This is a genomic window from Streptacidiphilus sp. PB12-B1b (assembly GCF_014084125.1).
Taxonomy (GTDB): Bacteria; Actinomycetota; Actinomycetes; order Streptomycetales; family Streptomycetaceae; genus Streptacidiphilus.
Genome location: NZ_CP048405.1, coordinates 2161663 through 3077451, shown reverse-complemented (window position 1 = coordinate 3077451; position 915789 = coordinate 2161663). Strand labels below are relative to the sequence as shown.

Below are 915789 nucleotides of genomic sequence, written 5' to 3'. Positions count from 1 at the left end.
AGGTCTCCAGCTCGGCGGACGCCCCCGGCGGCGCGGCGGACGTGTCGGCCGTGCGCCACAGGGCGTAACGGGTGCGGCGGGGGCCCAGCTCGCCGATGGGACGTCGTCCCGGGCCGTCGGGGACGCAACCGGCCCCGGGGTACGCGGTCGAGCCGCTCAGCGGCCACCGCCCCCGGGCCGCCGCAGCGCGGGCCCCGCCGTCGCCTCGGCCATGATCGTCGCTCCCGCCTCTCGACACCGGCCCCCGCGCCGTGACGACGGAAACCCTCCCATGGCCTTCGTCCCCGACACCCCCGCCAACGGCCCGCCACCCCCGACATCACCCGATGGAGTGACCCCCACCGACCACCCCCGCTTCGCACCCCCACCACCTCCGTCCCCTCACCTGCGCATCTCACGCGCCTGCACCGCGCTCGCGGTCACCGGTTGCTCCCGACCCCGCACACCGCACACCGCACCGGCGCATACCACGGTCACCGCCACCGCGCGTCGGAGCGTCAGCACCGCGTCGACGGCCGCTGTCGGTGCGGGGTGGCGGCCGTTCGGCGGGTAGCGGTGGCAGGGGGTGCGGCGGCGGGGGACCGTCGTGGTCAGGGCCGTCGGTCCCGGCGCGCGGCGGGCGGGCGGGGACTGTTCGGCCCTGGTGGGAGCCGGGCGGCGCGGAGCAGTCTGGCGGCAGACCCCGATCCACCCCGCAGGAACGTCCGCCCCGAGGGAGCGAACCGACCATGAACGACACCGTCATCGGCATCTCGGACGCCGAGGTCCAGGCGCTGGACGCGCACTGGCGTGCCGCGAACTACCTGGCGGCCGGGCAGATCTACCTGATGGCCAACCCGCTGCTGCGCGAGCCGCTGCGCCTCGAGCACATCAAGCCCCGGCTGCTGGGCCACTGGGGCACCTCGCCGGGCCTGAACCTGGTGTACACCCACCTGAACCGGGTGATCAGCGCGCGGGATCTGGACGCCATCTGCGTCTGGGGCCCGGGCCACGGCGGCCCGGCGGTGCTGGCCAACTCCTGGCTGGAGGGCAGCTACACCGAGACCTACCCGGACATCACCCGGGACGGCCCCGGGATGGCCAGGCTGTTCCGGCAGTTCTCCTTCCCCGGCGGGGTGCCCAGCCATGTCGCGCCGGAGACGCCCGGCTCCATCCACGAGGGCGGTGAGCTGGGCTACTCGCTGTCCCACGCCTACGGTGCCGCCCTGGACAACCCGGGGCTGCTGGTGGCCTGCGTCATTGGCGACGGCGAGGCCGAGACCGGTCCGCTGGCGGCCTCCTGGCACTCCAACAAGTTCCTGGACCCGGTCCACGACGGCGCGGTCCTGCCGATCCTGCACCTCAACGGCTACAAGATCGCCAACCCGACGGTGCTGGCCCGCATCCCCGAGGCCGAGCTCGACGAGCTGCTGCGCGGCTACGGCCACGACCCGCTGCACGTCACCGGCGACGACCCGCACGCCGTGCACCGTGCCATGGCCGCCGCCATGGACATCGCCCTGGAGCGGATCGCGGCCATCCAGGACGGCGCCCGCCGCGGCGACAGCACCGAACGTCCGCACTGGCCGATGATCGTGCTGCGCACCCCCAAGGGCTGGACCGGCCCCGCCGTGGTCGACGGCCTGCCGGTCGAGGGCACCTGGCGGGCCCACCAGGTGCCGCTGGACGGCATGCGCGAGAACCTGGAGCACCTGGCCCAGTTGGAGGCCTGGCTGCGCTCGTACCGCCCGAGGAGTTGTTCGACCAGGACGGCCGCCCGCGCGCCCAGGTGCTGGAGTGCGTCCCGCAGGGCGCCCGGCGGCCGGGCGCCAACCCGCACGCCAACGGCGGCCTGCTGCTGCGCGACCTGCCGCTGCCCGATCTGGAGCTGCACGCGGTGCTGGTCGACAAGCCCGGCGCCACCCTGCACGAGCCCACCCGGGTCCTGGGCGACCTGCTGGAGCAGGTCATGGCGGAGACCGCCGCCCGCCGCGACTTCCGCATCGTCGGCCCGGACGAGACCGCCTCCAACCGGCTCCAGGCCGTCTACCAGGCCACCGGCAAGGCATGGCAGGCGCAGGTGCTGCCGGTGGACGAGCACCTGGCCCGCGACGGCCGGGTGATGGAGATCCTCTCCGAACACACCTGCCAGGGCTGGCTGGAGGGCTATCTGCTGACCGGCCGGCACGGCCTCTTCTCCTGCTACGAGGCGTTCGTCCACATCGTCGACTCCATGGTCAACCAGCACATCAAGTGGCTGCGCACCACCCGCGAGCTGACCTGGCGCGCGCCGGTCGCCTCGCTCAACTACCTGCTCACCTCGCACGTCTGGCGCCAGGACCACAACGGCTTCTCGCACCAGGACCCGGGCTTCGTGGACCACGTCCTGAACAAGAGCCCGCAGGCCGTGCGCGTCTACTTCCCGCCGGACACCAACACCCTGCTCTCGGTCGCCGACCACGTGCTGCGCAGCCGCGACTACGTCAACGTGGTGGTGGCCGGCAAGCAGCCCTGCTTCGACTGGCTGACCATGGACCAGGCCCGCGCCCACTGCGCGCGCGGCGCCGGCATCTGGGACTGGGCCGGCACCGAGGACGGCACCCGGGAGCCGGACGTGGTCCTGGCCTGCGCCGGAGACGTGCCCACCCAGGAGGTCATGGCCGCCGCCGACCTGCTCCGCACCCACCTGCCCGAGCTGGCGGTGCGGGTGGTCAACGTGGTCGACATCGCCCGGCTGATGCCCGCCGAGGAGCATCCGCACGGCATGCCCGACAGCGAGTACGACGCCCTGTTCACCCCCGACAAGCCGGTCATCTTCGCGTACCACGGCTACCCCTGGCTGATCCACCGGCTCGCCTACCGCCGCACCAACCACCCCCACCTGCACGTCCGCGGCTACAAGGAGTCCGGGACCACCACCACCCCGTTCGACATGGTGGTCCGCAACGACCTCGACCGCTACCGCCTGGTCATGGACGTCATCGACCGCGTCCCCGGCCTGGCCGTCCGCGCCGCCACCGTACGCCAGCAGATGGTGGACACCCGGCAGCGCCACCACGACTGGATCCGCGCCCACGGCACCGACCTCCCCGAGGTCACCGACTGGACCTGGACCACCTGACCCCGGCACGGGCCCAGGCGACTCGGGGGACGGTCACCAGTCGCGCCAGCGGTCGGTGAGTTCGCCGGGGCCCAGGCCGTGGCGCGCGGTGAGGGCGGGGACGTCGATGCCGTGCTCCTCCAGGGAGTCGTCGAGGTACTGGCAGAGGTCCTCCCGTTCGGCGGTCTCGTAGGCCGCGCCGTGGTGGGCGTCGTTGACGCGGTTGAGGGCGAGCACCACGCGCTCGACGGCGCCCAGGACCTCGGCGTCCCGGGGGTCGTCGAGCCGGGCGAGGTCGGCCTCGAACGCGGCCAGGACCGCGTCGGTCGCGGACAGCAGCGCCTCGGGGAAGAGGCTCGCCATATGCGCGCTGTCCACGTCCAGCCTCCCCGCCGCCACCTCCGCCGCCTGCCGGGCGACGCCTCCCCGCCATCTCGTACTGGGTTTCTCTGCCATGCCCGCACCCTGGAACGCGGGTCCGACAACCGGGCCCGGCCGTACGGCTACCCTGACCGCGTGCCCCACACCACGCCCCTGCTGCGAGCCCTCCACGACCCCGGCGACCCGCCGCTGCGCCCGCTCCCGGAGCGGGTGGAGGCGCTGCTGCTGGGGCTTGCGGCGGGCGCGGGCGGCGTCAGCCGAGGACGGCGGGTCGGAGCACCTCCCCGCACCACTGCCGGAAGGTGGTCGAGCCGGCCGTCTCCGGGGTGCGCGGCACACCGGCGTCGAGGCCCTCGTCCTTGGCGCTCATCATCTCGACCATGCCGTCCGCGAACGCCGGGGCGACCCCCCAGCCGACCATGTCCGAGCGGAGGTCCTCCAGCGACTGCCGCTGGTAGCGCACGGGCTTGCCGAGCACCTCGGACATGATGCGCGCCATGTCCAGCTGCGAGAGGTCCTCCGGGCCGAGGACGGCGACACTGCCGGTGCCGGTCCAGGAGCGGTCGAGCAGCAGCCCGGCGGCGGCCGCGGCGATGTCGCGGGTGGCGGCCGTCGGGGCCTTGCGGTCGGGTGCGGCGGTGTCGGTGAAGACGCCGGCCTCCCGGATCGATTCCACCTGGCGCAGCAGGTTGTCCATGAACGAGGGATTGGCCAGGGCGCGGTAGGCCACGCCCGTGCCTGCGATCAGGTCGTCCATGGCCAGCGAGGCGGTGACCAGCCCGGCGCGGTCGGCGACGGGGGTGCCCCGGCCGAGGGCCGAGACGCCGACGACGTGGCTGACGCCGTGGTCGGTGAACGCCCGCGCGGCGGCCCGGGTGAATCCGGAGTAGACCGCCTCCAGGCTGGCGGCCCGGCGGTCCGGCGGGGCGACCCAGAAGACGGCGTCCGCTCCGGCGAAGGCCCGGTCGACGGTGTCGGCGTCGCCGTGCGAGCCGGTGACGACGTCGACGCGGGTGCGGACCGCGTCGGGGAGCTTGGCGGGGTCGCGCACGATGACGCGGAGGTCCTCCCCACCGGAGGGGTGGTCGAGGAGGTCGGTGAGGAGCCGGCTGCCGATGTCGCCCGTGGGCGTCGTGATGACGATCATGAGTCCATCGTGCGGCGGTCCCCGGGCGGCGTCCAATACCTCTGGACGTCGATTGATACCCTTGGGGTATGGATCTGGATCTGCGCAAGCTGCGGTACTTCGCCGCCGTCGCCGAGCACCGGCACTTCGGCCGGGCCGCCGAGCAGCTGTACATCGCGCAGCCCGTGCTCAGCCGGCAGATCCGCTCGCTGGAGCAGGAGCTGGGGTGCGCGCTGCTGGTGCGGACCACCCGCAGCGTGCAGCTCACGGCCGCGGGCGAGCAGCTGCACGAGGAGGCGCGCGCGGTGTTTGCGACGGTGGACGCCGCCGTGCGGCGGGTCCACGACACCCACCGGGGGGTACGGCGGCTGGTGGTCGCCTTCGCGCCCGGGCTGCACGTCTCCGAGGCGGTCCGGGCATTCACCGCGGAGCACGCCGATGTCGCCATCGAGCTGTTCCACCTGCGCTGGTGGGAGCAGGACGCGCCGCTGCGGGACGGCCGGGCGCACGTCGGCTACCTGCGGCGGCCGTTCGACGACACCGGGCTGCGGGTCGTCCCGATCGGCAGCGACCCCAAGGCCGCCTGCCTGCCGGTGGGCCATCCGCTGGCCCGGCGCACGGAGCTGAGCTGGGCGGATCTCGACGAGCAGGAGATCCTGGACGCGCGCGCCCGGCGGACCTCCTCGGTCGAGGAGAAGTTCGAGCTCGTCGCCGCCGGGCACGGCGTCGCCGTGGTGCCCCGGAGCGTCGCCGAGTCGTACTCCCGCCCCGATCTGGTCCACCTCCCGGTGACGGACGCCGAACCGGTGGAGACCTGCCTGGTCGTGGCGGAGGACCGGCGGGAGCCGCTGGTGCTGGACTTCATGGCGGTGGCGGCGGAGACGCTGGCACACGGACCGCAGCGGTCGGTGTCCGCCGACTGACCGGGGGCGGGCAGCCGGGCCGGGCGCCGCGGACGTCCGTTCGAGTGAAGTGCCGTGCGGGTGGGCCGGTGACGGGTAGGTCTTCATACCCGCCCCGTGCCGCTCGGGCATGCGCCCATCCGACTGGGAGACCCCGTGCCCCGCATCGCCCGGTGGTGCTTCGATCACCGCACCCGCGTGCTGACCTTCTGGCTGCTGGCCGTCGTCGTCACGCTCGCGCTCAGCCACGCCGTCGGCAGCAGCTTCAACGAGAGCGTGAGCCTGCCGGGCACCGACTCGCAGGCCGCGGTGACGCTGCTCACCGAGAACTTCCCGGCGGCCGCCGGCGAGGGCGACCAGATCGTGGTCCGGGCCACCGGCGGGGCCAACGTCCGCTCCGCCGTGGTCCGGGTGCCGGTGACCGCCGCCCTGGCCAAGGCGGCGGCAGTGCCCGGGGTGGAGTCCGTGGTCAGCCCGTACAGCGCGGCCGGAGCCGGGCAGATCAGCCGGGACGGCACGATCGCGTTCGCCCGGGTGACCTGGGCCAAGAAGGCCGCCGAGGTCACCAAGTCCGACGCCAGGAACCTGATCGACGCCGCCGAGAGCGCCGACGGGCCACATGTGCACGTCTCCCTCGGCGGCCAGTCGATCTCCAACGAGGAGTCCTCGGGCCCGGGCCTGTCCATCGCGGTCGGCGTGGTCGCCGCCCTGGTGGTCCTGCTGACGGTCTTCGGCGGAGCCGTCTTCGGCTCGCTGATGCCGCTGCTGACCACCATCGTCGCGCTGCTCATCGGCACCTCGCTGATCAGCCTGATCTCGCACGGCATGGACACCCCGAGCGTCTCCACCGACCTGGCCGTCCTGATCGGGCTCGGCGTGGGCGTCGACTACGGCCTGTTCATCATCAGCCGGCACCGCAGCGCGGTGAAGGCGGGCCGGAGCTACCGGGACGCGGCGGTCGAGGCGGTGAACACCTCGGGCCGCACCGTGCTGTTCGCCGGGATCACGGTGTGCATCGCGCTGCTGGGCCAGTTCGCGCTCGGCATCGACTTCCTCTACGGCCTGTCGGCGGCCTCGGCCCTGACCGTCGCGCTGACCATGGCCACCTCGCTGACGCTGCTGCCCGCCATGCTCGGCTTCCTCGGGCCCAAGGCGCTCTCCCGGCGCGAGCGCGCCACGCTGGCGGCGGCCGGCCCGGCCTCCACCGACGCGGCCGGCTTCTGGCTGCGCTGGGCCTCGTTCGTCGAGGCCCGCCGGGTGTGGGTGGCGCTGGGCTCGCTGGCGCTGGTGGTGCTGATCGCGCTGCCCACCTTCAGCCTGCGGCTCGGCTCCGCCGGCGCCGGCAACGACCCCAAGTCCTCCACCACCTACCAGGCGTACACCGCCCTGGCGCAGGGCTTCGGCCCCGGCTTCAACGGCCCCTTCCAGCTGACCAGCGAGGTCGGCTCGGCCGCCGACGTCGCGGCGTTCAACCGGTTCCTGGCCACGGCGGCCCGCACCCCCGGGGTGGCGACGGTGACGCCCGCGCAGCTGTCGCCCAACGGCAGGGTCGTGCTCGCCGTCCTGTACCCGACCACCGGTCCGGGCACCAAGGGCACGGTGGCCCTGGTCTCCACCATCCGCGACGACCTGGTGCCGCCGGCCGAGGCCGGGAACGGCCTCGCCATCCACGTCGGCGGGGTCACTCCGACGAACATCGACTTCTCCCGGGTGCTGAGCCAGAAGCTGCCGGTCTTCATCGCCGTGGTCGTGGTGCTGGCGTTCCTGCTGCTGGTGGCCGTCTTCCGCAGCCTGCTGATCCCGCTGGTGGCGGCGGTCATGAACCTGCTCTCCGTGGGCGCGGCCCTGGGCGCGCTGAACGCCGTCTTCACCTGGGGCTGGGGCGGCTCGGTCATCGGCCTGACCGGTACCGGCCCGGTCGACGCCTTCATCCCGGTGCTGCTGTTCTCCGTGCTCTTCGGGCTCTCCATGGACTACGAGGTGTACCTGGTCAGCCGGATGCAGGAGGAGTGGCACCACGCCCGCGACCCGCTCGCGGGGGACGCGGTGGCGCTGCGCGGGCAGGCCGTGCGCCACAACCACCAGGCGGTGCGGTTCGGCCAGGCCAAGAGCGGCCGGATCATCGCGGCGGCGGCCGGGATCATGATCCTGGTCTTCGGTTCGTTCCTGCTCGGCGACGACCGGATCCTCAAGGAGTTCGGCTTCGGCCTGGCCTTCGCGGTGCTGGTCGACGCCCTGATCATCCGGGGCCTGCTGGTCCCCGCGCTGATGCACCTGATCGGCCCGGCCAACTGGTCCATGCCGGCCCGCCTGGACCGGATCATCCCCAACTTCTCGGTCGAGTCCGCCCCGGACGGCCACAGCTGAACCGGGAGCCAGTGACCGGCTGTTCCCGATCGCCGGAATCCGCGCCGTAATCGCCTGCCGCATCGGCAAGTTGGCGGCGCAGCCGATGTCCCGCACCTGACGGACAGTCATTCCGCCTGCCGCCGAGGGCATCCGGAACCCGCCGCTCCCCGCGGCTCAGGCAGGCTTGGTAGCGTGCCCCCGTGAGCATATGGACCTCCCTCGAACCCGCGTCCACCACCGTTGACCCCGGCAGCACCGCCGTCGTGCGCCTGCGGGTGCGCAACACCAGTGACGTGGTGGACGAGTACCGCTTCGTCCCGGTGGGCGACATCGCGCCGTACACCACCGTCGAGCCGCCGACCATCCGGCTCTACCCGGGCACCACCGGGACCGTCCAGCTCACCATCGCACCGCCGCGCTCCCCGGACGCCACGGCCGGGCCCAACCCGTACGCCGTCCAGATCGTCTCCACGGAGCACCCCGAGGCCACGACCGTGCCCGAGGGGAACGTCACCATCACGCCGTTCACCGAGGTGCGGGCCGAGTTGGTGCCGCCCACGGTCAAGGGGCGCTTCCGGGGGCGGCCCCGGCTCGCCGTCGACAACCTGGGCAACACCAGGATGACGGCCTCGGTCACCGGCAACGACAACGGCGGCCAACTCTCGTACGAGATGCGCCCGGCCAACATCCAGATCGAGCCGGGGCGCGCGGCCTTCGTCAGAGCCACGCTGAAGCCCCGTCAGATCATCTGGCTGGGCAGCAAACAGCAGCGGCCGTACCGGCTCTCGGTGCGCCGTTCGGGGGCCACGCCCCTGGACGTCGACGGCGTCTACGTGCAGCGCAACCTGCTGCCGCGCTGGCTCGCCGGGTTCGCCGCCCTGCTGCTCGCCCTAGGCGCGGCGGCGGTGGCGCTGTGGCTGAGCTACTCGCCGCATGTGACCAGCCTGGCCCAGGCGATGCCGCAGGCCGCCGTCAGCACCATCACCAGTCCGACCACCGCCCCCACGCCCGTGCCGAGCCCGCCCACGACCGCGCCCACCCCTCCGCCGACCACGGCGGCGGCAGCCCCGGCGACCACCCCACCCTCCGGCGGCGACGGCGGCGGGAGCGGCGGGAGCGGAGGCGGCGGCGGTTCGAAGCCGTCGCCCAAGCCCCCGGCCGACACCGCGGCCACCGCGGTCAAGCTGCTGGCCGCGCAGAGCCCCGGGCGGCACATCTGCTACCGGGCCTACGTGGTGGGCATCGGCTGGCAGGACCCGGTCTGCGACGGCACCATGGCCGGGACGACCGGGCAGAACCGGCCCATCGACTCGCTCGACATCGCCGTCTCCGGCGTCAACGGCACCGCGGCCAACGCCTTCCTCCAGGACACGGGGTGGAACAGCAAGTGGCACGCGTCGGTCGACGGCATCGACCTGTACATCGGCGGCACCGTCGACCCGCTGCCGATGATGGGCTTCGCCATCAATGTGGGCAACGGCTCCGTCTGCCAGAACACCATTGTCCACGGCGGCAGTTGGCAGGGCCTGGGCTGCGACAAGCCGGGCAGCTACATCTTCGGCGGGACGCTGGACAACTCGCTGTGGCTGGAGGCCGTCCAGTTCACCGTCTGACCCGCCCCGCCCCGCCGGGCGGCGGCGGAGCCTCAGACGTCCAGCTTCAGCTCGACCGGCCCGCCCCTGCGCCGCCGGACGACGAGGACGGCGATGCCGACGGCCAGCCAGCAGCAGCCGCCGATCTGGGCGTGGGCGCTCGCGTGGTACAGCACGTAGCCGATGATCACGAAGCCGATCAGCGGGACCACCAGGTGCATGCCGTAGCTGCGCTGCCGTCGGCGGACCAGGAAGTAGAAGCCGACCGACAGGTGCAGCAGCAGGAACGAGAACAGCGCACCGAAGTTCACCAGCGACGACAGCAGCGCCACCTGGCCGACCAGGGCGAGCCCCAGCGCCAGGCTGAGCACGGCGACCAGCAGCACGGCCCGGTCCGGCACCCGCCGCGTGGGGTGCACATGCGCCAGGAAGCGCGGCAGCCGGCCGTCCCTGGCCATCGAGAACAGCAGCCTGGAGGTGGCGGCCTGGGCCACCAGCGCGTTGGCCACGGCTGCCGCCAGCGCGCTGGTGACCGCCACCACGTCCTTGAACCAGACCCCGCCGGCGGTCCGGGCCACGTCGTAGAAGGCGGTGTTCTCCGCGGACTGCCCGGACAGGGCGGTCTGCCCGGGCAGCAGCAGCGCGGCCAGGTACGTCTGCACGACGAACAGCGCCGCCACCAGGCACAGCGAGAGCACCGTGGCGCGGCCGACCACCCGGGGCCCGCCCTGGACCTCCTCGGCGAGCGTGGAGATGGCGTCGAAGCCGAGGAAGGAGAGCGCGGCCACGGACAGCGCCGAGAACACCAGCCCGGCGGAGATCACCTTCGGGTTGTAGAGCGGGTCCAGGCTCCAGTGCGCTCCGCCCACCCCGCGGGCGATCGCCGAGGTGCTCAGCCCCACGAAGAGGGCCAGCACCACCAGTTCGGCCAGCAGGAACAGTTTGTTCATGGTCGCCGTGGTACGGATGCCGAGCAGGTTGACCAGGGTGTTGAACACCACGAACACGGTGATCCACAGCCACTGCGGGACGCCGGACACCACCGTCTGCAGCGCCACCGCCCCGGAGACGTACAGCAGCGTCGGCACGAGCAGGTAGTCCAGCAGGATGGCCCACCCGGCCAGGAACCCCGCCTCGGGGCTGAGCCCGCGCCCCACGTAGGTGTAGACCGAGCCCGCGATCGGGAACTCCCGGGACATGGCCCGGTAGGACAGCGCGGTGAACAGCATGGCCACCAGGCCGACGAGGTAGGTGAGCGCGACCATCCCCTTGGACAGGTCGAAGACCACGCCGAAGATGGCGAACGGCGCGATCGGCACCATGAAGACCATGCCGTAGATCAGCAGGTCACGCAGGCGCAGGCTCCGGCGCAGCTGCTGCTCGTAGCCGAAGCGGGAGATGTCCGCCTCGTCGCCGGGCCGATCTGGGGGCATGTCCTGCTGACCGGCCATCGACTGCCCTTCCGCGCTCGCCTGGGTGGGTGCTGCCATCCCACATCATTTGAGACGGCGGCCCCGCCCGGCGGCACCCGGCCCTTCCTCGGCGCGGCGCGGGCGGTGTGAGCGGCGCGGGCCGGGACGGGCCCCGCGCCCCCGGTCAGGCGATGCCGGGCGGAACGCCGTTGACCGAGTCGACCAGGGCCTGGTGGTCGCGCTCGTTCTGGTCGGCGTAGAGCTCCGCGAACCGGGCCAGGGCCTGGTCGAACACCTCGCTGCGGCCCAGGTAGGCGGCGATCGCCACACGGTCCCCGGAGCGGGCGTGGGCGCGGGCGAGGGTGGCCCCGCAGATCTCCCCGAACAGCAGCATGCCCTCTGGCAGCATGTCCTCCGGCTGGGCGATGCCCTTCCAGTCGCGCAGCTGGCGGACGTAGAAGTCGCGGACCCCGCCGTCGATGCCCTGGGCCCGCTGCCAGCCCAGGAAGATGTCGCTGGTGGCCTGCATCAGCCGCTGGCCGCTGACCACCCGCTCGCCCTGCTCCTCGTAGGCGCTGTCGCCGACGTACTCGGCCAGCACCGACCGGTCGGCCTCCTTGACCTGGAGGATCAGCGGATCCTCGTCGTCGCGGCCCAGCAGCAGCACGATCCAGCAGCGGGTGCCGACGCTGCCGACGCCCACCACCTTGCGGGCCAGGTCCACCAGCCGGAACTGCCGCAGCAGGTGCTGGTGGTCGGCCCTGAGGGTGCGGCCGTAGCTCTCGATCAGCCCGCGCAGCTGCTGTTCGAAGTCGGCCCGCTCCAGCTCCGGCAGCAGATCGCCGATCGGCACCACCAGCGGCGGGTCGGCGACGAACCGGCGCTCGCCGCCGACCACCCGGGTCAGTTTGGCGAACGCCTGCAGGCTGTCCCGGGAGCGCGCCTGGTCCATGGCCTCGGACAGGAGCCGGCGCCGGCGCTTGCCCAGCTGGTCGGCCTGGAGCGTACGCAACCGCTCCATGTCGACGGAGGCGTACCAGACGTCCAGGTTGCCCATCCCGGCGAAGCCGCGCATCCGCTCGCGGTAGGAGCGTACGGTGGCGCGGACGATGTCGGCCCGCTCGGTGTCGGTGAAGCCGTTGGCCCGCCCGGCGATCACCAGGCTGGCCGCCAGCCGCTTGACGTCCCACTCCCAGGGGCCCGGCAGGGTCTCGTCGAAGTCGTTGATGTCAAACATCAGGTGGCGTTCCGGGGAGGCCAGCAGCCGGAAGTTCAGCAGGTGGGCATCGCCGCAGAGCTGGGCGCGGATGCCGCTGGTCGGGGTGGGGGCGAGGTCGGCGGCCATGATTGCGGCCGCGCCGCGGTAGAAGCGGAACGGGGACTCGGTCATCCGGTCGTAGCGGATCGGCACCAGCTCCGGCAGCCTGGTCGCGGACTGCCGCGCGATGATCGCCAGCGGGTCGGCGCGCTTCGGCGACGGCGCGAACTCCGCGTGGCTCGACCGGGGCGCCCTGCCCCTGGCCGCCCTCCCCCTGGCGGCGCGGTCCTGCACGGACAGGTGCCGGTGCCCGGCCCGGATGAGGTCGGTGACGGTCGCCATGACAGGTCCTTCCGCCGGGGTGCGCGGGCCCGAGCGGCCCCGGCCGCGCCTGCGCCCGGGCTTGCACCGGCGCCCGGCCCCGGGCGGGGAGCCCGACGGCGCCCCGGACCGCGGCCTGCGGCCTGCTCCTCTCTCACCGTAGGTCCGAACCCCCCGGCCTGCCCGTCCGACCGGTCCGGGCCGGTCGCCTGCGGCTCCCGGCGGGCCGCGGCGGTCGGCAGCAGCCATTGACGCACTGTCGCTGATGCTCCGTCAAGACACCTTTCTGCGTTCATGAAGTGAAGGGAGAATTCGCCCACAGGGCACATCCGGCCCGCAGCGGGGGGCCTCACAGAAAGCCCCGCCGTACATCTGTACACGGCCCGAACGGTGAGCCTAGTGTGACGACTCGCTGGGAGCGCTCCCGGCGGGGCCTCCGGGCTCGTAGACCCAGCGGACAGGTCTCCGTCCCACGCACGGCGCTTCTGGGAGCGCTCCCAGAAGCTCTCGATCCCACCCTCGCAAGGAGTCTGATGTCATGAACCTGCAATCCCTGCCGGCCCTGCGCTCCACCGCCAGGGCCGTCGTCCTGGCCGTGGTCTGCGCGTTGCTGCCGCTGCTGGCGGCCCCCGCAGCCCGGGCCGACACCCAGGTGTGCGACCAGTACGGCACCGCCCAGATCCAGGGCGGCGCGTACATCGTGCAGAACAACGAGTGGGGCGACACCACCCCGCAGTGCCTGGACGTCACCTCCACCGGCTTCTCGATCACCACCGCCAACCACAACCTGCCGGACAACGGCGCACCCGGCGCCTACCCGTCCATCTACGCGGGCTGCCACTACGGGGCCTGCACCAGCAACAGCGGCATGCCGCTCCAGGTCTCCGCCTTCCAGGACCCGCAGACCAGCGTCAGCTTCAACACGGTCAACAGCGGCACCTGGGACGCCTCCTACGACGTCTGGTTCGACACCAGCCCCGATCCGTCCGGGCAGAACAACGGCGCCGAGCTGATGATCTGGGGCAACCACCTCGGCGGCTCCAATCCGGTCGGCTCCAAGGTCGGCACCGCCGACCTCGCCGGAGCGGTCTGGGACGTCTGGGAGGGACCGCTGTCCAACGGCGGCATCACCTGGAACGTCGTCTCGTACGTCCGGCAGACCGGCGCCAACGCGCTGAACCTCCACCTCAAGGACTTCACCGGCGACTCCGCCGCCCGTGGCTACCTGAACCCGGCCTGGTACATGACCAGCGTCCAGTTCGGCTTCGAGCCCTGGGTCGGCGGCGCCGGCCTGGGCGTCAACACCTTCTCGGTGAACGCCGGCGCGGCCTCCTCCGGCGGCGGCGGGGGCAGCGGCTCCGCGACCACCGTCGTCGGCCAGGGCAGCGGCCGCTGCCTGGACGTCCGGGCGGCCGGGACGGCCGATTCCACGCCGGTGCAGATCTACGACTGCAACGGCACCGGCGCCCAGCAGTGGCAGCACGTGGGCAACACCTTCGTCAACCCGAACTCGGGCAAGTGCCTGGACGTCACCGGCGCGGGCACCGCCGACGGCACTCCGGTGCAGATCTACGACTGCAACGGCACCGGCGCGCAGCAGTGGACCGTCAACTCCCTGGGCGACATCGTCAACACCAACTCCGGCAAGTGCCTGGACGTCACCGGCCAGGCCACCGCCGACAGCACCCCGCTGCAGATCTGGGACTGCGACACCAGCGGTCAGGCCAACCAGATCTGGACCATCGGCTGACCTGGCCGCGCCCGGCTAGACGGAGGGGGTGAACACGATCCGTCGGCCGGGCCCGGCGGGCGCGGTCCACGCCTGCTCGACCTCGGACAGCGGCACCGGCAGCGCGTCGGCGGTGATCGTGCCCGCCACCAACTGCTCGATCAGCGAGGGCAGTTCGGCGACAATCCCGGCGGCGGTGAGCGAGCCCTGGCCGCTGCCCATGATCCGCAGGTTGGCCGCGCGCAGCACGAACGAGGGCAGGGTGAGGTCCGGCCCGGCCATGGAGCCGATCTGGATCCAGTCCAGCGGCGCGCTGCGCTCGGCGCGGTGGGTGATCACCGTCGGGATGGCCAGCTCGGTGACCCGGCCCCAGGTGTAGTCGATGACCACGTCCACGTCGGCGGCGGCCTTGCCGAGCCGCTCGGCGGCCTGCGCCGGGTCGTCGCCGCCCAGCGGGACGACCGTGGTGGCGCCGAGGCCGGGCAGCAGCTCCAGCCGCTGCGGGTCGCGCCCGGCGGCGACCACCTGGTCCGCGCCCAGGTGGCGGGCGATCTGCACGGCCATCTGCCCGGCGTTGCCGGTGGCGCCGAGCACTAGCACGCTCTGCCCGGGCTGGAAGGAGATCCTGCGGCGCAGCGCCACCCAGGAGGACATGGCCGGGTTCATCGCGGCGGCGACGGTGGCCGGGTCGGCGTTCTCCGGCAGCGGGACGGCGCGGCGCGGGTCGAGCAGCGCCTGCTCGGCCATGGTGCCGGGGGCGTCGTCGTCGGCCACGAAGTAGACCCGCCGGCCGTTGGCCAGCCGGCCCACGGCATCGACGCCGGGGATCATCGGCAGCGTTCCGTCGCTGGTGTAGTGGGTGCCGTTGGCCCCGGAGCGGACCCGGGGGTGGAGCCCGGCGGCGAGGACGTCGACCAGCACCTGGTCGCCTTTGGGCTGGGGGGTGGCGAACTCCTCGTAGCGGGGCGGGTGGTCGAACGAGCGGACGACGGCGGCGTGCATGGTGCCTCCTCAGGCTTAGTACGTGACACAAACCAAATTAATTTGTTCCACGTACTACGTCAAGTACGATGAGCCCATGGCCGCAGAAACCGCTCCCACCGACCCCGCCGCCAACGATCTGGGCATCGTTGACGGCCTGGTCCAGCTGTCGTTCCTGGTCCAGGGCACGCTGGGGCAGGTCGCCGCCGAACACGGGCTGTCGATCGTCCAACTGCGCCTGCTCGGCGTCCTGCGCGACCGTGAGCCCGGTATGCAGGAGCTGGCCCGGCACCTGGGCCTGGACAAATCCAGCATGACCGGGCTGGTCGACCGGGCCGAGCGGCGCGGCCTGGTCCGCCGGGCCGCCTCCCCGCACGACGGCCGGGCGGTCCGGGTGTCGCTGACCCCGCAGGGCGTGGACCTGGCCCTCGCGGTCACCGCCGACGCCGGTCGGCGGATCCAGGACCTCGCCGCGGGCCTCGACGACGAGGAGCGCTCCCAGCTGTCCCGGCTGGCCGGCTCCCTGGTGGCCGGTACGTCAGCGGTCTGACGGCCTCCTCAGCCGGTGGGCAGGTGGGCAGCCCGGGACGCGGCGCTCGCGCGGCAGCCCTGCCAGGCCGACGGATCGCCCAGGGCCGCCACCGGAGCGGCCGCCAGCTGCGGGTCGATCGTCAGCTCGGTGACGCCCAGTGGCGCGGTCAGGCCCCGCAGCGCCGAGGCGGACAGCTCGACATGCTGCTGGGTGGGCCCGAGCACGGCGGTGAGCCGCTGCTCGTTGGTGAAACCGACCGCCGTCCGGCCGCCGAGCGGCGTGCGGAACAGGCGGAGCATGTCGCCGACGGGCCCCGACCGGACCGGGACGCAGAGCAGCCCGGCCGGGCGGGCTTCGTCCGGCCCGGCGTCGTCCTCACTCAGGTGCGTCATCGCTGCTGCCCTCCAGGTCGCCATGTCGCTCTGTCGCCATGTCACCGCCTCCCGGTGCGGAGGCGTTCGTCCCTCGGCCTTCCGTGGTCGGCCGGGGTGCGTCACCGACACTGTTCCCGCAGTTCCGGGGCCGCCCCTGGGCCATGACGCGTTCCTGACGCCGGCCGGGCCGATGTTGTCGCGCTGCTTCCGGGCCGGTGACCGCCGTCGCGCGCGGCGGCCGCACCGGTCGGCCGGGCCCGGCGGGGGCCCGGTCGGCGGTGCGGCCGTCGCGGCGTGCCGGATCGCGCGGTGGTTACGGGTCAGCAGTTCGAGGGCGCGGCGCGGCCGGCGAACCGCTCCGCGATCCACGACACGTACTCCTGCTGGGCCGTGAAGGGGATGGTGTTGTGCGTCGCCCCCTTGTAGGTGGTGTACTCCACCGGCTGGCGGAAGGTGCAGGCGCGCTTGACGTACTGGGTGGTGGAGTGCGGGTTGATGACGGTGTCCGCGGTGCCCTGCATGACCAGCACCGGCGCCACCGTGGTGGCGTAGCCCGCGGTGTTCTCCTGGAAGCGCCGGGTCCACGCCTCGGGCACGTCGCGTACCGGCTTGAACAGCGTGTGCAGCTTGTGCACGTCGGCCACGTTGCTCTGGACGACGTCCGCGAAGTGTTCGAGGCAGGCGGTGCCGTCGCCCTTCAGCGCCTGCAGGCCGGCCGGCTTGAGCACGTCGGTGGCCCGCAGCTCGGGGTAGGCGGCCAGGAAGCCCCGGTAGACGTTGACCCGCAGCGCGGCGCTGTGCGCCGGGGAGGAGGCGTTGCGCGGCCCGGGCAGGACGTGCCCGGCGAACTGCGGGCCCAGGTCCGCCGCGGGCGCCAGGGCGGCGACGCCCACCAGGCCCAGCTCCGGGGTGTACCCGCGGATGGTCTGACCGATGAACAGCGCCGCTCCACCGCCCTGGGACCAGCCGAGGACGGCCAGGCGGCGGCCCGCGTGCACCGGCTGGAGCCGACGCGCGGCCAGCACCGAGTCCAGCACGTTGTGCGTCTCGGTCGCGGCGACCACGTACTGGTGGATGCCCGGCGTCCCGAGGCCCTGGTAGTCGGTGGCCACCACGGCGTCACCGGCGGCCAGGAACGAGGTCAGGGCCGGAACCCCGACGTCGATCGAGTACGGGCTCTTGTAGGTGAAGTAGTCGACCAGGTTCTGGGCCGGGAACGGCGCGGCCGAGGGCGCGCACTGGCGCGGTCCGCCGACGGTGCCGTGGGCCCAGGCCACCACATTGCGCCCGGCGGCGGGCGCCGCGCCGTCCGGCCAGACGACCAGGCCAGAGACGGCGACCGGCTTGCCGTCGTGCAGGGTGGACAGGTAGAGGATGCGGCACGCCTGGGCGTGGGCGGGCCCGACGACGCGGCGGGCCCAGATCACGTCACCGTGCCGCCCCCGGGGGAGCGGCGTCGGGGGGGTGTAGAAGGCCGCGCCGTCCGGCCCGACGCGTACGCCGGGAGCGCACTGCGCCGACGGTGGACGGTCGATCCCCCGCGCAGCGGCGGCCGTGCCCAGCCCCGCCAGGGCGAGGGGGGTGGCAAGCGCAGCCGCAGTGACTGCCCGTAGCCAGGCTCTCATCAGCTTTCCCATCACTCGACGCCGGGAGCCACCGGTCGGCATCGAGGTCACGGCAGCGCTCAGCAGGCTTCTCATGCTGGAGCCGAGAGTACTGTGTTGTAACCATATGATCACTTATGGTGATAGTGCTGGCGTGTCGTCAGCACAGCGGCGCACTGGAGCGTTCGGCGGCGGGGCAGCGGGACCGCCCTCGGTTTCGGTCGTGCGGCGACCGCCTCCGTCGGTGCGCGGGCGGCCCGGAATCGAGGGGCGGGACCGGCCCCGAGGCGCGTCTGATATAGATCATGTGATGGAGAGCAGTACGTGTGTGGGACAGCGCCCGGCCCACACCCGCCCCTGACGGAGACATCGGACCATCGGAGACTGAGACATGGCTACCCCCTCCAGGCAACCCACCCGGCCGACGCCCGGCCAGCCGACCCCCGGGCGCGGGCCGGTACCGCCGCCGCGCTCCCGGCGCCGGGGGCAGCCCGCCGCCGAGCCCGCGCCGAGCGGCGCCCGCGCGTTCGCCGTCCGCGCCTGGCAGCTGCTGGTCCTGGCCGTGGTGATGGTGGTCATCAGCCTTGCCCTCAGCGGCATCTTCTTCGGCCTGGTCGGCCTGGCACTGGCCTTCGGCTGACCGCACCCGGACGACGGGAGGCCGCACCGGCGGCCCCGGCGCCCCCTGAGCAACCCGGGCGAGCAACCCCGACGACCACTGCGAGCGGACCCCGAAGGCCCTGCTCGGCGGGCCTTCACCCGAACACACCCCGGACCCGCGCCACCCGCGCCCGGCCCGGGCACGCACTACCGTCCCAAGGCCGCCCGGCGCGGCGTCCGACCCCGGCCGGTCAGTCCGCCTCGCGCCCGTCGTAGCGCGCCTGCGCGTCCAGCACCTGGGGCATCAGCGCCTCCAGGTCGGCGATCAGCCCCATGAGCTTGTCCGCGACCGCGACGCCGACCGGAGTGAGCCGGTAGACGACGTGCGGCGGAAGAGTGGCCAGCACCTCGCGCTCCACGAAGCCGTCCCGCTCCAGGGCCTGGAGCGTCTGCGAGAGCATCTTCTGGCTCACGCCGTCGACTCTGCGCGCGAGTTCGTTGAAGCGCAGCGGTCCTTGGGCCAGGCCGCCGAGGGTCAGCACGCCCCAGCGCCCGGTGATGTGCTCCAGGGTCGGCCGCGAGGGGCAGGCGCAGGCGAAGACGTCGAAGTGGTCCTCGGACGATCCCGCGTCCGGGCGACTGCGCCGCTGTGCCTGCTCGGTCTCCATACAGGGAAGGGTACCCCTGGCGCTGCACTTTCGAAAAGTTTGCGCTTTCGAAAAGTTACTGCCATGGTGAGAGCAGGCCCAGCGCCGACCCATCGACCGCCCGATCCAGGAGCCCTCTATGCCCAGCCCCGCCGTGCCCAGCCCCGTCATCTCCGTCGCCTACCACTCCGGTTACGGCCACACCGCCGTCCTGGCCGAGGCCGTGCGCGACGGCGCCGCCGACGCCGGCGCCACCGTCCACCTGATCAAGGTGGACGAGATCACCGACGCCCAGTGGGAGTTGCTGGACGCCTCAGACGCCATCGTCTTCGGCTCCCCCACCTACATGGGCACCGCCTCCGGCGCCTTCCACCAGTTCGCCGAGGACTCCTCCAAGCGCTGGTTCACCGCCGCCTGGCGGGACAAGCTGGCCGCGGGCTTCACCAACTCCGGCTCCAAGAGCGGCGACAAGCTGCACACCCTGCAGTTCTTCAGCGTCCTGGCCGCACAGCACGGCATGACCTGGGTCAACCTGGGCCTGCACCCGGGCTGGAACACCTCCGAGGCGTCGGAGAACGACCTCAACCGGCTCGGCTTCTTCCTCGGCGCGGGCGCCCAGACCAACGGCGACCAGGGCCCGGAGGCCGTGCACAAGGCCGACACCGCGACCGCCGAGCACCTCGGCCGCCGGGTCGCGCAGCAGGCGGCGGTCTTCGCGGCCGGACGCAGCACCACCACCACCGCCACCGCCGCCTGAGCCGGGGGCCGGAACCGGCCCGATCTGCCGGAGCTGTCGTCAACATGCGTCCACAGCAACACCCGTGGGAGTGAAGGCGGCACTGTACACGGACGGCAGCCGGACCGCACAGTTCTTCGACTTCTGGTCTCTGTGAGCAGATGGACGCATAGTGTGACCGGCCATGGGAAGCACCGACATTGCACTCAAAGAGATCATGACCATCGAGGGCGCCCTGGGCGTCGCCCTGGTGGACGTCACCAGCGGCCTGGCCCTGGGCATCCTCGGCGGCGGCAGGGACCTTGACCTGACAGCCGCCGCCGCAGGCAACACGGACGTGGTCCGGGCCAAGATGCGCACCATGGAGATGCTGAACCTCCACAACGAGACGATCGAGGACATCCTCATCACGCTCTCCGGCCAGTACCACCTGATCCGGCCGCTGACCTCGCGCAACGGCAGCGGCCTGTTCCTCTACCTGGCCCTGGACCGGAACCGCTCCAACCTGGCCATGGCCCGGCGTCAGCTGCAGCAGATCGAACGCAATCTCGACGTCTGACGCACGCAAGCCCGGTGAGCGTCCCGAAGCCGCCCCCTGACCCCGGAGCCGCCGCCCTGGGGTCAGGCGGGCGGCTTCGAGGCGTGGCCGTCGCGGACGCCGCAGGCTGCGAGAATCCTGCGGGACCGCTGCCTGCACGAAGGACGAACGATGAGCCGCACCGCCCGCATACCCGGCCGCACCACCGCACCCGCGGCCCCGGCACGCTGCACGGTGACGGTGTGCCGGGACTGCTGCTGCGGCACCCCGAAGATCCCGCGCCTGGACCACGACGCCCAACTGGCCGAACTGCGCACGGCCCTGGCCGGAACCGCCCTGGTCCGGCGCGTCGACTGCCTGGACGCCTGCGAGCACGCCAACGTGATGGTCGTCCAGCCCTCCCCGAGGGCCGCCGGGCGGGCGGACGACCGGTCTGGCTCGGCCTGGTCAACGACCCCGGCGCCGCCGCCGACATCGCCGCCTGGGTCCGCTCCGGCGGGCCCGGCCTGGCCCCGACCCCCGACATCCTCGACCTCTACACCTTCACCCCCTCCCGTCGGATCCGCGAATCCCTGGACCGGGGCGGTAACTGACCGGTCGTCACCGCATCAGCGCCATTGCGGGACAGGTCATGATTTTCCGGAGGGTTCGGCTGAAACTCTCTGCAGCAAGCGGCCGAAAACCCTAGTCTTGAGCCAGGATTCGACCGCATCTGGGGAATGGGTCCTTCTTTCAGCACGCCGTGCGCGATCCCGGGGGGCGATCAGTCATGGGCACGTTAGCGGGTGCAGCCACACCACAGCCGAACCAGCGGGGGGCAGGGGCCGAGAGCGGCCGGTTCACCGCCACCGACCTGCTCGGCTACCAGGCCGGGCCCGCCGGCGGGGACGCCACCCGCCATCTGTGCGCGGCGGCCTACCTCGACCGGGCCTTCCGCAAGGCGGCCATCTCCGAACTGGTCGAGGAGCAGCACCGGATCCCGGCCGCGTCCCCGGGCGTCGACATGGCGGCGGTGCTGGCGGCCTGCCTGCGGGCGCGCCGCGAGGGAGCGGTCGCGGGCGGTCTGGTCATCCTGATCGGTGTGGTGGGCCTGGCGCTGGCCCGGGCCGATGTGATCATCGATCTGGCGCTGATCCTGGTGGTACGCGGTTTCACCTGGTCGCTGGGGCCGATCTTTTCCCGACGGCGACTGCCTCCGGGCACGGCGTGGAAGGTGCTGCTCCGCCGGGGCCTGGTCGCCGCCGCCCTGTGCAGCCTCTTCCTGGCCGGGGTGATCTCCCTGGTCGTCGCCGCGATCAGCCACTCGTCGTCCTCCTCCGACGGCGGCTCGTCCGGTGAGTACTTCGGCGGGTCGGGGTCCGGGTCCGGGTCGGGCTTCGGCAGCGGCGGCGGTTCCACGGAGAACCCGACGCTGCTGGGCGTCCTGGTCCTGCTCGCCCTGTGGATAGCCGTCGGGGCGCTGCTGCGCTACCGGCGCCGACAGCGCCTGGCCGCGCTGCACCACCCGGTCCAGGAGGACTACGCGCGCAGCTTCCCGAGCCTGGCGCACGTCTTCGCGCGCCTGGTCGAGCGTCCCTCCGAGGCGGAGACGCTGTACAGCGACTTCTCCCCCTTCGTCGGCGCCGGCATGCGACTGGAGGCCGAGGGCTGGTCGTTCCCGATCGAGTTGCGTCCCGGCCCGCAGCACCGCGCCGACGGCAGCGCCGCCGACGCGCTCGAACTGCCCGCCGTGCACGCGTGCATCGCCGAGGGGTTGGGGCAGCTCTCCCGGGGCGAGTTGTATCCGGGTGATCTGCTGCACCAACTGACGGTGCGCGACCGGGTGTTCCGCAGCGGTCGGCGCCGGGAGGCGCGCAACGAGTGGTACGGCGCACTGAGCGTGCAGGACCCGGCAACCGGCGTGCAGTCCCTCGCCCCGGCCTGGGCCAACCTGCTGGACCTCGGTTCGCACGAGCGGATCCGGCACTACCTGGAGGTCCGCGCCGAGCTCTGGGAGAACCAGATCGTCGCCGCGATGTTCCTGCGCGCCAACGTCCAGGGCGGGCTGCTGCAGGTCGAGGGCATAGCCTTCCTGCTGCCGCCGGTGGCCGAGCGCTACCGGGCGGTGGACGACATCGTGCCGCCGGAGCCCTGGCCGGACGGCCTCGCCGTGCTCTGGGGCGCCCTGCGCGCCTTCGCCCTGGACGTCACCACCTCGCTGTGGGAGCCGTGGGCGATGATCCGGACGGCCGTGCGCACCGGCAACCGGCAGCGCTGGTACCGGCGGATGACCGCGCTCGGCCGCCCGGTCGACCACGGTCCGCAGCTCAGCCTGCGCGAGCTCGGCGCCGAACCGCACTACCAGCAGCTGTTCCAGGAGCTGGACGTACGCCGCTTCTTCACCAGCGTGCGGGAGCGCGCCTTCACCGCGGTCGTCGCCGAGCTGCGCCGCACCGGCTACGACACCTCGGAGTTCGAGCAGGCCGCGCAGTTCGTCTTCGCCGGGACGATGAACCTCAACACCGGCGCGGGCATCCAGAACGTCGACTCGCCCAACTGGGGCAACCAGGCGGCGGGCCAGGGCAACACGGTGCGGCAGAGCCAGCTGCTCTGACCGCCGCGCACCGCCCCGCAGCGCCGTACCGCCAACCGACCGGAGGGGGACTCCGTGCACGCCGACGCGCCCGAACCGAACTGGACCAACCAGTCCGGCATCGTCAACCAGAACTCGCCCAACAACGGCAACATGGCCGCCGGTTCGAACAACCGGATCGTGCAGACCATCGCCCCGGCCAGCCCCTCCACGCTGCCGGAGGAGGTGACCCTGGCGGATCTCAGAGCCGTGCTGGAGGAGGTGCGCCAGTCCCTGACCCGGCTGCGCGCCGACGCCCCCGACGCGATCGCGGAGGAGGACGCCGAGGACGCCGAGGAGCACCTCGCCCGCGTCGAGGCCGAGACCGGGAAGGACTCCCCCGGGGCCGGCGTCATCCGCCGCCGGGTGTCGATGGTGGTGGACGCGCTGGCCGCCGTGACGTCCGTGGCCTCCGGCGGCGGGGCCCTGGCGACGACGGCGACGGCGCTGGTCGGCTCACTGGCCCAGTTGCAGGCCGTGGTGCTGAAGCTGTTCGGCGGCTGAGCCCGGCCGAGCCGACAGGCACCGAACGCACGAGGGGGGACAGAAGCGATGACACGCTGGGAACTCGCGGTCGATCCGACCGCCGCGCTGCCCTGCGCCGCCGCCGGTGCGGACGGCCGGTTGAAGCCGGTGGACGTGTCCGGATTCCGGACCGCGCCACCCGACCCGGCCGCCGGGGAGGCGGAGCGGCTGGGCGCTTTGCTGCGGTGCGCCGCCGAGTCCGGGGCGGCCCGGCACGGCGGCGGCGGGCCCGGCCGGGTGGCCGTGGTGCATCCGCTGGGCTGGGACGAGGCGCAGTTCGAGGCGGCGCGCCGCCAGGCGCTGGCCGCCGATCTGCCCCCGCCCGTCTTCGTGGCGGCGCCGACGGCTTTGGCCCGCTACTTCCGGGCCCGGCTGGCGCTGCCGGAGTCCACCTGCGTCGCCGTCTACGACGCCCGGCCGGGGTCGGTGGCGGTGGCCCTGGTCCGCAACACCGCCGCCGGGCCGACACCGGTGTTCCAGGGCACCTCCCCGGCGCTGCCGTCCACCGGCGAGGGCCCGGCCGCCGAGGAAGCTGCCCAGGAAGCCGCACGGGCCCGGATCGTGTCGGAGCTGGCGGCGCTGGTGGAACAGGCCCGGCTGCGCACGGGCGAGCTGGCGGCGGTCTACCTGACCGGCGACGCGGCACGGCTCCCCGGCGCGGCCACGCGGGTGAGGCGGTCGCTGGGGCTGACCGCCTTCGTCACCGACCGGCCGGACACGGCGGCGGTGCTGGGGGCACTGATAGCGGCGGACGACGCCGAGTCCAGACTCGGCCCCACGCAGACGCCGCCCGGCCCGCTCACCGTGCCCGCACCGCGCACCGCACCGGCGGGCGGCGACGGGCCGACGGTCGACCCGGCGGCGGCGCTGGCCGCAGCCACCCTGGCAGCCGCCGCGCTGATGGGCAGAGCCACGACCGCGGCGGCGCTCGCCTCCCCGACCGACGCCACCGACAGTGACACCGACGGCCGGACAGTGGCCCTCCTCCGCCCGACGCCCCCCGTACAGGCGCCCGAGCCCGCCCTCGAAGCCGGAGCCGCGACGGTGGTGCTGGGGAAGGCCGCACCGCTCACCGCCGCACCGCAGGCCGAGGACACGGCCGAGACCCAGCCCCTGCACGCCTTTCCGTTCGCCCCGGTCCCCGCGGTCCCGGACGTGGCCGCGCCCGGCGGCTCGGCCGGGCTGCTGCACACGGCGCTCTCCGACCTGCCGGCCCCGTACCGGGACGGGCCGCCCGACGTCCCGCCGGGGCGCGGCAGGCGGCGCGGAATGTGGCTGCCCGCCGCGATCGTGGTGGCCGCTGCAGCGGGCGGCGTGCTCTCGTTCACGCTGCTGAACGGCCACGGCGGGCACACCGGCCCGCACCGGACGCCGCAGGCCGCGCCGCCGGTGAGCGTCTCCGCCGCGCTCCCGCAACCGGCCGCGCCCACCGGCCTCACCGGGAGCCCCTCGGCGTCCGCCTCGCCCTCGCCCACCGTCTCGTCCTCCCCCTCGGCGGGCACGCCCGCCGCCGTGCTCGATGCGTACTTCGCCGCGATCAACAGCCACGACTACCAGCAGGCATGGCAGTTGGGCGCCAAGAACCTGAACAGCGACTACGCCACCTTCGTCTCCGGCCTGTCCGGCACCGTCCACGACGACGCGATCATTCAGGACGAGAGCCCCACGGTGGCCGACGTCGATCTGACAGCCACGCAGGCCGACGGCAGCGTGAAGCAGTTCACCGGCACCTACACCGTGGTCGGGGGCGTCATCACGCAGGCGCACATGCAGGCCGCCTCCTGAGCCGCGCAGCACGGCCGGGGCCGACCGCCGACGGACCGGGCGCTACCCGAGGCCGATCCGCCCGTGCTGCGCTGGACGTACCGGTGGCCGCAGCCTACTGCGGGCGCAGTAGGCGCGGTCGCTGCAGCAGGCGGACGCGCCGCCGGGGGGCGGTTGGCCAGGGTGGCGGTGTGGACGGTGTGGACGGTTCCGCCTCGGCCGTCGGCGGCAGCCGCCGGCGCGGGGGGTGCGGTCCGCGGCAGCCGCAGCACCAGCCGTACGAGAGGACGTCATGCCAGGTTCGGTCAATCCGTCGAGGGCGAGGGCGAGGTCGAGGTCGAGGCGCGAGCCGCTGGCCGCGAAGGTCCCGGAGATCACCGCACTCTTCTGGGTCATCAAGATCCTGACCACCGGCATGGGCGAGGCGACGTCCGACTTCCTGGCGAACGGCAACGCGGCGGTGGCGGGCCTGGTCGGCGTGGGCGGTTTCGGCTTCGCGCTGTGGCTGCAGTTCCGCACCCGGCGCTATGTCGCCGCCGTGTACTGGTTCGCCGCGGTGATGGTGGCCGTCTTCGGCACCATGGCCGCCGACGGCCTGCATGTGGTGCTCGGCCTGCCCTACTACGCCACGACGGCCCTGTACGCGCTGTTCCTCGCCGCCGTCCTGGTGCTGTGGCACCGCAGTGAGGGGACGCTGTCGATCCACAGCATCACCACCCGCCGCCGCGAGGTCTACTACTGGTGCACGGTGCTGGCGACGTTCGCCCTGGGCACCGCGCTCGGGGACTTCTCCGCGACCACACTGGACCTGGGCTTCCGCGACTCCGGGCTGGCCTTCCTGGTCCTCATTGCGGTGCCGCTGGCGGCCTGGTGGAAGCTGCGGATGAACCCGGTGCCGGCGTTCTGGTTCGCCTACGTGGTCACCCGGCCGCTGGGGGCGTCCTTCGCCGACTACGCCGGCAAGCCCGCCTCGATCGGCGGACTGGGCTACGGCGACGGCACGGTCGCCGCCGCCGCGTCCGTGGTGATCATCCTCCTGGTCGGGTATGTGACCGTCACCCGCAGCGACATCCAGCGCCCGGCCGACGCCGCCGGACCGGTCGACGGCGGGCCGGTGGTCGCGGATGCCGCGCAGGTCGGCGCCATGGCCCGGCAGTACGACTGACCGCGCGCCGGAGGGTCAGCCCCAGAGCGCCTCGGCCAGGGCCCGGAACCCGGGCTCGGCCGGGGCGTCCTCGGCGGTGAGGAGTTGCACGGCGACCTCGTCGGCCCCGGCGTCGAGGTGGGCCCGGACGCCCAGCGCCGCCTGCTCGGTGGTGCCGTGCGCGACGAGCGCGTCGACGAGGGCGTCGCTGCCCTCCCCCGCCAGATCCGCCTCGCTCCAGCCGAGGCGGCGCAGGTTGCCGGTGTAGTTGGCCAGTTGCAGGTAGGGCGAGGCGACCCGGGGCCGGGCGACGGCCCGGGCCCGCTGGGGGTCGGCCTCCAGGACCACCTTCTGCTCCGGGGCCAGCAGCCGGCCCGGGCCCAGGGCCGTCCGGGCCTGCCGGGTGTGCTCCGGGGTGACCAGGTACGGGTGGGCGCCGCCGGCCCGTTCGCCGGCCAGCCGCAGCACCCGCGGGCCGAGCGCGGCCAGCACCCGCCGCTGCTGCGGCACGCCCTCGGCGTCCAGCACGTCCAGGTACTCGACCAGGGCGTCGTAGGGGCGGACGTACCGGTCGCCGATCGCCTCGCGGTGGCCCGCGCCGATGCCGAGCAGGAACCGCCCCGGGTGGCGCTCCTCCAGCCTCCGGAACGAGGCGGCGACGGTGACCGCGTCGTCCTGCCAGATGTTGACGATCCCGGTGGCCAGGCCGATGGTCGAGGTGGCGTCCAGGAGTTGCTCGGCCCCCTGGAGGTCGCCGGAGGGCGAGCCGCCGATCCAGATCCTGCCGTAGCCGAGGCGCTCCAGCTCCACCGCCAGCCCGGGCGTCAGCCCGCCGCCGTGCCGCCATACGCCGACCGTGCCCCGCTCCGCACCGACGCCTGCACCCATGGCCCGCTCCTTCCACACGTCGCACCCGACACGCTCCGGCTCGGACAGCCGGCAAGGCCGACAACCGCCGCCGGCCCGGGTGTTGTTCCCCGGTGCGGCCGATCGGGGCCGCCCCGGCCGGGATCGGCGGCGAGTGGCTAGACTCGTCCGGGTGTGTCAGCCGTTCATCCGCGCTGCACCGGGCTGGAGGGGGTTGGTGGACGCCGTGGGTCCGCTGTCGCTGGCACAGAAGATCGACCGGCTGTTCGACGTGGTGCACCGTCCGGACGGCACGCCGTACAGCAACGAGGAGGCCGCCCGGGCCTGCCGGGAGGCGACCGGCGAGAGCTTCTCGGCGACGTACCTGTGGCAGCTGCGCAGCGGCCGCCGGGACAACCCGACCAAGCGGCACCTCGAAGCGCTGGCCGGGTTCTTCCAGGTGCCGCCCGCGTACTTCTTCGACGACGACCAGGCCGCCGAGATCGCCGACCAGCTGCGGCTGCTGGGCGCCCTGCGCGACGCCGGTGTGCGCAGCGTCGCCCTGCGCGCGGTCAACCTCTCCCCCGAGGCCCTTGACACGGTCAGTGAGCTGATCGACATTATCGGTCGGCGCGAGGCGCTGCGGCGCCAGCCCCCGCAGGCCGCAGCGGAGTAGCCCGGCCGGGCTGACGCCGGCCGGTGGGAGGAGACGCGGGTGCGGGGCGATCGCGGGTACCGGCAGCTGCGCCGCCGGTGCCGCCGCCTGGCCGACGCGCTGCCGCTGCCGGTCCCCTTCGACCTGGACCGGTTCATCGAGGCGGTGGCCGCCGAACGCGGACGGCGGATCGACGTCATCCCGATGGCCACCCGGCCGCACGCTCCCTGCGGACTGCTGGCCACCACCGACGACGTCGACTACATCCTCTATGCGGACGACACCTCGCCGCTGCACCAGCAGCACATCCTGCTGCACGAGATCGCGCACCTGCTCTGCGGGCACCACACGGCGCCCCTGGCCACCGGGGTCGAGGCGGCCGGGCTGCTGCCGCAGCTGCCGCCGGCCCTGATCAACCGGGTGCTGGGCCGGACCGTCTACTCGCAGCCCCAGGAGCAGGAGGCCGAGCTGCTGGCGTCGCTGATCCTGTGCCGGGCCCGAAGCGCCGCGCCGGAGCCGGTGCTGCCGGAGGCGCAGAGCCTGCCGCTGCGCGGCCTGCTCGGCCTCGGGCCGCCCGGCGGCGACCGTGGATGACACCCTGGTCTTCGCGTCGGCCCTGATGGTGGCGCTGCTCGGGGCCTCGCGCTTCGTCGTGGCCAGGCATGCGGGCATCGCCCTGACGGTCCGGCACGGCACCTGGTTCGCGCTGACCCAGGCGGCCGCCATGGTGGTGTCCGCTCCGGCCACGGTGGCGCTGCTGGACCGCGCCTCCCCGGTCGGCAACTCCGGGGTGCTGCTGGGCGATCTGCTGCGGATGGCGGCGGTCCGCTCGCTGGCGCTGCTGGCCGACGCCCTGCCGACCGCGACCCCGGGCCTGGCTGCGCGGCGCGCACCGCGCCGGACCGGGCGCAGCCGGTGGCCGATCGTGGTCTCGGCCCTGCTGTTCCTGCTCGCCCGCACCAGCGAGGTGGGCAACGCCGAGGCGGTGAACGGGGCAGCCGGTCGGCTGCTGCTGGCCGGCCATGACGCGCTGACCGCCGGATACACCTGCTTCTGCCTGGCGGTCTTCGTGCTCGCCCTGGACCGCTGTGCCCGGGCCATGGCGCCGTGCCAGCTGCGGCAGGGCCTGGCGGTGCTGAAGGCGAGCGCGGTCGTCGGCGCGGTCTGGGCGGCCTGGGGCGTGGACGACGTGGTGGACATCCTGCGCAGCGGCGTCCAGAACGGCGGGGAGGACCTGGTCTCCGGAGTGCTGGGGCTGGCCTGCATCGCGCTGGCCGTGTGCGGGGGCACGGTCAGCCTGTGGCCGCCGGTGTTCCGGCGCGCGGGGCGGTGGTTGACGGACTACCGGCGGTACCTCGCCCTGGGGCCGCTGTGGCGGGCCTCCTACGACTCCCTGCCGGACATCGCGCTGCGCGCGCCCTCGCCCCGCTGGCTGGCCTGGCTGCCGCCCCGGGACGCCCAGTTCGCGCTCTACCGCCGGGTCATCGAGATCCGCGACGGGCAGCGGGCCCGGCCGCCGGGCGGTGCGGCGCAGGCCGTTCCGGCGGTGCCGGGCGGCCACCGCGCGGGCGGCGGCGCCGAGCCGGCGAGCCTGGAGGCGGAGACCGACAGCCTGCTGCGGGCGGCGGCCGCCCTGCGCCGCACCGGCCGTACGCCGGTCTGACGAACCCGCGCGGGGCGGCGAGTCGGAACCCGCCGCACGCCCGGGGGCGGTGTCCAATCGACGGGTGATCACCTCGTCCGCGCCGCGCCTCCGCCGGTCCTCGCTGGTCCGTACCGTCGCCCCGGTGCTCGCCCTGCTGTTCCCGCTGGTCCTGCTGGCCGGTCCGGCCGCGACGGCGGCCCCTGCCCGGTCCGCCGCGGTGGCGACCACGGCCGAGCGGATCACCGGCGAACGGGTGGTGGTGGCGGCACTGGATCGGCTGGGCACGCCGTACGCGTGGGGCGGCGGCAGCTTCGACGGGCCGACCCTCGGTTTCTGCGACGGCGTCAACGGCTACCTGGACGGCGTCTGCATGGCCGACCACACCGTCGGCTTCGACTGCAGCGGGCTGGCCCGCTACGCCTGGTACCAGGCCACCGAGGGTGCGGTGGCGCTGCCGCACTACAGCGTGGCCCAGCTGGCGGTCGGCCGACGCATCCCGCTGGACCAGGTCATCCCGGGCGACCTGCTGTTCTTCGCCGGCCGGGGCGGGCCGGTGCACCACGTCGGCATCTACGCGGGCAACGGCGCGATGATCCATGCCGAGCACACCGGGACGGTGGTGACCGTCCTGCCCGACGTGGCCCACGACCCGCTGTGGGGGCCGCAGCTGGTGGCCGCAGCCCGTCCGGTGCCGCTCCAGGTGCCGGGCGGCCTGCTGCGCAGCGCGCCGGTCCGGCGCCACGACCGCCCGGCCCTGCGGCAGCCGGCCGTCCTGCTCCGGCGGGCGCGGGAGCACGCGCGCGGCTGACCCTCCGCCGGACGCGTTGTCAGTGGCGGGTGCAAGGCTGTGCCCATGGGTGTTCTCTACGGCTACTTCGCTGCTGTTGACGACGACGACGCGCTCCGGGCCGTCGTCCGGGACGACGACGAGCCCAGCGGCTCGGGCTACGACCAGGTGGAGACCAAGGGCATCGGCCCGACGGTCGAACTGCTGCCCGCCGAGGCGCTGGTGACCGGCCTTCCGGCCGAGGAGATCCGGTCGCAGCCACGGCACGGCGGCCTGGTCGGCATATCCGAGGGCGGCGACCTGGTGGTCGTGTCGCTCACGGACGCCTTCCGGGACGCGCTGGCTGCCGCCGACGCGGCGTCGCTGCGCGGCGTCGGCGCCGCTTGGGCCGCCACCGAGGGCGCCTTCCACTCGCCGCCCGACGCCGGGGAGCTGGGCGGCTTCCTGGAGCAGCTGTCCGCGCTGGCCGGGCGCGCGGTCACGCGCGGACTCCGGCTCTACTGCTGGATCTGCGCCTGAAAAATCCGGGGCCGCGCCGACGGGGGCAGCGGTTACCATGCAGACGAACGGCGGGTGGCCGACCCGCAGCACTGGCAGATCGGGGGGATCATGCCGGAATCGATCCGTTACGGCTTACTGGGGGACGTGACGCTCCACCAGAACGGCTCCGTCCAGCGCGTCTCGGCGGTGCTGCCGCGCACCGTGCTGGCGGTGCTGCTGCTCAACGCCGACCGCACGGTGAGCGTCACTGCCCTCGCCGACGTCCTGTGGGGCGACCGGCCGCCGGCGTCCGCCCGGGCCTCGGTGCACAACTTCGTCCTGCGGCTGCGCCGCCGCCTGGGGCCGGACCGCGCGGCCCGGCTGCGCACCGTCACGGACGGCTACCTGCTGGAGGTGGAGAGCGGCGAGCTGGACCTCCAGGTGTTCACCGACCTGTGCCGGCGGGGCCGGCAGGCGCTCGCCGCCCACCAGTGGGCCTCCGGCCGGGACACCCTGGCTGAGGCGCTGGGGCTGTGGCGCGGCGATCCGGTCGCCGACGTCGAGCGCCCGGCGCTGGATCCGGCCGAGCGCCAGCGGCTGGAGGAGCTGCGGCTGCAGGCGGTGCAGGACCACGTCCAGGCGACGCTGCAGCTGGGACTGCACGCCGCCGCGCTGCCCGAGCTGCGGGCGCTGACCCGGCGCCACCCGCTGGCCGAGGGCTTCCACGGGCAGCTGATGCTGGCGCTGTACCGCAGCGGCCGTCCCGCCGACGCCCTGGCCGCCTTCCAACGCGCCCGCACCACCCTGGCGGACGAACTGGGCGCGGATCCGGGCCCGGAGCTGCAACGCCTGCACCAGCGGATACTGCGGCACGATCCGGCGCTGGACCTCGACCGGGGCACGGCCGCGTCCGCACCCGCCGTCCGTCCGCCCGACCCGGCCCCGGCGTCCGCGTCCGCGCCCGTGGCCGTACCCGCGCCGGGCACCCCGACGCCGCGCCAGCTGCCCTCCGCCGTGCCGTACTTCGTCGGCCGCGCGGCCGAGCTGCGCATACTCGACGCGCAGCTGACCCCGGCCGGGGAGCGGCCGGGCGGGTCCGCGCGCACCGCGCCGCCGATCGCCGCCGTCTGCGGCCTGGCCGCCACCGGCAAGACCGCGCTGGCCGTCCACTGGGCGCAGCGGGCGGCCGGGCACTTCCCGGACGGGCAGCTGTACGTGAACCTGCGCGGTTTCGATCCGTCCTGCTCCCCGATGGCCCCGGCCGAGGCGCTGTGCGGTCTGCTGGACGCACTGGGTGTCGGCTCCGCGCAGCGCCCGGTCGACCTGCAGGCGCAGGCCGCCCTGTACCGGAGCCTGCTGGCGGGCCGGCGGATGCTGGTGGTGCTGGACAACGCGCGCGACGACGACCAGGTGCGTCCGCTGCTGCCGGGGAGTTCCGCCTGCGCGGTGCTGGTGACCAGCCGCACCGATCTCACCGGGCTGGCGGCGGGCGAGGGCGCCGCGGTGGTCCCGCTGAGGCCGCTGGCGGCGGCGGAGTCCCGGGAGCTGATGGTGCACCGGATCGGCGCGGCCCGGGTGGCGGCGGAGCCGGAGGCGTCGGAGCAGCTGCTGGCGGCGTGCTCGGGGCTGCCGCTGGCAGTGGGCATCGTCGCGGCCCGGGTCGCGGCCCGGCCGGGGCATCCGCTGAACGCGCTGGCGGGGCAGTTGCGCGACGCCGGTCAGCGGCTGCGGGCGCTGGAGACCGGGGACGCGGCGACGGATCTGCGGACGGTCTTCTCCTGGTCGCTGGCCCGGCTGTCGGCCCCGGCCGCGCGGCTGTTCCGGCTGCTGGGGCTGCTGCCGGGCCCGCACACCTCGGTGGCGGCCGCCGCCAGCCTGGCCGGGACGCCGCTGCTGGACGCCGGGGCGGCCCTGGCCGAGCTGGCCCGCGCGCACCTGGTCGAGGAGTCCCTGCCGGGCCGGTACACCGCCCACGACCTGGTGCGCAGCTACGCCGAGGAGCTGGCCGAGCGCACCGAGTCGGACGGCGCGCGCCGGGCGGCGGAGCACCGCATCCTGGACCACTACCTGCACACCGCCTACCGGGCGCTGCGGATGCTGCACCGGCCGGTGACCGCGCTCGACCTGCCCGCCCCGGCGCCGGGGGTGCTGCTGGAGCGTCCGGCCGACGCGCAGGAGGCGGACGCCTGGGGCCGGGCCCACCGGACGGTGCTGGCCGCCGCCGTCGACCAGGCCGTCGGCGCGGGCCTGGACCGGCACGCCTGGCAGCTCGGCTACTGCGCCACCGGCTTCCTCGCCCACAGCGCGCACTGGCACTCGCTGGCCCGCGTCCAGCGGACGGCCTTCGACGCCGCCTGCCGCCTGGACGACCGGTTCGCCCAGGCGCTGACCGAGCGCACCCTGGGCTACGGCTACGGCCGCATGGGCGAGTACCAGCAGGCGCACGACTGCTTCCAGTCCGCCGCCAGGACGTTCCAGGCCCTGGGGCGGCCGCTGAGCCGGGGCGTCTGCCACCAGGGCTCCGCCTGGGTCCTGGACATGCAGGGCAAGCACGGCGACGCCATGGCCGAGGCCGCGCTGGCGCTGCGGATGCTGCGCGACTCCCCCGATCCGGACGCCTACGCGGGCGCGCTGAACACCGTCGGCCGCTGCCACACGCACACCGGCTGCTGCGAGAAGGCCCTCACCCTGTGCGGCCTGGCCCTGTCCCTCTACCGGCGCTCCGACAACCCGTTCGGGCAGGCCGAGACCTGGTACAGCATCGGCCTGGCCCAGCACGGCTCGGGCAGGTACGCCGAGGCCCTCGCTGCCCACCGCAGCGCCCTGGGCATCTTCCAGCGCCTGGGCGACCGCCACTACGTCGGCGAGACGCTGGCGGCGCTGGCGGACGCGCACGAGGCGCTGGGCGAGCATCCGGCCGCCGCCGAGCTGCGGAGGCGCGCGCTGCCGATCCTGCAGGACATCCGGCACCCGGACGCGGGCCGGGTGCGGGCCCGGGTGCGCACCGGGCGCCCGCTCCCAACCCGCTGACCGCCCGCTGACGGCGGCGGGTCACCGGTCCGGCTGCGCCAGTTCGGCGGCCAGGCGGGTCAGCGCCGCGCCCAGCGGCAGGTCGACGGTCACCGAGGCGTACCGGTCGCCGCGGGTCGGGCCCTGGTTGACGATGGCGACGGGGATGCCGTTCCCGGCCGCGCGGCGCACGAAGCGCAGGCCGGACATGACCGTCAGCGAGGAGCCGAGGACCAGCAGCGCGCTCGCGGAGTCCACCAGCGCGTAGCACTGCTGCACCCGGGGCTGGGGGACGTTCTCACCGAAGAAGACCACGTCCGGCTTGAGGATGCCGCCGCAGGCCTCGCAGGGCACGACCCGGAACCGCTCGACCAGTTCCTCGGGCAGCTCCACGTCGCCGTCCGGGTTGGTCCGCAGGCCCGCCCCGGCGCCGAGCGGGCCGTTGGCGGCGTGCAGCCGCCGGTCCAGCTCCTCGCGGCTGCTGGTGCGTCCGCACTGGAGGCAGATCACCCGGTCCAGGCCGCCGTGGAGCTCCACCGCGTCGTGGGTGCCGACCGCGCGGTGCAGGCCGTCCACGTTCTGGGTGATCACGCCGGAGACGTGGCCGGAGCGGCGCAGCGCCTCGACCGCCCGGTGCCCGTCGTTGGGCCGGGCCCGGGCGATGGTGCGCCAGCCGACGTGGCTGCGGGCCCAGTAGCGGCGGCGGCCCTCCTCGCCGGCGACGAAGTCCTGGTAGGTCATCGGGGTGTGGCGGCGCAGGCTGCCGGTGGCGCCGCGGTAGTCGGGGATGCCGGACTCGGTGGACAGCCCGGCGCCGCTGAGCACCACCACGCCGCGCCCGGCGAGCAGCCGGCCGACCTCCTCCGGACTGCCGTCCCGCCGCGCGTGTGCGTCGCCGGCCTGCCAGTCGATCATCGGACGCATGCGCATACGGGAAGTCTAGGACTTCTCGCCGCACCCGGGCGGTCGGCGGGCCCGGTGCCGCCGACCGCCCGCGCCGGGGGCCGGGTCAGGAGGTGCGCAGGCTGTAGTGCTTGGCGACCTGGGCGGCCGTCAGCACGGTCGGGTAGACGGAGGTCTCGGCGATGGAGCCCGCGAAGTAGGCGCTGGAGGGCGCCTGCGGCCAGCCGGTCACCGCGTCGCCGCCGACGTGCCAGTACCCGTAGGGGACGTAGCTGCTGGTCGCCAGGGTGGTGCCGCTGCCGACCAGGGCCCCGTCGACATAGAGGCTCATCCCGTGCGGACCCTGCGTGACGACGGCCTGGTGCCACTGGCCGTCGTTGTAGGACCGGGGCGAAACCACGGCGTGCGTACCGGAGTTGTAGGAGCCGAAGGCGACCTTCCCGGCGTTGGTCAGGTAGACCAGGTGGTCGCCGTAGGTCGGCCGGGTGGTGGTGGCGGTCTGCTTGTTGCTGAAGTCGAGCAGCTGGCCGCCCCTGGTGGTGGTCGTCTTGAACCACACCTCGGCGCTGTAGCTGGTCTGCTCGGTCTGCTGCACCTCGTCGTAGACGAAGCCGGAGCTGCCGTTGAAGGTCATGCTCCCGTCCGGCGTCCCGGTCATCGGACCGCCGGTGGCGTTGAGCGTCCCGCCGCCGTTGAACAGCCCGGTCTGGCCGCCGCCGGAGGTGTCCGCGACGAAGGCGGCATTGCCGTCGTAGCGCCAGAACAGCCGGGCGCCGTCGGCGAGCACCTGGTCGGCGTAGGCGTCGGAGCCGCCCGGCACGGTGGCGCCGACGGTGCCGGACACGGCGGTGTTCCGCCCGTCGGAGACCTTGACCTGGTACACCTGCACGGTGCCGGGGGTCAGCCCGGTGTCGGTGAAGCCGATCTGCGGGCGTGACCACCACTGCGAGCTCGCGGTGCCGGTCCACACCGGGGTGCTGCCGCCGTCCCGGTAGATGCTGTAGGTGAGGCTGGGGTCGTCCTCGTCGGTGGCGGTGCGGACCCGCACCTGGAGCTGGCCGGGGCTGCTGCCGGGGACCACGTTCAGCGCGGGCGCGGTCGGGGCGGCCAGGTCCGGTCCGGTGCCGAAGCGGGTCAGGCTCTGCTGGCCGACGCCGTTGACGCTGGTGAACTCCCCGGAGACCCAGAGGTAGGGCTCGCCGCCCTCGGTGGCGATGGTCATGGCGCGCGGGCCGACGCCCTCGACCGGGGGTATCCCGGGCGGCAGGGTGGTGCCGGCGGGCGGCCCGTCGTTGGTGTCCGGATCCCAGCCCAGCTCGGTGCCGGTGCTGGTGGGCTCGGCGATCAGGTGCTGGCGGCGGCCGTCCGGCTGCTCGCCCATGCTGGAGCAGTCGTGGGTGTGCGAGCCCGCGTAGAGGACGCCGCCGTACAGGGCGAGGGCCTGGGTGGCGCCCAGGCAGGTGTCGCGCCAGCGCTGGTTCAGCGTGGACCAGTCGATGGCGATCCGGCCGTCGAAGACGCCGCCGCCGGTGCCCTCGTTGGCGGTGTAGAAGCCGGTGCTGTCGCTGATGAGGTCCTTGACCACGGAGTTCTGCTCGATGAAGCCGAGCGGGTAGTCCTTGACCGTCGCGCCGGTGCCGGCGTTGACGATGCCCAGGGCGTGCGAGTTCCCGCCGTTGAGGGTGTTGAAGTCGCCGCCGACGACGACCTCGCTGCCGTCCGGCGAGAGCACCATCGAGCGGACGGTCTGGTCGGTCGTCGGGGCCCAGGCGGTCAGCGCGCCGGTGCTGCTCAGCTGAGCCAGGTGCTGCCGGTCGACGCCGTCGGCCGTGGTGAAGTCACCGCCGACGTAGAGCCCGGTGCCGGTCGGCAGGATGGTCCGGACGGTGGCGTCGAGGGACGGGGTGAAGCCGGTGTCCAGGCTGCAGCTTGCGATGTCGATGGCGACCAGGTTCTGCACGTAGGCGTTGTTGACGTGGTCGAAGTACCCGCCGACGTAGAGGGTGCGGCCGTCGGGCGAGACCGCGAGCGCGCGGATGGTCGGGGTTCCGCTGCTGACGGTGAAGTTCAGTCGGCAGCCGGTCGGGGCGCCGGTGGCGGCGTCCAGGACCATGAAGTTGGCTGCGGGCGTCTCGTTGACGCCGATGGCCGAGCCCGGCGGCCGGATCGCGGTGAACGTGCCTCCGGCGAAGACCAGGCCACCGGCCTGGGCTAACGCCCAGACCACTCCGTTGGTCTGCCAGGTGGGCAGGTTGTTCGCGGTGAACGCCACCGGCGCCACCGGGGCGGCGGCGGCGCCGGGCGCTGCCGCAGTGCCGGCAGCAGCGGCAAGGGCGATCGCCGCCAGCACCGCACGTGCACGGGACCTCTTCACGCGGTTCCCTCCTCTTCATCGAACCTCCACGGTTCGGCTAGATCAGGAGACTAGACGTGCGGGGGTCGACCCGCCCGGACTTCTGCAGGAACATTTCATTTCTGATGAATTGTCATATGCCTTGCCGAATAGGCGCAGTGGACCGCAAGGAGGGCCGCCGCGGGGCTGCCGGAGGCCAGCTCGGGGCCGAGTCGGAGCCGGAGCGGACCGTCAGCCGTGGCCCGATCGCCACCCCCGGCCGCTCCGCCGCACGCTCCGGGGCCGCCCCGCCGCGTCGATCATGGCGACCGCCGCCGTGATCATGGCCGAGTGGGGTCAGCCCGGACTCCGGACACCTCTCGGAACCCCTCGCCGCCCCCTCGGCGGCACCCCCGCCGACCCGCAGAGCATTTCACACGCTAAGCCAGTAAAACGGACATAAAGCCCACATGCCTTAGATATGTAGCTTTTGAGTGGCAAATAGGCACAAAACCATTACTTGACAGCCTACGAACCAGCCAATAAGAATCCGGAGCACCGGCCTCCGCCTCACCCAGAGGACAGCCGTACTCAGCGCCAGGACCGCCTGGCGTGATCCAGCGGTGGCACACCTGTCCGGTGCCCGCTGTTGCCCGCGAGGAAACATCCCCCGCCCGGGCATCTCCACACCTCCGTGCCGCCGTGTCCACCTGTCCCCGACCAGAGGCCTGCCTATGCCCGGCTCCATACGACCCGCGACCACTCACGCCCGCCCTGCCGTCCTCGGCATCGTGGGCGCCCTGATCGCGCTGGCCGTCCTGGTGTGCGCCACCGGATGCAGCAGCGCCTCACCCACCGCCGCGGCCGCCCTGACCGGCGCCACGGCTCCCCCGGCCACCACCGGCTCCGCACCGTCACCTGTCTCCGCTGTCCGGCTCACCGCCGCCCAGCTCCCCGACGGCGCCGCCGAGAAGTGGCAGTCCATCGCCCCGCCCCGCACCCAGACCGTGACCGGACGAACCATCCAGGTCAACGAGTGCGCCACTGTGCACGGCGCCGTCACCTGGCAGCAGCAGGCATACGCCAGCACCTTCCAGACCCCCGCGGAGCAGGACGTCTTCACCTTCGCCAGCAGCAGCGCCGCGCACGCCGCGCGGCTCAGCCTGGCGTCGCAGATGGACGGCTGCCAGACCCGGTCCCGCACGCTCCAGGCCGCGGCCCACATCGCCGTCGACGCCAAGGTCACCCGTACCGCGGCGACCGACGCCGGCAGTGCCTGGTCGCGCCAGTGGACCGGAGTCGAGGGTCTGTCGGCCGCCGGGCCGCAGACCGACCACCTCTATGCCGTACAGGTGGGCGACACCCTGGCCGTCATCCACTTCGACCAGTGGGCCTCGGCCCACCCGGTCGTCTACGACACCCGCGCCGACCTGTCCCTGCTCAGCGCCGTCACCCGACAGCTGAGCTAGTCGGCGGGGGCTCTCCCCCACCCCCCGTTTCACCCCCCACGGAACCCGGAGTCACCCATGCCCATGCACATGCCCTCCTCGCGCCGCTGCCTGTCCGGCCTCGTCGGGGCCGCCATTGCCTCTGCCTCCCTGCTCGCCGCTGTCCCCGCCCACGCCGACACCACGACGGGCGGCAGCATCTCGCGTGACGAGGTCATCCAGCGGGCACAGAGCTGGGTCAGCGAGGGCGTGCCCTACAACCAGGGCGCCTACTACTCGGACAGCAACGGCTCCTACCGTGAGGACTGCTCCGGCTACGTCTCCATGGCCTGGGACCTCAGCTCCAGCATGGTCACGCAGACCCTCCCCAGCGTCTCCACCCAGATCGCCAGCTCCGACCTGCAGCCCGGCGACGCCCTGGACTACACGGCCGAGCACGTGATCCTCTTCGGCGGCTGGGTCGACCAGTCCGCCGGGACCTTCACCTACTACGCCGAGAACAACCCCAGCGAGCTGACCAACACCTACACCGGCAGCCTGGACGCCAGCTCCCTGGACGGCTGGCCCACCAGCGACTACACGCCGCTGCGCTACAACAACATCACCGGCACCGCCAGCACCACCACCACGCCCGCGACCAGCACCACTGCCACCACGACCACCGGCAGCACCACCGCGAGCACCGGCACCACCGGCACCACCACCAGCAGCCAGGACACGGGCACGGCCACCCAGCCGAGCACCGGTTCCGACTCCTCCGGCTCCGGCTCGTCCACCGGCTCCGGCGACAGCGGCTCGCAGACCGGCTACAACGGCTCCGGCCGCTGGGCCTGGACCAGCGCGTACTCGCACTCGTCCTACTCGGGCTACGGCTACCACCGCTACGCCTACCACAGCTGGAAGTGACACCCGTCACGTAGTCCAGGCCACCGAGGCCACCGGCCCGCAGTCCCCGCACGGGGGCTGCGGGCTGCTCGCGTTCCGCGGCGCGGCGCCGCCGGGTCAGGGCTTGCGGGCCACGGCGGCGTAGCAGGACGCCTCGGCGTCGGTGATACCGCCGAGGTTGTCCTCCGGGTCGGGGCGCCACCGCTGGGTGGGCGTGACGCCGGGCTCCAGCAGGGTCCAGCCCGCGAAGAACGCTGTGAATTCGCTGAGAGTCCGGCTCGTGCCCGGGGTGCCTGCGGCCTTGTAGATCTGCACCAGCCGGTCGATCGACTCCGGGTCGAAATCCCCGGTCAGATGCGTGATCGTCAGCGTGCTGCCGGGGGCCAGCTCCTTCTTGAAGTACTCGACGATGTCGTGCGCCTCCTGGGCGCCGGGCACGAAGTGCAGCAGGGCGTTCAGGCTGAGCGCGACCGGCCGGTCCAGGTCCAGGGTGCGCCGGACGTCGGGCGAGTGCAGCAGGGCGGCCGGGTCGGTGACGTCGCCGGGGGCGTAGGCGGTGCGCCCCTCCGGGGTGCTGTGCAGCAGCGCCGCCGCATGGGCCAGGACGATCGGGTCGTTGTCGGCGTAGACGACCCGGGCCGACGGGTCCGCCCGCTGGGCGATCTCGTGCAGGTTGGGCGAGGTGGGGATGCCGGTGCCGATGTCCAGGAACTGGGTCATGCCCAGGGAGGTGAGGCAGCGGGTCGAGCGGTGCATGAACCGGCGGTTCGCCCGGGCGGCGACCAGCGCGGACGGGAAGGCCGTGATCGCCTTGCCGGCCGCCTCGCGGTCGGCCGGAAAGTTGGTGTAGCCACCCAGGTAGTAGTCGTACATCCGGGCGGAATGCGGCCGGTCAAGTTGCAAATCGATTCCGGTTTCCTGCTCCGCGGGCCGCCGGTCGCCGGTTTTCCGATCACTGATCATGTGCTCCCCCTGTGCGGTGCGGGCTTCGGTGGTGTCGTCCCGGGGGTGGCGCATATCTCCGCCCCGACCCGAGCCAGGGGTTCGCCAGGTTTCGCCACCCCCCGGCTTCCTCCCCGGCCCGCGCAGCCTACAAGCGCGCGACCCAGCCGAATTCACTCGCCATTACGCCCGTTTTATACCTTTTCTTGGCATTTGCCGCGCCGTTCTCCGGCCACCGGGCTCCCGCTGGGTAGCCGGACCCTCACCTGGAGCGAGAAAAAGTTCGATCCTGCTTCAACGGACGGGCCGCCCATCGGCTTTGCTGAGATGGGAGCGTGCAGCTTCCGACCGACGCCGCCTCCATCCGGGAGCGGCGCGGTGCCCGCGAGACTGGAATGCCCTTGATCAAGATCCGCGATGCCGTGGTCCGGGGAGCCGCCGCACGCCTGCTGACGACCGCCCCGAAGACCGGCACGCAGCCAGCCGCCTCCTTAGGCGTGCGGCCGGCGGCGCGTACGGCGGGCCCGGCCGGCCGGAAGGCGGCGACAGGATGAACCAGCCGATCCGACCGGACGACCTGCTGGCGGCCGCACCTGTGCTGGTCAGCCCGGAGCGGCTGGCGCAGCGCCGGGAGACGCTGACGCTCAACGCCTTCGTCACCTACCACCACAAGCTGTGGCTGCGCTACGCCACGCTCCAGGTCGTCGACGGCAGGCAGGCGGCCCAACTGGTGCGCCAGGTCTGCGAGCAGCTCGCCCAGGAGTGGGACGAGGTGTTGTTGAAGCCCTCGGTGCCGCAGTACGCGTGGACGGTGCTCAAGGACCACACCGCGGCCTGGCTCGGCGAGCGCTCGCGCACCCCGGTCGTCCCGGACACCAAGGAGTTCCGGGACGCGATAAGCCGGCTGCTGCTGCGCGAGGCCACGGGCGAGTTCGACGTCCTGGAGAGCGAACTGGGGCTGTACGGGGCCATCGCCGAACTGCCGGAGCGGCAGTACGACGTGATCACCCTGCGCTATGCCTTCGACATGGCGGACCACGACATCGCCGCCACCCTGGGCATCACCGCCGAGACGGTGCGCTCCCACGCGATGCGGGCCAAGAGGCGGCTCGCCGTCAAACTCAAGCACCTGCTCAAGGAGGAGACGTGAGCAACCGAGCGCCTCGGGGGGCGCAGGACCTCGACGCACTGCTGGAGGATCTCGACCTGCTTCCGGAGCGGGGCAGGCCGACCCGGGGGGTCTCCCCGGCCGGGCCGGACCGCGCCGGAGCCTGTCGGCACCACCGCCCGCCGCCCGTCGGCGCCTCGGCGGCCGAGGCCCGGGTGCCGGTCTGCGTGCCCGCCTGTGCCCAGTCCATCCGCCAGACCGCCGCCCGCGACGTGCACTTGGCGGTCTCGCTGGTGCTGGGCGACCCGCAGGCCGCGGACGCGCTGAACCGTTTCGCCGAACGCTGCGGCGCGGAGACCGAGGGCGCGCTGGTCTTCGGCTGCCTGCTGTTCCTGGCCGGGCACAGCGACGCCGCCGAGTACTGGTGGCAGTACGCGGCCGGGGGTGAGAGCCCGACCGCCGCTTTCTGCCTGTACCTGCTCCACCGTCACCAGGGCCAGCACCGCACCGCCCAGCTCTGGCGGCTGGAGGCCGACGGGCTGCAGACCGGCGACCGGCGATCGCCCGAGCACCGCCGCCCGGGCAGCCCCCCACTGCTGTCCAGCGAGGCCCGGCAGGCGCTGCTGGCCCAGTGCCGCCAGGGCAAGTCACCGCATCTGCCGCCCGCGGTGGAGGCAGCGGTCAACAGCCTCTACGGCAGCAGCCACCACCTGCTGGACCGCGAGGTCGACGCCTATCCGCTGCCGCACAGCGGGCTGCCGCAGCGGCTGGCCCAGGCCGCCTCCCGCTGAGGCCGCGTCGGACGGCGGCCCCGGCCCGGCGGCTGACCCCGGCCCGGCTGACCCGGCGCGGCCGGGCGCTCGCGGCGGCGGCCGGGCCGCTGCCGGGCTGCCGCCGTACCGGGGGCCGCCGCCCGATAGGCTGCCCTGCCTCGCTCCCACCGTTTCCCGGCCGCCTCGCCGACCGCCATGACCACACCTTCCAGGGGTTCCCTCCATGTCCGTGCGGCACGTCCTGATCCTGGGCGGCACCACCGAGGGCCGACTGCTCGCAGCCGAGCTGGCCGCCGATCCGACGCTGCGGGTGACCAGTTCGCTGGCCGGGCGGGTGGCCGCGCCCCGGCTGCCCGCCGGCCAGGTCCGCATCGGCGGCTTCGGCGGCAGCCGGGCCCTGGCCGACTGGCTGCGCGAACACCGCGTGGACGCCCTGGTGGACGCCACCCACCCGTTCGCGGGCACCATCAGCCACCATGCGGCCGAGGCCGCGGCCGCCGCCCGCGTCCCCCTGCTCGCACTGCGCCGACCCGGCTGGGCGCCGACCGCCGACGACCGCTGGCACCCCGTCAGCTCCCTGGAGCAGGCCGCCGCCCTGCTCCCCGCACTCGGTCACCGCGTCTTTCTGACCACCGGACGCCAGGGCCTGGCGGCCTTCGCCCCGCTGACGGACCTCTCCTTCCTGCTCCGCTCGGTCGAACCGCCACTCCCTCCAACGCCTCCGCGCATGCAGGTGCTGCTCGGCCGGGGCCCGTTCACCCTGGAGGGGGAGCGTGCGCTGCTGCGCGCACACCGGGTGCAGGTCCTGGTCACCAAGGACAGCGGGGGCGAGGCCACCGCGCCCAAGCTGGCCGCCGCCCGGGAGCTGGCGCTGCCGGTGGTGCTGGTGACCCGCCCGCCCGCGCCGCCGGGCGTGCCGGTGGCCACCGACGTGGCGGGCGCGCTCGACTGGCTCCGCCGCACCGGGGCGACGGACCTCACCGGGCTGACGGACCGCACCGGGCTGGCGGACCGCACCGGTCGGTAGCGGCCCGCCGGCTACTCCTGCTCGCTGGCCAGGGCGTTGACGGCGGCGGCGGCCATGGCGCTGCCGCCGCGCCGGCCGTGCACCACCAGGTGGTCCAGGCCGGACGGGTGCTCGGCCAGGGCCTGCTTGGACTCCGCCGCGCCGACGAAGCCCACCGGCACCCCGATCACCGCCGCCGGGCGCGGCGCTCCCGCCTCCACCAGCTCCAGCAGCCGGAACAGCGCCGTCGGGGCGTTGCCCACCGCCACTACCGCGCCGTCCAGCCGGTCCCGCCACAGCTCGACGGCGGCGGCGCTGCGGGTGGTGCCCAGCCGCGTCGCCAGCTCGGACACGGAGGGGTCGGACAGGGTGCACAGCACCTCGTTGCCCGCGGGCAGCCGGCTGCGGGTGATTCCGCTGGCCACCATGGTCACATCGCACAGGATCGGCGCGCCCGCGCGCAGCGCCGCCCGGGCCCTGGCCACCACCTGCGGGGTGAAGGCCAGATCGCGGACCAGGTCCACCATGCCGCAGGCGTGGATCATGCGCACGGCCACCCGGGAGACGTCGTCCGGCAGGCCGCCCAGCTCCGCCTCGGCCCTGATGGTGGCGAAGGACTGACGGTAGATGGCCGCACCGTCCCGCTCGTACTCGATCACGCAGTCCTCCTGGCCGCCGTTGCCCGGCAGCGAGCATACAGATGATCAGAGCGGCACCCGCACGGAGGGAATAAGCCAAAGTGAATTCGACTCTGATGCTCATCCATCTCAGTTGCTAGCCTCGGGGCCGTACCGCGCGATTCGTGTCCGTCCGATCGAAGGAGCGTGCCCGTGAACCGTCTCCGGCAGCTGTTACGCCGAGCCCTTGCCCTTCCCCTGGTCGCCGCGCTGGCGTTCTTCGCGCTCACCGTGCCCGGCGCCGCGGCCTCGCAGGCCGCGACCCCGAGGACGGTGACCTCGGTGTGCGCCAACCAGGCGTTCCCCACCGGCTACATCGTCACCGCCGTCTCCAACACCGGCTCCTGTCAGGGCTCGCTGCTGTACACGGTGGCGCTGCCTTCCAACGGCGCCAAGGCGTGCACCGTCGGCATCGCCTTCCCGGCGGGGTGGGTCGTCATCGCCGGGACCACTACCGGCCAGCCGCAGTGCGACGGCATCTACGAGACCCAGACGATCAACCAGCCGTACAACGGGATCCTGGCCTGCCTGGGCAGCTCCCTGCCCAACCCCTACGTGATCACCGCGATCTCCGGCGGCACCTACGCCCCGTGCAGCGGACAGTCGATGACCCTGAACCAGGAGACCCCCGGCATCGTCGCCTGCGCCAACACCTCCATCTGGAACAACTACGTGGTCACCGCCGTCAGCGGGGGCACCGCCTGCGCCGGCTACGGCCAGGAGACGCTGAACCCGGTCCACAGCGGCATCGTCGCCTGCGGCCAGGGCGTCGGCCCCGCGGGCTACGTGGTCACCGAGGTCTGGAGCAGCTACCCGGGGTGCGGCCTCACCGAGGGGCTCCAGTACACCACCCCGTACAACGGGATCGTGGCCTGCTCCAACTCCACCCTGCCGGCCGGCTGGTCCGTCACCTCCTACCGGACCGACAGCAGCTGCGCCCCCTTCGAGGGCGAGACCCTGCAGAACTGACCGCGCGGCAGCTGCCGCGCACCGACGGCCCCGCCCCGCCCGCGCCCCGACCGGCGGGGCGGGGCTAGGCGGGCTTGGCCGCGCCCGCCCGGCCGGGGGCGGCCTCGGGCGGGGTGGTCAGACCGGCCCGCACTGCGAGCGAGCCGGCGGCGATGGCGCCGCCGATGGTCACCAGTGCGCCCAGCATCACCGCGGCCGCCTCGCCCGGCCGGAGCAGGTGCAGCTGGGTGCCCAGGGTGGCCGCCGCCACCGGCACCCCCAGCTGGGCCGAGGCCAGCGCGCCGAGGCTGACCGGCTGGCCGCTCAGCCGCATGGCGGCGTGCACCGCGATCGCTCCGGCCCCCAGCGCCAGGCCCAGCAGCACGAACGAGGGATGGTGGACCAGCGCGCGCAGGTCCAGCGAGGCGCCCAGCCAGAGGAAGAAGAGCGGGCCGAGGAACCCCTCGCTCAGCGCGAACAGCTGCCTGGCCAGCCGCCGCGGCTCGCCGATGGCGGCGACGACCAGGCCGAACGAGAAGCCCGCCAGCATGATCGACACGTGCGTCCGCACCGCCAGCGCGGCCAGCGCGAACAGGACCACCAGGCTGATCCGCAGCTCCAGGGCGAACCGCCGCTCCTGGGAGAGCCGGTGCAGTCGGCGCCGGTAGCCGTCGCGTTCGAGTCGGCGCAGGACCACGAAGGCCACGGCGGCGCAGCCGATGACGGCCAGCGCGCCGAACGCCGCCCGGGCCGCGTGCCGGGGGTCGATGACCAGGGGCAGCGCCACGATGCAGACGGTGTCGGCGACGGCCACCTGCGGGAGCAGTTGCAGGACCGGGGGGCCGCCGAGCGAGAGCGAGTCCACGATCGGCAGGACCAGCGCGGCCGACGAGGACGCCATCAGCACCGCGTACAGGGCGGTGTGCCCGGTGTGGAACAGCCTGGCGGCGGCGAAGGCGGGGCCGACCGCGAGCAGGCCGACCGCTGCCGCGCGCAGCACGCCGGTGCGCAGCCCGGCGCGCAGGCTGGCGTCGCGCAGCGGCACCCGGGCACCGGCGACGAACATGATCAGCGCGAAGCCGATGTCGGCAAGGAACGTGAACGTACTGTTGCCCGCGTCCAGATAACCGACGACGCTGGGGCCGAGGACGATCCCGGCCGCCAGCTCCCCCAGCACGACCGGCAGGTGCCAGCGCTCGGGCAGCGCCAGCAGCGGCCCCAGCAGCGCGGCCAGGGAGATCACAGCCAGGGTCGTGAAGCTCACGCGCGCGGACCTCCGGTCGGGAAGGATGATCCGCAACGGTAGCGCGGGTCCGCAGCGGGTGCTTCACCCGCCGTGGCCACAAGCCGATACCGGGTTAGATCGTAAACAGGCATTCAAATGCGCCCATATGCCGCACACTGGTGAGGTGCCAGGCGATTTCGAGGTCCACAACGAGTTCGGCGGCTCCACTTCCGGCCCGGTCGTGCAGGCCGGCTCGATCAGCGGCGGGGTGCACTACTACGCTCCCCCGCGCACCGTGGTGGTGCCGCGTCAGCTTCCGGCCTCGCCGGGGATGTTCGTCGGCCGGACGCGGGAACTCGCGGCGCTCACCGCCGCCCTGGACGGCGCGGAGGCGGACGGCAGGCGCGGCACGGTCGTGGTGTCCGCGCTCTGCGGCATGGGCGGCATCGGCAAGACCTGGCTGGCCCTGCACTGGGCCCATCGCCATCTGGAGCGCTTCCCCGACGGGCAGTTGTTCGTGGATCTGCGGGGCTTCGACCCGGTCAGCGAGCCGCTGGCGCCGTCGGCGGTCGTCCGCGGCTTCCTGGACGCGCTGGGCGTCGACCCCTCGACCGTCCCGGAGGGGGCGCAGGCCGAGCGGTACCGCAGCGAGGTGGCCGGGCGGCGGATGCTGCTGGTCCTCGACAACGCCCGGGACGCCTCGCAGGTGGCCGAGCTGCTGCCGGGCAGTCCGAGCTGCACGGTGATCGTGACCAGCCGCAACCAGCTGGCCGGGCTGGTCACCGCGCACGGCGCGCACCCGGTCCTGGTGGACGTGCTGGACGAGGCGCAGGCCAAGGCCCTGCTCGTGCGGCGGCTGGGCGCGCGCGGGCTGGAGGCCGAACCCCGGGCGGTGGCGGAGGTGCTGGCCTGGTGCGAGGGGCTGCCGCTGGCCCTGGCCATCGTGGCGGGCCGGGCCCGGCTGCACCCCTGGTCGCCGTTCGAGACGATAGCGGCGGAGCTGGCGGACGCCTTCACCCGGCTCGAGGCGCTGGACGAGGGCGACTCCGAGGCCACCCTGAGCACCGTCCTCTCCTGGTCGTACGCCGCCCTGCCGGACGACCAGGCCGAGGCGTTCGGGCTGCTCGCCCTGGCGCCGGGACCGGACATCAGCGTCGCGGCGGCGGCTGCCGTGGTCGGCCCGCACGGCGCGGCCGGCCGGATACTGCGCGCCCTCGAACGGGTGTCGCTGACCCATGAGCACGCCCCCGGCCGCTACCAGATGCACGACCTGGTCCGGCTGGACGGCGGCGCCCGGGCCCGGCGCGAACTCCCGCCCGAGAAGCAGGAGATGGCGCTGCGTCGGCTGACCGACTTCTACCTGCACACCGCCGACGGCGGGGACCGGCTGGTCAACCCCTCGCGGGCGGCGATCGCGCTGGGCGAGCCGGTGCCGGGCAGTCGGCCGCTGCGCCTGCCGGACGAGGCCAGGGCGCTCGCCTGGTTCAAGGCCGAGCGCTCCTGCCTGCTGGCGGTGCGGCGGGCGGCCTCGGAGCAGGGCTGGCATGCCAAGGTCTGGCAGCTGGCCTGGCTGGTGGGCGACTCCAACATACGGCTCGGCTACCTCCAGGACCAGGTGGACTACTGGCGTGCGGGGCTGCACGCGGCCGAGCACCTGGCCGATCCGCTCACCCTGATCCGGTCGCACCGCCTGCTGGGCGACGCCCTGGCCCGGACCGACCAGCACGCCGAGGCGGTGGCGCACCTGCTCCGGGCGCTGGCCATGGCGGAGGCGGCGGGCTCGCGCAAGGAGGTGGCCAACACCCACCACTCCCTGGCCCGCGCCTGGGAGCGCGAGGGCGACGACCCGCAGGCGCTGGAGCACTCCGAAGCGGCCCTGGAGATCTACCGGACGCTCGACGGACGGCTCTGGGAGGCGTCGGCGCTGAACCAGGCCGGCTGGTTCCATGCCCGGCTCGGCCACCACGAGCAGGCCCGGCTCTACTGTGAGGCCGCGCTGGCGCTCTTCCTGGCGGCCGAGGACCGGGAGGGCGAGGCCGCCACCCTGGACAGCCTGGGCTACCTGTCGCACCGCATCGGCGACCACGACCGGGCGTTCAGCTACTACCGGCGGTCCCTGGAGCAGTTCCACCAGTTGGGCAACGACTACGAGGAGGCCGGGACGCTGGGGCGGCTGGGCCAGACCCACAGTGCGATCGGCGACCACCGGTCGGCCATGGAGTGCTACCGGCGGGCGCTCGAGCTGCTGCGCGGCCTCGGCAGCCCGTACGAGGAGGCCAACACCCTGGACCAGCTGGCCCAGGCCCACCTCGCCGTCGGCGAGCCGGAGCAGGCGCGGGAGGTCTGGCAGCGGGCCCGGCTGCTCTACCTCTCGCAGCACCGGGTCGCCGACGGCGACCGCATCGAGCGCCGACTGGCGGGCCTGGACCGCAGCAGCGACCGGCCCTGAGGCGACTTGCGGGGTCCGGCGCTGCGGCGTCCGGCCCTGCGGCGCTCAGTCCTGCGGCGCTCAGTCCTGCAGGGCCGCGAAGGCGGCGTGGACCAGCTGGGTCACATCGGTGTCGGCCCGCTCGGCCTCGGGCAGCTGGGCGTACGCGAGCCGGACCGAGCGCATCACCGCCACGCCCGTGCGGGAGAGCACGGCCACCCGCAGCGCGGTCGCCCGGTCGGCGGCCGGTACGTCCGGGGCCGGCGCCCCGGCGGCCCGCGCGTCGCAGCCCGGCAGCGGGGCGATCCCGTCGCCGGGCGGGCCGAGCCGGGCCAGGAACGCGGAGGCGACGGCCTCCTCCAGGTCGAACAGCAGGAACCGGTCGCCGCGGCTGGTGGGGTCGATCCTCGGCGGCAGGGGTCCGGCCAGCAGGATCGCCGGGTTGGCGCCCTCGCGCCGGGCGAGTTCCAGCACGGCGTTGCGCAGGGCGGTCAGCGGCGGCTCGGACGCCGGGCGGGCGCGGATCGCCGCCTCCAGCGACGGGATGAGATCCCGCACCTGCTGCAGGACCAGGCTCTCCTTGGAGGGGAAGTAGCGGAAGAAGGTCCGCTCCCCCACTCCGGCGGCGGCGGCGATGTCCCGGACGGTCACCGCCTCGAAGCCCTTCTCCTGGAACAGCTGTCCAGCCGCCTCGACCAGGGAGCGGTGCGTGCGCTGCCTGTTCTGCTCTCTGCGTCCTGGCGCGGGCCCGGCCGGGCCCGGCGCTGCCGTGTCTGTGCTCTCCACGCCTCGATCATCTCAGGCCAAAGCCACCCCAGAAAGGTGACAGTACTGCCACGTTTGCTAACGTGGCAGTACTGCCGGTTTCACTGCCGGCGGCGCGGAGACTTCCCGACCCCGGAGCCCTCATGCCCACCTTGCTCTACCGCCTCGGCCGCCTCGCCTTCCGCCACCGACGGCGGGTCCTGGCCCTGTGGCTCGCCCTGATCGCCGCAGTCGTCGGCTGCATGGTCGCCTTCGGCGGCACCGGCAAGCTCAACGACACCTTCTCCATCCCCGGCTCCGAGTCGCAGCAGGCGCTGGACCGGATGAAGACCGACTTCCCGACCTCCTCCGGGACCAGCGCCCAGGTCGTCTTCACCGCACCCGCCGGGCAGAAGATCACCGACCCCGCCGATCTGGACGCGATCCGGACCGCCCTGGCGAGCGCCGCCACCGCCCCGCAGGTCGCCAAGGTGATCGACCCGGCGACCGCGCACACCGTCTCCCCGGACGGCACCACCGCCGTCGCCCAGGTCCAGTACGAGGTCACCCCCAGCCAGCTGAAGCCGGACTCGCTGCCCGACCTGGAGAAAGCCGTCGGCAGCGCCAGGAGCTCCGGCCTGGACGTCCAGGTCGGCGGGGCCGCCTTCGGCTCGGGCTCGTCCAAGTCCGGCGACTCCGACCTGATCGGCGTCGCCGTCGCGCTGCTGATCCTGGCCATGACCTTCGGCTCGCTGCTGAGCGCGGGGCTGCCGCTGGCCAGCGCCGCCGCCGGGGTGGTCACCGCGATAGCGGGCGTGCTCTCGCTCACCGGGGCGGTGGCCATCTCCTCGACCGCGCAGAGCCTGGCCCTGATGATCGGCCTGGCGGTGGGCATCGACTACGCCCTGTTCATCGTCAGCCGCCACCGCTCCCAGCTCGTCGGCGGCACCGACCCGGAGGAGTCGGCCGCGCTGGCCGTCGGCACCGCGGGCAGCGCCGTCGTCTTCGCCGGTCTGACGGTCGTCATCGCCATGGCCGGGCTCTCCGTCATCGGCATCCCCTACCTGACCGTCATGGGCCTGAGCGCCGCCGCGGCCGTGCTGATCGCGGTCCTGGTCGCCACCACGCTGCTGCCCGCCCTGCTCGGCTTCGCCGGGCACCGGCTGACCCCCAAGGCCGGATCGCGCTCGCTGCGCCGGGAGCAGGCCGCCGCCAGTGACGACGGCGGCCCCGCCAACGCCGGGGAGCGCTGGTTCCGGCTGGTCACCCGGCGGCCGCTGCTGACCGTCCTGGCCTGCCTGGTGGCGCTGGGCGCGCTCGCCTGGCCGCTGCACAGCCTGCGGCTGGCCCTGCCCGACAACGGCACCGCGCCCGCGAGCTCCACCCAGCGGCTGGCCTACGACCGGGTGAGCAAGGAGTTCGGCCCCGGATTCAACGGCCCGCTGCTGGTCCTGGCCGACACCAGCCGCAGCGCCGACCCGCAGACCGCCGCCACGACCATCGCCGGGGACCTGCGCACCCTGCCCGGCGTCGCCGCCGTCGGCCGCCCGGTGGTCAACCCCGCCGCCCACGCCGCGCTGATCCAGGTCGTCCCCACCACCGCGCCCAGCGACGAGGCCACCAAGACGCTGGTCACCACCGTCCGCGCGGACCGGGCGACGCTGCAACGGCAGACCGGCGCCACGATCAGCGTCACCGGCAGCACAGCCGTGGGCATCGACGTCTCCGCGAAGCTCGACGCCGCGATGATCCCCTTCGCCGCGGTCGTGGTCGGCCTGTCGCTGCTGCTGCTCCTGCTGGTGTTCCGCTCGCTGGTGGTGCCGCTCAAGGCCGCGGCGGGCTTCCTGCTCTCCATCGCCGCGACCCTGGGCACCGTGGTGGGCGTCTTCCAGTACGGCCACTTCAGCGGGCTGATCGGGGTCGACCGGACCGGGCCGGTCAGCAGCTTCCTGCCGATCATCCTGCTGGCCGTGCTCTTCGGGCTGGCCATGGACTACGAGGTGTTCCTGGTCTCCCGCGTGCGGGAGGCGTACGTCCGCACCCGGAAGCCGCTGGAGTCCGTGCACAGCGGCGCCCGCCACAGCGCCCGGGTGGTCACTGCGGCGGCCCTGATCATGATCTCGGTGTTCGCCGCCTTCCTCGGCACCGACAGCCAGATGCTGAAGCAGATCGCCTTCGCCCTGGCCGTCGGCGTCCTCCTGGACGCCTTCGTGGTCCGGATGACCTTCGTCCCGGCCGTGCTGGCCCTCACCCGGCACGCGGCCTGGCGACTGCCGCGCTTCCTGGACCGGCTGCTGCCCGACCTCGACATCGAGGGCGAGCGGCTGCACCACTCCCGCGCCGAGGCGGCGGCGACGCTCCCGGCCCCGGCCACGGGAGTCGAGCCGGAGCCGTCCGACGGCATCGGCGCCGGGCCGCGCTGAGAGCGGCGGCGCCCGGGGCCCGGCGCGCCCACGCGTTCAGCCGAGGCTGAGGCTCTCCACCGGGTCGGCCGTCGGCGCCGCTTCGGCGGCGACGGCCGACCAGCGGATCTGCATGGTGCACAGGGAGACCAGGGCGGCCGAGGCGGCGACCGCACCCAGGCCCCAGACCAGGCTGGTGGCCCCGGCGATGAAACCGATCGTCGGCGGCCCGGCCAGCAGGCCGGTGACGCCCATGGCGGCGACCAGGTTCAGCGCGTCCGTGCCCTGCCCCGCCGCCGCCACGTAGATGCAGGGCGTCACCGCGGCGATGCCCAGGCCCACGCAGGCGAAGCCGATCAGCGCCGGTGCCACACCGCCGATCAGCAGGGCCAGGGCCAGCCCCACGGCGGCCAGTGCGCTGCCGAGGCGGACGATCCGCGCGTCGCCCCAGCGGCTGCGTCGGCCGTCGGCGAGCAGCCGGGCCAGCACCATCATCACCGAGACCACGGCGATGCCCATGGGCACCAGCTCCGCCGGGGCCTTGGCGACCTCCTTGAGGTAGAGCGAGGACCAGTCGTTCATGGCACCCTCGGTCACCGTGCCGAACACCATGGCGCAGCCCATCCACAGCGTCATCCGGGACGGCACGGTGAGCCGGAAGCGCCGCTTCGCCTTCGCCGGTTCCTCTTTTTTGGACACGACTTGACTGTCCGTCAGCAACCCGGGCGCGGCATATCCGGCCAGCAGCAGCAGGACGGCCGCCGCCACCGCGAAGTGCACCGTGACGGACGGGCTCACCAGGTTCATCCCGGAGGCGAGCAGGGCCGCAGCCAACGACCCTGCGCTGAAGGTGGCATGAAGCTTCGTCATGGCGTTGCGCCGGAAGACGACTTCGAGTGCCGCCCCCTGGGCGTTCATGGCGACGTTGAGGCAGCCGACCAGGACGCCGTCACAGGCCATGATCAGCAGGGCCACCGGGTAGTCCGGTGCGGCGGCCAGGGCCGGGAGCACCAGGGCCAGGCCGAGGGCCGAGAGCAGGGCGAGGCGGCGCGGGCCGAGCCGCCGGGTGCCCAGCGCGACCAGCGGGAAGGACGCCACCGCGCCGACGCCGGTGGCCATCAGCAGCAGCCCCACCTCGGCGGTGCTCAGGCCGAGCCGGGCGGTGATCGCGGGTATCCGGGAGGCCCAGGTGGCGTACTGGAATCCGAGCGAGCAGAACAGCGCGGTAATCGCCAACTGCGCCCTGCGGAAGTCGTCGTGCACGCGGAGCATGTGAGATCAGCCTACTTCGTCGGTCGGTGGTGACCCGTGCGGCAGGGCGCCGGACGGCCGTGGTTCCCCGGTTGCGTGCGCGCGTACCGCCCGGGACATGTAGACCGCGTGCGCGCCGTAGCCGGGCGGGGGCGCGGCGCCGTGGTGGGCGGTGAATCCGTTGGCCGACCAGAAGGCGTCGCTCCCGGCCACGGCGACCAGGGAGATGCGGTCGTACGCCTGCGCCGCGGCGGTCGCCGTCAGCTGCCGCAGCAGCAGCCGGGCCAGTCCCCGGCGGCGCAGCGGCCGGGCGACGACCAGGTCGTGCAGGTGCAGGTTGTCCGTGCGGTGGGTGCCGTGCTCCGGCCGGGCCAGGTCGGGGTAGTGGGCGTGCGGGTAGGGCAGGGCCAGCAGGTAGCCGGCGATCCGCCGGTCGCACTCGATGACGAAGCAGGTGCTCGGCGAGGCGTGGGCCCTGGATTCCAGTGCGGAGCGCTGCTCCGACAGGCCGAGGGCGGCGTAGGCGCCGGACTCCAGGGCGACGATGTCGTCCCAGTCGTGGTCGGTGATGTGTCGGATGGGTGTGTCGTTGCTCATCGGTGCACGGCTCCGTCCTCCGTGCCTGGGCCGGTGTCGGGGATGCAGCTGTAGGGCAGCGGCTCGAAGCCGTTGAAGCCCTGGGTCATGTAGCTGGTCGCGTAGGCGCCGCAGGAGAGCACCCAGACCGGATCGCCGGAGGCGGCGGCCCGGGGTACCCGGACCAGCCCGCCGGCGGCGTGGGCGTAGGCGTCGTCGCTGTCGCAGGTCGGTCCGGCGACCACGGCGGGCACGGATTCCGCGCCGGGGTGCGTGGGGAACACCAGGCGGTACTGGAGTTCGTCCATCTCGTAGAGGCCGTTGAACTTTCCGCAGCTGAGGTAGAGCCAGTGCTGGGGCTCGCCGCCCGGCTGCCGCCGTACGGACAGCCGGGAGACGTGCGCCCGGATGGCGCCGTGGTCGGCGACCAGGTGGCGTCCGGGTTCCATGACGAAGTCGAGCCTCCGCCCGGCCACGGCGCGGAGCTGCTGCATGCCCTCGCGGATGACGGCGAACATCTTGTCCAGCGGCGGTTCCAGCGCGCGGCCGGTCCGGTCCAGGCAGCCGAGGGCGGGCAGTCCGCCGCCGAGGTTGACGTGGTCCGGGTGGATACCGCGCAGCCGGAGGGCGGCCAAGGTTCCGGCGAGGCTGTCGAAGGCGTCGCGCCAGGCCCCGGCGGTCATCTGCTGCGAGCCGACGTGGACGGACAGGCCGGCCGGTGTCAGGCCGCTGGCCCGCGCCGCCTCCATGACGAGCAGGGCGTCCTCGGGCGTGCAGCCGTACTTCCGGGTGAGCCCCCACAGGGCGCCCACGCCGCTGGTGGCCAGTCGGCAGAACACCCGCGCCCCGGGGGCGTGCACGGCGAGGGCCGCGACGTCCTCCAGGCTGTCGGTGGCGAAGTCGCGGACTCCGAGCCGGTGGGCGTCGGCGATGTTCTGGTCCGACTTGATGGTGTTGCCGTAGTGGATGCTGCTGACGGGTGCGCCGGTCCGCAGTGCCTGGGCGATCTCGTTGGGGCTGGCCGCGTCGAATCCGGCGCCCTGTCCGGCCAGAAAGCCGAGCACCTCGTCCACCGGGCAGGCCTTCATGGCGAACCGGACGGCGATTCCCGGCAGTTCGCGCAGCAGGGTTTGGTACTGCGCTCGGATTCCGGTGAGGTCGAAGACGATCCGGTCGTCGGCGGCGGCTTCCAGGGCGGCGTGCATGCGCGCGTTCTCGAGCATGATGGGCGGTTCCGGCCTGGTCACCGTGGTAGCTGCTGGAAGCTCATGGCCTTGCTCGCCGCCACCATCGGCGCCCACGCCTCGATCAGGACGGCGAAGTCCTCCATGTCCTGTCGGGCCTCGTCCAGCAGCCGGCCGCTGCGCGCGGCGACGAGGTCGGCGCACTCCGCGTACCTTCCGCCCAGCGTCCGGTAGGAGCGGGCGAGGCTCTCCAGCCGGTGGACGTTCTCGCCCCGGTCGAGCCAGGTGCTCGCGCGGACGGACGCGGCGATCGCATCGGCGCGGACCCGGTGCCGGGCGTCCAGCAGCGATGCCCCCGCCTCGGCCATGTCGGCGTAGACGGCGTTGAGGTAGAGCATCGACAGGAAGAACTTCACCAGGCGCAGCTGGTAGGCGGTGAATCCCGGGCCGGTGCGCCGTTCCCCGGTGTAGAAGTTCACGATGTTGCGGTTGTGCAGCACACCGGGCAGGGTCGCCTTCTGGACCAGGTGGATGAGGAAGTAGTCGCTGCCGATGGTGTCGGTCGCCGGTGGCAGCGGCACGTCCTCGTGGACGCCGTGGAAGCTGATGTTGCACATGTCCACCCGCATCGGGTCGACCAGGCCGAGGATCGTCTCGTCCCCGGTGAAGGGTTCGTTTCCGGCTCCCCGGAAGGACTCGTCCACCAGGTCCTGCTTCTGCTGCGGGGTCCAGTCGCCCGGCGCCCACAGGCTGACGATGTCGAAGTAGACGTCGGGGTCCAGCCGTTGGACCTCGCCGATGTCCACGGACAGTTCACCGACGAACGAACTGCCCACCATCGCAACCGTTTTGTGCCCGTGCCGGAGGTCCAGTTCGCTCCGGGTGACCCCGTCCGCGGCGTCCACGGCACGCCTGCCGAGCGAGGCCAGCTCGTGCTGGATGGGGAACACCGGTGCGCCGTGCAGCAGTTGGTAACGGCTGTCGGAGTCCCTGCGGTGCACGGACCCGCAGCCCAGGGCGCCGGCCAGCAGGAACGCGCGATTGGTGCAGGCGCCGTAGGAGAGCCCGGCGGGCAGCATCAGCTCCAGGACCAGATCCGGTTTGGGCAGTGCGGCCCGCTGGATCACCTGCTGCAGGACGTCCCGCTGGGCCGCCTCGTCCAGGTGGTGCACGCTCACCCCGGGCGCCGCCGGGAGTTCGCGCAGGGCCCGGGTGTGCTCGGCGAAGTCCGGCGCCTCGGCGGAGTCCAGGATCAACAGGTGCACCTGTACGCCGAAGTGCTGGGCCGCGTAGGCGGCTTCGGCGTGGACGGCGGCGATCGTCGGCGCGCACGCCCGGTTGGTGGGCAGGGTCAGGCAGATGGGCTGCACGCTCATGCTCCCGTCGGCTGATCGGGTTCGCCGCCGTGTCCGGCGTCGTTCGGGTGCCAGGGTTCGAGGCCGAGCAGTTTCGCGCCCAGGTCGGTCAGCGTGGCGCTGCCGTAGCGCAGCGATTCGTGCCTGGTGGCGTCGCCGACCAGGGTGCCGTTCCAGTCGGGTGTGCTGAGGTCGCGCCAGGAGGCGATCCGGGAGCGCCGTAACTGCTGGTGGGCTTCCAGCGCGGGCATCATGGAGAGGTACTGGACCGCCCGGACGCCGTCGCGCGAGGTGTTGCGGGCCACTCCGTGGGCCAGCATCCCGTTCCAGATCAGCAGGTCCCCGGCCTTGAGTTCGGGCCGGACCACCGGGAACTCCGCGCGGTCGACGTCCGGCCTGATCGGGTCGCGGTCCTGCGGCTGCTCGATCCTCCACCGGTCGAAGCGGCGGAACAGCTCCGGGTTGCATTGGAATCCACCCTGCTCGGGCGTGGTGTCGTTGAGGGCGATGATTCCCTGGACCCGCTGCGGGAGGACGCTGAGCGAGGTGTCGACGTCCCAGTGGAGTTCGATGTCGAAACCGCTGTCCGTGGGCGCGATCAGCGCGCGGTCGCGGTTCCTGATGTTGGGCGGGTTGAGGTTGAGCCGGTCCAGGGTCACCCACAGCTCCTCGCAGTCCCAGACGTCCACGAAGGCGTCGTAGACGCGCTGGGCCTGCCGGCTGTCCCAGATGAGCTGGTGCTGGTACGCCTCGACGAAACCGTAGATGTGCAGTTCGCGGTCCAGATCCGAGCGGAAGGCGCGCTCCTGGTACCAGGTGTCCGGGCGGTCCGGGTCGAGTCCCTGGAACTCCCAGGCGAACTCCAGCAGGCGTTGCGCGGCGGCGGCGGGGATCGCCTGCGGGACCACGACGTAGCCGTAGGTCTGCCAGAAGGCGTAGTCCTCCTTGGACAGCACCCGGAGCTGCTGGGTCTTCCGGATGTCCTGCAACGGGATCTGCGCCAGGTACGCCTCGGCGTCGGCGCTGAAATACGGGGTGTCGGAGGCGGCTCGAAACAGGTAGCGGTCAGGCTTCGGCATGCAATCGCTCCAGGGATCGATTGTGCTGGGGCTGGACGGATCGCTCGGGTGGCTGTGTCGGCAGGAAAAGTCGTCGGTGCGGCGGCGGACACACGGGTGGTGAGCAACGCGCTCCCGGGAGCGGCGCACGCATGCGCAGGGATTCCGGCCCCACGCTTCCCTCGTGGAACTCGCGTCCCACCAAAAATGGACTAGACCAACTTGGAGTGTCAACACCGGGATTGCCGGGGCCCGCCGGTTCGCACCGCCGCCCGGGCCGGACGTTGGGGCAGAGCCGCAGGTGGGGGTGGGCGGAGGGGCCGCAGCAATATCCGTGCGGATTCCGGCGGACGCGCATGCCATCCGCTACCGAACGTGACCGGGCGCATGCCGAGTGATGACGCGCCCGCCACCGGCGCGGAAAAGGCCAGCTGACGTTTCATCAGCCCTGTTCGTTGACAGCCCAGATGAGTTCTTGACACTCCGGATCGGACTGGGTCATGATCCCATTGGTCTGAACCAATAATCACCGATGCGATTTCCCGCGTGGGCAACCACCCGCCGTCGCGGCGGCGAAGGGCCCACGCTTGCGCACGAACGGTCGTGCGGACGAGCCCGGAATTCCGGTGGCCTGCGTCACAGCCAGACGTCCGACAGCGTGCTGCCGCCCTTTCCCGGAGGGGGAACCGGGATCGATCATTTAGGCTGTGGGTTCGGACCGATTGGCTATCGTGCGGTGCTGCGGGAACTCCTGCAGGCTAGGAATCACGGCAGGACACGACGATGGAGAGTACAGCGGGAACAGGCCGCACCCTGGCGGGCAGGTACCTGCTGGGCGATCGACTGGGACGCGGCGGCATGGGCACGGTCTGGCGTGCCCAGGACCAGATGCTGGACCGCGAGGTCGCGGTCAAGGAGCTGTCCGTCGGCCACCTCGCCGAGGAGGACCTGCAGATCGTCCAGTCCCGGATGAAGCAGGAGGCCCGCGCCGCCGCACGCATCCGGCACCCCGGCGTGATCACCGTCCACGACGTGCTGGAGCAGGACGGCAAGCCGTGGATCGTGATGGAGCTGATCACCGGCCGCTCACTGGCCGAGCGCATCGACCAGGACGGCCCGCTCAGCCCGGCCGAGGCCGCCGGGGTGGGCGCGCAGGTGCTGGCCGCGCTGCACCAGGGCCACCGGGCCGGGGTGATCCACCGCGACGTGAAGCCCGCCAACGTGCTGCTGGAGCACGGCACCGGCCGGGTCGTGCTGACCGACTTCGGCATAGCCACCTACGAGGGCGACTCCGCGCTCACCCGGCCCGGCGATCTGATCGGCTCCCCCGACTACCTCGCCCCCGAGCAGATCCAGAGCGCCCGCCCCGGGCCCGCCTCCGACCTGTGGGGCCTGGGCGCGACGCTGTACACCGCCGTCGAGGGCCAGTCGCCGTTCCGCCGCGACTCGCCGCTGACCACCCTGGCCGCCGTCGTCTCCGAGCCGCTGCGGGAGCCCGGCCACGCCGGACCGCTGGCCCCGCTGCTCAAGGCCCTGCTCGCCAAGCAGCCCGAGGACCGTCCGGACACGGTCGAGGCGATACGCACCCTGGAGGGCCTGGCCGCAGGTACCGGTACCGACACCGGCGCAGACACCGCCACCGCAGCCCCCGGGCCGCAGGCGCATCAGGCCCACACCTCGGGCTGGTCCACCGCCACCGTCGGCGGCACACACCACAGCGACAGCAGCCACGGCGGCACCCCGGTGCAGCACTGGCCCACGACGGTCGGGCACGGGCAGCGGACCGAGGCCGGGCAGCGGCCCACCCGCCACCTCCCCGAGTCGGACCATCCGCACGAACCCATGGCACCGGTCACACCGGCCGAGGCCGAGCCGGCCCGCCGGGCCGGAGCCGCCACCTCGGCTCTGTCCGGCAACCACCGGGGCCGGCGCCGTCGCCGCAGCCGCACCTGGCCGGTCGCGGCCGGTCTGGCCGTGGTGCTGGCCGCCTGCGGTGTGGCGTACGAGGTCGGCCACCAGCCGTCGGGCACCCCGGCCGCCGCCGGCACCCCCAGCGCGCACCCGACCACGCCCCCGCCGAGCGCTCCGCCCGCTCCCCCGGGCTACACCCTGCAGCGCGACCCGGCCGGTTTCTCCTTTCCGCTGCCCACCACCGGCAAGCCCTGGGTGCGCTCCGCCGACGGCCTGAGCGCGATCCGCTACACCCCGGACGGCCAGGACCACCTGCTGACCTTCGGGGTGACTCCGGGGCAGGGCATCAGCCCGCTCCAGCACGCCCAGCAGATGGCCAAGGAGGTCGTCTCGACCTCCCGCACCTACCGGCTGGTCAGCCTGAACACGGACACCATCAAGGGCTACCAGGGCGCGCGCTGGGAGTTCACCTTCAGCGAGGACATCAACGGCAGCCTGCAGCAGCGCCATGCCATCGAGCAGTTCTACAAGGACAGCTCCGGCACCGAGTACGCCATCTACCTGGCCTGTCCGGAGTCCGACTGGAGCACCGGGTACGCCTGGTTCCTCCAGGTGGTCCAGGGGTTCACCGCTCCCTGAGCCCGGGCGCGCGGCAGCGCCGGTGGGAACCGCCGGTGCCGGTGGCGGGCGGTGGCGAAAGTGGCGCGGAATGCAAACCATGCGATAACGATCGCGCACGGCAGGGGGCAGATCGCCGCTGAGCACCTAGGCTCCGTGGCCATGTCGATCCTTGGACGTCGCAGTTCCTCCCCTCGCCTGCTGCCCGAGCTGGACGACATCAAGCTGGGCAAGACCTGCAAGCAGGTCGCCATGCCGTCGATCCCCGGCCAACTCGACATCCGTGTCGACCTGCTGGAGAAGGTGATCCGCGAGTGCGGCTCCGACTGGGACCGTCGCGGCCACCGGATGGTCCAGCTCGCCAGGGCCGCCGACGCCTCGATCGCCCGCGACTGGCTGCGTCGCAGGCCCCATGACCCGGATGCCCAACTCTTCTCCGCCTGGGCGCAGTTGGTGCGCGGCCGGTGGGACGGCGCGCTGGCCGACCCGCAGGCCGCGCTGGACTGCTGCCGCCGCGCGGCCGACCTCGCCCCGGCCGACCCCGGGCCGTGGGTGGTGCTGCTCGGGGTGATGCGGTTGCAACGCCGTCCGCACGCGGACGCGTTCTCGGTGTGGCGGGAGATCACCGCACGCGACCGGTGGAACCGCGAGGCGCACCTGCAGATGCTGGGCTACCTCTCGCCGGAGGAGTGCGGTTCGTACTCGCACGTGCTGCAGTTCCTGGACGCCGTGCTGCCCGCCATGCCCGCCGACGCCCCCTGCGTCGGCATCGAACTCACGGCGATGGTGGAGAACTTCCACCGGAGCCTGTCGGTGGGCGGCGTGGTCGCGCTGGGGGCCGGTCGGCACTGGACCCGGCGGTCCGAGACGGCCGCCCTGGAACGCGGCCTGACCAGCTGGTCGCAGCCGGATTTCCTGACCCATGCCGCCGCGCTGGCCGACCTGAACCTGTTGGCGTACGCGCTCACCCGGGCGGAGCTGGTGCCGCAGTCCGCCGCCGTGTTCCGCACGATCGGAACCGTGGTCACCCCGTGGCCGTGGGGGCTGGACGGCGATCCGTTGGAGGAGTTCTCGCACGCCCAGTCCCGGGCGCTGCGGGCGGCCCCGGCGCAACCGCGCCGCTGACCGCCCGCCCGGGCGGGCATTGCGGAGGCCGGACGGTCAGACCGCCGCAGCCAACGCCTCGAACTCGTCGTCGTCGAGGGTGATCAGCGCCGCCCGGGTGTTCTCCTCCACATGCGCGACGCTGGAGGTGCCCGGGATCGGCAGCACCACCGGCGAGCGGCGCAGCAGCCAGGCCAGCGCCAACTGCGAGGGGCTGGCTCCGTGCTGCTGCGCCGCCTGGTCCAACGGCCCGCCGGGGCGTGCGAGTTCGCCGGTGGCCATGGGGAACCACGGGATGAACGCGATGTTCTCGCGCTCGCAGTGGTCGAGCACCGCCTCGGCCGCGCGGTCGGCCAGGTTGTAGCGGTTCTGCACGGAGACGATCTCCACCAGCGCGCGGGCCTGCTCGATCTCCTCGACGCCCACCTCGGACAGGCCGATGTGGCGGATCTTCCCCTCCTTCTGCAGCAGCGCGAGTTCGCCGATCTGGTCGGCGAACGGCACCTTCGGGTCGATGCGGTGCAGCTGGTAGAGGTCGATCCGGTCCAGGCCGAGGTGGCGCAGGCTGAGCTCGGTCTGCTGGCGCAGGTACTCGGGCCGGCCGACCGGGCGCCAGTCGCCCGGGCCGGAGCGGGTCAGGCCGCCCTTGGTGGCGATGACCAGGTCCTCGCGGTAGGGGTGCAGGGCCTTGCGGATCAGCTGCTCGCTGACGAAGGGGCCGTAGGAGTCGGCGGTGTCGATCAGGTTCACCCCGAGTTCGACGGCCCGGCGCAGGACCCGGACCGCCTCGTCCGGATTCTCGGGCGCGCCCCAGACGCCGGGGCCGGTGAGCTGCATGGCGCCGTAGCCGAGCCGGTTGACCCGGAGGTCGCCGCCGATCACAAAGACGCCGGAGGCGTCCGCGGGCCGGGTGGAGGTCTGCGCGGTCATCGTGGTCCTTTCGGGGGACTGCCGGAAGCCGAAGCGTCTTCGAGCCTAGTCCTCGGCCCCGGACGCCTGCCCGCGCCGATCGGGCGGGGTCGGCCGAAGGGGTGCATACCCCAGATATCGGTCCCGATTAACCGGCAATCCGGACATACAACGCGTCTGTCTCGTGACGGTGCTCACAGGCCGCAAACCCTCCACGACTGGCGGTAGTAGATCCACCCGGCGGGTTCGGGGCCGTGGCCGGAGGCCGACACGAGAGGCACCCGGCCCACCCGGGTCGCAGATCCAACGATTTCGCATTCCCGCAGGTCAGGACGGTGCGCCGAGATGTCGAAGATTTTTCCCAACGCGTGTTTGGGGCCCGTGGAGGCCGGGTAACGGGAGCGTCCGACCGGCCCGCCGTGGTGGCTCGTCCTACGATCGGGGGTCGTATCAGGGGGTCTTGGAGTTCGTCCCGGGGCCCGCTAACAATGGCTGAGTCGAACGACGCCGCGGCGCTCCCGCCGCAGGTCATCCGCCCGGCACCCACCCCTCTGCGGTGGTGCCCCGTGTCCCGCCCCGCACCGTGCGGCCCTGTCTGCCGCACGGAACACCCCTGGGCGAGGGCACCGCCTACACCCTGAGGTCTGACTCTCCCATGAAGCTGCTCAACACCCGCCTGCGCACCTCCGCCGCGCTGCTCCTGTCCGCCGCCAGCATCGTCTCCATCGGCGCGGCCATCGCCCCCTCCACCGCCTCGGCCACCACCCCCCAGGCCATCGCCGCCCAGATCGTCCCCGCCTCCCAGCTGGCCTCCTTCGACCAGATCATCTCCCACGAGAGCGGCTGGAACGTCACCGCCACCAACGCCTCCTCCGGCGCCTACGGCCTGGGCCAGGCCCTGCCCGGCTCCAAGATGGCCTCCGCCGGCGCCGACTGGCAGACCAGCGCCACCACCCAGATCAAGTGGGCCCTGGGCTACATGGACAGCCGCTACGGCAGCCCCAACGCCGCCTGGTCCTTCTGGCAGGCCCACAACTGGTACTGAGCAACCCCCACTCACACCAGCACCACCCCGCACCACCCCACGGCGCGCCCGGTCACACGACCGCGGCGCGCCGCCGCACACCCGATGCAGGTCAGCGGTAGGCGGTGGTGATGCCGACGGTGGAGAGCACGCCGCCGCCGGTGTTCTGGTAGCGGATGGTCCAGCCGGCCGCCGAGGTGTCCGGGAAGCCGAAGAGGAAGCCCCGCTGGCAGGCGTACGACAGCGGCAGGCTGGAGGTGGCCCGCTCGGCGCCGGAGTTGCGCAGGCAGAACTGGCCGTCGGCCAGCACCAGCGCGAACGGCGCCACCTGCGGCGTCCCGGTGCTGCCTGCGGGCAGCGGCGCGGTCAGCTTCACCCGCAGGAAGCGGGTGGCCGAGGGGCCGTCGACGCACAGCACCTGGTCGCCGGGCGGCGTGGTCTGCGGGGAGAAGCAGGGATCGTAGATCAGGTTCCCGGTCAGGCAGCGGTAGGCGTCGTGCCGGGTGCTGGCGATCGACGGTGCGAAGCAGTGCCCGGAGGCGCTGCCGGTGACGGTGATGTCCGACGCCGGTTCGGCGCCCTTCCACGGCTCGACCACCACCACCCGGGTCGGGGTGGCGGAGGTGGCCGCGGCGGGCGCGGCGGCGGCCGCTGTCCCGGCCGAGGTGACCGAGGCCGTGGTCGAGGACGAGGCCGAGCAGGCGGACACCGCGCCCGCCGCGATCACGGCCACCGCGGCCAGGCCGGCCAGCCGGTTTCGGGCGCGGCCGACGGTACGCGGCCCACGGCCTTCTCGCTGGAGCATGACTGCCTCTTCCCTCGGGGTGGTCCGCCCGGGCGGAATCCACACGAACCGCGCGAAATCCCTGCCCTCTGATTGTGCGCGCACCGACCGGAACGCGCTCCCGAGGCCGCCGCGCCCGCCCGGCGCGTCGCGGCAGGGGCGGCCGGGGGCGGACGCGATGATCGGCCCATGCATGCCCTGAACCTCTACGGCACCTTCATCGCCTTCATCGCCGTTGTCGGTCCGCCCAAAGTGCTGCTGTCGTTCGCCCATCTGAGCCGCACCCGTTCGGTACGCGAGGTCTCCCGGATCGCCCTGATCGGCTCCGGCATCGCCGCCCTCGTGGGCATCGTGGTGGCCTACACGGCCCAGGTGCTCACCAGCTTCTTCCACATCAGCCACCAGTCGCTGCAGCTGGCCGGCGGCACCATCTACTTCATCTACGCCATCGCCCTGGTGATGGGCATCCACCTGGGCGCGGGTGAGGACGAGATCGAGGGCGAGGAGGGGGACAGCCCGCTGATGGCGGGCATCCGCGAGCTGATGCTGCCGTTCGTGGTGAGTCCGCTGGCGATCACCGCCCTGCTGGCGCAGTCGCTGGACGAGAACACCTGGCGCTGGCGCAGCACGGTGGCCGGGGCCTACCTGGCGGTGGTGGCCCTGGACTGCATCTGCGTGCTGTTGCTGGTCAAGGTGATGAAGTACCTGCACTCGGCGACCCTGGAGGTGCTCTCCCGGCTGCTGGGGCTGCTGCTGGCGGCGGTCGGGGTGGAGCTGGTGCTGCGCGGCCTAGGCGATCTGGGGCTGCTCCCGGCCCAGGCCCTCAACCGGGAGTGACCGCCTACCGGGCGTTCCCGTGCGCGAGGGAGGCGGCGGTGCGCCAGGCGGCGGTGACCGCCGTGTGCGCCTGGGCGGTGGCCTCGGCCAGGGAGCCGCTCAGCCGGACCGGCGCGCCGAAGTGGACGTGCATCCGGGGGCGGCGCAGCGGCGCGGTGCACAGGCCCGCCAGCTGCTTGGTCCGGCTGCCGGAGGTGATCCGGCGGGCGCCGGCCTGCCCCAGCGGCACCACCGGCGCGCCGGTGGCCAGGGCCAGCCGGGCGACGCCGGTGCGGAAGTACTCCGGCTCGCGGTCGGCCGAGTCCCGGCGTCCGGGGAGCCGCCCTTCGGGGTAGAGCACCACGATCCGGCCGAGCGCCAGCGCCTCGGCGGCCCGGTCCAGCGATTCGGCGGCCTGCCGGTGGCCGCGGCGTACCGCGATGTGCCCCTCGGCCCGGAGCCTCCCGCCGAGCACCGGTATCCGCCAGAGCCCGGCGGCGGCCAGCACCACCGGCCGGTCGACATCGCGCCGGGCGAGCGCGGCCAGCACCAGCCCGGGGTCGATCAGCGAGCTGTGGTTGGCGGCGACGATGGTGCCGGGGACCAGGCCGGCGGTCTCGTCGGCGGTGACGTCCAGTCGGCCGAGGACCGGGACGACGCGGGTGGCGATGGCGGTGAGCATGCGCATATGGTGGCCCGCCCGCGCGCCCGGCACCTGAGTACGGGTACTCAACATCGCCGGGCTGCGGCCGGGGGCCCGCCGGGCGCTCAGTCCAGGTAGCCGACGCCCGCACGGCAGTGCGCGGCGAAGCCGGTGAGCCGGCCGTCGTCCGGCTCGGCCTCGGCGGGCTCCGGCGGCGGGCAGGGGGCCGCGGACACCGGGGCAAGCTGGACGGGGCGGCGCAGGACCGCGGTGCCGCCGGGGGTTGCGTCGCCTCCGGCGACGACACGCACACTGTGGCTCATGGCAGTTGGTTCCTTCCTGGGAGCCCCGGGAGCGGATCACCACGCCCGCTCCCCCACGATGGAATCCCCCGCCCGCGCCGGTGACCACGTCCGTTGACGCACTGGCTACGCCCGGCCCGCCTGCCCTGACGCGGCTTTGACGACCCGGCCGGGCGGGTAGGCGTGAGATCCTGGCCGGGTGACCCAGGCGTTCGGTGTGGTGGAGTTCGAACTGGTGCTGCTGCGGCGGATGGCCGACTTCCAACCGGCCCTGGTGGACCGCGCCCGGGCCGGGCTGGGCTTCTCGGCGACCGGGATGCGCCAGGTCAACGCCGACTGGCAGCGCTTCGTCCGCTCCCGGACGGCGCCGCGCGGGGTGGCCCGGCTGGTGGCGGTGCTGGGCCCGCAGGAGTCGGTGCGCGAGCAGCGCACCGGGGACCTCACCTGCCGGCTGCACCAGTGGCGGCTGCCGCTCTGGCCCGGGCTGCGGTTCGAGGCGGTGGAGGGGCCCGGCGGCGGGGTCTGGCAGGAGTGGCTGGTCCGGGCGGCGGGGACGGCACCGCCGCCGCCGGCCGGGGGCGGCGAGCCGGAGCCGTGGGCGTACGTGGTGGGCGATCTGCAGCTGCTGTACCCGGGGGTGCGGCACCTGCCGCAGGACGCGCCGAGCCGCTGGGCCAGCGAGTTCACCGCCCCGGACGGCTCGGGCGGGGTGCGCGTGCGCCGCGCCCGCTTCGTCCACGGCCTGCTGCAGGAGGTGCTGCCGGTACCCCCGGCCGGGCCCTGACCGGCCGACGCGGGCCAGGGCCGTCCGTCGGGCCGCTCAGGCGGCGTCGGCTCGGCTCAGGTGTAGAGCCGGACGACGGTCTCGGCGACGCAGGCGGGCTTGGCGCCGCCCTCGATCTCCACCGTGATCTGCGTGGTGATCTGGTAGCCGCCGGTCACCTCCTCGGCCGACAGTACGGTCACCGAGGCGCGGACCCGCGAGCCGGACCTGACCGGGGCGGGGAAGCGCACCTTGTTCAGGCCGTAGTTGACGCCCATGCGCACGCCCTCGGTCCGGTACACGTCCTGGACCAGGACCGGGATCAGCGAGAGCGTCAGGTAGCCGTGGGCGATGGTGCCGCCGAAGGGCCCCTCGGCGGCCCGCTCGGGGTCTACGTGGATCCACTGGTGGTCGCCGGTGGCCTCGGCGAACAGGTCGATCCGCTTCTGGTCGACGCCGACCCAGTCGCCGGTGCCGATCAGCGTGCCGACGGAGGCGGCCAGTTCGGCCGGGGAGGCGAAGGTCCTGCTGGTCATGTCGCTGCTTCCTGTCTCTGCGGGGATGGGGTGCTGGCCGGATCCTCGGCGCTGAGCATCCGCAGCACCAGGTCCGCGTACTGGCGCCCGAGGGTCCTGGGCGAGGTGCGCATGCGCTCGTCGTACCAGCGCACGACGTCGACGCCGAGTGAGAGCACGGCGCGCGCCGCCGCCTTGGTGTTGGGGACGTGGAACACCCCCGCCTCGACGCCCTCGGCCACCAGGTCCTGGACGATCTGCTCGGTCTGCCGCCGCATGCCGCGCATCACCCGGCGCTCCTTGTCCGGCAGCGCGTGCTCCTCGTACTCGACCACCCGGGCCACGGTGTGGTGCAGCGCGTGCCAGGAGGTGAACTCCTCGACCAGGCGGCGCATCCGCTCGGCCGGGTCGCCGCCGCGGGCGAGCACGCCCTCGACCATGGCGCGGGAGAGCTGCTGGCCGCTGCGGCTGATGGCGAACAGCAGGTCGAGCTTGGAGGGGAAGTAGACGTACAGCGCGGCCGAGCTCATCCCGGCGGCGGTGGCGATGTCCCGGGTGGTGGTCGCGTGGTAGCCGCGCTCGGCGAAGCACTGCAGCCCGGCCAGCATCAGCCGGCGGGCCGCCTCCGGCCGGACGTCGAGCCACAGGTCGGGCGGGACGGCGATGGCCATGGTCGCGTCCCTTCCTCGGCGGCTTCCCGGCAGCGACATACTAAGCAGTCGGTAAGTCGCTGTCCAGGTGTTGACGCGGCCCCCACCTGCCCATATGGTCGCCATGCCGCGCTGGGCGGAGCCTGTGACGTGCAAGAAGACACCCCACCGGAGGGTCCTGCAGTGGAATCGTTCAAGGACCGCGTCGCCCTGGTCACCGGGAGCAGCCGCGGAATCGGCCTGGGCATCGCCCGGGAGCTGGTCGCCCGGGGCGCCAAGGTGTGCCTGACCGCGCGCAACGCCGAGCCGCTGGAGGCCGCCGCCCGCGAGCTGGGCGACCCGGACACGGTGATCGCCGTCGCCGGGAAGGCCGACGACCCGGCCCACCAGCAGGACGCGGTGGCCCGGACGATGGCGGCCTTCGGCCGGCTGGACATGCTGGTCAACAACACCGGAATCAACCCGGCCTTCGGCCCGCTGCTGGAGCTGGACGACGCGGTGGCCGCGAAGATCCTGCAGGTCAACGTGCTCGCTCCGCTGGCCTGGACCCGGCTGGCCCACCAGGCCTGGATGCGGGAGAACGGGGGCGCCGTCGTCAACGTCTCCTCGGTCGCCGGGCTGGCCGCCTCCTCCCCCGGCATCGGCATGTACGGCGTCAGCAAGGCCGCGCTGAGCCGGCTCACCGTGGAGCTGGCCACCGACCTGGGCCCCGCCGTCCGGGTCAACGCGGTGGCCCCGGCGGTGGTCAAGACCGACTTCGCCGCGCCGCTGTACCTGGGCCGGGAGGAGCAGGTCGCGGCCGGCTACCCGCTGAAGCGGCTCGGGCTGCCCGAGGACGTCGCGGGCGCGGTGGCGTTCCTGCTCTCCGACGCGGCCTCCTGGATCACCGGGCAGACCCTGGTGGTGGACGGCGGGGTCACGGTGACCGGCCGTGTCTGAGCCCGGCGCGGGCCCCGGCGCGGGTCCTGACTCCGGCGCGGGCCTGGCGGGCAGGCGGGTGGTGGTCACCGGCGCGGGCGGCGGGATCGGCGCCGCGCTGGCCCGGCGGTTCGCCGCCGGGGGCGCCCTGGTGGTCGTCAACGACCTGGACGCCGAGGCCGCGCACGCGGTGGCGGCGGAGATCGGCGGCACCGCCGTGCCCGGCGACGCGGCCGGGGCGGCGGGCGTCGCCCACCTGGTGGCCGAGGCCCGGCGGGCGCTCGGCGGCATCGACCTGTACTGCGCCAACGCCGGGATCGGCGCCAGTGGTGAGGCGGAGACGGCCGAGCGGGACTGGGCGGTGTCCTGGGAGGTCAATGTGATGGCCCACGTCCGGGCCGCGCAGGAGCTGCTGCCCGAGTGGCTGGAGCGCGGCAGCGGGCACTTCCTGGCAACGGTGTCGGCGGCCGGACTGCTCACCATGCTGGGCTCGGCGCCGTACTCGGCGACCAAGCACGCCGCGCTCGCGCACGCCGAATGGCTGTCCGCGACCTACCGGCACCGCGGCGTCACGGTGCAGGCGCTGTGCCCGCAGGGGGTGCGCACCCGGATGCTGGAGGCCAGCGGCGCGGCCGGGGAGCTGGTGCTCGCCGGTACCGCGATCGAGCCCGAGCAGGTGGCCGACGCGGTGGTGCAGGCGCTGGCCGGGGACCGGTTCCTGATCCTCCCGCACCCGGAGGTGGCCGAGTACTTCGCCGCCCGGGCCGCCGATCCGGACCGCTGGCTGCGCGGGATGAACAAGCTGCAGCGCACCCTGGAGCAGTCGGCCTGACCGGCCCGGCGGCGCAGGCCGCGTTCGGGCCTGCGCCGGGGGCGGGTGTCAGCGGCGGCCCGGCTGGGCCGGGGACAGCCGCAGCAGCCGCCCCAGGCAGGTGTGCACGATGGCGCTCGGCCAGACCGTGTTCACCGCCTGCGGCAGCCCGGCCAGTTCGTCGCTGACCACCATCAGCACCCGGTCCGCGCCGCGGTTCCGGATCTCGGTCAGCAGCCGGATCCAGTACGGTGCGGCCGAGCGGGCGTCCTGCGCCCACAGCCCGAGGACGTCGCGGCTGCCCTCGGCGGTGACCCCGAGCGCCAGGTGCAGCGTCCGGTGGGCGGCAGGGGCGGTGCGGGCGGCGACCCGGACGGAGTCGATGAAGACGACCGGGTAGACGGCGTCCAGCGGCCGGTTCTGCCATGCGGCCATACCGGCCAGGACGCTGTCGGCGATCATGGCGATGCTGCCGCCGGGCATCTGCGCGCCGTAGCGTTCGCGCAGGTGGGCGATGACCTCATGGTGGGTCAGGCCCTTGGCGGAGAGCGACAGCACCATCTCGTCCACGCCCCCGAGGCGGCGCCGCCGCTTGCCGAGGAGCTTGGGCTCGAAGGTGCCCCAGCGGTCCCGGGGGACGGCGATCTCCACCCGCCCGGCCTCGGTGGTCACCGCCTTGGAGCGGTAGCCGTTGCGGCGGTTGGGGACCTCCCGGGCGGTGGCCGCCCCGGCCCGGGCGCGGCGCAGATGGTCGGTCATCTCGCCCTCCAGCGCCGACTCCAGGACCCGCCGGGTCAGTTCGGCCAGCGGGCCGCCCTCCCCGGCCAGGCTCATCCCGGCGGCGGTGGCCCCGGCGGCGGTGGCGCCGGGGCCGGGCCGGCTTCCGTTCGACGGATGCGGATGGGTCATCAACCGTTGCTCCCTATCGGGTGGGTACCGCCGTTCACCACGTCCAGGAAGCGGTTGCGGTCCAGCGGGGCGGGGCGGCGGTCCAGCCTGGCCGAGAGCAGCCGGGCCGCCTCGTCCGTGCGCCCGGCCCGGGCCAGGGCGTGCAGCAGCGTCTCCTCGACCACCTCGCGCTGCGCGGCGCTGCCGCCCAGTGCGCCGAGCCGGGGCAGCAGCGGCCGCAGCAGGTCGGCGGCGAGGTCCCAGCGCTGCTCGACCACGGCGGCCAGGCCGTCGCACAGCCCGGCCAGGGTGGTGTGGAAGACCGGCCGGGCGCGCCCGAGGAAGCTGCGCCGCAGCCGCCGCAGCCGGTCGACGTCGCCGGTGGCGGCCAGCGCCAGGGCGCTGTGCAGCGCGGCGAACGGGGTCGGCGGGGCGTCCAGCCAGCCCTCGGGCGCGGCGTCGCGGACGGCCTCGCCCGGGATCGGGCCCTGCCAGCGCTCGGTGACGTGGCAGCGCCAGAGCAGCGAGCCGGAGTCGATCAGCGCCCGGCAGCCGGTGATCGCGGGCGGTGCGAGCTGGGCGTCGTAGCGGCGGCGCAGCGCCTCGGGGTTGTCGAGCATCAGCTCGTGCAGGGCGGCGTGCCAGGAGAAGTGCACGGCGTGGAACGCCTGGGCACCGTGCCGGCGCAGCCAGTCCTCCAGCCAGTCCAGGCCGGCCCGGTGCTCGCCGGTCTCGTACAGCACGTGGGCGCGGGCGTGGACGGCGTGGCCCGAGGCCGGGTCGGCGTCCAGGGCGCGTTCGGCCAGCGTCGCCGCCTCCCGCCATCGGTTCTGCTCCTGCCGGACGAAGGCCAACTGGCCCAGGTACCAGGGGTCGTCGCCGTACAGCGGGGCCAGCGACTCGATCAGGGCCCAGGCCTGCTCGCCCTGGGTGACGCCGTTGGAGGTGATGGTCGGCACGGCGGCGTTGACGCTGAGGGCGTCCAGCGGGTGGGCCCGGATGTGCCGCAGCAGCCGCGGGGTGGTGCCGGGTCCGTCGCCCGCACCGGCGGACGCCTGGACGGTGACCGCGTCCACGAAGCTGCGCTCCCGGTCGTCCAGGCGGGGGCCGGCGGCGCGGCGGGCGGCTTCCAGGGCGGCGGGGACGTCGGTGTCGGCGGCGCCCGCGTGGCCGAGCAGGGCGAGGGCGGCATGGCCGAGGGCGAAGCCCGGATCGGCCCGGACGGCCTGGGCGATCAGCCGGTCGGCGCCGGTCTGCACCCGCAGGAAGCGCAACAGGCCCTGGTTGTAGGCGCCGGCCGCCTCGGCGGTGGTGGTCAGCGGCAGGCCGTAGGGGTCACGCGGCCTGCGGTCGGCGGCGGCGGGGGCGCCGCTCGGCCGGTGCTGCATGGCCTACCGCCCTTCACCGGGCCGTATGCCGGAGGCGGTTGGCAACTCGGTCAGCAGGTCCTCGGCGGTCTCCATGCCGGGGCGCCAGACCGACCGGGCGATGATCTTGCTGAGGTCGACCCGGTGCCGGTAGCGGCGGGCGATGTTGGTGCACTCGTCGAGCAGGCCCTCGGACAGGGTCGTCGGCTCCAGGCCGAGGGCGAGGAAGCGGTCGTTGCGGACCACCAGGTCGTTCTCGACGGCCTCCATCCGCGGGTTGGGCAGGTTGGCCACCGGGGCCCCGGTCAGGCTGCTGACCAGTTTGGCCAGGTCGCGGACCCGGAAGGTCTCGGTGACCTGGTTGAAGACCATCGGCTTGTCCCCCGCGTCGGGCGGGTTGCCCAACGCGATCTCGATACATCGGACCGTGTCCTGGATGTGGATGAACGCGCGGGTCTGGCCGCCGGTGCCGTGGACGGTCAGCGGGTGCCCGATGGCGGCCTGCATCAGGAACCGGTTGAGCACGGTGCCGTAGTCGCCGTCGTAGTCGAAGCGGTTGACCAGGCGCTCGTCGCGGACGGTCTGCGCGGTCTGGGTGCCCCAGACGATGCCCTGGTGCAGGTCGGTGATCCGGACCTGGTCGTTGGCCGCGTAGAAGGCGAACATCAGCTGGTCGATGGTCTTGGTGAGGTGGTAGACCGAGCCGGGGTTGGCCGGGTGCAGGATCTCCCGCTCCAGGTCGCCGTCGGGGGTGGGCACCTTGACGGTCAGGTAGCCCTCGGGGATGGGCGCCGAGCCGGACCAGCCGTAGCCGTAGACGCCCATGGTGCCGAGGTGGACCAGGGCGGCGTCGGTGCCGGTCGCCACCAGCGCGGCCAGCAGGTTGTGGGTGGCCCGGACGTTGTTGTCGATGGTGTAGCGCTTGGAGTCGGTGCTGCGCATCGAGTAGGGCGCCGCCCGCTGCTCGGCGAAGTGCACCACCGCGTCCGGACGCACCTCGGTGAGCAGCGCGGCCAACCGGTCGGCCTCGGTGGCCAGGTCGAGCCGGACGAAGCCGATCTCGCGCCCGGAGACCTCCCGCCAGGCGCGCAGCCGCTCGCCGAGCGGCCGGACCGGGGTGAGCGACTCGACCTCGAGTTCCAGGTCGATGGCGCGGCGGCTCAGGTTGTCGACGATGGTCACGTCGTGGCCGCGATCGGAAAGATGGAGTGCGGTCGGCCAGCCACAGAATCCGTCGCCGCCGAGGACAAGAATGCGCATGTAGCCACTCCCGGGTGAATGGTGCGAGTACGAACACGGTTCGGTGCAGAATGACCCTTGGAACGGTGCCGTCAAAAGCGGTACCGCACATCGCGCCGGCCTCCGCACAATTGGCCGCGGCTCCGCCGAATACAGGCACGGGTGCGGCCGGCCCGGGTGTGAACGCCGGGTAACCAGTGACTCTGGCACAGGAAGACTGGCGTGTCCAGTACACATCGTATGCGACCATTGCCCCCGCTTAAATTCGATGGACTTGCATATCCGCAGGTCAGAGCTGTCACCACTGGTGAGGGGTGGCATCCTCGAAATTCTCTGTTTCGACGGCCGTGAAGACAGGCCGCCGACCGCCCCCCGCGTCACAACCGCCCCACCTCGCACGATTCCCGCGGGCCGCTGATTCGACAGGGATAAACACACAGCAGACCGGGCGGCGGCGCGCACCCTGATTCGATGGACATAAACGTAAACGTTTGGCAAGAAGCCTCGGGCCCGGATGTATTTTCGAAGCGCGCCTCTGGTATCACTGGGACCACAGAAAGGAGGGCTCCCATGGAAAAGAGAGCCAACGCGGAAGAGGAATCGACGGCGTCCCCGCCCATTTCCGCCGCCGAACTCCGCGCGCTCGCCGACGAGGCCGACGCGCGTTTATCGGAGGCCGACGCCGCCGACATCGTCTCCTGGGCCCACCACACCTTCGGCCCCCGGCTGGTGGTCGCCTCCTCCATGGCCGACACCCACCTGGTGCACCTGGCCCAGGCCGTCGCCCCCGGCGTGGCGGTGCTGTTCCTGGACACCGGCTACCACTTCGCCGAGACCGTCGGCACCCGCGACGCCGTCGCCCAGGCCTACCGGGTGGACCTGCTCTCGCTCACGCCCCGGCAGACCGTCGCCGAGCAGGACGCCGCCCACGGCCCCCGGCTGTACGAGCGCGACCCGGACCTGTGCTGCTCCCTGCGCAAGGTCGAGCCGCTGGAGCGCGGGCTTCTGCCCTACACCGCCTGGATCACCGGCATGCGCCGCGCGGACTCCCCCGGCCGCGCCCGGCTGCGGGTGGTCGCCCACGACGCCGCGCGCGGCATGGTGAAGATCTCCCCGCTGGCCCGCTGGACCGAGGACGACGTGCAGTCCTACACGGCGCGGCACGGCGTCCTGACCCATCCGCTGCTGTCCGAGGGCTACACCTCGATCGGCTGCCAGCCCTGCACCCGGCGGCCGCTGCCCGGCGCCGGCGCCCGCTCGGGCCGCTGGGCGGGCCGGGCCAAGACCGAATGCGGGCTGCACCCATGAGCGCCGCGAGCGAGGCCCTGCTGCTCCCCGACCACCCGGCGCCGCGGCTCTCCCAGCTCGACGTGCTGGAGTCGGAGTCGGTGCACGTCCTGCGCGAGAGCGCGGCCCAGTTCGAGCGGCCCGCGCTGCTGTTCTCCGGCGGCAAGGACTCCATCGTCATGCTGCACCTGGCGCTGAAGGCGTTCTGGCCCGCGCCGGTCCCCTTCGGCCTGCTGCACGTGGACACCGGGCACAACTTCCCCGAGGTCATCGGCTTCCGCGACGCGGTGGTGGCCGAACACGGGCTGCGGCTGACGGTGGCCCGGGTCCAGGACTTCATCGACGACGGCCGGCTGCGCGAGCGCCCGGACGGCACCCGCAACCCGCTGCAGACCGTCCCGCTGCTGGACGCGATCGCCCGCGGCCGACTGGACGCGCTGTTCGGCGGCGGACGCCGGGACGAGGAGAAGGCCCGCGCCAAGGAGCGGGTGTTCTCGCTGCGCGACGAGTTCGGCGCCTGGGATCCGCGCCGCCAGCGCCCCGAGCTGTGGTCGCTCTACAACGGCCGGCACGCCCCCGGCGAGCACGTCCGGGTGTTCCCGCTGTCCAACTGGACCGAGCTGGACGTCTGGGAGTACATCCGCCGCGAGCGGATCGCGCTGCCCTCGATCTACTTCAGCCACAAGCGCGAGGTGTTCCGCCGCGACGGCATGTGGCTGACCGCGGGCGACTGGGGCGGCCCGGTCGGCGAGGAGACCGCCGAGCGGCGGCAGGTGCGCTACCGCACCGTCGGCGACATGTCCTGCACCGGCGCGGTCGACTCCGCCGCGGCCACCGTCGACGAGGTGATCGCCGAGGTCGCGGCCTCGACGCTGACCGAGCGGGGCGCCACCCGCGCCGACGACCAGCTGTCCGAGGCCGCCATGGAGGACCGCAAGCGCGAAGGGTACTTCTGACCATGACCGCCCGCCCCACGGCCCCCGCTCCCACAACTCCCGCTGAATCAGGGCCCGCTGACGCCACCGCCCAAGAAACCTCGCTGCTGCGGCTGGCCACTGCCGGTTCGGTGGACGACGGCAAGTCCACCCTGGTCGGCCGACTGCTGCACGACTGCCAGGCGGTGCTGTCCGACCAACTCGCCGCGGTGGAACGGGTGTCCCGCGCCCGCGGGCAGCTGGCGCCGGATCTGGCGCTGCTCACCGACGGCCTGCGGGCCGAGCGCGAGCAGGGCATCACCATCGACGTCGCCTACCGCTACTTCGCCACCCCCCGACGCCGGTTCATCCTCGCCGACACCCCCGGGCACGTGCAGTACACCCGCAACATGGTCACCGGCGCCTCCACCGCCGAACTGGCCGTGCTCCTGGTCGACGCCCGCAACGGCGTCACCGAGCAGACCCGCCGCCACACCGCCGTGGCCGCCCTGCTGCGCGTCCCGCACCTGGTCCTGGCCGTCAACAAGATGGACCTGGTCGACCACGCCGAGCCGGTCTTCGCCGCCATCGCCGAGGAGTGCGCCCGGTACGCCGCCGCGCTGGGCGCGCCGCCGGTCGTCCCGATCCCGATCAGCGCCCTGAACGGGGACAACGTCGTCCACCGCTCGCCGTCGACCCCCTGGTACCACGGCCCGACGCTGCTGGAGCACCTGGAGTCGGTGGACACCGGGCAGGGCCGGGCCGGGCACCCGGCGCGGTTCCCGGTGCAGTACGTGCTGCGCCCGCAGACCTCCGGCGGCTTCCGCGACTACCGGGGCTACGCCGGGCGGCTGGCCTCCGGGGTGCTGCGCCCCGGCGACCCGGTCACCGTGCTGCCCTCGGGCGAGCGCTCGGTCATCGCCGGGATCGACCGGCTCGGCGAGCAGGACGTCGCCTACGCCGTCGCGCCGCAGTCGGTCACGCTGCGGCTCGCCGACGAGCTGGATGTCTCCCGGGGGGACCTGATCGTCCCTTCGGACGCCCCGCCGAGGCTCGCCGACCGGCTGACCGCCACCGTCTGCCACCTCTCCGACCGGCCCCTGCGCGCCGGGGACCGGCTGCTGCTGCAGCACGGCACCGGCACCGTCCGGGCGCTGGTGCACTCCCTGGACGCCCGGCTGGACCTGGGCACCCTGGCCGCCGAGCCGGCCCCGCAGAGCCTGTCCGCCAACGACATCGGCCAGATCACCCTGCGGACGGCGGCCCCGCTGCCGCTGGACGACTACCGCGCCGACCGCCACACCGGCTCCTTCCTCCTCGTGGACGAGGCGGACGGGGCCACCGTGACCGCCGGAATGGTCGGCGCACTCGACACCCACACGGAAGCTGAGAGGCGATGACGAGCAAGGTTCCCGTCCGGGTGCGCGGCATGAACGCCGCCGCCGCCGTCAACGACGATCCCGCGGGCCGCGCCCCGGAGCCGCGCCGCCGGCTGCCGCACGCCTCGCTGCGGCAACTGCTGGTGGCGGTGGCGCTGCTGGCGGTCGGAGTGGTGCTGGCGCGCTACACCTTCACCGAGGTCACCGGCGGCCCCACCGGCTTCGCCGGGACCGTCGAGGCGCAGAGCTCGGTGAGCCTGGACTTCCCGCAGACCGGCCGGGTCACCCGGATCCTGGTCAGCACCGGCCAGACCGTGCGCCAGGGCCAGCCGCTGGCCACCCTGGACCAGGGGTACGCGCAGGCCAGCCTGCAGGACGCGGAGGCGGTGCTGGCCGCCGACCAGACGGTGGTGAAGTCCCTGGAGTCGCCGAGCCTGTCGGCCGCCGGGAAGCAGAACCTCGACCTGCAGGTGGCCGCCGCCGACCAGCAGCTGTCCAGCGCGCAGCAGGCGTCGCAGGACGCCGTCGCCCAGGGCAGCTCGCAGATCGGCCAGGCCCAGCAGACCGTGGACAACGCCCAGGCCGCGCTGCGGGCGGACACCGCGCAGTACAAGTCGGTGTGCACCGCCCGGGCCGAGGCGCCCCGGGCGGTGCCCGGCACCGCGCCGGAGGCCGCCCCCGGCCACGACCAGGGCTTCGGCCCGGTCGGCGGCGCGGGACCGGACCCGGTCGGCGGCGGATCCGGCCGGTCCTCGCTTCAGCCGACGCCGCTGCTGCCGACGCCGCAGAGCAGCCCGCAAGCCACGCCCAGCGGTTCGCCCGAGCAGTACTGCCTGACCCTGCAGTCGCAGCTGCAGAAGGACTCGGCGGGCGTCGACAGCGCCACCGCCGCTCTGGCCAACGCCCGGGCCGACGCCGCGCAATTGCAGGACACCGCGGCACATGCGGCGTCCAGCGCGGGCGCGGCGCTGGCGCTCACCCGCAACCAGGAGGCGGTGGCGACCGCCCCGGCCTCCGCCGCCCAGCTGTCCACCGCCCAGGCCAACGAGGCCGCCGCGCAGACCACCGTGGACCAGGACCGGCAGAACCTGGCCGCGCTGACGCTGGTGTCGCCCATCGCCGGGGTCGTCGCCGACGTCGGCGGGATCGTCGGCGACCTCGACGGCACCGGCGGCGTGCACGGCTTCTCCGGCCCCAGCGGCGCGCAGGCGACCTCCGGTCCGGCGTTCAGCCTGTTCCCGCCGGCCGCCGGCACCGGCGCCACCAGCTCCGGCTCGTCCGGGCAGCAGCCGCTGATCTGGCTGGTCTCCGCGCAGAAGTACGTGCTGGCCCAGGTCAGCGAGAGCGAGGTGGCGTCGCTGCACGACGGCAGCCGGGCCCGGATCACGGTGAACGCGCTGGGCCGGACCGTGGACGCCACGGTGTCGCAGATCAGCCCGATCCCGGTGGACCAGAACGGCAGCGTGCAGTACCCCGTCCGGCTGGCCGTCCCCTCCTGGCCGCAGGGGACCATGACCGGGATGAGCACCAATGTCGTCTTCCCCTGACCCGGCCGCCACCGCCGACCCGGCCGCCCCGACCACGACCCGCCCCGGGAGGGACTGAGTGCTCCGGCTTCCTGGCCTGCTGATGTTCGTGCTCGACCTGGCCGTCCTGGTCGGGATCGTGCTGCACGCGCTGCGGCGGCGCTTCGACGACTCCGACCGGGGCGTCGGCAACGTGGTGGTGCTGCCCAAGCCGCACCCGCCCTCGCTGCCCCGGGTGGCCCTGTTCGTCGGGCTGACCGTGCTGGGCAGCATCGCCCTGACCGGGCTGCGCACCCCCGACCTGTCCAAGGCGTACCGCTCGGTGGTGGCCCTGTCCACCACCCAGGTGCTGCCGGAACCGGCCGTCGTGGACGCCTACGTGTCGCACCTGCGGCCGGTGATCCCGCTCAGCTTCCTGGCGTTCACCATCGCGCTGGCCGTCTCCGTGCATGCGACCTGGGGGCGGCGGCTGATGATCGTGGCGCACGCCCCGCTGGCCTTCGTGGCCGCGATCGCCGCCGACACCGTGCTCAGCGTCATCGGCGTCGAGAGCGGGATCTCGCTCGGGCGGTTCCCGCTGATCAGCATTCTGATGCACTACCTGATCGCCTATGTGCTGGCCATGCGGCTGGCGCTGACCACCTACAAGCTGCCCCGGCCGACGCAGGTGCCGATCCGGCGCACCGGCGACGTCCTCGACACCCTGATCATGGCCACCGTGCTGCTGGTGGTCTCGGTGTTCGTGGCCGTGGGCGCGGACTACCTGGTCCACGTCTCCGGCGACGACCCGGTCGCCTACACCTTCGTGCTGATCGCCGTCCCGGTGTACCTCAAGTTCGGCATCTACGTGGTGCTGTGCGTGCTGCGGCTCTGCGGCGGCGCGAAACTGCCGCAGCCGGGGCCGGAGCGGCCGCCGATCGACGTCATCGGCCCGGCCTTCAACGAGGAGACCAACATCGTCCGCTGGGTCGAGTGCATCGACCGGGCGGCGGCCGTCTACGGCGGCCCGGTGCACCTGATCCTGTGCGACGACGGCTCGCAGGACGCCACCCGGCGGCTGGCCGAGGAGGCCATGGCCCGGGCGGTGGCGGTGCGCGGCGAGGTCATCGCCGGATCGCACGTCGGCAAGGCCACCGCGCTCAACCTGGCGCTCACCCACTGCACCTCCGACTACGTCATCCGGCACGACACCGACTGCGAGGTGCACCCCGACTCGTTCCTGTACACCGTGCCGTGGTTCGAGTCGGATTCGCGGATCGGGCTGGTGGGGGCGTTCATGTTCGTCAAGCAGCCGTTCACCACCTGGGTGGACCGGATGCGCTCGATGGAGCTGGCGGCCGGCTTCGGACTGCCCCGGCTCGCCTACGCGGTGGTCGACGCGCAGCCGTGCGTCCCCGGCAACTACACGGCGGTGCGCCGGGAGGCGGCGCTGGAGATCGGCGGCTGGCCCGAGGGCATGCTCGGCGAGGACATCGACTTCACCTGCAGCCTGGCCCGGCTCGGCTACCGGGCCGTCTACGACCGCCGGATCTGGGCCTACGAGGACGTCCCGGAGGACGCCGCGCAGCTGCGGCTCCAACGCCGCCGCTGGAGCCAGGGGTCGATCTACAACTTCGCCCGCTTCGTGCCGTTCGCCTCCGGCTCGGCCGGGCCGCGGTTCTGGTTCGCCGAGTTCTTCAAGGGCGCGCGCCGCCTGGTCCAGCCGATGCAGTTCGCCGCCTACCTGTTCGCCATCCAGGGGGCCGTGTTCGACACCGGCGTGCGCCGCAACCTGCTCCACCTGGCGGCGTTCTTCCTCATCGCCAAACTGCCGATGCTGGTGCTGGTCATGTGCAGCATGTTCTACCGCGGGCTGTGGCGCACCTTCCTGTGGTGGCCGCTGTTCTTCGGCTTCATGATGATCAAGCGGCTGGCCAACGTCGAGGCGCTGCTGCTGCTGCAGACCAGGCCGGTGTCCGTGCCCTGGCTGCACCCGGTCCGGCGGACCGCGCCGGACGCCGACATCACCTGGCCGGTGCTCCGGCCGCGCTACCTGCCGGAGGCCGAGAGCCCGTGACCACCACCGCGCGCACCCGCCGCGTCATCGGCCTGCTCACCGCCGCCGCCCTGGTCGCGGCCGGGCTGGGGACGGCCGCGCTGGAGGGGGCGTTCTCCTCCGGCCGCTCCCCGGCCGGCTCGCCCGCGCCGCCGCCGTCCGCGACCGCCGGCGGCGGTGGCGTCGGCGCGTGGACGGCCCCGGCTGCGGGCGGCGCCCTGGCCACCGACCCGACATCGGAGTTGACGTCCAGTCAGATCACCTTCCTGCGCCAGGTCGCGGCCCGCACCTGGAGCTTCCTGTCCGGCCCGGATCTGGATCCGGCGACCCACCTGCTGCTGGACAGCGTCCCGCTGGCCGGGCAGCCCGGGCCGGACGCCGCCCTGCAACCCCCGGCCGCCGCACGGGAGTACACCAATCCGGCACTGATCGGTACCTACCTGTCGGCGATCGTCGCCGCCCGGGATCTCGGCCTGGCCACCCCGGCGCAGGCCGAGGCGGACGCCGCGGCGGTGCTGGCGCAGATCGAGCGGATGCCCAAGTACCAGGGCTTCCTGTTCCGTTGGTACAGCACCCGGAACGGCGCGGCGATCGCCACCCCGCAGGGCGAGCAGGACCCGGCCGGATACGTCTCGACCGTGGACAACGGCTGGCTGGCGCAGGGGCTGCTGGTGGCCCAGGGCGCCTTCCCCGCCCTCTCGGCCCGGTTCGGCGCGCTGCTCGGCGGCATGCAGTGGGGCTTCCTGTACGACCGCGCCGCCGACGTCCTCTACAACGGCTACCAGGTGGGCGGGAGTTACTCCAAATCCACCTACCAGAACGCCTACTCGGGCCCGCGGATCGCCGAGTACACGGCCATCGGCAGCGGCAAGGTCCCCGGCGCCCTGTGGTGGGGGATGAACCGGACGCCCCCGGCCGGGCACCGGCAGCGGCAGACCCCGCAGGGACGGACGGTGGTCTACAACGACCCCCAGAACCACCGGAGTTACCCGGTGTACGAGGGGCACTACGTCTTCGACGGGATCAAGTTCGTCCCGACCTTCGACGGCAGCCTCTACCAGGCGCTCGCGCCCGACCTGGTCTTCCCGGAGCAGGCCATGGCGCCCAACAGCCTGGGCCTGAACGACCGCAACACCGCGCTGGCGCAGGGCGCGTACGCCGACGGCACCGGCTCGCCGGTGTGGGGCTGGGCCCCGGCCACCTCGCCGAGCGGGGCCATCAAGTACACCAACTACGGCGTGCCCGACCTCGCCAGCGACCAGGGCACGGTCTCGGCCGCGGCGGTCGCCCCGTACGCCGCGTTCCTGGCGCTGCCGGTCATCCCGCAGCAGGCGTACGCCGACATCTCCCGCCTGGTCGCCGACTACCCCGCGCTGTACACCCGGTACGGCTTCCTGGACTCGGTCCAGCCGGACGACGGCCGGATCGCCGACCGCTACATGGCGGTGAGCCAGTTGACGATCCTGATGTCCATCGACGACGCGGTCGACCACGACCGGCTCCAGGGCTATGCCGCCGCCAGCGGCTACGGCCGGGCCCTGGCGCCCTACTTCGGGCTGGAGACCTTCTCCATCCAGGGGCTGGGCCCGAGTACGGGCCCGACCGCCGCAGCGGGCGGCACCCGTACGCCCCGGCCCAAGCGCTCCCGGCCCAGGCGCCGCCGCCGCACGGGTTCATGACGGTCCGTCGGCAACCCCGCCGATCGGTGGTGCACCCCCGCCGATTGGCGGGGTTTCCATGGTCATTGACCATATATATCCCGGTCTATATGGGAATCTCCCCTGTCGTCCATCTTGTTTGGTCATGAACTCGTCAGTAGCCTTCTCGCACATTGCCGCCCACCCCCATACCAGGAGGCAGAACAGATGCATACCGCCCCCACCTCCCAGCTCCGGCGCTGGACCGTGCTCCCGCTGCTGGGCTCGGCCGCGCTGGCGGCCACCGCCCTGGTGGCCAGCACCCCCGCCAGCGCCCAGACCGCCCCCGCCGCGGCCACCTGGGTGCGCTCCTGCGCCGTGCCCCGCACCGTCGGCCAGATGGCCTGCGACGCGCTGCGGGTCACCGACACCACCGAGCACGTCAACGCCTTAGGCACGACCCCCAGCGCTGCCCCCTCCGGCTTCGGCCCGAGCGACCTGCTCAGCGCCTACAACCTGCCCGCCAACGGCGGCGCCGGCGAGACCGTCGCCATCGTGGACGCCTACAACGACCCCAAAGCGGGAGCCGACATGTCGGTCTACCGCAGCCAGTACGGACTGCCCGCGTGTACCAGCGGGGACGGCTGTTTCCAGCAGGTCAGCCAGACCGGGACGAGCACCCTGCCGAAGAACAACAAGGGCTGGTCCGGGGAGATCTCGCTGGACCTGGACATGGTCTCGGCGATCGCCCCCAAGGCGCACATCATCCTGGTCGAGGCCAAGTCCGCGAGCACCGCCAACCTCGGCGCCGCCGTCAACGAGGCGGTCAAGCTCGGCGCCAAGTTCGTCTCCAACAGCTACGGCGGCTCGGAGTCCTCCTCCGACCCGACGTACGACACTAAGTACTACGACCACCCGGGCGTGGCGGTCACCGCCTCCTCCGGCGACAGCGGCTACGGCGTCGAGTACCCGGCCGCCTCGCAGTACGTCACCGCCGTCGGCGGCACCTCGCTCAAGACCGCCTCCAACACGCGCGGCTGGACCGAGTCGGTCTGGTCCACCTCCTCCACCGAGGGCGCCGGCTCCGGCTGCTCCGCCTACGACGCCAAGCCCAGCTGGCAGACCGACAGCGGCTGCTCCAAGCGCACCGTCGCCGACGTCTCCGCCGTCGCCGACCCGGCCACCGGCGTCGCCGTCTACGAGACCTACGGCGCCAGCGGCTGGCAGGTCTACGGCGGCACCAGCGTCGCCTCCCCGCTGATCGCGGCCGTCTTCGCCGACGCCGGCACCCCGACCGCCGCGTACCCGGCGGCCGACCTCTACGCCCACCCGTCGGCCCTGAACGACGTCACCAAGGGCAAGACGGCCACCTGCTCGCCGACGTACCTGTGCGAGGCCGGGACCGGCTACGACGGCCCGACCGGGCTCGGCACCCCGAACGGCCTCACCGCGTTCACCGGCTGACCCTCCCCGGCTGACCTCCCCGGGCTCCCGGACGGGGTTCCGGCCGCCGCCTCCCCGGCGGCCGGAACCCCGCCAGACTCGCAGCCCCCGGCGCGCCCCCGGCGCCGCGCTGCACGGACGAATGCCAGAGAGAGACATGTCGAATCCGATAGCGCTGGAGCCGCCGCTCCTGCAGGACGGCCTCCTCCCCCGATGTCCGCCGGTCACCTCCGCGGAACTGTCCGAGGCGGACGCAGCCGCCATGGCACTCATGTTCAAGGCCCTGGCCGACCCGGTACGACTGCGACTGTTCTCCAAGGTCGCCTCGCACGCGGGCAAGGAAGCCTGCGTCTACGACATCCAGGACGTCGGCGTCTCCCAGCCGACCGTCAGCCACCACCTGAAGAAGCTGCGCGAGGCCGGGCTGCTCTCCTGCGAGCGGCGCGGGACCTGGGTCTACTACCGGGTCGAGCCCGGCGTGCTGGCCGCCATGTCCGCCCTGCTGGCCACCCCCCGCTGACCGCTCACCCGGTGCGCCCGGCGGGCACGAAGACGACCCGGTACATGGCCGGCCAGAACTTCCCGGTCAGCAGGAACTGCGGGCTGCCGGGGATCGCCGCGATCCCGTTGAGCACCGCCTCGCCGGTCCGGTCGGCCGGTCCGGGGGCGGACGGCCGCAGCGCGGAGGCGTCCGCGACGGCCGTGACCCGGCCGCTGGCCGGGTCGATGCGGAGCAGGTCGTCGCTCTTCCAGACGTCGGCCCAGACCGAGCCGCCCGCGCACTCCAGCTCGTTCAGGTCCGGGACCGGCCGCCCGGCGTCGGTCACCGCGACCGCGCCGAGCCGGGCGAAGCTCGCCGGGTCGCGGAAGGTCAGCCGGGCGCTGCCGTCGCTCATCACCAGCCGCCGCCCGTCGTAGCACAGCCCCCAGCCCTGGCCGGGGTAGCGCGTCTCGCCGAGGACGGCCAGATCGGACCGGCGGCGCGCCAGCGCGATCCCCTCGCGCCAGGTCAGCTGCCAGATCCGGTCGCCGACGACGGTGAGGCCCTCGCCGAACAGCCCGTTCGGCAGCGCCGACTGGGCCAGCACCGCCCCGCCGGGCCAGGCGGTGGCGGTCACGGCCGAGCGGCCGTAGAGCCCGCTGCTCTCGTAGAGCACCCCGTCGCGCAGTTCCAGGCCCTCGGTGAACCGGGTGCGGTCGTGCGGCAGCACCGCCAGCACCCGGACCGCCAGCCGCTCGGGCGCGGGCGCGCCCGGGGGCGCGGTGGCCGGTCCGCAGGCGGCGAGCACGGCGGCCGCACAGACGGCGAGGGCGGTGACGAGGGCGGCGAGGGCGGCTGCGCGGGTTCGTCGCCCGGGGCTCACGAGGCGGCGACGGCGCGGTAGTAGAGCGCGGCGATGTCGGGGCCGAAGTAGCTGCTGTAGGAGACGTCGGCGGTGGCCCCGCCGTGCTCGTGGCCGCCGAGCACACCGATCAGGGTGCCGCTGCCGCCGGTGGCGGTGCCCGCGTCGGCGAGCCAGGGCGAGCCGCTGGTGCCGCTGGTGAAGTCCGGGCAGTAGATCCACAGTTGGTGCTCGTCCAGCTGGTGCACGCGGTTGACGCAGCTGTGCGGGGTGTCGGCCCCGGTCGGATAGCCGATCAGGCCGACCGGTCCGGCGGCCCGGCCGAAGGCGATCGGGTTGCCGCCGACCATGTCCTGGATGTTGCGGCCGTCGCGCGGGCTCATGATCACGAAGGCCACGTCCAGGTCCGGGTCGGCCCTGCTCATCCAGCCCGCGTCCACCACGGTCCGCTCGGCCCACCACAGCCCCGCCGGGCCGTGGCCGGTGCTGTCGCCGGGCGAGAAGGACAGGCCGGTGCGGTAGTCGCGGTCGGGGCCGTCGTAGACGCAGTGCGCGGCGGTGACCAGCAGGTTGTGGTGCGGGCTGGCGACCACGCCGGCGGTGCAGAAGCCGTGCTCGGCGCCGCCCGGCGGCAGCAGCGCGCCGATGCGGTAGTCCGAGGGCAGCGCCAGCGTCCGGCTGCGGTCGCTGCTGCCGGGCGTCAAGGCCCGGTCGCGCGAGGGGGCGGCGGCGCGGCGGACCGGGCCGGGGGCGTGCTGCGGCGCGCCGACACCGGCCAGCGCCGTCCCTGTGGCGAGCAGCGCGCAGGCGGCGCGGCACAGCGCCAGGCGCAGCGACCCGGGAGCGGACCGCACGCGCTCCCGTCGGAAGCCCATGCAGCCAACAGTGCGACAAGCTGCTTGTCCGAGAGCGGCCGACACGCCCCCGGTCACCCGTTCGGCAGCCGGGTCCGTTTCAGCGGCGGGGCCCGTTCAGCGGCGGGGCCCGTTCAGCGGGGGTGCTGCGGCGACCGGGCGGCGGGTGGTCCGGGGCCGGTACTCGACCAGGGCGAAGGCCAGCGCGACATAGTGCTCGACCAGGTCACGCTGGGTCAGCTCGCCCTCGGGCCGCCACCACTGGGCGATGGCGTTGCACATGGCGATGACGGCCCGGCGGGCGTCGTCCGGGTAGGGGGTGGCGAACAGGCCGCCGTCCACGCCCTCCTGGATGGCCTGCTGGAACTGCCGGGTGCCGCGCGCCACGCCGGCGCGGTAGGCGCGCAGGTTGTCCGGGTCCAGGCTGCGCTCCTCGGTGAGGGTGATGCTGCTCTTGACCGGGTACTCGGTGCGGAACCGGACGGTCGCGGTGACCAGCGCCTCCAGCCGCTCGGCCGGATCGCCGCCGACCTCGCGCAGGGCCTCCTCGCAGGTGGCGAAGTAGGCGGCGACCCCCTCGTCCAGGATCGCCACCAGCAGGTCCTGCTTGCCCGGGTAGTAGTGGTAGAGCGCGGACATGCTCATTCCGGCCCGCTGCGCGATGTCCCGGATCGACACGGCGGCGTAGCCGCGCTCCACGAACTCCTCGCGGGCCGCGTCGATGATCTGCTGCTGGCGGGTGGGGCGCATAGGCCGAATCATAGGCGGGCCGGGTGGCCGCGACCGATGGACAGCGGAGCCCCCGCGCCCTAACTTAGCGAATGTTCGAATTCTTTGCCGGGAGGAGCGATCAGGTGTCCGAGGACGTCCCCACCCCCGCCGCCACGGCTCCCGTCGGCGGCCCGCTGGCCGGGCTGACCGTGGTCGAGCTGGGCGGCCTCGGACCGGGGCCGTTCGCCGGGATGCTGCTGGCCGACCTCGGGGCCGAGGTGGTCCGGGTGGACCGCCCGGTCGAGGCCGGGCGGCCGTCGATCTTCCCGGTGCTGCACCGGGGCCGCCGCTCGGTGGCGCTCGACCTGAAGCACCCGCAGGGCGCGCAGGCGGCGCTGCGGCTGATCGACCGCGCCGACGCGGTGCTGGAGGGATTCCGGCCGGGCGTCGCCGAACGGCTGGGCCTGGGCCCGGAGACCTGCCTGGCCCGACGCCCGCGGCTGGTCTACGGCCGGATGACCGGCTGGGGCCAGGACGGACCGCTGGCACCGCAGCCCGGCCACGACATCAACTACATCGCGCTGACCGGCGCGCTGCACGCGATCGGCCCGGCCGACGGCGACCCCGTCGTCCCGCTGAACCTGCTGGGCGACTTCGGCGGCGGCGGCATGCTGCTGGCCTTCGGCATGGTCAGCGCCCTGCTGCGGGTGGCCAGGGGCGGCGCCGGGCAGGTGGTGGACGCGGCCATGACCGACGGCTCGGCGCTGCTGATGGCGATGGCCTACGGCTTCCTCGGCCAGGGCGTCTGGCAGGACCGGCGCGGCGTCAACCTGCTGGACGGCGGCGCCCCCTTCTACGGCGTCTACCGCTGCGCCGACGGCGGCCATGTCGCGCTCGGCGCCCTGGAGCCGCAGTTCTACGCCGCCTTGGTGGACGGCCTGGGCCTGGCCGGGGACGCGGACTTCGCCGACCAGGGCGACCAGGAGCGCTGGCCGGCGATGCGCGCCAAGCTGACCGCCGCGTTCGCCGCCGCCGACCGGGACCACTGGACCGGGCACTTCGCCGGGACGCCCGCCTGCGTCACCCCGGTGCTGACCATGGCCGAAGCCCCGCTGGACCCGCACAACCGGGCCCGGGGCACCTTCCGCACCGGCTCCGGCGGCGCCGCCGAGCCCGCCCCGGCTCCGCGCTTCAGCGGCAGCCCCGCACCCGATCCGGCGGCTGCGCCCATCGTCGGCGCCGACACCGACCGGCTGCTGCGGGCCGCCGGGCTGACCGCCGACCTGATCGCCGAACTGCGCCGGGAGGGCGTCGCGGGCTGACGCCGAGCGCCCGGCGCGCGGGGGTCGGCGTCCGGCGTGGGAGCGTGGTGGCGTGGACGGCGCGGGCGGCCTGGACCATCCTGGACAGGGCACCCGCACGGCGCTAACTTATCGATCGTTCGAACGGCCTCGGCCCGGCCCCACACCGTTCCCCCTCTCCCGTTCCAAGGAGCACTCCATGCGTGACGCAGTCATCGTCGACGCGGTCCGTACGCCGGTCGGCAAGGGCAAGCCCGGCGGCGCGCTGTCCGGCGTGCACCCGGTCGACCTGTCGGCGCACGTGTTGAAGGCCCTGGCCGAGCGCACCGGGCTGGACCCGGGCACGGTGGACGACGTCATCTGGGGCTGCGTGTCGCAGATCGGCGAGCAGACCGCCTGCGTGGGCCGCTACGCGGTCCTGGCCGCGGGCTGGCCCGAGCACGTCCCCGGGGTGACCGTCGACCGCCAGTGCGGCTCCTCGCAGCAGGCGGTGCACCAGGCCGCGGCGGGCGTCATCGCCGGGCAGTACGACATCGCGGTGGCCGGCGGCGTGGAGTCCATGTCCCGGGTGCCGATGGGCTCGACCTTCGCCGGCGGGCACTTCGGCGAGCCGTACGGCCCGCTGGTCGCCGAGCGCTACCACCACCACCGCTTCGACCAGGGCGTCGGGGCGGAGATGATCGCCGCGGAGTTCGGGCTGACCCGCGCCGACCTGGACCAGCACGCGCTGGACTCGCACGCCCGGGCCGCCCGCGCCATCGACGAGGGCCGCTTCAAGGGCCAGATCGCCCCGGTGACGGTCACCGGCCCGGACGGGGAGCAGCGGGTCTTCGACACCGACGAGGGCGTCCGCCGGGGCGGCACGCTGGAGGCGCTGGGCGCGCTGAAGACCCCGTTCAAGCCGGACGGCGTGGTCTCCGCCGGGAACGCCTCGCAGATCTCCGACGGCTCCGCCGCGCTGCTGATCACCACCAGCGAGATCGCCGCCGCCAACGGCTGGACGCCGATCGCCCGCTTCCACACCGGCGTCGTCGTCGGCGCGGACCCGGTGACCATGCTCAAGGGCCCGATCCCGGCCACCGAGAAGGCGCTCAAGCGGGCCGGGCTCTCGCTCGACGACATCGGCGCGTTCGAGGTGAACGAGGCCTTCGCCTCGGTCTCGCTGGCCTGGCTGCGGGCCACCGGCGCGGACGGCGCGCTGCTCAACCCCAACGGCGGCGCCATCGCGCTGGGCCACCCACTGGGCGGCTCGGGTGCCCGGCTGATGACCACCCTGCTGCACCACATGCGCGACCGGGGCATCCGCTACGGCCTGCAGGCCATGTGCGAGGGCGGCGGCATGGCCAATGCGACCGTGCTGGAACTGATCTGACCAGAACGGTCTGTGTCCGAACTCACCTGTCGGCGACCTCACACCGGCCCGGCTCCCAAGCCCTCATATGCCCTCCCACCAGCCATTTCACCGGCCGGCGGGAGGGTATTGCGGGTCACCGGGGGCGCCGGTCGGTTTGCGTCACGGGGGAGCCCTCACGCAGGATCGCTGGGCACCGGGCCTCGGAGCTGTTCCTGTCGACGGCGGCCCGGTCTGCCAGTCAACGGGGGGTACGAAAGGTCTCCCACAGCATGTTCAAGCGCAGCGAAGCGAAGCACCGACGCCCGGTCTCCCGCACGGCGAAGAGTCTGGCCGCCGCGGGGGTCGCCACCGCCGCCATCGCCGCGGGCGCCACCGCCTGGGCCCAGCCCTCCTCCACGCCCGCCACGGTGACCGTGGACTCGCTCTCCGTCTCCCCGGCGTCGCCCTCGGCGGGCTCCCCGGTGACCGCGACCGCGCACCTGCACGCCGACCGCAGCCTGGACGTCGCCGGGCTGGCCATCGGCGTCCGCTCGGCGAGCGGCGCGCACGACGACTTCGCCGGGGCCGTCCCGGCCACGCTCGGCACCTCGGAGACCACCTTCGTGTCGCAGAGCCGGACCTTCCCGGCCGGGACGTACACCTACTTCGTCGCCTACGAGACCGGCGGCTCCTGGCACACCCTCACCCCGGTCGGCACCTTCACCTCCGGCGGACCCCGCCCCGCCGCCGCACCCGCTCCGGCCGACGGCAGCGCCACGGCCAAGCCCTCGGCCGCGCCCTCCACCAAGCCTTCGACCGAGCCGCCGTCCGCGACCAGGTCGGCCGCCCCGGCCCCGGCCGAGCCCAGGCTCACGGCCACGGCCCCCGTACGCGCCGCCGCCGGTGCCCCGGTCGCGTCGGCCGCCCCGAAGCCGCCCGGCGCCACGCCGACCGCACCGACCGCACCGACCGCACCGACCGCACCGACCAAGGCCGACAACGACGCCGCCGCAGCGCAGGCCGCCGCGCAGGCGGCGGCGCGCGGCAGCCGAGTCCGCCTACGCGGCGGCGACCGCCTCGCCGTCCGCCGCCGCGTCGCCCCTAGCGTCGGCTCCGGCCTCGGCGGCGACCGGCAGCAGCCAGCCGACCCCGTGAGCTGGGCGGGCGACGGCGTACCGGCGGCCGCTCAGGAGTCGTAGGAGGGCGGGGCCGCCGCCGGGTCCGAGGCCCAGCCGGGGTCGGCGGTGGTGCCCAGGTCGAAGTCCAGCCGTCCGCCGTTGCGGATCGCCTCGGCGGGGGCGTAGGCGCGGTCCCAGCGGCTGCCGTTCCACGTGGCCGCGTGGACGTAGGGGGCGTTGTCGGCGGCGCCCCGGCCGGTGACCACCAGCCTGCCGCCGGACGGCAGGGTGATCTCCGCGCTCGGGAAGAGCGGGCTGCCCAGGGCCAGGTCGGAGGTGCCGGGCGTCTGCGGGTACATGCCCAGCGCGGACCAGACGTACCAGGAGCTCATCTCGCCCAGGTCGTCGTTTCCGGCCAGGCCGGAGGGGCTGTCGGTCCAGATCTGGTCCTGCACCCGGCGGACCGCCCGCTGGGTGCGGTAGGGCGCGCCGACGTAGTCGTACTCCCAGGGGATGTCCAGGCTGGGTTCGTTGCGCAGGTCGGTGTGGCCGTCCGCGCCGGTCAGCGAGGACAGGTCGGTGTCGAGGAACGCCGCCATGGCGGAGTCGCCGCCCATGGCCCCGGCCAGTCCGTGCAGGTCGAACGGCACCATCGGGGTGTACTGCCAGGAGTCGCCCTCGACGAAGTCGGTCCCGGAGGTGGGGGAGAATCCGGGCGTCCAGGCGCCGGAGGCGTCGCGCGGCTGGATGAAGCGGCTGCCGGGGTTGAACAGGTGCCGCCAGTCCTGGGCGCGCCGGGCGAAGGCCGTGGCGTGCGCGGTGTCGCCGAGGGCGCGGGCGAGGGCGGAGACGGCGAAGTCGGCCGAGTCGTACTCCAGGGTGGTGGCGGCCGGTCCGTAGAAGTTGCAGCAGCCGTAGTGGCCGTCGCTGGGCAGGTAGCCGAGGCGCTCCAGGTAGTCCAGGCCCGGGCGGTTGCCGGTGGGGGTCTCGGCCTCGGCGACCATGCCGGTCAGGGCTTCGGCGCTGTCGAAGCCGGTGGCGCCGAACGCGTGGTAGTCGGCCAGGATCTGGTCGGCCGGATCGCCGACCATGACGTAGCTCTCGCCGTTGTTCTCCGACCACTTGGGGAACAGCCCGGTCTGGCGGCGGTCGTCGACCATGGACTGCGCGGCGTCGGCCGCCGCCTGCGGGTCGACCAGCGCCTCCAGTTGGGCCTGCGAGCGGTAGATGTCCCAGCCGGAGAAGTTGGCGTAGGCGGCGCGGTGGCCCCGGTCGACGGTGTGCACGGCCGCGTCGAAGCCGGGGTACTGGCCGTTGCTGTCGCTGATCACGTTGGGGTGCAGCAGCGCGTGGTAGAGCGCGGTGTAGAAGACGATCTGCCGGGCGCGGGTGCCGCCGGAGATCCGGATCCGGCCCAGCTCGGTGTTCCAGGCGCGCGCCGCCGCGTCGCGCACCGCGTCCAGATCCCAACCCGGGTTCTCGGCCACGCGGTTGGCGACGGCGTTGGCGGCGGACACGTACGACAGGCCGACCTTGGCCTGCACCGTGCGGGGGTGCGGGCCGGTGGTGTCGAAGCTCAGGTAGCCGTCCTGGAGCGTTCCGGTGGCGCCGCCGGTCCGCTGCGCCGCCGGGGCGGTACGGCCGTGCAGCACCGGCCGGTTGACCGGCTCCGGCGCGTCGGGCGGGACGTCGGCGGCGGGCGCGCTGGGCCGGGCCGCCGGGACGGCGAGCGGGCCGCCGCCGCTGAACGGCCGGTCGAAGACCATGTCGAAGTAGACGGTGTAGCGGTTGTGCGCGCCGCAGAAGCGTCCGCTGGTGACCTGCCCGCTGACCTCGCTGCCGTTGACCACGGTGAACCGGGCGCCGGTGGCCCGGGCCTGCCCGGCGGACAGCTTGAACACCAGGCCCGCCGCGGAGCCCGCGGGGAAGGTGAACCGGGCCATGCCGCTGCGGCGGGTGGCGGTCAGCTCGGTGGTGATCCCGTCGTCCAGGGCGACCGTGTAGGAGCCGGGCCGGGCCGACTCGCGGGCGTGCGAGAAGCCGTCCACCGCCGTGGTGTCCGCTGCGCCGAGGGTCGGCAGGACCGGGACGTCCCCGGCGGCCCGGCAGCCGGGCCCGGCCAGGTGGGTGAGGCTGAAGCCGGTGATCGCCGAGTCCCGGTAGTCGTAGCCGCCGCCGTCCGGCCGGGAGGGGGTGTCCGGGCTCCACTGGACCATGCCGAAGGGCAGATCCGCCCCGGGGAAGTCGTCCGCCGCGTTGGTGGTCCCGATGAAGGGGTCGACCAGCCCGGCGGGCGCGGCCACGGCGGCGGCAGCCGCGGGCGCCGCCGGGAGCGGCGACGTCCCGGCGCCCACCGCCAGCGCCGCGCCGACCGCCAGCAGCCGCAGGAGCGTGCCGTGCCGTCCACCCGTTCGTGCCATCCTCGGACGCTCCCTCATGACGCAGGCGGTCGGATCGCGGCGGCGGAGCCGGTCCGCCGCCGGATGTGAGCGTCTCGTCCAGGGCCGGGCTTCAAACGGCCCAGTGTTCATGATCACCCGCATGGGGTCGCGCGCCGGGCGGGGGCCGGAGCGTTTGCCCGGCGTCCGGGCACGGGCGCACGCTGAAGGGGTCACCGGTCCCGTCGGCGGGCCCGGGACGCGCACCGCGAGGAGGCGGCCATGTCCCCAGCGAGCATGTCCCGGCCGGGCACAGCCCGACCGGGCGACGAGACCCGCGACACCGGCCCGGTCACCGGTGCCGAGGCCGAGCACGAGGCCGAGCCGGACGCCATCGAGGCCGCCGAGGACGGGGGCACCTCCGACCAGGTCATGCACGCCCAGGAGGAGTCCAAGGCCGAGGGCGACCGGGACGGGGCCGGATGACCGCCCTGGAGCAGCGGATCGACGTCCACGCCCCGGCCGCAGCGGTCTGGGAGCAGCTGCACCGCGTCGGCGAGTACCCGCGCTTCGTCGAGGGCCTGCGCCGCGCCCGGGCCCACGGGCGGCACCGGGCGTCGCTGGACGTCGGCGACGGCGGGGGCGGGTGCTCGCTGGAGGCCGCCATCGACGACCGGGGGCGCGGGCGGCTGATGCGGCTGCGCACGGTGGACGGCCCGCCGCTGCGGGCGACGCTGGCGCTGCTGCCGCGCGACCCGCAGCACACCACCGTGCACCTGCGGCTGGAGTACGACCCGGCCGGGCTCGGCGCGGCCTTCGGCGGGCCGCGGGGCGAGGCGCAGGCCGACGCGGTCGAGCAGGCGGTGCGGGCGGATCTGCGCCGGTTCAAGGCGCTGGTGGAGGCCGACTGAGCGCCTGGGCGGGCCCGGTCAGCGGCGGTGCGCGCCGGGCGTCCGGTCAGCCGTGCGCGCGCTGGGCCTCGCGCAGCTCCACCGTGCAGTCGGGCCCGGGGTAGATCAGGCCCTCGTGGCCGTCCTCGAAGCGGACCAGGTACGGCGGCTCGCCCTCGGCGGCGCGGACCTCCAGGATCTCGCCGACCCGGTCCGGGGCGCCGACGTGGGCGCCCCTGATGTGAATACGGTCGCCTGCCTGCGCGTGCATCTCAGCGTCCCTTCGGTCCGGTTCCGTCCGTTCCCCCCTTCCACGGTACGACCGGGCCTTCCACGGTACGACCGGGCGCGGGGCCGCCGGGGAGGAAGGTCGGCGCGGGTTCGGGGAGAGTGGTAGACAGGCCCCCGCAGGGGGCGACAGGAGGTTGACGGCCATGATCAACGGTGCTCATGTGGTCATCCACAGCCACGATGCCGAGGCCGACCGGGCCTTCATCAGGGACGTCCTCGGCTTCTCCGGGGTGGACGCGGGCGGCGGCTGGCTGATCTTCAGGCTGCCCCCGGCCGAGGTGGCGGTCCACCCCACCGAGGGCTTCGCCCGGCACGAGGTCTACCTGATGTGCGACGACCTGGAGGCCACGCTCGCCGCCCTGACCGCCCAGGGGGTGGCGGTGGCGCCGATCGAGGAGCAGCGGTGGGGGCGGCTGTCCTCGATCACCCTGCCCAGCGGGGCGCAGCAGCCGGTCTACCAGCCGCTGCACCCGCTCCCGCAGGACTAGCCGAACAGCGGTCGCAGGCCGGCCGGGGCGAAGTGGCGCTCCACGGCGGCCCGGTCCACCTCGGCCAGGGTGGGCGGGGTCCAGTGCGGCGAGCGGTCCTTGTCCACGACCTGGGCGCGGACGCCCTCGACCAGGTCCGGCCCGGTCAGGGTGGCGCAGGAGACCCGGAACTCCTGCTCCAGCACCTGCTCCAGAGTGTCCAGGCGGCGGGCGCGGCGCAGCGCGGCCAGGGTCACCTTGAGCGAGGTGGGCGACTTGGCGGCGATCAGCCCGGCGGCCTCCTTGGCGTCCGGCTCGTCGCTGTCCAGCAGCCGGGCCAGGATCTCCTCGACGGTGTCGGCGCTGTAGCAGGCGTCGATCCAGGCGCGCTGTCCGGCCAGCCGCCCGGGCGGCGCCTCGCCGGAGTACTGCCGCAGCGCCTGCTCCACGTCCTGGTCGGCCAGGGCGGCCGCGAACTGCGGCAGCCGCGCGGCGGGGACGAAGGCGTCGGCCAGGCCGCACAGCAGCGCGTCGGCCGCGCCCACCGGGGCGGCGGTGAGCGCGAGGTGGGTGCCCAGCTCGCCCGGGGCGCGGGAGAGCAGGTAGGTGCCGCCGACGTCCGGGACGAAGCCGATCGTGGTCTCCGGCATGGCCACCGCCGAGCGCTCGGTGACCACCCGGACGCTGCCGTGCGCGGAGATCCCCACGCCGCCGCCCATGACGATGCCGTCCATCAGCGCGACGTAGTGCTTGCCGTGCGAGGCGCTCCCGGCCCGGCGGCCGAACCGGGCGATGCGGGCGTTCAGCCGGTACTCCTCGCGCCAGAAGCTGCGGCTGGCCTCGCCGCCTCCGGCCAGCACGTCCGCGCGGATCGCCCGGACGTCGCCCCCGGCGCACAGGCCGCGCTCCCCCGCGCCGCTGACGACGACGACCGCCACCGAGGCGTCCCGCTCCCAGGCGTCGAGCGCCGCGTCGATGCGCCGCACCATGGCGAGGTCGAGCGCGTTGATGGCACGGGGGCGGTTGAGCACGATCCGGCCGGCCCGGCCGTCGCGGTGCAGCAGCACCGACTCCTGCTGCGCGTCCGGTGCGGCGGCGGTGGTCTCACCCATGTGCTCACCCATGTGCGTGGAGCTTCCCTTCGGGGCGTGCGGCGGTTCGCGGCGGTCGGCGGCGGGCGGCGGCCGTGCCGGATCCGGCGGACGGTTCGGTCACACCGTAGTCGGTGGCCGACGGGCGGCGTCTGCCAGACTCGTCCCCGCCCGCCTCAGCAGCCTCCCAGCGAACGGACCCCCATGGACGAGGAAGCCTGGAACACCGTCGACACCCTCGCCGCCTGGCTGGAGCAGGCCAGCCACCTGCCGCCGGAGACGGGCACGCTGCTGCAGATCATGAAGATCACCGAGGAGGCCGGCGAGGTCGCCGAGGCCGTCCTCGGCGCCACCGGCCAGAATCCGCGCAAGGGCTACTCGCACACCTGGGAGGACGTCCAGAACGAGCTGTGCGACGTCATCGTCACCGCCATGGTCGCCCTCACCCGGCTCAACCCGGACGCCCGCAGCGTCTTCGCCGCCAATCTGGCCCGCATCCACGACCGCGCCCTGCCCCAGGCCCGCAGCAACGGCTCCGCGCCCGACGCGGCGAGCTGATCGGGCTGAGCGGGCGGAACGGGCTGAGCGGTCGCCTCGCTCAGGCCGGCTGGTCGGCCGGGGTGTCCAAGGCGGTGTCGGGCTCGGCCGGGGGCAGCGGGGTGGCGGCCAGGTGGCCGGCCGCGCCGCGCAGGCCGAGGACGTACCCGGCGACGCCGACGGCGGCGACCGCCACCGAGTCCCAGGGCGCGGGGATGACGTGGTGGCCGCCGAAGCTGCCGAGTGCCGAGAGCAGCAGCAGCGCCAGCAGGTAGAGCACCAGCCAGGCGCCGTTGGCCAGGTCGCGGCGGTCCCGGTCGTAGCGCAGCTGCTGGTAGGCGTAGAGCGCGACGGAGATCAGCAGCAGCGGCAGCGCGATCCGCAGGTTGGTCCAGCCCGCCCAGTAGAAGATCAGGGTGGCGACCACGAAGGCGACCGGGGCGATGATCCGGGTGCCGCGGACCCAGTTGGCCATCCGGGCCGGGTCGTTGCGGCGTACGGCGGCCTCGGCGACCAGGCTGATCGAGTAGGCGAACAGGCCCAGCACGCTGGTGGCGGCGACGATGGACTGCCAGTTGCCGAAGGGCAGCAGGAAGGCCGCGCCGACGACGAAGTTCAGCAGCAGGGCACGGCGGGGCACGCCGCTGCCGGGGTGCAGGGCGGTGAAGGAGCGCGGCAGCAGCCGGTTCTGGCCCAGGCCGTAGACCTCGCGGCTGGTCTCGGCGGTGAAGACCATGGCCGATCCGGCGGGCGAGACGATGGCGTCGGCGTACAGCACCCAGCTGAGCCAGGTGAGGTTGAGCGAGGTGGCGAGCTGGGCGAACGGCGAGTCGAAGTCGATGCCCTGCCAGCCGTGCACCAGGTCGGCGCCGGGTACGGCGCCCAGGAAGGCGAGTTGCAGGGCCAGGTAGACCACCATGGACAGCAGCAGCGCGGTCAGCACCGCCCGGGGGATGTCCCGGCGCGGGTTGCGGGCCTCGGCGGCGAGGTCGATCGGGCCCTGGAAGCCGGTGTAGGCGTAGATGACGCCGGCGGTGGCGATGGCGGACAGCGGCGCGGAGTAGCCGTAGGGCGCGAAGCCGCCGTGGCCGGCGCCGGTGACGTTGTGCGCGTGGAAGCCGGTGGCCAGCAGCAGCACCACGGTGAGCGCGGGCACGGCGAACTTGGCGATGGTGACGGCCAGGTTGACATGGGCGAACAGCCGCACGCCGAACCAGTTGAGGGCCACGAAGACGGCCATGAAGGCCAGGCCCAGCAGGATGCCGAGGGTGGTCAGCCGCCCGCCGCTGAACAGGCCGGGGACGTACTTGCTCATGTACTGGAGCATCGCGGCCGACTCGCTGGGCGGGTTGGTCGCGTAGGCGATCCAGATGCCGGTGCCGACCAGGGTGGCCACCAGCCGTCCCGAGGTGTGCAGCGGCCAGCGGACCAGGCCGCCGGCGACCGGCATGGTGGCGCCCAACTCCACCATCACCAGGGCGATCAGGACCAGCGCCAGGCCGCCGACCACCCAGGTGACCAGCGAGGCCGGTCCGGCGGCGGCCGCCGCGTGCATCGGGCTGAGCAGCCAGCCCGAGCCGATCACCCCGCCGAAGGCGACGGCGGTCAACTGCCAGAAGCCCAGGTGCCTGCGGAAGGAGCCCTCGGCCGGCGCGTCGTCACTCGCTAAATGAGTTGTCATCCCCCACCGCTACCCGCGCCGTCGCGCGGGCATTCGCCCGGGTGCCGCGGCTCTTGACTTCTCCCGGCCGCGGTCCCAGTTTCATGACTGACGGTCCATCAGCTGATGGGGCGTCAGGCATACTCCCCATACTGGCAGCCAGACGTGCGGAGGCACCCGGCCATGGCACACTCCCGACCCGAACCGGCCCCCGGCACCGGCCGCGACCCGCAGCTCTCGCGCCGCGCGCTGCTCGGCGGGGCCGCCGGGGCGCTCGCGCTCAGCGCCCTGCAGTGGAGCCCGCTCGGCCGCATCCCGGCCGCCGACGCCGCCTCCACCCTGGCCGTGCCACCGGACTTCCCCGACGGCATCGCGCTGTACCAGCAGACCTTCCAGAACTGGTCGGAGGAGGTCACCGTCGACGGCGTGTGGACCTGCGCCCCGAACAGCCCCGAGGACGTGGTGACCCTCGCCGACTGGGCCCGGGCACAGGGCTGGCGGCTGCGGCCGCTGGGAGCCGCGTACAGCTGGTCCCCGGTGGTGGTCGACACCGCGACGCCGCCGCAGGTGGTGCTGGTGGACTGCACCCAGCACCTCACCGCCGTCAGCGTCGCCCCGGGCACGCCCGCCGCCGTCACCGCGCAGCCCGGCGTCACCATGGACGCGCTGCTGGCCACGCTCAAGGCGGCCGGATACGGACTGACCGCCTTCCCGGTGCTGGGCTACGCCACCCTCGGCGGGGTGCTGGCCACCGGGGGCCGGGGCACCGGCGTGCCCGCGGTCGGCGAGACGCCCCTGCCGGGCCACACCTACGGCTCGGTGGGCAACCTGGTGACCAGCCTCACCGCGGTGGTCTGGGACGAGGACGCCTCCGCCTACGCGCTGCGGACCTTCCAGCGCACCGATCCGCAGATCCAGGCGCTGACCACCCACCTCGGCCGGGCCTTCGTCACCGAGGTCACCCTGCGCGTCGGCGCGGACCAACGGCTGCGCTGCCAGAGCTGGTTCGACGTGCCGGCCACCGAGATCTACGCCCCGCCGGCCACCGCCGGGCCCCGGTCGCTGGCGAGCTACCTGCACGACTCCGGCCGGGTGGTGTGCATCTGGTTCCCCTTCACCACCTCGCCCTGGCTGCGGGTGTTCACCCCGACGCCGGACCAGCCGTGGACCAGCCGGGCGGTCGGCGCCCCGTACAACTTCCCCTTCAACGACATCGTCCCCAAGTCGGTCTCCGACCTGCTCTCACAGATCGTCGCCGGGGACGCGGCGGCCACGCCCGGTTTCACCGCCGCGCAGATGGACGCCATCAGCGCCGGGCTGATCGCCACCGACAGCTGGGACCTGTGGGGCTGGTCCGCCGACATGCTGGCCTACGTCCGGCCGACCACCCTGCGCATCACCTCCACCTGCTGGAACGTCGTCACCAGCCGGGAGCTGGTGCAGCAGGTCGTCAGCGAGTTCTTCGCCGAGTACTCCGCGCAGCTCGCTGCGTACCAGGCGCGCGGCCTGTACCCGATGAACGGCCCGCTGGAGATCCGGGTCACCGGCCTGGACCAGGCCGCCGACTGCCTGGTCCCCGGAGCGCTGGGGGCGCAGCTCTCGCCGCTGCGCACCCGCCCGGACCATCCGGAGTGGGACACCGCGGTCTGGTTCGACATGACCACCGTCCCGATCACCCCCGGGAACCACGCCTTCACCGCGCAGATGGAGCAGTGGATCCGCGCCACCTACACCGGCTCGTACGGCGCGGTGCACGCCGAGTGGTCCAAGGAGTGGGCCAACACCCCGGCCGGGGCCTGGACCGACACCGCCGTCATGGGCAGCGACATCCCCGACTCGTACCGGGCCGGGCAGGCCGCGGACGACGGCTGGGACGCCGCGGTGGCCACCCTGGACGTCCTGGATCCGGCGCGGGTCTTCAGCAGCGCCTTCCTGGACGGCCTGCTGCGCTGAGCCGGGCGGGGCCGGGCCGCCGCGACGCCCTGCGCACACCGCTGCTGACGGCGCAATCGGCCGTAAGAAGGAGGCCGCCGTAGCGGAAGCGTGAACTCCGATCAACACAGAGTCATTCGCCTCCGGCAACCGCCATCCGGCTTTCCGAGCTGGCCGGTCGCCTCAGTAGAGTGTCCCGTACGGACCTTGGAGAGGACTCGGCTGGGAGGAGTTCCGGCGATGCTCGAGCTGTTCCCGCACACGGATCCGGACGGACATCCGCGCAGGCAGGCGACGCGCGCCGGTGCCGTCGATCCCCCGCGCACCACACCCGCCCGGGCGAGCTGGAGGACTCCCGCAACACCGAGTCGGTGCTGGAGCTGGCCGCCGCGCTCCAGCGCAGCCTGCTGCCGCAGCTGCCGTCGCAGCTGCCGGGCGTAGAGATCGCCTACCGCTACCTGCCGAGCAACGACGTGATACAGGTCGGCGGCGACTGGTTCGACGCCATCATGCTGCCGGGCAAGCGGATCGGCCTGGTCGTCGGCGACGTCATGGGGCACGGCGTCGCCTCGGCCATGATGATGGGCCAGCTGCGCACCGCCGTGCAGACCCTGGCCGTGCTCGGCCTGCCCCCGCACGAACTGCTGCGGCACCTGGACGAGGCCGCCCGGCGGCTGTCCGACACCCACCTGGCGACCTGCCTGTACGCCGTCTACGACCCGGTCAGCCGGCGCTGCACCCTCGCCAACGCCGGCCACCTGCCGCCGGTGCTGGCCCGCCCCGGCGAGCCCGGGCGGATCCTGGACATACCCACCGGCGTGCCCATCGGGGTCGGCGGGCACGCCTTCGACGCCGTCGAGTTCGACATCGACGACGGCGAGACCCTGGTGCTGTTCACCGACGGCCTGGTGGAGACCTCCAAGCGGGACTTCAGCGACGGCCTGGAGATCCTGCGCGCCGCCCTGCCGCTCCCCCGGGTGCCGCTGGAGGACGCCTGCGACACCGTCATCGAGGCCCTGGACACGGCCCCGCGGGGGGACGACGCCGCGCTGCTGATGGCCAGGTTCCGCTCCATCCCGGCCGCGAACGTCGCCCGGTGGTCGCTGGAGCCCGCGCCGCGCGCGGCCGGACAGGCCCGGCGGCTGGTCCGGCGCGCACTGGCCCGCTGGGATCTCGGGCACCTCTCCCCGGTGGCGGAGCTGCTGGTGACCGAGCTGGTCGGGAACAGCATCCGCTTCGCCTCCAGGCCGATCGGCCTGCGGCTGCTCCACACCGACACATTGACCTGCGAGGTCCACGACGACTCGCACACCCTGCCCGTCCCCAGGACGCCGCACGAGCTCAGCGAGAACGGGCGCGGCCTGTCGATCATCGGCTCGCTGTCGCACCGGTGGGGCACCAACCGCACCGACACCGGGAAGATCGTCTGGTTCGAGCTCGAACCGGGCCTGCCCGCCGCCGAACGGCCCCCGGGCCAGTGACCAGCCGAAAGGACACCATGACGGACCAGACGTGGATCCCCGCGGACGTCGACCCGGAGCGTCCGAGCATCGCCCGGATCTACGACTTCTACCTCGGCGGCAACCACAACCTGCCGGCCGACCGGGAGGCCGCCCGGCACGTGGTCGAGACCATGCCGGAACTCCCGGAGATCATGCGGGTCAACCGCGCCTTCCTGCGGCGCAGCGTCCGCTATCTGGTCGAGACGGCCGGCATCAGCAACTTCCTGGACCTGGGCTCGGGCATCCCCACCGTCGGCAACGTGCACGAGATCGCCCAGGCGTACGACCCGACCGCGCGGGTGGTGTACGTGGACAACGACCCGGTCGCGGTCGCCCACAGCCGGGAGATCCTGGCCGGGAACGACCGCGCGCTGATGGTCGCCGGGGACCTGCGGGACGCCCGGGCGGTGCTGGACGACCACGAGGTGGACCGGCTGCTCCTGCTCGGCCTCGGCGAGCCGATCGCGGTGCTGATGAGCGCCGTGCTGCACTTCGTCCCGGACGACGCGCAGGCCGCCGCGCTGGTCGCCGCCTACCGCGACGCCATGGCCCCCGGCAGCTACCTGCTGGTGTCCCACGCCAGCCGCCGGGTGGAGACCGGCGAGCACGTCAGGCGCGCCGCCGAGCAGTACTCGCAGACGGTGGCGCCGATGAAGCTGCGCTCGCTGGAGGACGTCACGGCGCTGCTGGACGGCTTCGAGATCCTCGACCCCGGCGTCGTCTACTGCGCCCAGTGGCGGCCCGACCCGGCCGACGGCCCGGTCCCGGCCGACCCGCACCCGCAGGTCTGCGCGCTGGCCCGCAAGCCCTAGCCGCCGGGCCGTACCGGGCCCGCCGGGCCCGCCGACTGCGCCATGATGGTGCCCAGCGGGTCGGACCGGCCGGGAGGGGGCTGTGATGGCGGTACGGGTGCACGGGCGCCGGTCGCAGGGGGCGGGCGGCCGGATGACGCTGGCGATAGCCCACCGGGGCGACCCGCTGCGGTTCCGCGAGAACACCCTGCCCTCGCTGCGCTCGGCGGTCGCCGAGGGCGCGGACTGGATCGAGGTGGACGTCAAGCTCACCCGGGACGCGGTGCCGGTGCTGCTGCACGACGACACCCTGCAGCGGCTGTGGGGCCACGACCGCCGCGTCGGGGCGCTGACCCGGGCCGAGCTGGACGCGCTCACCCGGACCGACCCGTACCGGATACCGGATCTGGCCGAGGCGCTGCGACTGGGCCGGGACAGCGGGGTGCCGCTGATGCTGGACACGGTGCGCCCGGCCGAGGGCCTGGCCGCGCTGGAGCTGGCCCGCACGCTGGGCTGCCTCGCCGGGACGGTCTTCACCGGGCCGCCGGAGGCCATGGCCGCCGTGCGCGCCGCCGCGCCGACGGCGGTGATCGCCATGAGCTGGGAGTCGCCGCTGCCGCCGCGGCCCGGGCTGCTGCGGCTGGTCCGCCCGGAGTACGTCAACCCGTACTACCGCTGGCTGGGCCCGGGACGGATCGCCCGGCTGCACGCCCGGGGGGTGAAGGTGTCCACCTGGACCGTCGACCGGGCCCCGACCATGGCGGCGCTGGCCGCCGCCGGGGCGGACGCGATCATCTCCAACGACGTGCGCACCCTGCGCCGCGTCCTCGGCCGCGCGGACGCGGGCCGCCCGGCCGCCGAGCATGGGGCGGGCACAGGGGTGACCGCAGGGCCCTCGGCCGGTTTGGACCCCGTCGACGGGGCGTGATCCACCGCTGCCTACACTCGGCCGGGTGACGAAGCTCTTCCTGATCCTGCATATTGTCGCGGCCATTGTCGCCATCGGTCCGGTCGCCGTCGCGGCCAGCATGTTCCCCCCAGTCGCGCGGCGCGCGCTGGCCGCCCCCGGCGAGGGCGACTCCGCCGCGACGCTGGGCGTCCTCAACCGGATCTGCAAGGTGTACGCGCTGGTGGCGATCGCGGTGCCGATGTTCGGCTTCGCCGCCGCCGGGGTGATGAAGGTGACCGGGCAGACCTGGGTGGTGGTCTCGATCGTGCTGACCGCGGTCGCCGCCGCCGTGCTCGGCGCGCTGGTGCTGCCCCGGCAGACCGCGCTGCTCAGTGCGGACACGGCGACCGTCAAGGGCACCAAGCAGCTGGCGATGGTCACCGGTGTCTTCAACCTGCTCTGGGTCGCGGTGACGGTCATCATGATCGTCCGGCCGGGGTCGACGCTGGGCCACTGATCGCGCCGGCCGGGCTGACCGCGCCGACCGGGCACCGACCGCCGGGGCCCGGATCGGCTCGGCCGACCGGGGCCGCCCAGAGGCGGCAAATGCCGCATAGGTACTACGGTAGGGCCATATGTCTGTGTTCATGTGCGCCCGCGCCGCGACCCGGCGCCCGCCCGCGCACCGGAGTGCGGAAGGGGCCGCCGGATGGGCAGCCAAGCCGACGGCGGACCCGCGCCGCTGCGGCCGGAGGAGGTGCTCGGCGCCGCCGGTATCGGCGTGTGGCGCTGGAACCGCCCCGGTGACCTGCTCGAACTTGATCCGGTCTGCGGGCGGCTGCTCGGCCTCGAGCCGCCGTCGGCGCAGCTGCCCGGCCGCCGGCTGCGCTCCCTGCTGCACGTCGAGGACTTCATCCGGCTGAGTGAGACGGTGCAGTTGGCCGTCGCCGAGCAGCGGACGTTCGAGGCCCGGGTCCGGGTGCTGACCGACCGGGGCGCGCTGCGCCGGGTGCTGCGGCTGCTGCTGGTGCCGGGCCCGCCGACCGGGCCCTATCCGGTCCAGGGCACGGCGGTGGAGGGCCGCTGGAGCGACGACCTCGGCCCCGGCCCCGCCCTGACCGGGCGTCCGGCCCCCGGCGGCGGCCGGAACGGCACCCGCCCGCTCGGCCCGATGATCCGGGACGGCGGCGGCGACCTGGCCGACGAGCTGCGGCAGATCGACGGGCTGAACCGGGCCCCGGGCAGCCTGTCCGCTCCGGCGGCGGTGCCCGCGCCGCAGCAACCGGCCGCCCCCGGGCCGGTGGTGCGGCCGGAGCGGGCCGACGCCCCGGTGGGCGACCTGCGCCGCTCCCGCGAGGCGTTCCTGCTCGACGCCGGGCGGGCGCTGGCCGAGGCCAGCACCACCAGCGAGGTGCTGCGGGTGGTGGCCTCGCTCTCCATGCCCGGCTTCTCGCCGGACGGCCTGGCGGTGTTCGGCGTCGAGGGCGCGATGCTGACCGTGGTCGGCCAGCACGGGCACCGCGAGGGCGACGAGGCGCCGTTCCGGATGTCGCTGGACACCGACTACCCGGCCGCCGAGGTGGTGCGCACCGGCCGCCCGGTCTACCTGGCCACGCCCGAGGAGTACCGCGCCCGCTACCCCACCACCTGGCCGCTGGCGGCGGGCTTCGGCCGCAACTCCTGGGCCTTCCTGCCGCTGGTCACGGCCGGGCGGACGATCGGCACCTGGCTGGCGGCCTTCCGCGAGCCGGTGCGGTTCACCCCCGACGAGCGCTCGGTGCTCTCCACCGTCGCCCGGATGCTGGCGCACGCCCTGGAGCGGGCCCACACCAACGAGTCGGAGCGGGCGCTGTCGCTGGGGCTGCGCCGCAGCATGGGCCAGAGCACCCCGGCGATCGAGGGGATGACCGTCGCCAGCCGCTACGTGCCCACCGGCGGCGGGCTGATGGTCGGCGGCGACTGGTACGACGTCATCGACCTGCCGGAGGGTCGGCTGGCGCTGGTCATCGGCGACGTCCAGGGCCATGACGTGCACGCCGCCAACCTGATGGCGCAGCTGCGGACGGCGGTGCACGCCTACGCCGCCGAGGGACACCACCCGGACGCGGTGCTGGCCCGCACCTCCCGCTTCCTGGCCGCGCTGGACGACGACCGCTTCGCCACGTGCGTCTACATCGAGGCCGATCCGGTGCGCGGGACGCTGGCCATCGCCCGCGCCGGGCACCCGCACCCGGTGCTGCGGATGCCGGACGGCACCTGCCTGATCCGGCACGTGGCCGGGGGGCTGCCGCTGGGGCTGATGCCGGAGGAGGAGGACTACCCGGTCACCACCATGGAGCTGCAGGTCGGCGAGGTGATGCTGCTGTGCACCGACGGGCTGATCGAGACCGGCGGCCACGACATGTACAGCGGCTGGGTGCGGGTGCGCGACACCATGTCCCCGGGGCCGGCCGACGATCTGGAGGGCATGGCCGACGCGCTGATCCGGGCCGTGCACGGGCCTGCCTCGCACCTGGGGCCCGGGCATCTGGCCGACCGCCGCGAGGACGACATCGCGCTGTTGCTGCTGCGCCGCGACCCGGTCGGCCTGGGGCCGGAACCGCCCGCCCGGCAGCTGGTGCTGACGGTCGGCCAGGACCAGCCGGAGCGGATCGCGGCCGTCCGCGCGGAGCTGCGGGCGGTGCTGCACGACTGGGCGGTGGAGGACCACGTGGACGCCGCGCTGCTGCTCGCCTCCGAGCTGCTGGCCAATGTGCTGGTGCACACCGACCGCGAGGCGACGCTGGTGGCGGGGGTGTACGGGCAGCCGGGCGGGCGCCGGCTGCGGCTGGAGGTCGCCGACCAGAGCGACGAGCTGCCGCACCGGCGTACGCCGGGCGAGATGGCCTCGTCCGGGCGCGGGCTGATCCTGCTGGAGCTACTGGCGGACCGCTGGGGCATGCAGCCGCGCGGCCAGGGCAAGTCCATCTGGTTCGAGCTGGACGAGGCGGGCGGCGCGAGCGGCGGCGGGCCGGGCGCGGAGGGCTGACTGCCGCTCCGGGCCCGGCCCACGGGGTGCCTGTCCCGCTGTGCGCCTGCCCGCTGTGTGCCTGTCTTGCTGTGGGCCCGTCCGGCTACTTGCCCGGGCGGCGGGTGGCCGGCCGGCGTCCGCGCGGCTGGCCGGGCTCGGGCAGGTGCCGCACCGGCGGCAGCTCCCCGGTCAGCGGCTTGTCCGTGGTGAGCACGAAGCTCTCGCCGCAGTGCCGCAGCTCCAGCGGCTCGCCCTCGGCGAGGGTGTAGACCGCCCCGTCGGGGGTGATCTCCACCCGCAGCCGGCGTCCGCGGAACTGCAGCCGGAAGGCGATCCGGGTGAGCCGCTGCGGCAGCTGGGGGGTGAAGCCCAGGGACTCGCCCAGCAGCCGCATGCCGCCGAAGCCGAAGACCAGGGCGGTCCAGGTCCCGGCCAGCGCGGCGATGTGCAGGCCGTCACGGGTGTTGTGCTCCAGGTTGTCGAGGTCCATCAGCGCGGCCTCGCCCAGGTAGTCGTAGGCGAGGTCCAGGTGGCCGACCTCGGCCGCGACCACGGCCTGGCAGTAGGCCGACAGCGAGGAGTCGCGCACCGTCAGCGGCTCGTAGTAGGCGAAGTTCCGCGACTTCTGCTCGGCGTCGAAGGCGTCCCCGCGCAGGTACATGGCCAGGACCAGGTCGGCCTGCTTGACGACCTGCTTGCGGTAGAGGTCGAAGTAGGGGAAGTGCAGCAGCAGCGGGTACTGGTCGGGGTCGGTGTGCTCGAAGTCCCAGACCCGGTGCCGGGTGAAGCCGGCCGCCTGCTCGTGGACGCCCAGCTCCTGGTTGAAGGGCAGCGAGACGGCCTCGGCGGCGTCACGCCAGGCGGCGGTCTCCTCCTCGTCCACGCCCAGCGCCGCCGCCTGCTTGGAGTGGCGTTCGGCGGCGTCGGCGGCGGCCCGGAGGTTCGCCTGGGCCATGAGGTTGGTGTAGACGTTGTCGTCGGCGATGGCGCTGTACTCGTCGGGCCCGGTGACGCCATCGATGTGGAAGGCCCCGACGTGGTCGTGGTGGCCCAGGGAGCGCCACAGCCGGGCGGTCTCCACCAGCAGTTCCACGCCGGTCTCGCGCTCGAAGTCGGTGTCGCCTGTGGCGGCGGTGTACCGCGTCACGGCCTCGGCGATGTCGGCGTTGACGTGGAAGGCGGCGGTGCCGGCCGGCCAGTAGCCGGAGGCCTCGTCGCCGTTGATGGTCCGCCAGGGGAAGGCGGCACCCTTGAGGCCCAGCTGCCGGGCGCGCTCCCGGGCGGCGGGCAGGGTGCTCTGCCGCCAGCGCAGCGCCTGCGGGACGGCCTCGGGCAGGGTGCAGGTCAGCACCGGCATGACGAAGGTCTCGGTGTCCCAGAAGGTGTGCCCGTCGTAGCCGGAGCCGGTCAGCCCCTTGGCGGCCAGCGCCCGCTCCTCGGCCCGGGCACCGGCCTGCAGCACGTGGAACAGCGCGAAGCGGACCGCCTGCTGGATCTCCGCGTCGCCCTCGACCTCCACGTCGGCCCGCTCCCAGAAGGCGTCCAGGTAGGTCTGCTGCTGGTCGACCAGCCCCTGCCAGCCGGTGCTGCGGGCGCCCGCCAGTGCGGCCTCGACCTGGTCGCGGACGGCGGTCAGCGAGCGTTCGGCGGACCAGCCGTAGGCGACGAACTTCTCCAGCCGCAGCCGCTCCCCCGGCCGCAGCACGGAGGTGACGGTGAGTCGGCTGAGGTCGTCCCCGCACTCGGCCGAGGCGGTGGTGGACGGCGGGCCGTCCAGGATGTGGTCGGCGGAGGCGGCGACCCGCAGGCCGCTGCGGACGGTGGAGTGCACCAGGCCCAGCCGCATGCCCTGGGCGAAGGAGCCCTCCGAGCGCAGCGAGGCGTCCAGCGCGGCAGCCACCCGGGGGTCGCCGTCGCTGCTCGGCAGGGTCTCCCCGGCGACCAGCTCGGACTGGACGACGACGCGCACCTCGGCGTCGACCGGCTCGACCTCGTAGGCGACGGCGGCGACCGAGCGCTCGGTGAAGGAGACCAGCCGGGTGGAGCGGACCCGGATGGTCCGCCCGGCCGGGGAGGTCCACTCGCAGGTGCGGCGCAGCACCCCGGCCCGCAGGTCGAGCACCCGCTCGTGCGAGACCAGCCGGCCGTAGCGCAGGTCGAAGGGCTCGTCGTCGACCAGCAGTCTGATGATCTTGCCGTTGGTGACGTTGACCACGGTCTGCCCGGACTCCGGGTAGCCGTAGCCGGCCTCGGCGTAGGGCAGCGGGTGCAGCTCGTACACCCCGTTGAGGTACGAGCCGGGCAGGCCGTTGGGCTCCCCCTCATCCAGGTTGCCGCGCCAGCCGATGTGGCCGTTGGAGAGCGCGAACAGCGACTCGCTGTGCGGCAGGACGTCCAGGTCGAGGTCGGTCTCGCGGAGCAGCCAGGGTTCGACGGTGAAGTTGGGGTGGCTGATCACTGCTGCTCCACCGCCGGTCCGTCCAGCAGCTCGGCGAGGTCCTGGACGACGGTGTCGGCCCCGTGCTCACGCAGCTCCTTCGCCTGGCCGACCCGGTCGACGCCGATGACGTGGCCGAAGTGCCCGGCCCGCCCGGCGTCCATGCCGACCAGGGCGTCCTCGAAGACCGCCGCCTGGGCGGGCTCCACCCCCAGTTCGCGGGCGGCCTGGAGGAAGGTGTCCGGCTTGGGCTTCCCGGCCAGTCCCAGCCGCTCGGCCACCACCGCGTCCACCCGGACGTCCAGCAGCTTCTCGATCCCGGCCGAGACCAGCACGTCCTTGCAGTTGGCGCTGGACGACACCACGGCGGTGCGCAGCCCGGCGGCGCGGACCGCCTCGACGTAGCGGACCGAGCCCGGGTACGCCTCGACGCCCTGGGTGCGGATCTTCTCCAACACCAGCCGGTTCTTGCGGTTGCCCAGGCCGTGCACGGTGTCGCGCTCCGGCGGGTCGTCGTCGGAGCCCTCGGGCAGCTCGATCGAGCGGGAGGCGAGGAAGGAGCGGACGCCCTCGGCGCGCGGCCTGCCGTCCACGTACGCGTCGTAGTCGGCGACCGGGTCGAACGGGCGGAAGCCGGGGCCGTCCCGGCGCTGCAGGAAGTCGTCGAACATCTCCTTCCAGGCGGCGGCGTGCACCACCGCGGTGCGGGTCAGCACGCCGTCGAGGTCGAACAGGCAGACCGTGATGCCCACGGGGAGGCCGAGCGTCGTCATGGTCGGCGCATTCCCCGTCCGCCCGGCCGCATACCCGGACCGTCGCCGACGTTCATCCGAACTGTCGTCAGCGGGAGCGGCGGCGGCGCATCCGGCGCGGGCGCGGGGCGTTGTCGGCCAGGAAGCGCACCAGCCGGCTGGAGTCGCGCAGCCGGTCCATCCGCTCGCGCTGCCGCATCGAGGCCCGGTCCAGCTCCTCCATCAGCCGCCGGGAGCGGTGCTCGGGCGAGAGCTCGTCCAGGATGCGGTCCACCTCGGCCAGCAGCGAACCGTGCAGCTGCCAGGCGTGCGGATGCCGCTGGACGGTGTGCAGCAGCATCTGCGCCACCCGCTCGCGGCTGTTCCAGGCCGCGGCCAGCTCCTCGGCCAGCCGCGTCTCGGCCTGCTCGGCGTTGGCGCTGACCTGGGTGGTGACCAGGACCGCGAAGCTGACCAGGGCCGAGCCCAGGTGCTCGAAGAGGTCCTCCAGCGCGGCCGCCACCTCGTGCGGGAACAGCGCCTCGTCCGATTCGCGGCGCTTGGCCAGGTCGGTCAGCGAACGGGCCATCACCCGGACCACCACCACGCAGATCTCCAGCGTGTCCAGGCCGGTGCGCAGCACCAGCCTGGACAGCAGCCGCTCGCTGATCCGCGGGTTCAGCCGCAGGCTGTCCTCGGCCTGCCGCAGCGACGCGTCCACTTGGGCGATGTCCTGGTCCAGGTCGCGGGCCTCGTGCAGCCGGGCGGCGGCGCGCTCGACCGGGGCGGGGGCGTCGAGCTGCTCGGCGATGCGCAGCAGCAGGTGCCGGACCCGGCGGGCGAGGTCCTCCAGCGAGTCGCCGGCCGTCTCCACCCACACCGGCGGGGCGAAGAACAGATTGAACAGCAGGCCGACGCCGGCTCCGATCAGGGTCTCCAGCACCCGGTCCCACGCCTGGCTGGCCAGCCGGGTGACGCCGAGCACCAGCATGGCGCTGATCGCCACCTCGTTGACGAACTCGTCCACCCGGACGTAGCGGCCCACGATCAGCGCCGCCAGGATGATCAGCCCCAGGCTCCACCAGGTCAGGCCCATGACCGCGCTGAAGCCGATGGCGATCAGCACGCCGACCACCACCGCCACCACCCGGCGGACGCTGGTGACCAGCGTCGAGTACAGCGTGACCTGGACCACCAGCAGGGCCGTCAGCGGCGCGGTCAGCGGGGCCTGTTCGCTGCTGAGGCGTTCGGCGACGATGTAGGCGATGGTCGCCGCCACCGTCGCGCGGAGGGTCTGGGCGACGACCGGGTCCTTGCGTCGTTGCAGCAGTTCGGACAGCAGGCGGGGAGTGGCAGGCACGCTGGTCGTATTCCCAGCGGGCCGCCGGGCAGACACCGATATGACATGGCGCACACCCGAATGCCGCTGCGCCGGTGCGGCTGGTGTGGCCGCACCGGCGCAGGGGCCTGTTCAGGCTTTCCGGGTCAGGGCGCGAAGGCCTGGAGTTCGGAGAGCTGTCCGGCGGGCCAGGCGGTGTTGCCGGTGAAGGTCAGCCGCAGGTACCGGGTGCTGCTGCCGGACGGCAGGGTGATCGTCACCGTGTTGCCCGAAGCGGGATCGAAGGTGTAGCCGCTGGACCCCACCAGCGTGCCGAAGGACGAATCGTCCGTGCTGCCCAGCACCGACAGCGTCTGCGTGCGCGCACCCCACGCCGAGGACGGCGGCAGGTCCAGCACCAGACGGCCCACCTGCCTGACCGCACCCAGATCCACGGTGATGCTCTGCGGGAACGCACCGTCCGTGCTCTCCCAGTACGTCCCGGTGTTCCCGTCCACCGCATTGGACGCCACATAGTTCTGCGTGTGCCCGGTGTCCACCACCGGCTGGTTCAACGCCAGATCCGCATTGGCCGGAGCCGTGGGCGTGGGCGTGGGGGTCGGGGTCGGCGTGGGCGAGCTGCTGCCGGAGGGCGCGAAGGCCTGGAGTTCGGAGAGCTGTCCGGCGGCCCAGGCGGTGTTGCCGGTGAAGGTCAGCCGCAGGTACCGGGTGCTGCTGCCGGACGGCAGGGTGATCGTCACCGTGTTGCCCGAAGCGGGATCGAAGGTGTAGCCGCTGGACCCCACCAGCGTGCCGAAGGACGAGTCATCGGTGCTGCCCAGCACCGACAGCGTCTGCGTGCGCGCACCCCACGCCGAGGACGGCGGCAGATCCAGCACCAGACGGCCCACCTGCCTGACCGCACCCAGATCCACGGTGATGCTCTGCGGGAACGCACCGTCCGTGCTCTCCCAGTACGTCCCGGTGTTCCCGTCCACCGCATTGGACGCCACATAGTTCTGCGTGTGCCCGGTGTCCACCACCGGCTGGTTCAACGCCAGATCCGCATTGGCCGGAGCCGTAGGCGTGGGCGTCGGGGTGGGCGTCGGCGTGGGCGTGGGTGTGGGGGTCGGTGTGGGGCCGCCGCCACCGCCGCCGTTGCCGGGGCCGGTGGGCGGCAGGCCGACCGGGGTCGGGAAGGCGGTCAGCACCGGTGTGGTGCTCCAACCGCTGTTGCCGCTGCCGAGGTTGAAGGCGAAGGTGCCGGCCGTGTCGTTGGGGTAGCCGTAGTCGTAGGCGCCGGCCACGCCGACGTTGGAGGCGGTCAGGCCGCTGACCGAGGCGGAACCGGTGGTTTCGGCCTGGAACACCGTGGTGCCGGTCCAGTTGACGGTGTCGTTGGTGAAGTTCAGCCCGTTCACGGCGTATCCCTCACCGCCGCCGCCGACTATCTCGAAGGCGCTGTAGGGGCTGTCGTCCACGGCGTTGCCGCTGACGTTGACCGTGACGTTCTGGAACGCCGAGTCGTAGGCGTCGAACCGCATGGCGCCCATCGGGTGGCCCCAGTTGGGGTTCATCGCGCCGGTCCGGATGAGCGTGTTGCCGGACACGGTGATGGTCCCGGACAGCGGGGTGAACGGGGTGAGGAACTGCTGGTTGGAGATGGCCAGGCCGCTGCCGAGGGAGTTGGTGTCGGCGATGACGTTGTCGGTGATGGTGTTGTTCGAGCCGCCGTAGTCGGCGATCCCGTTGGCCAGCGTGGGCTGGACGATGGTGTTGTCGCTGAGGGTGATCCCGGAGTCGGCGGCGGGATAGGACCACAGCGCCAGGCCGTCGTCACCAGTGTTCCGCAGGAAGTTGTTCTCCACGGTGTCGTTGCTGGCGTTGCCGTTGAAGTTCAGCCCGTCCGCGTCGGTCGACTCGACCACGCAGTTCTCCACGGTGATGCCGGTGTTGCCGTACTGCAGCCAGAATCCGACGTTGGTGTCCTGGATCCACAGGCCGTTGACGACCGAGCCGGTGCCCAGCGAGCCGTTGATGGCGTTGGCGGTGCTGTCGTCGTGGCGGCCGACGGTGGAGCCCAGGATGGCGAAGCCGCTGAGGTTGACCGGCCCGGAGACGACCGAGGTGTTGTCGATGAACTCGTTGGTCTTGAGTTGCGAGTACCAGTCGCCCGCGCCCTCGATGGTGGCCTTGTTGACCTGGAGCGCGGAGCTGATCAGGAAGGTCCCCTGGGGGATCCACACCGGGACGCCCGCCGCGGCGGCGGCCGAGATGGCGGTGCGGAAGGCATTGGTGGAGTCGCCCGCGCCGGTCGGGTCCGCGCCGTCGCTGACCACCGAGATGGAGCCGGCGGGCTGCGCGGCGGGCGCGGGGACGTCGTAGAAGTCGGCGACGTCCAGGGTGTACGGCTCGGCCGTGTCTCCGGCGTCCACCTGGAACTTCACCGTCGATCCGGCGGCGATGGTGGAGGGCAGCAGCATCCGGGCGTCGTCGTAGAACTTGTGCTCCTTGCTGCCGCCGATGTTGCCGGTGGTGATGTAGCTGTACGCGGAGGTCAGCGCCAGCGTCTGGCTGAGCTTGCTGCCGTTGACGTAGACCGAGAGCGCGCCGGAGGCCCCCTGCGGGACGGCGTAGTGCAGGTCCAGCGCGTTGGCCGGGGCGGTCAGGGTGAACTGCACGTACTGGCCCTGCGCGGTGAGCTGCACGGCCTGCCGCCCGGACGCCTCGGTGGCGAGGTCGCTCTGGGTGTAGTCGGGGCCGATCACGGTTCCGTTGGTGCTGGCCTGCGGGCCCTCGGCCTCGTACTCGGTCATGCCGGGCAGGCTGGCGCCGGTGCCGTTGGCGGCGCCGGCCGCGAACGGCGTCAGCCCGGCCGGAGCGGTCGCGGCCGCGGCCTGGTGCGCGGGGGTGGCGAACAGCAGCCCGAGGGTGGCGGTGGCAACGGCCGCCACGCCGGCCAGGGCCTGGGTTCTCCGGTTGCGTCGGGGCGGGGGTGGTGCCGTGGATCGGCGGTACGTCATCGCGTACGACCTTCCTGGTGGGGTGGGGTTGCGGAGGTGGGGACCGCAGCTGTGGAGAGCTGCCGTGTCAGGGCCCTGACACGGAACAGCGCGGCTTCCGTTGCGGCGGATCGTATCCACGGCAACATGTCGCCGCAATACATCAATCAATTTGCGCAAGAAAGCCGCAAGAAGCGTGCAAATGCTGCCGGGCAGCCGACATGACGGCCTCTCAGCAACCGTGGCCCGCCGGGCGCGACCGCCCCGGGGGCACGGTTCGGCCGAACGCCGCACGGCGGTAGCCCATCCGGCGCTGACGACACCCCCGCGTGCGCGCGTGGAGTCGCGTAGCGCCCCGCCCCGTGCGACTGTCGCGTTATGTACACAGTTGATATGTCGGGAAGGGGCTGACCGAGCTGTGGCCGGCTTCATCCAGCACTACGCCGTAGACCTGGGCAGTACCACCCTGCGCGTGTACTCCGACCGCGCCCGGGAGGTCCGCACCACCCCCAATGTGGCGGTCCTGGACCGTGCGGGGGGCATCCGCGCCCGAGGGGTGCGCGCGGTGGCGCTCCAGGGACGCACCCCGGTCGGCTTCGAGGTGGTGCGGCCGGTCGGCCGCAGCGTGATCACCGATCAGCCGGTCGCCGTCCGGCTGCTCCGCGAGGCGCTGTGGGAGGCCGCGCCCTGCCGGATCTGGGAGTCGGCGCGGGCCTCCGTCTGCGTCTCGGACGAGAGCACACCGGTGGAGCGGCAGGCGCTGCTGGCCGTGTGCCAGGAGGCCGGGCTGCGGGCGGTGCAGCTGGTGCCCGCCTCGCTCGCCGCCGCCGCCGGGGCGGGCGTCGAGGTCCGCGACACCTCCGGCGCGCTGGTGGTGGACGTGGGCACGGAGAACGTCACCGCGGCGCTGATCTCCGCCGCCTCGGTGGTGCTGGTCCGGTCGATCCCGCAGGGCGGGGCGGCCGTGGACCGGCGCCTGGTCCGGCACCTGTACGAGGAGCACGACTTCGCGGTGAGCGTGGCCGAGGCCGAACGCGCCAAGATCCGGCTGACGTCGCTGCCCGGCGAGGACTCCACGCTGACTCTCAAGGGGCGGGAGCTCGACCGCGGCCTGCCGCGCACGCTGACGCTGTCGGCCGCCGACCTGACCCCGGCCCTGCACGAGGTGGCCGACGACATCGCCGAGCTGATCCTGTCGGTGCTGGTCGACGGGCCGGAGGCGCTGGTGCACGACGTGTGCGAACGCGGCGTGGTGCTGGTCGGCGAGGGCTCGCGGCTGCGCGGGCTGGAGGAGCGGGTGCGGCGGCAGGCGCAGGTGCCCGTGCACACCCCGAGCCGGCGCGGCGAGGCCGGGGCCGTGGGGGCCTGGCGGCTGATGCGCTGGGCCCGGGCGCGCGGCGCGACCATGGAGCCGCACCGCACCATCGCCTCGGTCGCGCCTGTGCCCTCGGCCGTGGTCTCCGGCCCGGGGTCGGGGCTGGGCGGCGCGGTCGCCGAGCCCGAAGGGGCCTGATGCGGGCCGCACACAGCATTCTTGACGCTGCGTCAGAATCGACGGCGGGGTGACGATGGCTCAGCCCACCTGCCCGGCCGGGCCGCAGGCCGTGGTCTCGGGGCTGACCAGCGCCGCGGTCATCCTGGTGCTGACCATCGATCCGGGCGGCGAGCAGACCGTGCGGGAGCTGCTGGCCGACCTCTCCGGGCTGGAGCGCTCGGTCGGTTTCCGGCTCCCGGACGGCGGTTTGAGCTGCGTGGCCGGCATCGGCTCGAACGCCTGGGACCGGCTGTTCGACGGCCCCCGCCCGGCCGGGCTGCACCCCTTCCGCACCTTCGCCGGGGAGCGCCACCGGGCCCCCTCCACCCCGGGCGACCTGGCGCTGCACATCCGTGGCCCGCGGATGGGCGCCTGCTTCGAACTGGGCGCGCAGATCACCGCCCGGCTCGACGGCGCCGCCCGGGTGGTGGACGAGACCCACGGCTTCCGCTCCTTCGACATGCGGGATCTGCTCGGCTTCGTGGACGGCACCGAGAACCCCGCCGGACGGGCCGCGGTCGAAGCGGTGGTGGTCGGGGACGAGGACGCCCGCTTCTGCGGCGGCGCCTACCTGGTCGTCCAGAAGTACCTGCACGACCTGGCAGCCTGGAACGCGCTGCCGGTGTCGGAGCAGGAGCGGGTGATCGGCCGCACCAAGGCCGACAACATCGAGCTGTCGGACGAGGCCAAACCGGCCGACTCGCACGTCGCGCTGAACACCGTGACCGGCCCGGACGGCGGCCAGCTGCAGATCCTGCGGGAGAACATGCCGTTCGGGACGCTGGGCCGGGGCGAGTTCGGCACGTACTTCATCAGCTACTCGCGCACCCCCGAGGTCACCGAGCGGATGCTGGAGAACATGTTCGTCGGCAACCCGCCCGGCGTGTACGACCGCATCCTGGACTTCTCCACGGCGGTCACCGGCGGCCTGTTCTTCGCGCCCTCCGCCGACTTCCTGGACGACCTCCCCGACCCGCCCGCGCCCGCCGCCGCCTCGGCGGCGGACCGCACCGCACCGCCCGGAACCGCACCGTCCGACACCGCACCACCGCCCGACAGCGCGCCGGACGACCGCCCGCCGCCGGGCGACGGGTCACTGGCCATCGGCAGCCTGCGAAGGAGCACCCAGCCATGAACAACCTGCACCGGGACCTCGCCCCCGTGTCCGCCGCCGCCTGGGCCGAGATCGAGGAGGAGGCCCGGCGCACCTTCAAGCGCCACGTCGCCGGACGGCGGGTGGTGGACCTGGAGGGCCCCGAGGGGCTCGACCTGTCCGCCGTCGGCACCGGGCGGCTGAGCGAGATCACCGCGCCCGGGCCCGGGGTCCGCGCCCGGCTGCACGACGCGCAGGCCGTGGTCGAACTGCGCATCCCGTTCACCGTGGACCGCTCGGCCGTGGACAGCGTCGAGCGCGGGGCCAAGGACGCCGACTGGCAGCCGGTCAAGGACGCGGCCCGGCAGGCGGCCTTCGCCGAGGACCGGGTGATCTTCGACGGCTTCGCCGACGCCGGGATCACCGGCATCCGCCAGGGCGCCTCGCACCCGGCGATGCCGCTGCCGCCGGACGCCCGCGACTACCCCGAGGCCGTCAGCCGGGCGTTGACCGCCCTGCGGCTGGCCGGGGTGAACGGCCCGTACACGCTGCTGCTCAGCGCCGACGCGTACACCGCCGTCAGCGAGACCGTGGACCACGGCTTCCCGATCCTCACCCACCTCTCCCGGCTGCTGGACGGCGAGATCATCTGGGCGCCCGCGATCGACGGCGCGGTGCTGCTCTCCAGCCGGGGCGGCGACTACGAGCTGCACCTGGGGCAGGACCTCTCCATCGGCTACCTCGACCACGACGCCGACAGCGTCCGGCTGTACCTCCAGGAGACGCTGGCCTTCCTGCTGCTCACCCCCGAGGCCGTGGTGCCGCTCACCACCTGAGGCCGTTGCGGTCACGTTCCGCGATCCGGAGCGGCCTCCCAGGATTCAGGTGTCCGCCTGTCGGGAAGACGGCGACTGGTCCTTCGCGGTGACCGACGACGGCGTGGGCATCAGCCCTGAGTATGCGGAGAGAGTGTTCGTGAGCTTCCAGCGGCTGCACACCAGGGATGCCCGCCCGGGCGACGGCACCTGCTCCGGCACGCCCCGCGCCGGAGCGGCAACCGCGGCCGGGCCGCACACCCCCGGGCCCCGCAGCGCCGCCGACGGCGAGGCCACCAGCTACCGCATCCTGCTGGTCGAGGACGACTCCGGGGACGCGCTGCTGGTGCAGGAGCTGCTGGCGGACACCGGCCTGACGCACACCCTGCGCTGGGAGACGTCCATCGCCGGCGCCCTGGCCGAGCTGGAGCGCAGCCCGGCCGACTGCGTCCTGCTGGACCTGAACCTGCCCGACGCCTCCGGCACCCCGGCCGTCGGCGCGGTGCAGAAGGCGTGCCCGGCGGCGGCGGTGATCGTGCTGACCGGCCTGGCCGAGCCCCGGGCCGGGAGCCGGGCGGTCGCCGACGGCGCCCAGGACTACCTGGTCAAGGGCCAGGTGGAGCCGGAGCTGCTGAACCGGGTGCTGCGCTACGCGGTGCACCGCAAGCAGGCCGAGCGGGCCGGGGCCGAGCTGCGCGAGAACCAGCTGCGGGCGCGCGAGAACACCCGGCTGGAGCGCGGGCTGCTGCCCGCGCCGCTGCTGCGCGCCGCCGACGTCACGGTGGCCAGCCGCTACCTGCCGGGCCGCGAGCGCGCGCTGCTCGGCGGCGACTTCCTGGACGTGGTGCAGACCGCCGACGGCACCGTGCACGCGGTGATCGGCGACGTCAGCGGCCACGGCCCGGACGAGGCGGCGCTGGGGGTGTCGCTGCGGATCACCTGGCGCGCCCTGGTCCTCGGCGGCCACCACGGCGCGGAGCTGCTGGACCTGCTGGAACAGGTGCTGGTCGCCGAGCGTCCGCGCGCCGACATGTTCGCCACCTGCACCACCCTGACCCTGGACCCGGCCACCGGTCTGACCACGATGTTCCTGGCCGGCCACCACGCGCCGCTGCTGTGCGGGGAGGGCGCCGCCCGGGAGCTGGAGGAGGCCGAGCACGGCCTGGCGCTGGGCATCATGCCGGGGCTGGGCGGCTGGGCGCCGAGCACGGTGACGCTGCCGCAGGCGGAGGCGCTGATGCTGTACACCGACGGGCTGGTCGAGGGCCACAGCGGGCCGGGACGCGAGCGGCTGGGCTCGGACGGGCTGATCGAGCTGGTCACCCGCGCCCCGGACGGCGCCGCCAACCGGCTGCTGGACCATCTGGTCACCACCGCCCGGATGCTCAACGCCGGGCGGCACGCGGACGACCTCGCCATCCTGCACCTCGCCCGCCGCTGACCCGCTGCCGGACCTGACCCTCGAGTAGGGTCCGCCGCCGGGGAAGCCGCAGGCCGGGCCGGGGGCGGCCGCGACAACCCTGTCCGGTATGTGAGATGCCTCACCGGCTGCTCATTGACATGTTTCTGCCACTCCCTTGTGGCACCCGGGGCGCCACCCCTAACTTCCCTGGAAGGCAGCGCTGCCCGAACGACCGCGACCGCGACGGCGCCCCGGCCCACAAGGCCGGTGCCGCCCCACGGCCGCGCCTCCGGCTCCACCCCCACGGACTGGCCACAGAGGAGACCCATGTCCCCGTTCCGCCGCTCCCTCAGCCTCGCCGCCCTGCTCCCCCTCGTCGCCGCCCCGCTGACCGGCGCCGTCGCCCTGCCCGCGGCCGCCGCCGCCCCGCTGCTGCAGGCGCCGATGCACCACACCGGCGGCGCCGCGCCGTTCTTCATCAGCCACGGCGGCGGCCTCAAGCACACCACCGTGACCAGCGACAACTGGTCCGGCTACGCCGCCACCGGCTCGACCTACACCAGCGTGTCGACCACCTTCACCGAGCCCGCCGTCAACTGCTCCAGCGGCGACGGCTACTCCAGCTTCTGGGTGGGCCTCGACGGCTACAGCTCCGAGTCGGTCGAGCAGACCGGCACCGAGGCCGACTGCTCCGGCGGCCAGGCCACGTACTCCGCCTGGTACGAGATGTACCCGGCCTACCCGGTGACCTACAGCAACCGGGTCCGGCCCGGCGACGTGATCACGGAGACGGTCAGCTACGCGTCGAACACCTACACGCTGACCCTCAAGAACAGCACCGAGGGCTGGACCAAGACCACCACCAAGAAGGAGAGCGGCCTGGCCCGCTCCTCCGCCGAGGTCGTCGCCGAGGCCCCCTACTCCGGCGGCGTGCTGCCGCTGGACAACTTCGGCACCGTCAACTTCAGCAACTCGACGGTCAACGGATCGAGCCTCAGCTCCACCAGCCCCACCGGGATGAACATGGTCTCCGACTCGGGCGTGCCCGAGGCCACCATCTCCTCCCTCTCCGGCGGATCGTTCTCGGTCACCTGGAACAGCCTGTAGCCACCGGCTGACGGGTGCCGGGCCGCCGCGCCCGCGCACCCCCACCGTCGCCGAGCGGGCAGTCGCCACCACACGGCTGCCCGCTCGTGCCCCCTACCGGCCCCCGGCACCGGCCTCCGGGCCCTCGCGGTCGGACGGCTCGGGAAGCTCCGAGGGCTCCGGGAGCGCAGGCGGCTCGGGCGGCTCGGGCGGCTCGGGCAGGAGAGCGGTGTCCAGGAAGAACGCGTCGATGCTGCGCACCGCGCCGACGAAGTCGTCCAGGTCGACCGGCTTGGTGATGTAGGCGTTGGCGTGCCGCTGGTAGGCCGCGCGCACGTCCGCCGGGGCGTCCGAGGTGGTCAGCACCACCACCGGGATGGCCTTCAGCCGCTCGTCGTCCTTGAGCACGGTCAACAGCTCGCAGCCGTTCATCCGGGGCATGTTGAGGTCCACCACGATCAGGTCGGGGCGCCCGGCACCCGGGCCGCGCAGAAACTCCAGCGCGGCCACGCCGTCCGGCACCCAGACGAGGGTCCGGGCGGCGCCGTGCTCCCGCAGCGCCTCCTGGACCAGCATGGCGTCGGCGGTGTCGTCCTCGACCAGGAGGATGTCGCGGCTGCGCGGGGGGTCGCTGGGCATGGGATTCAGCGTAGGTCCGGCGTCAGGGGCGGACAACAGCCGCCCCGGGGTCGCGGCCGGGCACCCTGCGGCAGGCCACCGGGCGGCGCAGCACCTGCCGGGCGCTGGTGGCGATCATCCGGACCTCGCCGCGGTCGCTGATCTCCGCCCGGACCGTGCCCCCGGCGTCCACGTAGATCGGGTGGCCGCCCGAGCCGAGGAAGTCCGTGCGGTGCACCCGGACGGTGCCGGCACCGGCCTCGGCGGACCCGGCGGGCGCCGGCTCGAACGTCAACTCGTACGCGGGGATCGTGGTGCTCGCCTTCACGGAGTCCGTCCTGGGAGGTCATGGGGGTGCGGGGGCCGGGCCGCGCCCGCCCGCAGGCGGGGTACCGGTCGTGCCCACCACATTCGGTCCCCGGTCGGCGGCGTGCAACAGCAGTCCGCCGCGCCGCGCGGCGAAGCCACCGTTCCGGGCGTGTCCGGGGCCCGGTCCGGGCTGTCGGCAGGCGGGCGCGGCGGTTTCCTGGTGGGATCGTAGGTACCGGCATGGGAGATCCGGATGGAAAGCCCCCGGCCGGGCACGCGTGTCCCGAGGAGGAAACGTGAGCGACGACATGACGGGTGACACGGTCTACCAGCCGGATCCCGACAGTGAGGTGCAGGACGACGCCGGGCTGCTGGAACCGGAGGACACCCTGGTGACCAGGGGTGTCAGCGAGATCCTCGACGAGGGCTACTCGCCTCCCGACTGGCCGCCGCCGGTGTACCGCATGGGGCTCACGGCCCAGGACGAGTGGCGCGGCGAGAGCCTGGACGAGCGGCTCGCCGAGGAGCTGCCGGACGTCCGCCCGGCGGACGGCGACGGCCTCGGCGACAGCGTGGACACCGACGGCGAGATCCTGGACGACGAGGTCGGCAACGGCCGGGCGGGCCGGCTGGTGTCGCCCGGCGAGGGCGCCCACGACGAGCACGACGGGATGGTCGCCTCGGACAAGGGCATCGACGGCGCGGCGGCCTCGGCCGAGGAGGCCGCGGTGCACATCGTGCCCGACCAGGAGCCGTAGCCACGCCCCGCCCCGGCGCGACAGCGCAGCGTCGCCGTTGCACTCTGGACGAGTGCCCAGGTCGTACTGATCCGTACTGACCGCAGAGGAAGAGGACACCACCGGACGAGGCAAGGAGTGAACGTGGACGCAGTTCCCAGCATCACCCTCAACAACGGGGTCCTGATCCCCCAGCTCGGCTTCGGCACGTTCCAGATCAAGCCTGCGGACGCCAAGGAGGCGACGCTGACCGCGCTCAGGGTCGGCTACCGGCACATCGACACCGCCGAGATGTACGGCAACGAGCGGGAGGTCGGCGAGGCCATCCGGGAGTCCGGGCTGGAGCGGCAGCAGGTCTTCGTCACCAGCAAGCTCAACAACGGCTACCACGCCTACGACGACGCGCTCAAGGCGTTCGACCGGACGCTCGCCGACCTCGGCTCGGACTACCTCGACCTGTTCCTCATCCACTGGCCGCTGCCCAACGTCGGCGACTTCGTGGAGACCTGGCGGGCCATGGAGGAGATGTACCGCTCCGGGCGGGTGAACGCCATCGGCGTCTCCAACTTCCAGTCGCACCATTTGCGCCGGCTGCTGGACGAGACCGAGATCGTCCCGGCCGTCAACCAGATCGAGGTCCACCCCTACCTGACCCAGGACAGCCTGCGGGCGTTCAACGCGGAGCACGGCATCGCCACCGAGGCGTGGTCGCCGATTGCCCAGGGCAAGGTGCTGGACGACCCCACCATCACCCGGACAGCCCAGCGGCACGGGCGCTCTCCGGCGCAGGTGGCGCTGCGCTGGCACCTGCAGCGCGGCGACATCGTCTTCCCCAAGTCGGTCACCCGCTCGCGGGTCGAGGAGAACTTCGCGGTCTTCGACTTCGAGCTGACCGACCAGGACATGGCCGCGATCACCGCCCTGGACCGGCACGACCGCACCGGGCCGGACCCGGACAAGTTCAACTACGTGCCCTGACCGGCGCGGTCCCGCGCCGGGGGGCGCGGGTGGCGGCTCGCGCGCGGCGCGGCGGCCGGGCGGAGCGCGCCCGTAGCATGGGCGCATGGCCCTCGACCCGTCCGCGCCCGGCGACGCCTACCTCGCCTTCTGGCGCGAGCGCCACCTGTGCACGCTCAGCACCCGGCGTCCGGACGGCACGCCGCACCTTGTCCCGGTCGGCGTGACCTACGACCCGTCGGCCCGACTGGCCCGGGTCATCGCCGACGGCGCCAGCCGGAAGGTCCGCAACGTCCGGGCGGCCGGTCCGGCCGGGATGCGGGTGGCGGTCTGCCAGGTGGACGGCGCCCGCTGGGCCACGCTGGAGGGCACGGCCGTGGTCCGGGACGATCCGGCGGCCGTCGCCGAGGCGGTCCGCCGCTACGCCGAGCGGTACCGGGCGCCGCGGCACAATCCGGCGCGGGTGGTCATCGAGATCTCCGTGGACCGTGCCCTCGGGCACGGCTGAGGGGCCGTCCGGCCGCGGCCTGTAGGGTCTGGAGTCCTCGGCACGGTCCAGTAGGGGCCGCGTCCAGGCGCTGCGGCGGAGGCAGTTGTGAGCGAGCACCTGGTGGTCATCGGCGCCGACGCGACCGGCATGTCGGCCGCGTCCCAGGCCAGGCGGCGGCGCGGGCCGGAGCAGCTGCGGATCACCGCCTTCGAGCGCGGCGGCTTCAGCTCCTACTCGGCCTGCGGCATCCCGTATTGGGTCGGCGGCGAGGTCGCCGAGCGCGACGCGCTGGTCGCCCGCACCCCCGAGGAGCACCGCAGCCGGGGCATCGACCTGCGGATGGGCACCGAGGTCACCGAGATCGACCTGGACCGGGGGCGGGTGCGCACCCGCGAGCTGGACGGCGGCGCCGAGGCGTGGACCGGATTCGACCAGCTGGTCGTCGCCACCGGCGCCGAGCCGATCCGTCCGTCGCTGCCCGGCTTCGACGCGCCCGGCGTCCACGGCGTGCAGACCCTGGACGACGGCGCGGAGCTGCTGGCCACGCTGGAGCGCGACTGCCACCGCGCGGTGGTCGTCGGCGGCGGCTACATCGGGGTGGAGATGGCGGAGGCCATGGTGCGGCGCGGGCTGCAGGTCACCCTGGTGCTGCGGTCGGCCGAGCCCATGCCGACGCTCGACCCGGACATGGGCAAGCTGGTGCGGGTGGCCATGGAGGGCATGGGCATCGAGGTGGTCCCCGGTGCGGAGGCGCTGGAGGTGCTGCTGGGGCCGGACGGTCGCCCGCGCGAGGTGGCCACCACCGCCGGGCAGTACCCGGCCGATGTGGTGGTGCTCGGGCTGGGGGTGCGCCCGCGCACCGGGCTGGCCCGGCAGGCCGGGCTGCCGCTGGGGGCCTCGGGCGGGCTGCGGACCACCCCGGAGATGCGGGTCAGCGGCGTCGACGGCGTCTGGGCGGGCGGTGACTGCGTGGAGGTGCTCAACCTGGTCTCCGGCGGCTACCAGAACATCGCGCTGGGCACCCACGCCAACAAGCACGGCCTGGTGATCGGCACCAACATCGGCGGCGGCCGGGCCACCTTCCCGGGTGTGGTCGGGACGGCGGTGAGCAAGGTCTGCTCGCTGGAGATCGCCCGTACCGGGCTGGGTGAGCGCGAGGCCACGGCGGCCGGGGCGGCCTGGGAGTCGGCCGTCATCGAGTCGACCAGCCGGGCGGGCTACTACCCCGGGGCGGCGCTGATGACGGTGAAGATGATCGCCGAACGGGACAGCGGCCGACTGCTGGGCGTGCAGATCGTCGGCAGGGAGGGCGCCGCCAAGCGGGTGGACGTGGCGGCCGTGGCGCTCACCGCCGGGATGACGGTCGATCAGGTGGTCTCGCTGGACCTGGGGTACGCGCCGCCGTTCTCCCCAGTGTGGGATCCGGTGCTGGTGGCCGCGCGCAAGCTCGCGGGCCGGGTGGGCTAGCGGCGAGGGCGGACCGGGCCGACAGGCGGCGGACGACGAGCGGCGGGCGCCCGCCGCCCCGGCACCGCCGCGCCGGGGTGGGGACGCCCGCCGGAGCGGGACCGCCTGGGGTCAGGGCAGGTTCCACTTCTGGTTGGCCCCGCCGGTGCAGTCCCAGATCTGCAACTGGGTGCCGGGCGTGGTGGACCAGCCGGTGTCGTCCAGGCACTTGTTGGACTGCGGGTTGTACAGCGCCCCGTCCGACTGGGGTTCCCAGACCTGGGCGGCGGTGTTGTTGCAGTCGTAGAGGTCGACGGTGGTCCCGTCGGCCGTCCCGCCGCCGTTGATGTCCAGGCACTTGCCCAGCACGTGCAGGGTGCTGCCGGCCTCCACCACGGTCCACTGCTGGGCCGCGGTGCCGTTGCAGGTGTAGACCTGCACCGGGTTGAAGTCAGCGGTGCTGGAGGAGCGGTCGTCCACGCACAGGCCGTCGTAGCCGGTGATCGGGCCGACCCCGGTGCCGCCACCGCCGCCGCCTCCACCGCCACCGCTGCCGGTGGTCTCGTAGGCGGCGACGTAGGCCACGCTCATGCTGGCGCCGGAGGTGGTGGCGCCGGTCGGCGAGGTGCAGCCGCACACGCCGTTCGGATAGCCGCCGCCCATGGCCAGGTCGAAGATGATCGAGAAGTTGTGGTCGACCGCCGCCTGCCAGGTCGAGGCGCCCACCTGGGACTCGCTCACGCTGTAGAACTGGTTGCCGTCGAGGTACCAGGTGATCGACTCGTCGGAGGTGTTGGTCCGGTTCACGATCGCCGTGTACGTGTGGTAGCCGGTCTGGCAGCCGGAGCAGGACTGCAGCCCGCTGCCGAGGCCGTCGGTCTCGTTGCAGGGACCGCCCGGGTCGGTGCCGCAGTGGAACGTCCCGGAGTGCTCGGAGAGGGCGTTGACGTCCTCCAGGATGTCGATCTCGCCGTTCTCCGGCCACTGGCCGGGGCCCAGCATCCAGAAGGCGGGCCAGTACCCGGTGCCGCTGGACGGGTTGGGCTGCTCGATGGAGGCGGTGACCTCCAGCTCGCCGCCGGCCGGCGCGCCCACGTTGGCGGTGGGCGTCTGGATGCGGCCCGAGGTCCAGTTGCTGCCCGAGCCGATGGCGGTGATGTCCAGGTCGCCGTTGCCGTCCAGGTGGACGTTGTTGGTCGAGTTGGTCATGGTCTCGATCTCACCGGTGCCGAAGTTGGAGCCCGGGCCGGTGTCGTAGATCCAGTTGGACGAGGAGGGCGCGGAGCCCGCGGCCCCGTTGAAGTCGTCGCTGAACACCGTGGACCACCCCGAGGGCGCGCCCGGTACGGCGGCGCCGGCGGGCGCGGCCGAGATGCCGACGACCGAGATCATGGCGGCGATCGGCGCGAGCACGCCGATGAAGGCGATCCGCCGGAGCCGCTGCCGGGCCCTTCGCCGCGCCCGGCCCTCGGGTCTGCGGCCCTGTGGACGCCCGACCGGGGCGCCGTACTGCTCTGCTGGCATGGCTGTGCTACCTCCGAACAGGAATGGCTCCGAGCAGGAATGGCGAGGGAGCGCTCTCTGCGACAGCCCGTCTCGCCGGTCGCCTTTCCTCGGGTGTGGTGGGGGTTGCCGCTCCACGGCCCCACCGAGCGGCTTCCGCCGCAGTGGTGTGGACCAGTGGTCCGGAGTATGGAGTTCGATTTGACATGACGTCAAGACACGTCACGAAACACTGACCGAGTCATGCCATATTCGCCGACGACCACTCACTTCCGTGCGCCCACGGCCCCGGTGCGGCGCAAAGGCGCAGGTGGGACGCGGGCGGCCGCCGCCTGCGGCCCGAAGCCTTGACATGCTTGAGACACAGGCGTCACGCTGCATGAGAGCGCTCTCACCCCGTCCGCCGGAGGCTCGCCGATGCGCATCCAGCCCACCCCCTGCCGCAGCCGCGCCGGGCCGCCGTCCGCCGACGGCCCGGGAGACGGGCTACGCCGACGCTTTCACGACGTGCGGACCCGGCGCAGCAGGTAGGTGTCCATGATCCAGCCCTTGCGCTCACGGGCCTCGGCGCGCAGCTCCAGGATGCGCGGGGCGACCTCCCGCAGCAGGCCGGAGACCAGGATCTCGTCCGGCGTGCCGACGTAGGCGCCCCAGTAGATCAGCACGTCCTCCTCGTCCGGAACGCCGGCGAAGGCGGTGCGGGCGTCCAGCATCACCGCGACGTCGTCCGGCAGTTCGGGCAGCGTCCCGGCCAGGCGGCGGCCGGTGGTGATCCGCACCGGCTCGCCCACCCGGTTCAGCCCGGTCCGGTGCTTGGCCGCCAGCGCGGAGACGCTGCTGATGCCGGGGACGACGGCGTACTCGAACCGCACCCGGCCGCGCTCGCGGACCTCCTCGACGATCGCCAGGGTGCTGTCGTACAGGCTGGGATCGCCCCAGGCCAGGATGGCACCGGTCTCGTCCTCGCCGAGGTCCTCGCGCAGGAAGTGCTCGTAGAGGTCGGCGCGGCGCGAGCGCCAGTCCTCGACGGCCTCGGTGTAGGCGGCGCTGGTGCGGTCCCGGTCGGGGTCGGCGACCTCGACCACCCGGTGCCCCGGGCGGGCATGGCTCGCCAGCATGGCCTGCCGGAGCCGCACCAGATCCTGCTTCTCCTCCCCCTTGCCCAGGACGAAGAAGGCGTCGGCGCGCCCGATGGCCTTGACCGCCTGCAGGGTGAGGTAGTCGGGATCGCCGGCTCCGATGCCGATGACAAGCAGATTCTTCATGGCGGCGAGTCTGCCGCACCGGCGGCCGGCGCCGCCGCCGGGGTCGGCCGCACCCGCCGCGCGGCTGCGGGCACCGGCGCGCGGGCCGACAGCGGGGCGCTCGGCGGCGACGGCGCGCCGACACCCCGTGCGCAGCACCTGTCGCAATTGCCCCTCGAGCACGTATGGTGGTCCCGAAGGCCCTGCCACATCCCCCCGATGGCAGGGCCTTCTTGCTGCGCCGGATGTGCCTGCGCCGGTTTTCCGGCGGGGCGGCGACCCGCCGGGAGCGGGGGTCATTGCACATACCAACCACCGATTTTATGATGATCAGGTGCGTGCCACCGGAAAGTCGCCCAGTACCGCGCAGCCCGCGTCCGGCCGGACGCGCCAGGATTCGGGCTACAAGTGGGTGGCCCTGTCCAACACCACACTCGGCGTGTTCATGGCCACCCTGGACGCGTCCATCGTGATCATCGCCATGCCCGCGATCTTCCGCGGCATCGGCCTGGATCCGCTGGCCCCCGGCAACATCAGCTACCTGCTCTGGATGATCATGGGCTACCTGCTGGTGACCGCCGTGCTGGTGGTCGCCCTCGGACGGCTCGGGGACATCTACGGCCGGGTCCGGATCTACAACCTGGGCTTCGCCGTCTTCAGCGCCGCCTCGCTGGCGCTCTCGCTGGACCCGTACCGAGGCTCGGCGGGCGCCCTGTGGCTGATCGCCTTCCGGATCGTCCAGGCCCTCGGCGGGGCCATGCTGATGGCCAACTCCGCCGCCATCCTCACCGACGCCTTCCCCACCGAGCAGCGCGGCATGGCCCTGGGCGTCAACCAGATCGCCGGGCTGGCCGGGCAGTTCCTCGGGCTGATCGCCGGGGGCCTGCTGGCCGCCGTCGACTGGCGCGCGGTGTTCTGGGTGAACGTGCCCATCGGCGTCATCGGCACGGTGTGGTCCTACCGCAGCCTGCGCGAGATCGGCAGCAGCAAGCGGGCCCGGATCGACTGGGCCGGGAACCTCACCTTCACCTGCGGCGCGCTGGCCCTGCTCGCCGGGATCACCTACGGGATCCAGCCGTACGGCGGCCACCCCACCGGCTGGACCAACCCGCTGGTGCTTACCGCGCTCGGCTGCGGCATCGTCCTGCTGGCGGTCTTCGCGCTGGTGGAGTCGCGGGTCGCCGAGCCCATGTTCCAGCTGTCGCTGTTCCGGAACCGCGCCTTCGCCGCGGGCAACGCCGCCGCGCTGCTCACCGCGGTCGCCCGGGGCGGCCTGCAGTTCATGCTGATCATCTGGCTGCAGGGGATCTGGCTGCCGCTGCACGGCTACGCCTACACCGACACCCCGCTGTGGGCCGGGATCGCGCTGCTGCCGCTCACCGCGGGCTTCCTGATCTCCGGACCGGTCAGCGGCTACCTCTCCGACCGCTTCGGCGCCCGGGCCTTCGCCACCGGCGGCCTGCTGCTGATGGCCGCCTCGTTCGGCGGACTGCTGCTGCTCCCGGTGGACTTCTCGTACCCGGTCTTCGCGGTGATCGTCTTCGCCAACGGGGTCGGCCAGGGGCTGTTCTCGGCCCCCAACACCTCGGCCATCATGGGCAGCGTGCCGCCCGAGCGGCGCGGCGTGGCCTCCGGCATGCGGGCGACCTTCCAGAACTCGGGCATGGCGCTGTCGATCGGCATCTTCTTCTCGCTGATGATCATCGGACTGGCGGGTACCCTGCCGCACGCGCTCAGCAGCGGGCTGCAGGCGCAGGGCGTCCCGGCGGACGTGGCCGGGTCCGTCGCCACCCTGCCGCCGGTGTCCACCCTGTTCGCGGCGTTCCTCGGGCAGAACCCGGTGGGCCACCTGCTCGCGCCCTCCGGCGTGCTGCACACCCTCCCGGCGCACAACGCCGCCACGCTCACCGGTACGCAGTTCTTCCCGCACCTGATCTCCGCGCCGCTGCACCACGGGCTGGCCGTCGTCTTCACCGCGGCCATCGTGATGGCCCTGGCCGGAGCCCTGGCCTCGGTGCTGCGCGGCGGCAACGACACGCCCGCCCCGGCAGCGTCCACGCCCCGCACCGCCCGCGGGGCCGGACGCGGCTGACCCCCGCCCGCTCCGGCCCGACCTCGGATCGCCCCGACCCGGCCTCGGACCGCCCCGGCCCGGCCGGTCAGCCGATGCCGATCTCGAGCGGGGTGCCCCAGCGTCCGGCGTAGAAGGTCTCGTCCAGCGGACGGCGCTCGCGCGCGGCGACCTCGCGGACGCGCAGGGCCTCCGGCAGCAGGTCCGCGTGGGCGTTGGCGCCGACCGCTATCACGGCCAGCGGCAGCAGGCCCTCCGCCGGGATGTCCAGCGCCTCCAGCAGCCGGTCGGCGACATAGCCGCCCATCTGGTGCGTGTGCAGTCCCAGCGCGTGGGCCTGCAGGGTGAGCTGGGCCACGGCCAGCCCGGTGTCGTACGCCGCGTACGGGTTGCGGCCGCCGTCCGGGAGCCGCTCGTCGGCGACGGCGGCGATCAGCAGCGAGGCGCTGCCGGCCCACAGCTGGTTGCCCTCCATCAGCGACGCGAAGACCGCTTTGAAGGTCGCGTCGCCGCGACGGCCGACGATGAACCGCCAGGGCTGCCGGTTGCTGGCCGAGGGGGCCCAGCGGGCCGCCTCCAGCAGCGCCGCGAGCTGCTCCTCGTCCACGGTGTGGGCGTCGTCGAAGGAGCGGGGGCTCCACCGGTCGGCGAGCAGCGGGTGCACGGGGACGGACGTGGCGGCGGTACGGGACATGCCGGGTCTCCTGGGATCGCGGTCGGTCGGGCGCGTCGCGGTTCGGGCGCGGTTGCGGTCGGGCACGGTTGCCGTCGGGCACGGTTGCCGTAGGCCGCACCCGGGTGGGTGCACCGTGCCGGAACGCGGCCGGGTGCGGCTGCTATTCCGGGCGCGGCGCGGCAGGCGGCAGATGTCACACGACTGCAATACGGGTTGCATACGGGGTTGGCGCCTACGGGGGTTTGCGGCCCGGGCTCAGGCCAGCAGCGCCTGCCAGTCGGGTACGCCCGGATCGCGTCCGCTGCCCTCGGCCAGGACCGGCAGCCGCTCCCAGTCGTCCGACGGCTCCGACGGTTCCGGCGGCCCCGGCGGGCGGCCGCCGGGGTCCGCCCGGCCGTGGATCAGGTAGTGCTGCGGGGCCATCGCCGTCTCGTGCTGCGGCAGCGCGGCCATCACCGCCCGGTGCACGCGCTGCGGGATCAGCTCCGGGTCCTCCCCCGCCCCGGCGGCGGCGTGGTACGCGATCCGCGCCACCAGCCGCCCGCCCTCGATCCGCACCCGTGACCCTCCGGTCACCCCGCCCAGCGCCCCGGCCAGCAGCGCACGCACCGCGTCCAGGTCGATCCAGGAGTTGTCGTGCTGCTGCCAGTCCCCCGCCCGGACGCCGGGGCTCAGCCGCGTCAGCCCGCCCAGCCCGGCGAGCGGCACCGGGCCGTGGGCCGCCTGCCGGACGATAGCCAGCAGCCCGCGTACGAACTCCTCGGCCTCGGCCCGGTCCAGCACCTGCGGGCAGCTGAGAAGCGCGAACTCCAGCCGCCCGGGCACGCGGAGGATGTTGAACATCAGCCGGGCCGGGACGGGCTCGTCGGGGAACCAGCTGATCTCGGGATCGGCCGTGGGCGCCGGGCGGGCTTCGAAGACCTCGTCCGGGATGGTCAGGCTGAGGTCGTTCACCACGATGTGGCGGGCGAACCGGGCGCCGCGCAGGTGGGCGGTGTCCTCGATCATCTGCCAGATCTTCTCGGCGTCGAAGGTGCTGTTCAGGAATCCCGCCATGGACGCGGCCTTGGTGCGGCCGATCAGCTCGTCCAGGTCGGCCGCACCGGCGTCCAGCGACAGCAGGCCGTCCTGGGCGATGGTGCCCACATGGTCGGCGAGGCCGGGCCGGTGGCGGTTGGCGGAGAGCGCGGCGATCACCAGGCCGGGCTGCGCCGCGCGGTACGCCGCCAGCGCGGCGAAGGCGGCCAGCAGCACGGTGGAGGGGGTGGCGCCGGTGCGCCGGGAGGCCGCGTCCAGCGCCTCGGCGCCGGTCCGGGAGCGGGCGATGAGGACGGAGACCGGGCTGGGCGGCCCGGTCAGCCGGGAGTCCGCGAAGACGGCGTGCGGGCCGGTGCGCAGGATGCGCTCCCAGTGCCGCAGCGAGGTGCGGGCCCGGCGCAGCCCCTGCCGGGTCCGCTCGGCCTCGGCGACCTGAAGCGGGGTGCGCGAGCTGACCGGCGGGAGTTCCTTCCCGGCCGCGAGCAGCGCCCACTCCTGGACCAGCAGGGCGGTGGCGGCCCCGTCGGCGGCGGCGTGGCAGACGGCCACGATCAGCCGGAGCAGTTGCCCGCGCCGGGTGAGCAGGGTGCAGCGCAGCGGGAAGTCCACTGCCAGGTCGAACGGCAGGGCGTTGCTGGCGCGGCCCAACTCGTCGGCGAGGAGGTCGAGTTCGAGGTCGTCGGTGAGGTCGGTCTCGATCGCCTCGACGGTGAACTCGCCCTCGGCCCTGACCTCCTGTCGCACCGGGAAGCCGCCGGGGTCGTCCGGGGCCGCCGGGAAGACGGTGCGCAGGGTTTGGTGCCGCTCGGCGAGCGTCCGCAGCGCCGCCAGTGCGGCCGGGAGGTCGGCCGTGTCGGGCACCGGCCAGGTGCCCTGCTTGTTGATCTGGTCCGGCTGGTCCTGCCGGATGCAGCGGATCATGTTGTCCTGGCCGAAGGTGAGCGGTCCGGTCCCGCTGGTGCCGCCGTCGTAGCGGATGGTGATCCTGGTCCGTGTCACGCAGCACGCGCCCTTCGGGTCGCCCGTCTCGACGGGTCTGGGACCAACGGAGCCGTCGGAGCGGGCCGCTCCGGGGGCCCGGATCGGGACGCTACCACCCGGCTCCGACATTGGTCTACACCAAACGAGAAGGACTGACGCCTGGTCACACTCGTTGTGCAGCAGGCGAGTTGAGCATGTCTATGCCAACAGGTACACCATGGTCGGCCTCCTGCCAGACCCTGCGCCGTACCCGGAACGGCTGCACGCCCTCGACCGCGACCGCCGCCCGGAAGCCGGGGAAACCCGGCGGCAGCGGGACGTCCCGAACCGAGCACCCCCGGCCGCCGCCCAGCTGGCCGGTGTCCGGCAGCCGCACCGTCCCCGGGCCGCCCACCGGCAGCCGCAGGCCCTGCACCAGCCGCCCGCCGAAGACCTTGACGCACGCCTCGCGGCGGCACCACAGCCCGGCGAACCGGGCCGCGCGCACCGCGGGCGACTCCCCCGACGCCACGAACCCGGCGTCCTCGGGCGGGAAGAACCGCTCGGCGACCCGGATCGCAACCCGCTCCGGCGGCAGCTCCTCGACGTCCACGCCCACCCGTCGGCCGCCCGTGGCCAGTGCCAGCACCGCCAACACCCCGGAGGCCGAGTAGTTGAGCTGCAGGCCGCCCGCCGGACGGCCCGTCGCCACCGGTTCGGGTTTGCCCTGGGGCCCGCGCCGCCAGCGCAGCCCGGCGGCGGGCACGCCCAGCCGTTCGGCGGCCAGCAGCCGGACCACGCCGTGCACCACGGTGAACCGGTCGCGGCCGACCGGATCGGCGAGGCCGCCCGCCCGTCCGCGCTCCCCCGCGTCCAGCAGGCCCGCGAGGCGGGCGACCACGGCGGGCGGCTGGTCGGTGCGGACCGTCCAGAACTCCACCTCCGCGCCCGGCTCGACCTCCGCGCCCGGCGTCACCGCCCGGCCACGGACGCCACCGCCGGGGGCTCGGCGATCACGGCGGTGGCGGCACTCGCGGTGTCCACGGCGGCCCGGTGCGTCGGCGCGGTCGGCAGGCCGACGGCCAGCAGGCCGAGCCGTCCCAGATCCGGGTCGTAGTCGGCGACCAGCACCGGCCGCCGCTGCTCCCGCCAGCCCGGCAGGCCCAGTGCCAGCTCCGACCAGACGCCGGTCATGGGCTGCCCGGCCGGGGCCGACACCGTCCGCTCCGCGCCCCACCCGGAGCCGGAAGGCGGTGCGCCCACCCCCGGACCGGCGACCAGCACCGCCTCCGGCCCCAGCAGTGCCAGCCGGTCCGCGACCGCCTCGGCCACCGACCCCGGAGCGACCTGCGACTCCTGACGGATACTCAACTCCGTTACCGGTGACTCCTCGCAGACCAGCAGCACCGCCCGGTGACCGTCCGGCACGCGTACCGGCACCGGCGGGGTGTAGTGCAGCGACGCCTGTTCCAGCACCAGCACCGCGGCCCTGCGCGCGGCCCCGGTGCGCTGGTAGTCCTGGGCGATCCGCAGCGCGGTGAACGCGGCGGCCGGGCCCTGGTCGTTGACGGCGAAGGCAAGCGGCGCGCCCGGGCAGTAGCGGCTCAGGTACACCGCGGTGGAACGGCCCGGGCGGACGTCGGGAATGGCGACCGCCAGCACCAGCAGATCCACCGGTTCGCCGTCCGGCAGCGACTCGCGCAGCAGGCCCTCCGCCATCTCCCCGTACGAGTGGCCGACGCCCTGCTCCAGCAGGTCCTCGCGGAGCGGCACCCCGTACGGGCGGGCCAGATCGGAGACGAACACCCGCAGATCCGGGTCGAGCGAGGTCTCCGACCTGCCGTCGAACGCCCGGCTCAGCACCCGGCTGATCCGCAGCCCGCGGCCGTCCGGCTCGCGCAGGTACGGCTCGCGGGTGTGCGCCCCGGTGGCGGGCACCGGTCAGTCCTCGGCGATGACGTGGCCGGCGACGAAGTCGGCCAGGCTCGACACCGAGCGCAGGTCGTCCTCGCCGATGTCCTCCACGTCCACCTGGATGTCCAGCGCCTCCTCCAGTTCCAGGATCAGTTCCAGGGTGCCGGCCGAGGTGAGGCCGAGGTCGTCGAAGAGGCAGGCGTTCTCCGGGATCTCCGGCAGTTCCTTCTTCAGCACCCGGGGCAGGAGTTCGCCGATGCTGTGCAGGATCTGCCCGCGCAGTGCGGAGTCGGGCTCGACAGCGGTTTCTTCCACGGGTTTCCCGTCCCATCGTGAGAGCGCGGCACACCGGCCGCGAACGTGCCGGAGCCCGGCTCGGGCGAGCGGGGGCGGCGGCCGTTCCACGTCCAGGGCTGCGCGGTAGCTGCGCGATAGCTGTGCGGTGCGAGGCATCCGGACCTGATGGGGCGTCAGTGTTCGACGACCATGGCCGAGAAGGTGGCCCCGATGCCGGATGCGGCGATCAGGTAGCGGTCGCCCTGCCGGAGCAGACCGCGGGTTGTGGCGGTGTGGAGGTTGATGAAGGCGTCCGCTGCGAAACTGTGCCCGACCGACGGCACGTTGTCCAGCACCATCCGATCGAGCGGTATCCCCAGGCGGCGGCTCAGACCGCGCCAGGAGACCTGGTTGACGTTGTGCGGCAGTACCAGGGCCAGTTCGGACCGGGTGGTTCCGGCCTGCTCCAGGGCGGCGTCGATCGCCTCGGCCATCAGCGCCGGGTACTCCCGCTGGTAGCGCCCGGCCAGCTCCGGATCCTCCGCCAGCCGACCGTCGAACTCGCCCCGGTGGCGCACCGCGTAGGACAGCACCCGGTTCCGTGCGCCCCCGGTCCGGATCAGGCAGGCGGCCGCGCCCTCACCGAAGATGCCGGTCTCCGGCACGAGTTGGGCGTCCCTGGTGAAGGTCTTCTCGCCCGCCAGGACCAGCGCCAGGGCATCCGGATCGGACTCCCCGGTCAGCAGCCGACCAGCCAGGTCGATCGCCAACAGCCCAATGGCGCAAGCCTGGTGGGAGACAGTGAAGGCGTTGGCGTGGCCGAGCCGGTAGCGGTCCAGCAGGTCGTGCAGCGGGTTCAACGGGTACGGCGAGGCCACCGGCATGCTGCGGGCGTGGATCACGAAGCGCACCCGGTGCTCGCGTCCGCGCAGGTCGTGCAGGGCGTCCAGGGCGCCTCCGAGCAGGTCGGCCAGGCTTCCGTCCGGATCCAGGCGCACCTGATCCAGGCCGTGGAAGCGTCGGAAGAGTTGATGTTGACGTGGGGTCAGGCCGATCCGCTCGCCGACCGCCTCGATGGGGACGGCGGTGTCGGGAAGGTGGACGGCCACTGCCTCCAGTGCGGTCACGCGGGTTAGTATTCACGCGCCCGCCGGGCCGCACAAGACGCGTCCGGCCCTGTCTGCGGGCCCCGCCCCCGTGCTGTCGAGCAGGTGGAGCCTCTCTTGGACGAAACCCGCACCCCCGTCGCGCCTGTCCGTCCGGACCTGGTCGCACTGCTGCTCACAGCGGCCCAGGCGCCGCCCGCGTGGGCCGCACGGATCACCACCGACGCCCGGCTGGACGCCGATCTGTGCCTGGACGAAACCGAACTCGCCCTGCTGGCAGGCCTGGTGCGCGAGCGGTTCGGTCCGCGGGCGGATCTGGCCGGGCTGCGGGCCGGACTGGATCTGGACGGGCTGATCGCGCTCACCGTCGGCGACCTGCAACGCCACCTGGACGGCGGCCCCGAGCGGGTCGGCGACCAGGCCGCCGGAGGCCCGCGATGAGCCGGTTCCTGCTGGTGGTGCCCCCGTTGACCGGCCACGTGCTGCCGACCGTGGGCATCGGCCGGGAGCTGGCGGCCCGTGGCCACCAGGTGGCCTGGACCGGTTCGGAGCCGGTGCTGCGGCCGCTGCTCGGGCCGCAGGCGGAGATCCTGCCGACCGGCAGCCGGCTGTTCCGGGCGCAGGGCGGGCACGGCCTGGCGGCGGTGCGCTCGCTGTGGGAGGGCTTCGTCGTCCCGTACGCCCGGTTCACCGCCAAGGCCCTGGACCAGGCCGTTCAGGACTACCGGCCGGAGGTGCTGCTGGTGGACCAGCACACTCCGGCCGGGGCGCTGGTGGCGCACCGGCACGGCCTGCGCTGGGCGAGTCTGGCGCCCGGGGCGATGGAGCTGGGGCGGCCGTTCCGGGCCCTGCCGAGGGTCGAGCAGTGGATGGAGGACCAGCTGCGCGGCCTGTGGCAGCGGGCGGGCCTGCCGGCCGGGGAGTTCGTCGACCCCCGGTTCTCGCCGGAGCTGGTGCTGGCCCTGACCGGCCCGGCGCTCACCGGCGCGGAGCCGTTCCCGGCGCACTACGCGCTGGTCGGGCCGGTGCTGGCGGAGCGGCCCGCCGATCCGGGGTTCCCCTGGGAGCGGCTGGAGCCGGGGCGCCGGCGCGTGCTGCTCACCATGGGCACGCTGGCTGCGGACGTGAGCGCGGACTTCCACGCCCGGGCGCTCGAGGCGCTGGCCCGGTGCGGCGAGGACGTCCAGGCGGTGATCGCCGCACCGCCGCAGGCGCTGGGCCGGCTGCCGGAGCGGGCCGTCGCCGTGGAGCGGGCCCCGGTGCTGGAGCTGATGGCCCGGGGGCTGCTGGACGCGGTGGTCTGCCACGGCGGGATGAACACCGTGGGCGAGGCGCTCAGCCACGGGATTCCGCTGGTGGTCGCGCCGATCCGGCACGACCAGCCGTTCGTGGCGGCGCAGCTGGCGGCCGCCGGGGCGGGGGTGCGGGTGCCGTTCGACCGGGTCGCCCCGGACGGCCTGGCGGCGGCGCTGCGCAGCGTGCTGGACGATCCCGGCTACCGCGAGGCAGCTGTCCGCACCGGAGCCGATCTTCGGTCAGGCGGCGGCGCACACACCGCAGTTGACCGGCTGGAGCAGCTGGCGGCGGCCCCGAACCGGAGAAATCTACTGGTCTAGGCCATTGTTTCGGAGCCGCCCCAGACCCTAGGGTGGCGCACGGCACCACTTTCCCGGCTGCCTCTGGCGCCCCATCCCCCCTTATCGGGAGCCCTGGTTGATCGAGACCAAGGGACTGCGCAAGTCCTTCCAGTCCCGGAACCGCCGCGAGACCACCACCGTTGACGCCGTACGCGGCATCAACCTGTCCGTCCCCGCCGGGGAGATCTTCGGCTTCCTCGGCCCCAACGGCGCAGGGAAGACCACCACGCTGCGGATGCTGGCCACGCTGATCCGCCCCGACGGCGGCGAGGCCACCATCGCCGGCGCCGACCTGCGGACCGACCCCTCCGGGGTGCGCCGCAGGATCGGCTACGTGGCGCAGGGCGGCGGCACCACCGACGCCGTCAGCGCCCGCGAGGAGCTGGTCCACCAGGCGCGGCTGTACGGCAGCGGCAAGGCCCGGGCACGCGAGCAGGCCGAGGCCGCGCTCAAGTCGTTCGACCTGGGCGACTACGCCGACCGCCCGTGCCGGACGTACTCCGGCGGGCAGCGCCGACGGGTGGACATCGCCCTGGGGGTGATCCACAGCCCCCGGGTGCTGTTCCTGGACGAGCCCACGGTCGGGCTGGACCCGCCGAGCCGCACCCGCGTCTGGGAGGAGATCCGCAGGCTGCGCACCGAGGGCATGACCGTCTTCGTCACCACGCACTACCTGGACGAGGCGGACGCCCTGTGCGACCGGGTCGCCATCATCGACCACGGCGAGATCGTCGCCGAGGGCACCCCGGACGGGCTCAAGCGCGAGATCGCCGGGGACGTGCTGCTGGTCGGGCTGGAGCCCGGCGACGGCAGCGGCGACGTCGACGCCAGGGCGGCCGACGCGCTGCGCGGCGAACCGTACCTGCACCGGCTGGAGCCCCAGGAGGGCGGCGGCCTGCGGCTGTACGTCGAGAACGGCGCGACGGCCATCCCGCAGATCCTGCGCACCCTGGAGGGCGCGGGCGCGGCGCCGACCACCGTGCAGCTGCAACGGCCCAGCCTGGACGACGTGTTCCTGGCCCGGACCGGCCGTTCGCTCCAGCAGTCCTGACCGCACCGAACCGAACCGAGTCGAGGCATCGATGAAGCTCGCCCGCGACACCTGGCTGATCTTCCAGCGACAGCTGCTGCTGATGGCCCGCACCCCGGTGTGGATCGCCGTCGGGGTCATCCAGCCCATCTTCTACCTGCTGCTCTTCGCACCGCTGCTGAAGACGGTGCTCGCCCCGATGGGCGCGACCACCTACGCGGAGACCTACCAGATCTACGTGCCGGGCCTGTTGGCCGTGCTGGTCATCTTCGGCGGCCTGTTCACCGGTTTCAGCCTGCTCGGCGAGTTGCGTGCGGGCATCATCGAACGCTCCCGGGTGACGCCGGTGAGCCGGTTGGCGCTGCTGCTCGGACGGGCCCTGCGGGAGGTGGTGGCGCTGCTGGTGCAGGCGGTCATCATCACCGTGCTGGCGCTGCCGTTCGGGCTGCGGGTGCAACCGGTCAACCTGCTGCTGGCGTACCTGCTGCTCGGCCTGCTGGCACTGATGACCTCCTCCGTCTCGTACGGCATCGCGCTGCTGGTGCGCAGCGACTCGGCGCTGGCGCCGGTGGTCAACACCGTGGCGCAGCCCATCGCGCTGCTGTCGGGCGTGCTGCTGCCGTTGGCGCTGGCGCCGCACTGGCTGCAGTCGGTGGCGCGCTGGAACCCCTTCTACTGGGCGGTCCAGGGCATGCGGGCGCTGTTCTCCGGCAACGGCGGGGCGCCGGCCGTGTGGGAGAGCCTGGTCATCGTGGTGGCCTTGACGGTGCTGGCGGTGGGCTGGTCGGCCCGGCTGTTCGCCGACCGGGTGCGCTGACGGCGGCACCCACCGCGACGGGCCGGCCTCCTCCCCGGGTTCGGGGAGGGGGCCGGCCCGTGCGCGCGTGGGCGGGTGTCAGCGGTCGGCCTCGACGTAGACGGTCTCGTCGGTGCGGAACGGGGTGTCCAGGTCGGCGACGTCCGCGCGGAGGCCGGTGCGGTAGCCGCAGTGGCGGACGTCCTCGGCCGCGAACCCGGCGCGCACCAGCACGTGCCGCAGCTCGTCCAGGTCGTAGATCCACTGGTGGCCGTAGTAGCGGAAGATCTGGTTGACCAGGAACGCCTTGCGCTGCGGCATCGGCGGCCCGAAGCCGAGCATGCCGAGCCGCCGCCGGTGCCGGGCCAGGAAGCCGTCGTCGGAGGCGTAGCCGTTGAGGTAGCGGGCGAGGTCGGGGGTGGTCAGCCGGAGCACGCCGCCGGGCCGCAGCACCCGGCGGACCTCGCGCAGCCAGCCCACGGCGACCGGCATGGTCACGTGCTCGATGAGGTGTTCGGCGTAGACCCAGTCGACGCTGGCGTCGGCGAAGGGCAGCGGTTCGGAGATGTCGAGCTGGGTGAAGCTGCGCTCGCCGTCGACGCGGTAGAGCCGACCGGGCTCGCTGGTCAGCTCCGGGCTGCGCAGCGGCGCCAGATCGGTGCCCAGGCCCTGACTGTGGGCGGTTTTGAAGGCGGCGAACTCCAGCCCGGTCAGGCCGAGTTCGAGGAACTCCCGGCGGTTTGCCGGAAGGGCGCCGACCGGTTCGAGTTTGTCGCAGGTGGCGACATCCGCACTGAAGTCGTCGAGGTGCACGGAGAGGCCGTCCGGGTCGTCCCAGTCCCAGCCCGGAAATGACGGCTGCGCTTTTGACATATACATGTCCTATTCTTGGTATCCGGTCGAGCGTCACAGCTGGAGACGTCCGCGCTCAGGCCAGTCCTGGATTGGCAGCGTAGAAGGTATGGACACATTGGTATAGACCTTGATTTGACGATTCGTCTGTGCCAGGGTCTGCATGCGGAATTGACCGCTTTCCTTGTGAACCGACGTCCATGATTTGCTCCTTGATGCGTGGAGTGGCGTTGACCGGTTTTCCCTTTCCCGACACCGCGGAGGCCCCGCGGAACTGGGTGGAACTTCTCCTGCTGGCAGGCCCGGACCAGGACGAGTGCCTCCGGTTCGGGACCACGATCGACCGCAGTACCCTCCGGGCACTGGTGGGCGAGCAGCACGAGCGGCTCGCCGCCGCCGGCCTCACCGCCGGGGGCACGGTCGCGCTGCGGCTGCCGCCCTCCCTGGGCTATGTGGCCGCACTGCTCGCCGGTTGGCAGCTGGGCGCCCAAGTGGCCTTGCTGGACTACCGGTTGACCGAGCACGAGGTGCAGGCGGCGCTGGCCCGGCTGGCGCCGCAGGTGCTGGTACGGGCCGACCGCACCGGCCCGGGCTCGCTGCGCGGCTTCAGCGAGGCGCAGCCGGTCGTCGTCCCGCTGCCGGACGGCCGCCCGGCGGCGACCCCGCACGCCGTGGTCCAGCTGAGTTCGGGTTCCACCGGACCGTCCAAGGTGATCGGCCGGACCGCGGCCGACCTGCTGCGCGAACTCGACTGCTACCGGCGGCTGCCGGAGTTCCCGGCGGCGGGCGAGCGGGTGGTGCTGCTCTCCTCCACCGTGCACGTGCTCGGGCTGGTCGGCGGGCTGCTCCACAGCCTGCACACGCAGGCCCCGCTGACCGTGCCCGAGCGGATGACGGCGGCCGGCATCCTGGCCGCCGTGGCGGCGGACGACCGTCCGACCACGGTGATCGGCGTGCCGTTCCACGCCGAGCTGCTGGCCGGCGTCCAAGCGCCGCCCCCGCTACCGCAGTTGCGGCGGATGGTGGTGGCCGGCGAACTGCTGCGCCCGGACGTCCCGCCCGCCTTCGCCCAGCGGTACGGGGTCCCGCTGGGCACCATGTACGGGATGACCGAACTCGGCGTCATCGCAACCGATCTGAGCGGACGTCACCACCCGTCGGTGGAGCCGGTGCACGGCATGGAGCTGCGCGAGCGCGACGGCGAGCTGCACATCCGGGTCGCCGCCTCGCCGTACCTGGGCGACACCGCGCCGGACCGCTGGTCCGACGGCTGGCTGCACACCAGGGACGCCGGGCGGGTGGACCAGGTCACCGGGCTGGTCACCGTGCTCGGACGGCGCGACTCGCAGGTCTCCGTCGGCGGCCTCAAGGTGGACCTCACCGAGGTCGAGCAGACCCTGGCCGCCCTGCCCGGCGTCCGCGAGGCGGTGGTGCTCTTCGCCGACGGCGCCATCGAGGCGTTCCTCTGCACCGAGGCGCAGGACGCCGGTACCGAGGCGGACGTCCTGGAGCGGATCGGGGAGCGCCTGGCCGCGTACAAACGCCCCCGCAGCACCGCCTTCCTGCCCGCGCTGCCGCGCACCGCCACCGGCAAGCTGCTGCGCGACGCAACCGCGCTCCACGCCGCCGCCGCGGCGCACCCCGCACCTGCCGCCCGCTGACGGCAACCCGTTCACGGCGCACCATCCGTCCTTCCCCCGAACGCCCGAGGAGCTGCCATGCAGGACCGGATCCGCACCTTCGTCCTTGCGACGCTGGCCGAGATGAACTACGACGTCTCCGAGGTCACCGGCGACACCGACCTCGGCCCGGCCGGGCTGGACCTGGAGTCGCTCGCCCTGGCCGACCTGTCGGTCCAGGTCGAGGACGAGTACGGGGTGAAGTTCGACCTCGACGAGATGGAGTCCACCGCGCTGATGACCCTGGACGAGTTCACCGCCGACGTGGCCGCCCGCATCGCCGCGGCCGGCGGCGCCTCCCCCGCGCCCGCTGCCTCCCCCGCGCCCGCCGGCAGCGCGGTGTGATCAGACCGCCGCTGCCCGACCGCTCCACGGTCGTGGCCATGCTCGCCCGCTACGGCGACCGCGCCCCCGAATCCGTGCACGAGAGCCTGGGCTCGCTCGAACTCACCTGGCTGATAGCTGAGTTCGAGCAGGCCTACGGCATCGAGCTGGACCTGGACGACGAACGCCTGGACGCGGTCCGCAGCGTCGACGACGCAACCGGCCTGCTGCGCGTGGCCGTCGAGGCGGCCGGGGCCGCGCAGTCATGACCGGCGACTCCACACCTCCGGCCCGGCCCGTGGTCACCGGCCTCGGCGTGCTCTCGGCCTGCGGTCGCGGCCTGGCGCCGCTGGCCGAGGCCACCGTGCACGGCAAGCCCGCGTTCGGCGCGGTGACCCGGTTCGACGTCTCCGCGCGGCGCACCGGCCGGGCGGCGCTGCTGCCGGACGCCCCGCCGCTCGCGCAGGCCGTGCTCACCGTCGTCGGCGACGCCTGCCGCCAGTCCGGCACGGACGGCGCGGGCACCCCGCTGCTGCTGGCCCTGCACAGTGACCTGGGCACCGCCGAGGCAGTCGCCCGGGTCGCCGACGGCGCGCGGCGGCGGTGGGGGTTTCCCGGGGTCACCCGGGTGTACACCGGGGCCTGCGTCGCGGCGGGGACGGCGGTGGCCGACGCGGCCGCCATGGTCTGCGCCGGACCGCACCGGCGGGTGGTGGTCGCGGCCGGACACCTGGTGCAGCCGGGGGTGTTCGCCGCGTTCGACGCCGGACGCGCGCTCTCCCGGGACGGCGAGGTCCGCCCGTTCAGCGCCGGGCGCAGCGGCACCCTGCTCGGCGACGCCGCCGCGGCCGTGGTGCTGGAACGCTCGGACGACGCCGCGCGGCGCAGCGTCCCGGCGCTGGCGCGGATCGCCGGCTGGGGCAGGTCGGGCGACGCCCACCACGTCTGCCGTCCGGCACCGGACGGCGGGGGGCTGGCCCGCGCCGTCGCCGCCGCGCTCGCCCGCGCGGGCATCGCACCGGAGGAGGTGGGCTATGTCAACGCCAACGCCACGGGGTCGCCGCTGGCGGACCAGGCCGAGGCGAACGCACTACGGCTGGTGTTCGGCGAGTTCACCGGGCGGCTGCCGGTCAGCTCCACCAAGGGCGTGCACGGGCATGCGCTGGAGGCCTCCGCCCTGCTCGAACTCGCGGTCACCATCGCCGCGTTGCGCGAGGGGACGCTTCCGGTGAACGCCGGCTGGGCCGGACCGGACGAGGACTGCCGCCTCGATCTCGTGCTGGACCAGCCGCGCACCGGCCGCCCGCGCTACGCGCTCAGCCTGAACTCCGCCTTCGGCGGCGCCAACACCGCACTCCTGGTGGCGGCCTGATGGGTTCTCAGCCGCTGACTGTGCTGGCGCGGGCGCGTTGGCCCGAGTCGGACGACGACCGGCTGCCGCCCCTGGCCGGCTTCACCGCCTCCTCCTTCAACCCGTTGGTGGCCGAGGCCGCCGAACGCTGCCTGCGGGCGCGGTACGGGCCGCCGCCGGGGCCGGGGCCGACCCGCACCGCGCTGCTGCTGGCCAGTTGCAGCGGCGACCGGGCCACGGCCGCGGCGATCGACGCGGCCGCCGCCTCGCAGCGGCGGGTGCCGCCGCTGCTGTTCTTCCAGTCCAACCCGAACGCGGTCCTCGGCCACATCGCGGCCCGCTGGGAGCTCACCGGGCCGGTCGTGGCCACCAGCCCGACCACCCCGCCGGGCCCGGACGGCGTCCCCGCCGACGCCCTGGAGCTGGCGGCGCTGCTGCTGGCGGACGGCGACGCCGACCAGGTGCTCGTCATCGCCGCCGAACAGGCCCTGCCGGGCGACAGCGACCACGCCGTCGCCCTGCTGCTGACGCCGTCCTGACCGGACGCGCCCCGCACCCGCCGGACCGGCACCCCGTTCACCCCGGCACGCCCACTCATCCGCACGCCCACTCATCACACCGGTATGGCCAGCGCCATGAGAGGACCAGCACCGTGAGCATCCGCAGTATCCGAGCGCTCCTGGCGGACGATCCGAAGGTCGGCGCCGGCAACGTGCTGACCAGCAGAATCGCCCTGGGGATCGGCCTCGACGAGCCTCTGCTGACCTTCGACACCCCGGTGGACGGCCGTGCCGCCTGGCAGCCGTTCACCCTGCGCGAGCTCGACCGATCGGTGCGGGCCCGGGCCGCCGCCCTGCACGCCCTCGGCGTCGGCCGCCGCGACCCGGTGGTGATCTACGCCTCCCACGCCGCCGACCACGTCCTCGGCTACCTGGCGCTGACCCGCCTCGGTGCGATCCCGGCGCTGCTCAACCCCAACATCGAGGGCGAGCGCGCGGCCCGCTACATCCACCGCCTCGGCGCCACCGGCGTCCTCGCCGACGCCGCCCACCAGGCGGTACTGGCCGGGCACGACACCGGGACGCCGCTGCTGCCGGAGGTCGGCGGCCTGGGCGCGGGCGATCCGGACGCCGCGCCCGAGCCGTTCCAGCACGCGCCGGGCGATCCGGTCGCCATCACCCACTCGTCCGGTACCACCGGCATGCCCAAGGCAGTGGTGCACTCGCACGACAGCCTGTACGCAGCCGTCCGGCACCGGCTCTCGCTGCCGCGCCCGCAGGGCTCCGAGCGGATGCTCAGCGCCCTGCCCGCCCCGCATGTCGCCACCCTGATCGCGGTGGCTCTGGCGCTCAGCTCGCAGGCCCAACTCGCGTTGCTGTCAAGGCAGTCCGGGGAGGGTGTGCTGGACGCGGCGGAGCGCTGGCAGCCGCGCGGGGTGATCGGGTTCGCGGCCACCTGGGCCGAGCTGGCGCACCACGACCTGACGAAACGTCAACTCGGTTCAGTGGCGCTGTGGTGGAACACCGGCGACTGCGCGCACGAGGCGCACATCCGCCGCCTGGTGGCGGTCGGTTCGCGCGAGGGCATCACCAGCGCCGGGCGCGCCCGCGTCCCCGGATCGCTGTTCGTGGACGGCCTGGGCTCGACCGAGATGGGCCACTCGCACTTCTTCATCACCCACACCCCGGACAGCGACCGCTACGGCCGCTGCGTCGGGCGTCCGCACGCCTTCGTCGACTGCGCCGTACTCGGGCCGGACGGGCAGGAGTTGGGCCCGGGCGAGGTGGGCGAGCTGGGCACCCGCTCGCCGACCCTGGCCCTGGGCTACTGGAACGACTCGGTCACCACCTACCGCACCCGGCTGCGCGGCTACTTCCTCACCGGCGACCTGGTGTACCGGGACGAGGAGGGCTACTACTACCACGTGGACCGGGCCGTGGACGCGGTCGACCTCGGCGGCGGGCGGCGGCTGTTCACCGCCCTGTCGGAGGAGCGCGTGCTGGCGGCCTGCCCCGACGTCGCCGACTGCACCGTGGTCGCGGTGCGCGACAGCGGCCGGGTGGTCGCGGATGTGCTGCTGCTCCTGCGCGCCGGGGCCGATCCGGAGGCCGACCGGAGCAAGCAGGTGGCGGCCGCGCTGGACGCCGACACCGCGCGGACGCTGCGGCAGGTGCTGGTGGTGGACGCCGCGCAGGTACCGCTCGGCCCGACCGGCAAGGTCCGCAAGGTGCTGCTCCGGGAGCGCCACCTGGCCGGGCCGGTGACCCGGTGAGCCGCCCGACGGGTGTGCCGGCGCTGCTCCGGGAGGCGGCCGTGGTCACCGGGATCGGCCTGGTCACCCCGGTCGGCCGGACACCGGACGCGTTCTTCGGCGCGCTGACCGGCGGGCGCGGCGGCGTCACCGCCGTGCCCGAGGGCCATGCCGCGCACGGCTGGCTGGAGGCCGCCGGGATCGCTCCGGCGATCGACGGGCGCGAGGTGCTGCCGCCGACCGAGGTCCGCTGCGTGGACCGGTTCGTGCTGCTGGCGCTGGCCGCCGCGGACGACGCCCTGGCCGACGCGGGGCTGGTGGTCGGGCGCGACGTGGACCCGCGCCGGGTCGCGGTGGTGCTGGCCACCGGGGGCGGCGGCCTGGAGACCTTCGAGCAGCAGTCGCACCGGCGGCTGGAGCGCGGCCGTCCCGGCGTCAGCCCCTATCTGCTGCCGGGCATGCTCTCCAACATGGCCACCGCCCGGGTCGCCATCAAGCACGGCATCCGCGGCTACAGCTCGGCCGTGGTGACCGCCTGCGCGGCCGGGGCCCAGGCCGTGGCCGAGGCGCTGCGGCTGATCCGGGCGGGCGACGCGGACGTGGTGGTGTGCGGCGGCAGCGAGTCCTCGCTGCACCCGACCATCGCCGCCGCCTTCACCAACGCCCGCGCGCTGGCCCACGGTTGGCAGGACGCCGGGCGGGCGAGCCGGCCGTTCGACGCGGCCAGGAACGGCTTCGTCCTGGGCGAGGGCAGCGCGGTGCTGGTGGTGGAGCGGGCCGCGCACGCGGACGCGCGCGGCGCGGCCGGGTACGCCGACCTCACCGGCTGGGGTGCCTCCACCGACGCGCACCACCCCACCATGCCCCGGCCGGACGGCGAGGGCGCGGCGGACTCCATGCGCTCGGCGCTGGCCGACGCCGGGCTGGAGCCGGCCGACGTCGGCTATGTCAACGCCCACGGCACCGGAACCAGGTTGGGCGACGTCGCCGAGACGGCGGCGCTGCGGGCGGTGTTCGGCGCGGACCAGCCCGCGGTCAGCTCCACCAAGGGCGCCACCGGGCACCTGCTCGGCGCGTCCGGGGCGGTCGAGGCGGTGGTCGCCGCGCTGGCCGTGGCCCGGGGCCTGCTGCCGCCCACGCTCAACCTGGACGACCCCGACCCGGCGTGCGCGCTGGACCACGTCCGGGGCCGGGCCAGGGCCGCGCCGATCCGCGCCGCGCTGTCCAACTCCTTCGCCTTCGGCGGCCACAACGTCAGCCTGACCTTCGGCCCGCCGTCCACCCGCTCCAGCCGACAGCCCATCAGACACCATTCCGGGGAGCCACGTTGACCGTCCAGGGCATCGCCCACATCGAGTACCACTGCGCCGACGCCGAGCAGGCGGCGGACGATCTCGCCACCGGCTTCGGCTTCGCCCGCGAGCGGGCGCAGCCCGCGGACCGGGACGGGCGGCGCAGCGTGCACCTGGCCCAGGGGCGGATCCGGCTGCGGCTGGTCTCGGCCCTGCGGGCCGACCACCCGGTGGCGGAGTTCGTCCGTCGGCACGGCGACGGCGTGGCCGTGCTGGCGCTCGGCTGCACCGATCCGGACGCCGCCCTGGACCGCGCGGTACGCCACGGTGCGACCGTGCTGGGGCCCGGCCTGGTGGCCGGTTTCGGCGATGTCGCGCTGCGGTTCGTCACCGCCGGGGAGCCCGCCGGCGGGGAGCCCGCTCTCGGCGACGGCCTGCTGGAGGCGCTGGACCACACCGCGATCTGCGTGCCCGCCGGGGAGTTGGCGCCCGCGGTGCGCTTCTGCGAGGCCGCGCTGGGCTTCCACCGGATCTTCGGCGAGTACATCGAGGTCGGCGCGCAGGGCATGGACTCCAGCGTGGTGCAGAGCGCCTCCGGCGAGGTCACCTTCACCCTGCTGGAGCCGGACACCGGGCGCCGTCCCGGCCAGATCGACACCTTCCTCGACGCGCACCGGGGCACCGGCGTCCAGCACCTGGCCTTCCGCACCCCCGGCATCGCCGACGCCGTGCGGACGCTGCGCTCGCGCGGCGTGGAGTTCCTCACCACGCCCGGCACCTACTACGACGGCCTGCTCGAACGCCTGGGCTCCACCGCCATCCCGGTGCAGACGCTGCGCGAACTCGACGTGCTGGTCGACCAGGACCACGGCGGCCAGCTGTTCCAGATCTTCACCCGCTCCGTGCACGCCCGCCGCACCTTCTTCCTGGAGCTGATCGAACGTCAGGGAGCCGGCACCTTCGGCACATCCAACATCAAGGCGCTGTACGAGGCCGTCGAGCGCCAGAACGCCGCCGCCACCGTCTAGACCGCGCACCAGGAGGAACGGACGCCCGATGCCGACCACCACCGAATTCCGACTGACCGACGCCGAACGCCAACTGCTGCCCACCGACGAGGAGGTCGCCGACTACGCCCTGCGCGGCTGGCACCTCTCCCGGCGGCTCTTCAGCGACCAGGAGCTGGACGACCTGCAGGCCGCGACCGAGGCGTACTACGCGGGCCACCGGGACCGCGCCCTGCCGGTGCGCCCGCCGAACCTGGCCTCCTGGACGCCCGCCGACGGGCCGGTCCAGCGGCACAACGACTACGTGCACTACGAGAGCGACGCCATCGGCGCGATCCTGCGCAAGCCGCTGGTGGGCGCGGTGGCCGCGCGGCTGGCCGAGGCCGAGCAGATCCGGGTGTTCCAGGCGACCCTGATCTACAAGCCGCCGGTCCCGGAGGAGCCCAGCAACCAGGTGCCGTGGCACTTCGACCGCCACTACTGGCAGACCTGCACTTCGGACCGGATGCTCACCGCCTTCATCCCGTTCCACGACTGCGGCGTGGAGATGGGCACCATCACCATGGTCGACGGCAGCCACCGCTGGCGCGAGCTGGACACCGGCGAGGACTCCAGCCGCCACTTCGCCCAGCGCGACCGCACCCAGCTGGAACAGGTGCTGGAGCAGAACGCCCGCTTCAACGGGCAGCAGCTGCGCAAGGTCCCGGTGGTGATCCCGCGCGGGCACGTCAGCTTCCACCACTGCCGCACCTACCACGGCAGCGGCGCCAACCTGTCCGCCGCCCCGCGCCGCGCGGTCTCGCTGCACCTGCAGGACGGCGACAACCAGTACCGGGCGTACCACCGCGCCGACGGCAGCCAGGTGGTCTACAACCACGACGTGCTGGTCCGCCGGACGCCGCAGGGCCTGCCCGACTACGCCGACCCCGACATCTGCCCGACCCTGTGGTCCGGTCCCCGGTGACCGCAGAACTGACGGAACGTCAAGCCACCGGCCTGGAGGACCCGCAGGGCCGCTACCGGATGCTGCGGCTGATCCGCGGCTTCGAGGAGCGGGCGCTGGCCCTGGTCAGGTCGGGGGTGATCGTCGGCGGCATCCACCCGTACATCGGACAGGAGGCGGTCGCGGTCGGCGTCTGCGCCGCGCTGCGCCCGCAGGACCGGATCACCAGCACCCACCGGGGCCACGGGCACGTCCTGGCCAAGGGTGCCGACCCGGGCCGACTGCTCGCCGAACTGGCCGGGCGCAGCGCCGGGTTGAACCGGGGCCGGGGCGGCTCCATGCACGCCGCCGACCTGTCGCTGGGCATCCTGGGCGCCAACGGCATCGTCGGCGCGGGTGCGCCGATCGCCGTGGGGGCCGCCTGGGCGGCCCGTCAGGCCGGCCAGGACCGGGTGGTGGCGGCCTTCTTCGGTGACGGCGCGCTCAACCAGGGCGTGCTGCTGGAGTCGTTGAACCTGGCCGCGATGTGGCGGCTGCCGGTGCTGTTCGTCTGCGAGGACAACGGCTATGCGACGACGCTGGCGGCGTCGGTCGCGGTGGCGGGCAGCGCGGTGGGCCGGGCGGCGGCCTTCGGCATCCCGGCGGTCGAGGTGGACGGGATGGACACCGACGCGGTGCGGGGCGCCGCCGCCGAGGCGGTGGCCCGGGCCCGGTCCGGCGCCGGGCCGAGCTTCCTGGAGTGCCGTACCTATCGCTTCGAGGGGCACCACACCATGGAGCGCCGGAGCAAAGTCGTCTACCGCCCGGCCGAGGAGGTGGCGGCCTGGCGTGCGCGTGATCCGCTGCCGCGCGCGGCGGCGGCGCTGGATCCGGCGGTGCGCGCGCGGACCGAACTGCTGGTGGCGGAGGAGCTGGAGCGGGCGGAGCGGTTCGCGCTCGCCGCCGGTGAGCCCGATCCGGCCGGGGCCTGCGACCACCTGTACGCCAGCGGGCTGCGGCCGAGGCCGGGGGCGGTGTCATGAGCAAGCTCTCCTACACCAAGGCGCTGAACCGGGCGCTGGAGGACGCGCTGGCCGGGGATCCCTCGGTGTGCGTCTTCGGCGAGGACGTCGGCGCGGGCCTGGCCGGGCCGACGCTGAACCTGCAGAAGCGGTTCGGCGCCGACCGGGTGGTGGACACCCCGCTGTCGGAGCAGGCGTTCACCGGCATGGCGATCGGCGCGGCGCTGTCCGGCCGACGGCCGGTGATCGAGTTCCAGATCCCCTCGCTGCTGTTCCTGGTGTTCGAGCAACTGGTGAACCAGGCACACAAGTTCTCGTTGATGACGGGTGGTCAGGCCAGCGTCCCGCTGACCTGCCTGGTGCCCGGATCGGGCTCCCGCGACGGCTGGGCCGGGCAGCACTCGGACCACCCGTACAGCCTGTTCGCGCACGCCGGGGTGAAGACCCTGGTGCCGTCCACGCCGTGCGACGCCTACGGGCTGCTGGCCTCCGCGATCCGCGATCCGGACCCGGTGGTGGTGTTCGCCCCGGCCGCGGCGCTGGCCCTGCGCGAGGACGTCACCCGGCCGTTGGCGCCGGTCCCGATCGGCGAGGCCCGGGTGCACCGGACCGGCGGCGAGGTGACCCTGGTGGCCGTCGGTCACCTGGTGCACGACGCCCTGGCGGTGGCCGAGGAGCTGGCCGACGAGGTGTCGGTCGAGGTGTTCGACCCCCGGACGCTGTACCCGTTCGACTGGGCGGCGCTCGCCGCCTCGCTGGAGAAGACCGGGCGGCTGATCGTCGTCGACGACTCCAACCGCAGCTGCGGGATCGGCGCCGAGGTGGTGGCGACCGCCGCCGAGGAGATGCGGCTGATCGCGCCGCCGCGCCGGATCACCCGCCCGGACGGGGCGGTCCTGCCGTTCGCCCTGGCCCTGGACCGCAGCCTGCAACCCGGCCGCGAGCAACTGCTGCACGCGGTCCGCAGCGTCATCAAGCAATCCCCGCAAGCACGATGAGGAGCAGTCAGATGCCGACCAACCGCTACCACTGGGACCGTACCCACCCCGGCCTGTCCGGCCTGCAGCAGGCGATCGAGCCGCTGCGCCGGGAGGTGGTGGAGCACCCGGTCTACCGCGAGCTGAACAGCATCGAGCGGGTCCGGGCCTTCCTGGACCGCCATGTCTTCGCAGTCTGGGACTTCATGTCGCTGCTCAAGAGTCTGCAGCGGGAGCTGACCTGCGTGGAGGTGCCGTGGGTTCCGGCCGGTCCGACCGCCAGCCGCCGGCTGATCAACGACATCGTGCTGGTCGAGGAGAGCGACGAGCTCGGCGAGGGCTTCACCAGCCACTTCGAGCTGTACGTCGAGGGCATGCGGCAGGCCGGGGCCGATCCGGCGCCGGTCTCCGCCTTCCTCGACCTGCTGCGCGCGGGCACCGCCGTCCCCGAGGCGCTGAGGGCGGCCGGGGCCCCGCAGGCGGCGGTCGCCTTCACCGGCGCCACCTGGGAGATCATCGAGAACGCGCCGGTGCACTGCCGCGCCGCCGCCTTCGCCTTCGGCCGCGAGGACCTCATCCCGGAGATGTTCGAGCAGGTCATCCGGATCGACGACGCCGACGGCGTGCTGAGCGTCTTCAAGGACTACCTGGCCCGCCACATCGAGGTGGACGGCGAGCAGCACACGCCGATGGCCATGCAGATGCTGATCGACCTGTGCGGCGACGACCAGGCCAAGTGGACGGCCTGCGCCGAGACCGTCCGTGCCGCGCTGCGGGCCCGGGTGGCCCTGTGGACCGCCGTCCTCGACTCGTTCGCGGAACTGCCCTCCCCCGCCTCGGTCTGACGCATCGTCATCTCCATGCGGAAGGCCCTGGCGCTCGGCGGGAGGGGACTCGCCGGGCGCCAGGGCCGCTCACTGCTGGCCGAAGGGCCTACCGGAAGGAGTTCAGGTAGTTCTCGTCCGGCGAGCCGACGCCGGTGGCGTCGTCGTAGCCCTTGGTCGCGGCCAGACCGTAGTCACGGCCGAAGGCCACCAGGCGGACCTTGAGGCTGCCGGAGACCACGCCGAAGTCGGCGACGGCGCTCAGCGGCTGCTGCCCCTTGCCCAGGGTGTTGTTGACCACGTCGTGGAAGTCGGCGCTGCCGGCCCGCTCGTAGATCGAGGGGTTGGCGAAGCCGATCGCGCGACCGTGCCGGGCCTGGATGGCGTCGGCCTGGATGCCGGAGAACTCCGGCGCCGAGACGCTGGTGCCGCCGTAGCCGCCCTCGCTGTACGGGCTGCCGTCGGACATGCCGACCAGCACCGAGGTGTACAGGTCACCGTTCATGGCGACGTCCGGGGTGACCCGCTGCGCGGTCTTGCTGGTCGCGCCGGTCATCAGCGTGTGCGCCAGCTTGCTTGGCACGACCGGGCCCTGGTACCACGGCTGGGCGAAGTCCTGGCTGGTACCGCCGCCGCCGCCGAAGTAGAAGGTGCCGGGGAACGGCGTCCAGCTCTTGCCGTCCGGGCTGAGCGCGGAGCGCAGCGTGCCCATGTCGGTCTCGAAGCCGTAGCTGCCGCCGGCGTCCTTGATGCCCAGGGCGGTGCCGCCGACGTCGGTGACCCAGGTGTCCGCGGACGGGAAGCCGGCCTGCGCCTCGGTGCTGGTGCTGTCGCAGTTGGCGCCGGTGGCCGCGGCGGCCGGGGACTCGTTGCCGCAGTCGCCCGCCGAGAAGTCGAAGCCGATGCCCTCGGTCGCGCCCTGCTGGAAGATCTGTTCGTACGCGGCGATCGTCGCCGGGCTCTCGTCGCCCGAGGTGGTGTGCATCAGCCCGGACCAGGAGCTGGAGACGACGTCGGCCAGGTGCTTGTCCACGATGGTGCTGAGCGCCGCCATCAGGTCCTGGTCGGAGCAGGAGTTGGCGCCGACGTAGACGACATCGGCGTCCGGGGCGAGCCCGTGCACCATCTCGACGTCCAGCGCCTCCTCGCCGGCCCAGCCGGCCGGGCCGCCGCCGCAGCCGTCGTTGGGACCGGTCTGGGTCCACAGCTTCGGGGTGAGCACCTCGGTGTACTGCCCCTTGCGGAACGCCTTGTCACCGTGGTTGACGGCGAAGTGGTTGGCGTCGGCCAGCATGGTCGAGGAGCCGTAGGCGTCCACGATGGCGACCCGGGCGCCCTTGCCGGTGAGGCCGGAGGCGGTGACGCCGTACGCCTTGCGCAGCTGGGACGGGGTGAAGGAGCACTGGTCGAAGGTGGTGTTCGCGGTGTACGCCTTGGGGGCGCCGCTGACCTTCTTCTGGCCCCAGTACGAGGAGCAGGTGGCGACCGTGGGCAGCCCCGGCTTGGGGGCGGGCTTCGGCTTGGGCTTCGGCTTGCCCTTGGCGTCGACGGCGACGCCCTGCAGCGGGTTGATCGGCTCGGCCTGGGCCCGCATGGTGGGCGCGTTGTCGCTGAGCCCGGTGACGCCGAGGACGGCCGAGGCGACCGCGGCGGGGATGACCGCGTTGGTGGCGGGGGCCTTGAGCAGCTTGCCCTGCACCGCGTACTCGTGCAGGTGGGTGCCGAAGGCGCGGTCGACGTCGGCGGCGGAGCCGTGCACGTCCAGGTAGTGGGCGTTGCTGCCGACCACGCTGAGGCCGGCGCCGGTCGCCCACGCGCGGACGGCCGCGACCTGGGCCGGGGTCGCGCCGAAGAGCTGCTGCTCCCGGGTGGGGCTGAGGAACTGGTCGTACTGCGCGGTGCCGGGCGAGGACACCGCCTTGGCGTACGCGGCCAGCCCGGCCGGGTTGCGCCCGGCCAGGTAGACCCGGGCGGTGAGCTGGTCGTTGGCGGGCGTGGTGCCCTTGTCGACCGAGGCCGTGGCCCAGTCCGGATGGGTGCCGGCCAGGGTCCGGGCGGCCGGGGCGGGCGCGGACGCCTGCGAGGGCGAGGCCAGGGCCACACCCCCGGCCACCATGGCCAGGGAGGCGGATATGACGGCCGCTATACGGCGGCGACGACCGCTGGAGGGCAGGATGTCGGAAATGACGACTCCAGGGAGTGAGTGCATGAAAGGCGGGACAGAGCATCTCGGGAACCGCAGGGAAAAGGCAGCCCGGAACAACCCTGAGTGATGTGTACACGCGCCGGGAATCACCGCGCAAGGGTTTTCTGAGAATTTGCTTGGGGTTATCTGAAAACGGGCACGTTCACGTTCAGCGGCGGACGCGGACCCTGCGTGCCCGACTCCGCCGGACGGCCACCCCCCGACCGGGGGTGGCCGGACATTGAGCTGACGGAACGTCAAAGTGACTGCCCATCAAGCAATATGCGCATGTCACGGGCGTGGTGGCGACCACGTCCGACCGGCGGGACGGGAGCGCGTCCCCCCATCCAGCGGGTACGGGCCCGTCTCCTGGGGGTTCACCCGGGCAGCCGCCACCCCGGAGAATGGGGACACGAACAGAACCGGCGTCGATCGGCGCTCTGCGAACACCGAAAGCCCCCGGATATGCGCACGGGCGGCTTCCGCCGGATATTCCCGGTGAATTACCGGTCTTTCCGGCGCGTCCGCAATGCACCGGAGTCGGTCTTTCGCCGCCCCGGGGAGCCCGTTCCCGCCTAGACTCGGGGTATGACGCGACGCATCGCCACCAACACCGCGGTCGACCGTGACGCCCTGCTGGAGTTCGTGGGCTCCCGGCACCACGGCCTGCTCATCACCACCCGTACGGACGGACGCCCGCAGGCCTCCCCGGTCTCCTGCGGGGCGGACGGCTCCGGTCGGATCGTCGTCTCCACCTACCCGGAACGGGCCAAGGCGCGCAACGCCCGGCGCGATCCCCGGGTGAGCATCGTGGTGCTGTCCGACGACTTCGACGGCCCGTGGGTGCAGGTGGACGGCGCCGCCGAGGTGATCGACGCCGTGGAGGACGTGGAGCCGCTGGTCGAGTACTACCGCTGCATCGCCGGTGAGCACCCGGACTGGGACGAGTACCGCGCAGCCATGGTCAGCCAGGGCAAGTCCCTGCTCCGGATCACCCCCGAGCGGTGGGGCCCGATCGCCACCGGGGGCTTCCCGGCGGCCCTGGCCGAGGGCTGACGCCGGAGGCGCGGGTGGACGCCGCCGGAGGGACCGCGTCCACCTGGGGGCCGAGGTGGCGCACCGACCCGTCTGGTTATGGTGATCAGGTGACTAGGAACCTGCCGTGAGCGCGGCCCTGGCCGTGCTCGCGGTGAACCCCACGAGTGGATCATCGCTGCTCTCGGCCTTCGGCGCACTGGCCGTCCTGGCGGTGACCTTCGCGGAGGCCGGGCTCCTGGTGGTCGGCTTCTTCCTGCCCGGCGACACCCTGCTCTTCCCGGCCGGGGTCTTCTGCGCCGCGACCGTAGGCAACGGTCCGCACCTGACCCTGTGGCAGGTGCTGCTGAGCGCGGCCGTCGGCTCCATCGCCGGAACCCAGTTCAGCTACTACCTGGGCCGTCACGGCGGCCAGGCCGCGCTGGCCCGCAGCAGCAACCGCCGGTTGAAGGCGGTGATGGCCCGTGGCGAGGAGTTCCTCGCCCGCTACGGCCGACGCAAGGCCATCCTGATCGGCCGCTTCGTGCCCATGGTGCGCAGCGTCCTCGGCCCGGTCGCCGGGATGCTGCGCGTCCCGGCGCCGACCTTCACGCTCTGGCAGGTGATCGGCGGCCTGGCCTGGACCCAGACCCTGGTGCTGCTGGGCTACTGGCTGGGCGCGGCGGTGCCCGGTGTGGAGAACTACCTGCTGCCGCTGGTCGCGGTGGTGGTCGCGGTCTCGCCGCTCCCGGTACTGCTGCAGCGCCGGAAGCGGACAGGCAAGCCCTCGGCACAGCAGGACAGCCCCGCGAAGGACCAGCCGACCGGCCCCGCCCCGGGCCGTGACGCTGACCCCGACCCCGGTCCCGACCGCGAGCACGACGGCCCCCGGCGCGGCGGGACCGGGCAGGCCCCGCCCCGCCGCTCCGGGGAGTGACCGGACCCGACGCCACGGGCGTCCGCCCGGACGACAGCCGCCCGGCCGGACGGCCCTGCGCTCAGCCCGTGCCCTGCAGCACGGCCGTGACCAGCTGCCTGGCCTCGTCCTGGACCAGGGCCAGATGGTCCGGGCCCTGGAAGCTCTCCGCGTAGATCTTGTAGACGTCCTCGGTGCCGGAGGGGCGCGCCGCGAACCAGGCGTTCTCGGTGCACACCTTGAGCCCGCCGACGGCCGCCCCGTTGCCGGGCGCCCGGGTGAGCACCGAGGTGATCCGCTCCCCGGCCAGCTCCCCGGCCGTGACCTGCTCCGGCGAGAGCGCCGCCAGCACGGCCTTCTGCGCCCGGTCGGCCGGGGCGTCCACCCGGGCGTAGGCGGGCGCGCCGAAGCGCTCGGTCAGCGCCGTGTAGTGCTCGGAGGGGTGCGCCCGGTGACCGCGGTGATCTCCGAGGCCAGCAGGGCCAGCAGGATGCCGTCCTTGTCGGTGGTCCACACGCTGCCGTCGCGCCGCAGGAACGACGCCCCGGCGGACTCCTCCCCGCCGAAGGCGAGGCTGCCGGAGAGCAGCCCGTCGACGAACCACTTGAAGCCGACCGGCACCTCGACCAGCTCCCGGCCGAGGTCGGCGGCGACCCGGTCGATCATGGACGAGGAGACCAGGGTCTTGCCGATCCCGGCCGCCTGCGGCCAGCCCTGGCGGTGCCGGTAGAGGTAGGAGATGGCGACGGCGAGGTAGTGGTTGGGGTTCATCAGCCCGGCGTCCGGGGTGACGATGCCGTGCCGGTCGGCGTCCGCGTCGTTGCCGGTGGCGATCCGGTACTCGGAGCGCCGGCCGATGAGCGAGGCCATGGCGTGGGGCGAGGAGCAGTCCATCCGGATCTTGCCGTCCCAGTCCAGCGTCATGAACCGCCAGGTCGGGTCGGTCAGCGGATTGACCACGGTCAGGTCGAGCCGGTGCTGTTCGGCGATCCGGCCCCAGTAATGGACGGAGGCGCCGCCCAGCGGGTCCGCGCCGATCCGCAGCCCGGCCTCGCGCACCGCGTCCAGGTCCAGCACGTTCGGCAGGTCGGCGACGTAGGCGCCGAGGAAGTCGTAGCGGCCGGTGGTGTCGGCGGCCAGCGCCCGGCGGTACTGGACGCGCTTGACCTCGCCCGGGCCCTTCTCGATCAGGGCGTTGGCGCGGTCCTGGATCCAGGTCGTCGCCGCCGAGTCGGCCGGGCCGCCGTGCGGCGGGTTGTACTTGAAGCCGCCGTCGGCGGGCGGGTTGTGCGAGGGGGTGACCACGATGCCGTCGGCCAGGCCCGCGCCACCGGGGGCGCGGCCCCGGTTGTGGGTGAGGATGGCGAGCGAGACGGCCGGGGTGGGCGTGTAGCCGTCCCCGGTGTCGATCAGCACCCGGACGCCGTTGGCGGCCAGGACCTCCAGCGCGGTGGCCCGGGCGGGCTCCGAGAGCGCATGGGTGTCGATGCCGAGGAACAGCGGCCCGGTGGTGCCCTGGGCGGCGCGGTAGTCGCAGATCGCCTGGGTGGTGGCGGCGATGTGCGCCTCGTTGAAGGCGGTCGCCAGGGACGATCCGCGGTGGCCCGAGGTGCCGAAGGCCACCCGTTGCCCCGGGTCCTCCAGGTCGGGGACGAGGGTGTAATAGGACGTCACCAGCCGTGCGACGTCCACCAGGTCACTCGGCTGTGCCGGTTGTCCGGCCCGTTCATGCACCATGATCGCTCCTTCCGGCGCTCTGCCCCGATCCTACGGCCTGGGGGTGTCGGACCGGCCGCACCGCGGGCAGCGCGGCGTCGTGCGGCTCGCTCGTGCGGCTGGGTCGTAAAAAAGGCAGGTCGTGCGGCAGGTCGTGCGGCGGAAAGGGGCCGGGCCCCGGCCGCGCGAGGCGGCCGGGGCCCGGAGGTGCTGCCGGGGTGGTGCGGGGCTCAGAAGGCGCCCAGGCCGTTCGGCGTGCCCAGACCGGTCGGGCCGTCGTAGCCGACCTCGGCGGTGCACAGGTACGCCGGGGAGCAGCTGGCGGTGGAGCCGGTGGTGACGTCGTTCAGCGAGCCGGTGTGGGCGTACGGCAGCGAGGACGGGTAGCTGACGGTCGGGGTGCCGGCGTCCGCGTAGACGGCCGCGATCAGCGGGGAGGCGACGCTGGTGCCGCCGAAGACCTCCCAGCCCGGGTCGCCGCCGTAGGTGTCGTAGACGGCGACGCCGGTGGCCGGGTCGGCCACGGCGGAGACGTCGGCGACGGTGCGCTTGGAGCAGCCGGTGTCCTTCTGCCAGCTGGGCTTGGCGTCGTCCTTGGAGCAGCCGGAGCCGGCGCCCTCGGAGCTGCTGGTGGACCAGACCGACTCGGTCCAGCCGCGGGCGTTGGAGGCGGTGGACAGCGAGGTGCCGCCGACGGCGGTCACGTACTGCGAGGCCGCCGGGTACTCGACGCCGTAGCCGCCGTCACCCGAGCTGGCGGTGATGACCACGTCGGGGTGGTTGTAGTACTTGGTGTCGTACGACGAGTCGGAGGAGGACTCCGAGCCGCCGTAGCTGTTGGAGACGAACTTGGCGCCGAGCTTGACCGCCTCGTTGACGGCGGTGCCCAGGTTGGCGGTGGTCGCCGACTTGGCCTCGACCAGGATGATGTGGGCGTTCGGGGCGATCGCGGAGACCATGTCGAGGTCCAGCGACTCCTCCTCGGCCCATCCGGCGTCGGCGCTGGGCAGGGTGCTGGTGCCGGTCTGGCTGACCTGCTTGAAGCAGCCGCTGGCGACGGTGCAGGCCGGCAGGCCGAACTGGCTTCTGTAGGTGGCCATGTCGCTGGCGGCGTTGGGGTCGTTGTTGGAGTCCACGATGGCGACGGTCTGGCCCGCGCCGCCGTTGGCCGGCAGGTTGTAGGCGCTGAGCAGGCTGCTCGGGCCGTAGCCGGAGGGGGCGGCGTTGGCGGTCAGGCCCAGGGCGTGGACGTGCTCGGTGGTGTTGGTGACGCGCAGCGCGTTGCAGGCCATCTCACCGGCGGCGTGGACCACGGCACAGGAGCGCACCCAGGTGGCTCCGCCGTGGGCGGCGGGGGTCTGGGCGCCGGCCGGGGCGGCGGCGAGGATTCCGCTGACGGCCAGGGCGGCCGTGCCGAGCAGGGGAAGCGCGATCCGTCGGGCGGACGCGAACTTCGAGTGGGTACGCAACGTACTGCCTCCAGATATGGATGAACCGGGGGACGAGCGAGGAACGCCGCGCGAGCGAGGTGGCGCCTGCGAGGGTCTGACGCAGGTGGTACCTGCTGCCTCCCCGGTCCGGGGTGGCAGCTTGGCGAGGACTCTAGTGAGTTGACCAGGACTCGACAAGAGACAAATGGGAAGCAGATCATCTGGTTGTATGCAGGCGGCGGCCACCCTCCGTTCACCACCGCATCCTTCGTGTACCCGGACTCCGACTCCGGCCGACGGCGAGGGAGTTCGGCGTCCGCCGGGTCGCCGGGCTGCTCCGCCAGACGCGCGAACCTCGCCCCCGGCTCCGGCGTGGCGGTCGGCCCGAGCAGTCCGCCGCAGGTCAGCGCGGCAATGATGGCGCCATGCGACTCGACCACGTCTCCTACGCGGTGGCACGGGACAGCTTCGTCTCCACCGTCCAATGGCTCGGCTCCGCGCTGGGCGCGTCCTTCACCGACGGCGGGGTGCACCCGCGCTTCGGCACGCGCAACTTCGTCCTGCCGCTGGCCGGCGGCACCTATGTGGAGGTGGTGACGACGCTGGACCACCCCGCGGCGGACCGCGCCCTGTTCGGGCGGGCCGTCGCCGAGCGGGCCGCGCAGGGCGGCGGCTGGCTCGGCTGGGTGGTGGGCGTGGACGACATCGCGCCGATCGAGGCCCGGCTCGGCCGGACCGCCGACGAGGGCCACCGGGTCCGCCCCGACGGCTTCGACCTGCGCTGGAAGCAGATCGGCGTAAGGGAGTTGATCGAGGACCCGCAGCTGCCGTACTTCCTGCAGTGGCTGGTGGAGCCGGACGAGATCCCCTCGGCCGCGCCGCGCACGGCCACCCGGATCGAGGGCCTGTCGATCGCCGGGGAGTCGCAGGCCGTGCTGGAGTTCCTGGGCGAGCCGGTCGAGCACCCGCTCGACCGGACGAAGGTGACCTGGGTCGAGGCGGCGGACGAGGAGACCGGCCTGGTCGCCGTCGAGTTCGCCACCGCCCGCGGCCCGGTGACCATCTGACGTTCCGTCATTTCCGTTGCATCTCAGTACTGGTGTCCGAAGCGGACGCCCTCCAGCGGCAGCTCCCGGGCCTGCGCATCGACACGCCGCGGGCCCGGGTCGCGCGGCGGCGCGTCGGTGATCACCGGGGGCTTCTCCCCCACCAGTTCCATCCAGCGCAGCAGCGCCGCGCGCAGCTCGTCGGCGATCCCCCGGTGGGACTCCAGCCGGATCAGGTTGTCCAGTTCGTACGGGTCGGCGTCCAGGTCGTACAGCTCCGACTCGGTGTAGCGGTCCGCGCCCGGATCGTGCCAGGGGTGGACGCCGGGCGCGGTGACCGCGTACTTCCACCGGGCGGTCCGCACCGCGCGGCCCACCTGCGATTCGCTGATCTGCACGAACACCTCGGCCGGGCGCCCCGGGTCGGTGCCGCCGCCGACCAGTGGCAGGAACGAGCGGCCCTGCACCGTGGCCGGTACCGGCAGCCCGGCGGCCTGCAGCAGCGTCGGCATCAGGTCGACGGTGCCGACCGGCTGCCGGACCACCCCGCCGCCGGTGAAGCCGGGGCCGGTCAGCACCAGCGGAACCCGGATCGAGGCGTCGTGCGCCGAGCGCATGTACTCGTCGTTGCGGGTGCGGAAGTGCGAGCCGTGGTCGGAGGTCCAGGCCAGGACGGTGCGGTCGGCCAGATCCAGGCTGCGCAGCGCGTCCCGGAGCCGGGCCACGCCCTCGTCCACCCGCTTCAACTGGCCCAGGTATCCGGCGAGATGGCGGTGCGGGCTGCCGGCCGGGTCGTTGGGGTCGGCCAGCGCGGCCAGGTCCGGCGGCAGCCAACTGCCCTGGTAGCGCTCGGCGTAGCCGTCCGGCGCGGGGTAACTGTCGGTCTCCGGTTGGTGGTGCGGCTCCAGCAGCGAGACGAACAGCAGGAACGGCCGGTCGTGGTGGTCGGCGACGAAGCGCACCGCGGCGTCGAACAGGGCGTCGGAGCGGTAGCCGACCAGCCGCACCGGCCGGCCCTCGCCGTCGAAGACGACGGTCCGGTAGGCGTCGGAGGTGGTCTCCAGCAGTTCGCTGGACAGCCACTCCCGGTAGCCGCCCCGGGCCTCGGCCGGGACCGGGCCCGGCTCGCACTCCTCGCCCGCCAGCTGCCAGCTGCCGATGTGCCCGGTGGCGTAGCCGGCCTCGCCGAACACCCCGGCCAGGGTCGGCAGATCCCGGGGCAGCGGCAGTCCGTTGCGGAACACCCCGTGCACGGTGGCGTAGCAGCCGGTCTGCAGGGCGGCCCGGGCCGGGGCGCAGACCGGCTGCGGGCTGATCGCCACCTCGACGCTGGTGCCCTCGCGGGCGATCCGCTCCAGCTCGGGGGTCACTCCGCGGACGTCCCACCGTTGCTGGTCGGTGAGGACGACGACGACATTGGGCTGGGGTGCGGTCACGGTGCTTGGTCCGGTTCGGTGAGTCGCGGGGGTGCCGGGCAACGGCGCTGACGGAGCGTCAGCGGGCGGCACAGATGGCGCTGGCATGGCGACAGAAGTCGACATACCGGCAGCACACGAGGGTGACCCCGGATCTCATGCGGTCAGGATGGCAGCGCGATCAAGAGAGGGTCAATGTATGTCCACATACAAAGATCCCGCGTCCCACCGATCGGAGCGGCCCCCCGCGACCGGGCCGGTCACGGTCGCGGGGGCGCCGGTCAGCCCTGCTTCAGCGAGGCCAACTGCTCGGTGAGGGTGGGGATGTCGCGGAAGGTGAGCCCCAGCGCGGCGATGTGCTTCCAGCGCAGCACGCCGTCGGCGTCGACGATGAAGACCGAGCGCCGGACCAGGCTGCCCAGGCCGATGCCGTAGGCGGCGACGGCCTCCCGGCCGGTGTCGGCGAGCAGCGGCATCCGCAGGCTGTACTTGCGGGCGAAGCTCTCGTGGCTCTCGATGTCCTGGGTGCTGATGCCCCACACCGTCGCGCCGAGGTCGGTGAACGCCTCCAGCCCCGAGGAGTACGAGCACAGCTGCTTGGTGCAGACGGAGGTGTCGTCGCCGGGGTAGAAGGCCAGCACCACGGGGTGGCCGCGCTCCGCCGAGAGCGTGCGGTCGCTGCGGACCGCCTCGCCGTCGACGAACTGCACGGACGGCAGGGTGAAGTCGGGGGCGGGCTGCCCCAGTTCGGGCGACTTGGCCATGGTGGGAACTCCTGGCGTCGGGGCTGAGGGTGGGCTGCGGAGCGCTGGTGCGTCGCACACCTGGCTCGCTGTGCCTGATGCTACGGCCCTCGGCGACCCCCGGTGACCAGCCCCGGCGACCAGCCCCGGCGACCGGGCCCGGCGGCCGGGCCTCGGGCGCCGCGTCAGTCGTCCGGCCCGGACAGTTCGGCGGCGGCCCGGGTGAGCCAGTCGATCCAGTGCGTCTCCAGGCCGATCCCGGCCTCCAGGACGAGGTGGTGCAGCCGGGCCCGGGCGTCCGGGCGGTCGCCGCCGAAGTCGCGGCGCTCGATCTCCCGGTACTCGGCCAACTGCTGCCGGTGCAGCTCGAGGTGGCGCCGGAACTCGGCCTCCAGGCCGTGGACGCTGTCGCCGCCGACCGCCGCGGCCGCGCGCAGCCGCAGCAGCAGGGCGTCCCGGTGCGGCTTGGGGTCCTGGTCCTCGGCGATCCAGCCGATCAGCTCGGCCTGCCCGGCGGGCAGCACCTCGTACTCCTTGCGCTGCCCCCGGGAGGGCTGTTGCGGCAGCGGCCGGATCAGCCCGGCCTGCTCCAGCTTGCCCAGTTCGCGGTAGATCTGCTGGTGGGTGGCGGACCAGAAGAAGCCGATCGAACGGTCGAACCGGCGGGTCAGCTCGAGGCCGGACGACGGCCGCTCCAGCAGGGCGGTGAGGATGGCGTGCTGGAGCGACATGGGCCGGGTACCTCTCGTTGCCTCGGGGCGGGGGCCCAGCTTCTCAGATCCGCGCCGGTCAGATCTCCGCGGCCAGCTGCGTGCCCTGCTGGACGGCCCGTTTGGCGTCCAGCTCGGCGGCGACGTCCGCGCCGCCGATGAGGTGGGCGGTGCGTCCGGCGCGCAGCAGGCCCTCGTACAGGTCGCGGCGCGGCTCCTGGCCGGTGCAGAGCACCACGGTGTCCACGGCCAGGGTGTGCTCCCGGCCGTCGACGGTGATGTGCAGGCCGTCGTCGTCGATGCGCCGGTAGGTCACCCCGGGGAGCATGGTCACGCCGCGGTGCTTGAGCTCGGCGCGGTGGATCCAGCCGGTGGTCCGGCCCAGGCCGGCCCCGACCTTGCTGGTCTTGCGCTGCAGCAGGTGGACCTGGCGCGGCGCGGGCTCGCGGCGGGCCCCGCCCAGGCCGCCGCGCTCCTGGTAGCCGGTGTCCACGCCCCACTGCTCGAAGAAGACGCCGGGGGTGAGCGCGGCCCGGTTGCCCGGGTCGGTCAGGTACTCGGCGACGTCGAAGCCGATGCCGCCCGCGCCCAGCACCGCCACCCGCGCGCCGACCGGGGCGCCGTGCCGGAGCACGTCCAGGTAGCCGACGACGCTGGGGTGGTCGGCGCCGGGGATCTCCGGGGTCCGCGGCGTGACGCCGGCGGCGATGACCAGCTCGTCGAAGTCCTCGGCGAGCAGGCCGTCCACGGTGGCGGTGGTGTTCAGCCGCAGCTCGATGCCGTCCTCCTCGGCGATGCGGGTGCGGAAGTAGCGCAGGGTCTCCTCGAACTCCTGCTTGCCGGGCACCTGGCGGGCGGTGTTGAGCTGGCCGCCGATCTCGGCGGCGGAGTCGATCAGGGTGACCGCGTGGCCGCGCTCGGCGGCGGAGACGGCGAACGCCAGACCGGCCGGGCCCGCGCCGACCACGCCGATCCGCTTGCGGGTCCGGGTGGGCGCGAGCACCAGCTCGGTCTCGTGGCAGGCGCGCGGGTTGACCAGGCAGGAGGTGATCCGGCCGCTGAAGGTGTGGTCCAGGCAGGCCTGGTTGCAGCCGATGCAGGTGTTGATGGTGTCGGGCCGTCCGCGCCGGGCCTTGGCGACGAACTCGGGGTCGGCCAGCAGCGGGCGGGCCAGCGAGACCATGTCGGCGACGCCGTCGGCGAGCAACTGCTCGGCCAGCTCGGGGGTGTTGATCCGGTTGCTGGTGATCAGCGGGACCGAGACCGATCCCATCAGCCGCTGGGTGACCCAGGTGTAGGCGCCGCGCGGCACGGAGGCGGCGATGGTGGGGATGCGCGCCTCGTGCCAGCCGATGCCGGTGTTGATCAGGGTGGCGCCCGCCGCCTCGATCTCCTTGGCGAGCTGCACCACCTCGTCCAGGCTGGAGCCGCCCTGGACCAGGTCCAGCATGGACAGCCGGTAGATCAGGATGAACTCGGGCCCGACCGCGGCCCGGATGCGGCGGACGATCTCCACCGCGAAGCGGATGCGGCCGGCGTAGTCCCCGCCCCAGCGGTCGGTGCGGTGGTTGGTGGCGGCGGCGATGAACTCGTTGATCAGGTAGCCCTCGGAGCCCATCACCTCGACCCCGTCGTACCCGGCGAGCCGGGCCAGCCGGGCGGCCCGGACGAAGTCCTCGACGGTCTGCTCGACCTCGTCGTCGGCCAGCGCGCGCGGGGTGAACCTGCTGATGGGGGCCTGCAGGGCGGAGGGCGCGACCAGATCGGGGTGGTGCGCGTAGCGGCCGAAGTGCAGGATCTGCAGGGCGATCCGGCCGCCCTCGCGGTGGACGGCGGCGGTGACCGCCGCGTGTTCCTCGGCCTCCGCCTCGGTGGTGAGCCGGGCCCCGCCGACGCCCGGGCGGCCGGCGTCGTTGGGGGCGATCCCGCCGGTGACCATCAGGCCGACGCCGCCGCGCGCGCGGGTGGCGTAGAACTCGGCCATCCGCTCGAACCCGCGCGGGGCCTCCTCCAGCCCGACGTGCATGGAGCCCATGAGCACGCGGTTGGGCAGGGTGGTGAAGCCCAGGTCCAGCGGGCTCAGCAGATGGGGGTACGCAGTCATGGGCCTACTCCTCGCGCGGTCTCGTTGTGCCAGTTCTAGACCAGCCCCACGAGTTTTGCAACAAGGTGCACAATGAGCTGCGCCACTCCGCGCGCCCGCACGCCGCCCGGCAGCGGCCCCTCAGTCCTCCCCCGACAGGTCGCCCCCGCCCGTTTCCAGCTCCCGGCGGGCTTGCTCGGCCAGGCCGTCCGCCGCGCAGGCCCGGGCCAGCTCCAGCGCCCGGCGCAGCTGCTCCCCGGCCCGCCCGGCCTGCCCCTGTGCGCGCAGCGCCCGAGCGAGGTCGAACACCGCCAGCGCCTGCTCGTACGGGGCGGAGCAGCGCTCCATCAGCCGCACCGACCGCTCCAGCAGCGCCAGCCGCTCCCCGCCCCCGGCCAGCTCCGCGCAGGAGCGCAGCTCCATGGCGACGGCGGAGGCCGCGCCGAAGCCCTCGGCCCGGGCCAGCGCGTCCTGCGCGATCGCGCGGGCCAGATCCGGCCGGCCCAGGGCGGCCTGGGCCGAGGCCAGCCGCCGCTGCCAGCTGCACCAGCCCGGATTGCGCATCTCCCGGGCGTCCAGCCGCTCCCCGGCCTCGGCCAGTTCGGCGACGGCGCCCGCGTGGTCGCCCAGGGCGCTCAGCAGCACGCCGCGCACCGTCTGCGCGTCCGGGAAGACCACCGCCGCCGAGTAGGGGGCGTGGAACCCGTAGCGCCGGGCCAGCGCCGCCGCCTCGTCCACGCTGCCGCGGGCGACCAGCACCGCGATCAGCGTGCCGACCGCGTACCAGTGCACCGGCAGGCCCTCGCCGACCCGGTTGGCGATCTCCAGGCCGAGCCGGGCACTGCGCTCGGCCTCGGCCAGGTTGCCGCAGCGGTAGCGGGCGTAGCCGAGGATGGTGTGGGCGAAGGAGAGGTGCGCGCCGCGCCAGCCCGCCTCCTCGAACTCGGCGATACCGGCCGCGAACAGCTGTTCGCACCGCTCCGGGCGGTCGGCGTACATGTAGCCCAGCGCGGTGAGCACCGGCACCTCGAAGGCCCAGTCCCGGTCGGTCCAGCTGAGGCCGCCGGCCAGCGCCAGGTCGGCGAAGTGCAGCACGGTGTCCCGGTGCTCGCCGCGCACCACCGCGTCCCAGGCCCGCAGCCCCAGGACGTAGCGCCCGGCGACGGAGGTGTCCTGCTCCTCCTCGATCCGCGCGGCCAGCTCCGCCAGCCGGGCCGAGCGGGCCGCGGAGCCCTGCTCGGCGGCGTCGAAGGCGCACCACATCAGGTTCCACACCTGGAGCCGCAGCCAGTCCCGACGGGACTCGGCGGTGCGGGCGGCCTCGGCGGTCACCCGCTCCGCCTCCAGCAGCTGGTTGCTGTGGGCCAGCGACTGGGCGAGCCAGACGGTCACCCCCACCCGCAGCTCCTCCGGCAGCCCGGGCTCGGCGAGCGCGGCCCGCAGGTGACCGGCGGTGGACGCCGGGTCGTACAGCAGGGTGGAGCAGCCCAGCTCGAACAGCACCCAGGCGCGCTGGTCGCGGCGCGGCGGCTCCTGCAACGCCCGGGCCAGGCAGCGCTGCGCGGTCTCCGGTGCCCCGGCCTTCATGAACAGCCCTGCGGCCTCGCGGAGTTGGTCCACCACGGCGTCGTCGCCCTGCGGCGGCACCTCGAACCAGTGGCGGGCGGCCGTCACCGGGCCGCGCCCGGCGTCCAGCACGGCCCAGCCCGCACGGGCGTGCATCCCGGTGCGCAGCTCGCCGGGAATGCTCCGGTAGACCGAGGTGGCGATCAACGGGTGGACGAACTCCAGTATCTGACTGCCGGTCAGGATGCGTGCGGTGCGCAGCCGTTCGGCCGCGTCGGCGGCCTCCGCGGGGGTCTGCCCGGCGACGGCGGCGGCCAGGTCCAGCGGGGTGTGGATGCCGAGCACGGCCACCGCCCAGGCCAGCGCGGTCGCCGCGCTGCCCAGCCGCTCCAGCCGGGCGATCAGCCCGCTGCCCTGGGTGGCCGAGGCGGCCTCGCGCAGCTGCGGGCAGGACGCCTCCACCGGCGGCAGGCCGCGCTCCTGGGCCTTGGCGACCAGCTCCACCGTCTCGAAGGGGTTGCCCGCGGTGACCGCCCAGACCTCGCGGCAGAACGCCTCCGTCGCGGACGGCACGCCGTACATGGCGTGCACCATCGCCGAGACGGCCTCCGGCGTCAGCGCCGCCAGCCCGATCGGGCGGCTGCCGTTGCGGGCCGCCATCTGCCTGAACGCCTCGGCGCCGGGCGGCAGTTCGTCCGGGCGGTAGGCGGTGGCCAGCAGCACCGGCAGATCCTCGGCCCGGGCGGCGAAGGAGGCCAGCCAGGCCAGCGACTCGGCGTCGGCCCAGTGCGCGTCGTCCACCACCAGCACCAGCGGCCCGCGCGAGACCGCCAGGTGGGTGACCACCCAGTCCAGGCCGTCGCGGACGCCCTGCGGGTCCGGCGCGGCCGCCGGTGCGTCGCCACCGTCGGCGGCCAGCCCCACCGCCACCGCGAGGATCTCGTACCAGCCGCCCAGCAGTTCGCGCTGCCCCGCCTCGCCGACCTCGCCGAGCAGCGGCCGCAGCAGGCTGCGGACCACGTGGAACGCCGACAGCTGCTCCTGCTCGCCGCCGCGCGCGGAGAGCACCAGCAGCCCCCTGGCAGCGGCGCCCCCGTGCACCCGGTCCAGCAGGCTGGTCTTGCCCAGCCCGGCCGCGCCGGTGTACACCAGCAGCCCGCCGCCACGGCCGCCGGACCGGGCCGCCAGGGCGTCCAACGCCCGCTCGGCAGCCGCGAGTTCGGCGTCCCGCTCGAGAAGCCCGGTGCCGGTCGCGGTTGGTGTCTGCTCTGCCACCCTCAGGAGCCTAGCGCCCGGAAGTTGCCTGCACACGGGGTTGCGGCGGACTGGTCCCGGCGGTCCGCGCGACCCCGGGCGGGCCGCCCTGTCCCGATTCCGGGGCGCTCAATCCCGACCGGGCCGAATTCACCTATACGAGCGGCGCCGCAGGGCGTCCGTTGTCCACCGCGGCAGCCGGACCTACCGTTGAGCCGGACGACGATCACCCCCGGCCGCCGCTCCGGGCCGCACCGAACAGTTCTTGACGGACCATCAGTGGATCACGTGAAAGGTACTGGCGTCGATGCCGCAACCGTTCCAGCTCCCCGCCTTCTACATGCCGTACCCGGCACGGCTGAACCCGCACCTGGAGAGCGCCCGGACGCACTCCAAGGCGTGGGCCCGGGAGATGACGATGATCGAGGGCTCCGGCATCTGGGACGAGCGGACCTTCGACGCGCACGACTACGCCCTGCTGTGCGCCTACACCCACCCGGACTGCGACGCCGAGGCGCTCGCCCTGGTCACCGACTGGTACGTGTGGGTGTTCTTCTTCGACGACCACTTCCTCGACATCTTCAAGCGCAGCCGGGACATGGCCGGCGCCAAGGCGTACCTGGACCGGCTGTCCGCGTTCATGCCGCTGGACGGGGTGGCACCGGCGTTGGAGCCCACCAACCAGGTCGAGGCGGGTCTGGCCGACCTGTGGGCCCGCACCGTGCCGTCGATGTCGCAGGGCTGGCGCGCCCGCTTCGCCGAGAGCACCCAGCACCTGCTGGAGGAGTCGCTCTGGGAGCTGAACAACATCAACGAGAACCGGGTCTCCAACCCGGTCGAGTACATCGAGATGCGGCGCAAGGTCGGCGGCGCGCCCTGGTCGGCCGGGCTGGTCGAGTACGCCGTCGGCGCCGAGGTGCCGGACGTGATCGCCGCCAGCCGCCCGATGCGGGTGCTCAAGGACACCTTCTCGGACGGCGTGCACCTGCGCAACGACCTGTTCTCGTACCAGCGCGAGGTCGAGGACGAGGGCGAGATGGCCAACGGCGTGCTGGTGCTGGAGCGCTTCCTGGGCTGCACCACCCAGGAGGCCGCCGAGGCCGTCAACGACCTGCTCACCTCCCGGCTGCACCAGTTCGAGCACACCTTCCTGACCGAGCTGGCCCCGCTGTTCGCCGAGCACGGCCTGGACCCGGCCTCCTGCGCGGACGTCATGGCGTACGCCAAGGGCCTGCAGGACTGGCAGTCCGGCGGCCACGAGTGGCACATGCGCTCCAGCCGCTACATGAACGGCGGCGGCGAGACGGCCGGCCCGGTGGAGCGGCTGCTGGACGGTCCGCTCGGCCTGGGCACCTCGGCGGTGCGGCTGCTCGGCTCCATCGCCGCCACCATGCCCGCCCGGCTGCGGGCCCACAGCCACGTGCCCTTCCGGCCCGTCGGCCACCTGCCGCTGCCCGACTTCCACATGCCGTTCACGGTCGCGCTCAGCCCGCACCTGGCGGCGGCCCGGGAGCACACCGCCGACTGGGGGCGGCGGATGGGCCTGTACGACGACCTTCCGCAGGTCTGGGACGAGGCCCGGCTGCGCGCCATCGACCTGCCGCTGTGCGCGGCCGGCATCCACCCGGACGCCACCCCGGAGCAGTTGGACCTCACCTCGGGCTGGCTGGCCTGGGGCACCTACGCGGACGACTACTACCCGGTGGTCTTCGGCCGCACCCCGGATCTGGCCGCCGCCCGGGCCTGCACCGAGCGGCTGGCCGCCTTCATGCCGCTGGACGCCGGAGCCCCGCCGCTGGTCCCGGTGAACGGCATGGAGCGCGGCCTGTCCGACCTGTGGACCCGCACGGCCGGTCCGATGGCCCCGGAGGCCCGGCGCGCCTTCCGGGCCGCCGTCGTGGCCATGACCGACAGCTGGCTGTGGGAGCTGGCGAACCAGAAGGAGAACCGGGTGCCGGACCCGGTGGACTACATCGAGATGCGGCGGCTGACCTTCGGCTCGGAGCTGACCATGAGTCTGTGCCGACTGGCCCACGGCCGGACGGTGCCGCCCGAGGTCTACCGCTCCCGGGCGGTCACCGAGATGGAGAAGGCGGCGGCCGACTACGCCTGCCTGATGAACGACGTCTTCTCCTACCAGAAGGAGATCCAGTTCGAGGGCGAGATCCACAACTGCGTGCTGGTGGTGGAGAACTTCTTCGACTGCGACCGCGACCAGGCGATGGCCGTCGTCAACGACCTGATGACCAGCCGGATGCAGCAGTTCGAGCACGTCTCCGAAGTCGAACTCCCGGCGCTGTACGACGACTTCGGCCTCAGTGCCGAGGCCCGGCAGACCCTGGACGGCTACGCCGGGGAGCTGCGCAACTGGATGGCCGGAATCCTGGGCTGGCACCTCGGCTGCTCCCGCTACGACGAGGCGACGCTGCTGCGCAACGCCGAGCCCCGGGTGCCCGCGCTGCCCGGCTTCGCCGCCACGCTGGGGATGTCCGCCGTCCGCTTCTGGGAGACGCCCGCACCGGCCTGACCGCACCGGCCTGACGCCTGCGGCCGGGCCGCCGCTGCCTGCCGACCGCTGCGGCCCGGCCGCCCGGAAATCCGTTCGCGTACCAGCGGTGCCGCTGGGATGATCGCGGCATGTCCGATTCCTTCGAGGCCCTCGTCGCCGAGGCCGGCTCCGTCGGCGTCGACGGCTGGGACTTCTCCTGGCTGGACGGCCGCGCCAGCGAACAGCGTCCCAGATGGGGCTACGCCCGGCTGATGGGCGAGCGGCTGGGCCGCGCCCGGGCCGCGCTGGATCTGCAGACCGGCGGCGGCGAGGTGCTGGCCGGGGCTCCCCGGCTGGCGCCGCTGACCGTGGCCACCGAGTCCTGGCCGCCCAACGTCGCCAAAGCGACCGCACTGCTGCACCCGCTGGGCGCCGCGGTCGTCGCGCACGAGGACGGCACCCCGCTGCCGTTCGCGGACGCCGCCTTCGACCTGGTCACCTGCCGCCACCCGGTGGACGTCCACTGGTCCGAGATCGCCCGGGTGCTGCGGCCCGGCGGCTGCTACCTCTCCCAGGAGGTCGGCCCGGCCAGCGTGTTCGAGCTGGTCGAGTTCTTCCTCGGCCCGCAGCCCGAGGACGTCCGCGACTCCCGCCACCCGGACCACTCGGTGGCGGGCGCGCGGGCCGCCGGGCTGACCGTGACCGACCTGCGCTCGGAGTCGCTGCGGACCGAGTTCCACGACATCGGCGCGGTGGTCTACTTCCTGCGCAAGGTCATCTGGATGGTCCCGGGCTTCACCGTCGAGCAGTACCGCGACCGGCTGCGCGAGCTGCACGAGCAGATCACCGCCGAGGGGCCGTTCGTGGCCACCACGACCCGGTTCCTGATCGAGGCCCGCAAGCCCGGGCAGGACTGACCGGGGCCCGGCCGAGGCGAAAACCCGGCCGAGGGCGGCTCACCCGGCGAACTCCCCGGCGAACTCGGTCCGGTCCGGGTAGAGCACCATCCGCCCGGGCGGGGTCCGCCCGGTCCAGCCGCCGCCCGGGCCGTGGTAGCGCGGGCACGCCAGCGACCAGGCCAGATTGCCGCTGAGCATCTGCGCCCAGGCGTCCAGGTAGGGCCGCAGCTCCGGGTGGTCGCCGCCGTGGGCGGCGTCCAGCGCGGCGGCCTCGGCGAAGAAGGCGTCCTCGGCGGCCCGGAGCCGGGCGCACAGCTCGTCCACGGCGGCCTGCAGCCCCAGGCCCCGGGTGCGGCGCAGCACGCCGACGGCGTTCATCGGCTCGTCGGCCGCGTACTCCTTGCGGTAGGAGAGCAGGTCGTTGACGAGGATGGTGTGCTCGAAGCAGGCGTCGTGGAAGGCCGCGAGCCGGGCCGGTTCCAGGGCCAGGTCCAGGCCCAGGCCGTGTTCGATGGCGACGCCGACCAGGTCGAAGGCGGCGTCGGCGCGGCGCACCGCCAGGTAGCCCGGGTAGTCGCGGACCGGCGCCGCGCTCTTGGCCGCGGCCCCGGCGATCACCTCGGAGAAGCCGGCCACGAAGCGGGCCCACAGCCGCGCCGGGACGCCCTCGCGCACCCGGGTCAGGGTCCGGGCCAGCAGCCGCAGGTGCGCCGAGCCGCCCTCGGCGTCGGCCCCGGCCAGGACGGCCAGGTACTGGTCGGCGCGGCCGGTCTCGGCGGAGTCGCCGTCGGTGACGTCGTCGAGCAGGAACAGCACCGAGGCGGCCAGGCAGATGCCCAGCAGCCGTTCGGCGTCGGCCGCGGGCAGCACCCGGCACATCAGGCTGACGCCCTCGCACTCGGCGAACAGCCGCTGCTCGGCGGCCAGTCCGACGCCGCCGACGCGCTCCCGGAACCAGGCGTCGTGCAGCTGCCGCACCTGCTGCCGGGCCGGGTGGTCCAGCGCCGCCGGGAGGCGCCCGGCGGGCAGGGCCAGCGCCAGCGCCAGGCCGGTCGCGGGCAGCGGCTCCCGGGGCAGCGGCTGGGGCGACGGCTCACCCGGCGGCGGCTCACCCGGCGGCGCGGGCAGGGGGTCGGGCAGGGAGGCGGTCGTCGTCATGGGCTGACCTCTCGTCGCCGCTGCTCCGACCCGCCGTCGAAGCGCTCCTGCTGACGATGATGCAGGCGCCCGCCGCCGGACCGGAACGGCCGGGCGGCGCAGGGCGCCCGAATTCACCGGTTCGCGGAGCCCCGCGCAGCCGACCGGGTGTCAGAGGATGTCGCCCGGCGTGTACTTCGCGGCCTCGGGGTATGCGGCGGCGACCGCCTCGACCCGCCGGACCACCTCGGCCACCTGCGCGGAGGCGGCGCCGGTGAAGGACAGCTTGTCGGCGAGCAGCGCGTCCAGGCCGGCCCGGTCCAGCGGGATGCGGTCGTCCTCGGCGAGGCGCTGCAGCAGCTGGTTCTCGCGGACCCCGGCGCGCATGGCCAGCGCCGAGGCGACGGCGTGCTCCTTGATGGCCTCGTGCGCGGTCTCCCGGCCGACGCCCGCGCGCACCGCCGCCATCAGCACCTTGGTGGTGCCCAGGAACGGCAGGTAGCGGTCCAGCTCGGCGGCGATGACGGCGGGGAAGGCGCCGAACTCGTCCAGGACGGTGAGGAAGGTCTCCAGCAGGCCGTCGAAGGCGAAGAAGGCGTCCGGCAGGGCGACCCGGCGCACCACCGAGCAGGAGACGTCGCCCTCGTTCCACTGGTCGCCGCCCAGCTCGGAGACCATGGAGGCGTAGCCGCGCAGGATCACCGCGAGGCCGTTGACGCGCTCGCAGGAGCGGGTGTTCATCTTGTGCGGCATCGCCGAGGAGCCGACCTGGCCCTCCTTGAAGCCCTCGGTGACCAGCTCGATCCCGGCCATCAGCCGGATGGTCTTGGCCAGGCTGCCGGGCCCGGCGGCCAACTGCACCAGCGCCGACAGCACGTCGTAGTCCAGCGAGCGCGGGTAGACCTGGCCGACGCTGGTGAAGCCCTGCTGGAAGCCCAGGTGCTCGGCGACCCGCTGCTCCAGCTCGGCCAGCCGCTCCTGGTCGCCGCCGAGCAGGTCCAGCATGTCCTGGGAGGTGCCGACCGGGCCCTTGATCCCGCGCAGCGGGTAGCGGGCGATCAGCTCCTCCAGCCGCCGGAAGGCGACCAGGATCTCGTCGGCGGCGCTGGCGAAGCGCTTGCCGAGGGTGGTGGCCTGGGCGGCGACGTTGTGCGAGCGGCCGGTCATGACCAGCTCGCTGTGCTCGGCGGCGAGCGCGGCCAGCCGCACCAGCAGCGCCACCGTGCGGTCCCGGACGTGCTCCAGGGACTGCCGCACCTGGAGCTGCTCGACGTTCTCGGTGAGGTCGCGCGAGGTCATGCCCTTGTGGATCTGCTCGTGTCCGGCGAGGGCGCTGAACTCCTCGATCCGGGCCTTCACGTCGTGGCGGGTGATCCGCTCGCGGGCGGCGATCGACGCCAGGTCCACCTGGTCCACGACCCGCTCGTAGTCGGCGACGGCCCCCTCGGGCACGTCGATCCCCAGGTCGGCCTGGGCCTTGAGGACGGCCAGCCACAGCTGCCGCTCCAGGACGACCTTGTGCTCGGGGGACCACAGGCGGGTCAGCTCACCGGAGGCGTAGCGGGAGGCAAGGACATTGGGGATCTTCGGCTTCGCGGTCACGCTGAGCAAGCCTAACAGTCCAGGTGGGAGCGGTCCGCCCGGGCTCAGCGGGCGCCGGGGACGGCAGGGGCGCCCGCCGCCGGGAGCCCGGCCGCGGTGGCGTCGGCCAGGGCGCGGACCAGCGGCGCCAGCTCGGGGACGTCCCCGGCGGCGGCCAGCGCCCGGCTGAGCGCCGCGTCGTGGGTCGGCCGGGCCTCGGCCAGGCGTCCGCGCCCGGCCTCGGTCAGCTCGGTGTAGATGCCCCGGCGGTCGGTCGCGCACAGGTGCCGGGCGAGCAGGCCGTCCGCCTCCAGCCGGGTGACCAGCCGGGTGGTGGCGCTCTGGCTGAGCACCACGGCATCGGCCAGCTGCTGCATCCGCATGTGCCACTCGTCCTGCCGGGAGAGCACGTCCAGCACCGCGTACTCGCTGACGCTGAGCCCGTGCGCGGCCTGCAGCGCGCGCTCGATCTCGCCCTCGATCCTGGCGTGCAGCGCGGCGAGGGCACGCCACCCCTGCGCTCTGGTCTCCGCGGCTCCGTCGGACAGTGCAGTCATGGGCCCCACCGTACCGGGCGCGGGAAACCCCGCGCGCCCGCAAGCGGCGTCTGCAACCACCCGACCGCCCGCAGCCCGACCGCCCGACCGCAGCCGTCCAACCGCAGCCGTCCGACCGCAGCCGACCGCCCGGGCCGCCGCTACCGGACCAGCTGCTCCAGCAGCCGGGCCGCCTCGCCCTGCGGGTCGGCGGTCAGGCCGCAGTGGACCGGCCCGGGCTGGACGACGGTGCTGCGCGGCGCGGTCAGCCAGCGGAACCGGCGGCCCGGGTCGTCCGCCTCGGCCTGCCCGGCCGCGCCGCCCCCGGCGCAGACGTCGGCGACGGCGGCCAGCGCGGCGCGCACCGCGGCCACGTCCGCCTCCGGGTCCAGCGCCAGCAGCCGGGCCTCGTCCAGGTGGATCTCCGCGCGGACCAGGCCCGCCGGGCGGCAGTAGACCAGCACCCCGGCGTTGATCTGCTCGCCGCGCTCCACCCGGGGCACCACCCGCACCAGGGCGTACTCGAAGACCACCGGCGTGGTCAGCCCGCCCGTGACGTCGCTCATGCGGCCACCTCCGGGAGCCAGTCGCGGGGCCCGGCGGCCCGCCCGGCGAGCTGCGCCAGGTACGCCTCGCGGACCGAGTCGGCGGTGGCGAAGCCCGCCTCGTCCAGCAGCCACTCGTCCGGCACCAGCCCGAGCACCTCCCACAGCAGCCCGGTGGTGACCCGCTCGCCCAGCTCGGCGTCGGCGGCCGCCAGGTCCGGGGAGAAGCGCAACAGCGCGTGGTCCGAGGCGTCGTAGGGCCTGCGGGCGGAGGCGGCGGCGCGCGGCCAGTTGTGGTGGAAGATCAGGCTGGCGCCGTGGTCGATCAGCCACAGCTCGCCGCTGCGCACCAGCAGGTTGGGGTTGCGCCAGGAGCGGTCGACGTTGCCGATCAGGGCGTCGAACCAGACCACCCGCCCGGCCAGCTTCGGGTCCACCGGGAAGGCCAGCGGGTCGAAGCCGAGTGCCCGGGAGAGGAAGCCCATGCCCAGGTTGGTCCCGCCGGAGGCCTTGACCAGCTCCTGCACCTGCTGGTCCGGCTCGCCCAGGGCGATCACCGGGTCCACCCGGACCCGCAGCAGCTCCGGCACCGGCAGCCCGAGCCGCCGGGCCAGCTCACCCGCGACCACCTCCGCGACCAGCGCCTTCCGGCCCTGGGCGGCGCCGGTGAACTTGGCGACGTACAGACCGCCGTCGTCCCCGCCGACCAGGCCCGGCAGCGACCCGCCCTCCCGAAGGGGCGTCACATAGCGGACCGCCCGTACCTCACGCAGCATGGGGCACACCTTACCCATTCGTCCCGGGCACACCCGGACGCCTCAGCGCCACCGCCTGCAGTGGCACAGCCCTTGTGTGCGTGCGAGGGTTGCGGGCAGGAGACGACCCGGAGCCGTGGCGGCCCCGAGCCCGCGTGCGCGGAACGCCGCAACGGCCGGAAGCCCTGTCGAGCAGACCTGTGAGGGACGGCAACTATGGAACGACCCCGGATCCTGGTGGTCGGCGGCGGATTCGCCGGCGTCGAATGCGCACGACGGCTCGAGCGGCTGCTGACCCCGGGCGAGGCGGACATCGCCATCGTCGCCCCGTTCAGCTACGAGCTGTACCTGCCGCTGCTGCCGCAGGTCGCGGCGGGCGTGCTCACCCCGCAGTCGGTGGCGGTGTCGCTGCGCAGGATGCTGCGGCGCACCCGGATCATCCCCGGCGGCGCCATCGGCGTGGATCCGCAGGCCAAGGTCTGCATCATCCGGAAGATCACCGACGAGGTCATCGACGAGCAGTACGACTACCTGGTCCTGGCCCCCGGCAGCATCACCCGCAGCTTCGACATCCCCGGTCTGACCGAGCACGCGCGCGGGATGAAGACGCTGGCCGAGGCGGCGTACGTGCGCGACCACGTGATCAGCCAGCTCGACCTGGCGGACGCCGCGACCAACCGCGAGGAGCGGATCTCCCGGCTGCAGTTCGTGGTGGTCGGCGGCGGCTACGCCGGCACCGAGACGGCGGCCTGCCTGCAGCGGGTGACCACCTCGGCGGTCAAGCGCTACCCCCGGCTGAACCCCAACCTGATCAAGTGGCACCTGATCGACATCGCCCCCAAGCTGATGCCGGAGCTGGGCGACAAGCTCGGCCGGGACGCCCTGGACGTGCTGCGCGGGCGCGGCATCGAGGTGTCGCTGGGCGTCTCCGTCGCCGAGGTGAGCGAGACCACGGTGACCTTCACCGACGGCCGGGTCATCCCCTGCCGGACGCTGATCTGGACGGCCGGGGTGGCCGCCAGCCCGCTGGTCGCCACGCTGGATGCGGAGACCGTGCGCGGGCGGCTGGCCACCACCGCCGACATGCGGGTGCCGCAGTTCGACGGCGTCTTCGCGCTGGGCGACGCCGCCGCCGTGCCGGACCTCGCCAAGGGCGACGGCGCGGTCTGCCCGCCGACCGCGCAGCACGCGCAGCGGCAGGGCAAGGCGGTCGCCGACAACGTCGCGGCCACCCTGCGCGGGCAGACCCTGCGGCCGTACTACCACAGGGACCTCGGCCTGGTGGTGGACCTCGGCGGCGCGGACGCGGTCTCCAAGCCGCTGGGCATCGAGCTGAAGGGCGTCGCCGCGCAGGGCGTGGCCCGGGGCTACCACCTGATGGCGCTGCGGACCAACGTCGCCAAGGTGCGGGTGATGACCAACTGGGTGCTGAACGCCACGGCCGGGGACGACTTCGTCCGCACCGGTTTCCTGCAGCGCCGCCCGGCGACGCTCCGGGACTTCGAGTACACCGACAGTTACCTGACGCGGGATCAGATCAAGGAGCACACGGCGGCGTTGAACGCCAGGCAGTAGCCCGACGGGGCTCCCGCGGGCTCAGCCGGCCGCGTCCGGGAGCCGGGCGTGGTCGGCGAAGCCCGGGGTCCACCAGGCCCGGCCGTCGTCGAGCACCGCGAAGCCCTCCAGGCCCGGCTGCCGCTCCAGCCAGGCCCGGGCGTCCGGCCCCAGCGCGAAGGCGGTGGTGGCGGCGATGTCGGCCCGGGTCAGCGAGCGGCCGACGACCGAGACCGAGGCCAGGCCGTTGCGGACCGGCCGGCCGGTGCGCGGGTCGAGGATGTGCGCGCCGCGCTCGGCCGTGCCGGAGGTGGCCAGCGCGATGTCCCGGCCCCGGACCACCGTGGCGTACGACCCGGGGTGCAGCGGGTGCGCCACGCCCAGGCCCCACGGACGGCCGGGCTCCGGCTCCCCGGCGGTCTGGATGTCGCCGCCACCGTTGACGCTGTGCCGCTGCGATCCGGCCTCCCGCAGGAGGGCCGATGCGCGCTCCACGGCCCAGCCCTTGACCACCCCGGACGGGTCCAGCGCGCCGCCCGCGCGCAGGCTGAACGCCCCGGCCCCGGCCCGCTCGGCCGCCGCGCCGAGGGCCAGCACCTCGGCGACCTCCGGATCGCAGTCCCCGGGCCCGATCTCGCCCCGGGCCAGCCGGCTGATCTGGCTGCCCGGGCGGTAGGTCGAGAACACCCGGTCCACCCGGTGCAGCCAGGCGACGGCGCGCCGCAGCCCCTGCTCGACCCGCGCGCGGCGCTCCCCCTCGCCCGCGTCGCGGACGTCGAAGGACACCACCGTGCCCATCACCGGCTCGGCGTGGCGCAGCGGCCCGTCCGCCGGTCCCGCCGGTCCGGTCATGCCCGTCCTCCCTCGCGTCCGCCCCCGTGGCGCCCTCCCCGCGACCGGGGGCGACCCGGGCGGGCGTCGCCCGTCGGGCGCACCCGGCCCACTCGTACGGGTGATCGCCCCCGTCCCCCGGTCCCACCATCGTCGCAGCTCAGGCTGAGTGCGCCGACCGCCACGCCGCGCCCGCGCCTCAGCGGCGGGCGTCGGGGGCGAGATTAACGTGACCGAACCATGCGCCCGTACCTCACCGCCGGCCCCGACCGGCCCCGCTCCCGACGGTCCTTCTCCCGACGGTCCCTGCTCTCCACCGTCACCTGCGCCGCGACCGGCGCCACTCTGCTCGGCGCCGCCCCGCTCCCGGGCATCACCACCGGCCCCTGGGACGGCTCCGGCCGCTCGATCCCGTCCGCCGACGTCGTCGCCGAGCAGGTGCGGCAGGAGTACCTGCACGGCTGGCTCGGCTACGTCGGCCGGGCGTGGGGCTACGACGAGTTGCGGCCGGTCACCGGCGGGCACCACGACTTCTTCGCCCCCGGGTACAGCTTCGGGCTGTCCATCGTGGAGGCCCTGGACACGCTGTACCTGATGGGCGAGGACGCCGAACTGGCGCGCTGCTGCGACTGGATCGACGCCCACCTCGATCCGGCGCAGAACGTCGACACGCACGTCTTTGAGGCGGTCATCCGGATCGTCGGCGGACTGGTGGCGGGCTACCAGGCGACCGGGCGCGGCAGCCTGCTGGCGCGGGCCCGGGAGTTCGCCGACCGGCTGCTGCCGGCCTTCACCAAGTCCCCCACCGGGGTGCCCTACACGCACGTGAACATGCGCACCGGCGCGGTCCGGGGCACCTCGGTGCCGCTGGCCGAAGCCGGCACCAGCGTCATGGAGTTCGGGATGCTCTCCCGGCTCACCGGCGACGCGCGGTACTACGACGCCTCCATGCGGGCCTACCGGGCGGTGCTGGACCGCCGCAGCTCGCTGGACCTGCTGGCCGACACCATCCACGCGGAGTCGGGCCGCTGGCTCGACTCGGTCTGCTCCACGCCCGATCCGCCGGTCGACTCCTTCTACGAGTACCTGTGGGGCGGCGGCGCGCTGCTGGCGGACCGTCAACTCACGGACTGGTACCGGCTGACGACCGCCGCCACGCTGCGGCACCAGGCCGTGGTGTCGTCCGGGCGGCTGTGGTTCCGCGCGGTGGACTACCGCACCGGCCGCCCCTCGGGGCCGCCGCGCCAGTCCGAACTGGGCTCGTTCTACGCCGGGTTGCTCGCCAAGGGCGGCGACCTGGAGCACGGCGCGGCCTACTACCGTTCCTGGACGGACGCGTTGGACCGCTACCCGGTACTGCCGGAGACGCTGGACTTCACCGACCTGCGGGCGGTGGACCGGGGCAACCAGCTGCGCCCGGAGTACCCGAACTCGGCGTTCGACCTGTGGCGGATCACCGGCGACGACTACTACCGGCAGACCGCCTACCAGTGGTTCCTGGGCATGCGCGGCAACCAGCGGGTTCCGGGCGGCTACACGGTGGCGGGCGACGTGACGGCCCCGGGCATGCTGCTGGGCGACCTGACCCCGGCGTACTGGTTCGCGGAGAACCTCAAGTACCTGTGGCTGATGTTCTCGGCGACCCCGCGCTTCGACTACCGCAACGGCATCCTCTCCACCGAGGGCAAGGTGCTGCGCGGCCTGAAGGCATGAGCGACGACGGCACGGTGACATGTTCCTGCAACACTGCCGCGCCGGGAGCTGGGCCGATGGCGGTGCGTCAACAGCCGCTCACGCCGCGACCCTTGACAGTGAAAGCACAGCCGGTGAAGCTTGGCGAAACCTCGTTAGGAAGCTTTCCTAACGAGAGTGCCGCTTCTTCCCCAGCGAAAGGGCCCCCCGATGAGTCTTCGGATACGCGCCGCCTGTACCGCCGTCGCCGTCGTCGCCACCGGCGCGGGCTTCGGCGCCGCCGGCTCCGCCTCGGCCGCGACCCGCCCGGCGACCGTGCGCGCCGCCGCGTCGACGATCAAGCTCACCAACGCCCAGCAGTACGCGGTCGACGAGATCACCAACGTCTTCGAGAACGGCGACATCACCAGCGGGTTCGCCGACATCGAGGACTACGGCGACGGCTGCGGCTACACCGCCGGCTACATCGGCTTCTGCACCCAGACCGACGACGACGTCAACCTGGTCACGTACTACGACTCGGTCGCGCCCGGCAACCCGCTGCAGACCTACCTGCCCGCGCTCAAGAAGCTGGCCGCCGCGGGCAGCGACGCGCACACCGGCCTCAGCGGCTTCCCCGCCGCCTGGCAGAAGGCCGCCAAGGACCCCAAGTTCATCCAGGCCCAGTTCGAGCAGGCGCACACCTACTACCTGGCCCCGGCGCTGGCCGAGGCCGAGAAGGTCGGCATCACCACCCCGCTCGGCGTGGCGGACTTCTTCGACACCGCGGTGGAGATGGGCCCCGACGGCGCGCCGGACAGCCCGGACGGGCTGCTGGTGCTGGTCGCCGAGACCACCAAGGACGAGGGCGGAACCCCGGCCAGCGGCGTCAACGAGCACACCTGGCTGGCCAAGTTCAACGTGGTCCGCACCGCCCACCTGAAGAACCCGAAGACCCCCGGCCGCAAGTCCGACTGGCCGGAGTCGGTCGACCGCGTCCAGGCCCTGCAGGCCATGGCCAGCGCCAACGAGTGGACCCTGCCCACCCCGCTCAAGGTCGGCGCCGACTTCGACTTCACCATCCCGGCCTACACCTCCGGCAGCCCGGTGTAGCATCCGGCCTCCCCGCAGCGACGCGGCGCCGCCCCTCCCCGGGCGGCGCCGCGTCCGCGCGCGGGCTCACACCTGCCGGGTGCGCCCCTCCCAGTACGGGTCGCGCAGCCGGCGCTTGTAGAGCTTGCCGTTGGGGTCGCGCGGCAGCTCCGCCACGAAGTCCACCGAGCGCGGCCGTTTGAAGCCGGCCAGCAGCCGCTCGCAGTGGGCCAGGATGTCCCGCTCCAGCTCCGGGCCCGGCCGGTGGCCGTCGGCGGGCTCGACCACCGCCTTGACCTGCTCGCCCCAGTCGTCGTGCGGGATGCCGAAGGCGGCGGCGTCGGCCACGCCGGGGTGGGCCAGCAGCGCGGACTCGATCTCGGCCGGGTAGATGTTGACGCCGCCGGAGATGATCATGTCGATCCTGCGGTCGCGCAGGTAGAGGTAGCCGTCCTCGTCCAGCAGCCCCAGATCGCCGACGGTGAAGAAGCCGCCCACCCGGTTCTGCCGGGTCTTGGCCTCGTCCTTGTGGTAGCTGAAGCCGCCGGTGTTCATCTTCAGGTAGACGGTGCCGAGTTCACCGGCGGGCAGCCGTTCGCCCGCGTCGTCCAGGACGGCGATCTCGCTGATCGGCCAGGGGCGGCCGACCGTGCCGGGCCGGGCCAGCCACTCCCGCGCGGTGGCGAAGGTGCCGCCGCCCTCGCTGGCCGCGTAGTACTCCTCGACGCACTCGCCCCACCAGCCGATCATGGCGCGCTTGACGTGGTCCGGGCAGGGCGCGGCGCCGTGGATGGCGTGCCGCAGCGAGGAGACGTCGTAGCCGGCCCGGATCTGCTCCGGCAGCGCCAGCAGCCGGTGGAACTGGGTGGGCACCATGTGCGTGTGCGTGACCCGGTGCCGGTCGATCAGCTGCAGCATGGACTCCGGCGTCCAGCGGTCCATCAGCACCACCGGGTGGCCCAGGTGCAGCGAGGCGGCGGCGAACTGCAGCACCGCGGTGTGGTAAAGCGGCGAGCAGACCAGGTGCACATGGCCGTCGCCGGGGGTGATGCCGAAGATCCCGAGGAAGCCCCCGAGCGGCGTCTGCTCCGGCGGGCAGCCGGGCAGCGGGCGGCGGATGCCGCGCGGCCGCCCGGTGGTGCCGGAGGTGTAGTTCATCACCCAGCCGGTGGTGCGGTCGGCCGGGGGCGCCGCCGACTGCCCGGCCGTCAGCTCCTGGTACGGGCGGAAGCCGGGCAGCTCCCCCACCGCGTAGCGGCGCTCCTTGGCCAGCCCGGCCTCGTCGGCGGCGGCGGTGGCCGCCTCGGCGAAGCGCCCGTGGGCGATCAGCACCCGGGCCCCGCTGTCGGCGACGATCCAGGCGATCTCCGGGCCGACCAGGTGGTGGTTGACCGGCACCAGGTAGAACCCGGCCTGGGTGGCCGCCAGGTGGGCGGCGAACAGCTCCGGGCCGTTGGGCAGGACGACGGCGAAGGCGTCCCCGGCCGCCAGCCCGGCCTCGCGCAGGCCGTGCACCAGCCGGTTGGCGGCGGCCAGCAGCTCGCCCGCGTTCCAGGGCGTGCCATCGGGGGCGTACAGCGCGACCCGGTCGGGGTCGGCGGCGGCCTGGGCCCAGAAGCCCGGGGTGGGCGCGGCGAGTCCGGTCGTGGTCATGGCTCCTCCTCGGCGTCGTGCACGGCGGCGGCTCCGGGGCCGGGGTCGGGGCCGGACCGGGCGGCGATCCGGTCGAGCCGGGCGACGGCCCGTGCGAAGCCCCGGGTGAGCTCGTCCATCACGGCGGCCACCGGCCGCTCCTCGGTCATCGACCCGACGATCTGCCCGACCGGCGTGCCGATCAGCTCCGGCGTCTCGTACGCCTGGATGCGGCTGACCGCGTCGGCGACCAGCAGGCCCTGCAGCGGCATCGGCAGCGGGCCGGGGCCGGCCGGCTCCTCCCAGGCGTCGGTCCAGCGGGTGCGCAGCTGGCGGGCGGGCTTGCCGGTGAGCGCGCGCGAGCGGACGGTGTCGCCGGAGCCCGCGGCCAGCAGCTTGGCCCGGAGCACCGGCGAGGCCAGCTCGGACTCGGTCACCGTGAGCCAGACCGAGCCCAGCCAGACCCCCTGCGCGCCCAGCGCGAACCCGGCGGCGGCCTGCGCGCCGGTGCCGATGCCGCCCGCCGCGAGCACCGGCAGCGGGGCGACCGCGGCGGCGATCTCCGGGACCAGTACCATGGTGCCGATCTCGCCGGTGTGGCCCCCGGCCTCGTGGCCCTGGGCGACGACGATGTCGATCCCGGCCCCGGCGTGGTGCCGGGCGTGGCGGGCGCTCCCGGCGAGCGCGGCCACCAGCACCCCGGCGGCGTGGGCCCGGTCGACGATGTCGGCGGGCGGCGGCCCGAGGGCGCTGGCCAGCAGCCGGACCGGGTGCGCCAGGGCGACGTCCACGTGCGAGCGGGCGACGTCCTCCATCCAGCCGGTGATCCGCCAGCCGCCGTCCCGGCCCTCGGGCAGCTCCGGGACGCCGTAGCGGGCCAGCGTCTCCCGGACGAAGGCCCGGTGCCCCTCGGGGATCATCGCCTCGACGTCGGCGACGGAGACGTTCTCGACCTTGCGTGCGGGCATGACCACGTCCACCCCGTACGGCGCGCCGCCGACGTGGGCGTCCATCCAGTCGAGGTCCTTGTCCAGCTCCTCGGCGGCGCCGTAGCGGACGGCCCCGAGGACGCCGAGTCCGCCGGCCCGGGTGATGGCGGCGGCGACGGCCGGAAACGGCGTGAAACCGAAGATGGCGTGCTCGATGCCGAGCCGCTCGCTGAGTTCCGTCCTCATGCCCGGCAGCATGGCGCAGCCGGGGCGAGACCGGAAGAGATTATCTGACAGTTAGTCAGATCTGTTGCGGCGCAGCCTGCCTCGGCCAGCGGCGGGTCAGCTCGGCCACCCCGCGGACCTCCGGCGTCACGCGCACCAGGGTGACCGGCACCGGCCCCATCGCCCGGGCCCACGGCGGCAGCGCGCCGGCCTGGGTGGGCTGCGGGGCGGCGACCGCATTCAGGCTGCGCAGCACGGCCATGGCGTCGGCGGGCCGGTCCTCCGGGTCCTTGGCCAGCAGCGCCAACACGATCCGCTCCAGCGCCTCGGGAATCCCCGGCCGCAGCTCCCGGGGCGGCCGGGGCGGGGTGTCCCGGTGGTCGAGCATGATCACCAGCGGGTCGCCGACGGCGAACGGCGGCGCGCCGACCAGCAGTTCGTACAGCACGCAGCCGAAGGAGTAGAGGTCGCTGCGGGCGTCGAGGTCGTCCGAGTTGATCTGCTCGGGCGACATGTACGGCGGGCTGCCGACCGGGCTGGCCCCGCCGCCCAGGCGCGAGGTGGGCCCGCCGACGCCGCCGCCGCGCAGCCGGGCGATGCCGAAGTCGCAGATCTTGATGCTGCCGTCGGTGGTGCGGATCAGGTTGGCGGGCTTCAGGTCGCGGTGGATCACGTCCCGGGCGTGGGTGTAGGCCAGGGCGGAGGCGATCTGCCGGGCGGTGTCCACGGCCGTGGACACCGGCATCCGCCGTCCGGGCAGGCCGTCCAGGACCTGCCCCAGGTCCATGCCGTCCAGCAGCTCCATCACCAGGTAGGGCGCGCCGTCCGCGTCGCCGAAGTCGTGCACCACGGTGACGCCCGGGTGCTGCAGCCCGGCGGCGACCCGCGCCTCGCGGCGGAACCGCTCCCGCTGGAGCTCGGCCTGGCCCGGATCGTGCTGGACGAGTCCGGCGCGCAGGCACTTGACCGCGACCTGGCGCCCCAGCGCCTCGTCCTCGGCGCGCCAGACCTCCCCCATGCCGCCCCGGCCGAGCAGCCCGATCAGCCGGTAGCGCCCCTGGACCAGCGTTCCTTGCTCCACCGCGCGCGTGCGGCAAGCGCATGTCCGGTTCGCTGCGCTGCCTGCCCCCTCTCGCCAGCAGCGTACGGGCTGCGCCCCGCCGCCCGCACAACCCCTCCCCCGGCGCCGGGGGGCTAGCGGCGGACGCGGGGCATGCCCAGGCCGATCCAGGAGATGATCTCGCGCTGGATCTCGTTATTGCCGCCGCCGAAGGTGAAGATCACCGCGCTGCGGTAGCCGCGCTCCAGGCTGCCGTGCAGCACCGCGCCCGAGGAGCCCTCCTTGAGCGGACCGGCCGCGCCGACCACCTCCAGCAGCCAGGCGTAGGCGTCCCGGCGGGCCTCGCTGCCGTAGACCTTGACGGCGGAGGCGTCCTGCGGGGTGAGCGCGCCGCGCCGGACGGCGTCGACCATCTGCCAGTTGAGCAGCCTCATGGCGTCGAGCCGGATGTGGGTGCGGGCGAGCCGCCCGCGCACCCACGGCAGGTCGGCCACCCGCCGCCCGTCGGACAGCTCGGTGGCGCGGGCCCACTGCTGCACCTCGGCCAGGGCGCGGTTGGCCATGGTGGTGTGGGCGGCCAAGGTGACCCGCTCGTGGTTGAGCTGGTTGGTGATCAGCCGCCAGCCCGCGTTCTCCGCGCCGACCCGGCGGCCGACCGGGACCAGGACGTCCTGGTAGTAGCTGGCAGTGGTGTCGTGCCCGGCCAGGGTGCGGATCACGGTGGTGGAGTAGCCGGGGTCGGCGGTGTCGACCAGCAGGATGCTGATCCCCCGGTGCGGCGGGGCCCCGGGGTCGGTGCGCACGGCGAGCCAGACCCAGTCGGCGGTGTCGCCGTTGGTGGTCCAGATCTTCTGGCCGTTGACCCGGTAGTGCGCGCCGTCGGGCTCCAGCACCGCCCGGGTCCTCAGCGCGGCCAGGTCGGTCCCGGCGTCCGGCTCGGAGTAGCCGATGGCGATGTCCAGCTCCCCGGCCAGGATCCGGGGCAGGAAGTACGCCTTCTGCTCGTCGGTGCCGAAGGCCATGATCGAGGGGCCGACGGTGTTCAGCGCCATGATCGGCAGCGGGACGCCTGCCTGGGCCGCCTCGTCGAAGAAGATGTACTGCTCGACCGGGCCCATGCCGCGCCCGCCGAACTCCTCCGGCCAGCCCACGCCCAGCCACCGGTCCGCGCCCAGGCGGCGGTTGACCTCGCGGTAGAACTGCTTCTGCCGACCCGGGTCGTTGAGCCGGCCGTACGCCTCCGGCGGCATCAGCTCGGCGAAGTAGGCCCGCAGCTCGTTCCGGAGCCGCTGGTGCTCCGGCGTGTGGTCCAGGTGCATGGCGGTCTCCCGACGGGTTTCTGACGAAGCGTCAGCCAGCACAGTAGAACACGTTCTACCATTGTGGAAGCGCCGGGGCCGGTCGTCCGGGGCCGGTCGTCCAGGTCCGGTCGTCGGGAGCAGACCGTCCGGGCCGGGCCGTCCGCCGCCCGGCGCAGCGCGGCGGGCGGGCCGGGGCCGGGCGACCTACGCTGGCCGTGACCGGCGGGACGGCTTCCGAGGCGAGGAGCGGCAGGGATGGCCAGTGGGACGCGGGGTGCGGCGGCGCTGCACCCGGTGGGCGACGCCCCGGAGCCGGCGGACCGGCCGGGCTCGGGCGCGCCCTCGGAGCAGGCCCTGCGCGGGCTGCCGCTGCCGGTGCTCGACCGGGTCGGGGTGGTGCTGGTGTCGCACAGCCAGGCGGTGGCCGAGTCCGTCGCCAGGCTGGCCGTCTCCCTGCTCGACACCGGCGACCCGGGGCCGGTGGCCACGGCGGGCGGCAACCCGGACGGCGACACGGGCACCTGCGAGAGCCGGATCGTGACCGCCACCCGGGGCGTGGACCAGGGCATGGGCGTCGCCGTGCTGGCCGACCTCGATGGATCGGTACTGGCGGTGCGGGGGCTGCTCGCGGACGCCGAGGCCAACGGCCTGCCGTTCCCGGTGCGGCTGGCCGACGCCCCGTTCGTGGAGGGCGCGGTCGCCGCCGTGCTGACCGCCTCCGCCGGGGGCGATCTGGCGGCGGTGATGGAGGCCGCCGAGGACTGCTACCGGGTGCGCAAGCTCTGATCGGCGCCGACCGCGCGGGCCGGAGCACCGGCCGGGGCCGGGGGCAGGACTAAGGCCGGTGCTCGGCCCCGACGGCGAGGCCGAGGTGGTCGGCGAGGTCCTCGACCGAGTAGGCGAAGAGGCCGTCGGCGGGCTCGGCGGAGCCGACGAACTGACCGAACAGCTCGAAGCTGATCAGGCCGAACACCTGCGCCCAGGCGGCCATGGAGCGGGCCAGCAGCACCGGATTGAGATCGGGGGCGATCAGCGCGGCGAGGTCGGCCATCTGCTGGGCGAGCAGGCCGCGCAGCGGCCTCGGGGCCGTCTCCAGCCGGAAGCCGCCGACGTTGTCGCCGAGCATGGCCATCACGGCCAGCGGAACCCGGGCGGCGGGGGCCACCGTCTCCTGCGGGGCGGTGTAGCCGGGCACGGGGGTGCCGTAGACCAGGGCGTACTCGTGCGGGCTGGCGATCGCCCAGGAGCGGGCGGCGTTGCACAGGGCGGCCCAGCGGGCGCGTACGTCATCGGCGGGGGCGGCGGCGACGGCCGCGTCGACCCGGTCGCCGAGGGCGTTGTAGGCGTCGATGATCAGGGCGGTCAGCAGGTCGTCGCGGCTGGGGAAGTAGCGGTAGAGGGCGGAGGAGACCATGCCCAGCTCCCTGGCGACGGCGCGCAGCGAGAGCTTCTGGGCGCCCTCGACCCCGAGCTGGCGGCGTGCCTCCGCCTTGATCTCCCGGGTGAGTTCCTCGCGTGCTCGCTCACGAGCGGTTCTGATGGCTGCCATGGGCGACAGTCTGCCACAAACGAGAGCGCCGCATCGAATCGAGAGCACTGCTCTTGACTCGGGGCACTGATCGCGCCATAGTCATAACCAAGAAACGAGAGCACTGCTCTCGATTGTGAACTCTGCTCACCCAGGAGCCCGCCATGTCCGACTCAGGATCCATCGCCCACGCCACCACCGCCCCCGGCCCGCGCACCACCGCCGCCGCGGACCCGGCGACCCGTCTGGTCGTCCCCAGCGGCGCCGAGGCCTGGCTGCTGGATCGCGTGGCCAACCCGCTGATGCGGGCCCTGGGCCGCCTCGGCATCAGCGTCCTCGGCTCGCGCACCCTGGCCGTGCGCGGCCGCAAGAGCGGCGAGTGGCGCACCACCCCGGTCAACCTGCTGACCATCGACGGCCGCCGCTACCTGGTCGCGCCGCGCGGCCACACCCAGTGGGTGCGCAACATGCGGGCGGTCGGCGGCGGCGAGCTGCGCCTGGGACGCCGGGTCGAGCCCTTCCGCGGGGTCGAGCTGTCCGACGACGAGAAGCCCGCCGTGCTGCGCGCCTACCTGCGCCGCTGGGCCTGGGAGGTCGGCATGTTCTTCGAGGACGTCGACGCCGACTCCCCCGAGAGCCGACTGCGCGAGATCGCCCCCGGCTTCCCGGTCTTCCGCGTCGTCACCGACTGACCGCGCCCCCTCCGCCCGGCCCGCTCATCCGCCCGGTCCGCTCAGGCCGGCAGGTTCTCCTCGACCCACCGGGCCAGCTCCCGGGCGCAGTCGTCCACCGACTCCCGCCAGGCCTTGGCCGCGCCCTCGCCCGCCTCGTCGCTGACGTGCTTGATCAGCCGTACCGGCAGTCCGGCCCGCCGGGCGACGCTGGCCACCGCGTAGCCCTCCATGTCGACCAGCTGGGCCTGCCCGGCCAGGCGCCGACGCGCGGCCTCCTCCGAGACGAACAGGTCGCCGGTGGCCAGGACCGGGCCGTCGCCGCCGGGCAGCAGCTCGATCGGCTCGCCGACCTCCGCCCCGGTGAGCGAGCGCAGCAGCTCCGAGTCGAGGTCGTGCTGCAGCACCGTGCGGACCTCGTGGGTGCCGGTCCAGCCGGAGTGCAGCGCCCCGGCCGTGCCCAGGTTGACCAGGGAGCCCGGTCGGACCGCACCGGCCAGGACGGTCGCCACCGAGGCGGCGGCGTTGACCTTGCCCATGCCGGTCAGCAGCACCGGCAGGCCGCCGTCCAGGTGCGCCGCCTCCTCGGCGAGGGCGACGACGAGCAGCGGGCCGCTGGGGGTGATCTCTCCGATGAGGCGCATGGCGCCCATCCTAGGGAGTGATCACAGCGGCCTGGAGGGCGCGGTAGGTTGCGTTCGAACGGCATGTCAGCGATGAACGAGGAGAGCAGAGATGAGTTCGCACGAGACCTGGGACGCCGTCGACGCCTACATCACCGAGACGCTCGCCCTGCGTGATCCGGCCCTGGACACGACGCTGAAGGCCAGCGCGGCGGCCGGGCTGCCGCCGATCGCGGTCTCCGAGCCGCAGGGCCGGATGCTGCAGCTGCTGGCCGCCGTCCAGGGCGCCCGGTCGATCCTGGAGATCGGCACGCTCGGCGGCTACTCGACGATCTGCCTGGCCCGGGCGCTGCCCGAGGACGGCCGGCTGACCACCCTGGAGTACGACCCGGCCCACGCCGAGGTGGCCCGGGGCAACATCGCCGCCGCCGGGCTGGCCGACCGGGTGGAGGTGCGGGTGGGCGCGGCGCTGGAGACCCTGCCGCAGGTCCAGGCGGACGGGCTGGGCCCGTTCGACCTGGTCTTCATCGACGCCGACAAGGTCAACAACCCGTCCTACGTGCGCTGGGCGCTGGAGCTGAGCCGCCCCGGGACGCTGATCATCGTCGACAACGTGGTGCGCAACGGCAAGGTGTCGGACGCCTCGTCCCAGGACCCGGCCATCCTCGGCACCCGGGCCGCCCTGGAGTTCATCGCGGCCGAACCCCGGCTGGTCGGGACGGCGGTCCAGACCGTCGGCAGCAAGGGCTACGACGGCTTCGCGCTGGCCCGCGTCGTCGGCTGACCCGGCCGCTTCGGGAGGCCGCCGCCGCGTCGGGGCCGCCGCCGTCACAGGGCGAACGCCCCCTCCGGCGGCGGCGGGGAGGGCGCGGCGGTGGCGTCGGTCACCGGCCGCGCCCGGCCGGTCAGCAGCTCCAGCCGGTCGCCGTGGACCACCCGGGCCGGGAAGGGGTCGGCGGCGGTGCGGCGGGCCAGCTCGGCGGCAGGCAGCTCGTGGTCGGCGGCCAGGAGCACCAGGTTGCCGTAGCGCCGTCCGCGCAGCACGGACGGCTCGGCCACCAGGCAGACCTCGGCGAAGACGGCGCGGACGGTGGCCAGCTGCCCCCGGGCGAAGTCCAGCGGCGCACCGTCGGCGAGATTGGCGGCGTACAGGCCGCCGGGGCGCAGCACCCGGGCCGCCTCGCGGACGAACTCCACCGAGGTGAGGTGCGCCGGGATCCGGGAGCCGCCGAAGACGTCGGCGACGACCAGGTCGGCGCTGTCCTCGGGCGCGGCGGCCAGGAACTGCCGGGCGTCCGCCGCATGCACCCGCAGCCCCGCACCGGGCACCGCCCCGGACGCCGACCCCGCCCCCGGCCCGGAGCCGGACCCCGAAGCCCCCGACCAGGGCAGGTACTCCCCGACCAGCGCGCTGAGCCCGGCGTCGATCTCGACGGCCTGCTGCCGGGAGCCGGGCCGGGTGGCGGCCAGGTAGCGCGCCAGGGTCAGCGCGCCGCCGCCCAGGTGCAGCACGTCGATCGGCTCCCCGGAGGCCGCCGCCAGGTCCGCCGCGTGGGCGAGCCGCTGCACGTACTCGAACTCCAGGTACAGCGGGTCGTCCAGGTCGACGTAGGACTGCGGGGCGTCGTCCAGGGTGAGCAGCCAGCCGCGGGGCCGGTCCAGGTCGGGCAGCAACCGGGCGAGGCCCAGGTCGACCCGGCGTTCCACGGGCACGGGGTCGGTGATCGGATCGGCCATGCGTCCCATTGTGGCGGGCGGCGCGGCCCCCGGGAAAGTTTGTCCCTCCGGCCGTACAACCTTCCTCGCCGGATGCGGGTCTTCCTTACATCGAGCGACACGGCGGCGTCCTCCATCCCTCTGGGACACCGCTCGACGCGACGGAAGGGAAGTCCGTGCGACAGTCGAACATCATGACCATTCCCCGTGCGGTGCGGCAGCCGGGGCAGGCTCCGGACGAGGCCGCCCGACGGGCGCCAGGCGGGCCGCTGCAGCTGCCGCGCGGGCGGGCGTCGCGTCGGCTGGCGGTGCTGACCTTCCACGACGTCGACGACGCTGCGGTGTTCCGGGCGCAGCTCGACCGGCTGCGGCGGACCGCCAGCCCGGTCTCGCTGGGCGAGGTGGAGGCGGCGGTGCGCGGGGGCGCCCCGCTGCCGCCGCACGCGGTGCTGGTCAGTTTCGAGCTGGGCCACCGGACGGCGGCCACCACCGCCCTGCCCGCGCTGGCCGCGTGCGGCGTCCCGGCGGTGGCCTTCGTGGTCGCCGGGCTGGTCGACACCGAGCAGCCGTACTGGTGGAACGAGGCCGAGTACCTGGTCGAGCAGGGCGGCTGGGCGCGCGGGCTGTCCTCGCGGCCGCAGGGCCTGCCCGGCGGCCCGGGGCGGGCCGGCGGGGTCGCGGCGGCGCTGGCGGCGCTGCCCGACCCCGACCGCCGCCGCAGCCTGCAGGAGCTGCGGGTGACCGCCCGCCGCCAGGCCCCGGGGACGCCGCAGCTGACCTCGGCGGACCTGCTGGCGCTGCGGGACGCCGGGGTGGTCCTGGGGAACCACTCGCTGGGCCATGCCCGGCTGGACTCCTGCGACGACTACGTGGTCCGCGAGGAGGTCCAGGGCGGGCACCACCGGCTGGCCCGGCTGACCGGCGAGGAGCCTCGGGCCTTCGCCTATCCGGACGGCGTCTTCGACGGCCGGGCCGAGCCGCTGCTGCGCGGGCTCGGCTACAGCAGCGCCTTCCTCACTGACGGCGCCCTGTTCGACCTGCGCGGTGCGAGCGGCGGGCGGCCCGATCCGCTGCGGATCAGCCGGCTCCAGGTGAACACCGGCACCCCGCGCGGCCTGTTCGACGGGGTGCTGTCCGGCTGGAACCCGGCCGCCCGCAGGCTGCGCGGCGCGGTCGCGGTCTGACGGCCCGGGCGCGGCCCCTGGGCGTCCGCCCCGGTCTCTGGCACGGTGGGGCCCGCTGCGGTCGGCCCCACCGGCCGCGACAGGACGCGACAGGGAGGCGACCGCGGGCATGCCGCAGTTCGGTGACTACCAGAACGAGATCTACCTCAACGCCCTCTTCGGGGTGGTGCCGAAGTACCCGATGGCCTTCGCCGGCTGGGAGCAGGCCGCGCAGGCGGCGCTGCCGCCGTCGGTGTGGTCGTACGTGGCCGGGGGCGCGGGCGACGAGCTGACCCAGCGGGCCAACGTACGGGCCTTCGAACGCTGGGGGCTCATCCCCCGGATGCTGGTCGGGGCCGCCGAGCGGGACCTCTCGGTCGAGCTGTTCGGGCAGCGGCTGGCCTCCCCGCTGTTCCTGTCGCCGGTCGGGGTGATCGGGCTGTGCGCCCAGGACGGGCACGGCGACCTGGCCACCGCCCGGGCCTCGGCGCGGACCGGCGTCCCGATGGTCGCGTCCACGCTCAGCATGGACCCGCTGGAGGACGTCGCCGGGGAGCTGGGCGCCACCCCCGGCCTGTTCCAGCTGTACACCCCCACCGACCGCGAGCTGGCCGCCAGCCTGGTGCACCGGGCCGAGGCGGCGGGCTTCCGGGGCATCGTGGTCACCCTGGACACCTGGGTCACCGGCTGGCGGCCGCGCGATCTGAGCACCGGCAACTTCCCGCAGCTGCGCGGCGCCTGCCTGGCCAACTACACCTCCGACCCGGTCTTCCGGGCCGCCCTGGCCAAGCCGCCGGAGCAGGACCCGGGCGCGGTGGTGGCGCTCTTCTCGCGGATCTTCGGCAACCCGCTGACCTGGGACGACCTGCCCTGGCTGCGCTCGCTCACCACGCTGCCGCTGGTGTTGAAGGGGATCTGCCACCCGGACGACGTGCGCCGGGCCAGGGACGCCGGGGTGGACGGCGTCTACTGCTCCAACCACGGCGGCCGACAGGCCAACGGCGGGCTGCCCGCGCTGGAGGCGCTGCCCGGGGTGGTGGCCGCCGCCGACGGCCTGCCGGTGCTGTTCGACTCGGGCGTGCGCAGCGGCGCGGACGTCGTCAAGGCGCTGGCCCTGGGCGCCACCGCCGTCGGCGTCGGCCGCCCGTACGCCTACGGCCTGGCCCTCGGCGGCGCCGACGGCATCGTGCACGTGCTGCGCTCGCTGCTGGCCGAGGCCGACCTGCTGATGGCCGTCAACGGCTACCCGGGCCTGGCCGACCTGCCCGCAGGCCTGCGCCGGGTGCCGGACACCGGCGCCTGACCGTACCCGGACGCCGATCCGTACCCGGCGCCCGACCGCGTGCCCCGGGGGCGGCTGCTACGGCCGGGCCGGGGCCGTGGCCAGGGCGTCCAGCAGGCGGCCCTCGGGGTAGGCGAGCGCGGCCGGGAGCTGCTCGCCGACCCGGCCGCTGCGCAGCACCAGCAGCGAGCCGCCGCCCTGCCGCGCGACCGCCTCCGGCGCCACCCGGCGCAGCGCCTGGACCGCCACCGCCTGCGCGGAGCCGTGGAGGGTGAGGCCCTCCGGGTCGCCGAGGGCGGCCCGGATGCGGTCCCGGACCAGCTCGTAGTGGGTGCAGCCGAGCACCAGCGCGCGGACTCCGGCCGGGGTGCGGGCGCAGGCGGCGGCGACGGTCTCGGTGATCGCCTGCTCGTCGGCGCGCTCGACCGCGTCGGCCATGCCCGGGCAGGGCACCTCGACGACCTCGGCACCGGCCGCGAACTCCTGGATCAGGCCGCGCTGGTAGGCGCTGCCGGTGGTGGCCGGGGTGGCCCAGATCGCCACCGGTCCGCCGCCGGCCGCAGCGGGCTTGACCGCCGGGACGGTGCCGATCACCGGGATGCCCGGCTCCAGCTCGGCCCGGATCGCGTCCAGCGCGTGCACCGAGGCGGTGTTGCAGGCGACGACCAGCGCGTCCGGGCGGTGGGCGGCGGCGGCGCGGGCGCAGGCGAGGGCGTGCCGGGTGACGTCGGCGGGGGTGCGCGGGCCCCAGGGCATGCCGTCAGGGTCGCAGGTCAGCACCAGATCGGCGTCGGGGCGCAGGGCCCGCAGCGCGGCGGCGGCGGCCAGCAGGCCGATGCCCGAGTCCAGGAGTGCGATCTTCACAGGTACTGACCTTAGTCGATGGGTCCGGAGCGGGCAGCGGGGCTCCCGGCGCGGGTGGCGGCCACCCGCCCCGGGTCGGTGACGCGGCGGGCCCGGTGCGCCAGACTGGGCGCCGTGTCCGTACTCGTGATCATCGCCTCGCTGTCCCTGCTGTCCTGGCTGTGGCTGACCTTCTGTCAGGGCTGGTTCTGGCGGACCGACGTGCGCCTGCCGTCCCGCTCCGGGGCGCAGGGCCGCCCCTCGGTGGCCGTCGTCGTCCCGGCCCGGGACGAGGCCGAGGTGCTGCCGCTGAGCCTGCCCTCGCTGCTGGCGCAGGCGTACGGCGGCGACGCGCGGGTGATCCTGGTGGACGACGGCAGCAGCGACGGCACCGGCGAGCTGGCCCGGGAGCTGGCCGCCGGGGGCGGCCTGCCGCTGACCGTGACCTCGCCCGGCGAGCCGCCGCAGGGCTGGACCGGCAAGCTGTGGGCGCTGCGGCACGGCGTGGAGCTGGCCGGGGAGGTGGAGTACCTGCTGCTCACCGACGCGGACATCGCCCACGGCGACCGCTCGCTGGACGAGCTGGTGGCCGCCGCCGAGGCGCACGGCCTCGACCTGGTGTCGCAGATGGCGCGGCTGCGCACGGAGACCCGCTGGGAGCGGCTGATCGTCCCGGCGTTCGTCTACTTCTTCGCCCAGCTGTACCCGTTCCGGTGGAGCAACCGGCCCGGCTCACGGACGGCGGCCGCCGCCGGGGGCTGCACGCTGGTGCGCCGGGAGGCGCTGGAGCGGGCCGGGGGCGTGGCCGCCATCCGGGGCGCGGTGATCGACGACGTCAACCTGGCGCGGCTGGTGAAGCGCGGCGGCGGACGCACCTGGCTGGGCCTGGCCGACCGGGTGGACAGCGTCCGCCCGTACCCGGAGCTGGCGCAGCTGTGGCGGATGGTCTCCCGCAGCGCCTACGCGCAGCTGCGGCACTCGGTGCTGCTGCTGGCCGGGACGGTGCTGGGGCTGGCCCTGGTCTACCTGGTGCCGCCGGTGGCGCTGGCGGCCGGGCTGGCCACCGGCGACGCCCCGGCGGCGGCCGTGGCCGGGGCGGCCTGGGCGCTGATGGCGCTGACCTACCGGCCGATGCTGGCGTACTACGGCCGACCGGCCGCCGAGGCGCTGCTGCTGCCGTTCACCGCGGGGCTGTACCTGCTGATGACGGTGGATTCGGCGGTGCAGCACTGGCGCGGCCGGGGCGCGGCCTGGAAGGGCCGCACCTACGGCGCGCCGGAGGCGGCGGTGCCGCTCCCGGCGGCGGAACCGGCACGGGCCGAACGGGACTGAGCGGAACGGGGCTGAAAGGGACTGAGCGGAACGGGACTGAGCGGTGCCGGGCCGAGCGGAGCCGGGCCCGGCACCGGTGTCAGAGCGCGACGCCGAGCAGCGCGTCCACGGTGCGGGAGATGACGCCGGGGGCGCCGGTGTCATCGCCGCCCCGGGCGTCCTGGGCGGCGGCCCAGGCGTCGATGACGGCCAGCGCCCGGGGGGCGTCCAGGTCGTCCGAGAGCGCCGCGCGGACCTCGGCCAGCACCCCGTCGGCGGCCGGGCCGTCCGGCCGGGAGACGGCCGCGCGCCAGCGGGCCAGCCGGTCCTGGGCGCGGAGCAGGTCGGCGCCGGTCCACTCCCAGTCGCTGCGGTAGTGGTGGCCCAGCAGGGCCAGCCGGATGGCGGCGGGCTCGACGCCCTCCTTGCGCAGCCGGGAGACGAAGACCAGGTTGCCGCGCGACTTGGACATCTTCTCGCCGTCCAGCGCGACCATCCCGGCGTGCACGTACGCCTTGGCGAACGGGTGCAGGCCGGTGGCGGCCTGGGCGTGCGAGGCGCCCATCTCGTGGTGCGGGAAGGCCAGGTCGCTGCCGCCGCCCTGGATGTCGAAGGCCATGCCGAGGTGGCCGAGCGCGATGGCGACGCACTCGATGTGCCAGCCGGGGCGGCCGTGGCCCAGCTCGGTGTCCCAGGCGGGCTCGCCGGGGCGGGCGGACAGCCACAGCAGCGGGTCCAGGCTGTGCTTCTTGCCGGGGCGGTCCGGGTCGCCGCCGCGCTCGCCGAAGTAGCGCAGCATCTGCTCCGGGCCGAGCCGGGAGACCTCGCCGAAGTGCGGGTCGGAGGCGATCGAGAAGTAGATGTCGCCGTCGAGCTCGTAGGCGGCGCCCTGCGCGAGCAGGTCCTTGACGATCGGCACTATCGAGGGGATGGCCTCGACCGCGCCGATGTAGTGGGCGGGGGCGAGCATCCGCAGCGCCGTCATGTCCTCGCGGAACAGCGCGGTCTCGCGCTCGGCCAGCTCGGTCCAGTCCTCGCCGGTGGCGATGGCGCGCTCCAGCAGCGGGTCGTCCACGTCGGTGACGTTCTGGACGTAGACGACCTCGTGGCCGTTGTCCCGCCAGACCCGCTGGATCAGGTCGAAGGCGTTGTAGGTGGCGGCGTGGCCGAGGTGGGTGGCGTCGTAGGGCGTGATGCCGCAGACGTAGAGCCGGGCCGTGGGGCCGGGGTCGGTGGTCCGCAGGCCGCCTGCGGCGGTGTCGAAGATGCGCAGGGGAGTCCCCTGTCCAGGGAGCGCGGGAACCTCAGTGGCAGGCCAGGCATACATACGGATGACTCTAACCGGCCGCAACTGATCTTCGCACCAGTGCCTCCGGGCCGGTCGGACCGGCGGCCGCCGGCGGCCGTCAGATCGGCGGCCACGGAACGGCCGGCCACTCCCCGGACGGCAGCGGGTGCAGCCCGGTCCGCAGCAGCCCCGCCACCCGCTGCCGTACCGCGTCCACCTCGGCGGCGGTGAGCAGCGCGGCCAGCCGCTCGCCCAGCGGCCCGTCGAGCTGCTCGCGCAGGCCGGTCAGCGCCTCGGCGGCCTCCGCCGGGAGCGGCTCGCCCGCCCAGCCCCAGAGCAGGGTGCGCAGCTTGCCGGGGACGGCGAAGGTCACCCCGTGGTCGATGCCGTAGATCCGGCCGTCCACGGCCGGGAGCAGGTGGCCGCCCTTGCGGTCGGCGTTGTTCAGCACCGCGTCCAGCACCGCCAGCCGGCGCAGCCGGGCGTCGTCGGCGTGCACCAGCAGGGCGGTGCGGCCCTCGCCGACCTCGGCGCGGCCGATGGCGCACCAGCCGGGCTCGGCGTCCTCGGCGTCCTGCAGGGCGAGCAGCTGCGCCTCCGGATCGGACTCCACCCAGATCTGGCACATGCCCTCGCCGTAGGGGCCCTCGCGCAACACCGTGGGCGGCACCAGGTGCCAGCCGGTGGCGGCGGACACCTCGTACGCGGCGACCTCGCGCCCGGCCAGGGTGCCGTCCGGGAAGTCCCACAGTGGGCGCTCGCCGCGGACCGGCTTGTAGACGCAGACCGCTCGGCCGTCGCCGTCGGCCCCGGCCCCGCCGTCAGTCCCGCCGTCGACACCGCCGACCGTGCAGTAGAAGGCGGCGTTGGACGCCTCGGTGAGCCGGCCGTGTATCCGCAGCTCGCCCTCGCGCAGCAGCGCCAGGGCCCGGGCCGGGTCGGCGGCCAGCGCGGCCGAGGCGGCAGGGTCCACCTCGGGCAGCGGCTGCTCGACCGGCGCGCTCAGCGCCGGTATCCGTTCTGGCGGGGGCAGACGTGCCCCTGGGGGTCGAGCGGCAGGCTGCAGAAGGGGCACGGCGGCCGTCCGGCCGAGACCAGCTCCAGCGCCCGCTTGGCGAAGACCCGGGCCATCGCGCCGCTGAGCCGGACCCGCAGCATCGGCGGGCCGTTCTCGTCGTCCTCGAAGGGCTCGGTGTCCTCGGGGTCGTCCGGGTCGGTCTCGATCAGCGCCTGCGCCTCGATGATCAGGCGCTGGACGGACTCGTCCCAGGCGAGCGCCATCGTCCCGACCCGGAACTCCTCCAGGACGGGCTGGTCGAGCGGGGCGCTGTCGATGAGGTCGGCCGGGGCTACGGCCGGGACCTCGGTGCTGCCGGCGGCGCGGCGGACCACCTCGTCCAGCAGCTCCTCGATCCGCTCGGCGAGCGCGGCCACCTGGGTTTTCTCCAGGAGGACGCTCGTCACCCGGCCTTGGGTGCTGGCCTGCAGGTAGAAGGCGCGCTGACCCGGCTCGCCGACCGTTCCGGCCACGAAGCGCTCGGGGGGATCGTAGAAGAACACCTGGCGGGGCACGTGGCTGCTCCAGAACTTGACGTCGCTGTTCGATCCCACCCTACCCAGCCGTCACCGTACGCCGGTGTCTCCCCCGACGACTGCGTCCCCGTCGCGGGCTCCGTCGGCCGCCTGATCGCCGGTCGCCGGGCGCGGCGCGACGCCTCCGAGCTCGCCGGTGTCGCCCAGGCGCAGCAGGAACGGGCGCTGCGCGGTGTAGCGGATCACGGTGACCGAGCAGGGCTCGACCGAGATCCGCTGGAAGTTGTCCAGGTGCAGCCCGAGCGCGTCGGCCACGATCGCCTTGATCACGTCGCCGTGGCTGCAGGCGGCCCAGACCGCGTCCGCGCCGTGCTCGCGCTCGACCTCGGCGTCCCACTCGCGGACGCTCTCCACCGCGCGGTGGCTCATCTCGCGCAGCGACTCGCCCTCGGGCCCGGGGAAGGTCGCGGCGGACGGCTGGGCCTGGACGGTGCGCCACAGTGGCTCGGTGGCCAGCTCCGCCAGCGGGCGGCCGGTCCAGTCGCCGTAGCGGCACTCGCCGAGCCGCTCGTCCAGCCGCAGGCCCAGCTCCGGCCGGGCGGCCAGCAGCGGCGCCAGGGTCTCCCGACAGCGGTCCAGCGGGCTGCTGACGGCCAGCGCCAGCGGGATGCCGTCCAGCCGTCCGGCCAGTCCGTCGGCCTGCTTGCTGCCGTGCGGGTCCAGGTGCACGCCGGGGCTCCACCCGGCCAGGACTCCGGCGGTGTTGGCGGTGGATCGGCCGTGGCGGACGAGCAGCAGGGTGGGCATGGACACCAGCCTAGAGGGCCCCGGCGGCGGGGCCCCCTTCGGTAGGGTTTGCCGGGGAGCTGGGCAGCAAGGGGGCAGCGATGTTCAGCAGGGAGTCGAGGCGGCGGGTGCTGCGGCGGCAGGAGGGGCCCGGGGCCCCGATGGGGCTGCCGGGCACGGACTGGTCGCCGTTCGGGCGGCTGGAGGGCGCGGCGGAGGCGTACTTCCTGCACCCGGACGTGGCGCTGGAGGCGATCGGCGGCGTGCTGGGGCGGCGGCGGGTGCGCGGCTTCACCCTGGAGCGGGTGGTGGACCTCACCGACGCGGGCGCCTCGGTCTGGCAGGAGGCGGCGGTCTGCGACGGGCGGCGGCTGATCCTGTGGCACAGCGAGGAGATCGCCGACGGCAGCGCGCCCGGCGGCACCGTGCTGGACTCGTCCATCCAGGTGCTGCCGCTGTCCGAGGTGCGGCATGTGGGCATGCGGACCCTGGTCGGCCGGGACAGCGGCGGCGCGCGGGTGCGCCGGGGCGTGTACGTGGTGGTCACCACCGGGGCGGTGCAGGAGCTGAGCGCGGTGCCGACGGACGAGGGCTCGGCGGGCACCGCCCGGTTCCGCCCGGAGGCGTTCCGCTTCAGCAAGTCGCTGGACGACGGCGGCCCGGGCCAGATGGACCGGCTGCTGGCCTTCGGCGAGCTGCTCGGACGCCTGGTCCCGGCGCAGCGCTGAGCCGGGACCAGGCGTCCTCCGGGCGGCGGCTCAGAAGTCGAAGACGGCCCCGGCGGCGCGGAGCATCACGCACTCGTTGGTGTAGGTGCGCTGGAACGAGACCCGTTGTCCGTTCCACACGCCCATGGCCTCGGCGGTGACCGGCAGGTAGATCTGCGGGCACATGCCGTCACCGGCCGGCAGCGCGGCCGGGTCGCCGCCGACCCGGTCCAGGGCCGCGCAGGCGGCGGCCGCGTCGGGGTGGTCGCCCGAGGCCTCCGGCGTACAGCCGAGCGTGACCGCCTGCTCGACACCGGACGAGGCGGTGACGCCGGGGCCGGACACGGCCAGCACCAGCGCCTGGGGCTCCTGGAGCATGGGGGCCGCCTGCGCCTGCGGCACGGCCGTCCCCGCCAGCGCGCCGGTCAGGGCGGTGGCGAAAGCAGCGGTGGTCAGGGCGGTGGCAAGGGTCTTCCGCGTACGCATCGTGGACTCCTTCGTCGGGGGTGCGCGGTCAGAACCCCGGCAGTCTTACCCACAGGTTTCATTCGTGCACAATCCGTGATGGACCGTGCACGATCTTCCGGCCCTTGGGCGGCTGCGGCCGGACGTCCGGAAACCGCCTTCCCCCGCCCGCGTCGGCGGGATCGGGGCACCCGTGCCCGGTGGGACCAGGCCTCCCGGGCGGGCCACGGCGGGCCACGGCAGGGCTCCGACCGGGACCGGGCCGGGACCGGACATGGCGCGGGGTGCCCGGGCCCGATCCGGTCAAGTCGGCGCCGTCGGCCGCCGGACGACGGCTGAAACCCGGCTGCCCCCGCCGTCCGCCCCGATACGCTCCCCCGGGCCTGCTCCGACTCCCCGCCGCCGACGCCGCGCCGGGCAGCCGGAGGCTACTGCCGAGCGTGGGGGTAGTGCTCGGAGCGATGCTGGAAGGAGAGGATGGCCGGGTTCTGCACGACCCCGTCGCGGATCTCGACGGCCCGACGGATGGTCGCGTCCCGCTCCCAGCCCTGCGGGCCGTCCAGCACCGAGCGCAGGTACGGGGCCAGCGCCTCGCTGTTCTCCCACGTGGCCGAGTTCCACAGGTAGGAGGGGCTGTGGTCGACGCCGTAGTAGTGCACGTTGTCGCCGACGGTGAACATCGGCTCGGTGAAGCTGGTGGGGCGGGCCCAGCTGAAGCCCATGCCCTCGTCGCAGGAGACGTCGATGATCAGCGTGCCGGGCGCCAGGGCGGCGAGGTCCTCGTCGATCAGGAACGTCAGCGGCGCCCGGGTGTCCTGCAGGACGCAGTTGACGATGATGTCGTGCCCGGCCAGGAACTCGGCCAGCGGCTGGCGTCCCTCGTCGGTCAGGGCGTGGCTGCGGCGCGGGTCGGTGGTGTCGTCCGCCTCGTCGTGGTCGAACTGGACGATGCGGGCGGAGTGGATCGGTGAGCTGACGGCGGTGACGCCGCGGGCGGTGAGGACGTCGACGTCGTGCACGCCGAGGGCGTTCAGCGCGGTCACGGCGCCGCGGGCGGTCGCGCCGAAGCCGATCACGACGGCGCGCAGGCGGCGGCCGTAGTCGCCGGTCGAGCCGCGCAGCTGCATGGCGTGCAGCACCGAGGAGTAGCCGGCCAGCTCGTTGTTCTTGAGGAACACGTGCAGGTTGAACGCGCCCTCGCTGGTCCAGTGGTGCATCGCCTCGAAGGCGATCAGGGTCAGCCGCCGGTCGATGGCGATCTGGGTGACCCGGTCGTCCTGGACGCAGTGCGGCCAGCCCCACAGGATCTGGCCCTCGCGCAGTTCGGCCACGTCCTGCGGCATCGGCTTGCCGAGCAGCACCACATCGCAGGCGGCGATCAGTTCCGCGCGCGGCAGCAGACCGGCGACCAGGGGCGCGAGCTGCGCGTCGGAGAAGCCGAAGCCCTCGCCGTAGCCCTGCTCCAGGTGGATGCGGGCGCGCAGGTCGGCGTCGATCCGCTCCAGGTGGGCCGGGTGGACCGGCAGCCTCTGCTCGTTCTCCTTGTAGGACCTGGCGATGATACCGAGCTTCAGCTGGTGCAAAATGCCCCTTTGGTTACTGCATGTCTAGCACACCTGTGCCCATGCGCCTAAAGGAGCGCAGGCCGCCCGGCCCTCCGAATCGCTGCACTACGCGTGCAACTTGGCTCCGCCGCCACCGCCTCGTAGCGTCGCGTGTGTGCGCAGGACGCGCGCGGCAGCGGGAAGGTGCTCATGATCAACGTGGAACGGACCTTCGTCGTCGGCAGGCCGGTGGCCTTCGTCGTGGACTACCTGAAGGACTTCTCCCGGACCGAGCAGTGGGATCCGGGCACGCGCAGCTGCACCCGGCTGGACGCGGGCCCGGTCCGGGCGGGGTCGACCTGGCGGAACGTGTCGGAGTTCAAGGGCCGGGAGACCGAGCTCGAGTACGAACTGACCCGGCTGGAGCCCGCCCGGCTGGTCTTCGTGGGCCGGAACCGGACCGCCGGCACCACCGATGACCTCGCCTTCCGGAGTGTGGACGGCGGCGCCACCGAGGTCCGCTACCGCGCCGGGATCGAGTTCCACGGCGTGGCCAGGCTCGCCTCGCCCTTCCTGCGCGGCGAGTTCGAGCGGCTGGGCGACGCGGTCGCCGAGCGCATGCCCGCCGTCATCCAGGCGCTGTAGCCCCGCCGCCCTGCGGGGGCCGCGCCTCCAGGTCGGCGAGGTAGTCCTGGGTGGTCTCGGCCGCAGCGGTGACGAACCGCTGGATGGCGGCCAGCTCGCGCGGGTCGAACTGGGCCAGCACGGCGTCGGTGCGCTCGGCCAGGGGGCCGAAGAAGGCCGAGCCGGTGGCCCGGCCCTGCTCGGTGTGGCGCAGGTGGACGATCCGGTTGTCCGACGGGTGGTCGCGGGTCCGGCGCAGGTGGCCCGCCCGCTCCAGCCGGTCGATGACCAGGCTGGTGCCGCCCGAGGACAGGCCCAGGTGCCGCCGCAGCGCCCCCGGGGTGAGCGGGGCTCCGGCGCGCTGGGCCCCGAGCACGGCCAGTAGGGCCTCCAGGTCCGCGCTCTGCAGGCCGTTCCGGGCGGAGAAGGCGTGCCCCAGACGGGTGGTCTCGATGCTGTAGCGGCGCAGCGCGTCGACGATGTCCCGGCGGGTCCGGGCGGGATCGTCCTCGCGTGCGCTGTGGTCGTCGGTCATCCGGTGCTCGTCCTTCCAGGCATCCCCTCGGAGACAGGATAGTCTCATCGAATGAGTAGTTCATTGAGTGAGCAATCATCGCCCCGCGGGGTGACCCGGGTGGCCGCGTGGTCGCTCGCCCACCGCCGACTGGTGGTCCTCGCCTGGATCGTGCTGGCCCTCCTGGGCGGCCTGGCCGCCGCCCGGTCGGGTTCCCGGCTGACCTTCACCTTCGACCTGCCGGGGCAGGCGGCCTACGAGACCAACACCGCCGTCGTCAAGGCGTTCGGCACCGGCGGCGACAACCCGCCGCTGGTGGTCGTCGTCCGGCTCCCGGCCTCCGTCGGCGTCGACTCCCCCGGCGTGAAGGAGCAGTTGGACGGCGTGTTCAGCCGGGCCGAGCGGGCCCTGCCCGGAGCCCGCGCCGCGTCCTGGCCCTCGACCGGCAGCCGGGACTTCGTCTCCGCCGACGGCCGGACCGCCTTCGAACTCCTCTACCCCGTCCCGCGTTTCGGCAGCAGCGACCCCTACGCGCAGGCGCTGCCCGCGGTCACCGGAGCCCTGGCCGGCGCCCGTGTGGACGGTGCGCCGGTGCACGTCACCGGGGCCACCATCCTGGCTTCGGGCGGCAGCTCCGGCAGCAGCAGCGTCCTGCTGGAGACCCTGTTCGCGGGGGTCGCGGCGCTGGTGGTGCTGGCGGTCGTCTTCGGCTCGCTGGTCGCCTTCCTGCCCCTGCTGATCGCCGGGGTGGCGATCCCGACCGCGTTCGTCTTCATCTACGCCCTGACCTACGTGACCACCATGTCGACGCTGGTGCAGAACATCGTCGCCCTGGTCGGCCTGGGCGTGGCCATCGACTACGCGCTGCTCATCGTCACCCGCTGGCGCGAGGAGCGCGCGGGCGGCCTGGACAACCGGGACGCCGTCCTCAAGGCGTCGTCGACGGCCGGGAAGTCGGTGCTGTTCTCCGGGCTGACGGTGACCGTCAGCCTGGCCGCGCTCGCCCTGACCAGCGTGCCGTTCCTGCGCAGCATCGGCCTGGCCGGGCTGCTGATCCCGCTGATCAGCATCGCCGTGTCGGCGACCCTGCTGCCGGTGGTACTGGACGCGGTCGGCCCCCGGATGGAGTGGCCGCGCCGCAAACCGGCCGGCACCGTCAGCGCCCTGTGGACCCGCATCGCCCGGGTGGTGGTCGCCCACCGGGTCTGGGCCACCCTCGGTTCGCTGGCCGTGCTCGCCCTGCTGATCACGCCGGTGTTCTCGCTCAACCTGGGCGAGCCCCAGGCCACCGCCACCGCCGCGACCGCACCCGCCGAGGCCCGGGCCGGTCTGGCCGACCTCACCGGGGCCGGGATCGGCCCCGGCGTGCTGCGCCCCACCGAGGTCCTGGCCCCGGTCGGCCCGCAGGCGCTCGACGCCGGGCCGGGCATCACCTCCGTCGCACCGCAGGCATGGACCCGCGGCGGCCTGCGGGTGATCGACGCCTGGTCCGGCGCCGACCCGTCCAGCGCCGCCGGCAAGGCCGCGCTGGACCGGATCCGCACCGCCGCCGCGCGGCTGCCCGGCGCCGGCGTCGGGGGCGCCCCCGCCCAGGACGCGGACTTCATCGACGCCCTGTACGGCCCGGACCTGTGGCTGATCATCGGCGCCATCGTGCTGGTCACCTTCGTCCTGCTGGCCCGCGCGCTGCGGTCGGTGTGGCTGCCCGTCAAGGCGCTGCTGCTGAACGCCATGTCGCTGGCGGCGGCGTTCGGGGTGCTGACCTTCGTCTGGCAGGAGGGGCACGGCACCGAGGCCCTCTTCTCCAACCCGGCCACCGGCGCGGTCACGCTGTGGGTGCCGCTGGCAGTGTTCGCACTGCTGTTCGGGCTGTCGATGGACTACGAGGTGTTCATCCTCACCCGCATCAACGAGGAGTACGAGCAGGGCCACGACACCGACCAGGCCGTCATCCGGGGCATCGGCCACACCGGACGGCTGGTCACCTCCGGGGCGCTGATCCTGTTCCTCGCCTTCGTCGCCCTCGGCGGCGTTCCGCAGACGGACGTCAAGATCCTCTCCACCGGCCTGGCCGCGGGCATCATCCTGGACGCCACCGTGATCCGAGGCGTCCTGGCCCCGGCCCTGGTCGCCCTGCTGGGCCGGATCAACTGGTGGCTCCCGACCCCGGTCGCCCGGCTGCTGCGGATCGAACCGCTCACCCAGCCGCCCGCCGGGCCCGATCCGGACCGTACCGCCCCGGGGAGCGACTGCTGACACCCGGCGCCACCAGGTCGACACCATGAACCACATGCCCTATTTGCGTTTTATGTCCTGATAGCTTCGTCAGCCTGTAGATCACCTCAGAGCAAGCCCGGCCCGGCTACGGACCGGCTGCTCCAGGACGGAGGCACAGTGTCTGATCCGAGCGCAGGTCCGGAGAGCCGACCGGTATCCCCGGTCAGCCGCAGGGGGTTCCTTGCTTCGGCCACCCTGGCCGCCACCGGCCCGGTCGTGCTGGCGGCCGGTGCGGCGGCGGCGCCCGTCTCCGCGTCGGTCGGCGACGCCGGGGCCGTCCCCCGGCTGATGGCGGTGCGTGCCGACCGGCGCGACATCCACTGGCTCAGGACGGCGCTTCAGGCCGCGGTGGAGCTGGAGTTCGCCACCATCCCCCCGTACCTGTGCGCCTGGTGGTCCGTCCGGGACCGGACCCAGCCGGCGGCACAGCTGATCCGGCGCGTGATCAGCGACGAGATGTACCACATGGGCCTGGCCTGCAACCTGCTGGCGGCGGTCGGCGGCCGTCCGCGCTTCACCGACGCCGTCCCGGCCTATCCCGGCCCGCTGCCCGGCGGAGTACGGCCCGGGCTGCGCGTCTACCTCTCCGGGCTCACCAAGGCGTACGTCCACGACGTGATGATGGCCATCGAACTGCCGGAAAAGCCGCTTGCCCGCGCGGCGGGCGGACCGCCGACCATCGGTGCCTTCTACACCGCGCTGCTGGACGCGTTCCACGACGTGCAGCCCACGCTGTCGCCCGGAAGGCAGCTGGCCGCCGCCATCGGCCCGGACCGGCTGAAGCCGGTGAGGACCCTGCCCGAGGTCGAGCAGGCGATCGAAAACATCAAGGAGCAGGGCGAAGGCACCTCGGACTCCCCCGACATCCCGTTCGACCCCGAGACCCCCGCGCACTACTACGCCTTCGGAGAGATCTACCACGAGCACCGACTGCGCACGGTCGACGGCGTCCGGGAGTTCACCGGAGAACACATCCCCTTCCCGCAGGTCCGACCGATGGGCGTGGTCCCCAAGGGCGGCTGGCCGAACCCGGCCCCCGCCGCCGAGAGGCTGCTCCGCCAGTTCGACGCCACCTTCACCGAACTGCTGCGCCGCCTGGAGAGCGCCTGGACCACCGGTGACCCGGCCCAGCTCAACGCCGCCGTCGGCACCATGCGGGCACTGGAGGCCCCGGCCCTGGGCCTGATGGCGATCCCGCTGCCCACCGGCGAAGGCGTGTACGGACCGCAGTTCCGCACGACCACCGCCTGAGCGGAGGCCACCGCCGGGGCCGGGGCCGGGCTGTGGGCTACTGGCTGAGCACGGCCCGGAGGCGGGAGGCCTCGGAGGTGTGGCCCATGGCGTGCAGGAGGTCTGCCATCGTCGACAGCGCGTCGCGCAGGAGGCCGCCGTAGGCACGGGGCATCGTTCGGGCCAGCCGGTCGAAGATGGCTACGGCCTCCGTCAGTGCCTCCAGCGCCTGGGGCCAGACCCGCCCGCCGCCCGGCAACTGGCCACTGGCGAAGGCCGACAGGGCCATGGCGAGGTTGGGTTCGTAGGCGGCCGGGTCCGCCGCCGCCAGCCGCCGGTAGACCGCCACGGCCTCCTGGGCCGGGGCCAGCGCCTCCTCCCGCCGCCCGGCGTCGGACAGGCAGGCGCCGAGGTTGCTCAGCACCAGGGCGAGGCCGGGCTCGTAGACGGCGGGGTCGGCCGCCGCCAACCGGCGGGCGACCTCCACCGACTCCTGCACCGGAGTCACGGCCTCCTCCCGGTGTCCCAGTTTCGACAGGAAGACGCCGAGGTTGCTCAGCGCCTGGGGAAGGTAGTGCTCATAGGCGGCGGGGTTGGCCGCCGCCAGCCGCCGGTAGACGTCCAGGGCCTCCCGCACCGGAGCCAGGGCCTCCTCGCTCCGCCCCGCCTCCGACAGGCGGATGCCCAGGTTGTTCAGCGCCAGGGCGAGATGGCGCTCATGGGCGGCGGGGTTGGCCGCCGCCAACCGGCGCCGGACGGTCACGGCCTCCTGGGTCGGGGCCAGTCCCTCCTCCCAGCGCCCGGCCTCCGACAGGAAGGCGCCGAGGCTGCTCAGCGCCGAGGCGAGGCCGGGCTCGTAGGCGGCGGGGTTCGCCGCTGCCAACCGCCGGTGGACCTGCACGGACTCCTCCGCCGGGGCCAGCGCCTCCCCGCGCCGCCCCACCTCCGACAGCCGCAGGCCCAGGTTGTTCAACGCCGTGGCCAGGCGCGGTTCGTAGGCGGCGGGGTCGGCCGCCGCCAACCGCCGGTAGACCCCTACCGACTCCTCCACCGGAGCCAGCGCCTCCCCCCGACGCCCCACCTCCGACAGCCGCAGGCCCAGGTTGTTCAACGCCGTGGCCAGGCGCGGTTCGTAGGCGGCGGGGTCGGCCGCCGCCAACCGCCGGTAGACCCCTACCGACTCCTCCACCGGAGCCAGCGCCTCCCCCCGACGCCCCACCTCCGACAGGAAGACGCCGAGGTTGCTCAGCGCGCTGCCGAGGCTGGCCTCATGGGCGGCGGGGTCGGCCCGGGCGAGGTCGCGCCAGACGGGCACGGCATCGGCGGCGGCGGCGAGCGCTTCCGCGCGCAGTCCGGCGTAGTACAGGCGCTCGGCGAGGCCGTCGCAGATCCGGGCCCGGGCCAGGGGGTCCTCGGTGCGGGCCAGGCGGTGGCGGGCCAGGCGGTCGGCGAGGGCGGCCGAGCCGGGGTCGAGGTCGGTATGGCGCCCGGCGGGCAGCCGGGATTCGACGGCTTCCAGGACGGCCAGGGGCAGGTCGGGCAGGGTCGAGAGGGCGGCCAGCGCCGCGCCGCCCGCCTGGAGGGCGAGTTCGGGGCGGGCGGTGAGCAGCGGGGTGAGCTGGCGCTCGACCAGGTGCGGCCAGCGCTGGGCCGCCGCGATCAGCACCGTCAGGGCGTTGCGGGTCCAGGCGGGGGGACCGTCGACGCCGCTGAGCAGGCGCCGGGGGACGTCGGTGGCCCAGGGGTCGGGGGTGTAGCCGGCCAGGGTGTGGCCGGGGGTGGTGAGCGCAAGGTAGTCCTCGGCGAGGCGGTCGGGCTGGAGCGGTTCCAGGAAGGTCGTGCCCTCGCCGCCGGGGGCCTCGGGGTAGGGGACGGCGTGGTCGCGCAGCAGGCGGTCCGGGGGCTCGCCGGTGGAGCCGGGCGCGGCGCGGATGATCGCGTCCAGGGCGCGGGGGTGGGCCTGGGGGCCGGTCAGGGCGGCGGTGTAGGCGCACTGGCCGATCGCGTCGGCGTCCGCGCGGATCCGCTGCTGGGCGTGGAGCTTCTGCCAGTGGGCGCGTTCGCGCGTCAGCAGGTAGGCGGAGACCTCGGCGGGCGTGCCGAGGGCCGGGCCCGGCCGGTCCTCGGTGCTGCGGCGGTGGCGGGCGTCGACGGCGGCCAGGGCGGCCATGTGCACGGTCAGGGCCTCGCGGAAGCCGGCGTCCGCGGCGGGCGGCGGCGCGGGGACGTCGGCGGAGACGTCGGCGGGGACGTCCAGGGCGGCGGCGAAGCAGTCGCGGGCCGCCGTGAACAGGGCCAGGACGCTGGTGCTGTCCTCGTCGGCCAGCGGGCCCAGGGCGAGTCGGTCGGTCTCGATCTCCAGACGGTCCAGCTCGTTGCCGGAGAGCGTCTGCCACCACACCCCGGCCGGGCGGGCGACCAGCAGCACCCGGGTGCGGTGGGGCCGGCGGGTGGCGTCTGCGCACAGCTCCAGCAGGTCGGCGGTGGGCCAGCGCTCGGCGTAGTCCACCACCACCAGCGTCCCGGGGGCGCGCTCGTTGGGGGTCTGCGCCGTGGCGTCGCGCCGGGGGCCCGGGGCGTGGTCGGTGGCGTGCCGGGCCTGGAGCACCCGCCAGCCCGCCGCCGCGCTCGCCTGCGCGAACTGTGCGGCCAGCCGGGTCTTGCCCTGCCCGCCCGCGCCGTGCAGCAGCAGCGCCGACACCGGCCCAGCGCTGTCGCGCCAGGCGGCCAACCGCGCCGACTCGGCGGCGCGGCCGGTGAATCCGACGATCGCATAGCGGGCCTGGAGCAGCAGCGCGGGCTGCTCACGGGCCCGCTTCACCGACAGCGCCGGGGGTTCGTCCGGGTACTCCTCCAAGCGGTACAGCGCCCGCTCGTGGTGCACGGCCACCTCGACGTCGCCGGTGACCCCGCTGATCTGGACCACGGAGCCGTGGACGACGCTGTCGGCGACCCACTGCCCGCGCCGCAGCCAGCGCCTCCCGGAGCGGCTGCCCGGGCTCACTGCTCGATCTCCACGTCACCTTCGGCGCCGCTCACCTGGTCCACCGGCCCGGCCACGGTCGCCCCCGACACCCGCTGCCCGCCGCCCTCGAACGGCGTCCTCCCGGACGCGCCCTCCGCCGCCGTGTCCGGCGCCTGCGGCTCCTCGGGCGGGAGGCCGGTCCCGGCCGTCCGATGGCTGATCTTCACCCTTCCCGCGCCGGAGACCTGGGTGAGCCCGCCTCCGATCCGGGAGTTCTGCACCACCTGTGCGGCCGAGCCGGAGCGGCCCTCGCCGGCGGTGGCATAGCCCTTGCCCCACAGCGCGGCCAGTGCGGAGGCAGCCGTCCCGGCCCCGAAGCCCCAGCCCAGCCGGTCCGCCGCGTCATGCACCCACAACGGGGTCACCCCGTCCGCGAAGACCCATGTGACCACGGCGAACACCGCGACCGTCACCAACCCGGCCACCCACCACCTGCCCCCGAGCGCATGCCAACCCCCTGTCCGCAGCCACGTCCGCCATCCGTCCACGCCACCGAACCCACCGGCGCACCAGCGCGCCCCCATCATCCCGGCTCCCCCCGCGCCCGCGCAGCCGATTCCGGTTCGGCCGCCGTCCTGCCGGTGGCGCCGAGCGGAATGCCCTCGGCCCGGTGGGCGCCCCGGCTACGGCCCGGTGGGACCGGCGCAGCGGAAGCCGGTGTTGCCGGAGGAGGACTCGGGGGTGTTGCCCATGCGCGCCGAGACCCGGTAACGGCGGCAGTAGGAGGCGTGGCAGAGGTAGGAGCCGCCGCGCAGGGCCCGGGCGGTGCCGGTGGGCGGCCCGGCGGGATCGGTCCGGGAGCCGGTCGCGTGCCAGGTCGGGTGGAACCAGTCGGCGGTCCACTCCCACACGTTGCCGGTCATGTTGGACAGGCCGTAGCCGTTGGGCTCGAAGGCGTCCACCGGGCAGGTGCCGAGGTAGCCGTCCGCGCGGGTGTTGTGCTGGGGGAAGGCGCCGTTCCACACGTTCATCCGGTGCCGGCCGCCGGGCCGCAGCTCGCTGCCCCAGGGGAAGGGCATCCCGTCCAGGCCGCCTCGGGCCGCGTACTCCCACTGCGCCTCGGTGGGCAGCCGCCGTCCGGCCCAGGCGCAGTAGGCGGCTGCGTCGTTCCAGGACACGTGCACCACCGGGTGGTCGTCACGTCCGGACAGGTCGGACTGGGGGCCCTCCGGGTGCTGCCAGTCGGCGCCGGGGACCTCGCGCCACCAGGGCGCGGCCGCGACCGCGCGGGTGGGCGGGAAAGCGTCCGGGAGCAGCCCCCCGAACACGAACGAGGCCCGGTAGCGCTCGGCGTCGGTGAGGTAGCCGGTGGCCTCGGCGAAGACCCGGAACCGGGCGTTGGTGACGCAGTGCGGATCGATGGCGAACGGGCTCAGCAGGACCCGGCGGACCGGGCCCTCGCCGTCGTCGGGGTAGGCGAGGGCGTCCTCGCTGCCCATGGCGAAGGAGCCGCCCCCCAGAGGGACCGACGCCACGCGCTCGCCACCGGCCGTCGCATCGGGGTGTGCCGCTCGGGCATCGGCCGGGGCCGGGGCCGGGGTGGCGCGGCCGGGGGTGCAGCAGGCGGGACCTTCGGGTTTCATCCTCGGGGGTGGCCTTCCGGGGTGGGCGGCCTTCCGGCCCATGGGCTCGACAGGGTGTCCGGCCCTGGCATTGTCCGTCGGCCGCGACCGGCTTCCCGGGAGGGCGGCCCGGTCGGCGTGGCGGGCCGTCGGGGAGCGGACGGGGAGCGCGGGTCAGGTGGAGTGCCGGATGATCCACTGCGCACCCCGGACGGCGCCCGCGCAGCGGCAGCGGACCCGCTGCGAGGGCCCGGGCGGCGGTTCGCCCCGCGTCCGGTCGGCTGCGGCGTTCAGTTCACGGGTCCGGCGCTGGAAGTCCTGGAGCAGCCCGGGCTCCGGCCGCTCCGCTGCCATCAGGCGCCGGTAGGCCGCCTCGACGGCGGCCAGCGCTGCCTCCAGGTCCGGTGCCGCCGTCTGCGGACGGTGTTGAAGCGTCGCCATGTCTCCTCCAGCGTCTCGAAGGCCCACGGAGATCCCCCGGTGCCCGGCCACTGTCCCCCGGCACGGCCCGCGGCGGCTCACCCGCCGGGGGTGAACCGGCCTCACTCGGGGAGTTCCCGCATCTCCAGTACGTGCAGGCCGAGCGCCTGGAAGCGGACCAGCAGGCCGTACAGGTGGGCCTCGTCGGTCACCGGACCGAAGAACAGGGTCTGTTCGGTGACGGGGGTGCTGTCGAACTCGGGAAAGGCTTCGGCGAGCGTCTCCGACACGGTTCCGACGACCCGGAATTCGTAACGCATGCGAGAACCTCCCTCAGGCCGAGGCTGGGATCTGCCGGCTCCTGCCGCCATCGTCCGCCCGGCCGTCGGCGGGCCGCATCGCCCGCGGCGGGCGACCCCGGTCGGGCGGGGGGCCGACCGGCCGGTCACAGCAGCCCGAGGTCCCGGGCCCGGCGGACGGCGTCGCCGCGCCTGGTGACGGAGAGTTTGCGGTAGACGCTCTTGAGGTGGGTCTTGACCGTGTTGACGGACAGGTACAGCGCGGCTGCGATCTCCTCGGTGGACAGCAGCTGCGCGGCCTGGCACAGCACCTCGACCTCCCGCTCGGTCACCGGGGCCACCAGCGCCGCCCGCCCGGGGCGCGCGGGGTGGCCCGCGCCGCCGCTGGGCAGCCACGGATGCGCACGGGCCAGCTGCGGGTCCTGGCGGAGCAGGCGGCGGACGCACGGACCGCTCTCGACGAAGACCCGGCGCAGCTCCTGCGGGCGGGCCTGGCCGAGGGCCTGACGCAGGAAGCGCCGGGCCTCGCGGGCGGAGCCGTTCTCGGCGGCGCCCTGGGCCTGGACCAGGCATGCCCGGACCCGGCCCGCCGTGCTGATCGGGGCGTCGGCCGGCAGCTCGGCCAGCAGGTCCATCGCGCGCCGCCGGTGGCCTGCGGCCAGGAGCGCGCGGGCCAGGGCCACCGTGTGCTCCGGCCGATCGCAGGCCGCCGCCTCCAGGAGGTCCAGGGCGGCGCCCGGGTCGCCGTGCGCCAGGTACGCGGAGGACTCGGCGATGGCCAGGTCGTCCACGGCCCACCGGGGCAGCCGCCGCGCGTGGGCGGCCGCCCCGGGGGCGCGGACCTCGGCGAGTGCTTCCTCCAGGTCGCCCGCCGCGGTCGCCAGTCGGCAGCGGATGACGGCCGCCGCAGCGGCGGCGACGGGCTCCGGCAGGGGGCCTGCGGACGCCGCGGCGAGGTCGAGCTCGGCCCGGGCCGTTGCCAGGTCGTCGTGCTCGGTCGCCACCCCCGCCAGGACGAGGTGGTCGATTCCGGCTGCCCGCGGCGGAAGCAGCGCGGAGCGCTCGGCGACCGCGAGCGACCCGCGCGCGTGCTCCGCCGCCTGCTCCAGGCGCCCGCGCACCAACTCGACCAGGGCCAGCGACCCGAGTGCCTCGCACAGCGGCTGCTCGGTCCCGGGGCCGTCGCACGCCTCGACGGCGGCGCTGAGCCTGGCCTCGGCGCGGTCGAACCGTCCGGCGCCCAGCTCCACCGCCCCCTGGCTCGCCAGCAGCAGTGCGCGGATCTCGGGGCGGCGCCCGGGCAGGAGCTGCGGACAGTCGTCCAGCAGCCGGGTGGCGTCGGCCACCGCCTGCCCGGTGGCGGCCAGGTCACCGCTCAGCCGACCGGCGCGGGCCCCGACCAGTGCGCGGCTGAGCCGGGTCGCGGGGGCGGCGGACTCGTCCAGGTACTCGTCCGCGCGCCGCAGTTCGCCGACGCAGCCGTCGAGGTCCTGACCGGCGAGCCGACAGGCCGCCGCCACGACGGCCGGTGCCGCACCCGGCAGCCCCTGCGGCATGGCGGCGAACGTCCGGGTCAGCCGTTCGCAGTCCAGGCCGGTGAAGAGGCGGTCGACGGCCAGGCGGTCGACCAGCAGACCGGCCGCGAACTGCCAGTCGCCCCCGGCGGCGGCCTGCGCCACCGCGTCGGTGAGCCGCCCGGTCCCGGCGAGCCACCGGGCCGCCCGCCGGTGGAGCCCGGGCTCCAGCCCGGGGTGGCGATGGCGCAGATGCGCGTGCAGCACCTCGGCGAAGAGGGGGTGCAACCGGTACCAGGCCGATCCGTCGACCTGTTCCAGGAACGCGTTGGCGCGGGCCAGCCGGGCAAGCGTCCAGGCGGCGTCGTCACGGCCGGTCAGGGCGTCGGCGAGGTCCGGATGGATGGGGTCGGTGACGCTGGCCCGCAGCAGCAGCTCCTGGGTGGACGGCGGTTGTGCGTCCAGGACCTCGGTGAGCAGGTAGTCGGCGATGGTCGTGCGGCTGGCGGCGAACTCACGGACGAAGGCCTCCGGATCCTCACCGGCCTGCATCGCCAGGGCGCACAGCCGCAGCCCGGCCGCCCAGCCGCCGGTCCGGTCGGCCAGGACCCGGACCGCCTCCGCCGACAGCTCCAACCCGTGTTCCCGCAGGAGCAGCCGGGTCTCCGCAACGGTGAACCGCAGGTCCGCGTTGCGGATCTCGGCGAGTGCACCGGCCGCCCGGTAGCGGTGCATCGGCAGCAGCGAATCCGTCCGCCCGGTCAGCACCAGGCGCAGCCCTCCGGCGCAGTTGCGGAGCACGAACTGCAGACCGTCGGTGATCTCGCGGGCGCAGTCGGCGTCGAACTGGTCCAGGACCAGGACCACCGGCTGTTCCGACTCGGCCAGCCCCTCGGCGATGCGCACCAGGAACGAGCGGTCCACCCCCGCGGCGCGGGTGGGCCGACCCGGCGCGGTCGCCAGCTTCACGCCGTGCCGGTCGAACGCCTCCAGCACATAGGCCCAGAACGCGCCGGGAGCGTCGCCCGGCTCGACGGTCAGCCAGACGGCCGGGCCCGGCACCGGGCTCTCGGCGAGCCAGGCGGCGGCGAGCATCGTCTTCCCCGCCCCGGCCGGGCCGTTGACGAGCGTGAGCGGCCCCCGGGCACCGGCCGTCAGCCTGCTCAGCAGGGCCGGACGGTGCACCCGGAGCCGGGGCAGCGGCGGTACGGCGAACCGTGCCGCGAGCATCGGGTCGCCGGAGGGCTCCAGGCACCGGCGGCCGGGTGGGGGTGGTCCTGTGCGATTCACCATTCGGGTCACCGACGCCTGCGGGAGGGGACCTGCGATCGGCCGACCCCTCCACTGAACCCCCGCGGACCGGTGATCGCCAGTCGGAGTCACCCGGGCCGGGTGATGCGGGCCGCCGGGCAGCCTCCGAGGCTGGAGGTCGAACCACGTGTGAGGAGACAGCCATGGCCAAGCCATTCCGGGGCGTCGTCAACCTCGACATCCGCGACTCGGTCCCGGACTGGGGCCCCTACGAGCAGCCCAAGGCCCCGCCCGGGTCGCCCAACATCCTGTACATCGTGCTGGACGACGTGGGCTTCGGTGCCATGGGCTGCTACGGCGGCCCGATCGACACCCCGAACATCGACCGGATCGCCGCCAACGGCCTGCGCTACGGCCAGTGGCACACCACCGCGCTGTGCTCCCCCACCCGGTCCTGCCTGCTCACCGGCCGCAACCACACCACCAACGGCATGGCCTGCATCAGCGAGTGCGCGGTCGGCTTCCCCGGGGCCAACGGGCACATCCCGCCGGAGTGCGCCACGCTCGGCGAGATCCTGGTCGAGCGGGGCTTCAGCACGGCCCTGGTCGGCAAGTGGCACCTGTGCGCCGAGGACGAGATGAACCTGGCGTCGACCAAGCACAACTGGCCGGTCGCCCGCGGCTTCGAGCGGTTCTACGGCTTCCTCGGAGCGGAGACCAGCCAGTGGTACCCGGACCTGGTCCACGACAACCACCCCGTCGAGCAGCCGGCCACCCCCGAGGAGGGCTACCACTTCGGCGTCGACATCACCGACAAGGCCATCGAGTTCATGAGCGACGTGAAGGCGATCGCACCGGAGCGCCCGGTCTTCCTGTACTACGCGCCGGGCTGCGCCCACGCGCCGCACCAGGTGCCGCACGAGTGGGTCGAGCGCTACCGGGGCCGGTTCGACGCGGGCTACGAGGCGCTGCGCGAGCAGACCATGGCCCGGCAGAAGGAGATGGGCCTGATCCCGCAGAACACCGAACTGCCGCCGCTCAACCCGATCGGCACTCCCGAGACCCGCACCGGCCCCGGCGGGGAGCCGTTCCCGCCGCTCGACTACACCCGGCCCTGGGACACCCTCTCCGCCGACGAGCAGCGCCTCTTCTCCCGGATGGCCGAGGTCTACGCGGGCTTCCTGTCGCACTGCGACGACCAGATCGGCCGCCTGCTCGACTACCTGGAGACCAGCGAGCAGCTGGACAACACCATCATCGTGGTGGTCTCCGACAACGGAGCCAGCGGCGAGGGCGGCCCCAACGGATCGGTCAACGAGAACAAGATCGCCAACGGTGTCCCGGACGACCTGTCCGAGAACCTGGCCATGCTGGACGAGCTGGGCAGCACCAAGACCTACAACCACTACCCGAACGGGTGGGCGATGGCCTTCAACGCCCCGTTCAAGATGTGGAAGCGCTACTCGTTCAACGGCGGCACCTGCGACCCCTGCGTCATCTCCTGGCCCGACGGCATCGCGGCCCGGGGCGAGACCCGGGACCAGTACCACCACGCCGTCGACCTGGTGCCGACCCTGCTGGACTGCCTGGGCATCGAACTCCCCGACACGGTGAAGGGCCACGCCCAGCACCCGATCGAGGGCGTGAGCATGCGCTACAGCTTCGACGCCGCCACCATCCCCACCGCCAAGCACACGCAGTTCTACTCGATGCTCGGGTCGCGCGGCGTCTGGCACGACGGCTGGAAGGCCGTCACCACGCACCCCACGCTCAGCGGTTGGAGCCACTTCAACGACGACACCTGGGAGCTGTACCACACCGCGGAGGACCGGGCCGAGCTGCACGACCTCGCCGCGGACGAGCCCGGCAGGCTGGCCGAACTCGTCGGCATGTGGTTCCACGAGGCCGGCGCCTACCAGGCGTACCCGCTGGACGACCGCTCCGGCGTGGAGATCATCACCAACCCGCGCCCGCAACTGGCCCCGCCGCGCGCCCGGTACGTGTACCGCCCCGGTGGCGCGGAGGTCCCGGAGTCGGTCGCGGTCAGCATCCGGGGCCGCTCCTACTCCATCGGGGCCCTGGTCGACCTGCCCCGCCCGGGAGCCTCCGGTGTGCTGTTCTCGCACGGCGGCCGGTTCGGCGGGCACGCCCTCTACGTCAAGGACAACCGGCTGCACTACGTCTACAACTTCCTCGGCAGCCAGGAGCAGCGGATCAGCGCCACCGAGGAGCTGCCCGTCGGCGACCAGCTGATCCTGGCGGCCTCGTTCGACAAGGACGCCGAGGACCCGCCCGGCACCGCCCACGGCGTGCTCAGCCTGTACTACGGCGACCGCAAGGTCGGCGAGGGACGGATCAGGACCCAGCCCGGCAAGTTCAGCGTCGCCGGCGAGGGCCTCAACGCCGGACGCGACGGCGGCGACGCCGTCACCGACGACTACCCCGGCACCCGCCCGTGGGCCTTCACCGGCGGCACGCTCGACCGGGTGGCCATCGACGTCAGCGGCGAGTCCTTCATCGACCTCGAGCGGGAGGCCGCCGCCATGCTGTCCCGCGAGTAGCCGGACGGCGGGATGTGCCCGGGGCGGGACAGCGGGTCAGGGACGTGGAGGTGCGGCCGTGGGCCTCGGCATGGTGGTCCAGGCGGTGGGCCTGTTCGCCGCCACGAACGTCGACGGCCTCCTCGTCCTCTCGCTGTTCTTCGCCCGGGGGGCCAGCCGCCGGGGCGCGGTCGCCAGGACCGTCATCGGCCAGTACCTGGGATTCGCGGCGATCCTCAGCGTCTCCCTGCTCGCGGCCTCCGGCAGCGGCGTCCTGCCCGGACCGGTCCGCCCGCTGCTCGGGCTGATTCCGCTGGCGCTGGGGCTGCGCGCGGCCTGGCAGGTCGTGCGCAGGCGCCGCCGGGCCGGGGCGGAGACGTCCGACACCGGGGTGCACCGGGGTCCGGGCGCCTTCGAAGTGGCCGGGGTGACCCTGGCCAACGGCGGCGACAACGTCAGCGCCTACGTCCCGGTGCTGGCGGCTGCCGGGACCGGGGGCCGCATGGCCTACGCGGCGGTCTTCCTGGTCCTGGTGGCGGTGCTGTGCGCGGTCGGAAGGCTGCTCGCCGTCCGTCCCGTGGTCGCCCGGACCGTCAGCCGCTGGGGCCATGTGCTGCTGCCGCTGGTCCTCGTCACGGTCGGCCTGAGCCTGCTGGCCCGCGTCGGCCTGCCCTCCTGAGCGCGGGCGGGCAGCCGACGGGCACCACCGCGCCCGTACGCGGGAGCGGTGGTGCCCGTGCCTGCCGACGGCGGCGGTTCCGGCCCCGGGGGTGCTGCTCGGGGCCGGACCGGGCTCAGGCGAGGCCGGCCTGCTCCAGGGCCTCCAGGGCGGTGCGCAGCGCCAGGACCCGCTCGTCCAGCGTGAAGCCGACCGGCGAGAGGTTGACCGTGGTCACCCCGGCGTCGGCGTAGGCCCGCAGCCGGTCGGCGATGCGGTCGCGGGTGCCGAGCAGCGCGGTGGAGTCGATCAGCTGCTGCGGGACGGCCGCGGCCGCCCCCGCCTTGTCCCGGGCCATGTACTTCTGCTGGATCTCGTCGGCGGCCTGCTCGTAGCCCATCCGGCAGGCGATCCGGTTGTAGAAGTTCTGCTCCTTGCTGCCCATGCCGCCGACGTACAGCGCGGTGTAGTCGCGCAGGCTGTCGGCGGCCGACGCCAGGTCCTCGGCACTGTCGCTGGCGCTGACCACGACCGGGACGTTGGGGGCGACGTCGAAGCCGTCGAGGGTCCGGCCGGCCTTGGCCCGGCCCGCGCGCAGCGCGCCCAGCGACAGCTCGGCCTGCTCGGGGGCGAAGAAGATGCCCAGCCAGCCGTCGGCGATCTCGCCGGTCAGCTCCAGGTTCTTGGGGCCGATCGCGGCGATGTAGAGCGGGATGTGCTCACGGACGGGGTGCACGGTGAGCTTCAGGGCCTTGCCGGGGCCGCCGGGCAGCGGCAGCGTCCAGTTGGCGCCGTCGTGGGCGACCCGCTCGCGGGACATGGCCTTGCGGATGATCTCGACGTACTCGCGGGTGCGGGCCAGCGGCTTGTCGAACTTGACGCCGTACCAGCCCTCGGAGACCTGCGGCCCGGACACGCCGAGGCCGAGCCGGAACCGGCCGCCGGACAGGGCGTCCAGGGTGGCGGCGGTCATCGCGGTCATGGTGGGCTGGCGGGCCGGGATCTGGAAGATCGCCGAGCCGACGTCGATCCGCTCCGTCCTGGCCGCGACGTACGCGAGGACGGTCGCGGCGTCGGAGCCGTACGCCTCGGCGGCCCAGCAGGCCGAGTAGCCGAGCCGGTCCGCCTCCTGGGCGACGGCGATGTTGTCGGCGTCCATGCCGAGGCCCCAGTAGCCGAGGTTGATGCCGAGTCGCACGGTGCTGCCTCCGATGGTCCGTCCCGCCAGGTGGGGTGGCGGCGCTGCCGAGGAGCCTATCCGGGCGGCGGCCGGAAATGCTACTGGTGAGTATCTTCGGTGGCCGCGTCCTCCGACACCCGGCCCGGACAGGCTCGCCGCGCGCCGTGCAGCCCCTACGATGCGCATAGCCCCGGCACGTCCCGGGCTGCCGCCCCCGGCCCCCTGGAACAGCGAAGGGTTGCTCTGTGGAACTACGACACCTGGGCCGGACGGGGCTCCGCGTCTCCCGGATCGGGCTCGGCACCATGACCTGGGGCCGCGACCTGGACGAGCACGACGCCGCCGAGCAGCTCAAGGCGTTCGTCGGCGCCGGGGGCACCCTGGTCGACACCGCCGACGTCTACGCCGACGGCGGCGCGGAGTACGTGCTGTCGCGGCTGCTGGAGGACCTGGTCCCGCGCTCGGAGCTGGTCATCGCCACCAAGGCGGGCAGCGTCCCGGACCAGGACCGGCGCTTCGACGGCTCGCGCGGGCACCTGCTGTCCGCCCTGGACGCCTCGCTGCGGCGGCTCGGCACCGACTACGTCGACCTGTGGCAGGTGCACGCCTTCGACCCGGACACCCCCACCGAGGAGACCCTGCACGCGCTGGACCTGGCGGTCAGTTCGGGCCGGGCCCGGTACGTGGGCGTCTCCAACTTCTGCGGCTGGCAGCTGGCCAAGGCCGCCACCTGGCAGCGCGCGGTCCCCGGGCGCACGCCCCTGGCCGGGACGCAGATGGAGTACTCGCTGCTGCAACGCGGAATAGAGCGCGAGGTGCTGCCCGCCGCGCTGGACAGCGGCATGGGCCTGCTGGCCGCCTCCCCGCTCGGGCGCGGCGTGCTCACCGGCAAGTACCGGCACGGCACTCCCCCGGACTCGCGCGGCGCCTCGCCGTACTTCTCCGCGTTCGTCCAGCCGTACCTGGACGAGCGCGGCCGCAAGATCGTGGACGCCGTCGCCACCGCCGCCGACGGGCTCGGCGCGACCCCGTTGCAGGTGGCCCTGGCGTGGGTGCGGGACCGGCCCGGCGTGGTCGCGCCGATCGTCGGCGCCCGCAACGCCGCGCAGCTCGCGGCGGCACTGTCAGTGGAGTCCCTTACTCTGCCGGAGGAGATCCATCGGGCGCTGGACGACATCTCGGCGCCCGTGCACTACTACCCTGACCACGACTGGAGCGCCCTATGAACCCGGAGAGCGCGGCCACCGCAGCCGCCGCCGCGGAACCGGCCCCGACCCCGCCCGCGCAGACGCCCGCCGAGCTGGCCGCACTGGCCGAGGCGATGCGCGCGGTGGCTGCCGGCTCCAGCACCGGCAGCCCGTCCGCCGGCCCGGGCTCCGGCCCGTCCGGCGCGGGCGGCCCGGACCAGGGCGCGGCGGGGGCGGCCGTGCCCGGCCGGGCCGAGGCGCTGCGGGCGACCGCCGAGGTCCTCGCCGCCGGGGGCGCGCCCGCGCAGCTGCTGGACGCCACCGTGGCCGCCCTCGGCGAGGGCGCGCCCGCGCTGCTGCGCGAGGACCCCTGGTCGATCCTGACCGTGCCCGGCGTCCGCCCCGAGCACGCCGACGGCTTCGCCCGGGGGCTGCTCGGCGCGGACTGCGGCCCGGGCGACCCGCGCCGCGCCCAGGCGCTGGCCGTCTGGCTGCTGGAGCAGGCCGCCCGCTACGGCCACACCGCCGTCGAGCTGGCCGGACTGGCCGCCGGGCTGGACAAGCAGGGCGTCCCCGACGCCGAGGAGGCGCTGGCGGCGATCCTGGGCGAGGGCCGGGTGATGGCCTTCCAGGAGGAGGAGCAGCCCGCCGGCGGCCGCCGGGCGGACGAGGACGAGGAGCCCCCGGTCCGAGTGCTGCTGGCGCTGGACCGGCTGGCCCTGGCCGAGGAGAGCCTGGCCGACGGCCTGGTCCGGCTGATGTCCACCTTCGAGGGCGACCCGCAGCCGTCGGTCACGGACGGTTCCGGGGACGCCCCGGAGGGCGGCTCCGAGGGCGACGACCCCGCGGTCGAGGGCTCCGCGGTCGAAGCCCCCGACGGCGACGGCTCCGAGGGCGACGGCTCCGAGGGCGGTGCCGACGCGTCCGCCGTGGACGACGAGCCGGCCGTGCTCGACTGGGCCGGGGCGGCCGACGCCGCGCCCTCGCCGTCCGCCGCCGCGCTGATCCGGGCGGTCGCCGAGGCCGGGCTGGTGTTGCACACCGGCGGCCTGGCCGCCCGCGCCGAGCCGGTGGCCCTGGTCCGCGCGGCGCGCGCACTGGGCCTGCGCGCCTGCGTCACCGCCGCCACCGAGGACGGCCGGCGCGCCCTGGGCGACGAGCAGGCGGTGACCCTGAGCGGTCTGCTCGGCGGCGCCGAGGGCCCGGGCCGGGTGGACGGCGCGCTGGCGCTTGACCTGCTGGTGGTCTGCGACGCGCCCGCCCTGGACGTCGAGACCGCCGCGACCCTGGTGGAATCGGTCGCCGACGGCGCCCGGCTGGTGCTCAGCGGCGACCCGTCCGAGCTGTGGTCCGCCGGACCCGGGCGGGTCTTCGCCGACCTGCTCGCGGCCCGCGCCTGCCCGGTGGTGGCCTCCCGCACGCCGGACTTCGGGCCGATCGGCGAGCTGGTCTCCGGCATCGGCATCGGCGAGCTGCTGCCGGTGGAGGCCCCCGACAAGGAGGTCGTGATCGTCACGGCCAGGGACGCGGAGGAGACCGCGCACCGCGCGTTGCAGCTGGTCCGCGACTCCATCCCGCGCGCGCTCGGCATCCCGGCCGACCAGGTCCGGGTGGTGACCCCGGCCCACGCCGGGCCCGCCGGGACGCGGGCGCTCAACACCGCGCTGAAGCAGCTGCACAACCCCGGGCCGGGCGCCTTCGGCGGCTTCGACCCGGGCGACCAGGTGGTGCACTCCCCCGCGCCCGGCCTCAGCCGCCCGGCGACGGTCCGCTCCGGCGGCCCGGAGGGGCTGGTGCTGGACTGCGAGGGCCAGGAGCTGCGGATCCCGCGCGAGCAGGTGGCGGGCGTGCTGCGGCACGGCTGGGCACTGACCGCGCACCAGGCCGCCGGGCGGCGCTGGCCCGGCGTCGTGGTGCTGCTGCCGCCCGAGGCCGCGCCGGAGCTGACCCGGCAGTGGGTCTACTCGGCGTTCAGCCGCGCCGAGCGGCACCTGTCGGTCGTGCACGCGGTCGGCCCGGCGCTGCCGCAGGCGGTGACCGGCGTGCCGGCCCGGCCGAGGACGACGCGTCTGCGCGGCATCCTGGCCGAGCAGACGGCCGACCTCGACGGCTGACCTGACCGCTTGCCTGAACGGCTGACCGGCGGCCGGGCCCGGGGCTCAGTGCTCCGGGTCCAGCGCCTCCAGCTCGTCGTCGTACGCCTCGCTGACGTCGAAGCGGCAGATCAGCAGCTCCGGGTCGGCCTCCTCGAAGGGCTCGGCCAGCCAGTCGCCGGGCTCGGCCGGGTCCGCCGCGGTCACCCAGAGCGTGGAGTCGCCCTCCTCCAGGCCGAGCTCCTCGGCCCGGCCGGCGATCTCGTCCGGCTCGTACTCGGCGAACAGGGCGCCCAGGGCGGAGCTGACGCTGGCGGCGGACTCCGGGGCGCTGTCGACCCGCAGCGCCGCCGCCCGCAGCCGCAGCGGGTCGGTGATCAGGTAGTCGCGGCGGATCAGCACGCTGATCGCCTCGGGCTCGTCGGGGTCGGGGAAGCTGGTGGCCCCCCGGTGACCGGGCACCTCGAAGGGGGTGACCTCGTCATGGGCGTCGTAGAGGACCTCGTCGTAGGCGTCGGCAGCCAGCGCCAGCGCCTCGTAGGCGGCGGCCACCCCTGGGTCGTTCTCTCCGGTCCGGGCTTCGACGGCGGCGAGATGGCGGTCGATGGCGGCTTTGACCGCCTCCGCTGCGGTGCGTACCTCGGCGATGGTGGGCTGCGCGGCATCAGACATGAGGCAGACGCTATCCGCACTTGGGCCCGCAGTGCACAGAAGTTATCCCCACAAGCAGGATTCGGGACGAACTCAGTCGATCGGAGCGCGTCACCCGACCGTGGTCTGTCCCTGCGGCGCCGTTCGTGGCAACCTGTCCTGACCAGGTTCGGCACCGGGCTGAACCCCTGTCAGACCCGCCAGTCGTAGGCTTGACCACGACCGCTCTGCAGGAGGCACCCTCTTGGCCCCACCCAAAATCGTCCAACAGCCCGAGTACGAGTTCCGCTCGCTGCTGCTGCCGCGCGACGTGTCGCGCAACGAGGCGCGGCGACTGCTGACCGAGGAAGCCGAATACGGGCACTGGGAACTCGACCGGCTGCGGCTGTTCCCCGACGGGCGCCGCAAGGTCGTCCTGCGCAGAAAGATCATCCGACAGGTGCGGGGCTGGTCCTTCATGGCCGACCACCTCTCGGACTGAGCGCTCGGCGCAGCCACGGCAGGCAGGACGCGGGTGCCGGGCCCGGCAGGCCCGACGGGAGACTCAAAGGGGCGGTGCGATCCTTCGCACCGCCCCTCCCACGTCACCTCGGACGCCGACTCACCCCGGGCTCACCCCGGGGGGCTCACCCCGGGCGCGCCGGAACGGCGCGCCGGGTCAGCGCTGACCGGGGCGGGACCTGCGGTAGAGCACCCCGCCGCCCAGCACCAGCGCGGCGGCGGCCGGAACCAGCACGTCCAGGTCGTCGGAGGCACCAGTCGAGGCCAGCACCGCCGTGTGCGCGACCGGCGCGGACGCCGGGACCACCTTCGCCGGGGGCGGCGGGCTGTGGTGCGTGACCGGCGGCGGAGGCGTCTGCTGCGCCGGAGGCGTCGGCGGGCAGGGCTTGGTCGGGGTCGGCGCCGGCGCCGGCGCGCTGTGGTTGGCGCAGTGGTTGCCGAAGGCCGGGTTGAGCGCGCCGACGACGTCCGCCGAGTTGCCGCAGGCGTTGACCGGGGCGGAGACCGGCAGCTGCAGGGTGTTGCCCGAGCCCACGCCGGGCGAGCCGTGGCTGCCCCCGGTGGCGGTGCTGCCGCCGCCCCAGGCGCCGCCGGGGTGGCCGACGACGGGACCGGCGCTGCCGGTGGACCCGCCGCCGTTGCCGGAGCCGCTGGAGGCGCCCGTCGTGCCCGAGCCGGAGCCGCTGTGCGAGCCGGAGCCCGCCGACCCGCCGGCGGCGGCGCCGTGGTGTGAGGCGTTCTTACAGGTGTTGCCCATGGCCGGGTTCAGCAGCCCGACCACGTTGACGGTGTTGCCGCAGACGTTGACCGGCACGTTGACCGGCACCTGGACGTTGTTTCCCGAGCCCACGCCCGGGGAGTCGGACGCGGCACCAATGGCACTGGCGTCCGCGTAGGCGTAGCCGGCGGTGGATGCCAGGACGCTCCCGGTCGCCATGACCGTGAGGAGACCGCGCGTGGCAGCTTGTCGCATGAATTGCCCTGCCCTCAGTTTGTCTTTCTTGCTTACGAGACCTAGACCCGCACCCTCCGTAACGACGCGGGTGGGTCCATGTGCCGTGCTGTGGGCGGCTTTCATTCGTCCGAGTGACCGCCGCCGCAGAGCCCGTGAACGACGCGGTCCCGGGAGGCGAGGCTCGCCCCCCGGGACCGCGGTGGATCAGAGGTCCGGAATCACTCCGGAGCCGCTCAGAAGTTCTGGCAGCTGTCGCCGAAGGCCGGGTTCAGCAGCCCGATGACGCTGATGGTGTTGCCGCAGACGTTCACCGGGATGTGCACCGGCACCTGGATGGTGTTGCCGGAGACGACACCCGGGGAGTTCCAGGCAGCACCCTCGGCCTGGGCGCCATGGGCCGAGGCGACACCGGCACCCGCGAGAACGATTCCACCCGTGGCAGCGGCAACCGCAACGATCTTCTTGACCTGCATGACGTCCTCCTGGTTGACAGTGCAGCCCGTTCGGCGGGCTGCATATGGGTGAACGACACTGCGGCAAACGGGGTACGTGCGGTCTGATGGATTCACCCGTGACGGTGAGCCGGACGAACGCCTGACCGGTACGGCGGCAGGTCAGCAGGCGTCGATGAAGCGGTCCAGCACCCGGACGCCGAACTGCAGCGAGTCCACCGGGACGCGCTCGTCCACGCCGTGGAACATCCCGGCGAAGTCCAGCTCCGGGGGCAGCCGGAGCGGGGCGAAGCCGAAGCAGCGGATGCCCAGCTCGCTGAAGGACTTGGCGTCGGTGCCGCCGGAGAGGCAGTACGGCACCGCGCGGGCGATCGGGTCCTCCGCCTTCAGCGCCAGCTGCATGGCCTCCACCAGCGCGCCGTCGAAGCTGGTCTCGACGGCCTTGTCGGTGTGGACGTCCTCGCGGCGCACCCGCGGGCCGAGCACGCTGTCCAGCTCGGCCAGGAACTCCTCCTCGAAGCCGGGCAGGTAGCGGCCGTCCACGTGGGCGGTGGCCTGCCCGGGGATGACGTTCACCTTGTAGCCGGCGCCGAGCATGGTGGGCTGGGCGGTGTTGCTGAGGGTGGCGCCGATCAGCTTGGCGATGCCGCCGAGCCGGGCCAGCGTGGTGTCCATGTCCTCCGGGTCCAGCTCCACCCCGAGCGCGTCGGAGAGCTCGTCCAGGAAGTGCCGGACGCTCTTGGTGATCCGTACCGGGAACTTGTGCCGCCCGAGCCGGGCCACGGCCTCGCACAGCTCGGTGATGGCGTTGTCCTTGTTGGTCATCGAGCCGTGCCCGGCGGTGCCGTCCACGGTGAGGCGCATCCAGTGCATGCCCTTCTCCGCGGTCTCCACCAGGTACAGCCGGAGGTTCTCGTTGACGGTGAAGGAGAAGCCGCCGACCTCGCCGATGGCCTCGTTGACGCCTTCGAACAGGCCGCGGTGGTGGTCCACCAGGTGGTGGGCGCCGTAGACGCCGCCGGCCTCCTCGTCGGCGAGGAAGGCCAGCACGATGTCGCGCGGGGGCTTGCGGCCGGTGCGCAGCCGGTCGCGGACCACGGCGAGGGTCATCGCGTCCATGTCCTTCATGTCGACCGCGCCCCGGCCCCAGACGCAGCCGTCGGCGATCTCGCCCGCGAACGGGTGGTGCGTCCAGTCGTCGGCGTTGGCCGGGACGACGTCGGTGTGCCCGTGGATCAGCAGGGCGGGGCGGGACGGGTCCTCCCCGGCGATCCGGGCGACGGTGCTGGCACGGCCCTTGGCGGACTCGAAGATCTCCGGCTCCAGGCCGAACTCGGCGAGCTTCTCGGCCACGTACTCGGCCGCGGCCCGCTCGCCCGGGCCGGAGCCGTCCCCGTAGTTGCTGGTGTCGATGCGGATCAGGTCACGGCAGAGGTCTGCCACCTCGCTCTCGCCCGTGGTCGCCGGTGTCGGTGTCGGTGTCATGCTCGACTCGGTCACGTCAGTCAGCCTCTCCCTGGTCGCCCCCAGGCATCCCCCCGGGCGCGGTCACCCCCATCCTCCCCCCAAGCCCTCGCGTCAGGCCCGGGAAGGGGGCGCCCCGGCCCGGCCGGGCCGTGCGTCTGCGCAGGTCCCGCCCGGAATAAGCGGTTCGGAACCCCGGCTGATCTTTGCTATGGTTGGCTCCGTCAGCACGGCGGCGACGCGGTGCGGACGACACGATGCGCGGGTGGCGGAATGGCAGACGCGCTAGCTTGAGGTGCTAGTGCCCTTCGGGGCGTGGGGGTTCAAGTCCCCCTCGCGCACGCATCGGGTCGTGAGACGACTCTCCACAGCTGTGGCCCCTGATCGAGGATCGGGGGCCGCAGCTTTTGTGTTCCCGGGGCCGGTCGGGGCCGTGGCCGAAAGCTACGCATGAGTATGGTCGTGACGCCCAGCGATGTAGCATCCACTATCCAGATAAGGTTCCTCACTTTCCCCGGAGGAGATTCGCAATGGCGCACTCGCGGCGCACCGGCACAACGGTCACCAGCGGATCGGTGTCCGGTACGCAGAGTGTCGAACGGGCGCTCTCCCTGCTGGAGCACTTCACCGAGGAGCAGCCCGAGCGCCGTATCGCCGAACTCGTCGAGCTCAGCGGGCTGGGGCAGTCCACGGTCTCCCGCCTGGTGGCGACACTGGAGTCGCTCGGCTACCTGTTCCGGGATCCGCGCAGCGGCCTGCACCGGATCGGCCCGCGGGTGGTGACGCTGGCGGGGGTGGCGCTCAACCAGTCGCCGCTGCACCGGGCGGCCCGGCAGGTGGCGCAGAACCTCGCGTACGAGCTGAAGCTGGGTGCCAACGTGGCGGAGCGCCACGGCAGCGAGATGTTCTACCTCTGCCACTTCGAGGGCCCGCTGGCCCCGAGGACCTTCACCCTGACCGGCCGGACGGCCCCGCTGCACGCCACCGGCATGGGCAAGGCGCTGCTGTCGGACCTCACCCCGGACCAGGTGCGCGAGGCGGTGGGCGCGGCCTACCCCGCGTACACGCCCCGGACGATCGTCTCGCTGGACCGGCTGCTCAAGGAGCTGGACCAGGTGCGTTCGAGCGGATACGCCACCGAGGTCGAGGAGTTGGCCTTCGGCCGGGCCTGCGTGGCCGCGCCGGTGCGGGACCGCTCGGGGGCGGTGGCCGGTGCGCTGTCCATCTCCGGTTCGCTGTCGGCCCTGGACCTGGACAACCGGCAGGGCGCCCTGGCGGACAAGGTCATCGAGACCGCCGACCAGATCTCGATCAGCCTCGGCTTCATGGGGCCGTCCGCGCACCGGGTCGGATAGCGACGACGACGACGGATGCGGGAGCCCTTCGGGGCCCGGCATCCGCCGCCGTCGTCCCGGGCGCCGTCCGGCGGCGGCCCGGGCGCCGTCCGCCGTCGTCCCGGGCGCCGTCCGGCGGCGGCCCGGGCGCCGTCGGCTCAGCCGAGCGCGTCGATCTGCACGCCGGAGACGCCGAACGACTGGTGGTAGCCCTTGACGCCGACACCGCCGGTGATGAAGGTGCTGTCGTCGGCCGTCACCACCTGGGTGCCGTCGACGTAGCCGGTGAGGGTGTCGTCCTTGATGGTCAGCTTGAGGTCGTACGGGGTGCCGGTGGCGATCGCCAGCGGCGCACTGGCCAGGGTGGTGACCGTGGCGCCGGTGCCCGGGTCGGTCTTCTTCACCAGCGAGACCTGCTGCGTGGTCGGGTTCAGCTGCAGGTAGTAGTAGTTCTCGTCGTTCTGGTAGCGACCGAGCAGGCCCGCCCCGGCGCCGGTGGAGTCGAGCGTGAGCGTGCCCTCCACGCTGGTGTTGCTCCAGGTGGGCACGTAGGGCAGGTCGTTGGTGGGCAGCCCGAAGGTGGAGATGGCGTCGCCGCTGGTCGAGGACTGGCCGTAGGTGTCCACGCCGCCGCTGGAGGTGACCGTCCAGGAGCCCACGCCGTCGGTGGTCCACTCGTGCGCGTTGTCGCTGAAGTCCTGGGTGACGGCGGGGGTGTCGGCGGGGACCGACGAGACGTCCGGGGTGGTGGTCGGGGTGACGCCGCCCGGCGCGTAGTAGGCGACCCAGTCCACGTCGAACGTGCCGTAGCTGTGGCCGACCGGCTGCGAGCTGTCCAGGTCGGCGGCGTTGGTCGGAATGGCCGTGAGCCACAGCGACATCGGACTGTCGGGCAGCGACGGGTTCGGCAGCGGACTGCCGACCTGCTTGCCGTCGAGGGTGTAGGTGAGCGAGGTCGCCGTGTAGAGCAGGCCGAAGGTGTGCCAGGAGCCGAGCGGGCTCGGACTGCTCGCCGTGGGCTGCCACTTGACCCGGGCGGAGTGCGACAGCTGCACGTCGGCGCCCTGCGCGTTGTTGTCCCAGGCGAAGTCGCCGGCGTCCAGGTAGGTGGTCTTCACACCGGCGACCGTGGTCGGCTGGTTCTCGAGGACGTCGAGCTCGGTGAAGTCGGTGTTGTAGACGGCCTGGGCCTGGCCGCCGTCCCATATCTGGGTCCAGAAGGCGGGGTGCCAGCCGGGCAGGCCGGCCGGGACGAAGGCGCGGACCTCGTAGTAGCCGTAGCCGAAGTACTGCTTGGAGGAGATGCCGCCGCCGCGGTAGCCGTCCAGGCCGGTCGAGGTGCTGACCCGCTCCATGTTGACGTGGAGCTCGCCGCCCGAGACGGAGACGTTGGAGTCGTTGGACTGGGCGGTCTGCCGGTCGTTCCAGACGCTCGTGTCCAGCGACGATCCCGAGAAGTTGTCGACGAAGACCGAGGAGTACCCGGCGGGCGGGTACGAGTCCGTGGGCGGGTCGGCCTGGGCGGCGGTCACGCCGGGCCCGGCGACGGTGAGCAGGCCCATGACTGCGGTGACGCCGATCAGGCCCGTGAGGAGCCGGTGGATCCGGGGGCGGGTGGATCTCGTACGCAGAGCCGGCATCACTGCCTGCCTTTCGGGGGTGGCCGATGTTGCCCATATGCTGGCTCTAACATTCACTGATTGCAAGAGTCATGCGGAAAATCATGCGGAGGCGCCGCTCGGCCATGCCGAGTACCCCGAACCGGCTATGGCTATTCACTGCATGCACATGGCAGAGCACCTCGTGAAGCCGTCATCCATTTACTAGATATGACTTCTGCGATACGGTTCCGTGTCATCACAGTGTGAGGAGTTAACATGTCGGTCACCACCGAACCCACACCGGCGCGGACCATCTCGCCCAGCGCCCCCGTGCGGCGGCGGCGCGGAACACTGGGTGCCCGGGACCGCACCTTCGGGTTCATGCTCGCGGCGCCCGCGGTCGCCCTCTTCCTCGTCGTGGCCGTCTATCCGCTGGTGGCCGGCTTCGGTACCAGCCTCTACGATCAGTCCCTGATCTGGCCAGGTCGGAAGTTCGTCGGCTTCGGGAACTACGCCGACGTCTGGCCCGACTTCCTCGCCCGGCTGGGCACCACGCTGGAGTTCTCCGTCCTGGCGACCGTGTGCCCGCTGCTGATCGGCGTGGCCGTGGCGGTGCTCCTCAACGCCCGCCTGCGGGGCCGCAACCTGCTGCGCGGTGTGCTGATGCTGCCCTGGCTGCTGCCGGGCGTCGTGGTGTCCTTCCTCTGGGCGTGGATCTTCAACGACAGCTACGGCGTCATCAACCACGTCCTGACGCAGCTGCACCTGCCGCAGGTGAACGTCCTCGGCCAGCCGTCCACGGCCATGGCGGCCGTGGTCGTCGCCAAGACGTGGAACTCCTTCCCCTGGGTGATGGTGGTGGTCCTGGCCGTCCTGCAGACCCTGCCGCGCGAGCAGTTGGAGGCGGCCGCGCTCGACGGGGCCTCGCGCCGCCAGCGGTTCCGGCACGTGTCGCTGCCGCACCTGATCGGCCCGGTCGCGCTCATCTCCATGCTCGAGTTCATCTACAACTTCGGCTCGTTCGACATGATCTTCGTGATGACCGGCGGCGGTCCCGGCACATCGACCATGACCCTCGCGGTCACCCTCTACCAGTACGCCTTCACCGACTTCGACCTCGGCAAGGCCGCTGCCATGGGCGTGCTGTGGCTGGGCGTCCTCTCCCTCGTCTGCGGGGGCTACTTCCTGCTCAACAAGAAGCTGGAGTCGTGACCATGTCCGCTCTCTCGTTCCCCCCGCCGCGACGCCGCTCCCGCGACGTCGGCGAGGGCATCACCTCCCCGACCCTGGGCGTCGGCGGCAGGATCGGGCTGACCGTGCTGGCGCTGTTCGGGCTGCTGCCGGTCTACTGGCTGGTCGCCACCGCCTTCATGCGCCGCGAGGACGTCTTCTCGGTCGACCGGCCGTACTTCCCGATGGATCCGACCCTGGCCAACTTCCGTGAGTTCTTCGACAATTCCACGCTGCTCAAGGACCTCGGCAACTCCCTGGTGGTCTCGGCCGGGACCGCGGTCGTCTCCGTGCTGGTGTCCGGGCTGACGGCCTATTCGCTGTCGAAGTTCCGCTACCGCGGCCGGAACATGATCATGGTCATGTTCCTGGTGGGACAGCTGGTGCCGGGCGCCCTGCTGCTGGTCACGCTCTACCTGATGTTCAACTCCGCCGGGCTGCTGTACACCTACACCGCGGTGATCCTGGCGTTCACCACCTTCACCCTGCCGCTGTCGGTGTTCCTGCTGAAGGGCATCATCGACGCCCTCCCGGACGAGATCCTCGAAGCCGCCAAGGTCGACGGGCTGTCCAACCTGGCCATCCTCTTCCGGATCGTCTGCCCGCTCATCGTGCCGGGCCTGATCACCACGGCCATGTTCGCCTTCATGCGCGCCTGGAGCGATCTGCTCTTCGCCCTCACCCTGGCCGGCCCGGACAAGCAGACCCTCACCGTCGGCATGACCACCGCCTTCATCCACGACGGCGCCGCCGACTGGCCCGGCCTGATGGCCGCCTCGGTGATCACCTCCCTGCCGCTCGCGGTGATCTTCGTCGTGCTGCAGCGCTACTTCGTCTCCGGCCTGGCCGCCGGGGCCGTCAAGGGCTGACCCCTCCCCTCCTGCCGCAGTTCCCCGCACCCCACCCTCACTCCCCAGGAGCTGTCATGACCCACACCCCCCTCCCCGACCGTCCGGTCTCCCGCAGAGGCGTCCTCGCAGGCTTCGGCGTTCTGGGTGTCCTCGGCGCCCTCGGGGTCGCCGGGTGCTCGACCACCACCCCCGGCGGCGGCTCGGCCAAGGGCGCCGCGACCGAGACCGACTCCATCAAGTTCTACGGCAACGCCCTCGGCGAGGACGCCCAGAAGGCCGCCTGGCAGGCCGTCGTCAACGGCTGGGAGAAGCAGTCCGGCAAGACCGTCAAGCCGGTCGTCTTCCCCTACGACCAGGCGTCCACCCAGCTGGCGCTGGCCGCCAAGTCGGGCGACTTCGACGGCGTCGGGCAGGGGCCGTGGCAGGTGCTGGTCCCCACCGGCATCCTGGCCGACGTGTCCGACCTGGCCAGGACCATGAACCTGCCGGGGAAGATCGTCGACTCCTTCCTGATCAACGGCAAGCTCTACTTCATCCCCGTCAACGCTTCCGGCATAGGCATGGTCTGCGACGGGCGGGTGGCCGACGAGGTCGGCCTGAAGGACGCCATGAGCGTCGAGGACTTCGCCGCCGCCCTGGAGAAGATCAAGGCGCAGGACCCCAAGGTGATCCCCTACGCGGCGGTCACCGAGAACCCGGACCTCAAGGACGCCGTCCACTGGATGTGGGGCTGGGGCAGCGAGGTGGTCACCGACAACCTGCAGTGCACCATCGGCGACGCCGCCAGCGTCGCGGCGATGACCTGGTACAAGGGGCTGCAGGACGCCGGGCTGGTCAAGGGCGGGGTGGACCGCAGCGACGCCCGCATCCTGTTCGCCCAGGGCCAGGCCGCGATCTACGACGACGCCCCGCTGGCCGACAGCTTCGTGAAGACCAACGGCGGCAGCGCCGCGCTGCAGGCCGCGATCCGGCCGCTGCAACGGCCCGTCTTCCAGGCCAACCCGTCCTACAACCGGTTCTGGGGCAGCGGGTTGTTCTGCAGCGCGGGCGAGGGCGAGGCGACGAGCAAGGACTTCATCGACTACGTGGCCACCAACGTCTCGGCGGCGACCGAGCTGTACAAGGAGTCCTCACTGGCCCCGGCCGACGCCACCGTCGCCGCCCGGGTGCCGGGGCTGGACAAGGACCCCTTCCAGAGCGCCTTCCGCACCGCCGTCGCCGACCACGCGCGGGCCTCGGCCTGGGACAAGCTGGCCAGCTCGGCGGAGATCGACACCGCGATCGGCCAGGGCGTGGCCGGCATCCTGGCCGGCCAGACCGGTGTGCAGAACGGCCTCAACGCCCTGCGCAAGAACGTGCAGAGCATCCTCAGCCAGAACAACTGAGCAGCGGACGCACCGTCGGCGGGCCCCGTCGGCGGTGCGCTTCCGCCTGTCCCGACCAGTCCACGCAACCGTGGAGCACACACAGGAGGATCATGGCCACCGAGTCCACCGCCGGAACGCAGGCGGTCGAGCGCGCCATGTCGCTGCTCGTCTGCTTCTCCGACGAGCACAGCGAGCTGCGGACCTCGGAACTCTCCGCACGGACCGGGCTCGGGCAGTCCACGGTGTCCCGGATGATCTCCTCGCTGGACCGCCTGGGGTTCGTCGTGCAGGACGCCCGCACCGGCCTCTACCGGCTCGGCCCCACGGCCGTGACGCTGGGCTCGGTCGCGCTCAACAGCTCCTTCCTCTTCCGCGGCGCCCGGCAGATCGCGCAGAACCTCGCCCACGCCACCGGGCTCGGGGTGAACCTCGCCGAATTCCGCAACGACCAGTTGTTCTACCTGTGCAATTTCGAGGGCGCCCGATCGCCCAAATCATTCACCATGGCCGGGCGCACCGCCCCGCTGCACGTCACCGGAATGGGAAAGGCGATTCTCGCGGCCAAGGGCCCGGAATACGTCCGGTCCTATTACGCCCGGGGCCTCGGCCACGCGTACACCCCGCACACCATCACCGACGCGTCCCGGATGGAGCAGGCGCTGGCGGAGGTCCGCAACCGGGGCTACGCGACCGAGATCGAGGAGCTGGCCTTCGGCCGGGCCTGTCTGGCCGCGCCGATCCGCGGGCGCAGCGGCGAGGTGGGGGCCGCGCTCTCGCTGAACGGCCCGCTGTCGGAGCTGGACCTGCCGGGGCGGCAGCAGGAGCTGGCGCTGCTGGTGATCGAGGCGGCGGACGAGCTGTCGGTCGCGCTCGGCTTCACCGTGACCCGGACGCCCCAACCGCGGCTGCCGCTGCCCGCGCCGGAGCCGGCCTCGTGAGCGCCGCGGTCGTCCGCACCCCGCTGCCCCGGGCGCTGCTCGGCGAGGCCCCCCGCTTCGACGCCGCCGACTCCAGCCTGAGCTGGGTGGATCTGCTGGCCGGCCGGCTGTGGCTGGCGCGGCTGCGGCCGGACGCCCCTGTCGACGCCCCTGTCGACGCCCCTGCTGACGCCTGGGCCGACGACGCCTGGACGGCGGCTCCGCGGCTGCTGGCGGAGTTCCCCCGGCAGCTGAGCTGCGCGGTCCGGGCCGGGGGCGGTGACGACTGGCTGCTGGCGCTGGGCGGCTCGGTGGTCCACTGGCGGCCGGACGCCGGGCCGACCGTCCTGGCCGAGCTGGAGCCGGACCCGGCGCACAGCTGCCTCAACGACGGCGCGGTGGACCCCGCCGGGCGCTTCTGGGTGGGCTCGATGGGCGTCCGGCGGCCGTTGGGTCCGTGGGGACGGCTGTACTCGGTCCGGCCCGGCGAGGCGCCGCAGCGTCCCGGCGTGCTGCTGGAGGGCCTGCTGGCGGCCAACGGCATCGGCTGGAGCCCGGACGGCGGGACGGCGTACGTGGTCGACAGCGGCCGCCGGCTCATCCACCGGCTGCGGACCGGCGCCGAGGGCCCGCTGGAGCCGGCCGGTGCGCCGCTGGGCGTGCCGGTCGGGGTGCCCGACGGCATCGCCGTGGACGGCGAGGGCTGCCTGTGGGTCGCGCTCTGGGACGGCGGCTGCGTCGTCCGGCTGGGGCCCGGCGGCGAGTTGCTGCGGCGGATCGACCTGCCGTGCTCCCGCCCGGCCGCGTGCGCGCTGGTGGGCTCCCGGCTGGTGGTGACCACGGCGACGGTGCCGGGCGAGCCGGGCTCCGGCTGGACGTACGTGGTGGAGGCGGGCGTCGGCGGCCCCCCGGCGCCCCGGGCGTCGGCGGTGGCCGTCCCGGGCTGAGCGGCCGGGACGGCGCGGGCACGGCGCCTGCGGGCACGGCGAAGCGGCGGGCCCCCTCCGGAGGGGGCCCGCCGCTTCGCCGTCTCCCGCACCGCGGCGGGTCAGCCGTCCGCGGTGCGGTTCTGCAGCAGCCGGTCGTGCAGGTCGGGGCGGAGGAACGCGGCGGGCGAGGCGATGGACAGCCCGCCGTCGACCGGGAGGACCGCCCCGGTGACGAAGTCGGCCGAGGCCAGGAACAGCACGGCCTCGGCGACGTCAGCGGGCCGCCCGACCCGGCCGAGCGGATAGCCCTCGGTGACCCTGGGCAGGTCGGCGTTGCCGATCATGCCCGGGGCGACGGCGTTGGCGCGGATGCCGCGCACGCCGTAGTCCAGGGCCAGCTGCCGCACCAGCCCCTCCACCCCGGCCTTGGCGGCGGAGTAGCCCGGCAGCCAGGGGGCGGCCAGGGTGGCGTTGACCGAGCTGACCGCGACGATGCTGCCGCCGGGCGGCAGCACCGGCAGGGCGGCGCGGGCCGGGAAGAACGCGGCGTGCAGGGTGTTGTCGATCGCCCGGTGCCAGTCCTCGGGGGCGGCCCGGTGCGCCGCAGCCGGGGCCATCACGGCTGCGGCGAGGACCAGGACGTCGAGGCTGCCGAGCCGTTCCACGGTGCGGCGCACGGCCTCGTCGGCACCCTCCGGGGTGCCGGCGTCCAGCGCCAGGCTCTCGGTGAGGGCGGCATCGGCCTTGCCGTCGAGGGAGACGCCGACCACCCGGTCGCCCTGCCGGGCGAAGCCGTACGCGATGGCCTGCCCGATCGGGGAGGAGCTGCCGATCAGCAGGACGGAGCGGCTCATGCGGGGACCTTCCGCCAGGCGGGCAGCCGGAGGTCGTCCACGATCTCGCCGAGGGCGCGGGACGTCAACGGGTCGAGTTCCTGGGCCGGGAGCCGGACCGCGCCCGAGGCGATGATGCCGCGTCGGCGCAGCACCTCCTTGTGCACGGCCCACGCCTGGCCCGGGCGCATGCCGAGGTGGATGAGCGGCAGCAGCCGGGCGAAGGCGGCGCGGGCGTCCGCGCGCCGGCCGACCGCCAGGTCGTCCAGGACGCGGCGGAGCAGGTCGGCGAACTCGCAGGCGGGCATGGTGCCGACGCTGCCGTTGTCGTACTCCTCGATCAGCGACAGGGCGTTCTGGCCGCCGAGGACGGCGAAGCCGCCGGGGGCGGCGGCGACCACCGCCGACACCTTGATCGGCGTCGGCGGGGCCTCCACCTTGACCGAGGTGATGCCGGGGGTCTCGGCCAGGGTGGCGATCGCGGCCACGTCGATGGCGACGCCGGTGACGCCGGGCGCGTCCTGGAGCATGACGCTCGCCCCGGTGGCGGCCGCGACCTCGCCGAAGAAGTCGATGACCTGCTGCCGGCTGGGCTTGACGAAGAACGGGGGGAGCACCATCAGCTGGTCGGCGCCGCCGGCCGCGGCCTGCCGGGCCTGCTCGACGGCGACCACGGTGCTGGTGCCGTTGACGCCGGCCACCAGCGGCAGCTCCGGCCCGGCGACGTCGCGCACCTCGCGCAGGACGGCGGCGCGGTCCTCCGCGGTCAGCGCGAAGCCCTCGCTCGCCATGCCGAAGACGGCGAGGCCGTCGACCCCGGCGTCGAGCTGGAACTCGACCAGGGAGCGGAGCGAGGGGGTGTCGAGCCGGCCGGAGTCGGTGAACGGGGTGGCCAGGATGGGTATCAGCCCGGTGGGGGCGCTGGATGTCACGATCGGCTCTCCTTGGCGAGCGTGAGGACGGTTTCGCGGTCGACGTCGATGCCCAGCCCGGGGCCCTCGGGGAGGGTGAAACCGGTGGGTCCGGCGGTCAGCGGGGTGCGCAGGATGCGCTGGGCGAACGGCAGCGGGGTGTGCTGGAACTCGAAGTAGGGGCAGTTGGGGGTGGCCGCGGAGACGTGCAGTCCGGCGGCCAGGGCCACGCCGAGGCCCACCGAGTGGTGGCAGGCCACCGGGACGTTGTGGGCGTCGGCGAGGGTGGCGATGGCGACGGCCTCGGTGATACCGGTACGGGCGACGTCCGGCTGGGCCAGGCCCAGGGCGCGGCGGGAGAGCCAGTCGCGGAACTCGTAGCGGTTGCGCAGGGACTCGCCGACCGCCACCGGGGTGGTGATGCGTGAGGCCAGGTCGCGGTGGCCCTCGGTGTCCTCGGGCGCCATCGGGGCCTCGAAGAACAGCGCGCGGCGGCGGTCGAGCTCGCGTCCCAGCTCCAGCGCCTCGGACAGCGGGTACACCCAGTGCGCGTCCACGGCGATGCGCAGGCCGGGGGCGGCGGCGGCCACCGCGTCGTAGGTGGCCAGGTCGGCGTCGACGCCGTTGCCGACGGCGAGCTTCACCGCGAAGGCGCCCCGCGCCTGCCAGTCGGCGGCGAGCCGGGCCCGGCCCTCGTCGGTCGGTTCGGGCAGGCCGGAGACGTACGCGGGGATCTGCTTGCGGTAGGCGCCGCCCAGGAGTTCGGCGACCGAGAGCCCCGACGCCCTGCCGGTCAGGTCCCACAGCGCGATGTCGAGCGCGGCCAGGGCGTCGGCCTGGTGGCCGACCAGGTGGCCGCGCTCGCGCATGAGGTCCCGCATGCCGTCCCAGAGCGGACGCACGGCGCGGGGATCCCGGCCGATCAGCCACGGCCCCAGCATGCGGTCGATGATGGCGGCGACCACCTCCGGGCCGACCGGGGCCAGCGCCTCGCCCCAGCCCTCCAGGCCGTCGTCGGTGGTGACGGCGACCAGGACGGTCTCCATACGGGCGGAGTAGAGACTGCGCCACGGCGGGCGGACGAAGTATCCGCGGTCGGCCTGCGGTGCGGTCCCGTGCTCGAGGTTTCCGAGGTATGCGGTCTCCGTGGGCTGTTTGAGGATATAGGTCGTCACGTGAGTGATACGCATGCGGCTCTCCTGGGGTTGGCTGATCGTATTATGACGCAGCACTTGCGTATATTGAAAGTAGCATCCATTCTTTCGGGATAGCTCCGGAATACGGGGCACACACACCATCGGAGGGGCTGTGGACCTGCTCGCAGAACTGACGGAGCGCCGGGTGCTGGCCATCGTCCGCGCCGACGGGCCGGAACGGGCGCTGGCCTGCATACGCACGCTGGTGGACGCCGGGATCACGGCACTGGAGGTCTCGCTGACCACCCCGGGCGCGCTGGAGGCGGTCGCCCGGGCCCGGGCGCGGTACCCGGCGTCCGTGCTGATCGGGGCCGGCACCGTGCTCACCGCCGCCCAGGCCGAGGCCGCTGCGGCCGCGCAGGCCGGCTTCGTGGTCACCCCGGCGATCACCCCGGGCGCGCGGCGCAGCGTCGGGCTCGGCCTGCCGCTGCTGTGCGGGGCGCTCACGCCGACCGAGGTGGTCACCGCGCTGGAGGCGGGCGCGCTGGCGGTGAAGGTCTTCCCGGCGAGCGTGCACGGGCCCGGCTACCTGCGCGAGCTGCTCGCCCCGCTGCCGGACGCGCCGCTGATCGCCGTCGGCGGGGTGGACGCGGTCACCGCCCCGCAGTACCTGGCGGCCGGGGCCCGGGCGGTGGCCGTCGGCTCCCCGCTGCTGGGCTCCGCCGGTAGGGGCGGCCCGCTGCCCGAGCTGGCGGCCCGGGCCGCCGCGCTGCTCGCCGCCACCGGCGCCCCGACCCCGAACCCACCGGCCCCCGCAGCACCGGCCCGCGACACCGCCCCCGAGCACCGCCCGTGACCGAGATGCCCGCCACCGGGACGCCCGCGACAGGAACAGCACCCATGACCGATGTACTCACCCTCGGCGAGGCGATGGCGTCGATCCGCACCCGGGCGCCGATGCGGCTGGGCGGCACGGCGCAGCTCTCCGTGGCCGGCTCGGAGTCCAACGTGGCCATCGGCCTGGCCCGGCTGGGCCATCACGTCTCCTGGGTCGGCGTGGTCGGCGACGACCAGCCGGGCAGCCTGATCCTTAGGACGCTGCGGGCCGAGGGCGTGGACACCCGGTTCGTCCGCTCCGCGCCGGGCGCGTTCACCGGGTTCGTCGCCTTCGACCAGCCGGCGCACGACATCACCCGGGTCAGCTACCACCGGGCCGGCTCGGCCGGGTCCGCGCTGACCGCGCAGGAGTGCGTCGCCGCCGTCGCCGCGGCGGCGCCGAGGCTGCTGCACCTCACCGGCATCACCCCGGCCCTGTCCGGCACCGCCCGGGCGGCGGCGCTGGCCGCGGCCCGGGCCGCCCACGCCGCGGGCGTCCGGGTCACGCTGGACGTCAACTACCGCAACCGGCTCTGGTCCCGGGCGGACGCGGCGGCGGCGCTGCGCGAGCTGGCGACGTCGGTGCACACGGTCTTCGCCTCCGAGGACGAGTTGGACCTGCTCAGCGCGGCCCCGGACCCGGTCGCCGACCTGCTGGCGCGCGGCGCGGCGGAGGTCGTGGTCACCGCGGGCGCGGACGGGGCCCGCTGCCACACGCCCGAGCGGAGCCTGCACCGGGCCGCCGTGCCGGTCCCGGTGGTGGACAGCATCGGCGCCGGGGACGCCTTCGTCTCCGGTTACCTGTCGGCGGCCCTGGACGGCCTCGACCCCGAGGGCAGGCTCGACCGGGCCGTCACCGCCGGCGCCTTCTGCGTCGGAGCGCACGGCGACTGGGAGGCGCTGCCGTCCCGGACCGGCCTGGCCCTGCTCGCCCGGGGCAACGGCACCGCCCTGCGCTGACCCCCCGTACACTGCTTCCAGCTCCCTGGAGGGTTTCTGACGGACCGCCGGTGACGCCGGGCGGGCGCTGGCACGGCGCACCCGCGTGACCACTATCTGCCACCACGCGCAGTTGTGAAGATCCGTGAAGTGGTTGGCGCGGGCCCGCTCCTGGTGTAGGCATATAACTGTGCCTGAACAGACCATGCCAAAAAAGACGTCGGAACCCTCGCCGACCGCCTCGCTCTGGCGCCACCGCGACTTCACACTCCTGTGGACCGGTGGCGCCGTCAGCGATGTCGGCTCCGCCGTCTCCACCCTGGTCCTGCCCCTCATCGCCGTACAACTGCACGCCAGCACCTTCCAGGTGGCGCTGCTCGGCGTGATGGGCAGGTTGCCCTTCCTGGTGCTGTCGCTGCCGGCCGGGGTGCTGGTGGACCGAATAGACCGGCGCACGCTGATGATCTGGAGCGACGTCGGCCGGATGGCCGCCATCGGCTCCATCCCCCTGGTCTCGCTGACCGGCACCCGGGTGCCGATGTGGCAACTAGTGGTCGCCGCGCTGGCGGTGGCGTCCTTCCGGGTGGTCTTCGACGTCGCCGACCAGAGCTACCTGCCGGTGCTGCTGCCCCGGGAGCGCCTGGTCGACGCCAACGGCAAGCTGGGCTCGACCGAGACCTTCGCCGACTCCATCGGCCCCACCCTGGGCGCGACCCTGGCCGGACTGGTCGGCGCCGCCCGGGCCATCGCCGCCGACTCGCTCTCGTACGCCGTCAGCGTGGTCAGCCTGCTGCTGATCCGCACCCGCGAGCCGCGCCGGACCGCGACGGGCGGCTCGGAGCGGGTGACCTTCCGGGCGGCGATGAGCGAGGGGCTGCGCTTCGTCCTCGGCGACACCATCCTGCGCTGGATCGCCCTGTGCACCGCCACCGCCAACCTCGGCATCAGCCTGGTCACCTCCATCGAGGTGGTGTTCCTGATCCGCTCGGTGCACTCCACGCCCACCGAGGTCGGCCTGGTGCTCGGCCTGGGGACGCTCGGCGGCGTCGCCGGCAGCCTGGTCGCCCGGCGGCTGGCGGAGCTGGTCGGCTCGGCCCGGGTCATGTGGGTCGCCCTGGTGGTGCCCGCCCCGCTGGTCTTCCTGATGCCGCTGGCCCAGTCCGGCTGGGGCGTGCTGGCGTACGCGGCGGGCTGGGCGGCGTTCAACGCCTCGGGTGCGGTCTACAACACCGCCCAGGTCTCCTACCGGCAGTCGGTCTGCCCGCCGGAGCTGCGTGGCCGGATGAACGCCTCGATCCGCTGGGTCATCTGGAGCACCATGCCGGTCGGCGCGCTGCTGGGCGGCGCCCTGGGCACCTGGTTCGGGCTGCGCAGCGCGCTGTGGATCGGCGCCACGGTGATGGCGCTGACCGGGGTGTGGCTGCTGCTGTCCCCGCTGCACGGCATGCGGGACATCCCGGAACCGGCCGTCTGACCGACGGTCGCACGGACGAGCGGCCCAGGCTGGGAGTCCGGCAAACAGCAGGTTTCGGAACTATCAAGAAAACATCTGATTTGTTCAAAACTTCCGGGCACCAGGCGTTGCGATTCGACTACGGACAGCAATGGGCAGCAGGCTGGAGCCCATGGCAACGACAGCGGTCCGCCCGGACCAGATCCGCACCCCCCGTCAGCAGCCCGGCCCCCGCCACGCGCGTCCGGCGCTGATACTGATCGCCGCCGTCGCCGCGCTGCTGTTCACCTGGGACATCGGCCGCGCCTCGTACCACCCGTTCTACGCGGACGCGGTCCGCTCCATGACCATGAGCTGGAAGGCGTTCCTGTACGGCTCCTTCGACCCGGGCAACACCATCACCCTGGACAAGCTCCCCGGCTTCCTGTGGCCGCAGGCGCTGTCCGCGCGGCTGCTGGGCTTCCACCCGTGGGCGCTGGCGCTGCCGCAGGCGGTCGAGGGGGTGCTCAGCGTCCTGGTGCTGTACCGCGCGGTGCGCACCTGGGCGGGCACCAACGCGGGCCTGCTGGCCGCCGCGGCGTTCACGCTCACCCCGGTCGTCGCCGGGCTGTTCCGCACCTCGGTGGAGGACCCCGCCTTCACCCTGCTCCTGCTGCTGGCGGCCGAGGCCGCCCAGCGCGCGGCCCGCGACGGACGCACTCGGACACTGCTGCTGTCCGGGCTGTGGGTGGGCCTGGCCTTCCAGGCCAAGATGCTGGAGGCCTTCGCCGTGCTGCCGGTGCTGGCCTGCGTCTACCTGCTCTCGGCGCCGCCCGCGCTGCGCCGCCGACTGGCCCAGCTGCTGCTCGCCGGGGCGGTCGCGCTGGCCGTCTCGGCCTCCTGGGTGCTGCTGGTCTCGCTGACCCCGGCGCACGACCGCCCCTACGTGGACGGGACGACCGACAACTCCGCGGTGAGCATGGTCGTGGGCTACAACTTCCTCAACCGCTTCTCCTCGGTGGGCCTGAGCGCCGAATCCACCGGCAGCGTCTCCGCGGTGCGCAACGGCGGCGGCCCGGGCGGGGCGCCCGCGGCGGGCGCCAAGGCGGGTTCCGCAGCCGGTGCCGCGGCCTCTGCCGCGCCCGGTTCTGCGGCGGGCCCTGCGGCGGGCCAGGGCTTCGGGCCGCAGGCGGAGGGCGGCTGGGGCAAGATGCTGGCCGGTCCGCTGGCCACGCAGACGGGCTGGCTGTACCCGCTGGGCGTGCTGGCCTTCGGCTTCGGCCTCTACCAGCGGCGGCGGACGCCCCGCACCGACGTCACCCGGGCCGGGTTCCTGCTCTGGGGCGGCTGGCTGGCGACCTACCTGCTGGTCTTCAGCGCGGGCAGCGTCGGCGGCCACACGTACTACATGGGCGTGGTCGCCGCGCCGCTGGCGGCGCTGGCCGGGGCCGGGCTGGTGCTGCTGTGGCGGGCCTACCGGTCCGGCGAGCGGGCCGGGTGGGCGCTGCCCGCAGGCGTCGCCGCCTCCTCGGTCTGGGGCGCGCTGGTGGCCCGGGACTACCCGGGGTTCCTGCCCTGGCTGGCCCCGGCCGTGCTGGTCCTGGGCCTGGCCTCGGTGCTGCTGCTGGCCGTGCCGCTGCGGCGGGCCCGGCGCGCGGGGCGGAACTGGCCGGCCTCCCCCGGGCGGGCGATCCGCACCCGGGTGCGCGGCCTGGCCGCCTTCGGCCTGGCCGCCGGGCTGGCGGCGGTGCTGCTGGCACCGGCCGCGTGGAGCGCCTCCGTCTTCAACCCGAAGTACGGCCACTCCGGCATGGGCGCGGTCGGCCCGGTCTCGGTGATGCACCGGCACCTGCCGAAGGCGGGTGGGTCGGCGGCCGCCCGGTCGCAGGCCGAGGCGGCGGCGACGGCCGCGCGGATCTGGGGCCCGGGGGCGCAGCGGCTCAGCGGCGGCCAGCGGGCGCTGATGGACTACGTCCGCTCGCACCGGGGCGGCGCGCAGTACCTGTTCGCCACCACCAACTGGTCGGTGGCCTCGCCGTACATCCTGGCGACCGGCGCCCGGGTGCTGCCGATGGGCGGCTTCACCGACCAGGTCCCCTCCCCCACGCTGAGCGCCTTCGAGCGGTCCATCGCGGCCGGCCGGCTGCACTACGTGCTGCTCGGAGGGGCCCCACTGATGGGCGGACCGGTCCCGGCGGACACCGTCGCCGCCCGGGCCGCCGCCTGGGTCTCGCACAGCTGCCAGGAGGTGCCGGTCGGCGCGTACGGCGGCGGCGTCGCCGGGCAGCGGCTGTACCGGTGCGCGCGGAGCGCCTGACCGTCCCGCACCCGGCCGCTCCTGACCGCCTCCGGACGCCCCGGTCGCCGCTCTGCCGCTCCGCGCGGCCGGGCGGCGGCCGGGGCGCCGGGCGTCAGCCGACGGCGTCGGCGTCCGCATCGGCGTTGTCGGCGTCGATGCGGTCGAGCACCCGCTGGGCGACGCCGAAGGCGGCGTTCGCGGCCGGGATGCCGCAGTAGACGGCGCTCTGCAGCAGCACCTCGCCGATCTCCTCCCGGCTGAGGCCGTTGCCGAGGGCGGCCCGGAGGTGCACGGCCAGCTCGTCGTGGTGGCCGAGGGCGACCAGCGCGCCCAGCGCGGCGCAGCCCCGGGCGCGCCGGTCCAGGCCGGGGCGGGTCCAGATCTCGCCCCAGGCGTAGCGGGTGACGAAGTCCTGGAAGTCGGCGGTGAAGCCGGTGGTGCGGGCCACGGCCCGGTCCACATGGGCGTCGCCGAGGACGGCCCGGCGCGCGGCCATGCCCTGCTCCCAGCGGTCCTGGGCCTGGTCGTCGCCCCCGCCGGGCGCGCCGAGGTGGCCGCGCAGCGCGGCGAGGACGGCCCGGGGGCGCTCGGCGGGGGCGAGGTGCGCGGCGGCGGCGATCTCCAGCAGGCTCGCCCCGGGGATGGCGTCGGCCAGCTCCCGGGCGTGCGCGACCGGCGTGGCCCGGTCCTGGCGTCCGGCGACGACCAGGGTGGGCGCGGCGATCCGGTGCAGGTCGGCGCGCAGGTCGTAGCGGGCGAGGGCGTCGCAGCAGGCGGCGTACCCGGCGGCCTCGGCCGCCCGCAGGTCGCCGACCAGCCGGGCGGCGGCGGCCGATCCGGCGAAGGCCGGGGTGAACCAGCGCCCGGCGGCGGACTCGGCCAGCGGGGCGGTGCCCTGGTCGCGGACGAGGGCGGCGCGGTCGCGCCAGCCGCCGGGCTCGCCGAAGCGGGCCGAGGTGCAGACCAGGGCGAGCGAGGTGACCCGCTCGGGGTGGTGCACGGCCAACCAGGCGCCGACCGCGCCGCCGAGCGACACCCCGGCGTAGCCGAAGCGGCACAGGCCGAGGTGGTCGGCGAGGGCCAGCACCAGGCGTCCGAGGTCGGCGACGGTGGTCCGGCCGGGGGCCGGGTCGGGCAGCACCTCGGTGGGCGTGCCGCCGTGGCCGGGCAGGTCCCAGCGGATCACCCGGTGCGTCCGGGACAGGCCCTGCACCTGGGCCCGCCACAGCGCGGTGGAGGTGCCGATCGCGGGGCCGAGCAGCAGCGGCGCGGCGTCGGCCGGCCCGTCGGCGCGGTGGTACGGCAGGGGCGGGGCAGCGGTCACGGGACGTCCTGGGGTCGGCGCGGGGTGTTCGGCAGGCGGGGGTGCGCGGCGGCGGTGCACGACGGGCGGGGTGCGTGGCGGACCGGGGATCTGATCATGCGTCAGTATCGCCCCGGGCGGCGGTCCGGCGGCGCCGAGCGCCGGGCCCGGGCGGTCAGCTGCCGTGGTCGCCTGCGCGATCAACTCCAGTGCTCTATCGTGCCCCGGAGCACCCGCGGCGGTCGGGTTACCGCAGCGGCCGGTCGCTTGTCCAGGTGTGGTCGATCACGCCGGTGTGCGGGCGGCGCCTCCGGTGCGCCGGTCGTTGGCGCAGGCCGCTCGTGTGAGGATTGCCCTGTGTCAGCTGCACCGACACGGAGCAGAAGCACAGGGCGGACGCACCGGGCAGAGGCACGGCGCAAGCACAGCCCCAGGCCACTGAGGAGTACCGATGGGTGACGTGATCCTGATCCGGCACGGCGCGACCGAGTGGAGCCGCGACGGACGGCACACCAGCTACACCGATCTCCCGTTGCTGCCCCAGGGCGAGGAGCAGGCCCGGGCGCTGGCCCCGATGCTGGCGCGGCACGACATCGGGCTGACCCTGTGCAGCCCGCTGGAGCGCGCCCGCAGCACGGCCAAGCTGGCCGGACTGGACCCGGTGCGGATCGAGCCGGACCTGCACGAGTGGGACTACGGCGGCTACGAGGGCGTCACCACCGTCGACATCCACCGCACCCGTCCGGACTGGAACCTGTGGACCGACGGCGTCACCCCCGGCCCGGAGGGGCACCCCGGCGAGACCCCCGAGCAGATCGGGGCCCGGGCCGACCGGGTGCTGGCCACCGTGCACGCCGCGCTGCGCGAGTCGGAGCGCGACGTCGTACTGGTGGCGCACGCGCACATCCTGCGCGTCCTCACCGCGCGCTACCTCGGCCTGCCGCCGTCCGCCGGGGCGCTGTTCCTGCTGGCCACCGGCACCATGAGCCGCCTGGGCGCCGAGCACGGGCAGGCCGCCGTGGCCGCCTGGAACGAGCGCCCGCGCTGACGCCGCCGGGGCGGGGGCGCGGACACCGGGCGAGCCGGGGGCGGCATCGGCGCGGGGTCGGCCGGGCCGCCCTCTAGGCTCTGGACATGCCCTGGTCCCCGGCCCTGAAGTCCAGCCTCCGCTCCGGCCTGCACCTGGAGCGCACCGTCAACGAGCCGCTGCAGGTGCTGCGCGGGATGCTGGGCGTCGGCATCGTGCTGTTCGGGGCGCTCTGGCTGGGGCGGCCGTCGCTGGCGACCTCGGCCGCGCTGGGCGCGTTCATCGCCGGGACCGCCACCTACCAGCGCAGCTTCCGTCCGCGCCCGATCCTGGCGCTGTACGCCGCCGCCGGGCTGGCCGCCAGCTCCTTCGTCGGCTACCTGGCCTCCCCCTGGCCGCCGCTGTTCGTGCTGGTGCTGGCGCTGTGGGCGTTCGCCGCCGGGCTGGCCTGGGTGCTGGGGCAGACGGCGGGCGTGGTGGCGTCCACCACGGTGTCGGTGATGCTGATCATCGTGACGCTGCCGGAGAACGTCGCCCAGGCGGCCGAGCACGCCGGCTACGTCGCCGCCGGCGGGCTGGTCCAGGCGACGCTGGCGGCGGTATGGCCGGGACGCCGCTGGGCCGCCCGGCGGGACGCCCTGGCCGACGCCTACGCCTCGCTGGCGGACTACGCGCGGCGGCTGCGGCACGACCCCTTCGCGGCCTTCGACCCCGATCCGCTGATGAACGCCCGCCGGGCGGCCGCGCTGAGCCCCGCCCAGGCCCGCCGCCGCCCGGCGGAGCTGGCCGGGATGCGCAGCTACGCCGAGCGGATCCGGCCGGTGCTGGCCGCCATGGCCGACCCCCGGGTCGGCGCGGACGAGGAGGGCCCGCAGCGCGACCGGGCCCGGGAGCTGATGGGCGCGGCGGCCGAGATGCTGGACGCCGTCGCCCGCTCGATCCGCACCGGCCGCCCGGCCGCCGTCCCCGAGCGGACCTACCGGGCGCTGACCGTGCCCAAGTCCGGGCCGGTGCTGGAGGGGGCCGGGCGGCAGGCGGCGCTGAAGCTGATCGGGCTGCTCGCCGAGGCCGCCGACGCGGTCGACGCGGTGGACCGGGGCGACCCGGTCGGGGGCGGGGCCGCCGCGCCCGGCCACCTCCCCCGGCCGTCGCTGCGGCAGCTGCTGCCGGCGCTGCTGCACGCCCTGCGGCGGCACTGGGACTGGTCCTCGCCGGTGCTGCGGCACGCCGTGCGGCTGGCGGTGGTGGCCGCGCTGGGGGAGATCCTGGGCCGGTCGCTGCCGGTCTCGCACGGCTACTGGGCCCCGATGACGGCGGTGATGGTGATACGGCCGGACTTCTCGCAGACCTACACCCGGGGCGTGGCCCGGGTCGCGGGCACGGTGCTGGGGGTCGCCGTCACCACCGCGATCATCCTGGCCACCCACCCGAGCGTGTGGATCTGCGCGGCGCTGGCGGTGCTCTCCATCGGCGGGGCCTACCTGCTGATGCGCTCCGGCTACGCGGCGATGAGCACCTGCATCACCGGGTACGTGGTCTTCCTGCTGGCCATGGACGGCACGGGGATCACCTCGACCGTCGCCGACCGGGTGCTGTTGACGCTGCTCGGCGGGCTGATCGCGCTGGCCGCGTACGCCGTCTTCCCGACCTGGCAGACGGTTCGGCTGCCGGACCGGCTGGCCGCCTACGTCGAGGCCGGGGGCGCCTATGCGGCGGCGGCCGTCGACGCCTACGCGGAGCCCTCGGCCAAGGGCCCGGCGGTGGTGCGCGAGGCGCTGCTCGGCTATCGGCAGACCCGGAGCGAGCTGGGCACGGCCAGCGACCAGGCGGCCGTCGAGCCGGTGCGCCACCGCGGCCTGGGCACCGCCCAACTGGCGGACGCCCGGGCGGCCATGGCCGCGCTGGGGCGCGCCGTCATGCTGATGGAGGCGCACCTCCCGGCGGCGGACGCACAGCCGGTCCCCGGCGCGGCGCGCTTCGCGGCGGGCCTGCGCGAGCAGACCGCGCGGGCCGCGCGGCAGATCCGGGCGGGCGGCCCGGTCGACCTCGGGCCGGTGCGCGCGCAGTACGAGGAGTGGGCGCGGGAGCTGCCCGCCGAGGACTCCGATCCGGCCTCGGCCTCGCCCGGCGCGCTGCTCCACCGCGATGCCGGGCTGCTGGCCGAGGCCCTGGAGGGCCTGTCCGGCGCGCTCGCCGACCAGTGACCGGCAACTTCGCCCGACTCCCCCACCAGTGAAGGAAAGTGCCGGACCCACGGCCACGGCCGCAGGCATGCTGGTGGCATGACCGAACCCAGCGCACCCGTCAACATCGCCGAGAAGCTCGCCCGGTTCAGCGACCTCTGGGCGCAGAAGAAGGTGGCCGATCTCAACGACTACGAGGTCAAGCTCGCCAAGCTGAAGGGCGAGTTCATCTGGCACACCCATGCCGAGACCGACGAGTTCTTCCTGGTCATCAGCGGGCGGCTGACCATCCGGCTGCGGGACGGCGATGTCGTGCTGGGGCCGGGCGAGCTGTACGTGGTGCCCCGGGGCGTCGAGCACTGCCCGGTGGCAGAGGAGGAGACCGCGATCCTGCTGCTGGAACCGGCCGGTGTGCTCAACACCGGCGACCAGGGCGGGCCGCTGACCAGGGCGGCCGAGATCCTGGGCTGAGCCCGCACGCCGACCGGGCCGCGGCCGCCGCCGGTACCGCCGCCGAACACAAGCTTGCAGTTGCAATAAACAGCGTGTGCAACTAGCTTGGCACGGTGCCCGCCGCACCGCGACACCGGTGCGGACGCCAGCTGCGAACGAAGAGAAGAGACGCCCAGATGACCATCCCCGACGTCACCCTCAACAACGGCGTACGGATCCCCCAGCTCGGCTTCGGCGTGTTCAAGGTGCCGGACGGCGAGACCGCCGAGGCCGTCGGCACCGCTCTGCGCGCCGGATACCGCTCCATCGACACGGCCGCGCTGTACGCCAACGAGAAGGGCGTGGGCCGGGCCATCGCCGAGTCCGGGATCGCCCGCGACGAGCTGTTCGTGACCACCAAGCTGGGCAACAGTGCCCACCGGGGCTACGACAGCGCCCTCGCCGCGTTCGACGACAGCCTGGAGCAGCTCGGCCTGGACTACGTCGACCTGTACCTCATCCACTGGCCGCTGCCCGCCCGGGACCTCTACGTCGACACCTGGCGCGCCTTCGAGAAGCTGCTGGCCGACGGCCGCACCCGGGCCGTCGGCGTGTCCAACTTCCAGCCCGCGCACCTGCGTCGGCTGCTGGACGAGACCGGCGTGGTCCCGGCCGTCAACCAGATCGAGCTGCACCCGTGGCTGCAGCAGGACGAGCTGCGGGCGTTCCACGCCGAGCACGGCATCGCCACCGAGGCGTGGAGCCCGCTGGCCCGCGGCACGCTGCTGGACGACCCGGTGATCACCGCCATCGCCGCGCGGCTGGGCCGGACCCCGGCGCAGGTGATCCTGCGCTGGCACCTGCAGCTGGGCAATGTGGTGATTCCCAAGTCGGTGACCCCGGCGCGGATCAGCGAGAACGCCGACCTCTTCGGCTTCGAGCTGACCGCCGAGGACCTGGCGGCCGTCGCCGGCCTGGAGCGCGGGCTGCGCACCGGACCGCACCCGGACACCCTCAACTGAGCCTCTACATGAGGTAGTTCAGCCCGACACCCGGCGCTGCGCCCGCGCGGCCTCGTCCGCCGCACCGCCGCGGCCGACGAGCCCGCGCCGGGCGGCGGCGCTCTCGCGCAGCCTGGGCTCCAGCCCGCGCAGCTTGATCGGCGCGAACCGGCCCAGGAACAGCGGGATCTGACCGCGCATCAACTGGTAGCCGCGCAGCCAGCCCTGGGCGTAGACATGGACCGAGCGGCGGGCGATGCCGTCCGCGATCCGCTGCACCGCGGGCTCCAGCGGGTAGGTCCGGTTGGTCGGCCACGGCAGGCTCGCCCGCATGTCCCGCATCACCTCGTCCTCGTCGGCGCCGCGCACCATGTCGGTGTCGGTCCAGCTGAGGTAGCCGACGCCGACCCGGACGCCCTGGTTGGCGACCTCGGCACGCAGCGCGTGCGCGAACGCCTCCACGCCGGACTTGCTGGCGCAGTAGGCGGTCATCAGCGGCGCCGGGGTCATCGCCGCCAGCGAGGCGATCTGCAGCAGGTAGCCGCGCGAGGCGACCAGCGCGGGCAGGAACGCCCGGGCGGTGGTGGCGCTGCCGAGCAGGTTGACCTCGACCACGCGCCGCCAGGTGTCCATGTCGGAGTCCTGGAACAGACCGCCGGCGGCGATGCCGGCGTTGGCGACCACCACGTCCACCCGGCCGTAGCGCTGGGTGATCTCGGCGGCGGCGGCGGACATGGCCTCGGCGTCGGTGACGTCCGCCTGCCACCAGTCGGCGTCCGGGCCGCAGGCGGCGGCGGTGGCCTTCAGCTCCTCGGGCTCCAGGCCGACAAGGGCGACCCGGGCGCCGCGGGCGGCCAGGGTGCGGGCCAGCTCCGCGCCGACGCCGCGGGCGGCGCCGGTGACCACGGCGACCTGGCCGGAAAGCGAGTCTGTGCTCATGGGGGGGTGGGTCCTCTCAGGCGCGGGCGGGCTCGGCGTCGACGGCGCTCGCGGCGGGCGGGTTCCCGGCCGGGGCGGCGTCGCGGATGCGGTCGTACTCGGACAGGTCGATCCTGCGGGTCTCGCGGCGGAAGTGTGCGGTGGTGCTCGGCCAGAGCGAGGTGTTGCGCCCGTTGGCGTCCAGGTACCAGCTCTGGCAGCCGCCGGTGGTCCAGACGGTGCGGGTCATCCGCCGCTGCACCTCGTCGTTCCAGCGGCGCTGGGCGCCGGGGGTGGCGTCCAGGGCGCGCAGCCCGTGGGCGTCCAGCGAGCGCAGGTAGTCCGCGAGGTAGTTCAGCTGCGACTCGATCATCAGCACCATCGAGCTGTTGCCCAGGCCGGTGTTGGGGCCGATGACCATCAGCAGATTGGGGAAGCCGCTGACGGTGGTGCCGCGCAGCGCGGCCATGCCGTCCTTCCACTCCTCGGCCAGGGTGCGGCCGGAGGCGCCGGTGATCCGCGAGCCGATCGGCATGTCGGTGACGTGGAAGCCGGTGCTGAAGACGATGGCGTCCACCTCGTGCTCGGTGCCGTCGGCGGCCACCACCGTGCTGCCGCGCACCTCGCGCAGGCCGGAGGCCACGACGTCCACATTGGGCTGCGCCAGCGCCGGGTAGTAGGTGTTGGACAGCAGCACGCGCTTGCAGCCGAAGCGGTAGTCCGGGGTGAGCCTGGCCCGCAGCGCCGGGTCCTTGACGTGCTGGTCGATGTTGCGCTTGGCCAGCGCCTGGGCGGCCCGGAGCAGGCCCGGGCGCTTCACGAACGCCCCCACCTGGTACTCGCGCAGGGTCCACAGGGCGGTGCGCAGGGCGCGCTGGGCGGCGGGGACCCGGCGGTAGACCCAGCGCTCGGCGGAGGTGATGTCGCGGTCCATGCGCGGCATCACCCACGGCGGGGTGCGCTGGAACAGCACCAGCCGGCCGACCTGCGGCTGGATCATCGGGACGATCTGGATGGCGGACGCGCCGGTGCCGACCACCGCGACCCGCTTCCCGGCCAGGTCGTAGCCGTGGTCCCAGCGGGCGGAGTGGAACACCTCGCCGGGGAACTCCGCCAGGCCGGGCAGGTCGGGCACGGCCGGGTCGGACAGCGGCCCGCAGGCGGCGACCAGCACGTCGGCGCTGTAGCGGCCGCGGCTGGTCTCCAGCTGCCAGCGCGCGGCGGCGGCGTCCCAGCGGGCGGCCAGCACCTCGTGCTCCAGGCGCAGGTGGCCGCGCAGGTCGAAGCGGTCGGCGATGCGCTCCAGGTAGGCCCGGATCTCCGGCTGGCCGGAGAAGGTCCGCGGCCAGTCGGGGTTGGGCGCGAAGGAGAAGGAGTACAGGTGCGAGGGCACGTCGCAGGCGCAGCCGGGATAGCTGTTGTCCCGCCAGGTGCCGCCGACGGAGGCGGCCCGCTCCAGGACGACGAAGTCGGTGACGCCCTCCTGGCGCAGCCGCACGGCCGCGCCCAGCCCGCCGAAGCCGGAGCCGATCACCGCCACCCGGACGTGCCGGACCGGCTCGCCGCCGGGCGCGTCGCCCGGGGTGGGGGCCGTCGCGGGGCCGGGCGTTTCGCTGCGCGCCATCGGGTGCCTCCTGCCGGGTCGACATCGCTGATTGTGCCAGTAATCAGTGGCACAATCAGGAGAGTAGGGCACGCGCCCCGACACGGGAAGAGTCGGGGCCGCCCCGATCCGGCGGTCAGCCGATGGACTCCATCCGGCCCAGCGACACGCCCGGGGCGCGGCCGAGTCCGGCGAGCATCCGCTCCAGCACCTGCCCGGCCTCCTCGCGCGCCAGGTCGTGGTCCTCGGCGCGGGCGATGTACAGGCTGGCCTCGGAGATCAGCGCCGCCAGCATCCTGGTCAGCGGCGCGACCGGCATCGGCTCGACGTTCCCCTCGGCGATGGCCTCGGTCAGCGCCTCGGCCAGCAGCACGTAGCCGTGCTCCTCGACCAGCGCGTCCCAGGCGCTGTGGCCCAGCACGGCCGGGCCCTCCACGAGTACGATCCGCTGGAAGTCCCGGTCGTTGCAGGCGTCCAGGAACGACTGGAAGCCGCTGCGCAGCAGCTGCCAGGCGTCGCCCTGCTCCTGCTCCGCCCGGGCCGTCTCCTGGGCGACCAGGCGCTCCGCCATCTCGGCGGCGCACTCGGCCATCACCGCCCGGAACAGGTCGGCCTTGTCCTTGAAGTGGTGGTAGAGCGCACCCCTGGTGACGTGCGCGGACGCCACGATGTCCTCCGTGCCGGTGGCGGCGTAGCCGCGCTCGGCGAACAGCTCGCGCGCGGCGCACACCAGCGCGCGCCGGGTGTCCGCGACATGGTCCGCGCGACGACTCCGCCGTATCCGGGGTACCGACATACCTTCATCCTGTTCCATACAGTCTGTATGTTAGTGGAGGGCACCGACTCCCGGGGCCCGGGGGAACGGAGACATGGATCATGGGACTCCCACTTAATCTGACCGTCAAGATGGGCACATACCTCCTCAAGCAGAAGGTTCTGCGTCGGGACAAATTCCCGCTGATCGTCGAGGTCGAACCCCTCTTCGCCTGCAATCTCGCCTGCGCCGGATGCGGCAAGATCCAGGAGCCGGCCAGCATGCTCAAGCGGCGCATGCCGGTGCAGCAGGTGGTCGACGCCGTCGAGGAGGCCGGGGCGCCGATGGTCTCCCTGGCCGGCGGCGAACCGCTGATGCACCCGCAGATCGACGAGATGACCCGAGCGCTGCTGGCCAAGGGCAAGTTCGTGGTGCTCTGCACCAATGCCGTACTGCTGCCCAAGCACCTGCACAAGTTCAAGCCGCACCGGAACTTCGCCTGGATGGTCCACATCGACGGGCTGCGCGAGCGGCACGACGAGTCGGTCAGCAAGGACGGCGTCTTCGACCAGGCGGTCGAGGCGATCCGGCAGGCCAAGGCCGCGGGCTTCGCCGTCTTCACCAACTCGACGTTCTTCAACAACGACAGCCCGCAGGACGTCATCGAGGTGCTCCAGTACCTCAACGACGACCTCAAGGTCGACCGGATGCAGATCTCCCCCGGCTACGCCTACGAGAAGGCCCCCGACCAGGACCGCTTCCTCGGCGTGGAGCAGACCAGGCAGCTGTTCAAGAAGGCCTTCGCGGACGGCCGCCGCAAGCACTGGCGGCTCAACCACTCGGCGCTCTACCTGGACTTCCTCGAAGGGAAGACCGACTTCGAGTGCACCCCGTGGGCGATCCCGTCGTACTCGCTCAAGGGCTGGCAGAGGCCCTGCTACCTGATGGGCGACGGCTACACCGAGACCTACAAGGAGCTGCTGGAGACCACCGACTGGGACACCTACGGCCGCGGCAAGGACCCGCGCTGCGACAACTGCATGGCGCACTGCGGCTACGAGCCGACGGCGGTGCTGGCGACCATGGGCTCGCTCAAGGAGAGCCTGCGGGCGATCACCGCGGGCTGAGGCCCGGCCGGTCCCGACCGCCGCCCCGGAGCGCGCACACCGCACCGCTCCGGGGGCGGCGGCGCGCGGGCCGGTCTTTGGTTCGTCCACCACTGGTACATCCAGCCGCGCCGTCACTACGATGTGTCGACCTCGACGGGCCCACTCGCCCACGGAGGACCGACTCACGAAGGGGCGGGGCGCCATGGCCGACGACGACGGCGCGTTCTACGTGCTCAGCGCGCTGCTGCTGACCCCCGGGCAGTTTCCCAGCGTCCTCGGGGACGACTACCCCGACGCCTGCGAGGCGCTCGGCCTGGAGCCCTGGGCCGACGGCTACGGCCTGCTGTTCGGCCAGGACGCCGACGGCGCCCGCTGGACGGTCGTCTCCGACGACGCCGCGCTGGTCGGCTGCGCCATCGCGGCCTGGGACTGCGGCATGCCCTACGACCTCACCCCGCCCGACCGGACCGTGGTGGACTCCGTCCCCGGCTGGCCTCTGGCCCTGTCGGTGAGCACCCCCGGACTGCCCGAGCCGCACGACCCCGCCGACTCCGACGGCGACCGCCCGCTGCTGTGCCCGCCGGCGCCGGACGCGTGGGGGCCGGCGCAGCGCCGGCTGGGCGCGGACGAGATCGCCGCCCAGTGGGCCGCCTGGCGCAAGCAGGTCACCGACACCGTCACCTTCGACGAGAGCGCCCCGCCCGCGCCCGAGAGCCGGGTGGCCACCGTCCTGGCCGAGGCGCGCGAGTACACCCGCACGCCCCCGCCCGCCGGACGGGTCCGCTCCCGGCCCGCCACGGACGGCGCGCGGCTGGTCCGGGCGGACGGCCCCGGCTGGAGCCTGGCCGCCCGCACCGACGACATCGCCCTGGTGCTGCTGGACGACAAGCCGCACGAGATCCTGCCGGTCGGGCGCGGACCGGAGCTGCCCGCCCTGCTCCACGCCCTGGACCGGATGGCCCGCGCGTCCAGCTGACCGCGCGGGCTCAGTGGGCGGGCACGGCCGCCTCCGCGCCCTCCATCGAGGCCAGCTTCTTCTCCTTCAGCACGAAGGCCAGCACCAGCGCGACCACGATGAACGGCGTACCGGCCAGGAAGAGGTCGCCGATGGCGTGCGCGAAGGCCGCCGTGACGTGTTCCTTGACCGGCTGCGGCAGCTTGTGGATGGCCTGGATGTTGTTGACGTCCAGGGTGCCCACGCCCTTGGCGCCGCCGGGCGCGCCCGCGAACTCCTGCTTCATGTAGTGCGTCATCCGCGTGGTCAGCACCGTGCCGAAGATCGCCGTGCCGATGGACGCGCCGATCTGCCGGAAGAACGTGGCCGAGGCCGTGGCCACGCCCATGTCGCTGAAGTGCACCGAGTTCTGGATCGCGGTCACCACCGTCTGCAGCGTCATGCCCAGGCCCGAGCCGAAGACGAAGGCGTACACCGCGACCTGCCAGTAGGGCGTGGTGTTGGTCAGCCCGCTCAGCAGCACCAGCGACAGGATCAGCAGCAGCGCCCCGGCTATCGGGTAGATCTTGTACTTGCCGGTCTTGGCCATGATCCGGCCGGAGACGATCGAGGTCGTCATGATCCCGGCGATGGCCGGCAGCATGCCCAGCCCTGACTCCATCGCCGACATGCCCTTGACGGCCTGCAGGTACAGCGGCAGGTAGATGATGCCGCCGAACATCGCAAAGCCCGCGAAGAAGCCGAAGCTGTTGCCGACCGAGAAGATCGGGTTCCGGAACAGCCGCATCGGCAGGATCGGCTCGGCCGCGCGCAGCTCGATCGCCACGAACGCGCCCACCAGCAGCAGCGAGCCCAGCAGCAGCGCCAGGCCCTGCCAGGACGCCCAGCCGTAGGAGGTGCCGGCCCAGTTCAGGTACAGCAGCAGGCTGGTGACGGCGGCCACGATCGCCCCCGCGCCCAGGTAGTCGATGGAGTGCTCGCGCCGGTTGACCGGCAGCCGCAGCGCGAAGGAGCAGACGATGAACGCGCCTATGCCGATCGGCAGGTTGATGTAGAAGATCCAGCGCCAGCCGATGCTGTCGGTGAACCACCCGCCGAGCAGCGGCCCGGCGACGCTGGCCAGCCCGAAGACCGCGCCCATCAGGCCCATGTAGCGGCCGCGCTCGCGCGGCGGGATGACGTCCCCGATGATGGCGAACGCCAGCGACATCAGCCCGCCGCCGCCGATGCCCTGCAGCGCGCGGAAGCCGATCAGCTCGCCCATGTTCTGGCTGAGCCCGGCCAGCGCGGAGCCGACGAGGAAGACCACGATCGCGGTCTGGAAGATGATCCGGCGCCCGTAGAGGTCGGAGATCTTGCCCCACAGCGGCGTCGCGGCGGTCGAGGTGAGCAGGTACGCGGTGACGACCCAGGAGAGCTTGTCGATGCCGCCCAGCTGGCTGACGATGGTCGGCAGCGCGGTGCCGACGATGCTCTGGTCGAGGGCGGCGAGCAGCATGCCGGCCATCAGGCCGCCCATCACCACCATGATCTGCTTGTGGCTCAGGTAACGGGGACCGTCCGGGGCGGCGGCAGCGGCCGCGTCCCCGGCGGGGTTGGGTTCGGGGGTCGGTTCGGCCGAGGTGTCGACCGGGTTCTCGGACATGGGGGCAGGCTCCAGGGTGCATCGCGTACAGCGCTCGGATCCGAGCATGGGGAACCGTACCGTGTGCCACTGACAGCCCGCGCACAGGGCTAGCCTTACGGCAGGTAAGCGCCCACGGCCACCGCCGGAGGCACCCCACGGGCGCCCGGCGATACGCCCGCGGTGCCGTCAACAGGATCGGTGCCGGCCCCGGAGCGCGGCGGTGATCCGCTTGGCCACCAGCGGGTTGATCAGCCGAGGTGCTCCGGCCCGCCGCCGAGGGCTGCTCGAACGCGGAGATCCGATGACCTCCTGGGACGGCCCCCGCTGAGCCCGCCGGCGCCCCGGCGGGCTCCCGGCCGTCAGGGGCCGGGGGTGGGCAACGGGGGCGCCTCGCCTGCGGCGGACGAGACCGTGGGGTCGGCCATGAGCGCGGCGTACTGGCGCTTGAGCGCGTCCTGCACCGCTGCGCGGTCGGCCTTGCCGGGGGCGTAGACGTCGATGGTGACGGCGATGTCGCCGACCACGCCGTACCCCTCGGTCCAGATGTTGCCGTCGCTGTCCAGGCCGGGGTGCTCGTAGGCCATGGTGTCGCCCGCCCCGGGGACGGCGTACGTGCCCGTCCTGCCGACCTCGTCGCCCGCACCGCCCTGGTAGCCCAGCGTGAAGCTCTGCGCGCCGGTGGCGGAGGAGAACTGGAGCAGGACGACGTCCGCCTGGACTCCGTCCGAGGCGATCCAGTTCTCCCGGACCGCATACTGGAAGCCCCGGTCGGTCTCCTCGTCGATGACCTGCGACCGGTGGGCGGGGTCGGCGAAGCGGGTGGCGAACTGCTGCAGCGTCAGCACGCCCGTGGGCCCGTTTTTGCCGGTGGAGGCCCACGGCTGGGCACCGCTGGGCCGGGAGACCAGATCGCCCTGGAGCCGGCGGCGGTCGGCGGCCGTGGCGGTGGCCTGCCGGGCCGTGGGCCGCGCCGTGGCGGACGACGACGGAAGCGGCGAGGGCGTGGTGACGTTCCCGGTCAGCCGGGCGTACTGGTCCTTGGCGAGCTGTGTCAGTTGCGCCGTGTCGGCCGTCCCGGGCGCGTAGAAGTGCAGATCGACGGCGATGTTGCCGACCGAGTACCAGGCCGTCTGACGGATGTCGCCGGCGCTGTCGATCGCACCGGCGGTCCAGCTCTCGCCGCCGGGTATGCCCGGGATGGCCGACAGGGGCTCGCTGGGGCTCTCCTGCTCCGAGGTCCCCTCGGACACCCCGCTGACGTAGTCCTGGGCTCCGTCGGCGGTGGCGAACTGGACCAGGAAGACATCGGCCTGGGTGCCGTCCGAGGCATCCCAGTTGGCCTGGACGGCGTACTTGAAGCCGTCCTGGTCGACGTCGCCCTTCTCGCTGACTCGCTGGCTCGTGTCGAACAGCCCGTCGACGAACTGGTCCCGGGTCAGGATGCCGCCCGGCGCCAGCGTGCCCCGGCCGAACGGCTTCGACCCGATCGGCGCGGTGAGCAGCTCACTCTTCAACCGGCCCGCGGGCAGGGTCTTCTGCGCGGGCACAAGGGACAGGGAGCTGCATCCGCTCAGCCCGGTCAGGGCGGAGGAGAGAGCGAGCGCGGCGACGACCGCGCGGGGGACGTGCTTGACGTGCTTGGGCACCGTGAACCATTCAAGATCGCAGAGGCAAGGCCGAACATCGTTGCGCATCCAGATCACGGGGATATCGCGGGCGGATCAAGCTGCGGCGGCTGATCATCCCCGGCGCGGCGCCGGGCGGCCGGTGTGCTGTGAGCGAACGTCGGCGTGGCTCGGGGGTCGGCGGCGCGGGTTGCGGTCAGAGTGGGGCGCCGCCTGGCCCCGGAAGGTGTCGGGAGCGTGCAGAATTGATCACGATTTAGTTTCATGTTCATGACAATAACCCCGTCCTGCCACCCCGCCGAGTGGTGTTCACGCCCGCGACCTCGGAGAAGTCCTCCTGCCCCGCCCTGCTCCCGGCTCCGTCAGGTTGTGGACAGCTCTTGCCAAAGCAGGGACCTGCGCCACTACGGTTCCTTCATGCATACGGACGACAGACGCGCAGCGGACCTGGAAGAGCTCGGCCTCACCAACTACGAGGCGCGGGTCTACCTCGCCCTCATCCGCCGCGACGTGTTCACCGCCGCGGAGGTCGCCCGCGAGGCGCAGGTCCCCCGGCAGCGGGTCTACGACGTGCTGGAGGGGCTGACCCGCCGCCAGCTCGCGGTGCTGCGTCCCGGGAAGGTCGCGGGCTACTCGGCGGTGGCGCCGGAGACCGCCGTGCACCGGCTGATGGAGCAGCAGCGGCGCTCCCTCGGGCGGCTGGAGCGGCTCTCCGGCGAGCTGGCCCAGGAGCTGCTGCCGACCTGGGACAGCGGTCGGCAGCACACCGACCCGCTGGACTACGTCGAGGTGCTGCGCGACGCGGCCGACATCAGCGAGCGCTTCGCCCGGATCCAGTCCGAGGCCGAGCGCGAGCTGCTCAGCTTCTCCCGGCCGCCATGGGTCAACCCGCCGGCCGAGAACCTCGCCGGGATCGAGGCGTCCGCCAGACTGCACGCGGCCGGACGCACCATCCGCTCGCTCTACAGCAGCGACGTGCTGGAGGATTCCGAGGTCCTGGACGTGGTGCGGCGCTTCGTGGACGTCGGCGAGGAGATCCGGATCGCCGAGAACCTGCCGCTGAAGCTGGTCATCGCGGACGGCTCGACCGTGCTGTGCGACATGCCCGACCCGGTGGCGCGGGCCGGGGCGACGACCTCATTGGTGATCCGGCACCCCTCGCTGGCCGAGGCGCTGCGGCTGGCCTTCCACGCGGTCTGGGACGAGTCCCCGACCCTGGAGGAGGCGTTGAAGCTGCGCGAGGCGGAGCAGGCCGCGGCGGCCGAGGCGGCGAGCCGGGCCGAGGCCGAGGCCGCAGCGGCGGCGGCCGCCGAGGCCGGGTCGGGCGGGGACGCCTGACCCGGGCCCGCCCGGCCGTCAGTCGCGGTGCTCGTCCCGCAGCACCCGGCGGAGCACCTTGCCGAGCAGGTTGCGGGGCAGCGGGTCCACCCGGAACTCCACGATCTTGGGGACCTTGTACGCGGCGAGCCGTTCGGAGCAGTAGCTGATCAGGGTGCGCTCGCTCAGTCCGCGCCCCTCGCGGACGATCACGTACGCCTTGACGGTCTCGCCCCGGTACGGGTCGGGGACGCCGACCACCGCCGCGTCCGCGACCGCCGGGTGGGCCAGCAGCACGTCCTCGATCTCGGTGGGGAAGACCGAGAAGCCGCTGGCGATGATCACATCGCGCTTGCGGTCGATGACCGTGACGTAGCCGTCCGGGCTCATCACCGCGATGTCGCCGGTGAACAGCCAGCCGTCGTGCAGCATCCGGGCGCTGTCCTCGCGCTCGTGCCAGTACCCGGCGAAGACCTGCGGGCCGCGCACCACCAGCTCACCGGCCTCGCCCGGGGGCTGCTCCCGCTCCGGGTCGTCCTCGTGCACGATCCGCACCTCGGTGCCGGGGAGCGGGACGCCGACCGTGCCGGGGCGGGCGTTGGCGTTCAGCGGGTTGGCCAGGACCACCGGGGACGCCTCCGACAGGCCGTACCCCTCGACCAGGTGGGCGCCGGTCAGCTCCTGGAACGCGTCGATGGTCTGCGGCTCCAGCCGCATCGCGCCGGAGATGCAGTAGCGGACCGAGCGCAGACCGCGCAGCCGCTCCCGGCCCTGCGCCATCAGCGCCTGGTACATCGGCGGGACGCCGGGGAAGAGGGTGGGGCGGTGCCGCCGCAGCTCGCGGGTGACCAGGTCGATGTCGAAGGCGGGCAGCAGCACCGTGCGCGCCCCCGCGAGCGAGGCCACGGTCAGGCACATGGTCATCCCGTAGACATGGAACAGCGGCAGCGCCCCCAGCAGCGTCTCCCGGCCCTGGCGCAGCTGCGGATACCAGGCGCGGACCTGGTGGGCGTTGGCGACCAGGTTGCGGTGGGTCAGCATGGCGCCCTTCGGGGTGCCGGTGGTGCCGCCGGTGTACTGCAGCACGGCGACCGCGGTGCGCGGGCTGACCGGCCCGGCGGCGTCGGCCTCGACCCGGCGGCCGCGCGCCACCGCGGTGAAGGGGACCGAGCGGGCCCCCTCGGGCAGGCCGGGCGCGAGCCGCCCGCGCAGCGCGCGGGCCCGGGCCAGCGGCAGCCGCAGCAGCAGCCGGGAGCGCAGCGGCAGGGCGTCGGCGAGGGAGGCGGTGACCACCTCGCGCAGCCCGGTCTGCGTCCGGACCGCGTCCACGGCGGCGAACGCGCCCTCGTAGGTGACGGCGACGACCGCGCCGGAGTCCTTCAGCTGGTGGGCCAGCTCGGACTCGGTGTACAGCGGGTTGGTGGGCACGGCGATCGCGCCCAGGCGCAGCACCGCGTAGAAGGCGATGACGTACTGCGGGCAGTTGGGCAGGACCAGCGCCACCCGCTCGCCGCGGGCCACCCCGAGCGCGGCCAGGCCGCCCGCGAAGCGGTCGACGGCGCCGCGCAGGGCCCGGTAGCTGGTGCGGCGGCCGAGGAAGACCAGGGCGGTCCGCCGCCCGTGGCGCCGGGCGGCCTCGTCCAGCAGCCCGGTCACGGGGATGTTGGGGATGCTGATCCTGTGCGGCACACCGTCGGCGTAGAAGCGGTGCCAGCTGCGCGCGGTGCGGTCGGTCGTCGCCATCGGGACGCCCCCTCCTGGCCCTGGGAGCGGCGCGGGCGCGCGGTTGCTGACGCCCGGTCTCACTGGTGGGCAAGATCGTGGCAGCGCGCTCGGTCATCTGTCCAGAGGGCGGAGGCAACTCCCGGGGGCTCCCCGGGCGGCCCCGGGGGCGGCCCCGGCGGGTGCTTGGCGGGGGTCAGTACCAGTTGTGCGCCTGCCAGAACGACCAGGCCGCGTTGGGGCTGCCGTAGCGGCTGTCCATGTAGTCGAGCGCCCACTTGATCTGCGTGACCGGGTTGGTGCGCCAGTCGGATCCCATGGAGGCCATCTTGTCGCCGGGCAGCGCCTGGCCCAGGCCGTAGGCGCCGGAGCCGGCGTTGACGGCCTCGGGGTTCCAGCCGCTCTCGTGCGAGATGATCTCGCTGAAGGAGGCGAGCTGGTCGGCCGGGACCAGCTGGGCGGCGATCTGCCGGGGGCTGCCGGAGGGGGTGGCGGCCTTCTCGGCGGCGGCCTTCCTGGCGGCGGCGCGGTGCTCAGCCTGCTTCTCGGCGGCCTGGTGCTCGGCGGCGGCCCTGGCGGACGCGGCCCTGGCGGCGGCCTGCTTCTGTTCGGCGGCCTGCTGCGCGGCGGCGGCCTTCCTGGCGGCGGCCTGCTGCGCGGCGGCCTTGGCGGCGGCGTCCTTGGTGGCGTTGAGCTGCGCGGTGATCTGCGAGGCGTCGGCCGCGGCCTTGGCGGAGGCGCTCGCGGAGGCCGAGGCGGACATCTGCTGGAACTGCACCAGGGCGTCGGGCTGCGCCGTGGTGGCGGCGGACGCGCTGGTCGCGGTGGCCGCGTCGGCGGCGCCGGAGGAGTCGACGGCGAAGGTGCCGGCAATCACGAGACCGGCGGCGGCGGCCACGGCTGCGGCGGTGCTCTTGCGCACACGCAGGGAGGGGGCGGGCATGGGAGGGACCTCAATCGGCTGGCTCTCGGCAGCTGCCGGCTGGGTCCGTGCGGCGGGACAGGTGCCGCACGGAGCCGGACAGTCGCTGGGGACTCCGCCATTCTTAGCGGGCGGGTCAGCCGTGGCCAAAGCCCCGTCTACTATCGGGGTCCGTAGTGGAACACCGTACGCCGAGCCGTGCGACGCGACGGATTACCCGCCCGAAAGCGGGTCGGGCCACGAAATCCGCAGAATCGGCGACGTTCCTGCGCGCCGCCTGTGAGCTGTGGATAAGCAGGTGCGACGGGGCGGCGCCGCCCCGGGGCACTCCGCCCGGGCGTGGAGTGGTTGAAGCTTCCAGCACCCGCCGGAAGTGGATCAACTATCGGGCGTAGTCGACGCCTCGGGCCCTGTGGCGGGCCTCACTCGGACGCCGCGGAACCGTCCGGGCGGATCGCCCGCAGAACCGCGCTCCCCGGTCAGCGGCGGCGCCTGCCGTCCCGGTAGCGGACCAGGAACCAGCCGATCAGGATCCCGGCGAGCAGGATCACCGCGAGCACCACCCACAGCGGCGAGGTCACCACCGAGATGCCCCAGAGGTGTATCCGCACCGAGGCCGTGTTCATCAGGATGAACCAGACCGCCAGGGCGGCGATCACGGCGCCGCCGACGAGCCTGGGGCTCACTGTCACACGCCCGGCCCTGCGCGGGGCCGGTGCGTCGCTCTTCTTGGCCATGGACCATTCTGTGCACACCGCACCGGCCCCCGCCCGTCGGCGTTCGACCGACGGACGGCCGACGCCTGGGCGGGCGGGGTTGGGCGAGCGGAGCCCGCCGAAAAGTGGCACATGCCAAAATCCGGCAGCCGGGCGGTCAGTCCTGCGCGGTCAGCCGGGCGATCACCGTGAGCAGCGCCACCACGCTCTCCCGGGTCTCCTCGTCCAGCGGCTCCAGCAGCTGCCGCTGGACGCCGTCGACACCCGCCCTGACCTGGGCGAGCAGGTCGGTACCGGCCGGGGAGAGGGCCAGCAGGTTGCGGCGGCCGTCGGCCGGGTCGCGTCTGCGCAGCACCAGGCCGCGTCGCACCAGGCGGCTGATCAGCTCGGCCATGGTCGCCTTGTCCAGCGACGCCCGCTCCCCCACCGTCCGCTGGTCGATGCCCGGCTCCTCGGCCAGGGCGTCCAGGACCGCGAACTGAGGCGCGGTCAGCTCGCCCGGGACCAGCTCGGTCCACAGCCGGGTGTGCACCTGCTGGGCGACCCGGATGAGATATCCGACCACCCTGGGCGCATCAAGAATGGGACGTGACTCCTGCATAGTCTCCAGAGCCAGCGGATCTATCCGCGCCAGCCTCCCGAGGCTGGACATGAGCGCGACGCGCTGTGTCTCGTCCAGCGGTTCGAGCAGTTGCCGCTGCACGCTCGCCACCCGCGGCGAGACCTGCTGCAGCAGCTGGTTGCCGGCCGGGGAGAGAGTGAGCAGCTTGCGGCGGCCGTCGGCCGGGTCGCGTCTGCGCAGCACCAGGCCGCGCCGCACCAGGCGACCGACCATCTCGGCCATGGTCGCCTTGTCCAGCGACGCCCGCTCCCCCACCGTCCGCTGGTCGGCGCCGGGTTCCACGGCGAGCGCGACCAGTGCGGCGTACTGCGGAGCGGTCAGCTCGGTGCCGACGTGCTCGGTCCACAGGCGTGTGTGGACCTGCTGTGCGATCCGGATCAGCTGTCCCGGTGACTGGGAGAGGCGGAGTGGTACACCCGTCATGTCGATCTCCCCCAGCATCATTGAACCGTCCTGTCTGAGCCCTCACGGCTGCCCTTGCGGGAGGGATGGCACGGCAGTGGCAGCGGCGCTCCCGCTGCACGCGTGCCCTGTGGGAGGCCGCGCGTGAGGGGACAAATCGCCGAGCAGCCGACGGCTGCTGGCGCACACTATACAAAGTGCCGGGTTCAACTAGATACGTCGCTGCGACCTGCGGCCCAATCGTGATCCTGGCGCCGCGACGCCCGATTCACCAGGGCATTCCCGGTTCGTTCACAGGTTCGCATCCGTGGCAGCGAGCCCCCTGAGCAACAGGTCGGCAAAGGTCGCCCCGATGGATTCGGGCGTCAGTTCGCCGTCGGCGTGGTACCAGCTGCCGAGGTGGTGGACGCCGCCGAAGAACTGGTGGGCGGCGAGGTCCGGGGATACATCGGAGCGCAGCGAGCCCTCCGCCTGCCCTTGCTCGATCAGCGCCCGGAACCGCTCGTGGTAGCGCCTGCGGTCGGCCCGGACGGCGGCCAGCCGGTCCGGCGGCAGCATGTGCATGGACCGCCAGGACACCATGGCGTCGTCCAGGTGCTCCAGCGTGCTGACGACCACGTCGGCCGCGGCGTCGCGGAGCCGGTCGCGGACCGGCCGCCGCGCCTCGTCGGCTATGGCGGCCAGCCGCACCGACTGGAGCGCCAGCAGCCGGGTGTAGATCTGCTGCAGCAGGTCGTCCTTGGAGGTGAAGTAGTGGTACATGGCGCCCTTGGTGACGCCCGCGTGTTCGACGATCTCCTGGACGGACGTCAGCGCGAACCCGCGCTCGGCGAACAGCCTGCTGGCGGCGGCGAGCAGCCGCTCCTGGACCGGCGCCGCGGCGTCGGCGCCACCCTCCGGGGCGCCCGGCGTGGTGCCGCCCGGCGGTTCGGCCTCGCGGGCGGTGGCGCGACCGCGCCTGCTGCCGACTGCTCTACGCGCTGGTGCCGCCACGTGCTTTCCTCTTCCCCGCTGCGCCGTCGATCCGCCGCCCACCGTACGGCCCCGCCGCGGTCCGGTGTGTCCCAGTCCACTCTAGCCGACATACCTACCAGTCGGTATGGTGGCGGCGACGGCCCCGCCGACGACGACGGCGAGTCAGCCCCATACGACCCCAGGAGGTCTGCATGTCCGAGCAAGCCGGGCCCCGGCCTTCCGGCGCCCCGCACCCGCCCGGCCTGGACCTCGACCGGCTGCGGGAGTACCTCGACCGCGCCCGCCCGGGGATGGTCGAGGGCACGCTCGCGGCCGAGCTGATCTCCGGCGGCAAGTCCAACCTGACCTACCGGCTGCACGACGACGCGCACCGCTGGGTGGTGCGCCGCCCGCCGCTCGGGCACGTCCTGGCCACCGCCCACGACATGGGCCGCGAGCACCGGGTGATCTCGGCGCTGGCCGGCACCGGCGTCCCGGTCCCCGGCGTCCACCTGCTGTGCACCGACCCGGAGGTCCTGGGCGCGCCCTTCTACGTGATGGACGAGGTGTCCGGCACGGTCTACCGCACCGCCGAGGACTCCGCCGGGCTGGGCGCCGAACGCGCCCGGGCCATCTCCTTCGCACTGGTCGACGTCCTGGCCGACCTGCACGGCATCGACCCGGCGGCGGTCGGCCTGGCCGACTTCGGCCGCCCCGAGGGCTACCTGCGGCGGCAACTGGACCGCTGGCTGCGGCAGTTCGAGGCGTCCCGCAGCCGCGAGATCGAGGGCATGGCCGAGCTGCAGCAGCGGCTGGCCGACCACCTGCCCGCCACCCAGCGCAACACCGTGGTGCACGGGGACTACCGCCTCGACAACGCCATCGTCGCCGGGGACGACAGCGTCGCCGCCGTCCTGGACTGGGAGATGGCGACCCTCGGCGACCCGCTGGCCGACCTCGGACTGTTCAAGGTCTACTGGGAGATCACCGGCGAGATCCCCGGCAACCCGGTCTCACAGGCCGTCAGCCCCGCCGCCGGATTCCCCCGGATGGACGAACTGGCCGAGCTGTACGCCGCCCGCACCGGCCTGGACCTGGCCCCGCTGCCCTGGTACACCGCCTTCGCCGGGTTCAAGCTCGCGGTGATCTCCGAGGGCATCCACTACCGCTACACCCAGGGCAAGACCGTGGGCGAGGGCTTCGCCCACATCGGCGCGCTGGTGCCGCTGCTGGTCGCCACCTCCCTGGAGACCCTGCTCAAGCTGGAAGGGAACAACTGATGGACTTCCTGTACGACGAGCGCACCCGCGAGCTGCAGCAGCGGCTGCTCGCCTTCATGGACGAGCACGTGTACCCGGCCGAGGCGGTGCACGCCGAGCAGTCGGCGTCCGCCGACAACGAGTGGGCCCGGCTGCCGGTGATGGCCGAACTGAAGGCGGAGGCCCGCCGGCGCGGACTGTGGAACCTGTTCTTCGTGGACCAGCACAGCCTGCCCAGCGCCGGGCACGGCGCGGGGCTGACCAACCTGCAGTACGCCCCGCTCGCCGAGATCACCGGGCACAGCCCGTTCCTCGCCCCCGAGGCGCTGAACTGCGCCGCCCCGGACACCGGCAACATGGAGGTGCTGGCCGAGTTCGGCACCCCCGAGCAGCAGAAGCGCTGGCTCGAACCGCTGCTGGAGGGCGAGATCCGCTCCGCCTTCTGCATGACCGAGCCCGAGGTCGCCTCCTCCGACGCCGCCAACATCGCCACCCGCATCGAGCGCGACGGCGACGAGTACGTGATCAACGGACGCAAGTGGTGGTCGTCCGGCGCGATGAGCCCGGAGTGCGAGATCCTCATCGTGATGGGCCGCACCGACCCGAACGCCCCCAAGCACCGGCAGCAGAGCATGATCCTGGTGCCCCGGGACACCCCCGGCGTGGACGTCCGCCGCGGCATGCACGTCTTCGGCTACACCGACGGCCCGCACGGCGGCCACGCCGAGGTCGTCTTCGACAACGTCCGGGTGCCGGCCTCGCACCTGATCGCCGGGGAGGGCGAAGGCTTCGCCATCGCCCAGGCCCGGCTCGGGCCCGGCCGCATCCACCACTGCATGCGGCTGATCGGCATGGCCGAGCGCGGCCTGGAGCTGATGTGCCGCCGGGCCGTCTCCCGCACCGCCTTCGGCAAGCCGCTGGCCGACCAGGGTGTGGTGCAGGAGTGGATCGCCGAGTCCCGGGTGCGGATCGAGCAGCTGCGGCTGCTGGTGCTGAAGACCGCCTGGCTGATGGACACCGTCGGCAACAAGGGCGCGCACACCGAGATCCAGGCCATCAAGATCGCCACCCCGTCCACGGTCGAGTGGATCCTCGACAAGGCCATCCAGGCACACGGCGGCGGCGGGGTCTCGCAGGACTTCCCACTGGCCCAACTGTGGGCCAACGCCCGCACCCTGCGCTTCGCCGACGGCCCGGACGAGGTCCACCGGCGCTCGCTGGCCCGCCGCGAGCTGCGCCCCTACCTCGCCCCGCCCGTATCCTGACGTGGCGTCACCAACCAACGCCAGCAACGCACTCACCTTCGTCAGGCCCATCCCCGAGCAAAGGAACGACACCAGCCATGACTGACCAGACCCCTCGCGTAGCCATCGTCACCGGCGCGGCGCGCGGCATCGGCGCCGCCACCGCGATCCGCCTCGCCGCCGACGGCTTCGCCGTGGCCGTGGTGGACCTGGAGGAGTCGGCGGGCAAGGACACCGTCGAGAAGATCACCGCCGCCGGCGGCCGGGCGCTCGCGGTCGGCGCGGACGTCAGCAACGCCGAACAGGTGGCCGCCGCCGTCGAGCGGATCGCCGCCGAGCTGGGCGCGCCCACCGTGCTGGTCAACAACGCCGGCGTGCTGCGCGACAACCTGCTGTTCAAGATGTCCGAGCTGGACTGGGACACGGTGATGAGCGTCCACCTCAAGGGCGCCTTCCTGATGTCCAAGGCGGTCCAGAAGCACATGGTGGACGCCGGCTACGGCCGCATCGTCAACCTCTCCTCCTCCTCGGCGCTGGGCAACCGGGGCCAGGCCAACTACTCCGCCGCCAAGGCCGGCCTGCAGGGCTTCACCAAGACCCTGGCCAAGGAGCTGGGCAAGTTCGGCGTCACCGCCAACGCAGTGGCCCCGGGCTTCATCGCCACCGACATGACCGCGGCCACCGCCGCCCGGGTGGGCATGGACTTCGAGGACTTCAAGGCCGCCGCCGCCACCCAGATCCCGGTCGCCCGGGTTGGCGTCCCCGAGGACATCGCCCACACCGTCTCCTTCCTGGTCAGCGAGGGCGCGGGTTTCGTCTCCGGCCAGGTCGTCTACGTCGCCGGCGGCCCGCTCGACTAACCCCTCCCGACCGGTCCGCGGCCCGGCCCCCCACCCGCGCCGCGGACCCCCGCCCCTCCGTCGCCCTTCCCGGGCATCCGGCACTGCCTGGCGCGGTTCGGGCGTTAGGGTCGGGGCATGGCTGCCGTGGAGGAGACGAGTGTTCGCGTCGATGCCTGGATCTGGGCCGTGCGCCTGACCAAGACCCGGGCGGAGGCGGCGGCCGCCTGTCGGGGCGGGCATGTGCGGGTGAACGGGACGCGGGCCAAGCCGGCCGCGCCGGTGCGGCCCGGGGACGAGGTGCGACTGCGCGCGGGGGGACGCGAGCTGGTGGTGGTCGTCTCGCGGGTGCTCCGCAAGCGGGTCGGTGCGCCGGTCGCGGCGGAGTGCTTCGTCGACCACAGTCCGCCGCCGCCCCCGCGCGAGGAGCTGGCCGTGGCCGGGGTCCGCGACCGGGGCGCGGGGCGCCCGACCAAGCGCGACATGCGGGAGCTGGCCCGGCTGCAGGGGCGCCCCGTCAACCGGACGCCCACCCCGGAAGAGTGGCGCAAGCGCTGAGCCGTTGACGCCTCTGGCGCCGCACGGGTGTTCGCCCGCGGATCCGCGGGGGCGCGGGCCCCGCCGGGAGCCCCTCGGAGCCGGTCGGCGGGCTGCGCGGCCGGACTGAATTGCCAATGCCGGAAATTGAATACTCCTGCGAGCGGGCAATGGCCGGACGCTTATCCCCCGGCCGATTCGGGGGCCACTCGACGGGATATTCGAATAATCGTCACAGCGCCACATCTCATGGAATTCTTACCGCACCGACGATTCGGACAAGGCATGACAAGTACCCGCAATACGGCCAGGCCGGGCCCTGTCTCAGCCTTCGGGATCTGCCTGCAGACACAGATCTGACGCATATACAAACCGCATCACGGCACGTGGGGAGTACTTATATCGAACTTACAATCAGCCAGGTCACATCGTCATTACGAATGCGCTCTGCGCACCGGTCACATCCGACCCACCCTGTAACGTCGAAGGGGTGCGTAACCAGAGGAATGAGGTCGCCCTACTAGAGCGTCCGCAGACGACAGCGACAAGGCAGCCGACCGGGCGGGAACACCGGTGGCCGCCGCTGAGCCGCGCCCACAAGGCCCTCATCGCCTCCACCGCCGCCTTCTACCTCGCGGTGATCATCGCGGTGCTCACGACCTCCCGGCTGGTGGCGGTCGACTGGTCGGTGATGATGTTCAAGCCCTACCAACACTGGCCGGGCATCCAGCAGTTCATGAACATCTACGTCATCGCCGGCCAGCGCGGCCCCTCCGCGATCGTCGTCTCGGCCTGGCTCACCTGGCGCTGCTGGCGGACCAGGAGCTGGCGTCCGCTGCTGGCGCTGGGCGTCGCCCTGGTGCTGCTGAACATGTCGGTGGGCGCCGTCAAGATCGGCATGGGTCGGCTGGGCCCGCACTACGCACACGTCGCCGGATCGAGCGAGCTGTTCCTGGGCGGCGGCATATTTCCCTCGGGGCACACCGCCAATGCGGTCGTGACCTGGGGAATCCTGGCATACCTGGCCTCCCGCTGGCGCCGCTTCGGCGGCGTGGTGGCCGGCTTCATGGGCGTCACCATCGGGCTGACCACGCTCTACCTGGGCACGCACTGGGTCAGCGACGTGCTCGCCGGGTGGGCCGCCGGAGCCCTGGTGCTGCTGGCGCTGCCGCTGTTCGAGCCGGTCATCGTCAGCGCCGACGAACGGATGCAGGCCGCCTGGGCGGACCGGCAGGCGCTGGCCGCCCGACTGCGCGCGTTCCGCCCCGCCGACCTGTTCCGGCCCTCGGACCTGTTCGGCGCCACGGCCGGGCCGGTCGCGCCGGGCCGCAAGGCGCCCGTCGCCGCCCCGGCGCGGGCGGTCGCCGCTGCCCCGGTGCCCCGGCCCGCCAGGGCCGCCACGGCTGCCCCGGCCGCCGGGAAGGGCACACGCCCGGCCGTCGTCCGCGGCGCCGCTCCGGCGGGGGCGACCAGGGTTCCGCGCCCGGCCGGCGCGACCGGCGCCCGGGCCACCGCGGGCCGGGCCGGCAAGCCACCGCGCGGATGAGCTGTAACGTTCCTCACGTTTGAAAGACGACCACTCTCGATCAGTGCCCGGAGATTCACCGGCGGGACCGGTCCCATGCGGCCGGATCCCGCCTGTCGGGCCCGACAGCGGACCAATCGGGACCGCCTGCCCCGCTTCTGGCCTTCGAAACCGCTCTGTGCTGGCCGCGCGACTGCATTCGGCTGCCGCGATACGCCTATAAGAGGGTTCTCATCCGAGCGGACAGGCGTCGAATGGACATCGAACGATCACCAGATGGTCATTTCCGATCGTTTCGCAGGCTTCTCTTACGGTGCTCCGATCACTTCCGTCCAAGTGGCCTGATACGTCGTCCACGGAACCTACTGTCGGCAGCAGTGCAGCGGCCGACAAGGGCCCCGCTGCCGGATCCCGTTCGAGAGGACGCCCGGATGGCAAACATGGAGACCGCGCTCAAGGAGACCATGGCGATCGAGGGGGCGGTGGGCGTCGCCCTGGTCGACTACAGCAGCGGCCTGGCCCTCGGCACCCTCGGCTCGTCCAACGAACTGGACCTCAACGTCGCCGCCGCCGGGAACACCGACGTGGTCCGGGCCAAGATGCGCACCATGGAGATGCTCAATCTCCACAACGAGACCATCGAGGACATACTGATCACCCTCACCGCGCAATACCACCTGATCCGGCCGCTGACCCACCACACCAGCAAGGGCATCTTCCTGTACCTGGTGCTGGACCGGCAGCGCGCCAACCTGGCCATGGCCCGGCACCAGATCCGCCGCATCGAGGAGCACCTGGAGATCTGACCGGCCCGGCCGCGCCCCGGGCGGAGGGCGCGGCGGGCCGGGGGCAGCCCCGGCGGTGGCCGCTAGCGGTTGGCCACGGCCTGCTTGATCAGCGTCTTGCCGAAGTCGCGCATCAGCCCGGTGCCGCTGTGGGCCTCGTCCATCACCTCGGTGAAGGCGTCCACGAAGCGGTCCACCTCGGCCTCGCCGATGGTCAGCGGCGGGATCAGCTTGATGACCTCCAGGAAGTCGCCCGAGACCTGGGTGAGGATCCTGTGCCGCTGGAGCAGCGGCACCACCACCATCTGCGCGAACAGGCCCTTGCGGGCGGCCTGCAGCGCGGCCCAGCCGGTACGCAGCTTCAGCGACTGCGGGCGGCCGAACTCGATGCCGATCATCAGCCCGCGCCCGCGCACGTCGGCCAGCATCTCGTACTTGGGCATCAGCTCGGCGAGCCTGCCCCGGAACAGGTCGCCGACCCGCCGGGCGTTGGCCACCACCTGCTCGTTCTCCATCACGTGCAGCGTGGCCAGGCCCGCGGTCATGGCCTGGGCGTTGGAGCCGAAGCTGGCGGAGTGCACCAGCACCCGGTCCATCGAGGAGTACACCTTCTCGAAGATCCACGCCTTGCCCAGGGTCGCCCCGATCGGCACGTAGCCGCCGGAGAGCGCCTTGGCGACGCACACCAGGTCGGGCTCCACGCCCGGTTCGTTCTGGTAGGCGAGGAAGTCGCCGGTGCGGCCGATGCCGGTCTGCACCTCGTCGGCGATGAGCAGCGCCTTGTGCCGGTGCAGCAGCTCCTGCGCGGCCTTCAGATAGCCGGGCGGGGTGGCGTGGACGCCCTTGCCCTGGATCGACTCGACGATCAGCGCGGCGACGTCCCCGCGCTTCAGCTCGCGCTCCAGCGCCTCCAGGTCGCCGAAGGGCAGCTGGGTGTCCGGCAGCAGCGGGGCGAAGCCCTTGCGGAAGCCCTCCTCGCCGTTGACCGAGAGCGAGCCGGTGGTCAGCCCGTGGAAGCCGTGGTCGCAGTAGAGCACCCGGCGCCTGCCGGTGGCGTAGCGGGCGAACTTCAGCGCGGTCTCGACCGCCTCGGTGCCGCTGTTGCCGAAGAACACCCGGTCCAGGCCGGGGGCGTGCGCCAGCAGCTTCTCGGCCAGCAGCCCGGGCAGCGGCTGGCAGTCGAAGCGGGTGAGGTCGGCCAGCTCCAGGTCCATGACCTGGTGCAGCGCGCCGCGGACGACCGGGTGGTGGCGTCCGAGCGCGAAGATGCCGAAGCCGGCCAGCATGTCGAGGTAGTCGTTGCCCTCGGCGTCGTAGAAGTACGCCCCCTCGGCGCGCTCGTAGACCTTGTCGAAGCCGATGGTGTGCAGCATCCGCGGCAGCTGGTGGTTGAGGTACCGGCTGTGCAGCTGGTAGCGCTCGGCGCCGCGCTCGGCCAGCAGGGCCTGCACGTCGAAGCCGGCGCCCGCCGCTGCGGTGCCCGCGTCCGGCGCTGCGGCGCCCGCGTCCGGACCGGGCCTGGCCGCCGTACCGGGCGTGTCGATGGTCACGCTGGTTCCCCTCCTCCGAAGCCGCTGTGCACGGCCGACGCCTGATCAGTGCCCGGCCCCACCCGTCCGACCGCCTTGGCGAAGCCCGCGGTCTGCGCGGCGATGCCGGGGCCGGTGAGGCCGATGTCGTCCAGGATCTCACCCCGGGCGGCGTGGGCCAGGAACTCCTGCGGAATCCCCAGCTCCCGTGTCGGTACGTCGATGTCGGCGTCGCGCAGGGCCTGGGCCACCGCCGTGCCGACGCCGCCGACGCGTCCGTTGTCCTCGACCGTGACCACCAGCCGGTGCCGGGCGGCCAGCCCGGTCAGCGCCGCCGGGACCGGCTTGACCCAGCGCGGATCGGCCACGGTGGCGGTCAGCCCGTGCGCGGTGAGCAGCGCGGCGGCGTCCAGGCAGGCGGGGGCCATGGTGCCGACGGCCACCAGCAGCACGTCCGGGGCGATGCCGGGCCCGGCGGTGCGCAGCAGCACGTCCACTCCGCCGATGCTCTCCACGGCGGGGATCGGCGGGCCGACCACGGCCTTGGGGAAGCGCAGCACGGTGGGCGCGTCGTCGACGTCCAGGGCCTCGCGCAGCTGGGCGCGGAGCTGGTCGGCGTCGCGCGGGGCGGCCAGCCGCAGGCCGGGGACGACCTGCAGGACGGACATGTCCCACATGCCGTTGTGGCTGGCGCCGTCGGTGCCGGTGACCCCGGCCCGGTCCAGGACGAAGGTGACGCCGCAGCGGTGCAGTGCCACGTCCATCAGCACCTGGTCGAAGGCCCGGTTCAGGAAGGTCGCGTAGACCGCCACCACCGGGTGCAGCCCGCCGGTGGCCAGCCCGGCCGCGCTCACCACGGCGTGCTGCTCGGCGATGCCCACGTCGAAGATCCGCTCCGGGAACTCGCGGGCGAAGCGGCCGAGGCCGACCGGCTGGAGCATGGCGGCGGTGATGGCGACGACGTCGGGGCGCTCGCGCGCCAGCTCGACCAGCTCGCTGCCGAACACCGAGGTCCAGGAGGTGCCGCCGACCGGCTGCAGGGGTTCGCAGGTGACCGGGTCGATGGCGCCGACCTGGTGGAAGTGGTCGGCCTCGTCGAGTTCGGCCGGGCGGTAGCCGCGGCCCTTCTCGGTGAGGCAGTGGACGATGACCGGGCCGCCGAAGCCCCTGGCCCGGCGCAGCGCGGACTCGACGGCCTGCTCGTCGTGGCCGTCGATCGGGCCCAGGTACTTCAGGCCGAGGTCCTCGAACATGCCCTGCGGGGCGAAGGCGTCCTTGAAGCCCTTCTTGGCGCCGTGCAGGGCGTCGTAGAGCGGCGCGCCGACGCCGGGGGTGCGTTGCAGGGCCTCCTTGCCCCAGGACAGGAAGCGCTCGTAGCCCTGGGTGGTGCGCAGCGTGGCCAGGTGGGTGGCCAGGCCGCCGATGGTGGGGGCGTAGGAGCGCTCGTTGTCGTTGACGACGATGATCACCGGGCGGTCCTGGGCCTCGGCGATGTTGTTCAGCGCCTCCCAGGCCATGCCGCCGGTCAGCGCGCCGTCGCCGATGACGGCGACCACGTGCCGGTCGTCCAGGCCCTGGATCTCGTTGGCCTTGGCCAGGCCGTCGGCGTAGCCGAGCACGGTGGAGGCGTGCGAGTTCTCGATCACGTCGTGCTCGGACTCGGCCCGGGAGGGGTAGCCGGACAGGCCGCCGCGGGACTTCAGCCGGGTGAAGTCCTGCCGGCCGGTGAGCAGCTTGTGCACGTAGCTCTGGTGGCCGGTGTCGAAGAGGATGCGGTCCTTCGGGGAGTCGAAGACCCGGTGCAGCGCGATGGTCAGCTCGACCACGCCCAGGTTGGGGCCGAGGTGGCCGCCCGTGCGGGTGACAGCCTCGATCAGGAAGTCGCGGATCTCCTCGGCCAGGAGGGGCAGCTGGTCGGCGGCCAGCCCGCGCAGATCGGCTGGGTCGTGGATGGACTCCAGGAGGGACATGGGATCACCTTCGTTCCACGGGGGGGCGGTTGGCTGGTGGGGGTGGGCCGGACGGGTCAGCCGACGTCGACGGTCGGGGCGCCGGGGGCGGCTCCGGTCGCCTGAATCGTTTCTGCCAGCTTGAGCGCCTCCTCGATCAGCGTCTCCACGATCTTGGACTCGGGCACGGTCTTGACCACCTCGCCCTTGACGAAGATCTGCCCCTTGCCGTTGCCCGACGCCACCCCCAGATCCGCCTCCCGCGCCTCACCCGGACCGTTCACCACACAGCCCATCACCGCCACCCGCAACGGCACCTCCATCCCCTCAAGCCCCGCAGTGACCTCCTCCGCCAGCTTGTACACATCCACCTGCGCCCGCCCGCACGACGGGCACGACACGATCTCCAACCCCCGCTGCCGCAGGTTCAACGACTCCAGGATCTGGTTCCCCACCTTGATCTCCTCCGCCGGCGGAGCCGACAGCGACACCCGGATCGTGTCCCCGATCCCCTCCGCCAGCAGCGCCCCGAACGCCACCGCCGACTTGATCGTCCCCTGGAACGCCGGACCCGCCTCGGTCACCCCCAGGTGCAGCGGATAGTCGCACGACGCCGCCAGCAACCGGTACGCCGCGATCATCACCACCGGATCGTTGTGCTTCACCGAGATCTTGATGTCCCGGAACCCGTGCTCCTCGAACAACGAGCACTCCCACAGCGCCGACTCCACCAACGCCTCCGGCGTCGCCTTCCCGTACTTCTCCAGCAACCGCCGGTCCAACGACCCCGCATTCACCCCGATCCGGATCGGCACCCCCGCATCCGACGCCGCCTTGGCGATCTCCTTCACCTTGTCGTCGAACTGCCGGATGTTCCCCGGATTCACCCGCACCGCCGCACACCCCGCGTCGATCGCCGCGAACACGTACTTCGGCTGGAAGTGAATGTCCGCGATCACCGGGATCTGCGACTTGCGCGCAATCGTCGCCAACGCATCCGCATCGTCCTGCGAGGGACACGCCACCCGCACGATCTGGCACCCCGACGCCGTCAGCTCCGCGATCTGCTGCAACGTCGCATTGACATCCGAGGTCAACGTCGTCGTCATCGACTGCACCGAGATCGGCGCATCCCCACCCACCGGCACACTGCCGACCATGATCTGACGACTCTTCCGCCGCACAGCGAGCGGCTTGAGCGGAGCGGACGGCATTCCCAGCGGGATCGCGGTCATGACGGGCACCGGTCCTTTCTGATGCGGGTGCGGAGTACGTGGTGCGGAGGTGACGTACCGGCGGCCGACGGGCGGGCGGCTAGGGCGTCCAGGCGGCGAGCACGGGCGCGGCGGCGCGCAGCGCCCGCCAGGCCCGCAGGCCGTGGACGAGGGTGCCGGGGCGCAGCAGCTCCTGATCCGGGGTGTCGACGACGACGCGGACGGCTGCCGCGGGGAGCCCCGGCGGGAGCCGGTGCAGGGCGGCGGCGGTCTCCATGTCGACACACAGGACGCCGTCGCGGTGCAGGGTGTGCCGCTGCGCGCCGCGGACGACGCGCTCGGAGGTGTGGAGGGGACCGGAGTGCACGGTCAGGCCGGCGCGTTGCAGGCTGTCGGCGAGCGCGGCGCAGTCCGGGAGTTCGACCGGTCCGCCCACGGTATCGCGCACCTCGGTGGCAACGACCAGGTCTCCGGGATTTATTCCGGGCCCCACAGCCGCGCCGAAGCCCGTGAAGACCAGCGCGCGGGGGGCGTGCGCCCCCTGCGCCAGGGCGCTGCTGACGGACTGTCCGGCCCGCCGCGCACCCATGCCGGTGCGCAGCAGCCGGACCCCGCCGGTCCGGGCGGCGCGCCGCAGCGCCCACTGCTCGGCGCCCAGGGCACAGGCGAGCAGCAGCGGGCCCTGCGGTGCGGCGGTCATCCCCGCGGCCGCCCGTTCAGGTACCGGCCGAGCGCGGTCACCGGGAAGACCAGCCGGTACAGGTTGTAGTTGATGGAGAAGTCCCAGGGGAAGCCGGTGCCGGTGAACTCCGGCTCGTCCCAGGTGCCCTCCGGCAGCTGGGTCGCGGCCAGCCAGCGCACGCCCCGGTCGACGGCGCTGCCGCTCTCCCCCGCCGCCAGCAGCGCCATCAGCGCCCAGGCGGTCTGCGAGGCGGTGGAGGTGCCCCGCCCGGCCCAGCTGCGGTCGCTGTAGGAGCGCATGTCCTCGCCCCAGCCGCCGTCGGCGTTCTGGTGCTGCTCCAGCCAGCGCACGGCGCGGCGGACGGCCGGGTGCGATCCGGGGATGCCCGCCTCGGCCAGCGCGGGCAGTACCGAGCCGACGCCGTAGATGTAGTTGGTGCCCCAGCGGCCGAACCAGGAGCCGTCCTCCTCCTGCTCGCGCAGCAGCCAGTCGATGCCGCGCCGGATCCGCGGGTCCGCGGCCAGGCCCGCGCCGGCGGCCATCTCCACCACGTGTGCGGTGACGTCGGCCGAGGGGGGTCGATGACCTCGCCGAAGTCGCAGAACGGCAGTTTGTTCGGCAGGGTGCTGGTGTTGTCGACGTCGAAGGCGGCCCAGGCGCCGTTCTTGGACTGCATGCCCAGCGTCCACTCGATGCCGCGGGCGACGGCGGCGTCGACCCGCGCGGGGTCGGGGTGGGCCACCCGGCGCAGGGCCAGCACGACCTCGGCGGTGTCGTCGATGTCCGGGTAGTTGTCGTTGTCGAACTCGAACGCCCAGCCGCCGGCGGCGAGCTTGGGGCGCTGCACGGCCCAGTCGCCGCGCTTGGTGATCTCCTCGTCCAGCATCCAGTCGGCGGCCCGGACCAGGGCTGGATGGTCCCGGGGCAGACCGGCGTCGCTGAGGGCGATGGCGGCCAGGCAGGTGTCCCAGACCGGGGACTGGCATGCCTCGATCCAGCGGTGGCCCTCGTCGGTGTGGACGGTGAAGCTGTCGAAGGCGGCCAGGCCGGCCTTCATCACCGGGTGGTCGAGCTCGTACCCGAGCAGGTGCAGGGCGATCAGCGAGTAGACGGCGGGCGGTTGGATGCCGCCCCAGCAGCCGTCGGCCTCCTGCCGGTCGATGATCCAGCGGGCGGCCTGCTGCAGCGCGTTCTTCCGCAGCGGCTGCACCGGCAGCCGGTGGTAGAGGTGGAGCAGCCGGTCGAGCCGCTCGAAGACGCCGTCCCAGGTGTACGGGGCCGAGAAGGGCCGGCTGGGGTACGGGTCGGCCGGGTCGCTGTGCAGCTCGGTCAAGTCGAACGGGGCCGGGCGGACCGGGCGGTGCGCCGACACCACGGTGAGCGGGACGATGGTCTGCCGCGCCCAGCAGCCGAACGAGTAGATGTTCAGCGGGACCTGCCGGGGCAGGAAGATGATCTCCGGCGGCAGCTCCGGCAGCCGGTCCCAGGGCCACCAGCCGAACAGGGCCAGCCAGATCCGGGTGAACACCCGGGAGGCAGCGATCCCGCCCTGCTCCCGAATGTACGCGGCGGCCCGCCGCATGTGCGGGGCCTGCGGGTCGTCGCCGACGAGCTTGAGCGCGACGTACGCCTCGACGGTGGTGGACAGCTCCGGGGGGCCGCCGTAGAAGGTGGCCCAGGTGCCGTCCGGCTGCTGCTGCGAGCGGATCCAGTCGCCGGTGGCGCGGCTCTGCTCGGGGGTCCGGATGCCGAGGAACTGGCGCAGCAGCAGGTCCTCGGCGTCCATGGTGACGTTCGTCTCCAGGTTGCCCTTCCACCATCCGGCACTGTCCTGCAGTCCGAGCAGATGGTCGACTGCTCGCTCAAGTGTTCCGGCGGCGAGGTCGGCGGTGCTTGTCGCTGAGGCGGGGATGTCCCGCTCAGCCTCCTCTGTGGTGCTCTCCGCGGCGGGCTCAGGATCGTACTGTGGTTCGAGCCTGCCGTCCGCGGTTGCTGTCATTGCGTCACCTCTCCCTGACCACGACGAATTCGGCGAGCGCGGCGAACTGCTCCCTTACTCCGACCGGCATCGGCACCTCGTCCAACGCGGCCAGCGCCGTCTTGTGCTGCCGTCGCGCCTCGTCGGCGGTCCAGGCCCGTCCGCCCGCCTCTTCGATCAAAGCCGCGCGGACCGCGAGTTGTTCCTCGTCCTCGTGTCCGCGGCCCTCCGGGTCGGCCAGCAGCTCGGCCAGGCGCCGCGAGGCGGCGTTGTCGTCGGCGAGCGCGGCCGCGACCGGGAGGGACTTCTTGCGCTGGCGCAGGTCGCCGAAGTTGGGCTTGCCGGTGACCTCGGTGGCGCCCCAGATGCCCAGCAGGTCGTCCACCGCCTGGAAGGCCAGGCCCAGGTGGTAGCCGTAGCGCTCCAGGGCGTCGGCCGAGGCGTCGTCGATGCCGGCCAGGACCGCGCCGACCGAGGCCGAGGCCGCCAGCAGGGCGCCGGTCTTGTTGCCCTCCATCTCCAGGCACTCGACGACGGTGACCCGGTCGCGGTGCTCGAAGGAGAGGTCCTGGGCCTGGCCGTCGATGAGCTTGCGGGTGGCCAGGGTGAGCCGCTGCACCGCGCGCCCGGCGTCCACGCCGGTGGTGGTGCCGAGGTCGGCGGCCTCCAGCAGCACCTCGTTGGCGAGCGCGAACATGGCGTCGCCGACCAGGATCGCCTGCGCGGGCCCGAAGACCGTCCACACGGTGGCGCGGTGGCGGCGCTGCTCGTCCCCGTCCATCAGGTCGTCGTGGAGCAGCGAGAAGTTGTGCACCAGCTCCACCGCGACCCCGCCGGGGATGCCGATCTCCGCCGGCGCGCCGGCGGCCTGGGCGGAGAGCAGCGCCAGCGCCGGGCGGACGGCCTTGCCGCTGTCGCCCTCGGTCGGGCGGCCCTCGGCGTCGGTCCAGCCGAAGTGGTAGGCGGACACCCGGTCCATCGGCGGCGCGAGCCGGCCCACGGCCTCCCTCAGGACGGGAGTGCAGAGGGTTCTTCCTCGTTCGAGCAGGGACGACACGTCCACATGGTCCACCGTCTGTGCCTCTTCGGGGCGCGAAACCACGCTTGGTCCCTCTCCGTTCGTCTGCCGGGCTGCTGCTGTCGCTGTCATGTCCCACCTGCCTGCCGTTGCGTCAACACGTCATGGGGCGGCCGCCAGGACCGCTCGGGCGGCCGCGTTTCCGCTGCGCACGGCGCCCTCCATGGTCGCGGGCCAGCCGGTGGCGGTCCACGATCCGGCGAGGAGGACGCCGGGCGTGCGGGTGCGCGCGGAGGGCCGCAGGCGCGCGGAGCCGGGGGCGGGCGCGAAGGTCGCGGTGCGCTCCCGGGTGACGAAGAACTCGGTGACCCGGGCGTCGCGGGCGGCGGGCAGCAGCCGCTCCAGCTCGGGCAGGTAGCGGCGCCGCAGCTCGGCGACGGGGAGGTCGATCTCGTCCCGGGCCGCCGACTGCGACAGCGCCAGGTACTGGCCGGGGCCGCTCGCCCCGGAGTGCGCGGTGCGGTCGAAGACCCACTGCACCGGGGAGCCGAGGGCGGCCAGGAAGGGCCGGTCGAGGACGGTTCGGTCGTAGCGGACGTGGATGTTGAGGATCGGCGCGTAGTCGAGTTCCAGCAGCCGCTCCGGGTGGTCCAGGCTGCCCGGCGGGAGCAGGTCGTGGGCGGCGTCCTGGGGCACGGCGAGCACCACGGTGTCCACCTGCTCCAGCTGCTCGCCGCCGCCGTCCAGCCGCTCGCCCTCCAGCAGCACGGTGTGCCGGCCGGCCTCGCCGGGCTTGATCCCGGTGACCCGCGCGCGCAGCAGCACCCGCACGCCGGCGCGCTCCAGGGCGGCGCGCGCCGCGTCGTCGTGCAGCGCGCCGAGCGGGACCTTGGCGAAGCCGATGTCGGAGGCGCCCGGGTCGGACAGCAGCCCGGTCTTGAACACCATCGCCGCCAGCGCCAGCGAGGACTCGTCGGCGGTGGCGTTCAGGGTGGCCACGCCGACCAGGTCCCACAGCGCCTCGACGGCGCGCGCGGACTGGCCGTGGCGGCGCAGCCAGTCGCCGAAGGACTCCTCGTCCAGCGCCGGGTCGTCCAGGTCCAGGCCGCGCAGGGCCAGCGCGGCGCGGCCGGTGGCCAGCCGGTCGGCCAGGCTCAGGTGCGGGTAGGACACCAGGCTGCGGCCCAGGTGCAGCGGCACCGGCAGCGGGTCGCGGCGCAGCGTGCCCAGCCTGCCGGTGGCGACGTCCCGCACCGGGACGTCCAGCCGGGGCTGGATCTCGACCTGGTCGCTCACGCCGAGCCGCTGCAGCAGTCCGCGGTAGGCCGTGCAGCAGCGCAGGAAGACGTGCTGGCCGTTGTCGACCCACAGCTCCCCGCGGCGGAACGAGAAGGCCAGGCCGCCGAGCCGGGGCCGGGCCTCGACCAGGGTGACGCCGACCCCGGCGTCGGCCAGGCGCAGCGCCGCGGTGATCCCGGCCAGCCCCCCGCCGGCCACGACCGCGCGGGCGCCCACGGCACGCGTGCTCATCCTGCCCTCCCCGAACAGTTACTGCTCCCCGTGGTTTCCCAGCTACCCTCCGCAACAAACGGGAGGGGCGGGACCAGCCGCGCGTTCAAGAAGCACGCCCTCCGGCGAGGCCGGACAGGGCCACATATGCCTTCTCCCAGGCGGGGAGCGACATCCGGCCGCGCAGCACCGCCTCGGGCTCGGCGGCGATCCGCTCCAGCAGCCGGTGGTAGATGCCCGACATGGCGGCGACGCACGCCCGGCTGCGCCGGTCCAGCATGGGCAGCAGCAGCAGGCCCTCGTCGAAGGCGGCCTGGGCCCGCTCGGCCTCGAACAGCACCAGGCCGCGGAAGTCCCCGCCGCTCGCGCCGGGGCGGGCGTCGGCGAAGCCCTGCTCGCAGCCGAAGCGGGCGAGGTCCTCGGCCGGGAGGTAGGTGCGGCCGTTGGCGGCGTCCTCGCGCACGTCGCGCAGGATGTTGGTGAGCTGCAGGCCGAGCCCCAGGGTGTCGGCGTACTCGGCGCCGCGCTTGGGGTCGGAGCAGCCGAAGACGCCCAGCGAGAGCCGGCCGACGGTGCCCGCGACGCAGCGGCAGTAGACCCGCAGCTGCTCGAAGGTCTGGTACTCGGTGCCCCTGACGTCCATCTCGACGCCGTCGATCAGCTCGTCGAAGGCGTCCAGCGGGATCGGGAACAGCGCGGCCGAGTGCGCCAGGGCGACCTTGACCGGGTCGGTGTCCTCCGCCTCGACCGAGCCCTCGCGGATCTCGTCCAGCAGGGCCCTGGTCCGGCCCAGGTGCTCGGCCTTGCGTTCGAGCGGCCAGTCGCCGTCGCCGATGTCGTCGATCCGGCGGGCCAGCGCGTAGATGGCGGACATGGCCCGCCGCTTGGCCTGCGGCAGCAGCCGGATGCCGTACGAGAAGTTGCGCGCCTGTGCGCCGGTCACCGCCTCGCAGTACGTGTAGGCAGCGATGACCTGCGGGGAGACCCGGGAGATGCCCTCCATTCGCCGACTCACCTTCCTTTCACCAGCGTCACTGCCGCCTCGCGCAGCAGGCGGCCCTTCCGGGGCTTGGGAGCCCCGGCCAGCACATCGTTTCCGGCATCGGCGACGGCCTGCAGCGCGGCGCCGCCGCCGGCCACGAAGCCCGCCAGCAGCAGCCGCAGCCGCCCGCCGACGCTGCCGACCAGCGGCGCGCCCTCGGCCAGCAGGGCGCGGGCGCGGCCGGCCTCGTACTCGACCAGCGCGCGCAGGGCCGGGCCGGCGTGCGGGGCGTCCAGGTCGGCCTCGGCGACGCCGAAGCGGGCCATGTCCTCGGCCGGGAGGTAGATCCGGTCCCGGGCACGGTCCTCGGCGACGTCCTGCAGGTGCTCGACCACCTGCAGGGCGCTGCAGACGGCGTCGGAGCGGCGGACGCGCTCGGGCGTGGCGAGCCCGGCGAGCTGCAGCACGAGCCGGCCCACCGGGTTGGCGGACAGCTCGCAGTAGCCCATGAGGTCGTCGAAGGTGGCGTAGCGGCTGGTCGTCTGGTCGACCCGGTTGGCCTGGATCAGCGCCCGGAACGGCTCCGGGGTGAGTCCGTGCAGGTCGATCACCGGGCACAGGGCGGCCAGCAGCGGATGGCGCGGGGCCTGCGTGCCGGGGGCGCCCAGGACGGTGTCGAACGCGCGGTCGAGGTCGCTCTCGATGGCGTCCAGCAGGGCGAGCCGGGCGCGGGTCTCGGCCTCGTCCGGCGCGGCGGCGCCTGCGGCTGCGGCCGGGGACGGCACGGGCTCGGGCGCGGTCCGGGCCAGGGCGGGCTGCGGCTCCGTCTCCGGCAGCGGGACGCCCAGCAGCCGGGCGGTGGCCCGCGGGTCGGCCAGGTCGCCGTCGCCGACGTCGTCCACCAGGCGGGCGAAGCCGTACACGGCCATCAGCCCGGCACGCATCGAGCGGGGCATGAAGAAGGGGGCCACGGGAAAGTTCTCCGCGCCCGCCTTGTCGAGTACCGCTCCCTGCTCCAGGCTCACCGGTGCCGACCCGTCAGGGCACGGACCTGTGCGGCGCAGGAGCCCGATCCTGCACGCCGACGAACTGTCATGACCGCCACCCCCCCGTTCTACACCGATCTTGACGACCTGCCCACAGCGGACACGCCCGGGGTGCACCGAACACCGGCACCTCCCTCGCCCTGACAGCCCCCACCAGGACGAACGCATGGGCGACCGTCCGGATACCAGTGGGATCGCAGGGATCTTGCGCTTAGCTTAGGACTTCGGTGTGACAAATACTCGTCGGGGGTGGCCGCCGATGATCCGGTTCTGCGTCATCGGCGGCCCCCGTCGGCCCGCTCCCGGCTTCCGCCGGGGTTCCCACTGAGGTCAGCCGGGGTCTAGCGGGACTTCATGTAGCTCTCGTACTCGGCGACCACGTCCTCGGTCGGGCCGTCGGCGCGGATCACCCCGGCCTCCAGCCAGATCGTCCGGTCGCAGGTGTCGCGGATCGACTTGTTGTTGTGCGAGACCAGGAACACCGTTCCGGCGTCCTTGCGCAGCTCGCGGATGCGGTCCTCGCTGCGCTTCTGGAAGGCGGTGTCGCCGGTGGCCAGGGCCTCGTCGATGAGCAGTACGTCGTGGGTCTTGGCGGCGGCGATGGAGAAGCGCAGCCGGGCGGCCATACCGGAGGAGTACGTCCGCATCGGCAGCGAGACGAAGTCGCCGCGCTCCTGGATGCCGGAGAAGTCGACGATGTCCTGGTAGCGCTGCTTGACCTCGGCCTTGGACATGCCCATGGCCAGGCAGCCCAGGACCACGTTCCGCTCGCCGGTGAGGTCGTTCATCATGGCGGCGTTGACGCCCAGCAGCGAGGGCTGGCCGTCGGTGTAGATCGCGCCCGACTCGACCGGCAGCAGCCCGGCGACGGCCGACAGGGTGGTCGACTTGCCGGAGCCGTTGGAGCCGATCAGACCGATCGCCTCGCCCTTGTACGCGGTGAAGCTGATGCCCTTGACCGCGTGCACCTCGGTCAGCGCCGGGGAGGTGCGGCGGCTGATGATCCGGGACAGGGCGGAGGTGGCCGAGCCCTTGCCGACGCCCGCGCCGTAGATCTTGTAGACGATGTGGATGTTGTCCACGATCACGGTGGGAGTGCGGCCGAACTTGGCCTGCTTGGCGGCGCGGTCGGCGCGCTCCTGCTCCAGCACCCGGCGGCGCTCGAGCTGCTCGGGGGTCAGCTCGACCAGCAGCTTGCCGTCGGGGCCGGTCAGCAGCTCACCGTCGGGGCCGCTCTGGCCACTGTCCAAAGTCACGTCATCCACGGCCGTACTCCTCCTCGGACAACCAGAAGAACACATATCCGCCCAGACCGAACAGCAGGGCCCAGCCCAGTGTGATCAGCCACACGTGCGCGGGCAGGATGCTCTCGGGGACGGACGTCATCAGCGCGTAGCGCATCAGGTCGTTGAAGATGAGCGCCGGGTTCATGTTCAGCAGCACCGCGGCCCAGTGCGGGGCCTTGGCGGTGAAGGTGCTGACCGCCCAGAACACGCCGGAGAGGTACATCCAGGTGCGGATGACGAACGGCATCAGCTGCGCCATGTCGGTGGTCTTGGCGCCGATCCGGGCCATGATCATGGCCAGGCCGGTGTTGAACACCGACTGCAGCACCAGGATCGGCACGATCAGCAGCCAGTGCAGCGTCAGCGGCTGGCCGCTGACCAGCATGATGACGCCGAGGACGCCCATGGAGAAGATCAGCTGCTGGAGCTGGATCACCGTGAACGCGATCGGCAGGCAGGCCCTCGGGAAGTGCAGCGCCCGGATCAGCCCGAGGTTGTCGGTGATCGAACGCGTGCCGGAGAGGATCGCCGACTGGGTGAACTGGAAGACGAACACACCGCAGCACAGGTAGGCGATGAAGTCCGGGATGCCCCGGCTCTGGCCCAGCAGCAGACCGAAGACCAGGTAGTAGACGCCCGCGTTCAGCAGCGGCGTCATGACCTGCCAGACCTGGCCCAGCTTGGCGGTGGTGTACATCGCAATCAGTCGCGCGGTGGCGAAGGAGACGATGAACTGGCGCCGACCCCACAGCTGCCGGCTGTACTTCAGCAGCCCGGGGCGCCTGCCGCTCACGGACAGTCCGTGTTTGGCCGCGAGTTGGGCGGGACTCAGTCCCGCGTCCGGGTCGACACCGGACGTACCGGTCACCCGTTGTTCGAATACCGTGGACACGCTACTCCCAAAGCTTCCGCCCCCGACTGAACCACAACGGAACGCTACCGTCTCGTCGTGAGAAGACGTTAAAGGGTCCGACGACGCAACGCAACCGTTCCGTCCTGACGCTACACTGGCGGCATGCTGACAGGGAAACCCGTGCGAGCGGAGCGACCGAAGGCCGCGCAGGGCGCCCCCGAGACCAAGCGGGCCCCGGCCGGAGCGGCCGTGCTGCGCGACGACGTCACCGAGGCGATCCGGCTCGCCGTGTTCGAGGAGCTGGCGGCCACCGGTTACGCCCGGCTGTCGATCGAGGCCGTGGCGCGCCGGGCCGGTGTCGGCAAGACCGCCGTCTACCGCCGCTGGCGCTCCAAGCTGCCCATGGTCATCGAGGTGGTCTCCGAGGTGGCCTCGCTCGGCCTGGTGCTCCCGGACACCGGCTCGCTCCAGGACGACCTGCGGATGTTCGTGCACGTGGTCGCCCGGGTCCTGCGGCACCCGCTGGCCGCCCAGATCGTCCCCGACCTGCTGGCCGAGGCCGCGCGCAACCCCGAGATCGCCGAGACCCTGGCCACCGCGCTGCGCGAGGCGCAGCGGGACAGCAGCGCGGCGCTGGTGCGCAAGGCCGTCGCCCGCGGCGAGCTGCCCGCCGACACCGACCCGGACCTGGCGCTGGACCTGATCGCCGGGCCGCTGTACTGGCGGCTGCTGGTGGCCAGGACCGCCATCTCCCGCGACTACCTGGACCGGTTGGCGGTGGCCATCGGCGCCGCGCTGGCCGCCGGGCACGGCTGACCGCAGGCCCGGGGCCGCCGCCGGTGCCCGGGCGCGATCGTTCTCGGGCCTGCCGTGCTCGGGCCAGGTGCGATCGGGGCCCGGTGCGATCGGGGCCTAGTGGTGGAACGCGGTGGACATCTCCGGCCGGTGCAGCGGGCCGGGCTGCTCCTCCAGCTCCGACAGCAGCCGGTTCAGGTCGGCGATCAGCAGGTCGGCCAGGTCGGACGAGAAGCCGTTGCGGCAGACGACGCGCAGCGCCGCCAGGTCGGTCCGGTTCTCCGGAAAGGTGTACGCGGGCACCAGCCAGCCGCGCTCGCGCAGCCGCCGGGAGACGTCGAAGACGTTGAACGCGGTGACGTGATCGGCGGTGGTGAAGGCGAACACCGGCAGCTCGTCGCCCCGGCTCAGCAGCCGGAACTGGTGCATCGCGCCGATCCGCTCGGACAGCGACATGGCGACGTCCCGGCTGGCCTGCTGGACCGCGCGGTAGCCGTCCCGGCCCAGCCGCAGGAAGGTGTAGTACTGCGCGACCACCTCGGCCCCGGGGCGGGAGAAGTTCAGCGCGAAGGTGGGCATGTCCCCGCCGAGGTAGTTGACCCGGAAGACCAGCTCCTCGGGCAGCGCCTCGCGGTCCCGCCACAGCGCCCAGCCGACGCCGGGGTAGACCAGGCCGTACTTGTGGCCGGAGGTGTTGATGGAGGCCACCCGGGGCTGCCGGAAGTCCCACTCCAGCTCCGGGTCCAGGAACGGCGCGACCATCGCCCCGGAGGCGCCGTCCACGTGCACCGGGATGTCCAGGCCGGTGCGCTGCTGCAGGTCGTCCAGGGCGGAGCAGACGTCCCAGACCGGCTCGTAGGAGCCGTCGAAGGTGGAGCCGAGGATGGCCACCACGCCGATGGTGTCCTCGTCGCACAGGGCGACGGCGCCGGCGGCGTCCAGGTGGTAGCGGTCGCCCTCCATCGGCACGGTCCGGGCCTCGACCTCCCAGAAGTTGCAGAACTTCTCCCAGCACACCTGCACGTTGACGCCCATGACCAGGTTGGGCCGGGCCCCGGCCGCGTAGCGCTCGCGGTTGCGCTGCATCCAGCGGCGCTTGAGCGCCAGCCCGGCCAGCATGCACGCCTCGCTGGAGCCGGTGGTGGAGCAGCCGACGGTGTTCTCCGGGTCGGGGGCGTTCCACAGGTCGGCCAGGATGGCCACGCAGCGCCGCTCCAGCTCGGCGGTCTGCGGGTACTCGTCCTTGTCGATCATGTTCTTGTCGAGGCACTCCGACATCAGCGCGTCGGCCTGCGGCTCCATCCAGGTGGTCACGAAGGTGGCCAGGTTGAGCCGGGCGTTGCCGTCCAGCATCAGCTCGTCGTGGACGACCTGGTAGGCGGAGTCCGGCGGCATGGGGCCGTCCGGCAGCCGGTGCTTGGGCGGGGCGGTCTCCAGGCCGGGGACGGGGTTGGCCGCCCCCAGGAAGGGATTGACCGCCAGCAGGCGCTCGCCGTCGGCGTCCTGGTGCTGCCCGGTGTGCAACGACATCTGCGGTCCTCTTCCTGGTTCGGCTGTCGCGGCTCTCCTCCCCCCGGCCCGCCCCGGGCGAAACCCCGGCCCGGCCGCGCCGCCCGCGGCGGGGACACTCCGACGCTACGCACGCAGGTCCGCCCCCGCCTGCCGTGCTACGCCGTTCCGGGCCCGCCGGCGCCCCGCAGGGGCCGTTCGGCGCATCCGGCGGCTTTGCCCCCGGCCGGACCCGTCCGCCCGCCCGCCCGCCCGCCGAGAGGGCGTACAGCCCCGGTCCCGGACCGGCTCCACGCTGATCAGCACGCCCGGCGGACCACCGCGCCGCCGCCGATCCGCAACCCCGTCCGTCACCACCGAGCCGGGGCCCGGCCCGGCCACCGCGTGCACCGCGTGCACCGCTGCCGCCGATCCCCTCGAACTGCTCGGGCGCGTAGGGGCGTTGGGGCCTGCCGGTTGAGGACGCCCACGGGCACGTGGACCAACAGGTGGACGAACACCCTTGCCCGCGCGAGCAGTTGCACCACCTCAACCCGAGGCGTCAGCCAACTCGGCGGACAGCGAACGGAGTTCGAGGTCTGCCTCGCCGGTCCCGATCCTGCGCGGGGGTTCTCATCTCGGACCGGGCTGCGCACACTGGGCCGATGCTGACGCTGCAGGAGATGTCGGACCGGATGGAGATCGCGGATCTGATGGTCCGCTACGCGCACGCCGTGGACACCCGCGACTGGCCGCTGTTCCGGGAGCTGTTCACCCCGGACGCGGTGGTGGACTACGGGGCCTTCGGCGGGCCCAAGGGGTCGGTGGAGGAGGTGGTGGCGTTCCTGGACTCGGTGCTGCCGCTGTTCACCGCCACCCAGCACCTGGTGGCCAACTGCGCGATCGCCCTGGACGGCGACCGGGCCGCCGTCCGGACCATGTGCCACAACCCGATGGCACTGCCGGGCGCGGACGGCGCCGAGCCGGGACTGCTGGTGTGCGGGCTGTGGTACCGGGACACCGTGCTGCGCACCCCGCAGGGCTGGCGCATCAGCGAACGGGGCGAGGACAAGGCGTACCAGATCGGGCTGGGCTGAGCGATCCGGGCGGGCGGCCCCGCACGCGGGCCGACTGCGCGCGGGCACAACAAACCCGGCCGTGACCTGAAGGCCACGACCGGGTCGGGGGACGACCTACCTGCGACCGCCGAAAAGCGAGCGGGTGAGGCGCTTGAGCGGCGCGAGCAGCACCATACGCGCCCCACGGTTGGGGCGCGCCTCCGGGGAGGCGAGCCCTCGGGGCGTCAACTCCCTTATGAGGCCGACCGCGTCTGCCACATCCACCTGCGGGAGCGCAGGTGCGCCCAGTACGGCGAGGTGACGGTCGAGCCGTCGGCTCGCCGCGCCCGTGCCGCACTGGACCGCGGGAACCCGCGGCCTGCTGCGCACATGCTGCATCTGATTCATATCCCACCCCTTGGAAGGCACCAGGGCCGTGGAGCGAAGACTATCGGCCTGGGGAGGTCGGTGTGCAACTGTCGGTCCACTGGCACACCGTACTCCCACGCGCCGGGCCTCGCGCGAGCAGGTCCGTACAAGGCTGTTCTGCACCGTCCCGGGCGCCAGGAAACCCACGGACGTGTGAAGCCGCGCGGCGCGCGATTCGCCACGGGGGGCGCACGGGGCGCTAGTTCACGACCGACGGTGCGCGGGCGACCGCCGGTGGCGGCGGGGACAGCAGCGGCGCCAGGCCGAGCCCGGACAGGCCCATCCCCAGCAGCAGCGTCAGCGCCGCCACCACCGCCCACGCGGCCGGGGAACCCCAGTGCACGGAACCGGCGTACCGCAGCATGCCGACCAGCCCGAGCAGGCCGGTGAGGACCAGCGCCACCATGCCGTGCCGGACCCGCCGCAACTCCCGCTCCCGGTGCGCGAGCAGCATGGCGACGCCGAAGGCGAGGCTCCAGGCGCCCAGCATCCGGACATCCAACTGGCTTGCATGCCAAGCCCAGTGACGGGCCGTCAGAGCCGGTTCGACGAACAGCCAGAGACCGGTCGGGCCGAGCAGCGCCGCGGAGGCCAGCATCGGCGCGGACACCCAGCCGGGCAGCGGTTCGGGCCGGGGCGGCTCGGCGCCCCGCGCGTACCACTGGAAGCCGAAGGCGACCAGGCCGATCAGCGGGGCGCAGAGGTGGACGCCGAGCCAGCCCCAGGCGGCCAGGACCCCGCTGAGATCCCCCGAGCGCAGGTGCAGGGTGCCCCGGCCGAGCAGGGTCGCGGCCAGCGCCAGCAGCATGAACAGCGAGCTGGTGGCCACGGTGACCCGGGCCCGGGCCCACTGCTCGGCGCGGGCGGCGGCGAGCCAGAGCATGGCCCAGCTGCCCGCGTAGGCCGCGCCCAGCAGGACGGCGGTGACCGGCGACATCGTCCACGGGAAGAGCGCCCGGGTGAGGGAGGGGGCCAGGGTCAGCACCAGGGCGGTGTATCCGGAACCCACGGCCAGCGGCGCCAGCACGGCGAAGCGGACTGCCGGGCTGAGCGGCCGGGGGCGGGCGCCGGGGCCGGGCGCGGGGGCGGATGCGGCGGCGGGACTCATGACTCCCCTCCTTATGAGACATTGCGTCAGCATAGGGTCCGGGACCGCGCCGCCCAAGGGGTCGGCAGCGGCTTTCCGGTCCGCGACGCCAAGAGAACATGAGCAACGCTCGCATTCCTCTTGTGTTCCGTCGCCTGCCGGAGCAGCATCGACGACCGGCCCCGCTGCCCTGTCCCCTCCCCTGTCGAGGTGTCCCTTGCGCATCCGCCGTACCGCCGCCGCGATCGCCCTGACCCTGGCCGCCGCCCTGCCTGCCGCCACCGCCCCGCTCGCAGCCGCCGCAGCCGCCGTCCGGGCGCCGGACTTCCCCACCGGGACGGTCACCGCCGCCGACGGGCGGACGCTGTTCGCCGACCCGGCCGGGCGCAGCCTCCAGCTGCGCGGCTTCAATGTCGACAAATACGACGAGGCCACCGAGGCGGACCTGCGCTCCATCGTCGCCCACGGCTTCAACCTGATCCGCCTGGACATCACCTGGGCCCGGCTGGAGCCCGCCCCGGGACGCTACGACGCCGCCGAGTTGGCCAGGCTCCAGCAGCTGATGGGCTGGGCCGACCGGTACGGGCTGCTGGTCCTGGTCGACTTCCACCAGGACGTCTACGGCCCGGCGTTCGGCGGCGGCCAGGACGGCGTCCCGGCCTGGGCGACCGACGACGACGGGCTGCCGTTCACCCCGGACCCCGACGACTGGTTCGCCGAGTACTTCGAGCCCTCGGTGCAGGCCGCCTTCACCCACCTCTACGACGATCCCGCCCTGCGCCGGGCGCAGACCGACTTCTACACGCACATCGCCCGGACCCTGCGCGGCGATCCGGCGCTGCTGGGCTACGACCTGTTCAACGAGCCCAGCGGGCCGTTCGACGGCGACCCGACCGATCCGGCCGTCCAGGTCTCCTCGGTGGCGGCGCTGGAGACCGGGCGGCTGGCGCTGATGTACCGGCGGCTGATCGCCGCCGTGCGCGCGGTGGACACCCGCTCCTGGCTGTTCGTCGAGCCCACGGTGCTGGTGGGCGAGGGCGTGCCGACCCTGCTGCCGGGCTTCCGGGATCCGCGCCCGGGCGCCGCGCGGATCGGCTACGCGCCGCACTTCTACGACACCGCCGTCGAGGACGGCGGCGACTGGAACCCCTCGGACGGCTTCATCCAGGCCTACACCGCCGCCGTCACGGCCTACCCGCGGGCGCACCGGATGCCGGTGGTCGTCGGCGAGTGGGGCCCGCCGGACGCGGACACGCCCGGCAACACCGAGCTGGTGCAGGCGCAGGTCACGGCCATGGAGGGGTTCGCCGGCGGCTGGACCATGTGGTACTGGGGCGAGGGCACCGGCGGCTACACCCCGCTGGACCCGCAGGGCGCGCCGCACCCGGGCGATGCCCCGGTGTTCGGCCCGTACGCGACGGCGGTCGCCGGGCTGCCGCTCGCCGAGGCGTACACCCCGGCGACCGGCGGCTACACCCTGCGCTACACCGTCGGCGGCAGCGGCGCGAACACCCGGATCGTGCTGCCGCCGACCGCGTACCCGGCCGGGGCGCGGCTCCGGGTGGCCGGGGCCGGGCGGGCGCTGGTCCGGCTGCGGCAGCCCCGGGGCGGTACGCCGGGCAGCGCGCTGATCGCCGTGCCCGGCGCCCGCCCGGGCGCGGCGGTGACGGTCACGCTCACCCCGGCCTGAACCGGCCTGCCTCGGCCGCTCCCCCGGGCCGCCCGCCGGTCTACTGCCCCGGCCGCCAGCCCGGGACCGGGACGGCGGCGCGCAGCGCCCGGGTGTACTCCTCGGCCGGGGCGTCCAGGACGGCGGCACAGTCGCCCTGCTCGACCACCCGCCCGCGCCGGAGCACCAGCACGGTGTCGCACAGCTGCCGCACCACCGCCAGATCGTGCGAGATCAGCAGGTAGGCGATGCCGGTCCGGTCGCGGATGTCGGCGAGCAGGTTGAGGATCTGCGCCTGGATGGAGACGTCCAGGGCCGAGACCGCCTCGTCCAGGATCAGCGCCCCGGGCTCGGCGGCCAGCGCGCGGGCGATGGCGACCCGCTGCCGCTGGCCGCCGGAGAGGTCGCGCGGGCGGGCGTCGGCCTGGCGCGCGGTCAGGCCGACCTGGTCGACCAGCTCGCCGAGGCGCGCGGCGCGCGGCCCGGCGGGGAGCCGGGTGTGGTGCCGCAGCACCTCGTCCACGGCGGCCCGGGCGCTCTGGCTGGGGTCCAGCGAGGTGTACGGGTCCTGGAAGACGATCTGCAGCTCCCGGGCCCGGCGGTTGCGCTCGGCCGCGCCCCGGGCGGGGGTGGAGCGGTCCCGGCCGAGGACGGCCATGGTGCCGCCGCTGGCCCGCTCCAGGCCGACCAGCATCCGGGCGACGGTGGTCTTGCCGGAGCCGGACTCACCGACGATGCCCAGCGAGCCCCCGGCCGGGACGCTGAAGCTGACGTCGTCCACGGCGGTGTGGCGGGTGCGTCCGCCGGCGCCGCCGGGCACCCGGAAGACCTTGCTGAGCCCGGAGACGGTGACGGCGGGAGCAGCGGCGGCGGCGTTCGGGGCGGCGGTGGCCGTCATGCGGGTGCCTCCTGGAGGGCGGTCTCGGACGCGGTCTCGGCGGCCCGGTGGCAGCGCACCAGGCCGCCCCGGAAGGGCTCCAGCTCGGGCCGGACCTCCCGGCAGACCGGGCGCACATGGCCGCAGCGGTCGGCGAAGGCGCAGCCGGGGCCGGCCTCGAAGGCCGAGACCGGACGCCCGGGGATGGCGCTGAGCCGCTCGGCCCGCTCCTCGATCGAGGGGCGCGAGCCGAGCAGGCCCAGCGTGTAGGGGTGGGCGGCGCGCTGGTGCAGCCCGGCGGCCTCGCGGATCTCCACGATCCGCCCGGCGTACATCACCGCGACCCGGCCGCAGACGGCCAGCGCCAGGTCCAGGTCGTGGGTGATGAAGACCATGCCGAGGCCGCGCTCGCGGCGGAGCCGGTCGAGGATGGAGACCACCTCGGCCTGGATGGTGACGTCCAGGGCGGTGGTGGGCTCGTCGGCGAGGATCAGCCGGGGCTCGGCCAGCAGCACCGAGGCGATCATGACGCGTTGCAGCATGCCGCCGGACAGCTCGTGCGGGTACTGGCGCAGCCTGCGGGCCGGGTCGTCGATGCCGACCTCGGCCAGTACCGCGGCGGCCCGGGCCTCGGCCTGGCGGCGCGGCACCCGGCGGTTGCGGACCAGCGCCTCGGTGAGGAAGGCGCCGACGCGGCGGGTGGGGTTGATGTGCGCGCGGGGGTCCTGGAACACCAGCCCGACCCCGGTGTCGCGGTAGCCGCGCAGCTCGGCCGGGGACATGGCGGTGACGTCCCGGCCCTCGAAGCGGACGCCCCCGGCGAGCCGCGCGCCGGGCGGCAGCAGCCGGGTGACGGCCCGTACGGTCATGGACTTGCCCGAGCCGGACTCGCCGACCAGGCCCAGGGCCTCGCCGGGGGCCAGGGTGAGGTCGATGCCGTCCAGCACCGGCCGGGGCGCGTCCGCACCGCCTGGAGCGGAGGCTGCGCCGCCGGCCGGACCGCCGGTGGCGGCGAGGTGCACGGTGAGGCCGCTGAGTTCCAGCAGAGGTGTCGCGGCGGTCATGAGGCGGCTCCGGTACGCGGGGGGCGGGGCGCGCGCGGGGTGCGGCGTCGCAGGTACGGCTGGGGGCGCTCGCCGCTGATCCGCGCGCCGAGGACGGTGAGCGACAGCACCGACAGCACGATCAGTGCGCCGGGCGCGAGGATCGGCAGCCAGTACCCGCCCATCAGCGCGTTGCTGTCGCTGACCATGACGCCCCAGTCGGCGGTGGGCGCCTGCACGGCCAGGCCGAGGTAGGAGAGCGAGGCGAGGTCGAGCAGGGCGTAGCCGAAGGCGATGGCGGCCTGGCCGACGACGACCGGCGCGATGTTGCGCAGGATGTGCCGGACGGTGATCCGCACGACCCCGAAGCCCTGGACGGCGAGCGCGTCCACGTACGGGCTGACCCGCTGCTGGCGGGCGGCGGCGAGGACGATGCGGGCCAGGAACGGGACGTAGGCGATGGCCAGGGCGGCGACGGCCGGGACCAGGCCGGGCCCGAACAGGGCCACCGCGAGCACCGCCAGCAGCAGCCCGGGCAGGGCGTAGACCAGGTCGAACACCCGGGCGACGACGGCGTTGACGGCGCCGCCGAACCAGGCGGCGGCCAGCGCCAGCGGGATGCCGACCAGCAGCGCCACGCCGACCACCAAGGCCGGGCCGAGCAGGCTGGTGCGGGCGCCGAACATCAGCCGCGAGGCGATGTCCCGGCCGAGGCTGTCGGCGCCGAGCAGGTGCGCGGCGGACGGCGCGGCGTAGGAGTCCAGCAGCGACTGGGCGTCCGGGCTGTAGGGGACCAGCAGCGGCGCGGCCAGCGCGACCAGCAGCACGACGGCCAGGAACAGGGCGGCGGCGATGCCGGAGCCGCCGAGGGCGGCCCGGGCCCGGGCCAGCCGCCGGAGCGGGGCGCGCCGCGCGGGGGCGGCGGCGGGTGCGGCGGGGAGCGTCGTGGTCATGTGGTCCTCCCGGCGGTGCGCAGCCGTGGGTCGACCAGGGCCTGGACGAGGTCGCTGGCGGCGTTGCACAGCACGAAGGCGGCGACCAGCAGCAGGGAGACGGCCTGGACGACCGGGAAGTCCTTCTGCTCGACCGAGGTGATGGTGAGCATGCCGATGCCGGGGACGGCGAAGGCGGTCTCCACGACCAGGGTGGAGGCGAAGGTGCCGGAGGTGAGCAGGGCGACGGCGGTGACGATCGGCGGCACCGCGTTGCGGAACACGTGGTCGCGCAGGACCGCCCAGCGTGGCAGTCCGCGGACCAGCGCGGTCTGCACGTGCTCCAGGGCGAGCTGCTCGCGCAGCGCGTTGCGGGTGATCCGGGCCAGGAAGCCGCAGTTGATCACGGCCAGGGCGCAGGCGGGCAGGGCCAGGCCGCGCAGTTCGCCGAGCGCGCCGGTGCCGGTGCCGGACGCCGGGAACCAGCCGAGGTGCACGGCGAAGACCGAGATCAGCAGGGTTGAGGCGACGAACGGCGGCACGGTCACCGAGACCGAGGTGACGGCGTTGGCGGCGGCGTCCACCGGGCCGGGCCGCAGCGCGGCGGCGGCGCCGAGGCCCACGCCGAACAGCACCACCAGGACCATGCTGAGGGCGACCAGGGACAGCGTGGTGCCCAGGCCGTGGCCGACCCGGTCGGCCACGCTCTGGCCGGTGACCATGGAGCGGCCGAGGTCGCCGTGGAGCACGCCGGTGAGCCAGTCCCAGTAGCGGACCGGCAGCGGCCGGTCCAGGTGCAGCCGGCGGGCGACGGCGGCGCGGGTGGCGGCGGAGGGGGTGCGGCTGCCGAACAGGACGTCCTCGGGGCTGCCGGGCGCCAGGTAGAGGCTGCCGAAGATGACCGCGCTGGACAGCAGCAGCGTGGTGACCAGGCCGCCGAGGCGGGCGAGCACCAGCCGCCCCATCAGGGCGCACCCACGGACGCGGCCCAGGCGTTGTCCATGTAGGAGAAGGTGAGCGGTGCGCCGGTGACGGCCTTGTTCTGGAACAGCAGCGCGCGCGGGGCGACGATCGGTATCCAGGGCAGGTCGCGGGCGATGACGGCCTGCGCGGCGGTGACGTCCTGGGCGCGCTGCCGGACGTCCTCGGCGCCCTGGGCCTTGAGCAGCTCGGACTCGACCACGGGGTTCGTGTATCCGTTGAAGTTCTGCAGCCCGCCCTTGGTGGCGTAGCTGGTGTACATGTCGGCCGCCTCCGGGTATTCCAGGTAGTTGATGGTGAGGAAGGAGTCGTAGGCGGCGCGGGCCTTGGGGTCGATGAAGAGGTTGCCGTACTGCTGGTCCGGCAGGCCGACGATGGCGACCTTGAGGCCGATGGAGTCCCCGGTCTGCTGCAGCACCTCGGCGAGCTGGGCCTGGTCGGGGCTGTCGGCGGCGTAGCCGATGGTGAGCCGTCTGCCGGTGGCCCCGGCCTGGGCGACCAGCTTGGCGGCGGCGGCGGGCTGCGGCGGCTGCACCAGCTTCCGGTAGGCGGCGGCGTAGACCGGTTCGGCCGGGCTGGTCTGCCAGAAGCCGGGCCCGGCGACCGCGTACAGCGGGTCGGCGGTGCCGTCGAACAGGGTCTTGGCGATCCCGGCCCGGTCGATGGCCATGGACAGCGCCTGGCGGACCCGGACGTCGCCGAGGGCGCCGGTGAAGCGGGAGACGATGAGGTCGATGTTCTGCGTGGTGGAGCCGGTGGCGCCGACGTAGAGCCGGCCGTCGGTGGCCTTGGAGAGCTGGGCGACGGTGGAGGGCGGCAGGTCGAAGCCGCCGTCCAGGCTGCCGGAGCCGAGGGCGTTGGCGATGGCCGAGGGGTCGGACAGGAAGCGGAAGGTGAGCGAGGCGGCCTTGGCGGCGTGGGCGTGGTCCCAGTAGCCCGGATCGCGGGTGAGCACCATGGTGTTGGTGCCGTCGAACGAGGCGATGGTGTAGGGGCCGGAGCAGACCACGCCGGTGCCCGCGCTGCCGAAGTTCTGCCCGGCCTTCACCGCGAACGCCTTCTCCACGACCGCCCCGGCGAGGATGCCGAGGTTGCGCACGAACAGGTAGTCGGGCCTGCTGAAGGCGACGGTGACCTGCTCGGCGCCGGTGGCCCGGATCGACGTGACGTCGTTGTAGGAGTCGGCGTAGTTGCTGGCCACGGCCGGGTCCTGGTTGCGCTGCAGGCTGTAGACGACGTCGGCGGGGGTGACCGGGTGACCGTCGCTGAAGGTGGCGCGCGGGTCCAGGTCGAGCACCAGGTGCTCGGCGTCCGGCTGGCTCCAGCTCCGGGCGATGCCGGGGTTCAGGCTGTAGTCGGCGCCGGTGCGCAGCAGCGGCTCGCAGACGTTGCCGAGGATGGTCTCCTCGGGGTAGTCGGCGGTCTTCAGCGGGTCCTCGGAGTACGGCGCGCGGTAGTCGCCGTACCAACTGAGGCTGCTGAGCGGGCCCTTGGCGGGGGCGGTGGAGACCTGGGCGGTGCTGAAGTTGCTCCGGGCGGCGGCCTTGGCGGCCGGGCCGCCGCCCGCGCAGGCGCTGGTGAGCAGCGCGGCGGCCGCGAGCGGGAGCGCGGCGCGCAGGGTTCTTCTCCGCATGGTGGTGCCTCTCGTCGGTGCGGCGTACGAATGCGGGTACTGCCGAGTGCGGGTACTGCCGGATGCGGGGGCCCTGGGCGGCCCCCGGGGGCTACTGGGCGGCGTGGACCAGGTCGCCCTCGACGTAGGTGCGCAGCACCCGGGTCTCGCCGATGGCCTCGGCCGGGCCGGCGAACGGGTCGCGGTCCAGGACGACCAGGTCGGCGTACTTGCCGGTCTGGACCGAGCCGGTGACGTCGTCCAGGTGGTTCACCCGGGCGCTGCCGGCGGTGTAGGCGGCCAGTGCGGTGCCGAGGTCGAGCCGCTCCTGCGGGCCGAGGACGCGCACGTCCTGCTCGCCGGGGGCGCGCCGGTTGACCGCGACGTGGATGCCGAGCATCACGTCCGGGGTGCTGACCGACCAGTCGCTGCCCGCGGCGAGCATCGCGCCGGAGCGGGCCAGCGAGCCGAAGGGGTACTGCCAGCCGCTGCGGCGCTCGCCGAGGAAGGGGATGGTGAGCTCGTCCATCTGCGGCTCGTGGCAGGCCCAGAGCGGCTGCATGTTGGCGGTCGCGCCGAGCTGCCGGAAGCGCGGGACGTCCTCGGGGTGGACGACCTGCAGGTGCGCCAGGTGGTGCCGGTTGCCGCGCGGGCCGTTGCGGCGCAGGGCCTCCTCGACGGCGTCCAGGGCGCTGCGCACGGCGCGGTCGCCGAGGGCGTGGAAGTGCACCTGGAAGCCCTCGGCGTCCAGCTCGCTGACGTGGCCGCCGAGCTTCTCCGGGTCGATGAAGTCCAGGCCGGAGCTGCCGCTGGAGCAGCCGCAGCCGTCCAGGTAGGGCTCCAGCATGGCGGCGGTGTGGTTCTCGGCGACGCCGTCCAGCATCATCTTGACCGTCCCGGCGCGGAACCGGCCCGCGCCGTCGCGCACGGCGGCGGCCTCGGCGCGGCGGGCGGTGAACTCGTGCAGCTGCTCCAGGCCGCCCTGCCGGTCCCACCACTGGGCGGCGCGGACCCGGGCGGTGAGGCTGCCGTCGGCGGCGGCGGCCAGGTAGGCGCCGTAGACGTCGCCGGGGCCGAAGGCGGAGCCGACTCCGGCGTCCTGCCAGCCGGTGATGCCGAAGCCGTGCAGGTAGCGCTGGCCCTCGATCAGGCCCTGCCGGAAGTCGTCCTCGCCGGTGGCCGGGATGTGCCGGGTGACCAGGTCGGCCGCGCCCTCCTGGAGCATGCCGGTGGGCAGGCCGTCGGCGTCGCGTTCGATCCGGCCGTCGGCGGGGTCGGGGGTGTCCCGGGTGATCCCGGCGATCTCCAGCGCGCGGCTGTTGGCCCACACGCCGTGGCCGTCCCGGTTGGGCAGGGCGACCGGGCGGTCGGGGACGACGGCGTCGAGCAGCTCGCGGTGCGGGGTGCCGCCGGGGAACGCCTCCATGCTCCAGCCGCCGCCGGTGATCCAGGCGCGGTCGGGTTCGGCGGCGGCGTAGGCGGCGACGGCGTCCTGGTACGCCTGGGCGGTCTCCAGGTGGTGCAGGTCGCAGCTGCGCATGGTGACGCCGCCGAGCACGGGGTGCACGTGGGCGTCCTGGAAGCCGGGCAGCAGCAGCTTTCCGGCGAGGTCGACGACCTCGGTGCGGGCGCCGATCAGGTGGCGGACGTCGTGGTCGGCGCCGACGGCGACGATCCGGCCGTCGCGGACGGCGACGGCCCGGGCCCAGGAGCGGGCCGGGTCGACGGTGTAGACGGGGCCGCCGGTGAAGACCAGGTCGGCGAAGTGGTGGTCGCGGGGCACGGGCCCTCCGTAACAGTGCTCGGTTCGTCCGGCCGGGGGCGACACGGCCGGATGAGTGAGCATCACACTCGATGACACTGGCGATGTCAATGGCATTGACAGTGGGCTGCCGTTACGATCGGATCAACGGAGCCGGGAGCCGTCCCGGCCCGGAGCGGGAGGAACCGCAGTGGCGGAGCAGGGCACGACGACGGGCGCGGCGTCCGGGCCGGCGGCGGCCGAACCGGCCGCCAGACGGCGGGCCGCGCTCACCCGGGAGGCGATCCTGGAGGCGGCCATGCGGCTGTGCTCGCCCGAGGGCGGCGGGGTGCTGACGTTCAGTCGGCTCGGCAAGGAGCTGGGCGCCGACCCGACCGCGGTCTACCGGCACTTCCGCGACAAGGACGACCTGGTCCTGGCGCTGACCGAGAAGCTGATCGACGAGGCGGTGCGGCTCGCGTCCGCCACCGAGCCGGCCCCCGACCAGTGGCGGGAGTGGCTGGCGCTCACCGCCCGCACCATCCGCCGGGTGCACCTGGCCCGCCCGGCGCTGGCCGTGCTGGCGGCGGTCCGCACCACCGCCAGCCCCTCGGAGACCGAGCGGGTCGAGGAGATCATCGGCGTGCTGCACCGGGCCGGGCTGCCGCCGATCGAGGCGGCCGAGTGCTATCGCATGCTGCTCGACCTGACCCTGGCCTTCACCCAGGCGTCCGCGGCGTTCATGATCCTGGAGCCGGAGGTGCAGGCCAAGGACGACGCCGCCTGGGCGGTCAAGTACGGGCTGCTGCCGGCCGACCGGTTCCCACTGCTGCACGCCGGCTCGGCCCGGCTGACCGAGCTGTTCCGCAGCGACGACGAGGTGTTCGAACTGGTGCTGCAGACCTTCCTGGACGGCATCGCGCTGCGCATCGAGCGCGCCCGGCAGGCGGATTGACGTAGCGTCAATCTTGTTCCGGTTCCGATGAGTTCGGGTCCGTTCCCTTGGCCCAGCTCGGGCCGGGACGGGCCGCCTCGCGCTCGGCCCGCTCCCACAGCGGATGGTGGCGCCGCGCCCAGGAGCGGGCCACCCGGCCGGTGCGCATCCCGTGCCGGGACTCCGGGTCCTTCATCGCCATCCGGATGTGCCCGAGCACCAGCACCCCGATGACCAGCGCCAGCCAGTCGTGCACATAGCTGGCGCCGGTCCGCAGGTTCAGCGGGGCCAGGCCGGTGAACCACATCATCAGCCCGGTGCCGACCATGACCACCACCGTCCCGGCGATCAGCGCGGCGTACAGCTTCTGCCCGGCGTTGAACTTCCCGGCCGGGCCGGCCGTGCCCGAGCCGTGCCGCATCGCCCGCCACACCCAGCCCTTGTCCTGCGGGACGAAGCGGTTCAGGCTGCGCATGTCGGCCCGGACGCCCTTGAAGAACAGCCCCACCGCCAGCGGCAGCGGCAGCAGGATGCCCGACCACTCGTGCACGACCACCAGCAGCCTGCGGCGGCCGACGATCTCGGCCAGCTCCGGCAGGTAGAGGCAGAGCGCGCTGATGATCGCGGTCAGCATCAGCGTCGAGGTGGTCCGGTGCACCCAGCGCTCGGCGGCGGTGAACCGGCGCATCTCCTGCACCTGGTGCGCGGTGGGCTGCCGGGCGGTGCCGTCCGGGGTGCGGTGGGGGGTGGCGTCGGCCATGTCACTCGCCGTCGATCGGGGTGTCGGTGCGGCCGTTGGAGCGGCCGACCCAGGCTTCGACGTCGTAGCCGTAGTGCTCCCAGTAGCCGGGCATCACCCGGTCGGTGACGGTGATGCCGGACAGCCACTTGGCGGACTTGTAGAAGTACATGGGTGCCACGTACAACCGCACCGGGCCGCCGTGGTCACGGGTGACCGGGGCCCGGTTCATCTGGTGCGCCACCATCACGTCCGGACGGCGGGCCTCCTCCAGGGTCAGGCTCTCGCTGTAGACGCCGTCGAAGCAGGTGAACCGCAGCGCCTTGCCCTCCGGCTTCACCCCGGCCCGGTCCAGCAGCTGCGACAGCAGCACCCCGCCGAACTCGGTGTTCGGCACCCGCCAGCCGGTCACGCACTGGACGTCCTTGACCAGCGTGGTCTGCGGCAGCGCCTGCAGCTCGGCCAGGGTGTAGCTGCCCGGGCGGTCGACCAGGCCGTCGACGGTGAGCCGGTAGTCGGTGTCGCTCCTGTACGGCAGGGAGGAGGCGACGTTGTAGAACTGGAAGCCCCCGCCGCCGGGCAGCAGCCCGGTCAGCCCGGTCGGGTCGTGCGCGCTGATGGCGCCGAGCACCCCGTTCAGCCCGCTCTCGATCTGCGCACCGAACGCCACACCGAGCGCTCCCAGCGCGGTGACCCCCAGCACGACCCGCCGTCCAACGGGCTTGCCCGCGCCTCCGCCGTCCCTGTCCATACCTTGATTGCACCACTCGAACCCGTCCGCCGACCAGCAAGGACCTGGTTCTGTCAGGGTTCGGTAAGGTCCTGCGCCCCGGGCAGCCCGGGCGGCCACGGCCCGGGGCGCCGCCCGCACGGGCTCAGATGCCGACCAGGTCCCCGGAGCCGGACGCGGGCACCGGCTCGGACGGGGCTCCGGCGACCGCCGCGCGGCGGCGGGCCGCCAGCCTGCCGGAGCAGCGGTAGCCGCCGCCCATCAGGGCGACCACGGCCAGCGTCTCCAGCGTGCCCCACACCCAGGTGGAGTCGGTGGCCTGCTTGGGCTTGAGCTTCGGCAGCTCCTTCGCCGGGACGGCCACCGCGGAATGCTCGGCGACCCTGGCCTGGTACGCCTGGTTGCGGGCGGAGCCGTGCAGGAAGGGCGCCACGAACAGCAGCGCCATGCCGAGCACGACCTCGGCCGCGACCACCGCCGGGAACCGGCGCAGCAGCATCGTCGCCGGCGGCCGCTGGTCGCCCCCGGCGCGCAGCGCCTCGATCCGCGGGTGCAGCCAGAACTGGTTGAACACGCCGAGCAGCAGCAGCGCGCCGAAGATCAGGATCTTCACACCGAGCACCCGGCCGTACATGGTGGTGAGCAGCTGCGTCGGGCCGTCCACGTGCTCCCAGTACAGGAACAGGCCGGAGAGGGTGATGGCGGCGACGGAGCCCATGGCGCAGACCGAGAACCGGCGGATGGCGACGGACCAGAAGGCGGCGCGCTCCCCGGCGGGCAGGACCCCGGGGGCGGCGAGCAGCAGCAGCCCGGCCAGTCCGCCGAGCCAGACGCCGCCGCCGACCAGGTGCAGCATCCACATCAGGGTGGAGAAGACGGTGCGGCCCCAGTTGCCGGCGGCGGGCACGGCGTCGGGGAACCGGGTGCTGCCGAGCGCGATGACGCCTGCGGCCAGGCCGGTGCCGAGCAGCCACCGGCGGGCCCGCCCGGCGGCGAGCGAACGCGCCGTCAGCGGTGCCACCAGGGCCGCGCCGACCAGGGAGAAGGTGATCTCCAGCCCGGACAGCCGGCCGTCGTTGCTGCCGTCGTAGAGGGAGTTCCAGGCCGCCGCGTAGTCGTAGCCGCCGGTCTTCGAGGCGGCCTGGGCGAGCTCGGTGAGCACGGCCGGGACCGCCAGCAGGCCGACGACCAGGGCGGCCCGGGAGAGCCGTGCGGTGACGGCGTCGAGGGCCCCCGGCGCGGTGCGCGCGGCGGCCGGTCCGGCAGCCAGCAGTGCGAGGGCGGCCAGCCCGACGAACCCCATCAGGGTGACCCAGGTCGTCCAGGCAACGGCACTGTCCCCAAAGGGGCCGAGCGGCGTCGAGGGCGCGGCGGCGGCCGTATGGGACAGGGCCGGATGCGTCAGGGCAGGGGTCATCAAGGGCAGGGGCATGGACGGCCTTCTTCGCTCGCGCATCGGGGCTCACACAGCAGGAATGAAACTTAGGTTAGCCATACCTAAGTAGCCCTGGCAATCAGGCTGCTCTCGCTCGCTCGAACCTGCGTCCGGGATGCGCATGCCCTCCCGCTGCTACCGTTTCTGCCGATCGACCGCATTGGGTTACGGGGGGCCATGTGGCAGCGCTGCTGTTCGACTTCGCTCAAGTGGAGGAGTACCGACAGGGCGTGCTGTCCACGGCCGCCGCCCTGGCCGGGCACATCGCCGAGATGGACGACGCGGTCCGCCGCGCCTCCGCCAGCTGGTCGGGCACGGCCGCCGACAACTTCGCCACCACGTACGCCGCTTGGCGCCAGGCCGCGGCGGCGATCCACGAGGACCTCGGCTACCTGCACCAGATCGTGTGCACCAGCCAGGGCAACTTCGCCTCCGCCCAGAGCGCCGTGCAGACCATCTGGGGTGACGGCGCATGAACACGCCGCCCCCGGACCCCGGCGGCTCCCGGCTGCCGCAGCCGCGCCCCTCGCAACCCCCGGCCACCACACCGCCCGCCACGCCCCCGGCCACACCGCCCGCCACACCGCCCGGCGGCGGGCTGCCCGCGCCGAGGACCGGCAGGCCCCCCGCCACCACCGACCCGAGCCCGCCGCAGACCGGCGGGCAGCAGGGCGGGCCCGCCGCCCAGCCGTTCGACCCCACCGGCTCGTGGGCGCCGCCGCAGGCCACGGGCGTCCTGGAGGTCGATCCGGAGAACCTGTGGGCCGCCGCCAAGCAGATGACCAGCCTGCGGGACGACTTCATCACCGCCTGCCACGGCTACGCCCGCACCCTGGCCGGCACCGCCAACATGGCCGGCGAGGACTACGTCGGCATGTACTTCGCCAGCCTCTACGACCCGCTCGCCCAGGACGTCATGACGGCACTCGGGGACCTGATGGACTCCGTCGGCGGCGTCGTGGAGGGCCTGATCACCTCGGCCAACACCTATGCGGCGGCCGACTACGCCTCGACCCACGGCGCCACCGGCGGCCCGGCGTCCGTCCCGGTGCCGGCGTACGGCCCGGAGACCTTCGCCCGCCCGGCCCCGGCCACCCTCTACGGCTACCAGGACCTGCTCTCCTGGTCGAACAACCCGGCCAGGACGGCGCTGTTCCAGCCGCTCAAGGACCCCCTCGGCGCGCTGACCGCGTGGTATCCCAAGGGCCACCAGAACCTGCTGGCCACGGCGGCGGCCGCATGGCGCGGCATCGACGCCTCGGTCGTCTCGCTGGCGCAGTCGCTGAACGCCGTGCTCACCGAACTCACCGTCGACTACTCGGTGGTGAAGACGCCGCGCGGCGGGGCCTACCCGGGCCTGGTGGCCCGGCCGCAGGTGGACCAGTGGCACGCGGCCATGAGGAAGTTCTGCGACAGGATCTGGGGGTCGGCGCCCTGGGGCGGCAAGGGCCTGCCCGACCACCCGCTGGGGCTGGCGGCCGTGTGCGCCGAGAAGCTGGCCGCCATGTGCGACACCCACCGCGCGGCGATCGACACCACCCGCAGCGCCATCGAGACCCGGGTGGCCGGCTCGGTCCTGGCCACGGTGATCGGCGCCATCCTGAGCGAGGTGACCCTGGGCATCAGCGACTACCTCGCCGAGACCTTCGACGAGGACATGATCATGGACTGCATCCGCATCCTGGTCACCGACTACTACCAGCCGATCGAACAGATCGAACAGGGATGGGACCTGGAGACCGCCAGGTCCTCGCTGGAGCAGGCGCTCAAGGGCGCGCCGACCATCCAGTACATGGAGGCCCAGGCCGAGTCGGTGGGGACGCGCAGCCTCCACGACTTCGGCTACCCGGGGATGAAGGCCCCGCCCGTCGGCGGCAAGTTCTCCACCAAGCAGTACTCCGGCTGGGGCGACCCCTCCACCATGGGGCCCTACCCGATCAGCCTGGTCGGCCAGGAGGGCACCGGCAAGTCGCACGTGCTGACCATGCACACCGGGCTCACCGACGCGCAGCTGCTCTCCCGCGTCGACGGCAAGGACCTGTCCAATCCGGCCAACGGATCGAGCGGCTTCAGCACCACGGCCTCCGCGCAGACCCTGGTCCAGGGGGACATCGACTCCCCCGCCAACCAGCAGCTGATCGCCGCCTGGCTGGCCGGGCCGCACAACGGCCCCGCCTCCCAGGACCAGCTGACCGTCAACGACCCCGGCACCGGCACCGGCCCGGCCACCGGCCGGATCGTGGTGGACCGGAACGGCACCCACCAGGTGGTCGATGCCTATGGTGTGAGGGCGGTCCTCAAGTACAACAAGGACCTCGACCCGCCGTTCTACGTCTACACCGCGTTCCCGACCGGATAACCGACGCGGCCACGGCCGACAGCAACCATGACCCCGACGGCAGCAACCGACAGCACGGACGAAAGCAGGAACAGCCATGCGGGACCAGGCTCCCCGGGACCGGTCCGCCTTCCTCGCGGCCCTGGGCGTGCCGGACGACAGCAGGCAGCGGGCGCTGCTGCAGATCCGGCTGGAGGTGCTGGCGCACTCCCGGGCCCGCGCGACCGCCGACGGCTACGGCCCGGTGGACGTCCTGGTCGAGTTCCTGTGCGGCGCCGCCGTGACGGCCGCCTCGGAGCCGCTGCGCGCCTTCCGGTCCTGGTTCCTCGGCGCGCTGTGCCGGGCCGGGGCGGGCTCCGGGCAGTCGCCCCGCGACACGGCGCTGCAGCAGGTGCGGCAGCTGTTCGGGCGCCCGGCGCAGGAGCTGGCGGAGCAGTTGGACCAGCTGCTCCAGGAGTGCGCCGAGAGCGGCGCGCCGCTGGACAGCCGGGCCGTGCGCGAGCTCTGCCCGGAGGCCGCCCAGCTGGCCGAGGAGTGGGCGTTCGCCCTGGACGAGGACGTCGAGCGCCCGGGCGGTGCCCCGCGCGCGCACCAGCAGGACGAGGGGTACGCCACCGAGGCCGTCGTCCTCGGCGCCGCACCGCCGGGCGCGCCCGGGGCGGAGCGGCTCGCCGTCGGCGGGCTGGTCCGCGAGAGCGCCGAACTGCTCGCCCTGGACCGGCGGGGCCTGGTCCCCTGGTCGGACTGGAACGGGCGCGCGCCCTCGCTGGGCTGGCCGGTGGTGCTGGCGCAGGTGCAGTACCGGCTGCGCCAGGACGCCGTCTCGTCCGGGGACGGCGACTGCCCGCTGGTCACGGCCGCCCCCGCCGGGCCGTGCAGCGCCGGGCCGTCCGCCGGGGGCCGGGCGACCGGACCGGGCGGGCGCTGCGGCTGCTGGACGCCTACGACGGTGCCACCGAGGGCCTGACCGAGGACAGCCCGGGGGACGGCTTCCGACGCATCCGCCGCTCGGGCCGCCGGGCCATGGCCCACGCCGAGCTGCTGCAGGTCGCCGACCTGCTGCACGCGCTGCCCCCGGACGACCCCCGGGCGGGCGCGCTGGCGGTGCTCCGGCGCTGCCTGGGCGTCCTGCTCGATCCGCAGGCCGGCCCGCTGCCCGCGTGGTGGACCACCCGCGCCCCGGACATCACCGAACTCCCGCTGAACGGATGGGAGTTGCGGGAGCACTTCGGTGAACTGCGGGAGCTGCTGCGGCTGTACCGCGCCGTCGTCGACGAGCAGCGGTACGGCGAGGACGAGGACCCGGACACACTGGTCCACCTGGTCTGCGAGCGGTACGCCGAGGCCCGCCGCCGGACCCCGCTGTCGCTCCCGGCGCTGGTCGGCGAGATCGCCGGGGTGTGTGCGCTGTTCACCGACGACGCCCGGCTGGACCGGGCGCTGCGGCACCTGGGCGCGGAGCCGCGCCAGGCCGAGGCGCCCTGGTGGGACGAGCTGACCTGGCGCTCCTGGCTGCGCTCGGCGTCCGGCGCGCTGGTCGCGCGTACCTCCCGGCGCTGACGCGCCCCCACCATCCGAGAGGTCGATCCCGGTGACAGTGTTGCGAGCCTCCAGTTTCAGCAGCGCGAGCGCGGCCCAGACGTACGTCCAGCGCGTCGTGGACCGGAACCGCGACCGGATCGCGCAGTGGCTGGAGAGCGGTCCGGGCGACCGGCTGGTCCTGCAGTCGCACTTCGCCGGGGAGGTCACCGGGCGGCTGCTGCCGGTCGGCATGGTCCTGGCCGGGCGCGGCCCGGTGGAGGTCTCCTCGGTCCGCGTGCTGCTCCAGCGGGACAGCCTGGACCGGGGGCGGTTCACCGTGCGCTCGGCCTATCCGACGGAAGACTGAGAGAGCCCGCATGAGCGACCCCGAGACCTGCCGCCCCGCTCCGTGCCACTGCCGCTGTGGCACAGCAGCTACGCGGCCCTGCGCGAGCTGTTGGAGGCGTACGCGGGCCTGGCCGCCGACGACGAGCCCGGCCGCCCCGGCATGGCGCGGGCCGCATACCTCGACACCATGCGGCAGGTGTCCCCGGCGTCACCGGCCGTCGCGGCGATGCAACTGCGACGGCTCGTCGAAGCCGGTCGGCTCTCCGCGGCGGGCGAGCAAAGGCGGGACGCACCCGACGGAGCAGACGCCGTCGACACCGCCGCCGTCGCCCTGCTGCCCTGGCCGGAGACGGCCGACCGGGCCGCCTGGGCGCAGCTGCTGGTCGCCCTGCTGGAGTCCGGCGGCGGGCGCGCGGCGTCCGGCGGCGTCCCCCGGAGCCCCTGGGCCTGGCGCCGTCGGTTCCCCCAGTTGCACCAGCTGCTGGCCGGTTACTTCGGGCAGGACTTCCCGGAGGAGCACCCCGGCCTGGACGCGGTCGGGGCCGAACGCGCGGCGCTGGAGCAGCGGCGGGCGGGCACCGACCGGGCCACCGCAGCCCGGACCCTGGGCCAGCTGCACGAGCTGGCCGCCCTGCGCCTGGACCGCGCCGAGCTGGAGACGGCGCTGGGGGCGCTGGGGCGCGACGTGGAGCTGGTGTTCGATCCGCAGCTGTGGCTGCGCCGACTGGCCGCCCGCATCGAGAGCGCCCACCTGGACGGCTGACGGCCTCCGGCGGCGCAAGGCCGTTGACGCTGTGTCATGCCCGGCAATACCGTGGGGACAAGTGATTGAGCAGTCGCTCAAATCAACTGTCGGAACGGGGGCCCTGATGAGGCCGTTCGATCGTCCGGAGCCCGGGCAGAGCGCGACACTGCTGGTCGGCGTGGCCGTGGGGTGGGGGCTGCTGCTCTTCGTCCTGGCCTGGTTCCTGCCCCTGGTGACGCCGCAGGATCCGCCGACGTACGCCACCGCCGCACCCACCGCCCTCGCTACCGCTCCCACCTCCCTCGCCGCTCCCCCGGCGCAGGCCGGTGGCGTGCTGGTGGCGGACCCGCGGGTCAGCCTGGTCGCGGCCGACGGGCACGGCGTGCTGCTGCTGGTGGCGCTGCCGTTGCTGGTGTCGCTGCTGGTGGGCGGGCTGCTGCGGCTGGCGGTGCACCGGCGGTCGGCGCCCGCGGCGGTGGCGGCGTGGGCGCTGGCCGGGGCTGCGCTGGCGGCGGCCGCCGTCGGCTCCGTCACGGTCCTGGTCGGGATCTTCGCGGCGCCGGTGGGCGCGCTGCTGCTGGCGGCCTGCGGGCAGGCCGGTCGCCCGCTGCCGCCCCCGGCGGGCGCCCGCCCTGCTTAGGGCAAGATAGAGCGGTGACCCTGACTGATCTCATCCCCGCCGAACCGCTGCCCGATGATCTCTTCACCGCTTTCGCGGGCTGGGCGGAGGAGCGGGGGATCACCCTCTACCCCGCGCAGGAGGAGGCGCTGATCGAGATCGTCTCCGGGTCCAACGTCATCCTGAACACGCCGACCGGCTCGGGCAAGAGCCTGGTGGCCGCCGGGGCGCACTTCGCGGCGCTGGCGCGCGGCGAGCGCACCTTCTACACCGCGCCGATCAAGGCGCTGGTGTCGGAGAAGTTCTTCGACCTGGTGAAGATGTTCGGCACCGCCAACGTCGGCATGATGACCGGCGACGCCAGCGTGAACCCGACCGCGCCGATCATCTGCTGCACCGCCGAGGTGCTGGCCAGCATCGCGCTGCGGGACGGCGCGGACGCGGACGTCGGCCAGGTCGTCATGGACGAGTTCCACTTCTACGCCGAGCCGGACCGGGGCTGGGCCTGGCAGGTGCCGCTGATCGAGCTGCCCCGGGCGCAGTTCCTGCTGATGTCGGCGACCCTGGGCGACGTCCGCCGGTTCGAGGCCGACCTGAAGCGCCGCACCGGCCGGCCGACGACCACGGTGGCGTCCGTGGAGCGCCCGGTGCCGCTGTTCTACGAGTACCAGCGCACGCCCATCCACGACACCCTGGAGCAGCTGCTCTCCACCGGCCAGGCGCCGGTGTACGTGGTGCACTTCACCCAGGCCGCGGCGGTGGAGCGGGCGCAGGCGCTGATGAGCATCAACATGTGCTCCAAGGCCGAGAAGGACGCCATCGCGGCGCTGATCGGGAACTTCCGCTTCACCACCAAGTTCGGCCGCAACCTGTCGCGGTTCGTCCGGCACGGCATCGGCGTGCACCACGCCGGGATGCTGCCCAAGTACCGCCGCCTGGTCGAGCGGCTGGCCCAGGCCGGGCTGCTGAAGGTGATCTGCGGCACCGACACCCTGGGCGTGGGCGTCAACGTCCCGATCCGGACGGTGCTGTTCACCGCGCTGTCCAAGTACGACGGGCAGCGGGTGCGGCTGCTGCGGGCGCGGGAGTTCCACCAGATCGCCGGGCGGGCCGGGCGGGCCGGCTTCGACACCGTGGGCACGGTGGTCGCGCAGGCCCCGGAGCACGTCACGGAGAACGAGAAGGCGCTGGCCAAGGCCGGTGACGACCCCAAGAAGAAGCGCAAGGTGGTCCGCAAGAAGGCCCCGGAGGGCTTCATCTCCTGGGGCGAGGAGACCTTCAACAAGCTGATCGACGCCCAGCCGGAGCCGCTGGTCTCGCGCTTCAAGGTCAGCCACCTGATGCTGCTGTCGGTGATCAACCGCCCCGGCAACGCCTTCGAGGCCATGCGGCACCTGCTGCTGGACAACGACGACGACCCGAAGGCGCGCCGCCGCCACATCGGCGAGGCCATCGCCATCTACCGCTCGCTGCTGGCCGGGGGCGTGGTGGAGCGGCTGGACACCCCGGACGAGACCGGGCGCATCGTCCGGCTCACCGTCGACCTGCAGCAGGACTTCTCGCTCACCCAGCCGCTGTCGACGTTCGCACTGGCCGCGTTCGACCTGCTGGACGTGGAGTCGCCGTCGTACGCGCTGGACGTGCTGAGCGTGGTCGAGTCGACGCTGGACGACCCGCGGCAGATCGTCGGCGCGCAGGAGAACAAGGCGCGCGGCGAGGCGGTCGCGGAGATGAAGCGCGACGGCATCGAGTACGAGGAGCGGATGGAGCGGCTCCAGGAGATCACCTATCCGAAGCCGCTGGAGGAGCTGCTCGGACACGCGTACGAGGTGTACCGGCGGGCGCACCCGTGGATCGGCGACCACCCGCTGCGCCCGAAGTCCGTCGCCCGGGACCTGTACGAGCGGGCGATGACCTTCGCCGACTACGTCGGCTTCTACGAGCTGGCCCGCACCGAGGGCCTGGTGCTGCGCTACCTGGCCTCGGCCTACAAGGCGCTGGAGCACACCGTCCCGGACGACCTGAAGTCCGAGGACCTGCGGGACCTCAGCTCCTGGCTGGGCGAGCTGGTCCGGCAGGTCGACTCCAGCCTCCTGGACGAGTGGGAGAAGCTCGCCAACCCGGAGGACGAGGAGGAGCGCGAGCGGGAGATGCTGGACGAGAAGACCGCCCCGGTCACCGCCAACGTCCGCGCGTTCCGGGTGCTGGTGCGCAATGCCATGTTCCGCCGGGTGGAGCTGGCCGCGCTGGAGCGCTACTACGACCTGGGCGAGCTGGACGCCGAGGACGGGGGCTGGGACCAGGACCGCTGGGCGGACGCCATGGACGCCTACTGGGACGAGCACGACGACCTGGGCACCGGGCCGAACGCGCGGGGCCCCAAGATGCTGATCATCGACGAGGAGTCGGTGCAGGGCGCGTGGCTGGTCCGGCAGATCTTCGACGACCCGGCCGGGGACCACGACTGGGGCATCAGCGCCGAGGTCGACCTGGCCTCCTCGGACGAGGAGGGCCGGGCCGTCCTGCGGGTCACCGCCGTGGACCGGATGTAGCGCGGTCAGGCCGGGCTGCGGCGCACCCGGCGGTGGCCGGCCAGGCGGTGCCGCGCAGCAGCCGCTTCGGTTGCCGGGCCGGGGTCGGTGGGCGAGCAGCAGGCCGCTGTGCACCAGCCAGGCGTCGGCCGGGGCGGCGAAGCCGTCGTCGGGCAGCTGGCCGCCGACGCCCGGCTGCACGGCGCCGACCCTGGGGTACAGGTACGGGCGCAGCTGGTACAGGGCCAGCTCGACGGCGGTCTGCACCGCTCCGGTGACCAGGACCGCCGCCAGGGTGGAGCGCAGCAGCAGCCCCAGGACGGTGCCGAGGGCCAGGGCGAGGAGGGCGTAGGCGACCGGGACCGCGCCGAGGGCGTTGTAGGCCGTCGGGCCGTAGGCGTAGCTCTGGATGCCGCCGCGGACGACGTAGTCCCGCCAGAACCAGTCGGAGAGTCCGGTGAGAGCCGCGGTGGCCAGGCCGACGACGGCTGCCGCCGCTCCCAGCCGGGCGGCGAACCAGCGCACCGCTCATCGGCGCGGGCCTCGTCGGTGACCAGCGCCGGGGCCTGCGGCGAGCGCAGGTAGGCGAGCAACAGCTCCTCCCTCGCCCTCGGTGGGCGTCAGCAGGCAGGCGGCGAGGGCGAGCAGGGTGCTCTTGCCGGCCCCGTTGGGCCCGACCAGCCCGCACACCCGGCCGGCCGGGATCCGGAAGGAGCAGTCGCGCAGCGCCCAGCCCCGGCGGTAGCTCCTGCCCAGCCCGACGGCCGCCACGGCCGCCGGCGCGGCTGTCACGTCGTTCATCGGCCCCCTCGATGTCTCGGATATCCCGGATGTCGCGGCTGCCCTGGACGTCCCGGGCGTCCTGCGCAAAGGTCCGGTCGGGCGCGGAGGCGACCATGGCGGCCACGTCCTCGCGTTCCAGCCCGGCCTGCAGCGCCCGGTCCATCCAGGTGCCCAGCTCCGCGCGCAGCGGCCCGTCCGCGCCCGCCTCGGCCCGCGCCAGCGAGCGGCGGACGAAGGTGCCCAGGCCCGGGCGCGGCTCCACCAGCCCCTCCCGGTCCAGCTCGCGGTACGCCTTCAGGACGGTGTTGGGGTAGATCGCCGTCGCCTCGACCACCTCGCGGGCGGTCGGCAGCTTGTCGCCGGGCTGGAGCAGCCCGAGCCGCAGCGCCTGCTTGGTCTGCTGGACGATCTGCAGGTAGGTGGCGACCCCGCTGCGCCGGTCGATGCGGTACTCGATCATGCCCGCCTGCTGTCAAGGAGGACAGGTCGGAGCCGGTCGGCTAGGGGTGACGCAGCAGGATGACGCCGTCCCGGTCGGCGACCACGCGGTAGCCCTGGGACTCGTACCGGGCGACCATCAGCCCGGACTGCCCGGCCGGGCAGGGGCCGGTGCCGGTGTGGTCGGTGCTGTCGTCCAGCACCCAGCCGGGCGGCGGCGGGGGCGGCAGGGCCGGATCGGCCGCCTGGCAGAGCTGGCTGACGGTGGCCCGGTCGGTCAGCTGCGCGGCGATGTGGTCGGAGGTGGCGACGGTGGCGCCGTCCGGCACCAGCGCGGCGACCTGCTTGGCGGCGCGGACGTGCGGCGAGGTCGTCCACACCGCCGGCATCAGCACCTCGTGCAGCGGGAAGACCGGGATGGTCGCCACCGTGAACACCGTGCTGGCCACCAGCACCGCGCGCACCCGCCGCCGGGGCAGCCGCCGCCGGGCCGGGTCCAGCGCGTCCACCAGGCCGGCGAAGACGATCGGCATCAGCACCGCGCTGTAGTGGTAGCTGACGCCCCAGTAGTGCGGGTTGTCCGAGGTCAACCGCCAGGCCAGGGTCGGCAGGCAGATCAGCGTGAGCGGCGAGCGCAGGCCCAGGAAGGCGGTCGGCAGCGCCAGCATCAGCAGCAGCAGCACCTTGATCGGCGGCCAGACCAGGTGCGGCAGCGCGAACAGCAGCTGGTGGGTGGTGCCACCGGCCCCGGCGGCGGTGCCGGGCAGCTGGTTCAGGTAGGCGAAGCTGCCCTGCGGGTTCACCGCGGGCAGGATCAGGAACATCTCCACGGCGGTGGCCGCCAGGCCGGTCACCGCCAGCCCGATGCCCAGCCGCCGCGCGCCCTGCCAGGCGATGATCGCGCCGATGGCGGCCACGGTCAGCCCCAGGTCCTCCTTGACCAGCACCAGCGGCAGCGCCCACAGTGCGGCCGCGCGTTGGCGGCGCTGCCCCAGGGCGGTGACGCTGAAGGCGATCAGCGGCACCGCGAAGGCGATCTCGTGGAAGTCGAAGGAGGCCGCCTTGACGATCCCCCAGGACGCGCCGGTGCCGCAGCCGACGACCAGCGCCGCCACCGGCCCGCGCAGCTCGTGCGCCCAGCGGGTGAGCGGCACGCAGGCCAGCGACATCAGCGCGGCCTGCGCGACGAGCAGCGTGACCGGGCTGGGGAAGACCCGGTAGACCGGGGCCAGCAGCACCAGGACCGGGCTGAAGTGGTCGCCCAGGATGTTGTAGCCGGGCCCCTTGAGCGCCACGATCGGCGCGTGCAGGTGGGCGTAGTTGCGGATGGCCTCTTCGAAGATGCCCAGGTCGTACCCGGCGGTGATTATTCGCTCGTGGCGACGTATCGACACAGCGGCATAGAGCACGAAGAACAGCCCGGCCGTGCCCCAGGCCAGCGCGCGCGGGGGCACCCGGTCCAGCAGGGCGCGCAGCGGGTGCCGGACGGGCGCGGCGGGGGCGGTGGTCGGCTGGGCGGTACTGAGCTGGGTCAACGGTCGTCGCTTCCGGTCCGTGCATCGGGCGGCCGTCGGGGCGGCCCGTCAAGGGGGGTCAGATGGCGCGGGCCCTGAAGGCGTCGGTGACGGCGACCATGTCGATCCCGCCGCCGTGGGCGTCCAGCACCTCCCCGGTGCGGCGCAGCACCTGCTCGCGGAGCTCGTCGGGCAGGACGCGGTAGCGCGAGATGGAGTCGAGGTAGCCCAGGTAGTGGGCGGTGCTGTAGTGCTGCGGGCGCAGGTGCCGGGTGGAGAGCAGGTCGGTGAAGCGGCCGTCGCGGCGGCACTGGGCCTGCGGCCAGCCCTTGGCCTCGGTCCAGCGCTCGCCGCCGTCCTCGGGGTCCAGCTCGGACGCCAGCACGGTGTGCGGCGGCCGCAGGTCGTGGCCGCCGGTGTCGACCTCGGCCAGCGCGGCGTGCAGGGCCGGATCGACCACGGTGGTGCCGTTCCAGAACAGGGCGATCGCGCCGCCCGGCGCCAGGGCGGCGTGCGCCAGGTCCCAGCGGCGCTCCGGGTCGGTCCAGTGCCAGGAGGTCGCGGCGTAGAGCAGGCCGAAGCGCCGCCCGCCGGGCTGCCACTCCTCGAAGGTGCAGACCTCGACCCGCACCGACGGGTGGCCGGCGACGGTGCGGCGCAGCACCTCGGCCATCCGGGCGTCCGGCTCGACGCAGGTCAGCCCCAGGCCGCGGGCGGCGAACGACACGGTGGCCTTGCCGGTCCCGGCGCCGACCTCGACCACCGGCCTTCCGGCCGGCTTCGCATAGTCGAGGATGTCCGATATCAGCTCATCCGGATATCCCAGCCGGGAGGCGTGGTAGCCCTCGGCGACCTCGCCGAATATCTGGCTCTCCGCGCGCTGCTGCGCACCCATGTCGTCCCCCCATGCTCGTGTTCGAACCAGCCGCCATGGTAGCCAGCGGCTAACTGGTCCTGACCACCACCCTCACCCGGCCGGCCGGGACGACCAGGTCGGAACCGGCCAGCGGGACCGTGACGTCCCGGTCGTTGTGGTTGATCAGGAAGTCGAACTCGGCGCCGCCCTCGGCCACCCGGCGCACCGCCTCCAGCCCCTCGGGTCGCCCCACCGGCAGCGCCACGCCCGCGTCGGCGCAGGCCGCGCGCAGGATCGCGGTGAGCGTGCCGGCCTCGGGGGCGGTGGCCACGTACCAGGCGGTGCCCTCGCCGAAGCCGTGCCGGGTCACCGCCGGGCAGCCCGCGGCCGGGCCGTCGGCGTGCCGCAGCACCGCGGCGGCGCCGTCCAGGTGCAGGTCCTCGGCCCAGCGCGAGGCCGAGCCGCCGGGCACCGCCGCGGACTCGGAGGCCAGCCTGGTCTTCTGGCCGGAGCGCAGCGGCAGGAACTCCTCCGCCCGCACGCCCAGGATGTCCCGCAGCGCGCCCGGGTAGCCGCCCAGGTGAACCGCCTCGTTCTCGTCCACCACGCCGGTGAAGTAGGAGGAGACCAGGGTGCCGCCGCCGCGCACCCAGGCCCGCAGGTTCTCCGCCCAGGCGGCGCGGGTGTGGTAGAGCGAGGGTGCCAGCACCAGCCGGTAGCCGGACAGGTCGGCGCCGGGGTGGACGAAGTCCACCGTGACGCCCAGGTGCCAGAGCCGCTCGTAGTAGGCGTCGATCCGCTCGCGGAAGCCCAGGTCGGTCGAGGGCTTGTTGCCGCAGTCCAGGCCCCAGCGGGACTCCCAGTCCCAGACCAGCGCCACCTGCGGGGCCTGCACCCGGCTGCCGCAGACCTCGTCCAGCTTGCCCAGCCGGGTGCCCAGCGCCACCACGTCGCGCCAGTGCCGGGTGTCCGTCCCGGCGTGCGGCACCATCGCCGAGTGGAACTTCTCGGTGCCGGAGCGGGACTGCCGCCACTGGAAGAACATGATCCCGTCGGCGCCCCGGGCCAGGTGCGCCATGCTGTTGCGGGCCATCTCGCCGGGGCGCTTGGCGATGTTCCGGCCCTGCCAGTTCACCGCCGAGGTGGAGTGCTCCATCAGCAGCCACGGGCCGCCGCCGGCCAGCGAGCGGGTCAGGTCGGCCGCCAGTGACAGGCCGATGTGGTTGTCGCTGCGCTCGGCGGTCAGGTAGTGGTCGGTGGCGACCACGTCGACCTCCTCGGCCCAGCGCCACAGGTCCAGGTTGTCGGTCAGCCCGGCCATGAAGTTGGTGGTGATCGGCACCACCGGGTCGGCCGCGCGGACGATGTCGCGCTCGCGCCGGTAGCACTCCAGCAGCGCGTCCGAGCTGAACCGGCGGAAGTCGACCTGCTGCGCCGGGTTGCAGGCGGCGGGGGCGGTGCGGGGCGCGTCCACCTCGTCGAAGCTGCCGTAGAGCTGGCCCCAGAAGGCGGTGCCCCAGGCGGCGTTCAGCCCCTCCACGGTCTTGTAGCGCTCCTCCAGCCAGACCCGGAAGGCGGCCACCGACTGCTCGCAGTAGCAGCGGGAGATATGGCAGCCGTACTCGTTGTGAATATGCCACAGCACCACCGCGGGATGTCCGGCGTAGCGGCGAGCCAGCTCGGCGGTGATCCGGGCGGCGGCTTCGGCATATTCCGGCGAGCTCGGGCAGTAGGTCTGCCGGGCCCCGTAGCCCAGCACCGTGCCGTCCACCGCGACCGGGCGCACCTGCGGGTGGGCCTTCTGGAACCAGGCCGGGGGCGCGGCGGTCGGCGTCGCCAGGTCGATGCTGATCCCGCCCTCGTGCAGCAGCGCGATGATCCGGTCCAGCCAGCCGAAGTCGAACACCCCCGGCTGCGGCTCCAGCCGCGCCCAGGAGAAGATGCCGAGACTCACCAGGTTCACACCGGCCTCACGCATCAGCGCGACGTCCTGCGGCCAGACCTCCTCGGGCCACTGCTCCGGGTTGTAGTCGCCGCCGTAGGCGATCGAGCCGAGGTCGAACCGGGGCCGGTCTGAGCGGGGCTGTCCGGACATGCACATCTCCTGGTACTCGGTACGCGCAGAGGCAGGGGCACTCGTTCGGGCGTGGCCGGTCCAGCGCCGGCCGCTCGGCCGCGGCCCGCCCGACGGCTACAGCCTACGGCGCTCCGGGACGGCGACGGGGACGAGTGGGCCGCGCTCTCGTACTCTCATAACGGAACCCGGGGACGCAACGGCTGGGGCCGCAACGGCGTCACAGTCAGTGGCGGCGCCCCGGCAGCGGCGGCGCCGCAGACCGTCCACCGCAGAAGTCCATCGCGGACACGCGTATGAGCAGCACCGAGGAGAGATCACGTTGATCCGTGTGGTCGTCGTCGACGACGAGACACTCGTACGGTCGGGCCTGAGCCTGATCGTGGGCTCGGCTCCCGACATCGAGGTCGTCGCCACCTGCTCCGGCGGCGAGGCCCTGGAGACCGTGGACCGCCACTCCCCCGACGTGGTCCTCCTCGACATCCGGATGCCCGACGTGGACGGCCTGACCGTGCTGCGGACCCTGCGGGCGCTGCCCCGGCCGCCGGCCGTGGCCATGCTCACCACCTTCGACACCGACGAGTACATCGGCACCGCGCTGCGGGCCGGGGCCGGGGGCTTCCTGCTCAAGGACACCGACCCGGAGCACCTGAAGCACGCCGTGCGGGTGCTGGCGGGCGGCGGCCGGGTGCTCTCCCCCGCCGTCACCGACACCGTCATCGCCGGCTACCTGGACTCCGGCCCCGACCGGCACACCGCCGACCGGCTGCGCTCCATGACCACCAGGGAGCTGGACGTGCTGGCGCTGCTCGGCGAGGGGCTGTCCAACGCGGACATCGCCGCCCGGCTGTTCCTCAGCACCGGCACGGTCAAGGACCACATCAGCGCCATCCTGGCCAAGCTGGGCACCGCCAACCGGGTGCAGGCCGCCGTCTTCGCGCACCAGGCCGGGCTGCTCGGCGGCCCGGAGCAGGCGGCGGGCGGCGGTCCGGGCCAGCCGGGCACGGCGGGCCAGCAGCCGGGCACGGCGGGTCAGCAGCCCGGCCAACCGGGCACCCCGGGCGCGTCCGGAGGCGGCTCCGGCGCGCCGGGGCGCCGGTCGTGAGCGACTCCCCGCGCTGGTACCTGCGGTCCTGGGTGACCCTCCCGGTCCCGGCCGCGCTGGCGGTGCTGGACGCGCTGCTCGCCAACGACCTCGGCTCGTTCGTGCAGATGTCCACCTCGCTGCTGGCCGCCGCCGCCCTGCTGCTGCGGCGGCGCCGACCGGTGCTGGTGCTGCTGCTGACCATGCCCGGGATGCAGCTCAGCTACATCTGGCTGGCGCCCATGCTGGCCCTCTACACGGTGGCGACCTGCGTCCGCAGGCGCTGGGTGGTGGCGCTGTGCGCGCTGCTGGTGGCGCTGGTGCAGTTCGTGCCCTGGCCGGTCTTCGACTACTCCATCGGCTGGGACCGGACCACGGTGCTGTCCGCGCTGTACTCGCTGCTCACCGCCGCCGCCCCGGTCGCCCTCGGGCTGCTGGTCCAGACCAGGCAGGAACTGGCGGTCCGGCTGGACGAGTTGACGCGGGGTCAGGCGCGGGAGCAGGAGCTGCTGGCGCAGAGCGTGCTCTCCATGGAACGCGCCCGGCTGGCCCGGGAGATGCACGACGTGGTCTCGCACCAGGTCAGCCTGATCTCCATCCAGGCGGGCGTGCTGCAGGTCCGCGCGGACGATCCGGAGGCCACCGTCGAGGGCGCGCTGACGATCCGTCAACTGTCGGTGAAGACGCTGGAGGAGCTGCGGCAGATGGTCGGCGTGCTGCGCGCCGCCGGGGGCGGGGGCCGGGAGCTGAGCCCGCAGCCGACCCTGGCCGACCTGCCCCGGCTGGTGGCCGCCGGCGGTGTCGACGCCCGGCTGGACTCCGCGCCGGACGTCACCGCGCCGGCCCGCTGGCCCGAGCCGGTGGAGCGGGCCGCCTACCGGACGGTGCAGGAGGCGCTGACCAACGTCCGCAAGCACGCGCCCGGCTCGGAGGTGGTGGTGCGGCTGCGGGCGCAGGGCGGCGCGCTGGTGGTCCAGGTGCGCAACGGGCCGCCCGAGCCGGGCGCGGAGCCGCTGCTGCTGCCCGGCGGCGGCCACGGGCTGATCGGCCTGCGCGAGCGGGCCCAGCAGCTCGGCGGCACCCTGGACTGCCGTCCGACCTGGAACGGCGGCTTCGTGGTGCAGGCCGTGCTGCCCGCCCGCGCGGCAGCGGCGGACCGGGCGGTGGCGGACCGGGCTCCTGCGGACCGGGCGGCGGACCGGGCGGCCAGGGCCGACCGGGTCACCCGGGTGGACGCCGTCCCGTCGGCGCCGCTTCCGGCGCCGCTCGCGGCACACAGCGCAGAAGCCGACCGCCTCCACCGGTAGGGCCGGGCCGGGCCTGGGCAGGCCCGGCGGGGCTCCCCGGGACCGGGCCGCCCACACGGCGTCGGTCCCGTCCGGTGGAGGACGGCCGGTGCACCCCGGCGCGGGACGGCGGCGGCTGCCACCGCCCCGCGCCGGGCGTTCAGGCGGCGCGCTGCAGCACCGGGGTCTCGGCCGCGGCCTCGGCCCGGTGCCGGCGGCCGAACAGCGAGGGCAGCCGGGGCGCGGTGATGAAGCCCTCAGCGCAGGCGTTGACCAGGGCGATCCTGGGCAGGTCGCGGCTGCGCTCGAACAGCAGGTAGCGGGGTTCCCAGCGCGGCCGGTACTTGGCGTTGGCCCGGTACAGCGACTCGATCTGCCACCAGCGCGACACGAACAGCAGCACCGAGCGCCAGGCCCGCAGGAACGGACCGGCCCCCAGCCGGGAGCCGCGCTCGAAGACCGCGCGGAACACCGCGAAGTTCAGCGAGACCCGCTCGATGCCCAACTGCTGCGCGCCCAGCAGCAGTTCGATGACCATGAACTCCAACAGGCCGTTGTCGGCCTCGCGGTCGCGGCGCATCAGGTCCAGCGAGAGCCCGTGCTCGCCCCAGGGGACGAAGCTCAGCAGCGCCCGCAGCCGGCCCTCGCTGTCCCGGCACTCCAGCATCGCGCACTGGCCGTCGCCCGGGTCGCCGAGGCGTCCCAGCGCCATCGAGAAGCCGCGCTCGGTCTGCCCGTCCCGCCACTGGTCGGCCAGGTGCAGCAGGGTCTCCATCTCCTCGTCGCGGATCTCGGCGTGGCGGCGCAGCATCACGCTGTAGCCCGCCCGGCGGACCTTCTTGTGTGCCTGGCGGACGTTGCGCATGGCCCGCCCCTCCAGGGTGAACTCGGAGACCTCGACGATGGCCTCGTCGCCCAGCTCCAGCGCGTCCAGGCCGTGCCGGGCGTAGACGATGCCGCCCTCCTCGCTGGCCCCGGTGACCGCCGGGACCCAGGCGTTCTCGCGGGCCTGCCGCAGCCAGCACTCGATCGCGCCGGGCCACGCCTCGACGTCCCCGATCGGGTCGCCGGAGGCCAGCGACACCCCGCCGAGAACCCGGTAGGTGACGGCGGCCTTGCCGGACGGCGAGAAGACCACGGACTTGTCGCGGCGCAGCGCGAAGTAGCCCAGCGAGTCGCGGTCGCCGTGCCGCTCCAGCAGCTCGCGCAGCCGGGCCTCGTCCTGCGGGGCGAGGTACTCCTTGCCCTTGGGGGCGCGGAACAGCGCGTACAGCACGGCGAGCAGGACGCCGACGCTGAGCACGTTGACCGAGACGTCCACCCAGCGCGGCACGTCTACGTGCAGGTCCCCGGGGCCGTTCAGGCCCAGGGTGACCACCCGCAGCAGCACGTAGCGCAGCCGCTCGCCGAGGGTGGAGCCGCTCTCGCTGTTGGTCAGCCCGACCAGCAGCGCGCCGACCGCCAGGATCAGCGCGCTGCCGAAGGCCAGCACGCCCAGCGCCAGACCGGGGTTGGAGCGGTCGCCCCTGGCCCGGAAGTCGCGGCGGCCGATCAGCAGCGCGACCGCGAACAGCAGGGTGGCCGCCGCCGTCATCCAGTTGAAGGGGTGCTCGCGCACCGAGGGGTGCCGCACCAGGGCCACCGCCAGCTCCAGCAGGAACAGCCCGGAGAGCACCGCGTTGGCGATCCAGGCCGCCCGCTTGTGACGGTTCATCATGACCGACAGGAACAGCGCGAAGGCGCCGGAGGCGAATCCGGCGGTGAGCAGGAACGGCGTGTAGAAGTCGCCGACGTTGTGGTCCTGGACCTGGTCGCGGAAGGACGCCGACACCCCGCCGAGGATGTTGAGGCATCCCACCAGGCGCAGGTACCAGACGGCCGTGAGGGCGCCGGCGCGCTGGGCAACGGGCACGGCTGCGGCTTGAGACATCTGCTACGGCTCCGGTGCGAGGTCTGCAGGGAAAGAGGCGGAGGGGGACGGCGACGCCGGGCTGATGCGGCCGCGGCGGGTGGCGCCGGCAGGCGGTGGGGCATTCGCGTTCCCGTTACACCAGCATGGCGGCGGCGGCGGGCCGATCGCGTCCCTCCAGGGTCTGGGCCACCCCCGCCGATCGGCGGGTGGGAGTGAGCTGAAAGGAGGCTGAACGGCGCGAAGGGCAGATCCGGGGAACCACCGGCCGCCGTGGGGCGTCACACTGTCACTCAGAAGGACGTCCTTTCCGGACGGTCCGACACGACGACGAGCAACGGCCGGGGGACCCATGCGGAGAGCAGTGACCAGCAGACGCGGCGGCAGGCTGCTGGCGGGAGCGGCGCTGACGGCGGCGCTGACGCTGGCCGGAGCGGCCGCCTGCGCCCGGCACACCGGCGGCACCGGCGGCACCGCGCTGGTGTCCGCCCGCAGCGGCACCCCGGCGGCGGTCGCCTCCGCCCGGCCGGGCACCGGCCCGGGGCCCGGGCCGTCGCACAGCGCCGGGCACGGGCGGTCCGGCGGCCACGGCCGACGCTCCGGCCACCGGCCCGGCGCCGGCTCCAGCCCGGCCCAGACCCCGGTCGCCGGGGCCGGGCTGGACGCCACCGCGCAGCGGCTGGCGCCGTACCTGCAGCGGAACTTCGGCACCGCCTACGCCTCGATCCTGGTGGACGACCCGCACGGCCAGCTGGTGGTCTTCCGGCTGCCCGATCCCCGGCTGGACGCCGCCGCGCGCCGGCTGGCCGGTCCGACCCGGCTGGCCTTCGTCACCGCCCGCTACTCCTACGCGCGCCAGCACCAGCTGCTGGCCCGGATCACCCAGGACCTCGGCTACTGGCGCGGCCACGGCGTGGTGGTCAACTCGCGCGGGACCACCAACGGCGTCCACTGCGCGGTGATCGTGACCACCGACACCGGCAGCGCCGCGCAGCAGCGGGCCTTCGACGCCCGCTACGGCGCGGGCGTCGTCAAGGTCGTCGAGGGCGGGGCGATCGTCTCCAAGTGACGGCCGCCCGGTCAGGCGTGTACGGCCGGCTGCGGCGCGGTCAGCGTGCCGCCGCCGACGGCGGTGGAGCCCGCCGGGGCGCCGCCGCCCGGGGTCTGCGGGGCGGACATGGCGGAGCCGCCGGTGTAGTCGCGCCAGTCGGCCGGCTTCTGGCCGACGTTCAGCGTGCGCAGCTTGGCCAGCACCTGCGGGTCCTGGGCGTCCAGCCACTCCACCAGCTGACGGAACGACACCAGCCGCACGTCGGGCTTGGAGGCGATCTCGCGCAGGGCCTGCTCGACGGCGTTCATGTAGATGCCGCCGTTCCAGCTCTCGAAGTGGTTGCCGATGTACATGGGCGCGCGGTTGGTGGTGTACGCGCGGTTGAAGCCGGCCATGTACGAGCCGTACGCCTGCTGCTGCCAGTAGGGGCGCATCGCCGGGTCGCCGTTGATGCTGGCGTTGGACTGGTTGGCCATCATGTTGTAGTCCATCGACAGGACCTCGAAGCTGTGGCCCGGGAACGGGATGCCCTGCAGCGGGAAGTCCCACAGGCCGCCGCGCTTGTCCGGCCAGACCTGCAGCCCGCCGGGCGAGCTGGCGTCGTACTTCCAGCCGAGCGCCCGGGCGGTGGGCAGCAGCCGGTCCTGGCCGAGCAGGCAGGGGGTGCGGCTGCCGATCAGCTCCTTGCGGTAGTCGAAGGGCAGCGCCTCCATGTCGCTGAAGCCGGTGTTGGTCTTCCAGTTGGTGACGAAGCCGACGGCCTGTTCGATCTCGCTGTGCCACTGGTCCGGGGTCCAGTTGCCGACGCCGTTGCCGGCGTCGCAGAAGTGCCCGTTGAAGTGGGTGCCGATCTCGTGGCCCTCCAGCCAGGCCGGACCGACCTGCTGCAGGGTGGCCCGGATGTGCTCGTCCTTCAGGTAGCCGATGGCGGAGGCCCCGGGCTGGTGGCCCGGCGGCAGGTACATGTCCTTCTTGCCCTCCGGGAGGACGTAGATCCCGGAGAGGAAGAAAGTCATGGTCGCGCCGGTCTCCTGGGCGACCTTCCGGTAGTGCGAGAACAGCTGCTTGCTGTCCTCGCCCGCGCCGTCCCAGGAGAAGACCACGAACTGCGGCGGCTGCTGGCCGGGCTCGAGCCGCTCGGGGACGGGCTGGTGCGGCTGCGGGCCGGTGTCCGAGGTGGAGCCGTCGCCGATCAGCCGGACGGCGGGCCGGGGGCTCCCGGCCGGGTGGCGCGGGGTGGTCGCGTCGCCGGGGCGGGCGTCACCGGAGGCGGTGCGCTTGCCGTCGGCGCAGCCGGACACGCCGAGGGCGGCTGCGGCGGCCACCGCACTCCCGGTCAGGACGTTCCTGCGCGATAGCGAACCCATACGGTGTCACCAGGCCTTCCCTTGCTGCGACTGCGTACCGCAGATGCTTACCGGTACGACTGTGTGACTGTGTGTCTGCTGTGACGCAGACACCGTACCCATCGGTTCGCAGTAAACAGTCCTGATTTGGGCATGCATAGGGAAGGATCCACCCCTATGGCCCGAAAACCACCCCGACACCACAGGCGTCGGGGCGTCCGCTGCCCGAACGAGTGGTGTACCGGGCCGACCCGAACGCGCCTTCGCCCGCAGCGCGCCGGTCAGGCCAGGTCGGTGAGCTTGCGCAGCGCCTCGGCGGTGGCGAAGAGGTCGGCCCGGCGCTCCTTGGCGTGCTCCACCAGGTCGGCCAGGGCGAAGCTGTTGGGCAGCTGCTCGATCCCGGCCATGACCAGGTAGGAGCGGGTGAGGGTGGCCGCGTAGAACTCGTTCATCGGGCTGTCCAGCGGCGGGCACACGGCCAGGGTGTGCAGCAGGGCCGCCGCGCGCCAGCAGATGTCGCGCGGCTCCTCGTCGGCCACCAGCACCACGTCGCTGGCGTGCCGGGCGATCGCGGCGCTGATGCCGGACGGATCCCACACCGTGGGGTCGGACGGCAGATGGTGCGCGAGGACGTTCCAGGCCCAGGCTTCGTCCGCTTTCACGCGCTCTTCCGCCCGAACCGCTCCTGGAAGTAGGCCCAGTTCTCGGCGGTGTTGAACTCGGCGGCGGCGTCCAGGAAACGCTGCCGGTCGGCGTCGAGCTCGCGCTTGGCGACCGCGGTCACCAGCGCGGTGATCGTCGTGCCCTCGGCGGCGGCGCGGGCGGCCAGCCGGGCGTGGAACTCCTCGTCCACCCGGATGGTGATGTGCTTCGACATGTCTTCAGCGTACAGCTCGTCCGCTGTACGCGGGACGGGTTCGCAAGTACCGGTTCGGCTCCGGCCCGAGTCCGCCACCGCGCCCCTCAGCGGTGGTCCAGCCGGCGGCCGCCCCGGGCCGACAGGCCCACCAGCGCCTCCAGCGGAACCCTGCGGACCGCGGCGATCAGGGCCTTGTACTGCGCCCCGGGGACGCTCACCGACCGGCCCCGGGCCAGGTCGCGCAGCGCCTCGTCCACCACCTGCTCCGCCGAGAGCCACATCCAGCCGCGCAGCCGGGTCATGTCGATCCCGCCCCGGTCGTGGAACTCGGTGCGGGTGAAGCCCGGGCACAGCGCCATCACCCGCACGCCGCTGCCGGCCAGGTCGCGGGCCGTGCTCTGGCTGAAGCCGACCACCCACGACTTGCTCGCGCCGTACGTCCCACGCGGCACGAAGGCCGCCACCGAGGCGACGTTCACCACATAGCCGCGCCCGCGCCCGCGCATCCCCGGCAGGACGGCGCGGGTGAGCCGCAGCACCGCCTCGACGTGCAGCTTCACCATGGCCAGCTCGTCGTCGAGGTCGGACTCCAGGAAGCTGTCCCGCAGGCCGAATCCGGCATTGTTGACCAGCAGGTCGACCGGGCGCTCCGGATCCGCCAGCCGCGCCTCGACGGCGGCGATGCCCTCGTCCCCGGCCAGGTCGGCGGCGAGCACCTCGACGGCCGTGCCATGGCGCCCGGACAGCTCGGCGGCGGTCCGCGCCAGCCGCTCGGGATCGCGGGCGACCAGGACCAGGCCGAGGCCGTCGGCGGCCAGGCGACGGGCGAAGGCCGCGCCGATGCCGGCGCTGGCGCCGGTGATGAGTGCTGTGGGCATACCCCGCACCCTAGACGACCGGGCCCCGGCGCGGCACCGCCCGCGCGCGACGGCCGACGGCCCGTCAGGCCCGGGGCTCAGGCCACCAGCGCGGACAGCCGGCGCAGCGAGTCGTCCAGCGCCACCGTCGTGGCGTCCTTGATCCGGGCCGCCATCAGGTTGACCGCGGCGCCGGTGAAGGTGCTCTGCACGGTCACCCGGGTGCCCTCGCCCTCGGGCTCCAGCAGGTAGCGCTGGCCCAGGGCGATGCCCATCGGGCCCTTGCCGGCCAGCGCCAGCTCGCGGCCCGGCTCCAGCGCCGCGACCGTCCAGGACACCTCGGCGGGCATGCCCATCAGGGTCATCCGCTCCGCGTAGACCGTGCCGACCGCCGGCGCGGCCGGGGCGCCGCCGGGGAAGGCGGCGTGGACGGCGTTCCACTCGCCGAAGCGGGCGAGGTCGCCGAGGACCGCCCAGACCTTGTCGGCGGGGGCGGGCAGGACCGCGTGGACGGACACCTCGGGCATGGCTGCTCCTCTCGGGCCCGGAACCGGCCGGACCAGGGGAGGCTAACCAGAATCTGACGAACCATCAATAACTGCGGCAGCCCCGGCCTCCCGACCCCCGATCCGGCCTGCGGGCCGACCGGGCGCCGGGGTGGCAGACTGCCGGTGTCACGTCCGCCCGGGCCGGAAGGGCCGCCGCCGCATGCAGATCACCGCCGCCCAGCGCCGGGCCCGGCTCGCCACCCGCCACCTGCTGGCCCCCGCAGCCCGGGCGGACACCCCGGAGCAGGTCGCCGACGCGCTGGTGGGGCTGCACGCCACCGACCCGGCCACGGTCTACCTGGCCGCCGCCGCCCGGCTGGCCGCACCGGCGCCGGACGCCGTGGAACGGGCTCTGTACCAGGACCTCACCCTGGTCCGGCTGCTGGCCATGCGCCGGACCATGTTCGTGGTCGGCCGCGACCTGGCCCCGGTGGTGGACTCCGCCGCCGCCCGGGCCGTCGCCGCCCGCGAGCGCCGGAACCTGCTGGCCCACCTGGCGGACGGCGGCGGCTGGGACGCGGCCTGGCTGGCGCGGGCCGAGCAGGCCGTGCACGCCTGCCTGGCCGAGGGCCCGCCGCTGACCGGCGCCGAGCTGGGCGCGGCCGTGCCCGCCCTGCGGGAGCGGGTGGCCGTGGCCGTCGGCAAGCCCTATGAGACCACCCAGACGGTGGCCTCCCGGGTGCTGCGGGTGCTGGCCGCCGAGAACAGGATCCGGCGCGACCGGCCGGACGGCTCGTGGACCTCCAGCCGGTTCCGCTGGGCCCCGGCCGAGCCGCTGCCCGAGCTGCCCGCCGCCGAGGCCCGGGCCGAGCTGGCCCGCCGCTGGCTGGCCGGCTACGGCCCGGGCACCGAGGCGGATCTGGGCTGGTGGACCGGCTGGAACCGCGGCGACACCCGCCGGGCGCTGGCCGCCGTGGACGCCCGGAGCGTCCGGCTGGACGAGGGCGACGGGTACGTCCTGCCCGGGGACGAGCAGCCGCCCGAGCCCGAGCCGTACGCCGCGCTGCTGCCCGCGCTGGACCCGACCGCCATGGGCTGGCAGCAGCGCGGCTGGTACCTGCCGCCGCAGCACGCCGCGCAGCTGTTCGACCGCACCGGCAACGTCGGCCCGACCGTGTGGTGGGGCGGCCGCGTCGTCGGCGGCTGGGCCCAGCGCCCCGACGGCGAGCTGGTCTGGCGGCTGCTGGAGGACGTCGGCCGGGAGGCCGGGGCGGCGGTCGCGGCCGAGGCCGGGCGGCTGGCCGCGTTCGTCGGCGCCGCCCGGGTCACCCCCCGCTTCCGCACCCCGCTGGAGCGCGCCCTCGCGGCCGGGTGACGCCCCGAGCCGGTATCCGCCGCCGGATATCCGCCGCCCGGCCCGGTCAGCTGCCGCCGTAGCGGGCGGTGTACCACTCGTACAGCGGCTGCCAGCGCTCGACCAGGTCGCGGTCCCAGTCGGACCAGTCCACCGGATCGCCCTCCAGTGCCTCCGCCAGGTAGTCCAGGTGCAGGTGCCAGCCCGCCAGCTGGGTGGGCAGCCGCTCGACCGGCGCGGGCAGGGTCACCTCCAGCGCCAGCGCGGAGCCGCCGCCCTCGTCCTGCAGCTCGATGTGGATCCGGCCGTGGGTATCGGTGTCGTACTCGATCAGCGTCGGCGGGTCGTAGCCGCTGACCCTCCCGGTCGCCACCGAGGAGCGGCCCAGGTCGTCGGTGTTCAGCCAGCGCAGCACGACCGCCCCGCCCTCGGCCGGCTCCAGCGTGTCGGCGGCGGCCAGCCAGCCGGACAGCAGCTCCGGCCGGACCAGGTAGGGCCACACCGACGCGACCGGGACGTCCAGGTGACGGCGGAAGCACAGGGTCCGGTGGTGGACGTCCCGGGTCTGCACGATGCCGTCGAAGTCGATGTCGAAGTCCAGGTCGGCATCGCTGTCGTGATCGGGGTCGGACTGCGGGTCGGTCACGTGCTGCTCCCTGCGGACGCGGTCGGCGGCGGTCGTCGGCGGCGGTCGTTGGCGGCCGTCCTCCGATGGTCACACGGGCCGCGGACGCCTGCACTCCGGTCGGCGCAGGGGGATGACGTCCCCTCAGCCGGGTGGCCTGGCGCGGGTCGCCCCGCCGCCGCTCCGGCCGCCCGGCCGGGGTCACGGCTGCGCCGGGCCCGCCCCGTCCGGGTCTTCGGCCACCCAGGCGGCGGCGCCCGGCGACAGCTCCTGCAGGACGTCGGCAGCGCTGCGGCGGGCGAAGCCGCGCCCGTCGAAGTCCCAGCCGCGGGCGACCGGGCCGCGCTCGGGGCACTCCCCCAGCAGCAGCACGCTGCCCGGCAGGCCCAGGGCGAAGCCGGTGCACAGCAGCGCGCCCAGCACGTCGAGATCGGCGTCCTCGATCCAGAGCACTGCTCCGCGGTCGAGCTCCAGCTCGGCCCAGACCTCCACCGGGCCCTCCGGCGGGCGCAGCGCGGCGACGATCCGGTACCGGCCGGTCCCGGCGGCGGCCAGCATCCGCCGCAGCGTCTCGGTGCCGTGCTGGTGGGCCTGGACCAGCAGCTCCAGCGGGAAGACCCCGGTCTCGGCGGCCTCGGCCGTCTCGCTGAGCAGCCGGTCGAGCTGCCGGTGCACCAGGGCGCGCTCGCGGGCCCTGGCCAGCCGCCGCAGGAACTGCGGCAGCGGCTCGCCCTGGTGCCGGACCCACTCGGCCTCGGCGGCCGGGTCGCCGATGTAGGCGTTGTGGCTCTGCGGGTCGGCGACCGGCAGCCCCCGGCGGGTGCAGTAGTCGACCAGGTCGCCGCAGTGGAAGGCCCGGCCGCTGACCGCGCCCCCGGCCTCGACCAGCGAGGCCAGCAGGGCCTCCATGTCGCGCAGGTAGTCCCGGTACGCGGGGTACTCGGTGCCGCCCGCGCTGCGCAGCGCCTCGAAGTCCGCCGCGCTGGTGACGATGCCGAGCAGCGTGGGCGCGGGCGCGCTCAGGTCTGCGCGCGCCGGCTCGCGCAGCCCGTGCACCCGGCAGGGCACGGAGCGGGCGGGGCGGACCGTCGAGCGGATGCGGGCGTTCCTGGCCATGGGCTTCTCCTCGGAGCTGCTGAGCTGCGGTACTGCCGCGGCCCTAAGGCCGACACAGCCGTCCTCCCCGCCAGCGCCTGCCCCATGCGGACTCTCTGTAACAGGAATGTCACCAAACATCACCAGCAGTGATCCCGCGCCCGTACCGGTCACCCGCCGTCACCGTCAGCCGCCGTCACCGTCAGCCGCCGTCCGGCAGCGGACAGCACGAAGCCCGGCACCTCCCCGGAGGGGGTGCCGGGCGTGGCCCGGCCCGGGCGGCGGACCGCCAGGTCAGTCGCGGGTGGCGCGCAGCGAGGGCTTGAGGTCCTTCAGCCGGGCCAGCAGCCCGTTGACGAACGCCGGCGACTCGTCCGTGGAGAACTCCTTGGCGATCTCCACGGCCTCGTCCAGGACGACCGCGTCCGGGACGCCGTCCTCCCAGATCAGCTCGTAGGCGCCCAGGCGCAGGACGTTGCGGTCGACGATGGGCATCCGGTCCAGGGTCCAGCCCACGGCATAGGTCGCCAGCAGGTCGTCGATCCGGGCGGCGTGGGCGGTGTAGCCCTCCACCAGCTCCATCGTGTACTCGCTGACCTGCGGCGTGCCCTCGTCCGGCGTCCGGGAGCGGCGCACCCAGTCGGCCAGGACCGACTGCGGGGCCACACCCCGGTGGTCCGCCTCGAAGAGGATCTGGAAGGCACGCGTGCGGGCCTTGTTGCGGGCGGTGGACACGGTTAGGAGTTCACCCGGCCGAGGTAGTCGCCGGTGCGGGTGTCGACCTTGATCTTCTCGCCGGTGGTGATGAACAGCGGCACGTTGATCTCGTAGCCGGTCTCCAGGCGGGCGGGCTTGGTACCGCCGGTGGAGCGGTCGCCCTGGACGCCGGGCTCGGTGTACTCGATGACCAGCTCGACCGAGGCCGGCAGCTCCACGTACAGCGGCGCGCCCTCGTACATCGCCACCGTGACCTCGAAGCCCTCGAGGAGGTAGTGGGCGTTGTCGCCGAGGACGGCGGGGCTGATCTGGATCTGGTCGTAGGTGTCCATGTCCATGAACACGAAGTCCTCGCCGTCCTTGTACGAGAACTGCATGCCGCGCTTGTCGACGCTGGCAGTCTCGACCTTGACGCCGGCGTTGAAGGTCTTGTCGACGACCTTGCCGGAGAGCACGTGCTTCAGCTTGGTGCGCACGAAGGCCGGTCCCTTGCCGGGCTTGACGTGCTGGAACTCGACGACGGTCCACAGCTGGCCGTTGTCGAGCTTGAGCACCATGCCGTTCTTGAGGTCGTTGGTGGAAGCCACGGTCGCACTAACTCCTGCATATCGCTGTCAAGGAACCAAGATGCGGTGTCCACGGACCCCGGCGGACCGGGATCACAGGGCGAGGAGCTCCTTGGTCGTGATGGTGAGCAGCTCGGGGCCACCGTCCTCGGACGGTCGAACGACGAGCGTGTCCTCGATCCGGACCCCGCCGCGACCCGGGAGATGGACTCCCACGGCAACAGTGACCGGCACACGGTTGTCCAGCTTACCCAACTCCTGGAGTCCCAGACGCGGAGCCTCCGCGATCTCCAGCCCGATGCCCTGCCCGGTGACCTCCCCGAGCAGCCCGGCGGCGTCCAGCACCCGCCGGGCGGCCAGCTCGGCGCTGTCCGGCGCGGCGCCCGCCACCAGGCTCTCCCGGGCCGCCCGCTGGGCCTCGAAGACCTGCCGGTGCAGCTCGACCTGCCAGTCGGCGGGAGCCAGGCCGACCACGAAGGTCCTGGTCGCCGAGGTGCGGTAGCCCCGGTAGCAGGCGCCGAGGGCGACCGTGACGAAGTCGCCGTCCTCGACCCGGCGGTCGGTGGCCCGGTGCCCGGCGCGCCCGGAGTGGTCGCCGCTGCCCACCCGCACCGGGTAGGCGGCGCCGTCCGCGCCGTGGTCCACCATCCGGCGCTCCAGCTCCATCGCCAAGTGCCGCTCGGTGCGGCCGACCAGGATGGACTCCAGCAGCTCGCCCAGCGCCTGGTCGCCGATCTCGGCCGCGATCCGCAGCTGGGCGATCTCGTCCTCGTCCTTGACCGCACGCAACCGCTCCACCGCGCCCTCCAGGTCGGTCAGCCGGGCACCGGTCGCGGCGGCCACCGCGTGGTGCCGCAGTACGGTCAGGTCGTGCGCCTCGAAGCCCAGCACCGCTCCGCGGCAGCGGGCGGCCAGCAGCGCGGCGGCGTCCGCCCCGGGGGCGGCGCGCAGCAGCTCGACGCCCTCGGGCTGGTCGGCCGCCGCGCCCTGCTCGGGGTGGACGCCCTCGGCGGGGGCCAGGACCACGCCGTCGCGGGTCAGCAGCAGCGCCTGCACCGCGTCGGCGCCGGTGAGCCAGCGGACGTTGACCGGGCGGGTGACCAGCGCCGCGTCGATCCCGGCCGCGGCGCACCGCGCCCGCAGCCGCTCCCGCCGTTCCGTGTGCACTTCGGCCATGGGCACGAGCCTAGGTTCGGACGCTCCGGGCCGCCGCTCGGGCGGGCCGTACGGCGGCCGTACGGGACGGCTACCAGCCGCCGCGGTGGTGCGCCAGCACCCCGTCCAGGGCGGCGGCGGTGGCCGGGACGTCCAGCCGGGAGTTGTCGATGATGGGCAGCCCCGAGCCGTACCAGCCCGCCATCCGGCCGTGGATCAGCGCGACCGTCTCGTCGCTGAGCCGGCGGTTGCCGCTGCGCTCGGCGTTGCGGGCGAGCACCACGTCCAGCCCCGGCAGCAGCACCACCGGCAGCAGGCCGGGGCCGACGTGGCGCTTCCAGCCGCCGAGGCCGACGGCCGGGCGGTCGGGGAAGACGGCGTCGTCGATCACGCAGGAGATGCCGTTGGCCAGGTGGTTGCGGGCGGCGAAGCCGCAGGTGCGCCGGGCCAGCCGGTACTGCGCCTCGCACTGGTCGTTCCAGCCCGCCTGCGGGTCCGCGAAGCCGGAGCGGACCCACTCGCGGACGTCGTCCAGGCTGATGTGCGCGGTGGGCTCGGCCCGGTGGTCGGCCCAGTAGCGAGCCACCGAGGTCTTGCCCGCCCCGGCCGGGCCGATCAGCAGCACCGCGGTCGGCCCCGGCGCGGCCGCGTCCGGGGCGGGCAGCCGGAAGTGCCCGGTCGGCACCGGCGGCGCGGGGTGGCGGCCTGCGGGCTGCCCGGCCTCCGGCGGCGGCCCGTCCTGGCGGCGGGCGGCGCTCTCGGGCACCGCGCGCAGCCGCAGCGTCGCCCGCGGCGGCCCGTCCGGTGCGGCGGGCAGGGACGGGTACTGGCCGTCGCTCACCGCGTCCACCTCTCGTACCGGCAGCCGAGCCTGACCGGCTGACAACACCAAAGATACCGTGCGGTACGGCGCGGTTCGCCGGGCGTCGGGTCGGTCGCCGGGCGTCAGGCGTCGGCGAGGGCGCGCAGGGCCAGCTCGTAGGAGCCGATGCCGAAACCCGCGATGGTGCCGGAGGCCACCGCCGAGATCACCGAGGTGTGCCGGAACTCCTCGCGCGCGTGCGGGTTGGAGATGTGCACCTCGATCAGCGGCGCGGTGCGCTGCGAGGCCGCGTCCCGCATGGCGTACGAGTAGTGGGTGAACGCGCCGGGGTTGATCACCACCGGCAGCCTTCCGTCGGCCGCCTCGTGCAGCCAGCGGATCATCTCGCCCTCGTCGTTGGTCTCGCGGACGTCCACCGCGAGGCCCAGCTCCTCGCCGAGGCTGGTGCAGCGCTGCACCAGCCCGGCGTACGAGGTCGAACCGTAGACGTCCGGCTCGCGGCTGCCCAGCCTGCCCAGGTTGGGGCCGTTGAGCACCAGCACCTTCTGATGCTGCGTCACTTCCCGACCTCCGCATAGGCGGCGACCAGCAGCGAGGGGTCCGGGGCCTCCAGCACGGTCGGCTTGGCGAGGCCGTCCAGCACGATGAAGCGCAGCATGTCGGCGCGGGACTTCTTGTCCAGCCGCATGGTCTCCAGCAACTTCGGCCAGGCGTCCGCCCGGTAGCCCAGCGGCAGGCCGACCGAGGCCAGCACCGCGCGGTGGCGGTCGGCCGTGGCATCGTCCAACCGCCCGGCCAGGCGCCCGAGTTCGGCGGCGAAGACCATGCCGACGCTGACCGCCGCGCCGTGCCGCCACTTGTAGCGCTCGTTGCGCTCGATGGCGTGCGCCAGCGTGTGGCCGTAGTTGAGGATCTCCCGGCGGCCGGACTCCTTCAGGTCGCCGGAGACCACCTCGGCCTTGACCTTGATCGAGCGGACGATCAGCTCGGTGGCGTGCGCGCCCTCGGGGCTGGTGGCGTCCTGCGGGTCGGACTCGATCAGGTCCAGGATCGCCGGGTCGGCGATGAAACCGGTCTTGATGACCTCGGCCAGGCCGCTGATGTAGTCGTTGCGCGGCAGCGTGTCCAGCGTGGCGAGGTCCGCCAGCACCCCGGCCGGCGGGTGGAACGCGCCCACCAGGTTCTTGCCCTCGGCGATGTTGATGCCGGTCTTGCCGCCCACGGCCGCGTCCACCATGCCCAGCACCGTGGTCGGCATGGCGATCCAGCGCACCCCGCGCAGCCAGCTGGCCGCGACGAAACCGGCCAGGTCGGTGGTGGCGCCGCCGCCGACGCCGACGATGGCGTCGGTGCGGGTGAAGCCGGTCTGCGCCAGCACCGACCAGCAGTACGCGGCCACCTCGGCGCTCTTGGCCTCCTCCGCGTTGGGCACCTGCAGCGCGAACGCCTGGTAGCCCTGCGCGGCCAGGTCGTCGCGGATGGCCTCGCCGGTCGCCGACAGCGCCTCGGGGTGGATCACCGCGACCCGGCGCGCGCCGATGCCGATCAGGCCGGACAGCTCGCCCAGCAGGTTGCGGCCGACCAGCACCTGGTACGGGTCGGTCCCGGCCGAGCCGCCGACGGCGATCGTGGTGATGTCCTGACTGTGCGTCATGCCTTCTCCAGCTCCAGTGCTTCGAGGACCGCGTCGGCGACCTGATCGGGCGTCAGGCCGTCGGTGGCGACCACCGCCCGGGCGACCTCGGTGTACAGGGGGCGGCGCTGCTCCATGAGCTCCCGCCAGCGCGCCCGGGGGTTGCCGATCAGCAGCGGACGCGGGGCGTCCAGGCCGACCCGCTTGATCGCGTCGTGCTGGCCGACCTCCAGGAAGGCCACCCGGTGCCCGGCCAGCAGCTCGCGGGTGTCGGCGCGCAGCACCGCGCCGCCGCCCAGCGCCAGCACGCCCGCGTGCCCGGCCAGGGCGGCGCGGACCGCCGCCGCCTCCAGCTCGCGGAAGTGCGGCTCCCCGTCGTCCACGAAGATGTCGGCGATCGGCTTCCCGGCCGCCGCGACGATGTCGGCGTCGGTGTCGCGGTACTCCGCGCCCAGCCGGGCGGCCAGCACCGCGCCCACCGTGGACTTGCCGGACCCGGGCGGCCCGACCAGCACCACCACCGGTGCCACCGGCTCCACCGGCTCGCCGCTCATCGCACGATCAGGTGGTCGAGGTAGCCCTGCACGTTGCGGCGGGTCTCGCTGACGTTGTCGCCGCCGAACTTCTCGCAGACCGCGTCGGCGAGCACCAGGGCGACCATCGCCTCGGCGACGATCCCGGCGGCGGGCACCGCGCAGACGTCGGAGCGCTGGTGGTGGGCCTTGGCCGGCTCGCCGGTGCGCACGTCGATGGTGGCCAGCGCGCGCGGGACGGTGGCGATGGGCTTCATCGCGGCGCGGACCCGCAGCAGCTCGCCGGTGGACAGGCCGCCCTCGGTGCCGCCGGAGCGGCCGGAGGCGCGGCGCACCCCGTCCGGGCCGGGGAGGATCTCGTCGTGGGCCTGGGAGCCGGGGACGCGGGCCAGCTCGAAGCCGTCGCCGACCTCGACGCCCTTGATCGCCTGGATGCCCATCAGCGCGGCGGCCAGCCGGGCGTCCAGCCGGCGGTCCCAGTGCACGTGCGAGCCCAGGCCCGGCGGCAGGCCGTAGGCCAGGACCTCCACCACGCCGCCCAGGGTGTCGCCGTCCTTGTGGGCCTGGTCGATCTCGGCGACCATGCGCTTGGCGGCGTCCGCGTCCAGGCAGCGCACCGGGTCGGCGTCCAGCCGGGCCTCGTCGGCGGGCAGCGGCAGCACCCCGGCGGGGGCCTTGGCCGCGCCCAGCTCCACGACGTGCGAGACCAGCTCGATGCCGCAGGTCTCCTTGAGGTACGAGCGGGCGACCGCGCCGAGCGCGACCCTGGCGGCGGTCTCCCGGGCGCTGGCGCGCTCCAGGATCGGCCGGGACTCGTCCAGCGAGTACTTCTGCATGCCGGCCAGGTCGGCGTGGCCGGGCCGGGGCCGGGTCAGCGCCTCGTTGCGGGCCAGTCCGGCCAGGATCTCCGGGTCGACCGGGTCGGCCGACATGACCTGGTCCCACTTGGGCCACTCGGTGTTGCCGACCATGACCGCGACCGGGCTGCCCAGGGTCAGGCCGTGCCGCACGCCGCCCAGGAAGGTCACCTGGTCCTGCTCGAACTTCATCCGAGCGCCGCGGCCGTAGCCCAGCCTGCGACGCGCCAGCGCGTCGGCGACCACCTCGGAGGTGACGGGCACACCGGCCGGAAGGCCCTCCAGTGTCGCCACGAGTGCGGGGCCGTGCGACTCTCCCGCCGTCAGCCAGCGCAAGGTACCCAACGGAGCTCCTCATCGATCCTGATCGTCGTCGCCTCGATCCTCCCACGACACGACCCGGAGCCGGGAATCCGTCCAGGCTACGGACCCGCCAGCGCCGCCTCGCCGGCCGCGCGCATCGCCGCCAGCGGTCCCGGGCGGACTCCGGTGAACTGCTCGCACTGCAGAACGGCCTGGTGGACCAGCAGGTCCAGGCCGCCGAGGACGGTTCCGCCACGCTCTGCCCAGGCGGCGGCCAGCGGCGTCGGCCACGGGTGGTAGAGGACGTCGAACAGGGTTCCGGGGCGCTCCGGGAGCGCTCCGGCGAGCGCGTCCGTCGCCCCGACCGGGGTGGTGGAGACGGTCAGCGGGCGGTCGAACGCCTCGGCGGCGCGCTCCCAGGGCGCGGTGGCGACCTTCACGCCCAGCCGGTCGCCCAGCGCCTGCATCTGCGCCGCGCGCTCCGGGCCGCGCACGTACGCGGTCACCTCGCCGTCGCAGACCTGACCCAGGGCGGCCAGCGCCGAGGAGGCGGTGGCGCCCGCGCCGAGCACCGCCGCCGACTCCACCCGCCGCACCCCGCGCTCGCGCAGCGCCGCCACCAGCCCGGGGACGTCGGTGTTGTCGCCGGTGCGGCGGCCGTCGGGATGGAACACCACGGTGTTGACCGCGTCCACCGCCAGCGCCACCGGGCCGACCTCGTCCAGCAGCGGGATCACCGCCCGCTTCAGCGGCATGGTCAGCGACAGCCCGGCCCAGCCCCCGCCGCCGGTGTCCAGCGCGGCGAGGAAGCCGGGCAGCCCGGCCTCGTCCACCTCGAACCGGTCGTAGCGCCAGTCGGCCAGCCCCAGCGCCCGGTAGGCGGCGCGGTGCAGCACCGGCGAGAGCGAGTGGGCGACGGGCGAGCCCAGCACGGCGGCGCGCATCAGTCGCACGCCCCCGCGACCGGGTCGAAGCCCTCGTGGTTGGCCGTGCAGTACTGCTGCACGTACACCTTGAACTGGGCGAAGGTCTCGGCGAACTGGGTGTTGGTGGGGCTCATGGCGATGAAGTAGGCCCAGTTGCCCGGCGTCGGGTTCAGCACCGCCTGCAGCGCCTCCTCACCCGGGTTGCTGATCGGCCCGGCCGGCAGCCCGGCGCTGACGTAGGTGTTGTAGCTGGAGGTGATGGTGTTCTTCTGCGCGTTGGTGAAGTGCGGGGCGTTCAGGTAGTACTCCAGTGTGGTGTCCAGCCCCAGCTTGCCGTAGGTGACGTTGGTGTTCAGCCGGTTGTAGAGGACCCGGGCGATCTTGCCGAAGTCGGTCACGTTGTTGCCCTCGGCCTGCAGGATGCTGGCCTCGATCAGCACCTGGTAGCCCGACTTCAGCTTCACCGCGGAGGCCCCGGCGTCCAGGTTCAGCGTCTGGTACTCCTGGACGGCGTTGGACACCATCGCCTTCAGCAGGTCCAGCGGCTTCATGCCGGGGCTGACCGGGTAGCGGGTGGGCCACAGGAAGCCCTCGATGTCGCCGTTGGCGTAGGAGGGCAGGTTGAGCTGGGCCACGTCCGCCTTGGCGACGGCGGCGGTGGTCCCGGCCTTCACGCCGAGCTTGGCGTCGACGAGCGTGTAGATCTGCGACGCCCGCTTGCCCTCGGGGATGATCAGCGTGTCCCCGCCGTTCTCGCTCAGCAGGAAGGTGATCGCGTCGGCGGCGGACATGTGCGTGGGCACGGTGTAGGTGCCGGACTGGATGCCGGTCGCGTTGGAGTTCTTGTTGTACGCGGCGACGAACGCGCCGACGCTCTTGACCACCCCGGCGGAGAACAGGGCCTGGCCCATCTGGGTGCCGGTCGCGGAGACGGGGATGTCCACGGTGACCTTGCCGACGCCCTGGCCGACGTAGTCCGGCGGCGGGCCGAAGCGCTTCTCGTAGAAGCGGTAGCCGTAGAAGGAGGCGCCGCCGAGGGCGACCACCAGCAGCAGCGACATGCCCAGGCAGGCCACACCGCTGCGCTTGCGCTCGGCCCGGCCGCTCTGCTTGCGGCGGCGCTCGCCGGTGCGGCTCTCGTCGGGCGCGCGCAGGAAGGGGGTGTAGCCGTCCGCGTCCTCGTCGTAGCTGTCGTGCTGGGAGTCGTCGTACGACTCCGGGGCGGCCTCGCCGGGCTCGCCGGGCTCGCCGTAGTCGTCGGCGGAGTCCTCCGCGGGGGCGCCCGCGGCCTCCGCCTCCAGCGCGGCGGCCTCGGCCTCCCAATCTATGCCGTCGGGCCCGAGCACCGGGGCGGCCGGCGGCTGGGCCTGGGCCTGGGTCTGGGTCTGCTGGGGCTGCGGCGGCTGCTGGTGCTGCGGCGGTTGCGGCTGCTGGACCTGCTGGGGCTGGGGATAGCCCTGCGGGTAGCCCGGCTGGGGATAGCCGGGCTGGGGATAGCCCTGCTGCGGGTAGCCGGGCTGGACGTACTGCGGCTGCTGGGGGTACTGCGGCTGCTGGTACTGGGGGTGCTGCGGCTGCTGGGGATGCTGCGGCTGCTGCGGGTGCGGCTGGCCGGGCTGGCCCTGGTACGGGCCGGGGCCGTACGGTCCGCCCTGGCCGGGGGCGGCCTGGTACGGGTCGGCGGCCTGCACCGGCGCGCCCCAACCGGGGTGCGGCTGCGGCGGTCCGACGGGAGCGGGTACCGGTGGGACACCGTTGCCGTACGGGTCCTGGCCCCACGGTTCGGAGCCGTAGCCCCGGCCCTGGTCGGTCATGCTTCCCCTTGGACGACGTGGCGACCGGCATCCCCTCCGGTCGGACGGGACCTCCCCGCCGACTGTTCGAACCGACGTGCCATCGGCCCGTCGTGAACCGGAACGTTACCCTAAAGGCCCGTTCGGCCAGGACTGCGGTTCTCCGAAATGATCCGACATGTGACCGCCCCGCCGCCCCCCGACGCCCGAATTCGTCCCCGGATCACCCGTATGGCCCTGTAACCGGCCATATCTAAGGATCATGACCACTCCCGGGCGCGCCCGGCCCGCCCCCGCCGGGCGGCCGCTCAGCCCACCGGACCGACCAGCTGCCCCGGGGGCCGACCGCTGGTCTTCTCCCCCTCCAACGCGCTCTGCAGGATCACCACCGCCGCCGCCTGGTCGATCACCGAGCGGCCCTTCTTGGACTTCACCCCGGACGCCCGCAGCCCCTGGGCCGCGGTGACCGTGGACATCCGCTCGTCCACCAGCCGCACCGGCACCGCGTCCGGACGGGCCGCCAGCAGCGACGCCAGCTCCGCCGCGTACGTCCGGACCTTGGCGGCGGCCGGGCCCTCGCCCCCGTTGAGCGAACGCGGCAGCCCGACCACCACCTCGACGGCGTCGTACTCCTCGGCGATGGCGACCAGCCGCGCCTGCGAGCCGGGCCCGGCGGGGACGGTCTCGACGGGGGTGGCCAGCATCCCGTCGGGGTCGCACGAGGCCACCCCGATCCGGGCGTCGCCCACGTCCACGCCGATCCGCCGCCCCCGCCGGAAGCCGGAGCCCTGCCCGGAGTCCTGCCCGGAGCCGGAACCCTGCTCGGTCACGCCTGGCCGACCTGGTGCCGCACGGCCGCGACGGCCTGGTCCACGGCGTTCGGGTCGGTGCCGCCGCCCTGGGCGACGTCGTCCTTGCCGCCGCCGCCCCCGCCGAGGGCCTTGGCGGCGGTGCGGACCAGCGCACCGGCCTTGATGCCGCGCTCGCGCGCCGGCTCGTTGGTGGCGATCACCGCCAGCGGGCGGCCGTTGGCCACGGTGAACGCCGCGACCACGGCCGGGCGCCCGCCGCTCAGCCGCTGCCGGACGTCCAGCACCAGCTTGCGCAGGTCGTCCGCGGAGGTGCCGTCCGCCACCCGGGCGGCGACCAGCGCGGTTCCGGCCACGTCCTCGGCCTGCGCGGCCAGCCCGGCGGCGGCCTGCAGCACCTTCTCGGCGCGGAAGCGCTCGATCTCCTTCTCGGCGTCCTTGAGCTTGCCGAGCATGCCCGAGATCTTCTCCGGCAGCTCCTCCGGACGGCCCTTGACCAGCTCGGTCAGCTGCGCCAGCACGGTGTGCTCGCGGGCCAGGAACCGGTACGCGTCCACGCCGACCAGCGCCTCGACCCGGCGCACGCCCGCACCGATGGAGGACTCGCCGAGCAGCTTGACCAGGCCCAGCTGCGCGGTGTTGGCGACGTGCGTGCCGCCGCACAGCTCCTTGGAGTAGTCGCCGATGGTGACCACCCGGACCGCGTCGCCGTACTTCTCGCCGAACATGGCGATCGCACCCTGCTTGCGGGCCTCGTCCATGGTCAGGATCTCGGCGGTGACGTCCAGCTCGCGCGCCAGCACCTCGTTGATCTTCTGCTCGACGTCGGTGAGCACCGAGCCGGGGATGGCGGCCGGGGAGCCGAAGTCGAAGCGGAAGCGGCCGGGGGCGTTCTCCGAACCGGCCTGGGCGGCGGTCGGGCCGAGCGCGTCCCGCAGCGCCTGGTGGGTCAGGTGCGTCGCCGAGTGGGCGCGGGAGACCGCGCGTCGGCGCTCGTCGTCCACCTGCGCGTACGCGGAGGCGCCCAGCACCACCTCGCCGACCAGCACCGTGCCCTTGTGCACGGTCAGCCCCTTGACAGGCTGCTGCACGTCGCGGACCTCGACGACGGTGCCGGAGTCCAGCCGGATCCGGCCGTGGTCGGCCAGCTGGCCGCCGCCCTCGGCGTAGAAGGGGGTGCGGTCCAGGATGACCTCGACCTCGTCGCCCTCGTGCGCGGCCGGGGCCGGGACGCCGTCCACCAGCAGGCCCACCACGGTGGCCTCGCCCAGGACGCCGGTGTAGCCGATGAAGTCGGTGGTGCCGGAGGCGTCGGCCACCTCACGGTAGGCCGAGACGTCGGCGTGGCCCATCTTCTTCGCCTTGGCGTCGGCCTTGGCACGGTCCCGCTGCTCCTTCATGAGCCGGCGGAAGCCCTCCTCGTCCACGGAGACGCCCTGCTCGGCGGCCATCTCCAGGGTGAGGTCGTAGGGGAAGCCGTAGGTGTCATGCAGCTGGAACACCTTGTCCCCGGCCAGCACCGAGCCGCCGGAGGACTTGGTCTCGGCGACGGCGCCGTCCAGGATGGTCGTCCCGGCCTTCAGCGTCTGGTTGAACGCGGTCTCCTCGCCCAGCGCGACGCTCTCGATGCGCTTGCGGTCGTTCTCCAGCTCCGGGTACTGCTTGCCCATGGTGCTGATCACGGTGTCGACCAGCTCGCCGACGACCAGCCCGGGCGCGCCGAGCAGCCGCATGTTGCGGATGGCGCGGCGCATGATCCGGCGCAGCACGTAGCCGCGGCCCTCGTTGCCGGGGGTGACCCCGTCGCCGATCAGCATCACCGAGGTGCGCATGTGGTCGGCGACCACGCGCAGCGAGACGTCCGAGGCGTGCGCGGCGCCGTACCGGACGCCGGTCAGCTCGGTGGCGGTGTCCATGACCACCCGCAGCGTGTCGGTCTCGTACATGTTCTGCACGCCCTGCAGGATCATCGCCAGGCGTTCCAGGCCGAGGCCGGTGTCGATGTTCTTGGCGGGCAGGTCGCCGAGGATCGGGAAGTCCTCCTTGCCGTCGCCCGCACCGCGCTCGAACTGCATGAAGACCAGGTTCCAGATCTCCACGTAGCGCTCGTCGTTGACGGCCGGGCCGCCCTCGGCGCCGAACTCCGGGCCCCGGTCGTAGTTGATCTCCGAGCAGGGACCGCAGGGGCCGGGGACGCCCATGGACCAGAAGTTGTCCTTCTTGCCCAGGCGCTGGATCCGCTCGGCCGGGACGCCGATCTTCTCCCGCCAGATGGTCTCGGCCTCGTCGTCGTCCAGGTAGACGGTGATCCACAGCCGCTCCGGGTCCAGCCCGTAGCCGCCGTCGTCGAGCGGGAGGGTGAGCAGGTCCCACGCGTACCGGATCGCCCCCTCCTTGAAGTAGTCCCCGAAGGAGAAGTTGCCGCACATCTGGAAGAAGGTGCCGTGCCGGGTGGTCTTGCCGACCTCCTCGATGTCCGGCGTGCGGACGCACTTCTGCACGCTGGTGGCGCGGCTGAAGGGCGGCCTGACCTCGCCGAGGAAGTACGGCTTGAACGGCACCATGCCGGCCGGGACCAGCAGCAGCGTCGGGTCGTCTGCGATCAGCGACGCCGAGGGGACGACGGTGTGGCCGCGCTCCTCGAAGAATCGCAGCCAGCGGCGGCGGATCTCAGCCGACTCCATGGGAATCCTCATTCCGGTCGTACGGGGCGGTGTAGGGGGTGATGTCCGAAGTATGGTGCACCGGGGCGGTCAGCTCGACCGGTTTACCTGCGCTGGTCAGGGGGGTCCTGGCGTCCTGCGCGCGGCCCCGCAGCAGCGGTCCGGCGGAGCCGCCGGGGGCGGCCAGCACGCTGCCGTCCAGGCCGAGTTCGCGGTTCAGCTCCAGCTCGCGCTGGAGCATTCCGGCGCGCACCTCGCCCGCGAAGGAGCGGGCGGCCGCGCCGAGGTCGGCGGCGCCCCGGGCGGCGGAGTCCGCCAGGCTGCCGGGGGTGAGGCTGCGGGCGACCTGGTTGGCCTTGTTGATGGTCCACACGGTCGCTCCCGCGCCCACGGCCATCCAGAAGATCCGGCGCACCGGGATCATCCCCTCTTCGTGAGCAGGCGGGCGAAGATCCCGCGCTTGGCGGTGGCGGCCCGCACCTCGGCCTTGACCATGCGGGCGATCAGCTCGCGCTCGGTCTGCTGCGGCAGCAGCCGCTCCGGGTTCCCGGCGGCGCGCTGCCTGGCGACGGCGCTGCGGACCCCGTAGCTGAAGGCGGAGAGCTTCACCAGCGGCCCGCCGAGCGTCGCCGCCATGGTGGAGGAGAGCGCGTGGGCGTTGGCGGCGGCGTCCTGGACGTCGGCGGTGATCGCGTCCACCCGCACCAGCTGGTCGTTGGCGGCCCGCAGGGTCTCGGCGGCCTCGTCCAGCAGCGGCACCGTCCGCTCGGTGACGGCGGCGACCAGCACGGTGGCCTGCCGCAGCGCCCCGGCGAGCCGGACCAGCACCACGCAGAGCAGCGTCACCAGCACGGCCCAGAACACGGCGACGACGAGGCCCGCGACCTCTCCACCCGACACCTTGGCGCTCCCTCGCTCGCTTGCTTCCGACCGGTCGCGCACACCACCAGCGGTGATGGGGACCGGGTGCTGGAACCCTATCGCGGCCGGGCCCGCTTTCCCGACCGGACCGGCCCGGGGCCACCCGGCGGGCGGCCGACGTGACCTCGTGCCCGCCGCCTCGTTAGGCCGGGTGAGGTGCGCCCTCCGCACGTACCAGAGGGGGACAGATGATCGACCGCGCCACCCGCAGCGTCGGCAACCTGCCGTCCCCGACCACCGAGTTGGTCGGGCGGGCCGGTGAACTCGCCGAGACCGCACGCCTGTTGACCGAATCCAGGCTGGTCACGGTGGTCGGCCCGGGCGGCGTGGGCAAGAGCCGGCTGGCGCTGCGGGCCGCAGCCCTGGCCGCGCCCGGCCACGCCGACGGCGCCTGGGTGGTGGACTGCTCAGCGATCCGGGACGCCGCGCTGCTGGGCCACGCCGTGGCCGAGGGCCTGCGGCTCACCGACGGCACCGCCCGGCCCCCCGCCGACGTGCTGGAGGACCACCTGGCCCGGCGCGAGCTGCTGCTGGTGCTGGACGGCTGCGAGCAGCTGGTGGACGCCTGCTCGGCGCTGGCCGCCCGGCTGTTGGCCGCCGCGCCCGGCCTGCGGGTGCTGGCCACCAGCCGGCAGCCGCTGGACGCCGCCGGCGAGCACCTGCTGCCGCTGCTGCCGCTGCCCGCCGACCACCCCGGCGCGGACGCGGTCACGCTGTTCGTCCGGCGCGCCCGCGCGGTCGTCCCCCGCTTCCGGATGACGCCCGCCAACCAGGACGCGGTCACCGCGCTCTGCCTGCGCCTGGACGGCATCCCGCTGGCGCTGGAGCTGGCCGCCGGGCGGCTGCGGGCGCTGTCGGTGGAGCAGATCAGCGAGCGCCTGGACGACCGCTTCCGGCTGCTCACCGGCGGTTCGCGCTCGGCCGTGCCGCGGCACCGGACGCTGCGCACCGCCATCGGCTGGAGCCACGAGCTGTGCAGCCCGCAGGAGCGGCTGCTGTGGGCGCGGCTGTCGGTGTTCGCCGGCAGCTTCGACCTGGACGCCGCCGAGTACGTCTGCTCCGGGCGCGGGCTGCAGGCCGACGAGGTGATGCCGGTCCTGGCCGACCTGGTCGCCAAGTCGGTGGTGCTGCGCGAGCAGGCCCCGGCCGACGGCGCGGGCGGCGGCATCGGCACGGCCGGGCGCGAGGAGGGCTACGACGGCGGCTACCGGCTGCTGGACACCCTGCGCGAGTACGGGGCGGGCTGGCTGCACGCCTCCGGCGAGGAGCAGCGGCTGCGCAGGCTGCACCGCGACTGGTACGTCGGCCTGGCGGCCTGGGGCGAGATCGAGTGGTTCAGCCCGCGCCAGGCGCTGACCAGCGGCCGCACCCACCGGGCGCACGCCAATCTGCGGGCGGCCATGGACTTCTGCCTGGGCGAGCCCGGCGAGGAGCAGTTGGCGCTGCACCTCGCCGGGAGCCTCTGGTACTACTGGGTCGGCTGCGGGCACCTGGGCGAGGGCCGGCACTGGCTGGAGCTGGCGCTGGCGGCCGGGCCCGAGCCCACCGAGGCCCGCGCCAAGGCGCTGTGGGTCACCGGCTACGTGGCCACCCTCCAGGGCGACCTGCTCCGGGCCCGGCCGGTGCTGGAGGAGTGCCGTCGGCAGGCGCTGGCCACCGGGGACGACCGGGCGCTGGCGTACGCCGTGCACCGGCAGGGCTGCGCCGCGCTGATCGGGGACGAGCTGCCGCGCGCCGCCGAGCTGTTCCAGGAGGCGCTGTGGCACTACGAGAAGCTGGGCGAGCTGAACAGCAATGTGCTGATGGCCATGTTCGAGCTGGGCCTGGCCCTGCTGTTCCAGGGCGAGCAGGCGCAGGGCGAGGGCTGGATGGCGCGGGTGCTGGCCCAGTGCGAGCTGCACGGCGAGCAGTGGGCGTACACCTACGGGCTGTTCGCGGCGGCGTACGCGGCCTGGCTGAGCGGTGACCTGGAGACCGCCCGGGAGCGGGCCCGGGAGTGCGTGCGGCTGAACCACGTGTTCCGGGACCTGGTCGGGACGGTGCTCGGGGTGGAGGTGCTGGCGCTGCTGGCGACCGAGCCCGGGCCCGACGGCAGCCCGGGCGACCTGCGCGAGGCCCGGCTGCTGCAGGGCGCCGCGCACACCATCTGGGGCCGGGTGGGCATCCCGCTGTTCGGCTCGCGCAGCTTCAACGCGGCGCACGCGGAGTGCGAGTCCCGGGTGCTGGCCGGGCTGTCCGGGGCCGAGGCCGCCGAATCGTTCCGCCAGGGCACGCTGCTGGAGCTGGAGGCCGCCGTCCGCCGGGCGCTGGACGGCCCGGAACGCACCGCGCCCCCGACAGCCGTGAGGCTGCCGGGGGCGCGGCGGCGGTGAGCTGCCGAGGGCGCTCGCGGGTCAGCGCGAGTAGTACTCGACGACGAGCTGCTCGTCGCAGATGACCGGAACCTCGCGCCGCTGGGGCGCGCGGTCCAGCCGGAAGGCCAGGGCCTTCAGGTTGACCTCGAGGTACTTCGGGGTCTGGCCCTCGCCGGCGTTGCCACCCTCGCGGGCGACCTGGAAGGGGGTCTTCTCCTTGGAGCGGTCGCGGACCGTCACCACGAAGCCCGGCTTCAGCTGGAACGAGGGACGGTTGACCTTCTGGCCGTTGACCTCGATGTGGCCGTGGACGACCATCTGGCGGGCCTGGTAGATGGTGCGGGCGATGCCCGAACGCAGCACCAGGGAGTCGAGACGGGTCTCGAGCTCGCTGATCAGCGCCTCACCGGTCTTGCCCTCGACCTTGCGGGCGCGGTCGAACGCGCGGGCCATCTGGGTCTCGCTCAGGTCGTACTGCGCGCGCAGACGCTGCTTCTCGACCAGACGGACCTTGTAGTCCGAGTTCTGCTTGCGCCCGCGGCCGTGCTGGCCGGGCGGGTAGGGGCGGGCCTCGAAGTACTTGACGGACTTCGGGGTCAGCGGGATGCCCAGGGCACGGGCGATCTTGACCTTGGGGCGCTTCTGGTTCGCCATGAACCAAACCATCCTTAACTTGTGACTGGCTCACCGGTGTTGAAGGAGGTCGCCTTACGCGGTCCGGGGAAACCGTCCGCCGTGCGGCGGGGCGGTCTGCCGTTCTCCGGTACCGGGCACATAGTGCAGCACACGACAGGCCCACCGCCGTTGAGGGTGGTGGGCTGCACGCGACACCCGAGGGTGCGCGACGCTCCTGGAGGCACCCCGCGGACGGAGGGCTCCCTGTGTGACGTCCCGCTGGTGAAGCCTGGGCTCCGACCGAGGTCGGGCGCCCGGGCACGGGCGTCTCGCTCCGGCCAGTGTACGGGGTGCGCGGAGCGCCCGTGACCACGGCTCCGGAGCACCGGCCTGCGGTCAGGGGCTCAGGGCCCTCAGGCGCCCGACTCCCCGGCCAGCCGGGCGCGCACCCACTCGGCGATGTCCGCGTAGCGGGCCTCGGCGCCGTGCCGGGTGGGCTCGTAGTAGCGCCTGCCGTGCACCGCGTCCGGGGCGTACTGTTGCGCGGCAACGCCCTCGGGCAGGTCGTGCGGATAGACGTAGCCCTGGGCGTGGCCGAGCTTCTTGGCCCCGGCGTAGTGGCCGTCCCGCAGGTGCGGCGGCACCGGCCCGGCCAGGCCCTGGCGGACGTCGGCCGTGGCGGCGGCGATGGCGGTGGTGGCGGAGTTGGACTTGGGCGCCAGGGCCAGCGCGATCACCGTGTGCGACAGGGTGAGCGCGGCCTCCGGAAAGCCGATCATGGCCACCGCCTGCGCCGCGGCCACGGCCAGCGGCAGCGCGTTGGGGTCGGCCAGGCCGATGTCCTCGCTGGCGGAGATCATCAGCCGGCGGGCGATGAAGCGCGGGTCCTCCCCGGCCTCGATCATCCGCGCCAGGTAGTGCAGGGCGGCGTCGGCGTCGCTGCCGCGAATGGATTTGATCAGCGCGCTGGCCACGTCGTAGTGCTGGTCGCCGTCGCGGTCGTAGCGGACGGCGGCCTTGTCGACGGCCTGCTCCACGTCGGCCAGCCGGACCTGGTCGGCACCCAGCGCCAGTGCCGTCCCGGCGGCCGCCTCCAGTGCGGTGAGCGCCTTGCGGGCGTCGCCCCCGGCGATCCGGACCAGGTGGTCCTCGGCGTCCTCGGCCAGCGCCACCGCCCCGGCCAGCCCGCGCTGGTCGGCGACGGCGCGGCGCAGCAGCTCCCGGATGTCCTCGTCGGTCAGCGACTCCAGGGTCAGCAGCAGCGAGCGGGAGAGCAGCGGGGAGATCACCGAGAAGTACGGGTTCTCGGTGGTGGCCGCGATCAGCGTGACCCAGCGGTTCTCCACCGCGGGCAGCAGGCTGTCCTGCTGGGCCTTGGAGAAGCGGTGGATCTCGTCCAGGAACAGCGTGGTCTCCCGGCCGGAGGCGCCGACCTCGCGGCGGGCGCTCTCGATCACCGCGCGGACCTCCTTCACCCCGGCGGTGATGGCGGAGAGCTCGACGAAGCGCTTCTCGGTGGCCTGGCTGATCACATAGGCCAGGGTGGTCTTGCCGGTGCCGGGCGGCCCGTAGAGGATCACCGAGGAGGTCGCGGCGGGCCCGGCGGCGCCGGCGACCAGCCGGCGCAGCGGCGAGCCCTCCCCCAGCAGTCGGCGCTGGCCGGCCACCTCGTCCAGCGTGCGCGGCCTCATCCGCACCGCGAGCGGCGACCGCCCCGGCTCCTTGGCCTGGCGTTCCTCGGCGGCGGCGGTGAAGAGATCGGGTTCCACTCCCCCGACACTAGCGGGCCGCTCCGACAACACGCCCCCGCCGACCCCCGGGCACCGTTGACGAGCCCCTGCCACACCCGCTTCACTGGTCACCGTACGCACACAACCCGTCACGGAACACATCCAAAGGGGGATCATGCGCATCCGCAGGAACCTGGCGACCCTGCTCACGACCGCCGCCGTACTGGCGGCCTCGGCGCTCACCACCGGCGCGGCCCCGGCACAGGCCCCGGCGTCGGTACCGGCCGCGACCGCCGCCGCAGCCGCCGCGCCCGGCAGCGCCGCGACCGCGCTCGACGCCTGCTCGGCCGCCTTCTTCGACGGCGACTCCCGGCTCGGCCCGCAGCAGCTGCCGGTGTTCGGGCCGGTCGGCGCGGAATTGTTCGGCTACCACCGCTCGGGCGACCTGACCGACGCCCAGCTGCTGGCCCAGTACTACAGTCCGACCGCCAACGGCGGCGCACCGGGCTGGATCTACCCGCCGGACAACGGCTATGTGATCGCCGGGGACGGCAAGCCGATCGAGACCACCCAGACCCTGCGGCCCGGGCAGGACATCGACCGCTACGGCAGCGAGTACGGCTCGTTCCTGGCCCCGGCGGGCCTGTCGTACGGCGCCCGCTCCATCCCGCCGTCCAGTCTGGACGGCACCCCCGCGGCAGGCTGCAACTACCACGACTACCGGGTGGTCAAGGCGTTCACCGTGGACGCCGGTCCGATCGCCCCCTGGTTCGGCCAGCCCGGTCACGGCTGGCAGTACCAGCTGGACGGGTCGCTGGTGCCGGGCGCGCCCGCCCAGCTCAATGTCATGTGGCTGGTCGGCAACGGCTACCTGGACCGGGTCTGACCGCTCCGGTGGGCCGCAGGGTCCGGCGCGCCAGGCCGCGCCGGACCCCGTCCGAGGGGGTGCGCGGTCAGGCCTTGACGCTCCCGGCGATCAGACCCGAGCGCCAGAACCGCTGCAGGAACAGGAACATCGCCACCAGCGGGACCACCGAGACCAGGGCGGCGGTGATCACGATGGTGAACGGCACCGACGCCTGGCCGATGCCGCGCTGCGCCTGCCAGCCGACGATGCCCACGGTGACCGGCTGCAGCCGGTTGTCGGCCAGCATCAGCGCGGGCAGCAGGTAGTTGGTCCAGATCGAGACGAACTGGAACAGGAAGACCGTGACCAGGGCCGGGGACATCACCCGCAGCGCCAGGGTGGCGAAGATCCGCAGCTCCCCGGCGCCGTCGATGCGCCCCGCCTCCAGCAGCTCGTCCGGGACGGACGCCGCCGCGTACACCCGGGACAGGTAGACGCCGAACGGGCTGACCATGCTCGGCAACAGCACGCTCCAGTAGGTGTTCACCAGGTGCACCGGCGAGAACATCAGGTAGAGCGGGATGGCCAGCAGCGGCTGCGGGATCAGCACCGCGCCCAGCACGATGTTGAACACCGCCTCCCGGCCCCGGTAGCGGAACTTGGCCAGGGCGTACCCGGCCATGGCCGCGACCAGGGTGGAGACCGCCGCGCCGCCGACCGCGTACAGCGCGCTGTTGGCCAGCCAGTGGGCGTAGATGCCGCCGCTGCGGGTGAACACCGACCGGACGTTGGCGAACAGCTCGAACCGGGCGAACCAGAAGCCATTGGTGGAGTACAGCTGGTCGTTCGGCTTGGTCGAGTTGACCAGCAGCCACCACACCGGCAGCAGGAAGTAGACGGCGGAGAGCAGCATCCCGGCCAGGATCACCCAGCGGGCGGGCGAGAAGCCGCGGCGGGGCCGGGCGGGCTCGCGGGTGGCGGCCGCGGCGGCCGGACGGTCGGTCAGGTGCAGGCTCACTGGGTGTCCCCCCGGCGCTGGACGAGGCGCAGCAGACCGAACGACAGCACGAAGGTCAGCAGGGCCACGATCACGGAGTCGGCGGCGGCGCGGCCGAAGTCGTTGTCGTTGACGGCGTTGTAGGCGGCGAAGATGGGTGTGTAGCTGCTGCTCAGGGTCGGTGCGATGTTCTGCAGCACGGCCGGCTCGTTGTACAGCTGGGCGGTGCCGATGATGGAGAACACGGTGGTCAGCACCAGTGCCGAGCGCACCGCCGGGATCTTGATGTGCCAGGCGATCCGCCAGGGGCCGCAGCCGTCCATGGTGGCGGCCTCGCCCAGTTCGGCCGGGACAGCCTGCAGCGCCGAGTAGATGATCAGCATGTTGTAGCCGGTCCAGCCCCAGGTGACCATGTTGCCGATGGAGGGCGCCAGCATGGAGCCGGAGACGAAGTCCACGTGCAGGCCGAGGTGGGCCAGCGCGGAGCTGAGCGGGCTGAGCCCGGGCGCGTACAGGAAGGACCACATGATCGCGCCGATCACCCCGGGCAGCGCGTACGGCAGGAAGAACGCCAGCCGGAAGAAGCGCTTGAACAGGGTGGTGCGGGCGTCCAGCAGCAGCGCCAGGGCGAGGGCCAGGCCCAGCATCAGCGGCACCTGGACCACGCCGATCAGCAGCACCCGCAGCAGCGAGGAGCGGAACGCGGCGTCGCCCAGGGCCCGGGTGTAGTTGGCGAGGCCGCCGAACACCTGGGTGGGGGCGGTCAGTCCGAGCCCGGAGCGGTGCAGGGTGAACAGGCTCTGGTAGACGGAGTAGCCGATCGGCGCCAGGTAGAGGCAGACGAACAGCAGGACGAACGGGAGCAGGAACCCGGCGGCGGTGCGGCCGGGGCGGTTCCGCCGCGCGGCGCGGCGCGGTCGGCGGCGCGCCGCGACGGGTGCGGGCAGGGGTGGCGAGGTGGTCACGGAGCTTCTCCTACGTGCGGTGCCCGGTCTGGTGCCGGTGCCGGTGCCGGGGCGGCGGGGCCGGGTGCGGCGCCCCGGCGGCGTGCGCCCCGGCGGCGTGCGGTCGGTCAGCCGACGCTGAGGCCCTGGTTCTTCAGCTCGGCCACGGTGGAGCTCTGGACGCTGCCGAGGACGCCGGGCAGGGTGCTGCTGCCGCTGCCGGCCCGGCCGAGGCCGGTGCCGAGGTCGGTGGAGGTCTGGGTCATGGTGGGGCCCCACTGCCAGCTGGTGTCGATCTTCGGGGTCTCGTCCCGGAAGACGTCGTAGATGACCTGGTTGCCGTAGAAGGCGTCGGGGGCGTTGAGTTGCGGGTTCTGCAGCCCGGAGGTGGCGGCCGGGTAGATGCCGGTGACCTTGATCAGGTTGCTGACGCTGGCGGCGTCGGTGCTCATCCACACCGCGAACTCGGTGGCGGCCTTGGGGTCGGCGCAGCCCTTGAGCACGGCGGTGGCCGAGCCGCCGTCGTTGCCGTAGACCGGGTCGGCGGCGTTCCAGACCGGCATGGGCGCGACCGCCCAGTCGCCCGAGGTCGACTTGTCGACGCTGGAGGCGATGATCGGCGCGTCCCAGACCGCGTTGACGTCGGAGAGGACGGTGCCGTCGCCCATGTCCTTGTAGAGCGAGGCGTCGTAGCTGGGGTCGGCCTTGAGCAGGTGCTGGGCCAGCAGGCCCTGCCAGTAGCCGGCCACCTTGGCGTTGGCCGGGCTGTCGATGCTGACCTGCCAGGCGTCGCCGCTGGTGCCGAACCACTTGGCGCCGGCCTGCCAGGCGAGCCCGGCGTACTGGTAGGCGTCGTTGCCGAAGTCCCCGAGGTAGACCTTGGGGTCGGCGGCGTGCACCCTGGCGGCGTCGGCGGCGTACTGCGCCCAGGTCTGCGGCGGGGCGGTGATGCCGTACTTGGCGAACAGGTCCTTGCGGTAGAGCAGCGCCATCGGCGCGGTGTCCACCGGTATGCCGTAGACCTGGCCGCCGATGCCGACCTGGTTCCAGGTCCAGGCGGCGAACTGCGGCTTGGCGGCGTCGGCGTAGGCGGAGACGTCCTGGAGCGCCCCGGCGGCGGCGAAGCTGGGCAGCGTCTCGTAGCCCACCTGGGCCAGGCACGGGGCATTGCCGGCCTTCACGGCCGTCAGCATCTTGGTGTAGCCGCCCTTGGCGCCGGAGGCGGTGGTCTGGAAGGTGACCCGGATGTCGGGGTGGGTCTTGTTGAACAGGGCGACGGACTGCTGGTAGCCGGGCGCCCAGCCCCAGAACTGGAGGGTCACGGGCCCGGCCGCGCTGCCGGTGCCGCCGGAGCCGCCGGGGGTGCTGCCGCCGCAGGCGGTGAGGGCGGCCAGGGTGGCGGCGGCGAGGCCGGCGGCGCACATCCGTCGGGACGTCACAGGGAACTCCTCGGGGGTTAGAGCTTTCGTTTCTGCGCATCCTTAGGGCAAACTGAACACTAGTCAACAGCTTCTGCGGGGAAACTTTGCAGAAACACACAAACCAGCCCCTGGTCGTGTGCTCATATGTGCGTGAATCGAACCCGATGGAGGCAGGGCGTGCGCCAGCAGGACACCGAGACCACCGAGGCCGCCGACACCCGTGGCGGCCCGGTCCTGGAGATCGCCCCCGGCGGGTTCACCCTCGGTGGACGCCCGCTGCGGCTGCTCTCCGGCGCGCTGCACTACTTCCGCAGCCGGCCCGAGCAGTGGCCGCACCGGCTGCGCACGCTGCGCGCCATGGGCCTCAACACCGTCGAGACCTACGTGCCCTGGAACCTGCACCAACCCCGGCCCGACGTCTACGACTTCGGCGGCATCGCCGACCTCGGCCGGTTCCTCGACCTGACCGCCGAGGCCGGGCTGCACGCGGTCGTCCGCCCCAGCCCGTACATCTGCGCCGAGTGGGAGAACGGCGGCCTGCCCTGGTGGCTGCTGGCCGACCGCGACCTGCGGCTGCGCACCGCCGACCCGCGCTTCCTGGCGCTGGTGGACCGCTGGTACGACCGGCTGGTGCCGATGATCGCGCAGCGGCAGACCACCCGCGGCGGCAACGTGCTGATGGTCCAGATCGAGAACGAGTACGGCTCCTACGGCACCGACCGGCCGTACCTGGCCCACCTGGCCCGGGCGCTGCGCGACCGCGGCATCGACGTCCCGCTGTTCACCTCCGACGGCCCGGACGACTTCTTCCTCACCGGCGGCTCGCTCCCCGGCCACCTGGCCACCGTCAACTTCGGCAGCCGCGCCGCCGAGGCGTTCGCCGCGCTGCGCGCGCACCGGCCCCAGGACCCGCCGGTGTGCATGGAGTTCTGGAACGGCTGGTTCGACCACTGGGGCGAGAAGCACACCACCCGCCCGGCCGAGGACGCCGCGGCGGCCCTGCGGGAGATCCTCGACGCCGGGGCCTCGGTCAACCTCTACATGGCGCACGGCGGCACCAACTTCGGCACCTGGGCCGGGGCCAACACCGCCGACCCGGTCACCGGGCACGGCTACCAGCCGACCGTGACCTCCTACGACTACGACGCCCCGGTCGACGAACGCGGCGCGCCGACCGCCAAGTTCTGGGCCTACCGCGAACTGCTGGCCGCCCACGCCGACCAGGCGCCGCCCGAGCCGCCCGCCCTGCCCCCGACGCTGCCGCCGACCCGGGTGGAGCTGTCCGAACGGCTGCCGCTGGCCGACGCCGTCCGCAGCCTGAGCACCGGCACGGTGCACGCGCCGGTGCCGCCCTCGTTCGAGGAGATGGGCCTGGAGCACGGCCTGGCGCTCTACCGCACCCGCGTCCCCGGCCCGCGCCGCGCCCACCCGCTGACCGTCCAGGGCCTGGCCGACCGCGCCCATGTGCACCTGGACGGGCGGCTGTTGGCGGTGCTGGAGCGCGACGACCCGCAGCAGCCGGCGGTGGAGTTCGCCGTCCCCGGGCCGTCGGCGGAGCTGACCCTGCTGGTGGAGTCCATGGGCCGGGTCAACTACGGGGCCGGGCTGGGCGACCGCAAGGGCGTCGCGGGCGTGCTGCACACCCAGCAGTACCTGCACCAGTGGACGGTGGAGCCGATGCCGCTGCGCGACGGCACCCCCGGCGTCCTGCCCTGGCCCGGCGGCGAAGCGGCCCGGGACCACGCCCCCGGCGACGCGGCCACGGCCCCCCGCGGCACGGGCCCGGCGTTCCACCGCGGCCGGTTCCAGGTCGACGAGCCCGCCGACGCCTACCTGGCGCTGCCCGGCTGGACCAAGGGCTACGCCTGGATCAACGGCGTCCTGCTCGGCCGCTACTGGGACCGCGGCCCGCAGCGCACCCTCTACCTGCCCTGGCCGCTGCTGCGCCCCGGGAGCAACGAGCTGACCGTGCTGGAACTGGACGCCGCCCCGCCCGCACGCACGGCCGACCTGCGCGGCTGCGCCGAGCTGGGATGACAGCCGTGTCCGCCGCCCCGGGCGGGGTGGCGGACACGGTACTGCGCGCTGCTGCCGGGCCGTTCAGCTCTCCGCCTGCTCCTTGGCCTTCGGCTGGGCGTCGACCCCGGCCTCCTTGCGCTGCTGCGCGGTGATCGGCGTGGGCGCACCGGTCAGCGGGTCGCCGCCGGTGGAGGTCTTCGGGAAGGCCATCACGTCGCGGATGGTCTCGTAGCCGCCGAGCAGCGCCACCAGCCGGTCCAGGCCCAGCGCGATGCCGCCGTGCGGCGGCGGGCCGAAGTCGAAGGCGTTCAGCAGGAAGCCGAACTGCGACTGCGCCTCCTCCTCGGACAGGCCGATCGCGTCGAAGGCCCGCTTCTGCACGTCCTTCTGGTGGATACGGATCGAGCCGCCGCCGATCTCGCTGCCGTTCAGCACCAGGTCGTAGGCGTTGGACAGGGCCGAGCCCGGGTCCTTGTCGAAGGTGTCCAGGGATTCGGCGGTGGGCGCGGTGAAGGGGTGGTGCACCGCGTGCCAGCCCTGGAACTCGCCCTTGTCGTCCTCGATCGGCTCGAACATCGGGAAGTCCACGACCCACAGGAACGCCCAGGCGGACTCGTCGATCAGGCCGCAGCGGCGGCCGATCTCCAGCCGGGCCGCGCCCAGCAGCTCCTGCGAGGGGGTCTTCTTGCCGGCCGCGAAGAACACCGCGTCGCCCGGCTCGGCGCCGGCCGCCTCGGCCAGTCCGGCCAGGTGCGCCTCGGAGAGGTTCTTGGCGACCGGGCCGCGCAGCTCGCCGGTGTCGGCGTCGACCAGCACGTACGCCAGGCCGCGGGCGCCGCGCGCCTTGGCCCAGTCCTGCCAGGCGTCCAGCTGCTTGCGCGGCTGCGAGGCGCCGCCGGGCATGACCACCGCGCCGACGTACGGGGCCTGGAAGACCCGGAACTCGGTGCCGGCGAAGTACCCGGTGAGGTCCACCAGCTCGTTGCCGAAGCGGACGTCGGGCTTGTCCGAGCCGTAGCGGGCCATGGCGTCCGCGTAGGTCAGCCGGGGCAGCGGCAGCTGCACCTGGTGGCCGTGGACCTCGCTCCAGATCCGGGAGACCAGCTTCTCGCCGAGCGCCAGGACGTCCTCCTGGTCGACGAAGGACGCCTCGACGTCCAGCTGGGTGAACTCCGGCTGCCGGTCGGCGCGGAAGTCCTCGTCCCGGAAGCAGCGCGCGATCTGGTAGTAGCGCTCCATCCCGGCGACCATCAGCAGCTGCTTGAACAGCTGCGGCGACTGCGGCAGCGCGTACCAGTGGCCCGGCTGCAGCCGGACCGGCACCAGGAAGTCGCGCGCGCCCTCGGGGGTGGAGCGGGTCAGGTACGGGGTCTCGATGTCGAGGTAGTCGTTCTCCTCCATCACCGTACGGATGATGTGGGTCGCCTTGGACCGCAGCCGCAGCGCCTTGGCCGGGCCCTCGCGGCGCAGGTCCAGGTAGCGGTAGCGGAGCCGGACCTCCTCGTTGACCGAGCCGGGCTCGTACTCGGCCACCTGGAACGGCAACGCGGCGGACTCGGAGAGCACGGTCAGCTCGCTGACCACGACCTCGATCGCCCCGGTCGGGATGTCCGGGTTCTCGTTGCCCTCGGGCCGCACCCGGACGTCGCCGACGACCTTGACGCACCACTCGGAGCGCAGCTCGGAGACCGCGTCCAGGTCGCGGACGACGACCTGGACGGTGCCGGAGGCGTCGCGCAGGTCGATGAAGGCGACACCGCCGTGGTCGCGGCGGCGGGCGACCCAGCCTGCGAGGGTCACGGTGGTGCCGGCGTGCTCCGGGCGGAGCGTGCCGGCTTCATGGCTGCGGATCACTTCAGCTTCTCCTTCAGGGTGGCGACGAGAGCGTCGAGGGCGACCGGGGTCTGGTCGCCGCTGGTGAGGTCCTTGAGCTGGACGAGCCCCTCGGCGAGGTCCCGTTCCCCGGCGACCAGCGCGAACCGCGCGCCGGACCGGTCGGCGGCCTTCATGGCCGCCTTGAGCCCCTTGCCGCCATACGCGAGGTCGGCGCTGACGCCCTCCCGGCGGAGCCCGGTGACGGCGCCGAACAGCACCTTGCGGGCCTGCTCGCCGAGCGGCACGGCGAAGACGTCGCTGCTGGGCGCGGGCTCCCGGACGACGCCCTCGGCCTCCAGCGCCAGCAGCGTGCGGTCCACGCCCAGCGCCCAGCCGACGGACGGCAGCGCCGGGCCGCCGATCATCTCGGACAGGCCGTCGTAGCGCCCGCCGCCGCCGACGGCGGACTGCGAGCCCAGGCCGTCGTGCACGAACTCGAAGGTGGTGCGGGTGTAGTAGTCCAGGCCGCGGACCAGCTTGGGGTCGTCCTCGAAGCCGACCCCGGCCGCGGTGAGCAGCTCGCGGACCTGCTCGTGGTACGCCTTGCAGTCCTCGCACAGGTAGTCGGCCAGCATCGGCGCGCCCACCAGCTGCGCCTGCACCGAGGCGCGCTTGTCGTCCAGCACCCGCAGCGGGTTCAGCTCGGCCCGTCGCACGGTGTCCTCGTCCAGCTCCAGGCCGCGCAGGAACTCCTGCAGCGCGGCGCGGTAGACCGGGCGGCACTGCCGGTCGCCGAGGCTGTTCAGCAGGATGCGGAAGTTCCGCAGGCCCAGCGAGCGGTAGGCGTCGTCGGCGAGGATGATCAGCTCGGCGTCCAGGGCCGGGTCCTCGGCGCCGATGGCCTCCGCGCCGACCTGCCAGAACTGCCGGTAGCGGCCCTTCTGCGGGCGCTCGTAGCGGTACTGCGAGCCGGAGTACCAGAGCTTGACCGGGAGGTTGCCGGTGCGGTGCAGGTTGGCCTGGAGCGCGGCGCGCAGCACCGAGGCGGTGCCCTCGGGGCGCAGCGCCAGCTCGTCGCCGCCGCGGGTGGTGAAGGCGTACATCTCCTTGGAGACGATGTCGGTGGACTCGCCGACGCCCCGGGAGAACAGCGCGACGTCCTCGAAGACCGGGGTCTCGATGTAGCCGTAGCCGGCCCGGCGCAGCGGCGCGGCCAGGGCCTCGCGCACGGCCAGGACGGTCGCGGAGTCGGGCGGCAGCAGGTCGTACGTGCCCTTGGGGGCGGAGAAGGTGCTCATCTGATTGTCTGTCACATTCCTCGCCGCGGTGCGGCGGTGCCTTCGGCGGTCGCGCCCGCGACCTGCAGCAGGTACGGGTTGGTGGCGCGCTCGCGGCCGATGGTGGTCTGGTGGCCGTGTCCGGAGAGGACCACGGTCTCGTCCTGGAGCGGCAGGCACACGCGTGCCAGCGACCGCAGCAGGGCGGCGTGGTCGCCCCCGGGGAGATCGGTACGTCCTACGGAGCCGGCGAAGAGCAGGTCCCCCGAGAACAGCACCGGCGGCAGGTCCGGCGCGGCGGGGGTGCGGAAGGTCACCGACCCCCCGGTATGGCCGGGGGCGTGGTCGACGGTGAGCCGCAGCCCGGCCAGCTCCAGCACGCTGCCGTCGGTGAGCAGCCGGACGTCGTCGGGCTCGCCGACGGTCAGGTCGCCCATCAGCTTGGCGCCCAGCGCCCGGCCGAGCGCCCGCTCCGGATCGGCCAGCATGTACCGGTCCTCGGGGTGGATCCAGGCCGGGATGCCGCGCGCGCCGCAGACCGGGACGACCGAGGCGACGTGGTCGATGTGCCCGTGGGTGAGCACCACCGCGACCGGCTTGAGGCCGTGCTCGCGGACCGCCTCCTCCACCCCGGCGGCGGCCAGGTGGCCGGGGTCGACGATGACGCACTCCTCGCCGGCCGCCGGGGCGACCAGGTAGCAGTTGGTGCCCCAGGCCCCTGCGGGGAAGCCGGCGATGAACACGTGGGTCCTTTGCACGTCGGAGGCGGTCTCGGCGGTGCGCTCGGCAGCGCGGGAAGTCTGCCCGCAGCCTACCGGCGGGGCGGGGACGCGCGCGAACCGATAGCACCGGACGCCGCCGACTGTGAATTTCTGGACCTGAGGGCGCATTTAAAGATTTGCTCCCTACACTGAGCGCCCAACGAGTGGAGAGATCCCCACCGGCGAGGTGCGGGGACGTCAGAGGGAGTGACTGTCGGTGGCCAGCAGGAACACGACGAAGCCGCACCGGCCCGCGCTGTCGAAGGACAAGGAGAAGCGGCAGCGCCAGCTGGCCCAGCTCAAGTACGAGCGGCAGATGAGGGCCAGGGCCGAGGCGGTGCGCCGGGCCCGGCGGAACGCGCTGATCGCCGGTGCGGCGGTGGTCGCGGCGGCGCTGGTCGCCGGCGGCATCTGGTGGGGCGTGGGCTCCGGCGGCAAGAAGAGCGTCTCGGCGGACAAGGCCGCGGCCTCCCCCACCGCGTCGCCCTCCGCCTCGCCCTCGTTCACGGTGCCCAAGAACAGCGGCAAGCAGTGGAAGACCGCCCCGGCGATGACCATCGACACCAAGGCCAAGTACGACATCGCCATCGACACCAACCGCGGCGCGGTCTCGCTGCAGCTGAACCCGGCGGTCGCCCCGGTCACCGTCAACTCGTTCGTGTTCCTGGCCGACCAGCACTACTTCGACAACGTGGTCTGCCACCGGCTCACCACCACCGGCATCTACGTGCTCCAGTGCGGCGACCCGACCGGCACCGGCTCCGGCGGCCCGGGCTACAACTTCAAGGACGAGAACCTCAAGGCGTTCGGCTCCGGCGCCACCGTGACCTACCCGGCGGGCACCGTGGCCATGGCCAACTCCGGCCCCAACACCAACGGCAGCCAGTTCTTCCTGGTCTACAAGGACAGCCCGCTGCCGCCGTCCTACACCCCGTTCGGCACCATCACCGGCGGCATGAACGTGCTGGACGCCATCGCGGCGCAGGGCACCGACAGCCCGAGCACCGGCGACGGTCACCCGAAGGAGAGCGTGATCATGCAGAAGGTGACCGCGACCAAGGCCTGACCGGTCCGCCCCGGGACGCGGCACAGTTTTCGCCGCCGGGATACGGACAGCACCAGTACCGGTCGCCTATGTTGGCGTCTTGTAGGGTGCCTTGACCCCGGTGGCCAGTCTGAGCCAGGCCGGGCAACGAACTGTGGAGGGTGGCCCTCCCCCAGCGGAGGGCCGCCATATGGAGGAGGCGCTGTGACCAGCGACCCGTGGGGCCGTGTCGACGACGAGGGGACCGTCTACGTGCGGACGGCCGAGGGCGAGCGCGTCGTCGGCTCGTGGCAGGCAGGTTCCCCCGATGAGGCCCTCGCCTACTTCACCCGGAAGTACGACGGCATCGCCGTCGAGATCGGCCTGTTGGAGCGCCGGGTGCGCACGACCGACCTCGCCGCGAAGGACGCCCTGACCGCCGTCGAGCACCTGCGGGCGCAGGTGGTCGAGGGCCACGCGGTGGGCGATCTGGCCGCTCTCGCCAAGCGGCTGGACGCCCTGGTGAGCGAGGTGGAGAGCCGCCGCGAGGAGCGCCGGGCCGCCCGCGCCAAGGCCCAGGAGGAGGCCCGGGGCTCCAAGGAGGCCCTGGTCTCCGAGGCGGAGCAGCTCGCCGAGTCCACCTCCTGGCGCGAGGCCGGGGACCGGCTGCGGGCCCTGGTGGACTCCTGGAAGGCGCTGCCCCGGCTGGACCGCAAGGCCGACGACGAGCTGTGGCACCGCTTCTCGCACGCCCGCTCGACCTTCTCCAAGCGCCGCAAGGCCCACTTCGCCACGCTGGACCAGCAGCGCGACGAGGCCAGGCAGCAGAAGGAGAAGCTGGCCAAGGAGGCCGAGTCGCTCTCCGGCTCCACCGACTGGGGCGCCACCGCGGCCCGCTACCGCGAGCTGATGACCGAGTGGAAGGCCGCGGGCCGCGCCCAGCGCGAGGCCGAGGACGAGCTGTGGGCCCGGTTCCGGGGCGCCCAGGACGTCTTCTTCCAGGCGCGCTCGGCCGTCTTCGACGAGCGGGACGCCGGTGAGCGGGAGAACCAGACGCTCAAGGAGGCGCTGCTGGTCGAGGCCGAGGCGCTGCTGCCGATCGGCGACCTGAAGGCCGCCAAGGCGTCCTACCGCTCGATCAGCGAGCGCTGGGAGGAGATCGGGCACGTGCCGCGCGACGCCCGGCCGAAGCTGGAGGCCCGGCTGCACACGGTGGACCGGGCGATCCGCGAGGCCGAGGAGGCCGAGTGGCAGCGCAGCAACCCGGAGGCCCGGGCCCGCGCCGAGGGCATGACCGGGCTGCTGCAGGCGGCCGTGGACAAGCTGGAGAAGCAGATCGAGGCGGCCCGCGCCAAGAACGACTCCTCCCGCGTCGCCAAGCTGGAGGCCGAGCTGTCCGGCCGCCGCGAGCTGCTGGACCAGGCCCGCAAGGGGCTGCAGGAGTTCGGCGGCTGACGCCCGCTGCCGCGAGCACGGCGAGGGGCCCCCACCGGCCGGTGGGGGCCCCTGTGCGTACCGCTGCTAGCGCTGCCGGGCGCTGGTGACCCGGTAGACGTCGTAGACGCCCTCGACGCCGCGTACGGCCTTCAGCACGTGCCCCAGGTGCTTGGGGTCGCCCATCTCGAAGGTGAAGCGGCTCATCGCCACCCGGTCCCGCGAGGTCTGCACCGCCGCGGACAGGATGTTGACGTGCTGGTCGGACAGGACCCGGGTGACGTCGGACAGCAGCCGGGACCGGTCCAGCGCCTCCACCTGGATGGCCACCAGGAACACCGAGGACTGGGTGGGCGCCCACTCGACCTCGACCATCCGCTCCTGCTGCTGGGCCAGCGAGTCCACGTTGACGCAGTCGGCGCGGTGCACCGACACGCCGTTGCCGCGGGTGATGAAGCCGACGATCGGGTCGCCCGGCACCGGCGTGCAGCAGCGCGAGAGCTTCACCCAGACGTCCGCGACGCCCTTGACCACGACGCCCGGATCGGCGGCGTTGCGCCGGTTGCTGCGCCGTCCGGCGCCGGTGGACGGGGTGGTGGTCTCGGCGATGTCCTCGGTCGCGCCCTCCTCCCCGCCCAGCGCCTGGACCAGCTTCTGCACGATGGTCTGCGCGGAGACGTGGCCCTCGCCGATGGCGGCGTAGAGCGAGGAGATGTCCGGGTAGCGCATCTCGTGCGCCAGCGTGACCAGCGAGTCGCCGGTGAGGATGCGCTGCAGCGGCAGGCCCTGCTTGCGCATGGCCCGGGTGATGGCCTCCTTGCCCTGCTCGATGGCCTCCTCGCGGCGCTCCTTGGAGAACCAGGCGCGGATCTTGTTGCGGGCCCGGGGCGACTTGACGAAGCCCAGCCAGTCCCGGGAGGGCGCGGCGGTGGCGGCCTTGGAGGTGAAGACCTCCACCAGGTCGCCGTTGTCCAGGGTGCTCTCCAGCGGCACCAGCCGGCCGTTGACCCGGGCCCCTATGGTCCGGTGGCCGACCTCGGTGTGGACCGCGTAGGCGAAGTCCACCGGGGTGGCGCCGGCGGGCAGCGCGATGACGTCGCCCTTGGGGGTGAAGACGAAGACCTCGTTGTTGGACAGGTCGAAGCGCAGCGACTCCAGGAACTCGCTCGGGTCCTCGGTCTCCTTCTGCCAGTCCAGCAGCTGCCGCAGCCAGGCCATCTCGTTGACGGTCTCGGCCTTGGCGCCCTTGCCGGTGGGCGTGTCGGTGCGGACCTTGGACGCGCCCGCCACCGCCTGCTGCTTGTACTTCCAGTGCGCGGCGATGCCGTACTCGGCCCGGCGGTGCATGTCGAAGGTGCGGATCTGCAGCTCGACCGGCTTGCCGCCAGGTCCTATCACCGTCGTGTGCAGCGACTGGTACATGTTGAACTTGGGCATGGCGATGTAGTCCTTGAACCGCCCCGGCACCGGGTTCCAGCGCGCGTGGATGGTGCCCAGCGCCGCGTAGCAGTCCCGGACCGAGTCGACCAGGACCCGGATGCCCACCAGGTCGTAGATCTCGGCGAAGTCGCGGCCGCGCACGATCATCTTCTGGTAGACGCTGTAGTAGTGCTTGGGTCGGCCGGTGACCGTCGCCCGGATCCGGGCCGCCCGCAGGTCGCCCATGACCTGGTCGGTGACGGTGGTCAGGTACTCGTCGCGCTTGGGCGCGCGCTCGGCCACCAGCCGGACGATCTCGTCGTACATCTTGGGGTAGAGGATGGCGAAGGCCAGGTCCTCCAGCTCCCACTTGATGGTGTTCATGCCCAACCGGTGCGCCAGCGGGGCGTAGATCTCCAGCGTCTCGCGGGCCTTCTTCTCCTGCTTCTCCCGCTTGAGGTAGCGCATGGTGCGCATGTTGTGCAGCCGGTCGGCGAGCTTGATCACCAGGACCCGCGGGTCCTTGGCCATGGCCACGACCATCTTGCGGACCGTCTCGGCCTGCGCGGCCTCGCCGAACTTGACCTTGTCCAGCTTGGTGACGCCGTCCACCAGCATGGCCACGGTGTCGCCGAAGTCCCGGCGCAGGGTGTCCAGGCCGTACTCGGTGTCCTCGACGGTGTCGTGCAGCAGCCCGGCCATCAGCGTCGGCGAGTCCATTCCCAGCTCGGCCAGGATGGTGGCGACCGCCAGCGGATGGGTGATGTACGGGTCGCCGCTCTTGCGCTTCTGGCCGCGGTGCCAGCGCTCGGCAATCTGGTACGCCCGTTCGAGGGTCGGCAGGTCGGCCTTGGGGTCGTTGCTGCGGACGATCCGGAACAGCGGCTCCAGCACCGGGTTGAAGGCGCTGCTGCGCTGGCCGCCGAGGCGGGCCAGCCGGGCCCGGACCCGGCTGGGCGAGGCCGCCCCGGGGCGCGGGGCGGTGGCGTGCGCCCCGGCGGTCGCGGCGCTGCGCACCGCCGCCGGGGCGGGCGGCCGGACGACCGGGACGGGCGGCGGGGGCGGCGTGGGCGTGCCGGGGGCCGCGCCCTGCGCCTGGTCTGCGGCGGGGGCGCCGTCCTGCGCATGGGCAGTGGTGGGCACGACCTCTTCGGGCAAGTGCACTCCTAGGGCGCGAGTCGCGGATCTCCATGGTACCGAGCCGCGCGGACAGCCGTTCTCCGGGACGCCTCGGGCGGGTCACCCGGTGTTCCGGTGACCCGCCCGAAGGTGTGCTGCGACCTGCGCCGTGCTGTGCTGCGTGCCCGAGCTGTGTGCCCGGGCTGCGCCCGGAGGCGTCAGACCAGGATGACCGACTCCAGCGGCGCCCCGCCGAGGGGACCGGCCAGCCGGTCGCGGCCGCCGAGGAAGCCCAGCTCCATCAGCACCGCCACACCGGCCGGCCGGGCGCCGCAGCGCTGGACCAGCTCCAGCGCCGCGGCCACCGTGCCGCCGGTGGCCAGCACGTCGTCCACGACCAGGACCCGCTCGCCCGGGGCGAAGGCGTCCTGCTGGACCTCCAGCACGGCCGAGCCGTACTCCAGGTCGTAGGCCTGCGCGTGGCAGGCCCCGGGCAGCTTGCCCTGCTTGCGGACCGGGACGAAGCCCGCCCCGGCGGCGTAGGCGGCCGGGGCCGCCAGGATGAACCCGCGCGCCTCCAGGCCGACGACCTTGGTCGCCCCGAGCGCCCGGGCCCGCGCCGCCAGGTGGTCGACCAGGGCCGTGAAGCCCTGGGTGTCGGCCAGCAGCGGGGCGATGTCCTTGAAGACGACCCCGGGCTTGGGGTAGTCCGGAACGTCCCTGATGTGCGCCGCGAGCAGCCCGGCGAGATCGGTGGTGGTCACCCGCCCGCCCTAGTTCCGCTTGCCGGTGGAGCGGCGGTCGCTGCGGGTGCGGTTGACCGGCTGGCGGCGGGTGCCGCCGGTGCCGGAGCCCGCGCCGACCGCGTCGCCGCGGCCCTCGGCGTCGCCCAGGGCGTCGCCGGAGCCGTCCTGCGCCTCCGGCACCCGGCCCTCGGCCAGGGCCTTGGCCTCGGCGGCGCGCCGCTTGGCGACCCGCTTGGCCAGCTCCCGGTTCTCCGGCTGCTTCTCCTTGAGCCAGGCCACCATCGGGGTGGCGACGCAGATCGAGGAGTAGGCGCCGGCGCTGAGGCCGACGAACAGCGCCAGCGAGATGTCGTTCAGCGTGCCCGCGCCCAGCATGGCGCCGCCGATGAACAGCAGCCCGGCGACCGGCAGCAGGGCCAGCACGGTGGTGTTGATCGAGCGCACCAGGGTGCCGTTCAGCGCCCGGTTGGCGGCCTCGCTGTAGGTCTCCCGGCTCTGGCTGTCCAGCTTCCTGGTGGCGTCCTTGAGGCCGTCGAAGACGACCACGGTGTCGTACAGGGAGTAGCCGAGGATGGTCAGGAAGCCGATCACCGTGCCGGAGCTGACGGTGAAGCCGAGCAGCGCGTAGATGCCGACGGTGATGAGCATGTCGTGCATCAGCGCGGTGAGCGCGGCGATGGCCAGCCGCCACTCGAAGGCGAAGGCCAGGTAGAGCGTCACCAGGACCAGGAAGACGATCAGGCCCTCCAGCGCCTTCTGGCTGATCTCCTTGCCCCAGCTGGCGCCGATGGACTGGGTGCTGATCTTGGTCGGGTCCACCCCCAGGCCGGCGGCCAGCTTGTCGGTGACCGTGGTGACCTCGGTCTTGCCCGGCTGCACGGCGATCTTGGTGGCAGCGTTGATCTGGACCGTGATCTCCTTGCCGCTGCCCTCGGTGGTGACCGACTGGACCACGGCGGAGTCGTCACCGGTGATCGAGTTGGCCACGGACTGGGCCTGGCTCACGGTGACGTTGGACTGGTTGATCTGGTAGACGTCGCCGCCCTTGAACTCGATGCCGAGGTTCAGGCCGCGGGTGCCCAGGCCGACCACGGCGGCGAGCAGGATGATGCCGGAGATGATCAGCCACAGCTTGCGCCGTCCGACGAAGTCGAAGCTGACGTCGCCGACGTAGAGCCGGTGGCCGAGGTTGCTGAAGCGTGACATCTGGTCAGGCCTCCTTGGTCTCGGCGGGACGACGACGGCCGCCGCGAATGGGCGGACGGGCACCGAGCCGCTTGGGGTCGAGTCCGGACATGGGTCGGCCCTCGGCGAAGAACTTGCGCCGGGCCAGCAGCGTGATCAGCGGCTTGGTGAACAGGAAGATCACGACCACGTCGAGCAGGGTGGTCAGGCCCAGGGTGAAGGCGAAGCCCTGGACGGTGCCGACGGTGAAGAAGTACAGCACCGCCGCGGCCAGGAACGACACGAAGTCGGAGACCAGGATGGTGCGCCGGGCCCGGGGCCAGGCCCGCTGCACGGCCGGCCGCAGCGAGGAGCCCTTGCGGACCTCGTCGCGGATGCGCTCGAAGTAGACGACGAACGAGTCGGCGGTGATACCGATGGCCACGATGGCACCGCAGACCGCCGGCAGGTTCAGCGCGAAGTGGATGGTGCCGCCGAGCAGGCTCATGATCGAGTAGGTGAGCACGGCGGACAGCCCCAGGCCGCCGATCGCCACCAGGCCGAGGCCGCGGTAGTAGACCAGCGAGTACAGGATGACCAGCGCCAGGCCGATCGCACCGGAGACCAGGCCCGCGGTCAGCTGGCTGCTGCCGAGCTGCGGCGAGACGGTGGTGACGTCGAGCTGCTTGAACTTCAGCGGCAGCGCGCCGTAGTTCAGGCTGTTGGCCAGCGCCTGGGCCTGCTGCTGGGTGAAGGAGCCGGTGATCTGCGCCTGGCCGCCGGTGATCGCCTGGTTGACGGTGGGCGCGGACTGCACCAGGCCGTCCAGCACGATGGCGAAGCCGTTGGTCGGCGCGGGCGCGGAGACCAGGCTGGTGGTGGTCTTGGCGAACTGGCTGGTGCCCTTGGAGTTGAAGGACAGGTCGATCTCCCAGCCGCCGCTGGTGCTGACGTTGGCGGCGGCGCTGGAGACCTCGGTACCGGCCACGGCCACCGGGCCGAGCGCGTACTTGATGTACAGGCCGGTGGTCGGGTCCTTGTCCTGCGCGCAGGCGACCGCGTCGCTGGTGGGCGCGCCCTGGTAGTCCTGGCGCTGGCCCGCCTTGGAGCAGTCGATCGAGTCGAACCGGCTGGTCAGCGCGGCCGGGACGGTGCCCTGCAGGCCCTGGGTCGCGGTGTTCACCGGGGCCGCGGGGGCGCTGGCCGTGGGCTTGGGGGTGGCGGTGGCCTTGGCGGTGGACGCCGCCTTGGCACCGGCCGAGGAGCTGGGGGTGGCCGGCTTGGTCAGCGCCTGGCTGAGCGCGTCACCCTGGGCCTTGCTCGCCGACGGCGACGGGGTGCCGCCGGCCGCCTTGAGCTTGGTCGTGACCGAGGCGGACGGCGACGGGGTCGTCTTGGCACCGGCCGAGGCGGAGGGAGAGGGCGAGGCAGGGGGCGTCGGGAGGTTCCCCGAGAACGCGTAGGCGATCACCGGCCGGAAGTACAGCAGCGCGGTGTTGCCGATGTCGTTCAGGACTTCCTGGTTGTTCTTCTGCGATTTGGGAACGGTCACCACGATGGTGTCGTTGCCCTCGGTCTGCACGGTGGCGTCGGACACCCCAAGACCGTTGACCCGCGCGGTGAGGATCCCGACAGCCTGGTTCATGCTGGTCGGGTTCACCGAGCTGGCGGGCTTGCCGGCGGTGGGGGAAGCCTTCAGCGTGACGCTGGAGCCGCCGGCGAGGTCGATGCCGAGGTGCGGCGTCTTGTACCCGGTGGCGAACATGATGGCGACAAGCGCCACCGCGATCGCCAGGATCAGACTCAGCGCACGCCCCGGGTATCCGTCACGCGGACGGGATTTGGGTGATGCCACCTTCTCGATTCTCTCTGTCCATGCCGTGGGTTGGGTCGCGCCACCACCACCGGGGTTCGGCGGACAGGGTGTGGCGCGGCAACGACGCAGCGGTCCTGTGGGGCCGTCCGGAGTCAGCCTCCGGCGTCTGCCGTACGGGGCAGGCTACTTGCTGGAGACGGCCTTGTCTCCGGCGCCGGTCTCGGCGGCGACGGCGGGGGCCTCGGCGTCAGCGGGGGCCTCGGCGGCGTCGGCCTTGCCGAGCAGCACCGGGGACTCGGCCGCGGCCTCGTCGGCGGGGGCCTCGCCGGACTCGCTCTCCTCGTACTCGGGGAGCAGGTCCTCGGGCTCGTCGCCGTGGACGATGCGGTTGTACTCGACGCCGTCCATCACGGTGGCGATGGCGTTCTTGGCGTAGATGGCATGCACACCAGGTGCGACCTCGAGCTCGACGGCCTCCTCGCGCACCTCCTTCACCAGCGCGTACATGCCGCCGATGGTGCGGATGCCGACGCCCGGCTCGAGCTTGTTGCGCATCTGCTGCGCCTGCTGCTGCTTGTTCTTGGAGGAGCGCATCATCAAGAACAGCATGCCGCCGATCAGAATGATCGGGAGGAGAGAGACGATACTCACGACTGACGAGTCCTTTGCGAGGCCGCAGGACGCGGCCGGTCATTTCGGTGGCGGACCGCCCCGGGGGAAGGGCGGCTGGCGGATTCTAGGTCACACGCCTTGGTGGAACAACGTCAAGCATTGCATCCCAGTTCCAACGAAAGCGAGTCCCCGGCACAGGACGGTGTGTACTCATCCTTCGGTGAAGAGGTCCGGCTGGGCCGGGAGCGGCCCGTTCGGCGGGGTGAGACCCAGGTGCTGCCAGGCGGCAGCGGTCGCAATCCGCCCGCGCGGGGTGCGTGCGAGCAGACCTTCGCGGACCAGGAACGGTTCGGCGACCTCCTCCACTGTCTCACTCTCCTCGCCGACCGCGACGGCCAGCGTGGACAGGCCGACCGGTCCGCCGCCGAACAGCCGCAGCAGCGCGTGCAGCACCGCCCGGTCCAGCCGGTCCAGGCCGCGGGCGTCCACCTCGTACACGGCCAGGGCCGCCTCGGCGATCTCCCTGGTGATCACGCCGTCATGCCTGACCTGCGCGTAGTCCCGGACGCGGCGCAGCAGCCGGTTGGCGATGCGCGGGGTTCCGCGCGAGCGGCCGGCGATCTCGGCGGCCCCGGCGGTGTCGATCCGGACGTCCAGCAGCCGGGCGGAGCGGTGTATCACGCGCTCCAGCTCGACCGGCGCGTAGAACTCCATGTGGCCGGTGAAGCCGAAGCGGTCGCGCAGCGGCGGCGGCAGCAGCCCGGCCCGGGTGGTCGCGCCGACCAGGGTGAACGGCGGCAGCTCCAGCGGGATGGCGGTGGCGCCCGGGCCCTTGCCGACGATCACGTCGACCCGGAAGTCCTCCATCGCCATGTACAGCATCTCCTCGGCCGGCCGGGACATGCGGTGGATCTCGTCCAGGAACAGCACCTCGCCCTCGGTCAGCGAGGAGAGGATCGCGGCCAGATCGCCCGCGTGCTGGATGGCCGGGCCGGAGGTGATCCGGATCGGGGCGTTCATCTCCGCCGCGATGATCATCGACAGGGTGGTCTTGCCCAGCCCGGGCGGGCCGCTCAGCAGCACGTGGTCCGGGGTGGCCGCGCGGTGCCGGGCGGCCTGCAGCACCAGCGAGAGCTGCTCGCGGACGCGCTCCTGGCCGATGAACTCGTCCAGGTCCCGGGGGCGCAGCGCGGCCTCGACGGCCCGGTCCTCGCCGTCGGCGGCAGAGGTGACCAGCCGGTCGCCGGGGGCTTGGGGGTCGTCGTGCAGGCTCACGGGCTTCCTCAGCAGGGGGACGGGGTTCTCGGGCCGGGCAGGGGCTGCTCGGGTCGGGCCGGGCTCCCGACGGGCGGGCAGGGCTCCCGGCGGGGCTCAGCGGGTGCGGTTGCGACTCTGCAGGGCGCTGCGCAGCAGGGCGGAGACGTCCGGCCGCTCCTGGGCCTCGGCCTCGGGGGTGACCGCGGCCACGGCGTCGTCGGCTTCGCGCGGGGCGAAGCCGAGGCCGACCAGGGCCGCGTGCAGCTGCTCGGACCACGGCGCCGGGCGGGCGGCCAGGGCGTGCTGCTGCGCCGGGACGGCCCCGGTGGGGGCGCCGAGCCGGTCCTTCAGCTCGATCAGCAGCTTCTGCGCGCCCTTGGGGCCGATGCCGGGGACGGCGGTGAGGGTCTTGGCGTCGCCGCGGGCCACCGCGACCCGCAGCGCCTCGGGGCTGTGCACGGCCAGCATGGCCTGGGCGACCTTGGGCCCGATGCCGCTGGCGGTCTGCAGCAGTTCGAAGGTGAGCCGCTCGTCGTCGTCGGCGAAGCCGTAGAGGGTGAGCGAGTCCTCGCGGACCACCAGCGAGGTGGCCAGGCGCGCGGGCTCGCCGATGCGCAGCGCGGCCAGGGTGGCGGGCGCGCAGTGGACCAGCATGCCGACGCCGCCCACCTCGACCACGGCGGAGCCGGGGCCGACGGCGGCCACCGGGCCGCTGACGAAAGCGATCATGCGCGGTACTCCTTCGGACGGCCGCCGCGGGGGCCGCGGGCGGCGGGGGCGGTGCGGGCGGCGGCGACGGCCCCGGCGATCCGCTCGGTGGCCGCGCCGCGCCAGATGTGGCAGATGGCCAGGGCCAGGGCGTCGGCGGCGTCGGCCGGCCTGGGCGGGGCGTCCAGCCGCAGCAGCCGGGTGACCATGGCCCCGACCTGGTCCTTCCCGGCCCGGCCGCTGCCGGTGACGGCGGCCTTGACCTCGCTGGGGGTGTGCAGGGTGACCGGGATGCCGCGCCGGGTCGCGCACAGCATGGCCACGGCGCTGGCCTGGGCGGTGCCCATCACGGTGCGGACGTTGTGCTGGGCGAACACCCGCTCGACCGCGACCAGGTCGGGCCGGTGCTGGTCGAACCACGCCTCCAGGCCCTGCTCGATGGCCAGCAGCCGGCGCGGGACCTCCTCCTCGGCGGGGGTGCGGACCACCCCGCAGGCCACCATGTGCAGCGGTCGGCCCGGCGCGCCGTCGACCACGCCGACGCCGCACCTGGTCAGGCCCGGGTCCACCCCCAGTACGCGCACGCGCGTTCGCCTCCGCTCGGTTGGACAGTGCTGCGGTGAGGCTACCGGTCGCCGCCGACATCGCCGCCCCGGACATGCCGCCGCCCGGCGGCCGCGGGGGCCGCCGGGCGGGCGTGGAACGGGCGCGGCCCGCCGAGGGTTCTACTCCTCGTCGTCCAGCTCGGCCACGACGTCCGGCGAGAGGTCGAAGTTGGCGAAGACGTTCTGCACGTCGTCGCTGTCCTCCAGGGCGTCGATCAGCTTGAAGATCTTGCGGGCGCCGTCGGCGTCCAGCTCGACCTGCACGCTGGGCACGAAGCTGGCCTCGGCCGAGTCGTAGTCGATGTCCGCGGCCTGCAGCGCGGTGCGCACCGCGACCAGGTCGGTGGCCTCGCTGACCACCTCGAAGGTGTCGCCCTGGTCGTTGACCTCCTCGGCGCCGGCGTCCAGCACGGCGTCCAGGATGGTGTCCTCGTCCAGCTTGTCGCCCTTGGCCACGACGATGACGCCCTTGCGGGTGAACATGTACGACACCGAGCCCGGGTCGGCCATCGAGCCGCCGTTGCGGGTCATGGCCACGCGCACGTCGGAGGCGGCGCGGTTGCGGTTGTCGGTGAGGCACTCGATCAGCACGGCGACGCCGTTGGGACCGTAGCCCTCGTACATGATCGTGGAGTAGTCGGCGCCGCCGGCCTCGGCACCGGAGCCGCGCTTGACGGCGCGGTTGATGTTGTCGATCGGCACCGAGCTCTTCTTGGCCTTCTGGATGGCGTCGTAGAGCGTCGGGTTGCCGGCCGGGTCACCGCCGCCGGTGCGTGCCGCCACCTCGATGTTCTTGATCATCTTTGCGAAGAGCTTGCCGCGCTTCGCGTCGATGGCGGCCTTCTTGTGCTTGGTGGTAGCCCATTTGGAGTGGCCGGACATCGAATGACTCCTTCACGCAATACCAACGAAAATGGAACAGGGAGATCCTACCGTCGCGGCAACCCGCGCACGGTCAGCCCCGGGGCTTCGGACCGGCCTCAGCCCGCCGAGCGGACCATGTCGACGAAGTACGAGTGCACCCGGTGGTCGCCGCTCAGCTCCGGGTGGAACGAGGTTGCCAGCAGGTTGCCCTGACGGACCGCCACGATCCGCCCGCCGCCGGTCGCGGCGTCCAGGTCGGCCAGCACCTCCACCCCCGCGCCCACCGACTCGACCCAGGGCGCGCGGATGAACACGCCGTGCACCGGGCCGCCGGGAACGCCGCGGACGTCGACCGGCTGCTCGAACGAGTCGTTCTGGCGGCCGAAGGCGTTGCGGCGGACGGTCATGTCTATGCCGCCCACGGTCTGCTGGTCGTCCCGGCCGTCGAGGATCTTGTCCGCGAGCATGATCATGCCCGCGCAGGAGCCGTAGACCGGCATCCCGGCGGCGACCCGCTCCCGCAGCGGCTCCATCATCCCGAAGATCAGCGCCAGCTTGGACATGGTGGTCGACTCGCCGCCGGGGATGACCAGGGCGTCGACCTCGGCCAGCTCCTCGGGACGGCGGACCGGGCGGGCCAGCGCGTCGGCCTCGACCAGCGCCAGCGCGTGCTCGCGCACATCGCCCTGCAGGGCCAGGACGCCGACGACGGGGTTACTGATGGACACGGGGGACGACCTCTTCACTCGGGACAGTACGGGAGATGGGGAGCGCGGGAGTGCTCCCGTGCTCCCCACCTGTGCGTGCGCCGCGCTGACTACCAGCCGCGGTTGGCGTAGCGCTCGGACTCGGGCAGGGTGTCGCAGTTGATGCCGACCATGGCCTCGCCCAGGCCGCGGGAGACGTCCGCGATGACCTTGGGGTCGTCGTAGAAGGTGGTGGCCTTGACGATGGCCTCGGCGCGCTTGGCCGGGTCGCCGGACTTGAAAATGCCGGAGCCGACGAAGACGCCCTCGGCGCCCAGCTGCATCATCAGCGCGGCGTCGGCCGGGGTGGCCACACCGCCGGCGGAGAACAGCACGACCGGCAGCTTGCCCAGCTCGGCGACCTCCTTGACCAGCTCGTAGGGGGCGCGCAGCTCCTTGGCGGCGGCGTACAGCTCATTGTTGTCCAGCGCGCGCAGCCGACCGATGTCGCCGCGGATCTGGCGCATGTGGCGGACGGCCTCGACCACGTTGCCGGTGCCGGCCTCGCCCTTGGAGCGGATCATGGCCGCGCCCTCGGCGATGCGGCGCAGCGCCTCGCCCAGGTTGGTGGCGCCGCAGACGAAGGGGGTGGTGAACGCCCACTTGTCGCTGTGGTTGACCTCGTCGGCCGGGGTCAGCACCTCGGACTCGTCGATGTAGTCCACGCCGAGGGACTGCAGGATCTGCGCCTCGACGATGTGGCCGATCCGGGACTTGGCCATCACCGGGATGGACACGGCGCTGATGATGCCGTCGATCATGTCCGGGTCGGACATGCGGGCCACGCCGCCGTCCTTGCGGATGTCGGCGGGGACGCGCTCCAGGGCCATGACGGCCACGGCACCGGCGTCCTCGGCGATCTTCGCCTGCTCGGCGTTGACGACGTCCATGATCACGCCGCCCTTGAGCTGCTCGGCCATGCCGCGCTTCACGCGGGCGGTGCCGACGGCAGGCTGGTCGACGGGCGCAGGGGTGTTGGTGGACACGAAAGACCTCACTGAAGACACGGACAGTGCAGTGGTACGACAAGCCAATGGTAGGCCCGCTCCGACCCTAGCCGATGCTCCACAGAGTCCAGCTCCCAGGAGCGGACCCTGCCACTACGGAGTGGCGCGACTCACGCCCCCGCCGCCGTCACAGCGCCGTGGGCGGCTCGTCGTCCATCTCGAACGCCTGCGGGAAGGGCGCGTGCCCGGCCAGCCGGCACAGCCGGACGATCCGGTGCCGCCGCACCGCGCGGGCCGCCCGCACCGAGTCGTTGTGGAAGCGCCGGGCCATCGGCACCCGGCGCGCCGCCGCCCGCAGCTCGGCCACCGCCTCCTCGCCGCCGGGCAGCAGGGCCAGCTCCTGTGCCTGCTCCGGTTCGGCGAACACCGCCCGCAGCGACTGGCTCAGCTCGCTCTCGGCCACCTCCTGCCGGTCGGCGTCGGCGGTCCGGGCCGCGTGCGCCACCTGGTACAGCAGGATCGAGGAGGCCGGGTCCAGCAGCGTCGAGGTGGCCAGCTCCAGCGCCGCCGAGGAGCGCCGCAGCAGCTGCGCGTCCAGCGCGGCGCGGGCGGCGTCGATCCGCACGTGCAGCCGGTCCAGCCGGCCCGCCGTCCAGCTCAGGTACCAGAAGACGAGGACGGCCGCGACCGCGACCCAGATCCAGATGCTCACGGGCGGTCACCCTATCGGCAACCCGCCCCGATCAGTCGCGGGCCAGGCCCAGCCGGTTCCACCAGCCGCCCCGGTCGTCCTCGGCCACCGCCGCCGCGCCCACCGCCACCGTCTCGTACACCGACAGGATGTCCGCGCCCACCGTCGCCCAGTCGAAGCGCCGCACGTGCCGGGTCTCCGCCTCGCGCAGCTCGGCCCGCCGCTGCGGATCGCCCAGCAGCCGCACCGCCGCCTGCGCCAGCGCGGCCGCGTCCTCCACCGGGAACAGCTCCCCGGCCGCGCCGCCGTCCAGCACCTGGCGGAATGCGTCCAGATCGCTGGCCAGCACCGGCGCGCCCGCCGACATGGCCTCGACCAGGATGATGCCGAAGCTCTCGCCGCCGGTGTTGGGCGCGACGTAGAGGTCCACGCTGCGCAGCAGGGAGGCCTTCTCCTCGTCGCTGACCATGCCGAGGAACTCGATCCGGCTGCGGATCTCCGGCGGCAGGCCCTTCACCGCCTCCTCCTCGTCGCCCTTGCCGGCCACCAGCAGCCGTACCCCGGGGCGCTGCGCGACGATCAGCGGCAGCGCCTCCAGCAGCGTGGGCAGGCCCTTGCGCGGCTCGTTGATCCGGCCGACGAAGCCGATGGTGTCGCCGCTCCACTCCGGGCGCGGCTCGGCCCCGGCGAAGAAGCCGACGTCCACGCCGTTGGGGATGACCACGGCGTCGCCGCCGAAGTGCTCGACCAGGGTGCGGCGGGCGTACTCGCTGACCGCTATCCGCGCGCTGATCTTCTCCAGCGCCGGCTGCATCAGCGGCTCGGCCGCGATCATCGCCCGGGAGCGCGGGTTGGAGGTGTGGAAGGTCGCCACGATCGGGCCGGTGGCGGCCCAGCAGGCCAGTATCGACAGGCTCGGGGTGACCGGCTCGTGGATGTGCAGCACCTCGAAGCCGCCCTCGCGCAGCCAGCGCCGCACCCGCGAGGCCGACAGGAAGCCGAAGGTCAGCCGGGCCACCGAGCCGTTGTACGGCACCGGCACGGCGCGGCCCGCGGCCACCACGTACGGCGGCAGCGGGGTGTCGTCGTCGGCGGGCGCGAGCACGGAGACCTGGTGCCCCAGCGCGATCAGGTGCTCGGCCAGGTCCCGGACGTGGAACTGCACCCCGCCGGGGACGTCCCACGCGTACGGGCAGACGATGCCGACCTTCACCGGGCGACCTCCGGCCCCGGCTCCGGCGCGGATGCCCCGGCGGCGGGCGCAGCGGCGGGCCCGGCGGCGGGCTCCGCAGCCGGGCCCGGCACCGACGGCGGCTGCTCCGGCTGCTGTTGCTTCGGCTGCTGCTGCGCGGGCTGCTGCTGCGCGGCCGCCTCCGGCCGGGGCTCCAGATCCGCCAGCCAGAACCGCTGCAGCATGTGCCAGTCCTGCGGGTGCTCGAAGACGCCCTGGCCCCACACCCGGGCCATCGCCTGGGTCATCGCCGCGATCCGCTCGCGCTTGGACCCGGCCTGCGGCTGCACGACCTCCTCGTGCACCCTGCCCTTCATCACCGGCGTGCCGTCGTACCAGAGCGTCACCGGCAGCAGCGCCGCACCGGTCTGCACCGCCAGCGCCGCGGGCCCGGCCGGCATCCGGGTGGCCTCGCCCAGGAACTCCACCTCGACGCCGGACGCCGACAGGTCGCGGTCCCCCACCAGGCAGACCAGCCCGCCCGCGCGCAGCCGCTGCGCCAGCGTGCCCAGCGTCCCGGCGCCGCCGGTCAGCGGCAGCACCTCCATGCCCAGCCCCTCGCGGTACGCCACGAAGCGGTCGAACAGCTTCTCCGGCTTGAGCCGCTCGGCGACGGTGGTGAACGGCACCCGGGTGACCACCACCCAGGCCCCGGCCAGGTCCCAGTTGCCCATGTGCGGCAGGGCCAGCACCACGCCGCGCCCGGCGGCCAGCGCCTGGTCCAGCCGGTCCACGTGCTCGGGCTCGAAGGAGGCGGTGATCCGCTCCCGGCCCCAGGTGGACATCCGGAACGACTCGCACCAGTAGCGCATGTAGCTGCGCATCCCGGCCCGGGTCAGCTCCGCGATCTCGGCGTCAGGGGCCTGCGGGCGCACCCGGCGCAGGTTGGACTCCAGCCGCAGCACGCTCTTGCCGCGCCGCCGCCAGACGAAGTCCGCGATGGCGTCGAACAGCCGGGTCGCCACCGGCTCCGGCAGCCGCTTGACCAGGGCCCACCCCGCCGCGTAGGCGGCGTCGTTCAGTCGGTCCTTCACGCGCCGGCACCCCCCGTCGCCTCCTGCGCCGCCTCCCGACGCACCGTCAGGATCCGCTGCATCACCGTCACCAGGCTGCCGGCCGCGATCAGCCACAGCGCGATCGGCAGCAGCCAGTCGATGTACGGCACCCCGAAGCCGTGCAGCCCGGCCAGGCCCGCCGCGACCAGGGTCACCACCAGCCGCTCCGCCCGCTCCACCAGGCCGGAGACGTCGCACTTGAGGCCCAGGCTCTCGGCCCGCGCCTTGGTGTACGACACCACCTGCCCGCAGGCCAGGCAGAACAGCGCCACCGCGCAGAGCAGCAGGTTGTCGCCGCGGCCCGCGTACCACAGCGCGATCCCGGCGAACACCGCCGAATCGGCGACCCGGTCCAGGGTGGAGTCCAGGAAGGCCCCCCAGACGCTGGAGGTCCCGGCCTGGCGGGCCATGTTGCCGTCCACCAGGTCGGAGAAGACGAAAGCGGTGATCACGATGGTGCCCCAGAAGAAACTACCCTGGGGGAAGAACACCAGAGCCCCGGCGACCACGCCGGCCGTACCCACCAGGGTGACCACGTCCGGGCTGATCCCGGCGCGCAGCAGCATCGCGGCGAAAGGGGTGAGGACCCGCGTGAAGAAGGCCCGCGCGTATTTGTTGAGCATGGGATCTGCCGACCGCTCCGAATCTGGCTCCGCTTACGGCCTGGCGTCGGCCGGGACTTCGCGCCGAGGGACGCACCGCAATCGTATCGGGACGGCAGGACCCGCTCGGGCGCGGGCACGCCCGCGGACCGCCCCTGCCGGGGTTATGGACCCCGGGGCGGCGCGGCGCCAAGCTCACCATCACCGCGGGTGGTGCTGTGCCCACTCTGCGCGGTCCCCCGTGGCGTCAGTCGTGCGCGCTCGCGCCCACCCTCGCGGGAGGAGAAGACCATGAGCGACAGGTCCGCAGGACGTGGTGGTACCGCCGGCAGGGATACGGCGGCCGACCAGCCGGTACGACCCCCGCAGATACGCAACGTGGTGCTGGTCGGCCACAGCGGAGCAGGCAAGACCACCCTCGCCGAGTCCCTGGCGCTGGCCACCGGCGCGGTGAACCGGCCCGGACGGGTCCAGGACGGCACCACCGTCAGCGACTACGACGAGATCGAGCACCGCCAGCAGCGCTCCGTCCAGCTGGCGCTGCTGCCGCTGAACCACGCCGGACTGAAGATCAACCTGCTGGACACCCCCGGCTACGCCGACTTCGTCGGCGAACTGCGCGCCGGACTGCGCGCCGCCGACGCCGCCCTGTTCGTCGTCTCCGCCACCGACGGCATCGACGGCTCCACCCGGATGCTCTGGGACGAGTGCGCCGCCCTGGCCATCCCCCGCGCCATCGTCATCACCAAGCTCGACGCCCCGCAGGCCGGCTTCGCCGCCGGCGTCGACCTGTGCCGCGAGGCGTTCGGCCGGGAGAACCCCGAGTCGATCATGCCGCTGTACCTGCCGCAGGGCCTGCCCGGCCCCGGCTCGCTGCTCCCCCTGCTCGACGGCCGCTCCCCCGGCGCCCGGCAGCACCCCGGCACCGGCGACGACACCGGCACCGGCGACGACACCGGCGGCCGGGCTCCGGACGACGCCGAACTGCCGCTGGAGGCCGAGACCGCCCGCAACCGGCTGATCGAGGCCGTCATCGCCGAGAGCGAGGACGAGGAGCTGATGGACCGCTACCTCTCCGGCGACGCCATCGACCCCAAGACCCTCACCTCCGACCTGGAGCGCGCCGTCGCCCGGGCCGCCTTCCACCCGGTGCTCGCCGCCCTCCCGCCGCACGACAGCGCCCACCCCGGCTTCGGCTCCGCCGAACTGCTCGACCTGATCGCCCACGCCTTCCCCTCCCCCGCCGACCGCCCCCAGCCGGTCGTCACCGGCCCCGACGGCAGCCCCAGGCCCGCCCTGGCCTGCGACCCGCAGGGACCGCTCGCCGCCGAGATCGTCAAGACCAGCGGCGACCCGTACGTCGGCCGGCTCAGCCTGGTCCGGGTGTTCTCCGGCACGCTGCGCCCGGACGCCCCCATCCACGTCTCCGGGCACGGCCACAGCGACCGCGGCCACGAGGACCACGACGTGGACGAGCGGGTCGGCGCCCTCACCAGCCCGCTCGGCAAGACCCTGCGGCACATCCCGCAGGCCGTCGCCGGGGACATCGCCTGCGTCGCCAAGCTGGCCCGCGCCGAGACCGGCGACACCCTCTCCTCCCCCGCCGAGCCGCTGCTCGTCGCCGCCTGGGAGCTCCCCGACCCGCTGCTGCCGGTCGCCGTCGCCGCCCACAGCAAGACCGACGAGGACAAGCTCTCGCAGGGCCTGGCCCGGCTCGTCGCCGAGGACCCCACGCTGCGACTGGAGCAGAACCCGGACACCGGCCAGCTGGTGCTGTGGTGCCTCGGCGAGGCCCACGCCGACGTGCTGCTGGAGCGGCTGCGCAGCCGCTACGGCGTCAGCGTGGACCCGGTGCCGTACGTGGTGCCGCTGCGGGAGACCTTCGGCGCCACCGCCCGCGGCCGCGGGCGGCACGTCAAGCAGTCCGGCGGGCACGGCCAGTTCGCCATCTGCGAGATCGAGGTGGAGCCGCTGCCCACCGGCAGCGGCTTCGAGTTCGCGGACCGGATCGTCGGCGGCTCGGTGCCCCGGAACTTCATCCCCTCGGTCGAGAAGGGCGTCCGGGCGCAGCTGGCCCGGGGCGTCGGCTCGGGCTTCCCGGTGGTGGACGTCCGGGTCAGCCTGCTCGACGGCAAGGCGCACTCGGTGGACTCCTCGGACGCGGCCTTCCAGACCGCCGGGGCGCTGGCCCTGCGCGAGGCGGCGGCGGGCGGCGTGATCCGGCTGCTGGAGCCGGTGGCGCAGGTCTCGGTGCTGGTCCCGGACGAGTTCGTGGGCGGCGTCCTCAGCGACCTGTCCGGGCGGCGCGGCCGGGTGCTGGGCACCGAGCCGGTGGCCGAGAGCGGCCGGACCCTGATCCGGGCCGAGGTGCCGGAGTGGGAGATGGTCCGCTACGCGGTGGACCTGCGCTCGCTCTCACACGGCGCGGGCACCTTCACCCGGGCCTACGCCCGGCACGAGGTGATGCCGGAGGCGGTCGCCGCCCGGATCGTCAGCTGACGCCCCCGGCGTCCGGCTGCGCCGCCGGGGCCGGTCGGCGAGCGGCGAGCGGCAGCGCGCAGGCGGGCGTCCCGCCGGGCATCCGCTGCCGGTTGTCCGCCACCAGTCGGTACACCCCGGCCGCCGCCCAGCTCACCGGCGGCACGGTCAGCAGCGCGCCCAGCACGCTCCACAGCGGGCGGCGGGTGCGCAGCAGCAGCCGCGCCGCCGCCTGCGCGCCGCCGTGCACCCGGGCGTCCGGCGTGATCCACAGCACCTCGTGCTCGCACCGGGCCGCGGTCACCCGGCCGCCGGTGAAGGCCGCCAGCGCCTCCAGGTCGGCGAACTGGAATGGCACGGCCCGCCAGCGGGCAGCATCGAAGTGCCGCTCGGCGAAGCGGACCGACGAACTGCAGAAGGCGCAGTCGCCGTCATACACGAGTACCGGGTTCGGGGCGTGGGTCTCGGCCATATTCCGATCCTCGCACGCCCGGTACGAAGGAACGATCGCCAATGCCCTGACGCGGGCTGATCGGCGGCGATACGCTGACTGCCGCAGCTTCATGACATCGTTTCAGCGGATGATCATCGCGGCGGGCGGTCCGGGAGAGCGCAGCCATCGGGAGGACCTTCGGTGTCGATAGCCTTTGACTTCAGTCCGGGCGCGCAGATTCCGCGCATGGACGGGATCACGCACACCGCCGTGACCGCCGCGCTCTCCACCGCCGCCTACCGCGACGGCTCCAGCGAGCCGCTGGCCCAGCTGAACCCGGGCGTCGCCCAGAAGCCGGGCCGCTTCGCCATGCTCGCCCCCAACTTCGGCGAGGCGTTCTGCCAGGCGGTGCTCGCCCGCACCCTGGGCGCCACCCGCAAGCCGCTGGTCCGTTCGTTCGGCATAGACCCGCGCATCGTCGTCGAGCACTGCCTGGAGGCCGAGGAGCTGCGGCACCAGCGGGACAAGCGGCTGACCGGCGTCTCGCTGGTCTTCGGGCTGCTCTTCCTGCCCGGTACCCTGCTCTGGCTGGGCGCGTTCGAGTTCCGCCGCCGCAGCCACCCCGAACGGCAGTCCCTGTTCGGCGCGCTGGCGATGGCGGTGGCGCTGGGCATCGCCGTGCTGCTCGCCGTGCACCCGTACGCCCACGGCTTCTGGAACGTCTACCTGCGGATCGTGATGATCGCGCCGGTGGTCGGCTGGTTCCTGGCGCAGCGGATCTGCCTGCGCACCGCCCGGCAGCTGCGGGAGCGCTGGGGCGCGCTGCTGGACGGCGGCGCGGTCGGCCCGATGGTCCCGGGCGCGGTGCCGATCGGGCCCGAGGACACCAAGGCCGAGGCGCTGCGCAAGCAGCTCACCGCGCTGGTCGCCGAGCAGGAGAGCAACATCCTGCACTACGCGGGCCCGAACGGGATCCTGGGCCTGGGCAAGCGCTGGGGCTCCTGGCAGATGGCCGAGCAGCTGGACCCGCGCGCGGGCATCGACGAGATCCGTCCGTTCCACCCCTGGGACGTGGTCCGCAAGATCGAGGACCACCTGGGCCGGATGACCCGCAGCTCGGTGGCGACCGGCGGCATCCCCTCCATCCTGGTCGACAACTGGACGGTGCAGGCCGTCGGCGCGGGCGCCGACGAGATCAGCCGCCCCACCGGCCCGGAGATGGACGGCTCGCGGATGCGCGCCTCCGCCATCGCCGACGTCGCCAACCGCCAGCAGTTCGGCCGGGGCCCGCGCCACTACCTGGGCGCGCAGTTCGTGCTCTGGGACGGCAACCTGGTGGTCACGCTGCTGATCTCGGTCACGGTACTGCACCACACCCTGCGGGTGGAGGTCGCCGGGCACGCCCTGGGGCCCGTGCCGGGGGCGTTCACCGGCAAGCCCAAGGCGCCGACCGTGACCGTCACCAAGACCGGCAAGTTCTGGGAGGAGACCACCAAGAACCTGCCGATCGTCACCAACCAGGAGGTGGTCCGGCTCGCCGTGCGCGCCCCGTTCACCTGGAACCAGTCGATGCTGAACTGGGTCGGCGGCAGCTTCAAGCTGCCCGAGCCCTTCGGTCTGCGCTCGGCCTGGGCCGACCGCCCGTGGACCAACCGCTTCATGGCGGACGACGCGCTGCGGGTGGCCACCCCGGTGCTGCGGGCGGTGCACGCGGCGACGCTGGAGGTCCTGATCGACCACGACGTGGACGTCGACCGCTTCAAGAACCGCTCGATGCTGCTGGGCGCCGAGGTCCAGGGCGCGCGCCCGTCCAAGGTGGACGAGATCGACCCGGAGTGACGCGGGCGGCGCCACCCCGGGCCGTGCGCCCGGCAGGATCGGAGGGCGAGGGCGCTAGGCCGACGGCCAGACGTCGGCGAGCATCTTGCGGGTGTCGGCCAGCAGCTGCGGCAGCACCCGGGTCGCGCCGATCACCGGCATGAAGTTGGTGTCGCCGCCCCAGCGGGGCACCACGTGCTGGTGCAGGTGCGCGGCGATGCCCGCGCCCGCGGCCACGCCCTGGTTCATCCCGATGTTGAAGCCGTGCGCGCCGGAGGCCGTGCGCAGCGCCGTCATCGCCTGCTTGGTCAGCGCGGCGACGTCGGCGGTCTCCTCCGGGGTCAGCTCCGTGTAGTCGGCCACGTGCCGGTACGGGACGGCCATCAGGTGGCCGGAGTTGTACGGGTAGAGGTTCAGCACCGCGTAGGCGTGCCCGGCCCGGTGCAGGATCAGGCCGTCCTCGTCGGACATCGCCGGGATGGCACAGAACGGACAGCCGTCGGTGGCCGCCGGGCCGGTGGGCTTGTTCTCACCCTTGATGTAGGCCATCCGATGGGGAGTCCACAGGCGTCCGAATGCGTCCGGCACGCCCACTCCGTTCTGCTGCTCCGGCTCCGTCGTCATGTGGATCAGCATAGGCGCAGGGGCGGCCCGGTAGGGACCGCCCCTGGCATGCCCGCCGCGGCGGGAACGGGTCAGACCTGGACGCGCCGCTCGACCGCGTCGGCGATCTCGGCGAGGGCCTGGTCACGGGGGATGCCGTTCTTCTGCTCGCCGTTGCGGTAGCGGAAGGAGACCGTCCCGGCGGCCATGTCGTCGTCGCCGACGATGACCATGAACGGGGTCTTCAGCTTCTGGTGGTTGCGGATCTTCTTCTGCATCCGGTCGTTGGAGGAGTCCACCTCCACCCGCAGGCCCTTGGCCCTGGCCTCGGCCGCGAACTCCCGCAGGTAGTCGACGTGGGCGTCGCCGATCGGGATGCCGACCGCCTGGACCGGGGCGAGCCACGGCGGCATGGCGCCGGCGTAGTGCTCCAGCAGCACCGCGAAGAAGCGCTCGATCGAGCCGAACAGCGCGCGGTGGATCATCACCGGGCGCTGGCGCGAGCCGTCCGCCGCGGTGTACTCCAGGTCGAAGCGCTCGGGCAGGTTGAAGTCCAGCTGGATGGTGGACATCTGCCAGGTGCGGCCGATGGCGTCCCGGGCCTGGACGGAGATCTTCGGGCCGTAGAAGGCCGCGCCGCCCGGGTCGGGGGTGAGCGGCAGGCCCTGCTTCTCGGCGGCCTGGCGCAGCACCTCGGTGGCCTCCTCCCAGGCGTCGTCGGTGCCGACGAACTTCTCCGGGTCCTTGGTGGAGAGCTCCAGGTAGAAGTCGGTGAGGCCGTAGTCGCGCAGCAGGTCCAGCACGAAGGTCAGCAGCGAGTCCAGCTCGTCGGCCATCTGCTCGCGGGTGCAGTAGATGTGCGCGTCGTCCTGGGTGAAGCCGCGGGCGCGGGTGAGGCCGTGCACCACGCCGGACTTCTCGTAGCGGTAGACCGTGCCGAACTCGAACAGCCGCAGCGGCAGCTCGCGGTAGGAGCGGCCGCGCGCGTCGAAGATCAGGTTGTGCATAGGGCAGTTCATGGGCTTGAGGTAGTAGTCCACGCCCTCGTCGAGCTGCATGGGCGGGTACATGCCGTCGGCGTACCAGTCCAGGTGGCCCGAGGTCTCGAAGAGGGTGCCCTTGGTGGCGTGCGGGGTGTAGACGAACTCGTAGTCCGCCTGCTCGTGCCGGGTGCGCGAGTAGTCCTCCATGGCCCGGCGCATGACGCCGCCGCGCGGGTGGAAGACGGCCAGGCCGGAGCCGATCTGCTCGGGGATGGAGAACAGGTCGAGCTCGGCGCCGAGCTTGCGGTGGTCGCGCTTGGCGGCCTCCTCCAGGAAGTCCAGGTGCGCCTTGAGGTCGTCCTTGGTGGCCCAGGCGGTGCCGTAGATGCGCTGCAGCATCGGGTTCTTCTCGCTGCCGCGCCAGTAGGCGGCCGCGCTGCGCATCAGCTTGAACGCCGGGATGCGGGTACTGGGCAGGTGCGGGCCGCGGCACAGGTCGCGCCAGCACAGCTCGCCGCTCTTGGGGTCCAGGTTGTCGTAGATGGTCAGCTCGCCGGCGCCGACCTCGACGTCCGCGCCGTCCTCGGTGGAGGCGCTGCCCTTGAGGCCGATCAGCTCCAGCTTGTAGGGCTCGGCGGCCAGCTCCTCGCGGGCCGCCTCGTCGGTGACCACCCGGCGGGAGAACCGCTGGCCGCGCTTGACGATCTCGGTCATCTTCTTCTCGATGGCCTTGATGTCCTCGGGGGTGAACGGCTTCTCGACGTCGAAGTCGTAGTAGAAGCCGTCCTTGATCGGCGGGCCGATGCCCAGCTTGGCCTCGGGGAAGATCTCCTGCACGGCCTGGGCCATGACGTGCGCGGTGGAGTGGCGCAGGATCGACAGGCCGTCGGCGCTGTCGACGGCGACCGGCTCGACCTCGTCGCCGTCGGCGAGGACGTGGGCGAGGTCCCGCAGTTCGCCGCCGACGCGGGCGGCGATGACGGCGCGCTCGCCGGGGAAGAGGTCGCCTGCCGTGGTGCCCGTCGTCACCACGCGCTCTTCCCGATCGGGTTCGCGGCTGATGATCACACGGACGTCCGACACCGGACTCTCCTGACTCTCGGCTTGCATGCATGGGCAGCGGGTGTGCTGCGATCACGATGGTACCGAGAGCGCGGGCCCGTCCGCGCACGGATATCCCGCGCCCCGGACCAGCCGCGCCCCGGTCAGCCCTCGGCCGTGTCGGCCACCCGCAGCGCCTTCAGCATCCGCTCGCGTTCGGCGTCGTCCAGCTCGACCGGGGCCAGCCCGGCGGGCTCGCTGAGCCGGCGGAAGCCGCCCTTGCGCTCCAGCCGCCCGCGCAGCCGTACCGGCACCCCGGCCAGGTGCGCCTCCACGGCGGTGCGGTAGTCCGCCTCGTCCAGCCGTACCCGCACCTCGTCCACCTCGGCCCCGGCCAGCAGCCGCAGCCGCACCACGCCGCTGCCGCCGGGCTGCTGCCGCTTGAGCCGCACCACCGCGCCGGTGACCTCGACGTCCACGGCGGGCTCGATGCGCTCCAGCCGCTCCTCCGCCGCCTCCAGGGCGGGCAGGTCCCCGGGCGAGAACTCCAGCAGCAGCCGACGGTTGCCGAAGCCCTGCGGCACGCCGACCGCGGGCGACCAGGCGAGGGTGATCCTGGCTCCCTCGCTGCCGCGCACCAGCTGCACCACGGAGGCGATCAGCTCCCGGCTGACGCCCAGCATGACGCCGTCGTCGAAGGCGTCGACGCGGCCGGTGGCGCGCTGGAAGTCGACCGCGTCCCGGGTCGCCTCCAGCGCCCGGACCAGGGTCTTGGCCGAGGCCCGGTCCTCGGGCGCGGGGGTGTAGGCGGTGAGCCGCCCGGCGCCGGTGCCGGGGGCGACCACCAGCACCCGGTCCAGGAACTCGGCGGCGAAGGTGTCCAGCCGGGCCCCGAAGTAGGCGGCGCGGGTGCGTCCGGCCTTGGCGGCGGCGGAGAGCATGGCGGTGGCGGCGGCGCGCAACTCCTCCTCGGCGGCCCAGGGCACGGCCCCGCCGACGCCGGGGGTCTCCCGCCGCCAGTGGATCTCGTCGCCGGGGACCAGCAGCGCCGCCAGGATGGCGCGGGCGGAGGGCACCCCGGAGCGGGCCAGCGCGCCGACGGCCTCGTCCAGCAGGTCGGCGCTGTCCTCGAAGGAGCGGTCGGCCGGGACCAGCACGCTGGTGTCCGGCTCCCGGTCGTCCGGCGGCGACCAGCGGCTGTAGCGGCCCTCGGCGCCGCCCCGGCGGCACCAGCCGTGCCGGACCAGCAGCGTCAGCAGGACGTCCGGGTCGACGCGTGCCGGATCGGGCAGCGCGGGGTCGTCGGACGTCTCGGCCCCGGCCCGGCGGACGCGGGTGGTCCGCGCCGTCCGTGCCGGTACGGGGGCCGTGGCCTCCGGTCGGGTGTCGCGCCGCATCTCCGTCACACCTTCCCTCCCGTGGAGGCCGGTTCCCTCATGGTCGTCCACCTGCCCCCACACGCGCCATGATGGCGCACAGGGCCCGGTCATCGAAGACCTGCTCGGTCGGGATCCGGACATTCGTCCGGCGCTTGCCGGTGACCGGGTGCCCTGCCAGGTTGACCCAGTAGCAGCAGTGGCGCAGTTCCAGGCGGTCCGGCCGGGCGAGCAGCCACTGGTCCACCTCGCGCGGGGCCAGCATCACCACCAGGATCTTGTGCACGGCGACCCGGGCGTGGGCGAGTTTGCGCAGGTGGTCGTTGTCGAGGGTGAAGCTGAACGCGGTCCCGCCGGGATGGGGCGGGATTTGGTAGGTGCACTTCAACTGGACCTTGATGGTGGCCTCGTCGTCCTCGCTGTGCTCGGGACTGCCGTGGCTGACGTGCCAGTCGATCCCGTTGTCCGGGAAGGGCGAGGCGAGGGCGCAGCCCGCGGCTGCGGCGACCGCGTGCAGGTATCCCACTTGGAGCGTCTCCATGCAGGAGGTGACTGCGAGTTGACCCCGCATCGATTGCCCCGGCCCGGCTCCGCCCCACTGCGGAGGTGGCGCGTCCGGTCCGGGTTGTGTCAGCGCCATGGCCGCCGTCCCCGTCCAGCGACGACCGTCCGTCCAGACCGGACGGGCCGTCACCTGGTGTCATCTCCGCTCCGGGGACCGGCGAAACTGCCTGGCGGTCACGAGGGTTGAACGCGGCTGGTGACCGGGTATCAGCAGGGTGTGACCACCACGGGGGTGGCCGCTCGCGGGGGAGGCCGCCATGACGCACTGGTACGAGGGGCCGCTCGCCTCCTTCGACACCGAGACCACCGGCGTGGACGTGGAGCAGGACCGCATCGTCACCGCGGCGCTGGTGACGCAGGTTTCGGCGGGCGCGCCGGTGCTGCGCCGGGAGTGGGTGGCCGATCCGGGCGTGCCGATCCCGGCCGGGGCCACGGCCGTCAACGGGCTGACCGACGACTGGGCGCGGCGCCACGGGCGTCCGGCGCGGCTGGTGCTGGAGGAGGTCGCGCGGGCGCTGGCGGAGGCGGCGCGGCTGGGCCTACCGCTGGTGGTGATGAACGCCCCCTACGATCTGACGCTGCTGGACCGGGAGTTGAGGCGGCACCAGGGGGCTCCGCTGGGGCAGTACGTGAGCGGCGCGCCGCTGCTGGTGCTGGATCCGCGGGTGCTGGACAAGCACCTGGACCGCTACCGCAAGGGCCGGCGGCGGCTGTCCGACCTGTGCGAGCACTACGGGGTGGCGCTGCAGGACGCGCACGACGCGGCGGCGGACGCCACAGCGGCGATGGAGCTGGTCCGGGCGATAGGCCGACGGCATGCGGAGCGGCTGGCCGAACTGACCCCGGCCGAGCTGCACCTGCGGCAGGCGGTGTGGCACGCGGCGCAGGCGCGGGGGCTGCAGAAGTGGTTCAGCAGCAGCGGTTCGGCGGAGGTGGTGGACACCTGCTGGCCGCTGCGCCGACAGCTGGACCAGGCGGCCTGACGGGCCGCCGGTTCCGCAGAGGCATCGGAGACGGGCGAAGGCCCCTCGCGTGCGAGGGGCCTTCGGTGTTCCGCGGTGCGCAATGCTGGGTTCGAACCAGCGACCTCTCCGGTGTGAACGGAGCGCTCTCCCACTGAGCTAATCGCGCGGGGCAACGGAGAGAACATTAGCATTGCCGCAGCAGAGATCGACAATCGGCTTCCGATCGGGGGCGCGGCAGATAGGTGCCGCAGATAAAAGCACAAATCCCCGCAGATATGGATCTGCGGGGATTTGTCCCGATGTGCGCAATGCTGGGTTCGAACCAGCGACCTCTCCGGTGTGAACGGAGCGCTCTCCCACTGAGCTAATCGCGCGGGCGCCGCCTGGGCACAGAGAAAACCCTACCGCATCCGGTGCCGTGCTCCTGACCTCGCTGCTCAGGCCCGCCCGGCCGCACCGGCGGAGGTGGCGGAAACCGTCTCGGCGGAACCCCGCCTCGGCCCGGCCCGGGCCCTCGGCGGACCGGCCCGGAGCGCCTGCCGGGACCGGAACCGTTGCGGCAGAGGGCAGCTGGGGGCTGCGGAGGGTCAGGGCGCGCATGCAGCCGGTGGGACTGATGCGCCGGAAGGGGTACCAGGTGCGTACTAATCGGGACAGAGGGGTTTACAGCGGTCTCCCAGGTGGGATGGTCCGTTCGCCGACGTGCGATCCCCGAGCGCACACTGAGCGAAAGGCCCTGGCGCTTATGAACACCACGGTCAGCTGCGAGCTGCACCTGCGCCTCATCGTGTCTAGCGAGTCTTCCTTGCCCGTCCCCGCGGGCCTGCGCTACGACACCGCCGACCCCTATGCCGTGCACGCCACCTTCCACACGGGCGCCGACGAAACCGTCGACTGGGTGTTCGCCCGTGACCTCCTCGCGGAGGGGCTGCATCGGCCGACCGGGACCGGTGACGTCCGTGTCTGGCCCTCCCGCAGCCACGGACAAGGCGTCGTCTGCATCGCCCTGAGCTCTCCGGAAGGAGAGGCCCTGCTGGAAGCCCCGGCGCGCGCGCTGGAGTCCTTCCTCAAGCGGACGGACGCCGCGGTGCCCCCCGGCACCGAGCACCGTCACTTCGATCTGGACCGGGAACTCTCGCACATCCTCGCGGAGAGCTGAAACGGTCCTTCCCTCCTACCGTGCGCAGCCGTGCTACTCGGGGGCACGGACCGCACAACCACCGGCGCCGCCGACGTCCGCCCGGGACGACGGCGGCTTCGGCGCGCCGCCGCCCGCCCGGGGGTAGAGTCACCGCTCCAGGGCCCGGCCATGAGAGGCCACGGGCGTGACGCCGCCAGGGAGTCCCGACGTGTTGATCACCCACGACACCGAGTACGCACTCGACACGCTCGTGGTACTGCTGAACACCGCCCCGGAGGCCTGCGGGCACGAGGGGCTGCCGGACGTGGCCGCACTGCGCCGCTTCGTCGTGGAGCGCGACGTCAGCGAGGTCGGCGAGCTCGGCGGTGGCGATCTGGAGGCCGTCCGGCGGGTCCGGGACGAGTTCCACGGGGTGTTCCGGGCGCAGTCGCCGGAGGCGGCGGCCGAGCTGGTCAACGCCCTGGTGGCGCGGGCCGGCACCACCCCCCGGCTGACCAACCACGACGGCCACGGCTGGCACATGCACTACTTCGCCCCCGGCGCGGGCCTCGCCGACCACCTGGCCGCCGACGCCGGGATGGCGCTGGCCTTCATCGTGGTGGCCGGGGAGCGCGAGCGGCTGCGCCGCTGCGAGGCGCCGGACTGCTCCCACGTCTTCGTCGACCTCTCCCGGAACCGCTCGCGGCGCTACTGCGACAGCCGCACCTGCGGCAACCGGCTGCACGTCGCCGCCTACCGGGCACGCCAGCGCACGGCGGCGGACGCGGCCGACGCCGCCGCCCCGGCCGGGGTCACAGCCCGCGGCGCCTGAGGATCTCCTCGACGTCGGAGAACTCGCCGAACTCGTCGTCGGCCTGCTTCCTGGCGGCCTTCGCGCCCTTGGTCGCCGCCGGGGCTCCGGCGGCCAGGGCGCCCGGGGCCGGGCCCGCCCCCGTCGGCACCGCACGCGCGTTCCCGGCCTGCTCCACGGCCCTGGCCCTCCTGCGGCGGCGTCCCACCGCGGTCGCCAGCCCCAGCAGCACGGCCGCGCCCAGCATGACCACGCCCGTCCACACCCGGGGGTCAAACACCAGATCGGCCGCCCAGTCGGCGATGGCGTGGCCGATCCGGGTGAACATGGTCAGCAGCCCGGTCAGGTAGAGCCCGGTCGGCACCAGGGCGACGGCCACCCAGCGCACCGCCCGGCGGTACCGGTGCCGGGTCGCCGACAGGACGGCGATGACCAGCGCCGCCGCCGTCAGCGCCACGCACACGATCGCAGTCATCAGTCCCTGCCTCCTTCGCCGACGCGTCCGCCTGCGCGCACGCGGATGCGGTCACCTCCATGCTGCCCGCAAATGGGAGACTTACCGCCATGAGCGAAGGTTCCCTGCCCCGAGTCGAATACTGGTGCGAGCTGCAGTGCCCCGACTGCGCCACCGCGCTGGACGACGTCCGGGCGCTGCGCGCCGCGTACGGCGACCGGCTGGAGATCGTGCTGCGGCACTTCCCGCTGGAGCGGCACCAGCACGCGTTCGCCGCCGCCCAGGCCGCCGAGGAGGCGTTCGAGCAGGGCAGCGGGTGGCCGTACGTGGAAGCGGTGCTGGCCAGGACCGGGGAGCTGGCCGGGCGCGGCGAGGAGCTGCTGCTGGAGGTCGCCCGCGAGCTGGGCCTGGACGCCGAGGAGATGGACACGGCGCTGATCGACGGGCGGCACATCCTGGCCGTGGACGCCGACCACGCCGAGGGCAAGGCGCTGGGCGTGACCGGCACCCCGACCTACCTGGTCGCGGGCGTCCGGCTGGACGGCGGCAGCAGCCAGCAGGGGCTGCGGGAGCGGATCACGGAGCTGCTCGGCGCGCCGTGACCCGCCCTGCCGGCCGGGCTAGAGCTGCTTGTACAGGACGTGCCGGAAGGTCCGGTAGCCGAGCGAGCGGTACAGGGCGTCGGCCGGGGCGTTGTCGACGAAGACGTTCAGGCCCAGCCGGCGCAGGCCGACGTCCAGGCACTCGCGCTCGGCGAGCAGCATCAGCGCCCGGCCGTACCCCCGGCCCCGCTGGGCCTGGTCGACCCGGACGTCGAACACCCAGCCGAGCTGGAGCCGGTCCGGCGAGCGGCCGACGTCGGTGTTGAGCCAGACGCTGCCGACGGCCTGCCCGGCCGCCTCCAGTCGGCGCAGCAGGGTGTTCGGGCTGGCCATGCCGAAGGGCAGCACCCGCCGGTGGTCGGCGTCCGACCGGGCCCGGGCCTGTTCGGGGCTGAGGCCGTTGCGGATCTGCAGCTCGGCGTAGTCCTGGGACTCGGCGGCCAGCCACCCGGGGAACTCCTCGGCGGTCATCGGCCGGCCGTGGGTGCCGGACGGCAGCTGCGGCAGGCTGTCCGGGAGCACCTTGAGCATGTTCCTGGACCGCGCGGTGTAGCCCAGGGCCCCGGCGAAGCGCAGCACCCGGTCCGGGTCCTCGCCGGGCTGCTCGGCGATCTCGACGTCCACCCGGGCGCAGCCCCAGCCGCGCAGCACCTCCTCGGCGGCGAGGGCCGCGATGGTGCCCCGGCCGCGCCCCCGGTCGGGCGGGTCGATGCCGAGCGCGGTGATGGCGCCCACCCGCGGGCCGGGGCCGCCGTGCACGGTGGCGGTGACCCGGCCGACCGGGCGGCCGTTGACGCACACGGCGAACAGCCGGCCCTTGCCGCCGTCCGGCGTCGGCTGCTCCGGTGTCAGGGGGCGCAGCGTGGTCGTCATCGTGGTCAGGGCTCCAGGTCGGCTGCGGAGCGCTCGGCGAAGACGGCCATCAGCCGGGCGGTGACCGGTCCCGGCGCGCCGGGCAGCTCGCGGTCGTCCACCCGGGAGACCGCCTGGACGTCGCGCAGCGAACCGGTGAGGAACACCTCCTCGGCGTCGTGCAGGACCGACAGCGGCAGGTCGGCCTCCTGCGCGTCGCTCCACTGCAGCACCAGGGCGCGGGTGATCCCGGCCAGGCAGCCGGAGGACAGCGGCGGGGTGAGCACCTGCCCGTCGAGGACGACGAAGATGTTGGAGCCGGTGCCCTCGCACAGCCGTCCGGCGGTGTTGGCCAGGATCGCCTCGCTCGCCCCGTGCTCCTGGGCGCGGGCCAGGGCGATGACGTTCTCCGCGTACGAGGTGGTCTTGATCCCGGCGAGCGCGCCGTGCTCGTTGCGGGTCCACGGGACGGTGACGACGGCGGCGGTCTCCGGGCGGGGCTCGCTCGCGCTGAGGGCGACGACCAGGGTGCTGCCCTCGCCGCTGCGCTCGGAGCCCAGCGGGCCGAGGCCGCCGGTGTAGGTGATCCGCAGCCGTCCGAGCGGGACCGGGTCGGCGGCCAGCACCTCGGCGCAGGCGGCGCGGACCAGCTCGCGGTCGGGCGCGGGCAGGCCCAGGCCGCGGGCGGAGCGCTCCAGCCGGTCGAGGTGGCGGCCGAGTGCGAAGGGGCGGCTGTCGACGGCCTTGACCGTCTCGAAGACGCCGTCGCCGACGGTCAGGCCGTGGTCGAGGGCGGACACCGTCGCCTCGGCCGAGTCCAGCAGTTCACCGTTGACCCAGATCCGCACGGCCGGGCTCCTTTCTCGTCGGTCGGCTGTCCCGTCGGTCGTCCGTCCCGTCAGCCGCCTGGCGTGGACGCTACCGCAAGCAGCCGGGATGCCTTGAGTTCCGTCTCCTCCCACTCCCCCTCGGGGTCGGAGCCCCAGGTGATCCCGGCCCCGGTGCCGAAGCGCACCGCGGGCCCGCCGGGGTCGGTCCGGTCCAGCCAGAAGGTGCGGATGCCGACGGCCAGCGCGGCCTCGCCGCGGTCGGCGTCCACCCAGCCCACCGCGCCGCAGTAGGGGCCGCGGGCGGCGGTCTCCAGGGCGTCGATCACCCGGAGCGCGCTGGACTTGGGCGCGCCGGTGACCGAGCCCGGCGGAAAGGCGGCGTCCAGCAGCGCGGGCCAGCCCGCGTCGGCGCGCAGCCGGCCCTCGACCGTGGACACCAGGTGGACCAGGCCCGGGTGCTTCTCGACGGCGCACAGGTCGGGCACGCTGACGCTGCCGACAGCGCAGGCCCGGCCGAGGTCGTTGCGGACCAGGTCGACGATCATGACGTTCTCGGCGTAGTCCTTCTCCAGCAGCTCCGCCTCCGTCCGGGCGGTGCCCTTGATCGGGCCGGAGGCGACGACGCCGTCCCGACGGCTCAGGAACAGCTCGGGCGAGGCGGTGGCCACCTCCACCCCGTGCCCGGGCAGCCGGACCGTGCCCGCGTAGGGGGCGGGGTTGCCGTGCGCCAGCAGCGTGCTGAGGGCGTCCACGTCGGCGCGGTCCGGGTCGGGCAGCGCGGCGGACAGCACCCGGCAGAGGTTGACCTGGTAGACCTCGCCGGCGGCGATGTGCTCGCGGATGCGGCGGACCCCGGCGGTGTACCCGGCCCGGTCCAGCGAGCTGCGCCAGGCGGACCGGGCCGGGCCGTGCCAGCCGTCGGCGGGGGCGTACGGCCGGTCGGCGCGCAGCTCGGCGAAGCGGGCGCAGGTGAGCCGGCCGTCGAAGCCGGCGACGACGGCCCAGAAGCCCTCGCTGTCCAGGGCGGCCGGGTCGTCGGTGACGTCCAGCAGTCCGGTGGCGACGCGCCCGCCGAAGCGGGCCATGGCAGCGGGCGGCGAAAGGGGGTGCATCACGGTCGGCTCTGATTCTGTGCGGGGGAGGCGGGGTCGCCGCGCTGCCGAAGTCTAGGTTCCCGCCGCTGGGAGCGCCTGCGACGGGTGTCCGCCGGGCTCCGGGGAGGGCTCGCCGCAGGTCGCCGGGGATACGGAATTTGAGCTGGGCGGGGAATCCGCTAAAGTTCAACACGTCGCCAGGACGCGGACCGCAAGGAAGCGAGCGGAACGCCGAACGGAGATCACGCGGATGTGGCTCAGTGGTAGAGCATCACCTTGCCAAGGTGAGGGTCGCGGGTTCGAATCCCGTCATCCGCTCGGTAGAGGGCTGTAGGTTGGCTCTTGACTCGGTGGAGTGGCCGAGAGGCGAGGCAACGGCCTGCAAAGCCGTGTACACGGGTTCAAATCCCGTCTCCACCTCACAGTAGGATCGAGACAAGCAGTACCGGCAGCGTCGTCACTGCTGTCGTCCCGCGCGATTAGCTCAGCGGGAGAGCGCTTCCCTGACACGGAAGAGGTCACTGGTTCAATCCCAGTATCGCGCACGTCCCCCGCTCTGCGGGGCTTTGCAGTACCGCACCACGGCATCACCACCCGCGCGATTAGCTCAGCGGGAGAGCGCTTCCCTGACACGGAAGAGGTCACTGGTTCAATCCCAGTATCGCGCACGTCCCCCGTCCTGCGGGGCTTTGCAGTACCGCACCACGGCATCACCACCCGCGCGATTAGCTCAGCGGGAGAGCGCTTCCCTGACACGGAAGAGGTCACTGGTTCAATCCCAGTATCGCGCACCACAGCAGGCAGGAAAACAGCAGTCAGGCCGCCCCGGTCCTCCGGTGGCGGCCTTCTTTGTTTCCCGTTCTCGTGTTCCCTGCTGCCCCGATCAGCGCCCCATCAGCTGGACGACCGAGGTGGCCTGGGTCTCGAACTGGGACCAGCCGCCGAAGGCGAAGGCCAGCAGTGCGGCGACGGGCAGGGCGATGGCGAGCGCGACCAGCGGGTTGCGGGGGCCGTCGATCCTCCGGCGGCGGCGTACTCGTCCTTCCAGCTGCACGGACACGGCATCCCAACTCTCGTCATCTGCTTCATGGTCAGCGGCGGCGCGGCGCCGGCGGAGGTCGCGGCGGGTGGGGCCTCGGGGGACGAGTTCCCCGCCCACCGCTGCTCCTACGCTACGGCGGCGCGCCCGCCCCTGGCGTCATGCGCGGGGACCGTCCGTACGGCATACCCGGGGAGGAGAGGCCGGGTCCGGGCCCTCCTCCCCCAGGCGGAGGCCGGGCGGCCCGGTCCTCGGGGCAGCTCAGGGTCGACCCCTAGGCGTCCCCTACAGTAGGAGCACGCAACCGGTGTATCTGACAATCCGACAGGGCCCTGGGGTGTTGCGAACCAGCGCCGCGTGCGACGCAGTCCGTAAGCTGTCGCCTGGTAATCAGAGCTAGTCCCGGCACGGGGACCTGACGGCGGGACAGGACATTGGCGATGGTGCGGCTCCGGCGGGAGGACCCGCGCGTCGTCGGCCCCTACCGGCTGCAACGGCGGCTCGGCACGGGCGGCATGGGCGTGGTCTACCTCGGCTCGGACCGGCGCGGGCAGAAGGTCGCGCTGAAGCTGATCCGCGCCGAACTGGCGGAGGACCAGGAGTTCCGGACCCGCTTCGCCCGCGAGGTGGCGGCGGCGGCGCGGATCCGCGGCGGCTGCATCGCCCGGTTGGTGGCCTCCGACATCGACGCCGAGCGGCCCTGGCTGGCCACCTCCTACGTGCCCGGGCCCTCGCTGTACAAGCGCGTCGGCGACGAGGGGCCGCTGCCCTGGTCCGAGGTGGCCGCGATCGGCGCGGCGCTGGCCGACGGCCTGGTCCACGTCCACCAGGCGGGCGTGGTGCACCGGGACCTCAAGCCCTCGAACATCCTGCTCTCGCCCAAGGGCCCGAGGATCATCGACTTCGGCATCGCCTGGTCCACCGGCGCGAGCACGCTGACCCACGTCGGGACGGCCGTCGGCTCCCCCGGCTTCCTGGCCCCCGAGCAGGTCCGGGGCATCGCGGTGACCGGCGCCACGGACGTCTTCGCGCTGGGCACCACGCTGGCGTACGCGGCGACCGGGGACTCCCCCTTCGGCTCGGGCAGCTCCGAGGTGATGCTCTACCGGGTGGTCCACGAGGAGCCCGACCTCGGCGAGGTCCCCGGCGCGCTGACGCCGATCCTGCGGGCCTGCCTGGCCAAGGAGGCGGTGGACCGGCCGACCACCATCCAGCTGCGGGACCGGCTGCGGGAGCTGACGGCGCGGGGCGCGGCCATCGGCCGCAGCCAGCTGCCGCAGCCGCTGGCCCGGCAGAGCCGTCCGGCCCAGGCCGACCAGCCGCAGGCGGCGCGCGGACCGGCCGCCCGGCCGCCCGGCCGGCGGCCGGTCATGCCGCCGACGCTGCGCGAACCGGCGCCGCCGATGCCCACCTCGACCTCGGCCCCCACCGTCGTCGTCCGCAGCCCCGGCCAGGGGCACGGCAGCCCGGCCGGGTCGGGGCAGACGGCCCACGGGCCGTCGGGGCACGAGCGGACGGGGCACGGGCCGTCGGGGCACGAGCGGTCAGGGCACGGGTCGTCCGGGCACGGGTCGTCCGGGCACGGGCAGGCGCACGGGCAGGGCGCGGCGGAGTCGGCGGCCCGGCCGCAGGTGCCGCGCCCGGCCGCCCGGGAGGCGGCGACGCCGGTGGCGGCCCGGCGCACCCCGCCGCCCGGCCGTCAGGGCCGGTCGCCGTCGCGCCGACTGCTGCGGCAGCGGTTCTTCGTCTTCATCACGGTCACGCTGATCGTCGCGGTGGTCATCGCCGTGGCCCAGGGCTGCCAGGGCCGCAGCAGCCGGGGCTCCGGCCCGGCGGCGCCTGCGCCGTCCGTGCGGGTCTCCGGCGCCCCCGGCTCCTCCCCCGGTCCGCAGGGCACGCGCAGCGCCGGGGCCGTCCCGGGCACCGACGAGGTGAGCAGTGGGCCGGACGGCAGCCCCGGCGCGCAGCCGCCCGCCCAGGGCGCGGCCAGCCTGGTGGGCGCGGACACCGCGCAGACCCTGACCGCCGCCGGGTCGGTGCCCGCGGTGGACTGGGCCGACCGGCGCTTCCCCGACCCCAGCGACGGGTCCATGATCCTGCTGCAGGACGGCCGCTCGCTGGACGGCGGCTCGCCGGTCGCGCTGACCGCGGTGCTCCCGGCGCAGTTCCGGGGCGCACCGGCCGCCGTGGTGGTGCTCACCCGGCAGAGCGGGGGCGCTCCGGAGGACCTGGTGGAGCTGTTCGGCCTGGGCGGTGCAGAACCGGTTCTGCTGGCCTCGCACGCCTCCACCGGCACCCCCCAGTCGACCAGCAGCTGGCGCATCGCCGGGGGCGCGGTGCTGCGCGAGGAGCACACCCAGGCGTCGGGCGGCCGCCCGGTCGGCACCACCCGCTACTCACCGCTGGACGACGGGACGATGAGCGAGAGCTGGCCCGGCAGCGGCACCGTCGCGGACCAGTCCGGCTGACCGGCTGACCGGCTGACCGGGGCGGCTACCGCTGCGGCTGCCGCTCCTGCTGCTGGGCCAGGGCGTAGAAGCTGACGGCGGCGGCCGCGGCGATGTTCAGCGAGTCGATGCCCTGCGCCATCGGGATGCGTGCCCAGGCGTCGGCGGCGCGCAACGCCTCCGTGGTCAGGCCGTTGCCCTCGGAGCCCAGCAGCACCGCGCAGCGGTCCAGCAGCTTGGGCTGGACCTCGGGCAGCGGCACGGCGTCGGGGTGCGGGGTGAGCGCGAGCAGCGAGAAGCCGGCGTCGCGGAGCGTCTCCAGGGCGCGCGGCCACGGGTCGAGGGTGGCGTACGGGACCGAGAAGACCGTGCCCATGGACACCTTGACGGCGCGCCGGTAGAGCGGGTCGGCGCAGTCGGGCGAGAGCAGGACCGCATCCATGCCCAGCGCGGCCGCGCTGCGGTAGACGGCGCCCATGTTGGCGTGGTCGACGATGCCTTCGAGCACGGCCACCCGGCGCGCGCCCGCCAGCAGCTCCCCGGCGTCGCGCAGCGGCTTGCGCTGCATGGAGGCCAGCGCGCCCCGGTGCACGTGGTAGCCGGTGACCTGCTCGGCCAGCTCCGGCGCCACGGCGTAGACCGGCGCGGGGACCTCGTCGATGACGTCCCGCATGACGTCGATCCACTTGGCGGAGAGCAGCATCGAACGCATCCGGTAGCCGGCGGCGCGGGCCCGGCGGATGACCTTCTCGCCCTCGGCGATGAACAGGCCCTCCTCCGGTTCGCGGCGGCGGCGCAGCTCGACGTCGGTCAGGGCGACGTAGTCGTTCAGGCGGGGGTCGTTCGGGTCCTCGATGGTGATGAGTTCGGCCACGGGTCGATCCTGCCCGCTCGCGGTCAGCCTGCCAAGCCGACGACGTCGCCGACCACGACCACGGCCGGGGGCCGGATCTGCTCGGCCGCGACGACGTCGGCGACGGTGGCCAGGGTGGCGTCCACCCGGCGCTGGTTGGCGGTGGTGCCCTCCTGGACGACGGCGACCGGCGTCTGCGGGGAGCGCCCGCCCGCGACCAGGGCGGCGGCGATGGCGGCTATCCGCTCCACGGCCATCAGCAGCACCAGCGTCCCCTGCATCCTGGCTGCGGCGTCCCAGTTCACCAGGGAGCGGGGGTCCTCGGGGGCCACGTGGCCGGAGATGACGGTGAATTCGTGCGTGACGCCCCGGTGGGTGACCGGGATGCCGGCGGCGGCGGGCACGCTGATGGAGCTGGAGATGCCGGGCACGACGGTGACCGGGATGCCCACCTCGGTCAGCGCGATCAGCTCCTCCATGCCGCGGCCGAAGACGTAGGGGTCGCCGCCCTTGAGCCGCACCACGAACTTGCCCGCCTTGGCGTGCTCGATCAGCGCGGCGTTGATGGCCTCCTGGGCCATGTAGCGGCCGTACGGGATCTTGGCGGCGTCGATGACCTCGACGTGCGGGCCGAGTTCGTCCAGGAGCTCGCGGGGGGCCAGGCGGTCGGCGATGACCACGTCGGCCTCGGCGAGCAGCCGCCGCCCGCGGACGGTGATCAGATCCGGGTCGCCCGGGCCGCCGCCGACCAGGGCCACGCCCGGGGTCCGGCCGCGGTGGCGGGCGGCGGCCAGGGTGCCGTCGCGCAGCTCGCCGACGATGGCGTCGCGCAGCGCGGCGGAGCGGCGCGGGTCGCCGGAGAGGACGGCGACGGTGGTGCCGTCCTGCCGTCCGCTGGCCGGGGTCCAGGCGGTGGAGCCGGCGGCGTCGTCGGCGCGGGCGCAGAAGGTGCGGTCGGCCTCGGCCTCGGCGGCGACGGCGGCGTTGACCTCCGGGTCGCTGGTGGCGGCCAGCACGTACCAGCTGTCGGCCAGGTCGCCGGGGGCGTATCCGCGGGCGTGCCAGGTCAGCTCCCCGGCGTCGGCCATGGCCTGGACGGCGGGGGTGGTGTGCGGGGAGATCAGGTGCACCTCGGCCCCGGCCGCGAGCAGCGCGGGCAGCCGACGCTGGGCGACCTGTCCGCCGCCGAGGACGACGACTCGGCGGCCGGCCAGCCGCAGACCTACGGGGTAGGGGGCGGCAGCGTCGTGGTGCATGGGGGCTCCTGTCGTCCTGGGTACGGCGGGCGGCGTGTGGCGGGCGGCGTCGGGCGGGCGGGCGGATGCGCCGGGGCGGGGCGGGGTGGGGGCGCGCGGTGATGCCCGCGCGCCCGTGATGGCGTGCGGGGAACCGCGGGTACGGCGGAGGGGCGCCGCCCGTGCGGCGCCCCTCCGTGCAGCACTAGTGCTTCTCGGTGACCCCGGCCGAGTCAAAGGTAGCTACATCGTGCATCGCCCGGGCGGCGGACTGCACCAGGGGAAGGGCCAGCAGCGCGCCGGTGCCCTCGCCGAGCCGCAGGTCCAGATCGATCAGCGGGCGCAGGCCGAGCTTGGCCAGGGCCGCCTTGTGGCCGGGTTCGGCGGAGCGGTGCCCGGCGATGCAGGCAGCCAGCACCTCGGGCGCGATGGCCTTGGCGACCAGGGCGGCGGCGCCGGCGATCACCCCGTCCAGGATGACCGGAGTGCGCAGGCTGGCCGCGCCCAGCAGGAACCCGGCGATCGCGGCGTGCTCCAGGCCGCCGACCGCCGCCAGCACGCCGACCGGGTCGGCCGGGTCCGGCTGGTGCAGTTCCAGCGCCTCGCGGATCACGGCCACCTTGCGGGCGTGGGTCTCGTCGTTGATGCCCGTGCCCCGGCCGGTCACCACGGACGGGTCCTCGCCGGTGAAGACGCAGATCAGCGCGGCGGCCGCGGTGGTGTTGGCGATCCCCATGTCACCGGTGACCAGGGCCTTGTTCCCGGCCGCGACCAGATCGCGGGCGGTCTCGATGCCGACCTCGATGGCCTGCAGGGCCTCCTCGCGGGTCATCGCCGGGCCGGTGGTCATGTCGGCCGTGCCCGGGCGGACCTTGCGCGGCAGCAGGCCGGTGGTGCGGCCGGAGTCGATGGCGTCCGGCAGCTCGGAGGCCACGCCGACGTCCACGACGCACACCTCCGCGCCGAGCTGGTTGGCGAAGGCGTTGACGACCGCGCCCCCGGCCAGGAAGTTGCCCACCATCTGGGCGGTCACCTCCTGCGGCCAGTGCGTGACGCCCTGGGCGTGCACCCCGTGGTCGCCCGCGAAGACGGCGACGCAGGCGGGCTCGGGGATCGGCGGCGGGCACTTCCGGGAGAGCCCGCACAGCTGCGCGGAGATTATCTCCAGCATGCCGAGCGATCCGGCGGGCTTGGTCATCCGCTTCTGCCGGTCCCATGCCTCGCCGAGCGCCTTGGCGTCCAGCGGCCGGATGCCGCGCAGGGTCTCCTGCAGGACGCTGCGCGGCTCCTCGCCGGGCAGGGCGCGGCGGCCGTAGGTCTCCTCGTGCACCACCCAGGACAGCGGGCGCTTCTTGGCCCAGCCGGCCTGGGCCAGCTCCGGCTCGGCCGGGAACTCGTTGACGTAGCCGACGCAGAGGTAGGCGACGACGTCCAGGTGCTCGGGCAGGCCCAGCTCGCGGACCAGCTCGACCTCGTCGAAGAAGCTGACCCAGCCGACGCCGAGCCCCTCCGCCCGGGCGGCCAGCCAGAGGTTCTCCACGGCCAGGGCGGCGGAGTAGGGGGCCATCTGCGGCTGGGTGTGCCGACCGAGGGTGTGCCGGCCGCCCCGGGTGCGGTCGGCGGTCACCACGATGTTGACCGGGGTGTCGAGGATCGCCTCGATCTTCAGTTCCTTGAACTGCTTGGCCCGGCCCTTGGGGAGCGACTCGGCATAGGCGTCGCGCTGCCGCTCGGCCAGCTCGTGCATCCGGGTGCGGGTCTTCGCGGAGCGGATCACCACGAAGTCCCAGGGCTGGGAGTAGCCGACGCTGGGCGCGGTGTGCGCGGCCTCCAGGACCCGGAGCAGCACGTCGTGCGGGACGGGGTCGGGGCGGAATCCGTTGCGGATGTCGCGGCGCTCGCGCATGACGCGGTGCACGGCCTCGCGCATCCCGTCCTCGTAGCCGGGAGCGGCGGGGCCGTCGAAGGCGCCGGGCTCGTCCGCTTCGGAGGCAGCGGCGTCCGGGGCGTCGGCCTCGGGGGCCGCCTCAGGAATGGCGGCCTCGGGGGCGGCGTCGGCGGCCGGGGCGGCGTCGGGCAGGGGCGCGGCCTCGGGCGCCTCCTGTACCTCGGCTTCACCTTCAGGTTCGGCTTCGGCTCCAGGTTCGGCTTCGGCTTCAGCCGCGACTGCGGTGGCGGCGGCTTCCGGTGCGGCCTCGGCGAGGGGTGCGGCCGGGTCGGCGGGGGTCTCCGGCGCAGCAGCGGGCTCCGGCTCGGGAGCGGGGGCGGCCGGGGCGGCTCCGGTGAGCAGGCCGGAGCCGACGGCGGTGGCATCGGCGGCGGGCGGCTCGGCGACGGGCGCCTCGGTCACGGCTGCGGCAGGGGCCTGCGCGGGCGCGGGCTCCTGGGCCTCGGCGACCGGCTCGGCGGCCGCCACGGGCTGGGCGTCGGCAGCAGGCTCGGCGGCCACGGGCTCGGCCTCGGGCACGGGCACGGGCTGGGCAGTGGGCTCGGCCTGGGCGGCGGGCTCGGGGAGCAACTGCGGGGCCGGGGAGGCCATGAACGCCGCGATCCGGCCGCCGCCACCGGCAGTCGGCGGCGCGGGCGGCGCCGGAACGATGGGCTCCGCCGAGGCCGGGACGGCCTGCGGCTGAGTCTGATCCTCGACCTGAGCCTGAGGCTGGGCCTGCTCCGGGACCTGCAACTGCTCCGGCGCCTGGACCTGCTCGGGCGTCTGGGCCGGGGCCTCGACGGGCTCCTGGGCCTGCGGCTGGGCGTCCGGCTGGATCGGTTCTGCCTGCGGCGCGGCCACGGCCTCGGCCGCCGGAACAGCCTCCGGGGCGGGCAGCGGTTCGGGCGACGGCTCGGTCGTCGGCTGGGGCTGTGCCTCGACCGGCTGGATCGGCTCGGCGACGGGCGCGGCGGCCTGCGCCGGGACGGGGGCCGACACGGCGTCAGGCACCGGCGCGGGAACGGGCGCGGACAGCGGCGCGGGCTGCTCGAACGACGGCGCCTGCTCCGGCTGCACCACGGCCGGGGCCGGGGTCTGCTGACCGCCGAGGGTGCTGGCCGGGGAGGGCAGCTGCACCGGAACGGTGGGCAGCGGCTCCGGGGAGGCCGCCACGGCCGGGGCCTGGGCCTCCGGCTGGGCCGCTGGGGCGGCCGCCTCGGCGGCGGGGTGGTCCAAGTACTCCGGTCCGGGGTGCGGGGCGACCGCCGAAGCGGTGGGCAGCACCGAGTCGCCGTGGCTGGAGGGGCCGCGGTCGGCGAGCGAGCGCACCGGCACCTGGCCGGTCATCATCGAGGGGTCCGGGATGGGCGGCCCGGCGTGCAGCGGACGCCGGGGGGCCGCCACGACGGGCTGCTCCGGCGCCGCCTGCTGGGCGGTCGGCGGGTTGAGCGGCGGCCAGGAGGGGGCGATGGGCTCCCCCTGCGGCTGGGCGGCGGCCGGTTCCGGATCGGCGGGCGCGGCCGGGGCGGGCACCGACGACAGCAGCACCGTCTGCTCGGGCTGTGCCTGGACGACCGGCTCGCGCGTGGCGGACTCGCTCCAGGAGCCCTGCGGCCCGGGCATGAGCAGCTCGTCCTCCTCCTCGTCCATGCCGTCCGGCAGGTCGAGGAAGGTGTACGGCGGCCGGACCGCGCCCTGGGGCTGGGATCCGTCGGCCCCGAAGGGGACGTGGGTCGCCTGGTCCCCGGCGGGAGGCAGCCCTCCAGTCGAGACGTGGCCGGTATCGCTCATGTCACTAGCTCCTTCCAGGGCCGCGTGACGTCATCGGCGGCACGGTCACAGACCGCATCGCCCAACGTTCCAGTCCTCGCCTCATGGTGACGAGGCGATGGGCACCGGCCTGCTACCTACAACAACGACTAGACCCTGGCAACCGGCACGATCGCCACGGACGTAACGGCATTCTTCCGGTCCGTCAGGGGCCGACGCGCGCACACGGGCGCGGTCGGCATGTGGCCTGCACCACGTTCGACGCCCGGATCGCCGGAAGCCGGAGAACCAGAGGTCGGCAGGGCGACAGGAGCCGGGTTCAGCCTACCTTCCACCACTGACGGCGCTGTCAGCGGTCGCCCCACAGGACGAACACGGGTGCGAGCGGGTGGGGCTCCCGCTCGGCCCGGCCACCGGCTCCGACCAGCGGCGCAAGCGGCGTCGACTGCACCAGCGCGCCGTCGGTCGCGTAGCCGACCTCGGCCAGCACCCGGCGCACGGCCTCGACCTGCTCCAGGGTGCGCGGCAGGGCGACGACGCGTTCCGGGCGGCGGCCCAGACAGGCCCGCAGCACCGACGCATCGCCCCGGACCAGGACCACATCGGGCTCGGGCAGGTCGGCGAGGACGGCCGGGGCGGTCCCGTGGACCGTCCGCACCTCGACACCGTAGCGGCGGGCACTGACATCGATCCGGGCGCAGGCGTCCGCGTCCTGGTCGACGGCCAGGACCGCCGCCCCGGCGCGGGCGGCGTCCACGGCCAGGGAGCCGCTGCCGGCACCGACGTCCCAGAGCAGGTCGCCGGGGCGGGGCCCGAGCCGGGCCAGCACCAGCGAGCGGACGGCGGCCGGGAGTTCGAGGCGCGGCTCGGGCAGCTCCTCCGGGGCGGCCTCGGCCCCGCGGACGTCGGCCGGGGCCACCGGCTGCCCGGCCTCGGCCGCCCAGCCCCGCTCGATCCCGGGGAAGTCGAGCGGACGCCCGGCCAGCCAGCCGGAGGCGGCGTCCGGGCTGTGCGGTCCGCCGCCGATGACGATCACCACGTTGGGGTCGCGCCACAGGTGGTCGGGCACCCGGTCGGAGGTGAGGACGGTGATGTTCTCGTCCGGGGTGCCGAGCGCCTCGCAGATGACGAAGGTGCGGTGGACGTCGCGCAGCATCAGCGCCAGCTCGGAGGGGCCCGCGCCGGGCGAGGTGAGCACGCCGACCTTGGGATTGGCCCGGCAGACGTTGGCGGCGCGCCGCAGCCCGCGGCCGTGGGTGCTGACGACCTGCGCGTCGTCCCAGGGCATCCCGGCGCGGGCGAAGGCCGCCGCGACCGAGGAGACGGCCGGCAGGACCTCCAGCTCCAGCCCGTACTCGGGGCGGCGCAGGGTGCGCACCACGCCGAAGAAGCCCGGATCGCCCTCGGCGACGACCACGGCGGCGCCGCGGTGGTCCGCGATCCGCCGGGCGACCAGCGTGACACTGCCCAGCGCCATGCGCTCGGCCCCCGGAGGCAGCCGCAGGTCGCGGAGCTGGTTGTTGCCACCGGCGACCAGGGTCGCCGCGTCGAGCGCCGCCTGTGCGGCCCGGGTCAGTGGCGACCCGTCCCAGCCGATCACCGTGACCCGGTCGGCCATTGCGGCTGCTCCCCCCTGATGCGTCGTGCTACTGCGTCGTCCGTGCGGACCGATCGGCCAGGGGCACCCTATCCGCTGCGATCACCAGTTCGGGTCCGGTTCCGCCTCGGAGGGGTCGATCGCGTCCAGGTCCTCGGGCAGCAGGCTCCACAGGATCAGGTCGGTACGGGCCCGGCCGGCCGACTCGCCGTCCCGGACGATCCAGGCGCTGCGCAGCACTCCCTCGCTGATGCAGCCCACTTTCTGGGCGACCTGCTGGGCCGCGCTGTTCCCGGCGGCGGTCCGCAGCTCCAGCCGTTCGAACCGCTGGGCCTCGAACAGCCAGCGCGCCACGCCGCGCAGGGCCTCACCGGCGTAGCCCTCGCCGCGGGCCCAGGGGGCGGTGATGAGCTCGGCCTCGGTGGAGCGCAGCCGCCAGTCGGTGGCGCGCAGCCGGACGCTGCCGACCAGGCGCTGGGTGAGGAACTCGTGCACGGCCAGGACCAGGCCCCGGCCCTGGGTGCGCTCGGCCGGGGCGAGCAGCGAGACCCAGGCGGCGGCGTCCTCGGCGGTGTAGGAGTGCGGGACGGTGGTCCAGGTGCGGACGAGCTCGTCGGCCATCATGTCGGTGAGCGCGGGCACGTCCTGCGGCTCGAAGGCCCGCAGCACCAGGCGATCGGTGCTGATCGAGATCTCGGGGAAGCTGGACGTCATCACCACTGCTCCTGACTTTCCCCGCCTCTTCGGCGGAGCTACAGGAACGATCATGCTCCAGGGAGGGCGTCCCCGTCATCCCTTTGGCGTGGCGCGCCGGTTCACACGTCACGCCGCCGGGAGGGACGGGTCGGGGCTAGGCCGTGGCGGCCAGCGCCTGCACGGGCTTCTCCAGGCCGATGAAGCTGAGCCTGGTGTTGACCTCCTCGATCTGGGTCCTGCGGTAGCCGAGGCGCTCGTAGAGCCTCAGGTTGCCGTGGCTGAGGTGGCCGGTGAACAGCCGGTACGCGTGCACCGGCTGCTCGCCCTCCGCCAGGCGCTGCTCCATGCCGCGGACCAGCCGGCTGCCGAGGCCGTGGCGCTGCATGCGCGGGTGGACGCAGAGGCGGCCGATGCGGCCCACCCCGTCCGAGTCCGCCCAGCCACGAACGCTGCCGACGACCTCGTCGCCGAGTCGGGCGACGAGCACATGACGTTCCTTCAGCTCCGTGCGGAGGCTGTCGAGGGTCTGCGTCAGCGGCTCGATGGCCCAGTCGCCGTACAGCTCCGCCTCGCTCTGGTAGCAGAGGTACTGGAGTTTGAGGATCCGCTCGGCGTCGTCTTCGGTGGCTATCGAGGTGGTTACGCTCATGCCCATGCGCGCATTCCTCCCTTTCTGTGTACCCCGGTCACGAGGATGAGGGGATGCGACCGGGTGTGCCCTGACCGGAGGCAGGTCGGCCCCTCCCGGGGCCGGGCGTACGTTTCACAGCCCACTACCCATCCGTTTGCCCTTTTCAACCTACGGATTCACGGCGTGTAGGCCGTCACGACAACTGGATCTGCTCGGTCTTCGGGCGAGCGTACCCACTGCTCCGGCGCGGGCGGCCGGCCCGCCCCAGCGGCCACCAGCGCATCGGACGTGCCGATCTGTCGGCGCGGGGCCCAAGGCGCAGTCGGCGGCGGGCGATCCGCGCCGCGCGACCGCCTGCGGCCGGGCCGGAACGGGGCGGCGGTGAGGCCAAGCTCACACCCGGCCCAGCGGCCGGGGCGGAAGAGCACCCGTTCGGCCGTACCCGGTGTGCGGGCGCGCCGGGTCAGCGGGCGGCACGCACCGGCCGGGGCGGGTGCTCGGGCCGCCCGTACCCGGCCCGCAGCAGCAGCCGTCGCAGACAGGCCAGGCAGCGGGCACGGGTGGGCCCGATGCTGCCGCGCGGTATGGACAGCTCCTCCGCCAGCTCCTGATAGCCCGGCACCGGTGACTCCAGCAGCGCGGCGACCAGGTCGGGGCAGCGGGACGGAAGCCGGGCGGCGGCCGCGCGCAGCGCCCGGGCCTGGTCGGCCGCCAGCGCCCGGTGCTCGGGGGATGCCTCCTCGGGCGCGGCCCGGGCCGGTCGGCCCTGCGCCGGGCAGCACCGCGTCAGCGCCTCGGCCTCGGCCTCGGCGCGGGCCCGCTGGAACTCCTGCAGGGTCAGCGCCCGGAGCCGGGCGACCGGGAGCGACGCCCGGGGCTCGGCGGCGGCGCGCAGCCACACCTGCTGCTCCAGGTCGTCCGGATCGAGCCGGTGGGCGGCGGCGAGCGTCCGCAGCAGGCCCAGGAAGGTCTCCCGCAATGCGGGATCAGCGCCGGTCGGCGGCGCGGCAGCGGGGGCCGCGGCAGCCGGGTGGGCGCCGGTGGGGGGCAAGGCGGTGGGAGGCAGGGCGGTGGGAATCATGGGTGCTCCCGGCGTCCTCGGGCGCCCCTGGTACGGGGTGCCGGGTGGAGTGGTCTGTCACCTTGAGGACGCCCGCGCCGCGCCTCCCGCTGCACCGGTCCGCGCAGACCACCCGCACGGGTGAAGGCCGCCGCACCGGCCCCCGCCTGCGACGACACACCGACAGGAGGGCGCCGGTCCCCCGACGCCCTCCCCCGCACTGCCGTGCCCGGCGCCGCCGGTCAGCGCTTGGCTTCCACCCACTCCAGCTGCGCCGCGAGGTCCGCCTTGACCTCGGCGAGCTGCGCCGCCACCGCCGAGGGCGCGGTGCCGCCGCGGCCGTCGCGCGAGGCGATGGCTCCGTGCACGGTGAGCACGGTGCGGACGCCGGGGGTCAGCAGCGGCGAGATCTCCGCGAACTGCTCGTCCGTCAGGTCGGACAGCTCCAGGCCGCGCGGTTCGCAGAACTTCACGCACGCCCCGGCCACCTCGTGCGCCACCCGGAACGGCGTGCCCTGCTTGACCAGCCACTCGGCGATGTCCGTGGCCAGCGAGAACCCGGCCGGGGCCAGCTCCTCCAGGCGCTCGTCGTGGACGGTGAGGGTGGCCATCATCCCGGTGAAGGCCGGGAGCAGCACCTCCAGGGTGTCGCAGGAGTCGAAGACCGGCTCCTTGTCCTCCTGGAGGTCCCGGTTGTAGGCGAGCGGCAGCGCCTTGAGCGTGGCGAGCAGCCCGGTGAGGTTGCCGATGAGGCGGCCGGACTTGCCCCGGGCCAGCTCGGCGATGTCCGGGTTCTTCTTCTGCGGCATGATCGACGAGCCGGTGGAGAAGGCGTCGTGCAGGGTGATGAAGCCGAACTCGCGGGTGTTCCAGATGATCACCTCCTCGGCGATTCGGGAGAGGTTGACGCCGATCATCGCGGTGACGAAGGCGAATTCGGCGACGTAGTCGCGCGAGGCCGTACCGTCGATGGAGTTGGCCGCGGAGCCGCCCTCGAAGCCGAGCTCGGCGGCGACGAACTGCGGGTCGAGCCCCAGCGAGGAGCCGGCCAGCGCGCCCGAGCCGTAGGCCGAGACGGCGGTGCGGGTGTCCCACTGGCGCAGCCGTTCGGCGTCCCGGCCCAGCGCCTGCACGTGGGCGAGCATGTGGTGCGCGAAGAGCACCGGCTGGGCGTGCTGGAGGTGCGTGCGCCCGGGCATGGCGGTGTCCGGGTGGGCCTCGGCCAGGGCCACCAGGGCCTGTTGGAGGTCCAGCACCAGGCCGCCGATGATCCGGGCGTGGTCGCGCAGGAACATCCGGCCGAGGGTGGCGATCTGGTCGTTGCGGGAGCGCCCGGCGCGCAGCTTGCCGCCGAGCTCGGGGCCGAGGCGCTCCAGCAGCCCGCGTTCCAGGGCGGTGTGGACGTCCTCGTCGGCGACGGTGCCGGTGAAGGCTCCGGAGCGGACGTCGGCGAGCAGGGTGTCCAGGCCGTCGAGCATCCGGCCCAGTTCGTCCTCGGAGAGGTGTCCGGCCCGGTGCAGGACCGTGGCGTGGGCCTTGGAGCCGGCGATGTCGTAGGGGGCCAGCCGCCAGTCGAAGTGGACCGAGGCGGAGAGCCGGGCGAGGGCCTCGGAGGGGCCGTCGGCGAAGCGGGCGCCCCAGAGGCGTACGTCGTTGGTCATGGTGGTCAGCCCTGCAGCTCTCGCTTGGCGGCGATCTTCGAGGAGAGGCCGAAGATCTCGATGAAGCCCTTGGACAGCGACTGGTCGAAGGTGTCGCCGGTGTCGTAGGTGGCCAGGTTGAAGTCGTACAGCGACTGCTGCGAGGCGCGGCCGTTGACCACGGCCCGGCCGCCGTGCAGCACCATCCGGATGTCGCCGCTGACGTACTGGTTGGCCTCGTCGACGAAGCCGTCCAGGGCGCGCTTGAGCGGGGAGAACCACAGGCCGTCGTAGACCAGTTCGGCCCAGCGCTGCTCGACCTGGCGCTTGTAGCGAGCCAGTTCGCGCTCGACCGTGACGTTCTCCAGGGCCTGGTGCGCGGTGATCAGCGCGATGGCGCCGGGGGCCTCGTAGATCTCCCGGGACTTGATGCCGACCAGGCGGTCCTCGACCATGTCCAGTCGGCCGACGCCCTGGGCGCCGGCCCGGCGGTTGAGCTCCTCGATGGCCTGCAGCACGGTGACCTTGCGGCCGTCGACGGCGACCGGCACGCCCGCCTCGAAGGTGATGACGACCTCGTCGGCCTCGCGCGGGACGGCCGGGTCCTGGGTGTACTGGTAGACGTCCTCGATGGGGGCGTTCCAGATGTCCTCCAGGAAGCCGGTCTCGACGGCGCGCCCGAAGACGTTCTGGTCGATGGAGTACGGGTTCTTCTTGGTGGTGACGATGGGCAGGTTCCTGGACTCGGCGAAGGCGATGGCCTTGTCGCGGGTCATCGCGTAGTCGCGGACCGGCGCGATGCAGGTGAGGCCGGGGGCCAGGGAGTTGATGCCGACCTCGAAGCGGACCTGGTCGTTGCCCTTGCCGGTGCAGCCGTGGGCGACGGTGTCGGCGTTGTGCTTCTGGGCGGCGGCGACCAGGTGCTTGACGATGACCGGCCGCGACAGCGCGGAGACCAGCGGGTACTGGCCCTGGTAGAGCGCGTTGGCCTTGAGCGCGGGCAGGCAGTACTCGTCCGCGAACTCCTCGCGGGCGTCGGCGACCTCGGCCTCGACCGCGCCGCAGTCCAGCGCCCGCTGGCGGATGGCGTCCAGGTCCTCGCCGCCCTGGCCGACGTCGACGGCGACGGCGATGACCTCGGCGCCGGTCTCCTCGGCGATCCAACCGATGCAGACGGACGTGTCCAGACCGCCCGAGTAGGCGAGCACGACGCGGTCGGTCATTGACTCTCTCCATTCACAGGGTGCGCGACATTCATGCACTGCTTGGAATAATTATGCATGAGAGCGCATGCCTTGCCAACTCGCGGCGCACCATCAGGTGCCAGGTCGCGGTGCGCGTCGGCGATCAGATTGTTGGGGCGGCTAGGACTCGGCGAGGCCGAGCAGGTGGTCGGCGACGGCCTGGCCGCCGGCCGGGTCGCGGCTGATCAGCAGGACGGTGTCGTCGCCGGCGATGGTGCCGATGATCTCGTGCAGGCCGGCCTGGTCCAGGGCGGAGGCCAGGAACTGGGCGGCGCCGGGCGGGGTGCGCAGCACCACCAGGTTGCCGGAGGCGGTCGCGGAGACCATGAGCTCGCCGCAGAGCCGCGCCAGTCGGCTCTCGTTGGCGGACTCCCCCATCGGCGCTTGCGGGGTGCGGTCGCCGCCCTCGGCGGGGACGGCGTAGATCAGGGTGCCGTACTGGTTGCGGATCTTGACCGCTCCCAGCTCGTCGAGGTCGCGGGAGAGCGTGGCCTGGGTGACGGCCAGGCCGTCGTCCGCGAGCAGCTTGGCCAGCTGGCTCTGCGAGCGGACGGGCTGGCGGGTCACCAGCTCCACGATCCGCCGGTGCCGGGCCGTCCGCGTCTGCGGCAGCTGCGGCACCGGCCCCGTGGCGGGGACGGGCGGGAGGTCGTCGGTCATGGAGTAGATCTTTCCCTATACGACACCGGCCTGTCGTTCCATCGGACTGTCGTTCTGTCGCGTCGTGCTACCGACGTGATGTGGGGTCGTGCTACCGGATGGCCCGCAGGATGCCGGGGAGCACCGCGAGGAAGGTGTCCGCGTCGCGCTCGGTGAGGATCAGCGGCGGGGCCAGCCGGACCGTCTCCGCCGTGCAGGCGTTGACCAGGAACCCGGCGCGCTGCGCGGCGGCCTGGAACGCGGCGGCCACCGGCTCGGCCAGCACGATGCCGAGCAGCGTCCCGGCGCCGCGGACGTGGTCCACCAGGGGGTCGCCGACCGCCTCGATGCCGGTGCGGAGCCGGTCGCCGACCTTGGCCACCTGGTCCAGCAGCCCCTGCGCGTCGATGGTGTCGAGGACGGCCAGCGCCGCCGCGCACACCACCGGGTTGCCGGAGAAGGTGGAGCCGTGCTGGCCGGGGTGGAGCAGCCGGGCGGCGTCGCCGAAGGCCAGGGTCGCACCGATGGGCAGGCCGCCGCCGAGGCCCTTGGCCAGGGTGACGACGTCCGGGTCGAGGCCCTCGACGGCCTGGTGCGCGAACCAGTGGCCGGTGCGGCCGATGCCGGTCTGGATCTCGTCCAGGACCAGCAGGGTGCCGGTGGCGCGGGTGATCTCGCGGGCGGCCCGCAGGTAGCCGTCGGGCGGGACGACCACGCCGTTCTCGCCCTGGACCGGCTCCAGCACCAGCAGCGCGGTCTCGGTGGTGACGGCCGCCCGCAGCGCCTCCACGTCGCCGTAGGGGACGTGGCTGACGTCCCCCGGCAGCGGCCGGAACGGGTCCTGCTTGCCGGGCTGGGCGGTCAGCGCCAGGGCGCCCATGGTCCGGCCGTGGAAGCCGCCCTGGGCGGAGACCATGTGGCTGCGGCCGGTCAGCCGTCCGATCTTGAAAGCGGCCTCGACCGCCTCGGCGCCGGAGTTGGAGAAGTACACCCGGCCGTCCGGGCGGCCGCTCAGCTCGATCAGGCGCTCGGCCAGCCGGATCGTCGGCTCGGCCATGAAGAAGTTGGAGATGTGGCCGAGCGTGCCGATCTGCTCGGTCACCGCGGCCACCACGGCCGGGTGGGCCTGGCCGAGGGCGTTGACGGCGATGCCGCCGAGCAGGTCGGTGTAGCGCTTGCCGTCGGCGTCCCACAGGTGCACGCCCTCGCCGCGGACGAACGGCACCCGGGGGGTGCCGAAGTTGTCCATCAGCGCGCCCTGCCAGCGGGCGGCGAGCTGCTCGTTGCCGGTCTGCGTCGCGTTGCTGCTCATGCCAGCCCCCCGGTGATGATCGGTTCGTTGTCGTTGTCGGGCACGACCATGGTGCCGATGCCCTCGTCGGTGAAGATCTCCAGCAGCAGGCTGTGCTGGACCCGGCCGTCCAGCACCCGCGCGGTGCCGACGCCCTCGCGGACGGCCCGCAGGCAGCCCTCCATCTTCGGCAGCATGCCGCTGGCCAGCGTCGGCAGCATCTTCTCCAGCTCGGTGGCGCCGAGTTGGCTGATGACGTCGTCGCTGGCGGGCCAGTCCGCGTACAGGCCCTCGACGTCGGTGAGGACGACCAGCATCTCCGCGTTGAGCGCCACGGCCATGGCGGCGGCGGCGGTGTCCGCGTTGATGTTGTAGACGTGGCCGTCCAGGCCGCGGGCGATGGAGGAGATGACCGGGATCCGGCCGTCGGCGAGCAGCGCGTTCACCGCGCCCGGCTCGACGTGGGCGATGTCGCCGACCAGGCCGATGTCGACCGGCGAGCCGTCGACGTTCGCGTAGCGCTTGACGGCGGTCATGGTGTGGGCGTCCTCGCCGGTCATGCCGACCGCGAACGGGCCGTGCTCGTTGAGCAGGCCGACCAGCTCCCGCTGCACCTGCCCGGCCAGCACCATCCGGACGACGTCCATGGTCTCCGGGGTGGTGACCCGCAGCCCGGCGGTGAAGGAGGACTCCAGGCCGAGCCGGTCCAGGTGGGCGCTGATCTGCGGGCCGCCGCCGTGCACGATGACCGGGCGCAGCCCGGCGTAGCGCAGGAAGACGACGTCCTGGGCGAAGGCGGCCTTGAGCGACTCGTCGACCATGGCGTTGCCGCCGAACTTGATGACGACGGTCTTGCCGTGGAAGCGCTCCAGCCAGGGCAGCGCCTCGATCAGGGTGAGCGCCTTCGGGAGTGCGGTGTTGTTGCGGGCCTGCTCGCCCTTGGGTGCGATCTGCACGGCGGTGCTCCCCCTCAGCTGGAGTAGGCGCTGTTCTCGTGGACGTAGTCGGCGGTGAGGTCGTTGGTCCACACGGTGGCGGCGGCGTCCCCGGCGTGCAGGTCGGCGGTGATGACGACGTCGCGGTCCTTCATGCTGACCAGCTCGCGGTCCTCGCCGACGCTGCCGGCCCGGCAGACCCAGACGCCGTTGATGGCGACGTCCAGGGCGTCGGGCTCGAAGGCGGCGCCGGTGGTGCCGATGGCGGCGAGCACCCGGCCCCAGTTGGGGTCCTCGCCGTGGATGGCGCACTTGAGCAGGTTGTTGCGGGCGATGCTGCGGGCGACCTCGACGGCTTCGGCCTCGCTGTGGGCGCCGACGACGTCGATCCGGATGTCCTTGCCCGCGCCCTCGGCGTCGCCGACCAGCTGCCGGGCCAGGTCGGCGCAGACGGCGCGGACGGCCTCGGCGAACTCGTGTTGCGCGGGCCTGACCCGGGAGGCGCCGGAGGCCAGCAGCAGCACGGTGTCGTTGGTGGACATGCAGCCGTCGGAGTCGACCCGGTCGAAGGTGGTGCGGGTGGCGGCGCGCAGGGCGGCGTCCAGGCCGGGGGCGTCCACGTCGGCGTCGGTGGTGAGCACGACCAGCATGGTGGCCAGGGAGGGGGCGAGCATGCCGGCGCCCTTGGCCATGCCGCCGACGGTCCAGCCCGTGCCGTCGGCGGCGGCGGTCCGGTGGACGGCGGTCTTGTGGACGGTGTCGGTGGTCTTGATGGCGACGGCGGCGTCCTGCCCGCCGTGCTCGCTCAGCTCGGCGGCGGCGGCGTCGATGCCGGGGAGCAGCTTGTCCATGGGCAGCCGGACGCCGATCAGGCCGGTGGAGGCGACGGCGATCTCGGCGGCGTCCAGGCCGAGCGCCTCGGCGGCGCGCTCGGCGGTGGCGTGGGTGTCCTGGAAGCCCAGCGGCCCGGTGCAGGCGTTGGCGCCACCGGAGTTGAGCACCACGGCGGACAGGTGCCCGGCCTTGAGCACCTGCTCGGACCAGAGCACCGGGGCGGCCTTGACCCGGTTGGCGGTGAAGACCCCGGCGGCGGCGCGGGCGGGGCCGTCGTTGATGACCAGGGCGAGGTCGGGGGCGCCGCTGGCCTTGATCCCGGCGGCGATCCCGGCGGCGCGGAAGCCCCTGGCCGCCGTGACGCCGACGCCCGCGCTGTCGCCGGCTGCGGTCGGATGGGGGCTGGTCACGGTGCGACTCCAGTCTGCGGAAGGCCGAGCTCCTCGGGGAGGCCGAGGGCGATGTTCATGCTCTGCACCGCGCCGCCGGCCGTGCCCTTGGCGAGGTTGTCGATGGCGCTGACGACGGTGATGCGGTGGACGCTCTCGTCCAGTGCGACCTGGACCAGGGCGTGGTTGGAGCCCAGGACGGCGGCGGTGGCGGGCCACTGGCCCTCGGGCAGCAGGTGCACGAAGGGCTCGTCGGCGTAGGCGGCGGCGTAGGCGGCGCGCAGCGAGGCGCGGGTGGTGCCGGGCCGGGCCTTGACGCTGCAGGTGGCCAGGATGCCCCGGGACATGGGGGCGAGGGTGGGGGTGAAGGACACCGCGACGTGCTCGCCGGCGACGGCGGAGAGGTTCTGCGTCATCTCCGGGGTGTGCCGGTGGACCCCGCCGACGCCGTACGGGCTCATCGAGCCCATGACCTCGCTGCCGAGCAGGTGGGTCTTGGCGGCCTTCCCGGCGCCGGAGGTGCCGGAGGCGGCGACGACCACGGCCTCGGGCTCGGCCAGCCCGGCGGCGTACGCGGGGATCAGCGCCAGGGTCACCGCGGTGGGGTAGCAGCCGGGCACGGCGATGCGCTTGCTGCCCTTCAACGCCTCGCGGGCGCCCGGGAGTTCGGGCAGGCCGTAGGGCCAGCTGCCGGCGTGCGGGGAGCCGTAGAACTTCTCCCAGTCGGCGGGGTCGTGCAGCCGGAAGTCGGCGCCGCAGTCGACGATCAGCACCTCGTCACCCAACTGCGCGGCGACGGCGGCGGACTGGCCGTGCGGCAGGCCGAGGAAGACCACGTCGTGCCCGGCCAGGGTCTCGGCGCTGGTGGGTTCGAGCACCCGGTCGGCCAACGGCCGCAGGTGCGGCTGGAGTTCGCCGAGGCGGGTGCCGGCGTTGGACGCGCCGGTGAGCACGCCGATCTCGATCTGCGGGTGGTTCAGCAGCAGGCGCAGCACTTCGCCGCCCGCGTACCCGCTCGCTCCTGCCACTGCTGCCCGGAATGCCATGGCTCCTCCTCCGCTCCGCGACAACTATACGGAGCCATGCATATTCATGCAATCAGCCGGAGGGATCAGCTGTAGGAGGCCAGGACGTCGTCCAGCAGGTCCACCGGGCCCAGACCGCGCTCGACGCTGCGTACCGCTTCGCGCACCGCACCCGGATGGGCGACGTCCGCGGCGAGTGCGACGCATCTCACTCCGTTCCGGACGCAGGCCCGCAGGGTGCTGGTCAGGGTCTCCCGATGGCGTCCGAGCACGGCCAGGTTCATCCCCTCCTCGGCCAGGCCCAGCGCGATCTCCCGGCCGATTCCCCGCCCGGCCCCGGTGACCAGGGCCACCTGCCCTTCCAGCGTTCGCATGGTCATGGGGTCATTGTCGATCCCCGAACGGACGTTCAGTCCGATGGACACGCGGAAACCCGCCGGTACGGAGGGGTAACGTCGGAGCGGCAGCCACGGAGGTCCGTGGCCACGAACGAAGGACGATGAAAAAGTGAGCGACATCGCGCGTGTAGGGGTCGTCGGGTGCGGCCTCATGGGCTCGGGCATAGCGGAGGTCTTCGCCCGCGCGGGCCTGGACGTCAAGGTCTCCGAGGCCAACGGCGAGGCCCTGGAGATCGGCCGCGCCCGGCTGACCGGCTCCCTGGACACCGCCGTGCGGCGCGGCAAGCTCACCGAGGACGACCGGGACGCCGCCCTCGCCCGCATCGCCTTCACCACCGAGCTGGCCGACTTCGCCGACCGCGACCTGGTCATCGAGGCCGTGGCGGAGCGCGAGGACGTCAAGACGGCGATCTTCCAGACCCTCGACGCGGTGGTGCAGCGGCGCGACGCCATCCTGGCGTCCAACACCTCCTCCATCCCGATCGTGAAGCTGGCCTCGGCCACCTCGCGCCCGGAGCAGGTGCTCGGCGTCCACTTCTTCAACCCGGCGCCGGTGCAGAAGCTGGTCGAGATCATCCCGACGCTCACCACCTCCGCGCAGACCGTGGGCCGGGCCGAGGAGTTCGCCCGCGAGGTGCTCGGCAAGGACCCGATCCGGGCCCGCGACCGGGCCGGCTTCGTGGTCAACGCGCTGCTCGTGCCCTACCTGCTCTCCGCCGTGCGGATGTTCGAGACCGGTGTGGCGACCGCCGAGGACATCGACAAGGGCATGGAGGCCGGCTGCGCCCACCCGATGGGGCCGCTGCGGCTGTGCGACCTGATCGGCCTGGACACCATCGTCTCCATCGCCGAGTCCATGTACCACGAGTACAAGGAACCGCTGTACGCCGCCCCGCCGCTGCTGCAGCGCATGGTCGACGCCGGCCTGATGGGCCGCAAGTCCGGCCGGGGCTTCTACCAGTACTGATGCCGGTGCCGGTCAGCTGAGGCTCCAGTCCTCCGGGCCGCCGCCGGTCCAGGTCACCGTCGCCGGGTCGTCCAGGTCGGCGTCGGCCAGGCCGGCGCGGCGGCAGAACTCGTCCACGTCGGCGGGCCCGTAGGCGCGGCCGACCTCGTGGCCGAGGATCATCACCCGGCGGTAGGGGCGGTCGTCGGCCACCAGCGGGCCGACCACGACCGGCGGCGTACGGCTGTTCATGCTCCCAGACTGCAACGGCTCAGCCGGGCGCGCCTCCCGGGCCGCCCGGCGCGGTCCGGGGGCCGCCGGTGAGCAGCAGGGCGGCCCGGGTCAGGGCGCCGGGGCCGAAGCAGGCGGCGGCCCGGTCCATCACCGGGTCGAGCCTGCGGCGCAGCTCAGCCCGGCGGTCGAAGCTGAGCTGGACCGTCGCCGACTCCACCGGGCGCAGCGCCTGGGCCCGGACGGTCATGGCGCGCAGCCGGGCGCGTTGCAGGCCGAGGCTGTCGTGGAGGTCGTAGAGCAGGGTGTGCAGGGTGCCGGTGTGGTCGGTGGCCTCGCCCAGGGCGCGGGATCGGCCGGTGCTGGAGCGGTCGGCGAGGCGGATCTCCAGTTCCAGGCGGCCGGCGACCTGGCCGCCGGTGCGCAGCCGGGCCCCCAGCTCCAGGGCGCAGGAGAGCAGGGCCCGGCGGACGGTGTCGGGGTCGACGGTGTCGCGGCCGAAGTCGCGGCGGGCGGTCAGGAGGGCGGGCGGGCCGCCCGGCTGGACGGTGCGCGGGTCGTGGCCGCGGGCGCGCTCGGCCAGCAGCCGCCCGGTGCCGGCGGTGGTGATCCGCTGCAGCGTGGCCCGGGGGACGCCGCGCAGCTCGCCGACGGTGGCCAGCCCGTACGCCGCCAGGGTGCGGCTGGTCCGGGGGCCGACGTCGGGCAGGGCCCGGACCGGGAGCGGGTCCAGGAAGGCGGTGACCGCCCGCGGGTCGTCGGGCAGCACCTGGACGGTGGTGGGGTCGGCGGTCTGCGCGGCCAGGGTGGCGAGCATCCGGTTGGGGCCGATGCCGACGGTGCTCTGGACGCCGAACCGGGCCGCCAGCCGCAGTTGCAGCAGCGACGCGAGCTGGGCCGGGTCGCGGTCGAAGTAGCGCAGCGCGCCGGTGAGGTCCAGCAGCGCGGCATCGGCGGGCAGCGCCTGGACGACCGGGGTGATGCCGGCCAGCACGGTGAACAGCTGCCGGTAGGTCTCGTCCCCGGAGCGCGGCAGGTGCAGGTGGACGTGGGCGATGGCGCGGCTCATCCGGCGCTCCCGGGGCTGGAGGTCCACAGTTTGCGGGTGGCCGCGGTGCCCTCGCCCGCCGGTTGCAGGTCGGCCCAGGGGGCGAGGGTGTAGCCGCTGGGCAGGGTCAGCACCCGGTGCGGGGGCTGCGGACCCCCGGCGTCCGGGGCGGCGGTGTCCGGGGCGGCGGTGAGCAGTCGGCGGACGGCGTCCAGGCCGCCGGTCTCGCGGGCGGCGGCGAGGTCGGCGAGGTTCCACGCCTGGGCGCCGACCACGCTGAGGCTGCGCGGGCCGCGCCGGGCGATGGCGCCGCGCACCACCAGCAGGAAGCTGTGGAACACGGTGTGGGCGCAGTGCTGGGCGTCGTCGAAGAAGGCGAGGTCGACCAGGCCGGTGCCGTCGTCCAGGGTGGCGAACAGGATGCGCCGACCGGTGCGGTTGGGCGGGGTCTGGTTGGCGACCTTGGCCCCGGCGACCAGCACCTGGGCGCCGGTCTCCAGCTCGGCCAGGCGGTGGGCGGGGATGACGCCCAGCTCGGCGAGCAGCCGGTGGTGGTCGGTCATCAGGTGCCGGGAGACGTCCAGGCCCAGCACCGACAGCTCCGCGCCGAGCTCCTCCGCGGCGGTCATCACCGGCAGCCCGGTACCGGCGGACGCGGCGGCGTCGGGCCCGGCGTCGGTACTGTGGGCGGCCAGGGTGAGCTGGGTGGGGACGGCGGTGGAGCGCTGCTGCCGGTGCAGCTCGGTGACCTGCAGCAGCAGGTCCCGGCGGGGCAGGCCGGGGGCGAGGGAGGCCAGCGCGCCGATCCGGGCCAGCCGCTCGGCCACCGGCAGCGCCGGGCGGGCGCGGGTGAACCAGTCCGAGACCGAGCCGTAGGGCTGGCCGGCCGCGATCCGGGCGGTCTCCCCCGCCGAGATGCCCTGCACCCCGGACAGCGCCAGCCGCACCCCCCACCGGCGGCCCTGCGGGGTCTCCACCGGTTCGGTGCGGTAGTCGGCGGCGGAGTGCTGGACGTCCAGGGGCAGGATCGGCACCCCGCGCCGGCGGGCGTCGGCCAGCAGCAGCCGGGCCGGGTACATGCCCGGGTCGTGGGTGAGCAGCCCGGCGTAGAAGGCGGCCGGGTGGTGGGTCTTGAGCCAGGCGGACTGGTAGGTGGGCACGGCGAACGCCACCGCGTGGGCCTTGGCGAAGCCGTAGGAGGCCATGGCCAGCAGGATGCCCCAGACCTCGTCGACGACCTCGGGGCGGTGGCCCTTGGCCCGGGCCTGCTGCCGGAACCAGTGCTCGACCCCGGGCAGGCGCTCCTTGTCGCTCATGGTGCGCCGGACGACGTCCCCGCGGCCGAGGTCGCAGCCGGTCATGACCTGCAGGATCTGCATGACCTGCTCGTTGAAGACGACCACGCCCAGCGTGCCCTCCAGCGCGGGCCTCAGCTCGGGGTGCGGGTAGTAGGGACGCCGCCTGCCGTGCCGGGCCTCGATGAACGGGCTGATCATGTCCGCCGCGACCGGGCCGGGGCGGAACAGGCTGATGTCCACGACCAGGTCGTGGAAGTGCTCCGGTTGCAGCCGCCCGATCAGCTCCCGCTGGCCGGGCGACTCGATCTGGAAGCAGCCCAGGGTCTGGGAGCTGCGGATCAGTTCGAACGTCGCCGGGTCGTCGGGCGGGACCTGGGCGGGGTCGTCCAGGTCGATCCGGTGGTCGGTGGTGCGGGCGATCTCGGTGACGGCGTGCGCCATCGCGGACTGCATCCGCACGCCCAGGACGTCCAGTTTCAGCAGGCCAAGGTCCTCGACGTCCTCCTTGTCGAAGACGCTCATCGGCAGGCCCTCGCCGGGGGTGGGCAGCACCGGGGTGCGCCGCAACAGGGAGTCGTCGGAGAGGATCAGCCCGCAGGGGTGCATGGCGGTGCCGCGCGGCAGCGCGTCCAGGCCCTCGACCAGGTCCCACAGGGGGCCGTAGCGGTCGGCGTCGGCGGCGACCGCGCGCAGCTCCGGGAGCTCGGCCATGGCCGCGCGCACGTCGCGGGCGCGGATGTGCGGGAACGCCTTGGCCAGGCGTCCCAGCTCGTCCGGGTCGATGCCGAGGGCGGCGCCGGCGTCGCGGATGGCGTGCCGGACCCGGTAGGTCTCCGGCATGGCCACCGCCGCGACCCGCTCCGCGCCGAAGCGTGCGAACGCGGCCCGGTAGACCTCCAGTCGGCGGGCGGACTCCACGTCGATGTCGATGTCCGGCAGCGCGCGGCGGTGCCGGGAGAGGAAACGTTCCATCAGCAGGCCGTGCTCCATCGGGTTCGCACTGGCGATCCCGAGCAGGTGCACCACCAGCGAGCCGGCGCTCGACCCCCGGGCGGCGGTGCGGATGCCCAGGTCGCGGGCGTCGTCGACCACGGCCGCGACGGTGAGGAAGTACGTCTCGAAGCGCCGGTCGCGGATGATCCGCAGCTCGTCCTCCAGCCGCCTGCGGGTGGAGCCGTCCCGGTGGTAGCCGCGCCGCAGCATGGCGGTGACCGTCCGCGAGCGCAGCACCTGGTAGGCCGGGCGGCGCTCCGCGCCCACCTTCCCCGGTTCGGGCAGCCGGGCCTCGATCCGGTCCGCCTCCGGGCGGGTCAGGCCGAGGTCGGCGTACGGGTCCACCCGGCACTGCTGGGCGGTGCGCTCGGTGGCGGCGAGCAGCCGGGCCGCGCCGCCGTGCTCCTGCCCGGCGGCCGCGGCGACATGCTCGGCGATCAGCGCCATGACCGGCTCGGGCTTGAGCCAGCGCTGGCCCCGGTCGCGGTGGCGCTCGTCGATCGGCAGCAGTCGGCGGGCCGCGTCCAGGACGTCGGCGATCGGGGCCTGAGCCGGGTCGGCGTAGCGCACGGCGTTGCTCAGCACGGCCTCGATGCCGAGGTCGGCGGCCAGGCCGACGGTACGGGCGGCCAGCCGCAGCGAGCCGGGACCGGCGTCGCCCCGGTGGAGGGCGACCGCGGCCAGCCGCAGCCGCCCTTCGAACAGCTGCCGCCAGGGGGCGAGCAGGGCGGCGGCGCGGTCCGGGCGTCCGGCGGCCAGGGCCCGCAGCGGCTCGGAGTCGGGGCCGAGCAGCACGGTCAGGCCGTCGCCGTCGGCCTGCTCCAGCGCGGACCAGGGCAGCAGCGGCCGCCGGGAGGCCGGGTCGGCGTGGGCGGCGGTCAGCAGCGCGCACAGCGCCGCCCACCCCGCCCGGTCCCGCGCGAGCAGGGTGACCCGGGGGGCGGACTCGTCCACGAACGCCCCGCCGCGCGCCGGCGTACGGCGCCCGGACGCCGTGCTGCGCGGCTGTTCGAACGCGGCGACGGCCAGGTCCGCGCCGAAGACCGGCCGGACCGTCACCTCCGCACACGCCTTGGCGAAGCGCACCGCCCCGGCGACGGTGTCGCGGTCGGTCAGGGCCAGTGCGGCCATGCCCTGACCGGCGGCCCGGCGCACCAGGGCGTCCGGGTGGGAGGCGCCGAAGCGCACGGAGTAGCCGGACGCGACCTGCAGATGGGTAAACACACCGCCACCGCCTCCCTCCTTCCCGTCGGTCGATGTCCGACATATCCCTTTCGATATCCCGAGCATACGCTCGCTATCGAACAAGCATTCGACACCAAGGGTAATAGTGAACCATCCGGTCGAGCAGCGCGGTCCTATCTCCCACAGGCTTGTTCGTTCGAACGCCAGCATGTTAGAAAGTGGGCATGGGAGTAGCGAATCGTTTGGACCTCACCCTGCGGCTGGTCCAGGGCACGGCCCGGGTCTCGGTCGCGGAGCTGTCCCGGCGGCTGGGCGTGTCGGAGATGACGGTGCGCCGTGATCTGGACGAGCTGGAGCGCCAGGGGCTGGTCAAGCGGGTGCACGGCGGCGCGGAGGCCACGCGTTCGAGCGAGGAGGAGTCCGGCTTCGCCGCGCGGGAGGGCTGGCAGGCGGCGACCAAGGAACGCCTCGGGCGTGCGGTGGCCGAGCTGGTGCCACCGGGCTCGACCGTGCTGCTCGACGCGGGCACGACCACCGTGCACGTCGCCGAACACCTGATCGCCCGCGCCCCGCTGACGGTGGCCGTGCTCAGCCTGCAGGCGGCGGTGCGGCTGGCGGACCGGCCCGGCATCCGGCTGCTGGTGATCGGCGGCCTGTCCCGTCCGGGCGAGCGCTCCCTGGTCGGCCCGCATGCGCTGCGGACCCTGGAGACCATGGCCTTCGACACGTTCGTGATGTCCATCGGGGGCGTCCACCCCCGGTACGGATGGTCGGAGTTCGCCCTGGACGACGCCGCCGTCAAGCAGACCGCACTCGCCCAGGCCGCCCGGACCGTCGTCGTGGCCGACGCCACCAAACTCGGCGTGCGCGCCTTCAACCGGGTCGCCGCCCTGGACCGGGCGGACGTCTTCGTCACCGACACCGCCGCCGACGACGCCGCCACCCACCCCCAGGGGCCGGAGACGCTCGCCGCGCTGCGCGACGCGGGGGTCGGGATCGTCCTGGCCTGACCCCCGACCGCCCCCGCCCGCCACCCACCCGCGTACGGAGTGATGCCCATGTCCGCCGCCCCGCTGTCCACCGCCCCGCTGCCGACTGCCCCGCGTCCGCTGATGGTCCTGGTCGCCGGCCCCTACCGTTCGGGCACCGGCGACGACCCGGCCCGGCTCGCCGCGCACGCCCGGGCGATGCACGAAGCCGCCCTGGACCTCTTCCGCGCCGGGCACCTGGCCGTGACCGGCGAGGCCCTGGCCCTGCCGCTGCTGGAGGCGGCAGGCGGCGCCCGCCCCGGCGACGCCGCCTTCGAGGAGATCTTCCACCCGGTGGCGGAGCGGCTGTTGGCCCGTTGCGACGCGGTGCTGCGCATCGGCGGCGCCTCGGCGGGCGCGGACATGATGGTGCGCCAGGCCCGTGCCGCGGGCAAGGCCGTCTACACCAGCGCCGACGAAATACCCCGCCCCGAAGGGGACTTGAGCCCTGACCCGATCTCCAACCCCGACGAAATCAAGGCCGCCCGGTGACCGCCGGAATCGACACCCCCGACCGCCGCGGGCGCACCGGACTGGACCGGCACGGCCGCGACCTGACCGGCAACCCGCGGGTGCGGGTGCGGGAGGTGGAGCTGCTGTCCTGCGACTGGTACGTGCTGCGCCGGACCACCTTCGACTTCCAGCACCGGGACGGCCGTTGGAGCCGCCAGCAGCGCGAGACCTACGACCGGGGCGACGGCGCCACCGTCCTGCTCTACGACCCGGACCGCAGAACCGTCCTGTTGACCCGTCAGTTCCGCTTCCCCGCCTACGCCAACGGCCACCCGGACGGCATGCTGATCGAGACCGCGGCCGGACTGCTCGACGGCGAGGCCCCCAGCGAGGCGATCCGCCGGGAGGCGGCCGAGGAGACCGGGCACACCGTCGGCGAGGTGCGCCACGTCTTCGACGCCTACATGAGCCCCGGTTCGGTCACCGAGCGGCTGCACTTCTTCGCCGCCCCCTACAGCCCGGCCACCGCCACCGCCGACGGTGGCGGGATCGCCGCCGAGGGCGAGGACATCGCCACCGTCGAACTGCCCTTCAGCGAAGCGCTCGCCATGGTCCGCAGCGGAGCCGTCGAAGACGCCAAGACCATCATGCTGCTGCACTGGGCCGCCCTCGACGGCCCCTTCAGCCCTGCCGCCGAGAATTATTGACGGTACGTCAGTTCAGGCCGCGGACGCGGGCGCCGAGCCGGGTGAGGCCGAGCAGGGCGTCCACGCTGGGGGTGGGGACGCCCACCAGGCCGCCGATCTCCCGTACCGCGCCGACCAGGGCGCCGAGTTCGAGGCTGCGCCCGGCGTCGGCGTCCTGCAGCATGGAGCTGCGGAACGCGCCCAGCTCGCGGGTGAGCCTGCTGCGGTCCTCGGGGAGTTCGGTGATCGGGCAGCCGATCGCCGCGCCCACCTCCGCCGCCTCCCGCATGGCCGCGTGGCAGAAGTCGCGCACCAGCTCGTCGTCCAGGATCAGGTCGGCGGTGGCCCCGGTGAGGGCGGAGACCGGGTTGATGGTCATATTGCCCCACAGCTTGTACCAGACGTCCCGCTGGATCTGCCGGGAGACGGTGGCCTCGAAGCCGGCCGCGCCCAGCAGCGCCGCGATCTCGCGGACCCGGGGCGAGTCGCCGTTGTCCGGCTCGCCCAGGATCAGGCCGCTGCCGCCCGAGTGCCGCACCAGGCCGGGTTCGGGGACGCTGCAGCTCATGTGCACCACGCAGCCCAGGACCTGCCGGACCGGCACCGCCGCGGCGATCCGCCCGTGCGGGTCGACACTGGCCAGCCGCCGCCCCTCGCAGGGGCCGCCGAAGCCGTCGAAGAACCACCAGGGCACCCCGTTGAGTGCGGCGACGACCACGGTGTCCGGGCCGAGCAGCGGGATCAGGCTCGGCAGGGCCGCCTCCAGCGACTGGCCCTTGACGGCGAGCAGCACCACATCCTGTTCGCCCAGCTCGGCGGCGTCGCCGACCGCCCGCACCGGGGCCGTCAGCAGGCCCTGCCCGGACCGCACCCGCCAGCCGTGCTCCCGCAGCGCGGCCAGGGTGGCGCCGCGCGCCACCGCCGAGACCTCCAGGCCGGAGGCGGCCAGCCGCGCGCCGACGAAACCGCCGATGGCCCCTGCACCCAGTACACAGATCCGCATGGCCGCCAACCTATCCCCCGCCCGGCCGCACCCGGCAGCCCGGCCCCGCGCGGCCGGGGTTCAGCCCTTGACGTGCTGCAGCCAGGTCGGGCGACCCGCGAGGGCGGCGGCGCGGCGCTGCGCCTCCTCCCGGGCCAGCTGCTCCGGGGTGGCGAAGCCCTCCGGCAGCCATGCCTCGGAGCAGGAGGCGCGGGCGGACAGGTGGGCGACGTACGCCTCCCGGAGCCGGGCGGGCGAGTCGAAGCCGGGCTCGTCCGCGAGCCACTCGTCCGGGACCAGGCCGAGCACCTCGGTCAGCAGCTCCTCGGTGACCAGCGGCGCGAGCGCGGCGTCGGCGGCGGCGACGTCGGGGGCGAAGCCGCCGAGCGCGTGCGCGCTCATCGGGTAGCGCTTGACCACCGACTCGGCCGCCGCCGACCAGCGGTGGTGGAAGATCAGGGCGGCGCCGTGGTCGATCAGCCAGAGCCGACCGTGCCAGAGCATGAGGTTGGGGTTGTGCAGCGTCCGGTCGACGTTGCCGACGAGCGCGTCGAACCAGACCACCCGGCCGGCCTCGGCGGGGGTCGGCGCGAACGACCGGTCCGGTCCGCCCGGGCGCGGGGCGGTGAGCTCCTCGGCGGTGAGGTCCCGCGCGCCGGGCAGGTAGTCCATGCCCAGGTTGCGCCCGGCGCTGGCCAGCAGCAGGTCCTGGATCTCCGGGTCCGGCTCCGCGACCGCCACCGCCGGGTCGAAGTCGACCAGCACCAGCTCGGGCACGCGCAGGCCGAGCCGCCGCCCCAGCTCGCCCACGACGACCTCGGCGACCAGCGCCTTGCGCCCCTGCGCGGCGCCGGTGAACTTCACCACGTAGGTGCCCAGGTCGTCGGTCTCGACGATGCCGGGGACCGAGCTGCCGGACCGCAGCGGGTGCAGGTAGCGCAGCGCCACCGTCTCGGCGAGCCCCGCCGGACCGGCTGTTTCCGAAGCCACCCGTTCCGCCTCTCCTCGCGGGAGGGTCCAGCCGCCTCCCAGTACCCACTCCAGCATCCGCCAGGCCGCCGCGTCCGCCCGCTGCGCACTCCGCGCCGCCCGGACGTCCGCCTCGGGCTCAGCCATGGCCGGGCGGCCTGGTCCGGCCGCCTTCCAGGTCGGCCAGCAGGTCGGCGAGCAGGTCGAAGCCGCCGTCGGCCCAGCGCGGGGCGGCGAAGACGTCGGCGGCGACCTCCTCGGCGGTGCCGAGCATCTCGGTGAGCCGCTCGCGGCCGGTGTCGGTCAGCGCCGCGTACGCCACCCGGGCGTCGCGCGGATCGGGCTCGCGGACGACCAGGCCGATGCGCTCCAGCGGGATCAGCCCCCGGGTCACCCCGGAAGCGGTGAGCCCGAGCGCCTGGGCCAGGTCCACCCGGCGCATCCGGCCGCCCTCGGCCCGCCCGAGGTGCAGCAGGATCAGCAGGTCGGCCAGGCTGACGCCGTGCAGCGAGGCGAGTCGGCCGTCGAACCGCTTGACCAGGGCGCTCTGGGCGCGGACCAGCCGCAGAGAGGCTTCGAGTGCGTCGTTCACCACTCCAGGCTAGCAGATGCTTGAGTACTCAAGTATGCGTGAAGCAATCGTCAGTACGTCCGCGCGACACAGGAACACATGAACAGTCCTTCAATCGTATGACGTACCATGGCGGCCATGGGTCCTGACACCGCGCCCCCCGAGACCGTGCCCCCGGCACGACTGGACGCGGGCAACGCCGCCAAGGTCGCCGCCACCATGCAGGCACTGGCCACGCCCTCCCGGCTGCTGATCCTGGCCCGGCTGCGCGAGGGCCCCTGCCCGGCCAGCGAGCTGGCCGCCGCCGTGGGCATGGAGCAGTCCGCCTGCTCGCACCAGCTGCGGCTGCTGCGCAACCTCGACCTGGTCATCGGCGAGCGCCGGGGCCGGTCCGTGGTCTACGGCCTCTACGACCACCATGTCGCGGAGCTGCTCGACCAGGCCGTCTACCACGTCAACCACCTGCGGGCCTGACCCGGACCCGGCCCGGCCTGACCCCGACCCGCCCCCTGCGCCAACGGCAGCGGCGGCCCACCCCCGAGGGGGCGGACCGCCACTGCCGTGCGTCGTGACCGCGTATCAGCCGCGCAGCACCGCGCCGGTGCGGGCGACGGCCTCGGCGATGGCGGCGTTCCGGGCCGCACCGGCCTCCTCCGCCGTCAGCGTGCGGTCCGGGGCGCGGAAGCGCAGCGCGTAAGCGAGCGACTTGCGGCCCTCGCCGAGCTGCTCGCCGGTGTAGACGTCGAACAGCCGCAGCGACTCCAGCAGCGGGCCGGCGCCCTGCCGCAGCGCCGCCTCGACCTCGGCGGCCGGCACCGCGCCGTCCACCACCAGGGCGACGTCCTGGGTGGCGACCGGGAAGCCGGAGATCCTCGGGCCCTCGACCCGCGCCGCGCCGTCCGCGGTGAGCAGGTCGACGTCCAGCTCCATCGCGCAGGTGCGGTCGGGCAGGTGCAGCGCCTTGACCACGCGCGGGTGCAGCTCGCCCGCGTGGCCGACCAGCCGCTCCCCCGCGTACAGCGCGGCGCAGCGGCCGGGGTGCCAGGGCGCGTGCTGCTCCTGCCGGACGGTCAGCTCGACACCGGCGGCGGCCGCCACCGTGCGGGCGGACTCGACCGCGTCGGCCCAGCTCGCCGGGCGGCCCTTGCCCCACCAGCCGTCGGGCTCGCGGTTGCCCGCGAGGACGGTGGCGACCCGGCGCGGCTGGCGCGGCAGGGCGGCGTCCAGCTCGGCGATCTCCTCGTCGGTGGGGCGCCGGTCGACCGGCAGCCGCGGGGCCTTGAACAGCCGCTCGGGGTCGGTGCCGTCGACGCGGAAGACCAGCCCCTGTTCGAACAGCGCCACGTCGGTCGCGCCCCGGCCGGTGTTGCGGCGCAGCGCGGCGAGCAGTCCCGGCAGCAGCGTGGTGCGCAGCGCCGGCTCCTCGTCGGAGATCGGGTTGGCCAGCCGGACCGCCCGGCGGCGGTCGTCGTCCGGCTCCAGGCCGAGGGCGTCCAGGGCGGCTTCGCCGACGAACGGGTAGTTCAACACCTCGACGTAGCCGGCCCCGGCCAGCGCCAGGCCGGTGCGTCGGCGCAGCCGCTGGGCCTCGGTGAGGCCGCGCCCGGCCGGGACCCTCGGCAGGGTGGAGGGCAGCTCGGCGTAGCCCTCCAGCCGGATGACCTCCTCGGCCAGGTCGTTGGGGTCGGTGAGGTCGGGCCGCCAGCTCGGCGGGGTGACCACCAGGACGTCGCCGCCCTCGACGGTGCAGCCGACCTCCTGCAGCCGGCGGACCACGGTCTCGCGGCCGTACTCCTGCCCGGCGACCCGGTCGGGGTGGTCGGCGGCGATGGTGATCGAGTAGACCGGGTAGTCCACGGCGTACTCGGTGACCCCGCCCTCGGCGGTGCCCCCGGCGACCAGGACCAGCAGGTCCACGGCGCGCTGCGCGGCGGCCTTGCCGGCCTGCGGGTCCACGCCGCGCTCGAAGCGCTTGGCCGCCTCGGAGGGCAGCCGGTGGCGGCGCGCGGTGCGGGCGATGGAGACCGGCGCGAAGTGCGCGGCCTCGATGACGACCTGGGTGGTACCGGTGACCCGGCCGGTCTCCGGGTCCACCGACGGGGCGGCGATCTCGGTGCCCGCGCCGCCCATGACCCCGGCCAGGCCGATCGGCCCGGAGTTGTCGCAGATCAGCAGATCCTCGGGGTCGAGGGTGCGCTGGACGCCGTCCAGGGTGGTGAGCTTCTCCCCGGCCTCGGCGCGGCGGACGATGATCGGGCCGTCGATGCGCGAGCAGTCGTAGGCGTGCAGCGGCTGGCCGAGTTCCAGCATCACGTAGTTGGTGATGTCGACGGTCAGCGAGATGGGGCGCATCCCGGCCTTCTGGATCCGCCGCTGCAGCCAGATCGGCGACAGCGCCTCGGGCTCCAGGCCGACGACGGTGCGCGCGGTGAAGCGGTCGCAGCCGGCCGGGTCCAGCACCTTGACCAGCGGGCCGTAGGCGTTGGGCGCCGGGGTGTCCAGCAGCGCCGGGTCGCGCAGCGCCAGGCCGTAGGCGATGGCGGCCTCGCGGGCGACGCCGCGCACCGACAGGCAGTAGCCGCGGTCGGCGGTGACGGCGATGTCCAGGACCTCGTCGACCAGCTCCAGCAGCTCGACGGCGTCGGTGCCGGGCTCGAACTCCGGCGGCAGCACGATGATGCCGTCGTGCTCGTCGCCCATGCCCAGCTCGCGGGCGGAGCAGATCATGCCCTCGGAGGTGTGGCCGTAGGTCTGCCGGGCGGCGATCGGGAACGGACCGGGCAGGACCGCGCCGGGGAGCACCACGACGACCTTGTCGCCGACGGCGAAGTTCCGCGCGCCGCAGACGATGTTCTGCGGCTCGCCGGTGCCGTTGGCGTCGCCGACGTCCACCTGGCAGTAGCGGATGGGCTTCTTGAAGCCGGTCAGCTCCTCGATGGCGAGGACCTTGCCGACCACCAGCGGGCCCTTGAGGTCGCCGCCGAGCTGCTCGACGGTCTCGACCTCCAGACCGGCCCGGACCAGCCGGTCGGCCACGTCACGGCCGGTCTCGCCCGCGGGCAGGTCGACGTACTCCCGCAGCCAGGAAAGCGGGACGCGCATCAGATCTCCATCCCGAAGGGAAGGGTGAAGCGCACGTCACCCTCCACGATGTCTCGCATGTCCTCGACGTTGTGCCGGAACATCAGCAGCCGCTCGATGCCGAAGCCGAAGGCGAAGCCGCTGTACTTGTTGGGGTCGATCCCGCAGGCGACCAGCACCCGGGGGTTGACCATGCCGCAGCCGCCCAGCTCGATCCAGCCCTCGGACGAGCAGGTGCGGCAGGGCCGGTCGGGGTTGCCGACGGACTCGCCGCGGCAGTGGAAGCACACCATGTCCATCTCGGCGGACGGCTCGGTGAAGGGGAAGTAGTTGGGCCGCAGCCGGGTCTTCATGCCCTCGCCGAACAGCGAGACCACCATGTGGTCCAGGGTGCCCTTGAGGTCGGCCATGGTCAGGCCCTCGTCCACGGCCAGCAGCTCGATCTGGTTGAAGACCGGGGTGTGGGTGGCGTCCAGCTCGTCGGAGCGGAACACCCGGCCCGGGCAGATCACGTAGACCGGCGGCTCGGCGCTGGCCAGCAGGGAGCGGATCTGCACGCCCGAGGTGTGGGTGCGCAGCACGACGGAGTCGGCGCCCTCCAGGAAGAAGGTGTCCTGGGTGGAGCGCGCGGGGTGGTCCGGGCCCATGTTGAGAGCGTCGAAGTTCAGCCACTCGGCCTCGACCTCGGGGCCCTCGGCGACGGCGTAGCCCATGGCGGTGAAGATGTCGGCGAGCCGCTCGGAGAGCGTGGTGAGCGGGTGCCGGCCGCCGCGCGGGGCGCGGTCGTACGGCAGCGTGACGTCCACGGCCTCCTCGACCAGGACGCGCGCGTCGCGCTCGGCCTCCAGCTCGACCAGCCGGGCGGCCAGCGCCTTGTTGACCGCGCCCCGGGCCTGGCCGACGCGCTTGCCCGCCTCGGCCTTGGCCTGCGGCGGCAGCGCGCCGATCTCGCGGTTGGCCAGCGCCAGCGGGGAGCGGTCGCCGCAGTGCGCGACCTTGGCCTCCTGCAGGGCGGCGAGGTCGGCGGCGGCGGCGAACGCGGCCAGGGCCTCGTCGCGCAGGCGCTCGATCTCCTCGGGCTTCAGCGCCTCGACCTCGACCGGGTCGTAGGACTTGTTCGGTGCGGACATCGCTCTCTTCCGTGCTCCAGCGGTGTGCTGCTCGGGTGGGCGGTGGGGACCGGCCGCGCGCAGTCCTGCGGCGGGCATCGCGGCCCGGGGTCGGGCGGGGTGTCCGCGGCGGGGCCGCGAGAGGCGTCGGACAACGCCAATGGCCGAGTCTACCGGGATCGACGAGGGCCGTTCCCGGCCGTGCGGCGGCCTGCGGGGGTCGAGCGGTCGGCTGTTCAGACCATGAACTCGGGGATGCCCGCAGGCAGGATGAATCGGAACCGGGCCCCGCCCTCGGGCACCCGGTCCACGGCGATGCTGCCGCCGTGCGCCTCCACGATGCCCTTGACGATGTACAGGCCCAGGCCGGTGCCGCCGCGCTTGCTGCCGCGCCAGAAGCGGGTGAAGACGCGCGGGATGGATTCCTCGGGGATGCCGGCGCCCTGGTCGCTCACCGTCACCACCGTCCACTCCCGTACCTGGCCGGGGGCGAGGGCTGCCTTCTCCGACTGGACCTCGATGGTGACAGTCCCCTCACCGTGGCGCACCGCGTTTTCCAGCAGGTTGCCCAGCACCTGGTCGATCTTGTCGGCGTCGGCCCACAGCGGCGGCAGCGGCTCCTGCACCCGGATGGCGAACCGCTCCGGCGCGACCCCGGCCGCCGTCTTGCCGTCCACCTGGTGCCGGATGGCGGCGGGCAGGTCGACCTGCTGGCGGCGGATCTCCAGGCGTCCGGCGTCGATCCGGGAGATGTCGAGCAGCTCCGCGATCAGCCGGGTGACCCGGTTGGCGTCGGCGTCGACGGTCTCCAGCATCAGCCGCTTCTGGTCGTCGGTGAAGCGCTCCCACTTCTGCAGCAGGGTCGCGGTGAAGCCCTTGACGCTGGTCAGCGGGGAGCGCAGCTCGTGCGCGACGGTGGCGATCAGCTCGGCGTGGCTGCGCTCGGTGCGCTGCCGGGCTTCGGTGCCGCGCAGCGCGACCACGACCCGGCAGACCGGGCCGGTACGGGCGTCGGCCCGCAGGTAGCGGGCGGAGACCAGGACCTCGCGGCCGCCGGGCAGCAGCAGGTTGCGCTCGGGCTGGCGGGTACGGGTGGCCAGGCCGCCGTACGGGTCGGTCAGCTGCCACCAGCGGCGGCCCTCCAGATCCTCCAGCGGCAGCGCCTCGGCCAGCGGGCGGCCCAGGGCGGAGGCGGCCGGGATGCCGCTGATCCGGACGGCGGCGGCGTTGAAGCAGACCACCCGGCCGTCGGCGTCGGCGACGACCAGGCCGTCGGGGAGGTCCTCGACGTCCAGCCGGCCCGGCTCGGCGGCGGCCGATGGACGGGGCTCGTCGGCCGGTGGACAGGGCGCGGGCTCGTCGGCGGCGGGGGCGGACCCGGCAGGCAGTATCGCTTCGCGGCTGCGTTCGGTACCGGACATCGCCACCCCCTCAGATGGCCACCTTAGCGAAAATAACATCAGCCGCGGCACCCGCCGGAGGCGCGCTGGGCGCGCGCGGAGGCGTACAGGCACACGGCGGCGGCGGTCGCCAGATTGAGGCTCTCGGCGTGCCCGTGGATGGGCACGCGCACCACCTCGTCCGCCAGTGCGCGGGTCTGCTCCGGCAGGCCCCACGCCTCGTTGCCGAACACCCAGGCAGTGGGCCCGCCGAGGGCGTGGTCGTCCAGCTCGGCGTCCAGATCCCGCCCGCCCGCGCCGTCGGCGGCCAGGATGCGCACCCCGGCGGCACGCAGCCCGGCGACCGCCTGCTCGACCGGCACGCCCACGGCCACCGGCAGGTGGTAGAGGCTGCCGACGGACGCGCGCACGGCCTTGGGGTTGTACAGGTCCACCGAGGCGTCGGTGAGGACGACCGCGTCGGCCCCGGCGGCGTCGGCAGTCCGCAGCACCGTTCCGGCGTTCCCGGGGTCGCGGACGCTGGCGAGCACGGCGACCAGCCGGGGGCGTCCGGCCAGCACCGTCTCGAACGGGGTGTCGACAAAGCGGCAGACGGCGGCGATGCCCTGCGGGGTGACGGTCTGGCACACCGCCGCGACCACCTCGTCCGTGGCGGTCAGCACCGGCACCCGCGCGCCGTGGGCGTCCGCCAGCAGGTCGGCGTGGCGCTCGGCGGCCTCGGGCGTGACGTAGATCTCCACCACCGCGTGTGCGCCCCCGCCGCCGGGGATCCGGCCGTAGGCGACGGCCTCACGCACCGCCTGCGGCCCCTCGGCGATGAACCGGCGCTCCTTGGTCCGCTGCACCCGGCGGGAGAGCCGACGGGCGGCGCTGACCCGGGGCGAGCGCAGCGAGGTCAGCTCGGGGTACTGCTGCTGGGGCATCGTCTCTCGCTTCGGCGCTCGGGTCTTCGCAGGGACATGAGGGGCTGGCTGGTGCTGGGGCGTCATTCCGGGCGCGCTCGACTCAAGGGGCACCCGAGGGGCATTCAAGGGCCGCTCGAGGGGCGTCACCCGACAGAACGGGCCCGCAAGGGGTGATCCCCCTGCGGGCCCGGGATGCGTCGCGGCGCTCGCGCGCCACTACCGCGTGACGCTCGCTCAGGCGGCGTCGGCGGCGACGCGGGGCGCGTTCACGTCGGCCGGGAGGGCCTTCTGCGCGACCTCGACCAGCGAAGCGAAGGCGCCGGAGTCGTGGACCGCCAGCTCGGCGAGCATCTTGCGGTCGATCTCGACGTTGGCAGCCTTCAGGCCCTGGATGAGGCGGTTGTAGGTCATGCCGTTCGCACGCGCCGCAGCGTTGATGCGCTGGATCCACAGCTGACGGAAGTCGCCCTTGCGCTTCTTCCGGTCGTTGTAGTTGTAGGTGAAGGAGTGGAGCAGCTGCTCCTTCGCCTTGCGGTACAGACGCCCGCGCTGGCCGCGGTAACCGCTGGCCCGCTCGAGGACTACCCGGCGCTTCTTGTGGGCGTTCACTGCCCGCTTGACGCGTGCCACGTTGTTACTCCTTGGTGAGGACCGCGGGCTGATTCACGCGATCCGGTACGAATGGGTCGAGGGGATCCAGTGCGCTGGGCGCAGGATCACTTGCCGAGAAGCTTCTTGACCTTCTTGGCGTTGGCGGGGGCCACCTCGACCGTGCCGGCCAGGCGACGAGTCAGCGTGGACGACTTGTGCTCGAGCAGGTGACGACGGCCGGCCTGCTGGCGCATGACCTTGCCGGAGCCAGTGATCTTGAAGCGCTTGCTGGCACCGGAGTGCGTCTTGTTCTTCGGCATGTCGCCGTACTCTCCTCGTCGGTCCGCTCCCGCCCGTGCGCCGGGGCGCGGGCGGGAGCGCTGGTGGATCTCCAGGGCCCTCCGGCGGGTGCCGGGGGGCCGGGGGTGGACGCGGCAGCCTAGCTGGCTGCAGCCTCCGAGGCGTCGGCGGTCGCGTCGGCCTGCTCGGCCTGCGCGGAGTCCGCTTCGGTCTCCTCAGTCGCCTCGGGCGCGTCGGCCGATTCGGCCGGAGCGTCCTCGACGTCCGTCTCGTCGGCCGAGCGGCCCTGACGCTCGGCCTTGCGGACGGCAGCCGCCTCGCGGGCCTCGGCCATGGCTTCGGTCTTCTTCTTGTGCGGGCCGAGAACCATGATCATGTTCCGGCCGTCCTGCTTGGGGTTGGACTCGATGAAGCCCAACTCCTCAACGTCGGAGGCGAGTCGCTGCAGCAACCGGAAGCCCAGCTCGGGCCGGGACTGCTCGCGGCCGCGGAACATGATCGTGATCTTGACCTTGTCGCCCTGCTTGAGGAACCGGACGACGTGACCCTTTTTGGTGTCGTAGTCGTGCGGGTCGATCTTCGGGCGGAGCTTCATCTCCTTGATGACCGTGTGGGCCTGGTTCTTGCGCGCCTCACGGGCCTTCATGGCGGACTCGTACTTGAACTTGCCGTAGTCCATGAGCTTGCACACCGGCGGCCGGGCGGTGGCCGCGACCTCGACCAGATCCAGGTCGTACTCCTGCGCAAGTTCCAGGGCCTTGGCAAGCGGCACGATGCCGACCTGCTCGCCACTGGGACCGACGAGTCGCACCTCAGGGACGCGAATCCGGTCGTTGATGCGGGGCTCGGTGCTGATGGATCCTCCTCGGTTGCACCTCCGCGGCTGCCGTCGGCAGTCGCGTGAACAGCGGACTGGTTACCGCCACACAGGGCTTCATTCGTGCCGCGGTGCCGCATAGGGCGCTACCGCGGGCACGAAAAAAGCCCCGCATGACAGGCAGGCGGGGCTCCACGAACCGGGTACGCTGCCGCCGACGGTGACGTCTGCGGCGTGCACAGGGCGGAATCGCGGGTATGAAGCGCGAACCGCCTGACCGGAACCCGACGACCCTCGGGTCGATGCGGGTGGGAGGGAGCCTCCACTTGCGGGCCGGGAACCTCCGCTGTCACCCTCGCGGGGACGTGGCTGTACCTGGCCGGTCTCCGCAAGCATAGCAGCGACCGGCGCTAGCGCAGAATCCGTGCGTTCGTGGCTCTTTTTCCGAGCCCGCGCGGCCATCGGGCAGACTTCGGAGAGACATCCATCTGCAGCGAGGCGAATTTTCCATGAGCAGCCAGCCCGAGACCCCCGACCTGCCCGTCGCCGACGACGGCCCCCGCTTCGACGACCTCACCCGCGACATCGCCGACGTCCCGGCGGTCGAGGTCATCACCACGGTGGCCGTGCACCTGATGAGCGCGGCGGCGGTCAACCTCGGACTCGCGGAGGGCGGCGAGGCCCACAAGGACCTGGACGAGGCCCGCAAGCTGATCACCGCCCTGGCCGGGCTGGTCACCGCCGGCGCGCCGGAGATCAGCAACTTCCACGCGGCCCCGCTCCGGGACGGCCTCAAGTCGCTCCAGCTGGCCTTCCGCGAGGCGTCCCTGGTCCCGGACGAGCCCGGCACCGGCCCCGGCGAGAAGTTCACCGGCCCGGTCTACGGCTGACCCGCCGATCCGTACGCCGGGGGTCCGGGGGTCGCCCCCCGGGCCGGCACAGTACCGGCCCGGTCTACGGCTGACCCGCCCGCCTGTACGCGGGGGTCCGGGGGTCGCCCCCCGGCGCCCCCGGCGGGGCGGCTTCAGGGGGCGCGGGTGTAGAGGGGGGTCGCGGGTTCGGAGGGGAGGCGGCGACGACCGCGAGGTCCAGCCCCCGGTCGAGGCGGATCCGCAGCAGCTCGTCCGCGCCGAGCGCCTCGGCGACCCGCTGCACCGCCGGCCCGAGGCCCTCGCGGTCCACGGCCGGGTCGGGCACCAGCGCCAGCAGCGCGTCCGTCTCGGTGCTGGGCAGCAGGTGGGCGCGGAGCACCACCGGGTGCGCGGCCAACAGCGTCCGCACTGCCTCGGCGACCTCCGGGTCGCGCAGCGGATCGACCATGGCGCGGCCCTCGGCGACAGCGCGCATGGCCGCGCCGGACAGCTCGTAGAAGGCCGGACCGGCCAGGTCGATCAGCAGCGCGTCGGCCTGCTCCGACCAGGCCGCCTGCACCGCCTGCCGGGCCGGGACCGGCGCCGGGCGGGCGTCGGCCCGCCAGCGCGCCATGGCGTCGAGCGAGGTGAACGCCGGGAGGCCCTTGCGTCCGTCCGGGGCGTCGATGGTGGGGACGGCCATGTCGCTGGACTTGTCGTGCTTCAGGCCGTCGGCGTCGGTCTCGACCTCGCCGAGGATTGCCACGATCGGCACCATCAGCCGCGCCCCGGCGAGGAGCGCCACCAGCTCGCGCTCGGTCTCCGGGGAGGGCTCCGCCGCGTGGCGGGCCAGGGCTGCGGCGAGCAGGGGATCGGCGGAACCGTCGTCGCCCGCGAAACCGGGGTCTGGAATGTTCTTGCGCTGCACCCGGTGAGCCTAGTCGATGACTGGTAAGGGCGAAGTATCAGGAAACGCCCATACTGTCTTCAGGCTGCTCAAAGCGCCGCTCTCTAGCGTCACCGTCATGTCGATGCGAAGTGTCTCCCTGACGAGGATGCTGACCCTGGTGAGCGTCCTCACAGCTGCGGGCATCATCACCGTCCTGCTGCTGCAAGGGCATTCCAGTGCGGCCGAGAGCCACGCGAGAATGTCCTCCGTGGCCGACTCGACCTCTTCTTCCGCAGCTCCCGCGTCCGCCGCAGCCCCCGCGTCCGCGAAGCCGTCCGCCAAGCCGAAGCCCTCGGCAACCGCCCCGGCCGCCCCCGCCGCGAACGCCGCGCTGCGCAGCGCCGTGGCCGGGGCCAACGGCGCGGTCTCGGTCTCGGTGACCGACCTGGGCACCGGGCGGTCGCTGACGTACGGCGCGCCCGGGCACGGCTTCGCCACCGCCAGCATCGTCAAGCTCGACATCCTGTCCACGCTGCTGCTGCAGGCCCAGGACCAGGGCACCGTGCTGACCGCCGCACAGCGCAGCCTGGCCACCACCATGATCGAGAACAGCGACAACAACGCCGCGACCGCCCTGTGGAACCAGATCGGCCAGGAGAGCGGTCTGAACACGGCGAACCGGCGCTTCGGGCTGGTCTCCACCTCGGGCGGCACGGACGGCAACTGGGGCCTGACCTCGACCACCGCCGCCGACCAGGTGCGGCTGCTGCGCCAGGTCTTCACCGGCGACTCGCTGCTGTCGTCCGCCTCGCGCAGCTACGTCCAGGGGCTGCTCGGGCAGGTGGAGAGCGACCAGCGCTGGGGCGTGAGTGCGGCGGCCAGCGGCAGCGACTACGCGGTGAAGAACGGCTGGCTGCCGCGGTCCGCGACCGGCCTGTGGGTGATCAACAGCATCGGGATGGTCCAGCGGGACGGGCACGAGCTGCTGATCGCGGCGGTCTCGGACGGCAACCTCAGCGAGTCCAGTGGGATCGCGCTGGTGCAGTCGGTCGCCCGGGCGGCTGCCGATTCGCTGAACGGCAGCTGAATCCGGGCCCCTCGGGGCGGGCGTTCGCAGGGAACGCGCAGCCTGCGTGAAGGCCCTACCCGTGGGTAGTGGACGTGTGGCAGTCTTCGCGCATGGTGACCCTTTCTGTCGACCGCGCCCGCTACGACCGTGCCACCGCCCACCTCGACGCGCCGCTGGCGATCGTGGATCTCGAGGCTTTCGACGCCAACGCGGCCGACTTGGTCCGCCGTGCCGCCGGCAAGCCGATCCGGGTGGCGAGCAAGTCGGTGCGCTGCCGGGCGCTGCTGGAGCGGGTGCTGGGCCTGGACGGTTTCCAGGGGGTCATGAGCTTCACCCTGGCCGAGTCGGTCTGGCTGGCCCGGGCGGGCTTCGAGGACATCCTGCTGGCGTACCCCTCGGTGGACCGGGCCGGCTACGCCGAGCTGGCCGCGGACGCCAAACTGGCCGGGACGATCACCGTGCTGCTGGACGATCCGGCGCAGCTCGACCTGATCGACGCGGCCCGGGGCGAGGCGGGCACCGAGGAGATCCGGGTCTGCCTGGAGCTGGACACCGCGCTGCACCTGTTCGGCGGCCGGGTGCGGGTCGGCGCGCGGCGCTCCCCGCTGCGGACGCCGGAGGCGCTGGCGTCCTTCGCCGAGCTGGTGCAGCAGCGTCCGGGCTTCCGGGTGGTCGGGCTGATGGCGTACGAGGGGCATGTGGCCGGGGTCGGCGACTCCGTCGCCGGGCGGCCGCTGCGCTCCCGGATGATCCAGCTGATGCAGGCCAGGGCCCGGGCCGAGCTGGCGCAGCGGCGGGCGGAGACGGTGCGGGCGGTGCGCCGGGTGGTGGATCTGGAGTTCGTCAACGGCGGCGGCACCGGCAGTGTGGAGTCCACGGTCGCCGAGGACGCGGTGACCGAGGTCGCGGCCGGGTCGGGGCTGTACGTCCCCCGGCTGTTCGACAACTACCGCTCGTTCCACGGCCGTCCGGCCGCGCTGTTCGCCCAGCCGGTGGTGCGGCGTCCGGGCGTGGGCGTGGTGACGGTGCTCGGCGGCGGCTACCCGGCCTCGGGCGCGGCGGGCCCGGACCGCTCGCCCGTGCCCTACCTGCCGCCGGGGCTGCGCTACGACCCGCAGGAGGGCGCGGGCGAGGTGCAGACGCCGCTGCTCGGCGCGGCGGCGGACGACCTGCTGATCGGCGACCGGGTGTGGTTCCGGCATGCGAAGGCGGGCGAGCTGTGCGAGCGCTTCGCCGATCTGCACCTGGTCGAGGGCGACCGGATCACCGCGACCGTCCCGACGTACCGGGGCGAGGGCCGGACCTTCCTCTGAGGCGTCCGATGAACGCACGGCGCAGCGCCGCCCGCCGAGGGGAGTCGGCGGGCGCGCTGTGGTTCTGCGGCCCCGGTCGGGGCCGACCGGTCAGGAGGTCGTGCCTCCGCCGGTGCCGCCGCCGGCCGCGCCGCCGCTGTAGTCCTGGATGCCGGAGATGATGCTGTCCATCACCGACACCGCCGGGGCCTTGCTGGCGATGTCGAAGCCCAGGTGGACGGCGATCAGCTTGGTGTTGGCGCTGTTGGGGAAGACGACGTCCTCCACCGTGCCGTTGTTGCCGACCTTGGCGTCGACCTGCCAGCGGATGAGGTAGCCGGAGCGCCCGGCCACGGTCACCGCCTTCGCCTCCAGCTGCTTGTGGCCGGTGATCGTGCCGTAGGACTGGCTGACCGCCGTCGCCATGTCGGCGGTCGCGGCCGCCTGCGCGCCGCCGCTGACCGGGGCGGTCAGCGTGCTGGTGGAGGCCCCGGCCAGGGAGCAGGTGCCGCCGCTGGAGCCCGAGCAGGTGTAGCTGCCGTACGAGAGGTAGGCGTCGCCGTTCTGGTCGGTGCCGCCGGTCCAGCCGGTGCCCGGGTCCGGGAGGGTGATCCCGTTGGCGACGTCCACCGCGACGTTGCCGGAGGAGCTGCCGCCGCCCGAGCCGCTGCCGCCGGTGCCGCCGCCGGTGCTGCCCGAGCCGCCGGTGCTGCCGCCGGAACCGCCGAGGCCGTCCGAGCCGCCGCCGTTGCCGCCGAAGCCGCCGGCCGGGTTGCGCGCGGCCGAGGAGGCGCTGCTGGACGCGTGGTCGTTGTGCATGATCAGGTACGTGGCGAGTGATCCCACCCCGAGCCCGAGGACGGCCGCGACCGAGGCAGCGACCAGCACGGGGCGGCGCTTGCGCGGCTTCTTCGGCTCGACCGCGACGGCCGCAGGGTCCAGGGGGTGGGCCGGGGCCGCCGGATAGGCCGGGTAGGCGGCCGTGGAGGCGGTCAGCACCTCGTCCGTCTTGGTGCTGACGGTCCAGTCGGTGCCGTTCCACCACCGCTTACCGGGGTTGGCAGGATCGCTCGGCTTCGGGTCCGGGTACCAGCCGGCAGGTGTTGTCGTACTCACGCAGCAGAATCTAGGCCGTCGGCGTTAAACGCGCGGTCAACCCCGTCTGAGGATCAGCTGAGAATGGTGTGAGGCAGGAAGCGCGCGTACTCATCGGTGACCAGGCCGCAGGACGCGCGTAGGCCCGGACCTGCGGGTTCGCCGTCCACCACCCAGGCGCCGAGGACCACCCGGTTGCCGTCGAAGTCCGGCAGCGGCGCGAACTCGACGGTGGCCTGCCAGCCGGGGCGGAGTTCGATGCGGTGGCGCTCCACGGCTGCGGATCAGCCGCCGTGCGAGCCGCCGCCGTGCGAGCCGCCGCCGTGCGACCTGCCGCTGTGGCCGCCCCTGCTGACGCCCTTGCCGGTCGAGCCCTCGTCGCCGGACGAGCCGTCGCCGGAGGAGCCCCCCTTGCTCCTGCTGCGGGACGTCCCCGAGCCGCCGCCGAACCCGCTGCCGCTGCTGCCGTAGTAGCGGTGGTAGCCAGTGACGTGGGTGGAGTTCCCGCCCTGCTGGTACCACTGGTAGCGGTCGGCGTCGGAGTAGCCGTTGTCCGGCTCGCTGTTGCACAGCCGGTCGGCGACGACCTTGTACGTACTGGTGTCCAGGCAGCGGGTGTCCGGCGTGCTGCCGCACGAGGTCAGCGCCACCGCGAGGCTGCTCACCAGCCCCAGTGCCACCGCTCCGGAGCGCATTCTGCGCGCAGTCGTCCCGTCCACCGGCCCGTCCCCCGTCTTCTCGCACCCTGACAACCGGAGCCCAAGCCTACGGATCGCCCTGCGGACGCCTTCACCGGGGTGCCGCCCGTCCAGACCCGGGTCGGGATCACCCGCCGGGGGTCACTCGTAGCTGAACAGCCAGTAGTAGCCGCGCGCGTGCGACACCGGACGGATCACCCAGCCGCAGCGCTCGACGTGCTCGAAGAAGGCCCGCAGCTCGTGATCGTACTCGGGCAGTTCGTCGAAGTAGATGAGGTCGCCCGGCTTGATGTGCTTCTCCAGGGCCTGCAGCACCGTGGCGGTGCTGGAGTACAGCGTGCAGTCGATGTTGACCACGAGCTGGTCGTGCTCGGGGAGTTCGAAATCCCGCAGGGTGTCGGCGAACCAGCCGACCTGGAACGACACCCGGTCGTCGTCGATGGCCGGCGGCCGGCCGACCGCGAAGGTGCCCGGCGGGTAGTCGGGGCGCCACTGCTCGGGCAGCCCCTCGAAGCTGTCGAAGCCGACGAACCGGGCGCCCGGCTGCTTCAGGTGCTCGGCCCACCAGCGCAGCGAGAGCCCCTCCCAGACGCCGAACTCCAGGTAGAGCGGCGTCTTGCCGGTGACCATCGCCACGGCGTCCTGGTAGACGCCGGTCTTCTCCGGGTGCTTGCCGATGACGCCGGTCACCGACGGGTGGTCCGCCAGCCACCGGCCGAGGGCCAGCGCTCCGAGCACGTTGCGTGCGTCGTGGAGCCGCTCCGTCCCCAGCCTGCCCCCCAGGCGTATGAGCGCCTGCCGGGCGTGAGCGCGCAGGTCGAGCTTCATCACCGAATTCCCCCCTCGTAAGGACCCTGCGCACGGTTGTACCACCTCAGTGGCGGTATCACCCGACGCTTCGCCCCCTTTGATATGGAACTGAGCGCAACGCGCGCCCCCCGCGCACGCCCCGGCACCGATTCGTTGATCGGAGTACCCGCCCCCGACCGCCGTTGTCGGTCGCGGAAGCGCGGACGACCGACATTCAGAGGTGGGGACATGCCGGAGAAGGTGGACGTGCACGGCGTGGTGGCGCCCGGATTCGGCCTGGGCTTCGAACGCCCGGCGACCGAGTTCCCGGGCCTGGGCCCCGACGCCTTCGGCCACTGCGGCGCGGCCGGCGCCCTCGGCTTCGCCGACCCGCGCAGCGGTCTGGCCTACGGCTACGTCCGCCGCCGCTTCGCCTGCCCCGGCGGCACCGCCCCGGAGAACGCCCGGCTCGTCCAGGCCCTCATCGACGCGGCACGGTCCGCTCACGCAGAAAGCCGACCAGCAGGTCGGTGATCGCCGACGGCCGCTCCAGGCTCGGGAGATGGCCCGCCCAGGGAAGCTCCACATGGCGGGCGTCGGCGAGCAGCGTCGGCAGCCGGGCCGCGATCTGCCGGAAGTCCGGCAGATCGTGCGCGCCCGACAGGGCCAGGCAGGGGGCGCGTACCGCCGCCGGGTCGTACGCAGCCTCGATCGGCTCGAACCGTGCGGCGGCGGCCAGTTGGACGTCGAAGGCCCGCCGCTGCATCCGGCGTACGGCCTCCCGGACGGCCTGGTCGGCGTCCGGTCCGAGCCAGGTCCCGACCATGAGTTCCACCGCACCGGCGACGTCCCCCGCCTCGATCAGCGCGTCCTCGCGCGCACCGACAGCGGCCAGTTCGGCGGAGGGCTCGTGCCCGGCCAGCGCGGAACAGAGCAGCGCCAGAGCGCTCACCCGCTCCGGTCGGCGCGCCGCGATCTCCAGGGCGACGCCGCCACCGTACGAGGCCCCGACCAGCGCCGCCTGGCCGATGTCGAGAGCGTCCAGGAGTTCCAGCACGTCATCGGCATCGCTGTGCGGCCGGTCCGGGGCCGGGGTGCTGCCGAAGCCCCGGAAGTCACAGCGCAGCACCCGGAACCCGGCGTCGATCAGGGGGGACCACTGGGCGTCCCACATCCGCCGGTCGCACACCCCGGAGTGCAGCAGGACCAGGGTGGGGCCTTCTCCGGCCAGGTCATGAGAGAGCGTCATCCGGCCGACCCTACCCCCGGCATCTCACCCACCGGGGACCACGAATCAGCACGCGCGTGCTGTCTACGACGTGAAGCGTCCACTCTTCACGTCGGCGACGAACGCCGACCACGCCTCAGCTGTGAAGCCGAGGACCGCGCCAGCACCCTGCGCCTTGGTGTCGCGGACAGCAACCACGTCGAGCCCGAGCGGGAAAGTCCCAACCTCGACACACTCGTTCTGGTTCGCACTCGCGCTGGCCTTGTGCCAGCCGTACGCTCCCTGATCGAACCAGTTACCTAGGAAAGTGGAGGCGCACTCGTGGCACTGCCCAAGTACGAGCAGATCGCGCAGAGCCTGCGCGGCAGCATCGTTCGGGGCGAACTCGTCCCCGGCGACACCATTCCGTCCGTCCCGGAACTCTCGCGGACGTGGGAGGTGGCCAAGGCCACGGCCGAGAGGGCCATTGCGGTGCTGCGACAGGAGGGCCTTGTCGACAGCCGCCAAGGGGTCGGCACGGTTGTACGCGAGCGCGTCCTCCTGGCGTACACCGCTGGTGAGCGCTATCAGACCGCCCGGGCCACGGGCAACATCTACACGTCCGGCGAGCACGCCGAAATCCTTGGCGCAGAGCGCGCGGAAGCCTCCGAGGAGGTCGCGGCGGCGCTGGGCGTCGAGCCGGGAACAGCGGTGGTCTGGCGTCAGCGCGTGACTCTGGAAGGCCAGTTGCCCACCGGTACGTCCATCTCCTGGTTTCTCGCGGACCTGGCCACACAGTGCCCGCGCCTGCTGATGCGGGACCGCATCCGCGAGGGCACGACGCGGTATCTGGAGGTGCAGACCGGGCGGCGCCCGTCGTCGGGACGCGACACCTGGACGGCACGTCTTGCCACTCCGGAGGAGTTGACCCTGCTTCAACTTGAAGCTCCAGCAGCCGTTTCGGAAACTCGGCACACCGTGTTCGATGCGGACGGCAACCCCCTGGGCTACGAGGTGGGTGTCATCCCGGCCGGCCGTTGGGCGCGCGTGGAGGAGTACGCCCTCTAGAAGCGAGTTGCAGGGCGTCTGTTCGGTCGACCGAGCAGGCGCCCTTTCTGATGCGCGCTCACAGACCTCACCTTCGTACGGCACATCGAGCAGAACAGCGGGCCCGGGTTCCCCGTGCTGATCTGCCGGGACGACCTGGCCTGTCGGCTGCTGTTCGCGCGCTGCGAGGCCAGGGACACCGGCCGGGAGGACGGGCACACTCCCGACCTGGCCCCCCTCGTGTGAGTGGCTACCCCCGCTCCCGCCTTCGCCGGACGGGCGATCGGGAGCCGCGGTAGCCTCCTCCGATGAGGATCTTGTTCACCTTCATCGGCGGCAGCGGCCACTTCCATCCCCTCGTCCCCATCGCCCGCGCCGCCGAGGCGGCCGGGCACACGGTCGCCGTGGCCGGTGGCGGAAACCTGGTCCCCACGATCGAGGCGGCTGGGTTCACCGCGTTCGCCACGAGCGAGCCGCGGCCCCGACCGCAGGAACCGGACCGCACGCCGCTGGAGCCCGTCGACGCCGAGGGCGACGACCGCGGGCTGCGGGACGGCTTCGCCGGGCGCGGGGCGCGGCGGCACGCCGGGGCGATTCCGGACATCGTCCGCGCATGGCGGCCCGACGTTGTCGTCCGGGACGAGGTCGACTTCGGCACGGCGGTCGCGGCCGAACTGCTGGGCCTGCCGTGCGCGACCGTGCTCGTCCTCGCGGCCGGGACGTTCCTGCGCAAGGATCTGGTCGCCGCTCCGCTGCACCAACTGCGGTCCGGCCTCGGGCTTCCGCCGGATCCGGGGCTCGCCATGCTCGACCGGGACCTGGTCCTGTCGCCCTTCCCGCCGAGCTTCCGCAGCCCCGACGCGCCCTTGCCGTCCACGGCGTTCTCGTTCCGGACGGCGTCCGTGCCGCCACCGGGCGCGGCCTCGCGGCGACCGACCGTCTACTTCACCCTCGGCACCGTCTACACCCACCCCGAACTGCACGCGCGCGTCCTGGCCGGGCTGCGACAGCTGCCTGCGGACGTGGTCATGACCGTGGGCGCGGGCATCGATCCCGCCGAGTTCGGACCGCAGCCGGACCACGTCCGGATCGAGAGGTTCATCCCCCAGGACGAGATCCTGCCGCGCTGCGACCTCGTCGTCTCGCACGGCGGTTCCGGCAGCCTCGCCGGAGCCCTCGCCCATGGCCTGCCGTCGGTCCTGCTTCCGATGGGCGCCGATCAGCCGCACAACGCGAGACGCTGCGTCGCACTCGGCACCGGACGGGTCCTCGATCCGGTCACCGCCTCCCCCGAGGACGTACGCGAGGCGGTGGCGACCGTCCTCGCCGATCACGCCTACCGCCGCGCCGCCGGGCGGCTCCGCGACGAGATCAACGCCCTGCCCGGGGTGGAAACGACCGTCCCCCGCATCGAGCAACTCGGGCAGGGCACAACCCGGTTGGCCCCGGCCGGGTAGCCGGGGCCACAGGCGGTCGGCCTACAGCGGGGTGACGTACGCCCCGCCGATACCGCCGTCCACGAGGAACTCGTTGGCGGTCATGAACGAGGAGTCGTCGCTGGCCAGGAAGGCCACGGCGGCGGCGATCTCCTGCGGCTCGGCGAAGCGGCCGAGGGGGATGTGCACCAGGCGGCGGGCGGCGCGCTTCGGGTCCTTGGCGAACAGCTCCTGCAACAGCGGGGTGTTGACCGGGCCGGGGCACAGCGCGTTCACCCGGATGCCCTCGCGGGCGAACTGCACGCCCAGCTCCCGGGACATCGCCAGCACCCCGCCCTTGGACGCGGTGTAGGAGATCTGCGAGGTGGCCGCGCCCATCACCGCCACGAACGAGGCGGTGTTGATGATCGAGCCCTTGCCCTGCCGCTGCATGTACGGCAGGGCCGCCTTGCAACACAGGTAGACGGAGGTCAGGTTGACCTCCTGGACCCGGCGCCAGGCGTCGATGCCGGTGGTCAGGATGGAGTCGTCGTCGGGCGGCGAGATGCCGGCGTTGTTGAAGGCGATGTCGACGCTGCCGTAGGTGTCGTACGCGGCCTTGAACAGCGCCTCGACCTGGTCGGCGTCGGTGACGTCGACCCGGACGAACAGCCCGCCGACCTCCTCGGCGGCGGCCTTGCCGGCGGTCTCGTCGATGTCGGCGCAGACCACGTTCGCGCCCTCACCGGCGAGGCGGCGCGCGGTGGCCAGGCCGATGCCGCTGCCCGCGCCGGTGATGACGGCGGTGCGGCCGACCAGGCGTCGGCAGACGATCTCGTTGTCGGTCATGGGTGGGCTCTACTCCTCTGTGCTGATGAAGACGTTCTTGGTCTCGGTGAAGTGCGCGAGGGCGTCGGGGCCGAGTTCGCGGCCGAGGCCGGACTCGCCGAAGCCCCCGAAAGGGGTCCAGTAGCGCACGGAGCTGTGGGAGTTGACCGACAGGTTGCCCGCCTCGACGCCCCGGGCCATCCGCAGCGCCCGGCCGAGGTCGCGGGTCCAGATGGAGCCGGAGAGGCCGTAGCGGGTGGCGTTGGCCAGGCGCAGCGCGTCGGCCTCGTCGGTGAAGGGCAGGACGACGGCGATCGGCCCGAAGATCTCCTCGACGGCGGCGGGGCTGCCGGGGTCGTCGGGGGCGAGCAGCGTCGGCGCGCACCAGAAGCCGGGCCCGGCGGGGGCCTTGCCCTGGGCGGCGACGGGTGCGTCCGGGGTGAGGTAGCCGTTGACCCGGGCGAGCTGGCGGGCGGAGATCAGCGGGCCCATCTCGGTGGCGGGGTCGGCCGGGTCGCCCACCCGCACGGCCTCGATCGCGGGCGCGACCAGTGCCAGGAAGTCGTCGTAGACCTCGCGTTGGACCAGGATGCGGGTGCGGGCGCAGCAGTCCTGCCCGGCGTTGTCGAGGAAGGCCATGGGGGCGCTGGCGGCGGCGCGCTCCAGGTCGGCGTCGGCGAAGACGATGTTGGGGCTCTTGCCGCCGAGTTCCAGCGTGACCCGCTTGAGCTGCCCGGCGCAGCGGGCCATGATCTCCTTGCCGACCGGGGTGGAGCCGGTGAAGACCACCTTGCGCACGCCCGGGTGGCCGGTCAGGGCGCGGCCGGTGACCGTGCCGTGGCCGGGGAGCACCTGCAGCAGGTGCTCCGGAAGCCCTGCGGTGAGGGCGAGTTCGGCCAGCCGCAGGGCGGTCAGCGGGGTGGTCTCGGCGGGTTTGAGCAGTACGGCGTTGCCTGCGGCCAGCGCGGGGGCGAAGCCCCATGCGGCGATGGGCATGGGGAAGTTCCAGGGTGCGATCACCGCGACCACGCCGAGCGGCTCGTGGAAGGTGACGTCCAGGCCTCCCGCCACCGGGATCTGATGGCCGATCAGTCGCTCGACCCCGGCGGCGGCGTACTCCAGCAGGTCGCGGACGTTGCCCGCCTCCCAGCGGGCGTTGCCCCGGGTGTGGCCGGCCTCGCGCACCTCCAGCTCGGCGAGTTCGTCGAGGTGGGAGTCGACGGTGTCGGCGAAGCGGCGGAGCAGTCTGGCCCGGTCGGCGGGGGCGAGGGCGGCCCAGCCGCGCTGGGCCTGGGCGGCGCGGGCGACGGCGGCGTCCACCTGTTCCGGCGTGGTGCCGGGGACGGTGGCGACGGCCTCTTCCGTGGCCGGGTTGAGCACGATCAACGGGCTCTGCTCGTCGGTCATCTGACGATTGCTCACATTCGTTCGAAGGAGCGCTTGCGCTCCCAGTCGGTGACGGCGCTGTCGTAGGCGTCCAGTTCCACCTGAGCCATCGTCAGGTAGTGCTGGACGACGTCCTTTCCGAAGGCCGCCTCGGCGATTTCACTGCCGGACCACAGTGCGGCGGCCTCGCGCAGGGTGCCGGGCAGGTGGGCGTAGTCGGCGGTGTAGGCGTTGCCGGTACAGGGCTCGGCGGGCTCCAACTGCCGTTCGATGCCGTGCAGTCCGGCGGCGATCATCGCGGCCACCGCCAGGTACGGGTTGACGTCGCCGCCCGGGGCCCGGTTCTCCATGCGCAGCGAGGGGCCGTGGCCGACCACCCGCAGCGAGCAGGTGCGGTTGTCGCGCCCCCAGGCGACGGCGGTCGGCGCGAAGGAGCCGGGCCGGAAGCGCTTGTAGGAGTTGATGTTGGGCGCGTAGAAGAGGGTGAGCTCGCGCATGGCGGCCAGCTGCCCGGCCAGGAAGTGCCGCATCAGCGGGGACATCTCCCCGTCCGGTCCGGCGCAGACCGGCATCCCGGAGGTGTCGCGCAGCGAGAGGTGGATGTGACAGCTGTTGCCCTCGCGCTCGTTGAACTTGGCCATGAAGGTCAGCGAGACGCCCTGCTGGGCGGCGATCTCCTTGGCCCCGGTCTTGTAGACGCTGTGCTGGTCGCAGGTGGTGAGCGCGTTGTCGTAGCGGAAGGCGATCTCGTGCTGGCCCAGGTTGCACTCGCCCTTGGCGGACTCCACGACCATCCCGGCCGCGCCCATCTCGTTGCGGATGCGGGCCAGCAGCGGCTCGATCCGGGCGGTGGCCAGCAGCGAGTAGTCGGCGTTGTACTGGTTGGCCGGGGTGAGCTCGTGGTAGCCGCGCTTCCAGGCGTCCTCGTAGCTGTCGCGGAAGACGATGAACTCCAGCTCGGTGCCGGCCCAGGCGGTGAGCCCGTGCTCGGCCAGCCGCTCCAGCTGCCGACGCAGGATCTGCCGGGGCGAGGCGGTGACCGGCGCGCCGTCCAGCCAGGCGAGGTCGGCGGTGACCAGGGCGGTTCCGGGCTGCCAGGGGGTGCGCCGGAGCGTGGACAGGTCGGGGACGAGGGCGAAGTCCCCGTAGCCGGTGTCCCAGGAGGCCATGGGGTAGCCGTCGACGGTGTTCAGCTCGACGTCGACGGCGAGCAGGTAGGCGCAGCCCTCACTGCCGTGGGCGAGCACCTCGTCCAGGAAGAAGCCGGCCGCGAACCGCTTGCCCTGCAATCGGCCCTGCATGTCGGTGAAGGCGAGGGCGACGGTGTGGATCTCCCCCGAGACGACGAGGTTGCGTAGGTCGTGAACGCTCAAGGGTGGTTGGCGTTCGCTCACGGTGGCGCCTCCAGGCGTGTGCGGGCAGGTGGGGCTGTCCAAAGGTATGTCCTTGTACCATTGAAGCGGAAGGGGGTGGCCATGACGGACACCGTGGGCCAGGACCCGCTGGCGGGCGCGTTGCGGCCGATCCGGTCGGGCAACGCGTTCGAAGAAACCATTCACCGGCTGCTGCAGCTCATCCACCTCGGACTGGTGTCCGAAGGCGAGCGGCTGCCGTCCGAGCGCGACCTCGCCGAGCGGCTCCAGGTGAGCCGGGTCACCCTGCGCGAGGCCCTGGCGGTGCTCAAGGACACCGGCATGGTCGAGATCCGGCGCGGACGCTACGGCGGGGCCTTCGTCCGCCACGCGCCGGACGCCGCCGCCCCCCGCACCGGCACCGAACTGCGCTGCCGGGCCTCGCAGCTCGGCGACCGACTCGAGGACACCCTGCTCTTCCGCGAGGTGCTGGAGGTCGGCGCGGCCGAGCTGTGCGCGGCCAGGCCCCCGGTCGGCGCCGACGCCCAGCGCCTGCGGGACTGCCTGGCCGGCACCCGCGCCGCCGGGCTCGGCGACTACCGCCGCCACGACACCCGGCTCCACCTCGCCATCGCCGACCTCTGCGGCTCGCCCTCGGTCGCCGCGCAGTACGCCGCCGTCCGCGCCACCGTCAACGAGCTGCTGGACTGCATACCGCTGCTGCCGCCCAACCTGGAGCACTCCGAGCAGCAACACGCCGAGCTGGTGGACGCCATCCTCGGCGGCGACCCCGACCGCGCCCGCAGCACCATGCGGGAGCACCTGGCCGGCAGCGCCGCCCTCCTGCGCGGCTTCCTCAGCTGACCCCGTCGACGCGACGCCCGACGACCCCACCGCCCCGACGACCCGACGACCTCCGACACCTTCGGGAGATCCCTGCCGTGCCCCGTCCACTGATCGGTGTCTCCACCTACTTCGCCGAAGCGAGCTGGAGCGTCTGGCAGCAGCAGTCCGCCGTGCTGCTGCCGGTCCAGTACCCACGGCTGGTGCAGGAGTCCGGCGGCATCGCCGCGCTGCTGCCCCCCGACGACCCGGCCGTCGCGGACGAGGCCGTGGCCCGGCTGGACGCCCTGGTCATCAGCGGCGGCCCGGACGTCGACCCGGCCCGCTACGGCGAGCAGCCCGGCCCGCACACCGACCACCCGCCCACCGCCCGCGACGCCTGGGAGCTGGCCCTGCTGACCGCCGCGCTACGGCGCGGCCTGCCACTGCTGGGCATCTGCCGGGGCATGCAGCTGCTCAACGTGGCCCTCGGCGGCGACCTCACCCAGCACCTGCCCGACCTGGTCGGGCACGACGGCCACTCCCCCAGCTACGGCGCGTACGCGAGCCACCCGGTCACCCCGACCCCGGGCACCCGGCTGGCCGGGGTCCTCGGCGAGGCCGCCCTGGACGTCCCCACCTACCACCACCAGGCGGTGCGCCGGCTCGGCGACGGGCTGGTCCCCTGCGCCCGCGCGCTGGACGGCACCACCGAGGCGGTGGAGCTGCCGGGCGGCTTCGCCCTGGGCGTCCAGTGGCACCCGGAGCAGGGCACGGACCTGCGCCTGACCCGGGCCCTGGTGCAGGCCGCAGGCGCAGGCCCAGGCGCCGCCCGGCCGGAGGCGGCGCAGGCGCAGGCGACGCCGGCACAAGCGCAGGCGACCGCGGCGGTTCACGCGTAGGCGACGCCGGTCAGCTGCTCCGAGACCGTCCAGAGCCGTTCCTGCACCGCCTCGTCGTGCGCGGCCGCGGCCGCCGCCTTCAGCACCGGCCAGCCGCGGATCTCGAACGGCCCGTCCGGGCCGTAGTAGTGGCCGCCCATGGCCCGGGGGTCGGTGGCCGCGCGCAGCGGGCACAGCGCGCCGCGCTCCGGCGGCTGCGAGACGGGCCCGAGCATCATCCGGTTGGCGGCCTGCAGCGGCTTGGGCAGGTAGCGGGTCAGCTCGGTCGCGGAGTAGCCGGGGTGCGCGCCCAGCGCGATGGTCCGGGCGTCCGAACCGGCCAGGCGGCGCTGCAGGGCGTACATGAACATCAGATTGGCCAGCTTGGACTGCGCGTACGCCTCCACCCGGTTGTAGCGGCGCTCGTACTGCAGGTCGGCGAAGTTGATGCCGTGCCGGGCGATCCGGTGCGCCAGGCTGCTGAGCACCACCACCCGCGAGCCGGGGACGTCCCGCAGCAGGTCCAGGAGCAGGCCGGTGAGCGCGAAATGCCCCAAGTGGTTGGTGCCGAGCTGGAGTTCGAAGCCGTCGGCGGTGCGCCGGTGCGGCGGGACCATCACCCCGGCGTTGTTGACCAGCAGGTCGAGCCGGTCGTGCCGGCGGTGGAGTTCCTCGGCCGCCGCCCGGACCGACGCCAGCGAGGCCAGGTCCAGCTCCAGCAGCTCGGTACGGCCGCCGATCCGGTCCGCCGCCTCCCGCGCCCGGACCGGGTTGCGGCAGGCCAGCACGACCGTCGCACCGCGCTGCGCGAGCACCGTGGCGGTCGCCAGGCCCAGACCGCTGTTGGCACCGGTGACCAGGGCGACCCGCCCCGACTGGTCGGGCACATCGGCTGAGGTCCAGGGCATGGGGTTCGTCCTCCCGAAGCGATGGTGTCGCCGGGTGGGTGTCGTACCCGTGCGGCATAGTTGCAGTCTATGACCGCTCCTGCCCCCAGGCTCATGCTTCTGGACTCCGCCAGCCTGTACTACCGCGCGTTCTTCGGCGTCCCCGACTCGATCCGCTCCCCCGACGGGCAGCCGGTCAACGCGGTGCGCGGGCTGCTGGAGTTCATCACCCGACTCGTCCAGGACCACGCCCCCGACCAACTGGTCGCCTGCTGGGACGCCGACTGGCGCCCGCAGTGGCGGGTGGACCTCATCCCGAGCTACAAGACCCACCGGCTCGCCGCCGACTCCCCGACCGAGGGCGCGGAGGACACCCCCGACACCCTGGCCCCGCAGGTGCCGGTGATCGAAGCGGTCCTGGACGCCCTCGGCATCGCCCGCGTCGGCGTCCCCGGCTACGAGGCGGACGACGTCATCGGCACCCTCGCCACCCGCGCCCCCGGCCCGGTCGACGTGGTCACCGGCGACCGGGACCTGTTCCAGCTCGTGGACGACGCGCGCGGGGTGCGGGTGCTCTACCCGCTCAAGGGCGTCGGCTCGCTCCAACTCACCGACGAGGCCCTCCTGGTCGGCAAGTACGGCGTCACCGGCGCCCAGTACGTCGACTTCGCCGTCCTGCGCGGCGACCCCAGCGACGGCCTGCCCGGCGTCGTCGGCATCGGCGAGAAGACCGCCACCAAGCTCATCGCCGAATACGGCGACCTCGCCGCCATCCAGACCGCCGCAGCCGACCCCACGTCCAAGATCACCCCCGCCCAACGCCGACGCCTCGCCGAAGCCACGCCCTACCTCGCCGTCGCCCCCAAGGTCGTCGCCGTGGCCACCGACATCCCCCTCCCCACCTACGACCCCACCCTCCCCCACGAACCCCTCCACCCCGCCGCCCTCGACGACCTCACCGAACGCTGGAACCTCACCACCCCCGTCAAACGCCTCCTCGACACCCTCGCCGACGCCGGAAAGTAAATGGACACAGCCGCGAGGTTGAAAACCACAGGCGCACCCACATCTTCTGCATGGGGACCGGCTCACACTTTGACGACAGTCACACCGGAGCCGCCGAGCATGAGCAGATCTTCAGGGTCCGACGTCAGGACCGTTATTCGGCGAGCGGCAGCCTGCCTGGACGCCGCCGTCCCGGGTGGCGACCCCGGCGACGGCCTGCCCAGCCGCCTACGGCGACCCGAGGCCGGTTTGGGCTCGGGTCGCCGCGCGGGGTGGTTCTGGTCGGTGAGCGGTTCCCGTGCGCAGGGGTGCGCCGGGGGCGGGACGTCAGGGGGGCGTCAACGGCCCTGGAGGGTCTTGACGTTGTCACCGAAGGTCCAGCCCAGTGAGCCGTCCCAGTTGATCGACCAGGTCATGAGCCCCTTCAGCGCGCCGCCGAAGGCGTTCCATGACTGGCTGACCAGGCTCGGTGTCATGTAGCCGCCGCCCGCGCCGGATTGGGCCGGCAGACCAGGCACCTGCTCGTCGTACGGCACCTTGATCGTGGTGCCCTGGATGACCAGGCCGTTGTTCAGGCACGTGGTCTGCGCGGTGAAGCCCTGGACGGTACCGGCCTCGTAGGAGTCGCCGGAGCAGCCGTACATGCTGCCGTTGTAGTACTGCATGTTCAGCCACCACAGCTGCCCGTTGTCGGCGTACTTCTTGATGATCGGCAGGTAGGCGCCCCAGATCGAGCCGTAGGTGACGCTGCCGCCGGTGACGTACGCGGTTTCGGGAGCCATCGTCAGGCCGAAGCCCGCGGGCATCTGGGCCAGCACGCCGTCGATGATGCGCTCCAGGTTGGCCTGGGAGGTCGAGAGCGTGTTGACGTTGCCGCTTCCGGTCAGGCCGGTCTCGATGTCGATGTCGATTCCGTCGAAGTTGTACTCCTTGAGGATGGGGACGAGGGTCGCCACCACCCGGTCGGCGACGGTACTGGAGCTCAGGTCGATGCCGGCGCTGGCGCCGCCGATCGACATCAGGACCGTCTCCCCGGCCGCCTTGGCCTGGCACATCTCAGCGGGGGTCGGGACCTTGACGTTGGTGTCCATGCCGTCCTGCCACTCGACGGTGCCGTCCGAGAGGATCACCGGGAAGGCGGCATTGATGACGTTGTAGCCGTTTGCGGCGATCCGGCTGTCCGTGATGGGGATCCAGCCCAGGCCGGGATGGACGCCGTTGAGGGCGCCGTCCCAGTTCTCCCAGTAGCCCTGCAGGACCTTGCCCGTCGGCTTGGGCTTCGCGGCGCAGGTGGCGCCCGGCGGCGGCGTGGTCGGCGGAGCCGTAGTGGGCGGAGCCGTAGTGGGCGGCGCGGTAGTGGGCGGGGCCGTGGTCGGCGGCGCGGTGGTCGGCGGGGCCGTGGTCGGCGGCGCGGTAGTGGGCGGCGCGGTGGTCGGCGGGGGGCTGCTGCCGGCGGGGCCGGTGAGGGCCACGTCGTCCGCGTAGTAGGCGGGCTGCCCGTACCAGCCGTGCAGGTAGACGGTCACCGAGGTGGTGGTCGACCCGGTGGTGAAGCCGACGCTGAGCTGGCTGTACGACGAGCTGCTGGGCGTCCAGGTGGACGGGGCGCTGGTGAGGCCGGTGCCGGTGGCGCCCAGGTAGATGTAGCTGCCCTGGACGTAGGAGCTCAGCGTGTACTGGGAGTTGGGCTGCACGCTGATGGTCTGGGCGCACTGGGCGTCGTCCTGGCCGGTCGGCGTGGCCTGGAGTGCGGAGGCGCCGGAGTGGACCGGGCTGCCGACGGTGGTGCCGGAGCCGCTGGAGCAGGTCCAGCCAGAAAGTCCGTTCTCGAATCCCGGGTTGGCCACCAGGTTGGTGGTGGCAGCCCCGGCCGTGACCGTACCGGCCACGACGGTGCCGGCGCCGATGACGACGGCGGCGGTCACCCCGGCGAGGGAACGAATCAGGACGGCCGGTCCGGGCGTGTCGCGGCCGGTCCGCTGCACCTGCGACGCCGGGTCCACCGTCGCCCTCTGCGGGCGAGCAGCTCGGAGCGGCTCGCTCCCGGCCCGGTCGCCACCGATGCGGCCGGGATCCGGGCTAGGGCGGAGACCACCCGACAGACGTAAGGTTCTCGACCTCCGACGGAACATGCTGCGCTCCCTTCCCGCCGAGCGTCATGGACATGACCGACGCGTGGGGGCGTGACGCCCGGCTCTGGGTGAGGTGGGGACATGTGGGGGCTGTACCGGACCGGAGCGTATGAGGGGCGGCGGGCCCCGTCAATAGGTCTGGACCAATGGCAGGGCGCAGGGTGCCTCAGCGCGGTCCGAGCCGTCGGCGGGGGCACGGCAGCCGTCGACGTCACGGGGTGGCGTAGAGGGCGGTGATCTCGGCGGCGGCGGTGGCGAGTTCGGTGCGGGCTTCGGGCGGGGTGAGGATCCGGACGTCGGCGCCGAAGACCAGGAGGGCGCGGACGGCGCGCAGGGCCGGGAAGCCCAGGTCGAGTTCGGGCCAGTCCGGGTCCGGCGCGGGCTCGGCGGGCGGGCCGAGCAGGTTGGCGGACTGGAGCCGCAGGAACATGTCCAGCTGTGGCCGGTGGACCCGGCAGCGGACCAGGATCTGGTCCGAGGGGCGGCGCTCCACCTGGTCGCGCAGGGCGGACCAGACCTCGGACAGGCCCTGCCGGGGGCGGCGGCGGACCGGCTCGGCCGAGGTGGCGGCGGAGTGCACCCGGTCGGCCCGGAACAGCCGTGGCTCGCCCTCCCGGTCGGCGACCAGGTACCAGACGCCGGCCTTGCTGACCAGGCCGTACGGGTCCACGGTGTAGCGGTGCAGCTCGGTGCTGCCACTGTGGCGGTACGTCAGTTCCAGGCGTCGGTCGGTGAAGACCGCCTGCTGCAGCTCGGCCAGTTCGACCGTGGCGGGCGCGGCCGTGCGCCAGCGCACCGGATCGACCAGGATGCGCTCGCTGGTGCGTTCGGCGTCCGCCCGGTAGGGGGCCGGGAGCGCCGCCATGACCTTGCGCAGCGCCGAGGCGACGGCGCTGCCGAGGCCGAGCGCGTCGTAGGTGCCCTCGGCGGTGAGCACGAACAGCGCCCGGGCCTCGTCGCTGGTCAGGCCGGTGACGTCGGTGCGGTAGCCCTCCAGCAGCCGGACGCCGCCGTTGCGCCCCTGTTCCGTCCAGACCGGCACCCCGGCCGCCGAGAGCGCCTCGACGTCCCGGTAGACCGTGCGGACCGAGACCTCCAGCCGTTCGGCCAGCTCCACCGCCGAGACCCGGCCCCGGGTCTGCAGCAGCAGCATGATCGAGAGCAGTCGGTCGGCCTTCATGGAAGTCAGCATAAAACCTGACGGACGATGTCAGGTTTCAGCGGGATGGTGGTGCCGGCAACAGAGATCAGCCCACCCCGGAGGACAGCCCCATGCCCGCACCCACCGCCCCGCACCGGTCCACCGTCACCCTGCACCTCCCGGCCCGGCAGCCCTTCGACTTCGGCGCCTCGCTCGCGTTCATCGGCTCCTTCCCGGCGATGACCGGGCAGCAGGACGCCGAACAGGCGGCGCGGACGCTGACGCTGGCGCTGCACGAGAACGGCACCACGCTGGCCGCCCGGCTCATCGCCGCAGGTTCGGGCCCGGGCCTAAACTGCGAACTGACGGCGGAACGGCCGATCGACAGCGCGACAGCGGACGCCGCCGCCGACCGGCTGAGCTTCTACCTGGGCCTGGACGACGACCTGGCGCCGCTGCACGCCGCCGCGCGGCGCGACCCGGCGTTCCAGCGGATCGCGGACCGGCTGCGCGGCTACCACCAGGTCAAGTTCCCCTCGCCGTTCGAGCTGCTGTGCTGGGCGATCCTGTGCCAGCGCGTCCCGATGCCCGTGGCCAGGACGATGAAGCAGGCGCTGGTGGAGACCGTCGGCAACCGGATCGACCTGGACGGCCGGGAGCTGTGGGCCTTCCCGGACGCGCAGCAGCTGGCCGCGCTGAGCGAGGCTGAGCTGGCCTCGCTCATCGGCAACCAGCGCAAGGCCGGCTTCCTGCACGGCTCGATCAGCCGCTGGCTGGACCTGGACGAGGGCTTCCTGCGCAGTGGCGACTACGACGAGGTCCGCGAGCGCGTCCTCGCGCTGCCCGGCATCGGGCCCTGGTCGGCGTCGTTCCTGCTGATCCGGGGGCTGGGGCGGATGGAGCACATCGCCTACGACCGGGAGGCCGCCCGCGCCGCCACCCGGGCGTACGGCCACCCGGTGGACGAGCCGGAGTTCCGGCGGCTCGCCTCCGGCTACGGCGAGCTGCAGGGCTACTGGGCGCACTACCTGCGGGTCGGCGGCTGACGGAGGTCGGCCCCGGCGGCCCCGGCGGACGGTCGCGCTGCGCCGGGGCCGGGTGTGGGGCAGATTGGACGGGGGCCACCTCACTCAGGAACGTAGGACGGAGTCCGTCATGAGCAACCACACCTACCGGGTCACCGAGATCGTCGGAACCTCGCCGGAGAGCGTCGACGCCGCGATCCGCAACGGGATCAACCGGGCCTCGCAGACCCTGCGCGGCCTGGACTGGTTCGAGGTGACCCAGGTCCGGGGCAGCATCGAGGACGGCGGCGTGAGCCAGTTCCAGGTGGGGCTGAAGGTCGGGTTCCGGTTGGAGGACACGGCGGGCTGAGCAGCGGGCAGAGCTGCGGGCTCGACCGTACCGGGAGGTGTCGCGCGGTCTGCGGTCGTACGGTGGAGGCAGCTCGACCAACGAGGAGGCAGACATGCCCGGATCCGTCACGATCGGCCACTTCCACCCGTCGGTCACGCTCGGCCACGACGACGCCGAGCGGTTGGAGGACATGCTGGCGCGGATGTCGGCCATGCTGGACTCGACCGGCCCGGACCGCATCACCGACGCGCAGATCGACGCCTTGTGCGCGGGGCAGGCCGACGGCCGCTCGGAGCTGGCCACCTGGACCGACCGGCTCACCCACCGGTTGCAGGCTCACCTGTAGCAGAGGCCCGTGGTAACCGCCGGTGGCAGCCGGGCCGACCGGGCTCCGGCGGCTCGGGGCTTCCGGCGGCCCGGAGCTCGGCACAGAGTCCCCGTGTGGCCAGTGCGCGGACGACTCAGTCGGCGAGCGCGCGCTCCAGGTTCTCCAGGTTGGCCACCTCCGCCCGCGCCAGGTTGGTGATCAGCGGGCGCAGCGCCAGCAGCGGACCGTGCAGCGCGATGTCGAGCACGAAGGTCACCTCGGTCTCGCCCGGGGCCACCTCCCGCAGGACGAAGCAGCCGGTCGGACGGGCGGGCCCGGCCGTCACCTCGAACTCGATCCGGCCGGGCGGCTCGCACAGCGTCAGCCGGTAGTCCCCGGCGATGGAGTGGCCGCCCATGCCGGTCATGGTCTGCGCGTACCGCGCGCCTGCACCCTGCCCCGAGACGTGGCGGACGGCCGTGACCTCCGGCCGCCACCGAGGGTTGTTGGTCCCGTCGAGGAGGAAGGCGTAGACCTCGCCGACCGGACGGCGGACGGTGACCGTGTGCTCGGCATGGGTCATCGGGGCCTCCCTCGCAGCCGCGCGGCCCGGGACGCCCCCGGGGCCACAGCCCAATCTGCCACTGTCCGAGCAGGTGCGGGCACCCCGGACACGCCGACAGCAGCACGGGCGCGCTGGCACGGGCGTGCGGACCGGCCTCCGCCGCAGTGGGCGCGGCGCCCGGGATGGGGTCAGGATGGAGTAACGGGGAGCGGCCACACTCGTCCCAGGAGGCCAGCCGTGAAGACCGCACAGGAGATCATGCACTCCGGCGCCCAGTGCATCACCGAGCACCAGACGCTCGCCCAAGCAGCCAGGATCATGCGCGACCTGGACGTCGGCGCGCTGCCGATCTGCGGGGACGAGGACCGCTTGATCGGCATCGTCACCGACCGCGACATCGTGCTGAAGTGCGTCGCCGAGGGCCTCGACCCGGACACCACCACCGCCGGGGATCTCGCCGTGGGCCGCCCCATGGTGATCGAGGGCGAGGACGACGCCGAGCAGGTGCTCCGGGTGATGGAGCAGTACCGGGTGCGGCGGCTGCCGGTCATCGACCACCCCGACCACCGGCTGATCGGCATGATCACCGAGGCGGACGTGGCCCGGCACCTGCCGCAGGCGCGCGTCGCCGAGCTGGTCTCCTCGATCTGCGCCGAGTAGCGCCGAATGGTTGGGGCGGCGACCCATCGGGCACGGCTGTTCGGATCGCGCCGGAAGCGCGCTGGTCCGACACGATGCGCAAGCGAGGCCCTAGTCTGACTCCTGTCGTCAGACGGCCCGCGGTGCCCAGGGGGGTACGAAAGGTTCTCCCTCAGCCATGCGCATCCATGCGAAGCTCCGACGCCCCTCGTCGACCGTGCGGCGGTCCCTGGCCGCCGCCGGGCTCGCCACCGTGCTGTCGGTGAGCGCCGCGGCTGCCTGGTCGCCGCCGCCGGAGACCGCCGCCCGCGCCCTGGCCGCCGCCCCGCCCGGCAGCTCCCCGCTCGGCATGCCCGGCTACTGGAACCCGGTCTTCGACGACGAGTTCGACGGCACCGCCCTGGACACCGCCAGCTGGACGCCCAACTGGCTCGGCTGCCCGGGCTGCACCACCGCGCCGGTCACCCTGAACGAGTCGGAGGCGTACGCCCCCTCGCAGGTCAGCGTGGGCGGCGGCTACCTGCACCTGCAGGCCGCCGCCCGGCCCACCACCCTGGACGGCACGACCTATCCGTACCTCTCCGGCATGGTGCAGTCCGACGGCAAGGTGCAGTTCGCCTACGGGGCGTTCGAGGCCCGGATCTACCTGCCGCCGTCCGGCCGCTCCATCGCCAACTGGCCCGCCTTCTGGACCGACGGCCAGAACTGGCCGATCGACGGCGAGATGGACGTCATGGAGGGCCTGGGCGGCAGCGCCTGCTTCCACTTCCACTCGCTGCTCGGGGGCCCCGGCGGCTGCGCCTTCGGCGACTTCTCCGGCTGGCACACCTACGGCGCCGACTGGGAGCCGGGCTCGGTCACCTACTACTACGACGGCACCGAGGTCGGTCGGATCACCTCCGGCATCACGCCCTCGCCGATGTACCTGATCCTGAACTACGCCGTCGGCGGCTCGGGCGGCAGGACGGTGGTCCCGGCCGCCATGGAGGTCGACTACGTCCGGGTCTGGCAGCACTGCGTGTGCGTGCGCGGACCGCTCGGCCGCGCCTGCCCGTGCGGGGTGGCGCAGCCGCTGCCGACCACCGGCCCCGGGCTGTTCCCGTCGCTGGTACTCCCCGGCGGCGGGTGACGCCCGGGGCCCGAGGCGGTCGGATCTCCCCCGGTCAGCCGACCGACGAGTAGGCGATGATGCCGCGCCGCAGCCCGTCCACGGCCTTGCGGGCCGCCTGGCGGACGGTGCCGGTCTCCGGCGCGGCGTTGGCGATCTGCCCCAGCACGTCGATCAGCTGCCTGGTCCAGCGGACGAAGTCGCCGGCGGGCATGTCGGCCTCCCGCAGCACCGCGTCCAGCTGGTGGCCGGAGGCCCAGCGGAACGCCGTCCAGGCGAAGCCCAGATCGGGCTCGCGCTGGCCCCAGTTGTCCATGGTGGAGAGCTTGTGCTGCTCCTCCAGGTCGTTCAGGTGGCCCCACAGCCGGACCATCTCGCCGAGCGACTCGCGGGCCGAGCCGTCCGGCAGCTTGGGCGCGCCGCTCTCGTCGTCCCCGCGCCGCGACTCGAAGACCAGCGCCGAGGCGCAGGCCGCCAGCTCGGCCGGGGTCAGCCCCTCCCAGACCTGCTCGCGCAGGCACTCGGACGCCAGCAGGTCCAGCTCGCCGTAGAGCCGGGCCAGTCGGCGGCCGTCCTCGGTGACGGTGTCGCCGGAGAGGTAGCCGAGGTCGGTGAGCAGCGCGCAGACCCGGTCGAAGGTGCGGGCGATGGTGTGGGTGCGGGACTTCATCCGCTGTTCGAGCTGCCGGGTGTCGCGGTTGAGCCGCTCGTAGCGCTCGGCCCAGCGGGCGTGGTCCTCGCGCTCGTCACAGCCGTGGCAGGGGTGCTGCCGCAGGGCGGCGCGCAGCCGGGCGATCTCCGGGTCGTCCGCGGCGGCCGACCGGCCCCGGCGGACCCGCCCCGGCTCGAGGTGCCCGGCCTTGGAGCGCAGGGCGGAGGCCAGGTCGCGGCGCGACTGGGGGCTGCGCGGGTTGAAGCTGCGCGGGATCCGCAGCCGTTCGACGGCCTCCACCGGCACCGGGAAGTCGATCATCGCCAGCCGCTTGACCTGGCGTTCGGCGGTGAGCACGACCGGGCGCGGCCCGTCGCTGTGCTCCTGCCGGTGGCCGTGCCGGCTGACCGGCGGGATGCCCGGGTCCAGCACCAGCGCCAGCCCGGCGAAACGCCCGGTCGGGACGTGGATGACGTCGCCCGGCTTCAGCTTCTCCAGCGAGTCGGCGGCGCTGGCGCGGCGCTGGCTGGCGCCCTCGCGGGCGAGCCGGTTCTCCCGCTCCTTGAGGTCGCGCCGCAGGTCGGCGTACTCCTGGAAGTCCCCCAGATGGCAGGCGATGGCCTCGCGGTAGCCCTCCAGGCCCTCCTCGTTGCGGCGCACCTGCCGGGCGATGCCGACGACCGAGCGGTCCGCCTGGAACTGCGCGAAGGAGGTCTCCAGCAGCTCCCGGGACTTGTGCCGGCCGAACTGCGACACCAGGTTGACCGCCATGTTGTAGGACGGCTTGAACGAGGAGCGCAGCGGATAGGTGCGCGCGCCCGCCAGCCCGGCCAGCGCGGCCGGGTCCAGGCCGGGCTGCCACAGCACCACCGCGTGGCCCTCGACGTCGATGCCGCGCCGCCCGGCGCGCCCGGTGAGCTGGGTGTACTCGCCCGGGGTGACGTCGGCGTGGGTCTCGCCGTTCCACTTGACCAGCTTCTCCATGACGACCGAGCGGGCCGGCATGTTGATGCCCAGGGCCAGCGTCTCGGTGGCGAAGACCGCCTTGACCAGGCCGCGCAGGAACAGCTCCTCGACGACCTCCTTGAAGGTCGGCAGCATCCCGGCGTGGTGGGCGGCGACGCCGCGCTCCAGCGCGTCCACCCACTCGTAGTAGCCCAGGACGTGCAGGTCCTCGTCGGGGATGGCCGCGGTGCGGGCCTCGACCAGGGCGCGGACCTCGGCCCGCTCCGACTCGCTGTTCAGCCGCAGCCCGGAGTGCAGGCACTGCTGGACGGCGGCCTCGCAGCCGGCCCGGCTGAAGATGAAGGTGATCGCGGGCAGCAGGCCCTCGTCGTCCAGGCGGCCGATGACCTCGGCCCGGCTCGGCGTCCAGGCCCGGCCCGGACGCCCGTTGGACATGGAGCGGCCCCGGCCGCGCTTCTCGAAGCGGTCCCGGCCGCCGTAGCGGCGGTCCTGCTCGGCCCGGGCCAGGCGCACCAGCTCCGGATTGACGTCCACCTCGCCGCCGCGCACCCCGTCGCGTCTGCGCCCGGAGGCGCGCTCCTCGGCGACCCGGCTGCCGCCCCGCTGCTGCACGAACAGGTCGTACATCCGGTTGCCCGCCAGCACGTGCTGCCACAGCGGCACCGGGCGGTGCTCGGAGACGATGACCTTGGTGCCGCCGCGCACGGTGTCCAGCCAGTCGCCGAACTCCTCGGCGTTGGAGACCGTCGCCGACAGCGAAACCAGGGTGACGGACTCGGGGAGGTGGATGATGACCTCCTCCCAGACCGCGCCGCGGAAGCGGTCGGCCAGGTAGTGCACCTCGTCCATGACCACGTAGCCCAGCCCGGAGAGGGTCTGCGAGCCCGCGTAGAGCATGTTGCGCAGCACCTCGGTGGTCATCACCACCACCGGGGCCTCGCTGTTGACCGTGTTGTCGCCGGTCAGCAGGCCGACCTTGTCCGGCCCGTAGCGCTTCACCAGGTCCGCGTACTTCTGGTTCGACAGCGCCTTGATGGGCGTGGTGTAGAAGCACTTGCGGCCCTCGGCCAGGGCCAGGTGCACGGCGAACTCGCCGACGATGGTCTTGCCCGAGCCGGTCGGCGCGGCGACCAGGACGCCCTCCCCGCCCTCCAGCGCGGCGCACGCCTCGATCTGGAACTCGTCCAGCGGGAAGTCGTACAGCTGCCGGAAGGCGAACAGCTGGGTCGCCTGCTCCTTGGCCCGGCGGCGGAAGGCGGCGTAGCGCTCGGCGGGGCTGAGCTCCTCGTCGTCGGGCTGGCCGGAGGTGTCGTTCTGGGGGGCGGCGGAGGTCATCGCGGCACCATCCTCCCGGTTCGGGCGCACGGGAGCGCGGTGGGCGGCGGCTTCAGCGGTACCGGCAGCGGTGCCGCGGACGGCGCACAGGTCTTGATCGTCTTCGATGTGCATCTCACCCAGAGGCTACCCGCCCGCACCGACACTCGACCCAGCAATTTTCCCCGGCCCGTGGCGGTGGCCGCGGGGGCGCGTCAGGTGACGTCGTCGTCCGAGTGGTAGACCATCGGCTCGCGGGAGGCCAGCTCGGAGGCGGTGACGCGCTCCAGCGGGCCGGTGCCCTGGGAGGGGACCTCGGAGGGCGCGAGGTCGAGGGTGGAGGCCACGTCGTCGTCCAGCAGGCTGTCCGGGTCCTCCAGCGCGCGGCGCTTGGCCTTGGACCTGTCGTGGAGGGTGGCCACCCCGAGGGCGACGAAGAACAGCAGGCAGATCGGCACGGCCAGGACGGTCATGGTGAGCGGGTCGCCGGTGGGCGTGGCCACGGCCGCGAACACGAAGATGATGAAGACGATCGCCCGCCACCAGCTGCGCAGCTTGGCCGCGCTGAGGATGCCGATGAAGTTCAGGCCGACCATCAGCAGCGGGATCTCGAAAGAGAGCCCGAAGACCAGGACCATACGGATGAAGAAGGTGAGGAAGTCCGCGCCCTGGATCATCTGCGCCATGCCCGGCGGCACGAAGCTCAGCAGGATGCGGATGGCCTTGGGGAAGACCCAGTACGCGATGGCCGCGCCGCCCAGGAAGAGCGGCACAGCGGCACCGACGAACGTCAGGCCGTACTTCCGCTCCTTCTTGTACAGACCGGGGGCCAGGAACGCCCACAGCTGGTACGACCACACCGGGCTGGAGATGATCACGCCGAGCATCATCGAGACGTCGAAGCTCAGCGACAGGCCGCCGAGGGGACCGTCGACCACCAGCACGCCGTTGGGGCATCCGGGGGTCGACGCGGCGACTCCGTGCAGGGCCTTGATCGAACAGATCGGGCCCGTCATCTGGTGCAGTATCCAGTTGTGAACGAGAAACCCGAGCACCGTCCCCACCAGAAGCGCGAGGATCGATACCGCCAACCGGTTGCGCAGCTCGCGGAGGTGGTCCGCGAGCGGCATGCGTCCTTCGTCGTTCTTGGACTGCTTCTGCCTGCCGGCGGTCTGATGCCGAGTCCCCTGGGTGTCGCTCACCGTGCGGCTTTCAGTCCCTGCGTGAAGGTGGATGGAGAGGGCCCGCGGTCAGCCGCAGGCCGAAGACGGCGCCGTCAGCCCTGGACGTGGGTCTGGGCGTCGGCGACCGGGCGGGCCGTGGCGGACTCGCCGGGCGCTGCCTGAATGGTCTTCGGAACGGCGACGGTTTCGGCTTGGTTGCTCTGGGCCGTCTGCGCCTCAGGCTTGTCGTCGGTCTTCATCGCCCCGACCTCGGACTTGAGGATGCGCAGCGACTTGCCGAGCGCACGCGCCGTGTCGGGCAGCCGCTTCGCTCCGAAGAGCAGCAGCACGATGACCGCCAGGATGATGATTTCAAGTCCGCGGTTCTCGAGCATGGGATTCCCTCTTCGTCTGTCGTCTCTGCGCTGATGATACGCACTCCAGCCGCCGGGGGGTCCAGATGCGGGAGCAGTTCCTGTGTTATCCACGCATGTTCGATCCTACGTCGGCCCTGGTTCACCGAGCAGGAGGTCACCCGCACGGCGGGCGACCGGTTCGGCGGCCCGCTCCACTGCGACCGCCGCCTGGGAGATACGCCGGCCGGCCGCGTCCAGTTCACCGGCGAGTCGGGCCGCCTCGGCGTACACGCGGACCGCGAGTACGCCCAGGACCAGCAGTCCGGCTGTGGACAGGCCGACGACGGAGACGATCACCCAAGGCATGCCGTCAGCCTACGGTACCTTCGGCGACTGCTCACCGAGGTGCAGGCGCATGGTGCGTACGCCCGCGCCGGTCAGCGCCTCGACGATGCGCTCGCCCGCGGTGCGGCGGACGGCCGTGCCGCAGTCGGGACAGGTGAAGGTGTAGAACGTGCGTTCGCGGGTGCGTCCCACGGTGAGCCGGAACTCGTCCACGTCCAGTTCGGTGGCGGCCCTGCACTCCGTGCAGGCGGCCCGGAAGCGGGTCGGCGGCGCGGCGCTCACGCGGCGCCCCCGGCGACGGCCCCGGCGTCCTGCGGCTCGTCGCCGTAGAGCGCCAGCGCCTCCGCGGCCGTGGCCCTGGCCTGGGCCGCGAGCGCCGCCGGGGCGGTGATCCTGCCGTCCGCGCCGAGCCGCAGGGCCAGCCGCAGCAGGCCCGCCGGGTCCGGCGTGCGCAGGGTGATCCGCAGGCCGCCGTCGGGCAGCTCCACCGACTCCTCGTGGGTGTAGTACTCGGTGACCCAGCGCCCGGCCGGGCCCACCTCCAGCACCACCTGCGGATCGTCGGCCGCCGGGCGCACCAGCCCGTCCGACAGGTCGCGCAGCTCCAGCGGCGGCGGGTCCGACTCGACCCCCAGCACCCGGATGTCGGCGATCCGGTCGAGCCGGAAGATCCGCCGGTCCTCGGAGAGCCGGCACCAGCCCTCCAGATAGGTGTGCCCCTCGGTGACCAGGCGGATCGGGTCCACCTCGCGCTCGGTCATCTCGCCCCGGCCGGAGGAGTAGTACTGGATCCACAGCCGGCGGCGCTCGGTGAGCGCCCGGTCGACGTCGGCGAAGACGCTGCCCTCGGCCTCGAAGGTGACGCCGACCCGGGCGCTGCCCTCGGCCGCGTCCCCGGCCGCCGCCTCCAGCTTGGCGACGGCGCGGGTCAGCGCCTCCCGGTCGCGCTCGCGCAGCCCCGGCAGTCCGGCCACCGCGCGGGCGGCGACCAGCAGCGAGATCGCCTCGTCCGAGGCCAGCCGCAGCGGCTGGGCCACGTCGTCCGGGTTGTGCCACCAGATGTGCTCGCCGTCGGTGTCGATGTCGAGCAGGTCGCCGCCGCGGAAGCTGGTGCCGCACATGGGCAGCACGTTCAGATCGCCGACCAGCTCGCGCTCGGAGATGCCGAAGGCCCGGGCCACGTCGCCGACCCGGGCGCCGGGGCGCTCGCGCAGGTAGGTGACCAGCGAGAGCATCCGTCGGGTCTGGTCGATGGCGTTGCTCACAGCGCTGCTCCCTCACTGGCGGGCCGGTCGGCGGCTTCGGCGGCGCCGGCGTCGGCGCGGTCGGCGGGCCCGGCGACGGCGCGCAGCCGGGCGATGACGTCGGAGCGCAGCTCCGCCGGGGCGACGACCAGCACGGCCGCGCCGAACTCGGACAGGTCGGCGGCGAGGCCGTGCCCGAACGGGACCTCCAGCTCGTCCCAGTCGGCGTCGACCGGATCGATGGACAGGGCCTTGGTGCGCAGCGGGAAGGCCGCGCCGCGGCGCAGCCTGATCCGGGCGGTGGCGGTGGCGCCCTCCCCGGCGAACCGGGCCACGTGCTGGCGGACGTCCACGTGGTCCGGGACGTCGGCGGTGAACGCCCCGCCGCGGACCCTGACCCGGTCGGTGATCCGGCTGAGCCGGAACACCCGGACGTCCTTGCGGTCCCGGTCCCAGCCGGCCAGGTACCAGTGGCCGTGCCAGCACTCCAGCGCCCACGGCTCCACGCTGCGCGGCTCGGCGGCGGAGGCGCCGGACTTGCGGTAGCCGAAGGTGACCGGACGCCGGTCGCGGGCGGCTGCCAGCAGCGGTTCGAAGGCGGTCTCCCGGGCGGGGATGCGCGGCTCCAGCGCGGTGTGCGCCTCGGCCGCCTCGGCGCCCTCGGCCAGCACCCCGGCGGCGCGCAGCTTGTGCAGGGCGCCGCTGGCCGCACCGGCGAGCCGGGCCTGCCGCCAGACCCCGGCGGCCAGGCTCAGCGCGGCGGCCTCCTCGGCGTCCAGCGAGATCTCCGGCAGCCGGTTGCGGTCGCGCCGGGCCAGGTAGCCGGACTCGCCGTCGAGCGGGTTCTCCTCCACGTCGATGACCAGGCCCAGTTCGCGCAGGTCGTCCTTGTCCCGCTCGAACATGCGGTTGAAGGAGTCCTCGGTGCCGCTCTCCGCGGCCTCCTGGTACGCCTCGATGGAGTCCCGCAGCTCCCGCTTGCTCAACGGGCGCCTGGTGTTCATCAGGCACAGCGCGAGGTTCATCAACCGCTCGGACTTGGCGATGGGCACCGCTCACCCCTCCCTGCACGCGAACACTCCGTGTGCCCGGCGAACCCGACCGTACCGGTCCGGCGGCCAGCGGCAAAAGCGCGGCCCCGCCCGACCACTTCCGTGGTAGGGCGGGGCCGTTGAGATGCCGTGGGTCAGACAGCCAGCAGGTCGACGACGAAGATCAGCGTCTCGCCGGGCTTGATCGCCGCACCGGCGCCGCGGTCGCCGTAGCCGAGGTGCGGGGGGATGATCAGCTCGCGCCGACCGCCGACCTTCATACCGGCGACGCCCTGGTCCCAGCCGGCGATGACCCGGCCGCCGCCCAGCGGGAAGCTGAAGGACGAGCCGCGGTTCCAGCTCGCGTCGAACTCCTCACCGGTGCTGAAGGCCACGCCCACGTAGTGGACGCTGACGCTCTGGCCCGGCTTGGCCTCCTCGCCGTCACCCACCCAGATGTCGCGGATCTGCAGCTCGGCCGGCGGCTCGCCACCCGGGAAGTCGATCTCCGGCTTCTCGATGCTCAAGGTCTTGATCTCCTCATCAGTGCGACCGCCGATCAGCGGCCGTCCGACCCTACGTTACGCGTTACGCGGCACCCAGGATGTCCACCACGAACACCAGCGTGGAGTTGGCGGGGATGCTGCCCTGGGCGCTGCTGCCGTAGCCCAGGGACGGCGGGATCACGATCTCCACCCGGCTGCCGACGGTCTGGCCGACCAGCGCCTGGTCCCAGCCCTTGATGACCTGGCCCACGCCGATGGCGAAGGAGGCCGCGCCGCCGTCGTTCCAGGAGGAGTCGAACACCTTGCCGTCGGCCCAGGTCACGCCGGTGTACTGGGCGATGATGGTCTGGCCGCTGGCGACCTTCGGGCCATTGCCCTTGACCAGCACCGCCGACTGCAGCGCGGTGGGGGCGGTCGCGCCCTTGGGGATGGTGATGGTCGCGGCCTTCGCGTCACAGGCGTTGACCACCGGCAGGCTGGCCGCGACCGACTTGGCCGCCGTGCCGGACGCCTGGCCCTTGCTGGACACCGCGCCGGTGATGTCCACGACCATCACCAGGGTGTCCTTGGCGCTGACGCCCAGGCTGGACGAGCCGGACTGGGCCTCGGAGGCGGCCAGCTGCGAGGCGGCGTCGGCCGGGGGCGCCACCACCAGCATCCGGCTGCCGATGGCGCGGCCCTGCACCGCGGCCTTGAGCGCCGGGATCATCCCGCCGGTGCTGCCGACCAGCGGGGCCTTGCTGGTGTACGAGTCGCTGACGGTCTTGCCGGTGTTCCAGTCCTTGACCAGGACGTCGGTGATGGCCGTGTCGCCGGTGCCGATCACCGCGCCGGTGCCCTTGGTCACGGTGTTCACGACCAGCTTGTCGGTCGGCTTGCCGGAGGTGGCGATGGTGGCGCTCTTGGCGAACACCCCGCCCACGGTCGGCATCGGGTCGGCCGAGTCCACCGTGCCGCCGACCACCGGCGTGGCCGTGGGAGCGGTCGAGGCGGGTGCGGCGGGACAGGACACGGGGGCCACCGTCGTCGCGTCCGCGGTGCCGGCCTTGGTGCTGCTACCGCACCCGGTCAACAGCAACGCGGGCACGAGGAGCAGCGCGGCAGCAGCGGTGGTTCGGCGCACGGTCGTCCTTAGGAGTGGGAGGGAGGGGAACCTACATTCCGCGCCACTCTACGACCTCGCTCCCCTTACCGAACACAGAACTCGACCCCCGCGCCGTCACAATCGGGACACGAGGGTCGAGAGCTGGACAAATGCCATGGATATGGGTAGAGGACGGGCGCCTGCGGGCTGCATGTGCTGGGCGCGCGGCTACATGCCGGCGATCAGCTTCTCCACCCGCTCGTCCACCGAGCGGAACGGGTCCTTGCACAGGACGGTGCGCTGCGCCTGGTCGTTGAGCTTCAGGTGCACCCAGTCGACGGTGAAGTCGCGGCGCTGCTCCTGGGCCCGGCGGATGAAGTCCCCGCGCAGCCGGGCCCGGGTGGTCTGCGGCGGGACCGACTTGGCCTCGAAGATCTTGAGGTCGGTGGTGACCCGCTCCGCCTGCCCGCGGTTCTGCAGCAGGTAGAACAGCCCCCGGCGGCGGTGGATGTCGTGGTAGGCGAGGTCGATCTGGGCGACCCGCGGGTGGGACATGCTGATCTGGTTCTTGGCCCGGTAGCGCTCGATCAGCTGGTACTTCATGACCCAGTCGATCTCCCGCTCCACCAGGGTGAGGTCCTGGCTGCGGATCGCCTCCAGGGTGCGGCCCCACAGGTCCAGCACCTTGGCGACGGTGCCGGTGCGCAGGCCCCTGGCGTCGGCGAACTCGGCGGCCTTGGTGAAGTACTCCTCCTGGATCTCCAGCGCGCTGGCCTCGCGGCCGTTGGCCAGCCGGACCTGGCGGGAGCCGGTGAGGTCGTGGCTGACCTCGCGGATCGCCCGGATCGGGTTCTCCAGGGTGAGGTCCCGCAGCACCACACCGGCTTCGATCATGCGCAGCACCAGGTCGGTCGCCCCGACCTTGAGCAGCATGGTCGTCTCGGACATGTTGGAGTCGCCGACGATCACGTGCAGCCGGCGGTAGCGCTCGGCGTCGGCGTGCGGCTCGTCGCGGGTGTTGATGATCGGACGGGAGCGGGTGGTCGCCGAGCTGACGCCCTCCCAGATGTGCTCCGCCCGCTGGCTCACGCAGTACACCGCGCCGCGCGGGGTCTGCAGCACCTTGCCCGCGCCGCAGATCAGCTGGCGGGTGACCAGAAACGGGATGAGGATGTCGGCCAGCCGGGAGAACTCGCCGTGCCGGGCCACCAGGTAGTTCTCGTGGCAGCCGTAGGAGTTGCCCGCGGAGTCGGTGTTGTTCTTGAACAGGTAGACGTCGCCGGCGATGCCCTCCTCGTGCAGCCGCCTCTCGGCGTCCACCAGGAGTCCTTCGAGGATGCGCTCCCCGGCCTTGTCGTGGGTGACGAGTTCGGTGACGTCGTCGCACTCCGGAGTGGCGTACTCCGGATGCGAGCCCACGTCGAGATAGAGACGGGCGCCGTTGCGCAGAAACACGTTGCTGCTCCGGCCCCATGACACGACACGGCGGAAGAGGTACCTGGCCACCTCGTCCGGGGAGAGTCGCCGCTGCCCCCGAAACGTACAGGTGACGCCGTACTCGTTCTCCAGCCCGAAGATTCGGCGGTCCATGATTGGACTTTACGCTTTTAGTCGCTGTCTGAAACCGTTTCGACGCGAGGTTTCGGATCATTCCTCGATGACGCGGAAATGCCGTGAGGACGTGCCGAAGCACGCCCTCACGGCAGATCGGAACCGGGTCGGAATCGGGAGGATCAGCCCTCGTCGGAGCTGCCCGGCTCGTCCTCCACGTCGCCGGTCGCGGTCTCGTCGCCCGCCAGCAGCCGGTCCAGCTGGCCGCCGACGAGGCGCTTGAACTTGCGCTGCTGCCAGCGGCTGCGGTCCAGCACCGCGACCTCCAGCTGGTCCTGGGTCAGGGTCCGCGGGCTGCCGCCGTTGGGATCCCTGGCGAGGGCGTCCACGGCCAGCTTGAGGGCCTCGGGGAGGCTCAGACCGGCGGTGTGGTGCTGCGTCAGGTAGTGGCCGATGGACTCGGCGTTGCCGCCGACGGCGACCGTGCCGCGCTCGTCCGCGACGGAGCCGTCGTGGGTGAGCCGGTAGATCTGGTCGTCGTCGGGCGACTTGCCGACCTCGGCCACGATCAGCTCGACCTCGTAGGGCTTCTCGCCGGCCGAGGAGAAGATGGTGCCCAGGGTCTGGGCGTAGACGTTGGTCAGGCCCCGGGCGTTGACGTCGGCCCGGTCGTAGGAGTAGCCGCGCAGGTCGGCGTAGCGGACGCCGCCGATCCGGAGGTTCTCGAACTCGTTGTAGCGGCCGACCGCGGCGAACGCGATGCGGTCGTAGATCTCGGAGACCTTGTGCAGCGCCCGCGAGGTGTTCTCCGCCACGAAGACGATGCCGTCGGTGTAGGTGAGCACGACCACGCTGCGGCCGCGGGCGATGCCCTTGCGGGCGTACTCCGCGCGGTCGGCCATGGCCTGCTGGGGTGAGACGTAGAACGGCGTCGACACCGGCGGTCGCCCCTTCTGGTCGAACGGTCAGGGTAGATCAGGAGTCTTCAGGAGTCAGCTGTGCGGGTCTAGAGCAGCCCGGCCTGCGGGCCGTTGGGGAACTCCAGGCGGTGGTCGAGGATGCTGCGGGCCAGCGCCCCCACCTCCTCGTCGGGAAGGCGGCGGAAGCCGTCCTCGGTGATGACGCCCACGATCGGGAAGATGCCCCGGGTGAGGTCCGGGCCGCCGGTGGCCGAGTCGTCGTCGGCGGCGTCGTACAGCGCCTGGACGACGGCGGTGGCGGCCTGCTCGGCGGTCAGGTCGGGGCGGTAGAGCTTCTTCAGGGAGCCCTTGGCGAAGAGCGAGCCGGAGCCGGTGGCGGCGAAGCCCAGCTCCTCGGAGCGGCCGCCGGTGACGTCGTAGCTGAAGATCCGGCCGCGGCCGAGGTCCAGATCGTAGCCCGCGAACAGCGGGACCACGGCCAGACCCTGCATGGCCATGCCCAGGTTGCCCCGGATCATGGTGGTCAGCCGGTTGGCCTTGCCCTCCAGTGAGAGCTGGGTGCCCTCGATCTTCTCGTAGTGCTCCAGCTCCAGCTGGAACAGGCGCACCATCTCGACCGCGAGCCCGGCGGTGCCGGCGATGCCGACGGCCGAGTACTCGTCGGCCGGGAACACCTTCTCGATGTCCCGCTGGGCGATCAGGTTGCCCATGGTGGCCCGGCGGTCACCGGCCAGGATCACCCCGCCGTCGAAGGTCACGGAGACGATGGTGGTGCCGTGCGGGGCCTCCAGCGGCTGCTGCGCGCCTGCGGGCAGGACCCGGCGGCCGGGGAGCAGCTCCGGCTGGTGGTCGGCCAGGAATTCGACGAAGGACGACGAACCCGGTGTCAAGAAGGCAGCCGGTAGACGCCCGGTGCCACGAGTGTTGGCTTCCACACGTTCCCTTCCAGATAGTCGGCCCCACGCCGGAGCAGCTCGGGCCGGTCCTTGAACTGACCCGGTCCGCCGTCGCAGTTGGAGCAGAGGATGGCTCGGACCCTACCCGTTTTGCGGTCGTGATCAACATGCCCGGAGCAGGATCGGCGCGGTCGGCGCGGACGCCGGGTGGAGAGGCCCGCGAACGCGGTTCGCGGCAGGTTCGCGGCACGGCCGGAAAGCACACCGCCGCAGGGCCGGGGCCGACGACAGCTCGTACACCTATCGCCTGCGCGCCCGTGGAAACCCGGGGAAAGCCGGGATTTCCACGGGTGGATTCCCGCACGCCCCGCAGGGGGGCTACTCGCCGCCCTTCTGCACGTAGCTCCGGACGAAGGATTCGGCGTCCGACTCCAGGATCTCGTCGATGTCGTCGAGTACCGCGTCCACGTCGTCGTCGAGCTTCGCCTTGCGCTCCTTGAGGTCGGAGGCTTCGTTGGCCTCGACCTCCGCCTCCTCGACCTCCTCGGAGGAGCGGTTCGCCCGCTGCTGGCCGCCGCCGGTGTCCTTGGTCGCCATGTCCCTCACCCCGCTCGGTTGACGGCGCATCGCTGCGCACGGTTGGGCCCGGTGCTACCCGGTACTCCTGGTCAGACCTTATACACGAGGTGTGACAGTTGCCTCGTGTTTTCCTTCACCGGTGCAACGTCCGGTGCTGTTCCGATGATGCCCAGCACGGCCGCATTCACCCGTGGTGATCCGTCGCTACGCTGCGGTTACGCCGGAAGCGGACAGATGTTCAGCCGCCGGAGAGCACCCGGACCAGCTCCTCCGCCGTGCGGCAGCGGTCCAGCAGCGCCTTGACGTGCTTCCTGGTACCGCGCAGCGGCTCCAGCGTGGGCACTCGCTGCAACGAGTCACGGCCGGGCAGGTCGAAGATGACCGAGTCCCAGGAGGCGGCGGCCACGTGGTCGGCGTACTGCTCCAGGCAGCGGCCGCGGAAGTAGGCCCGGGTGTCCTCCGGCGGCTTGTGGGCCGCCCTGAGCACGTCGGCCTCGTCCAGCAGGCGGTCCATCCGGCCGCGGTCCACCAGGCGGTTGTAGAGGCCCTTCTCGGCCCGTACGTCGGCGTACTGGAGGTCGACCAGGTGCAGCCGGGGGTTGTCCCAGCCGAGGCCGTCGCGGGTGCGGTAGCCCTCCAGAATCTCCCGCTTGGCGATCCAGTCCAGCTGCCGGGACAGGCTCATCGGATCGCGCTCCAGCCGGCCGAGGACGTCCTCCCAACGGTCCAGGACGTCGCGGGTCTGCTCGTCGGCGTCGGCGCCGAAACGGTCCTCCACGTACTTGCGGGCCAGCTCGCAGTACTCCATCTGGAGCTGAACGGCCGTCATCTTCCGCCCGCTGCGAAGCGACAGCAGGTGGCCGAGGTCCGGGTCGTGGGAGACCTTGTGCAGGGTGCGCACCGGCTGGTCCACGGCCAGGTCCACGCCGATGAAGCCGTCCTCGATCATCGACAGCACCAGCGCGGTGGTGCCCAGCTTGAGGTAGGTGGAGATCTCGGAGAGGTTGGCGTCGCCGATGATGACGTGCAGCCGGCGGTACTTCTCGGCGTCGGCGTGGGGCTCGTCGCGGGTGTTGATGATCGGGCGCTTGAGGGTGGTCTCCAGCCCGACCTCGACCTCGAAGTAGTCGGCCCGCTGGCTGATCTGGAAGCCGTTGACCGAGCCGTCCTGGTTGATCCCGACCCGGCCGGCCCCGGTCACCACCTGCCGGGAGACGAAGAACGGGGTGAGGTGCCGGACGATGTCCGCGAACGGCGTCGCCCGCTTCATCAGGTAGTTCTCATGGGTGCCGTAGGAGGCGCCCTTGTTGTCGGTGTTGTTCTTGTACAGGTGGATCGGCTGGGCACCCGGCAGCTGCAGGGCGCGGTTGGCCGCCTCCTCCATGATCCGCTCGCCGGCCTTGTCCCAGAGCACGGCGTCGCGGGGGTTGGTGACCTCGGGCGAGCTGTACTCGGGGTGGGCGTGGTCCACGTAGAAGCGGGCGCCGTTGGTGAGGATGATGTTGGCCAGGCCGATGTCCTCGTCCGTCAGCTGGCTGGCGTCCGCGGTGTCCCTGGCCAGGTCGAATCCCCGCGCGTCGCGCAGCGGGTTCTCCTCCTCGAAGTCCCAGCGGGCCCGCCTCGCCCGGTGCATGGCCGCCGCGTAGGCGTTCACCACCTGGGACGAGGTGAGCATGGCATTGGCGTTGGGGTGTCCCGGGACAGAGATCCCGTACTCCGTCTCGATGCCCATCACGCGCCGTACAGACATGCGGCCCTCCTTCAAAGCTGCCGCTGACGAGCCGTCCGTCGACGGTCGGCCCGGTGCGGTAACCCGAGCCTAGGACTGCGCACTGACAACCGGGAGATCGCGGCCCGGGTTACTTTCACTTCGTGCCGCCGGACGCCTGCCGAGGCGGGGGACGGCGTCCAGACGCCAGCGTCCGGCTACGGGCCGACGGGCACCCGTAGCCGGACGGTGGCGGTGCTGACCTACAGGTACTGCCCCGTGTTGGCGACAGTGTCGATCGAGCGGCCGGATTCGGCCCCCTGCTTGCCGGTGACCAGCGTGCGGATGAAGACGATCCGCTCGCCCTTCTTGCCGGAGATCCTGGCCCAGTCGTCCGGGTTGGTGGTGTTGGGCAGGTCCTCGTTCTCCTTGAACTCGTCCACGCAGGCGGCGAGCAGATGGGTGACCCGCAGACCTCTCTGGCCGTGGTCGAGGAAGTCCTTGATCGCCATCTTCTTGGCCCGGTCCACGATGTTCTGGATCATGGCGCCGGAGTTGAAGTCCTTGAAGTACAGGACCTCCTTGTCACCGTTGGCGTAGGTGACCTCCAGGAAGCGGTTCTCCTCGGTCTCGGTGTACATCCGCTCCACGACGGCCTGGATCATGGCGTCGACCGTGCCCTCGACCGACGAGCCGTGCTCCTTGACGTCGTCCGGGTGCAGCGGCAGGGAGCTCTTCAGGTACTTGGAGAAGATGTCCTTGGCCGCCTCGGCGTCCGGGCGCTCGATCTTGATCTTGACGTCGAGCCGTCCCGGGCGCAGGATCGCCGGGTCGATCATGTCCTCGCGGTTGGAGGCCCCGATGACGATGACGTTCTCCAGGCCCTCCACGCCGTCGATCTCGGCGAGCAGCTGCGGGACGATGGTGTTCTCCACGTCCGAGCTGACACCGGAGCCGCGGGTGCGGAACAGCGACTCCATCTCGTCGAAGAAGACGATGACCGGCGTGCCCTCGCTGGCCTTCTCCCGGGCCCGCTGGAAGACCAGGCGGATCTGCCGCTCGGTCTCGCCGACGTACTTGTTGAGCAGCTCGGGGCCCTTGATGTTGAGGAAGTAGCTCTTCCCCTGGGGCTGTCCGGTGACCTCCGCCACCTTCTTGGCCAGGGAGTTGGCCACCGCCTTGGCGATGAGCGTCTTGCCGCAGCCGGGCGGGCCGTAGAGCAGGACGCCCTTGGGCGGGCGCAGCTCGTACTCCTTGAACAGCTCGGCGTGCAGGTAGGGCAGCTCGACCGCGTCGCGGATCTGCTCGATCTGGCTGCCGAGGCCGCCGATGCGGTCGTAGTCGATGTCCGGGACCTCTTCGAGGACCAGCTCCTCGACCTCGCTCTTGGGCACCACCTCGTAGACGTAGCCCGAGCGCGGCTCCAGCAGCAGGGCGTCGCCGGAGCGCAGGGTGAGGTCGCGGAGCGGCTCGGCGAGCCGGACCACCCGCTCCTCGTCCGTGTGCCCGGTGACCAGGGCGCGCTCGCCGTCCTCGAGGACTTCCTTGAGGGTGACGATGTCGCCGATGCTCTCGAACTCCATCGCGTCGACGATGTTGAGCGCCTCGTTCAGCATGACTTCCTGGCCACGCTGGAGCTCGTCCAGCGGGACGCTGGGGCTGACGTTCACCCGCAGCTTGCGGCCGCCGGTGAAGATGTCGGCGGTGCCGTCCTCGTTGGCGGTCAGGAAGGTGCCGAAGCCGGCCGGCGGCTGGGCGAGCCGGTCCACCTCCTCCTTGAGGGCCACGATCTGGTCGCGGGCCTCCCTCAGGGTGGAGGCGAGCCGCTCGTTCTGGGCGGTGACTCCGGACAGATTGGCCTGCAGCTCGGCGATGCGCTCCTCGAGGATTCTCGTGTGGCGCGGCGAGTCTGCGAGCTTACGGCGCAGGACAGCAATCTCCTGCTCAAGAAAGGAAACCTGGCTGAGGGCTTCCTCAGAACCCCGTGCGGGCCTGCCGCCTCGGGCGTAGTCGTCATCGTGGGCTGCCACGGTCCTCACCTCCTCCGGGGGAGCTGAACGCTTTCAGACCCTACCTGTGCCTGACAGCGTTGAAACCCCTAGATCAGAAAGTCGGAAGGGGGTGTGTCCGATCTTCACCCTTGCGCACGTCCCCTCGCTCACTGGGATACCCACTCGAAGACGCTCGAAAGCGACCAGTTGTTAGAGTCGGACGGGTCAACAGCGATCGGGTTGCTCCGACAGGGTTCGATGTGTGTACCGATGGCGGGAATAGCGGGCGTCCTCCGGGGCCCCGGCGACCAGGAACGGCGGGCGGATGTCCAGCGTGGACGACAGTGCGGGCGAGCCTCTGGAAGTGTGGATCGACCAGGATCTGTGCACGGGCGACGGCATCTGTGTGCAGTACGCACCCGAGGTATTCGAACTCGACATCGACGGTCTGGCCTATGTGAAGGGCGACGACGACGAACTGCGCCAGGCCCCGGGCGCGACCGTCCCGGTTCCGCTGACGGTCCTTCAGGACGTGGTGGATTCGGCCAAGGAGTGCCCCGGGGACTGCATCCACGTGCGGCGCGCCCGGGATCTGGTCGAGGTGTTCGGCCCCGACGCCGAGTAGGCCGTTCGAGGACCGGCCCGCCCTGTGACCGAGATCACAGGGCGGGCTGACGCGCTCTCAGCCCGGGCTCAGGTCTCGGCGTCGGGGGTTGAGACCGTACGGGTGTATCCGGCGCCGTGCGGCGTCCAGGTGAAGGTCTCGTGCACGTCGGCGCAGCAGCGCGGGACGTCCGGCGAGGAGTAGCCGTCCACGTCGGCCAGGATGCTGCCGTCGCTGCGCACGGTCACGCTGCGGACGGTCAGGTCCTGGCCCGGGGTGATCAGGGTGACCGCTATCCGGGGGCGTCCGCCGGGGCCGCCGGCCCGCAGGATGTAGAGGCCGTCCGGCGGGGTGCCGGTGGCGGACAGGCAGTGGGCGGCGGCTACGGTGGCGTCGGCGCCCCGGCCGGTGAGGTCGGCGCTGAAGCTCTGCGAGACCTTGACCGGCAGGCCGTCGCAGCCCAGCGGGTAGGCGGCGCGGGCCGGGTCGGGGGCGTCGGCGGCCGGGAGCGCGTGCGGGCCGTCCGGGACGGGCGCGGTGGCGTCGGCGGGGGCCACCGCCAGCACCGCGGCGACGAGGGCGGCCAGGGCGGCGGCGGTGCCGAGCCAGTGCGCGGCGCGGGCGCGGGCGTGCGCGGGGCGCTGCGGCCCGCCGGGGGCCGCTCCGGGCCGCGGTGCCGTGTCCGGTCCTGGCGCCTGCTGTGCCACCTGAGCACTCCCCTTCCGCATTGCACGCCCGAGCCGCGCCGGGGCCGTTCGCGGGCCGTGCCGGGGCGGTGGCGGCCGGGCGGTGGGCAGCATCGTCCCACACCGGCGGGGGTGCCCCGGCGGCGGGTACGGGCTCCGGGGTGCGGCTGTCCGGGGGTGCGGCCGGTGCGCGGCCGGGGAACGGGCGAGGGCCCCGCGCGATGGCTGCGCGGGGCCCTCGGGCCGGTCGTCGGGGCGGTGCGGGACGGCTCAGTCCTCGGCCGGGCCGTCCTCGTCCGGGCGGCCGTCGGCGGCGGCCTCGGCCAGCTTGAGGAAGCGGCCGGGCTGCGGGGCGATCGGGGCCTCCACGTCGCCGTAGGCGCCCTTGGCGGGGCGGCGGCGGCGCAGCGGGGGCTCGACCCCGTCGGCGAGCCGGCGGGAGGTGAGCAGGAAGCCGGTGTGGCCGATCATGCGGTGGTCCGGGCGGACGGCCAGCCCCTCGACGTGCCAGTTGCGGACCATCGACTCCCAGGACTGCGGCTCGGTGAAGCAGCCGTGCTCGCGCAGCGCCTCGACGGTGCGCGACAGCTGGGTGGTGGTGGCCACGTAGCAGCAGATCACGCCGCCGGGGACGAGCGCCTTGGCGGCGACGTCCAGGCACTCCCAGGGCGCGAGCATGTCCAGGACCATGCGGTCGACCTCGGTCTCCACCAGGTTGTCCTGGAGGTCGCCGACGGTGAGCCGCCAGGCCGGGTGCGGGCTGCCGAAGTAGCGCTCGACGTTGGTGCGGGCGATCTCCGCGAAGTCCTCGCGGCGCTCGTACGAGGACAGCGAGCCGTTGTCGCCGACGGCGCGCAGCAGCGAGCAGCTGAGCGCACCGGAGCCGACCCCGGCCTCGACGACGCGGGCGCCGGGGAAGATGTCGGCCATGGTGACGATCTGCCCCGCGTCCTTGGGGTAGACCACCGCGGCGCCGCGCGGCATGGAGAGGACGTAGTCGGAGAGCAGGGGGCGCAGCGCGAGGTACTGGATGTTCCCGGTGGTGCGCACCACGGAGCCTTCGGGGGCTCCGATCAGCTCGTCGTGCGAGAAGGCGCCCTTGTGGGTGTGGAACGCCTTGCCGGGTTCGAGCGTGATGGTGTGGTGGCGACCCTTGGGGTCGGTGAGCTGGACCTGGTCCCCGACCTGGAAGGGCCCGCGGCGGCGGGCGGCGCCGGTCGGTTCTGACATGCGGCACAGTCTAGTGCCCCCGGGCGGTGCTCCCCGCCGGGGCCTGGCGCGGACGGTCAGGCGGGGCCTGGCGCGGACGGGCGCGGGCGGTCAAGCGGGGGTGCCGGTGGGGACCGGCGGGAGCGGCGCCTGGCCGGCCATGGCCCGGGCGAAGGCCAGTTCGACGTCCTGGGCGGCCAGGACGCCCAGCGGGCTGCCGTCCCGCTCCACGACCAGGTACTCGGCGGCCGGGTTGGCCCGGAGCGTGTCCAGCAGCTCCTCGCCGACCAGGTCGGCGGGGATCATCAGGCCGGGCTCCAGGTCGCGGGCGACCGCGGCGACCGCCGTCCAGGGCCGCCGGTGCTCGGGGACGGCCCGCACCGCGGCCTCGCGGACCAGCGCGACCGGCTCGCCGCGACCGTCGGCGATCACCACGGCGCGTGCGCCCTCGGCCTCCACCCGCCGCAGCGCCTCGGCCAGCGGGGTGTCCTGGACCACCGTGACGGCCGTCCTGGCCAGGCCCCGGGCGCTCAGCTGCGGCAGCCGTTCGCGCAGCCGGGCGACCCGGACGCTGCCGGCCGCGCCGTTCCAGATGATGGCGGCGAGGATCGCGCCGAGGACGGCGTCCACCAGCAGGCCGCTGAAGCCGGAGCCGGGCGCCTGGTAGGCGGCCAGGGTGGGCATGCCGACCAGCACGGCCAGGGCCAGCAGCCGGCCCACCCAGGCGGCGGCGACCGTACCGGCCATGGGGCTGCCGGTGGCCTTCCAGACCACGGCGCGGAGCATCCGGCCGCCGTCCAGCGGCAGGCCGGGCAGCAGGTTGAAGGCGGCCACGACGACGTTGCTGAGCATCAGCGCGGTCAGCAGCACACCGGGCACGGTGGCGGACTCGACCAGCTGCATGCCGCCGAGGAACACCGCGCCGAGCAGCAGCGAGAGCAGCGGCCCGGAGAAGGCCAGCCAGAACTCGCGGCCGGCGCTCTCGGCCTCCTTCTCGATCTCCGAGACGCCGCCGAAGAACTGCAGCTGGATCCGCTTGACCGGGAGCCGGTAGCGCAGCGCGACGACGGTGTGGGCGAGCTCGTGGATCAGCACCGAGCCGTAGAAGGCGAGCGCGAAGAACAGGGCGACCAGGTAGCGGGCGGCGCCGAGGCCGGGCAGCACCCGGTCGATCTGGCCGCCGAACAGCCAGGTGATCAGGCCGGTGATGAGGAACCAGGTGGGGGTGATGTAGACCGGTACGCCGAAGGGGCGGCCCATCAGCAGCGCGCCTGGGGGGCGGTCTTCCTTGGTGTCGCTCACTGCGGCCCCCTCCGTACCGTCGGATCGGCGTGCGGGTGCGCGCCCCCGGCCTCAACCTACGCGATCTCCCAGGGGCGGAGGCCACGGGCCCGACCGTTCGATGGGTGTCTACCCGCGCGGAGCCGCGCCTACCGGTGACGGGCTCCGGACGGCGGCCGCGGGGGTGCGTCAGGGGGTGCGTCCCGGCGTGCCTCACGGCAGGCGTCGGGGCGTAGGTCGGCGGACTGTCGGTGCCGGGCCCTAGGCTCGCCGTATGCACCCGTCCGGTCCGCTCCCCGATCCCGCGTCCGCCCCCGACCCCGCCGCATCCGCCGCCGCACCCGCCGCCGTGGCGCTCGCCGCCGCCCCGGCCGGGGTGCCGGTGGCGCTCTCGCCCTCGCGGGCGGGCGACTTCATGACCTGCCCGCTGCTCTACCGGCTGCGGGTGATCGACAAGGTGCCGGAGCCGCCGAGCCCGGCCGCCACCCGGGGCACGGTGATCCACTCCGTGCTCGAGCGCCTGTTCGACGCTCCGGCCGGGCAGCGGACGCCGCAGGCCGCGGTGGCGCTGCTGCGCCCGGAGTGGGCGCGGATGCTGGAGAAGCGTCCGGAGCTGGCCGGGCTGTTCCCGGACGACGCGGACGGCGCGGAGCTGGCCCGCTGGCTGGCCGAGGCCGAGCGGCTGATCGAGGGCTGGTTCCGGCTGGAGGACCCGAACCGGCTGGAGCCGGCCGAGCGGGAGCTGTACGTCGAGACCGAGCTGGAGTCCGGGCTGCGGCTGCGCGGCTACGTCGACCGGGTCGACGTGGCGCCGACCGGCGAGGTCAGGATCGTGGACTACAAGACCGGCCGGGCGCCCGCGCGGGACTTCGAGGGCAAGGCCATGTTCCAGATGAAGTTCTACGCGCTGGTGCTGTGGCGGCTGCGCGGCGTGGTGCCGCGCCGGCTGCAGCTGGTCTACCTGGGCGGCGGCGGCTCGATCGTCAGCTACGACCCGGATCTGGACGATCTGCGGGCGGTGGAGCGCAAGCTGCTGGCGCTGTGGGCGGCGATCCAGCGGGCGCTGGCGGCGGGCGAGTGGCCGGCCACGCCCAACCGGCTGTGCGACTGGTGCGCCCACAAGGCGCTGTGCCCGGCCTTCGGCGGCACTCCCCCGCCGTACCCTTTGACTGTGCCGACCGCCCCCGGCGCGGGGGGAACCGATGAGTGGAGCTAGTTGTGGCGATCCGAGTGCTGCTGGTCGATGACCAGCCGCTGTTGCGTACCGGGTTCCGGATGATCCTGGAGGCCGAGGCGGACATCGCGGTGGTCGGCGAGGCCGGGGACGGCCAGCAGGCACTGGACCAGGTGCGGGTGCTGCAGCCGGACGTGGTGCTGATGGACATCCGGATGCCGCGGATGGACGGTGTGGAGGCGACCCGCCGGATCGCCGGCCCCGGCCGCGACGGCCCGGCCAAGGTGCTCGTGCTGACCACCTTCGACCTGGACGAGTACGTGGTCGAGGCGCTGCGCGCGGGCGCCTCCGGCTTCCTGCTGAAGGACGTCCCGGCGGAGGAGCTGGTGCAGGCGATCCGGGTGGTGGCGGACGGCGCGGCGATGCTCGCGCCCAGCGTCACCCGGCGGCTGCTGGACATGTACGCGGGCCGGCTGCCCTCCGGCGACGAGGCCCCGCCGCCCTCGCTGGCGACGCTGACCGAGCGCGAGGTCGAGGTGCTGAAGCTGGTCGCCCGGGGATGTCCAACTCGGAGGTGGCCGGGGAGCTGTTCGTCAGCGAGACCACGGTCAAGACCCATGTGGGCCATGTGCTGACCAAGCTGGGCCTGCGGGACCGGGTCCAGGCGGCGGTGTTCGCCTACGAGAGCGGCCTGGTGCGGCCCGGCGCGGGCTGACCGGCGACGCCCGGACGCGGCGACGGCGGCGGGCCGGGCGGAACCTCGGGGGGTCCGGCCCGGCCCGCCGCCGTCGGGGGCGCCGGGGGTCAGTTCTTGCCGACCATCCAGAAGCGCATGATGCCGGCCGTGTCCAGGGTCAGCGGGACGCCGGTGACGTCGGCCTGGGTCACCACGTACTGCTTGTTCTGCCACAGCGGGATGTAGGCCGCGTCCTTGGCGAACTGGGTCTGGATCTTGCCCAGCTCGGTCTGCAGGTCGGCGCTGCTGCGGTCGCTCTGCTGGAGGGTCTGCGGCACCAGCGTGTTGCTGATGTACGCGTTGGTGTAGTAGCTGCCGAAGGTGCCGGGCGCGCCCAGGAACGGGGAGACGTAGTCGTCCGGGTCCGGGTAGTCGGAGGACCAGCCGGAGACCGACGCCTCGACCTTGCCCGTGCCCCACTCGCCGATCAGGTCGTTCAGGTTGGCCACCGGCTTCAGGTTGACCTTGAAGACGCCGCCGGTCTCCAGTTCCTGCTTGACCAGCGCGGCCTCGGCGTCGGCGCCCGGGGAGGACTGGGCGTAGGAGTAGTCGAAGCTGATCGGCAGCTTGACCCCGGCGTTGTCCAGCTGCCTGCGGACCTCGGAGGCGGCGGTCGGGTCGGCGCCGTAGACGTCCTGGTAGGCCGTGGTGGCGTCGCCGATGCCGCCGGGGATCACCGAGTACAGCGGCACCACCGTGCGCTGGTAGACCTGCGAGGCTATCGCGTTGCGGTCGACCATCTCGGCGACCGCCTTGCGCGTCGCCGGGTTGCTGAACGGGCCGTTCTTGACGTTCAGCACGATCATCCGGGTCTGGGTGCCGGCGCCGGTGTCGACCTGCAGGCCCTTGCCGAGGATCTGGGCGCCCTCCAGCCGGACCAGGTCGCTCGAGGCGATGTCGGTGCTGGCGTTCATGTCGATGGCGCCGCTGTTCAGGGCGGTCATCATCTGCGCGGGGGTGGTGTAGTAGTTCAGTTGGACGCTGGAGTTCAGCGGCTTGCTGGTGGCGGTGATCGCCTGGCCCTTGTAGTCGGCGTTCAGCGACATCGAGACCGACTGCGGGTTGGCCCGGCCGCCCTGGGGCTGGCCCAGCTTGACCGAGTCGACCTGGTAGACGCCGGAGCCGACCGGGTTGTCGCCCTGCAGCAGCGAGGTCGCCGGGAAGGTCTTGGGGTCGACGATCGAACCGACGCCGGAGGCCAGCCGGTCGGGGAAGGTCGCGTCCGAGGTGTTCAGGTGGAAGGTGATGCCCAGGTCGCCGCTGGTGGTCACCGACTGCACGGTGCTCAGCAGGACGCTGACGCCGGAGTCGTTGTCGCGCTTCAGCTTGCCGATCTGGATGACCCGGTCGATGGAGTACTTCACCGCGGCGGCGTTCAGCGGGTCGCCGTTGGAGAAGGTCAGCCCGGACTGCAGGGTGCAGGTGTAGACCGTGTCGGTGCTGTCGGCGAACGAGCAGTTCTGCGCCGCGTCCGGGGTGGGGATGGTGGCGCCCGGGGCGTAGCTCATCAGGCGCTGGTAGATGTTGTAGAACACCAGCCAGGACCCGGTGTCGTAGGCACCGGCCGGGTCGAGCGAGCTGTACGACTCGATCGTGCCCATGGTGATGGCGGTCTTGGGCGCCCCGTCCACCCCGCCCGACGAGGAGCTGGAGGAGGAGCAGGCGGACGTTGCGGCGAGCAGGCCGACGCAGCCGAGCGTCGCCAGTCGTTTGGCTGCTGACATGACTTCCTTCGTTTCCTGGCCGGCGCTGTGGACGCCGTACCAAGGTCGTACGACCGCGCCACTGCCCCGGAACGGGGTGTGCTCCAGGGCGCATCAGCACGGCGTGAGGGGGCGGCCGCGCAGCACACGACACCACGCACGGGGGTGACGCGTGATCCACGCTAGGGTTCGATCGCCTGTAGCGTCCCATACGATGTCACGAAGCCCCAGGGCAGCTGACCCAGGGTTCGCCCACGCCGGTGCGTCTTGTTCGCCAATGGGCCAGAATGACCGATTTGGCGTTAGCAGGTAGTTACCTTGATGCCCTGTCAGTACCAGGGACGAGCCCGCGCAGCAAGGCCACGCTGACCCCCTCCAGCGACTCCAGCACCGTGCGCCCCGGAAGGGCCTCGATCGGGGTCACCGAGGGCACCGCCAGGACCCGGCAGCCCGCGGCCTCGCCGGCCCGGACGCCGGTCGGGGCGTCCTCGATCACCACGCAGCGGGCCGGGTCGGCGCCCAGCCGGGCTGCGGCCAGCAGGTAGGGGTCGGGGTGCGGCTTGGTCCGCTCGACCTCGTCCCCGGCCACGGTGAAGCCGAAGGGGTGGCCGCCCAGGCTGCGCAGCACCAGGTCGATGATCCGCCGGTGCGCGGCGGAGACCAGGGCGGTCGGGACGCCCTCGGCCGCCAGCTCGGCCAGCAGCGCCGCCGCGCCCGGGCGCAGCGGCACCCCGCCGGCGATCATCTGGGTGAAGCGCTCGTTGATCATCGCGCTGAACAGCTCCGCGGTCAGGTCCGCCCCGCTGACCGCGAGCAGGTGCGCCACCACCCGGCTCATCGGGCCGCCGACCACGGCCTGCCGGTCGGCCGGGCCGAGCACGTGGCCGTGCTCGGCCAGCAGCGAGCACTCCGCCTCCCACCAGAGGTCCTCGGTGTCCACCAGCGTGCCGTCCATGTCCAGCAGGACGGCCTGTAGGCCGGTGGACTCCCGGTCGGGGGAGACGGTGGAGGCGTACGTCGTCACGGGCGGCCTTCCTGGTCGTGGAGAGACCACGATAGGCCGCCCGGCCCGCTCCGCCGCACGTTGCGCGCGGTGTTCACCTCGCGTTGAAGTACTTGGCGTCCGGGTGGTGGATGACGATGGCGTCGGTGGACTGCTCGGGGTGCAGCTGGAACTCCTCGGAGAGGTGGACCCCGATCCGCTCCGGGCGCAGCAGGTCGGCGATCTTGGCCCGGTCCTCCAGCTCCGGGCAGGCGCCGTAGCCGAGCGAGAAGCGGGCGCCGCGGTACTTCAGGGCGAACATGTCGCGCATCTCCGCCGGGTCGTCGCCGGAGAAGCCCAGCTCGGCGCGGACCCGGGCGTGCCAGTACTCGGCCAGGGCCTCGGCCAGCTGCACCGACAGCCCGTGCAGCTCCAGGTAGTCGCGGTAGGAGTCGGAGGCGAACAGCTCGTTGGCGGCCTCGGAGATCCGGTTGCCCATGGTGACCACCTGGAAGGCGACCACGTCCTTCTCGCCGGACGACTCGGGGCGGAAGAAGTCCGCCAGGCAGAGCCGGCGGCCCCGGCGCTGCCGGGGGAAGGTGAACCGGGTCCGCTCCTCGCCGTCCTCGCCGAGCACCACCAGGTCGTTGTCCTGGGAGACGGCCGGGTAGTAGCCGTAGACCACGGCCGCCTCCAGCAGGCCCTCGGTGCGCAGCCGGTCCATCCACATCCGCAGCCGGGGCCGGCCCTCGGTCTCCACCAGCTCCTCGTAGGAGGGGCCGCCCGCCCGGCGCCCGCCACCGCCCTTGTCCGAGGCGCCTTGCACCGCACCCCCTTCACGGGCCGCCTTCAGCCCCCACTGGCCCTTGAACAGCGCGTCCTCGTCCAGCCAGGAGGCGTAGTCGTCCAGGCGGACGCCGGTGACCAGGCGGTCGCCCCAGAACGGCGGCACCGGCACCGGGTTGTCCAGGGCCACGTCGGAGCGCTCGGTGCTCTCCTGCGGCTCCTCGACCTCGACCCGGGCGTGCCGGCGCTGCTTCAGCTCGGGCAGCGCCGCGCCGGGCACCCCGCGCTTGACGCCGATCAGGGCGTCCATCAGCCGCAGGCCCTCGAAGGCGTCCCGGGCGTAGCGGACCTCGCCCTCGTAGATCTCGTGCAGGTCCTGCTCGACGTAGGCGCGGGTGAGCGCGGCGCCGCCGAGGATGACCGGGAAGTCCGAGGCCATGCCGCGCTGGTTCAGCTCCTGCAGGTTCTCCTTCATGATCACCGTGGACTTCACCAGCAGCCCGGACATGCCGATGACGTCGGCGCGGTGCTCCTGCGCGGCCTCCAGGATCGCCGACACCGGCTGCTTGATGCCGAGGTTGACCACGGTGTAGCCGTTGTTGGACAGGATGATGTCGACCAGGTTCTTGCCGATGTCGTGGACGTCGCCCTTGACCGTGGCCAGCACGATGGTGCCCTTGCCCTCGTCCTCGGACTTCTCCATGTGCGGCTCCAGGTAGGCCACCGCGCCCTTCATCACCTCGGCCGACTGGAGCACGAACGGCAGCTGCATCTGGCCGGAGCCGAACAGCTCGCCGACCGTCTTCATGCCCTCCAGCAGCACCGTGTTGACGATGTCCAGGGCCGGCATGGCGGCCAGCGCCTCGTCCAGGTCCTGCTCCAGGCCCTTGCGCTCGCCGTCCACGATCCGCCGCTGCAGGCGCTCCTCCAGCGGCAGCGCGGCCAGCTCCTCGGCCTTGCCGGCCCGCACCGAGGCGGCGCTGACGCCCTCGAACAGCTCCAGGAAGCGCTGCAGCGGGTCGTAGCCGGGGTCGTCGCCGGAGGCCGGGCGGCGCCGGTCGTAGACCAGGTCCAGGGCGGTCTCGCGCTGCTCCTCGGGGATGCGGGCCATCGGCAGGATCTTGGCGGCGTGGACGATCGCCGAGTCCAGGCCGGCCTCGGTGCACTCGTGCAGGAAGACCGAGTTCAGCACCATCCGGGCGGCCGGGTTGAGGCCGAAGGAGATGTTGGACAGGCCGAGCGTGGTCTGCACGTCCGGGTGGCGGCGCTTCAGCTCGCGGATCGCCTCGATGGTCTCGATGCCGTCGCGGCGGGACTCCTCCTGCCCGGTGCCCAGGGTGAAGGCGAGGCAGTCCACCAGGATCGAGGACTCGGGGATGCCGAAGCGCTCGCCGAGGTCGCTGATCAGCCGCTCGGCGATGGCGACCTTGGTCTCGGCGGTGCGGGCCTGGCCCTGCTCGTCGATGGTCAGCGCGATCAGCGCGGCGCCGTACTCGCGGGCCAGCGCGGCGATCCGGCCGTAGCGCGAGTCGTCGGCGTCGCCGTCCTCGAAGTTCACCGAGTTCAGCACCGCCCGGCCGCCGAGCAGCTGCAGCCCGGCCTCCAGCACCTGCGGCTCGGTGGAGTCCAGCACGACCGGCAGCGTGGAGGCCGTCGCCAGCAGGCCGGCCAGCTGCTTCATGTCCTGGACGCCGTCGCGGCCCACGTAGTCCACGCACAGGTCGAGCAGGTGGGCGCCCTCGCGGATCTGGTCGCGGGCGATCTCCACGCACGCCTGCCAGTCGGCGGCGAGCATGGCCTCGCGGAACTTCTTGGAGCCGTTGGCGTTGGTGCGCTCGCCGATGGCCAGGTAGGAGGTGTCCTGCCGGAACGGGACGGCCTGGTAGAGCGAGGCGGCGGCGGGCTCCGGCCGCGGGCTGCGGGCGGCCACCTGCTGCCCGCGGACCCGCTCCACCACCATCCGCAGGTGCTCCGGGGTGGTGCCGCAGCAGCCGCCGACCAGGCCCAGGCCGTACTCCCGGGTGAACACCTCGTGCGCGTCGGCCAGCTCGCCGGGGGTCAGCGGGTAGTGCGCGCCGTCCTTGGTCAACACCGGCAGGCCGGCGTTGGGCATGCAGGACAGGCCGATCCGGGCGTTCTTGGCCAGGTAGCGCAGGTGCTCGCTCATCTCGGCCGGGCCGGTCGCGCAGTTCAGCCCGATCATGTCGATGCCCAGCGGCTCCAGCGCGGTCAGCGCGGCGCCGATCTCCGAGCCCAGCAGCATGGTGCCGGTGGTCTCCACCGTCACGTGCACGATCACCGGCAGGTCCAGCCCGGACTCGCGCAGCGCCTCCTTGCAGCCCAGCACCGCCGCCTTGGTCTGCAGCAGGTCCTGGCTGGTCTCCACCAGCAGCGCGTCGGCGCCGCCGGCGATCAGCCCGGCGGCGTTCTTCCGGAAGCCGTCCCGCAGCAGCGCGAACGGCAGGTGGCCCAGGGTGGGCAGCTTGGTGCCCGGCCCGATGGAGCCCAGCACCCAGCGCGGGCGGTCCTCGGTGGCGTACTCGTCGGCGACCTCGCGGGCGATCCGGGCCCCGGCCTCGGAGAGCTCGAAGACCCGCTCGGCGATGTCGTACTCGCCCAGCGCCGCGTGGTTGGCGCCGAAGGTGTTGGTCTCGACGCAGTCCACGCCGACCGCGAAGTAGGCGTCGTGGACGCCGCGGACGATGTCGGGCCGGGTCACGCTGAGGACCTCGTTGCAACCTTCCAGCCCCTGGAAGTCGTCCATCGAAGGGTCCTGAGCCTGCAGCATGGTTCCCATGGCGCCGTCGGCGACGACGACGCGGGTGGCGAGCGCTCGGCGGAGCGCATCCGCCCGCTGCTGCTGGGACTGGTGGGCGGCGGTCGTGGTCATGCTGCTGCTCCCTGGGTGCGACGGCTGTCGACTGCGCGCGAGTCAGGCGCGCCCGGCCAGCCTAGTCGCTGGGCCATGAGCCCCGCTGGAGTGACTGCAGGTTGGACGGGAACGGATCGGGGCGGGGAATGGCAGACGGGACAACGGGTGCGCGCCGGGCTTACCGGCTCGCCGGGCGCTGGGCCGGACGGCTGACCGTGACGCTGGCGCTGGCGCTGGTGGGCGGCCTGATCGGGGGCGCCGGCGGGCTGTGGGCCGACGACGCGGGCACTCCCCCGGCGCACGCCCGCAGCCGGGGCGGGGACGCCGTGTGGCTGGGCCACGCCTGGGTGGACGGCCGCAAGGACGAGGCCGACGTGCTGGCCCTGGCCGCCCGGCTGCGCGGCACCGGGGTGCACGACCTGTTCGTCCACACCGGCCCGCTGGCCGACGACGGCACGCTGGACCCGGCGCTGTACCCGCGCGCGGCCTGGCTGGTGCGGGCCCTGCACCGGGCGGCCCCGGGGATACGGGTCCAGTCCTGGCTCGGCGACACGGTGGACTCCGAGGGCCCGGGCCTGGACCCGGACCGGGTGGACCTCACCGGCGCGGTCGGACAGGTGCTCGACGCCGGCTTCGACGGGGTGCAGCTGGACCTGGAGCCGGTGCACTCGGGCGATCCGGGCTTCCTGCGGCTGCTGGCCCGGGTGCACGCCCTCACCGGGGCCCGCGGCCGGGTGCTGTCGGTGTCCGTCCCGCAGATCGACCCGCTGCCCGGGCTGCACGCCGTGGCCGGGCTGCTGACCGGGCACCCCAAGTGGTGGTCGTCCGGCTACCTGGCGCAGGTGGCCGCGCGGGTGGACCAGGTAGCGGTGATGGCCTACGACACCGGGATGCCGCTGCCGAGCCTGGACTCCGGCTACGTCGAGCAGCAGACCGCGCTGGCGCTGGACGCGGTACCGCCCTCGGTCGACCTGCTGATCGGGCTCCCGGCGTACCACGCGGACGCGCTCGGCCACGTGGCCTCGGCGGAGACCGTGGCCGCGGCGATCCGGGGGGTGCGGCTGGCAGACCGGGGTCGGGCCGGGTTCGGGGTGGCGCTGTACGCGGACTTCACCGCCACCGCGCAGGACTGGGCGGCGTACCGGGCGGACTGGGTCCGCTGACCGACACCCGTCGGCCGTGCGCGGTTACTCCCGGACCTGCGGGCATTCTTCGCCGTACGCTGGGCACTTAACCATCCGTGGAACAGCTGGTTCCACGGCAAGCGGAAGGAGGCCCGGGTGGTCGAGCTCGAGGACGTGCCAGAGCTCATCGACCCGGTCATGGTGGCCGCGTTCGAGGGCTGGAACGACGCGGGCGACGCCGCGTCGTCGGCGGTGGAGCACCTGGACGAGATCTGGGGCGGGAAGGTCTTCGCCGCGTTGGACGCGGAGGACTACTACGACTTCCAGGTGAACCGCCCGACCGTGTGGATGGACGGCGGCGTGCGGCGGATCACCTGGCCCACGACCCGGTTGTCGGTGGTGCGCGTGACCGAGCCCCGGACCAGGGACCTGGTGCTGATCCGGGGCATCGAGCCGAGCATGCGCTGGCGGACGTTCTGCCAGGAGCTGCTGGGCCTGGCCCACGAGCTGGGCGTGGAGATGGTGGTGATCCTCGGCGCGCTGCTGGGCGACACCCCGCACACCCGCCCGGTGCCGGTCAGCGGGGTGACCTCGGACGGGGACCTGGCGCGCCGGCTGGACCTGGAGGAGAGCCGGTACGAGGGCCCGACCGGGATCGTCGGCGTGCTGCAGGAGGCGTGCGCCCACGCGGGCATCCCGACCGTGACCTTCTGGGCCGCGGTGCCGCACTACGTCGCCCAGCCGCCGAACCCCAAGGCGACGCTGGCGCTGCTGAACAAGGTCGAGGACCTGCTGGACGTGCGCATCCCGCTGGGCGAGCTGCCCGAGGACGCCCGGGCCTGGCAGCTGGGCGTGGACCAGCTGGCGGCCGAGGACAGCGAGGTCGCCGAGTACGTGCAGCAGCTGGAGGAGGCCAAGGACACCGCGGAGCTGCCGGAGGCGTCCGGCGAGGCCATCGCCCGCGAGTTCGAGCGGTACCTGAAGCGGCGGGACAACCAGCCGCCCGGGAAGGCCTCCGAGGGCGACCCGGCGGAGTGAGCGCCCGGCGGACGCGGAGCGTGAGCGCGCGGGCGCGGACCGGTGGTCCGCGCCCGCGCGTTCGGGTGAACGGCCGCGCTGATCAACGCGGGGCGGACGGCCGTACGAGGGGCCGTTTCCGGCAGGCAGGCGAACAGCTACCCGGTTAACGTTCTGTGAAGATGCAGGATGAACAGGGGGTGCGCCATGCCGGGATCTGACCTTTTTTCATACTTTCGACCGGCCGAGCGGTACCCCGGCTCCGAGAACGCTCCAACTCCCTGCCGTGACACTCTCCTCAGCAGGCACATTGTGGGCTTACCGTATGCGTCATGACCTCCCCTCGCCGCTACGACGGAGTCGGTTACTACGCTCCGTCTTTTGCTTCGGACACCCCGATCTACGACAGCCTGGTCGCCGAACGGGGCGTTCCGCAGATCGCTCCGATCAACGTGCCGGCGGCCCTGCCGCCCGCCTACGACAACGGCTACCGCCCCAGCACCTTCGGCGGCAACCTCCCCGCGCTGCCCGCGCCCCGGCTCGCCCTGGGCCCCGGCCCGAGCAGCCCCGGCTACAGCGCGCCGGGCCAGCCGCAGCCGCAGTACGCGGCGCAGCCGTTCCCCTCGCCGCAGTACGGCGCCCCGCAGTTCGGCGCGCCGCAGTTCGCCCAGCCGCAGTACGGCGCCCCGCAGCCGCAGATCCCGCAGCAGCAAGGCCCCGGGCAGCAGTTCCCGCAGCAGCCCGCGCCCGCCCCGGCGTACCAGCGCCCGGTGGCGCCGGTCGCGCCGCTGCGCCCGGTGCAGTACCAGGAGCAGTACCCGCAGCAGCAGCGGGGCGGCTACCAGGGGTTCTGACACGTCCGGGGGGACGAGGACAACAGGCAGGTCATCGGGGGCCGATCAGCGACGCGCTGATCGGCCCCTTCACGCACCCGGGCGCCCCGCGGCCGACCGCCGCCGCGGCGGCTGCGGCATCATGGGGCCATGCGCGTCACGGATCTCCTGGTCTACCCGGTCAAGTCCCTCGCCCCGGTCGTCGTGCCCGAGGCCGCGGTGGAGCCCTGGGGGCTGGAGCACGACCGGCGCTGGATGCTGGTCGGCGCCGACGGCGAGATGGTGTCGCAGCGGCAGGACCCCCGGCTGGGACAGCTGCGGGCGACCCCGGGGATCGCCGGGCGGCCGGGATCGCTGCTGGTGGAGGCGCCGGACGGGCAGTCGCTGGAGATCGAGGCCCCGGTCGGCGAGCCCCGGCCGGTGACCATGTTCGGCGACCCGATGGAGACCGTCGAGGCCGCGCAGGAGGCGTCCGCCTGGTTCAGCAAGCTGCTCGACGCCGACCTGCGGCTGGTCTACCTGGACGACGCCGCCCGCCGCCCGACCGAGCACCTGGTCAGCCTGGCCGACGGGTACCCGCTGCAGCTGGCCAGCACCGCCTCGCTGGACGACCTGAACCGGCTGATCGCCGGGGACCATCCGGACGACCCGGTCCGGGGCGCGCCCGTGCCGATGGGGCGGTTTCGCCCCAACGTGGTGGTCGAGGGTGCGGGCGCGTGGGCCGAGACCGGCTGGCTGCGGCTGCGCATAGGAGCGGTGGAGTTCCGGGTGGCCGAGCAGTGCGGCCGCTGTGTGATGACCACGCTGGACCCGGCCACCGGCGACCGGCGCGGCCCGGAGCCGCTGAAGGCGCTGGGCCGGCACCGGAAGTTCGGCCGGACCCTGGGCTTCGGGATGCTGCTGGTCCCGGTCGGCGAGCTGGGCACGATACGGGTCGGCGACCGGGTCACCGTGCTGGAGCAGGGGCCGCTGCCGGAGCCGGACCGGCGCGCTGGTTGACGGCGCGTCAGCGGGGATCGGCGGTGGAAGGCGACCGATCGGCGTCCGGCTCGTTGTACCCGTCGGGGCGGGGCCGCGGTGCGTGACGCAGTACCGTTGGGCGGGGCGAGACAGCGGGGGGCCGCGGTGTCCCGGGGGTCCGGGGGTCGTCCCTCGGGAAATGGGAGCACCATGGGAGCAGGCGTAGTACGGGTGACGCTGGACGGGGCCTCCCGGTGGCGGCGGCGCTCGGGCGAGTACGGCAGCATGGCCGAGGCCATGGCCGCCGCCGAGAACGGCGACACCGTGACCATAGGGCCCGGGGTCTTCCGGGAGAACGTGCTGGTCGACAAGGCGGTGACGGTGCGTCCGGCCGAGGGGCCGGGCTCGGTGCGGATCGAGCCGGCGGCCGGGACCGCGCTGACGCTGCTGGCCTCGGCGTCGGTGCAGGGGCTGGAGCTAGAGGGCCAGGACGGCTCGGCCCCGGCGGTGCTGGTCGAGGCGGGCGAGCCGGAGCTGGCGGACTGCCGGATCGCCACCCGCTCCTCGGTGGGCATCGAGGTGCGCGGCGACGCCCGCCCGGTGGTGCGCCGCTGCACCGTGGACAACCCGGGGGGCCTGGGCGTCCGGGTGGCGCTGGCGGCGTCGGCGTCCTTCGAGGACTGCGAGGTCCTGGCGGCCGGCCAGGCCGGTCTGGTGGTGCGGGCGGGCGCCTCGGCGCGGTTCGAGCGCTGCCGGGTGCACCACGCCTCCGGGGCGGCGCTGGTGCTGACCGGCGAGGGCACCGCGGTGGACGCGGTGGACTGCGAGTTCTACGAGATCAACGGCAACGGCGTGCAGGCCGAGGACCGCGCGGTGGGCCGGATCAGCGGCTCCACCGTGCACCGGGTCACCGACAACGGCCTGGCGCTGGACACCGAGGCGGTGCTGGAGTTGACCGACTGCCGGGTGCACGACATCCCGGAGAACGGCGCCGACCTGCGCGGGCGCTCGGTGCTCCGGATCCAGGGCGGCAGCCTGCGCTCGTTCGCCCGCAACGGCCTGTCGGTGTGGGATCCGCAGACCCGGGTGGAGGCCGTCGGCTGCGAGATCCGCGAGAGCACCGGCGACTACCCGGCGGTGTGGGTCAGCGACGGCGCCTCGGTTCAGCTGACCGACTGCCGGGTGCACGACGTCCCGGACGCGCTGTTCGTGCTGGACCGGGGCTCCGCGGCGCAGGCCGAGGACTGCTCGTTCACCCAGGTCCGCAACACCGCCGTGTCGGTCCGCGACGGCGCCACGGTGCGGCTGGACCGGGTCCGGATGCAGGACGCCGGGACCGGCCTGTGGTTCCGCGACCACGGCAGCGGCGGACTGCTGACCGAGGTGGAGATCGCCGACGTGGCGACCGGCGTGATCGTCACCAAGGGCGCCGACCCGGTGCTGCGGCGCTGCTCGGTGCGCGGCAGCACCGAGGCCGCGGTGTACGTGTCGGCGGCGGGCCGGGGCACCTTCGAGGAGTGCTGGGCCGGCAACGGCAAGGGCTTCGGCTTCCACGTCATCGACGGCTGCCGGACCGTGCTGACCCGCTGCCGCGCCGAGCAGAACGCCCGCGGCGGCTTCGAGTTCGCCGAGCCGGGCCCGGTCGTCGACGGCTGCGTCTCGGACGACGCCGCACCTGCCCCGGCCGCCGAGCCGGTGCGCGCGACCACCGCCGCGGCCTGGCGGGACGCCCCGGCGGCCCCGGCCCGGACGGCCGTCCCGGCGGCCCGGACCGAGGCGGCGGCCGAGGGCCCGCCCGCCCGGGCGCTGATCGCGCCGCTGCCGGACTGCCGCCCGGCCGAGGAGTCGCTGGCCGAGCTGGACTCGCTGATCGGGCTGGAGACCGTCAAGCAGGAGGTGCGCACCCTGATCGACCTGATCTCGGTGGGCCGCCGGCGCCAACAGGCCGGGCTGAAGGCGCCCTCGCTGCGGCGGCACCTGGTCTTCACCGGCTCCCCCGGCACCGGCAAGACCACGGTCGCCCGGCTCTACGGCGAGATCCTGGCCTCGCTGGGGGTGCTGCAGCGCGGCCACCTGGTCGAGGTGGCCCGGCTGGACCTGGTCGGCGAGCACATCGGCTCGACCGCGCAGCGCACCTGGGAGGTGTTCCAACGGTCGCTGGGCGGCGTGCTGTTCATCGACGAGGCCTATGCGCTGGCGCCGGAGGACGGCGGCCGGGACTTCGGCCGGGAGGCGATCGACACCCTGGTGAAGCTGATGGAGGACCACCGCGACGACGTGGTGGTCATCGTCGCCGGGTACACCGCCGAGATGGAGCGCTTCCTGGCCTCCAACCCCGGTGTGGCGTCCCGCTTCTCACGCACCGTCAGTTTCGCGGACTACTCCGCGGCGGAGCTGGTCGAGATCACCCGCAGGCAGGCCGCCGACCAGGAGTACGAGCTGGCGGAGGCGACCGTGGCCGCGCTGCTGGGGCACTTCGCGGTCCTCCCCAAGGGGCCGTCGTTCGGCAACGGCCGTACCGCCCGCCAGGTCTTCGAGACCATGGTCGAGCGGCACGCCGTCCGGCTGGCCCAGCTGCGGGACGTCACCACCGAGCAGTTGCAGCTGCTGCTGCCGGAGGACCTGCCGCCCGCCGCAGCCGCCCTCGCAGCTTCCGCCGCTACAACTGCCGCAGCAGCGAGTCCCGTTCGCGGATGAACTGCGGGTCGTCGCGGTAGTTGGAGTGGGCCTGGATCGGGACCGGCAGCGGGTGCGCCGCGTCCCGGTCGTAGGCCAGCGGGTCGACGAACGGCGGTGCGTCCACCGACCGCTCCCCGGTCGGCACCGGCACCCGGACCGGGCCGCCGATCGGGTCGGTGACCCGGAACAGGTTGCGCCAGTACGGCGTGGAGCGGTGCAGCTGCCGCAGGTCGCCGGTGCCCATGAAGCCGGGGAAGAACCGGCCGTACAGCCGGTGCAGCGGGCAGCCGTAGGTCAGCAGCGCGACCCGGGCGCGGGTGCCCGGGGCCAGCTGCCACAGCGCGGCGGCGGCCAGCACCGTGCCCTGGGAGTGCCCGGAGAGCACCAGCCGCCGCCGGTCGTCCCCGGCCAGCCAGGTGCGGATGCGCCAGTCCAGGTCGGGGACGGCGCGCTCGGCGTAGCAGGGCGGGGCGAAGGGGTGGGCGGCGCGCGGCCAGAAGGTGCCGATGTCCCAGAGCACGCCGACGGTGCGGCGGGTGGAGAGGTTCTTGTAGGCGCGTTCGCCCAGCGCGACCAGGGCCACCGCGAAGGCCGCCACCAGCCAGCCGCCGAGCGCCTGCAGGCCGGTCGCCGCGTAGCGGACGACCGTGGGCGCGTGCGCGGCGGCCAGCGCCGGGGCGCGGCCCGCGCCGAGCGCCCCCGCGGCGGAGCCGGCGGCCAGCGCGAACGCCAGCGTCGCCAGCGAGCCCACCAGCAGCGGGCCGCCCTCCAGCAGCCTGGCCCGGGCCAGGGCGGCGGCTATCTGCGCGGTGCGGGTGCGGCTGCCCCGGGGGCCGGTCGCGTACGCGCTCTCGATCTGCGGCTCCAGCGCGTGCTTCTGACGCAGCATCCGGACCAGCAGCACCCCGGCCGGGGCCAGGAACAGCAGGGCCAGCACCGGCAGTCCGGTGCTGTGCCAGGTCAGCAGCGGCGGGGGGCCGGGCAGCGTGACGCCCAGGGTGCCCTTGCCCATCAGCCACTGGGCCGCCCAGACGGTGCTGCCGGCGGTGAACAGGTTGCCCAGGCCCACCCCGAGCATGGCCGTGACCGGCCCGCCCAGGCCGTGCAGCACCGCGCCGTCCGGGCCGCCGAACGCCTCGTCGCCGCCGGGCACGGACCGGCCCGGGCCGGGGACGAGCACCTCGGGAACGGTGACGAGCGGGTCGCTGACGGCCGGGTCGGTGACGACCGGGTCGGCCGCCGGGGGCGCGGCCGCCCGGCCGGAGCGGCGCAGACCGAGCGCGGCGGCGGCCAGCAGCAGCACCAGCGCCAGTTGCAGCAGGCACAGGGCGTCCACCAGGGCGGCGACGCCGGGCAGGTGCCCGGCGGACTGCCAGCCCCGGCGGGACCAGGCGGCGTCCAGCAGCACCAGGGCGAGCAGCCCGAGCGCGGTCCAGTGCAGGGCGCGCAGGGGCAGGGAGTCCGGGCGGTCGTCCTGTTCGGTCTCGGTGCGGGTGCTGCGGACCAGGGCGGCCAGCGCGCCCACCGCCAGCGCCGCCAGCAGCGCCGCCAGCGTCCAGTCGGCGGCGGCCAGGGCCGAGCCGGTGCGCCGGTCCTCGGCGAGCACCGGCAGCAGCACGGCCAGGGCGGTGGTGACCAGCCCGGACGCGACATGGACCACGCGCAGCCGCCGGACCAGGCGCATCCCGTACCAGAAGCCGGGCATCTGCATCGGCGGCACGTCGGTGCGGCTGCCGCCGGAGGCCGGGCGCTGGGCCTCGTAGCCGGCCCAGGTGAGCCGGGAGAGCCACCACAGCACGGCGACCAGGGCCAGCGGCCCCAGCGCGGCCAGCGCCAGCCGCCGCCCGGGCCGGCCCCACCAGCCGCCGTGCGTCGCGGCGGCGAAGCCGAGCCAGGAGTGCCGGGCGGCGCAGCCGGACACCCCGGCGCACTGCCAGCCGATCAGGTCCAGGGCGACCTCGCAGGCGCAGGCGGTGAGCAGCACGGTCAGGCTGAGCGCGATCAGCCGCACCGCCAGGTCGTAGTGCTTCTGGGCGGGCGCGCTGCGGGGCGCGGCCGGGCGCATCCAGTGGGCCAGGTTGGCCAGCATGAAGGGGAGCAGCAGCAGCCACAGTGCGCGGCCGGCCGAGCCGGAGGTGAGGCCGCCCCAGGAGTACGCCTCCTCGACCGCGCCGTCGCGGTACTGGTCCGGGTGCTGCTCGGCGTGCCGGTCGGACCAGCGGCGGTAGGTTCCGGCCACCGTGTCGCCGGTGAGCTGGACGATGTGCGGGTCGTCCAGCATGGTCTCGGGGGTGGTCCCGCCGACGCCGTGGACCAGCAGTTCCAGGGCGAGCGGCGGCCCGGCGGCGCCCGCCCCGGCGGCTCTGCCGGCTCTGCCGTCGCCGTCCCTGGTGTCGTCGGTTCTGCCCGCGCCGTCGGTGTCGCTGCCCGTGCCCTGCGGCATCGTCTCCCCCTCGTTCGTGCTGCCCACTCGTTTTCTCCCCGTGCCGGAATCCCGGCACACGCTGGTGCGCGGGTGCATGCTCTCGCGTTCTGCCCGCGCGCGCACGGCATCGGCATGGTCCTGTGTCGGACCGGCGTGCGAGGATGGCCGGAAGCGGGGGGCGGCAGGAGGAAGGAAGGGCAGCAGGCGGGTGGCCGAGAACAGCAATCTTCTGGCCGAGCAGCGGCGGGCGGTGATCCTGGACGAGGTGCGCAGGCGCGGTGGGGTCCGAGTCAACGAGCTGACCCGGCGTCTGAACGTCTCCGACATGACGGTCCGTCGGGATCTGGACGCCCTGGCCCGGCAGGGCATGGTGGAGAAGGTCCACGGCGGGGCGGTGCCGGTGCTGGAGGCCAGCACGCACGAGCCCGGCTTCGAGGCCAAGTCGGCGCTGGAGCTGACCGCCAAGGAGGACATCGCCCGGGAGGCAGCGCAGTTGGTGGCGCCGGGCAGTGCGGTGGCCCTGTCGGGTGGGACGACGACCTACGCCCTGGCGCACCACCTGGTGCAGGTCGAGGGGTTGACGGTGGTGACCAACTCGGTGCGGGTGGCCGACGTCTTCGAGCACGCCCTGCGGCACGGCGGCACCGGTGGCCAGGCCGCGACGGTGGTGCTGACCGGCGGGGTGCGCACGCCCTCGGACTCGCTGGTGGGCCCGATCGCCGACCGGGCGATCCGCTCGCTCCACTTCGACCTGCTGTTCCTCGGCTCGCACGGCATCTCGCTGGAGGCCGGGCTGTCGACGCCGAACCTGGCCGAGGCGGAGACCAACCGCAGCTTCGTCGCCTCGGCGCGACGGGTGGTGGCGGTGGCCGACCACACCAAGTGGGGCACGGTGGGCCTGTCCACCTTCGCCTCGCTGAGCGAGGTGGACACCCTGGTGACGGACGTCGGGCTGCCCGCCGAGATCCGCTCGGCGGTGGCCGAGCAGGTCCGCTCGGTGATCATCGCGGGCACCGGGGACTGACCCCGCACCGCCCGGGCAGGTTCGCCTGACGCGGCGTCAACTAGACTGGTGCGCATGGCGAAGCGACTGCGTCCGGTGAGCGCGGAGTTCCTGGGGACGGCCCCGGCCCGGCTGGTGTTCACCGCCCGGCTGCGCAGCGGGCCGGAGGCGGTCTTCCGGGAGTTGACGGAGGACGCCTCCACCATGCCGCTGTGGTTCCGCGAGGTGCGCTCGGCGGCGTACACCGGGGCGCCGCCGTTCGGCGTGGGCGCGGGCCGGTCGGTGACGCTGCGCGGGGGCGCGCACTTCGTCGAACGGGTGGTCGCCTGGCGGGAGCCGGAGCGCTTCGTCTACCGGGTCGAGCAGACCTCCCTGCCGGGGGTGCGGGCCTGGATGGAGGAGTGGCTGCTGGCGCCGGGGGCCGACGGCGGCGCGGTGCTGCGCTTCACCATCGCGGCCGACGCCGCCCCCGCGCTGCGGGCCGCCCTGCGGCTGGGCCGTCCGGGCGTGGCCCGCGCCGTCAGGCAGGCGGTCGCGCGGCTGGACGAGCGCTGCGGCGCGGCCCGCCCGCGCCCGCCGGAGTAGCGCCGCCGGTCAGGCCGTCCAGGCGCCGGTGGCCAGGAACGCGGCGATGGCGGCGGCGTGCGGGGCGATGTCGATGCCCTGCTCGGCCAGCCAGGCGTCGGAGTAGTACTTGTCCAGGTAGCGGTCGCCCGGGTCGCAGATCAGCGTGACCACGCTGCCCTGCTCCCCCGCCGCGAGCATCTCGGCGACGAGGGTGAAGGCGCTCCACAGGCCGGTGCCGGTGGAGCCGCCGGGCTTGCGGCCCATGGCCGCGGCCAGCGCCCGGACCGCGGCCAGCGAGGCGGCGTCCGGGACCTTCATCATCCGGTCGATCGCGCCGGGGATGAAGCTGGGCTCCATCCGGGGGCGGCCGATGCCCTCGATCCGGGAGCCGCGCTCGCAGGTGACGGCCGGGTCGGCGGCGACCCAGCCGTCGAAGAACACCGAGTTCTCCGGGTCGGCCACGCAGATCCGGGTGTCGGCCTGGGTGTAGTGCACGTACCTGCCCAGGGTGGCCGAGGTCCCGCCGGTTCCGGCGGTGGCCACGATCCAGGTCGGCACGGGGTGGCGTTCCAGGCGCATCTGGGCGTAGATCGATTCGGCGATGTTGTTGTTGCCGCGCCAGTCCGTCGCCCGTTCGGCGTAGGTGAACTGATCCATGTAGTGGCCGCCGGACTCCTCGGCCAAACGGGCGGACACCTCGTACAGCGTCCGGGTGTCCTCGACCAGGTGGCAGGCCCCGCCCTGGGCCTCGATCAGGCTGATCTTCTCCTGGCTGGTGGTGCGGGGCATGACCGCGATGAACGGCACCCCGATCAGCTTGGCGAAGTACGCCTCGGAGACGGCGGTGGAACCGCTGGACGCCTCCACCACCGGGCGGCCCGGCCGGACCCAGCCGTTGCAGAGCGCGTACAGGAACAACGACCTGGCCAGGCGGTGTTTGAGGCTGCCGGTGGGGTGGGTGGACTCGTCCTTGAGGTAGAGGTCGACGCCCCACTCCTCGGGCAGCGGGAAGCGCAGCAGGTGGGTGTCGGCGGAGCGGTTGGCGTCGGCCTGCACCTTGCGGACGGCCTCTTTCAGCCAGGCCCGGTATCCGGCGTCACTGCGGTCCACGTCGACGGTCTTCATCTGCGCTGCTTTCCCTTGCTGCGGCGGTGCTGGCGCTCGCATCGTAGCCGCAGGTAAATCCATACAAATCTTTGGAATATGCCATACGGCAGCTCATATTCCAGAACTCCTCGTGTTGGAGCGGTTACGCTGATGGAGTCCGGAGTGCAGCATGGTTCCGGACCACCCGAACGTCGCACGCCCCTGTCCCCCGACATGGGAGGAGCCGACCGGTGCTGTCAGATCCTGGAAAGCACTACGAACTGCGCATCGTGGCCGAACCGCACCGATTCGCCGCGGTCCGCAAAATCGTCCAGGCGCATCTGCGCCATTGGGAGCTGCCCGAACTGGTGGCCGCCGCCCAGCTCGGCGTGACCGAACTGCTCGGCAACGTCCACCGGCACGTGGGCCCCGGCCAGGAGTGCCGGCTGCGGATGGAGGCGCACCAGGGCGGCCTGCGGCTGGCGGTGCGCGACCCCAGCCCGGTGCTGCCGCAGCTGTGCCACCCCGACGTGGACGACCTCAGCGGCCGGGGCCTGGCCCTGGTCGCCGCGCTCAGCAAGGAGTGGGGCGCGGAGCCGGACGGCAGCGGCAAGACCGTCTGGTTCGCCCTGCAGACGCCGGTACGGCTCGACCCCGCCCCGGGCGGGGCGGGGTCGGACGCGCGGACCGGGCCGCTCGCGCCGGACGATCCGGATCAGGACTTCGCCGAGGCCGCCTCGGCCGGGGCCGGGTCGGCCGGGTCGCTGCTGGCCGTCAGCAGGTCGTAGCGCTGGCGGTACTCGAACTCGTCGATCTCGCCGTCGGCGTACTTGCGGTTGAGCGTCTCCACCGGGGTGGGCGCGGCACCGGGCCCGTAGCCGCCCCAGCCGTGGCCGCGGCCCATCCCGGGGCCCGCACCGAAACCGGGGCCGAAGCCGCGGCCGGGGCCTCGGCCGAAGCGACGGCGCAGCACCTTGCGGACGACGATGCCGACGCTGATCCAGAACAGCGGCACCAGCAGGATCCACGGGCCGGGCCCGCCGCTCCACGGGGCTGCCAGAAGGGTTGCGTGCATCTCGGGCTCCTTGGTCGTGCGCCGCGTCCCTCGCGGCGCACTACCGAGGATCACCCGTTGGGGGGTACCGGGTCGTCGTGCCTGGGCGGGCACCCGCCCTGCTCCCCGGGGAGTACGGCGCGCCCTTCCGGCTCCTCCCCGCGGCCCGGTCGCCCGGTCCCGCGTCTCGGGGTGGCCGCTCCGCTCGGGTGCCCGGTCCGCTCAGGGCGCTCCTGCCGCCCGAGGCGGGTGCGCCGGTCCGCCGAGCGCCTCCAGCGGGTCGGCCAGCACCGGGGCCCAGGCGAGCTCCGCCGCCCCGGCCAGCTCCGGGCGGGCCAGCGCGGCCGGGACGATCGGGACCTCCCCGCAGCGCCCCCAGTGCGAGCGGCGGGCGACGACCTGGGGCAGCCGCTCGGGGGCGGCCGCGAGCAGCGCGCTGTGGAAGGCCCCGAGGACGATCCGGTCCGGGTTGAGGATGTTGATGACTCCGGCGATGCCCAGGCCGAGCCGGTCCACCACGTGGTCGATGGCGGCCTGGGCCCGGGCGTCCCCGGCGGCGGCGTCCGCGAGCACCGCCCGGGCCTGGTCGACCATGGTGCGGGCGGGGTCGGCCTCGCGTCCGGCGGCTGCCAGCAGCGCGGGCGGGTCGGCCTCGACGTCCAGGCAGCCGATGCTGCCGCAGGGGCAGCGGCGGCCGTTCGGGTCGACCGTCAGCTGGCCGACCTCCAGGGCCAGCCCGGCGCTGCCGGTGTGCAGCCGGCCGTCGACCACCAGCGCGCCGCCGACGCCGCGGTGGCCGGAGGTGATGTACAGCAGGTGCCGGGCGCCGCGTCCGGCGCCGTGGCGGTGCTCGGCGAGGGCGGCCAGGTTGGCGTCGTTGGCCAGCTCGACCGGCACCCGCAGACCGGCCTCGGCGGCGGCGCGCTCCAACTCCTCGCCGATCCGGGCGCCGGAGGGCCAGTCCAGGTACATGGCGGCGACGGCGGTGCGGTCGGGCAGGGCGACCGGGGTGGGCACGGCCAGGCCGAGGCCGACGCAGCGCCGGTGGTCGGCTCCGGCCTGCCGGACGGCCTCGCGGACGACGGCGGCCAGCACCCGGGCGGGGCCGGGATCGTCCGGCATCGGCAGGTCCACCGGCTCGGCCAGCCGCCCGCCGAGCCCGGCCAGGGCGACGGTGAAGCCGTCGGCGTGGATCTGGGCGGCGGCCACCACCGGCCCTGACGGGTCGACAGCGAGCCGGTGCGAGGGCCTGCCCCTGGTGCCGCCGGCGGGCCGGGCGTCCACGGTGATCAGCCCGAGCGCCTCCAGCTCGTTGGTGATCGCCCCGGCGGTGGCCCGGGTCACGCCGAGGGCGCTGGTGAGCACGGAGCGGGTGGGGGCCGCGCCGCTGTGGATCAGGGCGAGAGCGGGCCCGAGGGCCGCGCGTCCACGGTCGGGACTTGTCTGGGTACGCTGCACACTTCTATTCTGACTTTGTGCCGCAAATAAACAAAACAGCTGCCGCCGAAACACCCAGGTCCTCGACCAACGCCCGGTCTGCAACAGCCCGGTCCGCAACAGCCCAGCCCACGACTGCCCGGCCCGCGACCCGCTGGCCCGCCGCCCGGGCTGCGGTCACCGCCTTCTTCGCCCTGGACGGCTTCGTCTTCGCCGCCTGGGTCGTCCGCATCCCCGCCGTCAAGGCGCAGGTGCACGCCTCCGCCGGGGTGCTCGGCCTCACCCTGCTGTGCGTCTCGGCCGGGGCGATCGTCGCCATGGGCCCGGTCGGCCGGCTGTGCCTGCGCCACGGCACCCGCGCCGTCACCGTCGGCGCCTCCGTCCTGCTGTGCGTCGCGGTGGCGCTGCCGGCGCAGGTGCACTCGGCGGCCGGGCTCGGCGGTGTGCTGCTGCTCTTCGGCGCGGGCTTCGGCGCCATGAACGTCGCGCTCAACAGCGCGGCCGTGGAGCTGATCGCGGCGATCCGGCGGCCGGTGATGCCCGGCTTCCACGCGGCCTACAGCCTCGGCGGGCTGATCGGCGCGACCCTCGGCGGGCTGCTGGCCACCGTGCTGACCGCCGCTCAGCAGCTGGGGCTGACGGCGGCCTTCGGCCTGGCCGCCACCACCGCGCTGGCCGTGCCGCTGCTGCGCGGCGGCCGCCCCTCGCCCGCGCTCCCACCGGAGGCGGCCCCGGGCCCGACGGCGTCCGCGACCGGTGCCGGTTCGGGGGCCGTACGCGGACCGCTGCTGCTGGTGCTGCTGTTCGGGCTGGTCGCGCTGTGCGACGCCTACGGCGAGGGCGCGTTGGCGGACTGGGGCACCCTGCACCTCACCGCCGACCTGCACGCCGACGCCTCGCTGGCCGCCGCCGGGTTCGCCGCCTACTCGCTCGCCATGACCGCCGGACGCCTCGGCGGCACCCGGCTGGTCGAGCGCTTCGGCACCACCCCGGTGCTGGTCGGCGGCTCGGCGGTGGCCGCCGCGGGCATGCTGGTCGCCGCGCTCAGCCCCTGGCTGCCCGCGGTGCTGGGCGGATTCCTGCTGGTCGGCCTGGGCCTGGCCAACATCTTCCCGCTGGCGATCAACGGCGCGGGCTCGCTGGACGGGCCGAAGGGCGTGGCCACCGCCTCCATGCTCGGCTACGGCGGCATGGTCCTCGGTCCGCCGGTCATCGGCTTCCTGGCGCAGGCGATGGGCCTGCCGGACGCGCTGCTGTCGGTGGCGCTGCTGGCGGCGCTGTCCGGGGTGGCCGCGCTGGCCGTCCGGCGCGCGGCCCCCGCGACGCCCGCCTGACCCCGGCGGCGCTCCCCCGACCGGGCGGGGTCAGCCCACCGGGTCCGGATCCGACTCCTGCACCCCCGGCTCGGCGTCCTTGGGCGGCCGCAGGTCCCAACCGATCAGCGCCACCAGCTGCTCATGGGTGATCCCCGGCGGGATTGGCTTGGGCGCCACCGTGCGGATCGGCGGCTGCCAGCCCTCCTCCGGGGTGTACCGGCGGACGATCCGCGCGGGCGCCCCGGCCACCACGCTGTGGTCCGGGACGACGCCCCGCACCACCGCGTTGGCGGCCACCACCACATTGCGGCCGATGGTGGCGCCGGGCAGGATCACCGCTCCGGTGCCGATCCAGCTGCCGGAGCCGATCGACACCGCCTCGTTGCGCGGCCACTGCTTGCCGATGGGCAGGTCGGGGTCGTCGTAGGAGTGGTTCTCGTCGGTGACGTAGACGCCCGGGCCGGTCCAGACGTCGTCGCCGAAGGTGATCGAGTGGTGCCCGACGATGTGGCTGTCGCGGCCGATCACGCAGCCGCTGCCGATCTTCACCACCGGATCGGGGCCGAGGTCCAGGCCGGGCAGGAAGCCCGCCGAGAGGGAGACGCCCTCGCCGATGATGCAGTGGGTGCCGAGGTGGATCCACTGCTCGTTGAAGACCGCGCCCAGCGGGAAGGTCAGCCGGGTGCACTCGCCGATCGCCCCGAAGCGCAGCCGCCCGGGACGCTCGGCGCTGACCGATCCGGCCTCCTGGACCCACTGCCAGCCCCGGTGGACCAGTGCGGTCGCGGCCCGGCGGGCCCGCTGCCGGGCAGCGGCGCGTATCTTCTCGGCGAACGGCATGCGGACACGGTAACCGGCGGCGGCCCGGTTGATCGTCCCGGGGCCGCCGCCGAGGCCGCGCGCCGGGGCTGCGGGCGCGGTCGCCGCCCGGCCGGATAATGCCTGCCGTGGCCAAAGGATCACTGTATGTTCGACAGGCAACACAACCGCTGCTGTTGACCACTCGGCCGCGCCGAGTGGACGCCGGGGGACGGCGCAGCAGCGGCCCGGTACCCCTGGCCTCGGCGGATGCCAGGGGGTACCGGTGCCCGGCCGGACGGCGGGCTCAGCAGACGGGCCCAGCACACGGTTCAGCCCACGGGCCCGGCACACGGTTCAGCCGGTGCAGGTGCCCTGCTGGTGCAGGGTCTCCCCGCGGATCTCGTAGTACCCGGCCTCGGCCTCGGCCCGGTCGATCTCGGCGCGCACCAGCTCCACCCGGACGTCCGCGTCGACCTCGGCCTGGATCCCGGCGCGCAGGAAGACCTCGGCGTGCACCCGGTCGAACACCGCGCGCGGGTCCACCCCCGCGCCGCGGAGGATCTCGGCGGCGCGGCAGGAGGCGTCCCCCGCCAACTGGGCCAGCAGGTCGAGCGCGTCGGCCTCCCGGCCGGTCCTGGCCAGGGCGGTCCGGGACGCCTGTTCCAGGGCGTCCCCGGCGGACCTGCTCCAGCGCAGTCTGTCGCGCTCCTGTGCCCGGTGCGATCCGGCGCCCTCGCTGGAGGTCCACCCCCGGCCGAAGCCGATGCTGCGCTGCGCGAGGTAGCCCATCAGCCGCGCCGCCTGCGCGGCGCGCGGGGCCACCAGGTCCAGCGCCCGGTCGTCGGACTCCAGCAGGGCGTGCAGCAGGTGGCCGGTGTCCACCTCGGCGTCGCCCGACCGCACGGCGCGGCGCCGGGCTCCGGCCGCGACGCGGCTGAGGGTGCCGGGGGCGTGCGCCCGGTCGGGGTCGCGCAGTTCCGGCTGGTACAGGTGTGAGTACACGTAATCCACCGCATCGTCAGGGACGGGGAGGGATGCCGAAGCAGAACAGCCAGGTGGTCGAGGGAAAGTGACGGTCTGTCGGGTCGCCGTCTCCGGGTAGTCTGCTGCGCTGGGTGAGCGGCAGTCAACCCACAGATACGATCTTCCCACCACCCCCGGCGGACGCCGGGTGCCCGCCACCCCCAGGAGCCCCGGCCGCACGGCGCCGACCAGGCGCGACACGGGTGCGCCTGGGCTGCGCGCCATGATTCGCCACCCCGCGCACTGGCGCAGCTCCGGGCGTGCGGCGGCCCCTCGCGCCCCCGGGGTGCGGCGGCCGTCAGCGACCGCCGCGCCGCTGCCCCCGTCCGGGGCTCACGCCTCCTCGGCGAGGATGAGGTAGAGCTTCTTGCGGGCGTCGGCGAGCACCGCGAGGGCCTTCTCCCGCTGCTCGGCGCTGCCGGTCATGACCACCTGCCGCAGTGCGTCCCGCACCGCGCCCTCGGCCTGGCCGAACTCGCGGACGATGCCCCAGTGCTCGCCCTGGCCGGCTTCCTCCCAGGGGGCCTCCGGGCCACCCTCGGCCTCGGCGCGGCCGGTCTCGGTGAGGTTGAACAGGCGCTTGCCGCCGGTCTCCTCACTGCTGATCAGCCCTTCCTCCTCCAGCATCTGGAGGGTGGGGTAGACCGATCCGGGGCTGGGCCGCCAGCTGCCGCCGGAGCGCTCCGCGATCTCGCGGATCATCTCGTAGCCGTGCATGGGGCGGTCCTTGAGCAGGGCCAGCAGCGAGGCGCGCACGTCTCCGCGGCGCGCCCGGCCGCCGTGGCGGCCACCGCGCCCGCGCGGTCCGCCGCCGTGGCCGAAGGGTCCGAAGCCGGGCCCGAACGGGCCGGGGCCGAAACCGCCCCGGTCGGACGGGCCGAAGCCGCCGAACGCCTGCCGGAACTCCGGGCGGGGGCCACGGCCCCGGTGCCCGCGTTCTCCGCGCTCACCTCGACCGGGGCGGCCGGGCTGCGCTGCGTCAAAGGGGATTCCTGATCGCATGGTTCTCGTTCCTTTCTGAACGGTTCTCGGGTCAACGACTGTCCCGATGGCTCAACGATATATCGGCATGACTCGTTCGGCAAGCGCTAACGACAGTCGGATTCTCGGGATGCGAGACCGGCCGCCGTGGGTGAAGGTCAGGGAGGAGCCCACGACGGGCCCGCCAACGGAAACGCAACGGAATCGGAGTCTGCGATGAGCGACATGTCGAACAAGGCCAAGGACGTCACCGGGAAGCTCAAGGAGAAGGCCGGGGACGTCACCGGCAACGACAGGCTCAAGGGCGAGGGCCAGGGCGACCAGATGGAGGCCAAGGCCACGCAGGCGGCCGACAAGGCCAAGGGGGCGGCCAAGGGCGCCGCCGACCGGGCCAAGGGCATGATGAACCGCTAGGAACCACCGAACGGACCAGGCCGGGCGCCTGGTGATCCGGCGGCCGGGCGCTCCTGCGCCCGGCCGCCGCAGCTCGTAGGCTGCCGCCCATGCGGATACGAATCGTCGACGCCTTCACCGACCGCCCCTACGCGGGCAACCCGGCCGCCGTGCTGGTGCTGCCCCCCGGCCCCTGGCCCTCGGACGACTGGATGCAGCGCCTGGCCGCCGAGGCCAACCTGTCCGAGACCGCGTTCGTCCGGCCGCTGCCGCAGGACGAGCGCCCGGGCACCTGGGGGCTGCGCTGGTTCACCCCCAGCCTGGAGGTCGACCTGTGCGGGCACGCCACCCTGGCCACCGCGCACCTGCTGCACAGCACCGGCGCGCTGGGCGAGCCGGTCGGCGGCGTCTGCGAGGTGGGCTTCCGCAGCCGCAGCGGGCTGCTCACCGCCTCGATCGCCGCGGACGGCTCGATCACCCTGGACTTCCCGGCCAACCCGCCGCGGCCGGTCGACGTCCCGGACGGGATCGCGGCCGCGCTCGGCGCACCCGTACTGGCCGCATACGACACCGGGGCGCTGGGCGACCTGCTGGTCGAGCTGGCCGACGAGAAGACCGTCCGGACGCTGGCCCCCGACCACCGCGCGCTGCAGGCCGTGCCCGGCCTGCGCGGGGTGATCGTCACCGCCGCCCCGGAGGCCCCCGGCGGCGGCTACGACTTCGTCTCACGCTGGTTCGGCGCGGGCGCCGGCATCGGCGAGGACCCGGTGACCGGCAGCGCGCACACCGCGCTGGCCCCGCTGTGGGCCGCTCGGCTGGGCCGCGACGAGCTGGTGGGCCGCCAGCTGTCGGCGCGCGGCGGCAGCGTCGCGGCCCGGCTGTCGGGCGAACGGGTGCTGCTCACCGGCCGCGCGGTGACCGTCCTGGATGGCGAGCTGGCCCCGGCCGCCCGGCCCTGAGCCGCAGCCCTGAGCCCCGGAGCTGAGGCGCGGAACTGAGCCACGGCCCGCGTACGGACCGGCCGGTCAGGTGGGCAGCCAGCTCACATGGCCGGCCAGCAGCACGTAGCCGACGAAGGCCACCGAGTCGATCAGCGTGTGGGCGGCGGCGAGCGGGGCTACCCGCCGCCAGCGCCGGTACAGCAGGCAGAAGATGACGCCCATCACCACGTTGCCGACGAAGCCGCCCACGCCCTGGTAGAGGTGGTAGGAGCCGCGCAGCAGCGAACTGGCCGCGACCGTCGCCGGCCAGGACCAGCCCAACTGGCCCAGTCGGCGGGTCAGGTAGCCGACCACGATCACCTCTTCGACCACCGCGTTCTGCGCGGCGGAGAGGATCAGCACCGGGATGCGCCACCACACGTCCGGCAGCGAGCTGGGGACGACGGTGAGGTTGACCCCGGCCGCGTGCGCGCCGAGGTAGAGCGCCAGCCCGGAGCCGCCGATCCCGGCGGCGACCAGCAGTCCGCGGCTGAGGTCGAAGCCCGGCCGGGTCAGGTCGAAGCCCAGCGCCCTGATGGAGGAGCCCTCGCGCAGCAGCAGGTAGCCGACCAGCGCCACCGGCACCAGCGCGGTGCCGATGTTGAACAGCTGCAGGCTGAGGTCGACCCAGGGGCGGCCGGGGGCGAGCGAGCCGTTGAGGTTGGCGGTCTGCGTCTTCAGCGCCGTGGGCGCGGTCAGCGAGCTGACGAAGCTGATGTAGGCGTACAGCGCGCTGGCCCCGAGCGACAGCCCGAGGACGATCAGCGTCTCCTGTCCGAGCAGGCGTCGGCTGAGCCCGGACGGGGCCGGAAGGGTCTGGGTGGTGGTCACTGGGGTGTCTCCCACGCGGGCGCTATGTTCGGACGATCATCGCACAGCGCCCTGTGGGCCACGGGCCAGCGCACCGGGCCCCGGGAGGGGTGCCGGCCGGTGTCAGCGCACCGGCCAGGTGTGCACCGGCTCCCCGGTCCGCATCAGCTCCATGTAGCGGCGGGTCATCGCAGCCAGGGCGGGGGTGCGCTCCATGCCGAGCCGGTCCCGGCGGTCGTGGTAGGCGGCGCTCTGCCAGGCCGCGCCGTTCATGTTGCGCAGGCAGCGCTGCTCGATGATGCCGAGGTAGCGGTCCCGGTCGTGCGGCTCCACCCCCCAGGCGTCCAGCCCCCGGTGGGCCAGCGGCAGTAAGTCCTCCAGCACCAGCTCGCGGACCGGCACCCGGGAGACCCCGCCGCCGCCGCGCACCCCCGGGCCGCGCGGCCCGAAGCGCCCGGCGCGCGGCCACCACAGCTCGGCGTCCAGCCCGTACCGGGCGGCCAGGCGGAAGTTCTCCGCCGCCAGCGCGAAGGGCAGCCGGGTCCACACCGGCCGGCTCTGCTCGGCCAGCGAGCGGACCAGCCCGTAGTAGAAGGCGGCGTTGGCGAGGGTGTCCACCACGGTCGGCCCGGCGGGCAGGGCCCGGTTCTCCACCCGCAGGTGCGGCACGCCGTCGACGACGTCGTACACCGGCCGGTTCCATCGGTAGATGGTGCCGTTGTGCAGCCGCAGCTCGCGCAGGGCCGGGACGCCCCCGGCGGCGAGCACCTTCAGCGGGTCCTCGTCGTCGCAGATGGGCAGCAGCGAGGGGAAGTAGCGCAGGTTCTCCTCGAAGAGGTCGGTGACCGAGTCGATCCAGCGCTCGCCGAACCAGGTGATCGGGCGGACGCCCTGGGCCTTCAACTCGGCCGGACGGGTGTCGCACGCCTGCTCGAACAGAATCGGCCGGGTCTCCCGCCACAGCTCCCGGCCGAACAGGAACGGCGAGTTGGCGCCCAGCGCCAGCTGCGGACCGGTCATCGCCTGGGCGGCGTTCCAGACGCCGGCGAAGCGGTCCGGGGTGACCTGCAGGTGCAGTTGCAGCGAGGTGCAGGCGGCCTCGGCGACGATGGAGACGGCGTCCACCCGGAGCCGCTCGACGCCCTCGATGTCCAACGCGATGTCCTCCCCGCGGGCCGCCAGGATCCGGTCGTTCAGCAGCTGGTACCGGTCGCCGCTGGAGAGGTTGTCGAGGACGGCGTGGTCGTCGGCCAGGGTCGGCAGGATGCCGACGGTCACCAGCCGGGCGCCGCACTCGCGCGCCTTGCGGTCGGCGTAGCGCAGCCCGGTGTCGATCTCCTCGCGCAGCTCCTCGAAGACCCGGCCGTCCAGCTGGTGCGGGGCGATGTTGACCTCGATGTTGAAGCGGCCCAGCTCGGTCTGGAAGTCCCCGCTGGCGATGGCGGCCAGCACCTGTTCGTTGAGCATCACCGGGTGGCCGGAGTCGTCCGCGAGGTTCAGCTCTATCTCCAGCCCCATGCGTGCCCGCGGCCGGTCGAAGCGGCGCTCCGCCAACAGGTGCTCCAGCGCCTCCAGGCACTGCCGCACCTTCTTCCGGTACAGCTGACGGTCGGCAAGATCGGCGCTGCCCGCCACGACCTTCTCGCCCATGGGCGCATTCCCTCCCTCGGTCGGCGCAGCCCGCCCGGCCGGACCCGCCTGTGCATCATGCCCAGCCCCGGAGATCGATATCCCGGGTTCTGGCATGTGCCAACTCGCCCCTGCGCCTACGAACCGCCCGGAATATCCCTTGCGGCCGCATACCGACGGTAGTAGAAGAGTCACGCATCGCATTTGTTCGGTTAGACTCGCAAGAAGGTACGAGATGCACTGCCCGCAGGCCCTCGCGCCGCAGGGCACGGTCCGGCCGTCCGCAGCGGTCTGACCGGGTGCACCCGAACTTCCGGAGAACTCACTGAGAACTCCCAGGCCAGTGACGACCTCCCCCAGCGTTGCCGGTACCTGAGCTCGTTCCCGCACCGCCTGTCTCTGCCACGAGAGGCGAACACATGTCCCTGTCGCTCCCCCAGCCCCTGCCGCCGCGCTGCGCGCCGTCCTCAGCGCGTTGGACTCCCCCACCGCTGTCCGCGCGGTGCGAACCTCGGCCATGCGGCACCGGCGCGGGCAGCTCGCGCCCGCGCACGCCCTCCCGGTCCACCTGCTCGACCCGGTGACTCCGCAGCCGGTCGCCCCACTGAGCGGGGCGCACGCCCCCGACGGCCTGCTGGCCGGGGCCCGGCGCACCGGCTGGCGCTTCCTGATCCGCGACGGCGAGGAGGTGGTCGCCGCGGCCGAGACCCGCGAGACCGCCGACGGGCACGTCTTCGCGTACTTCGCCGAGGGCCCGTACCCGGCCTCCACGCTGCGCGCGCTGCACCAGGCCCGGGCCCACACCGCCGTGTCGCCCACGCCCTACGTGCCGCGGCTGCTGTCGGTGCCCGGCCGCTACATGACGGCGCTGTGGCTGCACCCGGTGCTCGATCCGGCCCGCAGCCGCGACCTGCTGATCCCGCTGGCGCCGGCTCCGCTGGGGGTGACCGCCCATGTGGCGCACGACGCCGAGGAGTTGCTGGCGCTGCTGGCGAACGGCAACGGCAGCCTGCTGACCGCGGCCAGCTGACGGGGAGCGGCGGCCGGACGATCCGGGGGCCAGGGAATGACCGAAAGAACCAGGTGAAGCCATCCGAAGTGACCATGCGTGGCATGGTCACTTCGGCATGCCCGGCTGCCTGCCGGGGTCCGAACGGGTGGTCCGGGTTGCGGACTCGTGACGCATGTCACCAAATGGCTGCGGGAGGGCCTCAGGACGTCGACACTGGGACCAGCGCGGGCGGCATCAGCCTCTACCCGCTTCGGGGGTGGTTCACACCTCCGCGGCGGACCGCGCGGTGACCGCAACTCCGAATCGAGGGTACGCGCATGTGCCAGCACAGTCCTGTCTGCCCGTCAGCCGACTCGCCCGACCGGGAGGCCGCCGTGGTCGTCGCCGGCCATCCCGAGCAGGGCTGGAGCCTGCTGTGCAACGGGGTGCTGGTGTTCGAGGACACCGGCGAGATCCTCCCGGACGGCCGGGTGATCGCCCCGCACCGCCCGCTCGCCGCAGCCGCCTGACGCACCGCGCGCACGCCGACGCCCGGGGCACGCGCCGACGGGGCGCCGCCGCCGGGAGGACTTCCCGGTGGCGGCGCCCCGTCGGCATGACGTGACGGCCGCAGGTCACTCCCCGTAGGAGTCCAGCGGCGGGCAGGAGCAGACCAGGTTGCGGTCGCCGAAGGCGCCGTCGATCCGGCGGACCGGCGGCCAGTACTTGGCGGCCGGGTTCACCCCGGCCGGGAAGACCGCCTCCTGCCGGGTGTACGGGTGCTCCCAGGCACCCGCCAGCAGCGCCGCGGTGTGCGGGGCGTTGCTCAGCGGGTTGTCCTCGGCCGTCCACTCACCGGCGGCGAGCCGGTCGATCTCGCCGCGGATGGCGATCATGGCCTCGCAGAAGCGGTCGATCTCACCGAGGTCCTCGCTCTCGGTGGGCTCGATCATCAGCGTCCCGGCGACCGGGAACGACATCGTCGGCGCGTGGAAGCCGTAGTCGATCAGGCGCTTGGCGACGTCGTCCACGCTCACGCCCGCCGACTTGGCCAGCGGACGCAGGTCGATGATGCACTCGTGCGCGACCAGCCCGGCCGGGCCGGTGTAGAGCACCGGGAAGTACGGCGCGAGCCGCTTGGCGATGTAGTTGGCGCTGAGCACCGCCACCTGGGTGGCGCGCTTGAGGCCCTCGCCGCCCATCAGCCGCACGTACGACCAGGAGATCGGCAGGATCGCCGCCGAGCCCCAGGGCGCGGCCGAGATCGGGCCGACACCGGTCTCCGGACCGGCCGCGGGCTGCAGCGGGTGGTTCGGCAGGTACGGCGCGAGGTGCGCGCGGACCGCGACCGGGCCGACGCCGGGGCCGCCGCCGCCGTGCGGGATGCAGAAGGTCTTGTGCAGGTTCAGGTGCGAGACGTCGCCGCCGAACTTGCCCGGCTTGGCCAGCCCGACCATGGCGTTCAGGTTGGCGCCGTCCACGTAGACCTGGCCGCCCGCCTCGTGCACGGCGGCGCAGATGTCGCCGATGTTCTCCTCGAACACGCCGTGGGTGGAGGGGTAGGTGACCATCAGCACCGACAGCTGGTCGCGGTGGAGGGCGATCTTGGCGGCCAGGTCCTCCACGTCCACGTCGCCGTCGGCGAGGGTCTTGACCACCACCACCCGCATGCCGGCCATGACCGCGCTGGCGGCGTTGGTGCCGTGCGCGGAGGAGGGGATCAGGCAGACGTCGCGCTGGGTGTCGCCGTTGGCCAGGTGGTAGGCGCGGACCGCGAGCAGGCCGGCCAGCTCGCCCTGCGAACCGGCGTTGGGCTGGATGCTGACCTGGTCGTAGCCGGTGACCTCGGCCAGCCGCTGCTCCAGCTCGCGGATCAGCGTCAGGTAGCCCGCCGCCTGCTCCTGCGGGGCGAAGGGGTGCACGTCGGCGAACTCCGGCCAGGTGACCGGCTCCATCTCGGTGGTCGCGTTGAGCTTCATGGTGCAGGAACCCAGCGGGATCATGCCCCGGTCCAGCGCGTAGTCCTTGTCGGCCAGCGAGCGCAGGTAGCGCAGCATGCCGGTCTCGGAGCGGTGCGTGTGGAACACCGGGTGGGTCAGGAACTCGTCGGTGCGCAGCAGCGCCTCGGGCAGCCGGGCCCCGGCGGCGGCGTCCAGCGCGTCGATCTCCGGGCCCTGGGCGGCGGCCGGGACGTCGAAGGCGGTCCAGACCGAGAGCAGGTCGGCGCGGGTGGTGGTCTCGTCGCAGGCGGCGGAGACCAGGTCGGCGTCGATCTGGCGCAGGTTCACCCCGGTGAGCCGGGCGGCGTCGACGACCGCGGCGGCCCGGCCGGGCACGCGCGCGGTGACGGTGTCGAAGAACGCGTCGTGGACGATCTCGACCCCGCCCGCGCGCAGGCCCTCGGCCAGGGTGGCGGCGTAGCGGTGGGTGCGGGCGGCGATCGCGGCCAGCCCGTCCGGGCCGTGGTAGACGGCGTACATGGACGCCATGACGGCCAGCAGCACCTGGGCGGTGCAGATGTTGCTGGTGGCCTTCTCGCGGCGGATGTGCTGCTCGCGGGTCTGCAGCGCCAGCCGGTAGGCGCGGTTGCCGTCGGCGTCGACGGAGACGCCGACCAGGCGTCCGGGCAGGCTGCGGGCGTACTCGGTGCGCACCGCCATGTAGCCGGCGTGCGGGCCGCCGAAGCCCATGGGGACGCCGAACCGCTGGGTGGTGCCGATGGCGATGTCCGCGCCCAGCGCGCCGGGCGAGGTGAGCAGCGTCAGCGCAAGCAGGTCGGCGGCGACGGTGACGACCGCGCCCAGGCCGTGCGCCTGCTCGATGACCGGCTTGAGGTCGCGGACCGCGCCGGAGGCGCCCGGGTACTGGAGCAGCACGCCGAAGACGCCGCGCTCGGCGATCTCGGCCGGAATGCCCTCCGACAGGTCGGCGACGACGGTCTCGATGCCCTGCGGCACGGCGCGGGTGTGGATCACGGCGGCGGTCTGCGGCAGGGTGTCGGCGTCGATGACGAAGACCCCGCCCTTGACCTTGCCCATGCGGCGGGCCAGCGCGACCGCCTCGGCGGCGGCGGTGCCCTCGTCCAGCAGCGAGGCCCCGGCGGTGGGCAGCCCGGTCAGGTCGGAGACCACGGTCTGGAAGTTGATCAGGGCCTCGAGCCGGCCCTGGGAGATCTCCGGCTGGTACGGCGTGTACGCGGTGTACCAGGAGGGGTTTTCCAGGACGTTGCGCAGGATCACCGGCGGGGTGAAGGTGCCGTAGTAGCCCAGGCCGATCATGGAGCGCAGCACCTGGTTGCGGCCGGCCAGCGAGCGCAGCTCGGCCAGCACCTCGGCCTCGGAGCGGGCGGCCGGCAGGTCCAGCGCCTCCAGGCTGCGGATCGTCCCGGGCACCGCGGCGGCGGTCAGCTCGTCCAGGGTGGAGTAGCCGACCTGGGCCAGCATCTTCGCCTGGGCGTCGGTGTCGGGGCCGATGTGGCGGTTCTCGAACGGGCTGGACTGCTCGAGCCCGGCGAGGGGTGTCGTCAGCGGGGATGTCATGGCGGGGTGGCCTCCTGGTCGGACCCGAGTGGCGCATGCGGATGCGCCGGGACGACCTCCCCCTCTGTCATCGAGTACCTGAGAGCTTCACCGGCGGCGCCGGGCCCGCCCGCGGGTGCGGACCGTCCGGCTCCACCGGTTTTCACCGTCGGTGAGGACAGTCCCGGTCGCCCGTTCCCATCCTGCTTTCCAGAGTGACCCAGCGCGCGCGGTACGGGTGCCTGAGAGATTCCGGGGAGGATTTGCTCCTTCGGCGCCGCCTCGACGTGCGGACTCTCCCGCGCGCACTCATCGGTCCCTGCCAGGTTACCAGCGCGGACTCGCGTCCCACCGGGGTCCTGCTGCCCCGGTTGGCCCAGCGACACACCCACTCGGAGCGCCAGAACTCGACAATGTGATCTTTGTGGACTTTTGTATGACTTGACCATATTGTCCCTGCGCGCGGGCGCGAGCGGGGATGCATCCCCGCCGTAAGGAGTGGACGAGCCGTGCAGACCGAGATCGACCCCAGGGACCTGATCGGCCACAAGGCTGTGGACCGCAACGGCGACAAGATCGGCACCATCGACGAGGTCTACCTCGACGACGCGACCGGCGAGCCCGAGTGGGCCGCCGTACGGACCGGCCTGTTCGGCCGCGACGCCTTCGTCCCGCTCACGACCAGCGAGTTCGTGAGCGAGGAGCTGCGCGTGCCGTACGAGAAGTCGCAGGTGAAGGACTCCCCTGACTTCGGTGTCGGCCAGCACCTCTCCCCCGCGCAGGAGTTGCAGCTGTACCGCTACTACGGCCTGGAGCTGCCCGCGGGCGTGGGCCACGACGGCACCGGCAACGGTTCCGGTTCGGGCGGCGGCAACGCCGCGACCGCCGGGGCCGGAACCGGGGCCGGAACCGGGACCGGGACCGGGGACGCGGGTGCTGCGGCGAAGCCCGGCGCTCCGGCAGTGGGGACGGCGGCGGCGGGCGCGGCGGCTGCGGCGGGCGGCGCCATGGCGGCGGCCGACCTCTCCAAGCAGACCGACCGGGCGGGCGCGCAGCCGGCGGCCGAGACCACCCAGGCCATGCCGACCACCACGTCCGCCGCCGCGGGCGGCCGCACCGCGGCGTTCATGTCGCCGCCGTCCGCGGACCGGCCGACCACCCCGTCCGCCACGGCCCCGTCCACGGCCGCGCCGTCCACCACCGCCGGTTCGGCCGCCCAGCCCATGGCCGCGTCCGCCGCGGCGGCTTCCCTGGCTTCCCCGGCTTCCCCGGCTTCCTCGACGGCCGCGTCGGCTGCCGACAGCGGTGAGCCGGCCCGGTCCGCCGCGCGCCCGGCGGCGCCGATGGGCCGCAGCGCCGCCGAGTCGTCGGCCGACGCCCGGGGCGGGCAGGGCGTCGCGGGCGACGTCGCCGGTACGCCGGTGCCTGAGCCGATCGAGTTCGTCTGCCGGGAGGAGCGGCTGGACATCTCGACCGAGTGGAGCGTCCTCGGCCACGCGCGGCTGCGCAAGTACGTCACCACCGAGCAGGTGGAGCGCCGGGTGCCGGTGGTCCGCGAGCGCATCCGGGTGGAGCGGGTGCCGGTGGGCGCGGACGAGCGGGCCCAGCTGACCGACCAGGAGATCGCCGAGGCCACCGAGGAGGTGACGCTGCACGAGGAGCGGGTGGTCGTCCGCAAGGCGGTCGTGCCGGTGGAGCGGATCCGGCTGGTGACCGAGCGGTTCACCGAGGAGCAGATCGTCCGGGACGAACTGCACCGGGAGCACATCCAGGTGCAGGACAGCACCCGGGTCGCCGGACCGACGGCCGTGCCCGGCGACCCGGCCGGATCGTCCCAGGGCTCCTCCCCGCAGGGCTCCTCCGCGCAGGGTTCGTCGGCCCAGGGCGGCGGCCAGGGCACGGCCCCGTCCATGGCGGCGCCGACCGCCATGCGCCCGGAGCCTTTCCCCCGCACCGGCGACACCGGCCACGCCATCGGCGCCTGACCTGCGGTACCCGGGAAGCGCCCGGACGGCCCCCGCCGTCCGGGCGCTTCGCCGTGCCGGGGCCAGCGGCCCTCACCGGCCGGCGGCGCGGGGGGCGGCGCGGTCGGCCGCTGGCGGGGCGGTGCGGGGGGTGCCCGCCAGCGGCAGCGCGGTGGCCGGGGCGAGCGCCGGATCCTCGACCGCGAAGGTGCGGACCCGCCCGGGCGCGCCCCACGGGACCTCGAACCGCACCGTCACCCGGCCCACGCCACTGCCCTGGACCCAGCCCCGCCCCTGCTCGGCGTGCTCGACGTCCTGGCCGGGCATCCAGCGGCGGGCCGGGGCCGCGCCCGGGTGGAAGGCGCGCGGGGCGGACGGCCCCCCGTAGGCGGCCTCCTGCTCGTCCCGGCCGTCCGCCGCGCCGTCCCGGCCCGCCCCGGCGCCGCCCGTCTCCGGGCCGTCCGCTTCCGCACTGCCCGTGTCCGCACCGCCCTCGGCCTCGCGCTGGGCCTGGGCGAAGAGGTCCTCCTGGGTGAAGTCGGCCAGGCCGGACACGCCCACGCCGAGCAGCCGCACCCCGCCGGCCAGCGCCACCTGGGCCAGCAGCCGGCGGGCCATGGCGGAGATCACCAGCGGGTCGTCGGTGGGGGCGGGCAGGGTCTCCGAGCGGGTCAGGGTGGAGAAGTCGAAGCGCCGGACCTTGACCACCACCGTCCGCCCGGACCGCCCGGCCGCCCGCAGCCTGCGCACGCAGCGCTCGGTGAGCCGGTCCAGCTCGAAGCGAATGCGGTCGGCGTCGTTCAGGTCGACCTCGAAGGTGTCCTCCACCGAGACCGACTTGGCGTCCCGGTCGGCGACCACCGGGCGGTCGTCGCGGCCCAGCGCCAGCGCGTGCACCCCCGCGCCGTGGGCCCGTCCGAGCAGCCGCACCAGCTCGTCCTGCGAGGTCCGGGCCACCTCGGAGATCCGGGTGAGGCCGATCCGGCGCAGCGTCTCGGCAGTGGCCGGGCCGACGCCGGGCAGGGCCCGCACCGGCAGCTCGTCCAGAACCTCGCGCTCGCGGCCCGGCTCGATCAGCACCAGGCCGTCCGGCTTGGCCTGCTCGGAGGCGATCTTGGCGAGGAACTTGGTGCCGGACAGGCCCACCGAGGCGGTCAGCCCCACCCCGGCCAGGATGTCGGCGCGCAGGTCCTCGCCGACCGCCCGGACCAGCTCCGCGCCCTCGGCCGGGCCGCCCGCCCGGAGCAGCTCCCCGTAGGGCCCGGCCTCCAGGTCGACGAACGCCTCGTCCACGCTGAGCGGCTCGACCAGCGGCGACAGCTCCCGGAGCAGACCCATGACGACATCGCTGACCTGCCGGTACAGCTCGAAGCGCGGCACCAGGAAGGCGGCGTTCGGGCACAGCCGCCGGGCCTGCGCCATCGGCATCGCCGAGTGCACGCCGAAGCGCCGCGCCTCGTAGGAGGCCGTGGAGACCACCCCGCGCCCGCCCAGACCGCCCACGACCACGGGTTTTCCGCGCAGACTGGGCTTGGACGCCTGCTCCACCGCGGCGAAGAAGGCGTCCATGTCGAGGTGCAGGATCGACGGCACGGACCGCATACGCCGATCATCGCGCACGGGTACGACAACCGGCGGCGCCCGCGCCCGGCGGCGGCTACCGCCAGCGCGCCAGCGCGGTCACCGGCGGGCCGAGGAAGGTCGGGTCGGGCCGGACCAGCACGTCGTACAGCGCCTCGGCGGCGGCCGGGAGCTCGCGTACGCCGCCGTAGTACCAGGTGGTGTCGTGCGCCTGCTGGTCGCCCACCCCGTAGGCGTCGATCCCGGCGGCGCGGCACAGCGCCACCGCCCGGCGGATGTGGAACTCCTGGCTCACCAGCAGGGCGCTGCGCACCCCGAAGACGCGCCGGGCGCGGTCGCAGGAGTCCCAGGTGTGGAACCCGGCATAGTCGCGGACCACCCGGTCGGCCGGGACGCCGTGCCGCAGCAGGTAGGTGCGCATGGCGTCGGGCTCGTCGTAGTCGGCGCGGTCGTTGTCGCCGGTGACCAGGAACGCCTTGGCCTTGCCCAGCCGGTACAGCTGCAGCGCCGTGTCCAGGCGGCCGGCCAGGTACGGGCTGGGCGTGCCGTCCGGGTTGAGCCCCGCGCCGAAGACCACCACCACCGGCTCGGACGGCGCGTCGGCGACCGTCCGCAGCCGGCTGTCGGTGCTCAGCTGGAGCCAGGTCGCCGGCAGCAGCGCCAGTACGGCCAGTGCGGCGAGCAGTTGGACCGCCCGCCGCTGCCCGCGCCGGGTGCGCAGCGCCCGGCCCAGCCTCCGCCCGGACCGCCCCGGCCAACCGCGCCACCCCGCCCGTGCCCGCATGCCGAACCTCCCGCGTGCCGTCTCCCCTGACGACCTGCGGACGCGCGGATCAGCCCGCGCGGTTGCGGCGCCGGGCCAGTTCGTCCTGCGGGTCGTATCCGGGGAGGGTCTCGCCGGTGTCGGTGCGCTCGCCGTGCAGGGTGCGCAGGGTGGCGTCCAGCTCGCGCCAGGCGGCCCCGAGCGCGATGCCGAACACGCCCTGGCCGCCCTCCAGCAGCTCCACCACCTGGTGCGGCGAGGTGCACTGGTAGACCGTGGCGCCGTCGCTCATCAGCGTCATGCCGGGCAGCTCGTCGGCGTCGCAGGAGGCCAGATGGGTGACGGCGGCGCGGATGCTCTGCAGCGACACCCCGGCGTCCAGCAGCCGTTTGACGACCTTCAGCACCAGCACGTCGCGGAAGGCGTACAGCCGCTGGGTGCCGGAGCCCTGGGCGGCGCGGACGCTGGGCTCGACCAGACCGGTGCGGGCCCAGTAGTCGAGCTGCCGGTAGGTGATCCCGGCGGCGGCGCAGGCCGTCGGGCCCCGGTAGCCGACCAGCACCGAGGTCGGCTCGGGCGCGGCGGCCGCCGCAGGGGCCTGACCGGCCGCGGCCGGCAGCTGCTCCCGGCCCGCCCGGGGCTGCGGAATGGGCTGGGCCCTGACCGCGACCGCCTCCCAGCCGCCGCGCGCGGACCGCTGCGCGACGGTCTGGGCAGCCGGGGTATGGAGGGGGCAGGAGCCACCCGCGGCTGTTCTGTCGCCGGTGCTGCTCACGCGGCCCTCCGTCCACTCGTCCATCTGGGCCGCCGAGCGGGATGCGGAGAGCCGCACCCAGGACGTCCACACCCGACGGTAGGCAGTTGGTGCACGTGCGTCAACGATCGCCACGCTGGGCATGGCGGGTGATGTCAGCCCCACGAGTGGTTTAGCGTGACCCCGGCCGGGGTATGCGGGCCCGGATGGCCAGGGGGACGCTACTGGTTGCTGCTGCCGAAGTCCTCCGGCGAGATCTGGTCCAGGAATTCCCGGAACCGCTCGACCTCGTCCTCCTGCTCGTCCGGGATGGCGATCCCGGCCTCGTCCATGACCCCGTCGCTGCCGTAGATCGGGGTGCCGGTGCGCAGCGCCAGCGCTATCGCGTCCGACGGGCGGGCGCTGACCTCGACGCCGCTGGCGAAGACCAGCTCGGCGTAGAAGATGCCCTCGCGCAGGTCGGTGATCCGCACGGCGGTGAGCTGCTGCCCGACCGCCTCCAGGACGTTGCGGAAGAGGTCGTGCGTGAGCGGCCGGACCGGCGTCATCCCCTGCTGGGCGAAGGCGATCGCGGTGGCCTCCCCCGGCCCGATCCAGATGGGCAGGTAGCGGTCACCGCCCACCTCGCGCAGGAGGACGATCGGCTGATTGGAGGGCATCTCCACCCGGACACCCACGACGTCTAGCTCGTTCACACCTGCAACCCTAGGGTGCGGCGGCCCGATACTCCAGTTCTCACGAGTTCTCGCGGACGCGGGTCTCCCTGCGGACGGCGGCGCGGAAGCCGTGGGAGCGGTGCGGTCAGCCGCCGATCCTGGCCCGCAGCCCGGCCTGGACCAGCGCGGCGTGCAGCCGCACCGACAGCGTCGCCAGCTCCCGTGCCATGGCCGCCGCATGGGCCCGGGTCTGCGGGTTGCGGTGCCGCCGCAGCGGCGCCACCACCTGTTCCACCAGCCCGACCTCGCGGTCGGCGGCGGCCTTGACCGCCCGCAGGTGCCTCGGCTCCAGACCGAACCTGCCCAGCTCCGAGACCAGCCGGGCGACCTGCAGCATCTCCGGATCGAAGCCTCCGTCACCGGCGCAGGCCAGCAGGCCGTAGGACTCCCAGTCGGCCAGCTGCTGCTCGCCGATGCCGGCGGCCGCGATCAGCTCCGCCCGGCCCAGCCGGGGGCCGGGCACCGCCGAGGCGGTCAGGACCGTGCCGTCGCCGCCCTCGGCGGCCTGGCCCGGCAACGGCAGGCCGGCGTCCAGGGCTCGGCCCTCGGCGCCGGGATCGACCGAGGCCCGCTGGTCCGGGCCGGGGATCGCCGGGGGCGCCTCACCGGCGTCCATGGCGTCCAGGTGCTCCCGGATGACCCGGAGCGGCAGGTAGTGGTCGCGCTGCAGCCGCAGCACGTGCGCCAGGCGCTCGACGTCCCCGGCGGTGAACTTGCGGTAGCCCGAGGGCGTCCGCTGCGGCTCCACCAGCCGCTCCGCCTCCAGGAAGCGGATCTTGGAGATGGTGACCTCGGGGAACTCCGCCCGCAACACGTCCAGCACCGCCCCGATGCTGAGCAACTGCCTACCTGCCGCCTGCGTCTGCACCTCGGTTCACACGCTCCTCACAGCTGCTCAGAAGCCGCGGCGGCTTTCGAAGAACACCACGCGGTACTTGCCGATCTGGACCTCGTCGCCGGTGCTCAGCGGCACCTCGTCGATGCGCTCACGGTTGACGTACGTGCCGTTGAGGCTGCCGACATCCGCCACAGTGAACCCCTGCGGGGTGCGGCGGAACTCGACATGCCGACGCGAGACGGTGATGTCGTCCAGGAAGATGTCACTCTCGGGGTGCCGCCCCGCCGTGGTGACCTCGGTGTCCAGCAGAAAGCGGCTGCCCGAGTTCGGGCCGCGGCGCACCACGAGCAGCGCCGAGCCCGGCGGCAGCGCCTCCACGGCGGCCTGCGCCTCCGGGGAGATGGTCGGCTGGACGTTCTGGGAGACCTCGGGGTCGTACGCCTCCAGCCCCGAGATGGAGATGGTGGACGTCTGCTCCGAGGGACGCTCGGCGGCGCCGCGAGCGCCCAGCGGCGCGCCGCAGTAGGAGCAGAACCGGGCCGCCTCAGGATTGTTGCTCCCGCACCGGTTGCACACCGCCATGCCTGTGGCCTCCGAATCACCCACCTGGGCCTGCACCGAGGGATCGCCGGGGAACCCTCCACCAGAGGTTGAGGCTACCGCCTCGGGTGCTATCCGCGCCCCACCGGTGCCGTCAGCGTGTCGGACGCCCTCGCGGAACAGGGGGCGCTCGGTCGCAGGTGCGAAGGACTCCCCCTGGGCGGGGGCGCGCATCTCGGGCACGGCCGAGCCGTAGCCCTCCTCGTCCGCCCTGCGGTGCCGGGCCGTCGGCGCCTCGACGGCTCCCTGACGGGACTTCCGGCCGAACAGCTTCGAGAAGAGACTCACGGACGATTCCCCTTGCGTGACACGAACCCGCCCCAGGGGCAGGGTGAAGCCATCATGGACGTTGGACGAGAAGACTTGTCGACAGGGCCGTCGCCGACCCGGATGGCCGTCATGGCTGCGCCGAGTGAGCGTAGTCAGGAGTGCCACGTTGGATCAAGACGGACCCGGGCACCGCGGCGGTTCCGGAACGCGTCGGGATCCCGGCCGCGGACCGGCCGTCCCGCCCCACGCATACCTGGTCGATCCGAACCGCCTCCACCCCCGCCCTCCGCAGTTCCACCAACGTGGTGCGCAGCATATCCGTCCGAACGGCGGAAGCGGGCACGCCCACGCGGCACGTCCCGCCGGTGCGGGCGGCGGCCCCGGGCCGTCCCGATCCCCTGCCGCTGACCACTGCCACCTCGTCCCCACCGCTCCCGACCTGCGCGAATCATCCTGCCATCCGTCGTACCCACCCGAACGACCGGGTGCACCACCGGACCGCAGAAAGCCGATCCGGGGTGCTCCAGGGTGGCCGAACACACCCTGAAGAGGTGACGGCCGCAGCCGTCCGACAGGTGGCAGGATGATCCGCGCGGGGCGGGCTGCAGGGGTCAGGTCTCCGTGGTCGACTCCACCACCCGGGACCACTCGTCCAGCAGGGCCTCCGTGGAGGCGTCGTCCGGGCCCTCGGCCCACAGGTGGGTGACGGCCTCGGCCGGGTCGGGCACCACCATCGTCCAGCGGCCGTCCGACTCGACGACCCGGACACCGTCGGTGGTGTCGACATGGCGGTCGCCGGCGGCCTCGACCACCGAGCGCATCACCAGGCCCTTCGCCGACCACGGCGTGGCCAGGTCGCGCCGCTGGACATGCGCCCGCGGAATGCGCGCGTCGATCTGGCTGAGCGTCAGCTGGGTCCGGGCCACCAGCCCGACCAGCCGGACGAAGGCCGCCGCGCCGTCGAAGACCCCGCTGAACTCGGGGATCACGAAGCGGCCGCGCCCGTCGCCGCCGAAGATGGTGCCCTCGGCGGAGGCGGCCCTGGTCAGATCGTCGGGCGAGGTCGTCGTCCAGGTCACCTGGGTGCCGTGGTACGCCGCGACCTGCTCGGCGATACGGGTCGTGGTCACCGGCAGCGCCACCCGCCCGCTGCGGCCCTCGGCCGCCACCAGGTCCAGCAGCACCAGCAGCGCCCGGTCGTCCTCGATGATGTGGCCGCGCTCGTCCACGAAGGACACCCGCTCGCCCACCGGGTCGAACCGCACCCCGAAGGCCGCCCGGGAGGAGGCCACCAGCGAGCCCAGCCGGATCAGCCCGGCCCGGCGCTCCTCCGGGGTCTCGGTCGGCCGGGCCTCGTCCATGCCCTGGTTGACCGTGTGCGACTCGACGCCCAGCCGGCCGAGGATGCTCGGCAGCAGCATGCCGGCGCTGCCGTGGGCGGCGTCGATGACGACCTTCAACTGCGCCTCGGCCACGCCGCTGGTGTCCACGGCGCGGTGCAGGGTGCCCGCGTAGGAGTCGAAGACGCTGGCCGGGAAGGTGAGGTCGCCGATCTCGCCCGGGAACGCCCGGCGGTACTCCTGCCGCGCGTACACCCGGTCGAGCTTGCGCTGACCGGCCTGGGAGAGGTCGGCGCCGCGCTCGTCGAAGAACAGGATGTCGAGCGAGTCCGGGATCCCCGGCGTCGTCCGCAGCATGATGCCGCCGGCGCTGCCGCCTCGGGCGGTCTGCTGCCGGGCGACCGGCATCGGCACGTTCTCCAGGTCACGCACGTCGATGGCGCTGGCCTGCAGGCCGGAGATCATGGCCCGCTTCAGCGCGCGGGCGCCACGCGAGTGGTCACGCGCGATGGTGACCGTGGCGCCCTTGCGAAGCGTGGTGGCGTAGGCCCCGGCGAGGCGCACCGCCAGCTCCGGTGTGATCTCGACGTTGATGATCCCGGAGACGCCGCGTACCCCGAAGAGTTTCTCCTGGCCGCGGGACTCCCAGATCACCGAGGTGTTGATGTAGGCGCCGGCCTCGATGGTCTTGAAGGGGTACACGCGGACATTGCCCGCGATGATCGACTCCTCCTCCACCAGGCATTCGTCGCCGATCACCGCCCCGTCCTCGATCCGGGCGGCCCGCATCACGTCGGTGTTCTTGCCGATCACGCAGCCGCGCAGATTGCTCTGCGGCCCGACGTAGACGTTGCTGTGGACGATCGCCCGGTGCAGGAACGCGCCGCGCTTGACGACGACGTTGCTGCCCAGGACGGTGTTCTCGCGCAGCTCCACCCCGGCTTCGACCTTGGCGTAGTCGCCGATGTAGAGCGGGCCGCGCAGCACCGCCTCCGGATCGACCTCGGCGCCCTCGGCCACCCAGACGCCCGGGGAGATCTCGAAGCCGTCGATGTCGACGTCGACCTTGCCCTCCAGGACGTCCGCCTGGGCCTTCACATAGCTCTCGTGGGTGCCGACGTCCTCCCAGTAGCCCTCGGCGACGAAGCCGTAGATCGGCTTGCCCTCCTTGAGCAGCTGCGGGAAGACGTCGCCGGACCAGTCGACGCTGGTGTCGGCCGCGACGTAGTCGAAGACCTCCGGCTCCATCACGTAGATGCCCGTGTTCACGGTGTCCGAGAAGACCTGGCCCCAGGTCGGCTTCTCCAGGAACCGCTCCACCCGGCCCTCGTCGTCGAGGATGGTGATCCCGAACTCCAGGGGGTTGGGCACCCGCGTCAGGCACACGGTGACCATGGCGCCCTTGGAGCGGTGGAACTCCATCAGCTCGGTGAGGTCGAAGTCCGTGAGCGCGTCACCGGAGATGACCAGGAAGGAGTCGTCCTTCAGCGCGTCCTCGGCGTTCTTCACGCTGCCGGCCGTGCCGAGCGGGGTCTCCTCGTTGGCGTAGGTGAGGTTCATGCCCAGTTCCTCGCCGTCGCCGAAGTAGTTCCGGACCAACGACGCGAGAAACTGCACGGTCACCACGGTGTCGATCAGCCCGTGCCGCTTCAGCAGGCGTAGTACGTGCTCCATGATCGGTCTGTTGACGACCGGCAGCAGGGGCTTGGGCATGCTCGATGTCATGGGGCGAAGGCGCGTGCCCTCGCCGCCGGCCATCACAACGGCCTTCATGTCGGGTGGACCCTCCTCGAGGCGGTAGCTACATCAGTAGCTACCTCAGTCTCTCAGTCGACCGCAGCCCCCGCCCGGACAAGCTGGCGGGTCTGGACTGCGTACAGGATCCCTGCCCACCAGTAGAGCGCTGTACCCCACCAAACGAACGCCCATCCGATGATGAATGCCACAGTTCCGAGCCATCCATGCGCGGTGGTCAGCAGGAGCAAGGGAAACGCGTACATGAGGTTGAAGGTGGCGGCCTTGCCCAGGAAGTTCACCTGGGGCGGTCCGTAGCCGTGGCGCCGCAGGATCGGCAGCAGCGCAGCGATGAAGACCTCGCGGCCCAGCAGCACCACGGTGAGCCACCACGGCATGATCTCGCGCCAGGTCAGACCCACAATGGTGGACAGCACGAACAACCGGTCGGCAAGCGGATCCAGCAGTTGACCCAAACGGCTGATCTGGCCCCACCGGCGGGCGAGCTTGCCGTCCAGATAGTCGCTCACCCCGCTCGCCATGAGGATGGCGATGGCCCAGCCGTCGTTCTTGGGACCGTTGAACTCGGGCCACAGCACCAGCCAGAGAAACACGGGGACGCCGACGAGACGTGCCACGCTGAGCACGTTGGGGATGGTGAGGACACGGTCGGTCTGGACGCGTGTCTCCTGTACCTCCACCCGGGGGCCTCCTGAAAGCTGCAAACGGTGTACGGCGACCCTACCGTCCCAGGTCAGCTGCTCACACCGGGTGGCTCGGAGCACGGGTGCCCGTGAGGGTCCGGGAATGCGGAAAGGCCCTCCGACTCGAGGTCAGAGGGCCTTTCACGAAAGGTTGTTCGGCGGTGTCCTACTCTCCCACAAGGTCCCCCTTGCAGTACCATCGGCGCTATGAGGCTTAGCTTCCGGGTTCGGAATGTAACCGGGCGTTTCCCTCACGCTATGACCACCGAAACACTATGAAGTTGACCCGCACTCCCCGGCATGACGCTCCCGGGGAGGGGTCGTTGCTTCAGAACAACACAGTGGACGCGTAGCAACTATGGACAAGCCCTCGGCCTATTAGTACCGGTCAGCTCCACCCCTCACAGGGCTTCCACACCCGGCCTATCAACCCAGTCGTCTACTGGGAGCCTTACCCACTCGATGGTGGTGGGAGTCCTCATCTCGAAGCAGGCTTCCCGCTTAGATGCTTTCAGCGGTTATCCCTCCCGAACGTAGCCAACCAGCCATGCCCTTGGCAGGACAACTGGCACACCAGAGGTTCGTCCGTCCCGGTCCTCTCGTACTAGGGACAGCCCTTCTCAAGACTCCTGCGCGCGCAGCGGATAGGGACCGAACTGTCTCACGACGTTCTAAACCCAGCTCGCGTACCGCTTTAATGGGCGAACAGCCCAACCCTTGGGACCTACTCCAGCCCCAGGATGCGACGAGCCGACATCGAGGTGCCAAACCATCCCGTCGATATGGACTCTTGGGGAAGATCAGCCTGTTATCCCCGGGGTACCTTTTATCCGTTGAGCGACGGCGCTTCCACAAGCCACCGCCGGATCACTAGTCCCTGCTTTCGCACCTGCTCGACCCGTCGGTCTCACAGTCAAGCTCCCTTGTGCACTTACACTCAACACCTGATTGCCAACCAGGCTGAGGGAACCTTTGGGCGCCTCCGTTACATTTTAGGAGGCAACCGCCCCAGTTAAACTACCCACCAGACACTGTCCCTGATCCGGATCACGGACCCAGGTTAGACATCCAGCACGACCAGAGTGGTATTTCAACGACGACTCCACAACCACTGGCGTGGCCGCTTCACAGTCTCCCACCTATCCTACACAAGCCGAACCGAACACCAATATCAAGCTATAGTAAAGGTCCCGGGGTCTTTCCGTCCTGCTGCGCGAAACGAGCATCTTTACTCGTAATGCAATTTCACCGGGCCTATGGTTGAGACAGTCGAGAAGTCGTTACGCCATTCGTGCAGGTCGGAACTTACCCGACAAGGAATTTCGCTACCTTAGGATGGTTATAGTTACCACCGCCGTTTACTGGCGCTTAAGTTCTCAGCCTCGCCACACCGAAGCGCAGCTAACCGGTCCCCTTAACGTTCCAGCACCGGGCAGGCGTCAGTCCGTATACATCGCCTTACGGCTTCGCACGGACCTGTGTTTTTAGTAAACAGTCGCTTCTCGCTGGTCTCTGCGGCCGGCCACAGCTCAGGCAGCACGTGCCATCACCACAACCGGCCCCCCTTCTCCCGAAGTTACGGGGGCATTTTGCCGAGTTCCTTAACCATAGTTCACCCGAACGCCTCGGTATTCTCTACCTGACCACCTGAGTCGGTTTGGGGTACGGGCCGCCATGAAACTCGCTAGAGGCTTTTCTCGACAGCATAGGATCATCCACTTCACCACAATCGGCTCGGCATCAGGTCTCAGACTATGTGAACGGCGGATTTGCCTACCATTCGTCCTACACCCTTACCCCGGGACAACCACCGCCCGGGCTGGACTACCTTCCTGCGTCACCCCATCGCTCACCTACTACCAGCTCGGTTCACCGGCTCCACCACTTCCCCTTGTCCGAAGACTCCGGGACGGCTTCACGGGCTTAGCATTACCGGGTTCGACGTTGGCGCTTCAAAGCGGGTACGGGAATATCAACCCGTTGTCCATCGACTACGCCTGTCGGCCTCGCCTTAGGTCCCGACTTACCCTGGGCAGATCAGCTTGACCCAGGAACCCTTGGTCAATCGGCGCAAGAGTTTCCCACTCTTGTATCGCTACTCATGCCTGCATTCTCACTCGTATACCGTCCACGACTGGCTTCCGCCGCCGCTTCACCCGGCACACGACGCTCCCCTACCCATCACAGCCCCCGTTAGGGGTTAATACTGCAATGACACGGCTTCGGCGGTGTACTTGAGCCCCGCTACATTGTCGGCGCGGAATCACTTGACCAGTGAGCTATTACGCACTCTTTAAAGGGTGGCTGCTTCTAAGCCAACCTCCTGGTTGTCTCTGCGACTCCACATCCTTTCCCACTTAGCACACGCTTAGGGGCCTTAGCCGGTGTTCTGGGCTGTTTCCCTCTCGACCATGGAGCTTATCCCCCACAGTCTCACTGCCGCGCTCTCACTTACCGGCATTCGGAGTTTGGCTAAGGTCAGTAACCCGGTGGGGCCCATCGCCTATCCAGTGCTCTACCTCCGGCAAGAAACACACGACGCTGCACCTAAATGCATTTCGGGGAGAACCAGCTATCACGGAGTTTGATTGGCCTTTCACCCCTAACCACAGGTCATCCCCCAGGTTTTCAACCCTGGTGGGTTCGGTCCTCCACACGGTCTTACCCGCGCTTCAACCTGCCCATGGCTAGATCACTCCGCTTCGGGTCTTGGGCGCGCTACTATGTCGCCCTATTCGGACTCGCTTTCGCTACGGCTACCCCACACGGGTTAACCTCGCAACACACCGCAAACTCGCAGGCTCATTCTTCAAAAGGCACGCAGTCACGACCAGTCGTCCGAAAACGCTGGCGACGCTCCCACGGCTTGTAGGCACACGGTTTCAGGTACTATTTCACTCCGCTCCCGCGGTACTTTTCACCATTCCCTCACGGTACTGTCCGCTATCGGTCACTAGGGAATATTTAGGCTTAGCGGGTGGTCCCGCCAGATTCACACGGAGTTTCACGGGATCCGTGCTACTTGGGAAAAACTCAAGAGAGCCGCACAGGTTTCGTCTACGGGGGTCTTACCCTCTACGCCGGACCTTTCGCATGTCCTTCGACTACCCATACGGTTTCTGACTCTCCGACCAGCCGGCAGACCGATCAAGAATTCTCCCACGACCCCGAAGTGGCAACCCCTGCCGGGTCTCACACCACAACGGTTTAGCCTCATCCGATTTCGCTCGCCACTACTCTCGGAATCACGGTTGTTTTCTCTTCCTGCGGGTACTGAGATGTTTCACTTCCCCGCGTTCCCTCCACACTGCCTATGTGTTCAGCAGCGGGTGACAGCCCATGACGACTGCCGGGTTTCCCCATTCGGACACCCCCGGATCAAAGCTCGGTTGACAGCTCCCCGGGGCCTATCGTGGCCTCCCACGTCCTTCATCGGTTCCTAGTGCCAAGGCATCCACCGTGCGCCCTTAAAAACTTGGCCACAGATGCTCGCGTCCACTGTGCAGTTCTCAAACAACGACCAGCCACCCATCACCCCCACGAGCACACGCTCACAGAGTTCACTGGGGCCGGCGCTGAAGACCAGCCTTGCGGCCGTGCCCTCAGGACCCAACAACGTGCCCGACCCGATCCACCCGACCCCGCGTTCCACACACCCCGAAAGATGCAGTACTAGCGGCGACAAGCCGATCGTGCCGAATAGTCAACGTTCCACCCATGAGCGAACCACCGTCAGACATGCGCTGACGATATGGCCCTCTGACCGCCGAGAGGCGGTAAGAAGTGCTCCTTAGAAAGGAGGTGATCCAGCCGCACCTTCCGGTACGGCTACCTTGTTACGACTTCGTCCCAATCGCTGGTCCCACCTTCGACAGCTCCTTCCCTTGCGGGTTAGGCCACCGGCTTCGGGTGTTACCGACTTTCGTGACGTGACGGGCGGTGTGTACAAGGCCCGGGAACGTATTCACCGCAGCAATGCTGATCTGCGATTACTAGCAACTCCGACTTCATGGGGTCGAGTTGCAGACCCCAATCCGAACTGAGACCGGCTTTTTGAGATTCGCTCCACCTCGCGGTATCGCAGCTCATTGTACCGGCCATTGTAGCACGTGTGCAGCCCAAGACATAAGGGGCATGATGATTTGACGTCGTCCCCACCTTCCTCCGAGTTGACCCCGGCAGTCTCCTGTGAGTCCCCGGCATAACCCGCTGGCAACACAGAACGAGGGTTGCGCTCGTTGCGGGACTTAACCCAACATCTCACGACACGAGCTGACGACAACCATGCACCACCTGTATACCGACCACAAGGGGGCGACCATCTCTGGCCGTTTCCGGTATATGTCAAGCCTTGGTAAGGTTCTTCGCGTTGCGTCGAATTAAGCCACATGCTCCGCTGCTTGTGCGGGCCCCCGTCAATTCCTTTGAGTTTTAGCCTTGCGGCCGTACTCCCCAGGCGGGGAACTTAATGCGTTAGCTGCGGCGCGGACCACGTGGAATGTGACCCACACCTAGTTCCCAACGTTTACGGCGTGGACTACCAGGGTATCTAATCCTGTTCGCTCCCCACGCTTTCGCTCCTCAGCGTCAGTAATGGCCCAGAGATCCGCCTTCGCCACCGGTGTTCCTCCTGATATCTGCGCATTTCACCGCTACACCAGGAATTCCGATCTCCCCTACCACACTCTAGCCTGCCCGTATCGAATGCAGACCCGGAGTTAAGCCCCGGGCTTTCACATCCGACGCGACAAGCCGCCTACGAGCTCTTTACGCCCAATAATTCCGGACAACGCTCGCACCCTACGTATTACCGCGGCTGCTGGCACGTAGTTAGCCGGTGCTTCTTCTGCAGGTACCGTCACTTGCGCTTCTTCCCTGCTGAAAGAGGTTTACAACCCGAAGGCCGTCATCCCTCACGCGGCGTCGCTGCATCAGGCTTTCGCCCATTGTGCAATATTCCCCACTGCTGCCTCCCGTAGGAGTCTGGGCCGTGTCTCAGTCCCAGTGTGGCCGGTCGCCCTCTCAGGCCGGCTACCCGTCGTCGCCTTGGTAGGCCATCACCCCACCAACAAGCTGATAGGCCGCGGGCCCATCCCAGATCGCCGGAGCTTTCCACGCACACCCCATGCGGAGATGCGTCGTATCCGGTATTAGCACCGGTTTCCCGGTGTTGTCCCAGAATCTGGGGCAGGTTGCCCACGTGTTACTCACCCGTTCGCCACTGATCCACCCCGAAGGGCTTCACCGTTCGACTTGCATGTGTTAAGCACGCCGCCAGCGTTCGTCCTGAGCCAGGATCAAACTCTCCGTGAATGATTTCCCGACTGTGCTTAATTAAAAGCGCGGGCCACCACCCGCGAAAGAGCGGCACGACAGTCAGCGGAACAGCCGACCTCGTGCACTGCGTCCTCGCTAGTGTTTTGTGCATCAAAGGAACCACGTCCAAAAACGGACGGGGTATCAACATATCTGGCGTTGACTTTTGGCACGCTGTTGAGTTCTCAAGGAACGGACGCTTCCTTCAAGACCCTTTCACCGGTCTCTCCGGGCACTTCGTTCTTCGTTGTGAAGCCTACCAGACCGTTTTCGCGGCCCGTTCCGACGAGTGAAACTCTAGCGGAATCACGTCACCGACGCGAATTCCCCGCCCCACTCGCACACACTCTCAATTCCCGGAAAAGCGCACGACAAAATCGGCCGTACGGGGTCTGATCTGGGGATTGGCCGCCTCCGTCGTGCGCAGGCACGCAGGGCAACCCGGAGAACACTACGCATGCCGACCAGCAGTGTCAAACCGGCTCCGACCCCTGGGGCAGCGCTCGCGGTCAGCGTCCGGCGAGGGCGTCCAGCCGGGGGCGGTCCAGGCCGGTGGCCTTCTCCACCTCGGTGGCGTCGACGGCGCCGCAGTCCAGGCCGCGCAGCAGGTAGGAGCTGAGGGCCTTGGCGGTGGCGGGCTCGTCCATGACGTCGCCGCCGGTGCGGGTGACATAGGCGTGCAGGCGGGCGGCGGCCTGGTCCAGGCCCTCGCGGTAGAAGGAGTAGACGGCCGCGTAGCGGGTGGGCAGGTGGCCGGGGTGCATGTCCCAGCCCTGGTAGTAGGCGCGCTCCAGCGAGCGGCGGACCAGTCGGTGGTGCAGCCGCCAGGCGTCGTGGACCTGGGCGGCCGAGCCGACGGGGATGACGTTGGTGGAGCCGTCGGAGAGCCGGACGCCGGTGCCGGCGGCGGCGACCTGCATGACGGCCTTGGCGTGGTCGGCGACCGGGTGCTCCATGCTCTGGTAGGCCGCGCCGACGCCGCAGGAGGCGCTGTAGTCGAAGGTGCCGTAGTGCAGTCCGGTGGCGCGGCCCTCGGCGGCGTCGATCATGCGGGCGACGGTGGCGCGGCCGTCGGCGCCGAGGATGGCCTGGGTGGTCTCGATCTGGATCTCGAAGCCGATGCGTCCGGCCGGGAGCCCGGCGGCGCGCTCGAAGTCCTCGACGAGCCGGACCATGGCGCCGACCTGCTGCGGATAGGTGACCTTCGGCAGGGTCAGGACCAGCCCCTCGGGCAGGCGGCCGGCGCCGGCGTCCAGCAGTTCGGTGAGGAAGAGGTCGAGGGTGCGGATGCCTCGGGCGCGGACGGCGGATTCCATGCACTTCATCCGAATCCCCAAGTACGGGGGTGCGGTGCCTTCGGCGACGGCGGCGGCGACCAGGCGAGCGGCCCGGACGGCGGCGGCGTCCTCCTCCGCGTCGGGGCGGTTGCCGTAGCCGTCCTCGAAGTCGATGCGCAGGTCCTCGACGGGTTCGCGGTCGAGCTTTGCCCGGACCCGGCTGTAGACCTCGGCGGCGAGGGCGTCCGCCGGGCGGCCGAGGACGGCGGCGAGCGAGGCGGCGTCCGGCGCGTGCCGGTCGAGCAGGCGGGTGGCCTGGCTGCCCCAGTCGCGGACCAGGTCCGCGACGGTGGTGCCGTCGAGCGCGTCGGCGGGGACGTAGACGGTGTGCACGGGCTGGCGGGTGGCGGGCTCGCCCGGGTAGCGGCGCCGGAGTTCGTCGTCGACCTCGGCGAGGGCGCTCTCCACGTCGTCGCGCACGGTTCGCGTGAATGTGGTGCCCGAGTCGTCCTGGCGCGCCATCACGTGCCCCTTTCCCCGTCCGTCTTCAACAGTTTGTTGAGGCGAAGGTATCCGGGCCCCCGCGTCGCGTCAACGGGCGTCCACGGGGCGTGCGTGGACGCCCTCGGGCCGATGTGATCGAAATATTCCGTTGCGAAATATTCCGTTGACGGGCCGGGCTCGCCGGGTCAGAGTCCCGTCCATGTCCCCACAGCCGTCGCCGCCGCCGTCCTCCCCCTCCGAATCGGCTGGGCGGTCCGCGCTGGCGCCGCTGCGGCACCCGGCGTTCCGGGCGCTGGCGGCGGGGCGCGGCATCAGCCTGATCGGCAACGGGGTCGCCCCGATGGCGCTGGCCTTCGCGGTGCTCGGCCTCACCCGCTCGGTCAGCGATCTGGGACTGGTCGTCGGTTCGCGTTCGCTGTTCAACGTGCTGTTCCTGCTCTTCGGCGGGGTGCTGGCGGACCGGTTGCCGCGCCACCTGGTGCTGGTCGGCTCAGGCCTGATGAGTGCGGCCACGCAGGCCGCGGTGGCCACGCTGGTGCTCACCCACCACGCGACGATGCCGCTGCTGATGGCGCTCTCCGCGGCGAACGGGGTGTTCGCCGCGCTCGCGCTGCCCGCCTCCTCGGCGCTGGTACCGCAGACCGTGCCTGCCGAGCTCCGGCAGTCCGCCAATGCGCTGAACCGGATGGCGGCCAACTCCTCGCAGATCCTGGGCGCTTCGCTGGGCGGCATCCTGGTCGCGGCGGTGGGCCCGGGGTGGGGTCTGGCGGTGGACGCCACCAGTTTCGCCGTCTCGGCGCTGTTCTTCCTGCGGGTGCGGATCCCGGCGGCCGGTGCGGCCGGTGCGGACGGGCCTGCCGCCGCAGTGGTGAAGCGGCCCGGGCTGGTCAGCGAACTCCGGGACGGCTGGACCGAGTTCGCCTCCCGTACCTGGGTCTGGATGATCGTGGGGGCCTTCGGTTTCATCAACGCCGCCTATGCCGGGGCGGTGCAGATCCTGGGGCCGAGCGTTGCCGTGCGCACTTTCGGCAGTGCCGGTTGGGGTTTCGTGCTGGCCTCGCAGACGGCGGGCATGGTCGTCGGCGGGCTGCTCGCGCTGCGCATCCGGCCGCGGCGGCTGCTGCTGGTCGGGGTGGCCTGCATGGCGGGGTCGGCGTTGACGCCGTTGGGGCTGGGCTTCCAGGTGCCGGTGTACGCGCTGGCGCTGGCGGGTTTCGTGGGCGGTCTGTGCGCCGAGCAGTTCGGCGTGGCCTGGGAGACCTCGCTGCAGCAGGAGATCCCGCAGGCGAAGCTGGCGCGGGTCTACTCGTACGACATGCTGGGGTCGTTCGTCGCCATTCCGGTGGCACAGGTGGCGACCGGTCCGCTGACGCAGGCGCTGGGCAGCCGGGCGACGCTGTTCGGCGCGGCCGGGGTGATCGTGGCCGGGACGGCGGCGATGGTCTCCGTCCCGGACGTGCGCCGGCTGCGGGCCCGCCGCGCGGAGCCGGTGGCCGAGCCGGAGCCGGTGGGCGTGGCCGACGCGACGGCCTGAGGTCAAAGCCCGGGACGGACAGAGGAGCGGGACAAAGGAGCGGGCCCGGGAACGTAGCCAGTTCCCGAGCCCAGAGGTGCCGCCCATACTGGGCACGCCGGCACGTTTAAAGGGTGCGGATCAGTTTGACGACGCCGTGTTCTGCCATTGAACTACCGTTGCATGAAGGTGAGTTGAAAGCGCAACGGGCTGGATTTGAACCAGCATCCGACGACCGGGCCCGCGCCCGATCGATCCGGCGATCGGCGGCGAATGCTGAAGCTGGAGCAAGAGTCTGAGATTGATCGCGGGTGCCTCTGCCTGCTTGGGCTACCCGGGCGCGGAGTGCCCGGGGGAGGAGTCGAACCTCCACTGTCCCGCGTTCGTCACGACAAGCCTCAGTTTCAGCTTGCGCTCCTCGCGCACCCGTCGCACAAGGGCGACGGGATCCTATGACACTATCCGAAGAGGTAGCCGAAGACGGCGTCACCGACGCGTTCGTCCTGGACCTCGGCTCCGTTGGCCTCCTCGCGTGCGTATTTGACGGCCTGTTGGAGCTTCTCGACCCGCTCGGCGAGCTCGTTCACGCGGCGGGCGGGGAGCGCTCCGGAGAACTTCACGGTCGTCCAGTAGCCGACCGGGACGTCCTCGTAGTAGACCTCGACCTGGGCCGGGTGCTTGTCCGTGGCCTCGGCCTTGACGTGGTTGCGGGGCACCTTCCTGGTGCGGATGGTGCGGACCGTCTCGGTCTTCCACCAGTCCGTGGAGGGGTCCTGCGTCCACGACTCGGCGCCGTCGAGCACCGGCAGCTTGCGGACGAAGGTGTACAGGTCGACCAGCTGCTTCTCCAGGAAGAGCAGGTAGGACACCGGCACGTCGCGCAGCAGCACCCGCCCCTCGACGGTCACGTCGGCGCGGGCGACGCAGTTGGCCCAGTCCTTGGTGGCGGTCACGTCGAACAGCCGGGTGAGCGCCTTCGCCGTGTCGCGCAGTACGTCCTCGGCCTTGAGCTGCACCCGGGTGGACTCGGGCGGCAGCTGCTCGCCCTCCTCGTCCTTCGGCTGGTAGGTCCGGGAGATGCCGCTGAGCAGCGCAGGCTTCTGGACGTCCTGGTGCGCGCTGGTCAGCTCCTGCTGCGCCTTGGCCTTGACGCCCTTCTCGACCGCGATGATCTGGTTCAGTTTCGCCACGGGACGGACCCTAGCAGCGCCGCTCCCCCGCGTTCGAAGGGTTTTCGAAGATCGCCCGATACCTCCGTGTCCGGACATATGAAGGATTCTTCATGTATTCGGGTACAGTGGCAGGCGTCCCTGCGGCTGCACGACCCGGCCGTGCCGCCCCGAACGAGGAGGTGCCTGGTGAGCCAGGTCCACGAGCACGAGCACGAGGGGGCCGCCCACGACCACGGGAGCTCCACCGGGCCCGGCCACGACGACCACGGCCACAGCCACGGCTCCGGCTCCGGCGGGCACGCGGGGCACAGCCACGGCGTCTCCGCCGACGCCGACCGGCGGTACCTGCTGGGGGCGCTCGCGCTGATCGCCGCGTACATGGTGGGCGAGGTCATCCTGGGCTTCCTGGCCCATTCGCTGGCGCTGATCTCGGACGCCGGGCACATGCTCACCGACGCCGCCTCGCTGCTGCTGGCGCTGCTGGCGATGCGGCTGTCGGCGCGTCCGGCGCGCGGCTCGCTGACCTTCGGGCTGAAGCGGGCGGAGATCCTGTCGGCGCAGGCCAACGGCATCACCCTGCTCGCACTGGGGGCGATCTTCAGCTACGAGGCGATCCGGCGGCTGCTCGCGCCGCCGACGGTGGAGGGCGGGATCGTCCTGGTGACGGCCCTGGTCGGGATCGTGGTGAATGTGATCGCGGCCTGGCTGATCTCCCGGGCCAACCGCAGCAGCCTCAACGTCGAGGGCGCGTACCAGCACATCCTGAACGACGCCTGGGCGTTCATCGCCACCGCCGCCGCCGGTCTGGTGGTGCTGCTGACCGGCTTCACCCGGGCCGACGCGATCGCCACCCTGGTCGTGGCGGCGCTGATGTTCCACGCCGGGTACGGCCTGGTGCGCGAGTCCGGGCGGATCTTCCTGGAGGCGGCCCCGGCCGGTCTGGACCCGGACGCCATCGGCACGCAGCTGGTGGCGGAGCCGGGCGTGGTGGAGGTCCACGACCTGCACGTGTGGACGATCACCTCGGGCTATCCGGCGCTGTCCGCGCACGTCCTGGTCCGGGACGACCTGGACTGCCACGCGGTGCGGGCCCGGCTGGAGGCGTCGCTGCGGTCGGACCATCACATCCAGCACACGACGCTGCAGGTGGACCACGCCACCCCGGAGCTGCTGCAGCTCGGCGCCGAGCCGGACGCCCACTGCGTGGACCCGCACGGGAGCGCCCACCGGGCCGGTGGCGAACGGTAACCGGTGCGCGGCGCTGGGCAGGCGCACAGGAAGGCGCGGCGGCCGTCCCGTTACCAATCTGTGATCATCTTATATTGGACATAACGGTAGAAATCAGAAGATCAGGTCTCCCCAACCCCGGCACACTTGCAGGACGCTTAGGCGCCCACCTACTAACGTGACCGGCGCGGGGATGCACAGCCATCCAGGCTGGCCGGAGCTACTGAGGACCGATGACACAGAAGAAGCCGTCGAACACCGAGCGGCGCCGAATAGCCCAGGAGAAGATCGCCGCCCAGCGGAAGGCCGAGGCCCGACGCCAGCGGACCGCGACGATCGCCTGGGTCGTCGGCGGTGTGATCCTCATAGCCGGTGCCGGCACCGCCGCGTACTACGGGATCAACTCGACCAACAAGGCCCACGCCAAGGCCGCGGCCAGCGCCCAGGCGTCGGACCCCTCCATCGACAAGAGCGCCTCGCTGCTCGCCACCACCGCGCACCAGTCGGACGGCGCGACCGTCGACGGCGTGGTCGGCAGCAACGAGATGGAGAACCTGGCGTACCACATCCACGCCCACCTGACGATCTACGTCAACGGCGTGCAGAAGAACCTCCCGTACGGCATCGGCATCATCCCGCCGTACAGCCTGGACACCTCGTCCGGCAGCCCGTTCGTCAGCGGCGGCAGCGCGTACTACTACCTGCACACGCACGACGAGACCGGCATCATCCACATCGAGTCGCCCAACAACCACGTCTACACGCTCGGCAACTTCTTCGACGTGTGGAAGCAGCCGCTGAGCACCACGCAGGTCGGCCCGGACAAGGGCACGGTCACCGTGTACGTCGACGGCAAGACGTTCACCGGCGACCCGAAGACGATCACCCTCACCAAGTACAAGAACATCCAGCTGGACGTCGGCACCAATGTGCCGTTCAAGAACTTCAGCTGGCCCTCGGGCTACTAGGACGACGGGGCGGGGACCGACGTGGAGGACGACCGGCAGTCGCACGAGCCGACCGGCGCCGACGAGGAGGCCGACGCCGAGCTCGAGGCGCTGGAGCAGGAGGCCGCCGATCTGGCGGCCCGCGCCGAGCAGCGCGGCGGCCTGCGCGGCTCGCGGCGGCTGCTGGTACTCCAGGCGCCGATCCTGATCGCGGTCGCGGTGGTGCTGCTGCTCTGGAGCAGGGGCACCTCGGTGTCGGCGGCCGCGGCCTCCGCCCCGCCGGCCGCCGCCCCGGCCAAAATCGGCATGGTCAACGCCTATCTGACCGCGCCCAGCGACGGCACGGTCCGGGCGTACGTGGTGATCAAGAACAACGGCGGCACCGCGGACCGGCTGGTGGGCGCCTCCAGCCCGTGGGCCACCAGCATCTCGCTGGCCGAGGGCTCCTCCCCGGCCTCGTTGCCGTGGATCACCATCCCGGCCCACAGCACCGTGACGCTCAAGCCGGGCGGCTACAGCGTCCTGCTGTCGGGGCTCACCCGGACGCCCAAGGCCGGGGACACCATCCAGCTGAACCTGAACTTCGCCGCCTCCGGCACGGTGTACGTGTTCGCGCCCGAGGGCCCGGCCAGCAGCCTGACCGTCCAGGACGTGATGGACGCGATGAAGCACATGGACAAGCTGCCGCCGCAGTAGCCGCGCGACCGGAAGGGGATATAGGGAGCCTGGCTCACTATTAGACGGAATAAAGGTGAGCTAGAGTCTGTTGTGCGGGTCAGGCATGCCCGCCAACCGATCCCCACCCTCCCCGGAGCCGCCCGTGAGACCCCAAGGACCCAACTGGACTCCCCCGCCCCGCACCAAGGGCGAACCCGTACCGCCAGCCCAACTGGGCCGCATCGTCCGCCTGTTCCGCCCGTACCGGGGCAGGCTCGCCGCCGTCGGCCTGTTCGTCGGCCTCTCCTCGCTGGTCTCGGTCGCCTCGCCGTTCCTGCTGCGGGCCGTCCTGGACACCGCCATCCCGCAAGGGCGCACCGGACTGCTCGGCCTGCTGGCGCTCGGCATGATCGCGGTCGCCGTGGCCAACTCGGTCTTCAACGTGCTGCAGACCTACATCAGCACCAGCGTCGGCCAGCGCGTCATGCACGACCTGCGCACCAGCGTCTACGCGCACCTGCAGCGGATGCCGCTGTCGTTCTTCACCCGCACCCGCACCGGCGAGGTGCAGTCGCGGATCGCCAACGACATCGGCGGCATGCAGTCGACCGTCACCAGCACCGCCACCTCGCTGGTCTCCAACCTGACCACGGTGGTGGCCACGATCGTGGCCATGGTCGCGCTGGACTGGAAGCTGACCGTCGTCTCGCTGCTGCTGCTCCCGTTCTTCGTGTGGATCAGCCGCCGGGTCGGCAGCGAGCGGCGCAAGATCGCCACCCAGCGGCAGAAGCAGCTGGCCGCCATCTCCACGATCATGCAGGAGTCGCTGTCGGTCAGCGGCATCCTGCTCGGCCGCACCATGGGCCGCTCGCGCGCGCTCACCGAGGACTTCGCCCGGGAGTCGGACGGGCTGGCCGATCTGGAGGTCCGCGCCGACATGGCCGGACGCTGGCGCCAGTCCACCATCCAGATCGTCATGTCGGCCATGCCCGCCGTCATCTACTGGTCGGCCGGGCTCACCGGGCACCGCGGCGCCGAGGTGTCGATCGGCACCCTGGTCGCCTTCACCACGCTGCAGCAGAGCCTGTTCCGCCCGGCGGTGCAGTTGCTGCAGGTCGGCGTGTCGGTACAAGTGTCGCTGGCGCTGTTCACCCGGATCTTCGAGTACCTGGACCTGGTCCCGGACATCACCGAGCGCCCGGACCCGCTGACGCCCGGGCGGGTGCGCGGGGACCTGCGCTTCGAGCACGTCGGCTTCCGCTACGACCCGGCGCAGCCGAGGCCCACGCTGGCCGACGTCGACCTGAGCGTCCCGGCCGGGAGCAGCCTGGCGATCGTCGGCGAGACCGGCTCCGGCAAGACCACCCTCAGCTACCTGGTGCCGCGGCTGTACGACGCGACCGAGGGGCGGGTCACCATCGACGGCATGGACGTCCGCGACCTGGGCTTCGAGGCGCTGGCCGACGCGGTCGGCGTGGTCTCCCAGGAGACCTACCTGTTCCACGCCTCGGTCGCGGAGAACCTGCGCTTCGCCAAGCCGGACGCCACCGACGAGGAGCTGTACGCGGCCGCCCGGGCGGCGCAGATCCACGACCACATCGCGGCCCTGCCCGAGGGCTACGACACGGTCGTCGGCGAGCGCGGCTACCGCTTCTCCGGTGGCGAGAAGCAGCGGCTGGCCATCGCCCGGACCATCCTGCGCGACCCGCCGGTCCTGGTCCTGGACGAGGCGACGAGCGCGCTGGACACCCAGACCGAGCTGGCGGTGCAGACCGCGCTGGACACCCTGTCGCAGGGCCGGACCACGGTGACCATCGCGCACCGGCTGTCCACCGTCCGCGACGCCGACCAGATCGCCGTGCTGGATGCCGGGCGGGTCGTGGAGCTGGGCACGCACGAGGAGTTGCTCGCCGCGGGCGGGCACTACGCCGCGCTGGTCTCCCGGGACGGAGCCATGGCGGACGTGTGATTGTCGGACCGGATGAGTGCATCCGGCGGTCCGCCCGGGGATCACTGCCCAGGTGACGGGAGGTCAGTTCCCGTCCGGCCGGGCGGCGACGATCCGAAGGGCACCACTCATGGCATCACCCCGTTCCACCACCGCGCGGCGCGCCGCCGCAGGACTGCTCGGCGGCGCGGCCCTGACCGCGCTGGCCCTCGCCGGCCCGGCGTCCGCCGCAGGCCGCCCAGCGCCCGGACCAGCGGCCTCGCACCCGGCGGCCCGCCCCGCAGGCCGCCCGGCAACCGCGCCCCGACCGCCCGCCGTCCGCCCGGCGACGCCCGCCGCCGCCCGTCCGGCGAGCCACCCGGCCCCGGCCATCGCCGCGTCCGCAGCCGCCGCGCGGTCCGCCGTCGGCGGGGTCTGCGCCTCGGGGGCGCACCCCGCGCTCGCGGAACGCCTCGGCGCGGACATCACCGCCGCGCTGCGCGGCCGCGACGACAGCGTGGGCCTCACCGTCAAGGACCCGGTCACCGGGGTCACCTGCTCACTGCACGCCTACCGCGCCTTCGACTCGGCCAGCGCGGTCAAGGCGACGGTGATGGCCGCGGTGCTGCGCCGGGCGCAGGAGCGGGGGCGGGAGCTGGACGCCTGGGAGACGGCCAAGCTGCATGTGATGATCACGTATTCGGACAACGACGCGGCGACCGCCCTGTGGCGGGACCTGGGCCGGGACCGCTTCGCGGCCTTCCTGCGGCTGGCGGGCATGGCCGACACCGTGCCGGGCCCCGGCGACTACTGGGGGCTGACGCGGATCGACGCCGTGGACGAGATGCGACTGCTGGACGTGCTGACCGACCGCCGGGACGTCCTCTCGGCGCACTGGCGGGCCTACGCGCTGGGGCTGATGGCCGGGGTGGATCCGGCGCAGCGCTGGGGCACGCCGTACGGGACTCCGCCCGGGGTGGTCGCGCACGACAAGAACGGCTGGCTGCCGCGCGCCTCGCGCGGGTGGCGGGTGCACAGCCTGGGGGTCTTCACCGGCAGCGGCCGGGACTACCGGATGGTGGTGCTGACCGACTCCAACCCGACCATGGAGTACGGCGTGCAGACCATCCAGCGGGTGGCGCTGGCCGTGCACCGGGATCTCGGCCGGGCCCGGGCGTGACGGTGGCGGGGCCCGGGCCACGACGGGTGGTCCCGGGCCCCGCCGTCCGGCTGTCGCCGGACCGGGGGCGGTCCGGCTCAGCCGGGCCTGTCTCAGCCCAGCTTGTCTCAACCCAGCTTGGCGAGCGCGATGTTGAGGTCGAGCACGTCCACCCGGGGCTGGCCGAGGAAGCCGGCGGTGCGGCCCTGGGTGTACTTCGTCACCAGCGCCCGCACCTCGCCCGCCGGCAGGTCGCGGGCCCTGGCGACCCGGTCGACCTGGATGGCGGCGTACTGGGGGCTGATGTCCGGGTCCAGGCCGGAGCCGGAGGAGGTGACGGCGTCCGGCGGGACCTGGCTCGGCGCGACCCCGTCGAAGGCCGCGATCGCCTTCTTCAGCGCGGTGTAGTCGGTGACCAGGACGGCGCTGTTCGGCCCCAGGTTGGTGGCGGCGGAGGCGGCCGCGTCGTAGCCGTCGGCTCCGGCGGCGGAGGGCCGCGACTGGAAGTACTTCGGGTCGGGGCTGACGGTCTTGCCGTCCTTGCCGGTGACGGTGAAGTTCTGGCCGAGCAGGCTGGAGCCGACGACCTTGCCGTCGTACTTCACCAGCGAGCCGTTGGCCTGGGAGGAGAAGGCGACCTGGGAGATCCCGGTGATCGCCAGCGGGTAGAGCAGTCCGCAGACGACGGTGAACAGCAGCAGGATGCGCAGACCCGTCAGGTGGTTCCGCACCGGGGTGGGAAGGGGCTTGGCCATGGTGACGTCAACTTCTCTCAGTGCAGACCGGGGATGAACTGGACGACCAGGTCGATCAGTTTGATCCCGACGAAGGGCAGGATCAGCCCGCCGACCCCGTAGAGCCCCAGGTTGCGGCGGAGCAGCGACTGGGCGGAGGAGGGCTTGTAGCGCACCCCGCGCAGGGCGAGCGGGATCAGGCCGACGATGATCAGGGCGTTGAAGATGATCGCCGAGGTGATCGCGGACTTGGGGCTGTGCAGGTCCATGATGTTGAGCGAGTTCAGGCCCGGGTAGACGCTGGCGAACATGGCCGGGATGATCGCAAAGTACTTGGCGACGTCGTTGGCGATGGAGAAGGTGGTCAACGCACCACGGGTGATCAGCAGTTGCTTGCCGATCTCGACGATCTCGATCAGCTTGGTGGGGTTGGAGTCCAGGTCCACCATGTTCCCGGCCTCCTTGGCGGCCGAGGTGCCGGTGTTCATGGCCACGCCGACGTCGGCCTGGGCCAGGGCGGGGGCGTCGTTGGTGCCGTCGCCGGTCATCGCAACCAGCTTGCCGCCCTCCTGCTCCTTCTTGATCAGGGCCATCTTGTCCTCGGGCGTCGCCTCGGCGAGGAAGTCGTCGACCCCCGCCTCCTCGGCGATGGCGGCGGCCGTCAGCGGGTTGTCGCCCGTGATCATGACGGTCTTGATGCCCATGGCGCGGAGGTCCTCGAAGCGCTGCTTGATGCCGGGCTTGACGACGTCCTTGAGGTAGATGACGCCCAGCACCCGGGCCGGTTCGCTGCCGCGCTTCTCGGCGACGACCAGCGGGGTGCCGCCGCGGTTGGAGATGCGCTCGACCGCGAGGTCCAGCTCGGTGCCGGTGCTGCCGCCGTTGTCGCGGACCCAGGCGGCGACCGATCCGGCGGCGCCCTTGCGGATGCTGTGCGTTCCTGACGGTTCGTCAAGATCGACGCCGGACATCCGGGTCTGCGCGGTGAACTCGATCCAGACGGCGTGCCCCAGCTCGCCCTGGGCGCGTTCGCGCAGTCCGTACTTCTCCTTGGCCAGGACGACGATGGAGCGGCCCTCGGGGGTCTCGTCGGCGAGCGAGGAGAGCTGCGCCGCGTCAGCCAGTTGGGCGTCCGTCACCTGATTGACCGTCAGGAACTCTGCGGCCTGGCGGTTTCCGAAGGTGATGGTGCCGGTCTTGTCGAGCAGCAGGGTGGAGACGTCGCCGGCCGCCTCGACCGCGCGTCCGGACATGGCCAGCACGTTGCGCTGGACCAGCCGGTCCATGCCGGCGATGCCGATCGCCGAGAGCAGTGCGCCGATGGTGGTGGGGATCAGCGCGACCAGCAGCGAGACCAGGACCACGATGGTCTGCTCGGCGCCGGCGTACTTGGCCATCGGCTGAAGGGTGACCACGGCCAGCAGGAAGACGATGGTGAGCGAGGCGAGCAGGATGTTCAGCGCGATCTCGTTCGGCGTCTTCTGCCGGGAGGCCCCCTCGACCAGGGCGATCATGCGGTCGATGAAGGTCTTGCCGGGCTCCGAGGTGATCTTGACGACCACCCGGTCGGAGAGCACCTTGGTGCCGCCGGTGACCGCCGAGCGGTCGCCGCCGGACTCGCGGATGACCGGGGCGGACTCGCCGGTGATCGCCGACTCGTCCACGCTGGCCACGCCCTCGACGACGTCGCCGTCGCCGGGGATGGTCTGTCCGGCCTCGACGATGACGTGGTCGCCGAGCCGCAGCTCGGTGGCGGGCACCTGCTCCTCGGGCACCGAGGTCTGCCCCGGGGACCAGGCGCCGGCGACCCGGCGGGCCACGGTGTCGGTCTTGGTCCGGCGCAGCGTGTCGGCCTGGGCCTTGCCGCGGCCCTCGGCCACGGCCTCGGCCAGGTTGGCGAAGACCACGGTGAGCCACAGCCAGGCGGTGATCACCCAGGCGAAGACGCTGGGCTTCTCGATCGCGGAGACGGTGGTGAGCAGGGAGCCGATCTCGACCACGAACATCACCGGGCTCTTGAACTGGACTCTGGGGTCCAGCTTCCTGAGCGCGTCCGGGAAAGAGGTCAGCAGCTGCTTGGGGTCGAGCAGGCCCGCCGACAGCCGGTGTTCGGGCTCACCCGCCGGCTGCTGCGTGTCCGGCTCGGCCGCCGGGTTCTGGAGGGTGGGGGTGGTCATCAGTGGAGACCTTCCGCGAGCGGCCCGAGTGCCAGGGCCGGGAAGTAGGTGAGCCCGACGACGATCAGGATGACGCCGGAGAGCATCCCGACGAAGAGCGGCGTATGGGTCTTGAGGGTGCCCACGGTCTCGGGCAGGGGCTTCTGCCGGGCCAGCGATCCGGCCAGGGCCAGCACGAACACCATCGGCAGGAAGCGTCCGAAGAGCATGGCCAGGCCGAGGGCGATCTGCCAGTGGGTGCTGGTGACGGTGATCCCGGCGAAGGCCGAGCCGTTGTTGTTGGCGGCGGAGGTGAACGCGTACAGCACCTCGGAGAAGCCGTGCGGGCCGGTGTTGAGCATGCCGCCGCCGTGTCCGGCCTTCAGCGACATCGCCAGCCCGGTGCCGCAGAGCACGATCGCCGGGGTGGCCAGGATGTAGAGCGAGGCGAACTTCATCTCCCGGGCGCCGAGCTTCTTGCCCAGGTACTCGGGGGTGCGGCCGACCATCAGGCCGGCCACGAAGACGGTGACCACGGCCAGGATCAGGATGCCGTACAGGCCGGAGCCGGTGCCGCCGGGCGCGATCTCGCCGAACATCATGTTCAGGATCGCGGTGCCGCCGCCGAGCGCGCTGTACGAGTCGTGCGCGGAGTTGACCGCGCCGGTGGAGGTCAGCGTGGTGGACGCGGCGAACAGCGAGGAGCCGGAGATGCCGAAGCGGACCTCCTTGCCCTCCATCGCGGCCCCGGCGATCCGGGCGGCGGCGCCCGTGTGCTGCCACTCGAAGAAGCTGATCAGCGCGGCCGAGGCGATCCAGTACAGGCCCATCACGGACAGGATGGTGTAGCCCTGGCGGTTGCTGCCGACCATCCGGCCGAAGGTGCGGCACAGCGCGAACGAGATCACCAGCAGCAGGTAGATGGCCAGCAGGTTGGTGAACGGGTTCGGATTCTCGAACGGGTGCGCGGAGTTGGCGTTGTAGAAGCCGCCGCCGTTGGTGCCCAGCTGCTTGATGACCTCCTGCGAGGCCACCGGGCCGCCCGGGATCGACTGGGTGCCGCCGGAGAGCGTGGTGTAGAGATGCGCGGCGTGCAGGTTCTCCACGACGCCGCCGGAGACCAGGACGAGCGCGAAGACCACCGAGATCGGCAGCAGCACGCGCAGGGTGATCCGGGTGAGGTCCACCCAGAAGTTGCCCAGCCGGTCGGTCCGGTTGCGGGTGAAGCCCCGGATCAGCGCCGCGACGACGGCGATGCCGACGGCCGCGGAGAGGAAGTTCTGCACGGCCAGCCCGGCCATCTGGACCAGGTGGCCCATGGTCGACTCACCGGCGTACGACTGCCAGTTGGTGTTGGTGACGAAGGAGGCCGCGGTGTTCCAGGCCATCGCCGGGCTCACTGCGGGGAAGCCCAGCGAGAGCAGCAGGTGCTCCTGCAGCCGCTGGAAGGCGTAGAGGAAGAGGACGGATATGGCGGAGAAGGCCAGGACGCTGCGCAGGTACGCGCTCCAGCTCTGCTCCGCGTCGCCGTCGACGCCGATCAGTCTGTAGATGCCGCGTTCGGCGCGCAGGTGCTTGGCGCTGGTGAGGGTATGCGCCATGAAGTCGCCCAGGGGGCGGTACGACAGGGCCAGGGCCGCCACCAGTGCCAGAGCCTGCAGGAAGCCCGCGAGGGTTGGGTTCACTAGAACTTCTCCGGGAGGATCAGGGCGGCGATCAGGTAGCCGACGAGAACGACGGCCACGACCAGTCCCACGACGTTGTCGGCGCTCATCGCACGGCCTCCACGGCGGCGGTGAGGACGGGCTGGGCGGTGGAGTGGCTGGTCACAGCTTCTCCACCCCCTTGACGATCAGAGCGAGGACGGCGAACACGAGGATCGTCATCCCGACGAAGAGCACGTCGAGCATGAGGGTCACACCCTGGCTGTTGTGGGGTTCCAGACCGCTGCGGAGGGCTCCCCAGCGGCGCCGGTCCGACCGGCAACGTAAGGAAAGCGCACGTCACCCGGGTGCAGGGGGTTCGTTAACGCCCCTCTTGCGCGGTCGCCCCGGGCATTGACACGCCCTTGACGCCGGGCAGGGGCGCGGGCCGCCGCCGGACGCACCGGGTTCGCTGCCCGGCGGGTGTTCCCGTCGTCGCACCCGGACTGTATGCTCGATTCTGCTCAAAGCATGATGCTAATGAGCAGTTTCAATCAAAGGAGTGGACTGGTGTCCTGGACCGCGCAAGAGATCGCCTCCCAGCCCGACTGCTGGCAGCAGGCCCTGGACCGGCTGCCCGCGCTCGCCCCGCTGCTCCCCCGCCCCGGCGAGAGCGTCGCCGTCGTCGGCTGCGGCACCTCCTGGTTCATGGCGCAGTCCTACGCCGCGCTGCGCGAGCAGGCCGGACACGGCCGCACCGACGCCTTCGCCGCCTCCGAGGCGCCGGAGCTGGGCTCCCCCACCGGCCGCCGCTACGACCGGGTGCTGGCGCTGACCCGCTCCGGCACCACCACCGAGGTGCTGGAGCTGCTGGAGAGCGTGCGCGGGCGCACCGCCACCACCGCCACCACCGCGATCACCGCCGACCCGGCCACCCCGGTCGCCGACCTGGCCGACGACCTGGTCGTCCTGGACTTCGCGGACGAGCAGTCGGTCGTGCAGACCCGCTTCCCCACCACCCAGCTGGTGCTGCTCCGGGCCCACCTCGGCGAGGACCTCGGCGCGGTGCTCGCCGACGGCGCGGCGGCGGCAGCAGCCCCGGTCGCCGACGTCCTGCTGGACGCCGAGCAGATCAGCTTCCTCGGGCGCGGCTGGACGTACGGCCTGGCCCGCGAGGCCGCGCTCAAGGTCCGCGAGACCTCCGCCTGGTGGACCGAGTCGTACCCGGCCATGGAGTACCGGCACGGGCCGATCAGCGTCGCCCGCCCCGGCCGGGTCGTCTGGAGCCTCGGCGACCTGCCCGACGGCCTGCCCGAGCAGATCGCCGCGACCGGCGCTCACTTGGAGCGGCGCACCCTGGACCCGGTCGCCGAACTCGTCCGGGTCCAGCGCCTGGGCGTCGCGCTGGCCGCCAGGCTCGGCCGGGACGTGGACAGCCCGCAGCACCTGAGCCGCTCGGTCGTGCTGCCCTCCGCGACCGTCCAGCAGTGACCGGGGCGCCGGCCGGCGGCAGAACCGGGGCGGGCCGGGCCGGGATCGTGACGGTGACCCTGAACGCCGCACTGGACGTCACCTACCGGCTCGACCGGCTGCGGCTGGGCGAGGCCAACCGGATCGCCTCGGTGCACGAGCGGGCCGGGGGCAAGGGCGTCAACACCGCCCGGGTGCTGGCCCGGCTCGGGCGGCGGACCCTGGTGACCGGCCTGGTCGGCGGCGCCACCGGCCGCCAGTTCCGGGAGGACCTCGACCGCTCCTCGCTCCCCTACCTGCTCACGCCCATCCAGGGCGGCACCCGGCGCACGGTCGCGGTCGTCGACGGCCCGGCGCAGGGCGAGGCGGTGACCGGCCTGTGGGAGCCCGGGCCGCAGGTCTCGGCCGAGGAGTGGTCGCGCCTGGTCGAGCGGGACTTCCCGGCCGCGCTGGCCGGGGCGTCCACGGTCGTGCTCTCCGGCAGCCTGCCGCCCGGCGTCCCCGAGGACGCGTACGCGACGCTGTTGCGGCTGGCCGCCCGCGCGGGCGTGCCCGCCGTGCTGGACGCCGACGGCGCCGCCCTGCGTGCGGGCCTGGCCGGACAGCCGGCCCTGGTCAAGCCCAACGCGGAGGAAGCCGCCCGGGCGACCGGCGCGGACGACCCGGCCGAGGCGGCGGCCCGACTGTGCGCCCTGGGCGCGGCGGCGGCCGTCGTCACCGCCGGTGCGGACGGCCTGTTCGGGCACACCGCAGCGGGCGCGGCCTGGCACACCCCGGCGCCGCGCCGGGTGCACGGCAACGCCACCGGCGCGGGCGACGCCGCCACCGCCGCCCTGGCCGCAGCCCTCGCCGACGCACGCCCCTGGCCCGAGGCCACCGGCGACGCCGCCGCGCTCGCCGCCGCAGCCGTCGCCTCCCCGCTCGCCGGGGACTACGACCCCTCCCTCTACGTCGAACTGACGTCACATCAGCAATTGACGACCAGTCACAAGGAGAACTGACGCCGTGCCGCTCACCCCGACCGCGCAGATCCTGCGCTCCGCCGTGCACGGCGGTTTCGCCGTCGGCTCGTTCAACGTCATCCAACTGGAGCACGCCCAGGCGATACTCGCCGGCGCCCAGCAGGCCAAGGCCCCGGTGATCCTGCAGATCAGCGAGAACGCCGTGCGCTACCACGGCGGTCTGGCCCCGATCGCCGCCGCCGCCCGCTCCGCCGCCGAACTCGCCGGCGTCCCGGCCGCACTGCACCTGGACCACGCCACCGGCTTCGACCTGATCCGCGAGGCCGCCGACTGCGGCTTCGGCTCGGTGATGTACGACGGCTCCCGCCTGCCGTGGGACGAGAACGTCCGCACCACCGCCGAGATCGCCGGCTGGTGCCGTGCTCAAGGCCTGCTGGTGGAGGCCGAGTTGGGCGAAGTCGGCGGCAAGGACGGTGCGCACACCCCGGGCGTGCGCACCGACCCGGCCGAGGCCGCCGCGTTCGTCGCCGCCACCGGCGTGGACGCGCTGGCCGTCGCCGTCGGCTCCTCGCACGCCATGACCGTCCGCGAAGCCGCCCTGGACCTGCCGCTGATCGCCGAACTGCACGCGGCCGTGCCTGTCCCGCTGGTACTGCACGGCTCCTCCGGCGTCCCGGACGCGACACTGCGGGAGGCGGTCGCCGCCGGCATGCGCAAGGTCAACATCTCCACTCACCTCAACCGCCTCTTCACCGAGGCCGTCCGCGAAGCCCTGACCGCCGACCCGGCCCTGGTGGACCCGCGCCGCTGGCTCGCCCCGGCCCGCGACGCCGTCGCCACCGAGGTCGCCCGACTGATGGGCGTCCTGGGCGCGGAGGGACAGGAGTAACGACGGCCGATTCGTTCAAGACCGGGGGCGGCGGCGGTGCCTATCGTCGGAGCATGACACGGCTCACCGCACCCATGCTGGCCCGCGCGACCGACTTCATCTGGCTCACCGGCCGGGTGCTGGAGCAGCGGCGCCTCGCCTTCCTGTTCGCCCCGGCACCGGCTACCGGTACGTCGGCTGCCGGTGCAGCGGCCGCCGGGGTGCTGGCCGCGCTGGACGCCTACCGGAGCACGGACGGCGGCTACGCGTACGGGCTCGAACCGGACGTCCGCGGCCCCGCCGGCCAGCCGGTCGCGCTGCCGACCGCACTGCGGGTGCTGGACCAGGCGGGCGCGCTGGACCAGGCGACTGCCACGCGCGTCTGCGACTGGCTGGCCTCGGTCACCGCGCCCGACGGCGGAGTCCCGGCGGTGCTGCCCAGCCTGCGCGACTACCCGCGCCCGCCCTGGCTGCCGGTGCCGAACGAGCCCCGCGGCGACCTGCTGGCCACCGGCCCGATCGTCGGCCTGCTGCGGAAGAACGCCGTCGGGCACCCCTGGCTGGAGCGGGCCGTCGACTTCTGCCGGGACGCCGTCCAGGCCCTGGACCGGACCCACCCGTACGAGGCGCAGGCCGCGCTGGCGTTCCTCGAGCACGCGCCGGACCAGGCCCACGCCGCCGAACAGACCGCCCGGCTGGGCTCGTTGGTGCGCGAGCAGCGGCTGGTGCTGCTCGACCCCGACCACCCCGAGCAGGCCCGGCCCGCCCCCGGCTACGCGCCCGGCGAGCACCACCTGCCGTACGACTACGCGCCCACCCCGCAGAGCCCCGCCCGCGCCTGGTTCACCGATGCGGAGCTGGCCCGGGGCCTGGACGCGCTGGCGGCAGCCCAGGAGCCGGACGGCGGCTGGCCGATCCGCTGGGCACAGTGGGCCCCGACCACGGCAGTCGAATCCCGCCCCGGGGTGACCCTGGAGGCGCTGCTCACCCTGCGTGCCTGGGACAACGCCGCCCCCGCCGACTAGGCCGCGCTTGAGGCGGTGGCTTCCCAGGCCGCCTTGATCATCCGGAAGACCTCGTCCACGGTGGCCCCGGGATCGTCCGCCCGGCAGGCCAGCGCGTAGGCGTCGATGGCGAACCGCGCGGTCGCCCGGCAGGCGGTCGCGCTCCGGGACAGGCGGGGATCGGCGGCCAGCGCCGCTGCCAGCGCCTGTGCGTGACGCAGGCTCATCGACTCCTCGTACTCCCGCAGGGCGGGTGATCCCTCGATCATGCGTCGGACGGGGGCGCTGCCCTCGGCCGTGCAGTGCCGCACCAGGGCCTGGACCTCGCGGTGCAGCGCCGGGATGAGCGGCTCGTGCGCAGGCCGGTCGGTCACCGCTCGCGTGAGGCGCTGCTCGAAGTCCTGGTCGCGTTCGAACACCAGGGCCTCTTTCGAGGCGAAGTGGGCGAAGACGGTGGTGACGGCCACGTCGGCCTCGGCCGCCACGTCACGGATGCCCACGGCGTCGTACCCGCGCTCCAGGAAGAGGCGCAGCGCGGTGTCGGCGATCTTCTGACGGGTCGCGGCCTTCTTGCGTTCGCGGCGTCCGGACGACTCGATCATGGCCTGACACTACCAGATAGGAATACCTAACCGTTGTGAAACCCTAACGGTTAGGGCTATCTTCGGCTGCATGAGGAAAATCAGCTTCACCGAGTTCGGCGGTCCCGAGGTCCTGCAACTGGTGGAAGCCGAGGAGCCGCACGCGGGCCCCGGTCGGATACGCATCGCCGTACGGGCGGCGGGTGTCAATCCCGTCGACTGGAGGATCCGGGAGGGCCAGGTCCTGGGAGCCCATCCGGTCGAGCTGCCGGCCGGGGTCGGACTGGACGCCGCCGGGGTGGTGGATGAGGTCGGCAAAGGCGTCCAGGGGATCGAGGTCGGCGACCGCGTGTTCGGCGAAGGCGCCGACACGTACGCCGAATTCGCCGTGCTGTCGGCCTGGGCCCGGATGCCCGAGGGACTGGCCTTCGAGGAGGCGGCCGGGTACCCGTCCGTGGTGGAGACCGCGCTGCGCATCATCCGCGAGGTCGGCGTGCGGCCCGGGCAGACACTGCTGGTCAGCGGCGCGTCCGGCGGCGTCGGGTCGGCGGTGCTGCAGATCGCCCGCGCGCGCGGCATCACGGTGATCGGCACGGCCGGGGCTGCGAACCAGGACTACCTACGCGCCCTGGGCGCCCTCGCCACGACCTACAACGAGGGCTGGGTCGAACGGGTGCGGCACCTGGGCCGGGTCGACGCGGCCCTCGACCTGGCCGGCTCGGGCGTGATCCGCGAACTCGTCGAGCTGACCGGGGATCCCCGCAAAGTCGTCTCCATCGCCGACCTCGGTGCGCCGCAGCTGGGCGTCCGGTTCTCCGGCGTGGCCGGGAGCGTGCCGGACGCGCTCGCCGAGGCCGTCGACCTCATCTCCCGGGGCAGGCTGCACATCCCGGTCGAGAAGTCGTACTCACTCACCGAGGCAGCGGCGGCGCACGCCGACAGCCGCGCCGGCCACACCCGGGGGCGCCGGGTCCTGGTCGTCCGAACCGCATCCCGCCCGGCGTCCCGCGCCGAACGGCCGGTCACCAGCGGGTGGTGAAGCAGCGGCGGGCAGCCCGCTCGGGGGCCGGCCGGAGAAGCGGCGCACCTCCCGCGCGAGGTGGGGCTGGTCGGCGTAGCCCGCCTCGGCCGCCAGACCGGCCCAGTCACGGGCGGCCCGACCGCGCGCGGCCATGCGCACCCGCTGGAAGCGCAGCACCGCCTGCAGCGTCTTCGGGCCGTAGCCCACGGCGGCGACCGTCCGGCGGCGCAGCTGCCGTTCGGAGAGGCCCAGCTCCGCCGCCAGTTCGCGCACCGACGGCGGCCGGGGGCGGTCCAGCAGGACCGAGGCGCGCAGGACCGCCCGGTCCGGGACGAAGCCGGGCAGCCGACCGCGTACCGCCTGCTCCAGCAGGGCAGCCGCCTCCCGGCTGCCGGGCCCGGTCGACGCCAGCCGCTCGGCGAGGGCGACGGCGTCCGGCCACAGCTCGGCCAGAGCGATCCGACGGTCGCGCAGTTCGTCGGCGGGCACCGGACCGAGCAGCAGCGAGGCGGCGCCCGGCCGCAGCCGCAGCCCGGCGGTCACCCCGCCGGGGACCGGTCCGACGGCGCGCGGCCGGGTGTCCGGGCCTGCGACGTGCAGGGCGCCGCCGCTCCACAGCAGGTCGACGCAGCCGTCCGGGACGACCAGCACTCCGCCCGCGCCGCCGGGCGGCTCGCGGCGCACCCAGACGCAGCGGACCCACTCCGCCGGCCCGGCCCCGGCGGGGCGCTCGCGGTAGTGCGGCGCAGAGGTCATGGCCTCAGCCTAGGGCGGCCGGCTTCGCCGTACCGTCCTGCTGAGCGGGGCAGGACGGGGCGGCGCGGCCGGACCGACCCTCAGCGGCTGGTGGCCGCCTCGGTCGGATCGGCGTCGGCGGGGGCCGGGTCGGCGATGACTGCGGGGACGCCGCGCAGGGCGAACAGCGTCGCCGCCGCGCCCAGCGCCAGCAGCACCGCGCCGATCAGGGTGGTCAGGTTCATCGCGTGCACGAACGCGTGCCGCGCGGCGGCGATCAGCTCGGCGCCCTGCGGCGCGGGCACGGCCGCTCCCGCCGCCGTCGCGCCGCCCACGGTCTGCCGTGCCGCCGAGGCCGCCGCCGGGCCGACGCCCGCCGGGAGGTGCAGCCCCGAGCGGTAGCAGGCGGTGAGGACGCTGCCGAGCACGGCGATGCCCAGCCCGCCGCCGATCTCCATGGCCGTCTCGCCGATCGCCGCCGCTCCGCCCGCCCGCTCCTTGGGCGCGCTCGCCATCATGGTGTCGTTGGTGGTGCCGAAGACCAGGCCCATGCCGATGCCGTTGACGACGACGGCCGGGGCCAGCACCGCGTACCCGGTGTGCGGGCCGATCAGCGAGAAGCAGACCATGCCGGCGGCCATCAGCCCCAGGCCCAGGGCGACGGTGCGAGCCCGGCCGATGCGGCCGATCACCAGGGCGCAGCAGGGCCCGCCGATCATCGCCCCGGCCGGTCCGGCCAGCAGCGCCAGCCCGGTCTGCAGCGGTGACCAGCCGCGGACGTCCTGGAAGTACTGGGAGAAGGCCAGCGACAGCGCGGACACCGACAGGATGGCCACCACGTTGGCGCCCAGCGATCCGGCGAAGGCCCGGCTGCGCAGCAGCGGCAGATCGATCAGCGGGTGCGCGATCCGGGCCTGGCGCAGGCCGAAGAGGAGCAGCGCGGCAACCCCGACCACCGCCGCGCCGAGCACCTGCGGCCGGGCCGGGCCGCTCTGCGCGCCGGTCTGGACGGCGTAGATCACCGCGACCAGTCCGACGACGGACAGCAGCAGGCCGGGCCAGTCCAGGCGTCCGGGCGCGGGGTGGCGCGACTCGACCAGCAGCACCGAGCCGCAGCCGACGATCAGCAGCATCACCGGCACATTGACCAGGAAGACCGAACCCCACCAGAAGTGGTTCAGCAGCAGCCCGCCGACGACCGGGCCGAGGGCGAAGCCGGCCGCGCCCCCACCGCCGGAGATCCCCATGGCCAGGGTGCGCTCCTTGGGGTCGGTGAAGGTCGAGCGGATCAGCGAGGCCGTGGACGGCATGATCGTCGCCCCGGCGACGCCGAGCAGCGCCCGGGCGGCGATCAGCAGCTCCGGACTGCCGGAGTAGGCGGTGAGCAGCGAGGCCAGGCCGAAGCCGGTCGCGCCGACCAGCAGCAGCCGCTTGCGGCCGATCCGGTCGCCGAGACTGCCCATGACCACGAGCAGGCCGCCCAGGGCGAAGCTGTAGGCGTCGGCGATCCACAGGATCTGGGACGAGGACGGGTGCATGGCTGCGACCAGCCGGGGGACGGCGAGGTTGAGGACGGTGTTGTCGATGCCCAGGAGCAGCGCCGCCGCCGCACAGATGGCGAGGGTGCCCCACTTGCGGGCGGCGGAGACCGGCACGGCCGGGGCGCGGTGCGAGGGCGGCGGAGCGGCGGCGAGGGCGCCGGAGGTGTCAGCGGTGTCTGCGGTCATGCCCGGAACCTTCGCGCGCACCGCTGACCGCCCGCGCACCGCGCCCGCACCGCCGTACCGCGCGCCTGACGGTCGCGGCCGGGGTGTCCCAACCCCGGCAGACGGAGGGCGGCGGCCGGACGCCGCGCGGGGCCTGCCTAGCGGGCTGGGTCTGTCCGCCGGCTGGAGTCCCCGGTCGGCGGGGGCTGCTGCCGCTGGGCGTGGGAGACCAGTGCGGCGACGGCTTCGGCCGGGATCAGGGCCGCGCCCCGGGCGTGGGCGCGGGCGTAGTCGGCGTCCCCGAGAGCGGCCCGCGCCTGGGCGCGGAAGCGCTGGTGGTCCTGGTCGGCGGGGGCAGCGCCGCGCCGCAGCGCCTCGGACACCCCCTGCAGGCGGGCGGCGTGCGCCGGCTCGCCCTCGACCAGCGCGAGCCCGGCCAGGGCCTCGGCGGCGTCGGCCAGGGCCGGAAGGTTGCGTACGTCCACCCCCGGCGGCAGCGCCTCGCGGAACCAGCGGTGCGCGGTGGCTGCGTCGCCCGCCGCCAGGGCGATGCGCGCGAGTTCGACCCGGGCATCCACCCGCAGCCAGACGCCGCCGAACCAGCCGGGCGGTGCGGCGTCCAGGGCGGTCCGGCAGAGCGTGGCCGCGGCGTCCAGATCGCCGCGGAGCCGGGCGGCGGCGGCCTGGCAGAGCCGGGCCCGGGGAATGCCGGCGGCGGAGCCGATGTGCTGGAACAGCCCCACCGCCCGCTCGCAGTCGGCCTCGGCGGCGTCCACGTCCCCGTCGCGCAGGGCGCGTTCGGCCCGGCCGCAGAGCAGATCGGCGATGTCCTCGGTGGAGCCCAACTCCTCGGCCAGCCGCAGCGCCTCGGCGGACAGCATCCGGGAGCGGGCGCGGTCGCCCGAGGCGTGGGTGACGACCGAGAGTTCGTTGAGGCCCAGGATCTGGCCCCAACGGTCGCCCAGCTCCCGGTAGAGCGCGACGCAGGCGCCGAACTCGCGTACGGCGGCTGCCGAGTCGCCGTTCAGGTACCAGTGCCGGAAGCCGCCGCTGAGGTGGACCAGGCCCCGGTGCCAGGGATCGGCCGACCACAAGTCGGCTTCCTGCGGGGTGAGTTGGTCGAAGTCCTCGGGGATTCCGCTGTACGGGGCCCAGAGCAGCACCAGGGTGGGGTTGCGCCGGGGGGTGCGGCGCAGCTCCAGCATCAGCCGCTCGCCGGCGGCGAGATGGCCGGACAGGGCCCCGTGGTCGTCCTCGATGGAGACGGCGAGGATGACGCAGATGGCGTACTCCTCCTCCAGGCCGGGCACGGGGCCAGGATCGAGCGCCTCCAGCACCCGGCGGGCGTGCGACGCACCCTCGTAGCGCAGGCCGCGCAGCATCCAGTAGGGAGAGAGTTCGCCGACCATCCGCAGGGCGGTGCGGGTGTCGGCGCGGCGCAGCGCCGCGTGCAGGTTGTCGTCGTCGGCGGCGAGCCGGTGTAGCCAGTCGAGTTGCTCGGCGGTGCGCAGAAGCGGATTGGCGGTGGCGGCCAGCCCCAGGAAGTGCTCCAGGTGGGCCTGTTCGGCACGCTGCCGCTCGCCGGACTCGTCCAGCCGTTCGGCGGCGTAGGCACGGACGGTCTGCAGCAGCCGGTAGCGCACCTCGCCCCCGGGATGCTCCGGCTGCTGAGCGGTGACCAGGGACTTGTCCACCAGCGCGGCGATCAGCGCGAGCACATCGTCCGGTCCGACGCCCGGCCCGGCACCGGCTTCGGCACCAGCGTCGGCGCAGACGGCTTCGGCGGCCGTCAGCGTCCACCCGCCCGAGAGGACCGACGCCCGGCGCAGCACCGCGCGTTCGGCCTGCGGCAGCAGTTCCCAGCTCCAGTCGACCACGGCACGCAGGGTCTGCTGCCGGGGGCGGGCGGTGCGGCTGCCGCCGGTGAGCAGCCGGAACCGGTCGTCCAGTCGGGCCACGATCTGACGTGTCGTCAATACCCTGAGCCGGGCCGCCGCCAGCTCGATGGCCAGCGGAAGCCCGTCGAGCCGGTCGCAGATCTCGGCGACCGGCTCGGCCTCTCGCCTGGGGTCGAAGTCGGGCTGTACGGCCGTGGCGCGCTCATGGAACAGCTGGACGGCGGCCTCCCCCGGCAGCGGCGGCAGCGGCAGCAGCTGTTCGCCGGTGATGCCGAGGGCCTCACGGCTGGTGGCCAGGATGCGCAAGCCGGGGCACGCGGCCAGGAGTTCGGCGGCGAACCGGGCAGCGTCCGCCACCAGGTGCTCGCAGTTGTCCAGCACCAGCAGCAGGTGACGATCGGTCAGCGCGGCGGTGAGCCGGGCCTGCGGGGTCGGCCCCTCGGCCTGGCCGCGCAGGGCCGAGCCACGCAGTCCGAGGGCGCCGAGGACGGCCGTCGGCAGGCTGTCGCCCTCGGTCAGCCCGGAGAGGTCGGCGAAGCAGCTGTCGCCCGGGTGGCGGGCGGCGGCCTCGACCGCGACCCGGGTCTTGCCCGCGCCGCCGGGGCCGGTGACCACGAGCAGCCGAACGCGCTGCAGCAACTCCTGGATCCGGGCCAACTCCCCTGCTCGCCCGACCATCCCGTTGAGCTGCACCGGCAGCGACAGATGACGGTAGGTCACCTCCTTTGTCTCCGGATCCTGTTGCTGGCCACCGCGCAGCACGACGAGCTGGGCTTCCGCCAACTCGCTTCCGGGGTCGGCCCCGAGGGCGTCGACCAGGGCGTCCCTGGCCTGCGCGTAGGCGTCCAGCGCCTCGGCCCGGCGGCCGTCACCGTGCAGGGCCAGCACCAGCAGGGCGCTGAGGCGTTCGCGCAGCGGGTGGGCGGCGACCAGCTCGCGCAACTCGGCGACGGCCTCGTGGTGACGCCCGAGGGCCAGCTCCGTCCGCAGCAGGTCCTCGGTCGCGGTCAGCCGTGCCTCCTCCAGCCGGATGGTCTGCGCGGCGGCGAACGGGGCGTCGGCGATGTCGGCCAGGGCCGGGCCGCGCCACAGCGCCAGCGCTTCGCCCAGCAGTGCGGAGGCGGTGGCCGGGTCGTCCGCGAGCAGTGCCCGGCGGCCCTGCGCGGCCAGCCGGACGAAACGGTGGGCGTCCACCGCGTCCGGCTCGACGGCGAGGCGGTATCCGGCGCGGTCGCCGACGATCGGGTCGGGCTCGCCGGGGCGGCGCAGCGCGGCGCGCAGCCGGGAGACCTGGGACTGCAGCGCGTTGCCGACCCCGGCCGGCGGCCGCTCGCCGTACAGGCCGTCGACCAGGCGCTGTACGGGGACGGTCCGCCCGGCGTCCAGGGCCAGCAGGACCAACAGGGCCCGCCGCCCGCTCCCGCCGAGGGCTGCGGCATCGCCCGCGCCGGTCCAGGCCCGGGTGCTGCCGAGGATGCCGAATCTCACCCTGCGATCATCCCACCCCGCCGGGGGACGCAGCATAGCTGTTCCGTTCCTGCCCCGCACAGAGATTCCCGTACTCTGTGCGCCCGTCCGAACACGTGCGGTATCCATGGGGCGGGGAGGAATCCATCGTGCTGTTCCAGCGAACCGTTTTCAAGCGGCGGCGTCCCGCCGCGTCCGGCTCCGGGCCGAGACCCGTGCCTGCGGCCGAGGCGGCCGGGACGGTCGGGGCGGGCGTGGCGGTCGGGGCGGACACCGGTGGCGGGGTCGCGCACAAACCGGTACCGACGGCGGCGGGAGCCGGTGACTCCTCGGCCGAGGCGGTGCTGGCAGCCGCCGAGGAGTTCGTCCGCCACTTCGACCGCGAGGGCCCGGTGAACGGCGAGACCGGCTACCCGGACGGCGTCGAGGCCCGGCTGCGCGAGGTCAGGGCCGCCGTCTCCGCCCACGGCAGCTACGAGCACACCCCGGAGGAGCTGACCTTCGGCGCCCGCGTCGCCTGGCGCAACTCCGCGCGCTGCATCGGACGGCTCTACTGGCACAGCCTGACCGTGCGCGACCTGCGCTGGGCCCGGCACCCCGACGACATCGCCGAGCAGTGCAGCGAGCATCTGCGGCTGGCCACCAACAAGGGCCGGATCAGGCCCGTCGTCAGCGTCTTCGCCCCGGACCGGCCGGGCCGTCCGGCGGCCCGCATCCTCAGCCCGCAACTGGTCCACTACACCGACGACCCGGACAGCGCCCGGCTGCTGGCCCGGGCCCGCGACCTGGGCTGGCAGGGCGGCAAGGAGCCGTTCGACCTGATGCCGCTGCTGGTGCAGGCCGCGCCGTACCGCCGCCCCGAGCACTACGACCTGCCGCCGGACGCAGTGCTCGAAGTCCCGCTCAGCCACCCGCACCACGCGGGCTTCGCCGACCTCGGCCTGCGCTGGTACGCCGTCCCGGCGGTGTCGGACATGACCCTGGAGATCGGCGGGATCAGCTACCCGGCCGCCCCCTTCAACGGCTGGTACATGGGCACCGAGATCGGCTCGCGCGACCTCGGCGACGTGGACCGCTACGACCTGCTGCCGGCCGTGGCCGAACTCTTCGAGCTGGACACCTCCAGCCCGCGCAAGCTGTGGCGGGACCGCGCCCTGGTGGAGCTCAACCTGGCGGTGCTGCACTCCTACCAGGACGCCGGGGTGACCATCTCGGACCACCACACCGAGTCGGTGCGCTTCCTGGCGCACATCGAACGCGAGCGGCGGCACGGCCGCCCCGTCCCCTCCGAGTGGAGCTGGATCGTCCCCCCGCTCTCCGGCTCGGCAACGGCCGTCTTCCACCGCACCTTCGACCCCCCGGACCCCAAAGCCCGCCCCGCCTACCTCCGCCGCTCCCCGACCGACCCCTGGGGGCCTGCTCTCTGAGCGGATTGACGCGTCGTCAGCCCTTGTTGGCGCCCAGCGTCAGCCCGGAGACGAACTGCTTCTGCAGGAGGAAGAAGACGATCAGGGTGGGGACGGCGACGATCAGGGCGGCGGCGGAGATGAGGTTGTTGTTGACGAAGAACTGGCCGGCGAGGTTGTTGAGGGCGGCGGTGATCGGGCGTTTGTCGCCGGTCTGCATGAGGACGGTGGCCCAGAAGAAGTCGTTGTAGATCCAGGTGAACTCCAGGGTGGCCAGCGCCGCGAGCACCGGGCGGCACAGCGGCAGGATGATCTGCCAGTACTGGCGCCAGGCCGAGGCGCCGTCGACCACGGCGGCCTCGCCGAGTTCGGTGGGGATGGTGCGCATGTAGTTGGCCAGGACGAAGGCGCAGAAGCCGGTCTGGAAGGCCACGTGGATGAGGATCAGGCCGAGGTAGGAGTCGTCCATCTTGCCGGAGTCGGAGAGCCACAGCGGCAGCGGGATCAGCTGGTAGATCTTGTAGAGCGGGGTGATGATGGCCTGCTGCGGCAGCAGGTTCCCGGCGGTGAAGACCATCAGCAGCGCCACATTGATCCGGAACCGGTAGCGGGAGACCACGAAGGCGACCATGCTGGCCAGGAACAGCGTCAGCACCAGCGCCGGGACGGTGATGAGCACGGAGTTCCAGAAGTACAGCGGCAGGTCGGCCTGGCTCCAGGCGGCGGTGAAGTTGCCGAAGCCGTAGTGGCCGCCGACGGAGACGTAGCCGTACTTCTCGGTGTCGGTGTAGGGCCGCAGCGCGGTGTAGAAGGCGTACAGCAGCGGGGCCAGCCAGATGACCGAGGTGCCGACCAGGAAGAGGTGCAGGCCGAGGCGGCCGATCCGGAGCGGGCGGCGCGGCGTGGGCCCGGCCGGGGCGGCAGCCGTCGGGGGTACGGCGGTTGTCGCGCTCATTCCTCTCCGTCCTTCCGGAAGATGGTGATCAGGTAGGGCACGATGAAGGCCATCGAGATGAGCAGCAGGATGGTGGCCAGCGCCGAGCCGAAGCCGATGCGGCTGGCCTCGCCGATGATGTTGTCGGTGACCAGCACCGACAGCAGCTCCAGCCCGTCGGTGCCCTGGTTGATGACGTAGACGATGTCGAAGGCGCGCAGCGACTCGATGACGGTGATGACCAGGACGACGACGTTGATGGGCCGCAGGGCGGGCCAGACCACGTGCCGGAAGGTCTGCCACTGGCCCGCGCCGTCCAGCGCGGCGGCCTCCTTCATCGAGGGGTCCACGCTTTTCAGCCCGGCCAGGTACATGATCATGACGTAGCCGGTCTGCCGCCAGCAGGCCATCAGCAGCACCGCCCAGATGTTGAGGTGCGGGTTGCCCAGCCAGTCGATCATGTCGTTCTGGGCGGCGTGCCCGGTGAGGTTGTTGAGCAGGCCCTGGGTGGGCGAGAAGATCAGCTCGGTCATGAACCCGATCAGGGCGAGCGAGAGCACCACCGGCAGGAAGAGCACGCTCTGGTAGACCCGGGAGAAGCGGATCTGCTTGTCGAGTTGCACGGCCAGGAAGAGGCCGGCCGGGGCGGGCAGGCAGAAGAAGACCAGCAGCCAGATCAGGTTGTGCTGGAGCGCCGGATAGAACTCCGGGTAGATGGTGAAGATGTTGTGGTAGTTCTGCAGGCCGACCCACTTGATGGACGAGACCCCGCCGATGCCCGGCCAGCTGGAGAAGGACAGGACGATCGACAGCAGGGCCGGAACCCAGACGAAGGAGAGGGTGAGCAGCAGCGGCACCCCCGCCATCAGCGTCAGGACCACCCGGTCGGCGCGGGACAGGCGTCGGCGCCGGGTGGGCCGTCCGGTGGCCCTGCGGGTGGTCGGCCGGGTGCGCCGCCGGGGGGCGGCGTCCGTTACGGTCATGCGAACCTCATTACAGTGCGCTCCCGCTGGAGAAGGACCCGCGGCGGGCGCCGGGGGCGGCGCCCGCCGGATTCTGACGTACCGTCAATCGAGCGGTGTGCGTCAGCCGTTGCTGGCCCAGATCGACTTGGCCTGCTTGTCGATGTTGGAGAGGATGCTGCCGATGTTCCCCGGGTTGTCCAGGAACTGCTGGATCGCCGGGAGCATCACCGGGTCGGCGAAGTCGGGGCGGGTGTCGCGGTCCATGAACTGCGAGATGTGTGAGGCTTTCTGAATGAGCGTCACGGAGTCGGTCTGCGGCTGGGTGTACTTGGAGGTGTCCACGCCGTTGGCGGTGGCGATGTCGGCCGGGTCGGCGGCCAGCCACAGCTGCTGCGCGGGGGCGGTGCCCAGGTACTCCAGCAGGGCGACCGCGCCGGCCCGGTTCTTCGGCGACTTGGACAGCATCATGCCGTCGATGGGCGCCTCGACCGAGTCCTGGCCGTAGGCCGGGTTGATCTCCGGGAAGGCGAAGAAGCCCAGGTCGTCGGCCTTGGCGCCGGTGAAGATGGTGCCGATCTGGTCGAGGCCGAGCACCATCATCCCGGCCTGCTTGTTCAGCAGTTGGGTGGCGCCCTCCTGCCAGGTCAGGCCCAGGAAGCCCGGCGAGTAGTAGGGGATGAGCTGCTTCCACTGGTCGAAGACGGCCTTGACCTGCGGGGTGTTCCAGCTGGTGCCGTTGCGCATCAGGTCGATGTGGAAGTCGTAGCCGTTGATGCGCATGTTCAGGTAGTCGAAGGTGCCCATCGCGGGCCAGCCGTCCTTGTCGGTGAAGGCCAGCGGGATCAGCCCGTCGGTCTTCATCTTGGCAGCCAGCGTGATGAATTCGTCCCAGGTGGTGGGCGCGGTGTAGCCCTTGGCCGCCCACAGGCTCTTGCTGTAGTACACGGCCCACGGGTAGTAGTCGAACGGGACGAAGTAGTAGTGCCCGTCGCTGCCCTTGCTCTGGGCCTTCATGGCGTCGGTGTAGTTGCCGCCGATCTTCGCCCAGACGTCGTCGATCTGGTCGCAGAGGCCCTGGGCGGCGAAGAACTGCATCCGCTCGCCGGCGAACCAGTCGAACGCGTCCTGCGGATTGCCCTGCAGGTAGGTGGTGATGTTCTGCTGGAAGGTGTTGTGGTCCACCCAGTTGACGTCCACGGTGTAGCCGGTGACCTTCTGGGCCTGCGCGAACAGCGTCTCGTAGGCGCCCTTGGGCTGCGGGACGGCCGCATTGGAGCCGTAGGTCACCACCTTGCTGTTGCTGCCGCCCCCGCCGGCGCTGGACGTCCCCTTGCCGCAGGCGGTGAGCAGGGACGGGACGGCGAGCGCTCCCGCGCCCATGAGCGCGCCGCGGACGACGGAGCGGCGGCTGAACGGTCGGCCTGCGGCGGGGAATAACCCTGTCGGACGTGTACCAGTCGGCTGGTTGCTGCTGTTTGAGCGTTGCACCATAACCCCTCCCCAGGGGCGCGAATGAAAACACAAACGAACGTGAGCGTTCAGATATCACCAACAGCAGGGAGGGCTGTCAAGGTTTCTCACAAGAAAAGCCCAAGGCGGTGTTGGAGAGTGTTGATTCCCGATCGCCCGTGTCGCCCGTGTCACCCGTGACCCGAGCGGTCCGGCTGGTCCGCGTGGTCCGGCCCGCCGCTGCCTGCCCGTACGGCGGCCGGGGGAACCGGCTCAGCCGTTGCGGCCGGGCGCGCCCAGCCGGGCGTACTGCAGCGTCAGACCCTCGACCAGCGCGGACAGTCCGGCCTCGAACGCGCCCTCGTCCACCTGCCGTTGGCGCTCGGCCAGCAGGTGGGCCTCGCCGAGGTGCGGGTAACCCTCGGAGTAGAGCTGCCGGTCGTCGACGAACCCGGCCGCGAACGAGCCCAGCGCAGAACCGAACACGAAGTAGCGCATGAGCGCGCCGATCCTGGTGGCGTCGGCCTTGGGCCACCCGGCGTCGACCAGGCCGCCGAAGACCGCGTCGGCCAGCCGGAGCGCGTTGGCGCGCCGGCCCGGCCCCTGGGCCAGCACCGGCACCAGGTTGGGGTGCGCGACCAGCGCCGCCCGGTACGAGCGGGCCCAGGCCAGCAGCGCGCCGCTCCAGCCCGTTGCCTCCGGGACGCCAGGGCCCTGCCACATGGACAGGTCCACCTCGCCGACGACATGGTCCACCACCGCGTCCAGCAGGGCGTCCTTGGTGGCGAAGTGGTTGTACAGCGAGGGGCCGCTGACGCCCAGACCGGCGGCGAGGCGGCGGGTGGAGAGCGCGGCCAGGCCCTCGGCGTCGACCAGGTCCAGCGCCGCGGAGACGATGCGCTCACGGCTCAGCAGTGGGTTGCGCGGCCGGGCCACGGCACCTCCTCGTTCGGCGGTTCGGCAGGGTTTGTCAGTGGACACCCGCTTCCCTCGGCCCGCAGCAAGGGGTTAGAGTCCAAAAACTTGCACCGCTAGTTTATCGGGGTGGCGGCCCTCCCCACCACCCCCGCGACCGCGAGCGCCGCTGGTCACCGACACCGCCGAGGAGCACCGTGAACCTGGAGCTGGGCGAGGAGCAGGCCGCCGTACGCCGGTTGGCCGCCGACTTCGTCGACCGCGAGATCGTACCCAACGCCGCCGCCTGGGACCGGGCCGAGGAGGTCGACCGGGGAATCGTGAAGAAGCTCGGCGCGCTCGGCTTCCTGGGGCTGACCATCCCCGAGGAGTACGGCGGCTCCGGCGGCGACCACCTCTCGTACGTGCTGGTCACCGAGGAGCTGGGGCGCGGCGACTCCTCCGTGCGCGGCCTGCTGTCGGTCTCGCTCGGCCTGGTCGCCAAGTCGATCGCGCACCACGGCACCGAGCAGCAGAAGCAGCACTGGCTGCCCCGCCTCACCTCCGGCGACGCCCTCGGCTGCTTCGCCCTGACCGAGCCCGGCACCGGCTCCGACGCGGGCAACCTGCGCACCCGGGCCGTCCGCGACGGCGACGACTGGATCATCGACGGCGCCAAGATGTTCATCACCAACGGCACCTGGGCCGAGGTCGCCCTGGTCTTCGCCCGCACCGGCGGCGACGACCCGGAGCGGGCCGGACACAAGGGCGTCAGCGCCTTCCTGGTGCCCACCGACTCCCCCGGCCTGACCCGCACCACCGTCCACGGCAAGCTGGGCCTGCGCGGCCAGCCCACCGCCGAGCTGGCCTTCGACGGCGTCCGGGTGCCGCACGCGGCCATGCTCGGCGCGGAGGGCAAGGGCTTCGGCGTCGCCATGTCCGCGCTGGCCAAGGGTCGGATGTCGGTGGCGGCGGGCTGCGTCGGCATCATCCAGGCGTCGCTGGACGCGGCCGTCGCCTACTCCGTCCAGCGCGAGCAGTTCGGCCGACCGATCGCCTCGCACCAACTGGTGCAGGAGATGATCGCCGACATCAAGGTCGAGCTGGACGCTGCCCGGCTGCTGGTCTGGCGGGTCGCCGACCTGATCGAGCGCGGGCAGCCGTTCGCCACCGAGTCCTCCGTCGCCAAGCTCTACGCCTCCGAGGCGGCCGTCAAGGCGTCCAACACCGCGTTGCAGGTCTTCGGCGGCTACGGCTTCATCGACGAGTACCCGGTCGGCAAGTATGTCCGCGACGCCCGGGTGATGACCCTGTACGAGGGCACCAGCCAGATCCAGAAGCTGCTCATCGGCCGGGCCCTGACCGGCGTCAACGCCTTCTGACCCGCTCGCCCGCCGGTACCGCCGCACGCCCCCGCCCACCCGAAGGAGCCCAACGATGCGCCCCGTCTACTTCGCCGCCGCCCGGCGCACCCCCGTCGGCCGCCTGCGCGGAGCCCTGTCCACCGTCCGCCCGGACGACCTCGCCGCCGCCGCGGTCCGGGCCGTGCTGGACAGCGTCCCGGCCCTGGACCCGGCCAGGATCGACGACGTCTACTGGGGCGCCGCCAACCAGGCCGGGGAGGACAACCGCAACGTCGCGCGCATGGCCGTGCTGCTGGCGGGCATCCCGGACAGCGTGCCCGGCGCCACCCTGAACCGGCTCTGCGCCTCCGGCATGGAGGCGGTCACCGCCGCCGCCCGCACCATCGCCGCCGGCGAGGCCGAGGTGGTCCTGGCCGGCGGCTCCGAGTCGATGAGCCGCGCCCCCTTCGTGCTGCCCCGCGCCGAACAGGCGCTGCCGCTGGGCGCGGAGATCTTCGACACCAAACTCGGCTGGCGGATGACCAACCCCCGGATGCGCGAGCTGCACGGCGTGCTCTCCATGGGCGAGACCGCCGAGGAGGTCGCCGTCCGCCACAACATCACCCGCGAGCAGCAGGACGCCTTCGCCCTGCGCAGCCACCAGCGGGCGGCCGACGCCCGCAAGGACGGCCTGTTCGACGCCGAGATCGTCCCGGTGACCCTGGCCGACGGCTCCGTCGTCAGCGAGGACGAGTCGATCCGCCCGGACACCACGCTGGAGAAGCTGGCCACGCTCAAGCCGGTCTTCCGCAAGGGCGGCACCGTCACCGCGGGCAACTCCTCGCCGATGAACGACGGCGCGGCCGGCCTGTTGCTGGTCAGCGAGGAGGCCCTGGCCGACCTCGGCCTGGAGCCGCTGGGCCGCTATGTGGCGGGTGCCAGCGCCGGGGTCGACCCGGACGTCATGGGCATGGGCCCGGTGCCGGCCGTACGCCGGGTGCTGGACCGCACCGGGCGCAGCGTGGACGACCTCGGCACCGCCGAGTTCAACGAGGCCTTCGCCGCCCAGGCCCTGGCCTGCGTACGGCAGTTGGGGGTGGACCCGGAGCTGGTCAACCCGCAGGGCGGCGCCATCGCGCTGGGCCACCCGCTCGGCGGCTCCGGCGCGCGCATCCTCACCACACTGCTGCACCGGATGGGCCGCACCGGCGTCCGGCACGGCCTGGCCACCATGTGCGTGGGCGTCGGCCAGGGCACCGCGGTTCTGGTGGACCGTGACTGACGGATCGTCAACTCTCATCCACACCCGAGTCCCGCCCCAAGTCCCGACCAGTACAGGAGAATTCAGATGACCCGCTTCACCGGCAAGGTCGCCGTGGTGACCGGCGCGGCCCAGGGCATCGGCGCGGCCACCGCGCTGCGGCTCGCCTCCGAGGGCGCTGCGGTCGCCGTGGTGGACCTCACCGCCGAGCGCGCCCAGGGCACCGTCGACGCGATCACCGCCAAGGGCGGCACGGCCAGGGCGTACGGCTGCGACGTGTCCGACCATGACGCCGTGGAGGCCGCGTTCGCGCAGGTGGTCGCCGACCTCGGCGCGCTCCACATCCTGGTCAACAACGCCGGGATCACCCGCGACAACCTGTTCTTCAAGATGCCGAAGCAGGACTGGGACGACGTCATCACGGTCAACCTCACCAGCGCCTACAACTGCTCCCACGTCGCCCAGGCGTACATGTGCAAGCAGCGCTACGGCAAGATCGTCTCGCTGAGCTCGCGCTCGGCGCTGGGCAACCGGGGCCAGGCCAACTACGCCGCCGCCAAGGCCGGGATCCAGGGCCTGACCGCGACCCTGGCCATCGAGCTGGGCCCGTTCAACATCAACGTCAATGCCGTCGCCCCCGGCTACATCGCCACCGGCATGACCGCCGCCACCGCCGAGCGCGTCGGGGCCACGGCCGAGGAGCACCAGGAGCAGGTCGCCGAGCGCACGCCGCTGCGCCGGGTCGGCCAGCCCGAGGACATCGCCTCGGTGGTGGCCTTCCTCGCCTCCGAGGACTCCTCGTACGTGAGCGGCCAGACGCTGTACGTCAACGGCGGCGCCCGCTGAGGAGCGCCGCGCGCGGCGTCGCCGAGGCGGCGCAGGGGTGACCACCGTCCCGGCCGGGAGCCTGCCCGGCCGGGACGGTACCGCCGCCCGGCCCCGGCCCCGGTCGCGCCGCGGCAGCAGCCTCAGCTGGTGCCGGGGCCGCAGGCTCAGTCGGACCGGGGCCGCAGGCTCAGTTGTGCTGGGCCTGCTGGGCCTGGGCGCGCCAGGCGTCCGCGCCCGCGCGGGAGGCGTGCTTCGCCTGCCGCAGCGCCCGGACCGCCATCTCGGCCGGTGCCACCTCCATCTGCTGCACCCAGCCGCGCCCGGCCGTGACCAGGGTCGTGCCCGCGATCACCGTGCCGACGAGCGCCAGCAGCGCCCCGGTCCCGGTGAGTGCGGCGCCCACGACGAGCATCCGCCGGTTGACGTTGAAGTTCAGTCCGCTCATCCTCGTGTCATTCGCCATGTCAACCACTCTGGTCGCTGACGCGCCGGTCCGCGCGTCGTGGCGGCCGACCGGGTGCCCCGCCGCCCCGACGGGCACGGTTCGGGCACGGTTACCGTCGCGGTTTGGGCCCAGGGGCCCGACCTGCGTAAGGTGTCGCAGTTGGCACGGCGGCACTCCGGCCACCGCACCCCTCCAGCAGTGACCCCAGCAGTGACCCGAACCCACCAGCGACCCACGAACGGCAGCGGCATGAGCGCAGGACTCGACGGCGGCACCACCCTCCTCGCCGAGGAGCCCACCGGGGACGACGTGCCCGGCATCGACCCGGCACGCCTGGCCCTCGCCCTGGAGGTCCTCGCCGAAATCGACGAGCTGCCGATCGACCACCCGGACGCCGTCGCCGTCCGCCGCGCCACGGCAGGCGTGTACCGGCAGGTCAAGCACCGTCGCCGACAGGAGCGGCGGGCCGCGAAGACCGCCAACGACCGGGCCGTGACCGAGTCCACCGCGACCGGCGCCGCCGACCGCATCGACGACGAGACCCAGGGCCTGCAGCTCACCAGCGGGACGGCCGGGCCGATCGCGGGCGTCCTGGAGCGCCCGCGCTCCTGCTACATCTGCAAGACCCGGTACGTCGAGGTGGACGCCTTCTACCACCAGCTCTGCCAGCCCTGCGCGCACGAGAACCGGGCCCGCCGCGACGCCCGCACCGACCTCAGCGGCCGCCGGGCACTGCTCACCGGCGGCAGGGCCAAGATCGGCATGTACATCGCGCTGCGGCTGCTCCGCGACGGCGCGCACACCACCATCACCACCCGCTTCCCCAACGACGCGATCCGCCGCTTCACCGCGATGCCGGACAGCGCCGAGTGGCTGCACCGGCTGCGTGTCGTGGGCATCGACCTGCGCGACCCCTCGCAGGTCATCGCGCTCGCCGAGTCGGTGGCCGAGCAGGGCCCGCTGGACATCCTGATCAACAACGCCGCGCAGACCGTGCGCCGCAGCGCCCAGGCGTACACCGAGCTGATCAACTCCGAGGACGCGCCGCTGCCCGCCGGCGAGCTGCCCGAGTCGGTCGTCCTCGGCCGCTTCGACCTCAGCCGCCAGCCCGCGCTGCCCAGCCAGACCCGGGGCAGGCACAGCGCGCTCAGCGCCCAGGCCCTCACCGCGCTCGCACTGACCAGCGGCTCCGCCGCCCCGGCGCTGATCGAGGCCGGGACGGCCATCGACGCGGGCGGCCTCGTCCCGGATCTGGACCCGGTGAACAGCTGGAGCCAGAAGGTCGACGAGGTGGACCCGATCGAGCTGCTGGAAGTGCAGCTGTGCAATGTCACCGCGCCCTTCATCCTGGTCAGCAAGCTGCGTCCGGCGATGGCGGCCTCCCCGGCGCGGCGCAAGTACGTGGTGAACGTCTCCGCCATGGAGGGCCAGTTCAGCCGGGGCTACAAGGGCCCCGGCCACCCGCACACCAACATGGCCAAGGCCGCGCTGAACATGCTCACCCGCACCAGCGCGCAGGAGATGCTGGACAACGACGGCATCCTGATGACCGCCGTGGACACCGGCTGGATCACCGACGAGCGTCCGCACCCGGACAAGATGCGCCTCGCCGACGAGGGCTTCCACGCCCCGCTGGACCTGGTGGACGGCGCGGCCCGGGTCTACGACCCGATCGTGCGCGGCGAGGCGGGTGAGGACCTGCTCGGGGTCTTCCTCAAGGACTACGCGCCGTCGCCGTGGTGAGCCACGACACCCTGATGTGGGAGGTCCGGGCCGCGCCGGGCCGTCTGGCCGAGCTGCTGGCCTGGGTGGAGCAGCAGCTGCCCGCCGCCGTCGCGGGCGGCGCGCAGGCGGACGTCTACACGGCGGCCGACGACCGGATCGTGGTCATCCTGCGCTCCCCCGGCGGCGACGACGTTGCCGACCTCGCCGGGGACTCCGGCGGCGGCCTCGGCGGCGACCGCCCGGCCCGGCTGCCGGACCCGCCCGCCGAGCTGCTGGCCCGGCCGCCGCACCAGTGGCCGTTCGGCTTCCACGGCCACTGGAGCCCCCGGCCGGACGCAGCCTCGCCGGACGCCGACTGACCGGAGGCCGCCCCCGACCGGACGCCCACCGACCGGCCCGCACCGGCGGGTTCCGCCGTCCGGGGGACGGCCGAACTGGTGTCCACCCGGACGGCTGCCTGAGGCGTCCCGGCGCCGGTGCGGCCCGCCCTGCCCGGGCCGGTACTCCGGCCGAAGCCGGTGAGCGGCGCCCGCACCGCCGCCTCCCACCCCGTGCCGGTCCACTTGCCGCCGGGGTCCGGACGCCGGGCCGGGCGTACCGGGGGTGGGTAGGCTGCGGTGGTTCACAGGTTTCCTGTAGGAGGTGGCTCCGTGCCCGGTTCCCGCCCATGGCACTCCCGCATCACCGGTCGGCGTCCGGCCGCCTTCGGCGCCGAGCCCACCGGTGAGCGGCTCGCGCGGATCGAGCGTTCGCCGAACTTCGTGGACGGGTCCTTCCGCAACCCCGTCCCCACGCGCCGCCTGGTGGAGGGTTCGCTGGCCGGGGGGCTGCGCGCCACCTTCGCCAAGAAGGGCAGCAAGCCGGTCGGCAGCATCCCGGTGCACCCGCTGACGGCCGGGGAGTTGGCCGTCCCGCCGGTGGACGGGCTGCGGCTGACCTGGATGGGCCACGCCACCGTGCTGGCCGAGATCGCCGGCCGCCGGGTGCTGTTCGACCCGGTCTGGGGCGAGCGCTGCTCGCCGTTCTCCGGCTTCGGGCCGCGCCGGCTGCACCCGGCTCCGATCGCCCTGGACGACCTGGGCCCGATCGACGTGGTGGTGGTCTCCCACGACCACTACGACCACCTGGACATGCGGGCCATCCGGGCGCTGATCCGCTCCGGCGCGGACTTCGCCGTCCCGCTCGGTGTGGGCGCGCACCTGGAGCACTGGGGCGTACCCGCCGAGCGGCTGATCGAACTGGACTGGAACGAGTCCGCGCGGGTCGCCGGACTGACGGTGACCGCGACCCCGGCCCGGCACTACTGCGCGCGCGGCCTGCGCACCGGGACGCACCAGCTCTGGGCGTCCTGGGTGGTGGCCGGCCCGGAGCACCGGCTGTTCCACAGCGGCGACACCGGCTACTTCCCCGGCTTCGCCGAGATCGGCGCCCAGCACGGGCCGTTCGACGCCACCATGATGCAGGTCGGCGCCTACAGCGAGTTCTGGCCCGAGGTGCACATGACCCCGGAGGAGGGCGTCCGCGCCCACGGTGACCTGGGCGGCGGCGCGGTGCTGCTGCCGATCCACTGGGCCACCTTCGACCTGGCCCCGCACCGCTGGGAGGAGCCCATCGAACGCACCCTGGCGGCGGCCCGCGCGGCGGGGTTCACCGTCGCCGCCCCCGTCCCCGGCGCGCCCTTCGAACCGGCCTCCGTCACCGACCCGCACCCCTGGTGGCGCGCCATCGCAGCGGCCCCCACCACCACCGCCCTCGACACCCCGCCCCGCCCCGACCCCCACCCGGAACAGGTCCGCGTGTAGCCGCCACCCCCACACCCCGACCCCTGGCAGGTCTGGACCATTCGCGCTCGGCTCCCCTAGGGTTCCGGTTGTCCCACCGTGGGCCGCCGATCGGAGAGCGACAGCATGAGCGCCTGGCCGGAACTGCGCGACACCCGCACCGTCCGCGCCCAGAGCACGACCGGCACGGTGGTGCGGTGCGGGCTGGTGGACACCATGCTGGCGGACCTCGCGGTGTCCGTCGTCTACTTCTTCGAGCGGCCCCTGGACGAGGAGCGGCTCGCGGAGGGCCTGGCCCGAGCGCTGGAGCTGCTGCCGACCTTCGCCGGGCGGCTCCGCACCCGGGACGACCAGTTGGAGATCGTCTGCGACAACTCCGGTGTGCCGCTGGAGGTCTACGACGTCGGCGACACCCTGGCCGAGGCGATGGGCCGGGTGACGCTGCCCGGGTCGGGCCTGGTGGACCAGGTCGACGCCTCGGCCGCGCGCTCCGGCGGACTGCCGCTGCTCACCGTCCGGCTCAGCCGACTCGGCGACGGCGCTGCGGCGTTGGGCTGCTCCTGGCACCACGCGCTGGGCGACGTCCAGACGTTCATGCTGCTGATGCGGGCCTGGTCGGCGGCGGTCGAGCAACTCCCCTTGCCCGAGGCAGTTCTGGTGCAGGATCAGGACGCCTACCTGGAGCGGGTGCTGCCCCCGCAGGACTGCGGACGGCCCGGCTTCCGGCTGCCGTCGCCGCAGGAGGCGGCCGTCCTTCGGCGCGAGTTCGAGTCGGCGACGCGGGCCAACCGCACCGTCCAGGTGTACTTCGGCGACGCCGAGATCCGCCGGATGCGCGAGGAGTTGAGCGCGGCGGCCGGGCAGAAGCTGTCGGTGGGCGACGTGCTGTGCGCGCACGCCGTCAGCACGATCCGCAGGCTGGACGAGGACACCGAGGCCCGCCATCTGACCATGCCGGTCAACGTCCGGCGGCCGTTGGACCTCCCGGCCGCGACCGTCGGCAACCTGCTCAGCGAGATCCACCTGCTGTGCCCGCCGCAGGCCCCGCCCGAGCAGATCGCGGTGGCGATCCGCTCCGCGGTCGAGGACTTCACCCGCTCGCACCTCAACCTCCGCGCCAACCTGGCGTTTCTGGAGGCGATCGGCCGCTCCCGGTTCCGCGACTGCGTCCCGCTGGGCTTCGACCCCGAGCGGCGGCGGTTCACCTTCTCCAACTGGAGCCGCTTCGGCGCGTACGAGGCCGCGTTCGCCGGGCAGCGCCCGGTGTTCTTCAGCCCGGCCGGCAACCTCCCGCTGCCGTGGGTCTCCTGGATGGTCGAGGGCTTCGAGGGCACCGGCGCCCTGTTCACCGTCGTCCTCCCCACCCGCCTGGCCGCCCGCCTGCGCACCCCCGAGGGCCGTGCCGCCCTGCACCGCTTCCGCGCCCAAGAGGACCCCCTCCCCCAGGGCGCGGAATCCGTCCGCAAAGTGCTGTGACCCACTGCCGGGCGGTGGTCAGCGGATGGGGAGGCCGGAGAGGGTGCGGGCGATGACCAGGCGCTGGATCTCGCTGGTGCCTTCGAAGATGGTGTAGATGGCGGCGTCGCGGTGCATGCGCTCCACCGGGTACTCGCGGGTGAAGCCGTTGCCGCCGAGGATCTGGATGGCCTGGGCGGTGACCCACTTGGCGGTCTCGCCCGCGTACAGCTTGGACATGGAGCCCTCGGCCGCGGTGAAGGGCTTGCCGTTGTTGGCCATCCAGGAGGCGCGCCAGACCAGCAGCCGGGAGGCGTCGATGCGGGTGCGCATGTCGGCGAGGGTGAAGGCGATGCCCTGGTTGTCGATGATCGGGCGGCCGAACTGCTCGCGGGTCTTGGCGTAGTCCAGCGCGACCTCGTAGGCGGCCCGGGCGACGCCGACGGCCTGGGCGCCGACGGCGGGGCGGGACGCCTCGAAGGTGGCCATGGCAGCGTTCTTGACCTTCTCGCCGCGCTCGCCGCGGGCCTCGGCGGCGGCCCGCTCGCGGGCCCGGGCCAGCCGCTCGTCCAGCTTGTCCTTGCCGCCGAGCAGGCAGTGGCCGGGCACCCGGACGCCGTCCAGCACGACCTCGGCGGTGTGCGAGGCGCGGATGCCGTGCTTCTTGAACTTCTGGCCCTGGCTCAGCCCGGGCGTCCCGGGCGGGACGATGAAGGACGCCTGGCCGCGCGCGCCGAGGGCCGGGTCCACCGAGGCGACGACGACGTGGATGTGGGCGATGCCGCCGTTGGTGGCCCAGGTCTTGGTGCCGTTCAGGACCCACTCGTCGGTGGCCTCGTCGTAGACGGCGCGGGTGCGCATCGCGGCGACGTCGGAGCCGGCGTCGGGCTCGGAGGAGCAGAAGGCGGCGAGCTTGACGTCGTCGGGCGTGCCGAACATCTGCGGGGCCCAGGTGCCGACCTGCTCGGGGGTGCCGTTGGCGACCACGCCCACGGCGGCCAGGGCGCTGCCGACGATGGCCAGGCCGATCCCGGCGTCGCCCCAGAACAGCTCCTCCATGGTGATCGGGATGCCCAGGCCGGTGGGGTCGAACTGCTGCTGGGCGAAGAAGTCCAGCGAGTAGATGCCGAGCTTGGCCGCCTCCTGGATCACCGGCCAGGGGGTCTCCTCGCGTTCGTCCCACTCGGCCGCGGCCGGACGGATGACGTCGGCGGCGAACCCGTGCAGCCAGTCGCGCACGGCGATCTGGTCCTCGTTGAGGTCGAGGCTGAAGCCGGTCGTGACGGCGTTCTCGGACATGTGTATCCCCAACAGGCGTGATGGCCGGTGATGACAGCCATGGGCGGGCGTACCGGCAGTGAACCGGCGGTGAACGGACGAGCTTGGTGTTACCTTCGGTAACTGCGTACCAATTTTGTTACCCCGGAGTAAGGAAAGTCAATGGCCGATCGCCGCAGCGAACTCCTGGACGCCGCCGACCGGGTCGTACGCCGGGACGGGCCGCGCGCCAGCATGAACACCATCGCCGCCGAGGCGGGCATCACCAAGCCCATCCTCTACCGGCACTTCGGCGACAAGAACGGCCTCTACCGGGCACTGGCCGAGCGCCACACCACCGGGCTGCTGGCCTCCGTGCGGGCGGCGCTGGCGCAGCCGTTGGAGCGGCGCGACCGGGTCGAGGGGGTCATCGACACCTACCTCGCCGCGATCGAGGCCCAGCCGCAGGTGTACCGCTTCCTCACCCATCCGGACCCGGCCGCGGACGGCCTCTCCCCCGCCGGGCCGCTGGCGCCGGCGCTGCGGCTGATCGCGGACGAGCTGAGCCGCTCGATGCGCGAGGAGGTGGACCTGGGCCCGGACAGCGCGGTGGTGGCCGAGGCATGGGGCCAGGCGATGACCGGGATGGTGCTGGCGGCCGGGGACTGGTGGCTGGAGACCCGGCCGTTCCCGCGCGAGCGGATGGTGCAGACGCTCGCCGACCTGCTCTGGGGCCGACTCGCGGCCGCCGCCCAGCGGCCGGTCCCGGTCGCCCAACCGGCCGCCGCCCGGCCGCAGGAGCCGGAGTCGGAGTCGGGGCCAAAACAGGAGCAGGAACGGGAGCCGCAGCCGCAGCCGGGGCACCGCCGGCCCGGGCAGCAGCCGCACGCCACCGCCTCCGGCTGACCGCCGGGTCAGCCCGTGCCCGCGGGCCGGTACCAGTCGGCGCGGCGCAGGGCGCGCAGCGCGCGGGTGCGGCGCAGGCCGGTGAGGCGGTCGAGGAAGACGCTGCCGTCGAGGTGGTCGGTCTCGTGCTGGAGGCAGCGGGCGAAGAAGCCGGTGCCCTCGACCTCGACCGGCGCGCCGGTGAGGTCCTGGCCGCGGACCAGCGCCCGGTCGTAGCGGGGGGTCCGCGCGCGCAGCCCGGGCAGCGAGAGGCAGCCCTCCTCGCCGCGCACCTCGACCCCGTCGGCCTCGACCAGCACCGGGTTGACCAGGTGTCCCAGATGGCGGACGTCCTCGTCGTCGGGGCAGTCGTAGACGAAGACCCTCAGCCCCACCCCGATCTGATTGGCCGCCAGCCCGACCCCGTCCTCGGCGTACATGGTGGCGAACAGGTCCTCGACCAGGCGTGCGAGCGTGCCGTCGAAGGCGGTGACGGTGGCGCAGGCGGTGCCGAGCACGGCGTCCGGCCACGCGGTGACGGGGTGGACGCTGCCGGTGCTTCCGGGGATGCGGGACATATTGGAAGATCGTACGGCGGGTGTACGGCACTGCGGAATTCCCAGTGCCGGTAGGCTGAGCCCGTCTGTACCGAGGAGGAGAGCGACCCTGATGCCAGCGAACCCCGAGTCGTCCGGCCCTTCGGCCACGCTGCCCCCGCGCGCCAAGCTCGCCGTCACGGCCGGCAAGGTGGCCGCCGCGGTCTCCCGGACGGCCGGACGCGGCAGCGGTTCGGTGATCGGCGGCAAGGTCGCTCTGCGGTTCGAACCGGATCTGCTGCGCGCGCTCGCCGAGCACCTGGACGTGGTCCTGGTCTCCGCGACCAACGGCAAGACGACGACGACCCGGCTGATCGCCGAGGCGCTCAAGGCCGCCGGTCCGGTGGTCTCCAACGCGCTGGGCGCGAACATGCCGGCCGGCATCACCTCGGCGCTGGCCGACGGCACCGACGCCCGCTTCGGCGTGATCGAGGTGGACGAGAAGTACCTCGCGGGCGTGGCCAGGGACACCTCCCCCAAGGCGATCGCCCTGCTGAACCTCTCCCGGGACCAGCTGGACCGCTCCTCGGAGACCCGGATGCTCGCCGAGAAGTGGCGCGAGGGCCTGTCCGGCTCCGAGGCCGTGATCATCGCCAATGCCGACGACCCGCTGGTCACCTGGGCGGCCTCCTCCTGCCGCCGGGTGGTCTGGGTGGCCGCCGGGCAGGCGTACCGCGAAGACGCCTGGTCCTGCCCGAGCTGCGGCGGCGTGATGCAGCGCCCCGGCGAGGACTGGTTCTGCCCCTCCTGCGGCTTCCGCCGCCCGCAGCCGCACTGGGCGCTCAACGGCGAGCACGTGATCGACCCGCAGGGCTCGGCCTGGCCGATCCGGCTGCAGCTGCCCGGGCGCGCCAACCTCTCCAACGCGACCAGCTCGGCCGCCGTCGCGGCGGTGTTCGGGGTGCACCCGCAGGTGGCGCTGCAGCGGATGGAGGCGGTCCAGGCGGTCGCCGGACGCTACGAGTCGGTCACCTTCGGCGGCCGCGAGGTGCGGCTGCTGCTGGCGAAGAACCCGGCCGGTTGGCTGGAGACCTTCACCCTGATCGACCCGCCGCCCTCCCCGGTGGTCCTGTCGGTGAACGCGCTCAGCGCCGACGGCACGGACACCTCCTGGCTGTGGGACGTCGACTACGAGCGCCTGGTCGGCCACCCGGTCTTCGTCATGGGCCAGCGCAAGCTGGACCTGGCCGTGCGGCTGGAGGTCGCCGGCGTGCACTTCCAGGTCGTGGACTCGCTGGCGCAGGCGGTGGCCGCCGCCCCGCCCGGGCGGATCGAGGCCATCGCCAACTACACCGCGTTCCAGCAGCTGCGCCGCGACGTGCGCGGCTGACCCCGGCTGCTGACGAAGAGGACTGAACTCATGAGCGAGAGCGCACTGCGTCTGGTCTGGGTCTACCCGGACCTGCTGAGCACCTACGGCGACCGCGGCAACTGCCTGGTCGTGGAGCGGCGCGCGCGCCAGCGCGGCCTGGACGTGTCGCGGATCGACGTGCGGTCCGACCAGCCGGTGCCGACCAGCGGCGACATCTACCTGATCGGCGGCGGCGAGGACCGGCCGCAGCGGCTGGCCGGGGAGCGGCTGCGGGCCGACCCGGGGCTGCACCGCGCGGTGGAGAACGGCGCCATCGTCTTCGGCGTCTGCGCGGGCTACCAGATCATGGGCCACGAGTTCATCGACGACCGGGGCCAGCGCACGCCGGGCCTGGGCCTGCTGGACGTGTGGAGCACCCGGGGCGAGGCACAGCGGCACGTCGGCGACATCCTGGCCGAGCCCGACCCCCGGCTGGGCCTGCCGACGATGACCGGCTTCGAGAACCACCAGGGCGTCACCCACCTGGGCCAGGGCGTCTCGCCACTGGCGCGGGTGACCGTCGGCGGCGGCAACGGCACCGGCGACGGCACCGAGGGCGCCTGGCGGGACACCGTCTTCGGCACCTACCTGCACGGTCCGATCATGGCCCGCAACCCGGCCGTGGCGGATCTGCTGATCAAGCTCGCGCTGGATGTCAGCGCGCTGCCGCCGGCCGACAACACCTGGTACGACGCGCTGCGCGCGGAGCGCATCGCCACCGTCCAGCAGCCGGCCTAGCGGACACCGTCGCCGTGCCGGCGCCCGGGAGCAGGGACGCTCCCGCCAGGGGCGCAGGCGCGGACAGCAGGGACGGCGCGGCGCCGTCCGGGCTCGCGGGGCGACCACCGTCGTCCCGGCCCGGGCGGGGCACTGCTCCGGCTCGAGCGGCTCGGCGCACACTGGGCACAGGCCCCCGAACGGCGGGGGCCCGGTCCGGCCGTGCGCGGGACCGAGGCTGAACCACTCCCCGCGCGGGCGGCGAAGGCGCCGACCGCGTCCGCCCCGACCTGACCGGAGGTCAGCGGGCGGTATCATCACGATGGGGTAAAAAGTCCGATTTGCCATAGCTCCCTTCACCCGGGCGAAACCTCCACGCCAACCGTTCGTGGACACCGCCCTGTACGGTGGCGTGGTTGTCGGGCAAAGAAGTCCGGTCGTCCGGTTCTGCTCGGGAGTTGCAAAGCGATGCGTATTGGTGTGCTGACCAGCGGCGGGGACTGCCCAGGTCTGAACGCCGTGATCCGCTCCGTGGTCCATCGCGGTGTGGTGGACCACGGCGACGAGATCATCGGCTTCCAGGACGGCTGGCGCGGCCTGCTGGAGGGCGACTACCGCGAGCTGACCCTGGACTCCGTCAGCGGCATCCTCGCCCAGGGCGGGACGATCCTGGGCTCGACCCGGGTCCAGCCGAGCCACCTGCGGGACGGCGTAGCCCGCGCCAAGGAGTACTGCGAGGAGCTCGGCCTCGACGGCATCATCCCGATCGGCGGCGAGGGCACGCTCAAGGCCGCCCGGCTGTTGTCGGACGGCGGGCTGCCGATCGTCGGGGTGCCCAAGACCATCGACAACGACATCGCCTGCACCGACGTCACGTTCGGCTTCGACACCGCGGTGTCGGTGGCCACCGAGGCGCTGGACCGGCTGAAGACCACCGCCGAGTCGCACCAGCGGGTCATGGTGGTCGAGCTGATGGGCAGGCACACCGGCTGGATCGCGCTGCACGCGGGCATGGCCGCCGGCGCGCACGCCATCATCGTCCCGGAGCGGCCGTTCGACATCGACCGGGTGACCGCGGTCGTCCGGGAGCGCTTCGAGCGCGGCAAGAAGTTCGCCATCGTGGTCTGCGCGGAGGGCGCCAAGCCCGAGCCCGGCACCATGCACTGGGAGGAGGGCACGGTGGACATCTACGGCCACGAGCGCTTCACCGGTGTGGCCAACCAGCTGTCCATGGAGCTGGAGCACCGCCTGGGCAAGGAGGCCCGCCCGGTCATCCTCGGCCACGTCCAGCGCGGCGGCACGCCCACCGCGTACGACAGGGTGCTGGCCACCCGCTTCGGCTGGCACGCGGTCGAGGCGGTGCATAAGGGCGCGTTCGGGCACCTGACCGCGCTCCAGGGCACGCAGATCAACCTGGTGCCGCTGGCCGACGCGGTGGCCGATCTGAAGACCGTCCCGGCCGAGCGCTACGCCGAGGCCGAGACCGTCATCTGAGCCCGCGGGCCATCCGGGCATCCGGGCGGGCCCCGACCGCCATCCATCCGGATTGCCCGGATTGTCGGGTCGGGGCTCCTCCCTTAGCGTGACGTCCATGGAGATCCTCGCCTACGGCGTGCAGGCCGATGAGAAACCGCTGATCGAGCTGGCCTTCGAGGGCCGGCACGGGGTGCACTGCCTGGAGGTCTGCCTCGACCCGGACACCGCGTCGCTGGCGGCCGGCCACGAGGTGGTCAGCACCAGCGTCAACGCCCGGCTGGACGCCGCCGTGCTGCGGACGCTGGCGGCGGGCGGCACCCGGATGATCGCCCAGCGCTCCACCGGCTTCAACAACATCGACCTCGGCGTCGCCGCCGAGCTGGGCCTGACCATCGCCCGGGTCTCCTACTACTCCCCGCACGCCGTGGCCGAGTTCGCCTGGACGCTGGCGCTGGCGGTGAACCGCCGAATCGCCCGCGCCGCCAACCGGACCCGCGAGTTCGACTTCCGGCTGGACGGGCTGATGGGCCAGGACATCCACGGGATGACGGTCGGGGTCGTCGGCACCGGCAAGATCGGCGAGTGCTTCGCCCGGATCGGCAGCGGCTTCGGCACCACCCTGCTCGGCTGGGACGTCGCCGAGAACCCGGCCTGCCTGGACCTCGGCATGAAGTACACCTCGCTGGACCACCTGCTGGCCGAGTCCGACCTGATCACCCTGCACGTCCCGCTGCTGCCGGACACCCACCACCTGATCGACGGCTCGGCGCTGCAGCGGATGAAGCCGGAGGCCATCCTGATCAACTCCAGCCGGGGCGGCCTGGTGGACACCGCCGCCCTGGTGGAGACGCTGCGGGCGGGCCGCCTCGGCGGCGTCGGCCTGGACGTCTACGAGGAGGAGACCGGGCTGTTCTCCTTCGACAAGTCGCTGGAGGTCGTCACCGACGACACCCTGGCCCGGCTGATGACCTTCCCGCAGGTGCTGGTCACCTCGCACCAGGCGTACTTCACCCGGACGGCGGTGACCCAGATCGTCGAGGCCACCGCGCGCAACGTCGACGACTTCCTGAACGGGCGGCGCAGCGAGAACACCCTGATCCCGCGCGACTGACGCGCGACTGTCGAGCGGCGGGCGGTCGACGGGCAGGTCGGCAGGCGTGGGGCGGCGGGGCAGGGGGGCGCGTACGGGGTGCAATCCGGACAGTTCTACTCTGGTCCGGGCGGTGCCTGCCGGGGCCGCCGCGCGCCGCCACCAGGAAAGCAGGAACCGCCGATGGGCACCATGCCGGGTATGCCGGGCATGTCGCAGGATCTGCCGCCGTGGACCGTGGGCCGGGTCCTGGCCCTCCACCCCTCGGCGAACTGGCCGTTCCTGATCGGCTGCGTCCTGCTGCTCGGCCTCTACCTCACCGGCGTGGTCCGGCTGCGCCGCCGCGGCGACAGCTGGCCGCTGGGCCGCACCGTCGCCTGGGTCCTCGGGGTGCTCACGGTCGCCCTGGTGACCTGCACCGGGCTGGACGAGTACGGCATGCAGATGCTCAGCGCCCACATGCTGCAGCACATGGTGCTGTCCATGCTCTCCCCGATCATCCTGCTGATGGGCGCGCCGATCACGCTGGCGCTGCGCGCGCTGCCGGCCGGTGGCCGGGGCGGGCACGGCCCGCGCGACCTGCTGGTCTCGCTGCTGCACTCGCGCTACGTGAAGGTGGTCTCGCACCCGGCGTTCACCCTGCCGCTGTTCATCGCCAGCCTGTACGGGCTCTACTTCACGCCGCTGTTCGACTTCCTGATGCGCTCCACCCTCGGGCACGAGCTGATGATGGCCCACTTCCTCGCGGTGGGGCTGCTGTTCTTCTGGCCGATCATGGGCGTGGACCCGGGGCCGCACCGCCCGGGCCACCTGCTGCGGATGCTGGAGCTGTTCATCGGGATGCCGTTCCACGCCTTCTTCGGCATCGCGGTCATGATGTCGTCCGGGCTGATCGTGAAGACCTTCGCCCACCCGGCGGCCTCGCTGCGGGTGAGCCCGCTGGCGGACCAGCACATGGCCGGCGGCCTGGCCTGGGCGTTCAGCGAGATCCCGACCTTCATCGTGCTGATCGCGCTGACCTTCCAGTGGGCCAAGTCGGAGGAGCGGCTGTCGCGGCGCAAGGACCGCACGGCGGACCGCGACGGCGACAAGGAGCTGAACGCCTACAACGACTACCTGGCCACCCTGCAGCGGCGGTCCGGGGTGCAGCAGCAGAGCTGAGCGGGGAGCACCGGCAGCGTCAGCGCGGGAGGCGCGGGACGTTGGGGACGTAGCCGAGGTCTATCGGCTCGGCCGGGGGGCCGTCGCGGCGCAGGTCGGCCATGAGCTCGGCCAGCTGCGGCGGCCAGAGCAGCTCCGGGCAGTCGGCCAGCTCCTGCGGGGTCCACCAGCGGCAGGTCAGGATGCCGTCGGCGGCGAAGGAGTCGGCGAGGTCGCCGACCGGGTCGCGGCGCGGGCCCTCGCCGAGGAAGATCACTTCGCGCTGGCGGGTGGGCACGCCCTTGCGGGTGTAGTCGTGCTCCCAGATCCACAGCGCGGGCCCGGGCAGGACGTCCGTCCAGCCGGTCTCCTCGACCGTCTCGCGCAGGGCGCCCGCGCGTTCGTCCTCCCCCTCGTCCAAGCCGCCGCCGGGCAGCACCCAGTGCAGCCCGACCTCGACGTCGTCGTGCAGTTGCAGGAAAACGGCGCCGTGCGGATCCAGCACCAGGACCCGGGCGGCGCGGCGGGGCGTTCGCTCGATGCTCATGGCCAGACTCTACGACCCGGGTCCGACAGGGCCGTCGGTTTTCGGGCGACCGCCCCCGATTTCCGGACCGGAACAGTGCGCCGGAGCGCATTCGGCCATTGGGGGCAATAGCGGCGCAGTGACGTTTCGGCGCGCGCGCCGCGAATCGGTGCAGCCGGAAGGAGGCCATCCGGAAACCTTCGGCGGCCCTCGTCGGCAGATCACTCCGCCGGGTGATGGAAGATTGCGGACCATTCCGCTCCACTTCCCCTCATCTGCATCATCACAGCAGCTCAGAGCAGGTTCTTGGAATGGTTGGGATATTATTCAGGACAGCTGGATATTCACCCGTACCGCCCAGCCGGAACCCGGAAATGTGCTTCTTCGGCCCCCTGGAAACCCAACGTGACAAGAATCACAGAATCGCGTCCCGGCATGAAGAACGCCTAAAAACGTGCCAATACTGTCGCCCGAACCAAGAAGTCCTCGCCGCCGTGGCGAGGCGGTCCGACCGGACGCCGAATCCCGTCACCGGTCGGACGCCAGGTGCACACACACCTGACAGACGGGAGCGGGAGACCCAGGCAGGCCGGGACGGTCCCCACCGTCCCTTGGGGTGAAGCCACCGCGGTGGCAGGGCAGCTTTCGGAGCCCAAACCCGACAGGGAGACTTCCGCAGGCGGTTCCGGAAGGGCCCGCATGACTGCGTCCGTGCACACCCATGCCCCAGTCCCGATCCAGGCCGGCAGGCACCACCAGAACAGCGCGCAGGGCGACCCGGCGCAGACCGCCGGCGACAACCCCGACCGGCACCACGACCGACGACCGGCCGGAACCCCGCAGCCGCGCCGTAGACCGGGCCGCTGGCGGGCGGGCGTCACCGCCGCGCTCACGCTGGCGGCGGTCGCCGGGGGCACCCTGCTCAGCGCAGGGCCCGCGGACGCCGCCACCATCGAGGTCAGGGCGCTGATCATCGCCGCATCAAAACACGGCGACCCCTACCGCTGGGGCGCGTCCGGCCCGGACGCTTTCGACTGCTCGGGGCTGACGTACTACTCGTTCCAGCACGCGGGCAGGCGGCTGCCGCGCACCGCGCAGGCCCAGTACGCCAGCGTCGAGCACATCGGCAGGGACCAGCTGCACCCCGGCGACCTGGTCTTCTTCCACTCCGGCGGCGAGGTCTACCACGTGGGCATCTACGCCGGGCACGACGCGATCTGGCACTCGCCGCACCCGGGCGCCCGGGTGCGGCTCGAACGCATCTGGACCGGCGAGGTCTGGTACGGCCGGATCCGCTGAGCGCGGCCGACCGGCCCCGGGACTACTCGCCCGGGTAGCGGACCCCGGTCCGTGCCCGGGCGGTGTCCAGCGTCCGCATGACCTCCAGCGTGCTGCTCCAGGGCACCAGCGGGCTCTCCAGCAGCCCGGCGCGCAGGCAGCGCATGGCCTCCTCGGCCTCGTGGACGTAGCCGCTGCCGCTGTAGGGCACCTGCACCAGCTCCGGCTCCACGTCGTCGCCCTGGCCCCGGTACAGCAGGAAGTCGCCGGGGCGGAAGAACGGCGAGGGCAGCTCGATCCGGCCGAGCGAGCCCGAGACGTACGCCCGGAACGGCGTCCCCGAGACGATGCCGCAGGTGAGCGTGGCCACCGCGCCCGAGTCGTAGCCCAGGATCAGCGCGGTGTTGGCGTCCACGCCCTCCGGGGTGAGGCTGGCCCACGCCTGGATGCTGTCGGGGACGCCGAGCAGCAGGTGGGCCAGGGTGACCGGGTAGATGCCCAGGTCCAGCAGCGCCCCGCCGCCGAGCCCCGGATCGCGCAGCCGGTGCGAGGGGGCGAACGGGCCGGCCAGGCCGAAGTCCGCCTGCAGGGTGCCGACCGTGCCGATCGCCCCGGCCGCGATCAGCTCGGCGACCCGCAGCACGGCCGGGTTGCACCGCATCCACATGGCCTCCATCAGGAACCGGCCGCGCTCGGCGGCCAGCTCGGTCAGGGCCCGGGAGTCGGCGGCGTTGAGCGTGAACGGCTTCTCGCACAGCACCGCCCGCCCGGCCTCCAGGCACAGCCGGGCGGCCTCGTAGTGGGCGTGGTGCGGGGTGGCGACATAGACGATGTCGACCTCCTCGTCCGCCGCCAGCGAGGCCCAGCTGCCGTGGACCCGGGGGATGTCGAAGCGCTCGGCGAAGGCCCGGGCGGACTCCTCGCTGCGCGAGCCGACGGCCACCACCTCGGCGTCCGGCAGCAGCTGCAGATCGCGGGTGAACGCCTCGGCTATGGCGCCGGTGGCCAGGATGCCCCAGCGGATGCTTTTGTTCATGCGCCAATCAAACTCCCTGGCGGGGGCTCCCGTCGAGGGGCGGCCGGGACGACGGACCCGAACCCAGGCCCGGCGTCGGCCCCGGCCCGGCGTCAGACCTCGGGCTCGGTGCGGGCGATCACGTCCACCGCGAAGTCGATCTCCGCGTCGGTGAGGTCCGCCCGGGCCGTCAGCCGCAGCCGCGACCAGCGGTCGGGCACCGACGGCGGCCGGAAGCAGCCGACCGCCAGCCCCTTCTCCCGGCAGGCCGCCGCCCAGGCCAGCGCCGAGCCGGGGGCGTCGACCCGGACCGAGACCACCGCCGCCTGCGGGCTGCTGACCGGCAGTCCGGCGGCGGCCAGCCGCTCCGCCAGCGCCCGGGCCACCTGCCCGGCCCGCTCGGCGCGCTGCGGCTCCTCGCGCAGCAGCCGCAGCGCGCCGAGCGCGGCGCCGACCGCGGCCGGGGCCAGGCCGGTGTCGAAGATGAAGGTGCGGGCGGCCTGCACCAGGTGCTCGACCACCCGGCGCGGGCCGACCACCGCCCCGCCCTGCGAACCCAGCGACTTGGACAGGGTCACCGTGGAGAGCACGTCCGGCGCGCCCGCGAGCCCGGCGGCGGCCTGCGCCCCGGAGCCGCCCGGGCCCAGCACGCCCAGCCCGTGCGCGTCGTCGGTGAGCAGCGCCGCGCCGTGCTCACGGCAGACCGCGGCCAGCTCGGCGAGCGGGGCGGCGTCGCCGTCCACCGAGAAGACCGAGTCGCTGACGACCAGGGCCCGGCGCTCCGGGGCGGCGGCCAGGGCGGCGCGGACGGCGTCCGGGTCGCGGTGGGCGGCGCGGACGACGCGGGCCCGGGAGAGCCGGCAGCCGTCGATGAGCGAGGCGTGGTTGAGCGCGTCGGAGACCAGCACGGTGTCCGCGTCGGTGAGCGCGGTCAGCGCGGCCAGGTTGGCGGTGTAGCCGGAGGAGAACACCAGCGCGGCCTCGGCCCCGCAGAACGCCGCCAGCTCGGCCTCCAGCTCGGCGTGGAGCGCGGTGCTGCCGGTGACCAGCCGGGAGCCGGTGGACCCGCCGCCCCAGCGCAGCGCGGCGTCGGCGGCGGCGCGGGTCACCCGGGGGTGCCGGACCAGGCCCAGGTAGTCGTTTCCGGCCAGGTCGAGCAGGTCCTCCCGGGCCGGGCGGTGGCGCAGGGTGCGCACCAGGCCGGCCCGGCGGCGGGCCTCGGCGGCGTCGTCCAGCCAGGCGAAGGGGTCCGCCGGGGTGCGGCCGGTGCCGACCGCGCCGCCGTCCGTCGTGCCGTCCATGGTTCTGCTCCCTGTGCTGTCCGCTGCGGCGCGGGGCCCCGCACCGCCCGCCCGGCCGTCCGCCGCCGTGCTCATCCCGAGCAGGCCCCGCGCTGGGCCTGCTGCCAGGCGCAGCGCGGGCACAGCGGGGCGCCGCCGGTGTCGGCCGGGTACTCGGTCGGTTCGCCGCACAGCACGCAGTCGGCGGAGGGGCCGTCGCCCGGCGCCGCGGCGGGTACGGGCGGCTGGGGCGGGCTGGTGTCGCAGTAGGTGTCGTCGGGCTCCACGGGCCGATCCTAGCCGGGGCCCGCGCCGGGGCTCACTGCCAGGCGAGCTTGGCGCCCACGGTGTAGGCCAGGTACCAGGTCGGGGTGGAGAGCGCCGCGGCGACGGCGGGCTGCGCCCCGGCGGCGGCCGACTCGATGACGTCCACGGCGCTGCCGACGGCCTCGACCCGCTGCTGCACCTGCGGCGCGGCGGGCGCGGTCGGGGCGCCGGAGCCGGACGCGGCGTCGGGCTGGACGCCCGGGGAGGACGCCGGGGCCTGGTCGGCGGCCGGGAGCGCGGCGTCCGGCAGCCCCGCCTCCGGCTGCTGGAAGGTGACCGCGCCGGTGGCGGCCGGGGTGTTCAGCGCCTTGGCCGCGCGGGCGGCGGTGGCGGCGTCCGGGTAGACGAAGACGGTGACCGAGGTGTAGACGCTGCGGTCCTGCTCGACGTAGTCGGCGGTGAGGAAGCCGGTGCAGCCGGTGGAGGCGGCGGCCGGGGCGGTGATGGTGAACGCCTCGGCGCAGTCGTCGCTGCTGCCGCCCTGGTAGCGGGTGGCCAGGTAGCCGTCGGCGCTGGTCGGGGTGGCGGCCTCGGCGACGGTCGGCGGCAGGACGTCGTTCAGGCGCAGCGCCGCGACGTCGTCCACGGCGTCGCCGGTGCCCGAGCCCTGCATGCTCACGCCGTCCTGGACCGCGGTCCCGCCCCCGCCGCCGACGTGGCTGCGCACGTCCCCGGCGTAGCGGACCTCGCCCCAGGTGGCGCCGGCCGCGCCGACCGCGAGGACCAGGAGCAGGGCGGCGGTCCGGGGGCTCCGGCTGCGGGCTCCCGGTTCGGCGGCGCGGTGCTCACCCCTGGTGTTCATTCCGCAGAGTCTAGAGGGCGATCTTGTGCGGGGGCAGGGGGTGGGGCCGTCCACATGCGACGCACAGCCTGGTGGCGGCGGGCGTCCCGGCCCGGTCGACTGGTCGATTTGGTGCTTCTGTGACATCCAGGCAAAGCATCCGTGCGATCTTCTGGAAGGTTCGGCACTGGCGGCGCGGGGCCGGGAAACGGCAGGATCACCCGCATGGATCTGCTCGACTCCCTCACCGCCAAGGGCCTGCGCCGCGAACTCCCGACCCGGGAGGAGGCCCTGGCCGTCCTGGCGTCGTCCGACGACGAACTGCTCGACGTGGTCGCGGCCGCCGGGCGGGTGCGCCGCCAGTGGTTCGGCCGCCGGGTGAAGCTCAACTACCTGGTGAACCTCAAGAGCGGGCTGTGCCCGGAGGACTGCTCGTACTGCTCGCAGCGGCTGGGCTCGAAGGCGGAGATCCTCAAGTACACCTGGCTGAAGCCGGACGAGGCCGCGGCGGCCGCCAAGGCGGGCGTGGCCGGCGGCGCCAAGCGGGTGTGCCTGGTGGCCAGCGGCCGCGGCCCGACCGACCGGGACGTGCAGCGGGTCGCCGACACCGTGGACGCGATCAAGGCCGAGAACGAGGGCGTGGAGATCTGCGCCTGCCTCGGGCTGCTCTCCGACGGCCAGGCGGAGCGGCTGCGCGAGGCCGGGGTGCACGCGTACAACCACAACCTGAACACCTCCGAGGGCACCTACGCCGACATCTGCTCCACCCATGACTTCACCGACCGGGTGGAGACCGTGCACCAGGCCCAGGAGGCCGGTCTGTCGGCCTGCTCCGGGCTGATCGCGGGCATGGGCGAGAGCGACGCCGACCTCGTGGACGTGGTCTTCGCGCTGCGGGAGCTGAACCCGGACTCGGTGCCGGTGAACTTCCTGATCCCGTTCGAGGGCACCCCGCTGGCCAAGGAGTGGAACCTGACGCCGCAGCGCTGCCTGCGGATCCTGGCGATGGTCCGGTTCGTCTGCCCGGACGTGGAGGTCCGGCTGGCGGGCGGCCGCGAGGTGCACCTGCGGTCGATGCAGCCGCTGGCGCTGCACCTGGTGAACTCGATCTTCCTGGGCGACTACCTGACCAGCGAGGGGCAGGCCGGCCAGGCCGACCTGGACATGATCGCGGACGCGGGCTTCACGGTGGAGGGCGCGGAGGAGGCGACCCTGCCCGCCGAGCGAGAGGCCGCGGTGACCGTCCGCCGCCGGGGCGCCGGCACCGACCTGCCGCCGAACGCGTGAGTGCGGGCCCCGACGCCCGCCCGATGACCCCCGAGCAGCTGCTGGAGCTGGACCGCGCGCACGTCTGGCACCCGTACGGCGCCATGCCCGCGCCGCTCGCGCCCTACCCGGTGGAGTCGGCGCGGGGGGTGCGGCTGCGGCTGGCGCGGCCGGTCGAGGGCAGCACCGAGCTGATCGACGGCATGTCCTCGTGGTGGTCGGCGATCCACGGCTACCAGCACCCGGTGCTGGACGAGGCGGTGCGCGACCAGCTCGGCCGGATGAGCCATGTGATGTTCGGCGGGCTGACCCACGAGCCCGCCGTCCGGCTGGCCGCCACGCTGGTGGAGATCACCCCGGAGCCGCTGCGCCACGTCTTCCTGGCCGACTCCGGTTCGGTGTCGGTCGAGGTCGCGGCCAAGATGTGCCTGCAGTACTGGCGTTCGCGCGGACGTCCGGAGAAGCGGCGGCTGCTGACCTGGCGCGGCGGCTACCACGGCGACACCTTCCACCCGATGTCGGTGTGCGACCCCGAGGGCGGGATGCACCAGCTGTGGACCGGCGTGCTGCCCCGGCAGCTGTTCGCGGACGCCCCCACCGACGGCTACGACACCCCGCTGGACCCGGCCTACACCGCCCATCTGGACGAGCTGATCGGCCGCCATGCGGCGGAGACCGCCGCCGTGGTGGTGGAGCCGGTGGTGCAGGGCGCGGGCGGGATGCGCTTCCACTCCCCCGCGCTGCTGCGGGTGCTGCGCGAGCTGTGCGACACCCACGGCGTGCTGCTGGTGTTCGACGAGATCGCCACCGGCTTCGGCCGCACCGGCGAGCTGTTCGCGGCCGGGCACGCCGGGGTCTCGCCCGACGTGATGTGCGTCGGCAAGGCGCTGACCGGCGGCTACCTGACGCTGGCGGCGACGCTGTGCACGTCCGAGGTGGCGCACGGGATCAGCAGCGGCGAGGTGCCGGTGCTGGCGCACGGCCCGACGTTCATGGGCAATCCGCTGGCCTGCGCCGTCGCCAACGCCTCGCTCGGGCTGCTGCTCGGCCAGGACTGGCGCGGCGCCGTCGGCCGGCTGGAGTCGGGGCTGCGCGCGGGCCTGGCCCCGGCGGCCGGGCTGCCGGGGGTGCGCGAGGTGCGGGTGCTGGGCGCGATCGGCGTCGTCCAGCTGGACCACGAGGTGGACGTGGCCGCCGCGACCCGGGCCGCCGCCCGGGCCGGGGTGTGGCTGCGGCCGTTCCGCGACCTGGTCTACACCATGCCGCCCTACGTCACCGGCGACGACGATCTGGCGGCGCTGTGCGCCGGGGTCGTGGCCGCCGCGGAACAGGGTTGAGAGAACAGGGTTGAGGAACCAGCGTTGAGAAGGGCCGGAGAGATGGCTACCACCGGACGGGTGCTGCTGGTCAGCGGCACCGGCACCGAGATCGGCAAGACCGTGGCCACGGCGGCGGTGGCCGCGCTGGCGGTCGCCGAGGGACTGCGGGTCGCGGTGCTCAAGCCCGCGCAGACCGGGCTGACCCCCGGCGAGCCGGGCGACGCCGAGCAGGTGCGGCGGCTGGCCGGGGACGCGGTGACCTGCTCCGAGCTGGGGCGCTTCCCCGAGCCGCTGGCCCCGGCCACGGCCGCCGCCCGCAGCGGGCTGCCGCCGGTGACGCCCCGGCAGACCGCGCTGGAGGCGGCCCGGCTGGCGCGGACCCACGACCTGGTGCTGGTCGAGGGTGCCGGGGGGCTGCTGGTGCGCTTCGACGCCGACGGCGGCACGCTGGCCGACGTCCCGGCCGAGCTGCGGGAGCTGGGCCTGGAGGCGCCGGTGCTGCTGGTCACCACGGCCGGGCTGGGCACGCTGAACACCACCGCGCTCAGCGCCGAAGCGCTGCGCACGCGCGGGGTGCGGCTGCTCGGGCTGGTCATCGGCGCCTGGCCGGCCGAGCCGGACCTGGCCTCCCGCTGCAACCTCGCGGACCTGCCGCTGGTGGCGGATGCCCCGCTGCTGGGCGCGCTCCCTGAACGCTCCGCGCCCGGCAGCGGGGGTACGGCGGCGGATCCGGCCGGCGCCCGGTCGGCGTTCCTGGCCACGGCCCGCTCGGCGCTGGGTCAGATCTTGGTGAAGATCTTCGAGTAGGCGTAGCCGTCGCCCTTGTCGTAGCCGTCGACCTCCCAGAACGACAGCTCCTGGACGCCGTTGGACTTGGCGAAGGACTCCAGGGTGGAGGCGTTGGACTGGGTGAAGTCCTCGTTGTCGTCGTTCTTCCCGGCGATCGGGGTGAGCCCGAGCCGCGCCCAGTTCTGCGCGGAGCTGCCGCCGTAGATGCCCGCGAGCTGCTTCTCGGTGGCGGTGGCCGCCGACTCGGCGTCCTTCAGGGCGTTCTGGCCGTCGCCGAAGTCCATGGTCATGATGTTGACCAGGTTGACGCTGACGCCCTTGCTCTTGGCGTCCTTGAGCAGCGCGGTGGCGTCCGACTCCAGCCCGGTGGGGTCGACCGGCAGGGTGTAGTCGACCTGGACCGAGGGGTCGGCCTTCTGCAGCGCCGCCAGCGCCTGGTCGCGGCGGGAGTTGGCGGCGGTGTTGTCGAGGTAGTCGCCCTCGATGTCGAAGTCCAGCCGGGTGACGCCGTAGGTCTTGACGACGTTCTCGTAGGCGGCGGTCAGGCTGCTGACGGAGGTACAGGTCTCGGCGATCTCGCCGCCGGACTCGCCGCCGAAGGAGATGATGACGTTGCCGCCGGCCGACTTGAACGCGTTGACCTGTGAGGTGAAGGCGCCCAGCGAGTCGTTGCCGTCCTCCCACATCGGGGTGCAGCCGGACTTGGGCACCAGGAAGGCGAGCGTGTAGAACCTGTCGCCGCTGGCCTTCAGGTCGGCCGACAGGTCGCCGGTGTCGCCGCTGGAGATCTGCAGGTACGGCGCCGCGTACTGGGCCGGGAACGAGGTGGCGGCCTGGGCCTGGGACGCCCCGGCGGTGAGCACCAGCGCGGGGGCGACCGCGGTGGTGAGCGCGGCGGCGACCAGGGTGGCGGTGCGGCGGGCCGAGGTGGTGGTACGCGCGGTGGACTTGGTCATGATGACCTCTCAGATCCGGTGCGTCTCTAGTTAGGAAGGTTTCCTAACGCGTTGAACGAGGATCGTGCCGGGTTGCCGTGGCGCTGTCAAGAGCCCCCGGCAGAAGGGCAGGTCCGGCCCCGGACCGCGGCGACACCCCGGCCGGCGGGCCCGCGCTCGGTACCATGGCGCCCGGGAGGTGCCAGGTGGCCGGGAGGTGCCAGGGGGCGGATGCGCCGCTGCTCGCCGAACTGATGCCGTGGTCCGTCCCCGGCCTGCGCCTGGGCCGGGGCTGGGTGCGCTCCGCCCACCCGGAGGTGCTCGCCGCCCGCTGGCAGCGGCTGGCCGACGCCGCGCCCGACGCCCGGGCGGCCCTCTTCGGCGCCAGCCGGGCCCGCACCCTGGACAGTGCCGTCGGCCAGCTCCCCGGCCAGAGCGGCTCCACCGGAACCCTCGCCCGCGACCCGGGCCCCTGCCCGCCGCCGGTGCGCATCCGGCACGGGGCCTTCGACCGGCTCTGGCTGCTGCCGGACCAGCGGGTCCTGGACGCCGCCCGGCCCGAGCTGTGGCGGGTCGCCGACGAAGCGCAGCTGTTCGCCTGCGTGCAGCCGCACGCCCCCGGCCCGGCCGTGGCCTTCTCCGCCGAACTCCCGGACGGCCACCGGGAACGCGGCCTCGGCCGGATCCATCCGCTCTACCGGCGGCCCGGCGGCCGCGAACCCAACCTGGCCCCCGGCCTGACGGAGTACCTGGGCGCGGTCCTCGGCACCGGCGTCACGGCCGAGGCGCTGCTCGCCTGGATCGCCGCCGCCGGTCGGCCCGCCGACGGCGCCCCGGGCGCCCGCACCGGCGAGGAGGTGCCGATCCCGCTGCCCGCCTCGGCCGGGACCTGGGCGGAGGGGGTCGCCCTGGGCCGCCGCATCCTGTGGCTGCACACCTTCGGCCTGCGCGGCGCGCCGGAGGCGGGCAGCCCGCACGCGGGAAGCCCGGACGCGGGCGGCGGGCGCCCGCGGATGCCCGGCGGACGACGGCCCTTCGTCCGCGAGCGGGTCCAGGGCCTGCCGGACGCCATCGGACACGACGCCGACACCGAGTCGCTGCTGCTGGGCTCCGGGCGGATCGCGCCCGTCCCGCGCAGCGTCTGGGAGTTCCAGGCGGCCGGGCAGCCGGTGCTGGCCGGGTGGTTCGCCCGGCGCACCGCCGACCCCGGGGCCCGGCCGGGCAGCCTGGAGGCGCTCGGCCTGTCCGCCTGGCCCCAGCAGTCCACCGCCGACCTGGTCGAGCTGGCCACCGTGCTGGCCCTGCTGGCCGAGCTGCGCCCGGCCCAGGCCGCGCTGCTGCGCCCGGAGCGCGGGCCGTGGATCAGCGCCGCCGATCTGGCCTCGGCCGCCGTGCTCCCGGCCCCGGCCTGGACCAGGCGCCCGGCGTCCGTCCTCTCGCACCAGGAGGAGGGCCCCGGCGGACAGTTCGCCCTGCTCTGACGCCCGTGCCTTAGGGCCGCATTATGTCCGGCTCATGGCCGCCCCATGTCCGTGCGGGGACGCCCGACCGGCGTCCGCCCAGTGTTGCCGTTTGATACCGAAGCCCGTGATGAGCTGCACAGACGCTCGCCGCGCCGGACCGCCCACCGATAGCATCCGGCTACCTCCCGGTAGCGTCGCCGGGGGCCCGATCGGCAGCCAGGGCACCACAAGCACCGGCGACAGGGAAGGCGGGAGTGTTGGCACAGCTCACCGGTGGGGACTCCTCACTGCTGCGGCGGATCAACTCCGCGGTGACCCTGCACGCGCTGCGCGGCGGCGACGCCCTGACGCTCACCCGGCTCGTCGGCGACACCGGGCTCTCCCGCCCCACCGTCGAGGGCGTCATCGAGGGCCTGATCGAGTCGGGCCTGGTGGTCGAGGTGGTGCCGGAGTCCGACCCCAAGCGCGCCGACAGCACCCGCCAGCGCGGCCGCCCGGCCCGACACTTCCGGTTCCGGGCCGAGGCCGGGCACCTGCTCGGCATCGAGATCGGCACCCACGGCGCCCGCGCCGCCCTGTCCGACCTCACCGGGCGCATCCTCGGCTCGTACACCCGCCCCATCGACGAGGCCACCGGCGCGACCGAGCGGCTGGCCCTGGTCCGGGCCACCGTCGCCGAGCTGCTGCGCCGCTCCGGCGTCTCCCGCGACACCCTGTGGGCGGTGGGCGTGGGCACGCCCGGCGTGGTGGACGCCGAGGGCGTGGTCCGGCTGGGCACCGCGCTGCCCGGCTGGACCGGCCTGGAGCTGGGCGCGCGGCTGCGCCGCTCGTTCCGCTGCCCGGTGCTGGTGGAGAACGACGCCAACCTCGCCGCCATCGGCGAGCACTGGAAGGGCGCCGCCGTCGGCATGGGCGACGTGGTGTTCGTGCTGGCCGGGCTGAGCCCCGGCGCGGGCTCGCTGATCAACGGCAGGCTGCACCGCGGCTTCGGCGGCGCGGCCGGGGAGATCGGCTCGCTGCACCTGCTGGGCCGCGAGTCCAACCCGGCGCAGCTGCTGTCCGCGCCGAGCAAGCCGATCGACCCGCTGGACGAGGCGGCGGTGGCGCGGGTGCTGCGGATGGCCGAGCAGGGCGACCAGGTGGCGCTCGACGTCCGCGACCGCTTCCTGGCCCGGCTGGTGCGGGACGTGGCGGCGCTGGTGCTCGCCATCGACCCGCAGATCGTGGTGATCGGCGGGTGGGCGGCGGGTCTGGACGGAGTCCTGGAGCCGTTGCGGGCGCAGCTGGGCCGGTTCTGCCTGCGCCCGCCGGAGGTGCGGCTGTCGGCGCTCGGTGACGACGTGATCGCCACCGGCGCCCTGCGGCTGGCCCTCGAACACGCCGAGGAGCAGCTGTTCTCGGTGGATCAGGAGGCGGCGCGGACCTCGGCCGGGGCGGGGGCGGCGACCGGGGCGACCTCGACCATGCCGGACTCGCCGAAGGTCAGCCGGCAGGTGTCGGCCCGGTAGGTGGAGACGCCGACGACGGCGACCCGGCCCTGCGCGCGGTAGCGGGCGGTGACCACCAGCACCGGGATGCCCGGCGGGCGCTCCAGCAGGCGGGCGGCCTCGTCCTCGGCGACGCCGAGCTCCACCGCGCGGGACTCGCCGTCCGGCTCCAGCCGCTGGAGCTGCCGCAGCACCGAGCGGGCGCGGCTGGACTCGGCGAGGCTGTGCTTGATGTAGGAGCCGGGGGGCTGCGGCACCACCGCGTCCGGGACGTACAGGGTCTCGGCGCCGATGGCCTGGCCGCGCATCATCCGCAGCCGGCGGACCACGTGCACCGGCTCGTCGGCGGCGACGCCCAGGGCGGCGGCGACGGCGGCGGGCGCGGCGGCGTAGTCGGCGTCGACGATCCGCCAGCTGTCGCGTCCGGCGCCGAAGTGGTTGTCGGTGGCCTCGACCATGGGCACGCCCATGCGCGGGGCCGCGACCAGGGTGCCGATGCCGCGGCGGCGGACCAGGCGGCCCTCGAGTTCGAGCTGGTCGAGCGCCTGCCGCAGGGTGGCGCGGGCGACGCCGAAACGCGCGGAGAGGTCGCGCTCGTTGGGGAGCACCTCGCCCGCGGAGAACTCGGTGTCGAGCGCGCGCACCAGCACGGTGCGCAGCTGCCAGTACTTGGGCTCGGGGGTCGTCTCGACTGCCGTGCCGCCCGCGACCTGTGTGCTCCCCACCCTGTCCTCCGCCTGTGACCTCGGGTGCAGTATTTATGCGCCCTTATTTCTTAAAGGACCCTGCACTATGGGCGACCATAGGGCCACCCCGGTCATTGGTCAAGACCAATGCGTGGGGTGCTCGGCAGGTGGGCAGGGCTCTCCGCTCCCGTTCACGGCCGGAATCGCCAGCGTCCTTGCGGGGCCGATCAGTTGGCGCACCCGGGGGCGGCGGGGCCGGGTGGGGCGGCGCGCGGCCGCCCGCCCGGGGCGGGCAGGCCCCGGGCGGACAATCGTGATGGAGCAGGTGTACCACTCATATCGGGTACAGAGTATGGCATGGGCATGCTGTACCTGTCCCCCGGGGCGATGCCAAAGCCCCATCGCCGAAAGGCAGCTGACGTACCGTCGGCCGCTGTCGCGAGCGGCCGTGACCGGCCGGGGTAGCGTGCAGTCGACACCGACCAGCCGACGCCCGCCGGACGACACCGGCCGCCCGCCCCGGGAGCACCGCCATGACCGAACCGCACACCCCCGCCGCCGCACCTGCCCCCGCCGTGCCCGTTCCCGCCGCACCTGCCCCCGCCGCCCGCCCCGGAGCGCTGGTCGCGCCGGTCTGCGGGCGCACGCCCGAGGTGCACGACGACGCCTTCGTCGCGCCGACCGCGGTCGTCCTCGGCTCGGTGAGCCTGGCCGCAGGCTCCGGCGTCTGGTACCACGCCGTGCTGCGCGGCGACTGCGAGTCGATCACCATCGGCGGGAACAGCAACATCCAGGACAACTGCACGGTCCACGCCGACCCCGGCTTCCCGGTCGTCGTCGGCAGCGGCGTCACGGTGGGCCACAACGCGGTGCTGCACGGCTGCACCGTCGAGGACGAGGTGCTGGTGGGCATGGGCGCGACCGTGCTCAACGGCGCCCGGATCGGCACCGGCTCGCTGATCGCGGCCGGGGCGGTGGTCCCGCAGGGCATGCAGATCCCGCCGAACTCGCTGGTCGCCGGGGTTCCGGCCAAGGTCAAGCGGGAGCTGGGCGAGGAGGACCGGGCCGGGATCAGGCTCAACGGCGAGCACTACGTCCTGCTCGGCCGGGAGCACCGCACGGCGTTCTGACCGGCGCCGGAGCGGTTCGGCGCGGGGTTGGTGTCCGGAAGGGCCGATCAGGAGATATCTTGATGTCGAGAAACGTTGGAGACGTGAAGCGGAGTAGCGGTGACTGACTCGACCATCATCTATACGCACACTGACGAGGCCCCGGCCCTGGCAACGTATTCGTTCCTGCCAGTGGTCCAGGCGTACGCCTCGACAGCGGGCGTCCGCGTGGAGACCCGCGACATCTCCCTGGCCGGGCGCATCATCGCGGGCTTCCCGGAGCGTCTCACCGAGGCGCAGCGCATCGACGACGCCCTCGCCGAGCTGGGCGCCCTGGCCAAGACGCCGGGCGCCAACATCATCAAGCTGCCGAACATCTCGGCCTCCATCCCGCAGCTCAAGGCGGCCATCGCGGAGCTGCAGCAGCAGGGCTACGCGCTCCCGGCCTACCCGGACGACCCGAAGACCGACGAGGAGCGCGACATCCGCGCCCGCTACGACAAGGTCAAGGGCAGCGCCGTCAACCCGGTGCTGCGCGAGGGCAACTCCGACCGGCGCGCCCCCGCCTCGGTCAAGAACTACGCCAAGGCGCACCCGCACCGGATGGGCGCCTGGTCGTCCGACTCCCGGACCAACGTCGCCCACATGACCGCCGAGGACTTCCGCTCCACCGAGAAGTCCGCGGTGATCGCCGAGGACGGCTCGCTGCGCATCGAGCTGGTCGGCGCGGACGGCAGCACCACCGTGCTGCGCGAGTCGGTCCCGGTGCTGGCCGGCGAGGTCGTCGACGCCTCGGTGATGCACGTGGCCGCGCTGCGCGCGTTCTTCGCCGCCCAGGTGGCCCGGGCCAAGGCCGAGGGCGTGCTGTTCTCGGTGCACCTCAAGGCCACCATGATGAAGGTCTCCGACCCGATCATCTTCGGCCACGTGGTCCGCGCCTTCTTCCCCAAGACGTTCGAGCAGTACGGCGCGGTCCTGGCCGCCGCCGGGCTCAGCCCCAACGACGGCCTCGGCGCCATCCTGGGCGGCCTGGACGCGCTGCCCGAGGGCGCGGCGATCAAGGCGTCCTTCGACGCCGAGCTGGCCGAGGGCCCGGCGCTGGCGATGGTCGACTCCGACCGCGGCATCACCAACCTGCACGTCCCCAGCGACGTCATCGTGGACGCCTCGATGCCGGCCATGATCCGCACCTCCGGCCACATGTGGGGCCCGGACGGCAAGGAGGCCGACACCCTGGCGGTCATCCCGGACAGCAGCTACGCCGGGGTCTACCAGGTCGTCATCGACGACTGCCGCGCGCACGGCGCCTTCGACCCGGCGACCATGGGCTCGGTGCCCAACGTCGGCCTGATGGCCCAGGCCGCCGAGGAGTACGGCAGCCACGACAAGACCTTCGAGATCGCCGCCGAGGGCACGGTCCGGGTCGTCGACGCCGCCGGGAACGCCGTGCTGGAGCAGCCGGTCGCGGTCGGCGACGTGTTCCGCATGTGCCAGACCAAGGACGTGCCGATCCGCGACTGGGTGAAGCTCGCGGTCAACCGGGCCCGGGCCACCGGCAACCCGGCCGTGTTCTGGCTGGACCGGGACCGCGCCCACGACGCCAACCTGATCGCCAAGGTCGAGGCGTACCTGCCGGAGCACGACACCGACGGGCTGCAGATCGAGATCCTCACCCCGCAGGAGGCCACCGCCTTCTCGCTGGAGCGCATCCGCCGCGGCGAGGACACCATCTCGGTCACCGGCAACGTGCTGCGCGACTACCTGACCGACCTGTTCCCGATCCTGGAGCTGGGCACCAGCGCCAAGATGCTGTCGGTCGTGCCGCTGATCAACGGCGGCGGGCTGTTCGAGACCGGCGCCGGCGGCTCCGCGCCCAAGCACGTCCAGCAGCTGCTGAAGGAGAACTACCTGCGCTGGGACAGCCTGGGCGAGTTCTTCGCGCTGGCCGCCAGCTTCGAGCACCTGGCCCAGAGCACCGGCAACGCCCGCGCCCAGGTCCTGGCCGACACGCTGGACCGCGCCACCGGGACGTTCCTGGAGGAGGACAAGTCGCCCAGCCGCCGCCTGGGCGGGATCGACAACCGCGGCAGCCACTTCTACCTGGCCCTGTACTGGGCCCAGGAGCTGGCCGGGCAGACCGACGACGCGCAGCTGGCCGAGGCGTTCTCGGGCCTGGCCAAGACCCTGGCCGAGCAGGAGCAGGCCATCGTCGGCGAGCTGATCGCGGTCCAGGGCTCGCCGGTCGACATCGGCGGCTACTACCAGCCCGACCCGGCCAAGGCCGAGGCCGTGATGCGCCCGTCGGCGACCCTGAACGAGGCCCTGGCGACCCTCGGCTGACGAGGCCGCCGCAGGTGAGCAGGTAAGCAGCACCAGGGGCCCCGGCCCGGCACACCGCCGGGACCGGGGCCCCTGCGCGTCCCGGGCGCGGCTGGATAGGGTCGGCGCATGACTGTTTCCGCCGACGGCCTCGGGCCGTTCCGCAGCATGGTCGCCGTGGGCGACTCGTTCACCGAGGGCATGTGCGACGAGGTGCTGGGGGACGGTGAGTACCGGGGCTGGGCGGACCGGGTGGCCGAGCGGCTGGCGGCGCAGGCCGGGGGCGGCTTCCGGTACGCCAACCTGGCCGTGCGCGGCAAGCTGATCGGCCAGATCGTGGACCAGCAGGTGGACCGGGCCGCCTCGCTGGGCGGGGAGCTGGTGACCCTGGCCGGCGGCCTGAACGACGTGCTGCGGCCGGGCTGCGACGTGGAGGCGGTCTGTGCGCAGCTGGGCGAGGCGGCAGGGAAGCTGGCGTCCGGCGCGCGGCTGCTGGTGCTGTTCCACAGCACCGACCCGAGCCGGCGGATGGCGGGCGGCTCGCGGGTGCTCCCGGCGATCCTGCGGCTGAAGCGGTTCGTGTCGGAGCTGGCGGAGCAGCCGGGCGTGGTCGTGGTCGAGCTGTTCGACGCGCCCTGCTTCGACGATCCCCGGCTGTGGGCGGAGGACCGGCTGCACCTGTCGCCGGAGGGGCACCGCCGGGTGGCGGAGGCGGTGCTGCAGGCCGTGGGCCAACCGCCGGAGTTCGACTGGCGGGCGCCGCTGCCGCCGGTCCCGCCGCCCGGCCGGGCGCGTCGGCTGGCGGACGATCTGCGGTGGCTGGGACGGCACTTGGGGCCGTGGGTGATGCGGCGGATCCGGGGCACCTCGTCGGGCGACGGCCGCAGCCCCAAGCGCCCGGAACTGTTGCCCTACCCCTAGACGTGGTAACTCCTGACAGCCTGTCTTCGCCAGCAGATTCGGACAAATGACTAATAACCAGTCTTTACGTCCTGGTCATGATCCGTTCGTGATCACGAAACACCGCTTCGGCAGGATTCGCAGCATGGACAAGTTGACTCGCCACGCCTCCGCCTCCGCCCGCTCCGACACCCGCAGACAGCACTGGCGCCGCGAGACGGTCGAGCTGGCGTCGGTGTTCGTCGCCGTCGCCCTGGCCGACCTGATCGCCAACGTGGTGGTGCACGGCCACGACGGTCCGTTCCTGCTGATCGCCTCCGCACTGGCGCTGATGGCCACGGCGGCTTGGCACGGCTGGTGGTCGCACCGCCACCCGCACGCCCCTCCCGGCCCGGCCCCGGGCGACATCGTGTCGTCCTCCGCCGGGGAGCCCGGCGCCGCGGCGCTGCCCTCGCCGCTGCCGCCGCAGGACCGGGCGCTGTGGCGGATCCGGGCGACGGTCACCGACGCGCCCGGCAGCCTGGCCGCCCTGTGCCGGGCGCTGGCCGACCTGCCGGTCAACATCATCTCCATGCAGGCGCACCCGCTGGCCGACGTCACCATCGACGAGTTCGTGGTCCAGGCCCACGCCGACACCCCGGCGCAGGACATCAGCCGGGCCGTGGTCGCGGCCGGGGGCACCGAGGTGTGGCTGGAGCGCGCCGACGCCCACGACCTGGTGGACGTGCCCACGCGGATCCTCAACCTGGCCACCCGCACCGCCTTGGACGCCGCCGAACTCCCGCTGGCGCTGCGGCAGTTGTTCGGCCGCTGCACCATCCGCTCGCTGCCCGCCGAGATCGACGAGGACGACCTGGACGGCAGCACCATGCGGCTGCGCGACCCCTCGGGCGGGGTGCTGGTGGTCACCCGCGACGAACCGCCGTTCACGCCCACCGAGTTCGCCCGCGCCCGGGCGCTGATCGAGCTGGACGGCCAGCTGGGCCCGCGCGTCCCGGACACCCGGGACCTGCTGACCCTCCCGGCCGGGAACGAGCTGACGGTGCGCCGGGCCGACCCGTCCGACCGGCAGGCCGCGCTGGCGCTGCACGAGCGGTGCAGCACCCGGACGCTGCGGCTGCGCTACCACGGCCCGGTCGGCGACGCCGACCGCTACATCGGCCACCTGCTGGAGCCCCGCTACGGCCAGACCCTGACCGTGGAGACCGGCGACGGCGACCTCGTCGCGCTCGCCCACCTGATGTGGGACGACGGCAGCGCCGAGATCGCCGTGCTGGTCGAGGACGCCTGGCAGCGCCGGGGCCTGGGCGCGGAGCTGGTGCGCAGGCTCGCCGAGCTGGCGCGGGACGCCGGCATCGGCGAGGTCTACGCCGTCACCACCTCGTCCAACACCGGGATGGTGGCCACCCTGCGCCGGCTCGGCGTCCCGCTGGACTACCAGGTCGAGGAGGCCACCCTGGTGATCACCGCGCACCTGGCCCCGGAGCCGGCGGCTACTCGACGGTGACGCTCTTGGCCAGGTTGCGGGGCTTGTCGACGTCCCGCTCCAGCGCGACCGCCGCGTAGTAGGCGAACAGCTGGAGCGGGATGCCGAGCAGGATCGGGTCGAGTTCCGGCTCGTTCTTGGGCACCAGGATCGCGTCCTCGGCCAGCTTGGCGTCGGGGGCGGTGTGGCCGACCATCAGCACCTGGCCGCTGCGGGCGCGGATCTCGCCCAGCGCGGTGAGGTTCTTGTCCAGCAGCTCGTCGTCGGGGACGACGGCCACGGTCGGCAGCTCCGGGCCGATCAGCGCCAGCGGGCCGTGCTTGAGCTCGCTCGCCGGGTACGCCTCGGCGTGGACGTAGGAGACCTCCTTGAGCTTCTGCGCGCCCTCGCGGGCCACCGGGTAGCCGCGCACCCGGCCGATGAACATCATCCCGGCGTGGTTGGCGTACTTGGCGGCCAGGTCGGCGATCTGCTTCTCCTGGGCCAGGATCTCCCGGATCTGGTCCGGCAGCGCCTTCAGTCCGGCGCAGATCCGGCTGCCGTCGGCCGGCGAGAGGTCGTGCACCCGGCCGAGGTGCAGCGCGATCAGCGCGAAGGCCACGGCGGTGGAGGTGAACGCCTTGGTGGAGGCCACCGAGATCTCCGGCCCGGCGTGCAAATACATGCCGCCGTCGCACTCGCGGGCGATGGCGCTGCCCACGGTGTTGACGACGCCCAGCACCCGGCCGCCCTTGCGCTTGATCTCCTGGACGGCGGCCAGCGTGTCGTAGGTCTCGCCGGACTGGCTGACCGCGATGTACAGGGTGTCGGCCTCGATCACCGGGTTGCGGTAGCGGAACTCCGAGGCGGGCTCGGCGTGGGCGGGGATGCGGGCCAGCTCCTCGATCAGCTGCGCGCCCAGCTCGCCCGAGTAGTAGGCGGAGCCGCAGCCGAGGATCTTCACCCGACGGAACGCCCGGGCCTCGCGGGCGTCCATGTTGAGGCCGCCCAGGTGCGCGGTGGAGAAGCGCTTGTCGACGCGGCCGCTGAGGGTGCGCTCGACCGAGGCGGGCTGCTCGTGGATCTCCTTGAGCAGGAAGTGGGCGTGGCCGGCGGTGTCGTAGGACGCCTCCTCCCAGTCCACGATGGAGGGCTGCTTGGCGGTGGCCCGGGCGTCCTCCTGGGTGAAGGTGTTGAAGCCGTCGGCGCGCACGGTCGCCAGCTCGCCGTCGTCCAGGTGCACCACCTGGCGGGTGTAGCGGACCAGCGCGGAGACGTCGGAGGCGGCGAACATCTCCTTCTCGCCGATGCCCAGCACGATCGGGCTGCCGTTGCGGGCGACCACGATCCGGTCGGGCTGCTGGGCGTCCAGGACGGCGATGCCGTACGTCCCGACGATCCGCTTGAGCGCGGCGCGGACGGCGTCCTCCAGCTCGACGCCCTCGGTGGCCAGGCTGGCGATCAGGTGGCCCAGGACCTCGGTGTCGGTCTCGGAGGTGAAGACCACGCCGTCGGCCTCGAGCTTGGCGCGCAGCTCGTCGGCGTTCTCGATGATGCCGTTGTGGACGACCGCGATCCGCCCGGCCTGGTCCAGGTGCGGGTGCGAGTTGGCGTCGCTGGGCACGCCGTGGGTGGCCCAGCGGGTGTGGCCGATGCCGGTCCGGCCGGCGAAGCGGGCCGGGACCAGCGCGGCCAGGTCGGCGACCCGGCCCTTGCTCTTGCGGACCTTCAGCGTCGCCGGGGCGGCACCGTCGGACTGGGCCTGGGCGCCCTGGGCCTTGGCGGCCACGGCGATCCCGGCGGAGTCGTACCCCCGGTACTCCAGGCGCTGCAGGCCCTCCAGCAGGATGGGCGCGGCGTCACGGGAACCGATATAGGCGACGATGCCACACATGGGCGGTGCTCCTTCTAGCTCGGGTGGTGGTCACGGACTGCTGCCGGGCGGCCGTCAGCCGTAGACGGTCCGGCGCAGCTGGCGCGCCGAGAGTTCGGCCGCGCGGACCCGCCGCTGCGGCAGCTCCTGCGCGATCCGCTCGAAGATCCGTTCGTTGGTCAGCCCCTTGGCCTGCAGTTCGCCGTGGCGCCGGCGCACGTACTCCTCGGTGCTCTCGGAGAAGTACGCCAGCACGTCGGCGACGACCCGAGCCGCCTCGCTGGGACCGAGCGCGGTGGTCCGCGCCAGGTGGTCGAGCAGCTCCTCGTGCGGATGCGCAGGTCGGGGCGCTCCCGTCGGGTGCGTGCTGGAGGCGGAGGGACTGGACACGAGGTGAGACCTTACGCAGCCCCTTCGCCGAATCCAAGAATCCTGCCCGAAATCGGGCAGAACACCGCCCGAGTGGAGCCCTAGCCCTCCGATCGGGTTGCGCGAGCGGCCCGCCTGCGGCGTCCGGCCCAGGCCCGGCCGCCCCAGAGCGCCGCGCTCAGCGCCACCAGCAGGCAGCACAGCGTCGGCAGCCAGTTGCCCCAGCGGTCGTACAGGGTGCTGCCGGTCGCCAGCGGCACCCGGTAGACGGTCGCCCCCCGGTCGGCGGTGGTCAGCGGCTGTCCGACCTGGCGCCCGAAGGGGTCGTAGGCGACGCTGACGCCGGTCAGCGTCGCCTGGACCACCGGGCGCCCGGTCTCCGCCGCCCGCAGCGCCGCCAGCGAGGCGTGCTGCTCGGGCGCGGCGGTGTCCTGGAAGGTCGAGGTCGAGGACTGCACCACGATCACCTGCGCACCCCGGTTCACCAGGGTCCGGCTCATGTCCGGGAAGGCGGACTCGAAGCAGATCAGCGGGCCGACCCGGAGCGTGCCGCCGCCGGGCTCGGCCACGGTCATCACCACGTTCTCCGTGCCCCGGCGCCGGTCCACCGCCGCCGCCTTGGAGAAGGAGGTGATCCAGCCGAGCACCGGCCGCAGCGGAACGTACTCGCCGAACGGCACCAGCCGGATCTTGGCGTACTGCTGGCCGGTCAGCCCGTCCGGGCCGACCAGCACCGAGGTCTTGTAGATGCCGCCGCTGCCGCCCTGCGCCGCGTCCACGTTGACCAGCAGCTCCGCCCCGGTCTGCCGGGAGAGCGCGGCGATCTGCGCGGTCAGCGCCGGGTCGGCGCCCAGGTCGTCGGTGAGGCTGCTCTCGCCCCACAGCACCAGGTCGGGACGGTCCCCGACCAGGGTGCGGGTGAGCCGCTCGCCGCGCGCGGTGCGGTCGGCGTCGTTGGCGCTGCCGCCCGGCTGGACCACGCCGACGGCGGCGGTGGCCCCGGTCAGCCGGGGCTGCGGGGCCCAGGCGCAGACCGCGGCCACGCAGGCCGCCAGCGCGGCCAGCGTCCCGTAGCCGACGACGGAGCGGCCCCAGGCCGCGACCAGCACCACCACGGCGGTGTTCACCGCGACGATCAGCAGGCTGTCCAGCCACACCCCGCCGAAGGACGCCAGCACCAGCGCGTCGTGCTGCCGGTACTGGCTGGCCCCGAGCAGCCCCCAGGGGCCGCCCAGGTACTGCCAGGAGCGGACGGTCTCGATGACCAGCCAGCCGCAGGGCACCAGCACCACCGCCGCCAGCGCCCGCCCGGCGTCCGGACGGCCGCGCAGCAGCCGCCACACCAGCCAGCCCCAGGGCGCCCAGAACAGGCCGAGCAGCGCGGCCAGGGCCACGATGGCGACGCTGAGGGTGGGGATCAGCCAGCTCATCACCCCGATCAGGAAGCCGATCCCGCCGTACCAGCCGAGCTTCAGCGCCCGGCGCGGCGTGGGCGCGGTGCGCAGCACCAGCATCAGCGGCACCAGGCACACGTAGGCGAACCACCACCAGCCGATGGTCGGGAAGATCAGCACCGGCAGCGCGCCGGTGGCGGCGGTGAGCAGCGGCATCCGGCTGTTCCGGGCGGCCCGCCGCAGCCGGCCGCCGCCGCCCGCAGGGTCGGGAGCGCCGTCCGGGCCGCGCTCCGGCTCGGTGTCCGGGCCGCGCTCCGGCTCGGTGTCCGGGCCGCCCGCGGCCTGCGCCGCGTCGCCGTCGCCCCCCGGCGCGGGCACCCCGCCCCCGCCCTTGGGCGCCCTCCCCGCGACAAAGCTCACGTTCCCGCCTCTCGTCGGACAACTCTCCCAGTGTCCGCACATTCCCGCAGTTCAGCACTTCGAACACCGGATTCGGTTGCGAACGGCACCGAAGGGAGGCACCCCGGGCGGCAGCGCGGACGCCCCGCCCTCACACCTCCGCGGCACCGTCATACCATCTGGCGCATGAACGACTTCCGTGCCGCCGGGCACTCCGCCGTCGACCTGCTCGCCGACTACCTCGGCGGCCTGGCCGACCGCCCGGTCTGGCAGCCCGTGGAACCGGCCGCCCGGGAGCGGCTGCTGGGCCTGCCGCTGCCGGTCCGGGGCCGGGGGCTGGAGGAGCTGGTCGCGGAGATCGGCCGCGAGGTGCTGCCGTACCCGATGGGCAACGGCCATCCGCGCTTCTTCGGCTGGGTGAACGCCGCGCCCGCGCCGGCCGGGGTGCTGGGCGCGCTGGCCGCCGCCGCGATGAACCCCAGCTCGGCCGGGGGCGACCACGCCGACGTGCACCTGGAGCGCACGGTTGTCCGCTGGATAGCCGAGCTGGCCGGGTTCCCGCACCCGCCCGGCGCCGGGCTGCTCACCTCCGGCGCGTCGATGGCGACCATCGTCGCCCTGGGCGCGGCCCGCAGCCGGGCCGCGCTGCGGCTGGGCGCGGACGTCCGCGAGCAGGGCCTGGCGGCGCTGCCGACGCTGACCGGCTACGCGGGCGTGGAGAGCCACTCCTGCGTCCGCAAGGCCGTCGAGCTGCTGGGGCTGGGCAGCCGGAACCTGCGCACGGTGGCCTCCGACGCGGGCGGCCACCTCGACCCGGCCGCCCTGCAGGCGCAGGTGCGGGCCGACCGCGCGGCCGGGCTGGCGCCGTTCCTGGCGGTGGCCTCGGCCGGGACGGTCAACACCGGCGCCGTCGACGACCTGGACGCCATCGCCGACGTCTGCGCCGAGGAGGGGCTGTGGCTGCACGTGGACGGCGCCTACGGGGCCTTCGGCGTGCTCGACCCGGTGGTGGCGCACCGCTACGCGGGCCTGGACCGCGCCGACTCGCTGGCGCTGGACCCGCACAAGTGGCTGGGCGTGCCGGTGGACTGCGGCTGCGTCCTGGTCCGCGACCCGGCCGGGCTGCGCGCGACGTTCAGCCTGGTGCCGTCCTACCTGCGGGACGACTCCGGGGACGGCCTGGGCTGGTTCTCCGAGTACGGCATCGAGCAGACCCGGCCGTTCCGCTCGCTGAAGGTGTGGGCGACCATCGCCGCCGCCGGGCGCGAGGGCATCGCCCGGAATGTGGCGCAGTGCACCGCGATGGCCCGGCGGCTGGGCGAACTGGTCGAGGCAGAGCCGGAGTTGGAGCTGCTAGCAGCGGTGGAGAGCTCGATCACGGCCTTCCGCTGGGCCCCGGCCGGGGTGGACGCGGAGCTGCTGGAGCGGGTGAACCAGGCGCTGCCGGCGGCCGTCCAGGAGCGCGGCCGGGCCTTTGTCACCGGGACGGTCCTGGCCGGGCGGGAGGCGGTCCGGGCCTGCCTGATCAACCCGGCCGTCACCGAGCCGGACCTGGCGGTCCTGGTGGCGGAGGTGCGCGCGGCCGGGGCGGAGCTGCTCAAGACCCTCGGCGGCTGACACCCGGCCGGGTTCGGACGGCGGGCTGGGCTCGGACGCCGGGCCGGGCTCAGCGCAGCCGCCAGGGCGGCCGGACGCCGGAGGCGAACGCGGCCTGCCCCTCGGCCAGCGCGGCCGGGTCGTTGCCGACCTGCACCAGGGTCTTGGCCACCTGCAGCGCCTGCCGGTAGCCGAGTTCCTGCGCGTACCAGACCGCCCGCACGGTGGCCTGCACCGCCAGCGTCGGCTGCGCGGCGACGGCCGCGGCCACCCGGGCGGCGGCGGCCCGCAGCCCGGCGGCCGGGACGACCTCCTGCACCAGGCCGATCTCGTAGGCGCGGCGGGCCGAGAGCCGCTCGTACGCGCCGGTGAGCTGCATCCGCATCACCTCGCCCAGCGGCATCCGCTGCAGCATCGCCATCGACTCGAAGACCGAGGCCATGCCGTAGCTGGTGTGCGGGTCGAAGAAGGTGGCGTGCTCGGCGGCGATGATGAACTCGACCTGGCCGAGCAGGTAGAAGGCCCCGCCGCAGGCCATGCCGTTGACCGCGGCGATCACCGGCTTCCAGAGGTCCCCGGCGGTCTTGGGGCTGATCCAGTCGCCGGGGTCGTCGAAGTGCAGCGGGGTGCCGCCGCGGGTGCCGATGGGCAGGGCGGGGTCGGCCAGGGCGCCGCGGTCGACGCCGGTGCAGAAGGCCCGGTCGCCCGCGCCGGTGAGCACCACCGCCCGCACCTCGTCGTCCTCGCGCAGCTCCCGCCAGAGCGTCCGCAGCTCCCGCATCATCCGCAGGTCGAAGGCGTTGTGGACCTCGGGGCGGTCCAGCACCACCCAGGCGACGTGGTCGCTGACGTCGCAGCGCAGCGTGGCGAAGTCCTGGCGCACGGCGGTCCTCCGGTCGGTCGCGGCTCTGGCCTTTCCGACAAGAACACGTTCTACTCTTGCCGGGGTCATCCTCCCGCCCCCGCGCCCGTACAGGAAGAGGCCCGACATGAGGCAGGACACCCGGCCGGACGCCGCCCGCGCCGCCGCCGAGCAGCGCCACGGCCGCCGGATCATGATGACCCCGGCCGAGCGGGACGCCTTCCTGGCCGGGCGGCGCACCTGCCGGGTGGCCACCGTCGCCGCCGACGGCCGCCCGCACGCCACCCCGCTGTGGTTCGCCTGGGACGGCTCGGCGCTGTGGCTCTACTCGGTCACCCGCAGCCGCCGCTGGTCCGAGCTGGCGGCCGACCCGCGGATCGCGGTGGTGGTGGACGACGGCGAGGAGTACGGCGAGCTGCGCGGCGTCGAGCTGACCGGCGAGGTGCGGCAGGTCGGCGAGGCCCCCAGGACCGGGCTGGACGTGGCCGAGCTGGAGCTGCCGGAGCGGCTGTTCGCCGCCAAGTACGGCTTCGGCCGGGCCATGGTCCACGACGGCCGGCACGCCTGGCTGCGGCTGGACCCGCGCACCGTCACCAGCTGGGACTTCGCCAAACTGGGCGGGCGGTTCGCAAGGTAACGCACGTCACAGCAGGTCACCGCGGGCCCGGCGGCCGGGCCGGGGCCCCGGTCTGCGACGATGTCCCGATGGTGGACGCGACCGGAGTGACCGACCAGCAGCCCAGCACCATCTCCAGCTTCGTGGACCTGCTGCGGCTCGACGACATCGACCTCAACCTGTTCCGGGGCTGGTGCCACGCGGGCGCGCCGCTGCGCGCCTTCGGCGGTCAGGTCGCCGCGCAGGCCCTGGTCGCGGCCGGTCGCACCGTCCCGGCCGGGCGGCTGGTGCACTCCCTGCACGGCTACTTCATGCGCCCCGGCGACCCGCGCCGCCCGCTGGTGTACGAGGTGGAGCGGCTGCGCGACGGCCGCTCGTACGCCACCCGCCGGGTCACCGCGATCCAGCGCGGCGAGGCCGTGTTCACCCTCTCCGCCTCGTTCAAGGTGCCCGAGGAGAGCCCCGAGCGGCAGCGCGCCGTCCCGCTGCTGCCCGATCCGGAGCTGCTGCCCGACCCGTACGCCGACTGGGCCGACGACGGCACCGGCGGCTACTGGGCCACCACCGGGCGGCTCACCCTGGACATGCGCACCGTGCCCAGCGGCTCGACCTCGCTGCCCGGGCGGCAGACCGGGGTGGAGGAGCAGTACGTCTGGCTGAAGTCCGCCTCCCCGCTGCCCGGCGACGACCCGCTGATGCACGTCTGCGCCCTGGCCTACCTCTCCGACCTGACGCTGGCCTCCACCGCCGCCATGCACCTGCAGCGCCCCCGGGCCGAGCGCAGGGGGCCGTCCCGGATCAGCCTGGCCTCGCTGGACCACGCGATGTGGTTCCACCGGCCGTTCCGGGCCGACGAGTGGCTGCTGTTCGCGCAGCGCAGCCCCAGCGCCGGGGACGGACGCGGGCTGGCGCAGGGCGAGTTCTACACCCGGGACGGCCGACTGGTCGCCTCGGTGGTGCAGGAGGCGCTGGTCAGGGAGCTGCACCAGGGGGCGTCCGGCGGCAGTTCGAGCTGATGGGGTGTCATACACCTGCCGCACCGTTCCCGGTACCATGACAGCGTGTCCAAGGTAGACCTGTCCCCCAGGCCGGTCGAGGCAATGTCTCCCCGCCAGTTGGAACGTCGGCAGTACCTGATCAGGGCAGCGCTCGAGCTCGTCTCGGAGATCGGCGTCGAACGCGTCCAGATGAAGCAGGTGAGCGAGCGCTCGGGGGTCGCCCTCGGGACGACGTACCGCTACTTCTCCTCCAAGGACCATCTGCTGGCCTCGGCCGTCTCCGACTGGCGCGGCAAGCTGATGGCCGACCTGGCGACCGAGCTGCGCGCCCCGGCCGCCCTGCCGAGCGCGGTGGACACCGGGACGGCGGACCGGGTCGTCCGCTTCGTCCACCGGGGCATGCGCGCCTTCCAGCGCCAGCCGAACCTGGCGCACCTGCTGGTGTCGGTCACGGTCTCCACCGACCCGTTCGCCAGCGAGGTCGTGGACGCCATGGCCGCTGCCGGGCGGGCCTCGCTGCTGGCGCTGATGCCGGAGGTGCCGCCGTCCGCCGGCACGGTGCTGCCGATGCTGATCGACAGCGCCTGGCACAGCGAGCTGGTCGCCTGGGTGACCGGGCGCAACACCCTCGCCGACGCCTTCCTGCACCTGGACGAGATCATCCGGCTGCTGCTGGCCCCCTACGCCCGCGGCTGACCGCCGCCGGGCCCGGCGGCCGGGCTCAGGCGCCGACCGGGCGGCGGTCCACCGGGGTGTGCGGGGTCACCTCGGCCTCGGCGGTGCGGCGCGGGCCGGACCACGGCGCGGGCACGGCGTCGATGTCGTACGCCAGCCGGTAGCCCAGCGCCTCGTAGTTGACCCGCCAGCCGCGGAAGTGCGGCCATGCCTGCTCCGGGGTGCGCTCCATCGGGAACCCCTGCTCGGCCATCCGCTCCACGCCCTTCAGGAAGGTCTCGTAGGTCAGGTCGATCGGGTCGTCCGGCAGCGGGTCGGCGTTGTAGGCGATGCCGCGCACGTCGGCGAGGTCCCGCATGCAGACGAAGCCGGCCCGCAGCGCCAGCCGCACCTGGGTCTGCGGGCTGGACGGGTTGAACGCCAGGTGCAGCGCAGCCGCGTCCAGCACCGCGATCAGCGCGACCAGCCAGTTGCGGCCGGCCCGGGCCGAGCGGAACTGGATCAGCACGGCGTAGGTGGTGTGGCTCTCGGCCACCTCGGCGCTCCACCGCTCCCAGTTGGCGAACAGCTCCAGCAGCGAGTCCAGCAGGTCGACCTGGGCGAAGCGGGCCAGGATCTCCGGCCCCCAGGGCGGGCTCCCGGCCCGCGACTGCAGCAGCGTCACCTCCGCCTCGCGGCGGGCGTACGCACCGTACAGCGAGGGCAGGTAGCCCACCTGGAGGGCGATCACGATCGGCCCGGTGGCGGCCGCGCAGAAGTCCACGGCCGTCAGCGCGCTGCGCCTGCTGCTGGCGAAGCCCAGGGTGAACAGCGAGGATCCGGCCTCGCTCAGCGAGGCCTTCACCCCGAAGCCGCTGACCGAGGCCTCCAGCAGGGCGTAGCCGACCATGAAGGACGCCAGCCACAGCACCAGGGTGACCAGGATCGACAGCGGGGCCACCGGCGCCAGCACCCGGTCCTTGCGCTCGGCGGTGGCGCAGCGGTCGGCGACCGCCTGGTAGGGCACGAACAGCACCCGGCGGACCAGGCTGGTGAAACTGGAACGCGAGGGCCGGGGCAGCACCAGGGTGCGGACCACCGACGAGAACACCCCGGCGACCACGAGCACGCCCAGCACGCCCAGCACGATTCTCACCTGCATGTCCCCTCTGCCCAGCGGACCGGATGTCCGGGATCAGGGTATGACCGCGGGCCCGCCGCCGCGCCCGCACCGCCGCCGCACCGCCGCGGCCGTGCCTGCGCAACCCGCGCCTGCGCGGCTGTCCGGATGTCAAGTTGCCGTCAGGGCAACCGATTTGAAACGGTAGGGTGGGCTGGCGCGGTCATACGACATTTCCCCTCATGGCCCTGCTGTCACGTCAACTCCCCCTGGCACCAGCGTGTCGGCCGCTCCCTGCGCCGAGCGCTACGAGGATCCGATTGATGTCTGTTCAGAGGTCCGCCCATGCGCCGGACTTTCCCAGGGCGCGCTCCCTCCTGCTGGCCCTGGTCGGCGCCGCCGTCGCCGGCGGCCTGTGCCTCTGGGCGGTCCAGCGCGCCGCCTCGGCCGACCGGTGGCCGATCGCCTGCTTCGGCGCGGCTGCCGCGCTGCTGCTGGCGGTGGTCCCGCCGCTGGCCGCCTCCCGCTCCCGGGCCGTGCACCGGCTGCGCGACGGCGAGTCGCTGCGCGCGGAGTCCGCCCACGCGGCTGCCGCGCAGACCGACGCGGCGCACCGCGTGGCGGCGGAGGCCGAGTCGGCGCGCAGAGCCGCGGTCGCGTCCGAGAACTCGCTGCGGACGGCGCTGGCCAGGGAGCTGGCCCGGTCCGCCGCGCTGGAGGTCGAGCTGCGGGAGCTGGCCGCGGACAGCGGCCGGTCGACGGCGGCGGCCGAACGCCTCGCCGGGCAGGTCATCCCGGAGGCGGTCAAGCACCTGCGCGAGGGCGCCTCGGCCTCGACCGTGCTGGCCCAGGCCCCGACCGACCTCGACCGGGCCCACCTGCGGATCCTGGAGACGCTGGTGCAGGAGGTCGGCACCAGCGAGCGCCTGCGCGCCTCCTCCATGGCCGCCTGCGCCAACGCCGCCGGACGCGTCCAGGCGCTGGCCACCGGCATGCTGGCCGACCTGCGCGAGATGGAGAACCGGCACAGCGAGGAGGTGCTCGGCGACCTGCTGCAGCTGGACCACGGCACCGCCCAGGCCGGGCGGCTCGCGGACAGCATCGCGGTGCTCACCGGCGCCCGCTCCGGGCGGCGCTGGACCAAGCCGATCGTGATGGAGAGCGTGCTGCGCGGCGCGATGGGCCGGATCAGCGCCTACCAGCGGGTCCGGCTGCACTTCTCCAGCTCCGCCGCGGTGGCGGGCTACGCGGCCGAGGGCGTCATGCACGTCCTGGCCGAGCTGATGGACAACGCCGCCAGTTTCTCGCCGCCCACCGAGGAGGTGCACGTCTACGCCCAGGAGACGCAGACCGGGGTGGTGGTCACCGTCGAGGACGGCGGACTGGTGATGGCCGCGGCCACCCTGGCCCGCGCCGAGCGGCTGGTCTCCGCCGAGCCGCTGGACCTGACCACGCTCTCCGGCACCCGGCTGGGGCTGGCGGTCGTCGGCTGCCTGGCCCGCAAGCACGGGCTCACGGTGTCCTTCCGGCCGTCCTCGCGCGGCGGCACCGGCGTGGTGGTGCTCATCCCGCAGCGGCTGCTCACCCGTCCGCAGGAGCAGGAGCAGGACCAGGCACCCGGCGGCCGGGACCGGCCCACCCCGGCGGCAGCCGCCCCGACCCGGCAGCCCGCCCCGACCCGGCAGCCCGAGCCCCGGGCACTCCCGGCCCCGGCCGCCCCCGGCGTACCGGCCGCACCCGCCGCCCTGGTCACCGCCCCGGACGCCGCCGCGACAGAAGCCGCCGAAGCCGCCCCGGCGGCAGCCGCGAGCGCCCCGGCCGAGCTGCCCAAGCGTCCGCGCGGGCAGACCCTGGCCGCGTCGGTCCGGACGCCCGCCCCGGCCGTCGACCCGGACCGGACCCGGGAGATCCGCCCCCGGCCGGACGCCGGCGCCCGCTTCGGCGCGTTCCAGGCGGCCGTCCGCCAGGCCCCGGACGCCACCGACACCGACCCCTCGTCAGCGCAGAACGGACAGGACACCCCACGATGACCACGAGCACGACCGACCGCAGCCTGGACTGGCTGCTGGAGAACCTGCTGGAGAAGACCCCCGGGGCCCGGCACGCCCTGGTGCTGTCCCGCGACGGCCTCAAGCTCTGCCTGACCTCCGGGCTGTCGGTGGACCAGGCGGACCAGCTGGCGGCCATCGCCTCCGGGATCCAGAGCCTGTCCCACGGCGCGTCGGTCGAGTTCGGCGACGGCACCGGCGGGGTCCGCCAGTCGATGACCGAGTTCCACGGCGGCATCCTGTTCATCGTGGAGGCCGGGGTCGGCGCGCACCTCGCCGTCATCGCCGACGACGACGCCGACGCGGGCGTGGTCGGCCACAACATGAACGAGCTGATCGAGCAGATAGGCGAGCATCTGCGGGCCGAGCCGAGGCAGCAGGCATGATCCGCCGCCCGGTCGACAGCGGCGACCCGGACCGGCTGTACACCGTCACCGGCGGCCGCACCCGGTCCTACGAGCGGTCGTTCGACCTGGTCACGCTGATCGTCAAGGAGAGCGGTCCCGCCCCCGGGATGCAGTCCGAGCACATCAGGATCCTGCAGCTGTGCGCGCGCCCGGTGGCCGTGGTGGAGCTGGCCTCGCTGCTGGACCTCCCGGTCGGCGTGGTGAAGATCCTGCTGTGCGACCTGCTCGACTCGGGCCGGATCACCGCCCGCCATCCGCAGTCGTCCGGGCGGGGAGCCAGGCTCCCGGCGCCCGAAACCTTGAAGAGGGTGCTCGTTGGCCTCCAGAACCTCTGACCCGGACACCGCCGGACCGCGTCCGGACGGGCAGCCGCTGCGCACCTCCGCCAGCGACGGGCTCAAGATCGTCGTCGTCGGCGGCTTCGGCGCGGGCAAGACCACCCTGGTCGGCTCGGTCAGCGAGATCCGCCCGCTCAGCACCGAGGAGGTGATGACCCAGGCGGGCGTCGGCGTCGACGACAGCGAGGGGGTGCGGACCAAGTCCACCACCACCGTCGCCTTCGACTTCGGCCGGATCACCCTGGACGACGAGATGGTGCTCTACCTGTTCGGCGCGCCCGGCCAGGAGCGCTTCTGGTTCCTGTGGGACCGGCTGTTCTCCGGCACCCTGGGCGCGGTGGTGCTGGTGGACACCCGGCGGCTGGCCGACTCCTGGTACGCCATCGACCGGCTGGAGCACCACGGGCTGCCGTTCGTGGTGGCCCGCAACAACTTCGAGGAGCCCGAGCACTCGCTGGAGCAGGTCCGCGAGGCGCTGTCGCTCAACCCGGACGTGCCGCTGCTGGACTGCGACGCGCGCAAGCGGGACTCCAGCCGGGACGTGCTGATCGCCCTCGTCCGCCACCTGCAGGACCTTTCCGCACAGGAGACCATGTCGTGACGACCCATCAGGAACCGTCGGCGGCCTCGGCCCCGGCCGCCGCCGCGGGCTGCCCGGCGCACCGGGGCGGGGAGGAGACCGGCCCGGACGGGACCGCCCGGATGCACTCGCCCCGCTTCCAGAGCGACCCCGCCGAGCTGTACCGGGCGCTGCGCCGCGAGCACGGACCGGTGGCGCCGATCCTGCTGGACGGCGACATCCCGGCGTGGCTGGTGCTCGGCTACCGCGAGGTGCACTACGTCACCAGCAACTCCGAGCTGTTCGCCCGCGACTCCCGCCGCTGGCACGCCTGGGACCGCATCCCGGCCGACTGGCCGCTGCTGCCGTACGTCTTCTACACCCCCTCGGTGCTGTTCAAGGAGGGCGCCGAGCACCAGCGGCGGGCCGGGGCCATCACCGACGTGCTCTCCGAGGTGGACCTGTTCGAGCTGCGGGCCGACAGCGAGCGGGTCGCCGACGCGCTCATCGACGGCTTCGCCGGAGCCGGCTCGGCCGAGCTGATGGCCGACTACGCCGCGCAGGTCCCACTGCGGGTGGTGGCCGGGCTGTTCGGGCTGGCCCGGGAGGAGATCTTCGACCTGGAGCGGGACATGGTCGCCTCGCTGGACGACGGGCCCGGCGCGGTCGAGGCGTACCAGCGGATCCACGACTGCATGGCCCGGTTGCTGCAGCGGGGACGCCGCCGGCCCGGCCCCGACGTCGCCTCGCGGATGCTGGCGCACCCGGCCGGGCTGGAGGACGAGGAGATCATCCAGGACATGATCTCCATCATCGCCGCGGGCCAGCAGCCGACGTCCAACTGGATCGGCAACACGCTGCGGCTGATGCTGACCGACGACCGGTTCGCGGTCACCCTCTCCGGCGGCCGGCGCAGCGTCAGCCAGGCGCTGAACGAGGTGCTGTGGGTGGACACCCCGACGCAGAACTTCGTCGGCCGCTGGGCCGCCCGGGACACCTCGCTGGCCGGGCAGAAGATCCGCAAGGGCGACTGCCTGGTGCTCGGGCTGGCGGCGGCCAACACCGACCCGGCGGTGCAGCCGGACTTCACCGCGGGCTCGGTGGGCAACCAGGCGCACCTGTCGTTCAGCCACGGCGAGCACCGCTGCCCGGTCCCGGCCCCGGAGATGGCCGAGGTGATCGCCCGGGCCGCGGTGGAGGTGCTGCTGGACCGGCTGCCGGACGTGATGCTGACGGTGCCCGGCTCGGAGCTGCAGTGGCGTCCGTCGGTCTGGATGCGCGGCCCGGCGGCGCTGCCGGTGGAGTTCACCTCGCTGTGAGGCGGCGCCGCGCGGCCCGGGTCAGGCGGCCCGGGTCAGGCGGCGGGGGTGAAGCGGACCCGGAGCGAGCCCGGGCCGCGGGTGAACAGGCCCTGCTCGTCCGGGATCACGCTGTCCTCGGGGGCGATGTCGGGCAGGGCGTCCAGCAGTTGGTTGACGCCCACCTCGATCTCGGACTTGGCCAGCAGCGCGCCGACGCAGAAGTGCCGTCCGAGCGCGAACGCCAGGTGGTCGGCGGCGGCGGAGAAGGCGTTGGCCGTGGTCAGGTCCGTGCGGAAGATGTCGAAGGTGTCCGGCTCGGCGTAGCGCTCGGCGTCCCGGTTGGCCGCCGCGATCAGGCAGGTCACGGTGGCGCCGGCGGGCACGGTGCCGCCGCTCAGCCGTACGTCCTCGGAGGGCTGACGCATGATCATGTGCACCGGCGGGGTGAACCGCAGGGTCTCGGCGAAGGCCGCCGGGACGAGGTCGCGGTCCGCGCGGACGGCGGCGAGCTGCTCCGGGTGGGCCAGCAGGTTGCGGAAGACCCCGGCGATGGCCTTGTCGGTGGTCTCTCCCCCGGCGGCGAGCAGCAGGCTGACGAACGCCTTGATGTCCTCGTCGCTCATGGCGGTGCCGTCGATCTCGGCCGTGCACAGAGTGGAGAGCAGGTCGTCGCCGGGGTTGGCGCGGCGCTCCCGGATGACCGGAATCATGTACGCGGCAAGCTCCTCGCGGGTGCGCAGGCCGGAGGCGGTGACCTCCGGGTCCTGGGTGAGGTTGCCGAGGAAGCCGATGACCGAGGTGTACCAGGCGTGGAACCGGGCGTGGTCCTCGCGCGGCAGGCCGAGCATGTCGACGATCACGTTGATCGGGAACCAGGTGGCGAACTGGCCGACCAGGTCGGCCCGGCCGTCGCCGCGGAAGCGCTCGATCAGCTCGGCGGCGTTGCGCTCGATCACCGGCAGGAACTTCTCCTGCAGCTCCTTGCCCCGGAAGGCGGGGGCGACCAGCGCGCGGCGGACCGAGTGCTCACGTCCGCCCATCTGCAGGATGGTGCGGCCGTGCACGGGCTCGATCTGCCAGTCGTAGTTGTCGCTGGTGAAGACCGGGTCCTTGAAGGCCCGTTCGACGTCCTGGTAGCGGGAGACGATGTAACTCTGCATCCCCTCGTGCCAGATCAGCGGGTACTGCTCGCGCATGGTCCGGTAGGCGGCGTACGGGTCCGCCGCGAACGCTGCGGACAGGATGTCCGGTGCCTGCGGGCCAGTGGTCACGGCGAACTCCTCGGGGCGGCGGGGCAGCGGGGCGGGGCGCGGCCCGGTGCGAGGCGACCGGGCGGCGGTTCACCCTACTGATCCCCGATGATCATAGGAATGAATGGGATCTTCTTTCGGCCACCGCTCAGCCGGAAGCTCCGCGCCCTCCCGGGCGTTACTGAGAGCATGAGGCGGCATCCATCGCCCGATCCGGCCGGGAGGCCCACCCGTGAAGCTCACCGACGACCTGCTCGCGCTGCTGAACGCGCCGAGCACCTGCTACGTGGCCACCACCATGGCCGACGGCTCGCCCCAGGTCACGCAGACCTGGGTCGACACCGACGGTGAGCACGTGCTGGTCAACAGCGTCCAGACGCACCTGAAGGTCAGGAACCTGCAACGGGATCCGCGGGTGGCGCTGGCCGTCTCCGACCCGGACAACCCCTCGCGCTACGTCCAGGTGCGCGGCCGCGTGGTCGAGGTGACCACCGACGGCGCGGTCGACCACATCGAGAAGCTCGCCCAGCGCTACCTGGGCGGCCCCTACCCCTGGTACGGCGGCCGCGACCAGGTGCGGGTGATCCTGGTGATCGAGCCGGAGCGGATCAGCGGCACCGGCTGACCGTCCGTCCCGTCGCCGAACGTGAACCACGACCCGTTGTGAACCGTGCAGTTGTGAACCGTGACAGAGAGGCCCGGCCATGACCGACAAGCCCGTCCTGCAGCCCAGCCCCGCCCACCCGATCACCGTCGACGCCAACCCGGCCCGGGTGGTCGTCTCGGTGGCCGGGCGGGTGGTCGCCGACACCCGCAACGCGCTGACGCTGCGTGAGGCGTCCTACCCGCCGGTCCAGTACATCCCGCTGGCCGACGTGGACCGCTCCCTGCTGGAGCGGACGGACACCACCAGCTACTGCCCGTTCAAGGGCGACGCCAGCTACTACAGCATCCCGGCCGGCGGCGCGCGCTCGGTGGACGCCATCTGGTCCTACGAGGCGCCGCACGCCGCCGTCGCCGAGATCAAGGACCACGTGGCCTTCTACCCCGACCGCGTGGACTCCATCACCGAGCAGCCCGCCGACTGACCCCGGCGGGCTCCGCCGCCCGTCAGGCCCCGGAGAACTCCGGGACGATGCCGCTGCCGTAGGCGTCGATCACCTCCTCCACCGCGTCGTGCATGGCGTACACGGCGAACTGGTCGACGCCCAGGTCCCGCAGCTGCTCCAGCCGGTCCCGGTGCGCCGACAGCGGGCCCAGCAGGCAGAAGCGGTCGACGATCCCGTCCGGCACGAACGCCGTGTCGGGGTTGTCGGCCCGGCCGTGGTGGCTGTAGTCGTACCCCTGCCGGGCCTTGATGTAGTCGGTGAGGGCCTCCGGCACCAGCCCGGAGTGCTCGCCGTAGCGGGCGACCAGGTCGGCGACGTGGTTGCCGACCATGCCGCCGAACCACCGGCACTGCTCCCGGGCGTGCGCCAACTGCTCCGGGCTGCCGTCGGTGACGTACGCGGGCGCGGCCACGCAGATGGTGATCGAGGCGGGGTCGCGGCCCGCCTGCTCGGCGGCGGTGCGCACCGACTTGACCATCCACTCGGTCAGGTACGGGTCGGCGAGCTGCAGGATGAAGCCGTCGGCCTGGCGGCCGGTCAGCTCCAGCGCCTTGGGGCCGTAGGCGCCCATCCACACCGGCAGCGCGCCGTCGCGGACCCACGGCAGCCGCATGGCGGTGCCGTCGACCTCGGCCTCGCGGCCCTCGGCCAGCTCCTTGATGGCGTGCATGGCCTGGCCGAGCCGGGCCAGGGTGGCGGGCTTGCGCCCGGCGACCCGCATGGCCGAGTCGCCCCGGCCGATGCCGCAGACGGTCCGGTTGCCGTACATGTCGTTGAGGGTGGCGAAGAGGGAGGCGGTGACCTCCCAGCTCCGGGTGGAGGGGTTGGTCACCATCGGGCCGACCGTCAGCGTCCTGGTCTCGGCCAGGATCCGGCTGTAGACGACGAAGGGCTCCTGCCACAGGACGACCGAGTCGAAGGTCCAGCCGTGGCTGAACCCGACGGCCTCGGCGCGCTTCATCCGGTCGACGAGCAGCCGGGCGGGCGGGTCGGTCTGCAGGACGAGGCCGAAGTCCACTGGGGCTCCAATCGCTGGGGGTTCGTCAGAGGGGTGGCGGGCGGGTTTCCGGCCGGTCAGATCAGGTACTGGCTGGTGCCGCGCGGCAGGTAGACGCCGTGGCCGGCCCGGCCCACGTACGCGCCCCGGTCGACGACGGCGGTGCCGCGCGACAGCACCGTCCGCGCCCGCCCGGTGACCTCGCGGCCCTCGTAGGCGGAGTAGTCGACGTTCATGTGGTGGGTGGCGGCGGACATGGTGTAGCGCTCGCGCGGGTCGAAGATGACGATGTCGGCGTCGGCGCCGGGGGCGATGGTGCCCTTGCGCGGGTAGAGGCCGAACATCCGCGCCGGGGTGGCGCAGGCCAGCTCGATCCAGCGGCGGCGGCTGAGGTGGCCGTCCAGGACCGCCTGGTGCAGCAGGTCCATCCGGTTCTCCACGCCGGGCATGCCGTTGGGGATCTTCGAGAAGTCGCCCCGGCCCAGCTCCTTCTGCCCGGAGAAGCAGAACGGGCAGTGGTCGGTGGAGACCACCGACAGGTCGTCGGTGCGCAGCCCGCGCCAGAGCGCGGCCTGGTGCTCGCGCGGCCGCAGCGGGGTGCTGCAGACGTACTTGGCGCCCTCGAAGCCGTCGGCGCCGGGCTCGGCCAGGTTGTCGGTGGACAGGAACAGGTACTGCGGACAGGTCTCGCCGAAGACGTTCAGCCCCAGGTCGCGGGCGGCGGTGATCTCCGCCAGCGCCTGCTCGGCGGAGACGTGGACGACGTACAGCGGGGCCCCGGCGACCCGGGCCAGCTGGATCGCCCGGTGGGTGGCCTCGGCCTCCAGCAGCTCCCGCCGGACCTCGCCGTGGTAGCGCGGATCGGTGCGCCCGGCCGCCAGCGCCTGCTGGACCAGGACGTCGATGGCGATGCCGTTCTCGGCGTGCATCATGATCAGGCCGCCGTTGCCCGCCGACCGCTGCATGGCGCGCAGGATCCGGCCGTCGTCGCTGTAGAAGACGCCGGGGTAGGCCATGAACAGCTTGAAGGAGGTGACGCCCTCCTCCACCAGGACGTCCATCTCCTTGAGGCTGTCCTCGGTGACGTCCGACATGATCATGTGGAAGGCGTAGTCGACGGCGCAGACGCCCTCGGCCTTGGCGTGCCAGGTGTCCAGGCCGTCGCGCAGCGAGCGGCCGACGGACTGCACGGCGAAGTCCACGATGGTGGTGGTGCCGCCCCAGGCGGCGGCCCGGGTGCCGGTCTCGAAGGTGTCGGACGCGGCGGTGCCGCCGAACGGCAGCTCCATGTGGGTGTGCGCGTCCACGCCGCCCGGGATGACGTAGTGGTCGGCGGCGTCGTACTCGGTGTCGGCGGTCCAGGCGTGCGCGGCGCCGCTGCCGGTGGCGGCGATGGCGGCCACCCGCTCGCCCTCGATCAGGACGTCGGCGTGGACCTCCTCGGCGGCGGTGATGACCAGGCCGTTGCGGATGACGGTGCGGCGGGTGCTCACTGGTGGTCCTCCTGGGCCGATGTCTGGTGCTGGGCTCGGCGGAGCGCCTCGATCAGCAGCTCGGCGCCCTCAGCCGCCTCCTCGGCGGTGAGCGACAGCGGCGGCGCGATCCGCAGGGTGTTGCCGAGGGCCCCGCCCTTGCCGATGAGCAGTCCCAGCTCCCTGGCGTGCTCCAGGGCGGCGGAGGCGGCCGCGGGCGAGGGCTCGCCGTCGCCGTCGACCAGCTCCACCCCGATCATCAGCCCGCGCCCGCGCACCTCGCGGACGATCGGCAGCCCGGCCGCGCGCAGCCGCTCGGCGAGCAGCGCGCCGGTGCGCCGGGCGTTGCCCTGGAGGTCGTGGTCGAGCAGGTGGCGCAGGTTGGCCAGGGCGCCGACGACGGTGACCGGGCTGCCGCCGAAGGTGGAGATGGAGTTGGCGCCGAGGCAGTCCATCACCTCGGCCCGGGCCACCACCCCGCCCATGGACAGGCCGTTGCCGATGCCCTTGGCGAAGGTGAGCACGTCCGGCGGGCCGGCCTCGGCGTGCGCCTGCCAGCCCCAGAAGTGGTCGCCGGTGCGGCCCCAGCCGGTCTGCACCTCGTCGCTGATCCAGAGGATGCCGTGCCGGTCGAGCACCCGCTTGAAGGCGGCGAACAGCCCGTCGGGGCCGGAGGTGAAGCCGCCGACGCCCTGGATCGGCTCGGCGATCAGCGCCGCGACCGACCCGCCGACCTGGCTGAGCAGGTCCTCCAGGTCGGCGGTGCAGGCGGCGATGAACTCGGCGTCCGACAGGTGCGCGAACGGCCCCCGGGTGCGGACGCCGCCGTGCACGTAGAGCGTCTGCAGCGGCGACAGGCTGGTCGGCGACCAGGAGCGGTTGCCGGTGATGCCGACGGTGGTGAACGACCGGCCGTGGTAGCTGTTGCGCATCGCCAGCACCTGGTTGGAGCGGCGGTAGGCGGTGGCCAGCAGCAGCGCGGCGTCGTTGGCCTCGGTGCCCGAGGTGGTGAAGAAGACCTTGGCGTCGGGGATGCCGGACAGCTCGGCGATCTGCTCGGCCAGCTCCACCATGGGCGTGGACAGGTACAGCGTGGAGGTGTGCAGGATGCGCCCGGCCTGCTCGGCGACGGCCTTGGTCACCGCGGGCAGGGCGTGCTCGGTCATGGTGGTCAGGATGCCGCCGAAGAAGTCCAGGTAGCGCCGCCCCTGGGCGTCCCAGACGTGGCGGCCCTCGCCGTGCGTCAGTTCGATGGGCTCGTCGTAGTAGACGGCCAGCCAGGCCGGGGTGACGGCGCGGTGGCGGCGGACGAGTTCGGTCATACGGCTCGCGTCCCCTTCCGGGAGTCGTGCGGGGGGTGGTGCGGCGCGGCCCGGGGCCGGTCCGGGCCCGGTCAGGCCTGGCTGAGCGGCCCGTACGCGTCGGGGCGGCGGTCGCGGTAGAAGGCCCACTGGTGCCGGACCTCCTCGATCAGCCCGAAGTCGAGGTCGCGGACGACCAGCTCGGCCTCCTTGTCGGAGGCGACCTCGCCGACGAACCGGCCGCGCGGGTCCACGAAGTAGCTGGTGCCGTAGAAGTCGTTGTCGCCGTACTCCTCCACGCCGACCCGGTTGATGGCGGCGACGAAGTACTCGTTGGCGACGGCGGCGGCCGGCTGCTCCAGCTGCCACAGGTAGGCGGACAGGCCGCGGCTGGTGGCGGAGGGGTTGTAGACCAGCTGCGCCCCGGCCAGGCCGAGCGCGCGCCAGCCCTCGGGGAAGTGCCGGTCGTAGCAGATGTAGACGCCGATCCGGCCGACGGCGGTGTCGAACACCGGCCAGCCGAGGTTGCCCGGCTTGAAGTAGTACTTCTCCCAGAAGCCCTTGACCTGCGGGATGTGGTGCTTGCGGTACTTGCCCAGGTAGCTGCCGTCGGCGTCGATCACGGCCGCGGTGTTGTAGTACACGCCCGGCTGCTCGACCTCGTACACCGGGACGACGATGACCATGCCCAGCTCGCGGGCCAGGGCCTGCATCCGGGTCACGGTCGGCCCGTCGGGCACGGCCTCGGCCCAGCGGTAGTGCTCCTCCTCCTGCACCTGGCAGAAGTAGGGGGCGTTGAACACCTCCTGGAAGCCGATCACCTGCGCGCCCTGGGCGGCGGCCTCACGGGCGTAGCGCTCGTGCAGGTCGATCATGGATGCGCTGTCGCCCGTCCAGGCGGTCTGGACGAGGGCGGCGCGGACGGTCTGCGACGGTCCGGCCGACGCCGGTGCGGGGCTGCTGCTTGCGGATTCCGACATGACACACCCTCACCCTCGGCCGGGAGCCGGCCCGGGCGGATCCGGACGGCGTCCCGGAGAAGCATGTATCTACGTGCGTAGAACGTAGATCGTGACGACCGGCATGGCAATACGTCCGGCGTAACGCGCCAGAGTCGTTCTGGTTTCGCACCTTCCCCACAGTTCACTCGTACGAGTGACTCCGGAGCCGGTCAGGACGGCCAGAGCGAGAGCACCAGCGCTCTCAGCGAGGCCGCGAACAGGGCGTCCGGATCGGGCGGGGCGGCCAGGGCGGCGGCCAGCTCCCGGTCCTGCTCCGAGGTCTCGGCGTCCCACAGCTCCGGCTCGCCGGGGTGCTGCCGCGGGGCGCGCTCCCGGTTGCGCTCCACCAGCACGAAGCCGACCGCCTGGAACTGCAGCGCCCGGACGGCCTGCGCCGCCCGCCCGCCGCGCAGCCCGGCCGCGTGCGCCTCGTGCACCAGGGCGCGCTGCGCCGGGAGCATCATCAGCTCGGTCAGCCCGCGCTCGTGCACCAGCGCGATCAGGTGCGGCCGCTCGCGCAGCTTGCGCCGCAGCTCCAGGGCGACCGACTCGGCGCGCAGCGCGGGCGTCGCACCCACCGCCTCGATCCGGCCCATCTCCCGGACGGTGCTGGCGACCACCTCGTCCAGCAGCGCCTCGCGGTTGCCGACGTGCCAGTAGATGGCGGTGACGGCGGCGCCCAGCTCGGCGGCCAGCCGGCGCATGGTGAGCGCCCCCGGCCCGTCCCGGCGGACCAGCTCGGCCGCGGTTGCCACCACCGATTCCCTGGTGAGCTGACTGTCCGTCATATACGGCTGCCCGCCGTCGAAATGAACTTCCGCATGCGTCTTCACCCTTCGCGCGGACCGGAGTAACAGTGTTACAGACAACCCCCGGCAGGAACGGCGGAAGGGTGGAACAGCCATGGCACGAGTACGGTACGGCCCGCGCACGGAGGCGGACACCGCGGCGGCCGGCGCGGGCCGCGGCGCCCTGCCGGACATCTGGTCCACCGGCGTGGCGGCGGTGTGGGAGAGCGACCCGGACGCGGTGGCGCAGGTGCTGCCGCCGCCGCTGAAGCCCGCCGGGCGCCCGCTCGTGCGGGTGAACATCAGCCGGGTGGACCTGTTCGGCAGCCCGCTGGGCGCGGGCTCGTTCGCGGTCGGCGCCCAGCACGGTCCGCACGCCGGTTGGTACCCGCTGGTGATGCCGATGACCACGGAGCGGGCGCTGACCGGCGGCCGGGAGGTCTTCGGCGAGCCCAAGAAGCTGGGCGAGGTCGCTGTGGAGCGCACCGCCGACCCGGCGGGCGACCGGATCACCGCCCGGCTGGCCCGGCACGGCATCGCCTTCGTGGAGGTGCGCGGACGCGTCAGCGGCGCCCTGCCGCTGCCGGAGCCCGCCGAGAAGCTGGACTTCTACTTCAAGTTCCTGCCCGGCGTCGACGGCCGGGGCTTCGACCTGGAGCCGGTGCTGGTCCACTGCCTGCGCACCGAGCGGGTGCGCAGGCTGGAGTCGGTGGAGGGCGAGGTGCTGCTGCGGGAGTCGCCGTTCGACCCGGTCGCGGACCTGCCGGTGCGCCGGCTGCTGGAGATCACCGTCGGCGAGAAGAGCTCCGACCAGCGCGGGCGGGTGGTCGAACGGGTCGACGCGCAGGCCCTGCTGCCCTACGTGCACCAGCGCTACGACGACGTCCAGCAGCTGCTGGACGCCCCGGCGCCCCCGTCGTCCGCCGAGGAGGAGTGATGGAACTCGCCACCGGGCAGGTCGCCGTGGTCACCGGCGCCGCCAGTGGGATCGGCCTGGCCATGGCCGAGCGCTTCGCCGCCGAGGGGCTGCGGGTGGTCCTGGCCGACGTGGAGGAGGCCGCCCTGGACAAGGCCGTCGCCGGTCTGCGCGAGAGCGGCGCGCAGGCCGTCGGGCAGGTCACCGACGTCTCCGAGCGCGACGCCGTGGAGGAGCTGGCGGACGCCGCCTACCGGGCCTTCGGCGCGGTGCACGTGCTGTGCAACAACGCCGGGGTCGGCTCCGGCGCCGAGGGCCGGATGTGGGAGCACGACCCCAACGACTGGCGGTGGGCCTTCGCGGTCAACGTCTGGGGCGTCTTCCACGGCGTCCAGGCGTTCGTGCCCCGGATGCTCGCGGCAGGTGGCCCCGGGCACCTGGTCAACACCTCCTCCGCGGACGGCGGCATCGCGCCGCTGCCCACCGCCTCGGTGTACGCCGTCACCAAGTCCGCCGTGGTCACCATGACCGAGTCGCTCTACGCCCACCTGCGCGCGGAGCGGGCCCCGATCGGCGCGTCGGTGCTCTTCCCCGGCCCTCACATGCTGCGGACCGGGCTGTGGGAGTCGCACCGCAACCGCCCCGAGCGCTACGCCAAGCAGCGCCCGCGCCGGACGCCCTACCGCAGCCTGGCGCAGTGGGAGGCGGCGATGGCGGCGGCGGGCCGACCGGTCGAGTTCACCCCGGTGGAGGAGGTCGCGGCCGCCGTCGTGGACGGCATCCGGGCCGACCGCTTCTGGATGCTGCCGCCGAGCGGGCACAGCGACCGGCAGATCCAGGCCCGCTCCCGCTCGATGCTGGACCGCAGCAACCCCGGCTACCTGGAGCACTTCATCCTGGAAGGGCAGGAGGAGACGTGACCGCCGCACCGCAGCAGCAGGAGCCCTACCTGGTGGTCTCCTCCGACTGCCACGCCGGGCTGCCGACCGAGCAGTACCGGCCGTACCTGGAGGCCGCCCACCACCGCGCCTTCGACGAGTTCCTGGCCCAGGCCGAGCACCGCCGGCAGGAGGCCACCCGGCTCGGGGTCCGCAACGAGGAGTACGCCCGGAAGTGGTTCCAGGAGCACGAGGAGGGGCTGCGCGGCGGCTGGGATCCGGCGCAGCGCGACAAGGAGCTGGACGGCGACGGCGTCGCCGGGGAGGTGGTCTTCCCCGACGCGGACGCCGTGGACAGCAGCACCGCCGCGCCCTTCGGGGTGGGCCTGGGGCTGCGCGGCGACCAGGACCCGGTGCTGGGCATGGCCGGGGCCCGGGCGCACAACCGCTGGCTGGCGGAGTTCGTCGCCGCCGGGGCCGTCCCGGAGCGGCGCTGCGGGGTGGCGCTGCTGCCCATCACCGGGGAGGTGCCGGAGGTCGTCGCCGAGGTCCGCCGGGCGCACGCCTCGGGCCTGCGCGCGGTGATGATCCCGTCCATGTGGGTGGACCGGGCGCCGTACCACGATCGGCGCTACGACCCGGTCTGGGCGGTCTGCGAGGAGCTGCGGATGCCGGTGGTGACCCACTCGGGCGCGGCCCCGCGCCACGAGTACGGCGACCACCTGGGCATCTACGTCACCGAGGTGACGTTCTGGCCGTCGCGTCCGCTGTGGTTCCTGCTCTGGTCCGGGGTGTTCGAGCGGTTCCCGGGGCTGCGCTTCGGCGTGGCCGAGTCCGGCTGCTGGTGGCTGCCGAACCTGCTGTGGTTCATGGACCGGCTGTACCTGGGCGCGCACGGCGGCAAGAAGCTGTCGCCGTTCCCGGAGCTGACCATGGCGCCCAGCGCCTACGTGGACCGCAACTGCTTCGTCGCCGCCACCAACACCAAGCGCCGGGAGCTGGCCCAGCGGTACGAGACCGGCGTCGGCAACATCTGCTGGGGCAGCGACTTCCCGCACCCCGAGGGCACCTGGCCGGACACCCGGCGGTGGATGCGCACCACCTTCCACGACGTGCCGGTCGAGGAGACCCGGCTGATGCTGGGCCTGTCCTGCGCCGAGGTCTTCGGCTTCGACCTGGAGCGGCTGGCGCCGATCGCCCGCCGGATCGGCCCGACCCCGGCCGAGCTGGGCCAGCCCGAGGACCAGGACGCGGTCCGCGCCGCCTGGGCCCCCTCCCGCGAGGTCGGCCGGCACTGGCTGACCGGGCACGACTTCCCGTTCACCGGCACCGCCGCGCCGACCCCGGGCAGCACGCTGTGACCGGGCCGCGCGCCGCGTCCGGGCCGGAGGCGCAGCCGGAGCACCTCACCGTGATCTCCGCCGACTGCCACGCCGGCGCCGACCTGCTGGACTACCGGCCCTACCTGGAGGCCCGGCACCACGACGCCTTCGACGCCTGGGCGGCCTCGTACACCAACCCCTACGCCGACCTGCAGGCCCCGGAGGCGGAGCGGAACTGGGACTCGGACCGGCGGCTGGCCGAGCTGGAGCAGGACGGCATCGTGGCGGAGGTGGTGTACCCCAACACCGTCCCGCCGTTCTTCCCCAGCGCCTCGCTGGCGGCGGGCCACCCCGTCGGCGCCGAGTACGAGCTGCGCTGGGCCGGGCTGCGGGCGCACAACCGGTGGATGGCCGACTTCTGCGCGCTGGCCCCCGGGCGCCGGGCCGGGACCTTCCAGGTGCTGCTGGCCGACGTGGACCAGGCCGTCGCCGAGGTCCGCCGCTGCCATGCGGCCGGGCTGACCGGCGGCATGGTGCTGCCGGGCGTCCCGCCGGGCTCGCCGGTGCCGGAGCTGTACTCCCCGGCGTACGACCCGCTCTGGGCGGTCTGCGCGGAGCTGGGCGTGCCGGTCGACCACCACGGCGGCTCGGCCGGTCCGGAGCTGGGCGCGGAACCGGCCGCGCGCGCGGTGTTCATGGTGGAGACCACCTGGTTCTCGCACCGGGCGCTGTGGCACCTGCTCTTCGGCGGGGCGTTCCGGCGCCACCCCGGGCTGCGGCTGGTGCTGACCGAGCAGGGCTCGGGCTGGATCCCGGGCGTGCTGGACATGCTGGACTACTACCACCGGCGGCTGGTCGGCGCGTCCGGCCGGGCGGCCACCGCCGAGTCCAAGTTCGGCGCGGGCCTGGCCGAGGCGGTGGGCGGGAGCCCGAGCGAGGTCTGGCGGCGCAACTGCTTCGTCGGCGCCAGCTTCATGCGGGCGCACGAGGTGCCGCTGCGCGGGCGGATCGGCCTCGACAAGATCATGTGGGGCAGCGACTACCCCCATGACGAGGGCACCTGGCCGCACACCACCGAGGCGCTGCGCACCGCGTACGCCGGGCTGCCGTACCGGGAGGTGGCGGCCATGGCGGGCGGCAACGCGGCGACCGTCTACGGCTTCGACCTGCCCGCGCTGGACGCGCTGGCGGCGACCGTGGGCCCGCTGGTGGCCGAGGTCGCCGAACCGCTGGAGTCGCCCCCGCCGGGCGCCACCAGCCCGGCGTTCGCGCCCGGCTCCTCGGTCCGGGTCTGGTGACCGGCCCGGCGGCGTGACGCGGGTGCACCGTGGGGCGGCTGCGCCGGGGCCCGGCGCAGCCGCGTCGGCCGGTTGTCCGATACCGGTCGGTAACAGCCTCTAGCCAGGGCCGATCCGCCGAACTACGCTTCCGGCCATGCCGAATCTGCCCAATGCCGTGCTGTGGTCGATCCCCGCCTTCGTCCTGTTGACGGTCATCGAGATCGTCTCCTTCCTGATCCACCCTGACGAGGACGAGCAGGGCTACACGGGCAGAGACACCGCCACCAGCCTCACCATGGGGCTGGGCAGCCTGGTCACCAACCTGGGCTGGAAGATCCCCGCGTTCGCCCTCTACAACGTGCTGTACAGCCTGACCCCGCTGCGGGTGCCGGTGCTGTGGTGGACCACCGTGCCGCTGATGCTGCTCGGCCAGGACTTCTGCTACTACTGGTCGCACCGCAGCACGCACCGGGTGCGGCTGCTGTGGGCGCAGCACGTGGTGCACCACTCCAGCCGGAACTACAACCTCTCCACCGCGCTCCGACAGCCCTGGACCGACCTGACCTTCGGCCTGTTCTACGCGCCGCTGGTGGTGCTCGGCGTCTCCCCCGCCGCGGTGGCGTTCTGCTCCTCGGTGAACCTGGTGTACCAGTTCTGGATCCACACCGAGCGGATCGACAGGCTGCCCCGCCCGGTCGAGTTCGTCCTCAACACCCCCTCGCACCACCGGGTGCACCACGCCTCGCAGGGCGGCTACCTGGACCGCAACTTCGGCGGCATCCTGATCGTCTGGGACCGGCTGTTCGGCTCCTTCACCCCGGAGACCCAGCGGCCGGTGTACGGGCTGACCAAGAACATCTCCACCTTCAACCCGCTGCGGGTGGCCACCCACGAGTACGCCGCCCTCGGCCGCGACCTGGCCTCGGCCCGCGGCTGGCGCGAGCGGCTGGGCTACCTGTTCCACGGGCCGGGCTGGCAGCCGGGCCGGGTGTCGCCCGCGGCCGAGCCGACGGCGGACGTCCAGGTGGCGGCGTGACGCCTGGCCGGGGGCCGGTCGCCGGGTACGCGGCGCTGTCCGTCGGATACCTGGCCTGCGTCCTGGCCGGGCTGACGGCCGTCCAGGACGCCACCAAGCCGCTGCTGATGCCGCTGCTGGCGCTGGCCGTCGGGCTGCGGGCGTCCGTGGTGCGCCGCGGCGGGCCCGGGGGCGAGCCGCCGGTGCGGTCGCGGCTGCTGCTGGGGGCGCTGCTGGCCTCCTGCGCCGGGGACCTCTTCCTGCTGTTCGGCGGCGCCTGGTTCCTGGTCGGCATGGGCGGCTTCGCGGTCGCGCACGTCTGCTACATCACGCTGTTCGTCCGTGACGGCGCGCTGCGGGACCGGGCCGGGGTGCTGCGCGCCGCCGCCGGGTACGGCCTGGTCTGGGCGGTGCTGATCACCCTGCTGTGGCCGGACCTGGCGCCGGGGCTGCGGATTCCGCTGGCCGGGTACAGCCTGCTGCTGGCCGGGACGGCGGTGACCTCCGCCCGGGCGGGCCGGCGCACCGGCGCCGGGGGCGCGCTGTTCCTGCTCTCGGACAGCCTGATCGCCTCCGGCCTGGCGCACTGGCCGCAGCTGCCGGCGGCGGACTTCTGGGTGATGGCGACCTATCTGACCGGCCAGTACCTGCTGGCCTCGGGCATCGTCGGCGCCGGGCCGCTGCCCGGGCCGCAGCCGCCCCGGCGGCCCGCCGGGGTCGCGGAGGTCGCGGAGGCGGCCGGGCCGGTCGGCTGAGCCGGGGTCAGGGCCGGTCGGGCCGTCGGGGCTGCGGGTCGGGACTGCGGCCGGGGCTGCGGCCGGGCGCCGACGCTCAGGGCTTGCGGGCGACGCCGACCGCGGCCAGGCGCAGCACCGGGTGCTCGGTCACCGCGGGGGTGTCGGCGTCCGGGCGCCACTCGGTGACGGTGACCACGCCCGGCTCCAGCAGCTCCAGCCCGTCCAGGAACGCCGCGACCTCGGCCAGGCTGCGGAACTGGCCCCGGCCCACCCCCTGGCGCAGCGCGGCCTCGGCGGCGGTGGTGCCCTCGTCGGCGCTGTCGCCGGGGGTGATCAGGTGGTGGATGAACACGTAGCTGCCCGAGGGCAGGGCGTCCACCAGCTGCTTGACGATCAGCGCGGGCTGCTCCTCGTCCAGGACGTAGTGCAGGATGCCGCACAGCAGCAGCCCGACCGGCTGGTCGAAGTCGATGTGCTCGCGCAGCAGCGGATCGGCCAGGATGGCCGCCGGGTCGCGCAGGTCGCCGACGGCGACCACGGTCTCCTTGCGGTCGGCCAGCAGCGCGCGGGCGTGCGAGAGCACCACCGGATCGTTGTCGACGTAGACGACCCGGGTGTCCGGCTCGATCTGCTGGGCGATCTGGTGCACGTTGTCGGCGGTGGGCAGGCCCGAGCCGATGTCGATCAGCTGCCGCAGCCCGGCCTCGGCCACCAGGTGCCGGACCACCCGGCGCAGCACCGCGCGCTGCTGGCGCACGCCGAGGTGGACGGCGGGCAGCGCCTGCTCGATGCGGCTGCCGACCTCGCGGTCGGGCGCGTAGTTGTCCTTACCCCCGAGCAGATAGTCGTATATGCGTGCGATATTCGGCTGCGGTGTGTCGAACTCGGTCACTGCGGTCCTCCCCGGACGTGTCCCTGGCCCCCGGGGCATGATCATAGGACAGCCCTCCGCGGAAGCGTCCGGCCGGACCGGCAGCTGTCACAGCGTCAGATCGACCACCACCGGGGCGTGGTCGGAGGTGCCCTTGCCCTTGCGGGCCTCGCGGTCGACGTACACGTCGGCGACCGCGGCCGCGAAGGGCTTGTTGCCGTAGACGAGGTCGATCCGCATGCCCCGGTTCTTGGGGAAGGCCAGCGCCCGGTAGTCCCAGAAGGTGTAGGCGCGGTCGTACTTCAGCGCGCGCGGGTGGACGTCGGCCAGGCCGGTGTCGCGCAGGTCGGCCAATGCCTGGCGCTCGGGCGGCGTGACATGGGTGAGGCCCTCGAACAGGGCCGGATCCCAGACGTCCTCGTCGGTCGGGGCGACGTTGAAGTCGCCGAGGACGGCGAACGGGCGCGCCCCGGCGGCGTCCTCCCGCACGGCCGCGGTCAGCGCCTCGAACCAGCGCAGCTTGTAGGCGTAGTGCGGGTGGCCCACCTCGCGCCCGTTGGGCACGTACACCGACCACACCCGGAGCGGGCCGCAGGTCGCGGCGATCGCCCGGGCCTCCTGCTCCGGCTCGGGCGCGATCAGGGCGTCCTCGGCGGCGGCCTCCTCGGCGAGGTAGCCCGGCTGCCCGGGCAGCCCGCGCACGACGTCGTCCAGGCCGATCCGGGAGAGCACGGCCACGCCGTTCCAGCGGCCGGTGCCGTGCGCCGCCGTCTCGTAGCCGAGCTCGCGGACCGCCTCGTGGGGGAAGGCGTCGGCGGCGCACTTCAGCTCCTGCAGGCAGACGACGTCCGGCGAGGCGGAGCCCAGCCACTCCAGCAGCTTGGGCAGCCGGGCGTTGACCGAGTTGATGTTCCAGGTGGCGACGCGGACAGTCATCTGGGCGCTCTTCCGTGCGTGGTCGGGCCTGCGGGAGACGGATCCAACCTACCGCCCGGCACCGACAACGGCGGGCGCACACCGCCCGGGCGCCGCTACCGGGGGGTCGGTGGAAGATCGCGCCGCCGCCGGGGGCAGAATCAGCTGTCGGGCCTGCCGGGAGCGGCGGCCCGTTCGGCGAACGGATCGGCGTGGTGAGCGTGCAACTGGCAGCGGCGGCAGCGGCGACGGGCTACGCGGGGCCACCGGCCTGGACCTTCGGCCGGGTCTTCAGCGAGTGGCAGGCCGAGCCGGTGGTCCTGGCGATCGCGGTGCTGGGCACCGCCGGGTACCTGCTCGGCCTGGCCCGGATGCGCCGCTCCGGCACCGGCTGGGCCTTCGGCCGGACGGCGGCCTTCCTGCTCGGCATGGCCCTGTGGGTCTTCACCACCTGCTCCGGCCTGGGCGTCTACGAGAAGTACCTGTTCACCGACCGGGCGGTGCAGTCGGTGGTGCTGCTGATGATCGTCCCGCTGCTGCTGGCCATGGGCGCGCCGGTGACGGTGGCACTGGAGGCCGCGCCGGAGCGGTTCCGGGGGCGGCTGCGGGCGGCGCTGCGCGGCCGGGCGGCCCAGGTGCTGATGTTCCCGCTGGTCTCCACGGTGGTGCTGATCGTCCCGCCGTGGCTGCTGTACTTCACCTCCTGGTACCGGCTCTCGCTGACCACGGACGTCTGGAACATCGCCTTCCATGTGGGCTTCGTGCTGTTCGGGCTGGCGTACTTCTGGCCCCGGCTGCAGATCGACCCGGTCGGCCGGCACTACCACCCGCTGCTGGGCGTGGTGATCACCGTGGCCGAGGTGATCTTCGACGCGGCCCTGGGCTTCATCCTGGTCTTCGGCTCGCACATGCTCGTCCCGGACTACTGGGCCTCGCTGCACCGGCCCTGGGGCATGTCGCCGCGCACCGACCAGTCCTGGGGCGGGGCGGTGCTCTGGGGCCTGGGCGACATCGCGGGCGTGCCGTTCCTGGTGGCGCTGATCATCCGGGTGGTCCGCGAGGACCGGATCGAGACCGCCGCCGTCGACCGCCGCTTGGACCAGGAGGCGGTCGCCCGCAGCGCGGTGAACGCCGCCGCCGAGCGCGCCGTGCTGGCCGACGACGCGGCGGCCGACGCGGCCGGGGACGCCCCGCAGCCGTCCGCGCCCGCCGCCGACCTGCACGAGCAGGAGATGATGCGCCCCTGGTGGCTGGACGACCCCAACCTGGCCCACCGCTACGGCGGCCGCCGGGAGGAGTAGCCCCGGGCGGCGTCAGCCCCGGCCGTACTCCTCCTCGGCCCGCCAGAAGAAGACGTACCCGGCCAGGCCGACCAGCAGCGCCCAGCCCGCGGCGATCACCCAGACGTGCGACGGGAGCAGCGAGGCGGTCACCGACTCCATCAGCGCGTAGCGCATCAGGTCGTTGAAGATCAGCGCCGGGTTGAGGTTCAGCACGGTGGCGACCCAGCGCGGCGCGTCCGCGGTGAAGCTGCTGACCGCCCAGAACACCCCGGACAGGTACATCCAGGTGCGCAGCACGAACGGCATGAGCTGGGCCATGTCGGTGGTCTTGGCGCCGATCCGGGCCATGAACAGCGCCAGCCCGGCATTGAAGACCGACTGCAGCAGCAGCACCGGCACGATCAGCAGCCAGCGCCAGGTCAGCGGCTCCCCGGTGGCCAGCACGATCACTCCGAGCACCCCCATGGAGAAGATCAGCTGCTGCAGCTGGATCACCGTGAAGGCGATCGGCAGGCAGGCCCTCGGGAAGTGCAGCGCCCGGATCAGGCCGAGGTTGTCGGCGATCGAACGGGTGCCCGCGAGCACTGCCGACTGGGTGAACTGGAAGACGAACACGCCGGTGCAGAGGTAGGCGATGAAGTTGGGGATGCCCCGGTTGGTGCCCAGCAGCAGTCCGAAGATCAGGTAGTAGACGGCCGCGTTCAGCAGCGGCGTCATCACCTGCCAGATCTGGCCCAGCCGGGCCGCCGTGTACATCGCGGTGAGCCGGGCGGTGGCGAAGGCGACGATGAAGTGCCGCCGCGACCACAGCTGCGCGGTGTAGGCCGCGAGCGAGGGGCGCCTGCCGCTGATGGTCAGCCCGTGGGCGGCCGCCAGCTCGGCCGGGCTCGGGGCCGAGGCGGTGTCCACGCCGCCGCTGAAGTCGCTCACCCCTCGACGTTCTCACGGCGGTGGCCGTGCGGCAGCGTGGACACACCCCCGGATTCCCGGGGCCGGAGCCCTCAGATCACCGGCGGACGGCCCAGCCTGGTCATCCGCCAGACGGTGCGCCAGCTCATCGGGCGGCGCGGGCCGCAGGGCGCGCGCCAGCCCTCGCTGAAGCCGCCGAACCACGCCTTCAGCGCCTCGCCGGAGGGCCGCCGGGCCAGCGTGAGCAGCAGCCAGGTGCCGGTGTAGAGCGGCACCAGCAGCGCCGGCAGGTTGCGCCGGGCCAGCCAGACCCGGTTCCGGGCGATGTTGCGGTGGTAGACGGCATGCCGGCTGGGGGCCGTCTTGGGGTGGTGCAGCAGGACGTCCGCGCGGTACTCGATGTCCCAGCCGGCGTCCAGGGCCCGCCAGGCCAGGTCGGTCTCCTCGTGGCCGTAGAAGAACTCCCCGGGGAGCTGCCCGGCCTGCTCGAAGACCTTGCTGCGGACGGCGCTGGCGCCGCCGAGGAAGGTGGTGACCTTCGAGGAGTGCAGCGGGTCGGCGGCCCGCAGCCGGGGCACGTGGCGGCGCTGCGTCTCGCCGCTCTCCGGGTCGGCGATGCGGAAGCTGACGATGCCCAGGCGGGGATCGGCCGCGAAGGCGGCGCGCAGCTTCTCGGCGTCGTCGGCCTGCGGCAGCAGCCCGTCGTCGTCCAGGAAGAGCACCACGTCCACGTCGGAGCCGTTGGGCCCGAACGCCTCGATGCCGACGTTGCGGCCGCCGGGGATGCCCAGGTTCTCGTCGGTGCTGATCCCGCACACGCCCGGGGGCAGCTGCGGCACCTCGACGCCGTTGGCCACGACCACGACGTCGATGGCCGGGCCGCGCTGGGCGGCGACCGAGTCGAGCAGCGCCTTCAGCTCGACCGGGCGGGTGCCCTGGGTGAGGACGACCGCGCCGAGCTTCACGTCGTCGGACACCGGCGTCACCGGAGCCGACTGGAGAGGACGATGCTCAGCAGGTGCAGGCAGGTCTGCAGCACGGCGATGGCGGCCAGCACGGCGACGGCGATCCGGGTGAACAGCAGGTCGCCGTGGATCCGGTCGGCGATCCCGGCGGCGAGCAGCACCAGGGAGGCTTCGACGCCGCCGATGAGGCGGTGGAACTTCAGCGCGGCGGCGAGCTTGCGGGCCCGGGCGACGCCGGCCGCGCGCGGCACCGAGGCGGTGTCCTCGACGGCGGACAGGCCGCGGCGGATGCGGGCGACGTCCACCAGGTCGGTCTCGGCCTTGATCAGGATGGCGCCGAGCGCCGCGACCGTGCCCAGGAAGGCCCACATCCAGGCCGGGCCGCCGTGCCGGTCGAACAGGTCGGCGGCGCGCAGGCCAGCGCCGGTGAGCAGCGCGGCCTCGGACAGGTAGTGGCCGACCCGGTCCAGGTAGACCCCGGTGGTGGAGGTCTGCTTGCGCCAGCGGGCCAGCTCGCCGTCCACGCAGTCCAGGCCCAGGTACGCCTGGATGAGCAGGGCGGCCAGCACGGCCCCGGCGATGCCGGGGATCAGCAGGGCCGCGCCGCCGAGGATGCCGGTGAGCATCATCAGCCAGGTGAGCTGGTTGGGGCTGACCGGGGCGTCGATCAGGTGCCGGGTGATCCGGGAGGAGATCCGGCGCATGTAGATGCGGCCGGCCCAGTGCTCGCCGGAGCGCCGGTCGAGCAGGCCCTCGGGGTGGGCCACCGCGCGGAACTCGGCGAGGGTGGGCTTGGCTCCCTTGGGCCGGCCGGGCCCGTCGGGCTGCCCGGATCGTTCAGGAGCAGGAGCTGACGTGTTTGACATAGTCGGTGTACGCGTCCCGGATTGCGGAGGGGTCGAGGTCGAGGTGCTCCAGGATGGTGAACCGTCCTGGTCGGGTCTGTGGAGCGTAGTGCACCGCCGCGACGAACTCGTCGTCGCCGAAGCCGATCTGGTCCGCCGTCACCGGCAGCCCGTGCCGCCGCAGGACTCCGGCCATCTCTCCGGAGAGCTCGAGGTCGCCGCGCAGGTAGGTGGCGAAGGCCGCGCCCAGGCCGACCTGTTCGCCGTGCTGGGCGCTGCGGGTCGGGTACAGGATGTCCAGCGCGTGGCTGATCTCGTGGCAGCCGCCGCTGGAGGGGCGGGTGCTGCCGGTGATGTTCATCGAGATGCCGGACAGCACCAGCGACTCGGCGAGGGCGATCAGCAGCGCGTCGTCCGCGATGGTCCCGGGGTGGCGCAGCAGCAGCTCTCCGGCGCTGCGGGCCATGGCCACGGCCAGGCCGTCGACCTGCTCGCCGGTCACCCGCTTGGACAGCTCCCAGTCGGCGCAGGCGGAGATGTTGGAGATGACGTCGCCGATGCCGGCGGCGACGAACCGGCCGGGGGCCTGCCGGATCACGTCCAGGTCGGCGATCAGGCCGATCGGGCTGGGCACGCCGTAGGAGCCGCGCCCGGCGTCGTTGTCCAGGGTGGAGACCGGCGAGCACAGGCCGTCGTGGGCGAGGTTGGTGGCCACCGCGACCATGGGCAGGCCGACCCGGGCGGCGGCGTACTTGGCGGCGTCGATGATCTTGCCGCCGCCCAGGCCGACGACCGCGTCGTAGTGGCCCGAGCGCATCTGGTCGGCCAGCAGGACGGCCGCGTCCAGGCTGCCCCCGGCCACGGAGTACCAGTCCGCGCCGGGCAGCTGGGGTTCGAGCCGCTCGCGCAGCGCCGCCCCGGAGCCGCCGCTGACCGCGACCGCGATCCGGCCGGAGGCGGAGATCCGCTGGTCGGCGAGGACCACCCCGAGGTCGTCCAGGGCGCCGGCGCGGATGTCCACGACGAGCGGCGAGGGAACCAGCCGGGTCAGTACTGGCACGCGATCTCCCGTCCCCGGGCGAGGTCCTCGTGGTTGTCGATCTCGACCCAGGAGACCTCGCCGATGGGCTGCACGTCGACCCGCTGCCCCCGGTCGACCATCTCCTGGTAGCCGTCCTCGTAGTACAGCTGCGGGTCGCGCTCGAAGGTGGCCTGCAGCGCGGAGGCCAGGTCGCCGGCGGCGGAGGGGTTGATCACGGTGAGCCCGATGTACTCGCCGGTGGCCTCGGACGGCTCCATCAGCTTGGTGATCCGGCGGACGCCGGTCTCCGGGTCGACGACGACCTTCATCTCCTCGTCGGCGAGCTTCTTCACCGTGTCGAGGGCCAGCAGGACGCCGGGGGCGCGGCCCTCGGCGGCGAGCCGGGCGTTGGCGTCCAGCATGGTGCGCTGCACCGAGGCGGGGTGCACGGTGTCGCCGTTGGCGAGCAGCAGGCCCTCGGAGAACAGCTCACGGGCGCACCACAGGGAGTAGGCGTTGTTCCACTCCTCGGCCTTGTCGTTGTCGACCAGGTGCAGGGTGAGACCGTACTGCGCCTCCAGGGCGGCCTTGCGCTGGTACACGGCCTCGGCCCGGTAGCCGACCACGATGGCGACGTCCTCCATGCCCACCTCGGCGAAGTTGCCCAGGGTGAGGTCGAGGATGGTCCGCTCGCCGTCCACCGGCACCAGCGCCTTGGGGAGGGTGTCGGTGTACGGGCGCAGACGGCGTCCGGCGCCGGCGGCCAGAACGAGGCCGATCATGGGGTGTCTCACTCTCTGTACTTCGTGCGTCTGTCCATCGGGCAACGGTGCAAGCTACCCGCGATCGTAGGCGAATGTGAAGGTCATGCGGGACGCGGGCCCCTCTTGGGGGCGTCCCGCTGAGGCGGGGGGCGCGGGTACGGCAGACTGTCGAGAGCGTTTTGACCGGCCGCGCCGAGCCCGGCAGCCACGAGCCGAAAGGTCCTCATCCATGCCGACCAGCGAACCGACGACCCTGACCGCGACCGAGATCCTGCTGGAACTGGTCGACGCCGAGGGGCGCACGATCGGTACCGCCGAGAAGCTCTCCGCGCATCTGAGTCCCGGTCGGCTGCACCGCGCCTTCTCGGTGTTCCTGTTCGACCCGCAGGGGCGGCTGCTGCTGCAGCAGCGCGCGCTCGGCAAGTACCACTCCCCCGGCGTCTGGTCGAACACCTGCTGCGGCCACCCGTACCCGGGCGAGTCCCCGTTCGTCGCGGCCGCCCGGCGCACCGCCGAGGAGCTGGGCGCGGGCCCGGTCCGGCTGCAGCAGGCGGGGACGGTCAGCTACCACCACCCGGACGAGGCCACCGGCCTGGTCGAACGGGAGTACAACCACCTGTTCGTCGGCATCGCCGAGCCCGAGCAGCACCCGGCCCCGGAGGAGGTCGCGGACATCCGCTTCGTGACCCCCGCCGAGCTGGCCGAGCTGCGGGCCGCCAGGCCGTTCTCGGTCTGGTTCGGCACGGTGCTGGACGCCGTGCTGCCGGAGGTCCGCCGGCTGCTGCCGGAGGCGGGCTGGTAGCGCGGGCGCCGGGGCTCCGGCCGGAATTCATCCGCCGGCCGGGGCCGATACGCCCGACCCGCCCCGTATTTCTTCCCCGGGACACTTGTGACGTGGGATAACGACAGGGCACGATGGCGTCATCCCGCCCCCGTGGCGATGTCGTGACCTTCCTGCCTGCCCTTGTTCCTGTGCCGATTCCGGACGCAGCCCCGCTGGAGGACCCCTTGGCTCTTGCCTCCCCCGGGAAATTCAGCGTCTTCTCAGACGGCTCCCATCGGGATCCCATGGCCCGTGCACAGACTCCAGGGGTGAGAACTCCGCGACCGCCCGCCGCCTGGGCCGCCACCGCCCGGTGGACGCTGACCGTCCTGGCCTGGCTGATCGTCATGTCGGTCGGCAGCTCGACCGCGGTGGCGCTGGACCCGGTGGGGCTGGGCAGCTCCGGGACGGCCGCGGCCTCCCCGGCCACGGCCCGGATCGGGGCGCTGTTCGGCGCCGGCATCGGCAGCGGGCACTACTGCACCGCGAGCGTGGTGGACAGCCCGGCCGGGGACCTGATCGTCACCGCGGCGCACTGCCTGTCCGGCGATCCGTCCGGCACCGTGTTCGTCCCCGGCTACCGCAACGGCTCCGCGCCGTACGGGGTCTGGAAGGTGCTGCGCGCGGTCGAGAACGCCAACTGGACGGCCAACACCGACCCGGACTACGACGTGGCCTTCGCGGTGCTCGCCCCGCTGCACGGCAAGGCGATCCAGCAGGTCGTCGGCGGCAACAGGCTGGGCGTGAACCAGTCCCCCTCGCAGATGGTGACCCTCACCGGCTACCCGGACAGCGCCAGTGCGCCCATCACCTGCGACAACTACACCGCCCCCTACGGCTCCACGCAGATGCACATCACCTGCGCCTCCTACACCGACGGCACCAGCGGCAGCCCCTGGGTGATCCCGGGCGCGCACGGATCGGGTACGGTCCTCGGCGTCATCGGCGGCTTCGAACAGGGCGGCTACACCCCGGACGTCTCGTACAGCGTCTACTTCGACGACAGTGTGGGCAGCCTCTACCAGCAGGCCGTCACCCTGGTCAGCTGACCTCGTCCGACAGGGCCGGCAGAGCGGGGCCCGGGGCCTGCGCTGCCTCGGCCGTCGGGGGCACGTCGGCCGTCGGGGCTTCCGTCTGCGCTGCCGTCGGGGCTAAGGAGGCCGGGGATATCGGCTCGGGGTCATCCTCCCCGGCCGCCTCGCCGCCGCGGCGGACGGCGTCGAGGTGGGACAGGCCCACGGCCCCCAGCAGCACCAGGCCCGCGCCAAAAACCTGCGGCAGCAGCCACCAGCCGGTCCGCACCGACTCGTTGTAGAGGGTGACCCCGAGCGAGAGGCTGATCAGCGCGTCGCCGAGGGTGAGTGCGGGCTGCGAGGCCACCAGCGGCCCGGCCTGCATGGCGTTCTCCAGCAGGAACAGCGCGCAGACGCCGACCACGGCGAAGCCGTAGGTCTGCCAGGACTCGAAGAAGGCGGCGACGCCCTGGTGGTCCAGGGTGTCGGTGGCGGACTTCATCAGCGCCGCCGTCAGCGCGTAGCCGATGGCGGCGGCCGTGCCCAGGCAGACGGCGCGGGCCGAGCCCACCGGGCGGCGCAGCGCCGCCAGGGCCAGCAGCACCATGGCACCGCCACAGCTGGCGACCGCCAGCACCCACAGCGCCATGGAGGGCTGGAGGTCCCCGCCGCGCGGGGAGGCCGCGAACAGCGCGGTGCCCAGGCCGACGACGATGGCGGCCACCGAGAGCCAGCCCCGGCGCGGCATCCGCTTGTGGAACACCACCCCGGAGATCAGCAGGGCGAACGGCAGCTCCAGCACGAAGATCGGCTGCACCACCGCCAGCGGGCCGGTGGTCAGGGCCAGCGCCTGGAACACCGCGGCGAAGATGACGCCGAGTATGCCGCCGAACCAGACCGGGGTGCGCAGCAGATCCAGCATCAGCCGCAGCCGGAAGCCGTTGGACTGCGGCACGATCAGTGCGGCCCGGCGCTGCAGGACCGTCCCGAGCGCGTTGCTCACCGCGGCGCACACCGCGAAGACCACCGACAGTACGGCTGTCATGCTCATTGTGCTGGTCACCCCCCTGTCGTCGGCTCCTCCCTACCCTGCGTCCGTCACCGCGATGCTACCGGCCGCCTCCGACAGTGCGTGGGATCGGATGCGGGCGGCGGCGGACGCGTCGCGCCCGCTCAGCCGGGCGGCAGCGGGACGGAGACCACCATGGTGAGCCGGGCGGTCTCCGTGCCCGGATTGCGGTAGCCGTGCGGCCGGGCGGCGTCGTAGGTGACCGTGGTGCCGGCCGGCACGGAGTGCTCGACGCCGTCGACCACCAGCAGCAGCTCCCCCGCGTCCACCCGGACGATCTCGGTCGCCCCGGCCGGGTGGGCGTCGGAGTCGTGCCCCTCACCGGGCCGGATGGACCAGTGCCAGAGCTCCAGCGGCCCCGGCGACTCCACCCCGGCCAGCAGGACGGCGGCGCTGCCCTGCGGCGTGGACCAGAGCGTCACCGCCTCCTCCTGCGGCACCAGCCGGACGACCGGGCCCTGGTCGTAGTCGAGCAGCCGGGCCAAACTGACCCCGAGCGCGTCCGCGACCCGGACGACCGTGCCGACGCTGGGATTGGTGCGCGCCTGTTCGATCTGGATGAGCATGCCCCGGCTCACCCCGGCCCGGGCGGCCAGGGCGTCCAGGGTCAGGGCGCGTTCGGTGCGGAACTGTCGCACATTGCGCGCGAGGGCCTGGGCGACCAGGTCGAGGTCGGGCATGGACCGTCCAGAGGAGGCAGGGTTCATCATCATGAACTAGTAAGTTCATCAGAATGAACTACAGTGGGGTGTACCAGCAATGCACTCCACTGTACTGCGAGGCTCCGTCCATGACTGCCCTGTTCGCCCTGGTCAGCAGCGCCCTGTGGGGCATCTCCGACTTCGGCGGCGGCCTGCTCACCCGTCGGCTGCCCGCCCTGGTCGTCGTGGTCGCCTCGCAGGCCGCCGCGGCGGCGGCGCTGCTGGTCGCGGTGGCCGCCACCGGCGGATTCGACACCGGCTCGGCCCGGCTGCTGTACGCAGCGGCAGCGGGAGTCGTCGGCACCGTGGCGATGATCGCCTTCTACCGGGCGCTCGCCCTCGGCCCGATGGGCGTCGTCTCGCCGCTGGCCACCGTGGGCGTGGTGGTGCCGGTCGGCGTCGGCCTGGCCATGGGCGAGCGGCCGGGGCTGCTGCAGGCGGCCGGGATCGCGGTGGCCGCGGTCGGGGTGGTGCTGGCGGGCGGACCGCAGCTGCGCGGCGCCCCGGTGCAGCGGACGTCGGTGCTGCTGACCTTGGTCGCGGCCTTCGGCTTCGGCACCGTCATGGCGCTGATGTCCCAGGCGTCCACCGGCGCGTCCGGGCTGCTGCTCGCCCTGCTGGTGCAGCGGGCGTGCAACCTGGCCGTGGGCGGCGGCGCGCTGCTGCGGGCCGCCCGCCGCGAGCCGGAGGCGTACCGGCTCGCGGACCTCGCCGGGGCCGGTCGGCGGACCTTCGCCGGGCTGGCGGCCGTGGGCATCGGCGACGTCTCGGCGAACGGCGCGTTCGTGCTGTCGAGCCAGTCCGGCTCGGTGGCGGTCGCCGCCGTGCTCGCCTCGCTGTACCCGGTGGTCACCGCACTGTCCGCGCGGTTCCTGATAGGCGAGCGACTGCGGCCGGTGCAGGCCGCCGGCTCCGGGCTCGCCCTGGCCGGGGCGATCCTACTGGCGGCCCGCTGAGCGGGGGCGGCGGCGCGCCCGCGCTCAGGCCTGCAGCTCGGCGTCCTCCTGGTCGTCCTTGCGGTCCCTGCGCGGGGCGTCCTTCTGGCCGCCGGGCCCCTGACCGCCGCCCTCGGCGGCGTCGGGGCCGGAGGCCTCCCGGGGCTCGGCGGCGGTGACGGCCGCATCGGAGTCGGCTTCGGCGTCGACCGGGGCGGCGGCGTCCGGATCGGTGATCCGCGACCGCCCGATCGGGTTCTCCGGGGCGGGCTTGTTGCGGGTGGCGATGAGGAAGGCCACCGCCACCAGGAAGACCACCAGCGAGGTCCAGTCGTTGAGCCGAAGCCCGAGGAAGCGGTTGGCGTGGTCGTCCCGCAGCGCCTCGATCCAGCCGCGGCCGGCCGTGTAGGCGGCGGCGTAGAGGGCGAACAGCCGGGCCGAGTGCATGCTCCAGCGGCGGTCGGCCCACAGCAGCAGCAGGCAGCAGCCGATGTCCCAGATCGACTCGTACAGGAAGGTCGGCTGGTAGACGCCCAGGCTGGGGGTGGCCGGGGGGCGGTGCGCCGGGTCGATCAGCAGGCCCCAGGGCAGCTTGGTCGGGTCGCCGTACAGCTCCTGGTTGAAGTAGTTGCCCCAGCGGCCGATGGCCTGGGCCAGGATCAGCCCCGGGGCGAGCGCGTCGGCGAAGCCGGACAGCGGCACGCCCTTGCGGCGGCAGCCGATCCAGGCGCCGACCGCGCCCAGGGCCACAGCGCCCCAGATGCCGAGGCCGCCGTCCCAGATGTACAGCGCCCGGATGGGCTGCTCACCGGCCTTGAAGTACAGCTCCGGGTCGGTGATGACGTGGTACAGCCGCCCGCCGACGATGCCGAAGGGGACCGCCCACAGGGCGATGTCCAGGACGTCGTCCGGATTGCCGCCGAGCTTCACCCACCGGCGGCGGGTCAGCCAGAGGGCGGCGGCGATGCCCGCGAGGATGCACAGCGCGTAGGCGCGGATCGGGATCGGACCGATGTGCCAGACGCCCTGGGAGGGGCTGGGGATGTACGCGAGTTCCATCAGGCGGGCCGTTTCCCTTGCGAACGGGCGGGCTGTTCCACCCGCGTATGCGCGGCCAAGACTACAACGGCGGTTCTCCCGGGCCGCCATCCCGCGAACCCTGTGGATACCCGTTGACAGCCGTGCGGCGCGGGCCTGACCCCGCCCGGGGCGGCGGCGTGAGCGGCGGACGGGCGGCGCGGCCTGAGCCGTGGTCGGGCGGGCTCAGGCGTCGGGCGGGCCCTGCGGTGCCTGCGGCGCCTCGGCGACGGTGTCGCGGATCAGCGCCAGCAGCTCCCGCAGCCGGGCCCGCTCGGCCGGGGCCAGCCGACCGGTCGCGGTGGCCAGCGCCTGGCGGTCGACCTCCTCGGCCTCGGTGTGCCTGGTCCTGCCCAGCGGGGTGAGGCTCAGCAGGAAGGCCCGGCGGTCCTCCGGGTGGCGGACCCGCTCGACCAGGCCGTCACGCTCCAGGGAGTCGACCAGTGCGGTGGTGGTGCGGGCGGCGACGCCCAGCATCTCGCTGAGGTCGCGCATGCGCAGCGGCTCGGCAGAGGAGGCGAGCATCCGCAGGGCCCGCAGCCGCGCCACCGAGGCTCCGTGGACGCGCAGCCGGGCGTTCACATAGGTCTGCAGGCGGTGAGTGGTGGCGAAGAGCTCGTCCACCAGGATGTCGCTGCTCCCGGGAGCTGCCATGCACCGATCCTCGTTCCACATATTGTGAGGCGCATCATAATGAGTATGCTCACTATATGTCGGCCGACGGCGTGAACCGGTCCGACGCGTCCTCATGATGCCCTGCCACACCTCTGGACCGAGCCCGTGCCCCACCGCCTCAGCCAACGCACTGTTGTGCCCGTCATGGTGGCTTCGACCATCTTCCTCTCCATAGTCGACGGCGCGATCACCACCGTCGCCCTGCCCTCGATCGGCAGTCAGTTCCACCTCGCCCCGACCGGTCTGGACAGCGTGGTGGTGGTCTATCCGGTGTGCGTCGGGATGACCATGCCCGCCTCCGCCTGGCTGGGCGACCGCTTCGGCGGCAAGCGGGTGCTGCTGCTGGCCCTCGCCCTGTTCACCCTGGCCTCGGCGCTCTGCGGCTCCGCCGACGGCCTCGGCCAGCTGGTCGCCTACCGGGCGCTCCAGGGCTGCGCCGGGGGGCTGCTGCTGCCGGTCGGCAGCACCATGCTGTTCCGCACCTTCTCGGCCAGCGAGCGGGTCCGCGCGGGCCGGCTGATGATCTTTCCGCAGCAGGTGGCCCCGGCCCTGGCGCCCATCCTCGGCGGCATCCTGGTCACCAGCTTCTCCTGGCGCTGGGTGTTCTACGTCAACCTGCCGGTCGGGGCCGCGGCCACGCTCTTCGGCCTGCTCTTCCTGACCCCGCACCGGGACCACGAACCCGATCGGCTGGACGTCCCCGGGCTGGTGCTGTCCGCCGCCGGGCTGGCCTCGCTGATGTACGGGGTGTGCGAGGGCGCGCAGCAGGGTTGGTCCGCACCGGCGGTGGACGCGGCGCTGGCGGGCGGGGTGGCGCTGCTGGCCGCCGCGACCGCGGTGCAGCTGCGGACCCGTGAACCGGTGCTGCGGCTGCGGCTGTTCGCCGACCGGCTGTTCCGCGACACCAACCTGATCTGCCTGGTGGGCTTGGTGGCGATCATGGGCGCCATGTTCCTGGGGCCGCTGTTCATCCAGGAGGCCCAGGGCCGGAGCGCGCTGGCCTCCGGCACCAGCACCTTCACCGAGGCGTTCGGCGTGGTGCTGACCGTCCAGGTGGCCGGGGCGCTGTACGCCAGGGTCGGGCCGCGCCTGATCATCGCGGCCGGCATGGGCGGGGTCGCGGTGGTCCTGTTGCTGCTGTCCGGCTGCGGTCTGCACACCAGCCTGTGGACCATCCGGCTGTACATGTTCCTGCTGGGCGTGAGCATGGGCGGGGTGTTCATGCCGACCACGGTGGCATCGCTGAGCACGGTGGACCGGGCCGACGTCGGGCACGCCTCGACGCTCAACACGGTCGTCCGGCAGACCGCCGGCGCGCTCGCCCCGGCCGTCGTGGCCACCCTGCTGGTACTGGAGAGCAACCGCCCGGCCGGCGCCCCACCGCAACTGGCGGCCTATCAGGACGCCTATCGTGGGCTGGCGTTGATCGCCCTGGCTGCGGCCCTGTTCAGCCTCACCATGCCGGACGCCGCAGCCCGTCGAGCCGCCCTGGGCGAACCGGAACCGAACGCCGCGGCGGACCTGCCGGAGCAGCGCGCCAGCGAGCCACAAGCGGTCACCCCACCGCCAGGCGCAGCTTCCTGAACTCGGCTGCGATGCCGTCGAGGGTGTAGTGGGCGTTGAGGCCGCTGGGGTTGGGGAGGACCCAGACCTGGGTGCCGTTCAGGTCCTCGGGCTGGCGGCCGACCGTGGCGCGGGGGCGGGCGAAGGCGGAGCGGTAGGCGCCGATGCCCAGCACGGCCAGCGCCCGGGGCCGCAGCCGGGCGACGCGCTCGGCCAGCTCCTGGCCGCCGGTGCGGTACTCGTCGGCGGTCAGCTCGTCGGCCCTGGCGGAGGCGCGGGCGACGACGTTGGTGATGCCCAGGCCGAGGGCGGGCAGCTGGTCCTGCTCGTCGGGCCGGAACTGGCGGGGCGTGAAGCCGGAGCGGTGCAGGGCGGGCCAGAAGCGGTTGCCGGGGCGGGCGAAGTGGTGGCCGGTGGCGCCCGACCACAGCCCCGGGTTGATGCCGCAGAACAGGACGTGCAGCCCCGGCCCGACGACGTCCGCGATGGTGGTGCCGTGGGCCAGGGCCAGTTGCTCGGCGTTGGGCCGGAAGGGGACGGCCGGGCCGGCCGGGGGCTTGGAGTGCACCCGCCCAGTCTGCCAGGGCCGTCCGTGCCCCGGGGCCGGTGTCAGGCGCTCTTGACCAGCGAGAGGTCGAACTCCAGCACGATCTTGTCGCCGACCAGCACGCCGCCGGTCTCCAGCGGCGCGTTCCAGGTGATGCCGTAGTCCGCGCGGCTGATGGTGTGCGTGCCCTCGAAGCCCAGGCGGTGGTTGCCGAAGGGGTCGGTGGCCGCGCCCTGGTAGTCGAAGTCGATGGCGATCGACTTGGTGACGCCCTTGATGGTGAGGTCGCCGGTCAGCGTGACGCTGTTCTCGCCGCGCAGCTCGGCGGCGGTGGAGGCGAAGGTGATGGTGGGGTAGGTGGCGGCGTCGAGGAAGTCGTTGGTGCGCAGGTGGCCGTCGCGGTCCGGGTTGCGGGTGTCGATGCTGGCGACCTGGATGGTCACCTGGGCGGAGGACTTGGCCGGGTCCTGGGCGTCGACCGTGACGGTGCCGCTGACGTCCTTGAACGAGCCGCGCACCTTGGTGACCATGGCGTGGCGGGCGACGAAGCCGATGGTGGAGTGGGCGGGGTCGATGGTGTAGCTGCCGGACAGGTCGGGGGTGATGGCGGTGGTCATGGACGACTCCTCGGCGGTAGGGCTCGCTGCTAGTTAGTTGAACCTTCACCTACAGCGTAGCGTGATTCGATGACACGTCAACCAATGTAGCTAGAATGGTCCGATGAGCAGCCCCGACACCAGCACCGACACCGCCTGGCTCGACGACACCGAGGCGCAGGCCTGGCGCTCCTTCCTGCGGATGCACACGCAGCTGATGGCCCGGCTGGGGCGTGAGCTGCAGACCGACTCCGACCTGTCGCTGGCCGACTTCGACGTCCTGGTGCAGCTCACCGACATACCCGGCGGCCGGATCAGGGTGCTGGAGCTGGCCAGGGCGCTGCGCTGGGAGAAGAGCCGGATGTCGCACCACCTGGCCCGGATGGTGAAGCGGGAGCTGATCGTCCGCGAGGAGTGCGCCAACGACCGGCGCGGCTCCTTCGTGGCGATCACCCCGGCGGGCCGGGCGGCGATCCGCACCGCCGCGCCCCGGCACGTGCGGACGGTCCGCCGGCTGGTCTTCGACGCCATCACCCCGGAGCAGGTGGCGGCGCTGGCGGGGCTGTCCGAGGAGGTGCTGCGGCAGCTGGAGGAGGAGCCGGTCGACTGAGCGCCGCCCGGGGCCGGTGCGCCGCGGGCGCGTCACCCGGCCGGTACCGGCGGGGTCGCGCGTTACGCCAAGGCGGTTAATGCTGGAGCAGTCCGGGCAGGCGTGCCCTGCCGCCCACCGACGGATCCGGAGCGAACCCGTGAGCCAGCCGCCCGAGGTGTCCGACGTACCCGCCTCCCACCGCTACGAGGCCCGGTTCGGGGAGACCCTGGCCGGGTTCGCCGAGTACCTCCGCGCGCCGGGGGCCATCGCCTTCACGCACACCGAGGTGGACCCGCGGTTCGAGGGCCGCGGTGTTGCCGGGGCCCTGGCCCGGGCCTCCCTGGACGAGGCCCGCGCGGCGGGGGCGACGGTCGTCGCCTCCTGCCCGTTCTACGCGGGCTGGATCGAGCGGCACCCCGAGTACCGGGGCCTCCTCGGCTCGGCGGAGGCCCAGGCGGAGGCCCAGGCCGCCGACTGACCCGGCGGGCGCACCCGGAACGGGCACACACGGAACACGGAGACCGAGGAGCATCCCATGGCACAGGACACCAATCCCGACTACCGCCCGGTGGTCTTCCGGGACCGTTCCGCCGGCTACGCCTTCCTGACCCGGTCCACCGCGGCCAGCGACCGCACGATCGAGTGGGACGACGGGAAGACCTACCCGCTGGTGGACGTGGAGATCTCCGCGGAGAGCCACCCGTTCCACACCGGCCGGGCCCGGCAGGTCGACCCCGAGGGCGAGATCGCCAAGTTCCAGCGCCGCTACGGCGGGGCGGACGACCAGCACCTGGTGCGCACCCCCGGGCCGGACGAGGTCACCCCGGACGCGGTCCTGCACACCGGCGCGGAGGGGGAGGTGTCCGCCGAGGACCTGGTGCTCGCCAGCGGACGCGACCTGAACCCGGCCAACCTGGAGTGGGCCCGGCGGCGGCTGGCCGCGGAGGGCAGGATCGCCGTGGAGAAGCAGCTGCCCTGACGCCTCCGCGTCCGTTCAGTGCCCGCGGGCGATCCACTCGGCCAGGTGCGGGGCCTCCGCGCCGATGGTGGTGGACTCCCCGTGCCCGGTGTGGACGACCGTGGAGCCCGGGAGGGTGAGCAGCCGGTCGCGGAGGGAGTCGATGATCGTCGGGAAGTCCGAGTAGGAGCGCCCGGTCGCTCCCGGCCCGCCCCGGAACAGGGTGTCGCCGGAGAACAGCGCCCCCAGCTCGGGCGCGTACAGGCAGACCGCGCCGGGGCTGTGGCCGGGGGTGTGCAGCACGGTGAGCGCGACCCCGGCCGCTTCGATCCGCGCCCCGGCGGCCAGCGGGCCGTCCGGCTCGCGGTGCGGGTGGGTCTGCTTCCACAGCGGCAGGTCGTCGGGGTGCAGCAGCACCGGCGCGCCGGTCAGCTCGGCCAGGGCCGGGGCGGCGTCGATGTGGTCGTTGTGGGCGTGGGTGCAGACGATCGCGGTCAGCCGGCGGGAGCCGACCGCCGCGGCGATGGCCGGAGCGTCGTGGGCGGCGTCGATGACCACCGCCTCGGTGTCGTCGCCGATGATCCAGACGTTGTTGTCCACCTCCCAGCTGCCGCCGTCCAGCTCGAAGACGCCCGAGGTGACCAGGTGCTCGATCCGCGCGGAGGTCACAGCACCACCACCGAGCGCAGCACCTCGCCCTTGTGCATGCGGGCGAACGCCTCCTCGACGCCGTCCAGCGGGATGGTTTCGGAGACGAAGGCGTCCAGGTCGAGCCGGCCCTGCAGGTACAGGTCGATCAGGGTCGGGAAGTCGCGGGAGGGCAGGCAGTCGCCGTACCAGGACGACTTGAGCGCGCCGCCGCGGCCGAAGACGTCCAGCAGCGGCAGCTCCAGGGTCATCTCCGGGGTGGGCACGCCCACCAGCACCACCGTCCCGGCCAGGTCGCGGGCGTAGAACGCCTGCTTGTAGGTCTCCGGGCGGCCGACGGCCTCGATGACGACGTCCGCGCCGTGGCCGCCGGTGAGCGCCCGGACCGCCTCGACCGGGTCGTCGGTGCGGGAGTTGACGGTGTGGGTGGCGCCCAGCCGCAGCGCCGTGGCCAGCTTGCGGTCGTCCACGTCGACGGCGATGATCCGGGACGCGCCCGCCAGCCGCGAGCCCATGACGGCGGCGTTGCCCACGCCGCCGCAGCCGATGACGGCGACGCTGTCGCCGCGCGAGACGCCGCCGGTGTTGACGGCCGCGCCGAGCCCGGCCATCACGCCGCAGCCGAGCAGCCCGGCGGCGGCCGGGGAGGCGGCGGGGTCGACCTTGGTGCACTGCCCGGCGGCGACCAGGGTCTTGTCCGCGAAGGCGCCGATGCCGAGCGCCGGGGACAGCTCGGTGCCGTCCTCCAGGGTCATTTTCTGGGTGGCGTTGTGGGTGCTGAAGCAGTACTGCGGGCGTCCGCGCCGACAGGCCCGGCACTGGCCGCAGACCGCGCGCCAGTTGAGGACGACGAAGTCGCCGGGGGCGACCTCGGTGACGTCCGGGCCGACGGACTCAACGACCCCGGCGGCCTCGTGCCCGAGCAGGAACGGGAAGTCGTCGTTGATGCCGCCCTCGCGGTAGTGCAGGTCGGTGTGGCAGACGCCGCACGCCTGCACCCGGACCACGGCCTCGCCGGGGCCCGGGTCGGGCACCAGGACCGTCTCGATCCGGACCGGCTCGCCCCTGCCGGGCGCGATCACACCGCGTACTCGCTGGGCCATGGCTGCTCTCCCTCGTCTGTCCGGGACGCTTGTGTCCGGGCGCGGACGGCAGGGCCGCCAGGATGGCCCCGCCGTCCGCTGCTCCCACTCTGCCCGATCCGGCTGTGGATCACGACGTTCCCGGCCGCACTGGTGCGTCCGATCCCCGCTCGCGCGGGCTCGCGGCGGACCGGGGCGGGCCGTGCGACGCGATTAGGGTGGACCGCATGACACCCGAGTTCATCACCCGCCTCCGCGCCGCCGCCGGGCAGCAGCTGCTCTGGCTGCCCGGGGTGAGCGCCATCGTCCTCAACGACCGGGGCGAGGTCCTGCTGGGGCGGCGGGCCGACACCGGGCGCTGGGCGACCCTGGCGGGCATCCCGGAGCCGGGCGAGCAGCCCGCCGAGACCGCGGTGCGCGAGGTCTTCGAGGAGACCGCGGTGCGCTGCGTCGCCGAGCGGGTGGTGATGGTCGAGGCGCTGGCCCCGATGACCTACCCCAACGGCGACCACTGCCAGTTCATGGACATCACGCTGCGCTGCCGGGCGGTGGGCGGCGAGGCCAGGGTCAACGACGACGAGTCGCTGGAGGTCGGCTGGTTCGCCACGGACGACCTGCCGGAGCTCACCGAGCACTCGCTGACCCGGATCCGCCGGGCGCTGGCCGACGAGCCCACCTGGTTCGCCGCCCCGCAGCTCCAGCGCTGACCGCCCGCGCGGGCGGCACGGCACTTCCGGATGCCGGTCAGGCGTGGTACCCCTGACCGTAGATGACGGTGCGTCAGCTGGAGGTGTCCCGGTGACGGTGACGACGCTGCGGTTCAACCAGGTCGCGCCCGGGCTTGACCGGGACGGGATCGCCGCCCGCTACCGGGCCACGGTGGAGATGGCCGCCTTCGCGGACGCCCGGGGCTTCGACCTGATCAGCCTGGAGGAGCACCACGGCGCCGACGACGGCTGGAGCCCCTCGCCGCTGATCACCGCCGGGGCGCTGTTCGGCGCGACCAGGCGGATCGCGGTGATGCTCTGCGCGGTCATCACCCCGCTGTACGATCCGCTGCGGCTGGCCGAGGATCTGGCCGTACTGGACCACCTCGGCGGCGGTCGGCTGACCGTGGTCGCCGGGATCGGCTACAGGCCCGAGGAGTACGCGCTGCTCGGCCGGGAGTGGTCGGAGCGCGGCCGGGCCCAGGACGAGGTGCTGGCCGCGCTGCTGGCGGCGTGGACCGGGGAGCCCTTCGCGTACCGGGGGCGGACGGTGCGGATCACCCCGCCGCCGCTCACCCGGCCGCATCCGGCGCTGATGGTCGGCGGCTCCTCGCGGGTCGCCGCGCGGCGGGCGGTCCGGCTGGGCCTGCCGCTGTTCGTCGCCGCCCACCTGCCGGAGCTGGTCGGCTACTACGACGAGCTGGCTGCGGCGGCGGGCCTGCGGGACGGCTTCGCGCTGCTGCCGCCCGAGCGGACCCGGATGATCCACTGCACCGAGGACCCGGAGAAGGCCTGGGAGCGCTACGGCGAGCACTTCCTGCACGAGGCCCGGACGTACGCGGGCTGGCAGACGTCGGCGGTGGAGTCGGTGGTCCGCTCGGCCGCACGGACCCCCGCCGAGCTGCGCGCCGAGGGGATCTACAGCTGCCTGACCCCGGATCAGTGCCTGGAGGAGGCCCGGCAGGCGGGGCCGCTCGGCAGCCTGCTGCTGCACCCGCTGTGCGGCGGGATGCCGGTGGAGGCGGGCTGGGAGAGCCTGCGGCTGTTCGCCGACGCGGTCCTCCCCCGGCTCGCCCCGCGGTAGCGGCCGCACGGACGGCGGCGGCCGCCCGGCGCCTCCCCTCCGGCGGCTCGCTTCCGGCGGCTCGCTTCCGGCGGCTCGCTTCCGGCGGCTCGCTTCCGGCGGCGGCTACTTGGCCAGTCGGCCCAGCAGCGCGGAGGCGGCCAGGATGCCCAGCAGCGCCGCACCGGCCAGCACCGCGAAGTCCGTCCCCAGGTGCGCCGGGGTGCCCAGCAGCAGCCCGCGCAGGGCGTCCACCTGGTAGCTGAGCGGGTTGCACTTGCTGATGGCCTGCAGCCAGCCGGGCATGACGCTGACCGGGTAGAGCGCGCTGGAGCTGAAGAACAACGGCATCGTGATCGCCTGGCCTATGCCCATCAGCCGGTCGCGGGTGAGCACGATCCCGGCGATGGTCATCGACAGGCAGGAGAAGAAGGCCCCGCCGAGGATGACGACCAGGGCGACCGCGATCAGCTTGAGCGGGTTCCAGGTGAGGCCGACGCCGAGGATCGCGGCGATGACGACCACCACCACCGCCTGGATGGTGGCCTTGACCCCGGCGGCGAACGCCTTGCCGGTGATCAGCGCGGCCCTGGGGGTGGGGGTGACCAGCAGCTTGGTGAGGACGCCGGCGTCCCGCTCCCAGATGATCATGATGCCGTAGAAGATGGCGATGAACATGGCCGACTGGGCGATGATCCCCGGGGCGAGGAAGTCCAGGTAGGGGATGCCGCCGGTGGGTATCGCATGCAGCCGGGTGAAGGTCTCCCCGTAGATCAGCAGCCACAGGGCAGGCTGGATCGCCCGGGTGTACAGCTCGGTGCGGTCGTGGCGCAGCTTCTGCAGCTCCACGATGCACATCGCGCCGACCCGGGCCGGGACGACCCGCCAGCCGGTCCGCGCCCGGGGCGGGGTGAGCAGCAGGGTCAGCGCCGGAGCGGAGCCGGGGCGGGTCGCGGCGGCCGGTCCGACGGCGGCGGCGGCGGCCTCAGCGGACACGGTTCGCGGTGTTGCGGGTACGGCGGACATCGCGGAAATCCTCTCCATCGGACTGGCCGTCGGCGCCCTGGAGGTCGCTGCCCGCGTAGTGGCGGAAGACGTCCTCCAGGGTGGGAGCCGTGGACTCCCCGGGCAGGTCGGCCTTGAGCTGGTCCGGGGTGCCCAGGGCGCGGACGCGGCCGCGGTGCATCAGCGCCACCCGGTCGCAGTACAGCTCGGCCTCCTCCATGTAGTGGGTGGTGACCAGGACGGTCATTCCAGTGGCGTCCTTGATCTCGCTGATGCGGTCCCAGACGCTGGTGCGGGCGATCGGGTCCAGGCCGATGGTGGGCTCGTCCAGGATCAGCAGTCGGGGCGCGCTGACCAGGGCCTGTGCCAGCTCCAGGCGGCGGACCATGCCGCCGGAGAAGGTTCCGGCGAGCCGGTCGGCGGCGTCGGTCAGGGCGACCGCCTCCAGCGCCTCGGCGACCCGGGCCGCGCGCTCCCGGCGGGGCACGTCGTACACCCGGGCGAACAACGCGACGTTCTCCCGGCCGGTGAGGCCGGAGTCGGCGGAGAGCTGCTGCGGGACGTAGCCGAGGAGTCGGCGGACGGACATCTTGTCCTCGGCGACGTCGGCCCCGAACACCTTGATCATGCCGACCGGGACCGGCAGCAGCGTGGTGATGGCCCGGATGGCGGTGGTCTTGCCCGCGCCGTTGGGGCCGAGCAGGCCGAAGATCTCCCCGGTGCGCACGGTCAGGTCGAGCCGGTCGACGGCCCGGGTGTCGCCGAAGGCGTACTCCAGGCCGGTGCACTGCACGGCGGCGTCCTGCGGTGAGGCGCTCCCCGGGTCGACGCCGGACGGCTGTACGGCGGTGGACTGGTCTGTGGTCATGCCCCCTCCAACTCTTCGTGCAGGCTCTCGGCGAGCCTGCGCAGTGCGGGAACGGCCCCGGCGATGGCCGCCCGGTCCTGCTCGGACAGCCCGGCGACCTGTCGCCGCACCAGTTCGCTGCGGCGGGCGTCCCAGTCGACCAGCCGCTCGGCGGCGGCCGGGGTGACCGTCAGATTCACGGCCCGGCGGTCCTGCGGATCCGTCCGGCGCACCAGCAGACCGGCCGCGACCAGCTGGTTGACCAGCGTGGAGACCGAATTCCCGGCCAGGTGCAGCTCCTTGGCCGCGGCGGACACCCCGATCCCGGGGCGGGCCGCGACCAGCCGCATCAGCTCCACCTGCGCGCCGCGCAGCCGCGGGCCGTCCAGATCCTGCCGCAGCCTGCGGCGGACCACCCGGTGGATGCCGACCAGCAGCTCACCGAGATCATCAGGCAGTTCAGCCTCAGCCATACCGTAATTTTAACTCTTGATAAGAGCTAACTGTCCAGAGGGCGCACGAATCCGGGCGCACGCAGCGGCGTGCGCCCGGATCGGTTCGGCGCGGGAACGGCGGGGTCGGCGCGGGTCCGGCGCGGGGTCAGCGCTCGGCGGCGCTCACCTGGATGTCGGGGTTGCGGAACCAGGAGCCCTGCACCGCCCACTGGATGAGCATCAGCACCAGACCCAGCACCAGCGAGCCGACGCCGATGACGGTCACCCCGCCGGTGTCGCCGACGATCGGCAGGTTCACCGAGGTGAAGCCGTAGTTGGGGTCGGCGTAGACGTCGAAGGCCGCGTAGCAGAAGAAGTACAGCAGCATCAGGCCGCCGAGGCCCGGCAGGATGCCCTTGAGCCAGAGGTCCTTGGCGCTGCGGGTGAGCACCTTGCGGAAGTACCAGACGCAGCAGAAGCCGGTCAGCCCGTAGTAGAAGGCGATGCCCAGGCCGACCGAGGAGATGGAGTCGGAGAGCACGTTGCTGCTGACCTTGACCAGCAGCACGTAGAAGGCGATCGAGACCAGGCCCATGGCCACGGTGGACCAGGTCGGGGTGAGGAACCTGCGGTGCACCTCGCCGAACTTGGCCGGGATGGCCTTGTGCACGGCCATCGAGAAGCTGGTGCGGGCGGTGGGCAGGATGGTCGTCTGGGTGGAGGCCGCCGAGGAGGTCAGCACCATGAAGATCAGCAGCTTGGCCTCGAAGTAGCCGAAGCCGTGGGTGCCGAAGACCGCGCTGCCCAGGCCGGAGAGGACGTCCCCGGAGTTGTTGGGGTTGGCCAGGCCGATGCCCTTGGTGCCGACCCCGGCGAACGCCTGCGCCGAGGTGGACACCAGCGCGTAGATGATCAGCAGCAGCACGGTGGAGATGACGGCGGCGCGCCCGGGCGTGGTCTCCTTGTCCTCGGTCTCCTCGTTGACCGAGACGGCGGTGTCCCAGCCCCAGTAGATGAACACGGCCGCCAGGATGCCCGAGGTGAAGGCGCCGGCCGAGCCGACGTCGAAGGGGTTGAACCAGGAGCCGGCGATGTGCAGCGAGCCCGCCGGGGCGTTGCCCGAGTACGCCTTGACCAGGGCGGTGATCGAGAACACCGCCAGCATGAACACCTCGACGCACAGCAGCCAGCGCTGCAGCGCCGCCGAGACCTCGATGCCGACGTAGCAGATCGCCGTCATCACCACGATCCAGATGACGCCCGCGACCGTGGTCCACAGGGTGCTGCCGGCCAGCCCCGGGAAGCCGAACAGCTGGAAGCCGTAGGCGCCGGCGATCTGCGCCAGGTTGGCCATCACGATCACGTCCGCGATGATGATGCCCCAGCCGCCCATCCACCCGGTGCGCGGCCCGAAGGCGCGCGCCCCCCAGGCGAAGGTGGTGCCGCAGTCCGGGTCGATCTCGTTCAGTTCCTTGTACGCGTAGGCGATCAGCAGCATCGGGATGAACGCCAGGATGGTGATGATCGGCGCCTGCAGGCCCACTCCGGCGACGATCAGGCCGAGGGTCGCGGCGAGGCTGTAGGCGGGCGCGGTGGAGGCGAGCCCGATGGCGACCGAGGAGAACAGACCGAGCGCGTTGCTCTTCAGGCCCTTCTCCCCGGCACCCGAGCCGGAGGTGGTGACGGAGGGGAGCGGGTCGAGCGGTGAGCTCATCGTGGACCAGTGCCTTTCGCGGTCGGACCGGGGCGCGGACGGCAGAGCGCGGCGCCGGCCTGGCATCTTGATTTCTGGACCAGGTCAGTGAACGGATGGTAGGCCCGGATGGCCGCCATCCGGCAGAGGCAGGGCGCTGCGGGATGCGCACGGGTGCACCGGAACCGCCGAGTGGCCCACGCGTCCCGCCCGCACCTGTGGTCAGGACGCCGGGCGGGCCCGGACCCGGGCGGCGGCCGTGGCGGTGATCGCCGAGGGCTCGCAGCCGTAGCGGATGGCCGCGCCGAGGAGCCGCACCGCCGGGCGGTCCAGCAGCAGTTGTACCGGGGCCGGGCGGCGCACGCCCAGCATTCCGGCCGCCCACGCGGGCAGCAGGTCGGCGGCGCCGTTGGTGAGCAGCCGGATCGCGGCCCGCTCGGCCGGGTCGCCGCCCGCGCCGGTGAACCCGTGCAGGAAGCGCACCGCCTCGGCGGCCGCCTCCGAGCGGACCAGCTCGGGCCGGACGGCGGCCAGGTAGGCGCGGACCTCGGCGAGCGAACCGGGCACCCGGGTGGCGCCCAGCCGCTCGGCGACGACGGCCGCCTCGCGGAGGTAGTCGTCGCACTGGGCCGACGTCAGCGGCGCCCGGCCGTAGCGCTGGTGGCCCGCCAGGAAGCAACAGGACTCGGCGACATGGACCCAGCGCAGCAGCTCCGGATCGTCCGCCGCGTACCGGCGGCCGTCCGGGGCGGTGCCGCGCACCACCGTGTGGATCCGGCGCACCCGGGCCAGCGCCGACTCCGCCGCCTCGGTCGAGCCGAAGCTGGTGACCGAGACGAATCCGGCCGTGCGGTGCAGTCGGCCCAGCGGGTCGCTGCGGAAGTCCGAGTGCTGGTCGACGCCGGCGATGGCCAGCGGGTGCAGCGACTGCAGCAGCAGGGCGGCGATGCCGCCGGTGACCATGCCGGGGAGGTCGCCGTGCACCCGCCAGACGACGCTGTCGGGACCGAACAGGCCCCGGTCGCCCGGCGGGTGGTCGTAGCGGGAGAGGTCGATGCCGTCGCCGTGCACGGTGGCGTTGACCCGCCTGCGGATCCGCGAGCGCACTCCCCCAGCCATCCCCGCTGCTCCCTCCGCCCGTCGTCGGGCGCCGCCGGTGCGCGCCGCATCCGACCCTACGCGGATCCGGCGCACCCGGCGGCGCTCGTGCGCGGCGGGTCAGGGATCGAGGGCGTCCAGGGCGGTACCGGCGTCCCGGGCGTCCAGGGTGGTCGCCTCGGCGTCGGTGAGCAGCCGGGAGCGGATCAGGAAGCGCACGCCCTCGGGGGCCTCCAGCGAGAAGCCGCCGCCGCGCCCCGGCACCACGTCCACCGTCAGGTGGGTGTGGCGCCAGAGCGCGAACTGCGCCTTGGACATCCAGAAGGTCACCGGCTCCGGGACGCCGTCGATCCTCAGCGCGGCGAGCCGCACGTCGGAGGCGCCGGTCCGGAACTCCCCCTCGACGTAGCACATGGGCGAGCTGCCGTCGCAGCAGCCGCCCGACTGGTGGAACATCAGCGGGCCGTTGGCCGCGTACAGGGTGCGCAGTACGTCGGCGGCGGCGTCGGTGACCGCGACCCGGGAGACCTCGGAGGTGTCCATCGTCGTGGCCTAGAAGAAGCCGAGCTTCTTGGGCGAGTAGCTGACCAGCAGGTTCTTGGTCTGCTGGTAGTGGTCGAGCATCATCTTGTGGTTCTCCCGGCCGATGCCGGAGCCCTTGTAGCCGCCGAAGGCCGCGTGCGCCGGGTAGGCGTGGTAGCAGTTGGTCCAGACGCGTCCGGCCTGGATCGCCCGGCCCGCGCGGTAGGCGGTGGCGGCGTCCCGGGTCCACACGCCCGCGCCCAGCCCGTACAGGGTGTCGTTGGCGATGCGGATGGCGTCGTCGTAGGTGGCGAACGGCGCCACCGACACGACCGGGCCGAAGATCTCCTCCTGGAAGATCCGCATGGCGTTGGTGCCCTCGAAGACGGTCGGCTCGACGTAGTAGCCGCCGGCCAGCTCGCCGGGCAGATCCGCGCGCTCACCGCCGATGAGGATCTTGGCGCCCTCCTGCTGGCCGATGTCCAGGTAGGAGAGGATCTTCTCCAACTGGTCGTTGGACGCCTGCGCGCCGATCATGGTGGTGGTGTCCAGCGGGTGGCCCTGGACGATCTGCCGGGTGCGCTCGACGGCCGCGCCGAGGAAGTCGCTGTAGTGGCCCTCCTGGATCAGCGCGCGCGACGGACAGGTGCAGACCTCGCCCTGGTTGAGGGCGAACATGGTGAAGCCTTCGAGGGCCTTGTCGAGGAAGTCGTCGCGGGCGGAGCTGACGTCGTCGAAGAAGATGTTCGGGCTCTTGCCACCGAGCTCCAGGGTGACCGGCTTGATGTTCTCGCTGGCGTACTGCATGATCAGCCGCCCGGTCGTGGTCTCGCCGGTGAACGCGACCTTGGCGACCCGGGCGCTGGAGGCCAGCGGCTTGCCCGCCTCGACGCCGAAGCCGTTGACGACGTTGACGACGCCGGGCGGCAGCAGGTCGGCGACCAGGCTCAGCCAGTAGTGGATCGAGGCCGGGGTCTGCTCGGCGGGCTTCAGCACCACGGCGTTGCCCGCGGCCAGGGCGGGCGCGAGCTTCCAGGTCGCCATCAGGATCGGGAAGTTCCACGGGATGATCTGGGCGACCACGCCCAGGGGCTCGTGGAAGTGGTAGGCGACGGTGTCCTCGTCGATCTCCGACAGCGAGCCCTCCTGGGCCCGGATCGCACCGGCGAAGTAGCGGAAGTGGTCGATGGCCAACGGGATGTCGGCGGCCAGGGTCTCCCGGATGGGCTTGCCGTTCTCCCAGCTCTCGGCAACGGCGAGGGCCTCCAGGTTGGCCTCCATCCGGTCGGCGATCCGGTTCAGGACGTTGGCGCGGTCGGCGGCCGAGGTGCGGCCCCAGGCGGGGGCGGCGGCGTGGGCGGCGTCCAGGGCGCGCTCGACGTCCTCGGCGGTGCCCCGGGCGACCTCGCAGAACGTCTGGCCGGTGGCCGGGGCCGGGTTCTCGAAGTAGCGGCCCTGCGCGGGGGCCACGTACTCGCCGCCGATCCAGTGGTCGTAGCGTGCCTGGTAGGCCATCTTCGCGCCGGGCTCGCCCGGTGCGGCGTATCGGGCCATGGTGGTGACCTCCGTCGGTCTCGACTGCCGCCCTCCGTTGGACGGTCAGGAGATGGTCCGCAGGCTAGTTCCGGTCACGTTGCACAAAGGTTGCACCGCGGACGGAGCGTAGCCGGGCGGCTGCGCAGGTGGTGGTTCGGGCGCCAGCAGGCCGTACTCGGAGCGCAGTTGCCGTGCCCGGGCGGCGGCCACAGCCCGGTCCGGGGACTGCCGGGGCGCGATCAGCGCCAGCCGCTCCCACACCTGGAGGTCGCCGAAGCCGCCGCGCTCGGCCCAGGCCCGTACCGGCGCCGGATCGGAGCAGCTGAGTGCGGCGGCGCGGAGCTGGGTGTCCAACCACTGGCGCTGGGCGCACACACCGGGCGCCTCGGAACTGGGCAGCAGCGGGCCGGTGTAGGCCGTGACGGCGGCGGCCAGATCGCCCCGGCGCAGCGCGGCGGCGACGTCCAGGAAGTCGGCGCCGACCTCCCGGGTCAGCCGGTAGGGCCGGGAGGCCAGCAACTCGCCGACGATGCCGCGCAGTCGGGACAGCTCGACCCGCAACGTGGTGGAGCAGGTCTGGTCCTGGTACAGCAGGTCGGCCAACTGCTCTCCGGTCAAGCCGTTCTGATGCAGGATCAGCATGGTCAGGATCTCGGCGTGCCGCCTGCTCAGCCGCAACTCCCGTACCTGCGAAGGCCCCTGGACCGGCACCGGGAGCCGCAGCAGGCCCTCGCCACGCCCCAGGGCCAGCAGCGCGGCGGTGCCCTGTGCGCGCGGCAGCCACAGGTGGCTCTCGGCGGCCTGGGCCGCTGCCCGGACCAGCGCCAGGCTGTACGGGCTGGCGACGGTGTCGCCGCCGGTGACGTCGACCACGCCGAGGATCCGCCCGGTGGCCGGGTCGTGGATGGGCGCGGCGGCGCAGGTCCATGCCTGGACCTGCGGGCGGAAGTGCTCGGACGCGAAGATCTGCACCTCGTGGTCGAGGGCCAGGGCGGTGCCGGGGGCGTTGGTCCCGGCGTGGGCCTCGTCCCAGAGCGCGCCCTCCACGAAGCTCATCCGGGCCGCGCGGGCCCGGGCGGCCCGGCCGCCCTCGACCCACAGCAGGCGGCCGTCGGCGTCGGCGACGGCCATCAGGTGGTCGCCGTCCCCGGCGGCGGCGCCGACCAGCTGCCGCAGCACGCCGATGACCCGGGCCAGCGGGTGCGCGGCGCGGTAGGCCGCCAGCTCGGCATCGGCCAGGGCGACCGGCGGGTCGGCGTCCGGGCCGACCTGGGCGTCCGAGGAGCGCAGCCACGACTGGGCGACGACCTCCCGCAGGCCCGGGGCGGCGGGCAGTCTGCGGGTGGCCACGAACGCGGAGTGCGCCCGGGCGATCTCGCGGGCCCGCGCCTGCGGGTCCACTCCGACCTCCGCCAGCCAGCCGTTGCGCATCGGCGTCACCTCCGGTGTCTGCCTCACTCGATACTGTCGCCGCCGGGGGCCCGGCGCAACGGCAGTGCGGGCGTCAGAAGTGGCCGGCCGGGCCGGACGGCGGGGCCGGGGCCAGGCCGGTGGCCAGCGGCAGGGTGTGGGTGAAGGCGAGGTGGTGCTCGCGGTCGGTCCACTCCAGTTGCAGCGGGGCGTCGGCGGGCAGCGCCCGGCGCAGCTCCTCACGGGCCGACTGCAGCTCGGCCGGGGTGCGGGCGCTGACCGTGACGTACCCGGCCGCCGTGGGCTCCTGGCCCGCCGCGCAGCCGACGACCACCGCCACGGCGCGCGGCAGCGGCAGGCGCGGCAGCCGCAGCGGTGCGGTCAGGTCGAGGCCGTCGGCGCCGCGCGGCCAGGACTTGACCCAGGCGGTGGCGTGGTACCAGCCGCCGGCCGGGCCGCCCTGGGCCTGGACCGCCGCGCCGGTGCCGCTGCTGGTGCGCAGGTGGCGGTGGTGGGTGGCGTCGATCTCGGCGGGCCACGGGGAGCCCTCGGCGATCCGGGGGCCGCCGCCCTGGCCGGGGTCGTAGCGGGAGCGGATCAGCGCGGCCAGGCCAGGAGTATCGACAAATCCACTGATGGATATGTCGCAGTCGGCGAGGTGGCGGCACAGGTCCAGGGTGGCCCGGCCGGCCAGCAGCGCCAGCCCCTCGCCGGGCCGGTCGTCCACCGCCGCGGCCTCGGCGGCCAGCGTGCGGGTCAGCGGCAGGGCGGCGACCAGGTGGGCGTGTTCGGACCGCCCGAGCGGGCGGGCGCTGCTGAGCAGCTGCAACCGGGACAGCGGCGCGTCCGCGCGGGCCAGCCGGTCGAGCAGCCGCCGCAGCGCGGGCCCGGGCTGCTCGGCCCCCGCCGCCGGGGCCGCCGCCGGACCGTACGGCCGGACGTCGGCGAGCAGCGCGGCGGACGCCGGGGGCAGCTCCAGGGCGACGGTGACCATGCCGCGCTCCGGGTGCAGCAGGACCGCCAGCGGCCGGTCCAGGACCCTGGTCCGGTACCAGCGCAGATGGCCGACGCCGGGCGGCGGCCCCTCCAGGACCACATCCGGGTCGGCCCGGTGGCTGCGGCGCGGCGGCCGGGGGCCCGGCCGGGACTGCGGCTGTGGCTGCGCCCCGGGGCGGGCCGGTGGTTCGGGCCGCGCGGCGGGGTCGGCCGGTGTCGGGCCCTCGGCCTGCGGGCCGGTTGCGGGGCCGTCCGCCGCGCCCGGGTCGGCCTCCCAGGGCCGACGCGGCGCCGCGAGCAGAGCGCGGTAGGCACGCCGCGAGGACATGGCCATACTCCGCTCCTTCCGTGCCGCCGTGCGGGGCGGCCCGGTTCAGCCGTGGTGACCGCCGCCGAACCCGCCGCCCGAGTGTTCATGCCCGCCACCGAACCGCCCACTCGCGCCGTCGTGGTGGTCGTGATGGTGGTGGTGCCCGCGCGCTCCCCCTGTCGTCCCCTCGCCTGCGGGCGGTTCCGCGCCGGGACCGCGCCGCGAGGCTGCCGTGCCTCTGCGCCGCCGCGCGCCGTCGACCACCCCCACCTGCGCCAGTACCACGCCGATCAGAAAAGCGACCAGAAACCCGGCAATCGCCATCATGGCAGCCCCTTCCCCCGTACGGCAGGCGATCCGCCGTGCCGCTGTGACGTCAGCCTCCCCCGGCGAGCCCCGTTCCTCACCGGACTTGACGCACTTCTGAGCCTCACCGGCCGTACGCATCCGGGATGCAGGCTCCGCTGCCGCCACCGATGCTGGAGGCATGGACACTGCGTACGAGGGCCACACCATCGAGGTCCGCCCGGCGGCCGACCCCGGATCCCGCACGCTGACGGCCCAGGTCTACGACCAGGACGCCCGCGCGGTCGACGGGGAGGTGCCCGTGGCCACCTGGGCCCAGGTGGAGCTGCTGGAGGAGAAGTACCACGTGCACAGCGGCGCCACCCAGGTGGCGGAACCGGCCCGGATCATCCTGGACGAGAACTCCGGGACGACCACGGCCTGAGGCGCGGGGTGGGGGCCGGGCCGGATTCCGGGCCGCTAGGCGCCGTCGTCGCCCCGGTAGCTGAAGACGCGCAGCAGCTTGTCCTTGTGGTCCTTGTAGGAGCCCGTGTCCCGGTAGACCCGGGACACCCCGGGCGCCTTCCGGGAGGGCAGCGTCAGGCTGACGCCGAAGACCGCGCTGAGCGTTTCGCCGTCGAACTCCCCGCCTTCGAGGATTGAGTCATCGGACGCTCTCATACGTCCATGAGACGGGCCGCCGCGCCGGACGGCAACCTCAGTCCAGCGTCACCCCGTGCTCGGCCAGCCAGCCGACCGGGTTGACGTCGGAGCCGTACCGGTCGGTGGTGTCGATCTCGAAGTGCAGGTGCGGGCCGGTGACGTTGCCGGTGGCGCCCGAGCGCCCGATGGTCGTCCCGGCGGCGACGGTGTCGCCCAGGCGCACGTCGAAGACCGACAGGTGCGCGTACAGGCTGTAGTCGCCGTCCGCGTGGCGGATCTTGACCAGGTTGCCGTAGTCCCCGCCCCAGCGCGCGAAGACCACCGTGCCCGCCGCGACCGCGTGCACCGGCGTACCGACCGGCACGGCCAGGTCCACGCCGGTGTGGTGACCGGCGATCCACGGCCCGGGCACCCCGTACGGCTCGGATATCTCCACATGCCCGCTGATCGGCGCGGTGTAGGCGCTGTCGGCGGCGGTGTGGTGGTGGATGATGCTGCGCCCGAAACCGGGCAGCCCGGTCGGCGGCTTCACCACGGCGGCCAGGGTGTGCGCGGTGGCGCTGCTGCCGATGGCCGGGGACCAACTGAGGTGCTGGCCGGGGTGGATCAGGTCCGGGTCGCCGCCGACCACGGCCCGGTTCTGCGCATACAGCGGCTGCCAGCCGCCGGGGACGCCGAGTTCCTGGGCGATGCCGGACAGCGTGTCGCCTGAGCGGACGGTGTGGTGCCGGGTGGCGGTGGCTTTGGCGGCGGTGGTTGCGGTCGGCTTGGCGCTCTTGGCGGACTCGGGCGCGGACTTGGGCGCGGACTTGGCGGGCTTGGGTGCGGGCTTGGCGGGCTTGACGCTGTCGTCCAGCTTGACGGTCTCGGCGGGCGCGGGGGCCGCGCCGCCGGCGCCGTCGGTACGGGTGAGGCCCGCGCGGACCGAGCACACCGGCCACGCCCCCGGCCCCTGTTCGCGCAGGACGCGCTGGGCGATGCCGATCTGCTCGGCCTCGGAGGCCCGGTCGGCGGTCGGCGCGTAGGCGTCGCCGCCGTAGGCACTCCAGGTGGAGGCGGAGAACTGCAGGCCGCCGAAGTAGCCGTTTCCGGTGTCGGCCGACCAGTTGCCGCCGGACTCGCAGGCGGCGACCTTTCCCCAGACGCCGGGGGCGGCCGCGTATCCGGCGCCCGCCGTGAGGACGGGCAGGGCCGCGCCGACGGCGGTCACTCCCGCCGCCTTGGCGAGGGTGACTCCGCCGGTCGGGGCGGCGGGTCGGCGGTGACGTCCTTGGTTGGTTGCCATGGCACGGCTCCTTTCAGGGGGCGGTGGCGTGCGGGTTCAGCGGGTCGGGTGGGCGGTCAGGTCGCCGATCAGGGCCAGCGTCTCCGGGGAGAAGTCGCACCCGAGCGAGGCGTTGACCTGGGCGAGCTGGTTGATGGTGGCGGCCAGGTGGTCCCGCTGGCCGGTGGTCGCATAGAGCACCATCAGCCCCCGGTGCAGGATCTCCGCCTCCGGGACGGCTCCCAGCCCGCTGTGCAGCGCGGCCTCGCAGCCGGAGTAGTCGCCGCCGGCCAGTCGGCGCTTGGCGAGTTCGTGCGAGGCGTCGATGATCGCCGAGATCATGTCCTGCCGGTACGGCTCCGCCCACGGGTACAGCCCGTAGGCGGCGTCGAAGGGACGCCCCCGGACCAGGTCCAGCGCGCGGCGCAGGGCGGCGTCGGCGGCGGGGGTGCGCCGGTGCATGCCCTGCCGGTACAGCTCCTGGAAGTCGGCCCAGTCACTGGTGACGGCCGGGTGCAGCCGCCAGCCCGCGGGCGGCAGGCACAGCATGCCGTCGGGGGCCTGGCCGAGCCAGTCCCGCAGTTTGCTGAAGGCGGAGGCGCGGCTGCGCAGCGAACCCTGGCTGGTGTTGCCGCCCGGCAGCGCGACGTAGAACGGGCTGGGTGCGAGCACGGCGTCGACGTCATGCGGATCCGGATCCGGACGGAGCGTCAGCAGTGCTGCCAGAGCCGTGAGTTGGCTGATCCGGGAGGGGTCGGCGGTGCCGTTGGTGGCGATCACCCGGACCTGCCCGAGGAGCAGGACGCGCGGGCCCGCCGCCGAGGGCGGGCCGCTGCGGGGTGCGGGCGCCGGGGCACTGATGTCGTAGCCCTGGGTGAGGGCGTTCAGCGGCATGACGCGCGGATCGACGCGCCGGATCGGCGGTGGGGGCGGCGTGGGGATCGTCGGCGGCGGCGGGTACAGCGGCGCGGGCGCGCCGGGGGCGTCCTGGCCGATCAGTGGGACGGCGGTGATCGAGGAGGGGTCCGCGCCCGCCGTGGACTGGGCGTTGGCGGCCAGGACCGGGATGTAGAAGGGGTCCGCCTCCGGGGCGGTGACACCCGGATCGCCGAGCGGGTCGCGCAGGTCCGGGTCGCGGACGTCCGGGTCGCGCAGGTCCGGGTCGCGCAGGTCGGCGTCCAGCAGGTCGCCGCTGCCGTCGCCGTGACCGGCGGGGTCGCCCGGGTCGGCGGCGTCGGGCGCACTGGGGGTCTCCTCCTCGAAGCCGTGGCCGGTCCACTCCGGGGGCAGGACGTCCGGGGGCAGTTCGCTGGTGGCGAGGACGCTCAGGGCGGAGGCGAAGTCGGTTTCGCTCATGCGCTGCAACTCCACCGCGAACGGCAGGTTGCTGGCGATGCGGTAGTGCCCGGGCCGGGCGTCCAGGTGCCAGCCCGCGCCCTGGGTGGCCGGGGTGACCGCCGCGATGCAGCGGTGTTCGCGTCCGGCGAGGACCCAGCCGAGTTCGTCCAACTGGTCCTGGTTCAGCACCTGGTCGGTGCAGAGCAGCACCGACACCCAGGTGTCGGTGGCCACGCCCTGGGAGCGCGCCGCCCTCGGGTGCGGTACCTGACACTCCGTCAAAGCCTGGTCCAGGGATTCCCGGTGGGCAATCAGGTCGGCCAGGGCCTGTTCGGGCTGCTCGCGGGTGCGGATGCGGTCCACGCCCAGCCGGCCGACCAGCGGGGAGGCGCTGCCGAGGACGATCAGCCGCAGGTGGTCGGCGATGGGACTGGCGGCGAGTTCGGCGACCAGGGCGCGGGTGACGGCGGCGACCTCCTCCGGGGTGCCGTCCAGGTGCAGATGGCGCACGGTCTCCAGGTCGGCGAGGACCTGGACGTCGTCCGGGGTGCGGCCGAGCGTCACCAGTGCCGGGTAGGGGGCGGGGATGTCGGCGGCCTGCGCGGCGGAGAGCAGTTCGGCCTCGCCGGTGCGGCAGCGCCACATGCGCCCGTTGGGCGAGGCGGTGAACGGCGCGAGGGCCGGGGTCGGGCTGGGGTCGATCAGGTACAGGTCGACGGTGCCGCCGGGGCGCAGCGCGACGGCGGCCAGGGCGGGCAGTTGGCCGCCGTGGGTCAGGCAGGTCAGGGCCAGGGTGCGCAGCGTCCGGTCGAGCAGGTCGAGGCCGGAGGGGTCGGCCATGGCGCGCAGGTACGTCTCGTACTGCTGCTCCTCCATGGTCGGCATGGGGATGCGCCGCCGGGGCGGGCGGCGGCGCTGCTGGAGGATGCGGTTGCGGCGCAGGACGCCGAGCAGGCCGGCCGCGAGCAGGCCGCCCACGCCGAGGGCGGGGAGCAGGATCAGATCGTCGTCGCCGCTGTCCTGGTGCCCGGACGACGCGGTCGGCGCGGCGTGCACGGTGCCGGTGTCGGTCGGCGGCCGGGCGCCGGAGACACCCGCCGGTTCGGTGGCGGGCGCGGACGCCGGGGCGGAGGGCCCACCGCCCGCGCGGTCGGTGGGCGCGGGCGTGGGCGCGGCCTCGGAGGCGGGCGCGGACGGGGCGGCCGAGGGGTGCGTCTCGGGCGGGGCGGTGGCGGCCGGCGGGGTGGCGCTGCCGCTGCCGCCCTCGGCGGGCGGCGCGGGCGTGGTGACCGGCGCGCCGCCGGCGCCGGGCGGGAGGGCGAGCTGCTCGCCCGGGTGGATCAGATCCGGGTCCGCGCCGATACGGGCACGGTTGGCGTCGTACAGCGCGGGCCAGCCGCCGGGGACGTGGTACTCCTCGGCGATCGCGCTGAGCGAGTCGCCCGGGTGGACGGTGACCTCACCGGCGCTGCGCGCGGCGGGGCGCGGCGCGGCGAGGGGTGCTGCGGCGGCGTGCGGCTCGGCGGCGTGCGGGGCGGTGACGGTGTGCGGCTCGGCGACTTGCGGGACCACGGCGGCGTGCGGGGCCACGGCCGGGGGCGGTGTGGTGGCGTGGGGGGAGACGGCGGTGCGAACGGCCGTTGCCGGGTGGGTGGTTGTGGGGCTGTCGCTGGGCATGAGGAGGTTCCAGCCCGGCTGGATGGTGCCTTCGGCGTGGAACACCCGGCCTTGGGCGTCCATCGTCCGGCCCTCGTTGAGCCGGGCGATGTCCTTCCAGCGCTCGCCGCTGCCCAGGTGCGTCTCTGCGATGGACCACAGCGACTCGGCCGGCCGGGTGGCCTTCACCGTGTACGTCTGCTCGCCGGAGCTCCTACCAGAAACCAAAACTGACTGCTGCTCAGACGAATGGGCCACCGCCGTCGGGTCGGTCCGCGCGGGGGCGGTGGCGACCGTGGGCGCGGCGGTGGCCGGGACGGCGGTGGCGGCGAACGCGCCGGTGGCCGGGAGCAGGGCGAAGATCGCGCCGATCAGTCCCGCTGCGGTCCGCTGCGACCAGCCCATCGCCGGGAGCCGGCGCGGCATGCGCCCGCGCAACTGCGCCGGGATCTCCACGACGACGCTGACGGCGAAGCAGCCCCAGGCGGTCCAGCCGACGGCGACCAGCGCCCAGGCGAACAGTCCCCCCTGGTCCGGGCTGGTGAGCAGGGCCGGGATGCTCTCGTGCACCGGCAGCGGGTTGCTTCCGGCCAGGGTGAAGGTGCCGTAGAGCAGCCCGGCGGGCAGGGCGACCAGCAGCAGGGCGAGCAGCAGCAGGCTGAAGGCGGCGCGCAGGAGGGTGGCCGGCAGACCTCGTCTGCGGCGTGGGAGCGGGTGTGGGTGCGGGGCGGCGGCGGCCCTGGTCTTGGTCATGGCTGCTCCGAGGTGGGCTGCTGCTGGCCGGTGACGAGCGTGGCCGTCCCGGAGGCGGAGATCGGGAAGCTGTCGATGCCGATGATCGAGAGCAGTTTGGTGCTGTACGTGGTCTTGACGGTGACGGCGACGGTGGTGGCGGTGCAGCCGGAGACCGTGCCGGTCATGGTGACGCCGCTCTGCCGCAGGTCGGCGAAGTAGGCGCTGACGGCGGCGGGCGCGCCGGTGGCCTTGTCGCAGTCGACCTTGATGGCCTTGCCGCTGACGGCGTCAGCGGTGTCGATCCGCTGGATTCCTGCGCGGGCGGCCTCGCTGGCGTACTCGTCGGCGTTGACACCGGCGTCCAGGCGTCCGCCGGCGTCGAGGATGAGGCCGATCACCAGCACCATCCCGGTGAAGATGACCGCGACGAACAAGGACAGCGCACCGCGCTGCCCGTCGCCGTGGGCGACCCGGCGGCGGAGCGCGCCCACCGCCCGGCACTCATGTCGCATCCCCCTGTTCCCCCTCCTGGTAAACATGGTGACGGTCAATCAGTTGGACCGGTAGCTGTCGACGACGGAGGTGAAGGTGTCCTTGACCGGCACGTGGCCGGTCAGTCCGCTCCACAGCAGGTCGGACACCGGGACCTCACAGAGGATCGTCGCCTGCACGGTGCCGACCTGCCCCGGGGCCGCGTTCAGGTGCGGGACGACGGAGACCTGGCAGGTCAGCCCCTGGTTGCTGAGCGTCGCCGCGCCCGCGCGCTGTCCGGCGGCGACGGCGTCGGCCGGGGCGACCAGCGAGGCCGCCCGGGCGGCGTCGCGCGTCGCCTCGGCCACCGCGCCGTCCACCGTGCGGACCCGCCCGGCGGCCACGACCAGCGCGATGAGCACGATGAACACCGGGACGAGCATCGCCGCCTCGATGGCCACCGATCCCCGCTCCGTTTCGCTGCGCCCGGCACCGCCGGCTCCCACCCTCACGGCAGCCACGCCTCCTTCGGACTGGTGACACCGGTGGTGATCCACGTCCCGGCGACGAACGGCAGCACCGACTGCGCCTGGACGTGGACCGTGACCTCGACCTCGCCCGCCTTCGGCACCCCCTCGGTGGAGGGCCGCACGGTCAGACCCCCGCCGTACTGCCGCAGCACCAGATCGGCCTGGGCCGCCCCCGCGTCCGGAGCTGAGCGGTAGGAGCGGGCCACGCTCGATCCCTCCCTCGCTGCGGCCAGCGCCACGTCCCTGGCCCACCACAGCAGTCCCCCCTGCACGACGAGCAGGACCAGCAGCAGGATGACCGGGAAGACCATGGCGAAGCTGATGGACGTGGTCCCGCCGTCGTCCCCCCGCAGCCGTTCGAGCGCAGCGGGGAGGCGGGGCGGGCGGAGCCGGGTCACTTACCGTTCGGGACGGTCGGGGTCTTCACCTCGCCGGCCAGGTTCTTGACCACCAGGCCGATGGCGGTGAGGACCACCACGGCGAAGGCGATCACCGCGATGGTGATGATGGCCTGCTCGATGGAGACCGCCCCCTTCTCGCCGTCCCTGCGGGCCTTGCGGGCCCGCTCGGTCACGGAGAGGAGGACGTTGGCGGCCAGCATCACCGGCACGAACTCCAGCGGCAGTGGCACGTTCCTCAACGCGCCGAGCCGGTCCTTGACTGCGCTCATGGTGCTGCTCCTTCGGTCGGGTCGGGGTCGGACGGGTTGCGTTCTCAGATGCCGCCGCCGCTGAACATCTCGGCGACAGCGGGATAGGCGATCAGCAGGGTCATCAGCATCACCAGGACGGTGCCGGGGATGACCATGCGCTCGGACTCCACCGCCGCCCGGGCCTGTTCGGCGGCGAGCAGCTCCGAGCGCAGGTTGTGGGCGCGGGCGCGCAGCGCCGTGTAGATGGAGGCGCCGTCGGCCCCGGAGACCTGCATGATGTCGGCGAGGTCGGTCAGCGCGGTCAGCCCGAGCCGCTGACCGAGGGTGTTCAGGCCGACCCAGGGCGGCTGCCGGTCCAGCGCGGCGCCCTCCATGGCGGTTGCGAACTGCCGGAACGCGGGCGAGCGGCCGACGGTGGCGGCGCGGCGCAGCGACTCGGCCGGTCCGTGGTCGGCGGCGCGTTCCATCGCCACCAGCTCCAGGTAGGCCGAAATGGCGTGCAGGTACTCGGTCCTGGCCTCCTCCGCCTGGCCCTTGAGCGACCAGTCGGGCAGGAACCACAGCACCCCGGCCAGCACCAGGGCGCCGCCCAGGGAGAGCAGCAGCGACACGTGGACGCCCAGCAGTACGGTGAACAGTTGCAGGTAGGGCGGGACGGCCAGGCCGATCAGCGCGCACAGCACCTTGGTCGCCATGAACCGGCTCGGGGTGCGCCCGGTCAGCGCCAACTGCTGCTCGGGGATGCGCACTCCGCGCACGGTGACCAGCGGCAGCCCGATCCGGTCGAGCAGCCCGGCCGGGGCCGCCGGGCGTCCGAGCCCGGCCCGGGGCTGCATCCGCTCCAGTACCGTGCCCAGATCCGGTGGCGCGGCCCGGAGTTGGGAGACGATCAGGGCCAGCCCCAGGCCGACCACGGCGCCTGCGACGATCAGCCAGGTCAGTGGGGTCATCGCCGTCCCTCCCCGGCGCGGCGGGCGGCCGCGCTGAACGCCGGTGCGCCCGGCCCGGAAGCGGGTGCGGAAGCGGGTGCGGCGGCCTCGGGAGCAGCGGCGTCCGGCAGCGGCGTGCCGGGCGCGGGCAGTTTGACGGTGCTGCGCCGGTCGGCCTCCAGGAACCGCGGGACGGGCCGCTGCGAGGCCATGGACTGCATCCAGGCAACCACCGCGACCATGGCCACCCCCACCCCGACCAGCACCAACTCGCCGGTGACAGTGGAGTAGGGCCGGATGTAGGAGCGGTCGAAGGAGCCGGCGACCACGACCACCAGGATGATCACCGTCAGCCAGCGCACCGTGACCCGGTGCTTGGCGCGGTCGGCCTCGATGGCGCGGCGCTGCCGCACCTCCTCCCGCACCGAGGCGGCGAGGTCCGTCAACGCCTGTGCCAGGCCCGGGCCGTGGTCGTTGGAGCGGAGCACCAGCGCGGCCAGCACCTTGTCGGCGGTGGCGTCGGCCAGCTCGTCCCCGAGCAGCCGCAGCGCGTCCTCCAGCCGCCAGCGGGCCAGCAGTCGGCCGGAGAGGTCGTTGATCTCGTTCTCCAGGGCGGCCGGGGCGGTGCTGCGGCTGGTGGCGATGACCTGCTCCAGGCCGCCGCCGGCCACCAGCCGGTCGGACAGCCGCTGCGTCCACTCGGCCAGGGCCTCCAGCCGGACGATCGGGCCGTCGTGGGAGCTGGTGGACGCCAGGAACCACGGGATCACGAACACCAGCGCCGGCACGATCAGCACCGCCAGCGGGATGCCGCTGGCCAGCCAGCCGCCGGGGCCGCCCACGGCCGCCAGGGCGAGCTGGATGCGGCGGCGGCGCACCATCTCCGGCGCGGGGACGCCGACGCTGCCGAACCAGAGGGTTCGGGCGCGCAGCGCCAGCCGACTGGGCGCACCGGGGGCGTCGTCGGGCGCGCCCACGAAGAACAGCACCAGGCACACCAGCCCGACGGCCAGGGCGACGCCGCACAGCAGGTAGTCGGTCAACGCCTGCCTCCGGTGATCCGCAGGTCCAGCGGGCGGCCCCAGGCGCCGTACGGGCTGTCCAGCAGCGTCGCGTCGAAGCCGACCCGGCGCAGGTCGTCCAGGCAGGCGGGCGGGGTGGTCGGCACGCCGCGTGGCTCGACGCCGCTCGGGTGCGGGCCGAAGACGGTGTTCATCGAGGGGCGGCCGTTCTCGCCGATGCCGGTCAGCTCCAGCACATGGGAGACGTGGCGGTGCAGCCGTCCGCCGACCGGCGTCTCGTCGATCATCGCCACATGGACGATCAGGTGCACGCCGTTGGCGAGCAGCCGGTACGCCAGGCCGTCGTTGACGTTGGAGCCGTACTCGGCGCACAGCTGGGCGACCCGGTCGGGGACCATGTACGGGGTCTGCGCGTGCAGGGTGGCCATGCCGCCGACGCCGTTGGTCATCGCCTGCAGCATCGGCATGACCTCGCGCGAGCGGACCTCGCCGACGATGATCCGCGACAGCGACATCCGCAGCGCGGCGGGCATCAGCTCGGTCAGCGTCAGTTCCCCCGAGGGGCGGCCGTCGATCCGCTCGCCGTTGCCCTGACGCTCCTCGATCGGCACGATCTGCCGCAGGTGGCCCAGGGTGTGCAGCCACAGCTCGTACTCGGACTCCATGGTCGCCACCCGCTCGTCCGCGGGGATCTCGGCCGCCAGGGCGCGCAGCAGCGAGGTCTTCCCGGCCCGCTGCACGCCGGTGACCAGGATGTGCTTGCGGGCGCGGACGGCGGCGGCGAGGAAGGCCGCCAGGGTGGAGTCGATCGCGCCCAGCCGGACCATGTCGCCGAGCGTCGCCGAGGCCACCCGGTGGCGGCGGACGGTCACGTACGGCCTCGGCGTGACGCCGGTCATCACCTGGACGCGCATGCCGCCCTCCAGCCGCATCGCCAGGTTGGGGTTGGAGGTGGAGAGCGAGCGCTCGCCGCCGCCGTGCCGCCGGGCCAGGTCCTGCAACAGCTCGACGAGTTCCTCGTCGCTGTCGGCGACCGGCGGCACCTGCTGCAACGGCTGGTTGGCGCGCAGGATCGACACGTTGTCGCAGCCGTTGATGTAGATGTCCTCGACCGACTCGTCGTCCAGGTAGGGCTGGAGCCGTCCGGCCCGGAACATCAGGTCGTAGACGGCGTCGGCGAGGGCCCGGTCCATCTCCCGGGTCGGGGAGATGCCGTGGGTCTGCGCGTAGGCGTCGGACCAGCGGGCCACCACGCTCTCGATGACCGCGCGACCGCGCTGGCGGCGGCTCTCCTGGTCGGTCGCGGAATCCCCGGCGGCCTGCTCGTGCAGCTCGTCCGCGACCAGCTTGCGGACCTGCCGGACGGCGGCGTGGTCGACCGTCGGCGCGGGCTGCGGGTACGGCTGGGGCTGGGCGTACGGCTGGGGGTAGGGCTGCGGCTGCGGGTGGTGCGGGTACGGCTGGGGCTGGAGGTGCGGGTGCGGCTGCGCCTGGGGCTGCGCTTGTGGGTGCGCCTGGGGGTGCGGCTGCGGCGGGAACGGGCGCAGCGGCGGCGGGGGGACGGTGACCAGCCGGGGCTGGCCGGTGGCGTACCCGGCGTGCCGCCCGGGCGGCGGCGGATACGCGCCGGGGTAGGGCTGCTGCCAGCCCTCCGGCCCGGCCGGGGCCTGCGGCTGGGCGTGGGCCTGCTGCGCCTGGGCCTGGTCCGGGTGGGGCGGCTGCGGCTGGGCCTCCTGGGGCGGTGCCGGCTGCGGGCTGGGCGGCAGCGGGGGCAGCGTGAGCGGGGCAAGTGGCAGGTGGTTAGCGCGCATGGCCCACCACCTGCACATGCAGCTCGCCGTTCGGCCCGGGGGCCGGGGCGTGCGCCGCCGGGGCGTGCGCAGTGGGGATCGGGGCGGTGGGAATCGTGGCTCCGGGGGTCGGTCCGCTGGGGGCGGGCGCGGTCGGCATGGGCATTGGGGCCGGGGGCGAGGGCGGCACCGGGCCGGGGAACGGGCCGGACATGGGGCCGGGCCCGAACCCGGGCACCGGGTGCCGTACCGGCTGCGGCCGGGAGCCGGGCCCGTGGCCGCTGCCGCCGTCGGGGCGGGCGCCGGGGCGGGCGTACGGGTGGGCCTGGTCCGGCGTCGGCGCGGGCGCGGGTGCGGGGGCCGGGCCTGCGGTGGGCCCGGGTATCGGGCCGGGCTGCTGCTCCCCCTGCCGCTCCGGCTGCGGCGCTGGCTGCCGCTCCGGCTGTGGCGCCGACTGCGGGGGCGTCAGCCGCACCCGGCGTCGGGCCACCTGCGTGCGGACCTCGTCGATGACGGTGCGCGACGCCCGCAGCAGCGGCGAGCGGACGAACCGGCGGTCGTGGCTGTTGCCGCCGTCGGAGAGCACCAGCGCGGTGGCCGGTGCGAACGGCAGCAGGCCGACCACCGGCGTCCCGAGCTGCGCGCTGACGTCGGACGCCTTGTACGGGCCCTCCTCGACCATGACCAGGCCGAGCGTGTCCGAGCCGCCGCCGTGCGCGTCCAGGTCCGCCCGCAGCGCGGCCAGCCGGGGGTGGGCGGTGGTGAGCGAGCGCAGCGTCGATCGGACGACCATGAGCACGGCGTCGGCGCGGTGCGCGAGGACGGCGCCGGGGCCGCTCGCGCCGGAGCGGCCGAGGTCCACCAGCACGTCAACGCCCTGGCCCTCCAGGGCGAGCAGCAGGGTGGCCAGCGACTCCCAGACGTACGCCAGCCCCGAGTACTGGGCCGGGTCGCTCACCCCGGGCAGCAGCAGCCGATCCGCGGTGCCGCCCGGCGAGACGTCGGTGAGCTGCGTCATCAGCGCCTGCGCCAGCTGCCCGCGGCGGTCGGCGACGCCCAGCTGGCCCAGGCCCCGGCTGCCGTCCAACCGGCCTTCCAGCGCGCCGGAGAGAATCACCCCGCCGTCCGGGTCGCACTCGGCCAGCAGCACCCGCTGACCGCTCTGCAACGGCCAGGCGTGCAGCATGGCCAGGGCGGTGACGGTCGCGCCGGGAGCGCCGTGGCCGCCGACGACGGCGTACAGGGCCATCTCAGCCACCTCCCTGCGGCGCGAACACCACCGCGAACCCGCCGGAGGCGGCCAGGACGGCGAGTTGCGGGCCCTGCGCGGTGGGCACGGCGACGTCGATCACGGAGGTGCCGCTGCTGTCGACCGCGCCCACGGTGATGACCGTGGCCGCGATCTGGGCACCGACCGGCGGCAGTATCGAACCGCCGGAGGAGCTGCCGCCGGCGCTGTCCGAGCCGCCGCTGCCGCTGTCGTCCCCGGTCGAGACCACCACCACCCTGGTGCCCGGTTCAAGTACTGCAGCGGGCAGTTGGGAATCCTTGGTGGGCAACCCCACGACCTGCTGCCCGGCTTGGACCAGCGAGGTGCGCGTGACGTCGGTGACGGTGAGGAACTGACCGGTCTTCAGATCGGCGGTGGCGCGCATGCCGACCACGTTGGCCAGGCTGGCCGCGCCGACCGGTTGCAGCGAGGGGTCCAGCGAGATGTGCGCGACCACCAGGTCGGCGGCGGTGATCGACGCCCCGGCCGGGACGTTCTGGGCCAGAGCCAGCACGGCGCTGCGCTGACCGGTGGCGTTGTAGAGGACCGCGCCGCCGAGCCCCCCGGCCGCGACCAGGGCGACGGCCAGCGCCAGCACCGCCGGGCTGCGCCGCCGGGCCCGGGGCGCGCGCGGCGGGGTGGGCACGGATCCGGTGGCCGCTCCGGGAACGGGGGGAAGTGTCGTCGTCATGACGGTTACTCCTCGGGCGCTGTGTTCAGGGCCTGCGCCTGGTCGATGGTCAGCCGGATCCGCGACGGTTCGTCCACGATCGCCGGTACGGGGTTGTCGATGCCGATGTTGCTGGTCCAGGTGACGCCCCAGACGCTGGTCGCGGTCACCGTGTAGTCGCCCGCGGCGCGGTACCCGGCCGACCGGCCGCATGCCGGGGCGGTGGTGGCGCCGTCGCTCGCCTGGTAGGCGGTGTTCACGTGGGCGCAGGTGAAGCTCGCGCTGCCGTCGCCCAGGCTCCAGGTGATGTGCCCGATGGCGGCCTTCATGGTGACCGAGACGTCGCCCACGGTGGCGGTGACGGCGGGCAGTTGCAGATTGCTCCTGGTCCACAGCCACACCGGCAGCCCGACCAGGCCGGTGCCGCCGGACGCCGGGGCGGAGTCGATGGCGACCCCGTAGAGCTTGAGGTTCTTCATCATCTCGGCGGCGATCTGGCCGGGGCTCTCCTGGTCCGGCTGGCCGGGCGGCGGGGTGGGCAGGTACGCCTGGAAGTAGACGATCCCGGCCGGGCCGCCACCGTAGGGGCAGTACTGCCAGTAGATCGCGCCGCCGTCGGCCGGGTTGTGCCCGTACCAGATGACCGCGTTGGCGGGCGGCTGCGGGTTCTCCAGCTCGTCGTAGCAGCCCTCGCCGTCCCAGTAGCCGTATCCGGGCAGCTCGCAGGGGACGGTGGTGCCCTGGTAGGAGCAGGTGCCGCCGCCACCGCTGCCGCCGGAGCCGCCGCCGGAGCTCCCGCCGCCCGGCGACGCCGGGGTGGAGGCGCCGACCCCGCAGACGCCGGTGGTCGGGTTGCACGAGCCGCCGCCACCGCCGCCGGAGGCCCCGTCGGCGGCGGCCCCGGGGGCGGACAGCACGCCGAACAGCAGCGCGCTCGCGGCCGCCGCGGTGGCCGCGCCGAGCCGTCCGCCGGTGAGGTGTCGTGTCAGCACGGCCTGCTCCTGTCCACGTCGGTCTGGGTGATCCGCCAGCCGTCCGGGCCGAGTTGGGCCTGCGAGACGGAGACGAAGCTGGCGTGGGCGGAGGGCGCGGTGACGTCCTTGCCGGTGAACTCGTCCACCAGGTGCCAGCCGCTGACGTTCATGCAGTCGGTGACGGTGGCCGTGGGCGGGGCGGCGGCCAGGTCCAGCGCGGTGACCTTGGGGTCCAGCACCGGCAGCCCGACCATCACCCAGTCCTGCGCGGCGTTCTGCCCGACCGCCGCACTGATCTGGACCAGCGCCTTGCCTGTGGCGTAGGAGCCGAGCGAGACGTTCTGGGTGGTCCCGGCGGCCTCCGCCTGCTCCTGCGCCTGCCGCATGCCGGTGTACGCGGCCAGGACGGCGGCGGTGGCGGTACGGGTCGGGTCGGCGGCCGGCGTGGCGGCGGCGGTCGCGGCCGGGGCGGCGGCGATCTGGGCGACCTGGCCGTGGGCCGCGCACCCGGCCAGGGCGGTCAGCGCGGCCACGGTGGCTACCAACGACGCGAACTGACGCTTCGTCATGAATCCTCCCGCTGGCTCCGGGTGCGCCGCAGGGCCTGCTGCAGGGCGATCGGCAGGGCGTCCACGGGCAGGACGCCCCGGCCGGAGGCGCGGTTGCGCAGGTGCACCGAGCCGGTGCCGGTGGCGAACCGGCCCAGGGCCAGGCCGCCGCCCTCCGGCGGCTGCGCGGCGGAGCGGTAGAGGATCTCGGGGGTGAGCACGGCCGGGGCCCCGGGCAGCCCGTCGCGCAGTTGCACGGTGACCGCCTCGGCCCAGGAGCGCCCGGCGGCGTCCCCGCGGCTGCGCCGACCGGCGGCCGGCCGCACCTGGCCCCAGAGCGAGGCGCCGTCGGCCAGCAGCCGGTCCACGCCGGTCCAGGAGCTGTCCGGCGCGGCCTCGTTGACCAGCGCCCAGGCCCGGGGGTCGGCCTCGACGTCGACCATCAGCAGCCTGACCGGGGCCACCGAGCGGCCGATCGCATGGGTGATCCACTCCCAGCGCACGCCGAGCAGGTGGGCCAGCCGCAGCGGCAGTCCGGGGGCGGTCAGGTACAGCTGTTCGTCACCGCCGAGGGCCAACTGGCCGGTGGCGTAGACGATCAGGCTGCGGGCGTCGGTGTCGGCGGCGGCCTTGAGCCCGGCCAGCAGCCGGTCGGCGTCGCGGCCGTCCGGGGTGGAGACCCGGCACTGGCCCGCGCCGTCGAACAGGCCCGCGGGCAGCGCCACGCTCATCGCGGCCAGCCGGGCCACATGCCGCTCGGGGTTGACCCGGGTGCGGGCCGGGTTGCTCGGGAGCAGCAGCACGATGCGGTGCGGCGGCGCGACATGCCTGATCAGCGTGGGGACCGCGGTCTCGGCCGGCGGCGTGCGCCAGCCGAAGCTCGCGGTACCGGTACTGTCCATCGACTGCTCCTCCCTTCCTCGCTCGGCCCGGGCGTTCCGGGTGCTCCGGCCGTCCCGGGTGGTTCCCGGGTGTCCCCGGCCGGTCCGGCGCCGGGTCTGCGCCGCTAGGCCTCGGCTCCCCCGGTGGCCTGCCGCCGCAGCAGCGTCCCGGCCAGTAAGGCGACCTGGCACTGCATCGCATAGGTGACGCTGCCCATGTCCACCTCCCGGCTGGTGCTGAGCGCCAGCACCGAGTGGTGGCCGGCGGGCAGGGCGAAGACGTACCCGCGGCCGGTCTCCACCACGATCTGCCGGACCAGGGCGTCGGGGTCGCCGCTGAGGGCGGAGGCCAGCGCGCGGGCCGCGCCGCGCAGGGCCGACATCATCGCCGAGGCGCACTCGGCGGCCTCCCGGCTCAGGCTGGAGGAGGCCCCCCAGACCATGCCGTCCGAGGTGACCACCAGGCCGTGCTCGACACCCGGGAGCACCAGCAGCGGTTCCAGCGCCCATGAGGCGTCCTCGTACACGTCGGCCGCACCCTGGGCGTACGCCATCACCGGATTCCCTCGTGGTCGCTCCGGGTGGAGTACGCGTCGGCGAAGCGGTGCTCGGCGGCGGCGCGGCCGGACTCGGTGCCGCTCTGGAAGGCGCTCCACACCGCGCTGCTGCCGCGCAGCCCGGCTGCCGCGGGCTGCGGCGGCGGGCTCGGCGGCGCCTCCTGCGGTGGTGCCTCCTGCGGTGCCGGGCGCGCCCAACCGGGCTGCTGCTGCGGGCGCCCGGGTCCGGCCTGCGGTGGCTGCGGGGGGACGCCGCGGGGGTCGGGCTGCGGGCGGCGTCTGGGCTGGAACCAGTCGGCGGAGCTGGTATGCCGGTCCGTTCCGGGCTGCGCCTGGCGGGTCCGGGCGGCCACGGCGGCCACCTGGTCCAGCAGGACGAGGTGGTCGGCCTCCAGGGCGGTGCCGGTGAACTGCGGGTGCAGCGGGCCGGGCACCGGCAGGTGCGGGAAGGTGAGCCGGGCCAGCACGGCGGGGACGCGCACCTCGACCAGGTGGTGCGTCTCGGCGGCGAGGGCCAGCAGTTCGGCGGCGCCGGCGGCGGCCTGCCGGTCCAGGGCGGCGGCGTGCTGGCGGGAGCGGAGCCACAGCGGGGTGGTGACCAGGCTGGAGAGGGTGCCGGCGGCCAGCGCCGCGGTGAACGCGTCGGCCAGCGGACTCACCGGACCGCCTCCGGCGTGCGGCGGGGCCGGGCGAAATGCCCGGAATCAGGTACTCCGCTTGTGGAGGGCATGTCAACTCGAACTCGTTGACGGGTGACCTGATGCATGGCTCCCCTCCCTAGCGCTGCCGACTCCCTCGGCACTGCTGACAGCACGCGCCCCTACAGCACCCCCTGGCGTCGTGCGAGAGAAGGGAATCAGACATCGGAGGCCGACCAACAGCGCGCACAAGGACGCGTAGTTGTCACAAGCCCGCGCAGAACACGCGCATTTACCGGCCGTCAGAATGCCCATTCGCCCGCCGCGTACGATCCGGCAGCATTACCTTTCGTGTATGAGCCGTCACGCGGATCCCCGGCCGGACCACGAGCCGACCCCGAACATCCAGCTCAGCGGCCTGCTCGAGGAAGCCAAGATCTCCAACATGGCCTTCGCCCGGGAGGTTCGGGCCACCGCCGCGCACCACGGACACATCCTCGCCTGCGACCACAACCACGTCCGCCGCTGGCGCGAGGGCCACGCCAGCCGGGCGGTCCCGCCGCAGTTCATCGCCGAGGCGCTGTCCCGGCGGCTCGGCCGGGGCCTCTCGCTGTCGGACGTCGGCATGGACACCCAGGGCCGCGTCCCGTCCGCCCAGGGGATGCTGGAGTTCGCCGCCTCGCCCGCCGCGATCCTCTCGGCCACGCACGCCCTGTGCGGACAGCCCGAGTCGCTGGACCGCACCCAGCCGACCGTGCCGCTGACCGTGCTGGCCCCGGCGGTGCTGCGCTGGCTGGTCGTCCCGCCGCCCAACGCGCCCGCCCGGCACCTGCCCGGACGGCCCGTCACGGCCGGGGACATCGACCGGGTGCGGAGCACCATGGGCGCGTTCGACCAGATCGACCGGCGCAGCGGCGGCGCGGTCGCCCGGCTGCCCGCCGTGGAGTTCCTGCGGGTCGGCGTGGAGCCGCTGCTGGGCGCGCACTACACCGGGCCGACCGGGCGGGACCTCTTCAGCGCGGCGGCGCTGTGCGCCTACGGCATCGCCCGCTACACCTTCGACGCCGACCTGCCCGGGCTGGCCAGCCGCTACGCGGTGCTGGCGCTGAGCATGGCCCACCAGGCCGACGACCCGCTGCTGGGCGCGTACGTGGTGGTCCTGCTGGCCGAGCAGGCGCTGCTGGCCGACTCCCCGCAGATCGCCCTGACGTACGTCAGCGCCGCGCTCACCGCCACCGGCGATCACGGGCCGCGCGCCCGGGCCGGGCTGCACGCCGTGGAGGCCCGGGTGCACGCGCAGTTGGACAACCCGGTGCCGGCCAGGGCGGCCGTCGCCAAGGCCGAGCGCGGCCTGGCCAAGCCGCCGGGCGCGCCGCTCCCCGCCTGGCTGGAGCACTACGACCACGGCCTGGTCGCGCAGAGCGCGGCGCAGTGCGCGCTGGCGCTGGGCAACGCGGCCACCGCCCGGCGCCGGGCGGAGCAGGCCCTGACCGCGATCCCGGCCGACCGGGTGCGGGACTCGGTGGTGATCCGGCTGCACCTGGCCGCCGCGCTGGCCCGGCAGGGCGGCGTGGAGGAGTCCTGCGAGCAGGCCGAGGCGGCCCTGCTGCACGCCGACGGCATCCAGTCCAACGCCGTGACCGCCTCGCTGCGGCTGCTGCTGGGGGATCTCCAGCAGCACGCGCCGGCTCCCCGGGTGGCGGCGCTGATCACCAGGGTCACCAAGGCGACAAGTCGGCAACTGGCGCTGACGGTGTGAAGAAATTGTCGATTTTTCAGCTGATCGACTGCGGTGAACAGGCCATTCCCCCAGCCGCATATGCCACGGGCCCATCCGCTCACCAACGGCGGCGATTCCCGGTCCATACTGGGCCGCCACCACCCAGAGCACCGCACAGCCCAGGGGGCAGCCATGCATCACCTCACCCACCAGCCAAGGCAGCAGGACGAGTTGGCGGCGCGCCTGAACCACCTCTTCTCGGTCGTGCACCCCCGCATCGCCCGCCGTACGGCACTGCGGAGGTCGCCACCGCGATCAGCGCCACCGGACGCACCATCATCTCCGCCAAGTACCTGGGCGAGCTGCGCAGCGGCCACCGCCGCCACCTGCCCGAGGCGCGCGCCGCCGCCATCTGCGACTTCTTCGGCGTCCCGCAGCGCTACCTGACCGACCGGGACACCGCCGAGGAGACCGACCAGGAACTCGCGCTGCTGGCGGCGCTGCGCAGCGAGCCGGTGCGGCTGCTCGCGCTGCGGGCCGCCCGGCTGCCGCCGGAGGAACTGGCCGACGTCATAGCCGGAGTGGAGCGCTGCCTGACCGCGGCCGGGGAGGCGCCCCGGTGATCGCCGACGGGCGAGCTGCCAGACTGGTCCGGTGACCAGCACCAGCCCCTTCGCCGACCGCGAGCCCGAGCCCGACCGCGAGCCGGACCACGGGCCCGAGCACGACCGCGACGCCGCGCCGCAGTACGTCCTCCCCCTCGTCGTCCGGATCGAGCGCACCGACCCACCCGCCCACACCGACGCACTGGAGACCGCCGCCCGGGCCGTGCTCGCCCTGCTCGACGACGCCCGCGCCACCGAGCCGGACGGCGAGTGGACAGAGCGGGTGCACGCCTGGCAGGACGCCCGGATCCGCAAGGTGGTGCGCCGGGCCCGTGGCTCCGAGTGGCGGCGGGCGCAGGAGCTGCCGGGGATCACCCTCACCGGGGTCGGCGCCGAGGTGCGGGTGTTCCCGCCGGTGCCGCTGGACGGCTGGCCCAAGGAGCTGGCCAAGCTGCAGGTGTCGGGCACCGAGCTGGAGGACCCGCAGCCGCCGGGGGCGCCCGATCCGCTGCTGCCGGTGCTGTGGTTCAACCCGGACGTCCCGATGTCCACCGGCAAGTCCATGGCCCAGGCCGGGCACGGTGCGCAACTCGCCTGGTGGGCGCTGTCGGAGGCGGACCGCGCGGCCTGGCGGGAGTCCGGCTTCGCGCTGGCGGTGCGCACCGCCACGCCGGAGCGCTGGTCCGCGCTGACCGCCTCCGGCCTGCCCACGGTCCGCGACGCCGGTTTCACCGAGGTCGCCCCCGGCTCGTGCACGGTCGTCGCGGAGCACCCCGCGCTGCTCCGACCGGGCGGGCGAGCAGCGGTATGACTACCTGATGGATGCGTCCGGTTGCGGAGGGTGAGACGGGGGGTGACGGTGATCCAGGTATCACCCCTCTGTTTGAACGAAGGAACGAGCATGACCCTGCATCGCACCCGCGTCCTGGCCACCAGTCTCGCCCTGGCGGCCGCCGTGTCCGCGGGATCCCTCAGCACCGCCTCCGCGCAGGCGGCCGCCCCGGCCGCCGTCGGCTCCAGCCGGGCGGCCCTCCCGGCGGCCGCGCCGAGCGCGTCCACGACCCTCGGCGCGCTCGGCGCCCTCGGCGGCGTCACTCAGCAGGTGGCCGCCCTGGTGGCGGCCGCGACCGCGACCCCCGCCTCCAGCCCGGCCGACCTGCAGGCCAAGGTGGCCGCGCTGACCGCCGCGGTCCAGACGCTGACCTCGGCGCTCCCGGCCACGCCGGCCACCCCGGCCCTCCCGGCCGGGAGCCACGCCGGTGCCGTCTCCGGCGTGCGGGACGTCGTGCCCCCGCTGCCGGTGTCCGTGCCGAGCACCCTGCAGACCGCGCTGACCAAGCTGCAGACCGACGTCACGGCGCTGCTCACGGCGGTGACCTCCAAGGACCCGGCGCAGATCCAGACGGCGCTGACCACGCTGGCCACCGACACGCTGGCCGTGGTCACGTCGACCGTCACCTCGCTCGGGGTGGCCGCACCGCCGGTGTGACCCTGACGGGTGCGCGCCCCGCACCCGCGAACGGCGTGGACCGCAGCCGGGCCCGGCTGCGGTCCACGCCGTTCGCGCGCCAGGCGGGCGGCGCGAGGAGGATGGCGGTATGACGAACCGACGGCCCGTCCGGCGGCCCGCCGCTCCGGGCGCGGACGCCGGGCCGGTGCTGCGGCGGTGGCGGGAGTCGGACGCGGCGGCGGTGCTGGCCGCCTTCTCCGCGCCGGAGCCGGCCCTGCAGTCCGGGCGGGCGGTCCGCGACGAGGAGGGCGCGGCGCTCTGGCTGCTGGACCGGCTCCGCGACTGGGAGGCGGGGACCGGCTACTCCTGGGCCGTGGTGGACCAGCGCGCGGTACTGCTCGGCGGCGTCGCCGTCACCTCGGTGGAGTACCGGCACGGCTCGGGCTGGGTGTCGTACTGGACGCTGCCGGAGGCACGCGGGCGGGGCGTCGCCGTCGCGGGCGCGCGGGCGGCGGCCCGATGGGCCTTCGGGGAGCTGGGGCTGGTCCGCCTGGAGCTGGGGCACCGGACCGACAACCCGGCCTCCTGCCGGGTGGCGCTGCGGGCCGGATTCCCGGTGGTGGGGCTGGAGCGGGCCCGGCTCGGCCACGACGGCCTGCGGTTCGACGTCGAGCGCCACACCCGCCTGGCCGCCGACCCCGACCCCGATCCCTGGCCCGGCCCCGGCCCCGGCTGACCGACAGCCGACGATCCGCCCCAGCGCCTCGCCGGGGGCCGCGCCGGAGGGACCGGGCGGCGGTGCGGTGACGGGCTGTGCACGAGCAGAGCGGTCGGGCGCGGACGTACACACGCGTGGTGCGGACGTACGCGCGCGCGGCGCGGCGGAGAGGGACGCCCCCGGCCGCCGCGGCGGCCGCTGTGTGGGAGCCGAGGCAGGGCGCCAGCCGATCCGCCCGGTCAAGGGTGTGCGGGGGCGGCCGTCACCGCCGGGCGCGGGCCTCGGCGGGGGCGGCGGACGGGCCGGACGGCCCCAGGTGCTCGGCGAAGAACGCCTCGATCCGCTGCCAGGCGTCGGCGGCCGACTCCGGGTGCGGGCCGACGCCGGCGATCCGCATCAGCGGGCGCAGCACGCGCGGGCCGACCTCCGCGTCGTTCAGGAAGGAGTGGCCGGCGCCGGGGTACTCCTTGCAGTCGTGCGGGGTGCCGACCTGGTCCAGCGCCGATTCCAGCTTGGCGGTGGCGCCCTTGAGGCCCCGGTCGCGCGCTCCGTAGGAGGTGACCAGCGGGCAGCTGTCGGCCGCCGCGGCGCCCAGGTCCTTGGGCAGCATGCCGTAGTTGACGGAGGCGGCGTCGAAGCCGCGCCCGGCGGCCAGCAGGGCGAAGCCGCCGCCCATGCAGAAGCCGAGGACGCCGACCCGGCCGGTGCAGTCGGCTCGGCCCAGCAGCCACTGCCGGGCAGCCTCGATGTCGGCGAAGGGCCGGCCGCGCCCGGCGCCCATGGCCCGCATGGTGGAGACCAGGCAGCGGCGGGCGCCGCCCTCGCTGTACAGGTCGGGCATGAGCGCCAGGTATCCGGCGCGGGCCAGGCGCTCGGCCTGACGGCGCATCACCTCGTCCATGCCGAAGGCCTCGTGGATCAGCACGACGCCGGGCCAGGGGCCCTCCCCGTCCGGGAGCGCCAGGTAGCCGCTCAGGCGCGGTGAGCCGCCCTGCTGCCGCGCGACTGCGGAGAGGTCGACGTCTGCCATCGCGGGCCCTTCTGCGTGCGGGGGGGTGCGGGAGGTGCCGGGAGTGCCAGGGGTACGGGGAGGTGCGCGGGGCGCGCGCGGCCGTCGGCGTCGGCCCCGGACACGGGTCTACCAGAGAGTAACCGCATCGCGCCAGCACGCCTCCCCGCACGGAGCAGTGCGCGACGGCGCCGAGCAGGGCGTCTGACTATCTGTCACCACGCACGGCGCCAGGCCCGAATTCGTCATTCCTGTCGGATTTCATTGAGCTCTTGCCCACTCCGATAAGGCTTCGCTATGTTCATCCCCCGGACACCACCAATCGTGGTGGCAGCCTGCCCGCATGGCTGTCATGTCCATGAATATGACGGAGCGCCCGCACCGCCCTGTTCCGCGGCCCGGGGTCCGTCCCACACGTACGGCGCAGCCCGTTCCAACGCACGCGCACGTGTTCCCTCGACCCCGGTACGGCGCACGGTCCGGTATCCGCCGGTCCTCCCCCGCGCCGTCCCCGTCCCCCTCATGGGAGGGCCGTTCGTTGCATACCCCCAAGTCGTCCGCGCTCAGATTCGGACTCCGCAGGATCGTGGCCGCCGGTGCATCGGCCGCCACGCTGGCCGTGTTCGGCCTCGCGGCGACAGCCGCCCCGGCCACCGCGGCCACCAGCCACACCACTGACTACCGCGCGGCCTGCCCCGCGGCGCCGGTCGGCGATTCGTCCTGCAATGCGCTGGTCCGCACGAACATCACGCCGCAGCTGGCCCACCGGGCCGCCAACGGCGCGGTGGAGCCCTCCGCGACCGTCTCCGGCTACGGCCCGACGCAGCTGCAGTCGGCGTACAACCTGGCCTCGGCCGCCGCCGCCAACGGCACCGGCGAGACCGTCGCCGTCGTCGACGCCTTCGACGACCCGAACGCCGCCAGCGACCTCGCGGTCTACCGCAGTCAGTTCGGGCTCCCCGCCTGCGGCACCGGCTGTTTCACCAAGCTGAACGAGAACGGCCAGACCAGCCCGCTGCCCTCGCCGGCCCCGGCCGACGACGACTGGACCGGTGAAGAGGCGCTGGACGTCGACATGGTGTCGGCGATCTGCCCGCTCTGCCACATCGACCTGGTCGAGGCCAGCTCGGAGAGCAACGACGACCTGGGTGCGGCCGTGAACGCGGCCGTCAACGCGGGCGCGAAGTTCGTCTCCAACAGCTACGGCGGCAGCGAGGCGTCCAACGACACCACCTACGACTCCGAGTACTACGACCACCCGGGCGTGGCGGTCACCGCCTCCTCCGGTGACAGCGGCTACGGCGTCGAGTACCCGGCGGCCTCGCAGTACGTGACCGCCGTCGGCGGCACCTCGCTGTCCACCGCGTCCAACACCCGCGGCTGGACCGAGTCGGTCTGGTCCACCAGCAGCTCCGAGGGCGCCGGCTCCGGCTGCTCCGCCGACGACCCGAAGCCGTCCTGGCAGAAGGACACCGGCTGCTCCAAGCGCACCGTCGCCGACGTCTCCGCCGTCGCCGACCCGGCCACCGGCGTCGCCGTCTACGACACCTACAACAGCGAGGGCGGCTGGAACGTCTACGGCGGCACCTCCGTGGCCTCGCCGCTGATCGCCTCGGTGTACGCGCTGGCCGGCACCCCGGCCGCGGGCACCACCCCGGCCTCCTACCTGTACGCCCACACCTCGTCGCTGAACGACGTGACCACGGGCGAGACCACCACCTGCTCCCCGACCTACCTGTGCGAGGCGGGGCCGGGCTACGACGGCCCGACCGGTCTGGGCACGCCGAACGGCACCACCGCCTTCTCCAACGGCACCTCCACCGGCAACACGGTGACGGTGACCAACCCGGGCAGCCAGACCGGCAAGGTCGGCACCGCCGCCTCGCTGCAGATCAGCGCCAGTGACTCGGCCTCCGGCCAGACCCTGACCTACAGCGCCACCGGCCTGCCCGCCGGCCTGTCGATCAACGCCTCCACCGGCCTGATCTCCGGCACCCCCACCGCCTCCGGCAGCTCCTCGGTCACCGTGACCGCCAAGGACGGCACCGGCGCCACCGGCAGCGCCTCCTTCACCTGGACGGTCAGCGCCGCCACCGGCAACACGGTCACGGTCAGCAACCCGGGCAACCAGACCGGCACCGTCGGCACCGCCGCCTCGCTGCAGATCAGCGCCAGTGACTCGGCCTCCGGCCAGACCCTGACCTACAGCGCCACCGGCCTGCCCGCCGGCCTGTCGATCAACGCCTCCACCGGCCTGATCTCCGGCACCCCGACCGCCGCCGCCACCTCCTCGGTCACCGTGACCGCCAAGGACGGCTCCGGCGCCACCGGCAGCACCAGCTTCACCTGGACCGTCAACTCCGCCTCCGGCGGCGGTTGCAGCGCCTCGCAGCTGATCGGCAACCCCGGCTTCGAGACCGGCAGCGCCTCCCCGTGGACCGCCAGCTCGGGTGTCATCAACAGCGACACCACCGACGAGCCCGCCCACTCCGGCAGCTGGGACGCCTGGCTCGACGGCTACGGCACCACCCACACCGACACCCTGTCCCAGACCGTGACCATCCCCTCCACCTGCGTCAACGCCGCCTACTCCTTCTGGCTGCACATCGACACGGCGGAGACCAGCAAGACCACGGCCTACGACACCCTCAAGGTCGAGGTCGTCAGCGGCGGCACCACCACCACGCTGGCCACCTACTCCAACCTGAACAAGGCGAGCGGCTACACCCAGCACTCCTTCAGCCTCGCCCCCTACATCGGCAAGAGCGTGACGCTGACCTTCGTCGGCGCCGAGGACTCCAGCCTGCAGACCAGCTTCGTGCTGGACGACACCGCGCTGAACGTCTCCTGACGCCTCGCCGCTAGCCCCACCGCAGCACCCGTAGTACCCGTCACGGCCCCGGTCGCCACCAGCGACCGGGGCCGTCCGGCTGCCCGAACCGTCCGGCTGCCCGGACCGGCGCCCGAGTCGGCGCCCGGCGCGGTGGCAGGATGGGGCCATGGACCTGCGCATCTTCACCGAGCCCCAGCAAGGGGCCTCCTACGACACGCTGCTGAGTGTGGCCAAGGCCGCCGAGGACCTGGAGTACGGCGCCTTCTTCCGCTCCGACCACTACCTGAAGATGGGCGACGCGGACGGCCTGCCCGGCCCGACCGACGCCTGGATCACCCTGGCCGGGATCGCCCGGGAGACCTCCCGGATCAGACTGGGCACGCTGATGTCGGCCGCGACCTTCCGGCTGCCGGGCGTGCTGGCCATCCAGGTCGCCCAGGTCGACCAGATGTCCGGCGGCCGGGTCGAGCTGGGCCTCGGCGCGGGCTGGTACGAGGAGGAGCACACCGCGTACGGCATCCCCTTCCCGCAGGCCAGGATCGGCCGGCTGGAGGAGCAGCTGGCGATCGTCACCGGGCTGTGGGGCACCGCGCTGGGCGAGACCTTCGACTTCGACGGCGCCTACTACACGCTGAAGGACTCGCCGGCGCTGCCCAAGCCGGTGCAGTCGCGGATCCCGGTGCTGGTGGGCGGCGGCGGCCCGGTGCGCACCCCGGCGCTGGCGGCCCGCTTCGCCGACGAGTTCAACTCGGCCTTCCAGTCGGTCCAGGACAGCGCCGAGCAGTTCGGCCGGGTCCGGGCAGCGGTCGCCGAGGCCGGGCGCAAGCCGTCCGAGCTGGTGTACTCCAACGCCCTGGTGGCCTGCGTGGGCAAGGACGACGCCGAGGTGGCCCGGCGTGCCGAGGCCATCGGCCGCAGCGTGGAGGACCTCCGGGAGAACGGCGTCGCCGGGACTCCGGACGAGGCCGCCGAGAAGATCGCCCGCTATGCGGCGGTCGGCTCGCAGCGGATCTACCTGCAGATCCTGGACCTCGACGACCTGGACCACCTGGCCCTGATCGCCGAGCGGGTGCGTCCGCAGCTGGGCTGACGCCGGGTCGGCGGTGTCGGCGCAGGGGGCCGCCGCGGGGCGTGGATCAGGGGAACGGCCTGTCCGATATGTCAGTGTTGGGCCATGTCCGACACTCCTCGCTCCCGGTGGCTGTCCTGGACGGTCGTCGCACCGCTGGTCGCCCTCGTCGTGCTGGTGCTGACCTGGGGCCGGCACATCCCCGTGTGGGTGGCGGTGTGCCTGGCCGCGGTCCTGGCCGGGGCGGTGCTGGCGGCGGTGCACCACGCCGAGGTGGTCGCCCACCGGGTGGGCGAGCCGTTCGGATCGCTGGTGCTGGCCGTCGCCGTCACCATCATCGAGGTGGCGCTGATCGTCACGCTGATGGTCACCGGAGCCTCGGACACCGCCTCGCTCGCCCGGGACACCGTCTTCGCCGCCGTCATGATCACCACCAACGGCATCGTCGGGCTCTCGCTGCTCACCGGCGCGCTGCGGTACGGCGTGGCACTGTTCAACCCCGAGGGCACCGGCGCGGCGCTGGCCACCGTGGCCACGCTGAGCGCGCTGAGCCTGGTGCTGCCGAGGTTCACCACCAGCACCCCCGGGCCGAGGTTCTCCGGCACCCAGCTCACCTTCGCCGCGCTGGCCTCGCTCGCCCTGTACGGCATGTTCGTGTCCACCCAGACCCGGCGGCACCGCGACTTCTTCCTCCCGGTCACCTCGCCGGTGACCGCCGTGCCGACCACCGCGACCGTGGCCGCCGCGACCTCCTCCACGACCGCCGAGAGCGGCTCCTCGGCCGCCCACGACGAGCAGCACCCGACCGCCCCCAGCGCCAGGGCCGCGCTGTTCAGCCTGGGCCTGCTGCTGCTGGCGCTGGTGGACGTGGTCGGGCTGGCCAAGGTGGAGTCGCACGCGATCGAGTCGGCGGTCCGCGCCGTGGGCTTCCCGCCCTCCTTCGTCGGCGTGGTCATCGCGCTGCTGGTGCTGGCCCCGGAGACGCTGGCCGCCGTCCGGGCCGCCCGGCAGGAGCGGGTGCAGATCAGCCTGAACCTCGGCTACGGCTCGGCGATGGCCAGCATCGGGCTGACCATCCCGGCCATCGCGGTCGCCTCGATCTGGCTGAAGGGCCCGCTGCTGCTGGGCCTGGGCGCCACCCAGCTGGTCCTGCTGGCACTGACCGTCGTGGTCAGCACGCTCACCGTGGTGCCCGGCCGGGCGACCCGGCTGCAGGGCGGCATCCACCTGGTCCTGCTGGCTGCGTTCGTCTTCCTCGCCATCAAGCCGTAACGTCTTGCGCCACACCGGTTCTGACGTAGCCTCAGCAAGTCCCCGAGGTCAGCGGGCCTTCGACGCGCCGCCGTCATCCGCCCGCTCCCCCGCGTTGGTGCGGGCTTCGCCCGCCCGTTCCCCTCCCGCCACGGCGCGTTCCCGCAGCGCCGCGATGCTGTGCCTCCACCCCTCGCTCCGCCTCGGACGACCCAGGAGGCACCCGTTCCATGACTGCCCTCAACCGTCGGCGCTTCATCCAGCTGGCCGGCGGCACCGCCGCCTTCTCGATGCTCTCCACCAGCATCGCCCGCGCCGCGTCCATCCCCGCCGCCCGCCGCACCGGAACCCTCAAGGACGTCGAACACATCGTCGTCCTGATGCAGGAGAACCGGTCCTTCGACCACTACTTCGGCACGCTGCGCGGCGTCCGCGGCTTCGGCGACCCGCGCCCGGTGACGCTGCCCAGCGGCAAGTCGGTCTGGTACCAGTCCGACGGCACCAAGGACGTCCTGCCGTTCCACCCGGACGCCCAGAACCTCGGCCTGCAGTTCCTGGAGGACCTGGCGCACGACTGGAACACCGGCCACCAGGCGTGGAACAACGGCGCGTACGACCAGTGGATCCCGGCCAAGACCGCGACCACCATGGCGCACCTCACCCGTGAGGACATCCCCTTCCACTACGCCCTGGCCGACGCCTTCACCATCTGCGACTCGTACCACTGCTCGCTGCTGACCTGCACCGACCCCAACCGCTACTACATGTGGACCGGCTACACCGGCAACGACGGCAAGGGCGGCGGCCCGGTCCTGGACAACGCCGAGGCCGGCTACGGCTGGACCACCTACCCCGAGCGGCTGGAGCAGGCCGGGGTGTCCTGGAAGATCTACCAGGACATCGGCACCGGCCTGAACGCCGACGGCTACTGGGGCTGGACCGACGACGCCTACATCGGCAACTACGGCGACAACTCGCTGCTCTACTTCGACCAGTACCGCAACGCCCAGCCCGGCGACCCGCTCTACGACAAGGCCCGCACCGGCACCAACGCCTCCGCCGGGGAGGGCTTCTTCGACCAGCTCAAGGCCGACGTGCTGGCCGGGAACCTGCCCCAGGTGTCCTGGGTGGTCGCCCCCGAGGCGTTCACCGAGCACCCCAACTGGCCTGCCAACTACGGCGCCTGGTACACCGCCCAGCTGCTGGACGCGCTGACCGCCAACCCGGAGGTGTGGAGCAGGACCGCGCTGTTCATCACCTTCGACGAGAACGACGGCTTCTTCGACCACATCGTGCCGCCGTTCCCGCCCACCTCGGCCGCGCAGGGCAAGTCCACCGCGGACGTCTCCGCCGACCTGCTGCCCGCCGACTCCGACGGCTTCGTGGCCGGTCCGTACGGCCTGGGCCAGCGGGTGCCCATGCTGGTCGTCTCGCCGTGGAGCAAGGGCGGCTGGGTCAACTCCCAGGTCTTCGACCACACGTCCATCATCCAGTTCATCGAGCAGCGCTTCGGTGCGCACGAGCCCAACATCTCGCCCTGGCGCCGCGCCGTCTGCGGCGACCTGACCTCGGCGTTCGACTTCGGCCTGGCCGACAGCAAGGTACCGGTGCTGCCCTCCACCAGCGGCTACCAGCCGCCGGACCAGGACCGGCACCCGGACTACGTGCCGACCCCGCCCGCCGATCCGGCGCTGCCGCAGCAGGAGCCCGGCACCCGCCCGGCCCGCGCGCTGCCCTACCGCCTGGCGGTGGACGGCACGCTCGGCAAGTCCGGCGAACTGACCCTGGACTTCGCCAACCACGGCACGGTCGGCGCGAGTTGGCTGGTCACCTCGGCCACCCACGCGGGCGGCCCGTGGAGCTACACGGTCGGCGCCGGGCAGAGCCTGACCGGCAGCTGGGACGTCGCGGGCGACCCGAAGGGCGCATACGACCTCACCGTGCACGGCCCCAACGGCTTCCTGCGGCGGCTCACCGGCAGCATCGCCCAGGCCGGACCGGAGGTGACCGCCGCGCAGGTCGGCCGCAACGCCGAGATCCGGCTGGTGCTGCGCAACGACGGCCCGACCACGGTCGAGCTCACCGTCTCCGACGCGTACGGCAACGGCCGCCCGAAGACGTTCCGGCTGCGCCCCGGGGCCGACACCGTGCACTCGATCGACCTGCGGCCGGGCCACGGCTGGTACGACCTGACCGTGGTCTCCGCCCAGGACGGCGGCTTCCTGCGGCGGTTGGCGGGCCACGTCGAGACCGGCAAGCCCAGCATCAGCGACCCGGCGATCGGCGCCCACGCCGGCTGACCGGCCGCGCCCCGCACCCCGCACCCCTGAGACGGACCGGCCGTCGGCAACGGCCGGTCCGTCTGCTGCTTTTGCGCGGGTTCCGGTTCCGCGTCGCCACCTTGTCGCCGACGCGGCACCCGGGCGTCGCCCGCAGGACACCTACGGGCGACAGGGTTCGCACGTCCCCGCCGGGCGGTCCCCGTGAAAGGCAGCGCCTCCCCATGACTGGCAGCAGATCCCACCCCGCTCCCCCGCTCCGATCGATCCGCCGGACGGCCCTGGGAGTGCTCCTGGCCGGCGCCGCCGCGCTCGGACCGGCGGCCCTGCCGGGCTCGGCCCACGCCGCCGCCTCCACCGCGTTCACCGCGGGCGACCTGGTGGTCTACCGGGTCGGCGACGGCAGCACCTCGCTCAGCGGCTCGTCCGCGCCGGTCTTCCTGGACGAGTACGCGCCCGGCGGGACGCTGGTGGAGTCCGTGCCGCTGCCGACCACCGCGAGCGACACCGGCAACGCGTTCACCGACGCCGGAACGGCCAACTCCGACGGCGAGTTGACGCTGTCGGCCAACGGCCAGTACCTGCTGGCCGCCGGGTACGACAGCCCGGTCGGCACCGCCGGTGTGACCTCCACCGACGCGGTGACCGTGGCCCGCGCCGCCGCCGACGGCACGGTGGACACCTCCACCGCGCTGCCCTCGTTCGCGGCCGGCAACAACGTCCGCTCCGCGGTGAGCAGCAACGGCACCGACATCTGGGTGGCCGGCGCGGCCGGAGGCATCGCCCACACCACCCTGGGCGCGACCACCGCCACCACGCTCAACAGCAGTGATCTGAACTTCCGTCAGTTGGAAATCGCCGACGGGCAGTTGTACGCCTCCTCGAACAAGAACTCGCTGACCGTGGCCGCCGTGGGCACCGGCCTGCCCACCACCGCCGGGCAGAGCATCGACAACCTGCCCGGCAATCCGGACTCCGGCGGCGACCCGTACAGCTATGCGCTGTTCACCCTGGGCAGCGGCTCCGCCCCGGATACCCTCTACATCGCCGACGCCACCGCCGGGAAGATCCTCAAGTACGGCCTGAGCAGCGGCAAGTGGAAGGCCGAGGGCTCCGAGAAGGTCTCCTCGGTGACCGGCCTGACCGGCACCCTGCACGGCAGCACGGTGCAGCTGTACGCGACCGGCAGCGGCTCGTCCGGCGCCTCCGGCACGCTCTCCTCGGTCACCGACACCTCCGGCGCGGGCGGCAGCATGAGCGGCAGCGTCACGACGCTGGCCTCCGCCGCCTCCAGGACCGCCTTCCGCGGCGTGGCCTTCGCCCCCGGCACCGCCGTGGTGACCGCGGTCAGCCCGCCGCCCACCATCAGCACGCCGCAGGCCGGCCTGCCTGCCGCGCTCGGCGACAGCACCAACGCCGCCATGCCGGTGACCGTGGGCGACGCCGCCTACGGCGCGGCCGGCGTCACGGTCACCGCCGCCTCCTCCGACACCGCCGTGGCCCCGGCCTCCGGCATCAGCGTCACCGGCAGCGGCGCCACCCGCACGCTCACCGTCACCCCGGCCGCCGTCGGCTACTCCACCCTCACCCTGACCGCGACCGCCCCCGACGGCACCAGCGCCAGCACCACCGTCGACTACGGCGTCTCGGCCGCCGTCGCCGCCGACCCGAACGCCCGCTACTACTCCGGCGCGGGCAACGGCTCGACCATCATCGACGTCGGCGGCGGCTACATGCTGGTCGGCGACGACGAGTCCAACGTGCTCCGGCTCTACCAGGAGGGCGTCTCCGGGCCGCCGGTGAAGACCTTCGACTTCACCGGTCTGCTGCCGTACGGCAGCACCGAGATCGACATCGAGGCCGCCGCCCGGGTCGGCAACCGGATCTACTGGACCGGCTCGATGAGCAACAGCTCCAGCGGCAAGCTGGAGCCCGCCCGCAGCACCCTGTTCGCCACCGACATCACCGGCTCCGGCGCCTCCACCACGCTCAGCTACGTCGGCAGCTACACCGGCCTGCGCAGCGACCTGATCGCCTGGGACCAGGACAACGGCCACGGCCTGGGCGCCAACGCCCTGGGCTTCGCCGCCTCCGCCGCCTCCGGCGTGGGCGGGCACACCGCCGAGTCGTTCAACGTCGAGGGCCTGGAGTTCGCCCCGGGCAGCACCACCACGGCATACCTGGCCTTCCGCGGGCCGCTGGAGTCCACCAGCACCCGGAACCAGGCGCTGCTGGTGCCGGTGACCAACCTCGACCAGCTGGTCACCGGCGGCAACCCGGGCACCCTGCACGCCGCCTTCGGCGCGCCGATCGAGGACAACCTCGGCGGCCTGGGCTTCCGGGAGATCCGCAAGAACGCCGACGACCAGTACCTGATCATCGCCGGAGCCGCGGACGAGACCGACAGCTTCGCGCTGTACTCCTGGGACGGCCGGCCCGGCGACGCCCCGGTCGCCACCCACACCGCCCTGCCCGCCGGAGCGGCCGACGGCTCCTGGGAGTCGATCGGCGCCGTCCCCGACCCGCTGACGTCCGGCAGCACCGTCTCCGTGCTTCAGGACAACGGCGACACCGTCTGGTACGGCGACGGGCTCGACTCCAAGGACGGCATCCCCGCCGACCTGCAGAAGGACCTCGGCGACAGCGTCACGTACACGCCCTGACCAGCCGCGCACCGATGCCGTCGGCCGCCGGGACCAACCGGCGGCCGACGGCATCAGCGTTCCTATGGGGCGCATAGGCGCGCCTATGCCGCACGGCCGGGGATCGCGCCCTACGGTCGTAGCGAACCCACCCTCCCCGCACGAGAGCGAGCACCCCATGGCGACCATCCTTTTCGTGGTGACCGGCGCGGACCACTGGACCCTCAAGGACGGCAGCAAGCACCCGACCGGGTACTGGGCCGAGGAACTGGTGGCGCCGTACCGGCTGTTCACCGCCGCCGGGCACACGGTCGCGGTGGCCACCCCCGGCGGCACCGTGCCCGTCGTCGACCAGGGCAGCCTGGCCCCCGAGTTCAACGGCGGCCAGGAGCAGGCCGACGCCGTCCGCGCCGAGCTCGACGCCATCGCCGAGCTGCGCTCCCCGCTGCGGCTGGCCGACGTCGACCTGGCCGACTACGACGCGGTGTTCTACCCCGGCGGCCACGGCCCGATGGAGGACCTGGCGGTCGACGGCGTCTCCGGCGGCCTGCTCACCGCCGCGCTCGACTCCGGCAAGCCGCTCGGCGTGGTCTGCCACGGCCCGGCCGCGCTGCTGGCCGCCCGCCGCGCCGACGGCTCCCCCGCCTTCGCCGGCTACCGGCTCACCGGCTTCACCAACACCGAGGAGACCCAGGCGGGCCTCGCCGACCAGGCCCCCTGGCTGCTGCAGGACCGGCTGGTCGGCATCGGCGCGGACTTCCGCGAGGGCGAGCCCTGGGCCCCGCACACCGAGGTCGACCGCAACCTGTACACCGGCCAGAACCCGGCCTCCTCGGCCCCGCTCGCCGCCGAACTGCTCAAGGCCCTGGGCTGAGACCGGGATCGAGACCGGGGCCGGGGCCGGGGAGCGTCACCAGTCGCGTGCCGCCTGCAACAGCCGCTCGCGCACCATCGCGGTGTGCGGCGGCTCGTGCGCGCCGGTGCGCTGGACCAGGTAGATCGTGTTGATCGGCGAGTCCGGGATCTCCAGCAGCTGCACCAGCGCGCCCGACTCCAGCTCCGCCCGGCACAGGTAGCGCGGCAGCACGCTGGCCCCGGCCCCGGCGGCCACCGCCGCCAGCACCGCCCGCAGATCCGGGACGACCACCGCCGCCGTCCCGGTCGGGCGCACCCCGAAGACGTGCCGCCAGTACCGGCGGACGATCGGCAGCTCCTCCGAGTAGGTCACCAGCGGCACGCCGCGCAGCGCGGCCGGGCCGCCGTCCGCGACCCGGCCCGCGCCGATGCGCTCGGCCCAGGCGGGGGCCGCGACCAGCACGAACTCCTCGTCCATCAGCGGGACCGCGGTCAGCGCCCGGCCGCGCGGGCGGATGCTGGAGACCACCAGGTCGTGACTGCCCGCCTGCAGCCCGGCCAGCAGCTCCTCGGCCAGGCCCAGGCTGATCCGCAGCCGCAGCCCCCGCCCGACCAGCGGCGCCAGCGCGGGCAGCACCAGCAGGCCGAACAGCTCGGCCGGACCGGCCAGGTGGACGGGCGCGGCGGTCGTCCCCTGCCCGGCGCCCCGGCCGCGGTCGTCCAGCGCCGCCAGCGCGTCCAGCGGCGCGGCGATCTCCGCCGCCAGCTCGTCGGCGATGGCGCTGGGAGCCGCCCCCGTCGGCAGCCGCTCGTACAGCGGACGGCCCAGCTGCCGCTCCAGCGCCCGGATCTGCAGCGTGACCGTGGGCTGCGACAGCCCGAGCAGCCGGGCCGCGGCGGTGAACGACCCGGTCCGGTAGACCGCCAGGAAGGTGCGCAGCTGGTTGAGGTCGAGCGCGCCGGTCAGCCCGGCCGCGCCGCCGCCGGACGCGCCGCCCGGCGCGCCGCCCGGCGTGCTGCCTTCCGACGCACCCGCACCGGCTGCGTCGGCACCGGCTCCCTTGGCACTGACTCCGCTGGCACTGGCTCCACTGGGGGACATAACGGTCACCCTATGCGAAGCGGCGTCACGCTCCCCAGGTGCCGCGCACCAGCGGCATCCCGGAGACCCCGCCGGCCGCGTTGCGCACCGCCAGCACCTGGTTGACGCCGATCGCGTTCTGCTCGAACGCCAGTGCCGAGGCGGCCATGTAGAGCCGCCACACCCGGGCCCGGCCGGGCGAGACCAGCCGCAGCGCCTGCTCCCAGTTCTGCTCCAGGTTGGACACCCAGGACCGCAGCGTCAGCGCGTAGTGCTCGCGGATGGACTCCACGTCCCGCACCTCGAAGCCGGCCCGCTCCAGCAGCGTGACGGTGGTGCCCACCGGGGCCAGCTCCCCGTCGGGGAAGACGTAGCGGTCGATGAACTCGTCGATCACGTACGCCGACTCGTCGGCCTGCGGGCGGCGGGCGATCTGGTGGTTGAGCAGTCGCCCGCCCGGGCGCACCAGCCCGAACAGCTGCTCGGCGTAGATCCGGTACGCCTCGGTGCCGACGTGTTCGGCCATGCCGATGGAGGAGATGGCGTCGAACGGCCCGTCGTCGATCTGCCGGTAGTCCTGCACCCTGATCTCCACCCGGTCCGTCAGCCCGGCCTCCACCACCCGCTTGCGGGCGAGGTCGGCCTGCTCGGTGGAGATGGTGACGCCGACCGCCTCCACCCCGTAGTGCTCGGCGGCGTGCAGCACCATCGAGCCCCAGCCGCAGCCGACGTCCAGCAGCCGCTGCCCGGGGCGCAGCGCGAGCTTGCGGCAGATCAGGTCGAGCTTGGCGGCCTGCGCCTGCTCCAGGGTGGTGGCGTCCGGGTCGGCCCAGTAGCCGCAGGAGTAGACGAGGGAGGGGCCGAGCACCAGCGCGTAGAAGTCGTTGCCCACGTTGTAGTGGTGGCTGATGGCCTCGCGGTCGCGGCGCAGCGAGTGCTTGACGCCGTGGCTGGCGGGGGCCTCCTCCGGCGGGGGCGGCGGCGGCAGCGACGGCCCGGCGAGCGCCAGCGCCCTTCCGGCCAGCCGGAACAGGCGGGGATCACGCAGCGAGAGCCGCTCGGGCAGGTGCTCGCCGTGCTGCCACACCACCGGCGCCATCAGGTCCAGCGCACGGTAGAGGTCGCCCTCGACGGTGATGTCGCCGGCCACCCAGGCCCGGGCGAGGCCCAGCTCGCCGGGCTTCCACAGCAGCCGGTGCAGCGCCCGGCGGCTGCGCAGGACCAGGACGGGCGTGTCCGTCGGCCCGGTCTCGCTGCCGTCCCAGGCCCGCAGCCGCAGCGGCAGCGGCGCCCCCAGCACCTCGCCCACCAGCGCGGCGAGCCGACCGGCTGCATCAGCCATGAGTACCAGCCTCCGAATCATCACAAGCGTCAGAGCGGCGACATGTCACGCGACACGGGATCCTCCAAGGGAGCAGACGCGTCCGGACCCGGCGGTATTCCCCGCCGACCCCTGCAGCCCCGTGCATACGTTGTTATCTACATCTAGTTGCTCCACAGGCGCAACCATGCCTCTTCGGGGGCGGGCGACGCGGGCATGCGAAAGGGGCCGGTCCGAGCGGCATCATGCCACTCCGACCGGCCCCTGCATTCTGTGCGCGAGGGGGGACTTGAACCCCCACGCCCCGAAGGGCACTAGCACCTCAAGCTAGCGCGTCTGCCATTCCGCCACCCGCGCATCGGGCTTGTCAGCGCTGTGCTGCCGTCGCGCTGACAGGGAAAACAATACCAAGGAAACAGAGTGCTCCCGACCGCGCTGCGCGGCGCCCGGCCCGGCGTCCGCCGGGCGGTGTGCGGGCGCGTGCAGGCGTCGGCACGGCTTGCCGCCGAGAACGTCCGAAAGACGCCGCGGGGCGGGCGCAGCCTGTCAACGGCCGCCAAGAAGCGAGCACTTTGTGCATCTGCACGGATGCACAGGGTGATCACCGCTCTGATGTCTGATGAGCCGACCGGAGCGGAGTCCGAGGACCGTTCGGGGCTCGTACGCACAGAGGATGGCGGCACCAGAATGCACGTCCGAGGAGACGCCCCGCACGATCCCGTCCCAGGACCGGTCCCCGCACCGGCGGCGCCGCCGCCCGCCCGGGAGCCCGCCGCCGCAGCCGGACCGCCGGGGGTCGAGGGCGTCTGGCGGTTCGCCGCGCCCGCTGTGGACGTCTCGGTGCCGCAGGCCCGGCACGCGGTACGGGACCTGCTGACCGCCCAGGGGCTGACCGGCCCCCGCTACGCCGGGCTGGTCGAGGGGCTGCTGCTGATCGTCTCCGAGCTGGTCACCAACGCGGTGCGGCACGCCGCGCTGCTGTCGCCGCAGATCGTGGTGGAGGCGGTGATCGGCGCGGGCTGGGTGCGGCTGTCCGTGGAGGACAGCCACCCCTACCGTCCGCAGCCGCTGCAGAACGACTTCGCCCGCACCGGCGGCCGGGGGCTGCTGCTGGTGCGGGCGATCACCGAGGAGGCGGGCGGGGTGTGCGACGTGGAGCGCACCCCGTCCGGCGGCAAGATCGTCTGGGCCTCGCTGCCGCTGCCGTGAGGCCGTGAGGACGTGAGGCCCTGGGCGCCCGCCGCGCCGCCGCGCCGCCGGGGTCAGACGACCGCGCGCCACCAGTGGTCCAGCTTCGGCGGCCGGGCCACCTCGATCCGCTCGCCCGGGCGCGGCACGGCCACCTGGACGCCCCGGGCGTCGGCGTCGGCGCAGAGCCGCTCGACCGGCTCCGACCAGTCGTGCAGCCCGAGAACGAAGGTGCACCAGTGCACCGGCACCATCAGCCCGCCGCGGACGTCCAGGTGGGTGCTGACGCCCTCCTCGGGCGTCATGTGGATGTCCCACCAGTGGTCGCTGTAGGCGCCGATCTGCACCAGGGTGAGGTCGAACGGGCCGTGGGCCTCGCCGGTGGCCGCGAAGCCGTCGAAGTAGCCGGAGTCGCCGCTGTAGAACACCCGGTGCTCGGCGCCGACGACCGCCCAGGAGCTCCACAGCGTCCCGTTGTTGGCGAAGCCTCGGCCGGAGAAGTGGTGGGCTGAGGTGCAGACCACGCGCAGGGCGCCGATCTGCGCCTCCTCCTCCCAGTCGAGTTCGTCCACCCGGGCGAGGTCGATGCCCCAGCGCTCCAGGTGCGCGCCCACGCCCAGCGGCACCAGGAAGCGGGTGTGCGGCTGGGTCCGGGCGATCGCCCGGACGCTGTGCATGTCCAGGTGGTCGTAGTGGTCGTGGGAGATGACGACCGCGTCGATTCTGGGCAACTCCTCGATGTCCAGCGGCGGTTGGTGCATCCGGCGGGGCCCGGCCGACTGCGAGGGCGAGCAGCGCTCGCTCCACACCGGGTCGAGCAGCAGCCGCTGCCCCTCGATCTCCAGCAGCGCGGTGGAGTGCCCGAACCAGGTGACCGCCAGCTCCGGGTCGGCCTCGGAGTCACCGACCACCCCGCGCACCACCGGGATCGGCCGGGAGGGGTGCCGCAGCTGCTTGCCGAGCAGCAGCTCGCGCAGGATGGCCGCGCCGCCGCCGCCGGACGCGGCCGGACGGGCCGGGGCCGGGGGGTTGTGGAAGACGCCGTCCCGGTAGCGGGGCGAGTTCCGCATCCGTTCGCCGCGTGCGCCCCTGGTCGGGTCGCCTCCCATCGCCACAGGAACCTCGCGCGCGGCCCGGGCCGCCGCGGCTCCCGCCGTGACCGCGCCCAGTGCTACCGCTATGGCGCCCGCTCGTGCCCGCCGCATCTTCAGCAACCTCTCAGTCGGTGCATTGCACCCCCTCAACGGTCCTGCGTCGTGGACCGTTCCCCCGGCCGTCCGCCGTCTCTGCGCTGATCAGCCTCTGCGCTGATCAGCCGACGGTGCTCAGGAAGTCGTCCAGCACCGCCGCGCCGAAGCGCAGCGCCTCGGCCGGAACCCGCTCGTCCACGCCGTGGAACAGCCCCTGGAAGTCGTAGCCGGGCGGCAGCCGCAGCGGCGAGAAGCCGTAGCCGGTGATGCCGAGCCGGGAGAACTGCTTGGCGTCGGTGCCGCCGGACATGCAGAACGGCACCACGGCCGCCCCGGGGTCGTGCGCCAGCAGCGCCTCGCCCATGGCGGCGAAGGTCGGCGAGTCGACCGGCGCGGTCAACGCGGTCTCCCGGTGCAGGTAGGACCAGTCGACGTCGGGCCCGGTCAGCTCGTCCAGGACGGCCTCGAACTCGCCCGTCAGGCCCGGCAGGGTCCGCCCGTCGATCTCGGCGACGGCCAGCCCGGGGATGACGTTGGTCTTGTAGCCGGCCTGCAGGACGGTCGGGTTGGCGCTGTTGCGGACGGTCGCGGCGATCAGCTTGGCCGCCGCCGGGTCGAGCTTGGCCAGGTAGCCGTCGGCGTCGAAGCCCGGGTCGTCCACCTCGTCCGGCTCCAGCGGGACGCCGGTGGCCGCGCCGACGGCGAGCAGCGCCTCCCGGACGGTCGGGGTGATCCGCACCGGCCAGGCGTGCTCACCGATCCGGGTGACCGCCGCCGCCAGCCGGGTGACCGCGTTGGCGTGGTTGACCTTGGAGCCGTGCCCGGCGGTGCCGCGCGCGGTCAGCCTCAGCCAGCCGGTGCCGCGCTCCCCCGCCGCGACCGGGTAGAGCCGCTGCCCGGCGCCGGTGTGCACGGTGTACGCGCCGGACTCGCCGACCGCCTCGGTGCAGCCCTCGAACAGGTCGGCGTGCTGCCGCACCAGCCAGTCGGCCCCGGCCGCCGCGCTGTCCTCCTCGTCGGCGGTGAAGCACAGCACCACGTCCCGGCGCGGGCCGCGCCGCTCCCGGGCCCAGGCGCGGACGACGGCCAGCATCATCGCGTCCATGCCCTTCATGTCGACCGCGCCGCGCCCCCACACCACGCCGTCCCGGATCTCGCCGCTGAACGGCGGCACGCTCCAGTCCTCGGCCTGCGCCGGGACCACGTCCAGGTGGCCGTGGACCAGCAGCGCGGGCAGGCCGGGCTCGCTGCCGCCGATCCGGGCGACGACGTTGGCGCGGCCCGGTGCGGACTCCAGCACCAGCGGCGACAGGCCCGCCTCGGCCAGCCGCTCGGCCGCGTACTCGGCGGCCGGACGCTCCCGGCAGTCGCCGCCGCCGCGGTTGGTCGTGTCGATCCGGATCAGCTCGGAGGTGAACCGCACCGCCTCGTCGCCGCGCCGGTCGCCGTCGGTGCCGCCGCCCCGGCTGCCGTGGTTGCCGTGTGTGCCGTCTGCTGTGGCCATCTCCCGACCTCTTCCTCACGCTCACGCTCGCCCCGGGACCGCCGGGCCGTGCTCGGCCCGAGCCGATCATGCCGCACCCGGCCCGGCCGGGGCCCGCAGCCGCTGCCGATAGGATCGGTGTCCTGATGACTGCCACCCTGGTCGCCAAAGACCTCACCGCCGGACACGGTGACCGTGTCCTCTTCTCCGGCCTCGACCTGGTCGTCGCCCCCGGCGACGTGGTCGGCCTGGTCGGCGTCAACGGCGCCGGCAAGTCCACGCTGCTGCGGCTGCTGGCCGGACTGGACGCGCCCGAGGCGGGTTCGCTGCGGCTGAGCCCGCCCGCCGCGAGCGTCGGGCACCTGCCGCAGGAGCCGGAGCGCCGCCCGGGCGAGTCCGTGCGCGCCTTCCTCGGCCGCCGCACCGGCGTCACCGGGGCGCAGGCCGCGCTGGACGCCGCCACCCAGGGCCTGGTCGACGGCGACCCGGGGGCGGACGACGCCTACTCCACCGCCCTGGACCGCTGGCTGGACCTCGGCGGCGCGGACCTGGACGAGCGCGCCGAGGAGGTCGCCGCCGACCTCGGCCTGACCGTCAGCCTGGACCTGCCGATGACCGCCCTCTCCGGCGGCCAGGCCGCCCGCGCGGGCCTGGCGTCCCTGCTGCTCAGCCGCTACGACCTGTTCCTGCTCGACGAGCCCACCAACGACCTGGACCTGGACGGCCTGGAGCGGCTGGAGTCCTTCGTCACCGGCCTGCGCGCGGGCACCGTGGTGATCAGCCACGACCGCGAGTTCCTGGCCCGCACCGTCACCCGGGTGCTGGAGCTGGACCTGGCCCAGCAGCAGGTCAACCACTTCGGCGGCGGCTACGCGGCGTACCTGGAAGAGCGCGAGACCGCGCGCCGCCACGCCCGCGCCGAGTACGACGAGTACGCCGACACGGTGTCCTCGCTGGAGGCCCGCGCCCGGATGCAGCGGTCCTGGATGGAGAAGGGCGTCAAGAACGCCCGCCGCAAGTCACCGGACAACGACAAGATCGGCAAGGCGTTCCGCAGCGAGTCCACCGAGAAGCAGGCCGCGAAGGCCCGGCAGACGCAGCGGCTGATCGAGCGCCTGGACGTGGTCGAGGAGCCCCGCAAGGAGTGGGAGCTGCGGATGGAGATCGCCGCCGCACCGCGCTCCGGCGCGGTGGTGGCGACGCTGCGCGGCGCGCAGGCCCGGCGCGGCGACTTCGCCTTCGGGCCGGTGGATCTGCAGATCGACTGGGCGGACCGGGTCGCCATCACCGGCGCCAACGGCTCCGGCAAGTCCACGCTGCTGGCCGCGCTGCTGGGCCGGCTGCCGCTGGACTCCGGGCAGGCGGCGCTCGGCCCGGGCGTGGTGGTCGGCGAGGTGGACCAGGCCCGTGGACAGATCTTCGGGGGTCACGGCACGGACGACCAGCCGCTGATCGACGCGTTCGGCGCGGCCGTCCCCGACCTGCCGGTCGCCGAAGTGCGCACCCTGCTGGCCAAGTTCGGGCTGCGCGCGGCCCATGTACTGCGCCCGGCCGCCAGCCTGTCGCCCGGCGAGCGCACCCGCGCCGCGCTGGCGCTGCTCCAGGGGCGCGGGGTGAATCTGCTGGTGCTGGACGAGCCGACGAACCATCTGGACCTGCCCGCCATCGAGCAGTTGGAGTCGGCGCTGGACTCGTACAACGGCACGCTGCTGCTGGTCACCCACGACCGGCGGATGCTGGAGGCAGTCCGGACCAACCGCCGGATCAGGGTGGCCGACGGGCGGATCAGCCAGGAATGATCCGCCCGTCGGCCTGATCAGGCGTCACCTGGTGCTGGCCGGAACGTACTTGTAGCCGACCCGGCGGACGGTGACGATGCCCTCCCGGTGGCGTCCCAACTTCCGCCGCAGCCGGGCGACATGGACATCCACCGTGCGCCCGTCACCGACGTGGCCGTAGCCCCACACCGCCGAGACCAGGTGGTCGCGGGTGTGCACGCGGTGCGGGTTGGCGGTCAGGTGGGCGAGCAGTTCGAACTCCAGGTAGGTGAGTTCGAGGAGTTCGCCGTCGACCCGGGCGATCCGGCGCTCCAGGTCGAGGTCGATGCCCGCGCCCGTCCCGGCCCGGCCCTGCGGCTGGGCGGCGGCCTGGAGCGGATGCGCGGCCGGCTCCGTCGGCTGCGCGTGCGGGTACGCGTACGGCTGCGGTGCGGGCTGCCGCGCCGGGACGGCGGTCACGTCCAGCTCGGTGCCGACCGGGACGAGGACCAGGTAGCCGACCATGCCGGCGTCCGGCGTGGCGTCCGGCAGCCGGTAGACGCCGGCGGCGGTGGGCGTCGCCAGCGCGACCGACGGGATGGCCGCGTGCAGCGGCGCGGTCAGCTGCGTGGGCACCGCGCGCAGCCGGGGCACCGAGCCGTCGGCGGTCGCGGCGGCGGGCTCGGCCTCGCCGAGCAGGGGGTCGAGCAGGGCAAGCGGGGAGACGTGGGGCATGACGGGACTCGCTTTCGCACGAGAAGAGGACGCTGGTGGTCGTCTGCGCGCGTGCGGTCGCCCTGTGGGAGGACTACAGACCCTGCGCGCCGGTCGAGCGACAACAGGTCTCGTCGAAATGGAACGGCTGCCGGGACGGCCAGAACGGTTCGAGGTCGAGGTGCCTCGCTCCCCCGTTCAGGGCTTCGTCGGCTGCGTTGCGGTCCATGGGTCCATTGAAGCAGATCACGTCCGTGCAAGGACAGTCGCCTACCCCTGCCGAACAGCTTCCCTTCTAATCTGACGGACTGTTAGATAATCGTCCGCGCATGACCGCCCCGGGCCCTGCGCACCCCAGCCCCGAGGAGCCGCACGTGTCCTCCGCCCAGGCCCCCGAACCGCAGACGCCCCAACCCCCGCCCCCCGCAAGGGAATCCGACCCACCGGCCGGTCCTCAGTCGGAGGCCCGCCTGGCGGGCGCCTCCCGGCTGCGGATCTTCGCCGTCATCGGCGTCGTCGTGCTCTTCGCCGAGATAGCGGCGCTGCAGTACACCATGGTCGCCTCGGCGGCCCGGGACATATCCCCCTCCTTCCCCGGCGTCGGCGCCAACATCAGCTGGATGGTGATCATCTTCGGTCTGGTCGGCGGCGCGACCACGCCGCTCTTCGGCAAGATGTCCGACCTGTGGGGAAAGCGGCGGATGATGCTGGTGGCCGGGGCCTCCTTCACCGTCGGCACGCTGGTCTGCGCGCTCACCGGCTCCTGGGCGCTGTTCCTGGTCGGCCGCGCGCTGGAGGCGGTCGCCATCACCGCGCCCACGGTGGCGTACGGGCTGTTCCGGGACATCCTGCCGCGCCGCTACATCCCCGCCTCGATCGGCGTCATCGCCACCGGGCTCGGCATGTCCGCCCTGTTCGCGCCGCTGCTGGGCGGCTGGCTGCTGGACCACTACTCCTGGCGGTCGCTGTTCTGGTTCATGCTGATCTTCGTCCTGGTGATGCTGCCGCTGCTGGTGCTGGTCGTGCCCGAGTCGCCGCTCCGCAACGACCAGCGGCTGGACGTGGCCGGGGCGCTGCTGCTGGCCGTCGGCGTCGGGCTGGTGCTGCTGTACCTGTCCAACGGCGCGGGCTGGGGCTGGGGGCGGCCGACGGCCTGGGCCTGGCTGGTCGGCGGACTGCTGCTGCTGGTCGCGTTCGTGCTGGTGGAGCGCCGGAGCGCGCAGCCGATCATGGATCTGGCGCTGCTGTTCTCGCCCAAGGTCGGCCTGGTGCTGATCGCCGCGCTGTTCGGCAGCATGGTCATCGGCGTCCAGGGCTACTCCATCCCGTACATGCTGCAGACGCCCAGCCACGCCCAGCTCACCCATGTCGTCCTCGGCCAGGTCATCGCCGGCTCCGGCGGACGCGTCACCAGCGCCATGGCGCCGATCCTGCACATCGGCTTCAATGCGCCGCTGGCGTACGGCCTGGGCGCGACCCTGCTCGGCTACGGCCTGCACTCGGCCGTGTTCTCCGGCGGCACCGGCATGCTCTCCGGCGGCGGGGGCGGCGAGTGGTCCCGCAAGGTCGGCCCCCGGCTGCCGCTGATCGGCGCGATGGCGACGTTCACCCTCTCCACCGTGCTGTACGCCTTCTACTCCCACTCGGCCTGGCAGTACGCCCTGTTCGCGGTGGTCTTCGGGATCGGCTTCGGCGCCTTCTACGCCTCCGCGCCCAACCTGATCGTCGAGGCCGTGCCCGCCGCCCAGCAGGGCATCAGCGCGGGCATGCTGGGCGTCGTCAACAGCCTCGCCACCTCGGTCGGCACGGCGGTGCTGACCGCCTGCCTGGCCGCGAACGCGCTGAAGTTCAAGGTGACCGTGCCCGGCGTGCCCGCCTCGGTCACCGGCGGCTACTACACCGTCCCGAACCTGTACACCGACGCCGGCTACCGGGAGGGCCTGCTGGTCGCCGCCGGGGCCGGGGTGCTCGGCCTGGCCGTGGCCGTGGCCATGCGGCACGGCCGCACCCCCGCGACCGGCGGCGAGGCCAGCGGCTGACCGGGCCGTACGCCGCCGGGCGGCACGCCGCCGCGCCGGGCACCGCCGGGTCGGACGCCAGCGGGTTGGACGTCAGCGGGCCGGGCCCCACCAAGTCGGACGCCGCCGCGCCGGGCCGTGCGCGTCACCCCAGCCGCAACAGGCTCCCCTGCGGATCGATCCGGTCCGCGCCGTCGTCGTCGAACCAGATCCCGCCGGTGGCCAGGTACCGGAACCGGTGCTCCCCCGGCGGGAACGACACCGTCACGGTCCGGGTGCCGTTGCGCCGGCGGACCAGCTCGGCCGCACCCGGCTGCCAGCCGTTGAAGTCGCCCACCACGCTCACCGTCCCCTGCGGCTCGTCCGCCGCCAGGCGGAACGTCACCCTGGTCCTGCCACCGAACAGCCGAGTACGCGTCAGCACAACCGTCCTCCCCATTCTCGCGTCGCCCCCCGTCCAACCGATCCGCCCCCCTGCCCCCGGCGCCCCCGTCCGTTCCAGCGCCGGGCCGGCAACGACAGCATGGCCGATGCACGCCGCCCGGAAAAGCCCGACCCCTCCCCGGCGCGTGCCGCACCCGGTGGCGCGTCCGCGAGAATGGGGGCCGACCGCAGCCCCCGACCCGCAGCAGGGACAGATGAGCACCACCGACTCGCTCACCATCAGCACCGCCAACGTGAACGGCCTGCGCGCCGCCACCGGCAAGGGCTACGTGGAATGGCTCGCCGCCACCCGGGCCGACGTGGTCTGCCTGCAGGAGGTGCGGGCCGAGCCGGAGCAGCTGGCCGCGCACGTCCGCGAGCCGGAGGGCTGGCACACCCTGTGGGCGCCCTCCGCCGCCAAGGGCCGGGCCGGCGTCGCCCTGCTCTCCCGCGCTGAACCGCAGGCGCGGCGGATCGGCTTCGGCTCGGCCGAGTTCGACGCCTCGGGCCGCTACGCCGAGATCGACCTCCCCGGCATCACCGTCGCCAGCCTCTACCTGCCCTCGGGCGAGGTCGGCACCCCGCGCCAGGACGAGAAGGAGCGCTTCCTGGAGGAGTTCCTGCAGCACCTGAAGCAGCTGCGCGAGCGCGCCGCCGCCGACGGCCGCGAGGTCGTGGTCTGCGGCGACTGGAACATCGCGCACCAGGAGGTCGACCTGAAGAACTGGAAGACCAACCAGAAGAACGCCGGCTTCCTCCCCGAGGAGCGCGCCTGGTTCACCCGCGTCCTGGACGAGGCCGGCTACGTGGACGTGGTCCGCCGCCTGCACCCCGAGGGCCCCGGACCCTACACCTGGTGGTCCTACCGGGGCCGCGCCTTCGACAACGACGCCGGATGGCGCATCGACTACCAGCTCGCCACCCCCGCCCTCGCCGCCCGGGCCACCTCCGCCCTGGTCGAACGCGCCCCCACCCACCCCGCCCGCTGGTCCGACCACGCACCGGTCACCGTCACCTTCACCGCCTGACCGCCTCCTCCGCAGCGCGCACGAAAGCCCCCGCCCGAGCAGACGAGCGGGGGCTCGATGTCATGCCTGCTACTCGTCCTCGGCGCGTACTCGCTCAACGGTGCCTCCTCCCGCCGGGGCTCTGCCTCATGGGGCGGGGGTGAGGGGGAACAGGGTGCTCAGTTTGAGTAGGCGGCGGGCGGCTTCGGGGTGGTCGTGGGCGGTCTGGGGTTCGATGGTGGGTCCGGCGGCGGCGGGGTGGGTGTCGCGATGGGCTTCCAGGGCGTCGTGGAAGTCATCCTGGTCGCCGGTCGCCAGCTCGTAGGCTTCCGAGGCGGCGTAGTCCAGCGTCTCCCAGCCGGGCCAGTCCTCGCCCCAGGTCGTCCAGTGCCGACCCGCCAGGGCCAGGACCTCGGGGGCGTCGGCCAGGGTGTCCGGGTCGAGGAGCGCCCGCCGGTACGCGTCAGGTCCCAGCCCGATCAGCCAGAGGCCGAAGTACTCGAGGTCGTCGTCCGTGCAGCGGCCGCCGAAGATCCGCCGGGCCGCGGCCGCCAACTCCCCGGTGAGCGCCTGGGCGGCCAGCTGCTCCAGGCAGAGCTGGAACCCGATGATCTCCGGCAGCGGCCTGCGGGACAGGTCGGCCTGCAGCCAGGCGAGCCGCGCCTGTCGGCCCTGCGCCTGTCGGCGGCACGCTTCCATCAGTTCCCAGAAGGCTTCAACAGTCACGCGGAGCACACTGCCAGACGCCGACACCGGACGGCGGAGCTTCAGCGCAGCGGCGGCGAACGGACGGCGGACGGCGGACGGCTGGCCGCTCGGGGGCATGGGCTCGCCCGTTCGGCGCAATGGGGGTGGGCCGCCGCCGTAGCGGCTGTGGCGGCGGCTTCGGGGCGGGAAGGGGCCCCGCGCCGGCGGGAAGCGGCCCCGCGCCGCGCTCCGCGCGGATAGCGTGTGCCGCACATGAGCGGTCCGCGCCATACGTGGGAAGATGTCAGAGCGGAACGACGACCTCCGGGTGGTTTCCTGACCATGCGCACCAACGGACAGAGCACGGGCGCTGGCTCCCGCCGCACGGCGGGCGAGGAGGCGCGCGACAGCGGTCTGCTGATCATCCCCATTGCGACAGCGCTGATCGGGGGCGACGGCCGGATCCTGCACTGGAGCGACGAGGCGCAGGCCCTGCTGGGCTTCTCGCCCGCCGAGGCCGTGGGCCGCTACGCCGCCGACATCCTGGTGACCGAGGAGCAGCGCTCCGACGTGCTGGACCTGTTCGCGGCGATCCTGGCCGGCGCCCCCTGGTCCGGGGTGTTCCCGGTGCGCCACCGGGACGGCCACACGGTGAACCTGGAGTTCCGCACGTATCCGGTCGCCGGGCCGGACGGCCAGCCGCTGGTGCTGGCGGTGGCCTCGGACGTCCGGGCGGTGCGTCGGCTGGTGGGCGATCTGGCCGTGCTGGACAGCTTCTTCTCGCAGGCCCCGGTGGGCATGGCGGTCTACGACACCGATCTGCGCTTCGTGCGGCTGAACGACGCCCTGGCCCGGATCAACGGCATCCCGGCGGAGGAGCACCTCGGGCTGACCACGGCCGAGGTGCTGCCCGGCATCAACGGCGCCGAGGTGGAGGCGGTGGTGCAGCAGGTGCTGGAGACCGGCGAGCCGGTCATCGACGCCCGCTCGCACGGCCGTACCCCGGCCGATCCGGACCACGACCGCGCCTGGTCGGCCTCCTACTTCCGGCTGGCCGAGCCCGGCGGGCGGATACTCGGGGTCAGCTCCACGATCGTCGAGGTGACCGAGCGGTTCCAGGCCGAGTCCCGGGCGGCGCGGGCCCGGGAGCGGCTGGAGCTGCTGGTCGACGCCACCTCCCGGATCGGGACCACGCTGGATCTGGAGCAGACCGCCCGGGAGCTGGCGTCCGCGCTGGTCCCCCGGTTCGCGGACCTGGCGGGGGTGTTCGTGCTGGAGCGGCTGTTCGCCGGGCTGGCGCCGGAGTCCGCCGATCCGCGCGGCAACGAGCAGGTGCGCCGGCTGGCGCTGGCCGGGTCCAGCTCCAGCTACCCGCAGGCGGTGATGCCGACCGGCGCGATCTACAGCATCCCGGTGGACTCGCCGTACGCGCGGGCCATGGCGAGCCGGCAGACGGTGGTCGTCCCGGCGCGGGACCTGCCGCCGCTGGTCGAGTCGCCGGCGGCGGTCAACCAGGTGCAGGCGTTCCTGGACTTCGGCTCGCGCTCGGTGCGGGTGACGCCGCTGGTGGCCCGGGGGACGGTGCTGGGCATGGTGGTCTTCAGCCGCGAGGCCGCGCGCGGCAACGGCGGCGACGGCGGCGACGGCGGCGACGGCGACGGGGAGGACACCCGGACCGCCTACGAGGGCGAGGACCTGGCGCTCGGGGACGAGCTGGCGGCCCGAGCAGCGGTGGCCATCGACAACGCCCAGCTCTACCTGCGCGAGCACCGGACGGTGCTGGCCCGGCAGCAGGCCCTGCGCGAGGCCAATGCCGCCCGGGAGCGGCTGGCGCTGCTGAACGAGGCGTCCACCCGCATCGGCACCACCCTGGACCTGCGGCAGACCGCGCTGGAGCTGGCGCAGGTGGCCACGCCGAAGCTGGCCGACACGGTGGTGGTGGAGGTGGTGGACGCGCTGCTGCGCGGCGAGGAGGCGCCGGGGCCGCCGGAGCGCTCGGCGGTGCTGCGGCGGCTGGCCTTCCACACGGTGGAGAACTCCGGGATGGACCCGGTGGCGCCGGTCGGCGACGTCCAGCGGTTCCATCCGACGACGCCGTACGCCTGGTCGGTGGTGCACCGGCGGCCGGTGCTGGTGCCCCGGCTGGACGAGTCGGCGCTGGCCTGGTTCGCGGACGACGCGCTGCGGCGGGCGGCGGTGGTGCAGCAGGGGGTGCGCAGCTTCATGGTGGTGCCGCTGATCGCCCGCGGGTCGGTGGTGGGCGTGGCGTCGTTCTACCGGACGGTGACCGGGGAGCCGTACGCCGGGGAGGATCTGGCGCTGGCCACCGAGCTGGCGGCGCGGGCGGCGGTGTCGATCGACAACGCGCTGTTGTTCACCCGGGAGCGGGACGCCTCCCGGGAGCGGTTGAAGGCGCTGGACGAGGCCCATGCCGCCCAGGAGCGGCTGGCGCTGCTGAACGAGGCCAGCACCCGCATCGGCACCACGCTGGATCTGCACCGGACCGCCGAGGAGCTGGTGGAGGTGGTGATCCCGCGGTTCGCCGACTTCGTCACCGTGGACCTGCTGGAGACGGTGGTGGCCGGCGGCGAGCAGGACCAGGCGCCGGTGCCGGACGACGGCCGGGTGCAGATGCGGGCCGTCGCCATCGGGGAGATCACCGAGGCGGGGATGGTCGGCGCGGCGGACGAGGTGGGGCAGGTCTCCTGGTCGGCCAAGCTGTACGCGGAGAGCCTGCGCACCGGCCGCTCGATCCTGGTGCCGGAGGTGGACGAGGCGGCGCTGCACAGGATCGTCGCCTACCCCGAACGGGTGCAGCCCAGCCTGGACGCGGGCGTGCACTCGTACCTGATGGTGCCGCTGCTGGCCCGGGGCACGGTGCTGGGCGGCGCGGAGTTCGTCCGGATGGGCAATCCGGAGCCGTTCAACCCGGCCGACCAGTCACTGGCGGAGGAGCTGGCGGCGCGGGCGGCGGTCTGCATCGACAACGCGCGGCTCTACCGGCGCGAGCGGGACACCGCGCTCACGCTCCAGCGCAGCCTGCTGCCGCAGGAGGTGCACCGCTCGCCGGGGCTGGAGATCGCCTACCGCTACCTGCCGAGCAGCGTGGTCAGCGAGGTCGGCGGCGACTGGTTCGACGTCGTGCCGCTGACCTGCGGCCGGGTGGCGCTGGTGGTCGGCGACGTGATGGGCCACGGCATCCGGGCCGCCGCCACCATGGGCCAGCTGCGGACGGCCGCGCGGACCCTGATCACCATGGAGCTGCCGCCGGACCAGCTGCTGCGGAGCCTGGACGAGACGGCGTCGGCGATCGGCGAGGGGCAGTTCGCCACCTGCGTCTGCGCGGTGTTCGATCCGGCGGACAGCAGTTGTGTGATCGCCTGCGCCGGGCATCCGCCGCCGGTGGTGACCGAGGCGGGCGGGGCGACCCGGCTGCTGGACGTCCCACCCGGCGCGCCGCTGGGCGTGGGCGGGGTGCCGTTCGAGTCGGTGGACTTCACCCTGGCCGAGGACAGCGTGCTGGTGCTGTACACGGACGGCCTGATCGAGCGCCGCGACCGGGATCTGGACGAGGGCCTGGAACTGCTGTCGCAGGCCGTCGCCGAGCGGCACGACTCCCTGGAGGAGGGCTGTGACGCGGTGCTGGCGGCCATGACGGCCGGGGACAGCGACGACGACATAGCGATGATCATGGCGCGGGTGCTGCCGGTCGACGGCGACTGGATCGCCACGCTGCCGCTCTCCAACAACCTGTCGGTGGTCGGCGAGGCGCGCCGCTTCGCCCGCCGGACGCTGGCCGCCTGGGGCCTGTCCTCGCTCACCGACTTCACCGAGCTGCTGGTCAGCGAGCTGGTCAGCAATGCGCTGCTGCACGCGGGGACCCCGACCCAGCTGCGGCTGTTCCGGAACCGGGTGCTGACGGTGGAGGTCGCCGACGTGGACGACCACGCGCCCCGGCTGCACCGGGCCTCCTTCGAGGACGAGGGCGGCCGGGGCATGCACCTGATCAACGAGCTGGCGCACCGCTGGGGCAGCCGCGCCACCCGGGACGGCAAGGTGGTCTGGCTGGAGCTGGAGCTGCCGCTGGGCTTCTCCCCGTCCTGAGCCCCCGCTCTGCCAACCACGCGCCCGAAAGCAAAAAGATCAAACAATTACCCGAGTTGTTTCGCCCATACTGCAACAGATATTGACTTCGCCGCCGCACCGGAGTTGAGTTCACTCGCCCCGGGCATGACACGCCGCCACCCCCGCGTCGCCGCGCTCCGGGGCCGCCCCCGCACCTCCCCGTTCGGGCACGCCGAGGATGGAGAGCACACCCATGCGTCCGACAACCCCGAGGACCCCGGGAATCCCCAGGACCCTGCGCACCACCAGGCGGCTGGTCGCGGCTCTGACGGCGGGAGCGGCCGCGGCCGCCCTGGCCCTGCTGCCGACGGCCCCCGCCCAGGCCGAGAGCAACGGCGTGGGCCTCACCCCCGCGCTGGGCTGGAGCAGTTGGAGCTTCGTCCGGCACGATCCGACGGCGGCCGTGATCGACGCCCAGGCCGACGCCATGAAGAGCAGCGGCCTGGCTGCGGCGGGCTACCAGTACGTCAACATCGACGACTTCTGGTACCAGTGCCCGGGCAGCCAGGGCCCGGCCGTGGACCAGTACGGCCGCTGGGCGACCGACACCGCCGAGTTCCCGTCCTCGGGGGCGGAGAACGGCATCGCGGTCGTGGCCGACCATGTGCACGCGGACGGCCTGAAGTTCGGCATCTACGTCACCCCCGGCATCTCCAAGCAGGCCGTCGCCGAGAACACCCCGATCCAGGGCACCTCCTACACCGCCGACCAGATCGCCACCAGCTCCTCCGAGGCCAACTACAACTGCGGCGGGATGGTCGGCATCGACTACAGCAAGCCCGGCGCACAGGCGTTCATCGACTCCTGGGCGGACGAGTTCGCCTCCTGGGGCGTGGACTACGTCAAGATCGACGGCGTGGGCACCGGCGACGTCGGCGACGTCCAGGCGTGGTCGGCGGCGCTGCAGCAGACCGGGCGCCCGATCCACCTGGAGCTGTCCAACGGCCTGGCCATCGGCAGCGCGAGCACCTGGGCGCAGTACTCCAACGGCTGGCGCACCGGCGGCGACATCGAGTGCTACTGCGGCTCCAACGGCAGCAGTTACCCGCTGACGGACTGGGGCAACGTCCAGTCCCGCTTCGGCCAGGTGTCCGACTGGCAGCCGTACGGCGGGCCGGGAGCGTTCAACGACTACGACTCGATCGAGGTCGGCAACGGCGCCAACGACGGGCTGACCGCGCCGGAACGCCAGTCGCAGCTCAGCCTGTGGGCGATGGGCGCCTCGCCGCTGATCCTCGGCACCGACCTCACCGACCTGGACCCGACCGACCTGGGCTACCTGAAGAACAGCGCGGTGCTGGCCGTGGACCAGGACTCCATCGACGCCTCACGCATCGTCAACAACGGCAACCAGCAGGTCTACAGCAAGACCGAGCCGGACGGCAGCGTCGTGGTGGCGCTGTTCAACTACTCCGGCAGCTCCGCCCAGACCGTCAGCGTGAACCTCGCGGACGCCGGCATCACCGGCTCGACCACCGCCACCGACCTGTGGTCCGGGCAGTCGGTCGGCAGCATCGGCGGCACCTACAGCGTCAACCTGGGCCCCGGCGCGGTGCAGTTGCTGCGGACCGCCCCCGGCGCCAGCACCGCCACCGAGTTGGTCAGCCCCGCCTCCGGGCGCTGCCTGGACGACCCGAACGCGACGACCACGCCCGGCACCACGCAGGAGGTCTGGGACTGCCACCACGGCCAGAACCAGGAGTGGACCTACACCGGCGGCACCCTGCAGACCCTCGGCATGTGCCTGGACGCCTTCAACCAGGGCACCACCGCCGGGACTTACGTCGATCTCTACACCTGCAACGGCCAGACCAACCAGCAGTGGAAGCTGAACGGCAACGGCACCATCACCGGCGTCCAGTCCGGGCTGTGCCTGGACGTCAGGGGCGGCGGCGACAGCGGCGACGGCACCCCGGTCGAGATCTGGACCTGCAACGGCGGCAGCAACCAGCAGTGGAGCAGGGTCTAGCAGCCGTGGCCCGGCGGCCGTCAGGCGGCCGTGCCCCAGGTGAATCCGCCGTGGTGGGCAGCGACCAGCGCGACCAGCACCACCAGATCGGCGACGCCGAGGGCCATGCCCAGCAGGGCGCGCCCTCGGCGTCCGGTCCCCCGGGCCAGCGAGACCCCGCCGAGGGCCAGCGCCAGCGGGCCGAGCGCGATGTTGAAGAAGAACAGGCCCAGCAAGCCCAGGACGAACGACGCCACGGCGATGTCGTCGCCGCTCTCCTTGGGCAGCGGGGCTTCCTCGGCGAGCGGGTGTGCGGCGTTCATGGTCAGACCCCCCGCACGGTGCGGCGGCCGGTGCGGGCGAGCCGCTCGCGGACGGCGAAGACCAGCAGCCAGGCGCCGATCACGACGCAGGCCACGGCCAGGACGGGCGGGCTGACGTAGGAGGCGGCGCCCCAGAGCGTGGCGCTCAGGACCAGCAGTGCGAGGAGGACCATGGTTCCTTCCGTTCCCGAGGGTGCATCCCGAACGGCATTGGGAGCACAGTTGTTCACTGACAATTCGAGCCTACCCCCGCCCAGCGCTCGCCAAGACCGGAGAACAGTTGTTTACTGCATGAGATGAGCCACACTCCCGGACCACGCCAGTCCCAGAAGCAGCAGACCCGGCAGTCCCTCCTGGACGCCGGGCTCCGGCTGCTGGAGCACCAGAGCCTGAGCAGCCTGGGCCTGCGCGAGGTCACCCGGGAGGCCGGGATCACCCCCAGCGGCTTCTACCGGCACTTCCCGGACCTGCCCGCGTACGGCATGGCCCTGGTCGAGGAGTCCTTCGGCAGCCTGCGCACCCTGATCCGGGCGATCCGCGCCGAGCAGGCCGCCACCGACGAGGTGATCGACCGCAGCATCGGGGTGATCGCCTGGTACGTGCACGAGCACCGGGCCCGGCTGCGCTTCCTGGTCCGCGAGCGCCACGGCGGGGTGCGGGCGGTACGGGACGCCATCGCCGACCGCATCGGCCAGTTCGCCGACGACCTGGCCGACGACCTGGCGGCGCAGCCGCAGTCCGTCGGCTGGAGCCCGACCGATGTCCGGATGCTGGCCGACCTGTACGCCGACCACACGGTCAGCACGGTCGCCGCGCTGATGGAGGCCGAGGGCGATCCGGAGGCCGAGCGGCGGATCACCGCCACCGCCCGGCAGCAGCTACGGCTGATCAGCATCGGCCGCAGGCACTGGCTGCACGACTGACGCCCCGGGTGCCCGGCGTGCAACGGACTCCCGCGACGCGGGCGACGCGGGCGACGCGGGCGGCTACAGCGAGGCGGCCTCGTCACCGGAGTCCGTGGTGTCCTCGGGCCGCTCCGGCTCCAGCGGGGCCGGGGCCGGGGGGCCGGGGGTGACCCGGCGGCTGACGACGGTGGTGGCCGCCGCCGCGCTCACGGTGAAGGCGAGCAGCACATAGGCGCCCCGGTCCAGCCGGTGCCGGGTCAGGTGGTCCAGCGAGAAGCGGCCCGCTCCGGCCAGGCCGATCGCGGCGGCGGTCAGCCCCAGGACGGCCGGGTACTCGAAGCCGCCGCTCTGGGCGAAGAAGCCATTGGGCGAGTGCACCGCGATGGCCCCGGCCATGGTGCCGGCCGCGGCCGCGCCCGCCACCGGGGTGGCCAGACCGAGGGCCAGCAGCGCGCCCCCGCCCGCCTCGCCCAGCCCGGCCGCCAGCGCGCTGGGGCGGCCCGGGACGAAGCCCATCCGCTCCATGCCCTGGGCGGTGCCGTCCAGCCCGCCGCCGCCGAACCAGCCGAACAGCTTCTGCGTACCGTGGGCGAACAGCACGCCCCCGGCTCCGAGGCGCAGGGCGAGCAGACCGACATCCTTACGGCTGACAAGGGACATGGCGGGGGGGCCTTCCTCGGGAGGGTGCCTGGACCACCCAGTCTCCGCGCCCGGGCCCCGCAGCAACAGCCCCGGCTAGCCCATCCGGGCCCCGACACCGCCGTCGTCCACGGCCCGGGCGTCCGACAGCGCCCGGGCGTCCGACGGCGGTGCCGGTGCGGGCACCGGCAGCGGCTTGGCCAGGCAGACGCACTGCTCGTGTTCGCGGTACACGCCGAACTTCCGGGTCGGCAGGTAGCCCTCGGCGGCGTACAGCGCCAGCGCCTCCGGCTGCTCGGTGCCGGTCTCCAGCACCATCCGGCGCCGTCCGGCGGCCAGCGCCTGCTCCTCCAGGAACCGCAGCATCCGGCGGGCCAGGCCCCGGCCGCGCGCGGAGGGCACGGTGTACATCCGCTTGATCTCCGCGTCGCCGTCGGCCAGCCCGACGTCATTGGCCTCCCGGGCCCGCCAGGCCCCGGTGCCGACGGGCTCGCCCCGGTCGTCGTAGACCACCGCGAACAGCCCGGCGGGCGCGTCGAACTCGGCCGGGTCGACCGGGGTGACGTCGATGTCGCCGTAGCGCACCACGTACTCCTGCTGGACCTCGGCGATCAGCCGCTGCGCATCCGGATGGGCGTAGCCCACGACTCGTATGTCCATGGCCGCATGCTAACGGGCTGGTCAGCGCGGGCCGAAACGCTCCACCAGCTCGGTGCGGCCGAACATCCGGGCGGTGTCGGCGGCCGAGGGCAGCCCGGCGTGCGGATCGGCGCCGCCGGCGAGCAGGGCCTCGACGACCTCGGGCTCGCCCTTGAAGACGGCCCCGGCGAGGGGCGTCTGGCCGCGGTCGTTGGCACGGTCGGCGTCCGCGCCGCGCTCCAGCAGGGCGCGGACCGCGTCGGCGTGCCCGTGGTAGGCGGCGAGCATGACCAGGGTGTCGCCGCGCTCGTTGCACAGGTCGGCGGGCACCCCGGCGTCCAGGTAGGCGGCCAGGGCGGCGGCGTCCCCGGCGCGGGCGGCGGCGAAGACCCGCCCGGCGAACTCCACCAGCTCGGGGGTGGCCTCGTCGGGCCGCACGGGCTGCACGGCGTCGCTCATCGGCTCCACGTCCTCGTCCTCCTCCTGCGCTGTCGTGCTGCTGCACTGTCGTGCCCCTGCGCTGTCGTACGCGTGTGCTGTCGCGTCCGGACCATTCTCCCCAGCCGCACCGATGCCCGACAGCCCGGTCCGGCGTCCGGCCGCCACCCGCCGGGTCGGCACCCGTCCGGGCTAACGTGCCGCGCGCCGTCCGACGACGGGGGCGGGGCCGGGACACGATCGGCTACGGGCCGCCTGCGGGCCCCTCCACCGGGGCAGTCGCAGCGGACCCGGAGCAGAACCACCCGTTTGCGCACTATGCCATGATCTTACTTTTTGTCACCATATAGACACATTCTGTGAGAATGCACGGTACGGCCCGGCGGTCCCACCGGGTCGGCCCGCCCCGATACCCGAGGAGCTCCCCGTGATCCTCTCCATCTCCGGAGTCGTCCTGCTCGGCATCATCGCCTTCCTGTTCTTCCGCAAGGACGGACTGAAGGTCTCGCACGCCGTGGTCTGCGCGCTGTTCGGCTTCTACCTGGCCGGTACCGCCGTCGCGCCGAGCATCAAGGCGGGCGGCGCGAGCATCGCCAGCATCCTCGGCGGCTTCAAGTTCTGACCGGCCCCCGCGGCCCGCAGCACGCGTCCGTCGCCGCCCAGGCGCCTTCCGTCCCAGCACCGCCCGTCCCAGCACCGCCGCCGGAGAACCCGATGACCTTCACCGAGCACCTCGCCCGCGGGCGCGACTTCGCACGCACCGCCGGGGACCACGCAGCCGACATGTTCGGCCCGCTGATCACCATCGGCCGGGGGCTGCGCTCGCACGGCCGCTGGACCCTGGGCAAGTGGAACGACACGCCCAAGGACAAGCGCGGCCCGGCCCTGCTCGCGGTGGTGGCCGTCGGCGCTGCGGTGGCCCTGCTGCCGTACGGGCCGCTGCTGGCGCTGGTCGCCCTGATGGGCAGCGCGGCCTGGGTCGGCCGGGACCGCGGACCGGCCGCCGAGCCGGCCCCGGACACCTCGCAGCTGAAGCTGGCTGCGATCTACATCGCGCTCACGCCCTACCTGGTGCACGACTCGGACCCGAGCCCGCTCTACAGCCACGGCGGCGACTTCAAGGAGGCCTTCAACTCCTGGGAGTTCGACGCCGAGGGCCGGCTGACCGCGCTCGACCTGCGCTACCCGGCGTACTTCACCGACACCGAGCCGCACGCCCGGGCGCGGATCGAGCACGTGATCCACAGCAAGGCCGGGCGCAGCCGCGAGTACCGGTTCACCTGGGACGAGGAGACCAACCACCTCCAGGTCGCGGCGCTGGCCCCGCTGCCCACCGACATCGTCGCCCAGCGCTTCGTGACCGCGCAGGGCGAGCTGGTCCTCGGCTTCACCGACACCACCAGCACCAGCCGGATGATCCCGGTGCACCAGGGCAGCGGCACCACCCACCAGCCGCCGGTGCTGTGGCGCACCGGCCCGCGCTCCCCCGAGCCGCACCTGCTGGCGCTGGGCACCCACGGCCACGGGACGTCGAGCCTGCTGCGCTCGCTGGCCCTGCAGGTGCTCCCCTACGCCGACATCGTGGTCCTGGACGGCGCGGGCAGCGGCGAGCACGCCTGCCTGGTCGGCCGTCCGGGCGTGTACACCGTGGAGACCAGCCTGCACGGGGCGCTGGCCGCGCTGGAGTGGGCCGCCAACGAGACGCAGCGCCGGCTGGACGCGCACAACCTGGCCAAGCGCACCGGCACCGCTCCCCCGGCGGACGCGGTACGGCCGCTGTGGCTGCTGCTGGACCACCCCGCCGAGCTGAGCGAGCTGGCCCAGGCGGAGGACCGGACCGATCCGCAGGACCTGCTGGAGCTCCCGCTGCGGCACGGCCGCACCGCCCATGTCACGGTCGTGGTCGCCGAGTACCTGGACGCGCTGGGGCGGCTCAAGCCGACCCTGCGGTCGGCGGCCCGGGCCCGGCTGGTGCTCGGCCCGCTCGACCCGGACCTGGCCCCGGAGGCGCTGGGCACCGCGCTGGACATCACCCCGTCCAGCCACACGCCGCCCGGGCGCGGCTACGCCCGGCTGGGCAACCAGCCCCCGGTGCGGCTGCAGGTCCCGGCCACGCCGGACCCGCTGGACGAGGAGACCCCGGCCGACCAGCGGGACGCGGTGATCGCGCTGCTGCCGCACGCCGACACCCGCACCGAGGCCCCGGCCCCGACACCGGCCCCGCTCTCGCTGGCCAAGCCCGAGCTGCCGACCGTTCCGGAGTGCGAGCGCACCGGCGAGCTCGACTCCCCCGGCACCGCGGTGCTGCGCTTCCTCTGACGCCCCGCCACCACCCCGCACGACAGAGGGCCCCGCTTCGGTCGAAGCGGGGCCCTCGGCGTACGGCCGCCCGGGCCGGCCAACGGTCAGGGCCAGAGCAGGGTCCTGGCCCAGACGGCGGGGGCGTCGACCGGGCCGGTGCGCACATAGAGCAGCCGGATGTGGCGGCGGTCGGCGGAGCCCTGCCAGAACTCCACCTCGCGGGCGAGCAGCCGGTAGACGGTGTGGCCGGGGGCGACCAGCTCCGGGGCGACCTCGGTCAGCGCCTGCGCCTCCCGGACGGCCTCGTCGTAGGCGGCCAGCGAGCCCAGCGGCTCGCTCTGGCGGCCGACCAGCTCGGCGACCCGGGAGGCGGGCGAGCGGCTCAGGAACTCCGCCGCGGCCTCCTCGGGCCCCGCCTGCTCCACCCGGCCCCTGATCCGGATCTGCCGCCCCATCGGCGGCCAGTACAGCGTCATGGCGGCCTCGGCCCGGACCGCCAACTGCCGGCCCTTGGGGCTGTCCGCGTCGCCCGCGAACACCCACGCCCCGGCCGGGACGTCCACGTCCCGCAGCACCAGCATCCGGGCGTCCGGGGCGCCGTCGGCGTCCACCGTGGACAGCGTGACCACCTGCGGGTCGTCGACCCCCTCGGCCACTGCCGCGGTCAGCCAGTCGACGAACAGCTGCCCCGCCCCGGCCGGCGCCCGATCGGGGTCGAAGGACGGCAGGTCACGGTCCATCGGCGGCCGACCGAGGAGCAGCTCGGCCACGGGCCTGTCGGACATGAGCGGGGGTTCCCTTCACAGCGCGGGTGGTGATCCACACCCTACTGATCACTACCCGTACGGGCGCGCGCCGAAGCAGCGGCGGCGGGCCTGTCGCGGACCTGCCGGGCGGTGACGTCCCGCAGGTTCTCGGGCACCTAGGGTGACATTCGCGTCTAGATGTGACAAATCGGGCGGCGGTGGGTACAAACAGGGACGGCACGACGGAAGACGTACTTCCCGGCGGGACCACCCCCGGGAATCTTCGACGGCTGCCGCACGTTGCACAGACCGACGAAGACAGCGACATCCAGTCCTGTGGGCCATAAGCCCGGGAGGCACGATTCATGAGTGAGCGAGCTCTCCGCGGCACGCGACTCGGGGCCACCAGCTACGAGACCGACCGCGGCATCGACCTGGCCCCGCGCCAGACAGTCGAGTACGCATGCCAGAACGGACACCGGTTCGAGGTGCCGTTCTCCGTAGAGGCCGAGATCCCGACCATGTGGGAGTGCCGCTTCTGCGGCAGTGAGGCACTACTCCTCGACGGCGACGAGCCGGAGGCGAAGAAGGCGAAGCCCGCCCGTACGCACTGGGACATGCTGATGGAGCGGCGGACCCGCGAGGAACTGGAGGAGGTGCTCGCCGAGCGGCTCGCAGTCCTGCGGTCCGGCGGTATGAACATCGCCGTCCACCCGCGCGACACCCGCAAGACCGCCTGAGCGGGACCGGCAGGCAGGCAGAGAACCACCGCAGGACCTGGGAGGCGGCACCGGAGAGGTGCCGTGTCCCAGGTCCTGCGGTCGTTTCGGGGCATCGGTGGGCCGGGGGGGCTGGGGCCGGGCGGTGGGCCGGGCGGTCAGCCCAGCCGGTCGGGGCGGCCGTAGTCGTAGGGCCGGGCGTCCCCGGCCTGCCCCGGCTCCACCACCTCGCCGACGATCACCTCACCGGGGACGACCCTGCCGTCCGGCCGGTGCATGCGCAGCTGCTCCTGCAGCCGGTAGGCGTCCCCGATCGGTCCGCCGCTGCGGCGCAGCAGCCGGGCCGGGAGCCGCCGCAGCAGCGAGGCCGTGGGCGGGAACAGGCAGGCGAGGCCGAGCAGGTCGGAGAGCAGGCCGGGCAGGATCAGCAGCAGCCCGCCGGCGATGCCGACCACCGTGCCCGGTTCGGCCTTGCCGGCGGCGGTGGCCCGCAGCGCCCGCAGCCCGGCCCGCTTGACCACCCAGCCGCCGAGCGCGGCCGAGGCGACCAGCAGCACGAACAGCCAGAACCACCCGATCAGGTGACCCACCTCGATCAACAGCCAGATCTCCAGCACCACCCAGGCGGCCAGCACCAGGGGTACGAATCGCAGCGGCCCCCTCGGCCTGGCCTGCCGGGCCTGACCCGGCTGGTCCGCTGCGCTGCTCGCTGTCGTCCGGCTCACGGCACTGCCCACTTCCGTCGATCTCGCGCGTCGGTCCGCGCTGGTCCGCGCCCTGGTCAACGCGCGGCGGCCGGGAGGTGTTCCGCGCGTGGACCAGTCGGACGGTGCGGCGGCGGGCGTCAGCCCTCGCGGTCGGGGACCGGCGCCGGGATCTTGCCGAGCCGGCTCTGGATGCCCCAGACCGTGACGCGCTTCAGCGCCTCGCCGACGATGTTGCCGCTCATCTTGCTGGCCCCGAACTCGCGCTCGACGAAGGTGATCGGCACCTCGGTGATCCGGAAGCCGGCGCGGGAGGCGCGCCAGGCCAGGTCCACCTGGAAGCAGTAGCCCTGCGAGGCCACCTCGCTCATGCCCAGGCCCAGCAGGGTCTCCTTGCGGAACGCCCGGTAGCCGCCGGTGACGTCGCGCATGGGGACTCCCAGCATCAGCCGGGAGTAGGTGCTGCCGCCGCGGGAGAGGAACTCCCGGCTCTTGGGCCAGTTGACCACCTCGCCGCCGGGCACCCAGCGCGAGCCCAGCACCAGGTCGGCCCCGCGCAGGGCGGTGAGCAGGCGCGGGAGCTGCTCGGGCTGGTGCGAGCCGTCGGCGTCCATCTCCACCAGCACGTCGTAGCCGTGGTCGATGCCCCAGCGGAAGCCCGCCAGGTAGGCGGCGCCCAGCCCCTCCTTGCCCTTGCGGTGCAGCACCTGCAGGTTGGGGTCGGTCGCGGCCAGCTCGTCTGCGGCCTGCCCGGTGCCGTCCGGGCTGTTGTCGTCGGCCACCAGGATGTGCGCCTCGGGGACGGCGGCCCTGACCCGTCCGGTGATCCGGGAGATGTTCTCGATCTCGTTGTACGTCGGGATGATCACCAGGATCTTGCCGAGGTCACCAAACGTCTCGGTGTCCTTCGTGGTGCTGTCCGTCACGGACCGGCCCCTTCTTCCGCATCATCGTTTGCTGTGGCTGGAACACGATTCCGCCGACCGGCGTACATGGCAAACGCACAGGCCAGCAGTCCGACCATGGCCAGGGCCCACTCGGGGGCGGCGCCGACCCGGTCCGCGACCGTCGGTGAGTCCCGGAGCGGGACCCGTGCCTCCAGCTCGGCCGCGGTGGCCAGCTGGGTGCGTTCCACCACCCGCCCGTCGGGTGCGATGACGGCGCTGATGCCGCTGGTCGAGGCGATGACCACGGCCCTGCCGCTCTCGACCGCGCGCAGCCGCGACATGGCGAACTGCTGGTCGGGCTGGTCGGTGTGCTCGTAGGTGGCGTTGTTCGTCTGCACGACCAGCACCCGGCCGCCCTTGGCGACCGCGTCGTGGACGATACCGTCGTAGGCGACCTCGAAGCAGATCACGTCGCCGATCCTGGCCGGGCCCACCTGGAGAATACCGGTGGTCCTTCCGGCGTAGAAATCGACCGGAATGCGCTTCAGTTCGCTGAAGTACGGGGTGAGCAGCGAGCGGTAGGGAACGTACTCGCCGAAGGGCACCGGGTGCTGCTTGGTGTAGTGCGCCCCGGGCCCGGTGGCGGGCGACCAGACGATGCCCTCGTTCTGGATGTGGCTCGCGTCCGGGCCGTTGACCAGGGCGCCTACCAGGATCGGCACCCCGATGCGCTGCACCGTCTGCTGGATCAGGTCGAAGGCCGCGGGGGTCAGGAAGGGGTCGACGTCGGAGGAGTTCTCCGGCCAGACCACCAGGTCCGGCCGGGGCGTGCGGCCCGCGTCGACGGCGGCGGCGAGCTTGTCGGTCTCGGCGACGTGGTTCTCCAGAACCTCCATCGGACGACCCAGAAAATTCATCCCTGCGTGCGGCACATTTCCCTGGATCACGGCGATCTCGGCGGAGGCCGGACCGCCGGAGGTCTGGCCCGCGGTCGGCACCGGCACGGTGTACCCGACGACGGCGCATATCAGCGCGGCGGCGGCGCACGCACCCGCGCGCACTCCCCGGCGTGCTCCTTCGCGCCCGCGTGCGGTGATCAGCGCCGCGGCCAGCAGGGCTCCGCTGAGCGCCACCCCGAAGCTGACCAGCGGCGCGCCGCCGATCGCCGCCAGCGGGGTGAACGGCGAGGAGGTGTTGGCGAAGGCCAGCCGGCCCCAGGGGAAGCCGCCGAGCGGAACCCGGTCCCGGGCCCACTCCTGGGCGACCCACAGGCAGGCGGTCCACAGCGGCCAGGCCCGCAGCCGCGAGGTCAGCGCCTGGCCCACGGCCATGGCGGCGACGAACAGCGACTCGAACAGCGCCAGCAGCAGCCAGGCGTCCAGGCCGATGACGTTGAGCCAGAACAGCAGCCAGAGCAGGAACGGCGCACCGAAGACGAAGCCGGTCCAGGCGGCCTGCCGCGCGGTCCGGCGGTGGGTGAGCAGGCTGAGCCCGGCCACCGCGAGAACGGACAGCGGCCATAGGCCGTACGGGGGAAAGGAGAGCGCCAGCAGGACCCCGCAGAGCACGGCCAGGACGGTCCGGGGCAGCCCGGCACGCATCAGCGCCCACCGGCTCCGCGCCCATCGACGGGGGCCGCGCGGCGCTGCGGCCTCCGGCTCCGGGCGGACGTCCGCCGCGGGGCGGACGGGGTCAAGGGGCAAGGCCACGTTCGCCACTTTCACTCACACGGGACATTCGGTCGTCGCCGCGGTGCGGTGCACACTGCACGACGTTGGACGACGGTACAGCGTGCGGGCGTCCGGGCAGGAGTCCAGGGGCCCGGTGCGGGGAATCCACACCCGAACCCGAACCTGGCCGCCGTTCCGACTGCGCGCCGCAGTCGGGCCTCCACTCAGCGTCCGACCGCTCCGCGCCAGGCGCGGCCGGGCAGCACGGGCGGGACGGGCGGCAGGCCCCGGTCCCGGTCCAGGTCCTGCTGGACGGCCTCGCCGAGGTAGAGCGGCCCGCGCAGGCCGAACGCCTGCCAGGTGCGGCGGCCGATCCGGTCGAGATCCAGGCAGTCGGCGAGGGTCAGCCGGACGCAGAAGAAGCGGATGTGCCGTCCGCAGCCGTCGAAGTCGAAGACGGTGCCGGACAGGTGCGGCCCGCAGGCCGGGATGCGCGGCTCGGGCTCGTCCAGGTAGTGGTAGCCGTTGGCCTCGAAGACGTTCAGTGGTGCTGCCATGGTTCCGGTTGTCCCACAGCGTGCGCGCGGAACAAAGGACCGGCGGCCCGGCGGCCGCCGCCGTTCGCCCTTCCGGCGGCAGCGGCGCGGTGGCCGGGGCCGGAACGGGGTCGGTCGGTCGTGGGGGGTGTGCAGCGGGCACGGTCCGAGCGTTCTTCGGTCCGACCTGGGGTCCGCTGGCTGCGGATCGACCGAGGGCCGTTGTCTACTGAACGTTCGGGCCGTGCCCGGGTCGCACCTGCCGACCGGACCCGGTTGGCCTGCCGGCGCCCGCGCTCCCCGGGCCTGGAGGACTGGACCTGGCTGCCTGTCGGTGTCCGGGGACGCCGCTCGTTGGCCCAGTTGTGGTCTCGGGTTTTGCGTGGAGGTGTTCCGGTCGGTCGGTCCTGCGGAGGATTCCGGAAGGTGGACGCGGCCGAACCTACCCGCCTGCGGCCACTGCCTGTCAACTGCCCTCCGACCTGCCACGATGAGCCGTCGTAGCAGGTCAGAGCAGCAGTGGCAGGGCCTCCGGGGCGGTCAGGACGCCCATCGTTCGGCGGTATCCGGACACCGATCGCCACTCTTACGGAGGAAATTCACCCCAGGTGGTGCAAAAACGATCGGAAAGGTTGACCCGCTCGATCAGCCCCGCTCGATCAGCCCTGCGCGGCCGAGTGCTCCGCGCGGTGCACGGTGCGGCCCCGGACGACGGTGGCCAGGCACTGCGGCAGCGGCGCGCCCGGGGACAGGTCCGGCAGCCCGGGGACGCCCGCGCGCGGGTCGGTGGACCAGTTGGCCACCCGCTGGTCCGGGGCCTGCACCAGCAGCTCCCCGGAGGACCAGACGGCGTAGCTCGCCGGGGCGCCCGGCAGCAGCACCCCCGCGTCGTCCCGGCCCAGCGCCCGCCAGCCGCCCCGGGTGTGGGCGGTGAAGGCCGCGCGGACCGAGATCCGGTGCTCCGGGGTCCGGTGGAACGCGGCCGCCCGGACGGTGCCCCAGGGGTCCAGCGCGGTCACCGGGGCGTCGGAGCCGAAGGCCAGCGGCACCCCGGCCCGCAGCAGCGCCGCGAAGGGGTTCATCGCCCGGGCCCGCTCGGCCCCCAGCCGAGCCGCGTACATGCCCTCGGGGCCGCCCCAGGCGGCGTCGAAGGCGGGCTGGACGGAGGCGGTCAGACCCAGGTCGGCGAAGGCCGCGACGGCGTCCGCGTCCAGCATCTCGGCGTGCTCCACCCGGTGCCGCAGCGCCCGGACCCGGTCCAGGCCGAGCTTGTCGGCGACCGCGCGCACGCCCTGGACGACCGAGGCCAGCGCGGCGTCGCCGATGGCGTGGAAGCCGGCCTGCAGCCCGGCCTCGGTGCAGGCGGCGACGTGGTCGGCGATCTGCGCGGCCGACACGTACTCCGCGCCCTCGCCGGCCGCGTCGCTGTAGGGGGCGTGCAGGCAGGCGGTGTGCGAGCCGATCGCACCGTCCACGAAGAGGTCGCCGCCGGCCCCGACCGCGCCCAGGCGGCGGGCGGTGTCCACCGCGCCCAGCTCGCCCCAGTAGCCGAAGACCTCCGGGCCGCGCCCCTCGGCCGCCAGCGACAGCAGCGCGGTCAGGTCCTCCGCCGAGGAGATGCCCGGGCCCGCGCACTCGTGCACCGCGCCGATGCCCAGCTCGGCGGCGCGGCCCAGGGCGGCCCGCTGCGCGGCGTCGCGCTGACCGGCGCTCAGGTGGGCCAGCGCGGCGCTGCGGACGGCGTGGTGCGCCTCGCGGCTCAGCGGCTGCTCCGGGTGGTACCCGGCCAGCGCGGCCAGCCCGGCGCCGCCCCCGGCGCCCTCCTCGGCGAGGGTGCGGTCGGCCAGGGCCCGCAGCGCGCTGGACGCCAGTGCGGAGTGGACGTCGGTGCGGGAGAGGTAGACGGCGGCCCCGGCACAGGCGGCGTCCAGCTCGGCGAGCGTGGGCGCCCGGCGCTCGGGCCAGCCGGTCTCGTCCCAGCCGTGGCCGACGACGACTCCCCCGGCCGGCTGGGCCCGGACGAAGGCGGCGATCCGGGCCAGCGCCTCGGCCAGGCCGGGGCAGCCGGTGAGGTCCAGACCGGTCAGGGCGAGGCCGGTGGCGGTGGCGTGCACATGGGCGTCCACGAAGGCGGGGGTGACCAGCGCCCCGCCGAGGTCCACCACGGCGTCCGCGTCCCGGGCGTAGCTGTCGGCGGCGCCCTCGGAGCCGACCCAGGCCACCGTGCCGTCCTGGACCAGGACGGCGGTGGCGAAGCGGTCGGCCGGGCTGTGGACGCGACCGCCGCGCAGCAGCAGGGTGCGCACGGCGGGGTCGTCCGGGCCGGGCAGGAAGGGGGCGGGGGTGGGGCGCGTGGTCATGCTGAACAGTCTGCACCGCCTGCCCGACCGGCCCGGCGGCGGGCAGCGCGGGCGGCGGGAGCCGGGCGGCTAGGGCAGCCGGGGCGGGCGGGCCTCGTAGGGGGTGCTGAGCACGACCGTGGTGCGGGTGGAGACCCCGGCCGCGGTGCGGATGCGGGCCAGCAGGTGCTCCAGCTCGCCCGGGCCGCCGACGCGGACCTTGAGGATGTAGTTCTCCTCCCCCGCCACGCTGTGGCAGGCCTCGATCTCCTCCAGGTCGGCCAGGCGCTCCGGGGCGTCGTCCGGGGCGCTGGGGTCGAACGGCTTGACCGAGATGAACGCGGTCAGCGGCAGGGCCACGGCCTCCGGGTCGACGATCGCGGCGTAGCCGCGGATCACGCCGCGCTGTTCCAGCCGCCGGACGCGCTGGTGCACCGCCGAGGTGGACAGGCCGGTGGCCTTGCCCAGGTCGGTGTAGCTCATCCGCCCGTCGCCGACGAGCAGCTGCACAATCTGACGGTCCAGTTCCTCCACGACAGGCGAGGCTATCCGAATATGCCGGGTGCGCGCCGGGCGTACGCCCTGATCCGGGGCAAGAGCCCCGCCCGAGCTGTGACGAAGACCACACCGGCCACATGGCGGGATGGCGGGTCTCAGGATTATTCGGCTCGGCGGGAGGGAAGTCCTGGCAGTGACTCCTCCGTGGTCCGGGGACTTCCGCACGGAGGGGGTCACCAGTTCATCGTCCGAGGGGGATCACATGTCTGCCATCAGAGAGCTTCCGCACGCCGATGCCGACACACCCGGGGCCGAGCCCGAGCTGACCGGCATCGACCCCGGTCTCGACCCCGGCGACGGCGAGACCTGGGACATCTTCCGGGTCCGCTGCCCCGAGTGCCACCGCCCGATCGCCCTGCTCGGCGACGAGGAGCGGTTCCCGCTGCACGCGCAACTGCCCACCGCCTGGCACCCGTTCTCCCCCGCCGTCTGCGTCGGTTCGGGCCGACCGGCGGCCGAGGCCGACGAGTTGGAGGAGGAGCCGGACTTCGACCCGGAGCCCTCGCTGGAGTCGCTGCTGGCCCTGCCGCCGGAGCTGGACTGGCGTCGCCAGCCGTTCTCGCACGTCGGCGGCGCGGGCTCGCGCCCGGTGCGGATCGCCCTGCACCGTTCCTGATCTTATTCTGACCTGTCGTCAACCCCGGCTGTTCGCACGGGGGTTCACCGGCCGCGTCGGTCCAGCATGGCCTCCAGCGCGGGCCGGTGCAGGATCAGCCGGTCCACGTCTGCGCCGGTCGGCTCGTCCGGCAGGGCGGCCTCGCCGAAGTGCAGCCGTCGGTAGGCGATGCGGAGCATCACCACGGCGTGCCGCAGGGCGGCGTACAGGGTGTGGAACTCCAGGTCGCGCGGGGTGTGCCCGGTGAGGGCGGCATAGCGTTCGGCGACGCGTCCGGGCTCCAGGAAGCCGGGCAGCCCGGGCAGGCCCGACGCCTCGGTGAGGTCCTGGAAGAAGCGGTGCAGGAACACCAGCCAGGCCAGGTCGAGTTCGCGCGGACCGAGCGAGGCCATCTCCCAGTCCAGCACGGCCACCGGGGTGAACCCCTGGTAGACGATGTTGCCGATGCGGGCGTCGCCCCAGCTGAGCACGGACGGCCCCTCGTCCTGCGGCCACAGCTCCTCCAACCGGGCGAAGGCGCGCTCGATCAGCGGTGAACGCGGACGGCCGCGCACCACCCAGGCGTAGTAGCCGCGCTGCTGCTCGACGTGCCGGCGCAGCGGGGTGGCGCCGGCCAGTCCGTCGGTTGCCGCGGGTGCGAGGAAGGCCGCGAGGCCGTCGGCGGGCAGGGTGTGCAGCGCGGCGAGCACCTCCAGCGTGGCCTGCTCCAGCCGGTCGCGCTCCGCGTCGGTGGCCGTGAACAGCCAGTTCCCGCCGTAGGTGTAGGGCATGACGTCGGGCGGGACGCGCCCCTCGACCCGCTCCATGACGAATCCGGCCGCGCCTAGCGGGCCGGGGTCGGTCTCCAGCCACAGCAGCCGGGGCACCGGGGCCTTGGTCCGGGCCGCCACCAACTGCATGACCCGGTACTGGCGTTCCATGTCGTAGTGCGGGAACACCGCGTAGGCGTCGGGGTCGGCGGCCAGCCGCAGCACGCAGTCCTGGGCGGTGCCGTCCGGCCGGACCAGGTCGAACAGCACGGTCTCGCTGGACATGCCGTTGGACGGCGGGACGCTCAGCCCGCGCACGGTCGCGCCGGGCTGGCGGTCGGCGATCCAGGCGGCCAGGCGGCGCTCCAGCTCGGCCGGGTCGCGGGTGGTGGTGCGCGGGCGGGGGGCGCCGGGGGCGGACATGGCGGCCGTACCTCCTCGGGTCAGCGGGGCCCAGCGGGCGGTCAGCGGGGCTCGGCGAGCGGTCAGCAGGCGGTCAGCGGGCGACCGGGTCGAAGCCGGTGAAGCCGCTGGGGTCGTGCCGTCCGAAACTGCCGTGCTCGAAGATGCCGTGGCCGACCTCGCCGTCCAGCACGAAGCGGGCGGCGTGGTCGGTGACGCCGTAGCCGGCCGGGCCGAGGTCGGCCGGGTCGGTGAGGTCGTAGCGGCGGCGGTCGCTCCAGCCGCGCCCCTGCCAGGTGCCGTGCTGCCAGTCCGCGGCGGGCGGGTAGCCCGCGCCGACCGCCAGCGGGCTGCCGGTGAGCATCCGCGCCTGGATCTCCAGCGGCTTGCGGGCGGAGTCGGTGAGGTGCAGCACGGCCGCGCGCGGGCTCCGGCCGCCGGGAATGTAGTCGATGTCGACGTAGGGCCAGCCGAGTTGCTCGTCCGGGCGTTCGCTGCCGACGGGGTGGGCGAGCACGGCGTCGCCGAGGGTGCGGTAGCCGTCCGGCTCCTCCTGGAGCAGCACCATGACGAAGCGGTCGCGGAACCGGATCGGGCACCACACCCAGTGGAACCCCTCGGTGCGCTGCTCGTCGGCGGCGCGGCCGGGCTGCTCGCCGGGGATCGGGCGGACGCCCCAGCTGCGGTCGCGGGTGGCGGTCCAGCCGGAGCCGTTGACGGTGTGCTCGACCCCGGCGGCGCGCAGCGTGCCGGTGGGCGCCCCGGCCTGGACGAAGCGCCGGCCCTCCAGGGTGAGCCGGTCGCCGGTGCGGGCGGTGTGGTGCGGCTCCCAGACGGCGGGGAACTCGGCCTGCCAGGTCAGGTCGAAGCTGAGGCCGCCGGGGTCGTCCGGGTCGGCCTCGCAGACCAGCCGCAGCGTGGAGAGCGGTTTGCGGACCTCGATCCGGAGCGGTCCGACCCGCAGCCGCATCCGGTCCTCGCCGAGCGCGTCGGAGGCCCGCACCGCGTACAGCCGGTCACCGGTGCGCAGGGTGGCGTAGGCGTCGATGACGCCGGTGTTGGGGTAGACCCCGAGGCCGGTGACCAGCAGCGCCCGGCCCTCGTGGTCGAAGACGTGGAAGATGCAGCGGTCGTAGGCGTTGCGGTCGCCGGTGGCGACGTACCGCATGGAGAGCGGCACCTGGTGCACGGGGTACTCGTCGAGCGGGACCGGACGCTGGGGCGACGGCATGCGGATGGCCTCCCTGCAGATCGACGAAGTCTGACGGTACGTCAGAAACCCTGCGGGAGGCCATAGCCCGGCACCGGTCGGTCGGTCAGTCGGTCAGTCGGTCAGCCTGCGGCCGATGACCATCCGCTGGATCTGGTTGGTGCCCTCGACGATCTGCAGCACCTTCGCCTCGCGCATGTAGCGCTCCACCGGGTGGTCCGCGGTGTAGCCGTAGCCGCCGAGCACCTGGACCGCGTCGGTGGCGACCTTCATCGCCGCGTCCGTGCAGAACAGCTTGGCCATGGCCGCCTGCTTGCTGAAGGCCAGCCCGGCGTCGCGCCGCCGCGCCGCCGCCAGGTACAGCGCCCGGCCCGCCTCCACCGCCGTGGCCATGTCCGCGAGCATGAACGACAGGCCCTGGAACTCGGCGATCGGGCGGCCGAACTGGGTCCGGGTACGGGCGTAGTCGACGGCGTAGTCCAGCGCGGCCTGGGCCACTCCGATGGCGCAGGCCGCTATCCCCAGCCGGCCGGAGTCCAGCGCGGACAGCGCGATGGCGAAGCCCTGGCCCTCGGTGCCGATCAGCCGGTCCGCGGACACCCGCGCGCCGTCGAAGTGGACCTGCGCGGTGGGCGAGCCCTTCATGCCCATCTTGCGCTCGGGCAGGTCCGCGGAGACGCCGGGGGTGTCGGCCGGGACCAGCAGCACGCTGATGCCCCGGGGGCCGTCCTCGCCGGTGCGCACCATGGCGCTGTAGAAGTCGGCGACGCCGCCGTGGGTGATCCACGCCTTGGTGCCGTCCACGGTGTAGCTGCCGCCATCGGCCTCGCGCACCGCGCGGGTGCGCAGCGCGGCCGCGTCCGAGCCGGACTGCGGCTCGGAGAGGCAGTACGCGCCCAGCTGCTCGCCGCCGAGCATCCCGGGCAGCCAGCGCCGCTGCTGCTCCTCGCTGCCGAAGGTGGCCAGGGCGTGGCAGGAGAGGGTGTGCACGCTGACGCCGAGGCCCACCGTCAGCCGTCCGGCCGCCAGCTCCTCCAGCACCTGCAAATAGACCTCGTACGGCTGCTCGCCGCCGCCGTACTGCTCGCCGTAGGGCAGGCCGAGGAGCCCGGCGCGGCCGAGGAGCCGCATGGTCTCGCGCGGGAAGACGCCGTCGGCCTCCTCCTGCGCGGCGTGCGGGCGCACCTCGCGGTCGACCAGGTCACGGGTGAGCGACAGCAGCTCACGCGCCTCCTCGGTGGGCAGCTCGCGGTCGACTGGCTTCGACGTCGGGACGGAACTCATGGCTGCTCGGCCTCCTGCGATCATCTGCGCGGACGCCTCCGGGTCTTGGACGTCGCCCGGCCACAGGCGCCGCACCGGGTCTCGGTGAACGCTCGCTAACATGTGGCGAAAGGAGTATCCCCCATGACGCGCCGTGCGTCACCCGCACCGGCACGAGGCATGCCGGGCCGTGCGACGCCCGGGGCCGCCCCGTGGCGTCACCGGCCGCGCGCGACCGCCTACGCTGGGGGATCATGCCCCCCAGCGACCTGCCGCCGCTCGGCCCCCTCGCCGCCCGCCTGCGGGCGCTGCCGCCCTCCTGCGGGCCGGTGCGGCTGGTCGCCGTGGACGGGCACGCGGGCTCGGGCAAGACCACCTTCGCGGCAGCCCTGAGCCGCGCCCTCGGCGGCGCAACCGACAGTACCCCGGACAGACCACCCGGCGGGTCGGACGCTGCGCCCGTCGTCCACCTGGACGACCTGGCCACCCACGAGCAGCTGTTCGCCTGGACCGGTCGGCTGCGGGCCGAGGTGCTGGAGCCGCTGTCGCGCGGGGAGACCGCGCGCCACCGGGTGTACGACTGGACGGCGCGGCGCTTCGACGCGCTGCGGGAGATCCCGCCCGCGCCGGTGGTGCTGGTCGAGGGGGTCGGCTCGGGCCGCCGCGAGCTGCGCCCGCTGCTGGCGGCGCTGGTCTGGATGGACCTGCCCGCGGCCGTCGCCCGGGCCCGGGGCGAGCAGCGGGACGGCCCGGCGCTGGCCGGCTTCTGGCAGGGCTGGGCCCGGGCCGAGGCGGCGCACTTCGCCGCCGACCCCAGCCGTCCGTACGCCGATGTCCTTGTGCACGGGGCGAGTTGGGAAATCCGCGGACAGGCCGATCCGTCCTCCGGCCACTCCCGGTAATCAGAACAGCCTGGCGTACGTTGGCTGTCCGACAACCAACGTAGGCGCCGACCGCCGCGCCCCGGCCGCGCCGGTACCGGCGCCGGGCAGCGCGGGCCGGGCTGCCGGGATCCCCTTGACCAGCGTTGCGGACAGCAACTACGTTCTCCTCAGCGCAGTTGGAGGCATGACAGCGCTCCGCGATCGCGGGGCGTCGGCCGTTCCCCCGTGGCCGACGCCCCGTCCCCTTTCCCGCGCCCGGCGGGCACCGCGACCGTGACTCCCCGTGTTCGCCCGGTATCCGGCGCCCCGCGGACACGACCCCGACTACCGGCCACACTGCGCCGATCACGGCGCGACACCCTTTCGGATCAGCACCGCCCCGGTACGATGCCCTCAGAGCGTACGGGCGACTGGCGTGCGCTGGTGGGCCGTCACAGATGTTTTGCCTGCAGGGTTCCGGTACGCGCGGCCGTGGTGCTCAGCGACGCGCGGGGCCTTGGTGCTTGGGTCGGGGGCGACCGATACGGCAACGCGCAGCAGGGGGCTGACCGGTGGGGACTGAGGTAAGCGACAGCAGGGGGTCCCGCAGCCTGGCGGACCGGGCCTGGCTGCGGGCCATGGACGCCTACGCCGCAGGCGCGTACACCCGCGCGGAGGAGGAGTTCCGCGCCGCCGTGCGGATCGATCCGGGGATGGCCGATGCCTGGCTGGGCCTGCACGCGCTGCGCTCGGAGACCTCGGCCGCGCTGCTGGCGATGCAGCGCAACCGGGACCGCTTCGGCGAGCAGCGCCGCCGCCACCGCCGTCCGCTCAGCTCCTGGTACTGGCTGGGCTGGTGGGTGCAGCCGGTGCTGGAGGACTCCCGGGACCTGGCCCTGGCCCACGCCTCGCACTGGCTGGACGGACGCCACCTGCCGGAGCTGGAGCGGGCGCTGTCCGAGTGCCCCCCGGCCGACCACGACCGCTCGGTGCGGTTCCTGCACGCCTGCCGCTCCTACCTGTTGAAGGACTGGGAGCAGCTGATCCGGGACACCGACAGCCTGCTGGACGACTCGCTGCTGGGCATCGAGGCGGGCCTGTTCGGCGGCATGGCGCGGGTCCGGCTGGACATGTGCGGGCAGGCCGAGCTGCCGCTGGCGACCTCGCTGGCCCGCTGCCGCTCGGAGCAGCCGCAGCGCAAGGAGCTGCGCTACTGGCTGGCCCGGGCGTACGAGGGCGGCGGGCGCAGCGCGGCGGCGGTGTCGCTGTACCGGGCGGTGCACCGGGTGGATCCGGGGTTCATGGACACCTCGGCGCGGCTGGCCGCGATCACCGCCGAGGACGGCGTGGATCCGGCGCTGCTGGAGGCCCCGGCCCCGCCCGGGTTCCAGCGCCCGCGCCACGCGGGCGAGCCCGGCGCCTCCGGTCCGCGCCCGCTGCCCGGCGGCACCGGCCCGGGCCCCGACCTGGGCCCGGACCTGGGCGGCGAGTTGGGCGGCGATCTCGGCGGCGACCTGGGCGGCCTGGGCGAACAGCCGTACGAGGGCGGCTACTTCGACGCGCTGACCGATCCCGGCGCGGGCGAGGGCCCGCTGCTGCCGGGGCTGCTGGACTCCCCGCCGGCGCCGCCGGTGGCCGATCCGGACGCCCCCGAGGAGCCCTCGGCGGGCGGAGCCGGGGCCCGGCACCGGGCGGCGCTGTCCGCCGCCTCCGCGCCGCCGGGGCCGGGCCTGCGCCCGGAGCGGCCGGGGCTGGACGCCGCGCTGGCGGAGCTGGAGCGGATGGTCGGCATGGAGCCGGTCAAGCGGCAGGTGCTGGCACTGTCCGCGCAGCTGCGGATGGCGCAGTTGCGCAGCGAGCAGGGCCTGCCGGTGCAGCCGCCGAAGCGGCACTTCGTCTTCTCCGGCCCCTCGGGCACCGGCAAGACCACCGTGGCCCGCATCCTCGGCCGGGTGTTCTACGCGCTGGGGCTGCTCTCCGGCGACCACCTGGTGGAGGCCCAACGGGCTGATCTGGTGGGCGAGTTCCTGGGGCAGACGGCGGTGAAGGCGAACGAGCTGATCGACTCGGCGCTGGACGGCGTGCTGTTCGTGGACGAGGCCTACAGCCTGGCCAACTCCGGCTACAGCAAGGGCGACGCGTACGGCGACGAGGCGTTGCAGGTACTGCTGAAGCGCGCCGAGGACAACCGGGACCGGCTGGTGGTGATCCTGGCCGGCTACCCGGAGGGGATGAACCGGCTGCTGGCCGCCAATCCGGGGCTGAACTCGCGGTTCACCAGCCGGGTGGACTTCCCCAGCTACCGTCCGGCCGAACTGACCTCGATCGGCCAGGCGCTGGCCGGGGCCGACGGCGACTTCTGGGACGAGGAGGCCACCGAGGAGCTGCGCTCCATCTGCGCGCACGTGGTCCGCGAGGGCTGGATCGACGAGCTGGGCAACGGCCGCTTCATGCGCACCCTGTACGAGAAGTCCTGCGCCTACCGGGACTTGCGGCTGTCGATGATCAGCGAGCCGCCGACCAGGACCGACCTGGCGACGCTGCGGCTGCCCGATGTGCTGCAGGCGTACGGGGAGTTGATCGACGGGCGGGGGTGAGCCGTCTCCCCCCGCCCGCGCCCGATCACAACTGACGCGACGTCAGGCCGCCTTCAACGCCTCCCGAAGCGGCACCCGGGAGCCGCTGCGCAGCACCGAGTTGCGGTAGATCCGGGCCGCGAAGCGCAGCAGCAGGACGGCGAACACCACCGCCAGCGCCAGTGACAGGGCGATCTGCCAGGCCGGCGCGACGCCCATGGCGATCCGCATCGGCATCAGCACCGGTGCGAACGGCGGCAGCATGGACAGCCAGGTCACCAGGGTACTGCCGGGGTCGCTGGGCACCACCGAGATGCCGACCACCCAGGCCAGGATCAGCGGCGCCACCGCCGGGAAGGTCAGCCCCTGGACGTCCTCCTGCCGGGAGACGGTGGCCCCCAGCGCGGCGAAGACCATGGCGTAGATGGCGAAGCCGACCACGTACCAGAGCAGCGCCCAGGCGACCGTGCCCAGCGAGCTGCCCAGGGAGATGCTCAGCTGCCCGGTGCCGACGCCGACCAGCACGCCCAGCACCGCCGGGACGCCGATCTGGAGCAGGCCCAGCAGGCCGGTGCCGATGACCTTTCCGGCCAGCAACTGCCAGGGGCGGATGGCGGCCAGCAGCAGCTCCACCACCCGGCTGGACTTCTCCTCGACCACGCCCTGGGCGACGATCTGCCCGACCAGCATCAGCGACATGTACATCAGCAGGGCCGCGCCGATGGCGATGATGATGTGCTGGCCCTGCTGCGGGTCGTTCGCCTTCAGCGGGGTGACCTGCACCTGGGAGGCGGAGGCGGCGCCGAGCGCCCGCTGCGCGTCGGCCGGGGCGATGCCGAGCCGGGCGAACTGCGCGCCGAGCACCTGCTCCTGGTCGACGACCTGCAGCAGCTGCCGGGTGGAGTCGCCGAGGGTCTTGTCGACGGTCGCCTGGATGGAGCCGGACGGGCCGGTCTCGGCGAGCACCGACACCGTCCCGGCGCCGACCTCGGCCACTCCGGCGCTGTGGTCGGCGACGGTGCTGACGGTGACCTTCTGGCCGAGTTCGGCGGCGGTGGCGCGCAGCGTCGCCGACAGCGCGGTGTCCGAGCGGACCACCGCGATCTTCGTCGGCCCCGGGGTGAGGTTGACCAGGTGCAGGATGATCGGCAGCGCCACCGCCGCCAGGGCGGTGATCACCAGGGTGATCAGGTACGCCTTGGAGCGGATCCGCACCCGGATCTCGCGGGCGGCGACCAGGGCGACCGCCTCCCGGGAGCCCAGCTCCAGCCCTGTCGAGTCGCTCATGCCGCCGCCCCCGTCTGCTCGGTCCGGTCACTGTCGGCTGCGCCGCTGTCGGCCGGGTCGCTGCTGACCACGTGACGGAAGAGGTCGGTGAGGGTCGGCAGCCGCCGGGCGAACTCCCGGACCGGCCCGGTGGCCAGGGCCGCCCGGAGCACCGCTTGGTCGTCCGCGCCGTCGGCGAGGGCGAGCAGCGTGCGGCCGCCCTCGCGGCCGGTGACGGTGACCCCGGCCAGGCCGTCGGCCCAGCCGTCGGCCGCCTCCGGCGCATCCACCACCAGCTCGGTGGTGCCGCTGCCGCGCAGCTCGGGGACGGTGCCGTTGGCGACCATGGAACCGGCCCGGACGATGCCGACCCGGTCGCACAGCCGCTCGACCAGCTCCAGCTGGTGGCTGGAGAAGATCACCGGCACCCCCTCGGCGCACTTCTCCTTGAGCACCGCGCTCATCACGTCCACAGCCACCGGGTCCAGCCCGGAGAAGGGCTCGTCCAGCACCAGTATCTCGGGGTCGTGCACCAGCGCCGCCGCCAGCTGGACCCGCTGCTGGTTGCCGAGGCTGAGCTTCTGCACCTCGTCGCCGACGCGGTGGTCCACGCCGAGGCGCTCGGTCCAGTCCCGGGTGGCGCGGGCCGCGTCGGCGCGGCTGAGGCCGTGCAGCCGGGCGAGGTACTCCAGCTGCTCGCCGACCTTCATCCGCGGGTAGAGGCCGCGCTCCTCCGGCATGTAGCCGATCCGGCTGCGGGTCCGCAGGGTGACCGGCGCGCCGTCCCAGCGCACCTCCCCCGCGTCGGCCGCCAGCACCCCCAGCATGATCCGCATGGTCGTGGTCTTGCCGGCGCCATTGCTGCCGACGAAGCCGAAGATCTCCCCGGCTCCCACCTCGAAGGTCATCTCCCGCAGCGCGACCGTCTCGCCGTAGCGCTTGGAGAGCCCGTCGACTGCCAGTTTTCGATCACTCACGTGCTGTTCCTCGTCCCCCATGGCGTCCCCCATGGCCGTCCGCTCACTCCGCAATCGGGATCCGATCAGGCACGATCATCCCCCACCACCCGCACTGGTGTACGGCATTTGCGCGCCCGGGTCATGTTCAGCGGGCGGCCGGCTGGTGGTCCGGGTCGTGGACCTCGCCGACCAGCTCCTCCAGCACGTCCTCCAGCATGACCAGGCCCAGGGTCGCCCCCTCGGCGTCCACCACCGAGGCCAGGTGCGAGGCGGCCCGGCGCATGGCGCCCAGGGCGTCGTGCAGCGGGGTCAGCTCGGGCAGCGCGATGATCCGCCGCCACAGCCGCGGCGGCACCGGGGCCTCCCGGTCGTCCAGCTCCAGCACGTCCTTGACGTGCAGGTAGCCCAGGAATCCCGCGCGGTCCGCGCCCCGGTCCGCGCCCGCGTCGACCAGGGGGAAGCGGGAGAAGCCGGTGCGCACCGCCAGCTCCTCGATCTGCCGGGGCGTGGCCGAGGGCGCCGCGGTGACCAGCTGCCCCGGCGCCATCAGCACCTCGCGCACCGGCCGCAGGCCCAGCTCCAGCGCGTCCTCCAGCCGCTCCTGCACCAGGCTGCCGAGCAGTCCGGCGTCGTGCGAGTCGTGCAGCAGGTGGGCCAGCTGGGTGCTGGTGTAGACGGACTCCACCCCGTCCTTGGACTCCACCCCGATCAGCCGCAGCAGCAGGTCGGCGCAGGCGTTCAGCAGCCGGATCACCGGCCGCAGCGGGCGGGCCAGCGCCGCCAGCGCCGGGCCGAGCAGCAGCGCGGAGCGCTCCGGGCCGGCCAGCGCGGCGTTCTTGGGCACCATCTCGCCGACCACCATGTGCAGGGTGACCACGATCGCCAGCGACACCGCGAAGGCCAGCGGATGGCTGAGCCCGTCCGGGACGCCCAGCGCGTGGAACGGCCCCTCCAGCAGGTGGGCGACGGCCGGTTCGGCGAGCGCGCCCAGCAGCAGCGAGCAGACGGTGATGCCGAGCTGCGCGGTGGCCATCATCGCCGAGAGGTGCTCCAGCGCGTACAGCACCGTCCCGGCGCGGCGGTCGCCCGACTCGGCGACCGGCTGGATCTGGCTGCGGCGCACCGAGACCAGGGCGAACTCCGCGCCGACGAAGAAGGCGTTGCCGAGCAGCAGCAGCACCGACAGGCCGATCTGCAGCGCGCTCACCGCTCCCGCTCCCGCCCGGCCGGGGCCCCGGCGGCGTCCGCCGCGCGGACCAGCAGCACGCTCTCGGTGCGGTGCCGGTCGACGGCCTGCACGGTCAGCCGCCAGCCGGGCAGCTCGCAGTACTCGCCGGGCTCGGGCAGCCGCCCGAGCAGGTCGGCGACCAGTCCGGCGACGGTCTCGTACGGGCCGGGCGGGGCGTGCAGGCCGATGGAGCCCAGCTGGTCCACCCGGCAGCGGCCGTCCGCCTCCCACGCCTCCCGGCCCCCGACCGGCTCGACCGGGCGCAGCTCGGCCCGCTCGGCGGCGTCGTGCTCGTCCAGCACCTCGCCGACCATCTCCTCGATGATGTCCTCCAGCGTGGCCACCCCGGCGGTGCCGCCGTACTCGTCCACCACCACCGCCATGGGCTGGGCGCGCCGCAGCAGTTCCAGCAGGCGTTCGGCCGGGAGCGTCTCCGGGACCAGCAGCGGCGGCGCGGCCAGGGCGTCCACCAGCACGGCGGGCCGGCGGTCGACCGGGACGGCGAGCGCGTCCTTGAGCGTGACCACGCCGATGACCTCGTCGATGCCGTCCCGGTAGACCGGGAACCGGGAGAGGCCGGTGGCCCGGGTGAGGTTGAGGACGTCGGCGGCGGTCGCGGACTCGTGCAGCGCCGAGACGTCCACCCGGGGGGTCATCACGCTCTCGGCGGTCAGCTCGCCCAGGCCGAGGGTGCGCACGAACAGGTCGGCGGTGTCCTCCTCCAGCGCGCCCTCGCTGGCGGAGTGCCGGGCCAGGGCGACCAGCTCCTCGGCGCTGCGGGCGGACGCCAGCTCGTCGGCGGGCTCCATGCCCAGGGCCCGGACGATGGCGTTGGCCAGGCCGTTGAGCAGCACGATCAGCGGTCGGCAGACCGTGGAGAAGACCCGCTGCGGACCGGCGACGGCGCGGGCCACCTGGAGCGGCCGGGAGATCGCCCAGTTCTTCGGGACCAGCTCGCCGACGACCATCTGCAGGACGGTGGCGAGCAGCAGCCCGAGCACCACCGCGACCGGGTGCACCGCGCCGCCGGGCAGGCCCGCCGCGGTGAGCGGCGGACCGAGCAGCCGGGCCACGGCCGGGTTGGCGAGCATGCCGACCAGCAGCGAGGTGACGGTGATGCCGAGCTGGGCGCCGGAGAGCTCGAAGGAGAGCGTGCGCAGCGCGGCCAGCACCCTCCCGGCGCGCCGGTCGCCCCCGCCGGCCGCGCGTTCGACGGCTCCGCGCTCGACGGTGACCAGGGAGAACTCGGCGGCGACGAACAGCCCGTTGGCGAGGATCAGCAGCACGGCCACACCGAGCAGCACCCAGGCGGTGGTCACAGAGGTCCTATTCGAGAGTTTTTCCTACAGAACATGCAGATATGGAAGCGTCATCATTTTGACATATGTCGGATCATCGGTGCCCGGTCCGGGGTCAGCGCCGCGCGGTCCCGTAGGCGTCGACGCAGGCCCGCAGCTCGCGGGCGGCGCGGACGGCCTGGCGCCGCCCGGAGCCGGGCTGGATGGCGACCACCGCCAGGGTGCCGCCGTCCGCGAGGTCGAGCACCACCCACGGATCGCCCTGGCGCAGGTTGACGCCCAGGATCTGGGGCCACTCCAGGCGCCGCCGCCGGACGAAGTTCACCACCGTCACCCCGTGCCGGTCGGCCCGGGCCACCGGCCGCGCCAGCACCGCCAGGACCAGGGCGAACAGCAGCCCGGCGACGGCGATGCCGACCCGGTCGTGCAGCTGCCAGTCGTCCGGGCCCAGCGCCCCCATGCCGCTGAAGAACACCAGGCAGAACAGGGCCGAGCCGAGCAGGACCACCCGGGTCAGCACCGGCTTCCAGCTCCTGGGCAGCGCGGGCGGTCCCAGGGTCGTCCGGCTCGGCTGGACGCTCATGCGGGGCCTCCTCGACGACGGGGACCGCGGGACCGCCGGACCGCGGGGCTGCCCGGGCGCGGGGCTACAGGCGGCAGGCGTGGATGTTGGTCACCAGGATGGCGCGGGCGCCGATGGCCCACAGATCGTCCATGATCCGCTGGGCCTCGCTGCGCAGCACCATGGACCGCACCGCGACCCAGCCCTCGCTGTGCAGCGGCGAGACCGTGGGCGACTCCAGGCCGGGGGTGAGCGAGACCGCTTCCGCGACCCGCTCGGCACGGATGTCGTAGTCCATCATCACGTACCGGCGGGCCACCAGGACACCCTGCAGACGCCGCAGGAACTGGTCCACCCGGGTGTCGGCCTCGGCCCCGGTCGGGCGGACCACCACCGCGTCCGACACCAGGATCGGTTCGCCGAAGACCTCCATCCCGGCGTTGCGCAGGCTGGTGCCGGTCTCCACGACGTCCGCGATCACGTCCGCGACGCCCAGCTGCACGGCGGTCTCCACCGCGCCGTCCAGCTTGGTCACCGCGGCGGCGGTGACGCCGTGCTCGGCCAGGTGCTGGGCGACCAGTCCGGTGTAGGAGGTGGCGATCCGCCGCCCCTCGAGGTCCTTGACGTCGGAGGCGACCCCGGCGGGCGCGGCGAAGCGGAAGGTGGAGCCGGCGAAGCCGAGCGCCAGCACCTCCTCGGCCTCCGCGCCCGAGTCCAGCAGCAGGTCGCGGCCGGTGATGCCGACGTCCAGCCGACCGGAGCCGACGTAGATGGCGATGTCGCGGGGGCGCAGGAAGAAGAACTCCACGCCGTTCTCCGGGTCGACCAGCACCAGCTCCTTGGAGTCCTTGCGCTGGCGGTAGCCGGCCTCATGGAGCATCGCGGACGCCGGCTCCGAGAGAGAACCCTTGTTGGGGACGGCGATGCGCAGCATGGGAGTGACGCCTTTCGTGGAGGGGTGTGCGGGATCCGAACATGCGAAGAGCGGGGCACCGGTACGTGCTCGGTGCCCCGCTCCCGTGAAACCCAAGGGCGGGGTCTACAGATGGGTGTAGACGTCCTGCAGGGTGAGGCCGCGCGCGACCATCATCACCTGAACGTGGTAGAGCAGCTGGGAGATCTCCTCCGCGGTCCGCTCGTCCGACTCGTACTCGGCGGCCATCCAGACCTCGGCGGCCTCTTCGACGACCTTCTTGCCGATGGCGTGCACGCCCTGCCCGACCAGCTCCGCGGTGCGCGAACCCGGCTCGCCGGTGGCGGCCTTCTGCTGGAGCTGGGTGAACAGCTCCTCAAATGTCTTCTGAGCCATGATGCGTCACACCCTACGCGCTCCGTTCCCCGGGACGCGCGGGCGTCCCAGGGAACGGACGGCGACGCCTCAGCGGGTCGGCGCGCCCAGGCCGCGCAGCAGCGCGGCGGTGGCCAGCGCGGCGGTCGTGGCCTCGAAGCCCTTGTCCTCGCGGGAGCCCTCCAGCCCCGCCCGGTCCAGCGCCTGCTCCTCGTTGTCGCAGGTCAGCAGGCCGAAACCGACGGGGACGCCGGTGCTGACGGAGACCTCGGTCAGCCCCATCGTCGCCGCCTCGCACACATAGTCGAAGTGGGGGGTGCCGCCTCTGATGACGACGCCGAGGGCCACCACCGCGTCGTAGCCGCGCTCGGCCAGGCCCTTGGCGACCACGGGCAGCTCGAAGCTGCCGGGGACGCGCAGCACCGTCGAATCCTGGACGCCGTACTCCTTCAGCGCCCGGCGGGCGCCGTCGATCAGCCCGCCCATGACCTGCTCGTGCCACTGGGACGCGATCACCGCGACCCGCAACTCCCGGCAGTCGTCCAGCTCCAGCCGGGGTGCTCCCTCGCCGCTCACGGGTGTCTCCTTCGTTCCGTCGTCTCTGGTCAGTGCTGTGAAAGCCGGTGGTGCCGTGTGAAAGCTGCCGGGGCCGTCAGGCGAGCCAGGGCAGGTCGTGGCCCATCCGGTCGCGCTTGGTGCGCAGGTAGCGCAGGTTGTGCTCGCCCGCCGGGGTCTGCACCGGCTCCCGGCCGGTGACCTTCAGCCCGTGCTCCTCCAGGGCGAGGCCCTTCTCCGGGTTGTTGGTCAGCAGCCGCACCGAGCGCACGCCCAGGTCGTCCAGCATCCGGGCGGCGGCGGCGTAGTCGCGGGCGTCGGCGGGCAGCCCCAGCTCCAGGTTGGCGTCGACGGTGTCGTGCCCGGCCTCCTGCAGCTGGTAGGCGCGCAGCTTGTGCAGCAGGCCGATGCCGCGCCCCTCGTGGCCGCGCAGGTAGAGGACGACGCCGCGGCCCTCCTCGGCGATCCGTTGCAGCGACGCCTCCAGCTGCGGGCCGCAGTCGCAGCGCAGCGAGCCGAAGACGTCCCCGGTGAGGCACTCGGAGTGGACCCGGACCAGGACGTCCTCGCCGTCCGGCAGCCGCCCCTCGGCGTCCAGGCCGCCGGCCACCAGGGCGATGTGCTCGACGCCGTCGGGCTCGCTGAGGTAGCCCAGCGCGGTGAAGGCGCCGTGCGCGGTCGGCAGCGCGGTGACGGCGGCGCGGGTGACCGCCCGCTCGGTGCGCCGCCGGTAGGCGATGAGGTCCTCGATGGAGATGATCGCCAGGCCGTGCCGCCGGGCGAACGGCACCAGCTCGGGCAGCCGGGCCATGGTGCCGTCGGCGTTGGCGATCTCGCAGATCGCCGCGACCGGGCGCAGCCCGGCCAGCCGGCACAGGTCGGGACCGGCCTCGGTGTGGCCGTTGCGGGTGAGCACGCCGCCCTCCCGGGCGCGCAGCGGGAAGATGTGCCCCGGGCGGGCGAAGTCGTCGGCCACGCTGGACGGGTCGGCCAGCAGCCGCATCGTCAGCGCCCGGTCGGCGGCGGAGATGCCGGTGGTGGTGCCCGCCTTGGCGTCCACGGTGACGGTGAAGGCGGTGCCGTGGCTCTCGGTGTTCTGCTCCACCATCTGCCCCAGCCGCAGCCGGTCCAGGTCGGCGCCGGTCATCGGGACGCACACCAGGCCGCGGCACTCGTTCATGGCGAAGGCGACCAGCTCCGGGGTGGCCAGCTCGGCGGCGAAGACGATGTCGCCCTCGTTCTCCCGGTTCTCGTCGTCCACCACGACCACCGGGCGCCCGGCGGCGATCTCGGCGATGGCCAGCTCGACGCTGTCGAGCCGCAGGTCCTCCTGCGGGGCCCCGCGCTGCGCGGACAGGACGTCGGTGAGGGCCTCAGGCAGTTCGGTGACGGTACTCATACCGTGACTCCTTTCGGTGCGGCCACGCGCGGCTGCTGCGGGGTGCGGGTGCGCAGCCACCAGGAGCGCATCCCGGCGACCACCAGGACGAAGTAGACGATGTACACCAGGCCGGAGAAGGCCAGGCCGCTGTGGAAGGCCAGCGGCACGCCGACCACGTCGACGGCGAGCCAGGCGAACCAGAACTCGACCCAGCCGCGGCCCTGCGCGACCATCGCCGCCAGCGTCCCGACGAAGATGTAGGCGTCCGGCCAGGGCGCCCAGGACAGGTTGTAGTGCTGGAACAGCAGGGCCGTGCCGACTGTTCCGGCGGCGGTGCCGGCGACCAGGGCCGCGCGCTCGCCCCAGCCGGCGAAGCGGACCGCCAGCCCGTCCCGGCTGCCGCCGCTGCCGCGCTGCCACTGCCGCCAGCCCCAGAGCGAGACCACGACCACGACGACCTGCTTGCCGACGCCGCCGCCGAGGTGCGCCGAGGCGTAGGCGGCGACCAGCACCAGCCCGGAGAGCAACTGCACCGGCCAGGTGGCGAGCGACCGGCGCCAGCCCAGCGCCAGCGCGGCCAGGCCGAGCAGGTTGCCGATCATGTCCGACCACTTGATGTGCTCGCCCAGCAGGACGAACGCCTGGCTGTTGAGGTCGTTGACGAAGCCCATGCCGTCAGGCCCCCGTCCCCGGCGCCGGTGCCGGCGTGGAGTCCAGCGTCGCCGCGCGGTCGCCGAGCAGCCGCTCCACGTACTTGGCCAGGACGTCGACCTCCAGGTTGACCGGCTCGCCGACCTGCTTGGCGCCCAGCGTGGTGTGGGCCAGGGTGGCCGGGATGAGGCTGACCGTGAAGGAGTCGGCGGGGGCCTCGACCACGGTGAGGCTGACGCCGTCGACCGTGATGGAGCCCTTCTCGACCAGGTAGCGGGAGAGGTCGGCGGGGAGGCTGAAGCGCAGCACCTCCCACTGCGGGCTGCCGTCCGCGCCGGGCTCGCCGGGGCTGCGGGAGAGCAGCACCGCGGTGCCGTCCACATGGCCCTGCACCAGGTGCCCGCCGAGGCGCGCGCCCAGCGCCATGGCGCGTTCCAGGTTGACCCGCGAACCGGGGCGCAGCGCGCCGAGGCTGGAGCGGCGCAGCGTCTCGGCCATCACGTCGGCGCTGAACTCGCCCGGCGCGGCGGCCAGTTGCTCGTCGGTGTCGAGGACGGTGAGACAGACGCCGTTGACGGCGATGGACTGTCCCTCACGGGCGTCCGCGGTGGTCAGCGGTCCGCGCAGGCGGATGCGCGAGGAGTCCCCCAGGTCCTGGATCGACAGGACCTCGCCCAGCTCTTCGATGATTCCGGTGAACATGCTGCTCTCCTCCGCAGGGCCCGAAACGCGGCTCCGGGGCTCTGGGAAGAGAGAAAGCGGACGGCACGGTATGCCGCGGGCACGGTCGCGCGGGGGCGGAAGCGGTCGTCCGGCGACCCCGCGAGCGGGGAGGCGGACGCGCGCACACCGCGTGCGACACAGCCCTGTCCGCCGCGCACTGCCTCCCATCCGGACTTTCACCGTCGGTCCAGGAATTTCACCTGGTCAACCGGCCGCTGGAGGCGGTCGGGTCGCGGACTGTACCGCCGGTTCGGAATTACACCGACCCCGGAGTGCGCAAACGTCTACTACACCGGCCAGTCTGCCATGATCCGGCCGTGCTTGGGCAGGCCCCCGGCGGCCCGGGCGCTGTGGAGTGCGTCACCTCTCGCCGGGGCGGACCAGTCCGGTCTCGTAGGCGAGCACCACCAGCTGCGCCCGGTCGCGGGCGCCCAGCTTCAGCAGCGCCCGGCTGACGTGGGTCTTGACGGTCAGCGGGCTGACCGCGAGGTCCTCGGCGATGTCGTCGTTGGAGGCGCCGGTGGCGACCAGGGCGACGATCTCCCGCTCGCGGTCGGTGAGCACGGACAGCCGTTCGGGCGCCGGGGTGGGCCTGCGGTCGGGCTGCGCCAGGAACCGCGCGATCAGGCTCTGGGTAGCCAGCGGGGACAGCAGCGACTCGCCCCGGGCGACCACCCGGATGGCGTCCAGCAGGTCGCCGGGCTCGGCGCCCTTGCCGAGGAAGCCGCTGGCCCCGGCGCGCAGCGCCTGGAACACGTACTCGTCCACCTCGAAGGTGGTCAGCACCAGCACCCGGACCCCGGCCAGGTCGTCGTCGGCCATGATCTCCCGGGTGGCGGCCAGGCCGTCCAGCTCCGGCATCCGGATGTCCATCAGCACCACGTCGGCGCGGGCCGAGCGGGCCAGCCGCACCGCCTCGTGGCCGGTCGCGGCCTCGCCGACGACCTCCAGGTCGGGGGCGGAGTCCACCAGGACCTTCAGACCGGCCCGGACCAGGATCTGGTCGTCCGCCAGCAGCACCTTGATCGTCATGCGCTTCCGTTCACCGCAGTCATCCGAACGGCCTGCGCCGTCCGGGCCAGGGGCAGGTCGACCCGCACCCGGAACCCGCCGTCGGGGCCGGGCCCCGCGCGGAAGCTGCCGCCGACCGAGGCCGCGCGCTCGCGCATCCCGATCAGACCGTACCCGGTGCGGTCCGGCGAGCCGGACGGGCCCGGGCCGCGGTCCTCCACCTCGATGCTGAGGGCGTCCCGGCGGTAGGCCAGCCGCAGCGTCGCCGCGGACGTCCCGGCGTGCTTGCGGACGTTGGTCAGCGACTCCTGGACGATCCGGTAGGCGGTGAGGTCGACGGCGGCGGGCACGGCCCGGCGCTCGCCCTCGTCGTGCCGGTCCACGCGCAGCCCGGCCCGGTCGAACGACTCCAGCAGCGAGGGCAGTTGGCCCAGTCCCGGCGCGGGCTCGTTGGGCGCGTCGCTCTCGTCGTTCTGCCGCAGCACGCTGACGGTGGCGTTCAGCTCCGACAGCGCCGCCCGCCCGGCCTCGCGGACGTGCGCCAGCGCGGCCCTGGCCTGCTCCGGCTGGCTGTCCAGGACGTGCGAGGCGACCCCGGCCTGGACGTTGATCAGGGCGATGTGGTGGCCGACGATGTCGTGCAGCTCGCGGGCGATCCGCAGCCGCTCCTCGGCGACCCGGCGCCGGGCCTCCTCGTCCCTGGTGTGCTCGGCCCGGCGCGCCCGTTCCTCTATGGCGGCAACGAAGGCCCGGCGGCTGCGGACCGCCTCCCCGGCGGCGACGGCCAGCGCGATCCAGGCGAAGGCGACCGCGTTGACGGTCTGGTTCCACGCCTCGGTGGAGCGGTCCCAGCTCATGATGCCCAGCGCCAGCACCGACAGCCCGCCGACGGCCAGCGCCAACCGCCGCTCGACGGTGGAGGAGACGGTGTAGACGGCCAGCGCCGAGCCGAACAGGATCGGCCCGCGCACGGTGCCGACCACCATGATGCCGAGGGTGCCGACGACGCTCACCGCGAGCACCGCCACCGGGTAGCGGCGGCGCCAGACCAACGGCCCGAACACCGGCACCCCGCCCACCGCCAGCACGCTGCTCGGGTCCAGGTCGGACCATTCGCTCGGGTGGCCCCAGACCGGGGCCACCAGCATCACGACGTAGAGCGCGACTGCCAGGATCCCGTCCGTCCAGTACGGGTGCGCGCGGGCGAGCGCGCGGCAGCTGCGGAGGAGGTGCATCCCCCTACCGTAGCCACCCGGGGCAAACCGCTCCTCCGCCGCGACGCCGAGGCGGCCGTACTTCAGGTGGCGTACGCCCGGCCCACGGCAGCGACCACCGCAGTAGTCAGCGCCACCAGCTGCCGGGGGTCCAGCTCGACCTCCAGCCCGCGGCGTCCGGCCGAGACGAAGACGGTGGGGTGGTCCAGCGCGCTGCCGTCGACGACGGTGCGCAGCCGCCGGCGCTGGCCCAGCGGCGAGATGCCGCCGCGGACGTAGCCGGTGCTGCGCTCGGCGGCGGCCGGATCGGCCATGGCGGCGTGCTTGCCGCCGACGGCGGCGGCCAGCGCCTTGAGGTCCAGCTGCCCGGCGACCGGGACGACCGCCACCACCAGCGCGCCGTCCACCTCCGCCAGCAGGGTCTTCAGGACCCGGCCGGCGTCGACGCCCAACACCCGTGCGGCCTCCTCACCGTAGGAGGAGGCCGCCGGGTCGTGCTCGTACGCGTGGACGTCGAACTCCACGCCCGCGGCCTCCAGGGCCACCGTCGCCGGGGTGCCCTGGCCGCCGCGCTTCGCCTTCTTCGCCATGCCGGTACGGTACGGGCCGGCCGGCGCCGGAGCGAAGCGGTTTCGGCGCGACGCGGTCGGCCGGCGGTCGGCCGGGGACGACCGGGGTCGGCTAGGGGACGGTCACCCCCTGCAGCACGACCGGGCCGAGGGTGCTGTCCAGCTCGGTCGCCTGGGAGACGCCGGGCGGGGTGAGGGTGTCCATCACCTTGGCGACGCTGCCCGGGTCGGCCGAGCAGATCGGCTGCGCACCGCCGGCCGGGCAGACCCCGAAGGAGTAGGGCTGCGCGGTGGCGGTGAAGGCGCGGGCCAGGTCGGGGCTGTAGCCGTCCTGTCCGGCCAGCGCCAGGGTGAAGGTCCAGCCCGGGCCGGGGGTGCCGAACTCGGCCTCGGGCAGGGCGATGGTGATGGTGTCGGACACCGTCGAGGCGACCACCGCGCTGACCGTGCCGACCTGGTTGTTCGCCGCGTCCACCCAGACCGGGGAGGCGAAGCCCTGGACCTCCAGCCGCTGGCTCCAGGCGTCCGCCGGGGCGATGGTGTAGTTGCGCGAGGGATAGGGCGCGGCCGTGGAGGTGGCGGTGGCGGCGGGGTCGTGCACGTACACGTCGAGCAGCTGCGCGCCCATGGTGTTGCCGAAGGTCGGGGTGAGCGACTTCAGCGTGGTGCGCAGGTAGACCGTGCCGCCCTGGGTGACCACCTGGAACCGGGTGAGGTCGAAGGAGCCCGGGGTGAAGTCCGCGGCGGTCGGGTACTGGTAGGTGCCCGGGCCGTTGTCGTCCCCGGCCGGGTCGGCGACGTCCAGCACGGTGGTGCCGCCGGTGATGTCGCCGACGACGGCGGTCTGCGCGTAGCCGGTGGCCCCGGCGGCCGTGGTGGCGGCGGCGGTGATCTCGTCGGTGCCGAAGCCGATGCCGACGACGGCGCTGAACGCCCCGGTGGCGTCGGCGGTGGTGCTGACGGTGGCGGCGGGCGCCCCGGTGTCGGTGTCGTCGGCGTCGATGACCACGGACGCGCCGGGCGCGGCGGTGCCGGTGACGGTGGCGGTCGAGGCCTCCAGGGTGGTGCCGGAGGCGGGCGAGGTCAGCGTGAGCGGGGTCGCCGCGGGGGCGCCGTGCGTGACGTAGCGGGCGGTGGTGAGCTGGGGCCGGTCGACGGTACGGCCCTGGCCGAGGTCCACGATCAGCCGCAGCTCCTGGGCCTGGGCCCAGGTCAGCGGCGAGGCCGAGCCGGCCGCCTGGCCGTCGGTGAAGCCGATGGAGGCGCTGGTCGGGTCGCTGCCGTAGGGCGAGGCGGGCAGATCCGGGTCCTCCCAGACCTGCTCGGGCACCAGGCCCACGCCCGAGGCCGACTTGATCATGAAGGAGAGCAGTGAGGCGGCCGTGCTCCGGTCGCCGGTGGCGATGGCGGACTCGGCCCGCTCGCCGGAGAGCACCGGCCACAGGTGCCCGGTGCCGACGTCGGTGGTCGGCCAGGGCTCGCCCGGGGTGGTGCAGGAGGTCTGGCTGAGCGTGGTCGAGCAGTCGCCGTAGCCGTCGGCGCTGCCGTCTGACGCGGCGTCACCATAGCGGTAGTAGCCGGTCCCCGAGGGGGTGCTCACCGCCAGCTGCTTGTCCAGCACGCCCAGCGAGTTGGTGAAGTCGGCGTCGGTGGCGGGGAGTTCGCCCAGCCGTACCAGCTCCTGGAAACCGCCGTCCACGACTGCGTCCTGACGGAGCGTCGGGGCGCCGTTGCCGAGGCTGTAGCTGGTGGAGGCGTTCGGGTCGCCGGTCTTGGACAGCCGGATGAAGTAGGGCGAGCTGCTGTCCGGGCCGGTGCCGGTGACTGTCCAGTTCTTGATGTTGCGCTGGAAGTCGTCGGCGGCGGCCTGGTAGAGCCGGGCGTCGGCGCTGTCGCCGTGCTGCCGGGCGATGGCGGAGGCGGCGGTCAGCCCGGCGATCTCGGCGGCGATGGTCGAGGGCGAGTAGCCGGACTGCTCCTCCCAGCGCTCGACGCCGTAGGAGGGGCCGTGCGCGACCAGGAAGTCCGCGGCGGGCTTGATGTGCTGGGTCCACAGCGCGCTGTCGCCGGACAGTCCGGAGAGGTACGCCATCAGGATCGGGTACGCCGTCTCGTCCAGCTGGTCGCCCCCGGTGTCCGGCGCGGCCTGGCCGTTGACCAGCGAGTTGCGCGGCAGCTCGCCGTCGGGCAGCTGCTGCCGGTCGAAGAGGAACAGGGTGGCGTCGCGGGCGGTGGCCACGTCGCCGTCGGCCATCAGCCCGGTGAACGCCTCGTACAGGTCGCGGCCGAAGACCTCGCGGTAGGAGCCGTAGTACACCGGCTTGCCGTTGACCAGCGTCCCGGCGTTGACGGCCTGCCCCCAGGGCGAGGCCAGCGAGGCCACGACGGCCCCGGGGAAGGTCTTGTCCTCGCTGGCCTTCAGTACGTCGGCGTCCAGGAAGTACGTCCGGCGCACGGTCGCGGCGGGGATGCCCGGCAGCGAGGCGGGCGGGTGCGCCAGCGAGCTGTCATAGGCCCGCCAGCCGTCGGTGTAGGCCCGCTCGACCTGGCTGAACGGCGTGCGCAGCGAGGCGGCGGCGGTTGCGGTGGCCTGCGCCTGGCTCCGTCCGAAGCCCAACGCCAGGGTGATGTCGTCACTGTGACGTGGCGTCACTTCTTCGGTGGCGACGATGTGCCCGTCCGGCGCGGAGGTGGAGATGTCACCGGGGGTGAGCGCGTGGTCGGCGTCCAGCTGGGTGAGGCCGTCGCCGGCGGTGCCCGCGTAGCCGACCGAGGCGGTCCCGGCGGTGCTCGCCGCCAGGTCCATGTAGGTGGGCACGGCGTAACTGCGGTTGCTCGCCTCGGTGGCGGTGTTGGTGCTGAAGACGACCGGGGTGCGGGTGGCCGCGTCCACCACGCCGGTGTTGGCCCCGGCGTTCTGCTGCCCGCCGCCGCCGTCGCCGTTGACGTGCGCGTCCAGCCGGGCGTACACGTGCAGCGCGCGGACGTCGACCCGGCTCCCGGGCAGGGCGCTGAGCTGGGTGTGCATCAGCACGGTGTCGCGGGCCGGGTCGGTGACGTAGACCGTGCGCAGCCGGTAGCCGTGCTTGGCGTCGGTGGAGGTGACCGTGCAGGCCATGCCGGAGTCGTCCGACTGGACGGTGTAGCTCATGTCCCGGGTCTGCAGGTCGGTGAAGGTCGAGCCGTCGGTGACGACGTACTGCAGCGTGCTGACGTCGGTGTTGTCGACCGTGGGCTCGTAGACGTCGGAGAGCACGCCGTCGGCGACGGTGTACCAGACCTTGGAGGCGGTGTTCCGGGCGGTGCCCAGGCAGTCCTTGCGGGCGAGGTCGAAGTACGAGGCGGCGCCCGGGCCGCCGGCGGCCGTCGCGCCGGGCGCGGTGGCGGCGGCCGGTGCGGCTGCGGCGGCCGGTGCGGGCCGGGCGGTGGGGGGCGCGGCGTGGGCCGCTCCGGCCCCGGCGGCGAGCAGCGCGAGCGCGGCGCCCGACGCCAGCGCGGCCGCCCGTCGTGGGTGTCGAATCATGGTTCCCCTAGGAGTGAGGGTGGGACTCGCAGAAGGGCAGGCTGGGTGGACCGCTCTGCGGTTGGAGGGGGAACCGCAGCTCTTGCGTAAGCCGTTGCAAGAACCGTCATGAAGGTACTCGGGTGCCGACGGCGCGTAAAGAGACTCGCGCGTAAGAGGCCGACGCGTAAGGCGTGCAGGCAAAGAGACCGGCCGTCAGTTCCGGTAGGCGTCAGTTCCGGTAGGCCGTCAGTTCCAGAAGGCGGAGTGCGTGCGCGGCGGCGGCACCGGGCGGAACGGCTCCAGCGACGCCCGGCGCAGTCCCGCGGCGACCGCCGGGGCGCGCAGCCGCGCCCCGGCGGCCCGCAGGTGCGGGGCGAGCGCCGCCAGCAGCCCGCCCGCCAGTCCGGCCGCGACCAGCAGCCCCAGCCGGGTCGCGTCCAGGGCACCGTCCCAGCCCAGCACGCCCGAGCGGTGCACCACGAAGCCGTCCCAGAACAGCCAGAACACCGGGCCGACCACCAGGCTCGGGCCGGGTCGGCCCAGGCAGCCGACCGCCAGCGCGGCAGCGGCCAGCAGCGCCGGGGCCACCGTCTGCGCGAACACCGGGTCGCGGCTGCCGCCGACCACCGCGAGCAGCATCGAGAGCGGCGCGGCCACCGCGAAGGCGACCACCAGCAGCAGCGGGGCGCCCAGCGCCGCCCGCCGCCCGACCGGCGCGGAGACGGTCCCGGCGCCACCCGCGCCGGTTCCGAGGAGTACGTCCTGCATGGGAGCCTCCGCATCGCTCGTTCTGACCACTTCCCTCCATCACAGACCGTGGCGCGTCCGGCGGCGGCCGCGTTGACGGGCTCCATACACCCGGGGCGCCGATCCATACGCGTTCTTGTCGCGTTCCGCGCGGGCGTCCCACACACGCGTTCCGCACGGGCGCGGGCGCGCGGCACACTGGAACCATGTGCCGCAGCATCAAGACCCTCCGCCCCCCGGTGACGCCCTCGGTCCAGGACGAGGACATCCGCGCCGCAGCGCTCCAGTACGTCCGCAAGGTCTCCGGCTTCCGGGCCCCGGCCGCCCACAACCGGGACGCCTTCGAGGAGGCGGTGGACGCCGTGGCCGAGGCCACCCGCCGACTGCTGGACGAGTTGGTGGTCCGGGGCGCCCCGGCCGGGCGCGCCGGCTAACCCTGCGCGCCGGGCAGCCCCGCCGCGCCGGGGGCCGGGCTCGGGGGCCGGTCGGTCCCGGCCTCGGAGCCCAGGCCCTGCGCGTCCGGGTGGCCGGCCAGGCGGCGGTCCAGCGCCTGGCTCCAGTGCCTGCCCGCCTTGTCGTCCAGGGCGGCCAGCCGCACCCGCAGCGCGACGGCCTGGTCCGCCGAGCAGAGCCAGGCCAGCCGTTCGAACAGGGCCCGCAGCCGCCGTTGCACCTGCATGCTGTCGGCGGAGAAGTGCCGGATCTCGTCGGTCCCGGCGCAGACGTAGTCGGCCCAGGTCCGGACCGGGAGCCGCAGCAGGGCGTCGCCGACCAGGCCGGAGCCGGAGGGGGCGAGCGGCTGCAGCAGCACCAGCAGATCCTCGATGTGGTCGACCGCCTGCACCGCCCGGGTCGGGTCGTTGACGGCGGGCGACAGCGCCTTCAGCGCGACGTCGACCAGGGTGCGCAGCGCCCCGGCCGGGTCGGCCTCCGGGCTGTAGCACTCGGCGAACAGCAGGCAGCCCAGCAGCCGTCGGGCGTCGACCCGGTCGGCCGGGCCGTGGACCAGGAACACGGTGCTGCGCAGCGCCACGAAGTCACCCGGGCAGGCGCACAGCTCCAGACCGACGCCCCACTCCGCGGCCAGCCGCCGCAGCCGCGCCTCGTTGCAGGCCAGCAGCACCTGGCCGGTGCGCGGGGAGTGGTCCAGGGTGATCTCGACCGGGTCGGGGTCGGACGGCGGCAGCGGGCCGGTGACCGGCGGCCGCAGCCGGCCGACGGCGCGCCGCCCCTGCCCGGCGACCCAGCGCAGCAGCGCGCTGGAGTTCAGCACCTGTCCGACCCGGGCCACCACGGCGAAGAACAGGCAGGCGCAGACCACGGTCAGGCCCAGCGCGAAGAAGGTCGACAGCACCGGCCGGTAGTCGGACTGCCGGACGGCCAGCCGGATCGCAATCAGCAGGGAGTACAGGAAGGTGGCCATGAAGGTGCCGGTCGCCCAGCGCATCACCCGGTCCTGCTGGAGCATCGGCACCACCCGTACCGACAACTGGGTGGCGCCGTACTGCATGGCCAGGGTGGTCGCGGTGAACACCAGGCCGGTCAGGGTGATCATGCCGCCGGCGATGGCGCCGAGCAGCGCGGCCATGCCGCCGCTGTCCAGCAGCGGGAACAGCTTCTCGCCGTACCGCTGCTCCAGGTGGTGCAGCGAGCGGTCCAGCGCGGGCAGGGCCCAGGAGAGCAGCAGCGCGCAGCCGAGCAGGGTCACCGGCAGTGTCCAGACCTTGCGCTGGCGCAGCCTGCGGCGGTCGCGGCGCCACTGCGAGCGCGCGCCGGGCGGTGCGCGCCGGGGCGTCCGGCCGAGCGGCGCGCTCACCGGGCGGGCCTTCCGCCGCCGTTCCGCGCCCTGCCGAGACCCAGGCCCACTGCCGTACCCCCCGCGCCGGTCCCGATATGTCCCACCATCACACTATTCGGGATCCGGGGCCGTGGACGGCGGCCCGGCCGTGCCCCGGCCCGCCGGTCCCCCGTCCGGCGGATCGCCGCCGGCGTCGGGAACGGCCACCCTTGATCCATGACCACCAGCACCCTGCCCGCCGCCGGGACCGGCGAGGTCGCCGCCGAGGTCGCCGATGTCGCCGGACGCCTGCGGCAGCTGCTCACCGGGCTGCCGCCGCAGGACGGGGTGGCGGTGTTCGGCCGGGTCTACCTGACCGTCACCGAGGCGGTGCGGGCGCACCTGTCGTGCGGCGACGTCTTCCGGACCCCGGCCGACATCGCCCGGCTGGACGTCCTCTTCGCCGGGCGCTTCCTGGACGCCCTGGCGCCCGACCAGGCCCCGCCCTCCTGCTGGCGTCCGCTGCTGGAGCTGCGGCTGCACCCGGGCATCCGGCCGCTGCAGTACGCGCTGGCGGGGATGAACGCCCACATCGAGCACGACCTGCCGCTGGCCGTGCTGGACACCTGCGCCGCGCTGGGCTGCCCGCCCGCCGAGCTGTCCGGCGACTTCCACCGGGTCAACGACGTGCTGGCGCAGGTCGAGGAGCAGGTCAGGGAGCGGCTGCTGCCCTCGCTGGAGGAGCTGGACGTCAGCGATCCGCTGCTGCACCTGGTCAGCGCCTGGAGCATCGACCGCGCCCGGGACGCCGCCTGGGCCAGCGCCCTGACGCTGTGGGAGCTGCGCGACCGCCCGGTCGCGCTGTCGGCCGCGACCGACGCGCTGACCGGAGCCACCGGCCTGGTGTGCCGCTGCCTGCTCACCCCCCTCGGCGACCTGCGCGGACGGCGGTGAGCAGGCAGCGGGCCGGGTGCTACCAGCTGGCGTGCAGCGGCTTGCCCTCGGCGTAGCCGGCCGCGCTCTGGACGCCGACGACGGCCTTGTCGTGGAAGTCCTCCAGCGAGTGCGCGCCCGCGTAGGTGCAGGAGCTGCGGACCCCGGCGACGATCGAGTCGATCAGGTCCTCCACGCCCGGGCGGGCCGGGTCGAGGAACATCCGCGAGGTGGAGATGCCCTCCTCGAACAGCGCCTTGCGGGCCCGGTCGTAGGAGGACTCGTCGGAGGTGCGGTTGCGCACCGCGCGGGCGGAGGCCATGCCGAAGCTCTCCTTGTACTGGCGGCCGTCGGCGGTGGTCTGCAGGTCGCCGGGCGACTCGTAGGTGCCGGCGAACCAGGAGCCGATCATCACGTTGGAGGCGCCGGCGGCCAGGGCCATGGCGACGTCGCGCGGGTGCCGGACCCCGCCGTCGGCCCAGACGTGGCGGCCCAGGCGGCGGGCCTCGGCGGCGCACTCCAGCACGGCGGAGAACTGCGGGCGGCCGACGCCGGTCATCATCCGGGTGGTGCACATGGCGCCCGGCCCGACGCCGACCTTGAGGATGTCGGCCCCGGCCTCGACCAGGTCGCGCACCCCGGCGGCGGCGACGACGTTCCCGGCCACGATCGGCACCTGCGGGTCCAGGCCGCGCACCGCCTTCAGCGCGCTGATCATGGACTCCTGGTGGCCGTGCGCGGTGTCCACGATCAGCACGTCCGCCCCGGCCTCCAGCAGCGCCTTGGCCTTGCCGGCCACGTCGCCGTTGATGCCGACGGTCGCCGCGATCCGCAGCCTGCCGTTGGCGTCCACCGCGGGCGTGTACAGGGTGGCGCGCAGCGCGTTCTTGCGGGTGAGCAGGCCGACCAGCTCGCCCTTGGCGTCCACCACCGGCGCCAGCTTGCGGTGCGCCTCGCTGAGCCGCTCGAACGCCTCGCGCGGGGCCAGGGCCTCCTCCAGCAGCAGCAGATCGCGGGACATCACCTGCGCGAGGCTGGTGAAGCGGTCCACGCCCTGGCAGTCGGACTCGGTGACCACGCCGACCGGCTTGCCGTCCTCGACCACGACCAGCGCGCCGTGCGCCCGCTTGGGCAGCAGCGACAGGGCGTCGGCGACGGTCGCGCCCGGGTCCAGGGTGATCGCGGTGTCCACCACCAGGTGGCGCCGCTTGACCCAGTCGACGACGTCGGAGACGACCTCGATCGGGATGTCCTGCGGGATGGCGACCAGGCCGCCGCGGCGGGCCACGGTCTCGGCCATCCGGCGGCCGGCGATGGCGGTCATGTTGGCGACCACCAGCGGGATGGTGGTGCCGGTGCCGTCGTTGGAGCTGAGGTCCACGGCCTGGCGGGAGCCCACGGAGGAACGGCTCGGCACCATGAACACGTCGTCGTAGGTCAGGTCGTACGGCACCGCGGGGCGCTCGTCGTAGCTGCCGGTCTGGGGGTTCAAGAAGCGCATGAAGGGTGGGGGCTCTCTGCGAGTGGCGGGACCTCGGATGCGGTCGGGGACGCACGTCAGAGCGACCCGAACCCAACGTTCGATTGTCGTACACCCGGCGGAAAGGTGCCAGCTCAGCGGCGCATCCTGCAGGTACGCACAGTCGTCCGGCCCGACCCGCCGACCGGGCTCGTAGCTTCCTACAAGCCCGGCCGGGCGGCGCGGTTCGGGCGCGGCGGCGGCGCAGGTCAGGGCGGCGCAGGTCAGCCCGGGCGGACCCAGGGGGCGCGCTCGGTGGCGGCGCGGGCCTGCTCGCGCAGGGCGCGCACGGCCTCGGCCGGGTCGTCCGCGCCGTAGACGGCCGAGCCGGCGACGAACACGTCGGCCCCGGCGTCGGCGCAGCGCTCGATGGTGTCGGCGGACACCCCGCCGTCGATCTGCAGCCACAGCGCCAGGCCGTGCCGGTCGAGCAGCTGCCGGGTCCGGCGGATCTTCGGCAGCACGACGTCCAGGAAGGACTGGCCGCCGAAGCCGGGCTCGACCGTCATCAGCAGCACCATGTCCAGCTCGGGCAGCAGGTCCTCGTACGGCTCGATCGGGGTGGCCGGCTTCAGCGCCATGGACGCCCGCGCGCCCAGCGACCGCAGCTGCCGGGCGAGCCGGATCGGGGCGGCCGCGGCCTCCACGTGGAAGGTCACCGAACCGGCCCCGGCCTCGGCGTACTGCGGGGCCCAGCGGTCCGGGTCCTCGATCATCAGGTGGCAGTCCAGCGGGATGTCCGTGGCCTTGCGCAGCGACTCGACGACCGGCAGGCCCAGGGTGAGGTTGGGCACGAAGTGGTTGTCCATGACGTCCACGTGCAGCCAGTCGGCGCCGCGCACCGCCTCGGCCTCCTCGGCGAGGCGGGCGAAGTCCGCGGACAGGATGCTGGGGCTGATCTGAGGGCTCATGCGGCCAGTATCCCGCGCGGCCCGCCCGGCGCCCGGCCCGGCCCCGCCCAGCCCCGCCGGGCCCGCCCCGCCGGTTCAGCCCTTCTTGCGCAGCAGCGCCAGGTACATCGCGTCGGTGCCGTGCAGGTGCGGCCACAGCTGCACGTCGGGGCCCTCGCCCAGGCCGGGCAGGCCCGGCAGCAGCGGCCGGGCGTCGATCCACTCCAGGTCGTCCCGCTCCCGCATGACGTCCTGGACCACCACCCGGGTCTCCGCCAGGTGCGGCGAGCAGGTCGCGTAGCAGACCACGCCGCCGGGGCGGGCCGCCTCTGCCGCCGAGCGCAGCAGCCCGCGCTGGAGCGGGCCGAAGGCCGCCACGTCCTGCGCGCTGCGGCGCCAGCGCGACTCCGGCCGCCGCCGCAGCGCGCCCAGACCGCTGCACGGGACGTCCACCAGCACCCGGTCGAAGCTCCCCGGACGCCAGGCCGGGCGCAGCCCGTCGGCGGTGACCACGGCGTACGGGCCGGGGTTGCCGTCCAGGGCGCGGGCCACCAGCGCGGCCCGGTGCGGCTGCGCCTCGGAGGCCACCAGCGCCGCGCCGCGCTCCGCGGCGAGGGCGGCGAGCAGGGCGGCCTTGCCGCCGGGCCCGGCGCAGGCGTCCAGCCACAGGCCGTCGCGGCCCGCCAGCGGGGCGGCCGCCAGCGCGGTCGCCACCAGCTGACTGCCCTCGTCCTGGACCCCGGCGCGGTTCTCCCGCACCGCCTCGACCAGGCCCGGCTCGCCGCCCTCGACCAGCCGCACCGCGTACGGCGACCAGCGCCCCGGCTCGGTCTCCTGCTCGGGCAGCGAGGCCCGCAGCTCGCGGGCGGTGGAGCGGCCCGGGCGGGCGACCAGGGTCACCGCGGGCCGCTCGTTGTCGGCGGCGAGCAGCTCGGTGACGGCGGCACGGCCGCAGTGCTGCGGCTGCCAGACGCCGAGGGAGTCCCACAGCGCGGAGACCACCCAGCGCGGATGCGAGTACCGGACCGCCAGGTGGTCCTCGGCGTCGTCCTCGTACGGCGGGGCGACCTGCTCCAGCCAGGTGTCCAGGTCCTGGGTGGAGATCTTGCGCATGACCGCGTTGACGAACTTGGCCCGGCCGTCGCCCAGCACCACCCGGGCCAGCTCCACCGTCGCGGAGACGGCGGCGTGCGGCGGGATGCGGGTGGCCAGCAGCTGGTGCGCGCCCAGCGACAGCACGTCCAGGACCGGCGGGTCCAGCTTGCTCAGCGGACGGTCGATGCAGGCGCCGATGATCGCGTCGTAGCTGCCGCGCAGCCGCAGCGTGCCGTAGACCAGCTCGGTGGCGAAGGCGGCGTCGCGGCGCTCGAAGCCCTCCTGCCGCTCGGCCTTGCGCAGCAGCGACGGCAGGATCAGGTTGGCGTAGGCGTCGCGCTCGTCGACCGCGCGGAGCGCCTGGAAGGCGACCATCCGGGCCGGGTCCTTCTTCGGCCTGCGGTGCGGGCGCGGGGCCCTGCGGGCGGCGGGGGCGCCGTCGGGGGCGGTGGGTGTGCTCATGGCGGACCTCACGACAAAGTGCTGGCGTTGGCTATGGCGGGGGCGGCCGGACGCGGCCCTGCCCTCGCCGCAATCCTCCCCCGCCCGCCCGCCCCGCACCAAACCGGCGCCGCGCTAGCCCAGGCGCTCGCCGGGCTCCAGGCGGGAGCCGCGGGCCCAGTCGCCCGCCGCCATCATCTTCTTGCCCTGCGGCTGGACGTCGCCCAGCTCCACCTCGTGGCTGCCGGTGCCGACCCGCACGGTGTTCCTGGCCACCGCCACCTCGCCCGGGGCCAGCTCCGAGCGGCCCACCGCGAGCCGCACCGGGCCCAGCTTCAGCCGCTCGCCGCGGAACAGCGTCCAGGCGCCGGGAGCGGGGGTGCAGCCGCGCACCACCCGGTCCACCCGCAGCGCGGGGGCGTTCCAGTCCACCCGGGCGTCCTCCACCGCGATCTTGGGGGCCAGGCTCACCCCGTCCGCGGGCTGCGGGCGCGCCTCCAGTCCGCCGTCCTCGATGCCGTCCATGGTCGCCACCAGCAGCCGCGCGCCGGAGCGCGACAGCCGCTCCAGCAGGTCGCCGCTGGTGTCGTCGAAGCGCACCTGCTCGGTGACGGTGCCGTAGACCGGGCCCGAGTCCAGGCCCTCCTCGATCAGGAACGTGGACGCCCCGGTGACCTCGTCCCCGGCCAGCACCGCGTGCTGCACCGGGGCCGCGCCGCGCCACGCGGGCAGCAGCGAGAAGTGCAGGTTCACCCAGCCCAGCCGGGGCACGTCCAGCGCGGCCCGGGGCAGCAGCGCGCCGTACGCCACCACCGGGCAGCAGTCCGGGGCGATCTCCGCCAGCCGGGCCAGGAACTCGGGCTCGCGCGGGCGCCCCGGCTTCAGCACCTCGATCCCGGCCTCCTCCGCCCGCTGCGCGACCGGGCTGGCCACCAGCCTGCGCCCGCGCCCGGCGGGGGCGTCCGGGCGGGTGACGACGGCGGCCACCTCGTGCCGCGACTCGATCAGCGCCTCCAGCGCGGGCAGGGCGACCTCGGGGGTTCCGGCGAAAACAAGCTTCATACGGTGCGTGGCCTCTCGGGCGGGGTGCGGGCGGGACGTGGGGGTGCGGGCGGTGCGGCCTGCGAGGATGCAGGCTAGAGCGCCCGGCCGAAGGTGCTGTGCGGGGAGACCTTCACCTGCGGCGGCGCGCCCTCGCCGGCCCAGTCGGCCTCGCGGATCGCGCGCAGCGCGGCCTTGCGCTGCTCCCGGTCGAGCCGGTCGATGAAGATGACCCCGTCGAGGTGGTCGGTCTCGTGCTGGATGCAGCGGGCCAGCCGCTGCGTGCCCTCGATCCGGACCGGGTCGCCGTACTCGTTGAAGCCCTTGGCGACCACGCCGAAGGCGCGGCGGCAGTCGAAGGTGAGCCCGGGCAGCGAGAGGCAGCCCTCGGGGCCGTCCTGCTCGTCCTCGGTCAGGTCCAGCACCGGGTTGATCAGATGACCGGTCACGCCCTCGACGTGGTAGGTGAAGACCCGCAGCGAGACCCCGATCTGCGGGGCGGCCAGGCCCGCGCCGGGCGCGTCCTTCATGGTCTCGGTCAGGTCCCGGACCAGCGTCCGCAGCTCCTTGTCGAAGACGGTCACCGGCTGTGCGGTGAGGCGCAGTACGGGATCGCCGAAGAAACGGATGGGCTGGATCGCCACGTGCGGGCTCCCGTCGGTCTGGCTCAGGTCAGCTGGCGGCGTGCAGGGGCTGGAGGCGTGCAGGGGGACGTCGTGCACCGGCCGAACAGTCTACCGAGCGCATCGGCTCCCCTCGGCCGTTCGCGCACGTACGCCCGCTCAGCCGATGGTGTGCCACCGCGCGTCCCCGCCGTGACCCGACGGGCACTTGTGCCGTTGGTCAAGGCAGATTGACCGCCGGTTTCGAAAGGCTGAACTTCATCATGGCCGAACACGCCACTCACGACGCCCGCGCCAGGGCCAGCCTGCACCTGCTGGTGCGGGACATCGAGCGGGTGCGCCGCCAGGTGGACGCCCTGCGCACGCTCACCGCCCAGCTCGGCAACGTCTACCGGCCACGCCGCCCGACCACCGCGGCGGGCTTCGTCGTCTACGGCCGCGCCCCCGCGCCGACCGTACGGCTCGCCCAGGAGCTGCGCGACAGCGTCGAGGGCCTGGTCGCGGCGGCGGTCGAGTTCGACCGCTCGCTGGGCTTCTCCTGGGATTCCGTCGGCTCCGCCCTGGGCGTCACCAAGCAGGCCGTGCACCGGCGCTACGGCGTCCGGCGGGGCAACCCGGAGAGCGAGCAGGTCGCCGGGCAGCGCACGGCCGGGGACGCCCTGGCCGAGGTGCTGGCCGGAGCCGCCGGGCAGTCGGCCGGGCAGCCCGGCACCGCGCCGGGCGCCGGTACCGGTGCGGGACAGGCCGCCGAAGGCGCGGTCGGCGTCCCCGGCGGCCTGTCCCGCACCGTGCCCGCCGCCCGGCGCGAGCCCTCCGGGGCGACGGCGGCGGCCGCGGGCGCGGCCGGTGCGGTCCGCCAGCCGGCCGGCCCCACCACCGAGGGCCGCTGACCGCAGGCGCCGCCCGGGCCCACGGGCCGCCGTCGGCCGGTCCGGCCCCGGCGTCAGCCGATGTCGAGCGGGTCGATCCGGATGCGTACCGGATCGGTCTGCTTGCGGGCCAGCCGTGCCGCGTACGCCGCCTTCACCGCCGCCGCCAGCGCCGCCCCCCGGCCCGGGGCCACCCGCAGCAGCACCCGCTCGGTCCGCTCCTGCGGTCCCGCGGCGGGCCCCGCCCCCGGCGTCCCGGCCTCCACCTCGACCGGCCCAAGCACGTCGGCGCCCTGCGGCAGCCGGATCAGCGACAGCAGATCCGCCACCGCCGCCGGGCTGCCGGTCAGCGACGCCATCCGGGAGACCGGCGGAAAGCCCAGCTCGGCCCGCTCGGCCAGCTCGGTGTCGGCGAAGCCCGCCGGGTCCCAGCGCACCAGCGCCTGCACCGGGCGCAGCGTCGGCTCGGCCACGACCACCACCCGGCCGCCGTCCTGCTGCGGGCGGACCAGCGCCGCCGCGCCCAGCCACCGGCGCAACGCCTCCTCACCGGCCCGCAGGTCGGGACGGTTCAGCAGGGCCCAGGCGTCCAGCAGCAGCGCGGCCGCATAGCCGCCCTCGGCGACCGGCTCGGCCCCCGGGGTGGACACCACCAGCGCCGGGGCGCCGGGGACCGACGCCAGCACGCCGTCCCGGCCGGAGGTGCGCACCGGCACCGAGGGGAACGCCCGGCCCAGCTCCTCCGCCGTCCGCCGGGCGCCCACCACCTGCGCCCGCAGCCGGGTGGAGCCGCACTCGGGGCAGCGCCAGGCCCCCTCCGGACGCCCGCACCAGCCGCAGTGCAGCACGCTGTCCGCGCCCCGGGCCTCCAGCGGCCCCGCGCAGTGCCCGCAGCGCGCCCGCTCCCGGCAGCGCGCGCAGGCCAGCCGGGGCACGTAGCCGCGCCGGGGCACCTGCACCAGCACCGGGCCCTGCTCCAGCGCCTCGCGCGCGGTCCGCCAGGCCAGCGTCGGCAGCCGGGCCGCGTGCGCCGCGCCGTCGGACGCCAGCTCCTGGTCGCCGACGGTGCGGACCAGCGGCGCCGAGCGCCGCAGCTGCTCGCGCTCCGGCGCCAGCGCCCCGGCCCAGCCGGTGCGCAGCAGCTGCGCCGACTCCACGCTCACCGCGAAGCCGCCGATCAGCGCCGCCGCCCCGGCCTCGGCCGCGCGCAGCAGCAGGACGTCCCGGGCGTGCGGGAAGGGCACGTGCCGGTCGCTGTAGCCGCTGTCGCCGTCGTCCCACACGGCGACCAGGCCCAGCTGTGCCAGCGGGGCGAACATGGCCGCGCGGGTGCCGACCACCGCCCGCACCGAGCCCCGGCTGACGGCCAGCCAGCGCCGGTAGCGCTCTCGCGGGCCCAGCTCGGCGGTGAGCGCCACATGGTGCCCGGAGCCGAGCAGCTCCAGCAGCGCGGCGTCGAGCCGGGCCGCCGCCCTGCCGTCCGGCACCAGCGCCAGCGCGCTCCGGCCGGACGCCAGGGCGGCCGCGACCGCCCGGGCCAGCTCCTGCGGCCAGCCGTCGCCGGGCAGCGCCGTCCACACCGCGCGCGGCGAGCCGCCGGAGGCCAGCGCCGCCAGGAACTCCGGGCCCTGCGGGTAGCGCGCCCAGCCGCCGGGGGCGGGCGGCTCCGGCGCGGGCAGCGGATCGGCGGCGGGCTCGGCCTCGGGCTTGTTGTGCTTGGGCGGGATGGCCAGCTGCAGCACGTCCGCCAGCGGCCCGGCGTAGCGGTCGGCCACCGACCGGCACAGCCGCAGCAGCTCCGGGCTGAGCACCGGCTCCGGGCTGAGCACCTGCGCCAGCGGCGCCAGCGGCCCGGGGAAGTCGCTCTCGGCCAGCCGCTCGACCACGTAGCCGTCGATCAGCGTCCCGCCTTCGCGCCGGCCCTGGCCCTTGACCACCCGCCCGCCGAAGCGCACCCGCACCCGTACGCCGGGCTGCGCCGCCTGGTCCAGGCGCGCCGGGACGGAGTAGTCGAAGAAGCGGTCGAGGTGGGAGAGGCCCTTGTCGACGACGACCCGGGCGACCGGCAGCCGCCCGGCGGTGGCCGCCGCCCGGGGCCGGGCCTTGGCCTTCCGCAGCTCGGCGCGGACCAGCTCCAGCTGCACGGCGGGGCCTTCCCCTGGTGGAGCCGGTGGCGGTGCGGGAGTGGGGTCGGTGGCGGCCATCGGGTACCAGTCCTATCAGAGCGGGCCGACATTCCTGATGCCGAAGCATCCCGGCGGCGGCAGAATGCGTCCCATGGCAAACATCGATGATTACGGCGGCGGCCAGCACAGCTCCGACGTGCTGGTGGTCACGACCAACGACATCCCCGGATACCGGGTGGACAAGGTCATCGGCGAGATCTTCGGGCTGACCGTGCGCTCCCGGCACATCGGCACGCAGATCGGCGCCGGGCTGAAGTCCCTGGCCGGGGGCGAGCTGCGGGGGCTGACCAAGACCCTGGTGGAGAGCCGCAACCAGGCCATGGACCGGCTGGTCGAGCAGGCCCGGGCGCGCGGCGCCAACGCCGTGCTGGCGATGCGCTTCGACGTGACCGAGGCGGGCGGCAACGGCACCGAGATCTGCGCGTACGGCACCGCGGCCGTCATCAGCGCCACCGGCTGACGGCGGCAGCAGGCAGCGCGAGGGCCCCGCCCGGAATCCGGACGGGGCCCTCGCGGCGTTCGGCCGGTGCGGAAGCGCTACCGCACCGGCCGGTTCAGCGGTTCTGCTGCCGGTTCAGGCGCCGACGACGCGCTTGAGCTCCTCGGCGCGGTCGGTGCGCTCCCAGGTGAAGTCCGGCAGCTCGCGGCCGAAGTGGCCGTAGGCGGCGGTCTGGGCGTAGATCGGGCGCAGCAGGTCCAGGTCGCGGATGATGGCGGCCGGGCGCAGGTCGAAGACCTGGGTGACGGCTTCCTGGATCTTCTGGACCGGGGCGGTCTCGGTGCCGAAGGTCTCCACGAACAGGCCGACCGGCTCGGCCTTGCCGATGGCGTAGGCGACCTGGACCTCGGCGCGGCTGGCCAGGCCGGCGGCGACGATGTTCTTGGCGACCCAGCGCATGGCGTAGGCGGCCGAGCGGTCGACCTTGGACGGGTCCTTGCCGGAGAAGGCGCCGCCGCCGTGGCGGGCCATGCCGCCGTAGGTGTCGATGATGATCTTGCGGCCGGTGAGCCCGGCGTCGCCCATCGGGCCGCCGATCTCGAACCGCCCGGTCGGGTTGACCAGCAGCCGGTAGCCGTCGGTGACCAGCTCGATGCCGTCGTCGGCCAGGGCCTTCAGCTCGGGCTCCACGACGAACTCGCGGATGTCCGGGGTGAGCAGCGACTCCAGGTCGATGTCGGAGGCGTGCTGCGAGGAGACCACCACGGTGTCCAGCCGGACCGGCTTGTCGCCGTCGTACTCGATGGTGACCTGGGTCTTGCCGTCCGGGCGCAGGTACGGGATGGTCCCGTTCTTGCGGACCTCGGAGAGGCGCTTGGAGAGCCGGTGCGCCAGCGTGATCGGCAGCGGCATGAGCTCGGGCGTGTCGTCGCAGGCGTAGCCGAACATCAGGCCCTGGTCGCCGGCGCCCTGCCGGTCCAGCTCGTCGTCGTCGCCCTCGACGCGGTTCTCGTAGGCGGTGTCGACGCCCTGGGCGATGTCGGGCGACTGCGCGCCGATGGACACCGACACGCCGCAGGAGGCGCCGTCGAAGCCCTTCTTGGACGAGTCGTAGCCGATCTCCAGGATCTTGTCCCGGACCAGCGCGGCGATCGGGGCGTAGGCCTTGGTGGTGACCTCACCGGCGACGTGCACCTGGCCGGTGGTGATCAGGGTCTCGACGGCGACCCGCGAGGTGGGGTCGTCCTTGAGCAGGGCATCGAGGATGGTGTCGCTGATCTGGTCAGCGATCTTGTCCGGGTGACCTTCGGTCACGGACTCCGACGTGAAGAGGCGGCGAGACACAGCGCTCCCTGGGTTGCAGCGGCTGCTGACTGAACAGTCCGAACGCGTGACCGGACTGTCCGGAAAGACTTGAGAGACATTTACTGACCGGAGTGTAGCCAACCATGCCCGGCGCAGGTCCACCAGTCTCAGATTTTGTGTCTCTTCGCGGACGGAGAGTCGGTCGGCGGCATCAGCCGAGCCGGGCCGCCACCAGATCCCACAGGGTGTCGGCGAGCTGCGCCTTGGGGCCGTAGGGCACCGGCACCTCGGCGCCGTCAGCGGCGATGACCACCGCCTCGTTGTTGGCGCTGCCGAAGGCCCGGTCCGGGCCGACCTCGTTGACCACCAGCAGATCACAACCCTTTCGGGTGATTTTCTCCCGCCCGTGCCGCAGCGCGTTGTCGGTCTCGGCGGCAAAACCGACCACGATCTGACCGGGAACGCTCCGATGGGCGCTCAACTCCGCCAGCACATCCGGATTGCGCACCAGCGCCACCGGCGCGGGCTCCACCCCGTCCACCTTCTTGATCTTGACCGGGGCGAACTCGGCCGGACGGAAGTCCGCCACCGCCGCGGCCATCACCACCGCGTCGGCCCCCTCGGCCGCCGCCAGCACCGCCTCGCGCAGCTCCAGCGCCGTGCCGACCCGCACCACGTCCACCCCGGCCGGGTCCGGCAGCTCGGTGTTGGCGGCGACCAGCGTCACCCGCGCGCCGCGCGCCGCCGCGACCCCGGCCAGCGCGTAGCCCTGCCGCCCGGAGGAGATGTTGCCGAGGAAGCGCACCGGGTCCAGCGGCTCCCGGGTGCCGCCGGCCGAGACCACCACCCGGCGCCCGGCCAGGTCGGCCGCCCCGGCGTCGGCGCCGCGCGCCAGCACCCGGCGGCACAGCTCGAAGACGGCCGACGGGTCGGGGAAGCGGCCCTTGCCGGTGTCCGCGCCGGTGAGCCGGCCCACGGCGGGCTCGATCACCACCGCCCCGCGGCGGCGCAGCGTCGCCACGTTCTCCTGCGTCGCCGGGTGCTCCCACATCTCGGTGTGCATCGCCGGGGCGAACACCACCGGACAGCGGGCCGTCAGCAGGGTGTTGGTGAGCAGGTCGTCGGCCAGCCCGTGCGCGGCCTTGGCCAGCAGGTCCGCCGTGGCCGGGGCCACCACCAGCAGGTCCGCGTGCTGGCCGATGCGCACATGCGGGACCTCGTGGACGCTCTCCCAGACCTCGGTGGAGACCGGGTTGCCGGACAGCGCCGACCAGGTGGCCTCGCCCACGAAGTGCAGCGCCGAGGCGGTCGGCACCACCCGCACCTGGTGGCCGGACTCGCTGAACAGCCGCAGCAGCTCGCACGCCTTGTAGGCGGCGATGCCCCCGCTCACACCCAGGACGACGTTCATTCCGGCTCCACTCCCCTGCTGCTCCGCACCGCATGCGCGCATGACGACGCCGCGCCCCGCGCGGCAGCCCTGGGCTGTGCGCGGGTCGCGGCGTCCGTCCGTCTACTGACCGGGGGCCCGCCAGGGGCCCCGGGGACTACTGGGCGTCGATCGCCTCGGCGGTGAGCATACCGGCGTTGATCTCGCGCAGCGCGATCGACAGCGGCTTCTCGTGCACGTGCGTGTCGACCAGCGGGCCGACGTACTCCAGCAGGCCCTCGCCGAGCTGCGAGTAGTAGGCGTTGATCTGCCGGGCACGCTTGGCCGCGTAGATCACCAGGCTGTACTTGGAGTCGGTGGCCTCGAGCAGCTCATCGATCGGCGGGTTGATGATGCCTTCGGGCGCTGTCATCGAAGAGGACACGCGGGAACCTTCCGGAAGAAGAACACAGAAACTGCGTGCGGTATGAAAAGAGATCAGACCACATTGAGCAAGGCTAGCAGCTCGGCCGCTACACCCTCGACCGAGGTGTTGACCAGCGTGGTGTCGAACTCGCTCTCGGCCGCCAGCTCCACCCGGGCCGCCCGCAGCCGCTCGTCCACGACCTCCTGCGGCTCGGTGCCGCGACCGGTCAGCCGCCGCACCAGCTCCTCCCAGGAGGGCGGGGCCAGGAACACCAGCTGCGCCTCGGGCATCGACTCGCGGACCTGGCGGGCGCCCTGGAGGTCGATCTCCAGCAGCACCGGCGCACCGGAGGCCAGCCGGTCCAGGACGGCCTGGCGGGGCGTGCCGTAGTGGTTCCCGGCGAAGACGGCCCACTCCAGGAGGTCGCCGTTGGCGACCATCTTGGCGAACCGGTCCTCGTCGACGAAGTAGTAGTGCACTCCGTCCTTCTCACCCGGCCGCGGCCTGCGGGTGGTGGCGGAGACCGAGAGCCATACCTCGGGGTGCTGGGCGCGCAAAAAGCTGACGACCGTGCTCTTGCCGACACCGGAGGGGCCGGAGAGCACGGTCAGCCGCGGACGTTCACTCATGTACCGATTATCCAGTAACCGGGAGGGTTTCCGAACCATCGGGACCGATCAGGCGGAAGCTCCGCCGAACTCGCGCTCCAGGGAGGCGATCTGGTTCGTACCGAGGCCGCGCACACGACGCGACTCGGAGATGCCCAGGCGCTCCATGATCTGCTTCGCCCGGACCTTGCCGACGCCGGGGAGGCTCTCCAGGAGGGCGCTCACCTTCATCTTGCCGATGACGTCGTTCTCCTGGCCGGCCTTGATGACCTCGTGCAGGGATGCGCCGCTGTGCTTGAGCCGGTTCTTGATCTCGGCGCGCTCCCGGCGAGCCTCAGCTGCCTTGGCGAGCGCAGCGGTGCGCTGCTCAGGGGTAAGGGGCGGAAGTGCCACGCCGTTCACCTCAGTGATTTCGAACGAATGGGACAGGACAGTTTTGGACCGCCGAGGAACCTAGCGGCTCTGACCTGCGAGAGCAACGAGGAATCATCCCTTGGTGGACCTAACGCCGGACACTACCCCTCCCGGTCGTCCGCGTCAGGAAAAACAGCAGAAAAGTCCTGGTCAGCCTCGGCTGACCAGGACTTTTCCGGACATAACCCCCGGCTCTGAGCGAGGTGACTCACGCAGGTGAGTGGGAACTGCGGATCCCTGCCCGCGCAGGAACCGGGTTCCGGCGGTATCCGCAGGTCAGACCATCACACGCCATTCACGAAATCATCACACCCACGGGCGACAAGGTCGAACTTTCAACCGATCGCCGCGCGCACCTCGTCCACGAACCGTGCCGACGCCTCGCGCAGCGCCGCGACCGAAGGACCGTGCCGCAGAACGTCCCGGGAAACGCTCGGGACGACATTGGCGGCGGCGGCGCCGAAGACCGCCGGAATGTCGGCCGGGGTGGCCCCCTGGGCGCCGATGCCGGGGGCCAGCAGCGGCCCGTTGATCTCCAGGTCGGCGGCGACGCCCTTGAGGGTCGCGCCGACGACCGCGCCGAAGCTGCCCAGCGGCTGCGCCCCGGCGTTCTCGGCGGCCAGCTGCCGCAGCACCGACTGGGCCACGGTCAGGCCGTCCTCGCCGACCGCGTGCTGCACCTCGCGGCCCTCGGGGTTGGACGTCAGCGCCAGCACGAACAGCCCGGCCCCGGCGGCGCGGGCCGCCTCGACGGCCGGGCGCAGCGAGCCGAAGCCGAGGTAGGGCGAGACCGTGACCGCGTCCGAGAACAGCGGGCTGCCGGGGGCGAGGAAGGCGTCCGCGTAGGCGGCCATGGTGGAGCCGATGTCACCGCGCTTGGCGTCCATCAGCACCAGCGCGCCCGCCGCGCGGGCGTCCGCGACGGCCTGTTCCAGGACGGCCACGCCGCGGCTGCCGAAGCGCTCGAAGAAGGCGCTCTGCGGCTTGAGCACGGCCACCCGGTCGGCCAGCGCCTCCACCACCGTCCGGGTGAAGCGCTCCAGGCCGGCGATGTCGTCGTCCAGCCCCCACGCCTCCAGCAGCGCCGCGTGCGGGTCGATGCCGACGCAGAGCGGGCCACGGGCGTCCATGGCCGCGCGCAGGCGGGCGCCGAAGGGCACGGTAGTCATCAGGGGTCTCCTCTGGGCGTGGGGCGTGCGGGGGTTCGGGGTGTGCTGTGTGCGGGGGTTCAGGGCGAGGGTTCGGGCTCGGGGCGGTGGGCGTAGCCGACGGCGTCGGCGAAGCAGCCGAAGCCGCGCTCGGCGAGGGCCTGGCGCAGCTCGGCCAGGACCCGCAGCGGCGCCGAGGGGTCGTTGAAGACGGTGGTGCCGACGGCGACGCCGGACGCCCCGGCCAGGACGAACTCCAGCGCGTCCAGGCCCGTCCTGATCCCGCCCATGCCCATGATCGGAAGCTCGGGGACGGTCCCGGCGCGCATCGCCGCGTGCACCTGGTAGACGCAGCGGACGGCCACCGGGCGGATCGCCGGGCCGGAGAGGCCGCCGAGGGCCCCGGCCAGCGCCGGGCGCATGGTGGTGGTGTCCACGGCCATCCCCGACAAGGTGTTGATCATGGACAGGCCGTCCGCGCCGGCCTTGCCGCAGGCGGCGGCGATCTCGGTGATCGAGGTGACGTCGGGCGTCAGCTTGGCGTACACCGGCAGCGCCGGGTCGGCGACCTCCTTGACCGCCGCGATCACGTCGAAGGAGGTGGCCGGGTTGCAGCCGAAGGGCAGCCCCCGGGTGGCGGCGTTGGCGCAGGCGAGGTTGGCCTCGATGCCGACCACCCCGGGCCGCCCGCTCAGCTGCTGCACGGTCTCGGCGAACTCCTCGACCCGCTCCCCGGCGACCGAGACGATCACCCGGGCGCCGCGCTCGGCGAGCCAGGGCAGCTCGTGCTCGACGAAGTGCTCGATGCCGGAGCCCTGCAGGCCCACCGCGTTCAGCATGCCGCTGGGGGTCTCGGCCAGGCGCGGGGTGGGCCCCCCGGACCGCGGGTAGGGCATGATCGTCTTGGTGGTGATCGAGCCCAGCTCGGTCAGCGGCTGGAACTTGGCGATCTCCCGGCCGTAGCCGGCGCAGCCGGAGGCCGTGGTGACCGGGTTGGGCAGGCTGCCGCCGCCGAAGGGCGCGGTGAGGTCCACCTCCTGCGCGTCCACTAGCTCTCCCCCATCGCTGCCGCGCCGTACAGGTCGGCCGGGACGGCGCCGATGTCGGACCAGCGCACCCGGCTGCCGTCGAAGCAGGGGCCCTCCACGCAGGAGCGGACGAAGCGGCTGACCCCGTCCTCCCCCACCACCGGCAGGACACAGGTCATGCAGACGCCCACGCCGCACGCCATGGGCTGCTCGACCGCGCAGAAGCTGCGGGCCCCCTCGGCGTTGGCGATCCCGGTGACCGCCTCCAGTACCGGCGCAGGACCGCCGGCGTACACCGCCTCCGCGCCGATCGCCTTGAGCGCCTCGGCCAGCGGCAGGGTGACCCGGCCCTTGATGCCGCTGGACCCGTCCTCGGTGGTGACCAGGACGTCCGGGGTGAGCGCCTGCGCCTGCTCCACCCCGTACAGCCGGTCGGCGGTGGCGGCACCGAGGATGAAGCCGACCGAGCCGCCCTGCTGCCTGATCCGGTCGGCCAGCGCGAACAGCGGGGCGCCGGCGTGCCCGACCGCCACCAGCAGCGCCGTCAGCGGCCCGGGCGGCAGCGGGAAGGCCGTGCCCAGCGGCGCGACCAGGTCGATCCCGTCGCCCGGACGGCCGCGCAACAGCTCCCGGCTGCCGGGCCCGTCGGGGGCGACGACCAGCGAGAGGGTGTCGGCCTCCGGGTCGGCCCGGTGGATGGAGAGGGACCGGCGCAGCAGCGTCGAGGAGTCCGGGCCGCCGACGGCCAGGGCGGCGAAGTGCCCGGGCAGGGCGCGCCCGGCGATCCCGGGGGCCCGCAGCAGCAGCTGCCGGTAGGCCCCGACCGGGGTCAGTTCCAGGATCTCCGCCCGGGTCTGGACGGGATGCGCCATGCCATCACCCTCTCGTGGAAGCGCCGACTGCTTCGCTCAGGGTGCCATGGCCGCTGGCCCGCAGGTGGGCGGAGAGCCCCTGGTGCAGGCGGCGGCACCAGAAGGGGCCCTCGTAGATGAAGGCGCTGTAGCCCTGGACCAGGGTGGCCCCGGCCAGGATGCGCTGCCAGGCGTCGTCGGCGGTCTCGATGCCGCCGACGGAGACCAGCGTCAGCCGGTCCCCGGTGCGCGCGTACAGGCGTTCGAGCACCTCCAGCGCGCGGGCCTTGAGCGGGGCCCCGGAGAGGCCGCCCGCTCCGGCGGCGGCCACGGTGGCGGGGTCGGTGCGCAGCCCCTCGCGGCCGATGGTGGTGTTGGTGGCGATGATGCCGTCCAGGCCCAGCTCCAGGGCCAGGTCGGCGACGTCGTCGATGTCGGCGTCGGCCAGGTCGGGCGCGATCTTGACCAGCAGCGGGACGTGGCCCTTGCCCGAGGCGGCGTCCAGGGTGGTACGGACGGCGGTGAGCAGCGGTCGCAGCTGGTCCACGGCCTGCAGGTTGCGCAGCCCGGGGGTGTTCGGCGAGCTGACGTTGACCACGAAGTAGTCGGCGTGCCGGGCCAGCCGCTCGGTGCTGGCGATGTAGTCGGCGACGGCCTCGGCCTCGGGGACGACCTTGGTCTTGCCGATGTTGACGCCGACGACCGTCCGCGAGCCGCGCGGGCGGGCCGCCAGCCGGGCGGCGACGGCGGCGGAGCCCTCGTTGTTGAAGCCCATCCGGTTGACCAGGGCGCGGTCCTCGACCAGCCGGAACAGCCGGGGCGCCGGGTTGCCGGGCTGCGGCTGGGCGGTGACCGTGCCGATCTCGACGTAGTCGAACCCGAGCATGGCCAGGCCGTCGATGCCCACGGCGTTCTTGTCGAAGCCGGCCGCCAGGCCGAACGGGCCGGGCAGCTCCAGGCCCAGGGCGCGGGTGCGCAGCGCCGGATCCCGGGGCGCCAGCACCGCCGCGACCAGGCTCCGCAGCCCGGGCACCGAGGAGGCCAGCCGGATCCAGAAGAAGGCCAGGTGGTGGGCCTTCTCCGGGTCCATCCGCCGGAAGACGAGGTTGAACAGCAAGCGGTACACGGCTTCGCCTTCCAGCGGTTTCAGAGGTGGTTCGGGTGCGGCTGCCCAGGCCCGGGCCGCGCCGCCGGCCGGCGGCGGTGCGGTCCCGGGGCCCGGGTGCGGCTCAGCGCGCGGCGTTCAGCTGCGCCGCGTACTCCTGCAGGCTGCGCACGGCGACGTCGCCCCGGATCAGGGCGTCGATGCCCTGCACGGCCGCGCCCATGGCCTGCACCGTGGTCAGGCAGGGCACCGAGCGGGCGACGGCGGCGGTCCGGATCTCGTACCCGTCCAGGCGGCTGCCGGTGCCGTAGGGGGTGTTGATGATCAGGTCGACCTCGCCGTCGTGGATGAGCTGGACGATGGTCCGCTCGCCGCCCTCGCCCTCGCCCTCGCTGTGCTTGCGCACGACGGTGGCGTCGATGCCGTTGCGGCGCAGCACCTCGGCGGTGCCGGAGGTGGCGAGCACCTCGAAGCCGAGGTCGACCAGCGCGCGGGCCGGGAACACCAGGTTGCGCTTGTCGCGGTTGGCGACCGAGACGAAGACCCGGCCCTTGGTGGGCAGCGCGCCGTAGGCCCCGGCCTGGGACTTGGCGTAGGCGGTGCCGAAGGTGGTGTCGATGCCCATGACCTCGCCGGTGGAGCGCATCTCCGGGCCGAGCACGGTGTCCACGCCGCGGCCGTGGATGTCGCGGAAGCGGCTCCACGGCATGACGGCCTCCTTGACGGCGATCGGCGAGCCGATCGGCAGGGTGCCGCCGTCGCCCTCCCGCGGCAGCATGCCCTCGGCCCGCAGCTCGGCGATGCTGCTGCCGAGCGAGATCCGGGCCGCCGCCTTGGCCAGCGGCACCGCCGTCGCCTTGGAGGTGAACGGGACGGTGCGCGAGGCGCGCGGGTTGGCCTCCAGCACGTAGAGGATGTCCCCGGCCATGGCGAACTGGATGTTGATCAGCCCGCGGACGCCGACGCCCTTGGCGATGGCCTCGGTGGAGGCCCGCAGCCGCTTGATGTCGTAGCCGCCGAGGGTGATCGGGGGCAGGGCGCAGGCGGAGTCGCCGGAGTGGATGCCGGCCTCCTCGATGTGCTCCATGACGCCGCCGAGGTACAGCTCGGTGCCGTCGTAGAGGGCGTCCACGTCGATCTCGATGGCGTCGTCGAGGAAGCGGTCGATGAGCACCGGGTGCTCGGAGATCAGCCCGGCGTGGCGCTTGAGGTAGTCGGCCAGCGAGGGCTCGTCGTAGACGATCTCCATGCCGCGCCCGCCCAGCACGTAGGAGGGGCGGGCCAGCACCGGGTAGCCGATCTCGTCGGCGATGGCCTTGGCCTCGTCGAAGGAGAAAGCGGTGCCGTGCTTGGGCGCGGGCAGTCCGGCCTCGGCCAGCACCCGGCCGAAGGCGCCGCGCTCCTCGGCCAGGTCGATGGCCTCGGGCTGGGTGCCGACGATCGGCACGCCGTTGTCCTTGAGCGCCTGGGCCAGGCCGAGCGGGGTCTGACCGCCGAGCTGGACGATGACGCCCGCGACCGGGCCGGCCAGGGTCTCGGCGTGGACGACCTCCAGCACGTCCTCCAGGGTGAGCGGCTCGAAGTAGAGCCGGTCGGAGGTGTCGTAGTCGGTGGAGACGGTCTCCGGGTTGCAGTTGACCATGACGGTCTCGAACCCGGCGTCGTGCAGCGCGAAGGAGGCGTGCACGCAGGAGTAGTCGAACTCGATGCCCTGGCCGATGCGGTTCGGGCCGGAGCCCAGGATCAGCACCGCGGGCCGGGTGCGCGGGGCGACCTCGCTCTCCTCGTCGTAGGACGAGTAGAAGTACGGGGTCTTGGCGGCGAACTCGGCGGCGCAGGTGTCGACGGTCTTGAACACCGGGCGGATGCCCAGCGCGTGCCGGACCTCGCGGACGACGTCGGCGGACAGGCCGCGGATCCGGCCGATCTGCAGGTCGGAGAAGCCGTGGCGCTTGGCGTGCCGCAGCAGCTCCGGGGTGAGCTTGTCGGCCTCGGCGATCTCCACGGCGATCTCGTGGATCAGGAACAGCTGGTCCACGAACCAGGGGTCGATCCGGGTGGCCTCGAAGACCTCCTCGGGGGTGGCCCCGGCCCGGATGGCGTCCATGACGGTGTTGATCCGGCCGTCGGTCGGCACCTTGGCCTTGGCCAGCAGCTCGGCCTTGTCGCCGGTCCCGCCGGCGAAGTCGAACTGCGAGCCCTTCTTCTCCAGCGAGCGCAGCGCCTTGTTCAGCGCCTCGGGGAAGTTCCGGCCCAGCGCCATGGCCTCGCCCACCGACTTCATGGTGGTGGTCAGGGTGGCGTCGGCGGAGGGGAACTTCTCGAAGGCGAAGCGCGGGACCTTGACCACCACGTAGTCGAGGGTGGGCTCGAACGACGCCGGGGTCTTCTCGGTGATGTCGTTGGGGATCTCGTCCAGGGTGTAGCCCACGGCGAGCTTGGCCGCGATCTTGGCGATCGGGAAGCCGGTGGCCTTGGACGCCAGCGCGGAGGAGCGGGAGACGCGCGGGTTCATCTCGATGACGATGACCCGGCCGTCCTCCGGGTTGATGGCGAACTGGATGTTGCAGCCGCCGGTGTCCACGCCGACCTCGCGGATGATGGCGATGCCGATGTCGCGCAGCCGCTGGTACTCGCGGTCGGTGAGGGTCATCGCCGGGGCGACGGTGATGGAGTCGCCGGTGTGCACGCCCATCGGGTCGAAGTTCTCGATCGAGCAGACGACCACGACGTTGTCGTTGCGGTCGCGCATCAGCTCGAGCTCGTACTCCTTCCAGCCGAGGATGGACTCCTCCAGGAGCACCTCGGTGGTGGGCGAGAGGGTCAGGCCCTGCCCGGCGATGCGGCGCAGGTCCTCCTCGTCGTGGGCGAAGCCGGAGCCGGCGCCGCCCATGGTGAAGGAGGGGCGGACCACGACCGGGTAGCCGCCGAGGGTGTCCACCCCGGCCAGGACCTCGTCCATGGTGTGGCAGATGACCGAGCGGGCGGACTCGCCGTAGCCGATCTTCGCCTTGACGGCCTCCACCACGCCCTTGAACAGCTGGCGGTCCTCGCCCTTGTTGATGGCCTCGACGTTGGCGCCGATCAGCTCGACGTCGTACTTGGCCAGGGTGCCGGCCTCGTGCAGCGAGATCGCGGTGTTCAGCGCGGTCTGGCCGCCCAGCGTCGGCAGCAGGACGTCGGGGCGCTCCTTGGCGATGATCTTCTCGACGAACTCCGGGGTGATCGGCTCGACGTAGGTGGCGTCGGCGATCTCCGGGTCGGTCATGATCGTGGCCGGGTTGGAGTTGACCAGGATCACCCGCAGGCCCTCGGCCTTGAGCACCCGGCACGCCTGGGTGCCGGAGTAGTCGAACTCGGCCGCCTGGCCGATGACGATCGGGCCGGAACCGATGACCAGTACGGACTGGATGTCAGTGCGCTTAGGCACGCTGGCCCTCCATCAGGGAAACGAAGCGGTCGAACAGGTAGGCGGCGTCGTGCGGACCGGCCGCCGCCTCCGGGTGGTACTGGACGCTGAACGCGGGCTGGTCCAGGCACTGCAGGCCCTCGACCACGTCGTCGTTCAGGCATACATGGGACACCGTGACGCGGCCGTACGGGGTCTGCGACTCGCCGTCGAGCGGGGCGTCCACGGCGAAGCCGTGGTTGTGCGCGGTGACCTCGACCTTGCCGGTGGAACGGTCCTGCACCGGCTGGTTGATGCCGCGGTGGCCGTACTTCAGCTTGTAGGTGCCGAAGCCCAGGGCCCGGCCGAGCAGCTGGTTGCCGAAGCAGATCCCGAAGAACGGGGTCTTCCGGTCGAGCACCTCGCGCAGCAGCGCGATCTGCGTCTCGGCGGAGGCCGGGTCGCCGGGCCCGTTGGAGAAGAACACGCCATCGGGGGCGACCGCGTAGACGTCCTCGGCGGTGGCGTCGGCGGGCAGCACGTGCACCTCGATGCCGCGCTCGGCCATGCGGTGCGGGGTCATGCCCTTGATGCCGAGGTCGACGGCGGCCACGGTGAAGCGCTTGGCGCCGATGGCCGGGACGACGTAGGCGCGGTCGGTGGCGACCTCGCCGCACAGGTCCGCGCCCTCCATCTGCGGGGCCCGGCGGACCCGCTCCACCAGCGTCGCGTCGTCGGCGACGGCCGGGCCGGAGAAGATGCCGCAGCGCATGGCGCCGCGCTCGCGCAGGTGCCGGGTCAGCGCGCGGGTGTCGATGCCGCTGATGCCGACGACGCCCTGGGCGGTCAGCTCCTCGTCCAGGGTGCGGCGCGAGCGCCAGTTGGACGGGATGCGGGCGGGGTCGCGGACGACGTACCCGGCCACCCAGATCCGGGAGGACTCCTGGTCCTCGTCGTTGACGCCGGTGTTGCCGATCTGCGGCGCGGTCATCGCCACCACCTGGCGGTGGTAGGAGGGGTCGGTCAGGGTCTCCTGGTAGCCGGTCATGCCGGTGTTGAAGACGGCCTCGCCGAAGGTCTCGCCGACGGCGCCGTACGCCTGGCCGTGGAAGACCCGGCCGTCCTCGAGGACGTAGACCGCCGGGACTCGCTCCCGGCGCTTCGCCGTGGGGGTGGATGCCGGTGCGGTCATCATGCGCCTTCCTTGCTCGTGCTGATCGTGCTCGTGCCTGTGCTCGTGGTGCTGTGGCCGGTGCTGCTGTGGGGTGCGGCGCCGTCGCTCGCGGCGTCCGCGGTCACCTTGGCGTGGGCCTTCATCAGGACCTCGATCGCGGTGACCCAGTTCTCGTGCTCGGACGGGTGGTCGGCTCGGAAGCCGCTGTCCAGCAGGGTGCCGCCGTGCTCCCAGACGACCACCAGCAGGCCGCCCTCGGGGACGACCTTGCCGACGATGCGCTGGTCGGTGCGGGCGCCGCGGAGTGCGGCGACCGGGATGAAGAAGTCCGCCGAGGCCGGGCGGACCACCGTCAGGCCCTCGGCGGTCAGGGTCAGCTCGACCAGGCTGCGGGCACCCAGGTGGTGGGCGACGACGCGGTCCAGCCAGTTCCCGGCGGTGGTGGTGCCCAGGTAGCGGCCCTCCAGCTCCAGGACGGGCTCGGTGGTCCGCCCGGGCGCGACCGGCAGCTCCGGCAGGCCGGACTGCATGGTCCGGCGCCACTGCCAGCCCTGGCGCATCAGCCAGTAGACGATGCCGACCACGATGACCAGGCCGATGGTCCAGCCGATGTAGCCGCTGACGTGGGTGACCGGCGCGGAGTGCGGGGCGTCCGCCAGGCGGGTGGGCGCCAGCCGGGTCAGTGCGGAGGCGGCGGTCATACCAGCTCACCGTCCAGCACCGTGGCACGGCCGCGCAGGAAGGTGGCGACCACTCGTCCGGGCAGGTCAAGACCGCGGTAGGGGGTGTTGCGGCTGCGGGTGGCAAAGGCGTCGGGGTTCACCGTTCCACGGTACGCGGGGTCCACCAGGACGAGGTTGGCCGGTTCGTCCACCGAGACGGGGCGGCCGTGCCCGGTGAGACCGCCGATGGCGGCCGGCTTGGCCGACATCCGCTCGGCGACGTCCGCCCAGGTCATCAGGCCGGTGTCGACCATCGTCCGCTGCACCACGGACAGCGCGGTCTCCAGGCCGACCATGCCCATGGCGGCAGCGGCCCACTCGCAGTCCTTGTCCTCGGAGGGGTGCGGCGCGTGGTCGGTGGCGACGGCGTCGATGGTGCCGTCCGCCAGGGCCTCGCGCAGCGCCAGGACGTCGGCCTCGGTGCGCAGCGGCGGGTTGACCTTGTAGACCGGGTCGTAGGAGCGGACCAGCTCGTCGGTGAGCAGCAGGTGGTGCGGGGTGACCTCGGCGGTGACGTCCCAGCCCTTGGACTTGGCCCAGCGGATGATCTCCACCGAACCGGCCGTGGACAGGTGGCAGACGTGCAGCCGTGAGCCGACGTGGGCGGCCAGCAGCACGTCCCGGGCGATGATCGACTCCTCGGCGACGGCGGGCCAGCCGGCCAGGCCCAGCTCGCCGGAGACCGCGCCCTCGTTCATCTGGGCGCCCTCGGTCAGCCGGGGCTCCTGGGCGTGCTGGGCGATGACGCCGCCGAACGCCTTCACGTACTCCAGGGCGCGGCGCATGATCACCGCGTCGTCCACGCACTTGCCGTCGTCGGAGAAGACCCGGACGGCGGCGGCGGAGTCGGCCATGGCGCCCAGCTCAGCCAGCTGCTTGCCGCCCAGGCCCACGGTGACCGCGCCGACCGGCTGCACGTCGCAGTAGCCGGACTCGCGGCCGAGCCGCCAGACCTGCTCCACCACGCCGGCGGTGTCGGCGACCGGGAAGGTGTTGGCCATGGCGTGGACGGCGGTGAAGCCGCCCCGGGCGGCGGCGCGGGTGCCGGTGAGGACGGTCTCGGCGTCCTCCCGGCCCGGCTCGCGCAGGTGGGTGTGCAGGTCGACCAGGCCGGGCAGGGCGATCAGGCCCTCGGCCTCGACGACGGTGTCGCCCTCGGCGGCGGCCAGGCCGGTGCCGATCTCGGCGATCACGCCGTCCTTCAGACGCAGGTCCTGCGGTTCACCGCCGAGGATGCGGGCGTTGCGGATCAGGTAGCTGGTCACTTGGCGTGCTCCTCGGTGGTGCCTGCGGGCTGGGTCGTGGAAGTCGCGGAGGTGCTGATGGCCGGCTCGGAGCCGCCGAGCAGCAGGTACAGGACGGCCATCCGGACGCTGACGCCGTTGGCGACCTGCTCGACGATGGTGGAGCGGGCCGAGTCGGCGATCTCCGAGGCGATCTCCATGCCGCGCACCATCGGGCCGGGGTGCATCACGATGGCGTGGTCGGGGAGGGTCGCCACCCGGGCGGCGTCCAGGCCGTAGCGGCGGGAGTACTCGCGCTGGGTGGGGAAGAAGGCGGCGTTCATGCGCTCGCGCTGGACCCGCAGCATCATCACCGCGTCGCTCTTGGGCAGCGCGGCGTCCAGGTCGTAGGAGACCTCGCAGGGCCAGGTCTCCACCCCGAACGGCATCAGCGTCGGCGGGGCGACCAGGGTGACCTGCGCGCCGAGGGTGTGCAGCAGCCGCACGTTGGAGCGGGCCACCCGGCTGTGCAGCACGTCGCCGACGATGGTGATCCGGCGCCCGTCCAGATCCCGCCCGCGGCTGCCGCCGGGGCCGCCCGGGCTGAGGTGGCGGCGCATGGTGAAGGCGTCGAGCAGGGCCTGGGTGGGGTGCTCGTGGGTGCCGTCGCCGGCGTTGACGACGCTGCCGTGCAGCCAGTCCGAGTCGGCCAGCCGCTTGGGCGCCCCGGAGGCGCTGTGCCGGATGACGACCGCGTCCGCGCCCATGGCCTGCAGGGTCAGCGCGGTGTCCTTGAGGGTCTCGCCCTTGGAGACCGAGGAGCCCTTGGCGGAGAAGTTGATGACGTCGGCGGAGAGCCGCTTCTCGGCGACCTCGAAGGAGGTGCGGGTGCGGGTGGAGTCCTCGAAGAAGAGGTTGACGACGGTGCGGCCGCGCAGCGTCGGCAGCTTCTTCACCGCCCGGGTGGAGATCTGCGCCATCTCCTCGGTGGTGTCCAGGATCAGCAGCGCGTCGTCCCGGGTGAGGTCGGCGGTGGAGATGAGGTGGCGCTTCACTTGGTGCTCCCGGCGTTCTTGTCGTCGCTGTCCTGCCCCTGCTGCCGCACGCCTCCCCCGTCCTCGCGCTCGCCCAGGAGCACCGCGTCCATGCCGTCCATCTCGTCCAGCTTGACCTTGACGGCCTCGCGCAGCGAGGTGGGCAGGTTCTTGCCGACGTAGTCGGCGCGGATCGGCAGCTCGCGGTGGCCCCGGTCGACCAGGACGGCGAGCTGGACGGCGCGGGGGCGGCCGAGGTCGCCCAGGGCGTCCAGGGCGGCGCGGATGGTGCGGCCGGAGAACAGCACGTCGTCCACCAGGACGACCAGCTTCCCGTCGAGGCCGCCGGCCGGGATCTCGGTGTGCTCCAGGGCGCGGGCGGGCTTCAGCCGCAGGTCGTCCCGGTACATGGTGATGTCGAGGGTGCCGATGGGGATGTCCCGGCCGGTGATCTGGGCCAGCCGGGCGTGCAGGCGGCGGGCGAGCAGGACTCCGCGGGTGGGGATGCCCAGGAGCACGACGTCCTCCGCGCCCTTGGCGCGCTCGACGATCTCGTGGGCGATGCGGGTCAACGAGCGGGAGATGTCACCCTCGTCGAGCACCCGCCGCTGGGCACCGGCCCTGTCGCCATTGGTGCCGCCGGTGCCGGTGGTGCTGCCGTTGCTGGGACGTGCGTCACGAGCGGTCATGCCGAAGCCGACCTCCTTCCCCGCCTCACTGGACGGGCCTTAAAGGATGCCTGGGGATGGCCGCCGCGGTCCTGGCGGAGGCCGTCGTCAACCCTACCAGGGCGGTCTTCGCGTCGGCGTTCGCACGACTGCCCCATTCGGCTTGACGAACTCATATCACTCTGCGTAACCTCACAGTGAGTTACGGCCGGGCGACGGAGCCTCTCACACCCCTCGTGGTGGTGTCTCACGGACTCGCCGTCTCAGGCAGATCACGCGCCATTCGATTCACGTCCGGGGAGACCATTTGTCCAGCGACTACGCGAAGCAGCTTGGTGGCAAGCTGCGTGCGATCCGCACCCAGCAGGGGCTGTCCCTGCACGGCGTCGAGGAGAAATCCCAGGGCCGCTGGAAGGCCGTCGTGGTGGGCTCCTACGAGCGCGGCGACCGCGCCGTCACCGTGCAGCGCCTCGCCGAGCTGGCCGACTTCTACGGCGTCCCGGTGCAGGAGCTGCTGCCCGGCAGCACCCCCGGCGGAGCGGCCGAACCGCCGCCGCGCCTGGTGCTGGACCTGGAGCGGCTCTCCCAGGTGCCCTCCGAGAAGGCAGGGCCGCTGCAGCGCTACGCGGCGACCATCCAGAGCCAGCGCGGCGACTACAACGGCAAGGTGCTCTCGATCCGCCAGGACGACCTGCGCACCCTCGCCGTCATCTACGACCAGCCGGCCTCGCTGCTGATCGACCAGCTGATCACCTGGGGCGTCCTGGACGCGGACGCCCGCCGCGCGGTGCGGGACGACGACGCGGTCTGAGGCCGTCCAGCCCCTTCCGGGGCAGCGCAGAAACGTCACGGCAGCGGGTGCCCCGCCGGAGACTCCGCACCGGAGCCCCGGAGGGCACCCGCTTGCCGTCCCGGGCGGAGCCGGAGGCTAGGCCGACGGCCGATCGGTGGCCGTCCGGCCCGTACGCACATGGCCGAGGTGCGTCCGGACCAACCGGCGGGTGCCGTCGAGGTCACCGGCCAGCATGAGCTCCAACAGCCGCTCGTGCTCCACGGCGGAGGCCAGGAGCCGCCCGTCGCCGGCCGCGTCCGCCAGACCGAACAGCCGTGAACGCTTGCGCAGCTCGCCGACCGTGGCCACCAGGTGCCGATTGCCGGTGAGCGCCAGCACCCCCAGATGGAAGCGGCGGTCGGCCTCGACATAGCCGATGACGTCACCCGTCCGAGCCGCCTCCACGGTCTCCTGGGCGGGAGCGCGCAGCTGCTCCAGATCCTCAGCCCGGGCCCTGCGGGCGACCTCCACGGTGGCCGGGATCTCGATCAGTTCGCGCACTTCGGTGACATGGTCGAGATCCTGATCGGTGATCCCGACGACGCGGAACCCCTTGTTGCGGACGGTCTCCACCAGACCCTCGCGGACCAGGTCGAGCATGGCCTCGCGCACCGGCGTCGCCGACACCCCCAGCTCCTCGGCCAGCACGGGCGCCGAGTACACCACACCGGGACGCAGCCGGCCGGTGATCGTCGCGGCCCGCAGCGCCCGGGTGACCTGGTCCCGCAGGCTCCCGCCCATCTGCCCGTCCGGCAGCCCAGCGGGCAGCCCGCCCGGCAGTCGGAGAGCGCCGAAGCTCTGCGGATGCATCGCGTCCTCCTGGTACTGGTAAGCCTACGAATCGGTTCGCCCTCATCCTGCACCATGGGCATTCCACGACCACAGGGGGGACAAGCATGCCGACCACAGCCCAACACGCCCGGCTGCAGGCCGCTTTCGCGCAATTGGCGGCCGGACGCGGTCCTGGCGTGTTCGCACGCATCACCCAGGACGGCGAGGAGGTGTTCAGCGCCGCCGCAGGCACCGCCGACACCGCCGCGCCACGGCCCATCACCGCCGACGACCGCTTCCGCATCGCCAGCGTCACCAAGACCTACCTGGCCGCCGTCGTCCTGCAACTCGCCGCCGAGGGGCGGCTCGCGCTCACCGACACCGTGGAGCAGTGGACCCCGGGACTGGTGCCGGGCGGCGACACGATCAGCGTGGACCAGCTGCTGCGGATGGTTTCCGGCCTGCCCGACTACGCCTGGGCCGTCCTGGGCGACCCGCCGGACATCGGCCGGCTCCAACGCACCTTCACGCCCGAGGAGTTGGTGCGCACTTCACTGGCCCGGCCCGACCGGCGGGAGCCCGGCCGGGCCTGGCGCTATTCCAACACCGACTACGTCCTCCTCGGGCTGATCACCGAGGCCGCCACCGGCCGGACCCTTCAAGAGGCGTTCCAGGAGCGGATCTTCGACCCGCTCGGACTCGGCCGGACCTACCTGCCCACCAGCGAGCGGCACCTCCGAGGAGCGCACACCCGCGGATACCTCCGGCTGGACGCCGAATCCGGCTATGCCGACACCACCGAGTTCACCCCCTCGGAGAGCTGGGCGAGTGGCGCCATCGTCTCCACCCCACCCGAGGTGGCCCGCTTCCTCGACGCCCTCCTGGGCGGCAGCCTGCTCCCGGCAGCCTCCCTGGCCGCCATGCGCACCACGCAGCCCGCACGCAGCGACATGGAGTACGGCATGGGCCTGTTCAGCTACCGCCTCCCCGGCGGCACGGTGCTGTACGGGCACGGCGGCAGCCACTTCGGCGTGGACTGCTACGCCTTCCGCTCCGACCGGGGGCGTACGGCGGTGATCTACCAGAACAGCTGGGACCGGGTCACCCGCGGCATCCCGCCGCAGAATCCGCTGGTGCACGCGGCCTTCGCGGATTCCTAGAAGGTCACAAGGTCCAGATATGCGGAAAGGCCCTCTGACTCGAGGTCAGAGGGCCTTTCACGAAAGGTTGTTCGGCGGTGTCCTACTCTCCCACAAGGTCCCCCTTGCAGTACCATCGGCGCTATGAGGCTTAGCTTCCGGGTTCGGAATGTAACCGGGCGTTTCCCTCACGCTATGACCACCGAAACACTATGAAGTTGACCCGCACTCCCCGGCATGACGCTCCCGGGAAGGGGTCGTTGCTTCAGAACAACACAGTGGACGCGTAGCAACTATGGACAAGCCCTCGGCCTATTAGTACCGGTCAGCTCCACCCCTCACAGGGCTTCCACACCCGGCCTATCAACCCAGTCGTCTACTGGGAGCCTTACCCACTCGATGGTGGTGGGAGTCCTCATCTCGAAGCAGGCTTCCCGCTTAGATGCTTTCAGCGGTTATCCCTCCCGAACGTAGCCAACCAGCCATGCCCTTGGCAGGACAACTGGCACACCAGAGGTTCGTCCGTCCCGGTCCTCTCGTACTAGGGACAGCCCTTCTCAAGACTCCTGCGCGCGCAGCGGATAGGGACCGAACTGTCTCACGACGTTCTAAACCCAGCTCGCGTACCGCTTTAATGGGCGAACAGCCCAACCCTTGGGACCTACTCCAGCCCCAGGATGCGACGAGCCGACATCGAGGTGCCAAACCATCCCGTCGATATGGACTCTTGGGGAAGATCAGCCTGTTATCCCCGGGGTACCTTTTATCCGTTGAGCGACGGCGCTTCCACAAGCCACCGCCGGATCACTAGTCCCTGCTTTCGCACCTGCTCGACCCGTCGGTCTCACAGTCAAGCTCCCTTGTGCACTTACACTCAACACCTGATTGCCAACCAGGCTGAGGGAACCTTTGGGCGCCTCCGTTACATTTTAGGAGGCAACCGCCCCAGTTAAACTACCCACCAGACACTGTCCCTGATCCGGATCACGGACCCAGGTTAGACATCCAGCACGACCAGAGTGGTATTTCAACGACGACTCCACAACCACTGGCGTGGCCGCTTCACAGTCTCCCACCTATCCTACACAAGCCGAACCGAACACCAATATCAAGCTATAGTAAAGGTCCCGGGGTCTTTCCGTCCTGCTGCGCGAAACGAGCATCTTTACTCGTAATGCAATTTCACCGGGCCTATGGTTGAGACAGTCGAGAAGTCGTTACGCCATTCGTGCAGGTCGGAACTTACCCGACAAGGAATTTCGCTACCTTAGGATGGTTATAGTTACCACCGCCGTTTACTGGCGCTTAAGTTCTCAGCCTCGCCACACCGAAGCGCAGCTAACCGGTCCCCTTAACGTTCCAGCACCGGGCAGGCGTCAGTCCGTATACATCGCCTTACGGCTTCGCACGGACCTGTGTTTTTAGTAAACAGTCGCTTCTCGCTGGTCTCTGCGGCCGGCCACAGCTCAGGAGGTAAACCCCATCACCACAACCGGCCCCCTTCTCCCGAAGTTACGGGGGCATTTTGCCGAGTTCCTTAACCATAGTTCACCCGAACGCCTCGGTATTCTCTACCTGACCACCTGAGTCGGTTTGGGGTACGGGCCGCCATGAAACTCGCTAGAGGCTTTTCTCGACAGCATAGGATCATCCACTTCACCACAATCGGCTCGGCATCAGGTCTCAGACTATGTGAACGGCGGATTTGCCTACCGTTCGTCCTACACCCTTACCCCGGGACAACCACCGCCCGGGCTGGACTACCTTCCTGCGTCACCCCATCGCTCACCTACTACCAGCTCGGTTCACCGGCTCCACCACTTCCCCTTGTCCGAAGACTCCGGGACGGCTTCACGGGCTTAGCATTACCGGGTTCGACGTTGGCGCTTCAAAGCGGGTACGGGAATATCAACCCGTTGTCCATCGACTACGCCTGTCGGCCTCGCCTTAGGTCCCGACTTACCCTGGGCAGATCAGCTTGACCCAGGAACCCTTGGTCAATCGGCGCAAGAGTTTCCCACTCTTGTATCGCTACTCATGCCTGCATTCTCACTCGTATACCGTCCACGACTGGCTTCCGCCGCCGCTTCACCCGGCACACGACGCTCCCCTACCCATCACAGCCCCCGTTAGGAGTTGACACTGCAATGACACGGCTTCGGCGGTGTACTTGAGCCCCGCTACATTGTCGGCGCGGAATCACTTGACCAGTGAGCTATTACGCACTCTTTAAAGGGTGGCTGCTTCTAAGCCAACCTCCTGGTTGTCTCTGCGACTCCACATCCTTTCCCACTTAGCACACGCTTAGGGGCCTTAGCCGGTGTTCTGGGCTGTTTCCCTCTCGACCATGGAGCTTATCCCCCACAGTCTCACTGCCGCGCTCTCACTTACCGGCATTCGGAGTTTGGCTAAGGTCAGTAACCCGGTGGGGCCCATCGCCTATCCAGTGCTCTACCTCCGGCAAGAAACACACGACGCTGCACCTAAATGCATTTCGGGGAGAACCAGCTATCACGGAGTTTGATTGGCCTTTCACCCCTAACCACAGGTCATCCCCCAGGTTTTCAACCCTGGTGGGTTCGGTCCTCCACACGGTCTTACCCGCGCTTCAACCTGCCCATGGCTAGATCACTCCGCTTCGGGTCTTGGGCGCGCTACTATGTCGCCCTATTCGGACTCGCTTTCGCTACGGCTACCCCACACGGGTTAACCTCGCAACACACCGCAAACTCGCAGGCTCATTCTTCAAAAGGCACGCAGTCACGACAGCTGTGTGCAAGCACACGCTGCGACGCTCCCACGGCTTGTAGGCACACGGTTTCAGGTACTATTTCACTCCGCTCCCGCGGTACTTTTCACCATTCCCTCACGGTACTGTCCGCTATCGGTCACTAGGGAATATTTAGGCTTAGCGGGTGGTCCCGCCAGATTCACACGGAGTTTCACGGGATCCGTGCTACTTGGGAAAAACTCAAGAGAGCCGCACAGGTTTCGTCTACGGGGGTCTTACCCTCTACGCCGGACCTTTCGCATGTCCTTCGACTACCCATACGGTTTCTGACTCTCCGACCGGCCGGCAGACCGGTCAAGAATTCTCCCACGACCCCGAAGTGGCAACCCCTGCCGGGTCTCACACCACAACGGTTTAGCCTCATCCGATTTCGCTCGCCACTACTCTCGGAATCACGGTTGTTTTCTCTTCCTGCGGGTACTGAGATGTTTCACTTCCCCGCGTTCCCTCCACACTGCCTATGTGTTCAGCAGCGGGTGACAGCCCATGACGACTGCCGGGTTTCCCCATTCGGACACCCCCGGATCAAAGCTCGGTTGACAGCTCCCCGGGGCCTATCGTGGCCTCCCACGTCCTTCATCGGTTCCTAGTGCCAAGGCATCCACCGTGCGCCCTTAAAAACTTGGCCACAGATGCTCGCGTCCACTGTGCAGTTCTCAAACAACGACCAGCCACCCATCACCCCCACACCCGAAGGCCGTGGAGTTCACTGGGGCCGGCGCTGAAGACCAGCCTTGCGGCCGTGCCCTCAGGACCCAACAACGTGCCCGACCCGACCCACCCGACCCCGCGTTCCACACACCCCGAAAGGTGCAGTACTAGCGACGACAAGCCGATCGTGCCGAATAGTCAACGTTCCACCCATGAGCGAACCACCGTCAGACATGCGCTGACGATATGGCCCTCTGCCCGACCGTGGTCGGGAGAAGTGCTCCTTAGAAAGGAGGTGATCCAGCCGCACCTTCCGGTACGGCTACCTTGTTACGACTTCGTCCCAATCGCTGGTCCCACCTTCGACAGCTCCTTCCCTTGCGGGTTAGGCCACCGGCTTCGGGTGTTACCGACTTTCGTGACGTGACGGGCGGTGTGTACAAGGCCCGGGAACGTATTCACCGCAGCAATGCTGATCTGCGATTACTAGCAACTCCGACTTCATGGGGTCGAGTTGCAGACCCCAATCCGAACTGAGACCGGCTTTTTGAGATTCGCTCCACCTCGCGGTATCGCAGCTCATTGTACCGGCCATTGTAGCACGTGTGCAGCCCAAGACATAAGGGGCATGATGATTTGACGTCGTCCCCACCTTCCTCCGAGTTGACCCCGGCAGTCTCCTGTGAGTCCCCGGCATAACCCGCTGGCAACACAGAACGAGGGTTGCGCTCGTTGCGGGACTTAACCCAACATCTCACGACACGAGCTGACGACAACCATGCACCACCTGTATACCGACCACAAGGGGGCGACCATCTCTGGCCGTTTCCGGTATATGTCAAGCCTTGGTAAGGTTCTTCGCGTTGCGTCGAATTAAGCCACATGCTCCGCTGCTTGTGCGGGCCCCCGTCAATTCCTTTGAGTTTTAGCCTTGCGGCCGTACTCCCCAGGCGGGGAACTTAATGCGTTAGCTGCGGCGCGGACCACGTGGAATGTGACCCACACCTAGTTCCCAACGTTTACGGCGTGGACTACCAGGGTATCTAATCCTGTTCGCTCCCCACGCTTTCGCTCCTCAGCGTCAGTAATGGCCCAGAGATCCGCCTTCGCCACCGGTGTTCCTCCTGATATCTGCGCATTTCACCGCTACACCAGGAATTCCGATCTCCCCTACCACACTCTAGCCTGCCCGTATCGAATGCAGACCCGGAGTTAAGCCCCGGGCTTTCACATCCGACGCGACAAGCCGCCTACGAGCTCTTTACGCCCAATAATTCCGGACAACGCTCGCACCCTACGTATTACCGCGGCTGCTGGCACGTAGTTAGCCGGTGCTTCTTCTGCAGGTACCGTCACTTGCGCTTCTTCCCTGCTGAAAGAGGTTTACAACCCGAAGGCCGTCATCCCTCACGCGGCGTCGCTGCATCAGGCTTTCGCCCATTGTGCAATATTCCCCACTGCTGCCTCCCGTAGGAGTCTGGGCCGTGTCTCAGTCCCAGTGTGGCCGGTCGCCCTCTCAGGCCGGCTACCCGTCGTCGCCTTGGTAGGCCATCACCCCACCAACAAGCTGATAGGCCGCGGGCCCATCCCAGATCGCCGGAGCTTTCCACGCACACCCCATGCGGAGATGCGTCGTATCCGGTATTAGCACCGGTTTCCCGGTGTTGTCCCAGAATCTGGGGCAGGTTGCCCACGTGTTACTCACCCGTTCGCCACTGATCCACCCCGAAGGGCTTCACCGTTCGACTTGCATGTGTTAAGCACGCCGCCAGCGTTCGTCCTGAGCCAGGATCAAACTCTCCGTGAATGTATTCCGGATATCCGGAGCACACCCGCGAAAGAGCGGCACGACAGTCAGCGGAACAGCCGACCTCGTGCACTGCGTCCTCGCTAGTGTTTTGTGCATCAAAGGAACCACGTCCAAAAAACGGACGGGGTATCAACATATCTGGCGTTGACTTTTGGCACGCTGTTGAGTTCTCAAGGAACGGACGCTTCCTTCAAGACCCTTTCACCGGTCTCTCCGGGCACTTCGTTCTTCGTTTTCCAGCTTATCAGACCGTTTGACCGGTTCTGCCCCGCTGGCGGGTTCCTGTCTGTGTTCTGTCTTCGCAGGTCATCGCCCGTTCCGACCAGCGAAACCTTAGCGGGTCACACCCCGAAGTACGAAATCGAGGTGAACGGCCGCCGCCCGGTCGGAGGCGTTCCGGCCGGGCGGCGCAATCAGCAGGGCAGCGGGGCGTCAGCCCTGCTTGGCCATCTCCTCGGCGATCGCCGCCGCGAAGGCGTCGATGTCGGCCTCGGTGGTGTCGAAGGACGCCATCCAGCGGACCTCGCCGGTGTGCTCGTTCCAGAAGTAGAAGCGGTAGGTCTTCTGGAGCCGCTCGCTCACCTCGCGCGGGAGCAGCGCGAACACCGCGTTCGCCTGGACCGGGCGGACCACCTCCACGCCGTCGACACCGCGCACGGCGGACTCCAACCGCAGCGCCATGGCGTTGGCGTGGGAGGCGCTGCGCAGCCACAGGTCGCCGCCGAGCAGCGCCTCGAACTGCACGGAGATGAAGCGCATCTTCGAGGCGAGCTGCATGGAGGTCTTGCGCAGGTACTGGATGTTGCGGACCGCGTCGGGGTTCAGCACCACCACGGCCTCGCCCAGCAGCATGCCGTTCTTGGTGCCGCCGTACGAGAGGACGTCCACGCCGGCGTCGGTGGTGAAGGCCCGCAGCGGCAGGCCCAGGGTGGCGGCGGCGTTGGCCAGCCGGGAGCCGTCCATGTGCACCAGCATGCCGCGCTCGTGGGCGTGGTCGCAGATGGCGCGGACCTCGTCGGCGGTGTAGCAGGTGCCGAGTTCGGTGCTCTGGGTGATGGAGACCGCCAGCGGCTGGGCGCGGTGCTCGTCGCCCCAGCCCCAGGCCTGCCGGTCGATCAGCTCGGGGGTGAGCTTGCCGTCCGGGGTGGGGACGGTGAGCAGCTTGATGCCGCCCATCTTCTCCGGCGCGCCGCCCTCGTCCACGTTGATGTGGGCGGTCTCGGCGGCGACGACGGCGCCCCAGCGCGGGAGCAGCGCCTGCAGCGAGACGACGTTGGCGCCGGTGCCGTTGAAGACCGGGAAGGCCTCGGCGCGCTCGCCGAAGTGGCGCCGGAAGACGTCCTGCAGGTGGGCGGTGTAGTCGTCCCCGCCGTAGGCGACCTGGTGGCCGTCGTTGGCGAGGGCGATGGCGGTGAGGATCTCGGGGTGGATACCGGCGTAGTTGTCGCTGGCGAAGCCGCGAACGCTCGGGTCGTGCCGTCGCTGGGCGTCGGTCATCGGGGCGTCAGCCACAGGTGCTGTCCGTTCAGGTCGTTGGCGGGGCGGTTCCACAGGTCGACGACGGTCTCGGCGAGGTCGGCGACGTCGGTGAATCCGGCGAACTTGGCGTTCGGCTTGGCCTCGCGCATCTCCGGGGTGACGAGGGCCTTGATGACCAGGATCGCAGCAGCCGTCCGCTGCGGCTGCCCCTCGGGGTCGGATTCGGCCAGGGTGCGGAAGGAGTCGGCGAGCGAGAGCGTCCAGGTCTCGGCGGCGGCCTTGGCAGCGGCGTAGGCGGCGTTGCCCGCAGTGGGCTTGGCCGCGCCGGCGGCGGAGACGATCACGAAGCGGCCCTGGGGGCTGCGCCGCAGGGCGTCGTGGAAGCCGAGGCTGGTGTGCTGGAGCGTGCGGACCAGCTGGTCGTGCAGGAAGTCCCAGTCGGAGAGGTCGACATCGGTGAACTTCTTGCCGCCGCGCCAGCCGCCGACCAGGTGGACCAGGCCGTCGACGCTGCCGTGTTCGGCCTCGATGTGGTCGGCCCAGTCGCCGGCGGCCTGCGGGTCGAGCAGGTCGAGGACCTGGCCGACGACGACCGCGCCGGGCACGGCCCGGCGGGTGGCGTCCAGGACCAGGTCCAGCCGGCGGGCGTCGGTGCCGGAGCAGGCGACCGTGGCGCCGGCCGCAGCCAGGTGGCGCACGGTGGCGCGCCCGGCCGGGCCGGTGGCGCCGGCGACCGCGACGACGCGGCCGTCGAGGGGGCGGGCGGTCACGCTGCGGCCTTGATGACGCTGGCCCCGGTCATGCCGGAGGTGGAGGCGATGACGCCGGAGAGCTTCTTCGACAGCGCCTCGAAGAACATGCTGAGCGGGAACTCGTCCGGCAGGACGGCGTCGCACAGCGCCTTGTTCAGCGGCTTGCTCTCGGTGTACTCGGAGAACGGCAGGGCGTCGGCGCCCTTGGCCCACACCGAGGCGGGGTGCGGGGTGAGGTAGCGGGAGACCAGCTCGTAGGCGGCGAGCCAGTGGGCGGTCTTGGGCCGGTCGATGCCCTCGCGGTAGAGGGTCTCGATCTCGGTGCACAGGTCGGTGGTGACGGTGGCGACCCGCTCCCAGTCGATGCGCAGCCGGTTGTCGGTCCAGCGCAGCGCGTCGTGCTTGTGCAGGTACGCGAAGAGCAGCTGGCCGCCGAGGCCGTCGTAGTTGCGGACGCGCCCGCCGCTGACCGGGAAGCGGAACATCCGGTCGAAGAGGATGGCGTACTGGACGTTGCGGCCCTGCTCGCGGCCCTCGGCCTCGAGCTGGACGGCGGCCTTGAAGGCGGTGAGGTCGCAGCGCAGCTCCTCCAGGCCGTACATCCAGAACGGGCTGCGCTGCTTGATCATGAAGGGGTCGAACGGCAGGTCGCCGTGGCTGTGGGTGCGGTCGTGGACCAGGTCCCACAGCACGAAGGTCTGCTGGGCCAGCTCCTGGTCCTCCAGCAGCTTGGCGGCGTCGGCGGGGATCTCCAGGCCGAGGGTGGAGACGGCGGCGGTGGAGACGGCGCGGAAGCGGGCGGCCTCGCGGTCGCAGAAGATCCCGCCCCAGGTGAAGCGCTCGGGGGCCTCGCGGACGGCGACGGTCTCGGGGAAGAGCACGGCGGAGTTGGTGTCGTAGCCCGCGGTGAAGTCGGTGAACGTGATCGGCACGAACATCGGGTTGTCGAAGCGGGTGCGCTCCAGCTCGGCCAGCCAGTCCGGCCAGACGACGTTGAGCAGGACGGCTTCGAGGTTGCGGTCCGGGTTGCCGTTCTGGGTGTACATCGGGAAGACGACGAGGTGGGCGAGGCCGTCCTCGCGCTGTCCGGCGGGCTGGAAGGCCAGCAGCGAGTCGAGGAAGTCGGGGACGGCGTAGCCGGAGTCGGCCCAGCGGGTGAGGTCGGCGACGACGGCGTCGAGGTAGGCGGCGTCGTGCGGGAAGGAGGGGGCCAGCTCGCGGACGCTCGCGGTGATGGTGCCGAGGAGGGCGTCGGCCTCGTCGCGGGTGGTGGCGCCACGGGAGTTGAGGTCGATCGAGCCGTCCTTGGACTGGAACGGACGCAGTTCCTCGACGGCGGACTTCAGCGCAATCCAGGCGGGGTGAGCGCCTGTCTCGACGGCCGGATCGCCTGCTATCGCGGGAGTCAACGAGAGATTTTGCATGGGAACCCTGCCTAGGCCGAAGGAACTGTCGTTAAGACACGGTATATACAGAAGGTTGTCCCGTTCAAGGGTGGGCTGACGACCGCGCACCCTTTGCGGCTTTCAGCCTACTTTCTCCCCTGCCCTCCGACGGTGCCAGGCGGGCGGGCGTGCATCCATGGCCCATTGGTTGTATAGTACAACTTGAAGTTAAGTTGTAAATGCCAACCTTCTGGAGGTAGGGCCGATGTCCGCCGGGCAACGAGCTGAGACGACCGAGCTGCGCCACGTGCTGACGCACCTGCTGACCCCGCTGCTGATGTGCCTGGGGATGGGCCTCGCCTACCTCGGTGCGTTCGCCTCACCCGCGCCGCACCACCTGCCGGTCGCCGTGGTCGGCAGCGGCCCCTCGGCCACCGCCCTGGCCCGCACGCTCGGCCAGGACGCCGGGCAGGCGCTGGACGTCCGCACCGTGCCGGACCGGCAGGCCGCGGTGACCGCGCTGATGCACCGGGACATCGCCGGGGCGTACCTCCCCGGCAGGGCGCCGCAGCTGCTGGTCGCCTCGGCCGGCTCGGACACCGACGCGACCGCCGTCGAGAAGGTCTTCACCCCGCTGGCGAGCGCCCAGGGCGCGCCGCTGGCCGTGGACGACGTGGCCCCGCCGGCCCCCGGCGACCCGACCGGGCAGGGCCTGTTCTTCCTGCTGGTGGCGGTCAGCATCGGCTCGTACGCCTCGGTGGCGGTGCTCGGCGGGGCGGGCGGGACGCTGCCCATGCGGGTGCGGGCGCTGCTGGTGGTCGGGGTGTCCTTCGCGGTGAGCCTGCTCGGCGCGCTGTTCGCCGGACCGCTGTTCCACATCGTCGACCACGGGCTGTGGGGCGTCTGGGGCATGTCCTGGCTCTACTCGGCCGGCATCCTGTTCGTCGGCGTCGGCCTGCACACCTTCCTGAAGCGGTGGACCACGCTCGGGGTGATGGTGCTGTTCGTCATGCTGAACTTCACCAGCTCCGGCGGGATCTTCCGGCCCGAGCTGCAGAACGGCTTCTTCGGCGGGCTGCACGCGTTCTGGAACGGCGCGGGCTTCGTCGAGGGCGCCCGCGACCTGGTCTACTTCGGCGGCCACGGCCTGGACCGCAACCTGGTCACGCTGGCGCTGTGGCTGGTGGTGGGGCTGCTGACGACCGCGCTGGCCCGGTTCGCCGAGCAGCGGCGGGCCCGGGCGCTGACGGCGGCGGGCGACGCGGAGGCGGCCGCCGAGGAGGAGATCGAGGAGTCGGTGGCCGTCTGAGGCCGCCCTGCGCAACGCGACGACGGCGGTGGCACCCCGGAGATCCGGGTGCCACCGCCGTCGTCGGCTCAGGGCCGTGGGTCAGCGCCGTGGGCTCACGCCGTGGCGAGCCCGTGCCGGGCCAGCGGGCCGACCTTCCAGCCCTGGGCCTCGCAGTGGTCCAGGATGCGCGGCAGGGCGCTCAGCGTCGCCGTCCAGGACGCCGGGGCCGAGGTGCAGTCGGAGTCGTGCAGCAGGATGGTGCCGCCGCCGTCGAGGTTGCCGGTGACCGTGTCGTAGACGGAGGTGCCGGTGGCTCCGGAGCGCCAGTCCGCGCCCCAGCTGGTCCACAGCACCGGGGTCATGCCCAGCGAACGCGCCGTGGTCAGCGCCGAGGTGGTGGCGATGCCGTACGGGGGGCGGTAGAAGCGCGGGGCCTCGCCGGTCGCGGTGGCGACCAGGTCCCGGGCGCGGTGCAGGTCGTCCCGGGTCTGCCGGGGGGTGCGCACCAGCATCGGGCGGTGCAGGTAGCCGTGGACGGCGATCTCGTGCCCGGCGGCGGCGATCTCCCGGCCGAGGCCCGGATCGCGTTCCAGCATGAAGCCGAGCAGGAAGAAGGTGGCCTTCAGCCCCCGGCTCTCCAGCAGCTTGAGGAAGCGCGGCGTGGACAGCGGGTCGGGGCCGTCGTCGAAGGTGAGCGCGACATGGCCGGGGTCGCCCTTGCCGCCGTAGCCCGGGAAGAACCGGGTGCGCAGCGGCTCCAGCGGCTGGATCGAGGTGAGCGCCGGGGCGGCGTGCGCGAGTGCGAGCCCCCCGGCGAGAGCGGCTGCGGTCTTCAGTGCTCGACTCAACGGACGTACTCCATCGGGGCGTTGGCCTTGTCTGCGGGGTGCCCGGCGACAGCGACGGCAACGGCCGCGGCGGCGGTCGCTGCGGCTGCGGCGTGGTCGGCCGCGATCCGGGCGGCGCCGGTGCGGGCGGCCGGGCGGTCCAGGCCGGCGCTCTCCAGCAGCAGGTCCACGACGTCGACGCCGGGCAGGGCCACCACCCGGGCGCCGTCGGCGGCGGTCGCGGCCCGGCCGGAGCTGACCGCCTGGCCGAGGGCGTCCGCCAGCTCGCCCTGGGCGCGGACCCAGCGGGCGACGCCGGCCTCGTCCAGGGCGGCCGCGTTGGTCAGGCCGTGCCCGGGTATGGAGCGGTAGGTGATCACCGGCAGCCCGGCGGCGACGGCCTCCAGGACGGTCATCCCGCCCGCGTTCTGGACCAGGACGTCGGAGGCGTGCATGAGGCTGGGCATGTCGTCCACCCAGCCGTAGGCGTGCCGGACGCCGGCCGCCAGCAGCCGCTCGCGCAGAGTCTCGTTGCGGCCGCAGACCACGACGCAGGTGATGCCGGGGTCGGCGGCCTCGATGTCGCCGACGGTGCGCTCGATCTCGCCCGCCCCCCAGGAGCCGCCGACCAGCAGCGCCAGCCTGGCGTCCTGCGGCAGGCCGAGGCGGGCCCGGGCGGCGCGGCGCAGCCGGGGGGTGACCGGGGTGAAGCGGCGGTCCACCACCGGGGCGATCACCGAGACGCCGCCGCAGCCCGCGCCCCGGGCCTGGGCGGCGGGGACCTGGTGGATGGCGAGGTGGGAGTCGACGTCGGCGCAGGTCCACAGCGCGTGCACGGAGAAGTCGGTGAGGTAGGTGTGCACCTTCTGCTCGACCTTGCCGCGCCTGCGCAGGCGTCCCAGCACCTGGCTGGCGAGCGGGTAGGTGGAGACGATGATGCTGGTGTCGGCGGGGAGGAGGGCCTTCATCCGGCGTCCGGCCAGGAAGGTGAACAGGCCGGCCTGCATGGCGACCCCGCGCCGGTTGTCGAGGCTGCCGTAGAGCAGCTTCCAGCTCCACGGGGCGCGCTCCAGCATCCGGTGGTAGGAGCCGACCAGGATGCGTCCGGCCGGGCCGGGCAGCACGTCCAGGAAGTCGTGGCGGTCGACGACGACTCCGGCCTCCTCCAGGCGGGCGGCCAGTTCCCCGGCGACGGCGTCATGGCCCGCGCCGACACTGGCGGAGACGATCACTGCACGCGGCGGGGTGGGGAGCTGTGCTCCGGCGCGGCGCTGCATCGGGAGGCGAAGGAGTCGTCCCATGGGTGTGTCGTCCGTCCCTGCTTCGGTTGCTTTGTCGCTGACGCAGGGGCTGACGCAGGGCCTGCCTGCCATTCGCCTGACGACTCGGGCCGGTCAAACGTAACGAGCGCTTTCGCCAGGGAAGACAGACCCGGGGATGATTAACGGCCTGTCGGTTCGTAGTCCCGACGGGGCACAGCGGTGGCGGCGTACTCCCATCGGAGTACGCCGGGCCTCGGGGGTCGGCCGCAGATCCTCCGTAGGGAGGAGTGCGCTGCGAGCGTGCGCCCCCCATTGCGCCCTGTAGTTCTCCTGTGCCGCCCGTCATGGTGGAGGCAGCGCTCGAGCGCTGTGTCGAGAGGGGCCCGGATGCATGGTTCCAGCGTGGTGGACTGGCTGCTGACCGGACTGATGGGGATGACGGGCCTGTACTGCTTGGTACGGCTGCTGCGGCCCGGGACGGCGCGGGGCGAGCGGCAGCTGGACGCCTCCGAAGCCCTCAAGGGGTTGGGCATGGCAGCCATGGCGCTCCCCTACGGGCTGTCCCGGGGGGTTCCGGTGGCGGTCTGGGCGGTGCTCTTCGGCGGGGCGGCGGCCTGGTCGCTGGCCGAGGGACTGCGGCCGGCCAGCCGGGACGGCGCCGCCCGGGCACCGGAGGGGGCCGGATCGACCGGCCATGCGGGCCATCGCGGGCACCACCTCTACCACGCGGTCGGGCACCTGGCGATGGTCTACATGGCGGTGGTCGCCGCCTCGACCGTGCCGGGCATGGCCGGGATGGCGGGCGGCGCGGGCTCCGCCGGGGCGCCGCTGCTGACCGGCGGCCTGCTGCTGTTCTTCGGCGGGTACGCGCTGGTCAGCGGCGTCCAACTGATCGGCGCCCCGGCCGCGGGCGCAGCGGCGGGGGTGGCGGGGGGTCCGGTCGGCGGCGCGCGCGGCTCCGTGGCGCGGCGGCTGCTGGGCGCGCCGGAGCTGCCGCAGGCGTGCCGGATGGTGCTGGGCATGGGCATGTTCGCCATGCTGCTCACCATGTGAGCGCCGGGAGGTCCGGGCGCGGGGGCAGCCGAGTGGCATCCGTCACGGAACGGGTGATCTGCTGACGCGCCCGCCCGCCCGCGTCTACGTTGGGGGACGTACGCCGTGTCGCGTGCCGTCGGACCTGCCAGCGGAGGGCCCCGTTGAACGTCCTGCCAGCCCTGCTGGTGCTCGGCCTGCTCCTGGCCACCGTCGGGCCGCGCCTGCTGGCGCGGGCGAGCTGGGTGGAGCGTGAGCCGGTGCTGGCGCTGTGGGCCTGGCAGTGCCTGGTGGTGGCGGTGCTGCTGTGCTGCGGCCTGTCGATGCTGCTGACCAGCACGGCCGCCTGGCCGGAGATCGGGCGGCTGCTGTTCCTGGGTGCCCCGCGCGGGGTCGAGGCCGCGTACCGGCTGCCGTACGCCCGCCCCTGGGCCGTCGCCGGGACGCTGCTGCTGGCGTACGGCGGGGTGCGCACCGCGCAGTCGCTCACCGCCGAGGTCCGCTCGGCCCGGGCGCTGCGCCGCCGCAGGCAGCGGGAGCTGACAGTGCGGGCCCCGGAGCTGCCGGCCGGGCTGGGCCGGGAGCCGGCCGCCCGGGAGCGACTGGTGGTGCTGGAGAGCGCCCGGCCGCAGGCGTGGTCGCTGCCCGGGCCGGACGCCCGGCTGGTGGTGACCACCGGGGCGCTGCACCGGCTGAGCGACCGTGAGCTCGCCGCCGCGCTGGCGCACGAGCGCGGCCACGTCCGGGCCCGGCACCACTGGCTGATGCAGTGCGCCGAGGCGCTCAACACCGGCTTTCCCGGGGCCCGGGTGTTTGGGTTGTTCCGCTCGCAGGTGGGCCGTCTGGTCGAACTGGCCGCCGACGACTCCGCCGCCCGCCGGCACGGGCGGCTGGCCACCGCGATCGCCCTGGTGGAGCTGAACCCGGACCACTCCCCCACCTGTCCGGCGCCGTTCGCGGAGGTCCCGCGCCGGGTCGACCGGCTGCTGACCGGCGAGCCCCGGCTGCCGGTGGCGGTCCGGCTGCGGCTGACCGCGACCGCCCTGGTGGCCCTGGGCGCCCCGGTGGTGCTGGCCTTCGCCCCGGGGCTGCGCGCCCTGCTCTGACCCCGGCCCCGGGCTCCGGCCGCGCGACCCGCATCGGGTCCTGGCCTCGGCGCTGACCTGCGCGGACGTCCGGCAGCAGCGAGTGCGCGCGGACGCCGGGAGGCGGGCCGGGGGCGCTGCCCGGGGGCTGCGGGAGGCCGGTCGACGCTCAGGCCGTTCTCATCGGACCGCGCTAGGCTGCCGATGAAGGAGCTACGCCCGGACTCGTCCGGGCTGCACTGGATGTTGGGTGGCTCATCGTGACGGTCTTTCTGCTCGGATTGGGCGCGGCCTGTCTCCTCGGCCTCGGCTTCGTGCTCCAGCAGCACGCGGCGCAGCAGGCCCCGGCCTCGGACATGCTGTCGTTCCGGCTGCTGCTGCGCCTGATGCGGCAGCGCGAGTGGCTGCTGGGGATCGCGTTCATGGTGGGCGGGCAGGTGATGAGCGCGGTCGCGCTGTCGCTGGGCCGGATCTCGCTGGTGGAGCCGCTGTTGGCGACCAATCTGCTGTTCGCCATGGGCCTGGCCCGGGCCATCACCCGGCAGACGCTGGGCCGGTCGGGCTGGGGCGGGGTGCTGCTGCTGGGCGCCGGTGTGGCCATGTTCATCCTCGGCGGGCAGCCGACCGGCGGCGGCACCGAGGCCGGGGAGCTGCGGCACTGGCTGGTGTTCGGGGTGGTGGCCGGGGTGGCGCTGCTGCTGGTGTCGATAGCGAAGCGGCTGCCGATGCTGGAGGAGGCGACGCTGCTGGCGCTGGCGGCGGGGCTGCTCTACGGACTGCAGGACGCCCTGACCCGGACCTCCGGCCAGCGCTTCAACCGCGGCGGGGTGGAGCTGCTGCTGCACAGCTGGCAGCTGTACGCGGTGGTGGCGATCGGGGTGGTGGGGCTGGTGCTGGTGCAGAGCGCGTTCGAGGCCGCGCCGCTGCGGATGTCGCTGCCCGCGCTGACCGCGGCCCAGCCGCTGACCGGCATCGCCTGCGGGGTGGCCTTCCTCGGCGACCGGTTGCGGGTGACCTCGGGGGCGCTGGCCTGGGAGGGCGTGGGCCTGCTGTGCATCGTGCTGGGCGTGATCATCATCGGACGGCACCCGGCGATGCCGGACGCCTGCCCCACCGCGCAGACCGGGCCGAGCGTCCGCACGCCGCCGCGCGAGAACAGCAGCCGCCCGCGCACCCCGCTGCCGCGCTGAGGCCCGGCCCGCGGCCGTGGAACGCCGGCCGTGGAAGGCCGGGCGGAGGCGGTGCGGGCGGGGGTGGTGCAATGGAGGCGGACCGTAGTGGAGACGGACCGGACCGGTTCGCCGATCCCCCGTGTCGGCGATCCGGCCCGGTCCCGCGCGGCCCAGGGTCGCGGCCGTATATTGGCTCGAAGCCAATGATCGCAGGAGCACCATGTCACCCCGAGCGGCAGCAGTCAACGAGGCGATGCGCGCCCGCTCCCGGGCCCGCATCATGCAGGCGACCGTGGATCTGGTGGACGAGCGCGGCTTCGAGGGCACCACGCTGGGCGACATCGCCGAGCGGGCCGGGCTGGCGCGGGGCCTGGTGTCGTACTACTTCCCGGGCAAGCGGATCCTGCTGCAGACCTCCATGCACCGGCTGATGCACCAGACGCTGGGGGCGGCGCTGGCCGGGCTCGGCGAGGACGACGCGCCGGACCTGTGGCTGGCGACGTCCATCGACACGGTACTGGGGCTGGCGGCGGCGCGGCCGACGCTGATGCGCACCCACCTGTCGCTGATCCTGGCGCCGAGCGCCGAGGGGTTCATCCAGGACGCCGAGCAGAAGCGCTTCGGCGGGCTGCTGCAGCAGGTGCTGGGGCGGCGCGGGGCCGAGGACCCGGCGGCGGAGCACGCGGTGCTGCGCAGCGCCCTCATGGGGGCCTGCATGGGCCTGCTGCTGCCCGGCGCGGAGGCCGAGCCCCGCATGATCAGGGACGACCTCTTCGTCCGCTACGGGCTCGATCCGCTGCTGCGGCCGAGCCCGTTCAGGACTCCTTGAGCATCTCGCTGAGCAGCTCGACGCTGCTGGCGGGGGTCTGGCTGTCGACGCTGAGCCGCTCCATCACCTGGAGGTACTGGTCGACGTCGTCGCGCTTGTCCAGGTAGAGGGCGCTGGTGAGCTGCTCCAGGTAGACCACGTCCGGCAGGTCCTGCTCGGGGAAGCGCAGGATGGTGAAGGCGCCGCTCTCGGCCGCGTGGCCGCCGAAGCGGAACGGCATGACCTGGAGGATGACGTTGGGCATGTCGGCGGCCTCGATCAGCCGCTGGATCTGCGCGCGCATCACGGTGGGGCCGCCGACCGGGCGGCGCAGCGCGGCTTCGTCCACGATGGCCCACAGCCGGGGGCCCTCGGCGTCCTCGACCAGCTTCTGCCGGTGCATCCGGACGTTGATCCGGCGGTCGACCTCGGTGCGGTCCAGGTTGGGGCGGTTCAGCGTCATCAGCGAGCGCATGTAGTCCTCGGTCTGCAGCAGCCCGGGGACGAACTGGACCTCGTAGAGCCGGATGAGCGCGGACGCCTCCTCCAGGCCGACGTAGGTCTGGAACCAGTTGGGCATGGCGTCGCTGAAGCTGTGCCACCAACCGGCCTGGTTGGCCTCGCGCACCAGCGTCAGCAGCGCGGCGCGCTCGGTCTCGTCCTCGACCCCGTACAGGCTGAGCAGGTCCGTCACGTCACGCTCCTTGAAGCTGACGCGCCCGAGTTCCATGCGGCTGATCTTGGACTCGGAGGCACGGATCGTGTAGCCCGCGTCCTCGCGTGTGATGCCCTTGCCCTCACGGAGCCGGCGCAACTGGGAGCCGAGGAGGATCCGGCGCACCATCGAGCCGCTCCCCGGCTGAACTGTGGTCATTCCGTTGAACCTCCACCCTGGAATTCAGCGCACAGTCTGCCACTAACCGGCCCCGAAGGGTGCATGTACAGGCACGACGGTGCCCTCGGGTCCGCGACTGCTGCTGCGTGCTACCGGAAGACTACTCCGTGCATACGCAGATGCACGTGCATCTGCCTTCCGCGCACATGCACGTGAATCCACTCTTGCATCTGACGTATGCGAAGAGGACCATGGTGCACGTGCACCTGCACGCCCACTGGCAGTCCTGCGGGGACCACGCTCCCCCCTCGTGCCACGCCGATCTTCCGCCTCGTGCGCCCTTCGGGGACGAGGCGGTGACAGGCGTCGCAGCGCCTTTATGGGAGGAGCTCTTCATGAGCCCGAGCTCGACGGTGGCCGCCGTGGCCACCGACTCCGACGTGGTCAGCTGCGCGCTCGCGCCACGCCATGAGTCGGTGCGCACCGCCCGGGAGTTCACCAAGCTCACGCTCAACCGCTGGCAGCTCACCGATCTCTTCGACGACATCGCGCTGGTGGCGAGCGAGTTGGTGACCAATGCGCTGCGGCACGCGCTCGGGCCGGCCGCCGCGCAGGCGCCGGCGCAGCGGACCAGCTGTTGGGGGCGCAGAGGCGCGCAGGACCCGATCAACCAGCAGCTGGACGCCAGCCACACGCCGTCCGCACTGATACGCCTCAGCCTGGTCCGGCGGTCGCCGCAGGTGGTCTGCGCGGTGAGCGACCCGAGCACCAGCGGCCCGGTCGCCCGGGAGGCGGACTTCATCGCCGAGTCCGGCCGGGGACTGCACCTGGTGGACTCCTTCAGCCAGTCCTGGGGCTGGCACCCCGTAGCCGCCGGCAAGGTGGTCTGGGCCCTGTTCGACCTGTCCGGCGGGGAGGGCTGACGGCACGACAGGGCGGCCGTCCGGACGGACCCGGCCCCCGCCGTACCGTCAGCGCCCGCACGGGCCCCGGTGCACGCCCGCACACGCACCCGGGCCGCCGCCCCCGTTCCGGCCCGCACCACGCCCCGGACGCACTCGCCACGCCCGGACCGGATCGGCGCACCGGCCCCCCGTTCACAAGCGCCCCCCGGTGCCACCGGAGGGCGTCGGCGGATCCCCGCTCACTCGGCCAGGTGGTCGAACTCGCCTTTCTTGACCCCGTCCAGCAGGGCCGCGATCTCCGCCCGGGTGTAGATGAGCGCGGGCCCGGACGGGAAGCGGGAGTTCCGCACCGCGATGTCTCCGTCCGCCAGGCGGGCCAACTCGACGCACTGCCCCTGCGAATTGCTCAGGCGGCTCTTCTGCCAGACCACGCCGTCTATATCCGTGGCAGCCATGCCGTTGTACGTGCGACGCATAGGTGTCTCCCGAAAGTGCGAGTGGTGCTCCGCGAGGCAGCGGGTAGCCTCACTGCACGTAATGGTATCGCCAGTGCAGGTGCACGTGCAGCTGCCAATGCGTGTGCACGTGCGTTCACCACATGTGACAACTGCCGCTCCGGACGCGCGACCTGACCTCGCAAAGCCGGACATAGCGGTACAGGCCCGCGACCCTGGGCGACAGCGACGGTGCGGTCAGCGGCAAGATCGACGGCATGGAACGCGGCAGTAACACACAGTCAGTAACCATTTGTACGACTCACCTATGTGACGCTGCTCACCAGCGGAAGGTTCCGGCCATCCGGCCACAGGCCGCCCGCAGGCCCCGCGCAGGCGCTCCGCAGCCTCTGCGCAGGCCGGGGACAGTGCGAGCGGGGCCGACGCGGGGTCAGTTCCGCGCCACCGGTGCGGGAAACCGGCCCGGTGAGGGGCCGGTGAGAGGATGCCGACCGCAGGTTTAGCCACTGCCGTTCGGCGGAATGGGAATCCGATCCCCGGCGAACCCCGGCAAATACCGACAAAGGGTCGGGAGTTCACCCGTGCAAAGCGGGAGCCCGTCTCCCGGTGTCCGCACGTATGACCTACGATCGTCCGACATGAGCTCTGCCGCCACTCCCAGCACCCCGCTGCCCGTCCGCACCCCCGGCTCGCGGGCGCGTGGCCGCCACCGTCGTCCCGAGCGACCCGAGATACCCGCGGGTGCTCCCGCGCTGCTCCTGGCCGTCCCCAGCGAGGCCACCGCGGCCGCCCAGCAGATCGCCGACGAGCTGGTTTCGCTGGTCCGCGCGGAGCAGCCCGGCATCGACGCCACCGCCGTCTACCTGGCCGCGGAGACCGTCCTGACCGGCGACGACGCCCCCGCCGAGGGCCAGGAGGCCCTCTCCGAGGGCGAAACCGCGCCGACCCTGGCCGCCGTGCTCGCGCGCGACGCCGAGAAGCGGGCGGCCGGCAGCGAGATCGCCGCGCCGGTGGTCGTACCGCTGCTGCCCGGCGCCAGCGCCGCGCTGCAGAGCGTCCTCGCCTCGCTGGAAGGGGAGTTCACCGTCACCGACGCACTCGGCCCGCACCCGCTGCTGGCCGAGGCGCTGCACGTGCGGCTGTCCGAGGCCGGACTGGCCCGGGCCGACCGGGCCCGGCTGTTCGCCGTGAACACCTCCGCCGACGGCGTGGTGCTGGCCACGGTCGGCGGCGAGGAGGCGCTGCAGCACGCCGGGATCACCGGGGTGCTGCTGGCCGCGCGCCTGGCCGTGCCGGTGGTCGCCGCCTCGCTCGACCAGCCCGGCTCGGTGGCGGCAGCCGTGGCCGAGCTGCGCGGGGCGGGCTGCGCGCAGCCCGCGCTGGCGCCGTACCTGGTCGGCCCCGAGGTCGAGGCCGACCTGCTCAAGTCCGTTGCGGCCGAGGTGGACTGCCCGGCGGCGGAGCCCCTGGGCGCGTACCCGACCATCGCCCGGCTGGCGCTCGGCCTCTACCTGGGCGCACTCGGCATCGCCCGCGACGCCGAGCTGGGCTGACCGGCGCCGGCGGTACCGCGGCGGGTCTTCCACGGCGGCGGAGGCAGGGGCGGCAGCGCCCGGGCCTCCGCCGCCGTCGCCGTGCCCGCCCCGGGCGGGCTCGGGCTCAGCCGCGCGGGGGCGCGGCGGCCGTCGAGCCGCGGACGACCAGCTCCGGCTGGAAGACGAACTCCCCGCGCTGGGCCGGGTTGCCGCTGATCTCCTCCAGCAGGACGTTCACCGCCGCCGCGCCCATGGCCTCGACCGGCTGGCGGATGGTGGTCAGCGGCGGGTCGGCGAAGGCGATCAGCGGCGAGTCGTCGAAACCCACCACCGAGACGTCCCTGGGCACGGCCAGCCCCCGGGCGCGGACGCCGCGGATGGCCCCGAAGGCCATCAGGTCGCTGCCACAGACGATCGCGGTACAGCCCCGGTCCAGCAGCGCGGTGGCGGCGGCCTGGCCGCCCTCCACGGTGAACAGCGAGTGCTGGACCAGCTCGGCCACACCGGCGGCGTCCAGCCCGAAGGCGGTGCCCATGGCGTCGGCGAAGCCCTCCAGCTTGCGCTCCACCGGCACGAACCGGGCCGGGCCGACGGCCAGGCCGATCCGCTCGTGGCCGAGCCCGGCGAGGTGCTGCACGGCCATGTGCATGGCCGCACGGTCGTCCGGGGAGATGAAGGGGGCGCTGATCCGGGAGCTGTAGCCGTTGATCATGACGAAGGGGACGCCCTTGCCGTTCAGCCGGGCGTAGCGCTCGGTGTCGGCGGTGGTGTCGGCGTGCAGACCGGAGATGAAGACGATGCCGGTGACCCCGCGCTCGACCAGCAGCTCCACCAGCTCGTCCTCGGTGGAGCCGCCCGGGGTCTGCGTGCACAGCACCGGCGTGTAGCCGTACCGGGTCAGTACCTGCTCGATGACCTGCGTGAACGCCGGGAAGATGGGATTGCTCAGCTCCGGGGTGATCAGGCCGATCAGCCCGGCGCTGCGCTGCCGCAGCCGTACCGGGCGCTCGTAGCCGAGCACATCCAGCGCGGCCAGCACCATCTGCCGGGTGGTGGCGGACACCCCCGGTTTGCCGTTCAGCACGCGGGAGACGGTGGCCTCGCTGACCCCCGCCTGCGCCGCGATGTCCGCCAGCCGTGCTGTGTTCACGTAGTCGTCCCGTGTGTCGGCCGGATTCGCTGTCCGGGCAAGACTATTGCACGGGGGCAACCTGACCGGGCAGTACGGCAGCTTCCGGCGATCACCGCCTGCCGGGGCGGCGGGTCGTCCCGGTCAGCCGCGCGGGCGGGCGGCTCCGGTCGAGCCGCGGACGACCAGTTCGGGCTGGAACACGAACTCGTCGCGGTGCGTGCCGTTGCCGTTGATCTCCTCCAGCAGGGCGTCCACCGCGGCCGCGCCCATGGCCTCGACCGGCTGGCGGATGGTGGTCAGCGGCGGGTCGGCGAAGGCGATCAGCGGCGAGTCGTCGAAGCCCACCACCGAGACGTCCCCCGGGACGCTCAGCCCGTGCTGGCGCACGGCGCGGATCACGCCGAAGGCCATCAGGTCGCTGCCGCAGACCACCGCCGTGCAGCCCTGTTCCAGCAGCCCGGCGGCGGCCGCGTGGCCGCCCTCGACGCTGAACAGGGTGTGCCTGACCCGCTCCGCGCTCTGCTCCGGCTCCTGGCCCAGGAGGTCCCGGCAGGCGGCGGCGAACCCCTCCAACTTGCGCAGCACCGGCACGAACCGGCGCTGGCCCAGGGCCAGGCCGATGCGCTCGTGGCCGAGTTCGGCCAGGTGCTGCACGGCCATCCGCATCGCCAGCCGGTCGTCGGTGGAGACGAACGGCGCCGGGATCAGCTCGCTGTAGCCGTTGATCAGCACGAACGGCACACCCCGCGCGGCCAGTCGGGCGTAGCGCCCGGTGTCGGCGGCGGTGTCGGCGTGCAGGCCGGAGACGAAGACGATGCCGGTGACCCCCCGGTCCACCAGCATGTCCACCAGCTCGTCCTCGGTGGAGCCGCCCGGGGTGCGGGTGCAGAGCACCGGCGTGTAGCCGTGCCGGGTCAGCACCTTCTCGATGACCTGGGCCAGCGCCGGGAAGATGGGGTTGTTCAGCTCGGGCATGATCAGGCCGACCAGCCCGGCGCTGCGCTGCCGCAGCCGTACCGGGCGCTCGTAGCCGAGCACGTCCAGCGCCGCCAGCACCGTCTCCCGGGTGGTGGCGGACACCCCCGCCTTCCCGTTGAACACCCGGGAGACGGTGGCCTCGCTCACCCCCGCCTGGGCGGCGATGTCGGACAGGCGGGGCGCGGGCACGGCCGCCGGTCGGCCTGATGCCATGTCAGCAGGTCCACCAGACGGTCGAGTCGGCCGGGAGCAGGACGTCCGCGCCGGGCACGGTCGGGGCCAGGTCGGCGGAGGCCAGCAGCAGCCGTCCGGGCGCGGGCAGGGCCAGCGGGGCGGCGGAGGTGTTGACGGTGCAGACGAACACGCCGTCGGAGGTGCTGCGGCGGAAGGCGAGCGCGCCCTGCGGGGCGTCCAGCCACTCGACGCTGTCGCCGGTGCCCAGGGCCGGGTGTGCGCGGCGGGCGGCCAGGGCGCGCCGGTACAGCTCCAGCGTCGAGGAGGCGTCCCCGGTCTGCGCCTCGACGCTGAGCTTGGCCCACTCGGCGGGCTGCGGCAGCCAGCTGGGGCCGCCCTCGACCGGGCCGAAGCCGTACGGCGCGACCGAGCCGGACCACGGCATCGGCACCCGGCAGCCGTCCCGCATGCCCTCCTGGCCCTCGGCGGCGGTGCCCCGGGCGCGGGCGAAGGCCGGGTCCTGGCGGGCGGCGTCGGGCAGGTCGAGCACCTCGGGCAGGCCCAGCTCCTCGCCCTGGTACAGGTAGGCGGAGCCGGGCAGGGCCAGCATCAGCAGGGTCGCGGCGCGGGCGCGGCGGGTGTCCTGCTCGCGGTCGCCGTGGCCGAAGCGGGTGAGGTGGCGGACCACGTCGTGGTTGGACAGCACCCAGGTGGCCGGGGCGCCGACCGGGCGCATGGAGTCCAGCGTGGCCTGCACCACCGCGCGCAGCGGCTCGGCCTCCCACGCGGTGCCCAGGTACTGGAAGTTGAACGCCTGGTGCAGCTCGTCCGGGCGCAGGTAGTTGGCGGTGCGCTCGACGCTCGGGGTCCACGCCTCGGCGACGGCGATCCGGCGGGTGCCGGGGTCGGTGCCGTACTCGTCCAGGATGCGCCGCCAGTCGCGGTAGATCTCGTGGACGCCGTCCTGGTCGAAGAAGGGCAGCACGTCGTTGCCGAGCAGCCGCAGCTGGTCGTGCAGGCCGATGTCGGGCAGTCCGGCGGCCTTGACCAGGCCGTGGGCGACGTCGATGCGGAAGCCGTCGACGCCGAGGTCCAGCCAGAACCGCAGGATGCTGCGGAACTCGTCGGCCACGGCCGGGCTGTCCCAGTCGAAGTCGGGCTGCTGCGGGGCGAAGAGGTGCAGGTACCACTCGCCGGGGGTGCCGTCCGGGTTCTCGGTGCGGGTCCAGGCCGGGCCGCCGAAGATGGACTCCCAGTCGTTGGGCGGCAGTTCGCCGGTCTCGCCCTTGCCCGAGCGGAAGTGGAAGCGCGAGCGCAGCGGCGAGCCGGGGCCCTCGCGCAGCGCCTGCCGGAACCAACTGTGCTGGTCGGAGGCGTGGTTGGGGACGATGTCGACGATCACCCGCAGGCCCAGCGCGTGGGCGTCGGTGACCAGGCCCTGCGCGTCCGCGAGGTCGCCGAACATCGGGTCCACCACCCGGTAGTCGGCGACGTCGTAACCGGCGTCGGCCTGCGGCGAGCTGTAGAAGGGGGACAGCCACACGGCGTCCACGCCCAGCTCGCGCAGGTAGGGCAGCCGGGAGCGGATGCCGGCCAGGTCGCCCATGCCGTCGCCGTCGGCGTCGGCGAAGCTGCGCGGGTAGACCTGGTAGATCACCGCGTCGCGCCACCAGCCGGGTCTGCGCGCGGCGTCGGCGGCGGCCGGGGTGGCGGCCTGCCCCTCGGCGGTCGGCAGGTTCAGGGCGGCAAGGTGCTGGGTCATGGAATCCCTTGGGCTCAGGCGGTTGACGGTGAGCAGTTGACGGTGAGCAGCAGTTGATCAACGTGCGTGGGGGCGTGAAGGGCACGCGCGGGGAGCGCGGGGCCGGCGCCGCGCGGGGGTCAGCCCTTGGTACCGCCCGCGGTGAGGCCGGTCACCAGGTGCTTCTGCACCAGGTAGAAGACCAGCGCGGCCGGGATGGCGACCAGGACGGCCATGGCGGCCATCAGGTTCCACTGCTGGTTGTACTGGCTGACGAAGGTCTGGATACCCACCGCGAGCGTGTACTTGTCGGACGAGAGCATGAACACGGAGGCGTAGGCGACCTCGCCCCAGGCGGTGAGGAAGCTGTAGAAGGCGGCGACGGCCAGTCCGGGGCGGGCCAGCGGCACGATCAGCCGCCAAAACACGCCGAAGGGACTGAGCCCGTCGATCCGGCCGGCCTCGTCGATCTCGACCGGGATGGTGTCGAAGTACCCCTTCATCATGAAGGCGCAGAACGGCACGGCGGTGCTGCAGTAGATGATGATCAGGCCCTGGTAGCTGTCCAGCAGGTCCAGCTTGCCCATGATGTTGTAGAGCGGCACCAGCAGCACCGCGACCGGGAACATCTGGGTCACCAGGAAGGTCCACATCAGCTGGCGGTGCCCGGGGAAGCGCATCCGGGAGACCGCGTACCCGGCGCTGGCGGCCAGCAGCACCCCGAACACCATGGTGCCGACGCCGACGACCACGGAGTTGGCGAACCAGGTGAAGAAGTCGGTGTGGAACAGCACGTAGCCGTAGTTGGACAGCGAAGCCTTGCCCAGGATGCGCCCGGGGTGCAGGAAGTCGTCCGTGCCGGGGCCGAGCGAGATGTACGCGATCCAGGCCACCGGGAAGGCCGCGACCAGGCTGGCCAGGGCGAGGGTGCCGTGCAGCAGCAGCGAGGCCCCGCGGCTGCGCCGGCCCCGGAGCCGGGGCCGACGCCCCGGGCCGGACGCGGACGCCGGTGCGGACGCCGGTGCGGCGGTGACGGCGGCGGTCGCGGTGCCGGGTGCGGCGGGCGCCGTGCCGGGCTCGGCGGGCGCGGGCACCGGCACGGTCGCGGGCGCGGCGGGCTCGGACGCGGGCGCGGCGGGCTCGGACGCGGGCGCGGCCTCGGCCTCGGTGGTCGTGGCGCCGGTGGTGCGGGGTTCGGCTCGGTCGGCGACGCTCATGGCGGCTCCTGCTGCTGCGGCCTGCGGGTCGGGGGTGCTGGCGGTCTCGCTGCTCATGACGCGGCCTGCTGCTCGTTGCGGGCCAGCCAGCGGCGGTAGAAGCCGGTGAAGACGATCAGCATCGACAGGATGATCACGCCGTACGCGGCGGAGTCCGCGAAGTCCTGCGGCTGCTGGGCGTAGAACAGCTGGTAGGCGTAGGTGACCAGGATCTGCACGCTGTCGCTGCCGGTGCTGCCGAAGAGCAGGTTGATCACGTTGAACTGGTTGAAGGTCCAGATCACGCCGAGCAGGATGATGGTGCTGCTGACCGGGCGCAGCCCCGGCAGCGTGACGTGCCGGAACCGCTGCCAGGGGGTGGCGCCGTCCATCTCGGCGGCCTCGTACAGCTCGCTCGGGATGGCCTGCATGCCGCCCAGCAGCGAGACCATCATGAACGGCACGCCGACCCAGGTGTTGACCGCGATGGCCGCGACCTTCTGCCAGAGGGGCACGCTCAGCCAGCTGGGGGTGGGCAGGTGCAGCAGCGAGAAGAGGTTGTTGACCACGCCGTTGTCGGTGAGCATCAGCCGCCACGAGAAGATGGTGACGAAGGTGGGCACCGCCCAGGGCAGCACCAGCAGCACCCGGTACAGCGTGCGTCCCCGGGCCTGCCGGTTGAGCAGCACGGCCAGGCCCAGGCCCAGGCCGTAGGTGAGGACGACGCAGCCGACCGTCCAGACGATGGTCCACAGGAAGTGCGGCCAGAACTCGTGGTCGGCGCCGGAGAGGATCTGCTCGTAGTTGTGCAGTCCGACCCAGGAGTAGCTGTCGGGGATGTGGTTCACCCCGATGGTGCGGCCGACGTTGAGGCTGGTGGCGTTGGTCAGCGACAGGTAGATCCCGCGCGCCAGCGGGTAGAGCACCACCAGGCCGATGACCAGGGCGACCGGGGCGGACATCGCCCAGGCGTACCAGTACCGGTCGTAGGACTGCCTGATCCTGGCGAACGGCCCGCGCCGGGGCGCTCGGCCCCGGCCCTCCTCAAGGGCTCCGCCCTGGACGGCGACGGTCATCCGCGACACCTCATTCATGATTCCGGTCGTACACAGTCGTCTGCTCTGCTCGCTGCCCCTGGCCCCGCGGGTGCTGCGTCCGGCGGTGGGGACGCCGGTGGCCGGCCGGGCCGCTCAGGGAGGTGCGGCCCGGCCGGCAGCTTCTTTACTGGGCGGCGTACGAGGGGAGCAGCTTGGAGATCGCCTGGGCGGTGGAGTTCAGGCCGCTCTGGACGCTCTCCTGGCCGGCCAGGATCTTGGTGTAGTCGACCCCGAGCGGCGTGTAGAGCGAGCTGTACTCGGGCAGGGCCAGGCGCGGCACCGAGTCCTTGAGGATGGCCTGGTAGCCGGCGATGCCCGGGTTGGCCTTGACGGCGGCCGTGTAGGCGTCGCTGCGGGTGGGCAGGGTGCCGTTCTTCAGCGCGGTCAGGGTCTCGCTGGAGGCCGAGGTCATGAAGGCGATGAACTTCTCGGAGGCGGCGAGGTGCGCGGCGTCGGCCCCGGCGTAGGCGACCAGGTTCTGGCCGCCGGTGGGGGCTCCGGCGGTGCCGGTGGAGCCGGCCGGGACGGGGGCGATGCCCAGGTTGGCCTTGTCGGTGAAGGCGGAGCCCGCGTAGACGTTGGTGATGTCCCAGGGGCCCTGGACGACCATGGCGACCTTGCCGCTCTCGAAGGCGTCCATGATGTCGGTGTCGGCGTTGGCGGTGATGTCCAGCTTGGACACGCCGGGGGCGCCGACGATGCTCTTGGCGGTGGTGATGGCCTTGACCGCGGCAGGCGAGTTGATGGTGATCTTGCTGGTGGTGGCGTTCACCATGTCCGTGCCCTCGCCGAAGAGGAACGGCATGGCGTAGTAGGCGGACGCCTCCAGGGCGAAGCCGTCGGTGCCGGACTTCTGCTTGATCAGCGCGGCGTCGGACTTCAGCTGGTCCCAGGTGGTGGGCGCGGCGGTGATCCCGGCCTTGGCGAAGAGGGCCTTGTTGTACATCAGGCCGAGGGTGTCGGTGACCTGGGGCGCGCCGTAGACGTGGCCGCCGTAGCTGGCCTGCTTGATCAGGCTGGCCTCGAAGGAGGACTGGTCGGCCATGGCCGGGGTGCCGTCGAGCGGGGCCAGGTAGCCGGCCTTGGCGAAGGCCGGGGTCCAGCCGATGTCGGAGCGGAGCACGTCGGGCGCGCCAGAGCTGCCTGCGGCGGTCTGGAACTTGGTCTCGGCGGTGCCGAAGGGCACGTTGACGTAGTCGACCTTGATGCTGGGGTTGGCCTTCTCGAAGTCCGCGACCAGCAGCTTGTAGGTCGGCGCCTCGTTGGTGGCGTCCGAGGTGTCCCACCAGGTGATGGTGACCGGGCCGCCGGCCTTGGTCGACGAGCTGCCGCTCGAGCTGCTTCCGCAAGCGCTTGCAGAAACCGCTATCGCCGTTGCCAGAACAGCTGCCGCAATGCCACGACGCATTGTGCACTCCTTGGAGGGTGGGTATGCCCAAGTGGGGGTTGGCTCGGTCCTTCGCACAAGGCCCTCGCCCAGCCGACGCTCCGGTACTGCCGTCGGGCTTGGGGAGGAACGTAACAGGGGTGTCATCGTGCTGGAAAGTCCTTGCAGCAACTTTCTGCAAGGTCAGCTGATCGTTACATGCGCGTGTCCGGAGAGTTGCCGACAGGCGATCCGGCAGGCCGCGAGTGCACCACGGACGGCCCGGGCATTCCTCGACCGGGCGTTCCTTGACAGTGCGGGGGTCCGCGCCATGGGATTGAGCCGAGGCCCCTACCGGGGCGTCAGCCCTGGCCAGTGTCGCTCAGGAGGCGAAAAGTGGCGTACTACCGCAGCACCGGGTCGGTCCCCCCGAAGAGGCACACCCAGCACCGGGATCCGGACGGGCGGCTCTACTTCGAGGAGCTGATGGGCGAGGAGGGCTTCTCCTCCGACTCCTCCCTGCTGTACCACCGGCACCTGCCGTCCGCGCTGGTCGACAGCCGGGTCTGGCAGCCCGCCGAGGACAAGCCCGAGCCCAACCACCCGCTCAAGCCCTACCACTTCCGGCTGCACGACCTCTTCCCCGGTGAGAGCTGGCGGCAGGCCGACCCGGTCCGCGACCGCCGGGTCGTCCTCGGCAACGCCGACGTCCGCATCGCCTACGTCGCCGCCGGGCTCCCCTCCCCGCTCTACCGCAACGCCATCGGCGACGAGTGCGTCTACCTCGAGTCCGGCTCGGGCGTGATGGAGAGCGTCTTCGGCAGCATCGAGGTCGGCGAGGGCGACTACGTGGTCGTGCCGCGCGCCACCACCCACCGCTGGCTGCCCACCGGCGACGCGCCGCTGCGGCTGTACGCCATCGAGGCCAACAGCCACATCACCCCGGCCAGGCGCTACCTCTCCAAGTTCGGCCAACTGCTGGAGCACGCGCCGTTCTGCGAGCGCGACCTGCGCGGCCCGGTCGGCCCGCTGCTCAGCGAGGAGCCCGGCGACGTCGAGGTGTACGTCAAGCACCGCGTCGGCGGCGACATCGGCGGAACGGTGCTCACCACCCCCGAGCACCCCTTCGACGTGGTCGGCTGGGACGGCTGCCTCTACCCGTACGCCTTCAACATCCGCGACTACGAGCCGATCACCGGCCGGATCCACCAGCCGCCGCCGGCGCACCAGGTGTTCGAGGGCAACGGCTTCGTCATCTGCAACTTCGTGCCGCGCAAGGTCGACTACCACCCGCTGTCCATCCCCGTCCCCTACTACCACTCCAACGTGGACAGCGACGAGGTGATGTTCTACTGCGGCGGCGACTACGAGGCCCGCAAGGGCTCCGGCATCGGCCAGGGCTCGGTCTCGCTGCACCCCGGCGGCCACACCCACGGGCCGCAGCCCGGCGCGTACGAGCGCAGCATCGGCGCCGAGTTCTTCGACGAGCGGGCGGTCATGGTCGACACCTTCCGCCCGCTGGACCTGGCCGAGGGCGGCCGGGCCGGCGACGACGGCCGGTACGCCTGGAGCTGGAGCGGCCGCGGCCCGCAGGGCGAGCTGCCGCCGCAGGGCGAACTCCCGCCGCAGGGGGACCGTTCGTGAGCTGGGTTCCGGTACCGGACGGCTGCGGCTTCACCGCCGACACCCTGCCCTACGGCGTCTTCGAACCGCTGCGCGGCGGCTCCGGCACCGGCCCCCGGGTCGGCGTCGCCATCGGCGGGCACGTGCTGGACCTGGCCGCCATGTGGGCGGGCACCCCGCTCGGCGCGGACCTCGCCACCGGCTCGCTCAACCGCTTCCTGCGGCGCGGCCCGCGCGAGTGGGCGTACGTCCGGGCCCAGGTGCGGCGGATGCTCACCACCGACGAGCGGCGCGGCTTCTGCGAGCGCAACCTGCACCCGATCGACGAGGTGGCGCTGCGGCTGCCGGTGGAGGTCGCCGACTACGTCGACTTCTACGCCTCCGAGGCGCACGCCACCAACCTCGGCCGGATGTTCCGCCCCGGCGGCGAGGCGCTGCTGCCCAACTGGAAGCACCTACCGGTCGGCTACCACGGCCGCGCCGGGACGGTCGTCCCCTCCGGCACCGCCGTGCGCAGGCCCAGCGGGCAGCGCGGGGCCGGGGACTTCGGCCCCAGCCGCAGGCTCGACATCGAGGCCGAGATCGGCTTCATCGTCGGCGCGCCCTCGCAGCTGGGCACCCCGGTCGGCACGGACGCCTTCGCCGAGCACGTCTTCGGCGTGGTGCTGGTCAACGACTGGTCCGCCCGGGACATCCAGTCCTGGGAGTACCAGCCGCTCGGCCCCTTCCTCGGCAAGTCCTTCGCCACCTCGGTGTCGCCCTGGGTGGTGCCGCTGGCCGCGCTGGAGCACGCCCGGGTGGAGACCCCGCCGCAATCGCCGGAGCCGCTGCCGTACCTGGCCGAGAAGCAGCCCTGGGGCTGGACCTGGAGCTGGAGATCCGGCTCAACGGCCAAGCGGTCTCCCGGCCGCGCTACCGGGACACCTACTGGTCGCCCGCGCAGATGCTGGCCCACATGACCGTCAACGGCGCCTCGCTGCGCACCGGCGACCTGTACGCCTCGGGCACGGTCTCCGGCACGGCGGCCGACCAGCGCGGCTCGCTGATCGAGCTGAGCTGGAACGGCACCGAGCCGCTGCGGCTGGCCGACGGCTCCACCCGCAGCTTCCTGGAGGACGGCGACACAGTCACCATCACCGCCACCGCCCCCGGCCCCGCCCCGAACGGCCCCCGCATCAGCCTCGGCGAGGTCACCGGCACCATCAGCCCACCACCCGCCTGACGACCTGAGCGGCGCCGCCGACAGGCGTCGGCGGGGTCAGGCCGGGGGGTGGGGGAGCGCGCTGGCGGCGGTGTCGGCGCTCTGCTCGGCGGCGGCCCGGCGGCGGAAGGTCAGTACCGTCCGGTAGGCGACGGAGGCGGTGCAGGGCGACAGCTCCGGGGCGGGCCAGGCGTCCAGCCGCCGGTCGTGGACGTCCACGAACACGCAGTCCCCGGTGACGCCGATCGCCACGACGGTGTCACCGGGCCGGAACTGGGTGTCGACGGTGGTGCTCGACGGCAGCCCCAGCCCGGCGACCAGCGTGGCCACGCCCTCGCCGGTGCCGGGCACCGCCTGCCGTGCGGCGGGCAGCGCGTTCAGCCGCGCCGCCAGCACCACCGCGGAGCTGCTGCGGCCCGGCCGGTGCGCCAGCACCCCCGCCAGCTGCCCGACCGCGACCAGCGCCACCACGCTGAGCAGGGTGATGCCGCAGCCGAGCCCGGACCGCCAGGACCCGCGCCGGTAGGCGCCCGACCCCCGGTCGTCCCGCGCCGTCCCGGCCCCGGCCGTCCCCGTCCCGGCCGGTTCCTGCCCCGGCGCGTGCCTCCCCCCGCCGCCGGGATCCGCTCCGGGCCGCGCCGACGCTCCCGCCACTGCTGCCACCACCGCCCCGCCTCACCCCCCGATGTGCCGATCCCGTGAAGACCTATTGTGCGGCTTGTATGACCGGTTCCATGGAGGAATCCCTTATTCCGCAGATCTGTTGACGCCGCATCAGCCAAGTCGACCCTCGCTCGCGGCGGCCCCGGCATCCTGAATCATGCGCCCAACTGCCCCTCCCCGATCAGCTCCACCCCGACGCCGCCACCCACCGCCGCATCGGCGAACGCTTCGCCGCCCACGCCTTCGCCCCCACCGGCCCCTTCCACGCACCGCCCCGCTGACCCGACTGCACGGGCGTCCGCCACCCCGGGCCTGACCGCACCCGTCGGCGGGTATCGTCCGGCCGGGACCACTCACCCGGAGGACGACAGCATGGCGCCGAACACCCACCCCACCGCCGTCCAACCCCCGTCAGCGGCAGGAAGGTTGCCCTACCGTGGGCTGATTCTCGACTTCGTGGGCGTGCTGACTGCCGACGTCGGAGCAGCCCACCGGGGGTGGTGCACCGACCAGGGCCTGGATGCCGGAGCGTGGCACCGGGTCCTCGGCACCCACCCCGAGATACGGCGGCTCTATGCCGACCTGGAAAGGGGCCTGATCACCCAGGCGCACTGGAACCGGCTGACCGCGCCTGTCCTCGGGGTCGCCGACCACGACAACCTGATGGGCCGGGTCTGGGCAGCGGTGGGCGCCGATCAGGGCATGGTCGCCCTGGCGAAGGCGGCCAGGACGGCGGGCTACACCGTCGCCCTGCTGTCCAACTCCTTCGGCCTGGACCCCTACAACCCGTACCTGGCCTTGGGGGTGGAGGACCTCTTCGATGTGGCCGTGGTCTCCGGGCACGAGGGAATCGCCAAGCCCGCCCCGGAGATCTACCGCCGTACGCTCGCCCGCATGGGGCTGACCGGAGGCGAGTGCGTCTTCGTGGACGACCAGCGGGCGAACCTGCCGCCCGCCGAGGCCCTGGGCATCACGACCGTCCTGGCCGACGGCACGGACGACACGCTCACCGCCCTGGCCTCCCTGCTGGGGATCACGGGGTCACCCGCACCCGCGAAGGGGTAACGTCCGAAAGAGGCCACCCACGGACGGAGACGCATCCCATGACGCAATGGTCCGACTACTCCACCGGCCAACGCATCAAGATGCTTCGCGCCGGAATGACCCAGGAACAACTCGCGGACGCCGCAGGGGTTTCCCCGGCGACGGTGCGCAAGGCCGAACGGTCCCAGGGCGGCGGCATCGGCCTGCCGTCCCTGCTCAAGCTCTCCGCCGCGCTGCACGCCGACGTGTCCGTGATCCTCGGTCAGCAGGCCCCGCGCCGGTCGGCGCTGATCGGCGATCGGGCGATGCTGCGGGAGCTGTCCCGCACCGTCCACGACACCGCTGCCGGAGTCGGCATCCCCGGCGAGCCGCCCCGCACAGCCGAGCTGGCCTCCGAACTCGCAACCGCCTGGGCGGACTACCGCGCCGGGGACTACACCCGGGCAGGCACGCTGGCCGCTCCTGCCGTCGTCCAGGCCGCCGCCCTGCTGAACGCCGCCGCAGAGGACCGGCGGTGCGCAGCCCACGGCCTGCTGGCCGACGCCTACCGCCTCTCGGCCTATGCCGCGCAGTTCCACGGAGCACGGGATCTGGCGTACGCCGCCATCGGTCACGCCCGTCACCACGCCGAGAGGGCGGGCGACCCCCTGCGCACCGCCATGGTCGACTGCGGACGCTCGTGGATCTACCTGCGCGACGCCCGCCTGGACCAGGCCGCCGGCACAGCCGCCCTCGCCTACGAGTCGATCGAGCCCCGTTACGCGGACCATGACATGGAGCAACTCGCCGCCTACGGATGGCACGTCACGTTCGCGGCCGTGGTCGCCTCACGCAGCGGCCACAGCGACCGCGCCCGGGACCTGCTGAGCCAAGGGCGTGCGGTCGCAGCCCGGATGGGGCGCGACGTGATGATCAACGGCACCTCGTACGGCCCGACGACCGTCACCGCCCAGGCCATCGGCATCCACACCGTGCTGGGGGAACCCGGCAAGGCACTCACCCTGGCCCGGTCGCTGGGCGACCTCACCCCGCTCGCCCAGGCCGGGCGCAACCGCCTCGCCCTGGACATCGCCCTGGCCCAGGCAGACACCCGCCAGCACGACGCCGCCCTGGACACCCTCCTGGACGTGTGCAGCCACCACCCCGACTGGGCACGCCACCAGGCGCTGCCCGGCGCGATCATGCAACGGTCCGGCCACGCAAGCACCACCCGGGTCCGCAGGCTGGGCGGCATCCTCGGTATCAGCCTCTTCACCCGCTGAACCCGTCGTGCTACGCCACGTATCATTCGGGCCCGGTACGACTTCAGGAAGTAGCACTCCGCAGGCGTTCACGCCCGGGAAGTCCACCGTCACCCTGGATGCATGACGATCCATCACACCCGCGCTGAACGCGCGCGGGACACCTTGACCGCTGCCCTGGCGGAAAGCCCCTGCGTGGCCGCGCCGCGAACGACCGACGCCGTGAACGCCGTGAACGCCCTGGACCGCCTGGCCGGTCTCGCCGGTGCGACCGTCACCGTGACGGGTGGTTTCGGACTGGTCGGCAGTCGCATCGTGCACAGGCTTCGGGGCATCGGGGCCAATCCTCTGGCCGTGGGCCGGCTGGACGCCTACGGCTCGTCCGTCTACTCGACGGTGTTCGGCATCTCCCCGGCCGATCCGGATGTGATCGCGGGCGACATCACCGACTCCGCATTGATGGACGACCTGGTCTCACGCAGCGACTACGTCATTCACGCCGCCGCCCTGGCCGACGTCGCCCAGTGCACCCGCAACCCGTCGGCCGCCCTGCAGGCGAACATCAGCGGGACTCAGACCGTGCTGGACGCCGCAGCCAGGCACAGCGGCACACTGGACAGGTTCGTCTTCGTCTCCTCCGCCAGCGTCTACGGCATCGGCGGCGCTTCGTGCGACGAGACTGCGCGGTTCAGCGAGAACGACCCGCTCGTGCCTGTGTCCGTATATGCCAACACGAAGGTCTGGGGAGAGCACCAGACGGCCTTGAGCCTTGTCGGGGGCTCGTACGCGATCACCCGGTACTTCTCGGTCTACGGCGAGCCGCAGGTGGTCAAGGAGAACTCGCACAGCTGGGTGGTCGCCTGGTTCGGCATGCGTGCCTCCCTCGGGCTGCCGCTGCTCCTGAACGGCGGCGGCCACCAGGTCCGCGACTTCGTCCACGTGGATGACATCGCCGACGCGACCCTTCTGGCGGCCGTCACGCCTCGCGCCCACCGGTCCACGGTCAACATCGGCACGGGACAAGCCACCTCCATCCGGCAGGTCGCCGAACTCGTGCGCCGGCACTACCCCGGCAGCCGGATCCTGGAGGCCCCTCAGCCTCAGGGCGACCCGCTGGGCGCCTGCGCGGACACCACCCGGATGGAAAGCCTGCTGCGCTGGTCCCCACGGGTCGGCATCGAAGACGGGGTACGGCGGTACGCGCAGTGGCTGGAACGGACACCCGAAGCGCTCCCGGACTGGCTGCGCGACCAGTCCGCCTGAGCGCGTCAGATCACCGGCGGACGGCCGAGTCTGGTCATGGTCCACACCGTGCGCCAGCGCATCGGCCGGCGGGGGCCGCAGGGCGTGCGCCACCCCTCGGCGAACCCGGCGAACCACGCCCGCAGGCCGGCCGGGTCACGGGTGCGGGCCAGCGTCAGCGCCACCCACACCCCCAGGTAGACCGGGACCAGCAGGGCGGGCAGGTGCCGACGGGCCAGGTACACCCGGTTGCGGGCGTTCACCCGGTAGAAGAAGGAGTGCCGGGCCGGGGACGTGCGGGGGTGCTGGAGCAGCAGGTGCGGCTCGTACAGCACGCGCCACCCCGCATCCAGAGCACGCCACGCCATGTCCGTCTCCTCGTGTGCGAAGAAGAACGCGTCCGGCCAGCCGCCGACCTGCGCCAGCATCGTCGTGGACAGCACATGCGCACCGCCGAGGAATCCGGTGACGTAGCCGCCGCGCAGCGGATCCCCGGCCTGCAACCGGGGGACGTGGCGACGCGCCGTGGCACCGGTCTCGTCCGCGATCCGGAAGCCGACGATTCCGAGCCGGGCATCGGCCTGGTACAGGGCGGTGATCCGGGCGAACACGTCATCGGCGACCAGCAGCCCGTCGTCGTCCAGGTCCAGTACCAGATCCATGTCGCGCAGGTGCTCCAGCGCGACGTTCCGGCCGCCGGTGACCCCGAGATTCTCCGCCAGCTCCACCGTCTCCACCCAGGACGGCAGCCCCGCCGGCAGGGGGCACCCGTTGCCGATCAGCACCGTCCGGGCGGCAGGAGCCGTCTGCGACCCGACCGACGCCAGCAGCGCGGCCAGCTCCTTCGGCCGCGTGCCCATCGTCAGAATCGCCACACCCAGCTTCACGCCCACATGTACCTGTCTCTTCGAGGAACCCATGCCCTCACCCACGCTGCGGCAGCTTGCCGAGGACCGCCGCCTACCAGCCCACCAGACGATGGACCAGGGCACACTCGACTGGATCCTCCGGAACCGGCCCGCATGCGCCTCTGCCGGTCCCAGCCTCCCACGCCGGGCGAGGATGCTGGTACCGGAGGTCACCTGGTTCGCGGACAGCCGCCTCGCCGACTCCCTCCACGGCGTCCGCCACAACGCCCGCGTCAGCCTGCTCGCCTCCCTGCTCGGCCACGGGGCCGGGCTCGACAGTGATCAGACAGCAGGGCTGTGCACGGCAGCGGCAGTCCACGACTGCCGACGCCACGACGACCGACAGGACCCCGGCCATGGATGGCGCGCGGCGTCGTGGCTCCTGCAGAACGCAGACACCGTCACGTCCGTACTCGACGTCCACCCGTCCAGGCGGGCCCTGCATGAGGCAGCAACGGCCGTAGCCCTTCACGACGTGCCGTACGACGCCTTCACCGCCGATCAGGACCGGGCCTACCGGCAGGCCCCGCATCTGATCGATCTGCTCAAGGCAGCCGACTGCCTGGACCGCTACCGGCTCCCCCGCACCCGCTGGTGGCCCGACCTCACCAGGCTTCGGGTTCCGGTGCCCGGCTGGCTGCACCACGTCGCATTCGACCTCGTACTCCGCAGCGAACAGGCCCGGCTCGACGGCGCCACCCATCAGCAGGCGCTCGACCACGCCCTCAACGCCCTGACACCCGACGAGGGAAGGCCCTTCCATGACCAGTGACTGGGACGACGCCCACCACGACCACACTCGCGCCGCCGACCGACCGGTCCCCGCAGGGTTGGCCGAAAGTGACGCCGACTGGCGCCACCGCCTTGAACACCACACGCCGGGGGGTGAGTTGCTTCGGGACAACTCCATGACCGAGATGCTCACCAGCGGACGGCCCATCCACCTGATGCACACCACCGTCGCGCTGGACGCCATCCGTGCCAGCGGCCAGCTCTACGCCTCCACCGGCTGTCTCGTCGCAGCCGTCTACTGTGCCCCGCTCGTCCCGGAGGCCGCCGGGCTGCGCCCCCACAACCTGGGCTCCTATCTGCTGGAGACCAAAGCGCACACCAGCACCCTGGTCTTCGAGGTCACCCCGAGCGCTCCCGTCCCGGCCAGGGGGATCGACTACCTGCGGCTGGGCCGCATCCACCTGCGCACCTATCTCCAGCACCGCAGCCACCTCACCCCCTCCGAGGACGTCCGGCTCCGCCAGACGGCGACCGGCAGGGTCCGGGCGGCGGCCCCGTTCCTCGACGTACTCCTCGCCAACTCCACCGGCAGACGGACCCCGCCTGCCCTGTTCGTCGACCAACTCGCCTCCACGGTGCCGAGCTTCCCCTTCCTCGGCTACCTCTACTTCGAGGTGCTGTCGGAGTACCTGATGCTCCACTCCACGTCCCCCCAGACCAGGAAGTACGGCCAGGACGGCGAGTTGAACAACCGGCTCTACAAACGCCTGGCGTTCAGCGCCGTGGAGGACATGGGCAGACTCTTCGACCTGACCCGCTTCCACCCGTCACACGACCGCCTCATCGAACTGATCGGCCAGCTCGAGCCCGAACTGGCGCACGGGGTCGCCGAGTACTGCAGGGATCGCCTCGCGCATCTGTTCACTGCCGTGGCACTCGACCCCTCCCAGGACGCCTCGGCCTTCACCTTCCGCAACGCGAGCTTCGACGTCCTGGCCACGGCCGCGCCGTCCCTGCTGGGACAACTCGTCTTTCGTGAGATGCGTACCATCGGACGCTATCCACAGCTGTACCTGGCCTTCGAACAGGCGAAGGCACTGGAGGCATGGACCTTCTGGAACGCAGCGGGGATTCCGACGCCCTTCAACGGCTTCCTCCCCAAAGGCGAGATCGGCATCAATCCCGCCTATCCAAGGGCCAGTTGCACGGTATGGGTCGCGGAGACATGCGAACGCGGCCTGCTCCACCCACGCGAACAGCTCGATGTGACTCCCGTTCCCCGTCTCGTCGACCTGAGCCTGACTGCCATGCGGAGGGACGCGACGGGAAGGGCCGCCGGCCACCTACAGATTCCCGGGCCCTTGTGAGCGACGACGAGCTGGGGATCGAGATTCCCGACCTCGGTCTGCCTGACCTGAGTGACGGGCAGATCGAACGGGCGCTACGCGGGCTGGGCGGTGGGGAGGGAGAGTTCTACGACGGAGACCAGGACCTGTTTGACGGAGTCGCGGACGCGGGCGTCGCAGAGGAGGACGGGGATGGCGGGGTCGAGGTCGAGGGCGGTGCGGACCTGGTCGGGGGGGTAGGTCCGGGCGCCCTCGAAGCAGTTGACGGCGACCACGAAGGGGATGCCGCGGCGCTCGAAGAAGTCGACCGAGGGGAAGCAGTCCTCCAGCCGCCGGGTGTCGGCCACGACGATCGCGCCGAGCGCGCCCAGCGCCAACTCGTCCCAGACGAACCAGAAGCGGTCCTGGCCGGGGGTGCCGAAGAGGTAGACGGCGAGGCCCTCGCGGATGTCGATGCGGCCGAAGTCCATGGCGACGGTCGTGGTCGCCTTGGACTCCACGCCGGTGAGGGAGTCCACCGGGCGCCCGGCCTCGCTCAGGCGCTCCTCGGTGCGCAGCGGGCGGATCTCGCTGACGGCGCCGACCAGGGTGGTCTTGCCCGCCCCGAAACCGCCCGCGACCAGGATCTTCAGCGCCACTATGGAGTCCACGGGCGTGATCCTAGTGGGCCGGTCAACCCCCTGACAGTTGGGCGAAGCGGGCGAGGCTCTGGGTGTACGCGATCGCCGTGACGTGGACCGGCCCGGTGTACGGGTGGGTCATGTGCAGCACCATGAAGACGGCGAATCCGACGACCGCGCCGACCAGCCCCAGGGCCACCGACTCGCGCAGGCTGAAGGTGAGTCCGGCGATCGGCGCGTACAGCAGCACCAGCAGGCCGGTGGCGATCAGCGCCGGGTACAGCGGCGCGGGCAGGGTGTCGGAGGTGTCGGCGAGCCGGATCTGCCGGGTGGTGTAGACGTCGTCCAGATCGCTCAACTCCTGGGTGCGGGCGGCGGAGGCGGGCTCGGCGTCGACGTGCTCGCGGACGGCGTCCAGGTCGTGCCAGGTGTAGTTGTCGGCGTGGCCGTGCTCCATCGTCCTGAACTCGCCGTGGATGACCGAGGTGACGTAGTCGCGCAGCAGCGGGCGGGTGGTGGTGTCGGCGTCGGTGTAGGCGGCGTTCAGGGCCCGGGCCTCGTCGAAGGTGTGGCCCTTGGCGGTGTTGATGTTGGACCAGGACCCGGCGATGAGGAAGGCCGCGACCAGCACGAAGGACGACAGCGAGGCGGAGCCGACGAAGCCGAGCGCGCCGCCGGAGAAGGTGCCCTCGCGGGAGCGCGGGGTGCGTCCGAAACCGGCCAGGACCAGGACGGCGACCAGGGCCCCGCACAGCGCGAAGATGATGAATCCGAGGATCAACGGTGCCTCCCGATGGCGTGGCTGAGGAATCCGGCCCCGGCGGCGACCAGGGCGGGGAGGGTGACGGCGACGAAGACGAACGCGGCCTCCGGCGAGGCCGACGGCACCGTCGTGGAGCTGTGCACGATCACCGGCGGGGTGACCGGGGCGGCGGCGGTGGCGTGCAGGTGGGTGGGGGTCGGCCTGGGCGGCAGCACGGCCTGCGGGTGCCGGGTCGGAGTCGGGGGCGGGGGCGGCGGCGGCGGTTGCGGCCGGTAGGCGGCCTTCGGCCGGACCGGCGCCACGCAGCGCGGCGGGTCGGGCAGGCGCGGCAGCCGGGGCAGGCGCGGCGCGGGCAGGTGCGGGAACGTTCCGCTGTGCCCGGCCGGGGGCGGCGCCTGCGGCGGCGGCACCGCCGGGGCCCGGGGCGCGGGCGGATGCACCGGCAGCGCCTCGCAGGGCCAATCGTGGTGCGGCAGGATGGAGTTGCTGTCCATGCGCAGGGACTGCCCAGCGGCGCTCGACCGCAGCGGCGGTGACCCGCCAAACGCCCCATCCGTGTGCCGGTGCGGCGCACCGGTGCGAACAGCGGTTCCACCGCCGAACGGCCGTGGCCCGGAGCGGGCGCGGTGGCGCGGGCGGGGCAGGGGCGCGGGCGGTGCGGGGCCCGCGTGACGCGGGCTGCACAGCGCGGGCGGTACGGGCGGGGTGGGGTGCCTGGCGAACGGCCTTGGGGCGGGCGTGGGGTCAGAGGGCGCGTAGGCCCTGGATGACTTCGCGGAGGATGTGGACGTCGGGGAGTTGTGCGGGTGGGACGGGGCGGCTGACGGTGATGAGGTCGGCGTCGAGGAGGTCGCCGAGCAGGATGCGGACCACGCCCAGCGGCAGGTCGGTCTCGGCGGCGATCTCGGCGACCGACAGCGGGCGGCGCTGGACCAGCTCCAGGATGGCCTGGTGCTCGGGGTCCTCGGCCAGCTCGCCGTCGGCGGGCTCCCGGCCGTCGGCCGCGTCAGCGCTGTCGGCGCTGTCGGCGGCGGAGATCTGGGCGATGACGTCGAAGGCGTCGCTCTCGGCATGCCAGGTCCGGCCCCGGGTCAGCGTGTACGGCCGTACCAGCTGCGCCTGTTCGGCCTCGTCGTCGGCCCAGGCGTCCTCGGCCCAGGCGTCGCCGCCCCAGACGTCGTTGCCCGGCCGCTCGCCCCAGCGGCCCCCCGCTCCCCCGTGCACCGCGCTCACCGCTCTGCGGGCAGTCCGGCTCGCGCGTCGGTGCCGAGGTGCTCACCGACGCGCCGCACCAGCAGCGCCATCTCGTAGGCGACCAGGCCGACATCGGCCTCGGCCTCGCTGAGCACGGCCAGGCAGCTGCCGTCCCCGGCGGCGGTGACGAAGAGGAACGCCTGCTCCAGCTCGATCATGGTCTGCCGGACCTCGCCGACCTTGAAGTGCCGGCTGGCGCCCTTGGCCAGGCTGTGGAAGCCGGAGGCGACGGCGGCGAGGTGCTCGGAGTCCTCGCGGCTCAGGCCCGCCGAAGCGCCGGTGGCCAGACCGTCGCTGGACAGCACGACCGCGTGCCTGATCTCCGGAACCCGGCGGACCAGGTCGTCCAGGAGCCAGTTGAGGTCGCTGGAGGGCTTCGTCGGTGCGGTCATCTGACCGGTCCTTCCGCTGGTGCTGTGCCTGTCTGGGACGGCTCGGACGATTCTGACGGCTGCGAGGACCGCGGTTGCTGCGACGGCCGCGACGGCTCCGGTGGTTCCGGTGGCGGGACGGCCGCGCCCCGGCCCCGGCTGACGCCGCGCTGGTAGGACGAGAAGGTGGCGCGGACCTCCTCGGGGGAGCGCTCGCGCGCGGGCGGGGCGTCCGGGGCCGGATCGCCGGCCCGGCGGCGCTCGGCGGCCTCCCGCAGCTGCGGGGCCAGGCTGGCCTGGCGGATCCGGCGCGGCAGCAGCTCGGACACCACCGACGGTGCGGCGGCGGGCGCGGGCGTCGGGGCGGCGGAGGCGGCGGACGCCGGGGCCTTCTCGCGCGCCGCGAGGTAGCCGTCGGCGCGGGAGGTCAGTGCCCGGCGGCGCGGCAGTCCGCCGGTGCCGTCGTCCTCGACCGGTGCCGGGCGGGGACCGCCGGAGCCCGAGTGCGCCGTCAACTGGGGAGCGCTCTGCGGCAGTTCACGTCCGAGCCGCATGCGCGCCGCAGGCAGGACGTGCTCGGAGGTCTCCTCGACACGGACGTCGGAGCTGCGCGCCACCGCAGCCGTCAGCAGTTCGCGCGGCAGCAGCACCACCGCGGTCGTGCCCCCGTACGGGGATCTTCGCAGCGAGACCCGGATGCCGTGCCGGCCGCTGAGCCTGCTGACCACGAACAGGCCCAGCCGGTCGGTGTCGCCCAGGTCGAAGTCGCCGCTGCTGGAGAGGCGTTCGTTGGCGGCGGCCAGGGCCTCCTCGCCCATGCCGAGGCCCCGGTCGTCGATCTCCAGCACGAAGCCGTTGGCGACCTCCTCGCCCTGGATCCGGACCTGGGTGCGCGGCGGGGAGAAGACGGTGGCGTTCTCGACCAGTTCGGCGATCAGGTGGACGACGTCGGAGACCGCGCCGCCGACCACCGCCACCGGCGGCATCCGGTGCACCCGGACCCGGGCGTAGTCCTCGACCTCGCCGACGGCGGCCCGCACCACGTCCAGGACGCGCACCGGGCGGCGCCAGGAGCGGCCGGGGGCCGCGCCGGAGAGGATGATCAGGCCCTCGGCGTGGCGGCGCATCCGGGTGGTGAGGTGGTCCAGCCGGAACAGGTCGGCCAGCTCGTCGGGCTGCTCGGCGCGGCGCTCCATCTCGTCCAGCAGCGTCAGCTGGCGGCTGAGCAGGGCCTGGCTGCGGCGGGCGAGGTTGACGAAGACGGCGGCGATGCCGCGCCGCAGCTCGGCCTGTTCCACGGCGGCCTCGACGGCGGCCCGCTGCACGGCGTTGAAGGCCCGCCCGACCTGGGCGATCTCGTCGCGTCCGCGGGTGTCCCCGGCCTCGACCTGCGGGACCTCGGTGGCGAGGTCCACCCGCTCGCCCTCCCGCAGCCGCCGCATGACCTGCGGCAGGCGCTGCCCGGCGAGGTCGAACGCGGAGTCCCGCAGCCCGACCAGCTCGCGCACCAGGCTGCGGCCGACGCGGACCGACACCAGCAGCGACAGCAGCACCGCCAGCAGGCCGACCGCGCCGACGATGCCCTGCTGGGAGATGACGCCCAGGGCGTAGGAGCGGGCCTCGGCCCCGGCCAGGGCGGCGGCCTGGACGTCGATGGCGCTGAGGTCCTGCAGGGTGGTGTTGAGGGTGGTCTGCCAGCTGACCGCGGAGATGTCGCGGACGGACGCGGTCTGGCCGAGGTCGGAGACCCGGTTCTCCAGGTTGGTCAGCGCGATGTACTCGGTGCCGCCGGTGAACTGCTCGAACAGCTGCGCCTCGTCGGCCGGAAGCTGCGCCTCGTGCACCTGGTAGAGCAACTGCTCCCCGGCGGCGGCGGTGAGGAACTGCTGGAACTGGGCCTGGCTGAAGGAGCCCGCGGCGCGGGCCCCGGCCATCAGCGCGTCCTCCTCGGAGATGTACTCCCGGGCCCGGACCAGCTCGATCAGGTCGCCGGTCTGCCGGGTGAGGTTGCCGACGGGCATGGTGCTGAGCGCCAGCCGCAGCGTGAAGAAGGGGCTCTGCGCGCCGGTGTAGTCGAGGTACACCTGCGACCAGTCCAGGGTGTGCTGTTCGACCTGGGCCCGGCCGGACTGGATGTACTCGATCTCCTGCAGCACGCCGCTGAGCGCGTCGAACTGGGCGCTGCTCAGGCCGTGCAGCTTGTGCCGGTCCTTGGCGTGCGCGGTGAAGACGCCCGCGGCCTGGTCGGTGGCCTGCTCGGCGCGGTGCAGGGTGACCAGGTCGCCCCGGCCCAGGGGCGCGGCGGCGAAGGCGACGGCGGCGCGGCGCTCGTCCTGGACGGCGCGGGAGAGGTCGTCGGCGGGGGTGCCGAACCAGGTGTACTGGGCGCTCAGTTGGGTGAGCGACCAGACCTGGTGCACCGAGACGGCGGTGGTGTACGTCCACAGGCTGATCAGCGAGACCAGCGGGACCAGGAGCAGCGCAACGACCTTCGCGCGGATGGATCTGCTGCGAAAGCGCATGGACTCCCCCGGACAGACCGGCTCAGGACCGACCGACCGCACAGGTGCTGGCGGACACGGACGCGACACGACGACAGGTTCGGGCGCACAAGCTACCAGTGATTCGCGGCGAGCCTACTCCTCACCTGTGCGCCGGTTCGAGCCCGGGACGAGGATTCGACGGAGCCCGCGACGGCGGCGGGCGGCGGTTCGTCCACGAGCCGACGACGGCCCCCGGCGGCACCGGACGACAGCGGGCTGGGCTGCGGAGATCGCGTGGAGAGATCGGTCGTACCTCTGCCCGTCGTGGTTAATCTCCAGTAACTTACAAGCCCTGCCGCAACGGTGCGGCAGGGCTCGGTGACTGAGGGAGAGCGCCCGTGCGGGAGTTTGCGACACCGGCGCTGGCGGAGCCGCTGCGCACCGGCGGACTGGCGGACTCCGTCTTCGCCGCCGCCGCGGAGACCCCGGACCGGGTCGCCCTCGCCCGCCGTGCGGAGGACGGCAGTTGGCTCCGGGTCAGCGCGGCCGGCTTCCGTGACGAGGTGCTCGCCATCGCCAAGGGGCTGCTGCACCAGGGCGTCCGCTTCGGCGACCGGGTCGCGCTGATGTCCCGCACCCGCTACGAGTGGACGGTGCTGGACTACGCCCTGTGGACCATCGGGGCCCAGAGCGTCCCGGTGTACCCCACCGCCTCGGCCGAGCAGGTGCGTTGGATCCTGGCCGACTCGCAGGCCGTGGCCTGCGTGGTGGAGCACGAGGAGCACGCGATGACGGTGGGCGCGGTCTGCGACGCCCTGCCTCGGCTGCGCAGCATCTGGCAGGTGGACGCGGGGGCCTTCAAGCAGCTGGCCAACGCCGGGCGCGGGGTTCCGGACGAACTGGTGCACCGGCACCGGTACTCGGTGGCACCGCAGTCGGTGGCGACCGTCATCTACACCTCGGGCACCACCGGCCGCCCCAAGGGCTGCCTGCTGACGCACGCCAACTTCGCCGCCGAGGCCGACAACCTCATCGCCCGCTACCAGGACATCTTCCGCCAGCAGGGGTCGGAGGTGCCCTCGGCCCTGCTGTTCCTGCCGCTGGCGCACGTCTTCGCGCGGATGGTGCAGGTCACCGCGTTGCGGGCGGGCATCTGCCTGGCCCACGAGCCCAGCCTGGCCCCGGACCGGCTGGTGCCCGCGCTGGCGTCGTTCCGGCCGACGTTCCTGCCCGCCGTCCCCTACGTCTTCGAGAAGCTGCTGCAGCGGGCCCGGATGGCCGCCGAGGAGGCGGGCCGGGCGGGGGCGTTCGAGAAGGCGGTGGAGCTGGCGGTGCGCTACGCCGCCGCCGTGGAGCGGCACGCCTTCGGCGACGGGCCGGGCCCCTCGCCGGGGCTGCGGTTGCAGCACCAGGTGTACGACCGCCTGGTGTACAGCCGGATCCGGGCCGCGCTCGGCGGCCGGACCAGGTACGCCATGTCCGGCGGCTCGGCGATGAGCCGCGAGCTGGGGCTGTTCTACGCGGGCGCGGGCATCACCGTGTACGAGGGCTACGGCCTGACCGAGTCCACCGCCGCCGTCACCGCCAACCCCCCGGACCGCACCCGCTTCGGCACCGTGGGCAGACCGGTGCCGGGCACCACGGTGCGCATCGCCGACGACGGCGAGGTCTGGGTGCACGGCGGCCAGGTCTTCCAGGGCTACCTCGGGCCGCCCGAGGCAACACAGTTGACGCTGCGTCAAGGATGGCTGGCCACCGGGGACCTGGGCCACCTGGACGCCGACGGCTACCTCAGCATCACCGGCCGCAAGAAGGAGATCATCGTCACCAGCAGCGGCAAGAGCGTCGCCCCGGCGGTCCTCGAGGAGCGGGTCCGGGTGCATCCGCTGGTGTCGCAGTGCATGGTGGTCGGCGACAACCGGCCCTATGTGGCCGCGCTGCTGACCCTGGACCGGGACGCGCTCGCGCACTGGCAGCGGCAGCGCGGCAAGCCGCAGCTGCTGCCCGCCGACGCCCGGCACGACCCGGATCTGCACGCGGAGCTGCAGCGCGCGGTGGCCGCCGCCAACACCGCGGTCTCCCGGGCCGAGTCCATCCGCTCGTTCCGGGTGCTGCCCGGGGAGTTCACCCAGGGGGACGGGCTGCTCACGCCGTCGCTGAAGCTCCGCCGCCGGGCCGTGGCCCGGGCCTGCGCCGCGGACATCGCCGCGCTCTACGCCCCGCAGCCGGGCCCCGGCCAACGCCCGGGACGCGCGGGTCAGCCGCCCGCCGGGCTGCCGGGCTCGGCGTCCGGCCCGGCCGCCGCGCTGCCGCCGGGCCCGGGCTCAGGGACAGGCTCAGGGACGGGCTCGGGCTCGGCGTGGACGACCTCCAGCTCGAACCCCTGACCGTCCACCAGGTGCACGGCGCGGTCGGTCTCGGTCCGGACCGTCCAGCCCGCCGCCAGCGCGGCGGCCAGCACCGGCGCCCGCTCGCCGCGCACGGCCAGGTGGTTGATCCCGGCCCGGAGCCGGTCGTGGCCGCCGGGCCGCAGGTCCGGCGACTGCTCGAACACCACGTAGCTGCCGTCCCGCCGCCAGCTGCGGCCGACGTCCCAGTGCTGGTACGGCTCGCAGCCGAGCGCCAGCAGGACGGGGCCCCACTGGCGCTCGGTGGTGGACAGGTCGTCCGTCCACAGCTCGACATGGTGGATGAAGGCCGGGCGGGCGGAGGCGCTGTCCTGCTGGTCGTGGGTCACACCCCAGTATCCGCGGGGTGGCCCGAGCGCTGCTACCCGGCAGCCGCGGTGAAGACGGGCAGGTAGCCGTCGGCCTGGCCGGTGGAGGTGGGGTGGTAGGACTCGTCTATGGGCAGCGTGGTGCTGTGCAGCCAGGCGCTGTCGGAGCAGATCTCGTGGTTGTTGAAGGCCGAGCGCACGTCCGCGAAGGTGAAACCGGCGGCGGTGGCCTGGGTGTCGATGACGCTGTCCAGGGTGTCGGCGGCGCCGTTGATGGCGTTGCGCGAGGTGTCGCTGATGCCGAACAGGCAGTCGCCGGGCACCTGGTAGAGGTGCGGGTAGTCGAGGACCACCACATGGGCGTTGGGGGCGTCCTTGCGGATCGCCGCGTAGACGGCGGCCAGCTTGGCGGGCAGCTGGGTGGTGGCGAAGTTCTCGGCGGTGGCCACGGCGCTGAGGCAGGAGCTGGTGCCGTCCAGCACGCAGGTCTCCATGGTGTCGGAGAAGCCGGCGTCGTTGCCGCCGATGCTGATGCTGACCAGCCCGGTGGAGGAGTTCAGGCCGGAGAGCTGGCTGCTCAGCACGTCCGAGGTGGTCGCGCCGGAACAGGCGGCGAAGTCGAACGAGGAGGGCTTGTTGGCCTTCTGCCACAGGTAGGCGTAGGCCAGGGTGCTCTGTTCGCAGTCACCGCTGGAGCTGATGTAGCTCCCGGATCCGACGCCGGAGGAGTAGGAGTCCCCCAGGGCCGCGTAGCCGGTGGCGGCGGCGTTGGCCGGGGCGGCGGCCAGGCCGGTGACGCCGAGGACGAGGACGGAGAGGGCGGCGGCGCTGGTGGTGCGGAGAGAGCGTGCGCGGGGTCTGCGCATGGGGGCCTCCACGGCGGGAATGTGACACCGGATCAGGTGCCACACTCTTGATACCAGTCAGTAACGTCCCCGCAAAGTGTTCATGCCAAGAATTCCCACCCACGTGTCATGCGCAGCCGGGCAAAACGCCGCGAAACGTCAACGGCGGCGCGGCGGGCGCGGTTCAGCCGAGGAACGAGAGCCGCACGGTACGCCTGGGGTTGTCGCCGTTGGTGTCCACCAGCACCACCGACTGCCAGGTGCCCAGCGCCATCCGGCCGCCGACCACCGGCAGCGTGGCGTGCGGCGCGACCAGGCCGGGCAGCACGTGGTCCCGGCCGTGGCCGGGGCTGCCGTGCCGGTGCTGCCAGCGGTCGTCCGCCGGGAGCAGCGCGCGCAGCGCCGCCAGCAGGTCGTCGTCGCTGCCCGCGCCGGTCTCGATGACGGCGACCCCGGCCGTGGCGTGCGGGACGAAGACGTTCAGCAGGCCGTCCCCGCCGGGCGCGACCTCCCGCAGGAAGGCGGCGCAGCGCTCGGTGATGTCCACCGTTGCCTCGCGGCCGCCGGTGGTGAGTTCGAAGGTGGTCGTGGAGAAGGCCATGCGTCCATTCTCACCCGGCGCCGGGGCTGTCGCTGTCGGGGCCGTCGCTGTCGGGGTCGTGGTCGAGCAGTTCCCGCAGCAGTTGTTCGTCGTCCGGGCTGAGGCCGGAGACGAAGCGGGCCAGGACGGTGGCCCGGTCGGCGGTCCGCTCCAGCTCGGAGCGCATCCGGCGGGCGGCCAGGCCGGGCGCGTCCTGGGCCTCGCGCGCCGGGGCGTAGGCGTAGGCGCGGCCGACACGCGTGCGGGTGACCACGCCCTTGCCGTGCAGCCGGGTGAGGATGGTGTTGACGGTGGTGCGGGCCAGCCCCCCGCCGAGGGCGCGCTGGATGTCGCCGGGGGCGAGCGGGCCGTCGGCGGACCACAGCACGGCCAGGACCCCGGCCTCCAGCTCGCCGGGGTGCCGTCGCTGCGGTCCGACCATCACCAAGGGACTCCCGCCTCCCGGACCGCCCGGACCCGCCGGTGACGGGGACGGCCGCTGACATCAACTACAGTGGCACGGATCGACTACACGTATGTAGACGACAAGGCCGGGCTGTCACCCGGCCACGGAACAGTGTCCACCACGGCAGGAGTGTGACGTCCATGGCCCCGGACCCCACGGCGCTGATGCATCTGGCGGTGAACCCGCTGAGCGCGAACTCGCTGCTGGCCGCCTTCGGCGCAGCGGGCGTGTTCTTCATCCTCTTCGCCGAGACCGGGCTGCTGGTCGGCTTCTTCCTGCCCGGCGACTCGCTGCTGTTCACCGCCGGGCTGCTGTGCACCACCAGCAGGGACGGCGTCCACCTGAACCTGCCCGCGGTGCTGGCCTGCGCCGTCGCCGGGGCACTGCTGGGGGCGCAGGTCGGCTACCTGATCGGGCAGAAGGGCGGCAGGCCGCTGCTGGCCCGCAGCGGCAACCGGCACCTGCGGGCGGGCGCGGAGCGCGCCGAGGAGATCCTGGCCACCTACGGGCACGCCAAGGCGATCGTGCTGGGCCGCTTCATCCCGGTGGTGCGCACCGTGCTCAACCCGATGGCCGGTGCGCTGAACGTGCCGCTGCGGACCTTCACCGTCTGGCAGATCGTCGGCGGCGCGGTCTGGGCGGTCGGCGTCACGCTGGCCGGGTACGCGCTCGGCAACACCATCCCCAACATCGACACCTACCTTCTGCCGATCATCGCCCTGATCGTGCTGGTGTCGGTGACCCCGATCGCGCTGGAGCTGCTGCGCAGCCGCAAGCCCGCCAAGTCCACGGAGTAGACGACACGTGACCGAACTCGCCCTGGACGGCTCCGCCATCGACGGGGGCCTCTACCACTGGTTCATCACCCGGGCGGCCGACGCCCCGCACTGGTTCGACTCCCTGGTGTCCGGCTACGCCAGTTTCGGCCTGGGCGTCTTCGCCCTGCTGATGGTCGCCGGCTGGTGGCGGGCCCGGCAGGCCGGCAGCGCCGCCGCGATGGCGGCGGCGCTGGCCGTGCCGGTCGCCGTGGTGGCCGCCTACATCGTCAACGACCTGGTCAAGAGCGTCTTCGACGAGGCCAGACCCTGCCAGGTGATCACCTCGCCGCTGACCATCCAGCCCTGCCCGGGCGTCGGCGACTGGTCCTTCCCCAGCAACCACTCGGCCATCGCCGCCGCCTCGGCTGCCGCGCTGTGGCTGGTCGGCCGCCGGCTGGGGGCGGTGGCGACGCTGTGCGCGCTGGCCATGGGCTTCGCCCGGATCTGGGTGGGCGCGCACTACCCGCACGACGTGCTGGCCGGATTCGTCCTGGGCGCGGGCGTGGCCGTGCCGGTGCTGCTGGCCGCCAGGCGCTGGGGCCCGCCGCTGGTGGTACGGCTGGAGTCCGGGTTCCTGCGCCCGTTCCTGACCTCGTCCACCGCCGGGTAGGCCCCGGCGCGGGCGTCAGCCCAGGTCGACGCTCTCGCCCGGGGCCAGCCGCCGGTAGTCGGTCTCCTTGGCGAACATCCCGACGAAGTTCTGCACCAGGCCCAGGCCGACCTCGCTGAGCAGCACGTCGTGCAGGGCGAAGGCCCGGGAGGCGCCGACGGCCCGGGCGTAGTCCACCACCTCGGCCGTCTTGGACCAGGGCGCGTGCACCGGCAGCAGCAGCGTGCCGATCTCCCGCTCCGGGACGGTCAGCGCGTCGCCGGGGTGGAACACCTCGCCGTCCACGGCGAAACCGACATTGCCGATGCGCGGGATCTCCGGGTGGATCTCGGCGTGCCACTCGCCGTGGACCTCGACGTCGAACCCGGCGGCGGTGAAGGCGTCCCCGTGGCCGACCCGGCGCACCCGGCCCTCGCCGAGCCCGGTGAGCTGGTCGGCGACCGCGCCGTTGGTCCAGATCACCAGCGCCGGATTGGCCTCGGCGGCGGCCCGCAGCCGGGCCTCCTCGAAGTGGTCGGCGTGCTCGTGCGTGATCAGGACCGCGTCGGCCCCGTCCAGGGCGTCCGCCTCGCTGAAGACACCGGGATCCAGGACGAGGACGCCCCCGTCCTTCTCCAGCCGTACGCAGGCGTGGCCGAACTTGGTGAGCCGCATGGTGCTGTCCTTCCCTCACAGACGATCTTCCGCTGCCATCCTGCCCCAGCGGCCGGCGTCCGTCCGACGAACAGGGGGGTACTTCCTGCACCACCCTGCGCAGGCGGCGGCTCCGATCAGCGGCGGCGGTCAGTGGTGCGGGCGCTCGACCCGGCTGCGCTTGACCGTGCGGAACCGCCGGGCCACCTGCCGGGCCAGGTCGGCCGCGCCGACCAGGCCCGCCTCGTTGCCCAGCTGGGCCAGCACGATGTCCGCCTCGGGCCGGAAGCCGCGCCCGGTGAGGTTGCGCCGGAACGCCTCCCGGGCCGGGCCCAGCAGCAGTTCGCCCGCGGCCGACACGCCGCCGCCGATGACGAACCGGCCCGGGTCGAGCGCCGCGGCCAGGTTGGCGATGCCCAGGCCCAGCCAGTGGCCCATCTCCTGGAGCAGCTCGACCGCGACCGCGTCGCCCTGCTGGGCGGCCTCGGTCACCAGCGGCCCGGTGATCGCGGAGGCGTCGCCGCCGACCCGGTCCAGCAGCGGCTGGGCCACCGGCGACTCCGCGGCGGCCAGCTCCCGCGCCTCCCGGACCAGGGCGTTCCCCGAGGAGTACTGCTCCCAGCAGCCCCGGTTGCCGCACGGGCAGCGGTGCCCGCCGGGAACCACGGTCATGTGGCCGAACTCCCCCGCCATGCCGTGCCGACCGCGCTCGACCCGGCCGTCGCGGACGATCGCGCCGCCGATGCCGGTGCCCAGGTTGACCATGACCAGCTGGTCCTGGCCCGCGCCCGCGCCGAAGCGCCACTCGGCCCAGGCCGCCGCGTTGGCGTCGTTCTCGACCACGACCGGCAGCCGCAGCCGGGCGCTGAGGGCGTCCCGCAGCGGCTCGTTGCGCCAGGACAGGTGCGGGGCGAACAGCACCCGGGCCCGGTCGGCGTCCACGAACCCGGCCGCGCCGATGCCCACCGCGTGGACGTCGTGCCGGTCGGCGAGGTCCAGCACCAGTTCGGTGATGGTGTCCTCGACCACCTTGGGGCTCTTGGAGCGGTCCGGGGTCTCGGTGCGCAGCTGCTCGCGGATGCGGCCCTCGCCGTCCACCACCCCGGCGGCGATCTTCGTGCCGCCGATGTCGATGCCGACGGTGGGCAGCCGCAGCAGGCCGGGGCGGGGAGCGCCGTCGCGCCGGGTGGACGTGCGCACCGTGCGCCTGGTGCCTGTCCGGGTGTACGCGCCGCTCACGTTCCGTCCCTTCCGCCGTCGTCTGCCTGCCATCCTGCCCGGTTCCGGCGGCGGACGCGGACCCGGGGCCCGTGCCCGGGCGTGGCGGCGGCCGTCAGGACAGTTCCAGGGCCAGGTAGAAGTCGACCCGGTCCTCCAGCCGGGACAGGTCGCGGCCGGTCAGCTCCTCGATCCGGCCGATCCGGTAGCGCAGGGTGTTGACGTGGACGTGCAGGGCGGCGGCGCAGCGGGTCCAGGAGCCGTCGTAGCGCAGGAACGCCTCCAGGGTGCGGACCAGGTCGGCCTGGTGCTCGAGGTCGTAGCCGACGACCTTGTCCAGCAGCCGGCCGCGGAAGGCCCGGCGGACCTCGTCCGGGACGGCCGCCAGCAGCAGCACGTGCGAGGCCAGCTCCTCCGGGCCGGAGACGCAGATCCGGCCGACCCGGGCGGCGGCGATCCGGCGGGCGTGCCGGGCCTCCTCCAGCGCGCCGCGCAGGCCCCCGGCGGAGCCGGCCGGGGCGCTGGCGCCGAGGGTGAGCCGCCCCTCCGGGCCGAGACCGGCCTCCAGCGGGGCGAGCAGGGCGCGCAGCCGCTCGGCCACGCCCGCGCCGCCGGGGGGCTGCGGCAGCAGCAGGACCGCGCCGGAGCCGCCGCCGCCGATCAGCGAGCGGTCGTCCTCGCCGGTCAGCGCCTCGACCAGGGCGGCCCGGACCGCCCCGTCGGGCAGGCCCAGGCTCTCGGCGGAGACCACCACCCAGGCGTCCGGGAAGCCCTCGCCGCTCTCGGCCATGGCCAGCGACGCCTCCAGGGCGCGGCGCAGCTCGTCCGGCGGGGCGTCGTGCTGGAGCAGGGTGAAGACCTCGTCGGCGAGGCGGCTGCGCAGCCGGCGGCTCTCGTCGCGGCGGGTGCGCTCGGCACCGGCCAGCCGGGCGAGGTTCTCGGCGAGCTGCCGTCGCTTGGGCGTCCACTCGGTGATGTCGCCCTCGACCGCCAGCAGCCACTCGGAGAGCAGGCGGGTGCCGGGGGTGGTCCCGGTGGCGACCGGGAGCAGCGAGAACTCGCGGGCGCCGATCCGGGCGCGGGCGGAGGGGCCGCGGCGGCGGCGGGCGTCCAGGTGGGCGCGGATCAGCTGGTCCCGTTCGGCGGCGCTGAGCCGTTCGGGTGGTCCGGCGACCACCCGGCCGCTGGGGGTGAGCACCCAGCAGTCCAGGTCCAGGTCGCCGCCGAGCAGCTCCAGGACGGCGTCCAGGCCGGCCCCGCCGGTCGCCGAGACCAGCGCCCGGTGCCGGTCGACCAGGGCGGACAGGTCGGCGGCGCGGTCGGCCGAGACCTGCCGCACCACGAACTCGGTGACCTCGGCGAAGGCGACGTCGTCGGGGACGGCGAACAGCGGCATCCGGTGCCGCTCGCAGGCGGCGACCAGGTCCTCCGGGACGGGGCCGACCTCGGCCTCCCCGGCGGCCAGGCCGACCGTCCCGGCGGCGGCCAGGACCCGGACGAAGCGCTCGGAGTCCTCCGGGGCGGTACGCCAGAGCATGCCGGTCAGGACCAGCTCGCCGCCGTGCAGGTAGCGCCCGGGGTCGCGCAGGTCGGTGGTCATCACGCCGGAGACCACCCGGTCCAGCTCGTCGCGCCCCGCGAGCAGGCGCAGCCGGGGTGCGGGTGGGGCGAGCAGCGCGCCGATCCGCAAGGTGCTACCTCCGTCTGCGAGGGTGGGGGCCCGGGGGCCCGGGGGCCTGGGGACCATGGGGCCTGAGGGCTGGGGGTTTGGGGAGTGAGCGGGCGGGGCGGCGGCCGGGCGCCCGGCGGCGGCGCATGTCCGCGGTGTTGCCGCACGTTACCCGACTGCGCCCGCCGGGGGGCAACCCCGGCGGGCGCGGACCGGCCCCGGTCAGCCGCTGAGGCCGCGCCGCGCGAGCAGCGGCGCGATCTCCGGGGCGCGGCCGCGGAAGCCCGCGAACGCGGCCATCGGGTCGGCGCTGCCGCCCTTGGCGAGCAGCTCCCGGCGGAAGATCTCGCCGCTCTCGCGGACGGTCCGGCCGTCCTCCTTGAACCACTCGACGGTGTCCGCGTCCAGCACCTCGGACCAGATGTACCCGTAGTACCCTGCCGCGTAGCCGCCGGTGAAGATGTGCGCGAAGTAGCCGGTGCGGTAGCGCGGCGGGATGGCGTCCAGCTTCAGGCCGTGGCCCTCCAGCACCGCCTCCTCGAAGGACTCGGCGTCGGCGGGCTCGGCTCCGGCCGGCAGGCTGTGCCAGGCCCAGTCGAGCAGGGCGGCGGCCAGGTACTCGACGGTGCGGAAGCCCTCGCCGAAGGTCTGCGCCTGCGTCATCCGGGTGACCAGCTCGGCGGGCATGGGCTCGCCGGTGACGTGGTGCCGGGCGAAGTGGGACAGCACCTCGGGCCACTCCGCCCACATCTCGTTGACCTGCGACGGGTACTCGACGAAGTCGCGCGGCACCTCCGTCCCGGCCACCAGCGGGTAGCGGACGTCGGAGAACAGGCCGTGCAGGGCGTGGCCGAACTCGTGGAAGAGGGTGGTGACCTCGTCCCAGGTCAGCAGCGCGGGCTCGCCCGCCGGGGGCTTGGCGATGTTGAGGTTGTTGACCACCACCGGCTTCTGCCCCAGCAGCCCGGACTGCGCCACCAGTTCGTTCATCCAGGCGCCGCCGCGCTTGGACTCGCGGGCGTGGTAGTCGCCGATGAACAGGCCCAGCGGGCTGCCGTCGCTGTCGGTGACCTCGAAGACCCGGGCGTCGGGGTGGTAGGCGCGCAGGTCGGGGCGCTCGGTGAAGCTGATGCCGTAGACCAGGCCGGCCGCGTGGAACGCGCCGTTCCACAGCACCGACTCCAGCTCCAGGTAGGGGCGCATGGCCGAGGCGTCGATGTCGAAGCGGGCCTTGCGGACCCGTTCGGCGTAGTACTGCCAGTCGGCGGCCTCGATGCCGTCCACCCCGGCCTCGGCGGCCAGCGCCTCGGCCTCGCGGAGGGCGTTGGCGACGGCGGGGGCGACCAGGCGTCCCAGCATCCCCTCGACGGCGTCGGTGGTGCGCGCGGTCTGGTCGGCGACCTCGTAGGCGGCGTGGCTGGCGAAGCCCAGCAGGGCGGCGCGCTCGGCGCGCAGCACGGCCATCCGCCGGGCCAGCGGGCCGTTGGACTCGAGGCCGCGGGCCAGCGAGGCGGCCAGCAGCCGGCGGCGGACGGCCGGGTCGTCCAGCGCGGCCAGCTCGGTCTGGTTGGAGAAACTCTTCAGGCTGATCACGTACGAGCCGTCGCGGCCCAGGGCGCGGCCGTTCTCGGCGGCGGCGGCGACCGCGTCCGGGGAGAGCCCGGCCAGCTCCTCGGCGCTGTCCAGGACCAGCGCGGCGGCCCGGGTGTCGGCGAAGACGTTCTGCTCGAAGGCGGTGGCGGCGCCGGCCAGCTCGGAGTTGAGGGCGCGCAGCCGCTCCTGCTCGGCCTGGCTGAGCCGGGCCCCGGCGCGGACGAAACCGGCGTGGTAGCGCTCCAGCACGCGCCGGGACTCTGCGTCCAGGCCCAGCTCGTCGACGCGCCGGTGCAGGTCGTCGATGCGGGCGAACAGCGCCTGGTCCAGGTGGACGGCGTCGCTGTGCTCGGCCAGCGCGGGGCTGATCACCGCCTCGATCTGCTGCAGGCCGGGGGTGGTGTCGGCGGAGGACTGGTTGTAGAAGGCCAGCTTCGCCCGGCGCAGCACCGCGCCCGACCGCTCCAGCGCCTCGACGGTGTTCTCGAAGGTCGCCGGCGCCGGGTCGGCGGCGATGGCCGCGACCTCGGCGAGCTGCTCGCGCATGCCCAGCTCCAGGGCGGGCAGGTAGTGCTCCTCGCGGATGTCGGCGAACGGCGGGAGTTCGTACGGCAGGGTGCTGGGGCTGAGGAACGGGTTGTCCCTCGTCGTCTCCGTTGTCATCCGGCAGACACTACGCCGGGCGGTGCCGGCCCGGCGGCCGGGTCCGCCAAGCCTTCACGGCCTCCCCGGGCCGCCGCACCGACGGCGGGTGAACCCGCGGCGACGGGCAGCCGACCGGCAGCCGTCGCCCCGGCTTGGAGAAACGTACAGCCTCGGCGACGGACGCCGGGTCAGGTCTTCATGGCATCGGTGACTGCCTCGACCCGCCCGGACGCTTGTCTACTGGCTCACACACCGGGACCTCGCCGACGCGGACGACGCTCCGGGCGCAGGTTCCCGGCGGGCACGGCCCATGAGCCTGACAGTGGACCAGCACGCCAGACATCACACGAAGGAGTCACCGCATGGAGTTCCTGCGGCCCGCCACCTGGGACGAGGCACTCGCGGCGAAGGCCGAGAACCCGTCCGCAGTGCCGATCTCCGGCGGCACCGACGTGATGGTCGAACTCAACTTCGACCGCCACCGTCCCGCCGCGCTGATCGACCTGAACCGGATCGGCGAGCTGACCGAGTGGGAGTCCGGCCGCTTCGAGGGCCAGCAGGGCGAGGTGATCCGGCTCGGCGCGGCCGTGCCGTACGCCCGGATCACCCGGGAGCTGTCCGGCCCGCTGCCCGGCCTGGCGATCGCGGGCAACACCGTGGGCTCCCCGCAGATCCGCAACCGGGGCAGCGTGGGCGGCAACCTCGGCGGGGCCTCCCCGGCCGGCGACGCCCACCCGGCGCTGCTGGCGGCCGGCCCGGACGTGTTCGTGGAGGCCGCCTCCGTGCGCGGCACCCGGCTGATCGCCATCGACGACTTCTACGTCGGGGTCAAGCGCAACTCGCTCCAGCCCGACGAGCTGATCCGGGCGGTGCGCATCCCGGTCGCGGACGGCCCGCAGCAGTTCTCCAAGATCGGCACCCGCAACGCCATGGTCATCGCCGTCTGCGCGTTCGGCTTCGCGCTGCATCCCAAGGACGGCACGGTCGGCACCGGCATCGGCTCGGCCGCGCCCACCCCGCGCCGCGCCGCCGAGGCCGAGGCGTTCCTGGCCGGCGAGCTGGCCGAGCGCGGCCTGTGGGCCGGTGGCGGCCTGCTCGGCCCGGCCGCCGTCCAGCGCTTCGGCGAGCTGGTCGCCGCCGCCGCCTCGCCCATCGACGACGTCCGCGGCAGCGCCGCCTACCGCCGCCACGCGCTCGCGGTGATGGCCCGCCGCACCCTGACCTGGACCTGGAACGACTACACGCAGTCCCTGAGGAGCGCAGCATGAGGGTGACCTTCACCGCCAACGGCCGCGAGGTCGAGGCGGACGACGTGTGGGAGGGCGAGAGCCTGCTGTACGTGCTGCGCGAGCGGCTGGGCCTGCCCGGCTCCAAGAACGCCTGCGAGCAGGGCGAGTGCGGCTCCTGCACGGTCTACCTGGACGGCGCGCCGGTCTGCAGCTGCCTGGTGGCGGCCGGGCAGGTGCAGGACCGGGCGGTCCGCACCGTCGAGGGCCTGGCCGACCCGGAGCACGGCCTGGACCCGGTGCAGCAGGCGTTCATCGACGCCGGGGCCGTCCAGTGCGGCTTCTGCACCCCGGGGCTGCTGGTGCAGACCCACGACCTGCTGGAGCGCGAGCCCCAGCCCAGCGACAACGACATCCGCGAGGCGCTGTCCGGCAACCTGTGCCGCTGCACCGGCTACGAGAAGATCATGGACGCCGTCCGGCTCGCCTCCGCCCGCGTCTCCAGCACCCCGGAGGTGTCCCGGTGACGGCCCGCAACGCCACGCGGACCATCCGCGGCGAGAAGAACCTCCAGTCCATCACCACCGCGCACCCGGACGGCATCGGCGGCTCGCCGCTGCGCCCGGACGGCACGCTGAAGGTCCGCGGCGAGTTCGCCTACTCCTCCGACCTGTGGCACGAGGACATGCTGTGGGGCATGGCGCTGCGCGCCCCGCACGCCCGGGCCAGGATCATCTCCGTGGACATCTCCGGCGCCCTGGCCACCCCCGGCGTGCACGCCGTGCTCACCCACGACGACATCCCCGGCAGCAAGTACTACGGGCTGGAGATCCAGGACCAGCCGGCCCTGGCCATCGACCGGATCCGGTACCACGGCGAGGCCGTGGCCATCGTCGCCGCCGACCACCCGGAGACCGCGCGCCGCGCCCTGGCCAAGGTCAGGGTGGAGTACGAGGTGCTGCCGCCGATCACCACCGAGGAGCAGTGCCTGGACCCGGAGACCTACGGCTACGTGCACGAGCCGCACGAGTACAAGGCCCACGCCTCCGGCAACATCGTCCACCAGCAGAAGGTCGTCTCCGGCCGCGGCGTGGACGACGAGGTGCGCGCCCTGGCCGACGTGGTCGTCAGCGGCGACTACGAGGTCGGCATGCAGGACCAGGCGTTCCTCGGCCCGGAGTCCGGCCTGGCGGTGCCCGCCGAGGACGGCGGCATCGACCTGTACATCGCCACCCAGTGGCTGCACGTGGACCGCGAGCAGATCGCGCCCGTCCTCGGCCTGCCGGAGAACAAGGTCCGGCTGACGCTGGCCGGCGTCGGCGGGGCCTTCGGCGGCCGCGAGGACCTCTCCATGCAGATCCACGCCTGCCTGCTGGCGCAGCGCACCGGAAAACCCGTCAAGATCGTGTACTCCCGGGAGGAGTCGTTCTTCGGGCACGTCCACCGGCACCCGGCCCGGCTGCACTACGAGCACGGCGCGACCCGCGACGGCAAGCTGGTCTACATGCAGGCCCGGATCGTGCTGGACGGCGGCGCCTACGCCTCGGCCTCGCCCGCCGTCGTCGGCAACGCCTCCTCGCTGTCGGTCGGCCCGTACGAGATCCCCAACGTCGACGTCCTGGCCGTGGCGCTGTACAGCAACAACCCCTCCTGCGGCGCGATGCGCGGCTTCGGCGCGGTGCAGGCGTGCTTCGCGTACGAGAGCCAGCTGGACAAGCTGGCGGCGGCGCTGGGGATGGACCCGGTCGAGCTGCGGCAGCTGAACGCGGTCTCGCAGGGCTCGTTCCTGCCGACCGGCCAGCAGATCGACGCCCCGGCGCCGGTGGCCACGCTGCTGCAGAAGGTCAAGGACCTGCCGCTGCCGCCGCCGCTGGACCTCGCCCACCCCGACATCCGGGAGATGCCCGGCGCACTGTCCAACACCTCGCACGGCGAGGGCATCGTGCGCGGGGTCGGCTACGCCGTCGGCCTGAAGAACGTCGGCTTCTCCGAGGGCTTCGACGACTACTCGACCGCGCGGGTCCGGCTGGAGGTCATCGGCGGCGAGCCGGTGGCGATGGTGCACACCGCGATGGCCGAGGTCGGCCAGGGCGGGGTGACCGTGCACGGGCAGATCGCCCGGACCGAGCTGGGCGTCGAGCGGGTCACCATCCACCCCGCCGACACCGCCGTCGGCTCGGCCGGCTCCACCTCCGCCTCGCGGCAGACGTACATGACCGGCGGCGCGGTGAAGCTGGCCGCCGAGGCGGTCCGGCAGGAGCTGTTCCGCCTCGGCCGCAGCCGCTACGGCTGGACCGGCAACGACCTGTCGCTGGTCGGCGGGAAGGTGGTCTCCGCCTCCGCGGGCGTGCTGGTCTCCATCGCCGACCTGCTCGGCGACCGGGCCATCGACCTCACCCGCGAGCACCACCACCGGCCCACCGTGCCCTTCGACAAGGAGACCGGGCAGGGCTTCGGCCACGTCCAGTACACCTTCTGCGCGCACCGCGCGGTGGTGGACGTGGACGTGGAGCTGGGCCTGGTCAAGGTGGTCGAGCTGGCCGCCTGCCAGGACGTCGGCAAGGCGCTCAACCCGCTCTCGGTGGTCGGCCAGATCCAGGGCGGATCGACGCAGGGGCTGGGGCTGGCGGTGATGGAGGAGATCATCACCCGCGAGGGCAAGGTGCGCAATCCGTCCTTCACCGACTACCTGATCCCCACCATCCTGGACACCCCGCCGCAGCCGGTGGAGATCATGGAACTCGCCGACCCGCACGCCCCGTACGGGCTGCGCGGCGTGGGCGAGGCGCCGACGCTGTCGTCCACCCCGGCCATCGTCTCGGCGATCCGGGCGGCGACCGGCCTGGCCCTGAACCGGGTACCGGTCCGGCCGGAGCACCTCACCGGCACCTGACGGGCAGTCAACCCCACGGCCGCACACGAGTTTCCCCGGGGCGGAGTCCATGTCTTCCCGCATCACACCGCCCCGGGGATGCACCACCGCAGCACGCAACACCGTTTCGCAGCACTGCTTTGCAGCACACGACTCGGGCACACCGGATCACCACCGCCGTACGCCGTCCTCGCCGGGGCGGCGTACACCCAGGCAGCCCCACCAAGCGCGCCGCACCGTCCCCTGCCACCCCTACCTGACGGGTCATCAGGCCGGCCGCGAGCCCCACCCCAACCCCCTATGAACCTTGGGAGTGGAACCCGTGACCCAGATCCCCACGGAATCCAGAGTTATCAGCGCCACCGACGCGCAAGGGCCGAGAGCGCCGAAAGGCGCGCTCGACGCCTACTTCAAGATCAGCGCGCGCGGCTCCACCATCGGGACCGAGATCCGCGGCGGCCTCACCACCTTCATGGCGATGGCCTACATCATCGTGCTCAACCCGGTCCTGCTGTCGGGCGCCGACTTTAACGGCCACCACCTGGACGCGGGCCAGATCACCACCGCCACCGCGCTCGCCGCCGCGGTCACCACCATCGCCATGGGCCTGATCGGCAACGTGCCGCTGGCCGCGGCCGCCGGGCTGGGCGTCTCCGCCGCCCTGTCCACCATCATCGTCCCGCACTGCTCGTGGCCGGAGGCGTTCGGCTTCTGCGTCATCTACGGCGCGCTGATCGTGCTGATGGTGGTCTCCGGCCTGCGCGAGAAGGTCATGAACGGCATACCGCTGCCGCTCAAGCACGCCATCACCATGGGCATCGGCCTGTTCATCGCCTTCATCGGGCTGGTCAACGCCGGTTTCGTGGGCCGGAACCCGGCCAACCCGGTCCAGTTGGGCACCAACCCGGCCGGGCACCTGGAGGGCTGGCCGGTCGCGCTGTTCGCCTTCACCCTGCTGCTGATCTTCGTGCTGCAGGCCCGCAGGACGCCCGGCGCGATCCTGATCGGCATCGTCACCGGCACCGTGCTCGCCGTGGTCGTCAACGCCACCTGCCGTGTCTCCGCGGCGGCGTGGGGCGGCACCGGCTCCGTGCCCACCCTGCACGGCAGCCCCTTCTCGGCGCCCGACTTCGGCCTCTTCGGGCACATCAGCGTCTTCGGCGCGTTCCGCGGCGGCCACCACGGCATGGGCTTCATCAGCGCCTCGGTCGCCGTCTTCACCCTGGTGCTGGCCGGCTTCTTCGACGCCATGGCCACCATCATCGGCGTCGGCACCGAGGCCGGGCTGGCCGACGAGCAGGGCCGGATGCCGGGCCTGACCAAGGCCCTGCTGGTGGACGGCGCGGGCGGCATGGTCGGCGGCCTGGCCGGGGCCTCCGGCAACACGGTCTTCGTGGAGTCCGCCACCGGCGTCGGCGAGGGCGCCCGGACCGGGCTGGCCAGCGTGGTCACCGGCGGCGTGTTCGCCCTGATGCTGTTCTTCTCGCCGCTGGCGCAGGTCGTGCCCGGGCAGGTGGCCGCCGCCGCGCTGGTGGTCGTCGGCTCGATGATGATGGCCCAGGCCCGGCACATCCCCTGGGCGGACCGCGAGATCGGCGTCCCGGCCTTCCTGATGTGCGCCGTGATGCCGATGACGTACTCCATCACCGCCGGCGTCGGCGCGGGCGTCGTCTCCTACGTGGCCATCAAGGCCGGAACCGGCAGGTGGCGCGAGCCCGGCGCCCTGATGTGGGGGCTCACCGCGATCTTCCTCGTCTACTTCCTCATCGGCCCGATCCAGCGCGTCCTCGGCGTCCACTGACCGGACGCCTGAACGGACGCCGCCCCGCCCAGCAGCCCCCACCGCCTCGGAAACGCACGAAGGAGCGACCATGCAGGACATCGCCGAGCAGCTCAACGCCTGGCACCGGGCCGGTCGCTCCTTCGCCGTGGCGACCGTGGTGTCCGTCTCCGGGAGCGCCCCGCGCGACCCCGGGGCGGCCCTGGCCGTGGACGCCGACGGCGAGGCCGTGGGCAGCGTCTCCGGGGGCTGCGTGGAGGGGGCGGTGTACGGGCTCTGCCAGGAGGCGCTGGACACCGGCCGCCCGGTGCTGCACCGCTTCGGCTTCAGCGACGAGGACGCCTTCGCCGTCGGCCTGACCTGCGGCGGCGTCATCGACGTCTTCGTCCAGCCGGTCACCCCCGGCGCCGACGACGCACTGGACACGGGCCTGGCCTACATCGGCTCGGGCACCCCGGTGGCGCTGGTCCGGGTGATCGAGGGGCCGGATGCGCTGCTGGGCGCGGCGCTGGCGGTCACCGGCTCCACCCACCACGGCTCCCTCGCCCGCGGCGGCGCGCTGCCGCACGGCGGAGCGCTGGAGGCCGCGGCGGTGCGGCAGGCCCGCGCCATGCTGGACGCCGGCCGCACCGGACAGTTCACCCTCGCCCCGGACGGCCGCCCGTGCCAGCCCTCGGCGGCGGAGGCGGACGCCGGGGGTGAGGGGAGCGTCGGGAGCACCTGGGGCGCCACCTTCTTCGTGGAGGCGCACGTGCCCGCGCCGCGCATGATCGTCTTCGGGGCCATCGACTTCGCCGCCGCCGTCGCCCGGATCGGCGGCTTCCTCGGCTACCGGGTCACCGTCTGCGACGCCCGCCCGGTCTTCGCCACCCGACGCCGCTTCCCCACCGCCGACGAGGTCGTCGTCGACTGGCCGCACCGCTACCTCGACGCCGAGGCCGCCGCCGGGCGCCTGGACGCCCGTACCGCGCTGTGCGTGCTGACCCACGACGCCAAGTTCGACATCCCGCTGCTGGAGCGGGCGCTGCGGATGCCGCTGGGCTTCGTCGGCGCCATGGGCTCGCGCCGGACCCACGACGACCGGCTGAAGCGGCTGCGCGAGACCGGCCTGACCGACCTGGAGCTGAACCGGCTGCGCTCCCCCATCGGCCTGGACCTCGGCGCCCGCACCCCCGAGGAGACCGCGGTGGCGGTTGCCGCCGAGATCGTCGCCCACCGCCGGGGCGGCGGCTGCCTGCCGCTGAGCGCCCACTCCGGCCCCATCCACCACGACGTCCAGCACGACCGTCCCCGGCAGAACCGGCCCCGGCGCATCGCCTGACCGCCGTTCCCGGCAAGGGAATTGAGACGAAGGGTCGATGATCGGCCAGTTGACCTGCAACTGTCAGCAGAGATGGGGATGATCTGTATCATCGGCACGCAACTGCCGTCCAGCAAAGGCCACATGGACCATGTCTGAAGCTCAAGCGGAAACCCCCCTCTGGCTCCAGGGGCGCGAGGCGGTCATCGCCGCTGCCGCGCCCGGGGACTGGCGTGAGGAGACCCCCGACTACCACCTGTCGCACACGGTGATGCCGGGCGAGCGCACCACGCACCACGCCCCCGGGACGCTCGAAGCCATCGCCGAGAGCATCGTCCAGGTCTTCGAGATGGAGGTCTCGCACAAGAAGGACCCGGCCACCTGGGTCTCCATGGTGACCGACCGGTTCCGCACCCGCGTCAACGGCGGGCAGTGGGCCAGCGCCCAGGACATCGCCGACATCGGCAGCTACAACATCCTGATCGGCGACAGCATCTTCTACCCGAAGGGCTCCGAGGACTTCGAGTCCTCGCACCACGTCTTCCACCAGGCGTTCCCCCAGGGCTTCTACTGGGAGGTCCTGGACGTCCTGTCGCCTCCCCCCACCGTCACCTTCCGCTGGCGGCACTGGGGCACCTTCTCCGGCGAGTACAAGGGCTTCCAGCCCACCGGCGAGAAGGTGGAGATGTTCGGCGTGAGCATCGCCAAGGTCAGCGACGACCTGCGGCTGCTGGAGGTCGAGCACTTCTACGACCCCAACGCCTTCCTCGGCACCCTGACCGGCGGCTGCCCGGTCGCCCACACCAAGTAGCCGCAGCCGGCGGCGCGGACCCCGCCCAGGGCGCCCGCGCCGCCCTTGCCGTCAGGCGCGGACCGCCCCCTCCGCAGCCCCGGCCGGAACCGCACGGCCCTGCGGGGGCGGCGCGGGCAGGCCATGGGCCCGGCGGCAGGCGCTCCACCAGTCGGTGAGGGTGTCGAGCTTGGTGTCGAACTCCGGATCACGGGCGATGGCGCCGATCCCGCCGTCCACCGGGGCCGGGAGCCGGGTGGAGCGGCCGTCCCCGGTGTGCAGCACCACGCAGGTCGCACCCCAGCGCCGCCGCAGCTCCATCCGGTCGACGTCGAGCCAGCGGATGGTGCGCGTGCGCCCAGCGAGCCGCACCTGCACGCCGTCGTACCCCAGCCGGGTACGGCCGCTGCCCGGGATCAGCGCCGTGAGCAGGACGAGGGCGTCGTAGAACAGTAGGAACCACAGGGCCTCTGGAGGCGCCGGCGGATGCAGCAGCGGGACCAGCGAGTACACGTCGAACAGGGCCACCGGGGCCAGCATCGACAGGAAGCGCTGCAGCGGGGTGGGCCGGAAGTGGATCGACAGCACCACCGGGGCGCCACCGTTCGGGGCCGATGTCTGCGTCACGCCGTTTCGCCAGGTCACCGGCACAGTGTGCCGGTCGGCGCGGCCCGGCGCCAGAGGGGGCCGCACCCGTCCGGTGAGGTCAGGACGGGTGCGGTGCGGGCTGGGGGCGGGGTCAGTCGGGCTGCTTGGGGGAGATGACGGAGAAGACCGCGCCCCAGGGGTCGCGGATGGTGGCCATCCGGCCGACCGGGGTGTCCTGGGCGGGCATGATCACGTCGGCGTTGCGCTTCACCGCGGCGTCCAGGGTGCTGTCGACGTCGTCCACGGCGAAGTAGGACAGCCAGTGCGAGGGCAGCTCGGTGCCGAACGCCTCCTCGGACATCTGCTGGAGCCCGCCCACGGTGCGCCCGTTGACCTGGATCTCCTTGTACGAGGGCATGAACTCGGCGTCGTGGAAGCCGATGCCGAAGACCCTGGAGTAGAAGGCGGTCGCAGCCGCGGCGTCCCGGGTGTTGCACTCGTTCCAGATCAGCGCGCCGGGCTCGTTGACGATCTGCGCGCCGATGAAGTCCTTGGGGCCCCAGATGCCGAAGACCGCTCCGGCCGGGTCCTCGACCACGGCCATCTGGCCGAGGGTCATCACGTCCATCAGCTCGGTCAGGGTCCTGCCGCCGGCGGCGGTGACGGCCGAGAACGTGGCCGGGGCGTCGTCGGTGGAGATGTAGGTGGTCCAGACGGTGGGGGCGTCGGGGGCCATGACCGGGCCGATGCCGGCCACCGGGCGGCCGTTCTTGGTGCAGACGGAGTATCCGCCCTGCTCTGCCGGGCCGATCTCGCCCTCCCAGCCGAACAGGTCGCGGTAGAAGTCGAGGGCGCCCTGATGGTCCGGTGCCATCAGGTCGATCCAACAGGGGGTGCCGGTCGCGTAGGGTTCGTTGACCTCGGGCATGGTGGCCTCCGGGGACGGGTCGAGGGTGGGGGTGCGGCTCGGGGCAGACGGAGTCCGCCCAGGCAACACTCTTCACCGAACGGTGTCGTCCCGCTACCGGAGCGCGGCTCCGCAACGCCCGCCGCGCCCGCGCCCGCCCGCCCGCGCCGCTCCCCCGCCTCCGCCGGGCCGGGTCGGCGGCGTGGACGCGGGGCAGGACGCGGGCGGCGGTGTCGCCGTCCTCGGCGTGCGCGGGGGCGCGGGAGGGGCGGCGGCTGCCGGGCGGGCCGTCGTCGTCAGACGCCCAGCAGCCGCCGGATCGCGGCCCGGCGGCGGGCGGTCTCCGCGCCGTCGGGGCTGTCGGCGGGGGCCAGGGCGGCCACCGCGGCATTCACTGACGGAGCGTCAACCAGCGGACGGGCGGCGGCGACCGCCTGCGCCTCCGGGGCGGTGAGCCCGGCCTCGGCCAGCGCGGTGCGGGCCTCGGCCGCCGGGACGGCGTTCAGCCAGCGCAGGGCCAGGGCGGTGTGCCCGGCGCCGGTGAGCCGGCCGGTGAGCCGCAGCCGGGCGACGCCGCCGTCGGGGAAGACGTCCAGCCGGACGGCATCGACCGGGCGGCCCGGCCCGATCCGCAGCCGGTGCCGGGTGTCGGGCTGCAACCGAATGCGCGGCAGCAGTTCGAACCACTCCCCGGCCTCGTCGCGGCCCTGGAGCGCGGCCCAGCCGGGGCAGTTGGCGATGAAGTGGGTGGTGTCCACCTCGACCGCCAACGGCTCGCCGGTGCCCGCGAGCCGGATCTCGACCCAGTCGTTGTCCCGGTCGCGGCGGCGGCGGGTCTCCCAGCCCTCGCCCATGACGGCGGCGCGGCCGAGGGAGTTGAGGTTGTGCGGGGAGGAGAAGTAGCGGTCGGAGGCGCCGGTGGCGACCCCGCCGTGCTCCTGCGCGGCCAGGTCGAAGCTGAGGCCGTCCAGGTCGCGCGGGTCGGGCACGACCTCGCCGTACACCCGCAGCCGGGCGACGCCGCCGTCGGGCCAGATGTTCAGCCGGACGTGGGTGAAGCGCTGGTCGGAGCCGACCTCGAAGGCGTGGGCGGTGTCGCCCTTGAGCGCGGTGCGCGGCACGATCTCGACCCACTCGGCGGCGGCGACCTCGGCGGGCGAGGGCAGGCCGGGCACGGAGGCGGCCTCGACCGAGGCGCTCTCCGGGTAGTTGCCGGTGAAGTGGGCGGTGTCCACCACCACTCCGCGCACCAGCCCGGCCGCGCCGAGCCGGACGACGGCCCAGTCGTGGTCGTCGTCGGTGGGGTGCGGCTGCCCGGCGGAGGCGCCGCGGCGGCGGCGGGTCTCCCAGCCGTCCATGATCTGGCCCTTGTGCCCGAAGGTGTGCGGCCGGAACTGCGGGGCGGCGGCGACGATCAGGTTCTCCTTCTCGGCGAACAGCTCGTCGTTGGCGTCGACGACCCCGGCGCCCAGCCCCCGGGCCGCGAGGTCGACCAATTCGGTGAAGGCGGCGGCATTCTGACGGTCGGTCATGCTTCTCCTCGGGCTATCAGGCGGCCGGTGGGCTCGGCGTCGGGGGCCAGGTCCACCACCCGGCCACGCAGCCATGTGGTGCGGACGGCGCCGGTCAGCGCCCGGCCCGCGTAGGGGGTGACGGGGTTGCGGTGGTGCAGGCCCTCGGGTTCGACGGTGAACTCCGCGTCCGGGTCGAAGGCGACCAGGTCGGCGTCCATGCCGGGGGCGATCGCCCCCTTGGCGGACAGTCCGGCCAGGCCGGCCGGGCCGCTGCTCATCCAGCGCACGACGTCGGCCAGGGCGAACCCCCGGCGGCGGGCCTCGGTCCAGACCGCGGGCAGGCCGAGCTGCAGCGAGGCGATGCCGCCCCAGGCGGCGGCGAAGTCGCCGCTGCCGCCGTGGCGCGGCAGGTGCTTGAGGTCGGGCGTGGAGGGCGAGTGGTCGGAGACCACGGCCGCGAACTCGCCGTCGGCCAGGGCCTGCCAGAGCTGCTCGCGGTTGGACTCGTCGCGGATCGGCGGGCAGCACTTGAAGGCGGTGTCGCCGTCGGGGACGCCCTCCGCCGCCAGGGTCAGGTAGTGCGGGCAGGTCTCGGCGGTGACCCGGACGCCCTCGGCGCGGGCGCGGCGCAGCAGCGGCAGTACGGCCGCGGAGGAGACGTGCAGGATGTGGACGCGGGTGCCGGTCCGGGCGGCGGTCTCCAGCAGCGTCGCCACGGCCGTGGCCTCGGCGTCGTCGGGGCGCGAGGCGAGGAAGTCGGCGTAGTGCGGTCCGGCCCGGTGCGGTGCGGCGTCCAGTACCGCCGGATCCTCGGCGTGGATGATGGAGAGCGCCCCCAGCCGGGACAACTCCAGCATGGCTTCTTCGAGTTGAGCTGCCGTCAGATGGGGGAACTCGTCCACGCCGGAGGGCGCCAGGAAGCTCTTGAAGCCGAACACCCCGGCCCGGTGCAGCGGTTCAAGGTCGGCGGTGTTGCCGGGGACGGCGCCGCCCCACAGGCCGACGTCCACGAAGGTCTGCCCGGCCGCCGCCTTCTGCTTGGCCTCGAGACCGGCCATGGTGGTGGTCGGCGGCAGCGAGTTCAGCGGCATGTCGACGACGGTGGTGACCCCGCCCGCGGCGGCGGCCCGGGTGGCGGTGGCGAAGCCCTCCCACTCGGTCCGGCCCGGCTCGTTGACGTGGACGTGGGTGTCGACCAGCCCGGGCAGCAGGGCCAGCCCGCCGAGGTCGAGCACCTCGCCCTCGCCCGCGCCGTGCGGCAGGACCGAGGTGATGCGACCGCCTTGGACGACGACGTCGGCGGGGCGCTCGCCGCCGGGGAGGACGGCGCGGCAGGAGCGGAACACGGTGTTCGGCGAACCGGTCAACGGAACCTCCGGGCTGGATCGGCAGGATGCCCGCGCGCGGGCAACGGCACGGCATGGCTGGGAAAGCTGCGGGTGGGCAGCCGGAACAGCCGGGCGGTTTCAGTAGGGCGAGCCTAAGTCCGGCTTCAACAAAACGTCAACGTTCGGCGGCGGGCACGTCCGCCGGGGCGACCGGGCGGGCTCAGCGCAGGAAATCCCGGGCCAGCCGCTCTCCGGCCCGCTCGGCCAGCTCGGCCGCCCGGCCGAGGGCGGCCCCCTCGGGCGCGTCCGGCCCGAGCAGGTCGACCAGGGCGTAGGCGGCGGCGAAACCGGCCCCGCGCCACTGCTCCTCGGTCAGTTCGAGGCGTCCGGCCACAGCGGCCACCGGAACCCCCGCCCCGGCCGCCGCCGCGGCGACCCCGGCGGGTGCCTTGCCGTGCAGCGTCTGCACGTCCAGGCAACCCTCGCCGGTGACGACCAGGCGGGCTCCCCGCACCGCCCGGTCGAAGCCCAGCAGTTCGAGCAGGAACTCGATCCCGGGCCGCATCCGCGCCCCGAGCAGGGCCACGGCCGCGAAGCCCAGGCCCCCGGCCGCGCCCGCGCCCGGGGCGTCGCGCAGGTCGGAGCCGGTGAGCGCGGCCACCGCGTCCGCCCAGTGGCCGAGCGCGGCGTCCAGCTCGGCCACGTCGGCCGGGGTGGCGCCCTTCTGCGGGCCGTAGACGGCGGCCGCGCCGCGCTCGCCGAGCAGCGGATTGTCCACGTCCCCGGCGATCACCAGCTCGACCCCGGCCAGGGCCCGGGGCAGTTCGCCGAGGTCCAGCGAGCCCAGCCCCGCCAGGGCGGCCCCGCCGGGGGCCAGGTCCGCGCCGCGGGCGTCCCGCAGCGAGCCGCCGAGGGCCTGGACCAGCCCGGCCCCGCCGTCGGTGCAGGCGACGCCGCCCAGGCCGAGGACGATCCGGGTGCAGCCCAGCTCCAGCGCCCGGGCGATCAGCTGCCCGGTGCCGCGGCTGCCCGCGGTGCGCGGCGCCCGGACCCCGCCGGGCAGCAGCGCCAGGCCGCTGGCCTGGGCGGCCTCCACGACGGCGGTCCGGTCGCGGACCGCGAGCAGCGCCCGCACCGGCTCGCCGGTGGGGCCGTCGACGGTGGCCGTCTCGCGCCGGTAGCCGGCCGCGAGCGCGGCCAGCACGGTGCCCTCGCCGCCGTCGGCGACGGGCAGGGCGCGGAGCTCGGTGTCCGGCGCGACCCGGCGGATGCCGGCCGCGATCCGCTCGGCGGCCTCGGCGGCGGTGAGGCTGCCCTTGAACTTGTCGGGCGCGATGACCACGTGTCCGGTCGTGATCCGCTGCTGGGCCATCGTCGTCCTCACGTTCGGGGTCGTTGCGGGTCTCCTCCCGGCGATGCGGGCACGACCGGATGTTCCCACCTGGGGAAGGGTCACACCGCCGGGAGGAGGCATGGTCCCTCCCCGGGGCGGGGGCGCGACGGGCTGCCTTCGCCGGGCGAAGGGGTCCCGCCCCGGGGAGGTGGCGCGGTCTCCCCCCGCCGACGGGCACGACCGGATGGGATCAGCCGGCGGGGGGAGGGTCTTCGGGGCCGAGCGGGCTCAGCCGAGGGTGTTGCGCAGGGCGGTGGGGGCGTCCGAGGCCAGCGCGGCGACCGGCTCCCACTCGTTGACCTGGTCGATGTCGGCGGCGGCCATGGAGACGTTGGTGACCCGCTCCAGGATGACCTCGACCACGACCGGCACCCGGAACTCCGCGGCCAGCTTCCCGGCCTGCTCGAAGGCGGCGGCCAGACCGTCCGGCTCGAACACCCGGATGGCCTTGCAGCCCAGGCCCTCGGCCACCTTGACGTGGTCCACGCCGTAGCCGTTGAGCTCGGGGGCGTTGACGTTCTCGAAGGACAGCTGGACGTGGTAGTCCATGTCGAAGGCGCGCTGCGCCTGGCGGATCAGGCCCAGGTAGGCGTTGTTCACCACCACGTGGATGTACGGGATGTTGAACTGCGCCCCGACCGCCAGCTCCTCGATCATGAACTGGAAGTCGTAGTCGCCGGAGAGCGCGACCACCGTACCGCCGGGGTCGGCCGTGGCGACGCCCAGCGCGGCCGGCAGGGTCCAGCCCAGCGGCCCGGCCTGGCCGGCGTTGATCCACCGGCGCGGGCCGTAGACGTGCAGCAGCTGCGCGGCCTGGATCTGCGAGAGGCCGATGGTGGTGACGTAGCGGGTGTCCCGGCCGAAGGCCCGGTTCATCTCCTGGTAGACCCGCTGCGGCTTGACCGGGACGTCGTCGAAGTCGGTCCGGCGCAGCAGCTCGCCCTTGCGGGCCCGGCAGCTGTCGGCCCAGGCGGAGCGGTCCGCCATCGTCCCGGCGGCCCTGCGTTCGCGGGCGGCCAGGACGAACAGCTCCAGGGCGGCCCGGGCGTCGGAGACGATGCCGTAGTCCGGCGCGAACACCCGGCCGATCTGGGTCGGCTCGATGTCGACGTGGACGAAGGTGCGGCCCTCGGTGTACGTCCCGATGCCGCCGGTGTGCCGGTTGGCCCAGCGGTTGCCGATGCCGAGGACGAAGTCCGACGCCAGCAGCGTGGCGTTGCCGTAGCGGTGCGAGGTCTGCAGGCCGACCATGCCCGCCATCAGCCGGTGGTCGTCCGGGATCGAGCCCCAGCCCATCAGCGTCGGCACCACCGGGACGCCGGTCAGCTCGGCGAACTCGACCAGCAGGTCGGCGGCGTCGGCGTTGATGACGCCGCCCCCGGCCACGATCAGCGGCCGTTCGGCGGCCGCCAGCAGGTCGAGCGCCCGGTCGATCTGGGCCCGGCTCGCGCTCGGCTTGTAGACCGGCAGCGGCTGGTAGGTCTCGATGTCGAACTCGATCTCGGCCAGCTGGACGTCGATCGGCAGGTCGATCAGGACCGGTCCGGGGCGGCCGGAGCGCATCAGGTGGAACGCCTGCTGGAAGGCCCCGGGCACCTGGGCCGGCTCCAGGACGGTCATCGCCATCTTGGTGAGCGGCGCGGCGATCGCGGTGATGTCGACCGCCTGGAAGTCCTCCTTGTGCAGCTTGGCGACCGGCGCCTGGCCGGTGATGCACAGGATCGGGACGGAGTCGGCGCTGGCCGAGTACAGGCCGGTGACCATGTCCGTCCCGGCCGGGCCGCTGGTGCCGATGCAGACGCCGATGTTCCCGGCCCTGGCCCGGGTGTAGCCCTCGGCCATGTGCGAGGCGCCTTCGACGTGCCGGGCCAGGATGTGGGTCAGCCCGCCGTCGGTCCGCATCGCGGAGTAGAACGGGTTGATCGCCGCGCCGGGCAGGCCGAAGAGGTGCGTGACGCCCTCGGCCTTGAGGATCTCCACGGCGGCCTGCGCCGCTGTCATCCGTGCCATCTCAGTTGACCTCCCGTCCGGCGAGCCGCTCGACGCCGCGGAGCAGCGCGGAGTGGTCCAGCGAGCCGTCGCCGTTGGCCCGGGCCGAGGCGACCAGCTGGGCGGCGAGCGAGCCGAGCGGCAGCGGGGCGTCCACGGCGCGGGCGGCCGAGGTGACGATGCCCATGTCCTTGTGGTGCAGGTCGATGCGGAAGCCGGGGGCGAACTCGCGGCCGATCATGTTGGCCTTCTTGCGGTTCAGCACGGTCGAGCCGGCCAGGCCGCCGGCCAGGACGTCCAGCGCGGCCTTCAGGTCCACCCCGGCGTTCTCCAGGAAGACCACGGCCTCGGCCAGGACCTGGATGTTGACGGCGACGATCAGCTGGTTGGCGGCCTTGACGGTCTGGCCGGAGCCGGCCGGGCCGACGTGGACGACGGTGGTGCCCAGCGCGGCGAACAGCGGCTCGGCCTCGGCGAAGTCGTCCGCCGCGCCGCCGACCATGATCGAGAGCACCGCCTCGACCGCGCCGGCCTCGCCGCCGGAGACCGGGGCGTCCAGGGTGCGGACGCCCTTCTCCCGCGCGGCGGCGGCGACCTTGAGGGAGGTCTGCGGGGTGATGCTGCTCATGTCGATGAGCAGGGTGCCCGGCGCGGCGTGCTCCAGGACGCCGCCCTCGCCGAGGACGGCCTGCTCGACCTGCGGGTCGGCCGGAACCATGGTGATCACGACCTCGGCGCCGGCCACGGCCGAGGCGATGCTGTCGGCGCCCCGGCCGCCGGCGGCGACGAGCTTGTCGATGGCGTCCTGCTGCAGGTTGTAGCCGGTGACGGTGTGCCCGGCCCGGACCAGGTTGGCGGCCATGGGGCTGCCCATGATGCCGAGGCCGATGAAGGCGATCCTGCGGGGGGTTGCGGCGGACATGCGGGTACTCCTACGGGTCGGATGCGGGTCCGGGTCGATGCGGGTGCTGCTCGGAGGCGGGGTCGGGCGGTGCCGGAGTGCGGGCGCGGGCGCCGTCAGCGGGCCCGGGTGCTGGTGCGCAGCTCGCGGGGCAGCCAGCCGAGGGTGTCGGCGCTGGCCACCCCGGCGGCGGGCTTGTACTCCAGGCCGATGAGGCCCTGGTATCCGGCGGTGTCCAGGCGGCCGAGCAGGTCGGCGAAGTCCAGTTGGCCGGTGCCGGGCTGGTTGCGCTGCGGGGCGTCGGCGATCTGCACGTGGCCGATGCGGTCCGCGTACGCCTCGATGGCCTGCGGCAGGTCCTCGCCGTTGCGGGCCAGGTGGTAGAGGTCGCACAGGAAGCGGGCGTTCCCCAGGCCGGTGGCCCGGTTGACGGCGTCGACCACAGCCACCGCGTCCTTGCTGGAGAGCAGCGCGTACTGCGGGGCCTCGGGCGCGTTCAGGGCCTCGACCAGCAGGATCGCGCCGACGGCGTGCGCGGCCTGGGCGGCCAGGGCGAGGTTCTCCAGCGCCAGCCCGTCCTGGACGGCGGGGTCGAGGCCCTCGACCCGGTTGCCGTAGAGGGCGTTGAGCGCCTTGCAGCCGAGCGAGTCGGCGAGGCCGACGGCGACCGCGATGTTGTCGCGGAACTGCTGGGAGCCGTCCGGGCGGGAGAGCAGACCCTTGCTTCCGGCGGCCATGTCGCCGGCGTCGAAGTTGAGGCCGGTGAGCTGGACCCCGGCGTCGGTGAAGGCGCGGCGCAGCGCGTCCAGCTCGGCCTGCGGCGGGGTGGGGCCGTCCAGCGTCCACCAGATCTCGGCGGCGTCGAAGCCCTCGGCCGCCGCGGCTGCGGGCCGCTCCACCAGCGGGACCTCGGTGAAGAGGGTCGAGAGGTTGACGGTCCAGCGCTGGTCGAGCCAGGCGTGTGCGGCGGCGGTCGTCATGCGGTCACCCATCTAATTCCACAATGCGGAAGCAAGTTTCTGCTTGACGGAACTATGGCATGGCAGCCTCCGGAACTGTCAAGGCCCGAAGCAACATTTTGTTGAAGCGGCCCGGCCGCCGCCGCGGACGACCGGATAGGCTGCGGTTGTGCGATTGAAGGTGGAGTTCACGACAGAACCGTTCGAGCTGGACGGCTTCCCCGACCATGCCCGGGCCGCCAGGCGCGTCGTGGACGAAGCGGGCCTCAGCGTCGACGTCGGCCCGTTCGGCACCAGCGCCGAGGGCGGCGCCACGCAGGCACTGGCCGCGGTCTCCCGCCTGCTCCAGGAGGCCCTCGCCCACGGCGCCACCCGGATCTCGCTCCAGGTCAGCGCGCTGGACGAGACCGGCGCGGCGGTGGCGGACGCCGAGGGGTCCGGATGAGCGAGATAGAGCACCCGCTGGCCGCGGCCATCAAGCCACTGCTGGACGCCGTCGGCGCGGGCGCGGTCCGCCCGGAGGAGGCCCGCCCGGACGACGTGCTGCTGGAGTGGGAGGGCGCCCCGGCCGTCGCGGTCCGGCTGCCCGGCCTGGAGAGCGCGCTGGACCGGCTGCTGTCCGACGTGAAGCGGCAGTTCGGCGGCGGCGAGCTGGCCGCCCTGGACCGGGCCGGCAAGCAGCGGGTGGTGGCGCTGCTGGAGGAGCGCGGCGCGTTCACCGTGCGGCACGGGGTGGAGACGGTGGCGGCGGCGCTCGGCGTCAGCCGGTTCACCGTGTACAACTACCTGAACCGCCAGCAGAGCGGCCAGAAGCCCTGAAGCCGCCGCAGACTTCTTCAACAAACTGTTGACGTGACGGTGCCGTCGATCTAGCTTGTGGATGTCCCCCTCCCTGGAGGTCATCCGTGACCCAGCCCGACGCCTCTGCCGACACCGCCCTGCGGGGGCTGAACCAACTGCCCGACGAGGAGCTGGACAGCGTCCTCGCCGAGGTCTGCTCCAGCCCCGCCTGGACCGCGCTCGTGCGCGCCACCCGCCCCTGGGCCGACGCCGGGGCCCTGCACGCCGCCAACCTCGCCGCGATGCGGCGGCTCGGCCCGGACGACTTGGCCGACGCCATGGCCGGGCACGCCCGCATCGGCGCGCCCCGGGACGGCGACGCCGCCTCCCGGCGCGAGCAGGCCGGCGTGCACGGCGCCGACGCCGCACTGCTGGCCGAGCTGCGCGTCGCCAACGCCCGCTACGAGGAGGCCTTCGGCCACGTCTTCCTGATCTGCGCCACCGGCCGCACCGCGGCGTCCATGCTGGCCGCGCTGCGCGAGCGGCAGGGCAACGACCCCGCCGCCGAGCGCGAGATCGTCCGCGGCGAACTGCGGAAGATCAACGACATCCGGCTCGACCGGCTGCTGCAAGCCAACTGATGCACCGACACCTGACGGGGAACCATGACCACTGTCTCCACCCATGTGCTGGACACCAGCACCGGCCGCCCGGCCGAGGGCGTCCCGGTCCAGCTGGCCCAGCGCACCGCCGACGGCTGGGCCGTCCTCGGCGCCTCGCGGACCGACGCCGACGGCCGGTGCAGGGACCTGCCGGCCCCGGACGTGTCGCTGGGCAGCGTGCTGCGGCTCACCTTCACCACCGAGGGGCCGTTCTTCCCCGAGGTCTCCGTCGTCGTCGACGTGGACCCGGCCCAGGCCCACTACCACGTCCCGCTGCTGCTGAACCCGTTCGGGTACTCCGTCTACCGAGGAAGCTAGGACCACCATGGCTCACGTGCTTGGCCAGAACCAGTACGGCAAGGCGGAGACCCGCGTCGTCCGCGTCCGCCGCGACACCGCCCGCCACGAGATCAAGGACCTGAACGTCTCGGTGGCCCTCTCCGGGGATCTGGACGACGTCCACCTCACCGGCTCCAACGCCAACTGCCTGCCGACCGACACCACCAAGAACACGGTCTACGCCTTCGCCAAGGAGCACGGCATAGAGTCGGCCGAGGCCTTCGGCATCCACCTCGCCCGGCACTTCGTGGACGACAACGAGCCGATCCGCCGGGCCCGGATCCGGATCGAGGAGTACGCCTGGGACCGCATCCCCACCCAGGACGACGCGGGCCCCGGCCACTCCTTCGTCCGCAGCGGCGGCGAGGTGCGCACCGCCGAGATCGGCTACGACGGCAGCAGCTTCCAGGTGATCACCGGACTCAGCGAGCTGACCGTGCTGAACTCCACCGACTCGGAGTTCTGGGGCTACATCAAGGACAAGTACACCACCCTGAAGGAGGCGTACGACCGTATCCTGGCCACCCAGGTCACCGCCCGCTGGAAGCACTCCTGGAGCGGCGCGGAGACCCAGCCGCCCTGGGAGCAGTCGTACGCCGAGGTCCGCCGCCACCTGCTGGAGGCGTTCGCGCAGACCTACTCCTACTCGCTGCAGCAGACCCTGTACGCCATGGGCACCCGGGTGCTGAACAACCGCGCCGAGGTGGACGAGGTACGCCTGGAACTGCCCAACAAGCACCACTTCCTAGTGGACCTGGAGCCGTTCGGGCTGAAGAACGAGAACGAGGTCTACTACGCGGCCGACCGCCCGTATGGTTTGATCGAGGGCACGGTCCACCGCGAGGGCGTCACGCCGGTCATCCCGGTCGCCTGAGCCCCGCCAGGACCACCGGCCGCGCGGCAGCAGCGACCGCCCAGGGATTCTCCCGCCGTCCCGCCCTGGGCAGCACCATCCGACGGCGGTCACTCGACGGCAGCGCGGCCCACCCGCCGCACCTGCCGGACACCGCCGAGGAGCACCCATGAGCATCCTTCCGCCCCCCGCCGACGAGCGCATCGTCATCGAGAACGCCGCGATCGCCACCGTCGACGCCGAGGACCGCGAGTACCGCAGCGGCCATGTGGTGATCGCCGGCAACCGGATCGAGTCGGTCGGCGAGGGCCGCGCCCCGCAGTGGCTGCAGGGCGTCACCCGGCGCGTCAACGCCGAGGGCCACCTGCTCACCCCGGGGCTGGTCAACACCCACCACCACTTCTACCAGTGGATCACCCGCGGGCTGGCGCAGGACGACATCCTGTTCGACTGGCTGGTCGCGCTCTACCCGACCTGGTCGCGCATCGACGAGCGGCTGGTCCACGCCGCCGCCCAGGGCTCGGCCGCCGCGCTGCTCAAGTCCGGCTGCACCACGGCCATGGACCACCACTACGTGTTCCCGCAGGGCGGGGGCGACATCCTGGGCGCCGAGATCGAGGCCGTGGCCGAGCTGGGGCTGCGCTTCACCGCCACCCGGGGCTCGATGGACCGCGGCCGGAGCGACGGCGGCCTGCCGCCGGACCACGCCGTGGAGACCACCGAGGCCATCCTGCTCGCCTCCGAGGCCGCCGTGGACCGCTACCACGACGCCTCCTCCGACTCCATGCTGCAGATCGCCATCGCCCCCTGCTCGCCGTTCTCGGTGACCACCGAGCTGATGCGGGAGTCGGCGCTGCTGGCCCGGCGCAAGGGCGTCCGGCTGCACACCCACGGCTCGGAGACGGCCGAGGAGGAGCAGTTCTGCAAGGAGCTGTTCGGGATGGGCCCGACCGACTACTTCGAGAGCGTGGGCTGGCTCGGCGAGGACGTCTGGATGGCCCACTGCGTCCACATGGACGACTCCGACATCGCCAAGTTCGCCGAGACCGGCACCGGCGTGGCGCACTGCCCCTCCTCCAACGCCCGGCTGGCGGCCGGCATCGCCCGGGTGCCCGCCATGCTCGCGGCCGGTGTGCCGGTGGGCCTGGGCGTGGACGGCACCGCCTCCAACGAGTCCGGCGAGCTGGGCACCGAGCTGCGGAACGCGCTGCTGATCAACCGGCTGCACGGCAGCCCGTCCGCGCTGACCGCGCGCTCGGTGCTGCGGCTGGGCACCATGGGCGGCGCCCGGGTGCTGGGCCGACAGGACGACATCGGCTCGATCGAGGTCGGCAAGCTGGCCGACCTGGCGCTGTGGAAGGTGGACGGGGTGATGCACTCCTCGATCGCCGACCCGGTCGCCGCGCTCGCCCTGGGCGCGCTGCCGCCGCTGTCGCTGCTGCTGGTCAACGGCCGCCCGGTGGTCGAGAAGGGCCTGCTGACCACGGTGAACGAGGACCGCATCGCCAAGGCCGCCGCCGACGCCGCCCGGGAGCTGGCCTCCCGCGGCTGAGGCGCCGCACCACCCCCCGGCCCGCACCACCCCCGTACTCCGGGCGCGCACTGGACGGTGTGCCGCCCGGGCCCCGGCGCGCCTCCGCGCGCGCAGGGGAGCGGCCCCGGACCCACGGCGAGGGTCCGGGGCCGCGGCATGCCCGCGCTGTCCCCGCGACATACCAGCCGGTATGTTGGCTCCAGGACGACAGCGCGGACCCAAGCGAGGAGCGGCAATGCGGGCAGTACAGATCACCGAGTTCGGCGGCCCCGAGGTACTGCGGCTGGTGGAGCTGCCCGATCCGGTGGCCCAGCCGGGGCAGCTGCTGATCGAGGTGGACGCGATCGGCGTGAACTACGCCGACACCCACGCGGTGGAGGACTCCTACCTGTCCAGCAGCACCCTGCCGATGGTGCCCGGCGGCGAGGTGGTCGGGCGGACCGCCGACGGCCGCCGGGTGGTGGCGCTCACCGCCACCGGCGGCTACGCCGAACGCGCGGTGGCCTGGGAGCCGATGGCGCTGGACGTGCCGGACGGGGTCTCCGACGCGGCGGCGCTGGCCCTGGTCGTCCAGGGGCTGACCGCCTGGAACCTGCTGCGCACCTCCGCCAAGCTCGCCCCGGGCGAATCGGTGGTGGTGCACGCGGCGGCCGGGGGCACCGGCTCGCTGGCGGTGCAGCTGGCCAAGCGCTTCGGCGCGGGCCGGGTGATCGCCACCGCCTCCACCAAGGAGAAGCGGGAGCTGGCGCTGGAGCTGGGCGCGGACGTCGCGGTGGAGGCCGAGGGCGAGGGCCTCAAGGAGCGGCTGGTCGAGGCCAACGGCGGCAAGAAGGTCGACATCGTCCTGGAGATGACCGGCGGCCCGGTGTTCGACGCCTCGCTGGCGGCGCTGGCGCCGTTCGGCCGGCTGGTCGCGTACGGCATGGCCTCGCGCACCGCGCCGCAGCCGATCGTGGCGGCCTCCCTGATGGCGCGCTCGCGGGCGGTGGTCGGCTTCTGGCTGATGCACTGCCTGGGCCGCCCGGAGTTGCACGCCGAGCCCATGGCGGAGCTGCTGCGGCTGGTCGCGCAGGGCGAGTTGAGGCCGCTGACCGGCGAGGCCTACCCGCTGTCGGAGGTCGCCCGGGCGCATGAGGACCTGCGCGCCCGGCGCACCACCGGCAAGCTGGTGCTCGACCCGCGCGGCTAGTTCGACCCGCGCGGCTGGTTCGGGGTGACCGACAGGTCGGCGAACTCGGCCGGGAGGTAGCTCCCGGTGCCGAGGCCGACCTGTCCGGTCCGGTAGCCGTCGGCGTCGGTGACCGCGCCCACCTGCTCGCCGTCGATCGAGGCGGTGATCCGGTCGCCGCTGAAGGACAGCGCCAGCCGGTGCCAACTCCCGGTGCCCGCAGCCGAATCCAGGGTGCCCTGGTCCAGGGTGACCGGCGCGCCCGTGCTGCTGGTGCGGACCAGCGTCCAGGCCCCACGGTCCGTCAGTTCCAGCCGGTAGCCGTCGATCTGGGCCGGGTCGAAGCGCTTCTGCTGCCCGACCCGGCCCAACAGCTGTACCGAGCCCGGCTGTTGCAGCAGCGTCTCGGCCGAGACGGTGTAGTCGCTCCAGTCGAGGCCGCCCAGCAGCGCGTACGGGGTGCTCGGCCGGTCCCAGGTGATCGGCGGGTCGGTGTCCATCTGCCGGACGCAGGTGCCCGGGCGGCCACCGGCGCAGGGCGCGCCCTCGAACGCGCCGTTCATGTCCGCGAGGTAGCGGGCCTCGCCGCCCACCGGGACGCCGCCGAAGCTGTCGGCGTACGGCAGCGCCAGCGGCGCGGGCGCGGGCCCGGCGGCGGTCCCGGCGCCCTGGCCGGTGGTGGTGGTGACGGTGTACACCCGCCCGGGCAGCAGGGTCAGCCGGTAGCGGCCGCCGGTCGGCTTCAGGTCGGCCTGCCGCACCAGGTGGGCGCCGTGGCCGGCCCGGGCGGCGCGGGTGCCGGTCAGGTCGGTGGACCAGACGTGCAGCGCTCCCCCGGGCAGTCCGCCGGAGACGGACAGCTCCAGCGTCTGCGCCGCCTTGGCGTCCAGGGTCTCCAGCACGGTGCTCCAGGCGGCCTTGCCGGGGGCCCGGTAGCTGACGTAGCTGCCGTTGTCGCGGTCGCCGCCGAGGTAGCCGCTGCCCGAGTCGACATAGCGCCAACCGGGTTGGGTGAACTGGGTGGTCTGGGCGATCGCCCAGGTGCTGGCGCCGACGGTGTAGGCGCCGCTCCAGGGCTGGTCGGCGGTGAGCAGGCCGTCGGTGCGGTACGGCAGGTTCTGGTAGAGCGAGGCCACCAGCGGCCAGTTGACGAACGCGCTGAGCCTGGCGTCCAGATAGCCCCGGTTGATGGCCCGGGCGATCGGCGCGGCCCCGGCCTGGAAGTCCTCCGAGCCGTTCTCGCTGGCCCACAGCTGCTTGCCGGTGGCGTCGGCGTCGGCGTTTCCGGTGCACCTGGTCATCGCGGACAGGTAGGTGCACGGGTAGTGCACGCCGATGACGCCGACCGCGGCGGCGAAGGCCGGATCGCCGCGCAGCGCGCCGGCGACCTGCCAGGTGGAGTCGGCGCCGACGATCTGCGTGGAGCCGTAGCCGTGGGCGAGCAGCGCGGCGTGCAACTGCTCGTACCAGGCGGCGTTGTAGCCGCGTTCGTTCCAGCCGCCGAGGTAGTCGATGGTGAGCCCGTGCTGCCGGGCGCAGCCCAGCCAGGTGACCAGGTAGTCGACGGTGTCGGTGGACCAGAACGAGCCGTGGCCGATCCAGCCGGGCGCGCCCCAGGCCAGCCCGTACAGCTTGACGGCCGGGTTCAGCGCCTTGGCCTGCTCCATCAGCGGCCACTCGTAGCCCGCGTCGCAGTCCACCGTGCCGCGGGTGTGCTCGATGCTGGGCTCGGCGCCGTCGGTGGAGTTGGTGTCGCCGCCGATCTCGACCTTGAGGATCTGCAGCGCGGCGCCGTAGCCGGGCTTGAACAGGTAGTCCATGATCTGCGCCCGCTGGGCCGCCGGATAGTCGGCCAGCAGACGGGAGTTGCCGCCGCCGCCGCTGATGGCGCCGATGCCGTCGAAGGTCCGCCCGGGGCTGTCGCCGTCCACGGTGACCCGGGTGACCACTGGCCGCGGCGAGGCGTCGTAGGCCATCGACACCCCGAGCAGCAGGGTGGCCACGGCGATGACGGCGGCGGCCGTCGCGGGCCACGGGACGGCGGGGCGTTGCATGCGGTGCTGGTCCTTCGGCGGGCTCGGAGGCGGGGGCCGCGCACGGACGGGTGGGTGTACGGCGGCGGAGCACACCCTAGCGTGCGCCCGGCCGCCCGCCGGTCAGGCCGCGCGCTCGGGCTGCCGGGCGCCGCCGCCGTCCGGGTGGCGCTGTCGAGCGGCGGCGGCCCGGGCGGACCTCCCCAGGTGCCCGGGCCGCCACCGCCGGTCCGCGAGGGCCGCCGGGGCGGCCGTCAGTCCAGCAGGGCGTAGCCGGGCAGGGTCAGGAAGTCGACGAACTCCTCGGCCAGCGAAACCTGTTCGAAGAGGTCGGCGGCCGCCTCCCAGCGCCCGGCCGCGTAGGCGTCCTCGCCCAGTTCGGCGCGCAGTTCGGCCAGGTCGGTCGCCACCAGGTCGCGGACCAGCTCCGGGGTGACCTTGGCGCCGTTGTCCAGGACCACGCCGTTGTGGATCCACTGCCAGATCTGCGAGCGGGAGATCTCGGCGGTGGCGGCGTCCTCCATCATGTTGAAGATGCCGACCGCGCCGAGTCCGCGCAGCCACGCCTCGATGTAGCGCAGGCCGACCTGGACCGCGTTGTGCAGCCCGGCGGCGGTGCAACTGCCGCCCGCGCCACGGACGTCGAGCAGCTCGGCGGCGGTGACCGTCGTGTCCGGAAGGACGTCCTTCTGGTGCGGGCGGTCGCCGAGGACGGCGTCGAAGGAGGCCCTGCAGACCGGGACCAGGTCGGGGTGGGCCACCCAGGAGCCGTCGAAGCCGCTGCCGGCCTCGCGCTCCTTGTCGGCGGTGACCTTCTCCAGCGCGGCGGCGTTGACGGCCGGATCGCGCCGGGAGGGGATGAACGCGGCCATGCCGCCGATCGCGTGGGCGCCGCGCCGGTGGCAGGTGCTGACCAGCAGTTGGGCGTACGCGCGCATGAACGGCGAGGTCATGCCCACGGAGTTGCGGTCGGGCAGGACGAACGCCTGCCCCGCGTCGCGGAAGTTCTTGATGACCGAGAAGAGGTAGTCCCAGCGTCCGGCGTTGAGCCCGGCGGCGTGGTCGCGCAGCTCGTAGAGGATCTCGTCCATCTCGAAGGCGGCGGTGACGGTCTCGATCAGCACGGTGGCGCGGACGGTGCCGTGCGGGATGCCGAGCGCCTGCTGGGCGTGGGTGAAGACCTCGTTCCAGAGCCGGGCCTCGAGGTGGCTCTCGGTCTTCGGGAGGTAGAAGTACGGGCCGGAGTTGGGGTCCTGCGGGCCGCGGGCCAGCAGCCGGGCGGCGTTGTGGAAGAAGTACAGGCCGAAGTCGAACAGCGCGCCGGCCACCGGCTCGCCGTCGACCCGCAGGTGCGCCTCGTCCAGGTGCCAGCCGCGCGGGCGGACGACCACGGTGGCCAACTCGGCGTCGGGGCGCAGGGCGTAGGACCTGCCCTGCGGGGTGGCGAAGTCGATCCGGCGCTCGAACGCGTCGATCAGGTTGAGCTGGCCCTCGACCAGGTTGCGCCAGGTGGGCGAGGTGGCGTCCTCGAAGTCGGCGAGCCACACCCGGGCACCGGAGTTGAGGGCATTGACGACCATCTTGCGGTCGGTGGGGCCGGTGATCTCGACCCGGCGGTCCTGGAGCGCGCGGGGGGCCTCGGCGACCGTCCAGTCGGCGGCGCGGACGTCGGCGGTGGCCGGGTCGAAGTCGAGGGTGCCGGTGGCGGCGATGCGGGCGCGGCGCTCCTGGCGCAGGGCGAGCAGTTCGCGGCGGCGGGGGTCGAAGCGGCGGTGCAGGTCGGCGACGAACGCGAGGGCGTCGGGGGTGAGGACCTCCTCGCCCCGGTCGACCGGCACGCCGGTGACGGTGACGGAGGGGAGGTCTGGGTCCTGCGGTCCGGCCATGGTCCTGAGCTCCTTCAAGCAGGGGACGTGCACGCGGTGGACGGCGGGCGGCGGCGGATGATCGAAACAGTCGTCGCACACGCCGTGCTTCTGTAAGGTGGAGGCTAGTTTCCGCGATGCAGAAATTCAACACTTTGTTGATGTTGCTCGCGGCACACCGTACCCCTCCCGCGCAGGAAGGCAATCCCGTGGCCGCACCCCCCGCCTCGCTGGACGCCGCGGCGGCCGACCGCTCCGGCGGCGTGCAGTCCGTCGAGCGCGCCTTCCAGCTGCTGGAGGCACTGGCCGACTCCGGCGGCGTCAGCACCCTGAGCGACCTGGCGACGGCGTCCGGGCTGCCCATGCCGACCATCCACCGGCTGGTCCGCACCCTGGTGCAGCAGGGGTACGTCCGGCAGGACACCGCGCGCCGCTACACCCTCGGCCCCCGGCTGATCCGGCTGGGCGAGACCGCCGGGCGGCTGCTGGGCAGCTGGGCCCGCCCCTACCTGGCCGAGCTGATGGAGGCGACCGGCGAGACCGCCAACCTGGCCGTCCTGGAGGCGGGCGAGGTGGTGTACGTCGGACAGGTGCCCTCGCGGCACTCCATGCGGATGTTCACCGAGGTCGGCCGACGGGTGCAGCCGCACTGCACCGCCGTCGGCAAGGTGCTGCTCGCGCAGCTCCCGCGGCAGGAGGCGGCGGCGGTGCTCGGCCCCGGCCCGCTGCCCGCGCACACCGAGCACACCGTGACCGCGCCGGGCAGCCTGCTGGCCCAGTTCGACGGTGTCACCGACGCGGGCTACGCGGTGGACGACCAGGAGCAGGAGATCGGCGTGCGCTGCATCGCCGTGGTCGTCCCGGGCGCGCCCACCCCCACCGCCCTGTCGGTCTCCGGCCCGGAGGCGCGGGTGCGGGCGCTGGAGGCGCGCAGCGGGCGGGGCGGGCTGATCCCGCAGATGCAGGAGATCGCCTCCCGGCTCGGCCAGGCCCTGGCCGCCAGCGGCTGACACCGGGCCGCTGCGGGCCGCTCAGGGCCGGAGCTGCTCAGGCCCGGGCCCGTTTCAGGCCCGGGCCGCCGTGAGGGCCGCTGCGGGCCGCTCAGGGCCGGGCACCGGACCAGGCGGCCCACGCCTCGGCGGTGTCCACGTCGTCCGGCACGGCCACGTCGCCGCACTCGACCAGGGCCAGCTCGGCGGCGTGCGCGCGCAGCAGCTCCCGGGCGCCCGCGTCGCCGACCGCGCCCGCCGCCGCCTCGGCCCAGTACCGGGCGCCGATCAGCACCGGGTGCCCGCGCCTGCCGCCGTAGGCCGCGGCCGCCAGCTCCGCCCCCGCCCGCTGGGCGTCCAGCAGCCGGGCGACGGCCGCCGGGGTCACCCCGGGCGTGTCCACCAGGCCCACCAGCGCGGCCGGGGCCCCGGGCGCGACCGAGTCCAGCGCGGCCAGCCCGGCGCGCAGCGAGGAGCCCATCCCGGATGCCCAGTCCGGGTTCCGCACCACCGTGCAGCCGCCCAGGTCGGCCCGGGCCGCGACCTCCGCCGCGCCCGCGCCCAGCACCACCACGGCCCGGGCACACCCCCCGGCGCGCAGCACCCCCAGCGCGTGCTCCACCAGCGGGCGCCCCCGGTACGGCAGCAGCGCCTTGGGCCCCAGGCCGAGCCGGCGGCCCGCACCGGCGGCGAGGAGCAGGGCGACGGGTCCGGGCGGCGGTGGCTGCATGCGTCCAGTGTGGCCGGAGCGGCCCCGGGAGCGGAGTTGGAGGATTGCACAGGCGCGCCGCGCGGCCCCGCCGGGTTCACCGGGGCTTCGCCCGCTGGACCACGGGCGGCCGCTGCGGATCTACTGGCCCCATGCCCACCACCGCACTCCCGGACGCCGCCCCGGCCGTCCGGCCGCTCCAGGACCGCTTCGGCCGGGTCCACACCGACCTGCGGGTCTCCCTCACCGACCGGTGCAACCTGCGCTGCACCTACTGCATGCCGGAGGAGGGGCCGGGCTGGCTGCCCAGGCCGGAGCTGCTGACCGACGACGAGGTGGTGCGGCTGGTGCGGATCGGCGCGCAGCGGCTGGGCATCCGCACCGTCCGGCTCACCGGCGGCGAGCCGCTGCTGCGGCGCGGCCTGCCCGGGCTGGTCGCCCGGCTGGCCGCCCCGGCGGACGCCCCCGAGCTGTCGCTGACCACCAACGGCGTCGGCCTGGCCCGCAGCGCCGCCGCGCTGCGCGAGGCCGGGCTGCGCCGGGTCAACGTCAGCCTGGACACCCTGCGCCGCGACCGCTACCGCGAGCTCACCCGGCGCGACCGGCTGGCGGACGTGCTGCTCGGCCTGGCCGCCGCGCGGGCCGCCGGGCTGGCCCCGGTGAAGGTCAACGCGGTGCCGGTGCGCGGGGTCAACGAGGACGAGATACCGGAGCTGGCCGCCTTCGCCGTGGAGCACGGCTACCGGATGCGCTTCATCGAGTCCATGCCGCTGGACGCCCAGGGGGCCTGGCAGCGGGAGCGGATGGTCACCGCCGACGAGATCCTGGAGCGCCTCGCCGGGCGCTTCGCGCTGGAGCCGGTGCCGCGCGCGGGCAGCGCCCCGGCCGAGGAGTGGCGGGTGCTCGGCACGGACGCCGTCGTCGGCGTCATCGCCAGCGTCACCCGGCCGTTCTGCGGCGGCTGCGACCGGGTCCGGCTGACCGCCGACGGGCAGTTGCGCAACTGCCTGTTCGCGACCGCCGAATCGGACCTGCGGGCGCTGCTGCGCGGCGGCGCGGACGACGCCGCGATCGAGGACGCCTGGCGGACCGCCGTGGCCGGCAAGGGCCCCGGGCACGGCATCGGCAGCGCCTCGTTCCGCCGGCCGGACCGCCCGATGTCGGCCATCGGCGGCTGACCGCCCCGGCGCCGTCCGGACCGGCGCTGTCCGGACGGTGCGGCCGGACCCTGCCAGCGATCGCTGTCCGCGACAGGCACTCCCCGAACCGGCGGGTTTCGGCGACGATGGACGTGCACGTGTCCCCTGTCGATCGGACGGTCCGCCATGCCCGCCACGCCGCAGCCCGACAACCCCGGCCAGTCCCCCGCGGTGGGGCCCGTGCGCTGCCCGTCCTGCCGCCGCGAGCACAGCTACGAGCCGCCCGGCCTGCCCTGCGCCTGCGGGGCGACGCTGAAGGTGCCGCTGCTGCGCGGCGGCACCCCGGTGCAGGTCCGGCACCGGTCCTGGTCGGACTCCTGGCTGAGCATGCGCTGCCCCTCCTGCGGGCGCTCCGAGGAGTGGCCGCAGCCGGAGTTCACCTGCGGCTGCGGCGTGACCGTGCGGCTGCCGGTGGACACCGCCCGCAGGGCCGTCCCGGTCACCCCGGCCGCGCCCGCCGCCGTCCCGCCGAACCGCCCGGCGCCCGCGCGCCCGGCGCAGGCCGCCCACCCGGTGCAGCCGGTCCGCCCGGTGCAGCCGGTGCAGGCCCGGCCGCAGCAGCCGGCCGGGCGTCCGCCGTTCGTCCCGCACCCGGTGCGCACCCCCGACGACGCGGTGATCGCCGCCGGGCGGTTCCTGGAGTGGCTCGGCCACGGCTCGCTGGAGGTCTCCGACTCGCAGGACCGCGAGGGCGTGTGCCTGCTCGGCCCGAGGATCGTGGCGCAGGTGGACACCTGGACCGAGCCGGTCGACCTGCGCGCCGTGGAGTGCCTGTGGCTGAACACCCTGCACGCCGACGAGCTGCAGCCGGTGATGTTCACCCTGGCCGGGTACAGCCAGGAGTCCCGCAACCGCGCCGACCAGCTGCTGGTCGCCCTGTTCGACCTGGACCCCTCCGGGAGCCCGCAGCCGGTGAACTCCGCCGCCCGCGAGTTCCTGCGCACCGGCGCGGGCAGCTAGCGGACGGTCGGGCGGCGGCGGGAACGGGCGGCAATCGCAACCGGACCCGTCCGCGATCTGGCGCGGCTCCCCGGGCGCGTGTTGGAATTCCGTCACCACCCGCCAGCAGCACGGAGGGGAGCCGTCCTTGTCGGACCAGCGAGGTACCCGGATCGAGGACCCGTACGACGCTGCCCGCCGGGGCGCCGGGCCGGCCCCCGCCGACACCGGACCGGCCCCGGACACCGTCTGGCTGCTCCGCTCGCGCGGCTGCTGGTCGATCGCCGCGGCGCTGCTGGAGCCGGCCGCCGCGCACTCCCCCGCCGCGGCCCTGGACCGGGCCGAACTCCTGATCGAGCAGGCGCTGTTCACCGGGGACGGCTGGGCCGCCGCCGAGGGTGCGCTGCGGCTCGCCGAGGCCGGTGCGCACACCGACGAGGAGCGCTCGGCCGCCGCCTGCGCCCGTGGCCACCTGGCGTACTGCGCCACCCTGCTGGGCGTGCACGACCGGCTGGACGAGGCCCAGGCCGCCCTCGGTCGGGCCTCCGCGCTGCTGCCGCCGGGCGCGCCGGGCCGCCCGCTGCTGGACTTCCGGCGCGGCCTGGTCGCCGAGAACCTGCTGAAGGACCCGGCCTCGGCCAGGACCGCCTACCGCCGCGCCCACGCCGGGGCCGAACAGCTCCAGGACGACCTGCTCCTGGCCGACACCTGGCGGCGGCTGGCGTCCATCGCCCGGCAGGACGGCAACCTGGCCGGGGCCCGGCACGGCTTCGCCGAGTCGCTGCGGCTGCGCGAGCAGAACGGCTTCGCCGTCGGCCTGGCCCCGGCGCTGGCCTCGCTGGCGGACGTCTCGCCCAGCGCCGAGGCGGCGCTGCTGCGGGCTCAGGCGTCGCGGCTGATGCGGGCCTTCGGCGGCGTCCCGGTCCAGTCGGCGGCCGAGCAACTGCCGGGCCGCGCATAGGCGGTGACGATCCGGGCGCGGTTCGGCATCCGCGCGGCGGCAGCCCGCCACCCACCGCGAGCCAGGGCGCCGCCTGCGGGCTCGCTGCTGCCGCTCATCGGCGGACCTCCGCGGCGAGTTCGTCCAGCCGGGCGCTGGTGAGTTCGAGCCAGCGCAGGTCGGCCTCGAGGTGGAACAGGGCGTGGTCGCAGACCAGTTGGTCGGCGAGGTCGCCGTCGAGCTTGCGCCGGGTCAGCTCCCGCATCAGCCGCAGGTGTTCGCCGCGCTGGGCGTCCAGGATGTCGGCGGCCGGGCGGCGGGTGAGCAGGGCGAGCACCACCTTGGTGTAGAGGGTGCTCTGCAGGTAGGGCTCGGGCGCCTCGGGGCGGCCCAACCACTGCTCGACGTCGGTGACTCCGGCTTCGGTGACGGCGTAGCGCTTGCGCTCCGGGCCCTCTCCGGCCTCGACGGCGTCGACCTCGACGAGCCCGTTCTTGAGCAGCCGGGACAGGGTTGCATACACCTGTCCGTAGTGCAGCGCACGATCGTGACCAAATTGTTCATCGTAGGCGCGTTTGATGTCGTAGCCGTGGCGGGGCTGCTGTTCCAGCAGGCCAAGGATGGTGTGACCGAGTGACATGGGGCAACTGTACACACCATGTATACGCCGAGTGTATACACCCGTCCTGGTGTACTCCGCCGCAAAAGCCCCACCCGAGCAGCGGAGTTGAGCCAGTATGGTTTCCGCCTCGGCGTCTGCCGAGGGGAGCACTCACTGGCGGTACATCAGGCGGGGCGGTTTCATGAGACTTTCCGACATAACGCTGGGGTGGGGGATCACCGCTGTCGCGGCGGTCCTCGCTGTCGCCGGCGTGGCGACCCTGCTGCGCTCGCGCGGCTCGGCGGCGCGGGACAGCACCGACTCCTGGGAGCGTGGCGAGGAGCGCCGCCGCAAGAAGGAGGCTCTCTACGGAAGCGCCTCCTACGTGCTGCTGTTCGCCTGTGCGTCGGTCGCCGCCGCGCTCTCCTTCCACGGCCTGGTCGGCTTCGGCGTGGAGAACCTCAACCTGAGCGGCGGCTGGCAGTACCTGGTGCCGTTCGGCCTGGACGGCGCGGCCATGTTCTGCTCGGTGCTGGCCGTCCGCGAGGCCAGCCACGGTGACGCCGCGCTCGGATCGCGCATCCTGGTCTGGCTGTTCGCCGCCGCGTCGGCCTGGTTCAACTGGGTGCACGCGCCGCGCGGCATCGACCACAACGGCGCCCCGCAGTTCTTCGCCGGGATGTCCCTCTCGGCCGCGGTGCTGTTCGACCGCGCGCTGAAGCAGACCCGCCGCGCGGCCCTGCGCGAACAGGGCCTGGTGCCGCGCCCGCTGCCGCAGATCCGGATCGTGCGCTGGCTGCGCGCCCCCGGGAGACCTTCGCCGCCTGGTCGTTGATGCTCCTGGAGAACGTCCGGACGCTGGACGACGCGGTCGAGGAGGTCCGCGAGGACAAGCGGCAGCGGATGCTCGACCGGGACAAGCAGCGCCGGGACTCCCGCCAGGAGCGGGCCGAGCTGCGGGCGCTGAGCAGCCCCGGCCGGAGCTGGTCCCGGAGCGAGAGCCGCCGGATGGCCCTGCCCGCACTGCCGCACCCGGCCTCCGGCCAGGCGTCGGGCTCGACCACCGGCCCGGCTGCGTCCCCGGCCGCGGCCCAGGGCGAGCGCGAGCCGGTACCCGCCCCGGTCGCTGCGGAGCCCGTCATAGCCAGGACCTTCGACCTGACGGCCGAGGACGACACGCTGACCCTGCCCCGGCTGGACTCGCTGGAGCAGAAGCTCAAGGACCTGGAACGCCTGTACGGCTGACGGTCCGTCCGTGGTCCCCGGACCCGGCCCCGCACCGGCCCGCCCTGTCGGCCGCCGGAGGCGTCAGGCCGGGACCGGGGACCACGCCAGTTCGAACCACATCCGTTTGCCGGTCCCGCGCGGGTCCACCCCCCAGGCGTCGGCCAGCGCCTCCACCAGCATCAACCCGCGCCCGGAGGACGCCTGTTCGCCGGGCGTGCGGCGCTTGGGCCACATGTCGGAGTCGTCGTCCACCTCGACCCGCAGCCGGGCCGGGCCGAGGTTGTCGGTCTGGCTCTCCTGGAACAGCCGGGCCGTCAGCAGCGCGTCCCGGTCGGTGTGCACCAGCGCGTTGGTGATCAGCTCCGAGGTGAGCAGCTCCACCGTGTCGGCCAACTCCCCCACGCCCCAGCGCCGTACCGCGTCGCGCAGTTCGCGGCGCACCTCGGAGATCCGGGCCAGGTCGGCCTGCGGGACGCGCCGGCGCAGCTGCCGCGGACGCTCGCCGGACGGGCCGTCCCAGCGCAGCAGCAGCAGCGCGATGTCGTCGTCGCGCTCATGGCTCTCGGCCGCCGACTCGATCCGCTCGGCCAACTCCTCCAGCGCGCCCGGGCCCTGCGGCGACGGGCCGCCGATGGCCTCGCGCAGCCGCTCCATGCCGACGTCCAGATCCACCGAGCGGGTCTCGACCAGCCCGTCGGTGCACAGCAGCAGCAGTTCGCCCGGGTCCAGGGTGAACCGGGTGACCGGGTAGGTACCCTCGGGGTCGATGCCCAGCGGCAGCCCACCGGCCACCGGCTGCACCGCGCTGCTGCCGTCGGCCCGGCGCACCAGCGGGTCCAGGTGCCCGGCGCGGACCGCGTACACCGCGCCGTAGTCCACGTTGACCTCGGCGTACAGGCAGGTGGCGAAGTGGCCGGTGTCCAGGTCGGCGAGGAAGCGTGAGGCGCGCGCCATCACCGCGGCCGGGGGGTGGCCCTCGGCGGCGTAGGCGCGCAGGGCGATCCGCAGCTGGCCCATGACCCCGGCCGCGTGCACGTCGTGGCCCTGGACGTCGCCGATGACCACGCCGACGTGCCCGCCGGGCAGCGGCACCACGTCGTACCAGTCACCGCCGATCTGCAGCCCGGTCCCGGCCGGGAGGTAGCGGACGGCGCTGGTGAAGCCCGGCAGCGGCGGCACCCGGCGCGGCAGCAGCACCCGCTGCAGCCCGGCCGCCAGCTCGTGCTCGGCGTCGTGCAGCCGGGCCCGGGCGAGGGACTGCGCGACCATGCCGCCGAGGGTGCCGAGCAGCGTGCGGTCCTCCGCGTCCAGCTCCCTGGCCTCGTCGAAGCTGATCACGCAGACCCCGAGCGGCCGCCCGCTGGCGACCAGCGGCAGGAACACCCAGGAGCCCCGGTTGGTCGGCTCGACCTGCGGCCAGGCCTGCGGGAACCGCTCCTGGTACTCCTCGGGGCTGCCGATGAAGACCGGGGTGCGAGTGCGCAGCGCCAGCGTGGCCGGGTGGTCGGCGTCCATCGGCAGGTGGTCGGGGGCCCGGGCGTCGTCGCGGTAGCCGGTGGAGCGCTGGATCTGGATCCGGCCGTTCTCCAGCACCGCGAGCACCAGCCCGTCCGGCGGGATGCCCGGCAGCGGCAGCTCGGTGAAGACCCGGGCGACGTCGCGCACGCTCACCGCGTCCGACAGGGCGCGGGCGGTCTCCTTGATGAAGCGGGTGCGCTCCTCGCGGAGCACGGCCAGGTGGTCGGCGCGCAGCCGCTTGTTCAGCTCGACCGTGGCGTCCCAGACGAAGCCCACCAGGTGCGCGGGCAGCCCCTGCTCGTCCGGCAGCACCCGGCCGCGGAAGCGCACCGCGCGCAGGCCGCCGCTGTGCACCACCGTCCGGTAGTAGGCGCCGCACTGGCCCAGGTCCTGCACGGCGCGCTGCACCCGGCGGCGGACGACGGCCCGGTCGTCGGGGTGCAGCATCTCCAGGAACGCCCGGGCGTCGAAGCCCGCGCTGTAGTCGCTGTCCAGGCCGATGATGGTGCGGGCGCGCTCGTCCCCGACGATCACGTCGTTGCGGATGTCCCAGTCGAAGGTGCCGATGCCGTTGGCGGCCATGGCCGGTTCCAGCCAGGAGGCGGGGCCGCCGTCCAGGTCGGGCTCGCCCGGCGGGGTCATGCCCAGCGCCGACGCGCCCAGTGCAGGCCGGGGCGGCTGGGGTACCGAAACCATGCTGCTCCCGCCAGTGTCCGCCGCTCGGGCCCGGTCCAGCGCTGCCGGGACAGCGTCCGGGTCTACGTGTGTTTTATCCGCACTTCCGCACTTCATCCTGTCGGATGAAGTGCGGGACGGCAATGCCGACGCTGTCCGGATACCGGATCACCGGCATCACCGAACGGCCAAGGGCAGGTCACGGAACCATCTCGGCAAACCGGACGTCAGTAACCCAGACGGCGCCATCCGGGGCGCCGGGCGTCCGAAGGGGTGGGATTGACATGAAGGTACTGATTACCGGCGGGGCCGGGTTCATCGGCAGCACGGTCGCCTCCGCCTGCCTGGACCATGGGATCACCCCAGTCATCCTCGACAACCTGGTGACCGGCCGCCGCGAGTTCACCGGCGGCCGGGACTTCTACGAGGGCGACATCGCCGACGGGCCGCTGCTGGACCGGATCTTCGCCGAGCACCCCGACATCGACGCCGCCATCCACTGCGCCGCCCTGATCGTCGTCCCCGAGTCGGTCGCCGAGCCGCTGCGCTACTACCGGGAGAACGTCGCCAAGACCGTCTCGCTGCTGGAGCACCTCCAGCGCAACGGCTGCGACCGGCTGCTGTTCAGCTCCTCCGCCTCGATCTACACCCCGGGCGAGGACTTCACCGTGGACGAGTCCTCGGCGCTGGACCCGCTCAGCCCGTACGCCCGCACCAAGATGCTGATGGAGCTGGTCTTCAAGGACACCGCCGAGGCCAAGGGCATGCGGGTGCTCTCGCTGCGCTACTTCAACCCCATCGGCGCCGACCCGCAGCTGCGCACCGGGCTTCAGGCAGCCGCACCCTCGCACGCCCTGGGCAAGCTGATCGAGGCCCGGCGCAGCGGCGAGCCGTTCCGGATCACCGGCACCGACTGGCCGACCCGCGACGGCAGCGGCATCCGCGACTACGTCCACGTCTGGGACCTGGCCCGGGCCCATGTCGCCGCGCTGCAGCACTTCGACGAGGCGCTGCCCGCCGACGGCCCCGGCCGCTACGAGGTCATCAACCTCGGCACCGGCGAGGGCACCACGGTGCGTGAGCTGGTGGCCGCGTTCGAGACGGTGACCGGCGCCCCACTGCCCACCGAGGAGGCCGGCCCGCGCCCGGGCGACAACGCGGGGGCCTTCACCCGCAGCGACAAGGCCGCCCGGCTGCTGGACTGGCGGCCGGAGCTGAGCCTGGAGCAGGGCATCGCCGACACCCTGGCCTGGTTCTCCCGCCGCCAGGCGGTCCTGGCCTGACCGGCCGCCCGCCGGGCTGCGCCGCAGACACGCCCGGGTGCGCGGGCGTCCCCCTCCGGGACGCCCCCGCACCCGGGCGTGTCTGCTCTGCGGCAGCGCCCGTCCGGGGTCACGCTGGACATCGCCGCCGGGTGGGGGTGTAATGCATCCACATGTTTGAACGACGTTCTAAATCCTAGGGCGAGGCACCGTGCGACTGACACCGACCGAGCGGGACCGGCTGCTGATCTTCACCGCGGCGGAGCTGGCCCGCGCCCGGCGCGCGCGGGGCGTGCGCCTGAACGTCCCCGAGGCCACCGCGCTGATCGCCGACACCGTCTGCGAGGCCGCCCGCGACGGCCGCCGCCTGGCCGAGGCCGTCGAAGCCGGACGCACCGTGCTGACCGCCGACGACGTCCTGCCCGGCGTCCCCGACGTGGTCACCACCCTCCAGGTCGAAGCCGTCTTCGACGACGGCACCCGCCTGTGCGTCATCGACGACCCCTTCCGCGGCGCCGGCTCCCTCGGCCCGGACGCCCCCGGCGCGGCCCTGCCCGGCCCGGGCGAGGGCTACCAGCCCGCCGAGCCCGCGGCGCGGCTGCCGGTGCGCAACACCTCGCCGGTGCCGATTACCGTCACCTCGCACTTCCACTTCTTCGAGTCCAACCCCCGGCTGGCGTTCGACCGGGCCGCCGCATACGGCATGCGGCTGGCCGTCCCGGCCGGCTCCAGCGTCCGCTTCGACCCCGGTGCCACGGTGGAGGTCGCGCTGCTGCCGGTCGGCGGCGAGCGCGTCGCCGTGGGCTTCGCCGGGCTGGTCGACGGCCCGCTGGACGCCCCCGGCGCCCGCGAGGCCGCGCTGGCCAAGGCCCGCGCCACCGGCTACCTCACCAGCTTCGACCCGCAGCCCGCCGCCGAGGAGGACCACCAGTGAGCGCCAGCCGCTTCGACGCACAGGGCTGCCACGGCCGCCCCGGCGCCGTCCCCGCCGACAGCATCGACCCGCACGACTACATCGCCGTCCACGGCCCCCGCACCGGCGACCGCGTCCGGCTGGGCGACACCGGCCTGATCATCCGGGTCGAGTCCGACTCCCAGCAGCCCGGCGAGGAGTTCCTGGCCGGCTTCGGCAAGACCGCCCGCGACGGCCTGCACCTCAAGGCCGCCGCCGTCCGCGACACCTGCGACCTGGTCATCTCCAACGTCCTGGTGATCGACGCCGTCCAGGGCATCCGCAAGACCAGCATCGGCATCCGCGAAGGCCGGATCTGCTCCATCGGCCGCGCCGGCAACCCCGACACCCTCGACTGCGTGGACGTGGTCGTCGGCACCGGCACCACCATCGTCTCCGGCGAGGGCATGATCGCCACCGCCGGCGCCATCGACACCCACGTCCACCTGCTGTCGCCGCGGATCATGGAGGCGTCGCTGGCGTCCGGCACCACCACCATCATCGGCCAGGAGTTCGGCCCGGTGTGGGGCGTCGGCGTCAACTCCCCCTGGGCGCTGCGGCACGCCTTCAACGCCTTCGACGCCTGGCCGGTCAACATCGGCTTCCTGGCGCGCGGCTCCTCCTCCGACGACGCCCCGCTGGTCGAGGCCCTGGCCGAGGGCGGCGCCTGCGGCTTCAAGGTGCACGAGGACATGGGCGCCCACACCCGCGCCCTGGACACCGCCCTGCGTGTCGCCGACGAGCACGACGTCCAGGTCGCCCTGCACACCGACGGCCTGAACGAGTGCCTCTCGGTCGAGGACACCCTCGCCGTCCTGGCCGGACGCACCATCCACGCCTTCCACATCGAGGGCTGCGGCGGCGGGCACGTGCCCAACGTCATGAAGATGGCCGGCGTCCCCAACGTCATCGGCTCCTCCACCAACCCCACGCTGCCCTACGGCCGGGACGCCCTCGGCGAGCACTTCGGCATGATCGTCTCCGCCCACGACCTGAAGATCGACCTGCCCGGCGACGCCGCCATGGCCCGCGACCGCATCCGGGCCGGCACCATGGGCGCCGAGGACATCCTGCACGACCTCGGCGTCATCGCCATCACCTCCTCCGACGCCCAGGGCATGGGCCGGGCCGGCGAGACCGTCCGCCGCACCCTGGCCATGGCCGGGAAGATGAAACTCGAGCTCGGCCCGCTGGACGGCACCGGCTCCTACGGCGACACCGGCGGCGGCGACGACAACGAACGCGTCCTGCGCTACATCGCCAAACTCACCATCAACCCCGCCATCGCCCACGGCCTCGCCCACGAGATCGGCTCCCTCGAACCCGGCAAGCTCGCCGACATCGTGCTGTGGCGCACCGACCACTTCGGCGCCAAGCCCCAGCTCGTCCTCAAGGCCGGATTCCCCGCCTACGGCGTCACCGGCGACCCCAACGCCTCCACCGACCGCTGCGAACCCCTGGTGCTGGGACCACAGTTCGGTGCCCACGGCTCCACCCCCGCCGACATCTCGGTGGCCTTCGTCTCGCAGACCGCCCTCGACCACGGCGACCGGCTCCCCACCCGCCGACGCCGCGTCGCCGTCCGCAACACCCGCACCATCGGCCCGCGCGACATGATCCGCAACCACCGGCTCGGAGCAGTGGACGTCGACACCCGCACCGGACTGGTCTCCCTGGACGGCGAGCCGCTGCGCTCCGAGCCCGCCGACTCGGTCTCCCTCAGCCGTCTCTACTTCCTCTGAACCTCTGCCTGAACTCTCTGTCTGAACTCCCTTAAGGATTGCTACTCATGACCACCGATCAGACCCCGGCCGAGCTGGGCTTCGGCATGCCCGCCGAGTGGCAGCCGCACGACCGCACCTGGATGGCCTTCCCCACCGCCAACGAGACCTTCGGCGAGGACGAGCTGCACGCCGCCCGCGAGGCGTGGGCCGCCGTGGCCAACACCATCGTCCGCTACGAGCCGGTCACGCTGATCGCCAACAACGGTGAGGCCGACGACGTCCGGCGCTACCTCTCCGACCAGGTCGAGATCGTGGAACGCCCGTTGGACGACGCCTGGATGCGGGACATCGGCCCTACCTTCCTCACCGACGGCCAGGGCCAGGTCGCCGCCGCCGACTGGGTGTTCAACGGCTGGGGCGCGCAGGAGTGGGCCAGTTGGGAGTACGACCAGGACATCGCCGAGGAGGTCGCCAACCTCGCCGGAGTGCGCCGCTTCGCCTCCCGCCTGATCAACGAGGGCGGCGGCATCCACGTGGACGGCGAGGGCACCGTGCTGCTCACCGAGACCGTGCAACTCGGCGAGGGCCGCAACTCCGACTGGACCAAGGAGCAGGTCGAAGCCGAGATCCACGCCCACCTGGGCACCACCAAGGCGATCTGGGTGCCGCGCGGCCTCACCCGCGACTACCAGCGCTTCGGCACCCGCGGCCACATCGACATCGTCGCCGCCTTCCTGCGGCCCGGCGTGGTCGCCGTCCACACCCAGACCGACCCGGCCCACCCCGACCACGAGGTCACCCAGCAGATCGCCGCGCTGCTGCGCACCTCCACCGACGCCCGCGGCCGGCTCCTGGAGGTCGTTGAAATCCCGGCCCCCACCGTCCTGTTCGAGGAGGACGGCGAGCCGGTCGACTACTCCTACATCAACCACTACCTGTGCAACGGCGCGGTCGTCCTCTGCGCCTTCGACGACCCCCGCGACCAGGAGGCCGCCGCGATCTTCGCAGAGTACTTCCCGGACCGCACGGTCGAGTTGGTCGATGCCCGCGAGATCTTCGCCAACGGCGGCGGCATCCACTGCATCACCCAGCAGCAGCCCCGCGCCTGACTCGCCACACCCCGACACCACGCCGTGGAACACCCTCCCGGGTACCGCAGCGGACAACGGGTAGGCTCCCGTACGCCGCCGCAGCCCGATCCAGGGAGGGTTCCATGGCCGGGTACATCACCGTGCTGACCACCACCGACACCGCCGAGGGCGCCGCCGAACTGGCCCGCGCCGCCGTCGAGGCCCGCGCTGCGGCATGCGCCCAGATCGACGGCCCGATCCGCTCCGTGTACTGGTGGGACGGCGCGGTCCAGGAGACCCAGGAGTGGCGCGTCGTCTACAAACTCCCGGCCGCCCTGTACGACGCCCTCGAAGCCCTGATCAAGCGCGTCCACACCTACGACACCCCGGAGATCATCTCCACCGACATCCCCCGAGCCAGCACCGACTACCTCCGCTGGCTCACCACCGAAACCACGCCCCGCTAGGCCACGGCTTCTCAGATCCCCGCGACGTCCCAGGAGGCGGCGTGCCCGGCGGCGATCGCGTCGATGCGCTCGGCAAGGTTGAAGTCGGCGATCGTCAGCCGGTCGCCCGCGTCGTGGGTCGTGATCGTGAACCGCACCCCCTCGAAGGACAGGTGGACATCGGCGTGGTGCGCCGTGAGCCGCGAGACGTCCGCGACGTGCACGATCAGCGCCACACCCGCGTGGTACCGCACCGGTACGAGGCGCGGGGGCTCAGGCGTTGGTTGCGGTTCGGTGGGGGCCAAGGAAGTAGCAGAGCGCCGTCAGTGAGGGGCCGTCCGCAACCTGTCCGGCCGCGATGAGTCTGACCACCTCGGCTTCAGGTATCCATTCGATGCGAGAGGACTCGCTACGGTCCTTCGGCGGCCCGATGTACTCGCAGTCCGTCACGTGGAAGCTGTTGAACCGCATCGTGGAGATGCCGCTCAGCGCGTTGTAGGCGATCAGGGGGACGATCTTCCCCGGGCGCCACCCTGTCTCTTCCTCGACCTCCCTGCCGATCGCCCCGGCAGGGTCCTCGCCGGGGTCTGCCCAGCCCGCCGGAACCTCCCAGCCCCAGGTGTCGGTGATGAACCGGTGCCGCCACAGCAGCAGAAAGCGCCCCTGCTCGTCGGTGACCACGGACGTCGTGGATGGCCGGGGCATGGTGAGGACGTGGTGCTGCAACCGGCCCAGGCCCGGCACCTCGACATCGTCCAGCCACACGTTCACGTAGTCGCTGCCGTACACGAGGTGTCGTCCATGGCTAATCCAGCGCACCAGCGAAGTCCTCTCGGTGGAAGGTCTGGTGCGACTCTCTCATGCGGCCCGCGAGCCGGATGACCTGCGGCAGCGCCTTCCATGGCCGAAGGGACGCCTGGAGTGCCTGGGCTCGGATGATGGTGGGCCGTACGTCGCTTCCGGCAGCGATGTCGAGTGCCCGGTGGCCGAGTCTGCACGCCTCGTCGATGTCACCGGTGCCGACGCGGCAGTCCGCGAGGTCGTAGGTGAGCAGGGCGCGGCCCTTCGCGTCGGCCTGGTCGCGCCACGTGAGGGATGTCTCCAGGAGGGCACTGGCGGCGTCGTGGTCGCCCATCAGGAAGCGGGTCGTACCGGCGATCCCGTCGAGTCGGGCACCGGTGAAGAAGTCGATGCCGCCGATCTCATCGGAAACGGCGAGGAAGGCGGCGGACCGGTCGAGAGCGCGCAGGGCCGCGTCGCGTCTGCCGGTGGCGGCCTGCGCGCGGGCGAGGTTGGCGGTGACCCAGGCGCGGCGCCTGGGGGGTGCGGCTTCGGCGAGACGGTCGGCCCGGACGAGGAGTTCGCTCGCCTGGTCGACGCGATGGGCGGCGAACAGGCCGATGCTCTGCATGGTCAGCAGCCATGCGGTCAGAGCGTCGTCTTCGCCTTCGGTGGCCGCGATCTGGCCGAGGTGGATGAGGGCGCTCGACTGCACGGTGTCACCGGTGTCCAGGTAAGCGAGACCCATGAGGCCGCACAGGACCCCGAGAAGTTGTACGCAGCGGCGGCGGGCTGTGACGGCCTGGGGTTGGTCGAGCAGTCGGTGGAGCTTTGCGAGTTGCCGGGTCATCCCCGGGATGAGCCGGCCGGGAGGCGTGGAGGGGTAGAGGGTGGCGTTGTGAAGGACTGCGGCTTCGAGGTGGAGCAGGACGTCGGGGCTGACGGTGGAGCGGGTGAGGGTGTCCAGGATTTCCCAGGTCTCGGTGCTGATTGCGGTGCCGGGGAGGTCCTCCCGCCCTTGGTCGGCTTCCCAGGTGCGGCGGGCGAGTCCGAGGAGATGCCCGGGAATCCGGAGACCGTCGGCCACGCGTTCGATGACCTGGATGTTGGTGATGACACGGGTGCCGCTCAGGTATTCGGTGACGCGGCTGGTGGTGAAGCCGGTGAGTCTGGCGATGCGCGCAGGGTAGATCCCTGCCCGGCTTTTGAGGAGTTGGAAGACGTCACCGATGCGCCGGTCCTGGCAGGCGGCGATGAACGCCGGGTCGCCGAGGAGGTTCGCGGGGAGGGCGAAGGGTGGTGTCACGGCAACTCCCTGCCGATCGGCGAGGCTTGAGGGTCATCCGAGTATTGCGTACAGAGAGGGACGCCGTGGGTACTCACCGTGTCCCTGCTGCGGATGAGTCAAAGCGTCGATGCTGACTACATGCACGACAGAACCATCGAAGCCGCCCTGCCGATGCCCGACTCACCGGGACGACTCTTCACCGACGCCCAACTCCACGCCCGAGCCTGCATCGTCTGCGGCCGCCCCAGCGGCGAGCTGCTGCGTGCGGGCCACGTCCGCACCGAGGTCCGCCCGGGCGAGCATTTGGTGTGGGCCGTCGTCGCTTGCCCCGAGCACCGGGGGGCGGCGTCGTGATCGCCGAGCACCTGTCCGGCACGGTCGCCCTCAGCACCGGGTCCTTCGTCACCCTTCCCCGGTCCGGAATCCCCGCCGCCTGCGCACGCTGGATGCCGCGCCCCGCTTCAGGCCCCGACCTCACTGGCGCCCAGAGGCTCGCCGCCGCCTTCTGCACCCTCACCCCGGAGACCCCGTCATGACCTCGACCACCAGTCAGACCTGCCACTACTGCGGGCGGCCCGTCACCGGCCGGGCGATCCCCGCATACCCCGAGGACCGTGCGTCGGCCGCCGTCGTCGACGAGGGTCACGACCGCTGCGCGGGCGAGCTCGCTGCGTACATCATGAGCGGACTGGCGGTAGCCCAGTGAGCGATCCCAAGCAAGCCCTCGTACGCTCCACACCCCGGCAGGTCGTGCCGACCGGGATAGTCCATGACGTCAGCAGCGACCTGCAGCAAGCACAGCGGGCACTCGACCGCCTGGAGGCCAACGGGCACCCGGGCGACTATCGGATCGTTGTACAGCCCACCGTGGTCTGCTCCGGTCAGACACTGCTGGAGGCCATGGAGGACGCCACGGCCTTCGTGCGGCAGTCCCCGAACGCTGTGGTGCACTCGCTGGACCTGGCCGTAGTCCTGGGCCCGCTGGACGGGGAGCGGGAATTCCGGCTGTCCCTGTCGGTTTCGTACGCGGACCGGTTCGGCGAGACCACGGGGACGACCCATCACGAGCCGCGTGGCCCGCTGACGTGAGGGGACGCGCAAGCTGCCCACACCCACCGGATCCCGCCGGGGGGTGCCGCGATGCGGGTACGGGATCTGCGGGGGCTGGGGGTCAGGCGTCGAGATCGGGGTTGAGGCGGTGGAGGTGGGCCGTCCAGCGATGACGTCAGTCCTGCCGCATCTGGAATATGACACTGCGTCAGTTAGTGTGTGAGGGCCGACCGTACATCTCGGCACGATCACCGACAGCCGGCAGGCGCCGCCATGCCGCCCTCCCGCGTCCTTGCGCGGCGACCGCCGCAAGGAGCGGCCCGGGGCAGGCGGAAGGGGCGGTGGTCAGCGCCTGCGGGCGGCGATCCGCAGGGTGCCGTTACTGTGCGTAGCCGTTCGAGATGCGGTCTCGATGGGGTGCTGCAAGTGTGGTGCGAGCGCCGGATATGTCCGAATGCGGGCATGCGGTGCCCAACACATTCATGAACCGCAGGAGGCACAACCATGAGCAAGGTCAAGAACCGCGACCGCGCCAAGCCGAAGAGCGCCCTGAACACCACCGAGCACCGCGCCGGAGTCGATCCGAACTCCATGATGCCCGGCTCGGACGAGCAGATGCACATGCAGGGCGAGCACCAGCAGGGCAAGCAGATGCACTCCGAGAAGATGCACGCTGCGCCCCAGGCTCCGGCGCGCAAGAAGGACAAGCAGCGGTTCGGCCACAACTGACCTGTCGGAGCAGGCTGATGACAGCCGCGCACCGATGAGCCAGTGGGCGCGGCGGGGCAGTGCACCAGTCCGGTGCGCTGCCCTGTCGTGCGCCCCTACGTCCAACAGCACTGGTACGCGGGAGACTTGCTCTGGCGGACGCCTGCGCTGTTCGCACGTTGAGGGATTGACGACAGATCAGGTTGGCGAAGGCCCGAACCCCGGGTGGACGGCGTCCGGCACGCGGTACGGCTTGGCTCGTGGCTGGGCGCGCACCGCTCCCGCCTGCTGGTTAACTGGCTGCCTCACTGCCATCGACGGGGAACACGGACACGGACACCATGAGCGACCAGCCCGGCCGCCGCGCGGCGCGGCCACGCGAGGAGGTGCTCGCGGCGGCCATGGCCGCCATCGCCGAGCACGGACTCGCCGCGCTGACCATGGCCGGTCTCGGCCGCCAGGTCGGGATGAGCGCCGGTCACCTGCTCTACTACTTCGGCAGCAAGGATCAGCTGCTGCTGGAGACCCTGCGCTGGAGCGAGGCCCAGCTCGGGGAGCGCCGGAGGGCCGCACTGGACGCGCCCGCGTCCGCCGCGCGCCGGCTCGCCGCGTACATCGACCTCTACCTGCCCACCGGGGCCGGCGATCCGCGCTGGACGCTGTGGCTGGAGGTGTGGGGACGCTCCCTCGCCGACGAGCGGATGCGGATCGGCCAGGCCGAGATCGAGGCGGTGTGGCGGGCCGATCTGGTGGCGCTGCTGCGGCAGGGCATCGCCGCCGGCGAGTTCCGGCCGATCGTCCCGGAGCGGTTCGCGGTGCGCCTGAGCGCGCTGCTGGACGGCTTCGGCACCCCGATCGTGGTGGGGCTCCCCGGCACCGACCGGGAATTGGCTCTCAGCCATATCGGTGAGTACCTGGACGAGGCCCTCAACCTGCACGGATAACGGCCCGGGGGCCCGTTTGCGGGCCGGATGAATGCGTGGACGAATGTCAGAGCCGTCGCATAGCATCAGCCGCCACCCGCCGTACAGGAGCGGGTCGATCTGCTGGAGCCCCCGGTGCCTTGTCCGTCCTGCTCATCCGCATGCCTCGACCCGTACGGACGCTGCCCGGCCTGCGGTTTCGTCGGAGCACCGCCGGTGTACGCCGGGCCCGGGCCGATGGGGCCGATGGCGCCGATGCCGATGGGGCCGGTGGGTCCGGGGCAGCCGCCGAAGGCTCCCGGCGGGCTCTCCATCGCGGCGCAGATCCTGCTGGCCGTGGAGGCGTTCGGCAGCCTGGTCGGGCTGGTGGGGACCGTCCTGGTCCTGGCCTCGCTCAACGCACACGGCATCAGCGGGCGCGCCGGGACCTTCACCGAGGGATTTGCCACGCTGCTGACCGCACCGGTCTTCCTGGCCGCCGTCGTGGTGTTCATCATCTGGTTCCACAAGGTGCGCTCCAACATCGACGTGATCGCCCCGCAGCTGCGCCGCTCGTACGGCCGGGGCTGGGCGATCGGCAGCTGGTTCGTGCCGATCGGCTGGTTCTGGATCCCCCGGATCGTCGCCGGGGACGTCTGGCAGGCCAGCCTGCCGCTGGGCTCCGACCCGCGCCGGACCAGCACCCGATCGGCGCTGCTGAACACCTGGTGGCTGCTGTGGTGCGGGATGTGGGTGTTCGCCATCGCCGAGGCGGCGCAGTCGGACGCCGCCCGGATCGCGGCCAACGGGCCGAACGGCGACGGTACGGTGTCGCTCTCCTCGCTCGAGGCCGGGGCCGTGCTGGGCCTGATCGTCTGTGTGCTGCGCGCGGCGGCGGCGCTGTCCGCGCTGTTCGTGGTGCGCAGGATCACCACCCTCCAGCAGGTGCGGATCCTGCAGGGCCCGGGCGAGGGCCACCCGTACGCCGCCCCGGTCCAGCCGTACCCGGGCGCCTTCCAGCAGCCCTACCCGTACCCGTATCCGTACCCGCAGCCGCCCTACCAGCAGCAGCCGTACCCGGCCGGGCCGTACCCCGGCGGGTACCCGGCTCCGCAGCCGCTGCCCCAGCCGCTGCCGCAGCCGCAGCCGGTGCTGCCTGCCCAGCCGACGGCGCCCGCCGCGCCCGCACAGGCGCCCGCCACCGTCGTGGAGCCGCCGGCCGAGGCCCCGACCGCCGCCGTCACGCTCGCCAAGACCGCGATCGAGGCCAAGGCCGAGCCCGAAGGCGGGAGCACCCCGGCCGAGGACTCCCCCGCCTCCTGACCGGGACGGGCCCGCCCCGGTCCTCAGTCCTCCTGGTGCTCAGTCCTCCCAGACCGCCACCGCCGTCCGGTCCGCCGCGTAGCCCTTGGCGCGGACCTGGACGTGGCGCAGGAAGTCGACCGTGCCCGGCGGGTGCGGCTGCGACCAGTGGGCGGCGAGGAAGTCCGACACGGCGGGCTCCTCGCGCAGCGGCTGGACCAGCCCGTCGCTGCACAGCAGCAGCACATCGCCGCGCTCCGGCACGACCATGCGGAACCGGAACCGGCCGTCCTCCTCGGACCGCACCGCCCCGGACGCCGCTCCTCCCGCCGTACCAGCCCGCAGCTGACGCGGCGGCTGCTGGGCCAGTCGGCGGCCGGCGTAGGCGTCGTACCAGGCGGCGTCGCCCAGCAGCAGCAGGCCACCCGGCCCGACGCCGAAACCGGCCCGCAGCCTGCTGGTCGGGTCGAGCGGCGCGATCAGCGCATGCAGCGCGCCGCCGGCGTCCGATGCCTCGGCCTGCTCCGGGCCGCGCAGCCGCACGGTGGCGCGGGCGGTCAGCCGTTGCAGGCCGTAGCGCAGGCCCTCCTGGGCGCCCGTCCGCAGGTCGTCCAGCAGTTCGGCGCGGCTGCGGCCGACGCTGGCGGCCAGCTGTCGGCAGGCGTCGTCGGCGGCCGCCGGATCGTCCCCGGCGGACGGCGTGGCCAGGACGACCACCAGCAGCGCGTCACTGCCCTCGCCGAAGCGGGCGGCCAGCAGCCGGTCCCCTCGGACGCCCCCGCGATAACGCGCGGAGTCGCCCCGGACGGAGGCCGCGCGCAGCGTCATGGTGCCGTAGCGCGCGCCTTCCAGAACCGTGTCAGGCACCAGTTCGCCCAGGTGGTCGGGGTCGGCCGGGGGCAGCGCGGTGGGCTCGGGGTCGTACGTCGGCGGACGCTCGCCGACGTGCGGCAGGGGCGCGGTGACCGCCGTCTCGGACGCCGCCTCCGACGCCGTCTCGGCGGGCACCTCGATCGACGGCTCCGTCGGCGTGGCGCGGGCGGGGGCGGGGGCCGGGGCGGAGGTGCTGATCCGGGGGTCGGGCTTCAGCGCGGGAATCCGGGGCGGACGCACCGGCAACGGCGGCAGTTCCTCGACGGGGCCGAAGCCAGGCACGGCGGCGGGCACGTCCGGCTCGGGCACCGGCTCGCGCTTGGTGAACGACAGCGGCTCGGCGACGGGCTCCGGCTCCGGACCCGGATCGGGTTCCAGGTCCCGGTCCAGGTCGAGGTCCGGTTCCCGTACGGGAGCGGGTGCGGGTGCGGGAGCGGGAGCGGGCTCCGCCGGGGCCGGGGGGCGGGCGGAGGTGGACTGACGCGGGAGCCGGAGGGTGGCGTCCTCCACCAGCGTCGGCGGGCCACCGGTGCCGCCGCTGCGGCCCGCCGTGCCCGAGCTGCCGGGCTCGGCCCCGTCAGCCGCCACCGTGCTGCCCGCACCCGGCTCGCTACGCACTGGCTCGCTGCGCAGCGGCTCATTACGACTCGGCTCGCTGCGCACCGGCTCGCCCCGCACCGGCTCGCCGCCGTCCGCCGGGGCGGCGGCCGGTTCGCCGAAGACGCCGCTGAGCGAGTCGAACCAGTCGTCGACCGTCCCCCGGCGGGTGTCGGCGCGGGGGGTGTCCGGGATGTCGTCCCGGGGCCCCACGTAGACCTCGTCCCACCACGAGTCGTCCGGACCGCCCTGGCTGCTCATCGGCTCTCCCCCTCAGTGACTCCATCGACTCGGCTCGTCCCGGAACGGAGACGGGATCATTCTCCATCGCGTCTGCCCGCTCTCCGGGGCGAACCGTCGAATCGGGGCGCGCGTGGCGCGGTCCGCGCGCGCCACCGGTGTCGGTTGACTACCACCGGGCGGTCCGACCAGGCATGATGACCTGCGGTGCTTTCGCGCCATGGCAGGATTCGGCTGCCCCGCTGAGCAGCCGAAACCACGTCCCAGCAAGGAGATCACGTGCTCGGCTTCTTCGGTTTGGACGACGAGGTCGAGTCCGTCTACCGCGTGCTGATCGGTGACGGTGTGACCTCCCCGGCCACGGTCGCCGCGCAGCTGGGGCATCCGGTGGAGCAGGTGGCGGCCGCCATGCGCGAGCTGGAGCGGTTGGGGCTGGCGGCGCCCTGCCCGGAGCTGCCGGGGCGTTACCGGGCCGCGCCGCCCGCGATGGCGCTGGGCGCGGTGCTGTCGGAGCGTCGGCACGAGCTGCGGCAGGCGGAACTGGCGGTGGAGACGCTGACGCAGGAGTACCGGCGCAGCACGGTGGGGCTCGCGCTGAACGACCTGGTGGAGGTGGTGATCGGGGTGGAGGCGGTCCGGCACCGCTTCGACCAGCTGCAGCTCGGCGCGGAGCACGAGATGCTGGCGCTGGTCACCGGCGTGCCGGTGGCGGTGACCGGCATGGACAACGACTCCGAGCCGGTCGCGGTGGCGCGCGGGGTCTCGTACCGGGTGGTGCTGGAGCGGGCGGTGCTGGAGTCGCCGGAGGGCGGCCTGGCGCTGGCGGAGGCGCTGGACCGGGGCGAGCAGGTCCGGGTGGTGGACCGGGTTCCGACGAAGCTGATGATGGCCGATCGGGAGGTCGCCATGCTGCCGCTGTCGGCGCTGGACACGCCGGGGGAGCCGGCCGTGCTGGTGGTGCGGGCGGGCGGGATGCTGGAGGCGCTGGTCGGCCTGTTCGAGTCGGTGTGGCAGCACGCGCTGCCGATCCGGCTGTCCCTCTCCGGCGTGCCGCAGCCGGACACCGGCGAGCAACCCGACTCCGTCGACCTGCAGATCCTGTCGATGCTGCTGGTGGGGATGACGGACGTGAGCGTGGCCAAGCAGCTGGATCTGGGCCTGCGAACGGTCCAGCGCCGGGTGCGGCGGCTGATGGACATCACCGGGCTGACCACCCGGATGCAGCTGGGGTGGCATGCCTACGAACGCGGCTGGGTGGTCCGGCGCTGATTGTCGGACCAGGTGGATAGGGTGTCCGCATGCCTGAGTCAGCCACCACTCCCCGCGATCCCGACCCGGGCACCGCTGTCGTCGGTGCCGTCGACCCCGCGCAGGTCCAGCGCCTCACCGATGTGGTGACGCGGCTGCGCCGCGCCCTGCGCAGCAGCATCCGGACCGAGTACCCCTGGGAATCCCTGCCGATGGCCCAGGTGGAGCTGTTGCAGACGCTTGCCGTGGAGCCGTTGCGGGTGGGCGAGTTGGCGGCCCGCCAGCGACTCGCGCCGAACACCGTGAGCGGGCTCATCGGCAAGCTGCTGGAGTCGGGCTTCGTGGACCGGCAGGCCGATCCGGGCGACCGCCGGACGGCGCGGATCGCGCTGACCGAGGCCGGTTACAGACAGTTGGCGGACTGGCAGCGGGCCCACGAGCGGCGGATGGCGACCGCGCTGGCCGCCATATCGCCGCAGGACAGCGCTGCGATCATCAATGCCCTCGGCGGCCTGGAGCAGTTGGCCCTGGCCCTCGGCAACGACCCGGGCACCGGCTGAGCCAGGCCCGGGGCTGCGCGCCGCAGAGACCGGACGGACGGCTCGGACGGTTCGGTTGGCTCAGTCGAAGAGCGTCCGGTCGGCGGATTCGAGGCGCAGCAGCAGGCGCTTGGCGTCGAGCCCGGCCGCGAAGCCGGTGAGCGAGCCGTTGGCGCCGATGACCCGGTGGCAGGGGCGGACGATGAGCAGCGGGTTGGCCCCGATCGCCCCGGCGACGGCCCGTACCGCGCTGGGCGGCTGCCCGGCTGCGGCGGCGAGCTCGCCGTAGGTGGCGGTCTCGCCGTAGGGGACGCTTTCCAGCGCCTCCCAGACGCGGCGGCGGAACTCGCTGCCGCGCGGTGCCAGCGGCAGCGCGAACTCCTTGAGGTCGCCGTCGAAGTAGGCCGCCAGCTGCTCGACGGCGTCGGTGAACGGTGCGGGGTCCTGCTGCCAGGCGGGGTCGGGCCGGTTGACCTGGCCCTTGGTGCCGGGGGCGAGCAGCGCGGTGAGCGCGCCGTCCTCGTCGGCGACGAGCAGCAGCGGGCCGAGCGGCGATCCGGCGGTGGTGTAGCGGAGCGGCGGCCGGGCACCGCCCGGCACGGCCGTCCCGATGACGTCGGCGGGGTCGGCCTTCCCGATGGGGTCGGCGGGGTCGGTACGCGTGGTGAGGTCGGTGCGGCTGGTCTGGCTCATCGTCAGCTGTTCCTTGCGGCAGAGGTCAGGAGCGGGGTGGGGCGGGTCGTGTCCGGGGCCGGGCCGTTGGCGGCCCAGAGGTGGTGGACGGCGTAGGAGCGCCAGGGGCGCCAGCCGCCGGCGTCGAGGTCCTCCGGCGCGCCTGCGGCACGCAGGCCGTGGCGGACGCCGATGTCGGTCGGCAGGTAGGCGTCGGGGTCGCCGAGGGCGCGCATCCGCACGTAGGAGACGGTCCAGGGGCCGATGCCGGGCAGGGCGAGCAGGTCGGCGGCGGCGCGTTCGCGGTCCACGCCAGGGCTGAGGTCGACCGCGCCGGAGGCCAGCGCCGCACACAGGCCGCGCAGCGCCCGCCGCCGGGCGCCGGGCATGGCGAGGTCCTCGTCGGCGGCCCCGGCAAGCGCAGCGGTGGTGGGGAAGAGCCTGCTGAGGCCGCCGCTGGGGGCGGGCAGCGGTTCGCCGTAGCGTTCGGCGAGCCGCCCGGCCAGGGTGCGGGCAGCGGCCACGGTGACCTGCTGCCCGAGGACGGCCCGGACGGCCAGCTCCTGCGGGTCGACGTGGCCGGGCGAGCGCAGCCCGGGCCGGGCGGCGACCAGCGGGGCCAGCCAGCGGTCGGCGCCGAGGGCCCGGTCGACGGCGTCGGGGTCGGCGTCCAGGTCGAACAGCGCCCGGAGCCGCTGCACGGCGGCGGTGAGGTCGCGCAGGGCGGTGAGCCGCAGCCGGCAGTCCAGCCAGCCCTGGCCGGGGCGCGGCTGGTCCACCTCGGCGATGCCGGGGCCGCCGGGCAGAGCCAGGGTGCGGCGGTAGGTGCGCGCGCCGCCCGGCCCGGCGCTGATCTCCTCCACGCCGGGGACGGCGCGCACCGCGAGGAAGTCGAACAGCCGGACGGCGTCCAGCGGCTCGCGGTGGGCCAGCCGCAGCGGGATCGTCCCGGGGACGGCCGCCCGGCGTCCGGGCCGGTGCCGCAGCTCGGTCGGGGTGAGCCCGTACACGGCCCGGATGGTCTCGTTGAACTGCCGGACGCTGGCGAATCCGGCGGCGAAGGCGGCATCGGTGGCGCTGAGGTCGGTGGTCTGCAGCAGCAGCCGGGCGGTGTGGGCGCGCTGGGAGCGGGCGAGCGCCTGCGGGCCCGCGCCCAGCTCGGCGACGAGCTCCCGGGTGAGGTGGCGCTCGCTGTAGCCGAGCCGGGCGGCGAGCCCGGCGACGCCCTCGCGGTCCACCACGCCGTCGCCGATCATGCGCATGGCCCGGCCGACCAGGTCGGCGCGGAGGTTCCAGTCCGGCGAGCCGGGGACGGCGTCGGGGCGGCAGCGGCGGCAGGCGCGGTATCCGGCACCCTGGGCGGCGGCGGCCGTGGGGTAGAAGCGGACGTTCTGCCGCTTGGGGGTGGTCGCCGGGCAGCTGGGACGGCAGTAGATGCCGGTGGTGCGCACAGCCGTGAAGAACACGCCGTCGAAGCGTGCGTCGCGGCTGCTCACGGCCCGGTAGCTGGTGTCCTCGTCTATCACGTGGTCCAGTGTGCGCCACCGGGCGAGGGCGGACTGGCGGTCATCGGACACGGCGGTGGCGGCGCGGCCCTTGGCAGGATGTTCACGGTGATCGGCACGGGTGCCACTCGTGGCGGCCTCACCCCGGGCCCATGATCGAACCGGCCGACATCCGCGCCGACACCTGGCGCGTGGACCCGAGGAGACCGCCATGACCGTACCCGCCCCTGCCCCGACCAGCGCAGTCGCAGCCGCCGCCGGAACCGGCACCGCGCCCGCAGCTCAAGCCGCCGCCAGTGCCGTGCTCGGCGTCGCCGCTGCGGATCCGGCCGAGGCCGCCGCCCATTTCGCCGCCCGGCTGGCCTTCGAGGCCGACGTCTCCGATGTGCACGCCGATCTGGCCGCCGGGGTTCCCGGGCTGGTCGTGGTGGACACCCGCAGCGAGGCGTCCTGGGCGCAGGGGCACCTGCCCGGCGCGCTGCACCTGCCCACCGCGCGCATCGCCGAACTCGCGCCGGGGCTGATCGACCCGGCGCTGACCGTGGTCGCCTACTGCTGGGGGCCCGGCTGCAACGGCGCGACCCGGGCCGCGCTGGCCTTCGCCGGCCTCGGCTACCGGGTCAAGGAGATGCTCGGCGGATTCGAGTACTGGGTCCGCGAGGGCTTCGGCTACGAGACCGCCGAGGGGCCCGGGCAGCGGCCGGTGGACGACCTGACCGCGCCGCGCTCGGGCATCCCCTGCGCCTGCTGAGCCCCGCTCCCCCGCCCCACCGCAGCGGCGCCCCACCGCAGCGGTTACGTGTACGAGACGGTGACGCTGGTGAAGCCCAGCGAGCGGAGCAGCCCGCTCAGCATCGCGGTGGTGTTCTGCTGCGCGCGCTGGGTCAGGCCGCTGGCCGAGGCCGCCGTCTGGATCTTCGACGCCGCCAGGATGCTCAACTTCTGCTGGTCGTCCGGGTTTCCGGAGAAGAAGTCGCCGATGCGGTTGAACAGCCCCCGGTTCTGCGCGAAGACGTAGGTCTCCTTGGGGTTGAGCGCGGTCTGCCCGAGCTGGGCGGGCGGCAGGACGATGGTGGCGGTGCGCCGGTCGGCGGAGACCTTCACCGTGGCCTTGCCCAGGTTGACGTACGACTCGACGGTGCCGCCAGCGACGTAGAGCGTGTCGCTGCCGAGCAGCGCCGAGGGCAGGTAGGCCGCCTCCTGCTGCAGATTGATCACGATCTGGAAGTTGCCGGTCGCGGCGTTGTAGTTGCTCATGTTCTCGATGGACTGCAGCACCGCGGGCTGGCTGCGGTCCACGGTCGAGGTGGCGAACGGATTGGGCAGGCCGGGCAGCCAGTCGAACTTGCCGGCGGCCAGGAACAGAGCGACGATCACCGCGAAGGTGACCGGGATGCTGATGTACCACGGCACCCGCCGGGCCGGCGGCCGCTGTCTGACGGCCGGTTCGGGAGCGGCGGCGGTCTCCCTGGTCCCGTTCGCGGTACCACGCTGGGACCTCATGGTGGTCTCCCTCGGAGTCGGAATACGTCGGAGTACGTCGGAACGCGTCGGAGGTGCGTCGGGACGCGCAGAGTCCCCCGGCCGCACACCGGTGTGCGGTCGAGGGACTCCTACCCCGTGCCGGGGCTCCCAGTAGTGGCCGGGACGACCGGCCGGGGTGTCAGCTGTCGTACAGGTGGACGCTCCTGGCCCTGGCCCGGGCCAGCGCCCGCCCGGAACTGCTCCTGGCCTTCCAGGTCTTGAGCTGCTCGGCCCGCATCCGGGCGTCGGTGCGGGCCGCGATCCACGCGTTCTCGCGCAGCAGCTTGTGGTAGCTGTCGAACCGACGCTGCGTCAGAAAGCCTTCCTCCAGGGCCTCCAGGACGGCGCAGCCGGGCTCGGAGGCATGGCCGCAGTCCACGAAGCGGCAGCCCTCGGCGAGTTCCTCGATCTCGGCGAACGCCTGCTGGATGCCCTCGCCGGACTCGTACATGGCGGCGCCGCGCAGCCCCGGGGTGTCGATGAGGACGCCGCCGCCCGGCAGCAGCGCCAACTCCCGTGTGGTGGTGGTGTGGCGTCCCTTGCCGTCGCCCCGGGTCAGCTGCACCTCCATGGCGTCGCTGCCGATCAGGGCGTTGGCGAGGGTGGACTTGCCCACGCCGGACTGGCCCACCAGGACGCTGGTCCCGGGCAGGCAGCCGGCCAGGACCTTCATGCCGCGCCCGCCGGTGGCGCTGACCACCAGGACGTCCACGCCCGGGGCGAGGCGCTGGGTGTCCTCCCGGATGTGGTCGGCGTCGGCGGCGAGGTCGGCCTTGGTGAGCACGATCAGCGGCTGCGCGCCGCTGTCCCAGGCCAGGGCGAGGAAGCGCTCGATCCGGCCGGGATCGGGTTCGACGGCCAGCGAGACGCAGATGACGATGTGGTCGATGTTGCAGGCCAGCACCTGTGCCTCGGAGCGCCGGGAGGAGGTGGAGCGGACCAGCGCCACGCGCCGCGGCAGGTACGCCCGGACGAACAGCGGATCGCCGTCCGCGTCGACGGCGACCCAGTCGCCGGTGCACACGACCCGCATCGGATCGCGCGGCGTCACCAGCGCGGTGTCGGCCCGGACCGGGCCGGTCGGGGTGACGACGTCGCACTGGCCGCGGTCGACCCGCACCACCCGCCCGGGCACCAGGGCCCGGTCGGCGAACGCGGGGCGTGCGGCGTACGAGGTGAAGGCGGCTGCCCAGTCCTCGTCCCAGCCGTAGGGGTACAGCGGGTGCGCGGGAGAGGAGTCGGACACGTCGGAGAAAGCGTTGAGCAAGGGAGACCCTTCAACGGGCGGCCCCGGCGGCGCGCACAGGCGCGCAAGGTCACACGGTGTCAGCCGGAGGCCACGGGGGTGGGGAGGACGCACTTCTGGATGCGGGCAGCGCCCGTCGCAGTAACAGACATCACGGTCCTCACCTCCGGTATCCCGACAAGCCGACGACAGCCGACGACAACGGCCGGGCAGGGTCGACGCCCCTCCCGGACACCCGCGACCCTAACGGCCTCCCCCGGCCGGGCACCACCGGTTTTCTCCGGGCGGAAACCGGCCCGCGCGCCCGGCCCGAGGGCAGCGGCTAGCGGGCGCCGCCCGGCCCCTGCCCGTGACCGCCCGGGCCGTGACCGCCTTGGCCGTGACCGCCCTGCCCGGGCCCGCCCTGGCCGTCGTCGGGGCCGCCGAAGGGGTCGTGGCCGCCGAAAGGGTGCCCGTGGTCGGGGCCGCCGTGCTCGTGCCGGCGCCGGTAGCGCGCCCGCTGCTCCTTGGTCTCCTCCGGCGGCGGGTAGGGCCGGCGGCGCCGGGCCCCGCCGCCCCCGGCCTGGATCCGCCGCCGCAGCTCCGCCGGCGGCAGGAAGTCCGCCCAGCGCTCCGGGTACTCGGCCGGGGCCTCCCCCTCCGCCTCCTCGCCGGACGGCGGCGGGTTGGCGGCCCGGTTGCGGGCGGCGGTGCGGCGGGCCTCGGCGCGGCGGACCAGCTCGGCCGCCGCCTCCTCGCGGGCCCGCTCGTTCTCGGCGCGGGCCTGCTCGGTGGCGCGGCTGGGCCACATCCGGTCCACCGAGGCGTTCATGGCCGCGCCGATCAGCACGGCCAGCGCGGTCACCCCGATCCACAACAGCACCGCGACCGGCGCGGCCAGCGAGCCGTACACGGTCGGCCCCTCGACCGAGTGCACCAGGTAGAGCCGCAGCACCGCACTGCCGACGGCGAGCACCAACAGCGCCGCCAGCGCGCCCGGCAGGTCCTCCTTCCACGGAGTCCGCACCGGGACCGACACGTGGTAGAGCGTGGTGAGGAAGACGATGGACAGCACCGTGGCGGCGGGCCAGTACAGCGCGTGGATCAACCCGGTCGCGGCCGGGAGCGCGTCCTCGACCAGGCCGGGCCCGGCGACCAGCAGCGGCAGCACGATGGTGGCGACGACGAGCGCCACGATGTACAGGCCCAGCGACAGCACCCGGGTGTGGATGATGCCGCGCTGGCCCTCCAGCCCGTACATGATGGTGACCGTCTCCACGAAGACGTACAGCGCGCGCGAGCCGGACCACAGGGCGAGCATGAAGCCGATGGAGATCAGGTCCGGGCGGCCGGTGCTGAAGACGCTGTGCAGCAGCGGCTTCACGACCTGGTCGATGGAGGACTGCGAGAGCACCACGCTGGACGCGTTGAGGATGTCCGTCTCGACGACCTGGATGGTGCTGGAGCTGAGGTAGCCGAGGGTTCCGGCGACGCAGAGCAGCAGCGGCGGCACCGACATCAGCGTGAAGAAGGCGACCTCGGCGGCGAGCCCGGTGACCCGGTACTCCATGCACGTGTTGGTGGTGTCCTTGACCAGCTGCCAGACGATGTGGCGGTACGACGGGCCGGTTCCGCGCCTGCCCGCGCGACGGGAACGCCTGGCCCGGTGTCCGGACGTCCGTTGGGTCTCACCAGCTGGCTGCACACCCTTGAGCGTATCCAACCCGGGGCCCCGGTCGGCGCAGTGCCCGCCGCCCGCCCGCGTGCACCGGACGGACCAGTCCGGCTCGCGGGGACCGCCGCCGCTGCGCACGGTTGTGGCAGGAGGCCCCGGGGAGCGGAGGCCGTGGACGTGGACGCGAGGGCGGACCTGGTGAGAAGGATTCAGGCACGGGCCACGGCGCCGGGCGGGCGGGCGCGGGCGGCGGTCGCGGCGGCACTGGTGCTGGCCACCGGCGGGCTGGCGGCGCTGTCGGCGTGCGGGAGTTCGAGCAGCGGTTCGAGCGGCGCGTCGGCGGCGGCGTCCTCCATCGCCTCGGCGCTGTCCTCGGCGACGGCCCGGTTCTCCGGCGCGCCGCCGTCCGCGCTGGCCTCGCAGGCGGCGTCGGCGATCGCCTCGGCCTCGGCCCGGGTGTCCTCGGCGGCAGCGGCCGCCTCCTCGTTCGAGGCGTCGGTCTCGGCGGCGGGGGCGCAGGCCAGCGCCTCGGCGGCGGCAGCGCTGTCGTCGGTCAGCGGAAGCGGCAACGCCACGGCGGACGTGCAGCTCACCGGGGTGCCGCTGAGCACCTCCGGCGGACTGCACGCGGTGATCGTGACCATCACCAACCGCACCGGCTCCCACGCCTCGTACGCCGTGAAGATCGACTTCGACGACACCTCCGGCAAGACCGTGGACACCGCGATCGTCGGCACCGAGAACCTGGCCCCGGGCAAGACCGCCACCCCGGTCGCCTTCAGCCGCGAGCCCGGCTCGACGACGCTGGTCCCCAAGGTCGCGCAGGCCCAGCGGTACTGACGGCGCGACGGCGGCAGGGCGACGACGGCGCGGCGGCAGCGGGGCGACGACGGCGCGATGGCCGGGGCACCGGTCAGCCCAGCCGGGGGACGTGCACCGGCGCGCCCGGGCCGAGCGGGATGCCGATCAGGTACCAGACGGTGAAGAGGGCCATCCAGGCGGCGGCGACGACCAGGGTGTACGGCAGCATCAGCGAGACCACCGTGCCGACCCCGGCGTCCTTCCTGTACCGCTGCGCGAGCAGCACCACGAACGGCAGGTAGACCATCAGCGGGGTGATCAGGTCGACCGGCCCGTCGCCGACCCGGTAGGCGGCCAGCACGGTCTGCGGGGCGACGCCGAGGCGCAGGAACAGCGGCACGAAGATCGGCGCGAAGACGGCCCACTTGGGGATGGCGCCGGGGATGACGACGTCCAGCAGCAGGGTCACCGCGACGAGGGCCAGCAGCAGCCACAACGCGCTGACGTCGGCGCGCCCCAGGGCGTCGGAGAGGTGCACGGCGGCGATGGTGGCGATGTTGGTGTAGCTGAAGCAGGCGATGAGCTGGGCGAGCACCAGCAGCAGGAAGATCAGCCCGCCCAGCCCGGCGAAGGTCCTGGTGACGGCCGCCATCACCGCCGCGCTGCCCCGGAGCGTCCCGGCGCCCCTGCCGTAGCACAGGCCCGCGACCAGGAAGAGCAGCATGACGATGAAGATCAGGCCGTCCATGAACGGCGACTGGTCGAAGAAGCGGCCGGTGTCCGGGTTGCGCAGCGGCGCGCCCGGCAGGAAGGTCAGGAAGGCCACCACGACGACCACCGCCGCCGCGCCGTAGAAGGCCAGCCGCAGCCCCTGCGCCTCGGCCTGCGGGCCGCCGCCGGACGCCTGGGCGTGCTCGGCCTGGGCGTGCTCGACGCCGGTGGCGCCGGTCCAGCTGCCCAGGCCCGGTTCGACCAGCCGCTCGCTGACGACGGTGACCACCACGGCCAGGAGCAGCGTGGCGGCGATGCTGAAGTACAGGTCGGCGGTGAGTCCGATCGAGCGGCCGGGGTCGACCAGGTGGATCGCCTCGTTGGTGATCTCGGTGACGATGCCGTCGGCGGGGGTGGTGACGGCGTTCAGCCCGAAGCCGGCGCCGACCCCGGCGAAGGCCGCCGCCAGCCCGGCCAGCGGGTGCCGGCCGGCGCTCTGGAAGGCGACCGCGCCCAGCGGGACCAGCACCAGGAAGCCGATGTCGGAGACGGCGCTGGACAGTGCGCCCAGCAGCACGACGGTGAAGGTGAGCGCCGCGCGCGGGGCGACCGCGACCAGCCGCCTGACCAGGGCCGCGATCAGCCCGGCCTCGTCGGCCAGGCCGATGCCGACCATGGCCACCAGGATCACCCCGACCACGCCGAAGTTGTTCACGTTGTCGACGGCGGAGGTGAAGAGGAAGCGGATGCCGTCGGCCCCGAGCAGGTTCCTCACGTGCACGGTCTGCAGCACGATGTGCACCGGCGGGCCGTGCAGCGCCGCAGGCGGGAAGACCAGCGACGGCTGGGTCGTCACCCCGGGGTAGTCCGGTCGGCCGACCACCGGGCCGGGCGCGGCGGACTCGTAGGTCGCGTGCAGGCCGGTCCAGGAGAGCACCACCGACAGCGCCACCACCAGCAGGATCAGCCACAGGAAGAGGACGGCCGGGTGCGGCGCCCGGTTGCCGGCCTTCTCGACGGCGTCGAGCATGCGCTGGGCGAGGGACCGGCGGCCGGGGCCGTCGGCGGCGTGCTGGTCGGCGGCGGCTGGCTCGCCCATTGGAGACTCCCGAGACGCAGGTGGCCGCCCGGGGAGAGCTGAGCGGTCGTCATACCACCCTGGCACCACGGCCGTCGTTTGCCCCATATTGGACATTTCGTGTCACCGCAACCGGTGCGGTCCGATCAGCGCAGTGCGATCAGCGCAGTGCGGTCAGCGCGCTCCGGTCACCGCAGTCCGGTCACCGCAGTGCGGGCAGCTCCAGCCGCAGCGTCCCGGCGTCGGCGTCCAGCACGGCCGGGACGCCGAGCGGGACGGTGAGGCTGCTCGGCCCGTGGCCGAAGCCCAGCTCGCCGACGACCGGGACGCCCAGCGGCGCCAGCCGCTCCAGCATCAGCTCCCGGACCATGCCGGACGGTCGGCAGTCCTGCCAGGAGCCGAGGGCCACCCCGGCGACCCCGGCCAGCGCGCCGGTGCGGTGCAGCTGGGTCAGCAGCCGGTCCAGGGCGTAGAGGGCCTCGCCGACGTCCTCCAGCACCAGGATCGCTCCGGCGAAGCCGGGGCGGGCGTGCGGCGTGCCGCGCTCGGTGGCGAGCAGGGTGAGGCAGCCGCCGGCGGTGACCCCGCACGCCCGGCCGGGGACCAGCGTGTGGGCGGCGGCCGAGGTCAGGGTCTGCGCCTCCTCGGGCCGGAACAGCGTCAGCCGCAGGTGCTCGGCGGTGGCCGGGTCCGTCCCGAACACCTCGGTGGCCGCCATCGGGCCGTAGAGGGTGGCCAGCCCCAGCCGCAGCGCGAACGCCTCGTGCAGCACGGTGGCGTCGCTGTAGCCGAGCAGGACCTTGTCCGGGGCGGCGCGCAGGGCGTCCCAGTCGAGCAGCTCCACCATCCGCTGCGTGCCGTAGCCGCCGCGCGCGCAGACCACGGCGGCGACGCCCGGGTCCAGCCAGGCCCGTTGCAGGTCCTCGGCGCGCCGGGCGTCGTCGGCGGCCAGATAGGGCAGCCGCGGGTGCCCGGCCAGGACGTGCGGCATCACCTCGACCCGCAGCCCCCAGGACTCCAGCAGGGCGACGCCGCGCTCCAGCCGCGCGGGGACGATGACGCCGCTGGGCGCGACGACGGCGACCCGGTCGCCGGGCACCAGCCGGGGCGGGCGCCGCAGCGCGGGAACGGCGTAGGCGGCAGGCACGACGGCGACTCCCCCGGTGGTCGGAACGGCTCAGCCACCGTACCGCCGGAGCCCGGGCCGGGTCTGCGGCGGGCGCCGGACCCGCGCGCGGCGGCGGCCGGACGGCGGTCAGGCTGTCCGCATGCTGGGATTTCGTGTACCGGCAGCGCGCCCGTCCGGTCCGCCCGGAGCCGCGCGGCAATCGTCCGCCCCGCCACCAGAACCGCGTCCACCAGGGGCTTTCCCGAATGGCCGACCTCCGCCCGCCCGGCTCTGTCCGGTACCGATCTCGATGAGCAAGACGTATATGTTCAGATCGTGGACACCTGTGGACGCCAGAAAGCTCTACGTGCGACGCTTCTGCCATGTCTAGTGCCGGAACTGCCTTGGTCGGTCGACTTCACGTCGATCTCGGCCGCATGTCCAGCGCCATCTGTCCGGCGACCTGAGAAGCCCCAGCACCTCCCCTTCCGCTGCCGCGCCCACGGCCCGGTCAGCCCAGGTCTCCCCCGCTCGCGCCGCACACTCATGAGTGCAGGTCGACGCCGCCCTGCGGACCGGACACCGACACCGACCACCAGGCTTCCGCCTCTTGCCGAAGGACTGCACCCATGGCCCCCACCCCCACCCATGACGACGCCTCCGCGCGCCGCCCGGCGGCCGCCCGCAAGGCCGGCCGGCACCGCGGTGAGGGCCAGTGGGGCATGGGCCACTTCACCCCGCTCAACGCCAACGAGCAGTTCAAGAAGGACGACGACGGTCTCAATGTGCGGACACGCATTGAGACGATCTACGCCCACCGGGGCTTCGACTCCATCGACCCGGCCGACCTGCGCGGCCGGATGCGCTGGTGGGGGCTGTACACCCAGCGCAAGGCGGGCATCGACGGCGGCCGGACCGCGATCCTGGAGCCGCACGAGCTGGACGACGAGCACTTCATGCTGCGGATCCGGATCGACGGCGGCCGGCTGACCACCGCGCAGCTGCGCGCCATCGGCGAGGTCTCCGAGACCTACGCCCGGGGCAGCGCCGACATCACCGACCGGCAGAACATCCAGCTGCACTGGATCCGGATCGAGGACGTCCCGGCGATCTGGCAGAAGCTGGAGGCGGTCGGCCTGTCCACCACCGAGGCGTGCGGCGACTGCCCCCGGGTGATCATCGGCTCCCCGGTCGCGGGCATCGCCGAGGACGAGATCATCGACGGCACCCCGGCCGTGGACGAGATCCACCGCCGCTACATCGGCAACCAGGAGTTCTCCAACCTGCCGCGCAAGTTCAAGACCGCGGTCTCCGGCTCCCCGGTGCAGGACGTCGTCCACGAGATCAACGACATCGCCTTCGTCGGCGTGGTCCACCCCGAGCACGGCCCCGGCTTCGACCTGTGGGTCGGCGGCGGGCTGTCCACCAACCCCCGGCTGGCCGAGCGCCTGGGCGCCTGGGTGCCGCTGGACGAGGTCCCGGACGTGTGGGCCGGCGTCGTCGGCATCTTCCGCGACTACGGCTACCGCCGGCTGCGCACCCGCGCCCGGCTCAAGTTCCTGATGGCGGACTGGGGCCCGGAGAAGTTCCGCCAGGTCCTGGAGGACGAGTACCTCAAGTACCGGCTGGTCGACGGCCCGGCCCCGGCCGAGCCCAGCACCCGCTGGCGCGACCACGTCGGTGTCCACCCGCAGCGGGACGGCCGCTTCTACGTCGGCTTCGCGCCCAAGGTCGGCCGGGTGGACGGCTCGCAGCTGACGAAGATCGCCGACGTCGCCGCCGCCCACGGCTCCGACCGGCTGCGCACCACCGTCGAGCAGAAGATGATCGTGCTCGACGTCGAGGCCGACCGGGTCGAGTCGCTGGTGGCCGGGCTGGAGGCGCTGGACCTCCGGGTCACGCCCTCCTCCTTCCGGCGCGGCACCATCGCCTGCACCGGCATCGAGTACTGCAAGCTGGCCATCGTCGAGACCAAGGCCCGCGCCCAGGCGCTGATCTCCGAGCTGGAGCAGCGGCTGCCCGACTTCGACCAACCGATCAGCATCAATGTCAACGGCTGCCCCAATGCCTGCGCCCGGATCCAGACCGGCGACTTCGGCCTCAAGGGCCAGCTGGTGATGAACGCCGAGGGCGAGCAGGTCGAGGGCTTCCAGGTGCACCTGGGCGGCAGCCTGGGCTTCACCGCGGGCTTCGGCCGCAAGATCCGCGGCCTCAAGGTGACCGCGGAGGAGCTGCCCGACTACGTCGAGCGGGTGCTGCGCCGCTTCGACGCCGAGCGCACCGAGGGCGAGCGCTTCGCCGAGTGGGCGCTGCGCGCGGACGAGGAGGCCCTGGCATGAGCGAGCGCGCCGCCCCGTTCTACTGCCCGTACTGCGGGGACGAGGACCTGCGCCCCAGCGAGGAGGGCGGGCACGGGAGTTGGGAGTGCTCCAGCTGCCGCCGGGCCTTCTCGGTGAAGTTCCTGGGTCTGCTCTCCGCCCACCGATCCGCGTCCGGGGGACCATCAGATGACCGCACGGACTGACATACCCCGCTACTCGGCGGAGGAGCTCGAAGCCCTCGCCGCCGAGGCGGGGCGCACGTTGGAGCAGGCGTCCGCGCAGGAGGTGATGCGCTGGGCCGCCGGGACCTTCGGCCGGCGGCTGGCGGTCACCTCCTCCATGGAGGACGCCGTCGTCGCCCACCTGGCGTCCACCGCCCTGCCCGGGGTGGACGTGCTGTTCCTGGACACCGGCTACCACTTCGCCGAGACCATCGGCACCCGGGACGCGGTCGCCGCCGTATACCCGGTCAACGTCATCACCCTGACGCCGCGTCAGAGCGTGGCCGAGCAGGACGCCCAGTACGGGCCGCGGCTGCACGACCGCGACCCGGACCTGTGCTGCGCGCTGCGCAAGGTCGAGCCGCTCAACCGGGGCCTGGCCGGGTACGACGCCTGGGCGACCGGGCTGCGCCGGGACGAGTCGCCCAGCCGGGCCGGCACGCCCGTGGTCTCGTTCGACCCCAAGCGGCAGAAGGTCAAGATCGCGCCCATCGCCCGCTGGACCCAGGCGGACGTGGACGCGTACGTGGCCGAGCACGGCGTCCTGCTGAACACCCTGCTCTCGGACGGCTACGCGTCGATCGGCTGCGCCCCCGAATCCTGTACCCGGCGGGTCCTCGAAGGTCAGGACGCCCGCTCCGGCCGCTGGGCCGGGGCCGGCAAGAACGAGTGCGGCATCCACCTGTAGACCGGTTCCGTCCGTGTGGAACGGTTCACGGAGCACTCCCATCCCGGCACTCCCCCGGCCGCCGCACCGGCGGCCCCCACCCGATGGAGCAGACCAGATGACCACGACCGTCGACGCGCCGACCGCCACGGCGGCCGCCGTGCAGGAGCGCGGCGCCACCGTGTGGCTGACCGGCCTGCCCAGCGCCGGGAAGACCACCCTGGCCCTGGCCCTGGCCGAGCGGCTGCGGGCCGAGGGCCACCGGGTGGAGCTGCTGGACGGCGACGAGGTGCGCACCTTCCTCTCCGCCGGCCTCGGCTTCACCCCCGAGGACCGCGACACCAACATCCAGCGCATCGGCTTCGTCGCCGAACTGCTGGCCTCCAACGGCGTCAAGGTCCTCGCCCCGGTGATCGCCCCGTACGCGGCCTCCCGCGCCGCGGTCGCCGCCCGCCACGCCGGCCAGGGCACCGCCTACCTGGAGGTGCACGTGGCCACCCCGGTCGAGGTCTGCTCGGAGCGCGACGTCAAGGGCCTGTACGCCAAGCAGGCGGCCGGCGAGATCTCCGGACTGACCGGCGTGGACGACCCCTACGAGGCTCCCGTCTCGCCGGACCTGCGCATCGAGGCCCACACCCAGCCGGTGGCCGACTCCGCCGCCGCCCTGTACGCCCTGCTCACCGAGAGGGGGCTGGCGTGAACCGCGCCGGCGCCGACACCGAGGAGACCCTGTGACCACCGCTGCCGAGTCCCTGTCCCCCAGCGGGTACGGCAACCCCTACGCGCTCTCGCACCTGGACGCGCTGGAGGCCGAGGCCGTCCACATCTTCCGCGAGGTCGCGGGCGAGTTCGAGCGCCCGGTCATCCTGTTCTCGGGCGGCAAGGACTCCATCGTCATGCTGCACCTGGCACTGAAGGCGTTCTGGCCCGCGCCGGTGCCCTTCGCGCTGCTGCACGTCGACACCGGGCACAACTTCCCCGAGGTGCTGGAGTACCGCGACCGCGTCGCCGCCCGGCACGGCCTGCGGCTGCACGTGGCCTCGGTGCAGGAGTTCATCGACAGCGGCCGGCTGCGCGAGCGCCCCGACGGCCTGCGCAACCCGCTGCAGACCGTGCCGCTGCTGGACGGCATCGAGTCCCACCGCTTCGACGCGGTCTTCGGCGGCGGACGCCGGGACGAGGAGAAGGCCCGCGCCAAGGAGCGGGTGTTCTCGCTGCGCGACGAGTTCGGCGCGTGGGATCCGCGCCGCCAGCGTCCCGAGCTGTGGTCGCTCTACAACGGCCGGCACGCCCCCGGCGAGCACGTCCGGGTGTTCCCGCTGTCCAACTGGACCGAGCTGGACGTCTGGCAGTACATCGAGCGCGAGTCCGTGGAACTGCCGGGGATCTACTACGCCCACGAGCGCGAGGTGTTCGCCCGCGACGGCATGTGGCTGACCGCGGGCGACTGGGGCGGGCCCAAGGAGGGCGAGACCGTCGAACGCCGCCTGGTCCGCTACCGAACGGTCGGCGACATGTCCTGCACCGGCGCGGTCGACTCCGCCGCGGCCACCGTCGCCGACGTGGTCGCCGAGATCGCCGCCAGCCGGCTCACCGAGCGCGGCGCCACCCGGGCCGACGACAAGGTCTCCGAGGCCGCCATGGAAGACCGCAAGCGCGAGGGGTACTTCTAACCATGAGCACCGAACTGCACCGCGCCCCCAGCGCGTTCGAGACCGGCTCGGCGACCGCGCTGCTGCGCTTCGCCACCGCCGGATCGGTCGATGACGGCAAGTCGACCCTGGTCGGCCGGCTGCTGCACGACTCCAAGTCCATCCTCACCGACCAGTTGGAGGCGGTCACGCACGCCTCGAACCGGCGCGGGCAGGAGGCGCCGGATCTGGCGCTGCTCACCGACGGCCTGCGGGCCGAGCGTGAGCAGGGCATCACCATCGACGTCGCCTACCGCTACTTCGCCACCGCCCGGCGCCGGTTCATCCTCGCCGACACCCCCGGGCACGTGCAGTACACCCGCAACATGGTCACCGGCGCCTCCACCGCCGAACTGGCCGTGGTCCTGGTCGACGCCCGCAACGGCGTGGTCGAGCAGACCCGCAGGCACGCCGCCGTGGCGGCCCTGCTGCGCGTCCCGCACCTGGTCCTGGCCGTCAACAAGATGGACCTGGTCGACTACGCGGAGCCGGTCTTCGCCGCCATCGCCGAGGAGTTCGGCCGTTACGCCGCCTCGCTGGGCGTGCCCGACGTCACCGCCGTCCCGATCTCGGCGCTGGCCGGGGACAACGTGGTCGAGCCCTCCGCGCACATGGACTGGTACGGCGGCCCCACCCTGCTGGAGCACCTGGAGTCGGTCCCGGTGGGCACCGACCCCGGCACCGAGCAGGCCCGGTTCCCGGTCCAGTACGTCATCCGCCCGCAGAGCGGCGAGCACCGCGACTACCGGGGCTACGCCGGGCAGTTGGCCTCCGGCGTGCTGCGCACCGGCGACCGGGTGACGGTGCTGCCGTCCGGGCTGACCACCACCGTGGCCGGGATCGACGTCCTCGGCCGGGAGACCGGCGTCGCCTGGGCCCCGCAGTCGGTGACGGTCCGGCTGGCCGACGACATCGACGTCTCGCGCGGCGACCTGATCGCGGCGGGCGAACCGACGGCGCCCACCCAGGACGTCACGGCGACCGTCTCGCACCTGAACGAGCGGCCGCTGCGGGTAGGCGACCGGGTGCTGCTCAAGCACACCACGCGCACGGTGCGGGCGATCGTCAAGGAGATCCCGTACCTGATCGACATCGACACCCTGGCGCACGTCGACAGCCCGGACGGCCTGAAGGTCAACGACATCGGCCGGGTCGTGCTGCGCACCGCCGAACCGCTGGCGCTCGATCCGTACGCCGCCAACCGCCGCACCGGATCGTTCCTGCTGATCGATCCGACCGACGGCACCACCCTGACCGCCGGCATGGCCGGCGAGTCCTTCTGAGCCCGGAGCTATCGGAGCCATGACGAAGGGATCCACCACGATGAGCGGCGAGGCTTTCTCCCGCATGGCCAAGGAAGGCGGCCGCGTCGGCAGCGGCGCGCTCGGGTCGGGACAGGGCGGGATCGCCCAGTGTCGACTCGCAGAATGCTGACAAACTGCTGACAAACCGTCACCGAGCAATAAACTGGCTCGGTTTGACGCTGCGATCGCTTCAACTTACGCCCATACGTGAGGACTTCCCTGCCATGACTGCCTCCATCGCCAACTCCCCGGCGCGCGTCCGCGCCAGACGGACCGTCATCACCGCCGCTGCCGCGCTGGCCGCCCTCGGCCTGCTCAGCGCCTGCGGCGGATACGGCTCCAAGGCCACTAGCAGCAGCTCCGCCGCCGCCCCCGCAGCGACCGGCAGCGGTTCGGCAGCGCCGGCGCTGTCGGCGAGCACCGTGCACATCGGCTACTACGCGAACCTGACCCACGCGACGCCGCTGATCGGCATAGAGAACGGGCAGTTCCAGAAGGACCTGGGCTCGACCGCGATCAAGACCCAGATCTTCAACGCCGGACCGGCCGAGATCGAGGCGCTGAACGCGGGCGCCATCGACATCGCCTGGATCGGCCCCTCGGCCGCGCTCAGCGGCTACACCTCCTCCCACGGCGCCTCGCTGAAGATCATCGCCGGGGCCACCACCGGCGGCGCCGAGCTGGTGGTCAACCCCAAGAAGATCGCCGGTGTGGCGGACCTCAAGGGCAAGAAGATCGCCACCCCGCAGCTGGGCAACACCCAGGACGTGGCCCTGCTCTACTACCTGAAGACGCACGGCTACAAGGAGAACGCCGAGAGCGGCGCGGGCGACGTCTCGGTCCTGCGGATCGACAACTCGACCACCCCGACCGCCTACGCCTCCGGCCAGATCGACGGTGCCTGGGTGCCCGAGCCCACCGCCTCCAAGCTGGTCGCCGAGGGCGCCAAGGTGCTCATCGACGAGCGCACGCTGTGGCCGCAGCAGCAGTTCGCCACCACCAACGTGATCGTCTCGCAGTCCTTCCTCAAGGCCCACCCGGACGTGGTCGACGCCGTCCTCAAGGCGTCGGTCGACACCAACGCCTGGATCGTCGCCAACCCGGCCCAGGCCAAGACCGACGCCAACGCCGCGCTCAAGCAGCTCAGCGGCAAGGCCCTGTCGACCAAGGTGCTCAACTCCGCCTGGTCCTACCTCTCGGTCACCAACGACCCGCTGGCCTCGACCCTCCAGGCCGAAGCCCAGCACGCGGTGACGGCCGGACTGCTCAAGCAGCCCGACCTCAGCGGGATCTACGACCTGGCCCCGCTCAACCAGATCCTCAGCGCCGACGGCAAGCCGACCGTCTCCGCCGCCGGGCTCGGCCAGCAGTAGCCTTCCCGTCCCCCGCACCCCGGTGCCCGCCCCGGTCCACGTCGATGCCCGTCGCACGGACCGGGGCGGGCCCCGGCACCAACGCCAAGGAGGTGTCCGGATGGCTCCGGCAGCCACCCAGCATCCGGCCGAGGACACCCTCGGCAGCGGACAGCCCGCCGTCACGCTCGAACACGTCTCCAAGTCCTTCGGCCGGGCCGGGCAGGCCAACCCGGTCCTGGACGACATCAGCCTGACCGTCGCCCCCGGCGAGTTCGTCTGCCTGCTGGGCGCCTCCGGCTGCGGCAAGTCCACGCTGCTGAACCTCGTCGCCGGCCTGGACCGGCCCAGCAGCGGCAGCATCGCCGTGCCCGGCGGCCGGGCCGCGCTGATGTTCCAGGAGCACGCGCTCTTTCCCTGGCTCACCGCCGGACGCAACATCGAGCTGGCGCTGCGGCTGCGCGGCCTGCCGCGCGCCGAGCGCCGGGCCGAGGCCGAGCGGCTGCTGGCGCTGGTCCGCCTCGGCGGGGCGCACGACAAGCGGGTGCACGAGCTGTCCGGCGGCATGCGCCAGCGCGTGGCGCTGGCCCGCGCGCTCGCGCAGGACGCCTCGGTGCTGCTGATGGACGAGCCCTTCGCCGCGCTGGACGCGATCACCCGTGACGTCCTGCACGAGGAGCTGACCCGGATCTGGTCGCAGACCGGGGTGTCCGTGCTGTTCGTGACGCACAATGTCCGTGAGGCCGTACGGCTCGCCCAGCGCGTGGTGCTGCTGTCGTCCCGCCCGGGGCGGGTCGCCCGCGAGTGGCGGATCGACCTGCCGCAGCCGCGCCGCATCGAGTCCGCGGGTGTCGCGGACCTCTCCGTCGAGATCACCGAGCAGCTGCGTGGGGAGATCCGCCGCCATGTCCAGCACTGAGACGCCCGCCGAGACCGCCGCCGACGTCGCCGCACTCGGTGCGGGCCTCGACGCCCTGGAGACCCCCGACGTCGAGCGCACCCCCCTCGGCCGGCTGCTGCTGACCAAGGCCCTGCCGCCGGTGCTCGCCATCGGCATCGTGCTGCTGCTCTGGGAGGCCGCCTGCCTGGCCCACCTCAAGCCGCCCTACCTGCTGCCGAGCCCGCTGGTGGTGTGGGACAGCCTGTACGACCAGTGGTTGCAGGGCACGATCATCGGCACCATCTGGACCTCGTTGTCGCGCGGCATCCTGGGCTTCCTGGCGTCCGTCGTCATCGGCACCCCGGTGGGCCTGCTGGTCGCCCGGATCAAGCCGGTCCGGGCCGCCATCGGCCCGATCCTGTCCGGGCTGCAGTCCATCCCCTCGGTCGCCTGGGTGCCCGCGGCGGTGATCTGGTTCGGCCTCAGCAACGCCACCATCTACGCGGTGGTGCTGCTCGGCGCGGTCCCCTCGATCGCCAACGGGCTGGTCTCCGGCGTCGACCAGGTCCAGCCGCTGTACCTGCGGGCCGGGCGGACGCTGGGCGCGACCGGGCTGCGCGGCATCTGGTTCGTGCTGCTCCCGGCCGCCCTGCCGGGCTACCTCGCCGGGCTGAAGCAGGGCTGGGCGTTCGCCTGGCGCTCGCTGATGGCCGCCGAGCTGATCGCCAGCTCCCCGGCGCTGGGCATCGGCCTGGGCCAGGCGCTGGAGAACGCCCGCGAGATGCAGGACATGCCGACCGTGCTGGCCACGATCATCCTGATCCTGCTCGTCGGCGTCGGCATCGACCTGCTGATCTTCGCGCCGGTCGAGCGCCGGGTGCTGCGCTCGCGCGGCCTGCTGGTGGCCCGCCGATGACCCCCCGCCCCGGAGAGCGCCGCCCGGCCCGGCCGGGCCGGGCGGGCACGCTGCTGCTGGTCGCCCACGGCAGCCGCGATCCGCGCCACGCCGAGACCGTCACCGCGCTCACCGCCCGGGTGCGGGCGCTGCGTCCGGGGCTGCGGGTCACCGTGGGCTTCCTGGACCACTGCGCGCCCGGGATCGACCAGGTGCTGGACCGCCTGGACGGCAGAATCACCGCCCTGCCGCTGCTGCTCAACCGGGCCTTCCACGCCAAGCACGACATCCCCGGCGCGCTGGCGGCGGCCGCCGCCCGCAACCCGCGGACCACCGTCCGCCAGGGCCCGGTCCTCGGGCCGTCCCCGCTGCTGCTGGACGCCCTGGACCGGCGGCTGGCCGAGGCCGGGGTACGGCCCGGGCGGGGCACCGGCCTGGTGCTGGCCGCCGCCGGCTCCTCCGACCCGGCGGCCAACGCCGTCACCCGGCGGGTCGCCGCCGACCTGGAGCGCCACCACGGCTGGGCCGCGGTCGAGGTCGCGCACGCCTCGGCCGCGCCGCCGCGCGTGGCCGACGCCGTCGCCGCCCTGCGCGCCCGCGGCGCGCGCCGGATCGCCGTCGCCCCCTACCTGCTGGCCCCGGGCCTGCTGCCGGACCGCATCGCCGACCAGGCCCGGGCGGCCGGCGCGGACGCCCTGGCCGCCCCGCTGGGCGCGGCCCCGGAACTGGCCCGGCTGCTGCTGCACCGCTACGACCAGGCCCGGGCCGACGCCGCCCCGGTCGGCCTGCGGCTCAGCGCCTGACCCGCAGGCGCGGGCTCGGACAGCCGGAGGCGGACACCCCGGAGGAGACCGCCGGAGCGGTCGCGGGATCGTCGCCGCCGGACGGCGCCCCCGGCGTGGCCGAGGCCGGGTCGGCGGGACCGGACGCGGACGCCGTGGCGCCCGGCGGCGCGCTCCCCGGCGGAACGCCTCCCGGCGGGGCGCTCCCCGGCGGTGCGGAAGCGGGCGGCGCGGAGGCGGGCGGGCTCGCGTCCGGCGGGGTCACCGGCCCGGACGCCGGTGGCGAGGAGCCGGGCGGGGCGCTCGGCGGCGGTCCGGCGGCGACGGTCAGGGTCACCACCGCGCCCGGCGGTACCGCCGCCCCGGCCCGGGGGCTCTGCGCGGTGACCGTCCCGGCGGCGCTGCCGGGAGCGTCCCCGGCGGTCTGCACCACCACCAGTCGGCAGGGGCTGCCGTCGGCGGCCCGGACCGCGCCCAGCAGCGCGGCGGCGGTGGCCGGGCTGTCGCCGGTCACCGAGGGCAGTACGCAGGGCGGCGCGCCCAGCGAGACGGTGAGGACGACCGCTGAGCGGATGCCCAGCCGGGTGCCCGGCAGCGGGGTCTCGCTGATCACGTCCCCGGCCGGGACGTTCGCCGCATAGCCGTCGACGGTCGTCACCAGCAGCCCGCAGCCGGTGCCGCGGTCGTCGGCGACCAGCGCCCGCAGCACCGCCTGGACGGCCGTGGCGCTGCCCTCGGCCGGGGGCAGGGTGCACAGCGGCGGGTCCGGCGGCAGGCTGCCCGCCGCGCGCGCGGGGACCGGGCCGCTGGAGTAGACCAGGGTGACCTGGGTGCCGCAGGGCTGTGCGGTGCCGGGCGCGGGCCGCACCGAGATCGTCCCGCCGAGCGGGACGCCGACCGAGTGCTCGGCGATGTCCAGCCCGGGGAACCCGGCCGCCAGCAGCGTCTGCGAGGAGACCGGGTAGCGCTGCCGGGAGACGCCCGGGACGACCGCCGCGCCCCGGCAGGCGGTGCCGGGCGGCAGGCCCCGGGGCGTGGACGTCACCGGCTCGCCGAGCGGAAGCACCGCCCCCACCTCGGCCGCCGCGGTGACCACGGCCGAAGCCGACGCCGGAGCGGCCGCCGGGCCGCTCACGGCCCGCGCCGTCCCGCTCCCCGCGCCGCCGGTCGCGCCGGGCGGGCGCCCGGAGCCGCCGACGGAACCGCCGGAGTCGGGCCGCAGAGTGCTGCCGGAGGCCAGCGTCAGGCCGCCGAAGGCCAGGGCCGCCACCGCCATGGCACCGAGCGCGGTGGCCAGCGGCACCGGCAGCCAGGCGAGCCCCCCGGCCCGGTGCCGCGTCGGTGCGACCACGGCCCGCCGCCCCAACGGTCGGCCCCGGACGCCCGCCGCCGAAGGCCGGGCCCGCGCACCGGGCCCCGGCGGCGCTCCGCCCAGGGCGGTGCCGCAGCTCCAGGCGGCGCAGAACCGCGCCGAGTCGTCGTTGAGCGCCCCGCACAGCTGGCATTCGATCATGGCGGCTTCCCCCCGCGCCCCACGCCCGGCCCCGTACCCGTGCTGTCCGGGGATGCTGCCCCGGCGTGCTCCCCACACTCTCAGATCAACAGCACGGACGGGGAGCGCGCGCGGGGGGCGCGCGAGGCGAATGCAGCGGGGGCGCGCACGAGGGCGGGGCCGGACACGCCTGCTTCGGCATGTCCGGCCCCGCCCGGGGGTGCTGAGGCGCTGAGCGCGGGTGGCTCAGTGGCGGCTGCGGTCCAGCTCGGCGACGTCGTCGTCGCCCTGGGCGGCGGGCACCCGACCGGCCACCACGACGCTCTCGGCGTGCGTGGTGTCGTCCGCGCCGTGGCCCGGCCACCAGGCGGCCCGGCCGATGAGCGCGGTCAGCGCCGGGGTGAAGAACATGGCCATCACGAAGGCGGCCATGACGATGCCGAAGCTGATCGAGAAGCCCATCTCGCTGAAGAGGCTGTTCCCGGCCAGCATCATGCTGGCGAAGGTCCCGGCGAGGATCGCCCCGGCCGCCGCGACGGTCGGTCCGGCGTGCCGGATGGCCTGCCCGGCCGCCTCGCGCGGGCTGCGCCCGGCCCTGGCCTCCTCCCGCAGCCGGGAGATCATCAGGATGTTGTAGTCGGTGCCGATCGCCACCACGAAGAGGTAGATGAAGACCGGCAGCATGAACATCAGCCCGGACTGGTTCTGGATGTGCTGGAAGATCAGCACGGTGGCGCCGACGGTGGCGGCGAAGCCGAGCCCGACCGAGGCCATCAGGTACCAGGGGGCGACGACGCTGCGCAGCATCAGCCCCAGGATCAGCATGATCAGCAGTCCGGCGACCGGGAAGACCACCGAGTAGTCGTGGTTGATCGCCAGGTTGATGTCCTTGTAGATCGCGGTCTCACCGCCGACCAGGGCCTTGTCCCCGGCGGGCGCGGCGGCGTGGGCGACGTCGCGGACCTGCACGACGGTGTCCATGGCCTGCGAGCTCTGCGGGTCGGCGCTGAGTATCACCGAGACGTCGGCGGTGTCGCCGTTGGCGTTGTACTTGGCCGGGGAGACCGAGGCCACCCCGGGGACGCCCTTCAGCTTCTGCTCCAGGCCGGTGACCGCGGACCTGTCCAGCGGCGCGCCGTGGTCGCTGGACAGGAAGACCTCGGTGGGCGTGGCCGCACCGGCGCTGAAGGCCGTGGTCATGGTGGTCTGGACGACCATCGACTCCTTGGTCTTCGGCATGGAGGCCGAGGCGAAGTCGAAGCTGGCCTTGTAGCCGGTGGCGACCACGGCCAGGGCCACCATCAGCAGCCCGGCGACGGCGGCAACGGCTGCCGGGCGGCGCTGCACGGTGCGGCCGAGGGAGGCGAACTTCGAGCCCTGCGGCTCGACCGACCACTTCTTGGACGGGAAGAACAGGCCCCGCGGCGGGATCAGCGAGAACACCGCCGGGATCAGGGTGAGGCCCGCGATCAGCGTGACGCCGACGGAGATGGCCAGCGCCGGGCCCATCTGCTTGAGGAAGGAGACCGAGGAGAGCGTGAGCGCGAGGAAGGCGATGATGACCGCGCCGGCGGCGGAGGCGATGGCCTCGCCGACCTTGCCGACGGCGGTGATCATGGCTTCCTTGTGGTCCTCACCGGCCCGCAGCCGTTCCCGGTAGCGGAACATCAGGAAGAGGATGTAGTCGGTGCCGACGCCGAACAGCACCACGATCAGGATGCTGGAGACGGAGCTGTTGGATTCCAGTCCGAGCAGCTTGGTGACGTCCGCGATCAGGCCGTTGGCGGCGACCGCGACCACGCCGATGAGCAGCAGCGGCAGCAGGGCCATCAGCGGCGCCCGGAAGATGATCAGCATGGCCAGGACGATGATCACGAAGGTGCCCAGGCCGATGAGCTCACCGCCGCGCTTGGAGGCGTCCTGCTGGTCCAGCGCCTGCGCGGCGCTGCCGCCGACCTTGGCCTCCAGCGTGGTCCCGGCGGTCAGCTGCTTGACGTCGGTGCGCAGGGTCTGCGCCGCGGTCGACTGGGCGGGCTGCCCGGCGGTGGCGCTGTTCATCTTGACCAGGGCCAGGTCGTACTTGCCGTCCTTGGAGAACATCCCCGGGATGACGGCCTGCACCTGGTCGATCTTCTTCTGGCCCAGCTCGTTGGTGATCTTGAGCGCCAGCGCCTTGTCGGCCGTGGTGAGCGGGCCGCCGTCGACGCGCTGGATGAGCACCTCGGCGGCGGGGGTGAAGGCCGCCGGGAAGGCGTTCTGCTGCAGGTCCATCGCCTGGATGGACTCGTAGCTGGAGGGGAGGAAGCTGCTCTCGTTGCTGTTGGACGCGAGCGCCGGGGCGGTCAGGGCGATCACGACGGCCGCGACCAGCCAGGTCACGATCGTCCAGACCGGGTGGCGGACGACGGTGCGTCCTATCCGATGGAACATGAGGGCAGCCTCCAGGGCAGAGATCACCCCACCCTGGCGTCAGTGCACGGGCAGCGCGATCTGACCAGCAACCTAGCCGGTCGACAAGTAAGTTCAGTGTCAGCATCCTAGGAAGGTCACTAGCCGTCCGGCAAGTCAGTTCCCTCGACCGGGCGGTCCCCACAGCTGACTCGGATCCGACGCAACCCATCTTCGCCCGGCGGGAGGCCGCCGCACCTCGTCCCCCGGGTGGAGCCTCCTCCCCCTCAGGGCGGAGATACGTGGAGGCAGCACCAGGGGAAACCCCGGGTACCCGGCCCGGGGCGGGCAGCCCGGCCGCGCCGCCCCGCACGGCTGCGCCCCGCCCCCGCCCCGGAGTGTGGGCTTCGCCACACCTGCGCCGCCAACGGTCCGGCCCGAACCCGCTCAGCGCGCGGGCCAGCTGCCGTCCACGACCGCGGCCGGGTCCTTGCTCCGCCGCAGCCAGCTCTGCAGCCCCTCCGCCCACGCGCGGTACCAGCCGATCTGACGCTCGTGCAGCTCTGCCGGGTCCAGCCCGCCTATCTCCGCCGGGTAGGCCCTGCCCAGCGCCAGCGCCACCCGCAGCGCGGCCAGGGCGTCGTTCCCGGCCCGGTGCGCGCCGTTCAGCTCGACCCCGTAGTGGGCGCAGGCGCTCTGCAGCGTGCGCGAGCCCTTGCGGTACTTGTCGACGGCGCGGTCGATGGTGAGCGGGTCCAGCACCGGGCCGGGCTCGGCGCCGCCCAGCCGCTCGGACAGCGAGGCCAGGCCGTGCCGGGCGAGCTCGGCGTCGAGCAGGCTGAGGTCGAAGGGCTTATCCACGCACGACCGTGTCTCACGACCTCTCCAGTCGTTGCTGGGGCAGGGGGTGTGCTCAGATGGAGCTCTTCTTCACCGATCCGGAAGCTCTGGAGACAGCCGGGGTGAGCGATGCCCATAGGGCACTTGAACGGCACGGGTTGCACGCCAGCGCGCCTTTCATCCTCGAAAGCGACGGTCGGTACGACATCCAGCTCAACCGCTTCCTATGGTCCCTGCCGACCCTTGGCGTGCGGTCGGCGAACTCCTGGCGCGCCTACGCTCTCGATCTGCTGACCTGGGCACGCTTCCTTGAGGAACATCGATGCAAGACCGTTTGGCATGCCGACCGGGACGACGTGACTGCATTCCATCGAGCCAGGCGCGTCTCGCCCGATCCAACTCAGGTCGTCTCGGCCTCGACGTGGAACCGCTCCGTCGCGGCACTCGACAAGTTCTACTCGTGGGCCCTCGACGAGGGGCTGATCGACCAAACCCCGTTCAGGTACTCCGAGAGCTCCCGCCACATCGGCGGCGGAAATCAGGTGCGCGTCCGTAACAACCGCGCCATGGAAAAGGCCGCCAAGCGCGGGGATGTGCGGTTTCTCTCCGTCCCGCGCTATACGGCGTTTCGAGATGTCGGTCTACGCGGCCTACTCCCGGCTGGGGGCGACGACAGGACCTTCCGCGGCCGCAACGCGGAGCGCAACGTCGTCATGACCGAACTGTTGGTCACCACCGGGCTGCGCATCGAGGAGGCCGCGTCGCTCTGCTGGCCTGAGCTCCCCGCTCTCGACGGCCAAGGCAGCGCGAAGAGTGTCGCGTTCGACCTTGCGCCGCCAACTACCAAGCGAGACAAGGGACGCAAGATCCTGCTTCCGAAGCGGGTCCTCCGCGCATTGACGGACTACATTGAGATCGAACGGTCTCTGACGCTTGCCCGATGGCACGCTCACGGGTGTTCATTGCCAGCAGGTGCCGTTCTTGGGAGCCAGGCTGACAGGCGAGGTGTGCGGCTGCCCACGAAGGAGGGCCATCCGCGAAGAGTCCCCTGGTCACGAGTACCGCCAGAAGTGCGGGCTCGGCTGTACCTCGTTGACGAGCAGGGCCTTCCGCTCGGGCCTGCATGCGTATGGGTGGGCCAGGAGGCTCGACCCGTATCGCTGTCAGCCTGGGAATCGGTTTTCGTGCGGGCCTCGGAGCGATGCCGTGAACACGGAATCGATGTCGCTGCCACTCCCCACGTGCTGAGGCACACCTTTGCCGTTCATCTTCTGTCAGCGCTCATCCAAGAACAGATTGGCTCAGTGAACCGCCGAGAGCTGACCGACGGTGTGTATCGCCGGATCATTGGAGATCCACTCGATCACCTTCGGCGCCTTCTGGGCCACGCCTCGATCACCACGACCTACATCTACCTCGACTGCACCGACCAGGCCCAAGGGTTGATCGACGACGCAGTAGACGCCTGGACGTCCGAGGTAGTGGACACGGCCGTCAGGATTTCGCAGCAGACGCCTTCCTGTCCGAGCGCAGCAGCTCAGGAGAGCACGTGGTAAGCCGGGGACGACGCCGGGCCCGGTTGAGCGCAACCGACCCCCAGAACAGCGAGCTGGCACCGACCACGCTGGGGCCGCTCAGGATCGAAGTTGCGTTCCCCGACAACCGCACAGCCATTGTGGACTGGACGCGACAGCCCCAGCAGCGGCTGCTGCGGTCCCTCGGGGCCGAGTTGGCGGCGTCAACCGCTGTGGGACAGGGCACAGGTTCACCGCACACACTCAGCAATCGTGCCCGCTCCTGCCGGGAATGGGCACGCTGGCTGGACACCACGGAAGACGTGGAATTGCGCGTGTGCGATCTCCGCCCTCGCCACCTTGACGATTTCGAGAGCTACCTGAGAGAAAGGCACCCCGAGCACTCCCGAACCCCCTACTCCCGGATCGCCGACATCGTGTGGGTCCTGCGTCGGCTGGCTGACAAGGACTCCGGGCTGCCGGCGGACATGCTCAGGCGGCTCTCGCACACATCGGTCGGCCCGATCGGATCTTATGCCCCTCGCGATGCCTATCCGCCGCACGTGGTGGAACAGTTGCGCAGTGCTGCTCGGGCCGAGGTCGACCAAGCCGTTCGACGGCTGACCCTGGACGGGCCGGCTCTACTCGCGGAGGGGAGTGACCCGCGGACGGCGGGATGGGACTCCGACGCAAACGTGCTGTGGGAGATCAACCGCAGTAGGGGGACTGTCACCCGGCAGTCACTCGTCCCGACGATCGGCGACAAGGTGGCGAGTGCTCACTCCCCTGGGCGTCTTGCACCAATGCTGTATCCGACAAGCCGTGACATCTTCGCTCTGCTCCTGCTCTTCTGCCTTGAGAGCGGAATGGAGTTGGAAGCCGTCAGAGAGCTAAACCACGACTGCCTGAAGAACCCCAATCGGGGCTATGTGCACGTCGAGTATCTCAAACGGCGACGGCACGGCCAGGAATGGAACAGAATCCGAGTGCGGGACGGCTCACCCCGTTCGCCCGGCGGACTCCTCCGACTGGCTCTCCGCCTCACTGCCCAGGTCCGCGAAGTCACCGGTTCGCCGGCACTGTGGCAATACCGACAGGCGGCAGGCGTCCTGTGCACCCGCCTCAGCCCCCCGGTGGCGACGAGCATGGCCACTAGGTTCGTGGCAGCTCACCAGCTCAGTGACCATGGAGAACCTCTCGTCCTGAACCTGTCCCGGCTCCGCAAGACCTACAAGGCGGCCGTCTACAAAGCAACAGGCGGAAGGATGTCAGCATTCGTCCAGGGACATTCACCAGACGTCGCCGCGGCTCACTACGCGGACATCCCCTCGTTGCGTGATCTCCATGAGCAGGCCGTGGCCGATGCACTGCAAGATGCGCTCACCGACGCCCAGGCGCCCACGGTCCTGACGCCTCAAGAGGAAGCCCAGCTCGCCCAGCACCCCAACGATGCGGACGAGTTGCTCGGCATTCCCGCAGAAGATCTAGCACAGTTCCTGTCCGGCGAATCTGACCTGTGGTTGTCGTCTTGCCGTAGCTTCTTCGACTCGCCTTTCGGCGCCAAAGGCAAACCTTGCCCAGTCTCCTTCTTTGCCTGCCTGGGGTGCGGCAATGCTGTGATCACGCGGAGGAAATTGCCCGCAATCCTGGCATTCCTCAACCACATCGAGGCTGAACGAGCCAGAATGCCCGCAGCCGACTGGGCGGCGCGATTCGGCAAGGCTCATCAGCAGATACTGCAGCTGATTCTGCCGAAGTTCAGCGAGGTTGACGTCCTGAACGCCAAGGCGATCGCCGAGTCTTCTGAGCCCCTGCTCTTCCTGCCTAGCAATCTGCTGGGAGGCCACTGATGCCCGTACGATCACTTCGAGTTGAAACCCGTGTCGAACGCCCTGCCGACCCAACGCCCGTTCTATCCGGGCGCCCTCTCGCCGCCGACCCCTCTCTCGTTCCACGGTTCGGGGATCAGAAGTGGAACCTCGCCGTGGCGGGACACGCAGGGAACCGCTATGCCAGCGAGTTCCTCATCGACTTCGCGTCGCTCACCGATCCAGTCCGCTGCGAAGCTGCGCGCGAGTTCCTCTTCTGGCGACTCAACACGCGTCCCGTTCGTGGGCCACTCCCTTCTATCTCGACGGTAGCGGCGGAGTGGTGGAGTCTGCGGTGCTTCTTCCGTTTCCTCGACGCCGAGCACGACGGTCTTCGCCTGGACGAACTTCCTCAGCCCGTTCTCGACTCCTACCTCCATCATTGCCGCGATGAAGACATGCTGCCGTACAGCCTGCGCCATCGGCTGCAGGTCATCCGGCGTCTCCACCTGGCGGCAGAGGCGATGCCGACTGACCGGTTGGAGATCACCCCATGGAACGGTCGTGCCCTCTCCCGCGTCATTGGCAGCCCAGCCATAAGCAGACATGAGAATCGGACTCCCCGAATCCCACCTCAGGTCATCGCCCCGCTGGTCCAGGCAGCCTTGTTCTACGTTCAAACCGCAGCCCCCGACATTGTCAATGCCCGTGCAGAGCTGCAGGTTTTGGAAGAGTCCCTAGACGGGATCCGAGGGTTGTCGCTCGCCCTGTTGGAAAGCTATCTCGATGGCCTTGCGGCTGAGGGGAGAGGGGTTCCGGTGTTCGATGGCACTGGTCGCCAACCCCAGTTGGTCGGCACGCCCGCGTACTCCTACATCATGCGGAAGTCGGGGGCCGGGCGAGCGATTGCCGACGACTCCTACAGCGACCGCATCAACACTGCTCTGGAGCGACTCGGGCCCGAGCTCGGTGGGATGGACACACCAATCGCCCCGCACCCACAAACGGGGCGCCCATGGCGGGAGAGATTCAGTCCTCCCGCCGTTGGCCAACAGGAACGTCTCCTACGCGCGGCCTGCTACATCCTCATCGCCTATCTCTCCGGCATGCGCGACTCCGAAGTCAAGGGACTTCGTAATGGCTGCCACTACACAGAAATGAGCACAGACGGAGTCATCGTCCGGCACAAGGTGCGCTCGCAGCTGGTCAAGGGCGGCCGAGGGGTGCCGGAGACCTGGGTGGTCATCGGGCCCGTCGCGCAGGCGATCGGCGTCCTAGAGCAACTCCCCCACCAGGAAGTGCTCTTCTGCCGGCCGGTAGCAGGGCGACCGTATTCGACGGTCTCAGCGAACCGGATGAACGACAACCTGAACGAGTTCCTGGCGCACTGCATCAACGTCGGCTTTCCCGTACCTGACGTCGACGGGAAGCCGTGGAACCTCACGACCCGCCAGTTCCGCAGAACGGTGGCTTGGCACATTGCCCATCGCCCATACGGCACCGTCGCAGGGATGATTCAGTACAAGCATCTCTCCGTCGCCATGTTCGAAGGGTACGCCGGGACCGCTCCCTCCGGTTTCCGTGCGGAGGTCGCAGCCGAAGAAGCTCTCGCGCGCCTGGCAGACATTGTGGAGCGCTATGAGGACTTCAAAGCTGGTGTCCGCTCCTCCGCACCAGGCGGAACTCGGACTGACAACGAATTCGCCAAGGTCCAGCAGGAGCTCCAAGACTTCCCTGGGCGACTGGTTGACGAGCGTCGCCTCCAGGCCATGCTGAGAGCCTCTGCGCGGACCCTTCATGTCGGAACCCTGAACGACTGCTACTACCAACCCGAGACAGCACTGTGCCGAACGACAGGCGGCGAGGGAGGCCCGTTGCTCAACAACTGCCGCCCGGACCGCTGCGCGAACTCAACCGTCACCGCACGGCATCGTCCCGGGTGGGTGGAGGCCAGGGCTCAAACCGAGCAAGCGCTGGCGTTCATTGGCCTCTCCGAGCTCCAACGAACCGCCCTACGGGTACACCTCAGTGATGTCACCAACGTGATCGAGGGGATCGACTGTGGCCGCTGACTCCACTGAAGCCACACTCCGGGCTGCATGCGAACGGCTCCTCGGCGGAAGAGCCACGCGAACTGACGGTTCGCTCAGCGTCGCCGCACTCGCCGCCGAGGCCGGAGTCAGTCGTGCGAACGCCTACCGATATCCCCACGTACTGGATGAATTCAGGAAGCTACTTGCAGACCGGGAGGACGACGCCACTCCGACGGCCACCCTCCGACAGGAAATCCAGGCTCTCAAGGCCACCGAGCGAACGCTTCGCCAGCAGCACGCACAGGAAGTACGCGCGTTGCAGTCATCGATCAACACTCTCGCCCAGCACGTGCAGTTCCTCACGCTGGAGAACGAGTGCCTCGCTCAGGAGGCTAGGCGTCACACCCGACTCCCTCGCGTCGATCGGCGGTAATCATGCCCGTACCGCGTCCCGGCGCCGGCTGGTCAGAGCCCCGCTTCAGCAAGGATGAGATCCATCCTGGCCCTCGACAACGCGGCGTTGGCTGCCGCAGCATCAACGACCTTCGGTTCCGGCTCGGACAGCAGCAACTCCAGCAGGTCCGCCGTGACGTTGGGGTGGCGTGCCACGCCCGCCCGCAAGAACGGCTCCTCGCAAGTCCGGCGACAGCCCGGATGGTGTCGGGAAGGTGATCGCATCGTCCGTGATGGCGAGCGAGGGTGCGTCAGTTCTTCAGGTGGGCGATGCCGTGCTCGACCGGCATACGCCGGGAGGAGTGCGCGAAGCGGGTTTGTTCGTGATGGGTCATCAGCCACTGGACCTGCTTGAGGTACTTGCCGCAGCGCTTTCTGGGCAGGGTGACGACCTGCCCGCAGGTCTGGGCACCCAGGCCCTGGTAGCGGCGTCCGCGAGGATCTCCAGGTGGATCGTGTCGGCGAGCAGATCGACTAGGCCGACGTCGCGGCCCTGGGTGATGTCGGCGACGGATCCGGCCCGCGCCTCGCCGCAGAACAGCACACGTCCCCATCCATCGGTGACGACCAGTGCTTTCATGGCGTTCATCCGGCTCTTGCCCGAGACGAACCGGTTACGGTCGGGCCGGTTGGCCGCCGGACAGCGGACTCGGACCTCGGTCGCGTCGATGATCCCGGTCTGCCCGGTGGTGCCCAGGTGGGCGATCACGTCGGCGAGGGTGCGAAACCGTAGGCCGGGCGCCACGTGGCAGCCGCGCTCGGCCAGTAGCGGGCGGATCTCCCCGACGGCTCGGGTGACGGTGGAGCGGTCCACGCTGAACCAGCAGGCCAAGACGTCATGAGTGACGCCGTGACGCAACTGGACGAGGGTCGCCAGGAGCCGGTCGACGAAGATGAGCTTGTACTTTGCTCCGGCGCCGACCGCCCGCCGCCGCGGCCGGTCGCACAGCTCTGCTTCGCGTCATGCCTGCCACGCTGGCCCCAACTCGGCGACCAGGTCGGCGATCACGGCTTGCGACAAGCCGATGATCCAGCGCTCCGAGACGATCACTGAGCGTGTCGCGATCCCCACCACGGATCGTCCAACGAGCCGACAGCCCGCAGGCCATGGCTAACCATGCACGAGGTCGTTAGGGAGCGGCTGGCGACGGCGGCACAGGGGATCAAGCGCCTCCATGGGGAGGTCGATATGTTCGCACGTGTGGTCAACGTTCTTGAAGTCCAGAACGCGCAGTTCCGCAGCCAGCAGGATCGAGGACGAGCGAGCGTTGTAGCTCTTCCTCCGCCACCCCGTTGACGCAGCCAGTGCACGTCAGCCCAGCAGACGAGTAAGTCAGCTGGGCTGACACTCATGTCACGAATCCTGACGTTTGGGCAGACTTATGTCTCTACTGAGGGGACATAAGTCGGGCACCGCTAGCACGCCACGGTGGCGGGAGGACGGAGGAGGAGTCGTCAGCGCAGAATCAACGGTATGACGCCGACGGCTCCGGCTCCCGTCACATACGGGGCACCGCCCATGTCACGACCAAAAATCCTCTCGTATTTCGGCCATGTGGTCTTCTTGACGAGCGCGTTGATCCCAATGCTCTGAAATCTTCCGAAGCAACCGTTGAGTCCGGGGCCAGCGGTTTCCGATGTCTTGCGCAAACTGTTGATACTTGTCCGCGAGGGCTCTTTCCTGACCTCCTCCGGCGTCAAGCGACCGCCAGGTCGCCCCCCGACTGTTCATCACCGCGATTGCGAAGCCATTTTCGATGTTCTGGCTCCGAACATTTTCGATAATTTGGCGCACCTGCAACGGCGGCCATTCAGTCAATGAGCGAGAAGCGTGAAACAGGACCTCGCCAATGAAGGTATCACCGTATCGGAGCAGCTTCTTCTCCAGAAGCAGGGTTCTCACCTCGGAAACCCAAGCAGCCAATACAGGCCCCTCACCGTCCCCGTCAAGGCGAGGAGCACCCTTCCACGACTTCAGCAGGGCATACGCCTGATTGGCCTTGTTCCTCATCTCGCCTGTTACTTTGATCTCAGAATTCTCGCTGTCCTGGCGAGGATAGATCAAGGCGATCAGATCAACGAAGAACGAAGGATTCGCGGATAGTTCCTCGTGCAAGATCAAAGATGTCTCGTGCTGACCATCTTTCAAGACAGGTAGAAACTTCCACTCGACGTGCGCCAGAAGCTGTCGGTTAACTCCGGAAACTCCGCGAGCATGGACCAAGAGTTCCTTCACTTCGTAAATCAAATTGGAAATTGATTCCGAAGCGGTGCTGCTGAAAGACGTCCGGCGAAGTGTGTCGAGCATGACATCCGTGTCGAAATCTTCTCCCTTTTCCTTCATGATCCAGAATAGGGAAATAGCCTTTTCGAAGAGTCCAAACGCCAAGAGGGATTCCACGGCCTCGCGGCGATCTGAATCAGACTCGACATGGTACTCGTTGAAGCCACTCCAGTACGCCTTCTTCACTTCACCGCCGCACTGCCCAGCGAAAGTGAAAGTGGCGGACTCAGGGGGCAGAGCAAGCAAAAAATGGACTACTCGCCTGGATGGCCATGCCGTGAAGTTCTCGGACAATCCAGATACCCACGGCCAGCCCTCCTTGAAGAATCGAGAGTTGACGTAACTGAAGGCAACCCGTTGCTCCGCTTCCTTGTCCGACTCAAGCCTCCCCAGCATTTCCTCGTCAAAATCAGCGGAGACGGCCCCGACTGCGGCTCCGAGGAGATGCGGCGCTTTGCACTTGGATGCCAGATTCAAAATCCCATCAAATCCGAGATCGGAAACTATGCTTCGCGCGGCTTCCTCTTGCTTCTCCCGAACAGCAGTGAGGTAGTTGGAATCGGAGACATCGAGGCCGGGGACAGACGGACGGTAGGAAAACATCGAGACAAACGCCTCTGTGGGATCTTCACTAGTGAATCGATCGAACTCTTTCTCGATTCGTAGCACCTTCTCTTCGGGTAGCGCCCAAACCGCAGTTGCGTACTTCCGGTGCTGCTGAACCAGCTCCCGAAACTCACGGATCATTGCGTCCAAGCTGCCGCTTTCGAGCGAGGAGATATCCAGAGAACTGACGCATGCAAGTATTGCATCGAACTGCTCGTCAGGAAGCTCGGGCAATGCCTTAATTAGGCTTGTCCATCCCGCTTGATAAGCGCGGACATCCTCCAGGAGACGCCTTGCAAGCTCGCGGCAATGGCGGATAATCTCGGGTCCCGTTAGACCGATCGGCTCGTCTTCCGGCTGCCATTCTCTCCACCTTGGACTATATGTCATTTGCGCCATAAAATGCCGAGTAGGAAGAAGTGAAACCATCATATCCCAAGCGGCACGAGGGGCGACTTCTCGAATAGCATCCAGTACCGAATACCGTTCGTCGAAACTAGCTGCCGTCTGCGGATGAAATGGCTGAAAGATCTCCTTCAGACTGCCGGCCGGTCGGTTGCTCCACCGCCCACCAGGCTCTCGTTCCGCTAGGAGCGCGAGAATGACGGCAGCAGACCCCAGGTGCTCTGGTGCCCACGCCAATGCCTCAAGGCTCCAAAGCAAGCCAGTGTGCCTGGGATGCGAAAAGATCGTTTTTTCTGCCTCCGGGTCAAAAACAGATAGAAGACTGCCCTGGTCTAGAGCGCGATCCACCATTTCAAGAAACACGTCAGGTGATGCTTCTGCCAGCAACGGGAGCGCATAATCAAGGGAAGGCCATAGACGCTTAGATTCATCCGCTGTCGCTTGCCCCAGTACCTCTCGAACGACAGAGTCAGCGAATCTTTGACCATTCATCCCATTGGGAAATATAGTATCCCCAGTGCTAGTAGCGATTAGCGCCAGGCTTTCCACCACACTAGTCATGAGATTACTTGACCATGGCAGTGAACGGTCGTATAGACCTGCAGCCCAACGCTTATCGACCTCCAGCGAGAGAGAAGGATCGATGGTTGTCAACATCTTCACTGCAGCGGTACGAAAATTCGCCAGATTGCTCGCCGTAGCAAAACGCGCCACAAGTTCCCATGAGTCACGCTTCGACACGCAAAACCATTGCGTACTCTCTCGGCGCACCGGCATATCACTTTGTCCCGACCAGCGCGTACACGCGGCGCTCACATCGGCATAGGGCTTTGAACAGACTTCGCTTAGAAACTGCTCATCCCCGTCGGCTCCCTCCTGCCATGCTCCCGCAAGAACAAGGGGAACGATCTCGTCTGCATTTTCGGGAGTGGCCCAAGGGGGAGTACTACTAGCGTTTGCTGAAACCCGCCTACGAAACATGAGCAAACTTCGACGAGCGATACCTGCGAGCTCGTGAGCCTGCTGCTCAGGGACACCTTCGCTGATGAGAGCTTCAGCGGCCGGCTGGCGTTTAATGCGTGGAAGCGAAATGCGTGCGCCGGAAGTAGGCGTGTTCAGATCAACCGGAATGGCTACTTGGTGACCAATGTCCGATGCTTCAATTGCCGATGGCTGGCTGAACGTCGGGATCAGCAGCAATCGGGTATCTGAGGAGACTCTTGCGATGACCTCGTCCCACGCCTCAGGTGAGTGAACTGCAAGAGTGCGTTGGGTTACTACCTCCTGCGCATCCTGCGGAAGCGACAAGATCGTGGCGGCGACGAATGCAAACGACTCTTCTGGAGACTCGGCCTGAATAGTCATCACTGAGGGCTCACCCTGCAACCAAGCAATCAGTGACTCTGCCTCTGACTCGCGACCAGCCGTCACAAGGCCAGGAGGGACAGGCGGCAGGGCTGCGAGAGACCAGCGGTTCCACGCAGCCGAGAGGTCGCTAGCACCATCCGGGTCGCGGCCCAACATTTTTGTTACCCTCACGTGGACCGCAGGAGTGCTGTCGAGCCAAGCTTCAAGTGTGTCGGCATCGTAAGCCCGGACATCTTTCCAGATCTTCTCGCCTCGCTTGGTGGCGGCCCAATCATCTCTCTGCGGCCAGCGCCTCGGGCTTACAAATATGAATGTTGCCTCTGACGGCAAAACACCCTGTGGATCATCCGTGCGCGCAGCGTAGTCGGCGTCTGCCTTCGTGGTTACATCTTCGTTCGTTCCCATTTCCCAGACTGATTTTCCACCCGGGACCCAGGCGTTTCCGTGGACGGCATCCGCCTGGCCATCCCAGCCGGTCATGCCGATACCTTCGCCCGCACGAAAATCGACCGACCGCAATTCGTTTGTTGAACCAATGACGAGATTCCGAATCAGTCCGGGCAGTTCGTCGCGCGCTACTAGTCGCTCCGCCCATCCCTCAAGCTCTAGGGCGTCTACCAGCCAGCCACGGGTGCCCCGGAATCTCGTAGGCGGCGGTGTCTGAGGTGCCGACACCTGGCCGAGAGCGGCACGGACCTCATCGATGTTGAACCTGCGGTGCCCACCGGGAGTCGTGTCGAAAGGGATCCGTCCATTGCGGGCGTATGTCTGCACCGTCGCGGGACGCAGGCCCAGCGCAGCGGCCAACTGGGACGAGGATGCCTTACGCTCAAGA

At 73.2% G+C, this 915789-nt stretch carries 803 protein-coding genes, 9 tRNA genes, 6 rRNA genes, 16 pseudogenes and 3 riboswitches (1 of these 837 only partly in view); of the genes and pseudogenes, 355 read left to right on the top strand and 479 right to left on the bottom strand.

What is annotated here, in order from left to right:
- The first annotated feature begins 728 nt into the window (after positions 1-728).
- Positions 729-3100, top strand: a pseudogene (locus tag GXW83_RS13915) (phosphoketolase).
- Positions 3101-3133: 33 nt separating this feature from the next.
- Here the strand turns inward: GXW83_RS13915 and GXW83_RS13910 are convergent.
- Both GXW83_RS13910 and GXW83_RS13905 read right to left on the bottom strand, forming a co-directional pair.
- Positions 3134-3457, bottom strand: coding sequence for a hypothetical protein (locus GXW83_RS13910; RefSeq protein ID WP_225446966.1), 324 nt, complete (start codon positions 3455-3457; stop codon positions 3134-3136).
- A 256-nt stretch (positions 3458-3713) separates the two neighbouring features.
- Positions 3714-4607, bottom strand: a complete 894-nt coding sequence (locus GXW83_RS13905) for an NAD(P)H-binding protein (protein ID WP_182443382.1) — start codon at positions 4605-4607, stop codon at positions 3714-3716.
- A gap of 68 nt (positions 4608-4675) precedes the next feature.
- Between GXW83_RS13905 and GXW83_RS13900 the strand changes: the two genes are divergently transcribed.
- The 3 genes from GXW83_RS13900 (at position 4676) to GXW83_RS13890 (ending at position 9450) form a co-directional block, all read left to right on the top strand.
- Positions 4676-5509, top strand: coding sequence for a LysR family transcriptional regulator (locus GXW83_RS13900; protein WP_182443381.1), 834 nt, complete (start codon positions 4676-4678; stop codon positions 5507-5509).
- 135 nt (positions 5510-5644) lie between these two features.
- On the top strand, positions 5645-7855 hold the full coding sequence (locus tag GXW83_RS13895) for an MMPL family transporter (protein ID WP_182443380.1): 2211 nt from the start codon (positions 5645-5647) through the stop codon (positions 7853-7855).
- Positions 7856-8037: 182 nt separating this feature from the next.
- The gene (locus GXW83_RS13890) at positions 8038-9450 is read left to right on the top strand and encodes a hydrolase (RefSeq protein WP_182443379.1); all 1413 of its coding nucleotides are present in this window, start codon (positions 8038-8040) and stop codon (positions 9448-9450) included.
- Between the two features lie 32 nt (positions 9451-9482).
- On the opposite strand, the gene GXW83_RS13885 is transcribed toward GXW83_RS13890, so the two are convergent.
- Complete coding sequence (locus tag GXW83_RS13885) at positions 9483-10919, bottom strand: APC family permease (RefSeq protein ID WP_225446965.1); 1437 nt, start codon at positions 10917-10919, stop codon at positions 9483-9485.
- Between the two features lie 106 nt (positions 10920-11025).
- Positions 11026-12441 (bottom strand): DUF2252 domain-containing protein, encoded by a 1416-nt coding sequence (locus tag GXW83_RS13880; RefSeq protein WP_182443378.1) that lies wholly within the window; start codon positions 12439-12441, stop codon positions 11026-11028.
- A gap of 517 nt (positions 12442-12958) precedes the next feature.
- Between GXW83_RS13880 and GXW83_RS13875 the strand changes: the two genes are divergently transcribed.
- Positions 12959-14170 (top strand): RICIN domain-containing protein, encoded by a 1212-nt coding sequence (locus tag GXW83_RS13875; protein ID WP_182443377.1) that lies wholly within the window; start codon positions 12959-12961, stop codon positions 14168-14170.
- Between the two features lie 15 nt (positions 14171-14185).
- On the opposite strand, the gene GXW83_RS13870 is transcribed toward GXW83_RS13875, so the two are convergent.
- Positions 14186-15151 carry a zinc-binding alcohol dehydrogenase family protein gene (locus GXW83_RS13870; RefSeq protein ID WP_182443376.1) on the bottom strand — a complete coding sequence of 322 codons (966 nt, stop codon included), beginning with the start codon at positions 15149-15151 and terminating at the stop codon, positions 14186-14188.
- 76 nt (positions 15152-15227) lie between these two features.
- Here GXW83_RS13870 and GXW83_RS13865 point away from each other — a divergent pair, with 76 nt between their 5' ends.
- Positions 15228-15680, top strand: a complete 453-nt coding sequence (locus tag GXW83_RS13865; RefSeq protein WP_182443375.1) for a MarR family winged helix-turn-helix transcriptional regulator — start codon at positions 15228-15230, stop codon at positions 15678-15680.
- Between the two features lie 8 nt (positions 15681-15688).
- On the opposite strand, the gene GXW83_RS13860 is transcribed toward GXW83_RS13865, so the two are convergent.
- Entirely contained in the window at positions 15689-16054 is a 366-nt protein-coding gene (locus GXW83_RS13860) for an SAV_915 family protein (RefSeq protein ID WP_225446964.1), read from the bottom strand.
- Positions 16055-16356: 302 nt separating this feature from the next.
- Positions 16357-17463 (bottom strand): lipase family protein, encoded by a 1107-nt coding sequence (locus GXW83_RS13855; protein ID WP_182443374.1) that lies wholly within the window; start codon positions 17461-17463, stop codon positions 16357-16359.
- 568 nt (positions 17464-18031) lie between these two features.
- Here GXW83_RS13855 and GXW83_RS13850 point away from each other — a divergent pair.
- Positions 18032-18280: a hypothetical protein gene (locus GXW83_RS13850; RefSeq protein ID WP_182443373.1), complete on the top strand. Its 249-nt coding sequence runs from the start codon at positions 18032-18034 to the stop codon at positions 18278-18280.
- A gap of 211 nt (positions 18281-18491) precedes the next feature.
- Here the strand turns inward: GXW83_RS13850 and GXW83_RS13845 are convergent, their stop codons facing one another.
- On the bottom strand, positions 18492-18908 hold the full coding sequence (locus tag GXW83_RS13845) for a helix-turn-helix domain-containing protein (RefSeq protein ID WP_182443372.1): 417 nt from the start codon (positions 18906-18908) through the stop codon (positions 18492-18494).
- Positions 18909-19026: 118 nt separating this feature from the next.
- Between GXW83_RS13845 and GXW83_RS13840 the strand changes: the two genes are divergently transcribed.
- The 7 genes and pseudogenes from GXW83_RS13840 to GXW83_RS13815 all read left to right on the top strand — a co-directional run bounded on the left by GXW83_RS13840 (position 19027) and on the right by GXW83_RS13815 (position 26226).
- Positions 19027-19644 carry a flavodoxin family protein gene (locus tag GXW83_RS13840; RefSeq protein ID WP_182443371.1) on the top strand — a complete coding sequence of 206 codons (618 nt, stop codon included), beginning with the start codon at positions 19027-19029 and terminating at the stop codon, positions 19642-19644.
- Positions 19645-19807: 163 nt separating this feature from the next.
- Positions 19808-20182 (top strand): hypothetical protein, encoded by a 375-nt coding sequence (locus GXW83_RS13835; protein ID WP_182443370.1) that lies wholly within the window; start codon positions 19808-19810, stop codon positions 20180-20182.
- Between the two features lie 150 nt (positions 20183-20332).
- Positions 20333-20754: pseudogene (locus GXW83_RS33980) on the top strand ((2Fe-2S) ferredoxin domain-containing protein).
- A gap of 176 nt (positions 20755-20930) precedes the next feature.
- Positions 20931-22754, top strand: a complete 1824-nt coding sequence (locus GXW83_RS13830; RefSeq protein WP_182443369.1) for a hypothetical protein — start codon at positions 20931-20933, stop codon at positions 22752-22754.
- Between the two features lie 54 nt (positions 22755-22808).
- The gene (locus GXW83_RS13825; protein ID WP_182443368.1) at positions 22809-23276 is read left to right on the top strand and encodes a hypothetical protein; all 468 of its coding nucleotides are present in this window, start codon (positions 22809-22811) and stop codon (positions 23274-23276) included.
- Positions 23277-23324: 48 nt separating this feature from the next.
- Positions 23325-25082, top strand: coding sequence for a hypothetical protein (locus tag GXW83_RS13820; RefSeq protein ID WP_182443367.1), 1758 nt, complete (start codon positions 23325-23327; stop codon positions 25080-25082).
- Positions 25083-25353: 271 nt separating this feature from the next.
- On the top strand, positions 25354-26226 hold the full coding sequence (locus tag GXW83_RS13815) for a hypothetical protein (protein WP_182443366.1): 873 nt from the start codon (positions 25354-25356) through the stop codon (positions 26224-26226).
- Positions 26227-26241: 15 nt separating this feature from the next.
- Here GXW83_RS13815 and GXW83_RS13810 read toward each other — a convergent pair whose 3' ends face one another.
- On the bottom strand, positions 26242-27093 hold the full coding sequence (locus tag GXW83_RS13810; RefSeq protein ID WP_182443365.1) for an LLM class F420-dependent oxidoreductase: 852 nt from the start codon (positions 27091-27093) through the stop codon (positions 26242-26244).
- 196 nt (positions 27094-27289) lie between these two features.
- Between GXW83_RS13810 and GXW83_RS13805 the strand changes: the two genes are divergently transcribed.
- The 6 genes from GXW83_RS13805 to GXW83_RS13780 all read left to right on the top strand — a co-directional run bounded on the left by GXW83_RS13805 (position 27290) and on the right by GXW83_RS13780 (position 33648).
- A complete protein-coding gene (locus tag GXW83_RS13805; protein ID WP_225446963.1) occupies positions 27290-27727 on the top strand; it encodes an XRE family transcriptional regulator in 438 nt (145 codons plus the stop codon).
- Positions 27728-27766: 39 nt separating this feature from the next.
- Positions 27767-28300, top strand: a complete 534-nt coding sequence (locus tag GXW83_RS13800) for a ParH-like protein (RefSeq protein WP_182443364.1) — start codon at positions 27767-27769, stop codon at positions 28298-28300.
- Positions 28293-29369 (top strand): MAB_1171c family putative transporter, encoded by a 1077-nt coding sequence (locus tag GXW83_RS13795; protein ID WP_182443363.1) that lies wholly within the window; start codon positions 28293-28295, stop codon positions 29367-29369. The genes GXW83_RS13800 and GXW83_RS13795 overlap by 8 nt, the downstream gene beginning before the upstream one ends.
- 64 nt (positions 29370-29433) lie before the next feature.
- On the top strand, positions 29434-30159 hold the full coding sequence (locus GXW83_RS13790) for a C40 family peptidase (protein WP_182443362.1): 726 nt from the start codon (positions 29434-29436) through the stop codon (positions 30157-30159).
- Between the two features lie 45 nt (positions 30160-30204).
- The gene (locus tag GXW83_RS13785; protein ID WP_182443361.1) at positions 30205-30657 is read left to right on the top strand and encodes a hypothetical protein; all 453 of its coding nucleotides are present in this window, start codon (positions 30205-30207) and stop codon (positions 30655-30657) included.
- A gap of 126 nt (positions 30658-30783) precedes the next feature.
- Positions 30784-33648, top strand: coding sequence for a BTAD domain-containing putative transcriptional regulator (locus GXW83_RS13780; RefSeq protein WP_182443360.1), 2865 nt, complete (start codon positions 30784-30786; stop codon positions 33646-33648).
- Between the two features lie 21 nt (positions 33649-33669).
- Here the strand turns inward: GXW83_RS13780 and GXW83_RS13775 are convergent, their stop codons facing one another.
- Both GXW83_RS13775 and GXW83_RS13770 read right to left on the bottom strand, forming a co-directional pair.
- Positions 33670-34557, bottom strand: a complete 888-nt coding sequence (locus GXW83_RS13775) for an NAD-dependent protein deacetylase (RefSeq protein ID WP_182443359.1) — start codon at positions 34555-34557, stop codon at positions 33670-33672.
- Between the two features lie 79 nt (positions 34558-34636).
- A complete protein-coding gene (locus tag GXW83_RS13770; protein ID WP_182443358.1) occupies positions 34637-36904 on the bottom strand; it encodes a LamG domain-containing protein in 2268 nt (755 codons plus the stop codon).
- Between the two features lie 749 nt (positions 36905-37653).
- Here GXW83_RS13770 and GXW83_RS13765 point away from each other — a divergent pair.
- Together GXW83_RS13765 and GXW83_RS13760 are read left to right on the top strand one after the other, a co-directional pair.
- Positions 37654-38331, top strand: a complete 678-nt coding sequence (locus GXW83_RS13765; RefSeq protein WP_182443357.1) for a hypothetical protein — start codon at positions 37654-37656, stop codon at positions 38329-38331.
- A 57-nt stretch (positions 38332-38388) separates the two neighbouring features.
- The gene (locus GXW83_RS13760) at positions 38389-39216 is read left to right on the top strand and encodes a C40 family peptidase (RefSeq protein WP_182443356.1); all 828 of its coding nucleotides are present in this window, start codon (positions 38389-38391) and stop codon (positions 39214-39216) included.
- Between the two features lie 96 nt (positions 39217-39312).
- Here the strand turns inward: GXW83_RS13760 and GXW83_RS13755 are convergent, their stop codons facing one another.
- Complete coding sequence (locus GXW83_RS13755; RefSeq protein WP_182443355.1) at positions 39313-40158, bottom strand: SAM-dependent methyltransferase; 846 nt, start codon at positions 40156-40158, stop codon at positions 39313-39315.
- 529 nt (positions 40159-40687) lie between these two features.
- On the opposite strand from GXW83_RS13755, the gene GXW83_RS13750 reads away from it, so the two are divergent.
- The 3 genes from GXW83_RS13750 (at position 40688) to GXW83_RS13740 (ending at position 43045) form a co-directional block, all read left to right on the top strand.
- Complete coding sequence (locus tag GXW83_RS13750) at positions 40688-41287, top strand: RNA polymerase sigma factor (RefSeq protein WP_182443354.1); 600 nt, start codon at positions 40688-40690, stop codon at positions 41285-41287.
- On the top strand, positions 41284-42036 hold the full coding sequence (locus GXW83_RS13745; protein WP_182443353.1) for a hypothetical protein: 753 nt from the start codon (positions 41284-41286) through the stop codon (positions 42034-42036). Before GXW83_RS13750 ends, GXW83_RS13745 begins: the two co-directional genes overlap by 4 nt.
- A gap of 205 nt (positions 42037-42241) precedes the next feature.
- On the top strand, positions 42242-43045 hold the full coding sequence (locus GXW83_RS13740) for a cobalt-precorrin-6A reductase (protein ID WP_182443352.1): 804 nt from the start codon (positions 42242-42244) through the stop codon (positions 43043-43045).
- A gap of 11 nt (positions 43046-43056) precedes the next feature.
- Here the strand turns inward: GXW83_RS13740 and GXW83_RS13735 are convergent, their stop codons facing one another.
- Entirely contained in the window at positions 43057-43683 is a 627-nt protein-coding gene (locus GXW83_RS13735) for a precorrin-8X methylmutase (protein WP_182443351.1), read from the bottom strand.
- Positions 43684-43854: 171 nt separating this feature from the next.
- Here GXW83_RS13735 and GXW83_RS13730 point away from each other — a divergent pair, with 171 nt between their 5' ends.
- Positions 43855-44670 carry a hypothetical protein gene (locus tag GXW83_RS13730; RefSeq protein WP_182443350.1) on the top strand — a complete coding sequence of 272 codons (816 nt, stop codon included), beginning with the start codon at positions 43855-43857 and terminating at the stop codon, positions 44668-44670.
- A gap of 64 nt (positions 44671-44734) precedes the next feature.
- Here GXW83_RS13730 and GXW83_RS13725 read toward each other — a convergent pair whose 3' ends face one another.
- The gene (locus GXW83_RS13725) at positions 44735-45913 is read right to left on the bottom strand and encodes a cation:proton antiporter (RefSeq protein WP_182443349.1); all 1179 of its coding nucleotides are present in this window, start codon (positions 45911-45913) and stop codon (positions 44735-44737) included.
- A 145-nt stretch (positions 45914-46058) separates the two neighbouring features.
- Here GXW83_RS13725 and GXW83_RS13720 point away from each other — a divergent pair, with 145 nt between their 5' ends.
- Positions 46059-48323 (top strand): tetratricopeptide repeat protein, encoded by a 2265-nt coding sequence (locus GXW83_RS13720; RefSeq protein WP_182443348.1) that lies wholly within the window; start codon positions 46059-46061, stop codon positions 48321-48323.
- A 60-nt stretch (positions 48324-48383) separates the two neighbouring features.
- Here the strand turns inward: GXW83_RS13720 and GXW83_RS13715 are convergent, their stop codons facing one another.
- Positions 48384-49088 carry a TetR family transcriptional regulator gene (locus GXW83_RS13715; protein WP_182443347.1) on the bottom strand — a complete coding sequence of 235 codons (705 nt, stop codon included), beginning with the start codon at positions 49086-49088 and terminating at the stop codon, positions 48384-48386.
- Positions 49089-49210: 122 nt separating this feature from the next.
- Here GXW83_RS13715 and GXW83_RS13710 point away from each other — a divergent pair, with 122 nt between their 5' ends.
- Positions 49211-51469 carry an MMPL family transporter gene (locus GXW83_RS13710; protein WP_182443346.1) on the top strand — a complete coding sequence of 753 codons (2259 nt, stop codon included), beginning with the start codon at positions 49211-49213 and terminating at the stop codon, positions 51467-51469.
- Positions 51470-51505: 36 nt separating this feature from the next.
- Here the strand turns inward: GXW83_RS13710 and GXW83_RS13705 are convergent, their stop codons facing one another.
- From GXW83_RS13705 to GXW83_RS13685, 5 genes are read right to left on the bottom strand one after another with little or no spacing between them, the layout of a single operon-like run.
- Positions 51506-52720, bottom strand: a complete 1215-nt coding sequence (locus tag GXW83_RS13705) for an MFS transporter (RefSeq protein ID WP_182443345.1) — start codon at positions 52718-52720, stop codon at positions 51506-51508.
- Positions 52721-52726: 6 nt separating this feature from the next.
- Positions 52727-53296 (bottom strand): GNAT family N-acetyltransferase, encoded by a 570-nt coding sequence (locus GXW83_RS13700; protein WP_182443344.1) that lies wholly within the window; start codon positions 53294-53296, stop codon positions 52727-52729.
- Positions 53293-54498, bottom strand: a complete 1206-nt coding sequence (locus tag GXW83_RS13695; protein ID WP_225446962.1) for a type III PLP-dependent enzyme — start codon at positions 54496-54498, stop codon at positions 53293-53295. Before GXW83_RS13695 ends, GXW83_RS13700 begins: the two co-directional genes overlap by 4 nt.
- Positions 54499-54518: 20 nt before the next feature.
- The gene (locus GXW83_RS13690; RefSeq protein WP_182447289.1) at positions 54519-55829 is read right to left on the bottom strand and encodes a DUF6271 family protein; all 1311 of its coding nucleotides are present in this window, start codon (positions 55827-55829) and stop codon (positions 54519-54521) included.
- A 2-nt stretch (positions 55830-55831) separates the two neighbouring features.
- On the bottom strand, positions 55832-56893 hold the full coding sequence (locus GXW83_RS13685; protein WP_182443343.1) for a phytanoyl-CoA dioxygenase family protein: 1062 nt from the start codon (positions 56891-56893) through the stop codon (positions 55832-55834).
- A 762-nt stretch (positions 56894-57655) separates the two neighbouring features.
- On the opposite strand from GXW83_RS13685, the gene GXW83_RS13680 reads away from it, so the two are divergent.
- On the top strand, positions 57656-59422 hold the full coding sequence (locus tag GXW83_RS13680; protein WP_182443342.1) for a serine/threonine-protein kinase: 1767 nt from the start codon (positions 57656-57658) through the stop codon (positions 59420-59422).
- A 141-nt stretch (positions 59423-59563) separates the two neighbouring features.
- On the top strand, positions 59564-60526 hold the full coding sequence (locus tag GXW83_RS13675; protein ID WP_182443341.1) for a hypothetical protein: 963 nt from the start codon (positions 59564-59566) through the stop codon (positions 60524-60526).
- A gap of 36 nt (positions 60527-60562) precedes the next feature.
- Here GXW83_RS13675 and GXW83_RS13670 read toward each other — a convergent pair whose 3' ends face one another.
- Positions 60563-61435 carry an aldo/keto reductase gene (locus tag GXW83_RS13670; protein ID WP_182443340.1) on the bottom strand — a complete coding sequence of 291 codons (873 nt, stop codon included), beginning with the start codon at positions 61433-61435 and terminating at the stop codon, positions 60563-60565.
- A 634-nt stretch (positions 61436-62069) separates the two neighbouring features.
- On the opposite strand from GXW83_RS13670, the gene GXW83_RS13665 reads away from it, so the two are divergent.
- Complete coding sequence (locus tag GXW83_RS13665) at positions 62070-62459, top strand: transglycosylase SLT domain-containing protein (RefSeq protein WP_182443339.1); 390 nt, start codon at positions 62070-62072, stop codon at positions 62457-62459.
- 91 nt (positions 62460-62550) lie between these two features.
- On the opposite strand, the gene GXW83_RS13660 is transcribed toward GXW83_RS13665, so the two are convergent.
- A complete protein-coding gene (locus GXW83_RS13660) occupies positions 62551-63243 on the bottom strand; it encodes a hypothetical protein (RefSeq protein ID WP_182443338.1) in 693 nt (230 codons plus the stop codon).
- Between the two features lie 168 nt (positions 63244-63411).
- On the opposite strand from GXW83_RS13660, the gene GXW83_RS13655 reads away from it, so the two are divergent.
- On the top strand, positions 63412-64059 hold the full coding sequence (locus GXW83_RS13655; protein WP_182443337.1) for a MarC family protein: 648 nt from the start codon (positions 63412-63414) through the stop codon (positions 64057-64059).
- Between the two features lie 4 nt (positions 64060-64063).
- Here the strand turns inward: GXW83_RS13655 and GXW83_RS13650 are convergent, their stop codons facing one another.
- Positions 64064-64720 (bottom strand): lysophospholipid acyltransferase family protein, encoded by a 657-nt coding sequence (locus GXW83_RS13650; protein WP_182443336.1) that lies wholly within the window; start codon positions 64718-64720, stop codon positions 64064-64066.
- A gap of 86 nt (positions 64721-64806) precedes the next feature.
- Positions 64807-65004, bottom strand: coding sequence for a hypothetical protein (locus tag GXW83_RS13645; RefSeq protein ID WP_182443335.1), 198 nt, complete (start codon positions 65002-65004; stop codon positions 64807-64809).
- A 178-nt stretch (positions 65005-65182) separates the two neighbouring features.
- On the opposite strand from GXW83_RS13645, the gene GXW83_RS13640 reads away from it, so the two are divergent.
- Positions 65183-65767: a hypothetical protein gene (locus GXW83_RS13640; protein ID WP_225446961.1), complete on the top strand. Its 585-nt coding sequence runs from the start codon at positions 65183-65185 to the stop codon at positions 65765-65767.
- A 56-nt stretch (positions 65768-65823) separates the two neighbouring features.
- Here GXW83_RS13640 and GXW83_RS13635 read toward each other — a convergent pair whose 3' ends face one another.
- Both GXW83_RS13635 and GXW83_RS13630 read right to left on the bottom strand, forming a co-directional pair.
- The gene (locus GXW83_RS13635; protein ID WP_182443334.1) at positions 65824-66282 is read right to left on the bottom strand and encodes a MaoC family dehydratase; all 459 of its coding nucleotides are present in this window, start codon (positions 66280-66282) and stop codon (positions 65824-65826) included.
- Positions 66279-66932: a TetR/AcrR family transcriptional regulator gene (locus GXW83_RS13630; protein ID WP_182443333.1), complete on the bottom strand. Its 654-nt coding sequence runs from the start codon at positions 66930-66932 to the stop codon at positions 66279-66281. Before GXW83_RS13630 ends, GXW83_RS13635 begins: the two co-directional genes overlap by 4 nt.
- A gap of 162 nt (positions 66933-67094) precedes the next feature.
- On the opposite strand from GXW83_RS13630, the gene GXW83_RS13625 reads away from it, so the two are divergent.
- Positions 67095-67850, top strand: a complete 756-nt coding sequence (locus tag GXW83_RS13625; protein ID WP_182443332.1) for an SDR family oxidoreductase — start codon at positions 67095-67097, stop codon at positions 67848-67850.
- 43 nt (positions 67851-67893) lie between these two features.
- A complete protein-coding gene (locus GXW83_RS13620; RefSeq protein ID WP_182447287.1) occupies positions 67894-68661 on the top strand; it encodes an SDR family oxidoreductase in 768 nt (255 codons plus the stop codon).
- Positions 68662-68709: 48 nt separating this feature from the next.
- Here the strand turns inward: GXW83_RS13620 and GXW83_RS13615 are convergent, their stop codons facing one another.
- From GXW83_RS13615 to GXW83_RS13605, 3 genes are read right to left on the bottom strand one after another with little or no spacing between them, the layout of a single operon-like run.
- Complete coding sequence (locus GXW83_RS13615; protein WP_182443331.1) at positions 68710-69549, bottom strand: transposase; 840 nt, start codon at positions 69547-69549, stop codon at positions 68710-68712.
- Entirely contained in the window at positions 69549-70916 is a 1368-nt protein-coding gene (locus GXW83_RS13610) for a hypothetical protein (protein ID WP_182443330.1), read from the bottom strand. Before GXW83_RS13610 ends, GXW83_RS13615 begins: the two co-directional genes overlap by 1 nt.
- A gap of 3 nt (positions 70917-70919) precedes the next feature.
- Positions 70920-72155, bottom strand: a complete 1236-nt coding sequence (locus GXW83_RS13605; RefSeq protein WP_182443329.1) for an NAD-dependent epimerase/dehydratase family protein — start codon at positions 72153-72155, stop codon at positions 70920-70922.
- A gap of 549 nt (positions 72156-72704) precedes the next feature.
- On the opposite strand from GXW83_RS13605, the gene GXW83_RS13600 reads away from it, so the two are divergent.
- From GXW83_RS13600 to GXW83_RS13565, 8 genes are all read left to right on the top strand, one after another.
- Positions 72705-73442, top strand: a complete 738-nt coding sequence (locus GXW83_RS13600; protein ID WP_182443328.1) for a phosphoadenylyl-sulfate reductase — start codon at positions 72705-72707, stop codon at positions 73440-73442.
- Positions 73439-74377, top strand: a complete 939-nt coding sequence (gene cysD / locus GXW83_RS13595) for a sulfate adenylyltransferase subunit CysD (RefSeq protein WP_182443327.1) — start codon at positions 73439-73441, stop codon at positions 74375-74377. Before GXW83_RS13600 ends, cysD (GXW83_RS13595) begins: the two co-directional genes overlap by 4 nt.
- 2 nt (positions 74378-74379) lie before the next feature.
- Positions 74380-75735 (top strand): sulfate adenylyltransferase subunit 1, encoded by a 1356-nt coding sequence (locus GXW83_RS13590; RefSeq protein WP_182443326.1) that lies wholly within the window; start codon positions 74380-74382, stop codon positions 75733-75735.
- Complete coding sequence (locus GXW83_RS13585; RefSeq protein ID WP_182443325.1) at positions 75732-77261, top strand: HlyD family efflux transporter periplasmic adaptor subunit; 1530 nt, start codon at positions 75732-75734, stop codon at positions 77259-77261. Before GXW83_RS13590 ends, GXW83_RS13585 begins: the two co-directional genes overlap by 4 nt.
- A 58-nt stretch (positions 77262-77319) precedes the next feature.
- Complete coding sequence (locus tag GXW83_RS13580; RefSeq protein ID WP_182443324.1) at positions 77320-79296, top strand: glycosyltransferase family 2 protein; 1977 nt, start codon at positions 77320-77322, stop codon at positions 79294-79296.
- Positions 79293-80954: a glucoamylase family protein gene (locus tag GXW83_RS13575; RefSeq protein WP_182443323.1), complete on the top strand. Its 1662-nt coding sequence runs from the start codon at positions 79293-79295 to the stop codon at positions 80952-80954. Before GXW83_RS13580 ends, GXW83_RS13575 begins: the two co-directional genes overlap by 4 nt.
- Before the next feature lie 186 nt (positions 80955-81140).
- Positions 81141-82376, top strand: coding sequence for a S53 family peptidase (locus tag GXW83_RS13570; protein ID WP_182443322.1), 1236 nt, complete (start codon positions 81141-81143; stop codon positions 82374-82376).
- 136 nt (positions 82377-82512) lie between these two features.
- Positions 82513-82875, top strand: coding sequence for a helix-turn-helix transcriptional regulator (locus GXW83_RS13565; RefSeq protein ID WP_182443321.1), 363 nt, complete (start codon positions 82513-82515; stop codon positions 82873-82875).
- Between the two features lie 4 nt (positions 82876-82879).
- Here GXW83_RS13565 and GXW83_RS13560 read toward each other — a convergent pair whose 3' ends face one another.
- From GXW83_RS13560 to GXW83_RS13550, 3 genes are all read right to left on the bottom strand, one after another.
- A complete protein-coding gene (locus GXW83_RS13560) occupies positions 82880-83719 on the bottom strand; it encodes a glutaminyl-peptide cyclotransferase (RefSeq protein ID WP_182443320.1) in 840 nt (279 codons plus the stop codon).
- Positions 83716-84552 (bottom strand): trypsin-like peptidase domain-containing protein, encoded by an 837-nt coding sequence (locus GXW83_RS13555; RefSeq protein WP_182443319.1) that lies wholly within the window; start codon positions 84550-84552, stop codon positions 83716-83718. The genes GXW83_RS13560 and GXW83_RS13555 overlap by 4 nt, the downstream gene beginning before the upstream one ends.
- A 117-nt stretch (positions 84553-84669) precedes the next feature.
- Positions 84670-85302, bottom strand: a complete 633-nt coding sequence (locus GXW83_RS13550; protein ID WP_182443318.1) for a TetR/AcrR family transcriptional regulator — start codon at positions 85300-85302, stop codon at positions 84670-84672.
- 104 nt (positions 85303-85406) lie between these two features.
- Here GXW83_RS13550 and GXW83_RS13545 point away from each other — a divergent pair, with 104 nt between their 5' ends.
- The 3 genes from GXW83_RS13545 to GXW83_RS13535 all read left to right on the top strand — a co-directional run bounded on the left by GXW83_RS13545 (position 85407) and on the right by GXW83_RS13535 (position 89096).
- Positions 85407-86585 carry a CaiB/BaiF CoA-transferase family protein gene (locus GXW83_RS13545; protein ID WP_225446960.1) on the top strand — a complete coding sequence of 393 codons (1179 nt, stop codon included), beginning with the start codon at positions 85407-85409 and terminating at the stop codon, positions 86583-86585.
- 178 nt (positions 86586-86763) lie between these two features.
- On the top strand, positions 86764-87936 hold the full coding sequence (locus GXW83_RS13540; protein WP_182443316.1) for a thiolase family protein: 1173 nt from the start codon (positions 86764-86766) through the stop codon (positions 87934-87936).
- 251 nt (positions 87937-88187) lie between these two features.
- On the top strand, positions 88188-89096 hold the full coding sequence (locus GXW83_RS13535) for a hypothetical protein (protein ID WP_182443315.1): 909 nt from the start codon (positions 88188-88190) through the stop codon (positions 89094-89096).
- On the opposite strand, the gene GXW83_RS13530 is transcribed toward GXW83_RS13535, so the two are convergent.
- Positions 89084-91435, bottom strand: a complete 2352-nt coding sequence (locus GXW83_RS13530; RefSeq protein WP_182443314.1) for a lectin — start codon at positions 91433-91435, stop codon at positions 89084-89086. The two genes, GXW83_RS13535 and GXW83_RS13530, sit on opposite strands and share 13 nt — an antisense overlap.
- A gap of 240 nt (positions 91436-91675) precedes the next feature.
- Between GXW83_RS13530 and GXW83_RS13525 the strand changes: the two genes are divergently transcribed.
- Complete coding sequence (locus GXW83_RS13525; protein ID WP_182443313.1) at positions 91676-91879, top strand: hypothetical protein; 204 nt, start codon at positions 91676-91678, stop codon at positions 91877-91879.
- A complete protein-coding gene (locus GXW83_RS13520) occupies positions 91876-92304 on the top strand; it encodes an SRPBCC family protein (protein WP_182443312.1) in 429 nt (142 codons plus the stop codon). The genes GXW83_RS13525 and GXW83_RS13520 overlap by 4 nt, the downstream gene beginning before the upstream one ends.
- Before the next feature lie 46 nt (positions 92305-92350).
- Here GXW83_RS13520 and GXW83_RS13515 read toward each other — a convergent pair whose 3' ends face one another.
- A complete protein-coding gene (locus GXW83_RS13515) occupies positions 92351-92554 on the bottom strand; it encodes a DUF1918 domain-containing protein (protein WP_182443311.1) in 204 nt (67 codons plus the stop codon).
- 163 nt (positions 92555-92717) lie between these two features.
- On the opposite strand from GXW83_RS13515, the gene GXW83_RS13510 reads away from it, so the two are divergent.
- On the top strand, positions 92718-93062 hold the full coding sequence (locus GXW83_RS13510; protein ID WP_182443310.1) for a VOC family protein: 345 nt from the start codon (positions 92718-92720) through the stop codon (positions 93060-93062).
- On the opposite strand, the gene GXW83_RS13505 is transcribed toward GXW83_RS13510, so the two are convergent.
- On the bottom strand, positions 93059-94165 hold the full coding sequence (locus GXW83_RS13505; protein ID WP_225446959.1) for an enoyl-CoA hydratase/isomerase family protein: 1107 nt from the start codon (positions 94163-94165) through the stop codon (positions 93059-93061). The genes GXW83_RS13510 and GXW83_RS13505 overlap by 4 nt on opposite strands.
- Before the next feature lie 171 nt (positions 94166-94336).
- Here GXW83_RS13505 and GXW83_RS13500 point away from each other — a divergent pair, with 171 nt between their 5' ends.
- Positions 94337-94690 carry a MazG-like family protein gene (locus GXW83_RS13500; RefSeq protein ID WP_182443309.1) on the top strand — a complete coding sequence of 118 codons (354 nt, stop codon included), beginning with the start codon at positions 94337-94339 and terminating at the stop codon, positions 94688-94690.
- A 40-nt stretch (positions 94691-94730) separates the two neighbouring features.
- Here the strand turns inward: GXW83_RS13500 and GXW83_RS13495 are convergent, their stop codons facing one another.
- A complete protein-coding gene (locus GXW83_RS13495) occupies positions 94731-96350 on the bottom strand; it encodes an APC family permease (protein WP_182443308.1) in 1620 nt (539 codons plus the stop codon).
- A gap of 162 nt (positions 96351-96512) precedes the next feature.
- Here GXW83_RS13495 and GXW83_RS13490 point away from each other — a divergent pair, with 162 nt between their 5' ends.
- From GXW83_RS13490 to GXW83_RS13465, 6 genes are all read left to right on the top strand, one after another.
- Positions 96513-98282 (top strand): cholesterol oxidase substrate-binding domain-containing protein, encoded by a 1770-nt coding sequence (locus GXW83_RS13490; protein WP_182443307.1) that lies wholly within the window; start codon positions 96513-96515, stop codon positions 98280-98282.
- Between the two features lie 350 nt (positions 98283-98632).
- Positions 98633-99742, top strand: coding sequence for an ATP-binding SpoIIE family protein phosphatase (locus GXW83_RS13485; protein WP_182443306.1), 1110 nt, complete (start codon positions 98633-98635; stop codon positions 99740-99742).
- Between the two features lie 17 nt (positions 99743-99759).
- On the top strand, positions 99760-100575 hold the full coding sequence (locus tag GXW83_RS13480) for an SAM-dependent methyltransferase (RefSeq protein ID WP_182443305.1): 816 nt from the start codon (positions 99760-99762) through the stop codon (positions 100573-100575).
- Positions 100576-100660: 85 nt separating this feature from the next.
- Complete coding sequence (locus tag GXW83_RS13475) at positions 100661-101482, top strand: glycerophosphodiester phosphodiesterase family protein (RefSeq protein ID WP_182443304.1); 822 nt, start codon at positions 100661-100663, stop codon at positions 101480-101482.
- A 25-nt stretch (positions 101483-101507) separates the two neighbouring features.
- Complete coding sequence (locus GXW83_RS13470; RefSeq protein ID WP_182443303.1) at positions 101508-101960, top strand: hypothetical protein; 453 nt, start codon at positions 101508-101510, stop codon at positions 101958-101960.
- 192 nt (positions 101961-102152) lie between these two features.
- Positions 102153-104471 (top strand): SpoIIE family protein phosphatase, encoded by a 2319-nt coding sequence (locus GXW83_RS13465; RefSeq protein WP_225446958.1) that lies wholly within the window; start codon positions 102153-102155, stop codon positions 104469-104471.
- An 85-nt stretch (positions 104472-104556) separates the two neighbouring features.
- Here the strand turns inward: GXW83_RS13465 and GXW83_RS13460 are convergent, their stop codons facing one another.
- The 4 genes from GXW83_RS13460 to GXW83_RS13445 all read right to left on the bottom strand — a co-directional run bounded on the left by GXW83_RS13460 (position 104557) and on the right by GXW83_RS13445 (position 111962).
- Entirely contained in the window at positions 104557-106911 is a 2355-nt protein-coding gene (locus GXW83_RS13460) for a glycoside hydrolase family 65 protein (protein ID WP_182443302.1), read from the bottom strand.
- Positions 106908-107663 (bottom strand): HAD family phosphatase, encoded by a 756-nt coding sequence (locus tag GXW83_RS13455; RefSeq protein ID WP_182443301.1) that lies wholly within the window; start codon positions 107661-107663, stop codon positions 106908-106910. The genes GXW83_RS13460 and GXW83_RS13455 overlap by 4 nt, the downstream gene beginning before the upstream one ends.
- A gap of 67 nt (positions 107664-107730) precedes the next feature.
- Positions 107731-108981, bottom strand: a complete 1251-nt coding sequence (locus GXW83_RS13450) for an aromatic acid exporter family protein (RefSeq protein WP_225446957.1) — start codon at positions 108979-108981, stop codon at positions 107731-107733.
- Between the two features lie 125 nt (positions 108982-109106).
- On the bottom strand, positions 109107-111962 hold the full coding sequence (locus tag GXW83_RS13445; RefSeq protein ID WP_225446956.1) for a discoidin domain-containing protein: 2856 nt from the start codon (positions 111960-111962) through the stop codon (positions 109107-109109).
- A gap of 397 nt (positions 111963-112359) precedes the next feature.
- On the opposite strand from GXW83_RS13445, the gene GXW83_RS13440 reads away from it, so the two are divergent.
- The 5 genes from GXW83_RS13440 (at position 112360) to GXW83_RS13420 (ending at position 117892) form a co-directional block, all read left to right on the top strand.
- Positions 112360-113454, top strand: a complete 1095-nt coding sequence (locus GXW83_RS13440) for a rod shape-determining protein (RefSeq protein ID WP_182443300.1) — start codon at positions 112360-112362, stop codon at positions 113452-113454.
- Between the two features lie 55 nt (positions 113455-113509).
- Positions 113510-114610, top strand: coding sequence for a Dyp-type peroxidase (locus GXW83_RS13435; RefSeq protein ID WP_182447283.1), 1101 nt, complete (start codon positions 113510-113512; stop codon positions 114608-114610).
- Positions 114607-115404: a family 1 encapsulin nanocompartment shell protein gene (locus GXW83_RS13430; protein WP_182443299.1), complete on the top strand. Its 798-nt coding sequence runs from the start codon at positions 114607-114609 to the stop codon at positions 115402-115404. Before GXW83_RS13435 ends, GXW83_RS13430 begins: the two co-directional genes overlap by 4 nt.
- A gap of 49 nt (positions 115405-115453) precedes the next feature.
- Positions 115454-116824, top strand: coding sequence for a SpoIIE family protein phosphatase (locus tag GXW83_RS13425; RefSeq protein WP_370466661.1), 1371 nt, complete (start codon positions 115454-115456; stop codon positions 116822-116824).
- A gap of 288 nt (positions 116825-117112) precedes the next feature.
- The gene (locus GXW83_RS13420; RefSeq protein ID WP_182443298.1) at positions 117113-117892 is read left to right on the top strand and encodes a G1 family glutamic endopeptidase; all 780 of its coding nucleotides are present in this window, start codon (positions 117113-117115) and stop codon (positions 117890-117892) included.
- A gap of 189 nt (positions 117893-118081) precedes the next feature.
- Here the strand turns inward: GXW83_RS13420 and GXW83_RS13415 are convergent.
- Together GXW83_RS13415 and GXW83_RS13410 are read right to left on the bottom strand one after the other, a co-directional pair.
- A pseudogene (locus tag GXW83_RS13415) lies at positions 118082-118492 on the bottom strand (response regulator); the annotation flags it as partial.
- Positions 118493-118532: 40 nt separating this feature from the next.
- Positions 118533-118817 (bottom strand): DUF6296 family protein, encoded by a 285-nt coding sequence (locus GXW83_RS13410; RefSeq protein ID WP_370466660.1) that lies wholly within the window; start codon positions 118815-118817, stop codon positions 118533-118535.
- A 289-nt stretch (positions 118818-119106) separates the two neighbouring features.
- Between GXW83_RS13410 and GXW83_RS13405 the strand changes: the two genes are divergently transcribed.
- From GXW83_RS13405 to GXW83_RS13390, 4 genes are all read left to right on the top strand, one after another.
- Positions 119107-119556, top strand: coding sequence for a DUF5709 domain-containing protein (locus GXW83_RS13405; RefSeq protein WP_182447280.1), 450 nt, complete (start codon positions 119107-119109; stop codon positions 119554-119556).
- 123 nt (positions 119557-119679) lie between these two features.
- Positions 119680-120513, top strand: coding sequence for an aldo/keto reductase (locus tag GXW83_RS13400; RefSeq protein WP_182443296.1), 834 nt, complete (start codon positions 119680-119682; stop codon positions 120511-120513).
- A gap of 85 nt (positions 120514-120598) precedes the next feature.
- Positions 120599-121000, top strand: coding sequence for a pyridoxamine 5'-phosphate oxidase family protein (locus GXW83_RS13395; protein WP_182443295.1), 402 nt, complete (start codon positions 120599-120601; stop codon positions 120998-121000).
- A gap of 87 nt (positions 121001-121087) precedes the next feature.
- Positions 121088-122449: an FAD-dependent oxidoreductase gene (locus GXW83_RS13390; RefSeq protein ID WP_225446955.1), complete on the top strand. Its 1362-nt coding sequence runs from the start codon at positions 121088-121090 to the stop codon at positions 122447-122449.
- 111 nt (positions 122450-122560) lie between these two features.
- Here GXW83_RS13390 and GXW83_RS13385 read toward each other — a convergent pair whose 3' ends face one another.
- Together GXW83_RS13385 and cobF are read right to left on the bottom strand one after the other, a co-directional pair.
- Entirely contained in the window at positions 122561-123952 is a 1392-nt protein-coding gene (locus GXW83_RS13385) for a ricin-type beta-trefoil lectin domain protein (protein WP_182443294.1), read from the bottom strand.
- Positions 123953-124431: 479 nt separating this feature from the next.
- Complete coding sequence (gene cobF / locus GXW83_RS13380; RefSeq protein ID WP_182443293.1) at positions 124432-125196, bottom strand: precorrin-6A synthase (deacetylating); 765 nt, start codon at positions 125194-125196, stop codon at positions 124432-124434.
- 313 nt (positions 125197-125509) lie between these two features.
- On the opposite strand from cobF, the gene GXW83_RS13375 reads away from it, so the two are divergent.
- Positions 125510-127267: an MFS transporter gene (locus GXW83_RS13375; protein ID WP_370466659.1), complete on the top strand. Its 1758-nt coding sequence runs from the start codon at positions 125510-125512 to the stop codon at positions 127265-127267.
- Positions 127268-127334: 67 nt separating this feature from the next.
- Here the strand turns inward: GXW83_RS13375 and GXW83_RS13370 are convergent, their stop codons facing one another.
- From GXW83_RS13370 to GXW83_RS13345, 6 genes are all read right to left on the bottom strand, one after another.
- Positions 127335-127940, bottom strand: a complete 606-nt coding sequence (locus tag GXW83_RS13370) for a nitroreductase family protein (protein WP_182443291.1) — start codon at positions 127938-127940, stop codon at positions 127335-127337.
- 237 nt (positions 127941-128177) lie between these two features.
- Positions 128178-129959 carry a condensation domain-containing protein gene (locus GXW83_RS13365; protein WP_182443290.1) on the bottom strand — a complete coding sequence of 594 codons (1782 nt, stop codon included), beginning with the start codon at positions 129957-129959 and terminating at the stop codon, positions 128178-128180.
- A gap of 145 nt (positions 129960-130104) precedes the next feature.
- Entirely contained in the window at positions 130105-130896 is a 792-nt protein-coding gene (locus GXW83_RS13360; RefSeq protein ID WP_182443289.1) for a 4'-phosphopantetheinyl transferase superfamily protein, read from the bottom strand.
- Positions 130893-131858 (bottom strand): 2-hydroxy-acid oxidase, encoded by a 966-nt coding sequence (locus tag GXW83_RS13355; RefSeq protein WP_182443288.1) that lies wholly within the window; start codon positions 131856-131858, stop codon positions 130893-130895. Before GXW83_RS13355 ends, GXW83_RS13360 begins: the two co-directional genes overlap by 4 nt.
- Positions 131859-131861: 3 nt before the next feature.
- Positions 131862-132149 (bottom strand): phosphopantetheine-binding protein, encoded by a 288-nt coding sequence (locus GXW83_RS13350; RefSeq protein WP_225446954.1) that lies wholly within the window; start codon positions 132147-132149, stop codon positions 131862-131864.
- 155 nt (positions 132150-132304) lie between these two features.
- Positions 132305-133237: a 3-oxoacyl-[acyl-carrier-protein] synthase III C-terminal domain-containing protein gene (locus tag GXW83_RS13345; RefSeq protein WP_182443286.1), complete on the bottom strand. Its 933-nt coding sequence runs from the start codon at positions 133235-133237 to the stop codon at positions 132305-132307.
- A 96-nt stretch (positions 133238-133333) separates the two neighbouring features.
- Here GXW83_RS13345 and GXW83_RS13340 point away from each other — a divergent pair, with 96 nt between their 5' ends.
- From GXW83_RS13340 to GXW83_RS13325, 4 genes are all read left to right on the top strand, one after another.
- Positions 133334-133657 (top strand): hypothetical protein, encoded by a 324-nt coding sequence (locus tag GXW83_RS13340; protein ID WP_182443285.1) that lies wholly within the window; start codon positions 133334-133336, stop codon positions 133655-133657.
- A complete protein-coding gene (locus tag GXW83_RS13335) occupies positions 133654-134832 on the top strand; it encodes a glycosyltransferase (protein WP_182443284.1) in 1179 nt (392 codons plus the stop codon). Before GXW83_RS13340 ends, GXW83_RS13335 begins: the two co-directional genes overlap by 4 nt.
- 97 nt (positions 134833-134929) lie before the next feature.
- Positions 134930-135904 carry an ATP-binding cassette domain-containing protein gene (locus GXW83_RS13330; protein WP_182443283.1) on the top strand — a complete coding sequence of 325 codons (975 nt, stop codon included), beginning with the start codon at positions 134930-134932 and terminating at the stop codon, positions 135902-135904.
- Positions 135905-135935: 31 nt separating this feature from the next.
- Positions 135936-136700 (top strand): ABC transporter permease, encoded by a 765-nt coding sequence (locus GXW83_RS13325; RefSeq protein ID WP_182443282.1) that lies wholly within the window; start codon positions 135936-135938, stop codon positions 136698-136700.
- 78 nt (positions 136701-136778) lie between these two features.
- Here GXW83_RS13325 and GXW83_RS13320 read toward each other — a convergent pair whose 3' ends face one another.
- Positions 136779-137552: a class I SAM-dependent methyltransferase gene (locus GXW83_RS13320; protein WP_182443281.1), complete on the bottom strand. Its 774-nt coding sequence runs from the start codon at positions 137550-137552 to the stop codon at positions 136779-136781.
- Between the two features lie 344 nt (positions 137553-137896).
- Between GXW83_RS13320 and GXW83_RS13315 the strand changes: the two genes are divergently transcribed.
- From GXW83_RS13315 to GXW83_RS13260, 12 genes are all read left to right on the top strand, one after another.
- Positions 137897-139192, top strand: a complete 1296-nt coding sequence (locus GXW83_RS13315) for a class I adenylate-forming enzyme family protein (protein ID WP_225446953.1) — start codon at positions 137897-137899, stop codon at positions 139190-139192.
- A gap of 57 nt (positions 139193-139249) precedes the next feature.
- A complete protein-coding gene (locus GXW83_RS13310; RefSeq protein ID WP_182443280.1) occupies positions 139250-139555 on the top strand; it encodes a phosphopantetheine-binding protein in 306 nt (101 codons plus the stop codon).
- On the top strand, positions 139552-139803 hold the full coding sequence (locus GXW83_RS13305) for an acyl carrier protein (protein WP_225446952.1): 252 nt from the start codon (positions 139552-139554) through the stop codon (positions 139801-139803). The genes GXW83_RS13310 and GXW83_RS13305 overlap by 4 nt, the downstream gene beginning before the upstream one ends.
- Complete coding sequence (locus GXW83_RS13300) at positions 139800-140906, top strand: beta-ketoacyl synthase N-terminal-like domain-containing protein (RefSeq protein ID WP_182443279.1); 1107 nt, start codon at positions 139800-139802, stop codon at positions 140904-140906. The genes GXW83_RS13305 and GXW83_RS13300 overlap by 4 nt, the downstream gene beginning before the upstream one ends.
- On the top strand, positions 140906-141424 hold the full coding sequence (locus GXW83_RS13295; RefSeq protein WP_182443278.1) for a hypothetical protein: 519 nt from the start codon (positions 140906-140908) through the stop codon (positions 141422-141424). The genes GXW83_RS13300 and GXW83_RS13295 overlap by 1 nt, the downstream gene beginning before the upstream one ends.
- Positions 141425-141537: 113 nt before the next feature.
- Positions 141538-143157, top strand: a complete 1620-nt coding sequence (locus GXW83_RS13290) for a class I adenylate-forming enzyme family protein (RefSeq protein ID WP_182443277.1) — start codon at positions 141538-141540, stop codon at positions 143155-143157.
- The gene (locus tag GXW83_RS13285) at positions 143154-144467 is read left to right on the top strand and encodes a beta-ketoacyl synthase (protein ID WP_225446951.1); all 1314 of its coding nucleotides are present in this window, start codon (positions 143154-143156) and stop codon (positions 144465-144467) included. Before GXW83_RS13290 ends, GXW83_RS13285 begins: the two co-directional genes overlap by 4 nt.
- Positions 144464-145456 carry a 4-hydroxyphenylpyruvate dioxygenase gene (gene hppD / locus GXW83_RS13280; protein WP_182443276.1) on the top strand — a complete coding sequence of 331 codons (993 nt, stop codon included), beginning with the start codon at positions 144464-144466 and terminating at the stop codon, positions 145454-145456. The genes GXW83_RS13285 and hppD overlap by 4 nt, the downstream gene beginning before the upstream one ends.
- Before the next feature lie 28 nt (positions 145457-145484).
- Entirely contained in the window at positions 145485-146399 is a 915-nt protein-coding gene (locus tag GXW83_RS13275) for a phytanoyl-CoA dioxygenase family protein (protein ID WP_182443275.1), read from the top strand.
- Positions 146396-147400 carry a thiamine pyrophosphate-dependent dehydrogenase E1 component subunit alpha gene (locus GXW83_RS13270; RefSeq protein WP_225446950.1) on the top strand — a complete coding sequence of 335 codons (1005 nt, stop codon included), beginning with the start codon at positions 146396-146398 and terminating at the stop codon, positions 147398-147400. The genes GXW83_RS13275 and GXW83_RS13270 overlap by 4 nt, the downstream gene beginning before the upstream one ends.
- Complete coding sequence (locus GXW83_RS13265; protein ID WP_182443274.1) at positions 147397-148377, top strand: alpha-ketoacid dehydrogenase subunit beta; 981 nt, start codon at positions 147397-147399, stop codon at positions 148375-148377. The genes GXW83_RS13270 and GXW83_RS13265 overlap by 4 nt, the downstream gene beginning before the upstream one ends.
- Before the next feature lie 11 nt (positions 148378-148388).
- Positions 148389-149201 carry a DUF3050 domain-containing protein gene (locus GXW83_RS13260; RefSeq protein ID WP_182443273.1) on the top strand — a complete coding sequence of 271 codons (813 nt, stop codon included), beginning with the start codon at positions 148389-148391 and terminating at the stop codon, positions 149199-149201.
- A gap of 88 nt (positions 149202-149289) precedes the next feature.
- Here GXW83_RS13260 and GXW83_RS13255 read toward each other — a convergent pair whose 3' ends face one another.
- Positions 149290-151389 carry a protease pro-enzyme activation domain-containing protein gene (locus tag GXW83_RS13255; RefSeq protein WP_225446949.1) on the bottom strand — a complete coding sequence of 700 codons (2100 nt, stop codon included), beginning with the start codon at positions 151387-151389 and terminating at the stop codon, positions 149290-149292.
- A gap of 564 nt (positions 151390-151953) precedes the next feature.
- Between GXW83_RS13255 and GXW83_RS13250 the strand changes: the two genes are divergently transcribed.
- Together GXW83_RS13250 and GXW83_RS13245 are read left to right on the top strand one after the other, a co-directional pair.
- On the top strand, positions 151954-152421 hold the full coding sequence (locus GXW83_RS13250; protein ID WP_182443272.1) for a PPOX class F420-dependent oxidoreductase: 468 nt from the start codon (positions 151954-151956) through the stop codon (positions 152419-152421).
- 106 nt (positions 152422-152527) lie between these two features.
- Positions 152528-153316 carry a DedA family protein gene (locus tag GXW83_RS13245; RefSeq protein WP_370466658.1) on the top strand — a complete coding sequence of 263 codons (789 nt, stop codon included), beginning with the start codon at positions 152528-152530 and terminating at the stop codon, positions 153314-153316.
- Between the two features lie 61 nt (positions 153317-153377).
- Here the strand turns inward: GXW83_RS13245 and pgm are convergent.
- Together pgm and GXW83_RS13235 are read right to left on the bottom strand one after the other, a co-directional pair.
- A pseudogene (gene pgm, locus GXW83_RS13240) lies at positions 153378-155032 on the bottom strand (phosphoglucomutase (alpha-D-glucose-1,6-bisphosphate-dependent)).
- A gap of 209 nt (positions 155033-155241) precedes the next feature.
- Entirely contained in the window at positions 155242-156480 is a 1239-nt protein-coding gene (locus GXW83_RS13235) for a peptidase S8 (RefSeq protein ID WP_182443271.1), read from the bottom strand.
- 386 nt (positions 156481-156866) lie between these two features.
- Between GXW83_RS13235 and GXW83_RS13230 the strand changes: the two genes are divergently transcribed.
- Positions 156867-157508, top strand: coding sequence for a VOC family protein (locus GXW83_RS13230; protein WP_182443270.1), 642 nt, complete (start codon positions 156867-156869; stop codon positions 157506-157508).
- Between the two features lie 23 nt (positions 157509-157531).
- Here GXW83_RS13230 and GXW83_RS13225 read toward each other — a convergent pair whose 3' ends face one another.
- The 5 genes from GXW83_RS13225 to GXW83_RS13205 form a co-directional block, all read right to left on the bottom strand.
- The gene (locus GXW83_RS13225; protein WP_225446948.1) at positions 157532-158923 is read right to left on the bottom strand and encodes a sulfatase-like hydrolase/transferase; all 1392 of its coding nucleotides are present in this window, start codon (positions 158921-158923) and stop codon (positions 157532-157534) included.
- 260 nt (positions 158924-159183) lie between these two features.
- Positions 159184-159666, bottom strand: a complete 483-nt coding sequence (locus tag GXW83_RS13220; protein ID WP_182443268.1) for a peroxiredoxin — start codon at positions 159664-159666, stop codon at positions 159184-159186.
- Positions 159667-159830: 164 nt separating this feature from the next.
- A complete protein-coding gene (locus GXW83_RS13215; RefSeq protein ID WP_182443267.1) occupies positions 159831-160376 on the bottom strand; it encodes a PadR family transcriptional regulator in 546 nt (181 codons plus the stop codon).
- Positions 160377-160434: 58 nt separating this feature from the next.
- Positions 160435-162459 (bottom strand): NADPH-dependent 2,4-dienoyl-CoA reductase, encoded by a 2025-nt coding sequence (locus GXW83_RS13210; RefSeq protein ID WP_182443266.1) that lies wholly within the window; start codon positions 162457-162459, stop codon positions 160435-160437.
- A 120-nt stretch (positions 162460-162579) separates the two neighbouring features.
- Entirely contained in the window at positions 162580-165279 is a 2700-nt protein-coding gene (locus tag GXW83_RS13205) for an AAA family ATPase (protein WP_182443265.1), read from the bottom strand.
- A 286-nt stretch (positions 165280-165565) separates the two neighbouring features.
- Here GXW83_RS13205 and GXW83_RS13200 point away from each other — a divergent pair, with 286 nt between their 5' ends.
- The gene (locus GXW83_RS13200; protein WP_225446947.1) at positions 165566-167785 is read left to right on the top strand and encodes a family 2 encapsulin nanocompartment cargo protein terpene cyclase; all 2220 of its coding nucleotides are present in this window, start codon (positions 165566-165568) and stop codon (positions 167783-167785) included.
- Between the two features lie 110 nt (positions 167786-167895).
- Positions 167896-168663, top strand: a complete 768-nt coding sequence (locus tag GXW83_RS13195; protein WP_182443264.1) for a class I SAM-dependent methyltransferase — start codon at positions 167896-167898, stop codon at positions 168661-168663.
- Positions 168664-168702: 39 nt separating this feature from the next.
- Here GXW83_RS13195 and GXW83_RS13190 read toward each other — a convergent pair whose 3' ends face one another.
- The 5 genes from GXW83_RS13190 to GXW83_RS13170 form a co-directional block, all read right to left on the bottom strand.
- A complete protein-coding gene (locus GXW83_RS13190; protein WP_182443263.1) occupies positions 168703-169803 on the bottom strand; it encodes a hypothetical protein in 1101 nt (366 codons plus the stop codon).
- 150 nt (positions 169804-169953) lie between these two features.
- The gene (gene purB, locus GXW83_RS13185; RefSeq protein WP_182443262.1) at positions 169954-171384 is read right to left on the bottom strand and encodes an adenylosuccinate lyase; all 1431 of its coding nucleotides are present in this window, start codon (positions 171382-171384) and stop codon (positions 169954-169956) included.
- Between the two features lie 44 nt (positions 171385-171428).
- Positions 171429-171920 (bottom strand): MarR family winged helix-turn-helix transcriptional regulator, encoded by a 492-nt coding sequence (locus GXW83_RS13180; protein ID WP_182443261.1) that lies wholly within the window; start codon positions 171918-171920, stop codon positions 171429-171431.
- A 140-nt stretch (positions 171921-172060) separates the two neighbouring features.
- Positions 172061-172465 (bottom strand): DUF3037 domain-containing protein, encoded by a 405-nt coding sequence (locus GXW83_RS13175; protein ID WP_182443260.1) that lies wholly within the window; start codon positions 172463-172465, stop codon positions 172061-172063.
- A complete protein-coding gene (locus GXW83_RS13170; RefSeq protein ID WP_182443259.1) occupies positions 172462-173220 on the bottom strand; it encodes a HipA family kinase in 759 nt (252 codons plus the stop codon). Before GXW83_RS13170 ends, GXW83_RS13175 begins: the two co-directional genes overlap by 4 nt.
- Positions 173221-173415: 195 nt before the next feature.
- On the opposite strand from GXW83_RS13170, the gene GXW83_RS13165 reads away from it, so the two are divergent.
- The gene (locus GXW83_RS13165; protein WP_182443258.1) at positions 173416-174774 is read left to right on the top strand and encodes an NAD(P)/FAD-dependent oxidoreductase; all 1359 of its coding nucleotides are present in this window, start codon (positions 173416-173418) and stop codon (positions 174772-174774) included.
- A gap of 21 nt (positions 174775-174795) precedes the next feature.
- Here the strand turns inward: GXW83_RS13165 and GXW83_RS13160 are convergent, their stop codons facing one another.
- Positions 174796-175605: an FAD:protein FMN transferase gene (locus GXW83_RS13160; RefSeq protein WP_225446946.1), complete on the bottom strand. Its 810-nt coding sequence runs from the start codon at positions 175603-175605 to the stop codon at positions 174796-174798.
- A 219-nt stretch (positions 175606-175824) separates the two neighbouring features.
- Between GXW83_RS13160 and GXW83_RS13155 the strand changes: the two genes are divergently transcribed.
- The gene (locus GXW83_RS13155; RefSeq protein ID WP_182443257.1) at positions 175825-177297 is read left to right on the top strand and encodes a glycoside hydrolase family 47 protein; all 1473 of its coding nucleotides are present in this window, start codon (positions 175825-175827) and stop codon (positions 177295-177297) included.
- Positions 177298-177486: 189 nt separating this feature from the next.
- Positions 177487-178368: a chitosanase gene (locus GXW83_RS13150; protein ID WP_182443256.1), complete on the top strand. Its 882-nt coding sequence runs from the start codon at positions 177487-177489 to the stop codon at positions 178366-178368.
- A 66-nt stretch (positions 178369-178434) separates the two neighbouring features.
- Here GXW83_RS13150 and GXW83_RS13145 read toward each other — a convergent pair whose 3' ends face one another.
- The 4 genes from GXW83_RS13145 to GXW83_RS13130 form a co-directional block, all read right to left on the bottom strand.
- Positions 178435-180000: an acyl-CoA synthetase gene (locus GXW83_RS13145; protein ID WP_182443255.1), complete on the bottom strand. Its 1566-nt coding sequence runs from the start codon at positions 179998-180000 to the stop codon at positions 178435-178437.
- Positions 179997-181154 carry a nitronate monooxygenase family protein gene (locus tag GXW83_RS13140; RefSeq protein ID WP_182443254.1) on the bottom strand — a complete coding sequence of 386 codons (1158 nt, stop codon included), beginning with the start codon at positions 181152-181154 and terminating at the stop codon, positions 179997-179999. Before GXW83_RS13140 ends, GXW83_RS13145 begins: the two co-directional genes overlap by 4 nt.
- Before the next feature lie 55 nt (positions 181155-181209).
- A complete protein-coding gene (locus tag GXW83_RS13135) occupies positions 181210-182214 on the bottom strand; it encodes a serine/threonine-protein kinase (RefSeq protein WP_182443253.1) in 1005 nt (334 codons plus the stop codon).
- Between the two features lie 113 nt (positions 182215-182327).
- Positions 182328-183512, bottom strand: a complete 1185-nt coding sequence (locus GXW83_RS13130; RefSeq protein ID WP_182443252.1) for an acyl-CoA dehydrogenase family protein — start codon at positions 183510-183512, stop codon at positions 182328-182330.
- Positions 183513-183749: 237 nt separating this feature from the next.
- On the opposite strand from GXW83_RS13130, the gene GXW83_RS13125 reads away from it, so the two are divergent.
- Positions 183750-184280, top strand: coding sequence for a PTS-dependent dihydroxyacetone kinase phosphotransferase subunit DhaM (locus GXW83_RS13125; RefSeq protein WP_182443251.1), 531 nt, complete (start codon positions 183750-183752; stop codon positions 184278-184280).
- A 49-nt stretch (positions 184281-184329) separates the two neighbouring features.
- Here GXW83_RS13125 and GXW83_RS13120 read toward each other — a convergent pair whose 3' ends face one another.
- The gene (locus GXW83_RS13120; RefSeq protein ID WP_182443250.1) at positions 184330-185043 is read right to left on the bottom strand and encodes a TetR/AcrR family transcriptional regulator; all 714 of its coding nucleotides are present in this window, start codon (positions 185041-185043) and stop codon (positions 184330-184332) included.
- 281 nt (positions 185044-185324) lie between these two features.
- Here GXW83_RS13120 and GXW83_RS13115 point away from each other — a divergent pair, with 281 nt between their 5' ends.
- Positions 185325-185714: a nitroreductase family deazaflavin-dependent oxidoreductase gene (locus GXW83_RS13115; protein ID WP_225447477.1), complete on the top strand. Its 390-nt coding sequence runs from the start codon at positions 185325-185327 to the stop codon at positions 185712-185714.
- A gap of 41 nt (positions 185715-185755) precedes the next feature.
- Here the strand turns inward: GXW83_RS13115 and GXW83_RS13110 are convergent, their stop codons facing one another.
- Positions 185756-186337 carry a nucleosidase gene (locus tag GXW83_RS13110; RefSeq protein ID WP_182443248.1) on the bottom strand — a complete coding sequence of 194 codons (582 nt, stop codon included), beginning with the start codon at positions 186335-186337 and terminating at the stop codon, positions 185756-185758.
- A 91-nt stretch (positions 186338-186428) separates the two neighbouring features.
- Here GXW83_RS13110 and GXW83_RS13105 point away from each other — a divergent pair, with 91 nt between their 5' ends.
- Positions 186429-187100 (top strand): O-methyltransferase, encoded by a 672-nt coding sequence (locus GXW83_RS13105; RefSeq protein WP_182443247.1) that lies wholly within the window; start codon positions 186429-186431, stop codon positions 187098-187100.
- Between the two features lie 44 nt (positions 187101-187144).
- Here the strand turns inward: GXW83_RS13105 and GXW83_RS13100 are convergent, their stop codons facing one another.
- Positions 187145-188053: a spermidine synthase gene (locus tag GXW83_RS13100; RefSeq protein ID WP_225446945.1), complete on the bottom strand. Its 909-nt coding sequence runs from the start codon at positions 188051-188053 to the stop codon at positions 187145-187147.
- Positions 188054-188226: 173 nt separating this feature from the next.
- Between GXW83_RS13100 and GXW83_RS13095 the strand changes: the two genes are divergently transcribed.
- Positions 188227-189216, top strand: coding sequence for a polysaccharide deacetylase family protein (locus tag GXW83_RS13095; RefSeq protein ID WP_182443246.1), 990 nt, complete (start codon positions 188227-188229; stop codon positions 189214-189216).
- A 109-nt stretch (positions 189217-189325) separates the two neighbouring features.
- A complete protein-coding gene (locus GXW83_RS13090) occupies positions 189326-190498 on the top strand; it encodes an alpha-hydroxy-acid oxidizing protein (protein WP_182443245.1) in 1173 nt (390 codons plus the stop codon).
- A gap of 57 nt (positions 190499-190555) precedes the next feature.
- On the opposite strand, the gene GXW83_RS13085 is transcribed toward GXW83_RS13090, so the two are convergent.
- Positions 190556-191341 carry a glutamate racemase gene (locus GXW83_RS13085; protein WP_182443244.1) on the bottom strand — a complete coding sequence of 262 codons (786 nt, stop codon included), beginning with the start codon at positions 191339-191341 and terminating at the stop codon, positions 190556-190558.
- Between the two features lie 114 nt (positions 191342-191455).
- On the opposite strand from GXW83_RS13085, the gene GXW83_RS13080 reads away from it, so the two are divergent.
- The gene (locus GXW83_RS13080) at positions 191456-192652 is read left to right on the top strand and encodes a glycosyltransferase (protein WP_225446944.1); all 1197 of its coding nucleotides are present in this window, start codon (positions 191456-191458) and stop codon (positions 192650-192652) included.
- Between the two features lie 79 nt (positions 192653-192731).
- On the opposite strand, the gene mshC is transcribed toward GXW83_RS13080, so the two are convergent.
- From mshC to GXW83_RS13060, 4 genes are all read right to left on the bottom strand, one after another.
- The gene (mshC, locus tag GXW83_RS13075) at positions 192732-193958 is read right to left on the bottom strand and encodes a cysteine--1-D-myo-inosityl 2-amino-2-deoxy-alpha-D-glucopyranoside ligase (RefSeq protein ID WP_182443242.1); all 1227 of its coding nucleotides are present in this window, start codon (positions 193956-193958) and stop codon (positions 192732-192734) included.
- A gap of 79 nt (positions 193959-194037) precedes the next feature.
- Positions 194038-194892 (bottom strand): SCO1664 family protein, encoded by an 855-nt coding sequence (locus tag GXW83_RS13070; RefSeq protein ID WP_225446943.1) that lies wholly within the window; start codon positions 194890-194892, stop codon positions 194038-194040.
- A gap of 29 nt (positions 194893-194921) precedes the next feature.
- Entirely contained in the window at positions 194922-195491 is a 570-nt protein-coding gene (locus GXW83_RS13065) for a DUF3090 domain-containing protein (protein WP_182447269.1), read from the bottom strand.
- A gap of 51 nt (positions 195492-195542) precedes the next feature.
- A complete protein-coding gene (locus GXW83_RS13060; RefSeq protein ID WP_182443241.1) occupies positions 195543-196259 on the bottom strand; it encodes a histidine phosphatase family protein in 717 nt (238 codons plus the stop codon).
- Positions 196260-196339: 80 nt separating this feature from the next.
- On the opposite strand from GXW83_RS13060, the gene GXW83_RS13055 reads away from it, so the two are divergent.
- Positions 196340-196966 carry a hypothetical protein gene (locus tag GXW83_RS13055; RefSeq protein ID WP_225446942.1) on the top strand — a complete coding sequence of 209 codons (627 nt, stop codon included), beginning with the start codon at positions 196340-196342 and terminating at the stop codon, positions 196964-196966.
- A gap of 30 nt (positions 196967-196996) precedes the next feature.
- Here the strand turns inward: GXW83_RS13055 and GXW83_RS13050 are convergent, their stop codons facing one another.
- The gene (locus GXW83_RS13050) at positions 196997-197431 is read right to left on the bottom strand and encodes an SSI family serine proteinase inhibitor (RefSeq protein ID WP_182443240.1); all 435 of its coding nucleotides are present in this window, start codon (positions 197429-197431) and stop codon (positions 196997-196999) included.
- Positions 197432-197838: 407 nt separating this feature from the next.
- A complete protein-coding gene (locus GXW83_RS13045; RefSeq protein ID WP_182443239.1) occupies positions 197839-198993 on the bottom strand; it encodes a N(5)-(carboxyethyl)ornithine synthase in 1155 nt (384 codons plus the stop codon).
- Between the two features lie 171 nt (positions 198994-199164).
- Here GXW83_RS13045 and GXW83_RS13040 point away from each other — a divergent pair, with 171 nt between their 5' ends.
- On the top strand, positions 199165-199599 hold the full coding sequence (locus GXW83_RS13040; protein WP_182443238.1) for an SRPBCC family protein: 435 nt from the start codon (positions 199165-199167) through the stop codon (positions 199597-199599).
- On the opposite strand, the gene GXW83_RS13035 is transcribed toward GXW83_RS13040, so the two are convergent.
- Entirely contained in the window at positions 199583-200113 is a 531-nt protein-coding gene (locus GXW83_RS13035; protein ID WP_182443237.1) for a MarR family winged helix-turn-helix transcriptional regulator, read from the bottom strand. The two genes, GXW83_RS13040 and GXW83_RS13035, sit on opposite strands and share 17 nt — an antisense overlap.
- Positions 200114-200176: 63 nt before the next feature.
- Between GXW83_RS13035 and GXW83_RS13030 the strand changes: the two genes are divergently transcribed.
- Together GXW83_RS13030 and GXW83_RS13025 are read left to right on the top strand one after the other, a co-directional pair.
- Positions 200177-202348, top strand: a complete 2172-nt coding sequence (locus GXW83_RS13030; protein WP_225446941.1) for an MMPL family transporter — start codon at positions 200177-200179, stop codon at positions 202346-202348.
- Between the two features lie 138 nt (positions 202349-202486).
- Positions 202487-203620, top strand: coding sequence for a ferritin-like protein (locus GXW83_RS13025; protein WP_182443236.1), 1134 nt, complete (start codon positions 202487-202489; stop codon positions 203618-203620).
- A gap of 37 nt (positions 203621-203657) precedes the next feature.
- Here GXW83_RS13025 and GXW83_RS13020 read toward each other — a convergent pair whose 3' ends face one another.
- The 6 genes from GXW83_RS13020 to GXW83_RS12995 all read right to left on the bottom strand — a co-directional run bounded on the left by GXW83_RS13020 (position 203658) and on the right by GXW83_RS12995 (position 211712).
- A complete protein-coding gene (locus GXW83_RS13020; protein ID WP_182443235.1) occupies positions 203658-206603 on the bottom strand; it encodes a tetratricopeptide repeat protein in 2946 nt (981 codons plus the stop codon).
- On the bottom strand, positions 206600-207049 hold the full coding sequence (locus GXW83_RS13015) for a hypothetical protein (RefSeq protein ID WP_182443234.1): 450 nt from the start codon (positions 207047-207049) through the stop codon (positions 206600-206602). Before GXW83_RS13015 ends, GXW83_RS13020 begins: the two co-directional genes overlap by 4 nt.
- 198 nt (positions 207050-207247) lie before the next feature.
- Positions 207248-208207, bottom strand: a complete 960-nt coding sequence (locus GXW83_RS13010; protein WP_182443233.1) for a formylglycine-generating enzyme family protein — start codon at positions 208205-208207, stop codon at positions 207248-207250.
- A 153-nt stretch (positions 208208-208360) separates the two neighbouring features.
- The gene (locus GXW83_RS13005; RefSeq protein ID WP_182443232.1) at positions 208361-208627 is read right to left on the bottom strand and encodes a hypothetical protein; all 267 of its coding nucleotides are present in this window, start codon (positions 208625-208627) and stop codon (positions 208361-208363) included.
- A 101-nt stretch (positions 208628-208728) separates the two neighbouring features.
- Positions 208729-208926, bottom strand: a complete 198-nt coding sequence (locus tag GXW83_RS13000; protein WP_225446940.1) for a hypothetical protein — start codon at positions 208924-208926, stop codon at positions 208729-208731.
- A gap of 125 nt (positions 208927-209051) precedes the next feature.
- A complete protein-coding gene (locus GXW83_RS12995; protein WP_182443230.1) occupies positions 209052-211712 on the bottom strand; it encodes a LuxR C-terminal-related transcriptional regulator in 2661 nt (886 codons plus the stop codon).
- 161 nt (positions 211713-211873) lie between these two features.
- Here GXW83_RS12995 and GXW83_RS12990 point away from each other — a divergent pair, with 161 nt between their 5' ends.
- Positions 211874-214231: an arylsulfatase gene (locus GXW83_RS12990; protein WP_182443229.1), complete on the top strand. Its 2358-nt coding sequence runs from the start codon at positions 211874-211876 to the stop codon at positions 214229-214231.
- Between the two features lie 58 nt (positions 214232-214289).
- On the top strand, positions 214290-214889 hold the full coding sequence (locus tag GXW83_RS12985) for a cadmium resistance transporter (RefSeq protein ID WP_182443228.1): 600 nt from the start codon (positions 214290-214292) through the stop codon (positions 214887-214889).
- A gap of 115 nt (positions 214890-215004) precedes the next feature.
- On the opposite strand, the gene GXW83_RS12980 is transcribed toward GXW83_RS12985, so the two are convergent.
- The gene (locus GXW83_RS12980; RefSeq protein WP_182443227.1) at positions 215005-216066 is read right to left on the bottom strand and encodes an LLM class F420-dependent oxidoreductase; all 1062 of its coding nucleotides are present in this window, start codon (positions 216064-216066) and stop codon (positions 215005-215007) included.
- Positions 216067-216293: 227 nt separating this feature from the next.
- Between GXW83_RS12980 and GXW83_RS12975 the strand changes: the two genes are divergently transcribed.
- Together GXW83_RS12975 and GXW83_RS12970 are read left to right on the top strand one after the other, a co-directional pair.
- Entirely contained in the window at positions 216294-217274 is a 981-nt protein-coding gene (locus tag GXW83_RS12975; RefSeq protein WP_182443226.1) for an aldo/keto reductase, read from the top strand.
- On the top strand, positions 217271-219349 hold the full coding sequence (locus GXW83_RS12970) for an ATP-binding domain-containing protein (protein ID WP_182443225.1): 2079 nt from the start codon (positions 217271-217273) through the stop codon (positions 219347-219349). Before GXW83_RS12975 ends, GXW83_RS12970 begins: the two co-directional genes overlap by 4 nt.
- Before the next feature lie 45 nt (positions 219350-219394).
- On the opposite strand, the gene GXW83_RS12965 is transcribed toward GXW83_RS12970, so the two are convergent.
- A complete protein-coding gene (locus GXW83_RS12965; protein WP_182443224.1) occupies positions 219395-220000 on the bottom strand; it encodes a hypothetical protein in 606 nt (201 codons plus the stop codon).
- A 223-nt stretch (positions 220001-220223) separates the two neighbouring features.
- Here GXW83_RS12965 and GXW83_RS12960 point away from each other — a divergent pair, with 223 nt between their 5' ends.
- A complete protein-coding gene (locus GXW83_RS12960) occupies positions 220224-220460 on the top strand; it encodes a DUF5703 family protein (protein ID WP_370466656.1) in 237 nt (78 codons plus the stop codon).
- A gap of 177 nt (positions 220461-220637) precedes the next feature.
- Here GXW83_RS12960 and GXW83_RS35055 read toward each other — a convergent pair whose 3' ends face one another.
- The 3 genes from GXW83_RS35055 to GXW83_RS12945 form a co-directional block, all read right to left on the bottom strand.
- The gene (locus tag GXW83_RS35055) at positions 220638-221417 is read right to left on the bottom strand and encodes a chaplin (protein ID WP_370466655.1); all 780 of its coding nucleotides are present in this window, start codon (positions 221415-221417) and stop codon (positions 220638-220640) included.
- Between the two features lie 251 nt (positions 221418-221668).
- The gene (locus GXW83_RS12950) at positions 221669-221908 is read right to left on the bottom strand and encodes a chaplin (RefSeq protein WP_182443222.1); all 240 of its coding nucleotides are present in this window, start codon (positions 221906-221908) and stop codon (positions 221669-221671) included.
- Positions 221909-222049: 141 nt separating this feature from the next.
- Positions 222050-223372 (bottom strand): M20/M25/M40 family metallo-hydrolase, encoded by a 1323-nt coding sequence (locus tag GXW83_RS12945; protein ID WP_182447265.1) that lies wholly within the window; start codon positions 223370-223372, stop codon positions 222050-222052.
- Between the two features lie 237 nt (positions 223373-223609).
- On the opposite strand from GXW83_RS12945, the gene GXW83_RS12940 reads away from it, so the two are divergent.
- Together GXW83_RS12940 and GXW83_RS12935 are read left to right on the top strand one after the other, a co-directional pair.
- Positions 223610-223693 (top strand) — tRNA-Leu (locus tag GXW83_RS12940).
- 188 nt (positions 223694-223881) lie between these two features.
- Positions 223882-224706 (top strand): IclR family transcriptional regulator, encoded by an 825-nt coding sequence (locus GXW83_RS12935; RefSeq protein ID WP_182443221.1) that lies wholly within the window; start codon positions 223882-223884, stop codon positions 224704-224706.
- Between the two features lie 137 nt (positions 224707-224843).
- On the opposite strand, the gene GXW83_RS12930 is transcribed toward GXW83_RS12935, so the two are convergent.
- The gene (locus tag GXW83_RS12930; protein WP_182443220.1) at positions 224844-226325 is read right to left on the bottom strand and encodes a family 16 glycosylhydrolase; all 1482 of its coding nucleotides are present in this window, start codon (positions 226323-226325) and stop codon (positions 224844-224846) included.
- Between the two features lie 237 nt (positions 226326-226562).
- Between GXW83_RS12930 and GXW83_RS12925 the strand changes: the two genes are divergently transcribed.
- The 5 genes from GXW83_RS12925 (at position 226563) to GXW83_RS12905 (ending at position 231598) form a co-directional block, all read left to right on the top strand.
- The gene (locus tag GXW83_RS12925; protein ID WP_182443219.1) at positions 226563-227498 is read left to right on the top strand and encodes a carbohydrate ABC transporter permease; all 936 of its coding nucleotides are present in this window, start codon (positions 226563-226565) and stop codon (positions 227496-227498) included.
- A 2-nt stretch (positions 227499-227500) separates the two neighbouring features.
- Positions 227501-228385: a carbohydrate ABC transporter permease gene (locus tag GXW83_RS12920; protein ID WP_182443218.1), complete on the top strand. Its 885-nt coding sequence runs from the start codon at positions 227501-227503 to the stop codon at positions 228383-228385.
- Positions 228386-228441: 56 nt separating this feature from the next.
- Positions 228442-229752 (top strand): ABC transporter substrate-binding protein, encoded by a 1311-nt coding sequence (locus GXW83_RS12915; RefSeq protein ID WP_182443217.1) that lies wholly within the window; start codon positions 228442-228444, stop codon positions 229750-229752.
- A 92-nt stretch (positions 229753-229844) separates the two neighbouring features.
- A complete protein-coding gene (locus tag GXW83_RS12910) occupies positions 229845-230672 on the top strand; it encodes an IclR family transcriptional regulator (protein WP_182443216.1) in 828 nt (275 codons plus the stop codon).
- Positions 230669-231598: an SMP-30/gluconolactonase/LRE family protein gene (locus GXW83_RS12905; protein WP_182443215.1), complete on the top strand. Its 930-nt coding sequence runs from the start codon at positions 230669-230671 to the stop codon at positions 231596-231598. The genes GXW83_RS12910 and GXW83_RS12905 overlap by 4 nt, the downstream gene beginning before the upstream one ends.
- A gap of 101 nt (positions 231599-231699) precedes the next feature.
- Here the strand turns inward: GXW83_RS12905 and GXW83_RS12900 are convergent, their stop codons facing one another.
- The 3 genes from GXW83_RS12900 to GXW83_RS12890 are packed head-to-tail and all read right to left on the bottom strand — an operon-like array spanning position 231700 to position 234514.
- The gene (locus GXW83_RS12900) at positions 231700-232434 is read right to left on the bottom strand and encodes an SDR family NAD(P)-dependent oxidoreductase (protein ID WP_182443214.1); all 735 of its coding nucleotides are present in this window, start codon (positions 232432-232434) and stop codon (positions 231700-231702) included.
- A complete protein-coding gene (locus GXW83_RS12895; protein WP_182443213.1) occupies positions 232431-233345 on the bottom strand; it encodes a dihydrodipicolinate synthase family protein in 915 nt (304 codons plus the stop codon). The genes GXW83_RS12900 and GXW83_RS12895 overlap by 4 nt, the downstream gene beginning before the upstream one ends.
- Positions 233342-234514: a mandelate racemase/muconate lactonizing enzyme family protein gene (locus GXW83_RS12890; RefSeq protein ID WP_182443212.1), complete on the bottom strand. Its 1173-nt coding sequence runs from the start codon at positions 234512-234514 to the stop codon at positions 233342-233344. Before GXW83_RS12890 ends, GXW83_RS12895 begins: the two co-directional genes overlap by 4 nt.
- Positions 234515-234632: 118 nt before the next feature.
- Between GXW83_RS12890 and GXW83_RS12885 the strand changes: the two genes are divergently transcribed.
- The 4 genes from GXW83_RS12885 (at position 234633) to GXW83_RS12870 (ending at position 240024) form a co-directional block, all read left to right on the top strand.
- The gene (locus tag GXW83_RS12885) at positions 234633-235316 is read left to right on the top strand and encodes a bifunctional 4-hydroxy-2-oxoglutarate aldolase/2-dehydro-3-deoxy-phosphogluconate aldolase (RefSeq protein WP_182443211.1); all 684 of its coding nucleotides are present in this window, start codon (positions 234633-234635) and stop codon (positions 235314-235316) included.
- A 44-nt stretch (positions 235317-235360) separates the two neighbouring features.
- Entirely contained in the window at positions 235361-236296 is a 936-nt protein-coding gene (locus GXW83_RS12880; protein ID WP_182443210.1) for a sugar kinase, read from the top strand.
- A gap of 184 nt (positions 236297-236480) precedes the next feature.
- Positions 236481-237749, top strand: coding sequence for an MFS transporter (locus GXW83_RS12875; protein WP_182443209.1), 1269 nt, complete (start codon positions 236481-236483; stop codon positions 237747-237749).
- A gap of 151 nt (positions 237750-237900) precedes the next feature.
- Positions 237901-240024, top strand: coding sequence for a glycosyltransferase family 39 protein (locus GXW83_RS12870; RefSeq protein ID WP_182443208.1), 2124 nt, complete (start codon positions 237901-237903; stop codon positions 240022-240024).
- Positions 240025-240118: 94 nt separating this feature from the next.
- Here GXW83_RS12870 and pcaC read toward each other — a convergent pair whose 3' ends face one another.
- Positions 240119-241330 (bottom strand): 4-carboxymuconolactone decarboxylase, encoded by a 1212-nt coding sequence (pcaC, locus tag GXW83_RS12865; RefSeq protein ID WP_182443207.1) that lies wholly within the window; start codon positions 241328-241330, stop codon positions 240119-240121.
- Positions 241331-241760: 430 nt separating this feature from the next.
- Between pcaC and GXW83_RS12860 the strand changes: the two genes are divergently transcribed.
- The 4 genes from GXW83_RS12860 to GXW83_RS12845 all read left to right on the top strand — a co-directional run bounded on the left by GXW83_RS12860 (position 241761) and on the right by GXW83_RS12845 (position 245973).
- Positions 241761-242357: a histidine phosphatase family protein gene (locus GXW83_RS12860; RefSeq protein WP_182443206.1), complete on the top strand. Its 597-nt coding sequence runs from the start codon at positions 241761-241763 to the stop codon at positions 242355-242357.
- A gap of 86 nt (positions 242358-242443) precedes the next feature.
- Entirely contained in the window at positions 242444-244540 is a 2097-nt protein-coding gene (locus GXW83_RS12855) for an FUSC family protein (protein ID WP_182443205.1), read from the top strand.
- Between the two features lie 78 nt (positions 244541-244618).
- Entirely contained in the window at positions 244619-244990 is a 372-nt protein-coding gene (locus tag GXW83_RS12850; RefSeq protein ID WP_182443204.1) for a cupin domain-containing protein, read from the top strand.
- A gap of 158 nt (positions 244991-245148) precedes the next feature.
- Positions 245149-245973 carry an aldo/keto reductase gene (locus GXW83_RS12845; protein ID WP_182443203.1) on the top strand — a complete coding sequence of 275 codons (825 nt, stop codon included), beginning with the start codon at positions 245149-245151 and terminating at the stop codon, positions 245971-245973.
- 18 nt (positions 245974-245991) lie between these two features.
- On the opposite strand, the gene GXW83_RS12840 is transcribed toward GXW83_RS12845, so the two are convergent.
- The 3 genes from GXW83_RS12840 to GXW83_RS12830 all read right to left on the bottom strand — a co-directional run bounded on the left by GXW83_RS12840 (position 245992) and on the right by GXW83_RS12830 (position 249269).
- Entirely contained in the window at positions 245992-246891 is a 900-nt protein-coding gene (locus GXW83_RS12840) for an SDR family oxidoreductase (protein WP_182443202.1), read from the bottom strand.
- 16 nt (positions 246892-246907) lie between these two features.
- The gene (locus tag GXW83_RS12835) at positions 246908-248494 is read right to left on the bottom strand and encodes an NAD(P)/FAD-dependent oxidoreductase (protein WP_182443201.1); all 1587 of its coding nucleotides are present in this window, start codon (positions 248492-248494) and stop codon (positions 246908-246910) included.
- A gap of 115 nt (positions 248495-248609) precedes the next feature.
- Positions 248610-249269, bottom strand: a complete 660-nt coding sequence (locus GXW83_RS12830; protein WP_182443200.1) for a TetR/AcrR family transcriptional regulator — start codon at positions 249267-249269, stop codon at positions 248610-248612.
- A gap of 80 nt (positions 249270-249349) precedes the next feature.
- On the opposite strand from GXW83_RS12830, the gene hpnH reads away from it, so the two are divergent.
- Together hpnH and GXW83_RS12820 are read left to right on the top strand one after the other, a co-directional pair.
- Positions 249350-250354: an adenosyl-hopene transferase HpnH gene (gene hpnH, locus GXW83_RS12825; RefSeq protein ID WP_182443199.1), complete on the top strand. Its 1005-nt coding sequence runs from the start codon at positions 249350-249352 to the stop codon at positions 250352-250354.
- A 184-nt stretch (positions 250355-250538) separates the two neighbouring features.
- Positions 250539-251312, top strand: coding sequence for a hypothetical protein (locus tag GXW83_RS12820; RefSeq protein WP_182443198.1), 774 nt, complete (start codon positions 250539-250541; stop codon positions 251310-251312).
- Positions 251313-251322: 10 nt separating this feature from the next.
- Here GXW83_RS12820 and GXW83_RS12815 read toward each other — a convergent pair whose 3' ends face one another.
- On the bottom strand, positions 251323-252936 hold the full coding sequence (locus GXW83_RS12815; protein WP_182443197.1) for an MDR family MFS transporter: 1614 nt from the start codon (positions 252934-252936) through the stop codon (positions 251323-251325).
- A gap of 341 nt (positions 252937-253277) precedes the next feature.
- Complete coding sequence (locus GXW83_RS12810; RefSeq protein WP_182443196.1) at positions 253278-254564, bottom strand: hypothetical protein; 1287 nt, start codon at positions 254562-254564, stop codon at positions 253278-253280.
- A gap of 396 nt (positions 254565-254960) precedes the next feature.
- Between GXW83_RS12810 and GXW83_RS12805 the strand changes: the two genes are divergently transcribed.
- A complete protein-coding gene (locus GXW83_RS12805) occupies positions 254961-255881 on the top strand; it encodes a TrmB family transcriptional regulator (protein ID WP_182443195.1) in 921 nt (306 codons plus the stop codon).
- An 18-nt stretch (positions 255882-255899) separates the two neighbouring features.
- On the opposite strand, the gene GXW83_RS12800 is transcribed toward GXW83_RS12805, so the two are convergent.
- The 5 genes from GXW83_RS12800 to GXW83_RS12780 form a co-directional block, all read right to left on the bottom strand.
- Positions 255900-257603, bottom strand: a complete 1704-nt coding sequence (locus GXW83_RS12800; protein ID WP_182443194.1) for an AMP-binding protein — start codon at positions 257601-257603, stop codon at positions 255900-255902.
- Between the two features lie 175 nt (positions 257604-257778).
- Positions 257779-258525, bottom strand: a complete 747-nt coding sequence (locus tag GXW83_RS12795) for a transglycosylase SLT domain-containing protein (RefSeq protein WP_225446939.1) — start codon at positions 258523-258525, stop codon at positions 257779-257781.
- Positions 258526-258983: 458 nt separating this feature from the next.
- On the bottom strand, positions 258984-259241 hold the full coding sequence (locus GXW83_RS12790; protein ID WP_182443193.1) for a LapA family protein: 258 nt from the start codon (positions 259239-259241) through the stop codon (positions 258984-258986).
- A gap of 136 nt (positions 259242-259377) precedes the next feature.
- Complete coding sequence (locus GXW83_RS12785; RefSeq protein ID WP_182443192.1) at positions 259378-260265, bottom strand: MarR family winged helix-turn-helix transcriptional regulator; 888 nt, start codon at positions 260263-260265, stop codon at positions 259378-259380.
- Between the two features lie 270 nt (positions 260266-260535).
- On the bottom strand, positions 260536-261237 hold the full coding sequence (locus GXW83_RS12780; protein ID WP_182443191.1) for a TetR/AcrR family transcriptional regulator: 702 nt from the start codon (positions 261235-261237) through the stop codon (positions 260536-260538).
- Between the two features lie 173 nt (positions 261238-261410).
- Here GXW83_RS12780 and GXW83_RS12775 point away from each other — a divergent pair, with 173 nt between their 5' ends.
- The 6 genes from GXW83_RS12775 to GXW83_RS12750 all read left to right on the top strand — a co-directional run bounded on the left by GXW83_RS12775 (position 261411) and on the right by GXW83_RS12750 (position 267408).
- A complete protein-coding gene (locus GXW83_RS12775; protein WP_182443190.1) occupies positions 261411-262478 on the top strand; it encodes a phosphotransferase family protein in 1068 nt (355 codons plus the stop codon).
- A complete protein-coding gene (locus GXW83_RS12770; RefSeq protein WP_182443189.1) occupies positions 262478-263722 on the top strand; it encodes an acyl-CoA dehydrogenase family protein in 1245 nt (414 codons plus the stop codon). Before GXW83_RS12775 ends, GXW83_RS12770 begins: the two co-directional genes overlap by 1 nt.
- Before the next feature lie 77 nt (positions 263723-263799).
- A complete protein-coding gene (fabG, locus tag GXW83_RS12765; protein ID WP_182443188.1) occupies positions 263800-264561 on the top strand; it encodes a 3-oxoacyl-ACP reductase FabG in 762 nt (253 codons plus the stop codon).
- Positions 264562-264678: 117 nt separating this feature from the next.
- On the top strand, positions 264679-265098 hold the full coding sequence (locus GXW83_RS12760; protein WP_182443187.1) for an RNA-binding S4 domain-containing protein: 420 nt from the start codon (positions 264679-264681) through the stop codon (positions 265096-265098).
- A 469-nt stretch (positions 265099-265567) separates the two neighbouring features.
- Positions 265568-266623: a phosphatase PAP2 family protein gene (locus GXW83_RS12755; RefSeq protein WP_225446938.1), complete on the top strand. Its 1056-nt coding sequence runs from the start codon at positions 265568-265570 to the stop codon at positions 266621-266623.
- 410 nt (positions 266624-267033) lie between these two features.
- The gene (locus GXW83_RS12750) at positions 267034-267408 is read left to right on the top strand and encodes a hypothetical protein (RefSeq protein ID WP_182443186.1); all 375 of its coding nucleotides are present in this window, start codon (positions 267034-267036) and stop codon (positions 267406-267408) included.
- A gap of 62 nt (positions 267409-267470) precedes the next feature.
- Here the strand turns inward: GXW83_RS12750 and GXW83_RS12745 are convergent, their stop codons facing one another.
- The 11 genes and pseudogenes from GXW83_RS12745 to GXW83_RS12695 all read right to left on the bottom strand — a co-directional run bounded on the left by GXW83_RS12745 (position 267471) and on the right by GXW83_RS12695 (position 281448).
- Positions 267471-268838: an aspartate aminotransferase family protein gene (locus GXW83_RS12745; protein ID WP_225447475.1), complete on the bottom strand. Its 1368-nt coding sequence runs from the start codon at positions 268836-268838 to the stop codon at positions 267471-267473.
- A gap of 95 nt (positions 268839-268933) precedes the next feature.
- Positions 268934-270886 (bottom strand): 1-deoxy-D-xylulose-5-phosphate synthase, encoded by a 1953-nt coding sequence (gene dxs, locus GXW83_RS12740; protein ID WP_182443185.1) that lies wholly within the window; start codon positions 270884-270886, stop codon positions 268934-268936.
- 56 nt (positions 270887-270942) lie between these two features.
- A complete protein-coding gene (ispG, locus tag GXW83_RS12735) occupies positions 270943-272100 on the bottom strand; it encodes a flavodoxin-dependent (E)-4-hydroxy-3-methylbut-2-enyl-diphosphate synthase (protein ID WP_182443184.1) in 1158 nt (385 codons plus the stop codon).
- 79 nt (positions 272101-272179) lie between these two features.
- Positions 272180-272779 carry a 1-hydroxy-2-methyl-2-butenyl 4-diphosphate reductase gene (locus GXW83_RS12730; RefSeq protein ID WP_182443183.1) on the bottom strand — a complete coding sequence of 200 codons (600 nt, stop codon included), beginning with the start codon at positions 272777-272779 and terminating at the stop codon, positions 272180-272182.
- 5 nt (positions 272780-272784) lie between these two features.
- Positions 272785-274760 (bottom strand): annotated as a pseudogene (shc, locus tag GXW83_RS12725) (squalene--hopene cyclase); the annotation flags it as partial.
- Between the two features lie 4 nt (positions 274761-274764).
- Complete coding sequence (locus GXW83_RS12720) at positions 274765-275889, bottom strand: polyprenyl synthetase family protein (protein ID WP_182443182.1); 1125 nt, start codon at positions 275887-275889, stop codon at positions 274765-274767.
- 30 nt (positions 275890-275919) lie between these two features.
- Complete coding sequence (gene hpnE, locus GXW83_RS12715; protein WP_182443181.1) at positions 275920-277287, bottom strand: hydroxysqualene dehydroxylase HpnE; 1368 nt, start codon at positions 277285-277287, stop codon at positions 275920-275922.
- 85 nt (positions 277288-277372) lie between these two features.
- Positions 277373-278269: a presqualene diphosphate synthase HpnD gene (hpnD, locus tag GXW83_RS12710; protein WP_182443180.1), complete on the bottom strand. Its 897-nt coding sequence runs from the start codon at positions 278267-278269 to the stop codon at positions 277373-277375.
- An 8-nt stretch (positions 278270-278277) separates the two neighbouring features.
- A complete protein-coding gene (gene hpnC, locus GXW83_RS12705) occupies positions 278278-279273 on the bottom strand; it encodes a squalene synthase HpnC (RefSeq protein ID WP_225446936.1) in 996 nt (331 codons plus the stop codon).
- Between the two features lie 362 nt (positions 279274-279635).
- A complete protein-coding gene (locus GXW83_RS12700) occupies positions 279636-280442 on the bottom strand; it encodes an ABC transporter ATP-binding protein (protein ID WP_225447474.1) in 807 nt (268 codons plus the stop codon).
- A 109-nt stretch (positions 280443-280551) separates the two neighbouring features.
- A complete protein-coding gene (locus GXW83_RS12695) occupies positions 280552-281448 on the bottom strand; it encodes an ABC transporter permease (RefSeq protein ID WP_225447473.1) in 897 nt (298 codons plus the stop codon).
- Positions 281449-281595: 147 nt separating this feature from the next.
- On the opposite strand from GXW83_RS12695, the gene GXW83_RS12690 reads away from it, so the two are divergent.
- On the top strand, positions 281596-282249 hold the full coding sequence (locus GXW83_RS12690; RefSeq protein ID WP_182443176.1) for a TetR/AcrR family transcriptional regulator: 654 nt from the start codon (positions 281596-281598) through the stop codon (positions 282247-282249).
- 96 nt (positions 282250-282345) lie between these two features.
- Here the strand turns inward: GXW83_RS12690 and GXW83_RS12685 are convergent, their stop codons facing one another.
- A complete protein-coding gene (locus GXW83_RS12685) occupies positions 282346-283758 on the bottom strand; it encodes a glutamate decarboxylase (RefSeq protein WP_182443175.1) in 1413 nt (470 codons plus the stop codon).
- Between the two features lie 623 nt (positions 283759-284381).
- Here GXW83_RS12685 and GXW83_RS12680 point away from each other — a divergent pair.
- On the top strand, positions 284382-284813 hold the full coding sequence (locus GXW83_RS12680) for a nuclear transport factor 2 family protein (RefSeq protein ID WP_182443174.1): 432 nt from the start codon (positions 284382-284384) through the stop codon (positions 284811-284813).
- Between the two features lie 96 nt (positions 284814-284909).
- On the opposite strand, the gene GXW83_RS33975 is transcribed toward GXW83_RS12680, so the two are convergent.
- Both GXW83_RS33975 and GXW83_RS12675 read right to left on the bottom strand, forming a co-directional pair.
- Positions 284910-285182 (bottom strand): hypothetical protein, encoded by a 273-nt coding sequence (locus tag GXW83_RS33975; RefSeq protein ID WP_225446934.1) that lies wholly within the window; start codon positions 285180-285182, stop codon positions 284910-284912.
- Between the two features lie 220 nt (positions 285183-285402).
- Positions 285403-286311, bottom strand: a complete 909-nt coding sequence (locus GXW83_RS12675; RefSeq protein ID WP_182443173.1) for a hypothetical protein — start codon at positions 286309-286311, stop codon at positions 285403-285405.
- Positions 286312-286507: 196 nt separating this feature from the next.
- On the opposite strand from GXW83_RS12675, the gene GXW83_RS12670 reads away from it, so the two are divergent.
- Positions 286508-287980, top strand: coding sequence for a cellulase family glycosylhydrolase (locus tag GXW83_RS12670; RefSeq protein WP_182443172.1), 1473 nt, complete (start codon positions 286508-286510; stop codon positions 287978-287980).
- A gap of 40 nt (positions 287981-288020) precedes the next feature.
- On the opposite strand, the gene GXW83_RS12665 is transcribed toward GXW83_RS12670, so the two are convergent.
- The 6 genes from GXW83_RS12665 to GXW83_RS12640 all read right to left on the bottom strand — a co-directional run bounded on the left by GXW83_RS12665 (position 288021) and on the right by GXW83_RS12640 (position 295283).
- The gene (locus tag GXW83_RS12665; RefSeq protein WP_182443171.1) at positions 288021-288857 is read right to left on the bottom strand and encodes an ABC transporter ATP-binding protein; all 837 of its coding nucleotides are present in this window, start codon (positions 288855-288857) and stop codon (positions 288021-288023) included.
- Positions 288854-289900: an ABC transporter ATP-binding protein gene (locus GXW83_RS12660; RefSeq protein ID WP_182443170.1), complete on the bottom strand. Its 1047-nt coding sequence runs from the start codon at positions 289898-289900 to the stop codon at positions 288854-288856. The genes GXW83_RS12665 and GXW83_RS12660 overlap by 4 nt, the downstream gene beginning before the upstream one ends.
- Complete coding sequence (locus GXW83_RS12655; protein WP_182443169.1) at positions 289897-290832, bottom strand: ABC transporter permease; 936 nt, start codon at positions 290830-290832, stop codon at positions 289897-289899. Before GXW83_RS12655 ends, GXW83_RS12660 begins: the two co-directional genes overlap by 4 nt.
- Positions 290829-291776: an ABC transporter permease gene (locus GXW83_RS12650; protein WP_182443168.1), complete on the bottom strand. Its 948-nt coding sequence runs from the start codon at positions 291774-291776 to the stop codon at positions 290829-290831. The genes GXW83_RS12655 and GXW83_RS12650 overlap by 4 nt, the downstream gene beginning before the upstream one ends.
- The gene (locus GXW83_RS12645; protein ID WP_182443167.1) at positions 291776-293425 is read right to left on the bottom strand and encodes an ABC transporter substrate-binding protein; all 1650 of its coding nucleotides are present in this window, start codon (positions 293423-293425) and stop codon (positions 291776-291778) included. Before GXW83_RS12645 ends, GXW83_RS12650 begins: the two co-directional genes overlap by 1 nt.
- Positions 293426-293516: 91 nt before the next feature.
- Positions 293517-295283 carry an amidohydrolase gene (locus tag GXW83_RS12640; protein ID WP_370466653.1) on the bottom strand — a complete coding sequence of 589 codons (1767 nt, stop codon included), beginning with the start codon at positions 295281-295283 and terminating at the stop codon, positions 293517-293519.
- Positions 295284-295356: 73 nt separating this feature from the next.
- On the opposite strand from GXW83_RS12640, the gene GXW83_RS12635 reads away from it, so the two are divergent.
- Entirely contained in the window at positions 295357-296100 is a 744-nt protein-coding gene (locus tag GXW83_RS12635; RefSeq protein ID WP_182443165.1) for a TetR/AcrR family transcriptional regulator, read from the top strand.
- A 7-nt stretch (positions 296101-296107) separates the two neighbouring features.
- Here the strand turns inward: GXW83_RS12635 and GXW83_RS12630 are convergent, their stop codons facing one another.
- From GXW83_RS12630 to GXW83_RS12620, 3 genes are all read right to left on the bottom strand, one after another.
- Positions 296108-296839, bottom strand: a complete 732-nt coding sequence (locus tag GXW83_RS12630) for a cytochrome b/b6 domain-containing protein (RefSeq protein ID WP_370466652.1) — start codon at positions 296837-296839, stop codon at positions 296108-296110.
- 1 nt (position 296840) lies between these two features.
- The gene (locus GXW83_RS12625; RefSeq protein ID WP_182443164.1) at positions 296841-297569 is read right to left on the bottom strand and encodes a molybdopterin-dependent oxidoreductase; all 729 of its coding nucleotides are present in this window, start codon (positions 297567-297569) and stop codon (positions 296841-296843) included.
- 124 nt (positions 297570-297693) lie between these two features.
- Positions 297694-298980: a copper resistance D family protein gene (locus GXW83_RS12620; protein WP_225446932.1), complete on the bottom strand. Its 1287-nt coding sequence runs from the start codon at positions 298978-298980 to the stop codon at positions 297694-297696.
- Positions 298981-299162: 182 nt separating this feature from the next.
- Here GXW83_RS12620 and GXW83_RS12615 point away from each other — a divergent pair, with 182 nt between their 5' ends.
- The 8 genes from GXW83_RS12615 to GXW83_RS12580 all read left to right on the top strand — a co-directional run bounded on the left by GXW83_RS12615 (position 299163) and on the right by GXW83_RS12580 (position 307106).
- Positions 299163-299459, top strand: coding sequence for a hypothetical protein (locus GXW83_RS12615; protein ID WP_182443163.1), 297 nt, complete (start codon positions 299163-299165; stop codon positions 299457-299459).
- Positions 299456-301342, top strand: a complete 1887-nt coding sequence (locus GXW83_RS12610) for an RNase A-like domain-containing protein (protein ID WP_182443162.1) — start codon at positions 299456-299458, stop codon at positions 301340-301342. Before GXW83_RS12615 ends, GXW83_RS12610 begins: the two co-directional genes overlap by 4 nt.
- A gap of 76 nt (positions 301343-301418) precedes the next feature.
- Entirely contained in the window at positions 301419-302288 is an 870-nt protein-coding gene (locus GXW83_RS12605) for a hypothetical protein (RefSeq protein WP_182443161.1), read from the top strand.
- The gene (locus GXW83_RS12600; protein ID WP_182443160.1) at positions 302195-302881 is read left to right on the top strand and encodes a hypothetical protein; all 687 of its coding nucleotides are present in this window, start codon (positions 302195-302197) and stop codon (positions 302879-302881) included. The genes GXW83_RS12605 and GXW83_RS12600 overlap by 94 nt, the downstream gene beginning before the upstream one ends.
- A 31-nt stretch (positions 302882-302912) precedes the next feature.
- Positions 302913-303209, top strand: coding sequence for an RNase A-like domain-containing protein (locus tag GXW83_RS12595; protein WP_182443159.1), 297 nt, complete (start codon positions 302913-302915; stop codon positions 303207-303209).
- Positions 303210-303251: 42 nt separating this feature from the next.
- The gene (locus GXW83_RS12590; protein WP_182443158.1) at positions 303252-303953 is read left to right on the top strand and encodes a contact-dependent growth inhibition system immunity protein; all 702 of its coding nucleotides are present in this window, start codon (positions 303252-303254) and stop codon (positions 303951-303953) included.
- Positions 303954-304059: 106 nt separating this feature from the next.
- Complete coding sequence (locus GXW83_RS12585; protein ID WP_182443157.1) at positions 304060-304575, top strand: hypothetical protein; 516 nt, start codon at positions 304060-304062, stop codon at positions 304573-304575.
- Between the two features lie 14 nt (positions 304576-304589).
- Positions 304590-307106, top strand: coding sequence for an RNA helicase (locus GXW83_RS12580; protein ID WP_182443156.1), 2517 nt, complete (start codon positions 304590-304592; stop codon positions 307104-307106).
- A gap of 582 nt (positions 307107-307688) precedes the next feature.
- On the opposite strand, the pseudogene GXW83_RS12575 reads toward GXW83_RS12580, so the two are convergent.
- The 5 genes and pseudogenes from GXW83_RS12575 to GXW83_RS12555 form a co-directional block, all read right to left on the bottom strand.
- Positions 307689-307886: pseudogene (locus tag GXW83_RS12575) on the bottom strand (ATP-binding cassette domain-containing protein); the annotation flags it as partial.
- Positions 307887-307944: 58 nt separating this feature from the next.
- Positions 307945-308328 (bottom strand): annotated as a pseudogene (locus tag GXW83_RS12570) (GntR family transcriptional regulator); the annotation flags it as partial.
- A gap of 40 nt (positions 308329-308368) precedes the next feature.
- Entirely contained in the window at positions 308369-309841 is a 1473-nt protein-coding gene (locus tag GXW83_RS12565; RefSeq protein WP_225446931.1) for a DUF2079 domain-containing protein, read from the bottom strand.
- Positions 309842-309899: 58 nt separating this feature from the next.
- Complete coding sequence (locus GXW83_RS12560) at positions 309900-310715, bottom strand: trans-aconitate 2-methyltransferase (protein ID WP_182443155.1); 816 nt, start codon at positions 310713-310715, stop codon at positions 309900-309902.
- 49 nt (positions 310716-310764) lie between these two features.
- Positions 310765-312771, bottom strand: coding sequence for a beta-galactosidase (locus tag GXW83_RS12555; RefSeq protein WP_182443154.1), 2007 nt, complete (start codon positions 312769-312771; stop codon positions 310765-310767).
- A 310-nt stretch (positions 312772-313081) separates the two neighbouring features.
- Here GXW83_RS12555 and GXW83_RS12550 point away from each other — a divergent pair, with 310 nt between their 5' ends.
- Entirely contained in the window at positions 313082-313855 is a 774-nt protein-coding gene (locus GXW83_RS12550) for a response regulator (protein WP_370466875.1), read from the top strand.
- On the top strand, positions 313852-315141 hold the full coding sequence (locus GXW83_RS12545; RefSeq protein ID WP_225446930.1) for a sensor histidine kinase: 1290 nt from the start codon (positions 313852-313854) through the stop codon (positions 315139-315141). The genes GXW83_RS12550 and GXW83_RS12545 overlap by 4 nt, the downstream gene beginning before the upstream one ends.
- Before the next feature lie 139 nt (positions 315142-315280).
- On the opposite strand, the gene GXW83_RS12540 is transcribed toward GXW83_RS12545, so the two are convergent.
- Complete coding sequence (locus GXW83_RS12540; RefSeq protein ID WP_182443152.1) at positions 315281-317050, bottom strand: phosphatidylglycerol lysyltransferase domain-containing protein; 1770 nt, start codon at positions 317048-317050, stop codon at positions 315281-315283.
- Between the two features lie 343 nt (positions 317051-317393).
- Here GXW83_RS12540 and GXW83_RS12535 point away from each other — a divergent pair, with 343 nt between their 5' ends.
- On the top strand, positions 317394-318098 hold the full coding sequence (locus GXW83_RS12535; protein ID WP_182443151.1) for a hypothetical protein: 705 nt from the start codon (positions 317394-317396) through the stop codon (positions 318096-318098).
- Between the two features lie 11 nt (positions 318099-318109).
- Here GXW83_RS12535 and GXW83_RS12530 read toward each other — a convergent pair whose 3' ends face one another.
- From GXW83_RS12530 to GXW83_RS12510, 5 genes are all read right to left on the bottom strand, one after another.
- Positions 318110-319447: a hypothetical protein gene (locus GXW83_RS12530; protein WP_182443150.1), complete on the bottom strand. Its 1338-nt coding sequence runs from the start codon at positions 319445-319447 to the stop codon at positions 318110-318112.
- A gap of 260 nt (positions 319448-319707) precedes the next feature.
- Positions 319708-320088 carry a hypothetical protein gene (locus GXW83_RS12525; protein ID WP_182443149.1) on the bottom strand — a complete coding sequence of 127 codons (381 nt, stop codon included), beginning with the start codon at positions 320086-320088 and terminating at the stop codon, positions 319708-319710.
- Complete coding sequence (locus GXW83_RS12520) at positions 320085-320303, bottom strand: toxin-antitoxin system HicB family antitoxin (protein ID WP_182443148.1); 219 nt, start codon at positions 320301-320303, stop codon at positions 320085-320087. The genes GXW83_RS12525 and GXW83_RS12520 overlap by 4 nt, the downstream gene beginning before the upstream one ends.
- Before the next feature lie 86 nt (positions 320304-320389).
- The gene (locus tag GXW83_RS12515; RefSeq protein ID WP_182443147.1) at positions 320390-321163 is read right to left on the bottom strand and encodes an SDR family oxidoreductase; all 774 of its coding nucleotides are present in this window, start codon (positions 321161-321163) and stop codon (positions 320390-320392) included.
- A gap of 77 nt (positions 321164-321240) precedes the next feature.
- Positions 321241-321669, bottom strand: coding sequence for an SRPBCC family protein (locus tag GXW83_RS12510; protein WP_182443146.1), 429 nt, complete (start codon positions 321667-321669; stop codon positions 321241-321243).
- Positions 321670-321850: 181 nt separating this feature from the next.
- Between GXW83_RS12510 and GXW83_RS12505 the strand changes: the two genes are divergently transcribed.
- Positions 321851-323005 (top strand): winged helix DNA-binding domain-containing protein, encoded by a 1155-nt coding sequence (locus GXW83_RS12505; protein ID WP_182443145.1) that lies wholly within the window; start codon positions 321851-321853, stop codon positions 323003-323005.
- A 46-nt stretch (positions 323006-323051) separates the two neighbouring features.
- Here the strand turns inward: GXW83_RS12505 and GXW83_RS12500 are convergent, their stop codons facing one another.
- The 16 genes from GXW83_RS12500 to GXW83_RS12425 form a co-directional block, all read right to left on the bottom strand.
- Positions 323052-323630 (bottom strand): SRPBCC domain-containing protein, encoded by a 579-nt coding sequence (locus GXW83_RS12500; RefSeq protein ID WP_182443144.1) that lies wholly within the window; start codon positions 323628-323630, stop codon positions 323052-323054.
- 180 nt (positions 323631-323810) lie between these two features.
- A complete protein-coding gene (locus tag GXW83_RS12495; protein WP_182443143.1) occupies positions 323811-324725 on the bottom strand; it encodes a hypothetical protein in 915 nt (304 codons plus the stop codon).
- Positions 324726-324998: 273 nt separating this feature from the next.
- Positions 324999-325439: a transcription antitermination factor NusB gene (gene nusB, locus GXW83_RS12490; protein WP_182443142.1), complete on the bottom strand. Its 441-nt coding sequence runs from the start codon at positions 325437-325439 to the stop codon at positions 324999-325001.
- A gap of 2 nt (positions 325440-325441) precedes the next feature.
- Positions 325442-326008, bottom strand: coding sequence for an elongation factor P (gene efp / locus GXW83_RS12485; protein WP_182443141.1), 567 nt, complete (start codon positions 326006-326008; stop codon positions 325442-325444).
- A gap of 72 nt (positions 326009-326080) precedes the next feature.
- On the bottom strand, positions 326081-327163 hold the full coding sequence (locus GXW83_RS12480; RefSeq protein ID WP_182443140.1) for a Xaa-Pro peptidase family protein: 1083 nt from the start codon (positions 327161-327163) through the stop codon (positions 326081-326083).
- A 70-nt stretch (positions 327164-327233) separates the two neighbouring features.
- Entirely contained in the window at positions 327234-327983 is a 750-nt protein-coding gene (locus tag GXW83_RS12475) for an AAA family ATPase (RefSeq protein WP_370466651.1), read from the bottom strand.
- 104 nt (positions 327984-328087) lie between these two features.
- Positions 328088-328525 carry a type II 3-dehydroquinate dehydratase gene (aroQ, locus tag GXW83_RS12470; RefSeq protein ID WP_182443139.1) on the bottom strand — a complete coding sequence of 146 codons (438 nt, stop codon included), beginning with the start codon at positions 328523-328525 and terminating at the stop codon, positions 328088-328090.
- Positions 328522-329619 carry a 3-dehydroquinate synthase gene (gene aroB, locus GXW83_RS12465; RefSeq protein WP_182443138.1) on the bottom strand — a complete coding sequence of 366 codons (1098 nt, stop codon included), beginning with the start codon at positions 329617-329619 and terminating at the stop codon, positions 328522-328524. The genes aroQ and aroB overlap by 4 nt, the downstream gene beginning before the upstream one ends.
- Positions 329616-330152: a shikimate kinase gene (locus GXW83_RS12460; protein ID WP_182443137.1), complete on the bottom strand. Its 537-nt coding sequence runs from the start codon at positions 330150-330152 to the stop codon at positions 329616-329618. The genes aroB and GXW83_RS12460 overlap by 4 nt, the downstream gene beginning before the upstream one ends.
- Positions 330149-331333, bottom strand: a complete 1185-nt coding sequence (gene aroC / locus GXW83_RS12455) for a chorismate synthase (RefSeq protein WP_182443136.1) — start codon at positions 331331-331333, stop codon at positions 330149-330151. The genes GXW83_RS12460 and aroC overlap by 4 nt, the downstream gene beginning before the upstream one ends.
- Positions 331334-331410: 77 nt before the next feature.
- The gene (locus GXW83_RS12450; RefSeq protein ID WP_182443135.1) at positions 331411-332235 is read right to left on the bottom strand and encodes a shikimate dehydrogenase; all 825 of its coding nucleotides are present in this window, start codon (positions 332233-332235) and stop codon (positions 331411-331413) included.
- The gene (gene mltG / locus GXW83_RS12445) at positions 332235-334031 is read right to left on the bottom strand and encodes an endolytic transglycosylase MltG (RefSeq protein WP_182443134.1); all 1797 of its coding nucleotides are present in this window, start codon (positions 334029-334031) and stop codon (positions 332235-332237) included. Before mltG ends, GXW83_RS12450 begins: the two co-directional genes overlap by 1 nt.
- A gap of 287 nt (positions 334032-334318) precedes the next feature.
- On the bottom strand, positions 334319-334840 hold the full coding sequence (gene ruvX / locus GXW83_RS12440; protein ID WP_182443133.1) for a Holliday junction resolvase RuvX: 522 nt from the start codon (positions 334838-334840) through the stop codon (positions 334319-334321).
- Positions 334837-337503, bottom strand: coding sequence for an alanine--tRNA ligase (alaS, locus tag GXW83_RS12435; RefSeq protein ID WP_182443132.1), 2667 nt, complete (start codon positions 337501-337503; stop codon positions 334837-334839). Before alaS ends, ruvX begins: the two co-directional genes overlap by 4 nt.
- Positions 337490-337906, bottom strand: coding sequence for a hypothetical protein (locus tag GXW83_RS12430; RefSeq protein WP_182443131.1), 417 nt, complete (start codon positions 337904-337906; stop codon positions 337490-337492). Before GXW83_RS12430 ends, alaS begins: the two co-directional genes overlap by 14 nt.
- A complete protein-coding gene (locus GXW83_RS12425) occupies positions 337903-338382 on the bottom strand; it encodes a DUF948 domain-containing protein (protein WP_182443130.1) in 480 nt (159 codons plus the stop codon). The genes GXW83_RS12430 and GXW83_RS12425 overlap by 4 nt, the downstream gene beginning before the upstream one ends.
- 209 nt (positions 338383-338591) lie before the next feature.
- Here GXW83_RS12425 and GXW83_RS12420 point away from each other — a divergent pair, with 209 nt between their 5' ends.
- Complete coding sequence (locus GXW83_RS12420) at positions 338592-340775, top strand: regulator (protein WP_182443129.1); 2184 nt, start codon at positions 338592-338594, stop codon at positions 340773-340775.
- 21 nt (positions 340776-340796) lie between these two features.
- Here GXW83_RS12420 and rpsD read toward each other — a convergent pair whose 3' ends face one another.
- Together rpsD and GXW83_RS12410 are read right to left on the bottom strand one after the other, a co-directional pair.
- Positions 340797-341411 (bottom strand): 30S ribosomal protein S4, encoded by a 615-nt coding sequence (gene rpsD, locus GXW83_RS12415; protein WP_182443128.1) that lies wholly within the window; start codon positions 341409-341411, stop codon positions 340797-340799.
- A 374-nt stretch (positions 341412-341785) separates the two neighbouring features.
- The gene (locus GXW83_RS12410) at positions 341786-343141 is read right to left on the bottom strand and encodes a replication-associated recombination protein A (RefSeq protein WP_182443127.1); all 1356 of its coding nucleotides are present in this window, start codon (positions 343139-343141) and stop codon (positions 341786-341788) included.
- Positions 343142-343277: 136 nt separating this feature from the next.
- Between GXW83_RS12410 and GXW83_RS12405 the strand changes: the two genes are divergently transcribed.
- Positions 343278-343988, top strand: coding sequence for a TNT domain-containing protein (locus GXW83_RS12405; protein ID WP_182443126.1), 711 nt, complete (start codon positions 343278-343280; stop codon positions 343986-343988).
- Between the two features lie 67 nt (positions 343989-344055).
- On the opposite strand, the gene GXW83_RS12400 is transcribed toward GXW83_RS12405, so the two are convergent.
- The 3 genes from GXW83_RS12400 to GXW83_RS12390 all read right to left on the bottom strand — a co-directional run bounded on the left by GXW83_RS12400 (position 344056) and on the right by GXW83_RS12390 (position 347329).
- Positions 344056-344967, bottom strand: coding sequence for a carbohydrate ABC transporter permease (locus GXW83_RS12400; RefSeq protein WP_225446929.1), 912 nt, complete (start codon positions 344965-344967; stop codon positions 344056-344058).
- Positions 344964-345911, bottom strand: a complete 948-nt coding sequence (locus GXW83_RS12395; RefSeq protein WP_182443125.1) for a carbohydrate ABC transporter permease — start codon at positions 345909-345911, stop codon at positions 344964-344966. Before GXW83_RS12395 ends, GXW83_RS12400 begins: the two co-directional genes overlap by 4 nt.
- A gap of 107 nt (positions 345912-346018) precedes the next feature.
- Positions 346019-347329 (bottom strand): extracellular solute-binding protein, encoded by a 1311-nt coding sequence (locus tag GXW83_RS12390; RefSeq protein WP_225446928.1) that lies wholly within the window; start codon positions 347327-347329, stop codon positions 346019-346021.
- Positions 347330-347488: 159 nt separating this feature from the next.
- Here GXW83_RS12390 and GXW83_RS12385 point away from each other — a divergent pair, with 159 nt between their 5' ends.
- Positions 347489-349348: a beta-galactosidase family protein gene (locus GXW83_RS12385; RefSeq protein ID WP_370466650.1), complete on the top strand. Its 1860-nt coding sequence runs from the start codon at positions 347489-347491 to the stop codon at positions 349346-349348.
- 63 nt (positions 349349-349411) lie between these two features.
- On the opposite strand, the gene aspS is transcribed toward GXW83_RS12385, so the two are convergent.
- From aspS to GXW83_RS12370, 3 genes are read right to left on the bottom strand one after another with little or no spacing between them, the layout of a single operon-like run.
- Positions 349412-351184: an aspartate--tRNA ligase gene (gene aspS / locus GXW83_RS12380; protein WP_182443123.1), complete on the bottom strand. Its 1773-nt coding sequence runs from the start codon at positions 351182-351184 to the stop codon at positions 349412-349414.
- Positions 351181-352443: a histidine--tRNA ligase gene (gene hisS / locus GXW83_RS12375; protein WP_182443122.1), complete on the bottom strand. Its 1263-nt coding sequence runs from the start codon at positions 352441-352443 to the stop codon at positions 351181-351183. The genes aspS and hisS overlap by 4 nt, the downstream gene beginning before the upstream one ends.
- An 11-nt stretch (positions 352444-352454) precedes the next feature.
- Positions 352455-353165: an MBL fold metallo-hydrolase gene (locus tag GXW83_RS12370; RefSeq protein WP_182443121.1), complete on the bottom strand. Its 711-nt coding sequence runs from the start codon at positions 353163-353165 to the stop codon at positions 352455-352457.
- Between the two features lie 235 nt (positions 353166-353400).
- Between GXW83_RS12370 and GXW83_RS12365 the strand changes: the two genes are divergently transcribed.
- Both GXW83_RS12365 and GXW83_RS12360 read left to right on the top strand, forming a co-directional pair.
- On the top strand, positions 353401-354249 hold the full coding sequence (locus tag GXW83_RS12365; protein ID WP_370466649.1) for a peptidylprolyl isomerase: 849 nt from the start codon (positions 353401-353403) through the stop codon (positions 354247-354249).
- A gap of 183 nt (positions 354250-354432) precedes the next feature.
- Complete coding sequence (locus GXW83_RS12360) at positions 354433-355662, top strand: DUF349 domain-containing protein (protein WP_182443120.1); 1230 nt, start codon at positions 354433-354435, stop codon at positions 355660-355662.
- A 66-nt stretch (positions 355663-355728) separates the two neighbouring features.
- Here the strand turns inward: GXW83_RS12360 and GXW83_RS12355 are convergent, their stop codons facing one another.
- The 15 genes from GXW83_RS12355 to pgsA (GXW83_RS12285) all read right to left on the bottom strand — a co-directional run bounded on the left by GXW83_RS12355 (position 355729) and on the right by pgsA (GXW83_RS12285) (position 371244).
- Positions 355729-358203, bottom strand: a complete 2475-nt coding sequence (locus tag GXW83_RS12355; protein WP_225447471.1) for a bifunctional (p)ppGpp synthetase/guanosine-3',5'-bis(diphosphate) 3'-pyrophosphohydrolase — start codon at positions 358201-358203, stop codon at positions 355729-355731.
- A gap of 194 nt (positions 358204-358397) precedes the next feature.
- The gene (locus GXW83_RS12350) at positions 358398-358943 is read right to left on the bottom strand and encodes an adenine phosphoribosyltransferase (protein ID WP_182443118.1); all 546 of its coding nucleotides are present in this window, start codon (positions 358941-358943) and stop codon (positions 358398-358400) included.
- A 9-nt stretch (positions 358944-358952) separates the two neighbouring features.
- On the bottom strand, positions 358953-360131 hold the full coding sequence (gene secF, locus GXW83_RS12345; RefSeq protein ID WP_182443117.1) for a protein translocase subunit SecF: 1179 nt from the start codon (positions 360129-360131) through the stop codon (positions 358953-358955).
- 4 nt (positions 360132-360135) lie between these two features.
- Positions 360136-361944 carry a protein translocase subunit SecD gene (secD, locus tag GXW83_RS12340; RefSeq protein ID WP_370466648.1) on the bottom strand — a complete coding sequence of 603 codons (1809 nt, stop codon included), beginning with the start codon at positions 361942-361944 and terminating at the stop codon, positions 360136-360138.
- Between the two features lie 144 nt (positions 361945-362088).
- Positions 362089-362556: a preprotein translocase subunit YajC gene (gene yajC / locus GXW83_RS12335; protein ID WP_182443116.1), complete on the bottom strand. Its 468-nt coding sequence runs from the start codon at positions 362554-362556 to the stop codon at positions 362089-362091.
- A gap of 171 nt (positions 362557-362727) precedes the next feature.
- The gene (ruvB, locus tag GXW83_RS12330; protein ID WP_370466647.1) at positions 362728-363792 is read right to left on the bottom strand and encodes a Holliday junction branch migration DNA helicase RuvB; all 1065 of its coding nucleotides are present in this window, start codon (positions 363790-363792) and stop codon (positions 362728-362730) included.
- Positions 363793-363888: 96 nt separating this feature from the next.
- Positions 363889-364503 carry a Holliday junction branch migration protein RuvA gene (gene ruvA / locus GXW83_RS12325; RefSeq protein ID WP_182443115.1) on the bottom strand — a complete coding sequence of 205 codons (615 nt, stop codon included), beginning with the start codon at positions 364501-364503 and terminating at the stop codon, positions 363889-363891.
- On the bottom strand, positions 364500-365066 hold the full coding sequence (gene ruvC / locus GXW83_RS12320; RefSeq protein WP_182443114.1) for a crossover junction endodeoxyribonuclease RuvC: 567 nt from the start codon (positions 365064-365066) through the stop codon (positions 364500-364502). Before ruvC ends, ruvA begins: the two co-directional genes overlap by 4 nt.
- Positions 365067-365207: 141 nt before the next feature.
- A complete protein-coding gene (locus GXW83_RS12315) occupies positions 365208-365969 on the bottom strand; it encodes a YebC/PmpR family DNA-binding transcriptional regulator (RefSeq protein WP_182443113.1) in 762 nt (253 codons plus the stop codon).
- Positions 365970-366067: 98 nt separating this feature from the next.
- Entirely contained in the window at positions 366068-366673 is a 606-nt protein-coding gene (gene pdxT / locus GXW83_RS12310) for a pyridoxal 5'-phosphate synthase glutaminase subunit PdxT (RefSeq protein ID WP_182447251.1), read from the bottom strand.
- A gap of 95 nt (positions 366674-366768) precedes the next feature.
- Positions 366769-367683: a pyridoxal 5'-phosphate synthase lyase subunit PdxS gene (pdxS, locus tag GXW83_RS12305; RefSeq protein ID WP_182443112.1), complete on the bottom strand. Its 915-nt coding sequence runs from the start codon at positions 367681-367683 to the stop codon at positions 366769-366771.
- A gap of 148 nt (positions 367684-367831) precedes the next feature.
- Positions 367832-368356, bottom strand: a complete 525-nt coding sequence (locus GXW83_RS12300) for a hypothetical protein (RefSeq protein ID WP_182443111.1) — start codon at positions 368354-368356, stop codon at positions 367832-367834.
- A gap of 31 nt (positions 368357-368387) precedes the next feature.
- Entirely contained in the window at positions 368388-369548 is a 1161-nt protein-coding gene (locus tag GXW83_RS12295) for a glycosyltransferase family 4 protein (RefSeq protein WP_182443110.1), read from the bottom strand.
- The gene (locus GXW83_RS12290) at positions 369545-370600 is read right to left on the bottom strand and encodes a phosphatidylinositol mannoside acyltransferase (RefSeq protein ID WP_182443109.1); all 1056 of its coding nucleotides are present in this window, start codon (positions 370598-370600) and stop codon (positions 369545-369547) included. The genes GXW83_RS12295 and GXW83_RS12290 overlap by 4 nt, the downstream gene beginning before the upstream one ends.
- The gene (pgsA, locus tag GXW83_RS12285; protein ID WP_182443108.1) at positions 370597-371244 is read right to left on the bottom strand and encodes a phosphatidylinositol phosphate synthase; all 648 of its coding nucleotides are present in this window, start codon (positions 371242-371244) and stop codon (positions 370597-370599) included. The genes GXW83_RS12290 and pgsA (GXW83_RS12285) overlap by 4 nt, the downstream gene beginning before the upstream one ends.
- Positions 371245-371514: 270 nt before the next feature.
- Between pgsA (GXW83_RS12285) and GXW83_RS12280 the strand changes: the two genes are divergently transcribed.
- A complete protein-coding gene (locus tag GXW83_RS12280; RefSeq protein ID WP_182443107.1) occupies positions 371515-373722 on the top strand; it encodes an elongation factor G-like protein EF-G2 in 2208 nt (735 codons plus the stop codon).
- Here GXW83_RS12280 and GXW83_RS12275 read toward each other — a convergent pair.
- Positions 373715-374173 (bottom strand): thiol-disulfide oxidoreductase DCC family protein, encoded by a 459-nt coding sequence (locus tag GXW83_RS12275; protein WP_182443106.1) that lies wholly within the window; start codon positions 374171-374173, stop codon positions 373715-373717. The two genes, GXW83_RS12280 and GXW83_RS12275, sit on opposite strands and share 8 nt — an antisense overlap.
- 207 nt (positions 374174-374380) lie before the next feature.
- On the opposite strand from GXW83_RS12275, the gene GXW83_RS12270 reads away from it, so the two are divergent.
- Positions 374381-375973 carry a hypothetical protein gene (locus tag GXW83_RS12270; RefSeq protein ID WP_225446927.1) on the top strand — a complete coding sequence of 531 codons (1593 nt, stop codon included), beginning with the start codon at positions 374381-374383 and terminating at the stop codon, positions 375971-375973.
- Positions 375974-376027: 54 nt separating this feature from the next.
- On the opposite strand, the gene GXW83_RS12265 is transcribed toward GXW83_RS12270, so the two are convergent.
- The 4 genes from GXW83_RS12265 to GXW83_RS12250 form a co-directional block, all read right to left on the bottom strand.
- Positions 376028-376588 (bottom strand): HIT domain-containing protein, encoded by a 561-nt coding sequence (locus GXW83_RS12265; RefSeq protein WP_182443104.1) that lies wholly within the window; start codon positions 376586-376588, stop codon positions 376028-376030.
- A gap of 59 nt (positions 376589-376647) precedes the next feature.
- Complete coding sequence (gene thrS / locus GXW83_RS12260) at positions 376648-378621, bottom strand: threonine--tRNA ligase (RefSeq protein WP_182443103.1); 1974 nt, start codon at positions 378619-378621, stop codon at positions 376648-376650.
- A gap of 122 nt (positions 378622-378743) precedes the next feature.
- Complete coding sequence (locus GXW83_RS12255; protein ID WP_225446926.1) at positions 378744-379976, bottom strand: hypothetical protein; 1233 nt, start codon at positions 379974-379976, stop codon at positions 378744-378746.
- Between the two features lie 37 nt (positions 379977-380013).
- Positions 380014-380595 (bottom strand): DUF4365 domain-containing protein, encoded by a 582-nt coding sequence (locus GXW83_RS12250; RefSeq protein WP_182443102.1) that lies wholly within the window; start codon positions 380593-380595, stop codon positions 380014-380016.
- Between the two features lie 181 nt (positions 380596-380776).
- Between GXW83_RS12250 and GXW83_RS12245 the strand changes: the two genes are divergently transcribed.
- On the top strand, positions 380777-381502 hold the full coding sequence (locus GXW83_RS12245) for an exonuclease domain-containing protein (protein WP_182443101.1): 726 nt from the start codon (positions 380777-380779) through the stop codon (positions 381500-381502).
- Positions 381503-381578: 76 nt separating this feature from the next.
- Here the strand turns inward: GXW83_RS12245 and GXW83_RS12240 are convergent.
- Together GXW83_RS12240 and GXW83_RS12235 are read right to left on the bottom strand one after the other, a co-directional pair.
- A tRNA-Val gene (locus GXW83_RS12240) sits at positions 381579-381650 on the bottom strand.
- 136 nt (positions 381651-381786) lie between these two features.
- A tRNA-Val gene (locus GXW83_RS12235) sits at positions 381787-381858 on the bottom strand.
- A 371-nt stretch (positions 381859-382229) separates the two neighbouring features.
- On the opposite strand from GXW83_RS12235, the gene GXW83_RS12230 reads away from it, so the two are divergent.
- Positions 382230-382643, top strand: coding sequence for an SsgA family sporulation/cell division regulator (locus GXW83_RS12230; RefSeq protein WP_034091203.1), 414 nt, complete (start codon positions 382230-382232; stop codon positions 382641-382643).
- A 190-nt stretch (positions 382644-382833) separates the two neighbouring features.
- Positions 382834-383436 carry a CGNR zinc finger domain-containing protein gene (locus GXW83_RS12225; RefSeq protein WP_182443100.1) on the top strand — a complete coding sequence of 201 codons (603 nt, stop codon included), beginning with the start codon at positions 382834-382836 and terminating at the stop codon, positions 383434-383436.
- Here the strand turns inward: GXW83_RS12225 and GXW83_RS12220 are convergent.
- Positions 383417-383890, bottom strand: coding sequence for a hypothetical protein (locus GXW83_RS12220; RefSeq protein WP_225446924.1), 474 nt, complete (start codon positions 383888-383890; stop codon positions 383417-383419). The genes GXW83_RS12225 and GXW83_RS12220 overlap by 20 nt on opposite strands.
- An 89-nt stretch (positions 383891-383979) precedes the next feature.
- On the opposite strand from GXW83_RS12220, the gene GXW83_RS12215 reads away from it, so the two are divergent.
- Positions 383980-384471, top strand: coding sequence for a DsbA family protein (locus tag GXW83_RS12215; RefSeq protein ID WP_182443099.1), 492 nt, complete (start codon positions 383980-383982; stop codon positions 384469-384471).
- 18 nt (positions 384472-384489) lie between these two features.
- Here the strand turns inward: GXW83_RS12215 and GXW83_RS12210 are convergent, their stop codons facing one another.
- The 3 genes from GXW83_RS12210 to GXW83_RS12200 are packed head-to-tail and all read right to left on the bottom strand — an operon-like array spanning position 384490 to position 387265.
- On the bottom strand, positions 384490-385344 hold the full coding sequence (locus GXW83_RS12210; protein ID WP_182443098.1) for a GNAT family N-acetyltransferase: 855 nt from the start codon (positions 385342-385344) through the stop codon (positions 384490-384492).
- 5 nt (positions 385345-385349) lie between these two features.
- Positions 385350-386171: an aminotransferase class IV gene (locus GXW83_RS12205; protein ID WP_182443097.1), complete on the bottom strand. Its 822-nt coding sequence runs from the start codon at positions 386169-386171 to the stop codon at positions 385350-385352.
- A gap of 50 nt (positions 386172-386221) precedes the next feature.
- Positions 386222-387265 carry a chorismate-binding protein gene (locus tag GXW83_RS12200; RefSeq protein ID WP_182447248.1) on the bottom strand — a complete coding sequence of 348 codons (1044 nt, stop codon included), beginning with the start codon at positions 387263-387265 and terminating at the stop codon, positions 386222-386224.
- A 228-nt stretch (positions 387266-387493) separates the two neighbouring features.
- Here GXW83_RS12200 and GXW83_RS12195 point away from each other — a divergent pair.
- From GXW83_RS12195 to GXW83_RS12175, 5 genes are all read left to right on the top strand, one after another.
- Positions 387494-387565 (top strand) — tRNA-Gly (locus GXW83_RS12195).
- Positions 387566-387596: 31 nt separating this feature from the next.
- Positions 387597-387667: transfer RNA gene (locus GXW83_RS12190), tRNA-Cys, on the top strand.
- A 53-nt stretch (positions 387668-387720) separates the two neighbouring features.
- Positions 387721-387792, top strand: a tRNA-Val gene (locus tag GXW83_RS12185).
- Between the two features lie 51 nt (positions 387793-387843).
- A tRNA-Val gene (locus tag GXW83_RS12180) sits at positions 387844-387915 on the top strand.
- Between the two features lie 51 nt (positions 387916-387966).
- Positions 387967-388041, top strand: a tRNA-Val gene (locus GXW83_RS12175).
- A gap of 89 nt (positions 388042-388130) precedes the next feature.
- On the opposite strand, the gene GXW83_RS12170 is transcribed toward GXW83_RS12175, so the two are convergent.
- The gene (locus GXW83_RS12170; protein WP_182447745.1) at positions 388131-388307 is read right to left on the bottom strand and encodes a hypothetical protein; all 177 of its coding nucleotides are present in this window, start codon (positions 388305-388307) and stop codon (positions 388131-388133) included.
- Between the two features lie 419 nt (positions 388308-388726).
- Between GXW83_RS12170 and GXW83_RS12165 the strand changes: the two genes are divergently transcribed.
- Positions 388727-390754 (top strand): serine/threonine-protein kinase, encoded by a 2028-nt coding sequence (locus GXW83_RS12165; protein ID WP_182443096.1) that lies wholly within the window; start codon positions 388727-388729, stop codon positions 390752-390754.
- A gap of 25 nt (positions 390755-390779) precedes the next feature.
- Here GXW83_RS12165 and GXW83_RS12160 read toward each other — a convergent pair whose 3' ends face one another.
- The 15 genes and pseudogenes from GXW83_RS12160 to GXW83_RS12090 form a co-directional block, all read right to left on the bottom strand.
- A complete protein-coding gene (locus tag GXW83_RS12160) occupies positions 390780-391607 on the bottom strand; it encodes an RNA methyltransferase (protein ID WP_182443095.1) in 828 nt (275 codons plus the stop codon).
- A 23-nt stretch (positions 391608-391630) separates the two neighbouring features.
- Positions 391631-392842, bottom strand: coding sequence for a uroporphyrinogen-III C-methyltransferase (gene cobA / locus GXW83_RS12155; RefSeq protein ID WP_182443094.1), 1212 nt, complete (start codon positions 392840-392842; stop codon positions 391631-391633).
- A 184-nt stretch (positions 392843-393026) separates the two neighbouring features.
- On the bottom strand, positions 393027-396542 hold the full coding sequence (gene cobT, locus GXW83_RS12150) for a nicotinate-nucleotide--dimethylbenzimidazole phosphoribosyltransferase (RefSeq protein ID WP_182443093.1): 3516 nt from the start codon (positions 396540-396542) through the stop codon (positions 393027-393029).
- Positions 396543-396870: 328 nt separating this feature from the next.
- The gene (gene cbiE / locus GXW83_RS12145; protein ID WP_182443092.1) at positions 396871-398139 is read right to left on the bottom strand and encodes a precorrin-6y C5,15-methyltransferase (decarboxylating) subunit CbiE; all 1269 of its coding nucleotides are present in this window, start codon (positions 398137-398139) and stop codon (positions 396871-396873) included.
- A gap of 81 nt (positions 398140-398220) precedes the next feature.
- Entirely contained in the window at positions 398221-398832 is a 612-nt protein-coding gene (locus tag GXW83_RS12140) for a GNAT family N-acetyltransferase (RefSeq protein WP_182443091.1), read from the bottom strand.
- A 136-nt stretch (positions 398833-398968) separates the two neighbouring features.
- Positions 398969-399469 carry a GNAT family N-acetyltransferase gene (locus GXW83_RS12135; RefSeq protein WP_182443090.1) on the bottom strand — a complete coding sequence of 167 codons (501 nt, stop codon included), beginning with the start codon at positions 399467-399469 and terminating at the stop codon, positions 398969-398971.
- Positions 399470-399908: 439 nt separating this feature from the next.
- On the bottom strand, positions 399909-400526 hold the full coding sequence (locus GXW83_RS12130) for a sigma-70 family RNA polymerase sigma factor (protein ID WP_182443089.1): 618 nt from the start codon (positions 400524-400526) through the stop codon (positions 399909-399911).
- 221 nt (positions 400527-400747) lie between these two features.
- Entirely contained in the window at positions 400748-402166 is a 1419-nt protein-coding gene (gene argH / locus GXW83_RS12125; RefSeq protein ID WP_370466645.1) for an argininosuccinate lyase, read from the bottom strand.
- A 5-nt stretch (positions 402167-402171) separates the two neighbouring features.
- A complete protein-coding gene (locus GXW83_RS12120; RefSeq protein WP_182443088.1) occupies positions 402172-403368 on the bottom strand; it encodes an argininosuccinate synthase in 1197 nt (398 codons plus the stop codon).
- 141 nt (positions 403369-403509) lie between these two features.
- Positions 403510-404049 carry an arginine repressor gene (locus GXW83_RS12115; protein WP_182443087.1) on the bottom strand — a complete coding sequence of 180 codons (540 nt, stop codon included), beginning with the start codon at positions 404047-404049 and terminating at the stop codon, positions 403510-403512.
- Between the two features lie 91 nt (positions 404050-404140).
- Complete coding sequence (locus GXW83_RS12110) at positions 404141-405340, bottom strand: acetylornithine transaminase (protein ID WP_182443086.1); 1200 nt, start codon at positions 405338-405340, stop codon at positions 404141-404143.
- Positions 405337-406275 (bottom strand): acetylglutamate kinase, encoded by a 939-nt coding sequence (argB, locus tag GXW83_RS12105; RefSeq protein ID WP_182443085.1) that lies wholly within the window; start codon positions 406273-406275, stop codon positions 405337-405339. Before argB ends, GXW83_RS12110 begins: the two co-directional genes overlap by 4 nt.
- 14 nt (positions 406276-406289) lie before the next feature.
- Positions 406290-407498 (bottom strand): bifunctional glutamate N-acetyltransferase/amino-acid acetyltransferase ArgJ, encoded by a 1209-nt coding sequence (gene argJ, locus GXW83_RS12100; RefSeq protein ID WP_182443084.1) that lies wholly within the window; start codon positions 407496-407498, stop codon positions 406290-406292.
- Positions 407495-408523, bottom strand: coding sequence for an N-acetyl-gamma-glutamyl-phosphate reductase (gene argC / locus GXW83_RS12095; protein ID WP_182443083.1), 1029 nt, complete (start codon positions 408521-408523; stop codon positions 407495-407497). The genes argJ and argC overlap by 4 nt, the downstream gene beginning before the upstream one ends.
- Before the next feature lie 92 nt (positions 408524-408615).
- A pseudogene (locus GXW83_RS12090) lies at positions 408616-408882 on the bottom strand (SDR family NAD(P)-dependent oxidoreductase); the annotation flags it as partial.
- A 127-nt stretch (positions 408883-409009) separates the two neighbouring features.
- Between GXW83_RS12090 and GXW83_RS12085 the strand changes: the two are divergent.
- Entirely contained in the window at positions 409010-409867 is an 858-nt protein-coding gene (locus GXW83_RS12085) for a 3-hydroxybutyryl-CoA dehydrogenase (protein ID WP_182443081.1), read from the top strand.
- A gap of 12 nt (positions 409868-409879) precedes the next feature.
- Here the strand turns inward: GXW83_RS12085 and GXW83_RS12080 are convergent, their stop codons facing one another.
- From GXW83_RS12080 to GXW83_RS12070, 3 genes are read right to left on the bottom strand one after another with little or no spacing between them, the layout of a single operon-like run.
- On the bottom strand, positions 409880-410098 hold the full coding sequence (locus tag GXW83_RS12080) for a hypothetical protein (protein ID WP_182443080.1): 219 nt from the start codon (positions 410096-410098) through the stop codon (positions 409880-409882).
- A 19-nt stretch (positions 410099-410117) separates the two neighbouring features.
- Positions 410118-411146, bottom strand: coding sequence for a hypothetical protein (locus GXW83_RS12075; protein ID WP_182443079.1), 1029 nt, complete (start codon positions 411144-411146; stop codon positions 410118-410120).
- Positions 411143-414640, bottom strand: coding sequence for a DNA polymerase III subunit alpha (locus GXW83_RS12070; RefSeq protein WP_225446923.1), 3498 nt, complete (start codon positions 414638-414640; stop codon positions 411143-411145). The genes GXW83_RS12075 and GXW83_RS12070 overlap by 4 nt, the downstream gene beginning before the upstream one ends.
- 185 nt (positions 414641-414825) lie before the next feature.
- On the opposite strand from GXW83_RS12070, the gene GXW83_RS12065 reads away from it, so the two are divergent.
- Genes GXW83_RS12065 through GXW83_RS12055 form a run of 3 tightly spaced genes read left to right on the top strand, consistent with a single transcriptional unit; the run spans position 414826 to position 416789 of the window.
- Positions 414826-415611 carry a DeoR/GlpR family DNA-binding transcription regulator gene (locus tag GXW83_RS12065; RefSeq protein WP_182443077.1) on the top strand — a complete coding sequence of 262 codons (786 nt, stop codon included), beginning with the start codon at positions 414826-414828 and terminating at the stop codon, positions 415609-415611.
- A gap of 48 nt (positions 415612-415659) precedes the next feature.
- Complete coding sequence (locus GXW83_RS12060) at positions 415660-416121, top strand: DUF4406 domain-containing protein (RefSeq protein WP_225446922.1); 462 nt, start codon at positions 415660-415662, stop codon at positions 416119-416121.
- A complete protein-coding gene (locus GXW83_RS12055) occupies positions 416118-416789 on the top strand; it encodes an NUDIX domain-containing protein (protein ID WP_182443076.1) in 672 nt (223 codons plus the stop codon). Before GXW83_RS12060 ends, GXW83_RS12055 begins: the two co-directional genes overlap by 4 nt.
- Before the next feature lie 7 nt (positions 416790-416796).
- Here the strand turns inward: GXW83_RS12055 and GXW83_RS12050 are convergent, their stop codons facing one another.
- The 3 genes from GXW83_RS12050 to GXW83_RS12040 form a co-directional block, all read right to left on the bottom strand.
- Positions 416797-417771: a 2-dehydropantoate 2-reductase gene (locus GXW83_RS12050; protein WP_182443075.1), complete on the bottom strand. Its 975-nt coding sequence runs from the start codon at positions 417769-417771 to the stop codon at positions 416797-416799.
- 60 nt (positions 417772-417831) lie between these two features.
- Positions 417832-418740 (bottom strand): HipA family kinase, encoded by a 909-nt coding sequence (locus GXW83_RS12045; protein WP_182447246.1) that lies wholly within the window; start codon positions 418738-418740, stop codon positions 417832-417834.
- 118 nt (positions 418741-418858) lie between these two features.
- On the bottom strand, positions 418859-419311 hold the full coding sequence (locus GXW83_RS12040) for a MarR family winged helix-turn-helix transcriptional regulator (protein ID WP_182443074.1): 453 nt from the start codon (positions 419309-419311) through the stop codon (positions 418859-418861).
- Positions 419312-419428: 117 nt separating this feature from the next.
- On the opposite strand from GXW83_RS12040, the gene GXW83_RS12035 reads away from it, so the two are divergent.
- Positions 419429-419764 carry a metalloregulator ArsR/SmtB family transcription factor gene (locus GXW83_RS12035; RefSeq protein ID WP_182443073.1) on the top strand — a complete coding sequence of 112 codons (336 nt, stop codon included), beginning with the start codon at positions 419429-419431 and terminating at the stop codon, positions 419762-419764.
- A gap of 105 nt (positions 419765-419869) precedes the next feature.
- Here the strand turns inward: GXW83_RS12035 and pheT are convergent, their stop codons facing one another.
- From pheT to infC, 7 genes are all read right to left on the bottom strand, one after another.
- Entirely contained in the window at positions 419870-422392 is a 2523-nt protein-coding gene (gene pheT / locus GXW83_RS12030; RefSeq protein WP_182443072.1) for a phenylalanine--tRNA ligase subunit beta, read from the bottom strand.
- The gene (gene pheS / locus GXW83_RS12025) at positions 422392-423501 is read right to left on the bottom strand and encodes a phenylalanine--tRNA ligase subunit alpha (protein WP_182443071.1); all 1110 of its coding nucleotides are present in this window, start codon (positions 423499-423501) and stop codon (positions 422392-422394) included. The genes pheT and pheS overlap by 1 nt, the downstream gene beginning before the upstream one ends.
- 215 nt (positions 423502-423716) lie before the next feature.
- Positions 423717-424901, bottom strand: coding sequence for an ATP-binding protein (locus GXW83_RS12020; RefSeq protein ID WP_182443070.1), 1185 nt, complete (start codon positions 424899-424901; stop codon positions 423717-423719).
- A gap of 38 nt (positions 424902-424939) precedes the next feature.
- Positions 424940-425803 carry an RNA methyltransferase gene (locus tag GXW83_RS12015; protein ID WP_182443069.1) on the bottom strand — a complete coding sequence of 288 codons (864 nt, stop codon included), beginning with the start codon at positions 425801-425803 and terminating at the stop codon, positions 424940-424942.
- Between the two features lie 216 nt (positions 425804-426019).
- On the bottom strand, positions 426020-426415 hold the full coding sequence (gene rplT / locus GXW83_RS12010) for a 50S ribosomal protein L20 (RefSeq protein ID WP_182443068.1): 396 nt from the start codon (positions 426413-426415) through the stop codon (positions 426020-426022).
- An 86-nt stretch (positions 426416-426501) separates the two neighbouring features.
- Complete coding sequence (gene rpmI, locus GXW83_RS12005; protein WP_182443067.1) at positions 426502-426696, bottom strand: 50S ribosomal protein L35; 195 nt, start codon at positions 426694-426696, stop codon at positions 426502-426504.
- A 119-nt stretch (positions 426697-426815) separates the two neighbouring features.
- On the bottom strand, positions 426816-427532 hold the full coding sequence (infC, locus tag GXW83_RS12000) for a translation initiation factor IF-3 (protein WP_182447245.1): 717 nt from the start codon (positions 427530-427532) through the stop codon (positions 426816-426818).
- A 470-nt stretch (positions 427533-428002) separates the two neighbouring features.
- Between infC and GXW83_RS11995 the strand changes: the two genes are divergently transcribed.
- Positions 428003-428383, top strand: coding sequence for a DUF1844 domain-containing protein (locus tag GXW83_RS11995; protein WP_182443066.1), 381 nt, complete (start codon positions 428003-428005; stop codon positions 428381-428383).
- Between the two features lie 64 nt (positions 428384-428447).
- On the opposite strand, the gene GXW83_RS11990 is transcribed toward GXW83_RS11995, so the two are convergent.
- Complete coding sequence (locus GXW83_RS11990) at positions 428448-429272, bottom strand: SseB family protein (protein WP_182443065.1); 825 nt, start codon at positions 429270-429272, stop codon at positions 428448-428450.
- A gap of 97 nt (positions 429273-429369) precedes the next feature.
- On the opposite strand from GXW83_RS11990, the gene GXW83_RS11985 reads away from it, so the two are divergent.
- Entirely contained in the window at positions 429370-430320 is a 951-nt protein-coding gene (locus GXW83_RS11985) for a serine hydrolase (RefSeq protein WP_225446921.1), read from the top strand.
- Positions 430321-430412: 92 nt separating this feature from the next.
- Entirely contained in the window at positions 430413-431615 is a 1203-nt protein-coding gene (locus GXW83_RS11980) for an amino acid deaminase/aldolase (RefSeq protein WP_182443064.1), read from the top strand.
- A gap of 90 nt (positions 431616-431705) precedes the next feature.
- Here GXW83_RS11980 and GXW83_RS11975 read toward each other — a convergent pair whose 3' ends face one another.
- The 4 genes and pseudogenes from GXW83_RS11975 to GXW83_RS11960 form a co-directional block, all read right to left on the bottom strand.
- Positions 431706-432710 (bottom strand): DUF2510 domain-containing protein, encoded by a 1005-nt coding sequence (locus GXW83_RS11975; protein ID WP_182443063.1) that lies wholly within the window; start codon positions 432708-432710, stop codon positions 431706-431708.
- Between the two features lie 53 nt (positions 432711-432763).
- A pseudogene (locus GXW83_RS11970) lies at positions 432764-432916 on the bottom strand (glutathionylspermidine synthase family protein); the annotation flags it as partial.
- A gap of 57 nt (positions 432917-432973) precedes the next feature.
- Complete coding sequence (locus tag GXW83_RS11965) at positions 432974-433354, bottom strand: hypothetical protein (protein WP_225446920.1); 381 nt, start codon at positions 433352-433354, stop codon at positions 432974-432976.
- Between the two features lie 174 nt (positions 433355-433528).
- Positions 433529-434215: a class I SAM-dependent methyltransferase gene (locus tag GXW83_RS11960; RefSeq protein WP_182443062.1), complete on the bottom strand. Its 687-nt coding sequence runs from the start codon at positions 434213-434215 to the stop codon at positions 433529-433531.
- Between the two features lie 210 nt (positions 434216-434425).
- Between GXW83_RS11960 and GXW83_RS11955 the strand changes: the two genes are divergently transcribed.
- Positions 434426-434710 (top strand): hypothetical protein, encoded by a 285-nt coding sequence (locus GXW83_RS11955; RefSeq protein ID WP_182443061.1) that lies wholly within the window; start codon positions 434426-434428, stop codon positions 434708-434710.
- On the opposite strand, the gene GXW83_RS11950 is transcribed toward GXW83_RS11955, so the two are convergent.
- Both GXW83_RS11950 and GXW83_RS11945 read right to left on the bottom strand, forming a co-directional pair.
- Complete coding sequence (locus GXW83_RS11950; RefSeq protein WP_182443060.1) at positions 434658-435425, bottom strand: alpha/beta fold hydrolase; 768 nt, start codon at positions 435423-435425, stop codon at positions 434658-434660. The two genes, GXW83_RS11955 and GXW83_RS11950, sit on opposite strands and share 53 nt — an antisense overlap.
- A gap of 63 nt (positions 435426-435488) precedes the next feature.
- Positions 435489-435749, bottom strand: coding sequence for a DUF397 domain-containing protein (locus tag GXW83_RS11945; RefSeq protein ID WP_182447242.1), 261 nt, complete (start codon positions 435747-435749; stop codon positions 435489-435491).
- On the opposite strand from GXW83_RS11945, the gene GXW83_RS11940 reads away from it, so the two are divergent.
- Both GXW83_RS11940 and GXW83_RS11935 read left to right on the top strand, forming a co-directional pair.
- A complete protein-coding gene (locus tag GXW83_RS11940) occupies positions 435726-436451 on the top strand; it encodes a GntR family transcriptional regulator (protein WP_182443059.1) in 726 nt (241 codons plus the stop codon). The genes GXW83_RS11945 and GXW83_RS11940 overlap by 24 nt on opposite strands.
- 287 nt (positions 436452-436738) lie before the next feature.
- Entirely contained in the window at positions 436739-437887 is a 1149-nt protein-coding gene (locus tag GXW83_RS11935) for a glycosyltransferase (RefSeq protein WP_182443058.1), read from the top strand.
- A 21-nt stretch (positions 437888-437908) separates the two neighbouring features.
- Here GXW83_RS11935 and GXW83_RS11930 read toward each other — a convergent pair whose 3' ends face one another.
- The 3 genes from GXW83_RS11930 to GXW83_RS11920 are packed head-to-tail and all read right to left on the bottom strand — an operon-like array spanning position 437909 to position 441453.
- Positions 437909-438694 (bottom strand): 3-oxoacyl-ACP reductase, encoded by a 786-nt coding sequence (locus tag GXW83_RS11930; protein ID WP_182443057.1) that lies wholly within the window; start codon positions 438692-438694, stop codon positions 437909-437911.
- Between the two features lie 9 nt (positions 438695-438703).
- Positions 438704-440080, bottom strand: a complete 1377-nt coding sequence (locus GXW83_RS11925; RefSeq protein WP_182443056.1) for an aldehyde dehydrogenase — start codon at positions 440078-440080, stop codon at positions 438704-438706.
- An 11-nt stretch (positions 440081-440091) separates the two neighbouring features.
- Positions 440092-441453 carry a glutamine synthetase family protein gene (locus GXW83_RS11920; RefSeq protein ID WP_182443055.1) on the bottom strand — a complete coding sequence of 454 codons (1362 nt, stop codon included), beginning with the start codon at positions 441451-441453 and terminating at the stop codon, positions 440092-440094.
- An 81-nt stretch (positions 441454-441534) separates the two neighbouring features.
- On the opposite strand from GXW83_RS11920, the gene GXW83_RS11915 reads away from it, so the two are divergent.
- Together GXW83_RS11915 and GXW83_RS11910 are read left to right on the top strand one after the other, a co-directional pair.
- Positions 441535-442275 (top strand): FadR/GntR family transcriptional regulator, encoded by a 741-nt coding sequence (locus GXW83_RS11915; RefSeq protein ID WP_182443054.1) that lies wholly within the window; start codon positions 441535-441537, stop codon positions 442273-442275.
- Between the two features lie 77 nt (positions 442276-442352).
- Complete coding sequence (locus tag GXW83_RS11910) at positions 442353-443135, top strand: gamma-glutamyl-gamma-aminobutyrate hydrolase family protein (protein ID WP_182443053.1); 783 nt, start codon at positions 442353-442355, stop codon at positions 443133-443135.
- On the opposite strand, the gene GXW83_RS11905 is transcribed toward GXW83_RS11910, so the two are convergent.
- Positions 443126-444022 carry an oxidoreductase gene (locus GXW83_RS11905; RefSeq protein ID WP_182443052.1) on the bottom strand — a complete coding sequence of 299 codons (897 nt, stop codon included), beginning with the start codon at positions 444020-444022 and terminating at the stop codon, positions 443126-443128. The two genes, GXW83_RS11910 and GXW83_RS11905, sit on opposite strands and share 10 nt — an antisense overlap.
- A 93-nt stretch (positions 444023-444115) precedes the next feature.
- On the opposite strand from GXW83_RS11905, the gene GXW83_RS11900 reads away from it, so the two are divergent.
- Positions 444116-445027, top strand: a complete 912-nt coding sequence (locus GXW83_RS11900) for a 5'-3' exonuclease (protein ID WP_182443051.1) — start codon at positions 444116-444118, stop codon at positions 445025-445027.
- Positions 445028-445344: 317 nt separating this feature from the next.
- On the opposite strand, the gene GXW83_RS11895 is transcribed toward GXW83_RS11900, so the two are convergent.
- Complete coding sequence (locus GXW83_RS11895; RefSeq protein ID WP_182443050.1) at positions 445345-446931, bottom strand: glycosyl hydrolase family 18 protein; 1587 nt, start codon at positions 446929-446931, stop codon at positions 445345-445347.
- 418 nt (positions 446932-447349) lie between these two features.
- A complete protein-coding gene (locus tag GXW83_RS11890) occupies positions 447350-448318 on the bottom strand; it encodes a YafY family protein (protein ID WP_182443049.1) in 969 nt (322 codons plus the stop codon).
- A 92-nt stretch (positions 448319-448410) separates the two neighbouring features.
- On the opposite strand from GXW83_RS11890, the gene GXW83_RS11885 reads away from it, so the two are divergent.
- The 3 genes from GXW83_RS11885 to GXW83_RS11875 all read left to right on the top strand — a co-directional run bounded on the left by GXW83_RS11885 (position 448411) and on the right by GXW83_RS11875 (position 449981).
- Entirely contained in the window at positions 448411-449325 is a 915-nt protein-coding gene (locus tag GXW83_RS11885) for a DNA-3-methyladenine glycosylase (protein ID WP_182443048.1), read from the top strand.
- A gap of 109 nt (positions 449326-449434) precedes the next feature.
- Entirely contained in the window at positions 449435-449653 is a 219-nt protein-coding gene (locus GXW83_RS11880) for a dodecin (RefSeq protein WP_182443047.1), read from the top strand.
- A 94-nt stretch (positions 449654-449747) separates the two neighbouring features.
- Positions 449748-449981, top strand: a complete 234-nt coding sequence (locus GXW83_RS11875) for a hypothetical protein (RefSeq protein WP_182443046.1) — start codon at positions 449748-449750, stop codon at positions 449979-449981.
- Positions 449982-450096: 115 nt separating this feature from the next.
- Here GXW83_RS11875 and GXW83_RS11870 read toward each other — a convergent pair whose 3' ends face one another.
- Positions 450097-450525, bottom strand: coding sequence for an SRPBCC family protein (locus GXW83_RS11870; protein ID WP_182443045.1), 429 nt, complete (start codon positions 450523-450525; stop codon positions 450097-450099).
- A 219-nt stretch (positions 450526-450744) separates the two neighbouring features.
- Here GXW83_RS11870 and GXW83_RS11865 point away from each other — a divergent pair, with 219 nt between their 5' ends.
- Positions 450745-451167 carry a CBS domain-containing protein gene (locus GXW83_RS11865; RefSeq protein ID WP_182443044.1) on the top strand — a complete coding sequence of 141 codons (423 nt, stop codon included), beginning with the start codon at positions 450745-450747 and terminating at the stop codon, positions 451165-451167.
- Positions 451168-451324: 157 nt separating this feature from the next.
- A complete protein-coding gene (locus tag GXW83_RS11860) occupies positions 451325-452275 on the top strand; it encodes a family 16 glycosylhydrolase (protein WP_182443043.1) in 951 nt (316 codons plus the stop codon).
- A 34-nt stretch (positions 452276-452309) separates the two neighbouring features.
- On the opposite strand, the gene GXW83_RS11855 is transcribed toward GXW83_RS11860, so the two are convergent.
- The 16 genes from GXW83_RS11855 to arc form a co-directional block, all read right to left on the bottom strand.
- Positions 452310-455207, bottom strand: a complete 2898-nt coding sequence (locus GXW83_RS11855; protein ID WP_182443042.1) for an RNA helicase — start codon at positions 455205-455207, stop codon at positions 452310-452312.
- 194 nt (positions 455208-455401) lie between these two features.
- A complete protein-coding gene (gene tatC / locus GXW83_RS11850) occupies positions 455402-456388 on the bottom strand; it encodes a twin-arginine translocase subunit TatC (RefSeq protein WP_182443041.1) in 987 nt (328 codons plus the stop codon).
- Positions 456389-456462: 74 nt separating this feature from the next.
- A complete protein-coding gene (tatA, locus tag GXW83_RS11845; protein WP_182443040.1) occupies positions 456463-456744 on the bottom strand; it encodes a Sec-independent protein translocase subunit TatA in 282 nt (93 codons plus the stop codon).
- Between the two features lie 105 nt (positions 456745-456849).
- Entirely contained in the window at positions 456850-457071 is a 222-nt protein-coding gene (locus tag GXW83_RS11840) for a hypothetical protein (RefSeq protein ID WP_182443039.1), read from the bottom strand.
- Positions 457072-457080: 9 nt separating this feature from the next.
- Positions 457081-457332 carry a hypothetical protein gene (locus GXW83_RS11835; RefSeq protein WP_182443038.1) on the bottom strand — a complete coding sequence of 84 codons (252 nt, stop codon included), beginning with the start codon at positions 457330-457332 and terminating at the stop codon, positions 457081-457083.
- On the bottom strand, positions 457329-458285 hold the full coding sequence (locus GXW83_RS11830) for a YafY family protein (RefSeq protein WP_182447241.1): 957 nt from the start codon (positions 458283-458285) through the stop codon (positions 457329-457331). The genes GXW83_RS11835 and GXW83_RS11830 overlap by 4 nt, the downstream gene beginning before the upstream one ends.
- Positions 458286-458311: 26 nt before the next feature.
- Complete coding sequence (locus GXW83_RS11825) at positions 458312-459319, bottom strand: helix-turn-helix transcriptional regulator (RefSeq protein WP_370466874.1); 1008 nt, start codon at positions 459317-459319, stop codon at positions 458312-458314.
- 161 nt (positions 459320-459480) lie between these two features.
- Complete coding sequence (locus GXW83_RS11820) at positions 459481-459852, bottom strand: FKBP-type peptidyl-prolyl cis-trans isomerase (protein ID WP_182443036.1); 372 nt, start codon at positions 459850-459852, stop codon at positions 459481-459483.
- A gap of 61 nt (positions 459853-459913) precedes the next feature.
- Positions 459914-460954 (bottom strand): FKBP-type peptidyl-prolyl cis-trans isomerase, encoded by a 1041-nt coding sequence (locus GXW83_RS11815; protein ID WP_225446919.1) that lies wholly within the window; start codon positions 460952-460954, stop codon positions 459914-459916.
- A 189-nt stretch (positions 460955-461143) separates the two neighbouring features.
- Positions 461144-462505: a Pup--protein ligase gene (pafA, locus tag GXW83_RS11810; RefSeq protein WP_182443035.1), complete on the bottom strand. Its 1362-nt coding sequence runs from the start codon at positions 462503-462505 to the stop codon at positions 461144-461146.
- A 143-nt stretch (positions 462506-462648) separates the two neighbouring features.
- A complete protein-coding gene (prcA, locus tag GXW83_RS11805; RefSeq protein WP_182443034.1) occupies positions 462649-463404 on the bottom strand; it encodes a proteasome subunit alpha in 756 nt (251 codons plus the stop codon).
- A gap of 68 nt (positions 463405-463472) precedes the next feature.
- Positions 463473-464321 (bottom strand): proteasome subunit beta, encoded by an 849-nt coding sequence (gene prcB, locus GXW83_RS11800; protein ID WP_182443033.1) that lies wholly within the window; start codon positions 464319-464321, stop codon positions 463473-463475.
- Positions 464273-464545 (bottom strand): endonuclease domain-containing protein, encoded by a 273-nt coding sequence (locus GXW83_RS33970; RefSeq protein WP_370466642.1) that lies wholly within the window; start codon positions 464543-464545, stop codon positions 464273-464275. Before GXW83_RS33970 ends, prcB begins: the two co-directional genes overlap by 49 nt.
- A 115-nt stretch (positions 464546-464660) precedes the next feature.
- The gene (locus tag GXW83_RS11790) at positions 464661-464879 is read right to left on the bottom strand and encodes a ubiquitin-like protein Pup (RefSeq protein WP_182443032.1); all 219 of its coding nucleotides are present in this window, start codon (positions 464877-464879) and stop codon (positions 464661-464663) included.
- 220 nt (positions 464880-465099) lie between these two features.
- Complete coding sequence (dop, locus tag GXW83_RS11785; protein WP_182443031.1) at positions 465100-466611, bottom strand: depupylase/deamidase Dop; 1512 nt, start codon at positions 466609-466611, stop codon at positions 465100-465102.
- A gap of 221 nt (positions 466612-466832) precedes the next feature.
- Positions 466833-468599 carry a proteasome ATPase gene (arc, locus tag GXW83_RS11780; protein WP_182443030.1) on the bottom strand — a complete coding sequence of 589 codons (1767 nt, stop codon included), beginning with the start codon at positions 468597-468599 and terminating at the stop codon, positions 466833-466835.
- 286 nt (positions 468600-468885) lie between these two features.
- Here arc and GXW83_RS11775 point away from each other — a divergent pair, with 286 nt between their 5' ends.
- A complete protein-coding gene (locus GXW83_RS11775; RefSeq protein WP_182443029.1) occupies positions 468886-469185 on the top strand; it encodes a ferredoxin in 300 nt (99 codons plus the stop codon).
- Positions 469186-469253: 68 nt separating this feature from the next.
- Here GXW83_RS11775 and GXW83_RS11770 read toward each other — a convergent pair whose 3' ends face one another.
- The 3 genes from GXW83_RS11770 to GXW83_RS11760 all read right to left on the bottom strand — a co-directional run bounded on the left by GXW83_RS11770 (position 469254) and on the right by GXW83_RS11760 (position 472361).
- Positions 469254-469871 carry a hypothetical protein gene (locus GXW83_RS11770; protein WP_182443028.1) on the bottom strand — a complete coding sequence of 206 codons (618 nt, stop codon included), beginning with the start codon at positions 469869-469871 and terminating at the stop codon, positions 469254-469256.
- 249 nt (positions 469872-470120) lie between these two features.
- Complete coding sequence (locus GXW83_RS11765) at positions 470121-471080, bottom strand: tRNA (adenine-N1)-methyltransferase (protein WP_182443027.1); 960 nt, start codon at positions 471078-471080, stop codon at positions 470121-470123.
- 90 nt (positions 471081-471170) lie between these two features.
- The gene (locus GXW83_RS11760; protein WP_225446918.1) at positions 471171-472361 is read right to left on the bottom strand and encodes a site-2 protease family protein; all 1191 of its coding nucleotides are present in this window, start codon (positions 472359-472361) and stop codon (positions 471171-471173) included.
- Between the two features lie 253 nt (positions 472362-472614).
- Between GXW83_RS11760 and GXW83_RS11755 the strand changes: the two genes are divergently transcribed.
- Positions 472615-473556, top strand: coding sequence for a RecB family exonuclease (locus tag GXW83_RS11755; RefSeq protein WP_182443026.1), 942 nt, complete (start codon positions 472615-472617; stop codon positions 473554-473556).
- Between the two features lie 2 nt (positions 473557-473558).
- Positions 473559-474229 (top strand): annotated as a pseudogene (locus GXW83_RS11750) (response regulator).
- Positions 474230-474318: 89 nt separating this feature from the next.
- Here GXW83_RS11750 and GXW83_RS11745 read toward each other — a convergent pair.
- The 3 genes from GXW83_RS11745 to metH form a co-directional block, all read right to left on the bottom strand.
- Positions 474319-475974: an ABC transporter substrate-binding protein gene (locus tag GXW83_RS11745; protein ID WP_182443025.1), complete on the bottom strand. Its 1656-nt coding sequence runs from the start codon at positions 475972-475974 to the stop codon at positions 474319-474321.
- A 292-nt stretch (positions 475975-476266) separates the two neighbouring features.
- Entirely contained in the window at positions 476267-476977 is a 711-nt protein-coding gene (locus GXW83_RS11740) for an HAD family phosphatase (protein WP_182443024.1), read from the bottom strand.
- 73 nt (positions 476978-477050) lie between these two features.
- Complete coding sequence (gene metH, locus GXW83_RS11735) at positions 477051-480611, bottom strand: methionine synthase (RefSeq protein ID WP_182443023.1); 3561 nt, start codon at positions 480609-480611, stop codon at positions 477051-477053.
- A 128-nt stretch (positions 480612-480739) separates the two neighbouring features.
- On the opposite strand from metH, the gene GXW83_RS11730 reads away from it, so the two are divergent.
- The 5 genes from GXW83_RS11730 (at position 480740) to GXW83_RS11710 (ending at position 487224) form a co-directional block, all read left to right on the top strand.
- On the top strand, positions 480740-481756 hold the full coding sequence (locus GXW83_RS11730) for a hypothetical protein (protein ID WP_182443022.1): 1017 nt from the start codon (positions 480740-480742) through the stop codon (positions 481754-481756).
- Positions 481757-481873: 117 nt separating this feature from the next.
- Complete coding sequence (locus GXW83_RS11725; RefSeq protein WP_182443021.1) at positions 481874-482755, top strand: PAC2 family protein; 882 nt, start codon at positions 481874-481876, stop codon at positions 482753-482755.
- 311 nt (positions 482756-483066) lie between these two features.
- Positions 483067-483588 carry a DUF6643 family protein gene (locus tag GXW83_RS11720; RefSeq protein ID WP_182443020.1) on the top strand — a complete coding sequence of 174 codons (522 nt, stop codon included), beginning with the start codon at positions 483067-483069 and terminating at the stop codon, positions 483586-483588.
- Positions 483589-483717: 129 nt separating this feature from the next.
- The gene (locus GXW83_RS11715) at positions 483718-484566 is read left to right on the top strand and encodes an MOSC domain-containing protein (RefSeq protein WP_182443019.1); all 849 of its coding nucleotides are present in this window, start codon (positions 483718-483720) and stop codon (positions 484564-484566) included.
- Positions 484567-484737: 171 nt separating this feature from the next.
- Positions 484738-487224: a right-handed parallel beta-helix repeat-containing protein gene (locus GXW83_RS11710; protein ID WP_182443018.1), complete on the top strand. Its 2487-nt coding sequence runs from the start codon at positions 484738-484740 to the stop codon at positions 487222-487224.
- Here GXW83_RS11710 and GXW83_RS11705 read toward each other — a convergent pair.
- Positions 487187-489676, bottom strand: coding sequence for a hypothetical protein (locus GXW83_RS11705; RefSeq protein WP_225446917.1), 2490 nt, complete (start codon positions 489674-489676; stop codon positions 487187-487189). The genes GXW83_RS11710 and GXW83_RS11705 overlap by 38 nt on opposite strands.
- Before the next feature lie 163 nt (positions 489677-489839).
- Between GXW83_RS11705 and GXW83_RS11700 the strand changes: the two genes are divergently transcribed.
- Positions 489840-490655, top strand: a complete 816-nt coding sequence (locus tag GXW83_RS11700; protein WP_182443017.1) for a DeoR/GlpR family DNA-binding transcription regulator — start codon at positions 489840-489842, stop codon at positions 490653-490655.
- Between the two features lie 54 nt (positions 490656-490709).
- Positions 490710-491219: an SRPBCC family protein gene (locus GXW83_RS11695; RefSeq protein WP_182443016.1), complete on the top strand. Its 510-nt coding sequence runs from the start codon at positions 490710-490712 to the stop codon at positions 491217-491219.
- A gap of 9 nt (positions 491220-491228) precedes the next feature.
- Here the strand turns inward: GXW83_RS11695 and GXW83_RS11690 are convergent, their stop codons facing one another.
- Entirely contained in the window at positions 491229-492326 is a 1098-nt protein-coding gene (locus tag GXW83_RS11690; protein WP_225446916.1) for a PLP-dependent cysteine synthase family protein, read from the bottom strand.
- Between the two features lie 212 nt (positions 492327-492538).
- Here GXW83_RS11690 and GXW83_RS11685 point away from each other — a divergent pair, with 212 nt between their 5' ends.
- Positions 492539-493075, top strand: a complete 537-nt coding sequence (locus tag GXW83_RS11685) for an ATP-binding protein (RefSeq protein WP_182443014.1) — start codon at positions 492539-492541, stop codon at positions 493073-493075.
- Here the strand turns inward: GXW83_RS11685 and GXW83_RS11680 are convergent.
- The gene (locus tag GXW83_RS11680) at positions 493003-493362 is read right to left on the bottom strand and encodes an SHOCT domain-containing protein (RefSeq protein WP_182443013.1); all 360 of its coding nucleotides are present in this window, start codon (positions 493360-493362) and stop codon (positions 493003-493005) included. The two genes, GXW83_RS11685 and GXW83_RS11680, sit on opposite strands and share 73 nt — an antisense overlap.
- A gap of 201 nt (positions 493363-493563) precedes the next feature.
- The gene (locus GXW83_RS11675) at positions 493564-494799 is read right to left on the bottom strand and encodes an ROK family protein (RefSeq protein WP_182443012.1); all 1236 of its coding nucleotides are present in this window, start codon (positions 494797-494799) and stop codon (positions 493564-493566) included.
- A 17-nt stretch (positions 494800-494816) separates the two neighbouring features.
- On the opposite strand from GXW83_RS11675, the gene GXW83_RS11670 reads away from it, so the two are divergent.
- Positions 494817-496112: an MFS transporter gene (locus GXW83_RS11670; protein WP_182443011.1), complete on the top strand. Its 1296-nt coding sequence runs from the start codon at positions 494817-494819 to the stop codon at positions 496110-496112.
- A gap of 30 nt (positions 496113-496142) precedes the next feature.
- Here the strand turns inward: GXW83_RS11670 and GXW83_RS11665 are convergent, their stop codons facing one another.
- From GXW83_RS11665 to GXW83_RS11655, 3 genes are all read right to left on the bottom strand, one after another.
- A complete protein-coding gene (locus GXW83_RS11665; protein WP_182443010.1) occupies positions 496143-496934 on the bottom strand; it encodes a DapH/DapD/GlmU-related protein in 792 nt (263 codons plus the stop codon).
- Positions 496935-497249: 315 nt separating this feature from the next.
- Positions 497250-497897 carry a Clp protease N-terminal domain-containing protein gene (locus tag GXW83_RS11660; RefSeq protein ID WP_225446915.1) on the bottom strand — a complete coding sequence of 216 codons (648 nt, stop codon included), beginning with the start codon at positions 497895-497897 and terminating at the stop codon, positions 497250-497252.
- Between the two features lie 354 nt (positions 497898-498251).
- On the bottom strand, positions 498252-498920 hold the full coding sequence (locus GXW83_RS11655; RefSeq protein ID WP_182443008.1) for a PadR family transcriptional regulator: 669 nt from the start codon (positions 498918-498920) through the stop codon (positions 498252-498254).
- A 195-nt stretch (positions 498921-499115) separates the two neighbouring features.
- Here GXW83_RS11655 and GXW83_RS11650 point away from each other — a divergent pair, with 195 nt between their 5' ends.
- A complete protein-coding gene (locus GXW83_RS11650; RefSeq protein ID WP_182443007.1) occupies positions 499116-499313 on the top strand; it encodes a CsbD family protein in 198 nt (65 codons plus the stop codon).
- Positions 499314-499402: 89 nt separating this feature from the next.
- Entirely contained in the window at positions 499403-500251 is an 849-nt protein-coding gene (locus tag GXW83_RS11645) for a PhzF family phenazine biosynthesis protein (protein WP_182443006.1), read from the top strand.
- 66 nt (positions 500252-500317) lie between these two features.
- On the opposite strand, the gene GXW83_RS11640 is transcribed toward GXW83_RS11645, so the two are convergent.
- Together GXW83_RS11640 and GXW83_RS11635 are read right to left on the bottom strand one after the other, a co-directional pair.
- On the bottom strand, positions 500318-501103 hold the full coding sequence (locus GXW83_RS11640) for a CPBP family intramembrane glutamic endopeptidase (RefSeq protein WP_182443005.1): 786 nt from the start codon (positions 501101-501103) through the stop codon (positions 500318-500320).
- A gap of 102 nt (positions 501104-501205) precedes the next feature.
- Positions 501206-502732 (bottom strand): glutamate--cysteine ligase, encoded by a 1527-nt coding sequence (locus tag GXW83_RS11635; RefSeq protein WP_182443004.1) that lies wholly within the window; start codon positions 502730-502732, stop codon positions 501206-501208.
- A gap of 454 nt (positions 502733-503186) precedes the next feature.
- Between GXW83_RS11635 and GXW83_RS11630 the strand changes: the two genes are divergently transcribed.
- Both GXW83_RS11630 and GXW83_RS11625 read left to right on the top strand, forming a co-directional pair.
- Entirely contained in the window at positions 503187-503741 is a 555-nt protein-coding gene (locus tag GXW83_RS11630) for a hypothetical protein (protein WP_225446914.1), read from the top strand.
- 299 nt (positions 503742-504040) lie between these two features.
- On the top strand, positions 504041-504232 hold the full coding sequence (locus GXW83_RS11625; protein ID WP_182443003.1) for a DUF5999 family protein: 192 nt from the start codon (positions 504041-504043) through the stop codon (positions 504230-504232).
- 105 nt (positions 504233-504337) lie between these two features.
- On the opposite strand, the gene gcvP is transcribed toward GXW83_RS11625, so the two are convergent.
- Positions 504338-507241 carry an aminomethyl-transferring glycine dehydrogenase gene (gene gcvP / locus GXW83_RS11620; protein WP_182443002.1) on the bottom strand — a complete coding sequence of 968 codons (2904 nt, stop codon included), beginning with the start codon at positions 507239-507241 and terminating at the stop codon, positions 504338-504340.
- A 199-nt stretch (positions 507242-507440) separates the two neighbouring features.
- Positions 507441-507532: riboswitch (glycine riboswitch) on the bottom strand.
- A 197-nt stretch (positions 507533-507729) separates the two neighbouring features.
- On the opposite strand from gcvP, the gene GXW83_RS11615 reads away from it, so the two are divergent.
- Positions 507730-509205 (top strand): PRC and DUF2382 domain-containing protein, encoded by a 1476-nt coding sequence (locus GXW83_RS11615; protein WP_182443001.1) that lies wholly within the window; start codon positions 507730-507732, stop codon positions 509203-509205.
- Between the two features lie 72 nt (positions 509206-509277).
- Here the strand turns inward: GXW83_RS11615 and GXW83_RS11610 are convergent, their stop codons facing one another.
- The 12 genes from GXW83_RS11610 to GXW83_RS11555 form a co-directional block, all read right to left on the bottom strand.
- Positions 509278-510786: a DNA polymerase IV gene (locus GXW83_RS11610; protein ID WP_182443000.1), complete on the bottom strand. Its 1509-nt coding sequence runs from the start codon at positions 510784-510786 to the stop codon at positions 509278-509280.
- Between the two features lie 55 nt (positions 510787-510841).
- The gene (locus GXW83_RS11605) at positions 510842-511549 is read right to left on the bottom strand and encodes a vancomycin high temperature exclusion protein (RefSeq protein WP_182442999.1); all 708 of its coding nucleotides are present in this window, start codon (positions 511547-511549) and stop codon (positions 510842-510844) included.
- A gap of 49 nt (positions 511550-511598) precedes the next feature.
- A complete protein-coding gene (locus GXW83_RS11600) occupies positions 511599-512303 on the bottom strand; it encodes a MerR family transcriptional regulator (RefSeq protein ID WP_225446913.1) in 705 nt (234 codons plus the stop codon).
- A gap of 200 nt (positions 512304-512503) precedes the next feature.
- Entirely contained in the window at positions 512504-512977 is a 474-nt protein-coding gene (locus tag GXW83_RS11595) for a bifunctional nuclease family protein (RefSeq protein WP_182442997.1), read from the bottom strand.
- Positions 512978-513083: 106 nt separating this feature from the next.
- Positions 513084-513866, bottom strand: a complete 783-nt coding sequence (locus GXW83_RS11590) for a MerR family transcriptional regulator (protein WP_225446912.1) — start codon at positions 513864-513866, stop codon at positions 513084-513086.
- Positions 513867-513893: 27 nt separating this feature from the next.
- Positions 513894-514724 carry an FHA domain-containing protein gene (locus tag GXW83_RS11585; protein ID WP_370466640.1) on the bottom strand — a complete coding sequence of 277 codons (831 nt, stop codon included), beginning with the start codon at positions 514722-514724 and terminating at the stop codon, positions 513894-513896.
- Positions 514725-515317: 593 nt separating this feature from the next.
- Positions 515318-517819, bottom strand: a complete 2502-nt coding sequence (locus tag GXW83_RS11580; protein ID WP_182442996.1) for a mannose-1-phosphate guanyltransferase — start codon at positions 517817-517819, stop codon at positions 515318-515320.
- 53 nt (positions 517820-517872) lie between these two features.
- Positions 517873-518481: a CDP-diacylglycerol--glycerol-3-phosphate 3-phosphatidyltransferase gene (pgsA, locus tag GXW83_RS11575; RefSeq protein WP_182442995.1), complete on the bottom strand. Its 609-nt coding sequence runs from the start codon at positions 518479-518481 to the stop codon at positions 517873-517875.
- Positions 518482-518637: 156 nt separating this feature from the next.
- Positions 518638-518754, bottom strand: a 5S ribosomal RNA gene (rrf, locus tag GXW83_RS11570).
- An 88-nt stretch (positions 518755-518842) separates the two neighbouring features.
- Positions 518843-521965: ribosomal RNA gene (locus tag GXW83_RS11565) — 23S ribosomal RNA — on the bottom strand.
- Positions 521966-522278: 313 nt separating this feature from the next.
- Positions 522279-523797 (bottom strand): 16S ribosomal RNA (locus tag GXW83_RS11560).
- The 16S, 23S and 5S rRNA genes sit together here, the layout of an rRNA operon.
- Positions 523798-524309: 512 nt before the next feature.
- Positions 524310-525599, bottom strand: coding sequence for an aldolase/citrate lyase family protein (locus tag GXW83_RS11555; protein WP_182442994.1), 1290 nt, complete (start codon positions 525597-525599; stop codon positions 524310-524312).
- 181 nt (positions 525600-525780) lie between these two features.
- Here GXW83_RS11555 and GXW83_RS11550 point away from each other — a divergent pair, with 181 nt between their 5' ends.
- Positions 525781-527115, top strand: a complete 1335-nt coding sequence (locus GXW83_RS11550) for an MFS transporter (protein WP_182442993.1) — start codon at positions 525781-525783, stop codon at positions 527113-527115.
- A 437-nt stretch (positions 527116-527552) separates the two neighbouring features.
- Here GXW83_RS11550 and GXW83_RS11545 read toward each other — a convergent pair whose 3' ends face one another.
- Positions 527553-528284 carry a hypothetical protein gene (locus tag GXW83_RS11545; RefSeq protein ID WP_182442992.1) on the bottom strand — a complete coding sequence of 244 codons (732 nt, stop codon included), beginning with the start codon at positions 528282-528284 and terminating at the stop codon, positions 527553-527555.
- A gap of 168 nt (positions 528285-528452) precedes the next feature.
- Here GXW83_RS11545 and GXW83_RS11540 point away from each other — a divergent pair, with 168 nt between their 5' ends.
- From GXW83_RS11540 to GXW83_RS11520, 5 genes are all read left to right on the top strand, one after another.
- Positions 528453-529514: a cation diffusion facilitator family transporter gene (locus tag GXW83_RS11540; protein WP_225446911.1), complete on the top strand. Its 1062-nt coding sequence runs from the start codon at positions 528453-528455 to the stop codon at positions 529512-529514.
- A 212-nt stretch (positions 529515-529726) separates the two neighbouring features.
- Positions 529727-530461, top strand: coding sequence for a hypothetical protein (locus GXW83_RS11535; protein WP_182442991.1), 735 nt, complete (start codon positions 529727-529729; stop codon positions 530459-530461).
- Between the two features lie 21 nt (positions 530462-530482).
- Positions 530483-531136: a copper chaperone PCu(A)C gene (locus tag GXW83_RS11530; RefSeq protein ID WP_182442990.1), complete on the top strand. Its 654-nt coding sequence runs from the start codon at positions 530483-530485 to the stop codon at positions 531134-531136.
- A gap of 124 nt (positions 531137-531260) precedes the next feature.
- Positions 531261-533066: an ABC transporter ATP-binding protein gene (locus tag GXW83_RS11525; protein WP_225446910.1), complete on the top strand. Its 1806-nt coding sequence runs from the start codon at positions 531261-531263 to the stop codon at positions 533064-533066.
- Between the two features lie 109 nt (positions 533067-533175).
- Positions 533176-534204, top strand: a complete 1029-nt coding sequence (locus GXW83_RS11520; protein ID WP_182442988.1) for a serine hydrolase — start codon at positions 533176-533178, stop codon at positions 534202-534204.
- Positions 534205-534311: 107 nt separating this feature from the next.
- Here GXW83_RS11520 and kdpC read toward each other — a convergent pair whose 3' ends face one another.
- Genes kdpC through kdpF form a run of 4 tightly spaced genes read right to left on the bottom strand, consistent with a single transcriptional unit; the run spans position 534312 to position 538847 of the window.
- A complete protein-coding gene (gene kdpC / locus GXW83_RS11515; protein WP_182442987.1) occupies positions 534312-534938 on the bottom strand; it encodes a potassium-transporting ATPase subunit KdpC in 627 nt (208 codons plus the stop codon).
- A gap of 17 nt (positions 534939-534955) precedes the next feature.
- Positions 534956-537094 (bottom strand): potassium-transporting ATPase subunit KdpB, encoded by a 2139-nt coding sequence (gene kdpB / locus GXW83_RS11510; protein WP_182442986.1) that lies wholly within the window; start codon positions 537092-537094, stop codon positions 534956-534958.
- The gene (gene kdpA / locus GXW83_RS11505) at positions 537094-538758 is read right to left on the bottom strand and encodes a potassium-transporting ATPase subunit KdpA (protein WP_182442985.1); all 1665 of its coding nucleotides are present in this window, start codon (positions 538756-538758) and stop codon (positions 537094-537096) included. The genes kdpB and kdpA overlap by 1 nt, the downstream gene beginning before the upstream one ends.
- Positions 538758-538847, bottom strand: coding sequence for a K(+)-transporting ATPase subunit F (gene kdpF, locus GXW83_RS11500; protein ID WP_182442984.1), 90 nt, complete (start codon positions 538845-538847; stop codon positions 538758-538760). The genes kdpA and kdpF overlap by 1 nt, the downstream gene beginning before the upstream one ends.
- A 439-nt stretch (positions 538848-539286) precedes the next feature.
- Between kdpF and GXW83_RS11495 the strand changes: the two genes are divergently transcribed.
- The 4 genes from GXW83_RS11495 to GXW83_RS11480 are packed head-to-tail and all read left to right on the top strand — an operon-like array spanning position 539287 to position 543041.
- A complete protein-coding gene (locus GXW83_RS11495) occupies positions 539287-540207 on the top strand; it encodes an SIS domain-containing protein (protein WP_225446909.1) in 921 nt (306 codons plus the stop codon).
- A gap of 53 nt (positions 540208-540260) precedes the next feature.
- Complete coding sequence (locus GXW83_RS11490; protein WP_255431292.1) at positions 540261-541187, top strand: 1-phosphofructokinase family hexose kinase; 927 nt, start codon at positions 540261-540263, stop codon at positions 541185-541187.
- A 4-nt stretch (positions 541188-541191) separates the two neighbouring features.
- Positions 541192-542037, top strand: coding sequence for a class II fructose-bisphosphate aldolase (locus GXW83_RS11485; protein ID WP_182442982.1), 846 nt, complete (start codon positions 541192-541194; stop codon positions 542035-542037).
- A gap of 53 nt (positions 542038-542090) precedes the next feature.
- Positions 542091-543041 carry a hypothetical protein gene (locus tag GXW83_RS11480; RefSeq protein WP_182442981.1) on the top strand — a complete coding sequence of 317 codons (951 nt, stop codon included), beginning with the start codon at positions 542091-542093 and terminating at the stop codon, positions 543039-543041.
- Here GXW83_RS11480 and GXW83_RS11475 read toward each other — a convergent pair.
- Positions 543038-543622 (bottom strand): TetR/AcrR family transcriptional regulator, encoded by a 585-nt coding sequence (locus GXW83_RS11475; RefSeq protein WP_182442980.1) that lies wholly within the window; start codon positions 543620-543622, stop codon positions 543038-543040. The genes GXW83_RS11480 and GXW83_RS11475 overlap by 4 nt on opposite strands.
- 70 nt (positions 543623-543692) lie before the next feature.
- On the opposite strand from GXW83_RS11475, the gene GXW83_RS11470 reads away from it, so the two are divergent.
- Complete coding sequence (locus GXW83_RS11470) at positions 543693-544640, top strand: NADP-dependent oxidoreductase (RefSeq protein ID WP_182442979.1); 948 nt, start codon at positions 543693-543695, stop codon at positions 544638-544640.
- Between the two features lie 78 nt (positions 544641-544718).
- Here GXW83_RS11470 and GXW83_RS11465 read toward each other — a convergent pair.
- From GXW83_RS11465 to GXW83_RS11455, 3 genes and pseudogenes are all read right to left on the bottom strand, one after another.
- Positions 544719-545378 (bottom strand): annotated as a pseudogene (locus tag GXW83_RS11465) (DUF6597 domain-containing transcriptional factor); the annotation flags it as partial.
- An 80-nt stretch (positions 545379-545458) separates the two neighbouring features.
- Complete coding sequence (locus tag GXW83_RS11460) at positions 545459-547084, bottom strand: MFS transporter (protein ID WP_182442978.1); 1626 nt, start codon at positions 547082-547084, stop codon at positions 545459-545461.
- Positions 547085-547221: 137 nt separating this feature from the next.
- Complete coding sequence (locus GXW83_RS11455) at positions 547222-550449, bottom strand: BTAD domain-containing putative transcriptional regulator (protein WP_182442977.1); 3228 nt, start codon at positions 550447-550449, stop codon at positions 547222-547224.
- 320 nt (positions 550450-550769) lie between these two features.
- Here GXW83_RS11455 and GXW83_RS11450 point away from each other — a divergent pair, with 320 nt between their 5' ends.
- Positions 550770-551855, top strand: a complete 1086-nt coding sequence (locus GXW83_RS11450) for a nitric oxide synthase oxygenase (protein ID WP_182447231.1) — start codon at positions 550770-550772, stop codon at positions 551853-551855.
- A gap of 16 nt (positions 551856-551871) precedes the next feature.
- Here GXW83_RS11450 and GXW83_RS11445 read toward each other — a convergent pair whose 3' ends face one another.
- The 4 genes from GXW83_RS11445 to GXW83_RS11430 form a co-directional block, all read right to left on the bottom strand.
- Entirely contained in the window at positions 551872-552789 is a 918-nt protein-coding gene (locus tag GXW83_RS11445; protein WP_182442976.1) for a carbohydrate ABC transporter permease, read from the bottom strand.
- On the bottom strand, positions 552786-553751 hold the full coding sequence (locus GXW83_RS11440) for a carbohydrate ABC transporter permease (protein WP_182442975.1): 966 nt from the start codon (positions 553749-553751) through the stop codon (positions 552786-552788). Before GXW83_RS11440 ends, GXW83_RS11445 begins: the two co-directional genes overlap by 4 nt.
- 102 nt (positions 553752-553853) lie before the next feature.
- On the bottom strand, positions 553854-555113 hold the full coding sequence (locus GXW83_RS11435; protein ID WP_225446906.1) for an ABC transporter substrate-binding protein: 1260 nt from the start codon (positions 555111-555113) through the stop codon (positions 553854-553856).
- Between the two features lie 342 nt (positions 555114-555455).
- On the bottom strand, positions 555456-556118 hold the full coding sequence (locus GXW83_RS11430) for a TetR/AcrR family transcriptional regulator (RefSeq protein WP_182442973.1): 663 nt from the start codon (positions 556116-556118) through the stop codon (positions 555456-555458).
- A gap of 176 nt (positions 556119-556294) precedes the next feature.
- On the opposite strand from GXW83_RS11430, the gene GXW83_RS11425 reads away from it, so the two are divergent.
- From GXW83_RS11425 to GXW83_RS11415, 3 genes are all read left to right on the top strand, one after another.
- Positions 556295-557458, top strand: coding sequence for an acyl-CoA dehydrogenase family protein (locus tag GXW83_RS11425; RefSeq protein ID WP_182442972.1), 1164 nt, complete (start codon positions 556295-556297; stop codon positions 557456-557458).
- Positions 557459-557513: 55 nt separating this feature from the next.
- Positions 557514-558701, top strand: coding sequence for an acetyl-CoA C-acyltransferase (locus GXW83_RS11420; RefSeq protein ID WP_182442971.1), 1188 nt, complete (start codon positions 557514-557516; stop codon positions 558699-558701).
- 66 nt (positions 558702-558767) lie between these two features.
- Complete coding sequence (locus GXW83_RS11415; protein WP_182442970.1) at positions 558768-559526, top strand: beta-ketoacyl-ACP reductase; 759 nt, start codon at positions 558768-558770, stop codon at positions 559524-559526.
- Between the two features lie 169 nt (positions 559527-559695).
- Here the strand turns inward: GXW83_RS11415 and GXW83_RS11410 are convergent, their stop codons facing one another.
- Positions 559696-559971 carry a hypothetical protein gene (locus GXW83_RS11410; RefSeq protein WP_182442969.1) on the bottom strand — a complete coding sequence of 92 codons (276 nt, stop codon included), beginning with the start codon at positions 559969-559971 and terminating at the stop codon, positions 559696-559698.
- Positions 559972-560202: 231 nt separating this feature from the next.
- Between GXW83_RS11410 and GXW83_RS11405 the strand changes: the two genes are divergently transcribed.
- From GXW83_RS11405 to GXW83_RS11390, 4 genes are all read left to right on the top strand, one after another.
- Positions 560203-561696: an SDR family oxidoreductase gene (locus tag GXW83_RS11405; protein ID WP_182442968.1), complete on the top strand. Its 1494-nt coding sequence runs from the start codon at positions 560203-560205 to the stop codon at positions 561694-561696.
- Positions 561693-562037, top strand: a complete 345-nt coding sequence (locus GXW83_RS11400; protein WP_225446905.1) for a hypothetical protein — start codon at positions 561693-561695, stop codon at positions 562035-562037. Before GXW83_RS11405 ends, GXW83_RS11400 begins: the two co-directional genes overlap by 4 nt.
- Before the next feature lie 291 nt (positions 562038-562328).
- Entirely contained in the window at positions 562329-563480 is a 1152-nt protein-coding gene (locus GXW83_RS11395) for an MBL fold metallo-hydrolase (protein ID WP_182442967.1), read from the top strand.
- A 105-nt stretch (positions 563481-563585) separates the two neighbouring features.
- A complete protein-coding gene (locus GXW83_RS11390; RefSeq protein WP_182442966.1) occupies positions 563586-564935 on the top strand; it encodes an acyltransferase in 1350 nt (449 codons plus the stop codon).
- Positions 564936-564953: 18 nt separating this feature from the next.
- On the opposite strand, the gene GXW83_RS11385 is transcribed toward GXW83_RS11390, so the two are convergent.
- The gene (locus GXW83_RS11385; RefSeq protein WP_182442965.1) at positions 564954-566213 is read right to left on the bottom strand and encodes an acyl-CoA dehydrogenase family protein; all 1260 of its coding nucleotides are present in this window, start codon (positions 566211-566213) and stop codon (positions 564954-564956) included.
- Between the two features lie 141 nt (positions 566214-566354).
- On the opposite strand from GXW83_RS11385, the pseudogene GXW83_RS11380 reads away from it, so the two are divergent.
- Positions 566355-566930, top strand: a pseudogene (locus tag GXW83_RS11380) (TetR family transcriptional regulator); the annotation flags it as partial.
- A 155-nt stretch (positions 566931-567085) separates the two neighbouring features.
- Here the strand turns inward: GXW83_RS11380 and def (GXW83_RS11375) are convergent.
- Positions 567086-567634, bottom strand: a complete 549-nt coding sequence (gene def / locus GXW83_RS11375) for a peptide deformylase (RefSeq protein WP_182442963.1) — start codon at positions 567632-567634, stop codon at positions 567086-567088.
- A gap of 91 nt (positions 567635-567725) precedes the next feature.
- On the opposite strand from def (GXW83_RS11375), the gene GXW83_RS11370 reads away from it, so the two are divergent.
- From GXW83_RS11370 to GXW83_RS11350, 5 genes are all read left to right on the top strand, one after another.
- A complete protein-coding gene (locus GXW83_RS11370; protein ID WP_182442962.1) occupies positions 567726-568982 on the top strand; it encodes a MurT ligase domain-containing protein in 1257 nt (418 codons plus the stop codon).
- Between the two features lie 30 nt (positions 568983-569012).
- Positions 569013-569741, top strand: a complete 729-nt coding sequence (locus GXW83_RS11365; protein WP_182442961.1) for a type 1 glutamine amidotransferase — start codon at positions 569013-569015, stop codon at positions 569739-569741.
- Positions 569742-570188: 447 nt separating this feature from the next.
- Positions 570189-571214: a 6-phosphofructokinase gene (locus GXW83_RS11360; protein WP_182442960.1), complete on the top strand. Its 1026-nt coding sequence runs from the start codon at positions 570189-570191 to the stop codon at positions 571212-571214.
- Positions 571215-571311: 97 nt separating this feature from the next.
- On the top strand, positions 571312-572307 hold the full coding sequence (locus GXW83_RS11355) for a 2-hydroxyacid dehydrogenase (protein ID WP_182442959.1): 996 nt from the start codon (positions 571312-571314) through the stop codon (positions 572305-572307).
- A 162-nt stretch (positions 572308-572469) separates the two neighbouring features.
- On the top strand, positions 572470-573447 hold the full coding sequence (locus tag GXW83_RS11350) for a cytochrome c oxidase assembly protein (protein ID WP_225446904.1): 978 nt from the start codon (positions 572470-572472) through the stop codon (positions 573445-573447).
- Between the two features lie 19 nt (positions 573448-573466).
- Here GXW83_RS11350 and GXW83_RS11345 read toward each other — a convergent pair whose 3' ends face one another.
- Positions 573467-573973, bottom strand: a complete 507-nt coding sequence (locus GXW83_RS11345; RefSeq protein WP_182442958.1) for an NUDIX domain-containing protein — start codon at positions 573971-573973, stop codon at positions 573467-573469.
- A gap of 485 nt (positions 573974-574458) precedes the next feature.
- Positions 574459-574649, top strand: a riboswitch (cyclic di-AMP (ydaO/yuaA leader).
- 197 nt (positions 574650-574846) lie between these two features.
- Between GXW83_RS11345 and GXW83_RS11340 the strand changes: the two genes are divergently transcribed.
- The gene (locus GXW83_RS11340) at positions 574847-575251 is read left to right on the top strand and encodes a C40 family peptidase (RefSeq protein ID WP_225447469.1); all 405 of its coding nucleotides are present in this window, start codon (positions 574847-574849) and stop codon (positions 575249-575251) included.
- 22 nt (positions 575252-575273) lie between these two features.
- On the opposite strand, the gene GXW83_RS11335 is transcribed toward GXW83_RS11340, so the two are convergent.
- From GXW83_RS11335 to GXW83_RS11320, 4 genes are all read right to left on the bottom strand, one after another.
- The gene (locus GXW83_RS11335; RefSeq protein ID WP_182442956.1) at positions 575274-576266 is read right to left on the bottom strand and encodes a Gfo/Idh/MocA family protein; all 993 of its coding nucleotides are present in this window, start codon (positions 576264-576266) and stop codon (positions 575274-575276) included.
- A gap of 92 nt (positions 576267-576358) precedes the next feature.
- A complete protein-coding gene (locus tag GXW83_RS11330; protein WP_182442955.1) occupies positions 576359-577546 on the bottom strand; it encodes an 8-amino-7-oxononanoate synthase in 1188 nt (395 codons plus the stop codon).
- 71 nt (positions 577547-577617) lie between these two features.
- Positions 577618-577812: a hypothetical protein gene (locus GXW83_RS11325; RefSeq protein ID WP_182442954.1), complete on the bottom strand. Its 195-nt coding sequence runs from the start codon at positions 577810-577812 to the stop codon at positions 577618-577620.
- A 32-nt stretch (positions 577813-577844) separates the two neighbouring features.
- Positions 577845-578654 carry a hypothetical protein gene (locus tag GXW83_RS11320; protein ID WP_182442953.1) on the bottom strand — a complete coding sequence of 270 codons (810 nt, stop codon included), beginning with the start codon at positions 578652-578654 and terminating at the stop codon, positions 577845-577847.
- A 204-nt stretch (positions 578655-578858) separates the two neighbouring features.
- Here GXW83_RS11320 and bioB point away from each other — a divergent pair, with 204 nt between their 5' ends.
- Genes bioB through bioD form a run of 3 tightly spaced genes read left to right on the top strand, consistent with a single transcriptional unit; the run spans position 578859 to position 582025 of the window.
- Positions 578859-579920, top strand: a complete 1062-nt coding sequence (gene bioB / locus GXW83_RS11315) for a biotin synthase BioB (protein ID WP_182442952.1) — start codon at positions 578859-578861, stop codon at positions 579918-579920.
- Positions 579921-579943: 23 nt separating this feature from the next.
- The gene (locus GXW83_RS11310) at positions 579944-581236 is read left to right on the top strand and encodes an adenosylmethionine--8-amino-7-oxononanoate transaminase (RefSeq protein WP_182442951.1); all 1293 of its coding nucleotides are present in this window, start codon (positions 579944-579946) and stop codon (positions 581234-581236) included.
- A gap of 42 nt (positions 581237-581278) precedes the next feature.
- The gene (bioD, locus tag GXW83_RS11305) at positions 581279-582025 is read left to right on the top strand and encodes a dethiobiotin synthase (protein WP_182442950.1); all 747 of its coding nucleotides are present in this window, start codon (positions 581279-581281) and stop codon (positions 582023-582025) included.
- Here the strand turns inward: bioD and GXW83_RS11300 are convergent.
- Entirely contained in the window at positions 581998-582963 is a 966-nt protein-coding gene (locus GXW83_RS11300) for a chitinase (RefSeq protein WP_182442949.1), read from the bottom strand. The two genes, bioD and GXW83_RS11300, sit on opposite strands and share 28 nt — an antisense overlap.
- 185 nt (positions 582964-583148) lie before the next feature.
- Between GXW83_RS11300 and GXW83_RS11295 the strand changes: the two genes are divergently transcribed.
- Together GXW83_RS11295 and GXW83_RS11290 are read left to right on the top strand one after the other, a co-directional pair.
- Positions 583149-584423: a type ISP restriction/modification enzyme gene (locus GXW83_RS11295; RefSeq protein WP_225446903.1), complete on the top strand. Its 1275-nt coding sequence runs from the start codon at positions 583149-583151 to the stop codon at positions 584421-584423.
- Positions 584424-584662: 239 nt separating this feature from the next.
- On the top strand, positions 584663-585913 hold the full coding sequence (locus tag GXW83_RS11290) for an ROK family protein (protein ID WP_182442947.1): 1251 nt from the start codon (positions 584663-584665) through the stop codon (positions 585911-585913).
- Here GXW83_RS11290 and GXW83_RS11285 read toward each other — a convergent pair.
- Positions 585811-586617, bottom strand: a complete 807-nt coding sequence (locus GXW83_RS11285) for a GntR family transcriptional regulator (RefSeq protein ID WP_182442946.1) — start codon at positions 586615-586617, stop codon at positions 585811-585813. The genes GXW83_RS11290 and GXW83_RS11285 overlap by 103 nt on opposite strands.
- 581 nt (positions 586618-587198) lie before the next feature.
- Here GXW83_RS11285 and GXW83_RS11280 point away from each other — a divergent pair.
- The 4 genes from GXW83_RS11280 (at position 587199) to GXW83_RS11265 (ending at position 592413) form a co-directional block, all read left to right on the top strand.
- Positions 587199-587708, top strand: coding sequence for a gamma carbonic anhydrase family protein (locus GXW83_RS11280; protein ID WP_225447468.1), 510 nt, complete (start codon positions 587199-587201; stop codon positions 587706-587708).
- 99 nt (positions 587709-587807) lie between these two features.
- The gene (locus tag GXW83_RS11275; RefSeq protein ID WP_182442944.1) at positions 587808-590027 is read left to right on the top strand and encodes an NADP-dependent isocitrate dehydrogenase; all 2220 of its coding nucleotides are present in this window, start codon (positions 587808-587810) and stop codon (positions 590025-590027) included.
- 108 nt (positions 590028-590135) lie between these two features.
- Entirely contained in the window at positions 590136-590927 is a 792-nt protein-coding gene (locus tag GXW83_RS11270; RefSeq protein ID WP_182442943.1) for an SGNH/GDSL hydrolase family protein, read from the top strand.
- Between the two features lie 124 nt (positions 590928-591051).
- Positions 591052-592413 carry a GNAT family N-acetyltransferase gene (locus tag GXW83_RS11265; RefSeq protein WP_182442942.1) on the top strand — a complete coding sequence of 454 codons (1362 nt, stop codon included), beginning with the start codon at positions 591052-591054 and terminating at the stop codon, positions 592411-592413.
- On the opposite strand, the gene glmS is transcribed toward GXW83_RS11265, so the two are convergent.
- The 3 genes from glmS to lnt (GXW83_RS11250) all read right to left on the bottom strand — a co-directional run bounded on the left by glmS (position 592400) and on the right by lnt (GXW83_RS11250) (position 596427).
- Entirely contained in the window at positions 592400-594265 is a 1866-nt protein-coding gene (gene glmS / locus GXW83_RS11260; protein WP_182442941.1) for a glutamine--fructose-6-phosphate transaminase (isomerizing), read from the bottom strand. The genes GXW83_RS11265 and glmS overlap by 14 nt on opposite strands.
- 54 nt (positions 594266-594319) lie before the next feature.
- Positions 594320-594634, bottom strand: a complete 315-nt coding sequence (locus tag GXW83_RS11255) for a hypothetical protein (RefSeq protein WP_182442940.1) — start codon at positions 594632-594634, stop codon at positions 594320-594322.
- 80 nt (positions 594635-594714) lie between these two features.
- Positions 594715-596427, bottom strand: a complete 1713-nt coding sequence (gene lnt / locus GXW83_RS11250; RefSeq protein WP_370466638.1) for an apolipoprotein N-acyltransferase — start codon at positions 596425-596427, stop codon at positions 594715-594717.
- A gap of 165 nt (positions 596428-596592) precedes the next feature.
- Here lnt (GXW83_RS11250) and GXW83_RS11245 point away from each other — a divergent pair, with 165 nt between their 5' ends.
- Positions 596593-598023 (top strand): pyridoxal-dependent decarboxylase, encoded by a 1431-nt coding sequence (locus GXW83_RS11245; RefSeq protein ID WP_182442939.1) that lies wholly within the window; start codon positions 596593-596595, stop codon positions 598021-598023.
- Positions 598024-598072: 49 nt separating this feature from the next.
- Here GXW83_RS11245 and GXW83_RS11240 read toward each other — a convergent pair whose 3' ends face one another.
- On the bottom strand, positions 598073-598885 hold the full coding sequence (locus GXW83_RS11240) for an enoyl-CoA hydratase/isomerase family protein (RefSeq protein ID WP_225446902.1): 813 nt from the start codon (positions 598883-598885) through the stop codon (positions 598073-598075).
- A gap of 106 nt (positions 598886-598991) precedes the next feature.
- Between GXW83_RS11240 and GXW83_RS11235 the strand changes: the two genes are divergently transcribed.
- The 3 genes from GXW83_RS11235 to GXW83_RS11225 all read left to right on the top strand — a co-directional run bounded on the left by GXW83_RS11235 (position 598992) and on the right by GXW83_RS11225 (position 601174).
- Positions 598992-599501, top strand: coding sequence for a pyridoxamine 5'-phosphate oxidase family protein (locus GXW83_RS11235; RefSeq protein WP_182442937.1), 510 nt, complete (start codon positions 598992-598994; stop codon positions 599499-599501).
- Positions 599502-599569: 68 nt separating this feature from the next.
- The gene (locus GXW83_RS11230; RefSeq protein WP_182442936.1) at positions 599570-600496 is read left to right on the top strand and encodes an acyl-CoA thioesterase II; all 927 of its coding nucleotides are present in this window, start codon (positions 599570-599572) and stop codon (positions 600494-600496) included.
- Positions 600497-600541: 45 nt separating this feature from the next.
- The gene (locus GXW83_RS11225) at positions 600542-601174 is read left to right on the top strand and encodes a TetR/AcrR family transcriptional regulator (RefSeq protein ID WP_182442935.1); all 633 of its coding nucleotides are present in this window, start codon (positions 600542-600544) and stop codon (positions 601172-601174) included.
- Positions 601175-601199: 25 nt separating this feature from the next.
- Here the strand turns inward: GXW83_RS11225 and GXW83_RS11220 are convergent, their stop codons facing one another.
- The gene (locus GXW83_RS11220) at positions 601200-602294 is read right to left on the bottom strand and encodes a hypothetical protein (RefSeq protein WP_225446901.1); all 1095 of its coding nucleotides are present in this window, start codon (positions 602292-602294) and stop codon (positions 601200-601202) included.
- A gap of 281 nt (positions 602295-602575) precedes the next feature.
- On the opposite strand from GXW83_RS11220, the gene GXW83_RS11215 reads away from it, so the two are divergent.
- From GXW83_RS11215 to GXW83_RS11195, 5 genes are read left to right on the top strand one after another with little or no spacing between them, the layout of a single operon-like run.
- Complete coding sequence (locus tag GXW83_RS11215) at positions 602576-604282, top strand: sensor histidine kinase KdpD (protein WP_182442934.1); 1707 nt, start codon at positions 602576-602578, stop codon at positions 604280-604282.
- Positions 604279-604686, top strand: a complete 408-nt coding sequence (locus GXW83_RS11210; protein WP_182442933.1) for a roadblock/LC7 domain-containing protein — start codon at positions 604279-604281, stop codon at positions 604684-604686. The genes GXW83_RS11215 and GXW83_RS11210 overlap by 4 nt, the downstream gene beginning before the upstream one ends.
- On the top strand, positions 604683-605042 hold the full coding sequence (locus GXW83_RS11205) for a DUF742 domain-containing protein (RefSeq protein WP_182442932.1): 360 nt from the start codon (positions 604683-604685) through the stop codon (positions 605040-605042). The genes GXW83_RS11210 and GXW83_RS11205 overlap by 4 nt, the downstream gene beginning before the upstream one ends.
- Positions 605023-605646 carry an ATP/GTP-binding protein gene (locus GXW83_RS11200; protein WP_182442931.1) on the top strand — a complete coding sequence of 208 codons (624 nt, stop codon included), beginning with the start codon at positions 605023-605025 and terminating at the stop codon, positions 605644-605646. Before GXW83_RS11205 ends, GXW83_RS11200 begins: the two co-directional genes overlap by 20 nt.
- Positions 605643-606923, top strand: a complete 1281-nt coding sequence (locus tag GXW83_RS11195; RefSeq protein WP_182442930.1) for a cytochrome P450 — start codon at positions 605643-605645, stop codon at positions 606921-606923. The genes GXW83_RS11200 and GXW83_RS11195 overlap by 4 nt, the downstream gene beginning before the upstream one ends.
- 35 nt (positions 606924-606958) lie before the next feature.
- On the opposite strand, the gene GXW83_RS11190 is transcribed toward GXW83_RS11195, so the two are convergent.
- Positions 606959-608101, bottom strand: coding sequence for a cytochrome P450 (locus GXW83_RS11190; protein ID WP_370466873.1), 1143 nt, complete (start codon positions 608099-608101; stop codon positions 606959-606961).
- Between the two features lie 286 nt (positions 608102-608387).
- On the opposite strand from GXW83_RS11190, the gene GXW83_RS11185 reads away from it, so the two are divergent.
- Together GXW83_RS11185 and GXW83_RS11180 are read left to right on the top strand one after the other, a co-directional pair.
- Entirely contained in the window at positions 608388-608780 is a 393-nt protein-coding gene (locus GXW83_RS11185) for a PPOX class F420-dependent oxidoreductase (RefSeq protein ID WP_182442928.1), read from the top strand.
- Positions 608781-608859: 79 nt separating this feature from the next.
- The gene (locus GXW83_RS11180; RefSeq protein ID WP_182442927.1) at positions 608860-609243 is read left to right on the top strand and encodes a DUF427 domain-containing protein; all 384 of its coding nucleotides are present in this window, start codon (positions 608860-608862) and stop codon (positions 609241-609243) included.
- Positions 609244-609265: 22 nt separating this feature from the next.
- Here the strand turns inward: GXW83_RS11180 and GXW83_RS11175 are convergent, their stop codons facing one another.
- The 5 genes from GXW83_RS11175 to GXW83_RS11155 form a co-directional block, all read right to left on the bottom strand.
- The gene (locus GXW83_RS11175) at positions 609266-610282 is read right to left on the bottom strand and encodes a TIGR03842 family LLM class F420-dependent oxidoreductase (protein WP_182442926.1); all 1017 of its coding nucleotides are present in this window, start codon (positions 610280-610282) and stop codon (positions 609266-609268) included.
- A 56-nt stretch (positions 610283-610338) separates the two neighbouring features.
- Positions 610339-611754: a dihydropyrimidinase gene (gene hydA / locus GXW83_RS11170; RefSeq protein WP_182442925.1), complete on the bottom strand. Its 1416-nt coding sequence runs from the start codon at positions 611752-611754 to the stop codon at positions 610339-610341.
- Positions 611751-613055: an aspartate aminotransferase family protein gene (locus GXW83_RS11165; protein WP_182442924.1), complete on the bottom strand. Its 1305-nt coding sequence runs from the start codon at positions 613053-613055 to the stop codon at positions 611751-611753. The genes hydA and GXW83_RS11165 overlap by 4 nt, the downstream gene beginning before the upstream one ends.
- A gap of 71 nt (positions 613056-613126) precedes the next feature.
- On the bottom strand, positions 613127-614014 hold the full coding sequence (locus tag GXW83_RS11160; protein ID WP_182442923.1) for a nitrilase-related carbon-nitrogen hydrolase: 888 nt from the start codon (positions 614012-614014) through the stop codon (positions 613127-613129).
- 191 nt (positions 614015-614205) lie between these two features.
- Positions 614206-614823, bottom strand: coding sequence for a TetR/AcrR family transcriptional regulator (locus GXW83_RS11155; RefSeq protein ID WP_182442922.1), 618 nt, complete (start codon positions 614821-614823; stop codon positions 614206-614208).
- Between the two features lie 115 nt (positions 614824-614938).
- On the opposite strand from GXW83_RS11155, the gene GXW83_RS11150 reads away from it, so the two are divergent.
- The 6 genes from GXW83_RS11150 to GXW83_RS11125 all read left to right on the top strand — a co-directional run bounded on the left by GXW83_RS11150 (position 614939) and on the right by GXW83_RS11125 (position 620989).
- Positions 614939-615760, top strand: coding sequence for an acetoacetate decarboxylase family protein (locus tag GXW83_RS11150; RefSeq protein ID WP_182442921.1), 822 nt, complete (start codon positions 614939-614941; stop codon positions 615758-615760).
- Positions 615760-616659 (top strand): SDR family NAD(P)-dependent oxidoreductase, encoded by a 900-nt coding sequence (locus tag GXW83_RS11145; RefSeq protein ID WP_182442920.1) that lies wholly within the window; start codon positions 615760-615762, stop codon positions 616657-616659. The genes GXW83_RS11150 and GXW83_RS11145 overlap by 1 nt, the downstream gene beginning before the upstream one ends.
- On the top strand, positions 616656-617978 hold the full coding sequence (locus GXW83_RS11140; RefSeq protein ID WP_182442919.1) for an amidohydrolase family protein: 1323 nt from the start codon (positions 616656-616658) through the stop codon (positions 617976-617978). The genes GXW83_RS11145 and GXW83_RS11140 overlap by 4 nt, the downstream gene beginning before the upstream one ends.
- Positions 617975-619237 (top strand): amidohydrolase family protein, encoded by a 1263-nt coding sequence (locus tag GXW83_RS11135; protein WP_225446900.1) that lies wholly within the window; start codon positions 617975-617977, stop codon positions 619235-619237. The genes GXW83_RS11140 and GXW83_RS11135 overlap by 4 nt, the downstream gene beginning before the upstream one ends.
- Before the next feature lie 136 nt (positions 619238-619373).
- The gene (locus GXW83_RS11130) at positions 619374-620255 is read left to right on the top strand and encodes a sterol desaturase family protein (protein ID WP_182442918.1); all 882 of its coding nucleotides are present in this window, start codon (positions 619374-619376) and stop codon (positions 620253-620255) included.
- The gene (locus tag GXW83_RS11125) at positions 620252-620989 is read left to right on the top strand and encodes a lysoplasmalogenase (RefSeq protein ID WP_225446899.1); all 738 of its coding nucleotides are present in this window, start codon (positions 620252-620254) and stop codon (positions 620987-620989) included. Before GXW83_RS11130 ends, GXW83_RS11125 begins: the two co-directional genes overlap by 4 nt.
- A gap of 76 nt (positions 620990-621065) precedes the next feature.
- On the opposite strand, the gene GXW83_RS11120 is transcribed toward GXW83_RS11125, so the two are convergent.
- Both GXW83_RS11120 and GXW83_RS11115 read right to left on the bottom strand, forming a co-directional pair.
- On the bottom strand, positions 621066-621863 hold the full coding sequence (locus GXW83_RS11120) for an SAM-dependent methyltransferase (RefSeq protein ID WP_255431291.1): 798 nt from the start codon (positions 621861-621863) through the stop codon (positions 621066-621068).
- Between the two features lie 87 nt (positions 621864-621950).
- Complete coding sequence (locus GXW83_RS11115) at positions 621951-622778, bottom strand: exodeoxyribonuclease III (RefSeq protein ID WP_182442916.1); 828 nt, start codon at positions 622776-622778, stop codon at positions 621951-621953.
- Between the two features lie 194 nt (positions 622779-622972).
- Between GXW83_RS11115 and GXW83_RS35050 the strand changes: the two genes are divergently transcribed.
- Positions 622973-624058: a cytochrome c oxidase assembly protein gene (locus GXW83_RS35050; RefSeq protein WP_182442915.1), complete on the top strand. Its 1086-nt coding sequence runs from the start codon at positions 622973-622975 to the stop codon at positions 624056-624058.
- Between the two features lie 12 nt (positions 624059-624070).
- Here the strand turns inward: GXW83_RS35050 and GXW83_RS11105 are convergent, their stop codons facing one another.
- The 5 genes from GXW83_RS11105 to GXW83_RS11085 all read right to left on the bottom strand — a co-directional run bounded on the left by GXW83_RS11105 (position 624071) and on the right by GXW83_RS11085 (position 628562).
- Entirely contained in the window at positions 624071-624970 is a 900-nt protein-coding gene (locus tag GXW83_RS11105; RefSeq protein WP_182442914.1) for an ABC transporter permease, read from the bottom strand.
- A 71-nt stretch (positions 624971-625041) separates the two neighbouring features.
- Positions 625042-625914, bottom strand: coding sequence for a glycosyltransferase family 2 protein (locus GXW83_RS11100; protein ID WP_182447224.1), 873 nt, complete (start codon positions 625912-625914; stop codon positions 625042-625044).
- 17 nt (positions 625915-625931) lie between these two features.
- Complete coding sequence (locus tag GXW83_RS11095) at positions 625932-626618, bottom strand: CDP-alcohol phosphatidyltransferase family protein (RefSeq protein ID WP_225447466.1); 687 nt, start codon at positions 626616-626618, stop codon at positions 625932-625934.
- A 133-nt stretch (positions 626619-626751) separates the two neighbouring features.
- Positions 626752-627819 (bottom strand): iron-containing alcohol dehydrogenase family protein, encoded by a 1068-nt coding sequence (locus GXW83_RS11090; RefSeq protein ID WP_182442912.1) that lies wholly within the window; start codon positions 627817-627819, stop codon positions 626752-626754.
- Positions 627807-628562, bottom strand: coding sequence for a sugar phosphate nucleotidyltransferase (locus GXW83_RS11085; protein WP_182442911.1), 756 nt, complete (start codon positions 628560-628562; stop codon positions 627807-627809). The genes GXW83_RS11090 and GXW83_RS11085 overlap by 13 nt, the downstream gene beginning before the upstream one ends.
- A 211-nt stretch (positions 628563-628773) precedes the next feature.
- Here GXW83_RS11085 and idi point away from each other — a divergent pair, with 211 nt between their 5' ends.
- Together idi and GXW83_RS11075 are read left to right on the top strand one after the other, a co-directional pair.
- A complete protein-coding gene (gene idi / locus GXW83_RS11080) occupies positions 628774-629346 on the top strand; it encodes an isopentenyl-diphosphate Delta-isomerase (protein ID WP_182442910.1) in 573 nt (190 codons plus the stop codon).
- Positions 629347-629636: 290 nt separating this feature from the next.
- Complete coding sequence (locus GXW83_RS11075; protein WP_225446898.1) at positions 629637-630416, top strand: serine protease; 780 nt, start codon at positions 629637-629639, stop codon at positions 630414-630416.
- Here GXW83_RS11075 and GXW83_RS11070 read toward each other — a convergent pair.
- Together GXW83_RS11070 and GXW83_RS11065 are read right to left on the bottom strand one after the other, a co-directional pair.
- Complete coding sequence (locus GXW83_RS11070) at positions 630409-631425, bottom strand: DMT family transporter (RefSeq protein ID WP_182442908.1); 1017 nt, start codon at positions 631423-631425, stop codon at positions 630409-630411. The two genes, GXW83_RS11075 and GXW83_RS11070, sit on opposite strands and share 8 nt — an antisense overlap.
- Before the next feature lie 128 nt (positions 631426-631553).
- Positions 631554-632129 carry a helix-turn-helix domain-containing protein gene (locus GXW83_RS11065; protein ID WP_182442907.1) on the bottom strand — a complete coding sequence of 192 codons (576 nt, stop codon included), beginning with the start codon at positions 632127-632129 and terminating at the stop codon, positions 631554-631556.
- A gap of 110 nt (positions 632130-632239) precedes the next feature.
- On the opposite strand from GXW83_RS11065, the gene GXW83_RS11060 reads away from it, so the two are divergent.
- Positions 632240-633106 (top strand): EamA family transporter, encoded by an 867-nt coding sequence (locus GXW83_RS11060; protein ID WP_182442906.1) that lies wholly within the window; start codon positions 632240-632242, stop codon positions 633104-633106.
- A 24-nt stretch (positions 633107-633130) separates the two neighbouring features.
- Here the strand turns inward: GXW83_RS11060 and lgt are convergent, their stop codons facing one another.
- The gene (gene lgt / locus GXW83_RS11055; protein WP_182442905.1) at positions 633131-634144 is read right to left on the bottom strand and encodes a prolipoprotein diacylglyceryl transferase; all 1014 of its coding nucleotides are present in this window, start codon (positions 634142-634144) and stop codon (positions 633131-633133) included.
- Positions 634145-634348: 204 nt separating this feature from the next.
- Positions 634349-634816 carry a MarR family winged helix-turn-helix transcriptional regulator gene (locus GXW83_RS11050; RefSeq protein ID WP_182442904.1) on the bottom strand — a complete coding sequence of 156 codons (468 nt, stop codon included), beginning with the start codon at positions 634814-634816 and terminating at the stop codon, positions 634349-634351.
- 165 nt (positions 634817-634981) lie between these two features.
- On the opposite strand from GXW83_RS11050, the gene GXW83_RS11045 reads away from it, so the two are divergent.
- Positions 634982-636421 carry a DHA2 family efflux MFS transporter permease subunit gene (locus GXW83_RS11045; protein ID WP_182442903.1) on the top strand — a complete coding sequence of 480 codons (1440 nt, stop codon included), beginning with the start codon at positions 634982-634984 and terminating at the stop codon, positions 636419-636421.
- On the opposite strand, the gene mug is transcribed toward GXW83_RS11045, so the two are convergent.
- Together mug and GXW83_RS11035 are read right to left on the bottom strand one after the other, a co-directional pair.
- The gene (gene mug, locus GXW83_RS11040) at positions 636393-636968 is read right to left on the bottom strand and encodes a G/U mismatch-specific DNA glycosylase (RefSeq protein ID WP_182442902.1); all 576 of its coding nucleotides are present in this window, start codon (positions 636966-636968) and stop codon (positions 636393-636395) included. The genes GXW83_RS11045 and mug overlap by 29 nt on opposite strands.
- 41 nt (positions 636969-637009) lie before the next feature.
- Complete coding sequence (locus GXW83_RS11035) at positions 637010-637564, bottom strand: YceI family protein (protein WP_182442901.1); 555 nt, start codon at positions 637562-637564, stop codon at positions 637010-637012.
- A gap of 103 nt (positions 637565-637667) precedes the next feature.
- Between GXW83_RS11035 and GXW83_RS11030 the strand changes: the two genes are divergently transcribed.
- The 3 genes and pseudogenes from GXW83_RS11030 to GXW83_RS33965 form a co-directional block, all read left to right on the top strand.
- Positions 637668-638153: a MarR family winged helix-turn-helix transcriptional regulator gene (locus GXW83_RS11030; RefSeq protein ID WP_182442900.1), complete on the top strand. Its 486-nt coding sequence runs from the start codon at positions 637668-637670 to the stop codon at positions 638151-638153.
- 139 nt (positions 638154-638292) lie between these two features.
- Positions 638293-638613 carry a GNAT family N-acetyltransferase gene (locus GXW83_RS11025; protein WP_225446897.1) on the top strand — a complete coding sequence of 107 codons (321 nt, stop codon included), beginning with the start codon at positions 638293-638295 and terminating at the stop codon, positions 638611-638613.
- Positions 638614-638670: 57 nt separating this feature from the next.
- Positions 638671-638916: pseudogene (locus GXW83_RS33965) on the top strand (type B 50S ribosomal protein L31); the annotation flags it as partial.
- Positions 638917-639129: 213 nt separating this feature from the next.
- Here the strand turns inward: GXW83_RS33965 and GXW83_RS11015 are convergent.
- Complete coding sequence (locus GXW83_RS11015) at positions 639130-639762, bottom strand: MBL fold metallo-hydrolase (RefSeq protein ID WP_182442897.1); 633 nt, start codon at positions 639760-639762, stop codon at positions 639130-639132.
- Positions 639759-640844 carry an S-(hydroxymethyl)mycothiol dehydrogenase gene (locus GXW83_RS11010; protein ID WP_182442896.1) on the bottom strand — a complete coding sequence of 362 codons (1086 nt, stop codon included), beginning with the start codon at positions 640842-640844 and terminating at the stop codon, positions 639759-639761. The genes GXW83_RS11015 and GXW83_RS11010 overlap by 4 nt, the downstream gene beginning before the upstream one ends.
- 206 nt (positions 640845-641050) lie before the next feature.
- Here GXW83_RS11010 and GXW83_RS11005 point away from each other — a divergent pair, with 206 nt between their 5' ends.
- Positions 641051-641530, top strand: a complete 480-nt coding sequence (locus GXW83_RS11005; protein WP_182442895.1) for an NUDIX domain-containing protein — start codon at positions 641051-641053, stop codon at positions 641528-641530.
- Between the two features lie 91 nt (positions 641531-641621).
- Complete coding sequence (locus tag GXW83_RS11000) at positions 641622-642614, top strand: LLM class flavin-dependent oxidoreductase (protein WP_182442894.1); 993 nt, start codon at positions 641622-641624, stop codon at positions 642612-642614.
- Positions 642615-642719: 105 nt separating this feature from the next.
- On the opposite strand, the gene GXW83_RS10995 is transcribed toward GXW83_RS11000, so the two are convergent.
- From GXW83_RS10995 to GXW83_RS10950, 10 genes are all read right to left on the bottom strand, one after another.
- A complete protein-coding gene (locus GXW83_RS10995; protein WP_182442893.1) occupies positions 642720-643619 on the bottom strand; it encodes an ABC transporter permease in 900 nt (299 codons plus the stop codon).
- Positions 643579-644466: an ABC transporter ATP-binding protein gene (locus GXW83_RS10990; RefSeq protein WP_182442892.1), complete on the bottom strand. Its 888-nt coding sequence runs from the start codon at positions 644464-644466 to the stop codon at positions 643579-643581. The genes GXW83_RS10995 and GXW83_RS10990 overlap by 41 nt, the downstream gene beginning before the upstream one ends.
- Positions 644463-644918 carry a MarR family winged helix-turn-helix transcriptional regulator gene (locus GXW83_RS10985; protein ID WP_182442891.1) on the bottom strand — a complete coding sequence of 152 codons (456 nt, stop codon included), beginning with the start codon at positions 644916-644918 and terminating at the stop codon, positions 644463-644465. Before GXW83_RS10985 ends, GXW83_RS10990 begins: the two co-directional genes overlap by 4 nt.
- Before the next feature lie 127 nt (positions 644919-645045).
- Positions 645046-646593, bottom strand: coding sequence for an APC family permease (locus GXW83_RS10980; RefSeq protein WP_182442890.1), 1548 nt, complete (start codon positions 646591-646593; stop codon positions 645046-645048).
- 201 nt (positions 646594-646794) lie between these two features.
- On the bottom strand, positions 646795-647691 hold the full coding sequence (locus GXW83_RS10975; RefSeq protein ID WP_182442889.1) for an oxygenase MpaB family protein: 897 nt from the start codon (positions 647689-647691) through the stop codon (positions 646795-646797).
- A 99-nt stretch (positions 647692-647790) separates the two neighbouring features.
- Entirely contained in the window at positions 647791-648213 is a 423-nt protein-coding gene (locus GXW83_RS10970; RefSeq protein ID WP_182442888.1) for a DUF779 domain-containing protein, read from the bottom strand.
- 9 nt (positions 648214-648222) lie between these two features.
- The gene (locus GXW83_RS10965) at positions 648223-649746 is read right to left on the bottom strand and encodes an aldehyde dehydrogenase family protein (protein WP_182442887.1); all 1524 of its coding nucleotides are present in this window, start codon (positions 649744-649746) and stop codon (positions 648223-648225) included.
- A gap of 45 nt (positions 649747-649791) precedes the next feature.
- Entirely contained in the window at positions 649792-651159 is a 1368-nt protein-coding gene (locus GXW83_RS10960; protein WP_225446896.1) for a GAF domain-containing protein, read from the bottom strand.
- 73 nt (positions 651160-651232) lie between these two features.
- Positions 651233-652468 (bottom strand): hypothetical protein, encoded by a 1236-nt coding sequence (locus GXW83_RS10955; RefSeq protein ID WP_304940953.1) that lies wholly within the window; start codon positions 652466-652468, stop codon positions 651233-651235.
- Between the two features lie 39 nt (positions 652469-652507).
- Positions 652508-652771, bottom strand: a complete 264-nt coding sequence (locus GXW83_RS10950; RefSeq protein WP_182442885.1) for a hypothetical protein — start codon at positions 652769-652771, stop codon at positions 652508-652510.
- Positions 652772-652931: 160 nt separating this feature from the next.
- Between GXW83_RS10950 and GXW83_RS10945 the strand changes: the two genes are divergently transcribed.
- Positions 652932-653174 (top strand): hypothetical protein, encoded by a 243-nt coding sequence (locus GXW83_RS10945; RefSeq protein WP_182442884.1) that lies wholly within the window; start codon positions 652932-652934, stop codon positions 653172-653174.
- Positions 653175-653209: 35 nt separating this feature from the next.
- Here GXW83_RS10945 and GXW83_RS10940 read toward each other — a convergent pair whose 3' ends face one another.
- The 17 genes from GXW83_RS10940 to GXW83_RS10860 form a co-directional block, all read right to left on the bottom strand.
- A complete protein-coding gene (locus GXW83_RS10940) occupies positions 653210-653410 on the bottom strand; it encodes a hypothetical protein (RefSeq protein WP_182442883.1) in 201 nt (66 codons plus the stop codon).
- A 37-nt stretch (positions 653411-653447) separates the two neighbouring features.
- Positions 653448-654677, bottom strand: coding sequence for a peptidoglycan DD-metalloendopeptidase family protein (locus GXW83_RS35045; protein WP_182442882.1), 1230 nt, complete (start codon positions 654675-654677; stop codon positions 653448-653450).
- Positions 654678-654713: 36 nt separating this feature from the next.
- Entirely contained in the window at positions 654714-658403 is a 3690-nt protein-coding gene (locus tag GXW83_RS10930) for a LysM peptidoglycan-binding domain-containing protein (protein ID WP_182442881.1), read from the bottom strand.
- The gene (locus tag GXW83_RS10925; protein WP_225446894.1) at positions 658400-658897 is read right to left on the bottom strand and encodes a hypothetical protein; all 498 of its coding nucleotides are present in this window, start codon (positions 658895-658897) and stop codon (positions 658400-658402) included. The genes GXW83_RS10930 and GXW83_RS10925 overlap by 4 nt, the downstream gene beginning before the upstream one ends.
- 39 nt (positions 658898-658936) lie before the next feature.
- Positions 658937-659368, bottom strand: coding sequence for a TadE/TadG family type IV pilus assembly protein (locus tag GXW83_RS10920; RefSeq protein ID WP_182442880.1), 432 nt, complete (start codon positions 659366-659368; stop codon positions 658937-658939).
- On the bottom strand, positions 659365-659784 hold the full coding sequence (locus GXW83_RS10915; RefSeq protein WP_182442879.1) for a TadE/TadG family type IV pilus assembly protein: 420 nt from the start codon (positions 659782-659784) through the stop codon (positions 659365-659367). Before GXW83_RS10915 ends, GXW83_RS10920 begins: the two co-directional genes overlap by 4 nt.
- Positions 659781-660056: a hypothetical protein gene (locus GXW83_RS10910; protein ID WP_182442878.1), complete on the bottom strand. Its 276-nt coding sequence runs from the start codon at positions 660054-660056 to the stop codon at positions 659781-659783. Before GXW83_RS10910 ends, GXW83_RS10915 begins: the two co-directional genes overlap by 4 nt.
- Positions 660057-660100: 44 nt before the next feature.
- On the bottom strand, positions 660101-660988 hold the full coding sequence (locus tag GXW83_RS10905) for a type II secretion system F family protein (protein WP_182442877.1): 888 nt from the start codon (positions 660986-660988) through the stop codon (positions 660101-660103).
- Entirely contained in the window at positions 660985-662010 is a 1026-nt protein-coding gene (locus tag GXW83_RS10900) for a type II secretion system F family protein (RefSeq protein ID WP_182442876.1), read from the bottom strand. The genes GXW83_RS10905 and GXW83_RS10900 overlap by 4 nt, the downstream gene beginning before the upstream one ends.
- Positions 662007-663800, bottom strand: a complete 1794-nt coding sequence (locus GXW83_RS10895; protein ID WP_225446893.1) for a CpaF family protein — start codon at positions 663798-663800, stop codon at positions 662007-662009. The genes GXW83_RS10900 and GXW83_RS10895 overlap by 4 nt, the downstream gene beginning before the upstream one ends.
- Positions 663790-665028: a hypothetical protein gene (locus tag GXW83_RS10890; RefSeq protein WP_182442875.1), complete on the bottom strand. Its 1239-nt coding sequence runs from the start codon at positions 665026-665028 to the stop codon at positions 663790-663792. The genes GXW83_RS10895 and GXW83_RS10890 overlap by 11 nt, the downstream gene beginning before the upstream one ends.
- A 1-nt stretch (position 665029) precedes the next feature.
- Positions 665030-665740 carry a flagella basal body P-ring formation protein FlgA gene (locus GXW83_RS10885; RefSeq protein ID WP_182442874.1) on the bottom strand — a complete coding sequence of 237 codons (711 nt, stop codon included), beginning with the start codon at positions 665738-665740 and terminating at the stop codon, positions 665030-665032.
- Between the two features lie 5 nt (positions 665741-665745).
- On the bottom strand, positions 665746-666711 hold the full coding sequence (locus tag GXW83_RS10880; protein WP_182442873.1) for a hypothetical protein: 966 nt from the start codon (positions 666709-666711) through the stop codon (positions 665746-665748).
- Positions 666705-667262, bottom strand: coding sequence for a hypothetical protein (locus GXW83_RS10875; RefSeq protein ID WP_182442872.1), 558 nt, complete (start codon positions 667260-667262; stop codon positions 666705-666707). The genes GXW83_RS10880 and GXW83_RS10875 overlap by 7 nt, the downstream gene beginning before the upstream one ends.
- The gene (locus GXW83_RS10870; RefSeq protein ID WP_182442871.1) at positions 667259-668143 is read right to left on the bottom strand and encodes a hypothetical protein; all 885 of its coding nucleotides are present in this window, start codon (positions 668141-668143) and stop codon (positions 667259-667261) included. The genes GXW83_RS10875 and GXW83_RS10870 overlap by 4 nt, the downstream gene beginning before the upstream one ends.
- Positions 668144-668247: 104 nt before the next feature.
- A complete protein-coding gene (locus GXW83_RS10865) occupies positions 668248-668676 on the bottom strand; it encodes a roadblock/LC7 domain-containing protein (protein WP_182442870.1) in 429 nt (142 codons plus the stop codon).
- A complete protein-coding gene (locus GXW83_RS10860) occupies positions 668676-669338 on the bottom strand; it encodes a hypothetical protein (protein WP_182442869.1) in 663 nt (220 codons plus the stop codon). Before GXW83_RS10860 ends, GXW83_RS10865 begins: the two co-directional genes overlap by 1 nt.
- A gap of 334 nt (positions 669339-669672) precedes the next feature.
- Between GXW83_RS10860 and GXW83_RS10855 the strand changes: the two genes are divergently transcribed.
- From GXW83_RS10855 to GXW83_RS10835, 5 genes are all read left to right on the top strand, one after another.
- Entirely contained in the window at positions 669673-671076 is a 1404-nt protein-coding gene (locus GXW83_RS10855) for a hypothetical protein (protein WP_182442868.1), read from the top strand.
- A 5-nt stretch (positions 671077-671081) separates the two neighbouring features.
- Complete coding sequence (locus GXW83_RS10850; protein ID WP_182442867.1) at positions 671082-671660, top strand: hypothetical protein; 579 nt, start codon at positions 671082-671084, stop codon at positions 671658-671660.
- 31 nt (positions 671661-671691) lie between these two features.
- Positions 671692-672453, top strand: coding sequence for a peptidyl-tRNA hydrolase (locus tag GXW83_RS10845; RefSeq protein ID WP_182442866.1), 762 nt, complete (start codon positions 671692-671694; stop codon positions 672451-672453).
- Positions 672454-672543: 90 nt separating this feature from the next.
- Positions 672544-673131, top strand: a complete 588-nt coding sequence (locus tag GXW83_RS10840; RefSeq protein ID WP_182442865.1) for a hypothetical protein — start codon at positions 672544-672546, stop codon at positions 673129-673131.
- Positions 673132-673240: 109 nt separating this feature from the next.
- Positions 673241-673828 carry a GNAT family N-acetyltransferase gene (locus GXW83_RS10835; protein ID WP_182442864.1) on the top strand — a complete coding sequence of 196 codons (588 nt, stop codon included), beginning with the start codon at positions 673241-673243 and terminating at the stop codon, positions 673826-673828.
- A 244-nt stretch (positions 673829-674072) separates the two neighbouring features.
- On the opposite strand, the gene GXW83_RS10830 is transcribed toward GXW83_RS10835, so the two are convergent.
- Positions 674073-674840, bottom strand: a complete 768-nt coding sequence (locus tag GXW83_RS10830) for a dienelactone hydrolase family protein (protein WP_182442863.1) — start codon at positions 674838-674840, stop codon at positions 674073-674075.
- A 565-nt stretch (positions 674841-675405) separates the two neighbouring features.
- Here GXW83_RS10830 and GXW83_RS10825 point away from each other — a divergent pair.
- The 6 genes from GXW83_RS10825 to GXW83_RS10800 all read left to right on the top strand — a co-directional run bounded on the left by GXW83_RS10825 (position 675406) and on the right by GXW83_RS10800 (position 685767).
- Positions 675406-677670 (top strand): putative Ig domain-containing protein, encoded by a 2265-nt coding sequence (locus GXW83_RS10825; protein ID WP_225446892.1) that lies wholly within the window; start codon positions 675406-675408, stop codon positions 677668-677670.
- Between the two features lie 148 nt (positions 677671-677818).
- Complete coding sequence (locus GXW83_RS10820) at positions 677819-678742, top strand: LLM class F420-dependent oxidoreductase (RefSeq protein WP_182442862.1); 924 nt, start codon at positions 677819-677821, stop codon at positions 678740-678742.
- A gap of 84 nt (positions 678743-678826) precedes the next feature.
- A complete protein-coding gene (locus GXW83_RS10815) occupies positions 678827-679993 on the top strand; it encodes a calcium:proton antiporter (RefSeq protein WP_182442861.1) in 1167 nt (388 codons plus the stop codon).
- 209 nt (positions 679994-680202) lie between these two features.
- A complete protein-coding gene (locus GXW83_RS10810) occupies positions 680203-682272 on the top strand; it encodes a phosphocholine-specific phospholipase C (RefSeq protein WP_182442860.1) in 2070 nt (689 codons plus the stop codon).
- Between the two features lie 203 nt (positions 682273-682475).
- Complete coding sequence (locus GXW83_RS10805; RefSeq protein WP_182442859.1) at positions 682476-684914, top strand: hypothetical protein; 2439 nt, start codon at positions 682476-682478, stop codon at positions 684912-684914.
- Positions 684915-685071: 157 nt separating this feature from the next.
- Positions 685072-685767 carry a type 1 glutamine amidotransferase domain-containing protein gene (locus GXW83_RS10800; protein ID WP_182442858.1) on the top strand — a complete coding sequence of 232 codons (696 nt, stop codon included), beginning with the start codon at positions 685072-685074 and terminating at the stop codon, positions 685765-685767.
- A 36-nt stretch (positions 685768-685803) separates the two neighbouring features.
- On the opposite strand, the gene GXW83_RS10795 is transcribed toward GXW83_RS10800, so the two are convergent.
- The 3 genes from GXW83_RS10795 to GXW83_RS10785 form a co-directional block, all read right to left on the bottom strand.
- Positions 685804-686850 carry a LysR family transcriptional regulator gene (locus GXW83_RS10795; RefSeq protein WP_182442857.1) on the bottom strand — a complete coding sequence of 349 codons (1047 nt, stop codon included), beginning with the start codon at positions 686848-686850 and terminating at the stop codon, positions 685804-685806.
- Positions 686851-686875: 25 nt separating this feature from the next.
- Complete coding sequence (locus GXW83_RS10790) at positions 686876-688171, bottom strand: class I SAM-dependent methyltransferase (RefSeq protein WP_182442856.1); 1296 nt, start codon at positions 688169-688171, stop codon at positions 686876-686878.
- 253 nt (positions 688172-688424) lie between these two features.
- Positions 688425-688507, bottom strand: a tRNA-Leu gene (locus tag GXW83_RS10785).
- A gap of 330 nt (positions 688508-688837) precedes the next feature.
- Between GXW83_RS10785 and GXW83_RS10780 the strand changes: the two genes are divergently transcribed.
- Entirely contained in the window at positions 688838-689359 is a 522-nt protein-coding gene (locus GXW83_RS10780) for an ATP-binding protein (RefSeq protein WP_182442855.1), read from the top strand.
- Positions 689360-689412: 53 nt separating this feature from the next.
- On the opposite strand, the gene GXW83_RS10775 is transcribed toward GXW83_RS10780, so the two are convergent.
- Both GXW83_RS10775 and GXW83_RS10770 read right to left on the bottom strand, forming a co-directional pair.
- A complete protein-coding gene (locus GXW83_RS10775; protein ID WP_225446891.1) occupies positions 689413-690408 on the bottom strand; it encodes an MBL fold metallo-hydrolase in 996 nt (331 codons plus the stop codon).
- Positions 690409-690649: 241 nt separating this feature from the next.
- Positions 690650-692032: a M20/M25/M40 family metallo-hydrolase gene (locus tag GXW83_RS10770; RefSeq protein WP_182442853.1), complete on the bottom strand. Its 1383-nt coding sequence runs from the start codon at positions 692030-692032 to the stop codon at positions 690650-690652.
- Between the two features lie 125 nt (positions 692033-692157).
- On the opposite strand from GXW83_RS10770, the gene GXW83_RS10765 reads away from it, so the two are divergent.
- Positions 692158-693810 carry an ABC-F family ATP-binding cassette domain-containing protein gene (locus GXW83_RS10765; protein WP_182442852.1) on the top strand — a complete coding sequence of 551 codons (1653 nt, stop codon included), beginning with the start codon at positions 692158-692160 and terminating at the stop codon, positions 693808-693810.
- A 24-nt stretch (positions 693811-693834) separates the two neighbouring features.
- Here the strand turns inward: GXW83_RS10765 and GXW83_RS33940 are convergent, their stop codons facing one another.
- Entirely contained in the window at positions 693835-694503 is a 669-nt protein-coding gene (locus GXW83_RS33940; RefSeq protein WP_225446890.1) for a winged helix-turn-helix domain-containing protein, read from the bottom strand.
- A gap of 73 nt (positions 694504-694576) precedes the next feature.
- Positions 694577-694711, bottom strand: coding sequence for a hypothetical protein (locus tag GXW83_RS34820; protein WP_255431290.1), 135 nt, complete (start codon positions 694709-694711; stop codon positions 694577-694579).
- A gap of 145 nt (positions 694712-694856) precedes the next feature.
- On the opposite strand from GXW83_RS34820, the gene GXW83_RS10755 reads away from it, so the two are divergent.
- Entirely contained in the window at positions 694857-696521 is a 1665-nt protein-coding gene (locus GXW83_RS10755; RefSeq protein WP_182442851.1) for an MFS transporter, read from the top strand.
- Positions 696522-696645: 124 nt separating this feature from the next.
- Here the strand turns inward: GXW83_RS10755 and GXW83_RS10750 are convergent, their stop codons facing one another.
- Positions 696646-696924: an isoamylase early set domain-containing protein gene (locus GXW83_RS10750; protein WP_182442850.1), complete on the bottom strand. Its 279-nt coding sequence runs from the start codon at positions 696922-696924 to the stop codon at positions 696646-696648.
- A gap of 214 nt (positions 696925-697138) precedes the next feature.
- On the opposite strand from GXW83_RS10750, the gene GXW83_RS10745 reads away from it, so the two are divergent.
- Positions 697139-697951 carry an exodeoxyribonuclease III gene (locus tag GXW83_RS10745; protein WP_182442849.1) on the top strand — a complete coding sequence of 271 codons (813 nt, stop codon included), beginning with the start codon at positions 697139-697141 and terminating at the stop codon, positions 697949-697951.
- A gap of 126 nt (positions 697952-698077) precedes the next feature.
- On the opposite strand, the gene GXW83_RS10740 is transcribed toward GXW83_RS10745, so the two are convergent.
- Entirely contained in the window at positions 698078-698656 is a 579-nt protein-coding gene (locus GXW83_RS10740) for a DUF4240 domain-containing protein (protein WP_225446889.1), read from the bottom strand.
- A 303-nt stretch (positions 698657-698959) separates the two neighbouring features.
- Here GXW83_RS10740 and GXW83_RS10735 point away from each other — a divergent pair, with 303 nt between their 5' ends.
- Together GXW83_RS10735 and GXW83_RS10730 are read left to right on the top strand one after the other, a co-directional pair.
- The gene (locus GXW83_RS10735; protein WP_182442847.1) at positions 698960-702721 is read left to right on the top strand and encodes a SpoIIE family protein phosphatase; all 3762 of its coding nucleotides are present in this window, start codon (positions 698960-698962) and stop codon (positions 702719-702721) included.
- Positions 702722-702935: 214 nt separating this feature from the next.
- Positions 702936-704711, top strand: a complete 1776-nt coding sequence (locus tag GXW83_RS10730; RefSeq protein ID WP_182442846.1) for a glycoside hydrolase family 27 protein — start codon at positions 702936-702938, stop codon at positions 704709-704711.
- Between the two features lie 20 nt (positions 704712-704731).
- Here the strand turns inward: GXW83_RS10730 and GXW83_RS10725 are convergent, their stop codons facing one another.
- Together GXW83_RS10725 and GXW83_RS10720 are read right to left on the bottom strand one after the other, a co-directional pair.
- Entirely contained in the window at positions 704732-705013 is a 282-nt protein-coding gene (locus GXW83_RS10725) for a DUF4190 domain-containing protein (protein WP_182442845.1), read from the bottom strand.
- Positions 705014-705015: 2 nt separating this feature from the next.
- Positions 705016-705186 (bottom strand): hypothetical protein, encoded by a 171-nt coding sequence (locus GXW83_RS10720; RefSeq protein WP_182442844.1) that lies wholly within the window; start codon positions 705184-705186, stop codon positions 705016-705018.
- 123 nt (positions 705187-705309) lie between these two features.
- Between GXW83_RS10720 and GXW83_RS10715 the strand changes: the two genes are divergently transcribed.
- Positions 705310-705936 (top strand): TetR family transcriptional regulator, encoded by a 627-nt coding sequence (locus GXW83_RS10715; RefSeq protein ID WP_182442843.1) that lies wholly within the window; start codon positions 705310-705312, stop codon positions 705934-705936.
- 63 nt (positions 705937-705999) lie between these two features.
- Here GXW83_RS10715 and GXW83_RS10710 read toward each other — a convergent pair whose 3' ends face one another.
- From GXW83_RS10710 to GXW83_RS10700, 3 genes are all read right to left on the bottom strand, one after another.
- Positions 706000-706578, bottom strand: coding sequence for a DoxX family membrane protein (locus GXW83_RS10710; RefSeq protein ID WP_182442842.1), 579 nt, complete (start codon positions 706576-706578; stop codon positions 706000-706002).
- A gap of 75 nt (positions 706579-706653) precedes the next feature.
- A complete protein-coding gene (locus GXW83_RS10705) occupies positions 706654-707217 on the bottom strand; it encodes a GNAT family N-acetyltransferase (RefSeq protein WP_182442841.1) in 564 nt (187 codons plus the stop codon).
- Between the two features lie 21 nt (positions 707218-707238).
- Positions 707239-707655 carry an ankyrin repeat domain-containing protein gene (locus tag GXW83_RS10700; RefSeq protein ID WP_182442840.1) on the bottom strand — a complete coding sequence of 139 codons (417 nt, stop codon included), beginning with the start codon at positions 707653-707655 and terminating at the stop codon, positions 707239-707241.
- A gap of 406 nt (positions 707656-708061) precedes the next feature.
- Between GXW83_RS10700 and GXW83_RS10695 the strand changes: the two genes are divergently transcribed.
- Positions 708062-708256, top strand: coding sequence for a hypothetical protein (locus GXW83_RS10695; protein WP_182442839.1), 195 nt, complete (start codon positions 708062-708064; stop codon positions 708254-708256).
- A 92-nt stretch (positions 708257-708348) separates the two neighbouring features.
- Complete coding sequence (locus GXW83_RS10690) at positions 708349-709953, top strand: hypothetical protein (protein ID WP_182442838.1); 1605 nt, start codon at positions 708349-708351, stop codon at positions 709951-709953.
- Between the two features lie 86 nt (positions 709954-710039).
- Here the strand turns inward: GXW83_RS10690 and GXW83_RS10685 are convergent, their stop codons facing one another.
- A complete protein-coding gene (locus GXW83_RS10685) occupies positions 710040-710720 on the bottom strand; it encodes a pyridoxal 5'-phosphate synthase (protein WP_182442837.1) in 681 nt (226 codons plus the stop codon).
- A 326-nt stretch (positions 710721-711046) separates the two neighbouring features.
- Here GXW83_RS10685 and GXW83_RS10680 point away from each other — a divergent pair, with 326 nt between their 5' ends.
- Positions 711047-711421, top strand: a complete 375-nt coding sequence (locus tag GXW83_RS10680; protein WP_182442836.1) for an RNA polymerase-binding protein RbpA — start codon at positions 711047-711049, stop codon at positions 711419-711421.
- A 137-nt stretch (positions 711422-711558) separates the two neighbouring features.
- On the opposite strand, the gene GXW83_RS10675 is transcribed toward GXW83_RS10680, so the two are convergent.
- From GXW83_RS10675 to GXW83_RS10650, 6 genes are all read right to left on the bottom strand, one after another.
- Positions 711559-712125, bottom strand: coding sequence for an FxsA family protein (locus tag GXW83_RS10675; protein WP_225446888.1), 567 nt, complete (start codon positions 712123-712125; stop codon positions 711559-711561).
- 119 nt (positions 712126-712244) lie between these two features.
- Positions 712245-713030 (bottom strand): polyprenol monophosphomannose synthase, encoded by a 786-nt coding sequence (locus GXW83_RS10670; protein ID WP_182442835.1) that lies wholly within the window; start codon positions 713028-713030, stop codon positions 712245-712247.
- Positions 713027-714700: an apolipoprotein N-acyltransferase gene (gene lnt / locus GXW83_RS10665; RefSeq protein WP_225446887.1), complete on the bottom strand. Its 1674-nt coding sequence runs from the start codon at positions 714698-714700 to the stop codon at positions 713027-713029. Before lnt (GXW83_RS10665) ends, GXW83_RS10670 begins: the two co-directional genes overlap by 4 nt.
- Positions 714701-714885: 185 nt before the next feature.
- Positions 714886-715218: a hypothetical protein gene (locus GXW83_RS10660; RefSeq protein ID WP_182442834.1), complete on the bottom strand. Its 333-nt coding sequence runs from the start codon at positions 715216-715218 to the stop codon at positions 714886-714888.
- Positions 715219-715856: 638 nt separating this feature from the next.
- Positions 715857-717557, bottom strand: coding sequence for an amidohydrolase (locus tag GXW83_RS10655; protein ID WP_182442833.1), 1701 nt, complete (start codon positions 717555-717557; stop codon positions 715857-715859).
- Positions 717558-717626: 69 nt separating this feature from the next.
- Positions 717627-718070, bottom strand: a complete 444-nt coding sequence (locus tag GXW83_RS10650; protein ID WP_182442832.1) for an Lrp/AsnC family transcriptional regulator — start codon at positions 718068-718070, stop codon at positions 717627-717629.
- Between the two features lie 226 nt (positions 718071-718296).
- Between GXW83_RS10650 and GXW83_RS10645 the strand changes: the two genes are divergently transcribed.
- The gene (locus GXW83_RS10645) at positions 718297-718710 is read left to right on the top strand and encodes a hypothetical protein (protein ID WP_225446886.1); all 414 of its coding nucleotides are present in this window, start codon (positions 718297-718299) and stop codon (positions 718708-718710) included.
- A 44-nt stretch (positions 718711-718754) separates the two neighbouring features.
- On the opposite strand, the gene GXW83_RS10640 is transcribed toward GXW83_RS10645, so the two are convergent.
- The 3 genes from GXW83_RS10640 to GXW83_RS10630 all read right to left on the bottom strand — a co-directional run bounded on the left by GXW83_RS10640 (position 718755) and on the right by GXW83_RS10630 (position 722355).
- Positions 718755-719882, bottom strand: coding sequence for a phosphotransferase family protein (locus GXW83_RS10640; protein ID WP_182442831.1), 1128 nt, complete (start codon positions 719880-719882; stop codon positions 718755-718757).
- 73 nt (positions 719883-719955) lie between these two features.
- A complete protein-coding gene (locus GXW83_RS10635; protein ID WP_182442830.1) occupies positions 719956-721092 on the bottom strand; it encodes a hypothetical protein in 1137 nt (378 codons plus the stop codon).
- A gap of 93 nt (positions 721093-721185) precedes the next feature.
- Positions 721186-722355, bottom strand: a complete 1170-nt coding sequence (locus GXW83_RS10630) for an acyl-CoA dehydrogenase family protein (protein ID WP_182442829.1) — start codon at positions 722353-722355, stop codon at positions 721186-721188.
- Positions 722356-722588: 233 nt separating this feature from the next.
- Between GXW83_RS10630 and GXW83_RS10625 the strand changes: the two genes are divergently transcribed.
- Both GXW83_RS10625 and GXW83_RS10620 read left to right on the top strand, forming a co-directional pair.
- Positions 722589-723236 (top strand): uridine kinase, encoded by a 648-nt coding sequence (locus tag GXW83_RS10625; RefSeq protein WP_182442828.1) that lies wholly within the window; start codon positions 722589-722591, stop codon positions 723234-723236.
- A gap of 599 nt (positions 723237-723835) precedes the next feature.
- A complete protein-coding gene (locus GXW83_RS10620) occupies positions 723836-725794 on the top strand; it encodes an AAA family ATPase (protein WP_182447217.1) in 1959 nt (652 codons plus the stop codon).
- Positions 725795-725836: 42 nt separating this feature from the next.
- On the opposite strand, the gene GXW83_RS10615 is transcribed toward GXW83_RS10620, so the two are convergent.
- The 16 genes from GXW83_RS10615 to GXW83_RS10540 all read right to left on the bottom strand — a co-directional run bounded on the left by GXW83_RS10615 (position 725837) and on the right by GXW83_RS10540 (position 742751).
- The gene (locus GXW83_RS10615) at positions 725837-727060 is read right to left on the bottom strand and encodes an ABC transporter permease (RefSeq protein WP_182442827.1); all 1224 of its coding nucleotides are present in this window, start codon (positions 727058-727060) and stop codon (positions 725837-725839) included.
- Positions 727057-728016 (bottom strand): ABC transporter ATP-binding protein, encoded by a 960-nt coding sequence (locus tag GXW83_RS10610; protein ID WP_225446885.1) that lies wholly within the window; start codon positions 728014-728016, stop codon positions 727057-727059. Before GXW83_RS10610 ends, GXW83_RS10615 begins: the two co-directional genes overlap by 4 nt.
- A gap of 127 nt (positions 728017-728143) precedes the next feature.
- Positions 728144-729205 carry a hemolysin family protein gene (locus GXW83_RS10605; RefSeq protein WP_182442825.1) on the bottom strand — a complete coding sequence of 354 codons (1062 nt, stop codon included), beginning with the start codon at positions 729203-729205 and terminating at the stop codon, positions 728144-728146.
- Complete coding sequence (locus GXW83_RS10600; protein ID WP_182442824.1) at positions 729202-730545, bottom strand: hemolysin family protein; 1344 nt, start codon at positions 730543-730545, stop codon at positions 729202-729204. Before GXW83_RS10600 ends, GXW83_RS10605 begins: the two co-directional genes overlap by 4 nt.
- Before the next feature lie 94 nt (positions 730546-730639).
- Complete coding sequence (locus GXW83_RS10595; protein WP_182442823.1) at positions 730640-731107, bottom strand: PH domain-containing protein; 468 nt, start codon at positions 731105-731107, stop codon at positions 730640-730642.
- 64 nt (positions 731108-731171) lie between these two features.
- A complete protein-coding gene (hisG, locus tag GXW83_RS10590) occupies positions 731172-732020 on the bottom strand; it encodes an ATP phosphoribosyltransferase (protein ID WP_182442822.1) in 849 nt (282 codons plus the stop codon).
- Positions 732021-732125: 105 nt separating this feature from the next.
- Entirely contained in the window at positions 732126-732395 is a 270-nt protein-coding gene (locus tag GXW83_RS10585; protein ID WP_182442821.1) for a phosphoribosyl-ATP diphosphatase, read from the bottom strand.
- A 69-nt stretch (positions 732396-732464) separates the two neighbouring features.
- Positions 732465-732950, bottom strand: a complete 486-nt coding sequence (gene ribH, locus GXW83_RS10580) for a 6,7-dimethyl-8-ribityllumazine synthase (RefSeq protein ID WP_182442820.1) — start codon at positions 732948-732950, stop codon at positions 732465-732467.
- Positions 732951-733026: 76 nt separating this feature from the next.
- Positions 733027-734328, bottom strand: a complete 1302-nt coding sequence (locus GXW83_RS10575; protein WP_182442819.1) for a bifunctional 3,4-dihydroxy-2-butanone-4-phosphate synthase/GTP cyclohydrolase II — start codon at positions 734326-734328, stop codon at positions 733027-733029.
- Positions 734325-734981 carry a nicotinamide mononucleotide transporter family protein gene (locus tag GXW83_RS10570; protein ID WP_182442818.1) on the bottom strand — a complete coding sequence of 219 codons (657 nt, stop codon included), beginning with the start codon at positions 734979-734981 and terminating at the stop codon, positions 734325-734327. Before GXW83_RS10570 ends, GXW83_RS10575 begins: the two co-directional genes overlap by 4 nt.
- A gap of 4 nt (positions 734982-734985) precedes the next feature.
- Positions 734986-735663: a riboflavin synthase gene (locus GXW83_RS10565; protein ID WP_182442817.1), complete on the bottom strand. Its 678-nt coding sequence runs from the start codon at positions 735661-735663 to the stop codon at positions 734986-734988.
- A gap of 171 nt (positions 735664-735834) precedes the next feature.
- A riboswitch (FMN riboswitch) is annotated at positions 735835-735964 on the bottom strand.
- Between the two features lie 80 nt (positions 735965-736044).
- Positions 736045-736716 (bottom strand): response regulator transcription factor, encoded by a 672-nt coding sequence (locus GXW83_RS10560; protein WP_182442816.1) that lies wholly within the window; start codon positions 736714-736716, stop codon positions 736045-736047.
- On the bottom strand, positions 736713-737930 hold the full coding sequence (locus GXW83_RS10555; protein WP_182442815.1) for a sensor histidine kinase: 1218 nt from the start codon (positions 737928-737930) through the stop codon (positions 736713-736715). Before GXW83_RS10555 ends, GXW83_RS10560 begins: the two co-directional genes overlap by 4 nt.
- Before the next feature lie 62 nt (positions 737931-737992).
- A complete protein-coding gene (gene ybaK / locus GXW83_RS10550) occupies positions 737993-738499 on the bottom strand; it encodes a Cys-tRNA(Pro) deacylase (RefSeq protein ID WP_182442814.1) in 507 nt (168 codons plus the stop codon).
- A 91-nt stretch (positions 738500-738590) separates the two neighbouring features.
- Entirely contained in the window at positions 738591-742001 is a 3411-nt protein-coding gene (locus tag GXW83_RS34815; protein WP_182442813.1) for a glucodextranase DOMON-like domain-containing protein, read from the bottom strand.
- Between the two features lie 228 nt (positions 742002-742229).
- Entirely contained in the window at positions 742230-742751 is a 522-nt protein-coding gene (locus tag GXW83_RS10540) for a hypothetical protein (protein WP_182442812.1), read from the bottom strand.
- 185 nt (positions 742752-742936) lie between these two features.
- Between GXW83_RS10540 and GXW83_RS10535 the strand changes: the two genes are divergently transcribed.
- The gene (locus GXW83_RS10535) at positions 742937-743164 is read left to right on the top strand and encodes a DUF2277 domain-containing protein (protein ID WP_182442811.1); all 228 of its coding nucleotides are present in this window, start codon (positions 742937-742939) and stop codon (positions 743162-743164) included.
- Here GXW83_RS10535 and GXW83_RS10530 read toward each other — a convergent pair.
- Positions 743161-744546 carry a DUF2254 domain-containing protein gene (locus GXW83_RS10530; RefSeq protein WP_182442810.1) on the bottom strand — a complete coding sequence of 462 codons (1386 nt, stop codon included), beginning with the start codon at positions 744544-744546 and terminating at the stop codon, positions 743161-743163. The genes GXW83_RS10535 and GXW83_RS10530 overlap by 4 nt on opposite strands.
- 198 nt (positions 744547-744744) lie before the next feature.
- Between GXW83_RS10530 and GXW83_RS10525 the strand changes: the two genes are divergently transcribed.
- Positions 744745-745461: a DUF5995 family protein gene (locus GXW83_RS10525; RefSeq protein ID WP_182442809.1), complete on the top strand. Its 717-nt coding sequence runs from the start codon at positions 744745-744747 to the stop codon at positions 745459-745461.
- Between the two features lie 19 nt (positions 745462-745480).
- Here GXW83_RS10525 and GXW83_RS10520 read toward each other — a convergent pair whose 3' ends face one another.
- The 5 genes from GXW83_RS10520 to def (GXW83_RS10500) all read right to left on the bottom strand — a co-directional run bounded on the left by GXW83_RS10520 (position 745481) and on the right by def (GXW83_RS10500) (position 751070).
- Positions 745481-746941, bottom strand: a complete 1461-nt coding sequence (locus tag GXW83_RS10520) for a GuaB1 family IMP dehydrogenase-related protein (RefSeq protein WP_182442808.1) — start codon at positions 746939-746941, stop codon at positions 745481-745483.
- 242 nt (positions 746942-747183) lie between these two features.
- On the bottom strand, positions 747184-747870 hold the full coding sequence (rpe, locus tag GXW83_RS10515; RefSeq protein ID WP_182442807.1) for a ribulose-phosphate 3-epimerase: 687 nt from the start codon (positions 747868-747870) through the stop codon (positions 747184-747186).
- 75 nt (positions 747871-747945) lie between these two features.
- Positions 747946-749406: an RsmB/NOP family class I SAM-dependent RNA methyltransferase gene (locus GXW83_RS10510; protein WP_182442806.1), complete on the bottom strand. Its 1461-nt coding sequence runs from the start codon at positions 749404-749406 to the stop codon at positions 747946-747948.
- 114 nt (positions 749407-749520) lie between these two features.
- A complete protein-coding gene (fmt, locus tag GXW83_RS10505) occupies positions 749521-750447 on the bottom strand; it encodes a methionyl-tRNA formyltransferase (protein ID WP_182442805.1) in 927 nt (308 codons plus the stop codon).
- Between the two features lie 74 nt (positions 750448-750521).
- Positions 750522-751070 (bottom strand): peptide deformylase, encoded by a 549-nt coding sequence (def, locus tag GXW83_RS10500; RefSeq protein WP_182447216.1) that lies wholly within the window; start codon positions 751068-751070, stop codon positions 750522-750524.
- Between the two features lie 242 nt (positions 751071-751312).
- Here def (GXW83_RS10500) and GXW83_RS10495 point away from each other — a divergent pair, with 242 nt between their 5' ends.
- Positions 751313-751939: a hypothetical protein gene (locus GXW83_RS10495; protein WP_182442804.1), complete on the top strand. Its 627-nt coding sequence runs from the start codon at positions 751313-751315 to the stop codon at positions 751937-751939.
- 53 nt (positions 751940-751992) lie between these two features.
- Here GXW83_RS10495 and GXW83_RS10490 read toward each other — a convergent pair whose 3' ends face one another.
- Positions 751993-754122, bottom strand: a complete 2130-nt coding sequence (locus GXW83_RS10490; RefSeq protein WP_182442803.1) for a primosomal protein N' — start codon at positions 754120-754122, stop codon at positions 751993-751995.
- A 73-nt stretch (positions 754123-754195) separates the two neighbouring features.
- Between GXW83_RS10490 and GXW83_RS10485 the strand changes: the two genes are divergently transcribed.
- Positions 754196-754564 (top strand): YbjQ family protein, encoded by a 369-nt coding sequence (locus GXW83_RS10485; protein ID WP_182442802.1) that lies wholly within the window; start codon positions 754196-754198, stop codon positions 754562-754564.
- Positions 754565-754678: 114 nt separating this feature from the next.
- Here the strand turns inward: GXW83_RS10485 and metK are convergent, their stop codons facing one another.
- The 15 genes from metK to pyrR form a co-directional block, all read right to left on the bottom strand.
- Positions 754679-755887 (bottom strand): methionine adenosyltransferase, encoded by a 1209-nt coding sequence (gene metK / locus GXW83_RS10480; RefSeq protein WP_182442801.1) that lies wholly within the window; start codon positions 755885-755887, stop codon positions 754679-754681.
- A gap of 172 nt (positions 755888-756059) precedes the next feature.
- Positions 756060-757259 carry a bifunctional phosphopantothenoylcysteine decarboxylase/phosphopantothenate--cysteine ligase CoaBC gene (gene coaBC, locus GXW83_RS10475; RefSeq protein ID WP_182442800.1) on the bottom strand — a complete coding sequence of 400 codons (1200 nt, stop codon included), beginning with the start codon at positions 757257-757259 and terminating at the stop codon, positions 756060-756062.
- A gap of 136 nt (positions 757260-757395) precedes the next feature.
- Positions 757396-757662 (bottom strand): DNA-directed RNA polymerase subunit omega, encoded by a 267-nt coding sequence (gene rpoZ, locus GXW83_RS10470; RefSeq protein ID WP_030248832.1) that lies wholly within the window; start codon positions 757660-757662, stop codon positions 757396-757398.
- A gap of 53 nt (positions 757663-757715) precedes the next feature.
- Positions 757716-758273, bottom strand: coding sequence for a guanylate kinase (gene gmk, locus GXW83_RS10465; protein ID WP_182442799.1), 558 nt, complete (start codon positions 758271-758273; stop codon positions 757716-757718).
- A gap of 48 nt (positions 758274-758321) precedes the next feature.
- Positions 758322-758645 carry an integration host factor, actinobacterial type gene (mihF, locus tag GXW83_RS10460; protein WP_182442798.1) on the bottom strand — a complete coding sequence of 108 codons (324 nt, stop codon included), beginning with the start codon at positions 758643-758645 and terminating at the stop codon, positions 758322-758324.
- A gap of 356 nt (positions 758646-759001) precedes the next feature.
- Entirely contained in the window at positions 759002-759835 is an 834-nt protein-coding gene (gene pyrF, locus GXW83_RS10455; RefSeq protein ID WP_182442797.1) for an orotidine-5'-phosphate decarboxylase, read from the bottom strand.
- A gap of 59 nt (positions 759836-759894) precedes the next feature.
- A complete protein-coding gene (locus GXW83_RS10450; RefSeq protein ID WP_182442796.1) occupies positions 759895-760863 on the bottom strand; it encodes a dihydroorotate dehydrogenase in 969 nt (322 codons plus the stop codon).
- Positions 760863-761714 carry a dihydroorotate dehydrogenase electron transfer subunit gene (locus tag GXW83_RS10445; protein ID WP_182442795.1) on the bottom strand — a complete coding sequence of 284 codons (852 nt, stop codon included), beginning with the start codon at positions 761712-761714 and terminating at the stop codon, positions 760863-760865. Before GXW83_RS10445 ends, GXW83_RS10450 begins: the two co-directional genes overlap by 1 nt.
- A gap of 4 nt (positions 761715-761718) precedes the next feature.
- Positions 761719-762819 carry a quinone-dependent dihydroorotate dehydrogenase gene (locus GXW83_RS10440; RefSeq protein WP_182442794.1) on the bottom strand — a complete coding sequence of 367 codons (1101 nt, stop codon included), beginning with the start codon at positions 762817-762819 and terminating at the stop codon, positions 761719-761721.
- A gap of 103 nt (positions 762820-762922) precedes the next feature.
- Positions 762923-766228 (bottom strand): carbamoyl-phosphate synthase large subunit, encoded by a 3306-nt coding sequence (gene carB, locus GXW83_RS10435; RefSeq protein ID WP_182442793.1) that lies wholly within the window; start codon positions 766226-766228, stop codon positions 762923-762925.
- Positions 766221-767378 (bottom strand): glutamine-hydrolyzing carbamoyl-phosphate synthase small subunit, encoded by a 1158-nt coding sequence (carA, locus tag GXW83_RS10430; protein WP_182447215.1) that lies wholly within the window; start codon positions 767376-767378, stop codon positions 766221-766223. Before carA ends, carB begins: the two co-directional genes overlap by 8 nt.
- A complete protein-coding gene (locus GXW83_RS10425; protein WP_182442792.1) occupies positions 767378-768061 on the bottom strand; it encodes a hypothetical protein in 684 nt (227 codons plus the stop codon). The genes carA and GXW83_RS10425 overlap by 1 nt, the downstream gene beginning before the upstream one ends.
- The gene (locus GXW83_RS10420) at positions 768058-769347 is read right to left on the bottom strand and encodes a dihydroorotase (protein WP_182442791.1); all 1290 of its coding nucleotides are present in this window, start codon (positions 769345-769347) and stop codon (positions 768058-768060) included. The genes GXW83_RS10425 and GXW83_RS10420 overlap by 4 nt, the downstream gene beginning before the upstream one ends.
- Positions 769344-770360, bottom strand: a complete 1017-nt coding sequence (locus GXW83_RS10415; protein ID WP_182442790.1) for an aspartate carbamoyltransferase catalytic subunit — start codon at positions 770358-770360, stop codon at positions 769344-769346. The genes GXW83_RS10420 and GXW83_RS10415 overlap by 4 nt, the downstream gene beginning before the upstream one ends.
- On the bottom strand, positions 770357-771028 hold the full coding sequence (gene pyrR / locus GXW83_RS10410; protein WP_182442789.1) for a bifunctional pyr operon transcriptional regulator/uracil phosphoribosyltransferase PyrR: 672 nt from the start codon (positions 771026-771028) through the stop codon (positions 770357-770359). The genes GXW83_RS10415 and pyrR overlap by 4 nt, the downstream gene beginning before the upstream one ends.
- Before the next feature lie 286 nt (positions 771029-771314).
- Between pyrR and GXW83_RS10405 the strand changes: the two genes are divergently transcribed.
- Positions 771315-771818 carry a transcriptional regulator gene (locus tag GXW83_RS10405; RefSeq protein WP_182442788.1) on the top strand — a complete coding sequence of 168 codons (504 nt, stop codon included), beginning with the start codon at positions 771315-771317 and terminating at the stop codon, positions 771816-771818.
- A 117-nt stretch (positions 771819-771935) separates the two neighbouring features.
- Here the strand turns inward: GXW83_RS10405 and GXW83_RS10400 are convergent, their stop codons facing one another.
- The gene (locus GXW83_RS10400; protein WP_182447214.1) at positions 771936-772580 is read right to left on the bottom strand and encodes a GntR family transcriptional regulator; all 645 of its coding nucleotides are present in this window, start codon (positions 772578-772580) and stop codon (positions 771936-771938) included.
- Positions 772581-772735: 155 nt separating this feature from the next.
- Here GXW83_RS10400 and GXW83_RS10395 point away from each other — a divergent pair, with 155 nt between their 5' ends.
- Complete coding sequence (locus tag GXW83_RS10395) at positions 772736-773770, top strand: serine hydrolase (RefSeq protein ID WP_182442787.1); 1035 nt, start codon at positions 772736-772738, stop codon at positions 773768-773770.
- A gap of 69 nt (positions 773771-773839) precedes the next feature.
- Here the strand turns inward: GXW83_RS10395 and rrf (GXW83_RS10390) are convergent.
- The 6 genes from rrf (GXW83_RS10390) to GXW83_RS10365 all read right to left on the bottom strand — a co-directional run bounded on the left by rrf (GXW83_RS10390) (position 773840) and on the right by GXW83_RS10365 (position 782656).
- Positions 773840-773956: ribosomal RNA gene (gene rrf / locus GXW83_RS10390) — 5S ribosomal RNA — on the bottom strand.
- Positions 773957-774044: 88 nt separating this feature from the next.
- A 23S ribosomal RNA gene (locus tag GXW83_RS10385) occupies positions 774045-777168 on the bottom strand.
- 311 nt (positions 777169-777479) lie between these two features.
- Positions 777480-778998: ribosomal RNA gene (locus GXW83_RS10380) — 16S ribosomal RNA — on the bottom strand.
- 435 nt (positions 778999-779433) lie between these two features.
- A complete protein-coding gene (locus GXW83_RS10375; protein ID WP_182447213.1) occupies positions 779434-780498 on the bottom strand; it encodes a low specificity L-threonine aldolase in 1065 nt (354 codons plus the stop codon).
- Positions 780495-781250, bottom strand: coding sequence for an SDR family NAD(P)-dependent oxidoreductase (locus tag GXW83_RS10370; RefSeq protein WP_182442786.1), 756 nt, complete (start codon positions 781248-781250; stop codon positions 780495-780497). Before GXW83_RS10370 ends, GXW83_RS10375 begins: the two co-directional genes overlap by 4 nt.
- Positions 781247-782656 carry a DUF6421 family protein gene (locus tag GXW83_RS10365; protein ID WP_182442785.1) on the bottom strand — a complete coding sequence of 470 codons (1410 nt, stop codon included), beginning with the start codon at positions 782654-782656 and terminating at the stop codon, positions 781247-781249. The genes GXW83_RS10370 and GXW83_RS10365 overlap by 4 nt, the downstream gene beginning before the upstream one ends.
- A gap of 226 nt (positions 782657-782882) precedes the next feature.
- Here GXW83_RS10365 and GXW83_RS10360 point away from each other — a divergent pair, with 226 nt between their 5' ends.
- Complete coding sequence (locus GXW83_RS10360; protein WP_182442784.1) at positions 782883-783926, top strand: hypothetical protein; 1044 nt, start codon at positions 782883-782885, stop codon at positions 783924-783926.
- 95 nt (positions 783927-784021) lie between these two features.
- Here GXW83_RS10360 and GXW83_RS10355 read toward each other — a convergent pair whose 3' ends face one another.
- Both GXW83_RS10355 and GXW83_RS10350 read right to left on the bottom strand, forming a co-directional pair.
- Positions 784022-784756: a polysaccharide deacetylase family protein gene (locus GXW83_RS10355; RefSeq protein WP_182442783.1), complete on the bottom strand. Its 735-nt coding sequence runs from the start codon at positions 784754-784756 to the stop codon at positions 784022-784024.
- Positions 784753-786036, bottom strand: a complete 1284-nt coding sequence (locus tag GXW83_RS10350) for a glycosyltransferase (RefSeq protein WP_182442782.1) — start codon at positions 786034-786036, stop codon at positions 784753-784755. The genes GXW83_RS10355 and GXW83_RS10350 overlap by 4 nt, the downstream gene beginning before the upstream one ends.
- A 348-nt stretch (positions 786037-786384) precedes the next feature.
- On the opposite strand from GXW83_RS10350, the gene GXW83_RS10345 reads away from it, so the two are divergent.
- The 4 genes from GXW83_RS10345 to GXW83_RS10330 all read left to right on the top strand — a co-directional run bounded on the left by GXW83_RS10345 (position 786385) and on the right by GXW83_RS10330 (position 790115).
- On the top strand, positions 786385-787050 hold the full coding sequence (locus tag GXW83_RS10345) for a DUF5134 domain-containing protein (RefSeq protein ID WP_182442781.1): 666 nt from the start codon (positions 786385-786387) through the stop codon (positions 787048-787050).
- Positions 787051-787193: 143 nt separating this feature from the next.
- A complete protein-coding gene (locus GXW83_RS10340) occupies positions 787194-788135 on the top strand; it encodes a M56 family metallopeptidase (RefSeq protein WP_182442780.1) in 942 nt (313 codons plus the stop codon).
- Between the two features lie 239 nt (positions 788136-788374).
- Positions 788375-789304 (top strand): DMT family transporter, encoded by a 930-nt coding sequence (locus tag GXW83_RS10335; RefSeq protein WP_182442779.1) that lies wholly within the window; start codon positions 788375-788377, stop codon positions 789302-789304.
- A gap of 202 nt (positions 789305-789506) precedes the next feature.
- Positions 789507-790115 carry a TetR/AcrR family transcriptional regulator gene (locus GXW83_RS10330; protein ID WP_182442778.1) on the top strand — a complete coding sequence of 203 codons (609 nt, stop codon included), beginning with the start codon at positions 789507-789509 and terminating at the stop codon, positions 790113-790115.
- On the opposite strand, the gene GXW83_RS10325 is transcribed toward GXW83_RS10330, so the two are convergent.
- On the bottom strand, positions 790102-790968 hold the full coding sequence (locus GXW83_RS10325; RefSeq protein WP_182442777.1) for a helix-turn-helix transcriptional regulator: 867 nt from the start codon (positions 790966-790968) through the stop codon (positions 790102-790104). The genes GXW83_RS10330 and GXW83_RS10325 overlap by 14 nt on opposite strands.
- Positions 790969-791324: 356 nt before the next feature.
- Between GXW83_RS10325 and GXW83_RS10320 the strand changes: the two genes are divergently transcribed.
- Positions 791325-791852 (top strand): ATP-binding protein, encoded by a 528-nt coding sequence (locus GXW83_RS10320; protein WP_182442776.1) that lies wholly within the window; start codon positions 791325-791327, stop codon positions 791850-791852.
- A gap of 221 nt (positions 791853-792073) precedes the next feature.
- Here the strand turns inward: GXW83_RS10320 and GXW83_RS10315 are convergent, their stop codons facing one another.
- The gene (locus GXW83_RS10315) at positions 792074-792310 is read right to left on the bottom strand and encodes a DUF397 domain-containing protein (protein WP_182442775.1); all 237 of its coding nucleotides are present in this window, start codon (positions 792308-792310) and stop codon (positions 792074-792076) included.
- Between the two features lie 617 nt (positions 792311-792927).
- On the opposite strand from GXW83_RS10315, the gene GXW83_RS10310 reads away from it, so the two are divergent.
- Positions 792928-793842, top strand: coding sequence for a sirohydrochlorin chelatase (locus GXW83_RS10310; protein WP_182442774.1), 915 nt, complete (start codon positions 792928-792930; stop codon positions 793840-793842).
- Between the two features lie 106 nt (positions 793843-793948).
- Here GXW83_RS10310 and GXW83_RS10305 read toward each other — a convergent pair whose 3' ends face one another.
- The 6 genes from GXW83_RS10305 to GXW83_RS10280 form a co-directional block, all read right to left on the bottom strand.
- Positions 793949-794974, bottom strand: coding sequence for a LacI family DNA-binding transcriptional regulator (locus tag GXW83_RS10305; RefSeq protein WP_182442773.1), 1026 nt, complete (start codon positions 794972-794974; stop codon positions 793949-793951).
- A gap of 123 nt (positions 794975-795097) precedes the next feature.
- Positions 795098-796147, bottom strand: coding sequence for a LacI family DNA-binding transcriptional regulator (locus tag GXW83_RS10300; RefSeq protein WP_182442772.1), 1050 nt, complete (start codon positions 796145-796147; stop codon positions 795098-795100).
- Between the two features lies 1 nt (position 796148).
- Positions 796149-797870 (bottom strand): glycoside hydrolase family 13 protein, encoded by a 1722-nt coding sequence (locus tag GXW83_RS10295; RefSeq protein ID WP_182442771.1) that lies wholly within the window; start codon positions 797868-797870, stop codon positions 796149-796151.
- Positions 797871-797989: 119 nt separating this feature from the next.
- Entirely contained in the window at positions 797990-798943 is a 954-nt protein-coding gene (locus tag GXW83_RS10290) for a sugar ABC transporter permease (RefSeq protein ID WP_182447212.1), read from the bottom strand.
- 176 nt (positions 798944-799119) lie between these two features.
- Positions 799120-800121, bottom strand: a complete 1002-nt coding sequence (locus GXW83_RS10285) for a carbohydrate ABC transporter permease (protein WP_182447211.1) — start codon at positions 800119-800121, stop codon at positions 799120-799122.
- 145 nt (positions 800122-800266) lie between these two features.
- On the bottom strand, positions 800267-801550 hold the full coding sequence (locus tag GXW83_RS10280) for an extracellular solute-binding protein (RefSeq protein ID WP_182442770.1): 1284 nt from the start codon (positions 801548-801550) through the stop codon (positions 800267-800269).
- A gap of 354 nt (positions 801551-801904) precedes the next feature.
- Between GXW83_RS10280 and GXW83_RS10275 the strand changes: the two genes are divergently transcribed.
- Positions 801905-803152, top strand: coding sequence for a homogentisate 1,2-dioxygenase (locus tag GXW83_RS10275; protein ID WP_182442769.1), 1248 nt, complete (start codon positions 801905-801907; stop codon positions 803150-803152).
- A pseudogene (gene fahA / locus GXW83_RS10270) lies at positions 803149-804353 on the top strand (fumarylacetoacetase). The gene GXW83_RS10275 and the pseudogene fahA overlap by 4 nt, the downstream one beginning before the upstream one ends.
- A gap of 36 nt (positions 804354-804389) precedes the next feature.
- Here fahA and GXW83_RS10265 read toward each other — a convergent pair.
- Positions 804390-804995: a hypothetical protein gene (locus tag GXW83_RS10265; RefSeq protein ID WP_182442768.1), complete on the bottom strand. Its 606-nt coding sequence runs from the start codon at positions 804993-804995 to the stop codon at positions 804390-804392.
- A gap of 372 nt (positions 804996-805367) precedes the next feature.
- Here GXW83_RS10265 and GXW83_RS10260 point away from each other — a divergent pair, with 372 nt between their 5' ends.
- From GXW83_RS10260 to GXW83_RS10250, 3 genes are all read left to right on the top strand, one after another.
- A complete protein-coding gene (locus tag GXW83_RS10260) occupies positions 805368-806060 on the top strand; it encodes an HAD family phosphatase (RefSeq protein WP_182442767.1) in 693 nt (230 codons plus the stop codon).
- A gap of 38 nt (positions 806061-806098) precedes the next feature.
- Positions 806099-807301 carry a helix-turn-helix transcriptional regulator gene (locus tag GXW83_RS10255; protein ID WP_182442766.1) on the top strand — a complete coding sequence of 401 codons (1203 nt, stop codon included), beginning with the start codon at positions 806099-806101 and terminating at the stop codon, positions 807299-807301.
- 102 nt (positions 807302-807403) lie between these two features.
- Positions 807404-808543, top strand: a complete 1140-nt coding sequence (locus GXW83_RS10250; RefSeq protein WP_182442765.1) for an NAD-dependent epimerase/dehydratase family protein — start codon at positions 807404-807406, stop codon at positions 808541-808543.
- A gap of 5 nt (positions 808544-808548) precedes the next feature.
- Here the strand turns inward: GXW83_RS10250 and GXW83_RS10245 are convergent, their stop codons facing one another.
- Entirely contained in the window at positions 808549-809442 is an 894-nt protein-coding gene (locus GXW83_RS10245) for a glycosyltransferase family 2 protein (RefSeq protein WP_182442764.1), read from the bottom strand.
- Positions 809443-809584: 142 nt separating this feature from the next.
- On the opposite strand from GXW83_RS10245, the gene GXW83_RS10240 reads away from it, so the two are divergent.
- Both GXW83_RS10240 and GXW83_RS10235 read left to right on the top strand, forming a co-directional pair.
- Positions 809585-810202 (top strand): hypothetical protein, encoded by a 618-nt coding sequence (locus tag GXW83_RS10240; RefSeq protein WP_225446884.1) that lies wholly within the window; start codon positions 809585-809587, stop codon positions 810200-810202.
- A gap of 136 nt (positions 810203-810338) precedes the next feature.
- Positions 810339-811529 (top strand): hypothetical protein, encoded by a 1191-nt coding sequence (locus GXW83_RS10235; RefSeq protein WP_225446883.1) that lies wholly within the window; start codon positions 810339-810341, stop codon positions 811527-811529.
- 74 nt (positions 811530-811603) lie between these two features.
- Here the strand turns inward: GXW83_RS10235 and GXW83_RS10230 are convergent, their stop codons facing one another.
- From GXW83_RS10230 to GXW83_RS10205, 6 genes are all read right to left on the bottom strand, one after another.
- Positions 811604-812158 carry an ATP/GTP-binding protein gene (locus GXW83_RS10230; RefSeq protein WP_225446882.1) on the bottom strand — a complete coding sequence of 185 codons (555 nt, stop codon included), beginning with the start codon at positions 812156-812158 and terminating at the stop codon, positions 811604-811606.
- A gap of 22 nt (positions 812159-812180) precedes the next feature.
- Positions 812181-812909, bottom strand: coding sequence for a hypothetical protein (locus tag GXW83_RS10225; protein ID WP_182442761.1), 729 nt, complete (start codon positions 812907-812909; stop codon positions 812181-812183).
- Complete coding sequence (locus GXW83_RS10220) at positions 812906-813385, bottom strand: hypothetical protein (protein ID WP_182442760.1); 480 nt, start codon at positions 813383-813385, stop codon at positions 812906-812908. Before GXW83_RS10220 ends, GXW83_RS10225 begins: the two co-directional genes overlap by 4 nt.
- A 250-nt stretch (positions 813386-813635) precedes the next feature.
- A complete protein-coding gene (locus tag GXW83_RS10215; protein ID WP_182442759.1) occupies positions 813636-814115 on the bottom strand; it encodes a DUF742 domain-containing protein in 480 nt (159 codons plus the stop codon).
- A gap of 5 nt (positions 814116-814120) precedes the next feature.
- Entirely contained in the window at positions 814121-814537 is a 417-nt protein-coding gene (locus tag GXW83_RS10210) for a roadblock/LC7 domain-containing protein (protein ID WP_182442758.1), read from the bottom strand.
- Positions 814534-817038: a nitrate- and nitrite sensing domain-containing protein gene (locus GXW83_RS10205; RefSeq protein ID WP_182442757.1), complete on the bottom strand. Its 2505-nt coding sequence runs from the start codon at positions 817036-817038 to the stop codon at positions 814534-814536. The genes GXW83_RS10210 and GXW83_RS10205 overlap by 4 nt, the downstream gene beginning before the upstream one ends.
- Positions 817039-817397: 359 nt before the next feature.
- On the opposite strand from GXW83_RS10205, the gene GXW83_RS10200 reads away from it, so the two are divergent.
- Positions 817398-819386: a long-chain fatty acid--CoA ligase gene (locus GXW83_RS10200; protein WP_182442756.1), complete on the top strand. Its 1989-nt coding sequence runs from the start codon at positions 817398-817400 to the stop codon at positions 819384-819386.
- A 382-nt stretch (positions 819387-819768) separates the two neighbouring features.
- Here the strand turns inward: GXW83_RS10200 and GXW83_RS10195 are convergent, their stop codons facing one another.
- From GXW83_RS10195 to GXW83_RS10185, 3 genes are all read right to left on the bottom strand, one after another.
- Complete coding sequence (locus GXW83_RS10195; protein WP_182442755.1) at positions 819769-820581, bottom strand: SGNH/GDSL hydrolase family protein; 813 nt, start codon at positions 820579-820581, stop codon at positions 819769-819771.
- 163 nt (positions 820582-820744) lie between these two features.
- Positions 820745-821161, bottom strand: a complete 417-nt coding sequence (locus tag GXW83_RS10190; RefSeq protein ID WP_182442754.1) for a YjbQ family protein — start codon at positions 821159-821161, stop codon at positions 820745-820747.
- Between the two features lie 10 nt (positions 821162-821171).
- Positions 821172-821582, bottom strand: coding sequence for a BlaI/MecI/CopY family transcriptional regulator (locus tag GXW83_RS10185; protein ID WP_182442753.1), 411 nt, complete (start codon positions 821580-821582; stop codon positions 821172-821174).
- A gap of 164 nt (positions 821583-821746) precedes the next feature.
- Between GXW83_RS10185 and GXW83_RS10180 the strand changes: the two genes are divergently transcribed.
- Entirely contained in the window at positions 821747-822403 is a 657-nt protein-coding gene (locus GXW83_RS10180) for a DedA family protein (RefSeq protein ID WP_225446881.1), read from the top strand.
- Between the two features lie 7 nt (positions 822404-822410).
- Positions 822411-823034, top strand: a complete 624-nt coding sequence (locus tag GXW83_RS10175; RefSeq protein WP_182442752.1) for a phosphatase PAP2 family protein — start codon at positions 822411-822413, stop codon at positions 823032-823034.
- Between the two features lie 15 nt (positions 823035-823049).
- On the opposite strand, the gene GXW83_RS10170 is transcribed toward GXW83_RS10175, so the two are convergent.
- From GXW83_RS10170 to GXW83_RS10155, 4 genes are all read right to left on the bottom strand, one after another.
- Positions 823050-823688 carry an MBL fold metallo-hydrolase gene (locus GXW83_RS10170; RefSeq protein WP_182442751.1) on the bottom strand — a complete coding sequence of 213 codons (639 nt, stop codon included), beginning with the start codon at positions 823686-823688 and terminating at the stop codon, positions 823050-823052.
- Between the two features lie 129 nt (positions 823689-823817).
- Positions 823818-824939, bottom strand: a complete 1122-nt coding sequence (locus tag GXW83_RS10165; protein ID WP_182442750.1) for an ROK family glucokinase — start codon at positions 824937-824939, stop codon at positions 823818-823820.
- A gap of 61 nt (positions 824940-825000) precedes the next feature.
- Positions 825001-826575, bottom strand: coding sequence for a PucR family transcriptional regulator (locus GXW83_RS10160; protein WP_182442749.1), 1575 nt, complete (start codon positions 826573-826575; stop codon positions 825001-825003).
- A gap of 201 nt (positions 826576-826776) precedes the next feature.
- A complete protein-coding gene (locus tag GXW83_RS10155) occupies positions 826777-828810 on the bottom strand; it encodes a M3 family metallopeptidase (RefSeq protein WP_182442748.1) in 2034 nt (677 codons plus the stop codon).
- A 344-nt stretch (positions 828811-829154) separates the two neighbouring features.
- Here GXW83_RS10155 and GXW83_RS10150 point away from each other — a divergent pair, with 344 nt between their 5' ends.
- The 6 genes from GXW83_RS10150 to GXW83_RS10125 all read left to right on the top strand — a co-directional run bounded on the left by GXW83_RS10150 (position 829155) and on the right by GXW83_RS10125 (position 836781).
- Entirely contained in the window at positions 829155-830060 is a 906-nt protein-coding gene (locus GXW83_RS10150; protein ID WP_182442747.1) for a xanthine dehydrogenase family protein subunit M, read from the top strand.
- Positions 830057-830545, top strand: coding sequence for a (2Fe-2S)-binding protein (locus GXW83_RS10145; RefSeq protein WP_182442746.1), 489 nt, complete (start codon positions 830057-830059; stop codon positions 830543-830545). Before GXW83_RS10150 ends, GXW83_RS10145 begins: the two co-directional genes overlap by 4 nt.
- Positions 830546-830568: 23 nt before the next feature.
- Positions 830569-832911 carry a xanthine dehydrogenase subunit D gene (gene pucD / locus GXW83_RS10140; protein WP_182447208.1) on the top strand — a complete coding sequence of 781 codons (2343 nt, stop codon included), beginning with the start codon at positions 830569-830571 and terminating at the stop codon, positions 832909-832911.
- Positions 832912-833212: 301 nt separating this feature from the next.
- Positions 833213-834691 carry an NCS2 family permease gene (locus GXW83_RS10135; protein ID WP_182442745.1) on the top strand — a complete coding sequence of 493 codons (1479 nt, stop codon included), beginning with the start codon at positions 833213-833215 and terminating at the stop codon, positions 834689-834691.
- A 70-nt stretch (positions 834692-834761) separates the two neighbouring features.
- Positions 834762-835991, top strand: coding sequence for an XdhC family protein (locus GXW83_RS10130; RefSeq protein WP_182442744.1), 1230 nt, complete (start codon positions 834762-834764; stop codon positions 835989-835991).
- A 130-nt stretch (positions 835992-836121) separates the two neighbouring features.
- Positions 836122-836781 carry an ester cyclase gene (locus GXW83_RS10125; protein ID WP_182442743.1) on the top strand — a complete coding sequence of 220 codons (660 nt, stop codon included), beginning with the start codon at positions 836122-836124 and terminating at the stop codon, positions 836779-836781.
- 51 nt (positions 836782-836832) lie between these two features.
- Here GXW83_RS10125 and GXW83_RS10120 read toward each other — a convergent pair whose 3' ends face one another.
- The 8 genes and pseudogenes from GXW83_RS10120 to GXW83_RS10085 all read right to left on the bottom strand — a co-directional run bounded on the left by GXW83_RS10120 (position 836833) and on the right by GXW83_RS10085 (position 846360).
- Positions 836833-837405, bottom strand: a complete 573-nt coding sequence (locus GXW83_RS10120; RefSeq protein ID WP_182442742.1) for a hypothetical protein — start codon at positions 837403-837405, stop codon at positions 836833-836835.
- A 94-nt stretch (positions 837406-837499) separates the two neighbouring features.
- Positions 837500-838276, bottom strand: coding sequence for a VOC family protein (locus GXW83_RS10115; RefSeq protein WP_182442741.1), 777 nt, complete (start codon positions 838274-838276; stop codon positions 837500-837502).
- A 488-nt stretch (positions 838277-838764) separates the two neighbouring features.
- Positions 838765-839787 (bottom strand): annotated as a pseudogene (alc, locus tag GXW83_RS10110) (allantoicase); the annotation flags it as partial.
- Positions 839784-841136 (bottom strand): allantoinase AllB, encoded by a 1353-nt coding sequence (gene allB, locus GXW83_RS10105; protein WP_182442739.1) that lies wholly within the window; start codon positions 841134-841136, stop codon positions 839784-839786. The pseudogene alc and the gene allB, both read right to left, overlap by 4 nt.
- A gap of 181 nt (positions 841137-841317) precedes the next feature.
- A complete protein-coding gene (locus GXW83_RS10100; protein ID WP_182447207.1) occupies positions 841318-842469 on the bottom strand; it encodes a glycerate kinase in 1152 nt (383 codons plus the stop codon).
- Positions 842470-842718: 249 nt separating this feature from the next.
- Entirely contained in the window at positions 842719-844500 is a 1782-nt protein-coding gene (gene gcl, locus GXW83_RS10095) for a glyoxylate carboligase (RefSeq protein WP_182442738.1), read from the bottom strand.
- Between the two features lies 1 nt (position 844501).
- Positions 844502-845401, bottom strand: coding sequence for a 2-hydroxy-3-oxopropionate reductase (locus tag GXW83_RS10090; protein WP_182442737.1), 900 nt, complete (start codon positions 845399-845401; stop codon positions 844502-844504).
- A 95-nt stretch (positions 845402-845496) separates the two neighbouring features.
- Positions 845497-846360 (bottom strand): TIM barrel protein, encoded by an 864-nt coding sequence (locus GXW83_RS10085; RefSeq protein WP_225446879.1) that lies wholly within the window; start codon positions 846358-846360, stop codon positions 845497-845499.
- Positions 846361-846508: 148 nt separating this feature from the next.
- Between GXW83_RS10085 and GXW83_RS10080 the strand changes: the two genes are divergently transcribed.
- The 7 genes from GXW83_RS10080 (at position 846509) to GXW83_RS10055 (ending at position 851696) form a co-directional block, all read left to right on the top strand.
- Positions 846509-846784: a thiamine-binding protein gene (locus GXW83_RS10080; RefSeq protein WP_182442735.1), complete on the top strand. Its 276-nt coding sequence runs from the start codon at positions 846509-846511 to the stop codon at positions 846782-846784.
- A complete protein-coding gene (locus GXW83_RS10075; RefSeq protein WP_182442734.1) occupies positions 846781-847158 on the top strand; it encodes a helix-turn-helix domain-containing protein in 378 nt (125 codons plus the stop codon). Before GXW83_RS10080 ends, GXW83_RS10075 begins: the two co-directional genes overlap by 4 nt.
- A gap of 86 nt (positions 847159-847244) precedes the next feature.
- On the top strand, positions 847245-847760 hold the full coding sequence (uraD, locus tag GXW83_RS33925) for a 2-oxo-4-hydroxy-4-carboxy-5-ureidoimidazoline decarboxylase (protein ID WP_225446878.1): 516 nt from the start codon (positions 847245-847247) through the stop codon (positions 847758-847760).
- A gap of 24 nt (positions 847761-847784) precedes the next feature.
- Positions 847785-848099 carry a hydroxyisourate hydrolase gene (uraH, locus tag GXW83_RS33920; protein ID WP_225446877.1) on the top strand — a complete coding sequence of 105 codons (315 nt, stop codon included), beginning with the start codon at positions 847785-847787 and terminating at the stop codon, positions 848097-848099.
- A gap of 7 nt (positions 848100-848106) precedes the next feature.
- The gene (gene pucL, locus GXW83_RS10065; RefSeq protein ID WP_182442733.1) at positions 848107-848994 is read left to right on the top strand and encodes a factor-independent urate hydroxylase; all 888 of its coding nucleotides are present in this window, start codon (positions 848107-848109) and stop codon (positions 848992-848994) included.
- 148 nt (positions 848995-849142) lie between these two features.
- Entirely contained in the window at positions 849143-850525 is a 1383-nt protein-coding gene (locus tag GXW83_RS10060) for an 8-oxoguanine deaminase (protein WP_182442732.1), read from the top strand.
- Positions 850526-850742: 217 nt separating this feature from the next.
- Positions 850743-851696 carry an NADPH:quinone oxidoreductase family protein gene (locus GXW83_RS10055; RefSeq protein WP_182442731.1) on the top strand — a complete coding sequence of 318 codons (954 nt, stop codon included), beginning with the start codon at positions 850743-850745 and terminating at the stop codon, positions 851694-851696.
- Here the strand turns inward: GXW83_RS10055 and GXW83_RS10050 are convergent.
- Entirely contained in the window at positions 851693-853729 is a 2037-nt protein-coding gene (locus tag GXW83_RS10050; protein WP_182442730.1) for a galactosylceramidase, read from the bottom strand. The genes GXW83_RS10055 and GXW83_RS10050 overlap by 4 nt on opposite strands.
- A 233-nt stretch (positions 853730-853962) precedes the next feature.
- On the bottom strand, positions 853963-855594 hold the full coding sequence (gene aceB / locus GXW83_RS10045; protein WP_182442729.1) for a malate synthase A: 1632 nt from the start codon (positions 855592-855594) through the stop codon (positions 853963-853965).
- 140 nt (positions 855595-855734) lie between these two features.
- On the opposite strand from aceB, the gene GXW83_RS10040 reads away from it, so the two are divergent.
- A complete protein-coding gene (locus GXW83_RS10040; RefSeq protein WP_182442728.1) occupies positions 855735-856583 on the top strand; it encodes an IclR family transcriptional regulator in 849 nt (282 codons plus the stop codon).
- A 91-nt stretch (positions 856584-856674) separates the two neighbouring features.
- Here GXW83_RS10040 and GXW83_RS10035 read toward each other — a convergent pair whose 3' ends face one another.
- Positions 856675-857292: an NTP transferase domain-containing protein gene (locus GXW83_RS10035; protein WP_182442727.1), complete on the bottom strand. Its 618-nt coding sequence runs from the start codon at positions 857290-857292 to the stop codon at positions 856675-856677.
- 131 nt (positions 857293-857423) lie between these two features.
- Here GXW83_RS10035 and moaA point away from each other — a divergent pair, with 131 nt between their 5' ends.
- From moaA to GXW83_RS10020, 3 genes are all read left to right on the top strand, one after another.
- Positions 857424-858449, top strand: coding sequence for a GTP 3',8-cyclase MoaA (moaA, locus tag GXW83_RS10030; protein ID WP_182442726.1), 1026 nt, complete (start codon positions 857424-857426; stop codon positions 858447-858449).
- 147 nt (positions 858450-858596) lie between these two features.
- Positions 858597-859430 carry a hypothetical protein gene (locus GXW83_RS10025; RefSeq protein WP_182442725.1) on the top strand — a complete coding sequence of 278 codons (834 nt, stop codon included), beginning with the start codon at positions 858597-858599 and terminating at the stop codon, positions 859428-859430.
- 127 nt (positions 859431-859557) lie between these two features.
- On the top strand, positions 859558-860370 hold the full coding sequence (locus GXW83_RS10020) for a hypothetical protein (protein WP_370466629.1): 813 nt from the start codon (positions 859558-859560) through the stop codon (positions 860368-860370).
- A gap of 94 nt (positions 860371-860464) precedes the next feature.
- Here the strand turns inward: GXW83_RS10020 and GXW83_RS10015 are convergent, their stop codons facing one another.
- Entirely contained in the window at positions 860465-860989 is a 525-nt protein-coding gene (locus GXW83_RS10015; protein WP_182442724.1) for a PadR family transcriptional regulator, read from the bottom strand.
- Between the two features lie 163 nt (positions 860990-861152).
- Here GXW83_RS10015 and GXW83_RS10010 point away from each other — a divergent pair.
- Positions 861153-862195, top strand: a pseudogene (locus GXW83_RS10010) (DUF2637 domain-containing protein).
- A 63-nt stretch (positions 862196-862258) separates the two neighbouring features.
- Here the strand turns inward: GXW83_RS10010 and GXW83_RS10005 are convergent.
- Positions 862259-864391, bottom strand: a complete 2133-nt coding sequence (locus GXW83_RS10005) for a SpoIIE family protein phosphatase (RefSeq protein ID WP_182442723.1) — start codon at positions 864389-864391, stop codon at positions 862259-862261.
- A gap of 263 nt (positions 864392-864654) precedes the next feature.
- On the opposite strand from GXW83_RS10005, the gene galE reads away from it, so the two are divergent.
- From galE to cutA, 5 genes are all read left to right on the top strand, one after another.
- Complete coding sequence (galE, locus tag GXW83_RS10000; RefSeq protein ID WP_182442722.1) at positions 864655-865653, top strand: UDP-glucose 4-epimerase GalE; 999 nt, start codon at positions 864655-864657, stop codon at positions 865651-865653.
- 190 nt (positions 865654-865843) lie between these two features.
- The gene (locus GXW83_RS09995; RefSeq protein WP_182442721.1) at positions 865844-866566 is read left to right on the top strand and encodes an urease subunit gamma; all 723 of its coding nucleotides are present in this window, start codon (positions 865844-865846) and stop codon (positions 866564-866566) included.
- Between the two features lie 62 nt (positions 866567-866628).
- On the top strand, positions 866629-868326 hold the full coding sequence (locus tag GXW83_RS09990) for an urease subunit alpha (RefSeq protein WP_182447205.1): 1698 nt from the start codon (positions 866629-866631) through the stop codon (positions 868324-868326).
- 47 nt (positions 868327-868373) lie between these two features.
- Positions 868374-869417 carry an agmatine/peptidylarginine deiminase gene (locus GXW83_RS09985; protein ID WP_182442720.1) on the top strand — a complete coding sequence of 348 codons (1044 nt, stop codon included), beginning with the start codon at positions 868374-868376 and terminating at the stop codon, positions 869415-869417.
- Positions 869418-869521: 104 nt separating this feature from the next.
- Complete coding sequence (gene cutA, locus GXW83_RS09980; protein WP_182442719.1) at positions 869522-869845, top strand: divalent-cation tolerance protein CutA; 324 nt, start codon at positions 869522-869524, stop codon at positions 869843-869845.
- Between the two features lie 11 nt (positions 869846-869856).
- Here cutA and GXW83_RS09975 read toward each other — a convergent pair whose 3' ends face one another.
- From GXW83_RS09975 to GXW83_RS09965, 3 genes are read right to left on the bottom strand one after another with little or no spacing between them, the layout of a single operon-like run.
- A complete protein-coding gene (locus GXW83_RS09975) occupies positions 869857-870060 on the bottom strand; it encodes a 4a-hydroxytetrahydrobiopterin dehydratase (protein ID WP_370466628.1) in 204 nt (67 codons plus the stop codon).
- Between the two features lie 37 nt (positions 870061-870097).
- Positions 870098-870613, bottom strand: coding sequence for an NUDIX hydrolase (locus GXW83_RS09970; RefSeq protein WP_182442717.1), 516 nt, complete (start codon positions 870611-870613; stop codon positions 870098-870100).
- 16 nt (positions 870614-870629) lie between these two features.
- A complete protein-coding gene (locus tag GXW83_RS09965) occupies positions 870630-871910 on the bottom strand; it encodes a helix-turn-helix domain-containing protein (RefSeq protein ID WP_182442716.1) in 1281 nt (426 codons plus the stop codon).
- 120 nt (positions 871911-872030) lie between these two features.
- Between GXW83_RS09965 and GXW83_RS09960 the strand changes: the two genes are divergently transcribed.
- The 6 genes from GXW83_RS09960 (at position 872031) to GXW83_RS09935 (ending at position 875875) form a co-directional block, all read left to right on the top strand.
- Positions 872031-872246, top strand: coding sequence for a hypothetical protein (locus tag GXW83_RS09960; RefSeq protein WP_182442715.1), 216 nt, complete (start codon positions 872031-872033; stop codon positions 872244-872246).
- 178 nt (positions 872247-872424) lie between these two features.
- On the top strand, positions 872425-872598 hold the full coding sequence (locus GXW83_RS09955) for a hypothetical protein (protein WP_182442714.1): 174 nt from the start codon (positions 872425-872427) through the stop codon (positions 872596-872598).
- Complete coding sequence (locus tag GXW83_RS09950; RefSeq protein WP_182442713.1) at positions 872595-872981, top strand: hypothetical protein; 387 nt, start codon at positions 872595-872597, stop codon at positions 872979-872981. The genes GXW83_RS09955 and GXW83_RS09950 overlap by 4 nt, the downstream gene beginning before the upstream one ends.
- A gap of 465 nt (positions 872982-873446) precedes the next feature.
- Complete coding sequence (locus tag GXW83_RS09945; RefSeq protein WP_182442712.1) at positions 873447-873671, top strand: hypothetical protein; 225 nt, start codon at positions 873447-873449, stop codon at positions 873669-873671.
- 320 nt (positions 873672-873991) lie between these two features.
- Complete coding sequence (locus GXW83_RS09940; protein WP_182442711.1) at positions 873992-874594, top strand: TetR/AcrR family transcriptional regulator; 603 nt, start codon at positions 873992-873994, stop codon at positions 874592-874594.
- Between the two features lie 225 nt (positions 874595-874819).
- Positions 874820-875875: a DUF4328 domain-containing protein gene (locus tag GXW83_RS09935; protein ID WP_182442710.1), complete on the top strand. Its 1056-nt coding sequence runs from the start codon at positions 874820-874822 to the stop codon at positions 875873-875875.
- Between the two features lie 39 nt (positions 875876-875914).
- Here the strand turns inward: GXW83_RS09935 and GXW83_RS09930 are convergent, their stop codons facing one another.
- Complete coding sequence (locus GXW83_RS09930) at positions 875915-877585, bottom strand: hypothetical protein (RefSeq protein WP_182442709.1); 1671 nt, start codon at positions 877583-877585, stop codon at positions 875915-875917.
- A gap of 258 nt (positions 877586-877843) precedes the next feature.
- On the opposite strand from GXW83_RS09930, the gene GXW83_RS09925 reads away from it, so the two are divergent.
- Positions 877844-878833 carry a helix-turn-helix transcriptional regulator gene (locus GXW83_RS09925; protein WP_182442708.1) on the top strand — a complete coding sequence of 330 codons (990 nt, stop codon included), beginning with the start codon at positions 877844-877846 and terminating at the stop codon, positions 878831-878833.
- 29 nt (positions 878834-878862) lie between these two features.
- Positions 878863-879372 carry a MarR family winged helix-turn-helix transcriptional regulator gene (locus GXW83_RS09920; protein WP_182442707.1) on the top strand — a complete coding sequence of 170 codons (510 nt, stop codon included), beginning with the start codon at positions 878863-878865 and terminating at the stop codon, positions 879370-879372.
- A gap of 60 nt (positions 879373-879432) precedes the next feature.
- Here GXW83_RS09920 and GXW83_RS09915 read toward each other — a convergent pair whose 3' ends face one another.
- Positions 879433-880044, bottom strand: coding sequence for a methylated-DNA--[protein]-cysteine S-methyltransferase (locus GXW83_RS09915; protein ID WP_182442706.1), 612 nt, complete (start codon positions 880042-880044; stop codon positions 879433-879435).
- 2 nt (positions 880045-880046) lie between these two features.
- Positions 880047-881546 carry an AlkA N-terminal domain-containing protein gene (locus GXW83_RS09910; protein WP_370466872.1) on the bottom strand — a complete coding sequence of 500 codons (1500 nt, stop codon included), beginning with the start codon at positions 881544-881546 and terminating at the stop codon, positions 880047-880049.
- A gap of 193 nt (positions 881547-881739) precedes the next feature.
- Here GXW83_RS09910 and GXW83_RS09905 point away from each other — a divergent pair, with 193 nt between their 5' ends.
- Positions 881740-882279, top strand: coding sequence for a rhodanese-like domain-containing protein (locus tag GXW83_RS09905; RefSeq protein WP_182442704.1), 540 nt, complete (start codon positions 881740-881742; stop codon positions 882277-882279).
- A gap of 44 nt (positions 882280-882323) precedes the next feature.
- Here the strand turns inward: GXW83_RS09905 and GXW83_RS09900 are convergent, their stop codons facing one another.
- The 4 genes from GXW83_RS09900 to GXW83_RS33915 form a co-directional block, all read right to left on the bottom strand.
- Positions 882324-883031: a DUF4230 domain-containing protein gene (locus GXW83_RS09900; RefSeq protein WP_182442703.1), complete on the bottom strand. Its 708-nt coding sequence runs from the start codon at positions 883029-883031 to the stop codon at positions 882324-882326.
- A gap of 160 nt (positions 883032-883191) precedes the next feature.
- On the bottom strand, positions 883192-884298 hold the full coding sequence (gene rsgA, locus GXW83_RS09895) for a ribosome small subunit-dependent GTPase A (RefSeq protein WP_182442702.1): 1107 nt from the start codon (positions 884296-884298) through the stop codon (positions 883192-883194).
- Between the two features lie 322 nt (positions 884299-884620).
- Positions 884621-885982: a YihY/virulence factor BrkB family protein gene (locus GXW83_RS09890; protein WP_225446874.1), complete on the bottom strand. Its 1362-nt coding sequence runs from the start codon at positions 885980-885982 to the stop codon at positions 884621-884623.
- A 179-nt stretch (positions 885983-886161) separates the two neighbouring features.
- Positions 886162-886527: a hypothetical protein gene (locus tag GXW83_RS33915; protein ID WP_225446873.1), complete on the bottom strand. Its 366-nt coding sequence runs from the start codon at positions 886525-886527 to the stop codon at positions 886162-886164.
- Between the two features lie 7 nt (positions 886528-886534).
- Here GXW83_RS33915 and GXW83_RS33910 point away from each other — a divergent pair, with 7 nt between their 5' ends.
- Complete coding sequence (locus GXW83_RS33910) at positions 886535-886792, top strand: hypothetical protein (RefSeq protein ID WP_225446872.1); 258 nt, start codon at positions 886535-886537, stop codon at positions 886790-886792.
- 73 nt (positions 886793-886865) lie between these two features.
- Here the strand turns inward: GXW83_RS33910 and GXW83_RS09880 are convergent, their stop codons facing one another.
- Positions 886866-888563: an AbgT family transporter gene (locus GXW83_RS09880; protein ID WP_182442701.1), complete on the bottom strand. Its 1698-nt coding sequence runs from the start codon at positions 888561-888563 to the stop codon at positions 886866-886868.
- A 181-nt stretch (positions 888564-888744) separates the two neighbouring features.
- On the bottom strand, positions 888745-889689 hold the full coding sequence (locus GXW83_RS09875; RefSeq protein ID WP_225446871.1) for an LD-carboxypeptidase: 945 nt from the start codon (positions 889687-889689) through the stop codon (positions 888745-888747).
- A 344-nt stretch (positions 889690-890033) separates the two neighbouring features.
- Between GXW83_RS09875 and GXW83_RS35315 the strand changes: the two genes are divergently transcribed.
- The 11 genes from GXW83_RS35315 (at position 890034) to GXW83_RS09825 (ending at position 899784) form a co-directional block, all read left to right on the top strand.
- Complete coding sequence (locus GXW83_RS35315; RefSeq protein ID WP_370466871.1) at positions 890034-890117, top strand: putative leader peptide; 84 nt, start codon at positions 890034-890036, stop codon at positions 890115-890117.
- A gap of 162 nt (positions 890118-890279) precedes the next feature.
- A complete protein-coding gene (locus GXW83_RS09870) occupies positions 890280-891989 on the top strand; it encodes a nitrite/sulfite reductase (protein ID WP_182442700.1) in 1710 nt (569 codons plus the stop codon).
- Positions 891986-892174 (top strand): hypothetical protein, encoded by a 189-nt coding sequence (locus GXW83_RS09865; RefSeq protein WP_182442699.1) that lies wholly within the window; start codon positions 891986-891988, stop codon positions 892172-892174. The genes GXW83_RS09870 and GXW83_RS09865 overlap by 4 nt, the downstream gene beginning before the upstream one ends.
- Positions 892158-892880, top strand: a complete 723-nt coding sequence (locus GXW83_RS09860) for a phosphoadenylyl-sulfate reductase (protein WP_182442698.1) — start codon at positions 892158-892160, stop codon at positions 892878-892880. The genes GXW83_RS09865 and GXW83_RS09860 overlap by 17 nt, the downstream gene beginning before the upstream one ends.
- A 97-nt stretch (positions 892881-892977) precedes the next feature.
- Positions 892978-893559, top strand: a complete 582-nt coding sequence (gene cysC, locus GXW83_RS09855) for an adenylyl-sulfate kinase (RefSeq protein ID WP_182442697.1) — start codon at positions 892978-892980, stop codon at positions 893557-893559.
- A gap of 31 nt (positions 893560-893590) precedes the next feature.
- Positions 893591-894532 (top strand): sulfate adenylyltransferase subunit CysD, encoded by a 942-nt coding sequence (gene cysD, locus GXW83_RS09850; protein WP_225446870.1) that lies wholly within the window; start codon positions 893591-893593, stop codon positions 894530-894532.
- Between the two features lie 2 nt (positions 894533-894534).
- Positions 894535-895833 (top strand): sulfate adenylyltransferase subunit 1, encoded by a 1299-nt coding sequence (locus tag GXW83_RS09845; protein ID WP_182442696.1) that lies wholly within the window; start codon positions 894535-894537, stop codon positions 895831-895833.
- A 245-nt stretch (positions 895834-896078) separates the two neighbouring features.
- On the top strand, positions 896079-897227 hold the full coding sequence (locus GXW83_RS09840) for an aliphatic sulfonate ABC transporter substrate-binding protein (RefSeq protein ID WP_182442695.1): 1149 nt from the start codon (positions 896079-896081) through the stop codon (positions 897225-897227).
- A gap of 100 nt (positions 897228-897327) precedes the next feature.
- Positions 897328-898125: an ABC transporter ATP-binding protein gene (locus GXW83_RS09835; RefSeq protein WP_182442694.1), complete on the top strand. Its 798-nt coding sequence runs from the start codon at positions 897328-897330 to the stop codon at positions 898123-898125.
- Positions 898112-899002: an ABC transporter permease gene (locus GXW83_RS09830; protein ID WP_182442693.1), complete on the top strand. Its 891-nt coding sequence runs from the start codon at positions 898112-898114 to the stop codon at positions 899000-899002. Before GXW83_RS09835 ends, GXW83_RS09830 begins: the two co-directional genes overlap by 14 nt.
- The gene (locus tag GXW83_RS09825; RefSeq protein WP_182442692.1) at positions 898999-899784 is read left to right on the top strand and encodes a sirohydrochlorin chelatase; all 786 of its coding nucleotides are present in this window, start codon (positions 898999-899001) and stop codon (positions 899782-899784) included. Before GXW83_RS09830 ends, GXW83_RS09825 begins: the two co-directional genes overlap by 4 nt.
- Here the strand turns inward: GXW83_RS09825 and GXW83_RS09820 are convergent.
- The 3 genes from GXW83_RS09820 to GXW83_RS09810 all read right to left on the bottom strand — a co-directional run bounded on the left by GXW83_RS09820 (position 899774) and on the right by GXW83_RS09810 (position 904504).
- Positions 899774-901276 carry a PASTA domain-containing protein gene (locus GXW83_RS09820; protein ID WP_182442691.1) on the bottom strand — a complete coding sequence of 501 codons (1503 nt, stop codon included), beginning with the start codon at positions 901274-901276 and terminating at the stop codon, positions 899774-899776. The genes GXW83_RS09825 and GXW83_RS09820 overlap by 11 nt on opposite strands.
- A 225-nt stretch (positions 901277-901501) precedes the next feature.
- Positions 901502-903685 carry an MMPL family transporter gene (locus GXW83_RS09815; protein ID WP_182442690.1) on the bottom strand — a complete coding sequence of 728 codons (2184 nt, stop codon included), beginning with the start codon at positions 903683-903685 and terminating at the stop codon, positions 901502-901504.
- 405 nt (positions 903686-904090) lie between these two features.
- Positions 904091-904504 (bottom strand): exonuclease domain-containing protein, encoded by a 414-nt coding sequence (locus tag GXW83_RS09810; RefSeq protein WP_182442689.1) that lies wholly within the window; start codon positions 904502-904504, stop codon positions 904091-904093.
- A gap of 56 nt (positions 904505-904560) precedes the next feature.
- Between GXW83_RS09810 and GXW83_RS09805 the strand changes: the two genes are divergently transcribed.
- From GXW83_RS09805 to GXW83_RS09795, 3 genes are all read left to right on the top strand, one after another.
- Positions 904561-906039 (top strand): tyrosine-type recombinase/integrase, encoded by a 1479-nt coding sequence (locus GXW83_RS09805; RefSeq protein WP_182442688.1) that lies wholly within the window; start codon positions 904561-904563, stop codon positions 906037-906039.
- A 23-nt stretch (positions 906040-906062) separates the two neighbouring features.
- Positions 906063-907847, top strand: a complete 1785-nt coding sequence (locus GXW83_RS09800; protein ID WP_182442687.1) for a hypothetical protein — start codon at positions 906063-906065, stop codon at positions 907845-907847.
- A gap of 134 nt (positions 907848-907981) precedes the next feature.
- Positions 907982-909877, top strand: coding sequence for a hypothetical protein (locus GXW83_RS09795; protein ID WP_182442686.1), 1896 nt, complete (start codon positions 907982-907984; stop codon positions 909875-909877).
- Positions 909878-910303: 426 nt separating this feature from the next.
- On the opposite strand, the gene GXW83_RS09790 is transcribed toward GXW83_RS09795, so the two are convergent.
- The 3 genes from GXW83_RS09790 to GXW83_RS09780 form a co-directional block, all read right to left on the bottom strand.
- Positions 910304-910459, bottom strand: coding sequence for a hypothetical protein (locus tag GXW83_RS09790; RefSeq protein ID WP_182447744.1), 156 nt, complete (start codon positions 910457-910459; stop codon positions 910304-910306).
- Between the two features lie 166 nt (positions 910460-910625).
- Positions 910626-911150 carry a transposase gene (locus GXW83_RS09785; protein WP_255431289.1) on the bottom strand — a complete coding sequence of 175 codons (525 nt, stop codon included), beginning with the start codon at positions 911148-911150 and terminating at the stop codon, positions 910626-910628.
- A 663-nt stretch (positions 911151-911813) separates the two neighbouring features.
- A protein-coding gene (locus GXW83_RS09780; protein WP_182442685.1) for a hypothetical protein crosses the window boundary here: on the bottom strand, positions 911814-915789 show its 3' portion. 5 nt of this gene lie beyond the right edge of the window; only the last 3976 of its 3981 coding nucleotides appear in the window; its start codon lies beyond the right edge, outside the window; the stop codon is at positions 911814-911816.

What these genes read in the sequence shown, in the direction of transcription:
- GXW83_RS13175 (WP_182443260.1), bottom strand. Translation starts at nt 172,465, where the DNA reads ATGAGCGACGTCACGGGCGGGCTGACCACGCCGGTGGTCTTCGAGTAC.
- GXW83_RS13215 (WP_182443267.1), bottom strand. Translation starts at nt 160,376, where the DNA reads ATGTCGCTCCAGCACGCCATCCTCACCGCCCTGCTGGAGCGGCCGTCG.
- GXW83_RS12820 (WP_182443198.1), top strand. Translation starts at nt 250,539, where the DNA reads ATGGCCGACGACGACGGCGCGTTCTACGTGCTCAGCGCGCTGCTGCTG.
- GXW83_RS13455 (WP_182443301.1), bottom strand. Translation starts at nt 107,663, where the DNA reads ATGACGACGCTCGGCCTCCCCGTGGGCATCACGGTCTGCCTGTTCGAC.
- GXW83_RS13490 (WP_182443307.1), top strand. Translation starts at nt 96,513, where the DNA reads ATGGCACACTCCCGACCCGAACCGGCCCCCGGCACCGGCCGCGACCCG.
- GXW83_RS13570 (WP_182443322.1), top strand. Translation starts at nt 81,141, where the DNA reads ATGCATACCGCCCCCACCTCCCAGCTCCGGCGCTGGACCGTGCTCCCG.
- GXW83_RS11900 (WP_182443051.1), top strand. Translation starts at nt 444,116, where the DNA reads ATGCTTCTGGACTCCGCCAGCCTGTACTACCGCGCGTTCTTCGGCGTC.
- GXW83_RS12800 (WP_182443194.1), bottom strand. Translation starts at nt 257,603, where the DNA reads ATGGCGACGACCGACCGCACCGCGCGCAGCTGGCACCGCTTCTACGCC.
- GXW83_RS13590 (WP_182443326.1), top strand. Translation starts at nt 74,380, where the DNA reads ATGACCGCCCGCCCCACGGCCCCCGCTCCCACAACTCCCGCTGAATCA.
- GXW83_RS12520 (WP_182443148.1), bottom strand. Translation starts at nt 320,303, where the DNA reads ATGTCGAAGCACATCACCATCCGGGTGGACGAGGAGTTCCACGCCCGG.
- GXW83_RS11775 (WP_182443029.1), top strand. Translation starts at nt 468,886, where the DNA reads ATGTCCAGCGTGGACGACAGTGCGGGCGAGCCTCTGGAAGTGTGGATC.
- GXW83_RS10885 (WP_182442874.1), bottom strand. Translation starts at nt 665,740, where the DNA reads ATGACGACGACACTTCCCCCCGTTCCCGGAGCGGCCACCGGATCCGTG.
- mshC (WP_182443242.1), bottom strand. Translation starts at nt 193,958, where the DNA reads ATGTATGCCTGGCCTGCCACTGAGGTTCCCGCGCTCCCTGGACAGGGG.
- fmt (WP_182442805.1), bottom strand. Translation starts at nt 750,447, where the DNA reads ATGAAGCTTGTTTTCGCCGGAACCCCCGAGGTCGCCCTGCCCGCGCTG.
- pheS (WP_182443071.1), bottom strand. Translation starts at nt 423,501, where the DNA reads ATGTCCGCACCGAACAAGTCCTACGACCCGGTCGAGGTCGAGGCGCTG.
- GXW83_RS10315 (WP_182442775.1), bottom strand. Translation starts at nt 792,310, where the DNA reads ATGCGTCGCACGTACAACGGCATGGCTGCCACGGATATAGACGGCGTG.
- GXW83_RS12835 (WP_182443201.1), bottom strand. Translation starts at nt 248,494, where the DNA reads ATGGCGCGCAGCGAAACGCCCGGCCCCGCGACGGCCCCCACCCCGGGC.
- GXW83_RS10165 (WP_182442750.1), bottom strand. Translation starts at nt 824,939, where the DNA reads ATGGCAGGCAGACGACGGCGGAAGGGACGGAACGTGAGCGGCGCGTAC.
- GXW83_RS10220 (WP_182442760.1), bottom strand. Translation starts at nt 813,385, where the DNA reads ATGGACAGCAACTCCATCCTGCCGCACCACGATTGGCCCTGCGAGGCG.
- GXW83_RS13655 (WP_182443337.1), top strand. Translation starts at nt 63,412, where the DNA reads ATGCATGCCCTGAACCTCTACGGCACCTTCATCGCCTTCATCGCCGTT.
- GXW83_RS11445 (WP_182442976.1), bottom strand. Translation starts at nt 552,789, where the DNA reads ATGAGCGCGACAACCGCCGTACCCCCGACGGCTGCCGCCCCGGCCGGG.
- GXW83_RS10710 (WP_182442842.1), bottom strand. Translation starts at nt 706,578, where the DNA reads ATGTCCCTTGTCAGCCGTAAGGATGTCGGTCTGCTCGCCCTGCGCCTC.
- GXW83_RS10620 (WP_182447217.1), top strand. Translation starts at nt 723,836, where the DNA reads ATGGACGCCTACGCCGCAGGCGCGTACACCCGCGCGGAGGAGGAGTTC.
- GXW83_RS09905 (WP_182442704.1), top strand. Translation starts at nt 881,740, where the DNA reads ATGACCGTACCCGCCCCTGCCCCGACCAGCGCAGTCGCAGCCGCCGCC.
- GXW83_RS13755 (WP_182443355.1), bottom strand. Translation starts at nt 40,158, where the DNA reads ATGATCAGTGATCGGAAAACCGGCGACCGGCGGCCCGCGGAGCAGGAA.
- GXW83_RS11145 (WP_182442920.1), top strand. Translation starts at nt 615,760, where the DNA reads ATGGAACTCGCCACCGGGCAGGTCGCCGTGGTCACCGGCGCCGCCAGT.
- GXW83_RS13040 (WP_182443238.1), top strand. Translation starts at nt 199,165, where the DNA reads ATGATCAACGTGGAACGGACCTTCGTCGTCGGCAGGCCGGTGGCCTTC.
- GXW83_RS13320 (WP_182443281.1), bottom strand. Translation starts at nt 137,552, where the DNA reads ATGTCAAAAGCGCAGCCGTCATTTCCGGGCTGGGACTGGGACGACCCG.
- GXW83_RS09920 (WP_182442707.1), top strand. Translation starts at nt 878,863, where the DNA reads ATGCCTGAGTCAGCCACCACTCCCCGCGATCCCGACCCGGGCACCGCT.
- GXW83_RS13635 (WP_182443334.1), bottom strand. Translation starts at nt 66,282, where the DNA reads ATGACCAGCAGGACCTTCGCCTCCCCGGCCGAACTGGCCGCCTCCGTC.
- ybaK (WP_182442814.1), bottom strand. Translation starts at nt 738,499, where the DNA reads ATGGCGAAGAAGGCGAAGCGCGGCGGCCAGGGCACCCCGGCGACGGTG.
- GXW83_RS13275 (WP_182443275.1), top strand. Translation starts at nt 145,485, where the DNA reads ATGCCGACCACCACCGAATTCCGACTGACCGACGCCGAACGCCAACTG.
- GXW83_RS10895 (WP_225446893.1), bottom strand. Translation starts at nt 663,800, where the DNA reads ATGCGCGCTAACCACCTGCCACTTGCCCCGCTCACGCTGCCCCCGCTG.
- GXW83_RS11605 (WP_182442999.1), bottom strand. Translation starts at nt 511,549, where the DNA reads ATGCGGGCACGGGCGGGGTGGCGCGGTTGGCCGGGGCGGTCCGGGCGG.
- GXW83_RS13505 (WP_225446959.1), bottom strand. Translation starts at nt 94,165, where the DNA reads ATGGGTGAGCACATGGGTGAGACCACCGCCGCCGCACCGGACGCGCAG.
- GXW83_RS13125 (WP_182443251.1), top strand. Translation starts at nt 183,750, where the DNA reads ATGGCCAGTGGGACGCGGGGTGCGGCGGCGCTGCACCCGGTGGGCGAC.
- GXW83_RS10535 (WP_182442811.1), top strand. Translation starts at nt 742,937, where the DNA reads ATGTGCCGCAGCATCAAGACCCTCCGCCCCCCGGTGACGCCCTCGGTC.
- GXW83_RS10800 (WP_182442858.1), top strand. Translation starts at nt 685,072, where the DNA reads ATGGCGACCATCCTTTTCGTGGTGACCGGCGCGGACCACTGGACCCTC.
- GXW83_RS10805 (WP_182442859.1), top strand. Translation starts at nt 682,476, where the DNA reads ATGACTGGCAGCAGATCCCACCCCGCTCCCCCGCTCCGATCGATCCGC.
- GXW83_RS11650 (WP_182443007.1), top strand. Translation starts at nt 499,116, where the DNA reads ATGAGCGACATGTCGAACAAGGCCAAGGACGTCACCGGGAAGCTCAAG.
- GXW83_RS13385 (WP_182443294.1), bottom strand. Translation starts at nt 123,952, where the DNA reads ATGCCAGCAGAGCAGTACGGCGCCCCGGTCGGGCGTCCACAGGGCCGC.
- GXW83_RS35315 (WP_370466871.1), top strand. Translation starts at nt 890,034, where the DNA reads ATGTCTAGTGCCGGAACTGCCTTGGTCGGTCGACTTCACGTCGATCTC.
- GXW83_RS10960 (WP_225446896.1), bottom strand. Translation starts at nt 651,159, where the DNA reads ATGCGCAACGGCTGGCTGGCGGAGGTCGGAGTGGACCCGCAGGCGCGG.
- GXW83_RS09900 (WP_182442703.1), bottom strand. Translation starts at nt 883,031, where the DNA reads ATGAGGTCCCAGCGTGGTACCGCGAACGGGACCAGGGAGACCGCCGCC.
- GXW83_RS10660 (WP_182442834.1), bottom strand. Translation starts at nt 715,218, where the DNA reads ATGGCAGCACCACTGAACGTCTTCGAGGCCAACGGCTACCACTACCTG.
- GXW83_RS13535 (WP_182443315.1), top strand. Translation starts at nt 88,188, where the DNA reads ATGTTCAAGCGCAGCGAAGCGAAGCACCGACGCCCGGTCTCCCGCACG.
- GXW83_RS09915 (WP_182442706.1), bottom strand. Translation starts at nt 880,044, where the DNA reads ATGAGCCAGACCAGCCGCACCGACCTCACCACGCGTACCGACCCCGCC.
- GXW83_RS12795 (WP_225446939.1), bottom strand. Translation starts at nt 258,525, where the DNA reads ATGCCCGCCCCCTCCCTGCGTGTGCGCAAGAGCACCGCCGCAGCCGTG.
- GXW83_RS10400 (WP_182447214.1), bottom strand. Translation starts at nt 772,580, where the DNA reads ATGGGCGGGAGCCTGCGGGACCAGGTCACCCGGGCGCTGCGGGCCGCG.
- GXW83_RS11655 (WP_182443008.1), bottom strand. Translation starts at nt 498,920, where the DNA reads ATGCGATCAGGAATCCCCTTTGACGCAGCGCAGCCCGGCCGCCCCGGT.
- argH (WP_370466645.1), bottom strand. Translation starts at nt 402,166, where the DNA reads ATGACCAACGACGTACGCCTCTGGGGCGCCCGCTTCGCCGACGGCCCC.
- GXW83_RS13860 (WP_225446964.1), bottom strand. Translation starts at nt 16,054, where the DNA reads ATGACGCACCTGAGTGAGGACGACGCCGGGCCGGACGAAGCCCGCCCG.
- pheT (WP_182443072.1), bottom strand. Translation starts at nt 422,392, where the DNA reads ATGCGCGTCCCGCTTTCCTGGCTGCGGGAGTACGTCGACCTGCCCGCG.
- GXW83_RS12935 (WP_182443221.1), top strand. Translation starts at nt 223,882, where the DNA reads ATGGCGCACTCGCGGCGCACCGGCACAACGGTCACCAGCGGATCGGTG.
- hpnH (WP_182443199.1), top strand. Translation starts at nt 249,350, where the DNA reads ATGGGACTCCCACTTAATCTGACCGTCAAGATGGGCACATACCTCCTC.
- GXW83_RS10240 (WP_225446884.1), top strand. Translation starts at nt 809,585, where the DNA reads ATGCTGGTACCGGAGGTCACCTGGTTCGCGGACAGCCGCCTCGCCGAC.
- GXW83_RS12840 (WP_182443202.1), bottom strand. Translation starts at nt 246,891, where the DNA reads ATGAGCACAGACTCGCTTTCCGGCCAGGTCGCCGTGGTCACCGGCGCC.
- GXW83_RS10720 (WP_182442844.1), bottom strand. Translation starts at nt 705,186, where the DNA reads ATGGTCCTCCTCGCACTGCTGGTCCTGAGCGCCACGCTCTGGGGCGCC.
- GXW83_RS11350 (WP_225446904.1), top strand. Translation starts at nt 572,470, where the DNA reads ATGGGCACCATGCCGGGTATGCCGGGCATGTCGCAGGATCTGCCGCCG.
- cbiE (WP_182443092.1), bottom strand. Translation starts at nt 398,139, where the DNA reads ATGGCCGACCGGGTCACGGTGATCGGCTGGGACGGGTCGCCACTGACC.
- GXW83_RS13395 (WP_182443295.1), top strand. Translation starts at nt 120,599, where the DNA reads ATGGCCCTCGACCCGTCCGCGCCCGGCGACGCCTACCTCGCCTTCTGG.
- GXW83_RS11245 (WP_182442939.1), top strand. Translation starts at nt 596,593, where the DNA reads ATGAACGACTTCCGTGCCGCCGGGCACTCCGCCGTCGACCTGCTCGCC.
- hpnD (WP_182443180.1), bottom strand. Translation starts at nt 278,269, where the DNA reads ATGGAGGGCATCTCCCGGGTCTCCCCGCAGGTCATCGCTGCCTACACG.
- GXW83_RS10040 (WP_182442728.1), top strand. Translation starts at nt 855,735, where the DNA reads ATGTTGCTCGCGGCACACCGTACCCCTCCCGCGCAGGAAGGCAATCCC.
- GXW83_RS13190 (WP_182443263.1), bottom strand. Translation starts at nt 169,803, where the DNA reads ATGACGACGACCGCCTCCCTGCCCGACCCCCTGCCCGCGCCGCCGGGT.
- GXW83_RS13090 (WP_182443245.1), top strand. Translation starts at nt 189,326, where the DNA reads ATGCCGCAGTTCGGTGACTACCAGAACGAGATCTACCTCAACGCCCTC.
- GXW83_RS13060 (WP_182443241.1), bottom strand. Translation starts at nt 196,259, where the DNA reads ATGCCCACCCTGCTGCTCGTCCGCCACGGCCGATCCACCGCCAACACC.
- GXW83_RS12020 (WP_182443070.1), bottom strand. Translation starts at nt 424,901, where the DNA reads ATGTCCGGTACCGAACGCAGCCGCGAAGCGATACTGCCTGCCGGGTCC.
- GXW83_RS12965 (WP_182443224.1), bottom strand. Translation starts at nt 220,000, where the DNA reads ATGTCTGATGCCGCGCAGCCCACCATCGCCGAGGTACGCACCGCAGCG.
- GXW83_RS09930 (WP_182442709.1), bottom strand. Translation starts at nt 877,585, where the DNA reads ATGAGCAGCCAGGGCGGTCCGGACGACTCGTGGTGGGACGAGGTCTAC.
- GXW83_RS10025 (WP_182442725.1), top strand. Translation starts at nt 858,597, where the DNA reads ATGCCCGCCACGCCGCAGCCCGACAACCCCGGCCAGTCCCCCGCGGTG.
- GXW83_RS12845 (WP_182443203.1), top strand. Translation starts at nt 245,149, where the DNA reads ATGACCATCCCCGACGTCACCCTCAACAACGGCGTACGGATCCCCCAG.
- GXW83_RS10725 (WP_182442845.1), bottom strand. Translation starts at nt 705,013, where the DNA reads ATGAACGCCGCACACCCGCTCGCCGAGGAAGCCCCGCTGCCCAAGGAG.
- GXW83_RS10985 (WP_182442891.1), bottom strand. Translation starts at nt 644,918, where the DNA reads ATGGCTGAGGCTGAACTGCCTGATGATCTCGGTGAGCTGCTGGTCGGC.
- GXW83_RS13585 (WP_182443325.1), top strand. Translation starts at nt 75,732, where the DNA reads ATGACGAGCAAGGTTCCCGTCCGGGTGCGCGGCATGAACGCCGCCGCC.
- GXW83_RS13530 (WP_182443314.1), bottom strand. Translation starts at nt 91,435, where the DNA reads ATGGCACGAACGGGTGGACGGCACGGCACGCTCCTGCGGCTGCTGGCG.
- GXW83_RS13300 (WP_182443279.1), top strand. Translation starts at nt 139,800, where the DNA reads ATGACCGGCGACTCCACACCTCCGGCCCGGCCCGTGGTCACCGGCCTC.
- GXW83_RS13550 (WP_182443318.1), bottom strand. Translation starts at nt 85,302, where the DNA reads ATGCGCCCCACCCGCCAGCAGCAGATCATCGACGCGGCCCGCGAGGAG.
- GXW83_RS12920 (WP_182443218.1), top strand. Translation starts at nt 227,501, where the DNA reads ATGTCCGCTCTCTCGTTCCCCCCGCCGCGACGCCGCTCCCGCGACGTC.
- GXW83_RS12645 (WP_182443167.1), bottom strand. Translation starts at nt 293,425, where the DNA reads ATGCGGAGAAGAACCCTGCGCGCCGCGCTCCCGCTCGCGGCCGCCGCG.
- GXW83_RS11520 (WP_182442988.1), top strand. Translation starts at nt 533,176, where the DNA reads ATGGCATCACCCCGTTCCACCACCGCGCGGCGCGCCGCCGCAGGACTG.
- GXW83_RS13750 (WP_182443354.1), top strand. Translation starts at nt 40,688, where the DNA reads ATGAACCAGCCGATCCGACCGGACGACCTGCTGGCGGCCGCACCTGTG.
- GXW83_RS11790 (WP_182443032.1), bottom strand. Translation starts at nt 464,879, where the DNA reads ATGGCGACCAAGGACACCGGCGGCGGCCAGCAGCGGGCGAACCGCTCC.
- GXW83_RS10565 (WP_182442817.1), bottom strand. Translation starts at nt 735,663, where the DNA reads ATGTTCACCGGAATCATCGAAGAGCTGGGCGAGGTCCTGTCGATCCAG.
- GXW83_RS09820 (WP_182442691.1), bottom strand. Translation starts at nt 901,276, where the DNA reads ATGATCGAATGCCAGCTGTGCGGGGCGCTCAACGACGACTCGGCGCGG.
- GXW83_RS12115 (WP_182443087.1), bottom strand. Translation starts at nt 404,049, where the DNA reads ATGACCGACGACCTCCCGCCCGTCCCCGCCACGGGGCCGGTGCCGCAG.
- GXW83_RS11935 (WP_182443058.1), top strand. Translation starts at nt 436,739, where the DNA reads ATGAGGATCTTGTTCACCTTCATCGGCGGCAGCGGCCACTTCCATCCC.
- GXW83_RS11580 (WP_182442996.1), bottom strand. Translation starts at nt 517,819, where the DNA reads ATGAAGGCCGTTGTGATGGCCGGCGGCGAGGGCACGCGCCTTCGCCCC.
- GXW83_RS12970 (WP_182443225.1), top strand. Translation starts at nt 217,271, where the DNA reads ATGAACCCGGAGAGCGCGGCCACCGCAGCCGCCGCCGCGGAACCGGCC.
- GXW83_RS09860 (WP_182442698.1), top strand. Translation starts at nt 892,158, where the DNA reads ATGACCGCACGGACTGACATACCCCGCTACTCGGCGGAGGAGCTCGAA.
- gcvP (WP_182443002.1), bottom strand. Translation starts at nt 507,241, where the DNA reads ATGACATCCCCGCTGACGACACCCCTCGCCGGGCTCGAGCAGTCCAGC.
- GXW83_RS11470 (WP_182442979.1), top strand. Translation starts at nt 543,693, where the DNA reads ATGAGGAAAATCAGCTTCACCGAGTTCGGCGGTCCCGAGGTCCTGCAA.
- GXW83_RS12215 (WP_182443099.1), top strand. Translation starts at nt 383,980, where the DNA reads ATGAGCGAAGGTTCCCTGCCCCGAGTCGAATACTGGTGCGAGCTGCAG.
- GXW83_RS12805 (WP_182443195.1), top strand. Translation starts at nt 254,961, where the DNA reads ATGCATACGGACGACAGACGCGCAGCGGACCTGGAAGAGCTCGGCCTC.
- GXW83_RS13645 (WP_182443335.1), bottom strand. Translation starts at nt 65,004, where the DNA reads ATGAGCCACAGTGTGCGTGTCGTCGCCGGAGGCGACGCAACCCCCGGC.
- GXW83_RS12790 (WP_182443193.1), bottom strand. Translation starts at nt 259,241, where the DNA reads ATGGCCAAGAAGAGCGACGCACCGGCCCCGCGCAGGGCCGGGCGTGTG.
- GXW83_RS12110 (WP_182443086.1), bottom strand. Translation starts at nt 405,340, where the DNA reads ATGAGCAGCAACGCGACGCAGACCGGCAACGAGCAGCTCGCCGCCCGC.
- GXW83_RS11680 (WP_182443013.1), bottom strand. Translation starts at nt 493,362, where the DNA reads ATGCACGCAACCCTTCTGGCAGCCCCGTGGAGCGGCGGGCCCGGCCCG.
- GXW83_RS10055 (WP_182442731.1), top strand. Translation starts at nt 850,743, where the DNA reads ATGCGGGCAGTACAGATCACCGAGTTCGGCGGCCCCGAGGTACTGCGG.
- GXW83_RS10295 (WP_182442771.1), bottom strand. Translation starts at nt 797,870, where the DNA reads ATGACCCAGCACCTTGCCGCCCTGAACCTGCCGACCGCCGAGGGGCAG.
- GXW83_RS10865 (WP_182442870.1), bottom strand. Translation starts at nt 668,676, where the DNA reads ATGGCGTACGCCCAGGGTGCGGCCGACGTGTACGAGGACGCCTCATGG.
- cysC (WP_182442697.1), top strand. Translation starts at nt 892,978, where the DNA reads ATGACCACGACCGTCGACGCGCCGACCGCCACGGCGGCCGCCGTGCAG.
- GXW83_RS12620 (WP_225446932.1), bottom strand. Translation starts at nt 298,980, where the DNA reads ATGCCCCTGCCCTTGATGACCCCTGCCCTGACGCATCCGGCCCTGTCC.
- GXW83_RS10395 (WP_182442787.1), top strand. Translation starts at nt 772,736, where the DNA reads ATGCCGACCACAGCCCAACACGCCCGGCTGCAGGCCGCTTTCGCGCAA.
- GXW83_RS11390 (WP_182442966.1), top strand. Translation starts at nt 563,586, where the DNA reads ATGAGCGCCTGGCCGGAACTGCGCGACACCCGCACCGTCCGCGCCCAG.
- GXW83_RS10575 (WP_182442819.1), bottom strand. Translation starts at nt 734,328, where the DNA reads ATGAGTACCGTCACCGAACTGCCTGAGGCCCTCACCGACGTCCTGTCC.
- GXW83_RS13615 (WP_182443331.1), bottom strand. Translation starts at nt 69,549, where the DNA reads ATGACCCATCCGCATCCGTCGAACGGAAGCCGGCCCGGCCCCGGCGCC.
- GXW83_RS09870 (WP_182442700.1), top strand. Translation starts at nt 890,280, where the DNA reads ATGGCCCCCACCCCCACCCATGACGACGCCTCCGCGCGCCGCCCGGCG.
- GXW83_RS13010 (WP_182443233.1), bottom strand. Translation starts at nt 208,207, where the DNA reads ATGAAACCCGAAGGTCCCGCCTGCTGCACCCCCGGCCGCGCCACCCCG.
- GXW83_RS12140 (WP_182443091.1), bottom strand. Translation starts at nt 398,832, where the DNA reads ATGACGTCCAGCTTCCCCGAGATCTCGATCAGCACCGATCGCCTGGTG.
- GXW83_RS10995 (WP_182442893.1), bottom strand. Translation starts at nt 643,619, where the DNA reads ATGTCCGCCGTACCCGCAACACCGCGAACCGTGTCCGCTGAGGCCGCC.
- GXW83_RS10300 (WP_182442772.1), bottom strand. Translation starts at nt 796,147, where the DNA reads ATGGCATCAGGCCGACCGGCGGCCGTGCCCGCGCCCCGCCTGTCCGAC.
- GXW83_RS12250 (WP_182443102.1), bottom strand. Translation starts at nt 380,595, where the DNA reads ATGGCGCTGACACAACCCGGACCGGACGCGCCACCTCCGCAGTGGGGC.
- GXW83_RS11985 (WP_225446921.1), top strand. Translation starts at nt 429,370, where the DNA reads ATGTCGATGCGAAGTGTCTCCCTGACGAGGATGCTGACCCTGGTGAGC.
- GXW83_RS09840 (WP_182442695.1), top strand. Translation starts at nt 896,079, where the DNA reads ATGACTGCCTCCATCGCCAACTCCCCGGCGCGCGTCCGCGCCAGACGG.
- GXW83_RS34820 (WP_255431290.1), bottom strand. Translation starts at nt 694,711, where the DNA reads ATGGACCGCAACGCAGCCGACGAAGCCCTGAACGGGGGAGCGAGGCAC.
- GXW83_RS12165 (WP_182443096.1), top strand. Translation starts at nt 388,727, where the DNA reads ATGGTGCGGCTCCGGCGGGAGGACCCGCGCGTCGTCGGCCCCTACCGG.
- GXW83_RS12815 (WP_182443197.1), bottom strand. Translation starts at nt 252,936, where the DNA reads ATGTCCGAGAACCCGGTCGACACCTCGGCCGAACCGACCCCCGAACCC.
- GXW83_RS11535 (WP_182442991.1), top strand. Translation starts at nt 529,727, where the DNA reads ATGACACAGAAGAAGCCGTCGAACACCGAGCGGCGCCGAATAGCCCAG.
- GXW83_RS12945 (WP_182447265.1), bottom strand. Translation starts at nt 223,372, where the DNA reads ATGACACCGACACCGACACCGGCGACCACGGGCGAGAGCGAGGTGGCA.
- tatA (WP_182443040.1), bottom strand. Translation starts at nt 456,744, where the DNA reads ATGCTCGAGAACCGCGGACTTGAAATCATCATCCTGGCGGTCATCGTG.
- GXW83_RS10730 (WP_182442846.1), top strand. Translation starts at nt 702,936, where the DNA reads ATGCGTCCGACAACCCCGAGGACCCCGGGAATCCCCAGGACCCTGCGC.
- rpmI (WP_182443067.1), bottom strand. Translation starts at nt 426,696, where the DNA reads ATGCCGAAGAACAAGACGCACTCCGGTGCCAGCAAGCGCTTCAAGATC.
- GXW83_RS11635 (WP_182443004.1), bottom strand. Translation starts at nt 502,732, where the DNA reads ATGGGCGAGAAGGTCGTGGCGGGCAGCGCCGATCTTGCCGACCGTCAG.
- GXW83_RS12050 (WP_182443075.1), bottom strand. Translation starts at nt 417,771, where the DNA reads ATGCGGATCTGTGTACTGGGTGCAGGGGCCATCGGCGGTTTCGTCGGC.
- GXW83_RS12280 (WP_182443107.1), top strand. Translation starts at nt 371,515, where the DNA reads ATGAGCGACAGGTCCGCAGGACGTGGTGGTACCGCCGGCAGGGATACG.
- GXW83_RS12135 (WP_182443090.1), bottom strand. Translation starts at nt 399,469, where the DNA reads ATGGGCATGAGCGTAACCACCTCGATAGCCACCGAAGACGACGCCGAG.
- GXW83_RS11405 (WP_182442968.1), top strand. Translation starts at nt 560,203, where the DNA reads ATGAGCGCAGGACTCGACGGCGGCACCACCCTCCTCGCCGAGGAGCCC.
- GXW83_RS12060 (WP_225446922.1), top strand. Translation starts at nt 415,660, where the DNA reads ATGTCCGCCGCCCCGCTGTCCACCGCCCCGCTGCCGACTGCCCCGCGT.
- rpsD (WP_182443128.1), bottom strand. Translation starts at nt 341,411, where the DNA reads ATGGCGAACCAGAAGCGCCCCAAGGTCAAGATCGCCCGTGCCCTGGGC.
- GXW83_RS11365 (WP_182442961.1), top strand. Translation starts at nt 569,013, where the DNA reads ATGAGCGAGAGCGCACTGCGTCTGGTCTGGGTCTACCCGGACCTGCTG.
- GXW83_RS12875 (WP_182443209.1), top strand. Translation starts at nt 236,481, where the DNA reads ATGCCAAAAAAGACGTCGGAACCCTCGCCGACCGCCTCGCTCTGGCGC.
- GXW83_RS12450 (WP_182443135.1), bottom strand. Translation starts at nt 332,235, where the DNA reads ATGCGCGCCGCCGTGCTGGGCTCGCCCGTCGCCCACTCGCTCTCGCCG.
- GXW83_RS10875 (WP_182442872.1), bottom strand. Translation starts at nt 667,262, where the DNA reads ATGACGAAGCGTCAGTTCGCGTCGTTGGTAGCCACCGTGGCCGCGCTG.
- GXW83_RS12880 (WP_182443210.1), top strand. Translation starts at nt 235,361, where the DNA reads ATGACCGATGTACTCACCCTCGGCGAGGCGATGGCGTCGATCCGCACC.
- GXW83_RS13405 (WP_182447280.1), top strand. Translation starts at nt 119,107, where the DNA reads ATGACGGGTGACACGGTCTACCAGCCGGATCCCGACAGTGAGGTGCAG.
- GXW83_RS12990 (WP_182443229.1), top strand. Translation starts at nt 211,874, where the DNA reads ATGGCCAAGCCATTCCGGGGCGTCGTCAACCTCGACATCCGCGACTCG.
- GXW83_RS13035 (WP_182443237.1), bottom strand. Translation starts at nt 200,113, where the DNA reads ATGACCGACGACCACAGCGCACGCGAGGACGATCCCGCCCGGACCCGC.
- GXW83_RS13100 (WP_225446945.1), bottom strand. Translation starts at nt 188,053, where the DNA reads ATGGCCGATCCGATCACCGACCCCGTGCCCGTGGAACGCCGGGTCGAC.
- hpnE (WP_182443181.1), bottom strand. Translation starts at nt 277,287, where the DNA reads ATGAGCACGCGTGCCGTGGGCGCCCGCGCGGTCGTGGCCGGCGGGGGG.
- GXW83_RS10815 (WP_182442861.1), top strand. Translation starts at nt 678,827, where the DNA reads ATGTCCGACACTCCTCGCTCCCGGTGGCTGTCCTGGACGGTCGTCGCA.
- GXW83_RS12560 (WP_182443155.1), bottom strand. Translation starts at nt 310,715, where the DNA reads ATGGGTGCGCAGCAGCGCGCGGAGAGCCAGATATTCGGCGAGGTCGCC.
- GXW83_RS13565 (WP_182443321.1), top strand. Translation starts at nt 82,513, where the DNA reads ATGTCGAATCCGATAGCGCTGGAGCCGCCGCTCCTGCAGGACGGCCTC.
- GXW83_RS13155 (WP_182443257.1), top strand. Translation starts at nt 175,825, where the DNA reads ATGCGCCCGTACCTCACCGCCGGCCCCGACCGGCCCCGCTCCCGACGG.
- GXW83_RS11220 (WP_225446901.1), bottom strand. Translation starts at nt 602,294, where the DNA reads ATGCAGGTGAGAATCGTGCTGGGCGTGCTGGGCGTGCTCGTGGTCGCC.
- GXW83_RS10780 (WP_182442855.1), top strand. Translation starts at nt 688,838, where the DNA reads ATGCACGTCCGAGGAGACGCCCCGCACGATCCCGTCCCAGGACCGGTC.
- GXW83_RS10640 (WP_182442831.1), bottom strand. Translation starts at nt 719,882, where the DNA reads ATGTCCGCCCCCGGCGCCCCCCGCCCGCGCACCACCACCCGCGACCCG.
- GXW83_RS10790 (WP_182442856.1), bottom strand. Translation starts at nt 688,171, where the DNA reads ATGGCTGATGCAGCCGGTCGGCTCGCCGCGCTGGTGGGCGAGGTGCTG.
- pgsA (WP_182443108.1), bottom strand. Translation starts at nt 371,244, where the DNA reads ATGCTCAACAAATACGCGCGGGCCTTCTTCACGCGGGTCCTCACCCCT.
- GXW83_RS13680 (WP_182443342.1), top strand. Translation starts at nt 57,656, where the DNA reads ATGGAGAGTACAGCGGGAACAGGCCGCACCCTGGCGGGCAGGTACCTG.
- GXW83_RS09955 (WP_182442714.1), top strand. Translation starts at nt 872,425, where the DNA reads ATGACCTCGACCACCAGTCAGACCTGCCACTACTGCGGGCGGCCCGTC.
- GXW83_RS13515 (WP_182443311.1), bottom strand. Translation starts at nt 92,554, where the DNA reads ATGCACGCGCAGGCAGGCGACCGTATTCACATCAGGGGCGCCCACGTC.
- GXW83_RS11300 (WP_182442949.1), bottom strand. Translation starts at nt 582,963, where the DNA reads ATGACCAAGTCCACCGCGCGTACCACCACCTCGGCCCGCCGCACCGCC.
- GXW83_RS12130 (WP_182443089.1), bottom strand. Translation starts at nt 400,526, where the DNA reads ATGATTCCCACCGCCCTGCCTCCCACCGCCTTGCCCCCCACCGGCGCC.
- GXW83_RS10840 (WP_182442865.1), top strand. Translation starts at nt 672,544, where the DNA reads ATGACCCTGCATCGCACCCGCGTCCTGGCCACCAGTCTCGCCCTGGCG.
- GXW83_RS10155 (WP_182442748.1), bottom strand. Translation starts at nt 828,810, where the DNA reads ATGACAACGGAGACGACGAGGGACAACCCGTTCCTCAGCCCCAGCACC.
- lgt (WP_182442905.1), bottom strand. Translation starts at nt 634,144, where the DNA reads ATGGAACTCGCGTACATCCCCAGCCCCTCCCAGGGCGTCTGGCACATC.
- GXW83_RS10100 (WP_182447207.1), bottom strand. Translation starts at nt 842,469, where the DNA reads ATGGCCCAGCAGCGGATCACGACCGGACACGTGGTCATCGCGCCCGAC.
- GXW83_RS13370 (WP_182443291.1), bottom strand. Translation starts at nt 127,940, where the DNA reads ATGTCCCGTACCGCCGCCACGTCCGTCCCCGTGCACCCGCTGCTCGCC.
- GXW83_RS12610 (WP_182443162.1), top strand. Translation starts at nt 299,456, where the DNA reads ATGAACACGCCGCCCCCGGACCCCGGCGGCTCCCGGCTGCCGCAGCCG.
- GXW83_RS09935 (WP_182442710.1), top strand. Translation starts at nt 874,820, where the DNA reads ATGGCGCCGATGCCGATGGGGCCGGTGGGTCCGGGGCAGCCGCCGAAG.
- GXW83_RS13445 (WP_225446956.1), bottom strand. Translation starts at nt 111,962, where the DNA reads ATGACGTACCGCCGATCCACGGCACCACCCCCGCCCCGACGCAACCGG.
- GXW83_RS12270 (WP_225446927.1), top strand. Translation starts at nt 374,381, where the DNA reads ATGGACGGGATCACGCACACCGCCGTGACCGCCGCGCTCTCCACCGCC.
- carA (WP_182447215.1), bottom strand. Translation starts at nt 767,378, where the DNA reads ATGACCGCACCGGCATCCACCCCCACGGCGAAGCGCCGGGAGCGAGTC.
- pafA (WP_182443035.1), bottom strand. Translation starts at nt 462,505, where the DNA reads ATGGACCGCCGAATCTTCGGGCTGGAGAACGAGTACGGCGTCACCTGT.
- GXW83_RS12075 (WP_182443079.1), bottom strand. Translation starts at nt 411,146, where the DNA reads ATGAGCCGCGCCATCGCCCACGTCCACCTGCACCTGCCGCGCTCCGGG.
- GXW83_RS13870 (WP_182443376.1), bottom strand. Translation starts at nt 15,151, where the DNA reads ATGCACGCCGCCGTCGTCCGCTCGTTCGACCACCCGCCCCGCTACGAG.
- GXW83_RS11235 (WP_182442937.1), top strand. Translation starts at nt 598,992, where the DNA reads ATGAGGCAGGACACCCGGCCGGACGCCGCCCGCGCCGCCGCCGAGCAG.
- GXW83_RS10980 (WP_182442890.1), bottom strand. Translation starts at nt 646,593, where the DNA reads ATGAGCTCACCGCTCGACCCGCTCCCCTCCGTCACCACCTCCGGCTCG.
- GXW83_RS12855 (WP_182443205.1), top strand. Translation starts at nt 242,444, where the DNA reads ATGCCCTGGTCCCCGGCCCTGAAGTCCAGCCTCCGCTCCGGCCTGCAC.
- GXW83_RS10635 (WP_182442830.1), bottom strand. Translation starts at nt 721,092, where the DNA reads ATGCCGTCGCCCCAGCGTCCGGTCCCGCTCGACGAGTACCCCGTGCAC.
- GXW83_RS10510 (WP_182442806.1), bottom strand. Translation starts at nt 749,406, where the DNA reads ATGAGCACACCCACCGCCCCCGACGGCGCCCCCGCCGCCCGCAGGGCC.
- GXW83_RS13815 (WP_182443366.1), top strand. Translation starts at nt 25,354, where the DNA reads ATGCCAGGTTCGGTCAATCCGTCGAGGGCGAGGGCGAGGTCGAGGTCG.
- GXW83_RS10930 (WP_182442881.1), bottom strand. Translation starts at nt 658,403, where the DNA reads ATGACCAAGACCAGGGCCGCCGCCGCCCCGCACCCACACCCGCTCCCA.
- GXW83_RS10940 (WP_182442883.1), bottom strand. Translation starts at nt 653,410, where the DNA reads ATGAGAGCGTCCGATGACTCAATCCTCGAAGGCGGGGAGTTCGACGGC.
- uraH (WP_225446877.1), top strand. Translation starts at nt 847,785, where the DNA reads ATGACCACTGTCTCCACCCATGTGCTGGACACCAGCACCGGCCGCCCG.
- GXW83_RS10870 (WP_182442871.1), bottom strand. Translation starts at nt 668,143, where the DNA reads ATGGACAGTACCGGTACCGCGAGCTTCGGCTGGCGCACGCCGCCGGCC.
- GXW83_RS11840 (WP_182443039.1), bottom strand. Translation starts at nt 457,071, where the DNA reads ATGCCTTGGGTGATCGTCTCCGTCGTCGGCCTGTCCACAGCCGGACTG.
- GXW83_RS12890 (WP_182443212.1), bottom strand. Translation starts at nt 234,514, where the DNA reads ATGCGTATCACTCACGTGACGACCTATATCCTCAAACAGCCCACGGAG.
- bioB (WP_182442952.1), top strand. Translation starts at nt 578,859, where the DNA reads ATGGATCTGCTCGACTCCCTCACCGCCAAGGGCCTGCGCCGCGAACTC.
- GXW83_RS13260 (WP_182443273.1), top strand. Translation starts at nt 148,389, where the DNA reads ATGCCGACCAACCGCTACCACTGGGACCGTACCCACCCCGGCCTGTCC.
- GXW83_RS12505 (WP_182443145.1), top strand. Translation starts at nt 321,851, where the DNA reads ATGCAGATCACCGCCGCCCAGCGCCGGGCCCGGCTCGCCACCCGCCAC.
- GXW83_RS11165 (WP_182442924.1), bottom strand. Translation starts at nt 613,055, where the DNA reads ATGACCGAACTCGTCCGCCGCCACCGCGCCGTCACCCCGGCCTGGCTG.
- GXW83_RS09880 (WP_182442701.1), bottom strand. Translation starts at nt 888,563, where the DNA reads ATGGGCGAGCCAGCCGCCGCCGACCAGCACGCCGCCGACGGCCCCGGC.
- GXW83_RS11905 (WP_182443052.1), bottom strand. Translation starts at nt 444,022, where the DNA reads ATGCCCTGGACCTCAGCCGATGTGCCCGACCAGTCGGGGCGGGTCGCC.
- GXW83_RS11665 (WP_182443010.1), bottom strand. Translation starts at nt 496,934, where the DNA reads ATGCCGTTCGCCGAGAAGATACGCGCCGCTGCCCGGCAGCGGGCCCGC.
- GXW83_RS11415 (WP_182442970.1), top strand. Translation starts at nt 558,768, where the DNA reads ATGACCCGCTTCACCGGCAAGGTCGCCGTGGTGACCGGCGCGGCCCAG.
- GXW83_RS12830 (WP_182443200.1), bottom strand. Translation starts at nt 249,269, where the DNA reads ATGTCGGTACCCCGGATACGGCGGAGTCGTCGCGCGGACCATGTCGCG.
- GXW83_RS10035 (WP_182442727.1), bottom strand. Translation starts at nt 857,292, where the DNA reads ATGCAGCCACCGCCGCCCGGACCCGTCGCCCTGCTCCTCGCCGCCGGT.
- GXW83_RS10255 (WP_182442766.1), top strand. Translation starts at nt 806,099, where the DNA reads ATGACGCAATGGTCCGACTACTCCACCGGCCAACGCATCAAGATGCTT.
- GXW83_RS12530 (WP_182443150.1), bottom strand. Translation starts at nt 319,447, where the DNA reads ATGGGTTCGCTATCGCGCAGGAACGTCCTGACCGGGAGTGCGGTGGCC.
- GXW83_RS10015 (WP_182442724.1), bottom strand. Translation starts at nt 860,989, where the DNA reads ATGTCACTCGGTCACACCATCCTTGGCCTGCTGGAACAGCAGCCCCGC.
- GXW83_RS10595 (WP_182442823.1), bottom strand. Translation starts at nt 731,107, where the DNA reads ATGAGCGTCCAGCCGAGCCGGACGACCCTGGGACCGCCCGCGCTGCCC.
- aroB (WP_182443138.1), bottom strand. Translation starts at nt 329,619, where the DNA reads ATGACGCACAGTCAGGACATCACCACGATCGCCGTCGGCGGCTCGGCC.
- GXW83_RS11745 (WP_182443025.1), bottom strand. Translation starts at nt 475,974, where the DNA reads ATGTCAGCAGCCAAACGACTGGCGACGCTCGGCTGCGTCGGCCTGCTC.
- GXW83_RS10770 (WP_182442853.1), bottom strand. Translation starts at nt 692,032, where the DNA reads ATGGCCACAGCAGACGGCACACACGGCAACCACGGCAGCCGGGGCGGC.
- GXW83_RS13250 (WP_182443272.1), top strand. Translation starts at nt 151,954, where the DNA reads ATGACGCGACGCATCGCCACCAACACCGCGGTCGACCGTGACGCCCTG.
- GXW83_RS13435 (WP_182447283.1), top strand. Translation starts at nt 113,510, where the DNA reads ATGGCTCAGCCCACCTGCCCGGCCGGGCCGCAGGCCGTGGTCTCGGGG.
- GXW83_RS10190 (WP_182442754.1), bottom strand. Translation starts at nt 821,161, where the DNA reads ATGGCCTTCTCCACGACCACCTTCGAACTCACCACCGGCGGCCGCGAG.
- GXW83_RS11065 (WP_182442907.1), bottom strand. Translation starts at nt 632,129, where the DNA reads ATGCCCGACCTCGACCTGGTCGCCCAGGCCCTCGCGCGCAATGTGCGA.
- GXW83_RS10775 (WP_225446891.1), bottom strand. Translation starts at nt 690,408, where the DNA reads ATGCGGAACTCGCCCCGCTACCGGGACGGCGTCTTCCACAACCCCCCG.
- fabG (WP_182443188.1), top strand. Translation starts at nt 263,800, where the DNA reads ATGACTGACCAGACCCCTCGCGTAGCCATCGTCACCGGCGCGGCGCGC.
- bioD (WP_182442950.1), top strand. Translation starts at nt 581,279, where the DNA reads ATGGCTACCACCGGACGGGTGCTGCTGGTCAGCGGCACCGGCACCGAG.
- GXW83_RS11005 (WP_182442895.1), top strand. Translation starts at nt 641,051, where the DNA reads ATGACACCCGAGTTCATCACCCGCCTCCGCGCCGCCGCCGGGCAGCAG.
- GXW83_RS12315 (WP_182443113.1), bottom strand. Translation starts at nt 365,969, where the DNA reads ATGTCCGGCCACTCCAAATGGGCTACCACCAAGCACAAGAAGGCCGCC.
- GXW83_RS11335 (WP_182442956.1), bottom strand. Translation starts at nt 576,266, where the DNA reads ATGAACAAAAGCATCCGCTGGGGCATCCTGGCCACCGGCGCCATAGCC.
- GXW83_RS13160 (WP_225446946.1), bottom strand. Translation starts at nt 175,605, where the DNA reads ATGACCGGACCGGCGGGACCGGCGGACGGGCCGCTGCGCCACGCCGAG.
- GXW83_RS11085 (WP_182442911.1), bottom strand. Translation starts at nt 628,562, where the DNA reads ATGATCGGCCTCGTTCTGGCCGCCGGCGCCGGACGCCGTCTGCGCCCG.
- GXW83_RS13210 (WP_182443266.1), bottom strand. Translation starts at nt 162,459, where the DNA reads ATGACTGCGTACCCCCATCTGCTGAGCCCGCTGGACCTGGGCTTCACC.
- GXW83_RS13540 (WP_182443316.1), top strand. Translation starts at nt 86,764, where the DNA reads ATGCGTGACGCAGTCATCGTCGACGCGGTCCGTACGCCGGTCGGCAAG.
- GXW83_RS13865 (WP_182443375.1), top strand. Translation starts at nt 15,228, where the DNA reads ATGGCCGCAGAAACCGCTCCCACCGACCCCGCCGCCAACGATCTGGGC.
- glmS (WP_182442941.1), bottom strand. Translation starts at nt 594,265, where the DNA reads ATGTGTGGCATCGTCGCCTATATCGGTTCCCGTGACGCCGCGCCCATC.
- GXW83_RS12420 (WP_182443129.1), top strand. Translation starts at nt 338,592, where the DNA reads ATGATCGACCGCGCCACCCGCAGCGTCGGCAACCTGCCGTCCCCGACC.
- GXW83_RS10310 (WP_182442774.1), top strand. Translation starts at nt 792,928, where the DNA reads ATGAGCTCTGCCGCCACTCCCAGCACCCCGCTGCCCGTCCGCACCCCC.
- GXW83_RS11030 (WP_182442900.1), top strand. Translation starts at nt 637,668, where the DNA reads ATGAGCAGCCCCGACACCAGCACCGACACCGCCTGGCTCGACGACACC.
- GXW83_RS12680 (WP_182443174.1), top strand. Translation starts at nt 284,382, where the DNA reads ATGCTGACGCTGCAGGAGATGTCGGACCGGATGGAGATCGCGGATCTG.
- GXW83_RS13905 (WP_182443382.1), bottom strand. Translation starts at nt 4,607, where the DNA reads ATGATCGTCATCACGACGCCCACGGGCGACATCGGCAGCCGGCTCCTC.
- GXW83_RS13600 (WP_182443328.1), top strand. Translation starts at nt 72,705, where the DNA reads ATGGAAAAGAGAGCCAACGCGGAAGAGGAATCGACGGCGTCCCCGCCC.
- GXW83_RS10585 (WP_182442821.1), bottom strand. Translation starts at nt 732,395, where the DNA reads ATGGCTCAGAAGACATTTGAGGAGCTGTTCACCCAGCTCCAGCAGAAG.
- GXW83_RS12540 (WP_182443152.1), bottom strand. Translation starts at nt 317,050, where the DNA reads ATGTCTCAAGCCGCAGCCGTGCCCGTTGCCCAGCGCGCCGGCGCCCTC.
- GXW83_RS13830 (WP_182443369.1), top strand. Translation starts at nt 20,931, where the DNA reads ATGGGCACGTTAGCGGGTGCAGCCACACCACAGCCGAACCAGCGGGGG.
- GXW83_RS10280 (WP_182442770.1), bottom strand. Translation starts at nt 801,550, where the DNA reads ATGCGTCGTGGCATTGCGGCAGCTGTTCTGGCAACGGCGATAGCGGTT.
- GXW83_RS11555 (WP_182442994.1), bottom strand. Translation starts at nt 525,599, where the DNA reads ATGGCGCGCCAGGACGACTCGGGCACCACATTCACGCGAACCGTGCGC.
- GXW83_RS12210 (WP_182443098.1), bottom strand. Translation starts at nt 385,344, where the DNA reads ATGACGACCACGCTGCGCCCCCTGACACCGGAGCAGCCGACGCCGGAC.
- GXW83_RS12770 (WP_182443189.1), top strand. Translation starts at nt 262,478, where the DNA reads ATGGACTTCCTGTACGACGAGCGCACCCGCGAGCTGCAGCAGCGGCTG.
- alaS (WP_182443132.1), bottom strand. Translation starts at nt 337,503, where the DNA reads ATGGAGTCGGCTGAGATCCGCCGCCGCTGGCTGCGATTCTTCGAGGAG.
- GXW83_RS11995 (WP_182443066.1), top strand. Translation starts at nt 428,003, where the DNA reads ATGAGCAGCCAGCCCGAGACCCCCGACCTGCCCGTCGCCGACGACGGC.
- GXW83_RS12555 (WP_182443154.1), bottom strand. Translation starts at nt 312,771, where the DNA reads ATGTCCGGACAGCCCCGCTCAGACCGGCCCCGGTTCGACCTCGGCTCG.
- GXW83_RS13900 (WP_182443381.1), top strand. Translation starts at nt 4,676, where the DNA reads ATGGATCTGGATCTGCGCAAGCTGCGGTACTTCGCCGCCGTCGCCGAG.
- GXW83_RS09830 (WP_182442693.1), top strand. Translation starts at nt 898,112, where the DNA reads ATGTCCAGCACTGAGACGCCCGCCGAGACCGCCGCCGACGTCGCCGCA.
- GXW83_RS12265 (WP_182443104.1), bottom strand. Translation starts at nt 376,588, where the DNA reads ATGCTGATCCACATGACGACGGAGCCGGAGCAGCAGAACGGAGTGGGC.
- GXW83_RS13095 (WP_182443246.1), top strand. Translation starts at nt 188,227, where the DNA reads ATGACCATTCCCCGTGCGGTGCGGCAGCCGGGGCAGGCTCCGGACGAG.
- GXW83_RS11960 (WP_182443062.1), bottom strand. Translation starts at nt 434,215, where the DNA reads ATGAAGCTCGACCTGCGCGCTCACGCCCGGCAGGCGCTCATACGCCTG.
- GXW83_RS11440 (WP_182442975.1), bottom strand. Translation starts at nt 553,751, where the DNA reads ATGACCGTAACGGACGCCGCCCCCCGGCGGCGCACCCGGCCGACCACC.
- GXW83_RS10560 (WP_182442816.1), bottom strand. Translation starts at nt 736,716, where the DNA reads ATGACGATCAAGGTGCTGCTGGCGGACGACCAGATCCTGGTCCGGGCC.
- GXW83_RS10125 (WP_182442743.1), top strand. Translation starts at nt 836,122, where the DNA reads ATGTCTGAAGCTCAAGCGGAAACCCCCCTCTGGCTCCAGGGGCGCGAG.
- GXW83_RS12915 (WP_182443217.1), top strand. Translation starts at nt 228,442, where the DNA reads ATGACCCACACCCCCCTCCCCGACCGTCCGGTCTCCCGCAGAGGCGTC.
- GXW83_RS11855 (WP_182443042.1), bottom strand. Translation starts at nt 455,207, where the DNA reads ATGACCTCCGCCGCCCCCCAGAACGACACCTCCGGCCAGCCCGACGAC.
- GXW83_RS11915 (WP_182443054.1), top strand. Translation starts at nt 441,535, where the DNA reads ATGACGGACACCGTGGGCCAGGACCCGCTGGCGGGCGCGTTGCGGCCG.
- GXW83_RS11715 (WP_182443019.1), top strand. Translation starts at nt 483,718, where the DNA reads ATGCGCGTCACGGATCTCCTGGTCTACCCGGTCAAGTCCCTCGCCCCG.
- GXW83_RS12870 (WP_182443208.1), top strand. Translation starts at nt 237,901, where the DNA reads ATGGCAACGACAGCGGTCCGCCCGGACCAGATCCGCACCCCCCGTCAG.
- GXW83_RS13110 (WP_182443248.1), bottom strand. Translation starts at nt 186,337, where the DNA reads ATGCGCCTCATCGGAGAGATCACCCCCAGCGGCCCGCTGCTCGTCGTC.
- GXW83_RS13665 (WP_182443339.1), top strand. Translation starts at nt 62,070, where the DNA reads ATGAAGCTGCTCAACACCCGCCTGCGCACCTCCGCCGCGCTGCTCCTG.
- GXW83_RS12860 (WP_182443206.1), top strand. Translation starts at nt 241,761, where the DNA reads ATGGGTGACGTGATCCTGATCCGGCACGGCGCGACCGAGTGGAGCCGC.
- GXW83_RS13005 (WP_182443232.1), bottom strand. Translation starts at nt 208,627, where the DNA reads ATGGCGACGCTTCAACACCGTCCGCAGACGGCGGCACCGGACCTGGAG.
- GXW83_RS11950 (WP_182443060.1), bottom strand. Translation starts at nt 435,425, where the DNA reads ATGACGCTCTCTCATGACCTGGCCGGAGAAGGCCCCACCCTGGTCCTG.
- GXW83_RS10495 (WP_182442804.1), top strand. Translation starts at nt 751,313, where the DNA reads ATGGCCGAACACGCCACTCACGACGCCCGCGCCAGGGCCAGCCTGCAC.
- GXW83_RS13295 (WP_182443278.1), top strand. Translation starts at nt 140,906, where the DNA reads ATGGGTTCTCAGCCGCTGACTGTGCTGGCGCGGGCGCGTTGGCCCGAG.
- GXW83_RS10680 (WP_182442836.1), top strand. Translation starts at nt 711,047, where the DNA reads ATGAGTGAGCGAGCTCTCCGCGGCACGCGACTCGGGGCCACCAGCTAC.
- GXW83_RS13710 (WP_182443346.1), top strand. Translation starts at nt 49,211, where the DNA reads ATGCCCACCTTGCTCTACCGCCTCGGCCGCCTCGCCTTCCGCCACCGA.
- GXW83_RS13760 (WP_182443356.1), top strand. Translation starts at nt 38,389, where the DNA reads ATGCCCATGCACATGCCCTCCTCGCGCCGCTGCCTGTCCGGCCTCGTC.
- GXW83_RS10655 (WP_182442833.1), bottom strand. Translation starts at nt 717,557, where the DNA reads ATGACCACGCGCCCCACCCCCGCCCCCTTCCTGCCCGGCCCGGACGAC.
- GXW83_RS10085 (WP_225446879.1), bottom strand. Translation starts at nt 846,360, where the DNA reads ATGACGACCGCCGCCGCACACGCCTGGCTCGACCAGCGCTGGACCGTC.
- GXW83_RS12660 (WP_182443170.1), bottom strand. Translation starts at nt 289,900, where the DNA reads ATGACCGCCGCGACACCTCTGCTGGAACTCAGCGGCCTCACCGTGCAC.
- GXW83_RS13000 (WP_225446940.1), bottom strand. Translation starts at nt 208,926, where the DNA reads ATGCGTTACGAATTCCGGGTCGTCGGAACCGTGTCGGAGACGCTCGCC.
- GXW83_RS12640 (WP_370466653.1), bottom strand. Translation starts at nt 295,283, where the DNA reads ATGCCATTGACATCGCCAGTGTCATCGAGTGTGATGCTCACTCATCCG.
- GXW83_RS11460 (WP_182442978.1), bottom strand. Translation starts at nt 547,084, where the DNA reads ATGACCGCAGACACCGCTGACACCTCCGGCGCCCTCGCCGCCGCTCCG.
- ispG (WP_182443184.1), bottom strand. Translation starts at nt 272,100, where the DNA reads ATGACCGCGATCCCGCTGGGAATGCCGTCCGCTCCGCTCAAGCCGCTC.
- GXW83_RS13310 (WP_182443280.1), top strand. Translation starts at nt 139,250, where the DNA reads ATGCAGGACCGGATCCGCACCTTCGTCCTTGCGACGCTGGCCGAGATG.
- GXW83_RS11355 (WP_182442959.1), top strand. Translation starts at nt 571,312, where the DNA reads ATGGAGATCCTCGCCTACGGCGTGCAGGCCGATGAGAAACCGCTGATC.
- GXW83_RS11765 (WP_182443027.1), bottom strand. Translation starts at nt 471,080, where the DNA reads ATGTCAGAACCGACCGGCGCCGCCCGCCGCCGCGGGCCCTTCCAGGTC.
- GXW83_RS13130 (WP_182443252.1), bottom strand. Translation starts at nt 183,512, where the DNA reads ATGCACCTGGACCACACGCCGGAGCACCAGCGGCTCCGGAACGAGCTG.
- GXW83_RS13685 (WP_182443343.1), bottom strand. Translation starts at nt 56,893, where the DNA reads ATGCCGAAGCCTGACCGCTACCTGTTTCGAGCCGCCTCCGACACCCCG.
- GXW83_RS10320 (WP_182442776.1), top strand. Translation starts at nt 791,325, where the DNA reads ATGAGCCCGAGCTCGACGGTGGCCGCCGTGGCCACCGACTCCGACGTG.
- GXW83_RS11160 (WP_182442923.1), bottom strand. Translation starts at nt 614,014, where the DNA reads ATGTCGGAATCCGCAAGCAGCAGCCCCGCACCGGCGTCGGCCGGACCG.
- GXW83_RS10570 (WP_182442818.1), bottom strand. Translation starts at nt 734,981, where the DNA reads ATGGGCTTCGTCAACGACCTCAACAGCCAGGCGTTCGTCCTGCTGGGC.
- GXW83_RS10955 (WP_304940953.1), bottom strand. Translation starts at nt 652,468, where the DNA reads ATGGCCATGTCCTCGCGGCGTGCCTACCGCGCTCTGCTCGCGGCGCCG.
- dop (WP_182443031.1), bottom strand. Translation starts at nt 466,611, where the DNA reads ATGTCTGTACGGCGCGTGATGGGCATCGAGACGGAGTACGGGATCTCT.
- GXW83_RS11360 (WP_182442960.1), top strand. Translation starts at nt 570,189, where the DNA reads ATGCGTATTGGTGTGCTGACCAGCGGCGGGGACTGCCCAGGTCTGAAC.
- GXW83_RS10795 (WP_182442857.1), bottom strand. Translation starts at nt 686,850, where the DNA reads ATGTCCCCCAGTGGAGCCAGTGCCAGCGGAGTCAGTGCCAAGGGAGCC.
- GXW83_RS10235 (WP_225446883.1), top strand. Translation starts at nt 810,339, where the DNA reads ATGACCGAGATGCTCACCAGCGGACGGCCCATCCACCTGATGCACACC.
- GXW83_RS10345 (WP_182442781.1), top strand. Translation starts at nt 786,385, where the DNA reads ATGCATGGTTCCAGCGTGGTGGACTGGCTGCTGACCGGACTGATGGGG.
- GXW83_RS10260 (WP_182442767.1), top strand. Translation starts at nt 805,368, where the DNA reads ATGGCGCCGAACACCCACCCCACCGCCGTCCAACCCCCGTCAGCGGCA.
- GXW83_RS11885 (WP_182443048.1), top strand. Translation starts at nt 448,411, where the DNA reads ATGCCCGCACCCACCGCCCCGCACCGGTCCACCGTCACCCTGCACCTC.
- GXW83_RS13835 (WP_182443370.1), top strand. Translation starts at nt 19,808, where the DNA reads ATGGGAAGCACCGACATTGCACTCAAAGAGATCATGACCATCGAGGGC.
- GXW83_RS11310 (WP_182442951.1), top strand. Translation starts at nt 579,944, where the DNA reads ATGACCCCCGAGCAGCTGCTGGAGCTGGACCGCGCGCACGTCTGGCAC.
- GXW83_RS10250 (WP_182442765.1), top strand. Translation starts at nt 807,404, where the DNA reads ATGACGATCCATCACACCCGCGCTGAACGCGCGCGGGACACCTTGACC.
- GXW83_RS13605 (WP_182443329.1), bottom strand. Translation starts at nt 72,155, where the DNA reads ATGCGCATTCTTGTCCTCGGCGGCGACGGATTCTGTGGCTGGCCGACC.
- GXW83_RS12035 (WP_182443073.1), top strand. Translation starts at nt 419,429, where the DNA reads ATGGGTCCTGACACCGCGCCCCCCGAGACCGTGCCCCCGGCACGACTG.
- GXW83_RS11825 (WP_370466874.1), bottom strand. Translation starts at nt 459,319, where the DNA reads ATGAACCTCGCGCTGTGCCTGATGAACACCAGGCGCCCGTTGAGCAAG.
- GXW83_RS13785 (WP_182443361.1), top strand. Translation starts at nt 30,205, where the DNA reads ATGGGTGTTCTCTACGGCTACTTCGCTGCTGTTGACGACGACGACGCG.
- GXW83_RS12585 (WP_182443157.1), top strand. Translation starts at nt 304,060, where the DNA reads ATGAGGCCGTTCGATCGTCCGGAGCCCGGGCAGAGCGCGACACTGCTG.
- GXW83_RS10625 (WP_182442828.1), top strand. Translation starts at nt 722,589, where the DNA reads ATGCCCCCCAGCGACCTGCCGCCGCTCGGCCCCCTCGCCGCCCGCCTG.
- GXW83_RS12720 (WP_182443182.1), bottom strand. Translation starts at nt 275,889, where the DNA reads ATGACAGCGACAGCAGCAGCCCGGCAGACGAACGGAGAGGGACCAAGC.
- kdpB (WP_182442986.1), bottom strand. Translation starts at nt 537,094, where the DNA reads ATGACCACCCCCACCCTCCAGAACCCGGCGGCCGAGCCGGACACGCAG.
- GXW83_RS13325 (WP_182443282.1), top strand. Translation starts at nt 135,936, where the DNA reads ATGAAGCTCGCCCGCGACACCTGGCTGATCTTCCAGCGACAGCTGCTG.
- GXW83_RS13820 (WP_182443367.1), top strand. Translation starts at nt 23,325, where the DNA reads ATGACACGCTGGGAACTCGCGGTCGATCCGACCGCCGCGCTGCCCTGC.
- GXW83_RS11720 (WP_182443020.1), top strand. Translation starts at nt 483,067, where the DNA reads ATGACCTCCCCTCGCCGCTACGACGGAGTCGGTTACTACGCTCCGTCT.
- GXW83_RS12255 (WP_225446926.1), bottom strand. Translation starts at nt 379,976, where the DNA reads ATGCGGCGCGACACCCGACCGGAGGCCACGGCCCCCGTACCGGCACGG.
- GXW83_RS10360 (WP_182442784.1), top strand. Translation starts at nt 782,883, where the DNA reads ATGTCCGCCGGGCAACGAGCTGAGACGACCGAGCTGCGCCACGTGCTG.
- GXW83_RS11890 (WP_182443049.1), bottom strand. Translation starts at nt 448,318, where the DNA reads ATGAAGGCCGACCGACTGCTCTCGATCATGCTGCTGCTGCAGACCCGG.
- GXW83_RS10925 (WP_225446894.1), bottom strand. Translation starts at nt 658,897, where the DNA reads ATGCGACATGAGTGCCGGGCGGTGGGCGCGCTCCGCCGCCGGGTCGCC.
- GXW83_RS10365 (WP_182442785.1), bottom strand. Translation starts at nt 782,656, where the DNA reads ATGCAAAATCTCTCGTTGACTCCCGCGATAGCAGGCGATCCGGCCGTC.
- GXW83_RS11730 (WP_182443022.1), top strand. Translation starts at nt 480,740, where the DNA reads ATGGCAGACGGGACAACGGGTGCGCGCCGGGCTTACCGGCTCGCCGGG.
- GXW83_RS11695 (WP_182443016.1), top strand. Translation starts at nt 490,710, where the DNA reads ATGGCGAAGCGACTGCGTCCGGTGAGCGCGGAGTTCCTGGGGACGGCC.
- kdpF (WP_182442984.1), bottom strand. Translation starts at nt 538,847, where the DNA reads ATGAGCGCCGACAACGTCGTGGGACTGGTCGTGGCCGTCGTTCTCGTC.
- cobF (WP_182443293.1), bottom strand. Translation starts at nt 125,196, where the DNA reads ATGAAGAATCTGCTTGTCATCGGCATCGGAGCCGGCGATCCCGACTAC.
- GXW83_RS10375 (WP_182447213.1), bottom strand. Translation starts at nt 780,498, where the DNA reads ATGACCGACGCCCAGCGACGGCACGACCCGAGCGTTCGCGGCTTCGCC.
- GXW83_RS12245 (WP_182443101.1), top strand. Translation starts at nt 380,777, where the DNA reads ATGACGCACTGGTACGAGGGGCCGCTCGCCTCCTTCGACACCGAGACC.
- cysD (WP_182443327.1), top strand. Translation starts at nt 73,439, where the DNA reads ATGAGCGCCGCGAGCGAGGCCCTGCTGCTCCCCGACCACCCGGCGCCG.
- GXW83_RS12850 (WP_182443204.1), top strand. Translation starts at nt 244,619, where the DNA reads ATGACCGAACCCAGCGCACCCGTCAACATCGCCGAGAAGCTCGCCCGG.
- GXW83_RS12760 (WP_182443187.1), top strand. Translation starts at nt 264,679, where the DNA reads ATGGCTGCCGTGGAGGAGACGAGTGTTCGCGTCGATGCCTGGATCTGG.
- GXW83_RS10195 (WP_182442755.1), bottom strand. Translation starts at nt 820,581, where the DNA reads ATGCGCAGACCCCGCGCACGCTCTCTCCGCACCACCAGCGCCGCCGCC.
- GXW83_RS13335 (WP_182443284.1), top strand. Translation starts at nt 133,654, where the DNA reads ATGAGCCGGTTCCTGCTGGTGGTGCCCCCGTTGACCGGCCACGTGCTG.
- GXW83_RS13170 (WP_182443259.1), bottom strand. Translation starts at nt 173,220, where the DNA reads ATGCTGCGTGAGGTACGGGCGGTCCGCTATGTGACGCCCCTTCGGGAG.
- GXW83_RS11755 (WP_182443026.1), top strand. Translation starts at nt 472,615, where the DNA reads ATGCACCCGTCCGGTCCGCTCCCCGATCCCGCGTCCGCCCCCGACCCC.
- GXW83_RS11115 (WP_182442916.1), bottom strand. Translation starts at nt 622,778, where the DNA reads ATGACTGTCCGCGTCGCCACCTGGAACATCAACTCGGTCAACGCCCGG.
- GXW83_RS11320 (WP_182442953.1), bottom strand. Translation starts at nt 578,654, where the DNA reads ATGAACACCAGGGGTGAGCACCGCGCCGCCGAACCGGGAGCCCGCAGC.
- GXW83_RS12015 (WP_182443069.1), bottom strand. Translation starts at nt 425,803, where the DNA reads ATGCCCCAGCAGCAGTACCCCGAGCTGACCTCGCTGCGCTCGCCCCGG.
- kdpC (WP_182442987.1), bottom strand. Translation starts at nt 534,938, where the DNA reads ATGGCCAAGCCCCTTCCCACCCCGGTGCGGAACCACCTGACGGGTCTG.
- GXW83_RS13705 (WP_182443345.1), bottom strand. Translation starts at nt 52,720, where the DNA reads ATGCTCCGCGTGCACGACGACTTCCGCAGGGCGCAGTTGGCGATTACC.
- GXW83_RS11155 (WP_182442922.1), bottom strand. Translation starts at nt 614,823, where the DNA reads ATGACGGACAGTCAGCTCACCAGGGAATCGGTGGTGGCAACCGCGGCC.
- GXW83_RS11880 (WP_182443047.1), top strand. Translation starts at nt 449,435, where the DNA reads ATGAGCAACCACACCTACCGGGTCACCGAGATCGTCGGAACCTCGCCG.
- GXW83_RS10130 (WP_182442744.1), top strand. Translation starts at nt 834,762, where the DNA reads ATGCAGGACATCGCCGAGCAGCTCAACGCCTGGCACCGGGCCGGTCGC.
- GXW83_RS11930 (WP_182443057.1), bottom strand. Translation starts at nt 438,694, where the DNA reads ATGACCGACAACGAGATCGTCTGCCGACGCCTGGTCGGCCGCACCGCC.
- GXW83_RS12900 (WP_182443214.1), bottom strand. Translation starts at nt 232,434, where the DNA reads ATGAGCCGCTCCGTCCTGCTGATCGGCAGCTCCTCCCCGATCGGGCAG.
- GXW83_RS11645 (WP_182443006.1), top strand. Translation starts at nt 499,403, where the DNA reads ATGCGGATACGAATCGTCGACGCCTTCACCGACCGCCCCTACGCGGGC.
- GXW83_RS11070 (WP_182442908.1), bottom strand. Translation starts at nt 631,425, where the DNA reads ATGACAGCCGTACTGTCGGTGGTCTTCGCGGTGTGCGCCGCGGTGAGC.
- GXW83_RS11060 (WP_182442906.1), top strand. Translation starts at nt 632,240, where the DNA reads ATGACTGCCCTGTTCGCCCTGGTCAGCAGCGCCCTGTGGGGCATCTCC.
- pucL (WP_182442733.1), top strand. Translation starts at nt 848,107, where the DNA reads ATGGCTCACGTGCTTGGCCAGAACCAGTACGGCAAGGCGGAGACCCGC.
- GXW83_RS12200 (WP_182447248.1), bottom strand. Translation starts at nt 387,265, where the DNA reads ATGCACCCCCTTTCGCCGCCCGCTGCCATGGCCCGCTTCGGCGGGCGC.
- GXW83_RS09805 (WP_182442688.1), top strand. Translation starts at nt 904,561, where the DNA reads ATGGAGCTCTTCTTCACCGATCCGGAAGCTCTGGAGACAGCCGGGGTG.
- GXW83_RS10090 (WP_182442737.1), bottom strand. Translation starts at nt 845,401, where the DNA reads ATGTCCGCCGCAACCCCCCGCAGGATCGCCTTCATCGGCCTCGGCATC.
- GXW83_RS10485 (WP_182442802.1), top strand. Translation starts at nt 754,196, where the DNA reads ATGGCAAACATCGATGATTACGGCGGCGGCCAGCACAGCTCCGACGTG.
- GXW83_RS10735 (WP_182442847.1), top strand. Translation starts at nt 698,960, where the DNA reads ATGCGCACCAACGGACAGAGCACGGGCGCTGGCTCCCGCCGCACGGCG.
- def (WP_182442963.1), bottom strand. Translation starts at nt 567,634, where the DNA reads ATGTCCCGCATCCCCGGAAGCACCGGCAGCGTCCACCCCGTCACCGCG.
- GXW83_RS12480 (WP_182443140.1), bottom strand. Translation starts at nt 327,163, where the DNA reads ATGGCCGAAGTGCACACGGAACGGCGGGAGCGGCTGCGGGCGCGGTGC.
- idi (WP_182442910.1), top strand. Translation starts at nt 628,774, where the DNA reads ATGCCGACCAGCGAACCGACGACCCTGACCGCGACCGAGATCCTGCTG.
- GXW83_RS12515 (WP_182443147.1), bottom strand. Translation starts at nt 321,163, where the DNA reads ATGCCCACAGCACTCATCACCGGCGCCAGCGCCGGCATCGGCGCGGCC.
- GXW83_RS34815 (WP_182442813.1), bottom strand. Translation starts at nt 742,001, where the DNA reads ATGATTCGACACCCACGACGGGCGGCCGCGCTGGCGTCGGGCGCCGCG.
- GXW83_RS09960 (WP_182442715.1), top strand. Translation starts at nt 872,031, where the DNA reads ATGCACGACAGAACCATCGAAGCCGCCCTGCCGATGCCCGACTCACCG.
- GXW83_RS12675 (WP_182443173.1), bottom strand. Translation starts at nt 286,311, where the DNA reads ATGAGTCCCGCCGCCGCATCCGCCCCCGCGCCCGGCCCCGGCGCCCGC.
- GXW83_RS10525 (WP_182442809.1), top strand. Translation starts at nt 744,745, where the DNA reads ATGACCACCAGCACCCTGCCCGCCGCCGGGACCGGCGAGGTCGCCGCC.
- GXW83_RS12120 (WP_182443088.1), bottom strand. Translation starts at nt 403,368, where the DNA reads ATGACCGACCGCGTCGTGCTCGCCTACTCGGGCGGTCTGGACACGTCC.
- GXW83_RS10700 (WP_182442840.1), bottom strand. Translation starts at nt 707,655, where the DNA reads ATGAGCGACGCCGTGCAGCCCGTGCGGCCCGACGAGGCCACCCCCGAG.
- GXW83_RS10630 (WP_182442829.1), bottom strand. Translation starts at nt 722,355, where the DNA reads ATGAGTTCCGTCCCGACGTCGAAGCCAGTCGACCGCGAGCTGCCCACC.
- GXW83_RS12220 (WP_225446924.1), bottom strand. Translation starts at nt 383,890, where the DNA reads ATGACTGCGATCGTGTGCGTGGCGCTGACGGCGGCGGCGCTGGTCATC.
- gcl (WP_182442738.1), bottom strand. Translation starts at nt 844,500, where the DNA reads ATGGCACGGATGACAGCGGCGCAGGCCGCCGTGGAGATCCTCAAGGCC.
- GXW83_RS12275 (WP_182443106.1), bottom strand. Translation starts at nt 374,173, where the DNA reads ATGGCCGAGACCCACGCCCCGAACCCGGTACTCGTGTATGACGGCGAC.
- GXW83_RS13265 (WP_182443274.1), top strand. Translation starts at nt 147,397, where the DNA reads ATGAGCAAGCTCTCCTACACCAAGGCGCTGAACCGGGCGCTGGAGGAC.
- GXW83_RS09945 (WP_182442712.1), top strand. Translation starts at nt 873,447, where the DNA reads ATGAGCAAGGTCAAGAACCGCGACCGCGCCAAGCCGAAGAGCGCCCTG.
- GXW83_RS12630 (WP_370466652.1), bottom strand. Translation starts at nt 296,839, where the DNA reads ATGGCCGACGCCACCCCCCACCGCACCCCGGACGGCACCGCCCGGCAG.
- GXW83_RS11010 (WP_182442896.1), bottom strand. Translation starts at nt 640,844, where the DNA reads ATGGCCCAGCGAGTACGCGGTGTGATCGCGCCCGGCAGGGGCGAGCCG.
- GXW83_RS10715 (WP_182442843.1), top strand. Translation starts at nt 705,310, where the DNA reads ATGAGCCACACTCCCGGACCACGCCAGTCCCAGAAGCAGCAGACCCGG.
- GXW83_RS11925 (WP_182443056.1), bottom strand. Translation starts at nt 440,080, where the DNA reads ATGACCGACGAGCAGAGCCCGTTGATCGTGCTCAACCCGGCCACGGAA.
- GXW83_RS11980 (WP_182443064.1), top strand. Translation starts at nt 430,413, where the DNA reads ATGGTGACCCTTTCTGTCGACCGCGCCCGCTACGACCGTGCCACCGCC.
- GXW83_RS13850 (WP_182443373.1), top strand. Translation starts at nt 18,032, where the DNA reads ATGGCTACCCCCTCCAGGCAACCCACCCGGCCGACGCCCGGCCAGCCG.
- GXW83_RS10540 (WP_182442812.1), bottom strand. Translation starts at nt 742,751, where the DNA reads ATGCAGGACGTACTCCTCGGAACCGGCGCGGGTGGCGCCGGGACCGTC.
- GXW83_RS09845 (WP_182442696.1), top strand. Translation starts at nt 894,535, where the DNA reads ATGAGCACCGAACTGCACCGCGCCCCCAGCGCGTTCGAGACCGGCTCG.
- GXW83_RS10820 (WP_182442862.1), top strand. Translation starts at nt 677,819, where the DNA reads ATGGACCTGCGCATCTTCACCGAGCCCCAGCAAGGGGCCTCCTACGAC.
- hisG (WP_182442822.1), bottom strand. Translation starts at nt 732,020, where the DNA reads ATGCTGCGCATCGCCGTCCCCAACAAGGGTTCTCTCTCGGAGCCGGCG.
- GXW83_RS10615 (WP_182442827.1), bottom strand. Translation starts at nt 727,060, where the DNA reads ATGAGCGACTCGACAGGGCTGGAGCTGGGCTCCCGGGAGGCGGTCGCC.
- GXW83_RS10445 (WP_182442795.1), bottom strand. Translation starts at nt 761,714, where the DNA reads ATGGCGCATCCCGTCCAGACCCGGGCGGAGATCCTGGAACTGACCCCG.
- GXW83_RS35055 (WP_370466655.1), bottom strand. Translation starts at nt 221,417, where the DNA reads ATGGCGACCGGGAGCGTCCTGGCATCCACCGCCGGCTACGCCTACGCG.
- GXW83_RS11610 (WP_182443000.1), bottom strand. Translation starts at nt 510,786, where the DNA reads ATGCGGTCCGTGCCGTCGATCCTGCACCTCGACATGGACGCCTTCTTC.
- GXW83_RS13510 (WP_182443310.1), top strand. Translation starts at nt 92,718, where the DNA reads ATGATCAACGGTGCTCATGTGGTCATCCACAGCCACGATGCCGAGGCC.
- GXW83_RS11955 (WP_182443061.1), top strand. Translation starts at nt 434,426, where the DNA reads ATGCCGGAGAAGGTGGACGTGCACGGCGTGGTGGCGCCCGGATTCGGC.
- GXW83_RS10990 (WP_182442892.1), bottom strand. Translation starts at nt 644,466, where the DNA reads ATGACCACAGACCAGTCCACCGCCGTACAGCCGTCCGGCGTCGACCCG.
- GXW83_RS10520 (WP_182442808.1), bottom strand. Translation starts at nt 746,941, where the DNA reads ATGCGCTTCTTGAACCCCCAGACCGGCAGCTACGACGAGCGCCCCGCG.
- GXW83_RS11150 (WP_182442921.1), top strand. Translation starts at nt 614,939, where the DNA reads ATGGCACGAGTACGGTACGGCCCGCGCACGGAGGCGGACACCGCGGCG.
- cobT (WP_182443093.1), bottom strand. Translation starts at nt 396,542, where the DNA reads ATGAGCGATACCGGCCACGTCTCGACTGGAGGGCTGCCTCCCGCCGGG.
- GXW83_RS12685 (WP_182443175.1), bottom strand. Translation starts at nt 283,758, where the DNA reads ATGTCGTTGCACACCGGGCAGCACCAGGACGCCGACGGCGAGCGCCTG.
- ruvA (WP_182443115.1), bottom strand. Translation starts at nt 364,503, where the DNA reads ATGATCGCTTTCGTCAGCGGCCCGGTGGCCGCCGTCGGCCCCGGCTCC.
- GXW83_RS10350 (WP_182442782.1), bottom strand. Translation starts at nt 786,036, where the DNA reads ATGGGACGACTCCTTCGCCTCCCGATGCAGCGCCGCGCCGGAGCACAG.
- GXW83_RS13845 (WP_182443372.1), bottom strand. Translation starts at nt 18,908, where the DNA reads ATGGAGACCGAGCAGGCACAGCGGCGCAGTCGCCCGGACGCGGGATCG.
- GXW83_RS12690 (WP_182443176.1), top strand. Translation starts at nt 281,596, where the DNA reads ATGCTGACAGGGAAACCCGTGCGAGCGGAGCGACCGAAGGCCGCGCAG.
- aceB (WP_182442729.1), bottom strand. Translation starts at nt 855,594, where the DNA reads ATGGCCGGACCGCAGGACCCAGACCTCCCCTCCGTCACCGTCACCGGC.
- GXW83_RS10170 (WP_182442751.1), bottom strand. Translation starts at nt 823,688, where the DNA reads ATGCGGCTCACCAAGTTCGGCCACGCCTGCGTACGGCTGGAGAAGGAC.
- GXW83_RS10745 (WP_182442849.1), top strand. Translation starts at nt 697,139, where the DNA reads ATGAGCACCACCGACTCGCTCACCATCAGCACCGCCAACGTGAACGGC.
- GXW83_RS13140 (WP_182443254.1), bottom strand. Translation starts at nt 181,154, where the DNA reads ATGAGGACGGAACTCAGCGAGCGGCTCGGCATCGAGCACGCCATCTTC.
- GXW83_RS12950 (WP_182443222.1), bottom strand. Translation starts at nt 221,908, where the DNA reads ATGCAGGTCAAGAAGATCGTTGCGGTTGCCGCTGCCACGGGTGGAATC.
- GXW83_RS13200 (WP_225446947.1), top strand. Translation starts at nt 165,566, where the DNA reads ATGCCGCAACCGTTCCAGCTCCCCGCCTTCTACATGCCGTACCCGGCA.
- GXW83_RS13465 (WP_225446958.1), top strand. Translation starts at nt 102,153, where the DNA reads ATGGGCAGCCAAGCCGACGGCGGACCCGCGCCGCTGCGGCCGGAGGAG.
- cobA (WP_182443094.1), bottom strand. Translation starts at nt 392,842, where the DNA reads ATGCACCACGACGCTGCCGCCCCCTACCCCGTAGGTCTGCGGCTGGCC.
- GXW83_RS13875 (WP_182443377.1), top strand. Translation starts at nt 12,959, where the DNA reads ATGAACCTGCAATCCCTGCCGGCCCTGCGCTCCACCGCCAGGGCCGTC.
- GXW83_RS10285 (WP_182447211.1), bottom strand. Translation starts at nt 800,121, where the DNA reads ATGACCGTCGCCGTCCAGGGCGGAGCCCTTGAGGAGGGCCGGGGCCGA.
- GXW83_RS12655 (WP_182443169.1), bottom strand. Translation starts at nt 290,832, where the DNA reads ATGACCACGACGCTCCCCGCCGCACCCGCCGCCGCCCCCGCGCGGCGC.
- GXW83_RS09825 (WP_182442692.1), top strand. Translation starts at nt 898,999, where the DNA reads ATGACCCCCCGCCCCGGAGAGCGCCGCCCGGCCCGGCCGGGCCGGGCG.
- GXW83_RS11830 (WP_182447241.1), bottom strand. Translation starts at nt 458,285, where the DNA reads ATGCTCTCGCTGGTCACCTACCTGCGCGAGCGCCCCGGCGCCCGGGTC.
- GXW83_RS13120 (WP_182443250.1), bottom strand. Translation starts at nt 185,043, where the DNA reads ATGGCAGCCATCAGAACCGCTCGTGAGCGAGCACGCGAGGAACTCACC.
- GXW83_RS11435 (WP_225446906.1), bottom strand. Translation starts at nt 555,113, where the DNA reads ATGGGCGCGGGAGCGCTCGCCGTCCCGTCCCTGCTCACCGCCTGCGGC.
- GXW83_RS13740 (WP_182443352.1), top strand. Translation starts at nt 42,242, where the DNA reads ATGTCCGTGCGGCACGTCCTGATCCTGGGCGGCACCACCGAGGGCCGA.
- GXW83_RS11345 (WP_182442958.1), bottom strand. Translation starts at nt 573,973, where the DNA reads ATGAGCATCGAGCGAACGCCCCGCCGCGCCGCCCGGGTCCTGGTGCTG.
- GXW83_RS11420 (WP_182442971.1), top strand. Translation starts at nt 557,514, where the DNA reads ATGCGCCCCGTCTACTTCGCCGCCGCCCGGCGCACCCCCGTCGGCCGC.
- GXW83_RS10975 (WP_182442889.1), bottom strand. Translation starts at nt 647,691, where the DNA reads ATGGCTGGGGGAGTGCGCTCGCGGATCCGCAGGCGGGTCAACGCCACC.
- GXW83_RS10905 (WP_182442877.1), bottom strand. Translation starts at nt 660,988, where the DNA reads ATGACCCCACTGACCTGGCTGATCGTCGCAGGCGCCGTGGTCGGCCTG.
- GXW83_RS12730 (WP_182443183.1), bottom strand. Translation starts at nt 272,779, where the DNA reads ATGACCGCCGCACCGCAGGGCCCGCTGCTGCTCGCCTGTGCCCTGGGC.
- GXW83_RS11035 (WP_182442901.1), bottom strand. Translation starts at nt 637,564, where the DNA reads ATGACCACCGCCATCACCCCCGACCTGTCCGGCAGCTACACCATCGAC.
- GXW83_RS11190 (WP_370466873.1), bottom strand. Translation starts at nt 608,101, where the DNA reads ATGCGCGAGCAGTACCCGCTGATCTGGCACGAGGGGATGCAGAGTTAC.
- GXW83_RS13840 (WP_182443371.1), top strand. Translation starts at nt 19,027, where the DNA reads ATGCCCAGCCCCGCCGTGCCCAGCCCCGTCATCTCCGTCGCCTACCAC.
- GXW83_RS13810 (WP_182443365.1), bottom strand. Translation starts at nt 27,093, where the DNA reads ATGGGTGCAGGCGTCGGTGCGGAGCGGGGCACGGTCGGCGTATGGCGG.
- GXW83_RS12775 (WP_182443190.1), top strand. Translation starts at nt 261,411, where the DNA reads ATGTCCGAGCAAGCCGGGCCCCGGCCTTCCGGCGCCCCGCACCCGCCC.
- GXW83_RS13500 (WP_182443309.1), top strand. Translation starts at nt 94,337, where the DNA reads ATGGACGAGGAAGCCTGGAACACCGTCGACACCCTCGCCGCCTGGCTG.
- GXW83_RS10180 (WP_225446881.1), top strand. Translation starts at nt 821,747, where the DNA reads ATGGCCCCGGACCCCACGGCGCTGATGCATCTGGCGGTGAACCCGCTG.
- GXW83_RS13630 (WP_182443333.1), bottom strand. Translation starts at nt 66,932, where the DNA reads ATGGCCATCGCCGTCCCGCCCGACCTGTGGCTCGACGTCCGGCCGGAG.
- GXW83_RS13050 (WP_182443240.1), bottom strand. Translation starts at nt 197,431, where the DNA reads ATGCGTACGCGGAAGACCCTTGCCACCGCCCTGACCACCGCTGCTTTC.
- GXW83_RS12405 (WP_182443126.1), top strand. Translation starts at nt 343,278, where the DNA reads ATGCGCATCCGCAGGAACCTGGCGACCCTGCTCACGACCGCCGCCGTA.
- GXW83_RS10835 (WP_182442864.1), top strand. Translation starts at nt 673,241, where the DNA reads ATGACGAACCGACGGCCCGTCCGGCGGCCCGCCGCTCCGGGCGCGGAC.
- GXW83_RS11215 (WP_182442934.1), top strand. Translation starts at nt 602,576, where the DNA reads ATGTCTGTTCAGAGGTCCGCCCATGCGCCGGACTTTCCCAGGGCGCGC.
- GXW83_RS11210 (WP_182442933.1), top strand. Translation starts at nt 604,279, where the DNA reads ATGACCACGAGCACGACCGACCGCAGCCTGGACTGGCTGCTGGAGAAC.
- GXW83_RS11625 (WP_182443003.1), top strand. Translation starts at nt 504,041, where the DNA reads ATGTGCCAGCACAGTCCTGTCTGCCCGTCAGCCGACTCGCCCGACCGG.
- GXW83_RS11875 (WP_182443046.1), top strand. Translation starts at nt 449,748, where the DNA reads ATGCCCGGATCCGTCACGATCGGCCACTTCCACCCGTCGGTCACGCTC.
- mltG (WP_182443134.1), bottom strand. Translation starts at nt 334,031, where the DNA reads ATGACCGACCAGGGCCGGGGCTACGGCTCCGAACCGTGGGGCCAGGAC.
- GXW83_RS10145 (WP_182442746.1), top strand. Translation starts at nt 830,057, where the DNA reads ATGAGGGTGACCTTCACCGCCAACGGCCGCGAGGTCGAGGCGGACGAC.
- GXW83_RS13230 (WP_182443270.1), top strand. Translation starts at nt 156,867, where the DNA reads ATGCGACTCGACCACGTCTCCTACGCGGTGGCACGGGACAGCTTCGTC.
- GXW83_RS13610 (WP_182443330.1), bottom strand. Translation starts at nt 70,916, where the DNA reads ATGCAGCACCGGCCGAGCGGCGCCCCCGCCGCCGCCGACCGCAGGCCG.
- GXW83_RS11130 (WP_182442918.1), top strand. Translation starts at nt 619,374, where the DNA reads ATGCCGAATCTGCCCAATGCCGTGCTGTGGTCGATCCCCGCCTTCGTC.
- GXW83_RS12665 (WP_182443171.1), bottom strand. Translation starts at nt 288,857, where the DNA reads ATGACGGCCACCGCCGCCCCGAACGCCGCCGCCGCTGCTCCCGCCGTC.
- gmk (WP_182442799.1), bottom strand. Translation starts at nt 758,273, where the DNA reads ATGAGTGAACGTCCGCGGCTGACCGTGCTCTCCGGCCCCTCCGGTGTC.
- GXW83_RS11860 (WP_182443043.1), top strand. Translation starts at nt 451,325, where the DNA reads ATGCGCATCCATGCGAAGCTCCGACGCCCCTCGTCGACCGTGCGGCGG.
- GXW83_RS11550 (WP_182442993.1), top strand. Translation starts at nt 525,781, where the DNA reads ATGTCCCCACAGCCGTCGCCGCCGCCGTCCTCCCCCTCCGAATCGGCT.
- GXW83_RS10685 (WP_182442837.1), bottom strand. Translation starts at nt 710,720, where the DNA reads ATGTCCGACAGGCCCGTGGCCGAGCTGCTCCTCGGTCGGCCGCCGATG.
- GXW83_RS13885 (WP_225446965.1), bottom strand. Translation starts at nt 10,919, where the DNA reads ATGGCAGCACCCACCCAGGCGAGCGCGGAAGGGCAGTCGATGGCCGGT.
- GXW83_RS10205 (WP_182442757.1), bottom strand. Translation starts at nt 817,038, where the DNA reads ATGCGCTTTCGCAGCAGATCCATCCGCGCGAAGGTCGTTGCGCTGCTC.
- cutA (WP_182442719.1), top strand. Translation starts at nt 869,522, where the DNA reads ATGGCCGGGTACATCACCGTGCTGACCACCACCGACACCGCCGAGGGC.
- GXW83_RS11265 (WP_182442942.1), top strand. Translation starts at nt 591,052, where the DNA reads ATGGACAAGTTGACTCGCCACGCCTCCGCCTCCGCCCGCTCCGACACC.
- GXW83_RS12510 (WP_182443146.1), bottom strand. Translation starts at nt 321,669, where the DNA reads ATGCCCGAGGTGTCCGTCCACGCGGTCCTGCCCGCCCCCGCCGACAAG.
- GXW83_RS13660 (WP_182443338.1), bottom strand. Translation starts at nt 63,243, where the DNA reads ATGCTCCAGCGAGAAGGCCGTGGGCCGCGTACCGTCGGCCGCGCCCGA.
- GXW83_RS10950 (WP_182442885.1), bottom strand. Translation starts at nt 652,771, where the DNA reads ATGATGGCGATTGCCGGGTTTCTGGTCGCTTTTCTGATCGGCGTGGTA.
- GXW83_RS13775 (WP_182443359.1), bottom strand. Translation starts at nt 34,557, where the DNA reads ATGCGCATGCGTCCGATGATCGACTGGCAGGCCGGCGACGCACACGCG.
- hisS (WP_182443122.1), bottom strand. Translation starts at nt 352,443, where the DNA reads ATGAGCACCTTCTCCGCCCCCAAGGGCACGTACGACCTGCTGCCGCCC.
- GXW83_RS12065 (WP_182443077.1), top strand. Translation starts at nt 414,826, where the DNA reads ATGGGAGTAGCGAATCGTTTGGACCTCACCCTGCGGCTGGTCCAGGGC.
- GXW83_RS11370 (WP_182442962.1), top strand. Translation starts at nt 567,726, where the DNA reads ATGCCAGCGAACCCCGAGTCGTCCGGCCCTTCGGCCACGCTGCCCCCG.
- GXW83_RS10330 (WP_182442778.1), top strand. Translation starts at nt 789,507, where the DNA reads ATGTCACCCCGAGCGGCAGCAGTCAACGAGGCGATGCGCGCCCGCTCC.
- GXW83_RS09815 (WP_182442690.1), bottom strand. Translation starts at nt 903,685, where the DNA reads ATGTTCCATCGGATAGGACGCACCGTCGTCCGCCACCCGGTCTGGACG.
- GXW83_RS10910 (WP_182442878.1), bottom strand. Translation starts at nt 660,056, where the DNA reads ATGAGCGCAGTCAAGGACCGGCTCGGCGCGTTGAGGAACGTGCCACTG.
- GXW83_RS12230 (WP_034091203.1), top strand. Translation starts at nt 382,230, where the DNA reads ATGAACACCACGGTCAGCTGCGAGCTGCACCTGCGCCTCATCGTGTCT.
- pyrR (WP_182442789.1), bottom strand. Translation starts at nt 771,028, where the DNA reads ATGACCGCTCGTGACGCACGTCCCAGCAACGGCAGCACCACCGGCACC.
- GXW83_RS12995 (WP_182443230.1), bottom strand. Translation starts at nt 211,712, where the DNA reads ATGGTGAATCGCACAGGACCACCCCCACCCGGCCGCCGGTGCCTGGAG.
- GXW83_RS11475 (WP_182442980.1), bottom strand. Translation starts at nt 543,622, where the DNA reads ATGATCGAGTCGTCCGGACGCCGCGAACGCAAGAAGGCCGCGACCCGT.
- GXW83_RS13700 (WP_182443344.1), bottom strand. Translation starts at nt 53,296, where the DNA reads ATGAGCAACGACACACCCATCCGACACATCACCGACCACGACTGGGAC.
- argC (WP_182443083.1), bottom strand. Translation starts at nt 408,523, where the DNA reads ATGGCATTCCGGGCAGCAGTGGCAGGAGCGAGCGGGTACGCGGGCGGC.
- GXW83_RS13145 (WP_182443255.1), bottom strand. Translation starts at nt 180,000, where the DNA reads ATGACCACGACCGGACTCGCCGCGCCCACCCCGGGCTTCTGGGCCCAG.
- GXW83_RS33975 (WP_225446934.1), bottom strand. Translation starts at nt 285,182, where the DNA reads ATGAATCAGATGCAGCATGTGCGCAGCAGGCCGCGGGTTCCCGCGGTC.
- GXW83_RS09835 (WP_182442694.1), top strand. Translation starts at nt 897,328, where the DNA reads ATGGCTCCGGCAGCCACCCAGCATCCGGCCGAGGACACCCTCGGCAGC.
- GXW83_RS10855 (WP_182442868.1), top strand. Translation starts at nt 669,673, where the DNA reads ATGAGCCGTCACGCGGATCCCCGGCCGGACCACGAGCCGACCCCGAAC.
- moaA (WP_182442726.1), top strand. Translation starts at nt 857,424, where the DNA reads ATGCCCACCACCGCACTCCCGGACGCCGCCCCGGCCGTCCGGCCGCTC.
- GXW83_RS10210 (WP_182442758.1), bottom strand. Translation starts at nt 814,537, where the DNA reads ATGACCGCACCGACGAAGCCCTCCAGCGACCTCAACTGGCTCCTGGAC.
- GXW83_RS35045 (WP_182442882.1), bottom strand. Translation starts at nt 654,677, where the DNA reads ATGGCAACCAACCAAGGACGTCACCGCCGACCCGCCGCCCCGACCGGC.
- GXW83_RS10970 (WP_182442888.1), bottom strand. Translation starts at nt 648,213, where the DNA reads ATGGACACCTCCGAGGTCTCCCGGGTCGCGGTCACCGACGCCGCCGCC.
- dxs (WP_182443185.1), bottom strand. Translation starts at nt 270,886, where the DNA reads ATGTCCCTCCTGGAGTCCATCCACGACCCAGCCGATCTGCGCGGGCTG.
- GXW83_RS10490 (WP_182442803.1), bottom strand. Translation starts at nt 754,122, where the DNA reads ATGGCCGCCACCGACCCCACTCCCGCACCGCCACCGGCTCCACCAGGG.
- GXW83_RS12430 (WP_182443131.1), bottom strand. Translation starts at nt 337,906, where the DNA reads ATGATCCCGGTGCGCCGGATCTTCTGGATGGCCGTGGGCGCGGGAGCG.
- GXW83_RS13165 (WP_182443258.1), top strand. Translation starts at nt 173,416, where the DNA reads ATGGAACGACCCCGGATCCTGGTGGTCGGCGGCGGATTCGCCGGCGTC.
- GXW83_RS13475 (WP_182443304.1), top strand. Translation starts at nt 100,661, where the DNA reads ATGGCGGTACGGGTGCACGGGCGCCGGTCGCAGGGGGCGGGCGGCCGG.
- GXW83_RS12930 (WP_182443220.1), bottom strand. Translation starts at nt 226,325, where the DNA reads ATGCCGGCTCTGCGTACGAGATCCACCCGCCCCCGGATCCACCGGCTC.
- GXW83_RS13420 (WP_182443298.1), top strand. Translation starts at nt 117,113, where the DNA reads ATGTCCCCGTTCCGCCGCTCCCTCAGCCTCGCCGCCCTGCTCCCCCTC.
- GXW83_RS10185 (WP_182442753.1), bottom strand. Translation starts at nt 821,582, where the DNA reads ATGGTCGGACCGCAGCGACGGCACCCCGGCGAGCTGGAGGCCGGGGTC.
- pyrF (WP_182442797.1), bottom strand. Translation starts at nt 759,835, where the DNA reads ATGACTACCGTGCCCTTCGGCGCCCGCCTGCGCGCGGCCATGGACGCC.
- GXW83_RS13255 (WP_225446949.1), bottom strand. Translation starts at nt 151,389, where the DNA reads ATGCACTCACTCCCTGGAGTCGTCATTTCCGACATCCTGCCCTCCAGC.
- GXW83_RS10765 (WP_182442852.1), top strand. Translation starts at nt 692,158, where the DNA reads ATGACTGCCACCCTGGTCGCCAAAGACCTCACCGCCGGACACGGTGAC.
- GXW83_RS13055 (WP_225446942.1), top strand. Translation starts at nt 196,340, where the DNA reads ATGTTCAGCAGGGAGTCGAGGCGGCGGGTGCTGCGGCGGCAGGAGGGG.
- GXW83_RS11270 (WP_182442943.1), top strand. Translation starts at nt 590,136, where the DNA reads ATGACTGTTTCCGCCGACGGCCTCGGGCCGTTCCGCAGCATGGTCGCC.
- GXW83_RS12925 (WP_182443219.1), top strand. Translation starts at nt 226,563, where the DNA reads ATGTCGGTCACCACCGAACCCACACCGGCGCGGACCATCTCGCCCAGC.
- GXW83_RS12495 (WP_182443143.1), bottom strand. Translation starts at nt 324,725, where the DNA reads ATGGCCAGGAACGCCCGCATCCGCTCGACGGTCCGCCCCGCCCGCTCC.
- GXW83_RS33940 (WP_225446890.1), bottom strand. Translation starts at nt 694,503, where the DNA reads ATGCCCCACGTCTCCCCGCTTGCCCTGCTCGACCCCCTGCTCGGCGAG.
- GXW83_RS13220 (WP_182443268.1), bottom strand. Translation starts at nt 159,666, where the DNA reads ATGGCCAAGTCGCCCGAACTGGGGCAGCCCGCCCCCGACTTCACCCTG.
- GXW83_RS11180 (WP_182442927.1), top strand. Translation starts at nt 608,860, where the DNA reads ATGACCGACAAGCCCGTCCTGCAGCCCAGCCCCGCCCACCCGATCACC.
- GXW83_RS09940 (WP_182442711.1), top strand. Translation starts at nt 873,992, where the DNA reads ATGAGCGACCAGCCCGGCCGCCGCGCGGCGCGGCCACGCGAGGAGGTG.
- GXW83_RS11205 (WP_182442932.1), top strand. Translation starts at nt 604,683, where the DNA reads ATGATCCGCCGCCCGGTCGACAGCGGCGACCCGGACCGGCTGTACACC.
- GXW83_RS09985 (WP_182442720.1), top strand. Translation starts at nt 868,374, where the DNA reads ATGACCACCGATCAGACCCCGGCCGAGCTGGGCTTCGGCATGCCCGCC.
- GXW83_RS13430 (WP_182443299.1), top strand. Translation starts at nt 114,607, where the DNA reads ATGAACAACCTGCACCGGGACCTCGCCCCCGTGTCCGCCGCCGCCTGG.
- GXW83_RS12750 (WP_182443186.1), top strand. Translation starts at nt 267,034, where the DNA reads ATGGCAAACATGGAGACCGCGCTCAAGGAGACCATGGCGATCGAGGGG.
- GXW83_RS10060 (WP_182442732.1), top strand. Translation starts at nt 849,143, where the DNA reads ATGAGCATCCTTCCGCCCCCCGCCGACGAGCGCATCGTCATCGAGAAC.
- GXW83_RS13180 (WP_182443261.1), bottom strand. Translation starts at nt 171,920, where the DNA reads ATGACTGCACTGTCCGACGGAGCCGCGGAGACCAGAGCGCAGGGGTGG.
- GXW83_RS10325 (WP_182442777.1), bottom strand. Translation starts at nt 790,968, where the DNA reads ATGACCACAGTTCAGCCGGGGAGCGGCTCGATGGTGCGCCGGATCCTC.
- GXW83_RS13195 (WP_182443264.1), top strand. Translation starts at nt 167,896, where the DNA reads ATGTCCGATTCCTTCGAGGCCCTCGTCGCCGAGGCCGGCTCCGTCGGC.
- GXW83_RS10830 (WP_182442863.1), bottom strand. Translation starts at nt 674,840, where the DNA reads ATGGCAGACGTCGACCTCTCCGCAGTCGCGCGGCAGCAGGGCGGCTCA.
- GXW83_RS12910 (WP_182443216.1), top strand. Translation starts at nt 229,845, where the DNA reads ATGGCCACCGAGTCCACCGCCGGAACGCAGGCGGTCGAGCGCGCCATG.
- GXW83_RS11480 (WP_182442981.1), top strand. Translation starts at nt 542,091, where the DNA reads ATGACACGGCTCACCGCACCCATGCTGGCCCGCGCGACCGACTTCATC.
- GXW83_RS11095 (WP_225447466.1), bottom strand. Translation starts at nt 626,618, where the DNA reads ATGCGCCGGATCTCCTCCCGGATCACCCGGCACCTGATCGACGCCCCG.
- GXW83_RS10945 (WP_182442884.1), top strand. Translation starts at nt 652,932, where the DNA reads ATGGACACTGCGTACGAGGGCCACACCATCGAGGTCCGCCCGGCGGCC.
- GXW83_RS12080 (WP_182443080.1), bottom strand. Translation starts at nt 410,098, where the DNA reads ATGAACAGCCGTACGCCGCCGGTCGTGGTCGGCCCGCTGGTGGCCGAC.
- GXW83_RS11690 (WP_225446916.1), bottom strand. Translation starts at nt 492,326, where the DNA reads ATGAAGACCGTCGACGTGGACCGCAGTGACGCCGGATACCGGGCCTGG.
- GXW83_RS13520 (WP_182443312.1), top strand. Translation starts at nt 91,876, where the DNA reads ATGACCGCCCTGGAGCAGCGGATCGACGTCCACGCCCCGGCCGCAGCG.
- GXW83_RS10005 (WP_182442723.1), bottom strand. Translation starts at nt 864,391, where the DNA reads ATGGTTTCGGTACCCCAGCCGCCCCGGCCTGCACTGGGCGCGTCGGCG.
- GXW83_RS13115 (WP_225447477.1), top strand. Translation starts at nt 185,325, where the DNA reads ATGCGGGCCCTGGGCCGCCTCGGCATCAGCGTCCTCGGCTCGCGCACC.
- GXW83_RS10965 (WP_182442887.1), bottom strand. Translation starts at nt 649,746, where the DNA reads ATGGCCCGATACGCCGCACCGGGCGAGCCCGGCGCGAAGATGGCCTAC.
- GXW83_RS13695 (WP_225446962.1), bottom strand. Translation starts at nt 54,498, where the DNA reads ATGCTCGAGAACGCGCGCATGCACGCCGCCCTGGAAGCCGCCGCCGAC.
- GXW83_RS09865 (WP_182442699.1), top strand. Translation starts at nt 891,986, where the DNA reads ATGAGCGAGCGCGCCGCCCCGTTCTACTGCCCGTACTGCGGGGACGAG.
- GXW83_RS10150 (WP_182442747.1), top strand. Translation starts at nt 829,155, where the DNA reads ATGGAGTTCCTGCGGCCCGCCACCTGGGACGAGGCACTCGCGGCGAAG.
- GXW83_RS10690 (WP_182442838.1), top strand. Translation starts at nt 708,349, where the DNA reads ATGACCTTCACCGAGCACCTCGCCCGCGGGCGCGACTTCGCACGCACC.
- GXW83_RS11050 (WP_182442904.1), bottom strand. Translation starts at nt 634,816, where the DNA reads ATGGCAGCTCCCGGGAGCAGCGACATCCTGGTGGACGAGCTCTTCGCC.
- GXW83_RS13525 (WP_182443313.1), top strand. Translation starts at nt 91,676, where the DNA reads ATGTCCCCAGCGAGCATGTCCCGGCCGGGCACAGCCCGACCGGGCGAC.
- GXW83_RS10890 (WP_182442875.1), bottom strand. Translation starts at nt 665,028, where the DNA reads ATGGCCCTGTACGCCGTCGTCGGCGGCCACGGCGCTCCCGGCGCGACC.
- GXW83_RS13670 (WP_182443340.1), bottom strand. Translation starts at nt 61,435, where the DNA reads ATGACCGCGCAGACCTCCACCCGGCCCGCGGACGCCTCCGGCGTCTTT.
- GXW83_RS13675 (WP_182443341.1), top strand. Translation starts at nt 59,564, where the DNA reads ATGTCGATCCTTGGACGTCGCAGTTCCTCCCCTCGCCTGCTGCCCGAG.
- GXW83_RS10810 (WP_182442860.1), top strand. Translation starts at nt 680,203, where the DNA reads ATGACTGCCCTCAACCGTCGGCGCTTCATCCAGCTGGCCGGCGGCACC.
- GXW83_RS12785 (WP_182443192.1), bottom strand. Translation starts at nt 260,265, where the DNA reads ATGACGGGTGTACCACTCCGCCTCTCCCAGTCACCGGGACAGCTGATC.
- GXW83_RS10245 (WP_182442764.1), bottom strand. Translation starts at nt 809,442, where the DNA reads ATGGGTTCCTCGAAGAGACAGGTACATGTGGGCGTGAAGCTGGGTGTG.
- GXW83_RS12625 (WP_182443164.1), bottom strand. Translation starts at nt 297,569, where the DNA reads ATGGACAGGGACGGCGGAGGCGCGGGCAAGCCCGTTGGACGGCGGGTC.
- GXW83_RS10075 (WP_182442734.1), top strand. Translation starts at nt 846,781, where the DNA reads ATGAGCGAGATAGAGCACCCGCTGGCCGCGGCCATCAAGCCACTGCTG.
- GXW83_RS12650 (WP_182443168.1), bottom strand. Translation starts at nt 291,776, where the DNA reads ATGGGGCGGCTGGTGCTCGCCCGCCTCGGCGGCCTGGTCACCACGCTG.
- GXW83_RS11045 (WP_182442903.1), top strand. Translation starts at nt 634,982, where the DNA reads ATGGTGGCTTCGACCATCTTCCTCTCCATAGTCGACGGCGCGATCACC.
- metH (WP_182443023.1), bottom strand. Translation starts at nt 480,611, where the DNA reads ATGACCACGACCGCCGCCCACCAGTCCCAGCAGCAGCGGGCGGATGCG.
- GXW83_RS11330 (WP_182442955.1), bottom strand. Translation starts at nt 577,546, where the DNA reads ATGGACGGCACGACGGACGGCGGCGCGGTCGGCACCGGCCGCACCCCG.
- GXW83_RS11385 (WP_182442965.1), bottom strand. Translation starts at nt 566,213, where the DNA reads ATGTCCGAGAACGCCGTCACGACCGGCTTCAGCCTCGACCTCAACGAG.
- GXW83_RS13650 (WP_182443336.1), bottom strand. Translation starts at nt 64,720, where the DNA reads ATGCTCACCGCCATCGCCACCCGCGTCGTCCCGGTCCTCGGCCGACTG.
- GXW83_RS13880 (WP_182443378.1), bottom strand. Translation starts at nt 12,441, where the DNA reads ATGGCGACCGTCACCGACCTCATCCGGGCCGGGCACCGGCACCTGTCC.
- GXW83_RS12460 (WP_182443137.1), bottom strand. Translation starts at nt 330,152, where the DNA reads ATGAGCGGCGAGCCGGTGGAGCCGGTGGCACCGGTGGTGGTGCTGGTC.
- coaBC (WP_182442800.1), bottom strand. Translation starts at nt 757,259, where the DNA reads ATGAACGTCGTCCTGGGTGTGAGCGGGGGCATCGCCGCCTACAAGGCG.
- GXW83_RS11410 (WP_182442969.1), bottom strand. Translation starts at nt 559,971, where the DNA reads ATGGCGAATGACACGAGGATGAGCGGACTGAACTTCAACGTCAACCGG.
- GXW83_RS10425 (WP_182442792.1), bottom strand. Translation starts at nt 768,061, where the DNA reads ATGACCGCCGCCTCCGCACTGACCCGGCTGGCGCCCACCCGCCTGGCG.
- GXW83_RS10050 (WP_182442730.1), bottom strand. Translation starts at nt 853,729, where the DNA reads ATGCAACGCCCCGCCGTCCCGTGGCCCGCGACGGCCGCCGCCGTCATC.
- GXW83_RS10645 (WP_225446886.1), top strand. Translation starts at nt 718,297, where the DNA reads ATGTCTGCCATCAGAGAGCTTCCGCACGCCGATGCCGACACACCCGGG.
- galE (WP_182442722.1), top strand. Translation starts at nt 864,655, where the DNA reads ATGAAGGTACTGATTACCGGCGGGGCCGGGTTCATCGGCAGCACGGTC.
- rpe (WP_182442807.1), bottom strand. Translation starts at nt 747,870, where the DNA reads ATGAGCCCTCAGATCAGCCCCAGCATCCTGTCCGCGGACTTCGCCCGC.
- GXW83_RS13105 (WP_182443247.1), top strand. Translation starts at nt 186,429, where the DNA reads ATGAGTTCGCACGAGACCTGGGACGCCGTCGACGCCTACATCACCGAG.
- secF (WP_182443117.1), bottom strand. Translation starts at nt 360,131, where the DNA reads ATGTCACGCTTCAGCAACCTCGGCCACCGGCTCTACGTCGGCGACGTC.
- GXW83_RS10555 (WP_182442815.1), bottom strand. Translation starts at nt 737,930, where the DNA reads ATGCACCTCCTCCGCAGCTGCCGCGCGCTCGCCCGCGCGCACCCGTAC.
- GXW83_RS13150 (WP_182443256.1), top strand. Translation starts at nt 177,487, where the DNA reads ATGAGTCTTCGGATACGCGCCGCCTGTACCGCCGTCGCCGTCGTCGCC.
- GXW83_RS13480 (WP_182443305.1), top strand. Translation starts at nt 99,760, where the DNA reads ATGACGGACCAGACGTGGATCCCCGCGGACGTCGACCCGGAGCGTCCG.
- GXW83_RS10115 (WP_182442741.1), bottom strand. Translation starts at nt 838,276, where the DNA reads ATGCCCGAGGTCAACGAACCCTACGCGACCGGCACCCCCTGTTGGATC.
- GXW83_RS11870 (WP_182443045.1), bottom strand. Translation starts at nt 450,525, where the DNA reads ATGACCCATGCCGAGCACACGGTCACCGTCCGCCGTCCGGTCGGCGAG.
- GXW83_RS11710 (WP_182443018.1), top strand. Translation starts at nt 484,738, where the DNA reads ATGGGAGCAGGCGTAGTACGGGTGACGCTGGACGGGGCCTCCCGGTGG.
- GXW83_RS11230 (WP_182442936.1), top strand. Translation starts at nt 599,570, where the DNA reads ATGGTGGACGCGACCGGAGTGACCGACCAGCAGCCCAGCACCATCTCC.
- GXW83_RS12605 (WP_182443161.1), top strand. Translation starts at nt 301,419, where the DNA reads ATGCGGGACCAGGCTCCCCGGGACCGGTCCGCCTTCCTCGCGGCCCTG.
- GXW83_RS13495 (WP_182443308.1), bottom strand. Translation starts at nt 96,350, where the DNA reads ATGACAACTCATTTAGCGAGTGACGACGCGCCGGCCGAGGGCTCCTTC.
- GXW83_RS10705 (WP_182442841.1), bottom strand. Translation starts at nt 707,217, where the DNA reads ATGGACATACGAGTCGTGGGCTACGCCCATCCGGATGCGCAGCGGCTG.